The organism is Rhodobacteraceae bacterium M382, assembly GCA_025141015.1.
In the GTDB taxonomy this organism is placed as follows: domain Bacteria; phylum Pseudomonadota; class Alphaproteobacteria; order Rhodobacterales; family Rhodobacteraceae; genus Aliisedimentitalea; species Aliisedimentitalea scapharcae.
Genome location: CP081098.1, coordinates 2,477,541 through 3,400,286 on the forward strand (window position 1 = coordinate 2,477,541; position 922,746 = coordinate 3,400,286).

Below are 922,746 nucleotides of genomic sequence, written 5' to 3' on the forward strand. Positions count from 1 at the left end.
TGCCATCGGGGGCACCAGTTTCAAAATAGGCGCTGATCGCACCGTCAAAGGGCAGGGTCATCGGTGGGCCTCCACAAGTCGACAGGTATCATTTTGATGTCGCGGGACAGAGATATCCTGAACATTTGATTTTTGTCCAGTTCGGCCCCAGTGTCCATGCGCCAAACGACCAATACAGGTTTAATTCCGGGCGTGATGGCCAACGCGGATGAACAGCTCGTCCGAACCAGACCGGCCAGAACTTTGCTCCTGTGAACATGAAAGCGTTGCGTGAGCCCCAAATGCCATTGGTGTTTGGGGCAGGTATGGGCAGCCAATATCGTCCATCAATCTTTTGCGGAAACCATCTATCAGGAGTGCTCCAACGCTATCAGGTAACGCATTGTTTTATAACAGGAAGGTACCAAATGAGTTTCGTGCTGTCGCGCATACCCATTTATCTCATAATTGGTATTATGTAATTTAATTTGATTTCCGTGCCGTCACTCCGTACAGACGCGGATTGGCAGGAAACCCGGATCACTTTAGATATTTCTTACTATCCCAAAGCAACCGAACAAGGACCGCGCGACGTGATCATTGAAAATAAGACTATAGTTGTCACAGGCGCCGCTAGCGGAATTGGTGCTGCCCTTGCACGTCGCTTTGCTGCATCAGGCGCGCGACATGTGGTGTGTGCGGATATTGATCACTCTGGTGCATCAAAGGTTGCTGCTGAATTCGGTGGTACAGCGAAGCATGTAGATGTTTCGGTTGAAACAGACATTGCCGCGCTCGTGGCTGACACAGAAAGCCAAATTGGCCCGATTGACCTGTTTTGTTCGAACGCCGGGATTTTGACTTTGGGTGGTGTCGAAGTGCCAGACACAGAATGGCAAAAGATTTGGAATATCAATGTGATGTCCCAAGTTTGGGCGGCACGCCACGTGGTGCCCAGAATGATCGAACGCGGCGGCGGGTATCTGTTGAACACGGCGTCGGCTGCTGGATTGTTAAACCAGATCGGCGCAGCACCATATGGCGTCACCAAACACGCGTCGGTCGGGCTCTCGGAATGGTTGGCTTTTACCTATGGTGACCAAGGCATTGGTGTTTCCGTGCTCTGCCCTCAGGCTGTGCGCAGCGAAATGACCAAAGGGTTCGAAACCAGCGTCGCTGCCATAGATGGAATGCTGGAACCTGATACGGTTGCCGAAGCCTGTGAACTGGCAATTGCCAACAAGGAATTCCTGGTGCTGCCACATAAATCAGTGCGCGGGTATATGCAGGCCAAGTCCGAAGACTATGACCGTTGGATCGGCGGTATGCGAAAACTGAACAGGATGTTTGGGAAATGACCTATTTCCAATACCTTATGAGATAGGTCTCATTAACCCTTCCTGCGCGACACTGGCAACCAATGTGCCGTCCTGTGTGTAGATGCTACCGCGGTTGAATCCCCGGGCACCGCCTGCGAATGGTGAATCCATCGAATAAAGATGCCAATTCTCCATCGCAATTGGCCCATGAAACCACATCGCATGGTCCAAACTGGCCGTCATCGTTTTGCGTTGGTACCAGTTCAATCCATGCGGTCGCAAGGCAGACCCCAAAAGACCAAAATCCGATGCATAGGCCAACAGAATATGCTGCATCTGCGGCGTTTGCCCCGATGCTGCCAGCATCCGCAACCAGACGTGATTTTCATCGCTGGTCGGTTCTGGCGATACAGGGTCCCGCGGGGAAATTTCCCTCATTTCAAAGGGTCTTGGACGCAGAACTTCGGCGTGAAAGATCTCCGGGATACGATCCAGATGCTGTTTGTGAAACGTCTGGCGCGACATCAGACCATCTGGTTCCTTGACATCGGGTTTCCGGTGCTGGTGTGTCCAGCCGTCCTCTTGCAGATGGAACGAGGATGACAGATTCAGGATCTGTTTGCCGTTCTGAATCGCAACCACGCGCCGTGTGGTAAAGCTGCCGCCGTCCCGCGCCCGATCCACGTCATAGATCACTGGGCTGGCGGGATTTCCGGGTCGGATGAAATAGGCGTGCAGGCTGTGACACAGGCGATCATCTGGCACAGTGCGGTAGGCCGCAGCCAACGCCTGGGCGATAACCTGCCCCCCGTAAATCCGGGTCGGTGTTTCACCGCCTGCCCCGGTACCGCGAAACAGATCCTTGTCCAAAGGTTCCAGATCTAGAAGATCCAAAAGCTCTTGCGCGCCATCATCCATCGACCGTCACCTTGTTTCAGATCCAAACATGCATCATGTATACCATCTAATGCATTGATACTTTTGTCAAATCAATGCCCCGTGAACCAAAGCTTTGAGCTCGGAGCGCGAAGGATAAGAGCTGGAGGGTGACAATTGGGTGAAAAAAACCACTGACATATGGGTCACAGGATCAATCCAAAAGAAGGTGGATGCCATTCCACCCCAGCTGAAATCTCCGACGGATCCAGGCGTCCGCATTCGGGCCGGGTCCAAGACGACGGCCCCACCCAGACCAAATCCGACGCCTTCCATCGGCTGTTCGGCAAAGCTTTTGGGGCCCAGTGACGCGATGTCACCCGTCAGATGATTGCGTGTCATGAAATCGACTATGCTGGGTGACAACAAGTGTCCCTCTGGGGTGGCACCTCCCAAACGCAGCATTTCCGCAAAGCGCATGTAATCGTCCAGACAGCTGATCAGACCGCCTCCGCCCGAATGCATGTCCGCCGTCGCAAAGGGGGACCCGTGATAATCATCTACCAATCGTAGTGTTTCGCCACCTGTTGCGGCTGAATTCAGCGCCATCGCATCCCCGGCCAAAGGAGTATAAAGAGAGGCAAACCGATCCCCTGCCCCTTTGGGCACCTGAAAACCGGTCTGAGTCATGCCCAGCGGAGCCAGAATTTCACGGTCGAAGAAATCTCCCAATGGTTGGCCCGAAACGACTTCGACCACACGTCCCAGAATATCCGTGGCCACCGAATATTCCCATTGGCACCCGGGTTTGAACGCCAATGGATAGGTCGCGACCTTGTCCGCCATGATCGCAAGCGATCCCTGATCAGGCTTGAACAATATGTCATCCTGTTCCATCGCAGCCGCCAGAACGCCCGGGTTGAACGGATAGCTCAGCCCGGATGTGTGGGTCAAAAGCTGATGCAGGGTTGGTGCGGGGCTGGGTTCGGTCTGGTCAATGCGCTCTGCACCAGGCACCAGCGCCTGCATATCCGTAAAGGCAGGAATGAATTCGGTCACGGGCGCGTCCAGATGAAACGCCCCCTGTTCAGCCAGCATCATGACCGCAACCGATGTTACAGGTTTGGTCATAGAATAGATCCGAACCAAAGTGTCCCGGTCAAACGGCAGGTCTTCTTCGATATTGCGCTGACCGGATGCGTGGAAATAGACATCCTGGCCATGCTGGCGGATCAGCACCGAGCTGCCGGCATATTTTCGTTCATCGACATAGCGTTGCATCCAGTTGGCAATGCGGTTCAACCGGGTGTGATCCAAGCTGCTCATGCGATCCTGCTTTCTTTTTTGGCTTTGATGCTGCAAGTCATCCGATCATCCGCTGCATTGCAGAGACGGTTTCATCCGTAAACCATCCGTCTTCAGGATCATTGCCTCCGGCCGCCATGGCAGCTTCGATACAGGCGATCGTGGCACCGCGCAGTTGGCGTTTGATCGAGGCATATGTTTTTGGTGGCAATTGACCCAAGGTTTGCGCATGTCCGAGAGCGCAAGACAGAACATCCCCGGTTTCGTCGGTGACGACATCGACCACTCCGGCCCGCTGAGCGTCCTGGGCACCGATTGGTTGACCGGTCAGCATCAGGCGGCGTTGGGTGTTGCTGTCCAGGGTCGCCCGCGCAATTTCCAACGGTCCCACCGGGAAATCTGCACCCACCCGGACTTCGGCCAATCCAAATGACGCCCGCGGCCCTGCGACCCTGAAATCGCTGGCCAGCACATAGAATAGACCTCCCGCAATGGCGGCCCCGCCCACGGCCGCAACAACCGGTTTGGGGCAGGCATATTGGGCCAGAAACCCGACGTTCAGCCCCTTTACGATGTCATTTTGCTGCGTCCGGTCAAACGACTGCGCTTCCTTCAGGTCCAGCCCGGCGGAAAATACCTTGAACGGGCTCGACAATACGATGGCACGTACCCCGTCATCATTGCCCAGAGCGACCATTTCATCGGCAAAATCCATCAGAAACTGGGGGCTCAGCGCGTTGACTGGAGCCCGCCCCAGCTCAAGCTCGACAACGCCATGTTCGTGTTGTTTGCGCGTTAGCCATGCTTGTTTGGTCATGTCCGGTGTCCTTGTTTCTAAATTCTTGGTCAACAATATGCGCACAGGTGCCCGACACGTCGAGCGTTTAGCGATACGTAGTACTACGCAGTTCCACAGGATACGATCGTCTCAAGGCGTTCAGGGTCGCAAGCTCAGCAACCCGGCCGCCTCCCTCAGCGCACCTGCATAATAGCCTTGCAACTCTTTGGGTTTGACGTGAAAGGACGGCCCGCCGACGTTCAATCCAAACACCCGTGAGCCGGTCAAAGAGTGCACCGGAACTGCGATGGCATTGACGTCATGGCGCCATTCGCCATAGCTGGAACAATATCCATGCGTATCGAATTCAGAACGGGCAGATTCATAAGCTTGTTGCCGTAACTGTTTGTTTTCAGGGTCAACCAGGTCAGCCGATTCAAATGCAGTCTGGCGCTGTTCATCGGTGGAGCCAACCAAGATCGCCCGCCCCATTGCCGAGAAGAACAGCGGCAGCCGGGATCCGACATGCATCGAAAGCGACACGTTTTCACGAGATCGATACACACCAAGATAAATCGCCTCGTCGCGAAAGGCTTCGCCTAGGGCTGCTGTGATATAGGAATTGGGCCCATTGCGCAGATCTCTGAGCACCGAACCAGCCCGGTCGCAGATATCGATACTGGCCAGCACGCCAAACCCAAGTTGCAGGACCCCTGCCCCCAACCGATACGACCCGGTCGCCGTCTCCAACACCAGATAGTCGAGCTGACACAGCGTGTGTGTGAGACGTGAAACCGTGGCTTTGGGCAGACCTGTCCGGTCGGCAAAATCGGTATTGCTCAGCAGAACTTCACCACGTCGGTAACAGCGCAGCACATCCAGCCCCCGCGCCAACGCCGTGACAAAGTTCCTGTCCTTGGCCCCCTGGGGGTCATCATCGGGGGGAAACTCAGATCCGCTCATCACATGTGTCCTTGGATCATCTAGAGGCTCAGCCCCGCAGGGCCTGCACCCCGTGTCGGGCAAACAAAGGCACAAATTGACCCAGTTGCATGGCGCGTTCGGGGTTGGACGCATTGCCGTCCAATGCCCGCTTCAGGACACCCTGGATAATCGCCGCCATTCTGAAAAAGCTGAACGACAGAAATACGTTGAAATACTGAATTTCGGACAATCCGCGCCGGCGGCAATAGGCTTCGATAAACGCCTGATCAGATGGAAGACCCAGCGCAGCACGGTCAACACCCGCGAGGCCCCGTCCCTCTTCGCCGGGTGGCAATTGCCATTGCATGATGACCGACGCGAGATCGGCATAAGGATGGCCAATGGTCGACAGTTCCCAATCCAGCACCGCCAGACATTTGGTCCCGGTTCGATCAAAGATCATATTGTCGATCCGATAATCCCCATGAACCAGCGTGCGCTGTCCATCATCGGGTGGCAATGCCTGTTCCAATGCGGCGATCAGATCATCCATCTCTGTGATTTTTGTGGTCTCAGAGGCCCGGTATTGTTTGGTCCACCGGCCCAGCTGACGTTCCAGATAGTTCCCGGGCGGCCCATAATCCCCAAGACCGACGGCGTCGACATCCACCATATGCAAGGCCGCCAGAACCGTGTTCATCTGGTCCACGACACCGCTGCGGGTTTGCGCATCGACCGTCGGCATGGTCGGATCCAGGAAATTGCGCCCGTCGATGTGCTCCATCACATAGAACGTCGATCCGATCACATCCGGGTCTTCGCACAGCAAATGCATGCGTGCCACAGGAACGTCGGTGTCGGCCAGCGCCCGTTGCACACGAAATTCGCGATCCACGGCATGGGCGGATTTCAACAATGTTCCCGGGGGTTTGCGACGCAATACCAATGTTTGATCCGGCGTGATCAGCTGAAAGGTGGGATTGGATTGCCCATTGGAAAACTTTCGGACCTGCAAGGGGCCCGAAAAACCCGGGAAATGTGTTTCGAGATACCGGCTGACTGCCGCCACATCGAGCATTTGTGCGTCTTCACTCATCACATCCATCCTTTTCTCAGCGCCGCCTCGTATTCAACTCACTTTCGGGTCCAGGTGCCCAAAAAATGTCGCATCAGATCGGGAACTCAGCCGCCAGCCTGTGACCCGCAGCACGGTATTCACGATCAATACGATCGACCAATTCTTCGACGGATGTCACCGCATTGACGTCGCCAATGCCCTGGCCCGACCCCCAAATCTCTTTCCAGGCCTTCGGTTTGGATGACCCCTGCGCGAAATTCATCGACGTGGGATCTGCCGATGGAAGGTTGTTGGGATCCATCCCCGCCTGTTCGATCGATGACTTTAGATAGTTACCCCAAACACCTGTAAAAAGAGAAGAATATACAATATCTTCGGCGCTGCTATCGACGATCATCTGTTTGTATTTCTCTTGAGCATTGGCCTCATGTGTTGCAATAAACGGTGACCCGGCATAACCAAAGTCCGCGCCCAATGCCCGCGCTGCCAACAAGGCCTCGCCGCTGGCAATGGCTCCCGACAGGGCCAGAGGGCCGTCAAACCAACTGCGAATTTCACGGATCAGGGCAAACGGCGACTGCGCCCCTGCATGTCCGCCAGCCCCAGCCGCAACGGCCACCAATCCATCGGCTCCCTTGGAAATTGCCTTTTGGGCAAAGGTATTGTTGATCACATCATGCAGAACCACACCACCACAGGAATGGGCGGCCTCGTTGACGTCAACCCGAGCACCCAGCGAGGTGATCCAGATGGGAACGTTCCACTTGGCACAAATCTCCAAGTCGCGCTCAAGTCGGCTGTTTGACCGATGTACGATCTGGTTGACTGCAAACGGCGCGGCGGGCCTGTCAGGATTGTCCTGATTGTGGCGATCCAGTGCCTCGGTAATTTGTTGCAGCCATGCGTCCAGCATCGGCGGCTCACCTTCACTCTCGCGTGCATTCAACGCCGGGAATGAACCTACGATCCCTGCCTTGCACTGCGCGATAACCAGATCAGGAACTGAAATGATGAACAGCGGCGACCCAATGAGCGGCAACCGCAGACCGCGCAGATTTTTAGGCAGGTGGTCTTCGGATCTGGTCCAATTTTGCAATGACATATCAAACTCTTGTTCGTGTTTTTTCATGTTGTTCAAGCGAGAGCACCCGAACGCTAATCGATAGCGCTGGCAAATATATTTTGCCCCGACATGACGTTTATTCCACCGGACACAGGAATAACCGCCCCTGTTACATAGGCCCCGCCCTGGCCAGCCAGGAACAGCACACAGCCGGCAATGTCTTCGGGCGCACCAACGCGACCCAACGGCACATCCTGTCCGACTTTGTCACGTTTGTCGGCGTCCCCCGTAGCAAAAGCGGTCATGCGTGACACGAACGGGCCCGGTGCCAGGGCATTGACGGTCACATGATGCCCTGCAAGTTCCTTGGCCAGGATTTTTGACATGTGAATGACCGCCGCCTTGGAGGCGGAATAGCTGTAAGCGCCATCCCCCATGGGGATTTCCCCCATGACCGATCCCACGTTGATCACACGCGCCGGATCCCGTTGCGTTGCAGATTGCATCAGCATGGGGAGCAATTTCTGGGTCAGGTCAAAGACACCAGCCATATTCACGGACATGACCTTCTCCCAAGCTTGATAGGGAAACTGACCCAGTGGCGCACCCCAGGTGACGCCGGAATTGTTCATGAGAATATCCAATCGGGCAACACGGCGTCCAACTTCGGTTACCAAGGCATCTATCCCGGCCTCAGACCCGATATCACCGGCAAATCCCTCGGCAGATCCCGGCGCATCCAGGGCGTTCAGATCGCTGGCAACAGCGGCGCAGGCATCGCCTTTGCGCGACGCAATCAAGACATGCGCCCCCGCCCGCACCATCGCTTCGGCGGCCATGCGCCCAATCCCCGAGGCCCCCCCGGTGATCAGGGCCGTCTTGCCTGTGAGAGAAAATAAGATTTCAGGTGTCATGTCCCGTCCCTTCAAAACCCGCGATGTCTGGCGACAATCGCCGCATGGTATCCGTAGTCTCCCAACCATTCGGCAGCGACCCGGGCCCGCTTCATAAAGAATCCCATGTCAAACGCGTCGGTCATTCCGATCCCGCCGTGCATCTGAACACCTTCCTGCACCGCCAGCTGCGCAGTGGCCGTTGCGCGGGCCTTGGCCAGGGACACTGCCAGTTCGGCCTGATCCGGTGTCGTGTCCAACAGACGTCCGGCATTCAGAACGGCCGCTGCGGTGATTTCGGTCTCACACCACAGATGCGCGGCCCGATGTTGCAACGTCTGAAAGGCACCGATCGGCACCCCGAATTGTTTTCTCTCTTTGAGATAGCCAACCGTCATGCCAAAAACGCCACTGGTCAGCCCCGACAATTCAGCGGCCAAAGCCGCCTGCCCGGCCTGAAAAGCCGGTGCCAGAACAGCCATGGCGTCGCCGACCTTGCCCAGCACATCGTCTCCGGTGGCGGCCACATCGGCCAAATCGATCCGGGCCACATCCCGACTGTCAATCGCTGGCGTCACATGGCGGGTGATGCCTGCGCGACCTGCGGGCAGGTCGAACACCGTCAACCCGTCATCTGTCCGGGCCAGCACCAGCAGTCGATCCGCCTGGGCTCCATCCACCACAAACCGTTTTGTGCCGCTCAGGCGAAAACCGTTGCCGTCCCGGCGGGCTTGCATTTCTGCCATTGTCGGTGCGAATTTCGACGTTTCATCCAGCGCAATCGCATAGCGCAATTGCCCTGAGGCAATCTGGTTCAGTCGATCACCAGACCGGCTGTCCACGCCCTGTCGCAGGGCTGTTGCTGCGATGACGGCGGTGCTCAGAAATGGGCTGGTCGCCAGCGTCCGGCCCATTTCACGGGCCAGAATTCCGGCGGCGGCATGGCCCATGTCCGAACCGCCCTGGGCCTCGGGAACCAGAACACCTGCCCACCCCATGGCCACCATTTCACCCCAGAGCGCGTCATCCCCGACCTGTCCTGCGTCCCGCAATCCGCGCAAATGCGCGATTGGTGCCGCCCGATCCAGAAATCCGCGCGCCGTGTCAGCCAGCAGAATTTCGTCGGTAGTTTCAACAAGTTTAACCATGTCTCACCCTGGCAGCCCCAGAATACGCTTTGCAATAATGCCCAACATCACCTCAGAGGTGCCGCCTTCGATTGAATTGGCCTTGGAGCGCAGCCAGGACCCCGGCAGCCCCGCCTCCCACTCCAGCGCTGCTGATCCTTCGGCCCCCATGATCAGCTCCTGACGGCGTTTGTTCAGCTCGGTTCCCGCATATTTCAACATCGCCGACGCGTCCCCGACGCTGCCTCCTGCTTCGACCTGGTCCTTGTAACGTTCCAACGTCAATCCAAAGGCCAGCCCATCGATCTCGGCCCGCATGGCGTCTGCCCGCAGGATCGGGTCACTGTTGCCGGTTTCGCTGTCTGCCAGCACCGCACCCAAGGCGCGACCACCGCCCATCAGGGCACCACCTGCGCTGATCATCTCGCGTTCATGGGTCAAAAGATATTTGGCCACATCCCAGCCCCGGTTGATTTGTCCGACGACCTGGGTTTTGGGCACCTGTACGTTGTCAAAAAACGTCTCGCAAAATGGCGAAGCCCCGGAAATCAGCTGAATGGGCCGTGTCGACACGCCCGTGCTGTGCATATCGATCAGAACAAAGGAGATTCCCTTGTGCTTAGGGGCGTCGCGGTCGGTACGCACCAGCGCAAAAATCCAGTCGGCCTTGTCCGCATAGGACGTCCAGATCTTTTGTCCGTTGACCACCCAATGATCGCCACAATCGTCGGCCCGGGTCTGTACACCGGCCAGATCAGACCCTGCGCCGGGTTCGGAGTACCCCTGACACCACCGGATCTCTCCGCGCGCAATCGGCGGCAGAATCTCCTGTTTCTGGGCGTCACTGCCGAACGCCAACAACGCGGGCCCAAGCATCCAGATGCCAAAGCTTTGCAAAGGTGTGCGGGCGTTGATGCGCTTCATCTCCTGGTGCAGGATCTTTTCCTCGTCCCGGGTCAATCCCGCACCGCCGTATTCTTTGGGCCAGGTTGGCACCGTGATCCCGACACTGGCACATCGGCGCAGCCACACCTCCTGTGCCTCGCTGGCGAACTGCCAATTCGCACCTCCCCAGCAGATATCGGCCTCGGACGCCGGTCCATCCCGCATTTCGTCCGGACAATTGGTTTCGAGCCATGCCCGCCAATGGGTCCTCAGCTGTTCCAAATCTTGCGCCATGGCTTTGGCCTCTTTCCAGGGAAAAGATCGTTGCGTCATTGTTCCGCTGTGCAGAATTGCATTTCGCCGAAAGTCTGACAACATACCCAAACCCTGTTCGACTTAACGTCACAATCAACCCTTTGAAGAGAGTGTTCCTCTGATGAAAGCCATGCTCAGCACCCAAATTGGCGGCCCTGAAACCTTGGTCTGGAGCGACCTGCCCGACCCCGAGGTCAAGAAAGGCCATCTATTGGTTGGGGTCCAGGCGGCCGGTGTCAATTTCCCCGATACGCTGATCATTCGTGACATGTACCAGATGAAACCACCCCGCCCCTTTGCCCCTGGTGGCGAGATCGCAGGCGAGGTTCTGGCGGTCGGTGACGGCGTTAACGGGTTTTCTGTCGGAGATCGGGTGTTGGCCCTGACGGCCCACGGTGGCTTTGTGTCTCACATCAACATTCCGGCGGCCTCTGCGGTCAAGATCCCGGATGACATGCCGTATGAGGACGCCGCCTGTTTCATCTTTACCTATGGCACCTCGCATCACGCGCTCAAGGATCGGGCGCATTTGAAACCCGGAGAATCGCTGTTAATTCTGGGCGCGGCCGGCGGCGTTGGAGCCGCCGCAATCGAATTGGGCAAGGCGGCCGGGGCCAAGGTCATTGCAGCCGTCTCCAGCGAGGAAAAGGCCGAATTCTGTCGTCAATTGGGGGCAGATGAAACCATCGTGTATCCGACCACATTGGACCGCGACGCCCAGAAAATGTTGTCGGCCGAATTCAAACGACTTTCCGGCGGCGAAGGTGTTGATGTGGTCTATGATGCGGTTGGCGGGGATTACGCAGAACCTGCCATCCGGGCGCTGGCCTGGACCGGCCGCTTTCTGGTGGTCGGGTTTCCCGCAGGCATCCCCAAAATCCCCTTGAATTTGACCCTGCTAAAAGGTTCCCAGATCGTAGGGGTGTTCTGGGGAGCGGCCGTATTCCGCGACCCAAAGGGGCACGAAGAGAACAGTTCTGAATTGTTTTCGCTGTATTCCGAGGGAAAGATCCGGCCCCGGATCACAGCCGCCTACCCGATGGATCAGGCCGCTGATGCGCTGCGCCTGATCGAAGACCGCAAAGTCATGGGCAAGGTGGTCCTGACGATACCCACCTAGAACACTTTGGCCCTGGGCACCCGCAGCCTAGGGCTGAAAAGGCTCAGATCCACACAAAACCCCCTAAAAAGTCGCAGCGTTATTTTGCGATTTGGCATCTTTTTTACGATCCAACCTGCTGGACATACAAACGTAATCCTGTTTATGAAATTAGGTGTATGGGGAATACGTAGAAATGTTTAGTGTTTTGGTTCTCAATGGGCCGAACCTCAATCTGCTGGGAACGCGCCAGCCCGAGGTTTATGGGTCAACCACCCTTGCAATGGTGGAACGGGCATGTGCGGCTCATGGGGCTGCGCTGGGGCTGGATGTGACGTGCTTGCAGTCCAATCATGAGGGCGCTTTGATTGACGCCATTCATGCCGCCAAGGGCGTTCACGCCGGCATCGTTCTGAATGCAGGCGCTTACACGCACACCTCGATTGCGCTGATGGATGCGATTGCATCAGTCGAGCTTCCCGTGATCGAAGTCCATTTGTCCAACATTCATGCGCGCGAGGCGTTCCGCCACACATCCTATATTGCGCCCGTCGCACTGGGACAGATTTGTGGCTTTGGTGCGCTGGGCTATAACCTGGCTCTGGACGCGCTGAACAAACATCTGTCAGAGGTTCCACCCGCATGAACCTTCGCGACTATTTGTTTTTTGTATCTTATGCATCCAGCCTGGAAGAACTTTGGGCTGCGCATACCGAGCAGATGGGCAAATATGGGTTTGATCGTTTGCTCTATGGCTTTACCCGGTATCGGACCGAAAATTCTTTGGGCGACCCCGAAGATTTTGTCATCCTCAGCAATCATACGACAGAGTATGTGAATGGGTTTGTCCACAACGGTCTCTATTTTCATGCGCCCATGTTGCAATGGGCGCTGGAAAACCAGGGTGCTGGCAGCTGGAATCTGATTGCACAGATGATGCAACAGAATGGAAACCCCTCAGCCGAAGCTGTACGAGTTTACGAATTCAACCAAAAAATGGGCGTGATTGCGGGGTATACCGTCAGTTTCATGTCCTTGTCCGCACGCTCCAAGGGCGCAATATCCTTGGCAGCGGCACCGGGCATGACACAGGATGACGTCGATGCGGTTTGGGCCGAACACGGCCAGGACATCCTGCTGATGAACAACATGGCTCATCTCAAAATCATGTCGATGCCATACAACCCGCCCAACCGCGGATTGACCAAACGTCAGCGCGAAGCATTGGAATGGGTTGGAGATGGCAAGACAACCCAGGACATCGCGTTGCTCATGGGACTGACATCGGCAACCGTGGAAAAACATCTGCGCCTCGCCCGCGAGGCGCTATCGGTTGAAACGACCGCTCAAGCCGTTATGAAAGCTGCCCTGCACAACCAAATGTTCGTGATGGAAGCCTGACTGCAATCCTGCCGCGAAAAAATCTGTGCGGCGGCGCAAAAATCGCCCAATAATTGGGCGAAAACGTTAAATTTTCGTTAAACTTCCCCGAGGTAAGGAAATCACTACTTTCCAATTCAATGGCTTCGCGGCACTCTGTAATAGTTCCGTGAGTGGTGGCTTTAGCCTGAGGAGCATCGGGAAAAGATCCCTGCCATTTCAGGGCTCTCTGACCTGTCCGGTTCAAGCGCTTATAGTCGGCGTACTTGAACCGGAGAATTTGAAAGGTCCTCCATCCCCATATAGGGACCTTCAAAAATAGCGGGGCTGCAGGCAAGTGCAGCCCCGTTTTCTATTTCAGAACCGATTTTTATGTCGCGCCCTGCCCTGACAGAATGAAAGTTTTATCCTCGAAGAACGGCTGCCTTCTAAAAACAACTGCGGGGTGTCCGGATCAACGGCCACGCCGTAATGGTTCTGAGATGGCGACAGACAAAAAAAGGGCCGCTCCAAATATGGAACGGCCCCAACATCATCAGATCTTGCGGGCTTAGCCCTGAACGGCTTTGGCCACTTCTGCTGCAAAATCTTCTTTTTCGACTTCGATGCCTTCGCCCACTTCCAGACGCACGAAACCGGTGACTTCTGCGCCGGCCTCGGAAACAGCGGCCCCCACGGTCAGGTCAGGGTTCACAACGAACTGCTGGTTCAGCAGGGTCGACTCGGCAACGAATTTCTTCATCCGGCCAACGATCATTTTTTCGATCACCTGCTCCGGTTTGCCGGACTCGCGGGCGATGTCCATCTGGACCTGCTTTTCTTTTTCGACAACCGACGCGTCCAGGTCAGCTTCGGACAAAGCGGCAGGGTTCACAGCGGCGATGTGCATCGCAACCTGTTTACCCAGGGCCTCGTCTCCGCCCTTCATGGCGACCAGAACGCCGATCTTGCCCATGCCAGCGGTCGCGGCATTGTGGACATAGGACACAACGGTGTCGCCTTCCAGCGCGGCCATGCGGCGCAGCGACATGTTTTCGCCGATGGTTGCGATCTTGGCGGTAATGGTATCGGCAACGGATTTGCCGCCCATGTCGGCCGCAGCCAGCGCGTCAACGTCGTTCACGCCCAGAGCAACGGCAGCAACACCGGCAACCATTTCCTGGAATTCGCTGTTTTTGGCAACAAAGTCGGTTTCCGAGTTGATCTCGACGGCAACACCTTTGCCACCTTCAACAACAACGGCCACCAGGCCTTCTGCGGCTGTACGGCCGGATTTCTTGGCAGCTTTTGCCAGACCTTTGGTGCGCAGCCAGTCAACGGCGGCATCCATGTCACCATCGGTTTCGGTCAGGGCTTTTTTTGCGTCCATCATGCCTGCGCCGGTCGAGTCGCGCAGTTGCTTTACGAGTGCAGCGGTGATTGCCATTTTGGCTCTCCTCAAATCAAACGGATTTGGGGCAGGGTCTACCCTGCCCCAGATGTCAAATCAGTGACAGTCGGATCAAGCTTCGGCAGGTGCTTCTTCTGCCAGGACTTCTTCCGCGGGGGCTTCTTCCAGAGCGCCCAGGTCAACGCCTGCTGCACCCATCTGTGTGGTCATGCCGTCCAGAGCAGCGCGTGCCGCCAGATCGCAATACAGGCTGATGGCGCGCGATGCGTCGTCGTTGCCCGGGATGATGTAATCAACACCATCGGGCGAGCAGTTGGTGTCAACCACGGCCACAACCGGGATACCCAGTTTATTGGCTTCGGCAATCGCCAGAGCTTCTTTTTTCACGTCGATGACGAACAGCAGATCAGGAACGCCGCCCATTTCGCGGATCCCGCCCAAAGAAGCCTGCAGCTTCTCCTGGTCGCGTTCCATGCCCAAACGCTCTTTTTTGGTCAGACCTTCGGCGCCGGTTTCCATCTTCTCGTCGATTTCTTTCAGACGGTTGATCGACTGGGAAACGGTTTTCCAGTTGGTCAGCGTGCCGCCCAGCCAACGGTGGTTCATATAGTACTGAGCCGACTTTTCAGCAGCTTCGGCGATCGGGCCTGCGGCCTGACGCTTGGTACCAACGAACAGAACACGGCCGCCTTTTGCAACAGTGTCACGCACAGCCTGCAGAGCCTGGTCCAGCATGGGAACAGTCTGGGTCAGGTCCATGATGTGGATGCCGTTGCGCGATCCGTAGATAAACGGACCCATGCGAGGGTTCCAACGCTGTGTCTGGTGACCAAAGTGAACGCCAGCTTCCAGCAGCTGACGCATGGTGAACTCGGGAAGAGCCATGCTATTATCCTTTTCCGGTTTCTATCCTCGGCGGGGGTATTGAGAGCGGATGCTCCAACCGGCGGTTTGTCAGGGATGTCTCCCCCGAACAGAACCAAACCCCGCCTGCGGGTTTCGATGGCGCGCGTATACGGCAGGTTTTCACAGGGCGCAAGGGCAAATCAGCCTTGTTTTGCACCGCTTTGCCCATTGGGTCTGGCCAGCGCATGGGCATGACGCACGGCCTCTTCACAATGGAGCGCCAACGCCTTGCGATCGGGAAAATCGCTGACCTTGGCCGGGGTATGATAAATCAACTCGACGCTGCCCTGACGCGGCGCAGCCAATGCCTTGAGCAGATGCGGGCCGAACTCCATGTCGCCCCACCAGCCATAAAACCTGTCGGCTTCCCCCAAGGGGGCATGAAACACCACAGTGACCGGCTGAACATACAGGATATCGCGCAGATGATCCGTAAAGAAAGCCGCAAACAGCGTTGTTTTAAAAGGTAGAACCCGCAACCCGTCGGTTGACGTACCTTCGGGAAAGAACAGCAACTTGTGCCCAGCTTTCAACCGATCTTCGAACAGCTTTGTCTGTTCACGCGCCTTTTTGGGATTGCGTTCGATGAACACGGTACCGGTCGCGCGCGCCAGCCAGCCAATTCCGGGCCATTTCGCCACTTCGGCCTTGGAGACGAAATAGATCCGTTTGCGTGCGTTCAGGGCAAAGATGTCCAGCCACGAAGTATGGTTTGCCACCACGGCACCGCGTTCCGTCATCAACGTGCCTGTGGATGTGAATTTCATCCCCAGAACGCGAAATGCATTTCGGCACACAAACTGGGTGATAAAAGGGGTGACCGGGCGATGCAGCCCGTACAGCGGATATTCGATCAGTCGAACCATCAGCATCACGATCAGACCGCCAAATACCAGCCCGGCCAAAGGAAGACCGCGCAGCAGGACCCGGATCCAGCCCAATGGACTGATGATCACAGGCTCTGGTGCCTCGTCACTGTCCCACAGAGGGTCTGTCAATTGCTGCGCCCCCCGGCATAGATCCGGCGTTGTCTATCATTCAGACGTTTGGTGTCCAGGATCAGGCAGACGTCAGTTGTGTTGAAACTGCGGTCCACAAACGCCCCCTCGCCGATAAAACCACCCAATCGCAGGTAGGCCTTGATCAGCGATGGAACCTGTAACATGGCTGAACGCCGGTCCAGATCGTCCGGCGACACCAGATCCATTGGCTGGAAATGTTCTGGTTGCGCCCGGACCCGCAATTCGGGCGGGGCCAGATGATTGTGATGCAACATCGACAGCGGGTTGGCCAATTGTTTCAGATCCGTACCGTGAAAGCTGGCGACGCCAAACAGGATCTCGATGTGATGCTGTTCAACGTAATCCGACAGGCCCGACCACAGATGAAACATCGCCATGCCGCCACGATAATCTGGGTGCAGACACGACCGTCCGAGTTCCAGCAGCTTGCGTCCACTGGTTTTCAAAGGTGTCAGATCATATTCATCCTCGGAATAGAATTGTCCGGCCTTGGCAGCCTGATCATCGCGCAACAAACGATAGACCCCGACGACCTGCCCGGTGCTGATGTCTTCGGCGAGCAGATGGTCAAAAAACGGGTCGAACCTGTCCATCTCCAGACCGGCGTCGTGGTCGACCATCTCACCGCCGCCGCCCAATTCACGAACAAAGACATCATAGCGCAGACGTTGGGCGGCTTTCAGCTCGGCGTCGGTCCGGGCGATCCTGACAGAAAAGGAGGAGCTGGAGTCAGACATCAAAATGCCATTTCAACTGGGGTCAAGGGTTGCGCGCTGATACCGCAAATGACAAAGATTTGGCAACAGTTTGCAGTTATTTATCAGGTTTTGTTAACTCTTCATCAACCTCTATGAGGGATCAAAGACAGGGATCAGGGCAATACGTGTTCCGTCGATGACCAATTTGCCCTGATCACGGAAATTCACGGTGATTTTGCCACCGATATTCGACTGAACCTGACCAAGGCCCCATTCGGGGTGGTCGGGATGGTTTACATACATACCAGGCGCGAGAATAGCGTTGAGGTCTGTCATCTTGGATGGATCTCTTTCGGAGGAAGACTATGGGAGAAAATAGCGCCAATCTGGCGGCATTGATAGGGTCCAGGATCTGCCACGATCTGATCAGCCCGATTGGGGCAATCACCAATGGGCTAGAACTGTTGGACATGGCGGGCAATGTGCCGGGCCCCGAACTGGACCTGATATCGGACAGTGTCGGCAATGCAGGGGCGCGCATTCGGTTTTTTCGCGTCGCCTTTGGCGCAGCTGGCGATCAGCTGTTGGGGCGCCCAGAAGTTGTGGCCATTCTGGATGATCTCAACCGGGGCGGACGGTTGAACATGCAATGGGGACCGCTGGATGCCCAACCCCGATCCCTGACGCGATTGGCCTTTCTCGCGCTGCAGTGCCTGGAAACCGCGACGCCCTATGGCGGCAATGCCCAGGTGTTCTGTGATCGCGACGACTGGACCGTCACCGCCAATGCGACCAAATTGAACATTGATGAACAGCTCTGGAGCCATCTGAGCAGCCCCCAGAGCGACGTCAATATCACTCCGGCACAGGTGCAATTCGCGCTGTTGCCTGTTGTCGCGGCCGAAATCGGACGCCGCATAAAAGTCGGATTTTCCGAGACACAGATTTCGATTCAATTCTGACCCCGGTCGCATTCATGCAAAACGCCGCCTGATCCCGATCAGGCGGCGCTTGCAATGTGTCGCCTGCGGCGGGACAATCAGGGGCGGGTTGTTCCGTTCCCACGCACAAGATATTTGAAGCTGGTCAACTGCGTGGCACCGACTGGCCCCCGTGCATGCATCTTGCCTGTGGCAATGCCGATCTCGGCACCCATGCCGAATTCGCCCCCATCGGCGAACTGGGTCGAGGCATTATGCATCAGGATGGCACTATCCAGCGTGGCAAAAAAGCGGTTCACAGCAGCCTGGTCCTCGGCAATAATGCAATCAGTGTGCTGCGAATGATGATCGCGGATATAGGCGATCGCCGCGTCAACATCATCGACCTGTCGCGCGGCAATGATCGAATCCAGGAATTCCTTGCCCCAGTCCTCATCCGTCGCCGCGATCATGCCATCTGGTCCGGGCAGACCTGCCTCGGCGCGGATTTCAACACCAGCCGCAGCCAATGCGTCCAATACATCGCGTCCCAATGTGTCAGCAATATCGCGATGGATCAAAAGACATTCGGCCGAGCCGCAAATCCCGGTCCGCCGGGTCTTGGCATTCAGGATAACGTCCAGAGCCTTTTGCGGATCGGCGGATTTGTCGAGATAGATATGCACGATGCCTTCGAGATGGGCAAAAACCGGCACGCGGGCTTCGCGTTGAACCAAACCGACCAACCCTTTGCCGCCCCGCGGTACGATCACGTCGACATAATCAGTCATCGTCAACAGCGCCTGCACCGCCGCCCGGTCCCGCGTCGGGATCAGCTGGATGGACTCTTCGGGCAGGTTGGCAGCGCGCAGCCCATCGACCAGACAGGCGTGGATCGCGCCAGACGAATGAAAGCTCTCGGACCCGCCCCGCAGGATTACGGCATTGCCCGACTTCAGACACAGCGCGCCCGCATCGGCCGTCACATTGGGACGGCTTTCATAGATCACCCCGATCACCCCAAGAGGCGTGGCAACCCGCTGGATATTCAACCCCGACGGCATATCCCATTCGGCCAGAACCGCACCCACAGGGTCGGCCTGTTCCGCCACGGCGCGCAGCCCGTCAACCATACCTTGAATACGACCCTCATCCAGCATCAACCGGTCCATCATCGCCGCGCTCAGGCCCTTGTCGCGACCAAAGTCCAGATCCTTGGCATTGGCGGCAATGATTTCGGCGCGACGCGCCCAAACTGCATCCGCTGCTGCGATCAGGGCTGCATGTTTGCGTTCTGCCGTGGCGGTGGCCAACGCCGTGGTCGCCGCCTTTGCCCGTTTTCCGATGTCGGCCATCAACGCGGGAATGTTATCCGTATCTTTCATCATCTTCGTCCTTTCCCAATCGGGATGCCGCCAATGTCAACGGCTGGAATTCATCAGACAGACCCAGTGTTCAAAGTGCCATGTCATCGCGGTGGATCAAAGCAGCCCGGCCCGGATAGCCCAGCGTTTCTTCGATTTCCGAGGATTGGCGCCCTTTGATGGCCTGTGCCTCTTGTGCAGTATAGCGGCTGAGCCCCTGGCCCAGCATGTGCCCGTCCGGGCTGAGAATGGCCAGCGGTTCCCCGCGGCCAAAATCGCCCTCCACATGCGTGATCCCTGCCGGCAGCAGGCTTTTACCAGATTTCAGTGCCCGTGCTGCACCCGCATCCACTGTGATCGTGCCACGGGCCTTCATCGCTGCGATCCAGCGTTTGCGTGCAACATGCGGATCCTCATGCGCCGTAAACCACGTGCAGTTGGCACCATCGACAAGCGTTTTCAATGGGTTCAACGGCGATCCTTCGGTGATTACCATGGCACATCCCGACGCAGTCGCCATCTTGGCGGCCAGCAATTTGGTAATCATCCCGCCCTTGGACAATCCCGACACACCATCTCCAGCCATGGCTTCGATTTCCGGTGTGATCGTGTCAATCACGTCAAAGCGTTGCGCCGAAGGATCCAGAACGGGGTTGCCCGAATAAAACCCGTCGACATCCGATAACAGGACCAGTTGATCGGCGCCAACCGTCACCGCAACCTGTGCCGCCAAACGATCATTGTCTCCATAGCGGATTTCATCCGTGGCGATCGTGTCGTTTTCATTGACGATGGGAACCACGCCAAGACCCAGCAAGGTTTCCATGGTGGCGCGCGAATTCAAATACCGGCGCCGATTTTCGCTGTCCTCCAGCGTCACCAGAACCTGGGCAGTCTTGATCTTGTAAGGTGCCAGCGCTTCCTCGTAAGCGCGGGCCAGACGGATCTGTCCCACCGCAGCTGCGGCCTGGGACTGTTCCAAAGGCAGCTCGGTGCGTGGCAGCCCCAACACGCCACGTCCCAGCGCGATCGACCCGGATGACACCAGGATTACATCCTTGCCCGCCTGTTTTAACCAGGCCACATCGGAGGCCAGAGAATGCAGCCAACCCGCCTTGAGATCACCGCTGTCCCGATCTACCAAAAGGGCCGAACCGATCTTGATGACAACGCGGGCAGCCTCCTTCAGGGTTGCCAAGGCTTGGTCTCCTCCTGGGGTTTCAGTCGCAGCCGATCTTCGGTGATCTCTGAGCGCAAAGCCCGCAGCACCTCTGTCACGCCCAGACGGCTGACGCCGGACATGGTCATGACCTTGTGGCCCGCTTCTTGCTCCAGCTCGGCCTTGGCAGCTTCCAGTTCGTCGTCATCCAGCGCATCGACCTTGTTCAAAACGGTCACGCGGGGCTTGTCGGCAAGATGACCGCCATAAGCTTCCAGTTCGCCGATGATCGTACGGTAATCGCCTGCAACATCTTCGGATGTACCATCCACCAGATGCAGCAACACAGAACAGCGTTCGACATGCCCCAGGAACCGATCGCCAATACCGCGCCCTTCATGCGCACCGGCGATCAGGCCGGGAATATCAGCGATCACAAATTCCGCCCCATCCACGCCAACAACTCCCAGGTTCGGGTGCAAGGTGGTGAACGGATAATCCGCGATCTTGGGGCGTGCATTGGACGTCGCAGCCAGAAACGTCGATTTGCCCGCATTGGGCATCCCCAACAGCCCCGCGTCAGCAATCAGCTTCAATCGCAGCCAGATGGTGCGATCCACGCCTTCCTGACCGGCATTGGCCCGGCGCGGTGCCTGGTTGGTTGCCGATTTGAAATGCAGGTTGCCAAAACCGCCATTGCCGCCTTTGGCCAGCAGGATCCGTTCACCAACCTCAGTCACATCGGCGATGACGGTTTCCTGGTCCTCGTCCAGAATCTCGGTGCCGACAGGAACCCGCAAGATGATATCATCACCATCCTTGCCTGTGCGCTGTTGCCCTCGTCCGGGTTGGCCGTTTTTGGCAAAGAAATGCTGTTGATAGCGAAAATCAATCAGCGTGTTCAGACCATCAACGGTTTCGATCCAGACCGATCCACCCTTGCCGCCGTCGCCGCCATCCGGCCCACCGTATTCAATGTATTTTTCGCGACGGAAACTGACACAGCCCCCACCACCGCCACCCGAGCGGATATAGACCTTGGCCAGATCGAGGAATTTCATGTCGGCTCCTTGCCCACCAGCCTGCGCCGCGGACCTTTTATCTTTGAGAGTGGCGGGAACACCCGCCTGCGCCTCACTTACCGCAAAGCGCAGGTCAGGCTCAATCACAGTTTTCGGCTATAGGTCCAGGTTGGCACAGTTGCATCGCGTGCAACCGAGAAACTTTCGGCATCGCCAAGGTATTTGAACCCGCAATGGGTCAGAACCCTGGCCGAGGCCGGATTGTCCTGAAAAACGCTGGCAAACATGGTGTCGTTCTTGAGCGGATTGGACCCGACCAGCAATTGCAACGCATCCGAAGCCAAGCCGGTATTCCAGAACGGCGGTGCCACCCAATAGCCGACTTCGGATTGATTCCGATCCATGCGTTTCAGACCAATGATCCCTTTCAGCTCCGCGCCTCCTTCGCGGGTGCCGTCGATGACCCAAACGTCTTCGCTCCGGTCTTCGGCCATCGCACGCGCAACAAAGGCGTCGACGGCACCCGGCGGCAGCGGATGCGCGATTGACGTGGTCATGCGTGCAACCCGTTCGTCGCTGGCATAATGCGAGATCAGCCCGGTATCGGACTTTCGCACCGGGCGCAGAATAAAACGCTCGGCCTCCAGGACAGGTTGCGCAACGAGGTAATCCAAACTCATGGCTGTGTTCCTCCTCCGAACACGACAAAAGCAACGGACAGGACGGTCAAAGCCGCCAATGCCCACATCAGATATCTTTCCCAAATCGACCCCGCGACCACATGCGCAATGCGGTCGCCCGCATAGCACCACATCGGATGCAGGATCACCTGGCAGCCCAATAGCACTGCCGCAATTGTCAACGTCGCTTCGAATTGGGGCGTGCCCGGCGCGACGAAACCGGAAAACCCCGCGATGATCATACCCCAGGCTTTGGGGTTCAACGGATGCACGATCAGCCCAGCCAGGAACCCCGGTGCGGCGCTGTCGCTTTTTTGACCCGGCACCAGACGCAAGTTCGCGACCCTCCATGCCAGATAACAGATGTAGACAGCCGACACCCACTTCAAGAGCGCGAACACCCCGGGGGCCTGATCTGCCAGCGCCATCAACCCAAATCCTACGGGCCAGATCACAAGCTGCTTACCCAGGGCAACCCCGGCCACAAACGGCAATGCCGCACGCAGCCCAAACCGGGCACCTGTTGCCATCAAAGCCATATTCGCCGGCCCAGGCGTTCCCACCTGCGACGCAGCAAAAAGGGCAAAACTGATGGCATGAACAGCCATGATGATCACAGATCCTCAAAACGAAAAGAGGGACCGGCGTTATCGCCGATCCCCCTGAATTTTTCACTAACCTTTCAGGTTCGGCTTATTCTGCGGCCTCCGCCACTGGCAGAACCGAAATGAAGGTGCGGTTTTTCAGTCCCTTGTGGAACTTTACGGCGCCATCGACAGTCGCAAAGATTGTGTGATCTTTGCCCATGCCTACGCCTTCGCCGGGCCAAAATTTGGTCCCGCGCTGACGCACGATGATGTTGCCCGGAATAGCGGCCTGACCGCCATACAGTTTCACGCCAAGGCGACGACCCGCAGAGTCGCGACCGTTACGGGAGGAACCACCAGCTTTTTTATGTGCCATTCTGTCTCTCCTTAGCCCTGAGCCAGCTCTTTAGCTTGCTCAACCCATTCGGGTTTGATCTTGATTGCTTCGATAGCAGCAATATCGTCTTCCGACAATGCCGCAATCTGAGCAAACGATGTGATGCCTGCGTCGTTCAGCTTGGTCACAGCAGCGGGACCGACACCGGTCAGCTTGGACAGGTCGTCGCCTGCCGCAGCCGGAGCAGCAGCTTTTGCAGCCTTGGCAGGTGCTGCCTTGGTTGCGCCCGATGCCAGGATCTCGGTGATCTTGACCAGGGTCAGCTTCTGACGGTGACCGACAGTCCGCTTGGAGCTGTGCTTACGACGGCGTTTGACGAACTTGATGACCTTGTCACCTTTGATCTGATCGATCACTTCGGCCTGTACAGCAGCACCTTCGATGAAGGGCGCGCCAACAACCGGAGCGTCGCCGCCCAGCATAAGCACATCGTTGAATTGGATGGTTTCGCCAGCATCTGCAGCCAATTTTTCAACGCGGAGGATATCGCCCGCCTGAACTTTGTACTGCTTGCCGCCAGTCTTGAGGACCGCAAACATTGCGTCTTTCCTTTTTCAACCGCGTTCTGTGGTCCCCGATTTACCGGGCGTTTGCGACCAGCCAATTACAGGGCTGGATCACCTCGAACAGCGCGCCCATTGTACAGGGCGGATTACATATGAAACCCGGCACAGAGACTCCGGGCCGGGATGCGGGCTTATGTCCCTCTCTGCGTGCCAAGTCAAGTGGGTTTATGAATACCCCCCAGGCAACGGGCGCCTTACAGATCGTGTGTCTCCATCGCCCGTGCCGCGGCCGCGCCCAGATCCCGGTTGATTGCATTGTACAGCGTTTCAAATCCCGCGAACAAAACCCTGTTCAACGCCTGACCCGAAGCGGTTTGGGAAAACGCCAGATATTGTTCCATTTCCGTGTCGCGCAGCGGATCATAGGCCAGCAACAGATAGGCATAGATCCAATCAGAGATACTGTGCTCTATCTCGTCTGCTTCGGCCCAGACATCGGCCAGAATATCATCTTCGGGCACGCCGTTACCGCCCTGACGGGCAAAACTGACCAGAAAATGATAATTGGCATTCAATGCCCCGGACACATTCAAGGCGACCAGATCGTTGACGGCGACAAATTCGCGGATCACCACGTAGCGCGCATCCTTATCATGGGCCCGGTCCGACAAATCCAGGATCAGTTGATCGGCCAGTTCGGTTTGGGCCATGATCTCGCGCGCATCATATTCCAGTGTCAGGATCCGTTGTCCCAGCGGTGTGCCAAAGAACGCCAGGATATCCTGCCGTTCCGATCCCGATAGCCCGGCCTCCAACGCATCGGCAACGGTGCTCACAATCCGATCGGCATCGTAAATGGCCGCGACCTGTGATTGCCAGGTGCGTCCGCCCTGCCCGCCCATCATGTCCTGATCAATAGCCGCGCCATAGGCGATGCCCTCGGTCCGGAGCATCTCAGCCAATTCGGTCAGGCGTAGGCCGTCTGACAATGACCCGTTGTCCTGCTGCGCGCTCACCTGAAAGGATGCGCCCAGAAAACAGACGATCATAAATGTGGTTCGTACCCACCGAAACACTTTGCCCATCAGATGTCCTGCCCGGGATGCAACTTCGCCATACGAACAGCCAGAACCTCAAAGCGATTGGCCGTGACTTCGTATTGAACGGCATTCAGCAATTCATAGACCTTTTGCATCAATGGTTGCTCCAACGCTTTGACATAGGTTTCCAGATCCGTGTTGTCAAAATCGCGATAGGTATATGCGGATGCGGCCAACCCGCTTTCGGTCAGCGCGGCCTTCAGATCAGTTTCACTTTCCTTCATCAAGGCCCGCAACCCCTGTTCATCAATGCGCAATTCAATCACGCCCGCCGCGCTGGCAGTCAAAAGGAACCTGATCTGGATTTCCTGAAGGGCCCGCGCCCCGATGCCCGAAGCGTCAGTCGCGCGAACCAATCGATGGAACAGTTGAAACCGTGTCGCGTCCTCTTGGGTCTGCAACTCTTGTACAATCCGGGTACCTTCCGTCTGTCTGACGTCATCGGCATCATCCAGATGGGCCGCATTTTCCACGGCAACCAACCGTTGCCCCAGATCCGTTTCATAAAAGTCAACGGCATGACCCAGCATGTCATCATCGAGGGTCGCAATCAAAAATTCCACCGCCATCTGGTGCATGTCATCGACATCGAACACCTGCTTGGCCAAACGCGCCCAATCGGTTCCGAACTGACCCGGTTCCAATCCCAACATATCCGGCGCGCTTGCCGCGCTGAATTTGATCGACTCCAACGCCGTGTCAAACCCGGTCGTGACCAAAAACGCCTCTACCTTCTGCTTGTCAGCAGCCCGCGCCGGACCGGGTGAGCCCAGGGATGCAAGCAACAAAGTTACGATCAGGAACGGCACAAAAGCCGGGCGAAAAAGGCGCAGTACAGAATAGGTCATAGCAATAAGCCTAGGCGAAATTCGGGATCGGGCAATAAAAAACATGTTTCTTGAAAATAGTATGAATTCCGCCTTGCACCCCGCAGGTTTCCCCATTAAACGCCTGCCTCACAGACCCCCGCGGAGAGGTGCCGGAGTGGTCGAACGGGGCGGTCTCGAAAACCGTTGTGGGTGCAAGCCCACCCAGGGTTCGAATCCCTGTCTCTCCGCCATTATCCCCCTGATACCATAAGACAATTATTGATTTTTGGGGCATAGTGTGCTTTTCGCCATTGTTGTTCTTTCGGCCAAGGGTGTCATATTGTGACCTCTTTTGGGCCTTCCGGCACTGCCAAGTATGCCCCTTTTGGGCATCTGTTCTGACAGCTTTGCGCCTTTTCCGCATGCGTTCAGGCAAACAATAAAGAGACCTTGCGTTTGCAGGATCCCGAACAGCATCTTCCCAATGTGACAGACATAAATGGTGACAGGCATAAATGGCTGCGTCGCCGAAACGTTGTTGTCGACCGCGTTTGCTGCGCGGCGGCACCCAGGCCATATCCAGATCAATCGCGCTCCGCGCCATCTCACACTGTCATCGCAGGACGACCAATCTGTGAGCTTTAAAATGTAGGAGCCCGCCTGCTCAGGCTGGCGTCCCGCAGCCAAGCCGCCAAGACCATTCGTCAGCCAAGGCCGAAACCGACCCATTGTTGCCGACATTGGAGAAAAAACCTGACTTTTGGGTGTTTTGGCAGCATCTGCGCACAATACCGGCCCCAAACCGAGGTTTTTCTTGCCCGATTTGTTTAAAAGCGTTGTTATTATGGAATTCTCGCCACCGGTACAAAAACCTGATGTCTGAAGAACCCGACCCTTTTTCCACCCGGCCCCATATCTCGGTTGTTGTGCCGTGCTATAATGAAGAAGAGGTCATTGAGCAGACAATTGTTCAGCTCGTGGCGTTTTCCCAGGCTTTACCGAATAAAACGGTGGAGATCATCTTTGTCGATGATGGAAGCCAGGATCGCACACTCGATTGCCTCAAACATGCAGCCATGCGCCATCCCTTTATCCGGATTTTAACGTTCGCGCGAAACTTTGGGCATCAGATAGCGGTCACAGCCGGAATCGACGCCGCGTCGGGGGATGCGGTCGCCTTGATCGACGCTGATCTTCAGGATCCTCCCGAAGTGCTTTTGGAGATGATCACACATTGGGAAGCCGGGTATGACGTCGTCTATGGTGTTCGGTCCACGCGAGAAGGCGAAAGCGCGTTCAAGATTTCAACGGCGCGGTGGTTCTACCGGATTCTGAACCGATTGTCCGAAACGCCCATTCCGCTGGATACCGGGGATTTCCGGCTGATGGATCGTAAGGTCGTCGATGTGCTGTGCAACATGCCGGAACGGCATCGCTTTGTCCGAGGGCTGGTGGCCTGGGCCGGATATCGTCAGCTCGCCCTGCCCTATGACCGAAAAAAAAGGGCAGCGGGCACGTCGAAATACCCTTTGCGAAAAATGCTGCGCTTTGCGGCGGACGGCATTTTATCCTTTTCGTCAAAACCGCTGCAAATCGCCACAAATCTGGGCATTTTTTCGGCCAGCCTGGCCTTGATCGGGATCATCTATGCGTTGGTGTTGCGGATATCGACCAACATTTGGGTGGAAGGCTGGACCGCATTGATGATTGCGGTGTTGTTCTTTGGCGGGGTCCAGCTGATTTCACTTGGGATCATCGGCGAATACATCGGCCGGATCTACGAGGAAACCAAGGGGCGGCCTTTGTATATCGTACGTGAACGCATCGGCTTTGAAACCGAAGACGACATGACCAAACCAAGCGTTGTTCGGGCGTGAGCGGGCGAAAGTTCATGCGCGCGGCCGTTGGGGTCGCTGTGTCTGGCCTGTTCTTCTGGCTGATCCTGAAGACGATCCCCCTGTCAGATCTGCTCGTTGCGGTGCGCGCTGCCGATGTCGGTTGGATCTTGATCGGTTTGGCTTTTTTCATCTTGGGTTATGCCTGCCGGATCTGGCGTTGGCGCCTGATGCTGGCCTCTTATAATCCGGAACTCGGCTGGGGGCGCTGTTCGGTGCCGTTCATGGCCTCGATTGCCGCCAACAATGTGCTGCCATTTCGTGCCGGTGACGCATTGCGCGCCGTCGCCTTTTCCGGGTGGCTTGGTGTGCCGACGGCCCGGGTTCTTGCGACGCTTTTGGCGGAACGGTTGATGGATCTTTTGTCGCTGCTGTTGGCGCTCGCGTTGACATTGACAGTCTTCAGCTTTGACGGCGGCAAACTCGATGCTCTTTTTGGGTGGAGCGCGTCCTTTTTTGTCCTGGTCACGGTTGCCGTGGCTCTGGTTCTTGTTTTTCCGGGTATTCTGCATCCTGTGGTCCGCTGGCTCGTCTCCAGATTATCCGGGCGTGCTCCGGCATTGGCGGCCAAGCTGGATGCGCAGGTCAATCACCTGTTCGAAACACTTAAAACGCTGGCCCAGCGGTCGCGCATGGTTGTCTTGTTGGCCTGGTCCTTTTTAGCCTGGAGCTTTGAGGCTTGTGTCTTTTATGCGGTTGCGCGCGCGCTGCCTGACATCACGACACCGGCGGCGGCCTGGTTTGCGATGCCGGTTGGAACATTGTCGACCTTGTTGCCATCAACACCGGGGTATATCGGGACGTTCCACTATTTTGTGATGGAGGCCGCCAGGTCGCTGGACAACCCGGAAATCGCAGCCGCCGCTTTTGCCGTTCTCGCACATCTCGCGCTTTATGTTCCCGCTACGTTGTGGGGGGGACTCAGCTTTGGATACTGGGTTCTCACACGCGCCAATACCGGGCCCGCTTCCTCCGAAAAGGTCAGATCTCGATGAGACACCCAAATGGGGGCACGCCCCGACCCAGCACAACAATTGTCGGCGGAGGATTTGCCGGATTGTCCTGCGCCTATGACCTGGCCCGCCAGGGACATGACGTTGTCGTTTTGGAAGCGGACCAGACGGTTGGCGGGCTTGCGGGTGCCTTTGACACCAAAGGTGAGCGTCTGGATCGGTTTTATCATCATTGGTTCACCAACGATCTCGAAGTGATGACGCTGATCGACGAATTGGGACTGAGCGATCAGGTCATGACCAATCCGACCAATACCGGGGTTTTTTACGCGAATAAGATCTTCAAGCTGTCCAACCCCATGGATTTGCTCAGGTTCACCGCCCTGCCCTTTCTGGACCGCATTCGGTTGGGTCTTTTGACGCTCAGGGCGCGCCGGGTAGAGGATTGGAGGGCATTGGAAGATGAAACAGCCGCAGACTGGCTGCGCAGACTGGGCGGGGATACCGTCTTTGATGTCGTCTGGAAGCCCCTGTTGGCCGGAAAATTCGGACCCTATGCCGAAACCGTGTCTGCCGTGTGGTTCTGGAACAAACTAAAACTGCGCGGCGGAAGCCGGGGCAAAGGGGGCGAAGAGCGGCTCGCCTATTTGAAGGGAAGTTTTTCACGCCTGGCCGAAGCAACCGCACAGGGCATCGTTCAGGCGGGCGGCACGGTGCGCACCGGATCGCCAGTAGAGCGGATCGAGCACATGGAACATGGCCGTTGGAGGTGCTCTGGTCCCTGGGGAGATATGGAAAGCGACAATGTTGTTGTCACCACGGCGTTGCCGCTCATCGCCGATATGGTGCAGGACTGGGCCACGCCTGAATACCAACAGCAGTTGCGCGGTATAGACTACCTCGCAAATATTTGCCTTGTTCTTCGGCTCGACCGATCGCTTTCATCGACCTATTGGCTGAACGTGAACGACATGTCGTTTCCCTATGTTGGTGTCATTGAACACACGAATTTTGAAAGCGCCGATTCCTATGGCGGTGAACATATTGTCTATCTGTCGAAATACCTGCCGCACACAGATGCGCTGTATCTGATGGAAGACAATGAGGTGATGGAGTTTTCAATTCCCCACCTGCAACGCATGTTCCCCGAATTCGACCGCGAATGGGTCCGCGATTTTCACGTCTGGCGGGCCCGCTGGTCACAGCCGGTTGTCGGCAAACATTATTCGCGTCTCATCCCGGACACCGACGGGCCTCGTCGGGGGTTACACATCTGTTCCATGGCGCAGATCTATCCCGAAGACCGCGGCACCAATTACGCCATCCGAGAAGGTCGCAGGATGGCGGCAAAAATCCTGGACGTCGCCCATGCGCGAACCTGATGTCATCATGCGGCGGCTGCCGGTTGTGTACGGTTTTGCAGCGCTGGGCGCGTTGATCGCCATTGCCGGCATCGGGATATGGCATACACCATTGGCACCGCTGGCCAATCACGGCGAAGCTGCCGCGTTGCTCAGATCCCTACTGGCGCTGCCCATGCCGCTTGTATTTGCCATATGGGCGGGTTGCGATTGGCGCAGTAAACCATTTTGGATTGTCGCGCTTGTGGCGGGCAGCGCCATTGTTCTCAACGCCCCTTTGTTCATTACAATGTTGTTGGCTTTGGCGATTGTTCTGGCGTTGGCAACGCTGGGTGTGCCGCTCGGCTCTGTGCCGCCTTCGTCGATTTCGTCCGCTTCCACGGTATCACCAGGGACACAGCTGGGCTGGGCCATCGGGCTGATCGCTCTGAGCGCCGCTTTGCGCCTGTCGGTGCTCGACGAGCCATTCGAACGCGACCTGATGGTCTATGCCATGGTCGCGCGGAGCTGGCTTGAAGGTCTTGACCTTTATGCCCAGGCTTGGGACCACAAACCCCCGGCGATCTACGTGGTCTATGCCGGGGCAATCGGCCTGCTGGGCCAAGAACCGCTTGCCATATGGGCGTTGGGGATCTTGGCGTTTGGGTGCACGCTTGTTGGAGTGAAATTGGCTGCCGACCGGCTGGCGGGGCCACGGGCCGGTTTGGCTGCCATGGCGGTCTGGTCTGTGTGCGGTAACGACGTATTGTTGCAGGCCAACCAACCCAATGTCGAAGTCTTCATGAATGCGTGCCTCGTCTGGGCGCTTGTGCTTTTGCTGCCGACAGCAAAACATCCAAATCGACCGCACAATGTTCTGGCGGCCGGGCTCATGTTTTTTCTGGCATCCGTGTTCAAACAGATTGCCGTCTTTCCGGCGGTTCTGGCCGCGGTGTGGCTGTTCTGGACAGGGATGACATCCGGGCCGGAAAAATCGGGCACCAGGGCAACGGCTGCCCTGAAATCCGTCGCTGTTCTGGCTATCCCCGGATTAATCGGGTGGGCTGTCATTTTTGTGGCTTTTTCTGCGGCTGGAACCTTTGATTCCTTTTTCTACGCTGCCTTCAGCTTTAACCATTCCTATTCCGGTTCCATTTTTGGCAACCTTGCCAGGGTTGTGTTTGCCGGCGTTGAACACCCCTATTATGTTGCCCTTTTCTTAACATTGTTCTTTTTGCATTGGATGACGGAAAAGGGACCAAATCGAAGCCTGCTTCTCTTGCTGTACGTCGGGAGCGCCATCATGGTCGCGGCACCGGGCAAACATTTCCCCCATTACTATCAGCTTTTATTGCCACTTCTGGCCATCAGCACAGGTGTTTTCCTGACCCGGCACCTGCCCGGTGCCTCGCTGGTCAAATCGGTTCTGATTGCCCTGGCACCCATTTGGATCAGTTTTGGATATTTCACCTCGCCCGAACGGCTGGCACTGGTGAAATATGACGCCCAGGACCACGGCGGAGCAGCTGTTGAAAGCCGCGAGGTCGGGCGTTGGTTGGCGCAAAACACGACACCGGAAACGCGGATCCTGCATTGGGGTGCAGAACCGGGTGTGTATTTTTGGTCAGGTCGCCCAACCCCGTATCGCCACAGCTACAATTACCCTCTCTTCGCCGGACCCCGCGCGCAGACCATGCTCAAAGCATTCCAAACCGATATCGCCTGTCGGCCGCCAGACATTGTTGTCATCACAATCGACCCGACCCGAGCAGAAGACCCGATCCGGGATATGCTGGCACAGAGCTACTCCCCCATGCCAACACCCCTGCGGCTTGCGTTCTTTGAGATCTGGAGTGGCGAGATGGATCCATCCGCCTGTCCCCAACAGTCTGAATAGATCGACCAGATTGATGACCAGATAGGTGCCTAGACCTAGTCCAGTAGCTCTCTGTACAGATTTCGCTCTGGGTCGTGTCCTGTGCCTTGGGCGGGCACCCCAAACTGGCCAACTGGATCACCGATGCAAGCTGCCCATGCTTTTCGTCAGGATAGACCACTAATGGCCTCTGGGTGAGGTACGTTTTCCAGGCGTCCGGGTCTCGCCACCAGGCGGAAAATCTCCGGCAGGATTCAGCTCATAAATTATGGGGCTTTAGCCTTAACTTTCCTTCTAAAATCGCTTGGAGATACGCCAGCCTGCGACTTGAAGAAGCGCGTAAAATGGGATTGGTCGGCGTATCCCAAGGATCGCCCGATCATACCTATCGTCTGTTGATTGTCGCTCAATGCGGCTTTAGCCAATTCAATCCGCAACTTCTTTAACTCTCGTGCGGCGGTGGTGTTTTGCATCCGCAGGGCCGCCTCCATCCGTTTCCTGTCCAGCCCCAACTTTTGGGCGACGTCTTCTGCGCCGAGCTCCCTGTTCATCAGTAACGGACGGGCTGCGCTGCGCAGGGCCGCGACGATGGACAGATCCGGGTCTTTGGTCGACCCATTTTCATAGCCAATTGCCGTTTTGAGCCCGAGACCGGCGTGCAACCAGGCTGAGGGAAACTTGATTTCCAATCCGGGTCCGTCGGTCTTTATCAACCTGATGCCCATGTGCCCGCGCGGCACAGCCTGTGGAAACGGAGTGTAGACCCGCACTTTCGCCGGATCCCACGCGTCACTCGTCGCGCCTTGGATGAGCCGCAGATACAATGCTGCGCCAAACCCTTCGATCTGAAGGGGTTGGTTTTGGGTTTTGACCAGCCGGGTCACCGAATAGGTCGCACAGTCCGCTTCGATGGTCAGCGCATGCCTGACCGAACTGGACTCTTGCGGGACTTGCATCACCAGGCTGCACAGGAATTCGCCCACGGTCCGTGAATTGCGACCGGCCTCGGCAATGGGCGGCCAATTGGCAAAATCAAATTGTTCTGCAACGTGGCAGCCGAAATAGGGATCGCCCACCAGAACCGCCAGGTCATTGACCAAACCATAAAAGACTTCTGCATGGACTGCCATTTTGGGGTCGCGCAGCATGTCCTTGCTGAGCCCCAAACTTTCGAACGCCGGGCGAACATCCACGTGCTGGTTTTCGGCATGTTGAACAAGGGGCATAACCAGCGCTAGGCGGATAAATCCGTCGGTTGAAAGGGGCATGACCAGACCTTGGTTGTTTCGACTCGCCACAGTATTGCAGATTCAGGCCCAAGGTGTTGGCCAGTTTTGCCAAATATTCTTTTTATTGCATTCGAAAGTGGCCAACATGTGGATCAGCGCTGGGGTAAACTTCCTGCATTAAGATCAACTTGGAGGTTAACATGATTCGCAGATTCGCCAATTTCACCTGCGCAGTGGCGCTGTCATTCACCGCCATAGCGGCGCAGGCCGAAGATGCCCCCAGGCAAGTGCTGTTCACCAACGTCAACATTTTTAATGGCGTCGACGGCGAGCTGATGGAGAACGGTTCGGTTCTGGTCGAAGGTAACCTGATCAAGACTGTGTCCGCCGATCCGATCGAGGCGCCAGACGCGTTTACCGTCGATGGTGAGGGCCGTACCCTAATGCCCGGGTTGATCGATATGCATTCGCATCTGTGTCTGCGCGATGGCATTCCCTGGGCTCGGACCGACTATGATCAGATGCTTGCGGGTGCCTACACGGCCCATGTCTTGCTCGAATATCTGGATCAGGGGTTCACCACAGCGAGAGACACAGGGTGCAACATACTGGGGGTCGCCAAAGGTGTGAACAAAGGCGTTATTCCCGGGCCACGTCTTTTCCCCAGCGGCGGTGTCTTAAGCCAGACCGGCGGGCACGGCGACATCGGTTTCTTTAATGACCGACCGGGCGATATGGACGATCTCGAACGGCACGGCTGGGGTTATATCGTCGATGGGGTGACCGAGGCCCGGCGCTCTGCCCGGCATAATTTCCGTGGCGGTGCCACGCAGATCAAGGTGATGGCCGGTGGCGGCGTCGCCAGTGAATTTGATCCGCTTCACATGACGCAGATGTCCGTCGAAGAGATGGAGGCCATTGTCGAAGTTGCCAAAGACTATGGAAGCTATGTTACGGTGCATGCCTATCACGACCGGTCCGTCAACCGGGCCATCGACGCCGGTGTTCGGACCATCGAACACAATTTTCTTGTTTCCGAAGAAACGATTATCCGGATGAAAGATGAGGGCGTTGCCCTGTCGGTTCAGGCGGTGATGTCGCTCCAGGCGTTTGGCAATCCCGAGGAAATCACCTTCTTTAGTGCGGACCAAAAGGCCAAGGCATCCCAGGTAAATTCCGGTGCCCGTCAGATGATGGAATGGGCGGTCAAGCATGACCTGATCATGGTGACTGGAGGCGACATGTTCGGCCCTGATGTTGGGCGCCAGGCCGACAACATCATCTGGTTCAACGATGAAATTGCCAAGAACCCTTACCTGTCGCTCAAAACGGCAACCGGCAACGCAGGCGAAGTTCTGACCTGGTCGGGAGGCATGAACCCCTACAAGGAAGGCACATTGGGAACGATTGCCGAAGGTGGCTATGCCGACATCATCTTGATCGACGGCAATCCTCTTGAGGATATCCATGCCCTGAAGCGTGGAAATGTAGATTTTGTCATGAAAGATGGGCAGGTCTATAAGAACTGGCTGCCAGATGAGAATGCGCCACAGTTCATTCCGGCAGGCCCCGAACGCGACGCCTATTTCGGGAACCTCTAACGCTCGACTGTGGACCGGCGGGATAACCCGCCGGGCTTCACGCGCGGGGCGGTTCATTTACCTCGGCCGCTCTGCGCCTATTTTTGATCCGGGACCATTCTCATGAAAGCCTTCGTCAGCACCATTGCTTGTGTTTTTCTGGCAACTTCGGCCCTGGCCGAGGACGTCAAACGCACCCTGTTCACCAATATCTATGTCTGGGATGGAACCAGCGAAACGCGGCTTGAGAATGCCCAGGTTTTAGTGGAAGGCAACCTGATCACCAAGGTTTCCACCGATCCGATCCCCGCCGAAGATGCGAGGGTGATCGACGGGCAAGGCAGCACATTGATGCCCGGTTTGATCGATATGCATACCCACGTGATGTTCAAATACGGGGTCAATCCGTCCCGTCCCGACGTGGATCATGCCGCTGCCGGGGCGATGGCGCTGGAGACGCTGCAACTGTATCAGCGGATGGGGTATACCACGCTGCGCGATGTGGGAGGCAACAGCCTCGGCCTGGCCCGTGTGATCGCGCGCGGTTGGGTGGATGCGCCGCGGCTCTATTCCTCGGGCACACAGATCAGCGGCATTTCTGGCCACGCCGATCTAGGCACATTGAACGAGGCACCGGGCACAGATGTGTTCGCCAAACGCGGCGACGGTTGGGGCATTGTCGGCGACGACGCGGTGCGGGCCGCTGTGCTGACCAACCTGCGGGGTGGGGCCACGCATATCAAAGTGATGCCGGGGGGTGGTGTGGCGTCGGATTTCGACCCGCTCGAAAGCACCTCGATGACCGAGGGCGAACTGCGCGCAGCTGTTGAAACAGCCGATGATTACCTGACCTATGTCTGTGCCCATGCGTACAATGACAAGTCGATCAACCGGTTTCTGGATGCCGGCGGGCGCTGCATCGAACACGGCTTCCTGATTGAGGAGGACACGATCAAGCGCATGAAGGAGCTAGGCGCTGTAATGTCGCTTCAGGCCTATGCCGCCTATGAGGTGTTCAGCGACCCCGACAACATTCCCGGATTCTCCGCCGAAAATGCCCGCAAGGGTCGGCAAGTTCATGAAGGAGCCGACAGGATGATGCGTTGGATCAAAGAGTATCAGGTCGACGCCTTTGGAGGATCCGATTTGTGGGTTGTAGACCAGTTGCCGTTGGTGCCACAGGATCTGGTGGTTCGCCAGCACTGGTTTGATGATGTGGAAATTCTACGGCAGAACACATCGCATGCCGCGCGCTGGTTGGCAAAATCGGGGCCCAAAAACCCCTACAAGGATGGCCCGTTGGGCGTCATTGAACAGGGGGCGTATGCGGATCTGATAATCGTTCGGGGTGATCCCACTCAGGACGTGTCGATCCTGGTTGATTACGATGCCAACATCCCACTAATCATGCGCGATGGGGTGATCAAGAAGAACACTTTGGATTGAGGGTGTTTCGTTGAAGAGCCTACTTTTCACTTCTATCCTCGCCGTGGTGCTCCCCTCCCTTGGGGCCGCCGACGGCAGTGATCCCAAGCCATGGACTCATCAAAACTTTGACGCCGATCCCGGCAAATTCACCTTTGCGATCCACGCCGATCTAACCGGCGGCGAAAGACCCGGAATTTTTGCAACAGCCATGGCGCAACTCAACCTGTTGCGCCCTGATTTTGTCATCAGCGTCGGGGATTTGATTGAAGGCGGTGAAATCCAGCGAGACCAGTTCGAGGCAGAATGGGAGGCCTACGACAATCGGGTTCGCAGTTTCCCAGGGCCCATTTTTTATGTGGGCGGAAATCATGACCTTTCGACTGACCTGTCGCGTGAAGTCTGGGCAGAACGTTATGGCCCCACTTATTATCATTTTCGCTACAAGAATGTGCTGTTTCTGGTTCTGGACACCGAAGACACGTCACCCGCCGACCGCGTTGAGATCGCCAAGGCACGCGCAAAAGCCATCATGATCTATCAGTCAGACGGCCCCGAAGCCTTTGCACAAACCGAATATGCCAACCTCGCGCACCGCACCGCTGGAACAATTGGTGAAGACCAAAAAAACTATTTTCTAGAGGCGATTGAACACAACACCGATGTGCGCTGGACATTTCTGTTCCTGCACAAACCCGCATGGCAACACCGCGTCGAAACGCCGTTTGCGTCCATCGAGGCCGCGCTCTCAGAACGTCCCTACACGGTGTTCAATGGCCACGTGCAGGCCTATGGCCACGAGGTGCGTAACGGGCGCGACTATGTTCAACTTGCCACCACAGGTGGTGAACAGTTTCCTGATCTGGGTCTGTCGGAAGACCACGTTACTTTGGTGACCATGACGGACAGTGGCCCAAACATCGCCAACCTGATGCTATCAGGTATTCGTGACAAAACCGGGGTAATCCCACAAGGTGGTGACAATCTGTGTTTTTCGGTTCAGCGATGCGGAGAAGATCAGTGATGGAACATACTCTGCACCACCAACAAAGAAACAGCGCGCGATGTTGAACACCTCACTTTGTGGAAAGGAGCCTGAATGAGCTTGCTAGGAAGGAAATACCGCGGGGCAACCGGCTTGGTTGTCGGGCTTCTTTTGGTGCTGTGTCTGATCCTGTATCCCGCTGCCTCTATGGCTCAAAGTGGGGGGCTTAATGGCCCGTCTTCGGTCACTTCCGACCTCGAAGGAGACGGATTGACAGATCCGCAACTGCGAAGCGATTTCCCCCGCAATCTCGCTCCGGGCTGGTTCGCTTGGAAAGACGGCTTGGCCGAGCGGGGGTTCAAATTCAACATCGACTATTTTGCCCTTGGGCAGTCTTCAAACTCAAATCTTGGCGCGGACGAGGCCAGCAGCGGCATCGCGCGGTTTTATGGCGCTTGGCAAGCGACCGAGCTGGGCTCGCTCACCTTCAAATTTGAACACCGCCACGCCTACGGCGCAGTGGCCCCGCAATTTCTGGGTCTCGATGGGGGGGCACTGTCCATTACCGGCACGGGATTCAACGACAACGGCACAATGCTGACCAATCTGTTCTGGACCCAGCGCGCAGCGGATGGGTCGTGGACTGTGCAAGTGGGGCAGATTGACGTAACAGATTTTGTCGACGTGTATGGATTGGTCAGCCCCTGGACATCATTCCAGAACCTCGCTTTTAACACCAATCCGACGATCAACGCGCCCAATCCGGGACTGGGGATAGCCGGAGGCGTGAAGCTGGGCGCAAACTTCTATGCCATCGGCAGCATCGCTGATGCCAATGCAGACCCAACCAGCCCGGATTTTGACGTGTTCAGTGATGGCAATCTCTTCAAGAGTCTCGAAATCGGCTATACCAGCGGCTTTGACAGGATCTATTTCGACAACATTCATCTGACCCTGTGGCATGCGGACGCCGCCGCCGATGGCAGTCGCCCCGAAGATTACGGAGCGGCATTTTCCGCCGCGTGGTTCATCAACAACCAATGGATGCCTTTCATACGGGCCGGCAAGGCCAAAGGCACCGCCGCTCTGTATGAAAAATCCGTGTCCGCCGGCATCGGGTATTTTGCACGCAATACGGATCTTGTTGGGCTGGGCCTGAACTGGGCCGAAGCCCGAGGCATTGCGGGCAGCCAGGCCACCGCCGAGTTGTTCTACCGGTTCTCGATCTCGCCAGGATTGCAGATCACCCCATCTATCCAATTCATCAACAACCCCCTTATGAGCCCAGGTCAAAGCAGCATCACAATCGCAGGGCTCCGCGCCAGGATCGTGTTCTGAACTGACACCAAGCAATTGACGAGTTCATTTTGACAAAACAGGCGAACCAACTCACCGCTCTGCGCACGCCCCACCAAAGACCACCAGGGGTTAAGGCCGGGCTGTGGGCCCCTCACACATGAACGATAGGAGCGGGCCGAATTGGAACTGCGCCGGTCGCGGTCTGGTCGCCTCCATGACGTGCCTGATGATCATTGCGGACCAAAGCTGTGGGCAGGAGTCGACGTTAAGGCGTGCGCTTATGGCTTGCACACGTTTCTTACGTCCCATGAACTCTTTCGTTCCATGAAAATGAGCCGATCAGACTCAGCGAGGATAGCCAGTCAGACACCTCTTCCATGTGGGCAATCGGCCGATGTGAACCTGGCGGCTCAAGTCTTCAAATGATGGTATGACACTTTGGGCGGTGTATCGCGGGATCAGCCCCGCTTTGGCCACACGCCTGGTTGAGTGTGACAACATCCACTCCGTCCAAACCCAAGTCAGTGCGCAGCGGAGTACCCGAATGAAGCCCATAAACCTGAAAACGGGTAAATACCCAGACTCTTCTATGATTTATGACATTCAACGTCATCTAGGCAAATCAGAGAAGAAGTGGTGGGTGGCGGACAGACAGGGATTCGAACCCTGGAGACGGTCTCCCGCCTACACACTTTCCAGGCGTGCGCCTTCGACCACTCGGCCACCTGTCCTTAGGGCGGTTATGTGCCCCAAGCGCCCGGGGTTTGCAAGAGCGAAAATGCCAGTTTAATCGGCTAAATGAAGGTAAACGCGACGGTTCTGTTTGCCTTTCTTTTCCACCTTTCCCAACCGGATTTGTCCGATCTCGCCTGTGCGGGCCACATGGGTCCCGCCGCAGGGTTGCAAATCGACCTGTTCATCGCCCTGCCCGATCTGAACCAACCGGATTCGCCCTGCGCCGCGCGGCGGCGAAACGGACATGGTTTTTACCAATTGCGGGTTCGCATCCAGTTCGTCTTCGGTGATCCAGCGCTCACTGACCGGCAGATCCCGGTCAATCAGTGCTTGGAGTTCAGCTTGCAACGCGTCCTTGTCTTGCGGTGCCTCTGGCATGTTGAAGTCTAGACGTCCTTTTTGGGGTCCGATGGCACCGCCAGAGACTTCGAGCGGGACCACCACCGACAACAGATGCAGCGCGGTGTGGATGCGCATATGGCCAAAGCGTGTTTCCCAGTCGAGTTCTTGGGTCACAAGGGTTCCAACTGGAGGCAGGACATCTGACTGGTCAGGAACCAACACAATATCGGCCCCGTCGCCCTTGACCGTGGTGGCAACCTGCATTTCGCCACCGTCCCAACGCAAGATGCCCGCATCCCCGGGCTGACCGCCGCCGGTCGGATAGAAAACCGTCTGATCCAGAACCACGCCGCCTTGGTCCGTGTGTGACGCGACCTGACCCATTGCCTTCCGGCAATATGCATCGTCGCGAAAGAGCAAGCTGGTCATGTATTCTCTCCATTGTCGGGATCTTGTTCCGCCACCGCGCCCAGATCGTCAGCATCCGGTTGCATCAGAGGCGATTGCGTGTCCACTTCAGACACCGAGGAGCCCCGCCCTCCCAGTGCTTCGGGATTGCGCAACCAGACGTCACGCTGTGCAAATGGAATCTCGATCCCTTCGGCGGTGAACCTCTGGGAGATTTCATAGTTCATGTCCGAGCGCACCGACAAAACCCAGTTCACATCGCGCAAGATGGCGCGAATTTCGAAATCGAGACTGTCTGCGCCAAATCCCTGAAACACCACCGACGGGGCCGGATTGTTCAGCACCATCGGGTGCCCGGTCGCGATGTCCTGAAGGATCTTTTCCACTTTTCTGGGATCTGTTCCATAGGCCACACCGACCGGCACAATCACCCGCCCCACCGTGTTGCCACGGGTGTAATTGGTCACGGTCCCGGTGATCAGATCAGAATTGGGAACGATAATATCGGATCGGTCAAAGGTTTCGATCCGAGTCGAACGCACCGAGATATCGCGCACATACCCCATCAGCCCATTGACCTCGATCCAATCGCCTTTGGAAATCGGACGTTCGACCAAAAGGATGATCCCGGACACGAAATTCGAAACGATGGTCTGCAGGCCAAACCCGATACCGACTGACAGCGCACCGGCAACGATGGCAATCGAAGACAAATCAAACCCGGCCCAGGTAATGGCGATCAGAGAAGCCAGAAAGATCCCGATATATCCGACCCCGGCAACGATGGCGTTCTGGCCACCGGGATCAATCCGGGTTTTGGGTAACAGCGAATTTCTCAGGCTCGATTGGATCAGCCGCGTCAGCATATACCCGGCCGCAAAGATGACAGCGAACAGCATGAAGTTCGTCGGAGAGATCTGGACATCCCCAATGGTGAACCCATCCAGGAATTTCGACCAGATTTCGGTCAGGTCCGCAATCCGCGCGCCCCAGATCAACGCCAGGATCGGTAAGGCCACCGACGCCAGAACGAACCCGGCCAACACTGCCGTTAGGGATTCCCGTGCTGCAACGCCCTTGCCCGAGAGCCAGCCATAGAGATCCCCAAGGAACCGGTGGATGACCAGCAGACCGGCCATCAGGGCGAGCGTCAGAACAATCGGATAGATGATGGCCTCGGCCGCATTCATATACCCAAGCGCGCCCACCAAAGGCGCGAGATAAGCCAATAGATAAGACGCGCCGCGCAAGAAACGGATCAGACGGTTGGCATTGGCAACAATGGCTGTTGCTCCGTCATCCTGAGCGCGCTGGCGCAATCCAGTGCGGTGCAGACCCAACAGGATCAATGCCGAGAGAAGCACCAGAGGAAAGAACAGAACCGCCCGAGTGGCATCAGAGATATTCTGAAACTGCAACAACTGGCCCAAAGCGTCCTGAAGCACCAGGACAATGGCCAGGCTTTCGATCATCAATCGTGTGCGGGACCGCCGCCCCTCTTGGATCGGAATCAGGTCATTTTCCAACTGGTTGGTCAGCAAACGATCCGACAGCCAATGAAATCCCAAAAGGGTCAAGGCCCAGAACGGGACGGAGTCAAGGATCAGGGAGCCGCGCACGCTGAGCGTACCGGTCAACGATATCGCCTGCGTCAACAGGACCACCCCGACAAAAGGCAGCGCCATCTGCACCAGCGAAACGACAAAGCTCCAGACCCCTGTGCCGCTGCCGCCGTATCCACGCAGATAATCACCCAGCTTTTGCGACCAATGTTTGCTGCGAAAAATCAGCCAGAGGGACAACACCAGCAAACCCAAAATGGGCGGCAATCTATTCAGAACCCGTTCACGGGTGGTGTCTGCAGAGGCCTGAAGCGTCAATTCGTTCCACAGGCCGCTTGTTGCCTCTTTCAGATCCTTCAGCGCCTGAGGCCAATGTTCCGGGTTCAACGGCGACGGACCCCGTTGTAACAGCTTGGCCTCGCGCCTGGCGCGGATGATTTTGTCGATTTCCGAGATCAGCCCGTTGGCGTGGTTATACGCTTCTTCGGAGATGATCTGAGGCACCTCGAGATCCAGCAGTTTTTGCTTGAGACTGGCACGCAGCGTTGCAATATCTGCTGAGTCATCGCCAGTTTCGGGCTCTGGCCCCAAAGCGGCCAATTGGGCCTTGAGCGTGACAATCCGGTCATTGTTGCGGGTTCTGGCCTCGTGAAAATCCTGTCGAAATTCGACCAGATCCCGGCGCAAGACTTCAAAGGCAGATTCCGAGGCCCGCCCGGCGTCAATAACATCCTCGGCCCGATCAGAGGTTTTCAGCCACTCCTGATAATAACTCCGGCTCTCTTGGGAAATCTCGGCAAACCCAACGCTGGTGGTGAAAACCACCAGGGCCATCACCGCAGCACAGAACCTCAAAAGAGTGACCACTACTGTCATATGTCCTCGAACACCCCTGGGATGCTGGCCGGCGTGTGTGTCATCCAGTCAGGAACTGGCAGGTCCTTTTCGCGCAGGAATTCCGGGTTGAACAGCTTGGACTGATAGCGGGTGCCATAGTCGCACAACACCGTCACAATGGTATGACCCGGCCCCATTTCGCGCGCCATACGGACCGCCCCAGCGATATTGATCGCGGACGAGCCGCCGAGAACAAGGCCTTCGTCGTGAAGCAAATCAAACACGAATGGCAGGGCCTCGGCATCGGGCACCTGATACGACATATCCGGTGTGAACCCTTCCAGGTTCTTGGTGATCCGCACCTGGCCAATGCCTTCTGCGATCGAGCCGCCCTCCATGGCGATTTCGCCTGTGGTGTAATAGCTGTACAAACCTGCGCCCATCGGGTCCGCCAGACCGATCTTGACTCCCTTGGGTTGCAGGGCATCGGCCACTCCGGCCAATGTCCCCCCCGAACCGACCGCACAGATGAACCCATCTACCTTGCCATCGGTCTGTTCCCAGATTTCGGGCCCAGTGGTTTCCACATGGGCCTGACGGTTGGCGGTATTGTCGAACTGGTTGGCCCAGATGGCTCCATTGGGTTCGGTTTTGGACAGCTGTTCGGCCAGCCGGCGCGAATAATGCACAAAGTTGTTGGGATTGCGATACGGGGCTGCGGGCACCTGGACCAATTGCGCCCCGGCCAGACGCAACATGTCCTTTTTCTCTTCGGACTGGGTTTCGGGAATGACGATCACGGTCTTGAACCCCATGGACGCCCCAACCAATGCCAGGCCGATGCCGGTGTTGCCGGCCGTGCCTTCGACAATAGTGCCGCCAGGCTTTAGGTCACCCCGCGCAATCGCATCGCGAATGATGTACAACGCAGCGCGATCCTTGACCGATTGGCCCGGGTTCATGAATTCTGCCTTGCCCAGGATCTCGCACCCGGTGTCTTCACTGACACGGCGCAGCCGGATCAACGGGGTTTTACCAACGGCGTCAGCCAGATCGCGTGCAATGCGCATGTCGTTCCCTTTCACGTATTCTGTTCAGATGTACCCAAGCGTCGATCCGATCTCAAGCGATCAGTCTGAAACTCCTGCCGTTTGGCGCAGACGGTCGCGATGACGTGCCAACCAAAGCGACGCGGTGATCAGAGGAAGGATGCGAAATTCCTGAGTGTCGACGGCGTGCATCAGTTGGTCAAAAGACAGGATCTTGCTTCGGATATCTTCGCCTTCAGCCGCAACTCCATTGGCGCTTCGGACATTGGAAAGATCTGTTACCCCAATGAAAGTATGCAGAAATTCACCAGATGACCCGGTGCTGGAATACGCGCGTGACACAGGTTCAAGCGCATTCAGCGTCACGCCCGCCTCTTCCATCGCCTCACGATGTGCTGTGGTTTCAGGGGTTTCACCCGGTTCCACCAGACCGGCCACCGGCTCCCAGATCCACGGGTTTTGGTCACCGGCAATAAACGTCGAGGCCCGGAATTGTTCGACCAACAGCACCTGATCGCGAACCGGGTCATACGGAAGAACCGCCGCCGCGTGCCCGACAAGGATGGCGGCCCTGTTGATAACCGGGCTCAGATCACCATCATGGCGGCGATACTGAAGGTCCATCTCTTCCATGGCAAAGAAGTTGAGATAGGGCCGGGTGTGGCGATGAACGACCACATCCCGGCTCAAGTCCCGTTCGCCCACATCGGACCCGGCCTGTGTGGCAAGCCATGCCGCCGCCCGGATGCGGATTGCATGTATCCGTTGGGCTATGTCTTCGGCGGTCATTCGGCCCTGATAGCTCATCACCTCTTCGGCGGCGCGCATGGACAAGGCACCCCAATCCCGCACCCATTTCCCCAGATCCCAACCTTCACCGGCCTCCCACAGGCCCGGCTGTGGGAAATAAACCTGGGCCGGGGCGATTTCTCCGCTATCAAGTTCGATCTCTACCGGTTTGAGATCATAGGAAAACCCACCTTCGTAAAAATTCAGCGCGGCCAGATCCACATCACTCAGCCCGCGGGCCAACAGACCCACGGCGGCTTCTCCGGCGCGGGCTTCAATGGTGGGAAAGACCTGATCCACAACCGCATAGGCACCATGCCCGTGCAATCGACCAGACTGCAAATCCAGCGCATCTGCGGGACGACCCAGAACCAGTTCAAGCAACGGAATATGGCGCAGCGTGCCAAAGAAGAATAGATCAGCCAACGGAAAATCCTTTGAAAGAATATATCAGCGCCAGCGATGCCACGCGCTTTCGGTTGCCAGACCTGCGAGCACACCACCAACCAGTACCGTTGCAATAATATTGGGCACCAGGATCATCAATCCGTATTCGGCGCCAATCTCGAAAATTGCCAGAACGGCTTCAAAAGGACCGTCATATCGGTTGCGCATGGCCAACCGGACCATTTCGTACCCACCCTGCACGAACAATCCCCAGAACACCAACGCCGCAACGCCGGTCAACCCGTTGTTGATCGCAGGCACGGTGCCACGCCCAGCCCGTTTGCCCATGACAATCCAGCCGCACAACACCCCCAACGCGATATTCACATATGTGAAATAACCAAAATCCGTTCCTTCGGGCATCAACGGGACCACCATGCCCGAAACCAAAAAGGCGATCAGCGCCAGGCTAAGGGCGGCGATTAGTCGGGCGGCGTCGGGCATATGTGGGTCCTGTCAACGATGAGCGATGGTGATCTGCGTTACGTCACAGGTTCCGGTTTTGAAGGCGGCGGCGCAAGAGGTAAGATAGAAATTCCACATGCGCCGAAACCGATCATCAAACCCCATGGCGCTGACGTCGTCCCAGCGGTCGTTGAACGTGTCGTACCAGCGCCGCAGGGTTTGATCATAGCTGGATCCGAATTCCACCGACCCGCAGACGCGCATCCCGGATTGGTTCACCTGTTGTTTCAAAACAGTTGGCGAGGGCAACATACCACCCGGGAAAATGTATTTTTGTATGAAATCCACGCCCTTGCGATAAATTTCCCAGCGATAGTCAGCGACTGTGATGATTTGCAGTGTCGCCTTGCCGTTGTCGGACAGGCGATCACGAACGGTATCAAAATACGCAGGCCAGTATTTCTGCCCCACGGCTTCGAACATTTCGATACTGGCCACACCGTCAAAGGTGCCCCGGCAATCCCGATAATCCTGCATCCGCAATTCAACCAAGTCAGAAAGCCCAGCTTTTGCAATACGTTCCTTGGCAAAGTTGAACTGTTCCTGGCTGATAGTCAAACCAGTGACCCGCAGCCCGCGTTCCTTGGCTGCATATTCGGCAAATCCGCCCCAACCACAACCGATCTCCAGCACATGATCGCCGGGTTTTACCCCCATCTGGTCAACCATGGACTTATATTTGGCGGTCTGGGCGTTTTCCAGGCTTTCCTGTCCGGTTTCAAAAATGGCACTGGAATAGGTCATCGTGTCGTCCAGCCACAATTTGTAGAACTCATTCCCCAAATCATAGTGATACGAGATGTTCTTTTTCGCCTGTTCGCGATGGTTTCTGTGCAACCAGAACCGCATCCGTTCATAGGCCCGGATCAGTCCCTGACCGGGAAATCCGTCATACACGGTTTGTGATCCCATATGGATCAGATCCATGAACGCCTGAAGGTCCGGTGTGGTCCACCATCCATCCAGATAGGCATCCGAAAACCCCAGATCCCCTTCGCGGATCAGACGCGCAAAACAATCGGGGTTTTGCACTTCTATTGCCGCCACCGGACCGGGATGCGTGCCCGTAGATCGAAAGATCCGCCCGTCAGGCAGTTTGATGTCCAGAACGCCGGTATCCAGTCCCGTCTGTACCTTTTCGAATACTCTGGCGAAATAGCGCGGCAGTTCCAATTGACCTTTGGTAGACGTCAAAAGCATTGTCTCCTCCCCTCAGCAATGCTGTAGCAAAGGCTAGGACGGATGTGACAATGTGGCAAGAAAACTGTTTGTGCACCCTATTTTGACAGTGATTTATAGGCATCCAGCGCCCGCGCCCGCCCCTGGGCCAAACTGATAACCGGATCCGGGCGCAGATCCGCGGGCGTCATCTGCCACTGGTGCGGGATCGCGTCAAAAAAGTCGGTCGCTGTCTGGGGCGGATGTGTTTGACCTTCGGCAATCCAACGTTGCAGGTAGGTTTGCTTTGGGTCGAACCGATCCCTTTGACGTTCAGGATTGAAAACCCGAAAGAACGGGGCCGCATCGGGACCGGACCCTGCCACCCATTGCCACCCCATCGCATTGCACGCCGGGTCCCAATCCACCAGGCAATCCTCGAACCACTTCATCCCTATTTTCCAATGCACCATCAAATGCTTGCACAGATAACTTGCAGCGATCATCCGCAGTCGATTGTGCATATAACCGGTCGTGTACAATTCGCGCATGGCCGCATCGACAAAATCCACACCGGTCTGTCCCCGTTGCCAAATCCGCGCCGCCTCTGTCTCTTCTCCCAGCCAGGGAAACCGCTCCCAACCAGCGCGCCAGTTTTCCGTCAGAATGTGGGGGGTATGAACCATCAGGTGATAGGCAAATTCACGCCAGACCAGCTGTTTCAAAAACGTTTCGGCCCCCGGGCGACCCTGTGCCATGGCGACCTGCCCGCTGTGCCACATCTGACGTGGCGAAATTTCGCCCCAGGTCAGGTTCTGAGACAGGCGTGACGTTGCGTCCTGACCCGGCAGATCACGATCATTCCCATAGGATGCGATCTGTTCGTCCGTGAACTGATGCAACCGATCCAACGCCGCCGCCTCGCCAACCTGGCAGTATCGCAGCACGACCTGGGCCCCGCGGTTCATGGCACTGGCCAAATTCCAATCTTCGAGCCTGCCTGAGATCGGCCAGTGCCGAGGGGTCGGAATGCGGCTGGGATCAGACAGGCAGGCCGCGATGCCCAGCGGACGAACGGCCTTCCAGAACGGGGTGAAAACCTTGAAGAACCCACCTGCCGCCGTCTTGACTGTATAGGGGTCAAACAACAACCGCCCGGCGTGCCATCGTGGTGCAACGCCGATGTGGTCCAAAGCGTCCTGAACCTGCAGGTCACGGGCGATCTCGTCCGGATGATAGGCACGGGCGGCAAAGACTTCTGTAGCACCCGTTTCCTGGGCCAGCTGAGACACAACAGTATGCGCATCACCACGCCGAAGCACCAGATCGCTGCCACGGTTTTGCAAAGCCCGTGACAACGATTCAATCCCAAGCCCCAATCGAAATTTTGGAGCCGCGCCCATCTGTTCGTCCAAAGGATCAAGCACATAGACAGGAATAACCGGGCGCCCCGTCGCACAAGCGGCATGCAGCGCCGGGTTGTCGGTCAGACGCAGATCACGCCTGACCCACCAGATGACCGGGGTCGGTTCATCCATGCGAGCAAATCATTGGACCAAAGACCGTCACAATACCTTCTCCAGGGCGTCCATCAACTGCGCCATTTCCTGTTCCGATGTGTAGTGGGTAAAGCTAAGCCGGAGCACACCATCTTCGGGATCGATCCCCTGTGCTTGCAGCGCACGCACCGCATAAAAGTCACCGCCTCCGGCCATGATACCATATTCGGCCAGCTGCGCGGCCACAGGTTCTGCGGGGCGGTTCAGATGCACAGCCACGGTTGGTGCCCGATTTTCGGCCTCGTCAGGACCCAGCAGACGCACATCGTTGCGCGCCTTTAGCATGTCCAGCAATGGCTGCAGCAACTTGACTTCATGCGCCCGCATCAAATCATGGACAAAGGCCGCCCGTTCCGCTGCTCCTTGGGTCGGGCCGCCGTGGTGATCACACAGGATATCCACATAATCCGCCATGCCGGCGCTCGCGGCCACCTGGGCGTGGTCCGGCCCCGCCGGCGTGAATCGTTTGTACAGGGTGTCCGCGTTGAAGAAATGGGCCTGATTGGGCAACAGATCGCCCAGAGACCGCCGGATCACCATCACCCCCTGATGCGGGCCATAAGTTTTGTAGGATGAAAACAAATAGATGTCCGGACCCAGCTCTGCAACGTTGGGCAGCCCATGTGGTGCATAGGACACGCCGTCCACACAGACAAACGCGCCGATGGCATGGGCCATTGCGCTCACTTCAGCAACTGGATTGATCTCGCCGACAACATTTGAGCAATGCGGAAAACACACCAGCCGAACCTTGTCGTCCAACAGCTTTTCCAGATCACCCGGGTCCAGATGCCCGGTTTGCGGATCCAGCTGCCATTCGCGAACTTCGATCCCGGCATCGGCCAGACGCCGCCAGGGGCCGGTATTGGCCTCGTGGTCCTGGTTGGTGACAATGATCGCATCACCCGGTGACAAAAACTGTCGAAACGCCTGCGCCAGAACATAGGTGTTCTGGGTGGTTGACGGCCCAAAGCTCAACTCGTCCGTTTCAACGCCCATCATCGCAGCCAACCGCGCGCGGGCTTCGTCCATTTCGGCCCCACCCAGGGTCGACGCCTCGTATGGGGCATAGGGTTGGACCTTGCGTTGAGTATAAAACCGCATCAACCGGTCCAAAACCGGCTTGCAGGTATAGGATCCTCCCGCATTCTCAAAAAACGCCTGCCCTTTTAGGCTCGGCTCGGCAAAGGCCGGAAACTGCGATCGGACGAATTCAATATCCAAGGTGGTCATGTCTGTCTTTTCCTCAAGTTCGAGTCCACTTCCCGGCAAACACCCCACGTTCAAGGCGATCCCGGAACATGGCAGGTCTTCCAGCCGAGCCGTGGCCCCGTCATGGATCGAGGCAAACAGGCAGCCCCGCGCTGATTCTCAGACGTCAGGACAAGGCAAATAAAACCCGCCGATGCGTCGGGGTCAAATGCCGAATTTCAGATCACATCGTCACAGGTCACGATGCGAAACAGGCCGCACGCGTGATCGCACGACCTGCCCTTTCCACCAGACGTCGCGAGATCAGGCGTTGACGTCCACAACAACCCGCCCCTTGACCTGACCGTTCAGGATATCAGAGCCCAGTTTCGGCAGGTCCGACAAGGTTGCCGGGTGAACCATGGCTTCCAGCTTGTCCATCGGCAGATCTTTGGCAATGCGCTGCCAGGCCCGAACACGGTTGGCATAGGGCTGCATCACGGAATCGATGCCCAACAGGTTCACCCCGCGCAGCAGGAACGGAATCACCGTTGCAGGCAGCCCAGCACCGCCTGCCAAACCAACCGACGCCACCGAGGCCCCGTATTTCATCTGCCCCAGAACCCGCGCCAGCATCGGACCGCCCACGGCATCAATACAACCAACCCAGTTTTCGCTTTCCAGCGGGCGCTTCACGGTCTCGTTGATCTCTTCGCGGGCCACGATCTGGGTTGCACCCAATGATTTCAGATACTCCGCAGTTTCAGGACGTCCTGTGACCCCGGCCACTTCGTAGCCCAGATTGGCCAGAATGGCGGTCGCCACGGACCCGACCCCCCCTGCAGCCCCTGTAACCAGAACCGGTCCATGCCCAGGCTCCATCCCATGATCCTCCAGCGCCATAACGGCCAGCATCGCGGTAAACCCGGCTGTGCCGACCGCCATCGCCTGGCGGGTGGTCAACCCTTCGGGCAGTGGCACCAGCCAATCGGCCTTGACCCGCGCCTTTTGCGAATACCCACCCCAATGGGCCTCTCCCACGCGCCAGCCGGTCAGAACAACCTTGTCCCCCGGTGCGTATCTGTCATCCGAGCTGTCTTCGACGGTTCCAGCCAAATCAATGCCCGGAACATGGGGGTATTTTCGAACCAACCCGCCACCGGGACCGATGCACAGGCCGTCCTTGTAATTCACTGTCGAGTAATCAACAGACACAGTGATTTCGGCCTCGGGCAGCTGGTCCAGGTTCATCTGTTCGACTGCGGCGCTGGTTTTGCCGCTGTCTTCGTCCTTGTTCACAACAAGTGCATTGAACATTGTCTTTGTCCTTTCTTTTGTGACCCCGATCGGGGTCCTTTCTGTCCATGGTCCCTGGTCCACACAGTGTGTCTCTGTTGTTGAGAGACCACCCAGCGCGTCCAATGTGGATCCATTTAACGCCAGAACGATTTCTGCACCGTGGCGCGGCGCATTCCGTTGCTGGTTTCAATTTCGGTCACAGTTCCCGCATCCCAATGCGTGCGATCAACCATGCCAATTGCGACCGTGGTCTGAAACTCTGGCGACCAGATCGCCGAGGCCACCTGCCCGACCTGCTTGCCATCGGCAAACATAGGCCAGACATCGCTGCACATGCCGGTTTCGCCTTCGATCGCGACGGCGCGGATCATCCGGTCCGGCCCATCGCGCAATTGCGCCTCGAGCGCGGATTTGCCGATGTAGTTCTCGGGCGAATTGCAGAATTTGCCCAACCCGCATTCGATGGGCGTGTTTTCGCGGCGCATGTCCGACCCATAGCTCAGCAGACCGCTTTCCACGCGTTCGACCTGATTGGGGCAGCCAGCGCGCACATTCAGATCCTGTCCCGCATCAAATAGAGCATCCCACAGCGGCATTCCGTTTTCCGTGCCTTCGACGTAGATTTCAAAACCGCCCTGCTTGGACCAGCCCGACCGCGCGACCACAAATTCCTGCCCCTGAAAGGCCAGCCGTTTATAGCGGAAAAACCGGATATCGCGCACAGCATCACCGAACACCCGCGCCATCAGATCATCAGCCTTGGGGCCTTGGACGCCCAAAGGTGAAACATCGGGTTCGACAATGTCCACGTCAAACCCCTTGGCAATTGCGATCCCCAACGCGAATTGCAGCAGGTCACCATCAGCCAAGGACAGCCAATAGTGATCTGTCGCCAGCTTGATCGACACGGGGTCATTCAACATGCCGCCGTTTTGATCCACCGCAGGCACATAGTAACATTGATCGTCCGCCATCCGGTCCATGTCACGCGGGCTGATCAGCTTCATCAGCCGCAACGCATCCGGTCCCTTGATGCTGACCTGTCGTTCACAGGACACATCCCAAACCTGCACATGCTGCTTCAAATGCGCAGCGTCGAATTCAACAGATTCGAATACCGTCGGCAGCAACATATGGTTGTAGACCGTGTAACCTTTGACTCCGGCTGCCTCTACACCTGCTGTAAACGGTGTTTTGCGCACCCGGCGCGATGGAAAGATTTCTGCCATGTCAGTTTCTCCCAAAGGACATGTTCGCGGTGCCAGTCTGAACGGGCCAGACCGACCAATCCTGACCTGGTCGGATTGAATAACGCGGCGCAATGATGGTGTTCACGACACACTCCGGGTAAACAAAACGGCGACTCAGGTAATGTTTTAAATGTCAGACTTTTAAATGTCAGACAAATGAAAATTGCACAACCTTATATGCTCGGCGTAGGTTCGACGGTTCACAGGACAGAGAAAACGCATGAAGATTGATCCAAACAGCACGGCAGATCTGTCGGTGCAGATCGCCCAGGCCATCAAATCCGCGATCATCAATGGTGAATTGATCGTTGATGAACGTCTCCCGTCCGAGGCAGAGTTGGTTGATCATTTCCAAGTGTCCCGCCCCACGGTCCGCGAGGCGTTGAAACGGCTCGCCGCCCAATCGCTGATCCGCACGCAACGCGGCGCGTCAGGTGGTGCCTTTGTCAACCGGCTAAGCTTTGAGGATGCCTATCCTCAGCAGATTACCACCTCGACCCTGTTGCTGTCGATGAACGAGGTCAGCTTTGACACCGCCTGCGAGGCCAGGTTTGCATTGGAGCGCGCCTGTGCGCCACTGTCGTCGCGACGCCGCACACCGGATCATCTGGCCACCATGCGGGCCGAAATCATGCGCCAAAGCCAACCCGGGCTGACGGATGTGGCCTTTTGCGCCTCAGACGTCGCCTTTCACCGAGCGCTGGTGGACGGGGCCGGCAACCCGGTGCTGTCCTATCAATTGGCCGGTGCCGTCGAAGCGATGCAGCCGTTGATGAACATGATCACCTTTACCGCACGGGACCGCGAGCAAATCGTGGCTTTGCACACCCAGATTGCCGATGCGATGACGGATCAGAATGGCGATCTGGTTGATCAGTGCCTCGAAGAGCTGGCCCATTATACCACGCAACTGGCCCATGATCTGATGGCAGCGCGTGATGCGGCCCGACTGACGACAGAACAGAAAGACCCTGCATGATCATTCGCACATTGGAAGCCGTCGAAAAAACCGACCGTTTCGTTGATTGGGGCAATGGCACCAGCCATCGGTTTCTAGTCTGCGAAGACGGTATGGGATTTACCATGTGCCACACCATCGTAAGGGCCGGAACAACCACGCGGTTGAAATACGAAAACCATCTGGAGGCCTGTTATTGCATCGCGGGATCCGGCACCGTGACCGGCGCAGACGGGCAGGATCATGTCATCAAGCCCGGTACAATGTATGCGTTGGATCAACATGATGATCACACTCTAACTGCATATTCTAAAACAGATTTAGTTCTGGTGAGCGTGTTCAATCCGCCGCTGAGCGGACAGGAAACACATGACCCAACGGGCGCTAGGCCATCCGGTTACTAGCCGTTCAAATCCCCCCAGATTCCCGCGTAGCCCAGGCCAAACCATCTTGCAAACCGGTCCAGCGAAGCCTATGTATAACCTGTTCCCTCGGGGACTATGGACATAAATGCGCTCGTAATAAACGGATCGGACCCGGGGGCGGTACCCGGCGACTCCACCAAACATGCTTCATTTGGGCATCATGGGGTCGAAATAGGATCGACGGACGTCTAAAGGGGTTAGCTTTGTCTCGGCTGTCTGCCACCGTTATCGGCGAAAACTGTACAATTGCAAATGACAATCGTGCTCCGGCAATGGCAGTAGCAGCGTAAGCTGTTAATGTCGCCGAAACTTAACTCCTTGGGTTTAGCGACCTAAGGCGGGGTTCGCAGGTACCTGGCAACAGAAACCTGCACTAATCCCCTGCCTTGATTGAATTTCTGTGAAGATTGCAAGAAGCCTGTGTGTCCGGGCTCCGGTTGACTTGACCCATCCTGCTGCTTCGCGCTAACACTTGGGACATGGGGTCAGCGTCCACCCCGTGAGGCTCAGGCCCAAGGTCGCATCCAATGTAAACCTGTCAGAACCGATGCCAGGAAAGGATGCACCATGCCCGGCTTTACCGAAATTTCCCCCAACAACCTTATGCGATTGATTGGCGGCCCGACCACGCCGTTGATTGTGGACGTCTCGATTGACGATGATTTTGACGCAGACCCGCATCTGGTTCCAACGGCCTTTCGTCATCCGCACTCCGACCTGGACAGATTGACCACCTTGGCACAGAACCGATCCGTGGTCGTCATTTGTCAAAAGGGATTGAAACTGTCCCATGGTGTGGCTGCCACCCTGCGGGCCCGCGGCATTGCTGCACAGATATTGGAAGGCGGGAATTATGGCTGGCGCGATGCCGGGCTGCCGCGCGTGCCGGCCCAGGCCATGCCCGGCCTGGCACAGGGGAACACCCGGTGGGTCACCCGTCACCGCCCCAAGATCGACCGCATCGCCTGTCCCTGGCTGATCCGCCGTTTTGTCGATCCACAGGCAGAATTCCTGTTTGTCCCCCCCTCGGCAGTGGAAGCCGTGGCCGAACGGTTCAACGCCACACCATTTGACATCGAAGGCGGAGAGTGGAGCCACAACGGTCCTCTGTGCACCTTTGACACCATGATCGACCGGTTCGGGTTGGCGCATGAGCCCTTGAACCGGGTGGCAGTGGTTGTGCGCGCCGCCGATACGGACACGCCCGATCTGTCTCCACAGGCCGCCGGGTTGTTGGCCATATCTGTTGGATTGTCTCGTCTGCACAAGGATGACACAACACAGCTGAACGCAGGACTCGCGATCTATGACGCGCTCTATCGCTGGGCGCGGGATGGGTTTGACGAAGGACATGATTGGCCCGCAAAAAAATGACTTCCCCTACGGATCTGACGTTTCGCGAATTGTTTCGCGTTTTTTGGCGCATTGGCATCCTGTCCTTTGGCGGGCCGGCCGCACAAATTGCCGTTATGCACAAAGAACTGGTCGTTGACCGCCCCTGGCTGAGCGAAGAGGCGTTTTTGCGGGCCCTATCGTTCTGTATGTTGCTGCCCGGCCCCGAAGCCATGCAATTGGCCACCTATGCGGGGTGGCGGCTCAAGGGCGTTGCAGGCGGTTTGCTGGCCGGAGCGCTGTTCGTGCTGCCCGGTGCCTGTGTCATTGCGGCGCTGGTTGCGGTCTATGCCCAGTTCGGAGAAGTTCCGGGCGTTCAGGCCGCATTTCTTGGGGTCAAGGCCACGGTGATTGCCATCGTGATCCAGGCCCTGACCCGTTTGGCCAAGAAGACCCTGCATGGGTGGCAGGGGATCCTGTTGGCAGGGCTGGCCTTTGTCGGGATTTACGCGCTCAAGCTGCCCTTCCCGATGTTGATTCTTCTTGCGGGCCTGTGGGGCGCTTTCAGCGTCAGGCCCGCGGATCATATACGGATCGAAACAGACACGCGCGCCTCTGCGAGCCTGCGCCAAAGCCTTCGCACCCTGTCGCTCTGGGTTCCCTTGTGGTTGGCCCCCCTGTTTGCACTGAGCGCTATGGGGGCAACATTTCTGGCCGATATCGGGTGGTTTTTTGCAAAACTGGCGGTGGTCACCTTTGGCGGTGCCTATGCGGTTCTGGCCTATATGAGCCAGACAGTGGTCGCGCATCACGGCTGGATATCAACAGGACAGATGATCGACGCGCTGGGCCTGGCCGAAACCACGCCGGGCCCGCTGATTCTGGTCACGCAATTTGTGGCCATGTTGGCCGGGCAACTGGCCGCGGGTCCGGGTCTGGCCATAGCCGCAGGTTTGATTGCGCTTTGGGCAACCTTTGTGCCGTGTTTTCTGTGGATATTCCTGGCGGCGCCCTATCTCGAATCTCTGACCAATCATCCCCGTATCGGTGCCGCGCTCAAGTCGATCACCGCGGCGGTTACCGGCGTGATTCTGAACCTGTCGCTGTGGTTTTCGATCAATGTACTGTTTGACCAGACCGTTTTGTGGCAGACAGGTCCGCTGGCACTGGAGTTGCCCGTTTTGGCCTCGGCCAATCCGTCAGCCATCATTATGGCTGCTGTTGCGGTGCCGATTGTCCTGTCAGGACGGGTGCGGCTGGAACTGGTCCTGATTGCCATGGCTCTGGCCGGTTTGACGCTTCACATTCTGTGACCGTCACACGCCGGAGAATTTAGCATTGCTCGCCCTTTCGTTTTGCTTCAAATCACTTATGCTAACCCTGCAATCTGTATCAGGATCAACGGATGACCCGCACAATCGACTATGGAAATCTCATGCATTCGGCCATGCGTGGCCTGATCAAGACTGTTCTGCAGGATGTGTCAGAGCATGGGCTCCCGGGAAACCACCATTTCTTTATCACGTTTGACACCGGACACCCTGACGCCAAGCTGGCGGATTGGTTGATCGATCGCTATCCCGGTGAAATGACCGTGGTCATGCAGCATTGGTTCGACAATCTGGAGATCGGGGACGAAGGGTTCGGGGTTACTCTGAACTTTGGCGATGCGCCAGAGACCCTTTATATTCCCTATGATGCGATCAAGACCTTTGTTGACCCATCCGTCGAATTCGGGTTGCGGTTCGAAACGGCCGAAGAGGACGATGAAGACCTGGAACCGCTGGAGATCGTAAGGGATGACGACTCTGAGGAACCCCACGCCGACGCCGATGTGGTGTCCTTGGACAGTTTCCGCAAGTAACCTTTTGACATCACGGGTTCCGGGCAGGCATTGGGATGATTCCAGAGTTTGACGCTCTTGCACCAAAATGCTCTGTTTCCTGATTCAGTCCTGGGCCAAGGTCAAAGAACCACGCCCGGGACGCCCCCGGCTGGTGCTGTTCTAGTTGCGCTTTAAAAAGGCCGAGACAGTTCGCTGTGGCTCTCCATTGCGAACACTCTGAAATTCCAGCTGCAACCCACCGTCGTTCAGAGTCCGGTCGAATTGCTGCAATTCATAATCCCCGTTCTGGTCCACAAACAGCGAGAACACCGTCAGCGTGTCGCCAACGATTCGTCCCCAAACAAACGGCTCACCCTTCATAGGATCCAGCGGTACCGCATGACCAAAGACGTTGCGCTGCATCGCCGCCGAATAGATCCCGTCACGGTCTGACGGTTGGAAGTCCACAGAATACGCCTTGGTTTTCTTTCGACCATCAGATTTGTGAGTGACCGATTCCCACTGCACCTGAAACCCCTTTTTGTACTCAGAAATTGTCACGCTCAAATCGCGGGTTTCTTCGTGTCCCGATGCATCCTGCATCTGGGCCTGGCCCGAATACTCCCCAACAAACCGTTCGATATCCGCCTGTGCGGCCGATACCGCCAAAAGAAACAAAATGCCTGCTGAAAAGACCAAATTCAGGGCGGATATGCGAAATGACTGAAAAAACACCAGTGTCACGGCTCCTGTTGTGATGTGAAACTCTCTTTTCAATCTAGTCTTCCGGGCGACAACAGCAATGAGTTTGATCACAGATGAACAAAAAACTGCGCCAAATGGCGCGGCGTCTGACCTCTATACCTCGGCCTCGGATCGTCTATGCTGCGCGCAACTGGCCAATTGCGTCATTCCGGCGCTTTGGCTAAACGGCATACAATTGCATACTTGATGGAGATGACGGATGTCCGCTACCCGTACAGAAACCGACAGCTTTGGTCCTCTTGAGGTTCCGGCAGACAAATACTGGGGTGCCCAGACCCAGCGATCAATCATGAACTTTCCCATTGGTTGGGAAAAACAGCCGGTCGCCATCGTGCGCGCGCTGGGTGTGATCAAACAGGCCTGTGCCATGGCCAACAAGGCCAGCGGCAAAATGGACGCAAGCATTGCAGATGCGGTCATTCAGGCGGCCAGCGAAGTCGTTGCCGGCAAGTTTGACGACAATTTCCCATTGGTGGTGTGGCAAACCGGATCCGGCACACAGTCGAACATGAATTCAAACGAGGTGATCGCCAACCGCGCCATCGAAATTCTGGGCGGCGTGATCGGAACCAAAGATCCGGTGCACCCCAATGACCATTGCAATATGGGGCAATCCTCGAACGACACCTTTCCCACGGCCATGCACATCGGAACTGCGATGTCCGTCCGCGATGTTTTGTTGCCGGGGCTGAATAAACTGGCCGCCGGGCTGGAACAGAAGTCCGAAGAGTTCAAGGACATCATCAAAATCGGCCGCACCCACACCCAGGACGCAACGCCGCTGACCCTGGGTCAGGAATTCGGAGGCTACGCGCACCAGATCCGGATGGGCATTTCCCGCGTCGAAGCCGCCCTGCCCGGCATCTATCAATTGGCTCAGGGCGGCACCGCCGTTGGCACGGGCCTGAACACCGCGCCCGGATGGGCCGAAACCGTGGCCGCCAACATGGCCGAAATCACCAACCTGCCCTTTGTCACCGCGCCGAATAAATTCGAAGCGCTGGCAGCGCATGATGCAATGGTCTTTATGTCCGGCGCTTTGGCCACAGTGGCCGGAGCAATGTACAAGATCGCCAACGACATCCGGTTTCTCGGCTCTGGTCCGCGGTCCGGTCTGGGTGAACTGATCCTGCCCGAAAATGAACCCGGGTCGTCGATCATGCCAGGCAAGGTCAACCCAACCCAAGCCGAAGCGATGACGCAGGTTGCCGCCCATGTCATGGGCAACGACGCTGCGATAAAATTCGCAGGCTCGCAGGGGCATTTTGAACTGAACGTCTACAACCCGATGATGTCCTATAATCTGTTGCAATCCATCCAATTGCTGGGCGATGTCGCAGACAGCTTTACCGAACGGATGCTTCTGGGTATTCAGGCGAACGAACCACGCATCGAAAAGCTGATGAAGGAAAGCCTGATGCTTGTCACGGCTTTGGCTCCGACCATTGGCTATGACAATGCCACCAAAGTCGCCAAAACCGCGCATAAGAACGGCACCACGCTGAAGGAAGAAGCCATCGCGTTGGGTTTTGTGGATGAAGCCACCTTTGACGCTGTGGTTCGTCCCGAACAGATGATCGGCCCCAAGGCCTGATATCTCCTGGGTCGCGCTTCCATTTCTGCGCGGCCCACTCCCCCCGAAAAGACCCCGTGGAAACGTCCGCCATGTTGTAGAGTGACCTGCATTCTGCGTCTTCTTGGGCAGGTCTGAATGGGGATGCGGCCTATTGCCCACCACATTCCAACCCCGCCTTTCCACCAACCCTGGGTCTTCCCGATTGTCTCCTTTCGATTGATCCCGGACCCGCATCCCCTATTGTAGACATGAGCCCGAGCGAAATTGGCCGATCCGACCGATTACGCATCCGGTGTGTATTTCGATTGACCGTTTTGGAGGGAGCCGACATGACAGGAAACGTGATCAACCTGAACAAACGGCGCAAGCTGAAACGGCGGGCAGATAAAAAGACTTTGGCCAAGGAAAATACCGTCAGGTTTGGACGAAGCAAAGCTGAAAGAGACCTGGAGCAGGCACGCGCAGACAGGGACAGTCGGAATTTGGACGGACATAAAACCGAATGAGCGCCCGCCCGCAAAAGCGATCTCTGACGTTGCGAGGGCATCGCACGTCAGTGTCTCTCGAGGACGAATTCTGGGAGGTGTTCCGCGAAATCGCTGCAGCTCAGGGACGCCCAATCAATGAACTGGCCGCCCAGATCGACGCAGATCGCGGAGCTGATCTGGGGTTGGCTTCGGCGATCAGATTGTTTGTCCTGCGTCAATTAAGAGAACGTTAACCCTATTTGTTCGACACTCGGAGCATGGCCCAGCCTCCGTCTTATCCAGTTCCTGCCGATCAATGGCTGCAACAGATCTTTGATGCTAAATCCGCCCGCCGGGGCGGTGTCGTGCGGCGCAAAATCCGTGACATCGAGATGAATGTAGGCCTGGGACGATTCAGATCGGAATTGAAAAGGCGTGGATACCATGCGGTCGAGAACGGTGATCAGGTTGTCATTTTCTGCAATAACCAACCAATCCACCTGATTTGTTGAGTGGTCCGTTTCCATAGGCAAAAGTTTTAGAAAAACTTTTGCCAAGACTTTTCAGGAAAAGTCTTGGTCACCGGTGGCTCAGTTTCAACCAGATCCCATCGCGCGAGCGCACGGTCAAATGTGCAACGGGGACCGGATCACGACCGGAAACGGTTTCAATTCGAAAGTGGCGTAGGATCATCGACAGGATCAGAGGTCCTTCGACCATGGCAAACCCTGCGCCGGTACAGACTCGCGAACCGGTCGAAAACGGAATAAAAGCCGCCCGCTGGCAGGTTTTGCCATTTTCGGTTCCCCACCGGTCCGGATCAAACCCATCTGGATTGTCCCACAACCGTTCGTGACGGTGCAGGTGCCAGGGGCTGATGACCAACTGAGATCCAATTGGGACATTGCGATTGCGGAATCGTTCCGGGCAGGTTGATTGACGAACCATCATTGGCACGGGTGGATAAAGCCTCAACGCCTCTCTAAAGACATCTCGGCTAAGGCGCAGTTTGGACATCACACCAAAGTCCTTCTGCTCCAGAACGGTTGCCTCCTGCGCCAATTTTTCCTGCCAATCCGGGTGGATGGCCAACAGATACAACGTCCAGGCCAGGGCTGATGCGCTGGTTTCATGACCTGCCAGAAAAAAGATGGCGACCTGATCAACCATTTCCTGTGCGTCGAATCTGTCTCCGGTAACAGGATCCTGTGTCGTCATGATCTTGGTCGCCAGGTCATCCGGGGCGCTGCCATCCTGGATTGCGCGCATCCGTTCATCGGTCAACTGCGCTATCAGATCACGGATCACCTTGGCATTCTCGCGTGTTCCTTTGCGAAAAAAACGCGGCATCCAGCGCGGCAAAGGGACAAAGGCGCCCAGATTCAGAATTGGTTGACTGCGTTGATAGTCCCGAAACCGGGCAAACACTTGGGTTGCGATCTCATGATCAATCGGTATGGAAAACAGGGTTCGAAAGATAACATCCGCCGCCGCATGGCTGGTTTCCTCTTCGATTTCAACGGGCTTGCCAACCTGCTCGTGCAACCTTGCCACCATGGCCTCGGACGCCTCCCACATAGCAGGAAACGTGTCCTTGAGCCGCCCGCCTTCGAATGCCGGGTCGATGATACGGCGTTGCCGCTTCCAGCTGTCGCCATTGGTCAAAAATACCGAACTGCCCAACAAAGGACGCAACCCCTCGGCGATCCGTCCCGATTTCGGAAAGTCATCGGGGCGATCCTTGAGTACCGTTTTGATCAGTTCCGGTTGATTGATCATGAAGGATCGAAAGAACGGCGTTTTGAACTCGGCCATCCACGCCCGGTACAGTCGGTCAGGTTGGGCCGACAGGATGTCCTTGCGAAACAATTTTGCGTATTGCAACAGAGATACCCGATCCGGGCGACCCTGCGGCTTTGGTGGGTTTGGCGGCTTGCGTGGGTCCTGCATCATCGCGGACCCATCGACGTATATTTCGACACTGGTTTGTCTATCCGCGAACTGGATGGCTGGCGATCCTGATATCGGGTGCCCAACGTCAAAGAACCTGCGGTGATTTGGAAATAATCATAGTCCCGTGGTTGGTCAAAGGCGCACAGATATTGAAAGTGCAGTCGAAAAAACCGCCAGCGCAGCTCTTGCCATCTTTCAGGGCTGAGCGTCTGAGTGAAAGCGGCAGAGAACACCAGAGGCCATCGCTTGTCAGGAGGTGCCACACCGCTGACCGACACCGGATCACACAAGGCAAAGGCACAGCCATCACCCGGTGCCGAAACATCGACCCAGCTCAGCTCTTCCCGCGATGCGAGAAAGGCCAAATCGGCCCTCAGACGGTCTGCCCGCGGTAAAAAAGACACCATGGGCACAACCTGCCCCAAGGACAGAAACCCCAAGGCCGGACCATTTTCAGGGAGACCTGATCGGATCAGGTCGGCCAGGACGGAAATGCCGACATGGGCACCCGACGAATGCCCAACAACCAGAACCTCGTCCACCCCCTCCTGTTCCAACGCGGCCCGGATCTGGGCCGTGAAATCCGCCATCCGCGCTTCGAGCTCGGGCGGATTGGCACCGCGAGAGGCCGCGGAATAAGCGTAATCATGCATCAGGTAATAGGCGAAGAAATTGCCATCCCGGGCCCGGAACCAACGCAGGACGGTCACACCACACAGGGCCCCGATTGCCCACCCGAACACTTGCAAGGCCCCAGCCCATACTCCCGTCAGCCCCAGAACTGACCGCAACAGCCCAATCCCATGGGCCACACCCCACATCAACAAGAGTGCCAGAACCAATTGCAACAGCAGCATGGCAACCGGATACAACGCCGCAATGACCGGACCTTTGCGCAGGCGCATCAGTCGCCGCAAGGCACCGCTGGTGATATAGATCCACGCCGTGCGTACCAGTTGTACATAGGTTGCTGGAATAGAGTTGGACATGCTGTCACGCACGATGTCGGACCAGACCAACACTTCGACATCCGCCCGGGTTTGATGCCCCTGAATAACGCTGTCCACGTGCCAGCCATAGGGACCTTTGGTCTTTTTGGGCTTCAATCCGATCTCGTATCCGGAAACCTCGGCCTGAGCGGCGCTTTCCTTGCGGTAGAGTTCGCGATACCGACGGGGGTGAATGGGGTCATAGCCCGGAATATAAAACACGCGCCGGTAGCGCACCGGCGAATGATCTGCCCCGGGTATTGTGTGGTTGCTGGCCATACCTGCCCTCATGCTCTGAGGGACATTCTAACCCGCCAATCTGGCAAGAGTAAGACCCGTCAGAGACCGGACGTGTCCAAAGTTCAGGGCTATTAGCCCAAAGTCGCCAGCGCCGGGAAGGTTTCCAGAAGCCACCAGGAAAAGGTCGAAAACAGACCCGTCACCAGCATCACGCCAACAATGATCAGCAATCCACCCATGCATTTTTCGATCAGCCCCATATGGCGCTTCATCTTGTTCATCAATGTCATAGACCGGTTCAGGAACATGGCCGCCAACAGGAACGGCACGCCCAGACCAATGGCGTAGACACCCAGCAGAACAGTTCCACGGGCGACCGAGGCCTCGGAGGCCGCCAGCGACAAAATCGCGCCCAGCTGGGGACCGATACAGGGGGTCCAGCCAAAGGCAAAGGCCAACCCCAGAACATAGGCCCCCGCCGCCGATCCGCCCGATTGACCCGCATCCATGCGCGCCTCGCGATCCAGCAACGGTATGCGAAACACCGACAGAAAGTGCAGACCGAACACAATCACCACAACCCCGGAAACCTGCGCAAACAATTCCTGATTTTGCAATACAAAGGCACCAAACGCCGAAGCTGTGAACCCCAGCAAGAGGAACACGGTGCTCAACCCCATGACAAAGAACAGCGCAGCGATGATTGCCTTGCGTCGCGCGGCGGTGCTGCCTTGCATTTCACCAATTGTGACGCCGCTCATATAGGCCAGATAGGGCGGCACGATCGGCAGCACACAGGGTGACAAAAAGCTGATCAGCCCACCGATCAGGGCCACGAACATGGCGGGAAGCAATCCCGCATCGATGATCTCGATTCCAAACATGGTTCCCCCATATCCAACTCTGCGACCAAGGTCACGATGCCAAACGGTCACAACATTGTGGACACAGGCAATCAACCAAACTATCTGCTCGCCATGACCAAAATTTCCGAGACCATCGACGCCATCGGGCTGTTGTGCCCCCTGCCCGTTCTCAAGCTGCGCAAACGGCTCAAACCGTTGCCAGAAGGGGCTGTGGTGCAATTGCTTGCCGATGATCCGGCGGCCATTATCGATGTGCCGCACTTTTGTAACGAGGCAAACCACGCCTTTTTGGGACAATCAGATGGACACGGACATCACATCTATTTGATCCGCAAAGGCGGATGAAAAACCCGGATCCGGGATTCTTCATCCCCCAAGACACAAACAAAAACGGGCGACCCTGCTGGATCGCCCGTTTTTTGTTCTGCGCTCGTACGGCTTAGCTGCCCAGCGACCACCATCCGCGCCGCTTGGGCCGTGATGGGACCTCTGCCTCCGGGGCCGCCGCCGGTGCAGGTTCCGGATCCGGCTCTGCGGCAGTCTGTGGCTCGGGCTGAGGCTCGACCGGGGTTTCGGCAACCACGATTTCGGTCTCGATCACCGGGTGTTCGACAGTCACAGGCGTTTCGGCCTGTGCCTCATCCACGGTATCGGAACCACCAGCCGTTTCGACTTCCACGACAGGGTCTTGTGGATCAGCTGTCGGTTGACTTTCGGCGACCTCAACAGGGTCATCAGCCTGCGCATCGGCACCGTTCACCACAACCGGCTGTGCAGTGTCTTGCACCAACCCGGTATCCTGTGCGGTCTCCTGTTCAGGTGCTGCACCCTCGGTTTCAGGTTCAACAGGCTCTGACTTGTTCGGCTCGATCGCGGTGTCCGAAGCGGCATCAACCACAGGGTCCTCGGCCACGGCCACAGGGGTCGCCTCCTCAGGTGCAGCAGTGGCACTCCCTTCAACGCTCTCGGGCTGTTCCTCATCCTTTGCCACCTTGGCGCGGGATTTGGTCGGCTTGCGGCGTGTCCGCGTCGACTTGGGTTTGGCCTCTGGCTCGTCCGCACCGGCATCAGGCGCAACCGCTTCAACCGTCTCCGCGCCACTGGCTGCGGCTTCGGCTGCTGCTGCGGCGTCCATCTCGGCTTTCTTGGCCTTGCTGATACGCGGCTTGCGGGTACGCTTGGGCTTGACCGGCGCGACTTCGGTTTTGACGTTTTCAGCGCTTGCCTCGGTCACAGGCGCATCATCGTTTTCCACCTTGGCGTCATCAGACGTGTCGCCCGGTGCCGTGGATGCATCATCCGACGCGGCCTCGGTTGTTTCTGACCCGTCTGTGGCATCAGTCGCGGTATCAGAACCGCTGCCAGATTTGGACCGACGACGCCGACGGCGCCGCTTGCGTTTGGGTTTGGTTTCATCCTCTCCCAAAGTTTCCACTGCGGGCGCTTCTGCCTCCGCTCCAACCTCCGGCTCGGCCGCTGCTTTCTCGTTTTCGGCAGCATCAATCTGTTCCATCAGCGAGGTGTCCACAGAGACAACAGGCGCTGTTACTACAGGAACCGTCCGGGTCGCGGTCTTGAATTTTTCAAGCGCAAAGTCCGGGCTCACCAGATGCGGGTCACCTTCGATCCGAACCGACAGACCATACCGGCCTTCGATCTGGGCGATATGTTCGCGCTTCTGGTTCATCAGGAAGTTGGCGATGTTCACCGGACAACGGACCAGAACCTCGCGCGAGCGACGGCGTACGCCTTCCTCTTCGATCTGGCGCAGGATCGACAATGCCATATTGTCATCCGACCGGATCAGACCGGTGCCATGACAGGCCGGGCACGGCTGAGTCGTGGCTTCGATCATGCCGGGACGCAGACGCTGACGGCTCATCTCCATCAGGCCAAAACCGCTGATCCGACCCACTTGGATGCGGGCACGGTCGGTCTTGAGCTTGTCTTTCATCCGTTTTTCGACGGCCGCGTTGTTCTTGCGTTCGTCCATGTCGATGAAATCAATGACGATCAGACCGGCAAGGTCACGCAGACGCAGCTGGCGGGCCACCTCTTCGGCGGCCTCCAGGTTGGTCTTGAGCGCGGTTTCCTCGATCGACCCTTCCTTGGTCGCGCGCCCCGAGTTCACGTCAATCGCCACCAGGGCTTCGGTCACACCGATCACGATATAGCCGCCGGACCGCAACTGTACTGTCGGATTGAACATCCCGGCCAGATAGCTTTCCACCTGGAACCGCGCAAACAACGGCATCGGATCTTCGTATTTCTGCACGTTTTTGGCATGGGACGGCATGATCATCTTCATGAAATCCTTGGCGATGCGATACCCTGCTTCGCCTTCAACCAGAACTTCGTCGATGTCGCGATTATAGAGATCGCGGATCGACCGTTTGATCAGGTCGCCTTCTTCGTAGATCTTGGCTGGCGCGATGGATTTCAGCGTCAGCTCGCGGATCTGCTCCCACATGCGTTGCAGGTATTCATAGTCGCGTTTGATCTCGGATTTGGTGCGTTTGGCACCAGCGGTCCGAATGATCAGACCCGCGCCGGACGGCACGTCGATTTCGGCAGCGATGTCTTTCAGCTTCTTGCGATCGGTTACATTGGTGATCTTGCGCGAGATACCACCGCCACGGGCCGTGTTCGGCATCAGCACACAATACCGACCTGCCAGAGACAGATAGGTCGTCAGCGCAGCGCCCTTGTTGCCGCGCTCTTCCTTGACAACTTGAACCAACAGGACCTGACGGACCTTGATGACTTCTTGAATCTTGTACCGGCGTGGGCGCGGTTTGCGCGCGGGCCGAATGTCTTCGCTGTCGTCATCATCGGCTACGGATTCAATGCTCGAATCCTTGGATGTCGCATCAGAGCGTTTCTGAACAGGTTGGTCGTCATCCTGGTCATCTTCATCCGCAGGTTCCTGAATGTCGCCTTCAAAAGCGGTCTCGACAGCCGCCTGCGCGCCTTCTGGCGCGGTTTCGACCACGGCAGCGTCTGCCTCAGCCGGCGTCTCAACCGCCTGTGCATCCGCAGCCTCGACCTCAGCATCTGCGGCATCCAGAGTTGACTCGGCAGCTACGCCCTGGGGTTCCTCAACCGGCGTTTCCGAAACCCGCTCCATCGGAGACGACCCTTCGGTCACCTCTGTCGATGTTTCGGCATCGGTATCAGCGTCCTCGGTCAGGTCTATGGTTTCCATACCAGAAATCTGCGGTTCGACCTCTTTGGTCTCAACCGCATCGCCGGATTTCACCTTTTCCGCCTTGGTCCGGCTGCGCGAACGTGAGCGAGCCGGTTTCTTGTCTTCTTCGTCGTCACGAGCGCGCAGTGCCTCGGCATATGCGCGTTCTTCTTCCATCAACGCTTCTCGGTCAGCGACCGGGATCTGATAATAGTCAGGGTGGATTTCGGAAAACGCCAGGAACCCGTGTCGGTTTCCGCCGTAATCCACAAATGCCGCCTGAAGCGACGGTTCAACCCGTGTTACTTTTGCAAGATAGATGTTGCCTGCAAGTTGACGTTTGTTTTCGGATTCAAAATCAAATTCCTCGACCTTGTTTCCGTCGACCACCACGACGCGGGTTTCTTCCGCGTGGGTGGCATCGATAAGCATTTTCTTTGCCATGTTTCCTTGGTGCACAACCGCAGCCGCGCCGATCCGACCTGTCCTGGTGGACAGTTCATTCTCGGTCGGACGCGAAGGGGGTGGTGTCTGGTCTGGGCGATATCGGACGGCGCGCGGCAGGGACCGGCCAATGGCCGCCCTGCCCGAATTCTCAATTCTGTCGCGCGCGTCATCGCGGTTCTTCTCCGACAGGCCGGGCTCGTCCCGTTGCCTGCCCATTTCAGTCCCTCTCCCGGAGATTTCTGCCCCGGGTCGGGGTGCTTAGCTGCCCCAAACGTAAGGGGCATAATCGGTCTGCTCTGGCCTTCTCGGATGGTGCCGGACAAAGACAGCAGAACAGCGAAACTCTACGCGGGATCATCGCATCACATTGCTGGTCCCGTTCTATCAACATAAGACCTGTGGATAGGTAAAGACAATGGGCTTCTTGCACGCCCTTGCGAAAACCTGTGCTCAGTATTGATTAAATTCAAACAGGTCAGGCGTCCAAAGCGCGTCCGATAGCCGTGCCTTGAACCTTCTCGACCCCTTCGGCCAAGGTTGTTGCCGTCAACTGGCCAAGATCTGGCAGCGGTGTATTGGCCGCGCGCAGGTCCGGCACCTGCACCGCAAAACAGCCGGCAGCAACCGCCGAAGCGATCCCCCGATCGCTGTCCTCAAACGCGGCGCAGCGATGCGCAGGCAGGCCTAGACGCGCCGCCGCCTCGAGATAGGGCGCAGGATCAGGCTTGTTGGCGGAAACCTCATCCCCGCCAAGAACCGCCTCGAAATAATGGGCCAGCCTGGCCAGTTCCAGATGATGTCGGGCCCGCGCGCTGCGGGTCGAGGTGACAACCGCCATGCGCGCGCCCACATCAGTCAGAGCATCGAGTGTCGCACGGACAGTTGGCCGCAAGGGTGCTTGGTCAGATATCCGCGCGTCAACGAGCGCGTCCCACTCTTTCAAGAACGCGCTGACCGAGAGATGCGCAGGCAAGAACTCTGACAGACAGGCATTGGCATGATGCGCGGAAGATCCAACCAAACCCACAAAGAACCGCTCGGACATCCGCTTTGGGACCCCATATCGCGTGGTCACTTCTACCCCGAGCCCAACATACAGGCGCTCTGTATCAAGAAGCAGTCCGTCCATGTCAAAAAGATACGCTTCCGGTTGCATCTGCCCACCCTCGCTGTTTGCGCAAACATCTGTCACGTAACGCTATCGCCTGCAAGCCAGGGTCAGGACCATGTTGCAAAGTGCAACAGAAGATGAAGGCGGGGCGTTTTCCGACACGGAAAACGGGCCGAAATCTTTTAAAGATTTCGGGTCCCGAGCACAGATGTGGCGTGAAAAATCAGAGATAATCAGAACGTTGCAAGCCGTATTTGGCCATTTTCTCGTTCAGCGTCCGCCGCGGCAGGCACAGTTCTTCCATAACCGATGCGATGGATCCCTTGTGGCGGCGCATGGTGTTGTCGATCAGCATCCGTTCAAATGCTTCGACATATTCCTTGAGCGGTTTGCCTTCGGTGGTCATCACCGGTTGCATCTCTTCGTGGTCCGACATCAACAGCGACACGATGGTGCCCGACCCGCGCCGGGCCTGCAGCACAGCGCGCTCCACGATATTGATCAGCTGGCGCACGTTGCCCGGCCAGGGGGCCTGCAACAATTGTGCCGCCTCCTGAGCAGTTACCTGCGGCGCGTCACAGCCATATTCTTCGGCGAATTGCTCGGACAGCCGGGTAAACAGGGTCAGGATGTCTTCGCCGCGCTGGCGCAACGGCGGTACGGTGATGCGCAATGCGGCAAGACGATAGAACAGATCCGGGCGCAGCGCATCTTCGCAGGTCTTTCCGGCTTCCTGAAGGTTGGAAATCGCGATGATCCGGGTTTCAGCCGGGGTGCCCTGTTCGTTGATCACGCTCAACAACTTGGCTTGCAGACCTTCAGATAGCGCTTCGATATCTTCCAGAACCAGTGTACCACCGCGCGCCTCTTCAACCGCAGGCAATTGCGAGTCTTCGGGCATCATCGGGCCAAACAGCCGTTTCGCCAAAGCGTCTTCTTCCAGCGCCGCGCAGGACACCAGAACAAACCGCTTGCCGGCACGGCTGCCCACCGCGTGCAACGCGTGGGCCACCAATGTCTTGCCGGTGCCGGTTTCCCCGTCGATCAACACGTGACCATCGGCCTGCCCCAGATCCAGGATGTCTTCCTTGAGCCGATTCATCACCGGACTGGCCCCGATCAGCTTCTTCATCAGCTGTGATCCATCCGACAACTCACGGCGCAATGCGCGATTGTCCAGCACCAGACGACGCGCGTTGCTGGCCTTTTTGGCCAGTTCCGACATGCGATCGGGGTTGAAGGGTTTTTCCAGAAAATCGAACGCTCCGACCCGCATCGCCTCGACCGCCATGGGCACGTCACCATGTCCGGTGATCATGATCACCGGCAACGCGCTGTCCGATCCCATCAGCTTTTTCAGGAACTGCATCCCATCCATGCCAGGCATCTTGATATCGGAAATCACGATCCCGGGATAATCCGGTCCCAGAATCTTCAGCGCATCTTCGGCGCTGGCAAAGGTTTCCGTGTCATAGCCCGAAAGCGCCAGCCACTGGCTGATCGACTGACGCATGTCTTTTTCGTCGTCGACAATCGCGATTTTCATGGCTTGTGCCATCGTTCAATTCCTTTGTTCAATTGCGGCTTATTCAGCCGCTTCCATGCCGTCTTCAAGAATCGGCAATTGCATTTCAAAGACCGCCCCGCCCTTTTGTCCGTTGCGGGCGGTCAACCGTCCCCCTAGGTCGTTCACGATCCCGGATGAGATGGCAAGCCCCAACCCAACCCCGTCACCTGGTTCCTTGGTGGTGTAAAACGGCTCGAACAGCTCGTCAAAGTCGCGGATACCCTCGCCATTGTCACGAACGGTCAAGGTCGCGGTTTCCCCAGCAGCCAGGATGATTTCGACCTCGGGCGAGGTCACTGATTTGGTGGCGTCCAATGCGTTGCGCAACAGGTTCACCATGACCTGTTCGATCCGCATCCGATCGCCCATCACCAATACCGGATCTTCGGGCAGATACCGGGCAATCTGAACGTGGCGCTGACGCAGTTGGGGTTCCATCATCGACAGGGATGAGGCCAGCGCATCGCCCATGTTTACAGGGGAAAACGCATCGCCTCCCTTGCGTGCATAGGATTTCAGCTGCCGGGTGATCGCCCCCATGCGTTCGATCAAATCGTCGATACGCCCAAAGGATGCCAGTGCTTCGTCCGGACGGTTGCGACCCAGCAACAGGCGGGCACCCGCCAGATAGGTTTTCATCGCCGCCAAAGGCTGGTTCAGCTCGTGACTAACGGCCGCCGACATCTCGCCCAAAGCCGCGAGTTTGGAACTCTGCGCCAAACTTTGTTCAGCCACGGCAAGGGTTTCCTGCATCCGTTCGCGTTCGGCAATTTCTCGCTGTAGCCGGGCATTCAATACGCGAAGCTCTGCCGACTCCCGCTGGAACAATGCCATGCGCAACGCGGTTTTCCGGCTGAGTGCATAAAAGGCAAAAGCCAGAAGGATGGCGAATCCCATGATCTCCAACGCAAGAATCGCATTTACCCGCTCGCGGATTGACGCATGGGTGGTAAAGGATGTCATCCGCCACCCCCGAAATGGAATGCGCGTGTCCATCCGGATCACCGCCTCGCCCGCCAAATAGGCATCCGCCGGCAACGCCGTCCAATCCGACGTCACCCGGATTGCCCGCTGGATCGCCCCGATCGGGGTCTGTGCGTTCAGCGCGTCCTGTTCGGTCTTGCTGCGCCACCGCGGTTCGCTGGCCAGGATGATGGTGCCTTCGGTGTCGGTGACCATCACCGCGTCCGATATTCCGGCCCAGGCGCGTTCGAATTTCTGCAGATCCACCTCGACCACGATAACGCCCAACACTTCGGACGCAGCTTCGAGTCGACGGGAATAGGTAAAACGGTAGCCGCCTGCGTCGCGTTTGATCACCGAAAACACAGTGGCATTGGCGCGAATTGAATCGACAAAATACCCCTCGCTTCGATGCCCTTCGCCCAGCCGGTTCCGGTCGGTGGCCGCGACGGTGCGACCATCCTGATCCAGCAACATCAAGGACGCTGCACCGATTTCATCGACAAAGGAAATCAGGCGCTGAGTTGAGAGGCTGAAGTCATGCGATTGCAGCGCTGCAATCAGCGCCGGGTCACGGGCCAGCAATTGCGGCACGATTGCATGGCGGCGCAATTCGCTGATCAGGTTTCCCGAATACAGCGTCAACCGCAGTTCGGCCCGATTGCGCGTGCTTTCGGTGAACCGGCTGGTCATCAGCCGGTTTGTCACCCAGATGGTGGCTCCGGCCGTGATCATCAAAACCAGAATGGCCAAACGCACGCGCCAGCTGATCGTGCTGGAGCGCGTGTTCTTTTTGGAAGGCTGGGCTGGCAGGCGTGGTGCGGGCATGTTTCTAAACTACGCCCGCTCTAGCGCCACGACAAGTCACGCAGGTGTGAGAACCCCGGCCAGTGCGCGGAACACTGCCGCCCCTTCGGAACTGCCGTGACCATCGTCAGCAGCCCGCTCTGGGTGGGGCATCATCCCCAACACACGACGGTTTTCCGACAGGATCCCCGCAATGTCGGCAACAGATCCGTTCGGATTGTCGCAATAGGTGAACGCCACCCGATCCTGATCGTGCAACAGCGACACGGTATCCGCATCGGCAAAATAGTTGCCATCGTGATGCGCGATCGGAATGCCGATCACATCGCCCGCGTTGTACCCTTCGGTAAAGGCACTGTTCGAGGTCGCGACAGTCAGATCCACCGTGCGGCAGATGTATTTCAATCCCGCATTGCGCAACAGCGCACCTGGCAAAACACCGGTTTCGGTCAGAACCTGAAATCCGTTGCAGACACCGATGGCATAGCCACCACGGTTCGCATGTTCGACAACCGCTTGGCAGATCGGAGATTTCGCCGCAATGGCCCCACATCGCAGGTAATCACCATAGGAAAACCCGCCCGGTACGCCGACAATATCGACACCATCCGGCAAACCAGTTTCCTTGTGCCAAACCATTTGGACATCGAAACCCGCCTGTTCAAAAGCCACCGCCAGATCGCGGTCGCAGTTCGAACCCGGGAAGACAACAACCGCCGCTTTCATCACTGCAGCTCGATGCTGTAGGATTCAATGACGGTATTGGCCAGCAGCTTTTCACACATTTCGGTGACATCTGCTTCGGATGCGCCGTCAGCCAGTTCCAGGTCGATCACCTTGCCCTGGCGCACACCCTGCACCTTGTCAAAGCCCATGGCACCCAACGCGTGGCGAACCGCTTCGCCCTGCGGGTCCAGAACCCCGTTTTTCAGCATCACATGCACCCGTGCTTTCATTGCATCGTCCTTTAGGTTCAGGTTGGGCCGTCGACAGGCCCCTATTGCCAAAAATAATCCGGCATCCGATCCGGATGCCGGGACAGTCAGTTGATCAGAGTCGGTTTGGTCATCGGTGTGGCCGAATTCGGCATCACGCCCAGACGGCGTGCGACTTCGGAATAGGCATCGGTCAGGCTGCCCAGATCGCGACGGAACACGTCCTTGTCCAGCTTCTGGCCGGTTTCCTTGTCCCACAGACGGCAGCTGTCGGGGCTGATTTCATCAGCAATCACCAGACGCTGGAAGTCGCCATCGTAGATCCGGCCAACTTCGATCTTGAAGTCGATCAGCTTGATACCCACGCCGAACATCACTCCGGACATGAAATCGTTGACCCGCAATGCCAGGCTCAGGATATCGTCCATATCCTGTTGGCTGGCCCAGCCAAAGGCGGCGATATGTTCTTCGGAGACCAAAGGATCGCCCAGCGAGTCGTCCTTGTAGCAATATTCCACGATCGGGCGCGGCAATTGGGTGCCCTCATCAATTCCCAAGCGTTTGGACATGGATCCTGCGGCAAAGTTGCGCACGATTATTTCCAACGGAATGATCTCGCAGCTGCGCACCAACTGTTCGCGCATGTTCAGACGTTTCAGAAAATGGGTCGGCACCCCGATCTGGCCCAAACCGTTCATGAAATATTCAGACAGCAGGTTGTTCAGGACACCCTTGCCGTCAATCACATCTTTCTTTTCGGCGTTGAACGCGGTGGCATCGTCCTTGAAATACTGCACGATCGTGCCCGGTTCCGGACCTTCATACAGGATTTTGGCTTTGCCTTCGTAGATCTTATTGCGACGTGCCATGGGCAACCCTTCCAAAACCAGCCGGGCGATGAGTCCCCGGACTTTGCCGCTCTCATAGTGCAAGGGCCGCAGTGTCGCAAGCGTAGCACAGCCTCTTGCGGTTCGCGCTATCCGAAGGCATATCTGAATAAGAAGAACGACTTTGCCAAAGGGGCGCAACCCAATGACCACTTTTGACGACCGCGAATCCGCATTCGAAGCCAAATTTGCCCATGACGAAGAGATGCAGTTCAAGGCACAAGCCCGCTGCAACAAACTCCTCGGCCTATGGGCCGCCGAATTGATGGGCAAATCCGGTGACGACGCAGAAGCCTATGCCAAGACCGTCGTGATTGCCGATTTCGAGGAAGCCGGCCATGAAGATGTCGTGCGCAAGATCACAGCAGATCTCGAAGGCAAGGTGACCTCGGATGAAATCCGCGCCAAACGGGCCGCGTTGCTGCCAACCGCCAAGGACCAGATCCTGACGGAAACGGATTGATCTTTTGTCGCCAGACAATTGAAAACATTGACACCTCGCGCATCTGCCGCGAGGTGTTTTTCTTTGCCGCCACACCAGATGCGGCACCAACAGAGCGACCATTGCGACGCGCTTGGACGCACAGTCACGGCGGCACGGCCGACGGTTGTGTGCAGGGATTGCATTCAGCGCATTGAATGATCTGCTCGACGGGTTCAGTGCCATGACGGCATCACCGCCCCCCCGATCGACGCCTGAAGACCGCAGGAGACCAAGTGCAAGGCAACCCGCTTGGACCGTGGACTGATCCAGTCATTTTGAATGTCCAGGCGCACACTCCGAAATCGCCGCGCCCCCAATGGATTCCCTGTTGTTTTCTGACCGAGGTCGGAAGCGGACCAACTGAATCACGCTCCATCGATGTCATTTCAGAATTCTGACCCGGTTTTTGGCTGTAATTCCGCGGCAAATGTGAAATGCGGGTCGCACCCTGCCCCAAACACCCCCGGATGCCACAGGGAGTGATTCCCAACACCCTCTGCTATTTCCCGCGCATCTTTTGGCGGGGTCAGTGTTGCGCCATGTCACCGGACAAGCGCCAATCAGACCGGAGGCCAAGGCCCCGCCCCACCCCGATTCGTCTTTCCTAGGGTCACAGGGGGACGCTGATCTCATAATCATGATGAAAAAAATGAAATTGCACAGCTCACGCATCCGTGACAAATCGGGCCCGTAACCCATGGGTGACATGTGCCCAGATGCTGCAGGACGGATCGACAATGACCAATGCTTTCGCAGACCTACTGGCCAGCAAGGATGTTTTGCTGGCAGATGGTGCAACCGGCACCAATCTATTCAACATGGGCCTGCAATCTGGCGACGCCCCAGAATTGTGGAACGTCCAGGAGACTGCCAAAATCACCGCGCTGTATCAGGGGTCGGTCGACGCAGGAAGCGACCTGTTCCTGACCAACACCTTTGGCGGCACGGCTGCCCGCCTGAAATTGCATGACGCCGACAAACGCGTGCGCGAACTGAACAAGGCCGGTGCAGAATTGGGTCGGAATGTCGCTGATCGGTCCGAACGCAAGATCATCGTGGCTGGGTCGGTCGGACCGACCGGTGAAATCATGCTGCCTGTGGGCGAACTGTCGCACGAGCTGGCCGTTGAAATGTTCCACGAACAGGCCGATGGTCTCAAGGAAGGCGGCGTCGATGTTCTGTGGCTGGAGACGATTTCGGCCCCCGAAGAATATCGTGCAGCCGCCGAAGCGTTTGCGCTGGCAGATATGCCTTGGGTTGGCACCATGAGCTTTGACACAGCCGGGCGCACCATGATGGGGGTCACATCGGCTGACCTGGCGCAGCTGGTCGAAGATTTTTCCAACAAGCCGCTGGCTTTTGGTGCCAATTGCGGCACCGGCGCATCGGATATTCTGCGCACGGTTCTGGGGTTTGTGGCCCAAGGCACTGAACGCCCGATCATTTCCAAAGGAAACGCCGGTATCCCGAAATATGTGGATGGCCATATTCACTATGACGGCACCCCCGAATTGATGGGTGAATATGCGGTGATGGCCCGCGATTGCGGAGCCAAGATCATCGGGGGCTGCTGTGGCACCATGCCAGAACACCTGCGGTCCATGCGCGAAGCGTTGGATACACGGTCGCGCGGCGAGCGCCCCACTCTGGAACAGATCACCCAGGTTCTGGGCCCATTCACCTCGGCGTCGGACGGCACCGGCGAAGACGCCAAATCCGATGATGACAGCCGCCGTGGGCGTCGCGGACGCCGCCGCGCCTGATTGCGTCTCTGTCTGACCCCATTTCCCCCGGCCCAAACAACAGGTCGGGGGTTTTTCGTTCTGCGGCCCCTGCCGTTAGAATAATGATAGCTGATCACCGGCCTGCGGAGGCCGTGCAAACAGATCACAGCGCAAATCAGGCACCTTGTTGTCCAACCCCAGCCGCCGCGCAGCTGCAACAAACCGTTGGGCTATCATTTCAGCATAATGCCCCTGACCGCGCATCCTGTGGCCCCAGCGGGGGTCATAATCCTTGCCCCCATGCATTTCGCGCAGTCGTGCCATGACCCGATCCGCGCGATCCGGCACATGTTCCGCCAGCCACTCCTGCCACAGCACCGACACTTCACGCGGCAGGCGCAGCATGATCCAGCTGGCCGCATCCGCGCCCGCAGCACTGCCCGCTGCCAACAAGGCCTCAAGCTCGTGATCTGTCAGCGCGGGTACCACCGGTGAGGCCATCAGGCGCACCGGGATCCCTGCGTCGCTCAGGGCACGTATTGTCGCCAGCCTGCGCGTCGGGGTCGGTACACGAGGCTCCATCCGGCGGGACAGATCCGGATCCAGCGTGGTCACCGACACCCCCACCCGCACCAACCCACGCGCAGCCATTGGGGCCAATATGTCAATGTCACGTTCAATCAGCGCGCCCTTGGTCACAATCGCGACCGGATGATTGAAGTCTGACAACACCTTGAGACACGCGCGCGTTATCGCCCGCTGCTTTTCAATCGGTTGATAGGGATCAGTGTTCGTCCCGATGGCCAACGCACGCACCTTGTATCCGACCCGTCCCAGTTCCTGGCGCAGCACTTGGGGCGCATTGGGGCGAGCGATCAGCCTGGTTTCAAAGTCCAATCCGGGTGACAATCCCAGATAAGCATGGGTCGGCCGGGCAAAACAATAGACACAGCCGTGTTCGCAGCCGCGATATGGGTTGATCGAACGGTCAAATGGCAGATCCGGCGATTTGTTATACGTGATCAGGCTCCGCGCGACCTCATCCTGAACCGACGTTTTGATCGGTGCGAGATCTTCATCACGCTCCCAACCGTCGTCTACGCCCAGCCGTTCCAGATCAAACCGACCCGACGCGTTTGTCACCGCGCCTCGGGCGCGGCGGCGTTCCTGCACTATATGAGAATCCATTTCCATGGCTCAAACTTACGACAATACCGGGAACAAATAAAGAACATCCGGTAAAATTCACCATGTCCTGCGAAATCAGAACACCAAAGTGTACATTTTTTAACAGCGAGGTCGGTAGCAGCTTCGGCTATGTCGCAAATATTGCAGTTCCCTCACGCGCTTCTGGCAAAAAGGTTCGAAATCAACAGACAACCCCCGGGGACGCCCCGCCCAGTCTTAGAGGAATTACGCCCATGTCGGAAGAAGAAGACATCATCCTGTCGGAACTGGACGACGAAGAACTTGTCCAACAGATGTTCGACGACCTGTATGACGGTCTCAAGGAAGAGATCGAAGAAGGCGTTAACATTCTGCTCGAACGCGGTTGGGAACCCTATGAAGTTCTGACCAAAGCGCTGGTTGGTGGCATGACCATCGTGGGTGCCGACTTCCGCGATGGCATTCTCTTCGTCCCCGAAGTTCTGCTGGCTGCAAACGCGATGAAGGGCGGCATGGCCATCCTGAAGCCGCTGCTGGCCGCAACCGGTGCCCCGCGCGTCGGATCCATGGTGATCGGCACCGTCAAAGGCGACATCCACGACATCGGTAAAAACCTGGTGTCGATGATGATGGAAGGCGCAGGCTTTGAAGTGGTCGATCTGGGCATCAACAACCCGGTCGAAAACTACCTGGAAGCTCTGGAAGAGCACAAACCCGACATCCTGGGTATGTCCGCCCTGCTGACCACAACAATGCCCTACATGAAGGTCGTGATCGACACCATGATCGAACAGGGCAAGCGCGACGATTACATCGTTCTGGTCGGTGGTGCACCGCTGAACGAAGAATTCGGCAAAGCCATTGGTGCCGACGCCTATTGCCGCGACGCCGCTGTGGCCGTGGAAACTGCCAAAGAGCAGGTTGCACGTCTGCACAACCGCGCGAGCGCCTGATTTGGCACGAAAAGGAAGAGCAGCCCGCCTGGAAGGTCGGGCTGCCTTTCGCCCTCCCACCGGGCGAACACTCGAAGAAGAGTCGCTGACGGAACAGGGGCTTGCCGCTCCTGAACGTAAAACCGGACGTATCCTGTTGATCGCCTGCGGCGCGCTCGCCCGCGAGATCCTGGATATCAAACAGGCCAACCAGCTCGACCATATCGACCTGACATGCCTGCCCGCAAAATTGCACCTCTATCCCGAACAAATCACGCTCTCGGTCGAAGAGGCGGTGAAAAAACATGCCCGTGTCTATGATACGATCCACGTGGTCTATGCCGATTGTGGCACCGGCGGAGAGCTGGAACGTAAATGTGCCGAGCTGGGTGTCGAAATGATCCAGGGACCGCATTGCTATTCGTTTTTCGAAGGCAATGAGAAATTCGCCGAAATTTCTGACGGAGGCGAAATAACCGCATTCTATCTGACCGACTTTCTGGCCAAGCAATTCGATGCGTTTATCTGGAAACCCATGGGCCTGGACAAGAACCCGGAACTGCGGGACATGATTTTTGGAAATTACACCAAACTTGTCTATCAATCCCAGATCCGGGATCCGGCGTTGATAGACAAGGCGCGCGCCTGCGCCGAGCGAATGGGGCTCGACTTCGAACACCGCCACACCGGCTATGGGGATCTGGAACCGGCTCTGACGCGCTGGAACAGATCCGCGTCTTCATCTGGCTAAAAATATCCCGGGGGGAACAGTGAAGCTTCAGCTTCAATGTGGGGGGCAGCACCCCCCGATGCTGGCCCGAGTTCAGGCGTGTTCCGCAGCCACATCCCGGATGCGCTCGATCATCGAGCGGACCCCGTTCGATCGCTGCGCCGACAGATGTTCATTCAATCCCAACCGCCCCAGTTCGGCCCGCGCATCGACCTGTCCGATTTGGGCCACCGGAACCCCGTTGTACAGCGCCCGCAGAACCGAAATCAGTCCCCGCACGATCAGCGCATCGCTGTCGCCATCGAACCGAAACACCCCGCCTTCGACAATGGGGTGCAACCAGACCTGGCTGGCACATCCATGCACTTTGGTGGCAGGCACCTTCAATGCCTCATCCAACGGTGCCATTGCCTTGCCCTGGTCAATCACATGCCGATAGCGATCTTCCCAGTCTTCCAGAAACTCAAAGTCTTCAACGATCTCTTCAAAGGCTTGCGTCGCCATTTTCCGCCCTCTGGTTGGTCTCGCTCAGACCTAGGCCGGACACAGGTTCATTTCAACCGCTTTTCAACGCCGCCCGGATGCGGTAACCCAAAGCTGGGCAATTAAGAATGGCGGGCATGATGCGCATTTCTGTGACACTCCTTCTGATTTCAACTCTGGTCCTGTCCAGCTGTGGATCCTGGCAAACCTCGAACGCCAACCCGCGCAACTGGTTTGGACGATCAAATTCCATCCCCGCCGACACCGAGGTCGGAGGCGAACCGTTGCTATTGACGGAGACAAATCCGCTGTTGCCAGCCAATGGTGGCAAGGGACTGTTTTCCAGACCAGAACCAGAAGACGTGTCACAGAGTGTCGAAACCATCACCAGTCTCAAGATCGAACGCACCCCAACAGGGGCCATCATCTATGCTACGGCGTTGGCCAGCCGTCAGGGAGCCTTTGCAGCGGGTTTACTGTTGCAGGAACCCGACGAGGACGCGCCTTCCGTTATGACGTTGTCCTTTCGGGTGAACTATCCGGCCAACCCCACCCCGGTCGGGTCTGACCGGACCCGTACCGTACACGCGGCCTATAGCATCACGCATCAACAGCTGGCACAGATCCGCACGGTTCGGGTCGAAGGGGCCCAGAATGCACGGGAATCCCGGCGCCAGTAATCGCGGCACCGGTTGACCGGACCCACGAAACTGGGGTTGGGCCTTTGGTGTGACCGCTCTGCCCGCCCTGGTAGGCTGACATCTTAGACCACGCCATGTCCGTTGGACGCCCACCCCATGTCCGCCCCGGCTTTCGCCAGACCTGATCCCCGGACTATGATGGGCTATGGTCCAAAATGTCGGCTGTCAGAGTTCTACGACCCGCACGGTTTGACCTTTGGCCGCCAGCGCAATCTCTCCATTGCACAGGCGCAGGGCCTCGTTGCCAAAAACTTCACGCCGCCATCCCGACAACGCCTGAACATCGCGCAATCCGGCGGCGATGGCGTCCAGATCCGCACTGTTGGCGATCAGCTTGGCCGCAACACCCGCATGTTCTGTCTTGGCCTTGAGCAGAACCCGCAAAAGATCGGCCAACGCCGGGTTCACCTGGAGCTTTTCCCGGGAGGTATCGGGTTTGGGCAAATTTTCAGGTGTACAATCCACACCGCGTTTGACTGCCGCCAGAATGCCTTCGGCGATGATGCCCTTGCGGGCTTCGCGAAGCAGCAGACGCGATCCACCGAGATCAGATTGCGTTGCAGGTTTGGTCGAGGCCAGTTCTACCAGCGCGTCATCCTTGAACACCCGGTTGCGTGGCACATTGTTGGTCTGGGCGTGCGCTTCGCGAAACGCCGCCAGTTCGCGCACCACTGCCAGGAACCGACCTGAATTGGTCCGGGTCTTGACCCGCCGCCAGGCTTCTTCGGGTTGAATGTCATAGGTGCCGGGGTTGGTCAGAACCTTCAGTTCTTCGGCCACCCAGTGTGACCGCCCGCTTTTCTCCAGATCCGCAGCCAGAAATTCATAGATCCGGCGCAGATGGGTCACATCGGCCAGCGCATAGTTCTTTTGCGCGTCTGTCAGCGGTCGGCGCGACCAATCGGTAAATCGGGACGTCTTGTCCAGCGGCTGGCGCACGATCTTTTTGACCAGGGTTTCATAGCCGACCTGTTCACCAAACCCACAGACCATTGCCGCGACCTGGGTATCAAACAACGGTGTCGGAAAGACACCGGCATCCACCCAGAAGATTTCCAGATCCTGACGCGCCGCATGAAAGACCTTGACCACGGATTCATTGCGGAACAGATCGTACATCGGTTCCAGCGACAGCCCGTCGGCCAGCGGGTCGATCAGCACCGCGTTTTCATTCCCCTCACCCGGATAGGCCATCTGGATCAGGCAGAGTTTCGAATAATAGGTCCGTTCGCGTAAAAACTCGGTATCCAAAGTCACATAGGGGTGTTTGGCCGCCTCAAGGCAAAAGGCTTCCAGGTCTTGCGTCGTTGTCAGAGTTTTCATGCAAATTTTCTTTGTCTGCTTCAGGCTTGTTGTGAACCCTGCGGTATCAGCAGCGCCCGTTCCTTCCGTGATACGCAATCGCGGGAGCGTTTGCAAACCGGGTCCAGTGTCGCGCCCGTGACCAAGCGGTTCAGCCCAGAAGAACGGGCGTTTTATCGCCCATGGCAAACCGGCGTAACACGGCCGGATACAGGCGATGTTCATAGCCCAGAACCCGGGCCGCCAGCGTATCAGGCGTGTCCTCTGCCAGAACCGGAACCCGCGCCTGACCCAGAATCGGACCATCGTCCAATGCCGGTGTTACTTCGTGCACTGTACAGCCATGTTCCGCGTCTCCGGCTTCGAGCGCACGGGCATGCGTGTTCAGCCCCTTGTATTTGGGCAATAACGACGGGTGGATGTTCAGCATCCGACCTTGAAACTGGGACACGAATCCCCCCGTCAACACCCGCATGAACCCGGCAAGACAGACGATGTCGGCCCCGGCCTCCAAAATGGGTTTGACCAGTTCGGCCTCAAACGCGGCGCGATCGCCTTTGAACGGTCGATGATCGACAACGGCCGTCGCAACGCCCGCGGCAGCGGCCTTGTTCAGGCCGCCCGCATTGGCATCATTCGAGAGTACCAGACAAGGACGCGCCGGGTGATCGCCAGTCATGCTTTCGACCAGCGACACCATGTTCGACCCGCCTCCGGAAATCAGGATCGCGACGCGTTTAGGCGCTGTCACAGCAGGGTACCCGAATAGCGCATCCCTGCGCCCGCGGTCACGGTCCCCAGACGGGATACGGTTTCACCCTCGCCCTCAAGCAGCTCAACCAGCGCATCGGCGCGATCCGCCGAGACAGACAGGATCATGCCCATGCCGCAGTTGAACGTTTTCAACATCTCGGATTCGACAATCCCACCGGTGGCGGCCATCCATTTGAACACGCCTGGCAGCTCCCAGGCATTCAGGTCGATGTCGGCACCCAGATCATCCGGCAGAACACGGGGCAGATTCTCAGTCAGTCCGCCACCTGTAATATGAGCCAGCGCATGCACGCCCCCTGCCCGCACGGCCGCCAGCGCCTGTTTCACATACAGCCGAGTCGGTGTCAGCAGCACCTCACCCATTTTTCCGTCGGCGAACGGGCAGTCATCATCCCAGCCCAGCCCGGATACTTCGACCAGTTTACGCACCAGCGAATAACCGTTGGAATGCACCCCATCCGAGGCCAACCCCAGCAGAACGTCGCCTTCGACCACACCGTCGGGCAGCGCAGTGCCGCGCTCCATCGCGCCAACCGAAAACCCGGCCAGATCAAAATCACCTTCGGGATACATACCCGGCATTTCCGCTGTCTCGCCGCCAATCAGCGCACAGCCAGAGCGCACACAGCCTTCGGCAATGCCTTCGATGATGCGGGCAGCGGTTTCTGTTTCCAGCTTGCCGGTGGCGAAATAGTCAAGAAAGAACAAGGGCTCGGCACCCTGGCACACCAGATCATTGACACACATGGCCACCAGGTCGATGCCGACGCCATCCACCACGCCGGTATCAATGGCAATGCGCAGCTTGGTGCCTACGCCGTCGGTGGCACCCACGAGAATCGGATCCTCGTATCCGGCCGCCTTGAGATCGAACAGCGCCCCAAATCCGCCCAGCCCGCTGGCCACGCCAGACCGATTTGTCCGCTTGGCGGCCGGCTTGATCCGATCCACCAACGCGTTGCCTGCATCAATGTCGACACCCGCTTCGGCATAGGTCATGCCGTTCTTTCCCGCAGTCATAGGCCCATCCTCATTTAAACCTTGCGCGGGGGTTATTCGATTGTGCGCTTTGATGCAACGGTCAGGCTTGACGCGGGCGACATTCATGGTACGCATAGCCCCAAGGTGGGCCTGTAGCTCAACGGTTAGAGCAGAGCGCTCATAACGCTTTGGTTGCGGGTTCAAATCCTGCCGGGCCTACCAATTCACCCATGAATTATATCATAAATCAGCCACTTGCCGGTTGCTTTGGTGCGGTTTGTTCCGTGCCTGTCACCAAAAATCATCGGGGTCAGGTGGTCACGCACCCTCTCTCATGTCAAAATTCCCCGGTACCATGCAGCGATCCCCATCGCCCGGTTTGGCGCGATGCGGCCCGGCTTTCAGATCAGCTGGGTCGCGCTCAAAGGCAAAACCGTGACCCCGGCCCATAGCAAACATGACTGGTCTACATTTGGGCGGATTGCAAACCTGCGCCATGTTTCGCGCCAAAATCTGCACAGCGCTTTTACCTCAACCTATCCCGAGTCGCCGAAGGTGTTTCTCCGGTCCAGCGCTTGTATGCGCGTGAAAAATTTGACGCGTGGGCAAAGCCGGTGGCAAGCGCGATCTCTGTAATGGATAGGTGGCCTTGGGACATTGCAGCGATCGCGTGTTTTCGCCGCTGTTCCTCTAAAATTTCCTTGAAGGAAGTTCCGTGCGAGGACAGCATCCTGCTTAGTGCCTTAGGGTGTACGTGACAGGCCCGAGCCGTTGCCGCCAGGTCCAAATTCGGGTCGCTCATGTGTTCTTCACAGAACTTTTGGACCGTTTTTGGCAAAGTATCATAATCTTCGTGAACCTGATCCTGCTCCCAGTCACTTGATCCCCCTGTATGGCTGAGCAACATCCATTGTGCTGGTATACGAAGTGTCATGCCCATTGCCGAACCTGTGATCAGGGACGACCGGGGCAGCAACCATTCTGGAACAACAGTTTCATCTGCGACCACAGCAAGTACATCGTTGGAGCTCCAAGCATTCCCAACACGTGGCCGAATTTGTTCAACAAGGAGAGCTAAAGTAAGGGCATCCTGCTGGGCTGGGTTGGCGTCAGGTCGGACCCTGCGAGTCATTTTTAAAGTTGCATTTTTCCCATCGTTTTCCAGCCGGTAGTGCGTGGAATTTCCATAAGATCTAACCGACACAAGGAAGCGGTCCAAAAAGCTACCAACCGCTTGCTCAGCGGTCAATTTTTCAGCCAAAGGCCCCATAGCATTCATTGCCATGTCACGCCCAACTGCAGCGCCAACGAAACGGTCACCAAGTCGGTCGGTTATCTCATCGATCACTTCATAGACTGCTTTTACAGGTATTTGCCTGTCAAAGTCTGTCTTGATGGCGCTCGAAATCTGCAAGTCTTCCAACAGAAGGTCCAAATCCCCTCCGTGCCGTTCAAAATAATGAAGAAATGGCATTAAAAGCGCGGCGCGGACCAGCAAGGGGGCAGTGTTAGGCATTCTTCCAAGGTAACCAATTGCAAAGGGATGCGCCATTCATTGTGGGACCGAATTGTGCTGTTTCTGTTCCCCAAAGATAGGACGCATCCGGCAATACTGGCTAATCTCTAATCCCATGGGTCCAACTAAAAAACTGACCCGAATACCGGAAAGACTTTGTCTCGCCGGGATCCGCACTTTTTTGAAATACGATTTTATTGGCTTCAATTGCTAATTGAAGCCGTTCTTCGAGGAGGACAAAATGCCAAAAACACACAAGTTATCGCGCCGAGAACTGCTGGCCATTGCCGCTCAATCTGCTGTTGGGGCATCTTTAATGGGATCAACTGCCTGGGCCCGCGAATTGGATGAATACGGTGGGTTCAGCGGCAACAAGAATTTCAAATATATCAGTGCTCCGGCCACGGTGTATGATTTTGGCCTGACGCCGGAACAAGAAGAGCACGCCAAGGAACTGCACGAGTCCCTGATCATCTTTGATGGCCTGTCGGAATGCACATTCTATCCCGAATTCATCACCAACATGAAACGCGGCGGCGGGACATCGGGCAATTTCTCGATTGGGATTTCGGACATGTTGCGCTGGACCCCGGACACCGTTTTCAAGCCGCAGGAGTGGTGGAGCTGGGAGGCGTTGAACCGGGATTTGGATGCGCTGTATCGCATGATGCATCTGTTTCGGGATGACGCGATGATGACGTTGACGCACGCGGATATTCTGGAGGCAAAAAAGACCGGCAAGGTCGGCTTCATGCCGGGCACGCAGAACACCAAGTTTCTGGATGACGCCGTGAACCGTCTGGACGAGATGCACCGCAAAGGGCTGCGTATCATTCAGATCACCTATAACGCGACCAACGCCGTTGGCGCTGGCAGTGCCGAAGCGCCGGAAAACCGATTTGGTCTCAGTCGTTTGGGTCACATGGTGGTTGAACGGATGAACGAGGTCGGGATGCTGGTCGACACCGGCCACAGTTCGCCTGAAACTCAGATGCGCGCGGCAGAAGTTTCGACCAAGCCCATCGTCATTTCCCATGCGGGGATGTTGTCCAAGGTTAATCAGACACGGGCGACAACGGACGAAGCAATCAGGGCAGTTGCCGACAAAGGTGGCGTGATGGGGGTGATCAGCACACCGACCGCCATTGCAGGAAGCGATAAATGCACCGTCGAGGATATGCTCGATAACGTTGATCACGCGGTGAACATTGCCGGTATCGATGGTGTCGGATTTGGGTCTGATTTTATTATCCCCGCGACCTTCGAACAAATTCTGTCGGCCCCCGAATGGGACGAGGAAGTCGTCGCAAACATCGGTGAGTTCGAGGTCTGGCCCTGGTCCGACGGCCACGTCGGTTGGGAGAATAACTCGGCCTATCCGAACATGACGCGCGGCCTGATCAAGCGTGGATATTCGGATGAGGACATCGCCAAGATCATGGGAGGAAACTTCCTGCGGGTCATCAAAGACACCATCGGGTAACCCAACGGAAAAGGAGACCGGAGGTGCCCTGCCCCTCTGGTCAGCTCAACATCATGCGTTGGTTGATCCTGCTTATACTCTCAATCTTTGCCCTGCCGGAGACGGCAGGCGCGATGGATGCGATTGGCAAACTACGCCGAGAGCGCCCAGAGGATCTGGACACCGCAACGACGGTGACCACCCGATATGGAACGCTACAGGCGTCTTACGAGACCGATTTCCTGGACGTCCCGCTGAATGGCGTGCATTCGTGGCGTTTGTCATTGCAGGACAAGCAGGGCCAGCCTGTCAGCGGTGCATACATCGACCTGACAGCGGATATGCCCGAACATCTGCATGGCATGACCACCTCCCCTTTGGTTCAGGAGACCGATGCCCCAGGCGTCTATCTTGTTCGTGGAATGAATTTCCACATGCCAGGCTACTGGGAGGTCACTCTGGACATCACCGGAGCAGGCAGCCGCCATTTGTTGCGTTTCAATGTGATTGTGGGTGAAAACCTATGCGCGCCGGACAAGGACCGTGTGGATGAGAGCTGAACCTTCCGCATCGTCGAGAGCAATCTGGCTCTTGCTGGCAGCTATCTGCTTGTGTGCGGTTCTTTCGAACCGGAGCAACGCCGCAGAAACCGAATTCACGGATTGGACCCCACGGGAACTGGCCCTGATCCAATCCCTGTCCTTGTCGCAACTGCCGCCTCCGCCACTTTCACCTTCCAACCGTTTCGCCGACAATCCAAGCGCCGCGTCGCTGGGGCGTGCGATCTTCAACGACGCCCGGTTCAGCGCCAACGGCAAAGTCAGCTGTGCGACCTGCCACCGGCAGGACTATGGCTTTACCGATGATCTGCCCCGGGGTCTCGGGATTGGCGTTGCCAACCGTCGCACCATGCCGATTGTCGCAATGGCCTATCAGAAATGGTTCTTTTGGGATGGTCGCGCGGACTCTCTCTGGTCGCAAACACTTGGCCCGCTGGAAAACCCGGTGGAGCATGGAATTGACCGGCATCAGGTTCAACAGCTTGTCTCGCTCCACTACTCTGCCCCCTATCGGCAGGTGTTTGAAGGCGACCCGACAAGTCAGCCGGTCAACCAAGTCTTTGCAAACACCGGAAAAGCGCTGGCAGCACATGTTCGCACATTGATGCCACAAACAACCCGGTTTGATTATTATGCCGATACGTTGCCAGGCCAGACCAACGGAACCGACATCCTGACCAGATCCGAAAAGCGCGGTCTGTGGTTGTTTGTCGGCCAAGCCAAATGCGTCAATTGCCACAATGGCCCCATGCTTACGAACGGAGAGTTCCATCACTCAGGAACCCCTGCAAGCGGAGAGCCGGATCCGGGACGGGGCGCGGCCTTTGACGCACTTGAAGCCACAGAGTTTGGGTTCTTCGGAAAATGGAGCGATGCAGACCCGGACGTGGACGGCGATCACATCCGTTTTTTGGACCGGGACACCCACAAATATGCGGGTACGTTCAAAACCCCTTCGTTACGTGGCGTGGCCGACCGGCCCCCTTACATGCACACCGCAACATTCACCACGCTGGCACAGGTCCTGAACAACTACCGCACCGTGTCCGGATCGCCGCTCGCGGATGAGATTTTCCACGGGGGTCTGAGCGATCGGGATCTGATCGATCTGGAGGCGTTCCTGGGAACCTTGTCGTCAAACTCCAACCAAATTCACAACTAGTTTAGGAGAAATTCAATGAAAATGACGGCTCTGGTGACTGCGTTCTCACTCCTCGCGACCACGGCAAGTGCCGAAGGAACAACCCGGTATATGCTGGAAGGCATTGCCGAACCCGCCACCTGGGGCGCCATTATTGCAAACCCTCAGGACCGAGGCCCCAATGCCGCGACGCTCATGAACGCCGCTGGATGTGAGCTGATCGACTACTACTTTGGGATGTACAACTACAAAAGCTACGTCGTCATCCAGTGCCCCAAGTCAGTCGATATCAGCCCAATTCAAATGATTATGTTCGGCGCCGGAACCGTCGACACGGCAACAGCTACACCAATTGTGACCACCGCGGAAATGGTTGACGTAGCCCGGGCGGCCCAAGAGATTTCAGGCGCCTATGGCGGGCCAAGCGAGTAAGCAACGCACCCGGCCAGCAAGCGGCAAGACACTGAGCACGCCTTTTTCCCGAATATCATACGAAGAGAAAAACCTATTAAATATAACATCCTGGAGAATTGATATGATGATGAAGGCACTAACGGTTTCTGCGTTTTCCTTCGCCGCGACGATCGCCTTGGCACAGGATGAGCCAGCGCAGACATTGTTTACGAACGTCAATGTATTCGATGGCGTCAATGACGGGTTCCTCGAAAACGCAAACGTGTTGGTTGAGCGAAACCTGATCAAGACCGTCTCGACCGCTGAAATTAGCGCAGGCGGCGCGACTGTCATCAACGGCGACGGGCGCACATTGATGCCCGGCCTGATGGATATGCATACGCATTTATCAATTGTCAGGGAGTTATCAACGGCGCGTCACGAGCTGAGCCCTCTTGCACATGGCGCAATTGCGATGAAGCGGGCTGAAGGCATGCTGATGAATGGGTTTACCACTGTCATGGACGTCGGCGGGTCGGCGATTTATCTAAAGGACCTGATCGACGGAGACGCCGGTTTTTTGGGGCCGCGCATCTATTCCGCCGAGGCCTTCATTACGCAAACTAACGGGCATGGGGATTTTCGCACGCGGATGGAATACAACCCCAACAATTCCGGAGGTATTAAAAGTTGGTATGAATACTACACGGCTTGCATTGCCGACGGCGTCACCGAAATCCGGCGCTGTGGCCGAGAGAACTTTCGCAAAGGTGCGACCCATTTGAAGATGATGGTCGGTGGCGGTGTTTCCAGCAGGTTTGATCCGCTGCACGGCTTGCAAGGCTCACCCGAGGAAATTGCGGCAGCTGTGGAAGTGGCGCGAAACATGAAGACATTTGTTACCGTGCACGCATACTCCGATGAATCCGTTCGAATGGCCGTTGAGGCCGGTGTTCCGCATATTCTTCACGCGCCACTGATCACCGAAGAGACTGCCAAGTTGATGGGTGAAAAGGGCGTTTATATGCAGCCAAATCTGGAAGCGGTTCTCGGGCTTTCAGAAGAGAATGCAGCAGCGTTTCTATCACCGGCAAGCTTTGCCAAGTGGAAATCGATCTACGATGAATACCCTGTCGCCATGGAGGCAGCGATCAAGCATGGGGTGAAAATCGTATTTGGCACCGACCTTCTGGCTGAGTGAAATCAAACCCTCGGATTCGACAAGACTGCGGCCCTCGAATTGCTGCAACTAGAGAAATACCTTGGCGCGGCTGGTGCGCTTCGGGCGGCAACGTCAACAGCAGCAGAGATCATTGACCTTATGGGACCAAATGATCCCTATCAGGAAGGTGCAAAAGGTGTCGTCGCCGAAGGTGCCTATGCTGATCTACTTTTGGTCGACGGCAACGTTTTGGAAGACCTTGCGCTTTTGACTGACCCGGACAAGAACCTTGTCGTGATCATGAAAGATGGCGTGATTTATAAGAACACCTTGAACTAAGGTGTCTCTGGCAGGCGGCGCGAACCGCCTGCTGTACTGGTTTTAAGCAAGGAAGGTCGTTCGATGACAGCACTTGATTACATTGCCATTGGCATGATCCTGTTCATGGTAGGTCTCGGGATTGGGGTTTTTGTGTTTCTGGGCGGGTGGCCTGGTCGGGTGGCGGCGCAGCGTCGGCATCCCTATCGGGCCGCTGTGTCCGTGGGGGGATGGGTCACTTTGATCGCGGGTGGTGTGTTGTTCCCTCTCGTATTGATCTGGGCCTATGCCGGATCCACAGATGCTGACGTTGCCGCGGCGAACACGGCAGCAGGAGGTGCAGCATGATCCTCTTACTTGTTGGAAGTTACGTTGGCCTCCTTTGGCTGCTGGTCAAAGTAGGTGTCCTGCCAAAGTGGTATGGCTGGATGAAGGTTTCGCCTGTGGTTGTCGGTGTTGTTGCCTTCATGGTCATCTTCCTGCCGCTCAACTGGAACGCGCCGATGGGGGGCACCATGGTTACCGTTGGCTCTGTCGGGATCAAACCCGCCGTTGCCGGGCCGGTGACCGAGGTTGTCGCCAAATCTCGTGTGCCGATTGCCCAAGGTGACGTTCTGTTCGAGATTGAAAAGACGCCTTACACCGCTTCCCTGCAGCAGGCTCAGGCTCAGCTGGCACTGGCTCAGGACCAACTGGCGCGAAAGGAGGAGCTGCTGTCGCGCAACGCGGTCGCCGAGGCCGAAGTCGAATCTCTGCGTGCCAATATGGCGGTGGCCAAAGCCGCCGTGACACTCGCCGAAGTGGATCTGGCAAACACAACCGTACGCGCGCCCTTTGACGGCATGGTTCCCGCCATGACCCTGCTGCCCGGCAACCGGGTCGCCCCGAATGTTGCGGTTCTGGCGTTCCTCGACATCAGCAACCCGGTCATAAACCTGGTCCTGAGCCAGAACCAGATCCGCAACGTCAAACCGGGCCAAAAGGCCGAAGCAGTGTTCAAGTCCTTTCCTGGGCAGACGTTTCAGGGCACCGTGTCGGGATTGTTCCTGTCCTCGCCCGATGCCGAGTATGATCTGAATGGCGCCACACCCGAAGTGCCGACTATCACCGATACGACCTATGTCGTGGTGCTGGATCTGGACACCCATGGGCAGACCCTGCCGCCGGGGTCTTCGGGTCAGGGGCTGGTTCTGACCGATCAGGGCGCAAAGTTCCAGTTCATCAATCAGCTGACCCTGCGCATGACAACATGGATGAACTTCTTCTGATGTGGCACCGGATAGCATCGACTGCCTTGGTGGCAAGTTTTGCTTCAACTTCGGTTGCTCAGGACACGGGCGCGCGGGGTCGGCTTGAGGCCGCCGCGACAGCGTCGATTGGTGGCCCTGCGAGCGCGGAAGCACAGCAGGAACAGGACCGGCTGCGCAGGCAACAAACCTCACGATGGCCCGGATTTGATCGCACCATTGATCCAGCTGAATCCTGGAAAGAACGACTTGGGAAGAACACCGGCCTTGCCCTGTCATTTGACTATCAGGCGCTCTACCAGAGCGCCAACAGCTCCGTGTCAGGTGTCGATGACGGCGCCGCCGGACAGGCCCGGATTCTGGGCACATGGACGTTGGCAGATCGAGGCGGCACCAACCCCGGCAGCTTCGTGTTCATTCTGGAAAACCGTCACAAACTAGGTCTGGACCAGACACCTGCCGGTCTGGCCGGAGATATTGGCTATGTCGGGCTGACCGGTTTGACATTCGGCGATACAGGCAACAGCCTGTCCGTTGCCTATTGGTCTCAGTCGATCATGGGCGGGCGCGGCGGCATCGTTGCGGGCCGGATTGATCCGGGCGACTACACCGACGTTCTCGGCTACGTGAACCCCCGCACCGGCTTTCAGAACTTTGCCATCAATTACAATCCCGTCCTGACAATCCCTGACCCCGGCTTTGGGATCGGGGGCGGCGTTTACCTGACCGACCAGATCTATGTGCTCGGGGTCGTCTCGGATGCAAATGGTTCCTTGACGGATGTTGACTGGTTCCCCGGCGGTGCCGAGTTCTACAAATACGCTCAGATCGGCTGGACCCCGGCCCGCAATCAACGCTACCTGACCAATGTCCATCTTGGCGCCTATCACATCGACGCCCGCGCGGACAAAGGCCTGCCATCCAGTTCGGGTGTTGTCCTGTCCGGCAACTACACCTTTGAAAACGACCTGATGGTGTTTGGTCGACTGGGCTGGTCCGATGGCAACGACCCGATTGCCAAACGCGGCGCGTCCGGCGGGTTGATCTGGCGACCGGGGTTCTATGACGACCTGATTGGCATCGCGGCCACATGGGCGGAACCGGTGACGGTGGGGTTGGACAATCAAACCACGTTCGAAGCATTCTATCGGTTGGACATATCGGATAATCTGGCCCTGACGGCCGACGTGCAGTACATTAAAAATCCGGGACTGAATTCAGATGACCCGCTGGTGTTTGGTCTCAGGCTTCGCTTCAATCTTTAACGCCGTTGCTGGGACTGCCTGTCGCGACCGGTGGCTGATTTACAGGAATTCGACACAAGCAAGGTTAAGCGAGCGTTCAAACAAATGTCGAGTTTAGGCTAGCAGCCGTCATGGGTCGCAAATTGGACCAAAGGCGGCTGTAGGCCGCATTGGTCGCGACAGATTGGCCAACCGAAAAAATGCTGCACGCTATCAACTTCTTTCCATAACCTTTTGGATACGCTCGGAAAGAACCTGAATATGCGGTTCTAGAAACATGGATAGATGACCACCGGGCACGTCTATTACCTCATATCCGGCCGCCGCGACCGAGCTCCACCCAAGCCCTGTTGCCCGCGAAACCGGGGTATCAAGAAAATTGGTTTCGGAGCGGAAAATCGTAATCGGAACATTTAGCGGGCTTGGAACATAGGTCTTCACCGCAAGCTCATTGGACGCAATGAATTCGTGCACCGTCATGGGGCTGGTTCCCGCGTTCGTTTGGGCGGCACGATGAATTCGTTTGGCGACAAAGAAATTGCGGATGTCGTAAATTCGGGCGCGCATGAACTGAACGGGATAGCTGAACCCCGCGGCTCTGACGCTTTTGAGATGGGCCAATTGCCGACGCCAGCCTGTCGCTTCGTCACGTCCATCCGGGCCAGCTGCGTCAAAGAACATCAACCGGCGCACATCCCGACCGCTATCGACCAATTGCCGTGCCAGTTCGAACGCCATGTAACTGCCCAGCGAAACGGCCATCAGGTACAGAGGAACATCCGGCAAATGCCGATTGATGTCTTCGCAATACCGTCGGGCCGTAAATTCAATTCCCGTCGGCGTGTTTTCATCAAGCGAGCCAACAGACACACCCAGAACAGGTTGGTCAGAGCCAAGATATTTCGACATCGGTCGAAAGTAATCTTCCTTGCCCCCCAGAATATGAATGGCCAAAGCTGGCGGACGACTGCCATTTGGCTGAATGGGAATGATGTGTTTTGACCCAAGGCTACCGGTTTTGAGGATTTTCACCAATTGTCGTGGAGTCGGGTTGTTCTGAAAATCGGTGATCGACAGGCGGCTACCCGCCAGTTTTTCCAACCGTCCAATCAATTCCACAGACAACAGCGAATGCCCACCCAGATCATAAAAGCTTTGATCCGGGCCTATGGTTTCGCGTCCCAGCACACGCGCCATCGCCTTGGCGATGTCAGCCTCCATTCCGATGGCAGGCGGACCGGATTCGGCGTATGTTTGGTCCGGCATGTTCGGTTGTGGCAAACTGGATCTGTCAATTTTCCCACCCGCAGTTCTGGCGAACTCGGGTACAAACACCAATTCAGGGCGCATGTGCATCGGCAGTCTCATGGCCATTTCACGGTCAAGCGTGGAGCAATCCGGCGTTTCCCCGGGGTCGTCGGTCGTAAACCAGGCGACCAGCCGGGCAGATGGTGTGTTTTCGTTCAAAACGCCGACCAGCGCGCGATAGGACGGATCAATCGTTTCTATGACGCGTTCCACATGGGCGGGATCAATTCGAAAGCCCCGCACCTTCAGCTGGCGGTCCTGACGTCCAATGAACCTTAGATTTCCGTCCCTGCGCCATTGGGCAAAATCGCCACTTCTGTAAATCCGCCCGTGGCCGGAAAAGGGGTCATCCAGAAACCCACGCGCATTTTCCTCTGGTCGCCCGATATAGCCAGACGCAATTGCGTCCCCCCCAATCACCAATTCACCCACGGCGCCCATTGGTGCCAGACTGCCATCCGCAGCCACAATATAGGTGGTCGCATGTGCCGTGGGGCGTCCGATCGGAACTTCGCTAACCGATTGCGCCGACCCTGTGTCAGCCTCGTAGAGTGTGCAGGTAATTGTGGTTTCGGTCGGCCCATAGCCGTTCAACCAGCGCACGTCCGGCACCGCCTTCAGCCAGGCGGCCAGGCTTTGCGGTTTGACCTGTTCACCCCCGACGATCACCAGGCGCAAACTGTCAGGCATGGATTTGTCACCATCGCTCAGATACCCGGTCAAGACAGACCAGAACGCGGTGGGCAGATTCAGAACCGTCACCCTCAGAGTGGTACAGCAGTCGACAAAGACAGATGTCGATTGCGCCATTTTATCCGAGCGCAAAACCAGAGTCGCCCCCGACATCAAGGTTACAAACACCTCTTCGAGCGCGACATCAAACGACAGGCTGGCGAATTGGAGAACCCGATCGCTTTTGGTCATCATGAATTCGCGGCTCAACGCGTCGATATGCGACAACAGGTTGTGCCGGCTGACCTGAACACCCTTTGGGGTTCCGGTCGACCCGGATGTGTAGATCACATACGCGCGGTCTGTCGGGTCACCCGATGGCAAGGGCAACGGCTCACCTGGCGCGGGTTGTGTCGGGGCAATCACCGGCAGAGACGTCTCCGCCCCTTCGTTTGCAATAACTGCAACTGCGCCACTGTCCGACAGCATGAAAGACCGCGCGGCGGATGGATAAGACGGGTCAACGGGCAAAAAGGCAGCACCGGTTTTTAGAACCGCCAGCACCGCAGTAACAAAATCCGCAGACCGTTCCAGCTGGACCGCCACGACATTGCCCGTGCCCACCCCTTTGAGCCGGAGCGCATGGGCCAGCGCGTCAGAGCGATGATCCAGTTCGCCATAAGAGACAACGTCGGTTTGATCCGCGGTTTCAATGGCAATGGCATCCGGGCAACCTATGGCGACGGATTTAAACTGGCGAACCAGGCAGGTCTGTTGATCCGTAACGGAAATCTCCGGTCTGGCCAGCGCCATCAGAGACGTTAGTTCGTCTTGGGCCAACATTTTCAGCGCGCCGATGGGTGTTGTCGCCTGTGCGTTTGTCATCGCGTCCAACAGCCGTAAAAAGCTGTCGAACAAACGGCGCGCGACGCCATTTGGGATCACCGAGGGGTCGAATTCGAAAAGGAACCTCATCCGTGAGCCACCATAGGCCGCCAGGGTCACGGGCAACCCGCCTTCCTCGCGCAGGTCGATCCGCGGTGACGGGCTGAAATCTGTGTCGGCAACAACCATCTGTTCCAGGCCAGAGCGTTCGAACATGACCAGACTTTGGAACAAAGGCTGGCTCCCATGCACGCCGCTCCATTTGCGCAACATATCCATCGGAGTTTGTTCGAAACGATGCAGGGCCAGCGTATCGCCGCGCAATTTGGACACAACTTCGCCCAGCGTCACATCCCGCTCTATGCGCATGCGCAAAGGCAAGGAATTGATGAAACACCCGACCGTGTCTTGGATATGTGCAACGCTGTGACGTCCGGACCTGACCGTACCAAATGCAACTTCGTCCCGGCCTTGCCAGCGCGCCAAAACGATACCCCACGCCGCCTGCACAAGATTTGCAGAGGTTCCCCCCGTTTCGATGGCCAGCTCATTCAACCTGTTTGTGGTGATCTCGCTCATGGTCGCATCAAAATGCGCCTTGCGCTGTGAGGAGGCCGTTTCTTCCCCAAGATCAGGCAGTTCCAGAGTTCCAATCGTGTCAAAGTCACTCAGATAAGTTCTGAAATAGTCCTCGGCCTCGCTCTGGAACGGACTATCTGCCTCAAGCGCCTCACAGAACGAACGAAAACTCACCCGCGGAGCTGGCACATCCGCCAGAGACCCGGTTTTGAGATGCACCAGAAATTCCCGCACAATCTGACCGAGACTGCGCCCGTCAACGATTGCGTGATGCACGGTCAGGATCATGACCGATCCGGCCTCGCCAAGCTGTATTAGGTGGACACGCCACGCCGGTTCCGTCCCGATATCGACACCTGCCGTGCGGTCGGCTCGGATAAATTGTTCCAATTTCTCCGGTTGATCGGCTCTTGGGATGTCCTGCCAGAACAGGGTTTCAAGGTTCACGGCAAATTCATCGACAACCCGTTGCCCGGGTGTTTCGCCCTGCCCCCAGTTGAAGACGAGACGCAAGGCGTCATGACGTTCAGCAATCTCCTGCCATGCGGTTCGCACAGCTTGTGGGCAAACTTCCTGATGGTCAAAATGCACAACCACCTGTTCGAGATTCAACCAGGGTTGGTCAGTATCTCTACTCTCGTAGAGCATACTCATTTGCATGGACGTGAGTGGAAACATAATGCGTCGCTGAACAAATTCCTTGGGTTCTATATCGACTAAGCCAATCCGTATCAAAAAACTACTGTGCCGACGCTCAATGTTCTGTGAAACCCGGCTTTTTGGCGTGAAAAACCGATTGTTGCAGGCCTAAAAACCTGCGGGCCCCGTGGCTCGACTTCCCCAACGTCAATAGAACCAGGTCACCCCTACACCCAAAGGGCCGGAACATCCGCCTTTGGAGGGCATGTCCGAGACACAAAACAGGCGGCGCAAATGGCGCCGCCTGCATTCGTTGTGACAGACCCTGCCCGTCAGGCAGAGAAAGGGTTTGGTTCAATTTCCAGCGTCACCACAAGAGCACTCCGCCCCGCTGGTGGCATATTCAACCAATTCGATTTCGCCCGGACGCCATGTCTGATCGAACCAGGGCTCCAACGGGCCATACAGGCGAAAGATCGTATTCCATCCCTTGCCCGGCACGGTCTGGACCCAGTTGCTTTCCTTGCCTTCAGGGGCTGTGGGTGCAAAATAGATATCATAGGACCCATCGTCATTCTGGACGACCCCGGTATCATTGCTGCCAATCGCCGGGAACTGTGCATCTGTCTGCAACATGGACCGGGTCTGGTTGTCATACAGGGTAAACGACCAGAAGTCCTTGGCCGGGACATCTGCCGGGACATTCACCTTGTAGGTTCTGGATCCATCCAACGGATTGCCATTTGAATCAAGGTAGGTAAACGCATACTGAGACCCCTTTCCAACCTTCTTCAACGCCATCGCCGGTGTGATCCCGGTTGCGTAAAAGTGGAAGGCCGCACGGATGTCCTGAACGGTAACACCGTCCAATTCCCATGTATAGGCACCACCCGGGAAGGCCGTCAGCCAATAGCTTTCGCCCGGATACCAATAGAACCGTTCGTCGCGTGGTTTTGAAATGATGGTCTTGACCGTGACAGACCCCGCGCTTGCCGCCGCCTTCAGGATGGCCTGCATCCGCTCATCGGGTTCAAACGGCTGCCCTTTGACAATCCCGATGGCCGCCAGATGGCCCAGCAATTCGGGGCTTTCCCCCATCAGAGGTTCGGCCTGAACAACGGCGTTGATCTCGTCATAGATATGAACATCCATCCGGTGGATGGTATTCAGGTTCTTTCCCGAGGCGTTCACAAAGGTCATCTCGGGCGGCGAGTCCTTTTGCGACAATGGGTAGATACGGAACTGTTCCCGGGTCTGACTGATCGCCAGATCGGTGGTTCCATCCTTTTGATATCCCCGCCAGATCACCCAGTTCCCATAGGTATTGGTGCGGGCGACATGATAGCCTTCGGGCACGTCGCCGTCATAGCCGGGTGGCAAAACCAGAAACTTGCCGCCCTTGCCTTCGTCCGGACCCAGGTTGCCGAAATCAATCACATATTTGAACCAGTGGTCATTGATGAACCCCAGCACATTGGGCGGTGTTTCGATGACCATCGGTTCATCGCCCATTTCCAGCCAGGAGAACATATAAACACTCGTGGTATTGGCAGTCAGGAACAACGCCTTGGAATCCATCAACCCTTCGTACAAGACGGCTGTTGTATTGGCTGGACCAAACTCCAGGATCCCCTTGCGGATGGCATCCATCGACGCAATTTTTGTTCCGTCCAGAAAGGCCTGATAAGCATGGGTGAAATCCAGAAGATTGTATATCTTCTGCGCGGATTCGATGTCCGGCACCCCATCAAAGAAATTGAGGGCTCCCACTCTGGTCTGAATATTATCAGCCGTCGTGATGCCTTCGGGAATTTCTGTCGTCATTTTCATTTTCGGGATTTCTTGTGCCGAAGCGATCCCGGCACTAAAAGCAACCACCAAGGCAGCCGCTCTTCTGCATAATCTCCAATACATTCAATTTCCTCCCTGAATTGTCAGAACCCGTCTGTTTCGGTAAAACCGACCGAAAATCGTCATGGGAGAAAATCGCCCCCAAGGTACACATTCATATGAAACAATACTTGACGCAAAAAGTCGACCAATTGCTTTCAATATTGTGAAACTACATTGGGTCGGATTTGGGTCGAATTGCGCAATGCTCAAAAATTAAGCAAACAAAATGGACATGTTTCTGTTTCCGGGTGCCGCCCGGCAAGCAAACGCCCCCGCTCGACCAGCTCCCTACCCGTCCTCCTACCACCAACCGCTGCTCGGCCCGCAGGCAGGAACCGCGTCCCAGAAACACCCATGGGTTCTGCGCTGGAATTCTTGATCGCCGTGGTCTTCTTCGACTTGCAAATCGGGAACAGGCAATCTATTCAACACCTCGCGGCGGGTATGGTGAAAAGGTATCACGGCAGCTTCCCAAGCTTTAGTTACGAGTTCGATTCTCGTTACCCGCTCCATAAAACACTCTCCCAAACCCCCTCAAAATAAGGCCATCACGGCCAATAGCCTCCATTCGCGCCCAGATTTGGCGTTTCCGTGCACAAGCGGGTTAAGGCGCACTTTTGGAGAGATTTTGGAGAAATGGGGATGGCCACAGCGGCGCGGGCAAGACGCGTCGCCATCATCCTGCACGCAATGATGCGCGACAAAACTGAATTCCAGGCGATTTATAACGATTGCGGCGAACAACTCGACGTTACTTACATCAGAGCTCACATCCAGGATGTCAGAGGGAGGGCGTGAACCACGGCGTCGATTCCCTAGTCACACCCCCAAATCGGCCGATTGCGGTTTTCACCTTGCCGACACGCACCCAGCCAACTCCATCATGAACCAACGAGTTCGAAGTGCGGGTCAACACTGCGACTGAAACAACGGGCACCATGTTTGCAACACCTCGAGAAAATAGAGCTTCGGGCAAAAAACATGACGGTGCCTGATGAACGGTTTGCACGCATTCAGCAAGGAATAGTCCTGCGTCAGATTGCCTGCACCGGGGCAAATTTCGCCCGGTGCAGGCTGTGGTTCAGGCGAAACTGACGCCGTTCAATGTCATCGGCAGATCCGTCACTCGCGGGCCGTTGACCGCGATGGCATTGGCCAGCGCCGGGGCCGAAGGCGGGGTTCCAGGCTCGCCAACGCCTGTGGGCATTTCGGCGGAAGGCACGATATGCACCTCGATGGCACCGATGTCGCCGATCCGCAGCGGCTCATAGTCCGGGAAGTTGACCTGATCCACTTCGCCCTCGGTCAGGGTGATCTCATTGCGCATCACATGCCCCAGGCCATAGCCGATGCCGCCTTCCATCTGGGCCTTGACGACATCCGGATTGACCGCAAGGCCACAGTCGATAGCGCAGGTGACCTTCTCGATTTGCACACCGTCGTCCGCATTGCCGGAAATTTCCACCACCTCGGCCGCAAAGCTGCCAAAGCTCTTGTGGACGGCGATGCCCTGGCTGCGCCCCGCGGGGGCCTGGCCCCAATTGCTCTGTTCCGCAGCCAGTTTCAGCACGCCCGCCAGACGCTGTTGGTCCTTGCTGCCGCCTTCCAGCAGCGCCAGACGGAACGCCACCGGATCGCGGCCCGCAGCCCGCGCGACCTCGTCCATCATGCTCTCCATCACATAGGCCGTGTGGGTATGACCGACCGAGCGCCACCACAGTACGGAGGTCGCCTTGGCAACATCGGTGAGGCCCACATGCTGGCCGGGGATCTGATACGGCGAGTCCGCCACACCTTCGACCGAGCTGTGGTCGACGCCATTGTGAACGACCACGCTTTCAAAGGCGGTGCCCTTCATGATCGACTGCGCTGCGATGCGGTGATCCCAGCCGGCGATATTGCCATCCGAGTCCAATCCCACACGCACACGATGCGCCACGGCAGGGCGGTAATAACCGCCGGTGATGTCATCCTCGCGCGACCAGACCAACTTTACTGGCCGGGTACGGTCGGTGATGACAAAGGCCAGCGCCGCCTCGACCTGATAGTCGGCGGTTGGCGTGGCGCGACGGCCAAAGGAGCCGCCGGCAAACATCGTGTTGATGCGGATCTTCTCCATCGGCAGCTGAAAGATCTCGGACATGGCGAAATGCGGCCCGGTCGGCATCTGCGCCCCATCATGCAAGGTGATGCCGCCATCCTCATTGGCCTCGATCGTACACGTAAGCGGCTCCATCGGCGCATGTGCCAGAAGCGGGAAGTAGAAGGTCTGTTCAACCACCTTTTCTGCTCCGTCTATCAGGGCCGCGGTGGCGGCCTGATCGGCACCGTTGACGTTGTAGTCTGGGTCAGCGGTCACTGCGGCCAACAGCTGGTCGCGGATCTGGTCCGAACTCCGGCTTTCGGCGTTTGCCAAATCCCAGTCCACCGATATTGCATCCCGCGCCTGGAACGCGGCCCAGGTGTTTTCGGCATAGATCGCGACACCCGCCTGGTTGGGCAGAACGGCCGCGCGGATGTAGCCTTTGACCGCTTTGGCGTCCGCATCGTCAAACCCGTTGGCCAACCCGCCCATACGTGGGCTGCGGGCAATAACCACAACCATCTGGTTGGGCAGATGCAAGTCCATCGCGTATTTCGCTGTACCATTTGTTTTTGGCGGCGAATCCTTGCGCTTGACCGAGGCATTGCCGATCAGGCGGAATTCGCTGGGGTCCTTCAGGCGCGGCTCTGTCGGCGCTTCCATTTGTGCGGCGGCACTGACGAATTCGGCAATCGGCGCTTGCTGGCCTGCACCCTTGATGATGCCGTCCTCAATGGTCAGCGCGCTGGCGTCAGAACCCCATGCTTGGGCCGCGGCCTTGATCAGCATCTCGCGGGCGGCGGCTCCGGCCTGGCGGTACTGCATGAATGAATTGGCCATCGCGGTAGAACCGCCGGTGCCCTGAAACTGCCCGAACGCCAGGTTGGCATAGCGCGAGGGGTCAGAGGGGGCGAATTCGAACTTGATGTCCTCCATCGAAACGCCCAGCTCCTCGGCGATCAGGGTGGTGAGACCGGTGGCCGGGCCCTGACCCTTCTCAAAGTGTTTGACGATGGCGGTGACGGTACCGTCCGCATCAATTTTCACAAACGGGTTCAGCTGCGCAGGTGCAGAACCTGCGGCCAGCACGCCATCGGCGCGGGCCCCCACATAAAGGACAGCTGCGGCAGCTGCAGCGGATTTCAGAAAGCCGCGGCGGGAGGTGTTCAGGGTCATATCAGGCCTCCATCGTGTTGGATGCGTGCTGGATCGCGGCGCGAATACGCTGGTAGGTGGCGCAGCGGCAGGCATTGCCGTTCATATAGTCGTCGATCTCTGCCACGGTTGGCTTGGGGTTTTCGCTCAGCAGCCCAACAGCGGACATGATCTGGCCCGACTGGCAATAGCCGCATTGCACCACATCCAGCTCGACCCAGGCGGCCTGCACTGCCTGTGCGGCCTTGGAGTTCAGCCCTTCGATGGTGGTGATCTCGGTGCCCTCGGCGTCCTCGACATAGGTCTGGCAAGAGCGCACAGGCTCGCCATCCATATGCACGGTGCAGGCGCCGCAGGCGGCCACGCCGCAGCCGAACTTGGTACCGGTTAGTTTCAGTTCATCCCGGATCACCCACAACAGCGGGGTTCCTGGTTCGGCTTCGACCTGATGGGTCTGGCCGTTGAGTTTCAGTGTAAGTGCCATGGTTATGGGATCTCTCCTAGGCTGGATCGTTGATGTCAGGTTTGTTCAAATTCGGCAAAGGCATCGGCGTAATCGGGATGCCAGCGCGACAGCGCAGGACGGTTTTCCAGAATATCGCCCAGGGCCCAGGTCACCCGGCGCCTGTCACGCTCGGGTGTGACGCTGTTGTCCGGGCAGAGAATATAGAAATCGTCCGCCTCCATGCGACCAATCAGGTAATCGACGGCCTGTTCAGAGGTCCAGGCAGCTGCGGGTTTCTCCGGCATGTGGCGCGCGATCATACCGGTATAGGTGAAACCCGGCACAAACAGATGGGCCGAGATTGGCGCCGCGGCCTGGCGCAGGTCATAGGCCAGCATTTCGGTCAGCACCTTCACACCGGCCTTGGAGACATTGTAGCCCGGATTGCCCGGCGGCGTGGTGATCCCCTGTTTGGAGCCGGTGTTGACCACCACAGCGGGCCGCGCGGCGACGATCATGCGCGGCAGAAAGGCCTGAACGCCGTTCAGCACACCAAAGAGGTTCACCTCGATCATCGCACGCCAGGCGTCCGGTTCGTCCCAACTGCCAGAGCGGCGGCCTATTCCTGCATTGTTCATCAGCACGGCGACGTTGCCGGCGTCAAAAGCAGCATCAGCCAATGCCTGTACCGATACTGCATCGCTGACGTCCGTAGGCACCGCCAGAACCGGCACGCCAGGCTGGGCGATCCTGCGCAGCTTCTCTGCTGCCTGCTCCAATGCTTCGCCCGCCAGGTCAGCCAGAACAATCCCCAACCCACCCTGGGCAAATCGTTCGGCGGCGGCATAGCCCACACCACGGGCGCCGCCAGTGACGACCGCCAATCCGCCCGCTGCAAGTGCTTGTGTGTACATGGCTTTTCCTCCCGATTTCAAAATGTGAACAGGGCGTCTTACAGCCCCATGCCCGCCTTGATGCCGCCAATGAACGTCTCGTCATCCTGCGCCTTGCGGGCGCTCAGCAGCGTCTCGGCATCTGCTCCGGCACGGTAGCGCAGTTGGGATGTGCCGTCCGTGACGGCGGTCTGGATCACCTCTGCCACCAGCTCCGGCTCAGAGGCCTGCGCGCCAAAGCTGCCCATGGCGGCCTGCATTCCTGCGACCACGGGCAGGTAGTCGGGCATGCTTTCATCCACGACAAAGTCAAAGGACCGGCCGCCGAAATCGGTGTTGATCATGCCCGGCTCGACAATCTTGACCTTCACGCCGCAGGCTTCGAGCTCATAGTGGAGCGCTTCGGACAAACCTTCGACAGCAAACTTGGTGCCATGATATAGCGTGCCGAGCGGAAAGGTCATCTGCCCGCCGATCGAAGAGATATTGACGATAGTTCCTGATTTCTGCGCCCGCATGTGCGGAAGCACCGCTTTGGTCACCGCCAACAGGCCGATCACATTGGTATCGAACTGACGCTCGATCCGCTCCATCGGGAACGCTTCCAGCGGGCCATAGGCACCGTAGCCCGCGTTGTTCAGCAGCACGTCAATTTGGCCATAGGTGCTGATCGCCTGGTCCACTGCGTATGCAATGGTCTCGGGCTTGGTCACATCCAGCGCGGCAACCAGAACATTTGCCCGGTCCGCCAGATCCCCGGCATCCGCAGGGTTGCGCATCGTGGCAACGACGTTCCAACCATTATCGGCAAACAGACGGGCGGTGGCCATGCCGATCCCTGAAGACGCTCCGGTGATGAGAATGGTCTGCGGCATTTCCTGGCTCCCAATTATCCCTTGCAATCAAGGTAGAGCACAGGCCGCCGTTCCCCTTGCCTGATCCTCCGGATGATCTGCCTGATCCTCCGGGAAGCCGGAATTTGCGGTTCTTTGCCCGCCTTTTCCTGCCTATAGTCGGACACAAGAGGAGGAGCGCCGATGGTACCGCAGGACCTGATTTCAGATGTTGCCGCTTATGTCCGGGAGCAAGACGCGCTGGAGACCGGCTGTGAAACTGGTGTGGGCGGGCTGTTTGCCTTTTGCAGCGAGAAGCCGACCGAATTTCAGGCGATGATCTATGAGCCGATCATGTGCCTTGTTCTGCAGGGCGCCAAGGAAGCGCACCTGGAGGACCGCACCGTCCGCTATGGCGCGGGCAAATCGCTGATCGTCAGCCACGCCCTGCCGGTAATGGCCGGCGTGATGGATGCATCGCCGGACAAACCCTATGTCTCGCTGGCGCTACAGTTGGATCTGGCAACCGTACGGAGCCTCTATGACGAGATCGGCACTCTGACAGGCCCTGATCACGGTTCTCATTCGATGAGCGTTGCCGACGGCGATGCCGCCTTGTTCGACGCGGTCGGACGGCTGTTCAGGCTCGCGCATGACCCGATGGAAGTTCAGGCGCTGGCGCCCTTGGTGCTGAAAGAGATCCATTTCCGCCTGCTGCGCGCCCAACATGGCGGAATGCTTCGCCAGCTCCTGCTGCACGAAAGTCCGGCAAGCCGGATTGCCAAGGCGATTGCCATGATCCGCGAACAGTACAAGTCCCCCCTGCCCGTGACAGATCTGGCTGCGGAAGCAGGCATGAGCCAGTCCACGTTTCACGAGCATTTCAAGGCGCTGACCTCCACCACGCCGCTGCAATATCAAAAGGAGCTGCGGCTGATGGAGGCGCGGCGCCTGCTGTTGGGAGGCGGCAAATCGGTGGCCTCGGCGGCCTATGAGGTCGGTTATGAAAGCCCGACCCAATTCAGCCGGGAATACGTGCGGAAATTCGGGGTTCCGCCTCGGCACGAGAAAGTGCCGTCTGCGGCGGCCGCCAGCTAGACCTGTCTGAAAGGTCCGCATGAATTCCATGAAAATGACATTGGCTTCGTCCAAATCTCGACCGCCGGAATTCTCAGACTAGAATTGCTGGCGTCAACTCGAATGATTGGGTTGGGCAAGCCGTACAGCGGCGACGCGAACTGTGACAAATGGCACGACTCGGTCGTCGGTGCCGGTCAGGGCCAAGCAGATTTGGCAGCTAGCTGCGCCGTGGAGCCCGGCAGTTCGCTGCAGTCCCATACCGAACACACGCACTTGGTAAAAGCGGCCAGTCAGCCGGGCAAGCTTCAATTGAATTGTCTCAGAGAAGCAATGCGCCCACGGTAAATTCATTAACAACATTTATGCGTGACTGAAGTTCGGATTTTACCGATCTTGGAGCAGATACCTGTTTTCGACACACTGATATCCACAGTGGTCCTATGAGGTTATTCTGAAAGTCTCTGCATTCAAATCAGTGGTGATTATTTTGAGGCTTAGTGAATTGGGACACATTTGAGCCCTGTATATAGAGATGGCATTCACCCTTGATTTGACGTGAAATTGCCAGTGCTTGAAAGCGTTCTACATCATGTTAGACTGCGCAGTGTCTATTTAACGTCATTTATTGCAATCGCGGCATGGAGGAATATCTATGAGTGTCTCAAAGTTATTAACACCCCATCTTTGGGGTCCGGCCGCCGTCATTTCCCTATCACTTTGTGGCGGCAACAGTGTTCTGGCTCAGGTGCAGGATGTCACTCCAGACAAAGAAGGCGTGGCCGCAAATTTTCAGACCGATAATTTTTCACCATATGCCGGACGGAACTTCCCGACAAAGGTCTTGTGGGGCGACACGCATTTGCACACAGCAGTATCGGTCGACGCAGGCACCATGACACGCATGAGCCAAGATGAAGCATTTCGATTTGCGCGTGGCGAAGAGGTCACAACCACACACGGGCTGAGAGCGAAACTCGGCCGTCCTCTGGATTGGTTGGTTATCGCAGATCACTCAGAAATGTATGGGCTCATGCCGCAACTTCTCGCTGGTGACCCTGATCTGCTGTCTCAACCTCAAGCCAAGGCGTGGTACGATGAATTGATCACCAATGATCCAGACAGGGTTTTTGCGACCGCGATGGAAATTGTTGCATCTCTGTCCCAACCCTCGCCTCCTTTCGAAGGTCAAAAGGCGGTCAAAAATGCGTGGAGAGAATACACCGCCCTAGCAGATCAATATAACGAACCAGGCGTCTTTTCAGCCCTCATCGGGTATGAATGGACGTCGCAGGGGGGCGACAATATCCACCGGAACGTGATTTTCCGCGATGACGCGGCCATGGCCAATGCAATTGTTCCATACTCGCAATTCGACAGTCAAAATCCCGAAGACCTCTGGGCTCATTTGGCCGATTATGAAGATCGCACTGGCGGCGATGTTCTCGCCATTCCTCACAACGGCAATCTCAGCAATGGCCGTTTGTTTAGCGTTTCGAACTTTGATGGCACGCCTCTGACGGAAGAGCTTGCGGCGCTTCGTGCGCGATTTGAACCCGTGATAGAAACCACACAGATCAAAGGCGATAGCGAGGCCCATCCGTTTCTTTCACCAGATGACGAGTTTGCGGATTTTGATACCTGGGACAGGTCAAATCTGAATGGCACGCAAGCCAAAACACCGGATATGCTTCAATACGAATACTCTCGTGAGGCCTACAAGACTGGGCTGATGCTCGAGAAAACTCTGGGTATTAATCCATTTAAGGTTGGCCAGATTGGGTCAACAGATGCGCACACCGGAATGGCGGCCGTGGAAGAAGAAAACTTCTTTGGCAAACACTCGGGCGTGGAGCCTGAACCACATCGGTGGGAGCATGTCGTCATCGAAGCACCTGACCCGGAATTCACGATTTACGGGTGGCAGCAGGCTTCGGGTGGATATGCAGGTGTCTGGGCGACAGAGAACACACGGGAAGCCATCTTTGACGCCCTGGAGCGGAGAGAAGTATACGGCACGACTGGATCTCGTATAATGTTGCGGTTCTTCGGGGGGTGGGACTTCAAGAATGAAGATGCCAAATCCCGCCTTCCCGCCGACATTGGATATGCCAAGGGTGTGCCAATGGGTGCAGACCTCCCGAAACGAGAGGATGCCAGTGCGCCAAACTTTCTGATTGCAGCGTTGAAAGATCCCTTCAGCGGAAATTTGGATCGCGTGCAGGTCGTAAAGGGTTGGTTGAATGACGATGGGACACGTGGCGAACACGTTTTTGACGTCGCGTGGAGCGGAGATAGGACGCCCGGTGCTGACGGTAAGCTGCCTTCCGTGGGCAATACGGTCGATATCGAAAATGCGACTTGGACCAACACCATCGGGTCACCGGAATTGATCACATACTGGCAGGACCCGAAATTTGACCCAAACCAGCGTGCGTTTTACTATGTCCGGGTGATTGAAATTCCCACTCCTAGGTGGACGGCCTACGAAGCCAAGCGTTTTAATGTCCAGATGACCAGCGATGTGCCGATGACCACGACAGAGCGAGCGTATTCGTCTCCGATTTGGTACACTCCTGAAGGCTAGACGCCATTTGCTGCTGATTTTCAGCGCTTTGGGCCATTTTTCGCGCCGTGTTTATACGTGACAAGAGGTTTGCCCGTCAAAGTACACCGTTGGGTAACAGAGGGGACAAATGTCTCCTCACAATATTCAGTTTAAGCGGCTTTGTCCCGCGATGCAGTCGTACGGCGCAGGAGAGCGCCGCACACTGCGTGAATGTCTGATTTGAGACAGCAGGCCGGTTGGATTGCAATCGCCTCGAACGGCAGCTGTGGGCCGTGCAAGATTGGAGATCCTCATCTGGCACGCTAACCTGGAAACTCAATCTCCAGTTTTGACGTTTGGGCAACACTTTGGCAGGTGAGGACGTCCCCTTGTGCAATGTCCGTTTCGGTAAGAGCCATTTGCGTATGCATGCGAATGTTGCCCTTTGTCAGCCGCGCCTTACAGGCACCGCAAACCCCGGACTGGCAGCTGTAAGGAGGCTTTAGCCCAGCAGCGAGCGCCGCCTCCAGCAAAGTTTGATCTGCGGGCACAGCAATGTTGTGGCGACGGCCCTTCAGGGTGACCAAAGCTGTGGCCGCAATGCCAGTGATATTAGTCCCGGCAAGAATTCCACCGCCCCCGAAACTCTCCAGATGAATGCGGCTTGCAGGCACATCCAGCGCCATCAACGCGTCGCGCACATTTTTGTTCATCTCACCCGGGCCGCAGATCCAATATCTTACGTCCTGCGCGACCGGCGGGGTTTCCGCAAAGGCTGCACTGATGGCCTTTGTTGTGATGTGGCCACTGCGCCAGGGGGAAAACCAGCTCCAAATCGACGGGGACGAGAGCATGTGACGTAGGGTGAACCGACCCGAGTGGTCGTTGGCGAGCGCGTCCAGTTCCTCGCAAAACAGGATACCGTCCGCGGTTCTATTGCCATAAATCAGATGCGCCACGGAATGCGGTTCATGCGCCAGAAGCTCTTTGATCATAGCAAACAGAGGCGTAATACCGCTGCCGGCAGCAAAGAAATAGTGGGTGCGGCGCGCCATCGGATCGGCTTGGAGCATAAACTGGCCCAATGGCGGCATCGCCTCCAACGTGTGGCCAACCTTGAGGCTGTCTGCGATATGGTTCGAAACCACACCGTTTTGGACCCGCTTGACCGTGATGCGCAAAGGAGCGCCGGGCGGATTGGAGATTGTGTAACACCGGCGGTGCTCTTTGCCGTCGATCACAAAGCGCAAAGGCAAATGCTGCCCTGCCTGCCAGCTGAAGGTTTCGCCCAGCTCAGGCGGCACGACACATGTAACGCTGGTGGCTTGGCCGCCGATCTCCCGGTGGATATCTGAAATGGTAAGGGGATGAAAATCGCTATTCATTTCGGCCTCAGCGGTAGTCATAGGTGGAAGACAGCGACCGTATCACGGACTGCCCAGCATGAGTGACGATGTCAAAGCGGTCGGTCTGGGTCATCACCCCTTGGTAAGTGCCCCAGACATAATTGACTTGTGTCTGGGCCGTTATGACACGTGTGCTGCCTTCGGCAGAAACTGTCAGCGTCGCCTCTGAGCGACCGGTTTCCTCATAGCCTTGCATGGCTTCCATGAACTTTGGATCCGCGGTCCAATCTGGCAGCGACTCCCATTCGGACACTGCGTAGCTGAATTCCCAGTCCGGCGCGCCCGCTCCCATCTGAACGACAATGCTGTGGGTGGCCTCGGGGTGCCAATCCTGCCAGTTTGCGGCAGACTCCCAGGTTGCTGAATAATGGCGTTTGACCAAGTCTTCGGGTGCGTCCCTGGGGGCTGCAATGGCCAGCCCGGCCGCAAGGAGAGTTCCAATAGCAGTAGCGGTGACGCGTTTCATTCAGCGGCCTCCATCTGATTGATACGTATAGTGATTTCGGACAGGCGCGAAAGCGTTTGCAGGGTCATCGGAAGGATCAGAGCGCTTTCAACAAAGTCCCAGCTGTAGGTGACGATGGAAAACACGCCGCCAGCGGTGACGCCCAGCGACTGGGTTGCAAACCAAAGGTTGAACATCTCCATGCCGAGCAGAGCTGTCAAAATTGTTCCGTAGATCAGGCCTTCGGTGTCCGAGATGCGGATTTCCGATTTGCGCAAAGAAAGAAGATGCGCGCCCAGCTTCGGGCCAGACCGGGTTTCCAGCACGCCAACCTGCTGCTCTGCCCGGGCGTTGAGAGTTGCATTCAGGCGGAAGAAACTATTGTGCGCCAGTGCGTAAGTCAGCATGGTTGCTGTCAACGCCGCCATCGCAGCCAATGCCAGCCCTGGATGGAATCCTGCCAGAATGACAAGCGCGGCAAGGACGCGGACAACTGCCGTCATGCTTTCAGGAGCGTCGGATTCCAGGAAATTCACCAGCTCGCGCCCCATGCCAAGCCGCGCGTTGAGCCGCGAGACAGGTATGTCTTCCGATCTCTTTGCAAGCTCTTTGCCCAGTTCGACCCGTATCAGGCCGTAGGCACGGGTATCATACACCCGGCGCAGAGTGCCAAGGAGGACCAGCGCGGCCAACACCGCACCAAGCAAGATGAAGGCTTCGAAATTTGCGGCCAGCAACCCGTCGATGGCCATCCCGATCAACAAAGGGATCAACGCGAACATCACCACCTCGGCCAGGGTCAACCCCCAGGTGACACTGATCTGCGGCCAGAAGGCACCCAGCAGTCCGCGCAGGGTGAGCGGCCTGCCTGCCAGCCGTCCGGCCGGGCGTCTTGCCGAGGGTCTCATGCGGTCTGCGCCTCTTGCGCCGCTATGAAATCCAGAACCGCTTGCTGGTGCCGGATGATCGGGCTTTCGCCGACGGCCGCCGGGCCAACCTCAAAATAGGGGCTGTGCAGGGATTTCTGCTGCTGCTCGCACGCATAGATGTCTTCGGCCGTAAAATCGCCCGACGCCATTGGGTCATCTTCGTCCTTTTCACCCTCCCCTGTGTATTTCGCGCCGCCAAAGTCTTTCCAGAACCTGTGACTGCTCCAGGCCTGTTTGCTGAATTCCCACTCGGAAACATTGGCGAGTTTGGTGCGGTTTTCGACCCGTGTCAGCTCCGGGCCCAATGGCGTGATAATGAACAGGTTCCAGCTGTCCTCGCTCGCGCCGATTCCGATGCCGGGAAACAGCATTGGAACCCAGGTGCCGCGATGCGGTTCAGGGATCACCCGCGGGGTGGGCAGGTTTTTTTCCAGGTCCTGGCCATAGGCCTCGCTGGGTGGCTCCCAGAAATGGTAATGCGGCCCTTCCCAACCGTATTCAGCCTGAGAATGATCGTACATATGCAGCGTGTTCGCGTGCAGGTGACTGAGGTGATAAACGTCGATGTAATTTTCAACGACGATCTTCCAGTTGGCTTTGATCTCGTAGGAATTGCGCGCCTCGGTATATTCTGCCAGCTCCTCGGGCTTATGCGGACCCAGATACGGGTCCACGTCGCCGAACCATTGCGCCAGGCTTGGGGCCTGCGGGTCCGGATGTACAAACAGCATACCGCGCCAGACGTCGACACTTGCCGGCTTCAAACCCAGGCAGCTCTTGTCGATGCCGTTCGGATATTCGCGCGTCTCGTCGGGAACCGAGATCAGATTGCCTTCCAGATCATAGGTCCAGTCATGATAGGGGCAGGTCAACGCCTTTTGCGATTTACCCACAGCTCGGATCAGCTGGGTTCCGCGGTGGCGGCAGATGTTGTGAAAGGCGCGCAGACGCCGGTCGCGGCCCATCACGATGAAGAGGTTGTTCAGGCCGGCCTGAACCGAGATATACTGACCCGGCTCCGGCACATCCTCTGCAAGCCCTGCAAAGCGCCAGCTGCGGGAAAAGATCAGAGCTTGTTCATGGTCAAACCATTCCTGCGACGTGTAGGTGGATACGGGGAGGTTGTGATACATGCGTGTCATTGTGCTGCCTCAGACCAGCCAGGGGGCGTATTGCGGGAACAGGCTGGCAGCGATCATCATGACCCCGGCCAAGGCCCACAGGATTACCACTGCCCAGAACAGCAGTGGATCTTTGCTGCGGTTGACTTGAAAAACGAAATGCGTTTGGCCGCCTAATACAGCAGGCACCAGCCACCACAGGAACAACAGCCCCCAAATCCAATAGATCCCAAGAACTGCGGCAACTCCGAGGATTGGAAAGGCAATGTAGTTCAAAACCCTTTGACGGTTCATGCGGGGCCCTCCAATGTGCGCGCCAGAAGCAGGGCCGCCTGTTTCAGGTCCTGATGCCATTCTGCGGGAGGCGAAAGCGGTGAAAGGGAATCAAGTGTCACGAAACTTGACGAGATACCCTGCGCCACGGCCCGGACCCTTGCAGGGTCTGCCTTGGGCACAATCCGGTTCAACGTGTCGCTGAGCACCTTGAGAAAGCGGTCGAGACTGTCCAGCAGGTCTGCCCGCATCTCCGGATTTTCTGCCGCAGAGACTGATAATCCCTGCCACGCGAGCAGCAGCCTGGGGTCGGACTCTGCATCCTCAGAAAACAAGATCCCAACCATGTCTTCCGCGTTTTGTGCTTCGGCCAACGCACTGGCCAACCTGCCCGTCAGCCCGTTGAAAGTCTCAACGACATGTTCGTTCAGCGCAGCAATCATTTGATCACGATTGCCCAAATAGTGACGCAGAAGCGGGCGCTTAACTCCGGCTTCTGCTGCGATCCGTTCTTGTGTTGCCCCTTCGAGCCCAAAACGGGCAACACACGTCAGGTAAGCGTCGAGGATTTCCTCGGAGCGCTGGTCTTTCAAACTGGGGCGAGGCATGGCAGCTCCATTAATTGTCATATTTGACAAATAATGGAGTCGGATAAATTGTCAATATTGAAAATAAAATTAAGTACAGGCCTTGCATCCCAATTTGATGCTGCAAGGACTGACGACTCCGTCACGCGCGGCTGTCAAACCTAACCTTGAAATGCGGCATGATGAACCGAGCGCCGCCATGGCAGCCTGCATCACAGCATCGAAATAGTCTGCTGGAGATCAGCTGTGGCCCGGTTGCGCCCAGTTGTGCGGCTTCGTTCCAGAGTTTTGCAAAGGCCACCAACCTGCCCACAGCAGCCATTGATGGCCAGAACACATCCAGAGCTAGTGCCGATGCGGTTGGTTTAGCCCCGAAGCGGACATCACTTTCACTTGTGGGTTGTTACCGCACCGCGGGATAAAGTGGCCAATCAGCATTGTTTCTTTAACATCCGATCTTGGAACGTCTTGCGTGGTTCCGGGTGCCCACCCTCTGTTCTCAACTGTTCCCGGAACATTTTAAAATCCACTTCCAAAATGCGGCCAGTTTTGGATTATTTCGCAAACTCCTACGCGTCACAAGGTAATAGGATTCTGGAGCGTCAATCGCGAAGGCATCGAATGCAACGAGATCCCCGGCTTCAAGTTCACGACGGATCATTGCGCTATGTCCGATTGCGACACCCATACCTGATTTCACCGATTGGATCAGGCCGTTATATAAGGCAAAGCTCAGTTCAGGTGCCTGCAGGTTGCCTGGGTGGCCCATCGCCCTTGCCCAAACAGACCAGTCGTCAGGCCAAAACGTATCCTGAAGGCGTGTCTGACTTAGAATGTCGCGCAAAGTCAGAGTGTCGGGCATTGCCGCTCTGAGTGTCGGGCTACAGACCGGGACCAGTTTCTCTCCAAAAAGACGCTCACTGTGAAAACCTTCCGGCGGTCGCTCAACATAGACGATCATCGCATCAATGTCGGGCCCAAAGCTGAAGCCTCTCCCGTCAGTTGAGATCCCATCATGGAAATCGAACCGGAACCGGATATCTGGATGCCCGTTCTGAAAATCAGACAGATACGGCGTTAGCCATTTTTCCATGAACACCGGAAGGGTAGAAATCACGATCGGACGCGCTTCAACGTGCGTGCGAAGGTCTCGCGTTGCAGTGGCAAGGTCATCCATAAGCGGTGCAAAGCGCTCCAGGCAGACGCGCCCTGTATCGGTCAGGGTCACGCCGTTCGAATGCCGCAGAAATAGCGCGGTGCCAAGGTGGTTCTCCAACGTCTTCACATGACGGCTGATTGCCCCGGGCGAGACATTAAGCTCCTGTCCGGCCAGCAGAAAACTTTCGTGCCTTGCGGCGACGGCAAAGGCGCGCAAGGCGTTCAGGGGCAACAGAGGGTCGGTCATGGGTCAATTCCGGTTGGGTGCCAGACCTTAGCATGACTCACATTTTGTGAGCCAGGCCTGAGTTTTCTTGCTTTGCCACCTCTCTCGCTGCCCGCCTAAACACGACAAACACAAAAATGGATCCGTCATGCAGAACATTTACACCTTTGGCGGTCAGCCCGCCCGGCGCAACTGGACCGTGGCAGATTTACGCGCTGTCAAAGGCAAACAAGTGCTGACCGAAGTATCGGCCTATACCCCCGCCGAAGCAGCGGCGGCCGAAGCGGCGGGCATTGATGTCATCGCCACGGATTGCCCGCTGACCGCCGACGTGCGCAAAGGCGCATCCGAGACCTTTGTCTGTGCTGCTCCCGGCCTGACCAACTACCGAAGCGACGAGGCGGTGATAGAGGCCGCGTTCGAGGCGCTGCATGACGGGGCGGATTCGGTTTATTGCCTGCATTCTCTGGCGCTGATTGAGAAACTGGCTGGGTACAATATGCCGGTCATGGGGCATCTGGGTCTGGTGCCGCGCCACAGCACCTGGATCGGTGGCCTGCGCGCCTACGGAAAGACGGCGGAGGAGGCGATGGAGCTGTATCGCGGCCTTAGGCAGCTGGAAGACGCGGGTGCCTTTGCAGTGGAAATCGAATGTGTCCCGACCGAAGTTTTGGCAGCGCTCAGCCCACGTACAAGCCTGATCACTTTCTCGATCGGTGCAGGGTCGGGTGGCGATGTGCAATATTTGTTCATGGAAGATATCTGTGGCGAAAACGAAACCCAGCCGCGCCACGCCAAAACCTATACCAACCTGCGTGCAATGCGCGCCGAAATCGAAGCCGAACGCATTCGTGCCCTCCAAGCATGGAAGGCGGATGTGACGGCAGGAGCATACCCTTCTCCAGAAACCTCCATTTCCATGCCCGCCGAGGAGCTGGACAAATTTCACAACGCGTTGGAACAGCAAGGCTGAGGCCAGCAAGTATCGCAAGGATATTTCATATGACCGACTCTCCTCAACCAGAGCGCCCGATCAGCAAGGCATGGAACTGGCACCCGGATCTGCCGTTGCAGAACTCTCCCCTGTTTTCATGGCCACCCCGGCCAGCGAATATCGCAGGTTGGTTCGCGCGCTCCTGGCTGAAACTGTCAATGACAGTGATCATCCTGGCAGTCTCGGTGGCGGTCTGGGCCTGGCTGCAACCGTCGCTGGAGCGGTTTCAAAGCTTCGAGTTCGGATGGATCGCGCAAATCGTGCTGCGCAATGCTGTTCTTTTGACGGTGCTGGCTGGCGGGGCGCATTTCTACCTACATCGGATCAAGGCGCAAGGCGACAACCACAAATTCATGCGCCGCGAGTTTGCCAAAAAGAACCGTGCCTTTACCCTGAATGATCAGGTTTGGGACAACGTATTCTGGAGCCTTGTCAGCGGTGTCCCAAGCTGGAGCGCCTACGAGGTGCTCTATATGTGGGCGATGGCCAACGGCTATATTCCGGCCTTGCCCGCCACATTCACCTTTGCCTGGTTCTTGGTCCTGCTGCTTCTGACCCCGCTGTGGCTGTCGTTTCATTTCTACTGGGTTCACCGGCTGTTGCACTGGCCGCCGCTGTATCGCAAGGTACATTCGCTGCATCACCGCAATATCCATACCGGCCCGTGGTCAGGGATGACGATGCACCCGGTCGAGCATATGGGCTATTTTAGTTCGATCCTGATCCACCTGATCATTCCCAGCCACCCGGTGATCATGTATTTCCACATGTACTTGCAGGCGCTCAACCCGGTTGCATCTCATTCCGGCTTTGACGATCTTCTTGTGAAAAACAAATCCCTGCTGTCTCTGGGCGAGTTCTTTCACCAGTTGCACCACCGGTACTACGAATGCAACTACGGCACGGCGGATGTTCCTTGGGACAAGTGGTTCGGCTCGTTCCATGATGGGTCGGAGGCGGCGACCGATGAGGCGCGAGCGCGGGCTAAAAAGATGAAGGGTTGATCACCAATGCGCTTCATCCGCATTGCCGCCGTTCGTGAGGCTTGCAGCATTGGTTAGAAGGGGTTCCCTACTGCCGTTCGCTGCACCAGGTGCGGACGGCTGCAGGCAGCCCAAAACGGATATTACTGTCCCTTGTGGGTTGCCACCGCACCGCTGAAAAAGCCGATAATTGCGTGAAGTAAGCGAAAGTCCGGATACAGAAACCTGTTCGGCTACATCTCACCGATTCCAGCTACATCTCAGTTGGAGACTACAGCATCGGCTCGGACTTAGGTTCTCCACCAGTAACTGCTCAAACGAAAGGGCCAAACTGATGAACAACCTATCAACCATTATCGCTGCTGGAGGAATTCTAATGACCACCACAATCGCTTTCGCGGGTGAAACCAAATCCATTCGCTATTCCGCCGACAACATGATCGCATCACTCGAAGACAATGATCCATCCAAACACACAGACCTGATCATTGAAGATGGCCGGCTCAAGGTTGTCGGCGATGGCGATGGCATCGGATGGTTTTCCGATAGCCAGGGACCACTTCTTTACAAAGACGTGACTGGCGATTTCATGATCGAAACCGAAGTCTCGATGCATCGCAAGGATGGCGAAGCGGGGCTGCCTGAGGGCAATTTTTCGTCGGCGGGTTTGCTGGTGCGCGCCCCGGGCGGTACTCAGGGCAATGAAAACTGGCTTATGTTCAACATCGGTTTTCAGAACCGTTTTTACGGGCGTGAGCTGAAGGTCACGCGGCCAATGGATATCCCTAAGGAAGAGAACCCACTTTACGATCTCGGGATGCACTCCCTCTCCACGCTCTACCTGCTTCCCGAAGAAAACACCGAGCCGATGAAACTGCGCGTTGCCCGGATCGGCGATGAGCTTCGCAGCTATTATTTCAACAATGACCAATGGCATGAACAAAAGCCGCAACAAGGGATGGAAGTATTCGGCAACGGGATCAACGAACCTGTCAGCGAGTTTGGCAACGGTCACTTCCGCCCCAACGGGATGAACCTTCCTGAAACCGTACAGGCCGGTATCATGGTCAACGCGGGCATCGACGGAGCCAGCTTCGCACCAAAGCGGGATGGCTATGCTCTGTTCTCTTATGTTGAGATCGCCCCGATTTCGAACTTTGACGAAGCGTTGAACTAAGATACGCAACAAGTGATAGTGTAGAGCCGAATGACAAATCACACCGAAATCCAGCATGTCGCCACAATCTCGGAATTGCATCGCAATCTGGAACTCGCAAAGCCGCTGCATCCACTTGTCAGCCTGATCAGACTGGATGCCCTGGACTTTGGCGACTACCAGGACCTGGTACGATTTTCATATGGTTTCTACACGGTCTCGCTGAAACGCGGGCTTCGAAACAAGGTGCACTACGGGCACCACAGCTACGACTTTGACGAGGGCGTTCTTGCTCTCGTCAAACCGCATCAAGTTATGGCGATGCAGGCTCATCCTGATGACAATATAACCGGTTGGATGCTCGTTTTTCATCCTGACTTTTTGTCGGGATACCCGCTATCGGAAAAAATCGGCAAGTACGGGTTCTTTTCATATGAGGTGGATGAAGCACTGCACTTGTCTGATCGTGAAGAACAATTGCTGCTGACCCTAATGCAGCAACTCCATGACGAATATTCTGATCGGATCGACACGTTTAGTCAGGATGTCATGATTTCCCAACTCGACCTACTGCTCAGTCATGTCAACCGCTTCTATAATCGACAGTTCCTGACCCGCACAAAGAGCAATGCGGATGTTCTCTCGCAGCTTGATGCCTTCTTGGATGAGTACTTTGACGGCGGCAAAGCATATTCAGAAGGCTTCCCAGCGGTCAGTCGTTTGGCGAAAAACCTGTCCGTCTCGCCAAGCTATCTTAATGATATGCTCACGTCGCTCACTGGTTCATCTGCTCGCGATTACATCCAGAGATCGGTTGTACAGAAGGCGAAACTTAGCCTGTCTCTGACAACCAAGTCCGTCAGTGAAATCGGATATGAGCTGGGTTTCCAGCATTCACAATCATTCAACAAGTTTTTCAAGAAACAAACCAACTTGTCTCCGGGCGAATATCGGAAATCAATCAATTAGACTTGGGGTTTCGATCGGCTGTGCGGCATCTGCTTTTTTCCATACCCGAAAAACTGCCAGTCATACACTGTACAGCATTACGCGCTTTTGGGCTCCCACCTGCCGGTCGCCACACCAGGTGTGGACGGCTGCAAGCAACCCGAAGTAGGCATTGGCCAAACACGGGTGACGCCCCGATCAAGAGCGAACTTTAAAACTGTTGTTTACATCGCATGCACTGTTACAGTCCTGTCGCGGGACACCCTTTGGCCCAAGCTGGCGATCCGGCTTTGCAAAACTCGCTTTCTGTCCACAGAAACCATTAACGGTCGGAACGGCATCTACGGCTTGGGTCGATGCGGCTGGTTCCGGCTCGGAACGTCTGCTGACAATCCAAAGCCGTCGTTTACGCCATATCCGGTTCCGTCATATCGGACCTTCTCAGAACCAGAAGGAAAAGCCCGGTTTGCAGGGCAAACCGATTGTGAGCCTTGGTGCATTCAATGTCTCAACCGAGACAGGTTTATTCAAGTCAGCGCGTAGAACCCCAAAACGCTTACCGACGAACCGTTGCGCACCGGGATGTCGATGGAAAACGGTCCACGGCATCCTTCGGCGGTTCAATTCAGGTCTTCGAGCAGTGCTTTGGCTCTAAGCAGATCAGGCGTATCAAAGCCTTCGCTAAACCAGTCATAGATTTCCTGAAGAAGCTCTCTGGCTTGGGTCCTTCGACCCTGGCTTTTCCACAGAAGGCACAGGCTGACCGAAGCGCGCAGCTCCCATGATTTGGCTCTCTGGCTACGCGCAATCTGGAGGGCCTTTTGAAAACACATTTCTGCCTGGTCAGGATCTGAGCTGCCAAGCAACAGCTCACCCTTGATGCGGCTTAGCTCGGCATCCCACAAACGCTCACCGTCCGCTCCACCTTTGTCGGCAATGATCTGAGCTTCATCCAACGCAGCCAACCCCTGTGCCGTTTGTCCCGCTTTGCAATGCGCCTTGGCAAGCAGGGCCAGATAGAATGGCACAAACAATTCAGCCCCGGTGTTCCGCCAGCCGGTCAAGCCGTCCTGCAACAACGCAATACCGTCGTCCATCGAGCCTTCCGTGAGAAGCGAGCCCCGCACCACGGTTGCCATCGTCAGGAACAAACCAAACCCTTGTTCGGCGGCCTCCCTCGCAGCTTTGTCCGCGATCTCCCCGGCCAGAGCGGCCTCTCGGCGGAAGCGATGGAATATGGCGGTAAAGCCCGCAATATAAACATCCGTCAGCGGATGAGATATTTCCCGGGCCAGAACCGCCGTTTCGCGGCTCAAACTCAGAGCCTGATCGGGATAGCCAAGAAACCAGAGTGCCCAAGCCGTCCATTGCCGGGTGACCACACCGAGGTCCTGACCATACACATACGCCAGTGAACGATGTTGCTCGGGGTCGTAAAGCGTCAGTCCCTGCTGCAGAAGCTCAAGCGCCTCCGTGAATCTGGCCTGCAATACCAGTGCCGATCCCAACACCCGATGAGCAACCAGACGTTGCGTCTGGTCCCCTTCGCTTTGGGCCAGATGGAAAACCTGTTCTGGCAATTCTGGCCTAGCTCCGGGCGACCGCACTGAATAACAGTAGTTAACCCCCCAGAGAGCAGAAAACCGTTTTGACGTCTCACCCACCTGCTCGCTCAGCTCAAGGGCCCGACTGAATGTCCTCTCCACCTCCGGAGCAGCAAATCCTTTGGTCAACATGAGCGGCGTACCAAGCGCCATCTGAAGGTCGAGTTCTTGCAAGTTACGCTTTTCGGTATTTGCAAGCTCTCCCAGCAAGGCGATGCCCTCGGTTAGGTGGCTGATCGCTTCTACATTGGCAGAGCGTTCAATCGCTCTCCGGCCAGCCTTGTGCCAGTGAAAGACGGCCGTCTCGGTCAATCCGGCTTTGGCGTAGTGGTGGGCCAGGATTTCAGGCTCGACATCAACGGTTCTCGGAAAACGATCTTCGAGCACCGTGCCTATCCGATGGTGCAACTCCCGGCGGCTGCTTTTTAGCAACGACTCGTATGCGGCGTCCTGAATCAATGCATGCTTGAACGTGTAAATGGCATTGGGGTATGCGCCACGAACAACGATGAGCTGGGATTCGGTGAGCGCATCAAGCTGATCCCTCAGGATTGCTTTGTCGACTTTTGACGCAATTTCCACGAGCCGATAGCCGAACTCGCGCCCTATCACCGCGCCGATTTGCGCAATCTTCTTTGCTGGACCCAACCGGTCGAGGCGTGCCAACAAAAGGGCCTGGATTGTCGCAGGAATTGCTTTTGTAGTTCCGCCCTCTACGAGCGCGCGCGTCAACTCCTCGATAAACAGCGGAACACCATCGGCCATCGCGGCGACTTCATCTAGCGTTCTTGCGTCCAGTTCGGTGTTTGCCGCAATGTTTCGAACAAGCGTGATGCTCTCCTTTTGAGCAAGGCGGCTTAGCGTCATCAGCGTTACGCACGATTGACCGACCCAAGGTGCCTGAAACTCGGGACGAAAGGTCAGGATCATCAAAACAGCTTTGTCCTGAGTGCGCGCGACGATCAGATCCAAAAGTTCCCGAGTCGTCGGATCAACCCAGTGCAAGTCTTCAAAGACCATCAGCACCGGCTGTACCTCAGAAAGCGCCAAAAGCTGGTCCCTCAGGGCCTCTAGCGTTCGCTTTTTTCGGGCTTGCGGCGTCAGGTTGTGGGGCGCATAGCGACCTTCGTGCGGGATGGACAAAAGATCCGCAAATAGCCCGGCAACAGAGTCCACATTTTTTGTAGTCCGTCTAAGCAGGGTCTCCAGTTTGTCCAGCTTGCGTGATGCGGGATCGTCCGCATCGATGGCGGCAGCATGGGTAAGCTGTGCAATTACAGGGTAGAGCGCACTGTTTGTGTGGTGTGGCGAACATTGGTAGCGCAGTCGAATGTGGGGGCTCTCGGCCAGCTTATCGTGCAACATTTCGGTTAGCCGCGACTTGCCAATGCCGGGTTCGCCAGAGATCGTGACGACTTGGCCTTCGCCCATCCTGGCCTGATTCCAGCAATGAATGAGCGTATGCATTTCACGATCTCTGCCGACAAATGTCGCGAGCGCACTACTTCGCCGACCCTCAAAACGGCTTTCGACGTCCCGGATACCCGACACATGCCAGGCCGCTACTGGCTCTGAAATCCCTTTCAAAACCTGTTGCCCCAGCGCTGAGGCCTTTAACAGCCGCTTGATCAGGCCATATGTTGTCTCGTCGATAACAACGCACCCCGGCGCGGCCACGGTTTGGAGCCGCGCGGCAAGATTGGGTGCAGGGCCGGAAATTGCCGCTACTTCAGATACGCCCCCGTCCACAACGTCGCCCGCAACGACAAGACCCGTTGCAATCCCAACGCGTGCCTGGAGCGGGTCATCGGGTGTTCCGTTCAGTTGACCGACTGCGCTCACCGAAGCAAGTGCCCCACGCACAGCCAGCTCTGCGTCGTCCTCCTCGGCCCGTGGGTAGCCGAAGTAGACCAAAACACCGTCCCCAAGGTATTTGGCGACATAACCATCAAAGCGGCGCACACTCTCAGAAACAGCTTTCTGGAACGACTGGATGATCTCTCGGTACTCTTCCGGGTCAAGTTTCTGAGAGAGCGCGGTTGAGCCGACCAGATCACAGAACATCACAGTTAACTGGCGTCGCTCGGCCTCGACGCGCATATGGGCATCCGCACCCTCATCGCCCTGGCTTTCCTCTCGAATACGATCTCTCGTGTCACGGATGCGAATTGCCTTCAATATCCGACGGCGTGGGCCGAGAGGCAGGCCCATTTCCCTTAAATCGTCATCAGACAATTCGGAAAGATCGGCTGGCTCCAGCTCATTTTCAGAGAAGTTCGGGGCATATTTGGCCAGACCCAATTGGTCCAACCAGGTCGCGATGTCTGTCATCCATTGCCCCTTCCTCCTTGATGTTTATCACAATGGCGTGGTCAACGAAAGAACGAGGCTGGAGAGACACCGATATCTCATGCGGGTCAAAAGTAACGGCAGTCCGCTTCATTGGATGCTCGAATTGGAGCATGTCAAATCCGATAGCTACCAGTTTTGCCCAAATGATCCTCGCATCCGTTGCCACGGTCCGCATCCCGAAAGTTGACTCAACATTGCAAAACTCGCTTCCTGCCCACAGCAGCCATTGACGGCCAGTACAGCATCCAGGGCTTGTGCCGATGCGGCTGGTTCAGCCCGAAGTAGGCATTGGCCAAACACGGTGACGCCCCGATTTAGAACGAACTTCAAAACTCTTTGTCTACATCGCATGCACTGTTACGGACCTGTCGCAGTTTGATGCCGCTCCTGTGAAAGCACTTATTGCACCAAGGGAGACGAATATGGGTACGAAACGGATGGACGAATTTCGATGGGAAGCAGTTCGAACATGCCGGCGGTTGCGGGCGGCGATGCCGGCCTGGGTCTCTGCGATCTGTCTTTCGACGTCTCGCGCCAGGAGGCTCAGGCCGATCCGTATCACATAATGTATCCTGGTTTTGACCCGGCTTTGGTGGGGACCGCCACGCGCCATGCCGTTGGCACAGGCAATGGCGGCAACCAAACCGGGATGGCCAGCCAGCCCGTGCTTGCGCCAGCCCGTGCCGGGGATGTCAGACCGCTCGACCTATTTTTAGCGAGCGGCCAGGCCTGCGGGCAAACTCAAGTGTTGAAGGTCCGAAAGTAGCGCACAAGCGCCTCGGTCGAACCATCCTTGTCGGTCACGCTGTCGCAGCCGTCCAGAACCGGATGTAGGGACACGGCCAGTTCCTTGCCCAATTCGACGCCCCATTGGTCAAACGAATTGATCCCCAGGATGACGCCTTCGACAAACACCCGATGTTCATACAGCGCAATGATCCGTCCCAGAATGTCAGGGGTCAGCATCGGATAGATCAGAGTCGTTGACGGTCGGTTGCCCGGGAACACCCGATGGCGTGCCTGGCGTTCCAATTCCTCGCCGGTCAGGCCCTTTGCCTGCATCCGCGCGCGCGCCTGATCCAGCGACCGCCCCAACATCAAGGCTTCGGATTGGGCAAAACAATTGGCAACCAGCAGTTTGTGATGCGCCTGCAACTCCGGTTCATGCCCGCGTGCCGCAACCAGAAATTCGCACGGGATCACCCGCGTACCCTGATGGATCAACTGAAAAAATGCATGTTGCCCATTGGTTCCGGGTTCGCCCCAGACAACCGGTCCCGACGACACATCAAGAGCCGAGCCATCCACACGCACCTGTTTGCCATTGGATTCCATTTCCAATTGCTGGAAATAGGCCGACAGACGGATCAATCGCTGATCATATGGCAAAACCGCGCGGGTTCCATGACCGCATACCTGGTTGTGCCAGATCCCGACCAACGCCAACATGACCGGCATGTTCTGCCCCCAGGGTGCCGCCCGAAAATGTTCGTCCATCGCACGCCCACCGGCCAGAAACTGATCAAAGCCATCCGGCCCGATGGCAATCATCAGGCTTAACCCGATGGGCCCCCAGATTGAATACCGCCCTCCAACCCAATCTTCGAACCCAAAAACCTGATCCTGCGGGATACCAAAATCATCGGTCTTGTCCATCGCTGTGGACAGGGCTGCAAACTGGCGCGTTGGATCGCCACCTCCTGCACGCATCCAATCCCGCGCCGTGAACGCATTGGTCATGGTTTCAATCGTGGTAAAGCTTTTGGAGGCGACGATCACCAGCGTGCGCTGTGGGTCCAGCCCCTTGAGCGTATCGCTGATATGGGCCCCATCCACATTGGACACAAAATGGCACCGGGGACCATCATCATAGGGTGACAAAGCCAACACCGCCATCGCCGGTCCCAGATCGGACCCGCCAATCCCGATGTTGATGACATCTGTGATGCGGCCCCCTGCCCCGACGAGTTCACCAGATCTGAGCGCCTGGGAAAACGCCTTCATCCTGTCCAGCGTTTGCCGGATGCCAGGGCGAATGTCCGCCCCGTCCACCAGCAACTCTTCGCCGTCAGGGTCGCGCAGGGCCGTGTGCAGGACCGCGCGCCCTTCGGTCTGGTTGATCTCGCCCCCAGAGAACATCGCGTCGCGCCGTTGGGCAACATTGCTGCGTTCACACAGGTCAATCAACGCCGAACGAATGGAATCGTCCAGCTGGGTTTTCGAATAGTCAAAATGCATATCCCCCAAGGAGACGCTAAAGTCCCGTGCTCGGGTGGGGTTTTCTTCAAAAAGCGAAAGCATCCGTCGCGTAACTGTCGCCGAACGCAAATCTTTCAATGCCGTCCACATAAATTTCAATATCCCAAAAACTGCTGCCCGTCTGGGCGCCAACCCATCACCGAGAAGCCGCCAAACATAACAAAGCGCAACTGATCGGGCGCAGATAAACCCTTGATTTCCAGCAATTGCAACAGGGTTATTCCGCCCAGTGGATCACGGTTTCGGACAAAACCGCCTGAATAGGTGCCTCTTCGGGCGGCAAAGACATCGCCCGCATCAAGGCCTCGCGCTTTTTCGAGCCATAGATCACCAGATGTTTGGACAACGCCCCGTCCAACACCCGCGCACTCAGGCTGATGCGGGTTTCGGGCTGGGTTTGTGGTTTCAGAACACTCAGGATCGGTGCGTGCTTGTCCAAGGCGGCCTCCAATCCGGGCGCACCGGGAAACAGGGATGCGGTGTGCATGTCTTCGCCCATCCCCAACAACAGAACCGACAAGGGCAGTTCGGGCGCAATCACGGCTTCCAATTCGGGCAGCACATCTTCCGGCTGCTCCGCCGGTGTGTGCAACGGCAGATATCGCGCCTTGGCTGCCCTGTTCACCAACAACCGTTCCCGGATCAGTTTTTCATTGGACCGAGGGTCCGAATTGGGCACCCATCGTTCATCCGTTGGCAAGACATGTACCCGGTCCCAAGGCAGATCCGCCGCACATAGATCATCAAATATCGGCCCCGTCGTCGACCCACCCGCAACCGCAAGAGACGCCGTGTCATTGTGGAACAGATGACCGTCCAATTCGCCAGCCAATGTGCTTGCCAGATCAATCGCCAGCATGTCCCGATCCGGATATTCAACAATATTCATGGGTTGATACCTCGCCATTCCCGTCCGTCCCTGCGCATCAACAGATCTGCGTCCGTCGGCCCTGCACTGCCGCTGGGATAGGGTTTGGGTGCATCGCCCCGCGCCTCCCAACCGGCAATAATCGGGTCCGTCCAGGCCCAGGCCGCTTCGACTTCGTCGCCGCGCATGAACAATGTCTGATTGCCCCGGATCACATCCGTGATCAACCGTTCATAGGCGTCCGGCGGATCACCGCCGTCCGGCCCCAGGGCCTCGGCGAACGTCATGTCCAATGGCACATCCACCAGCCGCATCCCGCCGGGCCCAGGTTCCTTGATCGTCACCTTGAGCGTGATGCCTTCGTTGGGCTGCAGCCGGATCGACAACAGATTGGCGTGACGCCCCGCCTCTTCGCCAAAAATCGAATGCGGCGCATCCTTGAACATCACATTGATCACCGAAGACCGCGCCTTGAGCCGTTTGCCCGTGCGCAGGTAAAACGGTGTCCCCGCCCACCGCCAATTCGACAGATGGGTGCGCAGGGCAATGTAGCTTTCCGTGGTGCTGCGGGGTTCACCCACCGATCCGCGATAGCTGGGATGGGGGTGATCGGGATCCAGACAGGCTTCGAATTGGCCGCGCACAATATGGTGTGGCAGAACCGCATCCAGCGCCCGGATCACCTTGAGCTTTTCATCACGCACCGCGTCGGGGTCAAATTTGGCGGGGGGCTCCATGGCAATCAGGCAGAGCAGCTGCATCAGGTGGTTCTGGATCATGTCCCGCATGGCCCCGGCCCGGTCGTAATACTCTTCTCGCCCGTCCACACCCACTGTTTCGGCCACGGTAATCTGGATGTGGTCCACGTACTGGCTGTTCCACAAGGGTTCGAACAACATGTTGCCAAATCGCACGGCCATCAGGTTCTGGACCGTTTCCTTGCCCAGGTAATGGTCGATGCGGTAAATCTGACCTTCTGCGAAGTGGCGCGCCAAGGTGGCATTCAATGCCTGTGCGGACTCCAGATCATGACCAAAGGGCTTTTCCACCACGATCCGGGTATCGGGGCCTGCCATGCCGTGATGGCGCAACCGTTCAGCCAAGGGGCCGAACAATCGCGGACCGACGGAAAAATAAAACACCGTGACCCGCCCGGCGGCACATCCTTCGAGCTTGTGAACCAGTTCCGGCCAGCCAGTTTCCCCCATCGCGTCCAGAGGCACGTAGTCCAGACGGCTCAGGAACTCTTGGACTGTTCCATCTTCGCAGGAGCGCGTTCCGCCATAGGTTTTGATCGCCTTGGCACAAAATGCACGATAGGCGTCGAGGGTCATGTCAGAGCGCGCCGCGCCAATGATCCGGGCACTGTCAGGGATGTGACCTGTGCAGAACCGCCGGAACAATGCAGGCAGGATCTTGCGTTGCGCAAGATCTCCAGTACCGCCGAACACGACCAGATCGAACGGATCGACCGGTATGATGCGAGAAACCATAATGTCTGTCCTATCCCCTGTCTGTTCGTCAGTCATCCCTTAGTCATACCACTGACCAACACGGAAACATCACAACCTTGTCAGTCTCCTACTCAACGACTTTAACTTACTGGCTGCCATAGGCTAGAGCTATTGCGACCAGAGCGAGCAGGAATTCCCGAATGAAAGACACAGTACCGCCTACTGCGCCATCTTCAGCCAATGTCGGAAAATTCCAAGACCCTTTTGTGACGGCTGACGGATCCGAACGCGCGTCCGTACCGCTCAGCCACCCCGAAACCCTGTGGTTCAACACAGGAACCTTGTGCAACATCGAATGTGAAAACTGCTATATTCTCAGTTCCCCAACAAATGACGCGCTGGTCTATTTGACGCTCGCAGAGATGGTCCCGTATCTGGACCAGATCGGTGAACGCAAATGGCCAGTGCGTGAAATCGGATTTACCGGCGGCGAACCGTTCATGAACCCGGACATGATCGCCATGACCCGGGCGGCGCTGGAACGTGGGTTTGATGTTCTGATCCTCACCAATGCGATGCGCCCTATGATGCGCAAATCCATGCGCCAGGGTTTGATCGACCTGAACACCGACTTTCCGGGCAAGATCACGATGCGGGTTTCTCTCGACCATTTTCGCCCCGCGCTCCACGACAAGGAACGCGGCACCGGAACCTTTGACAAGACGCTCGAAGGCATGGCCTGGTTGCGCGACAACGGGTTTCGCATGGCCGTCGCCGGGCGCACGGTTTGGGGCGAGAGCGAAGAGCAATCTCGCGCCGGTTACCAGGCATTTTTCAAACAGAATGGATTTGAAATCGACGCGCATAACCCAGGCCAGACGGTTCTGTTTCCCGAAATGGACATGACTGTCGAAGTTCCTGAAATAACAACGTCCTGCTGGGGAATACTGAAGAAAAAACCAGCAGAAGTCATGTGCGCGTCTTCGCGCATGGTGGTCAAACGCAAAGGCGCAGATCACCCGACCGTTCTGGCCTGCACGCTGCTGGCGTATGATAAAGAGTTCGAACTTGGCGAAACGCTGAAGGACGCGGAACGGGACGTACAGCTGAACCACCCGCATTGCGCCAAATTCTGTGTTCTGGGCGGAGCCAGCTGTTCGGCCTAATTCAACTCTGGCGATTTCCAGTATTTTGTGCCGGTGGCCGAGGCATTGACCCGCCAGCCTTTTTTGCCGAGCGCGAAAAAGGCACGGCCGTCGACAAATCTGGCAACTTCCTGTGCCGTATCGTCGCCGACCATCGTGCCACCTTCGGCAGTGGCATCATACCCGTTGTTCACAAAGGACAGGAAATCCCCTTCTGTGGAAAACATGATGACAAATTGGGTCGCAAACCCACCAACTCCGAACGCCGCACCAACGCCGCCTGCCCCCATATTCATGTAGATACGGCTTCCGGTGGTTTTATTGACTGCCACACCGCGACCAAAACCGGCCGAAACCGGAAACAGCGTGATGTTTCTGGAATCAAAAACCGCATACCCTTCCGAGATGGCATAGGCTTCGCGGGCGGATGCATTTTCGGCCAATAATCGCGTTTTGACCTCAATGGCCATCGCGTCGATTTCGGCGCGCGTTTGTTCGGGTGTGTCTTCGTTGGAGGCAAGATCGACAGCCGAACCAACTGAATCCCCGACATAGTTCACGCCTTTTTCAACCGAATTTCCAACTGAATTTATGCCGTTTCCAATGGATTCTCCGGCCTTCTTTGCGCTATTGGAAATTTTCCCGAACACCCCGTCCGCGCCAGCGGGTCCATGTCCCGACGCAAACACCAGTGCCAACGCAGAAACGATCGTTGCGATCAACTTGTTCGACATGAAATGCCCTTTTGTGCGACGTGAGGATCTAGTTGATAGTAAACTCCCCAACCACATTACGCCACTCTCCTGGCGCAATCATCTTGCGGTGCGAAAAACGCACGGAATGCAAGGGGCCATCCAGGTCGGATTGCCAGAATTCGATGAATTTGAACAGGTTCGGGTGATCTGGTGCCAGATCGTATTCCTGCCATACAAATGTATTCAGAACGTGGGTGTAATCAGGCATGCAATAGGTGAATTCCGCCGTTGTCAGCCCGTATCCCTTCAGCATCAATTCGGTTGCGTTCTGCTCCATATTTGACCTCCGTTTCAAAGGGTGGTCAGGACATGCTAACATAAATTTTGTTAATTCTTCGCAAAAACATAACGTTACCGTATCTGGGAGAGGACTGGACCGCTTTGCCCCCGAGTTTGGTTGCACGTCATATGCTGTGTCTGATAGAGTGCACACACAAAATATAGTCCCAAAGACAGAAACGGGCAGAACACGTGAGCGATACGCCTCAAACTCCTGAAAACATGGACGAAACCCCACCTGAGCGGCCAGCATACGACGGTCCGACGGTCTCCATCGAATCCGAGATGAAGACCTCGTACCTTGACTATGCGATGTCGGTCATTGTCAGCCGTGCGATCCCCGATCTGCGCGACGGGTTGAAACCTGTGCACCGACGCATCCTGTATGCAATGCATGAAACCGGGAATACGCACGAAAAATCCTATCGAAAATCGGCCCGTCCGGTTGGCGACGTCATGGGTAAATACCACCCCCATGGGGACAGCGCGATCTATGACGCGCTGGTACGGATGGCCCAGGATTTTTCGATGTCGCTGCCGCTGTTGGATGGTCAGGGCAACTTTGGATCGATGGACGGGGACAACCCGGCAGCCATGCGATATACCGAAGTGCGCATGGACAAACCTGCGGCGTCTTTGCTGGCTGATATTGAAAAAGATACCGTTGATTTTCAGGACAACTATGACGGCAAGGACCGCGAACCCACGGTTCTGCCTGCCCGTTTCCCCAACATGCTGGTCAATGGTGCCGGCGGTATCGCCGTTGGTATGGCCACCAATATCCCGCCGCATAATTTGGGCGAAGTGATTGACGCCACGCTCGCGCTGATCGACGATCCGGATTTGACCAGCGAACAGCTGATTGACTATGTTCCCGGTCCCGACTTTCCGACAGGTGCGCTGATGCTGGGCCGCTCCGGTGCGCGCAAGGCCTATCTCGAAGGCCGTGGCAGCGTCATCATCCGCTCCAAAACCCGTGTCGAAGAGATCCGCAAGGACCGATATGCCATCGTCGTCGACGAGATCCCCTATCAGGTCAACAAGGCTTCGATGATCGAAAAGATCGCCGAACAGGTGCGCGAGAAAAAGATCGAAGGCGTCGCCCATGTTCAGGATGAATCCGACCGTAACGGTGTGCGTGTCGTGGTCGAACTGAAACGCGATGCCACCCCCGAAGTCGTGCTGAACCAACTGTTCCGGTTCACTCCGATGCAAACGTCGTTCGGCTGCAATATGCTGGCTCTGAACGGTGGACGCCCAGAACAGCTGACGCTGCGCCGCTTCCTGACGTCGTTCATTGATTTCCGCGAAGATGTGGTGGCGCGCCGGACCGCGTTTTTGTTGCGCAAGGCGCGCGAACGCAGCCACGTGCTGTGCGGTTTGGCCGTGGCCGTCACCAATATCGACGAAATTGTAACCACGATCCGGCAATCCGCAGATGCGGCTGAGGCGCGCGAAAAGCTGATGACGCGGCGCTGGCCCGCCCAGCCGATCCTGGAATACATCGCCCTGATCGACGATCCGACACATACCGCCAATGAAGACGGAACATACAACCTGTCGGAAACCCAGGCCCGGGCCATTCTGGAACTGCGTCTGCAGCGCCTGACCCAGATCGGGGTCAAGGAAGTCACCGACGAATTGGAAGAGCTGGCAGGCAAGATCAAGGAATACCTTGAAATCCTGTCTTCGCGCGAACGCATCATGGGAATCATTGGCGATGAGCTGCGCGAGGTGCGGGATCAATTCGCCGTTCCGCGTCGCACCGAGATCGTCAACTGGTCCGGTGACATGGAAGACGAAGACCTGATCGAACGCGAAGACATGGTCGTGACCGTGACGTCGGGTGGGTATATCAAACGGACCCCTCTGGCAGACTTCCGCGCCCAGAAACGCGGCGGCAAAGGGTTGTCGGGTATGCAGACCAAGGAAGAGGATGTCGTTACCAACCTCTTTGTCGCCAATACCCATACCCAGTTGCTGTTCTTCACCACTGACGGGATGGTCTACAAGCTCAAGACCTGGCGCCTGCCCCAATCGGGCCGGACTGGCAAAGGCAAGGCCATCGTCAATATCCTGCCGATTCCAACCGGGGTTTCCATCGCCGCCATCATGCCGGTCGATGTGCCGGACGACGAATGGGAAAACCTTCAGATTGTCTTTGCCACAACTGGTGGCGATGTGCGGCGTAACCGACTGTCGGACTTTACCAATGTCCGGCGCAACGGCAAAATCGCAATGAAGCTGCCCGAAGATGGGTCTGTCGAACTGGTCAATGCCCGGATCTGCTCCGAGGATGACGATGTCATGCTCTTTACCAATTCCGGTCGCGCGATCCGTTTCCGCACCACGGATGTCCGCGTGTTCAATTCACGCGAGTCGACGGGTGTTCGCGGGATCCGGCTGTCCAATGGGGACCGGGTCGTGTCGATGTCGGTGATCCGCCATTTCGAAGCTGGCCCCGAAGACCGGGCTGCCTATCTCAAGATGCGCCGGGCCGTGGCTGGGTTGACCGACGAGGACAGCTCGGACGAAGATTCAGTCCCAGCCAGTGACGAATTCGGGCCAGAGAAATACGCCGAAATGTCCGCCGCAGAGAACCTGATCCTTACCATTACCACCGGAGGGTCGGGCAAGCTTAGTTCGTCGCACGATTACCCTGTGCGTGGGCGTGGTGGTATGGGCGTTGCCGCCATGGACAAGGCAATGCGTGGTGGCGAAATCGTCGCCTCTTTCCCGGTGGATCTGGACGATCAGATCATGCTCGCAACGTCCAAGGGTCAGTCGATCCGGGTGCCGGTGGATGGAATTTCCTTCCGCTCGCGCAGTGCGGGTGGCGTGCGGGTGTTCAACACTGGCAAGAACGAGGAAGTGGTCAGCGTTGCCTGGATCGCCGAACAGGACGACGACAAGGTCGACGACGAAGACATCTGAAACTGATAACCGCCTTTTGGTCGGGGATGTCTCTCATGTCCCCGACCAAAAGGCTCACAATACACAAGGCCCGATGTTCAGTTTCGAACACCGGGCCTTTTCCTTGCGATCATTTACAGGTCTCTTCTGTGGGGGCGGCCCCCAGAGACTGCGCGCACTTACAGCCCGTAGAGCGCTCCGAATTTTGCTTCGAGATAGTCCAAAAGCGGCTCGGGCCCCGGCTCCATGCCGCTGGCGCGGGTGATGATGCTACGGGGTTCGTACAGGCTGCCATGCTGTTGCAGGTTTTCGCGCAACCATTCCGTCGCCCCAGAGGTTTCCCCCACAGCCAGCTCTGCATCCAGATCCGGCACCGCCGTCCGCAGCGCCTGATACAGGCACCCGGCATAGACGTTGCCCAGGCTGTAGGTCGGAAAATACCCAAACAGACCTACGGACCAATGCACATCCTGCAGACAGCCGTTGCTGGGCCGGTCCACACCATAGCCGAAATCGGATTCAAACCGATCATTCCAGGCGGCTTCCAGATCGCCAACCGCCAGATCCCCGGCCATCAACGCCCGCTCCAGATCAAACCGCAACATGATGTGCAGGTTATACTGCACCTCATCCGCTTCGGTCCGGATATATCCGTTGTGCACCCGGTTCACAGCACCATAGAACGCATCCGCATCGGCCACACCAACGTCGCCAAAAGCCTCCTGCATCTGTTCGAACAACCAACCGGTAAAGGCGCGCGACCGCCCCAGTTGGTTTTCGTAAATGCGGCTCTGGCTTTCGTGTACGCCCATCGACACACCGCGCCCCAACGGGGTCAGCAAAAAGGATTTGTCGATGTTCTGTTCATAGGCACCGTGCCCGACTTCGTGGATGGTTGAATAGAAACAATTGAAGGGATCGGTTTCGCTGGTCCGCGTGGTGATCCGCACGTCGTCGCCCGACCCCGAGCTGAACGGGTGCACCGCCTTGTCGACACGCCCATGGGCCATGTCATAGCCAAAGGTTCTGGCCAGTCGGCGGGTCAACTGCATCTGCTTGGATTCATCAAAGGTGCCTGACAGACCCGCCGGGGTCGGCATTTCCAAAACAGCCGCGCGCAGATCCACCAGGCGGGGTCGCATTGCGTCAAAGATCGCCGCGATCTGGGCCCCGGTGGTGCCTGGTTCATAATCTTCGACCATGGCGTCATAGACATCCCCGTCGCCCGCCAACGCCTGGCCCTCTTCGCGCTTCAGCGCTACGACTTCTTCCAGAACCGGCAAAAAGCTGGCCACATCTTCGTCCGACCGGGCCGCTGCCCATTTACCCTGAGCTTGGGAGGTGACCTGGGCAATGCGTCGCGACAGGTCGGCCGGCACCTTGCCCGCCCGTTCATATGAGCGACGGATTTCACGCAGCTGTGCGGTCGCCACATCATCGTCAGCCTCGATTTGCTCCAGCCAATCTCCAACACGGGGGTCCGACCGGCGTGCATGAAGAACACCTTCGATGGCGGCCATTTCCTCGCCCCGTTGAGACGCGGATTCGCGTGGCATCATGGTTTCCTGATCCCAGCCCAACCGGCCTGCAATCTGGCCCAACGCCTGCGTGTCGCGCTGAAATGCCATCAAGTCATCAAATGCAGTCATGGATCAGGATCCTTTAATTTTCGTCACAATTGGATAAGCAGAGAGGAACCGGGCGCGCAGGATCAGCACCCAAACCACCACAGCCGTCAGCTGATGAACAATGGCCAGATGCAGCGGCGCGATATACAAAACCGTCACAATGCCCAAAGTGACCTGTAACAGCAACGCTGCAAAGGCCACATTGAACGCAAAGCGTGTCGCCACATGCGCCGAGCCACGTCCGCGCAACCAGGCCACCACCGCAAAGGCGAGCAGCAGATAGCCCACAACCCGATGGATGAACTGGACCAACCCCGGGTTTTCAAAGAAGTTACGCCATGCGGGTTCCAGGTACATCGCATCCGCAGGGAAGAATTGCCCGCCCATCAACGGCCAGTCGGTGAATGTCCGCCCCGCATCAATACCGGCAACCAATGCGCCCAGCAGGATTTGCAGGAATGCAAAATGCAGCAGCCCGGTAGACAGCCCATACAGCTTTGCCTCCTTGCCCCGGCGGGCCTGCATCAGGTCGCGTTCCTGGCGCCCCAGCATGAACACATACCAGGCGATCACGCCCAGGATCACAAAGGCGAGCCCCAGATGCACCGCCAACCGATACGACGCCACGGCCGTCATGCCTTCGCCCTGTGTCACGCCAGACGCAACCATCCACCAGCCGATCGCGCCCTGCACACCGCCCAAGGCCCCCGGCAGGATCAACCGCCCGGTCCAGCCGGTCGGGATCTTGCGCGCAACCAGAAACCCAAAGAACCCAAGCGCCCAGACCAGCCCGATAAAACGGCCCAATTGACGATGGCCCCATTCCCACCAATAGATCTGTTTGAAATCAGCCAGTTCCATCCACTGGTTTTCCAGCTGCCATTGGTCGATCTGCTTGTATTTGTCAAATTCCGACTGCCAGTCAGACTCGGACATGGGCGGCATCGCCCCGGTTACAGGGCGCCATTCGGTGATCGACAGCCCGCTGTCTGTCAGCCGGGTCAACCCGCCCACGACGATCATTGCCACGACCAACGCAAACAGCACCATCAACCAGGCGCGAATGGCCTGACGTGCGCCGCCGCGTCCCCGGTCGATCATGCCCGGTTGAACAGCTGGGGCCTCAGCCTTGCTGCCATCCACCTCTTCGAAAATGCTGCGCTTGCTCATGCGTCGCTCTCTTCCCTCTTCTGGGCCTTCAATTCCCCGCCCGTCTTTTAGGCCAAGCTAGGGCCGACGGCACCCAGCGTCCAGTGCCTCTGAACGCCGGTAATCCTCAGCCTTTTTCTTTCCACCGCACCATCTGGCGCATGATGCCATGCAGCATCTGAATATCTGCGCGTGTCATCGCGACCCGCGACCACAGATTGCGCAGGTTCAACCGCATGCTGTCGGCCTTTTCAGGTGGCCAAAAAAACCCGGCCTCATCCAATCGCTGTTCATAATGCTCAACCAGCTTTTCGACCTCGACCCCGGTTGCCCAATCGCCCTTGTTGCCGATCTCATGGGTTTCATGGGCCACATCACCGACCTGACGCATCCATTCATAGGCTGTCAGCAACACACATTGACCCAGGTTCAACGACGCATATTGTGGATTCACGGGAACCGAGATGATGGCGTTTGCCCTGGCTATGTCATCGTTTTCCAACCCGGCCCGTTCCGGACCGAACAGAACTGCGACCTGTTCGCCTGCCGCCACCTTTTGCGCCGCGATCTGCATCGCGCGCTCGGGACTGTAGACTGGTTTTGTCATGTCGCGTTGCCGCGCGGTGGTGGCAAAGGTGAACGTGCGGTCTCCCAGCGCGCCCTCCAGGTCGCCATACAGCTGCGCTTCGTCCAGCAGACGTCCGGCACCAGAAGACATTGCAACCGCCTTTTGGTTGGGCCAGCCATCGCGCGGTGCCACGATCCGCATCCGGTCCAGGCCAAAATTCCACATCGCCCGCGCAGCGGCACCGATGTTTTCGCCCATTTGCGGGCGCACCAGAACAAAGGCGGGTTGAGGGGTGTCGCTGGGCATCTTGGTCTCCGTAACCATCGGCGGGTCAATCGGCCCTGCTGTAATGTGCCAGGACCAGCAGGGCAAGGGAGCCAACCCGTTTCAACAGGCAAATCGCCCCGATCCTGCGCGCAACGCTTGCACCGCTGGTGGTTTTCGCTAAACACCGGGCAGACCACCCAACGCAGGAGCCGGAACCATGGTTGACAGTGCTGAGCAGACACACGAACAGCCCCAGATCTATCTGATCACTCCGGCGCAGATCGAATTGGGCCGGTTTTCCGACGAGCTGGCCCGAATTCTGGACACAACCGAAATCGCCTGTGTGCGGATGGACCTGGTCAGCCGCGAAGAAGACACCCTGTCGCGGTCGGCCGATGCGCTGCGCGAAATCTGTCACGCCCGCGATGTTGCGCTGGTGATCACGGATCATCAGATTCTGGCCGAACGGCTGGGGCTGGACGGGGTCCATCTGAGCGACGCCACCAAACCGGTCCGCACCGCGCGCAAGGCGCTGGGACCCGATGCCATTGTCGGCAGCTTCTGTGGTGGATCGCGCCATGACGGGCTGACCGCAGGAGAAGCCGGCGCGGACTATATCAGTTTTGGTCCCATTGGAGTCTCTGGGTTGGGTGACGGGCAGCAGGCCGAACTGGAACTGTTTCAATGGTGGTCCGAAGTCGTCGAAGTACCGGTTGTCGCCGAAGGCGGCCTGACGACTGATCTGGTGCGCCAATTCACGCCCTATACGGATTTTTTCGGGATCGGCGATGAAATATGGCGTCACGAAGATCCACAGGTCGCGCTGGCCGAGCTGATCGCTGCAATGCAGTAGTCGACCGGGTCAGGTCAAAAATACCCGTTCGACGAACCAATAGGCCCCGATCAGCGCAATGGTCAACGACGCGGGCATCGCCACCCGTCCACGGTATTTCGGGTGGCGTCCAAACCACAGGCCCACGGTCAAAAACGCAGCTGCGATCACCGCCAGCTGACCCAATTCAACCCCGATGTTGAACCCCAACAGCGCCGCCACAAATTGATGAGGCGGCAGGCCGAATTCACCCAGCACACTGGCAAACCCCAATCCGTGCAACAGCCCAAATCCGAACACCATGACCGGCCGCCACCCGTGCAGGCGGCGCACGATGATGTTTTCGACTGCCACATAAACTATGGATGCGGCGATCAGCGGCTCGACAATGCCCGGGTTGACCTGCACCACGCCGTTGGCCGCCAGCGCCAAGGTGATCGTATGCGCAACAGTAAAGGCGCTGATCTGCCACAACAATGGGCCCAGACGGGCGCTGAGAAAGAACAGCCCCAGCACAAACAGGATGTGATCGGTTCCCTTGGGCAGGATGTGCTCGAGCCCGACCGGGATATAGTCGATAAACACCTCCCACGGGGACAACGCCGCACCGCCGGCCAGCGTTATGGATGGGCTGGTTTCGCCGCCCTGCAAATAGCCGGTATAAGGTTCCTCAACCCCCTGTTGGCGTAACACCAGCCCACCAGACCCATCCGGCCAATGCACATTCAACCACGCCACACCTTGCGGGAGCAGCCCGGACAACACCAGATATGAGGCACGCGGCAGATCGGCGTCCCCGACCGCAGGAATACGAATGTCCGACAAGACCAAAGGCACCGACCCATCCGGCACCATGGTCAGATCCTCCAGCCACTCTTCGGCAAAGGCGCGCACCATCGGGGCCAATTCATCCTGTTCGAGGCTTCGTAACAGGTCATAATCAGCAGCCTGCGGGGTCTCATTGGTGTCGGCCAGATCATCCAGATCAATCCCCGCCACAAACGCTTCGACATTCAGTCTCAGCTCCAGGCGAACCGTGCCCTCAGACACCGTCAGGTCTCCGATCGTCGGGGTCACTTCGTGCGCCTGTACTGGCGATACAAACTGTAAAACGCTTGACACCAGCCAGACAAATGCCAGCTTCAGTGTCCACACCTCCAAGGACTTTGCGACCCTCGTGCCCCTGCTCATGCGTCTTTGCCCCTTTGTTTTTTTCTGTGCGCTTTGCCTGATTGGGCCGCGCCTGGCCCTTGCACACGAGTTTTGGATTGCCCCCTGGAAATATCAAGCGGAAAGCACAGACTCCCTTGCGGCAGATTTTCGAAATGGCGAAGGATTCATGGGATCCGAACTGGCCTATTTCGACACTCAGCTGCAACGCGCAGATATCATGATCGGCACCGCCATCACGCCATACAAAGGCCGGTTGGGCGATATTCCGGCGATGACATTTCAGCCACCCCAAGACGGGTTGCTGACGGTGGGTGTCGTCACCCAACCCGCACAGGTCAAATACAAGAGCTGGGAAAAGTTCGTCGCCTTTGCCACACATCAGGATTTCAGGGGGCTCTTGGATCGTCACCTGTCCCGCGGCATTCCTCAGGTCGATTTCTGGGAAAGTTACACCCGCTATTCCAAATCCCTGATTGCGGTCGGGCATGGACGGGGCCAGGACACGGATCGTGGCATGGAGACAGAATTCATCGCGCTGGCCAATCCCTATCGGGACGATTTGAATGGGACCCTGCCCGTGCGGTTGATGTATCAGGGGATGCCCCGCGTGGATGTCCAGGTCGAAGTCTTTGCCAAATCGGCGGAGGGGACCGTCACAACCCGGATGATCCGCACCGATGACCAGGGCATTGCCACTGTTCCGGTACAGGCGGGTCAGGAATACCTGTTGAACGCAGTGATTGTGCGCCCTGCCCCCGATGACGCCCGCCCGGTCTGGGACACACTGTGGGCCACGCTTACCTTTGCGTTACCCGGTGACTGAGCCCGCTTGCGCCCTGCGCGCTTTGACGGCATGAAGGCAGCCATGCAACAGCCAGCCAAGTTTGACATTCTCTGTATCGGTTCAGTCCTGTGGGACGTGATCGGGCGGTGTTCGCAAGACATGCGCCAGGGATCTGACATGCCGGGGCGGATCACCCGCCTTCCTGGCGGTGTCGCGATGAATATCGCCATGACCTTGGTCCGGTTCGGCCTGACACCTTCGGTGCTGACCGCCATCGGCCGCGACCCAGAGGGCGACGAACTGATCACTGCCTGCCAGCGCTTGGGCGTCACGACTGATATGGCTTATCGCTCGGACGATTTGCCCACCGACCGTTACATGGCGGTCGAAGGGGCCAATGGTCTGATCGCGGCCATCGCGGATGCGCATTCGCTTGAGGCAGCAGGCGACAAGATCTTGCGCCCGCTGACAGATGGTACATTGGGGTCGGCCCGGGCCCCGTTCGCCGGTCCCATTGCCCTGGACGGGAATCTGACCCTGACCCTGCTGGACGACATCGCCCGCCACCCGGCCTTTGCCCGCGCCGACCTGCGCGTGGCACCTGCCTCGCCGGGCAAGGCCGAACGCCTGCGCCCGTTTCTGTCCGCCTCGCATGGCACGCTGTATGTGAACCTCGAAGAGGCCGGGTATCTGTGCCAAAGCACATTCACCAGTTCCCAAGCCGCCGCAATCGCCATGATCGACCGAGGTGCCGCCCGGGTTCTGGTCACCGATGGCGGGGCTTCGGCCACCGAAGCCCGCACAGGCACCGATCCCATCACCCTGATCCCCCCTCGGGTTCAGGTCGCCCGCGTGACAGGCGCAGGTGATACCTTCATGGCGGCCCATATTGCCGCTGACCTTGGCGGGGCCTCCCGCCATGACGCTCTCAAGGCCGCGCTGCATGCAGCGGCCACCTATGTTTCCGGAGAACCTCCCCTGTGAACACGTCCATGATCGACCTGCAATTTTCCGCCGAAGTCGCCACCGCCCGCGCCACTGGCCAACCTATCGTGGCTCTGGAAAGCACCATCATCACGCATGGCATGCCTTATCCGCAGAATGTCGAGGTCGCCGCCCAGGTCGAAGCCGATATTCGCACCGGTGGTGCCATCCCTGCCACCATTGCCGTCATCGACGGCCAGCTGCACATCGGGTTGGAAGCGGATCAGCTGCAGGCATTGGGTCAGGCCCAAGGCGTCGCCAAACTGTCACGCGCGGATATGGCCGCCTGCATCGCGACAGGTGGCACCGGCGCAACCACTGTGGCCGCCACCATGATCGCGGCACATCTGGCCGGGATTCATGTCTTTGCCACCGGCGGCATTGGCGGCGTTCACAAAGGAGCCGAAAACTCATTCGACATTTCGGCCGATCTGCATGAACTCGCCGCGACACCCGTGACCGTGGTCGCAGCCGGAGCCAAGGCAATCCTGGACGTGCCAAAGACACTGGAAGTGCTGGAAACCCTGGGGGTACCTGTGATTGCCCACAGGCAGGATACCTTCCCCGCCTTTTGGTCGGCAGGATCAGATCTGACCGCGCCCTTGCGCATGGACGACGCCGCCCAGATCGCACGCGCGCATGTCATGCGCACCCGGATGGGGCTGCCCGGCGGGCAATTGATCGCCAACCCGATTCCAACCGATGCGGAAATTCCGGCACACACCCTGGCCCCGATCATTGCACAGGCCCAATCCGAGGCCCACGCCCAGGGAATAGCAGGCAAATCCGTTACGCCCTTCCTGCTGCAACGCATTTTCGAGCTGACCGAAGGCCGGTCTCTGACGGCAAATATCGCTCTGGTCCGCAATAACGCCCGGCTGGCCACCCGCATTGCCCGCGAAATGACCAACTTGTGACGCTCGACCCCGGGAATCCCGCGCTGCCCCATTGTCGCCGGGGATCATTGCCCCTAGGTTCTGCCTGCCAACACGGGAAATTCCATGACCACGCCCTTTGAACACGAACCGCACCGCCGCCCCGGTCTGTTTGCCCGGCTCAGATCATCGTTCCTGACCGGAATTGTGGTGATTGCCCCGGTCGGGTTGACGATCTGGCTGTTGTGGTCAGCCATGGGCTGGGTCGATAGCGTGGTGCTGCCGCTGGTGCCAAAAACTGTCCTGCCAGAGCAGTATATCGGCATCAACCTGCGCGGCATCGGGCTGATCATCTTCTTTTTGTTCACCATCGTGGTGGGCTGGGTCGCCAAGGGCATCATCGGGCGGTCCCTCATCGGGTTTGCCGAAGGGCTGGTAGAGCGCATGCCTGTGGTCCGCACCGTCTATTCCGGGATCAAACAGATCTCGGAAACGGTCTTTGCCCAATCCGAACGCAGTTTCGAAAAGGCCTGTCTGATCCAATATCCGCGCCGCGGAATCTGGGCAATCGGCTTTGTTTCAACCACCGCACGTGGCGAAGTGTCGGATCGGGCCGAAACCGGCGGGCGGTTGTTGTCGATCTTTGTCCCGACCACGCCAAACCCGACATCGGGTTTCCTGCTGTTCTTTCCCGAAGAAGACGTAATCGAGCTGGACATGTCGGTCGAAGAAGCCGCCAAATTGGTGATTTCCGCTGGCCTCGTCTATCCCAATTCCAAAGATCCGACCGTCCCGGCAGACACAGACGACTGACGCCTCAGCCGAACATGGCGCGCAAATCGACGCTGGAGCATTCGCCCAGATCCTCCAGATGCGCGGCCAGAAACCGCTCGGCGGCCGCACGTCCGGCCTGTTTCAGATGTTTCAGCACCTGCGGCAGCGGGATCATCTTGGTTGTCACCGACAGCCCCCGCATCACATCATCATCCGCAATCATGTGCACCAGAACCCGACGCATGGACCCGGATTGCAAACTGCCCTCTTGCAGGAGACGCTGCACGAATGAGATCGCACGCAATTCGCGCAATAGCGACGAATTAAAACTGATCTCGTTCATCCGGTTCTGGATCTGCTGCGGGGTCTTGGGGATCTCATCCCGCTCCAGCGGGTTGATGTTCACAATGACAAGATCCTCGGGCAAGTCGCTGCCAAACAATGGAAACAACGCTGGGTTACCGGTGTACCCCCCATCCCAATAGGCTTCGGTGCGCCCGCTCTTGGGATCAAAGATCTCGACCGCCTGAAACAATGTCGGCAGACAGGCAGACGCCAGAATAGCATCCGTTGAAATCTCGCTGCCTTCGAACACCCGGATCTTGCCTGAACGGACACAGGTGGCTCCGACAAACAAGGCCGGACCCGCATGGGCGCACACTTTGGCAAAATCAAACGCCTCGACCACCGGGCGCAGCGGGTTGCTGTAAAACGGACCATAATGGTAGGGCGACACCACTTGGCTCCAGGCTTCGGCCGGAGAAAATGGCATCATCTGTTCAAAGGCCTGAACAACCCTGGCCGGTTCCAGTCCGCGCATCCAATGCGAAAACCGCATATCCCCGACGGCACCCATCCGGCCCCACAAGTCGTCCAGACAGGCTTTTGCCCCGGCGCGGCCATCCTGAACCATGCCGGATTTAAAGGCCGCCCCATTGAGCGCCCCCGCCGATGTGCCAGAGATCCCTGCCACTTCGAGACGGTCCTCTTCCAGCAGCCGATCCAGAACTCCCCAGGTAAAGGCCCCATGCGCGCCCCCGCCCTGAAGCGCCAGATTGATTTTCTTGCGACCTTCGCCCATCACACCAATCCTGTCTTCTACTGGTCAAAAAAATCCCGGAGAGACTGGTGACGCCCAACGGATTTCACCACCGGGGGCAGCACCCCTTGATCCCGAACGCGGCACGCCTGGCCAAAATTACAAGGCGGTCCAACCACCATCTACGCTCAAGGTGGTGCCGGTCATCTGTGCCGCCGCATCGGAACACAGGAACACAGTGGTCCCTCCCAGCTGTTCGACGGTGGCAAATTCCTTGGACGGCTGGCGCGCAAGCATGATGTCTCTGACCACGGTTTCGCGATCCATGTCGTATTCTTTCATCGTATCGGGAATTTGCGCTTCGACCAACGGCGTCAACACATAACCCGGACAGATCGCATTGCAGGTGATCGGCTCTTGGGCCGTTTCCAGCGCCACGGTTTTGGTCATGCCCACCACCCCATGTTTGGCCGCGACATAGGCCGCCTTGTAGGGGGACGCAGTCAACCCATGTGCCGAGGCGATATTGACGATCCGCCCCCACCCGGCGGCGCGCATTTTGGGCAGCGCAGCGGCCATCGTGTGAAAGGCCGAATTCATGTTGATGGCAATGATGGCGTCCCATTTGTCGATCGGAAATTCGTCGATCGGGGCCACGTGCTGAATGCCCGCGTTGTTGACCAGAATATCGCAGGCACCCGCCTGTTCAATCAGCGCCCGGCATTCGCTGCCCTTGGACATGTCCGCCTTGATATAGCGGGCGTTCACACCGAAATCGGCAGCAATGCCCGCCGCCAGCGCATGATCTTCGTCGCGATCGCTAAAGGAGTTCAGTACGACATCTGCACCCGCCCGGGCCAGCTCACGTGCAACCCCCAGACCAATCCCGGAATTCGATCCGGTAACAACAGCGGTTTTTCCCGACAAGGACATTTTAGAAACTCCCCAAAACTTGCGATTAAGATGTTGCGCTGCACTGTGTCATGCTGCAAGTGCAAAGAAAACCGGCAATGCGCCGCGCGGTCTGTCCCGACCTCGGGGCACTCAGGGGGGGCACCTGCAACCGTTGCGTCAACGTCACCCGATACGCTCAGGTATCGAAAACAAAAAAAACGCCCGCACGAAGCGGGCGTTAAGTCATTGAGGCAGGTTTCATACAGGCAAGAAACCTATCGAGCAGTGACACCTTTATAAGCAATTACGCGCTGGCATCCAAGCTAAAAGTTTGAAAAGACGTGAAACCACCGTTAGCGTGAATCCTCAAGAAAATAAGGCCAGAGCAGGATTGTTGCCAAAGTGCGTCATGATTATTTCCAAAACACCCGCAGGATTCTGTCGGGAATCGCCCTGCTTTGCGGGGCTACTTTTGCGTCCGCAGAATCGACTCATGGCATAGCTATGTATGGTGACCCTGCGTTGCCACCGGATTTTGTGTCTCTCCCTTATGCCAACCCACAGGCCCCCAAGGGCGGCCGAGTCATCTTTGGCAACACAGGGGGCTTTGACAGTTTGAACCCGTTTGTCCAAAAAGGCACCGCCCCCTGGCAGATGCGGTTCTGGTCTTATGAAAGTTTGATGGGGCGATCCTGGGACGAACCTTTCACACTTTATGGCCTGTTGGCCGAATCGGTTGAGACGTCCGAGGACCGATCCTGGGTGGAATTCACGCTGCGACCAGAGGCGCGATTCGCCGACGGCAGCCCCGTTACCATCGAAGATGTCTTGTGGTCTTATGAGATTCTGGGGACCAGAGGCCACCTGCGATACCGCACGTTGTGGTCACAGATGGCCAGCATCGAACAGACCGGGCCCCGAACGGTTCGGATCACGTTCAAGGATGACAACCGCGAACTGGCCCTGATTGCCGGAATGCGACCCATTCTGAAAAAAGACCAATACGATGGCCGTGATTTCACCGACGCACCATTGGAGGCACCGGTGGGCAGCGGTCCCTACGTCATAGGTGATGTCGACCCTGGGCGTTTTATCGAATTCCGCCGGAACCCGGATTATTGGGGCAAAGATCTGCCCCTGCGGCGCGGGACTGCCAATTTTGATGAGATGCGCGTCGAATTTTATGGCGATCAGGCCGTAATGTTCGAAGCGTTCAAAGCAGGCGAATTGACCGCAATCCGGGAATTCAATGCCGATACCTGGGCTCGACAGTATGATTTTCCTTCGGTCGTTCGTGGGGATGTGGTCAAAACCGAAATCCCCCACGAACGCCCAACCGGCATGACCGGGATCGTGATGAATGCCCGACGCGTGCCCTTTGACGACTGGCGGGTGCGAGAAGCGTTGTTGCTGGCGTTCAACTTTGAATACATCAACGGCACGCTAACCGGCGGAACCCAACCGCGGATCACATCCTATTATGCCAACTCCTATCTCGGGCTGCGCCCCGGCCCGGCGACCGGAAAGGTGCGCGACCTTCTGGCTCCCTTTGCCGACTCCCTGCTGCCTGGCACGATTGACGGGTATACATTGCCCCAGGGTGATGACAGCGCCCGCAACCGGCGCGATCTGCGGGCCGCGGCCCGTTTGCTGAGCGAAGCCGGATGGCGTGTCGAGGACGGGCTCTTGCGCGATGATACCGGGCGGCCCATGCAGATGTCGTTGTTGTTGCGCCAGGGCGATACCGAAATGAAATCCGTGGCCGAACTCTATGCACGGGCGCTGGAACGGCTGGGCATCACGCTGGTTACGGAAACCGTGGACAACGCCCAATATGTGGCCCGCCAGAATACCTATGACTTCGACCTCACCCGTTTTCGTCGGGATCTGTCGCTGTCCCCAGGCAATGAACAAAAACTGTATTGGGGCAAGGACGGCGTGACCCAACCCGGCACCCGAAACCTGATGGGCGTCGACAACCCGGCCATCGAAGCGATGCTGGACACCATGCTGACGACGACGGAACCAGACACCTTTACCGCTGCGGTCCGCGCCTTGGACCGGGTCCTGACGGCCGGACGCTATGTGATTCCGATCTGGCAATTCGACAAGGGGCGGATTGCTCATGCCAAACAGTTGAAATACCCCGATACCCTTCCACTTTATGGCGACCGCATCGGGTTCATGCCCGAGGTCTGGTGGTTCGAAGAGTGACCCGAGCACGCCCAAGGCCGTTCAAACGGCCTGACACACCCGATTTGGACTCGCGCGCAAACGTCTTTTTCGCGATCCGGGGTCCAGGGTGGGTCACAGCGTCTTGGGTGCCAATGATGGCTGGGACGCGCGGATTTCCGCGTATCGGGACAGCCCCGGTCCCCATTTGCCACGAAAACACGACACATGCGCGCGCAGGTGCAGTATCCGCTTGCCATATGGGGCAGGTCGTATATCCGTGCGCGAGACAAGAAAAAGCAGGCGCATGATTCAAAACCAAAAGCTCCCCGCAACGCACCAAGGTCCAGTTCCAGCTCGGGAGTGGGTTGCCACGCTTGCCCGTTACCGTGACCCAGACCCTGTACGCAGCGCTTTTGAGTTGAGCGTCAGCCTCATTCCCTTTGTGATCCTCTGGGCGTTGGCCTGGGTGTCGCTGTCCTACAGCTATTGGTTGGCCTTTGGCATTTCCGTGTTGAACGCCGCCTTTCTGCTGCGCCTGTTCGCCATCCAACATGATTGCGGCCACGGGTCGTTCTTTAAACAACGTGCGATCAGTGACTGGGTTGGGCGTGTTCTGGGGGTTCTGACCCTGACACCTTATGACGTCTGGCGGCGCACCCATTCGATCCACCACAGCGCAGCCGGAAATCTGGGCAAGCGCGGAATCGGCGACATTCACACCATGACGGTGGATGAATACCAGGCACTTTCGTCCTGGGATCGGTTCATGTACCGCCTGTATCGCAACCCGGTGGTGCTGTTCGGCTTTGGCCCCAGCTATCTGTTCCTGTTGCAAAACCGGATTCCATTGGGCCTGACCGGCCAGGTCCGCTATTGGATCAGCGCCATGGGTACTAATATCGTCATAATCTCGGCACTGGCTCTGATTTGGTATTTCGGCGGTTTCATGGCTGTTGTCCTGATTTTCCTGCCCTCGACGCTGATTGCCGCTACGGCTGGCATGTGGCTGTTCTATGTGCAGCACCAGTTCGAAAACACCTATTGGAACGAAGATGACAATTGGCAGCTGCATGACGCGGCGCTGCACGGCAGCTCGCATTATATCATGCCGCCGGTTCTGCAATGGTTCAGCGCCAATATCGGCATTCACCATGTGCACCACCTGTACAGCCGGATCCCGTTCTATCGCCTGACCGAAGTGTTGCGCGATCACAAGGACCTGGAAGAGGCCAACCGCATGACCATTCGCGAAAGCCTGAGCTGCGCAAGGCTGCACCTGTGGGACGACAAGACCAAACAGCTGTTGTCCTTTGCCCAGGTTCGGGCGATGTACGGGTGATCAAACCCACACTTTAGATGAAGCTACGATGGGCCGTTTTACGGCCCATTTTTGTTGGCCAAGGCCCGATCCCGATCAAAGCCCCAAAGGCCGGTTCACCCCGCCGTCTACTGTAATGCATTGCCCGGTTATGTAACTGGCGACATCTGACAGAAGAAACGCGATTGTTTGCCCGACTTCCTCGTTGCGCCCAACCCGGCCAAGGGGCACCGTCCCGGCCCAATCTGGGTGAAATTCGGTTTTGGCACTTTCCATCAATCCCGGAGCAACCGTGTTAAACCGGATATTCTCTGGTCCATGGCGATCCGCCAACAGCTTGATGAACCCCTGGATGGCCAAACGCGTTGGACCAAGCGGAAAGGGAACTCTCGGTTGCCCCGCTTCGATCCCGGAAATCGCCACAAAGGAACCACGCCCAGATACCTTGAGGTGGGGCAACACGGCTTTTGCGAGGCGCATTGGCGCAATGACCATCATTTCATAATCATCATGCCAGGCGGGCCATGGGATATCAAAGATCTCTCTCGTGTATTCCGGGTCATAGTTAAAGCTGTCACGAGTTGCAGGTGGCGCGGCCGGAACCTCATACCCTTTCATGACTTCGCTGTGGCGCCCCGCACCAAACACGGCCGCATCAAGCCGACCAAACGTGTCCAACGCTGTTGCGACGGCTCTATCGACATCGACGTCGTTCAGGACAGATCCGGCCACGCCCACCCCGCCGGTTTCCGCTGCGATGTCACCGCATCCACCGCGGGACATCAACACCAGATGGTACCCTTGTGCGGCAAGTGCCCGGGCGGTCGCCGACCCAAGCCCCCCGCTTGCGCCAGTAATAATGGCTACAGGACGTTCATCGCCGCGACGGGTCATAGGCATACCTCAAATACTGGACTAACAAAGATCTTGTTGGCCGAGCCTAGCAGCATTTGAGCCTTGTTTCGCGGAATTCTCGATAACTTCCAAACTTTCACACGGACAGACGCCCCCGCCCACCTGTTCAAACCACACAGTCACGCGGGCCTTGAACAGGGAGACCGTTCGGAACAGGTCATTCGGATGACCCCCAATCGCCCCAGGTCATCGTGTCGGGGATCTTTGCCTCAGGCCAGCGAAGTCACCCACAGGATCGTGGCGTCTTCGTCGCTGACCGAGATCACATTGTGCCCCATGGCCGCATCGTAATAGGCACTGTCGCCGCGGCGCATGTCGATGGGTTCATAGAATTCTGTATACAGCTTGACCACCCCGGTCAGCACATACATGAATTCTTCGCCGTCATGGCGCACCCACCCTTCGAATTCTTCCATGTCACGGGCCCGCACACGGGCACGATAAGGCAGCATCTGTTTCTTGGACAGCGCGTCGGCCAGTAATTCATGTTCATAGGTCGCAGTGGCATGGGCCGCGCCCTGCCCCGATTTGGTAACCGACAGACGTCCGTTGACCTGACCACGCTGGGGCGGAGTGAAAAGTTGCGGGACCGAAATCCCCAATCCTTCGGCCAGCTTTTTGAGCGCATCATAAGTCGGCGACATCTGACCGTTTTCGATCTTGGACAGGGTTGAACGCGCCAGTCCCGCCTTGTTGGCAGCCTGTTCCAGCGTCCAGTCGCGCGCCTTGCGCAATTCGCGTACACGCACCCCCAGATCCAGAGGTTCAGCGTGTTCATCCTCGCCCGAACTGCGGGCGATGCGGATCAGGGATTTGGGGTCTTTTGACGTCATGATCGTTCTATACGCACGACGCGAGCCGCTTGCAACGCATCGCGTGTCGGGCTAGCCAACCGATATGCTTTCTATTTTTGATCAGGGGCCACCCGCGCCCTGCCCTGACCCATTCAACCTGACCGCTCATGTCCTGCGTCATGCACAGGACCAGCCGGACAAGATCGCCCTGTCGCTGGTTGGCCCGACCGGGGCCGAGAACTGGAGTTATTCTGACCTGGAAGCTGCGGTGCGTGGCACGGGGACCGGGTTGCTGAATGCCGGGCTGGCGGCTGGCGACATCATTCTGATGCGGCTGGGCAATACGGTGGAGTTTCCGATTGCCTATCTGGGAGCGATCGCCGCCGGGTTGGTCCCGGTTCCGACCTCCTCCCAGCTGACCGAATCGGAAACAGCCAAGATAATCGCGGATCTGTCTCCGGCCGCGGTGCTGCGGGACCCGCAGGTCGCCTGTGCGGATCACGCCAATCAGATTGGCATCAAAACGCTGGATTCAATGCGGGCCCTGCCTGCCTGTGCCTATGATCTGGGGGATCCGGAACGGTTGGCCTATATCGTCTATACATCCGGCACCAGCGGCAAACCCCGCGCAGTGGCGCACGCCCATCGGGCGATCTGGGCGCGGCAGATGATGGTGGATGGTTGGTACGGGCTGCGCAGCACAGACCGGCTGCTGCATGCGGGCGCGTTCAATTGGACGTATACATTGGGGACCGGGTTGATGGATCCATGGACCATTGGGGCCACCGCCCTGATCCCGCAACCGGGCACTGACCCGTCCGCGCTGGGGTGGTTGCTGGCGCATCACAAGGCAACGATTTTTGCTGCTGCGCCCGGAGTTTACCGCAAGATCTTGCAGTCGGACGATGCGATGGAGCTGCCCGATCTGCGTCACGGTTTATGTGCCGGCGAAAAGCTGTCACCGCTGTTGCACAAAACCTGGAAAGATCGCTCAGGTACCGACCTGTTTGAGGCCTTTGGCATGTCGGAATGCTCGACCTTTGTCTCGTCCTGCCCGGATCACCCCGCCCGCGGCGAGGCACTGGGACGTCCACAAGTGGGGCGCAGGGTTGCCATTGTCGGACCTGATGGTCCCGTGCCACAAGGAACCGAAGGCACAATCGCCATCCACCGCTCCGATCCTGGGCTGATGCTGGGCTATTTGAACGCGCCCGAAGACACCAAGGCCCGATTTCAGGGCGATTGGTTCCTGACCGGCGACCAGGGTGCCATGGCGGTGGACGGTCAGATCACTTATTTGGGCCGCGCAGATGACATGATGAACGCAGGCGGGTATCGCGTCTCTCCCGTCGAAGTCGAAACCGCATTGACCGCCCATCCCGGTATCACCCAGGTCGGTGCTGCCGCGGTCGAGGTGAAACCCGACACCTATATCATCGCAGCCTTTTATACCGGTCCCAAAGAGTTGACCGCTCAGGACCTGCAAAGCTTTGCCTCGGACCGCCTGGCCCGTTACAAACAGCCGCGCGCCTACATATATATGGATGCGCTGCCCACCGGGGCGAACAACAAACTGCTGCGCCGCGCCCTGCCTGCCTATTTCAAAGGATGACCCCCCATGACCGTCAAGCTCGACATCCTGTCCGACCCGATCTGTCCCTGGTGCTATATCGGCAAGACCCATCTGGACGCCGCGTTGACCCAGGTGCCCGACCACCCATTTGTAATTGAATGGCATCCGTTTCAGCTGAACCCGGACATGCCCTCGGGCGGTATGGACCGGCGCGCTTATCTCGAAGGGAAGTTCGGCGGCAAGGAAGGCGCTGTTCGCGCCTATGCCCCGGTCGTTGAAAACGCCGAAAAGGCCGGGTTGAACATCGACTTTGAAGCGATGAAGCGCACGCCCAACACATTGGACGCGCATCGGCTGATCCATTGGGCCGGAATCGAAGGCAAACAGACGGAAATCGTCGACGCCCTGTTCAAGGCCTATTTCGAAGACGGTCGCGATATCGGGGATCATGACGTGCTGGCGGATCTTGCGGATAATGTCGGCATGGACGCATCGGTTGTGCGCAAACTGCTGCAATCGGACAGCGACACCCAAAGCATCCGCGACCGTGACGCCCACAGCCGCAAGATGGGGGTGAATTCGGTTCCGACCTATATCGTCGCCAACAAACACGCGGTTCCGGGATCACAGCCGCCCGAATTATGGGTCAAGGTGATTGGCGACATCATGGAGCAACTGGACGGGGATGACAGTTGAAGCAATTCAAGCTTTCTACCATTCTACTCAGCCTGATAGCAGTGGTGCTGTCAGGCACGATCTTCTTTCGTCTCGTTGAAGGTTGGACCTGGCTGGACAGCTACTTTTTTACCGTGATCACCATTTCCACCGTCGGGTATGGCGAATTGGTTCCGGCCACAGCATTGGGCAAGATCGGGACGACGTTTCTGATCTTTGGCGGGCTGGGCGTTTTTGCAGTTGCAATACGCGAATTTGCCAACTTTCACATGCAAAAACGCGAAGAACACACCGAATGGCTGGTTGGCCACCTTGGCCACCGCAAGGCTGACCAAGACCCCCCGGCCGCCAATGAAGACGAACAACCCGATCCACATTGAACCATAAAATGTGACCCAAGGTCTTTTACATGTGCACAGTTATCTGTGCATCGGCGAACTGGAAACTGCCCAAAAAACATGATACCGCTGCCCCAGCGTGACCGGAGATTTCACTCCTTGCCCACCCCGGCTTATCTGGGGCCAGCCCGCGCTTTCGAAACAGATTGGAGCGGTCCATGAGCCACCGAATGCATCGGGCGGAATTTGTTGCGTTGATCGCGATGATGTTTGCCACCATCGCTTTTTCCATAGACTCGATGTTACCGGCCCTGCCCGAAATCGGTGGGGAACTCAGCCCCGATGACCTGAACCGGGCCCAATTGATCCTGACCTCATTTGTGTTGGGCATGGGGGTCGGTACGTTTTTTACCGGGCCTCTGTCTGACAGTTTCGGGCGCAAACCAGTGATCTATGGGGGGGCGGCATTGTATATCCTGGCCAGCTTTGTGGCCTGGACCAGTTCGTCGCTCGAAGTGGTACTGGCCGCAAGGATTGCCCAGGGTCTGGGTGCCGCGGGTCCGCGTGTTGTGGCAATGGCGGTTGTGCGTGACCTGTTTTCAGGGCGCGAAATGGCGCGGATCGTGTCTATTGCTATGATGATCTTTACCCTCGTTCCTGCGGTGGCACCATTGTTGGGCGCAGGCATTATAGCCATAACAGGATGGCGCGGCATCTTTCTTGCCTTCATCCTGTTCTCGATGATTTCGGTGTTCTGGTTGGGTCTGCGTCTGCCTGAATCCCTTCCGCGCGAAAACCGCCGTCCGTTCCGGGGACCGCTGCTGGTCAAGGCCGTCGGAGAAATGTTTGCCCACCCCAGTGTCCGCCTGTCGATCCTGGTCCAAAGCCTGTGTTTGGGAACGCTGTTCACCATGCTCACCATGGTGCAGCCCGTCTATGACGTGGTTTATGACCGGGCCGACAGCTTTCCCATCTGGTTTGGTGGGGTTGCCATTGTGTCCGGCTCGGCAAGTCTGTTGAACGCCGCGCTGGTGGTGCGATTGGGGATGCGCCGGATGGTCACCTGGACCTTGGGTGTTCAGATCCTGCTGAGCGGTGTGATGCTTGTTGCCGGGGGCATGGACCTGTCCCAGGACGCGGGCTTTGGTTTGTTTGTGTTCTGGCAGACCAGCATCTTTTTCATGGCCGGCACCACGCTGGGCAACCTCAATGCCATGGCGATGGAGCCGATGGGCCATATCGCGGGCATGGCGGCTTCGGTCATTGGTGCGATTTCGACCGTGATCGCTGCCGCAATCGCGGCCCCCATTGGTCAGATGTTCAATGGATCCCTGTTCCCGCTGACGGCTGGGATCCTGGTCATGTGCATCCTTGCCTATGGATTGATGCTGTACATGGGGCGCGTGGAGAACCGTCTGCCTGCCTGACCCCTATCAAAAATGCGGCTGATCCCTTATTCTTTCGGCCATTGTGGGGGAAATAGATATGAACGAATATTATGAACTGGGCAATTACAGTTGCCCTGTGACCACCCAATCAACCAAGGCCCAACTGTGGTTTGATCGCGGCCTGATCTGGACGTATGGGTACAATCACGAAGAAGCCGTGCGCTGTTTTCAAAAAGCGCTGGAACATGATCCCGAATGCGCGATGGCCCATTGGGGCGTCGCCTATTCCGCCGGACCCAATTACAATATGCCCTGGCAGCTGTTTGACGCCGAAGGGCGTGCGACGGCGCTGGCGACTTCGTATGACGCAACGCAGGCGGCGCTCTCTTGCTTGGACGGGTGCACTGAGGCCGAAGTGGCGCTGATCCGTGCCCTGCCCGCCCGCTATCCCCAACGCGAACTTGTCGAAGACATGCACCCCTGGAACCATGATTTTGCCGATGCGATGCGTGCGGCATTTGCCAAGGTGCCCGACCACCTGGACCTGCGCACGGTCTATGCCGAAAGCCTGCTCAACCTGACCCCCTGGCAAATGTGGGATCTGAAAACGGGTGAACCAGCCAAAGGTGCCGCCACGGTAGAGGCGCAGGACGTCATGGAAACGGCCATGGCCCAGGATCCGGACGCCATGGCCCATCCCGGCCTGCTGCATCTCTATGTACATTTGATGGAGATGTCGCCGACACCGGAAAAAGCTCTCAAGGCCGGGGATATTCTTCGCACACTGGTCCCAGACGCTGGCCACCTGGTCCATATGCCCACTCATATCGATGTGCAGTGCGGTCATTTTCACAACGTCGTGTATTGGAATCAAAAAGCCATCGAGGCGGACCTGAAGTATTATGCCCGCGAAGGCGCGTTCAACATTTACACCGGCTATCGTCAACACAATTACCACTTCGTCATCTATGGCGCATTGTTTCTGGGACAGATGGGCCCGGCGTTGCAGGCCAATCAAGGGATGTGGGACACCACGCCCATCGAGATGTTGCAGGTCGAAAGCCCGCCGATGGCCGATTATTTCGAAAGCTATATGTCCATGGGACCGCATATTCTGATCCGGTTTGGGCGGTGGCAGGAGTGCATCGCACTGGAGCTGCCCAAAGACCCGGATTTGTTCTGCACCCTGACTGCCACGGTCCATTATGCCCGCGCCATCGGATATGCCGCCACCGGATGCGTCGCCGAGGCCGAAGCCGAAGAGGCGTTGTTTCTGGCGTCCAAGGCCCGCGTGCCAGACACCCGCCTCCTGCACAACAACTGTGTTTCGGATCTGCTTGAAATCGCGACACAAATGCTGCGTGGCGAGATCGAGTACCGCAAGGGAAATCATGACGTCGCCTATGCGCATCTGCGTAAATCTGTCGAACTGGACGACACGTTGCCGTATGACGAACCTTGGGGGTGGATGCAGCCGACACGCCACGCGTTGGGTGCGCTTCTGTTCGAACAGGGACGCGTCGCAGAGGCAGAAGCCGTCTACCGCGAAGATCTGGGGCTGGGTGGCAGCCTGTCTCGGGCATCCATTCATCCCGATAATGTATGGTCTCTCAAAGGGTTGCACGACTGTCTTGTGGCACGCGGCGACACGATTGAATTGCCTCAAATCAAACAGCGTCTGGATCTGGCACAGTCTCGGGCCGATGCTGGTATCCGGGCTTCGTGCGGCTGCGCGCAGGTTGCCATGACGTAAGGACCCCAAAAGCCCGAGGGACAATTTCCTTGCCGAAAGCCACGGCTTGCTCATAACATGGTTGTGAGCGTCTTATTAGGGACTTTCAATATGTTAGCTATTTCAACCTTACGACGTGTCGCACTTGGTGTTGTGTTCGCGCTTCCATTTGCCACTGCATTGCCAGCTGAAACGGCAGACAATACCGGTCCGGCCGACGATCCGATCGACGCCCAGGCGCGCGACCTGATCCAGGCGGCAACCGATTTTCTCTCCAACCAGGACAAGCTGCAGGTCAATTGGTTCGTGACCTATGACACCGTTGTCGATGGCCGCGAGAAACTGACCGATGTCCGAAGCGGCTTCACCTTTCTTTCCCGGTCAGAAGGGTTTGTTTCCGCAACGGAAAATGGGCTCAAGAGCCGGGATTTCTATTTTGATGGAGCCGCATTTTACATCGTTGATCCGGATGCAAATTCCTATGTTCTGGCCCCGTTCGAAGGGTCGTATGAAGATCTGATTGTCCGCATTCGCGACGAATACGATATGGCGCTACCGATCTGGTCCATTCTTTCGAACCGGTCCAAGGGTGAATGGCTCGAATCCGCCGAAAGCGCCGCCTATCTGGGCGTGACCCGGATTGCCGGTCGCGAAGTCCATCATATCGCCGCGTCCAACTATGATCACGACTGGCAGCTGTGGATTTCGACCGATGCAGAGCGCCCCGAGCTGGTCATGCTGGTTGGCACCGATCCCTACCAACAGGGATGGCCGCAATACCGGGTGTATTTCCACGACTGGGTGTTTGACCCGGATTATGATCCCAATGTCTTCGCCTACACACCGGACGAAGACGCAAGCCGCATGGCCTGGCCAAAACCTGTCCTTGATGATGCAAATTCCGGTCCGCAAGAGGGAGACGAGTGATGTTCAGGTCATTAAAGCAAGCATTCCTCGGATTGGTGATCATGGCTCTGGCCATTGGTACCTCGCCCGAAAGCGTAATTCGGCTGGCTCCGTCCGCAGATTGGGCCGAAGCCCGGGGTGGGCACGGTCGCGCCGGTGGATTTTCCGGTGGCGGTGCACGCAGCCGGCCTTCTGGCGGAGCACGGTCCCGTCCCGCAACGTCACGTCCGTCCAACCGTGCAACGCGCCCGGCCACAAGCCGACCCAGCACACGGCCTGCAACCAGCCGGCCCAGCACCCGTCCTGCCCAGGCGCGCCCCGCGCCCAGCCGTCCCAGTGCGGGAACCCGGCCAAACCGACCCGAAGCCGGCACCCGTCCCAGCAATCGGCCTGCCGGTGCCAGACCGCCAGGGTCTCGTCCACCGGGTTCACGCCCACCAGGGTCACGTCCACCAGGCGCAGCACATCGCCCCGGTGCCCGTCCGCCCGGACACCGCCCGCCCGGTACGCGCCCACCCGGCGTGCGCCCCCCTATTCACCGGCCGCCAGGATATCGCCCTCCGAGATATCGTCCGCCCGGATATCGCCCGCCTTATTACCGGCCACCGTATTACCGTCCGCCGCACAGCCATTGGGGACCCTACCATTATAACCCCAGCTGGGGCTGGTTCTTTACAGCGGCGATCGTCGGTTCGACCTTGGTCTATGCCTCGAATCTGCCCGAAGACCAGGACTGTCAAAAGGTTCAGGATGGCGGAGAGACGCTGTATCAATGTGACGGTGTTCTGTACCGGTCGACCTACTATCAGGACGAACAAGTCTATGAGATCGTGTCCGACGCACCGGGAGAAAAAGCTGCGGAACCGACCTCGGTCATTGGTCTGTCTCTGACGGAACCCATGACTCGTGGGGCGGTCGTGCGCTCGTTGCAGATGGCCCTGACCGAAGCCGGATATGACACCGGCGGTACAGATGGCGTCTTTGGCAGCGGAACTGAAACCGCACTTCAGTGGTTCCAGTATGATTATGAACTGGAGCCAACCGGGTTCGTCGATCAGATGACAGCCTACAAGCTGGGGCTGGCCGAAGCTCCTCCCGAAGCGGCTGAACCAACCACACCTGCACCTGCAACTGCTCCGGCAACACCAGAAACGCCAACAACGGTTGAAGAGCCTGCGGCTGTCGAAGACACCGCCCCTGCGCAGGACTAAAAGTTGGAATTAAAAGACGGAATCAGGCCTTGGCTTTTGCCTTGGCCTTTTTCTTTGCGGCGACCACTTTTTCAGCAAGATCACGGGCGATGGCGAATGCCCCTTTGATCTTGTCCGCGTCATTGCGCCAATCGCGCCGCACCACGATCTTGTTCTCTCGCACCTTGGCCAGACCGTTCTGGCCCTGGATGAACTCCACCAGCCCTTCGGGCGACGCGAATTTGTCGTTGTGGAACTGGATGGTCGCGCCTTTGGGGCCACCGTCCAACTTTGCAATCCCGGCACGTTTGCACATCGCCTTGATCCGCACCACCAACAGCAATGTGTTGACCTCACGCGGGAGCTTGCCGAACCGGTCAATCAACTCGGCGGCAAAGCCTTCCAATTCGACCTTGGTGGTGAGCGAGCTGAGACGACGGTAAAGACCCAGACGCACATCCAGATCCGGCACAAAATCGTTGGGGATCAGCACCGGCACGCCCAGATTGATCTGCGGTGCCCATTGATCGTCGGCCTCTGACAGGCCTTCCATCTCTCCGGCGCGGATCTTGGCAATCGCCTCTTCCAGCATGGATTGATACAGCTCGTACCCCACATCCCGCATCTGGCCGGACTGTTCTTCGCCCAGCAGATTGCCTGCCCCCCGAATGTCCAGATCCTGAGACGCCAGAGTAAACCCGGCCCCCAACGTGTCGAGCGATCCGAGAACCCGCAGGCGTTTTTCTGCAGCAGGTGTCAAACGCATCCGCGGTTTGGTGGTCAAATAGGCATAAGCGCGGGTTTTGGATCGCCCCACCCGGCCCCGGATCTGATAAAGCTGCGCCAGGCCGAACATATCGGCGCGATGCACGATCATCGTGTTGGCGGTTGGAATGTCCAACCCGCTTTCGACAATCGTAGTGGCCAAAAGGATGTCGTATTTCCCGTCGTAGAACGCGTTCATCCGGTCATCCAATTCCCCGGCGGCCATCTGGCCATGCGCCACCATATACGACAGCTCCGGCAGCTGATCCTTGAGAAACTGTTCGATGTCCGGCAGGTCGCTGATGCGCGGCACCACATAAAAACTTTGCCCGCCGCGATAATGTTCCCGCAGCAATGCCTCGCGCAGAGTGATGGCGTCGAATTCGCTGACATAGGTGCGGATTGCCAACCGATCCACCGGCGGCGTGCCTATGATCGACAGATCGCGAACACCGGTCAGGCTCAGCTGCAGGGTACGCGGGATCGGGGTCGCGGTCAGAGTCAACACGTGGATGTCGCTGCGCAACTGTTTCAGCCGTTCCTTGTGCGTGACGCCGAAATGCTGTTCTTCGTCGATGATCAACAAGCCGAGGTTCTGGAACCGGATACCTTTGGCCAGCAATGCGTGGGTGCCCACCACGATATCCACTGTGCCCCGTGCCATTCCATCGCGGGTGGCCTGTGCGTCCTTGGCAGACACAAACCGGCTGAGCTGGCGGACCTCCAGCGGGAACCCCCGGAACCGCTCCATGAAGGATGCCGCATGTTGGCGGGCCAGCAATGTCGTGGGCGCAATCACCGCAACCTGCAGGCCGGACATGGCCGCAACAAAGGCAGCGCGCATGGCAACTTCGGTCTTGCCGAACCCCACGTCGCCACAGATCAGCCGGTCCATCGGCTGGCCAGAATGCAAATCCTCCATGACATCATTGATGGCGCGCAGCTGGTCATCGGTCTCTTGATAGGGGAAACGGGCGCTGAATTCCTCCCACGCATGCGGCGGCGGATCCATGATCGGTGCTTTGCGCAGGGCGCGTTCAGCCGCAATCCGGATCAGCTTGTCCGCCATCTCGCGGATACGTTCCTTGAGCTTGGCCTTTTTCGCCTGCCAGGCCCCACCGCCCAGTCGATCCAACAGCCCTTCGTCGTGGCCGTATTTGGACAACAGTTCAATGTTCTCGACCGGTAAATATAGCTTTGAGTGTTCGGCGTATTCCAACAGGATGCATTCATGCGCAGCCCCGGCCGCCGTGACCACTTCGAGCCCTTTGTAGCGCCCGATCCCGTGGTCCACATGCACCACCAGATCTCCGGGTGTCAGCGATTGGGTTTCGGTCAGGAAATTTTCGGCCTTGCGCCGTTTCCTAGGGGCACGGATCAGGCGGTCACCCAGCACGTCCTGTTCCGAAATCACCGTCATATCAGGCGCTTCGAACCCATGTTCCAGCGCCCAGACCGCCAGATGCAGACCGGATTTTCCAACCCGCGTGCCATCACGGATTGCGATGACTTCGGCCAGACCTTCGTCTTCGATCAACCCGGTCAGACGTTCGCGCGCCCCGTCGGAATAAGAGGCGACGACAACCGGACCTTTTTGCAGTTTTGCCTTGATATGATCGGCCAAAGCCCCGAACAGGCTGACATTTTCCAACTGGCGTTCGGGAGAGAAGTTGCGCCCGATCCGCCCGCCTGCATCCACCACGCCCGGACCCGAGGCCTGAGATAGTGGATGAAGCTGAACCACACGTTGGGACGCGGTGACCTGCTCCCACGCCGCATCATCCAGATACAGCAAGTCCGGCGGCACCGGCTTATAAACTGAATCCATCCGCCCCTTGGCCTGCATGGCGATCTTGCGGGTCTCATATTGATCCGCAATCGTGTCCCAGCGCGCCAACCGCGCAGGCGTGACCTGATCATCCAGTGTCACGGTCGCCTCTGGCAGGTAATCAAACAGGGTTTCCAGTTCGGCGTGAAAGAATGGCAACCAATGTTCGATGCCCTGATGTTTACGCCCGGCGCTCACTGCCTCGTACAATGGATCATCTGTGCCGGCGGCTCCGAATTCAACGCGGTAATTCTGGCGAAACCGGGTGATGGCGCTGTCGTCCAGAATGATTTCGGACACCGGAGCCAATTCAATCTGTTCCAGCTTTTCGGTGGTGCGCTGATTTGCCGGATCGAACCGGCGTGCGCCGTCCAGAATGTCACCGAACAAATCCAACCTGACGGGGCCGCTTTCACCGGGGGGAAAGATGTCGATGATGCCTCCACGCACCGCGTAATCCCCCGGCTCCATCACCGTTGGGCTTTGAGTAAAGCCCATGCGGACCAGAAATTTGCGCAGGCCGTCTTCGTCTACCCGATTGCCGACCGTCGCAGAAAACGCCGCCTCGCGTAGAACATTGCGCGCTGGCACCCGTTGTGTCACAGCATTCAATGTGGTGAGCAGCACGAATTGGGACGGCATTCCATGCACCAATCCGGCCAGCGTCGCCATGCGCGCCGCCGAAATGTCGGCATTGGGCGACACCCGGTCATAGGGCAGACAATCCCAGCCCGGAAACAGGATCACCGGCATATCCGGCGCAAAAAACGCCAGCGCGGCACGCATCGCCTCGAGCCGTTTGTCATCGCGCGCCACATGCACGACGGGATTGCCGGATTTGGCAACTTCGCGCAAGATCAGACGCGCGTCATACCCTTCGGGGGCACCGCCCATGACTATTCGTGCGGGTTCCATCGCGCGCTTCCTTTATTGGTCCGTCTCGCTCAGCCCAGAACACCGATCGACAGGTTCTGATACATGCCCCACAACGCGGTGACAAAGATCGCCAGTGTTCCGATCATCTGGGTATACAGCCGACACCGCGTCAACCGTTTGCACAATGCTTCGCCGCGCAAATGCTCTGTTTCAATCAATCGCGCGGTCGACAGATTCAACAGTCCGACCAGCGATAGCGGAAACCCCAGCAGGAACAACGCCTGAGCAATCTCCAATTCATAGGCAAAACCCAGAACCGCCAACGCTGACAAGATGAAACAGGTCAACCCCATGACCCATAATCCTGATACGCGGCCGATATACAAAAGCCGGTTCACATTGATCCGGGTCAGATCCTCGAGGTCCACCATCGACTGCCCTTCGATGCGGCGTGCCCGCTGCACCAGATCAAAGGGCACACCCAGCACCCAATGGCTGGCCGAAGACCACACCACAGCCAGCGCAATCCAGAACCACAGGTTCGAAAAGGATCGCATGTCGATCAACTCAAACAGAGATGTATACCAGTCCAATACAAACGACCCTTCTGCGCGTTCCTCAAATCCCGGTTTTTATCAACGACCCCGGGCGGGTCTTTTATCTGTGGCCCCGCCCCGCTTCACAAGGGGGCATTCAACCGATTTATCGCCAGATTTCATCCCATCGCGGCGTTTGCACCTCTTGTGAGTGACGATTTTCCATGCCACCCAAGAGCAGAACGTTCAAGGAGTCTTGCCGCCATGAAACCCACCGTCGCGCCATTTCCCGCAGCCCGCCTGCGTCGGGCCCGCCAAACTGCCGCCATTCGTGGTATGGTTCGCGAAAATACCCTGACTCCGGACGACCTGATCTGGCCGGTTTTTGTACGTGACGGCGACGGTATCGTGGAACCCGTTGCCTCCATGCCCGGCGTCGTGCGCCGGTCGGTGGACAAGATCGCGCAGGCCGCCATCGAAGCCCAGGCGTTGGGCATACCCGCGATCTGCCTGTTTCCCTACACGGATCCCAGCCTGAAAACCGAAGACTGCGCCGAAGCCTGGAACCCCGACAACCTGACCAATCGCGCGATCCGGGCGATCAAACAGGCCGCGCCCGATATTGCGGTGATGACTGACGTGGCGCTGGATCCCTATAACATCAACGGCCACGACGGGTATGTGGTGGACGGCGAAATCATCAACGATGCCACGGTCGAAGCACTGGTCAAGATGACCCTGGCCCAGGCGGAGTCGGGGGCGGATATCATTGGGCCCAGCGACATGATGGACGGCCGCATCGGGGCCATGCGTCAGGGGTTGGAGGCCGCGGGTCACCACAACGTGATGATCCTCTCCTACGCGGCCAAATACGCCAGCGCCTTTTATGGCCCGTTCCGTGACGCCGTCGGTGCCTCGGGCGCGTTGCAGGGGGACAAGAAAACCTATCAGATGGACCCGGCCAACACCAACGAGGCCCTGCGCCTGATCGAACGCGATCTGAACGAAGGCACCGATATGGTGATGGTCAAACCGGGTATGCCCTATCTGGACATCTGTCGCCGCGTCAAAGAGACGTTTGGCGTGCCGACCTTTGCCTATCAGGTGTCCGGTGAATACGCGATGATCCAGGCCGCAGCCCAAAACGGGTGGATCGACGGGGAAAAGGTCATGCTGGAAAGCCTGATGTGTTTCAAACGTGCGGGCTGTGACGGCGTTCTAAGCTATTTCGCCCCCGAGGTTGCCAAGATCCTGAACGGGTAACTGGCCCATCCCCGTATCTGCCAGACAACAGCAGCGGTATCACCACCGCCTGCCCCCTTGGTTTCCGGCGGTGGGTTGACCCTCTCGGCGACACTTCTGCTCCCTGAAATGGCGACAAGCTGCCGATCTGTGTCTGACGTTGCGTGACAGCCCCTGTCATTGCCCCTATAAAGAGGGCGAAGGCCGGAGCATACCGGTTCAAGAATGGCATGAAGACAGGCAAACAAACATGAGCAAATCCTTTCCTTCCACAGTGTCGCGGCGTGGCTTCACGCTGGCTGGCATCGCAGCGCTGACGGTCACCGCCGCCTGCGGAAATGGCGTTGGAGGCACCGGTGCCTCCAAGATTGACGCCCGCGTCGACGCGACGTTGAACCAGATGTATGATCTGTATCCCAACACCGTGACCCTGGCGGAGAAGTCCACCGGCATGCTGGTCATGCCATTGGTCACCGAGGCCGGGTTCGGCTTTGGCGGGGCATATGGGCGTGGCGCGTTGCGGATCAACGGTCACACCGTCGATTTCTATTCCACCGTCAAAGGCAGCGCAGGGTTCCAGATTGGCGCCCAGCAATATGCACATGTGCTGTTCTTCATGACCCAGGACGCCCTGGAAGAATTCCGCCGGGGATCCGGTTGGGCCGCTGGTGCAGATCTGGAATATGTGGTCAGCGATCAGGGCGATTCCGTCGCTGCCGACACAAATACCCTGCGCTCGCCGGTTCTTGCAGCCGTGTTTGGTCAGGCCGGTCTGCGCGTGGGCGCAACGCTGGAAGGCACCAAATACACCCGGATCATTCCCTGATCCCGGATTGGTCGGACATCAGACGGAAAACGCGCCCTTTAAGGGCGCGTTTGCTGTTTTAGGTTTACAAATTCTGGTTCATCCCGTTTCGCGCATGCGTTTGAACAGCGACGAGGTATCCCAGCGTCCGCCGCCCAATTTCTGCACATCCTTATAGAATTGATCGACCAGGGCCGTCACCGGCAGGCTGGCACCGCTCTTGTCCGCGGCCTCCATGCAGATTTTCAAATCCTTGCGCATCCAGTCGACCGCAAATCCATGTGCAAAATGATCGTCCAGCATGGTTTCATGCCGGTTGAACATCTGCCAGCTGCCCGCAGCACCCTGGCTGATGACCTCAACCACGGCACGCCCGTCCAACCCTTCCTTTTCTGCGAAATGCAGCGCCTCGCTCAGGGCCTGAACCAGACCTGCGATGGCGATCTGATTGCACATCTTGGTTTTTTGACCATCGCCGCTGTTACCGATCCGGCGACAGATCTTGGAATAGATCTCCATCAGCGGCTCCACCCGATCATAGGCTGCCTGTTCGCCGCCGCACATGATCGACAGAACTCCGTTCTCGGCCCCTGCCTGTCCGCCCGAAATCGGCGCGTCAACAAAGGACACCCCGTGCCCCTGCGCGATCTCATGCAGCTCGATGGTAACATCCGCCGACACGGTGGTGTGATCGACAAAAACACTGCCGCTGCTCATACCCGCAAAGGCCCCATCATCGCCCAGACAAACGCTGCGCAAATCATCATCATTGCCGACACAGGCCATCACGAATTCCGCACCCTCCACCGCTTTGCGTGGTGTTGCCGCCCAGGTTCCCCCATGTTGCGACGTCCAGGCTTCGGCTTTGGCCGAGGTGCGATTGTAGACCGTAACTTCATGTCCGGCGGCCAACAAATGCCCTGCCATCGGATACCCCATGACGCCCAATCCCAAAAACGCGATCTTTGCCATACACTTTTCCCTTGTCTGATCATTTCCTAAGTTGGTTCCACCCTATCAACCTTGCCCACGAGCGCAATCGGGGGCAAGAAGGGCAAGGCGCTGTAAACCGGGAGATTGAAACACATGGGCAAAGTTTTTCGGTGGCTCCTGCGCCTGACAGCCGGTCTGATCTTCCTCGTCATTCTGGGCGTTGGGCTGGTGTATTACCTGGCCTCGCAATCGTTGCCCGACTATGATCAAACCCTATCTGTCACCGGGTTGAACGCACCTGTTGAGATTGTCCGCGACAATGCCAATGTCCCGCATATTTTTCCGGATCAGGACGGGGACGACAACGACGCCTATTTTGCCTTGGGATATGCCCATGCTCAGGACCGCCTGTGGCAAATGACCATGCTGCGCCGCACGGCCCAGGGACGCCTGTCGGAGGTTTTCGGTTCACGAACTCTGCGTATTGACCGATTGCTGCGCCGGTTGGATCTGTACCGGTTGTCGCTCAGCTCGGTTTCGGCGCAGACACCAGAAACGCTGAGCGCGCTGAACGCGTATGCCGCCGGCGTCAACGCCCGGCTCGCCGAAATCAACGACAAGGCGCTGGGACGCGGTGCGCCCGAAATGTTCCTGTTCAATGCGCCAGTCGCCCCCTGGCAACCAGCTGATTCCATTGCGATCATAAAGATCATGGCCCTGCAGTTGTCCGGCCACCTCGAAGCCGAGGTACTGCGCGCACGCACCTCTCTGATGCTGGATGATCCGGCACGGCTGGCAGATATTCTGCCCGACGCCCCCGGAACCGGGATCGCTGCGCTGCCTGAATATGCCACCCTGTTTCCTGATCTGCCCCGGTTTGCCGCGACGGCCCCGATGCCTGATCTGGCCCTGTCCCCCTTCCCAAAACGCGGGTTGGCCGGAGCCTCCAACGCCTGGAGCGCTGCCCCGTCGCGCTCGGCCTCGGGGGGCACGCTTTTGGCCAACGACCCGCATCTGGGGTTTTCGGCACCAGCGATCTGGTATCTGGCCCGGCTCGAATTGGCCAGCGGCGGCGTCATTGGCGCCACCATCCCCGGTGTCCCCGCGGTCATGACGGGGCGCAGCGGTCGGCTGGGATGGGGGCTGACCTCCTCCTATCTCGACGATCAGGACGTGTTCATCGAAAAGCTGAACCCGCAGACCCCCGAAGAGTATCTGACGCCCGACGGCTATAAACCATTTGAAAGCCGCCCGTCCATCATTCGGATAAAGGGCGAACAACCCATTACATTGACCCTGCGCTGGACCGAAAACGGCCCCGTTTTGCCCGGCACCCATTACAGCCTGGAAACCGTGACCCCGCCCGGCCATGTGGCTGCTTTGGGCTGGACTGCGCTCAGCGGACAGGACACCACCATCGGTGCCGCCTTGCAGCTGATGAGCGCTGCAAATGTGCACGAAGCCATCCGCATTGCCGAGGGTTTCATTGCACCTTCGCAAAATCTGTCACTTGTTGATCAGACTACCATTGCGATGAAGACCATCGGCGTTATCCCAAATCGCAATGCTGCCCACCAAAGCAAGGGCCGCCTGCCCAGCCAGGGATGGCGCGTTGAGAACCGATGGCGAGGTCGGGCATCCTTTGCCTCCAACCCACAATTCGTCAGCCCCCGGGGCGGAATTCTGGGCAATACCAACAACAAGATCCTAGAACGACCGTTTCCCAACCATGTTTCTTATGAATGGGGCGATACCCAGCGCATACATCGTTGGGAAAAACTGATGCAGAACCGTCAGGTTCACACGCGTGAAAGCTTTATCGAAGCACAATTGGATACGGTCAGCTATACCGCCCGAACCCTGCTGCCACTGATCGGGGCCGACCTGTGGTTCACGGGTGAACCCGCTGCCGAAGGCACCCCTGAACGCACACGCCAGGACGCATTGGACCTCTTGGCGGAATGGAATGGAGAGATGAACGAACATCTGCCCGAACCTCTGATCTATTCGGCCTGGATTCGAGCGCTGCAGAAACGCCTGATTGTCGACAACCTGGGGCCATTGGCCCCGGAGTTCACTCAGGTCGAACCCCTGTTCATCGAACGTGTGTTCCGCAATGTAGACGGGGCTGGCCAATGGTGCGACGTGCGCCAAAGCGCACCAATCGAAACCTGCACGGACATGTCCCGGCTGGCGTTGGACGATGCGCTGATCTGGATACAGGACCGCTATGGAAATCAGCTGGAATCCCTGCGCTGGGGGGATGCCCATCAGGCCACCCACGATCACCCGGTTTTGGGGACGGTCCCGGTGTTGCGGTATTTCGTGAATATCCGCCAATCGACCAGCGGCGGAGACAATACCCTGCAACGCGGGCGCGGCTCTGGCACAGATCCGGCCCCATTCCAGAATGTGCATGGCGCTGGATATCGTGGTGTTTATGATTTTGCCGACCCGGACAGTTCGGTTTTTGTCACATCAACCGGGCAATCCGGCCACTTTCTGTCGCGTTACTATGATGATCTGGCACAGCTGTGGCGTCGCGGCGAATACATCCCGATGTCCCTGGATACCGAATTGGCGCGCGCCGCTGCCGTGGGCGTGACCGTTCTCACCCCCACCCCCTAGAGCAGGCACAGTTGGGTAAGCCCCGACCGCGCCCGCGAGGGGTGCAAAAGTTTTAAAAAAACTTTTGGCAAGAATTTTTCCTAAAATTCTTGCCCTTTGGATCGGTAAGTCAGACACCCCACGATCAGAGGCTTTGGAATTGAGCCTTTTGCTTTTCCGTCCACAACACCGTAATCCTGAAACCGGTTTCTGTTTGTTCCTCAGCCTGAACAATATCCTGTTGAAACAACCAGGCGCGTTGCTTGCCATCAGCAAAATTCAGCTCCAGTTCGGCTTCGTGCCGACTGCCTTGCAGGACCTCGGAGATTTCAGCCAGAAGATCCTCCAGCCCCTCACCCGTCAATGCCGAAATGGCGTGCAACCCGTCTTCGCGTTCAGCGCGAGATCGACGAGCATCGGCCTGATCTTCCGGCAATTGGTCCAGCTTGTTCCACACTTCGATCTGAGGGCGGCTGTCATCGACGCCCAACGACGACAGAATTGTCTCGACATCTTTGGCCTGCGCGTCGGATTCTTCATGCGAAATATCGCGCACATGAAGGATCAGATCTGCTGCCAAAACCTCCTCGAGCGTGGCGCGAAAGGCCGCGACCAATTCGGTTGGCAGGTCCGAAATGAACCCCACCGTGTCGGACATGATGACTTCAAACCCTTCGGGCAGCTGCACCCGGCGCATGGTCGGGTCCAAGGTGGCAAACAACATGTCCTTGGCCATCACATCGGCCCCGGTCAATCGATTGAACAGCGTCGATTTTCCGGCGTTAGTATAGCCGACCAATGCCACAATCGGATAGGGCACTTTGGCCCGGGCAGCACGGTGCAGGGTCCGGGTCTTGATCACCTTGGCCAATTGACGGCGCAGGTTGATCAACTGGTCATCAATGGCTCGGCGGTCCGCTTCGATCTGGGTTTCACCAGGACCACCAACAAAGCCCAGACCGCCTCGTTGGCGTTCCAGGTGGGTCCAGGCGCGCACAAGGCGGGTCCGCTGATAAGACAGCGCTGCCATTTCCACCTGCAACACACCTTCGCGGGTGCGGGCACGATCCGAAAAAATCTCAAGGATCAAACCGGTTCGGTCCAGGATCTTGACCTTCCAGGCCTTTTCCAGATTGCGCTGTTGCACAGGGGTCACCGGCCCATCAATCAGGACCAGTTCGACCTCATTGTCGTGGAACAGCTCTTTGAGCTCTTCGATCTTGCCGGATCCAAACAGCCAACCCGGATGGGCGCGCGGCAAGCGCACGACCTTGGATCCGACCACATCGAGATCTGGCAACGCAGCGGCCAGTGCCACGCCCTCATGGATCGCGGCTTCGGCATCTCGGCGATGCTGTTCATTGCGGATATCCGGATACAGCACCCAGGCCCGGGTGCGCACCCTATCATGCTCCATCAAGAGGCGTCTTCACCATCATAAAGGTTGATCGGCTGCGCAGGCATGATGGTCGAAATCGCGTGTTTGTACACCAACTGCGACTGTCCGTCACGGCGCAGCAATACGCAGAAATTGTCGAACCAGGTGATCACACCCTGCAGTTTGACACCATTGATCAGGAAAATCGTGACCGGGACCTTGGTTTTTCTAACGTGATTCAGGAAGGCATCCTGAAGATTCTGTCTGTCCGAAGCCATATTTTGTTATCTCGCCTTTGTTCTTGCAACGCGCTGCGGAACTCCGCGCCCCTCTGAACGATGAGTATGAAGCGTGATTTCAGGAGTTTCCAGCCGAAAAATAACATTTCCAACATGGATCATAAACAAACTGCGCATCACCCGCGCCACAGGTTCGGTGTGATCAACGCGATCAATGCCAGGGTTTCCAACCGTCCCAACACCATGGCAAAACACAAAACCACCTTGGACGCGACCGGAAGCGACGCCAGATGAATCGGGGTTTCCGCCGCCGTTGTCACCAAAGGACCCGTGGTCGACAGTGCAGCGATCGACAGGACCAGCGCCTCTTCGAATCCTGACCCCAACGCAGCAAGGACGATGCTGATCACGGCCAATGACACGGCAAACAGCATAAAGAACACCCAGGCCACAAACGCGCCGTCGCGCTGGATTCGGCGGCTCCCCGCCCCATCACCGCTGACAGAAGACGGGTGCACCAGTCGTTCCATTTCGCGCAGTCCGTTCAAATACAGCGCATAGACGCGCAGCAATTTGACGCCTCCAGCCGTGGTCGCGACGCCGCCGCCAATCACGGATAGGCCCAACAGGATCATGCCCGGGGTTCCCAGACCGGACCATTGCTGAGCCTGGTTCCAATCAGCGCTTTCGAACCCGGTGGTCGACAGGAACGACATGATCGTAAACATGGCACCCCAAAAGGCGCGAAACGCCTGGGCACTGTCTTCGTTGGCGTTGACATCATAGGCGGCCAACCAATGTCGCAGAAACAGCGCAATCGGCAGCCCCAACACCAGAATCAAACCAATCCTGAACTCGGGATCCTTGTCCAAACGCCCACCGCCCACAGTCACCGTGTCATTGGAAAAGGTAAGTCGCGACAGGGCAAAGAACATGAACAGGAACACGACGGCCTCGCCGCCAAAGCCGGAGGCCGAATTCTGCAAACCACCGATCGGGGAAATCCCGGAGGTGGCCATCACCGACATTGCGTGACACAGCCCCACTAACGACGTGTCCCCGCCCACCACCAGCAGGACCCAAATCGCAACCGTCAACCCGGCATAAATGGGCCCCAACGTGCGCGTCACCCGGAACAGCAACCGGCGCGGGCTTGCCCGTTCCATCTGAACGGGAGCGGCGGTGGCCCGGCCCGGTTCACCGCGCGCCGTTACTTCGAATCCCCCCAGCGACAAAGGGGCCAGAATGGCCGAGGCCGCCACCCACATCAGAAATCCACCCAGCCAGCCAACCATCGCCCGCCACAGATGCAGCGGTGCCTGCAATCGGCCAGGGTCTTCGAACACATTCGCCCCTGTGGTGGTCACCGCGCTGACCATATCGAAATAAGCATTCAGAAAGCTGGTATTCTTCAACGCGTCATGCAGCGGAATCGCCAGAAACAACGGCAGCACGGAAAAGGTGGCAAGCAAAGTCAGCAACTGGCCCAGCAGACCATATTTTGGCGTCCGGTTCCCCATCGCCAAAGCAATCAGCGTGACACAGATCAGACCGATGATTCCCGAGTAGAAAAAGCTTTGACCGACCCGGTGTTGATCCAGAACCAGCGCATAGCTGGCCGGGATCCACATGGACAGCGCCGAAATTCCCCAGATAACCAGAAACAGAGGCATCCGCGCCAGGACACTGATATTTGCCTTGCCGCCCCTCATGACGTCAGAAAAAGTCGATCGAGACCTGCATCAGGCGTTCAACCTCAGGCACGTCCTTGGCCATGGCAAAAATTGCCACGACATCCCCATCTTCGATCCGCAGCGACCCGGTTGGGCGCACGACCTCGTTGCCCTTGCGTACAGCCCCAACCAGAACCCCCTCGGGAAAATCAATGTCCCGCAACGCCTGTCCCGCCATGGGCGACGTCGACATGACTTCGGCCTCGATCACCTCGGCCTCGGCGTCACCCACCGAATAAACCTGACGCACCCGACCATGGCGGATGTGCCGCAGGATCGAGCTGACAGTGGTGGCGCGCGGGTTGATGTAGGCATCAATCCCCAGCGGAGTCATCAGCGGCACCAGCGTGGGATCGTTGATCAGGGCAATGGCAAAAGGGCACCCTTCTGCCTTGGCCCGTACAGCGGCCAGCATGTTCGTCTTGTCATCATCCGTCACGGCCAACATTGCATCGGCGCGTTCGATCCCGGCCTCGCGCAGCAGGGCGCTGTCCAGACCGTCCCCGTTCAACACGATTGTCCGCTCCAATGCCTCGGCGGCACGCTCGGCGCATTTGCGGTCACGTTCGATGACCTTGGCCCGAACCCGCCAGGTGCTTTTCTCCAGCGCGATTGCCACTTCGAGCCCGACATTGCCGCCCCCAACCAGCACCACCCGGTCCTGTCGTTTTTGCGTTTTGCCAAAAATTTCCAGCGTGCGTGCCACATCATCCACATGGGTAAAAACATAACAGTCGTCGCCCACAAACAGCTGGTCACCCGGTTCAGGGGCAAACAACGTGCCTTCCCGGCGCACCCCGACCACAATTGACCGCAGAGTGGAAAACAGATCCGTCAATTGGCGCAGTGGCGTATTCACGACCGGGCAATCTTCCTGGATCGTGATCCCCAACAATTGCGCCTGACCTTCCATGAAGGTTTCGGTGTCAAAGGCCGCCGGAGCCGACAGACGGCGCATGGCAGCGGCTGCAACTTCGCGTTCGGGGCTGATCACCACGTCGATCGGCAGATGATCGCGGCGGTACAGGTCAGAATAGATCGCTGTCAGATAGGATTGCGACCGCAGCCGCGCGATCTTGCGCTGGATTGAAAAGACGGAATGTGCCACCTGACAGGTGACCATATTGACCTCATCCGAATGGGTGGCGGCGATGATCATATCCGCGTCCCGCGCGCCGGCCTGATCCAGGACATCCGGGTATGAGGCAAAACCCGCGATCCCCTGCACATCCAGCGTTTCGGTGGCCCGCCGGACCAGATCAGGATTGCTGTCCACCACGGTCACATCGTTCAATTCACCAGACAGATGACGCGCAATCTGCCAGCCAACCTGACCCGCACCGCAAATGATGACCTTCATGTTTTCATGCCCTCTGGCCTGAAGTTCTGGCCGATCCCCGGTTTCGCTGGGTCACAGGTCCCTGCACCGGTGTCGGATTTCGCCGTTCCCTGAAATGACAGATGGGCCCGACAGGGTCAATTCAATTGTCGTGCGCCTTTGGCGATGCAATAATTGTCAAATGACAAGAATCCATTTTCTTTGCGGGATGTTACCAGTTGCGCTGATGACTGCCTGTTCCCCGTTGGCCATCTACTACAAACCCGGCGTTGCAGTCCAAAAGCTGCAATCCGATACCGACGCCTGCGAGGTCAACGCGCTGAAAGACGCCCCTGTCGCCAACCAGATCCGCCAAACACCCGCCCGCTATATTCCCGGGCGTCGGATCTGCAACGGGTTGGGTCAATGTACGTCCAGCCCCGGCTATTGGGTGCCGGGATCCTATTACACCGTGGACGTGAACAAAGGTCTGCGCCAGCGGCGAAACGACAGCTGCATGGCTGCCAAAGGATACCAACCTGTGTCGATCTCCCAATGTCCGCAACGGGTGGCCAATTCTGCCCCGCCCGGCGCGACCTCCCGTTTGCCCGATCTGACCGACACGTCCTGCGTCATCCGCAATAACGACGGCAGTTTTCAAATCGTCGACCAGGGCTGACCCTCAGCCCTGTGTCTCACATCTCACTGTCTGCGGTTTCTTCGTCCAGATGCGCGATCCGGGCACCAGATTTGTTCGAGGTGACAACCCCCAGAGACTTGAGCTTGCGGTGCAAGGCGCTGCGCTCCATTCCGACAAATGAAGCCGTGCGGCTGATGTTGCCGCCAAACCGGTTGATCTGAGTCAGCAGATATTCGCGTTCAAAGGCTTCGCGGGCTTCGCGCAATGGCAGGGTTGCCAACGCACCGGACAGAACCACACGCCCATCATCGGTTTTGGGTTCTTCGTCATTGGGCAGTTCACGGGCTTCGATGGGTCCCGCCCCATCCCCCAGGATCAACACCCGTTCGATCAAATTCTTCAACTGGCGTACATTTCCGGGCCAGTTCATCGTTTGCATCAGCGCCTCGGCTTCTTCGGACACTTCACGCAGCGGCAAACCCTGGTTTTCGTGGAACATCTCGATGAAATAGGCCGCCAGCACCGGGATATCCTCGCGTCGATCGGCCAGCGACGGTACGGCAATCGGCACCACGTTCAACCGATGATACAATTCCTGACGGAAGCGATCGGCGGCGATCTCGGTTTCGAGGTTTTTGTTGGTCGACGAAATCACCCGCAAATCCACCTTGATCTTGTCGCCGCCACCGACCCGTTGGAATTGCTGATCGACCAGGACTCTCAGGATTTTCGATTGCGTACCCAACGGCATGTCGGCCACTTCATCGAAATAGACAACGCCCCCATGGGCCTGTTCCAGCAGACCTGGTTCGACGCCACGCTCCTGGCTTTCGCGACCAAACAACATCTCCTCCATCCGGTCGGGTTCGACCCCGGCACAGTTCACCGTAATGAACGGTGCCCCGGCCCGGTTGGAATTGGTGTGGATGAAACGTGCGGCGATTTCCTTGCCAACACCGGCAGGGCCGCTCAGCATCACACGCCCGTTGGATTTGGTTACCTTTTCCAACTGGCCCTGCAGCGTCCGGAAGGCTGCGGAGGTTCCGATCATATCGGCTCCGCCCGTATCCTTGCGTTTGAGTTCGGTGTTTTCGCGGCGCAGACGCGAGGTTTCCATGGCGCGCCTGATCACCACCATCAACTGGTCGATGTTAAAGGGCTTTTCGATGAAGTCATACGCCCCCTGTTTGATCGCAGCCACGGCGATTTCGATGTTGCCATGGCCGGAAATGATCACCACTGGCACCTCGGGGTAATCCCGTTTCACCGTTTTCAGGATATCGATTCCATCCATCTGGCTGTCTTTGAGCCAGATATCCAGAATCAACAGCGCAGGGGGTTCCGAGGTGATTTCGGCCATGCATTCATCCGAATTCCCTGCCTTGCGCGTGGCATAGCCTTCGTCTTCCAGAATATCCGAAACCAGTTCGCGAATATCGCGTTCGTCATCAACGACCAGAATATCACTCATGTCAGTCCTGCCTTCACTGTATTGCTTTTGGACATGGACGCATCGCCTGACGTCTCATGCACGGATGCGGGCAAACGGATCACGGCCATGGCGCCATAATGATCCTGCCCGCCGAACACCGGTGCATCCTGCAATTGCAGGGTGCCACCGTGTTCTTCGATGATTTTCTTGACGATTGGCAACCCCAATCCGGTGCCTTCGTCGCGGGTCGTCACATAGGGTTCAAACAATCTCGCCCGATCTTCGGGCAGACCGATCCCATTGTCTGCGATGGTAATTTCATACCCACCCGCATGAGGTTTCAACGCGACGTGAATCTGTGGTTCCAACTTATCCGGAGCGCCCTTTTCCTTAAGCGTTTCAATGGCCTCTCCTGCATTCTTGATCAAATTCGTCAACGCCTGACCAATCATGGTTGCGTCCAATTCCGCCAAACATGGCCCAGCGGGCAAATCGGCGTGAACGGTCAGATCCGGTTGCCCTGATTGCTGCAACACCACGGCGTCGCGCACCAAAGCGTTCAGGTCTTCTTCACGCCGTTCCGGTTCCGGCATTCGGGCAAATTTCGAAAATTCATCGACGATGCGACGCAGATCATTGGTCTGTCGCACGATCACATCCGTCATATTCTGAAGCTGATCGCTGTTCTCCTCTCCCAGCTTGGGGGCGAATTTGCGTTTGATACGCTCTGCGCTCAGCTGGATGGGGGTCAGCGGGTTCTTGATTTCATGTGCAATGCGGCGCGCCACATCTCCCCAGGCGGCCATGCGCTGTGCGCTGACCAGATCCGTCACATCATCAAAAGCAACAACATACCCTTCGAGCCGCCCGTTTTCGTTGCGTCGGGTCGACATCCGCACCAGCAGATTTTCCAACCTGCCCTGACGGGTTACCTTGATTTCATCCTGTGCCACTTCAGAGCCCGACGCTTTCAGCCCTTCGAACAAGCTTCCGAATTCCGGGACTGCAACGGCCAACGCCAGAGATTGCTCATCACCCGACCAGCCCAACAACCGTTCAGCCGATCTGTTCACAAACGTCACCCGACCATCGGAATCGAGCCCCACCACACCGGATGTGACCGACGTAAGCACAGAGTCGAACAACCGACGGCGGCGTTCGATCTGACGGGTGTTTTCCAGCAGCGTGTCCCGCTGCCCCTTCAGCTGCAATGTCATCTGATTAAAGAAACGGCCCATCTGGGCAATCTCGTCGTCGCCCTCTTCTTCGATCACCTGTACGTCCAGATCCCCGGCACCCACGCGTTGTGCAGCGGTCATCAGGCGTCCTACGGGGCGCGACAGACGTTCAGCAAACCACAGCCCCAACCAGACCGCAGCCAGAATCAGGATGACCGCGAACCCCAGATATAAAAGGCCGAATTCAAAAACCACCCGGCCTCGTTCGCTTTCCAATTGCTGGTACAGCAGGACAGTCTGTTTGGTGTCATCCAGAAGGCTCAGAATGTCGCCATCCACATCGCGACTGACGTATAGAAAGCGATCCACAAAGGCTTCGAGCGGCACCAGAGCCCGGAATTCGTTGTTGTCCCAGTCCTGAATGATGGTCAGCCCGTTTTGGCTCGCCTGATCCAGATGCTCGGACGACGGTTTTTCAAAATCAAACAGATACGACTGCTCACCGCGGGCGCGGATGGATCCGGTTCCGTCGATCACATAGGCCTCGCGCAGGCCCCGCTGGATCTGACCTTGACCTTGGACCAGGGTCTGGCGCAATTCAGCGTCGCTGATCAGAAACACGCGGTTGCGGCTGTTGTCCAGAAACCGCGCCAGCGCGATCGCATCCTGGCTCAGGTCAGCGCGGTGTTCCTGTTCATAGGCTTCGGCCGCAGCCAGCGAATTGCCAACCACCTGGCGGACCCGTTCGGAAAACCACCCTTCCAACCCGATGTTGACCGTCAGACCGGCAAACACCGCCACCGTGACGGTCGGGATCAGCGCCAACAGCCCAAACACCCCGATCAATCGTAGGTGCAGGCGGGAACCCGCCGATTTGGCCCGGCGCGCAGCGATCAAACGCCCCACCTGCCCCAGAACCAATGCCGCGACCACCAGCACATAGACCAGATCGGCCAACAGAATCATTCGCAGCGCCGTCGCGCGGGTCCCCAAATCAAAGGGTCCCAAAACCAGGAAGGTTGCCAACGCCAGAATAGGCCCCAAAAGCACAAGGCCCAAGGTGCCAACATTGCGGGCCCGACGGGTTCTACGCCACCGATTCAACGCAAAAAACGGTCCGGATTGTGACCGAAGTGCCACGAGCTGCCCTCATCCTGATGTGGCGCCCATTGGGCGCACCGCCATATGTCGTGGTCTTTTCCAGATCAGCCCGAGCACTGACACTGGTTCGCCACGGTTCTGTGGCGATATTACATCAGTTTGCGACGGCGTGTCACCTCAATATCCAGGTCGGTGATCTTCTTGCGCAGCGTATTGCGATTGATCCCCAGAAGATCGGCGCATTTTGCCTGGTTCCCCCCCGAGGCATCCAGCGCGATTTCGATCAGCGGCAGTTCCAGTTCTCGCAGCACCCGCGCGTATAATCCTGACGGCGGCATCATGTCCCCATGCAGGTCGAAATAGCGTCGCAGATGGCGGGCCACCGAATCCGACAGCTTTTCACCATTGTTGATCCCGGAAACCGGCGCGGGGCCGGCCTGGGGGCCCAGAACCATCTCGACCTCGGTTTCGGTGATTTCTTCGGCCCGGCTGGTATATCCCAGGCGGCGCACCGCATTCTCCAACTGGCGCACGTTGCCCGGCCAGGCATGAGAGCGCAGCTTTTGTCGGGCGGCCTCGCTGAAATATCGTTTCGGAGCCCCTTCAATTTCGGCCCGCGTCAAAAAATGTTCAGCCAACAACGGAATGTCTTCGACCCGTTCACGCAATGCAGGAACATGGATCAGCGTGCCGTTCAAACGATAGAACAGATCCTGGCGCAGCTTGCCGTCTTCCATCAGCGGTTGCAGATCGACCTGGCTGGTCGCCATGAACCGAGGCGACCGATCCCCCGGCATGTCCATCATTCTGACGATTCTGGCCTGCGCGGAATCCGACAGATCAGCGATTTCGTCAAACAGAATGGTGCCGCCCCGTGCCCGTTCCAACAGGCGCATCGGCCCTTCCAGGTCCATCAGCTCCGCTTCTTCTGCCAGAACAAAGGCCTGGGACCGGCGATCTGACAGGTCGTGAATGGTTTTTGCAATCAACGATTTGCCGACACCGCTTTCGCCTGTGATCAGGATCGGCAGGTCGGTATTCATCATCCGCGCCACCACCCGATACAGCGACTGCATGATTTCGGTCCGCCCCACCAACGGCAATTCTTCGGGGCGGTCCATGTCATTGTCGGATGGTGCAGACGCCGAGATCACCCGACGCTGGCTGAGCGCCTTGGCGGTGCGTTTCATCAGGTCCGGCAGGTCAAAGGGCTTGGGCAAATAGTCATATGCCTCGGCCTCCGCGGCCTTGATCGCGGTCATGATGGTGTTCTGGGCCGAAATCACGATCACCGGCAACCCGGGCCGGTCCTCGGCGATCTTTGGCAGCATTTCGAGCCCGTTTCCGTCCGGCATCATCACGTCCGAAATCACCAGATCGCCCTTGCCCTCGCTCACCCAGCGCATCAGCGTCGTCAGCGAACTTGTGGCGTGCACCTTGCACCCGGCACGCGTCAGGGCCTGGGTCAGAACGGTGCGGATCGTGCGGTCGTCATCAGCGACCAGAACGGTGCCATCCATGGTATTGTCTCCTGTTTACTCCGACTGCAACGCATCGCGCGGGGCGCGCGGCAACGACAGGCGGAAAATCGTGCACCCCGGTTCGCTGGTGACCGTGATCCAGCCACCGTGGTCTGATATGATCTTGGACACCAACGCCAAACCCAACCCGGTCCCGTTTTCCCGCCCCGACACAAATGGATCAAAAATATCGCCTTTGATCTTGTCCGGCAGCCCCGGCCCATCATCGGAAATCTCGATCTGCAACGGCAGAGACGATGCGCCACCTTGTTTGTTTCGCAGTCGAAAGGAATGTTCAAAATAGGTGCGAATTCTGATGCACCCTCCTTTTGAATCAGCGGCTTCCGAGGCGTTCTTTAGGAGATTCAAAACCACCTGCAACAATTGATCCGGATCACCATATGCCATCGGCAGGGACGGATCGTAATCTTCGACAATCGTCATATGCGCGCCAAACCCCAATTGGGCAGACCGGCGCGCCCGGTCTAGGACATCATGCAGGTTAACCGGTTTTCGGTCTGGTTCCGACAGGTTTCCGAATTGTTCCACCTGCTCCAGCAACTTTACGATACGCTGGCATTCGGCGACGATCAGATCGGTCAGTTCGACGTCTTCGCGTCCGACATTCATCGACAGCAATTGCGCCGCGCCAGTGATCCCCGCCAGCGGGTTCTTGATCTCATGTGCCATCATTTCGGCCATGCCAATTGCGGATTGCGCCGCCGATTTGACCGAATGGTTCTGGGTCATGCGTCCGGCCAATTCGCGCGGCGACAGCAACATCAGCATCTTGCCCGGATGCCCCTGCACCGGTGCCACCTGAATCGAGCAATGCAGCGGGCCGCGATGTCCCGTCCCGACATCAGCGTCATTCACAAACAAAGGCGTGCCATTGTCGCGTGACCGGGCCATTGCATCGGCAATCGGCGGGTCGATCTGGATCAGAGTCCAGATATTGTTGCCAGTGATCGTTCGGCTCGACGCGTTGACAAACCCTTCGCCCGCCGAATTCACATCCGTCACCCTGTCGTGTTCGTCAACGACAAAGGCGGGAACCGGTAACGAGGTCCAGATGGCACCGTTGAAACTCATGCGGCCACCTGCCCGCCCTGATCGCTCAAGGCATCCGGCAGCAAAGCCAGAACCTGCCCCGGGTCCTTTTGCGTCAAAACAGCGCGACGCAGCTGGGTGCCTGTGCAGGCCCGGTCCATGTACCAGCCCAGATGCTTGCGTGCGACACGCAGGCCCAGATCAGGCCCATAAAAGGCCAGCATGGCGCGATAGTGGTCACAAACCAGTTCAATCAACGCAGATCCAGAGGGGATTTCGGGTTTGGGCGCGCCCCACAGGTCATGGGCGATTTCGGCCAACAGCCATGGTCGCCCCTGGGTTCCGCGTCCCACCATGACGCCATCCGCGCCGGATTGCTCCTGTGCCCGGGCCGCATCGGCGCTGTCAAGAATATCTCCGTTGGCCAGAACCGGCACGCTGACCGCGTTCTTGATGGCGCGAATGGCCGCCCAATCGGCCTGCCCCTTGTAAAACTGACAGCGGGTGCGGCCGTGGATTGTCACCATCTGCACACCTGAATCCTGCGCGCGACGCGCAACGTCGGCGGCATTCAGGCTGTTTTCATCCCACCCCAACCGGGTTTTCAGGGTCACCGGTACATCGACCGCCGCCACCACGGCGTCGATCAGGCGCAGCGCGTGATCCGGCGTTTTCAACAGCGCCGAGCCGGAAAATCCGCTTGTGACCTTTTTTGCCGGACACCCCATGTTGATGTCGATGATCCGGGCTCCGCGCCCAGCAACCTGACGGGCAGCTTCGGCCATCCAATGGGTTTCACGGCCCGCCAACTGTACGGCGGTGTTTTCCACATCTGCGCTCAGCTCGGCCCGTTCGCGCACCCCGGGTTTGGCCTGGACCATTTCCTGGCTCGCGACCATTTCGCTGACCATCAACCCGACCCCAAACGACCGGACGAGATCGCGAAACGGACGATCCGTGATTCCCGCCATGGGGGCCAGCGCAATGGGCGGGTTCAATGCCGTGGATCCGAGGGTGAAAGACAAGCGCCTATTCCTTGTGCAGTTGTGGTGAACGTAACGAAGCCCCGGATATGCAGCAATGACAGGAGGGGATTCAATGCCCATGAATTATGCATTTGCACAAAAATTAGGCGCATAACCTCGGGTGATTGCCTCGGTTTGCATCACAGCATAAACAGATCCAGTATCAGACTCCGGAGATCCCAGATGACCACAGCTGCCCTGATCGTGGCCGCCGGGCGCGGCCAGAGGGCCGGTGGCGGCCTGCCGAAACAATGGCGCCCGCTTGCCGGCAAACGGGTAGCGGACTGGACATTGGAGCGGTTTCGAGCGGCGGGCCTGCCGCTGATCGTATTGGTTCTGAACCGCGATGACAGGCAATATTGGGATGAATTTGAATCCCACCCTGACATCATTCTTGCCCCGGGTGGCACGGACCGGGCAGGTTCGGTGCAAAACGGGCTCAAGGCGCTTGAGGGGCGCGGGATCGACAAGGTGCTGATCCACGATGTGGCCCGCCCCTGTGTCTCTCCGGCTCTTATCCATGCCGTAGAGGCGGCATTGAACAGCGCCCCGGGCGCGGCCCCCGGGCTGGCCGTTACCGATGCGCTTTGGACGGGGGATGCAGGTCAGGTCACCGGCACCCGCAACCGGGACGGGTTGTACGCCGCCCAGACCCCACAGGGGTTTCGCTATGATGCCATTTGTCATGCACATCTTACCCATCGCGGTGGCGCGGCAGATGATGTAGAAGTCGCGCGTGATGCCGGGCTCACCGTCGCAATTGTTCCGGGCGAGGCCGACAACCTGAAAATCACCCGCCCCGAGGATTTCGCCCGGGCGGAACAGATTCTGACACAAGACCGCCGGGGAGCCGAGATGGATATCAGACTGGGCAATGGATATGACGTACACCGCTTTGGCCCTGGCGACAGCGTGATCCTGTGTGGGGTCGAAATCCCCCATGACCGCACCCTTCAGGGTCATTCCGATGCTGACGTGGGTATGCATGCCGTGACAGATGCAATCTATGGTGCGCTGGCACAGGGCGACATCGGTCGTCATTTCCCGCCATCAGATCCGCAATGGAAGGGGGCGGCCTCTGAAATCTTTCTGCGCCACGCCGCCGATTTGGCCCGCAACATGGGTTTCACCCTGTCCAACATCGATTGCACCCTGGTCTGTGAATACCCCAAGGTCGGCCCCCACGCCGCCCAAATGCAGCAGGAAATGGCCCGAATTCTGGACATCGACCCGGATCGGGTGTCAATCAAGGCAACGACTTCGGAACGTCTGGGGTTCACCGGACGCGGCGAAGGTATCGCGTCGATCGCCACCGCAGCGTTGGTGAAATCATGAAACAGCTGGCACATATGATCGGCACCGTTTGTGGCGTCGGCCACATCCGCCCTGCCCCTGGTACCTGGGGATCGGCTGTGGCCCTGCCTCTGGCCTGGGCACTGCATACATTGGGTGGGTTTCCATTGTTGTTGATGGGGACCGCATTTGCCCTGATCGTCGGGATCTGGGCCACCCGGGAATATACGTCGCATGGGGGCGACCATGATCCGTCCGAAATCGTGATCGACGAAGTGGCCGGACAATTTACAGCGCTGCTTCCGCTCAGCTATGCGGCCTGGGCTCATGACATCCCGGTCCTTGCCATGTGGCCGGGTTGGATCGCCGCGTTTGTGCTGTTTCGCCTGTTCGACATCACCAAACCCGGACCCATCGGTACGGCAGACCGGCGCGGGGATGCCCTGGGCGTGATGCTGGATGACATCATTGCGGGTGTTTTTGCCGCCATCGGCGTCATGGCATTGGCCGGGGTGTGGCATGGGGTCATGGGCCAATGACCGCTGTTGACGTCACCGACCTGATCGCCCGCGCCACCCGCGCAAAAGTCGTGATCACCACCGCCGAAAGCTGTACCGGAGGGTTGATCGTCGCGGCGCTGACCGACATTCCCGGCTCTTCTGCCGTCGTGGACCGCGGGTTCGTCACCTATTCCAATCAGGCCAAGATGGAGATGCTGGGCGTGCAGGCCGAAACACTGACCGCCCATGGCGCGGTTTCGCAACAGGTCGCCGCCGAAATGGCGATGGGTGCGCTGACCCATTCCCCCGCGACGCTGGCGGTCTCGGTCACCGGCATTGCCGGGCCTGGCGGGTCCGAGTTCAAACCCGAAGGCCGCGTGTGTTTCGGATTGGCACAGGCCGGGCAGGACACCGTTACTGAAACCATCGAATTCGGTGCCATCGGTCGCGACCACGTCCGTCAGGCCACGCGGGACCACGCCCTGACTTTGCTGTCACGGGCGATTTCCCAAAGAGACCTGTAATCAGGCATGCCCCCTGCCAGGGCGCTGAAAAAACAGGCATTGCATAAAAGGCGGCAATTTTGGGCGACTATTATCGGTCTGCCCCTTTTTTCCGCAGCTCCGCTCCGCTTGAACACCTGCCAACCCCACGGATGATGGAAAGGAACGGCAGATGAACGGAGCCGACACAGCATGGATCACGGTGGCAACCGCCCTGGTCCTCTTTATGACATTGCCTGGATTGGCGTTGTTTTACGGTGGACTTGTACGTGCGCGAAATGTGCTCAGCGTGTTCATGCATTGCTATGCGATTGCCTGTTTGATGAGCGTTCTGTGGTTCTTCCTGGGGTATTCCATTGCCTTTGGCCCCGGTGAAAGCGGGATCTGGGGCGGGTTGGACAAGGCCATGTTGACAGGTGTCACCGTCGACAGCCTGTCGGGCACCCTGCCCGAGGTGCTGTTTTTTGCCTTTCAGATGACATTTGCCATCATCACCCCGGCCCTGATTGTAGGGGCCTATGTCGAGCGGGTCGGCTTTGGTTTTGTGCTGCTGTTTTCATCCCTGTGGATGCTGGTCTGTTATGCGCCGGTTGTGCATTGGATCTGGGGTGGCGGCATGTTGGCCGACGGCGGTATCTTTGGCGACATTGGGGTCCGTGACTTTGCCGGTGGCATCGTGGTGCATGAAACAGCCGGTCTGGCGGCGCTGATCGTGGCGTTCTTTCTGGGGCCGCGCAAACACCGCACGACCCCGCCGCACAACCCCGGGTTTGTGATGATCGGTGCCGGGATGCTGTGGGTTGGCTGGTTCGGCTTCAACGGCGGCTCGCAGCTGGCCGCAGACGGTGGCGCGGCCATGGCAATCACCGTGACACACATCTCGGCCGCAACCGCCTCTTTGACCTGGGCGCTGTGGGAAAAGATCAAATATGGCAAGGCCTCGCTGGTCGGGCTGGTCACAGGGACCATCGCCGGGTTGGCTTCGATCACCCCGGCATCCGGGTTTGTCGGTCCCATCGAGGCGTTGATCATCGGTGCCATCGCCGGGGTGCTGTGTCAGGAGGCGGTGAACCTGGTGCGCAACAAACTGAAAATCGACGACACGCTGGATGTGTTTGCGGTTCACGGTGTGGGCGGTATCTTTGGCACCATCATGATCGCGCTTTTTGGTGCGGGCACCTGGGCCGCGCAGCTGGGTGGGCTGGTCGTTGTCGGTCTCTTTACCACCATTGTCACCGTGGTTCTGGTCAAGATCTGTGCCGCAATCACGCCGTTGCGTGTCGATTTGGAAACCGAAACCAACGGTCTGGACCTCAGCGTTCATGGCGAACGCGCCTATGACATGAGCAGCTGATACCTTCAGTCAACCGCTCTCTCGGGGGCACGGAAACGGGGTCTTTACAGGCCCCGTTTTGCTATTCGGACACCAAGGCCGCCAAATCTTCGACCGCGCCCCCCCCACGCAACAGCGACCAGATGGCGCGGGCGCTTGTTTCTCCGATCAAATTTTGGGCTTTTTCGCGCACACGCGCCTCGCGGTCCGTCATCTCCATCGGTGCGGCCAGATCATGATGAGCCTCGCGCCGCACACCGTCACGGCGCAACACCGTGACAACCGCTTCGGTTTCGCTCAGGCTGTCATCGGCTTCGACCCGGACCATGGCGCGCAGTCCCCTGACCTTGGGATCTGCACAGATCTGATCGGTATAGGAGTCGAGACGGGCGGTGTCATACCCCAGCGCCCGCATGGCCAGGACCGTCCCATAGGAAAATTTGGCCCCCAACCCGGTTGTCGGCATCGGTTGGTTGCACACGCTCATCCACCGGGGATGGGTGCGCACCGACAATTCCGCAATCTCGGGCGCGGCCAGATCCAGATCGCGCGCCGCCTCAAGAGCTGCGTGCAGCCCGTGACAGCAGGCGTGAAATTTGTGGCTGACCGTCTCGAACAACCAATGCTCCCCCAGCCCCGCCAGCGCCTTGTCGATGTCCCCCGCCCCATGATGGGTGGCCGCAAAGCCGAATTCGCCGGACATTGCGTCAGGGTTGGCCTGGAACCCCCGCGCTACCAAAAGAGCCGCCTCGACCCCGCAGGATGCGGCAAGACCGGCATTATAAGGTTTTGCCATCGTTCCGAACTGGACCTTGAGCCCGGCTGCGCGGGTTGCTGTCAGCCCCAGAACCTGTGTCATGGCCTGCGCATCCAAACCAGCCAACCGCCCGGCTGCAACAGCGGCCCCAAAGGCCCCGGCCGTGGCGGTTTGATGAAATCCGCGCTGATAATGCCCGCGCCCCAACCACACACCGACCCGGATCGACACTTCCATCCCGACCAGCGCCGCCTCCAACACTCCGGCAATTGCACCGCCCTGGCGTTCTCCCATGGCCAATGCGGCCGGAAAAACAGCCACTGACGGATGGCCGATATGGGCAAAATGGGTGTCGTCATAATCCAGCGCATGGCTGACCGTGCCATTGACCAATGCCGCCATGCGCACAGGCGCTGCGCCACCACCAAACAGCCGCGCCTGAGGCGCGCCGCCTTCTTCGGTGGCCTGTGCCCGCAGAATCCGCGAGACAGGTTCAGCGCTGCCCGCGCGTCCCACCGCCAGCCAGTCCAGAGCCGACAACACGGTGGTTTGTCGCGCCGGCCCCGACGGGGTTACCGGAGCGGTTGCAAAATCTGCCAGTCGGGTCGTGAAACTGTCTGCCATGTCAAAGCCCCCCTAAAGGCGGCTCAGCCATACAACTCTGCCGCGCGGTGTTCGAATGCCCGTACTATGCGATGCATCGCCTCATTGAATACAACACCGATGATGCCCTGCAATACCGCATTGCGGAACTCAAAATCGACAAAAAAGGAGACATCGCACCCTCCGTCATCGCAGCTTTCGAAACTCCAGTTGGATTTCATGTATTTGAAAGGCCCATCCAGATATTCGGTGTCGATCTTCATATCATCGGGAAACAGGGTGACACGGCTGCCAAAGCGTTCGCGAAAGACCTTGAAGGAAATCACCAGATCCGCCTCCAGCACTTCGGCCGCGCCCAACGGCGTCTTTGACCGGATCCGCGCCGCGGCACACCAGGGCAGAAACGTCGGGTATTGGGCCACATCCGCGACCAGATCGTACATCTGCTGAGCAGAATAGGGCAGATGGCGGGTTTCGGAATGCGTCGGCATCGCAACCTGTATGTTTTCTTTTGTTTCGTGGCAGCTGATGTCGTATGGATGCGCCCAAAGATCAAGGGGGGACAGATGTCACAGCGTCCATATGTCATCGACACAATGATTTCGGCCAAGACGATTGCGGCCCGAATCGAAGAGTTGAGCCGCGAAATCCATGACGAATTCGAGGGCACGGACAAGTTGATCGTGGTCGGCCTGTTGCGGGGCAGTTTCGTGTTCATCGCCGATCTGGTGCGTGAATTGGACCTCCCGATCGAAGTCGACTTCCTCGAAGCATCCTCTTATGGAGACAGCATGCAAAGCAGTCGAGAAGTACGCATTCTCAAAGACTTGCGTGGCGCAATTGAAGGACGTGACGTGTTGGTCGTCGAAGATATCGTCGATACCGGGCATACCCTGAACCATGTCACCCACCTATTGGCAAGCCGCAATCCCGCGCGCCTTAAATCCATCGCCCTGCTGGACAAACCCAGCCGTCGCGAAGTCGATTTCCGCTCGGATTACATCGGCTTTGAAATTCCGGATGAATTTGTCGTGGGGTATGGCATCGACTATGCCCAACGCAATCGCAACCTCCCGTTTATTGGCAAGGTCCGCTTTGTCGAATAATCCCACGGCGGGGTCCGATTAACGTTTCCCAATTTTGGCAGGTGCCCCTAGGCTGACACAGATGCTCTGCCTCATCCGCCGCTTTGTCCGCCAACATTGGCAGGGCCAGATCGCGCCGCTCCCGACGGTATTGATCACCGTTCTAGGGTTGCGGATGCTGGTCTTTTCCGGTGGCGGCCTGTGGTTGATCCCGGACATTGCGCTGTTGATCTGGCAATTGGTGGGTGCCATTCGATCCTTGCGCCGCCATTTGGACAGCGGCCCGCAGTTGGTGGCCTTTTTGGCGGGCCTCGCGGTGGTTGGGATCTGTGTGGTGCTGACGGTTCTGCCGCATCTCGACAGCCTGGCCCGGCGCAGCGCCGTGGCACCGCCGGTGTGGACGCCGCGCGTGGGCGATGTGACATTGACAGGGACCACGCTTTATCTGCGCGGGCCGGTCGATTTCGACATGTTTGAAACCACACGGCAAATGCTCGCGGCCCATCCGGGCGTTACGCGATTGATTCTAAACAGCGATGGTGGGCTGATCTATGCGGCCAGGGCCGTGGCTCTGCAGGTACACCACCACCGTTTGGAGACACATGTCGACGGCACCTGTGCCTCGGCCTGCACATTGATCTTTATCGCAGGGGTCCGCCGCAGCCTGGCACCCACCGGGCGATTGGGATTCCACGCCTACAAGCTGGACGCCCCCCAACAGCTGTTGGACCCCGTGGCTGAACAGGAAAAGGATCATGCCAGCTTTCGCGACCAAGGCGTGGACCCGGCCTTTGTTGAACAAATCAGCGATACGCCACATGATCAGATCTGGTTTCCGGATCACGATCGTCTCAGGACAGCCGGTGTCACGACCGCGCCGTAAACGGAAATCACCGATTGCCTGCTGATGTCTCGATCAGAACCGCAGCAATGGCCGCGCGGAACACTGCAACGCCGATTGGCAGCGCAGCATCAGGAAAGTCATAGTCCGGGTTGTGCAATTGTGGCTGGTCCTTGCCCGAGCCCAGCCAGAACATCGCAGCCCTGGCGGATGCGCCGAACTGGCCAAAGTCTTCGGACCAGCGTTGCGGGGTGTGGTGAATTTCCGCCGGGGTTCCTGCCGTCTTACAGGCCCTATCCAGCAGCGCCACCGCCGTGGGATGATTGGTACAGGCGTCGAACACATCGTCATAGTCGATGTCTATGTGCAAACCTTGTTCTGCCGCCACGGACCCGGCCACAGATTGCGCCTCGGCGATCAACTGTTCCATCCGGTCGTTTGTCACGGTGCGCAAAGTGGCCCAGATCTCGGCCTCGCCGGGCGCAATGCCAAAGGTCGCTTCGCCCATGCGCGCATGGGTCAGGGTCACCAGCGCATAGTCCCCCCCCCGATCACCGCCCTGCCCCAGGGCCGCAAGATCCGGCAGCAACCGGACGAGAGTCCCGGCGGGCGAGATCCCGTCCTGCGGTGCTGCGGCATGTGATGTGCGCCCGGTCAACCGGATCCGCATCCCGCGCGAGGCGCAATTGGCTGGTCCGGCGCAGATCGCCACCTGCCCAAGGGCCAGCCCCGGCAGATTGTGAAGCGAAAATGCATAATCCGGCGCAATGGAGGCGAACCGCGGGTCGGCCAGGACCGCCGCCGCCCCCTTTCCGGTTTCTTCGGCGGGTTGAAACAACAGAACGACCCGACCGCGCGCCAAGGGACGCGCGGCAAGCCAATCGGCCAGACCAGCCACGATTGCCATATGCCCATCGTGACCGCACAGATGCCCGCGCCCCTCGTGGGTTGACCGATAGCGCGCCTCCGATTGCTCCGGGATCGGCAACCCATCCAGCTCGCATCGGATCATGACAGTGGGTCCCGGTGTCCCGCTGTCAAACACGGCTGCAACGCCATAACCGCCCAACCCGGAAATCAGGGAATCCGGGGTGTGCCGTGTCAGGGTATCCTCGATAAAGGCAGCCGTCCGCGCCTCCTGCCCGGACACTTCGGGAATCCGATGCAGGTCATGGCGCAGCTGGGTCAGCCGACGAAAAAGTTCTGGCGTCATTGCGCGCCGAGTTTGGCATTTCGCGCCGCGCGCAATTGGGCAAAATCATCGCCAGCATGATAGGACGACCGGGTCAGCGGCGTCGCGGAAACCATCAGGAACCCCTTGCCATAAGCCGCCTTTTCGTAATCCGCGAATTCTTCGGGCGTGACAAAACGATCCACGCGGTGATGTTTTGGCGTTGGTTGGAGGTACTGGCCGATGGTCAGGAAATCCACATCCGCAGCGCGCATGTCGTCCATCACCTGGCGCACGCCCTGTTCGTCTTCGCCCAGCCCCACCATGACGCCGGATTTGGTGAAAATGGTGGGGTCCATCTCCTTTACCCGCTGCAACAGGCGCAGAGAGTGGAAATAGCGCGCGCCGGGGCGTACCGTCGGGTAAAGGCCGGGCACGGTTTCCAGATTGTGATTGAATACGTCCGGCTTTGCTTCGACAACGATTTCAAGAACTTCTGGCGCGCACTTCAAGAAGTCCGGGGTCAGGATCTCAATCGTCGTCTTTGGGCTGCGGTGACGTACGGCACGAATGGTCTGGGCAAAGTGATCGGCACCACCGTCGGTCAAATCATCCCTGTCCACGCTGGTGATCACCACATGGTTCAACCCCAGCTTTTCCACCGCATGGGCCACGCGCCCCGGTTCAAAAGCATCCAGCGTATCCGGCTTGCCAGTGGCGATATTGCAGAAGGAACACCCACGGGTACAGATTTCGCCCATGATCATCATGGTGGCGTGACCCTGCGACCAGCATTCACCGACGTTGGGGCATCCGGCCTCTTCGCAGACGGTGACCAGATTGTTGTCACGCATGATCCGGTGAGTATCAGCATAGCCCTTGCCGCCAGGAGCCTTAACCCGAATCCAGCTGGGTTTCTTGGGCTGTTCATTGTCCGGGCGGTGCGCTTTTTCGGGGTGGCGCTGCTGGGGCAATTTCAGATCACGCATGTCGGGTCCCTATCAGGTTGCAGGTTTCTGGTGACATATCATGATATTTCCGCGCCGTCATCGCGGCAATTGGGACCCCGCCATACCTTTGACGCATGGCCCGGGCCCTTGGGATGCCGCGCGATGGCAATCCTGATGAAACCCGGGTTTGTGGGCCAATCCAGTGACATCTTAACATGTTGGTATTTAATATAATTACTTCCGACATCTTTGCCATGCATATCATTGAACAACGGGAAACGGTCTTGGCGTGCAGACATATCTTGCACCCTGTTTAGAATCGTTTTAAGCGTCTCGCCGGAACCGAGACATTTGCATCAGGAGTGTGAAATGAAAGCTGGAGTCAGCCTGCCGAACGTGACCTTCAAGACCCGTGTACGTGACGAGTCGATCGAAGGCCCGAACCCTTTCCGCTGGGAAAACAAGACCACTGCCGACTATTTTGCTGGCAAGCGCGTCGTGTTGTTCTCGCTGCCTGGCGCCTTCACCCCCACATGTTCGACCTACCAGCTGCCCGGCTTTGAAAATGGCTTTGCCGATTTCCAGGCCCAAGGTGTGGACGCGATCTATTGCATGTCTGTGAACGACAGCTTTGTCATGAACAAATGGGCCGAAGCGCAAAACCTGGAAAACGTCGACGTGATCCCAGACGGCTCCGGTGAATTCACCCGCAAAATGGGCATGCTGGTCGCCAAGGACAACCTGGGCTTTGGTCAGCGCTCCTGGCGGTATGCCGCCGTGGTCAACAACGGTGTTGTCGAAGCCTGGTTCGAAGAGCCCGGTCTGGAAGACAACCACGGTGACGATCCTTATGGCGTGTCCTCGCCCGAGACCGTCCTGACCTGGTTGAAAGAACAAGGCGCGCAATCCGCAGCCTGATCTTTGACGACCGTTTGACGACAAGAGGGCTCTCCCAATCGGGAGAGCCCTCTTTTGTTCCGGTTCAGGAAACAATGCAGATCAGCCGATCATCTGGTCGCCACCGGATAATTCCTCAAAATGCCGCTTTAGCCGTTGCAAGGCGATACGCAGCACTATTTTACCTGAACGCGCCGACCAACCCATTTGTTTCTCAGCTGTCTCCAATCCCTCTAGATAACAGCAACACCGCAGCGCCACATCGCTGAGCCCCGGCCCCAGATCTCCCAACGCGCGGGCCACCCGATCACGCGCTGCGGACGGTCCATCCCCGACCCCGCTGTCCGGCGAAAATCCACCGCGTCCACCACCGGTCAGGAACCGATCCCAATTCTGCGCGATCTTGGGACCCATCTGTGCCAGCTCAAAATCTTCGCGCAGACGTTCTCCGGCCCGCACCAGATCCTCGCTCAGAAACGGCTGACCATCGCGATCTTTGCGCCGGGCCAATGCGGTCAACGGGCTTTCGGCCATATTATATCGCACACGCCGGGGTTTATCGGCCCCCTCGTCCACGGTCCTGTTTCCAAACACCCGATGCTGGGCAGCAAAAGGGCTTTGGGCTTCGGCAAACCCGCCTTCCTTGGCAGAACGTGCCCGGTTTTCCGCTTCGGCCAGAATCCGGCTGAGCGCCGCCCGCCCGGTCGATGTGATGTGATAGCGGCTGATCCGCCCCGGTTGTGGGCAGGTGATCCAATCCTTCAACGCCATGACTTCGGCGATGGCCCGATCCACGACCGCAGTGCGAGCCGTAGATCCGTCTACACCGTCTCGCACGACAACGGCTTTTTCCATTTCCTCGGCCACGGCCAGAACCGCACCGGTTTCGCACAGACGTCGCAGGACGCGCAGGGATTCCTGTTCCAGTTCAACAATATCCGGGGTGTTTTCGGTGTGGCGCACAGCAGCATTCATCGGGTCAGTGTCCTTCCTGTCCTCGCTCTTACGCCCCGTGGGTTCACGCATGTGGGTAAGAGGCGGAAAATGGGTCTTGGCCAAGGCTGACAATGCCGCATCCACCAATGGATCGTCGCGGCGCATTTCCACGCGACGGATTTGACGCAACACCGTGGACGCATGACAGCCCGCGACCCGCGCCAAGTCGCGGATCGATTGCCCTGCTTCGGTATGAGCCAAATATCTTTGTGCACCTTCTGGTACCCATCCTGGGACGTCTGGCGCGGGCTGATTGTTCATCTCTGATGTGTCCTTAGATCTGACAGCCTGACCTATTTATCCAGCAGATACCCCCCGAATTATCAACACAACCTAAGGCTGCATTGGTTACTCGATGGTTAAAATCCGCCAGTTTCACCATCATTGTTTCCATTTGATAAACTGTCGTGAATCCAGCGTTCGCAAATGTGGCGGCCTCCGCAACACCCGCCATAGTTGTGCCATAAAGTCGCCAAACAGATGAAACGTTGGAAAGGACCCACAATGCAGGACATTCTCAGCATGCTGTCATCACTGCGCCGCCCCCGTCTTTTGATCCGGGCCGCGCGAATTGGTGCTCGTGATTACTGCCGGACCCGGCATCTGCAGCGACTGTTGGGATATGGGGCTATCCCACGTCCAGCGGCTGCGCTGATGCGCCTGGTCGAATTGGAACGGGAAATGGATGACGCCCGCAGGGCCGAAGAGGCTGGCTATTCGCTGACCCGTCACCTGGATCTGCTGATTGCCATGATGGGCGAGGCGCAGGTGCTCAAAGCAACCCGCGCCCAACCTGTGTCGTGATACCGGGCGCGCTTACATAAAGGCGTCGGGCATCGATTCTTTCTTTTGCGCCACATAGGCGTTCAACGCCTCGAGCGTCGCCGGATCCATTGCGGGCTGCTGATAGGTATTCAACAGCGTATCGACCCGGTTTGTCGCCAACGCATAGGTGTCGCGCGCGCCTTCTTCTTCCCAGGTTTCAAACGGCTTGTAATCCAGCAGATCGGATTTCCAGAAGGCTGATTTGAAGTTCGCCTGGGTGTGGGCACAACCCAGATAATGACCGCCCGGTCCCACTTCGCGAATGGCTTCCATTGCCTGAGAGTCCGCATCGACCGGGACCCCTTTGGCCAAACCGTGCAAAGTACCCAGCTGATCTGCGTCCATCACGAATTTCTCGAAATCCGCAACCAGTCCACCTTCAAGCCATCCGCAAGAGTGCAACATGAAATTTACACCCGACATCAGGCCCATGTTCAGGCTGTTCGCGGTTTCATATGCGGCCTGCGCATCCGGCAGCTTGGACCCACAGAACGATCCCGCCGACCGGAACGGCAGTCCCAGACGGCGCGCCAGCTGGCCGGCACCATAGGTCACCAGCGACGCTTCGGGTGTTCCAAATGTGGGAGCACCCGAATTCATGTCGATCGACGACACAAACGCACCAAAGATTGCAGGTGCCCCGGCACGCACCAGCTGGTTATAGGCCACACCGGCCAGAACTTCGGCCAAAACCTGGGTCAGCGTCCCTGCCACCGATACCGGTGCCATGGCACCGCCAACGATGAACGGCGAAATGATACAGGCCTGATTGTTGGCGGCATAAATTTCCAACGACCCCATCATCACATCGTCAAACGTCATCGGCGAGTTGATGTTGGTCAGCGACGTCATGACTGTGTTGTTTTGAACAAATTCTTCGCCAAACAGCACACCGCACATGTCCACCGAATCCTGCGCCCGGCTGGGTTCGGTGACCGACCCCATGAACGGTTTGTCCGACAGCGTCATATGCGCCATCAACATGTCCAGGTGACGCTTGTTCACCGGAATATCTGTTGGTTCGCACACGGTACCACCGGAATGGTGCAGCCATTTGGACATATAGGCCAGTTTTACGAATTTGTTAAAGTCATCCATGGTCGCATAGCGGCGGCCACCCTGGGCATCGCGCACAAACGGCGGGCCATAAACCGGTGCCAACACCAGATTTCGCCCCCCGATGACCACCGATTTCTCGGGGTTACGGGCATGCTGGGTGAATTCGCTGGGGGCTGTCGAACACAGTTTACGCGCCAGGCCACGCGGAATGCGCACCCGCTCTCCGGTTACATCAGCCCCGGCATTGCGCCAACGTTCCAACGCGGCCGGGTTGTCGACAAAGTTGACCCCAACCTCTTCCAGGATCGTGTCCGCGTTGTATTCGATGATTTCCAACGCCTCTTCGTTCAACACCTCAAAGTTGGGGATGTTGCGCTGGATGTATTTCGCAGTTTCAAATGAAACTGCGGAACGCTCGGCCCGACGGGCGGCACCGCCACCCCCGCGACCACGTCGACGTGATGCTTCAGCCATGTCTTTTTTCCTCACCAAGGATCTTGTTTGATCCAGTTTTAGCCCGCTCCTGCACCGTTCCGCCGGATGATAACGGCCATTGGCGTTTAAAAGCGACATCCAGGCCTCTGATTTACCAAATTCCGACAAACACGAACCAAGAGCTCCCCCGCGGCAGAGACCCCAATCCCCCAGCCTGTCCCAACATGGCCGTCACGCGCCCCCCCCCCCCCCCGCGTCCGAGAGTCAATGCTGTGCTGGGTTGGCCGCCCCTCTTGCTTCTTTCTGGGTCCAAATACCTTCGGGGGGAGACCTGAAATCCCCGGATTTCGGGTCGGGGGGCAGAAAGCCCCCACTCCACGGCCCCAAGTGGCACCAAACCTCTTGCGAAAACCCGTGCCTTCGCCTATGGCCCGGACATGAGTGATACATCCCACGACCGCCTCCTGATCATCGACTTCGGCAGCCAGGTTACGCAGCTCATTGCCCGGCGCCTGCGCGAGTTGAATGTCTATTGCGAAATCCACCCCTATCAGAACGTCACGATGGACTTCGTGCGCCAGATGGCGCCGCGGGCCGTGATCTTCTCGGGCGGGCCCGACAGCGTGACCCGCGACGGTAGCCCCCGTGCCCCCCAGGAGATCTTTGATCTGGGCGTGCCGATCCTGGGCATCTGCTATGGCCAGCAGGTCATGATGCACCAATTGGGCGGCAAGGTCGAAAGCGGCCATGGCACCGCCGAATTCGGGCGCGCATACGTGACCCCGACCGTCAACTCCCTGCCTCTGTTGCAGGGCTGGTTTGCTGATGACAGCGACCGCGAACAGGTCTGGATGAGCCACGGCGATCACGTCAGCGAAATCGCCCCCGGGTTCGAGGTCTACGGCACCTCGCCCAATGCACCCTATGCCATCACGGCCGACGTCAGCCGCAATTTCTATGCGGTGCAATTCCATCCCGAAGTGCATCACACCCCCAACGGCGCGAAACTGTACGAGAATTTTGTCAAACTGGCTGGGTTCACCGGCGATTGGACCATGGGCGCATATCGCGAACAGGCGATCCAGGCGATCCGCGATCAGGTCGGAGACAAACAGGTCATCTGTGGCCTGTCCGGTGGCGTTGACAGCTCGGTCGCGGCCATCCTGATCCACGAGGCGATTGGCGATCAGCTGACTTGTGTGTTTGTTGACCATGGGTTGCTGCGCAAGAACGAGGCCGAAGAAGTCGTCGCCATGTTCCGCGACAATTACAATATCCAATTGATCCACGCGGACGAACAGGAGTTGTTCCTTGGCGAACTGGACGGTCAATCGGATCCCGAAACCAAACGCAAGATCATCGGCAAGCTGTTCATTGACGTGTTCCAGAAACACGCCAACACCATCGAAGGTGCCGAATTCCTGGCTCAGGGGACATTGTACCCCGATGTCATCGAATCTGTTTCGTTCAGCGGTGGACCGTCAGTCACAATCAAATCGCACCACAATGTGGGTGGCCTGCCGGAAAAGATGGGCCTGAAACTGGTCGAACCTCTGCGTGAACTGTTCAAGGACGAAGTCCGTGCTCTGGGGCGCGAGTTGGGCCTGCCGCAATCGTTCATCGGTCGCCATCCCTTCCCCGGTCCCGGACTGGCCATCCGCTGCCCCGGAGAAATCACCCGCGAGAAACTGGAAATCCTGCGCGAAGCGGATGCCATTTATATCGACCAGATCCGCAAACACGGTCTGTATGATGACATCTGGCAGGCTTTTGTTGCGATTCTGCCGGTGCGTACCGTGGGTGTGATGGGAGACGGGCGGACCTATGATTTTGCCTGTGCCCTGCGCGCAGTGACATCCGTGGACGGCATGACAGCGGATTATTATCCGTTCAGCCACGAATTCCTTGGCGAAACCGCCACGCGGATCATCAATGAAGTCAAAGGCATCAACCGCTGTACCTATGACATCACGTCCAAGCCTCCGGGCACGATTGAATGGGAATGACCCTTTCAACCAACATCTGATTGAAACCCCGGCCCTGCGCCGGGGTTTTTCTTTTGCAATTTGGGATGTTACCGCGTCATATCTGATCCATCTGACGTCCGCCGCGTTCGTCCCCTGATCACCGCGCCGACCTCACAGACCGCCAACAGAGGCACCATGATGACGCACCGCAAATCAAATACCGTCACAGCCGCTTTTTGGATGATCGGAGCCATCGCGTCATTTACCACGATGGCCGTCACCGGCCGCGAGGCTGCGGTTGCCCATGACACCTTTGAAATCATGTTCTACCGCAGCGTCGTCGGCTTTTTGATTGTCAGCGCGGTTCTGACAATCACCGGGACCTGGCGGCAGGTCAACACCGAGCTGTTTGGCATACATGTCTTGCGCAATGCGGCCCATTTTACCGGCCAGAATTTGTGGTTTTTTGCCATCACCGCGATTCCGTTGGCTCAGGTCATCGCCCTGGAATTCACCACCCCGCTATGGGTCATCGTGCTGGCCCCCCTGATCCTAAAGGAACGGTTGACGTCGGCCCGGGCCATTGCGGCTTTTGTTGGCTTCATCGGCGTGCTGATCGTTGCCCGGCCCAACCCCAGCACCATCAACCTTGGGCTGGTCACTGCCGCAGCGGCGGCCATCTTCTTTGCGATCACGTTGACCGTGACCAAACGCCTGACCCTGACCCAGAAGACCGCCAATATCCTGTTTTGGCTGACCGCCATGCAAATCCTCATGGGCGCGGTCATAGCCGGGTATGATGGAGATTTTGCCCTGCCCACGGCCCAATCGCTGCCCTTGTTGCTGATCATCGGATTGGCGGGGGTGTCTGCACATTACTGCCTGACCTCGGCCTTGGCGTTGGCTCCTGCGACTATTGTCATTCCCATGGATTTTGCCCGCCTGCCCACAGTCGCGATATTGGGAATGCTGATCTATTCGGAACCCTTGGATATCTGGGTGCTGGTGGGTGCGGTGGTGATTTTTGCCGCCAACTACTACAACATTCTTGCCGAAGGTCGGGCCAACCCCGCGGCGGCGACACCGGGGCTGCATCGCGATCTGTCCTGACGTCCGTGCACATTGATTGACGTGCCCGCCCCGGCCCATTAGCAAAGGCACGAATGTTTTTGGGAATGGTTGCACCATGCTGTATCGATCCGCTGACGACTGGCGCAATGCACCGCGCAAGCGCGTGCTTTTCTTTGCCATGTCAGGTTTGGGAAAAACCTATGTGAGCAACATGTTGCGCGACGCAGGTGATTGGTTTCACTATTCAATCGATTACCGTATCGGCACGCGTTACATGGGCGAATACATCACCGACAATGCCAAAGCCGAAGCGATGAAGGTTCCGTTTCTGCGCGATCTGTTGTTGTCGGATTCGATCTATATCGGATCGAATATCTCGTTCGAGAATCTGACCCCGGTATCAACCTATCTGGGCAAGCCCGGCGACCCGGCCAAAGGTGGGCTGCCCATCGCCGAATACCGTCGCCGTCAGGAGCAGTTCCGTCTGGCCGAGATCCACGCCCTGCTGGATACCGAATATTTCATCGACCGGGCCGAACGGCTCTATGGCTATCCACATTTCATTTGCGACACCGGAGGGTCAATCTGTGAATGGGTCGATCCTGATGATCCCAAGGATCCGGTCATGTCCGAACTGTCCAAACACACGCTGATGGTCTGGATCAAAGGCGATGACGCCCACACGGCCGAATTGGCGCGCCGGTTCGACAAGGCGCCAAAGCCGATGTCCTATCAGGGCGATTTTCTGGAGCGGGTCTGGACCACCTATCTGCAGCAGCATGATCTGGATGAAACCCAGGTCGACCCCGATGCCTTTATCCGCTGGACCTATGCCCAGGCGATGGCACATCGCCAGCCCCGCTATGCGGCCATGGCGGACCGCTGGGGTATCACCGTGACCGCCGATGAGATGGCACAGGTTCACGATGCCGACAGTTTCGATGACCTGATTGCCTCTGCCCTTGAGGCTCAGGGAAAATAGACCTATTTCAACGCTCTATTCCGTAAACCCAATCCGTACACCCCAAGGGGAACAACCATGCCTATCAAGATCCCGTCTGACCTGCCCGCCTATGACGTTCTGACGAACGAAGGCGTCATGGTCATGTCGCCGGATCAGGCCGCACGCCAGGACATTCGCCCGCTGCGCATCGGGTTGCTGAATCTGATGCCAAAAAAGATCCAGACCGAGAACCAGTTCGCCCGTCTCATCGGGGCGACACCGCTGCAAATCGAGCTGCATCTGATCCGGATGAGCGAACACCGCACCAAGAACACCGCCGCCGCCCATATGGCCGAATTCTACCGCCCGTTCCAAGAGGTGAAGGACATCAAATACGATGGTCTGATCATCACTGGTGCGCCGATCGAGCATCTCGACTTTGACGACGTAACCTATTGGGAAGAAATGGAAGAGGTCTTTGATTGGACTCAGACCAACGTGCATTCCACCTTTGGCGTCTGCTGGGGTGGGATGGCGATGATCAACCATTTCCACGGGGTCAAGAAACACATGCTGAATGCCAAGGCGTTTGGCTGCTTTCGTCATCAGAACCTGGTTCCTGCCTCGCCATTCCTGCGCGGGTTCTCTGATGATTGCGTGATACCCGTCAGCCGCTGGACTGAGATGAAACAGGACGAAATCAATGCCGCTCCTGGCCTGCGTACCCTATTGGGAAGCGACGAGGTCGGCCCCTGTCTGGTCGAAGATCGGGCGCATCATGCGCTCTATATCTTTAATCATTTTGAATATGACAGTGACACGCTGAAGCAGGAATATGATCGCGATGTGGCCGAAGGGACGCCGATCAATGTGCCGCTCAATTACTATCCGGACGATGACCCGTCCCGGACACCGCAGAACCGTTGGCGCAGCCACGCACATTTGCTGTACGGCAATTGGATCAATGAAATCTACCAAACCACGCCATTTGACAGATCCAATATCGGTGCCTAAGCGTCCTCTGGCAGTCTTCAACCTCTGACCGGGTCCGATGTCCTAAAGGGGCGGGGCAAGGCCATGTTCAGGGGCCTGTTCCGCCTTGGGGAACAGCCCCATCGCGCATCGGATCACCATCAGGTCGGCGCAGATGTGCCTGTGCGTGGTTTATTTCTGTGCTCACAGCGAGGAGAAGATGTGAAGGCGTCCGGTGAGCTCCCGCCCGGAATTTCCGGATCTGACGATCCGTTCATTCCCGTTGGGCCGGGCGCCGCACCTGTCGGCGCGGCGCGGTCGCGTGACCGATTGGGTGCGCAACGCAAGGCGCACGTCACTATTTTTCGCCCGTCAGCCCGTGACTTGCCCTGCGTGCCTGCCCCCTGGCTCCCGCGTTCACAGCGAAGGTGCCCATGTGCCACACCTCCACTCTCGGCATCCGGCTGCCTGCTCCCTGAGCCCTACCTGGAATTTGGGGGCCGTTTAACGGCTCCTTGGAACATGTGACCAGACCCGACATCAGCCCCAGGACCGTTTCGGGAGGGGCACCTGGTCGCCGACCTGAGCGACGGGATTGCACGAAAGATGTGAGCTGTTTCGGTGTGACCAAAGCTTTGGCGCGCACATCAGTTTGAGGTCTGACCTTTGCTTATACCAGACAGATTTTGTATGTCCGCGACCTGTTGATCAAAAGCCTGCTGCCGTCTCCGGAAACCAGAAGGGTCTGCGTGCCAAACCATTTTGTTCCCAACAGACGCCAGATGTCATGAATTCAAAATTCTGGGGGGCACTACGTCCTCCCCGTCGATCCAAATCCCCCCGATCCGCGGTCAGTAGAGGTCAGATCCTGAACTTCGACCACCGTGGCATGAATGACGGGGGCAATGATCGCTTGAGCAAAGCGATCCCCATGGGTCAACACAGTTGGCTCATCCCCAAGCTGGAACAGGCCGACAAATACGATCCCGCGGTAATCTTCGTCGATCGTGGCCGGGCTGTTGGGAATGATGATCTTTCGCTTGATGGCCATACTTGACCGAGGGCGAATTTGCATTTCAGTCCGTGGAGGAAGCTCAACGTGAAACCCGGTTGAAATCAGACGCACTTCACCTGGCGCAAGAGAAACCGGCCCATCCGGCAAGAACGCTCGAAGGTCCATTCCGGCAGCGCCTTGTGTGGCATAGCAGGGGAGCGGCAGGTCATTCCCTTCAACCCTTTTGAACTTAACGGTTTGTGTCATGAAAGGTTCCCCTGATTCCCGACCGAACATTTGAACCGGCCCGTGACTGTTGGTGCCATCAATCACGCAACAACTTGTTTTCCAACAACAAAGACGCAATTTCAATTCAAACCCATACACTGCGGCGGTGATTCTGGAAACCGTCTCATGGTGCGCTGGTTGTTATCACCACCAAACTGCGCGATGGGTCGCTGCGCAAAGTTGCGCAGGAGTTGCCGGTCGTCTCGGCGCCCTGATTGCCGTATCCATGATCCCCTGCAAGGCGCTGCGCCAGCGCACGAAAACCCGCCCACACAAGTTCGAGTTGCTGGCAGCGGGCACCAGCCGGAGGTTTGCCGGGAGGTTTCCAAGGCACGGGTGGATCCGCCGGTGCAGGTGAACTGCTTGGCCAGATCTCTGATCCATTTGGTGAAACTGAAACGGAAGTAATCCTTGAACCGATGGGTATCATACTCGGTCGTAGCTATCTGTCGGTCGTGAATGACGCGAACGCCCTGTTCCACATTGTCGAAACCAAAAGCGCCGCGGTCGAGGGTAAGGTTGATGCATTGGCCAGCCAGCTTGACGGCGACCCGATGTTTGGCGAGGACGAAATTATCTGACAGCCCGGAGTTTGCCCAGCAGCACGGCCACCTATCGGTCAAACGATCCCAGCATGGCACGACAGCCGCCCCCCGTTTCTACGGGCAAGATGCGTTCAGGTCGCACAGGCCCGCGTGATCACCCATTCAATGGTGGCAAACCTACCTTGTTCGTTGCCCGCCCAGCGAAATGTGCCGCGCGAAGATCTGTAAATTCGGCGGACAAGATCATCCAGGCATCCGTATTTGTCCGGGTCGTTCCATATGCCTGTCGCCCCACCCCGGCCAACGCATTATCCAGGTTGTCCGGGTTAAAGCCGGGGCATTTGGCGGACCACCTGGCAATGGCGCGGTGCGCCCCTGCCAGATCCCTGGAGGTAATTGCCTGTTGAACCCGACGGGCTGCGTAGGGTTCGCTCGTTAGCCATGCGCGTTTTCTGGTGGCTTTCAAATGTGCCAGCGGCGGCACCAGATAGGTTTTTGCAACCCAGGAGATCAAGCCCAGCAGGATCACCCCTGCCAGGATCACTGCCATCTGACGTCTGGACATCTGCGCAGCGGCAGGCGCGGCGGGGGCATCGACCTTGACGGTTGTGCCGGCGACCGTTGCCGTTTCTACGGTGTTGGTTCCGGTGTTGAACCATTCGACAGAGATGGGTGCCAATTCAACCGTACCGCCAAATTGTGCAACATAGCTGACGGTTTCACGTCGGGTTCCGCTCAGCACACCCCGGTTGGTGCTTTCCTGGACCGAAGGATCCTTGGGGTAGGCGCGCGCAGCATCTGACACCAGCGCGGGAATCAACGGCGGTATGAACAAAGCCGAGGTACCGGAAATCGTGGCTGTTACCTGACGCGTGACGGCGTCGCCTTGCGCCAGGGTGTCCTGTGCCCCGTCAATTGTTTCGGACAACGTAAAACTCTCGGCAACGATCAGAGGCGACAGGTCTTCGGCCCCCTGGGGAACCTGCGACGCAAAGCGGATTGCATCAACAGTCACCTCTGCTTCGATTGGCTGGCTTGTATCCGGATCCGCATAGGTCAATGCGATGGTACGCTGCGGCAGCACGAATTCGCCCGGAACCATTGGATAGATCCGATACGCCCTTGTGATACCAGACCAGGTTTCGCCGTCAATTTGCTTGCTGGTCGGGCTGGAGGCCCGCTCTGGCAAGCGCACGATCAGATTCGGCTCTTCCATTGAGGGATAGGACGGTGGCTCGGGGAACCATGTCGGCACCAGCACCGTTACACGCAAAATTACCGGTTGCCCGACAACTGTGGACTGGGCTGACAACTCTGCGGTGACAATGGGATCGACTGTCTGGGCCGCAGCGCCCCCTGTGAACACTGCCAGGATCAGAAACGTCAAAATTCGTGTCATGGCTGACCTCCGGTCGCTGTTTCCTGAAGAAAGCGGGTGCGCAGGAAGTCCCCCATGTCTGTGTCGACGGATCGCATCCATTGTTCAGCAGTCTGGAATCCCGTTCCGTCCTGTTCTTCGTCGGAATACTCCTTTTGGGTGTCCGCGCCTTTCTGTGCCTCATTGTCGAACACAACGTCATCGGCACCGATACCGGTATCTTCTCCGGTATCACTTTGTTCGCGGGTTTCTTCGACATAGACCAAAATAGCCCGGGCCACGGCCAGGTTCCATTCTGCCTCGGAGAATTCAGGCTGTAGCGTCAGGGCCTTTTCAAAGGCCGCTATGGCCGGGCGATATTCCCGGTTGCGTATATGCGCCATGCCCTGACCAAAGGCACCCTCTGGCGTATCGAGACGGGCATAGTGATCTGCCGCATCGGCATATTGCCCCGATTTGAACAAGGTGATCCCGCGCCACATGGGATCGGTGAACAGGCTGGCGGCCTGGGCGAACTCTTTGTTATTCCAGGCCATCATTCCCTGTTGATCCGGTGTAAAAAACCAGTCGATGACATCCGCCCGGGACGATGTCGGAGCGCCCGATGCGATGAGCGCCCCCAGCACCACAGCCCATCGCATGGTCCATCCGCGACGGAACCAGAGCAAGACCAACGGCATGGCCAGCCACCCAAACACCCAACCACGATCGTCCCAATCCAGCCGTTCGTCCCCCAACAACGCCGCCCGATAGGCCGATGCAGCGGCACGATCAATTGCGTTCAGGTCGGTGTCATCGGCTGTCAGTACAAAGACCGAGCTGTCCGGCAGCTGTGCCAGGGCCGCGGGAAGGGTATCCTGGGGTGCTGCGACCAGAAACAGCACCGGAGCCGCGCCCTCCTCCACTGGCGCGCCAAGCGCCGCCGCATCTGCGCCGTTCAAATCATCAAGAACAAACAGGATTGCGCCCGGGGTTTTGGATTTGGCCAACTCGTCTCGCGCCAGCGCCAAGGCGTCGATTGCAGCGTCCCCTTCACGGGGCATGACCTTGGGCGTGATCGCTTCCAGCATGGACCCCAGGATGTTCGGGTCTTCGGTCAACGGCGCAACCCGGTGGGCCGTTCCGGAATAGGCGATCAGCGCCGTACGTGCGCCAGCGCGGCGTTCCACCAGGTCGAGGATCTTGAATTTGGCCCGATCCAGACGGCTGGGCGGCAGATCTGGTGCCTCCATGGATCGGGAAACCTTGAGCACAACCACCAACGGCGCTGTCTGGGCCAACAACGGGTTGGGTACACGGCTCCACGTCGGCCCAGAGGCCGCAATGGTCAACAGGACCAGGCAGGCCGCCACCCCGTCGATGGCAAATACCTGGCGTTTGGCGGTATCACCCACGGTCAACGCCCGGGCCAGATGCGGGGCAATCCCGGTGGGTGCCTCCCTGCCCCGGCCATTGCGCCGTCGGATCGCCCACCACAGCACAGCGATGGGCACCAGCGCGATCAGCCCATAGGGGCGCAACACATGAAACGCCGCCAGAGAGTCCAGAAACGCATCCATTACGTGACCCTCCGGGATGTCGACAGGTGCAACCAGCCCAGCGTCATCCCGGCGACAGCAATGGCCGCGGCAAAGGCGATCCAGGCCAGTGGGCGTTTGGGCTGAAAGTTGACCGTTTCGGTGATACGGGGATTCAAACGTTCGATTTCGTCATAGATCTCGCTCAGCCCCTTGCCATCGGTGGCATAGTAAAAGGCACCCGAGGCCCGCTTCGCGATGTCCTCCAATGCATCCAGATCCACCTTGTCGGCCCCTGATCCCTTGGGATCGCCCACACCGATTGTATAGATCGACACACTCTTTTGTGCCGCAATTTCCGCAGCGTTCACTGGCGACATCCTGCTGGATGTGTCGGCACCATCCGAAAGCAGAACCAACAGGCGCTGATCGACCTTGGACGTTTCAAAGGTGCGGATGGCCAACCCGATAGCATCGCCAATCGCGGTATCCGGTCCGGCCATCCCCACCTGGGTCGTGTCCAGCAGTTCGTGCACCGAGGCCAGATCTTCGGTAAAGGGGGTTTGCACAAATGCCTTTGTGCCAAAGACGATCAAGGCAATGCGATCCCCATCACGGGCTTCGATGAAATCTCCGACCACGGTTTTGACCAGCTGCAATCTTTGTTGCCGCTCCCCCTGGGCATCGACCATGTCATTCGCATCCATCGACCCCGAAATATCAACCGCCAGAACCATGTCGCGGGCGGCCTTTTCCACTGTGACCAGTTCACCCAGCTGTTCGGGCCGTGCCAGCCCCAGAACCGTCAACCCCCAGCACAAGATCCCGGCGATCATCTGAATGCGTTTGCGCCGCAGCACCACCGCACCGGGTTTCGGGTCCAACCCGGCTGCCTCGGTGACCTGGCGGAAAAACGGGATACGGATTGCCGGTGTCCGATCCCTGTACGGAGGCAGAAACCGCCAGATGACCCAAGGAGCGGGCAACAGCAACAATGCCCATGGAAAAGCCAGAGACCAGGTCATGATGGGCCTCCGGTCCGGTGAAATCTGATCCAATGGCGGGCCAGGGACTTCAGGTTCGGGTCGCTTTGCTCGTCGGTGTAGGGCGCGCGCACCAAAGCGGCCCCCGTTGCGCTCGCAAACCCGGCACCGTCGCATGTCTGATCCAGAAACGCCAACCATTCGGCCCCGACAAGCGCCGCCACCTGTTTGCGGGGAAACGCAACCAAGGCAACCCGGCGCAGAACGGCCGCGATTGCAGCAGGGTCATCGCCGACCTGAACCAGCTCGGCCAGTGCCGCGCGGCGATAGGCATTGGCCTGCCAGCGTTGAAACACACGCCAAGCCCCCCACAACGCCATCCCCAAAACCACGGCACCCAGCCAGGTCCAGGCCTGTGTCGCGGGCCACATCGAAATAGGGTCCGGCACCGGGATCGGTTCAAGCATATCCAGAAGTTCGACCAAATTCTTGCCGTCAGTGTCGGGGATCTGGGTCATCGGAGCCCCCTGCCGGACACGCCCATCAGCTCCATCAGCTGCGGCAGGGTTTCACGGGCGGTGGTCAGCGGCAAAACCGGAATGCCGTATTTGCGGGTCCAACCAATCGCGCGGGCAATCCGCGTGCCCACAACCGCCTCGATCCGGGCAACCGTGTCGCCCCGCGCTGCGTTCAGTTCCACCTGAAGCCGACCATCCGAAGCCACAATGCGAAAATCCGCAGGCACGTTCTGTCCGGACGGATCCGAGACCGGAAACAAGATCACATCATTGTGCATGGCAAGACGTCGAACATGACGTTCGGTGGTGTCGTCCACTTCGGCAAAATCGCTGAACACCAGGATCAGATTACCGGTTGTCGCAATCCGCGCCGCAGCCCGCAGCGGCTGATTCAACGACATAGAGGAATTCGTCTCGTAATCAGCATGCAGATTACAGTTTGCCTCGGCAATGGTGGACAGAAAACGGTTCAAAGCGGCTCCGCTGGCCTTGGGGCGCAGCTCTGCCACGGTATTATCGGAAAACACGATCCCACCCACGCGATCCCCGCGGGCGCGAATGGCAAAGGCGGCCAATGCGGCCGCTTCGGCAGCGGTTACCGATTTCATGTTGAATTGACTGCCGTAGAACATGCTCATCCGCTGATCCACCAGCAACAGCGCCGGGCGGTCACGCTCTTCGGTATAGACACGCACATAGGGCTGGCCTGTGCGCGCGGTTACTTTCCAGTCGATGGTGCGGGGGTCATCGCCCACCTGATAGTTGCGCAGTTCCTCAAAGTTGAGCCCCCTCCCCCTAAGCCGTGATGCATGGCGCCCGTTCAGCGCCGATCGGGCCGGTTGCCGCGGCAGAAACGACAGCATTCGGGCAGACCCCGCCAGCCGACGTAAATGCGACAGATCCGTATGAATGCGGGGATCAAGCGGGTGTTCAACAGTATCCGTCATCACGCACCCTTTCAGGGAAGAGCGACCAGCGATACGATCTCGTCGATCACCTTGTCGATGGACACACCGTCGCCCTGCGCCTCATAGCTCAGCGAAATCCGATGGCGGAACACGTCATGAGCAATGGCACGGACATCGACCGGATCGACATAATTGCGCCCATTCAACCAGGCATGTGCCCGCGAACATTTGTCCAACGCCAACGAACCACGGGGGCTGGCACCGACGTCGATCCATCGCGCCAGATCCGATGACAGGGGTGCGGGGGTCCGGGTCGCCTGTACCAGATCAGCCATATACCGGTCCATCGCATCGGCCACATGGATCTGGCTGATTTCAGCGCGTGCCTCAAAAACTGCCTGCTGCGGGATTACGGGCGGTGTCACCGGTTTATCCCCCCCACCTGTTGCGCCCTGCTCTTCGCCACGCACCAGGCGGATCACCTCGACCTCGTCTTCGACCGGCGGGTACAACACCTGAACATGCATCAAAAAGCGATCCATTTGCGCTTCGGGCAACGGATAGGTCCCTTCCTGTTCGATGGGGTTCTGTGTTGCCATGACGATGAACAGTGGTGGCAGGTCGTGCGTGGTTCCCGACACGGTCACCTGGCGTTCTTCCATCGCCTCCAACAAGGCCGCCTGCACTTTGGCGGGGGCGCGGTTGATTTCATCTGCCAGAACGATATTGGCAAAGATCGGCCCTGCTTCGAACCGGAATTGGGCCCCCTCCGGGCCCTGATGATAGACTTCGGTCCCGGTCACATCTGATGGTAAAAGATCCGGAGTGAACTGAATGCGCGAAAAATCTGCTTCCAGGTTTTTGGACATCGCCTTGACCGCGCGGGTTTTTGCCAGCCCCGGCAGCCCTTCGATCAAGAGATTTCCGTTCGCCAGCAGTCCGATCACAAGACGTTCGATCACATCTCGTTGGCCAATGATAGATTGGCTCATTCGGTCCTGCAGCATGGTGATCTGCTCAAGCGCGCTCATATCAATTTCCTGCAAAAAGTATTGTAAAACTATGCAGATAGTCGAGAAAAAGGGGCACGGTTGTCAACAGCGTTTCACATGTCGCCGCGTCAGGTGGTTGCTCCCTGGCGGGGTGAGTGTGGTTTTTGCCCCGCTCCCTTGGACTTTACAGTTCGCTACAAAAGATCAGTATTTAAAAATTGAAATTCAGACCTGCGATCCTGGCCATCTGTTTGGCCGACCGGGTTTCTGGACGTCGGCGGATCAGTGATAATTCTCCCTGGTCTCTTTCGATCGGGGGAACCGGGAAAATCGCGATAATGACGGATGTATTGAATCAGATCCGATGGGGTCGATTTCGCATCATGAGATACCTACCTGCTCCCGACCTGGCAGCACCTGATGCCGCCCTGCAGCCCCAAGACTGAGCGCGGCATTGTGATGGGATCGCGAGACCGATCCTTACTGACCCCTAATCCGGCGGATAATGCGGTCCAGACGCACAACCAGGTGATTGGCGGCTTCGGCAATCATCATCGAAAATGCAGCAGAACGGGCGGGATATTGTTGGATTTCACATTTCATGGTGTTGCCTCCCTAGAGGGTGTGACGTGGTTTCGTGATGATCCCAGTTAGCCGCGACTGGACAATTTTCACAAACGATGATTTCTTCGGTAACGATTTAGTTTTTCTAATGTATAAATATCGGAAAAGTAGACATGCGCCGACTACCACCGTTGAAATCACTACAGGCCTTTGAATCGGCCGCCCGATGGTTGAGTTTTTCTAAGGCCGCGGATGAGCTGTTTGTCACCCCTGCGGCCATCAGTCTACAGATCAAGCAGCTCGAAAATTATTTGGGGGTGCCCCTGTTTCATCGCAAGACACGGTCGGTTCAGCTGACCGAAGAGGCCAAGGCCGTGTTGCCTCTGGTCAGTGACGGTTTTGACTCTCTCGCCGAAGCCATCGACCGGCTGACCCAAAACGAGGCTTCGGGCGTGTTGACGGTCAGCAGTGTGCCGACTTTTGCCATCAAATGGCTGCTGCAGCGATTGCCACATTTTTCCCGCCTATACCCCGACATTGATGTCAGGCTGGATGCGTCGCTGGAAATCCGTGACTTTGACCGGGACGGGATAGACGTCGGTATTCGCCTCGGAGTCGGTCGGTATCCCAACCTGACAACCACGCGTATCCTGAACGAAGAAGTCAGCCCGGTATGCAGCCCAAAACTCTTGTCGGGTGCCCACCCTTTGCAAACCCCCGATGACCTGCATCACCATCGCCTAATCCATGTGGATTGGGGCAAGGTCAGCGGTCAAATCCCGGATTGGGAAATGTGGACAACGGCCGCAGGGATCGATTCCGTCAGGATCGGACACGGACCCCGCTTTACCGTCGAGAACATGGCCATCGAGGCAGCGATCAGCGGCGAAGGCGTTGCGCTGGTCAGCCATTCTGCGGTTGCGGATGATCTGAGAGCTGGGCGATTGGTCAAGCCATTTGACCTGACCCTTAAAACCGATATCGCCTACTGGCTCGTCCACCCACCCAAAAACCTGCGCAGGGCAAAGGTGAAAGCGTTTTGTGATTGGCTAGTGGCCGAAGTCGAGGCCGACAAGGGGCCAGCGTCTAGCCCGCTCTGATGTGGGCAGCGTCATACCCCGGAACGTGCAGGCGCTTCGCTCTGCTCGGTCACGTTCTCCGCCTTAAAAAGATCGAAACCGAAATAGTCAGATGTTTGACCAGGTGTAACTGGCGTGGCTCCCGTCCCCACGCCCTGCCCCCCGCGCGACCAACGTGATACCGGAACATCGAACCGTCAGCGACACCCCCTCCCGCCCACTGGAGAACAGAAAATGCCCATAGCAATTGTCACGAGCTTGCTGCATGCCATCCCCGCGATTTTGGCAGAAGACACCGGCCAGGGCCTGATTGCCCGCCTGCAGGGGGTGCACAAGGCCCCAGAGCTGACAGATGAACATTCCGCGCGGATCTGGCTACAGAGCCTGCCCGCCCCATCTGGTTGGTTTGTTTCCATCGAAGAAGCCAAGGCGCATGTACAGCGCTGTCATCAGGGCCCCCCGACCATCCCCGGCGCAACCATTCGCGAAGCGCGCGAAGCGCTCGGCATGGCCAGGGATGCCTTTGCGGAGGCGCTGGGGATTGGCGGCAACAGCAACACCCGACATAAAACCATCTTTGATATCGAGCGAGAGGCGATCAACAAAAGCAGCGGCAAACCCCGCGTCCTGAACCCGCAAGCGGTGCAACGCCTGCAAGCGCTGATGGCAGAACGCGGGTTGGATCTGTTAGGGGATTGACATAGCTTTCTAAATCGTTGCCTCGTTTTGGACACTCAGACAACGACAATTCATTCTCAAAACACCCCAAGATTATTGAACATCTCGCCTACCCAAGATAGGCGGGTACTATTGCGATGTAGTTTGACGACATTTGATCAGCTGTGCCTCACGAGCACTCGTGAGGCACACTTTGCTAGCTAGTTATGTATGGGCCCGAGAAAATGAAGATAAACTCAGTTGAAATTATCTCGCGTGCGACATTGCGTGCTGCAACTGCCACGCGAATCACGGCCTTAACCGGACTTGTCATAGCTGGCTACAACATCAAAATAGATTCAATTCCCGCACTTGGCATCAGCGTGCCAGATGAACGCATAACCGTTACAATTTTCCTTGCAGTCATCGCTTTTAATGTGGCCAATTTATGGGTGAGTTGGAACGACGATCGCATCAGCTATAAGGTTTGGGCAAGCAGGTTTGAGCAATTGCCTTCAACCATTGATCAGCTTGAAACTCACGCCAAGGAAACCACGCTACATGAGATTCGCTTAGATCTCGAACAATTGGTAGCCGAAATTCAAACCGAAGAATCAAAGACCGCAGCGAATGAAAATCGCATTAAACACGCCAATGACATCCTAAAACAATTCAAACAATTTGTTCTCAGTGTTGATGGCCTCATAAAAGACGCGGGGAAGCACTACAAAGACCTCAAGAATCCGGTAAAATTTCACTTTGTATGGTGGACTTTTGGGATCCCGTTCATCTTAGCAGTGGCAGCATGTGTCGCTTTAATTTGGCAGTTCGGCGTTGTTCTTCCGTTTTCATCTGAAGCGCATTTAGCCGCCGAAGTCCCGGCACCCAAACTCGACCAGTAGAGTAATCGCTATATCACATTGCGACCTTCCAACGCCTGATTGAGCTGACGCCAAAAGACCGCAAAATACCGACAGTCTCAGCGGTCGTCAGCGTTTCGGTTCCGTCCAATATTCAGCGCCAGGACGTTCGGAACACGAGGCGTGCCGTCAACGATCCGGTCGTCTGTTTTTGTCGGTATCAGCGCCATCACAGCCGACGCAGCGGTGACCAGTCCGGTGACCGCTGTGACCCAAGCGGGCGCGGCGTTCAGCAGATCAACCAGAGTATTCTTCGTTCACTTCCTATCAGGAGTGGTTGAGAAGAAGCGCGAAGTCATCGTGGTAACCCGCGAATAACAGGTGCAATGACACCGTTACCACTATCCTTTTGCAAGCTGGTAAAACCCGAAAATAGGCGCCAAGGCCATTCTCTGCGTCTTGCATTATGCCAACCGCAAACGGCGCGCTCTGGCTACCTTGGCGCTGCCGCGAAGGTCTTGCAGTTACAGATGCAGACCCATGCTTCGCACGACTGCAACAAGCCCAACACATTCTGTGTTGAACCGGATGGCCTGTTCTAGAGTGAAGGCCTGACGACGCGTCATGCCATGCGCTCCTGATTTCTGCAGGCCGTGGTCTCAAGACCCGATTGAAACTCATTCGTTGCCACGTGTGGTGCGGCCGTCTTGATCCACCGGATATCTGTCCTGCGAATGCTGTGCTCCTGGTGTCAGTTATCGTGCACGTGATACCAACGCATCTGTCTTTCTCATCCAGTTTGAATATGCCTGATCCTAGATGTATGCCGATTTGACCTATTGGTCAGAAATCTTTTCCCGTGTGTCGGCGGCGGTTCGCAAAGACTTAGGCAGCCAGTGCCCCGTTCCCAATCCGTCTCCAAGCGTTACAAGACGCTGGCGTAAACCCGTCGGCAACCGCAATCCGCCGCGAAGCTCAAACGCTTCGTGGTGCACGGTGAACTGCCCCTTTTTCGCGTCGCGACAGACTTCCGCCACGTCGTCATAAAAGGTTCTGGGGCCACAAAAGAACACATCAACCTTGCCGGGAATGTCGCGCATAAGACGCATCAGCTGGTGGGGTTTTGGTCTCCCGGTTCGCTCAGTTTCGATGATTTTCAGCGACACGGTTTCGGGGGGGTTGCCCGCAAACGTTTCGAGTGCACATCAGCATGACATGGGGTATGGCACCGCAGCAATTCACTGTCGCCTCAAGGCGAATATTTCCGGTCCGCGTCAAACCCGTTTTTGTGGAAGTACCGGCCCACATTTGAAGTCATCACAAAGCCATCTTTTCCAGCGACCAGCGATAGGAGCGTTTGATGGACCGATGTTGGCTTTGCCGGGTAAACGCTCCTAGCCGTGATGTTTGCACGCCTCTCTACCTCACAGGATATGAGTCTGTCCCGACGTCGCCGGTCTCGGCAAAAACGCACGATCATTTTGCATCGCAATCCCAAAGCGCTTGGTCGCTTAAGGAAACAGACCAGGGGCATGGGATCCTCTTGTGAGCAAGACATAGCAAGGAAACTGTTTGCGAAAAATCGCTTTAATCATGCATTGATATTCCCTATTAATCGGATAATGAAAATAGATGATGTTGAACTCTTCCAGCGTATTGTTTCGCTAGGCTCCGTGTCAGCGGGAGGACGTGCTTGTGGTTTAACCGCGACCGTCGCAAGCGATCGTCTTAAACGGCTGGAGGCAGATTTGGGGTGTACGCTTCTGAACAGAACAACACGCTCAATCTCAATGACAGGAGACGGAGAGCGTTTTTTGCAGCATGCAGCGGAGCTTTTGCGGGTTTATGAAAGTGCAAGACATAGTGTCGGAACGAAATCCGTTACGCCAACAGGATACCTGCACGTTGCTGCCCCTGCGCTTTTCGCTCGAAAGTTCTTGTCCGATCCAATCCATCGCTACCTAGTGAAGTATCCAGATGTGCGCGTTAAGCTCATGGCGTCGGACGAAGTTCAGAACTACACAATGGATGGCATCGATGTTGCTATTCGCATCGGGAAATTGGCGGACTGCAGCTTGATTGCACGCAAGCTCGGCGAGAACCACCGCGTCCTTTGCGCTTCGCCTTCATATCTGCAGAGGTCCGGAACACCCAAACATCCCAATGAACTCAGTGAGCACGAGTGCATCGTGTTTATGGGCGAGGACAGTTGGCACCTAAAAACTGCGATCGACGACGTTCGAGTCAAAGTCTCGGGGCGCCTCGAAACAAACAGCGCAGACATGGCGACGCAAGCAGCGTTGAACGGACAGGGCATTGCCTTGCGATCGTTGTGGGATGTCGCCGACGACCTTCAAGCGGGACGTCTCGTCCAAGTTCTGCCCGAGTACGACGTACCCAATGACTTGGCGATTTATGCAATTTACCCCCCCGGCCGTTTCATTTCGCTGGCCGCGAAATCCTTTGTGGAATTGGTTCGGCAGAACGTGAAGTCCATTGGCCAGTGAACAAACCAAAACAGTTGCTGAATCTAGCCAGTCAGAGAAAGCCACGAAATGGACACCTTGATCAATGTTGTCGTGCCGGTCTTCGCCATTGTCCTGGCGGGTTATCTCTCTGGCTATCTGCGCGTATTGGGTGAGGATTCAGCTTTCGCACTTAATCGCTTTGTCTACTATTTTGCTCTTCCACCGCTATTGTTTGCCTTCACTGCAAGAGCGCCCATTGATGAGATTTTCAACTGGCCCTTCATTTTTAGCTTCTTATTGGGCACAGCGCTCACCTTGATCATCGCACTGTTGATCGGTCGTTATGTCCTAAGACGGAGCGACACAGGTGAATTGGCTCTTCTGAGCCTATCCAGTGTGTTCGCCAATACTGCGTACATGGGCATTCCGCTTTTTGCGACAGCATTTGGGCCGAATGGCACCCTGCCAGCCATCATTGCGACGCTTGCTGGAAACACACTCCTGATCGGTGGGACCGTCGCGACCTTGGAGGCCGCGAGGAGCAATTCGGTCAACGGAGCGCAGGCCATCTTGCATGTCTTGCGGACGCTGATTCGCAATCCGCTCCTGGTTTCGCCAGTACTCGGGATAGCGGTGTCATTCACCGATCAAGACATACCTATACCGATTGGCAACTTTCTTGATTTGATGGCCGCTTCCGCCGGTCCCGTTGCTTTGTTTGCTTTGGGATTATCGTTGGTTGGCCGAAAGCTCCTGGGCGACGCCACCGAAGTCTCTTGCTTGGTTTTCCTGAAGCTAGTGCTGCACCCGGCAATCACCTTCCTTCTGGTCACATACGTCTTTGTAATGGAAGCTGAGTGGGCGCAGGCCGCAGTCATCCTATCGGCACTACCAGCAGGCGCATTGGTTTTTGTCGTGGCCCAACAATACGACGTCTATGTTCAGCGGGCATCCTCAGCGATCATCGTGTCAACGGCACTGTCAGTTGTAACAGTTTCAGTGGTGCTTTTGTTCTACCAAATCAGTTGAACCTGTATGAACTCAGGTGGGTTCGATACGGCATTTGCCCCGAATGACCAATCGCTAGACAGAGTAAAAAGTATTCACCTTCAAAGACTTCAATCTCCATATCGATCTTTGGGGCATGTATCAGCACTGCTGCAAGGGTTGGCGGTCACATTGGTTTGGCCCAGAGCGGAACAGCGAATGTGACCCGCGATAAAGGCCGATGTCAGATGTCCTTGTTCTGTGGATACAGCCAGTTTCTGAGGAGCTTGCTGGCCCACGGCATCAGTGGATAAGTGAGCAATATCGACAGGACGGCGACTGTTACAAGTGTCGCCATCAAATCATTGAGCCTGCTGTTGATCGGATCCAGAATCGGGCCGAGAAGCAAGATTGATGGATAGACAACCAAGATGCTCAGAACCACCTGCTTCCAGAACGCTGGCGGCGCTTCGGAAACCAGTGCCTTTGGCCGATCAAACCAAAGTTCAATACCCGAGGCCTGCTGAGCATCATGCTCAGCGATCAGATCCTGAAGCCTAACCATCCACTGGGTATGCACTTGCGAAGTCGTCCAGGCATTGACGTTGGCTTGATTATCGAACTTCAAGAGCGTGATATATTCCGGATTACTTGGATCGGATGGCTTGATGATATCCACATCCAGAAACCCGTCGAATGTCCGCACATCCGAGTGTACTCCCTGCAGCCAGTTTTCGTATTCATCCGTTTTTCCAGGCTTGACCCGATCTGAAAACATCAGCGTTATTGGGGCACCCGCTGTAATTCTATCATCCATAATCTTTCTCCCCTGCCAGAAATTGGACGCATACGTCAGACGAAGTATGCGCCCAATGCATTAGCCCCAGGCCGCCCGCAGTGTTCTGGTTACGCGGCGATCTTCGCGTTCACAGAGTTCAGCAACAAGAAGTCCGCTTCTTTGTGATCAGGATAAAGCGCCTTCATCTTGTCCATCGCCTCTTCGCGGCTGGACGCCGCTGCAACGGTTGCCTGGAAGTCTTCGAGATATTTGTGAACTTTACCGAACAACGAGACGTCGGTCTGTGGGCCGTGCCCTGGGTAGATCTTCAGGTCGCCAGCGGAATACTTCGCCTGGAATTTTTCCAGCTGCGTTTTCCAGTTTTCGATATGGGCGTCTTCGATGGCCACCCACATATGCACGCCGTTGTAGCAGAAATCGCCGGTGAAAAACGCATTCAGATCCTTGCTGAAGATCGTTGTGAGGTGCTCGCATTCCGCGCCGTTATACTCGCTTTGCACGTCAAGCACCGCGCCATCCGACAGCTTCAATTCGGCTGATGGCAAGACATTGATGGTGTTTTCATAATCAAAACCGTCAGGGGCAGATTCCGATTTGACCTTCATCGCGGGCTCGGCGTCCAGCCAGCCGACGCCTTCCATGAACTTCGAAAACGCGATGATATCGTCTTTGATTTCTTGCCGCGAGACCACAACCTCTGCCGAGGGAAAGGCCTTTGTAAGCACATTCAGACCGATGTAGTGGTCGGCATGCCCGTGGGTGACGAGGATACGCGTCAGGTGCTTGCCAGTGGATTTGACAAATTCGGCCAGCTTCGCAGCTTCTTCGCTGTTGCGTAGACAGTCAACCAAAACAGCACTGTTGTTGTCCGTGAAGAGATAGGAATTCACGTTGGCTTCAACGCCGTGATATACATCTAGGTTCAGCATTCTTTCGCTCCATTTGCTTGTTCAACGGTCGCTGCAATGCAGATGTAAGTGTCTGATTTTGCTGAGCCGTCAGCTTCAAATGACTCTTTGTATCCAAGGAAAACTATTCGGACAATGTGGTGAAAAACGGATTTACAATCCGCTTTTTACGGATAATCAGCCAAGACTCTGCTTGCCGATCTTCCCGAGTCCGATAGAGGAAAAATAAGTTGGGTGGCCGGTTTGGCGGCTTTGATGCAAAGTTCTGCATCGACATCATGGTCATATTGCAGGTGAATGGCCGCTATTTTCCTTTGGCAAAAGCTTATTGCACCCGCAGCTGGCTTCCGGTCGATGCCGGCTGTTCCGAGACAGTCAACGTGAATTTCTCCATCTCACAGATGTGGCGAACGACAAGATTGTCCCGGGTTGTACGATTTCGCATGTCGCGTGGCTTTGCAGGCGCAGCGAGTGTCTCCTCTGACGGGCCGCACCGCAGCACCCAACTAATGTGGCGAGTGACCGCAATGGGCAGGTCATTCCTCCGCCGGTGACACTGCGCGCTGATAGAGATGCCATGTGGTGTGGCCTAGGATCGGCAGAGTGAAGATCAGGCCCAGAAATCCCGGAACCATCGACAACAACATGGTGACCGATATGATCGACGCCCAGATGAGCATGACCGCCGGGTTCTCCGTAACAACGCGAATGGACGTGAGCATGGCGGAAACGAAATCGATTTCCCGGTCGAGCAGCAGGGGCATGGCGACGACGGTCACCGTGAACAGGACAGCGGACAGAAACGCACCTGCGCAGGTGCCAATCGCAAGGAAGGTCCAGCCCTCTGGTGTGAAGAACACGGTGTTCAGGAACCCGCCGAGATCCGAGAAGGAAGCATCCTGCAGGGTGATCGCCAGCCAAAGCCGAACCTGGTACATCCACACCCAGAATATGAACAGGGTGACAAAGGCCATCCAGCCCATCTCGCGCTTGCGTTGATTGGCCATGACGGTGAGGATGTCTGACCAGCCGAAGCTCTCTCCCTTCTGCGACCGACGCGACATTTCATAAAGCCCGGCGGCTGCGAAGGGGGCGACCAGCGGAAAGCCGACAATGGCGGGAATGATCATCCAGATCTTGCCGAGCCAGACCAGGCTCCAAACAAGCAGGAGCCCGAAAACCGCAAAGAATAGACCGAAGAAGCCGCTCATGTAGGGGTGCGCAAGAAAGTCTGAAAACCCGGCTTTTAGAGATGTGGTGATATCCCCCGCAGTTACCTTGTTGACCATGGGCATGGTCGACCTCTGCAGCAAGAGATCATCCGGTGACCTGGGACCCGTGGACTTTGATGTCACGACACACTCCTTCCCAAACATAGCATCGCGCTGGTCCGCTTGCCAGCAGACCTCACAGTGAAACAGACATCGCTCCTTCGCCGACAAGGCTGCACCAAGCGAGGTTTTGGGGCAAGGGTGGAATGGCAACAATGCCGGCGTCTGACCTCCGGTCGATAGGAGATGCTGCAAATCGTACCTAGGGCGACTTTGGGAACTAGCCCGGGGGCCTTCTGAATGTCCCCTAAGCGCCGGTAAGGCTATGAAACGCGCCCGGCAGCACCGACTTTGCAAAGGTCATTTTTTGCGCACAGCAGCCATTGACGGCCAGAAAGGTATCCAGGGTTTGTGCCGATGTGGCTGCTTCCAGCCAGCCCAAGGCGGACCTGTGTCGAGGGCGCAGCACTACGTCAGTTCAGGGACATGAGGGTGGAAAGCGGAAATTCGCTGCGTTTGCGAAGGGTTCCTACCTTCCAGATAAAAGCGGCCATTCAAGCCCTCGTAAATCAAAGCCCAAATGCTGTACTGCGCACCAAGGGCAGCAATGCGCAGAAAGTTGAAATTGAAAAGTCTGATCGACTTGAAGAAATCGAACAGTTAACTTGCGAATCGTGAGCGGCTGAGCCGCGCTTAGTGCAAAGAATTCGGCTTTAGGAGTGAGCCGCTGAAGATGTAAACCAGTACTTCGAGAGTGTTTTGATAACAAATATTCTTCGCTTACTCTGGGGTTACTGGTATTCGGGAAGAAACATTTTTTATCCGCCCAGACTTAAATTTGCGTGAGAAACGTGATCTATTTTTACGAGAAGGTGAATTATGTCACACATAGGCTTTGAAAAAGAATTTGCTGAAGAGTTGCTGACGTGGTTCCAAACGGAGAGCCCCAGTATTTTCAATTTGAACCACACCCATGCAAAAGACATATCTCTAGATGCTCAGAGGCGTCGCGCGATCAATTGCGCATGGTCATTGTACAAAACAAAAAGGACAGACGATAAAAGCGTGGTGGCGGTTATTGGGGCTGGTTTCTCGGGTTTGGTTTTTGCGACCACCTTGAGCCTCCTTTCAGGATGCAGTGTTATTATATTTGAAAAAGGTAAGGCCCTGAATAGGCATCGAGAGTCGTTCTTTAGGTTCATTAGTCCCGCATTGAATGTGTCCAATACAGACAGGCAAGTTCGTGAGAGCTACGACAAATTCAATACGGAGTACTTTCCGTATCGCCCAAATCAGACATTCAAAATAGCGGAGAAATGGTTTAGAGAATTTGATCTTTTGACCCGAAACCTTCAGGTTTTAACATTGAAGACGTTGAAGTAACCAAATTTTCTGCGAGTAGAACGGATGTTGAAGTATTCCTGAGCACAGGGAACGAAACATTACCCACAAGTTTGAATTTTGATCTCGCTGTTTGCGCCATGGGATTTGGGGCGGAAAGCCCAGTTGACTTTGAGGATGTTTCAGATTTCTCCTACTGGAATAGTGGAGTGCCAGAGTGCTATCAAAACCGAATTGGCTTTAAAGATGTGTTGGTTTCTGGCGGTGGCGACAGTGGCATCATTGAAGTATTGTCGCACGTTTTTCCTTCATTCAGACATGATGAGATTGAGAGTTTTATTCGACTGCTGTCGGAAAACCAGCTTCAGAACATAAATAACGCCTTAGAAAAATTTGAAAATGAATTTGAATCGGATGAGCCGTGGCAGGGCATCATGGCATACCCAAGTACTCGAGACCTAATTAATTGGTACTCAACCCAAATTACCACCACCTTTAGTCAAGAACCACTTAGGGGGTACTCACCCCCCAGCGACGCTCGTATTGAAGTTTTCAGAGAAATACAATGTGTTTTGGAACTGTCTGGAGTGCTTCCGTTCTTTGAAGAAGACGGCAGCCCGCTTCACGAAGATCATGTCGCAGAAGAGCTTTGTGAATTGGATTTGGAGACTGTGAAACGTGATTTCGAAGAGAGAAAACCCAATATTCAACTTTTGTATGATCGATGCAAATCAGAGGTTTTGATGGACGCTATAACAGAGAATGGTTTTTTGGGGGAACACGTTCCAAAACCCAATCCAAATGTTAGAGTGACTTGGTTGGTTGGTCGGAACTTCCCGAACAAACTGTCCCCCCTAATCTCGCCCTAATTCGCCTCTTGGAAGATTCCGGCTGCGTTGAAATTCGACATTCAAAACTATCAAATGTAAAAAAGGTCCAAGAGGGTTGGAGGGTTCAATCTGACGACGGGGCAGACGAGCTTTTTGGTTATGTAATAGTGCGCCATGGTTTGAAGTCGGAAAAGATCGAGGGCATGCCTAAATCCATTGATGAGAACGCTTTGTGTTACAGTCATCGGGGAGATTCTCACGACTTCACTAAGCCCCATGATCCGGATCAAGTCACACAAGGTGGTCAGACCTTTCGCTTTCAAGAAGAAGACGTTTTGAAAGCACTTTCAACCATGGATAAACATATTCTCATTTCCGAGGTCAGGGCGTCTTTCTCAAGTTCTACGCGTGATCCCGTTAAACTATCTAAAGATGCGGTCAGCGCAGTGGCTTTGTGCAACGGCAATTCAACTATCGATTTTCTTAAGAAAATTGATGCAGAGCGTCGAGGTATTTTTGATCTAGAGTTCGTTAAAGCAGTCAATTCTTTACTTGCCGATAAGCCACTTTAGGAGAAGCGGAATTGACGGTGGAGCTTTCAGTGCACCTTTTTGAACTCCGTTTTTCTGATCATCGGTTTAGTGATGTAGGGTCAGGAATAGTAGCTGTGCACCAGAACACTGAAGGCCCGCTTTTTATATTCCGCAACTTTCGCCGACATCCGCTTTGGGCTGGGGGCAGCCATCCGCAGGGGGCGGCGGCGATGAGCAGGTTATGACCTTTGCAAAGTTTTGTCGCTTGGCCTCCATTGAAGTAAATCACTCTGCACCGCCGCATGAAAAGCGGACGTTCATCGAACATTGCGGCACGATTTCGGTATGAAAGTCGTCTATGCGGGACTTTTTTGCCGTCCAGTTTCTTGAGGTTCAGACAATTTCAGGGCCAATATCCAGCGTGGCCGCTTACTTCTTTAAAGCATCCAGCGCCAGCAATGCGGCCATCTTTGTTCCAACAGGGATCGCCTCGAGATCGACGACGTAATACGGCTCATGCACAAAAAATGGGAACTGGCCGTTGGCCCACGACTTGGCGAATACGCCCGGCTCGGCTGTACCAACAAAGAAATAGGCGGCCTTGGTCTTTTCGATACCATCAATCAGCAGGAATGCATCATCCGACCCAGCAACGGTATGGTCATTTACAAGACCGGGCACGAAATGGGCCGCCCCCAATATCTCGCGCGCTCGAATGACCAAAGGCTCCGAATTCTTCACGACCGATGCAAACCCCTTTCGGGTAAGAGTTGGCATAGCGCCTTCATCCACGCCAGATCCGCTAGCTATTCCGTCCGCTATCAACTCAATGTTATGAAGCAAAGTCTCATGTACTGCCTTACTCTCGGCGTGTAGTTTCAGCTTGAGTGTGGCGTCGGTTGGAATGACATTGTTATCCACTCCACCCTCAATTGCTCCAATTGTTACGACTGCTGTTTTATCTGGGTCGATGCGGCGCGATACTATGGTTTGAAGTTGCATGATCGCCGACCCGGCCATGACAATAGGGTCTTTGGCGTGATGGGGTGATGATCCGTGCCCGCCCACTCCATGAAACGTTACATCGACCATTGAAGACATTGTGTTTACACGACCAACCGTCGAAGCAAAAGTTCCTGTGGGCAAAGGTGCTGTGTGAAACGCCATGAACACATCCGGTTCAGGAACTCCAAGAGTCGTATACATCCCATCGTCAACCATTGCTTGGGCACCTGCAATAGGTTCCTCTGCTGGCTGTGCGACAAGAACAAGCGTCCCCGACCAACTTTCTTGCATGTCTCTCATGACTTTGGCGAGGCCAATAAGCCAAGTTGTGTGCGCGTCGTGACCACACATATGAGCGACGTATGTTTCCTCGCCCTCAAGATTGGTGGTCTGGACCTCGCTGGCATAAGGTAATCCTGTCAACTCCCGAATGGCGTTGGCGTCCATGTCCGCACGCCACATCACGACTGGTCCGGGTCCATTCTCAAATATGCCGACGACCCCTGTTCCGCCAACTCCAGTAGTGACCTGATACCCCAACTCACCTAGTTCGCGTGCCACGACTTCAGCAGTTCGCGTTTCCATAAATCCAAGTTCTGGGTTTTGATGGATGCCTTGGAAAATGGACTGCAATCGCTTAGCGTCGCCATCTACGATTTCGTCGACTTGTTGAGTAAACGAATTAACCTGAGATTCATTGGACTGCGAAATGCCCACCGAAGGGCTGGTGGTTGCTATCGCCGTCGAAATTATTGCAATCTTGAGCAAACGGGTCATGAGCTATCCTTTTTGGAGTAGTCGCAAGAAATCTGTGGCTGCAATTATCTTGCAAATAGATGTCAGCAACAAGTCCGCTTTGGGCTCAAACTGGTCATCCGACAACTTTGGTTGGTCAAGTCGCCCGTTTGTCGCGCTGGATGGCAGCTATGCGGACAAAGGGTGCTTTGATCTGAAGTTGCCCAGTGTCTGCTTGCAGAAAATTAAAATCGAAGGGTGTATTAGCAAACTCTATATGTTGGGAAATACCCGCAAGGAGCTGGTCATGCTCTAGGACAGTGCCTCGTTGAGGCTGCAGTGTGTAATTAACCAGCTATCATCAGGCTGACGCGCCAAAACATTTAGTGAGACGCCTTCACCTGTCGTGCCTTCGCTAAATTCTGCAATACACCAGCCGAGATCGCCATCTCTACTTGCACTTGAGACGATGATTTTCTTGTTCTCTGCACCTTCCGTGACCCACTCAGCATGTGTGTCTTCTATGGCCTGCCTCCCAATTGCAGGTGGTCCAAATGGTGAGTACATTTCTGCATGCCCTGCGTATACGGACGCGCATCCTTTAGCGTCCCCCTGTTTGTAGCAGGTGACATAGTGATCGAGCAGCTTCTGGCACTCTTGCTTGAAAGACACGTACATACTCCCCAATACTTCATCTTAGCATTCGTTCTTGAAACCCTGCGGTCAAAGTCTTTCGCAGTCAATTGGTCCGCGTTGTGTCCATTTAGGAACAGCCTCAAGGTAGAACATGTTTGCTCAAAATCCTTGGCAATTCTCAGACTTCTTGACGCATTTTTTTGTATATGCGTGGTGGAGCGGTCATTCGTGCAAGGTGCAGCATCATGCAGGATGGGCTCCCTACTGCCGTTCGCTGCACCAGGTGCGGATGGCTGCAGGGAGCCCACAGCTGACGTTACCCTGGGGGCGACCCCTCACTGGAGTGGCACGTAAGTCACAGCCCGAAGCGGACATTGCTGTCACTTGTGGGTTGCGACCGCACTGCGGACGGAGCCGTCATTGGGGCGACTGCATTCAACGTCCGCTTCTGTCAAAAAATCCCAAACCGATATTCGATGGTGTTTTCGGTATTCGAATTTAGTTTCAAATTATTCAGTCCCGCCCAATCGGAAACAAAGTTTGAATAAGTGACGTCACGTAAGACCTTGGCTGGATAGTGTTGTTCGGTGTTACCACCGGCGCAGCATCGAAAGATATGAACAACATCGATTGTTCGCTTTCTGATACTCCGAGGACACCGTTAGATGTTACGAGAACTACAGATGTAGGATGAACTTCTGTTACCTGATCAATGTCGAAGGCAATGTCATAGGTCTCTGTGCTCAGTATGTGAGCTGATCGACCAGTACCGAAAACCAGAGCGGAGATTACAATTATCAAGCCAACATTCGCCGATATGAAAAGCTTAAAGAACTGGCTTTCTGCTTTTAAGTAGCTCTTTCTAAACTTGAGAACAGACCGAACTGAAACTACAAAACCGCGAAAAAATTCCTTAAAGAGCCAACCCCGGCTCGGATCTTCATCAGAGTTCAACTTTCTAATAGCAACCTGCGCCGCGGCCTCAAGTAGTATAAAGACAATTGAGTAGGCAAAAAACAAAATCAGACAGTACACCAGTACTGCAACGATACAGACCAGCGCCACATTCCATCCAAGATAGAGTAATGAGAAAATAAGCGTCAGCAGTATATAGCGCAACATCAAGTCATAACGCAGCTCGGGGGCTTCAAGAGCTTTGTTGTATAGGGCGCGAGTTCTCTCAAGGTTTTGACTGAAGTAACGCTTTTTGACTTCAGCTTCTTCGGGAACTAAGAATCCGTTGTTCTTTCTACGTTCCACTCTTCGCGATATATGTTTCAGTCGTCGTCGTGAAGCAAAGACCAAAGCGGAATAAGGAAAGAGAAACCTCACAAAAAACATCGAGAGCACTCGGCTGAGGAGGCTAGAAATTGCTAAAAAACCTCCCGCTATGAAAATCAGGCTGGAGAAAGACTTGAAATCCACAAATGGGGGAACGCTTCCAAAAGCAAAGTAAATATACCCAAAAAATTGTAAGATAGAGAACGATAGAACTATTATACCGTTCTTGAATGCCTTTGAGTAGTCAATGCCCTCCAGGTACTCGATCGCCTTTGCAATCTTTGCCACAAACTCTTCCATCATTGACCAACTTTCTAACGCTTGCTCCTCCCTGAATACGACTAAGGCCGACAGATTGGCAAGGCAGCCTGCTGCGACGGAAAACTGACATTCGTTCAGCCCGCAGCATTGGATGCTTTGGCTCGACAGCCGCCGTTCGCTGCACCAGGTGCGGTTGGCGGCAGGCAGCCCAAAGCGGACGCAACCCGGTCCAACAAGGAAGGCGGAATGCCAACATATGCTACGGAGCGATCAATCCAAAGCCCTCAAAACCGATATATACATGAAAGAACTACAGGGAAATGACAGACAAAAAACACCTCAGGACTTAATTATATCTGACCCGATCAAAGCGAATTCATCTTGATATCTTGCTCTAAGCTTGCTGTATGATTCTGGCTCTATATCGGCTAAAAATGCTAAACTCCCCCTTAACCGCGTTAACTCAATAGGTTTTAACTTTGCAGCCTGATGTACTTGCGCACGAATTTTTCTTTTCTTTTCTCGCCCCAGAGATAACTTCCCCTCACTTGAAAGCGTGACGCCAGTGACATGTCTATTGTGTTTCCTCGAGGAGTGAATAGTTTTGTCGACGTTGATCGATAACTTCGGGTAGGGAAGCTCAGTCAAAACTTTTCTTACCAAACTCGGCCATTCAAATAGGATATCGGGTGTGCTGGTAGAGAACGACAAATCATCCGAATACCTAGTGTAGTTCACCCCACAGCTTTGAGATATCTCACTCAACTTACGGTCAAAGTCGAACATCATAGAATTAGATATCAACGGAGATCCTGGCGAACCGATACTAAGTACCAGTTGTTCACCTTTCTTCATGAAAAACACCTTTTTGAAGATATTTATGTCATGCGGGTTTGAAATTTTGTGTTTTTCTCGAAGAAGAATTTCAAAATCTGATGATTTAATTGACGGGAAAAAGTCACTAAAATCCATTTTTAATAAAAAACTATTATCGAGGTGTGGTGAGGCATTATCTTTGATGCTCGTTCCCTTTCTGTAGGCCTTTGCGCTATCATGGACTACTAATAGGTCGTTCAAAATCCCTGACAGAAGCGTTCTTTGCACCGCTTTTAGAACACGTGAAGGATGCGCTATAGTTCGCGATCCACGGTTATTTTTTTTGGGAATTTGGTAAACCTTGTACCTGAAAGGACAAGTGGCGATGAAGCGATCAAGTTCGTCGCCTGAGAACCTAAAGCTCGCTCTTAATAACTCAGTTGCGGTGGGTTTCATACTCTAGGCCCCTTTCGACGCAATGGCGCTCTTCCTGCGTCTATTGAGTGTCGACCGCTCAGAATTGATAAACGACATATACTCAATTTTGATTTCAGAATCCTTGATGTGGATATTTTTACCCTCATCATTGATCTGAGGCGTGTATCCAAAGTGGACACGATCAGCGCTATCAACTTGAGTTATGAAAAAATCTATATTTGACTTCCGCACACAGCGAATAAAACCGAGGCTTTGCAGTATGTACAAACCAGAATTTAAGTTTTGCTTGGGGACATCTAGCGCCTTCAGGCACCCCTCTATTTCCGTCTTTTTTAGAGCATGAAATAAGTCAATTAATTGAAAAATCAAATATAAAACATGCCCCCGGTCCAAAGCATTGAACTTCGAGGTCTTAGCGACATCTTTGACAAGTTCGTGGATGTCATCAACAATTTCTCGAACTTCTGACACCTTAATCTTCTCGACATCTTTAGGGTCAAGCTTGTATACAAAAACTGAATCGTTACTCGCCTCTTTAAGCGGTTGAATTAAGCCGAGTTTGATGAATGAGCTAGCGTCATAGTGTTCATCGCGCACAATCACCACCAACTTAGATTTTAAGTTGCTGTTCGCATAGAAAAGACCTAGCTCAGCAAGGGAACCGGCACTCTCCAATATAACGACGATATATGATGAAAGAGAAGCTATATCGTTTTCAAAAGCAGATAGGTTTTCGTATCCAAGGTGCCAGTTTTTAAAATCTTCGGCCAATTTAATTGAAGGAGCAAGCTCCTCAAACTCACTTTTCCCCAAAATATTCATAAACATATTTCGGATAGAGTGATTGGAAGTTTTCTCTATGTCTACTTCCCCACCGCAAAGGAATACAATGGGTGGCGATTGCAAAATCCGCGATTTTTCGAGGTCAATTAGGTCAACAAATTTTCTTAAAACGTCGTCAATCAACGTAAACTCCAACTTGAAATTCTCATTACCCTTGAAGGAGCGAGAAGAAGGCTTCTTCTTTATCTAAGCGCAGTCTGAGAAAGAAGAAGCCTTCTTCTCGCGCATAAATGTAACCAATGATATTCAGTCTGGCGGAACGCCCGACTATGCAAGTGAATTGCATAACACGTAATGAGAATTTCACCATTATACTCTGGGCGCCTAGTGTCAACAGAAAATCAGCAACAACTTCACGAAGTTATCCGGGGTAGCTTTGACCCGGTCCCCTCTTTGATTACGGGTTCCTGTGATCGACTTTGCAGGGTTCACTAACTGCGCACAGCAGAAGCCCGCCTAGGGCGCAGTAAGCTTTCGCCCGCTGCCCAGATGTAAGCCATTCGTATCTACTATTGGCCGGGGTCACGTTTTCGCCTTTGAGTGAGGCTGAGCTAGCCTAGAAACCGGGCTGCATCGAACCGTGACGCATGTGTGTATCGGGATGATCTGCGGCCCGCCCCGTGACAAGCGGTTTCGGGCCACGCGCACCGCTTGGCGGCAATATGAAAACCCGCACGATGCCGGTGCAGTCTGGCACGGTTTGGGTTGCGGGTGAAGACCGATCCGGTCGCAAACACAACACACGTATGGGGAATAATGGCGCACCCAGAAGGATTCGAACCTTCGACCTTCGCCTTCGGAGGGCGACACTCTATCCAGCTGAGCTATGGGTGCGCTCTTGTTATTCTAGACACTGACCCGACACTGGAAGCCGTTTAGTCAATGTATTCAGCACCTTAACCAAGCTTAATTCCGCCTTCGGAGGGCAGCGCTCTATCCAGCTGAGCTACAGGTGCCTGTGGCAAGGGCTATAGAATAAACCCCGGTGTGCCGCAATCGAAAAACCGAGGTTTGTCGGGAAAATTCCAGTTACCCAAACAGATCGTGTGCCAATTCCAGCGCATCGACCAGCGTGTCCACCTCTTGTTTGGTGTTATACAGACCAAAAGAGGCGCGACAGGTAGCCGTGACTCCCAGATGATCCATCAACGGGCCTGCACAATGATGCCCCGCCCGCACTGCGACACCCTTTTTGTCCAAGATGGTCGAAATGTCATGGGCATGGGCTGCGCCTTCGAGGGTAAAGGAGAAAATCGCGGCCTTACCCGCGGCAGTGCCCTGCACGTTCAACCAATTGATGCCGGTCAGACGTTCCAATGCGTAATCGCGCAAAGACGCCTCATGCGCGGCGATATTGTCCATCCCCAACGCCATCATGTACTCAAGAGCCACCCCCAGACCAATGGTCTGGACGATCCCCGGTGTACCGGCTTCGAATTTCATCGGAGGATCGTTATAGATGACCTGATCCTTGCTGACTTCCTTGATCATGTCCCCCCCCCCGATAAAGGGACGCATTTCGGCCATGCGTTCAGGGCGAATATAGATCGCGCCGGACCCGGACGGACCATACAGCTTGTGACCCGTGATCGCATAGAAATCACACCCGATATCCTGCACGTCGACGGGCATATGCACCGCCCCCTGCGAGCCATCAACCAATACCGGGACGCCCTTGGCATGGGCCCCTTGGGTAATGGATTTGACGTCAACGACGGTGCCTAGAACATTGGAGCATTGGGTGACCGCGACCAGTTTGGTTCTGGGGCCGATCGCGTCAAGAACCGCTTGCGGATCCAGGCTGCCATCATCGGAAACATCCACCCATTTCAACACCACCCCCTGACGTTCACGCAGGAAATGCCAGGGGACGATATTGGCGTGGTGTTCCATCACCGACAACACGATCTCATCGCCCGCCTCGAACCGAGGCATAGCCCAGCCGTACGCCACCAGATTGATGCCCTCGGTGGTGCCGGAATTGAGGACAATGTGATCCTCATCTGCTGCATTCAGGAATTTGGCAATTGTGCCACGCACCGCCTCGTATCGTTCTGTCGATAGATTAGAAAGATAGTGCAACCCACGGTGAACATTGGAATACTCTTCGCCGTAGGCCCGTGTGATTGCGTCAATCACCACCTGCGGTTTTTGGGCCGATGCACCATTGTCCAAATAGGTCAGCGGCTTGCCATGCACCTGTCGCGACAGGATGGGGAAATCGGAGCGGATCTTGTCGATGTCATACATGAGACATTCCAATCAGTAGCGCCCGGTCAGGGCGACGAGAAGAGAAAGCGCAACAGCCAGAACAACCAGTGTCATGCTCAGAACGGCAGCAGCCCGTCCCATTGATTTCAACTGATGCGCCTGATCAATGAAATGCACCAGAATGTAAAGCCCGTAGACCACCCCCGCCATATGCAGGATCACGGCCAACGGCGGCGCAAACAGCGACAATCCAACGACGATTGCCTGGGCTGCGACCTGCAGCAGTTGCAACCAGACCATCAGCGCCATGACCTGGTTCAAGGAGCCGGTGCCCCTGAACATCCCGCCGACCAGATACAGCGCGTAAATGAACAATACCTGCCCGCCGGCCACGATGGCGAAATAGACACCTGGCGAGGCAAACATGATCGGCAGATCCGCATCCGCACCAGGGTCCATGATCATCTTTTGAAAGGTCAGAAAGAAGGTGTTGACCACAGCTGCAAGAAACAGGGCTGTCCACAGCACTTCGCGACCCAGGTTCATCGACAGGATCTGTTGCGCCGCCGCCGCCGGGCTGCGCAGGGTCAAAACGACCAGGTTTCGGATGTCCTGCGGTGTCATGAGTTGGCCGTCCAATACCCTTGGATCATGCCGCTGACCCAGAACCAGAAAAAGAATGCCGCCCACAGGATGCCCACGGCCTGTTGTCCCGGTCCAGGGCCAATGAAGCCTGCGATCAGCCCATGCAACAGCGCCAAAGGGCTGGCCGCCAGCAAAGCCCAGAACAGCGCCAGGCGGGCATGGTGCGAAGCCCCCTTGCCGCCGATCAATCGCACCAGCACATGGGTGATCCATGCGAGGAAATACAGGATCAGCGGCAACATGAACACCAGGGCCAGCAAAGCGCTGCCCATCAGCATGTTCTTGTCGGTGCCCTCCAGATGGGCTTCGCGCGCCAAAGCCGGAAGGCGCGCAAAGAACAGCAGCACACAGCCGCCCATCACAAAGGCCAACAGGCGATCTTCGCGCTGTCCCATGCCCAGCAGCCGCGCCACAACCCGGCGCGGCCCGCGGTACGTCGCGGTGATATCCGATGTAACCGGCATCAGCGCCGCCTGGTCAACCAGCCTTCGAGGCGGTCCACAATATCAGCGGCCAGAGCACGGTCTTCGATCTCTTCCACAGCCTCGGCCAGGAATGCCAGGGTCAGAAGATCGGTGGCTTCCTTGTGGGGAACCCCGCGTGACCGCAGATAGAACAGCGCCGTGTCGTCAATCGCACCCGAGGTCGAGCCATGCGAACAGGCCACGTCGTCGGCATAGATTTCCAGTTCGGGTTTGGCCAGGAACTGGCTGTCATCATCCAACAGCAGTGATTGGCTGATCTGATACCCATCGGTCTTCTGTGCGCCTTCCTTGACCAGGATCTTGCCCTGGAACACGCCGGTCGCACCGTTGCGCAGTACTTTCTTGAAAACCTGACGGCTTTCACAATTCACGGCATCATGGGTGATGAACACCGTGTCGTCGTGCAGAAAATCACCATCTCCGACACAGGCACCAGCAATGTGGGCAATGGCATCGTCACCGGTCAGTTCGATCACCGCTTCGTTGCGGGTCAATTGGCCGTTGACGGTCAGGGTAAAGGATTTGAACACGGATTCCCGACCCAGACGCGCAAACAGGTGCGTTGCAGCGCGACGTTCGTGGTCCCTGCCCTGTGCGCGGACCAAATGCAATTTGCCTGTATCGGCAATGTCGATTTCCATGCATTTGTTGAACCGCGATGCCGCGGGGCCATTCTCCAGAATGGTCGCTTCGGCACCGGCTTCGACCCGGATCACGTGATGCAGGATCGCGTCCGATTTTTCATCTTCGTGGACATAGATCAAGCTGATCGGTTTGGACGGAGACCCGGTCACATGGATCGCAACCCCATCCGTGGCAAAGGCCGTGTTCAAGGCCGCCAGTGGACGTTCCACCGGCGATTGGCCACGCGCTTCGAGCACACCATAGATGTCTTTTGCCCAATGGATATCCTTGCAACAGATATCTTCGAGACGGTCGATCCGCACACCTTCCAGGGCCAGATCATCGGACTGTTCCGGATCAAAGACACCATCGACAAATACGATACGCAAACGTTCGAAATCGTTGAACATTGGCGCTTCGTCATTGTCGAAAACCGCGGCCGGGATCACATCGGGCTGAACCAATGTGTCGGGACGGGTGTATTTCCAGTATTCGTCGCGACGCGACGGCAACCCCATGGTCTGCACCCGCGACAGCGCGGCCTGACGGGCGGCGTTCAGGCATCCCCCCTGGGGCAGCGCCAATGCGTTCAACCGCGCATCCGTCGCGGATTGTTTCAGTTCGGGCAAAGCCATTTACGCCACCTCGGCCAGAATGTCGGCATAGCCGTTGTTTTCAACTTCCAGAGCCAGTTCAGGACCGCCGGATTTGACAATCCGGCCATTGGCCATGATGTGCACCACATCCGGTTTAATGTGGTCCAGAAGGCGCTGATAGTGGGTGATCACCAGAAACCCGCGCCCTTCGTCACGCAACGCGTTCACACCTTCCGCTACCAGCTTCATCGCGTCCACATCCAGACCCGAGTCGGTTTCGTCCAGAATGCACATCTTTGGCTGAAGCATCGCCATCTGCAGGATTTCATTACGCTTTTTCTCGCCACCCGAGAACCCCACATTGACAGGGCGTTTCAGCATATCGGCGTCGATCTTCAAGGTCTTGGCCTTGGCGCGCACTTCCTTGAGAAAATCTGCGGCAGAAAGTTCGTCTTCGCCGCGCGCCTTGCGCTGTGCGTTTACCGCAGTGCGCAGAAACGTCATGTTGCCGACGCCGGGAATTTCCACCGGGTATTGAAACGCCAGAAACAGACCGGCCGCTGCGCGCTCTTCCGCTTCCAGTTCCAACAGGTCGACACCACTCAGCGAGGCTTCGCCTTCTGTGACCTCATAGCCGCCGCGCCCGGACAGAACATAGGACAAGGTTGATTTCCCCGATCCATTCGGTCCCATGATGGCATGGACTTTGCCTGCCTCGACCTTCAGGTCGACACCCTTCAGGATTTGCTTGTCTTCTTCTTCAAGTTTGACGTGCAGGTTTTTGATTTCCAGCATTTTTTCCTCGTCTCTTATCTCTTGTGTCGCGCGCCGGTTCAGGTCGCGCCAGCATAGGTGGAGGTGCGCATTTGCACCGGAAAACTATTGTAAAGTGCTGCCTGCGCGCGCTTGATACCGGCCGCATAAGACAGCGGGCCGCGCGCGGGCAAGGTGTTCAGGTGGTCCGGGATTGTGTCCCAATCTATTGGTGCAATCATCGCGCGCCCGACCGAGGCCGCGTAATCATGGTATTTCAGATGGGATTCTTCGCCCGGGTCGGCCCAGGTTGACGGGACCCCATAGGCATCTGCCGTGATCAACCCATGCAGCGAGGACGCAAAGACATGATGGCAGCGCGCGATTTGTTGGCAGACTGTCGCCGCGTCCGCGCGCACGTCGATCAAATCGACCTGATCATGGTCGTGCACCAAACGCGCAAAGATCGGATCATCCACCTGTTTGTGATGCGGCACCAATCCGATACGATCCGTCGGTTGCGGAGCCTCCCCCAAAGCCTCTGCAATCAACAGACCGGGATCGCCGAACTGATCGGTCTTCAACCCCAACAGCGCCGCCGTAATCGGGCCGCGTACCAGAGCCACATCAACATGTTCCAGAAAATCCTTGGGTGTGGGATGCAACACCCCGCTGCCCCAGATGACCGGGCGACCGGTACCGCCATTGGCGAATTTGCGGCGCACGATCTGGATGATCGACCCCACCGCAACCAGATCGGCCCCGCCGATACCGGAATGGACAACATCGCGGCCCGATGCATGCGCCACAACGATCTGGCTCAGGGCGTCGCCAAAATTGGCCACACCTTTCCACCAGAACAGCCGTAACGGCGTGTTATGTCCAGCCACCGCATCCATGATCAGCCCAGAACCACCGCAGTTCCGCTGGCCGACACCATCAGCATCGACTGACCGACCACTTCGTAATCCAGATCTACTCCGACCACTGCATTCGCCCCCTTGGAACGGGCGCGGTCCTCCAGTTCTGCCAACGCGGTTTCGCGCGCATCTTCGAGCTTGCTTTCATAGGCTCCGGACCGCCCACCAACGATATCAGTGATCGACGCAAATACGTCCCGCACCACATTGGCCCCCATAATGGCTTCGCCCACGACGATGCCTTTGTACTCGGCAATCTGATAGCCTTCGACGGATGGGGTGGTTGTAATGATCATGTCAGTTCTCCGCAAACATCCAAGGAGGTAATTTGTCCAGAAATTGGCCAGGTGCCTGGGGATCCACAACTTCGCGGTCCACCAGTGCATCAAGACAGAAAACGGTCAGATCAAAGCTTCCAAAGACACAGGCCGACGCCATGGCCAGCTGTTTGATCTGTTCGTCGCTCCAATCGTCAATGGTTTCGGGATTGCGAATGTATACGGCGTCGCCATCCATCAATTGGTTCCGGAACACGGCGTTTTTCATCCGCTTGCGCTGTGAGTTTTGAACAACGGTGGATTTGGCGAAGACCAATTTATGCAACACATAGCCTTGATCGTGCAGCTCGACATCCACAGGGCCCCACAAGGGTTCTCCTTCATACATGCGATAGAACCGCACTTCGGGAATGACGCTGACAGCTTGGGACATCTTTTGACGCCCGGATTGGAAAACATCCAGCTCTCCGCCCTGGATATCAATTTTCAAAACATCCGGCTTGGGAAGCTCTTCATCACTGAGATCATCCAGTGCGGTCAACGCAATCTCGATGCCGTCCACATCCCCCTTGTGCCACCCGGGTTTGCCCAGAAACGAGACGGACTCTTGCCGGATCGGATACAAGGACCCCAGCCCAGATTGCGGATGCGGATAGAATGTGCCCTGGCCGGTCCGCCCGATAGCCCGTTGCAGATAGTGGGTGTTGGGCACCGGATCCTGCGTCAGGGCATCAAAGGCGGATTGCTCGGGCTCAAAGCCCCAGACCTCGCAGCCCCCCAGTTTCAGCAGACCGTCATAATCTGGTGTATTGATCGGATTTGCGCCAACGTCGGCAATCCGTAGTCTCCGCTGGGGAGACATGACCGATTGCAAAAACTCCACCCGGCGTGCCAGCATCTTCTGGCTACGGGGTTGCGGCGCTTCCCGGTTCATGCGCTTGACCTCATGTTCTTGGCCATCCTGTCACCGCACTCGGCCGATCAGATTGACAACAATCCGCGACACAAGCCATCCAGCGATGGCCCCAATACCAATCCATAGAACCGGGTTATTGAACTCTTTTGGCGTCAGATTCACATAGACAACCCCCAGAACCCCACCAAGAACCGGCAGGGCAAAGGGCGCAAAAGAAACAATTTTCTGCGACAAGAGTTGTTTCGTGGTCTTGGCCATGGGACTTTCTTTTCATTCTTGGTTCGCCCGGCCAACAGGGCCGGACGCATGGGTGGTCACGTCGGGGTCAGCCCACCGACCCTTCCAGAGAAATGGCAACCAACTGCTGGGCCTCCATGGCGAACTCCATCGGCAATGCCTGCAGCACTTCCTTGCAGAACCCATTCACAACCAGCGCAACGGCTTCTTCTTCGTCCATCCCGCGTGACCGGCAGTAGAACAGCTGGTCATCATCCACCTTGGATGTGGTCGCTTCGTGTTCAACCCGGGCCGAATTGTTCCTGACTTCGATGTAGGGCACTGTGTGGGCCCCGCATTTGTCGCCGATCAACAGGCTGTCACATTGGGTATAGTTACGCCCGTTCTGCGCTTTGGGGTGCATGGAAACCAGGCCACGATAAGTGTTCTGGGCCTTGCCCGCGCTGATGCCTTTGGAGACGATGCGCGATTTGGTGTTCTTGCCCAGATGCACCATTTTGGTGCCGGTATCGGCCTGCTGCATGTTGTTGGCGATGGCAATCGAATAGAATTCGCCTTGGCTTTCGTCGCCGCGCAGGATGCAGGACGGATATTTCCAGGTCACGGCGGATCCGGTTTCCACCTGGGTCCACATCACCTTGGACCGGTCGCCCCGGCAATCGGCGCGTTTGGTGACAAAGTTATAAATGCCGCCTTTGCCGTTTTCATCGCCCGGATACCAGTTCTGGACAGTTGAATATTTCACCTCGGCGTCTTCTTCGATGATGATCTCGACAACGGCGGCGTGCAGCTGGGCAATGTCACGGGCCGGCGCGGTACAGCCTTCCAGATAAGAGACATAGCTGCCCTTGTCCGCGATGATCAGCGTGCGTTCGAATTGGCCGGTGTTTTCCGCATTGATGCGGAAATAGGTGCTCAGCTCCATCGGGCAACGTACACCCGGCGGCACATAAACAAATGACCCGTCCGAGAACACGGCCGTGTTCAACGTGGCATAATAATTGTCGCTGACCGGTACAACGGTGCCAAGGTATTTGCGCACCAGTTCGGGGTGTTCGCGGATTGCCTCGGAGATCGAACAAAAGATCACCCCGGCCTTTTTCAATTCGGCCTGAAATGTGGTGCCGACAGAGACGGAATCAAACACCGCATCCACCGCGACCTTGCGCCCTTCGGCAGGTGCATTTTCTGCGCCTTCGACCCCGGCCAGGATCATCTGTTCCTTCAGCGGAATACCCAGCTTTTCATAGGTCGCCAACAGTTTGGGATCGACCTCGTCCAGGGACTTGGGTTTGACCTCCATAGATTTTGGGCGGGCATAGTAATACTGATCCTGGAAATCGATTTCCGGATAGTCGACCATCGCCCAGGTCGGCTCTTCTTTTTGCAGCCAGCGTTCATAGGCCGCCAGCCGCCATTCCGTCATCCATTCGGGTTCTTCGTTCTTTTCGGAAATCAGCTTGACGATATCCGGAGACAACCCCTTGGGGGCGTACTCCATCTCGATTTCGGTTTCCCAGCCGTATTTATAGGCTCCGCCAACTTCGCGCACGGCATCGACGGTATCCTGGTCAACGCCGTCTTTCACTTGTGTCTGGTCCAAAGCGGCCATGTTCGTCTCCTGCACTCACGCCACGCGGGCGCGATGTTTCTTTTCCTTGGCGCGCCACGCATCCGCAAAGCGCAGCACATCATCATTCGAAATACCCGGCCCCAGCGATACGCGGATCGCGCTGGAGGCCGTCGTCATGTCATATCCCATAGCAGTCAGCACCGTGCTGGCCCGGACCTTGCCGCTGGAACAGGCGGATCCTGCGCTGATCGCAAATCCTGCCAAATCCATCTGCATCACCTGGGTTTCGCCCTTCCATCCCGGCGTGGCAAAGCACGAGGTGTTGGGGAGCCTTGGCTGATCTTTCCCGACAAAAATAGTCTGATCAGCGCCAGCCACAAGGGCATTCTCCATATTATCGCGGATCTGCGCCACTTCTTCCCAGACACCATTGGCCAGGTCCTGGGCGGCCGCCTCGGCCGCAGCGCCAAAGCCGGCGATCCCGATCAGGTTTTCTGTGCCAGAGCGGCGCCCCATTTCCTGTCCGCCCCCGCGAATCTGTGCGGCAAGATCGGTGCCCCGTTTGATGACGACCGCACCAATTCCCTTGGGCCCACCCAACTTGTGCGCAGAAATCAACGCCATCTCGGCACCCAACCAATTGAATGCCACAGGCAGCTTGCCAAAGGCTTGGGTTGCGTCCGTCACGGCCAACCCATTGGGCAGCGTCTGAATGATTCCGGTTTCCGAATTGGCCAGTTGCAAAGTGGATTGGCCGGGAACAGACACCTCAACAGATCCATTCGGTGAAACGGATAAACTTTCATCAATCCATGCTCTTACAGCGTCATGTTCAACCTGGGATCCCTGCAGGTTTCGCCCAGACAAGGCCAAAGATGCGCCTTCGGTTGACCCGGACACAAACACCACATCCGCACCATCTGCCCCAAAAGCGGCCGCGATCTGCGCGCGGGCGCGTTCGATGACACCTTTGGCCTGACGCCCTTCGGCATGCACCGAAGATGGGTTGCCTACCACGTCCATGGCCGCAGTCATTGCCGCGCGCGCCTCTGGGCGCAGCGGAGCCGTGGCGTTATGATCCAGGTAAACACGTTTCATGGATGCATCTTTTTCATCAGCCCAAAGTTACACGCATCAGCCAAAGTCAGTTGCGTCATTTAATCATCCACCACCGAAAACAGGGTTGGCACGGCTGGACAGGGAACCAGATCATTCTTGATCACATCGGACAGGCGGGTCTGATGCAGAAACACATATACATGCGCGCTCAACCCTTCCCACAGACGGTTGGTCAACGATTGCGCCCGGCTGCCAGACAAAGCTCCGGTCGCCCCCGCGCCCTTGTGCATCGCATCCACAGTTTCATCGACAGCCGATAGAATCTCGACAACCCGAATTTCAGATGGAGACCGCGCCAATCGGTACCCCCCACCGGGACCACGAACGGATTCAACCAATTCGGCCCGCCGAAGTTTGACAAACAACTGCTCAAGATAGGGCAGCGAAATGTCCTGCCGCCTGGAAATTTCGCCCAGTGCTACAAGATGATCCTGTGGCTGCAAGGCGATATCAGCCAGCGCCACCATGGCATAGCGACCTTTTGTCGACAGCTTCATCTTGTTTTCCCTTAGAACCCGGTATTTTGCGCGAAAACATTGACCTCACGCCCATCAGTGCGTATCTCACCCTGACGGGCCGATATCAATCGGTAACGGCTCCATTTAGAAACGTTCTAAGGTGTCTTAGGGTATTCGTCAAGAATGTCCCGCACACCTCCCGAAAAAGAGACAGGACCCACCGCCCCATGCCCGAGGTCATCTTTCCCGGACCCGAAGGCCGCCTTGAAGGCCGCTATCATCCGCAAAAAGAAAAAGACGCCCCCATTGCAATCGTGCTGCACCCGCATCCGCAGTTCGGTGGAACGATGAACAACAAGGTCGTCTACAATCTGCATTATGCGTTTTACAACATGGGCTTTACCGTGTTGCGGTTCAATTTTCGCGGCGTGGGCCGCAGCCAGGGTGAATATGACCAGGGCATTGGTGAATTGTCCGACGCAGCGTCGGCGCTGGATTACCTCCAGTCGATGAACAGCAATTCCAAACATTGCTGGGTGGCCGGGTTTTCATTCGGAGCCTGGATCGGCATGCAACTGTTGATGCGCCGCCCTGAGATCACTGGCTTTATCAGCGTGTCACCCCCGGCCAACATGTACGACTTTTCGTTCCTGGCACCCTGCCCCAGCTCGGGTCTGATCATCAATGGTGCGGCCGATCGGGTGGCCCCGCCCGCCGATACCGTGTCGCTGGTCAACAAGCTGCATGAACAAAAGGGCATCACCATCACGCACCAGGAAATCGAAGCCGCCGACCACTTCTTTCAGGGTGATCACATGGATACGATGGTGGGCAATGTGACGTCCTACGTCAAACAGCGCTTGACCGAAAACACCCGCTGATTCCATGGGCACAATCGAAACGCTGGCCGCCAAACTGGCCGAAGACACCGTCAAGGTGATGGACGCCACCGGCGAAGATCGCCTGTATGTCGAAGTCGGCGACGTTCTGGCAGCCGCGTCTCAATCGCTCGAAGAGGCCTATCTGACCGAAATTCGGGTTCGATTGGCCGAGCGCACCGCCCGGCGTTTCCTGAACAAGAAAATCGCCGCGGCCAAAGCATCCGTCGCCAACAAGGGACAGCCGTGACTGCGCGGCTGGACGCCCAGGTCGCTTTTTTGCTGGAATGCGACCGCCTGAAATCGGTGGACCGCGCCAATCTTCTGCTGGATGGATCCCGCAGGGAAAACTCGGCCGAACACAGCTGGCACCTGGCGCTTTACGCCCTGATCCTGGCCCCCTTTTCTGGCGATGCCGTTGATGCCCTGCGGGCCATGCGCATGTTGTTATTGCATGATCTGGTGGAAATCGACGTTGGGGATCACCCAATCCATCTGGACACGGATTGGAGCGCTGTTCAACAGGCAGAACAACAGGCGGCGGATCGTCTCTTTGGGCTCTTGCCATCGGAACAGGGGGCCAACCTGCGGGCCCTGTGGCAGGAATTCGAGGATGACCGGACCGACACTGCCCGATTTGCAAAGACGCTGGACCGCTGCCAGCCCATCTTTCAAACGCTCTGCGCCGACTCTCCCCCCTCAGATCATGTCGCCATTGTACGTGACAATCTGACCAGCGGGCGCGCGGCAAATCTTTGTCAGGAATTCCCGGCGGCCCATGCCCATGCGTGTCGATTGCTCGGAACACACCCCTCCGGGGCCGCGGCACCGCGCGACGAACCATTTGGCAGGCGACTGGACTTTCTCAACGAAGCGGATCAATTGAAACAGATCTACCGTGCTTCGCGGCTTGCGGATGGGTCGCGGCGTGAAAACTCGGGCGAACACAGCTGGCACATCATGATCTATGCGTGGGTTTTGCAGGAATATGCCGCCCCCAATGTAAATCACGATCGCGTACTGCAAATGCTCCTGATTCACGACATTGTCGAAATCGACGCCGGGGATAACCCGATCCACGGACAGGTCGATCACGATGCGGTTGCGGCCCTTGAACAGGCCGCAGCGGATCGTCTGTTCGGGTTGCTGCCAGGCGACCAGGAACAGCAACTGCGCGCGCTCTGGGATGAATTCGAAGCAGCGCAAACGGCGGATGCACAATTCGCCAAGGCCGTTGACCGGTTTCAGGTGCCCGTATTGAACCTGAACAACGGTGGCGGCACCTGGCGCGATTACAAGGTAACGCTGACGCAAATGGAACACCGTGTTGGTGTCCCAGTTATACGCGGCGCGCCTGCGCTTTGGGAGTGGCTGTATCCGCAACTGGGTCCGGCCCTGGCCGATCTGTAACCCGACCCTGCTTCTTTCTGGTTAAAAATACCTCGGGGGAGACGCGCGTTTCGCGCGGCGGGGGCAGCGCCCCCACCTCGACCTGACGCTATCCGACACTGAAACGAAAAAGGCCGGGCGAAACACCCGGCCTTTTGCAATCTGTTCCAGAACCGGATCAGGCGCGACGGCGACGCCCACCGGCGCGTCCACCGCGACCCCGGGTTTCTTCACCCTCTTTGGCAGGGGCCTTGTTGAATTTGATCCACTCACCCCCATGCGGGTCATTGTTGGTCAGGAAATTCGCTGCACGGATGGCTTCCATTTCCTTGCCCGCACGCGATTTGGTGGAGCCCAGACCGAACATCTGGCAGAATGTCTCGTCGTCCATGTCCGCAGGCAGGATGATACCCGATGCTTCCACTTCGGCGCGTTTTTCAGCGATCTTCTTGGGACCGGTTGGCAAAGCGACCGGGTTCATGATCGCGGATGTCATGCCCGCGCCCATGGCCATCGGCAGGAAGGCGTTGTTGATGCCGTGACGGTTCGGCAGACCGAAGGAAATGTTGGACGCACCACAGGTGGTGTTCACGCCCAGTTCCTCGCGCAGGCGGCGCACCAGCGCAAACACCTGCAAACCGGCTGTCCCCATGGCACCAACCGGCATCACCAGCGGGTCGACCACGATATCATGGGCCGGGATTCCAAAATCGGCCGCACGCTGCACGATTTTCTTCGCGACTTCAAAACGGACATCGGGATCTTCCGAGATACCGGTGTCATCGTTCGAGATTGCCACGACGGGAACATTGTACTTCTTGACCAGCGGCAGAACCAGCTCCAGGCGGTCTTCTTCGCCTGTGACCGAGTTCAACAGAGGACGACCTTCGGCAGCGGCCAGGCCAGCTTCCAGTGCGCCAGGAACCGAGCTGTCGATACACAGCGGAACGTCAACCAGCCCCTGCACCATTTCGACGATCCTGGTCATCAGCGGCGGTTCGGTTTCATTGGGGTTCGGGTTCGAGTTATACACCACACCCGCGTTGATATCTAGAATGGTCGCCCCGGCAGCAACCTGGGCCAGCGCATCTTTTTCCACGGTGGAAAAGTCACCGGCTTCCAGCTCGGCAGCCAGCTTCTTACGGCCGGTGGGGTTGATCCGTTCACCGATCACACAGAACGGCTCGTCAAAGCCCAGGACCGCTGTTTTTGTTTTTGATTCTACGACTGTACGGGTCATTATTGATCCTCAGGAATTGACCGGCTTTGCCGAAGCGCCGCCATTGTTGATTGCCCAGTTGGCGTTGGTTTTGATGCCACCCAACGGGAAGAAGTGGACATTGGTGATGTTAAAGTCCGGGTTGGCGGCCTTGTGGGCTGCCAGTTCGGTCAGAACATCTGTCGGCTCATAGGGCAGGAGCAGCTTGGACACGTCCATCGCGCGCTTTTGCAGAACCTTCAGTGACGGGCCAACACCACAGGCGATGGCGAATTTGATCAGGGTCTGCAGTTTTGCCGGGCCCGCGATACCGATGTGGATCGGAATATCAACGCCTGCGGCTTTGACTGCATTGGCCCATTCAATGATTGGTCCGGCTTCAAAGGCGAACTGGGTTGCCAGTGCCATCTTGGCATCGGTGCGCTCGGAGAACTGCTGTTTCCACTGCAGCGCTTCGGCAACGTTTTTGGTCGATCCATCAGGGTCGATGTCCTTGTTGCCTTCGGGGTGTCCCGCCACATGCAGGTTTTCAAACCCTGCCTTGTCGAACAGACCGGTTTCCAACAGCTGCATCGAGCTGTGAAACGCACCATGCGGATTGGCAACACCGCCGGCCAGCAGCAACGCCTGCTTGACGTCGGCTTCGCCCTGATAGCGGTTGATCCAATCGGCCAGTGTGGCCTGGTCCTTGATGATGCGCGCGGGGAAATGCGGCATCACCGGGTAACCTTCGGCATTCAGGCGCTTGGCCGTGTCCACCATTTCTTCGATCGGGGTGCCTTCGATATGGGCGATGTAAACCCGCGTGCCTTCGGGCAGCAGGTCACGGAAGCTGTCAACCTTGGCCGCGGTCCGGGGCATGACTTCGATCGAATACCCCTGCAAAAGGGCTTCGACCTGCGGGTTGACGGGCTGTGCGCCAGCGGCGTCACGTTTCTTGAAGTTCAACAAAGCCATTGCGGCCTCCCAAAAAGATGTCAGGCTCATGCCCATCCGTCATTCGCGATCAGCACCTTGAGGCGATCCTGATCATATTCCGTTTCCAGGCGGACAGCTTCAGCCTCTGCCACTTCGGCGGGATCTCCCTCGACCGAAACTGGCGCGGCCTTGCGCCATTCTGCCAAATAGGCATCCGCGTCCTTGGCGTTGACCTTCATCGCCGCTCGGTCGATCGCCTGTTCAAAGCGTTCTTCCAATTGACGCTTGGCTCCGCGGCGTCCCTTGCCCACGATGACCTGGGCTGGAATGTCGCGCCAATATACGATTGTGACGTCGGGCATTGCTGGAATCCGTCCTCTTTAGCTGGTGGTCCGGTTCTAATGCGGTGCGCACAGTTTCAATGGTCGAATTTCGACAACACAGTCCTTGAGAGCGACCTTTTGTATGCGGTGGTGTTTTATTCGCATCCTGAATGGATGGCCACCGGGTGCCGGGATCATTCTGTTCAACATGATGATGAGTCTGACAGCACTGTCACCCGCCCTCCTGTTTTTGCCCGGTGGGGCACGGGACGGGGAATGTTGACAATCGAAATGGGACAGGAAAAACTGTCGAAAAATGAGCAGGACAAATGGTAATTTCGGTAGAAAAGTTCGGGGTGGTCTATGCGGCCGTCCCCAAGGCCGGGTGTTCGTCGGTCAAAGCGATGCTTGCCGATCTGGTTCCCGAAGCGGTTTCAGATCAAGACGGTGAAGACAGGGAAGCCGCCCATCACGCTGCCTTTCAAACCCGACGGTGGCGGGGCGACAAACTTCTTGCGCTTCCTGACGCGTTTCGGTTCACGGTTGTACGCGACCCGGTCAAACGGCTGATGTCAGTTTACACGGATCGCGTTGTCGGCAGGAACGACCTGTACAACAGCCGTCGATTGCGCCGTCAAAGCGAATTGCCGCTGGATCCGGACCCTGACGTGTTTTTTGGAAATATCCAACGGTACGCATCCTTGTCTTCGGTCATCAAGCACCACGTTTTTCCCACCTATATGTTTACCGGCGTTGATCTGAGCCTGTATGACAAGGTCTATCGAACCAACGAGATGGCCCAAGTGGCGCTGGACCTCAGCGCCCATACCGGGGTTTCGCTCTCCTCCAAACACGCCAACAAAAGCAAAGCAAAACTGGATTTCAACGACCTAAAGCCCGAGACACAAGATCAGGTACGGGCTTTTCTGGCCGAGGATTACGATCTTCTCTCTGACTATTTCGACAATCCGTTCGCCTGAGGCCTACACAGCTTGCGGTCTGGGATTGCCGTGCCTATTGTCAAAGGTAACACGATAATCGGAGGGCGTGAATCATGGCGCCCAAGCGTCCCAAAGGTGCGGGCGCATTCCCCAGAGCGGTCGAGAGCCCCGCGCCAAAACAGCCCGACCCCGACGCGCTTTACGCGGCGTTGGATCTGGGTACGAACAGTTGCCGAATGCTGATTGCCCAACCCAAGGGCAGCGGCTTTCATGTGGTGGACAGCTTCTCCAAATCGGTGCAGCTGGGTGCCGGGTTGGAACGAACGGGCCGCTTGTCCCGTTCGTCGATGGCGCGCACCGTTCAGGCCCTGCGCATCTGTCAGCAGAAACTGAAACGCAACCGGGTGCGCCGGATGCGCCTGGTCACCACAGAAGCCTGCCGTCGGGCCCGCAATTCCCGTGAATTCATTCGCCAGGTCAAACGCGAAACCGGTTTGACGCTCGAGGTTATCCAGCCCGAGGAAGAAGCCCGTCTGGCAGTGATCTCTTGTGCACCACTGGTCAGCACCAAGACAGAGCAGCTATTGGTGGTGGATATCGGTGGTGGGTCGACGGAATTGGTGTGGATCGACATTTCGTCTGTGCCGCGGCGCGACCGCCCATCAGCGATCATGCGGCTGCACGCCGGGTTTCACCCCGCCGAAAGCCCGTTTCCCGCCGCCAAGGTGGTCGATTGGATTTCGGTGCCCTTGGGCGTTGCCACCCTGCGCGATCAGTTCAACGACGTCGAAGACGATTCTGCGCGCTTTGCATTGATGAGTTGGTTCTTTGAAGAAAACCTGGCCGATTTTGCACCCTACAAGGACGAACAGGCCCGCGCCGGGTTCCAGATTGTCGGCACGTCAGGCACGGTGACAACGGTTGCGGCAACGCATCTTGGGCTGAAACGGTATGACCGAACCAAAGTGGACGGGCTGCGCATGACCAGCGATCAGATTGACAAGGTCATCCGCGGCTATCTGGATCTGGGACCCCTGGGGCGACGCAAGGATCCGCGGATCGGCGAAGACCGGCAGGCGTTGATCATGTCTGGTTCTGCGATCCTTCAGGCGCTATTGAGGTGCTGGCCGACAGATCGTCTGTCCGTGGCAGATCGGGGACTGCGCGAGGGTTTACTCTATGCCCAAATGAGCGCAGATGGCGTTCTGGAAGACGGGCCCTTCTGAAAGCTCGCCACATTCTCTATATATGCGGGACCGATACCTCGATCTCCGGCCCAGACGACGACACAGGTGACAGACCATGGCAAAGACTCCCAGCGGCAAGAACAATTCCGGTCGCGGATTGCGTGACCTGACGGTCAAGGTCAAAACCGCCCGTGGGCGCACGCTCAGCTCGACCCGGTGGCTGCAACGACAATTGAACGACCCCTATGTCAAACGCGCCCAGGTCGAAGGGTATCGTGGTCGCGCGGCATTCAAGATTATGGAGGTGGACGACAAGTTCCGCTTTTTGGTTCCAGGTGCCCGTGTGGTCGATTTGGGTTGCGCCCCGGGCGGCTGGTGTCAGGTCGCTGTCAAACGGGTCAACACCTTGGGAGAAAAGCCCGGTAAAAAGGTAGGCACCATTTTAGGCGTCGATCTGCAAGAGGTTGAACCGCTGGCTGGTGCTGAATTCCATGTTTTGGACTTCATGGCCGATGACGCTGATCTACAAGTCAAGGAGTGGCTGGGTGGCAAGGCCGATGTGGTGATGTCCGACATGGCAGCTGCCAGCTCCGGACACAAACAAACCGACCATTTGCGGATCATCGCCCTGTGCGAGGCGGCCGCCTATTTCGCCTTTGATGTGCTCGAAGAGGGCGGCACCTTTGTTGCCAAGGTCCTGGCTGGTGGGGCCGAAGGCGAGCTGCAAAAGCTCCTGAAACAGAAATTCACCAAGGTCGGCTATATGAAACCGCCCTCGTCGCGGTCGGACAGTTCCGAAAAATTCGTTGTCGCCATGGGATATCGCGGCTGACCTGTGTTTCGTCTCGGTCTCAGGACGGTCGGGACGGACCCCACGACTGATTGGCGCGCTCCAGAAATTGCCGGTGTGTCTGGCTGACCGGACTTCTTCGACGTTTCTTGAACTTCAACCGCGATGAAATCCGGTCCGACAGGTTTTCCTGTCGGATCAGTTCGAACAATTGCGCATGACGTGGTGGCGCAGTCTCATCAAAATTGGCAGCTGGCATGACAGTCTTTCCTCGGCAGCGGCAGACAGGTTAGCCCACAGCCGTAAACAAAGACTTTGCGCCAGCCATGACGCGAAAAAGGCAATTTGTTGCCGGTCAGGCCGAATCCTGGTTCGGGTCTTCCTGTAACAACGCACCGTTGAATTCCGCCCCCAGGATCAAGATCGCCGCATTCAGGTACAGGAAAATCAAAGCCGCCATCGCCCCGGCCAACCCGGCATAGGTGGCGGAATAGCTGGCGAACTGCGCGATATAATAGGCAAACCCCCAACCGGCCAGCACCCAGAGCACAACAGTCAAGATCACACCCGGAAAAATCTCCCGGATTGTATGGCTGTGACCCGGCAGCCAACGATGACACGCCAGAACAGCCAAAATCGGCGTGATCGCAATCATGCCGCGGCTCAGGTTGTCTGATGAAAACACCTCTGTGACCTCATCGGGAAAGGCGGCATTCAGCAGGCTCGTATACAACGGCAAAGCCAGTTCCAGCACGGCAATCGCCAGAACCCCTGCCCCGCCGGCCATGACAAACCCCATGCACACCAACCGCGACCGCCAAAAGGGGCGTGTATCGTCTTCGTGATAGGCCTGTGTCATGGCAACACGAACCGCATCCACCCCGTTTGAGGCAAAATACAAGGTCAAAATCCCACCAATCGTCATCAGCTTCGACCCCGAAGCAGACAGCACCGCATTCAGTTCCGACACGATTGGTTCAGAAATCTGGTCCGGCCAGGCACCGAACACCAGATTGATCATGTCCGCGCGTTGGACGTCCGTGGACCACATTTCCGCGACCGCCCCGGACAGCGCCACCGTGAACAGGACAAAGGGAAACAAGGCCAACATCATCGACATCGCGACATGGCTGCTCATTACCCAGCCGTTCTTGCGGTTGAACCGGCCAAGCGCCGAAATCAGCGCACGCCAATAGACCGACGGGTCATTTGTGGTCATGTTCATGGTCTCCTGACCCTATGTGCATGGTCTGGCGCAGGGCCTGCCCCAAGACGGCCACCAGAAAGGCGGTGCTGATTCCAAAGGCCAACAGGCCGGTAACGGCGGAAAAGCCGCCAAAGATCCTGAGCCCCGGCCCCAGGACAACATCGCCATACCCCAATGCGGTATAAGAGATCAGCGAGAAATAGACCGCCGTATTCCAATCCGGCAAGGCTCCGCTGAAAACAAACGCCACAGCCCAGACCCAGACCTGTAATGAATGCGCCAACAGGATGAAGGCCAGAGAGGTCAGCAAAAGCACCGCGTTATGGCCGATGGTCATTATCCCCAGCAATCGCTTTCCCAGCCACTGAAGAACAGAAATGCACACCAGCAACAGGGTGCCTTCAATCAGCAGGCAGATGCACAGATATAGAGATCCCCACAACAGTTGATGGAGCAAAGTCATGTTGGGCCTCCGGGTTGGCCTGAATGTGTATCGGGGTTGCGGACGTCGCGACACCATGGCGGCAATGGTCACTGGACAGAAACGCATTTGAACCTATTGATGTAAAGGACCATTTCTTTGCAGGATCCGCAAGTCGGTGAAGGAAAGCCCCAATGTTGTTGTCGGTTCGAAATGTGACCAAGACCTATTCCGGCCAGAACATGGGGCGGGCGGTTCTGAGGGATGTTTCGCTGGATCTCGCGGCCGGAGATACGCTGGCCCTGACTGGCGAAAGCGGGTCCGGGAAATCGACCCTGCTGCATCTGGTCGGAGCGTTGGACACACTTGACAGCGGCGAGATTACTTTGATGGGCCAGACCTATGGCGCGTTGGGCGACACAGGGCGTGCGGCGCTGCGTCGACAGAGTCTGGCGCTGGTGTTTCAACAGTTCAATCTGATCCCGTCGCTAAGCGTTCTTCAGAATGTCACCTTTCAGGCGCGGCTGGCCGGGCAGCATGATCAGGCCTGGGTCAATCAGCTGATCGACCGATTGGGGTTGTCCGACCTGACCGACCGTTTCCCCGAACAATTGTCCGGCGGCCAACAACAGCGGGTCGCCATCGGGCGGGCCTTGGCCCCCCGGCCACTGTTGCTTTTGGCTGACGAGCCAACCGGAAACCTGGATGAAACGTCCAGCCAGGCCGTGCTGGATCTGATGCTGGATCTGGTTGCTGACAGCGGTACAGCCCTGTTTCTTGTCACCCATTCACAGCAGATCGCGAACCGGCTGAACCGCAGGCTGCATCTGTCTGGCGGCCATCTGCAATGATCCGGGTTACGCTCCTGGGCTGGCTGTCCTTGTGGCGCCGCCACCCCGGTCAGCTGGTGCTGCTGATTCTGGGCATGGCCCTGGCGACGTCGCTCTGGTCGGCGGTACAGGCCATCAATGGCGAGGCAAGGTCAAACTATGACCGCGCCATGACCCAATTGGGCAGCGTGGATCTCGCGGCGCTTGTGCCCAAGGCCGGAACATTGCCCCTGTCGCAGTATGTGGCATTGCGCAGGACCGGGTGGAAACTGGCTCCGGTGCTCGAAGGGCGATGGCGGCTGAACCGGGACAGTTATAACCTGATCGGTGTGGATCTGTTGACGCACCCGCTCTTGCCGGTGCTTGCAACGGAATCATCCACCGGACCGGCCAATCCCGGCTCTGCCTTGGATATCCTGCGCCCACCCGGGCGGCTGTTTGCCGGACCCGATCTTGAACAGGAATTGTCAGGCATACCGAATATACCTCCGGTCACCTTCAGCGATCGGGTTCCGGCCGGAACCATTCTGGGTGATATCGGGCTGGTCGAAGACCTGCTTTCCAAACCTGGAGAGATCTCGCGGGTGCTGATCCTGCCGGATCAAATCCCTGGCCTGCCGTCGCTGGAGCAACTGGCCCCGGATCTGCAGCGGATCGAACCGGACCAGGTGGGAGCTGCGGCGCGGCTGACTGACAGCTTTCACCTGAATCTCAGCGCCTTTGGGCTGCTGTCGTTTGCCGTCGGGCTGTTCATCGTCCATGCCACCATCGGGTTGGTGTTTGAACAGCGGCGTGGATTGGTACGCAGCCTGCGCGCCATGGGTGTGCCTTTGCGCGGTCTTGTCCTGTGCGCTTTGGGCGAACTTCTGGTGCTGGCATTGGTCTCCGGGGGATTGGGGCTGGTCCTGGGGTATCTGATCGCAGCGGCATTGTTGCCAGATGTCGCCGCCACCCTGCGCGGATTGTATGGCGCGCCGGTTCAGGGCGGGTTGACGCTGCGCCCGTCGTGGGTGGCATCGGGATTGGCCATGGCGCTGGGGGGCACGGTGATTGCCAGCGCCCAAGCCTTGTGGAAGCTCGCCCATTTGCCGTTGTTGTCGGCTCCCGGTCAACAGGCCTGGGCGCGGGTATCTGGTGTAACGCGGCGCTGGCAGGCCAATTCAGGTGTTGCGCTGGCAGCCGCAGGAGTGGCCGTGTTCATGTTGTTTGACGGATTGATCGCCGGGTTCGCTTTGTTGGGTGGCACGATGCTGGGCACCGCGCTCCTGTTGCCGCCTGTGCTGTCTGGCGTTTTGCGTGTTGGGTCGCGCAGTGCCAAATCCGCGCTGATGGAATGGGTCTGGGCCGACACACGGGCCCAGGTCCCTGCCCTGTCGTTGGCATTGATGGCGCTGTTGCTGGCGCTGGCCACCAACATTGGGGTCGGCACGATGGTGTCCAGCTTTCGTCTGACCTTTCTCGGCTGGATGGATCAGAGATTATCAGCCGAAATTTATGTGACTGCCCGAACCGATGCCCAAGGTTATGCCCTGCACCGGTGGTTTGACGACCAACAGGTCATCGCGCTGCCAATTCGCTGGTCCGAAACGGCCGTGATGGGTGAGCTGGTGCGCATTTATGGCGTGGTCGACGACCCGAGTTACCGTGAAAATTGGCCGATCCTGACTGCAAACGACGCGGCCTGGGACAGGGTGATGGCGGGCAACGGCGTTCTGGTCAACGAACAGTTGGCGCGCAAGCACGGGCTGTGGCCAGGGGCCGATCTGAAGCTGGGTCCCGACTGGCTGGTACCCGTGGTCGGGGTATACTCCGATTACGGCAACCCCAATGGCCAGGTCATCGCCGCGCTGGAGCGTCTGTTGGAACAGTCTCCGGACCTCCCGATCCGCCAGTTCGGACTGCGCCTGCCCCAATCCCAGGTAGCGGGAATGATCCAACGCATCCGATCCGAGTTTGACCTCCCGGCGGGCGCGCTGGTCGATCAGGCCCAAATAAAATCCAGGTCGCTCGCGATTTTTGACAAGACCTTTGTGGTGACGGGGGCGTTGAACGTCCTGACTTTGGGCGTGGCCTGTTTCGCCATGTTGACCAGCCTGTTGACCGTCTGGCGCCAGCGCCAGCCACAGCTGGCTCCGGTTTGGGCCATGGGCGTGACCCGCCCCGTTCTGGCCCGGATCGAAATCTTGCGCAGTGTCCTGTTGGCCGCGCTGACGTCGATCATTGCGTTGCCATTGGGGCTGGTGCTGGCCTGGGTGTTGTTGACGATCATCAATGTACAGGCCTTTGGCTGGGCCTTGCCAATGTATCTGTTTCCCGGCGATTGGCTGCGATTGTTCGGATTGACGATTCTGTCGGCGATCCTCGCAGCTGCGTGGCCTGCGTTAAAATTGTTGCGCATCGCACCGGTCGATCTGCTCAAGGTGTTCGCCAATGAACGTTAAACTGATTCGCCTTCTGGTGACCTGTCTGGCTTTCCTGATGCCACTGGCGGCCCTGGCCCAAGGGTTCGCTGGTCTTGGCACACAGGCGGACGGCTTTGCCATACCGGATCGCAGCACGGTTCTGAGGTTTCCACAGGATCACGGAGCACATCCGCAATATCGCATTGAATGGTGGTATCTGACCGCGAACCTGCGGGATGATACGGGCCAGGCGTATGGCGTGCAGTGGACCCTGTTCCGGTCTGCCCTGCGCCCGGATGACACGCCGGGATGGAAGAACGGTCAGCTCTGGATGGGCCATGCCGCGCTGACCACTGCTGACCAGCACTATGTGGCAGAACGGTTGGCCCGTGGTGGCATCGGGCAGGCCGGTGTCACGGCTGTTCCGTTTTCGGCCTGGATCGACGAATGGCAGATGGCCGGAGCGACCCTGGACAACGTATCTTTGCGGGCCAGCGGGTCAGAGTTTTCCTATGATCTGTCCCTGCAGGCACGCGGGCCATTGGTATTGCACGGCACGCACGGCTATTCGGTCAAATCCGCGTCGGGACAGGCCAGCCATTACTATTCACAACCGCGCTATGAGATTACGGGCACTGTGACCACACCACGCGGGCCGGTTACCGTGTCAGGTCAGGGGTGGTTTGACCGCGAATGGTCCAGCCAGCCATTGGATCAGGACCAAACCGGCTGGGACTGGTTTTCACTCAGTCTGGAGGACGGCAATAAACTGATGGGGTTTCGGCTGCGCGGACAGGACTCTGTGTTCACATCGGGCACCTGGATCGGAGCAGACGGCACCACGGTTCCCCTGCTCCCCGGACAGTTTCAGGCCCGGCCATTGAACTCTGTCCAAACCGCAGGCCGGTCCCTTGCGACCTCCTGGCAGGTCACGGTGGAGACTCGAAACCTGGATCTCATAATTGACGCTCTGAATCCTGATGCTTGGATGGACACGTCCTTTCCGTATTGGGAGGGACCGGTCCAGATCAGCGGCAGCCACAGCGGAAGCGGGTACCTGGAAATGACCGGATATGAATGAAAATCTGGCCATAGAGACAGATGTTTCCCGATTTCCTTGGACACCTCACCATCCATGGGATGCGCAGATTTTTTGAACCGGTGTGGAAAACGTCCAAAAGATGTCGCCTTTAGATGGACGCGCCTTCGTCCTTCCCCTAACCTCACGCCTCGAAGCCGTCGCAAGACAACAAATCGCAAGCCGAGGTTCGTGAATGGATTACCATACCCCAGCCAGTTTCAAGGACGCAGTCGAGCTGGCCGCCAACAGTGACGGGATCACCCGTTTTCTGGCCGGTGGCACCGACGTTCTGGTGCAATTGCGCGCCGATATCGTCACCCCTGATACCCTGATCGACGTCAAACATATCCCCGGTGTGCATGACATTACCCGTGCTGCAGATGGCGGTTGGACCATCGGTGTAGCGACCCCGGGTGCCGAAATGTCCGAACACCCGGAACTGGGACAGGATTGGCCCGGTGTGGTCGAAGGCATGGACCTGATCGGATCGACCCAGGTTCAGGGCCGTGCCACATTGGTTGGCAACCTGTGCAATGGATCGCCTGCTGCGGATTCGGTCCCGGCCCTGGTCGCCGCAGGGGCCACCGTTTCGGTGACCGGACCCAAAGGTGACCGTACGGTTGCCGTCGAAGACATTCCAACAGGCCCGGGTCGCACATCGCTGGCCAAGGGCGAGCTGGTGAACGCCGTTCATCTGCCGGCCCGTGGCGACAACGGCGGTGACGCCTATCTGCGGTTCATTCCGCGCACCGAAATGGATATTGCCGTCGTGGGCTGTGGCGTGAACCTGCGCCTGGACGGGGATACCATTGTCGAAGCGCGCGTGTCGCTGGGTGCCGTCGCCCCCACCGTGCTGCTGGTGCAGGACTGCGCCGATGCGATCATTGGCACGACGCTGGATGACGCCGCATTGGACAAACTGGCCGCGGCTGCATCCGCCGCCTGCAATCCGATCACCGACAAACGCGGAACCATTGAATTCCGCACCCATGTGGCAGGTGTTCTGGCCCGCCGCACCGCCAAGATCGCCTATGATCGCGCAAAGGGAGCCGCAAAATGAGCAAGATCCACGTCAGCGCCACAGTGAATGGCGACTCCGTAGAATACCTGTGCGACCCACGTGAAACCCTGTTGGACGTGCTGCGCGACCGCCTGAATCTGACCGGAGCCAAAGAAGGCTGTGGCACCGGCGACTGCGGAGCCTGTTCGGTGACGCTGGACGGCCGTCTGGTCTGTTCCTGTCTGGTGCTGGGTGCCGAAGCCGAGGGCAAGGAGATTGCCACCGTCGAAGGAATCGCCGATGGCGACGTCCTGCACCCGTTGCAGCAGAAATTCATCGACCACGCGGCCCTCCAATGTGGCGTCTGCACACCGGGCATTCTGGTGGCGGCCAAATCGCTGCTCGAAAAGAACCCCGACCCCACCGAAACCGAGGTCCGGTACTGGCTGGCCGGCAACCTGTGCCGCTGCACCGGATACGACAAAATCATTCGTGCCGTCATGGAAACGGCAGCAGACATGCGGGAGGCTTCGTAATATGGCTTTGGACGAATACAAACCCCAAACCGGCGGTGCCGAGTTTGACGAAAATGCCAAAGACTTCAACCACGTTGGCACGACTCCCAACCGTCCCGACGGGTTGGACAAGGTCACCGGCCGCGCCCGTTTTGGTGCCGACACCCAGGCACCGGGCATGTTGTTCGCGTCAATCGTGCGGTCGCCTCATGCCCACGCGCGTATCGTCAAGATCAACACCGACAAGGCCGAAGCACTGGAAGGCGTCAAAGCCATCGTGACCCGTGCGGATTTTGCCACTGGTCTGACCGGTGAATATGGCTATGTGCTCGAAAACGTCATGGCGGGCGAAAAAGCCCTGTATGACGGGCACGCAGTTGCAGCTGTCGCCGCCACATCGGCGCTGGCAGCACGCGATGCCGCCAAATTGATCGAGGTCGAATACGAAATCCTGCCGCATGTGACCGATGTCGATGCCGCCATGCAGGATGGCGCGCCGGTGATCAATGCCGACTACGCCGATGAATCAGTGCCCGCAGGCATGCATCCCAATGTGGTCCGCACCCACGAAAGCGGCCATGGCAATGTCGATGCCGGTTTTGCCGAAGCGGATCTGGTGGTCGAGGATCATTTCACAACCGAGGCCACCCACCAGGGGTATATCGAACCCCACGCCTGCCTGGCGTCGCTGGGGATGGATGGCAAGGGCGAGCTGTGGTGCTGTACCCAAGGCCATTGGTATGTGCAGAAACATTGCGCCGCACTGCTGGGGTTGGAAACCTCGCAATTGCGGGTGACTGCGTCCGAGATCGGCGGCGGTTTTGGCGGCAAGACCACCGTGTTCATCGAACCCGTCGCTCTGGCGCTCAGCCGCAAGGCCAACCGCCCGGTGAAACTGGTGATGAACCGTTCTGAGGTGTTCCGCGCCACAGGCCCGACGTCGTCGACTTCGATGGACGTCAAGATCGGCATGAAAAAGGACGGCACCATCACGGCTGCCCAGGGTGTCTTTCGCCTACAGGGTGGCGCGTTCCCCGGCGCGCCGATGGAATTCACCGCGATGTGTGCCTTTGCACCATATGACCTGAAAAACGTAAGTCAGCTGGGCTATGACGTGGTCAGCAACCGCCCGAAACAGGCCGCTTACCGCGCGCCCGGATCACCTATGGCGGCCTTTGCCGTTGAATCCGTGATTGACGAACTGTGCAACCAATTGGGGTTGGACCCGGTCGAAACCCGCCTGAAAAACGCGGCCAAAGAGGGCACCAAAGCCTCTTACGGACCACGGTTTGATCGGATCGGCTTGGTGGAAACACTGGAAGCGGCCAAGGCCCATCCGCATTACTCCGCCCCGTTGAAACCGGGTCAGGGTCGTGGAATTTCCTGTGGGTTCTGGTTTAACCACGGCGGAGAAACCTCTGTTTCTCTTTCACTTTCCGAAGATGGCACCGCACAGGTTTCGGTTGGCACCCCCGACATCGGCGGCTCGCGTGCCTCGATGGCGTTGATGGCGGCCGAAGTTCTGGGCATCCCGTACGAAAACATCCGGGTGACCATCGCCGATACCGCCACACTGGGCTATAATGACGTCAGCCATGGCTCACGCGTGACCTATGCCAGCGGTCTCGCCACCATCAAGGCAGCCCGGGCAGCCGTTGAAAAAATGTGCCAGCGCGCTGCACAGCATTGGGGCATCCCCGAAGATGCAGTGAAATGGGAAGACGGCTGTGCCGTTCCGTCGGGTCCAAACGCAGGTGACTTCGATCCCCTGCCCCTGGCCGATATCACCGCCACCATGGGCCAGACCGGCGGTCCGATCTCGGGCCATTTCGAAGCCACACCCGAAGGAGCTGGTGTTTCCTTTGCCACCCATATCGTGGATGCCGAGGTCGACCCGGAAACCGGAAAGACCAGCGTCAGCCGCTATACCGTGATCCAGGACGCAGGCAAGGCCATCCACCCCACCTATGTGGAAGGTCAGTATCAGGGCGGTGCCGCACAAGGTATCGGTTGGGCGCTGAACGAAGAGTACATCTATGGTGAAGATGGCCGGTTGCAGAACTCGGTGTTTCTTGACTATCGGATCCCTGTCGCTTCGGACCTGCCGATGATTGACACGGTCATTGTCGAAGTTCCAAACCCGGGCCACCCGTTTGGTGTGCGCGGTGTTGGTGAAACCTCGATCTGCCCACCGCTGGCGGCCATTGCCAATGCGGTGTCGGCTGCTGCTGGTGTGCGCCTGCGGTCGCTTCCGATGTCGCCGCCAAAGATCCTGTCCGCGCTTGGCACCCATGACGCCTAAGGTTCAGGTCCATCTGTGGTCGGCTCTGCGCAGACACACAGATGGGCAGGAAATGGTGGAGGTTACGGCCTCCACCACCGGTCAGATGTTGGCGGCACTGCGGTCCGAATACCCAGGGCTGGGTCCTGTCATCGATGCAGGGGTATCTGTGGCAATAGACGGTCGGATCTATGCCACCAGCCTGACCCAGACGGTTGGGCCAGAGAATGAAATCTATCTGATGCAGCGGCTAAAAGGCGGGTAGCGTCACGGGGTCTTGCCCCGGTGCAATGGCAGCTCGGCCGGGAAATTCCCCCCGAACATTTAGGTCAGAGAACGCTGGGATTGCCTGTTCAAAAGCGGTTTAAGTTCGCGAATTCCGCCCCACCTTATGAACAGGCAGGGCGGATTTTTTTATGTCAGCTTTGCCGCGCCTTTGAGACGTTCGCGCACACCCTGCATCAGGGCATATAGCACTGGTACCACAATCACCCCGATCACTGTGGCAAACAGCATTCCGCCAAACACCGCAAAGCCGATGGCCTTTTGACTGGCTGCACCAGCACCAGAAGCCACCAGCAACGGGATCACCCCCAGCAGGAAGGACAACGCAGTCATCATCACGGCTCGGAAGCGTTGGAAAGCCGCTTCGATTGCGGCCTCGCGGATGGTTTTACCGGCATTATGCTGTTCAATCGCAAATTCAACGATCAGAATCGCGTTTTTCGAGGCCAGACCAATCAACATGATCATCCCGATTTGGGTGTAGAGGTTGATGTCGCTGCCGATTGCCGACACCGTGACCACCGCGCCAAACAGGGCCACGATCACCGACAACAGAATTGCGACCGGCATCGTCCAGCTTTCGTATTGCGCCACCAGGAACAGATACCCAAACAGGATTGCCATCACCAGGATCACCTGTACGAGACCCGCGCTGTCCTGTTGTTGCTGCGCCGTGCCGGTCCATTCAAAGGCATAGCCGGGCGGCAAGGATTCGGCAGCGGATTCCTCCATCACGCGGATCGCGTCACCTGTCGACAACCCCGGTGCCGGGGTGGCCGTGACAGTGGCCGAGCGGAACATATTGTGACGCTTCAGCAGAACCGGCCCCAGGATGTTTTCGACATCCACCAGGGTCGACAGTGGAACCATTTCCCCTGTGGTCGAGCGGACATAGAGATTGCCGATATCTTCGACCTTGTCCCGGTACGACCCATCCGCCTGGATCATCACCCGATAGACACGGCCGTACAGGTTGAAGTCATTGACATAATAGGACCCCAATTGGGCCTGAAGGGTTTGAAAGACTTCGGAAATGGCAACCTGCAGGGTTTTGGCCTTTTCCCGGTCCAGATCAACAAAGACCTGAGGCACATTGGCCCGAAAGGTGGTAAAGGCGCGTTCGATCTCGGGGCGTTGATTGGCCGCATATACCAGCGACCCCAAGGCCGCCGACAGATCCTGGGGCGTGCCGCCCCCTGTCTGTTGCACTTGCAGTTCGACGCCCGCGCTCATCCCCAGGCCGGAAATCGGTGGCGGGTTGAAGGCAACGATACTGGCCGCCGCTTCGCTGTTGGCGATTCCATAGATCTGAGCCAGGATTGCATCGGCGCTCTGCGCGTCGTCAGTCCGGTCATCCCAGGGATCCAGGGTTACGATGATCATGGCACCATTGGGCAAACCACCGTTCAACATGCTGAAACCATTGACCAGAACCGTATGTTCGACACCGGGCACCTGTTTCAGTTGATCCCGCAACCGGGCGGCGACCTGCTCGGTTCGCCCCAATGCAGCCGCATCCGGCAGTTGAACATCCACGAACAGATAGCCGTTGTCTTCGAGCGGAATGAACCCTTTCGGTGTGATGGAAAACAGGCCGCCCAGACCTGCCCCCATCCCTAATACAATAGCCAACCCGATGATCGGCAGGCGGACCAGACGACGAACGATACCTACATACCCGGTACGGACGCCACCGATCACCCCTTCGAACACAGCCAGCAGGCCACGCGGCGGGCCGGACCGCGGTTTGAGCACCAAGGCGCAAAGCGCGGGAGACAGGGTCAGTGCGTTGATGGACGAGATGATAACCGCAATCGAAATTGTCACAGCAAACTGCGAATACAACCGCCCCGTAATCCCGGGCATGAAGGTCACCGGCACGAAGACTGCCAACAACACCAGGGTCGTCGCAATCACCGGGCCTGAAATCTGCCCCATCGCCTTGCGGGTGGCATCCGGGGCACTCAACCCTTCGTCCGCAATCAACCGTTCAACATTCTCGACCACGACGATCGCATCATCCACCACGATGCCGATGGCCAGCACCAGCGCGAACAACGAGATCGTGTTCAATGTCATGCCAAAGGCCAGCAGAAACGCAAATGTCCCGATCAGGGACACGGGAATGGCGATCATCGGGATCAACGTGGCGCGGAAATTGCCAAGAAAGACAAAGACAACCGACACAACCAGCGCAAAGGTCATCATCAACGTGCTGATCACATCCTTGAGCGATTGTTCGACGAATTTCGTCGAGTCAAAGGGGATCGCGTATTCGACATCATCAGGGAACGTCAACGACAGACGGTCCAATTCGGCGCGAACCTGTTCAGCCACCGCCAGCGCATTGGCTCCGGGAGCCTGATACACCGCCAGAATGGACGCCGGTCCGTCATCCAGAAAACCTGAATTGTTATAGGTGCGTGCCCCCAGTTCGACCCGGGCGATATCACGTACCCGCACCTGATTTCCTTCTGAACCGGAGCGGATCACAATGTCTTCGAATTCGCGGGTGGTTGCCAGACGACCACGGGATTTGATCGTGTATTGAAACGTCTGATCCCCCGGCACAGGAGGCGATCCGATCTGACCTGCGGACACTTCGAGGTTTTGTTCGCGGACCGCGTTTATGACGTCCCCGGGCGTCACGCCCAGTCCGGCCATCTTGTTGGGGTCCAGCCAGAGCCGCATGGCATATTCCAGATCGGTCAGAACATCGGCATTGCCGACCCCATTAATCCGGCTCAGTGCATCCTTGATATTGATGGACGAATAATTGGACAGGAACACATCGTCATACGTCCCGTTTGGCGAGGTCAGCGCCGTCACGAGCAACATGTTGGACGATGCCTTTTGCGTCACAACCCCGGAACTGGTGACCTCGGCCGGCAAGGATGCCATGGCCTGGGCCACGCGGTTCTGCACGTTGACCGACGCGATATCCGGGTCGGTGCCAACCTCAAAGGTGACGGACAGGCTGTAGGATCCATTGTCTGAAGAGGTGGAGGACATATAGATCATGCCATCCACACCGTTCACCTGCGCTTCGATTGGAGCGGCGACGCTGGTTTCCACGGTCTCTGCGTTGGCACCGGTGTAATTGGCGTTCACCGTGACAACCGGAGGCGTGATTTCAGGGAATTGGGCCACGGGCAACGCCATGTAGCCGATCAACCCCAAAACAGTCAGCACCAGCGAAATGACGATCGCGAATTTCGGGCGCGAGATAAAAAAGGAGGAGAACATGTGTTACTCTCCAGCCTGGCCGCTCAGGACCGCATCGACTTTGACACCGGGGCGCACACGCTGCAGCCCCTCGACAATCACGCTTTCCCCTTCGCGCAACCCGTCTTCGACGATCACCGCGGTTTCGACCTGGTCGCCGCTGGTGATATAACGCTGTTCCACAGTGTTCTGCGCGCCGACGACCAGAACAAAATCACCCCGTTGATCCCGTTGAATGGCGGCTTGCGGTATCAATACCCGTTCCACGGGCTCCAGCGCTTCGATCCCTACGCTGACAAAGGCACCGTCAATCAGAAAACCGCGCGTGTTGGCAAATCTCGCGCGCAAAGTGATCGTTCCCGTTGTCGGGTCAATGCGGTTGTCGGCAAAGGCAATTTCGCCCACTTCGTCCAATCGCCGTCCATTTGGCAGATCAACATAGACCTTGGGTTTGCGGTCACTGTCCGAGAGTTCGTTTGCAGCCACATCCAATTTTTCCAGAACGTTGACAAATTCCTTTTCGTTCAGGGCAAAGGACACAAAGATCGGTGCCTCGCGCACCAGCGTGACCAGCGCCACCCCATCAGGTGAGACCACATCGCCCCGGGAGACCTGGACCGCCCCGATCCGACCGTCAAAGGGCGCGTCGATATTGGTGTAGCTCAGGTTCAGTTCAGCCTGGCGCACGGCTGCCTTGGCCGAGCGGACTTCGGCTTCGGCGACTTTTTCATTGGCCTTGGCCGTATCTCGTTCGGCTGCCGGCACCGAGCCGCGCTGAAACAGCTCTTCCTTGCGCGCATACTCCACGATCTTGAGTTCCAGATTGGCTTCGGCCTTGGCCAGATTGGCCTTTTGGGCATCCAAAGTGGCCTCATAGGCGCTGCGTTCAATCTTGAACAACAATTCGCCTTCGGACACTTCGGCACCATTGTTGACCAGCCGCTCTTCAAGGAACCCGTTGACGCGCGCCCGGATATCGACCTTGTCGATGGCCTGTCCCCGTCCAATAAAGGTCGCCTGATCCGAAATCATCTGCGTATAAGCGGCGGCCACTGACACCTTGGGCGCAGCCGGTGTCTGCGCCATCGTGGCACTGCCCAAACCTATCGCAATCGTCAGGGCGAGAGGTCCTAGCAGGGAACGGGGAAGTACCGACAGCATATCGTATCCTTTTTCTCGACAACCTGTTTGTTCTCCGGGGGTAACAGATCAATATGTCTCGCCCGGCTCAGGAAAATTCAGTATGAATTGGCGACTATTGTGTCGCAGGTATAAGCGTTTCTCAATACTAGCCTCTCCTTACCGTACGACAATCTGATCAGCCACCGTCGAGATTCAGAAAAAACTCTCGGAAACTGAAAATTTCGGTCTGGACGCACCCCAAAACCCAAGCTATAGAACGCGCACCGTTCCGGCGTAGCTCAGCGGTAGAGCAGTTGACTGTTAATCAATTGGTCGTAGGTTCGATCCCTACCGCCGGAGCCAATTTCACCTAACCAAACCAAAACGTTAGTCGATTTTGGCAGGTACTGCGCAGGGTCCGCTTGCCGTGTACCAGCAGTGTGAGACACCGTGTGTCGACCCACATAGGGACGTGTCACCGGCTTGACCCCACGCCCAGACCCCCGCCAGGTCGGCCATTGGTCTCTGGTCCAACACATGCGTGTGCTGTGACATACGATGCGACGAACAAGCGATTGGGGCACACGTGCAGCCTGGCGCATCCGACAGTGGCGGGATCGTCCCGGCCGCCCGTGGGCCGAGCCAGAATTAACGCGAATGCCGCCGTCTTTTATACTTTGCGCAGAGCGATAACCGCATTCAGACCGCCAAAGGCAAACGCGTTGCTCAATGCTACGGAAACTGAGGCGTCACGGGCCTCGTTTGGCACCACATCCAGCGCGCATTCCGGATCCGGCTCCTGATACCCAATGGTCGGTGCGATCACCCCATCGCGAACGGCCATGATACAGGCCAAAAGCTCGACCGCGCCTGTGCCGCCGATCAGGTGCCCATGCATGGATTTGGTTGACGAAATCATCAGATTGTCTGCGTGTGGGCCAAACACATCCGCGACTGCGGCGCATTCTGTTTTGTCGTTTGCGGCTGTGCCCGTGCCATGCGCGTTGATATATCCAACGGCATCCGCAGAGATGCCAGCATCTCTGAGCGCCCCCGAAATCGCCCGCGCTGCGCCCTGTTTTGACGGCATAACGATATCGGACGCGTCCGATGACATCGCCCAGCCCACAACTTCGCACAGGATGTCGGCACCGCGCGCACGCGCATGGTCATAGTCTTCGAACACAAAGATCCCGGCCCCTTCGCCCTGGACCATACCGTTGCGATTGGCGCTGAAGGGTCGACAGGCATCCTTGGACATGACCCGCAGACCTTCCCAGGCCTTGACCCCGCCAAAACACAGCATGGATTCAGATCCGCCCGTCACCATGGCAGGCGCCATGCCCGATCGCACCATCTGAAACGCCTGGGCCATGGCGTGGTTGGACGACGCACAGGCGGTGGACACAGTAAAAGAGGGTCCTTTGAGGTTGTACTCCATCGACACATGGCTGGCGGCGGCATTGTTCATCAGTTTGGGCACCACAAAGGGGTGCACCCTGTTTTTGCCCTCTTCATAGACCGCGCGGTAATTGTCATCCCACGTGCTGACGCCGCCCCCGGCAGTTCCCAGAACCACACCCGAGCGCGCAGAGAGGTCTCCATGAAATTCGAGCCCCGACTGGGTGATTGCTTCCTTGGCTGCCGTCAAAGTGAATTGGGTGAAACGATCATAAAGGCTGATCTGTTGGCGGTTAAATCGACCCTCTGCTTCGAATCCACGAACTTGACCGCCGATCCGAATTGCCAGTCGCTCCACGTCGCGAAATGCCAGATCACCAATCCCACAGCGACCTTCGCGCATGGCCTCCATCGTGTCGGGAACCGAATGCCCCAGCGCATTGATGGTCCCTGCCCCGGTGATCACAACGCGTTTCATCTGAATCCCTATGGCCTCCGCCCGGCTGTCCGCACCCTGATCACCCTTTTTCAGCAATCAGCTTTTCGATACCTGAAATTATTGCAGCGACATTCGAGATGTCGAAATCGCTGGCGCTAGGGTCGTTCGCATTGAACGGGATCGATATGTCGAATTCCTCTTCAATGGCAAAAATGCTCTCGACCAACCCCAGACTGTCAATCCCCAGATCCTCCAGCGTGCTGTCGGGTGTCACATCTGCAGGCTCCAAGACAGCCTGTTCAGCGATGATTGCAGTGACCTTGTCCTGAATGCTCATGTCAGACCCCTGATCCAATGTGATGGGGTTGATTTAAGACTTCGCATCCGGTTTGGAAACCGCCTTTTTCAGCGCCTCAATGTCGCGCATCACCCGGGGTAGCCGGCGCTGTGCCTTGTACATGTCGGTGTGCAGTTCCATCTTGACCGCTGGATAGCCCATCAAGACCCGCCCCGCGGGCACGTTGGACAGGATCTTGCTGCCACCGGCTGCAATGACACCGTCGCCGATAAAGATATTGTCGACTGCCCCGCATTGGCCGCCCAGCACAACATTGTTGCCAATTTCGACTGAACCGGAGATTCCGCATTGGCCGCACAACAGGCAGTCCTTGCCGATACGGGTGTTGTGGCCGATGTGCACCTGATTGTCCAATTTGGTGCCATCGCCGATTTCCGTATCGCGAATGGTTCCATTGTCGATCGTGCAATTTGTGCCGATCTCGACATCATCGCCGATCAGAACGGCGCCCAAAGAATGGATCCTGAGCCAGCTTTGCGCCTTGGCGTCGCCCTGGTCCCCCAGCGTCTTGCGCACGTTTTCGGCACCGGACACTTCGGGCGTCACAAAGGAAAACCCGTCGCCACCTATGCGCGCTCCGGGCTGTGTCCGGAAACGATCCCCAATCCGGACCCGGGCCCCGATCGAATTTGAATCGCGCATCAAGGCATCCACGCCAATCACCACATCCGCACCAATCACACAATTGGGCCCAATGATCGAATTCGCCCCGATCCGGGTTCGCGGGCCGATCACGGTGAATGGCCCGACAGACACATTTTCCCCTAGCACGGCAGTGGGATCAATGGCCGACATCGGGTGACGACCTGGGCCAAAGGATTGCCCCGGATCCATCATCGACGTGACACCCGCCATAGCCATCCGTGGGCGCGATACAAAGATCGCCGCCTTCAGCCCCATTGATTGCCAATCAGCGCCATCCCAAACCAACGCCGCCCGCGCCTGGCCCTGTGCCAGCGACTCGGCGTATTTGGGTGCCATCGCCAATGCCAGGTCATCCGCGCCCGCCAAAGCAGGTTCATTCGCTCCAGTAACCTCCAGCGCGACATCACCCGCGACCTCGGCACCCATAGACTGGGCAATCTGTTGAACTGTAAAGCGCATTTTCGGGGCCTCACTAAGAATTCCGTGGCCCCTTGCTTACCCCTGAACGCTGGGCAGTGCCACCCCCACCCGTTCCAAGGCGTCCCAAATCTTGGCATCCCGTCCATAGATGTCGCGACGATATTCAGTGCGCCCCTTTTGGGTCACGACGGCGGTGCGATAGATCAGGTGAACCGGTACTTTCTGTTCCAGGACAACCTTGGTCTCCTTGCCCGTGTTCAGAACCCGATGAAAGAACTCCTTGGGCGACTCTTCCTGAAGTGCCAGCAACGCATAGGCAAATTCAAACGGTTGCGCCAACCGGATACACCCATGGGAATAGGCGCGGACTTCGCGGGAGAACAGGTGTTTTTGAGGCGTGTCGTGCAGATAGATGTTGTGTTTGTTGGGGAACATGAATTTGACCAGCCCCAGCGCATTGCGTTTGGATGGGGGTTGGCGCATCGCATAGGGAAAGCTGCGCGACGAATATTTGGAAAAATCAACTGCACCACGGTTCACACGTCGCCCCCGGCTGTCGGTGATTTCCAAATGGCTGACAGCATGTGGGTTTGCCCGCAGTTTCGGAAGATATTCCTTGGTGATGATCGAACGCGGCACATACCAGCTGGGGTTGATGACCATATGCTCCATCTCATCCGAAAACTCGGGTGTCCGCCGGTCCCCGGTGTTTTTACCCACGACGGACCGGGTCACAAAGGTGACTTTGCCATCGTCGATGATCTTGGCCGTAAAATCTGTCTGGTTGACCAGAACGTGACGCGGGCCCCGGTCCCGGTTCATCCAGCGTTCGCGCTCCATCGCGACAATGATCGATTTCAGACGCTGACGCACCGGGATGTTGATCTGTTGGACGGTTTCCTTGCCGGCAACGCCATCCGCCTCGAGTCCATGTTCCAACTGGAATTGTTGAACAGCAGCCTGCATGGTCGCGTCATATTTGCGCGACGGCGTTGGCCGCATGTACCCCATTCGGATCATCCGGTTGCGCAGCGAAACGACATTGTCACCGGTTTCACCAGGTTCGATCTTGCGGTTTGGAACCTTTTCGCCCCACCCACCGCTGGCCATCAGCCGTTCCAAACGCAGCTTTTCCTTCATTAACCCGCGATATTCGGGCGTATCCGGAGCCAAGGATCGCATCGCAGCGGACGGAGCGGTCGTGTTCAATTGCGTCAGATATGCGCTGCGGTCCCGTTCGGGCCGGTCGCGCACAATGCCGCTGTCCACCTTGGACGGGGTGACCTGACCGATTTGCACATCGGTGGCATAATCCACATAGGCCCGGCTCAGTGCGACTTCGACCAATCCCAAATCCCGGGTGGTGCGCACATCCGCCATCTGCGCCATCAGCGCATCAGCCTTGGCTGTCAGATCCGGCAATCCATGCAAACGTGCCATCTTCAGCGTATCCAACAGAGCCGCGCGGCGCGCCCGCGCCTGATCCGTATCCCCCGTCCAGATGGGTTCGTAATTTCCCGCGCGATAGAATTTTGCAACGGCATCATCGGCTGATGCGGCTTCAGCGATCGCCTGTTTAAAGGCCGTAACCTGCGCCTCGGCCATCCCCGACATCAGGCCAAGCGCGATACTGAACGCCCCGGCGGCAACAGTTCGGGCGAAAAAGGATCGGCAGGTCAAATACATACGGTGTACATCCTTGCTGGGAAATGGGTTGGAACATATTGCGTACCTCAAATTCTGGGAAAAACCAGCATGCAAAGTCTATTCACGATTACTTCATCCAAAAATTCCCCCTAAATCTGATGCGATTTTGACGCCCGAAACCCGAGGTTCCATCAAATCGTAACGGTTTAGTCAGAGTTTGCGCAAAAAATCGCCGAAAATTCCCACTAATTACAACTTGCAACAATCCTCACTTGGCACACGATTCGGACTATGCAATAGGTTTTGCATCTGGGGATGGATGAACACATAGCGCACGTAACATCGTGTGCAGGCAGGAATATAGCGTACGGGACGACGCAGACACCATGAGCAATAGCATCAGTTCAACGGGCATGACCCGTCGGGCCCTCCTAGGGGCATTCGCAGCAACCACTCTTGCAGCGACACCAACCTACTCCAAGGCAGCAGGATTTCTGCGCGGCGGTGGCGACATCCGACGCATCCGCATGTATTCGGGCCGTACCGGCGAACGGATCGACATGATCTATTGGATCGACGGAAAATACATCAAGGACGCGGTGAAGGAGGTCAATTACTTCATGCGCGACTGGCGGACGGACCAGACCAAATCCATGGATCTTCGCACCATTGATATCATGGCTGCGTCGCATAATCTGTTGGACGTCAATGAACCCTATATGCTGTTGTCGGGCTATCGCAGCCCTCAGACCAACGCAATGTTGCGCCGCCGGTCCCGTGGTGTCGCCAAAAATTCGCTGCACATGAAAGGTCAGGCTGCTGACCTGCGCCTCTCTTCGCGATCTGTCAGCCAAATCTCGCGGGCCGCGATTTCGTGCCGTGCTGGCGGCGTTGGAAAATATCACCGCTCAAACTTTGTGCATATGGACTGTGGCGTGGTTCGCAATTGGGGCGGTTAAACCCCAGTCAAATCACGTTCCGTCAGGGCCCGCTGCTGTAGCATGTGGGCCTTTTTTGTGTCATGTGAACAGTCGTTCGAACCGGGTTGGTGTTCAAACCTGTTGGTGGACGCCCGCCCTCTGAGCCGCACAGCAAAAGCGAAACACCGAACAGGTCGACTTTGATCTTCGAACAAAGCCGGGCCACTGTGCGGTTTGTTTCGGCAACTCTCACAATGATGGCCCAATTGCACCGCCACGAGGAAAAGCTTTTGACTGTCGGCACAAAGCCTTAACAATTTGCTACATATCTTTTGAAACCGCCGATCACACAAACCCAATACGCGGACCATCACAACAGGAACGGTTACACGCTATGTCAGAGCTAAGTGAACATACGAAGGTCAAAGTCGGCTCTGACCGATCCTTTGGATTGGTGTTTGCCGGGGTGTTTACCATCATTGCCTTATTCCCCCTCTTGGGCGAAGGCAGCATCCGCTTTTGGGCGTTGGGGGCCGCGGCCGTATTCGGTGGGTTGGCGCTGCTGGCACCAGAGCTGTTAAACAATGCCAACAAATTATGGTTCCGGTTTGGGATGGTGTTGGGCGCGATTGTGTCCCCCATCGTTATGGGCATTCTGTTTTTCGGGACCGTTACACCCACTGGATTGATCCGCCGCGCGTTGGGGGCCGATCCGTTAAACCGTTCGTTCGATCCCGAAGCGGATAGCTATTGGATCGAAATTCCGCCACGCTCATCCGGCGAAAGCTCGATGAAGAACCAATTTTGAGCAACACGAGACGAGAGAACGAATGGACATTTTTGTTGAACTTTGGCGTTTCATGCTGATCAGAAAGAAATTCTGGCTGGCCCCGATCATCCTGATGATGGTTCTGCTGGGTGGTCTTTTGGTGGTGACCCAGGGGTCTGCCATCGCACCATTCATCTACACGTTGTTCTGATATGGTCGCCATTCTGGGCATTTCCGCGTTTTATCACGACAGCGCAGCGGCGTTGGTGGTCGACGGTCATATCGTTGCCGCCGCCCAGGAGGAACGTTTCACGCGGATCAAACATGACGCGGGGTTTCCCCACAATGCGGTCGAATACGTGTTGGACGAGGCCGGTTTGACGCTGGATCAGGTTGACCATATCGCGTTCTATGACAAACCCCTCCTGAAATTTGAACGGCTTCTGGAGACCTATGTTGCCAATGCACCGCGTGGGTTCAAATCCTTTCGCACCGCAATACCGATCTGGCTCAAGGAAAAACTGTTTCAAAAGAGCCTGTTGCAGAATGAACTAAAGGAAATTTCTCCGGGCACCAAAACCAGGGACAAATTGCTGTTCGCTGAACACCACTTCAGTCACGCGGCCAGCGCCTTTTATCCGTCCCCCTTTGAAGAGGCCGTGGTCCTGACATTGGACGGTGTAGGGGAATGGGCAACGACCACTGTGGCTATCGGGCGGGGCAACCAGCTGGACATCGTCAAGGAGCTGCATTTCCCGCATTCTCTGGGGCTGCTGTATTCCGCCTTTACCTATTACACCGGTTTCCGGGTCAACAGCGGTGAATACAAGCTGATGGGGCTGGCCCCCTATGGCACGCCGAAATACAAGGATTTGATTCTGGACACGGTGATTGACGTCAAGGCCGACGGCACCTACCGGCTGGATCAAAGCTATTTTGATTATGCCACCGGTCTGCGCATGACCAACGACAAATTTGCGGCCGTATTTGGTCGCCCGGTGCGCCAACCCGATACTGACCAGTTGGACCAGTTCCATATGGATATCGCGGCCTCCATTCAGGCCGTAGCCGAAGACGTAGTGCTGCGCATGACCCGCGCCCTGGCCGCTGAATACGACATTCCCAACCTGTGCATGGCGGGTGGTGTCGCGTTGAACTGTGTCGCCAACGGCCACATTCTGCGCGATGGTGCCTTTAAAAACCTGTGGATTCAGCCCGCTGCCGGAGACGCCGGTGGGGCATTGGGTGCTGCTCAGGCCGCTTATCACAAGGAATTGGGACATCCCAGAATTGTAGACAACACCAAACGCGATGCCATGCGAGGGGCCTATCTGGGACCGATGTTCGAACAGTCCGACATCGACGCCCGCCTGACCCGATCTGGTGCGGTGTTTGAAACGTTGCAGGATGATGAGGTCGTTGAACAGACGGCTGATGCGCTGGCCCAGGGCAAGGCAGTAGGTTGGTTCAACGGACGGATGGAATTCGGACCGCGGGCTTTGGGCGGACGCTCCATTCTGGGCGACCCAAGATCACCATCGATGCAAAAGCTGCTGAATTTAAAAGTTAAATTCAGAGAAAGCTTTCGCCCATTTGCGCCCTCGGTCCTGCGTGAGGATGTCGGGGAATGGTTCGATCTGGACGATGACAGCCCCTATATGCTGTTGGTTGATCAGGTGCGCGACGCCCGGCAACGCGAAATGAGCGAGGCTGAAAAAGCCTTGTTTGGCATCGAAAAGTTGAACGTTGTTCGTTCGGAAATCCCGGCCGTCACCCATATTGATTACTCAGCCCGGATCCAAACCGTTCATGCCGACACCAACCCGCGCTATCATCAATTGATCTCGGCCTTTAAACAGCGCACCGGCTGTCCCCTGGTGGTCAACACGTCCTTTAACGTGCGCGGCGAACCCATCGTCTGCACCCCCGAAGACGCGTTTCATTGTTTTATGGGCACCGATATCGAATGGTTGGTGGTGGGCAATGCGGTTCTGCGCAAGGAACAACAGGACCCGGCCCTGGCCGAAGATTACAAAAACAAATACGAATTGGATTGACAGGACACACCCGATGGCGCGCATTCTCCTGATCAACCTGGCGATCATGGCCGTTGTGCTGATCGGACTCGAGCTGGTCTTTGGCACCTGGTTTTCGCGCGAACACGCATTGTATCAGTTCACCCAGATCCGCGATCAGGTCATTGTCCGGGACAATCCGTTGCCGCCTGAAATTGGCGGCGGCAAACCGACGATCACCTATTCCCGCGATAGCTATGGGTTTCGTGGATTGGATGGCCCGGTGTCCGAGGTCGACATTCTGACGGTGGGCGGCAGCACCACGGACCAACGCTGGGTCGATGACAGCCAGACCTATCAGGCCATTTTGCAGGATCTATTGGCTGTGCAGGGGTATGATGTCGATGTTGTAAACGCCGGAATTGATGGGCAATCCACCTTTGGTCACATCCAGAATTTCCCGTCCTGGTTTGACAAGATCCCAGACCTAAAGACCGATTACATTCTGTATTATGTGGGCATCAACGACATGCTCAAGATCAACCCGGAAGACATCTTTGACCGTATGGAGCAGCCCAGCACCATCGCCATGCTAAAGGGCTTCATCAAGGAACATTCGATCTTTTACCAACTCTACCGCGTTGTTCAGGGTTTGTTGGCCGACAAACCCGTGCAACACGAACTGACCCGAACAAACATCGCCGAAAACGGCCCGTTTGTGGATAAACCAGTGATCTCTGATCCCTTGCCCCCCGTCATGGCCGACTCGCTGCAAGGGCTGCAACGCCGAATTGGCGAGCTGGACCGTTTGACACGGGATTTTGGGGCTGTGCCGATTTTTGTCACACAGCGCAGCGCCCGATGGCTGCGGGTGAATGGCAAGCCCTGGGGAATTCCCGAATATGAACCGGATTTCTTTGAAAGTGTTCGCAAACATCTCCCCCCCGAATACGCGCATTTGAACGGCGTTGATTTTTTTCGGTTCGAACAGGCAACGGCGCGGATCATCATGGACGAATGCATGGCGCGCAACGCAATCTGTTTCGATCTGATGAACGAACTTGATTTTGACAATGCAGTCGACTTTTACGACGCGATCCACACCACACCATCTGGCTCAGATCGCATAGCGGATTATCTAGCAAAGAAAATTTCAGACGAAATTTTTCTGAATTAGAATTAGTTTCAATATCTTGCGGCGCTAAGCTCAAGTTTTCTGCCACGCTTGTACCGTCTGGTCCCGCCACCGGTGTTATCATGCTGACAGCAATGATGGAGGTCGGTCATGGCCCAGGCAAATCCCTGTGCCGCTTGCTGCAAGGATATGTCGCTTCCTTGCAAGCCTATGCTCTGATGCCTGCGCGTAAGTCGCAAGAGACCTTGCATGGTCACACCCAAGGAAAACTCATGGACCCACTTCTTACCCCATTCCAGCTGCGCCACCTGACCCTGCGCAATCGCATCATCAGCACCGCACATGCGCCATCATTTCAGGAAGGCGGCCATCCCAGGGACCGGTATCGGTTGTATCATGAAGAAAAGGCCAAGGGCGGCGTCGGTCTGACCATCGTTGGCGGATCTACCAACATTGCTCCAGACAGCCCATCTGTGTTTGGACAATTATACGCAGGTGATGACAGCATCATTCCCTGGTTTCAAAAACTGACATCCGGCGTGCGCGCTCACGGTGCCGCGATCATGTGCCAGATCACCCACATGGGGCGGCGCACCGCATGGGACGACGGGCATTGGCTCCCTGTCATGGGGCCATCGGGCACCCGCGAACGCGCACATCGCTCCTGTGTGAAACCGATGGAACCCGAAGACATCACCCGCGTTGTCCAGGACTTTGCACAGGCCGCGAAACGGTGTCAGGCGGGCGGATTTGACGGCATAGAACTGTTGTCGCATTCGCATCTGATGGGGCAATTCCTGTCGCCGCTGATCAATCGACGCCACGATGAATATGGCGGCGCATTGGACAACCGGCTGCGCCTGACGCTGCAGGTGATTGACGCGGTGCGGGCGGCCGTCGGGCCCGACATGATCCTGGGGCTGCGACTGACGGGGGATGAATTGATCCAGGGCGGGATGGACGCGGATGACTGCGTAGAAATTGCCCGCAGGCTTGCCAACACCGGGGACGTCGATTTTTTGAACGTTCTGGCCGGTGCGCCCTATGACGATCTGGGCCTGGCCGGGTGGGTTGCGCCCATGGGGCAGCCAGCTGCACCGCATTTGGATGTTGCTGGCCGGATCCGCGAGGCGGTCGATATCCCGGTGTTTCATGCGGGCGGTGTCGCGGATATTGCAACCGCACGGCACGCGTTGACCGCGGGGTGCGTGGATCTGATTGGCATGACCCGCGCCCAGATGGCGGACCCGTATCTGGTGCACAAACTGTCCCGTGACCGAGAATACCGCATCAGACCCTGCGTCGGGTTGGGCTATTGCGTGGATCGGGTCAATCAAGGCAAACCTGCTGTCTGCGGCCACAACGCCGCCACAGGGCGCGAGGCGACAATGCCCCATGTCCTGGGCACGGCCGCCAGATCCCGCAGGGTCGTTGTGGTCGGTGGTGGTCCGGGCGGGTTGGAAGCGGCCCGTAAATGCGCCACCCGTGGACACCATGTGGTCCTGTTCGAAGCCAGCGACCGGTTGGGCGGTCAGATCAACCTGGCCGCCAGGGGGATGACGCGCCGACAGATTTGGGGGGTGGCCGATTGGCTGATAACCGAAGCACGTCACTTGGGGGTGGATATTCGGCTCAACTCGCTGGCCGAGCCTGATGACATTCTCGCCGAAACGCCCGATGCTGTCATCATCGCCACCGGAGGCTGGCCCGAGCCGCTGGCGTGTGCCGGACAGCAATGGCAAACATCGACATGGGATATCATGAATGGCGAATCCCGGGTGTCAGGCACAGTGCTTTTGGTGGACGACATGGGCGACCACCCTGCCCTTGTCTGCGCTGACGTTCTGTCCCGGTCGGGGTGCACAGTCTCTTTGGTCACGCCCGATCGCAGCGTTGCCCATGATCTGGGACCGACCAATTCGGCTGTCGTCCTCCGGGATCTAACCCGGCAAGGTGTTACATTCAGTTGTTTTCAGGATCTCGTCGAAATCACGCTGGTCGGCAATCGCAAACAGGCCACGCTGCGCAATGTCTTGACCGGTCAAACCGAAGTCAGGCTGGTGGATCATGTCGTGGTAGAGAACGGGATCGTTCCCAATGACACCTTGTATCACGCGCTCAAAGCCGGCTCCCGTAACCTCGGCCAATTGGACCAGACAGCGATGATCGCCGGGACCTCTCCCTTTGTCGCGCACAATCCAAATGGACATTATCATCTGGCACGGATCGGGGATGCGGTGGCCGGACGCAATATCCACGCAGCACTCTATGATGCGTTGAGGGTGTGCAAAGATCTATGACCCGTCTGGCGTTCGACCCTGGCCAGACGGCCAGGCGTCCTTCAACCTCTGCGCCAGAATTGTTGTGAACAACGGGCGGCTTTGCCCCTGAAAATGGAACCCGACGTGACCCCCCCGTGGGGTCAGAACAACCTGCAAGGGGCCACCGCCTCTGGATAACAGTCGGTGATAGTCATCCGCCGGGATCCACGGATCATCCTTTGCATGCAACATCGTAACCGGCGTTGAGATATCCATCAGCCTTTGGACAGGCGAACTTTGCCGGTAATAATCCATCCCGTCGGAAAATCCATGACGCGGGGCCGTGATTTCGTCGTCATACCCCCGGAGGCTATTGGGTCGCGGCAACGGTGTGTCCGGCGACAATGTCCCGTTCTTGCGCATCGCAACTTCCATCCGCATCAGGCTGTGCAACAACGACTTTTGATAAATGAAATTGCGCGGATGATGCAGCCTGTCGGCGCTTGCGACCAGATCCAGCGGAGCCGAGATCGTCATCGCACCCAGAATTCCGGGGAGCCGGATTTGGGACGCCAAAAGGTTCAACAGGATCGTTCCGCCCATCGAAAAGCCGACCAGAAAAACACCCTGATCAACCAGCTTTCCAGGCAGAAGATTCAGGACAGCCGCAACATCAGCGGTGCCCATGCAATGATAGGTGCGCGAACACCATGCCAGCGACGACCCGGCCCCGCGATGATTCAATCGCAGAACCGTCCACCCCTGTCGAACCAGATGCAGGGCGGTGTCCCACAGATAGACACTGTCTTCGCATCCCGTCACGCCGTGCATCAACACCACCAATGGTTTGCCTTGGCCAGGGTCGTGCAACGTTCCGGTCATGACATCCCCGGTGCCATCCATCATGGGGAACTTCAGACTCCGGCTGGGACCCGGGATCGGGTGTCTTCGAAAAACGATCCGATGCGCCAAAGTCTGAAGGTCACCGCCGATCCAGGGGCGCTTCTGGCGCAGGTGACAGACATCCGGCACCGATGCCCCGGCACTTGGCTGGGCTGGGGCGCGGTCCGGCCAAGCGTTTCCGAAATCCATGAAAATGCTCCCTGACCTTGAACGCAGCTCCGCGCACGCAACGGGTATTGCGTGGAACTGTGTTCAAATCTGGCAAGAAGATCACAGGGATGCAACCGGGGCGCTCAGCGCCCCGGAGGATGACATCACGTCATAGGGTCAGGCGAGCACTTCAATGCGTGCCCCTGGGAATTGGCTGACCAGGGTCTGGGCCTGTTCTGGGGCCACCAGACACAACGCAGTCGACAGCCCATCAGCCACCGCCGCAGACGGTGCCGAAACCGAAGCCAGAGAATGCGTTGCCGGCTGTCCGTTGGGATGCAAGATGTGGCTGTGATTGAACAAAGTCATGCCCAACGGAGCAGAGGTGGCCAGTGCCCGGTCTGTCAGGCTGATCCGCTGATGGATCTGTCCGGACGGGTCGGCAATCCCGGCCTGCCACGGCGTTCCATCCACCCTGGTGCCCAAGGCCGCTACTTCGCCCATATTCACCAACACGTCCCGCATCCCATGGTGGCGCAACACCGCGGATATCCGGTCGGTGATCGCCCCCTGGGCAATGCCGTTCAGCGTCAATGCCTGTCCCGGTGTGTCACCGACAAACCGGACAATCGTCGTGTCAAACCGCACGGCGTCAAATCCAACAGCGGCGCGCGCCTGATCCAATGCCTGTCCTGTTTCGCCGCGGGCCATGGCGGCCCAGAGCGGCTGTACCGATGGGTCAAAAACGCCTCCGCTGTCCCTGTGCAGGGTCGAACACACAGACAGCACGTTCAACAGCTCTGCCGAGGGTGCTGACAATGATCCGTCGCGATTCAGACGGCTCAGTTCCGAGTCGGTGCGATACAGGCTAAAAATGGTCTCCAACCGGTTCAATTCCTGTTCAACGGCGGCAAACACTGGCGCAGCCTGTCTTTCGCTCACGCCTGCAATCTGCATCGAGGTTTGCGCTCCCAATGCCACACCGCGCCACCGGACGGTTACATTTGCCAGGGCCCCGGTCGGGATCGCGGCCCCGGCTGCGGCAATTGTCAGGAAACGGCGACGGGAAAGGCTGCTCATGCAGGTGTCTCCAATGCGAGGTCCAGATCGACAGGGCCCAATGCCGCGTCGTCGGGGATATCGGTCAAAGGCACGGCGTTGCCGCCGTATCGGCTTATGAATTCTCCGGCCCCTTTGGCATCACCAAAGGGGACGATTTCAGGCGCACCCATGCCACCCGCGACGTTGGAACCGACGACGAATGTCGCCCCATCCGCGGCAATCCAGTTGGAAATGCCGGGGTTTTGCCAAGTCGGGGCGACGCTCATATCGCTGACATAGATAGCGGTGATGTCGGCGTCGCGTTCAGGGCTTTTGACATAGGCCACCAGATCGCGCACCTGCGCAAAAAAGATCGGTGCGGGGTAGCCCTCCAGATGGATCTGCCCCTTTGGACCGCCATGTTCCGAGACGTTCATCTGGCAGAAATAGCTCAGCGCCACTTCGGTCAGGTCAACGGGATCGGGGGCCTGGACCTGCTCTTCCTTGCAGGCCGCCAGGGCCAGCGGGGTCAGCAATGCAATAAGGATCAGCGGCTTCATGGCTCAACCCTCCGGAATGCCAAGCGGGCCAGCGTAAACCCGATCAACGGCCACAGCATCAGCGACAGCGGTGCCGCCCATTCGGGCAAGGCCTGGGCCGCGCCCGCCATGCCGGATGTCATCGCAACCCCTTCGGAGCTTGCCATATTCCAGACACGAAAAGCGTCAGCCGGGTTGGCCACCATCACCCAAGGAAAGACGGATTGGGTGAAGCTCCCGCTTTTGTCCATGACCACTGCGCCCAGCAATCCCAGGTCATAGAGAACGACAAAAATGAGCCAAAGCCCGGCTGACAAACCTGCCGCTGCCGTGGCTCCCCTCGAGACGGCAGACAGCAGATATCCAAGGGCGAGGAACACCGCGCCCAAGAGGATCGACGTAAGGATCAGGCGTAGCAGGGCGACCAGACTGTCGGGGCCTGCGCCACCAAACCAGGCGGCCACCGCTCCGGCACAGCCGAACCCGATGGTCATGGCGAATGCCAGCGCGGCCAGGTGGGCGGCAAATTTGCCCAGCAGGATTTCGCCGCGCCCCGCCGGATAGGTCAGCATCAAGGCCAGGCTGCCGCGATCTGCTTCGCCCGCGATGGCGTCAAACGAAATCATCAACGCCAGCAAGGGGGCCAGATAGACCGACAATGTGGTCATGGACGCCACCGAGATGGTCAGCATATCCACACCCAGCGTGCCGGTCGGGGCGCTGCCTGCGAATGTCAGGGCCAGGGCGAACAGAACCATGATCAGCGTGGCCATGAACAGCCAGCGATTGCGCCGCAGGATCAGCATTTCGGCGGTTGCGATTGCCAGAAAACGGGTCATTGAACGTCCTCCTTGGCGTAGTGGCGATACAGGTCTTCCAGACGCGGTGGTGTCATTTCCAGATCGGCAATCGCGTCGCCCATGGCGGCGATCCGTTGCAACGCCTGCATTTTCTGATCCGGGGAACACAGGATTTCAACAGAGGCCCCGTTGATCCGTGTGCCCCCCATTTCGGCGGCCAGCGCATCGGCGTTTTGGGACGCCTGCACCCGCAGTTTGATCGGCAATCCGGCGCGTTCGGACAGGCTGGCCAATGTGTCATCAGCCACCAGCACCCCCTTGCGCAGGATCGCGATGCGATCAGTGCGGGCTTCGACCTCGGTCAAGGCGTGGCTGGCGATCAGCACGGCGGTGCCCTGCCCGGCCAGCTCATCAATGATGGCGTATAGGTCATGGCGCGAAATCGGATCGAGCCCCGATGTGGGTTCATCCAGCAGCGCCACCTTGGGCCGTCCCAACAACACCTGGGCCAACCCCAGCCGCTGGCGCATCCCTTTGGAATAAGCGCCGATCTTGCGGTCGATGGCCTCGGACAGGCCAACACGCGCCAGAAGGCCGGGAATGTCGGCCTTTTCGCCGGACAGGCGCGCGAACAGGGTCAATTGTTCGCGTCCCGTCAAAGCGGGATGAAAGGACACGGCTTCGGGCAGGAAAGCCGTGGCACGACGCGCCGCGCCGCTGCCCGGTTTGGCAGTGCCGATATGGATCGCGCCGCCTTCGATCGGGATCAACCCAAGGATGGATTTGATCAGGGTGGATTTGCCTGCGCCGTTATGGCCCAACAGCGCCACGCGCTCGCCGGGTTGCATCGACAGGGTCACATCGTGCAGCACCCGGGTCGACCCGCGGTCCTTGTGCACGTTTTCAATGGTCAGGGCCTTATCCGTCATGAGGCACCTTTTTAATTTGTGTCAAACACCGCCAGGGATCTGGCTTCCGGTTCAACGGGTTGCATGAGAGGATGGCTGTCCATAACGCCGCCGGGGAGCAAAGCAGGGAAAGCCGATTGAGACCACCGCACCAGCTGCACCGCGGGGGAGCCGAGCAGCAGTTTGGCGGCAGGTTGGGTCCACAGCACGTGGTCCATGCTGTCATTTGGGCGATAGGGCGTGTCAGCAATACCATTGCCGTCCACGTCATAAGCGGCAAAATCGGACCAGTAATTGCCCCGCCCATCCTGAGACCATTCCACCCATTTGGTGGACACGTATTTCACCTGAGTCCGGTTGCCGACAAAAGCATTGCCAACGATACGGTTGCCTTCGGACCCGGCAGTAAAATGGATACCGATGCCACAGCCTTCGAACCAATTGTCGGTGAATTCGTTTTTGTTGGCATTATAGAGGAAGGTGCATTTTTCCTGTGCCCCTTTCACCACATTGCCGGAAATCACGCTGCGATTGGCATAGTTCAGCATGACGCCATGTTCGCGGTCATTGATGGATACGTTGTTCAGCACCTTGACCCGGCTTGTGAACATCACCGCATAGCCCAGATCGTTGCCAATCGAGACATTGCCCGACACTTCGGAGTCATCGGCATACATGTAATGCACGGCAAAGCGCAGATCGCGGAAGGTGTTGTTGATGAATTTGTTGCGTTTCGAGGAGTTCACGAACACCCCGTCACGGCCAAATTGGACGTCGTTTCCGTCCACAACAGTACCGGGGGCATTCCAGACATAGATGCCATTGCCGCGTTCATTCATCCGGCGGTCCAGCCGCCCCTTGATCACATTGCGCGCGACCAGTGCATCCTTGGCCCCGTGAATGTCGATGCCATACAGGTTGCCTTCGACCCGGTTGTCCAGCACCTGGGCGCGATCAGCGGTTTTGGTCAGCTTGATACCACTGTCGATTTCGCCATGGTCGGACCCGGACCCGACAACAATCAATCCCTGGACGGTCACATCAGGACCGGTGACCGTAATCACACTGCCCTGCCCCTGACCGTCCAAGGTCGCCTGACCAACCCCGTCCAGGGAGATGGGTCGGTCAAGAACGAGTGTTTCGTTGTAAATTCCGGGCGCCAGGCGGAGGGTGTCCCCATCCGCCGCCTGTGCCAGCGTTTCTGCAATGGCTCCCGCCCGGTTGGGCACGTCCCAATCAACCGCCCAGGCCGGGCTGCTCAGCAGGAGCGATATGAGCGGGAGCCAACGCATGATCTTATGCTCCGCGCGGTTCGACGAGCATCCGGCCGCGCATTTCCATGTGCAGCGCGTGGCAGAACCACTGGCAGTAGAACCAGTGCACGCCAGGACGTTCAGCGATAAAGGTGACCGACGCGGTGGCCTGCGGGCCGACTTCCATGGCGACACCAAAGTTGGCCATGCAGAACCCGTGGGTCACGTCGTCCACGTCATCCAGGTTGGTCACAAACACGGTGACTTCGTCGCCCTGTTTGACGGTGAACTTCTCGATTGTGAAGTTCGGCGCCTGGCTGGACATATACACGCGAACCTTGTCGCCATCGCGAATGATAGTGTCCTGATAATCGTCCAGGTCAACACCGTCGGCCTCGGCCTGTTTGCGCGCTTCTGCCCACATCGGATCCTGACGATCCCAAACGTTGACCGGGTTCACTTTGGACCGGTGCACAACAATCGAATCGTGGGGTTCAGCAAAGGTCGGACCATCGTGGACCACCTTCATCTTGTCACCCGAGATGTCGATCAGCTGTTCGTTTTCCGGCTTCAGCGGGCCCACGTTCAGGAAGCGGTCTTTCGAGAACTTGTTCATCGAAATCAGCCACTTGCCGTCGGCTTCTGCCGTTTCACCCATCGAAGTCGAGTTGTGACCCGGCTGGTAATGCACGTCCACTTTGTCCAGGATCGGATCAACGTCGGCACCGCCATAGGCTTCGATTGCTTTTGCGATGTTCCATTTCACCACCTGGCTGTCCAGGAACAGGGTGGTATAGGCGTTGCCCTTGTTGTCGAACGCGGTGTGGAGCGGGCCAAGACCCAGCTGCGGTTCCGCCACAACGGCCGACCGTTCGTCAGCACCGTCAAAGATGGCATCGACTTTTTCAACGTCGATCACCGAAACGGTTGGCGACAGTTTGCCGTTGATGCAGATGTGTTTCTTGTCCGGAGCCGCGTTCACGCCGTGGGGCGAGTTCGGGATCGGGATATAACGGGTGTAGTTCTTGTTCTGACCTTTACGGCCATCAATCACTTTGACGCCCTTCAGTTCCTGATAGTCACCCGCAGCGATCCCTGCTTCGATTTCTTTCAGGTTGAACACCACAACGTGGTCCAGCTCGCTCTCGGTCATCTCGGTCAGGTTCATACCCATTTCCGAGTTGTAGGAGGTCGAGAAGGCGTATTTGCCCTGATAGTCACAGTCGGTGTTGTCGAGGTTCCCCGACACGATCACCTGCCATGCAACTTCCATCGAGTCGCCGTCGATCGCTGTGAAAATGTTCACATATTCCGAAGGTTCATCCAGGATCTTGCCGTCGTTGACCAGCGGTGCTTCGTGTTCGCCGTTGGCAAAGACATAACCGGTGCGCGGGAATTTCTGCGGACGCAGGCCGTGGATGTCATGCGCGTTGGGGATCTCGATGATCTTGTCGCACTTCATCACGTCACAACGCACACGGGCCACACGGGTGTTGGCCTTGTCGTTCATGAACAGGAAACGACCGTCATAGGTCCCATCGGTGAACGACATATGCGGGTGGTGAAGGTCGCCGTTGTCATAGGTAACCTTGCCGTTTGCGGCCAGGAATTCCTTGGTTTCGGGCAACAGGCCTTCGGTCAGGATTTTCAGCGATTCATTGGTCTGGCCCCAGCCGGTGGCCGAGCAGCGGTTGAACACAGGCACCCGCATCAGTTCGCGCATGGACGGCATGCCCAGAATGCGCAGCTCGCCTGTCTGACCCGAAGACCAGAAGCCGTAATATTCGTCCAGCTCACCGGGTTCCATGCTGACCTTGGCGGCGGCAGAGGCCTCCTTGGCGGTCATCAGGGTCGAGCCAAACCCGGCCGCAGCGGCAACCGCACCGGTTGCAGTTGCGCCCAACAGGCCACGGCGTGTCACGCTTAGGTTTTTATCGTGTTCCGACATATTCATTCCTCCTTTAGGAAGCTTTTGATTTGGCGTTCGGATGGTTCGCCGGGGGTTCCCCGAGAGGCATCTTCAGGTCGGCGGAACCCACCTTGGCACGGCGTTTCAATTGCTTGATCACGACCGGGCATTTGCTCTCGGATTGGTAGAGAACCTGACAGTGCAGGCAGTCAACGCACTCGTTCGGGTTGATCTCACCGGTGGGGTGGATCGCCTGAACGGGGCATTCGTTGGCGCAGGTCTGACACGGAGAGCCACATTCCTTGTAGCGGCGCAGCCAGTCGAACATGCGAATTCTTGCAGGGATCGCCAGCGCCCCACCCAGCGGGCAGAGATAGCGGCAGTAAAACCGTTCCACGAACAACCCCGCGACCAGCAGCGACACTGCAAAGATCACAAACGGCCATTCACGCACGAACTTCAGAATGATCGCGGTTTTGAACGGTTCGATTTCGGCATAGGTTTCAGCCATCTGGATCGACACCATGGACAGGCCGAACAAACCCAGAAAGATCATGTATTTCAGCGGCCACAGGCGTTCGTGCAAACCCCAGGGCAACGTCCATTGTGGGATTTTCAACGCGCGGGCGGCCTTGTTCAACAGCTCCTGCAGAGCACCAAACGGGCACAGCCAACCACAATACGCTCCCCGCCCCCAGAACAGCAGAGCGGCAGCAATGGCAAACCATTGGATAAACACCAGCGGATCCAGCAGGAAGGCATCCCAGGTAAACCCGCTGCGCAAAGACCCTGCCAGCGCCATCAGGTTGACAACGGACAGCTGCGCATTGGCGTACCAGCCCAGGAACACCAGCGTAAAGCTGAGGTACCCGATGCGGAACCAATAGAACGCGCGTGCATTCATGGTCACTTGGAACTGGAAGAAAAACACGCCTGTCAGCACCAGCAGCATCACGCCCAGAATGCCGATCTCGACAGTCTTGTCCTTCCAGATACGTTGCCACAGCGCAGATTTGGCGGCAGCTTCGCTGGTGGCGTCCTCGACCACGGTCGGCGCAGCAACCGGCAGCAAATACTGATCGGGCAGCTTGTAACCCAGATCAAAGGTCAAAAAGATCTTCTCGACTGCGCCCACGGCGCGCTGTGCCAGCAATTGCAGGCGAAAGGGTTCGGCCGGGTCAAATTCCGCATCAGCGGGAATTTTGAACAGATCGAGTTCGACAAAGGACGGAGCCCCTTCGGCGGCCACCTCGCCCAGACGGCGTTGCTGTTTGTCAAAGAAACGGACCGCGTTGTCGCCCTGGATCAGCTGGATCCGGTCAAAGATACCACCGCGCACATAGCCCGAGCCCTTGAAACTGTACGCCCCACGTCCCAGCACCAGCAGCGCCTGTTCCCCGGGTTCCAGCCAGTCGATCAGGTTCTTGTACTCGGCCTCGCCCAACAGCGATTTCCCGATCGAGGGCACCGACACGATGGCCATGTGCATGTCGATAAATGTATCGCCGGGTTCGCCGGGTTCGGGACGTTTGATCGCCTGCTTGTTGCCGGTTTCTTCGAACGCGGCGTTGATCTGGCCGATGTCCAGCGTCAGACGCCGTACCGATCCGTCACCGGACAGGGTCATCCAGTCGGACACGTCTTCTTTGGTCATGTCGATTTCGCGTTTTGGCCCATCGGCCTGCACCGGCGACAATCCCCCCAGCCCCATGGCGCGGGACACTTTGATCCCGGCGCGCACCAGACTGTCGTCGATGACCATGATGGTCACGGTCGCGCCCGAAATGATGTCCAGATCATGCGCATCCCCGCCCGAAGCGGCTTCGGCCTTGAGATCCAGGCCGGCGTAGCCTTCGGTCAGCTTGACCATTTTCGAATTGGGAATGCCGATCAGAACAATGGGTTCGGAGTGTTTGACCAGTTTCACACCAGTCAGCACCGCGTCGGCGTCAATCGCCGCAACCACATGGATCGGTTTGCCGGAATACCCGGTGGTGCCCACGAAATCGGATGTCAGAAAAGCCCAGGCAATGGTCTTGTTACCCTTGAGAACCGGGGCGACCTTGACGTCATCGCGCACAGGACCAAAGGCATCAGCGCCTGGGGCCAGCTCGGACGGGGTAATGTCGGGCAGAAATGAAGCGAGGCTGTCGGCCTTCGCAGGGGCTGTGGCCAGAGTTGCAACAATAAGTGCAAGAATGGTCAGGCAGGATCTGAGGGCGCGTGTCATGTCCACCGCACACCTCCTGTATTGGAAGTTAAAGCCATGGACGCGCGCCGGGCGCGTTCGATTATGTCTTGGGGTGCGAGCGGAGGCCCCCGCAATTGGGACCAGAATTGCGCCGGGTTGGACACAGAAATTTCAGCCGGGCCAACCGGGCCTAGGCCAACGGCAATCGGATCGGTTTGCACAGCCAGGGTCTGCACCATCGTTGCTGCCCCGGATACCGCGCACATCACGCAGTCGTCGCAGTCCGGGCAAGGATCGTTCTGAACCGGCGCCCCGGTGTCAGGATCGATCTCGATCAGAACCGCGCCGACATCGGAACAGATTTCAATCCATTCACCTTCAGCGGCAAAAGAAAAAGAGGGCACCAGCAACTGAAAGATCAGCGCCAGCACCCCCAGGTATCCGGTCAAGACCTGCCCCAGCACCGACCGCCGGCAAGCAGCCGGTGTATCTGATTTAGGCAAAGGGAAACGCACGTTCATGGTTCAGACCGGTTAGGTAAGTTGTGTGTGAGTCTTAGGTGTCGCGGCCCTGTGGAAACTTGACATATGTCAGGGCATCGCCGAATTTCTCGCTTTCCTCTCCAAATTCAAGTCATTGAATTTATTGCGCAGCCATCGGAATGCGCGCGATCTGACACCGCTGCCAAAGAGCCGACAAAGCTCCGATCAGATGGGCAATGTCAGCATCCGAATGCACCGGGGATGGCGTAATTCTCAGCCGCTCTGTTCCCTTGGGAACGGTCGGATAATTGATCGGCTGGATGTAGATCCCATATTCTTCCAACAGGGTGTCCGAGATGAATTTGCATTTCACCGGATCACCCACCATCACCGGAATGATGTGGCTGGGGTTGGGGATGTGCGGGATGCCTTCGGCGTCCAGCAGAGCCCGCACCTGTGCCACCCGTTCCTTTTGGGTGTCGCGTTCAGCTGCCGATTCCTTGAGATGGCGAATCGAGGCTGCCGCCCCGGCCGCAATTGCTGGTGGCAACGCAGTGGTAAAGATGAAACCGCTGGCAAAACTGCGCACAAAATCGCACAACACCGCCGAGGCCGCGATATAGCCGCCAACCACGCCAAACGCCTTGCCCAGGGTGCCTTCGATCACGGTGAGCCGGTCCATCAGACCTTCGCGTTCCGCTATCCCACCGCCGCGTGGACCATACAATCCCACGGCATGCACCTCGTCCAGATAGGTCATCGCGCCGTATGTGTCGGCGAGATCACAGATCTCCTTGATCGGAGCGATGTCACCATCCATCGAATAGACCGACTCAAATGCAATCAATTTGGGCGCATCCGCCGGGGCAGCGGCCAATTTGGCCTCCAGATCCTCCAGATCATTGTGTTTCCAGATCACCTTTTGGGCCCGTGAGTGGCGCACACCTTCGATCATGGAGGCGTGGTTGAGCGCATCTGAAAACACGATGCATCCGGGAATTTTGGACGCCAATGTCCCCAGGGCGGCCCAGTTGGACACATAGCCAGAGGTAAACAAAAGCGCGGCTTCCTTGCCGTGCAGGTCGGCCAATTCGGCCTCGAGCAGCACGTGGTCGTGGGTTGTACCTGAAATATTGCGGGTGCCCCCCGCACCGGCACCGCATCGGTCCAGCCCGTCATGCATGGCCGCCAGCACCGAAGGGTGCTGACCCATGCCCAGATAATCATTGGAACACCAAACAGTTACATCTCTTTGGGTGTCCGCGTCGGTCTGGGCCGCGCTGGGAAAGGAGCCGCAGCGACGTTGCAAATCGACGAACACACGATAGTTGCCTTCATCGCGCAGGTCGTCCAGTTGCTGGGTAAAGAAGCGTTCGAAATTCATCACGGTCTCCCGGGCTGATACGTTGGAAAGACCATAAAAGCCGGGCACACCGCCATACATGACAATAGTCAAGAGCCAGACCGGAAATCCAAATCGCACATGACGTGACAGGGCGGTTTCGAAAAGACGGGTGCGTTCGGATTGAAACTTCGTTAATTTGGGGAAACGACCGCAAAAGAGCGGCAACTGATGCGGGGCCAACACCGCATCTCAAAAAGGGGACAAGATTGGCTCACGAAAAGGAAAAGGCGATTGCGCGGCAGTCGATGTTGATACGGTCCTTGCCAGACCAGCACATCGAAACGCTGCTAAGCAAGGCGCATTGGCGACATTATGACAGGGGCGAGACCCTGTTTTTGCAGGACGAAGATGCCACCGCAATCCACGTGGTTCTGGACGGATGGGTAAAGCTGTTCCGAATGGCTCCGAATGGCTCCGAAGCCGTGGTCAGCGTCTTTACACGTGGCGAAAGCTTTGGCGAAGCGGTCGCGCTTCGCGCCACGCCGTATCCGGTGTCGGCCGAAGCCGTGACAGCGGCGGAAGTCATGCATATTCCGGCGACGGTCCTGACGTCGATCATGAAAGATGATCCACAAATCTGCATCACCATTCTGGCCTCGACCTTTACCCATCTGCATTCGCTGGTGGAACAATTGGAACAGCTGAAGGCCCAGACCGGAGCGCAGCGGGTCGCGGAATTCCTGTTGCATCTGTGTCACGTGCAGGAAGGCCCCTGCGAAGTGATCCTCCCCTACGACAAGGTGCTGATCGCCGGACGTCTGGGGATGAAACCCGAAAGCCTGAGCCGCGCCTTTGCCAGATTGAAACCCGCCGGGGTCAAGATCAAGAAAAACCACGCGGTGATCGACGATGTCGATACGTTACGCGACTATGCCGACAGTGATCCGGCAGAGAGCTGGAGCAGATAATGACAGATCGTTTACAGGCGACACTGGACGCGATTGACGCGACCAACAGCCATGACCCGCGACAGGACGAAAGCCAGCCAGAGGCGCTTTTGTATGGGCAGCGGATGAGCCAGGAGTTGGCCCGTTTGTTTCCCGATGCCGCGCCCGAATTGCAGATTGCCGCGCGCGCCCAGCATGTGGAACGCTGGACCTTGCCACGCGCGTCCTTCCCCGAGGGGCGGACCGGTTATCTGACCTGGCGCAAACAGCTGGCCGTGCATCACGCACAGGTCGCGGGACGGATCATGGCCGACACCGGATATGAAGACGCGCAGGTCGAAACGGTTGGGCGGATGTTGCGCAAGGAAGGGATCAAACGTCATGCGGATACGCAGCAATTGGAAGATGTTATCTGTTTCGTATTCCTGAAATGGTATTTTGCACCCTTTGCCGCCAAACATTCTCCCGAAAAGATCCAGCGCATTGTCGAGAAAACCGCCCGCAAGATGTCGGACGATGCGCGCGCGCGGGTATTGGACGAATTTGATCTGCCCGAAGAACTGGCGGCTGCATTTCGCCTTTGATCCTGATTGGCACCAGAGAACGGGGCGCTCCCGCCCGGTTTCGCTGTTTCCTGCGGAAACCTCTCAACCCGTTGGGCCAGGCCGCGCCGCCCGCTGGGCGGCCCGGCAGCCCATCCCCCAGTGGCCTCAGATCAACGACAGCCCAAACAGGATCAGCGTGAACAGAGTCACGCTGAGGTTGAAACCGCGCAGCCAGCCCGGCGCATGCGCCAGATCCAGGTACCGCGCCAGGATGATCCGCGATTTCACCAAAGCCAACAGCAGGATCGCACCGCCCACAACTTTGGGTGGCAGGGCCAATGCCGTGAGTGCCGCCGAACTGAGACTCAGAGCAATCAAAAGGCCCCAGGCCTGGGTCAGAGCGCGGGTTTCCAGCGTATTTTCAGATGGGTCGGCCATGACAGATCACCCCAGCAGATAGATCACGGGAAACAGCAAGATCCACACCAGATCCACCATGTGCCAGAATTGGGCTCCGGCCTCGATGTTGCGGGGATTGTCGCGCCAGGCCACCAGCAGCAAAATACCGACCCCGGCCAGAACATGTGCCGCATGAAACCCGGTCAGCAAATAGTAGAACATGAAGAAGGGGTGGGTGTCGGTCCCGATCCCCTGTGCGGCCTTGCCTGCGTATTCCGCTCCTTTGATGACCAGAAACACCACCCCCAACGCCGCGGCCCCAATCAGGGCCACGCGCGCCCGCAGACGTTGCACCTGTCGACGCCAGTTCAGCGCCAGCGCCGCCAGATAGCCCGAGGACACAAGAACAACCGTGTTCAACGCCGCGCCTGTGCGATCGAGATAGGATTGCGCCTCGGCAAATCCGACAGGGTCAGTCAAACGCACCCCCATGAACGCAATCAATCCGGCACCAAAGACCAGAAGTTCCGAAATGATCAGAACCCACATCATCAATTCGCCGGGCAATTCGTCAATCAGACTGCCCTGCTCCACGGTCTGTTCGTTCATGCCCCCACCAGTTGGCGATAGATCTGGGGCAAGGCCATGGTCAGCCGCGCGGGGTCGGGAATGACGGCAAAGCCGCCCTGCCCGAACATCCGCGCGAACCAGCTTTTGGCTTGTTTGTCGATGGTCACCCCAAAGACCGACTGGCCCAAACGGCGGGCCTCGCGCACGGCCATCGCGGTGTCTTCAATACCGTGGCGGCCCTCATAGTGGTCCAGATCGTTGGGTTTGCCGTCGGTGATCACCAACAACAGGCGCCGTTTGCGCGACTGGGCGGCCAGATCTGCCGAGGTATGGCGGATCGCAGCACCCAGACGGGTGTAGAAACCGGGACGCAAGGACCCGATGCGCTGTTCGATCAGACCGCTCATGGGTTCATCAAAACCTTTGCATTTCTGCACGTATACACGCGACCGTTTCAGCGAGCTAAAGGCGTGGATTGCAAACTCGTCGCCGCAGGCATTCAGCCCCCAGGCCAATGCCGCCAGCGCTTCGCGTTCCACATCGATAACGGCCCGGTCACCCACGGCGCTTTCGGTGGATCTGGAAACATCCAGCAGAATTGACACGGCCAAATCACGGGCTTCGGGGCGCGATTGCATCCAGACCCGTTCATTGCCCTCGCCGCTTGCCTGGCGGTCCACCTGCGCACGCACGGCGGCTTCGATGTCCAACACATCGCCATCCAAATGGCCACGGGTCATGACGCGGCCCGGGCGCAACGCTTCGAATTGGCGTTTGACGGCACGGATACGGCGCGCTGTGGCCGGGTCTTTGGCGAATTCGGATGCGTCTTCGCGGATTTCGGCATCCGAGGTCAGAACATTGACGTGATCAGGCAGATAGGCATTGGTGCGCACATCCCATTCCGGATACAGCACCCGACCGGACAGGCGTTCGCGATCCACGTCTTCGGGGGCCAGATCAAGGTGCAGCTTTAACCGGGTCGGCGGGGCCTTGGAAATCTGACCCAATCCGATTTCATCCTGGTCATCGGCGGCCTTTTTGGCGTTGTCGGGATCGTCGTCATCAATCCGGCGGTTCAGGTTCAGGAACTCGGCCCAGCTGAGGATCGCTTCGAATTTGTGCAGGATAAAGCTGTCACTACGTTCTGCCTGATCCGATTTGCGGCGTCGGGCACGGTGGGTTTTCTCACCGCTTTCTTCGGGGGGACCATCGGTATCGCGGCTTTCGACGTCCATGTGTTCAGAGCGGGATACTTCGCGCAGATCGGGCCACAGCGGGACCGGACGAAACGGTTGATAACCGCGCGGGGCCTCAAGATTGTCCAGCGCCTCCGTAGACATCGCCTGCCACAACGGTTGGGCCTGGGCGGGCAAATCCGCACCCAGCATATGGCGGATCACAGCTTCGACCTGGGCCTCTACGGGCGGCAGATTGGAAACCTGGCGTTGGTGCAGCACACCATCGCACAGCGCCGCATAAAGCGTGCGCATACCCGGTGCGCCGTCCAGAGTATCGTCAACCATATGTTGGGCCGCCGCCAGCGCGCGCAGGTCCGCACGCAGGGGGTCTTCTTCTTCGATCCGGGTTCCGGCAAATGCGGCCGTCGCGGCCAGCCAGACATAGAGCGCGCCATTGGCCTCGCGCGTGGGAAAGACCGCCAGCCGATCCGGCAGGCGCAGAATTTCACCATCAAAACTGGCGCGCGGCAGCAGCTCGGCTTCGGTGCCCAAGCGGCGCCGCCAGCTCAGACGATGGTGCGAAACCTCGGGGGAAACGGGGCGCAGCTCAACAGCTGGGCTGCCCCCCAGTCCCCGAAAGAGGACTGCCAGCCGCCCCCCGACCTCACTGAGGTCGACAACGGCTCCCTCATGCGCCTCAGGCGCATCGAGACGGCTGGCAAGGGTGTGCCATAGTTTCCCGACAGTTTCTTCGGGTTCCCATGGCTCAAAGTCGATCTTTACCATCTGTCGGCCTCACCCAAAGACGGCAGTGACAAGATCGAGGAGCCCGCGCTTTATGTCTTCGTCGTCTGTCAACGGTTCGATCATCGCCGCACGGATGGCGCGATCGGTATTCATTCCTTGTGCAATCAGGGTTGCGGCATAGACCACCAGACGGGTCGAAACCCCTTCTTCCAGGTCCTGCCCCTTGAGGCCCCGCAGTTTTCCGGCCAGACGCACCAGCGCCTTGCAGCGGTCAACGTCCAATCCGCTTTCTTCGGCCACGATCTTGGTTTCCAGCTCTTGCGCAGGAAAATCGAATTCGACCGAGATGAACCGCTGACGGGTGGAGGGTTTCAGCGTCTTGAGAATATTCTGATAGCCCGGGTTATAAGAGGCCACGAGCATAAAGCCGGGTGCGGCTTCGAGTTCTTCGCCGGTGCGATCAATCGGCAGGATACGCCGGTCATCGGTCAGTGGGTGCAGCACGACGGTGACGTCCTTGCGGGCTTCGACCACTTCGTCGAGATAACAGATCGCCCCTTCGCGCACCGCGCGGGTCAGCGGTCCATCGACCCAGACGGTTTCGCCGCCCTTCAGCAGGTAACGCCCGATCAGGTCGGCTGCGGCCAGGTCATCGTGACAGGCAACAGTATACAATGGGCGGCCCAGTTTGGCGGCCATGTGGGCCACAAATCGGGTTTTACCGCAGCCAGTCGGACCTTTGAGCAGGACCGGCAGGCCATTTTCATGCGCGGCGGTGAAGACTTCGCGTTCATCGCCCTGCGGGAGGTAGAAGGGGGCGTCAGCCGCCCCCATTCCGAGGTTCATATTTCCGTCCATATCCATTACTCAGCCGGAGTTTCGACAGCGCGTTCGATGATTTCCTTGCGCGGTACCCACATCGCATAGATGAAGAGCACAGCCCCAAGAACAACCACGATACCCGACCCAAAGCGCATCCAATAGAAGATGGCCAATTGATCCTGCACGTCCATGAAGTAGTCGCCCAGAACACGCTGCAGGTGGGTTTGAATGGTCCCTGCAAAGGTCAGAACAAAGGTCATGAACACCATACCGGATGTCATCATCCAGAAGGATACCATGTTGAGAACCTGGTTATAGGGATCACGTCCCCGCAGGATCGGCATGGCATAGCTGAAGATCGCCAGGTTCAGAGCCACATAGGCCCCAAAGAACGCCAGGTGTCCGTGGGCTGCAGTGATCTGCGTGCCGTGGGTGTAATAGTTCACACCGTGCAGCGTGTGCAGGAAGCCCCAGATGCCAGCGCCAAAGAAGGCAAGTGTCGCACAGCCCAGGGACCACAGCAAAGCGGCCTTGTTGGGGTGATCACGACGGCCCTTCCAGACCATGACAAAGGCGAAGGACATCATCGCAAAGAACGGGATGACTTCGAGCGAGCTGAAGATGGATCCGATCCACTGCCAGTACGCAGGCGCACCGATCCAGTAATAGTGGTGTCCGGTGCCAAGGATCCCCGAGAACAGGGCCGCGGCAACGATGACATAGAGCCATTTTTCAACGATCTCACGGTCAACACCGGTCAGTTTCAGCATCAGATAGGCCAGGATCGAGGCCATGATCAGTTCCCAGACGCCTTCCACCCACAGGTGAACGATGTACCACCAGAACATTTTGTCCAGTGCCAGGTTTTCGGGGTTGTAGAAGCTGAACAGGAACAGCAGCGCCAAACCCCAGAGCCCCAGAAGCAGGATATTGGTGATGGCGGTCTTCTTGCCCTTCAGAACGGTCATGGACACGTTGTAAAGGAACAGAAGGGCAGCAACCACAATACCGGCTTTGACCCATTTGGGTTGTTCGATGAACTCGCGGCCTTCTTTACCCAGCAGCCAGTGACCTTCGAACAGGTTGAACACATAAGTGACAACCACGCCCAGTGTACCGATGACCAGAATGGCCAGCTGCAGATAGGCGATTTTCTCTGAATGGATTTCCCGTTCCGCCTCTTCGGGGATCAGGAAATAAGCGGCTCCGAAGAAGCCGGTAATCAGCCACACAATCAATGAATTGGTGTGCAGCATGCGTACGGTGTTGAACGGAAGAAGTTCAGACAGCGTGTTTGGCGCCACATAGATCCAGCCGGCGAGCAGACCGCCCAGCACCTGGACTGCGAACAGGCCCATGGCCACTGCAAAGTAGACCAGAGCAACTCTTTGAGATTTGTATTTCATTTTCTCAAGTCTCCTTAGCCCGCATCATTCGGCGGCCAGCCCTGAGCATCGATCGTATTGGTCCAGATCAGGAAGTCGCTGAGGTTGCGGATTTCTTCGTCGCTCAGATTGAAGTTTGGCATCTGACGACGGCCTTCGATGCCGGTGGGCTGGGATTCCATCCATCCTTTGAGAGTCTCAAAGGCATCTTCAGGATCTTCAAGAACGCCCCAGCGTTCCATCACATTTGCCAGCTCAGGGGCAAAATAGGCGCCTTCCCCAAGAAGGGAGTGGCAGTTGATACAAGTTTTATCTTCCCAGACCTTTTTACCTGCGGCCACGCTGTGGGTCAGCGTCTCCACATTGGTCGAAGTGGTGACCATGTATCGTGCCGTGTGGAACGATAGAGCCAGAAAGATGATGATGAAGAACAATGACCCGCCATAGAATATATTTCGGGCCATGCTTTTGGTCATGACTTCGCGCATTGCGCTCTCCTTTGCGCCGCGTTTACGGTCTGTCGGTTATCGGCGGAGGGCCGCTTATCTGCCTTAACAAAAGTCAAGCTATTGTGAGTTGCTGATATTTGTTTGGAATATATTGGGTTTTGCGGCCCTGATGGCAGACGCAAAACGGGCGCACCCCGGCTGGGGCACGCCCAAAATTCAGGTCACCCGGTTGAAACTCAGGACATTGACCCCAGACGTGGCTGGGTCAGCGCAGGCCACATCGCCACGACATACAGCGCAAAGGCCAGAACCCAGAGAAACCCTGTGATCATCATCGACGGCAGGAACAGGCTGTCCGACAGCATCGGCCCCACCCAACGCATGGCCGCGGCAAGAGCAATGACAAAATATCCCAAGGCAATCGGCGTTGGCGCGATCAATGGCCGCCCCGAATGGCCCAGCCCTGCCCGGCTCATCACCGCGAGCGTCATGCCGCCGACACAGCCGATTCCCAGAACATGAAGTGCCGCGATTTCATCCCCGATCTGCAGCCCGGCCAGCCCCCACAGGATCAAACCCAGCGCCAGCATGGCCAACCCCATATGCAGGGCCAGAAGGATGGGTTGCTTCAGGCACCAGCCCCCGCCCCATTTGGACAGCCGGATCAGCTGGACCACCCCGAATACGATCGCGATTGCCCCGGAAAAGATCGCAGGCACCTGCGCCAGAACCAACACCGGGAGCAGGATCGCCAAAACAATTGTCGCGCGTTCGATGACCGGTACACTGCGTGGCCAGCGCGGCTCGGGAACCCCGTCACGCTTCATGGCATTGCGGGTAAAGGCCGGCGTCACCCGTCCGCCCAGAATGGCGATCAGAGAACACAAGACGATGACCCCGCCCCGCATTCCGGCATAGGCCGTGTCATCCGTAACCCCGATCCATTCCAGATGGACCATCAGGTTCGACCCCCACAGCAACGCCAGGAAGATCATGAACATCATGTTTTGTGGTTTGGGCCGTTTTAGCAGCTGGCTCAGGATCTTGGCCGCCAGAATGGGCACGAATATCAGATCCAGCCCCGCCACCGCCAATGGGGGCAATGCCGCCGAATACCAAACGGCCAGGCGTCCGGCAAACCACAGGCCTGACACCACGGCGATATACCCCTGGCGTGCGCCGGGTGCGTTGGTCCAATTGGGCACTGCTGTCAGGAAAAAACCGCCGATGGCCGCTGTGGCATAGCCAAAAATCATTTCGTGCGCGTGCCACAGATGGGGTGCAAACGCCTGAGAGGGGGTTTCAATCACCCCACCCAGCCACAGGGTCCAAACCAGACCGGTAAAGATCCCATAAATCCCAGCTGCCAGAAAGAAGACACGAAACCCTTCGCTGAAAACCCGGTTCACTGTCGCCATCATCAATTATCTCCCTGCCCGTCCGGACGGACGTCTGCGTTCGGATAGGGAATGCCCCTGATCCGGGTCATCGGCACAACCTGGCAGCAAGCTGGGACACCGATATCCTGTATATAGGAGTAAGGAATGCGGGACGCCTCGGACTTAACAAAAATCAACTGACAGCAAATTCTCTCACGCGTGCGTGCCTATTCCTTGTGCCGAAAGCGTGCGCACCTGCGACCCTTTGGACCGCCTCACGAAATCGCGAGATCCGTTGACTTTTGTCAAGGAGACCCCAGCGGCCCAGGCGCATGTTCGCACCTGCCTCACCACCCAACTGGAGAGTGATCATGTCACTTGGAATCACCTACAAGAAAACTTCTCGCGCTCTCGGCGTTGGCATTGCGATGCTGCTGGGCAGCGCCGCTGCGCCCGCGTTCGCAAATGAACCCACCCTGAGCGATGAAGCATTTGAAGCATCCAAACAGCTGTACTTTGAACAGTGTGCGGGCTGCCACGGCGTTCTGCGCAAAGGCGCAACAGGTAAAAACCTGGAACCGCATTGGAAGAAAACCGCAGCAGACGGCACCGTCACCGAAGGTGGCACGCTGAAGCTGGGCCAGGAGCGTCTTGAAAAGATTATCGCCTGGGGTACCGAAGGCGGTATGAACAACTTCTCGGACATCATGACCGAGCAAGAAATCAAAGACATGTCCACATACATCATGATGGACCCACCTAAACCGCCAGAAATGTCGCTGGCCCAGATGATGGAAACCCGCAAGGTTTACGTCGAAGAAGCCGACTATCCGACCGAGCCAATGCACGGCCGCAACTGGGAAAACTTCTTTGTCGTCATCGAGCGTGACGCCGGTAAAGTGGCCGTTGTCGACGGCGACACCAAAGAAGTGCTTGTTCACATCCCCACCGGTTATGCGGTGCACGTTCTGAAAGCGTCCGAGCACCACAAGATCACCGAGCCTGAAAACCCCGGTCGCTTCTGGTACACCATGGGCCGTGACGGCAAGATGACCAAGATCGACCTGTGGCAGACACCGGACAAGATGTTGGTTTCCGAAGTCAAAATCGCCTATGACGCCCGCGACGTGGCCGTGTCCGGCGACGGCAAATACGTGATTGGTGGCGGTTACTGGCCTCCGCACTTTGCCATCGTTGATGCGCAGACCATGGAACCGGTCAAAGTCGTTTCGACCCGTGGTGTGAACGTCGACGGTGAATATGTCGAAGAAGCCCGCGTTGCTGCGATCTATACCACTCCCAACGAACCCACATGGATCGTTGCCGTGAAAGAGCTGGGTCAGCTGTGGCAGGTGGATTACACCGATCTCGACAACCTGAAGATCGACAAGATCGACAGCGCCAAGTTCCTGCACGACGGTTTCTTTGACCCGACAGGTCGTTACTTCCAGATCGCCGCAAACGCGTCGAACAAAATGGTTGTCGTTGACACCCAGACCCACAAACTGGAAGCCATGATCGACACCGCAGCTCTGCCGCACCCTGGCCCTGGCGCCAACTGGATCGACCCGAACTGTGGCCCTGTTGCAGGCACCACCCACCTGGGTGTCGGGACCGTGACTGTCTGGGGCAACGACCCTGCAAACAATCCCGACAATGCGTGGAAGGTTTGCTACGAAGTTGAAACCGACGGCCCCGGCCTGTTCGTGCGGACACACCCGAATTCGGATTACATCTGGGCTGACCAGACCAAACACCCGGAGCCGGAAATTCAGCAGTCCGTTCAGGTCATCTCGAAAGAGACCGGCGAGATCGTAAAAACCATCCAGGTTACCGATGTCGAAGGCAGCGCCGCTGTGCACTTTGAGTTCAACGCAGACGGCACCGAAGTTTGGGTCTCCAAATGGAACCTGTCTGACTCGCTGGAGCCAAATGGTGAAATCGTGATCTACGACGCCAAGACGCTGGAAGAAATTGGTCGCGTCAAAGGGCTTTATGCTCCGACCGGCAAATTCAACGTCTACAACCGTTCGAACCACGTCACCTGATGTGACCGGAAAGTCCAAATCGAGGGGCGGGCCAGGCGCCCGCCCCTTTTTGCTACTGACATGACAAATGGCGGTGTCGGGATTGCGACGACCGGGGGACACCCGGGCAAGTCAAGAAACACCCGGAATTCACCCCCCGCTCCTTGCAATCCAACACGCAATCCAATGCGCAATCCAACACATGGCGGTCACGCAAATCACCGCCCAATAGAGAGCCAAGATGGAGCCTGGATATGACCCAGACCACCGGTGCTGAACCGAAAAAACCGATCTGGAAGCGGTATTTCCTATGGGGAATGCCGATCGCCGGAATTGCCGGGGCCTTTGTTGCCGGCATCATCTTCTGGGGCGGCTTCAACACCGCCATGGAAGCCACAAACACCAAGGACTTCTGTATCTCGTGCCACGAGATGGAGAATTTCGTCTATCAGGAATACCAGGGCACGATTCACGATGTGAACAGGTCCGGGGTCGGCGCGGTCTGTTCCGACTGCCACGTCCCCAAGGACTGGACCCACAAAATGATCCGCAAGATCAAGGCGTCCAAGGAAGTTTGGGGGAAAATCACAGGCAAGATCAACACGCCGGAAAAATTCGACAAACACCGCCTGCAACTGGCGATGAACGAATGGGAACGAATGAAGGCCACGGATTCGGTGGAATGTCGCAACTGCCACGATTTTGAATCGATGATGCCCGAATTCCAACGCCCCCGTGCCCGCGCGCAGCACATGAACGCGATGCAGACCGGTCAGACCTGTATCGACTGTCACAAGGGGATCGCGCACAAGAATGTGCGTGACCGCGCCGAGGACGAATACCTCGAAGCGTTGGAGGCCCCGAACCCGAAATTCGTGCGGGAAGTGCCACAGGAATACCTGGACAGCCTCGCCCGCGTGGAAGCCAAGGAAGCCGCCGAGGCCGAAGCCGCCAAAGTTGCGAAACAGACCGAAAATGAAGCCATTCAGGCCCGGATCGCGGCTGCCGTCGATGCCGCGCGCGAAGAAGAACGCGCATTGGCAGCAGGCGAGGCCAAGGACGATAGCGCCTCGGGCGCAGATGTTGCCCCGGGTGTGGACTGGAACGCTGTGGCGGCAACCGATCTGACCCTGTTCTACCCCGGTCAGGCGTCGTTTGAATGGGTCCAGAACGGCAAACAGCACGGTGGTGCCCGTCCGTTGACCAAAGGTGGCGATCAATGCACCACCTGTCACGCCAAGGAACTGGAAACCATCGGCAACAAGGTTGTTGCAGGCGGCGGCGGCAAAAACGATGAAGTCGAGCCCACCCCGATTCCGGGCAAACGCGGCATAATCAATGCAACCGTTCAGGCCGCTCATGATGCAGACAACCTGTATGTGCGGATGCAATGGCCGGATGCGGGCCACTTCCCCGCCCCCTTTGTCGAAGGTGGCAAGATGGACCCCGACAACCAGGTCAAGGTCGCGATGATGATCACCGGCACAGGCATCGAATTGGGTGATCAGGTCGGCTGTTGGGCCACCTGCCACGCGGACAACACCTATATGCCGTTCGATCCGGGTGCAGAGGCGATTGCCGCCAATGGCGATGTGGCCGCTCAGCTGCAAGCCAATGACACGATCACCAAATACCTGTCCGAAAGCCGGACCAAGGTCGAAGTCAAAGGCCGCCGTGGTAAGGCCCAGGGTGGTTGGGACAAGCTGAAAACCCCCGAAGAGCTCGAGCAGCTGCTGGCTGATGGGACCTATATGGACCTGATGCGTGTCTATGCCGATGGCAGCGCCAGCAATGGGTATCTGCTGGACCGCCGGGTGCAGAATGACGGTGAAATCGCCGCCCAGGCCAGCCTGTCGGCCGGGATCTGGACCGTGGTCTTCTCGCGTCCTCTGAACTCTGGTGCTGTGGGGGATGTGCCGCTGGAAGCAGGCAAAACCTATACTGTCGGCTTTGCTATACACGATGACTATGCAGCTGCCCGTTTCCACCATGTAACGCTGAACACCAGCTTTGCATTGGATAGCGCAGACGCCATGATTAATGTGGTCGGTCAGTAAACGCCCTTAAAAAAACAGGCGGCCGGATCTTCCGGCCGCCCTTCCTATTTTATTTGGCAAGGAGATCCGCCAATGCGTCCGCCCCGTCTTCTTTCCCCCGTTCTACTGAGTGCTGCGATCTTTAGTGCGGCAGCGTTTTCCGTTTCCGCCAAAGACGTCGACAAGGCCGCCCTGTGCGCCGAGGCCGAAGAGCGCTATGTCGAGATGTTCGCGGCCCCCTCATCCGAGGCCGAAGGCGTGACAGTTGTCACCATGTACAAATACAACTTCTGCCCGGCGCAGATCACCGTTCCTGTCGGCACAACCGTGCGCTGGGTCAATGTTGACAAGCGCACCAGCCACAGCGTTTTATCTCCCGATGCAGGCATGGTGGAATCCGACCGCGCCTTTCCCGAAGAACATGTGGAATTCACGTTTCTGACCCCGGGCGATCAGAATTACCTCTGCGGCCCACACTGGGAAACGCAAAATATGATCGGCATGGTCACCGTCACCCCGTAAGGGCCGAATTTGGGGGCTCTGCCCCCGCAGCCCTTGGCTGCTCCCCCGAGGTATTTCGAACCAGAAAGAAGACAGTCCTCCCGAGTTTTCAGGGAGGTGTCACGCCACGCGGCATGAGACTCTGTTCCCCGAGCCGCGAGACCGGGTCTCTGTCATCGCATAAACCCTGGGGTGCCTGTCACGGCCGCGTCCTGGTTCGGAAAAGATGACCCAATTGCGCGAATTTTGACGTGCCTTGCCTTTTGTCAAGGCAGCCCGCCCCGGCCCGTCCCATTCTGCCTTCATGAAACACCCGGCCCCTATTCTGAAGATTTGCGCCCCTGCGGCGACTGCCCGCTTGGGGTCACATCTTTGGACAAAGGCGGCTGCCAGCCAGATTCAAGACGAGCGAGATTTGACATGACCGGTATAGTGTACCTCATCGGCGCAGGCCCTGGAGACCCCGAGATGCTGACCCTGCGGGCCTTGCGGATGCTCAAGGATGCGGATGTTGTCGTCTATGACCGCCTGGTCAGTGAAGACATTTTGGCAATGTCCCCCGATGGCGTGGAAATGATTGCTGTGGGCAAGGCCCCCAAATGTCATTTGGCAACCCAGGATCAAATCAACGACATCCTTGTGGAACAGGCCGGAAAAGGCCGCAAGGTAGCCCGCCTCAAAGGGGGGGATCCGATGATCTTTGGTCGTGGGTCCGAAGAGGCCGCCTATCTCATGGCGCGCGGCATTGCCGTCGAATACGCGCCCGGGATCACGGCTGCGCAGGGTGCCAGTTGTGTCACCGGTGTGCCGTTGACGCATCGCGGTTTGGCCACCGGTGTTCAATATGTCACCGGGCATCGTCAGGCCGACAAGGTTTTGGATCTGGATTGGAAACGACTGGCCAATCCTGACACGACCCTGGTTGTCTATATGGGTGTCGCCAATGTCGGTCAGATTGCCATGGGGCTGATGACTGAAAAGCTGCCGGGATCGACACCGGTCATGGCCGTGGGCCGCGCCACCACCCCCGACGAACGCCGTCTGGTGTCACGGTTGGACAGCATTGCAACAGATGTTCGCAAAGCCGAGCTTTCTGCTCCGACCCTGTTCATCATTGGCCGCGTTGTGTCGCTCTATGCCAAAGAACCCATCACGGAAATCGCGAGGGATCTGATGCAGGTCGGTGGTCATGCCTAGGATCATCGCCCCCAGTTTGGTGTCCCTGTGTCTTGGACTTGGCATCGCACAGGCCAGTGAAACGGTCGATACCGATGCGTTGACCCGGCTGGTGCATCAGGATTGTGGCTCTTGCCATGGGCTTGCGCTCAAAGGTGGGTTGGGCCCGGACCTTCGATCCGAAAACCTGACACATCACAGCCCCGAATCCCTGAAATCCGTGATCCTGGACGGGATCCCGGACACCCCGATGCCACCCTGGCGTCCTCTGATGACGGACGCAGAGGCAGACTGGGTGACGCGCTATTTGTTGAAACCGGAGGTAGAATGAAACCCCTCACCCTCTCTCTCCTCACCGCCTTGTTTGTCGCGGCCAGCCCGCTCCAGGCCGATACGATCGCGACTGGCGATCTGGGGTTGATCATCGAGCGGACCAAAGGGTCCGTTCTGTTGGTGGATCAATCCGAACGGGCAACATTGGCCCGCATCGAAGGGCTGGGGGATCTTTCCCATGCCTCGTTGGTTTATTCGCCGGACGAACGGTTTGCCTATGTGTTCGGCCGCGACGGTGGGTTGACCAAAGTCGATATCGTAACCCGCACCATCGCAAACCGCGTCGTACAGGCCGGCAATGCCATCGGTGGTGCCATCTCGGACGATGGCCAACTGGTGGCGGTGTCCAACTATGAACCCGGTGGTGTGCGGATTTTTGACGCTGACACGCTGGAACTGGTGGCGGACATCCCCACCGACAGCAAAACCATCGGTCTGGTTGATGCACCGGGGCGCCGGTTCGTATTCACCATGTGGGACACGGGCGAGACCTGGATCGCAGATCTGTCACAGCCCGACATGCAAATCACCAAGATCACCGACATGGGCGACCGTCCCTATGACGCGCTGATCACCGCCAATGGGCGCACTTATATCACCGGGTTGTTCGGCGAAGACGGTCTGACCGCGCTGGATCTGTGGGACGAGACCCCGGAACCGATCCGGGTGTTGCCGAATTATGGCCGCGGTCAACAGGAAATGCCCGTCTACAAGATGCCCCACCTGGAAGGTTGGGCGTTGACCGGGTCGGAATTCGTGTTGCCAGCCGTGGGCCATCACGAGGTTCTGTGGGTCGATGCCGATACCTTGCAGGAAACCGGGCGCACACAAACCTATGGCCAGCCGGTCTTTGCCATGGCACGCCCCGATGGGCGGCAGGTCTGGGTCAATTTTGCCCATCCCCTGAATGATACGATCCAGGTGATCGACAGTGTAAGCAAAGACATCATCCACGAATTCAAACCCGGCCCCGCCGTGTTGCACATGGAATTCACACCACGTGGGCATGAGGTCTGGCTGAGCGTGCGAGATGCCGGGAAAGTCATGATCTATGACACCCGAACCTTTGAGAAGTTGCGCGAAATCGACGCCGACAGCCCGTCCGGAATCTTCTTTACCGCGCGCGCGCACAGAACGGGGCTCTAAGTCATGCACCACGTAACCGACCCGATTGATCAGGCGCTGTTGAATGACTGGCAGCGGGACTTTCCGCTTGTCGACCGTCCCTTTGCCACGCTGGGCCGCGCGGTGGATATCACCGAAGACGAAGTGATCACCCGCCTGTCGCGGATGCGTAAATCCGGACGCATCACCCGCGTTGGGGCCACGATCACGCCCGGAACCGTTTCGGCCAGCACTCTGGCTGCCGTGGCCGCACCGCCCGAACAGATCGAAGAGATCGCGGCATTGATCGACGCGGAGCCCGGAGTGAATCACAATTACCTGCGCGAAGACCACTGGAACCTGTGGTTTGTTGCCACCGGCCCGGACACCGATCATGTCGAGGCCACGTTGGCCCGCATTGAACGACGCACCGGGTTGAAGGTCATGGACCTGCGGTTGGTCCGGCCGTTCAATGTGGATCTGGGGTTCTGTATGCGCGGCGACACCCGCGTCGTTCCCAAACCCCGCACAGCTGATACCAGCGTCATGCAACCGGGTGACAAACAAGTGTTGCAGGTGCTGACCCGGGGATTGCCGATCACGTCTGAACCTTTTGCAGAAATTGCCGCACAACTGAACCGCGACGTCACCGAAGTGATGCATCGGATCGACATCCTGACCCGGGCTGCGATCATCTCGCGTCTTGGGGTCATCGTGCGTCATCGGGCGCTGGGTTGGTCGGCCAATGCCATGGTGGTCTGGAATCTGTCGCCGGACCAGATCGACCTGGCCGGACCAGCGCTGGCCGCGCATCCTGGCGTGTCGCTGTGTTATGAACGCCGCCCGGTCGAGGGGCATTGGCCCTATCGGTTGTATTCGATGATCCACGCGCGTTCACGCTCCGAGGCTCTTGCAACTTTGCAAAATGCCACCACGCTGCCCGAACTGGCGGATGTTGAACACAAGGTTCTGTTTTCAACCCGGTGCTTCAAACAGACCGGCGCAATGATCACCCAACGAGAGGTCGCGGCATGACACAGATCGATACCACCGACCGTTTGATTCTGAACCGGATGCAAGATGATCTCCCATTGGTTTCAGATCCTTATGCCGTCGTTGCACAGGAACTGGGACTGACCGAAGCCGACCTGTTGTTTCGGCTCAACCGAATGAAGGAAAATCGGGTGATTACCCGGTTTGGTCCCTTCTTTGACGCCGCTGCAATGGGGGGCGCATTTTGCCTGTGTGCCATGGCGGTCCCAGCCGATCAGTTCGAAGATGTCCTGACCAAAGTCAATGCCCACCCGGAGGTGGCGCATAACTATGAACGCACGCACCGGCTGAACATGTGGTTCGTCCTGGCAACCGAAACGCCTGAGGGGATCGGGGAAAGCGCCGATGCAATCGAACGGGAAACGGGGGTCCCAGTCCTCCGTTTCCCCAAACTTCAGGAATTTTTCATCGGGTTCAGGGTCGCAGCATGACAACGGAAATTTCAGACCGCGAGATCATCGAAGCGCTCCAGAGCGGTCTGCCATTGGTGTCCGCACCTTTTGCAGAAATTGCCGGACGGTTGGATATGCCCGAAGCCGATCTTGTCGCCCGTATCGACGCGATGAAGCAATCTGGTGTTATCCGTCGCATCGCCGCCGCGCCCAATCACTACAAACTGGGCATGACGTCAAACGGCATGACCGTCTGGAATGTCGCCGACGACCAGATTGCCAAACTTGGGGCCAAGATCGGGGCCCTGCCCTTTGTCACCCATTGCTATGAACGCCCCCGCGCCCTGCCCGATTGGCCCTATAATCTGTTTGCCATGGTGCACGGCAGCTCACCTGCCGAAGTCGAAGAAAAACGGGAGCAGATCAAAGCGCTGCTGGGCGAAGCCTGTAAAAGCAGCGACATTCTTTATTCCACGCGCATCCTGAAAAAGACCGGGCTGCGCCTGCGCAAGAAAGGCTGAGACCTATGTTCCGCCTCACCGAATACATGCACCAGCTGGTCGATCCGACCCCGGTACGCACCCGCCGTGGGTCCGGCCCTGTCAAACCCGTCGTCATCTGGAATCTGACCCGCCAGTGCAATCTGAAATGCCGCCATTGTTATACCGTGTCGGCAGATGTCAAATTCCCCGGCGAACTGTCCCACGACCAGGCGATGACCACGCTCGAGGATCTGGGAGACTTCAATGTACCGGCCCTCATCCTGTCGGGTGGCGAGCCATTGGACCGCGACGATTGGCACACCATCGCCACCCGCGCACGCAAATTGGTTCGGATGCTGGCCCTGTCGACAAATGGCACAAAGATCCATGGTGAAAACGCCGACAAGATCGCCGACATCGGGTTCAATTATGTGGGTATCTCGCTGGACGGTATTGGCGAGACCAACGATTGGTTCCGCGGTGTCGATGGTGCCTTTGGCGATGCGTTGCGCGGTGTGCGCGAATGCAAAAAACGTGGTATCAAGGTGGGCTTGCGCTTTTGCCTGACCGAAGGCACCAAACATTGCCTGCCTGATCTTCTGAAACTGTGTGATGACGAAGGGGTCGACAAATTTTATCTCTCGCATCTGGTCTATGCCGGGCGCGGCGACAAGAACCGCGGTGAAGACGCCGAACACCAGATGACCCGCTGGGGTCAGGATCTGCTGCTTGAACGCGCCTGGGAGGCGGCATCGGGCGGCAAACAATTGGACATCGTCACCGGCAATAATGACGCCGACGCCGGTTATTTCCTGCAATGGGCCGCCGAGCGGTTTGACGCAGACAAAGTCGCCCATGTGCGCGATCACCTGTCTGCCTGGGGGGGGAACTCCAGCGGATTGGGCGTGGCCAATATCGACAACTTGGGCCGGGTACATCCTGATACCTATTGGTCTGATTACACCGTCGGCAACGTGAAACAGACACCATTTTCCGAACTTTGGACAGGCGACGATCCGATGCTGGCAATGCTGCGCACCCGCCCCCGCCCGCTCAAAGGGCGCTGTGGCGTCTGCAAATTGCAGGACGTGTGCGGAGGCAATACCCGCATTCGTGCCCTGCAGGTGACCGGGGATCCCTGGGCCGAGGACCCGGCCTGCTATCTCGGCGATGACGAGATCGGCGTTGAAGGCAGTGAACGCCTGATCGTGACCCCCTTTCGAGGAAAAAGCCATGACCCGGCGCATAAATTCTTTTGATACGATGGTAGATAGAGCTGCAACACCTGCGCCAGTGGCACGTGAGGGAGCCTCCGGCGGGAGTTTCTTGAGCAAGATGAAAAGAGCAGGTTCCGCTATCACGCTCGGGCTGTTCTTTGTCGCAAACAGCGCCATGGCCGACCCATCAGCGCATTACACCGAGTTCTGCGCTGATTGTCATGGTGCCAACCGTTTGGGCGGTGTCGGGCCAGCCCTGATCCCCCAGACATTGAAACGCATGCGCGGCCCCAAGGTCGAAGCCGTGATCCGGGACGGTCGCGTGGCCACACAGATGCCGGGGTTCTCCGAAAACCTGGATGACGGGGCCGTGGCAGAACTGGCCAACTATCTTAAAACCCCACTGGCCCAGGTCCCGGCCTGGGGCGAAGCCGAGATCATGGCCAGCCGCACCCTGGACGCGGACTATGTCGCCGCGGACGCGCCAGTCTGGTCTTCGGACCCGATGAACATCACGCTGGCCGTGGAAACCGGCGATCATCATGTTTCGGTTCTGGATGGCGATACGTTTGAAGTACTGGACCGCTTTGCCACGCCATTTGCCGTGCATGGGGGCCCCAAGTTTGACCCTACCGGGCGCTATGTTTTCATCATGTCGCGCGATGGATGGGTACAGAAATACGACATCTGGTCCCTGAAGCAGGTGGGCCGCATCCGCGCCGGCCTGAACAGCCGAAATATCGCCATGTCCAGCGATGGTAAATGGGTGGCCATCGCCAACTATCTGCCCAATACGCTCACCATCCTGTCGACCGACGACCTGTCGGTGGCGAAGGTTGTCGAGATCAAGGGAAAAAAGGGCATCCCGAGCCGCGTTTCAGCCGTCTATCAGGCCCCCCCCCGCGAAAGCTTTGTTCTCGCGCTCAAAGACGTGCCCGAGATCTGGGAAGTCTTTTATGGCAAAAACCCACCTCAGTTTGGGTTTGCGCATGATTACCGCATCGAAGGCCCGATCAAGAATCCCGATCCCTTCCCGGTGCGGAAAATCACAACACCGGATTACCTCGACGATTTCTTCTTTGATCAGACCTATGAATACGTCATGGGAGCCAGCCGCGACGGCAAGGGCGGTCAGGTCATCGACTTGGTGATCGGCCACAAGATCGCCGATCTGGATCTGCCCGGCATGCCGCACCTGGGATCTGGCATCACCTGGAAATACGGCGACTCCACCGTCATGGCCACACCGCATCTGACCGATGGTGTGGTATCGGTGATCGACATGAAAACCTGGGAAACCGTCAAACGGATCGAAACCGAAGGCCCCGGTTTTTTCATGCGCAGCCACGAAAAAACCCCTTATGTCTGGGTTGATGTGTTCTTTGGCCCCAACAAGGACGCCATGCATGTGATCGACAAGCAGAGCCTTGAAATCGTCAAGACCCTGCGCCCGGCACCGGGCAAAACCGTGGCCCATGTGGAATTCACCCGCGATGGTTCATACGCTTTGGTGTCGATCTGGGAAGATGACGGTGCGGTGATCATCTATGACGCCACAACCCTGGAAGAGGTCCGCCGCCTGCCGATGCGCAAACCATCCGGGAAATACAACGTCTGGAACAAGATCACCTTTTCCGAAGGAACCAGCCATTGACCAAAAAGAATGACACCTCAGGGCGTTGGCCGGTGTGGAAATTGTCGGTCATGATGTACCCCTTTGCCGCTGGCACCGTGGCGATCAACCTCTACTTCATCGGGTTGATCAGCCATATCAGCGGCTACGCGGCCATCGATCCGATCACAGCGCTGGTTTGGTCCATCCCGCTGGGTGTTCCCGCAGGTTGGCTGTTTGGCCGTTGGGCTCGCGAGCTGATGGATCAGGCGGACGGCCATATCGATTGAGCCCGTCTGTTTCTTTCTGGTTCCAAATACCTCAGGGGGTCCGGGGGACAGCGTCCCCCGTTGCCCAGACTGCAGGCACAGCGCACATCATTCCACAATATCGCCGCGCAGAAACGCATCTGCCTGCGGCCTGCGCGGCCCATCAAAGAAATCCCCAGCCGCGCTGAATTCATGGATCCGCCCATTCAGCACAAAAGCAACCTCGCTGGCCAGCCGCCGTGCCTGCCCCATGTTGTGCGTCGACATGATCAACCGCGTTCCTGCCGCAGCTGCGCCCAGCAAAATCTCTTCGATCTCGCGCGTCGCGCGCCCGTCCAGCGCCGCACAGGGTTCGTCCAGAAACAACACATCCGGTGCCCGGATCAACGCCCGCGCCAGCGCCAGCTTCTGACGCTCTCCCCCTGACAGCATCAGCGCCGAACGGGCCATGGCATACTGCAGACCGACCCGTTCGGCCCACTCTTCGGCCCGGGCGCGGGCCTGTTTTTTGGGGATACCGATCAATTGCAATGGATAGGCAATGTTGTCGCGCACCGAACGGCGCATCATTACCGGGGTCTGAAACACAAACGCTTGTCTCTGCTGGGCCGCGTCTGGAGGGCAATTCCATCGCACTGACCCCGCCGACAAACGGGCAATACCGTGCAGCATCCGCAACAACGTGGTCTTGCCTGCGCCATTGGGCCCGATCACTGCCGTGACCCCCTCTGCTTGGAGAGTCAGATCAACGGGACCGACCAGGACCTTGCCCCGGCGACGCACCACCGCGTCCTTGGCGATCAGGGGAAACAGACCGCTCACCACCGGCCCTCCTGTTCTGTGCGCGTCAACCAATGGATCGCAAGGTTCACCGCAATGGCCATTCCAATCAGGATGAACCCCAGGGCCAGCGCCAGACCAAAATCGCCCTTGCCGGTTTCCAGCGCAATGGCCGTGGTCAGCACCCGGGTCACGTGGTCAATATTGCCGCCCACCACCATGATGGCCCCGACTTCGCCAATGGCGCGGCCAAACCCGGCAAGCGAAGCGGTCAGCAAAGCACGACGCCCATCCCACAACAGCGCCTTGATCCGTTGGAAATAGGTCGTGTGCATGGAGATCAGCAGGTCATGGTAGTCCGACCACAGCTCGCGCAGCGACTGATGGGCGATTGATGCGATCAGCGGAACGATAATGATCACCTGCGCAATGATCATTGCTGTTGGCGTATACAACAACCCCAACACCCCAAACGGGCCCGAGCGGCTGAGAAAGACATAAACCACCAGCCCGACAACGACCGGCGGCAGCCCCATCAGCGCGTTCAGCACGGCAATCGTGGTGCGGCGGAACCGGAACCGGCGCACCGCCAACAATGCACCAAACGGCAAGGCAATAGCTGATGCGATGGCCAGCGCGCTCAGCGTCACCTGAAGGGAACGCAAAGTGATTTCGACCAGATCCGAATCCAGCGATTTCAGCAAAAAGAAAGCCTGGGACACGCCGTCCCACAGATCCAACATCGTCTTTTTGCCCTCGCGCGCGCAAATTTGTTCCGGGTATACTCGGAAAAACCACGTCTGATGCGATCAGGGAAGCCCAAAAACCACCGGGTCGCGGCCCGTCTGCGTCACTTTGGCGGGTCTGGCGGTGTTTTTGCCCCGGAAACCGCCGCTGTCAGGTGTAATTCCGGTTACGCGACATCTTGCCAATGCCGGGGTTCATGGAATTGGTGGGGTCGATGGACTGGTAAAAGTCGGCCAGATCGGGTTTGGCGGCATAGAGATGACCGACATTATGTTCGGCCGGATATTCTGCACCGCGTTTGTCCAGCAGCGCGAGCATCGCAGCCTTGAGCGCCTTGGGATCACAGCCTTTTTTGACGATATAGTCCTGATGCAACACATGGCACATGAAATGGCCGTAATACAGCCTGCCGACCAGCTGATTGGATATCTCGGTTGGCAGATCCTCGAACCAATCGCGGTCATTGCGGCGCAGCGCGATGTCCAGAGCAATGATGTCCTCGACCTGTTTTTTGTGGACAGCCATATAGCGCACCGCCGCACCGGCAGCAGCAAAACGCAACAAACCCGCTATTTTGGCCTCGCGCGCATCGCATTCAAAAAACGCCAATGCGCCCTGCCCGGCCAATTCACTTAGCAAAGTCCGGGCCTCGTCTATGCCGCCATCGCGCATCTTCAGGATCAAATGATGCGGATGCTCCTGACGATATTGGCGCATCCGGCGTGGCAGGATGTCGGGCCACAGCCGAGACACGAACTGCATGAAACGGTCCGTAAACCGGGCCATCCCCGGAATACCGGCCAGCCGCGCATCCATGGCACCCTTCATGGCAAAGAACATCGGCAGCCGGTCTGTGCCCAGCTTGTCGATCATCACCATTGTGTCCTTGCCGTAGGTATCGGAAATGTCGAACACGTCCCGATGCAGGTATTCGGCACTGACCGGCAGGGTCTGAAATCCGGACAGGATGCGACGGCGCAGCTCGCTTAGCGCGCCGGTGTCCCCGGTCCCGATATAGAATGTGCGCTCGTCCTCGTTGACCGGATAGGTGTCCAGCCGAACGGCAAACACCGCCAGCTTCCCCGCACAGCCCGCTGCTTCGTACAGACGCGACTTGTCGGCATTGAACCGCGCCGGGCTGGGTGCATCCACATCGCGCACCCGCTGGGCATAGTCCGACGAAGACGCCTTGCGGTTGTCGGTTTCGATGTCCTGTGGGCCATAGTCGCCCGCCTCCAGCCGAGACAGGATCTCTTCGGGGGTGGTGCCCAGGGTGATACCCAGATGGTTGACCAGTTCCAATGTGCCGTCCGTCGTGATCCTGGCGAACAGGGAAAGTTCGGTATAGGACGGCCCGCGTTCGACCAAAGACCCGCCGGAATTATTGCACACGCCCCCCACGATGGACGCCCCAATACAAGAGGACCCAATCACCGAATGCGGTTGCCGCCCGATGGGGGCCAACAGCTTTTCCAGCGCAAACAGGGTCGAGCCGGGAAAGCCGACAACCTGTTTTCCGTCATTGATCAGCTGCAACTGATCCATCCGCTGTGTGTTGATCAACACCACGTCGCGGTCATAGCGGTCTTTGGGCGTTGATCCTTCGGTCAACCCGGTGTTGGCCGCCTGCATGATCACAATCTTGTCCGCCGCGACACAGGCCTGCAGCACGCGCCATTGCTCCGTGAGTGTGGCAGGCTGAACAACGGCCAGCGCTTCCCCCTCGCCCGAGCGAAAACCCTTGCGAAAACGTAGCGTCTGTTTGGCACCAGTCAGCGTGTGGCGCGACCCCACAATGCTGCGCAGCTGGCGGACAAGATCCTGATCGGTCATGGGCTCTGTCTCCTCTGGCTTAGTAAGCCACTGACGGCAGCCAGGTTGCAAGCGCTGGCCACAGGAACACAAAGGCCAGACCGGTCAGCTGCAGGATCACAAACGGGATGATGCCTTTGTAGATGTCGGTCAACCTGATCTCAGGTGGACAGACGCCCTTGAGATAGAACAGCGCGAACCCCACCGGCGGCGTCAGGAACGACGTCTGTAACGTCACGGCCACCAGGATCACAAACCACACCAGCGCAGGTTCGTCGATGGCACCAAAACCAGGAATATCCAACCCCAACCCGTTCACGATCGGGCGCATCAGCGGCAGCACGATCAAAGTGATTTCAATCCAGTCCAGCACAAACCCCAGAAGGAAGACGATGAACAGGATCATGATCACGGTGCCCGTGGCACCAAACCCAGTGCCACCGATCATATCTTCGATCAACGCATCCCCACCCAATTCACGTAGAACATAGGAGAACACCGTCGCCCCCAGGAAAATGGCAAAGATATAGGCCGTGGTGTTGAACGTCGCCTTGAGCACATTGACCAGTTTGGCCAGCGTCAGCTTGCGATACCCTAGCGCCAGAACCGTCGCGCCCAATGCCCCCACGCCCGAGGCTTCGGTCGGTGTGGTCACACCGGCAAAGATCGACCCCAGAACCGCCAGGATCAGACCCAGCGTCGGCAGCACCGCGATCAACACGTCCTTGACCGCGTTCCAATCCGGGCGTTTCGCACCGGCAGGCACAGGGGCCACATCGCGTTTGATCAGGGCGATAACAAAGATATAGGTCAGATACAGCGCCCCGATGATGATGCCCGGGAATACCGCAGCCATGAACAGATCACCAACGGACAGCGCCATCTGATCCGCCATGATCACCAACATGATCGACGGTGGGATCAGGATACCCAATGTGCCCGAGGCCGATACAACACCGGCTGCCAACGATGGCGAATATTTCTGTTCCATCATCGACGGCAGCGACAGCACGCCCAACAGCACCACGGAGGCACCGATAATGCCGGTCGAGGCGGCCAGAATGATGCCGATCATGGTAACGGTGATCGCCAAACCACCGCGCACCGTGCCAAACAGCCGTTGCATGGATGTCATCAGCCGTTCGGCCACTCCGGATTCATCCAGCATCAGCCCCATGAAAATGAACATCGGCAACGCCACCAGAACCGCATTGGACATGGTGGCATAAACCCGGTTCACCACCGCGCCCAGCGTCAGGTAATCAAGACCGGTCAGCGTCTCTTCCAACCCGGTCCAGTTCATCATGCCGTTGTCGAACAGATAGGCCAGCCCACAATAGGCGACCCCAACACCGGCCAGCGTCCAGGCCACCGGGAACCCGGTGAACAACAACGCGATGAATGTCAGGAACATCGCAATGACCAGCTTTTCCTCGGTGCTGTGCACCAGGAAGGTCAGCGCCACGGCCACCACACCAAAGCCCAGCAGCGCCCAGACGATCAGGCGCAGGCCCTTGCCCTCGCGCTCTTCGGCGAGATTGGTAAACAAGGCGTGGCCATCATGGATCAAGCGCGCCAAAGCTGCCAAAGCCAGCAAGACAAAGCTGATCGGGATCACGGCCTTGAGCGCCCAGCGGGCTGGCAGGCCGGTGGGGCTGCTGGAGCGTTCGTTCACCCGCCAGCTTTCGTAGAAATAGTCATACCCCTGATCAATCATCAGATAGATGAACGGGACAATCAAAGCCAGAATTCCGATCACTTCGATGATCCGCTGTGCGCGACGCGACAGCTGCATATGCAACAGGTCAACACGGACATGGCTGTCCGTGACCAGCGCATAGGAAATGCCGATCATCGTGACCAGCCCGTAGAAATGCCACTGGATTTCGTCCAGCTTGGGATAGTTCTGGTTCAACAGATATCGCATCGACACCTGGGACACGATGGCCGCCACCAGCAGCAAATTGGCCCACATGACGACATTGCCGATGCCTTTGACGGTTTTGTCCAGCGCAACGGCAACGGTCTGCCGGTCCTGATCGTCATGTTCAAGAATGTGTTCGTAAACTTCGATCGGATCGTCCGATGCCCGGTTCTGCGTCCGGTCAAGTCCAGCGTCGCGGGGGTGGGTATTATCGGCCATTTTCTCCTCCTCAGGGTCCTGGCAGTGCGGCTCGTGGGGGGCGAAAACGTGCCCGCGGCAAATTTGGAAAATGTCGAAAATCAGCAAAGGGACAGGGGCAGCCGGGGTGGACTGGCCGCCCCTGTCCGCGGCGCAAGTGAAATTACTTGCGCGGGAGGAAGGCGTTTTCTTTCCACACGGCATACCCGTCGCGGAAGCCATTCATGTCACCCAGAACCTTGGCAAAGAATTCGTTGTTGGCGGCCTCTTCGGCGGCAACGTCGTCCCAGGTGCTGCGGAACGTGGCGAGCATTTCGTCGTTCCACTGTTTGATCTGCACACCGTTGTTTTCAACGTTGTCGATCAGGGCGGCGTGCTGGATCGCTTCGCCTTCGGCAAAGCTGTCAGTCATCGACGCCTTGCAGGCATTTTCGATGATGGCACGGTGCTGTTCGGATGCACCGTTCCAAACGTCCTTGTTCACCAGCAGTTCAAACACGGTCGCCTGCTGGTGCCAGCCGGGGAAGTAGTTGAATTTGACCAGCTTGTGAAAGCCCAGACGCGCGTCGATTGCGGGCATCGAGAATTCAGTGGCGTCAATTGCGCCTTTTTCCAGCGCAGGGAAAATTTCACCACCAGGCAGCAGCGACGTGGCCACGCCCAGTTTCTGCATCACTTTGCCGCCCAGACCAAAGAAGCGCATTTTCAGACCCTGCAGGTCATCGGGGCTGTTGATTTCCTTGGCGAACCAACCCGACGTTTCCGGGGCAATCACGGCACAGGGCAAAACATGCACATTGTACCCGGCCTGATCATACATCTCCTGATACAGGCTCATCCCGTTGCCGTAATACAGCCACGCCATGTATTCGCCCGCCTCGGGGCCAAACGGCACGGCGGAAAACAGCGGTGCGGCCGGGATTTTGCCCGCCCAATATCCGGCAGTGGTATAGCCCGAGTTGATCTTGCCCGAAGACACAGCATCCAGGATTTCAAACGGCGGAACCAGTTTGCCCGGTTCATACACCTTCATTTTTAGTGTGCCACCCGACATCAGATCCAACTGTTCGGCCACCCGCGGAATGGGCGAACCCAGACCCGGCAGCGACGTGGAAAACGCGATCGGGGTTTTCAGCAGCATCTTGTCTGCGGCCATGGCAGCCGGTGCGGTCAACAGCGACGCGGCAACGGCCAATGTGGTCAGGGTCTTTTTCATGTCATCTCCTCCAGAGTGCGTGTCAGCCGTCCCCACGGCCGTCTTGGGCACCACATTGCGTGGTATGCTTGGTAAATATTGTTGACCACGAATTTCGGTCAACAACTTTATTTACCACCAATGTCATTCACTGGATCAAATTCTCGCATATTCTCAGAACGGAAATTTCAGGAAATATTTCCCGATTTTCGGAAGTTTTGTTTTTTAACATAAGATTAGTTCAACCCACTCTCTACGTAGTTCTGGGTATTCCCTGCTTGCAATGCAGCTATGCAGTGGTAAAATAAAAAGACGACCAAAAAATTGTCGCGCGAACCAAAAGGCCCAAAACCGATGACCGACACCAGCCCATTCGACCCCGTCGGACACGAATCAGTGGCCATCGCGGTGGTCGATCAAATCGAATCGATGATCGTTGACGGCATCCTCAAGGAGGGGCGCAAGCTCCCCTCGGAACGGGAACTGTCCGATGCCATGGGCGTGTCCCGCCCCAAATTGCGCGAAGCCCTGCAGATTCTGGAGGAACGCGGGCTGATCCATGTGCGCCATGGCGAAGGCAGCTTTGTCGCGCAGCTGACCGGTCGGGCCATGTCCCCCGCTCTGTTGTCGCTATACGCGCGCCATGGCAATGCGTTCTACGACTATCTCGAATACCGGCGCGAACAAGAAGCCTTTGCCGCCCGCATGGCAGCCGACCGGGCCACACAATCCGACAAGGACCGGATCCGCGAAATCATTCGCGACATGCAGGTGGCCTGGGAACAGGATGATTCAGACGCGAGCCAAGAGGCCGATTTACGCCTGCACGTCGCGGTCGTCGATGCCAGCCAGAACACCACGCTCATCCACATGATGGCTTCGATCTATGATCTGACGCGCCAGGGCGTCTTTTATAACCGTGAATTCCTGCGCACCATGGATGGCACGGGCAAGGCGCTGCTGGATCAGCATATTGAAATTGCCGATGCGATCCTGAATGGAGATCCGGGCCGGGCGGAAACTGCTGCCCGCGTTCATATGGATTTTGTCGAAAACTCATTCCGCAAGGGTCAGGAACAATTGGAACGAGAGGCACGGGCTGCAAAACGGCGTAAACTGTCTTTCTGACCCAACGTCGTACACTGTGATTACAGAAGTATGGCCGCCGGATGCCGCACAGGTGACGCATCTGGGACTGTCGCCACAGGAAAATTTCCGCTACTCGGGTACAACGCCCGTCCCCTGACAGGCCCATTCAATTGTGGAGAGGCCGCCCATGCCGGTACAATACCTGTATCTTTTCATTGCTGTTGCTGCCGAAACCATTGGCACCACGGCCTTGCAGGCCAGCCAACAATTCTCTCGGCTGGGGCCATCGCTGATTGTCATCGTGGCCTATGCGTTTTCGTTCTACATGATGGGTTTGACGCTCAAGCTGATGCCGGTGGGAATTGTTTATGCCATCTGGTCCGGGCTGGGGATTGTCCTGATCGCAGCCATCGGTTTTGTCGTCTTCGGACAAAAGCTGGACCTGCCGGCCGTTCTGGGCATGGTCATGATCGTTCTGGGCATTCTGGTGATACACCTGTTTTCCAACAGTTCGACCCACTAGAGCCCCAAAATCCGCCATTAATGCCGCAAAGATGCATTTTCTCTGGCCTTCACCAGAGCAACGGGCTATGCGCGCGGCAACTCCCTTGAAAAGGCTTTCCACATGGACCTGCGCAATATTGCGATCATCGCTCATGTTGACCACGGAAAAACAACTCTGGTTGACGAACTGCTGAAACAATCCGGTACCTACCGCGAAAACCAGGCCACCACTGAACGGGCCATGGACAGCAACGATCTGGAACGCGAACGCGGCATTACCATTTTCGCCAAACCGACGTCGGTGGAATGGAAAGGCACCCGGATCAATATCGTTGACACCCCCGGCCACGCCGATTTTGGCGGCGAAGTCGAACGTATCCTGTCGATGGTAGACGGTGTTGTTCTGCTGGTGGACGCAGCCGAAGGCCCGATGCCCCAGACCAAATTCGTGACCTCCAAGGCTCTGGCTCTGGGTCTGCGCCCCATCGTGGTCCTGAACAAGGTCGACAAACCCGACGCAGAACCCGATCGTGCGCTGGACGAATGTTTTGACCTGTTTGCCAACCTTGGTGCCAATGATGATCAGCTGGATTTCCCGCATATGTATGCGTCGGGTCGTAATGGCTGGGCTGACGCTGACCTGAATGGTCCGCGCAAGGATTTGCACGCGCTGTTCAACCTGATCGTGAACCATGTTCCCGAACCGCGCCAGATCAAGAAACAGGATGACGATTTCCGCATGCTGGCCACCACATTGGGCAGCGACCCGTTTGTGGGCCGCATCCTGACCGGCCGCGTCGAAAGCGGCAAGCTCAAGGTCGGCGCAACCGTGCAGGCCCTGTCCCGCATCGGCCAAAAGATCGAACAGTTCCGCGTGACCAAAATCCAGGCGTTCCGCGGATTGAGCACCCAGGACATCGAAGAAGCCCAGGCCGGTGACATCGTATCCATTGCCGGCATGTCCAAGGCCACCGTGGCGGACACCATCTGTGCGTTGGCCGTTGACGACGCGCTGGACGCCCAGCCGATTGATCCGCCCACCATCACAGTGACCTTTGGCATCAACGACAGCCCCCTGGCCGGTCGTGACGGCAAAAAGGTTCAGTCCCGCGTCATTCGTGACCGCCTGATGAAAGAGGCCGAATCCAACGTCGCAATCAAAATCACCGACACACCCGGCGGTGACGCGTTTGAAGTTGCCGGTCGCGGCGAATTGCAGATGGGCGTTCTGATCGAAAACATGCGCCGCGAAGGGTTCGAACTGTCGATTTCGCGCCCGCAGGTTCTGTTCCGCGAAGAAAACGGTGTCCGTATGGAGCCAATCGAAGAAGCCACCATTGACGTGGACGACGAATACTCTGGTGCCGTGATCGAAAAGATCACCGGCCACCGCAAGGGCGAGCTGGTCGAAATGAAACCCGCCGGTGCTGGTAAAACCCGCATCATCGCCCACGTGCCGTCGCGCGGCCTGATTGGGTATCACGGTGAATTCCTGACCGATACCCGCGGTACTGGCGTGTTGAACCGCGTATTCCACGGCTGGGCCCCACACAAAGGGTCCATTCCGGGCCGTCGTTCGGGTGTTCTGATCTCGATGGAAAACGGCACATCCGTTGCCTTTGCATTGTGGAACCTCGAAGAGCGCGGCAAGATGATGATCGGTGCCCAGGCCGACGTTTATACCGGTATGATCATCGGCGAACATTCGCGGAACAACGATCTGGAAGTGAACCCGTTGAAAGGCAAGAAGCTGACCAACGTGCGCGCCTCTGGCACCGACGATGCGGTGCGTCTGACCACACCAATGACCCTGTCGCTGGAAGAGGCGATTGCCTATATCAACGACGACGAACTGGTCGAAGTGACGCCCAACAACGTGCGCCTGCGCAAACGCTATCTGGACCCGCATGAACGCAAGCGGATGGCCCGCGCCGACGGCTGATACCGTCTGTCCATCGACAATCCGATAGGCAACGCCCGGGCCCCTCAGGGTCCGGGCGTTTTCGTTGGGCTGTATGCAATCGAAACCTGATATGCATAATGGGGTGTTCAGCAACTTGCTTGATTGGGAACCCCGGTTGAAATCAGTCCGTCTGCGCCTGTTGATCCTTGCTCTGCTGCCATTGGTGGTCCTCTTGCCACTGATGCTGTTGCTGGGTCTGACGCGCTGGACCGCGGAATACGACGACATCCTGATCGCCAATGTCGAAAGCGATCTGCGCATCGCTGAACAATATCTGGGGCAGATCCTGATGCGCACCGGCGCGGATGTCCAAGGGGTGGCGGATTCGGCGGCGTTTCTGGATCAGCTGCACGCCGACCGGGCAGAGTTCGACCAGTTCCTGAAGCAAAAGCAAAACACGCTGGAACTGGACTTTCTCTATTACCTGTCCCCCACGGCCCAACCGGATGCGATCGGCAGATGGCCCGTTGTGCAATCGGCACGAACCGGCAAACTGGCCTCGGAGATCGATCTGTTCTCGCCTCAGGATCTGTCTGCGATCTCGGCGGATCTGGCCCTGCGTGCCCGTGTCCCATTGATTGAAACAGTTGCCGCAGTGCCCACGGATCGCACCATCGAAGAACGCGGCATGGTGGTTCATACGGCCAGCCCGGTTGGTCCGGCAGGCAGCCTGGGCGTTCTGATCGGAGGGATCCTGTTGAACCGGAACCTCGATTTCATCGACACCATCAACTCACTTGTCTATCTGAACGCCGCCACCGGCGGTGACCGTCAGGGCACCGCGACCCTGTTTCTGGACGATGTGCGCGTCTCGACCAATGTGCGCCTGTTTGAAGACGTCCGCGCGTTGGGAACGCGCGTGTCTGCGGTGGTGCGCGGAGCGGTTCTGGACCAGGGCCAGAAATGGTTGAATCGGGCTTTTGTGGTAAATGATTGGTATATCTCGGGCTATCTGCCGATCACCGACAGCTTTGGGGATCGGGTCGGCATGTTGTATGTCGGATTTCTCGAGGCCCCTTTTGTTGCCGTCAAGCGCGAAGCCTATTGGGCGCTTCTGATTGCCGTTCTGGCCCTGTTGGCCCTGTCCGTACCGTTTTTCCTGCGCATGGCCAAAGGCATCTTTTCGCCGCTGGAAAAGATGATCCAAACCATGTCGCGGGTTGAACGTGGCGATCTGGCGGCACGCAATGGCGACATACAGGCCCGAGACGAGATCGGCCATGTCGCTCGCCATCTCGACACATTGCTGGATCAGGTTCAAGAACGCGACCAGGCCCTGCGCGCCTGGGCCGACGAGCTGAACGAACGCGTTGAAAACCGAACAGCAGAGCTGAAACAGGCCAATCAAAAACTGGAAGAGACATTCAAGCAACTGGTGATGTCCGAAAAATTGGCCTCGATCGGAGAAATCACGGCTGGCGTCGCCCATGAAATCAACAACCCTGTCGCCGTCATTCAAGGAAATGTGGACGTGATCCGGCTGACATTGAACGAACGCGCCCGCGACGTCGAAACCGAACTCAACCTGGTGGATCGCCAGGTCCAACGGATTTCGACCATCGTGGACAAGCTGTTGCAATTCGCCCGTCCGACGGAATTTGGCACCTACGAAGAAAGCGTCGATATCGCTTTGGTGGTCAAGGATTGCCTGGTTTTGGTTGAACATGTTCTGTCCCAGACAAATATCATCGTCGAAACCGACCTAAAAAAAGCACCACTGGTCCGGATCAACCCCGGAGAGTTGCAGCAGGTCATCGTTAATCTTTTGGTCAACGCGGCCCAGGCCATGGGAAATGACGGCGTGCTGTCGGTGTCTTTGTCTCAGACAGAAGACAAGGGACAGGCCGGTGCCTGTCTCTGTATTGGCGACACCGGCCCCGGTATTCCGGACGACAATCTCGACAATCTGTTCGACCCGTTTTTCACCACAAAGCCGGCAGAGGGAACGGGGCTCGGCCTGTCGATCAGCCAAACGCTGATCCGACGCGAAGGCGGCCACATCCGCGCCCGCAACCGTGACAGCGGCGGTGCCGCGTTTTCAATCTGGCTGCCCGAAGTGCTGGTGGACTGAACCCGTTATGCGGGGCGTATCACACGTTCCAGGTCGCGCATTTCCGGTCCACAGTCTTGCGTGATACACCCAATCGGCGGGCCGCTTCTGCGCGGTTCCCATTGCATTGATCCAAAATGTGCATGATGTGTCGCTGCATGACCAGGTCCAGGGATTCAACCGCGCGACTGCCGGTGATCTGCCCATCCCCTGAAAACTTGTCCGGAAATTCCCCCAATATTACAGATCGTTCGATCAGGTTCTTCAACTCTCTGACATTCCCCGGCCATTCATACCGGGTGAATTTCATCAGGACTTCTTCGTTCAGTTCCAGTGCCGGCAACCCCAGGGTTCGCGAAAACTGTTGAATGAACAATGACGCCAATTCGACGATATCTTCGGATCGGGTTCTGAGCGGCGGCATATCGACGGTCAACACATTGATCCGATGAAAGAGATCCGCCCGGAATTCCCCCTGCGCGACCACCTTTTCCAAATTCGCGTTGGTCGCGAACAGGAATCTCAGGTTCAACGGAATATCACGTTCCGCACCAACCGGGCGGACCCGGTGATCTTCGAGCACGCGCAACAATGCAGCCTGGACTTGTTCAGGCATCTGCACGATTTCATCCAGAAACAGAGTGCCGCCTTCGGCGTGCAGGAACAGCCCATCACGGCGATTGTCCGAATTATCAATCAAACCGAACAGCTCATGCGCAATGCGATCCGGCGAAATCGTCGCGCAATTGACCGCGACAAACGGTTTACCAGCCCGGTCTGACATCGAATGCAGGGTGCGCGCGGCCACCTCCTTGCCGGTGCCGGTGGCCCCCGTGAACAACACCGGTGTTGGATGAGGGGCGATCCGCTCCAAAAGGTCGCGCACTTCGCAGATAGCAACAGAACTGCCCAACAGGCGCCCGCGCCCCAGGCCCCCTTCCCCTTCCAGTTCATGTTTGAGCAGGTAGTTTTCGCGCCGCAGGTTCTGCCGGTCCAGCGCCCGCGCCGCAGCGTTCAGAATCTGATTGGCGCGAAATGGCTTTAGTACAAAATCGGCCACCCCGGTCTGCACCGCCTTGATTGCGGTTTCCAGGTCGGCATAGGCCGTCATCAGGATGGTTTCGGAAAACAACCCGACAAAGCGCTGTTCATGCAACCAGTCCAACCCTGTCTTGCGCGGCATGATATTGTCGAGGATCACCAGGTCAAAATAGGCCCCGTCCAGCTTGCTGGTGGCTTCGGCTGCAGATGCGGCCTGTTCAACCCGTTTGCAGCGCGGGCTCAGGATCTTGGATAGAAAATTGCGCATCCCTGGTTCGTCATCGACCACCAGAATCGAAGCATTTGCCAGGCTGTCGCCATATTCATTGATCGTTGCGGTTTGCATCTGGTGCCTTAATCCAACCTGACCGCGGTGCCCGAGTGCACATCCTGTGCAGAGAACCCGGCCCTCTCCAATCCAAAATTGGCTGCTATCGCGATTAGAACGATTGCTGCAAAGCTGGTCAACATCGCTTTCATTTGTTCGGTTCCTTGTTATGGGTTCGCGCTTTCAGATAGTCGATCAGATCCTGACGATCGCGGGATCTGGCAATCACCTGCATCGGCATCTTGGACCCCGGGACAAAATGGTCCGGGCCCTGATGGAACAGCTGATCAATTGTGGTTTCATCCCAGACGATTTTCGACCCCGACAAGGTTCTGGAATAGGAATAACCGGGCACGGTTCCGGCCTTGCGCCCCAACACGCCGAACAATGTCGGCCCCGCCTTGCGCGAATTGCTGGGCTCCAGCGCATGACAGATCGAACATTTTCGCATGAACTGACGCTCTCCATTGCTCATCTCTGCGGCGTCCCGCAGGAACGTTCGGTCCTGGCCCTGGGCCGGGTTCAGCTGGTCCATCAGCGCCACGGGCCATGCATAGATCACATCATCCAGCCCCCCGGCATAGACCAGCGCGCCATCGGGAGAAAACGCCAAGGCCCAGACCGGCCCTTGGCGGGTTGCGCGGAAATCGCCCCGGATCTTCCAGTCATCGGTGTTCACGGTCATGATGTAGCCATGCCCGTCCGCAACGGCCAACGCGGCGTTCTGCGGATCATGGGCCATGGCAAGGATCGGTTTCCGGTCCAGCGTAAAATCCGCGATGGCTTCGCCGCTGTGGGCATTCACGATCCGGGTGCCGCCATCCACCGCCCCATAGGCCAACCAATTGCCCGACGGGGACAGGATCAGCGTGTTGACGCCAAACCCGTGTCTCACCAGCGGAAATGGGGCGGATGGCTCTGACATGTCATACCGCAGGACCGCTCCCTTGGTCGTCGCGACATAGATCTGCGCCCCGTCAGGAGAGAACACCACATCATTGATGCCCGCGTCAGGTGGGTAAAGTGCCTCTGGATCCCCCCCAGTCAACGACCACAAGCCGACCGATCCATCCCAGCTGGCCGTGGCGATCAGCGACTGGTCAGGGGACACTGTGACCGCCATCACCTTGCCCTTGTGGCGCCCCAGCAGGTGGCTGGTCTTTCCGTCCCACAATCGCACGGCAAAATCATCTCCCCCGGACACCAACCGCCCGTCGTCCAGAAACGCAACTGTGTTGACAGCCGCGTCATGTCCGTCGAGCCAGACCGGTTTTCGCCCGACCCACAGCCCCACCGAATTGTCAAAGCTGGCCGAAGCCACCTGCCCGTCCCGCGCCACGTCCAGTCCCTTGATTGGGCCACCATGCCCCTTGAGAGTTGTAAAGTCCTGGGCCGCCAGCAGGCCTGGCGCAATCATCAAGGTGACAAGAGATATCAGACCCAGACCAAACCGCATCGGTTATTCCGCCGGAGCGGTCTCGCTGGTGTTGGTCGTGTCCTTGGCACCGGTTTCCTTCATCTCGGCCAGCCAGATCGAATGATGCTGTTCGGCCCAGGCTTCGTCCACCTCACCACTGCCCATGGCGTCATAGGCACCTTCCATCCCGACCGAACCGATATAGATATGGGCCAGAATGATGGCCATCAGCACGAACGCCATGATGGCGTGCCATCCTTGGGCATATTGCATCTCTTCTTGCGGTGACAGTTGCGTCGGCAGCTCTCCGAGCACCGGCAAGGATGTGACCCCCATTCCGTTCAAGGCTGAAAACGTCTTGGCAAACAGCGGCAATTCGTAGGGGAACAACAAAGAGACCCCCGAAACGGCAATAGAGCCGCCAAAAAGGATCACCGACCAGAAGATCAGCTTTTGCCCGGCATTGAACTTTTTCGCCGGAGGATGGCTGTTTCCAATGATCCCGCCGAACTGGCGCAGCCATGTGATGTCTGACCGGCTGGGAATATTGTGCACCACCCACATAACAAAGATCATGACCAGCCCCAGAATAAAGGCCCAGGCCACATTGTTGTGCACCCATTTGGACGCAATCAGCAGCGTTGCGTTAAATTCCTTGCCCATTAAGGGCGCAATGAGGGTTCGGCCAAACAGGGTAAACAGCCCTGTCACTCCCAACAGGATGAACGATCCCGCCAACAGCCAATGCCCAAACCGTTCAATGGTCTTGAACCGGGTCACAGTTCGCCCGGTCGTGTCTCCATCAATCCTGATCCGACCACGCAACAGGAAAAACAGGGCCAACGCGCCAAGCGTGCCGATCAACAGCCAGGCCCCGACCCGGCTCAGCTGACCGCTACGCCAACTCAGCCAACGCATGCCTCCATCCTGCATCAGGACAGTGGCGACCGTGCCCCCGGCGGACACATTGGTCTCTGCCGACCCATAGCGCACGGCGCGCCAGATTTCGGGATCCGAAAGACCGCCCAACGTGCCCAGTTGCGGAACCGGAGCCTGTGCCCGGGACGGATCTCCAGTATTCTCACGGCGGAAACCGTCATCAACAGTCTCGCCGCGTTGACGCGCCAAAATATCTTCAAGAGTTTGAGCGCCACCCGTGGCGCTGCGATCGGGGGTTTCCTGCGACAGTGCTGGCAGGCCAAGCAGGATCGAAAGGGCGAGTGCGAGTGCCACGCGAAGCATGGGCCCACCTCCAATTCTAATTCAGATCATCAGGGGTCTACTGGTGGCCCGAAAACCGGGCCACCGCGTGATGTACAGTGTCAGAGACGGTCAGCCGCCCTTCTGATCATAGGCGGTGCCCCATCCCCAGGCACCCGAGCCAAAGCCACGGGCAACCACGCGTTCGCGGTAGATGGCGGACACAACGTCGCCATCCCCGGCCAACAGCGCCTTGGTCGAACACATCTCGGCGCAAATCGGCAACTTGCCTTCCGCGATCCGGTTGCGTCCATATTTGGCGAACTCGGCGGTCGAATGGGTTTCTTCGGGGCCACCGGCACAGAAGGTGCATTTGTCCATCTTGCCACGGCTGCCAAAATTGCCCGCCTGCGGATATTGCGGCGCGCCAAACGGGCACGCATAGAAACAATAGCCACAGCCGATACACAGGTCCTTGGAGTGCAGGACGACGCCTTCTTCGTTCTGATAGAAGCAGTCGACCGGACACACCGCCATACAGGGCGCATCGGAACAATGCATACAGGCCACCGACAGCGAACGTTCGCCCGGTTTGCCGTCGTTCAGGGTCACCACGCGACGGCGGTTGATGCCCCACGGCACTTCGTGCTCGTTCTTGCAGGCCGTGACGCAGGCGTTGCATTCAATGCAGCGTTCGGCGTCACAGAGGAACTTGGATCTTGCCATTTCTCTTTCTCCTTATGCTGCTGAGATCTTGCAGAGGGTCGTCTTGGACTCCTGCATCTGGGTGACAGAGTCATAACCATAGGTCTGGGCGGTGTTCGAAGATTCCCCCAACACATATGGATCTGCACCGGACGGGTATTTGTCCCGTAGATCCTTGCCCTGGAAATGGCCGCCAAAGTGGAACGGCATAAAGGCCACGCCTTCGCCGACCCGTTCGGTCACCATCGCCATGACTTTGACCTTGCCGCCTTCGGGCCCTTCGACCCAGACCTGTGCGCCGTCCCGCAATCCCAGATTATTGGCGTCCCGCGGATTGATTTCGACAAACATGTCCTGTTGCAATTCGGCCAGCCACGGGTTCGAACGGCTCTCCTCGCCGCCACCCTCGTATTCGACCAGACGGCCGGAGGTGAGAATGATCGGGTAATCCTTGGAGAAATCGTTCTTCTGGATCGAGGCATACATGGTCGGCAGACGATAGAACTTGCGGTCCTCGTATGTCGGGTAATCCTCAACCAGATCACGACGCGGCGTGTACAATGGTTCGCGATGCAGCGGCACCGGATCCGGGAAGGTCCACACCACGGCCCGGGCTTTGGCATTGCCGAAGGGCGCGCATTCGTGCTGAATCGCCACCCGTTGGATGCCGCCGGACAGGTCGGTTTTCCAGTTGGTCTTGGGACCCGCCACCGCGTCGATCGACGCGCGTTCTGCGTCGGTCAGGTCGCTGTCCCACCCCAGATCCATCAGCATCTGCATGGTGAATTCGGGATAACCATCCTGAATGTCCGAATTCGCGGAATAGACGCCTTCGGCCAAAAGGTTGTCCCCATCCCGTTCCACACCAAATCGGGCGCGGAAGGTCAGGCCACCTTCGGACACGGGTTTGGACATGTCATAGAGGTTCGGCGTTCCGGGATGTCCCATTTCAGCCGTGCCCCAGCAAGGCCATGGCAAGCCGTAATAATCCCCATCTGCGGGACCACCAATGGCCTGCAAGGTCGTGCGATCAAAGGTATGCTGGTTCGCCATATGCAGTTTCAGCCGCTCCGGCGATTGCCCGGTATAACCGATGGTCCACAATCCTTTGTTGAATTCGCGGGTTACGCTCTCAACATTGGGGGTGTTTTCATCCTCCATCTCGATATTGCGGAAGAACCGGTCCGCCCAGCCGAACTTGTTGGCGAACAGCCCCATGATCTCGTGGTCGGTTTTGGATTCAAACAACGGATCCACGACCTTGTCGCGCCACTGGAACGACCGGTTTGATGCCGTGACAGACCCCCGAGTTTCGAACTGGGTACAGGCCGGCAGCAGATAGCAGCCATCCGTGCGATCATGCAAAACGGCGGAAACGGTGGGATACGGGTCAACCACGACCAGCATGTCCAATTTTTCCATCGCGGTCTTCATCTCTGGCCCGCGCGTTTGCGAGTTCGGCGCGTGTCCCCAAAGAACCATGGCCCGCACGTTGTTGGGCTGATCCATGTTGTCCTTTTCTTCCAGAACACCATCAATCCAGCGCGACACCGGGATACCGGTCAGATTCTGCAGGCTCTTGTCCTTGCCGTCCTTGTCGACAATCTTGTCGAACTGACCGGCCAGCCATTCGGGGTCTTCCTCCCAGACGCGCGCCCAATGGGCCCAGGCTCCCTTGGACAGGCCATAATACCCTGGCAGGGTGTGGGACAGAACGCCCAGGTCAGTTGCGCCCTGCACATTGTCATGGCCGCGGAAGATGTTGGTACCACCACCGCTGGCACCCATGTTGCCCAGAGCAAGCTGCAGGATGCAATAAGCGCGGGTGTTGTTGTTGCCATTGGTGTGCTGGGTCCCGCCCATACACCAGATCACGGTTCCGGGTCGGTTGTTGGCCATTGTGCGGGCCACACGTTTCAGCTGGGATCCGGGTGTGCCGGTGACACGTTCGACCTCTTCGGGAGTCCATTTGCGGACCTCCTCGCGGATCTGATCCATCCCCCATACGCGCGTACGGATGAACTCTTTGTCCTCCCAGCCGTTTTCGAAGATATGATAGAGAATCCCCCAGACCAGCGCCACATCCGAACCCGGACGGAACCGTACGTATTCGTCGGCATGGGCCGCCGTGCGGGTGAACCGAGGGTCACACACGATCAAGGGCGCGTTGTTCTGTTCCTTGGCCTTGAGCACATGCAACAGCGAAACGGGGTGCGCTTCGGCCGGGTTGCCGCCAATGATGAAAATGGCCTTGGAGTTGTGGATGTCATTGTACGAATTGGTCATCGCACCATAGCCCCAGGTGTTCGCAACACCGGCAACTGTGGTCGAATGACAGATCCGGGCCTGGTGATCCACGTTGTTCGTGCCCCAATAGGCAGCGAATTTGCGGAACAGATAGGCCTGTTCGTTGTTGTGTTTGGCCGAACCCAGCCAATAGACGCTGTCAGGTCCGCTTTCGTCGCGGATCTGCATCATGCCGTCGCCGATCTCGTTGATCGCCTGTTCCCAGCTGATGCGCTTCCATTCCCCGCCTTCTTTCTTCATCGGGTATTTCAGGCGGCGTTCGCCATGGGCGTGCTCGCGTACCGAGGCCCCTTTGGCGCAATGAGCCCCCAGATTGAACGGGCTGTCCCAGCCGGGCTCTTGCCCGATCCAGACACCGTTTTGCACTTCGGCCACGACAGTACAGCCAACCGAACAATGGGTGCAGACCGATTTAATCGCTTCGACGGCCCCGGCAGCAGCGGATGCTGCGTTGGCCTGTGTCACCGTTCCACCGGTGGCGCTGATCGCGGCCAGGCCCCCAATGGCCAGTCCGCTGCCACGCAAAAACGCGCGGCGGTCGACGGATTTTTCCGCAACCTCAGACAGGATACTTGTCCGCTGGGGGCGTCTCGCAACCCCGTTGGTCTTTTTCCTAAGCATATTTTCCTCCCTCGCAGCCCAAGTGTGGGCCTGGCTAGGTTAACGAAAACCGCAGGCAGTCGGGCGTCACGCAACCAGTCGCCTTTGGTCAAATGACAATGTCCGCTTCAGAAGCGGGCGCTGTCGTAATAGGCGCGGGTATGCGCTGTATCCTGCATCTTTTCCGATGACAGGTCGGGGTCTGCGGCCTCGGCCGTCGTTCCCGTCGTCGCAACCGCGACGGCGGCAACCGGCGCTGTGGTCGCAGCCAGTTTCAGAAAATCGCGGCGGCTTTGCGCCTCCTCGTTTTTCTTTGCCATGTGAGAGTCCTCCCCTCTGGTTACAGGCGGTTTCCCGCCTCTTCATGCGGATTACTCCGCGCTCATCCGGAAGCCTTCAGTCTCGATCTCCAGGAACGCACGTCCAACGCTGCCGACGGCCGCGTAAAAGACCGAGTTCTGCGCCGCTTCCAAATCTGAAAAGAAATGCCCCGCCCAGGGCGCGACATGACGGTTAAAGAAGACCTTTTGGTCTGCCATGTCCGACACGGTACCAAACCGACCGACAATCAGCGCACCCATCATTTCCATGAGCGACGCGATATTGTCTTCGGGTTCATAGACATTCTCTGCGCGCGACATGCCGCGCACCATCATGTCACGACGCAAGGCCGCCAGTGGTTTTTCGTTCAGGAACCCGGTGAGGTAATAGCTGGCATAGGGCAACAATTCGCCCCGTCCCAATCCAATGAACAGCTTGTTGAACTCACTGTTGACCTGTTTGGGTTTGCTCAACTGGGCGATCTTGGCCAGCGTATTTATCGCCCCCCCCAACGGGCTGTCATCCCCGCTCAGACCCGCGCTTTGGGCCAACAGCATTTCATCCGGAGGACCAGCCAGCAGCAACCCCAGGAAATTGTACAGATCCGCCCGCAGGCGATCTTCGGGTTGCACGTCGGCGGGCTGTTGCGCCGGGATCTGTTCTGCTGATGCAGACATCTGGGTCTCCTTGCTCATATGTCTTGCCCGTCATCTTTGAAAGAAAACCGCATACGCCGGGGCAACATTGGCGCGGCCTCCGTGTCGACGGCAGTCGCAACAGCAGGCGGGGACGCCATAACTGGGACAACAAGGGCAGCGTGCGGGTCTATCTCGGGTGCATCCCGGTCCTGGGTCTGGTCCAAGGGAAGGGTCGCCGGCCCGGCCACGGATGCGAGGTCCGATTGGATCTCTTCCTGGTTCTCGTCGCCGATGTCTTCCTGGATCTCTTCGTCGCTGTCTGTGTCTTGCGCCGGTTGGTCATGGGCGGCTTCTGCAGCCTCTTCCTGTGCCTGACGGACCAATTCATCGACATGGGCCTTCATGCCCTTGCCAACCTGATAGGCCGTCTGGATGATCTCTGGCACCATGGCAGCGTCGGTAAAATCCTCGCCGTAATCGACCAGCCCATCAACATTAGCCAATACCGGGTTCGTCATCCACAACCGGCGCAGGGCACGTTTGCGCAGATAGCCCGGAACCTTGTCAGTCAGGAAAACCTTGAAATCATCGCCTGCACCCAGTGTGTCGGGATCCGGCAACCCCAGGTCCTGCAGAACGTCTGCTTCGGGGCGAGCGGCCAATTCGGCGTCGCGCTCGGCGGTCTCTGCTTCGATCAATGCCCGCTCCGAAGCCTGTGCTTCGGCGGCGACGGCGGCCCGGCGGCGGGACCAGAAATCATCGCGCGTCATTGCAAGCGCTCCTTCTTGGCCGATACGGGCGACCGATAGACATCTACCAGCTGCTTGATCCGGGGGTCCCCCACCCCGTCCTCGACGCGGGTGACGTCCTTCTTGTCACGTTTGCGTTTCTTGAAGACCTCTTCGGTGTGGTATCTGGTCACAAAATCGCGCACCCACGCTTTTACCACCTCCGGCATCACGATCTTTTCCACGACGTCCTCGCCGCTGTCGCAATAGTCCTGCGCCTCATAGGGCGACGCGGTGACCAGAACCACATCAAAGGGGCGCTGGTCGTCCTCGGTCGCGCGCATCACCACATAAAGACAGGGCAATTGCGCGTGCAGCCCGTGCAGATAGGATTCGGTGTCCGCCCCATGCAGTTCCATGGTGTGTGTCGCTGCATGAAATTCGCTGACATCGCCATCCTGGCGCAACAGGACCCAATCCGCCGACCCGGCCCCCGGCAGCGCTGCAACCGCCCGCCACGACCAGCGCGCCCACTGGGTCACCCCCGGGCTACGCCGTAACACGACACCGATTTGCATAGTTTCATATTTTTCAGGGTGGCGGATCACACGCAGCGGAGCCTTTGTTGTTTGCCTTAAAAAAGTGCCCCAACCCACGGCATCGACCAAGCCTGATCTCGCTCTCCAGTCAGCTAAGCCAGCTTTGCGGACAATTTGGGCAACCCAGAATACCACTGCATACCCGCAGGGACTAAATGTCTAATCCGACTAAAAGAATTGGGTAATTCCACACACCAACGATGGACCCGAATCAGCCCGATGATTCGCCATGCCCAACACAGGTTCCGTTCCAAAAACGCGGTTTACGGCTCATCAGAATCATGCCTAGTTTGAAGTCGAACCGGGAATGATCCCGGGTCCGGAAACACAGAAATCCACGCGAGGTAATGATGTCTAAAACGTTGATTTTATGTGACTGTTGCAACTCGAACCCAATTGATCCGCAGGCCCTGTCCCAGGCAACTGGGATGGCCTGTTCCCAGGTGCATTCCGCCCTGTGCACAACCCAATCAGAACTGGCTGCCCAAGCCATTGCAGCAGGCGATGCAATTTTTTGCTGCGCTCAGGAAACCGCCTTTTTTGATGAGCTGGCAGACAGCCTGAACACCCCGTCACCTGCCTATCTGGACCTGCGCGATCGGGCAGGATGGAGCACAGACACCGGGCCAAAACTGCCCAAATTGGCCGCATTGGTTGCCGAAGCCAGCCTGCAGGTTCCTGCGACCAAATCCCTGGACGTGATGTCCGAAGGCATTTGCCTGATCCTGGGGCGCGATGAAACGGCGTTGGACGTCGCTGATATGCTCAAGGATTTCCTAAGCGTGACCGTCCTGTTGCCCGACATGCAGGATACGCCAATGACCCGCGCCTATGACGTCGTGCTGGGAAACCTGAAATCGGCCACAGGATCGCTGGGTCAATTCAAGGTCAGGATCGACGCCCTGCGCCAGCTCAATCCGGCGGGCCCCGGAGCCATGACCTTTGGCTCGCCGCGCGATGGTGGGATCTCCCACTGTGATGTGATCCTGGATCTGCGGGGGACAATGCCACTGTTTCCCGCCCCGCAAAAACGGGACGGTTACGTGCAGGCGGATCCGAACAGCCCCAAAACGGTCGCAGCCGCCGTCTTGCAGGTCTCGCATATGGTCGGCACATTCGAAAAGCCGCTATACGTGCGTACCGAGCCGCTGTTATGCGCTCATTCACGCGCCACTCAGACCGGGTGCACCCGCTGTCTGGACGCCTGCCCGACCGGGGCCATTTCGCCAAACGGCGACCATGTACAGGTGGATCCGATGATCTGTGCCGGTTGCGGTGCCTGCGCATCGCTGTGCCCGTCCGGTGCGATCAGCTATGATGCGCCTCCGACAGACTTTACCTTTCGCAGGATCCAGACCTTGGCCAAGGCCTGTCTGGACGCAGGTGGCAAGGCACCGGGCCTATTGGTGGTCAACGCCGAAGGGAGCGAGATGATCGGCATGACGGCCCGCTATGGGCGCGGCCTGCCGGCAGACGTGATCCCAATGGAGGTTGAGGCGCTCAATACCATCGGACACGCAGAAATGGTGGCTGCGATGGCCGCAGGGTTTGGGAAAGTCAGCATTCTGGTAACGCCCGGCACCGACCGGGACGTCATGCACAGCGAAATCAACCTTGCCCTTGCGCTGGTCGGTGGATGTATCACCATGATCGAAACCCCAGACCCGGATCGCCTCTCGGACATCCTGTATGGCACCACGGCCTCCCTGACCGTTGATACGCCCGTTCGCCCCATGGGCACCCGACGCCAGATCACCCGAACAGCGGTCAAGGCGCTGCACGGTGGCGACGCGATCCTGCCCCTGCCCGACGGCGCACCCTATGGCGCTGTTCTGGTCGATACGGACAGCTGTACGCTGTGCCTGTCTTGCATTTCGCTGTGTCCCTCGGGCGCATTGGGCGACAACCCGGACAGCCCTCAGCTGCTGTTTCAGGAAGATGCCTGTTTGCAGTGTGGATTATGCTCCAACGTCTGCCCTGAAAACGCGATCACCTATGCCCCCCGAATGAATCTGGGCAATGATGCGCTGTCACAGGTGGTGCTGAATGAAGAAGAACCGTTTGCCTGCGTCGAATGCGGGGCCCTGTTCGGGGTCAAATCCACCATCGAAAAAATCTCGGAGAAGCTGGCTGGACACCATGACATGTTCCAGACCCCGGAAGCGGCCCGCATGATCCAGATGTGTAGCGATTGCAGGGTAAACGCCCAATACCATTCGGAAAACAATCCGTTCGCAGACAAGGAACGTCCGCGTCCGCGCACCACCGAAGACTATCTCAGCAAGCGTCGCGATCACTGATGTTCCAACGGTGCCCCCAAATCCGCCGGTTCCAGCGATGCCACATAGGCCAGCACGGATTCAAGGTCGCTGATCGTGATCCGGACAGGTACAATTGGCGACGGACGGTCGCTGGGAAAGGGCGGCGTCACCTCATCGACCTGAGTGAAGGCGGGATGCGGGTTGAGCGTATAGAAGGCTCCAAAACGTTCGTCCCAATCCGGCAGGCTGCGCAGGGCAAAGAACGACGGAGTCGACCCGATGGCATTCATCCGCTCGCTGGCGATGACCACATGACATCGTCCGCATTTCTGCCGCGAGATATCCTGGCCGGCGGTTGCGTCCCCATCCATCTGCACCGCGACCTCCTGAACTGTCTCGGCTTCGGGCAAGGTGAACTGCTGAACCCCATCCACGACAAAGGACGCAATGGTACGTTGACCGATTTCGGATGTGATCCAGTCGGAGAACTTTTGAACCCCCGCATGATCTGGCACATGCACCAGCGCCCGCCATTTGCCCCCCGCCCCATCGAACACCGGAAAACCAACCGTTCCCAGGCTGACTTCGGCGACGGCATCGACATCAACCACACTGATCTTGACCTGCGTTTTGAGAGAAAATCGTGGCAGCAGATGTTTCAACAGCCCGCTTTCGACAATCTCTGCTGGTACCGCAAGCCGAAATTGTCGTTCATTCGCAACAGATTGGGCGTTCGAAAACACCAGAAATATGCCGGTTAGAATGGACATGCGAAGCCAGAAAGCCATAGATGATGTTAGGAAATCGCGGCTTGTGTCGTCAATACTGGCGGCATTGCCCACACTGGTTCGGCAGGGCGGACCCCGTATCCACCCGCCCCAGTCCCCCGTGCGCCAACATATGTTGGCCAATCAAATGAGAGAGCGCATGACCCAGATCGTACTACCACCGCTGATGTCGGGCTATGCCGTTCAGGGCGACGACGACCCGTTCGTCACCGCCTGCATGAAGGCCGCCGTGGGATGTGATGCGGGGTTGGTGGTTTACAATCTGTCGACCGATGTGCTGCGTGCCGCGCTTGTATTTGCGCCAGAAGTCCCGCTGGAGGACGCGATGACCATGCTGCCGCTATGCGCTGTTGGGTTTCAAAATGCGCTGGGGGCCCTGGCCCCACCCGAGGTCGCCGTACATCTGGAATGGGCCGGAGGACTGCGGGTGAATGGTGCAAAATGCGGTCACATGCGGATTGCTGCCAATACCCAGGACCCGACACACATCCCCGACTGGCTGGTTGTCGGGTTTGATCTGCCCCTGTGGCCGACAGGCGACGATCCCGGCACAACGCCCGATGAAACTGCGCTTTTTTCCGAAGGCTGCGCCGATGTCAAAGCCCCGGATCTGCTGGAAAGCTGGGCCCGTCACACGTTGAACTGGATCAGCCGCTGGGAGGACGAAGGGGCCAAGCCGCTGCATGGTGAATGGCGCGGGCTGGCCTATGGTATGGGCGAAGACATCACCCAATCCGAACAGTCCGGGACCTTTCTGGGGGTGGACGAACGGTTTGGAATGTTGTTGCGCCAGGGCGATACGACCCGGTTGATTGCGCTAAGCACATTGTTGGAGGATCTGTCATGAAACTGGCCCGCGCCATTCATTTTGACGAAAGCGACACACGCGTCTTCTCGGTGTCTGCACGCACCGGCGAATGGTGCATCTCCGGTGGGTTCGAATTCTCCAACTGGACCGAGGAAGATCTGACCGGCAAGGCCCGCCAGTCCTTTTCCAACGGCTGGCTCGGCATCGAAACCGCAGGGCGTGTGACATTTGTGGCTGTCACGCAGATTGAACCCGAAGAGGTTGATACGATCACCGATGCTTTGGCTCAACATTTCGTGACCCACTATGGCGCGCCAGACATATATGCGGCCCGTCCCGTCGCCTCCGAAGAAATCCAGCATATGCTGGATCTATGCGACGACCACGACGCCAACACATTGTTGACCGTGTCGCGGGAATTATCCGCGTCCGGGGTGCTCGAATCGTTTCGTGTGATCGAACCCCAGGCTGCCGGGTTGGATCAATTTGCGATCCACGGGGATATGTCCTGATAAATTCAAAGAATTCAAATTCCTACTGCCGAAACTTAACGCACTTGGTGTTCCGATATCCGGAGCTCGTTGCTCCCGAAACGTGACCCGCGATCGATGTGAGGGCTGGAAGCCACCCGAACCGGCATCTGCGCCATCGTCGACCTGCCCCCTGAGCCGTTGGCCCGAGGCTTCCACCCGTTTCTCATATTGCGATCAACTGGGACACACCGCCCAACATGGGTACCGAACCGACGCGCGCCGGGTCGCACACAGGTGTCGCGAAATCCCGTTGACGAATCCGACGATGCTGGTCGACCCATCGGAACCAAACGTATAGCTCGCGCAGCGTTGCCCCGAAAACAGTGGCGGCACTTCCCGTGTTAAAAAACTGGTGATTTGGTACCGCCTCCCTGGCTTGAACAGGGGACCTCTGGATCCACAATCCAGCGCTCTAACCTACTGAGCTAAGGCGGCACTTGGGGCTCATTTAGCCAACCAAAAGACCGAGTGCAAGAGGATTATAACAGAACTTTCCAAGTTTGTTCGACCAGATCAACGCCAAATGAATGGACTGGCCTGCTATCGACAACCTGCCAGCCAAAGGCGGCATAAAGCGCACAGGCAGCCCGATGACTTTCATGCGTCCAGAGCGTCATTTCGCTGTATCCGGCAGTCTTGGCGTATGCCATGCACCGCTGTAGCAACTGTTTTCCGACGCCACGCCCCCGCGCTTCGGGTGTCAACAGGAACAGGCGCAGTTTGGCAATCGTGTCGGTATGGCGCACACAAAAGATACAGCCGATCCGTTGACCTTGTGTTTCCGCAATCCATCCCTGTTCACAAAGCGGGTCATGCGACCGACAGAAGTCGGCAATGATTTCCCCGACGACAGCGCCAAAGGTGTCATCGAATCCTTCATCGCGCGCATAAAGGTCTGCGTGACGGGCGACGACCCATTGCGCATCCGTGGGGACGAATCGGCGAAAGCTAATTTCCGACATACTGACAACGTAAGTCAGCTTCACTTTGCTGAACAGGGCCATCCCCCTGCGCTTGATTTTCGCCCGCAAGCGCTGTAGCCACCCTGAAATATCAGGGGAGAACTGAAATGAGCATCAATACCGAACGCGAAATCCAGGCCAACATGCAAATCGGCCCAACCGATCAGGGCATGGTACGGATCTTTATCGAAGCGGATGGTGTTGAAATTCCGATGGATTTTGATCCCGAGGAAGCCGAGGAAATTGCTGACGAAATTCGCGCCGCCGCCATGGCCGCCCGGATGGTCAACGAATGATCAGCTCTGTGTTTGCGTAACCTCGATTGTGTCGGACAAGAACACCCCATCCTTCCCCGGTCGGGGGTCCCGCAGGCTGTGCAACCGGCGCGCAGCATCAGTTGCGAATTTATGCACCAGCTTTTTGCGCCGCGCCGGGGCCAGCTTGTCTTCGCCCGGCATCCGGATCAGTTCTGCGTCATAAGCATCCGCAATGATCAGCCCGGTTTCCGGGGGCAACAGTTCGGTTGGAAATTCCAAATCTACGGCCCAGAAAAACCGGTCACACCAATCCAGATACCCCTGCCATTTTGAATCTGTCTGGAAATCGGCACGACTGGATTTGCATTCGACAATCCAGATGTCGCCCTTGGGCCCCAACGCAATCACATCCACCCTCAATCCCCGTTCGGGCACAAATTCCTCGAGCGTCGCATAGCCAAGCGCCCGCATGTGGCGCGCCACGCCACGGGCCAATTTCTGTCCAGGTTGCAAGCCCTGTGGCACAGGTTGGGTCGCGATATGGGTCATGGCAGATAGGGTGAACAATTCATGAACAAATTTCAAGTGGAAATCGCTTCTTGACATGATACCGTTTGGTATCTAATTATTCATGAAACCAAACGGTATCACAAATGAGGCACCTCATGTCCGACATGGCGCAAATGGCGTTTCGAGCCCTCTCAGACCCGTCCCGACGGGACATTCTATACATGCTGGGCGACCGGGATCTGACCGTTGCCGAAGTATCCGCGCAGTTCGACATGACCCGGGCGGCGGTAAAAAAGCACCTCGTCGTTCTCGAGGAAGGCGGGCTGATCCGCTCGTACCCCCGCGGGCGCGAACGGATCAACAGCCTGCACCCCGAAGGGTTGCGCCCGGTGCTGAACTGGCTGGTCTGGTTCGATCAGTTCTGGGACGACAAGCTGTCCGGGCTGAAAGCCACCATTGAACAGAAAGGACTTTCCGATGACTGACCCGATCCTACAGAAATCCGTTTATCTCAAGGCCGACCCGCAAACAGTCTGGGACCACCTGACCCAGGCCACATTGATGGGAAAATGGTTTCATCCTGCAACCGAGGATCTGAGCCAGGGTGCAGATTTCACGCTGACCGATGGACCCGGCGGGGACCGCATGTGCTGGGGGCGGGTCGAAGACATGCAACCGACCCACTATATGCGTTGGAGCTTTACGGTTGGCCCGTTGGATGGGGTGATGACCACGGTAGAATGGCGGCTGGAACCGGCGATTGGCGGCACCCGTCTGAGCCTGGAACATTCGGGCCTGCCCGCCGGCGCGGATGGATTCGGTTTGGTGCTTGCGCTCGACAAGGGCTGGCATGGGTTCCTGCTTCGGATGCACGAGCTTTGAAATAAACCGGCACTCCCCTTGCCCCCGACGGTCTCACCCCCTAACTAAGACCAGTGACGGGTTCTGCCCTTCTTGTGGACGGGTACATTCCGGTGGCCTTAAGCAATTCCGAGGGAGCTGGCTCTGCCTGGATCCTGGTCCAGTTACCTGGCGCCCACCTGTACATACAGGTCCTCGGGGATAAACACCGCACGGTTGTCTGGTGGTCCCGTCACACTTTTCTCCCAACCACCGCAAACCTGCGCGTGTGTTGGGCTTGGGCCAGATCTGACCCGAACCCTGCCAACCGCACAGCCCTGCCTCATTCGGTCTCAGATCAATCCCGGCGGTCAATTTCACCTTTATCGCAACAAAAAACCGCCAACACAGGGTCGGCGGTTTCGATGTGGAAAATGTCCCGTCTCAGCGACGGTTCAGTTGTCTGTCCTGCCCGGATTTCTGCGCCTCGGCCTGAACAGGGATCGGTTCAAACTGATGCGCGATCGGTGTGCCGCCGCGCGGTCCGGTGCTCTTTTCGGCCAGCGACATGATGGCATAGGCGAATTGCACCCCGGCAAACACGATGCCGTTCATGAACCACAGAATGAACACGGCCAGCGCTCCCTGATCAGAGGTCGACACCAGCGACCACAGGTTCATCACATTGAACCACAACAGCATCGCCACAAACGCGGCGGCTATGGCAAAACCAATCAACACATTTCGGATATAAAGCTTGATCAACGCGGGCATTTCTTATGTCTCCAAGGATCGTTGCCAAAAGGGTAGCACTCTGCGGCCTCGCGTCCAGTGCCAACCGACAGGAAACACTGTGTTTTGCGCCATTTTCTGCCGACGGGCCCATCCTATGTGCAACGGGCAATACAGACATGCAGTCGGGGGGCTGGCGTCCTGTGGCTTTCCAGCGCAGGATCGCAGCATGACACATGTTGCAGATCTCAGAACCGCCCTGGTTGCGTTGGCCCTTTTGAGTCCGACCGCCGCCGTCGCCCAAGATTATCGGACAATCGAAACCGCGGCGGATTTTGCCGCCCATGTGGTTGGGAAGACCCTGCGCTGGTCGACCGGTGAAACACGCATTCTGGCGGATGGAACCACGCGTGGAGAAATGCAGAACATCGGCCAGTATCACGGCAGCTGGATCTGGGAGGATGGATATTACTGTCGTAGCCTGATCGTGAACGAAACCAAAAGCGACCAGAAATGCCTGCTGGTCGAAATCGCCGGTGACCGGTTGCGTATGAGCTATGGCAAGGGCGACGGTCGGTCGCTCGAACTGGAGATCGGTTCCGAATAGACCCGGTGCCATTGGGTGCCCAATTGGCGGCTGCCAGCACCGCCCTTTGCATACTCCAGGGGCCACCTTGTTCCAGGGGGCGTCAGATACGACAGAGCTGGTGCAAATTACAGGCAGCCAAAAGCCGGATCAAAAGGCGTCCGGCTTGGCTTCGCGTCCCATGTGATCCAGCACGGCGTTGACAAATTTGGACTCTTTTCCATCGGGATAAAATGCGCTGGCAATATCCACGAACTCCGAAATCACCACCTTGGGCGGTGTCGCAGATTGAGTCAATTCCGCCCCCGCAGCGCGAAACAGCGCGCGCAGGGTGGAATCAATGCGCCCGATGGGCCATTTTGCCACCAGAGCCCGGTCGGTCATCTGGTCAACAACCGCCTGATAGTTCACGGCATCGCCCACCAGTTTGCGAAACAGGTCAACGTCGCCTTCCTGCATCTCGTCGTCCTCGTAAACAGCGCCAAAGCGGTGATCCAGAAACTCGACAATGACCCGGTCCATGGTCTGGCCCCCTTGTTCCATCTGGAACAAGGCCTGCACGGCATAAAGCCGCGCCGCCGATTTCATCTTGCGTTTCTGATTGCCCGAAAGGGGCGCGCTCTGGCTGCCTGAGGTGGTCATGCGGTGGTGGGTCCGTTATCTGAAGTGGCCAGTTGAATGGCCTCGCTGGGTGCCTTGAAACCAACACCCTTGGTCTGGGCGCCCCACTTACGCCCCAAAGCAATCAGATGCAAGGCCGCAGCAGCCGCGCCGCCACCTTTGTTCATCTCGCCAGGATCTGCGCGCACTTCGGCCTGAGGCCGGTTTTCCACGGTCAGGATGCCGTTGCCGATGCACAGGCCTTGCAGTCCCATCAACTGGATGGCGCGGCTGCTGTCGTTGCAAACAGTGTCATAGTGGGTGGTTTCACCGCGAATGACACAGCCAAGGGCAACAAACCCGTCGAAATTCGACGTCCGATCCGCAATCGAAATCGCGGTGGGCACTTCCAAGGCACCCGGCACTTCGACCAGTTCCCAGGTTCCGCCTGCCGCTTCGATTTCGGCCTTGGCTCCGGCGACCAGATTGTCGGCGATATCCTTGTAATACGGCGCGACAACGATCAACAGCTTGACCGGTTTGTCGAATTCCGCGCGTGGCAGCGTGTAATGGGTTTCAGATCCAGCCATGTCTTAGTCCTCCGACAGGATGGGACGCGTGCCGGAGATGGTCAGCCCAAAGGCGTCCAGTCCCAGATAGCGTGTTTCAGGGGAATCAGTCAGAAGCTCCAGCTCATGCAGGCCCATCTTGGACAGGATTTGAGCACCCAGGCCGGTCTGCTTGATGGTGCGCGGGCCTTCGTCGTCCGGCGCATACAGCGAATGGCGGGGTTCACGGAACAGACAGACCACGCCGCGTCCCTCTGCGCCGATCAACTCCATTGCCCGGGGCAATTCACGGGCCGATTTCGGGCCCAGCCCCAAGATATCGCTGGCTTCGTGCAGCGCATGGGTCCGACACAGTACCGGTTCTGGTGTGGTGATGTCGCCTTTGACCAGCACAACATGTTCAACACCGTGGGTCTGATCGGTAAAGATCCGCATTTCCCATTCGCCGCCGAATTCGGAATTGACAGAGCTGCGGCCCGTTTCCACCACCAGGTTGTCGTTGCGCGACCGATAGGTGATCAGGTCAGAGATGGTGCCGATTTTCAGGTCATGTTTGGCTGCATATTCCAGCAGATCCGGCAGACGTGCCATCGTGCCGTCTTCCTTCATGATCTCGCAAATCACCGACGACGGGTAATGACCGGCCAAACGCGCCACATCACAGCCCGCTTCGGTGTGACCGGCCCGGACCAGAACACCGCCACGACGGGCGCGCAGCGGGAACACATGGCCCGGCGTTGCAATATCGGCGGATGTGTTTTGGGGGTTGATGGCGGTGGCAACAGTCAGAGCCCGGTCAGCGGCGGAAATCCCTGTACTGACGCCCTCGCGGGCCTCGATCGATACGGTGAATGCGGTTTCATGGCGCGATGAATTGTTCATCGCCATCATTGGCAGGCCCAGCTCTTCGATCCGTTCCGCCGGCAGGGTCAGACAGATCAGCCCACGCCCATGGGTGGCCATGAAGTTGATTGCATCCGGTGTCGCACAGCTGGACGGGATCACCAGATCGCCTTCATTCTCGCGGTCTTCGTGATCGACCAGAATGAACATCTTACCTTGGCGGGCGTCCTCGATAACCTCTTCAATGGGGCTGATCTCGGCACGCAGACCGGCTTCGACAGGACCGGGGGTTTCAAAGCTCATGAGGGCAGCCTTTCGCTGAGCGGTTGCGGGGGCAAGTTTCACCCGCCGGGATAGACCAAGCCGCACGCAAATGCCAGCCCTGCAAACGGCACCCGGGGGGCTAGACGCGGCGTTCGAGTCATGGCTCACTCTGCGGGACCCTCTGTCTTTTGTCCGAAAGGAAAATCCGTGCGACTCTCCCGTATGATTCAGGCCGTCGAGGCCCACGCCGAAGGCGAACCGGGCCGCGTCATCACTGGCGGCATGCCGCATCTGCGCGGCGATAGTGTATTTGCAAAAATGCAGGACATGGCGCGCAATCACGACGATATCCGGCTGCAAATGCTACGCGAACCACGCGGCAATCCCGGGCTGTGCTGTAATGCCATCGTCCCCCCCTGCCATCCCGAGGCCGACATGGGGTTCATCATATTCGAGCAAACAGAATACCCGCCCATGTCAGGATCCAATACGATCTGTGTTGTGACCGTGTTGCTGGAAACCGGGGTGCTGCCGATGATCGAGCCGGTGACAGACCTGACGCTCGAAGCTCCCGCCGGGCTGATCAAGGTGCGCGCCACCTGTCAGGACGGCAAGGTCACCCGCGTCGAATTTCTCAATGTCCCGGCCTTTGCCGTGCATCTGGACGCTGTGGTCGAGGTTCCTGGGCTGGGCAGCGTAACAGTCGATGTGGCTTGGGGCGGCATGTTCTTTGTCCTGACGGATGCGGATCGGATCGGCGTGTCGCTAGAGGCCACCAATGGTAGCGAAATTGTACGCATCTCCGAGGCGATCCGCCATGCTGCGGCCGAACAACTGCCCGTGCGCCACCCCGACAATCCCGATATCACCGGCCCGACCATCACCAATATGTACGGCGCACCCGTGGCGACCGGCACACATGGGCGCGGTGCCATCACCATTTCAACCGGCGATTTCGACCCGGCCCGCCCACAGGAGGCCTCGGGCATTCTCGACCGGTCCCCCTGTGGGACAGGAACCTGCGCCAAGATGGCGGTGCTGCACGCGCGCGGCCAACTTGGGGTCGGTCAGGACTATGTCAACGCTGGCCCGCTGGGCACCACCTTCACCGGACGTATTGTCGAAACCACCAACGTGGGCCCCTACCCGGCCATTGTCCCCACCCTTTCCGGTCAGGGCTGGATCCATGGCACCGCAAACTGGACGCTCGACCCGACAGACCCGTTTCCCCATGGCTATACGGTTGGGGATATGTGGTGACGCCTTTGGCGGTGCCCGCGCCTCTGCGTGGGCACCGCCAAAGGCGCGCGGCCCAACGCAAAACACCGCATCTCGGATGCGGTGTTTTGGGGCGGGAGCCCCCCCGCCGGTTCTGTCCTGACGATTGCTTTGGGGCGGGAGCCCCCCCGCCGGTTCTGTCCTGACGATTGCCCGGTGTTATCCAGCTTCGGCCAGGCGCGCCACATAGCGGGCCAGTGTGTCGATTTCCAGATTGATCCGATCACCAATCTGCACGGACCCCCAGGTGGTCACATCCTTGGTATGGGGAATGAAATTGATACCAAAATCACATCCGTCCACCTCGTTCACCGTCAACGAGGTGCCATTCAGGGCCACCGATCCCTTGGGCGCGATGAACCGCGCCAGATCGGCGGGCGCGCGCAGGGTCACTCTGGTGCTATCGCCTTCGTCACGCATGGCGACCACCTCGGCGACACCGTCCACGTGGCCCGACACGATATGACCGCCCAGCTCGTCGCCCACCTTTAACGCACGTTCCAGGTTGACCCGCTTGCCAACACTCCAGTCGTTCAGATTGGTCTTGGACACGGTTTCGGCGCTGATCTGCACATCATACCAATCCTCCCCCAATGAGATCACCGTCAGACAAACACCGTCCGACGCAATCGACGCGCCCAAATCAATGCCGTTGGTGTCATATCCGGTTTGGATCCGCGCCCGCAGATCGCCGGCCTGTTCCAGCTCAACAAGTGTACCGATATCGGTGATGATGCCCGTGAACATGGTCGCGCCCTTTCCAGTCGTAAAATCTCTTCTGCCCACAGGTATCCAGCCCCGACGCCAGCGACAAGCCCTGATCGCGCCCAGAGCCCCGCTGCCCGATCCCCCCACACCACCCTGCGATCCTGGGCGGGTCATAGTTTTGCCCAACTGGTGAATTAATAAAATCACAAGTAAACTTGTCTCATTATGAGTGACCCCATGACCAGCCAATCGCAAACCTCCCGGGTTTTCTTGTTTCTGCAAGGCCCCCACGGACCGTATTTTCACGGTCTGGCCAAACAGTTACAGGCTGCGGGATGTCAGGTTTGGCGTGTGGGTTTCAATGCCGGGGATCGGGCCTTTTGGTTCACCCCGTCCACCTATATTCCCTATCGCGGTACGCTGGAAGACTGGCCCCACACCGTGGCAGAGCTCTACAATCAACGCCATATCACCGATATTGTTCTCTATGGCGACACCCGGCCCATCCACGCCCAGGCAATCGAGATCGCCCGCGCGCGCGGCATTCGTGTTCATGTCTTCGAAGAGGGGTACATGCGTCCCTATTGGGTGACCTACGAACGCGACGGCAGCAACGGCAACTCGCGGCTGATGGGCATGTCCGTCGATGAAATGCGCACCGCGCTTGAGCTTTCGGACATGGAAGCCCCCATGCCCCCGTCCCATTGGGGCGATATGCGCCACCACGTTTTTTATGGGGCTCTGTATCATTGGTTTGTCATGTTCCGAAACGGCGACTACAAGAATTTCCGCCCTCACCGTGCGCTGACCGTAACCAAGGAATTCAAACTGTACCTGCAACGGTTGCTGCTGATGCCCGCCCAGGCCATCGACCGCCGGTTGGCGACGTGGCGCATTCGAAATGGCGGGTTTCCCTATCATCTGGCGCTGTTGCAACTTGAACACGACAGCTCGTTTCAGATGCATTCCCCCTTTGCCTCCATGACCGACTTTCTGGCGGAAATCTTTGAAGGGTTTGCCAATGGAGCTCCCCGCCATCATCATCTGGTGGTCAAGGCACATCCGCTGGAAGATGGCCGCGTGCCGGTGCGCAGCGAAGTCAAACGCCTGGCCCGTCAGCATGGGCTGGTCGGACGGGTCCACTATGTGCGTGGCGGCAAGCTGGCAGCCCTGTTGAACGAAGCCCGCACCGCCGTCACCGTCAATTCCACAGCCGGACAACAGGTGTTGTGGCGCGGCATCCCACTAAAAACCTTTGGCGCGGCCGTTTACAGCAAGCCCGAATTTGTCTCGGCTCAGGCCCTCCGCGACTTTTTTGCCGGTGCCAATCGCCCAGATGCACGCGCTTACAAGGATTACCGCCGCTATTTGCTCGAAACCAGCCAGGTGCCCGGCGGTTTCTATTCCCGCAGCGGGCGGCGGCAATTGTTGCGCCAGGTCGTGGACATGATGCTGTCGGATGATGACCCCTATGATGCGTTGAAATCCGGCACAGCAGCACCACGGCAACAGTTGCGCGTGATCAACTAAAGGGAACCGGCACAAAGACTGGATTTTCCCGGATATTTCAGCTAGCTTACCTGAAAAACAGGCAGAACAATAACAGGTCGAGGAGACCGAGCAGTGAATTCCGTTAGACATCGGTGGGTGCGTCCCATCGCTTTTCTGGCTGCGCTGAGCATCGCGGCCTCTTGTGGGTTGCCTCGCGTTGGCCCGAACAAACGCGAGATCTTTGCAGGATCCGTACAAAAGGAAGGCGACGCATTTGTCGTTGCCGTCAATGATCGCGTAACCCGCGCCACGGCGGTTGTCCCGGCGCTGGGGTTTTCGGACTCGTTCAAGAGCGCCAGCCGACTGGCCGCTGACCTGATCCGTCCCGGCGACATCCTGGGGCTGACAATCTGGGAAAACGTCGATGATGGGCTGTTGACCCGCGAAACTCCCAACTCGGTGTTGGAAGTTCAGGTGGACGACGCCGGGTATATCTTTGTGCCCTACGCCGGGCGTCTGCGTGCCGCGGGCAACACCCCGAACCAACTGCGCGAGATGATCACCACCAAGCTCGAAGATCAGACACCCGACCCACAGGTCGAAGTGCGTCGGTCTGCCGGTGACGGCGCGACCGTCAGCCTGACAGGTGCCATCGGAATACAAGGCAACCTGCCAATCGAACGCCCGACGCGGACCTTGGCCACGATGCTGGCTCAGGCCGGAGGCGTGACGATTGCACCCGAAATTGCACAGGTCACCGTGACCCGTGGCGACCAGCAGGGCAAGATCTGGTTCCAGGATCTCTTTGATCACCCGGAACTCGACATCGCTTTGCGCAATGGTGACCGGATTTTGGTCGAACAGGACACCCGGTCGTTCACCTCGCTGGGTGCCACAAGCACGCAGTCGGTCGTCCCGTTTGAATCCCAGGACCTGTCGGCACTGGAAGCCATCGCACAGGTTGGCGGATTGCTGTCGCTGTCTTCGGATCCAACGGGCGTGTTCATCTTTCGCAACGAAGCCGCCGAAATCGCCGGTCAGGTGTTGGGACGTGATGACCTTCAGGGGGCACAACGTCTGATCTATGTGCTGAATCTGACCGAACCCAATGGCCTGTTTCTGGCCCGTGATTTTGTGATCCGCGATGACGACACATTGTATGTGACCGAAGCGCCCTATGCACAGTGGACCAAGACGCTGTCGCTTGTCACGGGTACTCTGACGCCATTGTCCAACGTTGCAACACTCTCTGGCAGCTGATCCATGACCGACCCTATGCGTCGGCCACATGACACACCGGGAGCCGGGAGCCACGGCTCCCGGCTTTTTGTTTATAACGGCGGTTTTTTGACCCAACGCCGGGTGCGTCGGATCCTCGCCCTGTCCGGCTACAAGATTTCTTTGGGTTTGCCCCAACAGGATGATCTGGTCGGTATCTGGGGCAACAGCCCCACCGCGCATCGCGGATTGGCCGTCGCCGCCAAACGCAACGCCTCCCTGCTCAGGGTCGAAGATGCGTTCTTGCGCTCCCTGCATCCCGGTCGCGCCGGTGAACCGCCGCTTGGCCTGTTGCTGGACACATCCGGGGTGCATTTCGACCCGGCACACCCGTCGGATCTGGAACGGCTTCTGGCCTCTCACCCGCTGGACGACGCTGTTCTGCTCAATCGCGCGCGGGCCGGAATCGAACGGATCCGCGAGGCACATCTGAGCAAGTATTCCGGCTTTGATCCCGATCTGCCTGCGCCTGAACCGGGGTATGTTCTGGTGGTTGATCAGACTTTTGGCGATGCGTCGGTGCGCGCCAGCAAGGCGGATCGCGGTCGTTTTCTGGAAATGCTGGTCTTTGCCCAGGAAGAACACCCAGGTACCCCGATCGTGATCAAAACCCACCCCGAAAGCCAACAGGGGTATCGCCACGGGTATTTTGAAACCACGGACCAGAATGACCGGGTGTTCTTCCTCAGCGATCCCATCAGCCCCTGGGCCCTGATGGACGGCGCAGTCGGGGTGTATACCGTTTCGTCACAAATGGGGTTCGAAGCCATTCTGGCGGGCCACAAGCCCCGGGTGTTCGGACAACCGTTTTATGCCGGCTGGGGGCTGACCCAGGACGAGTTCCCCCTGACCAGACGCCAAAGATCGCTGACCCGCGCACAATTGTTCGCGGCCGCGATGATCCTCTATCCGCAATGGTATGACCCCCATGATGACCGGTTGGGCACCTTTGAACAGGCTCTGGGCGCATTGGAAAGCCAGGCCCGCGCATGGCGACAGGACCACAGGGGATGGACAGCCAGCGGTATGCGCCTGTGGAAGCGCAAGCCACTGCAAACGTTCTTTGGCCGCAACAAACGCATAGCGTTCACCGAAAACCCGCCTACGACCACGGACATCCCGCATATGGTCTGGGCAGGAAAGGCTGATGGTCAGCCCACCGGGACTGTCCGGGTCGAAGACGGTTTTTTGCGGTCGCGCGGTTTGGGTGCCGAACTGGTTCCCCCGTTGTCACTGGTGACAGACTCCCAGGGGATCTATTATGACCCAACCTGTCCCAGCGATCTCGAACGCTGGATCATCCGGCGCGCCACTCTGTCCGCCAGCCAACAGGCGCGGGCAGACCAGGTGATCCACATTCTGACCTCAGCACAATTGAGCAAATACAATCTGGGCGGCGGCCTGCCCGATTTGCCAACCGGCCATCGCATTCTTGTCCCCGGCCAAGTCGAAGATGACGCGTCGATCAAAACCGGAACCACGGATATCTGCACCAATCTGGGGCTGCTCCAAACCGTGCGCGCAGCCAACCCGGATGCCATTCTGATCTATAAACCTCACCCCGACGTCGAAGCCGGGTTGAGAACCGGCGCAATTGATGCCCGGGACCTGGCAGATGTCGTTGCCACACACAGCGACCCGGTTTCGCTGCTGGAACAGGTCGACGAAGTGTGGACGATGACATCGCTTATCGGGTTCGAAGCGCTGCTGCGCGGGATCAAGGTCACCACATTGGGCGTGCCATTCTATGCGGGTTGGGGATTGACGCGGGATTACAGCGAAACGCCCGACAGACGCCGCGCGCACCCGACGCTGGCCGGATTGGTACACGCTGCATTGATTGACTATCCACGCTATTTGGATCCGGTGACCGGCCTGCCCTGTACAGTCGAAGTCGCCATCGGCCGCCTGCAACAGGGCAAAATCCCCCACCCCGGTTGGATCAACCGCAGCCTGTCGAAACTTCAGGGCCTGTTCGCGACCTATGCCCACCTCTGGCGGTGACGCGCAGCCGCAGCTTAGCGCAGCTTGCGTGTCCAGCGGTGCATGACGTCCCCGCCCAAATTCCGCGTCTCGACCAGATCAAACCGCGGTGCCTCGGCCAACCGCCCCAGACCCAGCGCACCGATCCCGGGCAGCCCTTCGGCGCCGATGGCGACACCGGCGGTAAAACCGATCAACTCATCAACCAGATCATTGGCCAGCAGCGACGCAGCCAACGCGCCACCGCCTTCGCAGAAGACACGGGTCATGCCCGCCTGCCCCAATTGTTGCAACACATCCACCGGGTTCAGCTGTACGCCCCGCACACCGCAGGGCACCAGAGTCGCGCCCAAACCTTCCCAGGCCCGCAGGCGTTCGACATCGGCCCCTGCCCCATGGCACAGCCACAGGGGAACGTCCCGGGCTGTCCGGGCCAGTTGGCTCATCAGAGGCAAGTCCAGATGCCGCGAGACCACAACGCGATGCGGTTGGCGATCAACACCCATATCCCGCACGGTCAATGACGGATCATCCGCCCGCACCGTACCGGCTCCAACCATCACCGCATCATGGAGGGCCCGCATGGCGTGAACTGTGCGCCGGGCCTGTGGCCCGGTGATCCATTTGCTTTCTCCGGTTCCGGTCGCGATCCGACCATCAAAGCTGGTTGCGAGCTTGAGCGTGACCAACGGGCGGCCTTGTTCTGTCTTGAAGAAAAATCCGGCGTGATCCCGCGCGGCCTGATCCGCCATCACACCTGCATTGACCTCGATCCCATGCCTGCGCAACATCTCGAATCCCTGACCAGCAACGCGCGGATCACTGTCTTCGATGGCGGCCATGACACGGGCCACCCCTGCTTCAATCAAAGCCTGCGCACAGGGGGGTGTCTGTCCCTGGTGCGAACAGGGTTCCAATGTGACATAGACAGTCGCCCCACGCGCCTGTTCCCCGGCCTGGGCCAGCGCCATTGGTTCGGCATGTGGGCGTCCGCCGGGTTGGGTCCAGCCCCGCCCAACAATGCAGCCATCTTTAACAATGACGCAACCAACAGCCGGATTAGGCCAACAATTGCCTTGGCCGCGCCGCCCCAAGGACAGCGCCAAAGCCATAAAACGTGTATCCAAGGAAGTTACTCTTCGGGTTGATTGGAAGGCGGACGCAATTCGTGCACAAAGTCTTCGAAATCATCTGCTTCCTGGAAGTTCTTGTAAACACTCGCAAACCGAACATAGGCAACAGTGTCGATCCGGGCCAGAGCCTCCATCACGATTTCACCAATACGGTTTGACGGTATGTCGGTGTCCCCCATACTTTCCAGTCGGCGCACAATACCAGAAATCATCTGGTCGATGCGTTCGGGATCAATGGGGCGTTTCTGCATGGATATCCGGATCGAGCGTTCCAGCTTGTCCCGGTCGAAATCTTCCCGACGGCCGTTCGTCTTGACCACGACCAGATCGCGCAACTGGACCCGTTCATAGGTGGTGAAACGTCCGCCACAAGCCGGACAGAACCGGCGCCGCCGGATCGAAACATGATCCTCTGCCGGACGAGAATCCTTGACCTGAGTGTCGATATTTCCGCAAAACGGACAGCGCATCTGCCGTCTCCCTTGTTCCTGAACCGCCGCAATTTGTGGGATCTGTCGCCCATTTATCCACAACTATAGGCTAGCCTCAACCCTTTGGGTAGAGGGGAATTGCAACCGCTAGATAAAGGTGGTCAGCCCAGATGTGCGGCAACGCGGCGGGTGTGGGGGGCTGTGCGGTGTTCAAACAGATAGATGCCCTGCCAGGTTCCCAAAACCATCCGACCCTGCGCCACCGGTATCGACAGGCTGACCGGCATCAGTGTCGCCTTGATATGGGCGGGCATGTCATCGGGACCTTCATAGGTATGGCGCAGATAGGACATCGACGCATGGGTGCTTGACGGGACCAGCCGGTCAAAAAATGCCCGTAAATCACTCTGGACCTCGGGGTCGGCATTCTCCTGAATGATCAGAGAGCAGGACGTGTGCCGCACGAACAACGTCAACACACCATCGCGTGGCCCATCCAGCGCGTCCAGCCACCGCGCCACATCCTGGGTGAATTCATACAGGCCAGCGCCGGATGTGCGCAGAGAGAATTCATGGGTCATCGTAATGTCCTGCCCTGCTTCATCTACCGGTTTCAGACAAGCCCACCTCTACCAAGGCTGAGACTCAAAAGAACCGGTCCCGCCTGTAGTTGCCAAAACAATACTGTCGGGCCATGCCGACGCTCAGGTTTTCCCCCACACGTTTTATCGACAGGGAATAGGATTGCCCCGTGTCGGCATTGGCGGGTTTGGTAAATCCGAACCGTACGGATTTGTAATTCGACCGGGTCGCGGACGGCCCCATCGGGGCGACCAGATAGACCCTATCCTTGGTCGGGACCCGGGCTTGGCGCACCGCATAATCTCCGATCGCGCACCAGAAATCCGTCGTGGCCGACCCCGCACGGGACAACACTTCGACGGTGCCGTCGCTCAGCGCAAAAACTTCGAGACCACTGCTTGCGCGCCACGCCATGGCCGGGGCCCCCATGTGAGGCAACGCCACAGTTGCTGCCAGAGCCAATTTATACATCATACGCATGGCTTCAGAACCTGTCCGGAATTGCCGAGCAATACAGATTGGCCTGCTGAACGCTCATGCTTTCGCCAGGCTTTAACGAATTCAACCGAACCGAATTGTTTTCGATCGGCGTTATTCCGGCCGCCTGCGGAGACATGGTGAACTGAACCGCGGATCTGCGGTTGGTCGTGACGCTTTGGCCCCGACCCTGAACCAGATATACGCGATCGGTCCATCCGGCATTCAATGCGCGGCGGGCATATTCCGACGCGGCGCACCAGAATTGCTGGGCAGACGAGGCGGTGCTGCGCCCGATCACCTCAAAGACCACATCATTCACCTGGTTGACCCGGGCACCATCGCGGGTCGAAAATGCGCTGGCCGAGGTCGCCATGGTCATCCCGATCAGACCAACACTGAAAACACGTAAGACTTGGGCAATCATTTTTGAGGCCTCCAAATTAGGCTAAGCGGCCCGACAATCCGAACCAATTTTTTAATCAATGTAAGCTGGTCGAAATGCGTTTCCAACAGGCAGGCGCAAATATCGCGGTATCGTGCGACGGCGTGAAAAAGGCGCCCCCGGACGGGGACGCCTCAGACTGAATTTCACGTGGCTTACTGGTCCAGGAAGCTGCGCAGTTTGCGCGACCTGCTGGGGTGCTTCAGTTTGCGCAGAGCCTTGGCTTCGATCTGGCGAATCCGTTCGCGGGTCACGCTGAACTGCTGGCCCACTTCTTCCAGCGTATGATCGGTGTTCATACCGATGCCAAAACGCATCCGCAGAACCCGTTCTTCGCGCGGTGTGAGCGAAGCCAGAACCCGAGTGGTTGTTTCCTTGAGATTTTCCTGAATGGCACTGTCCAGCGGCAGCACTGCATTCTTGTCCTCGATGAAATCGCCCAACTGGCTGTCTTCTTCGTCCCCAATCGGAGTTTCGAGCGAAATCGGCTCCTTGGCGATTTTCATCACCTTGCGAACCTTTTCCAGCGGCATCTGCAGCTTTTCGGCCAATTCTTCGGGCGTCGGTTCACGGCCGATTTCGTGCAGCATCTGCCGACCGGTCCGAACCAGCTTGTTGATCGTTTCGATCATGTGCACCGGAATTCGGATGGTACGGGCCTGATCCGCGATGGACCGCGTGATCGCCTGACGGATCCACCAGGTCGCATAGGTCGAGAACTTGTAGCCCCGGCGATATTCGAATTTGTCGACCGCCTTCATCAGGCCGATGTTCCCTTCCTGAATGAGATCCAGGAACTGTAGGCCGCGGTTGGTGTATTTTTTGGCAATCGAAATCACCAGACGCAGGTTGGCTTCCACCATTTCCTTTTTGGCCTGGCGCGCTTCTTTTTCACCCTTTTGAACCTGCTGCACGATGCGGCGGAATTCGCTGATGTCCAGACCCACATAGGTACCGACCTGGGCCATGTCTGCGCGCAGTTCCTCGACCTTCTCAGAGGAGCGCTCAAAGAACATCTGCCAGCCACGGCCGGGCTTTTCGCCCATGTCCGTCAACCAGTTCGGGTCCAGTTCGCGCCCACGATAGGCTTCGACAAATTCGCGACGGTTGATGCGGGCCTGGTCGGCCAGTTTCACCATCTGCCCGTCGATCTGCATGACGCGTTTGTTGATGCCGTACAGCTGGTCGATCAGCGCTTCGATCCGGTTGTTATGCAGATGCAGGCCGTTCACCAGCTCAACGATCTCGGACCGCAGGGACTGATAGGTGGCTTCGTCCTTGGCGCTGAACGTGCCGTCTTCGTTCAGAGTTGCCGAAATCCGGCTGTCCTGCATTTCCGACAACATGGCAAAGTCGGTCGAGATCCGTTCCAGTGTGGTCAGCACCTGATCTTTCAACGCGGCTTCCATTGCGGCCAGCGACATGTTGGCCTGTTCGTCCTCGTCGTCATCATCATCCGCGGCGATCGGATTGCCATCGGCGTCCAGTTCGGGACCTTTTTCTTCGGTCTTGGTCGCAGCCACAGCCGAAGTATCAACGACGGGTTCTTCTTCCTCTTCGTCATCCAGCTGGTTGCCGAACGTGGCTTCCAGATCGATAACGTCGCGCAGAAGAATGTCTTCGGACAACAGTTCGTCGTGCCAGATGGTAATCGCCTGGAAGGTCAGCGGGCTTTCGCACAGCCCCAGGATCATGGTGTTGCGACCGGCCTCGATCCGTTTGGCAATCGCGATTTCGCCTTCACGGCTCAACAGCTCAACACTGCCCATTTCGCGCAGGTACATGCGAACCGGATCGTCGGTGCGGTCCAGTTTTTCGGACGCGGCACCGGCCAGAGTCACTTCACGCGGCCCGTCGGTTGTCACCAGATCGGTCGGCCCCTTGTTCTGGGCATCGTCGTCTTCGGCTTCTTCGTCTTCGATAATGTTGATGCCCATTTCCGAGAGCATCGACATCACGTCTTCGATCTGTTCCGAACTCACCTGATCAGGCGGCAAAACCTGGTTCAGCTGGTCATAGGTGATATAGCCCTTCTCCCGGGCTTCCGCGATCATCTTCTTGACGGCGGCCTGGCTCATGTCCAGCGAGATTTCGGCGTCCTGTTCTTCAGGCTTGCGGTCGTCGGTGTCTTTGGCGGCCATTCATTGCTCCTGCAGGTGCTGGGGGCGATTCGGTTTGGACGAATCATTAGCGGGATCTGATGATTCGTCACCCCGTTTATCGAATTTTCTTTCGGTCTTCCTTACCAAAACGACTCAACGTCGTTTCTTGGCAAAGTCGATGTTCTTGGTCAGCGCATCAAAAAGGCTACGTTCTTCGCGGTTCAACTGAACCCCATTGTCGGCAACTTCGTATTCGGCTTTGTCCTCACTCTCGCTGCGCACAGCCTTGTTCCGCGCCTCGGCGGCCTGGCGCAACCGCCAGGTCAAAGCCTCATCCGCCAGATCCGTCAGGTCCTGTTCGGCTTCGGCAATTTCTGCATCCAGTCCGCGCAATGCGTCGAGTTTCGCGAATTCTTCGGTCAGCGTCAGACGTGCCATTTCGATATCGCCGGGTTTGCGCAAGCAGGGACTAATAGCCACATGGCGCAGCGCATACAGGTTTTCAAGGGCTTGGGGCCCAATTCTGTATTCGATTTCTTCACCCAGCCGTTCTGGTGCGTCGATCCCACAGCTCAGAATAATGTCACGCAATTGGGCGTATTCCTGATCCGAACAGATCATCCCATCGAATTTGGTTTCAAAGTCAGCGATCACTTGAGGGGTGGCGATGGCAATGGCCAGAATGACCGCTTCGCGCATTTGCTGGCTCGCCTTGTCGCCAGCAGCCGCCAGCAGCGAACTCTTGGTTCCGGGCATCGGCACCGGTGGGGCCCCACGCGGGCGCCATTGAGATTTTCCGCCACCATAGGTGTTCGACCGCGATTGTGGGCGTCGTCCCTGACGAAACAGCTCCCAGCGCATCTCCTTGATGTCTTCGCCATAGTGGGTCCGAATCGACGGATCGCGAATCAGTTTGATCTTGTCGCGCAGCACCTTGTCGAGCGCAGCCTTGCGTTCGGGGCTGTCAAAGACCTTGCCCGCAGTTTCACGTTGCCACAACAGGCGCACCATCGGGATCGCCTGATCCAGCACCTTTTGCACCGCAGCCGGACCTTCGGCCTTGAGCAGATCATCGGGATCCTTGCCGTCCGGCATCAAAGCAAAGCGCAGGGATTTGCCCGCCTCCAAAAGCGGCAGGGCCAGGTCGATCAATCGCATCGCCGCGCGCAAACCTGCGGTGTCGCCATCCAACGCGATGATCGGTTCATCCGAGATGCGCCACATCAGTTGCAATTGATTTTCGGTGACGGCCGTGCCCAATGGGGCCACCGATGCCTCGAACCCGGCCTCGGCCAGGGCAATCACATCCATGTATCCTTCGGCCACGATCAGCGGCAGCCCCTTGCCCGCCGCGACCCGTGATGGTGCGTGGTTATACAGGCTGCGCCCCTTGTCGAACAATTCGGTCTCGGGCGAGTTCAGGTATTTTGCATTGTCCGTCGGATCCATCGCCCGCCCGCCAAAGGCGATGCATCGCCCCCGCGCGTCGCGAATGGGAAACATGATCCGGTTGCGAAACGTGTCATAGGGTTTGCCGCCCTTGGTCGATGGTTTGGCCAGCCCGGCCCCCATGATCAGATCTTCCGGAACACCTTTGCCCCGCAGATGATCCCACAAATGCTGCCATCCCTCCGGGGCAAAGCCAATCTCCCAACGCTCCTGCGCCCGCGGATCCAGACCACGCCCCAGCACGTAATCGCGCGCTGCGCGCCCCGCCCCGGTGCTCAGCTGCAACCGGAAGAACTGGACCGCCTGTTCCATGACCTCGGCCAACAACACGCGGCGGTCCTGTTTTTGTTGTGCCTTGGGGTCACGTGCAGGCATTTCCATCCCGGCTTCCTGCGCCAGGATCTCAACCGCTTCCATGAAACCGACGTTCTCGGTCTCTTGAATAAAGCTCAGCGCGTCGCCCTTTTGATGACAGCCAAAGCAGTAATAATAGCCTTTGCGGTCATCGACATGGAAGGAGGCGGTCTTTTCGTGGTGGAATGGGCATGGGGCCCACATGTCGCCCTTGCCCTGGTTCGACTTGCGCTGATCCCACATGACTTTGCGCCCCACAACCTGAGACAGGCTGGTTCGGTTGCGCAGTTCATCAAGAAATCCGGGGGGCAAGGACATGGGGCGATTGTGTCAGACTGGCAGGGCGACGCCAAGAGGCGCGCCGACAAAAGCAGAGAAAGCCCGTACAATGGGCGCGACGCGTCGGGTGATCAGGCCGTGCGATCAATCCGCGCGATCAGGGCTGTTTCAAACACATTTCACGCCAGATCGCGCCCAGGTCCTCGGTGCGGATGGCCTTCATCTTTTGCTCATACACCCAGGGCGCGATCAATGGCACGGCGTTGTTGAAGCTCTCCGGCCAGCTCGGATTGGTCGCGGCCACGGCCTCGGGAACCTTGCGTTCGCTGACCCGGTCCAGCCGGGCCTGCTGAACGGCGGCCACCACATCCGCCTGATACCCACAGCTTTCCTCTTTGCTCAATTGCTGAGCAAAGGCGGGGCCCGTGGCGAGAACGGTGATCAGGGTCAAGCGGGTCAACATCAGGGCAGCTCCGGAATCAGGTCAGGTCCCGGTGATCTTACCCCCGTGCGGCGACAGCTTCCATGGCTGACTTGAGATCATGTATCAAAGTCTGCGCCATGGATCGTAATACCATGATCTGAAACGCCCCATCCGACAGGCGGGTTATGGAGGCCGCCATATGCGCCAATTCGGTGCGCAGCGTCTGTCCCGGATCAAATTGGCCAGGCCGCAGATCCACCGGTGCCAGGCGTGCCAGAACCTCTTCGGCCCCCACCCCAGCCAGACGCACAACCGCCCAGGCATCGCCTTGATCTGTCAAAGCTGCGAGCGTGGACAATTTTTCATCCGGTGCCGCACCCAACAAAACCGCCTGATTGCGCCCAAACCAGATCACCTGCCCGCCATCACCGAACAGTGCCTGACCTGGGTCCGGAAACCCGACCCCATGGGCCGCGCGCAAATGATCCGACACCGCCTGTCCCTTGCCGATATAGGGCGCGACGGACGTCATCACCCCAACCTGCATTTCGCTCAGCGTGATCGCCCCGATGGTTGTCGGGACCAGCCCGTCACAGGGTGTTTTTGCACTCAATTCAACCACGCAACCGCCCTCCTTCAGGGTCAAAGAACACTGGGTTCACCACTTCACACAGGGTATCTACACCGCGCAGATGATCGACCAGCCTGACCTGCTGGCCCATTCGCTCGGGTCCGTTTTTCAGGAACCCCAGCGCAATCATGTGACCCAGGGTCGGCGAATGCCCTACCGAAGTCACATATCCCTGATCATTCACCCGCTCGACCGTGTCACCGGGGGTGAACAAATGCGCTCCGGCGGTCAGCTCTCCCCCCGACTCCAGAGGTTTCAGCCCGACCAACCGTTCGCGGTCGGCCTCTGACAATCCGGGGCGCTGCGCCATCGGTTTTCCCAGGCACTCTTTTTTCTTGGAAACCATCCCCTGCATGCCGACGTCAAACGCGGTGGTGCGCCCGTGAATTTCGGCATGGGTGATGAATCCTTTTTCGATCCGCAGCACGTTCAGCGCCTCCATCCCGTAGGGACCGCCACCGATGGCTTCGGCCCGGGATGTCAGTTCGCGAAACAGGCTGTCACCAAACCGGGACGGCACCGCGATTTCATAGGCATGTTCGCCCGAAAACGATATTCGGAACAGCCGCGCGTTGACACCGCCAATGGCGACTGCCCCGCAGGACATGTACGGAAAGCTGTCGTTGTCGATTGGCGTATCCATCAAATCGTTCAACACATCACGTGCCTTGGGCCCGGCAACAGCAAACTGCGCCCATTGTTCGGTGACCGACGTGAACCGCACATCCCATTCTGGTCGCAGCGCCTGAGTGATATACTCTAGGTGCTTCATGACTTCGCCCGCTGCGGCTGTGGTCGTCGTCATCACATAATGATGCTCTCCCAATCGTGCAGTGGTGCCATCGTCCATGACAAATCCGTCTTCGCGCAGCATCAGCCCATAGCGCACGCGCCCGATCTTGAGCGTACTGAACATGTTGGTATAGGCATAATCCAACAGCTTGCCCGCGTCCGGCCCCTGAATGTCGATCTTGCCCAGCGTGGACACATCACAGACCCCAACAGCCTCGCGCACCATGTTGACTTCGCGATTGCAACTCTGCTGCCAAGTGGCTTCACCGGATTGCGGAAAATAGCTGGGGCGATACCACAGCCCTGCCTCGATGAACGGCGCACCACGGGCAACGGTGGCGGCATGCGAGGTGGTGAACCGCTCCGGTTTGAACCCTTTGCCTTCGGCCCCTGCCCCCATCGCCGCGAGCGACACCGGGTTGAACGGAGGACGGAATGTGGTTGTTCCGGTTTCGGGAATGGCGCGCCCCGTGGCATCCGCCAAAACCGCCAGCGCCCCCATGTTCGAAGACTTCCCCTGATCGGTGGCCATACCCAGCGTGGTATAGCGCTTCATGTGCTCGACCGAGCGAAAGTTTTCCACCGCGGCCTGTTTCACATCCTTGACCGTGACGTCGTTCTGAAAATCCAGCCACGCCCGGCCTTTGCCCGGTACCGCCCAAAGCGGGCTCATGGCATAGGGCGCGTCCTCTGCCCGGGGCAAGGCGATCTCGGGCACCGAATACCCCAGATCATCCAGGGCGGTCCGCGCCACCGCAACGCCCTCGCCCAGACAGGCGGCTGTGCTGAAGGTGCCGTTGGCCGCGCCTGCCGCGCTCAACCCCGGGATCATCCCGGGCTTGGGCACAAAGGCGGCAATGTCCGCGCGCCATATCGGGCGTCCGTTCTGGTGACAGGTCAGATGCACATTCGGGTTCCATCCGCCAGACATCGCCAGACAATCGGTCAGGATTTTTTCCGTCCCGCTGACCGTACGCACCGTGATCGATTCAACCCGTTTGCGCCCGCCCGCATCACAAACCTGCGCCCCGCGATACACCCGGAACATGTTGGACTGAGGAGCATCATGGCGGCTGTCTATCAGAGCGGCCACATGCACACCCGCAGCCACCAGATCCTGCGCTGTGCGATGAGCCTGATCATTGTTTGCAAAAACGGTGACCCGCCTGCCCGGTGCCACGCCCCATCGGTTCAAATAGGCCCGCACGGCCCCGGCGGTCATGATCCCCGGCCGGTCGTTGTTGCGGAAGGCCACCGGGCGCTCGATGGCCCCGGCGGCCAGAACGGCACGTTTTGCGACAATCCGCCAAAAGCATTCCAGAGGGGCCTTGCCGGTGCGCGCTTTGTGGTGGGTCACCTTTTCCAGCGCCGCATACGTCCCCTGATCATAAGCACCCACAACGGATGTGCGCGTCATCAGCCGTACATTGTCCATACTGCGCAATTCGGCCAGGATACTCTCGGCCCAGTCTGAACCAGCCATGTCATCAACGGTTTCGCTCTCTGCCAACAACCGCCCGCCCATGCGCGAATCTTCGTCTGCCAGAATCACATCCGCCCCGGCCCGACCTGCGGCCAGCGCCGCCATCAACCCCGTGGGTCCCGCCCCAATCACCAGCAGATCGCAAAAGGCATAGGCTTTTTCATAGCGATCCGAATCTGCTTCCCCCGACAGCGCGCCCAGACCGGCAGCGCGCCGGATCATCGGCTCATAGATTTTCTCCCAGAATGCAGCTGGCCACATGAAGGTCTTGTAATAGAACCCCGCGCCAAAGAACGGGGCCGCAAGATCATTCACCGACATCACGTCCAGATCCAACGACGGCCAACGGTTCTGGCTCGACGCCTCCAACCCTTCAAAAATCTCCTGCACCGTGGCGCGCATGTTGGGCTCGCGATTGGTGCCCGATCCAATGGTCACCAACGCGTTGGGCTCTTCGCTCCCCGCACTCAACACGCCGCGCGGGCGGTGGTATTTGAACGACCGCCCCATCAGATGCACATCATTGGCCAACAGTGCCGAGGCCAGAGTGTCCCCCTCCAGGCCCATATAATCACGCCCGTCAAAGCGGAACGAAACGCTCGCCGCACCGGCGGTCAGCCCCTTGCCTGCAATTCTCATCGCGGACCTCCCAGATCGGCGTCTTGGGCCAATTGCGACCCCAGCATTTCATGGGTCGCGACATTGCGCTCCACAACAACCCAGGATCCACATCCCATCTCGTGATACCACAGCTCCTTGAGCGGGCCCGCCGGATTGTCCCGCAGATTCACATATTCATGCCATTGCTCAATCGGTGCATCCGCGGCCGGGCGCTGCAACGCAGCACCTTGATAATAGAACTCGCGGCGATCACGCTCACCGCAAACTGGACAGGTGACCCTCATGCGCCGCGCTCCTTCTTCATCTCGCCACAAAAACTCCGGGGGTGAGGCCGCATGGCCGAGGGGGCAGCGCCCCCTGCCCCGGTCGCTTCACATCGATCAATGCAGGTTATGTTGTGCACCGGTCCCCTCCTCATCCATCAGGTCATAGCCGGTCTCGAACCGGTCCAACTTGAATTTTGTGGCCGCGTCATGCGGCCGGTCCGTGGCGATCAGATGGGCAAAGCAATGGCCAGACGCCGGGGTCGCCTTGAACCCGCCATAACACCAGCCGGCGTTCAGGTAGAGCCCGTCGATATGCGTTTTGTCGATGATCGGTGAGCCGTCCGGCGTCATGTCCATGATCCCACCCCAACTGCGCAGCAAACGCGCCTTGGCCACGGCCGGTACCATGGCAACACAGGTCTCCATCGTGTGCTCGACCATCGGCAAATTGCCCCGCGCCGCATAGGAGCTGTAGAAATCCAGGTACGACCCGAACACCAACCCGCCCTTGTCCGACTGACTGATATAAAGATGCCCTTCGGCAAAGGTGATCACATGGTCGATGATCGGTTTCAGCCCCTCAGACACAAACGCCTGCAACACATGGCTTTCAACAGGCAGGCGCATCCCCGCCATGGCCGCCACCTGACCGGATCGACCCGCCGCAGCCATGGCGACCTTTTTGGCCCGGATCGGCCCGCGTGAGGTCTGCACCCCGACGACTTTGCCGTTTTCAATGTCGATGCCGGTGACTTCGCAGTTCTGGATCAGGTCCACCCCACGTTGATCGGCACCACGGGCAAAACCCCAGGCCACCGCATCATGGCGCGCGGTGCCAGCCCGGCGCTGCAAAAGCGCACCCATGATCGGAAACCGGTTGTTGTCATAATTCAGGAACGGCACCATCTCCCGCAGCTGTTCGCGGCTGACCAGTTCAGCATCATCGCCCTGGTTGACGATGGCATTGCCGCGGCGCACCGCACCGTCACGTTGGCCATCATTGTGATACAGATTCAAAATCCCGCGCTGGGACATCATCGCGTTATAGTTCAGGTCCTGTTCCAGCCCTTCCCACAGTTTCAGGGAATGGGAATAGAATTCGGAATTGCCCGGCAAAAAGTAGTTGGCCCGCACAATCGTGGTGTTGCGCCCGACGTTACCGCCCCCCAGATACCCTTTTTCCAGGACCGCGATGTTGGTCAGCCCGTGTTCCTTGGCCAGATAATATGCCGTGGCCAAACCATGGCCACCGCCACCGATGATCACTGCGTCATATTCCGCCTTGGGCTGCGGATCACGCCAATGGGGTTTCCACCCCTTGTTGCCGGTCAGCCCTTCTTTGAAAACACGCCAGCCTGAAAACCGCATGATCACTCTCCCCTTCGAACCCGAACCCCCAAGAGCGCGCGACGCGCCCGGTTCGCCCTCAACCTGTTGTCCCCCACCCATACCGGTCAGAGCAAGTAGATTTCGACGTCGACGTCACACGAACTAACCACATATGTCTAGTGCTAATTCCGTCACAGCATGTCGCAAAATAATCATGGTGACAAATTTCGGGAAACAGACGGGCCGCTGTAGTCGGATCTGGCGCAAGTTGCACATCTGGATGGATGAGGAACTGCTGGATGGTTGGGCAGGCTTCGTCACCAACAGCTGAATCGGGGATGCGCCCAAGCGACCCGATGTATTGAACCAAATCCCGCCGCCTAAGAATGCACAGACCTGGAACCCGACAAACGACGGAATCTGTGCCCGCAATGGCTCGGTCAATGCGTTGCAATATCCGGGCCGCATCTGTGGCTACGTTGGGGCGGGCACCACCGCCACAGCCGCGTTGAACCGAAGATGCACTGTCTGAAACTCTTTGGCCAATCAAGGATGGCCAGGGGGTTTGAAAAGAAGGTCGCGGAAATCCAGATCCGCATCGCAGTCCTGAACCGCAGGTACGGATTTTGATATACCCATCACTGAGCCCGAAAGCTAAATCCGTCTGGGTTATGGGAGAGACCGAACATCACCCGAAGTGCGCAGCAAAGCCCCCGCAGCTGAACCACAAAGATCCCGCCCAAATGGTCCGTGCAAAACGCGCCCTGTGTTGCAATGGTCCCGCAGCGGGACCGGAGCCGTGGCAGCCTTGGGCATCTCCGACCTGTCGCGCCACGAGACAATCCCGCAGGAGGCATTCAAGATGATGGAGCGACCGGTGGACCCGCGAGTTTTGGGATCCACGCGCGCATTATAGGCGGTTGGCAGCAGTGGGTAAGCGATCTGTAGATGATCTTTTGACCAGGAAAAAGATCGGGCTTGTCAGGTGGTCTTCAGGCCGAAACACCCCAGGCCGATCGCCTCCTTTTGTGGGACACTTTTCCTTTGTCCCAGCAGCGCTTGCGCGCCAGATGGCAGATTTTAGGATCACAGTGGCTGCGCGCGCCCGATCACGAAACTCTTAACTACGAAACTCTGTCAGCCACCCTTTCAAGGATCTGCAAAGAACATGGCAGAAACCCGACAAGAAAAGGCTATCCCAAAGTGTGGCAGCATTGGCCGCGGCCAATCGGACGGGCCTAATCAGGATACCATGAGCACCATTGCCCAAACCGCAGGAGCGGGCTTGTAAGAAGGTTTCAGTTTGGAAATCGAAACCGGCGCACCAGAAATCCTGCGCGCCGGTTTCCTATCGTTGTTTTCAGGCTTACAGCCCTTTGGCCCGGTAGCTCTTGGCCACCTTGTCGATGGACACCAGATAGGCGGCGGTGCGCAGGTCGGTGACATCGGCCCGGCTGTGCCAGACCTCACGCATCGATTGATAGGCGATCCGCATCGTATCATCGAGCCCGGAGCGCACCAGCTCCAGCTCTCCTGCGCCGCGAAGGTATTTCTGTTTGAAATCCGGCGAAGGGGACCAAGCCTTACCCATGGCATCGCTCAGGCTCTCCAATTGATCCACCACCAACTGATGGCGCGCCTCTTCCTGGCGGCGCTGCATCCGGCCAAAGCGGATATGGCTGAGGTTCTTGACCCATTCGAAATAGGACACCGTCACACCGCCGGCATTGGCGTACATGTCCGGAATGATCACAGTGCCTTTCTGGCGCAGGATATCATCCGCCCCTGCAGTCACTGGGCCATTTGCTGCTTCGATAATCAGGGGGGCCTTGATCCGGTCCGCGTTGGACAGATTGATCACCCCTTCCAGAGCCGCCGGAATCAGAATGTCGCATTCTTCCTCCAAAACGGCCGCGCCTTCGGCGGAATGGGTCGCATCCGGGAATCCTGTGACCCCGCCATGTTTGACGATCCAGTTGCGCACCCCTTCGACGTCCAGCCCATCGGGATTAAACAGCGCACCATCGCGTTCGATAATGCCGGTCACCCTGCAGCCGTCCTCTTCGCTCAGGAATTTGGCGGCGTGATACCCCACATTGCCCAACCCCTGAACAATGACCCGCTTGCCATCCAGCGTGCCGGTCAGACCAGCCTTTTCCATGTCGCGCGCATCACGAAAGAACTCATGTAGGGCGTATTGCACCCCGCGCCCTGTCGCTTCGGTCCGGCCCTGGATCCCGCCGGCATTGATCGGCTTGCCCGTGACACAGGCGCGCCCGTTGATGTCCGTGGTGTTCATGCGCATGTATTGATCCGAGATCCACGCCATTTCCCGTTCCCCTGTCCCCATGTCGGGTGCAGGCACGTTTTGGGAGGGATGGATGAGATCCCGTTTGATCAGCTCATAGGCAAACCGGCGTGTGATCTGTTCCAGTTCATGTTCATCATATTGGCGCGGATCAATGCACAATCCGCCTTTGGACCCGCCAAAGGGTGCCTCGACCAGGGAACATTTATAGGTCATCAGCGCCGCCAGCGCTTCGACCTCGTCCTGGTTGACGGAGGGGGCGAAACGAATTCCGCCCTTGACCGGTTCCATATGTTCCGAATGCACGGATCGATACCCGGTAAACGTCTGGATCTGCCCCCGCAGGCGCACCCCGAACCGCACGGTATAGGTCGCATTACAAACCCGGATTTTCTCTTCCAAACCTGGTGGCAAATCCATCAGGGCAACCGCCCGATTGAACATCAAATCCACGCTCTCGCGGAAACTCGGTTCGTTGGCTCGCTGCATTCGGCAATTCTCCGTTGTTGAGGGGCAGGTCTCTTCTCAGAATGATTTTGTTCGACTCGGACCTTGTTCAGAATGTCTGTCCTACTATGACAACTTTCTTAAGAAGTGCGACCAATTTAGGCATTCCAAAAACTGAAAGTAAGACTTTGGAGGCTCCCAAGACGCTGAATACCAGCGATTCGCCCCTTCTGTCCCCGAACCGGAAACAGCAGGCAGCCGATGTGTGGAATGTAAATTAAACACCCGGTAATTCACCACATTTCGCACAGATTTCGCCCAAATTCGGCCATGTTCCACAGGCAAAAAGTCGGAGACTAAGTGTATCTATTGCTTGCTTGCCCGATGCGGGTGGAAGAGGTCCCGATGTGTGTCCGTTACCTATTTGAAAAGGGGAATTCTGTGCGTCCACGCACCAGATTTCTCAACAAAATATCGGCTCACGGCAAACGCTTTGCGCGTGAAGAAGACGGAACTCTGCTGATTTTCGGCGTCTATGTGTTCCTGATGATTCTCATGATGGGCGGCATCGGAATTGACATGATGCGGTTCGAACGTGACCGCACCAATCTGCAATATACGCTGGACCGCGCGGTGTTGGCGGCGGCGGACCTTGATCAGACATTGGACCCGACCGATGTGGTCAACGACTATTTTGCCAAGGCGGGTTTGTCCGAATACCTGTCTGGCGTGACCGTCTCCGAAGGTTTGGGATTCCGGAATGTGAACGCCACCGCCTCGGCCGACATCAAAACCCAGTTCATGCACATGGCCGGCGTGGATACGCTGTCCGCTCCTGCAAGCAGCACAGCCGAAGAAAGCATCGGCAGCGTCGAAATTTCCCTGGTTCTGGATGTGTCCGGGTCGATGAATTCGAACAGCCGTCTGACCAACCTCAAAAGCGCGGCGCGGGATTTCGTCGATCAGATGGTCGACAACACCGAAGACGGCAAGCTGTCGATGTCGATTGTTCCCTATGCCACTCAGGTCTCGATGCCATCAGAATTTCTGGACCAGTTCAATTTAACCGGCGAAAACCTCTATTCCAATTGCGTGAACTTTGACCCGGTTGATTTCGACACCACCGAAATTGACGACAGCGTTGCGCTGGAGCGCACCATGCATTTCGATATCTGGACACGTGGCAATTACAGCAGCCACGACCGGCGCCCCTATGGTGGCACCGTGAGTTACCCGATCTGCGAAAACTCCGATGCCCGAGAGTCATTGATCATGCAAAAGGATCGAAACGAACTCAAGAATTTCATTACAAACCTGTCGGCGCGCGGCAATACGTCCATCGACCTGGGGATGAAATGGGGCACGGCCCTGTTGGACCCCAGTGTGCGCAGCGCCACCAATGCGATGATCGGTGACGGCATCGTCCCCTCTGATTTTGCCGCCCGTCCCAGCGCCTTTAACGACTCTGACACGCTTAAAATCATCGTGTTGATGACAGATGGACAAAACACGTCGCAATACTACGTGGATGACGATTTTCGCACGGGCGGTTCCACAGTCTGGTGGAATGAAACAGCCCAAAGATATTCCGTCAGAAACCCGGCAAACGGTTTGTACTATTGGAAAGACGCAACGGACAGAGGCGACTCCGGAGATCTGGAAGCCGTCTCAAAGTGGCAAGATCACCCGTATGGTAACGGCACATATACCAAATGTACCAGCTATAGTTATTACTATGGATGCCTTGCCACCCAAGACGACCAACCCGAAAGCGGTTCTTCGTATGAGTTGAGTTTTGCCGAACTCTGGGCCCATACACCGGTCCAATTTGTCTGGAAAAGCATCATGGCTCCGTGGATGGGCTCTTATAACGCCCGGGACGAATGGTACTATGATGTGCGCCGCTATGTGAATTCCAGCACCAAGAATTCCCGCACCAAAGACATCTGTGATACGGCCAAGGACGCTGGGGCGATCGTGTTCACCATCGGGTTCGAAGCCCCCTATTCCGGCCAGGCCGTGCTGGCAGATTGTGCCAGCTCGGACGCCCATTACTTTGATGTGGACGGGTTGGAGATCTCCGAGGCCTTTTCGTCGATCGCATCGTCAATCCGCAAGCTGAGGTTGACCCAATGAGTATTGGTAAAAAGTTGCTGTCACGCCTCCCGCTCAGGCGGTTCGCCCGCGCCGAGGATGGCTCGGCCACCGTTGAATTTGCGATCACGTTTCCGGCGATGCTGTTTTTCCTGCTGTCGGGTGTGGAACTGGGGTTTGTCACCCTGCACCACGCCAGCCTTGAACGGGCGCTGGACATGACGGTACGAGACATTCGCCTGGGCACCGGGTCTGCCCCCCAGCACGATGAGATCAAGGATCTGATCTGCGTTCGGGCCGGGTTCATCGAAAACTGTAGTGCGAACCTGAAGCTGGAAATGGTGTCGATGGATCCGTTCAACTGGACCGGGTTGGACACGGACGCTGATTGTACGGATGCATCCGAAGAAGTGGCTCCGGTACGCAGTTTCGTCAACGGCCAGTCAAATGAACTGATGATTTTGCGCGCCTGCGCCAAAATTGATCCAATTTTCCCGACAACGGGTTTGGGTCAGAACATGGTCAAGGACGCCGCCGGGCAATACGCTCTGGTGTCGACCTCGGCCTTTGTTCAGGAACCGAGGTGATCTGATGTTGAAACGGCTCCTACAACGGCTCAGGGATTTTGCCCAACGCACAGACGGGAATGTGTCCGTGGAGTTCGTCCTGGCCATGCCCATGGTGTTCTGGTCCTTTATGGCCGTCTATGTCTTTTTTGACGGATACCGCCAGAGCACGGTGAATCTGAAATCCGCCTATACGATCAGCGATTTGCTGTCGCGTGAAACCAATGCGGTGGATGACGATTACATCGACAGCATGTATTCACTGCTGCAGGTTCTGACACGGTCGCGTTCTGTGAGCAGACTTCGCGTGACCGTCGTACGCTGGGACGAAGATGACGCGCGCTATTATGTCGATTGGTCCGAAGCGCGTGGCTATGAAACCGTTCTGACCAATGCCACAATCAGCGGCTTTGAAGACGATCTGCCAATCATGCCGGACAACGAACGGGTCATTCTGGTCGAAACCCGCAATGTCTTTGTGCCATTGTTCAATGTCGGCATGGAAGACAAGAACCTGGATAACTTTGTCTTTTCACGCCCCAGATTTGCCCCCAAGCTGGACTTTGACGGACCATTGTCGGGCGGCGATGACCACGATGATTTGACCGGCGGGGACGCTTGACGTCACCCGAAACCGATACGACGGCGGGTCACCTTGGCAGTGGCCCGTTTTCTTTTTGATACAGTATCGCCGCGAGAATTTCGGCCATGGCCTTGCCCTGGGCACCCGGCGTCACCCCACCGACGCCGATCCGTCGCCCCATACGCCACCACAACCCGGGTTGCCAGACACGACCGTTCGATGATCGGGTCCGCACCAAAAACCCATGCGATGGTTTGAACGCAAAGAACCCGCGATCAATCCCGTCGATATCCTCAATCTCGGCAATCAGGGTTCCGTCCGAGCAGCGCAATTGCGTGTGCGTCAGCTCGATGGAATGTTCCGTCGCCTGCCACATCCGGACCGCGCTCCACAGCGCACCAACCCCGACCACCAGCAGAAACACCAGCCATTCGGGTTCAGGCGGCGAGGAAAGCGCCACATAAAGCACTGCGCTGCCCACCGACCCCAGCATCCCGACCCCCATGATCCGGCGCGGCGCAGATGCTTTCATTGTTGCCAGTATTTCGTCCGACATGTCCCTGCTCCCGGTCATATTCTGTTGTCACATACCGGGGCCATACCGCGAAACCGCCGGGACGAACAGCCCCGGCGCAGGATCCATTGGGGCAGTCCCGCAGGAATGCCCGACAGACGCGGGTGCCTATTCGGCCGCCGCACGCCGGATCTTGACCTCGTATCCCGGCTCTTCTGGTTCATCGTCAATCAGTTCCGTCGGAAACCCCGGCGCGGTAATCGACAGGCCCGTGGCCTCCTCCAGCCGTTCGATCATCCGATCGGATTGGGCGCGCTCGCCATAGCGACGTTGGCCGTCCTTCATCATCTCGATCATCACCGGAGACAATTCCAGCGGCACGTTGTTGCGATCCGCCAGGGTCTGGAACAGGCCAATGTCCTTCATCACCAGATCCATGGTGAAATTCACATCCCGCGATCCGGACAGGATCAGCTGGCTTTCGGTCTCATGCGCGAATGAATTCCCTGACGACATGGCAATCGCTTCGTAGGTCATTCCCAGATCCATGCCGCAGGCCTTCATTACCGTCAGCGCCTCGCAGACCGACAACAGGTTGATATTGGCCAGATAGTTTGTCATCACCTTGAGAATGCTGGAATTCCCAATCTCACCCACATGCAGAATCCGGCGACCCATTTTGGTCAGCAGCGGCAGGATCCGGTCAAAGGTTTCGCGTTCGCACCCGGCATAGATCGAGATATTTCCTGTATCTGCTCGGTGGCATCCCCCTGACACCGGACAGTCCACCGGATGACCGCCCCGTTCAGTGACCAACGCACCAAGACGTTTGACCTCGGCCACATCCGTGGTCGACATCTCCATCCAGACTTTGCCCGCCGTGACTTCCGGCAGCATCTCCTGCACCACTGCATCCGACGCCGCAGGCGACGGCAGGCATGTGATGACCGCATCACAGTCGCGCATCATCTGTGCCGGGCTTCCTCCGGCCTTGGCCCCCCGATCAACAAAGCTCTGCACCAGGTCCGCATCCAAATCGTGGACACATAGATCCACGCCATTGCGCAACAGCGATCCAGAGAGCTTGCCGCCTACATTGCCCAGGCCGATGAAGCCAACTTTCAGATCGGTACCCATCGCGTTCTCCTCATATCCGCGGGATTTCTTTATTACACCGGGCTAACTTGACCTTCGTTAAAAGAAAAACGAATAATAATACGATCTGACCCCTAAATTATTTGTGGCACATGTCCGATCTTCCCAATCTTGTCTGGCTGCGTGCCTTCGAAGCTTCGGCCCGGTTGCGCAGTTTTACCGCCGCAGCTGATGAGCTGGGCCTGACCCAGGCCGCCGTCAGCCACCAGATCCGCAGTCTCGAAAAGAGTTTTGGCGTGACTCTTTTCATCCGGCGGGCCCGGCATCTGGAACTGACCGAAATCGGCCACGCGTATTACCCATCCATTTCCCAGGCCTTGGATGACATTGCCTATTCAACGCGCGGTCTGATCGGTCCCGGATCCGCGCCGGCCGTTACCTTGCGGGCGCCGATTTCGACGGCTGTTTTGTGTGTTGCGCCCCGATTGGGCGCTTTTCACGCGACGCATCCCAACATACGGGTCCGGCTGGTCTCGGCCGTCTGGGCCGACAGCACATCCGATACCGAGGTGGATATCGACGTGCGATTGGGACCATCCAGCTGGTTTGATCGTCGGGCGCATCTGCTGTCGACCGAAACCGTCATCCCGGTGGCCAGCCCCACCCAGGCCCCACAGCTGACTCGACTGACAGACCTGTTTTCGCAAACCCTGATTCACATACATGGCAATCAGGATCACTGGTTGCGCCTGTCCAAACACCAGAACATACCCTTGGAGGACCGGAAAACCGCGCTTTTTGTCGACACGACACTGGCCGCGATCGAGCTGGCTGCATCAGGAGCAGGCGCAGCAATGGTCATGCGGCGATACGCAGAAATGCCGTTTGCGCAAAACCGGCTGGCACAGGTCGGAGCGGCTGAGATCCCCATGGGTCAGGGGCATTATCTGATGCCCACCGTTGGCGAGAGACCAAAAACCAACGAAGTCACCCTTGTAAGGGACTGGATCACGTCGGTCTTTGAAGCATGAAATACATCTCTTGCGCCCGGTATTTTCCCCCGATACGGTCACCACATGGCATGGCCCCAGAACACTCCTCCACACCGCGATGACGATGCCCGCGCCGGGATCGACGTCACCGATGATTTCGAACGATTTTCTCAACGCAACGACGTTTTTACCCGGGCGTTCTGGGATGATCGGGTAAAATCCAAACACACCAAAAAATTCTTTTCTTCCTACCGGATGGAAGCCGCGCCACGCCGCGGTGACGGGTTCACCCAACGCGACTTTGCCCTGCGCAATGCCGCTTGGCTGATTTCAGACATTGTTTCCAATCGCAAAGCATCCGAGGGGCTGCGCGAAGGGTTTCAGGCACCGATCCAACCCGACACTCCGGTGGCCTCGGACGCGCTGGAGATCGACGATCCGGCCAAGATGTCGGTGGAAATCAAACGGATTTCCAAATTCTTTGGTGCCGACCTTTGTGGCATTACAGACTTTGATGAACGCTGGCTCTACAGCGCCCGGGTTGACGCACGCGATTTCTCCGAAGCGCCGCATGAACTGCCCCAAGGATTGAATTCCGTCATCGTGCTGGGCCACGAAATGGACAAGGATCTGGTGGCCACCTACCCATCCGCCCTGGCAGGGGCGGCAACCGGTCGGGAATACAGTCACGAAGCTGCGATCGTGATGCAGCTTGCTGCCTACATTCGAAACCTCGGCTACAAAGCGGTGCCCTCGATGAACGACACCGGCCTGGTGATCCCCTATGCGGTCAAGGCGGGTCTAGGGGAGTACGCCCGCAACCAGATGGTGATAACACCCGAATTCGGACCTCGGTTGCGGTTTTCAAAAATATTCACCAATCTGCCGCTTTCTCATGATGTTGCTCAACCGCGTGGCGTAAAGTCCTTTTGTGACATCTGCACCAAATGCGCAGACGCCTGCCCGGTCAAGGCGTTGCCCTTTGGTCCCCCAGAGGTGGGCGGGCACAATGTGTCAGCCATCAAAGGCGTCCGAAAATGGACGTCGGACGCTGAAAAGTGCTTCTCCTTTTGGGCCAAAATGGCCTCGGATTGCGCAATCTGCATGCGGGTTTGCCCTTTTAACCGGGACTATGACCGCCTGCGGGATAGATTATGGTTGAAGCTGGCCTTGTCTCCGCTGCGCAAGCTGGCGCTGCGGTTGAGCAAAGGGCATGGAGCCCGGACCAAACCGGGAGACTGGTGGGCCCCGACCAATCGCTCCCCAAAACGCGACCAAGAGTTTTAGAAAAAACTCTTGGCAAATTTCTTAGATAAGAAATTTGCGCCTGGGACGACCGAAGGCGCGACGGATCAAACCGCATAGACAATTTCAAGCTGGCTCAGCCCCTTTAACCGATGGGCCCCACAGCTGCGTCCGGGTATCCGAGACCGGGTTCTGAACTGCGAAGACACCAGCAAAGGTTCATCCAGGCTGCTGCAAAGCCCTGCCAATCGTGCAACCAAATTCACGTCCCGGCCAATCACCGTGTAATCCAGCCGCATTCCGGCCCCGACATTTCCAAAGGCCACCTCGCCAGCATGAAGGGCGATTCCGACGTCGAAGGTGGGTTCTCCGCTGCGCTGTCTCACTCGGGCCAATACTTCTCGGGCCGCGACCAGCGCACGTTCACAGGCATCCTCTTCGCCGTCCTGGACCCGAAAAATGGCCAGCACACCGTCCCCCATGAATTTCAAGACCTCACCGCCCACCTCTTCGACAGGCGGCACAACACAATCAAAATAGGCGTTCAACAGATCGGTGGCCGCGCGGGCGCTCATCTCGGCCGTCAGTTCTGTAAACCTGCGCATGTCAGCCAACAGGATCACAGCACGGATGTGCATGACGTCGCCGCGATGCACGTCGCCAGACAGGATGCGCCTGTGCGGTTCCTCCCCCACATAGATCCGCAACACCTCTTGCATGGAGCGTGAGGTCGCCAGAATATCCTGACAGGCCGCCAGCGCCGGGAAAACCGCGCGCAAGAAGGCCAGATCCGTTTTTGAAAATCCCTCAGGTGCGCGGGTGGCAAAACTGAAAGTGCCGTTGCGCCCCATCTTCATAAAGACAGGAGCCATCACATATTGGGTGTACCCGTCCTGTTTCAGTTCGGCCACGATCCCATATCGATCATCTGGCGTTTCCGGCAGCCACAAATCAACCCATTGGCCTGTGCGGTGCACGTCTGCGGCCGGAGAATGCGCATAGCCTTCGCCGCTATCGTCTGAGTATGGAAACAGAAAGCTGCGTGTCCCCTTGCCCAGCTCCCAGAACCGGGCGCTTGCCACGGCTTCGGCATGCAGGAGCGACACGATGGACGTGGCTCGTTCCAACGGAACCCCTGCGGCGTGGATGCGTTCGGACATGGCAATCAGCACATCATCGGCATCTGCCAGGAGCAGGGCTTCGCCCAGCATGAAATCAATCAACTCCAAGGCTGCCACCAACGTGTCAGACGGCAAACTGGCCAGAATTTCCGATGAACGGGTCATGCCACCAGAATACCCTGATGTCATCCAACCCGACAAGGGACCTGTGCAAACCTGCACACAGCCCCTGCCCGCGGGACTGTTGTTTCGGACCAACGCAGCGATACGTATAGAACAACCACAGTCACAGGAGACACCACCATGTCCATCCGCCCCGTTCTGGAAACACGCCCGGCCCACCCCACGCTCGAAGGGGCTGGCGTCAAGCTGCACCGCGCGTTCGGCTTTCAGGATCCGACCGAATTGGATCCCTTCCTGTTGTTTGACGATTTTCGCAATGACCGCCCCGAGGATTTTGCCAAAGGCTTTCCGTGGCACCCCCATCGCGGCATTGAAACGATCACATATGTGTTGTCAGGCAGCGTCACCCATGAGGATTCTCTAGGCAACACCGGAGCCCTGGGTGCCGGAGACGTTCAGTGGATGACCGCTGGTTCCGGAATCATGCACCAGGAAATGCCAACGGCCAGCGCGACCGGCCAGATGCATGGCTTTCAGCTCTGGGGCAATTTACCCGCAGCGCAAAAAATGACCGACCCGCGGTATCAGGACGTCCAGGCCAAAGAGATTCCCCATGTCATTGATGACGACGGTACATTGGTCAAAATCATCGTGGGATCCTTCTGGGGCAAGACTGGCCCGGTCGACGGAATCGCGGCCGATCCACAATATCTGGACGTGACCATCCCGGCAGGGGTGCGCAAGACGCTGCCCATCGACACCTATCGCCGCGCTTTTGCCTATGTGTTCGAAGGGGCCGGTGCCTTTGTCGATGCCGCACGCCCGACCGGTGTGTTGTTGGAAAAGGAAGTCCTGGGGCAAGAACTCAACATCCGAGACATGTCAGGGAACCGCACATTGGTGCGATTTGGCAGCGGGGATGAGATCACTGTTCAGGCCGGACCAGAGGGGGTGCGGTTTCTGCTGATCACCGGTGCCCCGATCCAGGAACCTGTGGCCTGGCACGGCCCCATCGTGATGAACACCCGCGACGAATTGAAGACCGCCATGCAGGACTTGCGCAATGGGACTTTTATCAAGGCTGCTCACTGAACCCAGGTGCGCCCCGGACGTTCAGTTCGGGGCGACCACCTTGTGCACCATGTCCCAATAGATCGCTTCGACCTGATCCAGCGACAAACGCCCGCCCGCCCGATACCAGGTATTGACCCCGTTCAGCATCGCGATCACCGCCAAGGTGGCGATTTTTGTGTCGGGCACATGGAACACACCCTGATCGACCCCCGCCTTCAGGATCATCTCCAACGCGTCTTCATATTGACCACGCAGGGTTTCGATTTCTGTGAAATTCTCCGGCGACAGGTTGCGCAGCTCCATATAGGCGATGAACACCGCGTCCGCGCGTTCCAAATGGAACCGGATGTGAAACCCCGTGAACACGCGCAGTTGCTCCATCGCATCCACCGGCAGATCCTGACCGCGCCACGTGGCAAGAAGGTCCTGCATGTGGCCCCGCATCAGCCCAAACAACATGCTTTGTTTGTCGGGCGTGTAATTGTACAATGCGCCCGCTTGCACACCGACCTCTTTGGCGATCTGGCGCATGGATACCGCGGCATAGCCATGCTGAGCAAACAACCTGAGCGCCGCTGTCTGGATACGCGGTCCGGTTATATCGGAGTGGGAACCTTGGGTACGTGCCATGGCGTCACGCTATCTGAACAGATGTTCAGAAAAAACCCCTGCTTGCGCCTTTTGTCTCAAAAGGGCATCAAGATCCCGAGAAACGAGGAAACAAACGTCATGCATTCTGGTCGCCTGCCCGCCACTTTGGTGCTTGCCTGCACTGTTGCCATGATCGGATGCACCCGCGTGCCCGAAATCGAAGAACGGGTTTCCGACGACATGAGAAATGCCGATTATCCTGAATTGGTGACACTGGACAGCGCGCTGGAAACGCTTCCGCGCCCAAACCAGGCCGGGCAGGAATTGGAACAGGCTCTAGCGGCACGCAGTGCCCGATTACAGCGACGCGCCGATCAGCTGCGCAGCACGACCCAATAAACGCCTGATGATCTCCCGTTGACTTCTTATGGCCACGGTTGCTGAAAAATCGCGGTTTCCCACCCCCAGCCTCGACCCGCGACATTGCACCCATGCGTCGAACCCGCTAAGGCGGTTCCAAGACCCGGTTCAGGCCGAATACGGTCCCCTAATCAACTACTCATAAGGACTTTCCACCATGTCTCAGCCCCTTCGTCTTGGTATTGCAGGTTTGGGCACGGTCGGCGTCGGCGTCGTCAAGATTGTCCGCCGTCAGGCTGCCATGCTGGAGGCCCGAACTGGCCGGTCCGTTCAAATTGTGGCGGTGAGCGCCCGCGACGCCTCCAAGGACCGCGGCGTGGGTCTGGGCGGATATGCCTGGGAAACCGACCCGGTCGCACTGGCCAAACGTGATGACATCGACGTGTTCGTCGAACTGATGGGGGGCCACGAAGGCGCGGCCAAGGACGCGACCGAGGCCGCATTGGCAACCGGCAAGGATGTGGTCACCGCCAACAAGGCGTTGTTGGCCCATCATGGCCAGGCGTTGGCCGAACAGGCCGAAGCTGCTGGCCGGGTGATCCGGTTCGAAGCCGCCGTCGCCGGTGGCATCCCTGTGATCAAATCCCTGACCGAAGGGCTGGCAGGGAACGAAATAACCCGCGTCATGGGCGTGATGAATGGCACCTGCAACTATATCCTCACCCGGATGCAGGACGCGGGTCTGCCCTATGACGACGTATTCGAAGAAGCCAACCAACTCGGCTATCTCGAAGCCGATCCGACACTGGACGTTGGCGGCATTGACGCAGGGCACAAGCTGTCGCTGCTGTCGTCGATCGCATTTGGTTCCAAGGTGAACTTTGACGGGGTCGAGCTGGAAGGCATCCAGAGGATTTCGATCGAAGACATCGACCAGGCTGCCAGCATGGGTTTCAAGATCAAACTGCTGGGCGTGGCGCAGTTGTCGGGCCGTGGCCTGGAACAGCGCATGTCGCCATGTCTGGTGCCCGCCGACAGCCCGCTGGGTCAGCTGAAGGGCGGCACCAACATGGTGGTGATCGAAGGCGACGCAGTGGAACAGATTGTTCTACGCGGACCAGGTGCCGGCGAAGGCCCCACCGCCAGTGCCGTGATGGGTGACATCTGCGACCTTGCGCGCGGGTTTCGGGTCGCGACCTTTGGTCAGCCCGCCGAAACGCTCAAGGACATCGAAGCTGCCAGTTCGAACTCCCCTGCTCCCTATTATGTCCGTCTGCTGCTAGAAGATCGCCCCGGTGCCATGGCCAAAGTCGCCACCGCCCTGGGAGATGCAGGTGTCAGCATCGACCGGATGCGTCAGACCCAGCACGACGACCAGCAGGCCCCTGTGATCATCGTCACCCACAAGACCCAACGTCGCGATCTGGACGCGGCGCTGGAAGCCATGCACGGCACCGGCGTCATGGCCGGCGACCCTGTGGCCCTGCGGATCGAAACCGTCTGACCGCGCAATATTCCCTGTGGCAGGCTGGTTTCTGCCACAGGAACCGTCATTTCACCGCGTGAACCATCAGTTTTGCGCAAACATGCTTGAGAATCCCGGCCCGCTTGCGCTAGAGGGGCTGGAACCCAATCTGCAAGGACTTTTCTATGTCTCCCCAAGCCGAATTTCATGACCGCATGCTTTCTCTTGGCCTGGCCCGTGTGGCTGAACAGGCTGCCCTGGCATCTGCCAAACTGGTGGGGCGTGGAGACGAGAAAGCCGCCGATCAGGCCGCGGTCAACGCCATGCGCGAACAGTTGAACCTGCTGGACATCGCAGGAGTCGTGGTCATCGGCGAAGGCGAACGGGACGAAGCACCGATGCTGTTCATCGGCGAAGAAGTGGGCACCGGCAACGGTCCCGGCGTCGATATCGCCCTGGACCCGCTGGAAGGCACCACGCTGACCGCCAAGGACATGCCCAATGCGCTGACCGTCATCGCCATGGGCCCACGCGGGTCGATGTTGCACGCGCCGGACACCTATATGGACAAACTGGCCATCGGCCCCGGTTATGCCGACGGCGTCGTATCCTTGGACATGACGCCCGCCGAACGGGTTCAGGCGCTGGCCGCGGCCAAGGGGTGTGACGCCTCGGACATCACCGTCTGTATTCTGGAACGCCCCCGCCACGAAGAAATGATCGCCGAAGTGCGCTCTACGGGTGCCGCAATCCGCCTGATCACCGATGGCGACGTCGCAGGCGTCATGCACTGCGCCGAAAGCGATGTGACCGGCATCGACATGTACATGGGCCAAGGCGGCGCACCTGAAGGTGTTCTGGCTGCGGCAGCGCTGAAATGCATGGGCGGGCAGATCTATTGCCGCCTGGTGTTCCGCAATGACGACGAACGCGGCCGTGCCGCCAAGGCCGGGATCACCGACCTGGACCGGATTTATTCGCGCGACGAAATGGTCACCCAGGATGTGATCTTTGCCGCGACCGGTGTCACCGGCGGTACCTTGGTGCCTGGCATCAAACGCGAACCCGGATGGGTGGAGACCACCACATTGCTGATGCGTTCAAAAACCGGATCCGTGCGTCGCATGAGCTATCGCACACCGGTTTGATCCCTGATCACGCGGGAAAGCGGCTTGCGCCGCTGCCTCTGGCAGGGATATTTTTGGCCAGATGAAGGGTCGGATCCGCGAGAGGGTCCGGCCTTTTTACGATGCGGATGGGGGAGCAGGCATGAGTTTTCTAGGTGTGGAGCAATCGCTGAGTGGACGGCGATGGGTGGGACCGGGCGTGGATGTCGAACGGGCGGCCGAAGCCATGGTACAGCAGACCACCCTGCCTCAGGCGGTGTGCCAGGTGCTGGCGCGTCGCGGCGTGCCTGCGATGGAAGCCCAGGGGTTCCTAACCCCGCAGCTCAAGGAGCTGCTGCCCGACCCACGTCGGATGAAAGACATGGACAAGGCCGCCGCGCGGTTCGTACAGGCGGTGCAGCGGCGCGAGCGCATTGCGGTATTTGCCGATTATGACGTGGATGGCGGCAGCTCGGCAGCGTTGTTGCTGGTGTGGCTGCGCGGCATGGGCCATTCCGCAACACTGTATGTGCCGGATCGGATCGACGAAGGGTACGGACCCAACGAGGTCGCAATGCAGGCTCTGGCGCGCGATCACGACCTGATCGTCTGTGTCGATTGCGGCACCTTGAGCCACGGGCCTATTGCCGCCGCCAAAGGCGCGGATGTGGTGGTGTTGGACCACCACCTGGGGGGAGAAACCCTGCCCGACTGTGTTGCGGTGGTGAACCCCAACCGTCAGGACGAAGATGGCGATCTTGGCTATTTCTGCGCTGCGGGCGTGGTGTTCCTGATGTTGGTCGAGGTCCGGCGTCAGATGCGCGAAGCAGGCTTGGGCACTGGTCCGGACCTGATGGCGCTGTTGGATCTGGTGGCGTTGGCCACGGTGGCCGATGTGGCCCCTTTGATTGGGGCCAACCGGGCGCTGGTCCGTCAGGGGCTGAAAGTGATGGCTGCCCGGCAACGACCTGGTCTGGTGGCGCTGGCGGATGTGTCGCGCATGGATTCCAGCCCCAGCCCCTATCATCTCGGGTTCCTGCTGGGCCCCCGGGTGAACGCCGGCGGGCGCATCGGCAAGGCCGATCTGGGCGCGCGATTGCTGGCCTGTGACAACCCGCATGAAGCCGCCGCCATGGCGGAACGGCTGGACCAGCTGAACACCGAACGGCGCGAGATCGAAAACGCAGTGCGCGCCGCCGCTATGGAACAGGCCGAAGAGCGCGGTCTGGACGCCCCTTTGGTCTGGGCTGCTGGCGAAGGTTGGCACCCTGGCGTTGTCGGCATCGTGGCCTCGCGGCTCAAGGAAGCCGCCAACCGCCCCGCCATCGTCATCGGTCTGGATGGGACCGAAGGCAAAGGGTCCGGCCGTTCGGTCAGCGGCATCGACCTGGGGGCTGCCATCCAACGCATGGCCAACGACGGTCTGTTGCTAAAGGGAGGCGGTCACAAGATGGCCGCAGGGTTGACCGTGGCACGCGACCAATTGGAACCGGCGATGGCGCGCCTGACGGAATTGCTGGCCAAACAGGGCGCAGATACATTGGGCGCTGCTGATCTGAAGCTGGACGGGGTGATCATGCCCCGTGCTGCAACAATTGATCTGATCGAACAGATCGAACAGGCAGGCCCTTTTGGTGCCGGGGCACCTGCGCCGCGCTATGCGTTGCCTTCGTTGTCGGTGCGTTTTGCCAAGCGTGTGGGCGAAAGCCATCTCAAGCTCAGCCTCGCAGACGGGACAGGCGGCGGGATTGATGCCATTGCGTTCGGTGCCTTTGACACAGCGTTGGGTCCACGGCTCATCGACCATGGTGGTGCCCGGTTTCATTTTGCCGGGCGCATGGAAATCAACACTTGGGGGGGGCGTCAAACCGTGCAACTGCGGCTGGATGATGCGGCACCGGCCTGATGCGGACCGCTTTCAAATTATTTGGATCCAAACTCACTTTTTGCCTTGCGGCACAGACTTGGATTGCCTAAAGAACCGCACACACAGTGGCCCGTTCGTCTATCGGTTAGGACGCCAGGTTTTCAACCTGGAAAGAGGGGTTCGATTCCCCTACGGGCTGCCACTTCTCCCCTGAGTGTTATAATTCTGTAGAGCTGCTCTTGGGACGTGCCCCATGTTTCTGAGGCCGACTGACACCTGCGCCTAAATTGGCATTTCTCGGACATTCTGCAGCTTGCAGCCCAAGCTGCGCGCGCACGATCTATTTGGTGCAGATAGCGTTGGGTGTCATCGCTGTACGACAGCCTGGGCACCACGTCCGAGATGGGACCACCCTGCCCGCCTGCCCGGCGATCTCATTGGCGCATGCGGTCTGACTCTCATGTCGGGATCTGAGGGATTTTTGAACCTCCCTGCCTCTGGCATTTGCCAGAGATGGCGACGAATTGTGAATGGGTCTGTCCGCCCGTTGGCGCAGACACCTATATGGCTGCGCCAATTGCGGGTGTTGGCACCGTTCCGGCGTGCGGCGTCGCTGTTCGCCAAACCGGCCGATTGCGCGCAAAGCAGCACTGAGGAACAGCCTCATCACGTCTGTGCGAAAACATCGCGACCTGGGCTTGCCTTGATCAACGACACCTGTTCACGGAGGTTTTCGTATGACACCTGATCCAACCGACACGGGTGAAGGCCCGGTGACGCAACCAGAAGCGTCGCCTGTGCGATAGGGTCGAAATCGGCGCGAAAGTGAGCCGTGCTTTTTACGACGATCAGACGTGCGTCCGATAAATCCAGCCCAAAGTGTTCGAGCAATGCGCAGTCAAGACATTGAAACCTTTGTTCGGAGACGACTACAAAAATCGCATTGGAAGGTCCGACAATTTTCAACAGCGCCGAACGTCCGATGTCGACGGCAATTCCCTTGTACATTTCACCGGTGCAAAGGATGGGAACATCAGACAAACGTACAACCTCGAAGGTTGCTGTCTTGCGGGTCAGTCCCGGAATTTGAGTGTTTTGACCAATAACATGGTCAAAGTGGTCTCCAACTCCAGCTGACCAAGCCTTTTGGATACAGGCCGGATCGGCAAAAATACCCATGACAGCCGGAGCAAGATCCAGTTCAATCAGCGCCTGCAACAGGCCGGTTGTGTCGCTGGTCCCGCCTGCGCCGGGGTTGTCTTGGACGTCGGCCAGCACCACCGGGCGTGCGGATGTCTGCAACAATTCGGCCCCTTTCTGGATCGCCTGGCGTTCCGAAAGCAAGCTTTTGGTCAGTTGCTGCTCTGCTTCAAGAAACCGGCCCAAAAGAATGTCTGCGGCCTGCTGGGCTGCGGGTTCTTTGGTGCAATAGGCCAAAACAGATGGACCGCAGTTGGGAATGTCAGCGGCCGGAAACCCGGATGCGGCATCCGCGCTGATCAGACCGGGCACCGGCAGATCATCAAACCCGGAAAAAATATGTGCGAACGGTTCCTGACCGGTTGCCTGATCCGAGAGCGGGATAAGAAATGGCACCTGCAAGAACGCTCTTGAAAAGGGGCGGCCCAGAGTCAGGCGCTGGCGCATCAGACGCGCGGCCCGAACACCGGTCTGCGCCATGTCGAGATGCGGATATTCCCGATAGATCGCAATAGCATCGCAGAGTTCGACAAAAGCAGGAGAGATATTGGCGTGAAAGTCGAGGGCCACCACCACCGGGATATCCCCGACCACCGCACGCACGCGGCGCAGGATTTCAAGTTCACCGTCAAAATGATCTTCGGCAACCATTGCACCGTGCAGATCCAGCAGCACGCCATCCAGTGGTGCGTGCTGTTTCAACCCGGCGCAGATTTCGCCACAGTACGTGTCAAAAGCGTCCCTGCAAACATGTCCAGCAGGTTCAGCGGCACACCATAGAATGGGGCGGAGATCAAAATCCTGCCCCTCCTGAATGAAGCCGCCGATTGCAATATTCAGACCAGGGAATACCTCTAAAATGTCCTGCCCACGGGTTGCAGCTGGCCAGCCATCGGCGCGCTCAAACTCGGAAACGGGTGTAAGATTTGGGTTGAACGTGTTGGTTTCATGTTGAAAACCGGCAATCGCAATCTTGACTCTGGTCATGCGCTGACTTTCTGATCGGATATTTGAGATGTCTGGAAAACCAATTGGCCACGGCGGATTGTCTGAACCAATTTTGTGTCAGCCAATTGTTCCGGTGCGGTCAAAGGATTGCGGGACAGGATGGCAAAATCAGCAAGTTTACCGACCTCGATCGAACCGCGCCTGTCTTCCTGAAACACCTGCCAGGCGGCATCAATTGTCTGTGCACGCAATGCAGACAGGACCGAGACTTTCTGGTCCGCGCCCAGTTGACGCCCCGACGCAGTCAGCCGATTGACCGCGCAGTGGGCCAAATGAATGGGCCGCGTGGGTGTCACCGATGCGTCATTGTGGATCGTATACCGCACCCCGTATTTTTCTGCGGACGCTGCCGGAGAAATTCGCATCGCACGATCAGGGCCCAGAAACGTGTCATAGTGGCGGTCGCCCCAGAAATGGATATGGGCCGAAAAGAAGCTGATCGTGACCCCCAGACGGACCATGCGCTCCAATTGGTCATCGCGCGTGGTCTGGCCATGGATCACTGTATGTCGGTGATCGCTTCGTGGATTTGCCGTTTGCGCGGCCTCGACAGCATCCAGAAACAGATCCAACCCGGCGTCGCCATTGCAGTGGCAGTGTATTTGAAACCCCATGTCATGCAGTTTCTTCACCTGAGCGTGATGCTCGTCGGCATCGACATAGGTCATCCCACAGGGCGCACCCGGATTGGCGGGCTTATGGTATGGCTCGGACAAAAACGCCGTTTGCAGCTGAAAGGCCCCGTCGGTGAACAGCTTGCGCGGGCCCAGGGTGAAGTGAGGATTGCCCGGCCATTGCGCCGCGTCCAGGTTCTGGCTGAACTGTGGTTCCATCTCTCCGACGGGCAGGATTTCTATGTCGATACCCGGATCGACATTTGCCGGAAGGGACGCAAAATGCGCGATCATATCGGGCGAGGACCAGGCGTTTTGTGCATAAGTGACGCCTTGCTCAAGATATTCGTCACGGCATGCGTCAAACCCCTGCCAGAAACGATCCCGGTCGATCAGGAAATTGGTATCCCCCATTGCGCCCATTGCAGAGATACCTTCGATCACCCCTGTCAGCGCCCCAGTTTCTGGATCCCGGCCAAATCGCCCGCCCACCGGATCAGACGTGTCTCGATTGACCCCATGCCGTTCGAGCGCCATCGAATTGGCAGTGCCATTATGGCCCGAAGCATGAAGCACCCAAATCGGATGATCTGTAGACACAGAATCCAACTCTGCGCGGGTTGGCATCCGCTGCTCCGCGATGGCCGTATTGTCAAACGATACCCCCATCACCCAATCTCCCGGCGGAGTTTCGGCCGTTTTCGCCCGCATTCGCTCCAATGCGGTGGCCATGTCTGGACAATCTCCGCGCGGCGCAGAGGCCAGATCGACCCGGAACAACCGAATGAATCCGGGATCGGGAAAATGCCCGTGCGGGTCGATAAAGGCCGGCAACATGGTCTTGCCCTGCAAATCGACCTCGGTCGCACCCGATGACAGCTGTGCGCGCAGGTCGGTTTCGGGACCTGTCGCAACGATGGTATCCGCCTCGGTCAAAACGGCTTCGACAACGTTGTTTTTATCATCCATCGTCAGGATAGGACCATTGAAATACAGTGTTTGGTTCATCTCAAATTACCCTTGTGAAACCGTATAGTCCGCCGCGGACGGTTCCATGTTGCGCCCGATGCGTTCTGTTGCATCCGGTGATCTTCTAAAGCAGTGCCAATAATCGGCACCATTTTTGGTTCATGGGTCTTCAAGCTGCTGCCCCCACGATGCGGGGGGTCAAACACCGGATGCCGTGGCCATTTTCAACCTCCCATTGGGGAACCTGGGTGCAGACTTCAGAGGCCATTGGGCAGCGTTCGCGGAACTCGCATCCCGACGGCCGTTTGATCAGGCTCGGAGGCTCGCCCTTCAACGCGATACGCTCCAGTCGCGCATCCGGGTCGGGTTCGGGGTTCGCGCTGAGCAGACAATGCGTGTATGGGTGGCGCGGATCGGCGAAAACCGTCTCGGACGGGCCTTCTTCGACCAGCCTTCCAAGGTAGAGAATCCCCATCCGATCAGCCACATGGCGTACCACATTCAGGTTATGGGTGATGATCACCATCGACAGACCAAGCCGTTCACGCAGATCATTGAGCAGGTTCAAAAGCTCACCCTGCACCGATACATCCAACCCGGCTGTGGGTTCATCAGCCAGGATCAGTTTTGGCTCCAGCGCCAGTGCCCGCGCAACACCAACACGACGCGCCTGTCCCCCCGACAGCTGATAAGGATAGCGATCCCCAAAATGCGACGGCAGATTGACCAGCTCCAGCAACCGTTTGGCTTCGGCATCCAGATCACGATCCTTCATCCCCTGAATGCGATAGGGTTCGGTGATCAGGTTGCGAATGGTCAGGCGCGGCGACAGTGATCCGACCGGATCCTGAAACATCATCGCAATGTCCTTGCGCAGAGGGCGAAAAGCACGTTCCGAAATGCCGCGAATTTCCTGCCCCATGAATTTGACCGATCCGGATTGCGCCGGGGCCAGCCCGGCAATGGCCCGGATCACCGTGGTCTTGCCCGACCCGCTTTCGCCAACCATTGCATAGGTCTGACCGGCCTCGACGTTAAAGCTGACACCGGCCAGAACATTGACGGGGCCGAAATTGGTTTTCAGGTCCTTGACCTCCAGGATCGGGCTCATGCGACTGCCTCCTCATGGTTCAACCAGCAGGCCGCAAAGTGCCCCTCTTTGAGTTTGGTCAACGCAGGTACTTGTGCACAGCGTTCATTGGCCTGTTCGCAACGATCGCGAAAGATGCACCCAGTCGGCAGATTGGCCAGATCGGGCACTTCACCGGGAATGGTGGGCAACACACGGGCACGGGTTTTGATGTGTCCAGGGTCACATTCGATCAAACGACGGGTGTAAGGATGCCTTGGGTGATGAAAGATCTCGCGCACATCGCCGCTTTCCACAACGGCACCCGCATACATCACCACCACCCGGTCACATAGTTCGGCAATCACACCCAGGTGGTGCGAGATGAACAGGATCGAACAGCCGAAGTCCTTTTGCAGATCTTGCAGGCGTTCAATGATTTGAACTTCCAGCGTGGCGTCCAATGCGGTGGTCGGCTCATCCGCGATCAACAGATCAGGCTCGCTCATCAACGCCATTGCAATGGCAATCCGCTGGCGCATCCCGCCGGAAAACTCGTGCGGAAATTGCTTTAGCCGCGCCTCTGGATCGGGTATGCCAACAGCCCCCAGCATTTTTGCCGCCAACGCAATTTTTTCCTGTTTCGAGATCTTTGCACGATGCTGGATATCCACCATCTGTTGCCCGATCGAGATCACGGGATTGTGGGTCTGCATCGGGTCTTGGAACACGATCGAGATGTCCGAGCCGCGCAGATCACGCATCTGACGTTCCGACTGTGTTAACAGGTCTTTCCCATGAAAGCGCACCTCGCCCTTGCGAAACCGGGTGTTCGGCGCGGTTAACCGCAGGATCGACGAAATCAGCGTGGATTTGCCACACCCACTTTCACCGACAATCCCAACAATTTCGCCTTTGCGCACATCAAAACTGATATTTCGCAGCGCCTTGAGATCCCCACGTGCGGTTTCATAATCCACACTCAGGTCGTCAATCTCCAAAAGTACGTCAGTCATCGCTGTTTCCTCAGTTTGGGATCGACCACGTCGCGCAGGCTTTCCCCCAGAAAGGTAAAACCAAGGGTCGCCAGAATGATCGGCAGGCCACCACCAATCACCAACCACGGGGTTTGCCGGATCAGCGCATAGCCATCTTTCAACAAGGCACCCCAGCTTGGCGTCGGAGGTTTCACGCCAAGGCCCAGAAACGACAGCCCGGCCTCAAGCGCGATTACAGTCGGGATGTCCATTGCCGCCAACACCGCCAGAACGCCAATGATATTGGGCAGCATATGCACCCCGAGAATGCGCTTCATGGTGGCCCCCATGGCCCGTTCGGCCAGTATGAATTCCGAATTGCGCAGAGTCAGAGTTTGGGTACGGGCCACCCGCCCATAGGTCGGGATCGACGTTGCCATGACCACAAACACCACGGTTTGCAGGCTTGGCCCCACCAGCGCCACAACGGCCAGGGCGAACATCACGGTTGGAAAGGACCGGATGGTGTCAAAAAACAGCATCAACAGGTTATCCAGCCATTTTGGCCCATAGCCCGCGATCATCCCCAGCGTGAGGCCAATGGCCATTGCGCCAAACACCGCGGGCAGTGCAACCTTCAATGCGACCCTGCCACCCATCACAACACGCGAAAATGTATCGCGCCCTAGCTGATCGGTGCCCAGAAAATGCGCCCAGGACGGCCCCTGCATCCGGTCCGGGATATTCATCGCAATCGGATCATAGGGCACAATCCAAGGTGCAAACAACGCGGCCAAAACAATGGCCCCAACGATGATCAACCCCATCAGACCCAGCGGCTCTCGTGCGACGCCAGTTATGATATTCATCAATTCAGAGCGTGGTTTTTGGGGTGTCGAAGTAATATCAGCCATGGTCCCCTCCCTCAGTTTTCGGTGCGGGCGCGCGGATCAAGCACCGCGTTGATGATGTCCGCCAGTGCGGTTGAAACAACAAACAAACCGGTCGAGACCAACACCGCCCCCATCACGATGGGATAGTTGCGGGTGGTGATGCTATCGATGACAAGTTTGCCCAGTCCTGGTCGTGCAAACACGATTTCGGTGAAGACAGCGCCGCTCAGAAGGAAGCCCATGCCAACACCAATCACGGTGACAACCGGCAAGATGGCTATCCGCAGCGCGTAGGCTCCAATGATACGCCGTTCGCTCAGACCAAAGGCGCGGGCGGTTCGGATGTGGCTTTCGCCCAGAACTTCCAGCATCGAAGCCCGAACCAGACGCGCCACATAGCCGACCCAGGACAACCCCATCGCAAAAGCGGGCAATACCAGATGATAGAGAACATCCCAGAACCCTTCGCCAGCGCCAATTGCAGGAAACCAGCGAAGATAAACGGCGAACAAAAGCAACGACAACAGGGCAACAACAAAGGCAGGAGCAGCCACGAAACTGACCGATAAAGTTGCCACAACGCGATCTGCCAGTGTGTTGGGATGCGCAGCCGCATAGGCACCAATCGCAACACCCAAAATGGCCGACCAGCCGATGGACAGGAAGATCAAGTGAAGTGTGTAGGGCAGCTGTTCGAAGACAATATCGGTAACGGAGCGCCCGGAAAAGACATCAACGCCCAGGTCGCCGCGCAGCAATCCACCATAGAACAGAGCCAGCTGCCGCCACATCGGTTGATCCAGAGCCAGTTCGGACGTCAATTTGGCCTGCAATTCCGGTGTGGCGCGCGGTCCCAGCATAATCTCGACAGGGTTGCCCGGCACAGCACGGATCATCAGGAACATGACAGTAACCGCCACGACCAAAATCAACGCCGCAAGCGCGAAGCGTTTGAGGGTGTAAGACAACATGTGCAGCCACCTTTGATTTGATAGTCAGTGCGGCGTGATCACCTGACTAGGGATGGTCACGCCGCGCCTGAGAGGAGATCAGGCTTTGTCAAAATACCGCAGGAGCGACAGGCCATCCGGCCGCAGCGCCGGCACCACATCGGCCGAGTGGATCACGGGCGTCGCCTCATGGGTGATGAACCGATAGGCTCCACTTTCTTCCATGATGCTCTGCGCCTGCTGGTACATTTCGTCCCGCTTGGCGGTATCGGTTTCGCGGAACGCTGCCTCGTGCAGAGCGTCATACTCGGGATTCTTGTGGCGCTCCCAGTTCCAGATACCGGCCTGCTCGGTGGTGAACCACGAGGTCGCGTAATAGGGGTCCGGGGTCATGGAATAGCGGTTGAGCACCAGCTGCAGGTTCTCATTGTCACCGCTGGCCCAAAACGCACCGGACTCCAACAGGTTGATCTCGACCGAGATACCAATCTGCGCCAGCGTGGCCTGAATGATCTGTGCAGTGGTCGCAAAGGTGGTTTTGTTCAGGACATCCAGTGTGAGCGACACATTGGTCTCTCCACTTTCGGCCAACAACGCTGCCGCCTTTTCAAAATTCGCCTCGGGCGGGATCCTTCCGGTTTTTCGATTGCCAGCCAATCCCGGAGCGATGATGCCTGTCGATGGTTCGACAGCGCCAAAATACGCCGCCTGGAGGATGCTTGGAACATCAATGGCGTGTTGGATCGCCTGGCGCAGTTTCTTGTTTTGCAGTTTGGGATGATCCATGTTCATGCCCAGCCAGACATAATACAGCGATGGGTTTTCGATCAGCGTACCGCCATTGGGGACACCGCCGCGATACCGTTCAACCGAGCCTAAAGAGACACGGGTAAAGTCGATCTCACCTGCTTCAAAAGCAATCTCGGCCGTGTTTTCATCATCAATCGGCAGGATTTCGATTGTGTCCCAAGCTGGCGCATCTCCCTTCCAGTCTGGGTTCCGCTTCAACACGGTTTTTGACTTTGGGCTCCAGCTGTCTCGAAGGTATGGGCCGGATTCGGCAACCGGGTCCGTCCCAATGATACCACCCGCCGCTTCCACGGCCTTTTTCGAAACGATATTGCCGGTCTGATATGGCAACGCGATGCTCCAGAGCGGGGCAAAGGGATCTTTCAGAACGATGGTGCCTTCACGCTCGCCAGTCACCTCGACATGGCTCAGCGTGCCCATATCCGGTTTGTTGGTTGCTTCTGTCGCGGGATCAATCACCCGTTCAAACGAGAATTTCACGTCTTCGGCCGTCATCGCGCCAAACCCGTTGGTAAAACCGATGTCATCACGCAGCGCAAATTTGATGTGGGTCGGGTCGACCTGTTCAATCATGCTGGCGGCATCCAATTGCCACCCCCATTCCCTGCCCGGTTTGTACTGGATCAGCTTGTTATAAGTGGCCGCCATGACCTCTTCTTCGTTCACTGACAGGATTTTTGCAGGATCCATGGTCTGCGTGTCGCCATAAGCCCGTATGCGCAGAACACCATCTGTGCCCGCAGCCGCCCGTGATCCAAAGCCCATCGGTACCGCCGTGACCGCGCCCAAAGCCGTCGCCCCTCGCAGAAAGGTCCGCCGCCCCATAGGGGCCTTTGTCCATTCGATTTTCATGTTATCCTCCCGTGGATTGGTTCAAAGAAGTCCGCGCGGGATGGTCTTTGACCAGTCCCGTGACAGAATTTCGGTTTTGCTCGCGCCTTCGGTGGCGCAGACTTTTCTGTGCAGATAGAAATTTGCCGCATCGCACGTCATGGTGTTCTCGGTGTCGATTTCGACCTGCCAATCGCCGCGCTCAAATGTGAAATTCCACTTTTCCCAAAAGCAGGCCGTGGCCGGGTCATCAGGATGAATGGAAACCTGCAGTGAGACATCGCTGCCGACGGCCAGGCCGTGATGCGGGTCGCGGGTTTTGCCAAAGTCATCCCGGGTCTCGCGCACAACCACGCCGTCCTCTCGGATAAACCGCTCGGACGTGCTGGTTGGGGCACGAAGCTCTTGGGTCTCGAGCTGTGGAAACTCTTGTACAGGTCCGGGGTTGGCTGGGGTGATCTCTGTCGCGACCTGCCGCACAGGTAGTTTCAGCTTGGTTTTTGCCAGATCCAGCGTGATCGCGGCCTGTTTTGGCGCAGGCCAGACAAGCGGCCAATAGCTGCTGGACAAGGCAAGCCGCAGCCGCTGCCCGACCCGCAAGTGATGCGCACATTCGTTCAGCTCTATCTGCGCAGTATACGTTTTCCCCGGCACGAGCGCCTCTGGGGTCTCGAAACTCTCATGGGCACTCAGGTTCAACGGCCGATAGCTGATACGGAACGATTGCCCGTCAGGTGCAACGTCACACAACCGTGCAACCAGCTGTGCAACGGGGCGATCAACAGTGAAGGAAAATTCGAATACGGCGCGGCCAAGAAGCTCAAGAGGATCTTGCAAAGGGGCTGTGTCGAAACAGACAGACAGCGCATCATCTTCTTGCTGATCACCGGCCAATTCGTTGTCATTACGCATGCCGGGGCAGAAATAGCCGCTGGCCTGGCCAATGTGCGCCAACGTAGAGACTGTCACCTGCCCCGCCTGAGGCTCATCCACCAACGCGCCCGTGTCCAAATACATGTTGCGAACAGAAATATTTGGCGACGGCCAATTCTGTTCTGCGATCCATCGGCCTCGGCGGGGGCTGTTGTGTTCAGTCGGCGGAAAATGCTCCTGCATGAACGCACGATAATCAGGCAGATCTTCAGCGCCGTTGAGCTCGCCCTTTAGCCAGCGATCAAACCAGCCGATCACCTCGGAATGGAAATCTGCGGGTGCCAATTTGGAAATATGCGCATAGCGATGCTCCCATGGCCCAATCATCGCCTTGGAGGCGGAATTCAGGTTCGCGACCAGAGCCGTCGGTGCATTGACATATGCGTCTGCCCAGCCCGTCATCCCCAGGACAGGTATTTTGATCGCAGACCAGTCTTCGCAGACCGATCCATGTTTCCAGAACGCGTCTCGGGTCGGATGGGCCAACCAATCGGCGGCCAGAAAAGGAGACTTGTCGAGCCTTTCGATCCACTCTTCCCGCCAGTCGGGGCGTAAAAGTGGATCAAGCGGGCGTGTTTGATAGGCAAACATCTGGCTTGACCAATTGATATTGTCGCTGAGCAGACAGCCCCCCATAAAGTGAATGTCGTCCGCGTATCGATCCACAGTCGAAGCAACGCTGATCACAGCCTTCAAGGCTTCGGGCTGACGGCTTGCCAACTGCAACCCGTTGAAACCGCCCCAGGAAATGCCAATGATGCCAACATTGCCATCGCTCCAGCCCTGATCCGCAATCCACGCTAGAACGTCTTCGCCATCGCTTAGCTCTTGCTCGGAATATTCATCATCGAACACCCCATCGCTATCGCCGGTTCCGGCAATATCCACCCGAACACAAACATATCCCGCGCGGGCAAAAACCGGATGGGTGGTTTCATCCCGCGGTGCCGTGCCATCGCGTTTGCGATACGGAAGATACTCCAAAATGGAGGGGAACGGCCCGTCCCCCTTGGGCATCCAGAGCCGCGCAGCCAGCCTTCGCCCGTCTGAGAGAGCGATCCATTGGTTTTCTATTATTTCGATTTGATCAGCCATGGCGCGAACATGGACAAAGCACTTGCCCCAAACAAGTTAGCGAGTATTGTGTTCCTTTAGCTACTTTTAGCTAAGGTGCAAAAAGGTGATAACGTCCGATGTCCCGAAATGAAATTTTTTCAAAAAATCTAAAACACCTCTGCGCCGAACGGGTTTCGATTGCGCAGATTTGTCGGGACATAGGAATCAACCAGCAGCAATTCAGCCGATATCTGAATGGTGCCGGCATGCCTTCTGCGCATAATCTGCGCAAAATCTGCCTGCACTTTGGTTTGCAGGAGCAGCATCTTTTTACGGACCCGGTTGAATTCATGGCGCAACGGCGCGAAGTGACCCGGAGTGCTTCGCCCGTTTCCCAGGACCCTTTTGCCCACGCCTTTCCGGGGGACATCGCCCGGTTGCGAAAATATATCGGGAGCTACCACATTCATTTCTTCACGCCTTCGTGGCCGGGCAACGTCATGGTGGGGTTCACGGAACTGTACGAACAGAGTGGGCAAGTGTTGGCCAGAACTGTTGAACGCGGAAAAAACCCGGAACACGGCACCATCAACCGGACGCGATATAACGGCAAGTCGAGCTATCTGGGGGGGCGCATTTTTGTGATGGAGTTTGAAAGCGACCAGGAAGGGTCAATCACCGAGACAGTGCTTTATCCGGCGCATCGCCAGCAACGCACCTATTTGCGTGGCATGACGCTGGGGCTTGCTTGGCGACCGCGCCGCTCGCCCTATGCATCCAGATCCATTTGGAAACGGATCGAGGCGTCACAGTCTCTCCGCAGCTCGCTCTCCAAATGCGGGATATATCCGATGGAACATCGTTTCATCACGCCAACTGTACGGGATTTTCTGCTCGAAAAGACACGAATGACTGGTGAGGTAAATGTTTCCTGACACCGGTTTGGTATAGAAGTCAGCTCAAGATAGGGAATTGGGAAACTGGGCTGAACCAGGTCCCACTTGCTCCGTGACGCGCATCTTCCCAGTTTTGGCAACCGCCGCGCCTGAAGGAGTCCCCACCGATATGATGACTTTATGGAGTGTCGCATCAAACATCAAAGGTCGGTCAAACCCAGCGTGATCACAGAGGGGCACCCGTTGCTGACCAAGACCCAAGCCGCGCTGAGACGTTGGAAGGGTTCAGACCGAAGTGGAGCGCTAGGTGGTGGGCAGCCCGGCAATCTCAAGGCCCGAAGCGATACGCTGCCAATCATCGGCGCACCGCCACATCCTTTTGAACCCGCCTGCCAGCGACGCAACGCTGTCCCTTTCCACGACTATGCCACGGCCAAGCAATTCCTGACGACGATGGGAAATGAACAATTTCAACGCCTCCCTGGCATCAATTTCGCGACCTGAATGGGCATAGGCAGCCACCAGAAAAGCATGGGCCAGCGAATTCAAGAGAGCTTCACCAATCAGAAACCCAACGGCCTGATCATAGTGACCGAGGTGGAAATGTATTTGTCCGAGGATCCAGTCCAGCGCTGGCGGGTGCAGCGGATCAAGGCGAACAGCTTCATCGACGACCTCCTGTGCCTTCTGAGGTTGTCCCAACAAGAGAAAGCCATACCCACACCAGGCCATGGATTCCGCTTCGTTGACGATCTGGGACAGCGTCTTTTGGAACTGCACATCGGCTTCGCTCCACAAACCGGCGCACAGATAGGCATAGCCAAGCTGGTCCTGAATAAAGACGTCATTGTTATCCAGTGACGCGCCCTTGCGGGCTATGGTCAACGCATGTTTGGGGGCATCATCGCCGGCTAGCCCCAACCACAAGTCCACCACATATGTATCTGCCAGATACATGTAGACCCGTGCATAGTTTGGATCCAACTCCAACGCCTTTTGGAACAGAATCCGGGCCTTGGCCGTGTCGGTCGCATTCAAACCATCCCGCAGCGCCTTGCCTTGCAGGAGGAGTTCATACGCCTTCATGTTTTCGGTTGGCTTTTGGGCGATGCGATCGGCCACATCGTGTTGAACCCGCCCCGGCAGCACCGCAATAATGGCCCGGGCGACTTCGTCCTGAACCGCAAAAATATCCTCAAGTTCACGGTCATAGCGATCGGCCCAGATGTGTTTTCCGGTGTCGGAATCGATCAGCTGCGCCGAGATGCGGACCCGGTTGCCGGACTTGCGCACGCTGCCTTCCAACAAATACTGAACCCCCAATTTTGACCCGATTTCGCTGGTTTCCAGGTTCTGCCCCTTGAAACTGAAGGACGAATTGCGCGCCACGATAAACAGCGTCCGAAATCTGGACAGCCCGGTAATGATATCTTCTGAAATCCCGTCACTGAAATAATCCTGCTCAGGGTCGCCGCTCATGTTGGTAAAGGGGAGAACCGCCACAGAGGGTTTGTCCCGCGTCGCATAGACCGGCGCGCGCGCGGCCTCGGCGGGCATCCCCGCCTTCAGAAGCCCCTGTCTGATACGGTCGCGATCCGCCGATCTGCGATACGACAGACCGTTGACATACGCCTCGACAGAGAACTTGGGCTCGAATTCAAAGATCCGGGCTATCGCGTCCGCGGCATCCGCTGGTCGCCCCAATTCGCCCAGGGCCGAAACGAGATTGACATAGGGTGCGAGATATCCGCTTTCGCGCTGCAAAGACTCGCGGTAACAGCTGACCGCTTCTTCGAGCCGGCCAGCAAGCCGATAGTTGTTCCCAAGGGCGCGCAGCAACCCGGGTCTGTAAACAGGCGACAGACGCATGGCTTTGCGGACCAATTCGGCACCGCGTTCAGGGTATCCCGATTTTCGCATTACGGCCGAGGCGACCCCGCCCAGGATTTCGGCATTGTTGGGGGCCAAAGCAATCGCTGTTTCGGTCAACTCCATCGCCTTGTCATGATCGCCAGCGTTCAGATGGGCCAGCGCAAGAATGGCGTGGGCTTCGGCGCAATCGCGATCCAAGGCAAGTGCCCGATGCGCACAGTCAAAGGTCAATGCCTGGGCCTCGTCGAACCTTTTCCTGTCGACAATGCCGCCCCCCACATCGGCCTCTCCGAAATAAAGCCATGCACGCATACACCAGGCAAACGCATAGTCTGGATCCAGGGTCAAAGCCCGATCTATACGTTCAATGGCCTTGGGTCGGTCCTGAACAGATCCGCTCAGAACAGCGTCTGTGGCCAAACGTGTGCATTCCCACGCCTCGAGATTGTCTGTACCCCTGGACCAGATGCGATGCTGCTCGCCTTCTCGCAACTCCACATCCATGGCCACGACAATCTCGCGGGTGATGTCGTCCTGCACGGCAAAGATGTCCTGCATTTTCCGATCATATCGTTCGGCCCACAGATGGAGCCCGCTGGTTGCATCTATGAGCTGGGCCGTGACCCGCACACGCCCTGCCGAACTGCGCACGCTGCCCTCCAACACATAGCGCACTCCCTGTTCGCGGCTGACCTGCTTCACATCGACCGCGCATCCTTTGTAAACAAAGGTCGAATTGCGCGCGACAACCAGCAATCTGCTGATCTTGGACAGCGCTGTGATTATGTCCTCTGTGATGCCGTCGGCAAAATGATCCTGTTCCGGATCGGAGCTCATGACAGTGAAAGGCAAAACCGCAATTGAGGGCAGTTCGGGAATGGTGAAATCCAATCCGATGGATTCCGCAAATGCCTTGGGTGTTTTTTGATATTGTTCGCGTTCGGACAGAATACGAAAGGCGTGAACTGGCTCAGAGATGTTTTTGACGGTCTGTTCACCTAGGTCCTCCCACACAAGCGGCAGGACATTGTGGACTTCACGATACACCCCTTCGGAAACACAGACACCACCCGGTTCGGCAAGACCTTCGAGCCGCGCGGCCATGTTTACGCCATTCCCAAAGATATCATCGTTCTGGATGATGATGTCGCCAAGATTGACGCCGATACGAAACTGAAATCCACCGCTGTGGTCAAGCAGCAGTGTCTGCCATGCCGTCGCACAGCTGACCGCATCCACAACGCTTGCGAATTCTGCCAGAATGCCGTCGCCCATCAGTTTCACGATCCGGCCATGATGCTCGGCAACCAGAGGGCGCAGCGTGGTTTCTATCAGGCTGGAGACCGCCAAAAGCGTCTTGGTCTCGTCACGTTCCATGAGCGTAGAATAGCCCACCAGATCAGCGGCAAGAATTGCTGCGAGTCTGCGTTCCAATGAGGCCCCTCCCAGCTTGTTACATAACGGTCATGCCCAAACGTACCCACAAATGGCACCGTCGTGGAACACAAAATCGAACCGCCCGCGGGTAATGTCACAGGAACGCGGCACACCCTGTGTTGATGCCACGGTCCAGTACAGCGACCACAGCCCCGGAAACCACGGGGCCTTCCGCCAAGTCAGTGCAGGAAGTCAGTGCAAGAGGTCAATGGCAAGGCCGTGCGCTCAGGCCCGGAATTCATCCATATCCACCTTGCGCCGTGCCATGGCGTGGAAGTTTTCCATGCTGAATTCCACCTGTTCGCCAGAGGTCCAGTCAAACAAAGACCGTTTGATCCGTGTCAGCGGTCCTTCATAGACATGGATCGCGCAACTTTGTTCATCCCCGTCCGCCGTTATCGCATGGATCGCCTCGGGCCCAAGACGCACGACATCCCCCGCCTGTACCAAGGTATTGCCGCCATGGCGCAGCTGACCAGGCTCGCGTTTATAGAGAACTTCGACCTCGGTGCCGCGATAAACGGCGATATGAACGCTCATACAATGTTCATGCGGCGCAAAAACGATGTCCGGTGCGTAGCGACAGGTCCAGATCGAACAGGTCTCGTCCTCGAACATCATCACTTCGTCTTCCTCCAGATCCGCGATGGCATCGGCCAGATCCTGTTTGCGGCTTTGACTGTCGGTCAAGAGTTCACGCAACGCCAAAGAACGCTCAGGAGATCCGGCGGCTTCCCGAATCTGGTGGACGAGGTCTTCCAGTATAGCCTGTGGCATGGTCATTTATCCCAATTTCGATGTCCGTCATCTTCCGATCCAAGACCAGAATGCCGAGGCATACTTGCCGATTTGCGACCCCTGCAACATCACGGCCAGCTCAACATGATCCGTTGCCAATGTTTTTCGGTAACCAACCCATCAGTGACACCGGATGTCTCAAGCCGCTGTCCTCACATGGGCCCAAGGGGCTCAATCCGTCAATGCCTGTGCCACACGTGCCAGCCGATCGTTTGCATCAACAACTAGCCCGGCAAGCGCAGGGTCGGCATTCCCCGTCCCACCTTGCATCAACTCTGCCGCATCCGGAAGACGCACCAGCGCGCCGGACGTGGTGTTTTCGACAACCACATTGCACGGAAGAAGAAGCCCGATCTCCGGGTTCGCCAGCAACGCCTGATGGGCCAGAACCGGGTTACAGGCCCCCAATATGGTATAGTTCCTGAATTCCACTCCCAGTTTCTCGGCCAACGTTTTATGCATGTCGATGCGGGTTATGACGCCGAACCCCTGTTCAGCCAGCGACGCTGTCACCTTGTCCAAAGCGTCTTCAAATGAACATGTCAATTTGATCTGTGCGTGCATATTCGGGTTCTCCCTTGTGGCATCTGTTTAAAAAGTTCTTCTATGCAATTTGGGGCGACCGGGGGCCACCCGTGCCGGTTCTCTGTCATTTGGAACAGAGCCCCCTGCACCATACCACCACTCAGCTGCTCTGCTCATGTGAACAATTGACGCTTGCCACACCCGTCACCCAATCGTCCCCATCAAAGATACGACAGGCAGCGTCACGCGGGTTCTGTCACGCGCCCAATGCTCAATACTTCGCCGCCCAAGGCCCGAAACGCACGCTGTCGGCAGGAAAACACAATAATCTGAAGATCTTGGGCCTGACGGGTCAAAGCATTGAACATCTGTTCGATCCGGTCATCATCCGTATAGACAATCGCATCATCCAGCACCACGGGAGCCGGGCGACCGTCAGCCGCCAGAATTTTGGCAAAGGCCAGACGCACCAGCAGAGAAATCTGCTCTTGTGTGCCGCCGGACAGAACGTCGAAATCCTCGGCGATTTCACGTCGGGTCAGGTGGGTGATCAGCCCGGTTTCGGCATCAATCACCGGATCCGCATCCGGCCAGATCATCCGCAAAAGTGGCAGCAATTCCCGATGTACTGCAGCGACATAATTTTCGCGCGACCTGTCTTGGGCTGTCTTCAGCGCCTGGTCCAGCCGTTGATTGACCGCAATTTCGAACTGGACTTGGTCCAGACGGCTCTGGGCCTGGGTCAGCTGTTCGTGGGTCAGGGCCAGCTCTTCTTCGACAGCGGCCGATGACAGCACCGAAATTCGAGTGTCGAGCGCCGCCCGTTCTTCTCTCAGACGGGCAATCGTCGTAGCGGCGGCATCGGCCACGGATTGCGCCCGTTTCATCGTTGCTTCGGCCCCGGCCAGATCCGGGGCGTCCTTTTGCAACTCGGCCAACGCCGCGCGGGCCGCCGCGGTCTCTTGCACCGCCTTTGTGGCCGCTTGCCGCAAATGGGCCAGCTGTGCCTCGGGGGCGTCGATACCTGCCAGCGCTGTCTCGGCACGCAACAGCCGTTCCTGTGCCGTTTGCAGCACCCCTTCGCTGCGGTTCAGCGTCTCGCGCCGGGTTTGATCCAGGCTTCGCGCGGCTTCCAGCGCTTCGGCTGCCGTGTCGCGGGCCCGACGGGCTGCTTGCTCCTCAGCTTCGGCAGTGGCGGCATCCGGGATTTCCTGATCAGGATCGACCGGTGCAGGCAGACCGGCGATTTCGGCGCGCAACTCTGCCAGTCCCTTGGGGGCCAAGGCTTTGAGGTCGGCCTGCGCCTCGCGCAGCCCGGCCTCTGCCAAGGCCCGCGCCGCATCCGAACACCGCGCACCGTCCACCGTCTCCTGCCCCAGTTGGTTCAATGCAGCAGCCACGGCGGTTTTGGCCTGTTCAACGCCGGTATCGTTCTCGGCTTCGGCCGGGTAAATGGACAATTGCCCAACCCCTGCTATGTCCAGATGAACGCCATCGGGCACCGCGTGGCGTTCGTCACCCGAGATCGGCGTTCCATCGCGCAGAACCTTGCCAGCTCCGCCTGCGGCGTAGGTCACAGAAAATGACGCTGCAGCATTGTCGCGGCTGCGTTGTGCCAGAACCAGGTCCGCAACCAACCGATCCAGGGCCTTCATATCCGCTGACGAAACTTCAATCGCGATTTCAGCCGTAAGGCCTTCGATCCGGTGCCGCAGCGTTTCGGCACTGGCCAGCCGGGACTGCAACTCCTTGCGTCGGATTTTCGCCGCCTGTGCCTGTTCGGCCCGCAGCGCCAGCCGTGTGGTTTGGGCGCTCAGATCCGCAGTCGCAGCGGCCGATTTATGGGACTGGCTGGCCGCATCAAACGCCTGCCGGGCCTCCTCGCAAAGCGCCCGCCCCGTCTCCACATCGGCCTGAGCCGCCGCCATCGAAGATTGCGCCTGCCCCTGTTCGGCGACCGCATCCTGCAACGCATCCATCTGTGCCGCACATCTTTCGGCTTGTGCCACCAGCCGGGCGACCAGACCATTGGCCAGCTGCACTTTCTGATCATGGGCCCTGGCCAAAGCCAGCCCCGCCTCTGCATTGCGCCGCAGATCGGCCCGGTCCTGATGTGCGGCCGGAGATTCCAGTTCGCCCAGTTCGCGCCGTACCTGGCGACGCCGATCCAGGTCATCCTGCAGGCGTCGTGCCTCGTCGGCCAACCGGTCACGTTCCTGTTGCAGATGGGCGACTTCTGTCTCGATTTTACCCAACCCGCCGCCAACCCTGGTCCGCCCGGTCCCGGTCAGGTGCAGATCCAGAAACGCCCGACACGCCTGACGCGCGGTTTCCATGCGCCGTCCCCCGGTCATGGCCTCGACCTCGCCTGCGACAGAGGTCATGATATCGCGGCGGGCCTGCTGCTCTTCACCACCGCTTTGCAGTTCGGTGACCCCCTGACGCACCCACAGCAACCCCGCAGGTCCCCCGTCCGCAGGGGCCTTGAGCAACGTCGACAACAGGGCTTCGGCCTCGGCCTTTTGCGCAGTCAGAACCCCATCGCGCCACAGTTTGGCATCCTTGCGGCTGGCGCTTGAGCTCCAGCATTTGCTCAGCCGCCAATGCGCCCCGTCGATGTCGAACCCAACGGTGACTTCGGGATCACCACCGACCCGGGGCACCAGCGGTTTCACAGTCTTGTCAAACGAACGATGGCTGACAAAAAACACCGCGTGCAATGCATCAAAGAAGGTGGATTTACCATGTTCATTGGGGGCGCTCAGAACATTCAGACCGGGGCCAATTCCGGTGATCGCGACCGGGTCAACAAACCGGCGTACATTCTTCAACTGGACCGAGGTAATCTTCATCTCTTACCCCTCCCGGACCAGCGACCACAGCCGGTTCAAAGCCGCCTGTGCCACCCGCATGTCGTCAGATGACCCACCCTGTCCCTGGGCCTCGAGATGCAATTCTTCGGCAGCAGCGCGCAAGGCACCACCCGTGGCGATCAGATCCAGATCCTCGGTCTCGTATTCGGTGGACAGATCGCCGTCACGCAGCCCCAAATGGGCATAATCCGGTCGGGCCTTGGCGATCTCTTCATCCAGCTGCCCCCGTTCGGCCATCCGCAAAAACCCACTGACCCGCACCTGCAACAGAATGTCCCGGCGTGCCGCGCGGTCGGCAGTCAGAATCCGCGCGCATTCTGCCGCGATGTCCATGCCCGGGCTCAGCCTCAGATCGGGTGCGCGCCATTCAAATCGCCCGACGTCCACCGGGGTAACGTCAGGTACCGCACCCGGACCATTCAATGTGACGGCCAAACAGACACCGCGCCCGTCGTGTTTGAACCTGTCCCGTTCAGGCGTACCACAATACCAGGTGCGATCCGTCACCCTGAGCTGGCCATGCCAATCCCCCATCGCCAAATAGTCCAGCCCGGCAGTCTCGGCCCGATCCGGTGCAATCACCGCCGATCCATCAAAATTCTCTCCAAAAGACACGACGCCCCCATGCGCCAACCCGATCCTCAGCGCATCCGGGGGCGTTTCGGCCCCAACCATCCAACCCGTCAGATCGCTCCCCGGAAACTGACGTGGCAACGGAGCAGGCAACAATTGCACCCCTTGGGCCATTTCCACTGGCGAGGGGTCGCGCAAAAGATGCACATTTTCACCTGTTTCCTGGTCGAACGCGCGCCACAGCTCCTCGGCGCGCAGGGAATCGTGATTGCCAGGTATGATCCACCATTGGATATCCTGCGCCGCGCTCATTGCGGTAGCGGCCTGTCTGCGCACTTCGGGCGACGGCCCGATTGTGTCAAACATATCTCCTGCTACCAGCACATGCGCCGCGCGGTGCGTGCGGGCCGCATCGGCCAAACGTCCAATCACTTCGTGGCGCGCTTCGATCAACCGCCCCCGCAGCGAATCCGGCAGGGTGCCAAAGCCCTTTCCCAAGTGCAGGTCAGACGTATGAATCAAACGAAATTCAGTCATCACATTCCTCGGAAACCTGCCACCCAACAGCGTGAAATGCTGCACTCTGACTCTGTCATCTGGCAGAGTATTGCAGAAGCCTCCAGGGCACACCAGACGAGGTTGCCCCGATTTCCTGTTTTCCTGACCAGACCCAGGATCTGAGGCCGTGTTTCGCTGTCATGCACCGGCCTTGACCTTGCCTGCTTGGGTGCTCAAGAGTCCCAGAACGCGGTGTTTTGGGGCCCGGCGATGCAGAATCGCCGGAACAAAAGATCAAAAACACGTCGCAAAACATTGAAAAACAACAAAAGACCAGGGGGAAAGATGCGCAAAAGGATCACGAGGTTCCCGATCACCTTTAGCCTGTTTGCCGTCATTCTGGGTGTGGCCCTGGTGCTGGCAGTGCCATTGGCGATTTACTCGCATGTCACCCACAAGAATTCGACCATGATCACTGCCAGCGAGATCATGGAGCGGTCTGCCGACATTCTGCGGCTCAAGATTGACGATCTGATCAAACCGGCGGAAGCCGTGGCCCAGGTGTTGGCGATCTGGCCCAACGTCGGACACCTGCCCCACGAAGAGGGCCATTCAGCCGAGCTTTTCCTCAGCAGGCAATTGACCCGCTTGCCTTATCTGGCCTCGATCAACATCGGGTTCGATGATGGTTCCTTTTATCTGATCGGGCTTGCAGCGTCCCGCCCACCCGAACGCCTGGTCGAATTGGCAGCGCCAGAAGGAACGGTTTTCCTGACGCAATCAATCTTTCGCAACGCATCCGGACACAGGGTTTCGGTGCGCCGGTTTCTGGACCATCAGGGCGAGTTGTTGGCTGCATCGCAAACATTGGACCCGGAATACGATCCTAGAGTTCGCCCCTGGTTCAAACCAGCAACCGACGACAAAAGCGTCAGCCGGACCAAATTGTACAAATTCACCGGCACCGGCCTGCCCGGCCTGACCATCAGTCGCCGCCATCCTGGCGGCACAGTGGGCGTTGACGTCACATTGGCTCAAATCGAAGAATTCCTGGGGTCCGAGCCTCAAGCCGAAAGCGGCCTGCTTACGATCTTTGGCTCTGACGGGACCGTCCTGGCCAGCACCGCCCACGATGCCGAAGACGAACTGGTCCAGACCGACCTGATTATGAGGATCCAGCAAGAACCGGGATTTCGTGCTGGGTTGATCGACGCCCAGGGCGATCCCTGGGTGGCCCATGTGGTCAAGGCATCCTCTCGGTTCGAAGCCGATGAAATACTCGCACTGGCCATGCCTGTGTCCACCATTGCCGCGCCGGTCAACCGGGTAACGCGCAATACCTTTTTGGTTTCGGCCCTGATCCTGTTGTCCAGCATCCCGATCGTCTGGCTGGTATCGCGCGGCCTGTCACGGCCCCTGATCGGCCTGGCGACAGATGCCGACGCGATCCGCCGGTTCGATCTGGATGCCCCGCGCTCCGGCACGTCGGTTGTCGAAGAGATCTTTCAACTCCAATCGGCAATGGACCGCATGCGCACCAGCCTGGGTGTTTTTGGCCAATATGTCCCCAAGGCGCTGGTACAGAAGCTGATTCAGCAGAATGAAATCCCGCATCTGGGCGGCACCCGTCGCGAGTTAACCGTTCTGTTCATGGATATGGAAAATTTCACCGCCATGTCCGCGGACCTGGACCCTGACGACGTCATGAACCGGATGTCGCATTATTTCGAAGCCGTCACGCAGGTTCTGTTGGCGCATGGGGCAACCATCGACAAATATATCGGGGATGCGGTCATGGCCTTCTGGAACGCGCCCGAGGACACACCCGACCATGCGGCTGTTGCCTGTCAGGCCGCGCTCGCGGTCAAGGAGGCCGCTGCGCAGGTAACAAACAGCTGGCAAGACATTGAAATGCCTGTGCGCACCCGGATCGGAGTCCACACAGGCCCCGCGACCGTGGGCAATGTCGGCAGCTCGGACAGGATGAACTATACGGCATTCGGAGCCACCGTGAATCTTGCGGCGCGTTTGGAAGGCCTGAACCGGGATCTGAAAACCGACATATTGGTCAGCACCCAACTGGCCAAAGTCTGTGCCGGGCGGTTTGAGTTCCAGTCGGCAGGACACAGCAGGTTGAAAGGCTTTGCCGAGCCCATCGAAGTATTCACCCTGACCAAAAACCAAGACACCATGACCGGCAAAGTAGAATAAAAACACACACTTTATGCACCCATCCAACTCTAGTTGCCTGCTGTACGACCGCTCATAGCACGCTCTGGCGGGTCGTCCGCGACCGTCAGATGCGGCCCTTTCAGCGCGTCAATCGCCTGACCCTCGGCCTCAAGGCAGGGACTGCCCGGTGGCCAGACCGCCCAAGCCTTCGTGCCAGGCCAGCTGCCACATCGCCAACCGTCACGCGTCGTTGAATGTCGGGCCCGCAAAGACCATCTGCGCGTCCGGGCGTTTGATCTGGGTGTGTGGCCAGGGATTTTGGTCTGAGCGTTTGGCATTGGTGATTAGATGCGCTCGCGACATCCTTGTTTTCCTATGCGTTCTCGCGTTTCTGCGCAGGGTCGAGCCAATCCTCTGGATCAATTTTCATCCCTGCGTAACACACTCGAATTCGATCAGGCGTTTTTAAACACTGATCCTTCACTTCCCCCTAGGCGTGTATTAAATAAAAACCGCAGGACCAATACAAAGACTGTATTTTACAACCAATTCTTAGGGCACGAAAAACATGACCAATCAATTGCTGATCACCCAAACCCTGGACGCAACGGATGCTCCGGAGTTCTCTCCGGAAACTGAGAGCTCCCGAGCAAGCGTGCGGGAAAGCAACATTTTGGTTCTGGATGACGGCTCCATGCTGAGCCTGGATTACGCCAGCGGGATTGCAGCTGTTTTTCAGGGGTTAAGCGGATCATTTCCTTTCCCCATGTTGGAATATCAAGCCCGCCATATCGGCACCGACGGATCCTTGATCTCAGAAACGGTGCTGATGACGCATGTAGAGTCAGGCACTGACATAACCAGACCCTCCCCGTTCTTACAGTTTCAATTGGATGCGAATGGAAACCCGTACATTTACGCTAATATGGACAGACTTTTGGGTTTTCGACTCGGTGATGACTCTTACGGTTCTGAAATAAACATATTTTCAATTTCATCCACAGGTGAAGTTAGTGATCCCGTAGACCCCAGGGCTGAATTCAGCCGAATTGGGACAGATATGCCCTTGAGTGATGGAACAAGTGTTCGGCTGGCATTTCCGCAACAGGACCTATTTTTTGACTCGTGGGATTTTGCCTTGGAGATGCAGATTTTTGATGCTGATGGCGAGCCGATTGGGGATGCGGTCAGCCCTGCGGGGGGGCTCCCGCGGGGCAACACCCATGGTGCCAGGGTCGACGAGGACGGCAATATCGTGATCTTGCGGTCCAGCCCGTCTGCGAGGTTGATCGAATATGTCGTGGATACCAGTGGGGCGCTGATATCCAACGCGCTTGTTTATGCCCCGAAAGACGATCCATCGGCACATCAAATCAGCAACGATTCAAGTCGGGTTTTCCGCCCAGATGGTGGATATGTCGCCCTCAGCGGATCCATACTGCAGAACTACACCGCAGATGGCCGCCCCGACGGATTGGCAATCGATCTTGGTTATCCGTCGGGGTCGTCAATGTCACAAATGGCCCTTGGCAAAGGTGGTGATTTTTGGGTCCGATGGAACAGCCGGACACCTGACAGCACTGATCAGGAGTTTACCGGGGGGTATGCCGCGTTCGAGATTATCATTCCGCGCAGTTTGACGGACGAGGCAGATCTGGAATTCCTGTCATCACCCGAGGCCGTTGATGGTGGCGCGGGCAATGATGTCATCCTGGGCAGCGACGGTGTCGACAGGCTGTTGGGGTCTGACGGAGACGACGTTCTGATGGGCGGCGCAGGCGATGATCTCATGCGGGGCGATGCAGGCAATGATATGTTGATTGGCGGCGACGGTGCCGCCGATACCGCGTTTTACCAGGGAGGCTGGCAGGACTACGATGTATGGGCAGAAGATGAACTGGTCTATATTTCCGGCACCGGTGCCGCGTCTGGTGACGGAACGGATCGGCTGTCAGGGATCGAACGTCTCGTTTTCTCCGACATGGACGTCGAAGTTTCAGATTTCGTGACCCAATTTGGCACAGCGTTTTCCGGGACCGACGCAGATGATACATTCTATGGGACCAGCGGGAACAACCTTCTGTCCGGGCTGGCAGGTGATGACACCCTGAATGGCCGCGATGGCGTCGATACATTGTACGGTGGCGACGGCAATGACGTTTTGACCGGCGGTAGGTCGCCTGATGATCTGCACGACGAGATTCATGGCCAGGCTGGGAATGACATTCTTCGGGGCGGCTATGGCAATGACTTGGTTCTTGGCGGGGACGGAAACGACACAATAGACGGCGGCCGAGGCGTCGACACTGTGGCGGGTGGTACCGGGAATGACGCCGTTGGAGGGGGCTCCACCAGCGATGTCGTCTTTGGCGGTGCCGGGGATGATTTCCTTAACGGTGGATATGGTCATGACCGATTGAACGGTGGCTCTGGGGCTGATCGTTTCTTTCATCTGGGCACGGATTCTCATGGGACCGATTGGATCCAGGATTACAGCGCCGCGGATGGGGATGTCCTGATGTATGCTGGAACCGCCACAGCGGCCGATTTCATCGTCCAGCGCGCGACGACGGCGGGTGCGGGCAGCGCCGATATTGCCGAAATCTTTGTCACACACCGGGGCACAGGTAATCTGTTGTGGGCTTTGGTTGATGGCGACGCGCAGGAGAACCTCCAAATGCTGGCCGCGGGCCAGACATTCGACATTCTGTGATCACGCGCACGACCTGAGACACAGACCGCACGGAGCGCGTGGATCAGGAACCGAAGCAGATCGGCCGGACCCGGATTGGGACGGCCGGACAGCCGATCGCAGTGCGTCCCACTCTGGGAAACGCAATCCTGTCCGGCGACGCACTGAATTTTGGAATGATATTTGGTACGGGCGGTGGGAATCGAACCCACACGGGCTTTCGCCCCACGGATTTTCTTACCCGCTACGGTTTTCACCGCCACCCCGGTCTGGGGCGTTTGGGGTCTGGACTATCCCTTCACCATCACCGGATACGTCCGGTTTTAGGTGCTGCCCGTCTAGTCTCTACACCTTCCCCTTTCGGGGCTTGGCTCGGGATTGCCATTTGACAGGTTTCCCCGAATTTGAGCAGTTCTACGTCCGGCGTTTCCCCCGGCGCACTCAATGATCTAAGTCCGATGCGTCTACCGTTCCGCCACGCCCGCACACTGGTTTCACGTATACGGAGCCCGCGTCTGGCTGCAAGCAGAAATCCGAATTTTCCGGCGAAAACAAACACCACTGCGACCGGGGTCCGCGACACGAACCCAATGTGGCCTGGATTACAGATCCGTGCCCTTGGGGGCCAGTGGACCGCCTGGCGCAGCCAAGCCCCTCTCGGGGAGCCAGGGGTTCATCTCCAATGCGCGTCCCAACGCATCACGGGCTGCATCCAATTGCCCAAGCGCATAGAGCGAGAGCGCCTTGCCGCTGAGCGCCGCGATGTGATCCGGCGACAATTGCAGTGCGCGATCCAAATCCACCACAGCTGTTCTGAAATCCTGTCGCAGGTAATTTACAAAGGCCCGCTGATTGTACCCTTCGGCATATTCTGGGCAGTAATCGACGAGGATATCGAACTCCTGCAAGGCCCCAGCCAAATCAAATGCCGCCCGTTTCTGCATCCCGCGATCCAGAATGGCCTGGGCCTGTTCATTGGGTGCATCGGCCCAGAATTCCCACATCTGATTAGAGATCACGCGCGCATCGCCTTCGTTGTCGGCCGCCTGAACCTGTTCAATCAACCCCTGAACGGATTGGCTGTGATCCGGGGGCGGCGGACAGGTCTCGGCCTCCACGACGGACGCCGAAACAGCAGACAGGATGAGCGGGGCATATGCAAAACGAAACCAGGCCATACCCCGATCCTGTGCCATATGGCACAGTAATCAAATCACATTTTCGAGCGTCCCCAGCGCCCCATCTTCCTTGACCGCCTGCATCGCCACAAATGTCGACGTTGATGCAACATGTGGCAGCGATGAAATCCGTTCGGCCAATACCGCGCGATAGGCCGCCATCGACCGGGTCCGTACCTTGAGCAGATAGTCGAAATTCGATGCAATCATATGGGCTTGCTCGATCTCTGGCACCTTGATGATCGCCGCATTGAACGCCGACAGCGCGGCTTCGCGGGTGTCGTCCAGCTTGACCTCGACAAAGGCCACGTGATCCAGCCCCATTCGGATCGGATCAATCAACGCCCGATATCCCGTGATCACGCCATCAGCCTCAAGGCGGCGCAACCGGGTTTGGGTCGGGGATTTTGAAAGACCAATGCGCCGTGCCAGATCGGCAATCGAGATTCGCCCGTCCTCGGCCAGAATCTCCAGAATCGCACGATCAAAACGGTCCAGATCAGAAATGCCCATATGGCCTCCAAATTGCACAAACTTCGGTCGATTGTCCCGAGATTATGTTTCTTTTGGCCGATTGTCCCGAGATTTTCCCGGTATTCTTCTCAAAACACGCATCCTGCAAGGACGACCTCAGATGACCGACACATTGCGCCACCGGATTGACGCCGGAACCTATGGGGACCAAAGCACCCTGCTGGCCCAGCTGATCGCAACCGCTAATCTGTCTGACAACGACCGCGGCACAATTTGTAGCGCCGCGGCCGCGCTGGTGCGCGACATTCGCGATCACACCGCCCCGGGCATGATGGAGGTGTTCCTGGCCGAATATGGCCTGTCGACCGACGAGGGCATTGCTCTGATGTGCCTGGCCGAAGCGCTGCTGCGGGTGCCCGATGCCGATACGATCGACGCGCTGATCGAAGACAAGATCGCCCCGTCGGATTGGGGCAAACATCTGGGACATTCCTCCTCTTCGTTGGTCAATGCCTCGACCTGGGCGTTGATGCTGACCGGCAAGGTTCTGGATGAAGCAAAACCGTCACCTGTCAGCGCCCTGCGCAACGCCATCAAACGGGTGGGTGAACCTGTGATCCGTACCGCCGTTAGTCGCGCAATGAAGGAAATGGGTCGCCAGTTCGTTCTGGGGGAAACCATTACCTCTGCGATGACGCGCGCCAAGGGGATGGAGGCCAAAGGCTATACCTATTCCTACGACATGCTGGGCGAAGCCGCCCGCACCGAAGCCGACGCCGCCCGCTATCACCTGTCCTATTCCCGCGCGATTTCGTCGATTGCCGATGGCTGTGTACATAAAGATATTCGTGCAAACCCCGGTATTTCCGTAAAACTCTCGGCATTGCATCCGCGATATGAGCTGGCACAAGAGGCCCGGGTCATGGACGAACTGGTCCCGCGGTTGCGCGCGCTGGCCTTGCTGGCCAAAGCGGCGGGCATGGGGCTGAACATCGATGCCGAAGAGGCAGATCGCCTGTCGCTGTCGCTGGATGTAATCAATGCCGTTATCGGAGATCCCGCGCTGAAAGGGTGGGACGGATTGGGCGTCGTGGTTCAGGCCTATGGGCCCCGCGCCGGGCTGACGATTGATGCGTTGTATGACATGGCCACACGGTTTGATCGCAAGATCATGGTGCGACTGGTCAAAGGAGCCTATTGGGACACCGAAATCAAACGCGCTCAGGTCGAAGGCATGGATGCCTTTCCAGTCTTCACCTCCAAGGCGGTAACAGACGTGTCCTATATCGCCAACGCGCGCAAGTTGCTGGACCGTACTGACAGGATTTACCCCCAATTCGCAACGCATAACGCCCACACCGTCAGCGCCATCCTGCATATGGCCAAGGACGGGCAACCCTTTGAATTCCAGCGCCTGCATGGAATGGGGGAAACGCTGCACCAGATGGTGCTGGAGCGCAACAAGACGCGCTGTCGGATCTATGCCCCTGTTGGCGCTCATCGTGACCTGCTGGCCTATCTGGTGCGTCGCCTGCTGGAAAATGGTGCCAACAGTTCGTTTGTGAACCAGATTGTCGACGAAGATGTCTCGCCCGAGATCGTCGCGGCCGATCCCTTTGTCACGGCGCTGGCCCCCGCCCCCGAGATACCGACAGGCACCGACCTGTTTGCTCCGGAACGCCCCAACTCCAAAGGCTTTGACCTGAAGCACACGCCCACGCTCGAAACGATTGACGCCGCCCGGACCCCATGGCGGACCGACGTCTGGCAGGCCTCTCCACGGTTGGCCGAGGCCGCCTCCCCCGAGGCTGCGGTGGTCGTGAGCAACCCAGCTGACGGCACCCTCGTGGGCCAGGCCGCCCAGGCGAGCCTTGCCGATGTCGAAGTCGCGCTGGCGTCGGCCCAACCCTGGGACGCACCAGCGTCCGAACGCGCCGCCGCGCTGAACCGCGCGGCCGACCTCTATGAGGCGCATTTTGGCCAGATCTTTGCCCTGTTGGCGCGCGAGGCCGGAAAATCCCAGATGGACGCCGTAGCCGAGCTGCGCGAAGCGGTGGATTTTCTCCGCTACTACGCGGCCCGCATCCCGGATGCCAATCCAGCGGGCGTGTTCACCTGCATTTCCCCCTGGAATTTCCCTTTGGCAATCTTTTCGGGTCAGATCGCTGCTGCGTTGGCCACAGGCAATGCAGTGCTGGCCAAACCCGCGCCGCAAACGCCGCTGATTGCCGATTTTGCCATCTCGCTGCTGCATCAGGCCGGTGTCCCGCGTGACGCCTTGCAGCTGCTGCCCGGCGGACCACAAGTGGGTGGCGCGCTGACGTCGGATTCGCGTGTGAATGGCGTTGCCTTTACCGGCTCTACTGCCACAGCAATGAAAATCCGTGCTGCCATGGCTGAAAATCTGCGCCCTGGCTCACCGCTGATCGCCGAAACTGGCGGGCTCAACGCGATGATCGTCGATTCCACGGCGCTGCCCGAACAGGCTGTGCAATCCATCGTCGAAAGCGCCTTTCAATCCGCTGGCCAGCGCTGTTCAGCGCTGCGCTGTCTCTATCTTCAGGAAGACATCGCCGAAGACGTTCTGGAAATGCTCCAGGGTGCCATGGATGCGCTGATCATTGGTGATCCCTGGCATCTGTCGACGGATGTGGGGCCGGTGATTGATGAAGCTGCGCGCGCAGGCATCGCCGCCCATATCGATGCAGCCCGCGCCGATGGACGCCTGTTAAAGCAGATGGCCATCCCAGAGACCGGGACCTTTGTTGCACCAACCCTGATCGGAGTTCCCGGCATCACCGCGCTGGACCGTGAAATCTTTGGTCCGGTGCTGCATGTGGCCCGTTTCAAGTCGCACGAACTGGATCAAGTGATCGCCGACATCAATGCCACCGGCTATGGGCTGACTTTTGGTTTGCACACCCGGATCGATGATCGGGTCCAACATGTAACCGAGGCCGTGCATGCAGGGAACCTCTATGTGAACCGCAACCAGATTGGTGCCATTGTCGGATCTCAACCTTTTGGCGGAGAGGGGCTTTCCGGTACTGGACCAAAGGCCGGCGGACCCAATTATCTGGCCCGTTTCTGCGCCCCGGATCGGCAACAAGCAGACGAGGATTGGGCGGGGGCGCTTGCCGAACTGCCAGGCGAAACCGGCACTCCGGCCCGGCCGCACACCCAATCGCTGCCCGGACCGACAGGCGAATCCAACCGTCTGACTGTGTCACCCCGCGCACCGCTGTTATGCCTTGGCCCCGGCCCTAAAGCTGTCAGTGCCCAGGCCCATGCGGTGCTGGGCCACGGTGGCACCGCCATTCAGGCGGCGGGGATGTTTGATCTGCACCGGTTGGAGCATATCCAGGGCATCTCTGGCGTCCTTTGGTGGGGAGACGCAGCGACCGGGCGTGAAATCGAACAGAATTTGGCCCGGCGTCCCGGGCCGATCCTTCCGATGATCCCAGGTCTACCGGACCGGGCACGTGTCCTGGCAGAACGCCATACCTGCGTCGATACCACCGCGGCCGGTGGCAATGCCGCGCTGTTGGGCGGTTTGGACTGACAGAACCGGGGCACTCCCGCCCGTCGAACCGGCTTTGAAAAAGCCCGCTCGCCCGTTGGGCCACGCCGCGCGCAGGTATACCTGCGCGCGGCGGTTGTCCTCTTGACCTCCTTCAGAAATCAGATCAGCGTCGGGGCATGTTTCCAATTCGCGATCACAACCCGTCCGGGCGAACGCCCTATGTTGTCTACACCCTGATGGCGGCCAATATTCTGGCCTTTGTCGGCTATTTTGGGCTGTCCGACGATGCCCGTCTGCTGAACCAGTTCTATTTCGACTATGCCATCATTCCTGCCCGCATCACGGATGGTGGTGGGTTCGAAACCCTCTTTACGTCGGTCTTTATCCACGGCGGGATCATGCATCTGGCAGGGAACATGCTGTTTCTGTGGATCTTTGGCGACAATATGGAAGACGAGATGGGACATGTGCCCTTTCTTGTCTTTTACCTGGTCTCCGGTCTGGGGGCCGGATTGCTGCATGTCGCAGCTGCCCCATTATCGACAGTACCAACAGTCGGAGCCTCGGGCGCGATAGCCGGTGTTATGGGGGGCTATCTGTTGCTGTTCCCCAAGGCCAAAGTCGATATTCTGATCATTCTGATCGTCTTCTTTCGCATCATTCCAATCCCGGCTTGGGTCATGTTGGGGCTATGGTTGGGGATGCAGTTCATTGGCGGGCTGGGCTCGGACCCGGATACGGGTGGCGTTGCCTATTGGGCCCATGCCGGTGGATTTGCGGTCGGGCTGATCCTGACCGTTCCCCTGTGGCTGAAACGCGGCGGCCCCGCTTTTTGGAGCGAGACCCACGGGCATCCGCCCCACCCCGAACCCGACTATCGGCTCAACGCGACACGTATTCCCCGGATAGGGCGCAGATCCGAACGCAAGCCAGGTCCCTGGGGGCGATAGATGCAAGTGCAGCCATCAGGGTTTGGTTGCGAGGTTCATCACCATGCAGGTGGTCGATCCGGTTGCATACAGCTTGCAATCCGACACTCCGCGGATTTCGCCATGGGCCACGCCGGTTGATCGCCCCACGTGATCGACCACACCGACACAGTCGATTTCAGTCCCCAGCGGGATCGAACGCAGGATATTAATCTTGTATTCCAATGTCGTATAGGCCGATCCTCGGGGAACACCGGTCATCACAGCACAGGCCATGGCGCTATCCAACAGCGTTCCATACCAACCGCCGTGAACCGTGCCCATCGGGTTCGTCACATCAAATTCCGGGGTGCCTCGGAACACCACGCGCCCCGCGTCAACCGCATGCAAACGATATCCCATGACCCGCGAAATCGGCGGGGCCGGCAGCCGCCCCTCCAGAATTCCCTGCATGAATTCCAGCCCCGACAGTTTCAGGACATCGTCCATCTTGAGAAGGTCATCAGGTGATTTGGCGTCCAGCATAGGTCAGTCCCTTTGAGATCAATTCAAAGGGACCGTAAAAACCGCTCGAAACCGGAACAAGCCTTACGCCACGTTCTCGAGAGAAACCTGAGGCACCACACCCAGCGCATGACAGACATCGCGGGTCAGTTCGGGCCGGTTCAACGTATAAAAATGCAACTTGTCGACCCCCCCTTCGATCAGGTCACTGCACAATTCCGTGCACAACGCCGTCGCCAACAGATCTTCGCGATTGTCGCGGACCGCCTTGCCAAAAGCTTCTTCGACCCAGGACGGAATGACTGTCCCGCAGCGGATCGCAAAATTGCGCGCCCCCTTCCAGTTTTCGATCGGCAAAATGCCCGGCGTTATCGCATGATCAATCCCGGCCTTGGCACATTTGTCGCGGAACCGGAAATAGGTCTCGGCTTCGAAAAAGAACTGGGTCAAAGCCTCGGTCGCCCCAGCATCAATCTTGCGTTTCAGCCAATCGACATCCGCGCTCTGGCTGGCGGCCTCGGGGTGGCGATCCGGATACGCACCGACCTTGATATTGAAGCGTCCAGTTGCGGCCAGAGCCTCGATCAGCGCGACCGAATTGGCGAACCCCTCGGGATGCGGCTGAAAGGCCCCCTGCCCCTTGGGTGGATCACCGCGCAAAGCGACAATGTCGCTCACGCCAGCCTGAGCAAATTGATCTGCGATGGCCAAAGTTTCGGCCTTGGACGCATTCACACAGGTCAGATGTGCCGCAACATTCAACCCCGATGACTTATGCAGTGTCGCCACCGCATCCCGGGTCAGATCCCGCGTGGTGCCGCCTGCCCCATACGTGACCGACACAAACCGCGGATCCATCGGCGCCAGAACCTGTACCGTGTCCCACAGGCGGAACGACGCTTCCAGGTTTTGCGGCGGAAAGAACTCGAACGAAATCTGCGGCGTACGCATCGGATGGATCTCCTGATTAGATTTCAGCCCTTGTTGCACACGCAGCATTGTGAAACAATTTCATAATATTCAAGAACAACATGAGCGAACCTAAAGGATGCATATCGAATTCCGTCACCTCCGGACGATCAAGGCCATTCACGAAGCCGGTGGTCTGGCCCGGGCGGCAGATCAGCTGAACATCACCCAAAGCGCGTTGAGCCATCAGATCAAAGGGCTGGAAGATCAGGCAGGTGTGGAATTGTTCCTGCGTCGCTCCAAACCGATGAAACTGTCACCAGCCGGGTTGCGGCTGTTGCGACTGGCAGATCAGGTGTTGCCGCAGGTCGAAGCCATGCAAGCCGAATTCACGTCGCTGCGCGATGGCAACACGGGTCGGATGCATATTGCCATCGAATGCCACGCCTGTTTCGAATGGCTGTTCCCCGTGCTAGAGGCCTTTCGCAAGAATTGGATCGATGTGGATGTGGACATCCGCCCAGGCCTGGCCTTTGACGCGCTGCCAGCGCTTCAGAAAGAGGAAGTGGATCTGGTCGTTTCCTCCGATCCAATCGACCTACCGGGTGTTTCCTTTATTGAACTCTTTGACTATGCGCCGGTTTTTGTGGCGGCGTCACAGCACCCGCTGGCGGCCAAACCCTATGTTGATGCGGCTGACTTTGCCGGGGAAACACTGATCACTTACCCCGTGGAAAAGAGCCGGCTGGATGTCTTCAGTCAGTTGCTGACCCCGGCAGGGGTCGAGCCGGGTGCAATCCGGCAGGTGGAACTGACAGCGGTGATCCTGCTGCTGGTGGCCTCCAACCGTGGTGTGTCCGTGTTGCCGGACTGGGTGGTGCGCGAGATCAAATACAGCTCTGATTATGTCACCCGACCGCTCACCGAAACCGGGATCACCCGGCGTCTCTATGCGGCGATCAGGTCCGACGATCTGGAAAAGCCTTACATGCAAGAATTGATGCGACTGGCCAAGATCGAAGCGCGCAAACTGCAAAAAAAGTAAAGTCGGGTCTCACAATGGTAGGTGCCCCCACCCCCTCTACTGCATGTGGACCGGCTCGTCCGTTTTGAAACATGCAAGGCGGGTGGTGGGTGCTTGTCCCTACCACCCAACCGGCTAGCGTTTAGACAAGCTTGACGATCTGTTTGCCGGTATTGCCACCGGTCAACATCGACATGAAGGCCGCAGGCGCATTCTCCAGGCCCTCCGCAATATCCTCCAGGAACCGAACTTCGCCCTTTGCGACCATCGGCCCGACCTCTTTCAGAAACTCCGGATAGCGGTCAAAGTGGTTCGAGATGATGAATCCGTTCACCGAGAGATATTTCACCAGAATGTTGCGCCAAATCGCGGGGGCCGGCATAACCCCGTCGGTGGCATCGGCACCCAGCCCGCCGGCGTTATACCAGCTGATCATGCCACAAATCGGAATCCGACCAAATGGGTTCATCAGAGGCATGACCGCCTCCAGAACCTTGCCGCCAACATTTTCAAAATAGATGTCGATCCCATCCGGGCAGGCATCCTTGAGGGCAACCCGCAGATCCCGCGCCGTGTCATAGGCCCTGTGATCAAGACAGGCATCAAACCCGAATGTCTCAACCGCCAACGCACATTTTTCTGCGCCCCCGGCGATACCGACAACGCGCAATCCTGCGTGTTTCGCCAATTGCCCGACCATCGACCCAACCGGGCCCGTTGCGGCAGCGACCACCAGCGTTTCACCCGCCTTGGGTCGGCCATACGCGTTCAAGCCATGCCACCCGGTAAACCCCGGCATGCCCATAACGCCGAGCGCAGCAGTAATGGGCCCCATTTTTGGATCCAGCTTTTGCAACTGGTTGGCCGGCAGAACCCCATGAGAGGCCCAGCCGAACATACCAAAGGCAAAATCACCCGGTTCAAAGGCAGAGCTCTTTGACGCAATCACCTGGCCCACTGCCCCGCCTTCCATTGGCCCCCCGACCGGCACGGGTGCAGCATAGGATTTGGCATCATCCATCCGGCCGCGCATATAGGGATCCAGCGACATATAATGCACTTTTACCAGAACCTCGCCGTCTGCCGGTGTCGGCATCGCCACCTGTTCTAGACGAAAGTTCTCGGCCACCGGTGCCCCATCCGGGCGGCTCGCCAGAACAATATGCTGCATCTGTTCACTCATCAGGTTCTCCATTCGCGACTTTGATCAACGGGTTCTTTTCCAACTCAATCTGAACTGTGTAGTTCAGTTGTCGCTTTGGCAAGAGCAAGGCCAGAGTGACCAAACGGCACGACCCCCGGCACAGTCTGACACAACCCCCCTTGGCAAGCGCGAGAGTGCGGCGTATATGCGCCCCTTGACCGAACAGGAGCCCCCAAATGATTGGCAGTGCGAATCTCAACATCATGATCAAGGCCGCCCGCAAAGCAGGCCGGTCCCTGGTCAAAGATTTCCGCGAAGTGGAAAATCTGCAGGTGTCGACCAAGGGGGCTGGCGACTTTGTCACCAAAGCCGATATTGCCGCGGAAAAAATCCTGCGCGACGAATTGTTGAACGCGCGCCCGACCTATGGCTGGATTGCCGAGGAAGGTGGCGAGATCGCGGGCAAGGACCCGACCCGGCGCTGGATCGTTGATCCGCTGGATGGCACCACCAATTTCCTGCACGGGCTGCCCCATTGGGCGGTGTCCATCGCGTTGGAACACAAGGGCCAGATCGTGGCCGGTGTGGTTTTTGACGCGGCCAAGGACGAAATGTATTTTGCCGAAAAGGGCGCTGGTGCCTGGATGAACGAATCCCGGATCCGGGTTTCAGGTCGCCACCGGATGATCGAGAGCATTTTTGCAACCGGTCTGCCCTTTGCCGGACGTGCCGATCTGCCGTTGACGCTGCAGGATCTGGCCCGTTTGATGCCCGCCTGTGCCGGTGTGCGTCGCTGGGGCTCTGCGGCGCTGGATATGGCTTATGTGGCGGCTGGTCGTTACGAAGGGTTTTGGGAACGCCGCCTGAATTCTTGGGATCTGGCGGCCGGGGTCATCATCGTGCGCGAAGCCGGTGGTCTGGTTCAGCCGTTGGATACCAATGGCGACATTCTGACGGATGGCGAAGTGATCTGCGCCAACGAACCGGTTTTTGAAACCTTCGCCAAGATCATTCGCGGCTGACAGCTTTTTCATCCCGAAACCTGAACAGGGCGCACCAAACGGTTGCGCCCTTTTGTTTGTCATCTGCTCAGACCTCCCACCCGGTTAAGGCTGATCGTTGGCTTGTAAGCCAGTCGATCCTGGGAGCGATATCGCTTTGCGAAACATGTCCCGGGTTGGGGGGGCGGTCCCCGTGGCAGCGAACACCGACCATGACAGGATCGTTTCAGGCACCATTTGATCTGGCAAACGGCAAGGACCAGCTTTTGCTTTCGGCCGGTTCGGGAACCGTGTCATGAAAACACTCGCTTGGTGTTGAACCAACCTTTCGCTTTTTGCGCATCAAAAAGATCTTGCCCCATCCCTGCCATGTGCCGACAGACGGTGCCGTTGGATCTACGGCATAGCGGTCCCGCCACCCCGTGGGCAACGGCAGGCCGCAGGTTTCCGCCTTGTCCAGCATCCAAACCAAGGAGACGTTCGACAAGGGCCGGGCCTCTTCAAACCCGCTCAGTTGACCGCCAACATCGCCATGCGCGCCGGGGAACCACATTTGTTCAACACGCCCGACCCAACCTTCGGGGCAATCCCACAGGACCGGATCGAACACTTCGCGCGTCTCATCCAAGGCCAATGCGTGATATCCCGCCTTGATCGACGGGCCCAGCATGTGATTGTGAAAAGCGTGTCGCAGTTCGGCCCAGCGCCACAGCACCGGAAGCCGCAGGCCCAGCGCCTTGACCGTATCCCAGACCCCGATCATTTCGATCTCGATCTGGTCGTGGCAATATGCTTGCGCAAATTCACGGGCATAGTGCCCTTCGGGTGCGCATTCGTAATGGCGGTAAGCCGTGCGGATGTTGCGCACGGTTGCATGTTCGGCACGCACCAGCCCCACCATGTCGATCACCCCAGCCAGAGATCGCACCGCATAGGCACCCCGCGAATACCCCATCAGGTAGATTCTGTCGCCGGGCCGATACCTAGATGCAAGGTAACCATAGGCGCGGCGGATCTGTCGGTTCAATCCGCGCCCCATCAACACATCCAGCGTCGAGCGCCAGTCGGTCCATTGGATCCCGGCCTCGTAAAACACTGACACCTGCGGTCCCATTTCGCACAGCAGTCGATAGGTCTGCCCGGCGTGGGTTTCATGCCCGGGCTCCAGCGTCGACATGGTCCCATCCAATATGATCACATGGGTCAGCGGCCCGCGCACTTTGACTTCGGGGGAATGTTCGGACCGCAACGGTCGCCCAAGCCATCCCAGAAAACGTTTAGCCAGCCGCGGTATCTGCATCCCTCAACAATTCCCAAACTCTGAGCGGAGTGAACGGCATATCGGCCTGCCGGACCCCGCGGGTCCAAAGAGCATCCTGAACCGCATTGGCGACAGCAGCCAGCGCGCCAACTGTCCCGGCTTCGCCGCAGCCTTTCATGCCCATCGGATTGGTGGTCGAGGGCACCGGTTCGGATATAAAATCAATCATGGGGGCGTCGCTCGCACGCGGCAAGGCATAGTCCATGAACGATGCCGTGAGCAGTTGTCCCGTCTCATCGAAGACCACATGCTCCATCATCGCCTGACCCAGCCCCTGAACAACCCCGCCGTGCACCTGCCCCTCGGCAAGCAACGGGTTGATAAGATTACCAAAATCATCAACCACAGTATACCGATCCACACGGGAATGTCCAGTTTCGGGATCAATCACCACCTCTGTGATGTGGGCACCGTTGGGATAAGAGCGCCCGGGCAGCTTGGCCCGCGCCGCATGGGACAACAGATCGCTGCGTCCCCGTTTGCGCGCCAGGTCGGCGGCCTCTATCAATGTGGGGGTCAGATTCGACCCCGGTGCCCGGAATGTTTCGCCATCAAAACGGATCTCGCTGTCCGCGACCCCCATCTCGTCAGCCAGAAACGGGGTAAAGGCGGCAATCATCACATCGACCGCCGCCAATGTCGCATGGGTCTGAACCGTGACTGACCGCGATCCACCGGTGCCGCCGCCCTGTTCAATCCGGTCACTGTCGCCCTGAACCACGTGGATCAGGTGGGCGGGGATGCCGGTCTGGTCGCTCAGGAACTGGGCATAGACTGTTTCATGCCCCTGTCCGTTGCTTTGGGTCCCAACATAGATGCTCACCGTGCCATCCTCGTGAAATTCGACTGTCGCGCCTTCCGAAGGATCGCCCAGAATACTTTCAATATAGTAACAGCTGCCAATCCCCCGCATCAGGCCGCGGTCTGCATCGGCGTCCCGCCGCGCGGCAAACCCTGCCAGGTCGGCCGTGTCGGTGATCCGTGTCACCAGCCGATCAAAATCACCCACGTCATAGCTCTCTCCCGTGGCTGTGGCATAGGGGAACGCCTCGGGGCGGATGAAATTGCGCTGCCTCAGCTCCCAGGGATCAATCCCCAATTCACGCGCAGCCCGGTCCATGGCGCGTTCCAGCACATAGATCGCTTCGGGCCGCCCAGCGCCGCGATAGGCGTCCACCTGTGTGGTGTTGGTGTAGATACCGCTTACCTGCATCCATGTGGTCTGAATGTTATAGACTCCGGTCAGAACCCGGCTGAACAGCTGGGTCTGGATCGCCTGGGCAAAATGCGAATTATAGGCCCCCATATTGGCCCTTGTACTGACCCGATAGGCGGTGATCTTCAGATCCGCATCAAAGGCCAGTTCGGCCAGCGACACCAGATCACGTCCACCATTGTCGCTGAGCATCGCTTCGGAGCGATCCGACATCCAGCGCACCGGCCTGCCCAGCGCGCGGGCAGCATGAGCGACACAGAAGTATTCAGGATAGGGCATCGCCTTCATGCCAAAGCCGCCCCCCACATCGGGCGTCATGACATGCAGAGCCTCGGGCTTCAGCCCCAATTTCTCGGACAGTTGCGTCTTCATTCCCCAGACGCCTTGCCCGCCATACGTAAAGTGCAGCCGGTCCCCATCCCAATCAGCAAAACAGCCGCGCGGCTCCATTGCGTTTACGATGATCCTGTTGTCCCCGACCTCCAGCGCAACCCGATGCGTGGCCATATCAAAGGCAGCCTGTGTGGCCCCTTCGTCTCCCAACCCCCAGTCAAAGGCGATATTGCCGGGCGCTTCGGGATGAATGACGTCGCCGCCGCCCATCAGGTCCAGCTTGACCGGCAGATCCTCTATGTCCAGCCAGATCAGCTCGGCCGCGTCCCGCGCCTGGTCCTGGGTCTCGGCGATGACCATTACGATGGGTTCCCCGACATAACGCACCCGATCCCGCGCCAGCATCGGCCGTTCCGGTGCCGCACCCTTTGAACCATCCCGGTTCTTGACCGTTGTGCCGCTCATCCCCACGTCAATCCCCGCCGCCTCCAGATCTGCGAGGGTCAGGATCATCTGAACGCCATCGGCCTGCCGGGCATCGTCCAGATCCAGTGCGGTGATCACTCCATGTGCCACGGGGCTGCGCAGCACATGGGCATATAACGCCTTTGCAGGGGCAACATCATCCACATAGCGCCCCTGTCCAGTCAGAAACCGCGTGTCTTCGACCCGTGTGACCGGCTGGCTCTTGCCGAATTTTTCCATGCTGCGCTCCTGATTGCGGGAAACCGTCGCATGGGACGTTAGTCTTCGGTCAATGGATGTCTAGGGGGCGGCGCAAGAATCCTGACACCACGCCCCGGCACAGCAAAAGGGCGCCCCGCAAAGAGACGCCCTTTTTTCTTAGTGACTTGTGGTGCGACCCGCGGGTCAGCCGCCCTGATTGCGCTGGAGGCTCTCGAGCACCTGGTCAATCGAGAAGCTCGCTGGTTTGGAGCGCGGCGGGTAGTCCTTGAAGGTTGCCAGGAACTGGGCGACAAATGCCTGCGCCGGTACCAGAAGATAGGTCCGCTCAATGCGCCACTGGCCATAGTTCATCGCCTCGTGCTGGGCCCGCTCGAACGGGTCGCTGTACAGATCCATGATCTTTGGCAGACGCAGGAACGTAAAGGGTTCCTCCCAGACATCGAAGCCTTCGGCGCGCTGTTCGGCAAACACGACTTTCCAACGGCCATACCGCAAATTCAGCAAATCGCCCCCATCCGAGAAATACAGGAACTCCTTGCGCGGTCCTTCGTCGGTGTCGCCCCGGAAATAAGGCATGAAATCATACCCATCCAGATGGACCGGCTCGTTCTCCTCGCCAAACGGAGCCTCGGTCAGCATCCGCTCCTTCATGTCCGGATCGCCCAGCGCCGACATGAACGTCGGGAACCAATCCAGATGGCTGATGATCTGGTGGGACTTGCGCCCCGGTTCGATCACACCCGGCCATTTGATCATCATCGGAACGCGATAGCCGCCTTCCCAGTTGTCGTTCTTTTCGCCCTTGAACGGTGTGGTACCGCCATCAGGCCAGGTGAACACTTCGGCACCGTTATCGGTGGAATACATCACCACTGTATTGTCGGCGATGCCCAGGTCGTCCAGCTTGTCGAGCAGCTGCCCCACCATGCCATCATGTTCGACCATGCCATCGGGATAAACTCCCAGCCCCGTCACCCCCTGGCTTTCGGGTTTGAGGTGCGTGTTGATATGCATCCGCGTCGAGTTGTACCACAGAAAGAATGGTTTTTCCTGCTCTACCGCACGGTCGATGAAATCGAGCGCTCCGGCGGTAACCTCTTCGTCAATGGTTTCCATACGCTTTTTGGTCAGCGGTCCGGTGTCTTCGACCTGGCCATCCGACGACGATCGGATCACCCCGCGTGGGCCAAATTTCTCGCGGAATTCCGGGTTCTTGGGGTAATCGACATTCTCGGGCTCTTCTTCGGCATTGAGATGGTACAGATTGCCGAAAAATTCATCAAACCCGTGATTGGTCGGCAACATGCTGTCGAGATCACCCAGATGGTTCTTGCCGTATTGTCCCGTCATGTACCCTTTGGACTTCATGTATTCGGCAATGGTCGGATCCTTGACGTTCATGCCTTCCTTGGCACCCGGCAGCCCCACCTTTAGCAACCCGGTCCGGAAACCCGATTGCCCCATGACGAACGAGGCACGCCCGGCCGTACAGGATTGTTCGCCATAGCCATGCGTGAACAACATGCCTTCCTGGGCAATCCGGTCGATATTGGGTGTTTCATACCCCATCATGCCCTGATTATACGCACTGACGTTCCACATGCCGATGTCATCGCCCCAGATCACCAGAACGTTTGGTCGATCCTCTTGTGCTGTGGCCCCGGTCGAAAGCGCGACAGCGCTGGTTGCGGCAAAAGCCAGCACCACGCCTGCGCGCCGCAATAAGCCAAAACTCATGATCTATTTCCTCCATACAAAATATCCCAAACCGCCAATCCTGGCAGTTCCCGTGAAAATCAGCTCTTCAAGTACAAAAATCCGATCTCGCCAGACCGTGTAAGAAATTGTCTGGCACGCGCGGCCGCTGATATCCACAAATGTGGCAATGCAACCAATCTATCAAAATCCGCTTAAATTGTGCAGGGGAAGTTTGCAGACATTGAATCCCAAACCCCGCGTCGGCGAAAACTGTCCGGTCTCAACGTGCCCAACCTGCGCCTTCGCGCGACATCAGGCAAGTCGCACTGAGTTCAGGTGGGCTGCTGGGCAACCACGTCATCGCCGACAAAATCCATAACCCAGGTCCGAAACGCACGCGCCGCCGGGCGCAAGGCACCCCGATCCGGGTAAACCAGATGATACGCCTCCTGCCCCGGCACGCGAATGTCCGGCAGGCAGGGCACCAACCCGGCCCGGCACATCGCCAGATCACTGGCCGGGGCACGGGCCAAGGCAATCCCCCCCCCCTGTGCGGCCAATTCAGCCGCCAACAGCGAATTATCCGCAAAGAAATACCGCGCCTGACCATGCGGCAGCCGCAGGTGTTCAAACAGATGCGGCCAACTGGCGCGGTGGGTCGAGACCTCGATCAGCGTATGATCCAGCAGGTCCGAGACCGCCGTGATCTGTGAGGCGATTTCGGGTGTGGCCACAGGATACAGGACCTCGCCCATCAACCGGTCCCCTTCGGCCCCGAACAGCGCCGGATTGCCAAAGACAATCTGCAAATCCGTAAACTGATTGGCGAAATCCGCGACCATATTACCGGTGCTGAGTGCCAGGTTGATCTGTGGGTGTGCCGTCTGAAACGCGGGCACCCCGCGCGCCAGCACGCCATGGGCAAACAGCAGCACCGACTGCACGAACAGCCGCTGTTCCCGGCTTTTCCCGAACAGTCCCGTGGTTGCCGTCTCCAATCGCAGCAGAGATTGCTGGACTGACGGCAGATAAGCGCGCCCGGCCTCGGTCAATGTCACTGCATGGGCATGTCGATGAAACAACGGAGTACCCAATTGGGTTTCCAGAGCTTTGACCTGCTGGCTGACGGCAGCCGCAGACATGTTCAGCTGGGCCGCCGCACGGGCAAAGCTCTCGGTGCGGGCCGCGGCCTCGAACACACGCAACCAATTGAGAGAGGGAAGACGGGTAACCATTCCGCAGGCTAAGCATAGCTTAGCCTATCCGGCAAGTCTTACCGTTCTGAATTCTTTTCACCCCACTGTACCTTGTCCCTTGCGAACACATCATCCGCCCCATGCGGTCCCCAATCAGATGAGAGACGAGACATGACCAGTCCCGCCCCCACCCAGTCCCCGCGCCCCAAACGCAAGATCTGGAATTTCACCCCTGAGCTGCCGATCCAGACCGCCCCCTATTGGAGATGGCCAATGCGCCCACTGGCCGCGCTGCGTTATCTGCTGCGCAGCTGGAACCCGCTGGCGCTGCGCGCTTTGCTGCTGGGCTTTGCCATCTTCACATGGACGTTCCTTACCCCATCGCTGGAGCGGGTTGCCACATTCAGCTGGGATTGGGTGTTCGAAATCTGGGTCCGCAACCTATGCATCCTGTTGGTCGTGGCCGGTGGATTGCATCTGGCCCTGTGGAAATTCCGCACCCAGAACGACGATTACCGCTATGACATGCGCCCCATGATGAAGGGGGCCAAGGTCTTTACATTCAAGAACCAGGTCTGGGACAACATGTTCTGGAGCCTGGGTCCCGCCCTGACCTTCTGGACCTTCTGGGAGAGCTTTATCCTGTTTGCCTATGCCAATGGCTGGGTGCGGATGATCACGCTGGACAGCAATCCGGTCTGGTTCATCGTCATGACCGTGTTCATCCCGATCTGGGCCGGGTTTCATTTCTACTGGCTGCATCGGCTGCTGCATGTGGGTCCGTTTTACACCAAAGTGCACGCCTGGCATCACCGCAACATCAACACCGGCCCCTGGTCCGGGTTGGCGATGCATCCGGTCGAAAGCTTTTTCCTGATGTTTGACACGATGATCTTCTTCCTGCTGCCGTCCCATCCGGTGCATGCCCTGTTCCTGCTGTTCCACCACGGCATCGGCGCGCCCACATCGCACGCCGGGTTCGAGCACCTGAAACTCGGGAAGTCGGGCAGATTCCTAGTCGGCGACTTCTTTCACCAACTGCATCACAGGTTCTTTGACTGCAATTATGGCACCTGGGAAACACCCTGGGACGAATGGTTCAACACCTTTCACGACGGCACCGACGAAGGCAATGAAATGGTCAAGGAACGCCGCCGCAAGATTTGGGCCGCCGAGTAAGTTCCCAGCCTCTCCCAAATCGCCGGGCCCATTGCGGCCCGGCACGCGCTTTTGCAAGGAAACGCCATGAAAAACATCTACACATTCGGCCGTCGCCCGGCCCAGCGCAACTATACCGTTCGCGACCTGCTCAACCTGAAACAGACCGGTGAACGTTTGACGATGTGCAACCCGGCCAACCAGGCGGAAATCCAGGCCTGCGTCGATGCGGGCATTGATCTGCTAACCCTGTGGGACGTGCATCTGGACATGGCCCGCGAAATCGCCCCTACCCATTTCGCGGGAACCGCAATGAACTGGGGGCAATTTGCCACCAATGACGAGATCATGCGCCACGCGATCGATTGCATGGAAAACGGCGCGGATATGTATTTCACCAACCGCTCGTATGACGTGGTTGAAATGCTCGCGCGCGAAAGTATCCCCGTGCAGGTGCATATGGGGCTCGTGCCCTCGCTCAGCCATTGGTCCGGCGGCCTGCGTGCCTTTGGCCGCAGCGCACAAGAGGCGATGCAGATCTTTGATACCTTCAAACGCTATGAGAACGCCGGTGCCTTTGCCTGTGAAATCGAATGCGTCGCCGAAGACACTCTGCGGCTGTTGAATGATCGCACATCAATCGTCACCATTTCGCTGGGGTCCGGCAATGCAGGCGACGTGATATTTCTGTTCATGGCCGATATCTGCGGCGAGGCAGATGCCCCGCCACGTCATGCCCATGCCTTTGGTGATCTGGGTCGGCTGCGCAGACAGATGTATTGCGAACGGGTTTCCGCGCTGCAAGCCTTCCAATCCGAAGTCCGCGCCAAAGCGTTTCCCTACCCGGGTCAGTCGATATCCATGCATGACGGAGAGTTGGACAAACTGCACGAGGCGCTCGACAAGCTCTAGGCGTTTCAATGGGGGCGTTGCCCCCGCAGCCGCTGGCTGCTCCCCCAAGGTATTTCGGACCAGAAAGAAGCAGCAGCGAAGCGCCCCTGACGCTTGGGCCGTCCATTCTCGCAAGGAACACTCCTGCGCAAACCCCAAGGGCAGCTTCTTCCTGGTGCGGTCATCGGCTCCTCAGCCTGTACCGCCTCAACAGACTGCCGCGATTCTGGTTAACGAATCCTTTCCGCTTCTTTCTGGTTAAAAATACCTGAAACCCGCCTGTTCCGCCCGCGCAAGCGGTGGAATGGCAAGAAATCCCCATTGCCGCCTTCCCCTTGGCGTCGCCATTGGGTAATTGATCCGGCAACTGCATGAGGGATCAAGACGCATGGCGATGGAAAAGACGTTCAACGCGGCCCAGGCCGAGGCCCGTATCTACAAAGCCTGGGAAGACGCAGGCGCGTTCAAGGCCGGCGCGAACCGGTCGCGCGACGAAAGTTTTACCATCATGATCCCGCCGCCCAACGTCACCGGCGCGCTGCACGTGGGGCATGCGTTCAACAACACCCTGCAGGACATCCTGATCCGCTGGCACCGCATGCGCGGCTTTGACACCCTGTGGCAGCCCGGTCAGGACCACGCAGGTATCGCCACCCAGATGCAGGTGGAAAAGATGCTGGCCAACACGCAGCAACCAGGGCGGCGCGAATTGGGCCGCGAGAAATTCCTGGAAAAGGTCTGGGAATGGAAGGGCGAATACGGCGGTACCATTGTTGAGCAGCTGAAGCGTCTGGGCAGCAGCTGTGACTGGGACCGCAACGCCTTTACCATGGCCGGTGCCGCGGGTGATCCCCGCGTGGGCCACGAAAACTCGCCCAATTTCCATGATGCGGTGATCAAGGTCTTTGTTGAGATGTACAACAAGGGCCTGATTTATCGCGGCAAGCGACTGGTGAATTGGGACCCGCATTTTGAGACCGCCATCTCCGATCTCGAGGTCGAAAACATCGAGACTCCGGGCCACATGTGGCACTTCAAATACCCGCTCGCGAATGGCGCCACCTACACCTATGTGGAAAAGGACGAGGACGGCAATGTCACGCTGACCGAAGAGCGCGACTATATCTCCATCGCGACCACCCGCCCCGAAACCATGCTGGGCGACGGCGCGGTTGCGGTTCACCCCTCGGACGAACGTTATGCGCCCATTGTTGGCCAGCTGTGCGAAATCCCGGTCGGCCCCAAGGAACACCGCCGCCAGATCCCGATCATCACAGACGAATATCCGGACAAGGATTTTGGCTCGGGTGCCGTGAAGATCACCGGCGCGCATGATTTCAACGACAACATGGTGGCCAAACGCGGCGGCATCCCGATGTACCGCCTGATGGACACCCGCGGCGCGATGCGGGCCGATGGCGCGCCCTACGCCGAAGAGGCAGGCAAAGCGCAGGAATACGCGCGCGGCAAAGCCTTCACCGAAACCGAAATCGACGCCATCAACCTGATCCCTGATCACCTGCGCGGTCTGGACCGGTTCGAAGCGCGCGCCCGCGTGGTCGAAGAGATTACCGCCGACGGTCTGGCCGTGATGACCCGCGCCGATAACCCGGTTCTGGGCACCAAGCTCGGTGAAGACGATGACGCGGGTGCCCAGGTCCCGCTGGTCGAGGCCAAGCCGATCATGCAGCCATTTGGCGACCGTTCGAAAGTGGTCATTGAACCGATGTTCACCGACCAGTGGTTCGTGGACGCCGAAAAGGTCGTCGGCCCAGCGTTGGGCGCGGTCAAGGACGGCACGGTCAAGATCATCCCCGAGAGCGGCGAGAAGACCTATTACCACTGGCTGGAGAACATCGAACCCTGGTGCATCTCGCGGCAGCTGTGGTGGGGCCACCAGATCCCGGTCTGGTACGGTCTGAACCTGTCGGCGGAGGATTTCAAATCGGATGCGGACACCGGCGCGCTGGATCTGGTTGAACTGGGCCAGTTGCTGAACGCAGGCGGCATGTTGCAACGCGGTGATGTACATCACTGTGCGGCCTCCTTCGAGGACGTGCAAAACCGCTTCCTGGATGACAACGCCAATATCCCCAGCCCGCTGAGCCACGCCACCATTGTCGAGGCCACAGACAAACACGACGCGATCCACAAATTCGCCGAAAGCCTCGCGCAATACGCGCTGGATCAGGATCCGACCAAGCTGATCTTTCCGGTGTGGCGCGACCCCGACGTGCTCGACACTTGGTTCTCCTCCGGCCTCTGGCCGATCGGGACCCTGGGCTGGCCTGCAGATACCGAGGAAATGCAGCGTTATTTCCCCACCGATGTGTTGATCACCGGTTTCGACATCCTGTTCTTCTGGGTCGCACGCATGATGATGATGCAGCTGGCGGTGGTCGACAACATCCCCTTCCACACCGTCTATCTGCATCAGCTGGTGCGCGACGAGAAGGGCAAAAAGATGTCCAAGACCACCGGCAACGTCATTGACCCGCTGGAGATCGTGGACGAATACGGTGCCGACGCGCTGCGGTTTACCAATGCGTCGATGGCGGCGATCGGCGGCGTGTTGAAACTGTCCAAGGACCGCATCACCGGCGCGCGCAATTTTGGCACCAAACTGTGGAACGCCTTCAGCTTTGCCGAGCATTACGAGATCCCTTATGCCAGCGGCAGCGAACGACCGACGCCGACGTTGACCCTGAACAAATGGATCATCGGCGAAACCGCCCGCGTGCGCGAAGAAGTGGACGCTGCGCTGGAAAGCTATCGGTTCAACGATGCCGCCAACGGGCTTTATGCCTTTGTCTGGGGCAAGGTCTGTGACTGGTATCTGGAATTCTCCAAACCGATCCTGCAGGGCGAAGACGAAGCCGCCAAGGCGGAAACCCAGGCCACGTTGCGCTGGGTGTTGGACCAGTGCCTGATCCTGATGCACCCGATCACGCCGTTTATCACCGAAGAGCTGTGGGGGTTGGACGACGCACGTGCCAAAATGTTGGTGCACGCCGACTGGCCGACCTATACGGCTGCTGAATTGGGTGATTCAGATGCGGATCGCGAAATGAACTGGGTGATTTCAGTGATCGAAAACACCCGCTCGGCGCGCTCGCAGATGCGGGTGCCGGCAGGGCTGTATGTGCCGATGCTGGTCAGTGAAATCGATGCCCACGGGCAAGCCGCCTGGGACCGCAACCAGGCGCTGATCAAACGTCTGGCGCGAATCGAGAGCCTGACCCAGATTGACGCTTTGCCAAAAGGCACCATTTCGATCTCTGCCCCCGGCGCGGCCTTTGGCCTGCCGCTGGCGGACATCATCGACGTGGACGCCGAAAAGGCACGTCTGGAAAAAGCCAAGGGCAAGTTGGCCAAGGAATTGGGTGGCCTGCGTGGTCGGTTGAACAATCCCAAATTCATCGCCTCGGCACCGGACGACGTGGTCGCAGAGGCCAAGGCCAATCTGGCCGCCCGCGAAGAGGAAGACAGTCGGATCGACGAAGCATTGGCCCGCCTGGCCGAAATCGCCTGAGCTGAACAGCCCCCGTCTGCCACGGGCGGGGGCTGTAGCGAGGCTCTGCCTCGCGCTCCGGGATATTTTTGGCCAGATGAACAAGGGAATCTCGGGTGCTTTTGCATGGGGTCACGACATCCCAGCCCGAATTTCGACTGGGCGCAGTCCAATTGCTGTTGCGGTTATTGCGCCCCTGACAGAAATGAGATCCCGCGGTACGGGGCAGAGTAACTGGCTTTTTGACACCTGATCGTTTCGCTTAAGGACCAGAGGATTGATCCGGGCGTGGCAACAGGCATTTGGATCCTGGTCCCCGGGCTGGTGACAAAATGCAGGAGGTCATGAACCAAGAGGTCGTGATCGACGAAACGCGGGCAGTTGCGCATGGCAATCTGGCGCGATTGGACGCTTTGAACCCGCGCGAATTTGCCATGGCTCGCGCTGCGGATCTGGACATGCGCTACAATATGGCGCGGAATGCGGGCAAATCCTTCGTCCGTTAGCGCAACACCCGTGTTGTTTCCGGTTCGATTCACGCTATAGACACCTCCAAGACATCCATATTCTTCGGAGAGTGACGCATTATGGCAAAAGACGCTTCCATCCAGCAGCAGCAATTCGACCGCATCGCCAGTGGCAAAGGCTTTATCGCCGCCTTGGACCAATCCGGCGGCTCCACCCCCAAGGCGCTGGCGCTTTATGGTGTGATGGAAGACGCCTATTCCAATGATGACGAAATGTTCGGGGAAATCCAGAAGATGCGCGCCCGCATCATCACCGCGCCCGATTTCGGCAGCGACAAGATCCTGGGGGCCATCCTGTTCGAAAAAACCATGGACAACGCCATCGACGGTATCCAGGTTCCGGTCTACCTGTGGGAAAAATGCGGTGTTGTGCCGTTCCTGAAGGTCGACAAAGGTCTGGCGGATGAGGCCAACGGTGCCCAAGTGATGAAACCGATGCCCGATCTGGACGCCTTGTTGGCACGTGCCAATGAGGCCGGAATTTTTGGCACCAAAATGCGTTCGGTCGTCAAAGAGGCCAATGCCGACGGGATCAAGGCGGTTGTCGCCCAGCAGTTCGAAGTGGGCCAGCAGATCGTCAATGCCGGTCTGGTGCCGATCATCGAGCCCGAAGTTGACATCCATTCCGCCACCAAGGCCGAAGCCGAAGACATCCTGAAGGGTGAAATCCTGGCCGCGCTGAACGCCCTGCCCGCTGACAGCAAGGTCGCGTTGAAGCTGACCATTCCGAACCAGGCGGGTTTGTATGATGACCTGGCCGATCACCCCAATGTTGTGCGCGTCGTGGCCCTGTCGGGTGGCTATTCCACCGATGATGCTTGTGAGAAGTTGGCGCAGAACACCAAGATGATCGCATCGTTCTCCCGCGCGTTGACCGAAGGTCTGAATGTCGCGATGAGCGCGGATGAGTACAACGCCGCGCTGGGGTCAAACATCGACAAGATCTATCAGGCGTCTTTGTGATAACACACATCCCCCTTCGCTGGTAAAACCGGCAGCGACAGGAATGTGTCAGGATATACAATCTTCGCCTACCGCAGAAATACTGCGGTAGGCGTTTCTTATTGATCAGAGGCAGCGCCTATCGCAACAGATGATGCGGGCTGCCTTACTTGATAAATGCCCGGATCGCTGCGGTGTATTCATCAGGAGCCTGAAACGACGCAAAATGGCTGGTCTTCTCAAGGATCAGGAATTCGGCGGATGGAATGAGATCAGCAATCATTCTGGAATGGTCCATCAGGATTGCTTCGTCAAATTCGCTTTGCACGACCAACGTTGGCACAGTCACTGATTTCAACGCCTCTGTCCCGCCGGGTTTTGAGGTGCCCCACATGGTCACAACACCACCCAGAAAAGCCTCAAATCCATCTGGTGTTGGCGACATCGCAGCATAATCCGCAGCCATCAACCCGACATAACCGCCAAACAGTTCATTGGTTTCGACAGTTGGATCAACCCCATCCAAAGTGACATTACCAGCATGCGCAAAATGGCTGGCGAGCCGATCCGGGTGAGTCTGTGAAATCGCGTATCCGATATTGGCACCATCGGACCATCCCACCAGATGCACCTTGTCGACGCCCAGATGATCCAAGAGCGCCAGATAATCGGCGGCCAACAACCCATAACTATAGTCGCTGCCATCATTTGTGGACCGGCCATGGCCACGGGTGTCGGCGACGATGACCTTGTGATCTCGCATCAGATCCGCAACCTGAGCCCCCCAGATGTCACCATGGGCCAACCCTCCGTGGATCATCAGGATCGGGGTACCATCGTCCGCCCCATAAGTGGCGTGATACATCTCGATCCCATTGACCGACACGGTGCCCGAGGATGCGGCTTGGGGCATCGCCGGAGTATCTGGAATCGACATCCAACGCTCGTCGGCCTGAACCGCAGTGGCCGTGAAAATCGCCGCAGCAGCGAGAATTTTTGCAAACATTTTGCTCTCCCTTTTATTGTGTGCCCTAATGGACCTGTCCCAAGTCTAGTGAGAAACCGGCCAAGACCGTTATGCAGCAAACGCAGATTTCAGCAGGAGCGTATCCTTGAAAAACAGAGCGATATCAACGCGCTGGTTTCCCGCATACGGGTTTTGCGAAGGTCAATCCGGACTGTTTGACAACGTGTTCACGGATTTCGATCAGCAGGCAGAGCAGCTGGCCGGACACGATCAGAGTTACCTACAGCTGACGCCGGGGGCCTTTCATGGGCGGTTTTTGTCAGCCTTTTTGGGGCCGGATGTTTCCATTCATCTGGAATACTGCAATCAGGCGCTTGAACAGGAAGTCATCGGGTCGCCCGACCATTTCACCTTTGGTGTGACCCTTGATGCGGCGACCGGGTTCACGAGCAAGGGCCGCCCCCTGTCGGAGGATCATTTCTTTCTGCTGCCGCCGTCCGGGAACCTGCATGTGATCAGCCCCAACCACGGGGTCGTGATGGCAATCGCGATCCGGAGTGACGCTTTTCTCAAACATCCCGTGCTGTCACCCGAGATCATGGAATGGGTCATGGCGCTGGAGGATGACATCGGCATCCTCCACGCACCCAGATTTGCCCACCGAATGCGCGAAGACGCAATTTCCGCGGTCGAAGGGCTGGCACAAGACAACGGGTCGGCGTCCTCGGCATTAATCGGGCAGGCCCTGATCGCGGGCATCATGTCCAAACTGGCGTTGGAGTGGAGCACTACAGCCGGAAGGCGCGCAGATGGTGCAACCCCGGTATTCAATCGGTTCGATCATTGCCGGTTTTGGCTTCGGTCTCGTGACGCCACACGGATCACCACGGATGACATCGCTCAATTTGCCAAAAGCTCGCGGCGATCTGTGGAGCAATCGTTTTCCGACAACGTATCGATGGGGCCGTTGACATATATGCGGGTGGTCAGGCTGCATGATGTGCGACGCACGATGCTGGACCCGTCGTTTCGGGATCATTCGATCGGGGATATCGCGGCCCGGCATGGGTTCTGGGATTGGAGCCGTTTCTCAAATCAATACCGTCGCCATTTTGGTGAATTACCATCGGCAACACGCAAATCCCGGGCAAACCGGTGCTAGGGTCAGGGGGCTTTAAACCCGCGCTGCCTGTTCGATCTCCTGGGAGGATAGATCGTATTTCTGGGCAAATGTTTCGCGGGCCGACATCAGGCGTGGATCATCCGGTTTCAATCCCAGTGTACGGATAAATTCAATGCGTTGCTGATCGCGCAGGGCATCCCGCGCAATCGCGGTCCCCATCACCCGGTCGATCACCTCGCCCCCGGGTGACACATGGAACCATTTGGAAAAATCCCGGAAATGATGCTGGTTGTGCAAGGTGGTGACATGACGTTCGACCCGTGTTTTACGTACCGGCAAATGTGCGGTCATGTGAAACCATTCGTACCCCAAAAAGGTCGAAACACCACCAACCAGCACAACAGCGGCGGCAATCATCATCGCATCTGCAGGTAGAACAACACGCGCCGCCGCCCAAACCAGCACAAAATTGACAACCAGCATGGGCAGGGACACCCAGATCGGGGCAAAGAACAGCTTGGGTTTGGTCGGAAAATCATGGTGCCCGTAATGCGCCTGATACAAAAGGTTGAATGCCCACTGGCGGCGCGGTGGGTTCAGGTGAAACACATGCCTGTGCAATCCGTATTCATTCAGCATCTGCGCCGGGATCCCCAACAGGATCAGCGCCCACTGCCATGTCGCGCCCTGCCAGATCAGGACCCCCACCCCCAACGCAACAGCGGCAATCATCGGTGGGATCGAATTGTGGTGAAACAGCAATGGCAGTCGGTGCACGGCGTCCCTCATTAGAACTGAACAGTGACCGGACAGGCACGACGGCCCCGTCGCGGTGGTTCATGTGCCTATTTAAAGACCGGTTTGCGACCTTGCATCTGCGCCGCAATCACTTCCATCTGTTCAGGCTTGCCGATCAGGTCCACCTGTTCCCGGCTTTCCTGCAATAGAACATCCGCCTGGGACGCCCCCGCTTCGGCGAACCCAATCAGACGCTTTGCCGCGCGGATGGCGTTGGGCCCTTTGTCGGCGATCTCGGTTGCCAGATCTTGCGCAGCGCGCAGCGGATTTTCACAGACCTGGGTTACCAATCCCCAGCGTTCGGCCTGATCCGCCGTGATGGGGCGGGCAGTATAGGTCAGCTGGCGCAAAACGTCCGAGCGTACCAGCTGTGGCAACAAGGCCATGCCCCCCATATCCGGCACGATACCCCATTTCATTTCCATAACCGCCAGCTTTGCATCCGGCCCGGCAATCCGGATATCGGCCCCCAGCGCCAGTTGCAGACCACCGCCATACACCACCCCATGCAGGGCCGCGATCACCGGAACAGGCACCCGACGCCAGACCATTGCCACTTCCTGCATTTCGTTGGCGTCTTCGTGGCTGCGCTCCATCAACCAGGCCTTGGGATCGATCTTCCCCATCTGGGCAAAGCTCATCAGATCCAGACCGGCACAGAACCCCTTGCCCTCTCCCGACAGGACGACTGCACGCGCATCCGAAGCCGCGACCTCCTGGCCTGCAGCAAGGATTGCCTTGACCATGGCATCATCCAGCGCATTCACCTTGTCGCCTCGTGTGAGGGTCACATGAGCGATATTGTCAGCATATGTCACTGATACCCGTGCCATCGCAGGTCTCCTTGTCCCGGTTTTTCCAAAGATTGCCCTGATCCCGCTTGGCATGCCACTGCAACGTGGCGGAACCCTGCCCCCGAGGCGCTGCCTGCGCCACAGGCAAGAATTTTAAAAAATTCTTGGCAAAATTCTTGCTAAGAATTTTCCACCGCCATCGGAGGCCTTCTCCCCTCTTGCGGCACCGGGCCGAGCCTGTTTATCTGCCGTCATGACCCATACCCGTTTCACGCCCCTCGCCGCCTCTCTGCCCTCGACCGTTCCGTTTGTCGGACCCGAAACCCAGGAAAGGGCGCGCGGGTCGGTTTTTGAGGCCCGGCTAGGTGCCAATGAGAATGTTTTTGGTCCGTCGCCAAAAGCAATTGCCGCAATGCAAGCAACAGCTGGGGACGTCTGGATGTACGGCGACCCCGAAAACCATGACCTACGTCAGGCTTTGGCCGCCCATCACGGCGTGCGTGCCGACAACATCATGGTAGGTGAAGGCATCGACGGATTGCTGGGATACCTCGCCCGATTGCTGGTGGCCCCCGGCGATAGCGTGGTCACGTCACAGGGCGCGTATCCCACGTTCAACTACCATGTGGCTGGGTTTGGTGGCCAAGTGCACACGGTCCCCTATACCAAAGACCACGAAGACCCGGCCGCTTTGTTTGCCAAGGCCGCCGAGGTCGATGCCAAGATTGTGTATTTGGCCAATCCCGACAACCCGATGGGCAGTTGGCATTCCGGGGCTGACATTGTCGCTGCGCTGTCGGATCTCCCCGACGGCACGCTATTGTTGCTGGACGAAGCTTATGTGGAATGCGCCCCCCCGGGGACCGCGGCACCTGTCGCGGCAGATGATCCCCGTGTCATTCGAATGCGCACGTTTTCCAAGGCGTATGGCATGGCGGGGGCCCGCGTTGGGTATGCGCTGGCGCATCCGGATCTGATTCAGGCCTTTCACAAGGTGCGCAACCATTTTGGGATGAACCGCATGGCTCAGGCCGGTGCTCTTGCAGCATTGCAGGACACAGAGTGGCTGACCCATGTTCTGCGCGAAGTCGACACGGCCCGGACCCGGATCGCGGAAATCGCGGCAGAAAACGGATTGTCTGCGCTTGCCTCGGCCACCAATTTCGTGGCCATTGATTGCGGGAAAGACGGCGAATTCGCCAAATCGGTTCTGGACGGATTGATCGCGCGGGGTATCTTTGCCCGGATGCCTTTTGCTGCTCCGCAGAACCGATGCATCCGGATCAGCTGTGGACCAGAAATCATGTTGGATGCTTTTGCCGCAGCCCTGCCCGCAGCGCTGAAGGACGCCAGAGGCTGACGCTCGCAATAGATTTACCAGACATTCACCAACTGTGCGCTATACTTTTCGCTCAGGAGGTATGGCAAAATGTCAGACAGTCATGAACGACCAAGGGCCCCTGACTACACCAATGCAGCCATTACAATGCTGGGTGTGAATCTGATGTGGATTTTTTTTGTGATCTGGGTGCTGTTTGGCGTCGTCCCGGTTCTGTTGTTGGCGCTTCTGATCAACCACGGCATTGACCGGTACGCGGCGGTTCGGAACTGAACCAGCCCGGAAGTCCATCATGGATGGTCATCCCACACGTGCGGTGAGCGGGTGGCGCATTTCGCCTGTGGCGGGGGTACCCGTTGCCCCATACACCAGCGATCATCACAGCGCGATTCGACACGTGCTCCGTCGACTTGGATGCACGAGATCGTGGATGTGCCTTCAACGTGCCCCGTTAAACCTATCCCGGAAATTTGCGCCCCGGTATTGATGAGCCCCCTAAGGCCGAGTGTGCCCCAAGCCATTTGTCACCTGGCGAACGCCACCAACGGGTGCGATGACCAGCCGCCAGGGGACGCCTATCCTCGTCGCTGGACTGCCTTCGTGGAACACCTGATGCCGAAACATCCTCACTCAGTGGAATTGTGCTGGGCCAGAACTCTTGCAGCCGCCTCGATCGCTCCGCTCCCATGTGGAATATCCAACGCCGTTAACCCAGTTTGAACACCTCCGAGCAACCCCATGATCATCTGCCCGTTCACATGTCCCATATGCCCGAACCGGAACACGCCGTCACCCGCAGGATCGCCGTCCGAAGCCATTCCCAAACCGATACCCAACGTCAATCCCAGATGACGCTCCACCCAGGATCGCAACCGGGTGCCATCCGGGGAGTCCAGCTTTAACGCCGTCACCGCATGCGATCGCAGCTCTGGTCGGGAAACGTTCAGCGCAAACGACCCACCCTGCCCCCAGGCTTCGCTCGCCGCCCAGATCGCCTGTGCCAAGACCGCGTGACGCGCCCAGACGTGCTCCATGCCTTCTTCCAGGATCATGTCCAGCGCGACCCGCAGGCCATAAAGATGATGCGTCGGCGCGGTGCCGGCAAAATACTGAAAATAAGCTTCTGGATTCGCCCGTGGGGCCCAGTCCCAATACCGCGACACACGGGGCAAACTACGCCGCCTGTCTTCGGCCTTGGGGTTGAAAAACACAAAGCCCAGACCGGGCGGAACCATCAAACCCTTTTGGCTGGCCGTAACCGCCACATCCACACCCCAGGCATCCATTTCAAACCGGTCGCACCCCATCGACGCAATGCAATCGGCCATCAACAGGGCCGGATGGTCCAGCTCATCCAGAACCGCCCGCAGTGCCCGAATGTCATTGCGGATCGAACTGGAGGTATCAACGTGAACGGCCAACACCGCTTTGATCTGATGCGCTGTATCGGCATGCAGCACATCAGCGATCCGGGCAATATCCCAACCGTTCGTGCGCCCAAAGTCCAGAATTCGGGCCTGTGCCCCGATCCCCTCGGCCATTTCCGCCCACCCCATCGCAAAGCGACCAGAGGCGGGAACCAGAACCGTTTCGCCGGGTGCCACAGTGTTGGACAGCGCGGCTTCCCAGGCAGCATGTCCATTCCCGATGTAGATCGCGGCCTGATGTCTGGTGCGTGCCACTTTGCACAGATCCGGGATCAACCCATGGGTCATCTCGACGAGTTCGCCGTTGTAGATATTGGGCGACGCCCGATGCATCGCCCGCAAAACCGCATCCGGCATTACCGATGGGCCCGGGATCGCCAGATAACTGCGCCCCTGCGCGAGGGTTCTTGCCTGTTTGCCTGCCATGACAGCCTCTCCTGAACCCGAACGAACACGGTCTTGATCACACCGCGATCATACCGCGTTCATCCGGATGAAATCCCGTAATTTTGGGCCACCTTAGCGGCGCGCCGACCAGCGTCAATCTGGGATGTTTCACAAAGCATCACGAACGCGCCTGACCCTCCCCCCCCCCGGGCAAAGCTTGCACCCGCCGACACAGCTGCTTAAATGGCCCGGGCATAAAACCCGAGGTCACCGCATGGTGCGGCGCTTGCCCTCTTCCCAACAGATGGAGCCATCTATATGAGCCGTAAACCTGCCTCCTCTGCCGGGTTGATGCGCTGGGTCTGGACCGGGTACCTGCATCGCCATCTGGGACTTCTGGGTGTTGCGCTCATGTTCATGCTGCTCGAAGGCAGCATGGTCGGGGCCGTCAGCTATATGATGCAGCCGATGTTTGACGAGATTTTCGTCAAGGGAAACACCGGATCTCTGGGTTGGGTCAGCCTGGCGTTTCTGATCATCTTCACCCTGCGGGGGCTGGCTGGTGGTGGTCAAAAAGTGCTTCTGGCCCGGATTTCCCAGGAAACCGCAGCCCATCTGCGCATGGATATTCTGAATCGCACGATCCGACAGGACCCGTCGTTTCACCAGACCCACCCGCCGGGCTTTTTGATTCAACGAATCCAAAGTGATGTGTCTGCCGTGAACCAGGTCTGGCAAGTGATCATCACCGGTGCCGGTCGCGATGCTGTGTCTCTGGTCGTTCTGATGGCCGTTGCGATCAATGTGGACTGGGCCTGGACAGCGGTGATGATGGGCGGTTTGCCGTTGCTGCTGCTGCCGATTGCCGTCGCCCAGCGGTATGTACGCAAAAAGGCGGCTCAGGCCCGCGATCTGGGAGCCACGCTGGCCACCCGGTTGGACGAGATCTTTCATGGGATTGTCCCGGTCAAGCTGAACAATCTGGAAGAATATCAAGCCGGACGGTTCAACACCCACATGAATGGCTTTGTCCGCTCGGAAGTGCGGGTGATCTTTGGTGCGGCGTCTCTCACAGCGATGATTGATTTCATGGCCGGGCTCGGGTTCATGGGGGTGCTGCTGTATGGCGGCTCTGAAATCATTCAGGGCGAAAAATCAGTTGGCCAGTTCATGAGTTTTTTCACCGCCATTGGTCTGGCCTTTGATCCCATGCGTCGTCTCGCCTCGGTCAGCGGCACCTGGCAGGTCGCCGCCGCGGCGCTGGAACGGATCAAGGAGCTTATGGATGCGCCAATCACGCTGACCTCTCCGGAAAATCCCGTTGCGGCCCCGACTGGCCTGCCCGACATCCGGTTGGACAATGTGACCCTGAAATACGGTGATTCAACAGTACTGAACAATTTGAGCCTGACCGCGGAGCCGGGAAAGACGGTCGCGTTGGTTGGCGCATCCGGTGCCGGTAAATCGACGATTTTCAACCTGTTGACACGTCTTGTCGATCCACAGGAAGGCCGCGTGAGCGTTGGCGGTGTGGCCGTGGCGGACATGGATCTGGGAGAGCTGCGCAACCTCTATTCAGTGGTCACGCAGGAGGCGCTATTGTTTGACGAAACTCTGCGCGAAAATATTCTGTTGGGACGCACGGACGTCAGCGATGCGACGTTAAAAAAGGTGCTGGACGCCGCCCATGTCAGTGATTTCCTCCCCAAGCTGGCCGATGGGTTGGACACCCAAGTCGGCCCGCGCGGGTCCGCCCTTTCGGGGGGGCAACGTCAGCGGGTGGTGATTGCACGCGCGCTTTTGCGGGACACGCCGATCTTGCTGTTGGATGAAGCGACTTCGGCTTTGGACGCGCAATCTGAGAAGGTGGTGCAGGAAGCCCTGGACCGGCTGTCCGGTGGGCGCACCACATTGGTCATTGCACACCGCCTGTCGACGATCCGGTCCGCAGATCTGATCGTCGTCATGGAACGCGGTGAGGTGGTCGACCAGGGCACGCATGACGAACTGTTGGCCCGAGGTGGTATCTATGCCGACCTCTATCGGTTGCAGTTCCAGGACGGCAAGACGTTGGTGGACCCGGAAGGCGTCGCCGCCCAGATCCGCGATGATCCTGCAGAGACCCGGCCAAGAAGCCACTGGCTGCGACGCCTGACCACGCGGATGTTCGGCATCTGACACCTGCGGCACCAAAACCGCCGGAGTGCTCCCGCCCGCTGTGCCAGCATCAAAGATGCAGACACAGCCGTTGGGCCAGGCAGTGCTGCGCACTGCCGCCCCAAACTGTCCCGTCCCGTATTATTCAGGCCGGTTCAAAGCGGGTGCGCGCGCCAGGCCCGAACCAAGCTGCCCCAAGCCATCCAAAAAGATTTCAAAAGCTTGGCCAGCCTGTGCGAATCGCGTGGGCATCGACGCACCGCAGTGCGCAAAGCGCACTGCCCGGCCCAACGGGCAAGGGGCATGAAATGCACCGATGCCGGGCGGGAGCCCTGGGTCATGGTTTGCGGTAGCTGTCTGCCAACACCTGCGGGTCAGCGCCGCAGAGATACCGGATCAGGGTCCACAGGTTGCGTCCCCCCCGTTTGAACCAGCCGGCGGCCTGATACCGCTGGGCACCCGTGCAGGCGGCGGACGGGAGCATGATCGCTCGCGGCAGGTTTCGGATCAGCGCAACATCTTCCATCAAGGGCTGATCCGGGTAGCCACCAGCGGTCTCGTAGACCTCGCGAGAGACCAGCAGCCCCTGATCGCCATAGGGCAACCCGAACACTCTGGTGCGTATATTCGCCCACCCCGCGACCCAGGCTGCACCAAAACCGGTGGCGCGAAATCGCAGCCGGAAACAGGCCGGCTCACATGCACCGCGGTTCAGATGTTCGGCAACCGAAACGGACCATCCTTCCTCTAACCGCGTATCCGCATGCAAAACCAACAGCCACGGCCGCCGGGCGCGCGCACAGCCGCGGCGCAGTTGCCCGCCACGCGATGCTGGGCCGCCAACAATCTTGGCTCCGACCTCTTCTGCAATGGTCAATGTCGCATCCCGCGACCCGCCATCCGTTATGATGACGTCGTGGATCAACCCCGCATGCAGCCCCTCCATCAAGGCCTCGAGGCAGCCCGGCAGTTCCGCCTCGGCATTCAAGGTTGGGATGATCACCGAAATCTCAGCAGGCATGGGGGTGGTTTGTCCTGTTCTTTTGCACCTGTGTTCCTATATCACCTAGACACAGCTGACCATCGAAACCGAGGGTACTCATGACCACGCGCCGCATTCTGCGTCTGACCGGAACAGACACCAGGGACTTCCTGCAAGGGCTTGTCACCAATGACGTCACCAAGCTGAACGACGGATTGGTCTATGCGGCGTTATTGACACCACAGGGCAAATATCTGGCGGACTTCTTTCTGGTGCCGGATGGCGATGCGGTTTTGCTGGATGTGGCCGCGGATCTGGCCGATGGCCTGGTCAAGCGGTTGGGCATGTACCGGCTGCGGGCCGATGTTCAGATCGAGATGACCGACCTGGGGGTGACACGCGGCACCGGCCCGGCACCCCAATCTGCTTTTGCCGATCCGCGCCACACGGATCTGGGCTGGCGCCTGTATGGCAATGCAACGGGGACCGATGACAGCGATTGGGACGCCATCCGGGTGGCCCATTGCATCCCTGAAACCGGCATTGAACTGACTGCGGACAGCTATATCCTGGAAGCGGGCTTTGAACGCTTGAACGGGGTTGATTTCCGCAAGGGCTGTTATGTCGGCCAAGAGGTCACCGCCCGGATGAAGCACAAAACCGAATTGCGCAAGGGCCTGCGCCAGGTTCGCATTCAGGGCGACGCCGATGTTGGAACCGAAATCCTGTCAGAGGGCAAAGTCGCAGGCACATTGTTCACCCATACAGACACGGTCGGGATTGCATATCTGCGGTTTGACCGGGCCCGACCCGGCATGACGGCAGGGGATGCCCGGATCGACTTGCCAGACGCGTGACCCACGGCGACCTGCGACTGACAGTTGAAACACTGCTCGACACCAAGGTGACGGGCCTGCGTCCCCTGCACGGGGGTAATCTGTCGGTCGTCACCGAGGTCGAGCTGGGCGATGGCAGGCACATCGTTGCCAAAACCGGTACTCTTGTGGATCGCGAGGCCCGCATGTTGGATGCCATGGCGGCAGCCGGTGCGCGGGTGCCACAGGTGTTGAAGGTGTCACCGGGGCTGATCCTCATGGAGCGGCTGGAAGAAATTCCTGCCAATTCTTTGGGCTGGCAGGATTTGGGGCATATGCTACGTCACCTGCATGCGCCTCGACAGCGCGCCTTTGGCTGGCAGCACGACTATGCCTTTGGCCCCGTCACCATCGCGAATACACAAACTACGAATTGGCCCCAGTTCTGGTGTGAAAATCGCCTGCTGGCCGGGTTGGACACCCTGCCCCTGGACCTAAGCCGCCGCGTGGAACGCCTGGCACCCCAGCTCGTTGATCACCTGCCTGAGTCGCCGCCTGTGTCCCTGTTACACGGGGACCTTTGGGTGGGAAACATCCTCTTTTCGACAGGATCATCTGCGTGGTTGATTGACCCGGCCTGCTATCATGGGCACGCCGAAGTCGATCTGGCCATGTTGTCGTTGTTTGCCACACCGGACCCTGCCTTTTTTGCGGCCTATGGCCCCCTTGCTCCGGGGTATGCCAGACGTGAAGCGATCTATCAGCTGTGGCCCGCGCTGGTGCATCTGCGCCTATTCGGGTCCGGCTATCGTCCCATGGTCGAAACGCGGCTGAACCGGCTGGGTGTCTGACCCGCGCCGGGGCAATTATTGCAGCGGAAGTCCTTGACGGTTGAATTTGACGTTTTCGGTACTCAGGTCGTCATAGGTCACATGCACTTCGACCAGAGCCACCTGCCCCAACCCAAAATTGCGGTACGGCAACCCGTCGCTTTCCTTGATCGCATTTGGTGTTGGGTCATTCAGGTGACAGGGGGGCAATGGCCAGGGCTGTGGGGTGTCGCCGTTCACGCCGACCTTGACCTCCAGCAATCCACAGCGCCAGGACCACAGATGGGTCACATACAACAGGTCTTCCCCGTTGAATTCCCGCACCGAAATCCAGTTCGCCTTGGTCATGGACAGGATCGGTTTGACTTCTACCGCGGTGGTAAACCGCCCGCTGGGCACCTGTGGTTCGGCCTGCAAAGCTGCCGGTGCCGCACCAGATGCTGCGCCAGATGCCGTACCGGATGCTGCACTGCCCAGAAAGGCCGTGGCCGGAGCCGGTTCACCGGCAGGTGCTGCTGGCGCGCTACCCAGAAACGATGGCGTCGCCGGCTGTTCGGCCTGGGATTGGTCGCCCGATTGCGCGGGTGCCAGGAACATGGGAGTGGCGGCAACCTCGGCTTCAGCCTGCGCCGTCACCATTGTGTCCTGATCTCCGGCAACCTGCGTGCCGGCCCCAGAATCGCCTGCAGGTACCGATTGCACGATGACCGCGACGACAAACGCCAGAAATTCAAACATGATCCCAATCCTCCTGCTCCGGGCCGGAGCCTTGTCCGGGGTATCCCCAAAAAATTCACATCCGGGGCTACGCGGGGTTTTGGACTGCGCACTCCCGTCTTATACTGCCTGCCAGAGCAGGGACCGCATCGCAAAACAGCGGCTGGTAATCAGTATGGCAAGAAAACAGGCTACGCGCCAATCCTTCAATATCCTGATTGTCGGGCAATCCGGGCGGCTACAATATGAAGCCATCCTGTTTGCAGCCTCTTTGCGCCAGTATTCCCCCGGCTTTCAGGGCCGGTTGTTTGTGGCTGTCCCACAACCTGGCCCCCTGTGGGACACTGACCCGTCAATCCGCAGCAAAGAGGTGTTGGGGATTTTGGAGGCTCTGGGGGCCGAGATTCTGCCGTTCAAGAACAAGGTTTTTGGCAAACCCTATCCCAATGGCAACAAGATCGAAGCGCTGATGTCGATGCCAGAACGCGAACCCTTCGTGTTCTTTGACACCGACACGCTGATCACCGGCGAGCTGAGCGACGTGCCCTTTGACTTCAAACGCCCGGGGGCCTCGCTGCGCCGCGAAGGCACCTGGCCCAAGCCGACGCTGTATGGTCCAGGATACCACGGCATCTGGCAGTCGCTGTATCAGCGTTTTGGGCTGGATTTCGAATCCAGCCTCGATCTGAGCCAACCGGATGAATATTGGCGACGGTATCTGTATTTCAATGCGGGTTATTTCTTTGGGGCCTGCCCGCGCGCGTTTGGCAAACGATTTCTGGTGTATGCCCAATCGATCCTGACCACCCCCCCGATCGAACTGGTGGGGCAAACGTTGGACCCCTGGTTGGACCAGGTGGCGCTGCCGCTGGTCATTCACTCCTTTGGTGGCGGACGCGACGCATTGCCTGATGGGTATCTGGATGGCACCGTGAGTTGTCATTACCGGCATCTACCGCTGCTTTATGCGCGCGAGAGCGATCATGTTGTCGACGTGCTGGAAACCATTACGGCACCCAATCGGATCAAGAAGGTGCTCAAATCCTATGACCCGATCAAACGCATGATCTTTCAGGGGCGCGGCCACAAGGTCCGGGCGATGTTCGATCAGGACAATCTGCCCCGACGGGAACAGGCCATTCGCAACAGGATCAAATCCAACGGATTCTGGATGCGGTGAAATCGGGGGCTCTGCCCCCCGACACAGCCAGTGGCTGTGTCTCCCCCCGAGGTATTTCAACCAGAAAGAAGCAGATCCCCACAGCACGAAAAACGAATGTTCCCAATGCAGCTGTGATGTCAGACAAATATTCCTGTTTGCACTGATTGTGTTGTGTCCGAAAATCGGGTGTCCTACACCGAATTCACCATTTTCATAGGGAGATACTTCGCATGACCGACGGACCCACCCACGGTTTTGATACATTGCAAATTCACGCCGGGGCCCGCCCTGACCCGGCCACCGGTGCCCGCCAGACACCCATCTATCAGACCACAGCCTATGTGTTTCGGGATGCCGATCATGCGGCGGCGTTGTTCAACCTTCAGGAAGTCGGGTTCATCTATTCCCGCCTGACCAATCCGACCGTGGCGGTTTTGCAGGAACGGATTGCCACCCTGGAAGGTGGTGTCGGTGCTGTCTGCTGTTCATCGGGTCATGCGGCGCAGATCATGGCGCTGTTTCCGCTGATGCAGCCCGGCTGCAACGTCGTGGCCTCGACCCGTCTGTATGGTGGCACCGTCACGCAGCTGAGCCAGACGATCAAGCGGTTCGGCTGGTCGGCGAAATTCGTCGATACCGATGATCTGGACGCGGTGCGCGATGCCATCGATGAAAACACACGCGCTGTGTTCTGTGAATCCATCGCCAACCCGGGTGGGTATGTGACCGACATTCGCGCGGTGGCTGATGTAACGGACGCAGCAGGCATTCCGCTGATTGTCGACAACACGTCGGCCACACCCTATCTGTGCCGCCCGATCGAACAGGGTGCCACCCTGGTGGTGCATTCGACCACCAAATATCTGACCGGAAACGGCACAGTCACCGGGGGCTGTGTGGTGGATTCTGGCAACTTTGACTGGTCGGCCAACGACAAGTTCCCGTCGCTGAGCGCACCGGAACCGGCCTATCACGGGTTGAAGTTTCACGAAACCTTTGGCGGGTTGGCGTTCACCTTTCACGGTATTGCCATCGGATTGCGCGATCTGGGCATGACCATGAACCCGCAGGCAGCGCATTATACATTGATGGGGATTGAAACCCTGTCGTTGCGGATGCAGCGCCATTGTGAAAACGCCAAAACGGTCGCCTCCTGGTTGGAAGCCGATGACCGGGTCGACTATGTGACCTATGCCGGGCTGGACTCTTCGCCCTACGCCGAGCGTGCCAAGACCTGTTATCCCAAAGGCACCGGGGGATTGTTCACTTTTGCGGTCAAGGGCGGTTATGACGCCTGTGTCAAACTGGTCAATGCGCTGGAGATCTTTAGCCACGTGGCCAACCTGGGCGACACGCGGTCATTGATCATCCATTCGGCATCGACCACGCACCGGCAACTGACCCCGGAACAGCAGGAAGCCGCCGGCGCAGGTGCCAATGTGGTGCGGGTGTCGATCGGGATCGAAAACGCCGAAGATCTGATCGCGGATCTGGATCAGGCATTGACCCAAGCCTGCAGCTGATCTGGTCCCTGGCTTGATTGAAAAGGCCGGGCTGGGTGCTGACGCATGCCACCCAGTGGAACACTTCCACCATCATGCCTGCCGCGGAAACGCGGCAGGCTGTTGATTTATTATGAGATTTAGTTGCCCCCGGATTACTGCATTTGAAACAAGGGCGCGGAAAAAGTTTCGTACGCATCAGGCAGCATTCAGCCCAAAGAAAAACACCCAAGCCTCACGCCGGACCAGATGGTGACCGCCGCCAAGCATGGTCCAGGTGCATACCCGCGAGGGAAGGTCTGCGAGAGCGAATTCTCGCCCGTATCGCCCGCGCCTCTCGATCAGGAGGTCGAGCGGCGCGGGCGATCATGCTGGTATTCTGGGCGGCCCCGCCTGTGGTGCCTGTGGCACGCGCATTCTTGCGGCTCCGAACGAGGTCTCGCCGAATGGCACACATCAGCGGACCCGGGACAGCAAAGGCAAGGCCACCGGGAAGAAGGCAACACCGGCACCGTCCGCGCCCTGCACACGCCTTGCAAGGGCAAGAAGGGTGCCCGATCGTCGATCTCGCTTCTACACGCCGGGCAAAAAACCACCTCGGACAACCGGCGCGCACCTTCATGAACGTGCCATGGGACCGCCTCGGCCGGGCGGTCAGAGCTGGTAGCAGAGGCACCCGGGTTGGGTTCAGGGAGCTCTGTTCAATCCCGCGATGTTGATCTCGATCCTCAACATCTTCCGGATCAACCACAACGTCTTCGAACCGAAAGGGGTCTACGGTGCCATACAATGAAATCGACAACATTGGGAAAGCCGCAAAACTGATGCCGCGCTCCCTCGGCTTCCCGGGAACAGACGAGTGTATCCAGATACCGACTCGTGCACGACGTTCACCACAGACCCGCACGCCCGCAATGCGCCACGAGCTGGACGCGCGCAAGCGGCGGAAGGTGAAGATGGGCCGGATCTCTACTGCGTGTTCTAACGACCCAGGTTTTAAGCTGGCACAAAAGTTGGTTCCACGCTGGACCAGTCATGGAAAGCGCCCGCAAGCAAAGCGGAAATCCCGTCGACGGATCAATTGGAAATCGTCGCCCCGCCCCCGGAAGTCGTCGCGATTCCCGATATCTTGATCGTACCGCACAACTTGCAATCCAATCAGGAGCCGGAGCCGGGTCAAACCCGATCCCGCCAGAACTCATCTTGTTGTACGGCGCGTATTTCACATCACAAGAGTGGCTGCGATGAAACTCATCGCGGCCACTCATTGCCTGGGTCGCCCTTTATGCTGTGCGTCCCACCAGCCGGAATACGCCAGCATGGTGGTCGGCCTTTTTGGTTCGATCCGGGGACAGGGTCATTCCAGATCCAGAATGTCGAACACCATATTGACGCTGACGCTGACAGACATTTCACCGGCAGCGATGGCGGTGCCAGCTTTGCGGGCTGACATGGCTGCCTGCATTGGCAGGACACGCCCGTCAAAGCCTTCGGTGATTGACGAAACCAATCCCAGCGCAACCCCAGAGGCCTCGGCCAGTTCCCGTGCCTTGACCTGTGCATCCCGAACGGCCAAAGCACGGGCCTGCGATTCCAGCGGTCCTGGATCTTGAATTCCGAACTGCAACCCATTGAATTCATTTGCACCCGAGCCGACAACCGCATCCAGAACCGGCCCCAGCCGCTCCAGATCCAGAACCCGGACAGATACGGCGTTTGAGGCGGCAAACCCGGTGATCTCAGGCGGGCTGTCAGTGTCGCGGCGTTGGTTGGACCAGATCGGGTGCAGCGTCACCCGGCTGGTCTGTATCTGACGCGGCTCAAGCCCCAGATCCTGCAGCTGTTGCAACATCTCACCCATGGCAGCCGAAACCTCAGCCATCGCCTGTCCGGCGTCCTGATGATCGTGGGTCACGCCCAGAGTAATGGTGGCCATATCCGGAGCGGCTTCGACCTGGCCTTGACCCGAAACGGTGATCACGCGGGGGCTGTCGCCTGCCATCGCTGGTGTCATTGCTGCCGCAGTCAGAGCCGCAGTCAAAGCTCCGGTCAGAGCCGTTGCCATCAATGTTTTCTGTATCACTTGGATCAATCTCCTGTTGTGCCTTCAACACATGGGGGCGGTCCCCCGCCTTCGGCAAGAGTTGCGACCGTGTTTTCCTTTTCCTCGGCAAACTCCTGCTTTATGATTGCGCAACAGGTGACACTGGTTTGCAAAAACCGATTGGATAAGCTGGTTTGGACGGTTTGGATCATAACATGAGACCGGGTTTTGCCCTGTCGCTTTCCTTTGACGGGATTTCGTTGCTGCATCGGGCGGCAGGCGGATGGCGCTTGGTTGGCGAGGTCGGGCTGGACACTGAGGATCTGGCCAACGATCTGGCGCAATTGCGCACAGATGCCGAGCGGCTGGAACCGGGGCGTATTACCTGCAAGGTCATCATCCCCAACGAGCAGATCAAATACCTGTCGGTGCCCACCGGGGATCTGGACCGGTCTGCGCGCGAAGACATGGTTTTGGCAGCGCTCGAAGGGGCAACCCCCTATGCCGTTTCCGACCTGGCGTTTGATCTGTCCCAGGATGGCGATCAGACCCATGTGGCTGCCGTCGCCCGTGAAACCCTGGACGAGGCCGAAACTTTTGCTGTCGAGCACGGGTTCAACCCGACGTCCTTTGTTGCCGTGCCCGCAGAGAATTCGTATCTGGGCGAACCGCATTTTGGGTCGTCCCAACATGTCGGCAGCCATCAAGTCGATCCCGATGGAATTGCCGTCGTGGTTATTGGACCGGCCATCTATCCCCAGGATCCGCCGGAGAACGACGAAACCGAGCTGCCGAAAATCGACACCCAATCTGATGCCGGGTCACCTGCCCCGGTTGCAGAGTCACCAGCCCCTGCGCTGGACAGCGCTCAGACGACACCGGCACAACCGGCCACAGATGAACCCGCTTCCGCGCCTGCGGTGGGCTTTACCAGCCGTCGCAAGAAGCCGGATCAAGGCGCGGCACCATCGCTGCAAGGCGTCGCGCGCACTTCGGCGGCTCCCGCCCCCACTGTGGCGCAACCGGTTGCTCCACCCGAGAAACCGGCTCTGCGCCCTGCCCCGACACCACCACCTGTAACACCACCCAGCGTCGGAATTACATCACCCGATCTGGATGTCCCGCCCGAAGTTGATCCCAAATCCGATGCCCCGGCACAAAATCTGTCCGGGTTCCACAGTCGGCGCAACACCCCTGTCGACATGTTGCCCGCTCAGGACAGCAAGCCCAAAGCCTATCCGGTCGCCGACGCCCCTCCCGGGGCCACACCGCGCCAGGAGGCAACCAGCGAAACCGAACGCATGACCCTGTTTGGGGCACGCGATCAGATCAGGGTTGGCGGCAAACCGAAATACCTTGGATTGGTCCTGACCGCTGTTCTTGTGCTGTTTCTGGCCGTAATCGCCGCATGGGCCACGTTCTTTTCCACAGGTCGCTTGGGTGAATTGTTTGAAGCCCAGCCTGATCCGGCCACACAGTCACCGCCACAGGTCACACCGGATCCCACCGAGACGGCCCCGGTTGAACCGGCGATTGCGCCACTGGGTGAACCCGCAGAGCCCGTTGCGGCACCCGCGCCAGCGCTGCCTGATATCGCCAATCTGCCGGCTCCGACCGAAGTGCCCTTGCCCGGGCTGACAGACACTGACACGGCCGTTCTGGATGCGCTGAGCGATCCCGAACAGGACGCACAGAAGGAAACACTGGACGAAACACCGGACGAAACACTGGGCGAAACTGCCACCACCGAGCAACCGTTCCAGCCGTCTGCCAATGTGGCACGGTATGCAGCCACCGGCATCTGGGCCGACGCGCCGACGCAGCCCGAAACCCCTTCGGTGATCGGGTTGGATGATCTGTTCATCGCGTCCATCGACCGCACGGATCTGTCACAGGATTCGGTCGCCTTGCCTGACGCGGCCAGCCTGAATACCGACATTTCCCTGGCTTCGGTCGGATCACCGGCAGCCCAAGGAACCAGCTTCAGATTGAACGATCAAGGGTTGGTGGATCCCACGCCCGAAGGGACGCTGAGCCCGGATGGGGTTCTGGTGTTTCTGGGAACCCCGCCTGTTCGCCCACCGCAAACCCCGACCCGTTTCGAAGAGGAACCCGAAACTGATGCGAACCGGGAGCGCCTTGCCGGTTTGCGCCCCCAACTGCGTCCCGAAGACCTGACTGAACAAGCCGAACGCGCACAGCTGGGCGGGCTCAGCCGGTCCGAGCTGGCCGGTGTACGCCCCAAGCTGCGTCCCGAAAGCATTCAGCGGCAGGCTGAAGCATTGGCACAGACTCAGCCCGAACCCGAAACCCCCGCCACGCCCGAAGAAGCAACCGAAATCGTTGGCACAAAGTTGGCTGTGGCTGCGACCGTCAAGCCCAGAACACGCCCATCGAATATGGCTGCTTTGGTCAAAAAGGCCAGCCGCAACGACCAGTCACAAGCCGCCACAATTGCCCCGGCCACCGTCTCGCCCAAGATTCCATCTTCGGCCTCGGTGGCGCGCCAAGCCACCTTCCAAAACGCGCTCAACCTGAAGCAGGTCAATTTGATCGGCGTCTACGGATCCCCGTCTGATCGCCGGGCTTTGGTCCGGTTGCCCAGTGGCCGCTACAAAAAGGTCAAGGTCGGTGACAATGTGGACGGGGGCAAGGTCGTCGCCATCGGAGACAGCGAACTGCGATACCAAAAACGCGGCCGAAACCTGACATTGCGCATCCCCAACGGGTGATCTGCGCATAATCTGATCCTGTCGCCCGGCCCTCGTGCCGAACAGAAAAAACCACCGCAAGATCGCGCTTGCGGTGGCTTCATTTCGTCAGCAGTCTTGCCCTGATTACGCAGCTTCGATCTCGCCGCTTTCGATCTGTTCCCGTTCGATGGATTCGAACAGCGCCTTGAAGTTGCCTTCGCCAAATCCGTCATCACCCTTGCGCTGGATGAATTCGAAAAAGATCGGGCCGATTACGGTTTTCGAAAAGATCTGCAACAGGATCCGGGTTTCTCCACCATCCACAACGCCCTCGCCATCAATCAGGATGCCGTGTTTCATCAGCTTGTCTTTGGGTTCGTCGTGACCCGATACCCGGTCATAGGACATGTCATAATAGGCCTCGTTCGGGCCGGGCATGAATTTGAGCCCTTTTTCGGCGATTGCATCGGTTGCCGAATAGATGTCATCGCTACCGACCGCGATATGCTGGATGCCTTCGCCGTTGTATTTCTTCAAATAGGCAACAATCTGGCCGGTCTCGCCGCGATCTTCGTTGATCGGAATGCGAATGCGGCCACAGGGCGACGTCAGCGCACGGCTGAACAGCCCGGTGAATTTACCCTGAATATCAAAGAAACGGATTTCCTTGAAGTTGAACAGGGACTCGTAGAAATTGAACCACTTGTCCATGTTGCCCTTGAACACATTGTGGGTCAGATGGTCGAGATAATAGAACCCGTCCCCTGCAGGCTTTGACTGGGTCAGCCATTCGAATTCTTCATTGTAGGGCGAAGTATCTGAGTATTGGTCGACGAAATACAGCAGCGAGCCGCCGATGCCCTTGATCGCTGGCACGTTCATTGTCTTGTCGGACGCGTCATAGGGTTCCGCCCCCTTGGACACCGCATGATCATAAGCCGCCTGGGCATCCACAACACGCCACCCCATCGCAGGCGCGCAGGGGCCGTGCTCTTGGACAAATCGCGCGGCAAAGCTGTCGGTATCGGCATTCAGGATATATGTCACATCTCCCTGCTGCCACAGCTCGACATTCTTGGATTTGTGACGACCCGTCAGCGCAAACCCCATGCGGGTAAAGAGATCGCGCAATTCCTGTGGTTCCGGGTGGGCAAATTCGACGAATTCAAACCCATCCGTACCAGTCGGATTTTCGGCGGAAATGACAGATTTCGGTGCGGTATGCGGGAAAGGACCCATGGGCGCGGTCTCCTGATTGGACATTTCGATTATCTGACTCAAAAATACCCCATTCTCGATGCAGGTTTTGCGCAAAGTGACGCATGTTTCATTACCAATGTGCGGAGTTTTCATGATATATCATCAAAAACTGCGGAGATTACGCATGCTGGACGCTACAGATACCAAACTTCTCGCAGCTTTGCAGAAAAATGCGCATCTCACCGCGCACGAGCTGGGAGAGAGGCTGAACCTTTCGGCCAGTCAGGCCGGGAGACGACGGCAACGATTGGAAACCGAAGGCTATATTCAAGGGTATTCCGCCCGCTTGGATCCGTCCAAGTTGGGCTTGCATGTGCAGGGGTTTGTGCAGGTACATCTGAACAGCCATGGCCCGGAACAATCGGCCAGCTTTGCCCGACTGGTGAGCACCCGGTCAGAAATCACCAGCGCCTGGACCATGACTGGCGACGCCGATTACCTGTTGCGGGTCTATTGCGCCGATCTGCCTGGGCTGAATCGGCTGCTGCACGAAGTCCTGCTCCCCCACCCTGCGGTCGCCCGGGTGCAAAGCCAGATTGTCATGGACCAATTGAAACGCGACGCGCCGCTACCGACCTGAGCTGTCTGGGGGGAAATAATGGCAGTGGGTCGATTTCCTGCGCCAAACGGGCGTGAATTTTCACATTCCATGCATATGTAAGGACCACAATAGACCACCTGCATCACGAATCCCTACAGACGCAATAATTCCTGTATTATCGGTTGAGTTTCCGACGCATTGCATCGGATGATCAGACCGAAACTGGCGAACACCAACTGGACCCCTCATGGATGAATTCCTTTATCAGGCTTCAATTTACCTCGCTGCGGCGGTGATTGCAGTCCCGTTTGCGTCGCGATTAGGTTTGGGGTCCGTTCTGGGATATCTGGCGGCCGGAATCATCATTGGCCCGGTTCTGGGCATGGTCGGTGCCGAAACCGAAGATTTGCAGCATTTTGCCGAGTTTGGCGTGGTGATGATGTTGTTCCTGATCGGGTTGGAGCTGGAGCCGCGCGCGCTCTGGGATATGCGACACCGACTGATCGGGCTGGGCGGTTTGCAAATCCTGTTCAGTACGCTGGCTCTGATGGGGGCGGCGATGGCAACCGGGCAGCCCTGGCAGGCGTCCCTGGCGATTGGCCTGGCGCTGTCTTTGTCGTCAACCGCGATTGTGCTGCAAACCCTGTCGGAAAAGGGGTTGATGCAAACCAGCGGCGGACGATCCGCGTTTTCGGTTCTGTTGACCCAGGATATTGCGGTGATCCCGATCCTGGCCTTCTTGCCGCTGTTGGCGGTTGCCCCAGACTTGCAGTTTACCACCGATGGATCCATTCAGCGCGCAGTTGATGGCGCGGCGCAGCACGGTTCTAGCCATGGCGGCGGTCTGTCCTTGGTCGCGGGATTGCCGGGATGGGCGGTGACGCTTGTCACCATCGGCGCGGTCGCCTTTATCATTCTGGCTGGAATCTATCTGACCCGACCGCTGTTTCGATATATCCATGCGGCCAACCTGCGCGAGATGTATACCGCGCTGGCGCTGTTGATCGTTGTGGGCATCTCCTTCCTGATGACATTGGTCGGGCTATCCCCGGCCCTGGGGGCGTTTCTGGCTGGCGTGGTTCTGGCCAACAGCGAATTCCGGCACGAATTGGAAAGCGACCTCACGCCCTTCAAAGGGTTATTGCTGGGTCTGTTTTTCATCACAGTCGGGGCAGGCATCAACTACAAGGCGTTTCTGGAAGATCCAGGCGACATGATCGGATTGGCCCTGCTGATTATCGTGGCCAAAGGAACCGTGCTATATTTTGTTGGTCGTGCCTTTGGGTTGCGGCGGCGGGCCCAATGGTTGTTCACGCTCAGTCTGGCCCAGTCTGGAGAATTTGGCTTTGTTCTCTTGGCCTTCTCGGTTCAACTTAATGTACTTCCTCAAGTTCTTTCTGAAAAACTGTTGCTGATCGTAGCCCTGTCGATGCTGATCACGCCGCTGTTGTTCATCCTGTATGATCTCATGTCCAAACGGATCTCTGATCAGAAACCGGAACAGGAACCGGACGAAATCGACGAACAGGGTCCAGTGATCATTGCAGGCATTGGTCGATTTGGGCAGATCGTCAACCGCCTGGTCCGCGCCAGCGGGTTTCAAACCATTGTTTTGGATAACAATATGGAAGCCATACAATTGATGCGGCGGTTTGGTGTCAAAGGTTTTCTGGGAGATCCCACCCGCCCCGAGCTGTTGCGCGCCGCAGGTTTGAGCAAGGCCAAAGTGCTGGTCGCCGCCATGGATCAGGCGGAGGAGGTCACAAAGCTGGTCGCCTATGCACGCCGGCAGCGTCCCGATATACACATTATCGCCCGCGCTTTTGACCGCAATCACGTATACGAATTGTACAAGGCCGGAGCGGATGACATCGTGCGAGAGATGTTTGACAGCTCGCTGCGCGCGGGACGCTATGTGCTGGAAAATGCCGGACTAAGCGAATATGAGGCCGCCCGCGCCGAACAGACGTTTTACGCCCATGACCGCAGAACCATGCGAGAGCTTGCACAGCTTTGGCAACCCGGGGTTCATGCCCGCGACAACCCGGCCTATATTGCGCGATCCAACGAACTGGAACGGGATCTGGAAACTGCCCTGTTGCAGTTGGCCGAAGAGGAAAGCGATCGCAAATCCGCCTGACCAACTTTCTGACACGGAAACGCGTTCTGGCGACAACATGCGCCCACAACCATCTGTTTTATAATGAAAAAGGCAGGGCTAGACCGCCCTGCCTTTAACCGTATGCCCCGGAGTCACACGAGTGTAGCTGCCCCGCCCGGGGAACCCCGCAGACCCAGGTTAATGGGTCAGCAGATGTGCTTCGTGTTTCTTCAGCGACCTGCGCGCAGACTGATAGGATTCCAGCCCTTCGCGGGTACGCAGCTCTGGGAACAGTTCAAAGATCTCGTTGCGCTGTGCGTTGCCCAGACCGTCCATGGTCTGATCACCCGGCTGGAAGCTTTCGGTCCAGGCCCCATCCGACAACACCACTTCGTGCTGGTCGAACATGAAGTGGATGTAGGTCACTGTTGAGACCTCGACCACATCGACCCCTTCGAGACCGGTCAGATGTTTGGCCGCGACCAGAACTTCGCGCTCTTCGAAATACAGCGTTGTCTTGTCGTTGGCCACCAGCACCCGGTGGTTGGGGCTGACCATCATGTCACGTTCCGGCAGACCATTGCCCAAGGCACCTTCGCGGATCAGAACCGGGTTCAGGTGTTCCGCACGTGCCAGCTCTTTGCCTTGCATCGTCCGCGACCCCAACCAACGGATCGCCTGGATACCATTGTCGCGGGTGATGACGCGATCACCGATCTGAAGGTCCTCGACACGCCGTTCGCCTTTGGGGGTCGCAATCAAAGTTCCAGGTGTGAAGCAGGGAACAATAACCGATTCAATCTCTGAGAAGATTGTCGTTCCGGTTTCGGCACCCGTGGAGTCAAAGAAGCGGACTGTCCCGGCTTCGGGATCGGTCGGGTCGTATTCAACCGTCAGCGAGCCGCCAGGATTGGCTGCCTCGGCAGCCCCGGTCAGGTCCAGCGTATCAATGTCCAGACCGTCGGCATCTTCGCCGCCTGCAATGACTTCGCCCTGACCGACGTTGTTGAACGTGTCGTCACCCAGTCCCCCCAGCAACAGGTCGCCGCCGTCATCGGGGTCGTCATTGCCACCCGAAATGACATCGTCACCTTCACCGCCGAACAGAATGTCGCGACCTGCACCACCATCGATGGTGTCATCGCCAGCGCCACCATCAATCGCGTCGCCGCCGCCGTCGCCATACAGCTCGTCGTTGCCTTCGCCACCAAAGATGACATCGGTATCATCGCGGCCATGCACTGTGTCGTCACCGTCACCAGCAACGATAACGTCCTGTTCATCAACCAGCGGGGGCACGGCATCGTCATTGTCGACGCGGTCCAGTTCCGGATCACCCAGATACCCCAGGTCGATATCGTCATCGCCAGATGTACCTTCAACCACACCATCAATCGCCGTGGTCCCGGGACCACCTGGACCACCCGGTGTACCCGATGACGTAACCGGTGTCGCAGTCCCGATAACCAGCGCATTTTCAATCTCGCTGAATTCGGCCGTTCCGGCGACAGTCAGATCGTCATTATAAAAGGTAACGATCCCGGATTCCGTCGATGGATCGTCATCGGTATATGCAATCGTAGCAAGCCCTTGGGCGATCATTGTGTCGAGGTCATCGCCGCCTTCGCCGCCGATGATCACATCCCCAATGCCAGCACCGATGATGTCGCGGTCATCGCCCCCGTCCAGGGTATCCGCGCCTTCGCCACCCAGCAGGGTGTCATCGCCGGTCCCGCCGTCAATGGTATCATTGCCCTGACGTCCCAGCAGCAGGTCGTCGCCTGCATCACCGTGGATTTCGTCTTCGTCGATGCCACCGTCTACGTAGTCATTGCCAGCACCACCAGACAGGACATCGTCGTCGTCCTGACCAAAGATGACGTCATCGCCGTCTCCGCCGTCAATCACGTCCATACCATTGGTTGGATCTGGATCCGCCAGCGCTCCGGGCAGGTCATCGACGATGTTCAGGGCATCCGGGAACACCGGATCCAGACCACCATAGATGGTATCGGCACCGGTTCCGCCGTCGATGGTATCGGCTCCTTCGCCGCCAATGATGACGTCATCATCTGCACCGCCATCAATGAGGTCGTCGTCGATCCCACCATCAATCGAGTCATTGCCTGCCCCGCCGTCGATCACGTCGTTGTCGTCACCGGTCAGAATGGTGTCATTTCCGTCGCCACCGCTGACAGTGTCGCGATCGTCAAAAATGTCACCGTCGGCCGGGACGAACGGAATATTGGGCGTCGTGCCGGTATACCCGTCAAATCCGCGGTCGGGCAGCGGTACAGGTTCATTGCCCCGCGTATCGATCATGTCGTCGCCGTCGCCGCCATCAACGCTGTCAGACCCGTCGCCACCGGTCAGGTCATCATCACCGCCATTGCCGACAATGGTGTCATCGCCATCGCCGCCATCAATCGTGTCATCGCCGTCGACGCCGGTGCTGGGTGTTGCGACATCAAAGAACACATCGGTGACCGTGATGATCGTGGGTTCCACACCCACCTGAGCGTGGTCGATTTCGATTTTGGACACCGGCCCGGAAATTGTCACCAGCAACGAATAATCCGGCAAGCTCGCGCCAGCATATCCCCCTTGGCTGGTGCCTGTATCGTCGCCCGGCACTGCATCATCATCGCTGAGCGTGACGCGGGGGCCATTCCCCAGAACAACGGTGATCGGATCACCGGCCTCGTCAAAGGCGCGGACGCTCACCTGTCCATGCCCGTCAATGTCATTGATACGGAACGACACATTGGAAACAGACTCGGAGAATTCCAGACAATGCACGGCTTCGTCGCCGTCATTGTTCAGATAGGACGCCATCGCGCTGCCGGAATTGGCCGGGGCACCGCCGGTATCAATATTGCCAGTGGCCTGCTCTTCGGTCGTGAACGTCGCATCAGATCCCGTCGGGGCAACCGTATTGGTATAGGTCACGTTTACCGAACCGGTATCCTGTGTCAGACCACCGCCCAGGTCGTCGCCTTCGCTATAGACCGTGGCATCGCCCTGCGTTGTACCTTCGTTCCACAACAGCGCTTCGCGGACGGAACCACCGGCACCGCCACCGGGGGCACTCTGGTCTCCATACAGCGCGTCGTCGCCTTCTTCGCCGTGCAGCTCGTCACTGCCGCCGCCGCCATAAACTTCGTCATCGCCAACTCCGGCATAGACGGTGTCATCACCATCGCCTGCATCCACGATATCATCATTGGGGGCCTGCCCCGGCAGGATCGCATCATCGTTGTCGATCATGTCCCCTTCGGGGTCACCGGTATAGGCCAGATCAATTTCGTCATCGCCAGGGGTGCCATCGACAATGCCATTGCCCTGCCCCAGAACCGGCTTGTCCAGAACCGCAACATAATCCACGGCACCGGCAAAATGCTGGTCAAAATCATCATCGGTCGCCTCGCGGGCACCAATGGCAAAACTCTGTTCACCGCTTTCGGTAATGTTCAGCGTCATTCCCGACTGGTCGCTCGACGCGATTTCGGTCGTACCAGTGGTATCATTGACCACCTTCATCACGACGCCATCTTCCTCCCAGGAATAGGTGACGCGGATGGTATCATTCGTTCCGGCAAAGCCCTCGGATGTGCTCAGCTCGACAGTATTGCCATCATCTGTGTGATAGACCTGAACCGTCCCGTTTTCGGTGACGCGCACCTCAAAGTAACCGGTGTCAGAGGATCCCTCGGCTCCACCGTCGGCCCCAGCTGATTCAAACACACCGCGGCTAACGACGGTGTTGGTTCCACCACCTGCCGGAACGTAGGCGCGAAATTCGGTTTCGATGGTTCCCTCGGTGAGGTCAAAGGCCCCGTCGTTGCCATCATCGACATTCATCTGTTGGCCCGAGCCATCCAGGTTCATCCAGCCTGCGCCGAAAACGGGCCCACCGACGGATGTCCCATCTTGCGCTACGCCATCCCCTAGACCCGTATCGTTTTCTTCAAAACCATCCCGGAAGTCCCACAAACCAATGACTTTTGCCTCATACAGGTTGTCAAAGTTTCTCGCCATAACTTTCTCCTCATCGGCACTTCCAGAATGCCAAACCCGCAAACAGCGGATACAAAATGCAACCCTACAGACCGATGTCGACCGGTTCCGGCGACCGACACGGCAACAGCCAAGTAACAAGCAAGGGAGAGACGGCAGCGCACCGTTGCAGAAACGGGCACCGTGCACAGACCAAATGATCCGTACTATTTCATGTCACCAGCAGTGCAAGACACCACCACGCGACACGCTCTCACTTGCATCGTTTTGGATGCAACAAGTGCGGTCGCCCCCGTGACCAACAGACATCGCCCCCCAGTTGGGCTGTCTTATTGATACCGGAGCGCGGGATAGCCACAAAGGAAAAAACCGGATTTTGTGATCATCCCGCCTGGCCCCCGCGCCCACGATTTTCCGTAAACCTGCATATTCCGCGGATATATTGTTTCTGGATGGCCAGGTTTTGCGCCCGGCAAAAAGTTAAAATTTTACTAATTTCCCCTATTTATTGGGGGAATTTGCCCACCCCCCACAATCCATTGTTTCCAAACAGAGAACACTGGCAAACAGGGCGGCAAAGCGGGCCAGCCGGCACATTGAAGTCATAATCACGACAAAATTGATGAACAATCCGGAACCAATTTCGCAATTTTCGAAAGATTGTAAATCAATTGTCGCGAAATAGAGCCGTTGTTGCTTCGAATCATTCTCAAATTTGACGCGTCGGGGCCTGTCGCCACATTCCCGCCCCTTTTCAGTCAGCGCACCCGGCAGAGGCGGATGACTTGCCTCTTGGGGCCAGCCATACCATATCAGAGTCATGCTCAGATTAACCCCCATCCTGCTGGCCGTTCTGTATGCCGTCATCATGTACCGCTTCTCGGTGTGGCGAACCCACCGCGATCTTGATACGCGCTCGACAGAACTGGTTGACCCCAAGCTCAAGCGGCTGACCGACAAATTGGCGGCCGCTTTGGATCTGCCCCGGATCAAAGTGTTCATTTACGAAATCGACCCGGTCAATGGATTGGCGGCACCGGACGGGCGCATTTTCATCACCCGTGGGTTTTACCGCAAATTTCAAACGGGTGAGGTCTCGGGCGAGGAAATCTCATCTGTCATCGCGCATGAATTGGGTCATGTGGCCCTGGGGCACGCGCGCAAGCGCATGATTGATTTTTCGGGGCAGAATGCCCTGCGTACGGTTCTCGCACTCGTGCTCAGTCGGATCATTCCGGGTGTAGGAGTGTGGATTGCCAACGGGCTGACCACGCTGTTGGCTGCCCGTCTGTCACGCAATGACGAATACGAAGCTGACGAATATGCCGCCGCATTGCTGACAAAAGCCGGAATTGGCATCGGTCCGCAAAAATCACTGTTTTTGAAACTCGAAGAGCTGACTCAGGCCCGTGCTGGCGCAGCGCCAGCCTGGTTGATGAGCCACCCCAAGACCGAAGAGCGTATCGTCGCGCTGGAAAAACTGGAAAAACGCTGGCAGAACGCCTGAGCGTTCAGGACAACGCCTTGGCCAAACGCGGCAGGCGCGCCTTTTTTAGCAGCGGCCGCATGGCCCAGCCGCCCCCGGCCAGACGGTTGGCCGTGTTCAGCACATCCTCCCCAACCTTTTGCAGACCTTTTGGATCACGTAGCCACAGGTCATAGAGTAATCCATCCGGGTCCAAACGATTCAGCCCCTCTTCGGCCAGCAGATGTTTTGGGAAATCCTTGCGGTTCACCGTCACAATGCCATCCGCCGAACCGGCAACCGCAGCTGCCAGAACATGCACATCCGCGGCATCCGGCAACCACAACCGCGACTCGATGCCCGGGCTGGCGGCAACCTTGGACTGGGGCCATGCGACCCCCAGCAGTGCGATTTCGGATTGCGCCTGTGCTGCGCCTTCAGGGCCCAGTTTGACCGCGGCTCTGGACCATTCCTCGAGGATGCGCGCCGACCACAGCGGCTGGAAATGTCCCAGCCGCGCCGCGCCCAACAGCATCTCCCGCATCACGGTGGGATACAGAACGCAGGTATCAAGAACCAGTTTCACCGATCCAGCGATCACAGCCGGAAGAATACGGATTTCAGATATCCGCTTTCGGCCAGTTGTGGCAGTTGTGGGTGATCTGGCCCGGCATAACCGGTGTACAGCAATTGCCCGGACCGCCCTGCCCGTCCAATCCCGCGCGCCGATGCCCCCCGGAATCGGGACAGATCCGCCGCATGGGAACAGGAACACAGCCCCAGATATCCACCAGGTTTGACCAGCGGTGCAGCCAGCCGGGCAATCCGTTCATAGGCCCGCAGGCCGGCCTCCAGTGCTGGTTTCGACGGAGCAAAGGCCGGTGGGTCACAAATCACCACGTCAAATTGGGCCCCTTCTTCGGCGAGGGCCGCCAGCACGTCAAAGGCATCGCCCTGACGGGTTTCAAACCGATCTGCCACCCCCGAGGCCGCCGCCCCCTGTTCTGCCAGCGCCAATGCGGCCGCCGACCCATCAACCGACACCGCCCGGCCCGCACCTGCTGCCAGCATCGCCAGCGAGAACCCGCCCACATGCGAAAACACGTCCAGAACTTCGGTTCCCGGAGCGGCCAGTTGCGCAGCAAAGGCATGGTTGGGACGTTGGTCATAAAACAGGCCGGTTTTCTGCCCACCGGTCAGATCCGCCATATAGGTGGCACCATTCATCGGCACCTGCACCGGAGCGTCCGGGGCGGTTCCATGCAACACCCCGCTCACATCGTCCAACCCTTCCAGGGTGCGGGTTCGACCCGATGCGTTCTTGAGCACGGTGTCAACGCCGGTGACTTCGACCAGAGCCTGGGTCAGAAGGTCCAGATGCGCCTCGGCCCAGGCGGCGTTGGGTTGCACCACGCAAATCGCACCAAAGCGGTCGATCACAATTCCGGGCAGCGCGTCAGCTTCGGCATGGACCAGACGATAAAATGGCGCATCATACAGCCGGTCCCGCAACTGCAATGCACGGGACAGGCGGTCCACAAACCATGCCTTGTCCAAAACCGCTTCGGGATTGCGATCCAACATCCGGCAAAAAATCCTGGACCCCGGATTGACCGTGACCAGGCCCATGGGCGTCAGCGCCTCGTCCTGCAACACCGCCAATGCACCTGGAGCCAGCTTTTTGGTGCGCCGGTCTGTCACTATTTCGTTGTCATAGGCCCAGGGAAAGCCATGCCGGATGGCACGGGCGTTGGCCTTGGGTTTCATGCGTACAACAGGACGATCAGTCATTTTGGGGATCCGGACAAAAGAAAAAGGGCGCTGGTTTCAGCGCCCTGATACTTGCATTCCGATCCGGGGGGAAGGCTCAGAGATTGTTCATCAGCTGATAGATCCCCAATTGTGCGTTCCTATAGCCTTCCTTGTTGGTCAGCTCCTGGCGAATGACCTCGGCCAGATGGTTGGTGATCCGCACCTTTTGGGTCAGACCGCGCGCTTCGGCCAGAATGGCCTGCTGGCCACCAAAGGCATCCAGATCGGCGCGAACAGTGCGGACCGGAACGATCAACTGGCCGGTTTCGGCCTGGGTGATTTTCAGATCAAAGGTGATCGAATGAACACCACCTGTGGTGTACCGGGCCTTTTCGGTCAAAGCATGGAAGCGGGTCACCAGAACATCGACATTGACGTTGACCGGTCCTGCCAGAGGCGTGACACCCCGGATAATCGAATCCTGAACGATCTTTTGCACTTGTGCGTGACGGTCCCCGATTGGGTCACCGCGCCACACGATGTCGCCGCGGGGCAAATAGCTGTTGCGCTCGGACACTTTCAACGACCGCGGCACACGCACCACGACATTGGCCACCGAAACCGGCGACTGACCGGCCGTGATCAGGGGCGACTGCGACGGTTCCCCGACGACGGCCAGATCCTGATGCAGGGCCTTGGCGACCGATTCTGCGGGCGGATAGTTCATCGCCAGCGGCTGGGCCTGATACCCATCGGGGGTGTCCAGAACCGTGCTTGGCAATTGTTCAAATGGAGCGTTCCGCGTGGGGACGTCGACTGCAGCACAGGCCGAAACGCCGAGTCCCAACCCGATCAGCAGCATGGTGCGTACAATTTTCATCGTCTCTCTCCTTGGTTGCCCCTGACATCTGCCGCCAGGAGGCCTGATTTCTCAAACCAAGAGATGCCCCTGAATTGAGGCGCAATTTAGACAAAAATTGTTCGAATTCGCGGTAATTGGACATAGTTCGCCTAAAATTTGCGACCAACCCAATCGGCCTATATTGGTACAGTAATTCAGTAGAATAGGAAGAATAATGACCAAATACGCCATTTTCCCACCGGGATCCCATCAAATTTCGAAACAAATCAAGCTTTCGCCTGGGATTGTCTCGGGAAACCACGTTTTCCTGACAGGTATGACCGGAAGTCGTCCCGACGGAACCATGCCATCGGATGCATCAGAACAGTTCCGAAGCGCGTTTGACAAAATTGGCACGGTCTTGGCTGAGGTCGGCCTGACCCATGCCTCAATTGTTGAAATGACCACCTATCACGTGGGGCTCGACACGCATTTTGATCTGTTCAACGACATTCGGGCCAACTATGTGAGCGACCCATTTCCTGCCTGGACCGCAGTTGAGGTCGCCGGGTTGCGCCGTCCGGGTGCGATGGTAGAAATCCGGGTGATTGCCAGCCTAGAGGCATAGCCAGCCCCCAAACCTAAGACCTGCGGTTAGGTCCAATCCCGTTCGCGGCTGCGCCAACCACCGCGGCGTTTGGGTTTGGTCATGGTTTCCATGCCCTGACGCAGAACGGCCGTCATCGGATGGTCAGGGGCCTGCGTGCCATAGCGCTCCAGATACATTTCGATGGCATCACGGCTGTCGTGTCCGGCAGGCAGGCTGAGCGCCCAATCCAGAAAGATCGAGCGACATTGGGCATCGCTGATCCCTTCGATAGTATAGGAATCCTGCATCAACCCTTTTGGGTCCAGTGGATCACCGTATTTCATCACCCAACTCCCGTTTCAGGGCCCCGTTGATCAGAGCCGCACATTGGGCATAGCGCCCCTCCAGTTCGGCCTGCAGCGCCTCCAACGTGTGATGGCCAGTGCTGCGACACAGGAAAGCAGCCCCTCCCTCACCCAGATGCGCCGCATCAATGGCGCGCCCGGACAACAGCCGCGCTGCGGCCTGTACGGACCAGAATAGGTTGTAGCTGTCGGTCAACGCCTTGCGTTCCGCGACATTCAGCCATCCAGTAGCGACCGCTCCGGCCAGCCCCGCCGGTACATCGCGCGCGCTGAGACCTGCCAAAAGCGCACCGGTCTGCGCCACCAGCTCAACATCCATCATCCGTCCCGCCCCCGGTTTGGCGTCCCAGACCCCGGCCGGGCTTTTGGCCGCTGACAGCCTGTTGCGCATTTCTGACATCTCTTTCAGCACCAGCCCCCGCTCTCGTGGCCTGGACAGGAAATTCGATCGGAAGGTTTCGATATCAGCACACAGATCGGGGCTGCCTGCGACAACTCTGGCGCGGGTCAGCGCCAAATGTTCCCACACCCAGGCCTCGTTCTCCTGATAATGGGTAAAGCTGGCCCAACTGGTCGCAACCGGTCCCTGTGTTCCCGATGGGCGCAACCGCATATCGACCTCATACAACCGCCCCTGCGCCATAGGAGCCGTCAAGGCCGTGACCAAAGCCTGCGTCAGGCGCGCATAATAGGGCCGCACCAAAAGCGGGCGTTTGCCGTCAGACATTTCTGCATCCAGCGGATCATAGATCACGATCAGGTCCAAATCGGATGTCGCGTTCAACCGTTCGGACCCCAACGACCCCATGCCCAGAACTGCGGCTCCGCGACCAGGCATCGGGCCGTGTTTGGCCGCGAACTGCCCAACGACATAGGGCGTCAGGGCCACAATGACTGCATCGGCCAGTTCCGCATACTGGCGCCCTGCATCTTCGGCATCAATGAGCCCGCGCAAATGATGCACACCAATCCGGAAATGCCACTCCTTGCACCAGCGTCGGCAGGCATCCAGGCGCGTTTCATAGTCGGCTTCTGCCTCCAGCAAGCTTTCCAGTTCATGCCTCAGAATTTCGCGTCCCGGCCATTGCGCAAAGAATGACCCACCGATCACAGCATCAAATACGGCCGAATTGCGCGATAGATGTTCTCCCAATGCGCGCGAAGTTCCAACCACATCGACCAACAGATCAATGAGATGGGGGTTGGCCTCGAACAGGGAAAACAACTGTACCCCTGCAGGCAGACCCGCCAGGAACCCATCCAATGCGGTCAGGGCTTGGGCCGGATTCGCCATCCGGGCGATGCGCGACAACAGCTCTGGCTTGAGACGTTCAAACACCTGCGCCCCCCGCGCCGAGCGCAAGGCGGGATAGGTGGGCCAGCGTGCCAGAATGGACGCATCCAGTTCTTGGGGCATTTCGACCTGGGGACGCGCCTGTGCATCGGGCGCAAAAAAGCCTTCGGTCAGTTCATGGACCTCGTCCAGTCGATCACGAATGTCCGACTGCATCTGCACGGTATCAACCCCCATCAAACAGGCAATCCGTTCCAACCCATCGTCGGATTTTGGCATGCGATGGGTCTGGGCGTCGTGAATCATCTGAATCCGATGTTCGACCTCGCGATGCGCGCGATAGTGACCGGTCAGCTTTTCAGCAACTTCGGGGGGAACCCAGTTTTTGGCCGCCAGCGCCGCCAGTCCATCCACAGTTCCGCGCACACGCAATGCCGCATCGCGCCCACCTGCGATCAACTGTCGGGTCTGGGTAAAAAACTCGATCTCGCGAATGCCACCACGGCCCAGTTTCATGTCGTGACCCGGCACCCTGATGGCACCGCCGGTGCCCTTGTTCTCGCGAATGCGCAGGCGCATGTCGTGGGCATCCTGAATAGCAGCAAAATCCAGATGCCGCCGCCAGACAAAGGGGCGCAGGGTTTTGAGAAATTTCTCGCCAGCTTGCAGATCTCCGGCGCAGGGGCGTGCCTTGATATAGGCGGCGCGTTCCCAGGTCCGCCCAAGGCTTTCGTAATAGCGTTCAGCAGCCTCCATCGCCATGGCCACCGGCGTGACCGCCGGATCGGGGCGCAGGCGCAAATCCGTTCGGAATACATAGCCGTCGGCGGTTTTCTCGCTCAGCGCGCTGCACATGTTTCGGGTGGCCCGCACCATGCCCTGACGGGCTTCGTAAAAATCATCCGGGTCAAACCGGGTTTCATCAAACAGACAAATCAGGTCGATATCCGAACTGTAGTTCAGCTCATAGGCACCCATCTTGCCCATCGCCAGGATGGTCATGCCGCCGGCTGTTTCCACGTCATCCGGGGTCAAGCCCGGCAGCTTTTTACGCCGGATCAGGGTGGCGATCTCGGCTTTGATTGCCACATCGGCGGCCAGGGCTCCGAAATCGGTTAACGCGCCCGTCACTTTCTCCAGCGACCAGACACCGGCGATATCGGCCAAAGCCGTCAACAGAGCCAGGCGCCGTTTGGCCTGTCGCAGGCCAGGTTTGATCCGATCGGGGGGCAATGCGCGGGCCTCAGCAAACACCTGACCCAGTGCAGCATCCGGATCGTCAAAAGCAGGCGCGATCCAGGCCGCTTCGTGGGTGATCAGTTCACCCAAATAGGGGCTGCTCCCGGCCGCTCCGGCAATCAGAGCCGTCAAATCGGTCGACAGCCCCGGCACTTTGGCCGCGGCATCCGCCCCCAGATCGACATCAAATGGGCGGGGCAAGCGGGTGATTTCAAACGTGTTCGACATGGGCGCAGACTGTGCCTTGTACCCGGGGGCGTCAATGCGGCATCCCGTGTCCAACAACGGATATCCCGCAAAAACTGTTGGTGCCGCGGTACAAATTGGGATTGACTGGCGCACGGATCAACACGGAACAGGTGACACCATCATGAGCAAAAGCCTGAAACGGGTGTGCGCCGCGCTGGACACCGCGGGCCTGACCCCCACGATTGTTGAAACCCGGCAATCGCGCACTGCCGTCGAGGCCGCACACTCCGTGGATTGCGAGGTGGATCAAATCGTCAAATCCATCGTGTTCAAGGGAGAAACCAGCCAGCAGGCCATCCTGTTCCTGACTGCAGGTGGCAATCAAATTGATGCGGCCAAGGCGACGGCGTTGGCCGGGGAGCCTCTGGTCAAGGCAGATGCTGCGTTGATCCGCAGTCAGACCGGGTTTGCGATTGGCGGGGTCTCACCGATCGGACATCTGAACCCGATCCGTGTCTTTATGGACCCACGGCTGAATGATTTTTCCACCATATGGGCTGCAGCTGGTACGCCGCGACATGTGTTTTCCGCTGCGCCGGACGAAATCCGGACATCAAGCGGTGCGGTCTTGGCGAATTTCGTGATGAACGGCTAAGACACACACGTCCCAAAAAATTTGGCAAGCGCACCATCCTGATGCGTTTTGACACGTCCTTCGGTACGTTTCGAGGCATCAAGGGCGTTTCAACTGGGTATCAGCCACCCAAAAATTGCCAACCGGCCCGCAGGATCGGGACCCATAACAGGACACCTGCCGCCACGCCGGGTAAGATCCACCATCCATCCGTAAATTGTACCATTTCGCTGCTGCCTGACTGCGGGTTCATGGTTCCCTCTCATGTCCCGGGGTTTAGCCTAGAAAATCGAAAAAGTGTTTACAGAACCTTAACGACGCATCCCAGTGGCTGAAAATCGCCTATAACGGGTAATGTAAAAAACTTTCACATCGCCCCTTGCAGGACCGGGACCGGAACCCAATATGAGTAATGTGAAAGACATTTACATACCCAACCCGGAGAAAGCGAAATGAACACCCTGACCGACACCCACCCTGTACAGACCAACGCTGGTTGGTTTGCACGCAGCGAAGCCTGGCTGGACAGCAAGGGCAAAGGTGCCTGGATTGCCGCGATGGTTCTGGGCTTTGTGTTCTTCTGGCCGGTTGGCCTGGCCCTTCTGTTTTACATGATCTGGAGCAAACGCATGTTTTCGAAATCCTGCACCACACGGAAATCCTGGTCTCGCCATGGTATGTCCGCGATGTCCACAACCGGCAACAGCGCCTTTGACAGCTACAAGGCGGATACCCTGCAGCGTCTGGAACAGGAACAGCGCGATTTTGAAGCCTTTCTGGAACGTCTGCGCGAAGCCAAGGACAAATCCGAATTTGACGACTTTATGGACGAACGCGCCCGCGCTGCCGGTGCCGACGGCGAAAAATAAACCGATCCCTCCCGTCGCCCCCACATTGGGGGCGGCACCCTTTTCCAATTACAGGACCAGATGATGACCGCCCTGCCCGACCCACACAGCCACCCGCAGTTCTACGACTCGGTCCCTGCCAAACGTCTGTTTGCCTGGGTCGTTGATTCGGTGGTGATTTTGGCCATTTCCTTTGTGGTCGTTTTGTTCACGGCCTTTATCGGCCTCTTTATCTGGCCGTTGCTGTATCTGGTGGTCGGATTCGCCTATCGGGTCGTGACCCTGTCAAACGGGTCTGCAACCTGGGGGATGCGGGTGGCCGGTGTCGAACTGCGCGATGCGCAAGGCGACCGTCTGGACGGGTCGATGGCCCTGTTTCATACTGCGGGCTATACGATCTCGTTGGCCTTTCCGCTGATTCAGGTGGTGTCGATCATAATGATGCTGACCGGTGCCAGAGGCCAGGGCCTGACCGATGCCTTTCTGGGCACTGTCGCGCTGAACCGCAGGGCGTGACGTAAAAAAAGGCCCAAATTCACGCCTCTCAAACCATGAGCTGCCAATGCCACTTGGCGGCTCAAACAGCGGTTGCTATCATCCCCTAACCCGAGTGAACAACCCATGAGCCCCGTATGCGTCACACGCTGCCGATTGCGCCGCAATTCTATGTTACCGCTCCGCAGCCTTGTCCTTATCTCGAGGGCAGGATGGAGCGGAAGTTGTTCACTGCGCTTCAGGGGGACAATGCCGAACAATTGAACAACAGCTTGTCACAACAGGGATTTCGGCGCTCGCAGAATGTCCTGTATCGCCCATCCTGTGCCGAATGCAGCGCCTGTCTGTCGGCCCGTATCAATGTTGCCCAGTTCAAAATCACCCGCAGCCAGAAGCGCACGATGAAACGTAACGCGCATCTGAACCGGCGTGCCACATCCCCCTGGGCCACCGAAGATCAGTTTGCCCTGTTTCGACGCTATTTGGACACCCGTCACGCAGATGGGGGCATGGCCGACATGGACGTCTTTGAATTCGCCGCCATGATCGAAGAAACGCCGATCCGCAGCCGTGTGGTGGAATATGTCGACCGCGACACCGGCGGGCTGACCGCGGCATCGCTGACGGATGTGCTCGATGATGGGCTGAGCATGGTCTATTCCTTTTATGCCCCTGATCTGCCCCAGCAATCGTTGGGCACGCATATGATTCTGGATCACATCGACATCGCCCGCGAGGCCGGGCTGCCATATGTCTATCTGGGCTATTGGGTGCCGGGCAGTTCCAAAATGGGCTACAAGGCGGGATTCTCCGGGCTGGAGATCTATCATGGGCGCAAATGGCAACCAATGACGGACCCAGCCGCTTTTGCATCGGCGGCAAAAACGCTGACCGCCGATCCGATTGCCGAACAGGTTGCAAATATCCAATTGCCCGACCGGCGCATAACCAAGAGCTGAAGTACCCATCGTAGATACGCCAAGCGCGTCCTGCCGATTTCAATCGGCCAGGATGGTTGCAACGCCAAAGCTCTCGCCGTTAACATAATCGGCGACTGGCCGCTCTCAGGGGGAATGCATGTTGCCCCAGCGGTTCATGACAACGGACATGGCCCCTGCCAAAGCACCACCATAATCTTTCGCGGCGCAGTACCAGAGTGAGCCACCTCCTCGCACGAGGGGCTGCACATGAAAAAGGGGGCCGATTGGCCCCCTTTTATGGTTTTGTCTGCGATCTCAGGATCAATTCGGGATCAAATCCGGCACGATGGTGACGATCGACGGGAACAGCCACAGCAACGCCAGCCCCCCGACCTGAATCAACACAAATGGCAGAATCCCACGATAGATGTGACCTGTCGTGACTTCCTTGGGTGCCACGCCGCGCAGATAGAACAGAGCAAATCCAAAGGGCGGCGTCAGGAACGAGGTCTGCAAGTTCACTGCCACCATGATGGTCACCCATTTCGGATCAAACGACCCGCCATAGATCACCGGACCCACAATGGGAATCACGATGTAAATGATCTCGAGAAAGTCGAGCACAAAGCCCAGCACAAAGAGCACCAGCATCACGATCAAGAAGACCGTGAGTTCATTGTCGAAGCTCTTGAGGAACTGCTGGATATAGTGTTCGCCGCCAAAGGAGATCACCACCAGGTTCAGCAACTGCGACCCGATCAGAATGGTAAAGACCATCGACGTTACCTTGGCCGTTTCGCGGACCACCGGGCTCAGAACCCCGCCCGAGAACAGCACCCAGCAGCCATACAGCAAACCAAACAGCGCATAGAGATAGGCACCATAAGCACCCAGGAACGCGATCCAGCTTTCGACGCTGACACCACCCTGGTTGATCCGCAGGTCAAAGTTCACACCGATCAGGATACAGATGATCACGGCAAATGTGGTCATGATGATCACCTGACCGGATCTGCCTTCGTCCTGAAGCTTGCGATAGGCGGCAAGCATGATGGCCCCACCGGCCCCCAGCGCCGCAGCAGGCGTCGGGTTGGTGATACCTCCCAGGATTGATCCAAGAACGGCGATGATCAGAACCAAAGGCGGGAAAACCACCCGGATCAGGTCATTCTTGGTTGCGCGCAGGGCCGCTTCCTTGCAGCCATAGATCGCCAATGCCGCCGGCAAGGCCAGCATCAAAACAGTGCCCCCCGGCGAGGTGGTCGGTGCAACCAGAAACGCATCGACCAACGCCATCAGACCCACACCGGCTGCGCCGATAATCAGCGGCTTGGGATCACCCGAAGGCGAGATCCCCCGACCCAGCATCAGGGTTAGCCCCAGCAACACCATGATCACCGAAACCCCAACACCAATCGGAGCCGCGGCAGCGATCTTGGCCGTGCGGGCCGCGACCAGTTCGTCTTCGGTCAGTTTCGCAGCCTGAGTGACACCGCCGGCGGCGTCGATTGCCTCCTGTTCGGCGATGGCTTCGTCCCATGCCAATTGACCGTGCAACTCAATCATCGAGGCGCGGCACTCGTCCCCCACATTGGTTCGCAGGCTGGCCGATTTGGAACTGTCCGAAAAGGCCGAGACATCAATATTCTGGCTGCCAATCACACCAATGCTGCCCATCATGAACACACCGACCAACAGCGCGGCGGGGGCAAACAGGAACCAGGTCAGACCTTCGCCCCGGGTAATGGGTTCATTGTCGGTTGGTTCTGGTGGGACGGCCGGGGCCTTGTCCGGATTCAGCAACGCATAGACAAAGGCATAAACCGCATAGAGCACCGCCAGCATGATCCCCGGCAGCAGCGCCGCCTGAAACAGGGTACCAACCGAAACCACGGCCGGTTCGCCCAAATAGGTCAACGCGTCCGAACACCCGGCTTCTTGTGCGCGGTTTTCCTGGGCCGTGGAATACAGGTCCCCGGCCAGGGTCCCCAGCAGAACGATCACGATGGACGGCGGAATGATCTGCCCCAAAGTACCGGATGCCGCAATGACCCCTGTGGCCAGCTCGGGCGAATAATTGTTGCGCAGCATGGTCGGCAACGCCAACAGCCCCATGGTGACCACTGTGGCCCCCACGATGCCTGTCGATGCCGCCAGGAATGCCCCCACCACAACGATAGACACGGCCAGACCGCCGGGCAGCGGGCCAAACACGCGCGCCATGGTCGTCAGCAGATCGTTGGCAATTTTCGAACGTTCCAGGGTGATCCCCATCAGAACGAACATCAGCACCGCCAACAGGGTTTCGATTGACTGGCCCGCCAGAACCCGTTCATTCATGCGGTTGACGATGAACGACACGTTGCGATCCAGCGCGACTTCCCAGCCGCGTGGAAAAACAGGTTCGGCAATCCGTGGCAATTCCGGGTATCGAAACACCGAAATCACATCCGGTTTAATGCCGGAATTCACCAGATCCCGATACGTTTGCGATGAAGTATCTATCGCCTGGTGGATCAGCAACCCGGCGCTGTCCAACGATGCAATGATACCAAACGAGATGATGCCCGCCCCCCCGATGGCAAACGCCACGGGAAAGCCCGACAAAATGCCTCCGAAGAGACAGAAAAACACGATCAGCAGGCCGATTTCGACGCCATCAAGACCGAATAGCATAGTCATAGTCCTCGTTCTTAATGGGTGCCTTCATAGGCTTCTTCACCTTCGCCAAGACTATCCTTGTCGAGGTATTTGTTTTCACTTCCTTCGCCTTCGACGAACTCCAGAAAGGAGCGATAGAAGAATGCGATGGCGTGCAGGAAAACCATGCCAGCAAAACAGATCAGCAGGATTTTGAACAGGAAATAGCCGTTGAACCCATTTGGACTGAACCCGATGGTTTCCACGTTCCAACGCAGCGCGCGCGATTTCATGACCAACCGTTCAATGGTGTCACTGGCCGAGGGTTTCGGCACGATCAGATGACGCCACATGAAGAACCAGCCATACATCCAGATCAGGACAGCAGCCGGCATCATGAAGAACAGCGACCCGAACATGTCGATCACTTTCTTTGTGCGGAAGCTGACACCGGAATAGATCAGGTCCACCCGCACATGCCCGCCCTGCACAAAGGTGTAGGTGGCACACAGGCAGACGACCATGGCATTATACAGCTTCAGCTCTTCGGCGAACCAGCTGATGTCCATCTGCAACGGGATGCCAAAACCGAACGACATGTCCGGCCGGGCAAAGACGCGCTGAATAAACACGATCACGATCTGCTGGATCACCATCAGCAACCCGGCCCATGCAAAAAACCGCCCGACTGTATTGGCAAACCCTTCGAGCCCGCGCACCACTGCCCACATGATCTGATGACGCATCATCCCCACGATGGTCACAATCAGAAAGGCGGTAAAGACGACAAAGAAAAACTCGACCGATCCACCATAATAGACGAACCGCATGATCGACTGTTTGTCCGACCAATCCAGCCACAGCTGAGGATTGGCGACCGCATAGCCCAAATTGTAAAAGGCAAGGCCGATATTCTGGAACATCCATCCCAGCCCTTCGGTCAGGGCACCGATCGTATCGGCAAAGGAAAGACCACGTTCTTCCTGCATTCAATCCCCCGGTATGTCCTTGCAGTCATATGGTCAGCGCCCTGGCGCGCTCCGTTGCTGCAATTGGAAATGGATCCCCCACCCACCCGGTGGAGGATCCCAATGTGATGGTCTTGGACTGATCAGCCCAGAACGCGATCACGCTGTGCGCGATAGACGCCTTCGGATTTGACCAGCCAACCGGAGGACGCCGCCATGGAAGCTTCGACGCTGTTGCGGATACGCGCAAACAATTCGTCGCCCATGTTTTCGTCCAAGGTTTCCTTGGATGCCTTGCCGAATGCATCCCAGACACTGTCAGGGAATTCCATGACCTTGACGCCACCTGACTGCAGACGCTGCAATGCTGCACCGTTGTTGTTCAGGAATTGTGCCAGGTTCCACTGGTGCGCTTCTGCCGAAGCGATTTCGATAATCTTCTGATGCGCGGGGCTCAGGCTATCAAAAACGTCCCGGTTGGTCGCAACCGACAGACCTGCACCCGGCTCGTGGAAGCCCGCAGTATAATAGGTCTTGGTGATTTCCTGGAAACCAGCCTTTTCATCCGCCCAGGGACCGATCCATTCGGTGCCGTCGATCGCACCCGACGCCAACGCCTGATACACTTCCGATCCCGGAATATTCTGAACCGAAGCGCCCAGTTTACCCAGCGCCTTGCCACCCAGACCCGGCATACGGAATTTCAGACCGTTGAAATCTTCGGGGCCATTGATTTCCTTGGAGAACCAACCGCCCGCCTGCGCGCCGGTGTTGCCGGCCAGGAACGATTTCAGGCCAAAGATCTGACCCAGTTCGTCATGCATCGCCATGCCATCGCCATGGTAATACCAGTTCACCAGTTCCTGCGCCGTCATGCCAAATGGCACAGCCGTAAAGAAGGCATAGCCCGGGTGCTGACCAACAAAGTAGTAGTCGGCACCGTGATACATGTCCGCCTGGCCCGAAGACACAGCGTCAAACACTTCAAACGCACCCACCAGTTCCCCGGCGGCCTTGATGTCCACTGTCAGTTCGCCACCCGACATTGCGCCGATATTATCGGCAACACGCTGTGCTGCGTCGAACACACCGGCCAGGCCACGGCCCCATGTGGTTACCATGGTCAAGGTCCGCTTGCCCTGTGCATAGGCCGGCGCGGCCAGCGTGGTTGCAGCAGCGGCTGTGCCGCCCAGTGCAGAAGTCTTCAAAAAAGAACGACGATCCATCAGAGTATTTCCTCCCCTATTATTGCGTACAGCCTGAACTTTCGCCCAAGCGGATCGTTGCAAGTGGCGTTAGCCTAGCGACGGAGGAAATGTTGTGAATACCTAGTACTACGTAGAAACCGCGTTTTTTGACCTATTCAAAAGTGATGTTGCGTAATTTCGAGTTCACAGGGAGGATTGTAACAGGTCATTTTGCCCAATCTGGACCGCAGGCTTTGATTTTCGGGTCTCGATTGCGTAACGATTCGCCACATGTCCGTGTTCAACCGTGTTTTTCGCCCAACCTATGGGCAAATGATGTCTCTGCTGGCAACGCTGCCGTTGATCGTGGCGGTTGCAGCGATTGCAGTTCTGGTGGCTTATCAGTCCCGTGCTTTGGCTGAGCGCGAGATACAGGCTCTGGAGCAGCAGTTGCTGGCCGCCAAAAAGGCCGAGCTGCGCAACTATGTCACCCAGGCACGCAACGGGTTTTCCCATATCTACGGTCGCGCCGCGCCTGATGATCAGTCCGCCAAAGACAAGGTCACCCAGATACTGGCCGCGATGATCTATGGCCAGGACGGGTTCTTTTTTGTCTATGACTATGACGGCACCAATCTGGTCAGCCCGCGTCAGACCGAATTTATCAACCGCAATTGGGAAGGGTTAACCGACAGCAGCGGCACGCCGGTGGTCGATGAATTCATCAATCTGGCCCGCCAAGGTGCCGGGTGGCACTCCTTTATGTGGGAAAAGCCATCAACCGGACAGGAGGCGCAGATGGTGGCCTATGTTGTGGGGCTTCAGGATTGGCGATGGGCCGTGGGAACCGGTGTATTCATTGACGATGTGCTGGGCTCGGTTGCGGCGGCGCGGGCCGAAGTCGAAGCCCGTGTTCAACGGACATTTGTCTATATCGGTGCGATTGCGTTGGTGGCGTTGTTGGTGGTGTTCGGGTCGGGGATGTTTCTGAACCTGCGCGAACGCCGTCTGGCGGATGCCAAGCTCAAAGAACTGACACAACGGGTATTTGACGCCCAAGAGGAAGAACGCGGACGTGTGGCGCGCGAATTGCATGATGGCATCAGCCAGATCCTGGTGGGAGTACGGTATGCGCTGGACAATGCCCGGCGACGGTTGAGCCGGGGCGAACGTGACGCAGCCCAGGACCCCCTGGACAAGGGGATCGACAACCTGGGCACCGCCATTACCGAGGTCCGCCGGATCAGCCGTGACCTGCGCCCCGGGGTGCTGGACGATCTGGGGCTGGGCCCGGCGCTGAAGGCGCTGACGGATGATTTTGCCGACCGCACCGGTATCGAAACCGAATTCAATACCGTGGTGTTCCGCAACCGGTTGGATCAGGACAGCAAGATCGCGTTGTATCGGATCGCGCAGGAGGCATTGACCAATATCGAACGCCACTCTGGTGCCACACGGGTCACCATTGACCTGCGCGGTCATGCCAAGGGCGCAACCATGCGGATCGCGGACAATGGCAGCGGGCTCAGGAAATCTGCCTCTCCGACCGGGACCGGGCTGGGTCTGCGCAACATGCAGGAGCGGATCGAACAGCTTGACGGAGACTTGCGAATTCTGGCATCACGCGGGGCACAAAGCGGCACGGTCATCGAAGTCCGGCTGCCGCTCAGCCATCTGCTGCCCCCAGGTGACGAGGCCGGTTCGAAACGGGTCTCGTGAGAGGAAAGGGAAACGGCATGTCGAGCCCGATACGTATCCTGATCGTGGATGACCACCCGATGGTCGCCGAAGGAATCCAGTCGATCCTGGAGAGCTATGACGACATCATGGTCGTTGGCACCCTGAGCGATGGACAGGCAGCGGTGGATCAGGCAGCGGCGCTGGCACCGGATGTTGTATTGATGGATCTGAACATGCCGGGGTTGGGTGGTTTGAGCGCCACGGAAATCCTGCTGGAACGCCTCCCTGCGCTGCGGATCCTGATCCTGTCGATGCATGACAGCCCTGAATATATCTCGACTGCGCTCAGCCATGGGGCCATGGGTTATGTTCTGAAAGATGTTCCCACGGATGAAATCAAGCTGGCCATTGATACGGTGATGCGCGGCGAACAATACCTGTGCACCGGTGCCAAAGGGTCGCTGAAACCCAAGGCCGGAGAGACGCGCGAAGCGCTGACCGGGCGAGAACAGACCATCCTGCTGGAGCTGGCCCAAGGCAAATCCAACAAGGAAGTGGCACAGACTCTGGATATTTCGGTGCGTACTGTTGAAACCCACCGCAAGAATATCAAGCGAAAGCTGGGGATATCATCGACCGCCGGGCTGACCCGCTATGCGTTGGAACATGGGGTTCTGCAAGGCACCGGTGTCGGGTTATAGCGTCAACTTTCGGCCTGACCCCCGCACCGCAGGGCTCCCGCCCGGCATCACAGCTTTTTTCAAAAGCGGCTCTGCCCGTTGGGCCAGGCAGCACCCGCAGCCATTGGCTGCGGGTGCTGGGGGATCGACCTCAAAGCGTTCACGGTCAGACAGCGGATCGCAGAGTGTCCAGGATTCCCTTGTTGCGACAATAGTCAGGTGTTTGTGTCGCGGTGCCGTCCTGTGCGGCGACCCAGCCTTTGCAGGCTTCAACCTGGGTACACCGGGTACAGCGGAACACCAGGTCCCGGTACGGGAAGAACCGCAGTTCATCCCTGAGAACAGCCTTGCCCATATCCACCCCGATAGAGTTGGCCATGGATTGCATCAGTTCCGAATGCTGTTCGTATTTCTCGGCGAGCTGTTTCTGCACAGGGATCATACGGTTCTCCTCCTCGTTTGGTCTGTGGGAATGCAAAAGGCGCGCGGGGTTGCCCGCAAAATCTGAGCCAGCTTTGGGCCCAGCGTCTCTTGTTGAACATGATCTAGATCAACTGAGGGTAAATATTTGTCTCACCAAGAAAATCAATCTACTTGATGCGGAAGCGCATCCACAGAGTTTCAAACCCAAGATTTGCGCGCCCATCCTGGATCAATCGCGCAGCGTATCGACCCGCAGCCCTGCCCGTTCCAGATGATGCGGCAACACCCTGCCATATAACTGCCGGGTGCGTTCCACGCTGCCGCACATGTTCGCCATTTCCGCAAAGGAGAAGATCCCGACATAGCGTTTGCGTGCACCACGAACCGGCGTCACCCGATGCAAAGAATAGCGCCCCCGAAAGATCTGTAGATCTCCGGGCTGCAATTCCAACTGACGCACCTGAGCATTGTTACCTGCCAAAACCCGCGCCACCGCGTCATAGTTTTCGTTGGTCGGGCTGCGCACCATTGGGGCGTATTCAAACTGCCCGCCTTCTTCGGCATTTTGAATCGCCAGGGTCACAGTGAAATTGTTGGTGTCGAAATGCCAGGGAAACCCATCGCCGGTTTCGACCATATTGATGATCACATCTGCCAAAGGGTCGTCATAGCGAAAAAACCGATCCTGTGGTTCGTCCAGAGCATCGCGGATGAACGCCATGAAATGTGGAAATTCATAGATCCGCCGCAGCGGGCTGTCGGCTCCAAAATTATCCGCGGGAATAGAGGCGTTGGACCGGTCGTAGAATTGGCGCGCCGGATGATCCAGGGGCAGATTGGGGTCTTCCGTCCCGAAATAGGCATTGGTGCGGGTAAAGGAGCGATGCCCCATCGGGGCCACTTGATCGGCTTCGGCGACCAGATGGCTGGTCCCTTGGTCATGAACGAAACCCGGCAGCACGGCACAGCCGTCCTCCTCCAGGTCGCGCCGCACATCTGCTATCATGCGCTGATATGCCGGAGATCCCGGGCGATCCATCGGATAGCGACCCAAATCGACAAGATCACAAATCTGGCTCATCCCCCACCCTCTTTCGTCGCCTATTACAGAGGTCATGGTGAGCATGATTTTCACCAGCTTCTGTGCCATTTCAGACATCGCCATGGCGGTTTTTGACCAAACTCAAAGATTTTCCCGGGGCAATTTCGCGGAAATTTCGTCGCACCCCCCTATGCACGCAAGAAAATGTCCCAAACCGCCCCAATTTCGCACCGATTGGCGGTTGACGCCTCTGTCTGTCGCCCATAATGTCCCGCCCAAGCATAAAGGAGCCTAAGGCCATGATGAGCCTAGTCGTAATCGTAGGAACAATGCGCATGGGCCGGTAACGGTACACCATAATCGAACCCATGCGCCTCCGATCAAAATCGGGGGCTTTTTTTATGCACAAGACGATGTCGCGGATGGAGCAAGCAGATGACACGTGAAATGACCGGCGCAAAGATGATCGTCCAGGCCCTCAAGGACCAGGGTGTGGACACCGTATTCGGGTATCCCGGCGGCGCCGTACTGCCGATTTATGACGAAATCTTTCTGCAAAATGACATCCGCCACATTCTGGTGCGTCACGAACAGGGCGCGGTCCACGCCGCCGAAGGGTATGCGCGTTCGACCGGCAAACCCGGTGTTGTGCTGGTGACATCCGGCCCTGGTGCGACCAATGCGGTAACCGGGTTGACCGACGCACTGCTGGATTCGATCCCATTGGTGGTTCTGACAGGCCAGGTTCCGACCTTTATGATCGGCTCGGATGCTTTTCAGGAGGCGGATACCGTGGGTATCACCCGCCCCTGCACCAAACACAATTGGCTGGTCAAAGACACCGACAAGCTGGCCAGCACGCTGCACGAAGCATTCCACGTTGCCATGTCGGGCCGTCCCGGTCCGGTTCTGGTGGACATCCCCAAGGACGTGCAATTTGCAACGGGTGATTACCAGAGCCCCAAACCGTCCGTGTCCCATTACCAGCCCCGGGTCAAAGGCGACCTGGAAGAAATCACCGAACTGGTGGCCGCAATCGAAACCGCGGAACGTCCGGTATTCTATACCGGCGGCGGCGTGATCAATTCCGGCCCGGCAGCCAGCCAACTGCTGCGCGAACTGGTCGAAGCGACAGGCATTCCGATCACCTCCACCCTGATGGGCCTGGGTGCCTATCCGGCATCGGGCAAACATTGGCTGGGCATGCTGGGGATGCATGGTCTGTACGAGGCCAACATGGCCATGCATGACTGTGACCTGATGATCAACATCGGGGCCCGCTTTGACGACCGGATCACCGGATTGATTTCGGCATTCTCGCCGAATTCGAAAAAGGCGCATATCGACATTGACCCATCGTCGATCAACAAGGTGATCCCGGTCGATATTCCGATTGTGGGTGATGTGGGTCATGTGCTCGAAGACATGCTCAAGATCTGGAAATCGCGCGGCCGCAAGACCAACAAGGAAGCATTGGTCAAATGGCAGGCCCAGGTTGGAGAATGGCGCAAGATCAACTGCTTGGCCTACACCAACTCGGAAAGCACCATCAAACCGCAATATGCGTTGCAGCGGCTCGAAGAGCTGACCAAGGGGCATGACCGCTACATCACCACCGAAGTGGGCCAGCACCAGATGTGGGCGGCGCAGTTTCTGAATTTTGACGACCCGAACCGTTGGATGACATCCGGCGGGCTGGGCACAATGGGCTATGGTTTCCCGGCGTCGATCGGTGCGCAAATGGCGCATCCGGATTCTCTGGTGATCAATGTTGCAGGCGAAGCATCCTGGCTGATGAACATGCAGGAAATGGGCACCGCTATTCAGTACCGCCTGCCCGTGAAACAGTTCATCCTGAACAACGAACGTCTTGGCATGGTCCGCCAATGGCAGGAGCTGCTCCATGGGGAGCGGTATTCGCACAGCTGGTCCGAAGCCCTGCCCGATTTTGTAAAGCTCGCCGAAGCGTTCGGAGCCAAGGGCATCCTGTGCACCGACCCCAAGGACCTGGACGACGCGATCATGGAGATGATCGAATATGATGGTCCGGTAATCTTTGATTGCCTGGTCGAAAAGCACGAAAACTGCTTTCCGATGATCCCGTCGGGCAAGGCCCATAACGAAATGCTGCTGGGCGAGGCCGAAACCCAGGGTGTCATCCAATCCAGCGGTGCGGTTATGGTTTGACGACCGCGTTTTCCTGAACAGAAAACGGCCCGAGCGTCCTGGAACATCTCGGGCCGGAAATTTCCAAATTTTCCGGCAACGGAAAACCCGTGAGGAAGGCAACGACAATGTCTGCACTACACATCAAAAAAGGCTCCACCAGCCATTCCGCCTATAACCTGCGTCCAAATTTCTCGGACGTGTCCGAACGCCATACCATTGCCCTGCTGGTCGAAAACGAACCTGGTGTTCTGGCACGGGTGATTGGACTGTTTTCCGGGCGTGGGTACAACATCGAAAGCCTGACCGTGGCCGAAGTCGATCACACAGGCCATTTGTCACGCATTACCATCGTGACCACCGGGACCCCTCAGGTCATCGAACAGATCAAAACCCAGCTGGGTCGGATTGTTCCGGTGCACGAAGTCCACGATCTGACCGTCGAAGGCCCCGCTGTCGAGCGGGAATTGGCCATCATGAAGGTTGTTGGAGATGGGGAAAAGCGGGTCGAAGCCCTGCGCCTGGCCGATATCTTTCGGGCCAATGTGGTCGACAGCACCCTGAGCAGCTTTATCTTTGAGATCACTGGCGCGCCGGAAAAAATCGACGCCTTTGCCGATCTGATGCGCCCGTTGGGTCTGGTTGAAATTGCACGTACCGGTGTCGCCGCACTGTTGCGCGGCGATTGATCACGCGTTCACCTCAGTCAGGCGAGAATTCTGGCAACGCTGCTATCGGTGGCGTTGCGTCGTTTCTGCGCAGCCGCAAACGGGATGATTTTTGCCGATCCTGTTTCCAATTCCTGCGCTGCAGGTTGAACCGGAGCAAGCTCCTGTTCGGCCCCCAGAACATCCGCCAATCCAGAGCATAACCCCTCTGACACCAGCCGTGGGTTGTGCGCATACCGCATGTGACGTTCCATCGTCAGATCGAATTGCACCCAATCTCCCGCGTCCAAAGGCAGTTCGGGTTCCTGATCATTCTGTTTGTAAAACGCGAGATCCCCATGGTCCTCGCACCAAATGACGGCCTTGCGTTCGTCAGTGTCGCTCCAAAGTACTACGCCAAACATCTTCTGTCCCGTTTTTCCCTATGTGTTAACTGTGTGATAAATTGGGGCATTCAAACATGGTAAATTGCGCGTCTTGGGCTTGCAATTTGTGTCTGAGACGGTAGCCTCCTGATCTACTTGAGCGTCAGCGTTGACGCCAACCAGTATCAGTTTGAGTAAAGCAAGCCGGGATTCCGATCAGAGATCTCTTTTCCGGCTACAGGTTCACGACAAAGGAACATCAACACTGGGGCAAAAATGTCCAAACCTACGCGCTCACCGGCCGAACTTCGCAACATGTTCGGCTCAAATCTGCGAATCCTCGCCCGAAAGTATCCGTCCATATCGGATCTATCGCGTCGGCTTGGCATCAACCGGACACAATTCAATAGATATTTGTCGGGAGAAAGCTTCCCGCGACCCGATGTGCTGGATCGAATTTGCGACTTTTTCGAAATGGATGCCCGCATCCTGCTCGAACCCGTCGATAATCTGACCGAACGTGGTCAGATCCTGACCGGGCCAATCCTGTCTGATTTTCTGGGGAGGGGCGTCAACAATTTGCCCGAAGACGTCTTTCCGTCAGGGTTCTACCGCTTCTCCCGCCGCAGCTTTGTCAGCGATGAACTGTATATCGTCGGCATCGTTTATGTGTTCCGCGTCAGCGACAACGCCTATGTGCGCGGGTTCGAAGCCAAGGAAGCCATGCGCCAGCAAGGCCTGCCTGTAGACGTCAAAACCCGTGAATTCCGCGGCTATGTCACCCGGCAGGAAGATGGCGTCGCCCTGGTGATCTCTCGGCGCAACTCCATGACCTGCTCGTTCAACTATCTGGCCCAGGTTGCCTCCTTCGAAAACAACTTTTGGGTGGGGTATGTCACCCGGACTGTGCGTGAAAGCGCCAGCGGAACCCGTGCCGCCCGCATGGTCTATGAACATCTGGGGCGCGATAAGGCCGGTGTTTGGGAAGCAGCCCGCACACAGGGGTTCAAGACCGAAGACGAGCTGATGCCATTTCACCGGCGTCTTTTGCAAATCGGCGATCCATTCCGTTAACCGCTTTGCTGCACATCGGCAGACATCAAAGTTAACGCATCGACAAAAACGTGAAAAAACCGCGCCTGAGAGCGCGGTTTTTTTGTACCCCGTGATCCGCTGTTTGAAATGCGCTGTCCGTATGTCGCTGGCTGGCGATCTTCGTCGGAATCCGACAAGTATCGACACATGTGTCGAGTAAATCTTGCCACAACGAACAAGGAGCGCGCCATGACATTTGTATCCGAGGAACTCAACGCCGTACGCCAGCCGATCACCCGGGCCAATGGGTTGTCCAATGCCCATTACATCGATCCGCACGTACACGCCGAAGAGAACAAACATGTCCTGCTGAACCAATGGGCCGGTTTGGCCGTTACGGCGGATGTCCCCGATGTGGGCGATGCCAAACCGATCACCTTTTTGCAGATCCCCCTGTTGCTGGTCCGCGACCGGGCGGGAACCGTGCGGGTCTTTCAGAACACCTGTCGCCATCGTGGCATGATTCTGGTCGAAGAACCCCGCAAGATCGAAGGTGCCATCCGCTGTGCCTATCACAGCTGGTGTTACGGCACGGACGGACGCCTGGTTTCGACACCGCATGTGGGCGGCCCTGGTCAGAACACCCATGAAGACGTGGACAAGAGCCTTCTGGGTCTGATCGAAGTCAGGTCGCACATCTGGCGGGATGTCATCTGGATCAACGTCTCGGGCACGGCTCCGGACTTCACCGAAGCCATGGGGGATGTCATGGCCCGCTGGGCCGAGTTCGATCAGCCCCTGTACCACGGTGGAGAAGACAGCCGGTTCGACCTGACGGTGAATTGCAACTGGAAGCTGGCAGTCGAAAATTACTGCGAGAGCTATCACCTGCCCTGGGTCCACCCTGGCCTCAACAGCTATTCCCGCCTCGAAGACCATTACCACATCGAAGAACCCGGCAAATACTCGGGTCAGGGCACATTGGTCTATCGCCAGCTCAAAGGGGACAATGGCGACGTTTTCCCCGATTTCGACGGGCTGAACCAAAAATGGGACGAAGCCGCGGAATACATCGCCGCCTTTCCCAATGTTCTACTGGGCGTCCACCGGGACCATGCCTTTGCCATCATTCTACTCCCGCAGGCCACCAACAAGACAGTCGAACACATCCACCTGTACTATGCGAGCCCTGAAACAAGCGACCAGATGCGCGCCAAGAATACAGCCCTATGGCAGGAGGTGTTCAAAGAGGACGTTTTTGTCGTCGAAGGCATGCAGCGGGGCCGCTTTGCGCCCGGGTTTGACGGCGGTCGGTTTTCACCTGCGATGGATGGCCCCACGCATCTGTTCCACGACTGGGTTGCGCGCAAACTGCAAGAGGGTGAGGCCGCCCTGGCCGCCGAATGAGCAACCTGGATGCACGATTGCTGGACGCCCATGCCGCAAAGGATGAATGGGCGCTGGTCCGCCTCTATTGCGAAGCGGCGGACTCTGCGACAGACGAAGATGCAGCGTGGTTCTTTCTGACCCAGGCCTATGTGTTCGCGTTGGAACAGAACCACCCGGATCTCGAGCCGCTCAGGGCCCGTTTGGTGGCTGGAGGGCGCGAGAGCACATAATCATTCTGAACAGGGCCGCGACATGCGCGGCCCCGTTCATGGAGCTACGCGGGATCCACACCTTGATGCAGGATCACCCCGTCTTCGTTCTCTTTGATCGCAACCAGTTGGTAAACATGCCAGCTGGTGTGCCCCATCAACGGCAACACCACAAACAACCCCAAGAAACCCGGAAGCAGCGCGGCAAAGGTCAGCGCAGCGATAAACACGGCCCAGGCCAGCATCGGCACCGGGTTCCCCAGAACGTATTGAAAGCTGGCAATCATCGCGGTGACAAAGTCGACTTCGCGATCCAGCAACAGCGGCAATGCAATCACCGTGATCATATACAGCAGCAGCGCAAACAGCGCCCCCACGGCGGATCCGACGGCCAGCATGGTTACCCCGTTCAGGCTTAGGAACACTTCGACGGAGGACGAGATATTGGTCATGGTCGACAGGCCCAGAAACAAGGCAAAGATCATGTGCCCCAGGAAAAACCAGAACAGAAACACCACAACGATAATGGCGCAGATCGATGGCAGCTGACGCCGCCCCTGATACAGAACCACGCCAAAAATCGCCGGCAAATCCAGCGGCTCGCCCTGGCTGAGCCTGTGCGAGACCTCGTAACACCCAACTGCTGCAAACGGGCCGATCAACGGAAACCCGATAGCAGCAAGGACCAGCCAAAAGGTGGTGCCCGTGCTGGCCGTGACCCACAGCATCAACCACCCGACCAGAATGTAAAACCCGGCAAAAATCAGACCGTACAGCGGGGCTGCGCGGAAATCGGCCATTCCCTGGCGCAGTGCCTGGCGTAGAATGGCGGGGGTCATGGGGCGAAATGCGGGCACCCCAAATGCTTTCTCCATACTCGTGTTCTCCTCCCTCTTGTTCTTCTTGTCTCAGACCGGATCGGACGGGGGGGCCTTTTGCGGCCATTGGGTATGTGCGTGATATGCCGCACCCAATGACAGAATCCGGCGGTCTCCTCCAAGCCTGCCGAATATTTGCACCCCCATCGGCAGCCCATCGGCACCAAATCCAGCCGGAACCGCCAGGCTGGGCAGCCCCAACAGGCTGACCGGTATGACCACCTCCATCCAGCGGTGATAGGTGTCCATTTCCTGTCCGGCGATTTGTTTGGGATAGGGCTGTTCGATCGGGAACGGCCAGACCTGCGCCGACGGCAGGATCAACGCGTCATAGGTTTCAAACAGCTGCGCGCAGGCCCGGAACCACTCGGAACGGAACTCGGAGGCGATTTGGATCTGTGCCGCAGTCAGCGCCATCCCCCGTTCCATTTCCCAGACCGCCGTGTCCTTGAGCTCGGCCCCCTGCTGTTGCAGATCAAACAACTCGCCCGCGACGGCCCAGGATCGAAGGGTGACCCAGCTCTCCCATATTTTTTCCCGGGGAAAGGGCGCTGGCAGATGATCGACGTGACAGCCCATGTCCGAAAACGCACCCAGCGCACGATCGCACAGCGCCATGATGCCGTTTTCCATCGGGAACGCCCCGCCCCAATCCCCCAGCCAACCAATGCGCATCCCCGAACATTCGGTTGCGGGCAGCGGTGCCATCTCTTCCCGAGGCAAGGCCAATGGGATCTGCGGGTGCGGCCCGGCCAGAACATCCAGCAACAGGGCAATGTCCTGGGGTGTTCGGGCCATAGGGCCCAGCGTGGACAGCTGATGCAGGTACATGTCGCCGCTCGGGCCGGAAGGCACCCGCCCCCAGCTGGGGCGGAAACCATAGACATTGTTCCAGGCCGCCGGATTGCGCAGGCTGCCCATCATGTCGGATCCATCCGCCAGCGCCACCATTCCAGTCGCCAGAGCCACCGCAGCGCCGCCGGACGACCCCCCGCAACTGCGCGACATGTCATAGGGGTTTGCAGTCGCGCCGTAGACGCGGTTGAACGTGTGCGACCCCAGCCCCATTTCCGGCACGTTGGTCTTGCCGATCAGGATCGCCCCGGCCGCACGCAGCCGAGCGGCCAACAGATCATCTTCGGTGGGGATAAAGTCCTTTTTGATCAGCACCCCACCGGTTGACCGGACACCGCGCACGTTGACCAGATCCTTCACCGCCATCGGCAGCCCGTGCAGCGGTCCACGCGGGGCATTTTGATCCGCCGCCCGTGCCTCCTGCATCAATTCCTCTTCGTCCCGCAGACCCACAATGGCATTCACCGCGCCATTGACCTGTGCAATCCGGTCCAGCGTCTGGCGCATCACCTCCTCAGCCGTCAACCGACCTGCTGACAGATCCGTCAGAATTTCAGTAGCGCTTCGCATAGGCTGCGACATGTTCAAATATCCCGATGTATCTTTTGATCAGCCTAACCGGGGGAATTTTGTAAAAAAACCCACAGATGAAAAACATCTTATCCAAACCGTCAAAAAATAACGCGGGCTTGCCTGCGATGGCGCGGTCCACAAATATGACGACCGCATGGATCAGCGGACCTGGCGCGAGCACATTGAACCTGGGCATCTTTGCAGACATGAAAAAGGCCGGACAAATCCGGCCTTGCACAATCAATCCATTGGTTTGGGCGCCGGTTAGTCGCCCTGCGCCTCAGAGCGGCTCTTGCCGGCCACATTCAACGCCAACGTCGCCGCCATGAAACCGTCCAGATCACCATCCAGCACGCCCTTGGTGTCCGAGGTTTCATGGTTGGTGCGCAGGTCCTTGACCATCTGGTAAGGTTGCAGCACGTAAGACCGGATCTGGTTGCCCCACCCCGCATCCCCGGCGTTTTCATGCGCCTCGTTGACCAGCGCAGACCGCTTGTCCAACTCCATCTGATACAACCGTGATTTCAGGGCCTTCATCGCGATATCCCGGTTCTGGTGCTGCGACTTTTCCGAAGAGGTCACAACGATCCCAGTGGGATGGTGGGTGATCCGCACGGCGGAGTCGGTGGTGTTGACGTGCTGACCGCCTGCCCCCGACGACCGGTAGGTGTCGATACGAATATCGGCCGGGTTCACCTCGATTTCGATATTGTCATCCACCACCGGGTACACTTTGACCGAAGTGAAAGACGTATGGCGTTTGGCCGCGCTGTCAAAGGGCGAAATCCGCACCAGCCGGTGCACACCGCTTTCCGATTTTAACCACCCATAGGCGTTGTGGCCGGAAATCTTGTAAGCGGCGGATTTGATCCCGGCCTCTTCCCCGGCACTTTCGGACTGCAATTCCACCTTATAGCCCTTTTTTTCGGCCCATCGGATGTACATCCGCGCCAGCATCGACGCCCAGTCACAGCTTTCGGTCCCACCCGCACCCGAGTTGATCTCCAGAAAGGTGTCGTTGCCGTCGGCTTCACCGTCCAGCAGCGCTTCCAGTTCCTTTTCACCGGCCTTGATCTTGAGCGTCTTGATCGCCTCTTCGGCGTCTTTGATGACCTCTTCGTCCTCTTCCATCTCACCCAGTTCAATGAGCTCGATATTGTCCGACAGATCCTGTTTGATCCCGGTGTAAGTTCCCATGGCATCAACCAGACTCTGACGTTCGCGCATCAGCTTCTGGGCGGCGTCCGGGTCATCCCACAGGTTCGGGTCTTCGACACGCGCATCAAATTCCTCGAGCCGATGCGGCGCGGTTTCCCAGTCCAACCGCTGAGCCAAAAGCTCAAGCGACTTTTCGATCTCGGCCACGATGTTCTGGGTCTCGGCGCGCATTGGAATTTCCTGACAACTGTTGCGACTTGCCTGATAGCAAGGGCTGGCGAACTTCTCAAGCTGACCGGGGCGGTTGATTGCATTGAGTTGGCGTTCGCACTGAAAAAACTGCGCCATCGCAGTTCAAATCGACCAACGGCATCTCGGGTGGCAACAACGCCACCTGAAAGCAGATCAATACAATCCCCCCGAACTGATCGTCCCCGAACTTGCCTTGGGACCAACCACGGCGGTTTCGCCGGTCGAGGTGGTGACCTGGCGTCCGCTTTGCGACACTTCTTCAAACAGCGGAAGGTTCGACCCCAGAGCAAATCCACCATCATAGGTCAGACCAAAAATCGGCTCGGCTCCATCCCGGAAGTATTCGGCCACCACATATTCGCCGCTGGCATTGTCCGCCAGTCGCGCCCCGGTAAAGCGGTCGATCTTGATGAAATGCCCACCGGGAGGGACTGCAAATCGACCGCCGCCGAACTTCTCGGTCGCCTTGGTCATGAATTGCTGGAACACCGGCCCGCACATGCCGCCCCCCGACGCCCCCCGCCCCAGAGGACGCGGTTGATCGTATCCGATATAGCATCCGGCCACGATGTTCGACGTAAACCCGATGAACCAGACATCCCGGGCTTCGTTCGTGGTCCCGGTCTTGCCAGCGGTCGGCACCCCCAGTTTCACACGGCCCGAGGCCGTACCGCGTTCGACGACGCCACGCATCATTGAAGTCAGCTGATAGGCCGTGATCGGGTCCATGACCTGGGCCCGACTGGTCACGATCTGCGGCGCTGCCCCGTCGCGCAGGTTCGGGATCGCGCAGTCTATGCAATCACGATCGTCATGTCGGTAGATGGTCTTCCCCTTGCGGTCCTGAATCCGATCGACCAAGGTCGGTTCGATACGCTCCCCACCGTTGGCGAACATCGCATAGGCGGTCACCATCTTGAACAACGTGGTTTCCTCGGATCCCAGAGAATTGGCCAGATACGGCCCCATATCCTCGTACACGCCAAACCGTTCCGCATAGGATGCCACCACCGGCATCCCGATCTCCTGGGCCAGACGGATCGTCATCAGGTTCCGAGACCGTTCAATCCCGGTGCGCAACGGTGTTGGCCCATAGAATTTATGCGACGCGTTCTTGGGCCGCCACAGCCCCTGCGGTGTGTTGATTTCAATCGGGGCGTCCACCACGATGGTTGCCGGGCTATATCCGCTGTCCAACGCCGCTGCATAGACAAAAGGTTTAAAGCTGGAACCCGGCTGACGCTGGGCCTGTGTTGCCCTGTTGAACACCGAAGCCTGATAGGAAAACCCACCCTGCATTGCAATGACGCGACCGGTATTGACATCCATTGCCACAAAACCGCCCTGCACCTCGGGAACCTGGCGCAGCGACCATTGCCCGGCGTCTTCGCCAGCCCGAACCAGAACCACATCCCCAACGGCAAAATTATCGCTGAAGTTGCCCTTCATCCATTTGATGTCCGAACGCGGAACCGTGCCGGTCCCTTCGGTGTTTTCAATACCGACTGTCAAAGCCTTGTCTGCGATTCCCAGCACAACAGCCGGACGCCATTTGCCGCCGAAATCAACGTCACGCGACACATCCGCATTTCCCAGCGCCGCGCGCCAGTCCTCTTCGGTGGCCAGCGCTTCGGGCGGGAGTTTCACGCCGGTGCCCCGCCATCTCTGTCGAGACCGGTCATATTTTTCCAAGGCATTACGCAGCGCATTTGCCGCCTCGACCTGCATTTCCTCGTCGATGGTGGCGCGGACTGCAAAGCCCCCGGTAAAAAATTCACCCTCGCCAAAATCGCGGCTCAACTGACGCCTGATTTCATCGGTGAAATAATCCCGGGGTGGCAGCGCTGTGCGGAAGCTGGCGAAATCGCCATTCTGAACCGACCGCAACGGCAAATCGACTTCAACGTCGTATGTCGCCTGATCGATATAGCCATTTTCCATCATTTCCTTGAGCACAAAATTACGCCGCGCCAGCAGGCGATCCTTGCGTCGTACAGGATGATAATCGGACGGTGCCTTGGGCAGCGACGCCAGGAAGGCCGCCTCATGCGGGGCCAGTTCACTCAGCGTTTTGTTGAAATAGGTCTGCGCAGCCGCCGTCACACCATATGAGTTTTGACCCAGAAAGATCTCGTTCAGGTACAGTTCGAGGATCGCTTCCTTGTCCAGCGTCTCTTCGAGCCGCGACGCCAGGATTATTTCCTTGATCTTGCGCTCGGCCTTGCGGTCCCCCGACAGCAAAAAGTTCTTCATCACCTGCTGGGTGATGGTCGATGCCCCCCGCACATTGGCCCCGCGCGACTGTACGGCCTCAAACGCGGCGGCTGCGATCCCGCGGGTGTCATACCCCTTGTGGTGATAAAAATTCTTGTCCTCGGCGCTGATGAACGCCTGTTTGATCATGTCCGGGATATCCTCGGACGGGGTGAACAATCGCCGCTCTTTGGCGAATTCGTCAATCAAAGTCCCCTTGCCGGAATAGATTCGGCTGATGGTGGGGGGTTGATACTGCGCCAAGGATTCATGGCTGGGCAGATCGCGCCCATACATCCAGAAAATACCACCGATGGTTATGGCCACCATGGCAATGCCCAGCGTCACAGTGCTGAAGATCGAGCCGAAGAAAGATAGAATGAACCTGAGCACAGTGAGGCCTCTTTTGAGCGGTAGCGTTTATATAGGGGCGCAAGCGCATGGGGTCAAAACCAGATACGGCGGATATATGCCGGATCAGAGCAGAAATTCACGGCTGTATTGCGGCACCACCGATTTCATAGGGGCAGAACTGCAAATCCTGCACCGTAACTTGGCCGGTTTCGACAGACACAACCCCCAAACCGGGTGCCTCGGCCGGTGGTGTGAAACTACCCCAATCCCAACGCGGCACAGGGGCTGGGGCCTGATACAGAACTGCGCGCTGGGTCCGAAACCCGATCCCGCGCACGACACCAGAAATCGGCCTGTGCACATGCCCTGCCAGGAACTGCACAACGTTGGGGAATTTTTCCAGCAAATCCAACAACTGGGTTCCGTTCGTCAAATTGTCGGGATCCAGCATGTCCAGCCCCAGCGCCAGGGGCGGATGATGCATCGCAACGACCACAGGACGCCCCGCCGCCCTGTGCAATTGCGCCTCCAGCCACGCCAGACGGGCGTCACACAAAAATCCGGCCGCTTCTCCCGGGATCAGTGTGTCCAGGCAGATCAGCACCACATCTCCGACCTCAACCGCATATTGCACGAACGCATCCATGACCTGCCCCGGCAACGCAAACGCAGCGCGCAACATTGATCGGTCATCATGATTGCCAACCATCGGACAGACCGGCATCGGCAATTCGGCCAATAGCGTCCTTAGGGCCTGGTATTCGTCTGGCTGTGCCAGCTCGACCATATCTCCGGAAATCAGGCACAGGTCGCCATCTGCCAGGTGATCACAGACAAACTTGACCGCCTGTTGAACCCGCACACGTGGGTCATGTCCCACCACCAATCCGCGGCGGGCAAAATGCAGATCCGTCATCCAGATTAATTTGGCCAAGCTTCTGCTCCTTCATCTTGCCCGAAAAACTCCGGGGAGTGCGAGGGGCCGGCCCCTCGCTCCTGACCGCGCCGCAGCCAGCAAACACTCTCTATTGGCGCACCAAAGCCCGTCGCGCCGCGTCCGCATCACGCCACTCCTGCAATCCGCTGCGAATGGCACCCGCCATCGCCGCGCGCCACGCCGGATCGGTCAGATTCTTGAGATCCCGAGGGCTCGACAAAAATCCAAGCTCGATCAACACCGACGGAATATCGGCAGACTTCAGCACAGAAAACCCGGCCTTGCGCAGCGGGCGCCGGTTCATGGGTCCCCCCGTCTGCGCCATGGCCTCGACCAGCGCCGACGCCAGCGCATAGGTGCGCGGGCGGGTTTCCTGACGCGCCAGATCCAGCAATACATCCGTCACCTGATCATCCACCGTGCTCAGGTCCGCTCCCGCCAGCAGATCCTCGCGGTCGTGGCGTTCCGCCAGTTTGGCCGACGCCACATCCGACGCTTCGTCCGACAGCATGTACACCGTCGCTCCATGGGCCAGACCTTCGGAGAGCGCATCGGCGTGCAACGAAAGAAACACATCCGCCTGCGCCTGATGCGCCAAAGCCACCCGGCGCTCCAACGACACGAAATGGTCCCCGTCACGCAGCAGCAGAACGTCAAACCCGCCCGCCCGCACCAGCACATCGCGCAATTCGCGGGCGAACCGCAGCATCAGGTGTTTTTCAATCACCTGACCGACTTCTGCCCCTGGGTCGATACCACCATGTCCCGCGTCCAGGACCACGCGCAAGGGTGCATCAGGATCACGGTCAACACCCCCGACCAGATCCTCAGCTGCGGGCAAGTCCCAGCGGGGGTCATGTGGCGGGCCTGCCTGTGCGTCGAACACGTCCATTTCGACGGGGAGCAGGGTCAGGGTCAATTGGGCTCCGGCCGTGACTTCATCCACCTGCATGGCTGCCTGTCCAACCTGCATCGGCCCGTTCAGCTGTACAACCATCCGGGTCCATCCCGGTACATAGGTGCCAAATTTGACCTGCGCGATGCGATCAGTCCCCACCAATGTGTCCGCATCCAACCCGGTCCAATCGACTTCCTGGAAGTCCAGGACCAGACGTTCGGGGTCTGCCAAGGTAAACAGCCGAAAAGGCACGCCCTGGCTCAGCGACAGCTGGATGGAAACCCCGTCGCGCCCGTGGTCCGTGATCCGACTGTCCTGCGGAAGAATCCGGGCCAAGGCACTAAAATCCTGAGCCCAGCCGGCAGGCACCAAAACCACCAGCCAGATCGCGGCCGCCCACACAGAAAGGAACCTGCTCATCACTCTTATCCTGTCATCCGGGTCATACCGTTTGCGCGCAGGATACGCATCAGGCGATGTGTTGCAAACCGCCCGTGCCTGATCCTGCCCGTTTTTCACGCTGGGCTCAGCTTCGGTTCGCCATGAAGGTCGCGAGCCGCGACAGACCTTCGCGAATGTCCGCCGTTGCGCGTGCATAGGAAAACCGCAAGGTCGTCGCGCCGCGGACCGGATCAAAATCCAACCCCGGCGTAACGGCGACCCCGGCCTTTTCCAGGATCTCGGCGGCAAAGGCACGGCTGTCCTGGGTCAGATCGGACACATCGGCATAGACATAAAACGCCCCATCCGGCGGCGCGATTTTGCTGAACCCGGCTTTGGGCAACCCATCAAGCATCAGGGCGCGGTTTGCCTTGTAAACATCCAGATTAGCCTGCAATTCCGTGTCACATTCCATTGCGGCCAGGGCGGCAACCTGGCTGGCATGTGGCGCACAGATAAACATGTTCTGCGCAATCCGTTCGACCACACGAACCTGATCTTCGGGAACCACCATCCAGCCAACGCGCCAACCCGTCATCGAGAAGTATTTGGAGAAGGAATTGATGACGTAACATTCGTCCGTCACCTCCAGCGCCGTGACGGCCTTGGCCTCATACTCCAGCCCATGATAGATCTCGTCGCTGATAAAGCTGGCATTTTGTGCAGCGGCTGCATCCACCAAGGACGCCATAGAATCGCGATCCAGCATCGTACCCGTTGGATTCGCAGGCGAGGCCACCATCAGCCCGGCCAGATCCAATCCCTCCAGGTCAGCCGCCACCGGTTGCAGGCGATTTTCCGCCGCTGTCTGAATGTCCACCGGCACCAGCCCCAATGCGCTCAGGATCTGACGGTACGACGGATATCCGGGTGCCCCGATGCCAACCCGGTCACCGCTGTCAAACAGGGCTGTAAAGGCCAGCAGAAACGCCCCCGAGGACCCCGGCGTGACAATCACCCGATCCGGGTTCAGGTCCACATCATACCACTCTCCATAGAGTTTCGCGATCCGTTGGCGCAATGCAGGCAACCCAAGCGCCACGGTATAGCCCAAAGCCTCGGTCTCCAGAACCTGCGACAGCGCCTGCGTCGCCTGTTTGGGTGCCCCTGTTCCAGGCTGGCCGACTTCCATATGGATAATATGGCGCCCGTCCTCTTCGGCCCGGCGGGCGGCTTCCATAACATCCATCACAATGAAGGGATCGACCTGTGACCGGGTTGAGTTTCGCATGTGCTTCTCCCATGGTGCGCGCATGGCTTTTGAACGTGTATCTCGTGTGGCGTCAATCCCGGCAATGGTGCTGACGGCAGTGTTGACGGTGGTCTCTGCGCTGCCTGCCGCCGCCGTATCGCTGCTGCGCGACCCGGATATCGAACATGCGCTGCGTCAGATCGCCTCTCCGGTTCTGCGGGCCTCGGGCCTGAGCCAGTCGCGGACCCATATTCTGCTGGTGGACGATCCGGCCTTCAATGCCTTTGTTCTCGACAATCAGGCGATTTTTCTGAACTACGGGTTGATCCTCAAGGTCGATAGCGCCGGAATGTTGCAGGCCGTCATTGCCCATGAAGCCGCCCATATCACCAATGGGCATCTGGCCCGCCGGACCGCCAATCTGCAATCGGCGCGCACCGCTGCCGGATTGGGTCTGGCGCTGGCCGCGTTGGCCGCGGCAGCAGGTGGGGGCGAGGCAGCCGGCGGCATCGCCATCGGCACACAAAGCGCCGCCCAGCGGGTATTTTTGTCCCACACCCGCGCCGAAGAGGCGTCAGCGGATCGATCTGCTGCCTCCTATCTGACGTCGGCTGGCGTATCGCCACAGGCGCTTGTCGATCTGCACCAGGCCTTTGCCGGGCAGGAAGTGCTGAGCGTCAGTCGTCAGGATCCCTATACCCGGTCCCACCCGCTGACCCGCGACCGGCTGCGCGCCGCCCAGGCCTATGTCGCAGCCCACGGTGGCAAGGAAACCGCCAACCCCGATACCGCCTATTGGTTCGCACGGGCGCGTGGCAAGGTTTCGGCCTTTACCAGGTCCCCCAAATGGACCCTGCGTCGGGTGGCCGAAGAGAAATACAAGGACGTACGCCTGATGCGCGAAGCAGTTGCCCATCACCGCCAAGGCAAATTCGAGAAAAGCATAAGCGCGCTGAACAAAGCATTGGCGCTGCGTCCCAACGATCCCTTCTACCTCGAGCTCAAAGGCCAGATCTATATGGAGAACCGGCGTTGGAACGAGGCGCTGAACGCCTATGGACAGGCGGTCAGCCAGGCCCCCCAAAACGCCCAGATTCTCAGCGGTTATGGCCGGGCCCAATTGGCCGCCGGTCAGCCCAAATCCGCCATTCAGACCCTTGAAAAGGCACGATCGCGGGATTGGCGGGATGCGCGCCTGCTGCGGGATATGTCCGTCGCCTATGCCAAGACCGGGCAATCTGGTATGGCCGCCGTAGTAACCGCCGAAAGATACGCCTTGCAGGGCCGCCTGAATGACGCGGGTCTGCACGCCAAACGGGCCAGCGCGCTCTTGCCGCGTGGGTCTGCTGCCTGGCGTCGGGCACAAGACGTGCTGATAGCCTCCGAACGTTTCGCAAAAGGAAAAAAGAAACGATGATCCGACTGACACATTCCCTGCGGACCGTGCGGGCCGCAGCCGCCGCACTGACCCTTTTGGCCGCTCCGGCAACCGCCCTGGACCTCCAGGCCATGTCCGATGAAGACCGCGCTGCCTTTCGCGCCGAAATCCGCGCCTACCTGCTGGACAACCCCCAGGTGATCCTGGAAGCCGTCGAACTTCTGGAACAGCGTCAAGCCCAGGCCGAGGCCCAGGCGGATGTTGAGCTGGTTGCCGAGAACAAACAGGAGTTGGTCAACGACGGGTATTCCTGGGTGGGTGGCAACCCTGACGGAGACATCACCGTGGTCGAATTCATGGATTACCGCTGTGGCTATTGCCGCCGCGCCGTTCCCGAAATTGCACAGCTGTTGAAGCAGGATGGTAATATCCGTCTGGTGATCAAGGAATTCCCGATATTGGGCGAAGCGTCGGTTCTGTCTTCCCGCTTTGCCGTGGCCGTCAAACATGTTGCGGGCAATGACGCTTACAAGCAGGTTCATGATGCCCTGATCGAATTCAGCGGCGAACCCAACGAAGTGTCATTGCGTCGGTTGGCCGAAGGTCTGGGACTGGACGCGGATGCCGTCATGGACGGCATGAACGCCCCCGAGGTCTCTCAGGAGCTCCAACAGACCCGGGCCCTGGCCCAGCGGCTCAAAATCTCGGGCACGCCGACCTTTGTCGTCGAAGATGAACTGCTGCGCGGCTTCCTGCCTGCTGACCAGATGGCCTTGGTTGTCGCCGAACAACGCGGCTGATTAGACCGTGATGCGGATGGGATGGCCACACCATCAGCCCTCATCGCTATGTCGCTTCAAATAAACAAAGGGCGGGGAATTCCCCGCCCTTTGTCCGCTCTTAGATTACCGCATTACTTTGAAATGTCGTCGCCTTGGGCATGGGCCGCTTCCAGTTCGGCGGCCTTGCGTTCGACCTGTTCGACGATGTGGTCCACCATCTGATCATTGTCGAGTTTGTGGCTGGACTTGCCCGCCAGATAGACCATACCGGACCCTGCCCCGCCGCCGGTAAACCCGACATCTGTCATCAGCGCCTCGCCGGGGCCATTCACCACGCAGCCAATGATCGACAGGCTCATAGGGGTGTGAATATGGGCCAGACGCTCTTCCAGCTGTTCAACGGTCTTGATCACGTTGAACCCCTGGCGCGCGCAGGACGGGCAAGAGATGATATTGACGCCGCGGTGGCGCAGACCCAGCGATTTCAGGATTTCAAAGCCAACTTTGACCTCTTCAACCGGATCGGCAGACAGTGACACCCGGATCGTGTCACCAATGCCCATCCACAGCAGCTGTCCCAGCCCAATCGCTGATTTGATGGTGCCGGACACAAACCCACCCGCTTCGGTGATGCCCAGGTGGATGGGGGCGTCGGTGGCTTCGGCCAGCATCTGATACGCGGCGGCCGACATGAACACATCCGACGCCTTGACGCTGATTTTATAGTCGTGAAAATCATGGTCTTGCAGAATACGGATATGTTCCAACCCGCTTTCCACCATCGCATCCGGGCAGGGTTCGCCGTATTTCTCCAACAGGTGCTTTTCCAGCGACCCGGCATTCACCCCGATGCGCATGGAACAGCCGTGATCGCGCGCAGCGGAAATGACTTCGCGCACCCGCTCTTTGCTGCCGATATTGCCCGGATTAATGCGCAGACAGGCGGCCCCTGCCTCGGCGGCCTCGATCCCGCGACGGTAATGGAAATGAATGTCGGCGATGATCGGCACCGGGCTCTCGGCGACGATCTCCTTCAGCGCTTTGGCGGACGCTTCGTCCGGAACCGAAACCCGGACCAGATCGGCGCCGGCCTCGGCTGCCGCCTGAACCTGTGCAATTGTGGCGGCCACATCGGTGGTCAGCGTGTTGGTCATGGTCTGCACGGCAATCGGCGCATCCCCACCAACAGGAACATTGCCCACCATGATCTGGCGGCTCTTGCGACGCGCGATATCACGCCATGGACGGATGGGATTGTGAGACATGGGATCGGGATTCCGGCTGTGGCTAAGACTATAGCGCATAGATAAGCCGGTCATGGGTCCGTGACAATGCCACCCCGCCATCGTCTACGGATTAACCGCACATCAGATTTGGACTCAGTCTGTTGTTGCGCCCGTAGTCGGCACAGCCAAGGATTTGGCCTCAACATAGCGCTTCAACTCAATGTTGCTGTCCTGCTCCAGATCGGCAACGGCGAATTGATCCGAGATCAGGTCTTTGGACATCGCAAAATTCTTGGTGACCCGTCCTCGCCCGCCAAGAGGGCCGTAGTGCTGGCCATCCATTGCAAAATATATCGCACCGGATTCGCCGGCCCGCAAAACTGGCGGCTCTTCAGTCAGCGGAATCTCGTAGGTATCGCCGGGCGCCATTGTCGCCTCGTAGATGACCGAGCCATCAGCCGCCCGCACCCTGACCCACGACGTCCGAACGGCAACCATCACCATGTTCTCAGACACCGGTTCGAGCACCTGCGGAATCGCCTGTGCGATGGCATTGTCCACTGATTGCTGCAATCCCAGCGGTCCGGTCGCTCCGGCCAATTGAACCTGTGGCAGCGACGGTGCCCTAAAGCTTCCAACACTGCGCGGATCAAGGGTCGAAATCGGCGCATCACGCGCAACCAGAACCGGCACATCCAGCGCCTGCGGGCGATAAAGCCGGTCCAGCGCGTCCGTTGTCGTCGCCTCGACGCTGCGGGTCGCGCCATCCAATGGGTCCAGATCCGACAGAACGGTCGGCGTCTGTTCCACTGGCGCAAACTGCACCTGCTGGACTTCCTTCAGAACCGACCAGCCGCCATAGCCAATGCCACCGATCAGGGCCAATAGAACAAAGGTCGACCCGATGGCCCGCGGTTCAATATGGCTGAAGACACTTTCGTTCACAGGCGCAAACGGCATGTTCGGCGAGGCAAATGGATCGCGCGCCCGCGGAGCCCCTGAAACGATTCCGGGGGCGTCTTTCTTTTGGCTGGAAGCCTGTTCGGACATCCCATGGGCGACGGCAAAGCCACTTTCGGAACAGAAAGTGCCATAGGCCTGATCAGGGTCCATGTTCAGATAACGGGCATAAGAGCGAACATACCCGGCAATGAAGCCAGGTGTATCAAAGACGGAGGGATCTGAGTTTTCGATGGCGGCAATGTAGCTGGCTTTGATCTTGAGCTCTCGTTGCACGTCAAGCAACGATTTCCCCATCGTGGCCCGCTCGCCCCGCATGACATCTCCAAGACGCAACTCAAAGTCGTCAAACCCTTTGGGTTCTACAACCTCCTCGGTCTTGGCCCTGCGCTGTCTGATGCGCCCAATCATTCTTGCCGTCCTACGTTCTGCCTGCCGCATTCGCCCCAAGATACCGATGAATCCCTGCAACGATTCGATGGCACCTTTTCATTAACAGAACCGTAGCATACCCCAAGAATTATTGCACGGGTATGAAGGTTAACCTGCTAATTCGGCACGATTCAGCGCACAATGGGACCAAAGAGCGTCCATTGCACGCACCAGTGCATCGATTTCGGACGGACCGTGTACCGGAGACGGGGTGAACCGCAGGCGTTCGGTGCCGCGTGGGACGGTCGGGTAATTGATCGGCTGGACATAGATGCCGTGGTCTTCCAACAGCATGTCGCTCAACTTTTTGGTGTGGACCGGGTCACCCACGATCACGGGCACGATGTGGCTGCCATGATCAATAATCGGCAGACCCAACCCCTTGAGCCGCAGTTTCAGAACCTTGGCCCGGTCATGATGCGTGTCGCGCAGGTCCTGCGCCGTTTTCAGATGCGCCACTGACGCGGCTGCACCGGCGGCAACTGCGGGCGGCAGCGACGTGGTAAAGATGAAGCCCGGCGCATAAGAGCGGATGGCATCACACATTTTTGCGCTGGCGGCGATATATCCACCCATCACGCCATAGGCCTTGGCCAGCGTGCCGTTGATGATGTCGATGCGATGGGCCAGGTTGTCACGCTCGGTGACCCCGCCACCGCGCGGACCATACATGCCCACGGCGTGGACTTCGTCGATATAGGTCAGCGCGCCGAATTCGTCGGCCAGATCACAGAGCTCTTTGATCGGGCCAAAATCGCCGTCCATCGAATAAACAGATTCAAAGGCGATCAGCTTGGGCGCAGCCGGGTCATCAGCTTCGAGCAGCTCGCGCAGATGCGCCACATCATTGTGACGGAAAATCCGTTTGGCCCCGCCATTGCGGCGCACGCCTTCGATCATCGAGGCGTGGTTCAATGCATCCGAATAGATGATCAGACCCGGAAACAGTTTCGGCAGCGTGCTCAGCGTCGCGTCATTGGCGATATAGGCGCTGGTGAACAGCAGGGATGCTTCCTTGCCGTGCAGATCGGCCAGCTCGGCCTCGAGCCGTTTGTGATAGACCGTGGTACCCGAAATATTGCGGGTCCCGCCCGATCCGGCGCCGGTTGATTCAATCGCTTCCTGCATCGCGTCCAGAACAACGGGGTGCTGCCCCATGCCCAGATAATCATTGCCACACCAGACGGTGATGTCTGTTTCGCTGCCATCCGGACGGGTCCAGACCGCATGCGGGAAATGTCCCTTGCGCCGTTCGATATCGATGAAGGTCCGGTAACGCCCCTCTTCGTGTAGCTTTTCAATGGCTGCGTCGAGTTTCGCGGTATAGTCCACCGAGGTCTCCAATTCATCGTCCGACCCCGGATAGGGCCTAGTTTCGCATGACACGAGATATTCACATCCGTGAATGAATATCTGTCTCGCATCTTTCGATCAACTGCCTACATCCGGGCCTGATGTCGCAGCTTTGACATGGGTCAATAGCCTCAGCACAAAATCCGAACAAGAGGCAGAGCGGCCTGAAAGCGCGTGAAAACGGCACAGATCATCACGTTTTGGCATCCATGTTTCTGATAAAGGTCGATCCGGGCGCAATGTAGCATCACTTTGATAACGCCTCTCGCCGCTGTTTTGTGGTCCGCTGACAGTGGTCTGAGAGTCGGAAACATTGTAACAGTCGCCATATGACCCAGGCCACACTGACCGATTTCGACACCCTCTCCTATTACCAGGCTGCCGCGCCGGTATACCGGGGGAGCGGCCCAGAGGGTACCAACCGATTTTTGAAAGACTTTCTTGATCATCTGCCGCGCGGTGCCCGGATTCTGGATCTGGGGTGTGGTGGCGGACATGACAGCGGTGAAATGATCCGTCGCGGGTTTGATGTCACCGCCTGTGATGGATCCACCACCATTGCCCGCCAGGCCGAAAGCCGGATCGGACAGACTGTACAGGTGCTGCGGTTTCAGGATCTCGCATTTGACCAGACATTTGATGCAATCTGGGCCAGCGCCAGCCTGCTGCATGTCCCCCGCCCTGCGCTGACTCAGATTCTGGCCCGTGTGCATCGCGCCCTGCGTCCGGGGGGATGGCATCTGGCAACCTACAAGGCCCAAGGCACAGAGGGTCGTGATTCCGCGGGGCGCTATTTCAATCATCTAACCGTGGATGACGCCCACCATCGCTATCAGACCGCCGCCGCATGGCAGGATCTGTCCGTTACCTCCTATTCAGGTGGCGGATACGAAAACGCCACATCAGGACCCTGGATCTGTGTCCGGGCCCGCGCCGCCGGTTAGCACCGCATCGGGCACAAAAGCAGTTTCCCCCCGGCGCAATGCACACTAGGCTCCGCGCCAAAGATGACCCTCGACAAAGGAACAGATGATGTCGCTTGATGACGTTCTCGCCCGAATTGACACCGAACTGCCCGCCGCGATGGAGCGGTTGATGGATCTGCTGCGAATCCAGTCGATTTCCACCGACCCCGCGTTCAAATCCGATTGTGATAAAGCCGCCGATTGGCTGGTGTCTGACCTGAACAGCATGGGGATCACGGCCGAAAAACGCCCCACGCCCGGTCACCCCATGGTGGTTGGCCATGTGGGCCAGGATCTGGGCGATGATGTGCCCCACGTTCTGTTTTATGGCCATTATGACGTCCAGCCCGTCGACCCGCTGAACCTGTGGAACACCCCACCGTTCGAGCCTCAGATCGAAGATACCCCCAATGGACAGGTAATCCGCGGCCGCGGCGCGTCTGATGACAAGGGACAGCTGATGACCTTTGTCGAAGCCTGCCGCGCCTGGAAAGAGGTCCACGGATCCCTGCCCTGCCGCATCACCTTCTTCTTTGAGGGCGAAGAGGAATCCGGCTCGCCCTCGCTGATCCCCTTCATGCAGGACAACGCGGACGAGCTGAAGGCCGATCTGGCGCTGATTTGTGACACTTCGATGGTGTCGCGCGGGGTGCCGTCGATTGCCTCGCAGCTGCGCGGCATGCTCAAGGATGAATTCACCATCACCGGCCCCCGGATCGACCTGCATTCCGGCCATTACGGTGGTCCCGGCCTGAACCCGCTGCGGGAAATGTCGAAAGTCATCGCCTCTTTCCATGACGAAGACACCGGCGCGGTCACAGTGGATGGCTTCTACGAAGGCGTGCACGAAGTCTCCGCCGAACAGCTGCGCCAGTGGCAGAATTGCGGCTTTGACGAAGCTGAATATTTGAACTCGGTTGGATACAGCCAACCCCACGGGGAAAAGGCCTATTCGACCCTGGAACAGCAATGGGCCCGCCCAACGCTGGAGATCAACGGATTGTGGGGCGGCTACAACGGGGCCGGGTCCAAGACCGTGATCCCGTCTGAGGCCCACTGCAAGATCACCTGCCGTTTGGTGGGTGACATGGATCCCGACGCGCTACGCGACAAGATCCGCGCCCATGTGCAACAGCGCCTGTCCCCTGACGCCACCGTCACTTGGGACAATGACCTCGAAGGCTCGCCCGCACCGGTGATGAACATCGCACGCCCTGAATTCGAAGCCGCCCGCGGCGCGCTGTCGGACGAATGGGACCGCGAGGCCGTGTTTACCGGCATGGGCGGGTCAATCCCAATTGCCGGGTTCTTCAAATCTGTGCTGGACATGGATGCGATGCTGGTCGGTTATGCCAATGACGATGACGCGATTCACTCCCCAAATGAAAAATATGACGTGAAGAGCTTTCACAAAGGCATCCGCTCCTGGGCGCGCATCCTCGATGCCCTGACCCGCACCTGAACACCCCAAGGAGCGCCCGCTCAACCCTGAAACGCTCCCCCGGAGCGTTTCCTGGACGGGTCTCACTCCACAAAGGCATCCGCTCCTGGGCACGCATCCTCGATGCCCTGAGCCGCACCTGAACACCCCAAGGAGCGCACGCTCTTTGGGCGCTGCCCGCCGGTCACGCCCAGACCACAGACCAAACACAGGATCCTTTGCCGGCCAACTGTTGTCTACAAGGTCCATACAGATGGTCACGCTCACCTAACCGAAGCGGTAAACCCTGGGAAAATCATCCGATGCATCGGCCCTGAGGCTCTTGTCAGGGTTCGGCCCCGCCCCCGCTTGGCTCTCGGGTCAAAAGGCACCCGGTACGCGCTGCCGCGCCTGGCAGATCTCCCTCGTCCCATCCCAATGGCACCGATTTGATGGGCCTGCCCCTCGTCGACATCCCCCGGACCACAGGGAACGCCTGCTCCACGTGTCGGTGCGCGCTGCTTCTTTCTGGTCCGAAATACCTCGGGGTTTGGGGCAGAGCCCCAATGTCCAGGAGCGGCAGAGCCCCAATAGCAAGAAAGTTTGCGGTGAGACCCCGATGCGACGGGCGCGAACACAGCCGTTAATCCAGCCCTCCGCCCAACCGGGCGGTCAAAGCAACCCGGAGAATCGCTCAGGCAGCAAATATTGCGTGTGATACTCAGGGCGATCGAACTCGAAAAAACCGGTTTCCCCCCGCGCCCGGAATGTGCGGCGCATCTTGCGACGCAGCGGTTCCAGATTGAACTCCTCCTGCATCTCCAACCCCTCAAAGGCTTCAAAAACCGCACGGTCTTCACCGCGTGCTTCAGCAAACCAGTGACGCCCGATCGCAGCTTCCTTGATTGTGGCTCCAGTGGCTGCCGACACATGGTTGCGGCGATCCATGGTCGCGGCGTAATTGCCCAGATCACAGTATTTCAGATGAAACAGAAACAGCTCATCCGGCGCGTGCAGTTTGCCGTATTGGGTGAAATGCCCACCCCGGGCAATCTTGGTCCCGGTCGAGATAATGCAGGGCTTGGAATAATGTGGGGCCGGTCGCACATGACGCCGTGGCCCTAGGATAGGTCCGGCGATCGTCTCGTGTTCCATGTCAATCCGGTGGATCACTTCCAACCCCAGCGGCGTCAGAACCCTGTTGGCCGGGACCGTTTCCAACCATTGCCGCAGATCCATACCCGTCGCCGGATCCACCACGACCAGTTCGTCCACATCGCCGACGATGACATGGTTGTAATAACACCGCAGCGCCATGACGAAATTGTTCAGCATCCGCCATCGTTTCATGTCGAAACTCTTGTGCGGGTCTCCGGGGATGCCAATGATGTTGCAGCCCTGGGCAAGATCGGCGACCTCGGTGCCACGCCCGTGGTTGACCACATAACAGTTTTCGCGCCCCAGCATCTCGCCATAGTGGCGCAACCAAGCCTCGAGAAAGAACGCATCGTCCCGCACCATCGTCAATGCAGCAACTGTTTGCATGATCTGCCCTGCCCTCGCCTTTTTCTTTGCTCCATTCTTAGCGAACATATGCCGACAAGAGAATCATAAAATCGAGCGCCCATGCCCCCTTTTGATGCCCTTCCCACAGATTTTGCCGAAACCGGCATCGCAATCCACCTGAAACCGGCAACCACCTTAACCCGGTTTCAAGTTATCGGAGAGCGGGCCTCGGGTACCAACCTGACCAACCGGCTTTTGGGGCGAAATTCCCCGATGAAATCATCGGATGTCCTGGGCTGGAAACACGGGTTTCCCCATGCAATGGCGATCCCGGATGATCTTGTGGTTGTCGGTCTGGTCCGCGACGCGACATCCTGGGTTCGGTCATTGCACGCCAAACCCTGGCATTCGACTCCCGACATTCAGAGGCTAACCTTTTCCGAGTTTCTGCGCACGCCCTGGCACAGCGAGATCGACCGCGAGGATTACTTCAAAAACTCAGGCCCTTTGGGTGTTGTCGGACAGACGTTGCAACATGATCGCCATCCGCTTACCGGCCGCCCTTTTGAAACGGTTTTCGATATGCGCACAGCCAAGCTTCAGGCGCTGCTGAGCTATTTCGAACGCAACTGCAATTTCATCCTGATCCGGGCCGAAGTCGTGCAAGCCGATCCAATGGCTGCGACCCATGCGCTCCTGGATGCGTTGTCCTTTGCTCGTCCCGACATGTTTCGAGGCGTTCACCGGCGCGTCGGCTCAAAATTCAAAAGCCGCGTCGGTCCGCGCCCCCCCACGCCCGAAATCTTGAGCCAGCCGGATCTCGAATTCCTCAGGGCACGATTGGATTGCGCTCTGGAACGCCGTCTTGGCTATGACTACTGAAAGCCCCGGAGACGCGCCATCCGTCCCGATCCCCGCCCTGTCAGAACGCAACCGCAGACTGCGGCAGGTGGGAAGGGTGCCACCAGCTATCCTCACGTCGAAACGCTGAATAAGATATTGATTGTTTTGAGAAAAGTGGCGCGGTTGACGGGGCTCGAACCCGCGACCCCCGGCGTGACAGGCCGGTACTCTAACCAACTGAGCTACAACCGCGCATGACCTTTTCGGCCTATGTTGCCCATCCGGGCCGGACCCATTTTCCATTTCTGGACCCCGGGTCGGGGCTGACAGCAGTGGCGCGGTTGACGGGGCTCGAACCCGCGACCCCCGGCGTGACAGGCCGGTACTCTAACCAACTGAGCTACAACCGCCCGCTGTCTGTTCAGCGTGTCTTGCTGAACGTTTGGGTGTATTATGGCCCAGCCCCGATATCGTCAAGCAGTGTTTCGCGTTTTTCTGCTGTTTGGTGGGAATTATTTTTGGTTTCCCAACTAACCCCTTGTGAGACAAGGCTTCGTCACGATCCTTCACCCGTCGGCGCATTCCCGGCGCTGCCCGCCCGACACCGGCAAGCCAGCGGACAGGCACGCCAATGTGCGATCCGCCACGCATTGGCAGATTTGCGCCCCCATCTATCACGGTTACCGGAAATCTGCCTGCTGATTTCGCGCTCCAATATGCCCTGGAAAGTCGGAACAGACGCATGCCTTCGTCGCCGCAAGAACGTTTCGGACCACTTCCCTCATTTCCGAGGGGCCCGAGAACACGAAACAACAGCAGATCTGAAGTCACAGCCAAAAATGTGAAGCTGAAAGAACACCGGGCATAGTTTTCGCCCGCCCCTGGACGGCGCTGGCATCACCGACGGACGTTACCATGAATAATCGTGCAATCTGAGCTCGTTTCGGCAATTGTTCTTTATGACTGCTCGGGAGACCCGTCTTGACTGAGAATAGAGTAGAACGTCGACTTGCCGCGATTCTCGCCGCCGACGTGGTGGGCTATTCCTCATTGATCGAGAATGATGAAACTGGCACCCGTGCGCTTTTGAACGCGGCATTCGACGAGATCATCGCCCCGGCCCTTGAACGCCATCGCGGGCGATTGTTCAAGACGATGGGTGATGGGTATTTGGCCGAATTTGCCTCCGTCGTCGAAGCTGTCGAATGCGCAGCCGCCATCCAAAAGAACCTTGCTGACCACAGCACGCTGACCTTGCGGATCGGGATAAACCTGGGTGACGTCATCGTCGAAGGCGATGATCTCCATGGAGATGGCATAAATGTTGCAGCGCGGATCGAGGCATTGGCGGACCCCGGTGGCATCGCGATCTCGCGGTCGGCGCGCGATCAGATCCGGGACAAGTTGAACGTGACTCTGCATGACCTTGGCGAAATCCGGGTCAAGAATATCGCCCGCCCAGTGCGTGTGTTCAATGTGGTCGACCCGAGTATACCTTCTGAAGCGACGCCGACGTCACGGCCCCAAACGTTCGTTTGGAAATTTGGTGCGGCGGGCGTGGCTCTGCTGGTGCTGGCATTTGTTGGCATGCTGTCCTGGGACCGTTTGCGTCCCCAGGACGTGGAAGCCGCATCTCTTGCGAGGATGCAACTGGCGTTGCCAGACAAGCCCTCCGTCGCGGTGCTCCCGTTCAAGACACAGTCCGGCACCCAGGAAGAAGCACTGCTGGCAAGGGCCGTGGGCGAAGATCTCACGCGCAGCCTGGCGCGAGTCGATGGCCTGTTCGTCATTGCGAGCAGTTCGACGGAACGATACCGCGACCAGAGGGTGAGCCCCGCAAAGGTGGCAGAAGAGCTGGGCGTGGCTCATATCGTGCGAGGCACATTGCGGCGGTCTGGCGAACAAGTCCGCGTCGACACCGAGCTGATCGAAACACTGTCAGGACGCATAATTTGGAGCGACCGTATCGAACGTGCGTCCAAGGACGTGTTTGAATTGCAGGACTCGCTTGTCACCCATCTCGCGCAGCAGTTTTCCGAAGATTTGGAGCGCGTGCAGGACCGGCATCGCTTCACAGAGAACCCAGAGGCCTTTCTGCTGTGGGCGCGTGCGGACGAGGCAAGCTGGGTGAATACTCCCATCTCCTACCAGCGCGCGCGCGCACTGGCGCAAGAGGCGTTGGCGCTGGATCCCGAATTCGTGAGAGCCACGGCGTTGCTCGGATTTGTCGAAACCCAGACCGGCTATTTCCGGGTTGCGAACGATCCCAGACTTGCGCTTGAAAATGGTCTTGAAATTGCACGAGAGGTCGTGCGTCTCGAACCGGATGACTGGTATTCGCGTCAGGTTCTTGCACAATCGCTTCTGAATTTGCGCGACTACGAAGGCGCGCTTGACGAGTTCAGGCGTGCAATGGAGCTCGAACCCGCCCATCCGAATCTGCTGACCCGATCAGCATTGGCGCTGATCTTTCTTGGCCGCGGGTCTGAGGCCGAGGAATTGCTGCGCCTTTCGGTTCGGTTGAACCCATTTCACAATTGGCTCGCCGACCAGTTGCTGGGTCAGGCAATCTATCTTCAGGGTCGATATGGCGAAGCACTGGAACATCTTGAGACTGCGCGCTCAAAGAACCCGCGCTTTATTGGAAATCTGTGGTGGCGCGCTGCTGCTTATGGACAACTTGGCGACGACACCAAAGCAAGTCAGACGGTCAAAGCCATCATAGAACGTATGCCCAATGCGAGCATTTCCACAAGCTTCATCCAGATCACTGATCCTATTGGTCAGACACGTTTTAAAGAGGGGCTGCGCGCGGCTGGGCTTCCTGAGTAATCCATGCGTCAGGCTGCCTGCGGTCTCTTCATACCCAAATCCGGTGCCCGGTGGCTCCCGGCCCGCAACAGGGTCTCCCCAACACGCAGGCATTCACACGATCATTGCTCAGCGGCCACCCTGCCCCATCACCGCATTACGATTTGCCTTGTGAGTCTGATAGTCTTGGTAGGCTTGAGTGCCGGGCTCCGGCACACAAGCTGTAAGGCCCAAGGTGGCCCCAATCAGGATCAGGCATTGAATACGTGCCAGCATGTGTTCGTCCTTTGAAAACTGCGCTCAACACAAAGAATAGACCGATTCACCCCAGAGTCACTGAGTAGCCAGGAGGCTGGCTTGAACTCGGATCTGCCTCGGCTGCAACGACATCCAGACGGACATCCAGACGGTGCCATGGGCGATCATTGCACGAGGCGCTGATGCGGTGCCCCCGATCCGCCACAACGGCCGCGCCCGGCAAACAGACTGTGCAGCTGCCGTCGCGCGGAACAAAACCCTGCGGGCACCCCGACCCCTGGGTCGGGCGCTGTGGAAAAATCGGCGCTCTACCATGCTCCAAGCAGGGCCGTGATCAAGGCCGTCACCCGAACTCAAACGCGAAACGGCCAACTCACGCCAAGGAGCGCTTTGCGCAACAGCCTTGTTATCAGATCCGACAAAGAACAGGCCATCTCCGGGCGCGCCATAAATGGCATCGCTGGAGTTTGCTCCGCTGGGTGTGCCATTCCTATTTGTGTTGCTGATGCTCATGAATTCACACGATCGTTTTCGGCATGTGATTCATTACACGACCCTCGATATTACCTTGGTGAGTTTTTATCAAAACGATACATGCTGCATATTCGAGGGAAGTCTAGGTTATGAATTGTGATTACGATTTTATGCGAGAAGATCGAACGCTTCACCGCTAATTTGAATATTAATTTCGGATTGATCTTCACCATCGACCAGCGCCCAAATGATTTGTCCCGTCGGTTTGTAGATCACAAATCCCTCCCTGATTGTATCTTCGCCGGAACGGTCCCCTGATGCATTCGACGCATGGGCAAAATTGACCTGGAAATCGTCCGCCATCACGAGACCACCGCCCCAGAGCAGAACATCGCCATCTACAGCCGTGTAATCCTGTATCCAATCCGACCCGTGGCCCGCGATGCCAGCGTGGAAAAACCGGTCCGCGCCCCAGCCACCATTCAGCCGGTCATGACCAAATCCGCCGTTGATGAAATCCGCGCCTGAACTGCCGAAAATCTCGTCGCTCAGCGCCGAGCCGGTCAGCACATCATGGCCCTCGCCGCCAATCAGCGTATCGGCACCAAATCCGCCCAGCAGAGTGTCGTTACCCGCCTCGCCGCGCAGCTCGTCATTGCCATAGCCGCCATCGGCATAGTCATTGCCATATCCGGCCAGAATGCGGTCAGCCAAATCACCCTCGGACGGGCTGTCCATCAAACCGCCGTAGATAACATCGTCGCCTTCGCCGCCAATCAGCGCATCAAGGCCTAGCCCACCGACCAGCGTGTCGCCACCGGCATCGCCCGACAGCCTGTCAGCAAAGGCGCTGCCGGTGATGTAGTCGTCACCTTCAAGCCCATCTAAGCGATTGCCAGCAGTACCCGCGGTGTCGTCCAGAACGTCGTCGCCGATGGTGCCGAACAGGTAATAGCGGACATCCAGGATCGTCCAATTATATTCGGTGACCAAGATGTTAACGACATGTTGATCCGAGTAAAAAAGGCCCTCCGCCCAAAGCGGAACACCAATCGGAATGCGGGTTTCGCCGGGATCAAGACGTGCCCAACCCGCCAGCGTGGCGTCGAAATTCTCCGTGCTCATGCCCGAACCGGAGAACATACCAACGGCGAATTGCAATGAGGAGATGTCCCAGGCGCTCAGGTCCTGGTCAAAGGACGCGGCACCATAGAACATGTGACCGAAGGTCGTGACATTGCTGGTCTCCCAGGAACTCAGATCCTGGTTGAAGGATGACGCACCATAAAACATGCTGGACATTCCATTGGCACTGCTGGTGTCCCAGTTACTCAGATCCTGGTTGAAGGACGACACATCATCAAACATGCCTCCAAAACTGGTGACATTGCCGGTATTCCAATTTCCAATGTTTTGGTCAAATGCAAGTGCCCCGGAAAACATATGCGACATGTCCGTCACATTTCCGGTATCCCACCCGCCAATATCCTGATTGAACGCAAGGGCGTCATAGAACATCCAGCTCATGTGTGTCACTTTTCCGGTGTCCCACGCCCCGATATCCTGATTGAACGCGGCGGCATCATAGAACATCACGCTCATATCCGTGACATTTACGGTATTCCAATCCCCGATATCCTGATTGAACACAGCGGCGTTTCTGAACATCTGGTACATATTGGTGACGCTGCCGGTGTCCCACCCGCCAATGTCCTGATTGAAAACGGTCGCGTTTCTGAACATGTCGCTCATGTCTGTGACGTTCTGGGTGTTCCAGCTGCCAATGTTCAGGTTCATCGGGTTAGAAAACCCAAAATAGGCACCAAACATCGCTGACATATCGGTGACTGTGCTGGTGTCCCAATCCACAACTTCGACCGGGACCCGACCATTGTTGCTTATGTCACCAAGCTGGCCATGTTCATCGACAAAGAAGTAAAAACTCAAATCAATGTTGGGGGCGGGTATCATATCAAATTCTTTCGCTTACTTGGGCGCAATAAGCGCGATATAATAAGAGGTTTCGTCCTATGAACGCAACGGAACACCTTTTTCAGAACGCACTCCGTTGGTCTTGCCTATTATTCGACGCACTACACCCAAATCAGCATCAATAAAACCCTATACGTGCGTCATACTTTTTATAATACAACCTTAATGTGGAACTTGCAGAGCAGCTCGTTTCGGCAAGCTATGTGTCCTCTTGCGGGAGCCCACCTCCTGGGCAGAGTTGTCTTCAGAAGCGACCTCGGCGAAGGACTGGCATCCGCCGCTCTGCGTTAACCGATCCTGCCTTCTTTGGACTGAAAGCGCCTTTTAATCACGTCAAACATGGGCTTTGCGTCACCAACGGTTATCCACGCTTCTCCCCAGACGACCAGCGCACGGCCGCCGATGCTGTCGACGTCCCGCAGATTCGAGCTGTAAGGAAAGGGAACACTTAGGATCACGGAACCAGGGGACACTTCAAAACATCGCATCTCTTATTTCAAAAGCGAACTATTTTCAAAGAGATGGATGGTGGGTGATGAGAGGCTCGAACTCCCGACATCTTCGGTGTAAACGAAGCGCTCTACCAACTGAGCTAATCACCCGCGCTGGTGGATTTAGCCAAAGCTGAGCCCACGCGCAAGAGGCTTGTTGAGCATTTTTTCCTTCTGAATGATTTTTTTTTCCGATCCACACGACTGGGTTCAAAGATCAAAGCGCCGGTGGCGTTGTATGCGATCACATCGCCATAGGGTCTGTTTGACGGCGACCGCGCACCACCCGGGCCGCGACCAATATTGGACGGAACTGAGACCCACGGCCGAAACCGTCAGCGCAAAACGGTTTCGGTTCCGTTTTCCAGCAGATAGACACAGCCCTGTTCATTCGGCAAAACAGCCATGTCCCTGCGTTCCAACCCCAGAACGAGGCCACGAATGACCTGCCCCAGCAACCCATGTGCAACCACCACCGATGGTCCGCGAAGGTGCGTCATGAAATCACTGATACGGGCAAGAAAACTGGCATACCCTTCACCATCCGGTGCCTCACAGAATAGATCCAGCGAGTTTGGATTGGCGGCAATGATCCCCGGCCATCGGGAATCGGCCTCGGGCCGTGTCAGCCCCTGAAGTGCCCCGGCATAGGCTTCGGCCAACCGTTGATCGGTCGTGAAATTGCGCCCGCCCAGGGCGATCTGTGCGGTTTGCTGGGCACGCCCCAACGGAGACACAAAACAGGCGGGATTGGCGGCGAGCACAGGAGCCATGATCCGGGCCTGAGCCTGGGCCTGCTCTTTGCCCAACGCCGTCAGGTCAGATTCCAACTGCCCCTGAATGCGCCCTTGGGCGTTCCAATGGGTTTCACCGTGCCGCAGCAGCCAGATTTTCGGAAAGCCAACCATGCTCTAACCACCCTCGTTTTGGTCGGCTCACCCTGTCGCGAAGTCTGGCCAATGTCCAGCCGCAAACCCCCCGGTGTCCAGCCCGGAATGCCCCGTGCCGATGTCTCGATTCAGCGACGGCATCCGGCATGTCGAAACCGGCAATCAGATCGCGTACACCTCCAGATCCTCGACGATCCCCGCGGGGCCTTTGAAATGCTCGGCCAGCTCGGCGTTGGCGCTGGCATGCCCCTCTGCACTGTCCATGTGGATCCGGAAATGGGTGATCAGCAAACGCTTTACCCGCGCCGCCTGCGCCGCCTTTGCAATATCCGCAGGGGTGGGCGAAAACTCGGCAATGGCGGGATGAACGCTGTCGATGGACAGCCGATAACACCAATGGATCAACAGGTCGGCATCGCGCTGCAACGCCGACAGTTTCGGACAGATCCCGGCATCCCCGGAATAGACGAATTTCTTGCCCCCAGATGCGACCGAAAAGGCCATGCAATCAAACGCGGGCTGCGCGTGGGGCACCTCACAGCTGTTGAGCACCCAGCCGTCCCCTTCAACGGTAAACCCCGGCTTGACCTCGGTGACATCCGGCGCGGGCCAGGCGCGCGGCAGTGATCCGCCACGGGCAACCCAGACCTGTTGGCTGGGGGCCAGTTCGGTGCGCGCAATCAGATCCGGCGACAGCACCCCGTCGCGGCCAAACAGAAGTTCGGTCTGACGGGCAATCGGTGCGGGCCCCCACACCTTGAGCGGTGGGGCTCCTTCGTCCCATGCCGCATGCACCAGACGGGCATAATCCATCATGTGATCCGTGTGCAGGTGGGTAAAGAACAGATGCGTGATGTTGCTGGGCAACCGCCCCGAGCGCACCAGGTTGTCAAACACCCCGCCTCCGCAATCAAACAGGATTTTGTCGTCACCGATTTCCAGCAGATAGCCGGTCGAGGCACGTCGCGCATATGCTTCGGGCGAACCCGATCCGAGGATGGTCAATTTCATGAGTCAGTTTCCAATACTGGGGGCGGTGTCGCACCAGGAGCGCCAAGCGCCAGCGCAGCCTCTCGTCCACCATGTCGCGTGATAAGATCGGCCTGATCGGCAAAGGCCTGGGCGTCGGTCTGGTCCGGATCACAAATGGCCCGCAGGGCCTGTTCCATCATCGCCACAACAGGCGCATGACCCGGATCAGCCGCCAGATCAGTGGTCTCTTCGGGGTCGGTTTCCAGATCGAACAGTTCAGGCGCGAAGCCGATGTAATGATGGTATTTCCAACGCCCCTGTCGCAGCATGAACGCGCCAGACACCGCGCCTGCAGCGTGGTATTCCGAAAAAATCGGCCGGTCAGGATCGGGAGGTTCGGCAATGACATCGGCCAGGGAACGCAGCCCTGTAGTTCCGTCTATGTCCGCCCCGAAATGTGTGCCGATCGTATGTGACAGATCGACCAGGCTGACCGGCGTGTCACAGATGCCCCGGGGCACATCCGGACCTGCCAGGATCAATGGAACTTCTACGCTTTCGCGATAAAGATTGGATTTGCCCCACAATCCACGCGCACCCAGATTGTCTCCATGGTCCGAGGTATAAGCAATCGTTGTATTGTCCCCGTATCCGGCCGCGCCCAGCGCCGCCAGGATTTCCCCGACATTGTGATCCAGCCAGGAACATAATCCCAAATAGCTGGCGATCGCCACCTTGCGCTCGTCTTCGCTGGTGAATTTGGCCTCGCTGTCCATAAAGGCGTTCTGCTTTTCCACCCAGGGGTGGCGCTGGTGCCCGTCGCGCGGGTGCAGCTTGGACGGAGGCACCCTGTCCAGCGCATAGAGATCATAGAATTCCTGTGGCACGACCAGCGGAAAATGGGGGGCCACCAACCCGACGTACAGACACCACGGCCGATCATCGCCGCTGGCCGCCCGATCCTGAAACCACTGTCGTGTGCGGGCCGTCACCGCGGCGTCATACTCGGTGTATTTGCTTTGACCCGGGCCAATGTATTCGCCCAGCATGCGACCCTTGCCCATGATGCGCTCGTCTTCCTTGCGGATCGAGGCCCAGACCATACCGACGCCGTCGGCCACCATCATCGGAAGGTGTTCGACATCAAATCCGGCCGGATCCTCGGCGCTGCGGTAATGCAGCTTGCCGATGCTTTCGACCGGTACCCCCTGCCGTTGCAGCGCATGTCCCCACCCCGGAATCGCCCCGTCATAGGGCATGGCATTGTCCCACAGTCGCGTCTGATGCACATAGCGGCCCGTGGCAAAGCTGGCCCGCGCAGGCACACAGATCGGAGATGGGGTATAGGCATTGGTGAACCGGGTGCCCCGGCCAGCCAAGGCATCCAGATGCGGCGTCTGCACAAGCGGATGTCCGGCACAGCCCAACGCACGGGCCTGATGTTCGTCGGACATGAGGATCAACAGGTTCGATGTCATATGTCGTTCTCCAGGTCCTCAACTGCCGAATCCAGCTTGGCCAGAGCGTCAAACAGCGCCCCGCGTTCATCATCGGTCAATGAATTCAACAACCGCGCCTGACGATGGCGCATGTGTGGGCGGGCCTGTTGAAAGACCTCGAACCCTTTGGCGGTGAATTCCAGCACATGGGCACGCTGATCCGATTCGCTGGGTTCGCTGGTTAGCAGGCCTTCGGCCACCATGCTTTTGATCGTGCGGCTCAGCTGGGATTTATCCAGGTCTGTCCGACGCACGATCTCGGCAGGTGTAATCCGGCCTTCGACCTCCAGCATGACAAACACCCGCCACTGCATCAGCGAGATTCCCGATGTTTTCTTAAGCAGCTGAGCGGCTTGCGCGCTCAACCGAGCATGGGTGCGCGAGATGCGAAAGGTCACCATCTCCTGCAAGGGGATGTCCAGTACGGCGTTGTCCAACTCATCCTGTGTCACGGTTCACACTCCCTTTGGCTGACTTCAATGTGACGGGATAAAGTGGATAGGTCAACTTTTTTGTTGACTGGTCAACTAAATTCGTCGCAGGCTTGATAAACCGTCGCGTTCAGGGAGGACGACATGAAACGCATGATCAAATCAGGGATTGCCGCGCTCAGTGTGGCTGTGATGGCAACCGGTGCCTGGGCGGCTGACTGGACCCCACCCGGCCCCATCAAACTGATGATCGGGTTCAGGGCCGGCGGTGGCGCTGACACCCAGGCCCGGCTGATCGCAGAAGAGCTGGAAGCCAGATTGGGGTGGAAATTCATCCCCGAACAGGTCACCGGCAAGGGCGGTCTGAACCTGGCCAACACGCTAAAGAATGCGCCAAACGACGGCACTGCGATCGGGCTGGCTGTGACCGAAACCTTTGGCTACAACATGGCCGCTGCCAATGCGGGCATGACGCCGGATGATTTCACCGGCCTGACCACCACCGCCGGATTCCAGATGGGCGTGGTGGCCCAAACCGCCAAAGGCTGGACATCCTTTGACGAGATGGTGGCTGCCGCCAAGGGCGGCCAGGACATCCGCTTTGGCGTGATGAGCCCCAAGCTGGCGGATCTGGCCTATTTGCTGGGCAAGGCACAGGGCGTCGACTTCAACATCGTCAGCGTCAAGGGCGGCAAAGGTGTGATGAATGGCGTCAACGCTGGGGATTTGGACGTCGGCTTCATGGCAGGCATCCAGGCCAAGGGCGTCGACTCCGGGGATCTGGTGAACCTGGCCTCGGCCATGACGACCCCGTTGACCCAATCACCTGACGCCCCCACATTTGCTGATCTTGGGGTCGGTTTTGCCGCCGACGGCCATTTTGTCTTTGTCGGCCCTGCAGGTATGCCAGATGACGCCCGCAGCGCCATTTCCCAGGCGATTGCCGATGTGGTGTCCGATGATACCACAAAGGCGGGCGGACTGATCAAAAAGGTCTTTGGCGGGGCCGCCACAATTACAGGTGACGACCTGACCGCCCTGCTGGCCAAGGATTTTTCAGAAGCTGAGGCCTTGATGGACGCAGCTTCTGACTGAACACTCCCCCCCCTGGCCGGGGTCTCATCCCAGATGGTGAAACCCCGGTCTCCTTTGGCCTGTGTCGGGAGTCATGATGATACGCGCACCCAAAAGCAATCTGATCCTCGGGCTGGTCATGGTGATATTTGCCGCGATCCTGTTGAGCCTGTGGATCCCGCTGGACACCCAGACAGGGCTGGTTGAAAAGATCCGCCGTCAGGTGGTGATCGGTGACGCGCTTGCCCCCACGGTTGCGGCGCTGTTCCTGTTGATCGGCGGCGGGCTGCTGGTTGTTGTTGATCGCACGGCTGACGGCCAGCCCAAACCGTCCCTGCGTGGATTGGGGTTCACGGCGTCATTGATCGCTGTGATCTGTATCAGCCTGGTGGTGATGCGCCACGCCGGACCTCTGAGTGTGTGGCTCATCAATACCCTGCACGGCGATACCCTGGAATATCGCCTGCTGCGCGACAGCGCGCCCTGGAAATACATCGGGTATCTGCTGGGCGGAACCCTGATGATTTCCGGCATGATTGCCCTGGTCGAAGGGCGCATTCGCATCCGCGCCGTTCTGGTGGCGTTGCTCGCCGTTCTGATCATGATCGCGCTCTATGATCTGCCATTCAAAGACCTGCTGTTGCCTCCGAATGGGGACGTATGATGGGAACGCTTGACTACATCTGGATGGGTGTTCTGGCCGTCTTTCAGGGACCCGAGCTGTTTTCGCTCTTTGGCCTGCCGGTTTCGGCGACATTGCTCATGATCCTGGCCGGGTTTCTGGTGGGGATTGCCGTCGGTGCCACACCCGGCCTTGCCGGTCCCATCGCGATGGCAATCGCCTTGCCGATTCTGATTTCCGTGTTCGGATATACCCCGGATGCCCTGTTGCCGGTCATGGGCTTTTTGATCGGCGTGATGAAAGGGGCAACCATTGGCGGAGCGGTGCCGGCGATCTTGTTCAACACACCCGGCACCCCGGATGCCTTCATGACCACGCTGGATGGCTATCCCATGACAAAACGCGGCAAAGCCCAAAAGGCGCTGCGGGTGGCTCATTTTTCCTCGGCTTCCGGAGATACGTTTTCAGATATCGTGCTGTTTGTCTGCGCCCCCTTTCTGGCGATCATGGTCGAGGCCTATCTGGATCTTCCGGAAAAAACTGCGCTGCTGATCCTGTCGCTCAGCTTTATCGCGGCCGTGATTGGGGGATCCGCTGCCAAGGGGCTCATTTCGACCGGGCTGGGGCTGCTTGCGGCCTATGTCGGCACCGGGGAGGATTTTTATCCCCGCTTGTCCCTGGACAGCCCGATGTTGGCCCAGGGATTTCCGATCACCACCGCCGTTCTGGGCGTTCTGATCATCGGCGCGGTGCTGAAAGAGCTCGAAGACCTGTGGCGCACAAAACAGGCACGCGGCACCATCGCCCCACATCGCGATACGGGCGACCAGCGGCTGCATTGGGCCGACATCCGGCGGCTCCTTCCGGTTATCGGCCGGTCGGCGCTGATTGGAACCTGCATCGGTGCCCTGCCCGGCATCGGTTCGACGCTGGCGGCAACGTTGGGATATTCTGTGGGCCGGTCGCACTATGCGCGCACCAAACGCCCTGACGCGCCGGAATTCGGCAAAGGCGCAGCCGAAGGCATTGCCGCGACCGAGGCCGCCAATTCTTCGGTTTCGGGTGCCAACCTGATCCCGGTGCTCAGCCTCGGTATCCCTGGCAATGCAGCCGCCGTGTTCCTGATCCTCGCTGCTGAAAGCATCGGTGGTTTCAATCCCGGCCCGTCCGTTTTCCGCTTTACCGCCGACGCGGTGAACCCCGAACTGGTCATCGCCTTTGGCCTGTTCACTGCAATGATGATTGCCAATGTGCTGAACTGGACCATTGGTGGGCTGTTCATGCGATCCATGGGGATCATGATCCACATCCCAAAGCACATTCTTCTGCCCTGTGTGCTATTGCTGACCCTGACCGCCATCTACGTTCAGGAAACCCGGATGGAGGTGATCTGGTTCGCGCTGGGGTTCGGGGTTCTGGGATACCTGATGCGCGTGGTCGCGATTTCACCGCTGCCCTTTGTCATCGCCTTCATTCTGGGGGGCAAGCTGGAAGAAACCACCCGTCAGGCCTTTGCCGCCACGGGCAGCGACCCCTGGTTTCTGATCAATCGCCCCGTGGCCGCAGCATTCATCCTGCTTTCGGTTCTCGTCATTCTTTACTCTGCCCGCAAACCGAAAGCAAAATCATGACCGTTGCCTTTGCCGATATCGCCGTTCCCACCCGCGACGCCAGGCTCCGCACAAAGGGTCCCACCATGATGATCGCCTGAGGCATTCCGCTGGCCCAGAAACGCGATACCCTCCAGGCTCAGGGACATCTGGTGGACAAGGCCAAGATCAATGCCGCCTTCCCTGCCGAATCTTTGATCTATGAATTGCCGGTTGATATCCGGCCCGGGTTCACCGCATCGATGAAACACAAGATGGCTTTGCAGATGATCGCGACGCTTGGCACCCATGTGAATCTGGCCAATGTGGAACACCACGAAGTCTATCTGTTGGAATGCCTGCGGTGCGGCATCGGCGGAGACACCAACCACCCGCATGGCGCGCTCCGCATGGCGATGGCTTCAGCAGCCGGTTGACCCTCAGCCCGGCGCGGCAAATCTGGCGCGCGTCCGGTTGGCAAAGGCCACCAGTGACAGCATCACCGGAACTTCGACCAGAACGCCGACCACAGTGGCCAGCGCCGCGCCGGAATGCAGGCCGAACAGGCTGATCGCCACCGCGACGGCCAGCTCAAAGAAGTTCGAGGTCCCGATCATGGCACAGGGCGCGGCGATCTTGTGAGGCACCTTCAGCACATACGCCGCCCCATAGGCCACAGCAAAGATGCCGTAGCTCTGGATCAGGATCGGCACAGCAATCAGCACGATCACCAGCGGTCGGGACAGGATCACCTCGCCTTGCAGGCCAAACAGAATGACAACGGTGGCAATCAATCCGATGACCGACCAGGGTTTGACCCGCGTGGTAAAGGCGTCGATGGCCTCGGGAGATCCTAGAATACGCCGGGTGAGCAATCCGGCCAGCAACGGCAGAACCACATAGAGCACTGTGGCCAGAACCAGGGTTTCCCAGGGCACCGAAATCTCGGTCACGCCCAGCAGAAAGGCAACGATCGGAGCAAAGGCCACCACCATGATCAGGTCGTTCACGGACACCTGCACCAACGTATAGGTCGCGTCCCCTCGGGTCAGCTGTGACCAGACAAACACCATCGCTGTACAGGGCGCTGCGCCCAGCAAAATCAGACCGGCAGTATATTGCGCCGCGTCCTCAGGCGCGATCCAGGGCGCAAACACATAGTCAAAGAATAGTACGGCCAGCAAAGCCATGGTAAACGGCTTGATCAGCCAGTTGACCGTCAATGTCACCAGCAGCCCCCTGGGCTGGCGCGCGACACCCGCCACTGCGCCAAAATCGACGCCCACCATCATCGGATAGACCATGGCCCAAATCAGAACGGCGACCACCAGGTTGATCGAGGCGACTTCGGCGGCGGCCACCGCGTTGACCAACCCGGGTGCAAAGACACCAATTGCCACGCCCGCAATCATGGCCAGCGCCACCCAGATCGTCAGGTAGCGTTCGAAAAAGCCGATGGCGTTTTCAGGCGACGTCGAGAGGTCAGACATGGTGTTGGTCCCTTTTGGCTGTACGCCCAGTGATAGTGCTCCGTTGTGGTGTCCCCTGTCCGACCGACCGGTACCACCGATCAGTCGGTGACAATCCAGACTTCCACACTTCGGCAATTACCGAATTGAATGCGACATACGAGAGCGCGGCAACGCTTGTCAAGATTCGTTAATTCGGCTAGCACCGAAATATGAACCAGGACACAGCCATCGATATCTTTGCCGCCCTCGCCCAGCCATCCCGATTGGCGATCTACCGCATGCTGGTCAATGTGGGGCCCCAAGGGTTGACCGCCACAGCAATTTCCAAACGCCAAGAGATCGTGCCCTCGACCCTGTCCGGTCATCTGGCGGTTCTGAAACGCGCCGGGTTGTTGTCCGCCACCCGACAGTCACGCGAAATTCACTATGCCGCGAACCTGGCAACGATGAATGCATTGGTGTCTTTCATGTTGTCGGACTGTTGTGGCGGACAGGTCGAAAACTGTTCAGAGATCTTGACCCTGTTGGATCATCAGCCCGGATAGGCCCGCACGCCCCGGACGCGGAGATCAGGGCACAGGGATCAGGGCGCGGTGATCGGCGGCGGCTTGCGCCGTTTGCCCGAAATCGCATTGCCGACGATCGCCAGCAACAGAATTGCCCCCCCGATCAATGTATTGACTGTGGCGATCTCCCCCAGAAACAGCCAAACCCAAAGCGGTCCCAACAGAACTTCGGCCAGGGACAGCAGAGTCAGCTCTGCCGCCGGCAGGCTGCGCGATCCCAACGTATACAGGATCAGACCGGCTCCAACTTGAAACACGCCCATTCCCATTGCGATACTGCCGTCCCGGATCGACAGGGCCACGGGCAATCCCAAGGCCACGCAGATTGCCAATGTGATCGCGATGGCAAAGATCCCCGACAGGAATACTGACGGCAACATTTCTCCGGACTTTCCCCACCGCAGGGCCACCGTGAACACCGCGAACCCCAACGCCGATCCCAATGCCGCAAGGCTGCCCTTTATGGCCACCGCGCCGGATTGATCACCTACCATAATGGCAATGCCGATCAGCGCCACGGTTATTGCCCCCCAGGTCGCCAGCCGCACGGGTTCGCGCAACACCATCCACCCCAGCACCGCAGCCAGGAACGGAGCCGTGGCAAACAACAGCATGGCATTGGCAACTGACGTGACCTGAATCGCGTAGATCCCACCGGAATACGCGGCGACCAATGACAGTCCGGCAATCACCGACGGAAACCCGGCACGACGCAATTGGACAAAAGCGCTCTCGCCAGATCGGAGACGGATCACGATGTACAGGAACACGCTCAGGCTGATCGAACGATACAACAGAATCTGCCAGACCACCGCGTCATCTATCAGCCGAATGCCCAGGCCCACCGTCGACCACAGCACACCCGCAGCAAAGACAAACAGCACCCCATGGCCGCGCCCCTGCAAGGGGGTCGATCCTTGGATTATCTCGGTCATCAGGCCATCCGTTCGCAAAGGTTCAGCGGTCAGCCTAAGAGACTAAAAACGTCATGCTCTCCTGTTCACGACATCGCTGTCGCACCAACACGGGCACCAGAACTACCCGACCCGTCCGGCTCAGGGCGCGGGAGGGCACGGCACTGCCCCAGTCAGGCTGGGGAGCGCGGAGCGCAGAGTTTGACGCACGCGCCGAAATTGCCTCTGAATGACGTGGATGATGCTCAGTCGCCTTCGGCCACGCCTTCGGCGCGGGCTTTCGCACGTCTGGCGCGATAGCTTGGCAAGACGATCAGAAGTGCTGCAACAACCAGAAGCGCCAGCGTCATCGGCCGCTCCCAGATAAAGCCAATACCGTCATACAGCTGCATGGACCGGGAAAAGTTATCTTCCATCATGCCGCCCAGAATAAAGCCGATCAACAATGGTGCGAGCGGGTAGTCGGCAAATTTCAGCGCGGTGGCGCAGATACCAAAGCCCACCAGCAGCAAAAGCTCGGTTGCGTTGTTCTGACCGATATAGGCCCCCATCAGTGTGAAAAACAGAATGAATGGGATCAGATAAGTGCGAGGAACCGAGAGCACTTTGGCGATATAGGGAATGAGCGGCAAGTTGAGGATCAACAGCACAAGGTTGCCGATAAACATCGACATGATGACCGCCCAAAAAATCTGGGGGTTGTCAATCATCAGGCGTGGGCCGGGGGTGACGTTGAGCGCGATCAGCGCCCCCAACAGAATAGCCGTGGTCCCAGAGCCCGGAATGCCCAATGTCAGCAGCGGAACAAAAGAGCCGGTGCAGGCCGCATTATTGGCGGTTTCCGGTGCAGCAAGGCCTTTGATCGACCCTTTGCCAAATTCGTCCTGTTCATGTTTTGGTGCGATATTTCGTTCAACCGCATAGCCCAGAAAGCTGGCAATCGTTGCACCGGCTCCCGGCAGGACACCGATGAAAAACCCCTGAAGAGATTGTCGCCCGATCACGGGAGCAATGGCTTTTGCTTCCGCGCCGGTGATGCGCAAATCTGTGATCTCCCCATCATCGCCCTGCAGGTTTTTGGGCTTCAGCACAAGAAACAGGGCCTCGGGCAGAGCAAACATGGCCATGGCCAGGGTGATAAAGCCAAAGCCGGATTGCAGATCCATGATGCCCATGGTGAAACGTGGCAAATTGAACAGAGCACCTTCGCCCACCGTGGCCATGATCAGGCCCAGAAGGGTCATGATCATCGCCTTGGCCACCTGTCCGGTGCCGGCAAAGGCCGCGATGGCCGAGAGCCCGACAACCATCAGCGCAAAATACTCAGCCGAATGAAAGAGGAGCGCCACAGACGACAGTGCCGGCGCAAATACCATCAACAAAAGCGCCCCGATCGAGCCCCCTGCAAAACTGGAAATGGCAGCAATCGTCAGCGCTTTGCCCGCCTTGCCCTGCTGAGCCATGGGGTAACCGTCAAAACTCGACGCCACGGTGCCCGCGACGCCGGGCGCATTGAGCAGGATAGACGAGGTCGAACCGCCAAAAATTGCACCGTAATAGACCCCTGCAAGCAGGATCAGAGCGGCCGCAGGATCCCCCATCGAGATGGCGACAGGGATCATGATCGCAATAATCGACATCGGCCCCAGACCGGGCAACATACCGATGAACGTGCCGATCAGACAGCCGCCGATCACCATCAGCAGGTTTTGAAACGAAAGCGCCGTTTGCAGGCCAATAAGCAATCCTTCAAGCATGTCAGCCTCCGATAAAGCCCGGCAACGGGCGCATGTAGATGCCCAACACTTCCTGTACCAGGTACCAGACGCCAAACGTGGCACTCACGGCCACGGGCACCATGATGTGCCATTTGCGCTCACCCAAGGTGAGCGAGCCAAGTATGAGAAAGGCCGAGGTGGAAAAGAGAAAGCCCAAGGGGCGCAGGCACAGCGCATAGGCCACCATGAGAGCAAGGAGCAACAGCGCCTGACCAAGATGATATTCATGCAAGCGCCGGTAATCGATCTCGGCGTCCTTGGGCGCAGCTTTCTCGATACCCAAAAGGATGATCAACGTTGCGAATATGCCGAGAACGGACAGAACTTTCGGGAAGGTGCTGGGCCAGATCGGATTGCGCCGCATGAAGGGGGCAAGATTGCCATCCATCGTGAACCAGGCAGCATAGCCATAGGCCAGACATATACCCAGCAACACGAGCGCGACCCAACGATCCAAAGCCATAATTTTCCCTCCCGGAAACGTCTTCAAGTGCAGCAAAGCGTTGGCTGCTTTGCTGCATGATTTGATCAGAGGAAGCCGAGCTTCTTCATCAGGTCACCAATGGCCTTTTCCTGCGCTTCCAGGAACGTCAGGAAGTCATCACCCGAATTGTGGATGTTCACCCAGCCATTGCGGCCGCGGACCTCTTCCCACTCAGCTGTGTCATACATCTTGGTGAGCGCATCCTGATACATGGCCAGCGTGTCAGCAGGCAATCCGGGAGCCCCAAAGAAACCGCGCCAGTTCACAAATTCGGTGTCGATCCCCTGTTCTTTCATGGTCATGGCGTCCGGCGCGGCGTCAACCCGTTCGGCGGATGTTACACCGATGATCTTGACCTCACCTGCGTTGGACAGATCGACCGCTTCGGAAAATCCAGTGGACAGCGCGGCAATCTCGCCTGACAAAAGCGCAGCCATCGCCTTACCGCCCGCGTCATAGGGGATGTATTTGACGCCAAGCGCATCTTTGCCAGCCGCTTCCATCACCATGGCGGCGACCAGGTGGTCCATCCCCCCCGGAACAGAACCGCCACCGATGGCCGTTTTCGATGGATCGGCATCATAGGCAGCGAGCAGATCTGCCATCGAATTGATTGGGCTGTCCTTGCCAACAACAATGGCGGCATAATCGCCAATCGTACCCGCAACCAGCGTCAGATCCCGAAAGTTGTGAGGGAAGACGCCGGTCAGCGAGCGGATCACGATCGGCGTCGAGTTGACCATCAAGGTGCCGTGATTGCTGTCTGCGTTTTCGATCATATAGCCGATGGCCTTTCCGCCACCGCCGCCGGACATGTTTTCGTAGGTGGCGTTGCCGACAAGACCCGCTTTGGTGAGCGCTTCACCCGTTCCGCGTGCGGTTCCGTCCCAACCACCACCGGCACCGCCGGGGATCAGAAAATGGATGCTGTCAACAACCTTGTGCCCGTCAGCCAGCCCAGGCCCGGCCAGACCAAGCGCTGCTACTGCCGCGATAAAGGTGCGGCGACCTATTTCAAAATTCGACATATTGTCCTCCCAATTGACAACTCTCCGCATCGCGGGTCAGTTGAAGAGACTAAAACACGCCAACCTGACACAAACCTGTCACACGCCGGAAAAGAGCCACGCAGTCGAATGAAGTTCCTGCTGATCGAAGACAACCAAGAGCTGGCCAATGCTGTCAGTTCTCGCATGCGCCTTGATGGTCATGTTGTTGATCACGCGGCGAATTTGGATGATGCGTCGGGGTTTGTTGCCGCAGGAGAATATGACCTTATCCTGCTGGATATCATGCTCCCTGATGGCGATGGGCGGGACTTTCTCAAATGCCACAGGGCAAGTGATCTTGATACGCCGGTCATCGTTTTGACTGCGCGCAGTCAGGTGTCAGACCGAATCGGGTCGCTTGATCTTGGGGCGGACGATTATGTCACCAAACCTTTCGATCATGCCGAGCTCGAGGCCCGTTGCCGTGCCGTTTTGCGTCGCAGGACCGGCAATGCAAAGACCACAATCGAGATGGGCGGGATCGTCTTTGATCCAGTTGCGGGCCGTTTGACCGTCGCAGGCATGCTGGTGAACTTGCGCAACCGCGAGCTGCGTCTGCTCGAGATATTCCTGAATGCGCCCGGACAAATTTTTTCCAAGAGCAAGCTCGCCGATCGACTATTTTCCTATGATGACGATGTCTCTGAGAATGCGATAGAGGTTTATATCGGTCGCCTGCGCAAACTTCTGTCGGCGTCGGACATTGAGATCACGACATTGCGCGGCCTGGGGTATCGGCTGGACCATGACGGATAGCACCGCAGTTTCAGGATCGCTCAGAAACCGACTGATGCTGGCGTTGATCGGCGGGGCAGCCGCCCTCGCCCTGCTCTTGTTCTTTGCGGTGCGCAGTTATGCTGTGCAGGTCGCACAGCAAGGTCAGGACAGCATTCTGCAGGCCTCGGTCACATCGATGCTGGATGCGGCTGCCTTTCGGGATGGCAAAGTCCAGCTCGATCTGCCGTATTCAGCGTTTTCGATGCTAGGGACAGCTGCGGACGACCGGGTGTTTTATGCGGTTTATCAGGATGGAAGTTTCCTGTCCGGTTACGAAGACCTCGCGTTCTCGCACACGGATCCCTTTCAATTCGGCCAGATGCGGGGATCTCACGTGCGCATGGTCAGCGCAGCGCGCACCTTGATTGGAGAGGGCCGTCGCACGGACATCCAGATTGTCCTTGCTCAAACGCAGGACTCGCTCTCCGAAACGCTCAGCCAGATTTCGCGCAATGCGGCCATGCTGGGCCTAAGCTTTTTTGTCCTAACGGCCGCGCTGTCCTTTTGGGCGACCTCGGCCACGATCGGTCAGTTGGCCAAGCTGACAACATCCGTCACGCGTCGGGGGCCGCAGGATCTCAGCCCGTTCACCAAACCGGTTCCGCGCGAAATGGCTCCTTTGGTCACGTCGCTGAATTCCTTGATGGGAAGACTCGATCATTCATTGAGCCAGTCAGAAGACTTTATCGCCGAGGCTGCGCATCGGGTCCGCACCCCGCTTGCTACCGTTCGCTCCTATGCCGAGGCCACATTGCAGCGGGTCGACAAACCAGAAAACCGCGAGGCCATGCGTTCGATGGTCAAGGCCATCGACGAAAGTTCGCGCGCAGCAGGGCAGCTTCTGGATCATGCGATGATCACCTTCCGCGCGGATCATCTGGAGCGGGAGAACATCGACCTTGTCGACTTGGTGGGTGATTTGGTGCAGCGGATGACACCCATTGCAGAAATGAAGGATATGGTATTGGTGCTGCGCGGAGATCCAAGGGTTCCGTTTTCGGGGGATCCAATCCTGCTGCAGAATGCCGTGCGCAATCTGATAGATAACGCGATGAAATACGGCCCTGCCGAAAGTGCGATCGAGATTTCTGTCTCGGCAACCCCCAGACCACAGATCATCGTCTGCGATTGCGGACCCGGTTTTCCGGAATCGGAAATGGCGTCCCTGACCACGCGGTTTCAGCGCGGCGCAAATGCGACGGATACCATCGGATCCGGGCTGGGGCTGACCATCGCGCGCGATGTTGCCTTGGCACATGGAGGCACGGTCACATTGAAGAACAAGCCGGAGGGCGGCGCGTGCGTATTTATCTCTCTTTAGTCCTTGTTTTCCTGTGCCATGCCGGTTGGGCCCAAGACTGGGAAGACCAGGAAACGTTTTCCGGCACGCAAGCCAAGACCACCCTAACGATCATTTCGAGCACGGATACCGACCTGTTTGCCCCTTTGATCCGGGCCTTTATCGCGCAAAATCCGGATATTGCGATAGAGTATCTGGTCACGGGCACAGCGGATATCGACAAGCGTTTCCGTCAGACGCCCAACGCCTTTGATATCGCGATTTCAAGCGCCATGGACTTGCAGTTCAAGCTGGCCAATGATGGCTATGCACGGACCCTGGACGATATTTCATACCCACGGTGGGCCCAATGGCGCCAAAGCCTGTTTGCCTTTACGTCCGAACCGGCGGCGATTGTCATCAACCGCGCCGCTTTCGAAGGTCGGCCAATCCCGCAATCACGCCAGGACCTCATCGAAGCTCTCCGCGCGCGCCCGGACTTTTTCCGCAACCGCGTCGGAACCTATGACGTGCATCAATCGGGGCTTGGCTATCTCTTTGCCACGCAGGACGCGCGGTCGTCCGAGACCTTTTGGCGGCTGATGGAAGTCATGGGAAGCCTGGGCGTTCGCCTCTATTGCTGTTCAGGTGATATGATCGACGACCTGAGCGATGGGACAATCGTGGTCGCCTACAACGTCCTTGGCAGCTATGCCAAGGCGCACGCCGACAGTCAGGACGTCCTGGAGATTGTTCTGCCATCTGACTTCCCCACGACGATGATGCGGACTGCGTTGGTGTCGCGGGCCTCTGGGGAATGGCAGGCCGCCGAGCGTTTCATCCAGTTCCTGGTCACCTATCAATCAAATCCGATCGAAGGCGTGCGAACGCTGCCCCCGCTCAACGACGGAAAAAGTGGTGTCGATCGGGCGACGATCGCGCTGGACCCTGCCCTGATGACATTTCTTGATACGCTAAAGCGAAACAAGTTTCTGTCCGAATGGGAAAGTGCCTTGATCCAGAATTGATGTCTTCAAACCTTCTTCGCCAGACGGTCTTGCACCACGCTGCATAGGCTATGGGGGGCTCACCGGTTCGCGGCGAATGGACAATGCCGGCGAACACGCGGGAGATTCAAGAATTGGAAACCCGAAGTTTGTTCTCTAAGCTTCCAACCATAATCTCTCAAATCCAATTCGAGACCTGATAGTCCCCGGAACACGCGCGAGATATCATATGAACAAGTTTCGTTACCTCAACTTTGCCGCCTTGGTCATCGCGGGCCTGTCTTGCTCATTGGTCCCGGCACCGCTCGCCTCACAGGAAGCACCACCGATCACCTACGGGCTCGAGGCGGGTGTGGTCTATGGCAAGGGCCTGGTAACGAAGGAAGGAAAACAGGTCTCCCGCGATCTGTGGATGGATGTCTACTCTCCGGTGGAGACGTCATCTGAGCCGCGCCCGGCGGTCATCCTCACCTTTGGCGGCGCATTTCATCGCGGCAGTCCACGCATTACCTTTCAGTCCGGGGGTGCTCAGGACACATCCATGGGCAATTACTGCCGCCGATTTGCCGCGAGAGGCTATACGTGTTTCGCAATTGAATACCGGCTAACCCCCGAAGCTCCTGTGCTGTCAGGAGAGGGCTATCAAAACGACTGGATAGACGCCAACAGCCTGTTGCCGCTCCTGCCCCAAGCCAACCATATTCGGCAGACGATGAACCTGCCGCCAATCGATTTCGACATTCCCGAACAAAGGAAGGCAATCGTTGACGGCGTGATCGCGGCCGCTGAGGATTTGCGGCTGGCCGTCCTTCATATCCGCGACTTCGCTGCGCGGTATGAAATCGACCCGGAACGCATCGTGCTTGGCGGTTTTTCGGCGGGCGCGGTAACATCTTGGAACGTTGCGCATGGCATGGGTGTTCCTGTCTCTGGTGTCTTTTTGCTGTCCGGATCCGACGCCGGTTTCGACGTCAAGAAAACTGTTACGGCCTCCTCCCAAAGACCACCGATCCTCATGTTCATGGGGCAGTATGATCTTCCCGGTGCGTTGACCACGGTGCCCGCACTATTGGCCCACTACACAGAGGTCGGCGTTGAGCACGAATTCGCATGGGTGCCAGGTTTCGGCCATTTCTATCCCGCTGGCTCTGCCAGTTTAGGAGGGGATGCAGTAAGCATGTCCGTGGAAGGGCGGATTGCAGCGTTCCTTGAGCATGTGATTGGAAGTGGTCGCTGATAGTTTGTATTTTACGAATGCGCTGAACCCCAAACACCATAGAGAAACACATCCACGCTACATTAGATTTTGACGATATTATTCCCTGTTTGAAAGGAACCGAGACATGAAAACCCCGTTGATCGGCGCTCTGGTTGCCCTGAGCCTTTGTCCTGTTCACGCCTTTGCTGAGGACAAGGATTTGCCAAGAGTGGCAATGGACAACATACCTGTGCCGGCGCAGGCCCAGGTGACCAAGGGCAACTGGACAGCTCCACCATTCAACGAATGGGCCTTTCGCAATATGGGTCTTCACCCAAGTTTGATGGTGCCGCGCTCCGGCGCAATTGTCCCCATCCCCGAGGCGCTGAACCCCAGCATTGCCGAGATTGAGTTCGACTATGGCGGGCAGCGTTACACCGTCCGGGATGCCATGACCGGCGACAACACTGATGGCTACATCGTGCTTCATGGCAGCAAGATCCTGCACGAAGAGTATTTTAACGGATTCACGCAACGCGACCATCATATGTGGGCCTCCAGCACCAAATCACTGGTCGGTCAGGCCATGGGATTGCTGGTTGAACAGGGCAATGTGGACGTCAACGCCAAAACGGAAAGCTATATTCCCGAACTCGAGGGAACGCATTTTGGCGCGCGTACCGTGCGCGAAGTGCTGAATATGGTGACCGCCCTGAATTATACCGAAGACTATGTGAACATGGTGCCCGGAGCGGTCAGCACCGAATATTTCCGCCGCATGGGATTCATTCCCGCCTATGATCTGATGGCGATTGATCCGACCAAGGATGATACACCGCGCGGATTGCTGGAATTTGCCCCACTGTTTGTTCAAAACCCGGATCTCGAACCTTCGTACAAATTCGAATACCACTCCCCGAACGTGGATGTCGTTGGCTGGATCATCAATCGGGTGTCCGGAGTGCCGCTGCAAACCTTTATTGCAGATAATTTCTGGAGCAAGCTGGGTGTTGAACATGATGCCATGATGATGGCCGACATGACATTTACCCCCATCGCCACCGGTGGCCTCAACACCACATTGCGCGATTTTGCCCGAGTTGGCCTCGCCATGGTTAACAACGGCAAATACAACGGCGCGCAGGTTTTCTCTGAGGCTTGGGTCAAAGACACATTCACGCTGAGCGAGGAAGAAAAACTCCATGGCGCGCGCAGCAGCTACCGCGATGATCCCAATTCGGCGTCCTATGACGAGTGGTTTGAAGGCTATAAAAACTACCTCTGGGTCCATGACAGCGAGAAAAAGATCGCCACCTACCGCGGTGTCTTTGGACAGCATCTCTACATCAACCAAGAGCAAGATCTGGTGATCGCGACCTTCTCATCCGCGCTGAGCGCATCCAATGCGATGCGGGAAACCAATCGCCCCCGGTTGGCTGCGTTCGAAGCGATTGCTGGCCATCTGGGGAACAACTGAGGCTACAAAGTAGGTAAACCAATACTCCCAGATCAGAATGCCCGCGTCGGGCTCCAGGCTGCCTTGCACTGCATTTGATGCGACCCCCGGCAACCAACCATGGCGAACGGCGCGGTCATTCGCACCTGACGTGTCACAAGGGCATACCGGCAGCTTCCATCGCCTCGAGCCAGCGGTCCGCAGCACCCGGGGCTGTCCACATGCCTGTGATGATCCCCCGTTCCCGCGACACGGTCCAGTTCGGGTTTTCGGCAACGAAGTCGGCCATTGACTGAACCGCCTTGTCCTGATTCCCAAGGCAATGATGAATGGCCGCAAGCGTTTTATTGGCAGCAACCGGCATCGTCGGTGCCGACTGGAATGTCGCAAGCGCCTGATCGCAGTTCTCCATCTGCCATTGGATCTTGGATTTCTCCCACTGAACGTCATGCCCATATAGCGGGTCAATGCGCTCTGATTCAGCGATCACCGCTAGGGCCTCTTCCGTTTCTCCGACATAGTTCAGTGCCTGCGCCAGCGCGTTGCGCGAAAAGAAGGCCGACGGGTTCAATTCCACTGCGCGACGGAATGCGACGGCCGCGGCCTCGACATCGCGGTTGAACATCAGGGCCCGACCCAATGCGTGATAGGCCATGAAGTTGTTTGGGTCGATTTCAACGCCCCGGCGCGCAAGATCGTACATCCTCTTTCGAGTCGCCTCTTCATCGCCTTCTATCCAACCAAAGCGCAAACCGATTCGAAGTGAGAGTGCCTGACCGAGATAGCCCCAGGCAGAGTCAGGATAATCCTTCAAAGATTGTTCCTGTTCCTCGATGTTTATCAAAAGGTTCTCGCGGTTGAAGTTCCGCACGATCCGGCTTTGTGCGGCGTTCGCGATCATCAACGCGCTGACGTCGCCTGCGGTCATCCGTGCTTCGGCCAAATCGACGACTCTGGCCCCAACCGCATTAGCGATTTTCCGGCTGATCAAACTGTTTGTCTTCAGCAACGCGTCAAGAGGAACGTCGAATTCGTCGGCCCAGATATGCGCCTCTGTGGATCCGTCAATCAATTGGGCCGTCGTTCGCAATCGCGTCCCGTCATATTGCTGGCTGCCTTCCAGAATAAAGTCAGCCCCAAGCTTGTCGGCAATTTCGGATATGCCAAGTCCGGAGTCGCGGAACTGGAAGCTTGAGCGCTGTGAAATCACCGATAGTTGCGGGTATCGCGCCAACGATGTGATGATATTCCCACTGACCGCGTCGCTCAGATAGCCCTGGTGCGGTGGGGCACTAAAGTCTTCGAACGGAAGCACCGCGATCACCGGGGGCGTTGCATCGCTTGACCGGAATTGGAGCGCCAAAACAACCAAACCAATCACAATTGCCCCAGCGAGCAGCGTCCAAATTGTCATTCTTTCCAGTCGCGGTTTCCTTGATGGCGGTGTGGCTGACGCAGCAGTATCTGTGGCCAGCGACTGAGACCGTTCGTCTAGTTCCACCTTGAAAACATCCACTGGGACCGGAATATTTTTTAACTGCTGCGCCCCCATTGGCTCGAAACCCAGATCGAGCTTGCCTGTCACGTGATCAAAAACGGTTTGAGACACGCAAATTCCACCCGGTTCAGCCAGTCCTTCGATCCGCGCAGCAACATTGACGCCATCGCCATAAATGTCATCCCCATCGACCATGACATCGCCGACATTGATCCCGACGCGGAATCGAAGGCGCTCGTGTTCAGGTTCATTTTCTTGTGAAGCGGCAAGCGCGATCTGGACGTCTACAGCGAAGCTTACAGCATCAACCACACTCGCAAACTCAACAAGACTCCCGTCTCCCATTAGCTTGATGGTGCGACCATGGTGGGCTTTGATTCGCGGGTCGATCAAACTCCGACGAAGTTCTTTGAGCCTCGTCAGCGTTCCGCTCTCGTCCTTGCTCATGAGTTGGGCGTATCCAACAACATCAGCTGAAAGGATCGTCGTCAGTTTGCGTTCTTGATGGTCTTCATCCAATAAACTGATCTCCGTTGCAACGAGCTTATCTCAAAGGACAGCAGCGCGTCGAGAGCGCAGGAGATCGCCCGACGGGTTGGGGTGACCTGACACAAGGGTGATGTCTGGACTGGGCTCTCAGCAAACTTTCGCCCTGCCAGAAAGGCATGGCGGCTGAATGCCCTTCACCCGCACTCCAAGTCAGGGCTTTGACCATGGAAGACGTATTGCCAGCGGCAAGCGCGGTGACGATCCAGAGTGGTTTCCCGATATGATTGGGCGTCTCGACGGGTAAGGTCTGTGAGGGGGGGGCCGGTGACGCCCTGCCCATATTGCAATCGGAGCTGGAAAATACCCGTAACATCTTGAACGGGAATCAGGTTTCTGAGGTTCGAATGCCCGTCATTGGACCAGGCCGCGTGCGTCCCGCCACGCCTTAGGTACGTTTTTCCCAGACCAATAGCGCAAAGCCGCCATGTGGTCGACTTCACGCAGATTCGAGCCCCGGAGAAAGGCGGCGATTGGGTTCACGGAACCAGGAGGCACTTCAAAACACCATACGGCCTTCCAGAAAAACTCATATTTTCAAAAGGAAGGAATGGTGGGTGATAAGAGATTTGAACTCCTGACATCTTCGATGTGAACGAAGCGCTCTACCACTGAGCTAATCACCCGTTGACAGGGCTAATACCGTTACTCCCCATCGTCCGCAAGGGGGCCGTTTGAAAGAATTTCTTCGGAACCCGTGCTTTGACGGACTTTGCAAATGATGACCTTGGTCTTGCCATTGTCGGCGGTGCGGTTGATCTTGACTTTGCCCAGCGGCGGCAGGTTCAATTCCCGCCCATCGGCCAATGTTTCGCCCAGGATTGCCAGTGCGGCTTCGATGGCCGGTTTGGCATCCCGTTTCTTCACGCCGGAGCGTTCGACAGCCAGGTCGACCAATTCTTTCTTTTTCATGTCCGGGTCGCTGACGATCGGATCGACCAGCTTGACAACTTTGGGTTCAATTTCTGGCGCGGCCTTGGGTACGGTACTGGCAGCTACGGCCGCCTTTGGGGCCTTTGTGGTGGCTGTTTTACGCGGTGCAGCGCGCTTTTTGCTTGTGGTCGTCATGCCTGCTCCTCAAGTTTTTGATAGTTTCTATTTTTGAAACAGCCTACCCAAATTCCGCTCTCAAGTCCAATGGCGTTTCACAACATCCGGGTGCCAACGAAAAACGGGCGACCAGATCTGGTCGCCCGCCGTTCACATTTCAATCAGCCAAGGCAGCCGAAATATCAGTGTGCCGTTGCCCCGGCACCTTTGGTGCCACCTTCCAGAGACGCTTTGGCTGCGGCCGCTTCTTCCTCGGCCAGCTCATCCCATTCGATGGGTTCAGGCGTTTGGGTCAAAGCGTGCTTGAGAACCTCGGACACATGCGAGACAGGGATGATCTCCAGCCCTTCCTTTACATTGTCCGGGATCTCGGGGAGATCCTTTTCGTTCTCTGCCGGGATCAGAACGGTCTTGATGCCCCCCCGCAACGCGGCCAGCAGTTTTTCCTTGAGCCCGCCAATGGCGCTGGCATTGCCACGCAGGGTAACCTCGCCGGTCATGGCGATATCCTTGCGCACCGGAATGCCGGTCAACACCGACACGATCGCCGTCACCATGGCCAAGCCAGCCGACGGCCCATCCTTGGGCGTGGCCCCATCGGGCACATGCACGTGGATGTCCAGCTTGTCGAACTTGGGCGGTTTGACCCCGATCTGGGGTGAAATCGACCGCACATAAGAGGATGCTGCCTCGATCGACTCCTTCATCACATCGCCCAGCTTGCCGGTGGTCTTCATCCGACCCTTGCCCGGCAGGCGCAGGGCTTCGATGCTCAGCAATTCGCCACCCACGCTGGTATAGGCCAGACCAGTCACAACACCGACCTGATCTTCCTTTTCGGCCAATCCATACCGGAACTTTTTGACGCCCAGGAATTCATCCAGATTGTCCGGCGTCACGGTGACCGCGTCCGTCTCTTTCTTGATGATCTTGGTCAGCGATTTACGCGCCACCTTGGCGATTTCGCGTTCCAGATTCCGCACCCCCGCCTCGCGGGTATAGGTGCGGATCATCTCGGACAGCGCCTCTTCGGTCAGTTCAAATTCCTTGGACTTCAGCCCGTGGTTTTTGACCTGTTTGGAAATCAGGTGCTGTTTTGCGATCTCGCGCTTTTCGTCCTCGGTATACCCAGCCAGCGGGATGATCTCCATCCGGTCCAGCAACGGGCCAGGCATGTTATAGCTGTTCGACGTGGTCAGGAACATCACATTGGACAGGTCATATTCGACCTCCAGATAGTGATCCATGAACGTGTTGTTCTGTTCCGGATCCAGCACCTCCAGCATGGCCGACGACGGATCGCCGCGGAAATCCTGACCCATCTTGTCAATCTCATCGAGCAGGATCAGCGGGTTCGTGGTCTTGGCCTTTTTCAGCGCCTGGATGATCTTGCCCGGCATCGACCCGATATAGGTCCGACGGTGACCGCGAATTTCGGATTCGTCACGCACCCCACCCAACGAAATGCGGATGAATTCACGCCCCGTGGCACGCGCCACGGATTTGCCCAAACTGGTCTTGCCCACACCGGGAGGGCCCACGAGACACAGGATTGGTCCCTTGAGCTTTTTCGAGCGCTGTTGAACGGCCAGATATTCGACGATGCGTTCCTTGACCTTTTCCAGACCATAGTGATCGGCATCCAGGATCTCCTGGGCCTTGTTCAGGTCCTTTTTCACGCGAGATTTGGTGCCCCATGGGATCGACAGCATCCAGTCCAGATAGTTGCGAACAACAGTGGCCTCGGCGCTCATCGGGCTCATGTTCTTGAGCTTTTTCAGCTCGCCTTCGGCCTTTTCGCGGGCCTCTTTGCTCAGCTTGGTCTCGGTGATCTTGGCTTCCAGTTCCGCAACTTCGTTGCCGCCCTCTTCGCCATCACCCAGCTCCTTCTGAATGGCCTTCATCTGCTCATTCAGGTAGTATTCGCGCTGGGTCTTTTCCATCTGCGTCTTGACGCGGGTCTTGATCTTTTTCTCGACCTGCAGAACCGACATTTCGCCCTGCATCAGGCCATAGACCTTTTCCAGCCGTTCGCTGATGCTCAGGGTTTCCAGCAATTCCTGCTTGCGGTCGACTTCGATACCAATATGCCCTGCCACCAGATCGGCCAGCTTGGCCGGTTCCGTGGATTCCCCGACAGCGGCCAATGCCTCTTCGGGGATATTCTTGCGCACCTTGGCATAGCGTTCGAATTCATCTGCAACCGTGCGCAGCAACGCTTCGGTCGTGGTGACATCACCCGGCATTTCGCTCAGAAATTCCGCACGTGCTTCAAAGAATCCGTCATTTTCCAGGAATTCGGTGATTTCGACCCGGGCCTGGCCTTCGACCAGAACCTTGACCGTGCCATCGGGCAGTTTCAACAGTTGCAGCACATTGGCCAAAACCCCGATCCGGTAAATCCCGTCGGCTGCGGGATCATCTTCGGAGGGGTCAATCTGGCTGGACAGCAGGATCTGCTTGTCATCGGCCATTACTTCTTCCAATGCACGCACCGATTTTTCCCGGCCCACAAAAAGCGGTACGATCATGTGCGGGAACACGACGATGTCGCGCAGCGGCAGCACGGGATAGGAAGCGTTGAGTGTCTCTTGCATACTCGGTCCTTGTCTTTGGCAGAACGATCCGGCCCCACATGTGCGGCAACCTGGTTCGTCCCCATTTTGGAACTTTTTATCTGGGGTGTTTCCGGCAGGTTTCAACCGGGCTCCCTTGGGTCGGCACCCACATTGACGTGTGATGCAGATGATCACAAGGGATGAAATCGCAACAGCACCCGTGTTTGGCACATGGGTACGGTTTCGCCTTTCCCGGTTCATCCCCCCTGTCAGGCACGAAAACGTGGACAGGTCCGCCACGCCCGCACCGGGACGGGTCCCACTGGTGCACCCCACGCACCTTTGGCCCCCTGAACCTGTGGCGTTGCAGGCCTGCGGTCAGACGGCGCATGGCCCCCGGCGACCGCTCAGACAGGGTCTATATCGCCCTGCGCACGCCCCGCATGAAACTCTGCTTGCCACGCCTCAAAGGTTCCGGCTGCAATTGCATCACGCATTCCGGCCATAATATCCTGAAAATATTGCAGGTTATGCCAGGTCAACAACATACCGCTGATCATTTCATTGCTGCGGAACACATGATTCAGATAGGCCCGGGAATAGTTCTGACAGGCCGGGCAGCTACAGTTTTCGTCCAATGGACGCGGGTCATCCATGTGGCGCGCATTCTTGATGTTGACCACACCGCGACGGGTGAACACTTGTCCTGTCCGGCCTGACCGGCTGGGCAGGACACAGTCCATCATGTCGACTCCGCGCGCAACCGCCCCCACGATGTCATCAGGCTTGCCCACGCCCATCAAATAGCGCGGCTTGTCCTGTGGCAAAAAGTCGGGGGCGTAATCCAGGCAATCAAACATGGCCTCCTGCCCTTCTCCGACCGCCAGCCCGCCAATGGCATACCCTTCGAATCCGATGTCGGTCAGCGACTTGGCACTTTCTTCGCGCAGGTCCCGCTCCAACCCGCCCTGCATGATGCCGAACAGCGCGTGCCCCGAACGCTCCCCGAATGCTGCGCGGGATCGCTCGGCCCACCGCATCGACAGGCGCATGCTTTCGGCGATGCGGTCACGATCCGCCGGCAGCGCGGGGCATTCGTCGAAACACATAACGATATCGCTGCCCAACAGTCGTTGAATTTCCATTGACCGTTCCGGCGACAGTTCGTGTTTGGATCCATCAATATGGGATTTAAAGGTGACCCCCTGTTCGGTCAGCTTGCGCAACCCGGCCAGCGACATCACCTGGAACCCGCCGCTATCGGTCAGAATCGGGCGGTCCCAATTCATGAATTTGTGCAACCCGCCCAGACGGTCGATACGTTCGGCCGTTGGGCGCAACATCAAATGATAGGTATTGCCCAACAGAATATCGGCCCCGGTCGACCGCACGCTCTCGGGCATCATCGCCTTGACCGTCGCTGCCGTGCCGACCGGCATGAAGGCCGGTGTGCGGATGTCGCCACGCGGTGTATGGATGACCCCGGTGCGGGCCTTGCCATCGGTGGCCTTGAGGTCAAAAGAAAAACGATTGGTCATGCTGGTGTCTCCGGAGCTTCGGACCGCGCGGGTTTGCCGCAAAGAGCCACACATTGCAAGCCATGCGACGCAAACACCGTTTCCCAGCCCCCCGACCGCACATCAGCCTTGAACATCCGGGCATTCCCCACCAAGTATATGGCATTACGTGTTTATTTTTGGAGCCCCTCATGACAGAAGAGCAGCTGATCGCGCTCGTTTCTCAAAACGTCATTTACCTGCTCGGCGCAGCGTTTGTGATTGTTCTGGTTCTGGCCGGGGTGAAAATCGTCCCACAGTCCGAAAAATACGTCATTCAGCGGCTGGGACGCCTACATTCCGTATTGGGGCCGGGGATCAATTTCATCGTGCCTTTGCTGGACAAGGCCGCGCATAAGATTTCCATTCTCGAACGTCAGCTGCCCACAGCCAGCCAGGACGCCATCACCCGCGACAACGTTCTGGTTCAGGTCGATACGTCGGTATTCTATCGCATCACCGAACCTGAAAAGACCGTCTACCGAATCCGGGACGTGGATGCCGCCATCAAGACAACCGTGGCCGGGATCGTGCGGGCCGAAATCGGCAAGATGGATCTGGATGAAGTGCAGTCCAACCGCTCTCAGTTGATTTCGACCATCAAGTCCCTGGTCGAAGATGCCGTCGATGATTGGGGGATCGAAGTCACACGGGCTGAGATTCTGGACGTCAACCTGGATCAGGCCACCCGCCAGGCGATGCTGCAACAGCTGAATGCCGAACGCGCCCGACGCGCCCAGGTCACCGAAGCCGAGGGCGCAAAACGGTCGGTCGAACTGAACGCAGATGCCGAATTATATGCGGCCGAGCAAACCGCCAAAGCCCGCCGTATTCAGGCAGACGCCGAAGCCTATGCCACCCAGGTTGTTGCCAAGGCGATCAGCGAACACGGAATCGAGGCCGCCCAATATCAGGTCGCCCTGAAACAGGTCGAAGCGCTGAACACGTTGGGAGAGGGAAGCGGGTCGCAGACCATATTGGTCCCCGCCAATGCCCTGGAAGCCTTTGGTGACGCCTTTCGCATGCTGAAAGGAAACAAATGATGGATGTACCATTGTGGTCCGAATGGTGGCTGTGGGGGAGCGCTGCACTGGTGCTGGGCATTCTCGAGATCCTCGCCCCGGGCTATATTTTTCTGGGGTTTGCGGCCGGGGCCTTGGCAGTCTGCGTGATGCTTCTGGCAGTTGGCCTTCAGGTTGGCCTGCCGATCCTGTTGCTGATCTTTGCCATTCTGTCGCTGATTGCCTGGCTGGTCATGAGACGCCTGTTTTCGCTGAAAAAGGGTCAGGTCAAATCCTTTGATCGCGACATTAACGACTGATGTCTGGACGTCCCCCAACCATTTCCCTATATAAACGCTCAGGAAACGTGAGTCCGAGGCCCGAATGACCAACTCCCCCGAACCGCTCGAAGGGACGCCGCTGATTGCGCCGTCTTCTGTGCACCACCCGCTGTATGAACAGGTGGTCGAGGCCTGCCGCACGGTGTATGACCCGGAAATCCCGGTCAACATCTTTGAGCTGGGTCTGATCTATACGATTGAGATCAATGATGAAAATGACGTCAACGTCGTCATGACCCTGACCGCACCGGGATGTCCGGTTGCTGGGGAAATGCCGGGTTGGATTCAGGACGCGATCGAACCTGTCGCTGGTGTGAAATCAGTGGATATCGCTTTGGTTTGGGAGCCGCCCTGGGGCATGGAAATGATGTCCGACGAAGCCCGCCTGGAACTGGGATTCATGTGATCGGATGGATCGGATCCCGCGCGCCAGCGTCATACCGGTGACAAACTGGTGACAAACCGGCCACGGAAATCCGTATCTGGCATGTATATTTTGCTGCGGCGCGTCACTGGGACTTGAGCCTGCCCCCTTGGGCTCCTAAATTGATCCTGAACAGGAGATCAACATGTTTGGCATTCCCGGCAAACAAGCCGTCACCATCACGCCGCGCGCGGCAGCCCAGATCTGCAAGCTGATGACCAAGGGCGGCCATGCCGGGCTGCGCATTGGTGTGAAAAAAGGCGGCTGTGCCGGCATGGAATACACCATGGAATATGTCGACCAGCCAGATCCGCACGATGAGATCGTGGAACAGGACGACGCGCGGGTCATGATTGCACCGATGGCACAAATGTTCCTGTTCGGTACAGAAATCGACTATGAAGTCTCGTTGCTGGAGGCCGGGTTCAAGTTCAACAACCCCAATGTCGCAGATGCCTGCGGATGCGGTGAATCGATCAGTTTCAAGGATGTCGCGCAGGGCTGATGCCGCTGCCCATCTTCGCTCCCGCTCCCAGCTCCATTCCCATATCCGCGCACGCGGTACTCCCGCCCGTCGTCCAGCCTCCCAAAGGAGGCTTTCCTCCCGTTGGGCGTGGCGCTGCGCATCTTGCGCAGCGCCACGCCCACAGATGCAAGGGGCATTGGCGACAGCCAATGCATCGCAGCATCCCGGGAGCGTTTCGAACACCGCGCCTGCGACATGCAATTGCGCGTGCGCGCATCGAATGTTACCAGACATCAGGACTTCAGAAAGAGGCAGGATATGCGGCGTAAACTGGCGGCTGGAAATTGGAAGATGAATGGCGAGGGCACAGCCTTGGGCGAGCTCGAAAAACTGGCCACCGCCCACTCGGCACCAGGCGTGGATATCCTGATTTGCCCGCCCGCGACCTTGTTGCATCGTGCCGCCCAAACCGTTTCGGACAGTGCGATCGTAATTGGCGGACAGGATTGCCACCCCGCCCAGTCCGGAGCGCATACCGGTGACATCAGTGCCGATATGTTGCTGGATGCCGGTGCAACAGCTGTCATTGTCGGGCATTCGGAACGCCGCGAAAATCATGATGAAGGCGATGAACACGTACGAGCCAAAGCCCGAGCTGCGATAGACGCCGGTCTACTCGCAATCATCTGTGTTGGTGAAAGCCTGGCCGAACGAGAGGCTGCCAATACGCTCGACATTATTGCCGGTCAATTGGCTGGATCCATCCCAGATATCGTCACGGGCGAAAACCTGGTCATTGCCTATGAACCGATCTGGGCTATCGGTACTGGCAAGGTGCCTACATTGGAACAGATCGGCGAAGTACACGATTTCATCCGCGCCCGTCTGGAACGCCGGTTCGGTGCCGGAGTTGGGCGGTCCGTGCGTCTGCTCTATGGCGGGTCGGTCAAGCCTGGAAATGCCGCCGATATATTTGCCGTTTCCAATGTGGACGGTGCTTTGGTCGGTGGTGCCAGTTTGAAGGCCATAGATTTTTCCCCAATCATTCAGGCCCTTGAAACCATCGGTGCCTGACCCCTTCGAAGGCCAGGGGCACAAGAAAATTAGATAATTTTCTTATCAAATTTCTTTCCAAGAAATTTGCACCACCAAAAGAAAACCGCTGCCCGGGATCCCCGGACAGCGGTTTTCTTTTTGACCTGACCTTTGATCAATGGGTTATGATCTCAGGCCCCATCACGGCGTTGGGCAACACTGTGGACAGCCAAGGCACATAGGTCACCAGGATCAGGAAGACAAACAGCACCGCCAGGAACGGCAAAGCTGCGCGCACAACACTCATCATCGGCATCCCTGCGACCCCCGACGTCACGAACAGGTTCAAACCAACCGGCGGTGTGATCATTCCGATCTCCATGTTCACCACCATGATGATGCCCAGGTGAATGGGATCGATGCCCAATTCAATGGCAATCGGAAACACCAACGGTGCGACAATGACCAACAATCCCGACGGTTCCATGAACTGACCACCGATCAACAGGATCACATTGACAATCACCAGGAACATCACCGGACCAAAGCCCGCTGACAGCATCGCATTGGCAATGGTCTGCGGCACCTGTTCATCGGTCAGAACATGCTTCAGGATCAGCGCGTTGGCGATGACAAACAACAAGGTCACCGTCAGCTTGCCCGCCTCAAACAGCGTGTGTTTGGTGTCGGGGTCAAAAAATGCAGTGATCAGCGCTTTGGGCTTCTTGATCAGCGGGATCTTGGGCTGACCTTCACCATTCGAAAGCGGCCCCATGTCCTTGTAGACGAAACACGCGATCACAAAGGAATAGACAGCCGCCACAGCCGCGGCTTCGGTCGGGGTAAAGATGCCCCCATAGATCCCGCCCAGGATGATCACGATCAGGAACAATCCCCAACCGGCTTCACGCGCCGAGGTGAAGATTTCTCCCCAGCCCAACCATTCGCCTTTGGGCAGATTCTTGACCTTGGCCATGATAAAGATGGTCACCATCAACATGACACCTGCAAGCAGACCGGGGATCACGCCTGCCAGGAACATCCGGCCCACTGACACTTCGACCGCAGCCGCGTAGACAACCATCACGATCGATGGCGGGATCAGGATGCCCAATGTGCCCGCGTTACAGATGACACCAGCGGCAAATTCCTTGGAATACCCGACCTGACGCATGCCCGCGATCACGATTGACCCGATGGCCACCACGGTTGCCGGGGACGACCCGGACAGCGCCGCGAACATCATGCAGGCAAAGACCCCTGCAATGGCCAGACCGCCGGGCAGATGCCCGACACAGGCGATGGAGAACCGGATGATCCGCCGTGCCACACCACCAGTGGTCATGAACGAAGAGGCAAGGATAAAGAACGGGATCGCCAGGAGGGTAAAGTGGCCCTCGAATGCTTCGAACAATGTTCCCGCGACCGAGGCCAACGAACTGTCCGAATAGATTAGCAGAAACAGGGTCGAACTGAGCCCCAGAGCCACAGCGATCGGCACCCCGATCAGCAGCAGGCCAATCACCATTGAAAATAGGAGGACGACATCCATCAGTTTTTCCCCTCATTCTGGGACCGGATTTCCTCCAGTTCATCTTCGACTTCGTGGCTGGCCACCATGCGATCCGTTTCGCCGCGCAGGATCTGCAGAGCCACCTGGCCAAAGCGGAACACCAACAGCAGCATCGACACCGGCAGCACCAGATACGGCACCACCTTGGGCAGCTTTTCATAGGCGTCGCCATAGTTGATCAGATCTTCGAGAAACCGCAGGAAACCAACCATGGGCACGTCCTGCACCTCGTAAAAACTCTGGCTGCGGGCCTTGAGATCCAGCCCAGTCGGGAACCAGCGCCCCGAGGTGGGCGGCAGGTCTGCAAACACTGCCCAATAGTCATAGGCCCCTTTCAGCAACAGCAGCGAAAACACCAGACAGCAGGTGACTGAAATCAACGCCAATACCCGGCGCGGTCCTGGTGTCAACATGTTCAGGATCGCATCGACCCCCAGATGGGCATGGGTTTTGACCGCATAGGATGCGCCCAAAAGCACCAGCCAGGCAAACAGGAACACGGTCAGTTCCAGGGCCCACAGAATGTTTGAATTGAAGGCGAAACGCGCCACGACATTGGCGAATGTGATAATTGTCATCAGGCCGATCAGCCCGGCGATCACCGTCTCTTCGATATGATTGATAAACCCGGACGGGCCGGTTTTTGCCCCCGACATCGCACGTGTCCCCGCTTGTTGATTGTCTGGAAAAGGTGGCACCTGTCGCAGGTGCCAAAGTGCACAGAGCGCGCCCAAGTTGCGCGCTCTGTGTCATCGGCGGGTTCAGAGGCCCGCGTTGATGGCCTGAGCGGCGTCGATATTGTCCTGGCCTACATCGCCCGAGAACTGCTCCCAGACCGGGCGCATGGTATCGACCCATTCTTGGCGCTGCTCGCCGTTCAGCTGACGGATTTCGCCACCGGCTTCGACGATCGACTGTTTGGCCGCTTCGTTCACAGCAGTGGATTCGGCATTCCGCACCTGGGTGACTTCGCCCAGAATGGTCAGGAACTGGTCACGTACGGCCGGATCCAGGCTGTCGAGCCAGTCAACGCTGGTCACCACCAGGTAATCAATGATGCCGTGGTTGGTTTCGGTCACGCCGTCCTGCACTTCAAAGAACTTCTTGCCGTAGATGTTGGACCAAGTGTTTTCCTGTCCATCGACAACGCCCTGCTGCAGGGCACCATAGACTTCGGAAAACGCCATTTTCTGCGGGCTGCCCCCGATGGCTTCCATCTGTGCAACCAGCACATCAGATGATTGGACCCGGAATTTCAATCCATTGGCATCCGACGGAGACACCAGCGGCTTGTTGGCCGACATCTGTTTCATGCCATTGTGCCAATAGGCCAGACCCTGCAGGCCACGGCGCTGCATGCTGTCCAGCAAGGCCTGCCCGCTGTCCGACGCCTGAAAGGCATCGACGGCATCGACGTTCTTGAACATGAATGGCAGATCGAACAGACGGAACTGCTTGGTGAATTTCTCGAATTTCGACAGGCTGGGCGCGGCCAGTTGCACATCGCCCTGCAACATGGCTTCGAGCACCTTGTTATCATTGTACAACGTCGAGTTCGGGAACACCTCCATACAGGCGGTGCCGTTCATCTCTTCGTTGATGCGGGTCTCCAACAGCGATGCTGCGATCCCTTTGGGGTGTTTGTCTGTGTTGGTAACGTGGCTGAACTTGATCACGATCTCGCCGTCATCACAGGCGGCCTGTGCGGTGCCTGCAGTGATGGTCAATGCGGTTGCGATAGCCGTAGCAGTAAGAAATTTCATGGTTGCTCCTCCCAGAAGTGTCATGGTCGTCCCCTTGCCAGGCGGCAAAGGGCCTCGCCACCAAAATCACGATTTAGAGAGAACCGCTCAAGCTTCGATCCGCATTATCCCGAAATGGGTGGAAAACCATTTATTTACAGCGATCTACCAGCATCCAAAAGAAGCGGGGAACATGCATGATACCGGCCCTGTGTGAAAATCCGCACAGGTGTTTTGCAGCTTGTGCGGATTTTCGCACAGGCCACCTCCTGCCCCCGGTCTGTCAGAATCACCACATCTCGCCGCGGGCCGCATCTGTTGATGCGGCGTCGGGGTGCCGGAGGCCCCGGCGACCTACCGCGTCAGCGCCGATAGTCCTCGGGGCGAATGCCATACCGGGCCAGCTTGTCATAAAAGGTCTTGCGCGGCAGTTTCAGCGCCTCGGCGGCCGCAGTCGCCCGACCATTCTGGCGCCCCAGTGCCGCGATCAACAACGAGCGTTCCACCTGGGCCATCTGTTCCGACAGCCCCAGATCCTGCGCCTGTCCGACTTCCTCGGGCATCCCCAGCACAAACCGCATCGCTGCCGACATCAGCGACCGTGCATTGCCCGGCCACTCCTGCGCCATCAAAGCGACCAGATGGTCGGGTGTGACTTCTGGTGTATCAATCCCTGCCTGTTCGGCGGCCTGCGCCACATAGTGGCGAAAAATCACCGGGATATCCTCGCGCCGCTCTGCCAGCGACGGGATCCGCACCCGCATCACATCCAGCCGATAAAACAGCTCGGCATGAAAACCGCCCTGTGCAACCAGCTCGGACAGATCCGTGGTGGTACCGGCAATAACCCGGGTGCCCGCCCCCCGCTCCAGTCGCTCCAACACCGTGTATTGCGTCGCCGTTGGCATTGCCGAAACATCGTCCAGAAACACCGACCCGCCCGCGCCTTCCTCACACAGGGCGGCAAACCCCTTGTCCGTCATCCCTGCCGCAGAGCGTTTGACAAACGGCCCCTGCCCCACGGGCGACATCAGATGAACCACCTCTGCCACCTTTGAAATACCGCTGCCCGAGGGACCGATCACCAAGACCTCTGCCCCGGTCGGGGCGACGCTGCGCACCCGCGCCCGCAGGTCATCGGCCTGTTGCGAAACCCCGAACAACAGCCGCGCCGCCGGATCTCCGCTTTCCAGCTGACGTTTCAGCTGGCGGTTTTCCAACACCAGCGACCGGGTCTTGAGCGCGCGTTCCAGAACCGCCAACAGATCCGCAGACGCGCAGGGTTTTTCCAGAAAATCAAACGCCCCCTGCCCCATGGCCCGCACCGCCATCGGAATATCGCCCTCGCCGGTCAACAGAATCACCGGCAGCTCTGCATCCTGAGCATGGGCATACTCCAGCAAATGGAACCCGTCCCGCCCCGGCATCCGGATATCGGACACGATCACCCCGTCAAACCCCGACGTGATCAAATCCTTGGCCGCCACAAACGACCCGCTGGTGATCGCTTCCAGATCGGCCAATTCCAGCGTCTGGCCCAATGCCTCGCGGATATCGGCGTCATCATCCACCACCAGAACCTTGCGTGTCATGCGGCTTTCTCCTCGGACCAGTATTCCAATTCGACGGTGAACACCGCCCCGCCTCCGGGCGCGTTTACGCCGCCAATCTTGCCGCCAAAGCTTTGCACCAACCCATAAGAGATCGACAGCCCCAAACCCATGCCTTCCGATGATCCCACCGCCCGCGTCGTATAGAACGGCTCAAAGATCTTCTCCGGATCGGCAATACCGGGACCCGTGTCGCGCACGGTCACGCTCAGCCGGTCGCCCGTGTCCAGTGTCACGGTGATGCGTTTGTCCGCCCGCCCCACCATGGCGTCGGCGGCATTGTTGATCAGATTGACAAACACCTGCACCAGACGCACATCGCCGCCCCAGGCAAACACCGGGCCCATTGGCGGTGTCCACTCCAGCGTCACCGCGTCACTGCGCAGCCGCGCTTCGGTCAATTCCGTGGCCGTGGCAATCACCTGCACCAGATCCACCTTGCCCATGGGTTCGCTTTCATTTCGGGCAAAGGCACGCAGGTTTTTGATAATCCGCGCCATCCGTGCGGCCATTTCGGATATCCGCCCCAGATTTTCGCCCGCCTTGCCGGTCTTGCCCCGCTGCATGAATGCCATGCCATTGTCTGCAAACTGTTGAATTGCCATCAACGGCTGGTTCAGCTCATGGCTGATCCCGGCCGACATTTGACCCAACGCGCTCAATTTCCCCGCCTGGACCAATTCGGCCTGGGCCTGTTTCAGGGCGGCTTCGGCCTCCCTGCGTTCGCCAATCTCGCGGCGCAGCTGTTCGTTGGCCACCGACAGGGCCCGTGTGCGCTCATGCACTCTCCCCTCCAGCGCGGCATTGACCTCGGCCAATGCCCGGCGTCGCTCCGTGGTCATGTATAACATCGCACCAAAGGCCAGAAACACAGCGCCCAGCGCGGCAGCCTGCAACCAGGCGATCCGACGCGCCGGCGCAACATCGACCAGGATTTCGCCCACCATGCCGATCACCGGCAGATCGACCGCCTGATGCAACCCGGTCCGGGGCAGATAGGGTCCCCACCCGAGCTGCCAGATCTCATGCCCTCCAACACGCCAGGCGCGAAATTCCGGGGGCTCACCATCACCGGGAACCAATCCCCCTCCTGCCTGCGGGCGATGCCAAAACAGCAATTCCGACCGGTTCGAGATGAACACTTCGTTCCGGTCATCGGTAAAAAACACGGCAGGCAACGACCCACGCCATGTCTGTTCCACGTCTTCGACATCCGCCGTCACAACCACAACGCCGCGCACCGCGCCGTCCGGTTCAAACACCGGCGACGCATAGACATAGGCGCGCCGACCCGGCGACCCAAAGATCCCGTGTTCGCTCCCCAGTGCCCCGTGCATCGCCCGTTGGAACGCAATGGATCGCGACACATCCGCCCCTGACACCTGTTGTGCGGCGACCAGAACCCGCCCCTGCGGGTTGGCAAACGCCACATCCAGCGCGCCGGTCTTGTCCGCAACTTCCACCAACAGGGCCTGCGCCGTTGCACGCCGGGCCACATCGTCTTGCAGGCCTTGCAGGCCCGGATGATCCGCCATCAACACGGCCAGTTCCTGATACACCTGCAACTGGGTCGACAACCGGTCACTGGCCAGCGCCAGATCCGCCTCGGCCTGCAACGCCAGTTGATCCAGCGCCTGGCGATACCCATAGGACCAGACAGCGCCGGTTATGCCCGCCATGATCAGGGCGAACCCCAGAACGATCCATCGTCTATGCCATCGAAAATCAGTCATGGATCGAACCGTACCAAAGCCGCCCTTGCATTGACCAGTGCGTCCGCGCAAATGTCGCGCCATGAAAACCATACGCCAATCCCCGCTTGATCCTGAATTCGTCCAGAATCCCTATCCGTTCTATGCGGCGACACGGGCGCAGGGGGGACTGCAGTTTTGGGAAGATTACGGGATGCCGGCCGCCTTCAAACATGCCGCCGTGCATGTTTTGTTGCGGGACCGGCGGCTGGGGCGCGAAGTTCCGCCCGAACTCAGACAAGCCCCCCCCGATCACCTCAAACCGTTCTATGACGTCGAAGACCACTCGATGCTCGAACTGGAGCCTCCCAGCCACACACGATTGCGCAAACTGGTGCTGCGTGCCTTTACCTCGCGCGAAGTCGAAGCGCTCAAGCCGGGGCTCGAATCCCTGTGCCACCAGTTGATAGATCAATTTTCTGATGCCCCCTTTGATCTGCTGGATGCCTATTGCGTTCAGATCCCCGTCATCGCCGTCTGCCGCCTCTTGGGCGTGCCCGAAACCATGGCCCCGCAGGTTCTGGAGTGGTCGCACGCCATGGTGGCGATGTATCAGGCGCGCCGATCTGAGGCGATCGAACACCAGGCCGGACAGGCGGCAGCGGCATTTTCCGGCTATTTGCGCGACTATATTGAACAGCGTCGCACAGACCCGCGCGATGACCTGATCACCCGCCTGATCGCAGCCACAGAAGACGGTGACCGGCTGTCCACGGACGAATTGATCTCGACCTGCATCCTGCTGCTGAATGCCGGGCACGAGGCGTCGGTTCATGGCTTGGGCAATGGCGTCAAAACCCTTCTGGAACATGGTCCGGACCCGGTCTGGCTGACCCCCGAGGCAATCGAGAACACGGTCGAGGAAATCCTGCGCTTTGATCCGCCCCTGCATATGTTCACCCGCTATGCCTATGAGGACGTCGACATCTTTGGCCACACGTTGAAACGCGGCGATCAGGTGGCGCTGCTGCTGGGCGCGGCCAATCGCGACCCGGCCGTCTGCGACGATCCGGATGACTTTGACCCGACCCGCCGCGCCAAAACCAATGTTGCCTTTGGTGGCGGATTGCATTTTTGTGTCGGGGCACCGCTGGCCCGTCTCGAACTGCAGGTCGCCCTGCCGATCCTGTTTGACCGCTGCCCCGGTCTGCGTCTCGCCGCCGCCCCCCGTTACAGCAACACCTATCACTTTCACGGACTGTCCCGGCTGATGGTTTCAACCACATAATTCTTGGGCGGTGCCTCGGTGCAGCTTGAACAACAGCATGCGCAAGCACACCGCTGGGTCGCGCCCGCCTCTTGGGTCTCGGGGCAGCCTCGGCAGGGTCAGGCTTCGATGGGCAGCATGGTTGTGGATTTGATTTCCTCCATCGACAACAACGCGGTGACATTATGCACCCGCACCTCGGAAATCAGCGCCTGATAGAATTTGTCATAGGCCCGCGCGTTCTGCACCCGCACCTTGAGGATATAGTCGATATCCCCCGCCAACCGGTGTGCTTCCTGGACTTCGGGGCGGTCACGCAACGCTTTGAGGAACCGCGACTGCCAATCCGCCTCATGTTCCGATGTGCGGATCAGAACAAAGAAACAGGCCTCGAATCCCAACGCCTCGGCATCCAGCACCACAGTCTGCTGTCCAATCACCCCGCCATCGCGCAATTTGCGGATTCTGTTCCACACCGGGGTCTTGGAAGACCCCACCTGTTTGGCGATTTCGTCCAGCGATTGCCCCGCATCGCGTTGCAGCTCCGCCAAAATTTTCCGATCCGTGGCGTCGATCCGTACCGTCATTCTCGTATTCCCCAGTTTTCAGGACCAACCCACCCGATTCCCCAACCACATGGAACAATCATCCTTATTTGGATCGGCATATAGCGATTTGGTGGGAATATTTCCTATATAGTACCGTAAGTCAAACACAGGAATCGGGGCTCAGCCATGACCGCCAACAAAACAGACAATCCGACAACCGCGCCGAACCGGGCCGGATTGTCCTGTCTGTGTGCCGGTCAGGTCGCGTTTGTGGGCTCTGGCCCCGGTGATCCGGATCTGCTGACCGTCAAGGCGCTGCGCGCGCTTCAGGACGCGGATGTGATCCTGTTTGATCGTCTGGTCAGCGACGAGATCCTGGCCCTGGCCGGACCGGACGCGGCGTTGGAAAATGTCGGCAAGGAGGGGTTTGGCCCCCAGATCAGCCAGGACGACATCTGTGCCCGCCTGGTGGTTCATGCCCTGGACGGCAAAAAGGTCGTGCGTCTGAAGTCGGGCGACCCCACCATCTTTGGCCGTCTGGACGAAGAGCTCACCGCGGTCGAAGCCGCCGGGATCGGGTTCACGATCGTGCCCGGCATCACCGCCGCATCGGCTGCCGTGGCCGGGATTGGTCAAAGCCTGACCCAACGTGGGCGCAATTCATCCGTGCGGTTCCTGACCGGCCATGATGTCCAGGGCTTTGCCGATCACGATTGGGTCGCGCTGGCGCGTCCGGGCGCAGTTGCCGCCATCTACATGGGCAAGAAATCCGCCCGCTTCGTTCAGGGCCGCCTGATCATGCATGGCGGTGATCGCACCACGCCTGTGACCGTGATCGAAAACGCCTCTCGCCGCGATCAGCGGGTGCTCGAGACAACCCTGGGCCATCTGGCCAACGATCTCGCCGAGGCCCGCTTTGACGGTCCGGCGCTCACTTTTCTGGGACTGGCCCCACGCGCAAGCGTCGCCGCCCTCACCGATCTCAAGATGGAGCTTGCATAATGGCCCGCGCATTCACCCCAAAAGTCGTCACCGCCAACGATCTGATCGAAGGCGATGTGATCTATATGACGGCCGATGACAGCTGGACCCGCAATCTGGCCGAGGCCGAATTGATCACTGACGAAGCCGATGCACAGATTCGTCTGCTGGACGCGCAACGTCAGGCCGTGCGCGTCGTTGGTGCCTATCTGGCCGATGCCAAACCGGGGCTGAACGGCCCGGAACCCACCCACTTCCGCGAAGATTTCCGCCGCACCGGCCCTTCGAACTACGCCCACGGCAAGCAGGAGGCGCAAGCCAATGTATAAGTACAACGACTTTGACAGCGCCTTTCTGGCCGAACGCAACGCTCAGTTCCGGGCCCAGGTCGCACGCCGCATCGACGGCTCGCTCACCGAGGACGAATTCAAACCCCTGCGCCTGATGAACGGCCTTTATCTGCAGCTGCACGCCTATATGCTGCGGGTCGCGATCCCTTATGGCACACTGAATTCAGCCCAGATGCGCCAGCTGGCGCTGCTGGCCGAAAAATGGGACAAGGGGTATGGCCATTTCACCACCCGTCAGAACATCCAGTACAACTGGCCCAAACTGACAGATGTCCCGGACATGCTGGACGCGCTGGCCGACGTCGAACTGCACGCCATCCAGACGTCGGGCAACACGATCCGCAACACCACCGCCGATCATTTCGCCGGGGCTGCTGCCGATGAAATCGAAGACCCCCGCCCGATTGCCGAGCTGATCCGCCAGTGGTCCACCGATCACCCGGAATATCAGTTCATGGGCCGCAAGTTCAAAATCGCCGTCTCCGGTGGTGAAAAGGACCGCGCCGTGACCAAGGCGCACGACCTGGCGGTGCGCGTTGTGCGCAATGACGCCGGTGAAATCGGCTATCAGATCCTGATCGGTGGCGGGTTGGGTCGTACCCCGATGATCGGTCAGGTGCTGCGCGACTTCCTGCCGCGCGAACAGCTGCTGCCCTATATCGAAACCGTGGTTTCGGTCTGGAACCAAATCGGGCGGCGCGACAACAAATACAAGGCCCGGATCAAGATCACCGTACACGAACTGGGTCTCGAAACCATCCGCGCCAAGGTCGAAGAACGCTTTGCGCTGATCCTGCCCACCTATGGTGGCGCGGACCAAGAGCTGTTTGCTGAAATCAGCGCGCATTTCACACCGCCGCAATTCCGCAAGGGGTCAACCGATGCCTACACGTGGGCCTATGACGCCGATCCGGTGTTCCGGTCCTGGGCGGACACCAACCTGAGCGAGCACCGCGACGCCGATCATGCGATCGTCACCATTTCGATCAAGGCCCACGGTCAGACTCCGGGTGATGCATCCGCCGATCAGATGCGGGTGATGGCCGATCTGGCCGAACAATACGGCTATGACGAATTGCGCATCAGCCACGAACAGAACGTGATCCTGCCGCATGTGCATAAATCGGACCTGCCGGCGATTCATGCCACGCTCAAAGAACACGGGCTGGGCACGGCCAACATCGGCCTGATCAGCGACATCATCGCCTGCCCCGGCATGGACTACTGTGCCCTGGCAACGGCTCGCGCCATTCCCGTGGCCCAGCAGATCGCGCTCCGGTTTGACGAATTGAAACTCGAGCATGACATCGGGCATCTCCAGATCAAGATTTCGGGCTGCATCAACGCCTGTGGTCACCACCATGTGGGCCATATCGGCATTCTGGGGCTGGATCGCGCCGGCGTGGAAAACTACCAGATCACCCTGGGCGGCGACGCCACCGAAAACGCGGCCATTGGCACGCGCACCGGTCCCGGCTTTGCCTATGATCAGATCGTTCCGGCGATCGAACGCATTGTCTATGCCTATCTGGATCTGCGCGACAACGCCGACGAAACCTTTCTGGAAACCTATACCCGCGTTGGGATGGATCCGTTCAAGACAGCCCTCTATCCAGAAACCCAGAAGAAAGTGGCGTGAACACGATGGTATTGATCCAGGATCACATCGCAGCGCCCGATCCGCAGCGCCCGGACGATCCGGCGCTGGTCCAGAAGGTGGCCGAGCTGAACGACAGGTTCCGCCACCATTCTGCCACCTCGGTGATGCAGGGAGCGTTGGAACATGCGGGCCATGTGGCGCTGGTGTCCAGCTTTGGGGCGGAATCGGTGGTGCTGTTGCATATGGCAGCGGTCGTTGACCAGATGACCCCGGTCCTGTTCATCGACACCCAGCTGCTGTTCACCGAAACGCTGATCTACCAACAGGACGTCAGCGAACGTCTGGGGTTGCGGAACGTTCAGGTCATCACCGCCGACGATATCGCCCAAAAGGACCCTTATGGGGCATTGCGGCTCAGCGATACCGACGCCTGCTGTGCCCTGCGCAAGACCGCGCCGCTGCAAAACGCGCTGAACGGGTTTGACGGCTGGATCACCGGACGCAAACGGTTTCAGGCCGGCACCCGCGCCACGCTGGACTTCTTTGAGGTCGAAGAAGGCAACACTGGCCGGATCAAGGTCAACCCGCTGGCCCATTGGGCCCCCGAAGACGTGCGTGCCTATATGGAAGAAAACCGCCTGCCCCGTCACCCTCTGGTGGCCCAGGGGTATCCCTCGATCGGCTGTGCCCCCTGCACATCTCCGGTCAAGGAAGGCGAAGACCCCCGCGCCGGACGTTGGCGCAACCAGAACAAGGTCGAATGCGGCATTCATTTCGTGAATGGCAAACCCGTCCGCACAGGAGCAGATCAATGACTGTACTCGTAACTGATACGGGCTTTGGCCCGGATACCTGGAAAGGTGACTTTGACGCCGCCAACGCGCTGGACCTGACCTCGGATGCAGACCCGGCCCAGGTTGTCGGCCAGCTGGATGGCGTCGATATGGTCCGGGTGGCCTTTCCGTCGTTTGCCGATGGCCGCGGTTTTACCATCGCGCGCCAGCTGCGCCTGGCTGGCTATCAGGGTCGCCTGCGTGCCCAGGGCCACGTGATTTCCGATCAATATGCCATGGCGCGCCGCTCCGGCTTTGACGAAGTCGAGATCAGCGATGATCTGGCCACCCGCCAGCCCGAAGATCAATGGCTGGCGCGCGCCAATTGGCAGGACCACAACTATCAGGCGCGCCTGCGCGGCCGCGCCGCCAAATAGACCACCGCTCACCGGGACTTGCCCACTCCCCCCGCGCAAACCTGGTTCCCCTGCGTCAGTAGGGAACCGGGTTTGCGCAATTGGTGCTTTCCCTGACCTATGTCAAAGATTAATCTGAGGTGCCGGTTATTCAGACTGGCAGATGCAACCGATGAACGAGATTACGCCCGTGACCGAAGCCGCAACAGACGTCAAACCCGTCAAAGCCGTTCCCACCCTGCCCGATGCACAGACCGTGACAGAGGTACAGCATTACACGGACCGGCTGTTCCGGTTTCGCTGCACGCGGCCTGCGTCGCTGCGTTTTCGGTCCGGTGAATTCGTGATGATCGGCCTGATGGGCGACCCCGACCCGAAAACAGGCAAGCAAAAACCGCTGCTGCGCGCCTATTCCATCGCCTCGCCCAGCTGGGACGAGGAAATGGAGTTCTATTCGATCAAGGTCGAAGACGGCCCGCTGACCTCGAAATTGCAGCACATCAAGGTCGGCGACGAAGTCATCCTGCGCCCCAAACCTGTCGGCACCCTGGTGCATGACGCGCTGATCCCGGGCAAACGTCTGTGGTTCTTTGCCACCGGCACCGGCTTTGCCCCCTTTGCCTCGCTGCTGCGCGAACCGCAGACCTACGAGGATTACGACGAGGTCATCATCACCCACACCTGCCGCACCGTGGGCGAGCTGACCTATGGCCGCGAGCTGATCGAAGGGCTGAAGGAAGACGAGCTGCTGAACGAAGTCATCGGCGAAGGCTTCTGGAAGAAGATCAAATACTATCCCACCACCACCCGCGAAGAGAGCCCCAAGATGGGCCGGATCACCGATCTGATCAACTCGGGCGAAGCCTACAAGGATCTGGGCGTGGCCCCGCTGTGCCCCGACAATGATCGCGCCATGATCTGTGGTAACCTGGCGTTCAATCTCGAACTCAAGGCCATGCTCGAAGCTGCCGGTCTCGAAGAAGGTGCCAATTCCAAACCCGCGCAATATGTTGTGGAAAAGGCGTTTCTGGACTGATCCCGATCACATCCCACCACACCAGGCCGCGCTTTGTCCAAGGCGCGGCTTTTTGTTTTGGTTCCGGGCGCTTTGACGCTTGCCCCGCCCACTGGGATGAATTCGCGCTCCCGACACCGCTTCGGCGCGCAAATACGGGGCTTTGGGCAATATGTCTGCTTGAATTACCCAACTCGGGGCTCCATACCCGCTATATCACTTGAATCACCTGTCCGGGGGCGATACCTTCCGGGCACTTTCATGTAATGACAGAAGGATAACAGTCATAGCCCGCAGACCTCACAATGCGCCGCCGCAACGCGACACCGGCCCGCGCACGAACGAAAAAATCCGCGCCTCCGAAATCCGCCTGATTGGTGCGGACGGAGACAACGTCGGAGTTGTTCACCCCGCTAAAGCTATGCAACTGGCCGAAGAGGCCGGACTGGATCTGGTTGAAATCTCGCCCAATGCCAACCCGCCCGTGTGCAAGATCATGGACTATGGCAAGTTCAAATATGAACAACAAAAGCGCGAGAGCGAAGCACGTAAAAAGCAGAAGATCATCGAGGTCAAGGAAGTCAAATTCCGGCCCAATACCGATACGCACGACTACGAAGTCAAGATGCGCAACGTCTTCAAATTCCTTGAAGGCGGGGACAAGGTGAAGGTCACTCTGCGGTTCCGGGGGCGCGAAATGGCGCACCAGAACCTGGGTCGCGAGCTGTTGGAACGGGTTGCCGAAGACATCAAGGAAATCGGCAAGATCGAAAACATGCCCAAAATGGAAGGCCGTCAGATGATTATGATGATCGGCCCGCTGCCGGCAAAATAACCCGGTGCCCGCTTTGGGACTGACTATTTGCGCCCCCTCCGCTTGATTGCGGTGGGGGCGTTGTTATTTTGATGCCAGTGGGTTGACGCAGGAAAGAGGGATTGGTCCTATGTGGGAAGAACGGTATTCGGCCGCGGAAGATTATGTTTTTGGAACGGCTCCTGCCCTGTTTCTCACGGATCATGCAGACTATTTGAAACCCGGCCTGTCGGCCCTGGCCGTTGCCGACGGCGAGGGGCGAAATTCGGTCTATATGGCCGAACGGGGGCTGACCGTCACCGCATTGGAATTCGCCCCGACCGCCATCGCCCGCGCCCGCACCCTGGCCGCCGAGCGCAATGTCTCTGTCGATTTTCAGCAGTCCGACATCCTGCGGCGCGATTGGGAGGCGGACGCCTATGATCTGGTGGTTGGCGTCTTTATCCAGTTCGTCGGCCCCGATGATCGCAAGACCCAGTTTGACGGCATGAAACACAGCACCAAACCCGGCGGTTTGATCCTTCTGCACGGCTATACGCCCAAACAGCTCGAATTTGGCACAGGCGGCCCCCCGTTTGGCGAAAACATGTACACCGAAGACCAACTGCGCGCAGATTTCAGCGACTGGGAGATCCTCGAATGCCGCGCCTATGAACGCGAAGTTCAGGAAGGGCGCGGCCATTCCGGCATGTCAGCCCTGATTGACCTGGTCGCCCGAAAACCGGGCTGACGCCACCAGGCTCGCCCAACTGTACCGCTGATCCTGACAGCCACGGGCCTGTGGATGATCCGGGGGCGTTTGACCTGACTTTCTGCGGGTGGTGTGGCGCAGCCGATGGTGCGCGACGCTACCGCATTTGGCCCTGCTGTGCTCGCCTCACATGCCTGCATCACAGATGTGCCGATCACGATCCAAATAGGACGCCAATGATCTTCGGATACCTCGCCCTTGGATACCCCACCCCCTGTATCGCACAGCGTCTTTTGGCCGGTCACGCCACGACCATGCGACATCCCTGATCCCTAACTGTGCAGGCGACCCGACCGATCTCTCGACACACACGCACAGGCCCCCACGCAGGATACTGGAACCTGTGTCGGGGCCTGTGTCTGAGCCTCTCGGTGCGTAACCGGGATTACCCTGCAGCAGCGACCGCGCGTTTGGTCAGCACCGCAACCAGATGCGCGCGATACGCTTTGGACCCATGCAGATCCCCGATCATGGCATCACTGTCCACTGACAACCCATCCAAAGCATCCGCCGAGAAATTGGCGCTCAGCGCCGCTTCGGCCTCGCCCCAACGAAAGACCCCATCTTCGGATGCACCGGTGACCGCAACCCGCACACCGTCCCCATATCTGGCCACAAACACACCAACCAGCGCAAATCGGGACGCGGGCTGTTCGAACTTCTGATAATTCGCAGCCTCAGGAACCGGGAAACTGACAGACGTCACGATCTCTCCCTCTTCCAGCGCGGTTTCAAACAGACCCCGAAAATAGTCATCCGCCGCAATTTCCCGCGCATTGGTGACAATGGTTGCCCCGGATGCCAGCGCCGCCGCCGGATAACAGGCCGACGGGTCATTGTTGGCCAGCGATCCGCCTATGGTGCCACGGTTGCGCACGGCCGGATCCCCGATATTGCCCGCCAGATCGGCAAGTGCCGCATATTGCGCCCCGGCCTCGGCCGCAACGACCGCATGAGGAGTTGCTCCCCCGATGACAACCGACCCACCGCGATGGGCCACGCCTTTCATCTCGTCAATGCCGCTCAGCGACACCAGCTTTGCCGGGCTCGCCAACCGCTGCTTCAGGGTGGGGATCAATGTCTGTCCCCCGCCCAGCGCCTGCGCGTCCTCACTGCCCAGCGCGGCCACCGCATCGGCGATAGTGGCGGGTTTCTCAAACTCGAAATTATACATTTCGTCCTTCCTTTCCTTCCGAAGAGAACGGGTCCGCCTCTTCATCTGGCCAAAAATATCCCAGGGGGTCTGGGGGACTGGTCCCCCAGGCTTGGATTGGGCGGGGCAACGCCCTGCCCCCCTCAACTCAGCCCTGCATAGCCTCCCAAACACGGCCCGGCGACATCGGCATATCGATGTGGTCCACCTTGTGACCGCCCGACTGCAAGGCATCAATCACCGCATTAACCACCGCAGGCGGCGATCCGATGGCCCCGGCCTCGCCACAGCCCTTGACGCCCAAGGGATTGTGGGTGCACGGCGTCTGGCTGGAATGATCCACCGTATAGAACGGCACATCATCGGCCCGCGGCATCGCGTAATCCATGTAGGAGGCGCTCAGCAGTTGACCGTTTTCGTCATAGACACAGTTTTCCAACAACGCCTGACCAATCCCCTGGCCAATGCCACCATGCACCTGACCGTCGACGACCATCGGGTTGATGATATTGCCAAAATCATCCGCTGCCGCAAACCGTTCCACCGTCACCTTGCCGGTATCGGGGTCCACTTCGACCTCACAGGCATAGGCCCCGGCGGGGAAGGTAAAGTTGGCCGGGTCATAAAACGCGGTCTCCTCCAGCCCCGGTTCGATATCTTCCAACGGGAAGTTATGCGGCACATAGGCGGTCAGGGTGACATCCCCCCAGGCCACCGATTTATCGGTGCCCGCAACGGTGAACTGACCATCCTTCAGCTCGATATCCGCATCAGATGCTTCCAGCAGATGCGCGGCGATCTTCTTGGCCTTGTTGATGATCTTTTCGGTCGCCCGCACCATGGCCGATCCACAAACCGCGAGGGAGCGCGATCCATAAGTGCCCATGCCAAAAGGGATTTTTGACGTGTCGCCATGGACGATCTCGATCTGGCTTTCGTCAATGCCGATCATTTCGGCCACCACCTGGGGGAATGTGGTCTCATGCCCCTGCCCGTGGCTGTGGGCCCCGACCATGACGCTGATCGATCCGGTGGCATTCACCCGCACCGTTGCCGCATCATACAGCCCCGCCCGTGCGCCCAGCATACCAACGATGTTGGACGGCGCGATGCCGCAGGCTTCGATATAGCAATTGATGCCCAGACCCCGCAGCTTGCCGTTTTTGGCGCTCGCGGCGCGACGCGCATCGAACCCGGCAAAATCGGCCGCCACTTCCAGCTTGTCCATGGTGCCATTGTAATCGCCAGTGTCATAGGTCAGCGCGACGGGCGTGTCATAGGGGAACTGGGTGACAAAGTTCTGCCGCCGCAGCGCCACCGGGTCCGCGCCCAATTCCCGCGCGGCCTTGTCGATCAGCCGTTCAATCTGGAACGTCGCCTCGGGACGCCCAGCGCCACGATAGGCATCAACGGGCACCGTGGTGGTGAACACCGCCTTGACGTTCACCTGAACGCAGGGGGTTGTATAGTTCCCTGCCATCAACGTGCCATGCAGCCATGTCGGCACCGAAGACGAGAACGTCGACAGATAGGCCCCCATATTGGCCATTGTATCCGTGCGCAGCGCGGTAAAGTTGTTGTCACTGTCCAGCGCCAGCTGGATCGTGGTCACATGATCGCGCCCCTGCGCATCCGACATGAAGGCCTCAGAGCGTGACGCGGTCCATTTGACGGGGCGGTTGATCGCCTTGGCGGCAAAGGTCACCGCCGCTTCTTCGGCATAGTGGAAGATTTTGGTGCCAAAACCACCGCCCACATCCGGCGCGACCACGCGCACCTTGTGTTCGGGCAGCCCGAGAACAAAGGCGCACATCAGCAACCGGATCACATGCGGGTTCTGGCTGGTGGTATAAAGCGTATGTTCGTCCGTGCCCCGACTGTAATCGCCAACGGCCACCCGCGGCTCCATCGGGTTGGCCACCAGACGCTGGTTCACCAGCTCCAGCGTGGTGACATGGGCCGCATCGTCAAACGCCTTTTGCACCACGTCATTGTCGGTCTCCCCCAGCACCCAATCATAACACAGGTTCGAGGTCAGATCGTCGTGCACCTTGGTGGCACCATCGGCCAGCGCAGCGGCCATATTGACCACGGCCGGCAATTCGTCCAGATCCAGGTCGATGGCCTCGGCCGCATCGCGGGCCTGCTCCAGGCTGTCGGCAATGACCATGGCAATCGGGTCGCCCACATGGCGCACCTTGCCCTGGGCCAGGATCGGGTGGGCCGGTTCCTGCATGACCTCGCCATTGCGGTCGGTCACCTGCCAGCCACAGGGGATGCCACCCACCCCTTCGAAATCGGCGCCGGTCAGGATCTTGACCACACCGGGCATGGCGGCGGCTGCCGCTGTATCAACCCCGTTGATCGTCGCATGCGCCACATCCGAGCGCAGGAAATACGCATAGGCCTGGCCGTTTACGTTAATGTCGTCTGTGTAATTACCTTCTCCGGTCAAAAACCGGACGTCCTCGCGCCGCTTCGGGCTGGCGCCGATGCCACTATCCTTGGGCATGTTATTCTCCTCCCTGGGTGCGGTGCGTGCAAGCACACACCCTACAATCTACCTGAGTATTCAAATCCGGTACGCGCCAATCCCGTGCGTCACCGTAGGGTGCGTGCTGGCACGCACCATTGCTGATCACTCAGCTGCGAGCGCGCTGACATCCTGGCCGGATGCGGCCATGATCGCCTTGACGATATTGTGGTAGCCGGTACAGCGACACAGATTGCCTTCCAGGTAATCCCGGATTTCCGCTTCGGACGGCTTGGGGTTATCCTTGAGCAGCGCAGCCGCGCTCATCACCATCCCCGGCGTGCAGAACCCGCATTGCAGACCATGATGATCCTGAAATGCCTGCTGAATGGTGTTCAGCGTTCCATCCGCAGCGCTTTGCCCTTCGATGGTAGCCACATCCGCACCGTCGGCTTCCGCGGCCAGCATGGTACAGCTTTTCACCGCTTCGCCGTTCACATGCACCACGCAAGCACCACATTGGCTGGTGTCACAGCCCACATGCGTTCCGGTCAAACCCAGCGCGTCGCGCAGAAACGACGACAGCAACGTGCGCCCTTCAACATCTCCCTGCGCAGGCTTTCCGTTCACGGTCATTGAGACCTGAGTCATGAGATCCTCCCCTTGGGTTTCTTTATTATCAGAAGGAAGTTAAGCACGCGGCCCCAAGCTTGAGAACCGCCATAATGTGCTGCAATCGCACAACTTTCTGCTGCAATGCGGAAATTTGATCTCAGGTTTCCGCATAGTTCTTTGATAAAATTCAACAAAAGCCCGCCTCCCGCCATGCTGCAACCCAACAGAACATATCGGCGACGTGACGTCTGTTTCTCAGCCTTGCGCGCCCGGAAATCCAACCACAGTCCCGGGCTGGCCAGCCGTCACCGACCAAAGCCAAAGATCATCCGGTTGCATCTCGCGGCTGGGGGCGGGTCGGGATTTCCTTGAGCAATCCGCCGACCCCCATCGCAGCGATATCTGCACCCGTGACGTCGACCCCACACACCACCCGCTCCAGCACCCAATCCGCGCCATTCAGCGCAGGCGAGCGCGCACAGCCCGGCAGGCCAATCACCGGCCGGTCGCCCAGATGTCCCAGAAACAGCAAATTGCCCGGGTCCACCGGCATTCCGAACCGTGTCACGGTGCCCCCCGCCAAACGCACAGCTTGCGGCGCCACATCCAAAGGATCCGAGGTCGCCGATCCGGTGAGAATCAGGATCACCTCGCCCGGTGCTTGCTGCACGGCCTCTGCCAGCACATCTTGTGCGTGTCGCACGACGACCCGATCGCTCAGCGTCATTCCCATACGATGCAACCGTCCGGCCATGGCCTTGCGCCCCTTGTCCGACGGAGGCTCCGACGAGGTCACGGTTTCAATCAGCGTTGCGCTGGCAAAAACTGGCGCAATCACGCCAATTGCGCCCTCTGCTCCGGCCTTGGCCCGCCGCAGGGCATCGCCCGGAACCGCATAGGAAATGATCTTTATCGTCGCGATCATCCCCCCCGCATCGACGCGATGGTAGTTTGGCACTGTGGCGATGGTGATCATCGGGTCCACTGCATTGACGGCCTCCAGACGCGCCCGATCCAGTTGGACCACCCCACATCGGTCAGCAAACAGGTTGACCCGGCCCGTCCCTGCCCGCGAAATCCGGATGTTCTGTGCCGCCGGCTCCGGCACCAATGCGCGGGCCAGGATTTCGGCGGCCTCATTTTCTGCCAGATCACCGTCTTCCAGCCGTGCCACCGTAATCCGTGCATGGCCATGAGCCGCCAGATCCACCACATGGGCCGCATCCAGAACCGTCCCCTTGGGTATGCGATACGCGCCTTCCTCACCGGACCGGCTGGCCTGCATCGAATGGGCCAGAACCGCTCCCACAGCTTCGCTGGTTGGAACCGCGCCAAATTTCATGTGACTTTCCCGCGCAAAACCGCTGTCATCTCGCCCAATATGGACAGGGCGATTTCCGCCGGGCCTGCGGCACCGATATCCAGACCGACAGGACCGTGTATGCGGTCAATCTGCGCCTGCGAAAACCCGGCGTCCTGCATCCGGGTGACGCGTTTGGCATGGGTGCGCTTGGACCCCAGCGCACCGATATAAAAACAGTCAGCCCCCAGCCCCGCCTCCAGCGCCGGATCGTCCAGCTTTGGGTCGTGGGTCAGCAACACGATCGCCGTGCGGGCATCCAACCCCACCTGTGCCACGGCGTCATCCGGCCAATCCAGCAGGACGGTTTCACCGGGGAACCGATCGGAGGATCCAAACGCCTCGCGCGGGTCGATCAGTACCGGATCATAGCCCGCAATCCGCGCCATTGGCACCAATGCCTGCGCGATATGCACCGCCCCCACCACGATCAGGCGCAGCGGCGGGTTATGCACCGCGACAAATGTCTCGTCGTCGTCCTCCATGCCCGACCGGTCCATGCGCATCCGGTCCGTATGCGCCCCATGCAACAGACGCCGGGTGCCATCGCGCAGGTTCACCTCATAGGCCAACGGCGTGCGCGCCGCGCGGGCGGTTACCAGTTCTTCCAACAAATCCAACGGCATCGCGCTGCCAACCGGTTCGACCAACACCCGAATGGTGCCACCACAGGCCAACCCCACAGCAAAGGCATCTTCGTCGCTGACCCCGAATTCCAGCATCCGATGTTCACCGTCTTCCAGCGCCTCCAGCGCCTCGACCACCACCGCGCCCTCGACACATCCACCCGACACCGATCCTTCGATCCGCCCGTCACCGCCCACCACCAATTGCGATCCGACCCGGCGCGGCGCGCTGCCCCAGGTCTGAACCACCGTGGCCAGCGCCGCCTTGGTTCCCGCGCGATGCCAGTCCAGCGCAATTTCAGGGGCATTTTCAAATCGGGCTTGGGTCATTGCGTGTTCTCTTTTTTCGCCAACAGAGCATCTGACAAAACTTGTCGCAATCGCGCCGGGTTTCAAGCCGCAAAGCGACCCGGCGGGAACACGAAAACGCCGGGTCGCTGCTGCATGGCCCGCACGCCCGGGCCATGACGGAGAGTTGCCGCTCTCCGATCTGATGGGATTATTCGGCCGGTTGCGCCCCGGGCTTTTGCCCTGTCAACCGCTCTGGCAGGGCAAAGGCCAGAGCCACAAACCCCAATCCCAGCACCAGCCCCAGAACATCGCCGGGCAAGGCGGTCACACCGTCAAATTTGGACCCCGGGACGGTGCCCAATGTCACCTTGCCACCCCAGATCTTGTCCAGAAGGCCGCTGGCCTTCCAGCTGGGATAGGTCACCATATAGGCCGCCGCCCCGAGCAATCCGCCGGCAATGAAAAACAGCGCGTCCTTGCGCCCGGAGGCCGCAGCAACCACGCCAGTGCCCGGGCAAAATCCCGATACGGCCCAGCCCGCGCCCAACATCAAACCGCCAAGAAACACGCCGACATAGGCGGTTTTGACCGACATGTGGCCCACATCGACCAGCCCCAGCATCTGACCACCAAACATCAACACCGACCCGGTGCCAATCGCCAACAGGATGGATTTCGCCAGATTCAGGTTGGTCAGGTTCAGCATCTTGCCGATCAAGGTCGGGTTCGACGCCCCCACCCGGTCCAGCGCCGCACCAAAGGCCAACCCCAAAACGATCGCGAGAAGAATTGAACTCATGACTTACACCTCCCGTTTGAACAGAATGAGCGATACCGGCACCGCCGCGCCAAAGGCGCCCAGCGCAAAAAGATACCCCGACATCGACGTCTGCATCATCCCCGACATCATGTGACCCGAAGTGCACCCCCCGGCCAGCCGCGCGCCATACAGCACGATGAACCCGCCCAGAAACGCGGCCATATTGCGTTTGATCCGACTGTCGCCAAAATTGGCCCGCCACAGCGCGGGCATGCTCCGTTCCGCGGCGTCCAGCCCACCACGCGCCATCACCGACAGGAACCCACCCACCGCCATGGCAACCACAAAGACAAAGCTGTAGTTCAGCGGATTGGCGACATTCTTGGCGTATTTGCCACCCGATTTGGCCAGATAGGCATTCGAGGAGGTGTATCCGTCCTCCACCTGGGTCACCATATCCGGGTTCACGGCATCCCCCAGAATTCCATTCAAAATGACAAATTGGGTCGACACACCAATCGGTTTCACCAGCAGCACGGCCAGGAAAAAGACCAGCCCCAGCAGCAGACCCCCTGCTTTCCAGTTGAGCGGCATGAGATTTCCTTTGCAAGAGTTACATTCCTTATTCAGAATATATAACACATTCCAAATTTAGAATGATATAGATCAAACTCCAAAAATCCCGGCACCGACGCCACGTCTTGTGCTTCTTTCTGGTGAAAAATACCTCGGGGGTCCGGGGGGGGCCGGAGGGGTGTCCGGGGGCAGCGCCCCCGGCGATCATCCCTGCCTCAGCCCTGGCTCAGCCACGATTGCCCCCTAGGACATCATCCGCAACAGCCGCGCCTTTTCGCCCACATCATCGGAACGCGATATCACCTCGGCCAACTCTTCGAGCGAGGCGATGGAATGACCCGCGCGAAAACTGTCCACATGTGGCAGCATGGCGCGAATGCCCTGGGCTTTGGGGGCAAACCCGTCCCAGCGCAACAGCGGATTCAGCCAGATCAGACGCCGCGCCGACAGGGTCAGACGCTGCATTTCCCGGCTCAGCGCGTCAGGGTCATCGCGGTCCAGCCCGTCGGTGATCAACAGCACAACCGCCCCCCGCCCCATCACCCGGCGCGACCAGTCGCGGTTAAAGCTGTGCAGGCATTGCCCGATCCGTGTGCCGCCTTCCCAATCCTGTGCTTCTGCTCCGGCGGCGGCCAATGCGGCATCCACATCCCTCTGACGCAGGTGGCGGGTGATATTGGTCAGCCGTGTGCCAAAGGTAAACGCATGGACCTTGGCCCAACCGGCACCTTTGGCGTTCGAAACGGCATGGAGAAAATGCAGTATCACACGGCTATATTGGCTCATCGATCCGGAGATATCGCAAAGAACAACCAGATTGGGCCAACGTTCTCGCGGGGTGGCACGGGCCATGTCGCGCAATTCACCGCCCTGGCGCAGGGACTGGCGCAGGGTCCGGTGCCAATCCGGATGCTGCCCCAGCAGGGCCACCTGACGCCGACGCGATTTGATCGGCTTCACCGGCAACTGCAGCTGCGCCAGCATCCGCTTGGCGCGGGCGACCTCTTCGGTGCTCATCTGTTCGAAATCGAGACTGCGCAGACGCTCTTCGGCCGAAATGGTCATCGAAGCATCCACTTCGATCTCGGTTCCGTCTTCCTCTTCCTCGCCTGCCGGGGCCTCCTCGGGGCGGATGCCATCCAACAGCGCCTCGGCGGCCCGTTTTTCGCCGGGATCAGCGGCGCGCTCCTCCTGCACCCCGCGAATGGCGGGCAACATCGCCGCCATCATATGTTCCAGATACTGCGGGTTGCGCCAATACAGCCGAAACACCTGCGCAAAGACCGTGCGATGCTCGGGTTTGGACACGAAACAGGCGTGCAGCGCCCAATAAAAATCATCCCGAGAGGTGAACCCGGCGGCGGCCACGGCCCCGATCGCGTCGATCACCCGGCCCGGCCCAATGGGCAGTCCCGCCTTGCGCAGCGCGCGGGCGAAATGGGTGATGTTCTGGGCCAGCTTGGGCTCATCCGGCAGGGTCAGTTCGGGGTATTCAGGCATCGGACGCCTCATGGGGGCTCTGCCCGCATCCCCCGGGGATGTTTCCGGCAAGAGCAAACATCAGACCGGTTCCAGCGACGCTTTGGCCTGATCCAGAATACGTTTGGCCTCGGACCCTTGCAGGCGGGCAATGTCGTCCTGGTATTTCAGGATCGCGCCCAATGTGTCGGCGATCACCTCCGGGCTGAGCGTCACCACATCCAGCGCCAACAGACAATTGGCCCAGTCGATGGTTTCGGCCACTCCCGGTTTCTTGAACAGGTCTTCGGTGCGCAGGGATTGGACAAAGGCCACCACCTCGCGGCTCAGCTGGTCCGAGGCCGCTGGCGCGCGGGCGTTCAGAATGTCCACTTCGCGCGCGAAATCGGGATAATCCACCCAATGATACAGACAGCGCCGTTTCAATGCGTCATGCACCTCGCGGGTGCGGTTCGAGGTCAGGATGACAATCGGCGGTTCGGCGGCCTTGATCGTGCCCAGCTCCGGGATGGTCACCTGAAAATCGCTCAGCGCTTCGAGCAGGAACGCCTCGAACGGTTCGTCGGTGCGGTCGAGCTCGTCGATCAGCAGCACCGGCGCACGTCCCTGTTCGTCCGGCTGCATGGCCTGCAACAACGGGCGGCGCACCAGAAAATCATCGCTGAACAATTCGGCCTGCAACGCGGCCCGGTCCGCGCCGCCTGCCGCCTCGGCGGTGCGGATGGCGATCATCTGAGCCGCAAAATTCCATTCATAGACAGCCGACGACGCATCCAGCCCCTCATAGCATTGCAACCGGATCAGGCGGCGGTCCAACCCGGCGGCCAGCGCCTTGGCGATCTCGGTCTTGCCCACGCCCGCTTCGCCCTCCAGAAACAGCGGCCGCCCCAATTTGAGCGACAGGAACACGACCGTGGCCAGCGCCCGGCCACAGACATAATTCTGTTCGTCCAGCATCTGCTGCACGGCGTCGATGGATTGTGGTAGCTGCATGTGCCCTCCGTCCCGGTTGCCGTATCAGCCCATGCACTCCCCGCAACGTCAAGCCGGGTCATCACGTCACTTGCGCACATCCCGGTCAGACAGGACCCGTTGTCCCACCAGCAATGAAACAATCTGCCTAAAGATTGACGGAATCCGCCGAAAATGTAATGAATTGGGAAACAATAATCAGGTATCCACCGCTGTGAACGGGTGGGGCCACAAGGCGGAACGAGCAATGCCCAGATTGACGGCCCGCACGGGCAGGAAATGGTTTGGAGGTGCGGCATGCGCATCACCGCGGTAACATGTGTCAAGAACGAAGGGCCGTTCCTGTTGGAGTGGATCGCCTATAACCGCGTGATCGGGGTCACCGATTTCCTGTTTTATTCCAATGATTGTTCGGACGGGACAGACCGTCTGTTGGACACGCTGGCCGACCGTGGTCTGGTTCAGCATCTGCCCAACCCGGCCCAAGGGCGCAATTACCAGATGGAGGCGCTGAAAGACGCGCGCAAACACAACGTGGTGGCGAACGCCGATTGGGTGTGGATTGCGGATGTGGATGAGTTCCTGAACATTCATGCGGGCGATCACACCATCCCGGCCCTGATCGCCGCCTGCGGGGCCGAACGCCAGGCCATTTCGGTGAATTTCCAGTTTTTTGCCAATGACGACATCGACGCGTTTGTCGATGAACCGGTGATTGCCCAATTCACCCGCTGTCACAATCCGGACCTGTGGTGTGGCGAATCCTCGGTCGAAGTCAAATCCCTGGTCCGCCAGGATTTTCCGCTGCAATATTATGGGGCGCACCGGCCGTTTTTCAAAGGCAACCTGGCCAAGAAGAAACACCCCAGCTGGTCGGATGCCTCAGGGCGCGATGTCCCGCATCGCTTTCTGGTGGCGGCCAATCCGCGCCGGATCCGCAAATTTCCCGCCCGTGGCAGTCGTGCGTTTGCGACGTTGAACCACTATGCGTTGCGCTCGCTCGACAGCTATCTGGTCAAAAACGACCGCGGCGACGTGAACCGGGAAAACCGCGCCTTTGACGACACCTATTGGCGCGAACGCAACGACCCCGCCTGGCAGGATCCGTCGATCCAGCGGATGCTGCCCGCATTGGAGGCCGAATTGGCCAGGCTGAAATCCGACCCCGAGATTGCCGCCTGCCATGCAGAGGCCGTGCAGCTGCATCTGGCCAAACGGGACGAACTGATGGCACAGCCGACCTATCAGGAGATGCGCAAACAGCTGAAGCACGCCTCCAAGATGCCCCCACAGGAAGAAGCCCTGTTGCGCGATTTGGGCCTGATGGAAGAGGCAGCCCCGGCATGAGCATTCAGGTGGTCAATCTGGGTTTGCCGAAATCGGGCACCACCACCTTGGCCCGCGCTCTGCGCGAGGCGGGATACGAGGTGGCCGATCATCGCTTTGGCCGCAAGGCGCTGCCGCATCCGACGCTGCGCATGGCCTTTGTCGCGGAGCGCATCTATCAGGGCTATTTCGAAACCGGCGATCCGATGGCGCGGCTGATCGGCGTCGAGGCCATTTCCGAAATGTCGATGCTGCGCGGCGACAGTTCCCTGTGGCCACAGATGGATTTCGCCCTGATCCTGGCAATCAAGACGCATCATCCGAACGTGAAATTCCTGGCCTCGCGTCGCGATGCATTCGCAATGTCCAAATCCATGCTGGCCTGGTCCAACCTGGGCACCACGCGCCTGCCGATGGCCCAGATCCCGGGGCTGCCAGCGGGATATGGTCAGACGACCAAGGAACGGATGCAGTGGATTGACGGGCATTACACCGCGCTGGCGGCGTTTTTTGCCGGGCGAGACGACTTTTTGGAATTCGAGATTTCAGACCCCGACGCACCCCACCGGATCGGCGCGTTTCTGGGACGCGACCTGCCCTGGTGGGGCAAATTGAACGCCAATCCGATCCTGACCACAGACAGCGACCCGGCCCGTTCACAAGACAGCGCACAGGCCAGTTCACAGGCCAGCTCACAAGAAGGCGTGTCATAACCCATGCGGATTTACCTTCATATCGGTCTGGAACAGGTGGGTGCCGACCGGCTGCAAAAAGTGCTGGATGACAAGCGCGAGCAATTGCGTGGCAAGGGCATTCTGTTCCCCCGCGCGCCGGGGGCCAAGAACCACACACGTCTTTATATGGCGGTCACAGACCCGGACCATGTCGATCCCCTGCGGTTCAATCGCGGCTTCATTGCCGCCGACAAACAGAAAATGTTGCGTGAAAAGCTGGCCGAAGATCTGGCGCGCGATGTGGCGCAATACAAACCCGACACGCTGATCCTGTCGGCCTCGCAATTGTGCACGCTGCACCGCGAAAGCGAGCTGGAACAGCTGCACGATCTGCTGGAACCACTGTCCCCCGACATTCGCATCATTGCCCATGTCGACGAACAGGCCCGGCTGCTGGCGCGCCATTACGGCGCTCAGGTCATGGAGGGGCGCGCCGCGCCGTTGACGCGCGATCTCGCTTTGGCCGGTGATGACAATTGGTGGGAGGCCTGCCTGGACACCTGTAGTCCCATCGACCCGGCGGCGGGTCTGTTCGAAGAGACCCAGGGCGCGCCCTATTGGCTGGATTACCCGGCCTTGGTCCGCCACTGGGAGAGCGTCTTTGGCTCCGGTACGGTGACCCTGCGCCCCTATGATGCGGACCGGTTTTATGGCGCAGAGGCCACCGAAGAGCTGCGCGAGATGTTTGACATTTCCGACACCATCGGGCGCGCCGTTCCGGCCCGCCGTCCCACCGATTTCCCGGCCGCGTGGGTGGCGCGGGGGCGGCAATTGAATGACCTGCTGCTCACGGTGCTGGCCGGGCGCAAATACATTCTGCCCCGCCCTCTGTGGCGCAGCTTTCTGAACGAAATTTCGCTGGACGGTCCGGCCATCGACGCCGGTGCTCTGCGCGTGGTGAGCGATCATTTCTCTGACATCAACGCCGATCTGATCGCGGACCACCCGACCCTCGCTCCCTCTGTGTTTGCGCCTGACCCGGGCGCGGATCCCTGGACCGAATGTGATCCCGGCATGGGGTATCGGGCCTCGCAGTATCTGTTGGCGTTTCTGTTTCGCATCCAAAAGGCCACCCGCGAGGAACGCAAGACCAAGGGCGCTGATCTGGCCAGGATGCAGCCTCCCATCCGCGCTGAGAAATCGGCTCAACCGGCCCCACCCCCGCCGGAAAGACACCGCGCCCCCAACACCCTGTCGCCAGCCGCCCAAAAGATCCTGCCGCCTTTGGCCGTCAAGAATTTCGAGATGCTGCAAACTTCGTCGTTCAAACCGCACAACAAACTGGGCGCTGTGAACGAAGAAGAACTGGCCGCCGCCTATGACGCCGTGCCGATGCGCACCCTGCCCGACGGGCACAGCGGCAATGTCATTGTCGGCTGCATGAAAAACGAAGCCCCCTATATCGTCGAATGGGTCGCCTATCACCGGGCCATGGGCGTCGACAATTTCCTGATCTACACCAATGACTGCACGGACGGCACCAGCGAAATTCTGGACCGCCTGCAGGACATGGGCATCCTGCAACATCGCAACAACGACAATTGGAAGGGCAATTCGCCCCAGCAATACGCGCTCAATCAGGCGCTCAAGGAACCGGTGATCAAAAATGCCGACTGGATCATCCATATCGACGTGGATGAATTCATGAACGTGCGCTGCGGCAATGGCACGCTTCAGGATTTCTTTGATGCGGTGCCCGACGCCACCAATGTGGCGATGACCTGGCGGCTGTTCGGCCACAATGGCGTCACCCGGCTGGCGGACGAATTTGTCATCGACCAATTCGACACCTGCGCCCCAAAGTTCTGCCCCAAACCGCATACGGTCTGGGGGTTCAAGACCATGTTCCGCAATATCGGCGCCTATGAAAAGATCAGCTGCCACCGCCCCAACAAGCTGGACCAAGGGTTCAAGAACAAGGTGAAATGGGTCAACGGATCCGGGCGCGACATGACCGGGGAAGCCGCAGAAAACGGCTGGCGCAGTTCCAAGAAATCCATTGGCTACGATTTGCTGCAACTGAACCACTATGCCCTGCGCAGTGCCGAAAGTTTCCTGATCAAACGCCAACGCGGCCGCGCGCTGCATGTGGATCGTTCGATCGGGATCAATTACTGGATCCGCATGGATTGGTCGGACTGGCGCGACATCACCATCAAACGCAACCTGCCGCGCCTACGGGCCGAATATGATCGGTTGATGGCCGATGATCAGCTGCGGTATTGGCACAACAAAGGCCTGGCCTGGCACCGGAGCAAAGCCGATGAGCTGCACGGGATGGAGGAATTCCGCGAGCTGTACGAACAGGCGCTCAAAATCGACCTGACCGAAACCGAACGTGTGGCCTATGCGCTCGCGCTTGACCTGGAGAGCTGACTTTTGCCTGACACCAGCACCAAGACCCCCACTTTTCGTGACAAATCCTATATCGAATCCCGGGGCATTCGCTTTCCCAAGGACGGGGTGTTCATCACCGGCCTGATCCGCGGGTCGCTCCGGTCTGGCGAATACGAGGCCAAAGAGGCAGCCGCCGTGCTCAAGGCCGTGCAGGACGGCGATACCGTGATGGAGCTGGGGGCCGGTGTCGGCTTTATTTCGTCCCTGGTTGCCATCCACAAAAACGTCAAGGCAGTCCACGCCTTTGAGGCAAACCCGCAGCTGATCCCCTATATCAAAAGCGTCTATGCTGAAAACAACATCACCAACGCCCATATCCACAATGCCATTCTGGGGCCGGAAAAAGGCACGGCGACCTTTTTTGTGCGCCAGAACTTCCTGTCCTCCTCCCTGACGCGAGAGGACGCCGACGGCGTGATCGCCGAAGAAACCATTGAAATCCGCGAAACCCGGGCGACCTCACAGGAGATCCGCCCCGATGTGTTGATCTGCGACATCGAAGGGGCCGAACAATTTGTCATTCCGGATATGGACCTGTCCAGCGTCCGGGTCGCAATTCTGGAACTGCATCCCCAATGGATCGGGTCAAAAGGTGTGGCAGCGGTCTTTCAGACGATGATGGCGGCCGGGCTGGTGTATTTCCCGAAATGGTCACACGCCAAGGTCGTAGTCTTTAGAAGAGATTGGTAAGCCCGTGAACATCCTTGCCGTTCTGACCGTACGCAACGAAGCGGCGTTCCTGCTGGAATGGCTGGCGCATCATCGGGCCGTCGGGTTCACGAATTTCCTGGTGTTTTCAAATGATTGCCAGGATGGCACCGATGTGATGCTGGACCAATTGCAAAGCCTGGGTCATCTGACCCATGTGCGCAATGACGGTCCCTATGAACAGGGCGGCATCCAGTTCACCGCGCTGAAACGGGCCTCTCGGATGAAACCGGTGAAACACGCCGACTGGATCCTGCCGCTGGACGTGGATGAATTCGTCAATATCCACACAGGTGACGGCACCGTCCAGGCGCTGCTGGCAGCCCTTCCGGATGCGGATGCGATCACGTTGACCTGGCGATTGTTCGGCAATGCGGATGTGCTGCGCTTTGCGGATCGCCCCATCACCGCGCAATTCACCAAATGCGCCCCCGAGATCCTGTATTGGCCGTGGCGGGCGGCGATGTTCAAGACGCTGTATCGCAATGATGGAACTTATGGCAAACTGGGCGTGCACCGACCCCGATCACCGGATCAGGACCGTCTGGAAACCTGTCGCTGGTTCGACTGCGCCGGGCGCGAACTGGACCAGCAATTCCGCACCAAACGGATCTTCTCCAACTATGGCCGCCCCAATTTTGACCTCGCCCAGCTGAACCACTACCCGCTGGGATCAATGGAAAGTTACGTGCTCAAGGCCGATCGCGGGCGGGCGGTGCATTCGGACCATCTTCTGGATGTGGATTATTGGGTCGAACGCAATTTCAACGGCGATACCGACACCAGCATCACCCGCTACGACGATGCCCGCCGCGCAGGTGTTGCACAGCTGATGTCCGACCCGGAGCTGTCCCGCCTGCACACCGCAGCCGTGGCCTGGCGCCAGGCCCGGTTTCTGGCGCTGATGGAGCAGGAACCCTATCGCGCCCTGTTTGCCCGATTGATGATGACCCCCCCGTCGCGGCCCATCAATGCAGCCACGGCCCAGACCCTGACCGGTTTTGCCAATCTGGGACGGCGCAAGGCCAACAACAGCTGATCCGCGGCCGTCACCGCGCCTGATATGTCCCGCCTGATGTGTCCCACCTGATGTATCCCGCACCAAAATGCTCCTGATCGATGGGCTCCCGCCCGCCCGGCCTGCATCACAGATGCCGGCCGGGCCGTTGGGCGTGGCATCGCACAGGCCAGCCTGCGCGATGCGGGCGCACCATGAGAGGCCGGCCCGACCCCAGAGACACGCCGGGGCAGCATCTGATCAGCGATCTGTTACAACACTCTGATCGGCGATCCATGCGAGGGCAGCAGTCCGATACGCCCCCGCCCCGGTTCCTCTATCGATCCCTCCACCGTCCTTTCCCCTGGCCCATGTCGCTGACCTCTCCCCTTGCCCGTGTCGCTTGCCCATGTTGCTGCCGGTAAAAGCCCGAAACCGGAACCATTTCTTTCCCATTTTGGCCTCATTCTGGATTTAGATCTGATCCCAGCAACCAGCCCGTCCAGTGGTTGGAGCCTTTGAGGATTGAAACGATGCAGGATGGATTGAACGCCTTGGATGAATCGCTTGCCGACCTGAGTGTCAGCGAGTGGAAAGCCCGTATGGCGGAGCTTGCCGAAGAACACGGCATGTTTCAATCTTTGGGCGACAAGCATTTTGCCAGCTTCATTGACCAGAACAACACGCTGCTCGTGACCTTTGAAACGGTCCAGGGAATCCGCAATCTGTCGGAGCTGGCCCAGCCATTGGGGTTTGATCTGGTCAAGACCAGAGGCTGGTCCCATCTGTGTTTCGTATCGGACGGCGATACCTGGTTTCGGGACAATCGGATCTATGGCTTTTTTGACCAGCTGATCGACGATGGCTTCTTTGAAGATTTTGACAATGTTGTGTTTTATGGAGCTGGCCCCTGTGGCTATGCTGCGGCCGCGTTTTCCGTGGCCGCGCCCGGTGCCACGGTTGTTGCCATTCAGCCCCAGGCCACGCTGGACCCGCGCATGACCGAATGGGATGACCGGTTCATCGAAATGCGCCGCACCGATTTCACCAGCCGGTTCGGCTATGCCCCCGACATGCTGGACGCGGCGGACCGGGCCTTTATCCTGTATGATCCGCGCCAGGATCTGGACGCGATGCATTCGGCCCTGTTTGACCGCCCCAACGTCGAACGCCTGCGCATGCCCAACATGGGCGCGACCCTGCAGACCCGGTTGATCGACATGCAGATCCTTTATCGGGTGTTGTCGCTTGCAGGGTCGGGGCGGCTGACCCGCACGGCCTTTTACAAATTATATCGCACCCGTCGTGACAATCTGGACTATCTGCGCGGGCTGATGTCGGTGCTGGACGGCAATGAACGCCCCTATCTGAACATGTTGCTGTGTCGCAATGTGACCTCGCGCATGCGGGCGCGCCGGTTCCGTCGTCGCCTGGTCGAGCTGACCCAACAGGCAGAGGCAGGTGATTTCACCCCACCGCCTCAAGTCAGCTGACAACAGAGAGACGCGCCATCACAGCCCGCTGGAGATCGCCGGAGAGTCTCAGCCGGTCTGGAGCAGCCTGAGACGGACATGGTGACGCCAGCGATAGATGACCCACGCCCAGGCCGCGACCAAAGGCGTCGACCACCCCGCGTCAATCTCGATCCGATCCAGCAATCGGGACCCCAAGGGATCTGGATGCACCTGGAGACTGTGAACCAGCCGGTGCACCCCAAAACCATCCTCGTCAGAGGTCATGCAGCGTGTTTTGGGATCACAGGACACCACCCGCATGCGATAGGGCATCCGGGGGAAAATCCCGAATACGGAAATCGCCACGTCGATGACCTGCCCGGCCTGCACCGGCCCCGACGGCAGATGATCGAACTGAACCCAGGGTTTGGTCACCGCATCCAGCGTGTCCAGATCCGTCACCAGCGCAAACAGGCGGTCGGGATCAACCGGATATCTGTGTTCGAATGTCAGGGTCCTGGGCATGTTTTTCCTCGCCCTTGCAACCTGCCCTCTCGATCCGCCGGACGAAACCGCGCATTTTGCCTCGCCCGATGCAAAACTTGCCGGGCCGGGGGCAAAATTTGCCGCGCCGGGGGTAAATTTTGCCGGGCAGGAGACCGCCGGGGCCCGCATCCCCTCTTTTCCGGCAGCACGGTCCATGCTAGGGGCTGCGCATGACCCAGACCCTGACAATCCGCCGCCCCGACGACTGGCATCTGCACTTGCGCGATGGCGCGATGTTGCAGGCCGTTCTGCCCGAAACCGCCCGCCATTTCGGGCGCGCCATCATCATGCCGAACCTGGTGCCCCCCGTGGTCACCGGCGCGGATGCGAGCGCGTACCGTGACCGCATCCTGGCGGCGCTGCCTGACACCATGCAGTTCGAACCGCTGATGACGCTGTATCTGACCGAAAACACAGACCCGGCGGATGTGGCCGCAGCCCATGCCAGCGGGCTGATCAAGGCGGTCAAGCTGTACCCGGCCGGGGCAACCACCAATTCATCCTCGGGCGTGGCCAATTTCGACAAGGTCCGCGGCGTTCTGGAAACCATGGCCGAAATCGGTCTGCCCCTGTGCGTGCATGGCGAAGTCACCGACGCCGAGATCGATATCTTTGACCGCGAAGCCGTGTTCATCGACCGCATTCTGGATCCGCTGCGCCGTGCCACCCCGGGTCTGCGCGTGGTCATGGAACATATCACCACAGCCAATGGTGTGGACTATGTGAAATCCAACGCCGCCGATCTGGGCGCGACCATCACCACGCACCACCTGATCATCAACCGCAACCACATTCTGGTTGGCGGGATCAAACCACATTACTATTGCCTGCCCGTTGCCAAACGCGAAGAACACCGCCTGGCGTTGCGCGCGGCGGCCACTTCCGGGGACGCACGGTTTTTCCTGGGCACCGACTCGGCGCCGCACACGGATCCGAACAAGGAAAGCGCCTGTGGCTGCGCCGGCTGTTTCACCGCGACCAACACCATGTCGTTGTTGGCACATGTGTTTGACGAAGACGGCGCACTGGATCAGCTCGAGGCGTTCGCATCGCTCAACGGTCCAGCCTTCTACGGCCTGCCAGTGAACCAAGGCACCCTGTCCCTGACCCGGACTGAACACCCGGTGCATGTGCCCGAAAAAATCGAAACGGGGGACGGCCCGGTCACTGTCTTTGACCCCGGCTTCCCTGTGCATTGGCACGTCACCGCCTGACGGTGGAAAATTCTTGCAAAGAATTTTACCAAGGCTTTTAGATAAAAGCCTTGGCCCCCGACACCGGTCCACGCAAAGACCCGAGCAAAGGATAGCCCCATGATCCCCTCCTCCTACCCGTCCCGCGAAGAAATCGCCCGCCTGTCCGCCCGGATGTTGCTGGAAATCGGTGCCGTGAATTTCAACACGGACACGCCCTATATCCTGGCGTCGGGCCTGCCATCGCCCAGCTATATCGACTGCCGCAAGCTGATCTCCTATCCGCGCATTCGCAGCACGCTGATGGATTTCATGACCGTCACCGTGATGCGCAATGCCGGGTTCGAGGCGTTTGACAATATCGCCGGTGGCGAAACTGCGGGCATCCCTTTTGCCGCCCTGGTTGCCGAACGCATGGCGCTGCCCATGACCTATGTGCGCAAGAAGCCCAAAGGATACGGCCGCAACGCCCGGATCGAGGGCGCAATGAGCGAAGGCGAACGGGTGCTGCTGGTCGAAGATCTGACCACCGATGGCGGATCGAAACTGTCGTTTGTTGATGCGATCCGTGAAACCGGCGCCACCTGCGGACACACAGCGGTGATTTTCTATTACGACATCTTCCCCGAAACCACCAAGACCCTGGGCGACCATGGCGTCGAACTGCATTACCTGTGCACCTGGTGGGATGTCCTGGCCGAAGCCCGCGCCCAAGCGGCATTCAGCGTTGAAACCCTGGACGAAGTCGAAAAATTCCTGCGCGACCCGCGCGCCTGGCAGGACGCCAACAAACCGGCCTGACCCCAGCCATTGACCCTACGGAAGCCTTTTCGCTCCGACCGGTCAAACCCGAACATCACAACAAGATATTGACGCCAGACACCTTTGGGCGTCAATATCATGTTGGACGGACGTTATTCACAGCCTGTCCCCAGAAAACATACAATTTGCCCGTGGCCCGTCGATTGAGCTAAGACAGCGGCCTATGCGGGATGGGTTAACGGGGGCAAAGAGAGCAGCAATGAACGAGATCACCAGTTTCGACGGCAACCAGCCCCCTCTGCCCGCGGAAACCACCGAAGCCGCGACCCTGCCCCATTCGGTCGAGGCGGAACAACAGCTGCTGGGCGCGATTCTGACCAACAATGACGTCTATGACCGCGTCGCCTCGATCATCAATTCGGGCCATTTCTATGACCCGGTTCACGCGCGGATCTATGAAATTGCCGCCGCGCGGATTTCCAAGAACGCGCTGGCCTCGCCGGTCACGCTCAAGGCGTTCATGGAAGACGACGAGGGTCTCAAGGAACTGGGTGGTCCCGCCTATCTGGCCAAACTGGCCGGTGCCTCGATCAGCGCCTTTGCGGTGCGCGACTATGCCCAGATGATCTATGATCTGGCGATCCGGCGCGAATTGATCGGTCTGGGCCAGGAGATTTCTGGCAAGGCGCGCAAGGTCGACGTGGCATCCGAGCCACGCGAACAGATCGTCGAGGCCGAACAGGCGCTGTATCAGCTGGCCGAACAGGGTCAGACCGAAAGCGGGTTCAAATCGTTCCTCAAGGCCGTCACCGAAGCCGTCAATGTCACCAACGAAGCCTATCAGCGCGGCGGTGGCATGGCCGGGATTTCCACCGGGCTGGCCGATCTCGACAAACAGCTGGGTGGCTTGCACCCCTCGGATCTGTTGATCCTGGCCGGTCGTCCGTCGATGGGGAAAACCTCGCTCGCAACCAACATCGCCTTTAACGTGGCCAAGGCCTATAAACGCGGGGCCAAATCCGATGGCTCCGAAGGCGCGGTGGATGGCGGCGTGGTCGGGTTCTTCTCGCTCGAGATGAGCGCCGAACAGCTGGCGGGCCGGATCCTGGCCGAAGCCTCGGAAATTTCCAGCCACAAGATCCGCCAGGGTGACATGACCGAAGGCGAATTCCGCCGCTTTGTGCAGGCCGCCAAGGATCTCGAAGCCTGTCCTTTGTTCATCGACGACACCCCCGCCATTCCGATCTCGCAACTTGCGGCGCGGGCGCGACGCCTGAAGCGGACCCATGGGCTGGATCTGTTGGTGATCGACTATCTTCAGCTGTGCCGGGGCATGGCCGAAAACCGCGTCAACGAAATCGCCGAGATTTCCATGGGCATGAAGGCGATCGCCAAGGAATTGAACATCCCCGTCATCGCCCTGTCCCAGCTGTCGCGTCAGGTGGAAAACCGCGACGACAAACGCCCGCAGCTGTCGGACCTGCGGGAATCGGGGTCGATCGAACAGGACGCCGACGTCGTGATGTTCGTGTTCCGCGAAGAATATTACAAGGAACGCGAAAAACCCGGTGATCACGAGGTCGAAAAGACCGAAGAATGGATCCAGGCCATGGAACGCCTGCATGGCAAGGCCGAGGTCATCGTTGGCAAACAGCGTCACGGTCCCATCGGCACCGTTGAACTGTCGTTCGAAGCGCAGTTCACCCGCTTTGGCAACCTTGCCAAACCCTGGCAGCAGGGCGAAGACGGCGGGTATTGATCCGCCTCGGACAGCCGGGAGGCTTCTGACCGAATGTGACGCACTGTCACCCTTGATTCCAAGCTCCTCCGGGGGCTTGAATTCCTTTGAAAACAACAAAGACCGGTCACTTCAAAGGATTTCCAATGAGCATACAGGATTTCATGCAGGCCTATCAGCGGGTCTGGGAGGCGCAGGATTCCCAAGGCTTTGCTGCCCTGTTCGCACCAGACGGACAATATTGGAACACCCCGTTTCAGGTCCAGACCGGTCCCACCGAATTGGCCCGCTATTGGGACCGGATCAAACTGCAGCAGGATATTACCCTGACCCCCAGGGTGCTGGCCGAAACCGAAACGGGTGGCGTCGGTCATTGGAATGTCACCTATCAGGTCGCCAGCGAAGAGCTGTTTCAGATCTGGGCCAAATCCACGGGAACCGGCCTGCCCGACCGGCAACCCGGTGACCCTCTGCCCCGGATGGAACTGGATGGGACCTTGGTGGCGGAATTTGACGCCGACGGTCTGGCGACCTGTGTGCGGATCTGGTGGCATTCCAACGCCACAATGCCGACCTAGGGCCAATCAGACCGTGACAAAATAATAGGTGGTCAACACCACCCCGAACCCGATCACTGCCAGGCGCAACCCGCGTTGCGGCACCAGATGCGACAACGCCCCGCCGCCATAGCCACCCACCGTCGCGCCCGCCATCATGATCAACGCCTGGGGCCAGGCCACCGCCGCGCCAAAGCCATAGATCACCACCGCCAACAGGCTGATCCAGCCGATCACGGCGTTTTTCAGCGCATTGGCGGTGTGAAACCGCTCGTATCCGCACAGGATCAATGCCGCCAACATGATCTGTCCCAGCCCGGCCCCAAAATACCCGCCATAGACGGAAAACAGGAACAACAGCGGCCAGATCGCCGCCCGTGTCAGCGAAAATCGCGTCATCTGCTGACGCAACCACGGGGCAAAGGCAAACAACGCCGTCGCCGTCCCCATCAGCCAGGGCACCAGATCGGCAAACACGCCCGCGCCCATCCACAACAGCACCACCGCGCCCAAAACGCCCCCCGCGCCGCAGACCGCCAGCAACGGGATCAACCCGCGCCCGACCGCGCGCAGCTCATCGCGAAACGCTGGCAATGCCGCGATATTGGACGGCACCAAGGCGACGAAATTTGTGGCATTGGCCACCATCGGCGGCAGCCCGGAGGCGATCAGCACCGGAAAGGTAAAGAACGTCGCCCCTCCGGCCACCGCATTCAGCGCCCCGGCCAGACAGCCCGCGCCAAACAACAGCACCACAGACGAGAGAGACAAAATATCCATCCCGGCACCCTAGCTGCTGAAATTGGGCTGGCTAGCCTCTTGACGACACCGATTTCGTCGCCCACAGAATAACGCCATGACTTTGACCCTGACCCCTTTGGCCCCGCGGGAAATCCTGCCACGCCACTATGGCCACCGCCGCAAGCGTTTCGCCGGATAGCGCGGGGGCACCTGCCCCTGCTCCCCTATCCATAGTTTGCGAAACACAAAGGGTTCATCTCCATGACCGAATTTTCTGAAATCCCCGTCATCCGACTGGGGGAACGCTCTGACGCCGATCTGGCCGCAGAATTCCGCGCCGCCTATGGGCTGACCGGCTTTGGCTATATCGAAGACCACGGCATCGACCCCGCCCTGCGCGCCGCTGTTTTTGACGCCTCGGCCCGGTTCCATGCCTTGCCGCTGGAGCAAAAGCTCAAGATCCAGGTCAACACATCCCATCGCGGTTACATCCCGATCAACACCTCGACAGACGTCAATTCTACCCTGGCCGACGTCAAGAAACCGAACCAATCCGCCAGCTTCATGATGATGCGTGAAGACGACCGGGCCGACCCCGACGTCTATTTGTCCGGTGCCAATCAATGGCCCGACCTGGACGGATTCCGCGACACGCTGAACGCCTATGTCACCGCCATGTCCGATCTGAGCCGACGGCTGATGCGGGTGGCGCTGCTCGCGGCCGGGGCCACCGACACATCAATCCTCGGCGCTTTTGACACGCCGACGATCTGGCTGCGCCTGCTGCATTACCCGCCCCAACCCGATACCAGCCCCGATGATCTGTTCGGCTCGGCTCCGCACAATGATTTCGGCTGTCTGACGCTGCTGGCCCAGGACGAAGTCGGCGGCTTGCAGGTGCGCACCCCAGCCGGTCACTGGGTCGATGCCCCCTGGCGTCCCGACGCGCTGGTGGTGAATGTGGGCGACATGCTGAACCGGATGTCCAACGGGCGGCTGCTCTCGACGCCACATCGGGTGATCAACCGGTCCGGGCGTGAACGCTATTCGGTGCCGTTCTTCTTTGATCCGCATGTGAACACCGACATCGCGCCGCTTCCCGGCACCGGAGAACCGCAGTTCGAACCGCTGAAATTCGCCGATTTCCTGCGTGGCGAACTCGAAGCGGCCTATGATGCGCATAAACCTGCGCAAAGTGGGAATAATTCCGCTTGACCCACAGCGTGCCCATGTCATGAAAGCCCCATGAGCACTGCAAGATTGACAATCGACCTCGGCGCGTTGGCCCAGAACTGGCGCGCCCTGGATTCCCTGACCCGCGTTGAAACCGGCGCGGTGGTCAAGGCCAACGGATATGGGCTGGACGCTGGACAGGCGGGCCGCGCGCTTGCCATGGCGGGAGCGCGACGGTTTTTCGTCGCCGTCGCCGAAGAGGGCGTGATATTGCGCCGGGCCCTGGGCCCCGGTCCCGAAATTTCCATTTTCTCGGGCCACTGCGACGGCGACACCGCCATGATCCGCGATCACGACCTGGTTCCGATGCTGAATTCCATCGACCAGATGCTGCGCCATGTGGAATCGCTGCCTGGCCATCCCTTTGGCGTGCAATTGGACAGCGGCATGAACCGGCTGGGCATGGAGCCCGCCGAATGGGCGGCGCTGCGCGACATCGCGCTGGCGCAATCGCCGGTTCTGATCATGTCGCATCTGGCCTGCGCCGACGAAGCCGATCATCCGATGAACGCCCAACAGTTGCGCGTTTTCAAAGAGATGACAGACGGGCTTGATGTGCCCCGATCGCTCGCGGCGACCGGGGGAACCCTGTTGGGCGCGGCCTATCATTTCGACCTGTGCCGCCCCGGTGTCGGCCTGTACGGTGGGTCCCCCTTCGAAGACGCCCAGGCGGTTGTGCATCTGGATCTGCCGGTCATTCAGATCCGCGATGTCGATGCGGGCGAAACCGTGGGCTATTCCAACACCTGGACTGCGCAACGCCCGTCGCGCATCGCCACTGTGGCCGCCGGGTATGCCGACGGATTGATCCGGGCCATGGGCGCACGTGCCGTCACCTTTGCCGGCGACGACGTCTGCCCGATCGTGGGCCGGGTGTCGATGGATCTGATCACCGTCGACGTCACTGACCTGACCGCCGACCCCACCCATCTGACCCTGCTGAACGACCGTCAGACCGTGGACGATCTGGCCGATGCCGCCGGTACCATCGGGTATGAAATCCTCACCTCTCTGGGGGGGCGGTACAAACGCCGGTACATCGGATGAGCACCCATCTGAACCCTTTCGCGCTCTTGGCACGGCTGGGGCGCGCGGTTCTGTTGATGCTGGCCGCCATTGGCCGGGTGTCGCTGTTTGCGCTTGATGCCATCAGCCACATGCTGCGCCCCCCGTTTTATCCGCGTGAATTTGGCAACGCGCTGTTGCAGATCGGCTGGCTGTCGCTGCCGGTTGTCGGGCTCACCGCGATCTTTACCGGTGGCGCGCTGGCGCTCCAGATCTATGCCGGCGGCGCCCGCTTCAATGCCGAAGCCGTGGTGCCCCAGATCGTCGCCATCGGCATGGTGCGTGAATTGGGACCGGTTCTGGTCGGGTTGATGATCGCTGCGCGTGTCACCTCCTCCATCGCCGCCGAAATCGCCACGATGAAGGTCACCGAACAGATCGACGCGCTGGTCACCCTGTCCACGCACCCGATGAAATATCTGGTCGCACCCCGCGTGCTGGCGGCGCTGTTGACCGTGCCTATTCTGGTCGGGGTCGGTGATATCATCGGCATCATGGGCGGCTATACGGTCGCGGTGCAGAACCTCGGCTTCAACCCCGCTGCTTATCTTAAAAATACCGTTGATTTTCTAGAAGTTAGAGACGTTATCTCAAGCTTGGTCAAGGGCTGTGTTTTTGGCGGCATCGCCGCGATGATGGGCTGTTACTACGGCATGCAATCAGGCCGCGGTGCCCAGGGCGTGGGCCGCGCCACCAAAGGTTCGGTCGAGGCCGCCGCCGTTTTGATCCTCGCCGCCAACTTTGTCCTCACAGGGGTGTTCTTCTCGATATGATCAACATGCAGGGCGTCAAAAAATCGTTCGGAGACAACCACGTATTGCGAGGTGTTGATCTGAATATCCCCAAAGGCACATCGTTGGTGATCATCGGCGGCTCCGGGACCGGCAAATCCGTGGCGCTGAAATGTGTTTTGGGGCTGATCAAACCCGACAGCGGCACCATTCTGGTCGATGGCAAACCGGCCGACCGCGGGGACCGGGATAAATTTCTCGCCAAATTCGGCATGTTGTTTCAGGGCGGCGCGCTGTTTGACAGCCTCACCGTCTGGCAGAATGTCGCCTTTCGCCTGCTGCGCGGATCGCTGAAACGCCCGGTGGACGAGGCCCGCGAGATCGCCATCGAGAAACTGCGCCGTGTGGGCCTCAAATCCGATGTCGCCGACCGCCTGCCCGCCGAACTCTCGGGCGGCATGCAAAAACGTGTCGGCCTGGCCCGCGCCATCGCCGCCGAGCCCGAGATCATCTTTTTTGATGAACCCACCACTGGGCTCGACCCGATCATGTCCGGCGTCATCAACGACCTGATCCGCGAGATCGTGGTGGAAATGGGCGCCACCGCCATGACCATCACCCACGACATGTCCTCCGTGCGCGCCATCGCCGACAACGTCGCCATGCTGCACGACGGCGTCATCCAATGGACCGGCCCCGTCGCCGATATGGACGCATCAGGCGATCCCTATCTGGAACAGTTCATTCATGGCCGCGCCGAGGGGCCGATCGAGGCGGTGCGGTAAACTTTGGTGATGTAAACACCTCAAAACGCAGCACTTATTCAGCATTTGCAGGGCCTTTTACGTTCAGAGGCACCTGATGTACCGCTCGGCGTTCCCATTCGGATGACCACGCGCAATTCCCCGCACCCAAAACCATCAGGCCAGCGCCCGTTCGCGGGCGGAAGCAAAGCGCCCGCCCATGGGGGCGGACGGGCGCTGGCCGGGCCGCACGCGACCCGGCAGGGCGAACCCCACGCTCTATTCCCCCTTTTAATTCCGCCGCCAAAGGCACAAGTCTAGCGAAGCAACCAAAATCTGAGCCGCCATGACCCTCCGCCTCCTGACCCTCTCCCTGCTGATCCTCTACCCCATCGCCTGGTTCGCGCCCTTGATGCACGCCGGGCTGTTGCCGATCTTTGGCCTCAGCGAAATCAGCGTGGTGACCGGGTTGCAATCGCTCTGGGCCTCCGACATCGCGTTGGCGCTGCTGGTGACGGTGTTTGCGATCTTTGCGCCCTATCTGAAAACCATCGGACTGGTGCTGGTGCAATGGCATCTGCTGGATCGGCGCGCGCTGCCGGTGCTGCATGTGCTGGGCAAACTGGCGATGGCCGACATCTTTCTGATCGCGCTCTACATCACCCTGGCCAAAGGCATTTCCTATGCCACCATCGAAACCGGCTGGGGGCTGTATTTGTTTTCCGGCTGTGTGCTGGCCGGGCTTGGTCTCGGGATTGTGACCGACCGGCAAAAGCCTGAATTCATGGAATAATTGCCTGGATCCCCTCGGATGTGTATCGTTGTTAACATTATCGGGCAGCGACATGCATTCATTCGGGTGGGACCGGGGTGACCTGCGGCACATAAACGACGCCGGTTTTTCCGTGTTTCCGCCATTTGGTCGGAAAGGAAAATCATGTCCGTCATTCGTTCAATTATCAAGCTTTCTCAAGCACTTTTGTTACAACTCAGCCTGCTTCTCATTTGCCTGATGGCCTTGGGTTCTGTTGCCGTCACCCTGGCCTCTGCGGTCGGCTATCTGCCGTGGGTGCAGTTCGATCTGCGCTTTGGCGACACCATGGTCGAAAACGCCGGGCTGTATGTGCAGATCGGCATAACCGCGCTCTCGGTGATGCTGTTGTTCTACCTGCCGGCCCACTCCCGCATGTTGGCGCTCGAAAGCGCGCACCGCAAATTCGGCATGCAGATGGAGGACGTGGTGCGCGCCTATCAGACCGCCCATGCAGCGGATCGGGCCGGTCAATTCACCATGGCCTCGGAATTTGACGCCATCAAGGACCGGATGGAATTTCTGCGCGACCATCCCGACTTGCGAGACCTGGAACCCGAGGTTCTGGAGGTCGCGGCCCAGATGAGCCAGGTGTCGCATGAGCTGGCCGAAACCTACTCTGATGCCAAGGTCGAACGTGCCCGCACCTTTCTGACACAACGGCAACAGGAGGTCGAAACCTTCAAGTCCCGCCTCGAAGACGCCAAGATCGTCCTGCACGAACTGCGCCAGTGGACGCGGGATGTCGACATCGAAGAATCCATGGCCCGCTCTCAGGTCCAACGCCTGCGGGCGGAATTCTTTGACCTGCTCCCCGAACTCTCTGCCCAACAACCCGGCGACGACGGCGGCGACAGCGTGGTGCCGATCTCCAAACCCAAACCGCGTGGCACCGAATAAAGGACCCTGGCGAACCGCGCCCCTTCATCTCGCCAAAAAAACTCCGGAGCGCGAGGCCGAGCCTCGCTCCCTCACGCGCCGCACGCGCCCCTCTTGAACAAACCGGAAACATCTGCCACTGAACACGCATGGCAAAGAAAACCTTCTCCTGCTCCGCCTGCGGAGCCAGTTTCTCAAAATGGTCCGGCCGCTGCGAAGGTTGCGGCGAATGGAACACCATCGCCCAGGACGCGGGGCTGTCCGCGGGTCCGGCCAGCAAATCGCTGGGCCAGAAACGCGGCACGCCGATCCAGCTGTCGGATCTGTCGACCGAAGAAACACCCCCTCCCCGCACCTGTTGCGGCATGGGTGAACTCGACCGGGTGCTGGGCGGCGGGCTGGTGCCTGCTTCGGCCATTCTGGTTGGCGGTGACCCCGGCATCGGCAAATCCACCCTGTTGCTTCAGGCGGCCGCGCGGTTTGCCCTGTCCGGGCTCAAAACCATCTACGTCAGCGGCGAAGAGGCCCCGGCCCAGGTGCGGATGCGGGCGCAACGGCTGGGGCTGTCGGACGCGCCGGTGAAACTGGCTGCGGAAACCAATCTGCGCGATATCCTGACCACGCTCGAATCGGAAAAGCCGCAACTGGCGATCATCGATTCGATTCAGACCATGTGGGCGGACAATGTGGACAGCGCGCCGGGATCTGTGTCCCAGGTGCGCGCCGCCGCGCACGAGCTGACCAATTTCGCCAAACGCAAGGGCATCTCGGTGATCATGGTTGGTCACGTGACCAAGGACGGTCAGATCGCCGGCCCCCGTGTGGTCGAACATATGGTCGACACGGTGCTCTATTTCGAAGGCGAACGCGGTCACCAGTTCCGCATTCTGCGCGCGGTGAAAAACCGCTTTGGCGCGGCGGATGAAATTGGTGTCTTTGAAATGACCGGCGGTGGATTGGCCGAAGTCACCAACCCATCGGCGCTGTTTCTGTCCGAACGCGGCGAACCCAGCGCCGGATCGGTGGTTTTTGCAGGCATCGAAGGCACCCGGCCCGTGCTGGTCGAACTCCAGGCGCTGGTGGCCCCCTCGCCGCACAGCCAACCTCGGCGCACGGTTGTGGGCTGGGACGGTGGGCGGCTGGCGATGATTCTCGCCGTGCTCGAGGCCCGCTGCGGCATCCCCTTTACGGGGCTCGATGTGTATCTGAACGTGGCCGGCGGCATGAAGATTTCCGAACCGGCCGCCGATCTGGCCGTGGCCGCCGCCCTGCTCAGCGCGCGCGAAGACGTGGCATTGCCTGCGGATACGGTCGTCTTTGGTGAAATTTCGCTCTCCGGGGCCCTCAGACCGGCACCTCAGACAGAAAACCGGTTGAAAGAGGCGCAAAAACTTGGTTTCACCAGCGCCATAGCTCCATCGGGCGGCAAATCCATTTCGGTCTCGGGCCTTTCCTTGCGCAAGGCCCCCGATCTCACAGGATTTGTTGGCGAATTCTTTGGGGCGGGTTAAGGTCGCGACAAAACAACAGGCGGACAGGCGAGGAACATGGAAGGTTTCACCATCATCGACGGGGCAGTTGCCCTGATCATCGTAGTGTCGGCCCTGCTGGCCTATGCACGCGGCTTTGTTCGCGAAGCCATGGCCATCGCAGGCTGGATCGCCGCGGCGATTCTGGCGTTTCTGTTTGCACCCAAGGTCGAACCGCTGATGACCGAGATCCCGGTTGTGGGCGAATTCCTGGCCGACAGCTGTGAATTGTCGATCATTGCCGCCTTTGCTGCGGTGTTTGCGCTGGCGCTCATTCTCGTCAGCTTTTTTACCCCGCTGTTTTCCTCGCTGGTGCAGCGCTCTGCCTTGGGGGGGGTCGATCAGGGGATCGGTTTCTTCTTTGGGGTGGCGCGCGGCGTTCTGCTCGTGGCAATCGCGTTTTTCCTCTATGACGTGGTGATGACCGGACAAAGCTTTACCATGGTCGACGAAAGCCGCTCGGCCGAAGTCTTCCAACGCTTCATCGGCAAGATCGAAGATCGCGATCCGCAACAGGCCATGGGCTGGATCACCGTTCAGTATGAAAACCTGGTGGGTCACTGCGCCAAATAATCTTCGGATAATCCAAACGACCCTAGGGTGCCAGCCGGCACCCTTTTTCATGTCCGGCACAGGTTTCCGATCAACAGCCCCCCGCCTTTCACGGCTCTCCCCGCTCACCACCGGCCAACACATCCCAGCTGTGCGCCCTATTCAGACTTTCGTTCTCGTGCCGATAGTTTATCGTTGGCGGCATGAATGATGATGACATCTTTAGTGCTTACAAACCCCAAAAGATCGCCATTCTGGTGGAAAGCGCCGGTGTAAGTAAGGCAAAGCTGCCGCTGTTTCAGATGTTTGTGCTCGCCGTCCTTGCAGGGGCCTTCATTGGGTTCGGCGGTGTGGCTTACACAGCCGTCATGACCGGAGTAGACCCATCCTTTGGTCCGGCAAGACTGCTTGGGGGTTTGGTGTTCTCGCTCGGTCTCATTCTGGTCATTGTCGGGGGCGCAGAATTGTTTACCGGCAATGCTTTGATGGTCATGGCGGCTGTCGACCGAAAAATTTCTGCGCGCCAATTGCTGCGAAGCTGGGCGGTTGTGTATCTTGGGAATCTTGCAGGCGCATCGGGACTTGCGTTGGCCTTTGGGTTTTCCGGCATTTTGCAGGGTCCATTGGACGTTACTGCAGCATCGATCGTGCAGGGCAAAGCCGCGCTGGCCCCATTGGACGCCTTCGTTCGCGGCGCATTGTGCAACGCGCTTGTGTGTCTCGCAATTTGGCTCAGCTTTGCGGCCCGAACCGTTTCGGGAAAAGTGCTGGCAATTCTCTGGCCAATTAGCGCGTTTGTTCTGCTTGGCCTCGAGCATTCTGTTGCGAATATGTACTTCTTTCCTCAGGGGTGGCTGGCTGGGTCCGACGTGACCGCCAAAGAGGCTTTGACCAATTTGGTCTGGGTCACCTTGGGAAACATTGTGGGCGGAGCCGGCGGTGTCGCATTGGCATACCGATATGCCTACCTTGGGGGCACCACGCGCTGACATCACGATGACCGCCCAGCCCCGCACTCTGCAATCCGACTCCTGCCCCCCACCCCTTGCGGCTGGTTTCCCCCTCCCCGAATGTGATCCTTTCGTGACATGTGGCCTGCAACCCTCTATGTGAGGGCATAAGATCTGCCACGGATTCGGAATCGCCCTTTGCCGACGCTGCCCAAGCCTTGTTCCGCCCAGCCCGCGCCGCATTTGCTGCGCCTGCTCGGACAACGCGAATCGTGACCGGTTCTTTCCGCAAAACGGCCCTGACGCCTCTTTGGACGCCGCACGCAGCCCCCGATTTGGCCGCGTCCTGTTCAGCGCAAAAAAGACGCATCACAAAGTCGCTTTTTCATCTGTCTTCCTTCCCTCGGACACGTTACATGACGCCCGCTGGAACCCCGGTGCCACACCCGTCGGCATCGGCTGAACACTCACGAATTGGAGCCCTTACATGTGTGGGATTTTGGGGATCGCAAGCCGCAATCAGGACGTCTTTGCGGAAATCTATGACGGTCTGCTGATGCTCCAGCACCGGGGCCAGGATGCCTCGGGGATCGTCACCTATACCGGCGAGGTCTTTCGCGAACGCAAGGCCAACGGCCTGGTCAAGGACGTGTTCAGCGCCAGCGACAGCGAAACCCTGACCGGCAAGGTCGGCATGGGCCATGTGCGCTATCCCACCGCCGGATCGCTGTCCGCGTCCGAGGCGCAGCCGTTTTTCGTCAATGCGCCCTATGGCATCTATCTGGTGCACAACGGCAATATCACCAACACCGAACAACAGCGCGAAAAGGTCACCGCCAAATACAGCCGCCACCTGCGCACCACCTCGGATTCCGAAATCCTGCTCAATGTGCTGGCCGACAAGGTCGCTGACGCCATCAAGGTCAACGGCAACGCCGACCCGATCCGCAACCTGTTTGCCGGGGTCAAGATGACCATGGAACGCATCCAAGGGGCGTATTCGGTGATCTGCCTGATCGCCGGCGTTGGCATGTTGGCCTTTCGTGACCCCCACGGCATCCGCCCCCTGTCGGTCGCCAAACGCGACGCCGACGGCGATAGCGATGGCACTGGCACTGGCGATGATTTCGCCTTTGCGTCCGAAGACGTGGCCTTTGGCATCAACGGCTTTAAGAAGCTGCGCGATGTGAAACCGGGTGAAGCGATCCTGATCGACCTGGACGGCAACATGCATGAATTCCAGGCGGTCGAAGGCAACCTGACCCCCTGTATCTTTGAATATGTCTATCTGGCGCGCCCCGATTCCATGCTGGACGGGATTTCGGTCTACAAGACCCAGATGCGCATGGGCCAGACGCTGGCCAAACAGATCGAAGCCGCAGGGCTCGACATCGACCGCATCATCCCGGTCCCCGACAGCGCCCGCCCCGTGGCGCTCGAAGTGGCCAAGGCCACCGGCATTCCCTACCGCGAAGGATTGGTGAAAAACCGCTATGTGGGCCGGACCTTCATCATGCCCGGTCAGGCCGAACGGCAGAAATCCGTACGTCGCAAGCTGAACGCCATCCCGCTGGAATTCGACGGCCACAATGTCCTGCTGATCGACGATTCCATCGTGCGCGGCAACACCATCAAAAAGATCGTGCAGATGTGCCGCGAAGCCGGTGCCAAAAAGGTCTATATCGCCTCTGCATCGCCGCCGGTGAAATTTCCCAATGTTTACGGCATCGACATGCCGACCAAACATGAACTGATCGCCAGCGAACAAAGCATCGAGGAAATCCGCGACGAATTGGGTGCGGATGCGTTGTTCTATCAGGACCTCGACGATCTGATCTGGGCCGCCAAGGAAGGCAACCCCGACATCGACCAGTTCGACTGTTCCTGCTTTGACGGCAATTATGTCACCGGGCTGAGCGACGGGTATCTGCAAAGCCTGGAAAGCAGCAGCCGGGTCAGCCAGAAGATCAAGGACATGCCGGTTCCCGGCACCTCCTGGAACGCCGCCAAACTGGCCTGAGTTCGAGACGCGACCGGATTGCACTCGCGGTCGCTGCCGGATAAGTAAGCCGCTCATTTACACGCACGCGCTGGTCATTTTCTTGGCCAGCGCTGTTTCTTTGCAAAGGACTTCTGCTGGCATGGACAGGGATCTCGCACGATTGATGAATTCCCGGCGCAAATGCCGGTGTTGTGGTGCGAGTTTTGCCCAGCTGCTGAGCCTGGAGTACGACCGCCCCGATCCCTGCCCGCCGGATTTGCCCAAGCTGGACAATTCCGCATTGCTGATGGAGCGCGGAGACGTTCTGACCGAAGACTTCTGCCGGGTGGACGATTACCGGTTTCTCCGCTCGGTTCTGGTGCTGCAGCTGGGTGATGGTCCCAACGAAATGGTGCTGGGTGTCTGGTGCGCGGTCAGCATTGATCACTTTGATGCCTATGTCGATCTGTTCGACGGTCAGGAAACCACCGATCTGGGGTCGATTCCCGGTTGGCTGTCCAGCGCGGTTCCACCGGGCAGCGAAATCCCGATGTCCTGTGTGCTGCACATGCAGCCCGACGATCAGCGTCCCGAGGTGGAAATCACCGAACGCGGGAATGAGCTGAAGATGCTGCAGGAAACCGGGCTGGATCTGATGGATCTGTTGCAGATCCTGCATGATTATGGGCATGATCTGGCCTCTCTGGTGCACGACTCCTGACCCTGAGCCCCCTTCGTCTGCCCCTCGTCTATGGTGTCCGGTCCTTGGGCTCTGGTCTGTGGAGCTGTGGGTCAACCCCGGCATAACAGCCATGCAACGGGTGCATTGCTCAGGTGCGGGTTTGCGCCGACGCCTGCTCCAATCTGCGGTTTCCCGCCGTCCACGCCCGCACCGGCGCTGTCGCCTCCTGATCACAGATGCTAGGCCGCCGCTTCACGCTTGTGACCTATGACGACACTGAACACGCCTCGGCGCCCGAAAGACATCACATGACAAATACATCCTCGACCGGTCCGGTTGCCGCCCATGCAACCGAAATCTCGGTCCTGAACCGCAATGCGCTGAACCTGCTGGGTCTGTTTGGCCCCGCGCAGGACATGCGCGCCCTGGTCCGCCTGCCCGGCGGGCGCGTGATCCAGGTTGCCCGTGGAAGCCGCCTCTCCGGTGAAACCGTTGCCGCGATCGACGAAACCGGGGTGATCCTGCAAAAACGCGGCCAAACGCGACGCATTGCCATGCCCTCGGAGTGATCCGGCTCTTGACCCAGACGCCGGACAGGATCACAAGGCAGCCATGACACAGATTGCCCTGATCACCGGTGCCTCCCGCGGGCTTGGCGCAGCGCTTGCCGAAGCTCTGGCACCCACTCACCACATCGTGGCCGTGGCCCGGACCACTGGCGCGCTCGAAGAATTGGACGACCGGATCCAGGCCGCTGGCGGCAGCGCCACATTGGCACCGATGGACATCACGGACCCCAAAGCCATGGCCACCCTGTGCCGCGGTATTCACGACCGCTGGGGGCCGCTGCATCTGTGGGTGCATACCGCGATCCACGCCGCCCCGCTGAGCCCGGCGAATTTTGTCGCGGCCAAGGATTGGGACAAGTCGCTGGCCGTGAATGCCACGGCGACCTCGGTACTGATCCCCTATGTTGCACCATTGTTGGGCCAACAGGGCCGCGCCGTGTTCTTTGACGACCCGCGCGCAGGTGCCAAGTTCTTTGGCACCTATGGGGCCACCAAGGGCGCGCAGATGGCGCTGGCCCGGTCCTGGGCTGCCGAAACCGTCAAGACAGGCCCCCAGGTCCGGGTCCTGACTCCCAAACCAATGGCCACCGCCATCCGGGCCCGGTTCTTTCCCGGCGAAGACCGCGCGGCACTCGCCACGATTCAAGAGGAAGCCGCCCGGCTTCTGCCCGAGATCCTGGCAGACTGACGGGCCTCCCGCCCCCCACCTGTCGCCGGGTGCGTGCAAGCACACACCCTACAGGGTCAGCGCTTCGGGTGTAGGGTGTGTGCTTGCACGCACCCCTGGCATCCGCGGCGGTAACGTGGCGACATCCATGTTTTCGCCCCGCCCCGCTGCCAAACGCTTGCCCCGGCTGCATCCCCACCTTATGCAAGGATTATTGCAGGCAAACGGGGCATTCACATGCGTATTCTCATCACCAACGACGACGGCATCAATGCGCCAGGGCTGATCGCCTTGCAGGACATCGCAACGGATCTTGCCGGTGCAGACGGCGAAGTCTGGACCGTTGCCCCCGCGTTCGAACAATCCGGCGTCGGCCATTGCATCAGCTACACCCATCCGATGATGTTCTCGCAACTGGGCCCGCGCCGCTACGCCGCCGAAGGCTCGCCTGCGGATTGTGTCCTGGTTGGCCTGCACGAAGTGCTCAAGGACACGCCGCCGGACCTGATCCTCTCCGGGGTGAACCGGGGCAACAATTCAGCCGAAAACGCGCTCTATTCGGGCACATTGGGTGCCGCGATGGAGGCCGCGCTGCAAGGCGTGCCCGCCATGGCCCTGTCGCAGTATTTTGGCCCTGCCAATTACAAATCCGACGCCCCCTTTGATACCGCAACCCGTCATGCGCCCGCCCTCGTGCGTAAAATCCTGGCAGCCACCCCGACCGAACAGGCCGACTATCGCCTGTTTTACAACATCAATTTCCCGCCGGTCCTGCCCGACGATGTCAAAGGCACCCGCGTCGTGACCCAAGGGTTCCGGCGTGGCAGCAATTTTTCGGTCGAGCCGCATTTTTCGCCCTCGGGCAAACGCTTTGTCTGGATCAAGGGCGGCAACCAACAGATCATGACCGAACCCGGCACCGATGCTGCCGTCAATCTGGACGGCTATATCTCGGTCACGCCCATGCGCGCGGATCTGACCGCCCATGACACGCTGGAGGCCCTGAAGGGAATCGAATGACCGGACCCGGTGCCGAAACCAAGATGCAGTTCCTGTTTGCGCTGCGCTCCAAGGGGGTCACCGACGCCCGGGTGCTGAACGCCATGGAAGAGATCGACCGCGGACCCTTTGTCCGCGGCATCTTTGCCGAACGCGCCTACGAGGACATGCCGCTGCCGATCGCCTGTGGCCAGACCATCTCGCAGCCCTCGGTCGTGGGCATCATGACCCAGGCGCTGCAGGTGGCCCCGCGCGACAAGGTGCTCGAGGTGGGGACCGGTTCCGGCTATCAGGCGGCCATCCTGTCGAAACTGGCCCGTCGGGTCTATACCGTGGACCGCCACGCCCGTCTGGTGCGCGAAGCCCGCCAGATCTTTGAGGCCGAAAACCTGGTCAATATCACTACCCTGATCGGCGATGGCAGCCATGGCTTGCCCGACCAGGCCCCGTTTGATCGCATTCTGGTGACCGCCGCCGCCGAAGACCCCCCCGGCCCGCTCTTGGCGCAGCTCAAGATCGGGGGTATCATGGTGGTGCCGGTCGGCCAGTCCGACGCCGTCCAGACCCTGATCCGGGTGCATCGCACCGAACAGGGGTTCGACTATGACGAACTGCGGGCTGTCCGGTTTGTACCCCTGCTGGAAGGTCTGGGGAAAGAAAGCTGAAACGGGCCCGTGTGCCCGACAAGATTTAAGTGTATCAGCCCCCGCATAGAAGGGGTTCCCTTTGAGGCCCGTATCGAGGATTCCGTGATGAGTGTGACAGCCCGCCGCCCCCGTTTCATCCTGACTGCCCTGCCCATTGTCGGGCTGCTGGCGGCCTGTGATGCCCCTCTGGATTTCGACCTGCGCGGTCAGATCGGTGCGTTCAACACCACCGAAGCCGCCCAGGCCGCCACCGCAAAACGCCCGGCCCCGGATGCCCGCGGGCTGATCACCTACCCCAACTATCAGGTCGCCGTGGCGCGGCGCGGCGACACCGTCAACGACGTGGCAACCCGGGTCGGCCTGCCGGTCAGCGAAATCGCCAGGCTCAACGGGGTCAAACCCGACGACGCGCTGCGCGCCGACGAAGTCCTGATCCTGCCGCGCAGCGCTCCGGGGTCCAGCGCCGCACCGGGCGGCGTGGATATCGCCTCTCTGGCCGGGGATGCCATCGACAGCGCCCCGGACACCACACCTGCACCGGGCTCGGTCGCGACCTCGACACTGGATCCGACCCCGGCCACGCCACTGGTGACCAAGGTCCAGCCCGGCCCCGAACCGGTCCGCCACAAGGTCGAACGCGGTGAAACCGCCTATACCATCTCGCGGCTCTATCAGGTTCCGGTCAAGGCCCTGGCCGAATGGAATGGTCTGGACGCAGATTTTGCCATCCGCGAAGGCCAGTTCCTGTTGATCCCGGTCAAGGACCAGCCGGTGCCGCGCAGCGCCGCCGTGGCCACGACGGACCCGGGCCAGGGCTCATCGACCCCAACCCCGCCCAGCGCCACAAAACCGCTGCCGGATGAAAAGGTCTCGACCAAGCCGGTCGAAACCCCGGACGTCAAGGTCGCGCCGCCCACCCGCACCAGCCAGGCCGAAATGGTCTATCCGGTTCAGGGCAAGATCATCCGGACCTACGCCAAGGGCAAGAATGACGGCATTGATATTGCCGCCGCGCCCGGAACAGCGGTCAAGGCCGCCAATGCCGGAACCGTGGCCGCGATCACCGCCGATGCCAATCAGGTGCCGATCATCGTGGTGCGCCACGACGCCCAGCTGCTGACCGTCTATGCCAATGTCGATCAGATCAAGGTCAAGAAAGGCGATCGCGTCACCCGCGGCCAGAAGATCGCCAGCCTGCGCGGCGGCAGCGACGCCTATTTGCATTTCGAAGTGCGCAACGGCTTTGATTCCGTCGACCCGCAACCCTATTTGAACTGATCCGCAGATAGACGCTGACGCGTCTTGCCTCCGGCGGAGGTATTTGGACCCAGAAAGAAGCAGCGCGCGCGCCACTGCATTTGGGTCCGATCCTCTGCCTGGCGCAGATCACATCCTGGGCAACCGGGCCTGCGTATCATTTTACGCGGAGGTGTCCGCCTCCAGGACCGCGCGCAGATTGTCCCGATGCACGGCGTCATAAGCCTCATGATAGATCAGCGCGCCAGTGCGAAAGCTGTCGGCCGCAAAGGCCTGCAACGTCAGATCCGCCAGATCAGGGGCCTGACGACAGCGCAAAAGCCGGGACACATAGCTGTGTGTCGCAGAGATGAGCGATGTCGCATAGCCGCCTGCCGCAATGCGGTCGGGATCACCGTGACAGGGGAAAACAGCGTCCACATCCCAGGTCTGCAGGCGTTCCAATTCCGCCAGATGCCGTGACAGACGTTCCGGTTCGGCCACATAGGTCGCGCAATCTTCGAGCGCGTCACCAGCAAACAGCAGACGGGTCTGCGGCAGATACAGCGCCGTGCCGTCAAAGCTGTGAATATCCAGCGGGCGCAATTGTGCCGTCATGGACCCGACCTGCACCGTCAGGGTGCCATCGAACACCTGGGTCGGCATCACCAGCGGAGATATCGGCGGGGTCGACCGGGCATAGCTGTCGCGTTTTTCCGCCAACGCCTGTGCAGTCTTTCGGCTGGACAGGATCGGACAATCCGCAAACACCTCTGTTCCGGCCACATGATCGCGGTGGTGATGGCTCAGCGCCACCCGGATCGAGCGGGCCCCGCGATGTTCCAACTCCCTGCGGATCACCCCGGCATGGGCCAGCGATATGCTGGTGTCATAGACCAACGCTTCGCCGTCGCTGATCAGGGCATAGCTGGCAATGCCAAGCTCATAGGCCGCATCATCCAGCCAATTCCACGACGGCGACACCAACCTGCGACCGGGCACGCGCCCATCGTAAAAGGCCAGCACCCCCTCGGCCGGTTCCAGAACTCTCAGCGTCGACGTCGAGACCCCGTGCATTGGCTCCTCCCTGTTTGACCTTGCTTGGGTGCCGGGTGGACAGCTGTCACTTGTCCCTGCCCTGACAGGGCACCCAATCCCGCGGCACCGCCTAGAGATGCACGCCGTTGCGCCCGGCCAGATCGACAAAGAACTGCCAGGCCACACGCCCCGAACGCGACCCGCGGGTCGCCTGCCATTCGATCGCCTCGGCGCGCAAGGTGTCGGAATCCACGCTGACCCCATGCGCCGCGCAATAGCCGTCGATCATGGCCAGATATTCATCCTGGGTACAGGGGTGAAAGCCCAGCCACAGACCAAAGCGGTCGCTCAGCGAGACCTTTTCCTCGACCGCTTCTGAGGGGTTGATGGCGCTGGAGCGTTCGTTTTCGATCATGTCGCGTGGCATCAGGTGACGTCGGTTCGACGTGGCATAGAAGACGACGTTTTCCGGGCGCCCTTCGATGCCACCATCCAGCACCGCCTTGAGGCTCTTGTAATGCTGGTCATCATGGCTGAACGACAGATCGTCACAAAACAGGATAAAGCGATAGGGCGCGCTGCGCAGATGGTTCAGCAGCCGCGCCACCGACCCCATGTCCTCGCGTTGCAGTTCGACCAGTTTGAGATCGGGGAACTCTGGATGAAGCGTTCCGTGTATCGCCTTGACCAGGCTTGATTTCCCCATGCCGCGCGCACCCCACAACAACGCGTTGTTCGCCTTAAAGGCCTGGGCGAACCGGCGGGTGTTGTCCACCAGCGTATCGCGGGACCGGTTGATCCCGACCAGCAGGTCCAGATCCACCCGGTTGACCTGGGCCACCGGCTCCAACCGGTCCGGGTCCACATGCCAGACAAAGGCCGACGCCGCGGCAAAATCCGGCGCGGCCAACGGGGCCGGTGCCATCCGTTCCAGGGCCTGCGCGATGCGGGTCAATGCGGTTTCATCCATGGTGTGCTCACCCCTTGTACGTCCTGAACCGGTAGAAACCATGTTCTGTCCTAGACAGCAAGACATCACCAGCCCCCGGTCCACCCCAGCCGCCGGATCAGGACATGCACCAACATGACGATGGCAATACAGACCACCGACAGCCCCAACAGGGTCGCCCACTCCAACGTCTTCATCTGCGCGCCCAGATAGGCACACAGCACCGTCACCGGCAGGATTCCAACACCGGTTGTCCAGCCAAAGGTCCAGACCCGGACCCGCGTGAACCCGGCCGCATAGTTGATCAGGTTAAAGGCGATCACCGGGATGAACCGGCACAACAGCAACGCCAACGCCCCCCGGTCCCGCGTCCAGCCGTCCACCCGCCCGGCCTGGCCTTCGGGCAGCCAGCTCAGCACCAGCTCCCGGCCCAGCCAGCGCGCCAGAAAGAATGCGACAAAGGCCCCGATCATGGCGCCGATCCAGATCACCGCCGTGCCCAGCAGCGTGCCAAAGACCGCCCCCGCACACAGCGCCAACAGCTCGGCGGGAAACGGGACAAAACTGTGCAGGATCATCAACCCGATCACGACCATCGGGGCCCAATATCCAAACCTGCCCAGATACAGCGCCATGTCCTCGGGGCTGGGGATCTCGGCTCTGGCCTGCCAGACGGCCACGGTGCCGGCTGCACACAGCCCGATCAGCACAAAAGCTGCGACTTTCCGCCCGGACCATCCCATGTCTGCTGTTCCTGATTGCGGTTTGCGGCACTGAAACCATGGGTCATCCTAGCGCATTGCCGCCGCAATTGCACATGTCACCCCTGCGGGACCCGGACAGACGCGCCGTGTGGTCAGGCCAACAGGGTACGCACGGGGCCCACGGGGCCGCGTACAGGGCGCTCCGCACCGGTCGCGGTCAGTGCTGCAATCCCGCAACCGCATGGTCATGCGCAGTATGGGGGCGGCGCAGATCCAGACATCGCCGCGCTTCCTCGACACAGCCCGCGCCCAACAAGGCGCTGACCAATGCGATTTCCAGAACGTCCCGCTGCGCCCGGCTGCCACCGATGCGTTCGTGTTCGCTCATCACCCCGGTCATCAGCTGCACCGCCTGCCCCGGATCCTGCGCGGCAAGCGCCCGGAAACTCTGTGCCAGAGCCGACACCACCGGGGCGGCTGGTCCCTTGGCCCCATCAATCACCGTTTCCAATCGCTCGGTCTGGCCGGACATGGCATGGGCCAGGGCCGCGTGAACATCGGCAAAGGCCAACCCCGGCTTGGGAAACATGCGCGCGGCATAGTCGCTGACCTGACGCCAGCGCTCAGGCGCAACCTCCACCCCCGCGGCCGCGGCCCGATACAAAAGCGCGGCGCTGTCGGTCAGCACATTCAACGGCGGGGCCGCCGACCGCTGGGGGCCAACGGACCGGTCGAACACCGACCACATCTGTGCCACCTCTCCCCGTGCCAACGCCCATAGGGCGACATGCCAGCTCATGTGACAATGCAAATAGGCCGTCTCGGGATACTCGGACCAGAACCCGTGGATATAGTCGAACCCGGCTTCGGTCTCGCCGTTTTCATAATACAGATGCGCCCGCACATGGGCACTGTGCGCGCTGTCCGGCTTCAACGCCAATGCGCGTTCGATATTATCCGCCGCCGGGCCTGTCTGCCCGGCCTCCATCTGGGCAAAGGCGTGCTGGCACAGAAACCACCAATCCTCGCCGTACTGTGGGGCCAACACGGTGGTATAGGCCAGTTGTTCGGCCTCGCGCCCGGGTTGGCCGGAAAATCCGATCAACCCAAAGACGCTGGTACAGCTCTGCGCCAACAGGACATCTCTCGGGTGGTCCGCCACATGGGCCCGCACCCGGCCATACGCCTGTGCAACACGCCCCTCGATCATATCGCCCAAAATATCAATCTGGGCGGCTTCGCGGGCGGTGACACCGCCCAATCGGTCCCGTGCCTCGGCCAGCGCAGCGCGGGCTTCGGCCCCGCGACCGCACAGTTGGAAATACCGCGCCAATCCGATCCGGGCCATGGCAAACCCGTCGTCGGCCGCAATGGCCGCGCGAAACGCGCCCTCGACATCGTCACTGGCCGCAAGCAGCCGGTCGACCCCGTCAACATAGGCATCGCGCGCGCTCTGCGATTGCGTTGTCACATCACTTCCGTATCTGTCTTTCAACATCTCACCCTCACACCCGAACAAAAGAACCTTTGGGACAAACAAAACCCCAAATCAGGCACAAGGCAACAGTCTTGGCTCCGGCAACAATTGGTGACCCACAACCAAAAAAGGCGCACCATCCCGGGTGCGCCTTTCCTGTTTCTCGCTATTCAGCCGTTACTTGTCGGCTTTGTCATCCTCGTCGAATTCCGCCATCAGCGGGTCGTCGAAATGGCCATCATCCGCGTCGTCCTCGTCGTCGTAATACCCTTCGGCCCGCAGTTTTGCTTCGCGTTTGGTTTCAACCCGACGCACCAGGAAGATCGAGATTTCGTACAGACCATAGACCACCACGAACAGGATCACCTGGGTGATCACATCCGGCGGCGTGACCAATGCGGCCAACACCAGGATCGCAACCACGGCATATTTGCGCACCGCGCCCAATCCTTCGGCGCTGACCAGACCGGCCTTGCCCATCAGGGTCAACAGCACCGGCAGCTGGAAACACATGCCAAACGCCACGATGAATTTGATCGTCAGGTTCAGGTATTCCTGGGCCGAGCCTTGGAACACCACGCTCAGCGGCGCGGCGGCGCCTTCGGCAACGGCTTCGCCCTCGGCCCCAAACTGCTGGAACCCCAGGAAGAAATCATAGGCCAGCGGTGTCACCACATAGAACGCAAAACTGGAGCCCAGCAGGAACATGAATGGCGACGCAATCAGGAACGGCAGAAACGCGCCTTTTTCCGAATTATACAGCCCCGGCGCCACAAACCGCCACATCTGCAACCCGATATAGGGAAACGACAGGATCAACCCGCCCAGCAACGAGACCTTGATCGCAACAAAGAAGCCCTCTTGCGGCGAGATAAAGATCAGGTCGCAATCCTGGCCCCGTTCGGACAACACCTGACACAGCGGCGCGGTCAGGAAATTGAAAATCGGGGTCGCGACAGTGAAACAGATGATCATCCCGATCAGAAACGCCACCACCGAATGAATCAAACGGGACCGCAATTCGGTCAGATGTTCGATCAACGGGGCCGAAGAATCGTCGATGTTGTCTGTCTGACTCATGATTTCGCCTCATCTTGCGGCCCGTCTTGCAGCCCGTCTTGCGGCTTCAGCGCCGCTTCGGCCTCGTCCGCCTTGGCCAACGCCTCTTCGGCTTCGCGGGCCTTGCGTTCCGCAGCCGCGCGGGCTGTCGATGCCTGGATCTTCTTGGCATCCTCGGCCCGTTGCGCGGCCAGCTTGCCGGTTTCGCTGGTGGGGTCGAACTTGGTCGGATCAATCGAGCTTGTCAGATCCTTTGTCGCCGATTTCACCCCGTCCAACGCGGTGTCCAACGGGTTGGTGGCCGCCTTGAGCCCCTTTTGCAAATCGCCCACCCCTGCTTCGTCAGCGGCGTCGTTCATGGCCTTGCTGAATTCGCGGGCCATGCCGCGCGCCTTGCCGACCCAGCGGCCGACATTGCGGAACAGGACCGGCAGGTCCTTGGGGCCCACAACGATCAGCGCCACGACGCCAATGACCAACAGTTCGGTCCATCCAAGATCGAACATGCGGGGTTATGCCTTGTCTTTGCCAGATTCGGGGTCGGTTTCCGAAGTCACGTCTTTGACCTCTTCGGTCATATCTTCTTCCAGCTCCTTGGAGCCTTCGTTGATGCCCTTCTTGAACGATGTGATGCCTTTGCCGACTTCGCCCATCAGCGAGCTGATCTTGCCCCGTCCGAACAGGACCAGAACCACAACAGCAATCAGCAGGATGCCGGGAAGACCGATATTGTTAAGCATGTGTATTCTCCTTGATGTCATCGGCACCATCCCCGGTGCCGGTCATATGTATGTGTGGGGTTGGTTCTACGCCCCCCCCGGTGCCGCGCAAACCCGCATGGGATCAAAACCATGGGGATACGGGTCGGAATCCGCAGAAATTTTTGAACACCCGCATCCAACTGACAGGTTTATGTCAGTTGCTATGGGGTAAATCCACCCCATCCAAACCACCAATCACTCCAAGGAGATGGAAAAATGACAAATCACGTCGCAGAAATCGTGACTTTCAAACTGGCCCCAAATGTCAGTATCCCGGATTATATCGCGCTCAGCCAAAAGTCTGAGGCCTTCTGCCGCCAGAATCCCGGCTTTCGTCATCGCCAGCTCAGCCGTGGCGACGATGGCACCTGGACCGACTATGTCATCTGGTCCGACATGGACACGGCCCGGGCCGTGGCCGAAACCTTTACCGAACAGGAGTTCGCCCCGGCCCTGATGGCCGCCATCGTCCCCGACAGCGTCACCATGCGCCACGAAACGGTGCATTGGGCGATCTGATCCCATCCTACCCGCCAAAGATCTGTCCCCCGTCCCCTGATCGGGGGGCAGATCGCGCCAAATTGCGCCGATTTCGCCCCTTGTCCCCGGTGCCAAACCCGGCAACAGTCGCCATCCGATATGACTGTTTTTCCGAATGTGGTTTTGAATGACGACACCCTTTGTCTCCCTCTCCAACCTGCTCGCCGACCCGCCGTCGCTGACCGACACCCCCCTGCTTCTGATCGTCGCCGCCACCCTGGGTCTGATCGTCGCCGGTGCACTACTGTGGGCGCGCAGGCGCAAACGCCCAAAATGGATTGTTCTGGATGGTTCCAACATCATGCATTGGAAGGACGGCACCCCACAGATCCAGCCGCTGTACCAGGTCATCCGCCATCTCGAATCCCTGGGCTATGCGCCCGGAGTGGTTTTTGACGCCAATGCCGGCTATCTGATCGCGGGGAAATACCAACACGACAGCGCTCTGGGCAAACGGCTCAAACTGCCCGTCGACCGGGTGATGGTGGTGCCCAAGGGCACCCCGGCGGACCCCTTTATCCTGACCGCCGCCCGCGACATGCAGGCCCCGATTGTGACCAACGACCGGTTTCGCGACTGGGCCCAACAATTTCCCGAAGTCCAAAAGCCGGGGTTGCTGATCCAGGGGGGATACCGGGCGGGTCAGCTGTGGTTGAAATTCGACTGACCGGGAAATGGACTGGGGCATTGACTGGGGCACTGACCGGCGCATTGACTGGGGCACAGTGTTGGCCCAGGTCCACTTGACGCCCCCGTCCCCCTGCCCCAAACCTTGATCCCATGCGCCGCACCGACCGCCTTTTTGACATCATCCAGATCCTGCGCGACGGACAGTTGCACCGGGCCAAGGATATCGCCGCGCGGCTCGAAGTGTCGGTGCGCACCATCTATCGCGACATGGACACGCTGGTCGCCTCGGGTGTGCCGGTCGAAGGCGAACGTGGTGTCGGTTATATGGTGCGCGAACAGATCACCCTGCCGCCGCTGAACCTGACCCCCGAAGAGCTGGAGGCGCTGAATCTGGGCATGGCCATCGTCGCCGAGGCCGCCGATCCCGATCTCAAATCCGCCGCCCTATCGCTCAGCGACAAGATCGACGCCGTCTTGCCGACCCAGACCATCGCCGAAGCGGACGCGTGGAAATTCGCCGTCTACCCCTTTGCCGATGCGGCGCGCGGCTTTGCCCATATGGCGACCCTGCGCGCGGCGATCAAATCCCGCCAGAAACTGCACCTTAACTATCGCCGCATCGACGGCACCCTGACCAGCCGCACCATCCGTCCGTTGCATATGGAATATTGGGGGCGGGTCTGGACGCTGACCGCGTGGTGCGAATCCCGCAATGATTTCCGCGTCTTCCGCGTCGATCTGATCGAACAGGCCGACGCGCTGCCGGAACTGTTCGTGGATGAACCGGGCAAACGGCTCATCGACTATGAACCGGATCACGGCTGACCCCGACGCTCAGCCCAATTCGAACGACGTCACCCCGAATATCCGGGTCACATCCAGATCCGGCGCGGCACCGCGATACATGCGCGCGGTTTCAAACACCGGCGCTAACCCCAACGAGTGCGCCAGCGCCACCGCCTGCGCATTGGGTTCCGGCACATCCAGAAACACCTCCTGCCCGGCGGGCAGATCCTGCAACAGCCGCGCCAGCACGGTTTGCGCTGCGTCGTGCGATGTCGCCACCAGCGGCCCGATCTTAGACCCATTCCGACAGGGGCGCAGGGTGCCAAACGCCACCGTTTCCGGCCCGCGCCGCGCCCGGATCGACAGATGCCCCGGTGCGCCCAGCCAATCTCGCCAGAACCCCTGACGGTTCGCCGGAAACACGCTGCGATCCAACGCTTCCAACGCCGCATCGGGCGCCGCCACGATCTCCAACGTCAATTCCTCCGCCCCGGCATTCAGCGCCCGTGGCACCCCGCCATAGCGGATATTGCGCCACGCCAGATCAAAGCCGGAGCGCGCATAATTGTCCTGCTGATCCACGACACCGTCCAGCCCGACCACCCGACCGCCCGCATGGTCCAGCGCCGCCTGCCACAGCCGCAGGCCCAATCCGCGCCCGCGCCACTGCGGCGCAACCATGTAGAACCCGAGAAAGGCAAACCCGTCGTCATAATTGACCACCGAAATCGCGGCGACCATCTCGTCCCCGATCCAGCCGCCCCAAAACCCGGCCCGATCCACCCAGGCGAAACAGGCGGCATCCTGATGGCCCGGATTCCAGCCTTCGGCCGCCGCCCAATCCACGGCGCGCGCCACATCGCGGATGCCCATCACCCGAATGTCGAAATTGTCTGTCATTGGTTGTGTCCTGCCCACCCAGTCATTCCTGCCCGGTCCTTTTCGACCGCACAGTCGCACACTCAGGACAGTCGCACACTCAGGCCGGGAAGACAAAGCAGCGATTGCGCCGCACGGTCAACCACATCACACGCCCCTCTTCGGGCAGAAACACATTGGGAACCGTCGCCTTCAGCACCGATCCGTCGTAATCCATGCGAAATTCAACCAGGCTCTCATGTCCCAGAAACCGCGCCCGTGTCACCACGCCGCGCGCCGCAACCCCATCGCTGGGCGTGGGCAGCGGGCCGCCGCCCTGGCGGTCGAAATCCAGGCGCACATGCTGGGGGCGAAACACGATGTCCACCTCGGTGCCATCCGGCACGCCGGGTGCCAGAAACTGACCAAAGGGGGTCTGCGCCAAAGCCCCTTGAACTGTCGATCTCAACACGTTGGTATCACTGAAAAAAGCCACCGCCGCGCGATCAACGGGGCGGGTATAGACATTATAGGGCGCGCCCTGCTGCACGATCTTGCCGCCGCGCATCAGCGCGATTTCATCGGCCATGCGCATGGCCTCTTCGGGTTCATGCGTGACCAGCAGAACCGCGGTGTCTTCTTCCTTGAGCAGGCTCAGGGTTTCGTCGCGCACCCCGTCCCGCAGCCGGTTGTCCAGCCCAGAAAACGGTTCATCCATCAACATGATCCGCGGCCGCGGTGCCAGCGCCCGCGCCAATGCCACCCGCTGTTGTTCCCCACCCGACAATTGATGCGGATAACCATCGATGAACCGGGTCAGATGCACCCGCTCCAACAGCTCCTCAACCCGGGCGCGTTTCTCCTCGCGCGGACCGTTCAACCCAAAGGCCACATTTTCGGCCACGCTCAGATGTGGAAACAGGGCAAAATCCTGGAACATCAACCCGATCTCGCGCCGTTCGGGCGGCACCCGGAACACCGTGTCGCAGATCAGCTTGCCATCCACATAAATTTCGCCGGAATCCTGCATTTCGACGCCGGCAATCATCCGCAACGTGGTGGATTTCCCGCATCCTGACGGCCCCAGCAGACAGGTCACCTGCCCGGCCTGAATGCGCAATGACACGTCATCCACAACCGCACGCCCTTCGAAATGGCGCACCAGATTGCGGATTTCCAACCGCGGGGCCGGCACAGGCTGCGAAAGAGAATGTGGGGTCATGCGGCCTCGTTCAGGTTTCCGATCAAAATCATCGGATATAACATGCAGATAGCAACCCCGCCCAGCGGGTGCAAGTCGGCTGTTGGCCAACCGGACTCACGCTGGCCCAAGATCAAAATCCACGCCATCATGCAGCGTGCCGTTCACCATGACCTCGATGCGATGCGCCCCCGGCATCAGCTGGAATGTGGTGGCATCCGCCTTGAGCCTGTGCCGCTTTGTCAGCGCCAGCCCCCCGGCTCCCAACCGGGCCTGCTTCCATTTGAACACCTTGACCGACACCGTCCCGCTGGGGCGCAGAAAATGCATCCGATAATCGACCAGAACCGGCGTCCCCTCGGGGCCGGACAGATGGCAGGCGAATGTGACAGCCTCCCCGATCCGCGCCACCGGTGTCGTCATCTCCAACCGGGCCGTCACCGGCGCCTGCGGGTCATATCCCAACATCGCCATCGCGTCGGGATGGCCCGCCTTGATCAGCCCGCGCAACGCATGCGACGTCATCCAACGCAATTCCTCCGGCCGCTGACGCCCCTGCGCATGCCAGCGCGTCAACCGGTCGATCACCAGATCCGGGTTCTTTTTGGTTATATCGTTCAGATGGTTGGCCACAGACCGGGTGACATAGCGGGTGGGGTCGCAATGCAGCCGATCCAACAACGGCAACGGCTCCTCCAGCGCCAGGCTCACCGCCTGCCCCCAGGGCAGACGCGGACGGGTGCCTTCGCTGACCAGACGGCGCACATGATAGCTGTCGTGATCTGCCCAGCTCTCCATCCGGGCCAGAACCTCCTGTGGCCAGCGGTTCAGAAACGGGCGGATCGCCCATTCCATCGAAAACCGCTGGGTCAGCGCCGCGATCAGATCCAGCGACAGGTCGGGATGCGCCGCGACACCGCGCTGCACCACCCATTCCCCCAACGGGGCAAAGATGAAATCGCCAAAATCATCATCCGTCAGATCGGGGTCCAACGGCGGCGGTAGCGCCGCCATCAAAACAGGGGCCACCTCGGGCAGATCCCCCGGCACCACGTCGCCCATCACCTGCGCGATCCAGGTGATGCGCTCCTTTAACTCCAGATCGCTCAACCGCGACATCACACGGGCTTCAAAGGCATCGCCATCAAACCCGGCATCGGCCGCGGAAAAAAGGCCCGCAAGATAGCGGACCTTTTCGACGTTGAACAACTGGTCCTTCAGCGAAAATCCCGACGCCATGGATTACATTGTCGAATTGGTGGCACCGCCATCCAACAGGATGTTTTGCCCGACCATGAATCCAGCAAGCTGGGAACACATGAACGCACAGGTCGCGCCAAATTCCTCGCGGGTGCCATAGCGGCCCGCCGGAATGGTGGCACAGCGGTTCACCTTGGCCTGTTCGATCGAAATCCCCTGGGCCTGTGCTGCGCCGCCATCCAGCGACACCGCCCGATCCGTGGCATGGATGCCCGGTTGCAGGTTGTTGATCGTCACGCCGGATCCGGCGACCTGGCGCGCGGTGCCCGCAACATAGCCGGTCAACCCGGCGCGGGCCGAATTGGACAGGCCCAGCACCCCGATGGGGGCCTTGACCGACACCGAAGTGATATTGACCACCCGGCCCCAGCCACGTGCCATCATGCCCGGCACCAATGCCTTGATCAACGCAATCGGGGCCAGCATGTTGGCATCCAGCGCCTGAATGAAATCGTCGCGGTCCCAATCGGTCCACATCCCCGGAGGCGGCCCGCCCGCATTGGTCACCAGAATGTCCACGTCTTTGGCGGCCTCCAGCACCCTGGCCTGCCCGTCGGGTGTGGTCACATCGGCGGCCACCGTCACCACGTCGACCCCATAGGTGTCGCGAATCTTCTGCGCCGATTCCTCCAGCGCCGCGCTGCCCCGCGCATTCATCACCAGATCCACGCCCGCATCGGCCAGCGCCTCGGCACAGCCCAGCCCCAGCCCCTTGCTGGACGCACAGACCAGCGCCCGTTTCCCGGAAATTCCCAGATCCATCAGCCCTCTCCCTTGGCTATCCTCGTTGGCAAAACGACTAACACCCGGTCGCAGGGGTTGACCAGCGCAAACACCATCCCCAATTCCACAGACAGAAAGGGCTCAAAAACTTCTGGGATTTGACCGACTATGGCCATATTCTGGGGCGACCCTGTCCACAGCCCCGGCATTGCCCCGGGATTTTGGATCAGCTCAATCAAGGCAGGTGTGTTTCGTGTTTTCTGAAAACGGTTCCGTTCAATCCTATCCCGTCTACCCGGCTGATGGCCTGCGCGTTGTTGCCGGGGCCAATCTTGGCGATGGTGTCGGGCTCATGGATGAGCTGGACCTGGACGATATCTACCAGCTCAGATCCGGCATCAGCGCCGACCGCCTGTCGCTGATGGCCCGGCTCGACAACAGCTTTGGCATCGCCGCCGACAGCGAAGCCGGCACCGCAGGCAACGCGCTGCACCTGGATTGCACCCTGTCCTTCATGTCGCCGGACGGGTCGACCACCGACATCCTGCTGCTGGTCGAAGTCGACCTGGACGGGCTGATCGTGGGCCTGCACCTGCTGCCGCTGGTGCCGCTGGTGGCCCAGACCGAATACACATTGCTGAAAACCAGCCGCGAATCGGCGCGGCGCAAATTTGCCGAACTGGCCTCGGTGTCCTTTACCCGCGGCACCCGCATCACCCTGGCGTCAGGGGCCCAGATCCCGATCGAAGAGCTGACCGTCGGCGACCGCGTGCTGACCCGCGACGATGGCGTGCAACCGATCCGCTGGATCGGCCAGAACACGGTGCGCGCCACCGGCGCCATGGCCCCGGTTCTGATCCGGGCCGGCGCGCTGAACAACGCCGGTGACCTGTTGGTCAGCCCCGACCACCGATTGTTCGTCTATCAACGCAGCGACCGCATCGGTGCGGGCCATTCCGAAATCCTGGTCACTGCCCGCCACCTGATCAACGGCGAGTCCGTTGTCCGCGTCGAAGGCGGCTTTGTCGATTACTTCCAGCTGCTGTTTGACCGTCACCACATCATCTACGCCGAAGGCATCGCCGCAGAATCCCTGCTGCTGGACCCGTCGACCAAACCCGCCGTCCCCGGCGAACTGCTGAAAAAGCTCGCCACGACCCGCCACGGGCGACGCGATGACCACGGGATCGACGTGCAAAAAAACCTGCTCGACCGCCCAGACGCCATCGACCTGCTGCGCCGCGCCTCGACGCGGTAATACTCTAACGCCCGACGCCGCGCAGCGCCCGCTGGGCCTCGGCCATCAGCCGGGGCAGCGTGTCGTCGTATTGATGGGCCTGGATATGGCCGCACATCAACGCCGTCCAATAGATCCGCAGCACCTGGTTGATCCGCGCGCCATACCCCGGTCCCAGCTTGCGGAACCAGCGCACCATGTCCGTGTCCAACCGGATGGTCACCCGGGTTCTGTCGCGCAGCGCCCCATGTCTTGTGTCCAGCCCGTGCCATTCATCCGGCAGACTTTTGTCCAACCAATCGCTGGCCAGCCCCTGTTGCAGCGCTTCCAGCTCGTGCAGCATTTCGTTTCGGGCCTGTTTGCGGTTGACCATGGCATCACCTCTCTTGTTCATCACCGCTTAACTTTGCCCGCAATTGGTTAACGCCGCGCCACCGCACAGCCCGCTGCACGCCCGGTGCACGTGGGGTGCACGCATGTCACCCCCCGTTTTCCTTGCTCCGCCGCCAAAACTTACCTATACGCGCGCTCATGTTGGACACCGCCTCAAACCGCCCCGAATTGCCGCCCGAGATTGCGCGCCGCCGTACCTTTGCGATCATCTCGCACCCGGACGCGGGCAAGACCACATTGACCGAAAAATTCCTGCTTTACGGGGGGGCCATCCAGATGGCCGGTCAGGTGCGCGCCAAAGGCGAAGCCCGCCGCACACGCTCTGACTTCATGCAGATGGAAAAAGACCGCGGGATTTCGGTTTCCGCCTCAGCAATGTCGTTTGATTACAACGGTTTGCGGTTCAACCTGGTGGACACACCCGGCCACAGCGACTTCTCCGAAGACACCTATCGCACGCTGACGGCCGTGGATGCGGCCATCATGGTGATCGACGGGGCCAAAGGTGTGGAAAGCCAGACCCAGAAGCTGTTCGAAGTCTGCCGGCTGCGCGACCTGCCGATCCTGACGTTCTGTAACAAGATGGACCGTGAAAGCCGGGACGTTTTTGAAATCATTGACGAAATTCAGGAGATGCTGGCCATCGACGTGACCCCGGCCAGCTGGCCCATCGGGGTCGGACGCGATTTTGTCGGCTGTTATGACATCCTGCGCGACCGGCTTGAACTCATGGACCGCGCCGACCGGAACAAGGTCGCGGAATCCATCGAAATCAACGGGTTGGACGATCCCAACCTGGCCAAATACGTGCCCGAACACCTGCTGGACAAACTGGTCGAGGACCTGGAAATGGCGCGCGAACTGCTGCCAAAGCTGGACCCGCAGGCGGTGCTCGAAGGGCATATGACCCCGATCTGGTTCGGTTCGGCGATCAATTCCTTTGGTGTCAAAGAGTTGATGGACGGCATCGGCAACTACGGCCCCCTGCCCCAGGTCCAATCTGCGCAGCCCCGCAGCATCGCACCTGAAGAGAAAAAGGTCGCAGGTTTTGTGTTCAAGGTTCAGGCCAACATGGACCCCAAACACCGCGACCGGGTGGCCTTTGTCCGCCTTGCCTCGGGGCATTTCAAACGCGGCATGAAATTGAACCATGTGCGCACCAAAAAACCCATGGCGATCTCGAATCCGGTGCTGTTTCTGGCCTCGGACCGGGAACTGGCCGAAGAGGCCTGGGCCGGTGACATCATCGGCATTCCCAACCACGGCCAGCTGCGCATTGGCGATACGTTAACCGAAGGGGAACCTTTACGTGTTACTGGTATTCCCAGCTTTGCGCCCGAGCTGCTGCAAGGTGTCCGCGCCGGTGATCCGATGAAGTCCAAGCACCTGGAAAAGGCGCTGATGCAATTTGCCGAAGAAGGCGCGGCCAAAGTGTTCAAACCGTCCATCGGCTCCGGCTTTATCGTCGGGGTTGTTGGCGCGTTGCAATTCGAAGTGCTGGCCAGCCGGATCGAAATGGAATACGGCCTGCCCGTCCGTTTTGAGGCGTCACAGTTCACCAGCGCCCGTTGGGTCAGCGGCGACAAGGCGGCCGTGGACAAATTGGTCAACGCCAACAAACAGCATATCGCCAATGATCACGATGGCGACATTGTGTATCTGACCCGCCTGCAATGGGACATCGACCGGGTTGTGCGCGACTATCCGGACGTGAAACTGACCGCGACCAAGGAAATGATGGTGTGACGGGGGAAAAACTGTAATCTGTCGCCATCATGGATTTGGAACACTCGATTTATCCCGGCAGTTTCTACAGCTTACTGGGCTTTCTTGATCGCAAGGAAGTGCCCTATGAAAACGTGGCCGACCTGTTTCCGCCGCCGGATTGCGACCTTGACGCGCTGGCGGCGTCAGTGATTCAGGCCGACCCGGTGCCGGACCACGAATTCGACCGTCAGGACGCCGCTCGCAAATATCAGACGCTGCTGGTGGAATTTGACGGATGCAGCGAATTATGGGCCGTCCATGCCATGGCGATCGCCGTCCTGCGCCGTCGCAACCCACCTGAATTCGTGCGCCAATTGTTCCTGCGGATCTGGCGGGAAAAGGGCAAGGAGCTGGCCGACGGCCTGCCCGTGCGCTGGTTGATTTCCTCGGCCACGACCTTTGCCGATCATGGGGACACATTTGAACAGCGCAGCGGTGGCATGGGGCTGTCCGTGCTGTTCGACCTGATCAAACTGCATGACAGCGAACGCCGTGTGTCCGGGCGCCCCAATGATGCGGCCTTTCCCCGGCTCAAATCCAAACCCCGCAACCACCCGCTGGCCTTTGACATGGCCGGGTATTCCCTGCCCAATGGCGATCTGGACCGGATCATGCTGGCCCGGCTGTGGCGACTGGCGGAACAGGACGCCACCCTGCGTCCCCTCGGGTTTCGCATGTTGCGCATGGTGATGACCGACAAACGCTCGGTGTTCTCCCGGGTTCAACGATACAGGCGGACCAAATCCGATGGCTGACCCCGATCTGCCCCTCTGGGGCCTGAGCGCCACCATCAAGGCCGACACGGTCGACATTCTGAATTTCGCAGCCCACCACCTCGATTTGGGCGCACACCGGCTGTACCTCTATCTGGATGCCCCTGATGACCGGGCCTTTGCCCTCCTCAAGGCCCATCCAAAGATCCGGGTCCAGCTGCGCGACGACGCATTCTGGATCAGCAAAAAAGGCAGGGTCCCCCCCAAACATCAATCCCGCCAGAGCCTGAATGCCACGCATGCCTATCGCCGCAAGGTCGAGGTCGATTGGCTGATCCACATGGATGTGGATGAATTCCTGTGGCCCAATGAAACCACTCTGGCACACCATCTGGCCACGCTCGGACCCGAAATCAAATGCGCCCGCGTCCGTCCCATCGAATCGCTGGCCGGGGACGGCAGCGTGTACAAAGGGTTCATGCCCCCGGATGGGCGTCGCAATGCCATCACCCACCGGATTTACCCGAACTTTGGACGTCAGGTGAGATGCGGCTTTCTCAGCCACGTCGAAGGCAAGCTACTGGTGCGGACCGGCCTGCCGGATGTCACGGTCAAGATCCACAATATCCAACAGGACGACACCATGAACCCCGATGCGGCCGAACTGGCTCAGGTCGATCTGTGCCATCAACACGCCCGTGATTGGGACGATTGGCTGTCCCACTATAAATACCGACTGTCCAAGGGCTCTTATAGATCCGAACTGGCTCCGGCGCGGGATCCGGAACTGGGCGGGATGACTCTCAACGCGCTGCTGAAGCTGATCGAAGACGATCAGGGAGAAGCCGGTCTGCGCGCCTTTTATGACGAGTTGTGCGCCGACACCCCCGACCTGAGAGCCCGGTTGGACGCCGAGGGATTGCTGAGGATTCGCCCCCTGCGCCTGGCTGAAAAACGACAGAAACAATTTCCCGATTTTAGTTGAATTGTTTCAAATACATCGCAAACGGCCCCTATTCCCTGCAATACAACGACAAGATTTGACGTCACACCGGTATTTTGCTATTCCCCGCCCGAGCCGACATGCGCGTGTGCGCAGGACCGCTAGGGTCTGGCTGATGATGATGCGCGGGCTGGGTCTAATGTCCGCAAGATGCGGAAACACATGACGAAATTTTCTGACCTAAACCTGAACCCCAAGGTTCTCAAAGCCATTGACGAAGCCGGGTACGAAACACCGACCCCCATTCAGGCCGGAGCGATTCCCTCCGCGCTCGAAGGCAGGGACGTGCTGGGCATTGCCCAGACCGGTACCGGCAAGACGGCCAGCTTCACGCTGCCGATGATCACGATGCTGGCCCGTGGCCGGGCTCGGGCGCGGATGCCACGCAGCCTGGTGCTGTGTCCCACACGGGAATTGGCCGCACAGGTCGCCGAGAACTTTGACACCTATGCCAAACACCTCAAGCTGACCAAGGCGCTGTTGATCGGGGGCGTTTCGTTCAAGGAACAGGATCTGCTGATCGACCGTGGCGTCGACGTGCTGATCGCCACTCCTGGCCGTCTTCTGGACCATTTCGAACGTGGCAAACTGTTGCTCACCGGCGTGCAGATCATGGTTGTCGACGAAGCCGACCGGATGCTGGATATGGGGTTCATCCCTGACATCGAACGAATCTTTTCGCTGACCCCGTTCACCCGCCAGACGCTGTTCTTCTCGGCAACGATGGCACCGGAAATCGAACGGATCACCAACACCTTCCTGTCGGCCCCGGCCCGGGTCGAAGTCGCCCGTCAGGCCACCGCCTCCGAGACCATCGAACAGAGCGTGGTGATGTTCAAACCCAGCCGCCGCGACCGCGAAGGCAGCGAAAAGCGCAGCGTCCTGCGCGCGATCATTGATGGCGAAGGCGACAAATGCACCAATGCGATCATCTTCTGCAATCGCAAGACTGATGTCGATATCTGCGCAAAATCGCTCAAGAAATATGGGTATAATGCCTCGCCTATCCATGGCGATCTGGACCAATCGCAACGCACCAAGACGCTCGACGGGTTCCGCGATGGTACGGTCCGCCTGCTGATCGCCTCTGATGTTGCCGCGCGCGGGCTTGACGTGCCAGCCGTCAGCCATGTGATCAATTTCGATGTCCCCGGCCACCCCGAAGATTATGTGCACCGGATCGGGCGCACGGGACGCGCCGGACGGGAAGGCAAAGCCATCACCATCTGCTCGTCGCGTGATGAAAAGGCGCTGGACGCGGTGGAAAGCCTGATTCAGAAGCAAATCACCCGCATGGAAAACCCGGTGAAAAAGGCGACCCCGGATCCGCGCCCTGCCGCAGCAGACAGCAAATCCGAACCCCGCCAACCCGCGTCCCGGTCCGCCGACAAGAAACCGGCCTCGACGCGCCGCGGAAAACCGGCCGCCAAACCCGCCGACCTTCCCGAGCGTCAGGAACGGCCTCAAAGCCAGAGCCAGAGCCAGAGCCAAAGCCAGAACCAAAGCCGCGGCCGGTCACGCCGGGACGACAACAAAACCGTTGTCGGCATGGGCGATCACCTGCCCAGCTTCATCGCTCTCAGCTTTGAGGAACGCCGCGCCGGCTGATCCTCTGACTGACGCAGGTATCTGTAACACTGCAACAGATCCGGGCACTCCCTAAAACATGGGGCGTGCCCTTTTCTTTGTCTGCATCTCGCCAGCAGCTCAAACGGGATATGATGCACAGGATATGATGCATATGATGCGCGGTGGGCGGCCCTTGCGTTTTCAACATGGCGGGGTTTCATCTTTGTCCGATGACACGGCATCACTTCAGGGACTATGTGGGCAGCAACACACTGCCTCCTCCTGACATATGCGAGCCCCTGTCATGACCGAAGTTACCTTCCACGCCCCCACTGCCGCCGAAATCCAGGCTATCCAACACGAAGCCGCGCGCCTGCGCAGCATCGCCTTTGGCAACGCCCTGCGCAAACTCTTTTCCGCCGTGAAATCTCTGGCTCCGCGTGGGTTCAGCCTGTCGCCCCGGTGTGCACGTCCGCTGCACTAGATCAACCAGGACCCGCCGGGCGCCGCACATCGTGCGGCGCCCGGCCCAACGGGCAATGCGGCATCGCCAGATGCCGTGGTTGCCGGGCGGGAGCCCCCCGCCCGGCCAATGTCAACGCATCCGGCTGATCACCACAGTGACTTCGGGCTTGCGCCCGATTTCATTCTGGGCGCTCTGGCGCACAATGCGGCGCAGCGCCTCTTCCAGCTTATCGTCATCGCTCAGCGTCTTGGAACCGGCCCGCATCAAGAATTGATTCAGGTCCTCCTCCAGAATTTCCACCACCGCAGCCTTTGAACTTCCGGTTTCCGGCACCCCCTTGATATCACACCAAGGCTCGCCCAAAGGTTCATCCGATTCATCCAGGATCACAGTTACCAGCACATGACCGTTCAGCGCCATGCGGATCCGATCGCGCACGACCCCATCCATGGCCCCGATCTGCACGCTTCCATCCAGATAGGTGCGCCCGGTGTCGATGTATTCGGCGACAACAGGGCCATCCGCTGTCAGATCCATCATCATGCCATTGACCACGACCGCGCTGGTCAGCCCCTTGGACTCGCCCAAACGCGCATGTTCACGCAGATGCCGGTGTTCGCCGTGCATCGGGATCAGCATCTCGGGCTTCACCAGCTCGTGCATCTGCTCCAGATCCGGGCGATTGGCATGGCCTGACACGTGATACAGCCCTGAACTGTCATCCACCACATCGACGCCCTTTTCGCTGAGCTGGTTCATGATCCGGATCACGCCTTTTTCGTTGCCCGGAATGGTTTTTGACGAGAACAGGAACAAATCCCCCTCCTTCATCTCCAGACCACGGTATTTGCCGCGGGCCAATTGCGCCGACGCCGCACGACGTTCGCCCTGGCTGCCAGTCACGATCAGCATGACGTTGTTGCGCGGAATGTCCTGGGCCTCTTCGGGGCTGATCACTTTGGGGAAATCCGACAGAACCCCGGTGGCCTCTGATGCTTCGATCATCCGGCGCATTGCGCGGCCCAGCAGAACAACGGATCGCCCGGCCCGCTCGCCTGCCCGCGCCAATGTGCGCACCCGTGCCACGTTGGACGCAAATGTGGTCGCGACCACCATACCCTTGGCCTCGCCCACAAGGCGGGTGATCTCGCCGGGCAATTCGGCCTCGGACCGCCCTGGTGCGCGCGAGAACACATTGGTCGAATCACAGATCAACGCCTTGACCCCGGTTTCGCCCAGGTCCGCAAACAGATCTGCATCAAACGCTTCCCCCACTCCGGGGTCGGTGTCGATCTTGAAATCACCCGAATGCAGGATCCGTCCTGCGGGCGTGTCGATCACCAGAGCCGAGCTTTCTGGGATCGAATGTGAAATCGGCACAAAGCCGACCTTGAACGGGCCCGCCTGCACGGTTTCCGGCCAGGGCGACGCCGTCACCACCGCGTCGGCGACCTGGCCTTTGTCCTCCAACTTGCGCCGGGCGATATTGGCGGTAAAGGCGCGGGCGTGCACCGGCACGTTCAACGCGCTGTACAGCAATCCCAGGGCCCCGACGTGGTCCTCATGGGCGTGGGTGATGAACACCGCGTCCAACCGGTCGGCGCGTTCCTTTAGCCACGTCATATCGGCAAAGATCAGATCCACACCGGGTGTTGTGTCCATATCCGGAAAAGCCACGCCCAGATCCACCAGGATCAGGCGTTCTTTGCCCGGTTTACCATACCCGTAGACATAGGCGTTCATGCCGATCTCGCCGGCGCCGCCCAAGGGCAGATAAATCAATCGTTCGCTGCTCATACTCAGCTGTTATCCTTGTTATAGCGATGGATCACGGTCAGCCCGTGCATCGTCAGATCTTCTTCAAAGACGTCAAAAAGATTTGCCGCCTGTTCAAACAAAGGCGCCAACCCGCCGGTGGCGATCACCTGCATCGGGCGGTCATGTTCGGCCCGGATCCGCGCGCAGATTTCCCGCACCAGCCCGACATACCCCCAGAACACACCCGATTGCATGCATTCCACCGTGTTGGTCCCGATCACCTTTTGGGGTTGAGAAATATCAACATGAGGTAGCGCGGCGGCCGCCAAATGCAACGCCTCCAGACTGAGGTTCACACCCGGGGCAATCACCCCGCCGATATAGGCCCCATCATGGGCGACAACGTCAAACGTGGTTGCGGTGCCAAAATCCACCACGATCAGATCACCGCCATGGCGATCAAAGGCCCCCGCCGTATTAACCAGCCGGTCAGGGCCAACCTGTGTTCCGGCATCCACCCGGGGCAAATGCGGCAACAGGCATTCCGGCTTGCCCACAACCATCGGTCGGCAATCAAAGAACCGGTCCGCAAACACCCGCAGGTTCCACACGACACGGGGCACGGTCGACGAGATGATGACCTCGGTGATATCCGTCTTGATCCCATAATGGTTGATCAGCGTCGAAAACCAGGTGAAATAGGCATCTGCCGTGCGGGCGTGGTGGGTCGACGTGCGCAGGGTGCACAGGAATGTTTCGCCATCCCAGATCGAGAAAACGGTATTGGTGTTGCCACAGTCGATTGCCAGAAGCATCCCTTGCCCCCTCTTAAAAATACACATCCGCCGCCGGGATAGTGACCCGACCTTTGGCCGTGTTTAGGACAAGGTTGCCAGCACCGTCCACTGTCTCAAATGTCCCAACTGTTTCTGACGTGGCGGTGCGGGCCGAAATCACTTCGCCCAACTTCGCCGCACGGGCCAACCAGGCGGTCCGGATCGGGGCAAACCCATAGGTCGTGAATTGGGTTTCGTAATGGTGATAGGCGTCCGCCAGAGCGTCCAGAAAGCTTTCTGGATCGACCTGAACACCAGTTTCCGACATCAATGACACCGGCCACACCGATCCGGGTTCCAGCCAGTCGCTGGGCGGGGTCTGGACCAGATTGACGCCGATCCCGATCGCAAGATGGGTGACACCACCCCCATGGCCCGCGCTTTCCAGCAGGATTCCGGCCAGCTTGCCACCATTCAGCAGCACGTCATTGGGCCATTTCAACGCCAGCCCTTCGCTGCGTCCTGTGACCGTCACACAGGCATCATACAGCGCAAGCGCCGCAACAAAGCTGCGCAGGGCCACCTGTTCGGGGGGCTCTTGGGGGCGCAGCACCAGCGTGGCGGCCAAATTTCCGGTTGGATCATTCCAGGCCCGGCCCCGTCGGCCACGCCCCTTGGTCTGGCGCAGCGCCAGAATCCATTCCGGTCCGGCCAGCGTGGGCGCAATGCGCGCGGCCTCATCCAACGTGCTGTCGACTTCGGTCAACACCCGTTTGCCATACCCCTGCGGCCAGCTCATTTCATGTCCCTCCTACGGCAAAAGGCCCGGTCGCCTGACCGGGCCCTTGCAGTTTGACTGATCGCTTGATCAGTTGACAAGCGTTGCCGCCGCAGAAGCCGCAGCTCCTTCGACACCAAACATGTTGACGATCCCCAACAGCATGACCGCTGCCGACCCCATCAGGAACACCCACAGCACCGGCGATGCGTTGCGATCCAGTTCGTCGCTCTCTTCGCCAAAGTACATGTAGTAGACAATGCGCAGATAATAGAACGCCCCAATCACGGAGGCCACAACACCGGCAACCGCCAGCCAGGCCAGACCCGCGTCATAGGCCGCACGCAGCACATACAATTTGCCAAAGAACCCCAGCATCGGCGGAACACCGGCCAGCGAAAACAACAGGATCAGCATCGCCAACGCCTTGCCCGGCTCACGCTTGGCATAGGAATTCAGGGCGGTGATGTCGGTGATCGGTTTGCCATCTTTTTCCAGCATCAGAATAAAGGCAAAGGTGCCGACGTTCATGGTCACATAGATCGCCATATAGACCAGCAGCGCCTGCACGCCAAAGGCGGTTCCGGCGGCCAGCCCCATCAGGGCATACCCCATATGGGCAATCGACGAAAACGCCATCAGCCGTTTGATATCACGCTGTCCGATCGCCGCGACGGCCCCCAGGAACATCGACAACAGCGACAACAGCGCGATCACCTGGCTCCAGTCGGCCACGGCCAATCCGAACGCATCATGCATGACACGGGCGAACAGACCCATGGCGGCCATTTTTGGCGCGGTGGCAAAGAAGGCCGTCACCGGAGTGGGCGAGCCTTCGTAAACGTCCGGGGTCCACATGTGGAACGGCACTGCCGACACTTTGAACGCCAGCCCCGAGATCAGGAAGACGAGGCCAAACAGCAAGCCAATGGTAACTTCGCCGTGCTGGGCAACCTGGATGATACCGGTGAACTTGGTTGTCCCGGCAAAGCCATAGACCAGCGACGCACCATACAACAGCAGACCAGAGGACAAAGCCCCCAGCACAAAGTATTTGAGCCCGGCCTCGGTCGATTTGACGCTGTCCCGGCGCAAGGCAGCGACGACGTACAACGCCAGCGATTGCAGCTCCAGCCCCATGTACAGCGACATCAGATCGCCGGCCGACACCATCATCATCATGCCGACAGCAGCCAGCGCCACCAGCAGCGGATATTCAAACCGCAGCAGATCGCGACGCGACATGTATTCCTGGCTCATGACCAGCACAGCAGCGGCCGACAGCAGGATGGTCACCTTGGCAAAGCGGGCGAACCCGTCATCGACGAACATGCCGCCAAAGGCCTCGTGAGTACCATTGCCATTTGTGGCAATCCACAACGCCAGCGCGGCCATCAGGCCCCCGGTGGTCCAGACCAGCAGCGGGCCCAGTTTGTCCTTGCCGGTGTAAACGGCCGCGATCAGCGCCAGCATGGCGTAAACGGCCAGAATGACCTCTGGCAGGATTACGGAAAGATCAGCTTGGATCATTTCTTCCTGGCTCCTTAATGCGAGGCAGCAACGGCGGGCGCAGCGTGATCTGCTGCTGCTGCCAGTGATGCGTCAAAGTTCGAAATCAGCGCGGTGGTCGATGGGCTGATGATGTCGGTGACGACTGCGGGGTACACACCCAACAGGATGGTCATCACGATCAGCGGCGCAAAGATCAACCGTTCGCGGGTGCTCAGATCCAGAATGCCCTTCAGGCTTTCCTTGATCAGATCGCCAAAGACAACCCGGCGATACAGCCACAACGCGTAGCCAGCCGAGAAGATGACACCGGTTGCGGCGACAGCCGTCACCCAGGTGTTCTTCTGGAACGCCCCCATCAGGGTCAGGAATTCACCGACGAACCCGGAGGTGCCCGGCAGACCGACGTTGCCCATGGTAAAGAACATGAACACCAATGCGTATGCCGGCATCCGGATCACCAGACCACCATAGGCGTCGATGTCGCGGGTGTGCATCCGGTCATAGATCACCCCAACCGCCAAGAAGAGCGCGGCGGAAATGAACCCGTGGCTGAGCATCTGAAAGATGGCCCCATCGATCCCCTGCTGGTTTGCAGCAAAGATCCCCATGGTGACAAACCCCATATGCGCGACCGACGAATAGGCGATCAGCTTCTTCATGTCTTCCTGAACGATCGCGACCAAGGACGTATAGACGATGGCAATTGCCGACATCCACAGGACCAGATCGGTCATCACTTCGGCCCCGACAGGGAACATCGGCAGGCTGAACCGCAGGAAGCCATAACCCCCCATCTTCAACAGGATCGCAGCCAGCACGACGGAGCCGGCAGTCGGTGCCTGCACGTGTGCGTCCGGCAACCAGGTGTGCACCGGCCACATCGGCATTTTCACCGCAAAGCTGGCAAAGAAGGCCAGGAACAGCAGCGTCTGCATGCCGCCCACGATCTGGATCCCCAGGATCGAGAAGTCATCAAAGGCAAACTGATGTGTCAGCAGGCTTTCGATGTCGGTGGTGCCCGCGTCCGAGAACATGGCAACCATCGCCACCAGCATCAGCACCGAGCCGAGGAAGGTATAGAGGAAGAATTTGAACGATGCATAGATCCGGTTTGCACCGCCCCAGATGCCGATGATCAGGAACATCGGGATCAGGCCCGCTTCAAAGAACAGGTAGAACAGCACCAGATCCAGCGCCATGAAAACGCCCAGCATCAGGGTTTCCAGCAGCAGGAATGCAATCATGTATTCCTTGACGCGGCTGGTCACATTCCAGCTGGCCAGAATGGTCAGCGGCATGATGAAGGTGGTCAGCATCACGAACAGAACCGAAATCCCGTCGACGCCCATTTTGTACTTCAGGCCCAGCAGCCATTCGGTTTCTTCAACCATCTGAAAGCCGGTATTGGCCGGGTCGAACCCGGTATAGATGCCGATCGACACCAAAAAGGTGATCGTGGTGGCAAAGAGCGCGGCCCATTTGGCGTTGCGTTGTGCCGCCTCATCCTCGCCGCGCAGGAACAGGGCCAGAATGGCCGCCGCAAGCGCCGGGATGAAAGTGACAATAGAAAGGAGATTGTCCATCAGTGCGCTCCTCCGCCGATCGACATCCAGGTGACCAGGGCAGCAATACCCAGCACCATCCAGAAGGCATATGTGAAGATGAAACCCGACTGTGCGCGACCGGCGAGGCGGGTAAAGAAGGGAACGATCCCCATCGCGACCCCATTCAGGAAGCCGTCGATGGTATTGCCGTCACCGCGCTTCCACAGGAAGCGGCCAATGGCCAACGCGGGTTTGACAAAGATCGCGTCATAGAGCTCGTCAAAGTACCATTTGTTCAAAAGGAACTGATAGAGCGGCTGGAAGTTGGTGGCCAGACGATGTGGCAGCGACGGGTTCCAGATGTAGAACCACAGAGCCATGATCAGACCGCCCAGCATTGCGATGAATGGCGAAACCTTGACCCAGGCCGGTGCGGCATGCGCATCGTCCAGAACATGGTTGTCAGGGCTGATGTAAATGGCACCCTCACCCGGCTTCCCGGCGAATTTGATCGCATGGGCATCGCCCTTGTCACCGCCACCGCCGTGGCTGTCGGCAGAAGCTTCGGCGACCGGGATGCCATAGAATTTGGCGACGTTTTCGGTATAGCCAAAGAACGACTTGTACCACAGCATACCCGAGAAAATTGCGCCCAAGGCAAGAACACCCAGCGGGATCAACATGGTCATCGGGCTTTCATGCGCGTGATCATGCGTGTGCTTGTCGCCGCGCGGTGTGCCAAAGAAGGTCATGAAGATCAAACGCCAGCTGTAGAAGGACGTGAACGCAGCCGCAGTCACCAGCAACCAGAAGCCATAGGAAGATCCGCCGGCATAGGCGCTTTCGATGATCGCATCCTTGGACAGGAACCCGGCAAACCCGATGGTGGTCATCGGAATACCAACGCCGGTGATGGCCAGCGTGCCGATCATCATCGCCCAATAGGTATAAGGGATCTTTTTGCGCAGACCGCCATAATTCCGCATGTCCTGTTCGTGATGCATTGCATGGATCACCGAACCGGCCCCCAGGAACAGCATCGCCTTGAAAAAGGCGTGGGTGAACAGGTGGAACATGGCCGCGCTATACATGCCAACGCCGGCCGCAACGAACATATAGCCCAGCTGCGAACAGGTCGAATAGGCGATCACGCGTTTGATGTCGTTCTGCACCAGACCGACAGTGGCAGCAAAGAATGCCGTGGTGGCGCCGAGCACAGTGATAAACGCAGTGGCCGTTTCGGCGTATTCCATCAGCGGCGACATGCGGCAGACCAGGAACACACCCGCGGTCACCATGGTCGCGGCGTGGATCAGCGCCGACACAGGCGTCGGACCTTCCATCGCGTCCGGCAACCATGTGTGCAGGATCAGCTGCGCCGATTTACCCATCGCGCCGATGAACAGCAGGATGCAAACCAGATCAGCTGCGTTCCAGTCGGTCCACAGGAAGTTGACAACCGTCTCGTCCAGCACCGGAGCCGCGGCAAAAATGTCGCTCAGGTTGATGCTGTCAGTCAGGAAGAACAGGGCAAAGATCCCCAGCGCAAAGCCAAAGTCACCAACCCGGTTGACGATGAACGCCTTCATCGCGGCGGCGTTGGCCGTCGGCTTGCGATAGTAGAACCCGATCAGAAGATATGACGCAACGCCCACACCTTCCCAGCCAAAGAACATCTGAACCAGATTGTCCGAGGTGACCAGCATCAGCATGGCAAAGGTAAAGAACGACAGATACGCAAAGAAGCGCGGCTTATAGCTTTCGCCCGGACGCCACTGTGGATCGTCGGCCATATAGCCAAACGAATACAGGTGCACCAGCGACGATACCGTGGTGATCACGATCAGCATGATCGCCGTCAGACGGTCCAGACGGATCGACCAGGAGGTCGACAGCGACCCGCTTTCGATCCAGCGCAGGATTTCGATCGTCTGCGTGTGCCCGTCAAAGGTCAGGAACACGACCCAGCTGAGCAAAGCCGACAGGAACAGCAGACCGGTGGCGGTCCACATGGCGGCCTTTTCGCCGATGAACTTCCAGCCGAACCCGCACAGCAGCGCGCCCACCAGAGGGGCAAAGAGGAGTGTGGTTTCCATGATGTCCTTACCCCTTCATCACGTTGATGTCTTCGACCGCGATCGTTCCGCGGTTCCGGAAGAAACAGACCAGAATGGCCAGGCCAATGGCAGCCTCGGCCGCGGCCACGGTCAGAACAAAGAGCGTAAAGACCTGCCCCACCAGATCGCCCAAAAAGGACGAAAAGGCGACGAGGTTGATGTTCACTGCGAGCAGCATCAATTCGATGCTCATCAGCAGGATGATCACGTTCTTGCGGTTCAGGAAGAGACCGAAGATGCCGATGACGAACAAAGTCGCCGCGACGGTTAGATAATGTTCAAGTCCGATCATTGCCTCAAAGCCCCTGCCCCGGTTTCACGTCCTTGAGTTCCATCGCGGTCGCCGGGTCACGCATCATCTGGGCGATGATATCCTGACGTTTGATGTCGGTGCGATGGCGCAGGGTCAGCACGATGGCGCCGATCATGGCGACCAGCAGGATCAGACCCGCCAGTTGGAACAGAAGGAAATATTGGTCGTAAATGATGAGGCCAAGCGCCTCGGTGTTGTGACGGTCGACGGGAACCGGCTGGGCCAGTTGCTCGGCGGCGCCATGCGCGCTCTCCCAGGCACCAAATGCCATGACGAACTGCATCAGGATCACCAGACCGATGAGCAGCGCCAATGGCATATAGCGGGCCATCTCGGCCTTCAGCTCGGCAAAGTCCACGTCCAGCATCATCACCACAAACAGGAACAGCACCGCGACCGCGCCAACGTAGACGATGACCAGCAGCATGGCGACGAATTCCGCGCCCAGCAGAACAAACAGCCCCGCCGCAGAGATAAAGCTCAGGATCAGCCACAGAACCGAATGCACAGGCTGACGGCTGATCACGGTGAACAGCCCGCCGGTGATGGCGCTGATGGCGAAGAGGTAAAAGGCAAATACGCTCATGTCTCATCGTCCCCTTTTTCGCCCATGGCCTCCTGCGCCAATTCCAGCGCCCGGGTCATGGCCGGGATGCCGGCAAACACCGACATCTGTCCGATCGCTTCCACGATCTCTTGTTTCTTGGCACCGGCCTCGACAGCGTGGCGCACGGTCTGACGCACGGCTGTATCTGCCTGCGCGCCCTGCATGGTCAGCCCCGCCAGCGTCAGCAACAGGCGGGTCTTGGCATCCAGACCGTCCTTGTTGACGGTCTTGCCGAACATCATTTCCATGACCTCTTTGGGCATGGTCGGCCAGAGCGCCTCAAACCCCTTGAACGCGTCGGTGGGAGAGAATTTCTCCATCGCCGGGTTCATGGCTTTGGCCATCTCCTGGGCCTGGGCCATCATGGCCTCGAATGGGTTACGCGGATCTGTCATCGGTACGGCGCGTCTATTTCCAGATTGCGGGCAATCTCGGCTTCCCAGCGGTCGCCGTTGGCCAACAGCTTGTCCTTGTCGTAAAACAGCTCTTCGCGCGTTTCGGTGGCAAATTCGAAATTCGGCCCCTCGACAATCGCATCCACCGGGCAGGCTTCCTGACAGAAGCCACAGTAGATGCATTTGGTCATGTCGATGTCATAGCGCGTGGTGCGGCGGCTGCCATCATCGCGGGGTTCCGCGTCGATGGTGATTGCCTGCGCCGGGCAGATCGCTTCGCACAGTTTGCAGGCAATGCAGCGTTCTTCGCCATTGGGATAGCGGCGCAGCGCGTGTTCACCGCGGAACCGGGGCGACAACGGCCCCTTTTCATGCGGATAATTCAGCGTCGCCTTGGGGGCAAAGAAGTACTTCAGCCCCAATTTCATGCCGACCCAAAAATCCTGAAGCAGGAAATATTTGGCGGCGCGGGTATAGTCGATGTTCGCCATTGATCAGCCCCCCACGGTCCAGCGGGCGAAGATGCCCCAGAACCAGTCAAATTTTGCAGCAAAGGATACGAACACGACCCAGAACAGCGAGAATGGCAGGAATACTTTCCACCCCAGACGCATCAGCTGGTCATAGCGGTACCGCGGCGTGATCGCCTTGACCATTGCGAAGAGGAAGAAGAAGAACGCCATCTTGCCCACCATCCACAGGACGCCATCAGGCAGACCCGGGATCGGCGACAGCCAACCACCAAAGAACAGCAGCGAGATCAGCGCACACATCAGGAAGATCGCGATGTATTCACCAGCCATGAACAGCAGGAACATGGTGGCCGAATATTCCACCTGGTAGCCCGCGACCAGTTCGGATTCCGCTTCGGGAAGGTCGAACGGTGGGCGATTGGTTTCGGCCAGCGCCGAGATGAAGAACAGGAACACCATCGGGAAATGCGGGATCCAATACCAGTTCAGCAGACCCAGGTTACCGTCCTGCGCACGCACGATGTCACCAAAGTTCATCGAGCCTGTAGAGATGATTACCCCAACAATGATCAAACCGATCGAGACCTCATACGAGATCATCTGAGCCGCAGATCGCAACGAACCAAGGAACGGATATTTCGAGTTCGACGCCCAACCGCCCATGATCACGCCGTATACCTCGAGCGAGGAAACCGCAAAAACATAGAGGATCGCAACGTTGATGTCCGACAGCACCCAGCCGTCGTTGAACGGGATAACCGCCCAGGCGATCATGGCCAGCACAAAGCTGGTCAATGGGGCCAGGATGAACACAGAGCGGTCGGCACCGGCGGGAATGACCACCTCTTTGACCACATATTTCAGCGCGTCCGCCACCGATTGCAGGATGCCAAAGACCCCCACAACATTGGGACCGCGCCGCATTTGAACAGCGGCCCAGATCTTGCGGTCGCCATAGACAAGAAACAGCAGCGAAATCATGACAAAGGCAACAACAGCAAGCACTTGCGCCAGTATCAAAATGGCGATGCCGCCTGGGGTGTTAAAGAAATCAGCCATAGGTCCTCACACCGTAGGTATTCCGTTTTCCTCGCAGTCCGCGACCACGACTTCGGCGTCGATGGTGCGCAAACCGCGCGGCAGGGAGGGCGAGATGGTGTAGACAGCATCAGCGGTCCAAACGCCACCCTCTTCATTCAAATTTGTGCGCAAATGCCGCGCAAATCCGTAACCTCGGATCAACGCGTATTGCGCGGCTGCGCATTCAGCATAGTTATCTACATCGACGGGAGAATTTATGTCCGTCATCGACACATGAAACTGTACCAGATCACCCTCCAGCAGGCTGGTTTCAACTCCCTGATAGTTGGGAGAGAACCGCGTCACCTGATCTGACGGACCTGGTTCGCAGGCCGCCAACAGCAAGGGCGATATGATCATAAGAAACTTCATTCACACATCAGTGTCGGTTTTCTGTATCCGACGACGACCCAATCATCCCCTTTGGGCTTGGCGATGAGGGTGTAGTTACAAGATGACGAAAATGGAACGTATGAAGTCGAGGTAGTTGTTGCAGTCGCCCATCCACTGCTGCCCGAAATATACGTCGTTGAAGGCGTTGAAACTGGAACAACACCTGACGAATCAATCTGCCATTGGAACGCTCTAGCACCATCAGGCAAATCAAAAACACTCGCTGGTCTACCATAGTCCAGCATTGGTTCTGTTACTGAGCGCCCAACATAACCTTCCATAACCTGCGAAGCACATCCAGCCAGGCCGATTATGGTTATGAACGTCAATGTTTGAACCCAAAAACGCATCTATTTACTCCGCTGCGATCTTTTCGTTGTTGCGGGCTTTCGCTCCGGCAGACAGTTCGGCCATCAGTTCAGAGGCCCGCGCAATCGGGTTGGTCAGATAGAAATCCCGGACCGCGTTCACAAAGTCCGCCTTGCCCAAAGGCTCCAGCTCCAGCGCGTCGCCTTCGTTGGTTGGCACCTGATCGATTTGGGCCAGATGCGGCACCGCTTCGATCAAAGCCGTGCGCAGCTGCGCCAGCGAGTCGAACGGCAGGGTCGCGCCCAGTTCGGCGCTGAGTGCGCGCAGGATCGCCCAGTTTTCCTTGGCCTCGCCCGGGGCGAACCCGGCGCGCATGGCCAATTGCGGACGTCCTTCGGTGTTGACGAACAACCCGTTTTCTTCGGTATAGGCGGCCCCCGGCAGGATCACATCGGCACGGTGTGCGCCGCGGTCGCCATGGCTGCCCTGGTAGATGACAAATGCACCATCGCCGATTTCGACTTCATCCGCGCCCAGGTTGTAAACAACCTCGGCCCCGTCGATGGCGGCCTCTACGCCGCCTTCGGTCACGGCACCGACGTCCATCGCACCGACACGACCAGCTGCAGTGTGCAGCACCAGTAGTTTGGATTCCGTGTCAGCGGCAAATTTCTGAGCGTGTGCCAGAACCGCCAGACCGTCGGCCTCGCGCAGGGCGCCCTGCCCCACAATGACCAATGTCTCTTTGCCAATCGCGCCGGAATGATCGCCGCTGTGCAGCGCCTCAAGAGCGGCACGGTCGGTGCCCAGATGCGCATAGTCATAGGTCAGGTCAACCGGCTGACCGACCAGCCCGATGTTGGCCCCATTCACCCAGGCCCGGCGAAGGCGTGAATTCAACACGGGTGCCTCGTCACGCGGGTTGGTGCCGATCAGCATGATGGCCTTGGCGCTGTCGATGTCTTCGATGGACGCCGTGCCGACATAGGCGGCACGATTGTCCAGCGGCAGACGCGCCTTGTCCGTGCGGCATTCAACCTTGCCGTCCAGTCCTTCGACCAGTTGTTTCAGCGCATATGCGGCCTCGGTCGGGACCAGATCCCCGATCAAACCTGCGATCTTCTTGCCCTTCATGGCGGCGGCGGCGGCGGACAGGGCTTCGCCCCAGCTCGCTGGCTTCAACTTCCCATCGACCCGAATATAGGGACGGTCCAGACGTTGGCGCCGCAGCCCATCCCAGACAAAACGGGTTTTGTCTGAAATCCACTCTTCGTTCACGCCATCATGGTTGCGCGGCAGGATGCGTTTGACTTCACGGCCTTTGGTATCGACCCGGATATTGGAGCCAAGCGCGTCCATCACGTCGATGGTTTCGGTCTTGGTCAATTCCCATGGGCGGGCAGTAAAGGCATAGGGTTTGGACGTCAGCGCGCCAACCGGGCACAGGTCAATGATGTTGCCCTGCATGTTGGAATTCAGCGTTTGGTTCAGATAGCTGGTGATTTCCGCGTCTTCGCCACGACCGGTCTGGCCCATCTGGTTGATCCCGGCCACTTCGGAGGTGAAGCGCACACAGCGGGTGCAACTGATGCAGCGGGTCATGGCGGTCGACACCAGCGGACCCAGGTCCAGATCGTCCACCGCGCGTTTGTGTTCCTTGAACCGGGACCCGGACAGGCCATAGGCCATTGCCTGATCCTGAAGGTCGCATTCGCCGCCCTGGTCGCAGATCGGGCAATCCAGCGGGTGGTTGATCAGCATGAATTCCATCACGCCTTCGCGGGCCTTTTTGACCATGGGCGAATTGGTTTTGACCACCGGTGCCTGACCTTCGGGACCGGGGCGCAGGTCACGCACCTGCATGGCACAGGAGGCGGCGGGTTTGGGCGGGCCGCCCACGACTTCGACCAGACACATCCGGCAGTTGCCAGCAATCGACAAACGTTCGTGATAACAGAAACGCGGAATTTCCACGCCTGCTTCTTCACACGCCTGGATCAGGGTCATTGCCCCGTCCACTTCGATCTCGGTTCCGTCAATATTGATCTTGCGGAGGTCAGACATGGTCTATTTCGCCCTCAGTAACACGCCGATCGCGCTGTTTTTTTCGATTTCCGTACGTCCGAACGCACAGAAGGTTTCCGGGTTTTCATAGGACACGCCGCTGTTGCGCAGCAGCGTCTCTCCCTTGGCCCGCATCCGGGCCTTTTCAGTATCAGATTCGATGTAGGCGCGGATTTCCGCGTCCGCATATCCCAACGCATTGGCCCGCGACCGCAGGCGGCGCAGCTCGCCAATCCCCTTGAACAGGCGGGCACTGATGCTGTCACAGTGATCGGCGACCTCCTTGGCCATGGCGATGGCAAACAGGGGATCTTCGATTTCAGGCACGTCGCTGAGCGGTGGTTTTGCCGCAGCGGACATCGGGCTGACCGCCATCAGGGCCGCCAGCAGGGCAATAAGACGCAACATCACACTCTCCTTGGTTCGGGAGAGCCAATCACCAGCCTCACAGCCGTTGCTATTCAATAGCAAAGCCCCGACAGGCCCGGGATATGCCGGAATTCCGCTCATGACACGCAGGTTCCGCGCAGGATCAACACGTCATTGACGATCTGCAAGTCATCCACTTGATCCAACGGATGTACCGCCCATTCAATCTTGTGCGGTCCAAAGTTCTCGATGCAGTATTTGGTGCCTTCGTGGTGCCCAGCCTTGCCAGCCCCAGTTCTGGACTGAGACGCGCGTTTCACCTCGACGGTAAAGTTCTCCAGATCTGTTTTCTTGTCGACGGACTTGCTTTTGGCCGAGAAAATGAACCCGTCATAGCGCTGGCGACGGTTTTCGTTCTTAAAAGTGCCACAGCTGGACAGGACAAAAGTGCCAACCAGAACAGCCGCTGCCGCGCGGGCAAACCGTGTCGGGCCTCCGGTCGAATGTGTCTGTGTTGCACTCATGGTCATTTTCCGTGTTGCCGTCGTTGTTCAGATACGTCGAAACGATACGTCTTATTCCGCTGCCATTGCGCCCATGCGTCCGGTTTTCTGCGCCTTGATCCGGTCTTCGATTTCTTCCCGGAAATTGCGGATCAGGCCCTGGATCGGCCAGGCAGCCGCATCCCCCAGTGCACAGATGGTGTGGCCTTCGACCTGTTTGGTCACGTCCCACAACATGTCGATCTCTTCCAGCTCGGCCTCGCCGCGCACCAGACGGTCCATGACGCGCATCATCCAACCGGTGCCTTCACGGCACGGCGTGCACTGACCACAGCTTTCATGTTTGTAGAATTTGGACAGGCGCCAGATCGCTTTGACGATGTCGGTCTGCTTGTCCATCACGATCACAGCCGCAGTCCCAAGCCCCGAACCCAATTCGCCGCGCAGGTAATCAAAATCCATGATCGCGTCGCGCATGTTTTCACCGCGCACACAGGGCACGGACGACCCGCCCGGAATAACCGCCAGCAGGTTGTCCCAACCACCGCGAATACCACCACAGTGCTTTTCGATCAGCTCTTCGAACGAAATCGACATGGCTTCTTCGACGACGCAGGGGTTGTTCACATGACCCGAAATACCGAACAATTTGGTGCCCGCATTGTTGGGACGGCCAAAACCGGCGAACCAATCGGCACCGCGGCGCAGGATGGTCGGTACGACGGCGATGGATTCAACGTTGTTCACTGTGGTCGGGCACCCATACAGCCCCGCCCCGGCCGGGAACGGCGGTTTCATCCGCGGCATGCCCTTTTTGCCTTCGAGGCTTTCGATCAGCGCGGTTTCCTCACCACAGATATAGGCGCCGGCACCATGCGCCAGGAACAGATCGAAATCCCAACCGGAACCCGCAGCATTCTTGCCCAGCATCCCTTTGTCATAGGCTTCGTCAATCGCGGCCTGCAGGGCTTCCTTTTCGCGGATGTATTCACCACGAATGTAGATATAGCAGGCATGGGCATTCATCGCGAATGAGGCGATCAGCGCCCCTTCGATCAATGTATGCGGATCATGGCGCATGATCTCGCGGTCTTTGCACGTGCCGGGTTCGGATTCATCGGCGTTGATTACCAGATAGGCCGGACGACCGTCGCTTTCCTTGGGCATGAAGGACCATTTCAGGCCGGTGGGGAAACCCGCACCGCCGCGACCACGCAGACCGCTGTCTTTCATGGTCTGAATGATCCAATCCCGCCCCTTGCCGATCAGGTCGGCCGTGCCGTCCCAATGGCCGCGCGCCTGCGCGCCTTTCAGCGTGCGGTCATGCATCCCGTAGAGGTTGGTAAAGATCCGGTCCTGGTCCTTCAGCATGTCTGCCTACCCTTGGCTATCCTGACGCATGCGCCAGAGTTGAAATATGTTAACCAGTGCATAGATCAGACCTGCAAGTGCAAGGAGATCAAACAGCAGAGCATAACGCCCCGGCAGTCCCAGCATCGGTCCGATAAAGAGCGACAAAACCAACCATGCAACCATGGTACCGGCTATCACCAATGCGATATGCCGACCTTTGGCTGCGATGGCTGTGTCTTTGTCGTTGCTCATCTGGTCTCGTGTTCATCTGATCCGCGCCCGGCCCCTGCCCGGCGCAGTATCGGTTTATTCGTCGTCGTAGATGCCGTCTTTTTTGGCACGTTTGGCAAATTCGGTCTCTTCCCCGGCCGCCAGCTGTTTGGCCTGTTCGACCCAGCCGTCACGTTCGATGCGACCTTTGAAGGACAACAGATCATCCATACGTTCGATGTCCTCGGGTCCCCAGGCCGCAACCTGCGCGAATGAGGTGACGCCCGCTTCGTTCAGCTTTTCTTCCAGCTTGGGTCCAACGCCCTTGAGCAGCTTGAGGTCATCGGTACCTGCGGCAACAGGTGCGGCGGCCTCGGCCGTGGGGGCTTCGTATTTCCACTCACCCTTTTTCTCGGCCAGCTCAGATTGCCCGGGCAGATCCTTGGACGGCACCACTTTTGGAGCCTCTGCTTTTGGGGCCTCTGCGGCTTTTGCAGGTTTGCTCTGATGAACGGCCGGTTTCGGGGTTGGTTTTGGTGCCGGGGGCTGTTCGCCTGCGCGACTGGCCACGGTGCCATCCTTGCCCACCCAGGGGGTCAGCAATGGCACTTCGGTGCCGTCGATGCGTTTGACGGTGTCGCCGATATCCGTCGCCAGCTGTGCCGAAGCGTTATACTGCGTTTTGCCGCTTTCGTATTCGGTTAGCGACGTCAGGCCGGATTTGGGTTCAGATCCGTAACGGCCGTTCTGCGGGCCCGGAACCGGAACCTGACCGGCGGCCAGTTCGTCCAGAATCTCCGAGAAGCGCGCAGCCGTCAGATCCTCAAAATAATCCTTGCCGATCTGGGCCATGGGCGCGTTGGTGCACGACCCCAGGCATTCCACCTCTTCCCAGGTGAATTTGCCGTCCGCCGACAGAACATGCGGCTTGTCGTTGATCTTGTCGCGGCAGATTGCCACCAGATCTTCGGCACCGCAGATCATACAGGACGTTGTCCCGCAGATCTGGATATGCGCCACCGAGCCGGTCGGCTGCAGTTGGAACATGAAATAGAACGAGGCCACTTCGAGCACACGGATATAGGCCATCCCCAACATGTCGGCGACCAGTTCGATTGCCGGCTTGGTCAGCCAGCCTTCCTGCTCCTGAGCACGCCACAACAGCGGGATCACGGCCGAAGCCTCACGCCCTGCGGGGTATTTGGTGATCTGCCCTTCGGCCCAGGCCAGGTTGGCGGCGGTGAAAGCAAAGCTTGCGGGTTGTTCTGCGTGGAGACGGCGTAGCATTAGCGGTCAATCTCTCCAAAAACGACATCCATGGTACCGATGATCGCGGCAACGTCAGCCAGTTGGTGACCACCAGCAACGTGGTCCATGGCTTGCAGGTGCAGGAATCCCGGTGCCCGAATTTTCGAGCGGTAAGGTTTGTTGGATCCATCGGCCACCAGATAGACACCGAATTCGCCCTTGGGCGCTTCGACGGCGGCGTAAACTTCTCCCGCAGGCACGTGAAACCCTTCGGTGTACAGCTTGAAATGGTGGATCAGGCTTTCCATCGAGGTTTTCATTTCCCCGCGTTTCGGCGGAGACAGTTTGCCCCGGGCCATAACGTCGCCAGTGGCTTCTTTCAGCTTGGCAATGGCCTGACGGATGATCGACAGCGATTGGCGCATCTCTTCCATGCGGACAAGATAGCGATCATAACAATCGCCGTTTTTGCCAACCGGGATCTGAAAGTCGAATTCATCGTAGCATTCATAAGGCTGCGACCGACGCAAATCCCATGCCAGACCGGATCCCCGCACCATGACGCCCGAGAAGCCAAATTTCTGAATGTCTTCTTCGGTCACGACGCCAATATCGGCATTGCGCTGTTTGAAGATGCGGTTTTCGGTCAGCAGGCCATCAATGTCGGCCAGCACTGCCGGGAACGTATGCGTCCAGGCCATAATATCGTCCAACAGATCATCAGGCAGATCCTGATGCACACCACCGGGACGGAAATAGGCCGCGTGCAAACGCGCACCACAGGCGCGTTCGTAAAAGATCATCAGCTTTTCACGCTCTTCGAACCCCCACAGCGGCGGTGTCAGCGCTCCAACGTCCATCGCTTGGGTGGTGACGTTCAGCAGGTGGTTCAGAATCCGGCCAATTTCGCTGTAGAGAACGCGGATCAACGACCCACGACGCGGCACCACAGTGCCGGTCAGCTTTTCGATGGCCAGACACCAGGCATGTTCCTGGTTCATCGGAGCCACGTAATCCAGCCGGTCGAAATAGGGCAGCGATTGCAGGTAGGTGCGGCTTTCCATCAGCTTTTCCGTGCCGCGGTGCAGCAAGCCGATATGCGGGTCGCATCGTTCCACGATTTCGCCATCCAGCTCCAGAACCAGGCGCAGAACGCCGTGCGCAGCCGGGTGCTGGGGTCCAAAGTTGATGTTGAAATTGCGGATTTTCTGTTCGCCGGTCAGGGCGTCGTCAAACTTGGAGCCATCCATCAGTTTGCCCCCTCTTTTTCATCACCGGGCAGGATGTATTCTGCACCTTCCCATGGCGACATGAAGTCGAACTGGCGATATTCCTGAACCAGGCTTACAGGTTCATAGACCACGCGCTTTTGCGCCTCGTCATAGCGAACTTCGGTATAACCGGTTGTCGGGAAATCCTTGCGCAGCGGATACCCGCGAAAGCCATAGTCGGTCAGAATGCGACGCAGGTCCGGGTGACCCGAGAACAGCACGCCGAACATGTCAAAGACTTCGCGTTCGAACCAGTTGGCCGACGGATGTACATCCACGATCGATGGCACCATCTCGTCCTCGCGGATCGACACCCGCAGGCGGATACGCTGGTTCTGATACATCGACAGGAAATGATACACCACGTCGAACCGTTTGGCCCGATCCGGGTAGTCAACGGCCGTGATATCCACCAGTGACGAGAACTTGCAGTTCTGATCGGTCTTCAGGAATTCGACAAATCCGACGATATTGGACGGGGTCACATCCACGTTCAGCTCGTCAAAGGACACATCCCAGCCGATCACGCAGTCGGGGCGTTTCGCTTCCAGCAAGGTGCCCAGTTCGTTCAGTGCTTCAGTCATTCGTATGTTCTCCAACCAAAGCCGATCAGCGGACCAGGGTGCCGGTGCGGCGGATCTTGCGTTGCAGCTGCATCAAACCATACAGCAGCGCTTCGGCGGTCGGGGGGCAGCCGGGAACATAGATGTCCACAGGCACCACGCGGTCACAGCCACGCACAACCGAATAGGAATAATGGTAATACCCACCACCATTTGCGCAGGATCCCATCGAGATCACATACCGCGGCTCGGGCATCTGGTCGTACACCTTGCGCAGCGCCGGGGCCATCTTGTTGGTCAGCGTACCCGCGACGATCATCACGTCGGACTGACGCGGAGAGGCGCGCGGCGCGATCCCAAAGCGTTCCGCGTCATACCGCGGCATCGACGTGTGCATCATTTCAACCGCACAGCAGGCCAGACCAAAGGTCATCCAGTGTAGCGACCCGGTGCGGGCCCAGTTGATGATGTCTTCGGCCGAGGTCAGCAGGAACCCTTTGTCCTGCAATTCGGCATTCAACGCCTGCGTGACCATTTCCTTGTCCACACCAGCGGTATTGGCTCCGGTCATCACTCCCATTCCAGGGCCCCTTTCTTCCACTCATAGGCAAAGCCGATGGTCAGAACGCCCAGGAAAACCATCATCGACCAGAAAGCCAGATCGCTGATGTCCTTGAACCCGACGGCCCAGGGAAACAGGAAAGCAATTTCAAGGTCGAAGATGATGAACAGGATCGACACCAGATAGAACCGGACATCGAATTTCATTCGCGCATCATCAAAAGCGTTAAATCCGCATTCATATGCCGATACTTTTTCCGGATCCGGGTTACGGACCGCAAGTACTACGGCAGCAAGAATCAGGACTAGTCCGAGGCCGACAGCTACGGCCAGGAACACGAGGATAGGGAGATATTCCCTAAGCATGTCTTCCACGAGTGGCTCCTTTCAAACGCGCAACAGCGCGCAGCGGGATGGCTGCTTTATTTTGACCGGGTTTATCCGTGCACTTGGGCAGGGTCAACCAAGCGGAACCAGATAAAGACTTTGTGTCTCACTGTTCGGGGCTGTTGAGATGCAAAAAAACCACCGATTTCGCGTGATCGGGGCCTTTGATATTCCTGCGGGGAAAACACATCTTTTTTCAAGCGGATTTCTGACCCCGCAAACCCGCAGGTTCACAGCCAAATTCGCGGGTTGAGTCGCAAGCCGTTCGTATGGTGTCGGATGTCGGCGCGATGTGCGCAGTCAGCGGCCCTGTTTGTCCAATTTCCCCTCGCAGGGCGTCCAATCACACAACATCAGCCCTCCCAGGGTTTGGGACCATCCCACATGCAACCACGTTTTGCCATGATCCGGGAAATCAACCCTGACCCGCATACCGCTCCGGGCACCATCCGTTTGCGCGCCGCTCTCCTGTGCCCCGACCCGCGCCGCCGGCATCGAACCGGTTTTACTGGCATCCAGAATGTCCTGCATGGGCAGGTTCAACAGATCCTTCCCGGTCAGCCCCAGCTGCGCCTGCATGCCGCGGTTGGCAAACAGAAGCTCGCCATCACGGGTGTGCACGCTCAGCGCGCAGCTGTCCGATTGCGCAAGCGCGGCAATGATCCGATCCGTTTCGTCAAGACAGGAGGCCAAATCGTTTTCCTGTGCCTGAAGCAGACGCAGATCAATCCTGCTGGCCACCAGATCCGCCATCTCGACCAGATAGTTCACGTCTTCATCTCTCCAATCGCGCGTTTGGGCAGAGAGGGCACATATTGCCCCGACCACCCGCCCATCGGCCAGAACCAGCGGCGCGCCCAGTTAGGCCCCAATGGAAAAGGCCCGGACGGTGGGAACGTCATTCAACCAGGGCGTCGATGCGACGTCTTCGATTTTGACAGGATGTTGCAGCACCATAGTGTGCTGACAAATTGTGTCCACAGCCAGAACATTGCGCTGCTCTGCGCCACCTTCCGAAGCAGATGAACCCAATGCGTATAACGCATCTTCATCCGGGACACTGATCAAACAATCGGCACATCCGAGCCGGGCCTGTACCGATGCCGCAAGCGAATCAAATTCCTGCAGGACTGGGGAAAGTTTCAAATGTAGCACGTGCCTCCTCAAACACCCTCAAGGGTTCACACTTCGAGAATTTTCATGCCGCCTTCAAAAGGCGGCCCGCTCAATGCGTGCCACCCTATCAGCAAATTGGCCAGAAACACCTGATAATATGGCCTCGCCTTGTCTGGTTCCTTTCAGGTATCTCCCCGTATTTCCTGGTGTCAGGACACCCAGCCCGGTTTGCGTTTGTCAAAGAAGGCCGCGATCCCTTCTTGGGCTTCCTGTGTTTCCCAACGTTCAACCAGGGCGCGGATCGTATGATCAATCACTTCATCATCAATGCGCGGTCCCAGTGCACGCGCCAACTGTTTCGCCGAGGCCACGGCCCCAGGCGCGCAATTCAAATACGGGACCACTTCGGCTTCGACCGCCTCCGCCAACTGATCGGCGGGCACTGCCTTGGCCAACAGACCCAGTTCCACCGCCTCGGACGCGCCAAACAGACGGGCCGACATGAACACCCGGCGGGCCATCGCCTCGCCCATACGAGACAACACATAAGGGCCAATGGTGGCCGGGATGATGCCCAGCCGGGTTTCGGTCAGGCCCATTTTCAGATGATCTACCCCAATCGCAATATCACAGACCGACGCCATGCCGACCCCACCACCAAAGGCATTGCCCTGAAGCGCGCCGATCACCGGCTTGGGCAACGTATTGAGCGCCTGCAACATCTCGGCCAGCTTGCGCGCCTCGACAAATCGGGTTTCGGAATCCGCCGCCATCTGGGCCTGCATCCAGGCCAGATCACCGCCCGCACAAAAGCTTTTGCCCGCACCGGTCAGGATCACCACGCGGATGCCGTCGTCGTCAGAAATATCCGCCGCAGCCCGTGTCAGATCTGCCAGCATCTGCGCCGACATCGCGTTGTGTTTTTCGGGACGGTTCAGCGTCAGCGTGGCAACACCGCGCGCATCCGTTTCCAGGGTCAGAGTCTCATACATCCCAGTCTCCTTATTCCTGCGCACCTGAGCGCATCGCCCGGGCCATTTCTGCGGCTTCATTCAAAACGTCCCGATCCAATCCGGTATCATATCCCAACCGGTGCAGATGGTCATACACGGCCTCGGTCGCGACATTCCCCGCCGCACCCGGCGCATAGGGGCATCCCCCCAATCCGCCCACCGCGGCATCAAACACCCGCACCCCCAGCGACAGCGATGCATCAATATTGGCCAACGCCCGCCCGGCCGTGTCATGATAATGGCCGGCCAATCGGGTCACCGGAACGCGGTCGCGCACAGCCAGAAGCATCTTGGCAATGGCCTCGGGCGTGCCCTGCCCGATGGTATCGCCCAATGACACCTCATAACACCCCATGGCAAACAACCGGTCCGCCACGGCCGCCACCTGTTCGGGGGGCGTGGGCCCATCAAACGGGCAATCGGTCACACAGGATACATAGCCCCGCACCGGCAAATCAATATGGCGCGCCGCGTCCAGAATGGGTTCGAACCGGGCAATGCTCTCTTCGACAGAGGCGTTGATATTGGCCTTGGAGAACCCCTCGGACGCCGAAGCAAACACCGCTATCTCATCGGCACGCGCGGCGCGCGCATCTTCATAGCCGCGCATATTCGGCGTCAGCGCTGCATAGCGCACCCCCGGCGCGCGGGCGATCCCGGCAAGAACCTCGGCCGATCCGGCCATTTGCGGCACCCATTTGGGCGACACGAAACTGGCCACTTCGATCCGGGAAAACCCGGCGCGGCTCAGACAATCCACCAGCGCAATTTTCTCTGCCACCGGAATAGCGCGTTTTTCGTTCTGAAGCCCGTCGCGGGGCCCCATTTCGAAAATCTCGACTCGGTCTCCCATGGGGGAACCCTCCTGCTTCTTTCTGGTCAAAAATACCTCTGCACCACGGGGGCCACAGGCAATGTGTCAGCCATCTTCTTCTTCCAGACGCACCAGCGCCGCACCGGCCTCGACCTGATCGCCCGCTGCGGCGAGCACTTCGGCCACGACGCCGTCACGCGCTGCCAGCAGCGAATGCTCCATTTTCATCGCTTCCAGAATGGCCAAACGGTCGCCCTCCTGTACTGTCTGCCCGGCCTCGGCAAACACCGCCTTGACCAGCCCCGGCATCGGGGCCTCAATCACATTGGTGTCCCCGCCCGCGCTGGCATCCCGGTCCAGCGGGTCTATCACGTCAAAGACCAGACCATAGGAATCAAAAACCGTAATCGTCGCTCCGGCCCGGGCCACGTCCGGCATCCGCACACCGCCCAGTTGCCAGATGCCGCCGTGGCGTTCGGCCACCAGGCGATCGCCCCCCAGGTTCCACAGCTGGCGATCCGGACCTTCGACCTGCACGTCGACCTCAAAAACCTCGTCCTGATGTGACAGGGTCACGGCGCGGTGCAAAGGCGCCCAAAGCGTAAAGCCGCTCTCACCCTGGCCCTCGACCAGATCCAGTGCGACCATGGCCGCGGCGACCTTGTGGTGCAGTCCGGTTGCAGGCTGCGCCACAAGATCGTCCAGATCCCGTGCGATCAGCCCGGTATCGACCTCGCCATTGCCGAACCCCTCATGCCCGGCCAGCGCCCCCAGGAACGCGAGATTGGTGACTGTGCCCCCCACCTGGGTCTCTTCCAAAGCACGCGACAGGCGCGATAGGGCAACCCGGCGGGTGGGCCCGTGCACGATGACCTTGGAGATCATCGGGTCATACCACGGGCTGATCGTGTCCCCGGCGCGCACGCCGCTGTCGGCGCGGCATTCGGACGGAAATTGCAGATGTGTCAACGTCCCGGTGGCAGGCAGGAACCCTTTTGGCACATCCTCGGCATACAGACGCGCTTCGAACGCGTGGCCGGTGATGGTCAGGTCTTCCTGCGCAGCAGGCAGGCTTTCGCCAGCAGCCACCCGCAGTTGCCATTCCACCAGATCAACGCCAGTGATCAGCTCGGTCACCGGGTGTTCCACCTGAAGACGGGTGTTCATCTCCATGAACCAGAAGCCATCAACCCGCAGCCCGTTCGACCCATCCACGATGAATTCCACCGTGCCGGCCCCCTTGTAGCCAATGGCTTCGGCGGCTCGGACGCCAGCCTGGCCCATTGCGGCGCGCATTTCCGGTGTCATATCGGGTGCCGGGGCTTCTTCGATCACCTTTTGGTGGCGCCGTTGCAGCGAACAATCGCGCTCAAACAGATGCACCGCGTGGGTTCCGTCCCCAAAGACCTGCACTTCGATGTGGCGCGGTTGCTGGATATATTTTTCGATCAAAACGTCCGGGTTGCCAAAGGCGGTTGTGGCCTCGCCCTTGGCGCTTTCCAATGCATCCATGAATTCGGCTGGCTGTTCGACCAGACGCATGCCTTTGCCACCGCCGCCGGCGACCGCCTTGATCAGGACCGGATAACCGATGGCGTCAGCAGCGCCAAACAGATGTTCGGGGTCCTGGTTGGCACCGTGATAGCCGGGCACAACGGGCACACCCGCCTCTTCCATCAGCGCCTTGGCCGCGTCCTTGAGCCCCATCTTGCGGATCGCATCCGCCGAGGGACCGATAAAGGTCAGGCCCGCGGCTTCGACCGCATCCACAAACCCGGGGTTTTCGGACAGGAAACCATAGCCCGGATGGATCGCCTGCGCGCCGGTTTGTTGCGCCATGCGAATGATTTCTGCGCCTTTGAGATAACTGTCTGCGGGCGCCGGGCCACCGATATGCACGGCCTCATCTGCCATCGCGACATGTTTGGCGCTGGCATCCGCGTCGGAATAAACAGCAACGGTTTTCACACCCATCGCACGGGCGGTTTCCATCACGCGGCAGGCGATTTCGCCACGGTTGGCAATAAGAATTTTATCGAACATGGGGTTGGTCCTTGTGTTTAGACGTCGGACCGGGGGCGCTGCCCCCGGACCCCCGGAGTTTTTGAGCAAGATGAAGGAGCGGCCCTACATCCGGAACACGCCGAACTTCGTATCGGCAATCGGTGCATTCAACGCGGCGCTGAGGGACAAGGCCAACACGTCGCGGGATTTGCGCGGGTCGATGATGCCGTCATCCCACAGGCGGGCAGAGGCGTAGAGCGGGTGGGATTGCTCCTCGAACATCTCGATGGTGGGGCGTTTGAATTCGGCCTCTTCTTCGGCCGACCATTGCCCCCCCTGGCGTTCGATGGCATCGCGTTTCACCGTCGCCAACACACCAGCGGCCTGTTCGCCGCCCATCACCGAAATGCGGCTGTTGGGCCAGGTCCACAGGAAACGCGGCTGATAGGCGCGCCCGGCCATGCCGTAATTGCCAGCCCCGAATGAGCCACCGACCAGCATGGTCACCTTGGGCACATTGGTCGAGGCCACAGCCGTCACCATCTTGGCACCATGACGCGCGATGCCTTCGTTTTCGTATTTCCGGCCCACCATGAAGCCGGTGATGTTTTGCAGGAACACCAGCGGGATCTTGCGCTGGGAGCACAGTTCGACGAAATGCGCGCCCTTTTGCGCCGCCTCGGAGAACAGCACGCCATTGTTGGCGACAATGCCGACGGGGCACCCTTTGACATGGGCAAACCCGGTCACGAGAGTTTCGCCGAACCGGGGTTTGAATTCGTCAAAACGAGAGCCATCCACCAGCCGCGCGATCACTTCGCGGATATCATAGGGGGTGCGCAGATCACCCGGCACCACGCCCAGGATTTCCTCGGGGTCATAGGCGGGGTCTTCGGGGTTGGCCCAGTTCACAGTCAGCGGTTTGGTGATGTTCAGCGACTGAACCGCGCGCCGCGCCAGGGCCAGCGCATGTGCGTCATCTTCGGCCAGGTAATCCGCAACCCCGGACAGGCGGGTGTGCACGTCACCACCGCCCAAATCTTCGGCGCTGACAATCTCGCCCGTCGCCGCCTTGACCAGCGGCGGACCAGCCAAAAAGATGGTGCCCTGTTCTTTCACGATGATTGTGACATCGGACATGGCAGGCACATAGGCCCCACCGGCGGTGCAGGACCCCATCACCACAGCAATCTGCGGAATGCCCTTGGACGACATCCGCGCCTGATTATAGAAGATGCGGCCAAAGTGGTCGCGATCCGGGAACACTTCGTCCTGCTGCGGCAGATTGGCACCACCGCTGTCGACCAGATAGATGCAGGGCAGATGGTTTTCCTCGGCGATCTCCTGGGCGCGCAGGTGTTTTTTCACCGTCATGGGGAAATAGGTGCCGCCCTTTACGGTCGCATCGTTGCAAACCACCATGACGTCCTGACCATGAACGCGACCGATGCCCGCAACCACGCCGGCCGCGGGGGCCGCGTTGCCATACATGTCATGGGCCGCCGTGGCACCAATTTCGAGGAAAGGCGAGCCGGGATCCAGCAGGTTCGCCACCCGGCGACGCGGCAACATCTTGCCCCGGCTTTCATGACGGGCACGGGATTTTTCACCCCCACCCAACCGCGCGGCCTCGGCCGCTTCGGAAATCTGGGCCAGCGCATCCAGATGCGCCGCGCGGTTGTTTTTGAAGCCTTCGGAGGAAGGCATCGCCTTGGATGTGAGTTTCATTTGTATCTCCGGCTTCGCAATATGTTGATTCGTTTACTAGTTTCCCGGCTCAGGCAGATCGAATAAGCTGTTCCTGCCGCCGAGCTTTGCCCATATTCGCTCTGTTCAAATCTGCACTCCTCTTCGCGGAATTGCCGCCAAGCAACAGAGCGCGTCATTACCAGTTCAAATGCGGAAATATCGGGTTCTCGATCCGCAGCAGCCGAACGATCCCGCACTGTGGCCCGTTGCAGCAATTCCAAAAGCTCGTCCTGATAGACATCACACCAAATGAGAAACGCATGGTGATTGCAATTCGACTGTTTGACACGATCATCAGGGTGGTTCCAATCCGACATGCAGGTGTCAAAGGAGATTTTGGTGCATGCCCCTGGATTGTTTTGGAAATCGGGACTTGCCATGCAGGCTGCAACATCTGCACGCATAGCATCATAGGGCAGAAAGATAGAGTTCCCCGTATCCGCAGTGCCCACGTTCGCCCACGTCGTCAGGAACAAAGAGACGAATGCAAAAACGGACCTGTGCCAAACCGGTTGCGTATGACTGTCCGCCATCATTTGGCCTCCCCCTGTGCCCGCGCCTTCAGCGCCTTGCGGATCACCTTGCCGGTCACAGTCATGGGCAGCGCGTCGAGAAAGTCGATTTCGCGGGGATAGGAGTAATGAGCGAGGCGGGTCTTGACCCAATTCTGCAACTCGTCCGCTGTGGCCTCGGTCCCGTCCTTCAACACCACATAGGCCTTGACGATCTCGGTCCGCAGCGCGTCGGGTTTGCCGACCACGCCAACGGTCGCCACAGATGGGTGGGTTAGCAGGCAATCCTCGATCTCGGCCGGGCCAATGCGGTAGCCAGCCGACGTGATCACATCGTCTTCGCGGCCGACGAAGCGCAGATAGTCGCCCTCCCAGATACCGCGGTCACCGGTGATCAGCCAGTCGCCTTGGAACTTTTCCGCCGTAGCATCCGGACGGTTCCAGTATTCCAACATCATCGAAGCCGATCCCCGGCGCACAGCGACATCACCCTCTTGTTCCGTGGGCTGGCCCTGATCGTCGATCACGGCAACCGCGTGACCCGGAACCGGTTTACCGATACAGCCGGGGCGAGCCGGAAAATCGACCGCGCAGGAGGACACGGTCATATTGCATTCGGTCTGACCGTAGAATTCGTTGATCACCAGCCCAAAGGCCTCGCGACCCCAGGCCAGCATTTCGGCCCCCAGAGGTTCACCACCGGACGCGACCGATCGCAGTCCCGGCAGGCTGTGACCGGCGGCCTTGAGCATCCGCAGCGCCGTGGGTGGAAAAAACACATTGCGCACCCCTGCACCGCTGATCAGATCGGCACAGCCTTGGGCGCTGAATTTGTCCAGACGCGCGGCCACCACCGGCACGCCCAGCGCCAGTCCCGGCATCAACACATCGAACAATCCACCAATCCAGGCCCAATCCGCCGGGGTCCACAGGCAATCGCCCGGCTGGCCCAGATGGTCATGGCTGATCGCCACGCCCGGCAAGTGCCCGGTCAGAACCCGATGCCCATGCAGCGCGCCCTTGGGGCTGCCAGTGGTGCCGGACGTATATATCAGAACCGCAGGCGTGTCGGGGGTGGTATCAGCAAATGGAACCGACTCTCCCGGAATCCCGGCCTGCGCGACCAAAACGGCCTCGGCCAGATCGCCCAGCAATGTCGCGCCTTCGGGATCGGTAAAGACAAATCGCACCCCCGCATCCCCGGCACGCGAGGTCAGCGCATCATGTTTGAACAGTTTGAACAGAGGCACGGAAATTGCGCCCACCTTCCAGATTGCCAGATGCGCAGCGGCACACCAAGGGGATTGGGACAGCAGCACACCGACACGATCTCCCGCAGAGATTCGGGTGCGCAAGTATCGCGCCAGCCCATCAACCATCTGCGCCAGTTGGCCAAACGTGATATCCCGTCGCCCCCCACCGGTCATATCAACAATCGCCACGTCATCGGGTAACCCGGACAACGCCTGGTGGGCCATGTTCAGCCTGTCGGGAAGATCCCAGGAGTGATCTGGCATCAAGCCTAAAGTTTGGGTCACAGCGGCCATCAGCCATGCCTCCGCTGCATAGCCGTCATGTCGATTACTTCAATATTTTCAAAGGGAAGGCCGACGTCTTTTTGATGCAGATCATGGAATGTGTTCGCCGTGCGCGCCAATGTTTGCGCACGTTCAAGACCAAAGGTAATAAAACCATGAAACGCACACTCATAGCCTTGACGCTGACCACTGCCATCGCAGCCATTGCCGGACCTGTTGCCGCGCAATCGCAGGGCGATTGGACCGTTGGTATCGGTGTCGGCAATGTTAACCCCAAATCCAACAATGGCACGCTGGCTGGCTCTGCGGCCTCGATCGGCGACGACACGCGTCCGATCTTTACCGTGGAATATTTCATCCGCGACAATCTGGGCATCGAACTGCTGGCGGCAACCCCGTTCGATCATGACATTGCTTTGGGCGGAACCAACATCGGATCGACCAAGCACCTGCCGCCCACCCTGTCGGTCAACTATCACTTCCCGACACAGACCGCGTTCAAACCGTTTCTCGGGGTTGGCCTGAACTATACAACCTTCTTCGAAGAGACCACGCCGCTGGGCAACCTCGAACTGGACGACAGCTTTGGTGTGGCATTGCACGCCGGGGCCGACTATCAGATCTCTGACAATGGCGCGATCCGCCTGGACGTGCGCTGGATCGACATCAGTTCGGACGCGACCCTGAACGGCGCATCCATCGGCACAGCCGATATTGATCCGGTCGTTGTTGGCCTGTCCTACGTGCACCGTTTCTGATCCTTTGTGATCTTTGGCGGGGCCCTACGGTCTCGCCAATTTCAAATGGCCCGCCTGTCCTCCCTCGGTCAGGCGGGCTGTTTTGTCTTACATCTTTGTCATCAGCTCGCGCCCGATCAGCATCCGGCGAATTTCGCTGGTACCCGCGCCGATTTCCATCAGCTTGGCATCGCGGAAAATCCGGCCCACCGGGTTGTCGCTGAGATACCCAGCACCGCCAAAGGCCTGCACCGCCTGATGCGCCTGGGTCATCGCCACTTCGGAAGCATAGAGACAACATGCAGCGGCGTCCTGGCGGGTCACAGTGCCCTTGTCACAGGATTTGGCGACTTCGTAGATATAGGCACGCGACGAATTCATTGCCGTGTACATGTCGGCAATCTTGGCCTGCATCAGCTGAAAATTCCCGATCGGTTGGCCGAACTGTTTGCGCTCTTTCATGTAGGGCATCATTTCGTCCATACAGGCCGCGATGATCCCGGAACCGATCCCTGCCAGCACGACACGTTCATAGTCGAGCCCGGACATCAGCACCTTGACGCCTTTGCCCTCTTCGCCCAGCACGTTTTCAAACGGCACTTCGCAATCGTCAAAGATCAATTCACCGGTGTTCGACCCGCGCATGCCCAATTTGTCGAAATGCGGCGATGTCGAGAACCCTTTGAATTCTTTTTCAACGATAAAGGCCGTCATCCCCTTGGATCCCGCATCCGGGTCGGTTTTGGCATACACCACCAACGTGTCGGCATCGGGACCATTGGTGATCCAGTATTTGTTCCCGTTCAGGCGATAGTGATCATTGCGTTTTTCGGCGCGCAGCGACATCGAGACAACGTCCGACCCCGCACCCGCTTCGGACATGGCCAGCGCGCCCACGTTCTCGCCGGAAATCAGACCGGGGAGGTATTTCTCTTTCTGCTCCTGCGATCCATTCAGTTTGATCTGGTTCACACATAGGTTCGAATGCGCGCCATAGCTGAGCGACACAGAGGCGCTGGCTCGGGCGATCTCTTCGACTGCAACGGTGTGGGCCAGATAAGACATCCCTGCACCACCAAATTCTTCGGGTACAGTGATGCCCAACAGGCCCAGCTCCCCCATCTCTTTCCACAGCTCAGCCGGGAACTCATTGGTCTGGTCAATCTCGGCGGCCAGCGGTTTGACCCGCTCCTGCGCCCAACGGTGCACCATGTCGCGCAGCGCGTTGACGTCATCCCCCAGGTCGAATTGCATCGTCTCGTTGAACATAGCGCCCTCCTCGTGACGGTCGTCGGCAAATTATTTGAACACTTGTTCATTTCATACGCAGCAGAATGATTCGCGTCAACTGTGGCAACTGTGACATCCCGGCGAATGCCGCAGCGTTTGCGCCACTTCGGGAGATTTTGGGTAAAAGCCGCGGATGATCGCCCTGACAAATCCGCCTTCGCGCCACATTCCGGCCACGCGCGCCCGCCAAATCTGCGGGCACCATTGAACAACAAAGACTTGCCTGACTGCCATGCCCACAAATCTGATCGTCAACGGAACTTTCAACTCCGGCTCCACCGGCTGGAGCGGAACGGATCTGGAAACCAGTTATCGGGAATCCGCTTATCTGGGGAACGGGTCCTCCAACCGCGTGGCCGAAATGGATGGCCGGTCTGGCCAGGTCACGGTGATGGAACAGAGCTTTGCCGTGACCGGCAACGGAGAGGTCTCTGCCACCTTCAACATCGACAGCGCCCTGCGGACAGCGTCGTTGGGGCAGGCCGGACAAGAAGGCTTCACTGTTGAAATCCTAGACAGTTCCGGCGGGATTGTCGGGTCGATGACGATCCTGCCCACGGTAAACAGTTTCTCGACTTATTCGATGGATGTGCTCTTTCCGTCATCAGGCACGTATACCCTGCGGATGACGGAACTGGGGCCCAATAACAGCCTGGGCGCGATCATCGACAATGTGGAACTCATGGTCTGTTTCTGCAACGGTACGATGATTTCCACACCGGGCGGGCCGCGCCCGGTCGAAAGCCTGCGTGTCGGGGAAACGATTCTGACACAACAAGGACCGGACGTTCTGCGCTGGATCGGCAAACGTCACGTGAGCGCCACAGATCGGGCCAGCAACCCCAGTCTGCACCCGGTTCGGATCTCTGCAGGCGCTTTGGGTGCTGGCCTGCCTGCGCGCGAACTGCGTGTGTCGCGCCAGCATCGCATGCTGTGCAGCAACCGGATTGTTTCAACCATGTTCAATGAACCCTCAGTCCTGGTCGCCGCGATCCGTTTGGTGGGGTTGCCCGGCGTGTCGCTTGACGAAATCCCCAAGGCTGTCACCTATTACCACCTGGCTCTGCACCGCCACCAGGTCATCTATGCCGAAGGCGCGCCGACCGAAAGCTTCCGCATCACCCGGAACTCGCTGGCCAGCCTGTCTTCCGACGGCCGCAAAGAACTCTTTGCCCTGTTTCCCGACTTGCAAGGCCCCGCTTTCGCCCCCCTGCCGGACGCTGTGGTCATCCCGCCAAGAGCTCGCCAGAAAAGCCTGATTCGCCGCATGGCAAAGAACCGCAAGCCACTTCTTTCGATGGCGGTCTGACCCCCTGCCCCCTGACGCTCGAACAAAACATGGGGGCTTGCGCACCCGCAGTGCGGCTTGCCGCGCTGCCACGCCCAACGGGCGGCGACGCCCCGCAGGGCGTCAACGGCGGGCGGGAGCCCCCCGTTACCCGGCCTGAAACACCGTCGCCACTTCGGATCGGATAATCCGGGCGATTTGGGAACAATCCTCGACACTGAACGTCAGCGGCACCCGGATATCCAGAATTCCTGCCAGAACGCGGTCGCTCTTGGGCAGGCGCGGCGTCTGCGCATAGCGCCAGCTGTCATAGCGCGACGTAAAAGCCACCGGATCCGGAGTGCCGAACCATTTCAGCTCCACTCCACGCCCACCACAGCGGCGCACGACCTCTCGAACCGCCTCTTCGGACCAGTCCAGCAACAGGAACTGGATCGAAGACCCCACATAGGTCTCCTGCTCGGGCCGCGCGACCACGGTCAGGCCGGGGGTGTCACGCAGGCCATCTTCGATCGCGCGATACCGTTCATTCCACCGCGCAACCTGACGGTCCAGATCCCTGAGCTGCGGGCGCAGGATCGCTGCGCGCAGGTTGTCCATCCGCCCCGAGATGTTCGGGGTGACGAATTTGACCCGCTCGAACACCTCCGGTGCCGGGGCGGCCAGATGCCGCTCATACAGCATATAAGACCCCGACAGGATCGTCGCCCGGGCCGCAATCTCGGCATCATCAGTGATGAACAGCCCCCCCTCGCCCGAGTTTACATGCTTGTAAGTTTGACACGAGTAACAGCCCACTGCCCCGTGACGCCCCGACAGGACCCCATTCCAGGATGCGCCCATCGTATGGGCACAATCTTCGATCACAGTGACGCCTGCCTCATCACAGATCTGCATCAGGCGGTCCATGTCACACAGATGCCCGCGCATATGGCTCAGCAACAGCACCCTGGCCTGTCCAACCTTGGCCGCCAGATCATCCAGATCAATGGTCAGATCTTCGGTCACATCCACATAGACCGGACGCGCCCCGACCGACGCAATCGATCCTGGCACCGGTGCCAGCGTAAAGGCATTGGTCAATACCGTATCACCCGGTTCGACCCCAACAGCCCGCAGGGCCGTTGCCATCGCGTATCCGCCCGAGGCCACGGCCAGACAGTATTTTGCCCCCATCTGGGCCGCGAATTCCTGCTCCAGCAGTGCGGTTTCGCTCAGCTCGCCCTCGGCGGTGTTGTAACGGTGCAGGCGCCCGTGACGCAGAACCTGCATAGCAGCCTCGATCGCCGCGTCGGGGATCGGTTCCTGCTGGGTGAAATTGCCGGTAAATATCTCGCTCATGTAGTGGTTTTGGGTCACTGCCCTGCGCAGGTCAAGACACAGAAATCTCTATTTCAAGAAATCAAATCGGGCAGTGCCCCCTGCTGAATTCATGCAAACAGGCGATCCACGATGTCCGGCAGGTCTTCGAACTGGTGCAACAGCGCCTCGGGCTCCAACGCGGCCATATCGTCGCCTGAGGGGCCAAATGTCACCAGAACAGACGGCACACCGGCCGCGCGTGCGGTGTTGCGGTCTGTATCGCTGTCGCCAATCAGAACACATTTGTCCGGATGTCCTCCGGCCCGGCGCGCGGCTTCGAACAAGGGTTCGGGGTTGGGTTTGCGCACCGGCAATGTATCTGCCCCGATCATCGACGCAAAGGCATCGCGCACCCCAAGGGACTGCAGCAGCTGTTCAGCCAGGGCTTCGGGTTTGTTGGTGCAGATGCCGACGCCATAACCACGGGATTTCAACGCCTCGACCGTATCCATCGCACCGGGATACATGAACGTGTGGAGGTCTATTGCCCCGCCATACGCCTCAAGAAGCACCGGGTAATAGGCGTCAATCGTGGCCGCATCATACTGCCCGACCCGCTTCAACCCCTCTGTCAGCATCATCCGACCGCCGCGCAGCGCAATCCAGGAATCCGGCCCATGCGTCAATACATCCCCCAATCCCATTTGGCGGAAACAGGCATTTGCCGCTGCCAGCAGATCCCCGGACGTATCCGCCAATGTTCCGTCCAGATCAAAGATCACTGTTCGCATGTCTGCCTCCATTCGGCGCATTTCCGCCCTTTGATGTTGCAGTCCGCAACCTTGTTTGATGCCGCCCTTGCTTGCGCCGCTGCGCCCAATGGATAAAAAGGCTGGGAGCAAAAGGCAAAGAGATTTGAATATGAGCACAGCACTGGTCATCCTGGCGGCAGGAAAAGGCACCCGGATGAATTCGGATCTGCCCAAGGTTCTTCACCCCATCGCCCAGGCGCCGATGCTGGCCCATGCCCTGCGGGCCGGGGCTGCGCTGGACCCCGAACGCGTGGTTGTTGTCGCGGGACATGGGGCCGACGCTGTGACGCGCATGGTGAACGATCTCGACGAGACAGTGCAGGTGGTGCTGCAGACCGAACAGCTGGGCACTGCACATGCTGTGGATCAGGCCCGCGACGCGTTGGACGGGTTTACCGGCGATATTGTGGTTCTCTATGGTGACACGCCGTTCATCAGCGCCGACACATTGGAACGTATGATCGCCGCGCGCCAAAAGGCCGAACTGGTCATTCTGGGATTCGAAGCCGCTGATCCCGCCCGCTATGGGCGTTTGGTGATGGATGGTGACAGCCTGGAACGCATTGTCGAATTCAAGGACGCATCAGACACGGAACGGGCCATTTCCTTTTGCAATTCAGGTCTGTTGGCCTGTGATGCTCAGGTTCTGTTCTCGCTGATTTCAAAGGTCGGAAATCAAAATGCGTCGGGTGAATATTATCTCACCGATGTGGTTGAACTGGCCCGGACGCAGGGGCGTGCCGTCACGGCAGTCGCCTGCGACGAAGCCGAAACGCTGGGTGTCAATTCACGTGCGGACCTGGCCCGCGCGGATGCAGTGTTCCAGGCGCGCGCCCGCGCCGAGCTTCTGGATCTGGGCGTCACGCTGATGGCACCAGAAACCGTTTATCTGGCCTATGATACGGTGATTGGCCGCGATACGGTGATCGAACCCAATGTGGTCTTTGGTCCTGACGTGACGGTCGAGACCGGCACCACCATCCGCGCTTTTTCACATCTCGAAGGCTGTCACGTCAGCCGGGGGGCCGTGGTCGGCCCATACGCCCGACTGCGCCCGGGAACCGAACTGGCCGAGAATGCCAAGATCGGCAATTTCGTCGAAATCAAGAACGCCGAAATAGCGGCCGGAGCCAAGGTCAATCACCTCAGCTATATCGGTGACGCCAGTGTCGGGGCCGGTGCCAACATCGGTGCCGGTACAATCACCTGCAACTATGATGGCGTGATGAAGCACCGCACTCAGATCGGCGCAGATACGTTTATCGGGTCCAACACCTGCCTCGTGGCCCCCGTAAAGATTGGCAACGACGCCATGACGGCCACCGGAACCGTTGTCACCAAGGATGTCGAGGACGGCGCATTGGCGTTGGCCCGCACGCCACAGGTGAACAAACCGGGCAGCGCCAGGAAATTGATGCAGATTCTGAAGGCCAAGAAACTGAGATTGAAAAAGGGGCAGTAACCATGTGTGGAATTGTCGGAATTCTGAGCAACCACGAAGCTGCGCCAACGCTTGTCGAAGCTCTCAAACGGCTGGAATACCGGGGCTATGACAGCGCCGGCATCGCGACCGTCAACAAGGGAAAGCTGGGACGTCGGCGTGCCGTGGGCAAGCTGGTCAACCTCAACGACCTGTTGGTGCATGACCCGCTGCCTGGCAAATCCGGAATTGGCCATACCCGCTGGGCCACCCATGGTGCCCCGACTGTTTCCAATGCCCACCCGCACCGCGCGGGCTGTGTTGCCGTGGTTCACAATGGGATCATCGAGAATTATCGCGACTTGCGCGGCGAGTTGTCAGAGTGCGGGATCGAATTCCAGACCGAAACCGACACCGAAACCGTGGCGTTGCTGACTGAACGCTATATCACCGACGGACTGGGCCCGGTCGAGGCGGCTTTCAAAGCCCTGGACCGGCTCGAGGGTGCATTTGCGCTGGCGTTTTTGTTTGACGGTGAAGAAGACCTGATTGTCGCCGCGCGCAAAGGCTCTCCATTGGCCATCGGCCATGGAGATGGCGAAATGTATGTGGGCAGCGATGCCATTGCGCTGGCGCCTCTGACCGATCGCATCACCTATCTGGAAGAGGGCGACCGCGCGATTGTCACCCGGAGCGGGGTCGAAATCCGGGATCAGCATGGCGCGTTGGCCAATCGTGACTTGCGCACCATCCAGATTGACACATCCCAGGTCGATAAGGGCGGGCACAAACATTACATGGCCAAAGAGATCGCGGAACAGCCCCATGTGATCGCCGAAGCCATCCGCCATTACCTGCCGGTTGGCGATGATATGGTGCACCTGCCCGGCGACGGGATCGATTTCACCAAGGTCCAACGCCTGACCATGGTGGCCTGTGGCACCGCCTATTACGCTTGTCTCACGGCCAAATACTGGTTCGAAAAAATCGCCCGCCTGCCGGTCGAAGTCGATGTCGCAAGCGAATTCCGCTATCGCGAACCTCCGATCACAGAGGGCACCCTGGCATTGTTTGTCAGCCAATCCGGGGAAACAGCGGATACGTTGGCCGCCCTGCGATTTTGTCAGGACAAGGCCGACAAGATCGTGTCGGTTGTCAATGTGCCCGAAAGCTCGATCGCGCGCGAGAGCGACCTTGCCTTGCCCATCTATGCCGGGGTGGAAATCGGCGTTGCCTCGACCAAGGCCTTTACCTGTCAGTTGGCCGTGCTCTTGATGCTGGCACTGAAGGCGGCCAATGATCGCGGCGAAATCAGCGCCGAAGATTTGGCCGATCATGTATCCGGATTGCGCGGATTGCCGAATACACTGAATACGGCGTTGGAACAAAACGATGCGATACAGCAAGCGGCCCAACATCTGAGTGAAGCCCGGGATGTGCTGTTTCTGGGGCGTGGCGTGATGTATCCGCTCGCCCACGAAGGCGCTCTAAAATTGAAAGAAATCAGCTACATACACGCCGAAGCTTATGCTTCAGGTGAACTCAAACATGGTCCCATTGCCCTGATTGATCAACACATGCCGGTGGTCGTTTTGGCCCCACGTGATGCCCTGTTCGACAAGACCGTCTCCAATATGCAGGAGGTCATGGCCCGCAAAGGAAAGGTGCTGCTGGTCTCGGACAAGGACGGGTTGGACGAAGCCAGGGACGGCACCTGGATCACCATACAGATGCCGCCGATCATGGAAAACCTGACCCCGATCCTCTATTCTATTCCGGCCCAGTTGTTGGCCTATCACACGGCGGTCGCCAAAGGCACCGATGTGGATCAACCCCGTAACCTGGCAAAATCAGTAACGGTGGAATAACCTAAAGGAACACACGGATGTCCAAACAATTCGACCGGATTCATGACGACCACCGCAGCTTCATAGAAGCTCAGCAGATGTTCTTTTCCGGCTCGGCTGCGCCGGACGGACGGGTCAACATCTCTCCCAAAGGGATGGACAGCCTGCGGGTGATGGGGACCAATCGGATCCTCTGGCTGAATCTGACCGGGTCCGGAAATGAAACTGCTGGCCATCTGCTGGAACACCCCCGGATGACGCTGATGTGGTGTTCTTTTACCACCCGCCCGCTGATCCTGCGCTGCTATGGCACGGCCAGAACGGTTCAGATCACGGACAGCGAGTGGGAGTCGCTGGCACAGAATTTTCCACCGCACCGCAGCGCCCGCCAGATCTATGACGTCAGCGTGGACCTGGTGCAGACGTCCTGTGGTTATGCGGTGCCCTTTATGGAGTATGTCTCGGAACGCGACACCATGCAGAAATGGGTGGATGGGAAATCCGATGACGACATCCGCTCCTATTGGGCGGACAAGAACACGCGGACGCTGGATGGGAAATCAACCGGAGTCCCTGTTTCCGACTGACCGGTTGACCCAGGACACTCACTCGGATTTCACCCGCTGCCCCTGCCCAGCTCCGCTGCCGAACCGCTCCTCACGGTGTTTTCACGAGATGCCGGGCCAAAAATGAGTAGCGTATTCTTGATTTAAAACCATCGACCAAAGGGATGATTCCGGCCAAATGTTATCAATCCTTGATATACAGGACATCCCCATGTCGTGGCACCTGAACATATCGATGTGACGCCAATCGAAAGCCACGGGCCTTCATATGCGCATCGATATCTTCGAACTTGGAGCCACCCTCGTACATTGGAACCCGGCTGACTTCGCATTTGCACTGGGCAAATTGTTGCAGGAGATCCCCCAGTCCGCGCAACACCGGCAATTCGTGCCCCTGCACATCCACAACCAGCATCGACCGGTTTGCCTGGTCCAGATCAATACCGTGGCGCGCCAGGATGTCTGGCAGCGTGCGGGTTTTCAACGCCAAAACTTCTCCGGTTTCCTGGCTGTGCGGGAACCGTTCGCGATAAGTATCAGTCGATGCGTGAATGGATGAGCTGCTGCCATCCCCGTTGAACCGGTTGAACTGCACCTCTTCGCCAGCTTCCGCCGACACCAACGCATTTTCGCACAGGTGCCGGGTGGTTCCGTTGCGGTCCGCCAAAATGCCCTGCAACTTGGAAAATGTGTCTGGGTCGGCCTCGACCCACAACACGGTTCTGGCACCACATTCCTCGTAAAACCAGGCATCTTCGGCCCAATGTGCCCCAACATGCACCACCAGATCGATCGGAGCCCGTCGACGCATCAACAGTTCGTATTTCGAGGCCCGGAAATATTTGCGCCAGCTGTTCGGCACCAATTTCTTGGCACCCCGTTCCACCCCTTTGAGAAAACGCATCTCGTACTCCAACTCACTTTGCCATCTCTTTATCAGCCCCCTTGATCGGGGAAAACCCATGGCTATGCTGCGCGCTCTGACAGGAGCACAAAAAATGCATCATCCCTATCTGGCCGAGATCCAGGCCCATGCCGATCCCGAACGGGCCACAGGCCAGGCCGCCTATCACAAGGTCGAGCGCCCTTACATTGGGGTCGCCAACCCTGTGTTGAACGATCTGACCAAGACCTGGCGCCAGACGTTGGATGTCGAGCAGCGGATCGCCGTGGCGGACGGGCTGTGGCAGACCAACATTCACGAAGCCCGCATCGCAGCGGCCAAGCTGTTGACCCAGGCCCGCATCCGGCCCGATGACGGCGTCTGGGACCTGCTTTGCAGCTGGATGCCGGATTTTGACGGCTGGGCGATAGCCGATCATGTGTGCATGGCAATGCAGAAACGCCTGACTGCTGACCCGACCCGGTTGGATCACGTCGAAGGCTGGACAACTTCAGATCAAATGTGGACCCGGCGTGCGGCTCTGGTGGCCACCCTGCCCTGGACCAAACAGAACCACCCCAAACCTGCGGAACTGACCGCGCGCGACCGGGTTCTGGGCTGGGCTGCGGGGTATGTGCCCGACCGCGAATGGTTCATGCAAAAGGCCGTCGCCTGGTGGTTGCGGGATCTGTCCAAACATGACCCCGATCGGGTTCGGGCGTTTCTGGCCATTCATGGCGAGGCCTTGAAACCCTTTGCCCGCAAGGAAGCCGGCCGATTGCTGCCAGATTGAGCCCCAAAGGGTGCGGCTCAGAACGCAGGAAAGGCCCGGATTTCAACCAGTTCTGTCAGCGGGATTCCCAACTGGCGCATCGCGTCCAGCGACAGGCGGCTTCCTGCGGTTTCGGCTCCGGCAATCGGTTTGAGTGCCACCCGCAGTTCGGCTCCGGTTCCGGCAAACACCACACGCCCGGCCTGCTCATTGCCCACCAGCGGTGTTTCCATCCACAAACCCGGGATTGACGGATCGCCCAGACCGGCAATGGTCGTAACCCCCGAAGCCGGCAGGCTACTGGGCCCAGACGGGAGCGGGGTGACGTCGCCGGACTGCTCTGTCGGCAGCGCCTCTTCGGTCACGGCATCGGGCGCAGGCACCGCCGTTTGGGTTGGTTCGGCCTTGGGCGCAGGTTTCAGAAACCCGCCCAGATCACTGGCGGTGTTGCGAATATTATCGCAACCAAACATCAAAAGCGGGAGGGTAAGGATCAAGTATCGCATGACGCCAGATGTAGCCGGGCTGACGTCCTATGACCAGTAGGAACACCATATTGCCCTTGCCGCTGGCAAGGCTCCGCTTTACCTATAGGACATGAACGCTCCGCTGATAGATCCCTTCGCCCGCGCGATCACGTATTTGCGCGTTTCGGTCACTGACAGATGTGACTTCCGCTGTGTGTATTGCATGTCGGAAAACATGACGTTTCTGCCCAAGAAAGAACTACTGACACTCGAAGAGCTGGACCGCATGTGTTCGACCTTTGTCAACCTTGGGGTTCAGAAGCTGCGGATTACCGGAGGCGAACCTCTGGTGCGTCGCGATATCATGACGTTCTTTCGGTCGATGTCGCGCCATTTGGACAGTGGAGCGCTCAAGGAACTGACCTTGACCACCAATGGATCGCAGCTGGCCCGCTTTGCCGATGATCTCTATGCGGCCGGGGTGCGACGGGTGAATATCTCTCTCGACACGCTGGATGAACAGAAATTCGCCGATGTGACCCGCTGGGGCCGCCTGCCACAGGTGCTCAAGGGTATCGACGCCGCACAAAAAGCCGGGCTTCGGGTCAAGATCAACGCCGTCGCGCTCAAAGGATTCAACGAAGAGGAGCTGCCCGCCATCACGCAATGGTGCGCCGATCGCGACATGGACCTGACGTGGATCGAAGTCATGCCCATGGGCGAAGACATGGGCGACGAAAAGCGGATCGGTCAGTATTGGTCGCTCAAGGACGTGCGGGCCACCTATGCGCAGCATTACACGATCACCGATCTGGCGGAACGCTCTGGCGGGCCCGCCCGCTATGTGCGGCTTGAAGAGACCGGGCAGAAAATCGGTTTTATCACCCCGCTCAGCCATAACTTCTGTGAAAGCTGCAATCGGGTGCGTCTGACCTGTACCGGTGATCTGTATATGTGTCTTGGCCAGGAAGATATGGCAGACCTGCGCGGGGCTCTGCGTGACAACCCGGATGATCCCACCGTTCTGGAGGCGGCAATCCGCCAGGCCATCACCCTGAAGCCCAAAGGCCATGATTTTGATTATTCGCGCCAAAAAGCGGATGGGACAATGTCCCGACACATGAGCCACACCGGCGGCTGAGCGCGCCTTGACCTGCAATGGACGGCTTGTCTTTGCGTCGGGAACAGGGTCGCGCTGCGCGCGATGCCTCCGGCGGAGGTATTTGGGACCAGAAAGAAGACAGGGGCCCACGTCCCATTGGGATCCATTGTGGACCGCGACGGCAGAACGCGCGAGCGAAGTGAGACGACCATGAGCGACGGATTGCCCGGGGCGACGCCCCTGTTGCGGATTTACAGGGGAGCGACGCGGGGATTGGCCCCGATTGCGGGTTTTCTGGCGATGCGCAAACTGGCCCGCCACGGTGTTTCTCCAACACGCCAGCGCGAGCGAATGGGCCACGCCAGCCTGCCGCGTCCCGATGGAACGCTTGTCTGGTTGCACGGTGCCTCTGTCGGTGAAAGCCTGTCTGCAGTGACCTTGGTTTCCCGGATGGCCGCGGCGCTGCCAGATGCGGAATTTCTGATCACGTCAGGAACCGCGACCTCTGCCAAGTTGGTGGAACAAAGGTTGCCACCCCGCACTCGTCATCAATTCGCCGCGCTTGATGCGCCGGGGCCCGTGCGCCGGTTTTTGAAACATTGGCGTCCGACTGCAGCGATTTTTGTCGAAAGCGAATTGTGGCCCGTGACCCTGCGGGATACCCGGAGAACCGGGGCGAAACTGGCTCTGGTCAACGCGCGCCTGTCGGCCAAATCCGTAGAAAGTTGGAGTAAATATCCTGAAACGGCCCGATCCGTGATGGATTTGTTTTCCGTACTCCTGACACAGAATTCCGAAATGGCGACGAATCTGCGCAAGATGGGCGCAGCACCCGATCGAATCCGCCCAGGCAGTAATCTCAAGGCCTTTTCCGCGCCTCTCCCCATAGACGGGGCCGCGCTCGCGCAGATTCGTCAACAGTTGGCGGAACGCCCGGTCTGGGTGGCCAGCTCGACCCATCGCGGCGAAGAGGAGGTGGTGTTACAGGCGCATCGGCATCTTTTGAAACATCATCCTGACCTGTGCCTGGTTCTGGCTCCCCGCCATCCCGAACGCGGCGATGAGGTCAGCCGACTGGTGCATGACGCAGGGCTGAGTATGTCCCGCCGTAGCCACAACGAAAGCTCGGAACATGGTGTTCAGGTGTATCTGGCCGATACGCTGGGCGAATTGGGCACATGGTACGCCTTGTCCCCAATCGTCTTTCTAGGGGGCTCTTTACAGCCGATCGGTGGTCACAACCCGTTCGAAGTCGCCCGTGCCAATGCCGCGGTCATCAGCGGGCCTGGCGTGCAAAATTTCGCTGAAACCTTTGATGCGCTCAAAGTGTCAGGCGGTGCCATCGAAGTGTCGGATGCTCCATCTCTGGCGGCGGCTGTTGATCGTTGGCTGACTGACGCGTCCAGCCTGAAACAGGCCCGCGCCGCCTGTTCAACGCTCGCGGCGCGCCAGGACAGCGCTCTGGATGGCGTCGTGGAGACCCTGTGTCGAGCGTTGGAGCTGAATGATGGCTGAGCTGTTCGTGACCAATTTCAATCGCAACTTCACAGGCGTATCTGCCACGGCTGCAAATGTGATCCGCCAACAGGCCAGATCAAGAGACCTGCGGTTGGTCGGGCACCCGCTCCCCGGGTGTCCTGCACCGATCTCGGTGGCACAGGCGCGCCAGCTCAGCCGGTCGACCCCCAGGGGAAAAGAGTTTTCCATCTGGCATGTGCGCCGCAACCCCGAAATGCGCGCAGCGCTGTGGGTGCGCGATGTATTGCGACTGCCGATCCGGATCGTATTTACCTCGGCGGCTCAACGGCGGCACTCGGCCTACCCGCGCTGGCTGATCTCGCGCATGGACGCCGTGATCGCCACAACCGAAGCGGCGGCCACCTATGTACCCCACGTCCGCGCCGTGGTTCCTCATGGTGTCGATACCGCTCTTTTTGTTCCTGCGCATGACCGTGCAGCGCTCTGGAAGAGCTTGGGATATAGTGGCAGATGCGGGATCGCAACAATTGGGCGCATTCGCCCGGAAAAAGGCACCGATCTCTTTGTCGATGCTATGATACGCCTGTTGCCATCGCTGACGGGGGCAACGGCGCTGGTCATTGGACGGGCCGCCCGCGAACACTCGTCCTTCCTGAAAGACCTGCAATCCCGCGTCCGCGCCGCTGGCCTGAGTGATCGCATCTTATTCCCTGGCGAAATCTCATCGACGGATTTGCCTGGGCTGATGCGCGGGTTGTCCCTGGTCATGCAATTGCCCCGCTATGAGGGCTATGGTATGGCACCGCTCGAAGGCATGGCCAGTGGTGTGCCATTCATTGGCAGCGACACGGGTTATTATCGCGCGTTCTCCGCACAGGGACGTGGCGGTCTTATTGTCCCGCTTGAGACCTCGCAACAGGCCGCCCAGGCCGCCCAGGCACTGCTGGATGATCCCCATCGCCATGCGGCGCTCTCGCGCGCCGCGCGCGATATTGCCGAGAACAGTTTTAGCATCTCCACCGAAGCGGATGGCATCGAAGCCGTCTATGACCAACTCTGGGGTCAGTAACGCGTGCCTGCTTCTTTCTGGCGAAAAATACCTTCGGGGGGAGCCTTGCAATCCGACCCGGATTGCAAGGCGTGGGGGGCAGAAAGCCCCCTGCCCTGATCTCTGTTCAGGTCCCGGTTCAAACCATATCTCAGGCCACCGGCATCCTCTGTTCGACGATCTCGGCCCACCAGCTGCAGCCAGCCGGGATTGCTTCGTCGTTAAAATTGTATTCCGGGTGGTGCACCATGGCCGTGTCGCCATTGCCAACCAGAATATAGGCACCGGGGCGCTCTTCGAGCATATAGGCAAAATCTTCGCCGCCCATGACCAGCGGAGCCTCTTCGCAAGTACCAGATACATCCCCCGCCACTTTGGCGGCGAATTCGGTCTGGGCCTCAGAATTGACCATCACAGGATAACCACGGTCATAGGTGATATCGGCAGATCCACCAAACGTTGCCGCAATCCCATTACAGATCTCGTGAATGCGTTTGTCAGCCAGCTCCCGCATTTCCTGGCTCAGGGTGCGTACTGTGCCCTTCAGCTGTACCCGCTGCGGGATCACGTTGAACGCCTTGGAGGACGTCTCGAATGAGGTCACGGAGACCACCAATTGATCAATCGGATCGGCGTTGCGCGACGCGATGGTCTGCAGCGCCAGCACCGTCTGGGCAGCCATCACTGTTGTGTCCACGGTTTCCTGTGGTTTTGCCGCGTGACCGCCACGCCCCTCCAATGTGATATCAAACGTGTCGGTCGCAGCAAAAAACGCGCCGGGACGGATGGCAAAGGACCCCACCGGACGGCCCGGCCAATTGTGCATGCCGTACACTTCCTGGATGTTCCAGCGGTCCATCATGCCATCGTCGCACATGACCTTGCCTCCGCCGCCCCCTTCTTCGGCAGGCTGAAAAATCACCACAACCGTGCCGTCGAAATTACGGGTTTCCGAAAGGTATTTTGCCGCGCCCAGCAGCATCGCGGTATGGCCATCATGACCACAGGCATGCATCGCGCCGTCGGTCTTGGACGCATAGTCCAAGCCCGTCGCTTCATGGATCGGCAAAGCGTCCATATCCGCACGCAGCCCAATCACCTTGCCAGCTGTATCAGTCTTGCCCTTGATCACACCGACCACACCGGTGCGGCCAATTCCGGTGACGATCTCGTCACAGCCAAAGGTTTTGAGCTTTTCCGCCACCAGCGCGCTGGTGCGGTGCGTCTCGAACAGGATTTCAGGGTTTTCGTGAATGTCACGACGCCATTCGGTGATTTCGGTCTGCAACTCGGCAAAGCGGTTCTTGACGGGCATTGGGGTCTTCTCCTTCAAAGCTCAACTCGTCTTGCGCCCTGAGATCGCGCAAGAAATTCAAATTTCGAACCGGGCTGCGGGTTTCTGCGAAACCCGGTCCCGGTCCGACAGGCGTCGCATGCTTGCTGCCTCAGGCAGCAGGCATGCGACGCTCGACCATTTCGGCAAACCACGAACACCCCAGCGGGATGATCTCGTCGTTGAAGTCATATTCCGGATGGTGCAGCCCTGCGCTGTCACCGTTGCCAAGAATGATAAAGGCTCCCGGGCGCTCTTCGAGCATGAAAGAGAAATCCTCTCCCCCCATCACCATCGGAGCCTCTGCGCAGCTGCCGCCCACATCCACCGCAACCTGGCGAGCAAAAGCCGTCTGATCCGGCGCGTTCACCGTTACCGGAACCCCCCTGTCATATGTCACCTGGGCCGTTCCACCAAAGGCCAGTGCGATATCACGCACCAGCGAGCCCAGGCGGGCTTGGATCAGGTCACGCATCTCGCCGGAATGGGTGCGCACGGTTCCGCGCAGACGGGCGGATTGGGGGATCACATTGAAGGCAGTCGAGGAGGTTTCCACCGAGGTTACCGACACAACCGCCTGGAGCGTCGGGTTCACGTTGCGCGACACGATGGTCTGCAAGGCGACAATCACCTGGCTGAGCATTACTGTCGTATCAACCGTGTCCTGCGGTTTCGCCGCATGGCCTCCGCGCCCGGTCAGCGTAATGTCGAATACATCCGCCGCAGCGAGCAACGGACCGGAGCGGATGGCAAACTGCCCGGTGTCCAGCCCCGGAACATTGTGCATGGCATAGACTTCCTGAATACCGAACCGGTCCATCAGCCCATCCTTGCACATGGCTTCGGCACCATTGCCGCCTTCTTCGGCAGGTTGAAAGATCACCACCACAGTGCCATCGAAATTCCGCGTCTCGCTCAGATACTTGGCCGCGCCCAGCACCATCGCCGTGTGTCCGTCATGCCCACAGGCATGCATGGCACCCGGCGTTTTCGACGCATGATCCAGCCCGGTCTGTTCCTGCATTGGCAGCGCGTCCATGTCACCCCGCAGCCCGATAACGGCCCCTTTGGTGTCACTGCGCCCCCGGATCACTCCGACGACGCCCGTGCGCCCGATGCCGGTCACCACCTCGTCACAGCCAAACTCTCGCAACTTATCCGCCACCAATGCGCTGGTGCGGTGGGTGTCATACAGGATCTCTGGGTTTTCGTGGATGTCGCGTCGCCACGCGGCGATTTCACCGTGCAATTCGGCCAAACGGTTCTTGATCGGCATGAAACTTCTCCCCCCTTGTCGACCGGCCCGGATCAGGCCACCGGCATGCGCCGCTCCACCAGCTCGGCGAACCAGCTGCACCCCAATGGGATCGCCTCGTCGTCAAAAACATAGGATGGATGGTGACACATTTCGGTATCGCCATTGCCCAGGAAAATATAGGCACCCGGCCGCTCTTCCAGCATATAGGAAAAATCCTCGGACGGCATGATCGGGTCGGTGGCATCATCGACGTGCCCCGAAACGGCGCGGGCAGCATCGGCGGCAAACCCGGTTTCATCAGGCGTGTTCACCGTCACGGGATACCCCTGCGTCCAAGTGACATCCGCGCGCGCGCCAAGCGCCGAGGCGGTATCCGTCGCAATCCGACGCACCCGCTCTTCGGCCATCGTGCGATACTCAGGGTCCAGCGTCCTGACGGTCCCCCGCATCGTCGCGGTATGGGCGATCACATTCGACGCCACGCTGTCGGTTTCGAATGTCCCAACCGTCAACACAACCTGTTTGATCGGGTCCACGTTGCGCGACACGATGGTCTGCAGCGACAACAGGATCTGCGCGGCCACCAGGGTACTGTCCACCGCTTCATGCGGGGCCGCAGCATGACCACCGCGCCCTGTAACAACAATTTCAAATTCGTCAGATGACGCCAGCAATGCACCGGGCCGGATTGCAAATGACCCCACAGGCATCCCCGGCATGTTGTGCAGCCCATAAACCTCCTGGATGTTCCAACGGTCCATCATCCCGTCCTTGCACATCTCGAGACCGCCGCCGCCGCCTTCTTCGGCAGGTTGAAAGATCAACACGACTTTGCCATCGAAATTGCGTGTCTCGGCCAGGTATTTCGCGGCCCCCAGCAGAATAGACGTGTGCCCGTCATGACCACAGGCATGCATCTTGCCCGGCACCGTTGACGCATAGTCGAGCCCCGTCGCCTCTGTGATCGGCAGCGCATCCATATCAGCGCGCAGGCCGATAACCTTGCCCGCCGTGTCGGTTTGGCCCTCGATCACCGCGACCACACCGGTTTTTCCGATCCCGGTGGTGATGTCACTGATCCCAAATTCTTTCAACCGATCCACCACAAAAGCCGCGGTTTCATGCACGTCAAATTGCAATTCGGGATGCCTGTGCAAATGGCGGCGCCATTCCGTGATCTCGCCCTGCATTTCGGCAAATCTGTTCTTGATCGGCATGTTTCCCCCAAACGGCTGATGGTGCTTGTCTTGTGCAGGAACTGTCTGCCACCCAGTCGTGCAGCGCAAGTCACAATGTCGCAGGTTTCGCCGGTAGAGGACGCTACGTCACCCGTCGTCCGATCAGGCGTATTTGTCGCCCACCTCCTGCCGCGCCGGGTGGGTGTCGTAATAGATCCGCATATCAGTGAACAGATCCTGATCGTCAAAAGTGAAATGGTCCACCCCTTCGAACAAGATCTTGTCGCCGCCGCGCAGGGTCCAGTCATAACGGAAACGCGCCACCGCTGTCGTCTCGCCCACCAGCACATCCAGGACCGTCAAGATGCTTTGGGCCGAAGCATTGTCCAGCTTGGCGTAAAACTCCCCGGCCTTTATCACGCCCAGGAATGGCGAATGAACCAGCCCGTCGGGGGTAAACATCGCCACAATGGCATCAATGTTGCCAGCGGTCATATGGTCGAAATAGGTTTGGACCAGGTGGCGACGATGATTGGACATGAATTCACTCCTGCAACCGCTGAACCAGGCGACGCATAAAGTCATGCCCAGCATTGAATTGTTCGATGCTGATGAATTCGTCCGGCTGATGGGCCTGCGCGATATCGCCGGGGCCGCAAATCACGGCTGAATATCCGGCCTGCTGGAATTGCCCGGCTTCAGTGCCATAGCTGACCACATGACCGGCATTGTCACCGGTGATCGCCCGCACCAATGCTTCGGCCTCCCCATCCTGTTCCGGCACCAACGCTGGCACATCAAAGCGTTTTTCCACATCAATCCGGGCCTCGGGACGGATCGCCTGCATGTCTGCCTGAACCCGTGCGACTTCGGCCAGATAAGCGTCACGCCAGACATCGGCCTGTTCGCCTGGCACCACACGGAAATCAACCATGAACCGGCAGTCTTTGGCGGTGATATTATGGGCGGTCCCCCCCTCGATCATGCCCACGTGGCACGTCGTCCATGGCGGCGTGAACATCGCGGCAATGGTTCCCGGTTCGCGCGCCATGTTTTCCGCATTGCGCAGATTTGCCCAGTCAATCAGACGCGCACCTTGCATGATCGCGCTGACCCCGGTGTGCATGAGCGAGCTGTGCACCTCGAAACCGACCACATGGGTTGCGAACCCCTGCCCGCCCTTGTGGCCTGTCACCGCCTTCATCACCGACGGCTCTCCAACAATCACCGATGACCCCTTGGGCACCAGCGGCTGCATTGCCTCGATCATCGGCGGCGCGCCCGTACATCCGATTTCCTCATCAAAGCTGAGCGCCAGTTGCAGCGGGCGTTTCACGCCCGAGCGTTTTGCTTCGACCAGGGCCCAGATCGCCAGCGCATCGAAGCCTTTCATGTCACAGGTGCCACGGCCAAAGTATTTTCCGTCCCGCTCAGTGACGGTGAATGGATCGCTGCTCCAGGGCTGGCCATCTATGGGCACCACATCCGTGTGCCCCGACAGGACAACCGCGCCTTCGACCTCGGGCCCGACATGGGCAAAGGTGGCCGCCTTGTGTGGCTGGTCCGGGTCAACCCAGCGGTGGCTGTCGATGCCATGCCCGGCCAGATAGTCCTGCACCCAATCAACCAGCGGCAGGTTGGTGTCGCGGCTGACGGTGGGAAAAGAGATCAATTTGGTCATGATCTCCCGTGGGGAGAGGTGTTGGGTCATTGCTGCTCCTCAGACCGCTGCGCATCCGGCGCGGTTTGGAATTCGAGTATTTTCAACGAGGAGAAACCCGGGGTGTTGCGCCCCTGTTAACGGGATTTCAACCGTGATGCTGTCGTTTGTATGTGCGGTACAGGCTGGAGAGCCGATGGCCGTACGAGGAGAAGCCCCGAGACCCCGCCGGTGTTCCGTCTGACGGTCAGGCCGGGTCGAGGGGTGGACCTTCTCGAAGAAAACACAGCCCCCTGCTTCTTCTCGTTCCAAATACTCAAATCCAGCCTTTCCCCAAGTGATACCTGAAGCGCTTGCACTCTCCCGGCGCAACTTAGTACCCACTGTCGGTGGTCAGCACGTAGTGGCCCGGTTCTACCTCGTTATACTCCGACGGGGCCGGGTCGTAGTCCAGACCATGGATCGGCGACGGAATCGGTTTGAAGTTCAGGTCCTTTTCCGACTTGCGACGGTGTGGGTCTGCAATCGGCACCGCCTTCATCAGGGCCTGTGTATAGGGATGTTGGGGGTTTTCAAAAACGCGGGCGCGCGGCCCCATTTCCACGATGCGACCCAGATACATCACCCCCACATGATGGCTGACCCGTTCGACAACGGCCATGTCGTGGCTGATGAACAAAAAGCTGAGCCCCAGTTCGGCCTGCAGCTCCATCATCAGGTTCAGAACCTGTGCCTGCACCGAAACGTCCAGCGCCGATACGGCTTCATCCGCGATGATCAGCTTCGGGTTCAGCGCCAGAGCCCGTGCAATGGCGATCCGTTGGCGTTGCCCGCCCGACAACTCGTGCGGATAGCGGCGCATGAAGCTGCGCGGCAGTTCGACCCGATCAAACAGATGCGCAACGCGGTCGCTGCGTTCAGATCCCGTTGTCAGGCCATAATTGCGCATCGGTTCGGCAACCTGTTCCTCCAGCTTCATCTTTGGATTCAACGACGCAAATGGATCCTGAAAGATCATTTGCATATCCAGCCGCGCATCGCGCAGGCCGGATTGGTCCAGCTTCATGATATCGACGCCGTCCAGATCGATTTCGCCCGCAATCGGTTCCACTAGCCGGAGAATCGAGCGCCCGGCCGAAGATTTTCCACAGCCCGATTCGCCCACCAACGACAGGGTCTGCCCCTTGTTCAGGGTAAATGAGACGTCTTCGACCGCATGGACATTGGCGATGGTTCGACGGAAAAAGCCGCCCTTGACCGGGAAACGGGTCGTCAGCCCCTTGACCTTGAGCAGCGGGGCTTCGGTTCCCGGGATCGGCAACAGTTCACCCTGATCCACCCCCAGCAGCTTCATCGGTTCGGGATATGCCTTGCCCCGCATTTCGCCCAGTTTCGGCACCGCCGCCAACAGCGCCTTGGTGTAATCATGCGTCGGATTCTCGAAGATCTCGGTGACGCTGCCCTCTTCGACCTTGTTGCCGCGGAACATGACCACCACACGGTCGGCCATCTGGGCCACCACGGCCATGTCGTGGGTGATGAACATCACCGCTGTGCCGGTTTCCCGTTTCAATCGGTCCATCAGTGCCAGAATTTCCGCCTGAATGGTCACGTCCAGCGCCGTTGTCGGTTCGTCCGCGATCAGCAGGCGTGGCTCGCAGGCCATCGCCATGGCGATCACCACCCGCTGACGCATCCCCCCCGAAAGCTCATGCGGGAATTGCGACATGCGCCGTTCAGGTTCCGGGATACGCACCTCGCGCAGCAGTTCGATCGCGCGGGCCTCGGCCGCGGCTTTGCTCAACCCCTTGTGAACCCGCAACCCTTCGGTCAGCTGGCGGCCAACGGTGAACACAGGGTTCAACGCCGTCATCGGCTCCTGAAAGATCATGCCAATCTCATTGCCGCGGATCTGTTTCATCAGGTCCTGATCCGCATCGGCCAGATCCATGTTCCCGCCCGAACGACGATCAAAGATCAAACGTCCGCCTGCGATCTCTCCGCCGCCGAATTCAACCAATCGCATCAGCGACAGCGACGAAACCGATTTGCCCGACCCTGATTCGCCGACGATACAAACCGTTTCGCCCGGATTGACATCGAAGGAGACATTTTCGACGCCAACCACCGGACCATCCTTGGTCTGGAACTCGACACGCAGCTCTTTGATCTGTGCAATAGGTTGATCCAGCACCAGTGTTTTCCCCGTGTCCGTGAATTGTTTCTTGGATCCAAAAGCTAGGCGCATGCCGGGATGGCGTCAAACCAAAGCTGCAAATTTCGCTACGGCAAGGCTTGCATTTTTTTGAAACTCTGTTTCGATGCGCTGAGTGACAAGTCTCGGGGGATGACAATTTGCGGCCGAAAACAGGTTGCAAATTCTGTTTTTTTTCAGCATCTTAACTCCGGGATTGTGCAACGCAGATCCACCTGGTCTGCAGACAAGAACGAGACACAAATGTGTCCAACAAGGAGTGAAAAATGAAAATAAAAGCCCTTTTGCTCGGCGCAATTGCCAGCACGGCCTTTGCCCCAATGGCTATGGCCGAACGCGGCTCGGACGGAAATGTCAGCATTATCTACTGGCAGGCCCCATCGATTCTTAACCCGTTCCTGTCAGGCGGCACCAAGGACACCGAAGCGGCGTCTCTGGTTGTTGAACCGCTTGCCCGCTACGACCAGAACGGCAATCTTGTTGCGTGGCTGGCGAGCGAAGTTCCGACCGTGGACAACGGTGGAGTCAGCGAAGACCTGACCTCGATCACCTGGAAGATCGCACCGGGCCTGACCTGGTCGGATGGCTCAGCTTTCACAGCCAACGACGTGAAATTCACCGCTGACTATTGCATGCATCCGGAAGGTGGCTGTGCGCAGTTGTCGAAATACGAGGGCGTTACCGACGTCAGTGTCGTTGATGATCTGACCGTCAAAGTCACCTTCGGTGGTCCGACCCCGTTCCCCTATGGCCCCTTTGTCGGCAACGAAAGCCCGATCATCCAGCAGGCTCAGTTCGAAAACTGCATGGGTGCCAAAGCGCCCGAATGCACTGAAGCGAACTTTAACCCGGTTGGCACAGGTCCGTTCGTGGTGGATGAATTCCGCCCCAACGACGTGATTTCCATGTCGGCCAACCAGAACTATCGCGATCCGGCCAAGCCCGCGTTTGCAACACTGACCTTCAAGGGTGGTGGCGACGCAACGGCGGCAGGTCGTGCTGTGATGGAGACCGGCGAATTTGACTATGCCTGGAATCTGCAGCTGGCACCGGAAGTGATCGCCCAGATGCAAGAAGGCGGCAAAGGCACACCGATTGCCGGCTTTGGCCCGCTGGTTGAACGCATCATGGTCAACAACACCAACCCCGATCCGGCGTTGGGTCCGGATGAACGCGCGGTTGTGCGTCCCAACCCCAAGACCGCAGACCCGGCCGTACGCAAGGCCATGTCGATGGCCATTGACCGTCCGTTGTTGGTGGAAATCGGCTATGGCCAGGCGGGCAAGCTGACCTGTAACCTGGTTCCGGCCCCGGCGATCTATGCCTCGGACAACACATCCTGTCTGACTCAGGACATCGCAGGTGCCAACAAGATGCTGGATGATGCCGGTTGGGCCAAAGGAGCCGACGGTATCCGGGCCAAGGATGGCGTCCGCCTCAGCTTCACCTACCAGACTTCGACCAACGCCGTGCGTCAGGACTTCCAAGCCCTGATCAAACAGTGGTGGAGCGAAATCGGTATCGACGCCGAGCTGCGCAACCTGAACGCATCGGTCTTCTTTGGTGGGGATCCGGGTTCGCCTGACACCTTCCAGAAGTTCTATGCCGACGTTGAGATGTATGCCAACACCTTCAATGGTACAGATCCACAGTCCTATCTGGGCAACTACCTGTGTGACAAAGCACCCAGCCCGGCATCCCAGTGGCAGGGCGAGAACATCTCGCGCTTCTGTGATCCGGCCTATGATGAGCTGCACAAGAAGCTGACCCAGACTGCCGGCATCGATGCACGCGCAGAGATCGCCCGTCAGCTGAATGACATGATCATCGAAAGCGGATCAGTTATTCCGCTGGTGCACCGTGGTCGTCTGTCGGCGCATTCAAACACGCTGGGTGGTGTCATCCTGAATGTTTGGGACAGCGAAATCTGGAACGCTGCCGATTGGTACCGCAAAGACGGCGCCTGATACGATCTGAGACTTGCGCCCCGGCCCATCGGCCGGGGCCTTGCGTTTTTGCAACGCAGGGCCTTGACCCGACCCGGGACGCGGGTAAACACCCTCAGCTCAAAACTTAGAAGACTAAGCTGCAAAGGCGCCCCTGAATGCTGACCTTTACAATCCGGCGATTGGTTCTAGCCGTTCCGACGCTTTTGTTCATCAGTCTTGTGATCTTCCTGCTGCTGGAACTGGCACCAGGCGACCCCATGGCCCAGGTCCCCCTGACCGTCCCCCCCGAAGTCAAAGAGAAAATGCGCGAGGCCCTGGGTTTGGGGCAACCGATGCACATCCGGTTCTGGAAGTGGATCGTCCAGTTTTTCTGGATCGAGCCCCAGGTCCTGATCGATTCGATTTTTGGCACCGCGTTCTCCGCAGGAGACCTGCGGGTCATCTCGTGGCAGACCCGTTCGCCCGTCATGGACATTGTGGTCCAGCGGATCCCGCAGACCCTGTGGGTTGTGGGCACGGCTTACCTGGTGGCCATCGTCATCGCGATTCCCATTGGTATCTATTCCGCCTATCGCCAATACAGCTGGTTCGACCAGGCCGGGACATTCGTGTCGATGGTGGGGTTTTCGGTGCCGCCGTTCTTTTCCGGCGTATTGGTCATCGTGATCTTTTCGGTGCAACTGGGCTGGTTCCCATCGATTTACGATACCACTCTGGTGGTCAACAGCTGGGACAGTTTCGTCAAACAGCTGCAACAGATGGTGATGCCGGTGATGGTGTTGGCGTTGCAGATCACCGCCCAGCTCAGCCGGTTCATGCGGGCGTCGATGCTGGACAACCTGAACCAGGATTACGTGCGCACGGCCCGGGCCAAAGGTCTGAGCGAATACACCGTTGTCATGGTCCATGTGCTGCGCAATTCGATGATCCCGGTCGTCACAGTCATCGCCCTGGGAATTCCCGCGATCTTTGGCGGTGCCATCATCACCGAACAGGTGTTCAAGGTGAACGGAATCGGCCAACTTCTGATCGGTGCGATTCAGGCCAATGACCTGCCCATGGTGCAGACGCTGACCTTCATCTTCGCAGTGCTGATCGTTCTCTTCAACCTCGTCGCAGACGTGCTCTACGGCATTCTTGATCCGAGGATCCGCTATGACTGAGCTTTCCAATCCCGTCCCCACGGCCCCGCCGCGCAGTCAATGGCTGGACGTTTGGGACCAGTTCAAGACCCACAAGGGTGCCATGATCGGCGCGATTCTGTTCATCATGATCGTGCTTGGCGTCTATCTGGGCCCGTTCTTCTGGGATATCGACCCGACCCGGATCGACATCCGCTCTCGCAATCAGGGCATGACGTTTGCGCACCCCTTTGGCACCGACCAACTGGGTCGCGACATGCTGGCCCGGATGATGGCCGGTGGACAGACATCTGTGTCGGTCGGCATTACCGCAATGTTGCTGGCGCTGTTCCTGGGATCGTTCATCGGTGTGCTGGCCGGGTTCTTCAAGAAGCTCGACGGGCCGTTGATGCGGCTGACGGACCTGTTTCTGGCCTTGCCGCTGCTGCCGCTGTTGCTGGTCATGATGTTGCTGTTCCGCGAACGGCTGAATGCAATGTTCGGGCTGGAACAGGGAATTTTCATCCTGATCGTGGTCTCGATCGGGATCACATCATGGATGCCGACCGCACGGATCGTGCGCGGCGATGTTCTGGCGCTGAAGGAACGGGAGTTTGTTTTGGCCGCCCGATCCATCGGCACCACCAATACCAAGCTGATCACCCGGCACATCCTGCCCAATGTCCTGTCTCCGATCATGGTGTCCGCGACGCTGGGGATTGCTACCGCGATCATCACCGAAAGCGCGCTGTCGTTCCTGGGACTGGGCTTTCCGCCGGATTTCCCGACGTGGGGTCGTCTGTTGTTTGATGCGACCGACTATCTGCAACAACACCCCGAACGGGTGTTCTGGCCCGGTATGGCGATCTCGCTGACGGTGCTCAGCGTCAACTATCTGGGCGATGGTCTGCGCGACGCATTGGATCCGCGGATCCGCGGCCGCTGATATCCAAAAAAGAACATGAATACAGCCGCCCCACCCGGGCGGCTGTTTTTGTTTCACCCATCCCGATATTGCAGAATTGGATTTTGAAACCCGCCCCTCATCCAGAAGGATTTCCCGAACGGGAGCAATGAATCATATTCACATACCATTGATTTTGATTTCATTCCCGATCAAGTGGGAAATAATTCTGTTTCCGGCTGGAGAAAGACATGTTCGAGACATTCGGGTTTGAAGATACCACCGCACGCGAGGTCAGCGTTCTGTTTGCCTTGGGTTTGGGACTGCTGTTCGGTCTGCTGGCGCAGATCACGCGGTTCTGTTTTCGCCGCGCCATCGTCGGTGACGATCGCAAACAGGCCGCCGGTGTCTGGTTCATGGCGCTCGCACTGGCGGTTGTGGGGACGCAAGCAGCGGCCCACGTCGGTTGGATTTCCTTTGACAGCCACCGCCTGATGTCATCCGACCTGCCGGTTTTGGCCATCCTTGCGGGTGGCCTGCTCTTTGGGGGTGGCATGGTCTTGACCCGGGGCTGTATTTCCCGTCTGACCGTCCTGAGCGGCGCGGGTAACCTGCGGGCGCTGACCTGCGTCGTGGTCTTTGCCATAGCGGCCCACGCAACGCTCAAGGGGGTTCTGGCCCCTCTTGCGGCCACCCTACGTCAAACAACCGTCGATCTGGGCGGCACGGTTTCACTGGCCGCCCTGCCCGGCGGCGCGGTGATCTGGAGCGCGATTCTTGTGGCACTGGCGATCTTTATCGCTGTTCGCTCAGGCGCCCGCCCGGCCCTGTTGTTGGGGGCGGGTCTGATCGGTGCGTTGGTGCCACTGGGTTGGGTTGGGACCGGGTTCATCCTGTTTGACGAATTCGACCCGATCGCCATGGAAAGCCTGTCCTTTACCCGACCGTCAGCCGATGCGTTGTTCTATACCATCGCGTCAACGTCGATCCCCGCCGGTTTTGGCAGCGCGCTGATCGGTGGCGTATTGATCGGCGGGTTGGTCGCGGCCCTGTTGACCCGTCAATTCCGCTGGCAGAGCTTTGACAGCCCGCGCCAGACCGGCCGGTATCTGGCCGGTGCGTCTTTGATGGGGGTCGGTGGGGTTCTGGCCGGTGGCTGTACTGTCGGGGCCGGGCTGGCCGGCATCCCAACGCTCAGCTTTGCGGCGTTCTTGGCCCTGGCGGCGATTGCCGCCGGTGGTTGGGGAACGGCAAAGCTGCTTAATGCAGCTTTTGACGGATCCGACGGATCGCCAGCCAGACCAGACCTACAACCGGCAGAGTAATCCCGGCCGTCAACGTGCCCTTGCTGACCTCCAGCACATCCGCCAAAGGGTACACCATGTAGCCCACCAGCGAGACTGCGTAATAGCTGATCGCCACCACGGACAGACCTTCGACGGTGTGCTGCAAACGCAGGGCCGTATCTGCCCGCCTGTCCATGCTCTCCAACAGCGCCTGATTCTGGGCGCTGCGTGCCACATCCACCTGGGTCCGCAAAAGCTCTCCGGCGCGGGTTGCCCGATCCGCCAGCCGCGCGACGCGCTGTTGGGTGGACTTCACCGTGCGCATGGCTGGGTCATAGCGGCGGATCATGAATTCGGAAAACGTCTGTCGCCCCATGAAACGCTCTTCTCGCAGCAATGCAATCCGCTGGTTGACGATGGCTTCGTAGGCCCCTGTGGCCCCAAATCGAAACGCCGCCCGGGCACCGATGGTTTCCAGCTCGGTTGCGACGGACAGCAAGGGCGGCAGGGTTTCATCCGCGCGGGCCTGCTCATCCGACAGTTCGATCATCAATGCGCTCAGCCGGGTATCCAATTCGCCAATACGGGCTGACAGCCCCCGCACCCGCGAAAACCCCAGCATCGACATCGCCTTGTAGGTTTCGATTTCACACAGCCGCTGTACGATCCGGCCGATCCGTCGTTCGCCCGTTCCTGCGGACACAAAGACGGCGAACCGCATATGGCCTGCGCTATCAATCCGGAAATCCCCGCCCGCAATGGCGCTGTCATCCAACACAGATGAGATGGCCAGGCTTTCGGGAACGAACCAATCGTTCAGACACGCCAGGATCGTGTCGGGGTCCGGGCGTTCCTGAACCCGCATCAGGATCGACGTGATCCGCTGCCCCGGAGCGGCTTCCAGCCAATCCTGGGGAAACACCGAAAAATCATGCGGGTCAAACGCCCGTGCGCCGACCCCATCAGAAAACACTGTATAGCTGACGAATTCGGTATGACTTTCCCATTTCAGCGTATGGCGTCCGATTTGCACGGAATGATGCGTGGCACCGGGCTGCGGGTGCGCGGCCCCGTGCCGGTCCAGCAGGTCGATAAGATGTGCCAGATCCTGTTGCCGGTCCCGATGGGCCGCCTCATGGGGTTGTTTGACCGCCAGATAGGCAATCGTACAGGGGCTGGTCATGGCCGGGAATGGGCGGGCATGCAGCTCGTTGGTCAGCTGATACCGCAATGGATGGTCTGTGATCGTCTGCACGTGCGCTCTCCAAGGTTGCTCCACGTTATACCAGACCTCGATCAGGCCTCAAGAAACGTTTTATTTCAATAGTTTAATTGAACACCATCGCATACGAACCACCCAACGACGCCCTGTTGACGCACTGAGGGCCAGACGCAGAGCAAACACAGGACCGGACACGGGGCCAATCAGCGCTCGGCTGTGACAACAGGACCGCAGAAAGAAAAACGCCTGCCGCACAGAGATGCGACAGGCGTTGTGTTTGTGGTTGAGATGGGCACCGGGGCACCCAGCCCAGAGATTACTGGATCATCGTCAACAGCTGGTCCAGCGATGCCTTGGCATCACCATAGAACATGCGGGTGTTGTCCTTGAAGAACAGCGGGTTTTCGATGCCGGAGTATCCGGTCCCTTGACCACGCTTGGACACGAACACCTGTTTCGCCTTCCAGCATTCCAGAACCGGCATACCGGCGATGGGGCTGTTGGGGTCTTCCTGGGCTGCCGGGTTCACGATGTCATTCGACCCGATCACGATGGCCACATCTGTCGATGGGAAATCATCGTTGATCTCGTCCATTTCCATCACGATGTCATAGGGCACCTTGGCTTCGGCCAGCAGCACGTTCATGTGGCCTGGCAGACGTCCAGCGACCGGGTGGATCGCAAAACGCACCTCTTTGCCCTTGGCGCGCAGACGACGGGTCAGTTCGGCCACGTTCTGTTGTGCCTGAGCCACGGCCATGCCGTAACCGGGGATGATGATGACGCTGTCGGCCTCTTCCAGAGCGGTGGCAACACCGTCTGCATCGATGGCGATCTGTTCGCCTTCAACTTCCATTGCTGGCCCCGCAGTGCCACCAAAGCCGCCCAGGATCACGCTGATGAACGACCGGTTCATCGCCTTGCACATGATGTAGGACAGGATCGCACCTGACGAACCAACCAACGCGCCGACAACGATCAACAGATCATTGCCCAGCGAGAAGCCAATCGCCGCCGCCGCCCAGCCGGAATAGCTGTTCAGCATCGACACAACCACCGGCATGTCAGCCCCACCGATACCCATGATCAGGTGATAACCGATGAACAGCGCCGCCAGGGTCATGATCGCCAGCGGCAGGAACCCACCGGTGTTGAAGTACCAGATCAGGCAGAGCACCGAAATCGCCGCCGCACCTGCATTCAGCATGTGACCGCCGGGCAGCTTGGTTGCCGCGGACGACAATTTGCCAGCCAGCTTGCCATAGGCCACGACGGAACCGGTAAAGGTCACCGCCCCGATAAAGATACCCAGGAACAATTCAACCCGCAGAATGCTGACCTCGACCGAGGATTTATGCGCCAGAAGTGCCGCAAACCCTTCGAGCCCTTCACGGGCGTCGTGGTCCATAGCCAGCACATTGCCCAGCTCGATATGGGCGATCAGGCCGACAAAGACCGCCGCCAAACCCACCAGAGAGTGCATCGCTGCGACCAGTTCCGGCATTTGTGTCATCTGAACACGGGTTGCCAGCTGATAGCCGATGATACCCCCCGCCGGGATCAGCAGGATCGACAGCCACCACAGACCGGCACCGGGGCCGATCAGGGTCGCAAAGACCGCCAGCCCCATGCCGACAATGCCATACCAGACAGCGCGTTTCGCGCTTTCCTGACCGGACAGACCGCCAAGGGACAGGATGAAGAGAACAGCCGCAACGACATAGGCGGCAGTTGTAAAGCCAAAATCCATAACCACGGCCTCCTTAAGATTTCTGGAACATGGCAAGCATGCGCCGTGTTACGAGGAACCCACCAAAGATGTTGATCCCTGCCATGAACACCGACAGCGCGGCCAGCAGGATCACCAGGAACGACCCGGACCCGATCTGCATCAAGGCACCCAGAATGATGATCGATGAAATCGCATTGGTCACGGCCATCAGCGGCGTGTGCAGGCTGTGCGCCACCCCCCAGATCACCTGGAAGCCGATGAACACCGACAGAACAAACACGATGAAATGCTGCATAAAGCTGGCCGGAGCCACCAGGCCCACGCCGAGCAGCAACAGGCCACCCACCGCCAGCAGGGTCACCTGCTGTTTGGTCTGGGCCTTGAATTCGGCCACTTCGGCGGCGCGTTTTTCCTCGGGCGTCAGCTCGGGCACCACCTCTTTGGGCTTGGCCGCGATGGCTGCCACTTTTGGGGGCGGCGGCGGAAAGGTGATTTCATGGTTGAAGGTCACCGTGGCCCCACGGATGACATCGTCTTCCATGTCGTGATTGATCTGACCGTCCTTTTCGGGGGTCAGGTCCGTCATCATGTGGCGGATGTTGGTGGCATAAAGCGTCGAAGCCTGCGCCGCCATGCGGGACGGGAAATCGGTGTAACCGACGATGGTCACGCCATTGTCGGTGACGATCTTTTCGTCCATCACGGTCAGCTTGCAGTTGCCGCCCTTTTCCGCCGCCAGGTCAACGATAACCGACCCCGGCTTCATCGCGGCGACCATGTCTTCGGTCCACAGCTCGGGGGCTTCGCGGTTGGGGATCAGCGCCGTGGTGATGACGATGTCCACCTCAGGAGCCAGTTCACGGAACTTGGCCAGCTGGGCCTCGCGGAACTCGGGGCTGGAAACAGAAGCATACCCGCCGGTGGCGGCACCATCCTGTTGCTCTTCTTCGAAATCCAGGTACACAAACTCGGCACCCATCGATTCAACCTGCTCGGCCACTTCGGGGCGCACGTCGAACGCGTATGTGATCGCGCCCAAGGACGTCGAGGTTCCGATCGCGGCCAGACCGGCCACGCCGGCACCGACAACCAGAACCTTGGCAGGCGGCACTTTACCAGCGGCGGTGATCTGCCCGGTAAAGAACCGACCAAAGTTGTTGCCCGCCTCGATCACGGCGCGATAACCGGCGATGTTGGCCATCGACGACAGCGCGTCCATTTTCTGCGCCCGCGAAATACGTGGCACCATCTCCATGGCAATGACGTTGGCACCCTTGGTCTTGGCCAGTTCCATGCCTTCTTCGTTCCCGGCCGGGTTGAAGAATGAGATCAGCGTCTTGCCCGCGGTCAACCGCTTCAGCTCGGTCGTGTCCGGCTGGCGCACCTTGGCGACGATGTCGACAGATTTCCAAAGCGCAGCAGGCGTTTTGATGATCTCGACACCGGCTGCTTCGTATGTGGCGTCCGAAAATCCGGCAGCTGCACCAGCCCCGGTTTCAATCGCACATTCAAAGCCAAGCTTTTGCAATTGCTTTGCAGAATCCGGCGTCATCCCAACGCGGTTCTCACCTGCAAAGATTTCCTTTGGCGTTCCTATTTTCACCCTATGAGTCCCCCTCGATATGGTCGCATTCTGCGCTGCAGCGCACATTCTGCAAATTTTTCACCTAAACTGAGCAATTATGATGCGCAAGCAAAATGACGCATCAACGCTTCCTTATGCCGCAAATGGATCACACCCAACGTCTCACTTTTTGCTCATATCGCGCCCAATCCATCCGAAATGTCCGGCGCATCCGGTTTTCTTCGGGAATGACAAAGCGTTTTTCCAGCACCCACAACAGGATTGGCACCAGCGGCAGGCACAGAACCGCATCAAACCGCAGCACCAACCCGGCCAGGATCAGCACATCGCCCAGATAGATCGGATTGCGCGATCGGCTGAAAATCCCGGATTGCACGATGCGGCTGGGTGTTTCATGGGGCATGACTGTCGTTTTCTGACGGCGCATTTCATAGACTGCCAGCAGCATCAGCAAGACGCCGCCGCCAACCAACAGGCCGCCAACGAAATCTGCCCCGATCTCGCCAAAGCTGAGCCCAAATGAAAATCGGGTCGATTGCAGCCAGGCAACCGCGATGCCTCCGGCCAACCAGACGGGTGGCAGATCAATCCAACGCTTCACTCTTCGACCCTCTCGAAATTGCCCGGACCGATTGGGCTGCTCATTGTCATGGCCGCTTTGTAACTCCATTTTGCCGACTTTCAAAAACGTAAAACGCGGCGAACACAGGAAAGGACAGCGTCCCGCCGTCCTTTCCGAAACCCAAGGGTTCATCCCGGTATTCGGGCCCATTCTGCATAAATGTTCGCCAATGCCCACGTATACTTAGGCACACATTAATTGATCATTGCCCGGGCCAGATCCCAGAGGTCATTCCCATTCCATTTCTTCGAACACGCGTCCCGCGTTCTTGGTGGCCAGCTCTTCAAAAGTATCGAGATTGCGCCATTGTTCCTGATCCACATAGTACGCCTGGGACAGGTCGCCCCCTGCGTCGATGTGGGCACCGATCTTGGCCCGCAAATCGGTGAGATAGTCCAATGTATAGCGGCGCACCTGCGGGAAATTGGTCGGGTGCCCATGTCCGGGGATCACATAGGTTGGCGCAATCGGTTCCAGCTTGTCCATCCAGGTTTCGATCCAGCAGCTGGTGCAGGTGTGGGGAAAGATCGGCAGCATCCGTTCATGAAAGGCAATGTCACCGGCAATCATGATCTCCCACGCGGGGATCCAGACCTGGGTATCACCGGGATCATGCGCCGGACCCAGGTGCAACACCTTGATCTCGACCCCGCCGATGGTCACGGCATACTCATCCTCAAAACTCAGGTTGGCGGGAACCACTCGGGTTCCTTCGGCCCGATCCTTGTTATACCCCCGCATTCCGGTGATGATCGCATCGCCGTTTTCCTCGACTTCGGTGATGGCATCCACATGGGCCAACACATCCACCCCCAGGTCACGCCAATACCCGTTGCCCAGCATGGCGTGCCCCTGCCCGTTTTCGTTGATAACCAGCACCACGGGTTGATCTGTTATGGATTTGATCTCGTCATGCAGCGCGCGGGCCAACCGATCCGAAGCACCTGCGTTGATCACCACCACGCCCGCGTCAGTAATGACAAAGGACAGGTTGTTGTTATGCCCCGCATTTTTATAGGTCGGGGGCGCGGTCGCACCGATGGCGGAAAACACATGCGGGATGACTTCGACCGGCTTTGAATACAGCTCGGACTGCGGGTATTGATCGGCAATATCCTCGCTAGCATGAATTGCCGGAGCAGTTGAGACGGCCATCAAGCTGGCAGCGACAAAATGGAATGGCTTCATAAAATGGGTCTCCCTCGGGTTTCCATTAAATTCACAGATATGAATAAGTATGTAAATAACCTCTTTTCGGATCGACCATATTCGTGACCCAACGGTGCGGCTTGTCACACAGCGCCACGCCGATAGGGTCATGGTCAAACAGGAGGAACACGCCATGACCGAGACCAGCCCAAACAAGACCCTGAGTGGCAAACACGCCCTGGTGACGGGCGGTGGAACCGGCATTGGGCTGGCCATTGCCCGTGCGCTCGCGGATGAAGGGGCCCAGGTCACCATCACCGGGCGGCGTCTGGACGTGCTGCAAGAGGTCGCCACCCAAGGCCTGCACCCGATGACTATGGATGTGCGCAACGAAGCCGATGTGGTGGCCCAGACCCAGGCGGCTGTCGACGCCCGCGGCCCGGTTCAGATCTGTGTGGCCAATGCCGGGATCGCGGTGGGCAAAACTGCGCAAAAGACCACGATGGATTTTTGGCGCGACATGATGGCGACCAACCTGGACGGCGCATTTCTGACCGTGCGCGAAAGCATGAAGTCCATGCTGACCACCGACTGGGGCCGGGTGATCAATGTGGCCTCGATCGCGGGCTTGCGCGGGCTCAAGGGGGGCACCTGTTATTCGGCCTCCAAACACGGGTTGATCGGGCTGACCCGGGCGCTGAGCGAGGAATACATGGGCACGCCCTATACGGTGAACGCGCTGTGCCCGGGGTATGTGGACACGCCCATCGTGGACCGCAACATCACGTCTATCGCGGAACGCGCAGGGATCAGCACCCAGGACGCGCTCAAGGTCATGACCGAGGCCAATCGGCACAAACGTCTGATTGCTCCGGAAGAAGTCGCCGCCGCCGCATTGTGGCTGGTGCGCCCAGGATCACAAAGCATCAATGGGCAATGCATTGAAATTGCCGGCGGTCAGACCTGATCCACCTGCCGGGGGTATGTCCCACCCCAGGTTCAAATGTGCTCTCGTTGTTGCTGTTTCCGCGTTCTCAGGCTGACACAGGCCGGATCAACGTCGCCAGATAGTCGCGGGTTTCCTGGGTCCATTCAGCCGGGTCTTCGTTATGGGCCATCTGGGCGTGCAGCTCCATGAGCCGCCAGACTTCTTCCTGGGTTTCGGCCGTGACCGAGCCCGGACAGGCCTCCATACCTTCGCAATCGCGACAGGCATAAGTGAATGCGTTGGTCATCTGTCCCTCCCCTTCACTGAGACCCTACCATATCACATCAGAGATCAGAAACCGAATCCCGGCACTGATTGGAGCTGGTGATATCCCCCGCCCAAATGGGTGCCTCACATCAAGATACTTGATTGGACACATCAATTTCTTTTCGATACGTAATGAACATCACAAAGCTTCAGGCTTGAAACATCCATCCGACACGAGGTTCCAGATGACCGATTTTGCCGCGACCAAGGCCCTGTTCCACCTGCCCGACGGCATGATCTATCTGGATGGCAATTCCCTGGGCCCGCTGCCGTTGGCCGCACGCGATCACGTGGGCAAGATGATGCAGGATGAATGGGGCGACATGCTGATCGCCGGCTGGAACAAGGCCGGTTGGATGGCAAAGCCACAGGATCTGGGCGATCGGATCGGGCGTTTGATCGGGGCCGAACCGGGCCATGTGGTGATGGGCGATACGCTGTCGATCAAGGTCTATCAGGCCGTCGCCTCGGCGCTAGAGCTGAACCCGACGCGCAAGGTGGTGTTGTCGGACAATGGCAACTTCCCCACCGACCTCTATATGGTCGAAGGATTGTTGCGCTCGCTGGGCGAAGGGTACGAATTGCGCGTGGTTGATCCGGAATCCGTCGCCGATGCCATCACCGATGAAATTGCCGTGTTGATGCTGACCGAGGTGGATTACCGCACCGGGCGCATGCACGACATGAAGGCGCTGACAGACCTGGCCCATGCACAAGGCGTGGTCACGGTCTGGGATCTGGCCCATTCCGCGGGGGCGTTGCCGGTGGATCTGGCCGGTTGCAACGCCGATTTTGCGGTGGGCTGTTCGTATAAATATCTCAACGGCGGCCCCGGTGCGCCCGCGTTCATCTATGTGGCCCCGCGTCATGCAGAAACCGTGCGCCCCGCCCTTTCGGGATGGCTGGGGCACGAGGCCCCTTTTGCCTTTGACCTGGACTACCGCCCCGGTGCCGGCATTGAACGGATGCGTGTTGGCACCCCTCCGGTGCTCCAGCTCACGGCGTTGGAAACCGCCATGGACATCTGGGACATGGCCGATATCCACGATGTCCGCGCCAAATCCATTGAACTGTGTGACCTGTTCATTGCCGAGGTCGAAGCAAGCTGTCCCCAGCTGACGCTGGCCTCGCCCCGCGATGGGACACAGCGCGGCAGCCAGGTGTCGTTCCGGTTCGCCGAAGGATACGCCGCCATGCAGGCGGTGATTGCCCGGGGCGTCATCGGCGATTTCCGCGCCCCCGACATCATGCGCTTTGGCTTTACCCCTCTGTACGTTGACGAGGCCGATGTCCGCGCCGCTGTCGCAATCCTGGCCGATGTGATGAACAACGATTTGTGGGATCGCCCGGAATACAAGATCCGCTCAAAGGTCACCTGATGCAGGCAGCAGCCGCATTCAATCTGCCGCTGTGTCGCCCGGCCGGCTGGGTCGCCCTGTGGCGGCGGCTGGCCCAATGCGCCAATCTGAACAGGGGGGCCATCCTTTTTCCCGACATGTGATACAGTTGAGACAAAGGAAGACCCCATGACCAAACCCTATGACCCCGCCGACGAAGGCGCCCAGATGAGCTTTGACGGGCGTATGGCCTATGGCGACTACCTGTCGCTGGATATGCTGCTGAACGCCCAGAAGACCTGGACCGACACCCATGATGAAATGCTGTTCATCATCCAGCACCAGACCTCCGAATTGTGGATGCGGCTGGCCATTCATGAACTGACCGCCGCCCGCGCCCATCTGATCGACGGACACTCCCGACAGGCGTTCAAGATGCTGGCCCGTGTGGCGCGAATTTTTGAACAGCTGAATTCGGCCTGGGATGTGCTGCGCACCATGACACCGTCGGATTACACGGCGTTCCGCGATGCCTTGGGGCAAAGCTCGGGCTTTCAATCCCATCAATACCGCCAGATCGAATTCATGCTGGGCAACCGGAACAAAGCCATGTTGCGCCCCCATGCGCATCGGGCGGATTTGGTGGAGTTGCTGGAAAACGAACTGGCGCAGCCGTCGCTGTATGATGTGGCGATCCGTGCCCTCTCCCAAAGTTTCGCGCTGCCTGACACTGTTATCAACCGGGATGTCTCCGAACCCTACGCATCCAGCCCCGAAGTGCAGGCCGCCTGGACCGAAGTGTACCGCGCGCCCGAAATCCATTGGGAGCTGTACGAGCTGGCCGAAAAGCTGGTGGATTTCGAGGATTATTTCCGCAGATGGCGGTTCAATCATGTGACCACCGTGGAACGGGTCATCGGGTTCAAACGTGGCACAGGTGGCACCGGTGGGGTCAGCTACCTGCGGCGGATGCTGGATGTCGAGCTGTTCCCGGAACTGTGGCACCTGCGCACCGAACTGTGACATCTCACCAACCATCGGGTCGCGTGTCTTAAACACCTCTGGTCTGCAAAATGCTGACCGACAGCGCCCTGTTCCAACGGTGCCCCGTTCTAATGGGGTACCAGACCTGCGCCGAACATCCGGGCCAACACCTGAATCGTCTTGGCGTAGGTTGCATAATCCGGGGCCGTCATCTTGACCCCCTTCAGCGCGGCACAGAAGGCTTTCGCAACATCCTGAGGCGGCTCTTCGAGTGTGATCAGACCGGATTTCTCCATCCCGGACAGCCAATTGGCATAGACATCTCGCAGTTGCCCCTCGCCGATCTCGACAATATCGGCCGCCACGCTGACGCCCGCGTCCAACAGCTCCATTCCGTGTGGCGACGCCATCATGGCTTCGGCTGCTTCGCCGCCTTGCGCCGCAAACGCCCGGGACAGGGCCCGGTTCGGCTCTGTATTTGCTTCCAGAATTTCGGCAACCGTCTGAACCGTATCCGCATAATAGGCTTCGACCAAGGCACGGAAAATCGATTCCTTGTTCTTGAAATGCAGATACAGTGCCGGGCGCGACATGGCAGCGCCCCGGGCAATGTCATCCATCGAAGTCTTTCGGTACCCGTAGGTCGAAAACGCCATCCATGCCGAAGTCAAAATGGCTTTCAGCTTGGGGTCGGAATCCAGATCTTTCATGAGCGTCGTTGTGACATTTTCCTTTGGTTTTGTCAATTGACATCCTGACACTTCTTACACATATTGTCCAGATCGTAACTCAGGAGAACATCATGCGTTCCAATCTGACAATCAACGGACGACCCCATACTGTCGATCTGCCCGACGACGTGCCCCTGCTGTGGGTTTTGCGCGATGAAGTTGGATTGACCGGAACCAAATTCGGATGCGGCGTTGCCGCCTGTGGGGCCTGCACCGTGCATATAGACGGCGTTGCGGTCCGGTCCTGTCAGGTTGCCCTGGGCGATGTGGATGGCGACATCACCACCATCGAAGGGGTGGGCACCCCTGACGCGCTGGCAACGATACAGGCGTCCTGGGTCAAGCATCAGGTGGCCCAATGCGGCTATTGCCAGTCGGGGCAGATCATGCAGGCGGCCAGCCTGCTGGCGGACAACCCCGCCCCGTCGGATGCCGATATCGACGATGCCATGCAGGGCAACCTGTGTCGCTGCGGCACCTATCCCCGCATCCGCGCCGCGATCCATGACGCCGCCAAACAGATTCAGGAGGCCTGATCCATGTCCCGCATTGGAAAAATCGCCCGCCGCTCCTTTCTCATTGGCTCTGCCGCTCTTGTGGGGGGCGTTGCCTTTGGGGCCTGGTATGTCGGCCGTCCAGCGCCCAACCCGCTGACCCCGAAATCGGGCGAGGCAGCCTTTAACCCCTTTGTCATGATCTCGGACAGCCAGATCACCCTGATCGCACCCCGCGCCGAGATGGGCCAAGGCGTCAGTACCAGCTGGGCTGCGCTCATCGCCGAAGAACTGGATGTGGACCTGGATCAGGTCACGGTCCTGCACGGCCCTGCGGCCAAGGCATATTACAACAGCGCCCTGATGGGCGAGATGCTGCCGGGCAAAGGGTACGACACATCGAGCTTTCAACATGGCCTGGGCGACGCGCTGGGGCATGTGGGAAAGCTGTTCGACATGCAGGTCACCGGCGGGTCATCGTCGATGAAGGACGGCTATATCCGGATGCGGCACGCCGGGGCAGCGGCGCGCGAAACCCTGAAAGAAGCCGCAGCCCGGCGTCTCGGGCTGACCCGCAGCCAGTTGAACACCGCGCAGGGCAAGGTCATTGCGCCGGATGGCACTGAAATCGCCTATACAGACCTGGCCGCCGAAGCCGCCGGGTTGGAGCCGATCGAAAGCGATCTGCGTCCGACGTCAGAGTGGACCCTGCTGGGCAACAGCCAGCCCCGCATCGACATGGTGCCAAAAGTCACCGGCACGGCCAAATTCGGCATTGACGTGCGCCTGCCGGGAATGAAATTCGCATCTGCCAAGGTAAACCCGCGATTGGGCGGCGGGATGAACGGCTTTGACGCCTCAAAAGCACAGGACATGCCCGGTGTCGAAAGGATCGTTGATCTGGGCGATGGGGTCGCGGTTGTGGCCAGCAACACCTGGCTGGCAATGCAGGCGCTGGAAGAGATCGCGTTTGATTGGGGCGACGCCCCCTATCCCGCAGAGAATGCGCAACTGTTCGAGACGATCGTCACAAGCTTTGACGACGAGCCTAATTCGACCATGCGCGATGATGGGGACGTCGATGCCGTTCCCGCCGGTGCCAACACCCTGACCGCCGAATATGTGCTGCCCTATCTGGCCCATGCCACCATGGAGCCCATGAACGCCACCGCGCTCTACTCCGGCGACAGGTTGCAACTGTGGTGCGGCAACCAGGCACCGACATTTCTGCAACTGAAATGCGCAGAAACCGCCGGTCTGGAAACCGACGCGGTCGAGGTCAATGTCACCTATCTGGGTGGCGGTTTCGGGCGGCGCAGCGAATTCGACTATGGCGTGATTGCCACCAAAGTGGCCCTGGCGATGCAGGGCACGCCTGTTCAGGTCACCTGGTCGCGCGAAGAGGACATGCGCCACGACATGTATCGCCCCGGTGCCATCGCGCGTTTCAAAGGCGCGGTTCAGGACGGCAAGGCCATCGCCTTGGATGGGCAGATCGCGGCGCAGTCGGTTATGCAATCCAGCCTGAAACGCCTGATTGGCACGCCCGGTGGCGGCCCGGACAAGGTCCACGTCGAAGGCGCGTTCAACCAACCCTATGCCATCCCCAACTATCGCACCCGGGGGTATCTGACGCAGATGGATCTGCCCGTCGGAGCCTGGCGGTCGGTCGGCAATTCGTTCAACGGCTTTTTCACCGAAAGCTTTATCGACGAAATGGCCCATGCCGCAGGGCGCGACCCATTGGAATTCCGGCTGGAATTGGCCCGCGCAGAATGGGAGCCCGCCGCAAAGGTATTGGAAGCAGTGCGCGACATGTCGGACTGGACCGGTCGGACACCAGATGGGATCGGACGTGGTGTGGCAATGACTTACAGCTTTGGCACTCCGGTCGCAGAGGTGATCGAGGTTGCGCAGGAAACCGATGGAATTCGCCTGAAACGCGCCTGGATTGCTGCCGACATGGGGCTGGTCCTGGACCCCGACAACACGCGGGCCCAGATGTTTGGGGGCATGGCCTATGGCCTATCCGCGGCCTGCTTTGGTGAAATCACCTTTGCCGATGGCGCAGTGGAACAGGGTAATTTCCCCGAATATGACGCCGTCCGGATGCACACCATGCCCAAGACCAAGGTCGCCCTGTTGCAAAATCAGGACCATATGGGCGGCGCGGGCGAGCCCGGCACCCCTCCGGCCGCTCCGGCCCTGGCCAATGCCTTGTTCGACCTGACCGGCAAGCGCCCCCGCCGCCTGCCCTTGATGCATGACTTTGACCTTTTGGTCTGACGTCTGTCGCGACCTATGACCTTGGCGGCGGCCTGTCTGTGTGCAGGCCGTCGCATTTTGAACAATCGCAGCCGTGCAACCAGGATTGTTTCAAATTGTGGCGGCCTGCCACAAAGCTTTCTCATTCCGGACAGGGGCGCTCCGCATTCAGGCCCTGCTGATCCGATACCCGTAAATCCACAAGCGTACCTGCGGCCAAAAGCAGGGTGGAAACAGAGAGCGTTTTTCTCTGTCGGGATTGAGAGCACGTTATGCCAGACGGTTATCTAGTATCACTTGGGGCGGACCAGACCCTGACAAAGGCGGACGGCATCAGCGGTTCGCTGTTCACGTTTACCGAAGACACCAATCTGGGATCAGGCGAATGGGCCTGGTCCGGGACCTTCGGTTTCACCACTTATTACAACGAACTGGAAACCGGCGACTATATTCTCGCAACCAATGGCAACGTCTATTTTGTGCCCGATCTGGGCCCTGTTGGCACGCTGACGTCCGCTGAAACCGTAACAATCCCCTTCTATTCCGAACTCAACATCGTCACCGGTACCGACGGTGATGACGTCATCAACAACGGATATGTGGATGCCAACGGCAATGGCATCAACGACACGGCATCGAACGAAGATTTTGTGCTCGGGCTGGCTGGCAATGATGACATTCGCTCTGCCTCCGGAAATGATACGGTTTACGGCGGATCCGGCGACGACATCATCCGCGGCAATTCGGGCGACGATATCCTGTATGGGGACGGCCCCGGTTCGACGACGGAATCGCTGAACTGGTTTGCCGAAGGGACCGACGGAACCGATCTGAGCGATTTTACCCAGAACACCGGCGACATCGACGTTTCGGTCACCTTTACGGATGACGGCGACAACGACCCCGAATTCGTGGTGGAAACCACGGATCAGACCTATGTCGGCTCAGGTGAGCCATTTTCCGACCACTCGTCGCTCAACCTGTCTGGTCAGGGTTCCGGACCGACATCGACAACCACGTTCAACTTTTCCGCCAGCACAGGTGCGGACGTTCAGGACGAGGTGGAGAACGTCACCTTCCGGATCAATGACATCGACTTCTTCGCGGGCAATCACCGGGATATTCTGACCATCAATGCCTATGATGCAGACGGAAACCCGGTGGCGGTGGACATTACAATCGACGAATCCGGCGGCAGCCCGGGCACAGTCGTCGGCAACACGTTGACCGCCGGTGATTTCACCGGGAGCCAGTTGGACCAATCAGGGTCGGCCTTGATTGAAATCGCCGGGCCGGTGTCCCAGATCGAAGTCATCTACGAAAACGGCCAGGGGGGAACGCAGGCAATTTGGGTCAGCGATGTTTATTTTGACACGATCCCCAATATCGACGGCAATGACACGCTGAACGGCGGGACGGGCAACGACGAATTGTTCGGCATGGGCGGAGACGACGTCCTGGTTGGCGGCCGCGGCGCGGACGAGATGTCCGGTGGGACGGGAAATGATACCCTGAACGTCGGCGAAGGCGACGACGCCGATGGCGGTGATGGCGACGATCTGTTTGTTCTGACCAACACCAACGACCCCGGATCCGCTGACATCACCATTGTCGGTGGCGAAGGCGACGAAACCGACGGCGATACGCTCGACTTCAACGGTTTGGCCGATCTGTCGACCTTGAATCTGACCACCAACACCCCGGATGAAAAAGCCGGTACCGTCGAGATGACAGACGGGTCTCTGGTGACGTTTTCAAACATCGAAAACATCATCTGCTTTACCCCCGGCACCTTGATTGCCACGGACAAGGGGCCACGCGCGATCGAAACGCTCGCACCCGGAGATTTGCTGGTTACCCGCGACAATGGTCTGCAACCTTTGCGCTGGGTCGGCAGCCGACGGGTTCAGGCCAAGGGAAAGTTTGCACCAATCGAGATATCTACTGCAATTCTGCAAGATGCCAGCGCGCCGCTTTTGGTGTCGCCACAGCATAGAATCCTGTGGACTGGTGCGCGCGCGCAGCTGTTATTCGGGGACCGCGAAGTGCTGGTCGCCGCCAAACATCTTTTGGGTCACGATGGGGTCCAAAAACGCGAAAGCAGCGCCGTTACCTATCTGCATCTGATGTTGGATCAACACGAAGTGATTTATGCCAACGGGGCCGCAACCGAAAGCTTTTTTCCCGGCGACAGCGCCCTGACCGCGCTACGCGATCCCTGTCGCGAAGAGATGTTCAGCCTGTTCCCTGAATTGCGCAGCCACAAAGCATCCTTTGGAGACACCGCCCGGATTTGCCTGAAACGCCACGAGGCACAATTGCTGGCGGCCTGAATGCGCCCGAGAGCATCCCCCGAGATCAAAACGCCCAACCGATCAGGCCCCTAGGCGCTTTTTTGCAATCCTCCGGGGCGCTCGCCCCGCGCCCAGGACCGCACTGCGTCGCCAAAGGCGGAAAACAGCGGACGTGACACCGGATCATTGGCCGCGTCCCATTCCGGGTGCCATTGCACCGAGAGCGTGAACCCCGGTGCGTCCTTGACAAAAATTGCTTCGGGCGTGCCGTCTTCGGCCAGACCGTCAATCACGATCCGGCTGCCCGGCGCTTTGATCCCCTGTCCATGCAGCGTGTTTGTCATCACTTCGGGTGCCCCGAACAGACGGTGGAACACACCGCCTTCAGTCATCTTGACCACGTGACGCAGGGCAAATTTTTCTTCCAGCGTGCCATCCGGCGGCATCCGATGGTTCATCCGACCCGGCAGATCACGGATTTCGGGGTACAGTGTCCCCCCCATGGCCACGTTCACTTCCTGAAAACCGCGGCAAATTCCCAGAAACGGCTGCCCCCGGTCCACACAGGCCCGCACCAGCGGCAGGACAATGGCATCCCGCGCCCGGTCAAATGCGCCATGCGCATCGGTTTCAACCTCGCCATATTCATGGGGATGCACGTTGGGCCGCCCGCCGGTCAACAGAAACCCGTCAAAGGTTTCAAGCAGTTCATCAACCGACAGAAATCTTGGATCTGACGGCACCAACAGCGGCATACATCCGGCGACTTCGGCCACGGCTTCGGAGTTCATGGTGCCACCAGCGTGGGCCGGATACTGATCGTTGATCAAATAGGAGTTGCCAATAATACCGACCTTGGGACGCGTCATGTTGCTCTCTTTATTGGTGCTGTTACCTGACTTTATCGCGGTCCTAGATGGGCTGCAATTCTGCACCTTCGCGCATGTCGCTGTTCACCCATGCTGGGGTCCCTAGGGGCAACTTGGGTATGGCGCCTCTGTGCGGGGCACATGTTGCTGTGGTGAAACAGGATGTGCACCCCATTCCCGTGGCTGACTGGGCAGCAGAGCGCGGACAGATGCGGTTGTTCAATGATGGGATCATCAAGCGCATTTTGACGACCTCCTGTTCCCGCCACTCTTGCGCGCCGAAATCGCGCCGGACCCGCAGTCCTCCCAGACACAGTGGATCGCCGCGATCGTTCTGTTGGCAGCCCTCTTACGACGGCGCGCTGTGCCCCGGTGAGGCATCAACCCCGGGTCCAAAAACGGGGGGCCAGCAAACGAGGATCCGGCAAACGGGGGCCTCGCCATGGGTTGCTGACGGGGTGCCCCGTGTGCCGGTGTTCGACCCAGGTCCGTGTCAGATCTCTGCCGTCATCCCGACCGCTTCGACCCCTGTCTGGGCCGCAATCGCGTCATTGTCCGATGTGTCACCGGTGACACCGACCGCTCCGACAATGGTGCCTTTCTTGTCGCGCACCAATACCCCACCCGGAACCGGGATCACCTGGCCACCGTAGACCCCATTCACCGCCGCCATAAAGTAAGCCTGCGCTTCGGCCCGCGCCATCTGTGCAGTCCCGGCCATCCCCAGCATCACCGCGCCATAGGCTTTGCCATGGGCAATCGCGAACCGCCCCGGTGCGGCCATATCTTCGCGCTCAAAAGCAATCACATGTCCCCCCGCATCCAGCACCACCACCGACAATGGCTTCAGCTCCAGTTCGCGCCCTTTTTCCAACGCTTTGCGAATGATGGTACGGGCCCGTTTCAAATTGATCGACATGTGATGTGTTCCACCCCTGTTTGTTTGCGGATTTCGCCTGGGTTCCCTTTCCGACCTGCATCGGTTCAGGCACCAACTGTCGCATTTCCGTCTGTTTGTTGTGGAATGTCAACGACACCGCCCGCGGGGACCGCAAAACTCGCAGGCCAGAACCGGCCCGGACACGCGAACCGGCTGAACGACAGGGACCAACCAGATGACCACACCAGCCTCCGCCGGGGTGCTGCCACCAAAACCGAAACCGCGCCCGGACAGGGTGTCCTTGTGGACCTATGCGCGGATGTTTCGCCGCGATATCCTGTCAGCCCAACCGGCGCGCCTGTACCGGGCCTGGATGGCCGAATTCCGCACGCCATTTTTTCGCAGTTACCTGTGCAATGATCCCGATCTGGTCGATCTGGTGCTCAAGGAGCGGCCGCGGGATTTCCCGAAATCGGATCGGGTGCGCGCCGGACTAAAACCCCTGCTGGGCGACTCGGTGTTCATCACAAACGGGGCCCAATGGGAACGCCAACGCCGCATTATCGACCTGGCATTCGCAGGCGGACGCCTGCGGCATGTGTTCCCGGCGATGTGGGATGCAGGGGTGGCGGCCGTTGACCGGCTCCGGCCTCTGGCCGACGGATCGCCGGTCGAAATCGAAGCTCAAACCAGCCACGCTGCGATGGATGTGATCTTTCGCACCCTGTTTTCGGTACCGGTTGAAAATGACACCGCCATGGCAGCTTTTGCCGCCTTTCGCGCCCATCAACAGGCCCAGCCCATTGTCAACCTGGGCGCGCTATTGCCCCTGCCCCGCTGGCTCAGGGTTCCCCATTCCCGCGCCACCAAACGCACAGCGCGGACCATTCGAACCCTGATTGCCCAACTGACCCAAGCCCGCGCCGCCGAGATTCAGGCCGGAACCGCGCCCGATGATCTGGCAACCAAGATCATGACAACTCCGGATCCGGAAACGGGCGACACCTTTTCCACCGCCGAAATGGGAGATCAGATCGGGATCTTTTTCCTTGCCGGTCATGAAACCAGCGCCTCGGCTCTGGCCTGGGCGCTGTATCTTTTGGCCCTGTATCCGGACTGGCAGGATCGTGTCGCCTCCGAGGCCCAGCGCGAAATCAAACCCGAAACGATCTATTTCTCGACCTTGTCCCGCCTGCAAACGTCACGCGCGGTGTTTCGCGAAACCATGCGGCTGTACCCGCCGGTGCCGATGTATGTGCGCGAAGCTGCCCGATCCGAATGCCTGCGGGACCGCGACGTGCGCCCTGGTAGCCAGGTCATTCTCAGCCCCTGGCACCTGCACCGTCACGAACGGCTGTGGGATAATCCGGACGGGTTTGACCCGGATCGCTTCACCACACCCAATGGCAAATCCTGTTTGAGATCTGCCTATATTCCGTTTTCCGCCGGGCCCCGGGTTTGCCCTGGGTCCGCTTTCGCCATGGCCGAAGGACCGTTGCTGTTGTCGATGCTGGTCCGGGCCTATCGGTTCGAAATACTCCCCGAACATCCCGCAACCCCTGTTGCGCATTTGACCGTTCGGGCGCGGGATGGCATCTATTTGCGCATAACGCCCCGCGATCCCGACGCTGATGCCGAAATGGACCCCCAGCAATGACCCGATCCGATCTCCGCCTCCCCGCTGCCTGGCCCTTCTGGCTGACATTGACCTTTGTTCCTCTGGTGGCTGTGGCGGTCATGCGGGGCGATTGGACAATCTGGCTGATCCCGGCCTATGGCTGGCTTGTGATGCCGGTGCTGGACCTGGTTGTTGGAAGATATCGCCGCAACGCCGATCCACAGACGCCGGACAGTGACCTGTTCTGGTTCCGTCTGCTCACCTGGATCTGGTTCCCCATCTCCTTTTGTCTGGTGTTTGGCACGATCTGGTATCTGGACGTCCAGGCCGACTATGACACCGGCGTCCTTCTGGCAGTCATGTTCGGCATCGGTGTCACCACGGGTACCGTCGGCATCGTCTACGCGCATGAACTGTTTCACAAATCCGGCTTCGAACGCCATCTCGGCGATCTTCTGTTGGCGCTCGTGCTCTACAGCCATTTCCGCACGGAACATCTGCTGGTGCATCACCCCTGGGTCGGAACGCCGCGCGACACGGTTACCGCGCGCTACAACGAAGGCTTTCTGCGCTATTTTCCCCGCGTTTTGTGGCAGGGCCCCGGATCGGCGTGGCGCGCCGAACGTGCCAAACTGGCGCGCGCTGGGCTGCCGGTCTGGCACCGGCGCAACCCGTTCTGGAAATACGCAGCACTTCAGGGCGGTTTTCTGATCCTGGCCTACTTTCTGGCGGGGTGGACCGGTGTGGGGTTGTTCGTGTTTCAGGCCTTCATTGCAATCTGGCAGCTGGAACTGACCAATTATGTCGAACATTACGGGTTGACCCGCAAACATCTGGGAGATGGCAAATACGAACCGGTCAAACCACATCACAGCTGGGATTCCACCCATGCCGTGTCCAACCTGCTTCTGATCAACCTGCAACGCCACGCCGATCACCATATCCACCCGATGCGCCGCTATCCGCTGCTACAAAGCTTCGGCCCCGAGGCCGCGCCGCAACTGCCTACGGGCTATCCGCCCCTGACCGCGCTGGCAATGATCCCGCCGCTATGGCGGCGCCGCTTCAACCCACGTGTGCGCGCCTGGCGCAAACAATTCTACCCGGAAATCACCGATTGGACCCCCTACAAACAGGGGACGCTGCCGCCACCAAAGGGCTCCACCTGATCCCTTTCATCTGGCCAGAAATATCCTCGGGGGAGCGCGAGGGGGCAGACAGCCCCCTCGTTCCCGAACCCACCAAAGGCGCTCAGCTTTCGGCCTTCAACTGCAACCGGCGCGCATGCAGGACCGGCTCGGTATAGCCCGAAGGCTGCACTCGCCCTTTGAACACCAAATCACAGGCCGCCTGAAAGGCGATCCCGTCATACTCGGGCGACATCGGCTGATAGCTCGGGTCATCACCGTTTTGCGCGTCCACAACCACGGCCATCTTGCGCAGCGCCGCCATCACGTCCTGCGCCGTCACCACCTCGTGGTGCAGCCAATTGGCGATATGCTGGGCGCTGATCCGACAGGTGGCGCGGTCTTCCATCAGGCCGACATTATTGAGGTCCGGCACTTTGGAGCACCCCACCCCCTGATCGACCCAGCGCACTACATAGCCCAGAATGCCCTGCGCGTTGTTTTCCACCTCGCGCAGGATCTGCCCAGCGGTCCATTTGCGGTAATTGGCCAGCGGAATTTCCAGCACCGAATCCACATAGGCGCGACGCCCACCTGCTTTCAGTTTGTCCTGCACCGCAAACACATCGACCTTGTGGTAATGAATGGCATGCAGGGTTGCTGCGGTCGGACTGGGCACCCAGGCACAATTGGCACCGGATTTTGGGTGTTCGATCTTTTGTTCCAGCATCGCCCCCATCAGGTCCGGCATCGCCCACATGCCCTTGCCGATCTGTGCTTTGCCCTGCAACCCGCATTCCAGCCCGATATCGACGTTCTGGTTTTCATAGGCGGTGATCCATCCCTTGCGCTTGATGAAATCCTTGCGCGAAAACGGCCCCGCCTCCATCGAGGTGTGAATTTCATCGCCGGTGCGATCCAGAAATCCGGTGTTGATGAACGCCACCCGGTTCTGTGCCGCACGGATACATTCCTTGAGATTGACCGAGGTGCGGCGCTCTTCGTCCATGATGCCGATTTTTACGGTGTTGCGCGCCAGGCCCAGAATTTCTTCGACCTTGGTAAAGATCCGATCCGTGAACGCGACCTCAACGGGGCCGTGCATCTTGGGCTTTACCACATAGACCGACCCGTGTTCGGAATTGCCCCCTGCACGTTGCAGATCATGCATCGCGATCATCACCGTGATCAGACCGTCCAACAGCCCTTCATAGGCCTCGTCACCGTTCTGATCCAACACCGCCGGATTGGTCATCAGGTGGCCCACATTGCGCACCCACAACAGCGCCCGCCCTTTCAGCGTCATCGCGGATCCATCCGGCGCGCAATACGCACGATCCGCGTTCAGGCGTCGGGTGATGCTGCGCCCGCCTTTTTCCAAGGTCGCCTCCAGATCGCCCTTCATCAGACCCAACCAGTTGGAATAGGCCTGCACCTTGTCCTCGGCATCCACACAGGCCACCGAATCCTCGCAGTCCATAATGGCTGACATGGCGCTTTCCATCACCACATCCGCCAGCCCGGCCTGATCGCGCGCGCCGATGGGATGGGCGCGGTCAAAGACCAGCTCCACATGCAGACCATTGTTGCGCAACAAAACGGCATCTGGTGCCTTGGGGTTGCCGCGATAGCCCACGAATTTACCGGAGCTGGCCAGCGGCTGATCGTCGATCAACAGCCCCCCGTCCTGCACATGGTACCGACGCACGTCCGCATGGCTGGTGCCGACAATCGGGAACGCTTCATCCAGAAACACCCGCGCCCGCGCCACAACGCGGGACCCATGGCCCCGGTCATAGCCGCCCACGGGCGGTTTGGAGCCCATGGCATCCGTGCCGTAAAGCCCGTCATACAGGCTGCCCCAGCGGGCGTTGGCAGCGTTCAGCGCATAGCGGGCATTGGTGATCGGCACCACCAGCTGTGGACCGGGCACCTGGGCAATTTCAGGATCAACATTTTCGGTGCCGATTTCAAAGTCTTCACCTTCGGGCAGCAGATAGCCGATCTGCTCCAGAAAGGTCTTGTAGGCCTCATGGTCATGGGGGTGGTTGCGATGGGTTTTGTGCCAGTCGTCAATCAGCCGCTGGATGTTTTCGCGCTGCGCCAGAAGATCCCGGTTTTCCGGCCCGAACCCGTTGACCAGTTCGCCCATCCCGGCCCAGAACTGATCCGCATCGACGCCGGTTCCCGGCAGCGCCCGGGTTTCGATGAACTCGGCCAGTTCGGACGCCACCTGCATCCCGTGAATGTTGCGCATGTTACCCATATCCTCGCCACTCCCAATGTCTGGCTGTCACACCGTCTGTCTGTCTTGCATACGACAGTTACAGGAATGATTTCCCGCCAGCAAACACGCCGGTCAGGAAAACTTACCAATTTAACCGAATACAGTTTTCTGGTTTTTTTGTAGACAACGGCATACAACGCCACCCTACCACGCACGCGCCCTGCAATGCCAGCTTGCAGCCACCCCTCCAGTTTCCTAACGTCGGGCCAATTCATCACACGAGGCCCCCCATGCGCGACGCTGCCCCCCAGACTATCTATCTCAAGGACTACACCGCCTTTGGTTATGTGGTGGACAGCGTCCATCTGACCTTTGATCTGGCCCCCAATGCCACCCGCGTGACCAGCCGCATTGCGTTCCGGCCCAACCCGGACTCATCTGACAGGGCTTTCTTTTTGCATGGCGAACAGCTGACCCTGATGTCGGCGAGCATCGACGGCACGACGGTCGCGCCTGATGTCACGGACGAAGGTCTGACCTGTGATGTACCGGATGCGCCATTTATCTGGGAGGCGATTGTCGAAATCGACCCGGCAAACAACACTGCACTCGAAGGGCTGTATATGTCGAACGGCATGTATTGCACCCAATGCGAGGCCGAAGGGTTTCGCAAGATCACCTATTATCCCGACCGCCCCGATGTGATGTCGACCTTTACCGTGCGCATCAACGGACCGGAAAAGGTGATGCTGTCGAACGGCAACCCCACAGGGTCCGGGGATGGATGGGCCGAATGGCATGATCCCTGGCCCAAACCCGCCTATCTGTTTGCGCTGGTTGCAGGCGATCTGGTCAACCACCCTGACCGGTTCACCACCCAATCCGGCAAGGATGTGGAGCTGAACATCTGGGTGCGTCCGGGGGACGAAGGCAAATGCGCCTTTGGCATGGAGGCGCTCAAGAAATCCATGACCTGGGATGAACAGGTCTATGGCCGCGAATATGACCTCGACATCTTCAACATCGTCGCGGTGGATGATTTCAATATGGGCGCGATGGAGAATAAGGGGCTGAACGTCTTCAACTCTTCCTGCGTGCTGGCCAGCCCAGAAACCTCGACCGATATGAATTTCGAACGGATCGAAGCGATCATCGCGCATGAATATTTCCACAATTGGACCGGCAACCGCATCACCTGCCGCGACTGGTTCCAGCTGTGCCTGAAAGAAGGGCTGACCGTGTTCCGCGATGCCCAGTTCACCGCCGACATGCGCAGCGCGCCTGTCAAACGCATTGCCGATGTGATCGACCTGCGCGGACGCCAGTTTTCCGAAGACAACGGGCCGCTGGCCCATCCGGTGCGGCCCGACAGCTTTCAGGAGATCAACAATTTCTACACTGCCACCGTCTATGAAAAGGGCGCCGAGCTGATCGGGATGCTCAAGCGGCTGGTCGGTGATGACGCCTATGCGGCTGCGTTGGATCTGTATTTCGACCGACACGATGGACAGGCCTGCACAATTGAAGATTGGCTGGCGGTGTTTCAGGACACGACAGGGCGCGATCTGAGCCAGTTCAAACTGTGGTACGAACAGGCCGGCACCCCGCGTCTGTCGGTCAGCGACGCCTATCAGGACGGCACCTATACGCTGACCTTCGAACAATCGACGCCCCCCACCCCAGGACAGCCGGACAAGGCCGCCCGCGTCATTCCGATTTCCGTCGGACTGCTGGGCCCCAATGGGGACGAGGTGCACGCCACGCAGATTCTGGAAATGACCCAATCCCGCCAGAGTTTTTCGTTTGAAGGACTGTCCGCCCGACCGGTGCCGTCGATCCTGCGTGATTTTTCTGCCCCCGTGATTCTGGACCGGGACACCAGCAACGGGGAACGGGCGTTCCTGTTGGCCCATGACACCGACCCGTTCAACCGTTGGGACGCAGGCAACGCATTGGCCAAGGATGCGCGTCTGTCGATGATCACCGACGGCGCTGCGCCAAATGCGGATTACCTGGACGCTTTGCAGAAATTGGTGCGCGATGACTCCCAGGATCCTGCATTCCGTGCATTGGTGCTGCACCCGCCGAGCCAATCGGACCTGGCGCAATCGCTGTTTGATCGCGGGATCACCCCGGATCCGCAGGCAATCTACGATGCCGCCGAAACCTTTGCCCAGACGTTGGCCCAAACCCTGTCCGACAGCCTGCCGCGGCTATATGCCGACACCACGGTCCCCGGCGCTTATGTGCCAGACGCCGCCGGGTCCGGCAAACGGGCATTGAACTTTCGCCTGTTGTCCCTGTTGTCCCGTCTGGACGGCGGCGAACAGGCGGCACGCCAGTATGAATCTGCCAACAACATGACCCAGCAGAGCGCAGCGCTCACCTGTCTGTTGTCGATCGACAAAGGCACAGAACAAACACAGGCCTTTTTCGACCAATGGCAGGGCGACCGGTTGGTCATGGACAAATGGTTCGGTTTGCAGATCGCCTGTGCCGCACCGGACACCGCCGCCACTGTCGCCCTGGCTCTGACGCGGCACGCGTTGTTTGACAGGAAGAACCCCAACCGGTTCCGCGCAGTGATGGGCGCATTGGCCATGAACCACGCCGGGTTCCATCACGCATCGGGGACCGCCTATGTTCTGCTTGCCGATCACCTGATCGCGTTGGACGCCGTCAATCCCCAGACCACGGCCCGCATGTGTTCTGCCTTCCAAACCTGGAAACGGTATGACGCGGACCGGCAAACCCTGATCCGGGCTCAGCTGGAGCGGATTGCCGCCGTGGACACGCTCAGCCGGGATACAACTGAAATGGTCACGCGGATTCTGGACGCGTGAGCCGTGCCAGCACCCCCAGCATGGATGAGAAACCGCCAATGCCCACAGACCTGATACACAGGCGCGACACCCGCACCCCCAAGGCGCTGATTGGCGTGGCGGCATATTATCTGATCCTGTTGGGCCTATGGGTGGGCGTGGACGCCGCCTGGTGGATCATCCTGGGGCTGGCCCTGCCCGGTCTGCCGGCCGTGGCCGACCTGTGGCGCAATCCACAGGCCGGGCTGACCCTGACGGACACAAATGTCAGCTGGTTCAGTGGTCCGCATCACGATCAAATCGACCTGGCGGAAATCGACATCGCCCGATTTGACACCCGTTGGGATTTCTCGATCCGGGTCACGCTGAAGCTGAACACGGGCAAATCGCTGCGGATCCCTTTTGAATCCCTGCCACCGCACCGCCAGTTTGAACAGCAGTTGCAAGACCGCGGGATCGACGTGAAACGTCGCCACTTTGTCTTTCTGTGATCCGCGCTTGGGTGCCCCGCGTCTAATCCGCCATTGAACCATTGAACACGCCCCGGAAACAGGGCGTGACCACTGTTTCCGCACCGAACCATGATGACACGCAATTTCCCGGTGAAGGATCCCGAAACACCGCATCTGCGCCTTTTTTGCGCCCAATTGAGCTGTCAATTTTCAGGAATTGAACGAATTTTTGCCAATTGATGGAACCGAGATGCTGAACCGACCTAACACTGCCCTGGATGCCCTGAAACCTCTGCTCGCCGCACTGGGCAAAAGGTTTGGCGTCCCGGCCTTGTCGGCCCCGGCCCCCCAACTTTTGTTGCCTGCCCCCGCCGCGCTGAACGAACCGACGCGCGCCGAACAGTTCCTGGACATACCGATCCCGGATCACAGCAACGACGACGCGGCCTGTCAGACCGCCCAATCCCGCGGCCAGTTCCTGGCCCGTCAGGATCGCTGGGACGAACTTTCGGCTGAAATCCGCAGCGCAGACGAAGCCCGCGACACAACGCCCGGCGGAATGCCCATTGCCGACTTGCTGGCCTATGGAGCCCGATCCGATGTGATTCACGCCGTGGAACACGGGCTTCAGGACAATCTGCCGGTGACCCACAGCACGCTCACCGATGGCATCTCTGGCCTGGAAGAGGTGCGCGCCGAATACCCCCAAGACCCCTATATTGCCATGATTGTGGCCCATATGCATGTCGACATTGCCTGGGCCTGGCGGGGCACCAATTGGGACCCGGTCGTACCCAAGCTGAACCGGGCCCGGTTTGCGGCGCATTTCGACCGCGCTTCGGACATCATGCAGCCCTACTGCTTTCTTGAATTGAACAGTCCCAGCCTGGCTGCCTGCTGTTGTGCGCTGCTGGCAGGCAAACAGATCCCGGGGCGTCGCATTGCCGACACCTACGAAGATCTGATTGATCTGGACCCTCACAATCACCGGCACATGCGCGCATTGGGCAATCACATGCTGCCCCGCTGGTTCGGGTCGTACACCGATCTCGAGCTCGAGGCGCGCCGGACCGCCGCCCGGACCCAGGACATCTGGGGCGCGGGCGGATATACATGGGTCTGTTTCGATGCCATCGCAATTGATGATCAGGCCTGTGCCAACGTAGATGTGCCCTTCTTTCTGGACGGATTGCACGACATTGTTGCAGCCCGCCCCAATCAGGAGATGATCAACCTTTTGGCGGCCTATTGCGCGGTTGCCATGCGCAACGGGTTGGGATTAAATCAGGATGCCGACCTGCCGAGGATGCAGATTTCTGATGCCGCCAGTTGGCTGATCCGCGACCATCTGACCGAAGTCCACCCTTTGATCTGGGCGCACGCTGCGGATGGGTTTGACAACAATTCGCGGGTGACTTCTTCGCGTCGATTTGCGGCACGGGGGCGCGCTGATGCGCTTCAGGTGATTGCAGATATGTTCCAGGATGAAATCAGCCAGGGACTGCGGGTGACCTTTACCCCCAATGGGCCAAAGCTGGCCCCGGGCTAAGGGCAGGGTCAGCTTTTACCCTGCAATTTCGCAATTCTAATCGCGCCAAAAATCACAATGCACAACTAAATCTGCAAGGTGCAGCTCTGCTGTGCCTTGCCGCGCCCAACGGGAGAGCCCATCCCGCAGGGGGTGGTGCCGACGGGCGGGAGCCTTCGTGGTCGCTTTCGCGCCCATTCCCCCTTGCTCCCCGGCCTTTGCAGCCCTAGAACGCTGGCAAACCGGTATCTATGGAGCGGACAGACCATGCTCGACCTGACTTATGAACTCCCCAAGCCCAAAGTGATCGCGGGCGCCAAGCATGACTGGGAATTGGTCATTGGCATGGAAGTGCATGCCCAGGTCAGCTCCAACGCCAAACTGTTTTCCGGTGCCTCGACCAAATTCGGGGCCGAGCCGAATTCGAACGTGGCCTTTGTGGACGCGGCCATGCCCGGCATGTTGCCCGTGATCAACGAATACTGCGTCGAACAGGCGGTACGCACCGGTCTGGGGCTCAAGGCCGACATCAACCTGAAATCCGCCTTTGACCGCAAGAACTATTTCTACCCCGATCTGCCACAGGGCTATCAGATCTCGCAGCTGTATCACCCCATCGTGGGCGAAGGCGAAGTGCTGGTGGAGCTGGGCAATGGTCAGGCCCGCATGGTGCGTATCGAACGTATTCACATGGAACAGGACGCAGGCAAATCGATCCATGACATGGACCCGAACATGTCATTTGTCGATCTGAACCGGACTGGCGTCTGTCTGATGGAGATCGTGTCGCGCCCCGACATCCGCAGCCCCGAAGAGGCCGCCGCCTATATCGTCAAGCTGCGCCAGATCATGCAGTATCTGGGCACCTGTGATGGCAACATGCAGAACGGCAACTTGCGCGCGGATGTGAACGTGTCGATCTGTCTGCCGGGGCAGTACGAGAAATACCAGGAAACCCAGGATTTTGATCATCTGGGCACCCGCTGCGAGATCAAGAACATGAACTCGATGCGGTTCATCCAGCAGGCCATCGAAGTCGAAGCGCGCCGTCAGATCGCCATCGTCGAAGGCGGCGGCAAGGTCGATCAGGAAACCCGGCTTTATGATCCGGACAAGGGCGAAACCCGGTCGATGCGCTCCAAGGAAGAGGCGCATGATTACCGCTATTTCCCCGATCCTGATCTGCTGCCGCTCGAGATTGAACAGGCGTGGGTCGATGACATCGCGGCCAAATTGCCCGAGCTGCCAGATGACAAAAAAGCGCGCTTTATCAGTGACTTCGGTCTGTCCGATTATGACGCTTCGGTGTTGACCGCCGAAGTGGAATCGGCGGCCTATTTCGAGGCGGTGGCGCAGGGGCGCAATGGCAAGCTGTCGGCCAACTGGGTGATCAACGAATTGTTTGGCCGCCTGAAGAAAGAAGACCACGACATCGCCGACAGCCCGGTTTCCCCGGCGCAGCTGGGCGGGATCGTGGATCTGATTTCATCGGATGCCATTTCCGGCAAGATCGCCAAGGACCTGTTTGAAATCGTCTATACCGAAGGCGGCGATCCTGCTGAAATCGTTGAGAAACGCGGCATGAAACAGGTGACCGACACCGGCGCGATCGAGGCCGCATTGGACGAGATCATCGCCGCGAATCCGGCGCAGGTCGAAAAGGCCAAGGTGAATCCCAAGCTGGCCGGATGGTTCGTCGGTCAGGTGATGAAAGCCACCGGCGGCAAGGCCAACCCCAAGGCCGTGAACCAATTGGTCGCGCAGAAATTGGGCGAATAATCCGGGCCCAAATCTGGATCTGAAAAGGGCGCCCCGGTGGCGTCCTTTTTACGTCAAAACCCTAAAAAACCCCCGGCACTATGCGTGCACCGGACGTGCACCATGCGTGCACCGGGTGATGCCCTTAACTTTCGTCACTCTCTGCCGAACTTCCCGCGACAGCCTTCATTGCCGCTACCGCCTTTGCTCCCTGCTCAAGGTGCTTCGAACCAAAGAACATTGCGCCAACACCGGCACCAACAAAGGCGGTGGCACCGAATGCACAAAAAACCGCGGTTGTCGCGCCGACTAGGCACAACCGACATGTCACGTCCGCTAATTCACCTTCTTTTCCATCGGGCCAGGTCCTCATCTCCTGAAACAGTTTTGCTAGTGAAAACTTGGCTTTCTCCGCATCCTCCTCACTAGGCTCGACCGGCAACGCCTCGGCTTGTGCTTTCAATGTCGCCACAGCGTCCATCATGGCCCGCAACCTCTGGCTCAACGCCAAAAGTTCCTCCCGAATTTCCTCCGAGAGCGAGTTGTTCCCTCGCAAGTCCTGGAGGCGTTCAAACTCAAGCAACAAGTGCCCGGAAATCGCTTCCAGAGTCGGAGGGAGAACCAATCTGTTGGTCCGTAAAGAAGATCGAATTTCCGGGATTGTCACCTTGTCAAGCGCAGTTGGTGTATTGGATCCGTCGTCAGAATTGTTCGTCAAGCGTTTGGAACCGCTGAACCGATTTTCAATCTCAGCAATCAGCGCGGCGATATGTTCCGCGCCTTTGTCCCAATCATCAGGCCGGATAAGGGCGATGTCGTGCAGCATCTTCCAATGGCTGTCCCAATCGCCAGTCAAGGGACGCCCATCCAACGCGGCCTGGTACCAGCGGATCCAGAAGTCATGGCCGGGGTTTTGGGTGAGCCATTTTTGGGATCGCTCCCAGAGGTCTATCAATTCGGGTGGAGGGTTCTCAGGCCATAGCGCACGTCTCTGCAAAACGCTCCCCAAGCTGATCTCTGCGGCATCACTTTGTAGAACCGCCCAAATTGCCGCGGGGTCGGCGGTGGCGGAGCCAAGGCCATCAGCAGCGGCGGCGGCGGAGCGGGCGGCGGAAGCGGCGATGAAAGTGGCGGAGGCGGCAGAGCGGGCGAAGATGGCGGAGGCGGCGAAAGTGGCGGAAATGGCGGATTCGGCGGAGGCGGCGGCGGAGGCGGATGTGGTGGAGGCGGCGGTGGCTGCGGAGGCGGAATCGGAGGCGAAGGTGGAGAAGGTGGCCCTGCTCATCTCTGGGGTTGACGCAATGCCCGCAACCCCAGAGATAAAATTACAGCGGAAAATTGGTAAAGCTGTCAAATCACCTTTGCGGGCCTGATCGCTAGTCAAGCCAGCCCACCACATGGGTAAAACCCGCATCGCAAGGCGGCTGGCAAGAATTACAGCCTCTTGCTGGCGGGTTGCCTCGGGGCGCTGGTTCAGCCAGGCTTCAAAACTTTTTCGATCTGTAATTTCATGTGCTTGAATCATATCCGCAGCCTGTCACGCCTCCAAGCCCGGAACAAGCCGAGATCCCCCCGGTCAACAAGCCGGTGCTTGACCCCCGGTGCCTATGCGCTAAGACGATACCCCGGAACATGGAGAGCCCGATGCAGCAGTTTGAGTACAAGGTTGTGCCCGCCCCGGTCAAAGGCACCAAGGCCAAGGGGGTCAAGGGGCCCGAGGGGCGGTTTGCCAATTCGATCGAGGCTCTGCTGAACGAAATGGCGGTGCAGGGGTGGGAATTTCAGCGCGCCGAGTTGCTCCCGTCAGAGGAGCGTGCCGGGTTGACCGGATCCGCCACCAACTGGCGCAATGTTTTGGTGTTTCGCCGCCCCGTTGATCAGGGGGTGCCGGTGATTGTCGCAACCGCGGCCGAAACCGAAGCCACCAAAGCGGCGGACACCCCCACAGAGGTGCCCGCGGCCACAACTCAGCCAGTTGCGCCCGTGGTTGCGCCGCCCGTGGGTGCCGCCAACGACGATGACGTGAGCGGCTCGAATGCGCCTGCGGTCACGATCGAGGTCGATGACGGCGAAGGCGTGATCCCGCATTCGGTGCCCGGCCCCGGCGCTGTGGCGATGTTGAAGGACGATGGTGTCGAAGAGGTCAGCCCGGTTGCCGGCATGACGACGGCCCTGAAAGTCCGGGCCGCCCAAAAGAAAACCGAAGACGATTAAGCCCCGATATCCAACGCCAGGGCGTGAATGCGCCCGACAATTTCGCCCAGGGCCTTGTGCACCATGCGATGTTGTTGCACGCGGGATTTCCCGGCAAATCCGGCGGCGCGGATCCGAACGTTGAAATGGCTTTCGCCGCCGTCCTGATACCCCGCGTGACCGCGATGGGCGTCGCTGTCGTCGTGCACGTGCAGTTCGGTTGGGTCAAAGGCGTCTTGTAGGCAGTGGCGGATTTCAGCTGTCACGGACATTTGCGCATCTCCTTGCAAATATTTCTCTCGTCCCCTCTTCTATCTGGCGGTGCATAGATTACAATCTGCCCTCCGAGTCGAATAACGCGTCCAAAAGGTGCCCCTATGACCAAATCCGATCCCTTTGGTTTTGATATGTCGGTCCGAACCGCCAAGAAGAAGAACCCGCGCGGGCGGCGTGGGATGTCCGGTGCGTCCGAGACATCCGTGCGGGTGTGTGAACACGAAGGCTGTGAAGAGGCCGGGAAATTCCGCGCGCCCAAGGCACCCGATGTGCTGGATGAGTTTTTCTGGTTCTGTCAGGATCATGTGCGTGAGTATAACGCCAAGTGGAGCTTCTTTGACGGCACCACCGAAGCCGAGCTGAACGCGCAGCAGTCCAAGGACAAGGTCTGGGAACGCCAGACCCGCCCCATGGGCGATCCCGAGGCCCGCGCCTGGGCGCGGTTGGGCATCGAAGACCCGCATCAGGTGCTGGGCAACAACGCCACCCAGAACCCCGGAAAAGGCGCGGCCAGCGGCCGCCGTCTGCCCCCCACCGAACGCCGCGCCATCGAGATCCTGGAAGCCAAGGACAATTGGACCAAGGCCGAGATCCGCAAAGCCTATAAGAAGCTGATCAAGGTGTTGCACCCCGATATCAACGGCGGTGACCGCAGCCAGGAAGAACAGCTGCAAGAGGTGGTCTGGGCCTGGGATCAGATCAAGGACAGCCGCAGCTTCAAGTAAACGCAGCGCGGAAGTGCCCGCGACCGGCGCTGGCCCGGTCGTGACGGGGGCGGTCGTGACGGGGGCGGTCGGCCGTGCCCGTGTGCAGTCCGGGCGCGGTCAGTACGTAACCAGGGCGCGCAACACCGTGCCACCGTAGCGCCACCGTCGTGCAATCGTCGTGCCGGACCCTGCATTGCGCCGGAATTTTGCGCCTATTGTATCAATACAAATCCCTAAAAACACGGCGCGTAACGCCAGTTTGACCCAGATCACCACGTCATGTGGTCAAACCCTTCCCTGCCCTCTTGCCCTTGGCCTAAAACTGGTGCACCACATGCGGGTTTAGACCCCTTGTGATGGGCAGAGAATAAGGATTTTAGGCATGGCTGATGGTATGCTCGACATCGACGCGAAACCAACCGACGCAGTTTCGGTGCGCGATGTATTCGGAATTGACACGGACATGACCGTAAAGGGCTTTGCTGAGGCCAGCGAACGTGTGCCTGCAAGCGATCCGACGTACAAGTTCGATCCCGACACCACAATGGCGATCCTGGCCGGGTTCAGCCACAACCGTCGTGTCATGGTTCAGGGCTATCACGGCACAGGTAAATCGACCCACATCGAACAGGTTGCCGCGCGCCTGAACTGGCCCGCCGTCCGGGTGAACCTGGACAGCCACATCAGCCGGATCGACCTGATCGGCAAGGACGCAATCAAGCTGCGCGATGGCAAGCAGGTCACAGAATTCCACGAAGGCATTCTGCCCTGGGCGTTGCGCAACCCGGTTGCGATCGTGTTTGACGAATATGACGCCGGCCGCGCCGATGTGATGTTCGTGATCCAGCGGGTTCTGGAACATGACGGCAAGCTGACGCTGATGGATCAGAACGAAATCATCACGCCGAACCCGCATTTCCGTCTGTTCGCCACTGCCAACACCGTTGGTCTGGGCGACACCACGGGCCTGTATCACGGTACCCAGCAGATCAACCAGGCCCAGATGGACCGGTGGTCGTTGGTGGCGACGTTGAATTATTTGTCCCACGATGCGGAAACCGCCATCGTTCTGTCCAAGGCGCCGCATTACAACACGGCTGAGGGGCGCAAGCACATCAGCCAGATGGTGACCGTTGCCGATCTGACCCGGACCGCGTTCATGAACGGCGATCTGTCCACCGTGATGAGCCCGCGGACCGTGATCAACTGGGCCCAGAACGCTGAAATCTTCCGCGATGTCGGCTATGCCTTCCGCCTGAGCTTCCTGAACAAATGTGACGAGCTGGAGCGCCAGACCGTGGCCGAGTTCTATCAGCGTTGTTTTGACGAAGAGCTGCCCGAAAGCGCAGCCAGCGTTTCGCTGGGTTAACTGCGACGTGCCGCCCGGCCGCAAGGCCGGGCAGTGCCCATCCCGCCCTCCGTCAAGCAGGAGGCGTGCTTGCAGCACAGGGGCGGGCACTTCGTTTCCCGCCCGCGGCCGGGCCCCGCCCTCTGGTTTGATCAAAGAAGGCTGGACAAAAGCCGCGCATGGCGGAATGCTTCGACCGAGGACACCTTGCGACCATGAAAAAGCCCAACGACAACCCCGCCGATCCGTTCAAGAAGGCGCTGGCCGAAGCCACCAAGGTGATGGCTGACAATCCCGAGCTGAACGTCTCTTATACGGTCGATCCATCCGGTGTGACCGGGGATTCCGTGCGTCTGCCGCAGGTCAGCCGCCGGATGAGCCGCGAGGAAGTTCTGCTGGCCCGGGGCACGGCCGATGCGCTGGCGTTGAAGTTGAAATACCATGACGACGGGGTGCACAATCGGTATGCCCCGCCCGGAGACATGGCGCGGGATCTGTATGAGGCGTTGGAAAATGCGCGCTGCGAGGCGATGGGCGCGCGCGACATGCCCGGCACCGCATCCAACATTGACGTCAAGATCCAGAACGAAGCCATCCGGCGTGGCTATGATCAGTGCAAACAGCCCGCCGATGCGCCTTTGTCGGTGGCTGCCGGGTATCTGGTGCGCCATCTGGCCACCGGTCGTCCGATGCCCGAAGCCGCCGCCAATGTGATGGAGCTGTGGCGTCCGTTCATCGAGAGCCAGGCGGGCGATACGTTGGACAATCTGGACGACAAGCTGGCCGATCAGGCCGAGTTTGCCAAATTCGCGCGTCAGGTGATCACCGATCTGGGCTATGGCGATCAGCTGGGTGATGATCCGGATGACATGGATGATCAGCAGGATGATCAGGCCGAAGACGATGCCGAAGAACAGCCCGATCCCGACAGCACCGGCGAGGATGATTCCGATCAGGAACAGGCCGATGCGGATGCCGAACAGGCCCAGGAGCAGCAGCAGGATCAGCAGCAGGCCCAGGTGTCGATGGACGAGATGGCCGAAGACGACATGGGCGAAGAGACCGAGATGCCCGAGGGCGAGGCCCCTCAGGAGCCCCCGGCCCCGCCCCCCGCGTCCGAGGCCGACCCGGATTATCAGGTGTATATGGACACCAATGACGAAGAAATCGCCGCCGAGGAACTGGCCGAGGCGGCCGAGTTGGAACGCCTGCGCGCCTATCTGGATCAGCAGCTGGAGCCGCTGAAGGGGGCTGTATCACGTCTGGCCAACAAATTGCAGCGCCGCCTGCAGGCCCAGCAGAACCGCAGCTGGGAGTTTGACCGCGAAGAGGGCATTCTGGATGCCGGTCGTCTGGCGCGTGTGGTGGCCAACCCGACCACGCCGTTGTCGTTCAAGGTCGAGAAAGACACCGAATTCCGCGACACCGTGGTGACGCTGCTGCTGGACAACTCGGGGTCGATGCGGGGGCGCCCGATTTCCATCGCGGCGATTTGTGCCGATGTTCTGGCCCGCACGCTGGAACGGTGCAACGTCAAGGTCGAGATCCTGGGCTTTACCACCCGTGCCTGGAAGGGCGGACAGGCGCGCGAGGCCTGGTTGGCCGAGGGGCGCCCGCAACAGCCCGGACGTCTGAACGACCTGCGCCACATCATCTATAAACGGGCCGACGCCCCGATGCGGCGGACCCGGGCCAATCTGGGCCTGATGATGAAGGAAGGGTTGCTGAAGGAAAACATCGACGGCGAGGCGCTGGAATGGGCGCACCGGCGCATGACTGCGCGGCAAGAAGCGCGCAAGATCCTGATGGTGATTTCCGATGGGGCTCCGGTGGATGACAGCACCCTGTCCGTGAACCCGGCCAACTACCTGGAAAAACACCTGCGCGACGTGATCGCGATGGTCGAGCGACGCAAGCAGGTCGAGCTGCTGGCAATCGGCATCGGCCACGACGTCACCCGCTACTATGACCGGGCCGTCACAATCACCGATGTGGAACAGTTGGCCGGTGCCATGACCGAACAGCTGGCCGCGCTGTTTGACAGCGACCCACGCGCCCGTGCGCGGGTGATGGGCATCCGCAGGGTCAGCTAGGTCGCGGCCCCCGCATCCGTGGGCTCCCGCCCGGTTTGACCGCATCAAAGATGCGACCAAACCCGTTGGGCCTGGCACAGCAAAGCTGTGCCGGCGGCGGCGGGCTGGTCGCTGTTGGGTTCGCAGGCAGCACAGAACACACAAACCTGGACACCAGACGCGCCTGCGCCGCGCCGCAGGCGCGGCGCCCGGCCCAACGGGACGCGGTGCTTTTCAAAGCATCGCAGACGGGCGGGAGCCCTCCGTCGTGGCATTGGGTGCCTCCGATCCGGCAGACAGCCCAACCATGACGGGCAGCTCCTGGCGCATCATCTTGCCGCGTCTCACCCCGGCAGTCCCATCCTCATGGTCATCGGCATGGTCATCGGTATGGTCATCGGCATGGTCATGGGGAAGGTCATGGCAAAGGTCATCGCCCTCCCCAGTGCCTTGGAACCACGCAGACAAACCGGGAAAGAGCCGGCAGGCTCACCGCCAGGACGCAACACCGCTGTGACGCAACACCGCTGTGACGCAACACCGCTGTGACGCGCCATCCCGCCCATTTGCGCCGGTGGACCACATGCGGCGCGCGGCCGCGAAGCGCCCCCCTGTCGGCGGCTGGGCAACGCCCGCTGATCCCCGGCCGCTCGCCCGGAGTTCCGGTGTGATCACGGCGGCGGGGCCCCGCGCCTGCGCTGCTGTCCGCGCGTATTCGACGCCCCCATCACACAGTCCTTTTTGAACTGGCCTTATCGACCTGTCAGGCGCATTTCCCAAGGTGCCTCAAGGCCGCAACACCCAAACCCTGCACCGGCGAGGCCAACGCATTCCGGGACACCTGCGATCTGTCGGGTCCCATCCAATGTCAGAGCGGCGCACGGTTGGTGGGTCTTTTGGGCGCGGCCCTCAGGTCGCCTGAGCCGAGGTAATCACCGCGGGAATCGGCACGCTCCAGGGGCCGGTCGCACCATGTGCGGCCCGGACGGTTTCCGCCACCGACTGACGAATTTTGGTCAGTGACGCCTCGGGTTGCGAGGCCAGCAACGCCTTGCCCCGCACCGCCCCTTCGGCAAAGAAGGTGACCGGCGCATCGGGCTGGTCAATCGTCCAGGCGCTGTGCACGACCTGTTGGGCACACTCCGTGAAACCGGCACGCTCCAACGCCGGATAGGCGATGGCGGCATCGGCATAATCGTGCAATCCCGGTCCTGGTGGCAGCTGCACAGCCGGATCACCATGCGCGCCGATGGCCGCAAACACATACCCCAGCGCCGTTGGCACGGTGGGCGCATGCCACACCGAAAACGCCAACCGCCCGCCCGGACGCAGCACCCGATGCGCCTGGGCCAGAACCTGTGGCGCGTCCGGCACATGCAGAATGCCGAACCCGATGGTCACGACATCGAATTGGCCGTCCTCGAATGGCAATTGCATGGCGTCGCCTTCGACAAAGGTCACGCCCGGCACCCGTTCCCGGGCCAGGTCCAGCATGGCCGGGGAAAAATCGAGCCCCGTGACATCCGCCTTGGCCTGGTGCAGACCGGCCGCCACGATCCCCTGACCGCAACACAGATCCAGCGCCTGGCTGCCCGCCCCTGGCCCGACGGCGGCGACCATCGGCGCGACGCACATCTGGGAGGCCTGGGCAAACCCGTCAGCATAGCTGCGCGCCACCTCGGGATCGGACCATCCCTGTTTTTCAAAGGCCGCAAACGCGGTAAAGGTCGGTTTGGACATCTGGAACACTCCTCAGGTTGGCCCCATGCGCGTTCAGCGACCTGCTGTCTCTTGCAGCATGTCAGATCGCGATGCGAAAATCGCGTCTTGCGCCCGCCCCCGGTTCACGGTTCTCTGACACCGGATACAGATAGACACAGGACGCGCCCATGACCCTCCCGCCTCTCCAGAGCTTTGATGTGACTGCCCGCCCCGATCAGGGCCCACCGCGGTTGCAGGCCCTGCGTCGTGAAATTGCCCAGGAGGGGCTGAGCGGGTTTCTGGTCCCGCGGGCGGATGCGCACCAGGGGGAATATGTTGCCGCGCGTGACAACCGTCTGGCCTGGCTGACCGGCTTTACCGGGTCTGCCGGGTTCTGTGCGGTGCTTGCGGACGTGGCCGGTGTCTTTATCGACGGGCGGTATCGCACCCAGGTCAAAAGTCAGGTGGCGGATGTCTATACGCCGGTGCCCTGGCCCGAGGTCCAATTGGTCGACTGGCTAATCGAACAGCTGCCCAACGGGGGGAAGATCGGATTTGACCCCTGGCTGCACACCTCGGGGCAGATCCGTGGCCTGTACCGGGATCTGGAAGGCACCGGGATCGAAATCACGCAGATCGACAATCTGGTGGATCGCATCTGGGCAGATCAGCCGGCTGCGCCGATGCATCCGGTTGCCGCCCATCCGCTGGATTATGCCGGGGAAACCGCGGATTCCAAGATCGAGCGCCTGGCCCGGTCCTTGCAGGAGGCCGGACAGACGGCGGCCATCATCACCCTGCCCGATTCGATCATGTGGCTGCTCAATCTGCGGGGCGCGGATATCGCGCGCAATCCGGTGGCACATGGATTTGCCATTCTGCATGCGTCGGGCAGCGTGGACCTGTTCATGGAGCCCGACAAGCTGACCGGAGTGGTCTCTCATCTGGGGCCACAGGTGCGCTGTCGCCCGCCACAGGAGTTTGTCGCTGCGGTGCAGGCCTTGTCCGGGGCCGTGCGCATCGACGGGGCATCGGTGCCCTACCGGGTTGCCGAACTTCTGGCCGAGCACGCCGTGGCCGGTGGCGATCCCTGCGCGCTGCCCAAGGCCTGCAAGAACCCGGCCGAAATTGATGGCAGCGCCGCCGCCCATCTGCGCGACGGGGCCGCCGTGGTCGAGCTGTTGGCCTGGCTGGATGCCCAGCCCCCGAACAGTGTCCGCGAAATCCAGGTGGTGCAAAAGCTGGAAGCCCTGCGCCAACGCGATCCACGGCTGCGCGACATCAGTTTCGACACGATTGCAGGCACCGGGCCGAATGGCGCGATCATGCATTATCGGGTGACCACCGAAACCGATGCCCGATTGGCAGAGGGCGATCTGTTGGTGTTGGACAGCGGTGGCCAATATCTGGATGGCACCACCGACATCACCCGCACCATCGCCATCGGCACCCCCAGAGACGAAGAGCGCGCGGCCTTTACCCGGGTGTTGCAGGGGATGATCGCCATGTCCCGCCTGCGCTGGCCCAAAGGTCTGACCGGGCGCGACATCGAATGCGTCGGGCGCATGCCGCTGTGGCTGGCCGGTCAGGATTTCAACCATGGTCTGGGACACGGGGTCGGTGCCTATCTGAGCGTACACGAAGGGCCCCAGCGGCTGAGCCGGGTCAGCGATGTGCCGTTGGAGCCGGGGATGATTCTGTCAAATGAACCGGGCTATTACCGCGAAGGCGGCTTTGGCATCCGAATCGAGAATCTCCTGGTGGTGCAGGAGGCTCCGGCGCTGGACGGCGCGGACCCGGAGCGGTCCATGCTGAGCTGGCGCACATTGACCTATGTGCCGATCGACCGGCGCCTGATTGTTCGCGACATGATGAATGCGGACGAGCTGAGATGGTTGAATGCCTACCACGCGGAGGTGGCCAAAAAGATAGCGCCAACGCTGGGCAATGACGCCAAATTGTGGTTGGATGCCGCAACCGCCCCGTTCTGACACGGGGCTGTTACGTGCAAGGGCCATGCTGTGCCCGGCCAACTGACGAAAGGTAGGGAAAAAGACATGACCACGACCATCCATATTCGCAAGGCCCCCGGTGTTTGGAGCGTCCGTTCGGGCGGCGCTGTTCTGGGTGAAAGCAGCAATGCGCTGGAGCTGAGCGAAGGCGATCTGGCCCCGGTCATCTATTTCCCACGGGAAGACATCGCCATGGCGTTGCTGGATCGGACGGACAAGACCACCCATTGTCCGCACAAGGGCGACGCCGTCTATTTTTCGATCGTCAATATGTCGACCACCACCGAAAACGCGGTGTGGAGTTATGAGGATCCCAAGGCGGACGTGGCAGCGATCAAGGGGCATCTGGCCTTTGTCGTGAGCGAGTCCGTGAAGGTCGAACAGCTCTGAGACGCCGCGCATCGGGCGCAGGATCAGACGCAGGATCAGGCCCCGCCGTACGGCGGGGTTTTTTTATTTGGGTGCCTGGCGACATCAGCGGTTGGCACCTGGGAGCATGTGCTGTGGCATCGCGGGGATGTCCGTTGGGTCGGGGGCAGCCCCGGCAGCAGTGAGCATGGCATGGATCTGCCCGCGGTGGTGGGTTTGATGATTGAAGAGTTGCACGACGCAGATTGATTTGGGTTGTTCAATCCTGGCCGAGCCGTCAGGTAGATCCCATCTGACAATGCCGGTGAGATCCGTGTCGGTCATGCTGTCTGCCCAATGTTCGATCTCTGCATCACGATGTGCGCGCAAGTCTTTGAACGCGAACCAATCTGATGGGCTGGTCAGGGAATGCGTGAGCGTGTCCTGCGGGCGTTCATTCCCTTGGATGCGTTCAAGCATGAGCGCATCGGCCCAATAGAGGTGGTTCAGCGTTGCTGCTATGGACTTGAAGACTGCGCCGCGATCCAACCAGCGCTCTGCGTCGGTCAATCCGGTGGCTGCGGTCACGAGCGAGGCGTTTTGCCAGGTGTTGTAGCGGGCCAGAAGTCGGCAGTATTCGGTTGAAATCATTGGTCTGGGCCTTCCGAGGACACGATTGGAATTTTGGGAAGAGACGGCGCTTTGCTCGATCAGGCAGCACATTGCGCGCCACCCCGTACTGATGGATCAAAGCTCAGTCGGGTGCGGACACACTATAGGCAGTCCCGGGCTTGTCTAAGCTGTTTTTTTGGGTGCCTGTTGCGGTGCTGGCGTCCCAAGGAGCGGTATTGCTGCGCGCCGGCCAGTGGAAACGATCAGTGAAAGCGATCAGTGGAGGCGGTCAGTGGAGGCGGCCAGTGGAAGCGGCCAGTGAACGTGACCAATGGGGAGCAGAACCCCAGATCTCCCACCGCAGATCTCCCACCGCAGGTCTCCCGCCGCAGGTCTCCCACCGCAGGTCTCCCGCCGCTGGGAGGCGCATCTGCGATGCCCCTGCCCCCGTTGGGCGTGGCACCGTGCGGTGCACGGTGCCGGGTCTGGTGTCATTGGGTGGCCCGTCCCCCCGAGCGCGTGCTCTGTGGTGAGCGCAGAGCGGGGGCGCTGCCCCCACATTGCAATCCTGCGGATTGAAATGCTCCCCCGAGGTATTTGACCCAGAAAGAAGCAGCCGCCATCAGGCGGCCTGTGCCTGGGCGATGGCCGTGCGGGCCCACGCCAGCAGGGCGTCAGGTGTCGGGTCGATCTGCACGATGGCCCCGCCGCAAAACGCCTGCAATGCTTGTAGGTTGAGCTTGTTCGCGCCGACCAGCACCGGGGTGTTCCGCGCCGCGGCCCGGGCGATGGTTTCGCGAAACCCGCGGCCGTCGGATTCATGTTTTCCGAATTTGTTGACGATCAGGAGATCGACGCCGGTTTGCAGCCGCGCTTCGGTCAGGGCCACGGCCTGTTCCAGTGCCTCGGGGTCCAGACGGCAGCCGCGCGCCTGGGTCCCCAGGGATTGTGAAATCCGAATGACCGGGCCATCGGGCAGAACCTGGACATCCATGTCGCACCGGTGGGTGTCCGGGCGTTCCCTGTCGAACTGGGCCGTGCCGGCCAAGCGCACGCCCTGGGTCATGAGCCGGGCGGCCAGGTCAGCCAGTAGGAGATTTGTGGCCCCCTGGCCGTCTCCGAGCGTATAGGCGAGGTTCACGGTCATATCCTTTCGCTGTCATCGCGCGCAAAGGCGATGAAGGGGAAGCGGTCTGTGGCGTCGAGGAGTGTGGTTCCGGCCGGGATGTCGATCATCCCGTCTGCCAGCGCCAGCGGGGCCAGCGCATCGGAGCGGACCCGGCCCAGGTCGGTGACCAGAAGGGTCCCGTCCCCTTCGTAGCCGCATCTCTGCACCGGGCGGAATTCACGGCGATCCGTGGCCTGGGCCGGTATGGGTTGGGCCGGTATGGCGTTGGATTGCCGCAGTCGGGCCTGTTGCACAGGCGGCACGGCGGCTCCAGTCAGCGCTGCCAGGCTCATCGGTCCAAACAGCTGCCAGCCGACATAGGCCGACACCGGATTGCCCGGCAGCCCCAGCCAGAGCGCGTCACCGATACGCCCGGCAGAGATCGGTTTGCCCGGTTTCATCGCCACGCCCTGGAACACGGGCCTGCCCCCGGCAGCGGCCAATGCGGCGTGCATATGGTCTTCTTCACCGACGGACACCCCGCCTGTGGTGATCAGCAGATCCGTTTGTGTGGCCAGGTCGGCCATGGCGGCCGCGATATCGTCCCGCCGGTCCGCCACCTGTCGGCAGGCCATCAGATCGACCCCCAGGCTGGCAAGCTCGGCCCGCAGCATGGGGGTGTTCACGTCCCAGATCCGGCCTGGGGTCAAGCCGGGGCCTGTGCCCTGGACTTCGTCGCCGGTCATCAACAGCGCCACGCGCGGGCGCGGTTTCACGGCAACATCCGACACCCCGGTTGCCGCCAAGGCAGCAATGGCGCGCGACGTCAGCACGGTGCCCGCAGGCAGCACCAGATCCCCCCTGGCCATATCGGATCCGGCCCGGCGAATGTGGTGATCGGGTGTTGGCAGGTGATCGAAGATGACCCGGGCACCTGCGCGGCGGGTGGCCTCCTGCATGATCACTGCATCCGTGCCCTGCGGTACGGCCGCGCCGGTAAAGATGCGAATCGCCTGACCCGGTGCCAGCGACAGGGCGCGTCCGTCTCCGGCGGCCAGACGGTCGCCGACGGTCAGCGCAAACGGCCCCTGCCCGGAAAGCCCGGCCAAGGAAACGGCATAGCCATCCATCGCAGCGTTATCAAAGGCGGGGCTGGGAAAATCGGCCCGGACATCGCGGGCCAGAACCCGACCCGGCGCGCGGGTCAGGTCAACAGTGTCAACGCGGGTGAGATGGGACAGGACCTGGCGCAAACGGGCCAGGGCCTCTTCGACCGAGATCAGCCCCGTGACCCGGCACCCACATTCGACCGATCCCTGGTCTGCTGTGCGGTTGTCCAGCATGGTCCTGTCCCTTCACCGGTGTCGGGCGTGGCCTTTAGTTGCCCTCAAAGGCGTCGGCCACTTTCTTGTAGGCTTTCAGATAGCCTTCGGGCAGTTCGTGGGCGATCCCCTGGTGGCAGTCGATACAGGTTTTGCCATCGTCCAGTGCCTTTTGGTGGTTCTGGGCGGCGCGGCCTTCCTGCTGGGTAAAGTCCATGAATTCAAAGCTGTGGCAGTTGCGGCATTCCTGTGAATCGGTGCGTTTCATCCGGGTCCATTCACGTGATGCCATCACCAGGCGGTGCTCTTCGAATTTCTCCGGGGTCGAGACCGATTTGGTGATGAATTTGCCATACAGCTCCTTGGAGGCCTGGATCTTGCGGATCATCTTGGGGCCCCAATCCTTGGGGACGTGGCAATCGGGACAGGTGGCGCGCACACCGGAGGAGTTGTTCTGGTGCACGGTGCCCTGATATTCGGCATACACATTGTCGCGCATTTCGTGACAGCTGACGCAGAAGTCTTCGTTGTTGGTCGCTTCGAGCGCCCAGTGGAAGCTGCCCCAGAAGCCGACCCCGGCCACAAAGCCGACGATCAGCAACGAGCCCAGCGAAATGGCACCTGTGGGAGTCCAGAACCAGTTCCAGAGACGGCGGATAAAGCCGGGACGCGGTTCCTGTGAGTTTGGGTTTGTCATGGTCTTGTTCCTCAAGCAGGGATCACGCCCGGATCAGTTTCCGGCGGATGCCTCAAAGTCGTTGTCGACCAGAGCCGGAGCGTCGGCCTGGGGCACGTGGCATTGGTTACAGAACCAGCGGGTGCCGGCGACGCGGTCCAGTTGGTTACCGGCGCGGTCCAGATAGTGGGTCATCGACAGGGTCGGTGCATTGCGTTCACCTGCGGTTGTCCAGTCGTGGCAGCGCAGGCATTGGTTTGCCTTGAGATCGATCTGGTATTGATCGATCGAATGGGGCACCAGCGGTGGCTGTTGACGATAGTTGCGGGTGAACCGCTTTTCGTCCTGTTGGAACACATCTTCGACCGCGACGGGTTCGTCGATGTCGGCACCGCGCAGGGATTGAACCGGTGCCGATTGCGCCAAGGCAAAGCTGGCGCTCAGCAGAACCGTGGCGGCGATGGCGCTGAAAGTGGCGTGCTTTTTCATTTTTTATACTCCGATGCTTGCTCAGGCGGCTCGGCTGGCCCCGGATGCAGGTTGAGTTCTTTCTCGGGCGTCACGACCCGGTGCGGGCGTGTCGTCGAAACGGTGGGTAAAGTGGAAGACGTCCATGGCGCAGACGTCGATGCAGCGACCGCAATTGGTGCAGTCAGGCGCGAGGATCAGGGGGGTGTCCGCGTCGGTGCCCCGCAGGGCGGGTGTGATGACCTGCATTTCCGGGCAGACAGCGAAACAATCCATGCAATCATCGCAATCGGCGCGTTTGTCGGCGGTGACCCGCAGCACGGATTTCTGACCCAGCAGGCCGTAGAACGTCCCAACCGGGCACAGATGCCCACACCAGCCCCGGCGCGACACAAACAGGTCGAACAGGAACACGGCCGCAACAAAGGCCCAGGCAAAGCCCATGCCGAAAATCAGACCCCGGTGCAGCATGCTGATCGGGTTGACGATTTCCCAGGCGATGGTGCCGGTGATCGCCGAGACGGCAATCACCATGGCCAGCACCCAATAGCGGGTGCCCGGTTTGGGCTGCCAGCCCTTTTGCAGGCCCAGTTTGTCATGCAGCCAATGCGCCCCATCGGTCACAGGGTTGATCGGGCAGACCCAGGAACAATAGACCCGGCCCCCGATCAGCGCATAGGTCACGCCAACGATAAGCGCGCCGATCAGGCCGGTCAGTTCCGGCCAATGGCCCGCGACGATGGATTGCACGGTGATGAACGGATCGGTCAGCGGCAGGATGTCGAATGTCATCGAACCGGACAGGTTGCCCTTGACCCACCAGATGCCAAACCACGGCCCCAGCAGGAACAGCGACAGGAACAACAGTTGCGAGGCCCGGCGCAGCAGCAGGAACCGGTGTGCGCGCAGCCAGCCGAATTCTTCGATGGCCTCCTGCCCGACGGGGAGTTTGGTCTTGGCTGACATCAGTTGGACCCTCCCGTGCCGGGAAGCGAGACCGACGGGGTGAAACCGCCATCCATATTCGGGTTCGGCATGGCATCGGGCAGATAACCACCCGGTGCGATCAGATTGTCGGTGCCCGGCCCGGGCAGACGGTCCGGCAGGTCGATCAGTTCATCCACCAGCGGGTTCTGGTCTTCCCAGCCGAGTTTATAGTGATCTGCCGCTTCGGCGCGGGCGATGCGACGCGGCAGCACCTTGATCGCTGAGGCGTTGGGCAGAACACAGGATTTTTCGCATTTGCCACAGCCGGTGCATTTGTCGGCATGGACCGTGGGCATGAAAATGGCGTGGTGACCCGAACGTTCATTGTGCGACCGCTCCAGGGTGATCGCCTCGTCAATCACCGGGCAGACGCGGTAACAGACGTCACAGCGCAGACCCAGCGCGTTGAGGCAGTTTTCTTCGTCGATCAACACGGCCACGCCCATGTCGGCGTCGTCAATGTTGGTCAGCCCATGATCCAGCGCGCCTGTCGGACAGGCAGCGACGCAGGGGATGTCTTCGCACATCTCGCACGGGACATCGCGGGCGGTAAAAAACGGCGTGCCGGTGGCCGGGCCGTCATAGCCCAGTTCCGCCAGTTTCAGCGTGTCATAGGGGCAATCGCGCACGCATAATCCGCAGCGAATGCAGGAGGCGAGGAATTGATCTTCGTCCAATGCCCCAGGTGGGCGGATCGCCTGCGCAGGCAAGGCGCGGGCGTCGCTCACCAGATGGGCCAGCCCCATGCCCGCCACCGCACAGCCCGCCACACCCCGGGCCGCATCCTGCAGGAAGCGACGCCGGTCTGTGGCTGTGGGTTTGCGATTGCGGGCGGACATGGGTTTTCTCCGTTCAGATCTTCAGGTTATGCGCGTTCGATTTTGCAGGCGCATTTCTTGAAGTCGGTTTCCTTGGAAATCGGGCAGGTCGCATCCAGGGTCAGCTTGTTGGTCAGCTGGCCTTCGTCAAACCAGGGCATGAACACGACGCCACGGGGCATCTTGTTGCGGCCACGGGTTTCGACGCGCGATTGCACTTCGCCACGACGGGTCGAAACGGTGATTTCCTGACCCCGACGCAGGCCGCGATCCTTGGCATCTGCCGGGTGCATGAACACCACGGCGGATGGGAACGACCGGTGCAATTCGGGAACCCGGCGGGTCATCGACCCCGAATGCCAATGTTCCAGCACACGACCGGTGACGAACCACAGGTTGTATTCGTCATCAGGCTCTTCTGCGGCGGGCTCGAACGGGGCAAAGATGATATTCGCCTTGCCATCGGGTTTGCCGTAGAATTTGACGCCTTCGCCCTTTTTGACATAGGGGTCATAGCCTTCGCGGAAGCGATACAGGGTTTCCTTGCCATCGACCACCGGCCAGCGCAGGCCACGGGCCTGGTGGTAGGTGTCGAAATCGGCCAGATCGTGGGCCTTGCCGCGGCCAAAGCCGGCGTATTCTTCGAACAGGCCCTTTTGCACGTAGTAGCCAAAGTGGTTGGCTTCCTCGTTGGCAAACCCTTCGGCGGTTTCGGACAGCGGGTATTTGTTGATCTTGCCGTTTTCAAACAGGACCTCATACACGGTCTTGCCACGATACTCTGGTTTCTGGGCCAGCAGTTCTTCGGGCCAGACGTCTTCGATCATGAAGCGTTTGGCGAATTCCATCACCTGCCACAGGTCCGATTTGGCTTCGCCCGGGGCATCCACCTGCTGACGCCAGAATTGGGTGCGCCGTTCGGCGTTGCCATATGCGCCTTCTTTTTCGACCCACATGGCGGTGGGCAGGATCAGGTCAGCGGCCAACGCGGTCACGGTCGGATAGGGATCGGACACGGTGATGAAGTTGTCGGGGTTGCGATACCCGGGCAGCCCCTCTTCGTTCATGTTCGGCGCGGCCTGCATGTTGTTGTTGCACTGGACCCAGTGACAGTTCAGCACGCCGTCCTTGAGCATCCGGTGTTGCAGAACCGCGTGGAAGCCGGGTTTGGGGGGAATGGTGCCTTTGGGCAGGTCCCATTTGTCTTCGGCGAAATCGCGGTGTGCTTCCTTCATGACCACCATGTCGGCGGGCAGACGGTGGGCAAAGGTGCCGACCTCGCGCGCGGTGCCACAGGCCGAAGGCTGACCGGTCAGCGAGAACGGCGAGTTGCCGGGTTCCGAGATTTTGCCGACCAGCAGGTGCACGTTGTACATCAGCGAGTTCACCCAGGAGCCGCGGGTGTGCTGGTTGAAGCCCATGGTCCACAGGCTCATCACCTTGCGGTTGGGATCGGCATATTGCTGGGCAAGACGTTCCAATTTGGCCGCCGGAACACCGGAGATTTCGGCAGCTTTTTCCAGCGTGTATTCCGACACATACTCTTTGTATTCGTCGAACGAGATCTTGGTCAGCTTGCCGTGTTTGCCTTCGTGCGACGGGTTTTCCGCCGCCTGTTCCAGCGCGTGTTCAGGACGCAGGCCATAACCGATGTCGGTGTTGGTCTTGGTAAAGTTGACGTTCTTGTTCACGAAATCCCAGTTCACCGCATCATTCTGGATGATGTAATTGGCGATATAGTTCAGGATCGCCAGGTCGGTTTGCGGGGTGAACACCATGCCGTTGTCGGCCAGCTCAAAGCTGCGATGTTCAAAGGTCGACAGCACGTGCACTTCGGCACCGGGTTTGGTCAGGCGGGTGTCGGTCAGGCGCGACCACAGGATCGGGTGCATTTCGGCCATGTTGGAGCCCCAGAGCACAAATGTGTCCGCGTGTTCCAGATCGTCATAGCAGCCCATCGGTTCATCAATGCCGAATGTGCGCATGAACCCGGCCACGGCCGAGGCCATGCAGTGACGTGCGTTGGGGTCGATGTTGTTGGAGCGCAGGCCGGCCTTCATGAATTTGGCGGCCGCGTACCCTTCCCAGACGGTCCATTGGCCAGAGCCGAAAATGGACACGGCGGTCGGGCCTTTTTCCTTGAGCGAGGCCTTCCATTTTTCGGCCATCACGTCAAAGGCTTCGTCCCAGGAGACGGCTTCGAATTCGCCGTTCTTGTCATAGACGCCGTTGGTCTTGCGCAGCAGCGGCTGGGTCAGCCGGTCCTTGCCGTACATGATTTTTGACAGGAAATACCCTTTGATACAGTTCAGGCCACGGTTCACAGGGGCCTGCGGGTCGCCCTGGGTGGCGACGACGCGGCCGTCCTTGGTCCCGACCAGAACCGAACAGCCGGTGCCGCAGAACCGGCAGGCGGCCTTGTCCCAGCGAATGTCGGGGGTCGAAAGCTGCGCGGTCGCGCCGTTGGGCAGGGTGATCCCCGCGGCCGAAGCCGTCGCCGCAGCGGCGGAGGCCTTCAGAAACGAACGTCGGGACGTTGGCAGGGTCATGTGCTTTGTCATGGGGCTAATCTCCCGTTCAGTGTGTGGGTTGGACGAGGGCATCGGCGCTGTCGTCCAAATCCTCGAAATGGTGATAGGTAAGGGTGACGGTCAGCACGCCGGGGATCTGATGCATGTCCATGATCTGATCCGAAGCGCGTTTGGCGTCGGTGTCTTCAACGGTGACGACGATGCGCCCGTCTTCCTGGGCGTGAACCTCACCGCCTTCGGTCGCGTCGATGGCCGCAATCACGTCGCCGGTCATGTCGGGCAACGTATGGACCAGGCAGCCGCAGATATTCATCATGGGCGGGTCTCCATCTGGGGGGTTACTTGGGTAAACTGAATGGCCCCGACCGGACAGGCGGCAGCGCAGCCGCCACAGCCCGTGCACAGGTCGGTGTCGATATGGGGTTGCGCACAGCCCCCGGTCTGGAGCTGAAACCGGATCGCGCCGTGGTCACAATGGTCCTGACAGGTCCGGCATTGCACCGCGTTCAGCGACAGGCAGGTGGATTTGGCCGTCGCCTTCCACAGCCAGGGCTGATCGTCGGTCAGGGCCCCGGTGTCGCAGGCGGCGATGCAGACGCCACAAAAGCTGCAGGCCCCCAGGGCCGGACCGATTTCAGGCAGGCCGCGTTCGCCGCTGATCAGGATCGCCTCGGGACAGGCCGAGATGCAATCGCCGCAGCTGGTGCACAAATCGGCAAACTGCGCCGGGGCGACGGCCCCAAAGGGACGCATCTTGGGCGCTTCGTCAAAGCGGCCTCTCAGAAATGAACGTCGGGAATGCGCAGTCATGATGTGTGGGCGTCCTGGCCTGTGTTTGCGGGGTTGCTATGACAGAGGCTTAGGCATTTCAGCCGCACAAGAATTTGATTCAGGTCATGTTCAAAGCGGAATAATTCTCTCATGCGGAGATTTTTACATATTTTAATATCCGAATGTTTTGAGTGTTGTTTACAAGGGAGATTGGCCGCGCAGATTTCAGAAACCCAAAGGTTCTCCTTTGGATCTCGATTGGAAACCGGGCCTGCCGCCAGGGATCTGACCCACCTGGCAACCCGCTGACCTTTAGGCATAAAATGCGCTTGGGTCCGGCGAAGAAGTCGGGGCCAAAGGACATCTGGAGATGCCGGACCAGTCACGTCTATTCCTCCGAACCCTGCATTTGGAGATCCGGAAAGATGCATTCCGCACCCGTCTTTTTCCAGCGCAAGGCCAACAGTTGTGTTGGCCGAACACTAGCACTATTGCTGAAAGACAAGTTTGCTCTTTCACAAGCTTTTCAGGGATTCTCGTGACCAGATTGGCCCCATCACTGTTAAAATCCATCCCCTCCTTTGAGCGGATGAGCCTCTCCCAGACCCAGGAAGCCCTGGATTTGGGGCGCAGCCGGTTGGTTGCGGCGGGCAAATCTGTGTTCGAAGAGGGCGACGCGGCAGAGAGCTTTTTCCTGCTGCTGGATGGCCATATCCGGGTCGAACGGCTGAACCAGGAAGGCGACCGGGTAATTTCCTTGCATATCCCCGCCGGGCAATTGTTCGGCATCGCCCAGGCGCTGGGGCGTGACACCTATCCGGCGACGTCGATCGCCGTGGTGGAGTGTCTGATCCTGGCCTGGCCCATGCGCCTGTGGCAGGGTTTTGTCGAGCGGTATCCCGGCTTCGGGCCCGAAGCCTATCGGACCATTGGGGCGCGGGTCGGCGAGATGAACAGCCGGATCATGGAGCTGGCGACACAGCGGGTCGAACAGCGCATCGCCTGCGCTCTGATCCGTCTGATGCAGCAGCACGGGCGCGCGACCGACAATGGCACCGAAATCGCCTTTCCGGTGACCCGGCGCACCATTTCGGAAATGACCGGCAGCACCCTGCACACGGTCAGCCGTCTGTTGTCCGCCTGGGAACGGGACAGGATCGTGGTCAGCAAACGCAAACACATCCATGTTCTGGATGCCGAGCGGCTGGAGCAATTGACCCGCTAAGCCCCCCCGGACCGCTCTGCTGGATCAACTGTGCTCTTCCGCAGCCGTGGCCGCGAGAGCCCGGTTATAGGCCTTGAGCGCATCCACATGGTACAGCGCGCCCAAAAGCTCGGGCTCGGTGTCTTCGTCCGGGCGCGTCACCACCGGGAGAAACGCCACATCCGCCCGATCAAAGATCGGCATTGCAGCCTCCAACGTGGCCGAGGCCCGCACATACAGCCCTTCGTCGATCATCCGGGCACAGGTTTCGGCATCCGGCCCTCGGGGATCCCCCATCGGACGCATCGCCGCCCCGGCCCGCAGCATCGCCAGCAGATAGGCCTGCGGACCCGCCGCCAGATGCAGGTCGCGCCGCTCAAGCTGGGTCAGAAAGAACGACCGATCCACCAGCCGGGACGCCAATGCGGTGGACAGGGACACCGCCACCATGACCGCCAGACCGATTTGCCAGTCCCCCGTCAGTTCGAACACGATCAATGTGGTGGAAATTGGTGCCCCCAGCACGGCCGCGGCCACCGCGCCCATTCCGGCAAAGGCATAGAGCGTGTGGGTCCCCGATACATCCGGCAGAATGCCCGTCGCAACCCATCCAAAGGCGAGTCCGGTCAGCGCCCCGATCATCAGTGATGGCGAAAACACCCCGCCGCCCATGCGCCCGCCCATGGTGATCGCCAGGGCCACCGATTTGGTCACCGCAAAGATCACGGCCTGCCCCAGCAACAAGGTGCCGCTGAGCGCCAGAATCGTGGTTTCATACCCGACCCCGATGATATGGGGGAACCAGATCGCCAACGCCCCCAACAGCGCTCCAGCCACCGCAGGGCGCAACCAGCGCGGCAACTTGAGCGCGCCTTGGACATGGGTTCCGAACACATCGGCCCAGAAGATCGCTTTCATGATCAGCACCGCAACCACGCCGCACACCATGCCCAGGATCAGAAAAGCCGGCAATTCCACATAGAATTGCAGCGCCCCCGGTGTTGCCAGGGTGAATTCGGTAACGTCGCCATAGGCCAGCCGGTTGATCACCGTGCCCGCCACCGCCGCGATGACAATCGGGGCAAAGGCATGCATCGCGAAATGGCGCAGCACCACCTCGAGCGCAAACAATGCGCCGGCAATGGGGGCATTGAAGCTGGCCGAGACTGCGGCTGCCACCGCACAGCCCAACAGGTCGCGGCCGGTGATCCCGTCCGCGTGGATCCGGTTGCTGACCCAGGTGGAAATCACCCCGGCCATATGCACAACCGGCCCTTCCCGTCCTGTGGATCCCCCCAAGGACAGGGTCAGAAACGACGCCACGGCCGAGGCCACGCCTTCGCGGGTTTCCACCCGGCCATCTCCCAGCGCCGCGCCTTCGATCACATCCGCAACAGACCGCACCCGCCCGTCCGGAGTAAACCGGTCCAGGATCAACCCGACGATCAAGCCACCGATGGTGGGAATCAAGAGCACCCAATACCAATCCAACGTGCCGACAAATGTGTGCAGGAAATGCAGATCCTCGGCCCCATACGCCCAGGACTGCAACGCCGCGATGCCCATCCGAAACCCCAACGCGGCAAACCCGGCGGCAATTCCGATCGCCAGGGCGATGAACCAGAACTGGATCTGACTGGGACCCCGATGACGCATCACCCGCCAGGCATCGCGACAGGCACAGATCATCTGCTCTCGGGTTTCGGACAACAACGAACGGAGTGAATTGGCCATGCGGTGCCTCGGTTGCGCTTTTCTTCTTCTTAGACCGTTTGGACAGCGCCGTGAAACGCAATCCAACCGGCGTGGCGCTTTCGTCGGCGGCTGTTGATCCCGGGGCGCATGTTTCACCCCGGGGCGCTGGCGCGCGCAGCCCTGGCTGCGCGCCCGGCCCAACGGGCACGGGGGCATCTGTGATGCCCCCTGTGTGCCGGGCGGGAGCCCCCCGAAGCGCGCAGCTCAGCCCGTCAACAATGCCCGTGCGGCGGCCCGTGCCTCGTCGGTGATGGTGTCTCCGGCAACCATTCGGGCAATTTCGTCGATGCGGTCCTGTGCGTCCAGCGGCACGACCGAGGACAGGGTCACCCCATCCGTCACCGCCTTTTGCACCCGCCAATGATGCCCGCCCCGCGCCGCCACCTGGGGCGAATGGGTCACGACCAGAACCTGTCCCCCCTGGGCCAGCTCTGCCAGACGCCGTCCGACCGCATCAGCAGTTGCCCCGCCGACGCCCCGGTCGATTTCGTCAAAGATCAGCGTGCGATTGATGTCATCGCCGCGCAGACAGACTTTCAACGCCAACAGGAAACGGCTCAATTCCCCGCCCGACGCGATCTTGTTCAGCGGCCCCGATGGCGCGCCCGGATTGGTGGCCACGGAAAACGCCACCTGATCCCGGCCTTCGGGGCCCGGATCCGTCTCGCTCACCTGGGTGGCAAAGACAGCCCGCTCCATCTTGAGCGGTGCCAGCTCCGCCATCACCGCCTGATCCAGCCGTCCGGCAGCGGCGCTGCGCGAGGCGCTCAGCCCGCCCGCGGCTTCGCCATAGGCCGCCTCGGCCTGGGCCAGGTCGGCCTGCAGCCGGTCCAGATCAGCATCCCCCGCATCCAACGCCGCCAGACGTCCGCGCAACACATCGGCGTGCGCCCCCAGATCATCCGCCAACACATCATGTTTTCGCGCCATGGCCCGGATCGCAAACAACCGCTCTTCGGTCTCTTCCAGCTCCAGCGGATTAAAGTCCAACGCATCGAGACAGCGTGACACCCCGTCCTGGGCCTCGCCCAATTCGATCAAGGCCCGCCCCAACGCGGCCATCGGGTCGTCCAACATCCGGTCGGCCTGATCCGACGCCCCCTCGAGCCAGCTCATGGCTTCTGACAGCGCCCCTTCGGCGGATTGCCCGCCCAGCAGTTGCAGCGCCCGGGAAACGTCATCGCGGATCTTTTCCGCGCCCTGCATTCTGCGGCGACGCGCATCCAATTCCGCATCTTCGCCCGGTCGTGGGTCCAGCTTGTCCAGTTCGGCCACCGCGTGGCGCAGGAAATCTTCTTCGGCGCGCACCGCATCCAGAGCGGCTCGGGTGCGCTCTACGGCCTTGCGCGCCTCGGCCCGGACCCGCCAAGCCTGACGCACCGCCTGTAACATGGCCCCATGTCCGGCAAAAGCATCCAGCATGGCCCGGTGCCCCCGCGGATCCAGCAACCCGCGATCATCATGTTGGCCGTGCAGTTCCAGCAAAGTTTCCGACAGCTGCCGCAACACATCGCCTGAACAGCGCCGGTCATTGACCCAGGCGGTCTTGCGCCCTTCGGCTGTGTTCACCCGCCGCAGGATCAATTCGTCCCCGGCCGGCAGACCCGCCTCCTGAAGCACACCAAAGGCCGGGTGTCCCTGGGGCAGGTCGAATTCCGCCACCACTTCGCCCTGTTTGGCCCCCTGGCGCACCAGATCGGCACGCCCGCGCCAACCCAGCACAAACCCGAGCGAGTCCAGCAAAATGGATTTTCCCGCTCCGGTTTCTCCGGTGAGCACATTCAGGCCCGGCTGAAAGCTCAGCTCCAGCCGGTCGATGATCAGCAGGTCACGGATATCCAGGGCGCGCAGCATTGTGCCTCAACCAGTCCACATGGGCGCCTGCGCCCCTGACGTTACAACCACTGACCTTTGACGGTCTGACGATAGATCTGGCTCAGCCAATTGTTGCCCCGATCCTTGAGCTTGAGCCCGTTGGCGGTCAACAGCTTGTAGCTGGACTCGTACCATTCGGTGGACTGAAAGTTGTATCCCAGAATGGCCCCGGCGGTCTGGGCTTCGTCAACAAGACCAAGCGACAGATAGGCTTCGACCAGACGGTGCAGGGCCTCGGCGGTGTGCGAGGTGGTCTGGAAGTCCTCGACCACGACGCGGAACCGGTTGATCGCCGATGCATAGTGATCCCGGCGCAGGTAATACCGCCCGATTTCCATTTCCTTGGCGGCCAGGTGATCAAAGGCCAGATCGAATTTCAGGATTGCGGAATTGGCGTATTCGCTGTCCGGGTACACTTCGATCACGGTGCGCAGTGATTGCAGCGCCTGAAAGGTCAGCCCCTGATCGCGGCCCACTTCGTCAATCTGATCGTAATAGCTGAGCGCAAGCAGATACTGGGCATAGGCCGCGTCTTCGTCGGCGGGATAGAAGTCGATATAGCGCTGTGCAGCGGATCGGCTTTCTTCATAGTTCTGACCGGCGTGATAGGAAAACGCCTGCATGATCAGCGACCGCTTGGCCCAGGAGGAATAGGGATACAGGCGTTCGATTTCAGCGAAGTAATATCCGGCGTTCTCTGTCTTTCCGTTGGAAAGCTCGAATTCGCCACGTGCAAAGATCTGCTCTGGTGTATAGGCTTCGAGCGATTGCGTGCGGTCTACGGCGGGTCCGCCACTGCCGCTGCATCCGGCCAGAACGCCTGCCAGAAGAAGAACCCCGATTGCTCTGGCTCCAGACCACTTGCCGATCATGATCGCCCTACCCTCACCATCAAATCCCGGGTGTCACCCACCGATTGAGCCCGGTCTAGCACATTCGTTTCCGGTGCAAAACGCCTTAAAAGCAGTTGACCCGGGCGTTCCCGGTTTTTCACATTCTTTTTTGAGGTCAAGCAGCAGGATGCAGAACGCAGCGGACAGCTCCGTGTTCATGCAACGTGGCGTGTTTCCAAGGGAATTTCCGACCACACCAGGCCCTGGCCCGGCAGGCAGGCGGCCATTTCAGGGCTGCAAACCACCTGTTCGATGGCCCCCGGTGTGTCAAAGGCTGCGCGCAGCAAAGTGTTGGTCAGCGAATGGCCCGCACGCACACCGATGTAATGGCCCAGAATCGGCCCACCGGCCAGCGCCAGATCACCCAGCGCGTCCAGCATCTTGTGACGCACAGCTTCGTCATCGTGCCGGAACCCACCGGGGCTCAGCACCGCTTCGCCATCAACGACCACGGCATTGTCCAGGGTTCCCCCCAATGCCAGTCCTTTGGACCGCATCGCATCGACATCCGCCTGGCGGCAGAATGTCCGGCTGTCGCACAATTCGCGGGCAAAGGCCCCATTGCGCATGTCCAATGTCTTGCTCTGTTCACCGATGGCGGCGTCGGCAAAATCAATGTGGAATTCGATGTTCAGCCGATCACATGGCAGCAGCGTCGCACGGGCATCGCCGTTTTCCACTGTCACCGGTTTGAGAACCCGGTAGGCAACCACCGGAGCCGACTGCAACAGCAGACCGCGTTTCATGATGCCGCGCACAAAGGTGATCGACGATCCGTCCATGATCGGCACTTCGGGGCCATCAATCTGGATCAGCACGTTATGAACGCCACAGCCCGCCAGGGCCGCCATGATATGTTCGACTGTCGAGACGGACACGCCGGCCTCGTTGACCAGGCGGGTACACAGAGGGGTGCGTTCAACCAGATCCCAACGGGCGGGGATCAGTGTTTTGCCCAAAGAGATATCAGTGCGTTTGAACCAGATGCCATGGCCTTCGGGGGCGGGCGTCAATACCATCCGAACGGGTTTCCCCGTATGCAGGCCGGTGCCTTCAAAAATCACTGAGCTCTTGAGCGTGTTCTGCACAATGTGCCTCATATCCCCATGTCCAGCGACGATGCGCTGTGTTGGCGACAGACCTAATGCGCCCTTAACGCATCCTCAACTCAATCTTTGTAACGGATTGAAACATGACTGTAACAGATCGGCAAAACACCGCTTAGATACCCGTAGTGTTTTGAAATACAATAAAAAAAGGCCACCCGAAGGTGGCCCTTGTTAGCGGTATATGTGACCGGTTCAGTTGGCCTGACGGCGTAGAAAGGCCGGAATTTCGATCCGATCCTGATCCGGACCGGATGCGGCCCGTGGTTGTGCCGCTACGTCATCTTGCTGGACCGGAGGCTGTTGACGCGCAGGGGTGTCCCCGGCGCTGCCGGTCATGCGGTGGATCAACGAATTCAGGCCGCGCCGTGCGCCCCCAACCTGCTGATGCTCCTGATGGTCGGCCTGCTGTTGCGTGGCAACGGTCCGTTGCGGCTGCGTTGGGTTGGCTTTTTGCGCCGCCGCCTGAAGACGCACGATGGCCTCGGCCGATGGCGTACCAGGTGCCGGTGCCTTGGGCGCAACGAAGCGGTCCACGTCATCCTGCATGGTGTCACGCTGCGGTTCAAAGGCCGGCATTTCCGGCTGGTATGCCGGGGGCGGCAGACCGTCGTCGTCCAGAAGTTCCGGCTCTTCAAAGATGTCCTCGGCCTGGTCCAGCGCGGCGACTTCTTCGACACCCATGCCTTCGAACAGCGAAGGTTCATGCCCCATGGCTGCGGGCCGGGCGATTGGATCGTCCAGTTCCAGCGGCGCTGCGGCGGCAGGCTGTGCATCTTCGACGCTGACGGTTTTCTTCAGCGGTGCCGACATCGGGCGACGCGGCACAGGGATTTCCGAGTGCACTTCGGCGGCGTCGATACCGGTTGCAACAACCGAAACGCGCATCATGCCTTCCATCGCCGTGTCCAGCGTGGACCCAACGATGATGTTGGCCTCTGGGTCCACCTCTTCGCGGATGCGGTTGGCGGCTTCGTCCAGTTCGAACAGGGTCAGGTCGTGGGCACCGGTGATGTTGATCAACACGCCCCGTGCGCCGCGCAGGCTGATTTCGTCCAGCAGCGGATTCGCGATGGCCTTTTCGGCGGCCTGAATGGCGCGATCTTCGCCTTCGGCTTCGCCCGTGCCCATCATCGCCTTGCCCATTTCGTCCATCACGGCGCGCACGTCGGCAAAGTCGAGGTTAATCAGGCCCGGACGGACCATCAGATCGGTGACGCCCTTGACGCCCTGATACAGCACGTCATCCGCCATCGAGAAGGCTTCGGTAAAGGTGGTTTTCTCATTCGCCAACCGGAACAGGTTCTGGTTCGGAATGATGATCAGCGTATCGACGACCTTTTGCAGGGCTTCGACCCCGTCTTCGGCCTGTTTCATCCGCTTGTTGCCTTCGAACTGGAACGGCTTGGTCACGACGCCAACCGTCAGAACACCCAATTCGCGGGCGGCCTGCGCGATGATCGGCGCGGCCCCGGTTCCAGTGCCACCGCCCATGCCAGCAGTGATAAAGCACATATGCGCCCCTGCCAGATGGTCGACGATCTGTTCGATGCTTTCTTCGGCGGCAGCAGATCCAACCGACGGGCGGGCACCCGCGCCCAGACCTTCGGTGACTTTCACACCCAGCTGCACCCGGCTTTGGGATTTGCTTTGCTGCAGCGCCTGAGCGTCGGTGTTGGCGACGACAAAATCAACGCCATCCAGCTCTTTTTCAATCATGTTATTGACGGCATTGCCGCCTGCCCCGCCGACGCCAAAGACCGTAATTCGGGGTTTCAAGTCTTCTTGTCCGGGCATCGAAAGGTTCAATGTCATGCTCTGTCCGCCTGTGTTTCCGCTTTATGTTGCACCCCTGTCTGAGCAGGGATTTTTCCGTCCTATCCACCTTGACTCTACCGCGCGCGCAGAGTCCCGTCACCCAAAAAAGCGCATTTCCCCACAAAATATGGCATTTTTCTGGCCGCGACTCGCGGTATTTCGCCGACCACCGCAGATTTTGCGGAAATCACGAAGGCAGACACAAGACACAGGTTTTCGCCCATCGGACAGGTCCAACGGGGCCGGTGATACCGGTGTTCGATTTGCAATGTTCAGACAGATCCTGCTCGACCTGCGTGCCGCGACTGTGCGTGGCTTGACCTGAATCCTAACACGGCATTTCGCGACCTGCCAGCACAAACCACAAATCGGCCCGCCAGAAATTCATTTCGGCTCGGGACGGTCAAACGGTGCGCCCCGTCGGGGGCGGAACCAAGCGGGCGCGCAGGCGCGCGCCCCGGATTACCAATTGTCCTTGAACCATTTCACCGCGCGCCGGAAGGACCGGGCCGGATAGCGATCGACAGGGATTTCGAAGTCCCACCATTCGTCCTGAGGGTGGGCGGCAAACAGGCTGAGCCCCACGGCCGAGGCAAAGGCAGGACCGGTGGCCGATTGTGGCAATCCATGCACGCGCAGCGGCCGCCCCAGGCGGACCTGCTGGCCCAGAATGCGGCTGGCCAATCCGTCCAGCCCCATGATTTGGGATGACCCGCCGGTCAGCACGATCTGCTGGCTGGGCAGATGGTCGAACCCGGCTGCATCCAGGCGCACCCGCACATCTTCGAGGATCTCTTCGACCCGCGGACGCATGATCCCGATCAGTTCCGCCCGGCTGACGGTGCGGCGATCATGTTCCCAATCGCCGGTTTCGCCGCCAATATCGATCATGTCGCGATCATCTGCGCCGGTGGCATGCACCCCGCCGCAAAATGTCTTGATCCGTTCGGCATTGGCCATTGGCACGCCCAGCCCCATGGAAATGTCGCTGGTGATGTGATCTCCACCCATGCGCACGCTGTCGGCATAGATCATGTGTTTTTTCATGAAGATCGACACGCTGGTCGATCCGCCGCCCAGATCGACACAGGCGGCCCCCAGTTCCTGTTCATCCTCGACCAGCGCCGAAATCCCCGACGCATAGGCCGATGACGCGATCCCGGCCAGTTCCAGATCACAGCGTTTGATGCAATGCACCAGATTGCGCACGGTGGCGGTATCAACGGTCAGCATATGCATGTCGACGGCCAGGTTCTGCCCCAGCTGCCCCCGCGGGTCGGCCAATCCGGATCGGTGGTCCAGCGCAAAATTCACCGGCTGCGCATGCAGCACTTCGCGTTCGGCCCCATAGTCCGGCACGTCACAGGCCGCCAGCACGCGGGCGACTTCGCTTTCGGTGACGACCTGCCCTTCGAGATCGACCTGGGCGTCCAGCCCATAGGAGCGCGGGTTGGCCCCGGAGAAACAGGCGATCACGTGATCGACGCGCACTTCGGCCATTTTCTGTGCTGCCTGAATCGCGGTGCGAATGGCCCGTTCGGTTTCCTGCATGGCGTTGATTTCGCCGAATTGCACCCCACGCGACCGGGTGGTCGCGGCCCCAACGACGCGAAATCCGGTCTGTCCGGCCAGCGAGCCGATGGAATTGTCTTCGCTCAGCCGTCCGGTGCCATCAAAGCGCAGCACAAGGCAGGCAATTTTGGAACTGCCCACATCCAGAATAGCCACAACACCACGTTGCAACGCCTGACGCCGCATCTGCCGCATCGCCCGCTGAGACTCGTAGAGGTCTGTCATCATCACTGCCCGCTTCCATTCACCTGTCTGATCCGCCACCATTCCTGCACCGCATTTTCGCTCATTCGAATGGTGGGGCGCGCCGCCAGGCGCATATCAACTGCAATTACATCCCGTTCCAAAAGGTCCTGGACCTCGTTCACTGCCAGAACCCGTTCCAGCGCTTCGACGGCGCGTTCGGGTGGCAGCAGGATCCGCTGACCCCGATCCAGCACAAGATCCCAGCGCCGATCACCGATCCGCACCAGACCGCGCATCCGATCCGTCAGCGGGCGGGCCGCAGCGATCAGGCGCAAGGCTTCGGGTACATTTTCATTGGCACCGGTTCCCGCGATCAGCGGCAGGTCAGCGCGCGTCTTGCGATTGGGCAGCCCATCGACACGGTTGCCATCGGTGTCCAGCATTTCAACACCGTCTTCGAAACGCCAGACCACGGCGGGTATGCGCTCTTCTACATTGACCTGCAGAATGCCGCCCGGTCGGATCCGGACCGAAGCATTGCGCACCGGATCCAGATCCACGATCGTGGCCCGGATCTGTTCGACATTCAGATCAAACGAGCTGACCGGGAAATCCAATGGCACCACTTCGCGAATGTCTTCGCTGAGGTTGGAGCCCGCTCCGTCGATCGCCATCATGTTGACCATGAATTCCGGGCGTTCCTGAATGCTGGCGCGCAATTCGGCCACAAACAGGTTCAGCGCATCGCGGCGCTGTTCATTGGCCAGAAAGGCGCTGGTGGCCGCCAGGGTCAGGCAGAACGGGACCCCGATACGCAGCCCCAACCGGATCCCCGGCGTCAACATCCATCGTTGCAGCCGATATTTCAGTCGCGATGGTGCGGGATCGCATTTCTGGGGTTCCGGCTCGTGGCGCCGAAAGCTTTTGCCCACACGGGCGATCAGCGATTGCATGAGGCATCCTCCACCATCCAGGCGCAGAGCTGGCCAAAGGTCATGCCGATTTCACCGGCCTGCTCCGGGGCCAGCGAGGTGGGAGTCATTCCGGGCTGGGTATTGGTTTCCAACAGGATCAGCCCATCGACACCGCGGGTCTCGTCCCAGCGGAAATCCGTGCGGCTGACACCGCGACAACCCAGGGCGCGATGCGCACGCAGGGCGTAATCCATGCACAGGTCATAGATGTCTGCGGGCACGTCTGCGGGCACCACATGCGATGATCCACCGGGTTTATATTTGGCATCATAATCGTACCAGCCATCCACGATGATCTCTGTCACCGACGCAGCGCCCGGGTCGGTGTCTTCGCCGCCCACTACGGTGGTGGTCAGTTCGCGTCCGGGGGCATAGGTTTCCACCATCACCAGATCGGGCATTTCTGCGGACAGTTTTGGCGGTGCATTGGCGGATTCATGCACGATATAGACGCCAACGCTGGACCCTTCGTTGTTGGGTTTGACCACATAGGGCGGCTCCAGCACGTGACGGGCTGTGGCCTCGTCTCGGGGGGCAATCACGCTATCGACCACCGGCAGACCTGCGGATTTGAACGCCTCTTTTGAACGCTGTTTGTCCATGGCCAGCGCCGAGGCCAGAACACCGGAATGGGTATAGGGCAGACCCATCCATTCCAGAATGCCCTGCACACAGCCATCTTCGCCCCAGCGACCATGCAGGGCGTTGAACACGACGTCAGGTTTGATTTCATTCAGACGGGCAACCAGATCCGGACCCGCGTCCAGTTCTGTTACCTCATATCCTTCGCCCCTCAGCGCGGCGGCGCATTCACGCCCGCTGGACAAAGACACCTCGCGTTCAGCCGAGGGTCCGCCCATAAGTACCGCAACTTTGGAGGTGCCGCTGCTCGACTGTCCCACCACAAGTGCCTCAAAAAATTCGGAGCGTTTGCGCCCCTTGTTGTTGGTTCGGACCCGTTTTCGGGCCTCGCTATTTGGTCACAATTCGACCCATTTTATTAAGAACCGGTTAACTGTGTCAGACGCCGCTTCCCGATTCAGAGTCCCCCTATCCAATGAAAGCAGGGACCAAGGTTCAGGAAGTCAGTCGCGCGCCGGTTCACCGATCCGCATGATTTCCCACTCTAGCGTTATGCCGCTTTGCTCGTAAACCTTTTTTCGAACCTCTTCGCCCAAGCCTTCGAGATCTGCGGCAGTTGCGCCACCCGTGTTGATCATAAAGTTCGAATGTTTCTCGCTCATCTGTGCACCACCGCGGCGCGCACCGCGCATGCCCGCATTGTCGATCACCTTCCACGCCTTGAGATCATGCACGTCATCGGCCTGACCCGTTGACGAAAACCCGGCCGGGTTGCGAAAGGTCGATCCGGCGGTCCGGTCCTTGGTCGGTTGGGTTTCGTCGCGCTTTTTCAACTGGGCATCCATGCGATCCAGCAAGGTGCCGGATGGGGCGTGGGTGCCCTTCAGCGTGGCCGCGATCAGCACTGCGCCATCCGGCAGGTCGGTCTGGCGATACCGGAAGTTCAGGGCGTTGGCGTCGATTTCAACCAATTCGCCCTGACGGGTCACGATGGTGGCGGATTGAAACACATCCGCCACATAGCTGCCGTAGCAGCCCGCGTTCATCCGCACCGCACCGCCGATTGCGCCGGGGATGGTGCGCAGGAATGTCAGATCGACGCCGGATTCTGCCGCGCGTTTGGCCACATGCGCATCCAGCGCCGCCGCACCAGCGGTGACAATGTCACCGTCAATTGCAATCTGGTTGAACCCGCGCCCTAGCCGGATCACCACCGCCCGGATCCCCCCGTCCCGCACGATCAGGTTCGATCCCACCCCCATGGGAAAGACCTGAATCTCTTTGGGGAGCTGGCGCAGAAAGTCCTGAAGATCTGCCACATCCGCCGGCTGAAACAGATAATCCGCCTCACCGCCCACGCGCATCCACGTCAGATCCGCCAGCGACCGGTTCGGGGTCAGTTTCCCGCGCACCTGCGGCAATGTCTGGGGAAAATCCGTTGTCATGTTGGCGTGCCCTGCGTTCAAATCCCATATGCTCAAGGTCCGTAAAGCACATCCTCAACGAGATAAAGCCCCCTGAGGTCGGTGGGTTAACCCCGAACAGAGGTCAGCCTGTACTCAATTGCCCTAACAGCAGCCTAGCCCCAAGTGCAGTCTCACCGCTCCCCCTTCAATGGCTCGCGACGTAGCTGTTTCCTAAAAGCTATAGACATTAGCAACGATGATCAGTGACCAAACAAATCCACCTTTATTTTCAAGCAGGTTTTGATCTTTTTTGCAGCTGGGACTTAAGGCCATTTGGATAAAGCTCTAATCCCCCGCAATCCAATTGCGATATGTCGAACCACCGGGCCAGGCATTGTTGGCCATTGTCCTCACAAAACTCGATTGGGCCTCTTTGAACATAGGCATGAGGGGGAAACACCACATCGGAGACGAACGTAACCTCGTGTCCTACTTCACCGTGATGCGAATAGATATTTTCCAAGACCAAGGGCTCGCCAACGATCTTGACCATTATTCCAAGTTCCTCTTGGAATTCTCTTACAAGTGCATCCCGCCAAGATTCACCAAATTCCAACCGGCCGCCAAGGGGCCTTACCCCCTTGACCGTTCCGTCATCTCTATAAATTTCACTGGCCAGCAATAGTCCGTCACGCCAAACAAGGCCTAAGGCCTTAACATGTATTTTCTGTTCCGGGCGCCAAATGTTCATATCGAAGAACTGGCAAATTTCTACCGAGTTGTCGAGAAATTTTGGCCTCAAAAGAGGCACCCAGAAGTTTACTTGAAGGCACCTCGGCGTAACCGCGGACGTCCCCTGATCATCACCCCTTACAGGGTTGGACGTCCCGCCATCGCGCGCCCGCCAAGCGTGCCCAGGATGACTGTAAACAACCCCGGCAGGATTGCCCCGGTCAGCATGACCAACGGAAAGAACGCAGCTTCTTCGCCGCCCTCCGGGATCGCCGCCAGCCGAATGATCGTGGCCAGCCCCACCAGGCTGAGCAGACCGGGCAACAGCCACAGCTTGCGGCCTTCGAGGTATTTCCCCGCCAGCAAACCGGCAATGGCCCCGATCAGCAGGGCCGCGATAGGTGTATAGATGAGAGCAGTAACCGAGAGCATGTCCGCCTCCTGAAAGATTAGGAGCGCTGAAAATCGCGCATTTGATGGACAGTGACATGACTCGCCCGCCGCCGACCTTGACAATTGTCAGGTGCGCGGCGGTTTTGGCGATGGTTTTGAACGCTCAGCTGGGTCAGTCAGATCCGGATTTGTGCCATACGGAATAAAGAACATGGGCCACCGCCCCAACCAGCACCCCGATCCCAAAGGGCGCAACCCCAATCACCACGACCATGCCCGGTCCCATGCCCTCCCAGCCCAACAGCTGCGAGTGAAACAGCAGCACATAGCTGACCGCGACGCACAGCGCCGTGATCACCAGGACCACCAGCCCCCAACCGGCGCGCTTCAACACCACACCACAGGCGCACCCGATACAGACGGCACCAATTGGGAACAGAAATTCAGGCTCCATGCGCGCCCCTAGCTGCGCCGCAGCTGCCCGCGCAGCCAGCGGCTGAGATAGATCACCGGCCAGCGCAGGACGCTCATCCCTGCACATAGCACGGCCAGCCCCCACCAGGGGCCGTTCTGATAGGTCACATATCCCAGGATCGGAATGCCGATGGCGATCAGCACATAGGCACGGCGCCAATGATTGTCCCGGCTGGGCGTCATGGCCAGGATATTTGCAACGACGGCCCAGATACTGGCCAAAATCAGTGATAAGGTCATGGGGTCTCCGTGGGGCTGTCTTGCGAGGTCTTGTGAATGCGCCCGCGCCAGCGGGTCCAGAAATAGCGCAGCGGATGACGAAACATCGACACGAACGCAGCCAGGGCCGCCAGGGCTGCGAGCCAGCCGTGGGCCAGACCCAGCCAGGCAATGACCACCGGAGCCAACGCCAACAGCGCCACCCCCGGAGCATATTGCCGGTGCATCGGCAACATCGCGACACCCGTTGCAGCCAGCACCCACAGGGCAGCGATCAGGACAGCTGCGCTCATATCAGGCTCCTCAACGACATCAACAACGCGGCCAGAGCCAGGACAAAGCCAATCACCGGCACGGCCATATGCACCCGAAACGGAGCATCAGGGAGCCGGCGTTTCTGAAGGATCAGCGCCAGGTTCACCAGAACAAAAACCGACAGGAGGATCGTAGAAGTCACTTCGGCCAGCTGCGCCACGGGCACCGCCAGCGCCCCGATGATCACGGCTGCGCCCAACAGGGCCGTGGCCAGAACCGGCGTGCCAAACCGGGGATGCGCGTGGTGAAACATCGACAGTCCCCGATTGCGACGCCCCAATCCGAACAGCACCCGGCTGGCCATGACGATCTGGGCCAACACACCATTCAGGGCGGCAAAGACCGCAATGGCCGACAAAAAGGTTCCCCCCCCGCCCCGTGCGGTCTGCCAAACCAGCGCCAACGGGCTTTCGGATGCGCCCAGTTGCGCCAGCGGCACGGTGCGCACCGCGGCCCAGGCCACCAAGGCGTAGATGACGGATGTAATAGCCAGCGACAACAGGATGGCCCGTGGCAAGGTGCGGATCGGATTGTCGACCTCTTCGGCCAGATTGACGATATCCTCGAACCCGATAAAGGCAAAAAAGGCCAGCACAGCCCCCAGTGCAACGCCGCTCCAGACCAGATCGGCAGGCTGTGCCCAATCCACGCTGCCCGGTGCCTGCGCCCCGGCCCAGATCACCAATGCCAGACCCGCGACTTCGATGACGGTGAGGACAGCGGCAAGGGCCAGGCTTTCAAGCACGCCAAAAATTGCGACCAGCGTCAAACCCAGCCCCAGGGCGACAATGGCAAACTGCGAATCAAATCCGGTGGCATGGGTCAGGTAAGCGGCCCCGCCCCGCAACACGGCCCCCGCAGACACGGTGCCTGCGGCCACCACCGCCAGTCCGACGAGCAGGGACAGGGATTGGCTGTTCAGCCCCTGCCCGACATAGGCCGCTTCGCCCGCTGCTTCGGGCAGGCGGGTGGAGAATTCCGCATAAGACAACGCCGTGGGCGCAGCAATCATTCCGGCCAGCAAGAACGACAAGGGGGCCCAGATCCCGGCCTGCCCGGCAATGGTACCGATCAGAACATAGATCCCGGCCCCGACCATGACCCCAACCCCATAGGCCGTGAGCAATCCCGGTCCAATCCGTCGATTCAGTGCTTCCACCATGGTCTTCACACTCCCTCTTCGATCTGGTGCCGTTTTCCGTCACGGAAAACGGGTCGGATTTTGCCCAAAATCCGGTGCCAGATGAAACCGTTACGGTTCTCCTTTCAAACGCTCCGGCAATCCATTGGCCCAGGCGCTGATGGTCCCGGCGCCCAGACAGACCACCATGTCGCCGGGGCGGGCTTCGGCGCGCACCAGTTTTTCCAACCCGTCCTCGTCCAGCAGGGCGCTGGCGTGGCGGTGGCCGTGGCGTATCAGCCCGGCGACCAGTGAATCGCGGTCAGCGCCTTTGATCGGCTCTTCGCCTGCGGAAAACACTTCGGCAATGGCGACCACGTCGGCCTCGTTGAAACAGGCGCAGAAATCTTCGAACAGGTCATGCAGGCGGGAATAGCGGTGTGGTTGGTGCACGGCGATGACGCGCCCGTCGCAGGCCTGACGCGCCGCACGCAGCACCGCGGCGATTTCCACCGGGTGATGACCGTAGTCGTCAATGATGGTGACGCCGTCGACCTCGCCCACTTTGGTGAACCGGCGATTGACGCCGCCGAAATTGGCCAGAGCCGCGCGGATTTCATCCGCTTTCATGCCCAGATGGCGGGCCACGGCAATGGCCGACAACGCGTTTGACACATTGTGATCTCCGGGCATCGGCAGGGTACAGCCGCTGATCACGATGTCCTCGGCCTGCAGATGCACGTCAAAATGCGCCACGCCGCCCTTGTACGTCAGAGCCACGGCGCGCACATCCGCCTGGGCGTTAAACCCATAGGTGACCACCCGGCGGTCGGTGATCCGCCCCACCAGGGCCTGCACCTCGGGGTGGTCGGTACAGCACACCGCCACGCCATAAAACGGCAGGTTGGTCACAAAATCATGGAACCCGTCCCGAAGGGCATCAAAATCGCCCCAATGTTCCATATGTTCGGGGTCGATATTGGTGACGATGGCGATGGTGGCAGGCAACCGGTTGAACGAACCGTCGCTTTCGTCCGCTTCGACCACCATCCATTCGCCCTGTCCCATGCGTGCGTTCGACCCATAGGCATGGATGATGCCGCCATTGATGACGGTGGGGTCAAACCCGCCGGCCACCATCAATTCGGCCATCATGGTGGTTGTGGTGGTTTTGCCGTGGGTGCCGGCAATGGCAATATTGGATTTCAGCCGCATCAATTCGGCCAGCATGTCGGCGCGCCGCACCACCGGCAGGCCGCGATCGCGCGCGCCGTCCAATTCCGGGTTGCCCGGTTTGATCGCCGTGGACACCACGACGACGGCGGCATTTTCAAGGTTCTCGGCCCTCTGTCCGACAAAAATCTGTGCGCCCAGCCCCGCCAGACGATCGGTGATCTTGGACGCCTTGAGGTCCGACCCCTGCACCTGGTACCCCAGATTCAACAGCACCTCGGCAATACCGGACATGCCGATGCCTCCGATGCCGACAAAATGGATCGGGCCGACGTCACCGGGGAGTTTGGTTGCTGGGGTCATCTGTGATGTTATCCTTGTTCGGCCAGCTGTTCGACCAGACCCACCAGACGATCGGTGGCATCGGGAACGCCGGCGCTGAGGGCGGCAATGGACATCTGGGTGGCCCCTTTGGAGTTTTCCAGAACGGCTGCGATCTGCTCTGTCAGAGAGGCAGAGTCAAGCTTGCTTTCGGGGATCATGATGGCACCGCCCGCATCCACCAGCCCACGGGCGTTGGCGGTTTGGTGATCGCCTGCGGCGGCGGCAAAGGGGATCAGGATCGACGGACGGCCAATGACGCTGATGTCGGCCACAGACGACGCGCCGGATCGCGAGATCACCAATTGGGCTTCGGACATGCGCGCGGGCACATCGGTGAAAAACGGCTGTACATCAGCCGGAATGCCATGATCGGCGTAAAAGGCGCTGACCCGGTCGCCGTCTTCGGGACGGGCCTGATGGCTGACGCGCAGGTGTTGGCGGATCTGATCAGGCAATGCCGCCAGCGCGGCAGGGACTGTGTCGCTGAGGATCCGGGCCCCTTGGGAGCCGCCCATGACCAAAATGGACATCGGATAATCACCCGGTGGTATATAGGCTGCACCGGCGCGTTCCAGCACCGCCTTGCGCACCGGGTTGCCCACATGTTCCGACAGCACACCTTCGGGCAGGTCCGTGGGCCAGACGCCACAGGCAACACCCGCAACACGGGTGGCAAACAATTGGTTCACCCGGCCCAGCACGCCGTTCTGTTCATGGATCATGCGGGGCAGTTTCAACAGGGTCGCCGCGCCCAGCGCCGGGATCGACGGGTACCCGCCAAATCCGATCACCGCATCGGGGCGGTCCTTGCGCATCTGGTGGGCCATGCTCAGCACACCGGCAGCGATCCGCGGGGCGACCAGCGCCTTGGCCATCAGCCCTCCGCGGGCGAAGGTCGCGCTGGACACTTGGGTGATTTCGGTGGTGTGGGGAAAGCCGCCGGTATAGCGCGCGCCGCGCGCATCCGTTGACAGTTTGACCCGCCAGCCCCGTTTCAGCATTGCCTCGGCCAGAGCCTGGGCCGGGAACATATGTCCGCCCGTGCCCCCTGCCGCCATCAAAAGCAATTTTTGCGCCATAGCCCCCAGGCCCCTTTTCTCAAATCGTCATCCCGCGGGTCGGATCAGCCGCGCCCGCGCAGGTAGTCGGCGATACCGCCCTGTGGACGGGTCCGGGTAAAGGCCAGCAACATGCCCACCGCAATCCCGCCCGCGATCAGCGATGACCCCCCATAGCTGACAAACGGCAGGGTCATGCCTTTGGCCGGGAGCAGCCGTACGGCCACGCCCATGTTGATCATTGCCTGCACACCGAACATCGCGGCCAGGCCCGTGCCCGCCAGACGGGTGAACGGATCGCGTTCGCGCATCAGGCGGAACAGAGATCGCACCACGATCAGCGCGTAGAGCGAGATAATCACCAGCACCAGCACCAGGCCGTATTCTTCGGCCGCTACGGCAATGATGAAATCGGTATGCGCATCAGGCAACGACCATTTCACTTCGCCCTCGCCCACGCCAACGCCGAACAGCCCACCTTCGCGGATCGCGTTGGTGGCATATCCCAGCTGGGTGGTCGGGTCGACTTCGGGGTTCAGGTAACCGTCGATGCGGCGGGCAAAATGTTCGGAATTGGCATAGGCAAACATGCCGCCCAGCACCACGACCCCGGCCATGGCAACCAGCAGCAACATTGGCGCACCGGCCACAAAATACATCACGCCCCAGCCAAACAGCACCAGCGACGCCTGACCAAAGTCAGGCTGCATCACCAGCATCAGCACCACAGTCACACACAGGCCAAAAGACCAGAGTTTACCCGGAGGGCCGTTGATTTCCTGGCTGGCCGCGATCAGCCAGGCCGCCACAACGACAAATCCGGGTTTGAGAAATTCGGACGGCTGCACCGAGGCAAAGCCAAGCGAATACCACCGCATCGCGCCCTTGCCAAAATCAGTGCCAAACACCGGCAAAAGCGCCAAGGCCGCAAACGAAATGACAAAGCCGATCACCGCCAGACGGCGCACCAGCTGTGGCGACATCATCGAGGTCAGCAACATCGCCACCAGCGCCGCACAGCCAAACACGGCCTGACGACTGACATAGTGGAAGTTGCCGAACCCGTTGCGTTCCGCCAGCGGCACCGACGCCGCAAGCCCCAGCAACAGGCCCACCGCGAACAACAGCATGACGCAGGTCATCGACCATTTATCAAGCGTTCGCCACCATTTTGGAAGAATAGGTTCTCCGGCCCGCTGGGGAACCGCGCCATACACCATCTCAGTCATGAGATCACCGCCACTATCTGCCTCAAGAAACGTCCCGTTTTCGGGATCTGATCCACGCTGTCGCGCAGGTTGAGGCAAATGTACCGCAAATCCGAGTCTCGCACCAGTCTTTTGACCCAGGCGGTGGCGGTTCCCCGCGCGTGTGCAAAACCGGGCAAAATGTGGTAGGATGGCGGCCTGTTTAGACGTTCTTTTTTTAGAAATCACATTTGAGGAGACAGGATATGTCCAGCAATTGGGACACTTTGGTTCACACCTATGCACAATCCACGATCACGGCACCGGCGTTGAAACTGGTCACCCTGGCGCAATGGGCTTTGGAGTCCAATTTCGGACAAAGCGAGCTGGCACAGGAGCATCTGAATTTTGGCGGGCTCAAATTTCGCGCGCGGGTCAATGCGACCCGGCATCTGGCCGACCCTGTCGATTATCAGGCCCATGACGGTTGGGACACCTATTGCCGATTTGGCAGCCATCAGGATTTTATTGACGGGTATTGGGCCTTTGTCAGCAATGGACCGATGTACGACGGCTGGCAGGTCTATGGTGATGATCCGTCGGGGTATATCGGACATCTGCAACGCGGCGGCTATGCACAGGACCCGGATTACCTGGGCAAGATCCTGAATCTGCTGCCCCGGATCCGCACCCAGATCAACGATCTGGGTCACAGCACCCTGCTGGCCAGCGGCGCCCTGCTACCACGGCGCAAGTTCCGTCTGGCCGTTCTGATCGGGCACAACGCGGTCGCCAAAGGGGCCTTTTGCGACCAATTGGCCGTATCCGAATGGATCTATAACCAGCGCGTTTACCGCCATATGGCGGACATGGCACCCGAATATGAAATCGAACCCAAACAGTTCTTTCGCCAAAAGAGCGCCACCTACACCGAAGAGATAGAAACGGCCTATGCGCTGATTGATGCCTGGGGGCCAGATGCCATTCTGGAGCTGCATTTCAACGCCGGAGGTGGGCGGGGCACTGAAACCCTGTATTGGGGCGGGTCGGTCAAGGGCAAGGCGCTGGCCACCGCCCTGCAATCCGCGATGCTGCGCGAATTGGGTCTGAAAAACCGGGGGATCAAGGACCGCAAAACCGGGCGCGGGTCGACCTCTCTGGGGGCTTCGGCCTTTCCAACGGTTTTGACCGAACCCTTCTTTGGCGATTCCGCGGGTGATTGCACGGTTATGGCCGCGGTTGGTGAAGAGGCGCTGGCGCGGGCCTATCTGATTGGTGCCCGCGACGCGATGGAGGGGTTCTGATCCTGTAAAACCCTCTTGCTTTTCTCGCCCTGCTCTGGCTTTGGGAGAGAATGCATTTCGAGACGATCATAATCGGGGCCGGTGCGGCCGGCATGATGTGTGCGGCCCACGCGGGGCGCAGCGTGTTGGTGTTGGATCACGCCAAGGCCCCGGGCGAAAAGATCCGGATTTCTGGCGGTGGGCGCTGTAATTTCACCAACATGTGGGCCGAGCCTGCGAACTATCTGTCCGCCAACCCGCATTTCTGCAAATCCGCGCTGGCGCGGTATACGCAGTGGGATTTTATCGAACTGGTGAACCGCCATGGCATCGCCTGGCATGAAAAGACATTGGGTCAGCTGTTCTGTGATGGATCAGCCAAACAGATCGTCGCCATGCTGTTGGCCGAGATGGACCGGGTCGGTGCCCAGCTGTGGCTGAACTCCGGCGTCGCGGAGCTGCGCAAGACCGACGGCGGGTTCTCGCTGGACGTCAACCGGGACGGCGGGCGGCGTACCCTGACCTGTCGCAATCTGGTGCTGGCCTCGGGCGGGAAATCCATCCCCAAAATGGGCGCAACCGGGTTTGCCTATGATGTGGCGCGCCAGTTTGGGCTGAATGTGACCGAAACGCGCCCCGGTCTGGTTCCATTTACCTTTTCCGATGCACGGTTCAAACCGCTGTCGGGCACCGCCCTGCCGGTGCGCCTGTCCAATGCGCAGGCATCCTTTGACGAGGCGATGCTGTTCACCCATCGCGGCCTGAGCGGGCCGGCCGTGTTGCAGCTGTCGTCCTATTGGCACGCGGGCGAAGCGATCCGGGTCAACCTGATCCCGGAGCTGGATCTGTTCACCGCCCTGCGGGATCAGCGCCAGACATCGGGGCGCAGGGATCTGAGCACGGAACTGGCCCGCCATCTGCCCGCCCGCCTGGTCGACTTCCTCGCGCCGGAACTGGCGCTCAAGGGGCGGTTGGCGGATCAATCCGATACGGCGTTGCAGACACTATGCGACGGTTTGCGTGACTGGCACCTGACCCCGTCCGGCAGCGAAGGCTATCGCACTGCCGAAGTCACCCTGGGCGGCATCGACACCGACGGGCTGTCGTCCAAAACTATGCAAGCCAAAACCGTTCCGGGGCTGTTTGTCATCGGCGAGGCGGTGGATGTGACCGGCTGGTTGGGCGGGTACAACTTCCAATGGGCCTGGTCGTCGGCCTATGCAGCAGGCGTGGCAATTGCCAAGGGCGCGGTCTGAACCGCAGCCAGAATGAACGCCCCCCAAAAATCCTGGCGGGGCGGGGTCTTCTGCCCGCTCCTCGGCGCTGTCAGCCGTCACATCCTCTGACGGTCTGCATCTGCGTCCCCATCCCTTCGACGCCCAGCTCCAGAACGTCACCGGGTTTGAGATAGACCTGCGGCTTCTGCCCCATGCCGACACCGGGTGGGGTTCCGGTGCTGATCACGTCACCGGGCTGCAGGCTCATGAATTGCGAGATATACGAGATCAATTCCGCCACACCAAAGATCATCGTTTCGGTAGAGCCCGCCTGGAATGTTTTTCCATTCACCGACAGCCACAGGTTCAATGCCTGCGGATCGGCGATTTCATCCGGTGTGACCAGCCAGGGGCCGATCGGACCAAAGGTATCGGCGCTTTTGCCCTTGACCCATTGCCCCCCGCGCTCCAGCTGAAAGTCGCGCTCGGACACATCATTGATGACGCAATAGCCCGCCACATGATCCAGCGCTGTGGCCTGATCGACATAGCGCGCCGCGCGCCCGATCACGACACCCAATTCGACCTCCCAATCGGTCCTTTTTGCGCCGCGCGGGATGATGACATCGTCATTTGGCCCGCAAATGGCCGAGGTGGCTTTCATGAACAGAATCGGCTCTGTGGGCACCGGCATTCCCGCTTCGGCCGCATGGTCGGAATAATTCAGTCCGATACAGATGAATTTGCCAACCCCGGCGACACAGGGGCCAATGCGGGTATCTGCGCTCAGTGTTGGCAGACTGCGCAGGTCCATCTGCGCAAGCCCGGTCAATGCCGCCGGATCCAGAGCCGCATCGCGCCAATCCGCAACCAGCGCGGACGCATCCCGCAGCTGGCCCTCTGAATCCAGAATGGCCGGTGTCTCTCGTCCCGCGGCCCCAACTCTGAGTAATTTCATCTGTTTTCTCCCATGTGACCCCGGTCCGGCCGGCCGCCAACTCAGCCCAGGCCCAGCCGCGTGGTCACTGCTGCGATGAAATCATCACCGCGCTGTTCAAAATTGTCATATTGGTCAAAACTGGCCGCAGCCGGAGCCAGCACCACGGTGTCCCCTGGCTGTGCGTCGGTGATCGCGCGTTCGACGGCTGTGGCCATGGTGGTGCAGACCTCGGCCTCTACATCCAGTTGCATGGCAAACCCGGCCGCTTCGCGCCCGATAACATAGGCTTTGACCACAGTGCCGGTCTGACCCCGAAGCGCGTCCAGCCCGCCTGCCTTTTCCAGCCCGCCACAGATCCAACGGATGTTCGAAAAGGCGCTCAGCGCCTTGATCGCGCTGTCGACATTGGTGGCCTTGCTGTCATTGACATAGCGCACGCCGTCCTGTTCCGCGATGGTCTGGCTGCGGTGTGGCAGACCCGGATAGCTGGCCAATCCGGTCTCGATCTGGCGCGGGGCCAAACCGAGGGTGCGGGCCGCCGCATAGGCGGCGCAGGCGTTTTGGTGATTGTGAACACCCGGCAGTCCCTGAATGGCACGCAGGTCAATGGAACCCGCCTGGCGCCCCTTGCGATATTCCGACAAAAACCCCTTGCGCACAAAGACATTCCAGCCCGGCCCCGCCAGCTTGCGCGATGCAGAGACCCGGATCACCCGGTCGTCTGTCACCCCTTCGCTGAGCTGACCGGCCAGAAATGCGCCTTCGTTCTCGTCCACGCCAATCACGGCGCGATCCGGTCCACCTTCGGCAAACAGGCGGCGTTTGGCGGCGAAATAGCCGCCCATGCCTGCGTGGCGGTCCAGATGATCCGGAGACAGGTTGGTGAACACGGCCACATCCGGCGTCAGCGACCGGGCCAGTTCAGTCTGATAGCTGGACAGTTCCAGCACCACCACATCCCCGTCACCGGGCGGGTCGATGTCCAGCACCCCCCGACCGATGTTCCCGGCCAGCTGAGACCTGCGCCCGGCCTGTGTCAGGATGTGCTGAAGCAGCGCAACGGTGGTGGATTTCCCGTTCGACCCCGTGACGGCCACAATCCGCGGCGCGATGTCGAAATTGTTCCAGTCATGGGTCGCGACCGAGCGGAAAAACAGGCCGATGTCATTGTCGACTGGAACGCCCGCGTCTAAAGCGGCGCGAACCACCGGGTTGGGCGTGGGATAGAGATGCGGAATACCCGGAGACACGATCAGCGTCGCCACATCGTCAAAGGCACCCGATTTCATCAGATCCTGACAGGAGAAACCTTCGGTTTCGGCTGTGGCGCGGGCGGCGGGATTGTCATCCCAGCACAGCGGCACAGCCCCCCCTGCGTGCAGGGCGCGCGCTGTGGCCAGCCCTGACCGGCCCAACCCGAGAACTGCCACATTGGCGCCTTCAAATCCTTTGACCGGGATCATTTCGCCGTCCTCACCTGAACTTTTTTCTCTCGCGACACCCTGTACTGGAGAACCCGGAATATGCAAGGGCGCGCCGCGTTTCACCGGTGCCAAGGCGTTTCAAACCGCAAGAAAAAAGCCGCTTCGACGCGGCTTTTTATAGGTCACATGTGGCAGACAGCTTAACGCACTTTCAGCGTGGCCAGACCGATCATCGCCAGGATCAGAGAAATGATCCAGAAGCGGATCACAATGGTTGGTTCCGCCCAGCCCTTTTTCTCATAGTGGTGATGGATCGGAGCCATCAGAAACACGCGTTTGCCTGTCCGTTTGAAATAGAGCACCTGAATGATCACGCTCATCGCTTCGACCACGAACAGACCGCCCACGATGGCCAGCACCAGTTCATGTTTGGTCACCACCGCAATCGCCCCCAGCGCCCCCCCCAGGGCCAAAGACCCGGTGTCGCCCATGAACACAGCCGCCGGTGGCGCATTGTACCACAGGAACCCCAAACCGCCGCCAAACAATGCAGCGGTAAAGATCAGGATCTCTCCGGTGCCGGGCACATAGTGCACATCCAGATATTCGGTAAAATCGACCCGCCCCACCGCATAGGCAATCACGCCGAGGGTCGAGGCCGCAATCATCACCGGCATGATGGCCAGCCCGTCCAACCCATCCGTCAGGTTCACCGCATTGGCCGCGCCAACGATCACGATGACCGAAAACGGGACATAGAACACACCGAGATTGATCAGAGTATCCTTGAAAACAGGCAGCGCCAGCCGGTTCTGCAAGGCGTCCGGGTGATAGGCCGCAGCCCACAAGGCGGCCACGATCCCGATCAGGATCCCCAGCGCGATGCGCAGTTTGCCCGGAACCCCTTTGGTGTTCTGTTTGGACACTTTTGCATAATCATCGGCAAACCCGATGGCTGCATAGGCCAGTGTCACGAACAACACCAGCCAGATGAACGGATTGTCCCACCGCCCCCACAACAAGGTCGCCGTGACCAGCGCCCCCACGATCAGCAACCCGCCCATGGTCGGCGTGCCTGCCTTGGTGAAATGGCCTTCGGGACCGTCGTCGCGGATCGGCTGGCCCTTGCCCTGGCGTTTGCGCAGAACATTGATCAACGGCCTGCCAAACAGAAAGCCGAACAGCAAGGCCGTCATAAAGGCCCCACCGGCGCGAAAAGTGATATAGCGGAAGAGGTTGAAAAAATCCCCCCCATCCGACAGCTCGGTCAGCCAAAACAGCATGTCAGGTGGCCCCGTTCGGTTCGTGTTGCGTTGCAGAGTGGGGGCCATGGCCCAGATCGCGGATGGCGTCAACAACCCGGGCCAATGCCATCGACAATGACCCCTTGGCCAGCACAATGTCGCCGATTGCGACCTCATTGGCCAGCGTGGCTGCGGCTTGGGCGCTGGTTTCGAACCAGCCACCGCGTTTGTGTTCGGGCAGCGCCGCGTGCATGGCCCGCATCAACGGGCCCACGCAGTGCACCCGGTCAACCCCGGCCAAAGCCGGGTGAACCGCCATGTTTGCATGCAGAGCCATCTCATCAGGGCCCAGTTCCTTCATGTCGCCCAGACAGGCAATGCGCCGTCCCTGCCCCTGGGTTGCGGCCAGCACCTCGAGCGCCGCCCCCATCGAGGTTGGGTTGGCGTTATAGCTGTCATCGAGCAGAATGATCTCGCCGCCCACGACGGTGATCACTTCGCGGACGCCGCGTCCCTTGACCGGGGACCACAGCGACAGACTGTGTGCCGCGCGCACCGGATCCGCGCCCAGCGCCGTGATACAGGCCAAGGCCCCCAATGCGTTCATGGCAAAATGACGGCCCAAAGACTGGATGTGCAGCGTCACGTCGCCGTCAGGTGTGCGCACCTGCGCCACCGTGGTTTCCCCCTGCAGGTCGGTGGACAGCAACCGATAGTCCCGGGCGCGCTCCCCGAACCAGACAACCGGGACGCCGTGATCGCGCGCCACTGCGCCCAGAATGTCAGCCTGGGCGATATCGCCATTCAGAACCGCCACACCGCCGGGCTCCAGCCCATCAACAATGGCCGCCTTTTCACGCGCAATCCCGGTGATGTCGTCAAACGCCTCCAGATGCACCTCTGCCACCGTCGTGACCAGGGCCACATGGGGACGTGCCTGTTGCGACAAAGGCGCGATTTCGCCGGGGTGATTCATGCCGATTTCGATCACCGCAAATTCGGTGTCGCGCGGCATCCGCGCCAGGGTCAGCGGCACCCCCCAATGATTGTTGTAACTGGCCACAGCCGCATGGGTGCGGCCCTGATCGGCCAGCATCCGGGCCAGCATCTCCTTGGTCGAGGTTTTGCCCACCGACCCGGTCACGGCCACGATCTGCGCCGTGCTGCGGGCACGCGACGCGCGGCCCAGCGCCTCGAGTCCGGCCTGAACATCATCGACGATCAACAGCGGTGCCTCCGGACCAACGCCATCAGGAACATGAGACACCAGCGCAGCACCGGCCCCATTGGCCAACGCCTGGGCGACAAAATCATGCCCGTCGCGCGCGGCCCTGAGCGCCACAAACAGATCGCCGGGTTCAATCGTGCGGGTGTCGATCGACACGCCAGTGACCTGCCAATCCCCCTGCACGCGTCCGCCGGTGGCCTCGGCGGCCTCGGTTGCTGTCCACAACACTGTCATGCAATTCCCCCGTCCAGCGCCGCCACGGCCATGCTGGCCTGTTCCACATCGTCAAAAGGCAGCACATCATCGCCAACGGTCTGCCCGGTTTCATGCCCTTTGCCGCAGACCAGCAGCGCGTCGCCCGGTCCCAGCAGATGAATGCCGCGCAGGATCGCTTCGGCGCGGTCGCCGTATTCCTGTGCATTTGGCGCACCGGTCTTGACCGCAGCGCGGATCAGGGCCGGATCCTCGGAGCGCGGGTTGTCGTCGGTGACGATCACCAGATCGGCATTGTCATGCGCGGCCTGCCCCATCAGCGGGCGTTTGGTGGCGTCCCGATCGCCACCGGCCCCGACAATCGCAACCAACCGCCCCAACACATGCGGGCGCATGGCGCGCAGGGCCGTGGCCACCGCGTCAGGCGTATGAGCATAGTCCACAAAGACAGCCGCCCCGTTCTGGCGCGTGGCCGCCAGCTGCATGCGCCCCCGAACAGTTGTCAGATGCGGCAGCGTTTCAAAGACCCTCTGGGGGTCTTCGCCGCCTGCGATCACCAATCCGCAAGCCAGCAGCACGTTTTCAGCCTGAAACCCGCCGATCAGATCCAGCCGCGCCTGATAGGGTTTGTCATGCCAGGAGAACCGCAAATCCTGCCCTGTCGCATCATAGCGTTGCGCAATCAGCTTCAGATCGCCCATACCGCGCCCGACGCCGATGACTTCCTGACCGCGGGCGGCGGCAATGGCGCGCATTTCGGATCCGCGGGAATCATCCAAGTTGATCACCGCAACGCCATCTTCGGGCAACACCCGGCGGAACAGCCCGGCCTTGGCGGCGAAATAGGCATCAAATGTTTCGTGATAGTCCAGGTGATCCTGGGTGAAATTGGTAAATCCCGCAGCTGCCAGCTGAACCCCGTCCAGACGACGTTGTTCCAGCCCGTGCGACGATGCCTCCATCGCCGCGTGGGTCACACCGTGGGCGGCCGCCTGTGACAGGGCATTATGCAGGGTAATGGGTTCCGGTGTCGTATGGGCCAGCGGGTAGGACCAGGCCCCTTCCACCCCGGTGGTGCCCAGATTGATCGCCTGGTGACCCAGCTCGCTCCAGATCTGGCGCACAAAAGTCGCCACCGAGGTCTTGCCGTTGGTACCGGTCACCGCCACCATGGTTTCGGGCTGAGCGCCAAACCACAACGCCGATGTCATCGCCAACGTCTGGCGTGGGTCTTCGGCAACGACCACGGCCACCGACGATTCGGCCAGCAGGGTTTCGGCAATCTGAGCGCCCGTGGCGTCGGTCAGGATCGCGGTCGCGCCACGATCCAGCGCGGCGGGAATGAATTTGGCCCCATGCACCTGGGTTCCGGGCAAGGCCGCAAACAGAAAGCCGGACTGAACGGCCCGGCTGTCCACGGCGAGCCCGGTGATCATCGGATCCACTCCGCCGCGCGCGGTGAGCGCCAGTTGACTGAGAGGTTTGGGGTCTGTGGTCATATCTGCCCTGCCTTAGTTTGAGGTCAGGGTTATACCAGCCAATTGTCCGGGTTCAACGTGTGGTCTGAGACCCAACAAAGGAGCCACCCGACCGATCATTTCGGCCGCGACCGGCACCGCTGTCCAGCCCGCGCTGCGGCGTTCTTCGCCGTAGGCAACCACCGACGGTTCATCCAACGTTAGGATCAGCACATATTTTGGATCATTGGCCGGGAACATTGCGGCAAAAGTGGCGATGACCTTGCTTTCATAATAGCCGCCATTCGGTTTCGGTTTGTCGGCGGTTCCCGTCTTGCCGCCCACCACATACCCCGGAACCTCGCCAAAGCTGGCTGTGCCCGACGTCACCACCTTGCGCAGCATCAGTTGGGCCGCATGGGCAGCTTCGGTCGACATGATACGCGGGCCGTATTGGGGGCCGGGCTGTTTCAGGATCGTGGGGCTGATATAGTGGCCACCATTGGCAATCGCCGCATACCCAGCGGCCAGATGCATCGGGCTGGTCGAAAGCCCATGCCCGTAAGAGATGGTTACAGTGCTGAGTTCGCCCCATTGTTTCGGGAACAAGGGCTGTCCGCCGCGGGCTTCGACAATTTCGAACGGCGTGGGGTCAAACATGCCCAGCGAGCCCAAAAAGGCCTTTTGTCGGGTTGCTCCGATTTGCAGGGCCAGACGCCCGGTGCCCCGGTTCGAGCTTTTGACAATGATGTCAGCCACGCTGATCTTGCCATAGTTCTTGTTCTTGAATTCGCCGATGGGATAGCCACCGACCCGCATTGGACCTGATGTGTCAATGATGGTCTCGGAATTCACCAGCCCCAGATCCACGGCCTGCGCCGCGGTGAAAATCTTGAAGGTCGAGCCCAGTTCATACACCCCCTGCACGGACCGATTGAACAGCGGGCTGTCGGACTGATCCCCGCTCACCGGAGGGCGCGGCCGTTCGTTGGGGTCAAAATCAGGCAGGCTGACAACCGAAACAACTTCGCCGGTGTGCACATCCATCAACACCGAAGTCGCACCTTTGGCATTCATCAGCTTCATGCCGCCATACAGCACCCGTTCAGCCGCTGCCTGTACGGTCAGATCCAGCGACAATTGCAACGGTTTTGCACCATTGGCCGGGTCGCGCAGATAGCCGTCAAACTGCTTTTCGACGCCCGCGACACCAATCACTTCGGCCGCGCTCACGCCTTCCTTGCCAAAACCGGCCCCACCCAGCACATGGGCCGCCAGGCGGCCGTTGGGATAGAGCCGCATTTCACGAGGGCCAAACAACAAACCGGGATCGCCCAGATCATGCACGGCCTGTTTCTGTTCCGGGCTGATGCGTTTCTTGATCCAGACGAATTTCCGCTTGCCGGTGAAATCCTTGAGCAGGCGGTCCTGGTCGAGATCCGGAAAGATCGTCATCAACCCATCCACAGCCGCCACCGGGTCCACCATCTGGGGCGGCTGGGCATAGAGGCTGAACGTGTCGAAATTGGTCGCCAGGATACGCCCGTCGCGATCCACAATGTCAGCGCGCTGCATGGCGATGGCAGATCCGGCCGCATTGGCAAAGGGTTCGGCCGGTTCAGTCGAGGCCAACATGCCCATCCGCGCCCCGATCACCACAAAGGCGCACAGGAAGAACCCACCCATGACCAACAATCGCCCTTCGGCGCGTTGGCGTGTCTTGTCCTGCATTTCAGCATGACGGCGGCGGATATTTTCGCGTTCGATCACGTCGGGGTTTTCCCCCTTTGAACGCGCGTCGAGAATGCGGGCCAAAGGCCGTAGCGGCGTGCGGATCATGGGAACTGCTCCTGCCCGGCGGAATCCATGGTCGATACATCTATCCCGTTTTCGAATTCCAGCTGAGTTTGCGGGTATTCCACTTCGTCCACACGACCGAATTGATCGGGACGCAACGGCAACAGGCCCAGACGGTCAAAATTGATTTCTGCCAGATCGCGCAATCGGTCCGGGCGATTCAAATAGGCCCATTCGGCACGCAGGACACTGAGTCGGACCTGCGCCTGACCGATCTGGCGCTGCAAGGCGCGGTTTTCCTTGAGCACCTGTTGGGTCGCATAATTTTCACGATACGCCCAGAATGCCAAACCAAACACGGCCAAGGCAGTCAGCACATACAGCAACATTCTCATTTGCGTGCCCCTTTGAGCTGCGGCATGCCAATTTCACGGGCGGTGATGGGGGTGGCGGGGGCCTCGGTCCGGCGACCGACCCGCAGACGGGCAGACCGGGACCGTGGATTTTCCGCCAGTTCCTGTTCATCAGGACCGACCGACTTGCGGGTGACCAGTTCAAATTGCGACGGGATCACTTCGAGTTCGGGCGCATAGCGGTTGGCCCGTCCCGTTTTGCCTGCGCGATGCTGGAAAAATCGTTTGACCATGCGGTCTTCGATGGAATGGAATGTCACAACGGCCAGCAACCCGCCGGGCTTCAATGCGCGCTCGGCTGCCAATAGACCGTTGAACAGCTCGTCGTATTCGGCATTCACCGCAATCCTCAGCCCCTGAAACGACCGCGTCGCCGGGTGCGATTGCCCCGGTTTCGATCTTGGCAGACAGGATTCAACGATCGACGCCAACTGAAGGGTCGTGGTGATCGGAGCTTCGGTGCGGGCCCGCACGATCGCCTTGGAAATCCGGCGCGAAGCGCGCTCTTCTCCAAATGTGAACAGCACATCAGCCAGTTCGACTTCGTCCAGCTCTGCCACCAGATCCGCCGCAGAGGGGCCATCCTGGGACATACGCATGTCCAGCGGGCCATCTCTCATGAATGAAAATCCGCGCTCGGCCAGATCCAGCTGCATGGAGGACACGCCCAGATCCAGAACCACACCGTCCAGATCGCTGGCATAGTCATCCATTTTCGAAAAGACGCCCGCTTGCAGGATCAGCCGATCACCGTAGTCACCTGCCCATGTCCGGGCCATGTCAAAGGCCAGCGGATCCCGGTCCACGCCGATAACCTGATCGGCACCTGCCTCTAGCAAGCCACGCGAATACCCACCTGCGCCGAATGTTCCATCCAACCAGCGTCCCGACACCGGTGCCACCGCTGCCAGCAATGGGCGCAGCAGAACGGGAACATGCGGGGCGGATCCGGTTTCAGGGCCAGTCTCCTTACCTGCCGCCATTCCTTACGCGCCTCCTGCGCCATCCAAGAATTGCAAAGGATCAAAATCGTCGGGCAGCTCTTCCAGCCATTCTTCGGCGGCGGCCAGCTCTTCGGATTCATATGTTTCGGGCTTCCAGATCTGGAATGTGTCACCCGCAGCGATAAAAAACGCCTCTTTTTCCAGGTCGATCTTGCCGCGCAGCTTGGTCGGCAAGACCAGGCGCCCAGTTTCATCCACATTGGTGGGAAAGGATTGCCCATGGAACAGGCGCTGCAACATCTTGCGTTCCATCGAACCACGCGGCAGAGCGTCGATTTTGGCGTCGACCTCGTCGATGGCGTCCATGGTATAGCATTCCAGGAATTTGCGGCGGTGATCCCCGTAGACAATCACCAGTTCGGGATTGCCACCGGATTGCCAGTTGGGATCGCCCGCCTCCAGCACACGGCGAAACGAGGCCGGGATAGACACCCTGCCCTTCGTATCCACCTTGTGGTGGCTTTCGCCTCTGAACCTGCGGCCCAAAATCCCTGTCCCTTTTTTTTCGCGCCCCCGCGTGTTTATCGTCCCCCAGAAAGGAGAAACGGCGGGTTGATCTGCTGCCACTGATCAACCCGCCGTCCTCGTCCCGCTGAGCGGGGGTTCCGACTGCGCGCGCCACCTGGGGGGATGTCTGCTCGCTCGCGCGCCGGATCTCTTCAAGTCTTGAATGAGGAAGGAGGCCTGTATGAAACCTGCTTTTGTTTTTGTTCGGGGTCTGGAGCCCCTTGGTCCGTCTTCATTCGATATATTAGGGATGCCATGGGAATTCATGGAAATCAACAGAATTTTGCACCGGAATCACTGCAGCACGGGGTAATTCGGCGAACCGACGCTCCAGGCTTCCATGGAAGTCACACCCAAAAACGCGGAATGTAGACAAAACGATCCAAACACCCACAACATATCGGTTGCGCGCTCCACCTCTGCCTTTGTCCCTCAAATTCCCAAGTTTTTTTGAATTGACCCGATCAAGAAACTTTTGTTCACGGTTCGCCCCATCCAAATTTCATCCGAAACACACCGATCCTTTCGATTTTCCCAGGATTTGGCTCCAAGTGATTCGGAAAATTGCCCTGTGCGCTTCATTGCGTCCCATAATTTCCCATACAGCCTCTAGCGTCCCGGATCCGGCCCATAAATTCCCAAACTCCGGATCAGCGTCCGGCCCGGGGTGGCGATCTGACCGCAGCAGGCCGAATGAGCGCGTAAAGGTGTCTCGCCCTAAGGATCGGTCCTAATGTTTGGTCCTAATGTCTGCCTCTACTGTTCTGTCCTGCGGTGCGACTCTGGCGTGCAGCGCAACAGTAGTGGGCAACGGCCTGCCCCGCCTAAATTCCAAAAGGTCAAGCCCATCCGCAGTCACCCATGCAAATGCTGCATAGCAGCAATGCCCACGCAGGGGATTGTGCATCCGCAGCATTTCCCCAGATATAGGGCATAACAAACGACACACATGACGCTGCCCCGCCGCAGCATTCGAAGACCAAGAAGGACTGAGCCCATGGCCATGACATCCGAAATCAGCACCCGCCGTGGCACCCTGACAAGCAACCCTTTGGCCTTTGTCGACACTTTGGTCGCCCGCTTTTCACGGTATGCCATGTTCCGTCGCACCATGAACGAGCTGTCCGCTCTCAGCGACCGCGAGCTGTCCGATCTGGGGTTGAGCCGGTCGCAACTGCGCCGCGTGGCCCATCAGGCCGCATACGAAAACAACTGAATTCAAGGTTAGACCGGGCCTCTTCTCCTCCTCCCTTGGGGCCTGACCTAAGCGGTGACATCGTCCTCCTCCCTGATGTCACCGCACAAATACCGGCAGCGATGTCGGGCTGAAAGCACCCGGGGTTTCTCCTCCTCCCTACCTCTGGTGTTGAATGAAAACGGCGGCGCCCTCCTCCTCCCTGGCGCCGTCGTTTTTTTATGCCTAATGCCCCCCCATTTTCCCGAGACACGCAGCGCAGCTGCGCCTGTCCGATCGCTGTGCGATCGGAAACACTATCCAGCCCGATCGCTGTGCGATCGGAAGCATCTATCCCGTCCGGTCGCATAGCGATCTGAAGCACCTGCCCCGTCTAATCGCGCAGCTGCCGGATACATTTCCATTTGGACATATTCAGGCGCTCAGGACCTCCCGCACATCGGAGGACAAAACACGGCGGAAAAAACACGGCGGGCGACGAAAAGACGGGCAAAAAAAAGGCCCGGATCGCTTTGCGATCCGGGCCGGTCGGATGCCGCAGGCATCCGAAACCGTTCAGAATGGAATATCATCGCTTGAGGACACGAACCGGGCCACCACTTTCTTGGCCCCTGCCTTGTCAAAATCAATCTCCAGCTTGTCACCTTCGATCCCGACCACAGCCCCATAGCCGAATTTCTGGTGGAACACCCGATCCCCCAGGGTAAAGCTCGACACCGCCTCCAGATCAATCACCGTGTTGCGGCTCTCCTTGGGTTGGGACATGCCACGCTGACCGGACCGCGCCTGCAACCGTTTCCAGCCCGGCGAATTATAGCCATCCGCCTTGGCCACGCGCTCTTCGATCCCCCCTCGTGACTGCGGTGTCTGCGCCGCCGCTCCATATCCGCCGCCGTACAACCCGGGTGGCGTCAGGACCTCGACATGATCCTCGGGCAGTTCATCGACGAATCGAGACGGCAGCTGCGATTGCCATTGGCCGAACACCCGCCGGTTGCCTGCAAATGAAATGGTACAGACCTCTTCGGCTCGGGTGATTCCCACATAGGCCAGCCGGCGCTCTTCCTCGAGCCCCTTTTGCCCGCTTTCATCCATCGACCGTTGGGACGGAAACAACCCGTCCTCCCATCCGGGCAGAAACACCGATGGAAACTCCAACCCCTTGGCCGCGTGCAGGGTCATGATGCTGATCTTTTGATCCGAATCCTGCTTGTCATTGTCCATGACCAGGCTGACATGTTCCAGAAACCCCTGCAGGTTCTCAAAGTTTTCCAGCGCTTTGACCAATTCCTTGAGGTTTTCCAACCGTCCCGGAGCTTCGGGCGACTTGTCGTTCTGCCACATGGTGGTATAGCCGCTTTCGTCCAGAACGATTTCCGCCAGCTCCATATGGGTCATGCCGGCGTCATTCACCAACCGCCCCCAACGGCCCAGATCCTCGACCAATTGGCGCAGGGCACCGCCGCCCTTGCCCTTGATCAACCCGTTGTCCACGGCAATCCGCGCCCCTTCGACCAAAGGCACCGCATGTTCGCGGGCCATCGCCTGAATGGTCTGCTGTGCCTTGTCCCCCAAACCGCGCTTGGGCGTGTTCACAATACGTTCAAACGCCAGATCATCCTCTGGGCTGACCACCTGCCGGAAGTAAGCCATGGCGTCCCGGATCTCCATCCGTTCATAGAACCGCGGCCCACCGATCACGCGATAGGGCAGCCCTATGGTCAGAAACCGATCTTCAAACGCGCGCATCTGATGCGAAGCCCGCACCAGAATCGCCACCTCGTTCAGATCGTACCCGCGCATCCCCCGGGTGCCGCGTTGCATCGATTCGATTTCCTCGCCGATCCAACGCGCCTCTTCCTCACCGTCCCAATGACCGATCAGACGGACCTTCTCGCCCTCTTCTGCCTCGGTCCACAGCTCCTTGCCCAAACGCCCCTCGTTGCCCCGGATCACATTCGACGCCGCCGCCAGAATATGCGGGGTCGAGCGATAGTTCTGCTCCAGCCGCACCACATGCGCGCCGGGAAAATCCTGTTCGAATCTCAGGATGTTGCCAACCTCGGCCCCGCGCCAGCCATAGATTGACTGATCATCATCCCCGACACAGCAGATGTTCTTATGTCCCGCCGCCAAAAGGCGCAGCCACAGGTATTGAGCGATGTTTGTGTCCTGATATTCGTCCACCAGCACATAGCGGAACCAGCGCTGGTATTGCCCCAACACATCCGGGTGGGTCTGAAAGATCGTCACAACATGCAACAGCAGGTCGCCAAAATCCGTTGCATTCAGATCCTTCAGGCGTTGCTGGTACCGGGCATAAAGCTCGATGCCGCGATGATTAAAAGCGCCCGACTCGGCCACCGGCACCTTGCCCGGTGTCAGGGCACGGTTCTTCCAGTCATCAATGATCCCGGCCAGCATGCGTGCGGGCCACCGTTTATCATCAATGTTTTCCGCCCGGATCAGCTGTTTCAGCAACCGGATCTGATCATCGGTATCCAGAATGGTAAAATTCGACTTGAGCCCCGCCAACTCGGCATGGCGGCGCAGCAGTTTCACACAGATCGAATGAAAGGTGCCCAGCCATGGCATCCCCTCGATCGACTGCCCCAGCATACGCCCGACCCGTTCTTTCATCTCGCGCGCGGCCTTGTTGGTGAAGGTCACTGCCAGAATCTCGTTCGGACGCGCCCGGCCTGTGTTCAACAAATGCACAATCCGCGCGGTCAGCGCCTTGGTCTTGCCCGTGCCCGCTCCGGCCAACATCAGCACAGGACCGTCCATCCGCTCCACAGCATCCCGCTGGGCCGGGTTCAAATCATCCAAATACGGCACCGGCCGGGCCGCCATGGCCCGGGCCGACAGGGAGGCGCCTTCGAAGGCGTCCATTTCGTCAAAACTGCTCATGGCCGCGATCCTAACCTGACTGCCCGCACAACGAAAGAGGTGTTCGCGCAATGTTCTGCAGGGTTTTTTGCACCCATGTCCCAAAGCGGCGCGACACAGACTATGTTGCGTCGCCTGACCACAGGCGCGGAGCCCCCGACCACAGGTCGGGGGCGACAGATCCGGTGCGCGGCACGCGCGCCTTTTGGCAGCGGGGCCAAAGAGGGCGACGCAAGGCTGGACTTTCCCGTCGGCACCATCACAAATATCCCTCATGGATTTACATGCGCGCTACCCTTCGCTTCACGACCTCAAAACCCGCGCCAAACGGCGCCTGCCAAAGTTCGTTTGGGACTATCTGGACAGCGGCACCGGGATCGAGGCCGCAAAGGCGCGCAATCGCAACGGGCTGGACGCTTGGGGGTTTGTTCCCTCGATCCTGCATGGGCCACTGGATGTCGATCTGGGGATCGATCTGTTTGGGACCCGCTGTCCCCTCCCCTTTGGTATGGCCCCCGTGGGGATGTCCGGCCTGATCTGGCCCGACGCCGAAGGACATCTGGCTCGGGCCGCGGCGACCGCTGGTATTCCTTATACTCTGTCCACTGTTGCCAGCCAAAGCCCCGAGGATCTGGCCCCTCACCTGGGGTCCAACGCCTGGTTCCAACTCTACCCGCCCAAGGACCCGGACATTCGACAGGACTTGTTGGACCGCGCCCGCGCCGCGGGGTTCAAAACCCTGGTCTTGACCGTTGATGTGCCCGTCGCATCCCGCCGCGAACGTCAGGTGCGCAGTGGATTGACCCAACCGCCCAGGCTGACCCCACGCCTGATGGCGCAGGTGGCCCTGCGTCCCGGTTGGGCCCTGGGCATGGCCCGGCCTGGAATGCCCAACATGCGCACCCTGGACAAATACATAACCCAGGACCTGAGCGGCCTGCCGCCAACGGCGCATATCGGCTATTTGCTGCGCACCTCTCCGGATTGGGGCTATGTCGAATGGCTGCGTGACCATTGGGATGGCCCGTTTGTGATCAAGGGCGTGATGCGCCCCGAAGATGCCGAGGCGCTGGACCGGATCGGCATCGACGGGCTGTGGGTGTCAAATCACGCAGGCCGCCAGTTCGATGGCAGCCCTGCCGCCATCGATGCCTTGCCTCTCATCCGCGCTGTCACAAAACGGCCGATTGTCTTTGACAGCGGGATCGAAGGCGGGCTCGACATTCTGCGTGCTCTGGCACTGGGGGCTGATTTCATCATGTTGGGGCGGGCCTATCACTATGCTCTTGCGGCCTTGGGACCGCACGGTCCAACCCATCTGACAGAGATTCTGCAGCGCGATCTGGAGGCCAACATGGGGCAAATGGGGTGTTCGGTTCTGACGGCATTGCCAACGCCCATCCGGGTGACCCCGGGGCATTTGTGACGCGGCGTCACAAAAATTGACGGATTTGCGCCGCATGAGAGCGCAATCATGCCGGTTCTACCCAGAACTACGGGTATACGACACGGTAGAAACCGCCTAACACTCCGTCCCAACTTCACGACCCAGAGGGTGACATGACCGACTTCAAAAAGATCCTGATCGCGAACCGCGGTGAAATTGCCATTCGTGTGATGCGTGCAGCCAATGAAATGGGCAAGCGCACGGTTGCGATTTTTGCCGAAGAGGACAAGCTGGGCTTGCACCGCTTCAAGGCGGATGAGGCCTATCGCATTGGTGAAGGCATGGGCCCTGTTGCCGCCTATCTGAGCATTGACGAGATCATTCGAGTGGCCAAGGAGAGCGGCGCGGATGCAATCCACCCCGGTTACGGGCTGTTGTCGGAGAACCCGGATTTCGTCGATGCCTGTGCGCGCAACGGCATCACCTTTATCGGTCCCAAGGCCGAAACCATGCGCGCCCTGGGTGACAAGGCCAGCGCGCGGCGCGTGGCGATTGAGGCCGACGTTCCCGTTATCCCCGCCACCGAAGTGCTGGGCGATGACATGGCCGCGATCAAGACGCAGGCCGCCGAGATCGGTTACCCGCTGATGCTGAAAGCCTCCTGGGGCGGTGGCGGACGCGGCATGCGCCCGATCCTGTCCGAGGCTGAGCTGGAAGAGAAGGTTCTGGAAGGGCGCCGCGAAGCCGAAGCCGCATTCGGCAATGGCGAAGGCTATCTGGAAAAGATGATCACCCGCGCGCGTCACGTCGAGGTGCAGATTCTGGGCGACAAACACGGGCAGATCTATCACCTGTTCGAACGTGATTGTTCGGTGCAGCGACGCAACCAAAAAGTGGTCGAACGCGCGCCCGCGCCATACTTGAGCGAAGAGCAACGCGCCGAGGTCTGCGAACTCGGTCGCAAGATCTGTGCCCATGTGGGCTATGAATGTGCCGGAACCGTTGAATTCCTGATGGATATGAACACAGGCACCTTCCACTTTATCGAAGTGAACCCGCGGGTGCAGGTGGAACACACCGTTACCGAGGAAGTCACCGGCATCGACATCGTGCAGGCACAGATCCTGATCGCCGAAGGCAAGACCATCTCCGAGGCCACCGGCAAGGACAGCCAGGACGACGTGCGTCTGAATGGCCACGCGCTGCAGACCCGGATCACCACCGAGGATCCGCAGAACAATTTCATCCCCGACTATGGCCGCATCACCGCGTTCCGCGAAGCCACCGGCATGGGCATCCGTCTGGACGGCGGCACCGCCTATTCCGGCGGCGTGATCACGCGCTACTACGATTCGCTCTTGGTCAAGGTTACGGCCCACGCCCAGACCCCGGAAAAGGCGATTGCCCGGATGGACCGCGCGCTGCGCGAATTCCGTATTCGCGGTGTCAGCACCAACATCGCCTTCGTCGAGAACCTGCTGAAGCACCCGATCTTCCTGAGCAATGAATACACCACCAAATTCATCGACGAGACGGCGGATCTGTTCCAGTTCGCACGTCGCCGCGATCGCGGTACCAAGGTTCTGAACTATATCGCCGATATTTCGGTGAACGGTCACCCGGAAACCACCGACCGCGCTGCACCTGCCACCGATCTGCGCGAACCGCGCGCACCCCAGGTCGATCCCGGCTTTGCCCCCTATGGCACCCGCAATCTGCTGGAGCAAAAGGGTCCAAAGGCAGTTGCCGACTGGATGAAAGCCCAGCGTCAGCTGCTGTTGACCGACACCACCATGCGCGACGGGCATCAGTCGCTGTTGGCGACCCGGATGCGGTCGATCGACATGATCAAGGTGGCCCCCGCCTATGCCGCCAACCTGCCCCAACTGTTCTCTGTTGAATGCTGGGGGGGCGCGACATTCGACGTGGCCTATCGCTTCTTGCAGGAATGCCCCTGGCAGCGTCTGCGTGACCTGCGCGAGGCAATGCCGAACCTGATGACCCAGATGCTGCTGCGTGCCAGCAACGGCGTCGGCTACACCAACTATCCTGACAATGTGGTGCAGGAATTCGTGCGCCAGGCCGCCAGCACCGGTGTCGACGTGTTCCGCGTATTTGACTCGCTGAACTGGGTCGAAAACATGCGCGTCGCCATGGATGCGGTGGTGGACGCGGGCAAGGTCTGCGAAGGCACCATCTGTTACACCGGCGATATTCTGGACCCGAACCGTGCCAAATATGACCTGAAGTACTATGTTGGCATGGCCAAGGAACTGGAAGCCGCAGGCGCCCATGTTCTGGGTCTGAAAGACATGGCAGGTCTGTTGAAACCGGCCTCGGCCAAGGTGCTGGTCAAAGCGCTGAAGGAACAGGTTGGCCTGCCAATCCACTTCCACACCCATGACACCTCCGGCATCGCGGGTGCGACCATTCTGGCCGCTGCCGACGCAGGCGTGGATGCCGTGGATGTCGCCATGGATGCGTTCAGCGGCGGCACATCGCAGCCTTGCCTCGGCTCGATCGTCGAAGGTCTGCGCAACACCGACCGCGACACCGGTATCGACATCACCAAAGTGCGTGAAATCTCGGACTATTGGGAAGGTGTGCGGGCACAGTATGTGGCGTTCGAAAGCGGTCTGGCGGCCCCTGCCTCCGAAGTCTATCTGCACGAAATGCCCGGCGGTCAGTTCACCAACCTCAAGGCGCAGGCGCGTTCGCTGGGGCTGGAAGAGAAATGGTCAGACGTTGCCCAGACCTATGCCGACGTCAACCAGATGTTCGGTGATATCGTCAAGGTGACGCCATCCTCCAAAGTTGTTGGCGACATGGCGCTGATGATGGTGTCCCAGGGCCTGACCCGTGCCGAGGTCGAAGACCCCGCCACCGACGTGGCATTCCCGGATTCGGTCATCGACATGATGCGCGGCAACCTGGGCCAGCCTCCCGGTGGTTTCCCTGCTGGCATCATCAACAAGGTGCTCAAGGACGAAGCCCCCAATCTGACCCGCCCCGGTGCCCATCTGGAGCCTGTGGACCTCGAGGCCACCCGCGCCGAACTGTCCGCCGAGCTGGAAGGCAAGCCGGTCGATGATGAGGATCTGAACGGATACCTGATGTATCCCAAGGTGTTCCTGGATTACATGGGGCGTCACCGCACCTATGGTCCGGTGCGGTCCCTGCCAACGCGCACCTTCTTTTACGGGATGGAACCAGGCGAAGAGATCACCGCCGAAATCGACCCCGGAAAAACGCTGGAAATCCGCCTGCAGGCGATTGGCGAAACGGACGACAACGGCGAGGTCAAAGTGTTCTTTGAACTCAACGGTCAACCCCGCGTGATCCGGGTGCCCAACCGGTTGGTGAAATCCACCACTGCACAGCGCCCCAAGGCGGAATTGGGCAACCCCAACCACATCGGTGCCCCGATGCCCGGCGTTGTCGCCACCGTCGCCGTTTTGAGCGGCCAGGACGTCAAGGAAGGCGACCTGCTGTTGACCATCGAAGCCATGAAAATGGAAACCGGCATCCACGCCGAGCGAGACGCAACAGTCAAAGCACTCCACGTCCAGCCCGGCGGTCAGATCGACGCCAAGGATCTGTTGGTCGAATTGGAGTAAGCCCCCTCACGGGCCGACCCCGTCGTACCGTGAGAGATGTGCCCATGGGTACACAAGCTCGAACATCCTTCACCTGCCGCAGATCCTGCGGCAGGTGTTTTTTTGGACGGTTTTACCTGCGCACGCCGGACCAGTCCGCGACCCAGTTGGCATGACGGCATTCCCAAATGCCCTGCCCCAACCTGTCGAGCCGCCCAGGAATGGATCCCGCCCCCCTATCAATCATCTTGACCAAATCCCGATGCCGGGGATCTGGGTATGGCCCTGACCTGCTACGCAACGGTGTGCTCGAATCGGTCTGCCCGGTGGCCCCACGGGCATCCTTCTTTCTGAGAGGTGTCGCGTTCTGCGAGCGCTGCATCGAATTCAAGGGCGAGCATTCCGGACCACCCCCGCGCCGTTCGCCCTACAGGCCAGAATCCCGCACGTCAGCTGTTGTGCGCCTGTGGTGCAGGCACCGAACGCTTGCAGGCCTCTGATATCAAATGGCGCGCAATTGGCACTTGCATCCAGAGGGCGGCACATGACCGCCCCAGATCTGTTTGCCTCAACTGATACGGTCCATACGCATGTTCGCCCGGCACCCAACCGGCCAGCGCAGAGCGTTCTACCTGGTTCTGGACCGGCATTGGATTAAACGGCGGGATGCTGCGATCCGCTGGGGGCGTGTGCCGGTTGCCCCGGATGGGGCCAAGCAAATGGTACCTGGGCACCCAATCTGATCGGATCGCGCACGCCGGACATATACCTGTCGCGGCCTCTGGCCCAGAGACCTGTCTCTATAGGTCGACGGATTTTGGTAGGATGACGGTCCCACGTTCCCGAACCACAGGGATCCCCAAACCACTGGGATCCGCAAAACCAGCTCCCCCTCAAAAACTAAGGGCCAGCCAACGGACGCTATTGCAGCAACGGCTGACCGTGCTACCCATAACCGTGATCCGCTTTTGACCTTCCGATTCCAACATTCAGGACAATTTCATGTTTCCCATCACATCTCTGTATGCAGGCCTGCTGGCAGTTCTTCTGGTCGGGTTGTCCACCAAAGTGATCATGGGGCGCCGCCGTGCCAGGGCGCTGATCGGTGACATGGGCGACAAAGCGCTCTTTCAGGCGATCCGCGTACATGGCAATTTCACCGAGTACACGCCCTTTGCCCTGCTCCTGATCGCACTGTGCGAAGGGCAAGGAGCCCCTACCTGGTCGTTGCACCTCTTGGGATCAGCCCTGGTGATTGGACGGGTCTTGCACGTTCTGGGATTCGGTCGGGACCCTCAAATCATCGTGCTGCGCCAGATCGGCATGGTGTCAACATTTGCCGTGCTTGTGCTGGCGGGTGTGGGTTTGATCATCCAGGCGTTGGTCTGATCCAGAACATCACGCTTTAACCGCTGGGTATCTACAGGAGACGATGGGTCCAGCGCATACCCCCTGCCTGCCCCATCCGTATCTCTGCCCCCCAGATATGATGCCATGGCCATTGCCGCGATCAAAGTCACCATGCGAAGCTGTTCTCCCCTGGCCATCCGTTTTCTCCCTGTCTGAAACGATCCTTAGGGTCTTGAACGCAGGACCGGGTTTTCTCCGTCGCTCATTCCCGCTGTTTTTTCGCGTGACCCGGATTTTTTTGCCCCTCCGCTGTCTTTTTCACTTGCAGCGCTGCGAGGGAATGAATATCTCCGCCTCACCAACCGGATGCGGGCGTAGCTCAGGGGTAGAGCATAACCTTGCCAAGGTTAGGGTCGGGCGTTCGAATCGCCTCGCCCGCTCCAGTTGGCCTAAAACAAGCCGCCTTCGGGCGGTTTTTTTGTGTCGTGTGCGTTGCAACTCTCTGAGAATGCACTGGAAATCACACTACAGCGGTTCCCCAAAAAACTTGTTCCATTCTCTCGATTTCTCTTGCGCCCCGGTTCCGGATTGCCTAAAGAACCGCACACACAGTGGCCCGTTCGTCTATCGGTTAGGACGCCAGGTTTTCAACCTGGAAAGAGGGGTTCGATTCCCCTACGGGCTGCCACTTCTTCCCTGAACAACCCTATTTTGTTGAGCTTCCGACCTGGAAGGCTTCGGCGTTTTGTTTCGCCGTGGGACACCTGACCTTCAGTCGGCATTCTTCCGACGCTTCGCTGCATGGAGTGCACGCCGCGCTCGCTCGGCGCTTTTTGTGTATGTTGCCGCAGGTTTCTGGTCGCTGAGCGACAGCGCGGACATCACGGCATAGATGCCTCCCCATCGCCGCGGCAATGGCAAAGCAGACCGTCAGCACATGATAGGGTGGCAGGAGTGCCGACAGCGCCGGGCATCAGAAGATTTCGCCGCGCAGAACCGGATCGTCGGAAGGTTGCAAGAGGATGGTATTGCCCGCCGCAAAGGGCACACCCATGGTCAGGGTTTCGGATTTGAAGCCGGCGATCTAGGCAAAGTCGTCATAGTCGATTTGGTCTTTGTTCACTTCCAAGTCCCTGTTGGACGCAACACCGGATATTGCGGCGACACCACGCCGGACGACAGCGGTGAACAACTCCTGATCAGCCAGCAGCGCAGGAAAAAACCCGAGAGGTTGACGGGCACATCCACCTCATACTCCCCATTGATCTTTAGCATGGCCTGCTACCGGACACGTGGGGCGCTTCGCGCAATATTTTATTAGGAGTTCTGACCAACACGGGTAGCCCATACGGGCTGCCGCTTTCTCGACATTCGCTGAAAAACGTCTGCGAGCCTGAACCAAAGCCACGTTCTTTTTCCACAGACACCAAGCCCCTCTTCTCAAAAGCTTTGATCACAGAACGGTTCGCAAGGTCGGAGGGCTGGCCTATGAGACGACCTGGAAACCCTTGCGACATCTCCGGTCCTGTTGACCGATTGACAGGTCTTCAGGCTCCATGATCTGATCGAACAACCGGGGCGCATGGGGCGCGCCGCCTCAGGCCCACACGCGTTCCAGCGCCACGGACCAAGCCCGCCAGCCGTTGCGCTGTCGGCAATCCGGCCCGATGATGAACACAGATGGTCGACACAATGGGGCTGACCCGTCCGGTGACCGACGCGGGGCAAAAGCCACAGCTGGGCGGCAGCGCAGTCGCTGAAACAACGGGCACCACTTGGCGCTGGCACTCCTTTTTACGCTCGCTTCCGCTGGGCAAAAAATTCTGACAGGAATTGTGTTTTTTCTCTTGCGGGCGTCGCGCAGAATTACTATTCAGCGCCTCACCAACCGGATGCGGGCGTAGCTCAGGGGTAGAGCATAACCTTGCCAAGGTTAGGGTCGGGCGTTCGAATCGCCTCGCCCGCTCCAGTTGGTCTAAAACAAGCCGCCTTTGGGTGGCTTTTTTTGTGGTCCGGCTATTTCGCGCCCCTGCGGACTGACCACATAAAAGCCCATGCAAAAATCCACCGGGGACACCCGGCACGCATTTGATCAAATTCCTTTGACGCCACCAGAAAAACCGGCCAAGGTTCGCGCTGAACCAATGTTTTTTTGCCCGGCACCGCCAAATCCTCAGGAGTTTGCAATGGCCCCCGTGATCTATCCGACAACCAATCTGACCGCGACCGAACAGCTGTGTCTGGACCGCGGCGAAGGCATCTATGTCTTTGACACCGACGGCAACCGTTACATCGAAGGACTGGCCGGCCTGTGGTGTACGTCGCTGGGCTATTCCAACCAGGAACTGGTCGATGCCATCGCGGGTCAACTGGGCAAGCTGCCCTTTACCCATATGTTTGGTGGAAAGACACACGAACCAGCAATGGAACTGGCCAACAGGTTGGCTGACATGGTGCCGATCGAAGATCCCTATTTCTTCTTTGGCAACTCCGGATCGGACGCCAATGATTCCCACATCAAGATGCTGCGGTATTATTTCAACGCCATTGGAAAACCGCAAAAACGCAAGATCATCACGCGGGACCGTGGATACCACGGGGTCACGGTTGCCGCTGGGGCGTTGACCTCGCTGCCTGCGAATCTTGCCCATTTCGATGCACCGGTCGAAGCGCTGGACATCCTGCGCACCGCTTCCCCCCATTACTATACGGGCCGCCAGGGCAATGAGACCGAAACCCAATTCGTTGATCGCATCCTGGATGAGCTGAAACAGCAGATCCTTTCCGAAGGCCCCGACACGATCGCGGCCATGATCGTCGAACCGATCACCGGTGCCTCGGGTGTGATCGTTCCACCAGAGGGATACTATGAAAAACTGCAGGACCTGCTGCGCCAACACGACATTCTGGTCTGGTCAGACGAAGTCATTTGTGGATTTGGTCGCACTGGTAACGATTTTGGTGCCACCACGATGGGCATCAAACCCGATCTGATGACCTTTGCCAAACAACTCAGCTCCGCCTACTTCCCGATCTCGGCAGCCGTAATTCCGGGCTGGATGTACGAAGCCATGATCGAACCGTCAAACCAGGTGGGCGTGTTTGGGCATGGCTACACCTATTCCGGTCACCCGGCGGCCTGCGCCGCCGCGCTGAAAACACTGGAAATCTACGAGCGCGACAAGATCTTTGAACATGCAGCGACGGTTGGCGACTACCTGCAGGCCCAACTGCGTGAGCGTTTCAGCGATCATCCCCTGGTGGGAGAAGTCCGCGGCAAAGGGCTGATCGCCGCGCTTGAGCTGGTGGCGAACAAGACCACCGGTCAGGGGTTCGATGGGGCCGTTGCCGGTGGCTTTGCAATGAAGGCCTGTGAACGCAACGGGCTGATCCTGCGTGCGGTTGCGGGCAATTCCGTGGCGCTGTGCCCGCCGCTGATCATCACGCAATCGCAGGTGGATGACATGCTCGACAGTCTGAGCAAAGGGCTGGAGGAAACCTGGGACCACGTCAGGGCCGAAGGTCTGGTTGCCTGACACCAGCAGGCTACTGCGAGAAACTGCCTCCCGCTCCGGGATATTTTTCACCAGACGATCAGGGGATCCGTTCTTCATCTGGCACTAAATATCCCGGGGGAGCAGCCAATGGCTGCGGGGGCAGAGCCCCCTTCTGCAATGCCGTGTCAGAACACCTTGAACGTCATCGTCGTCAGCGACCGCTCGATGTCCGCAATTACCAGAAGGTTTTCGTTGATAAACTTGCCGACATCTTCGCCGGCCGGAATATACAGCTTCATCAGCAGGTCGAATTCGCCACTGGTCGAATACAACTCGGAATGGATCTCGCGCAGCGCAATGTCCTCGGCCACCTTGTAGGTAGAGCCGGGTTTGCAGCGAATCTGAATGAATACACAGGTCGACATGCGGGGCCTCTGGGGGTTGTGGGTGTTGAAGTTTCAGCGCCAAGCTGACACGCGCGGCCCCTGGGCGCAATCCCTCGGGAGCTGCGCGTACGGTTTGCCGGCCGGTCCCAGGGCAACAGATGGCCGCAGACACACGGCGCGGGCTTGGCCTGTCCCGCGCCACCGCCTATAAGCACCCTGCACTCTCTTTCGCGTGCCCCAAAAAGGAAAACCGTTCATGCGCACAGCCAAGGTCAGCCGCAGCACTGCAGAAACCGAGATCACCGTTGAAATCAACCTCGACGGCACCGGATCATATGACAATCAGACCGGCGTCGGTTTTTTTGACCATATGCTGGATCAGCTGTCGCGCCATTCGCTGATCGACATGACCATTCGCGCCAAAGGCGATTACCATATCGACGATCACCATACCGTCGAAGACACAGGTATCGCATTGGGACAGGCCCTGACCCAGGCGCTGGGGGACAAAAAGGGCATCAACCGGTATGGGGCCTGCCACCTGCCGATGGATGACGCCCAGGTGCGGTGTGCGTTGGATCTGTCCGCCCGTCCCTATCTGATCTGGAACATGGAAATCCCAACCCAAAAGATCGGTACTTTTGACACCGAACTGGTCCGCGAATTCTTTACCGCCCTGGCCACCCATGGCGGCATTACCCTGCATGTCGACCAGTTGCATGGGTTCAACAGCCACCACATTGTCGAAGCCGGGTTCAAGGCCGTGGCCCGTGCCCTGCGCGTCGCGGTTGAAACCGACCCGCGCAAGGCAGATGCGATTCCATCGACCAAAGGCGCGCTGTAACAACAAATTCCGGGGATGGCTTTCCCATCCTTACGCCCCCAAAGGCTGACTGGCGCGATCGCGCGCCAGCAGCCATTCACCGATCAGCAGGTTCGGCACCCAGCACAGCCAGGCAATCGCGGGATAGCTGGCGTCAAACCCGACGGTTGCCATGCCCACCGGAAGGTACAGGCGCAATGTGACCGCCGCCAATGTCAACGCAGCCGAACGGATCATCCATATCCGGTGCAGAGCGATACGGCGACGCATGGCATACCAGACCGCCGCTCCCGTTGTGGTCAACCACAGCGCCGACAGACCCAGAAAGCCCGCCGCAGCCACAGGCCCCGCGCTGGTTGTCAGGGCCAGAACAATTCCTGCTCCGCCCGCAATCAGAATTGACGCGACATACACCCGCCCCAGCCATCGGTGCACCATGCGGTATCGCGCGCGCAGACGTTGGGAGAACTGCAACGGCAACAGAGCCAAGGCAATGGGTGCGAACCCGATATGAGCATATAGCGCCAATGGGCGATCCCGCGCGTGATGCACCATTGCGGGCATGACCAAATCGATCTGTGCCACCAAAAATCGAAACGATGCCAGGGCCACCAATACGGCCAGCACCCATATGAACATGGACAACCACCGAACCCGATTTGGTGCCAGTGCGCGATGAGAGAGTGAAACCATGGGGGACCTTCCTGGCGTTACTTGACAGTGTAAAGTTATCATCACGTTACCTGCGAACTTGACATTGTCAAGGAGATCCTCAACATGCGTCCCATGTCACGCACAGCCCCCCGCTCCACCCATCATCACGGCAACCTGCGTCAGGCGCTGATTCAGGCAGGCATCGACCTCTTGGAGGAAGGCGGAATCTCTGCGTTGACCCTGCGCAAATGCGCCGTGCGCGCCGGCGTTTCACATGCCGCGCCAGCGCATCATTTCGACGGGTTGTCCGGGCTGAAATCCGCCATTGCCGAAGAGGCATTCGAGCGGTTTTCAACCTACCTGCAAACGGCGCGGGACGCGGGCGAGCAAACCGACGCTGGGCGGCTCAGATCCGTTTGCCGTGGCTATCTGCAATTCGGAATCGACCACTCGGGTATTCTGAATATCATTTTTGGGCAACTTGGATTGGCCAGTCTGAAACCCGGAAATCGGGAAACGGCGCATGCCTATCTGATTTTGCGCGGCGTCTGCGCCCCGTTTGTCACCGCACCTATGGACCCTCGGGTTGTCGAAATCCGGGTCTGGTCGCTGATCCATGGGTTCACTCTTTTGGCCATGTCGGGTGAATTCAACGACGCGGATCGCTCTCTGGACATGGACCTGTTTGACGCGGTCATGGATGTCCTGCCGCAAATCGCCACGCCCAACGCCTCTTGACCCGGTCGGCGTTTGGCGTCACTTCGGACCCCGCACGACACGAAGGACACAGGGCCATGCTGACAGCCATCATCGACTATGAATCCGGCAATCTGCATTCCGCTGAAAAGGCGTTTCAGCGCATGGCGCGCGAGATGGACGCCGGCGACGTCGTCGTGACCTCTGATGCCGATGTCGTGGCGCGGGCCGACCGGCTGGTTCTGCCGGGCGACGGGGCATTTCCGGCCTGTGCCGCCGAATTACGAGGCCACAAGGGCATTTATGACGCCATGGTCGAAGCGGTCGAACACAAGGGACGCCCGTTTCTGGGGATCTGTGTGGGCATGCAGCTGATGGCCAGCACGGGGCATGAATACACCAAAACTCCGGGGATCGGGTGGGTCGGCGGCGATGTGGTCAGGATTGACCCCGCAGACAAGACGCTAAAGGTTCCGCATATGGGCTGGAATGATCTGGTCATCGACCATGACCACCCGGTGTTTGCCGGTGTCAAAACAGGCGACCACGTCTATTTCGTGCACTCCTATCAATTTCAGGTGACCGATGCGACGGAACGTCTGGCCCATGTGGATTATGGCGGCGATGTCACGGCCGTTATTGGTCGTGACACCATGCTGGGCATGCAATTCCACCCGGAGAAAAGCCAGGACGTGGGGCTGCGGATGATCGGTAATTTTCTGACCTGGACGCCTTGACCCCCGGTTGCGCCAAGGCACCCGCCCCCTGTCGCAGGTCATGCGCAGCGGGCCGCCCAGCCAGATCGGGGCTAAAAGAAAACAACCCCGCCTCATGGCCCGGAGCAAGCCCATTTAACCGATTGGCCCATCAAAGCGCGTGTCAGATGGTATGTCATTCAGCGCATGAGATGCCTCGGGCATATTGAAATGCGGGCCCAGGCATGGTCGTCCAAGGGCACAAAACGCCCCGCTTCCTGAACCGAAAAGCGGATTGCCGCGCCCGGGAATACATCCGTGCGCTTTTTGCTGCGTTCTACAACGACGGTCCCGCTCACCACCACATACGGGATGCCGGTCGTCGGTAGTGTACCCACAGTGTCCTCCGAATTACCGACAACTCCTTTGGGATCAAGCACAACACTATCTGTGACCAATCCCTCTTGCATTCGGCCAGAGACTTGCATTGATTTCAGTCTCGTGTCGCCCAAATGTTTGGCTACGTTTTTGCTGAAGATTGTCAGGACATGCATCAAGTGGATGTCATATTCGCGCGCGACCATAATGGACCCGGCGGTATAGGGGTAATATCCGCCCAGATGTTACAATCTGGCCCCCGCAGCCCAACGATCAGGACCTGAACCGGTTGCCAGCCGTCGTTAGACGACCGCGCAGGCAGACGCCGTTCGGTCCTGCAGAGGCGACAATTGAAGTGACAACACCACCGGAACGACGCATGGGCCTGTTCAGTCGCCCGGTTGGGTTACCATCGCCTCACAACTGCTTGCGCAGTTCGGTTTTCAGCACCTTGCCATAATTGTTCTTGGGCAAAGCGGAGATGCGGACATAGGCCTTGGGGCGTTTAAAACGGGCGATATGATCGTTGCACAGAGCGTCCAGCTCTTCGTCCGCAGCCTCGCCCACGACAAAGGCCACGACTTCCTCTCCCCAATCAGCGTGCGCGCGCCCCACAACCGACGCCTCGGAAACCTTGGGGTGCATCAAAAGCACCTCCTCCACCTCGCGCGGATAGACGTTGGAGCCGCCGGTGATGATCATGTCCTTGGACCGGTCCTGAAGTGTGACATAGCCATCAGCGTCCATCACCCCCATGTCCCCTGTCATCAGCCAATCGTTGATCAACGTCTTGGCGGTGGCTTCGGGGTTTTGCCAATAGCCGGGCATGACGATGTCGCCCTTGACCATGATTTCACCGTGTTCCCCAACCGGCAGGATTTCGCCCTGGGGGGTGCCGATCTCTACCTCGACCGGGCTTTGGGCGCGCCCGACACTGGCCAGCCGTTCCCGCCAGCGCGGATGGCTGCGATCGCTGACGTCGTGGCGGGACAGCGCGGTGATCCCCATCGGGCATTCCCCCTGCCCGTATATCTGTACGAACACCGGACCAAAATGGTCCACGGCTTCGGTGATGTCGGCCACATACATCGGCCCACCGGCATACACGATGGTGCGCAGCCCCTGCCCTGACCGCCCCAACTGTTTCGCGACGGCCGTCAATCTGGTCACCATCGTGGGGGCGCAAAACATGTGCACCCGGCCAAAGTGTTCGGCCAGGTCAAAGATCTCGGGTTCGTCGAACCCTGCGGACACCGGGCAAATATGGGCAGCACCTGCCAGAACATGCAGCATGTTATAGATCCCGGCCCCGTGGCTCATCGGCGCGGCATACAGCGTCTGGTCCTCAGGGCCGACCCTGTCCACTTCGGCGAAATAGGCCAGTGACATGGAGATCAGCATCCGGTGGGTGATCATCACACCCTTGGGTTTGCCAGTGGTGCCGGAGGTATAAAACAACCAGGCCAAATCATCCGACGCCACCCGCGTCGGTTCCGCGACCGGATGGGCGGTTTGGGAATCGCAATACTCAGGTCCGGTGATGTCAATGCAGCGCGTCACAGCCCCTGCGCTGGCCACAGATTCGGTCAGCCCCGGAGACGTGAACGCCAGAGCAGCACCTGAGTTTTCAAGAATAAAGGCGGCTTCGCGCCCATGGAGTTTGGCATTGATCGGAACCACCGCAGCTCCTGCGTACCAGATACCATATTGCGCAATCAGGTAATCGGGGCAGTTCTTCATAAAAATCGCGACACGATCACCTGGCCCGATGCCCTGGGAAATCAGCCACCCCGCGACCCGGGCCGCCCGGTCGTGAAACCCGGCGTAATCCGCCACCAAATCGGTTCCCAGATACAATGCCGGACGATCCCCGCCCGTCTGTGCCTGACGATACAGCCAATGCCCCAAATTCATCTCGAATCCCCCAAATTCAGGCGGCGATCCCATGCGCGCCCATGTGATATCGGTCGCATGCGTCACGCCCCCTCTTCAATTCCGTAAAAATACCCGTCAAGAATACCCTATGACAGATCTTGCCTTTGATCATGCGCCGGTGGGCCTCATCGTATTGGAACAACGCATCATCCGGCGTTGCAACCTGCAATTCGCCCGGATCTTTGGCGACACGGTCGCCGCGCTGACAGATTTGCCGGTTTTTGATCTGTACCCCAGCCCGGATGATTTCGCCCGGATCGGCGAGACATTGCAACGGATTGATCCCGCGCAGGATTATTATTCCGACGAACGCATCATGCGACGGCGCACGGGTGAATTGTTCTGGTGCCGGGTCAGGGGGCAGTCCGTGACCCCGGATCAACCGTTTCACAGCGGGGTTTGGTCCTTTGCCGACCTGTCCGATGATCGCCCCGTGGTCTCTCTGACGCCACGCGAACGCGATGTTGCGATCCTGACCTGTCGGGGCCTGTCGGCCAAGGAAATCGGCAAACAGCTGGGGCTGAGCTATCGCACCATCGAGACCCACCGCGCCCATCTGTTGACCAAGTTCGAGGCCCGCAAGCTGCCGGAACTGGTGGCCAAACTGTCCGGGATGCCGTTCTGACAACAAGCGATTGCAATCCGACGTCCCGCCCCCCATGTTATCGCAGGGGTTTGGGCGCTTTTCACCGGCGACAGCTTGCCGTATAAGCCCGACAAATTTGGCATGCCCGCCCAAAAGACGGGCCATTCGGAACCGGCCGAGGATAAAGATGACAAACAAGACTCATGAAGCGGATGTGGCCTTCATCAAGGCATTGGCAGAACTGCTGCAGGAAAACGATCTGACCGAACTGAAGGTCAAGCGCGACTATGGCGCCGACGACAGCCTGGATGTTCGGGTATCGCGCCTTCAACCCGTTGCAGCGCCGGTTCAGGTTCAGATGCCTGCCGCCGCTCCGGCCGCTGGTGCAGCCGCACCTGTCGCCGCGACAGCAGCCCCTGCGGCCGCCAGCAGTGACGATCCGGCCAGCCACCCCGGCGCGGTGACATCGCCCATGGTCGGCACCGTGTACCTACAGCCTGAACCCAGCGCCCCGTCGTTCATCAAGGTTGGTGTTCAGGTGGCCGAAGGTGACACGCTGTTGATCGTCGAAGCCATGAAAACCATGAACCACATCCACGCGCCCAAAGCGGGCACCGTGAAGCGCATCCTGGTTGAAGACGGCGCCGCGGTCGAATTCGGGACGCCCCTGGTCATCGTCGAATAAGGACCAGATCATGTTTGACAAGATCCTGATTGCCAACCGCGGAGAAATCGCCCTACGCGTGATCCGGGCTGCGCGCGAGATGGGCATAGGTTCAGTAGCCGTGCATTCAACCGCAGATGCGGACGCGATGCATGTGCGTATGGCAGACGAATCCGTCTGTATCGGACCGCCTTCGAGCACCCAAAGCTATTTGTCGATCCCGGCCATAATCTCGGCCTGTGAAATCACCGGTGCCCAGGCGATTCACCCCGGGTATGGCTTTTTGTCCGAAAACGCCAATTTTGTGCAGATCGTCCAGGACCACGGGCTGACGTTCATTGGCCCCACTGCTGAACACATTCGAATCATGGGCGATAAAATCACCGCCAAGGATACGATGAAGGCCCTTGGTGTTCCTTGTGTGCCTGGCAGCGACGGTGGTGTTGCAACCCTGGAAGAGGCTGAAAAACTGGGAGCTGAAATCGGCTATCCGGTGATCATCAAGGCAACCGCCGGTGGCGGCGGCAAGGGCATGAAAGTGGCGCAGACTGCCGCAGACATGAAGTCCGCTTTTCAGACTGCACGTGCCGAGGGCAAGAGCAACTTTGGCAACGATGAAGTCTATATCGAAAAATACCTGACCACGCCGCGTCACATCGAAATCCAGGTCTTTGGTGATGGCAAGGGCAACGCCGTCCATCTGGGCGAACGCGATTGTTCGCTGCAACGCCGCCACCAGAAAGTCTTTGAGGAAGCGCCCGGCCCCAGCATTTCACCCGAGGAACGTGCCCGGATCGGCAAAGTCTGTGCGGATGCGGTTGCCAATATCAATTACATCGGCGCCGGCACCATCGAGTTCCTGTACGAAAATGGCGAATTCTATTTCATCGAAATGAACACCCGCCTGCAGGTGGAGCACCCAGTGACCGAAGGCATCTTTGGTGTTGATCTGGTGCGGGAGCAGATCAGGGTTGCGGCGGGGTTGCCGATGTCGTTCACCCAGGACGATCTGGTGATCAACGGCCATTCGATCGAAGTGCGCATCAACGCGGAACGCCTGCCGAATTTTTCCCCCTGCCCGGGCCGGATCAGCCAATATCATGCCCCCGGCGGTTTGGGTGTTCGGATGGATTCGGCGCTGTATGACGGGTATTCCATCCCACCCTATTATGATTCTCTGATCGGCAAGCTGATCGTGCAGGGGCGCGATCGTCCCGAAGCGCTGGCACGTCTGAACCGGGCGCTGGGTGAGTTGATCGTCGACGGGGTCGATACCACTGTTCCGCTGTTTCACGCGCTGTTGCAGGAACCTGACATCCACGCGGGCACCTACAACATTCACTGGCTGGAGCAATGGCTTGAGGCCAATTTGCCGGAATAAGCCGCGCTGTTTCGATGTCAGCGGTGCGTGCCAGCACGCACCCTACATCGGCAGTGCCCCGGATTTCGGGGAGCCGAGATGACCCTGACTCCCGAATTGTTGTTGCATGGTTATTCCATCGGCGTTTTTCCGATGGCAGAGCACAGGGATGATCCGGACGTCTTTTGGGTCGACCCCAAGAGACGCGGCGTGTTCCCCCTGAACAGATTTCATATCTCACGTTCACTGGCGCGCAGCCTGCGGCGACAGGATTATCAGATCACCGTGGATCAGGATTTTGCCGGGGTTGTCGATGCCTGCGCTGATCGCGCCGATACCTGGATCAGTCAGGAAATACGCGCACTTTACATCGCGTTGCATGACATGGGCTGCGCACATTCCGTCGAAGTTCGCGACCCGGGCGGCCGGTTGATTGGCGGCGTTTATGGTGTGGTTCTGGGGGCCGCCTTTTTTGGCGAGAGCATGTTTTCCCGGCGTACGGATGCTTCAAAGATCGCTTTGGCCCATCTGGTTGATCGGTTGCGTCGGGCCAAATTCACCTTGTTTGACACCCAATTCATCACCGATCATCTCGCCTCTTTGGGCGCGGAGGAAATCAGCAGGGCCGCCTATCATCGTCAACTGCGTACCGCCATAGACAGCGCGGCGCATTTCCTTGCACCCGCCATAGCGCCCGCTCAGGACGTCATACAGCGCAACACCCAGATGTCATAACGCGCGTGATCCAGCGCGTTCAGCGCGGGTGAAGATGCAACCATCCACCCTTCGAACTGCACCTGTCCGGACTCTGGATCGCGTATGATCAAAAAGGCAAAAGCATCCCCTGTCGGGTTGTCCGCCGGATATCGACATTCGCCCAGCGTAACCAGCAGCCCCAGCATTTCGGCTGTCGCACCATTCAACAGTTCGAAATCAGCGGTTTTCCCGTTAACCTTGTCGAGCCCCCGCAGCACCGCGCCCTGCCCGACCGTGGCCGGCTTGGTGGCCTCCTGTGCGATCCCAGGCCCAGAGGTCAGGCATAGGCAGGCGAGGAGACAGGCCGATACCAGCCGTTTCACCCTTCGTCCCCGCTTCCGGAAACGAATTTCAACAGCAGAGAGATCAGGCTGACAGACCCCTGTGTGTCCAGAATTTCATCACCGGCCTCCAATGCAAAGGGAGATCCGCCCGGCATGATTTCAACAAAATTCCCACCCAACAGGCCTTCAGAGGCGACCACGACGGCGCTGTCATCGGGAATCTCGATCCCCTGCCTGACAGAAAACTCTGTATCGGCGCGAAACGTTTCGGGGTTCAGGTCGACGCCGGTCACGGTTCCGATCTTGACGCCTGCCAGCCGCACATCAGTGCCAACGCTGACGCCTTCGATCGACCGGAAGGATGCATTCAGCGCATAGCTTTCGCCACCGCTGGACAGACCGGCGGCCTGCCCGGCATAAACGGCAAACCCGATGGCAGCCGCCAATACGACGCCGCCAACCAGAACTTCGGTTGTGTTATGAGACATGGTGCGCTGCCATCCGATCCCTTATTCAGGGCTCCAGGCTTCGTAATCGGCGCGATTTGCCGGTTCCTTGCCGCTGCGGATCGACCCGGCAGGCGCATAGGCCAACATGGTTCCGGTCAGGTTTTCCTGATGCGGTTTTTCCCAGGCCTTGTGCTTCAGCGGGGTCTTGGAGGGCAGTTCTTTGAACGTATGGTGCAACCAGCCATGCCAATCGGGGCTGACGCGCGAGGCTTCGGCTTCGCCATTGAACATCACCCAACGCCGGGTGTCGTCAGCGTTGCGATAGAACACGTTGCCCTGTTCATCCTCGCCCACTTTGGTGCCTTTGCGGGCCGTATAGATCTGGGTGTTCAACGTCGAGCCGTTCCACCAGGTTACAGCGCGCAGCAGAGTGTTCAGGATTCCCATGGGTACCTCCGAAGTGTTTGCATTGTGATATGACGCAATTCGCGACCGAGGTCCAGAGACGCTTGCCCGGATCCGGGCGTGAGAGCGCCACATTTTGACGCGTGGAACCCCGGACCGGCAGCAGATCGCCGGTCCGGCCTGTATTCATCACGCGTCAGCAGGGGCCAAAGCGGTGAGTTCAATTTCAATACGGAATTTTGGGTCGATCAGATTGCATTCGACCATGGTTGCCGCTGGCGGATTCGCACCAAAAGTTTCCGCCAGAATCGGCAGGCAGGGAGTGAATTCGGCCGCGTCCGGAAGATAGTAGTTTACCCGCACCGCATCGGCCAATGTGGCACCTGCCTGTTCCAGGGCCCAGCGGATGGTATCCAGTGCTGATTTGCACTGGTCCTCGACTGTGTCGCCCTGGCCCACGGTTCCGGCCACGTGCACAAAACCGCCCGCGACGACTGCGCGGCAATAGCCCGCTTTGGCTTCGAATTCTCCACCCGAAGAAATACGTTTGATCATCTTTGTTCCTCCACATGAAAAACGGCGCGGAAACCCGCGCCGCTCTTGTCAGATCAATTGTCTGTATCAGCCTGCCGAAACTGGCTCTTTTTCCGCATCTGCATGGATCATCAAAGGTTGTGCCGTCGACGTCACCGCCTCTTCGTTGACAACAACCTTGGTCACACTTTCCATGCCCGGCAAATCGAACATGGTATCCAGCAGGATGTCTTCCAGAATGGAGCGCAAGCCCCGGGCACCGGTTTTACGCTCGATGGCCTTTTTGGCGATGGCGCTCAGGGCGTCTTCGGTAAAGTCCAGCTCGGTCTCTTCGATTTCAAAGAGGCGCTGATATTGTTTGACCAGCGCGTTCTTGGGCTGTGTCAGAATGGTAACCAGCGCGTCTTCGTCCAGATCCTCGAGCGTTGCCAGAACCGGCAGACGGCCAACGAATTCCGGAATCAAACCGAATTTCAACAGGTCCTCTGGCTCCAGATCCTGAAAAATCTCGCCCACACCACGTTCGTCATTGTCGCGCACATCTGCGCCAAAGCCCATGGCCGAACCCTTGCCCCGCTGTGCGATGATCTTGTCGAGCCCGGCAAAGGCACCGCCACAGATGAACAGGATGTTGGTGGTGTCGACCTGCAGGAACTCCTGCTGCGGATGTTTGCGCCCACCTTGCGGTGGAACCGAAGCCACAGTGCCTTCCATCAGTTTCAGCAACGCCTGCTGAACCCCTTCGCCCGACACATCGCGGGTGATTGACGGATTCTCGGATTTGCGGGTGATCTTGTCGACTTCGTCGATATAGACGATGCCGCGTTGTGCGCGTTCCACATTGTATTCGCTGGACTGCAGCAGTTTGAGAATGATGTTTTCCACATCCTCGCCCACATAACCAGCTTCGGTCAGCGTGGTTGCATCCGCCATCGTGAACGGCACATCCAGAATCCGCGCCAGCGTCTGAGCCAACAGCGTCTTGCCGCACCCGGTCGGGCCAATCAGCAGAATGTTGGATTTCGCCAACTCAATATCTGACCCCGCCTTTTGAGCGTGATTGAGACGCTTGTAGTGGTTGTGGACCGCCACAGACAGGACCCGTTTTGCGGTGGCCTGACCAATCACATAGTCGTCCAGAACATCACAGATGTCCTTGGGCGTGGGCACCCCATCCGAAGACTTGAGCCCCGAGGCCTTGGTCTCTTCTCGGATGATATCCATGCACAATTCGACACATTCATCGCAAATGAACACGGTCGGCCCGGCGATCAGCTTGCGCACCTCGTGCTGGCTCTTGCCGCAGAAGCTGCAATAGAGCGTGTTCTTGCTGTCACCACTTGAATTCGTTGCCATACCTAACCTTTCAGGCTTCGTCATCTGCCCAAGGTCCCGCAAAAATCGGCGGGACCCCGTTTCGTCATCAGCTTAGGACAGGGTTCCGGTGGCTACAATCGCAAATTGCGTCATAAACCTCATAACCTTCCCCAACCACCTCAGCTTTCTGCGTCGTCGCCCTTGGCCCGGTTTTCGACGATCTCATCGATCAATCCAAAATCCTTGGCGTCCTCAGGAGACATAAAGTTGTCACGCTCCAGCGCGTTTTCAACCTTTTTGAGTCCCTGCCCCGTGTGTTTCACGTAGATTTCATTCAACCGACGCTTCAGCTTTAGGGTTTCTTCGGCGTGGATCATGATGTCGGTTGCCTGACCCTGGTACCCACCGGATGGCTGATGCACCATGACGCGGCTGTTGGGCAGCGAAAAGCGCATGCCCGGTGCCCCGGCCGCCAACAACAGCGATCCCATCGATGCCGCCTGGCCGATCACCAGGGTCGATACTTTGGGTTTGATGTACTGCATGGTGTCATAGATCGACAAACCAGACGTCACAACGCCACCGGGGCTGTTGATGTACATGCTGATTTCCTTGGTCGGATTCTCCGCCTCAAGGTGCAACAACTGCGCCACGATCAGCGATGACATGCCATCATGCACCGGCCCATTCAGAAAAATGATCCGCTCCTTGAGCAGGCGCGAAAAGATATCATAGGCCCGTTCGCCCCGGCTGGTCTGTTCAACAACCATGGGGACAAGGGTATTCATGTAGAATTCATTGGGATCATGCATAGAATTTGCCTGCTTTGATGGACTGACCGGGACCATACCCGAAACTGCGTTACCCGAGTCTTAGTATTGCCCAATGGGGCCTGCAAGGGGCAGGCACAGAATTTGCACCCCCAACTTGACCTGCAACGTGTCGCAAACTGTCAAACCCCCGTCGAAAAGACACGGTCAACGGGGCGTCGATGGTCGTAGGTCGGTGCAGATCGCAACACGATTGCGCGGTGTGGCACCTGCCAGCTGACCCAACCGGGTTCGGTCCAGGTTTGAGAGAGAGTTGCGGATGGATTATGATGGTTTCATCCAGAAAGGGGCAGCGGCCAAGCTGGCTGTGCCCTTTACCGGAGCGCCCCAGGATTTTTATTTCCTGCTGTTGCCCAAGGCAACGATGCTGCCGGTCGCCGCTGCGATTGAACCGCTTCGGATCGCCAACCAGGTCACCAATACCGAATTGTACCGCTGGTACATCATGACCGAAGACGGCGAACCGGTGAAATGTTCCAACGGGATGACTGTGACGCCGGACCTGGCATTGCAACCGCTGCCATCAGATGCGGTTGGATTCGTATGCTCTGGCGTTGAACCGCATACCTCGGCCAGCGAAATCACCCTGAACTGGCTGCGCCGCGAACATCGGTTCGGGCGCCGTCTGGGCGGGATCTGTACCGGAGCATTCGCCCTGGCCCAGGCCGGACTGTTGCGCGAACAGCCCTTTACGCTGCATTGGGAAAACCAACCGGGGTTTGTGGAAATGTTCCCGCGGCTGACCCCCTCGCCCAATATTTTTGAAATCGTGGGGCGCCTGTTGACCTGTGGTGGGGGCAATGCCGCCACCGACATGATGCTGAACCTGATCGAAGAGCGCCACGGCAAAAAGCTGGCCATCATCATTGCCGACATGTGCCTGCATGTCCGCTCGGGTGGTCAGGCAGCTCCTCAGAAGTCGAATTATGCGGTTGCGATCGGCAGCCGCAACCAACGGCTGCTTTCGGCCTTGCAGCTGATGCAGGATTCGATCGAAGAACCGCTGTCGATCGGCGAGCTCTGCGACCAGCTGGATATTTCGCGTCGGCAACTGGAGCGCCTGTTTTCGCGCTATCTGAACGAAAGTCCGATGCATGTGTATTTCGACATGCGCCTGTCGCATGCCTATGCGTTGATGAATGAAACCGCCATGTCCGTGACCGAAATCGCCCTGGCGTCGGGGTTCAATTCGGCGACACATTTTTCCCGCCAGTTCAAACGAAAATTCGGGGCCTCGCCGCATTTCTTTCGCAAGGGATGGTCATAACCGGGCGGTCGTGACTCTGGGTTCGATTTGACCTACAAGCCACCGCCTGACCCCCTAACCTGTGGCCGTACCGATGACCGAACACCGCTCCGAACTGTTGATGCCTGCGGGCAACCTGCGCAAGCTGAAGATGGCAATCCTGTATGGGGCCGACGCCGTCTATCTGGGCACGCCGGACATGTCGCTGCGCACCAAATCCGAATTCTCGCTGGATGATGTGATCGAAGGGGTCCAGTTCTGCCACGATCACGGGCGGCGCGCCTACCTGACGCTGAACCTGTTTTCCCACAACAAAGACATTCCCAAGCTGAATGAATACATCGACACCGTCCGCAAGGTGCAGCCCGACGGGTTGATCATCGCCGACCCCGGTGTGTTCCAATACGTAAAGGAACGCGCCCCGGAAATCCCCCTGCATGTCTCCACACAGGCCAATATCTGCTCCTGGCTGTCCGTGAAATTCTGGCAGGACCAGGGGGCCGATCTGGTGGTGCTCGCGCGGGAGGTCTCTTATCCGGAGCTGGTGGAAATCCGCGAGAAATGTCCAGACATCAAGATTGAATCCTTTGTACATGGTGCCATGTGCATGACCTATTCAGGCCGATGCCTGTTGTCGAATTTCATGGCAGAACGCGGTGCCAATCAGGGCAACTGCGCCAATTCCTGCCGCTGGAACTACGGTGTAAGGATGCGCCTGAAAGACGGCACCGTGCAAGAGCTGGAGATCAACGAAGACAACGCCCATCTGTTCGAATTTCTGCTCGAAGAGGGCTGTCGCCCAGGTGAGCTGATGCCGATCGAAGAGGACGGGCGGGGGTCATATATCCTGAACTCACGCGATTTGTGCATCATGCCGAAACTGGATGACTACCTGAAAATCGGTATCGACAGTCTCAAGGTCGAAGGCCGCGGCAAGTCCGAATATTACGCCGCCGTGGTGGCGCGCGCTTATCGGATGGCGATCGACGATTATTATGCCGATCCGGACAATTGGAGCCCGAAGCCTTATATGCGCGAATTGGAGGCGGTGGGGAACCGGGGCTACACCCTGGCCTTCCACGATGGCCGTCTCTCCAATCTCGCACATGATTACGAACACACCGCGTCGCTGGCACAGTGGGAATATGCCGGTGTGGTGACCAAAGTCACCGACGATGCTTTTCACGTGCTGGTCAAATCCAAATTGACCGCCGGAGAGGTTCTGGAGTTCGTCTCGCCCCTGTCTCGCGACACAGTTCTGCTGCGAGTCTATGATTTTGAACGGGTCAAAGACGGCAAACGAATGGACGTGGTACACGGCAGCACTCAGAGCGAGATTCGCCTGCCCTTTTCCCTGTTCGACCACGAAGACATCGCGGATCTCAAGGCCCGTTTCCCGACCTATTCCGTGCTGCGCAAGGAACGTGCCCTAACCGATGAGCAATGGAACCGGGTGCGGTTTGACAAATTGACCCAGGCGCTGGAAGTCACCGGACAGGAGAACCCCAAAGCCTATGCGCGCCGCCGCGATGCGTTGGCCGACAGCGTGGCCCAGGACCACAACGAAAAGCGGTTCAAGACCAACCGCGTGGGTGTGGAGGGCTGCTGTGGCAAAGGATGCAACGGCTGTTTGATCTTCTGGCAAGGCGAGGAGTACGCCAAGGCCCGCGAGATCCTGCAAAAGCGCAAACAGGGCGAAATGCTGAGCCGCGCCGAGGCGACGGAGTTCAAGATGCCCAGTGGGCAATACGCCTGATCAGACGCACAACAGTGCCGTCGGGCGGACATTTTCTTACCCAAGAAAATGACCAATAAAATTAGCAATTTTATTAGGCGGAATTTTATTGAAAAATTCCGCGCCGCCCGATGATCTCAATCTCAATCGTAAGCCGCGTCGACAATCATCTCTACTTTCAGCTCGGCGCGGGCCAATTTGGCCTCGCCACAGGCACGTGCCGGGGCGTGGCCTTCGGGAACCCAAGCGTTCCAAACCTCGTTCAAACCGGCAAAATCGCTCATATCGGCCAGCCAGATGGTCACCCGCAGCATCTTTTCGCGCGATGATCCGGCCTGGGTCAGCAGCGCGTCGACCCGGCGCAGGCATTCTTCGGTCTGGGCCTGGATCGTGTCGCCTTCGCCAACCTGGCCCGTAATATAAGCCACACCATTGTGTTTCACGATTTTCGAGGACCGGACTCCGGTTTCAATACGTTCGATCATGTGCTGTCCCTCTGTTGATAACGTTTCACATTGCGCGCTGAATGACCGCAAAGCCGGAACACTACAACCATCAAACCCGGCGTCACGGGCGCGCAAAGCGGACAAAGAGGATCAACATTATTCCTTGATCATTAAAACCCAGCGGGTGCCATCGCTTTGCCAGCCGTTTTTGACCATCGCCCGGGTCGCACTGGCCCGATACCCCATGCGTTCATACAGGGCCCGCGCGCGGGTATTGTTATCTGCCACCACCAGGCTCATGCCATTGGGTCCCCGGAACTGTTCGGCAAACCCCAGCAAGGCGCTGCCGATCCCCTGCCCGCGTTGATCAGCCAGAGTCGACAGGACAAAAATATATCCGGTGCCCGGGGCCTCGTGCTCCAATTCCAGCAACGGGCGGAAAGCAGCCGGGGTTGCATCGTCGATTTTTTCCGGGTGATCGGGAATGCCATGCGTAATCAAACAGCCGCTGCGACCCGCGTCCGTTTCGGCTACCCATGCCTTGGTATAGGAAATCCCGGCCTCCTCACCCTGAACCCGATCCAGCGCAAACCCCCAGGCATCCTGTCCCGGGGCCGCCAGTTCAGCCCACATATGCTTGGCCAGCCCTTCGGTGGCCCGGTCAATCAGCGGTACAAGGAACTGTGCATCTTCACGGTCAGCACGTCTGATTTTCAGATCGGGCATGTGGCACCTCACTTCTTAATGCCCCCAGTATGCCAGAGGTTGCGCGATCAGCCAAACCAGCCGTTCAGAACGAAGCAGGGCGCCGTTTTGGCGCCCTGTGATCAAACCGGTTGAAATCCCCGCGAAAAGCTCAGCCAAACATGTCCGAGGTGATCCCGGCATACCACCCGATGCTCTCCTCATATGTGGCTTCGCGCAGCTCGCCGCTTTCGCCGGTTTGCGAGATGAACCCGTCGACCTTGGCAATCTTCTCTTCGGTCGCCTCGTAGGTGGCGCCAACTTTGACCCCGTCATTGGTGCCGATCAGCGACCAGCAAGTGTTCGAGAATTTGGCCGGGAACATTTTGGAGTCGGTCAGGGCCGCGCGCACGGCCATGGCGGCCACTTTGGCCTGCGAGTTTGCCGAGAACCCGGATTTGGGCATGTCGCCCTGAGCACAGGCGTCACCCAATACATGGATGTTTTCGTCCAATCGGCTTTGCATGGTGCGCCCATCAACCGGTGCCCAATTGCCTTCGGTGATGCCGGCCATTTCACAGATTCGACCCGCCTTCATCGCCGGAATGACATTGCAGACATCCACCGGGGTGATTTCCCCATCAATTGTCACGGTCATGGCATCGGGATCTACCGACACGATGTCTCCGCCAAAGTCGGGGCCGATCCAATCAATCATGCCATCGTAATGATTGGCCCATCCTTCCTGGAACAGCGCCATCTTGGAAAACTTTGGTTTTGGATCGGCGATGATGATCTTGGCCGTCGGGTTCCGTTCCTTCAACACATGGGCGATCATCGACACGCGTTCATAGGGGCCCGGAGGGCAGCGGAACGGATTGGGTGGCGCGACCATGGCGAATGTGCCGCCTTCGGGCATGGATTCAATCTGGGCCTTGAGCAGTTCGGACTGGGACCCAGCCTTGTAGGCATGGGGCATTTTGTTCTGAGCTGTGACGTCCCAGCCTCCGACTGCTCCGTCAATGAAATCAATACCCGGGCTCAGCACCAGCCGGTCATAAGGCAGCCAGCCCCCCCCCGCCAGCGTCACGGTCTTGGCGTCGCGGTCAATCCCGACAGCCCAGTCATGCACCACGTTGATGCCGTATTCGCTGGCCAGCTTGCCATAGGAATGGGCGATCGAGGACAGTTCGCGGAACCCCCCGATGTAAAGATTGGAAAAGAAGCAGGTGTAATAGCTGCGGCTGGGTTCAACCAGGGTGACATCAATCGCCCCCTTGGACCCTTTGGCGATATACCGCGCGGCTGTGGCCCCACCAGCACCGCCGCCAATCACCACGACACGGGGTTTGGCCGCACCCAGAACCATGGGGGCCTGAAGGGCTGCTGCGGCGGCAACGCCGGTGCCCAGGAATGTCCGTCTGTTAAAAGTCATGTGGTCTCTCCTCCCTGAAAATGAAACCGCGCCCGAGAGTTACTCGAGCGCGCCAAAAAACGTTGCCAGTGCCGCGATCTCTTCGTCCGACAGCCGCCCGGCCATCATCTGCATCACCGGATGCGGACGGATGCCGCGTTTATAGGCGTGCATGGCGAGCACAAAGTCCTCTTCGTACCACCCGGTGATCACCGGGATCCCGTCATAATCGCCGTCAATCTGATGGCAGGTGGTGCATTCCGTGGACAGGTATTCACCGTAATCCGGGTCCCCTACAATGGCCAGCACCTCCGGGCTCAGCTCCACCTCTTGCTTCAACGCCGTGGGGGCTGCTTCGGGAATGTCCTGGGGGCTGGACGAATATGGCCGCAGATAGGCCAGAATATCGCCTCGGTCTCGGGGCTTTTTCAGTCCGCGAAAATCCATGTTGGTGCCCGACACCAAGACTTTGGGATTGGTCAGATAGGCATCCAGATGTTCCAGATCCCAGACCATCCCGTCCCGACGCGCGCGGTTGATACCTTCGGAATAGGTGAAATCCTGAAACTGCGCCACGGTGCGATCAAAGATATTATTCAGATGTGGGCCGGTGCCATGTTTGGCCCCCTCGCCCACCATATGACAGCTGCCACATTTCTGCTGAAACAGCCGTTCACCACGAATGACGTCGCCAATCTGTGTGGCGTTTTCTTCGGCCATGGCCGCGCCGGTCAGCGCGGCCATGATTACAAATGCTCCTCCCAGAAACCGCATGGGATCAATCCGCGTACGATTTCAGATAGGCCAGAACCGCGTCGATATCCTTTTCCTTTTTCAAACCCGAAAAGGACATTTTGGTGCCCTTCATGTATTTCTTGGGCTTGGTCAAGAAGGCAGCCAGTTCTGCGTCGCTCCAGACCAGACCATCTTCGGCGGCGGCCTTCATCGGTTTGGAGTATTTGAACCCATCCACTGCGCCAGCGGCATGCCCGACAATGCCATTCAAAATCGGGCCTGTCTTGTTCTTGGCATCTTCACCCACCTGATGGCAGGCTTTGCACTTCTTGAACACCTTTTCGCCCTTGGCGACCAGTTCAGGGTCCAGGGCAACGGTTTCCACTACCGGTTCTACTGCAGCCTCTTCCACTGCCGGGGCCGCCTCGTCGGTTACTGCAGCCGCGTCATCGCCCCCTTCGTCCGGGGTCACGTCCAGCACCATGGCGCGCATGGTGATTTCAACGCTGTCCTTGCAGTTTTCCATGCAGGGTTCCGGGTTCCAGAAGTGTTTTTCCGCCGTTTCCCGATCGTCGACGATGAACCCACCCGCATTGGGCATTTCCACATCCAGGAAATTCTCGTTGGACAGGACGAAATCGTCATCCACCAAATCGTTGGAATACAGAATATAGGCAACCATGGCATAGACATCGTCGGTCGACATGGTCTGAGCCGCGCCAAAGGGCATCGACCGGTTCACATAGTCCCATGTGGTCGACAGATACGGCCAATAGGAACCCACGGTTTTCAATGGATCCTTGTCGGCCAACGTGCCTTCGCCGCCAGCCAGTTTTGGCCAATTGTCCACCCCTTCGGCAAAATCACCGTGGCAGATGGCGCAATTCTCGGCAAAGATCTCTTCGCCGACTTCGACCGACCCAGAGCCGGCGGGCAGTCCCGTGCCATCCGGGGCCACGTCCTTGTCCCAGGCGGCGATCTCTTCGGGGAGCGCGGCGCGTCCCAGGCCGAATTTGCCAGCCTGAGCCGGGGCGGCCAACGCCAGCAAGGCGGCTGTGCTGATGATCAGATTACGATACTTCGACATTTTCCGCCTCGCCGTTTGCCTTGACCCACCAGGTCTGGATGCAGTTGTTGTGATAGATCGAGTTTTCGCCACGCACCGCGCGCAAATCCTGTTTTGATGGCTGCACATAGCCGCTGCTGTCCTTGGCGCGGGCCTGCAACAGCATCTCTTCGCCCTGCCAGTTGTAGTCCAGGTAGAACCGGGTCAACGCCTTGTCGGTGCCGGGCGCACCCAGACGCGCCTCGGTCCAGGTCTTGCCACCATCAACCGAAACATCCACACCCGTGATCGCCCCACGACCGGACCAGGCCAGACCGGTGATCACCAGCGGGCCATGGCCGTGTTTGATCGGAGCCTGCGGGCTGGGGCTGGTGACAACCGATTTGGCGTCCATCACCCAGGTCCATTTGCGCGATGTGCCATCTTCGAGCGTGTCGGTGTATTTGCTGGTTTCCTCACGGCTTTCGATCGCCATTTCGGTAACCTCGATGCGGCGCAACCATTTGATCCACATGTTGCCTTCCCAACCGGGGACAACCAGACGCACGGGATACCCATGTTCCTTGCGCAGCGCTTCGCCATTGGCTTTGAACGCGACCAGGACATCGTCCATCGCCTTGTCCAGCGGGATCGAGCGGCCATTGGATGATGCATCGGCCCCTTCGACATAGACCCATTTACCTGCGGTCTGCACACCGGCCTCTTCCAACAGCGTGCGCAGTGGGATGCCGGAATATTCCATGTTGTGGATCATGCCATGGGTGAATTGCGCACCGTTCAGCTGGGAACCGGCCCATTCCATGCCGGTGTTGGCCGCACATTCACAGAAATACACCCGGTTTTCGCGGGGGAAGCGTTCCAGATCCTCGTAAGTGAAGACCAGCGGTTGATCGACCAACCCGTTGATCATCAAACGGTAATCTTCCTTGCGCAATTCGATCGCACCCGAATGGTGGCGTTCGAACGCACAGCCCTGGGGCGTGATGGTGCCGTCCAGCGCATGGATCGGCGTAAAGTTGATCGAACTGATGGTATCAGCTGTCAGCCATTCCACATTGCGGCGCACCACGTCCTGCTCGAATTCAATCGGCATTCCATAAGGCGTGGCGTCAACGCCGTCGCCCGTGCCGGACGCCCAGTCCTGTAGCTCGGTGATCAGCGGATCGGGGCCTGCGGCCTTGGCCGCGGTGGCCGCCACCGCACCTGCGCCAGCCGCTGCTGCACCAGTCAGAAACTGACGGCGCGAAGGGGCCAATGTCTTGGAGTTTTCGCTCATGTCGGGTTTGCCTCCTTACATCATGAAATTCACTTGTGTGAATTCGTAAGTTCAAAATTTTTTCGGGGTGGCCCCGGACGCCTTAGGCGCCCGCGACCTGAACCGAGGTGTTGGGGGTGACGCTGATGGTGCCCTGTTTGCGGATATGGCTTTCGACCACATCCCAGATCTGGGGCCCTTCGGTGCCTTCGTTGACGCTGGCCCAGCCGGCGACCACATAGGTCTTGGCCGGGTCGATCTTTTCACCTGTTTTCAGCAATGTCATGTCGCTGATCCGGCTGCCCTGGGGTTTGGTGATGTCGATGCGATAGCCCATGCCACCGATCCGCACCATGTCACCACCCTGTTGGTAATACGGGTCAGGATTGAACAGGTTGTCGCCCACGTCTTCGAGAATGGTGTGGATGAATTCGCCGGTCATTTCCGTGCGATAGGCCTCGCCATAGCTCATCGAGGTGACGTTCCAGATATCTTCGCGGGTGATCGCCTGTCCGGGCAGGATCGACGGCCCCCAGCGCACACCCGGCGACATGGCGATGTCAGCTTCACGTTCGCTGATCAGCGCATCACAGATCACGTCATCCCAGGTGCCGTTGAAATTGCCGCGCCGATACAGCGTGCTGTTTTCATCTGTGTGGCCAATGACTTCGGCCAGCTGATCGGCATAGGGCGCGCGTTGATCGTCGATCAGTTTGCTGATCACCGGATCGGGCGCAATCACATCGGAGAAGATCGGGATCAGCTTGTGCTTCAGGCCCATCATCTTGCCATCACGCACGTCCAGATCAACGCGGGAGACGAATTTGCCGTTTGAACCGGACGCGATGATATGGGTCTGCCCCACCAGCACGGGTTCGGGTAGCGCGTCATGGGTGTGACCCGACAGGATCACGTCAATGCCGGACACACGGCCCGCCATCTTCTTGTCCACGTCGAACCCGTTATGGGACAACACGACCACGCATTCGGCACCCATATCGCGGACCTCGTCCACCATGGCCTGCATGTTTTCGTCGCGGATACCGAACGAATATTCCGGGAACATCCAGCGCGGGTTGGCGATGGGCATATAGGGAAACGCCTGACCGATCACGGCGACTTTGACCCCACCGGTTTCATAGAACTTATACGGCTTGAAAAGCTCGGCGGGTTCGTCCCATTCCGCGTCAAAGATGTTTTGGCCCAAGGCCACAAACGGCAACCCTTCGACGATCTCGTTCACGCGCTCGGACCCCAGGGTGAATTCCCAGTGGAATGTCATCGCATCCGGTTTCAGCGCGTTCATCACATTGACCATGTCCTGGCCTTGGGTGTGATGACAGGTATAGGAGCCATGCCATGTGTCCCCCCCATCCAGCAACAGCGCGTCAGGGCGATCCGCACGGATCGAATTGATCACCGTCGATACCCGATCCAACCCACCAACCCTGCCATAGGTTTTGGCCAGCGATGCGAAATCATTGTAGGTCATCGCATAGGCCGACGGGCTGCCGTCACTGATGCCATAGGCCTTGCGGAAATCCGCGCCGGTGACATGTGGCATCTGACCTTTGGCCGCGCCCACACCCAGGTTGATCTCCGGTTCGCGGAAAAAGATCGGCTTCATCTGTGCGTGAATGTCGGTGATGTGGATCAGGCTGACATTGCCAAAGGTTTCGAACTCCAGCAACTGATCCTGCGTCAGCGCCTGCTGCGCGGCCAGACGCGCCCAATTGCCAAACCCAGACGCGCCAACCATGGCGGATGCGGCCATGGAGACCTGAAGAAAATCACGACGAGAGATCATGTTGGATCAGCTTTCCGTTCTTTCACGCGACATATTCGCATGTGTGAATGTTGTTAAAGCGAGATACCCCGCGTCACCGGCAGGCAACGCGGGGTTCAAGTGGTTTAGTTGCGCACCGAAGGCGCTTCGACCGACAGGCCGTTGCCACGGGATGCAACATACAGTTCCAGCGCCACAAAATCGGACGAGCCGGGTTTGTAGGTTTCGGCACGGGTGTCACGCACACAGCCCTTGAAACGCGCGTGCGCGTTGTTGAGCTTGGTGTTTTTCAGACGATACACCGGGAACCCGTTGATCTGGCCTTGGGACAGGTGGTCGGCCCGGATCATGTTGCCATAATTCTCTTCATGGCAATTCGCACAGGACAGGTCCAGCTGACCGGTGCGGGTGTAATACATGTCCTTGCCTTTTTCCCAGGTCGCCTGGGCCGGACCGTCAATGGCAACATTGACCGGCATACCGCGCGACTGAACGCTGATCAGCGCTTCCATCGCGGTCATCTTGCCGCCAGTGTATTTCCACTTTTCGGCACCCATCTGGTTTTCGCGACAGTCGTTGATCTGATGCGCGAGGGTGCGCACTTCGCCAGCCGCTTCGTTCCATTTGGGATAGACGGCGCGCACGCCGGTCATGCTGGACTCGACATCCTCATGGCACGACGCACAGGCCTTGCCTTCGGTCCCGTCAACGGCGTCCCACTGCTCCAGGGCCTGATCAACAAAGATCATTCCCGGATTGTCGAAATCATCCATCTGCAGTTCCTGGGTTTCATCCGAGCGGTAAATCCAGCCCGACGTCACTTCGTCCACTGCCCCGTCCAGATGCGCAGGAGCCGGGGCCCGGATAACCATTTTGAGGTCCCCGTTCACCACCAGATCGGCGCTTTCGTCGGCCATGGCGGCGGTCCCAAAGGCCCCTGCCGCCAAAGCGATGGCTGTGAGGGTGCCCCTCATTGGCTTGATCATGTGCGTTTCCTCCCTGTTCGCGGCGTTATTCAGGCGATCTTGACTGATTTTTTGGTGTCATAGACCGACCCATCATCGTCGTACCAGGTGAACACGAAATCACCGGCTTCGGGCACGATGGCCTCGAACTGGACATAGGGGTTTGTCGAAATCGCCGCTTCCATGGTCATGTCGAGAACCGACTGGCCGTTGAAGTCGACGGTAAAGCGATTGATGATCGACCGCGGGATCAGGTTGCCTTCCTTGTCCTTGCGCTGACCACTTTCCATCTTGTGGCTGATCAGGGACTTGATGGTGACGGTTTCACCAGCAGCTGCGGACTTTGGAACCTTGACGCGGGGTTTTACACCGGATGCCATATTGTTTTCTCCTTGATATCAGAAGTTCAGTGAGCGGGCAGCTTTTAGCCGCCACAGCCCCCGATGGTCACTTTGACGGTGGCGCTGGCCTTGGCGAACGACCCATCTGCCAATTTGGCAATGGCAACAACGTCCTGTGTGCCAGCCAACCGGATCCGTGTCGATGCAGCCTGGGCTCCGGCCAGCGGACCAAAGTTGAAGGTTGCAACGCCCGGTGTCGGGTTTCCTGTGGCCAGGACCATGATCGAAACTGCACCAGGCGCATCAACCGCGATCGGAACCGTGTTGCCATTTTCAGCGATTTCAGGCGCGGTCAGGGTGATCCCTGCATCCGCCATGTCGGCACCGCCCGTGAATGCGGCAATCTGGTCGTCAGCCGCGGCGTTCACGCGGAACGGCAGAACGGTGACAACCGCAGCGCCCAAGCCCATGGCCAGGGTTTCGCGACGTGAGAATTCCATCTTCTCTCTCCTTTGAATTACGCGAAGGCGGGACAAAGATCCCAGCGCTTTACTCTTTCAGTGTCGCCAAAAAGGCGATCACATCTTCGATTTCCTGAGCGGTCAGGATCGGCGTCAGCGGGCCTTCGGCGGCCTTGCCGGTGTAGGCGTCGCCGGGACGCGTGAACCCGTCCACCTTGTAAAAGGCAGGCATCACCGTGCCATCGAATGTCATTTTGGCGTCAGCCAGAAGGCCACGCATTTCCGCAGTGTCCCAACGATCACCAGCACCATCCAATGTCGGGCCAACTTCGCCGTGGAACGGTACATCGGCCAGCGCCGAAATGGCGTGGCAGGCCACGCAGTTGCCTTTGGATTTCGTGCCCGCAACGATGGCACCATTGGCGGCATCACCCGCCATGCCAGTCAACGAGGCGTCAACGCCACCGTCTTCGTTGAACATCACATCTTTCGGAGCGACGTCGCTGGCTAGAGCGGCACTGCCGATCAGGCTGGCGGCCAATGTCAGAGATGTAAGCTTCATGGATCCTCCCGTTCGCTGCCACGTCTTGCGTGGCTTCGCTGTTTCCTTGCATACCGTAGGCTACCGGTGCCTCGGAACGCAACAACAAATTCATTATTATGAATTATTCGATTATTATGTCGCGGATCAGTCAAACGAACCATTGTTGCGCTCCTGGATGCGGCGCGCATGGTATCGCTGAAAATCTTCTCCGTTATCAAGCGTATACCGTTTTTCCGCAACCCAGGTAAACATGTCCAACGTCGTCCCCGCCCCAAAAGCGCCCGGCATCATCGAAACTGCGGCCTGTTGGGCGGTCTGCCCTTCTTCGACGTCTTCGGGCAGGAAGAGAATCGTCGGTGTGAACAGAACACCCCATTTGCGGGCCATGTCCTTTTCTGGCAACGTCTGACCGTCGAAATCGGTCACTTCGACATCCCCGTACAGGTTCAACTGCACCACGAAATACTTGTCACCGATATAGCTGTCGATCTCAGGACGCGGGAAAACATCGGTGTGCATCTTGGTGCAATAGATGCACCCCCGTTGTTCAAAAAACAGCACCAGCCGTTTGCCTTCTGCGTTGGCCTCTTCCAGATCCTCGCGCAGGTCCTTGAAGGTGTCCCGCATCCACGACGTCTTGTGCAGGCCATCATCGCCCAATTCAACAGCGCCAACAGACCCGGCGATCAACAGTCCCGCCATCAGTGAAATCCAACGTTTCATCTTCTTTCCTCCCTCAGTCGCACACAATCAGTCGCACACAATCATCCCAAAGCCCCAAACCCCGGCATCCAACGGATCATCGCATCAGCGATCAGGCTGACACCACCGGTGACAATCAAAATGGCAAAGATAATCAACATGACCCCCATGCCTTTTTCCACCCAGGCAAACGCCGCGCGGTGGCGGGCGATCCAGGTCAAAAACGGTTTGGCAAACAGCGCCGCAATGACAAAAGGGGCCGTCATCCCAACCCCATAGACCAACAACAGCGCCCCACCGCGCCAGATGTCCCCCATGCCAGAAGCCACCATCAGGATCGACGCCAGCGCCGGTCCCACACAGGGCGTCCAGCCAAAGCCAAAGGCCAACCCCATCAGATAGGCCCCGATCACGGTTGTGGGTTCCGCCGTGCTTTCCACCCGCGCCTCGCGATAGAGCAGCGGTATGCGCAGGACGCCCAGAAAATGCAGCCCGAACAGCGTCAGAATGGCAGCCGCCACATAAGACAGCGGCTCCATCAGTTGCCCAAACAGCTGCCCCAGCGCGGTCGCCCCCATGCCCATCAGCATAAAAATCGTGGTCACCCCGGCGGCGAAACACAGCGCACTGATCAACAGGCGGCGTTGGGCACCGGGCGCAATCTCTCCGTCTCCGCGCAGCTCGGAGACGGACAACCCGCCCATATAAGACAGGTAAAAGGGTACCATTGGCAGGATACACGGGGTAAAGAAGCTGAGAAGTCCCGCAATCAGGGCACCCGCAAAGGTAATGTCCAGCATGGGTCCAGGCGGTCCTTTCTAAGGCGTGCGGATATGTGGGCACGCTTGATAAATTCACACATTCAAATTATGTTGTAAGATACGCTTACGTCAACAGATGGCTCACAGGACCCAGGATGCGGATCGCTCTTTCATTGAAACAAACATTCACCGGCCTTGTGGCCGGGATGGTTCTGTCAACGATGGCACAGGCCACCGAACTTGTCATGGTCGAACAGACCGGATGCGAGTGGTGCGAACGTTGGAACCAGGAAATCGCCCCGATTTACCCCAAGACAAGCGAAGGCCGATTTGCCCCATTGCGGCGGGTTGACCTGCGAAATATGCCGGATGACCTTAAAATCACACGTCGCGTAAACTTCACCCCGACCTTCTTGATTGTTGAGAACGGGCATGAGATTGGCCGTCTCGAAGGGTATCCCGGCGAAGATTTCTTTTGGCCTGTTCTGAATGGGCTGTTGGTCGACACTGCTGGATACACTGATGATACGGCGCCCTCGGTTGAGGGCGATAGCTGAAACCGTCTGAAACGATACAGGGTCAGGCGACTTAAAAACAGATCAGTGGCGCCGATCCCCGCGCCACGATTGCAAGGAGAGTGGACATGGCACTGCCTCAGTTCTCGACGGAAATGGCGGAAGAAGAGTTGGACAAGATGGTCGACAATGCGACGACCGCGTCCAACTTTCTCAAGGCGATCAGCCACGAAGGCCGGTTGATGATCCTCTGCCATCTGGTGACCGGTGAAAAATCCGTTACCGAACTCGAAGACCTGCTGTCCGCACGCCAGGCTGCCGTGTCCCAGCAATTGTCCCGCCTGCGTCTCGAAGGGCTGGTCATTCCCCGCCGCGACGGCAAGGCGATCTATTACCGTCTGGCTGACGAACGCCCACGTCGCATTCTCGAAGTGGTCTATGAACTGTTCTGCAATTCGGACGACTGACATCCAACCGGCGCGTCCTGCCGTTGCGCGCTGTCTTTGGCTTGATCCGGGGTCCACTGTCCGACACACTAACGATGTGACGGATCGTCCGGGAGACATGCCATGTACGAGTTTCTGACTGACCACCAACTGGTTGCCCTGATCGGACTGGGCGGTGGCGTCCTGTTGGGACTGGCCGCCCGGTTGGGCCGGTTCTGCACCCTCGGCGCAATCGAAGACCTGCTGTATGGCGGCAGCGCCACCCGGATGCAGATGTGGATTCTGGCCATCGGCATCGCCGTCATGGGCAGCTTCACGCTGAGCGGTCTGGGTCTGTTCGACACCAGCGAGAGCTATTACCTGTCAATCCGCTGGATGCCGCTGGCATCAATCATCGGGGGATTGATGTTTGGCTATGGCATGGCCCTGTCGGGCAACTGTGGCTATGGCGCGATTGCCCGGTTGGGTGGTGGCGATCTGCGGTCGTTCGTTATTGTTCTGGTCATGGGCGTCTCCACTTATGTGGTTCTGCAGGGTCCATTGGCACCGCTGCGCAACCTGTTGTTCGAACAGGTCGAAGTCACATCCGACCTGCCCCCCGGGCTGGCCCATCATGCGGCACGGATTACCGGGTTGCCGCTGCATTGGGTTGGCGTCGGTATCGGGTCCGTGATCGTTTTGGGCGTGCTGGCCACAGGTGATCTGCGCCGCGATCCCAAGGCGTTGTTCTGGTCCGTCATGGTCGGACTGGCCATCGTGTCGGGGTGGGCCGGCACCACATACATCAATGCCATCGGGTTCGAAGCATTGCCCGTTGTCTCGCACAGTTTTTCCGCACCCGTTGGCGAAAGCATCCTGTGGGCCATGACCGGCAGCCTGCGTCCTGTCACCTTTGCCGTCGGCTCCATCGCGGGTGTCTGGATCGGAGCCTTTGTCGGGTCGATGATCAAGGGGCATTTTCGTTGGGAAGCCTGCGAAGACCCGCGTGAACTGCGCCGTCAAATTGTGGGGGCCGCCATCATGGGGGCCGGGGCCGTGATTGCCATGGGCTGTACCGTTGGTCAGGGCATGACCGCTTTTTCCGTACTGTCGATCAGCGCGCCGGTGACCTTTTTGGCGATCTTTGCCGGGGCCGCAGTGGGGCTGCGCCAATTGATCGAAGGGTTCTCGCCTGCGCAATAAGCGCGGCTCTGCCATCCAGTTTACAATCCAGGGTCAGAAATATCCTGACCCGTCTGTCAAATCCGCAGGAGACCCCGGTTTGCGCCGCAAAGATATTGAAGACGACCCGACAATCGGCAATCGCTCCGAAGCCTATGAAGCCTTTGACGATCTCCCCAAGAACCCGGATCTGAACGGATCCATTGGCGATCTGATCGCCACGCGGTATGGGCGACGTGATCTGATCGGCGGGTTGCTTGGTGTGTCGGCCACCGCGGCACTGTTCGGCGCAACCGCCCTGCCCCATCCCACAAGCGCTGCTACCGTTCGGACATCTGGCGGTCGGTTTGTCTTTGACGAATTGACATGGGGCATTGACCACACCCACCATGTGGCGCCGGGGTACACCGCTGACATTTTGGTGCGCTGGGGCGATCCGATCACCCCGGGCGCCCCCGCATTCGACGTTTTCAACCAAAGCGCCACGGCCCAGTTGCAGCAATTTGGCTACAACAATGACTATGTCGGTTTTGTGCAGCTCGACGAGACGGGCAACCGGGGGCTGTTGTGCGTCAATCACGAATACACCAACGAAGAGATGATGTTTCCCAATCTCGGCCGCCAGGATCGCGCCGATTTTGCCGCCATGACCCGCGCGCTGGTCGACATTGAAATGGCCGCCCACGGTGGGTCCGTGGTGGAAATAACCAAGTCCGACGATGGCGCATGGGCCGTAGATCTGAAAAGTCCTTTGAACCGGCGGATCAGCCCCCTGAACACCGAGATGGCGATCGGCGGCCCCGCTGCGGGTCACCCCAGAATGCGAACGAACGCGGATCCATCCGGCACCAGGGTCATCGGTACCCTGAACAATTGTGCGGGCGGCATGACACCCTGGGGCACATGGCTGATGGCCGAAGAGAATTTTCACGGCTATTTCTGGACGGATGAGCTGGATTGGGACGGGGACCCGGATCTGTCCGAACAACCCCACGCCGACAGTCTGAAACGCTATGGCATCCCCGGACGCTGGTACGCCTGGGGCAAGGTGCATGATCGGTTCAATCTCGACCGGACACCGCATGAGCCCAACCGGTTCGGCTGGGTGGTCGAAGTTGACCCGCAAGACCCACAGGCGATGCCTGTCAAGCACACAGCTTTGGGACGGTTCAGCCATGAAGGTGCGGATCCCATTGTGGCAAAATCCGGCCATCTGGTTGTGTATATGGGCGATGATGCCCGGTTCGAATATGTCTATAAATATGTCTCCAATGGGGTGATCACAGACGACAGCACACCCTCATCCGACCTGTTGAGCAACGGGGTGCTCCATGTCGCCCGTTTCGAGGCCAATGGCGACCTGAACTGGCTGCCTCTTGTGTTTGGAGAAGGCCCGCTGACACCGGACAACGGGTTCGACAGCCAGGCAGATGTGCTGATCGATACGCGGCTGGCGGCAGACGCTCTGGGGGCCACGCCGATGGATCGCCCCGAAGACGTCGGCCCGCGCAGCGACGGACGGGCGTTTGTCATGCTCACGAACAATTCCCGGCGCAAACCGGATCAGGTTGACGCGGCCAACCCACGCGCAAAATCCAAATTTGGCCATATCATCGAAATCGCCGAATCCGGAGGGGATCACGCCGCGCGCCAGGGCAGATGGTCTATCCTGGTGAAATGCGGGGATCCGGGGGTGGCCTCGGTCGGGGCCGAATGGCACCCGGACACCAGCGAAAACGGCTGGTTCGGCTCTCCGGACAATTGCGCAATTGATGCCGAAGGCCGATTGTGGGTCGCCACCGATCAAGGCAGCAAGTGGCATCGCACAGGCAAAGCCGATGGACTATACGGTGTGGAAACAGACGGAGCGATGCGGGGCCGCTCAAAGCTGTTCTTTCGCGCCCCTGTGGGCGCAGAGGTGGCTGGCCCCTGTTTCACCCCGGACATCGAAACCCTGTTTGTGTCCGTGCAACATCCCGGAACCGATGGCACCACGTCGTTGAAAGGGTTTGAACGGGTCTCGACCTTTGACGATCCCGCCACCCGATGGCCGGATTTTGCGCCCGATATGCCGCCGCGCCCGTCGGTCGTGGTGGTGCGCAAGATCGGCGGCGGCAAGATCGGGGAATGACTTCGCACCTCCAGATCTGGCGGTAACCAGGCGGAGCGCACCCTGTAGGTGCGCACAGGTTTGCGCCCTTCGGGCGGCGGGTCCCCGTGGCACTGTCTCTACATCGTTCCATGCGTCAGCTCTTCCTGAGGGCCTGCGCCTTCCCACGGCAATGTGACACCGGGTGATCTGTCTGATGTTATAGAACGGACCCGGACACTCGCCAGAGATTCACCTGAAACTCGCCCGAAATCCGATGGAGCCAAACATGCGCCTGCTGCCCCTTTCCGCCTTTACCCTGTCCGCCTTTGCCCTTGCCACTGCCAGCCTGGCCGCTGATCCAAAGCCACGCGACGGATGGGCCATCCACGACACCGACAAACCCTACGACACGCTGATCCAGGATGTGCGCAGCGCCGTCACGGCCAATGGGATGGGGATCGTGACCCAGGCGGGCCCCACCGGGGCCGCAGCCAAACGTGGCATCACGATCCCGGGCAACCGGGTCATCGGCGTGTTCAACAATGACTACGCGGTCAAGATCCTGGGCCTGTCGACGGCAGCCATGATCGAAGCCCCGATCCGGTTTTATGTCACCGAAGACAACGACGGCAGTGCCACTTTGTCCTACAAGACGCCCAGCCATGTCTTTGCACCCTATCTCGACGAAGGCGGCGCGACCTTGCAGGCGTTGGCCGCGGAATTGGACACCCGGTTTGCCGTCATCGCGGAACAAGCCGTGAAATAGATCTTTGCATTGGTCACACTGGCGTGATTGGGCTTGCGTCCGGGCCAGGTCTCCGCAATCTCGGGGGGCAAGGACAACACCGGAGATCCCCATGCAACAGACCCCTGCCCGCGCCGCAGATATCCTGGCGCGCCGCCTGTATGAGGCTGGCTGCCGCCATGCCTTTGGAATGCCCGGCGGCGAGGTTCTGACCCTGATTGATGCATTGGAACAGGCCGGGATCACATTTCACCTGGTCAAACATGAAAACGCCGGCGGCTTCATGGCCGAGGCGGTGCATCACCGGGACGGGGCCCCCGCCATTCTGGTGGCGACCCTTGGGCCTGGTGTACTGAACGGGGTGAATGTGGTTGCCAACGCGCATCAGGACCGGGTTCCGATGCTGGTTCTGTCCGGCTGCGTCGATGCCGCCGAAGAGCAGAGCTATACACATCAGGTTCTGGATCACCGTGCCGTGTTCCAACCCATTACCAAAGCAACCTTCCGCCTTAACGCTGAAACCGCTGATCTGATCGCCGACAAGGCCATCGGGATCGCCACCGAACAGCGCTGTGGTCCGGTGCATATCGACGTGCCCATTTCGGTTGCGGACGCGACTGCCCGTGACAGCGGCACCCATCGCACGGCAGCGGTCGCAACCGCGCCACACGGCCCCGCGCTAGAACAGGCGCGCGGCTGGCTGACATCGGCCCAGCGCCCGCTGGCCATCATTGGGCTGGACGCACTCTATGACGGGTCTGCTGACACGATCCGCACCTTTGTCGAAGCGCATCAGATCCCCTTTGTCACCACCTACAAGGCCAAGGGGATCATCCCCGAGGATCACCCCCTGTGTCTGGGCGGCGCAGGTCTGTCGCCTCTGGCCGACACGCATCTGATGCCATTGGTACAGCAGGCCGACCTGATTCTGGCGCTGGGGTATGATCCGATCGAAATGCGCCCTGGATGGCGCAATGCCTGGGATCCGGAAACACAGCATGTCATCGACATCACTCCCGAAGCCAACACCCACTATATGCATCAGGCGGGGTTGAGCATGATTGCCGACACTGGTGCAACGTTGCAGGCTTTGGGCGATGGGCTCGACACGGGCCCCACGTGGCCCAACGGTGAACCCACCGCCGTGCGGGAGGCTTTGGCCACAGCCTTTGCGCAGGATGACCACTGGGGACCGGCCGGGGTGATCGCCCAGGCGCGTGCCTCGCTGCCTGCAGGGACTCTGGCCTCCGCCGACAGCGGCGCGCATCGGATTTTGCTGAGCCAGATGTGGCCCTGTGACGAGCCGCGCGGGCTGATTCAATCGTCGGCGCTGTGCACGATGGGCTGCGCCGTGCCCATGGCCATCGGTTTGAAACTGGCCGAACCCACCCGCCCGGTGATCAGCTTTTCCGGCGACGCCGGGTTCCTGATGACCGCCGGTGAACTGGCCACCGCCGCCGAAATGGGCATTGCGCCGATCTTTCTGGTATTTGTCGACGCCAGCCTCGCATTGATCGAGCTGAAACAACGTCAGAGACAGATGACCAACCGTGGCGTCGACTTTGCCAAACATGACTTTGCCGCCATGGGGCAGGCCTTTGGTGGACATGGGGTGACGGTCACAAATCGCGCAGAACTGCACGAAGCGCTGGCGGCCGCGCAAGAGGCAGACACATTCACCGTGATCGCGGCCGTGATCGAACGCGGAGGCTATGATGGACGTATCTGACATGTTGCCCCATGGCGCGCTGGACGGGATCAAGGTTCTGGATCTGTCACGCATTCTGGCAGGGCCAACCTGTACCCAATTGTTGGGCGACCTGGGGGCCACGGTGATCAAGATCGAAAACCCCGCAACAGGCGGAGATGACACCCGACAGTGGGGTCCGCCCTATGTACAGCACGCCGATGGCAGCGACAGCGATCTGTCGGCCTATTTTATGGCCGCCAACCGCAACAAGCAGTCCGTTTCGGTGGACATTGCCACGCCTGAAGGCCAACACACCATCCGCCGTCTTGCGGCCCAAGCAGATATCCTGATCGAGAATTTCAAACCGGGTGGGCTGGCCAAATACGGGCTGGACCACGCCACCCTGACCCAAGAGTTTCCGGGTTTGGTCTATTGTTCGATCTCCGGGTTCGGTCAAACCGGCCCGAACCGCCATAAACCCGGTTACGATCTGATGGCCCAGGGATATGGCGGCATCATGTCCCTGACCGGTGAACCTGATGGCCGCCCGTTGAAGGTGGGCGTGGGAATCGCCGATGTCATGTGCGGGATGTACGCAACCGTCGGCATTCTGGCCGCCCTGCGCCACAAGGAACGCACCGGCGAAGGTCAGCATCTTGAATTGGCATTGGTAGACAGCCAGATCGCCTGGCTGATCAACGAAGGTGTCAATTACCTGACCAGCGAACAGGTCCCCCAACGGCGCGGCAACGGGCACCCCAACATTGTGCCCTATGACGTCTACGCCAGCGCCGATGGTCACGTCATTCTGGCTGTGGGCAATGACAACCAGTTCCAGCGCTTTGTCGGTTTCCTGGGGCGGGATGATTTGGCCCGGGACCCGCGTTTTGCCACCAACCCTGCCCGCCTGGAAAACCGTGACGCGCTGAATGCGCAATTGATCCCGGCATTGCAGAAGTATTCCACCGATCAGATCATCGCCGGAATGGAGTCCCTGAAGGTGCCGGTGGGACCTGTCCAGACGTTGGACCAAGTCTTTTCGTCGGATCAGGTCGCTGCCCGCGCCATGAAGGTGGACATAGACACATCCGCCGGGCCGGTGCAGGTGATCGGCAATCCGCTGAAATTCTCGCGTACTCCGGTTCTGTATCGCCACGCTCCACCGGAATGTGGGGCTGATACCAACCGGGTTCTGGACAGCGACACGCCGTTCGACACCTGATTTGTAACAAAACGCACCTGCGGGCTGAAACATTTGCCGCCCGCAGGTGCAAGGGCCAGAACGGGTCGGACCCGACCCACAGAAAACCATGGCGCGACTGGTTACATAAACGGTCTCGCGTCAGGTTGCATGACACAAACCCACCCAAACTGCGCCACACCAGCCGGAATCCGCCTGCATTGTCACCCTATTCGGCAACAATTCTCGCGCTGATGTTAACGCCCCTTCACCAATCCGCGAGGACCGTCGATAGATCATCTCAGCTTCGATAAGGTCTGGTTAGACAAAACAAAACCCATGCAACGCACAGGATTGGATCCCCGATGACCCAAGACATTTTTGGCCAAGAGACGAGCCTGACCGTACCGGGCGCCATGCGCGACTGGAACGCGGTCCAGATGGGCGTGCTCTCGCATTCAGCAGCCACGCCACAACATCTGATGGCCGTGCTCAAAGCCGCGCCGGATTTTGCCCTGGCGCATGCGGCCAAAGGGATGTTCTATCTGCTGCTGGGACGGCGAGAGCTGTTGCCAACGGTACGCGAGGCTTTGGCCAACGCCGACGCGGCGCTGCTGCGTGCGCCTGCCCTGCCACGGGAACAGCGGTATGTTGCAGCCCTGCGTTTGTGGCTGGCAGGCAAACCCAGCGCCGCCATTGCAGAACTTGAACACATCCTGATCACCCATCCTGCCGATTCTCTGGCCATGAAGCTGAGCCATGCGATCCGGTTCGTGCTGGGAGATTGCGACGGAATGCGACGGTCGATCGAACGGGTGATGCCCGCCTATGAACCGGACCATGCGGGCCGTGGCTATCTGCTGGGCTGTCACGCTTTTGCGCTCGAAGAAACCGGTGCCTATGACAAGGCCGGCATCGCGGGACGTCAGGCCCTGTGGATGGCTCCCGATGACGCCTGGGGCCTGCACGCCGTCGCCCACGTCCACGAAATGACCGGCGATGCGCGTCAGGGGCTCGACTGGCTGGAAGGGCGTGAGGAAGCCTGGGCCCATTGCAACAATTTCCGCTACCACGTGTGGTGGCACAAGGCGCTGATGCATCTGTCCGAAGGCGAAGCCGATACGGTTCTGGAGCTTTACGACACCCAGATCCGCCAGGACAAGACCGACGATTACCGGGACATTTCGAACGCCACGTCGCTGTTGATGCGGCTCGAACTGGAAGGTGTCAACGTTGGCAATCGCTGGAACGAACTGGCAGAGTTCAGCGCCAACCGCACCGAAGACGGCAGCCTGATCTTTGCCGATCTGCACTACCTTCTGGCGCTCACCGCTACAAACCGCCAGGACGCCACCAAACAGATGATCGCGCGCATCCATGCCGATGCCAAACGTGACACTTCCGAGGCCGACGGGCGCATGGCCGCTCCCGGTTGCGCGGCGGCTCTGGGGCTCGAGGCCTTTGGCGAGGCGCGATATGACACTGCTTTTGCCCATCTGGTCCAGGCCCGTGACACCATGCAGCGCGCAGGCGGCAGCCATGCCCAACGCGACGTCTTTGAACGCATGACCATTGATGCCGGTTTGCGCGCGGGACAGCTTGACGAAGCGGAAGCCATCCTTGATGACCGCCAGAGCAAGCGGGGCGGGTTCGAGGATGCCTATGCCAATGCACGCCGGGATCTGATCGCGGCGGGCCGCGGCGGTGCCAGCGCCCACAGCGTCCCTGCAGAATAATTAAGAACGAGAGGCACAGCCCACGATGGCGACCCATCTTTCGCCCGTTTCCGAGACTGGCACACCCCGCCCTGCGGCGGTGGCCAATGTCCCGACCCCCCCGCAGGTGGCAGTCACAGCTCCGCGTGTCCGTGACCCGCGGCTGGATTTCTATCGCGGCATTGCGATGTTCATCATCCTGTGCGCCCATGTCCCCGGCAATCGCTGGACAGGCTGGATCCCGGCGCGGTTCGGGTTCTCGGATGCAACCGAGATCTTTGTCTTTTGTTCGGGAATGGCCTCGGCCATTGCTTTTGGCGGGGCATTTGCAAAAAGCGGCTGGTGGCTGGGCACGGCCCGGGTCGCCTTTCGCTGTTGGCAGGTGTTCTGGGCCCACATCGGTCTGTTCCTGGCAGTTGCGACCACCATGGCGGCCCTGAACCTGACGGGTGCCTTTGAAAAGAACTATATCAACGCGCTGAACCTTGGACATTTCTTTGGTGATCCGGCACCACAGCTGGTGGGGTTGTTCACCCTGACCTATGTGCCGAATTATTTCGACATTCTGCCCATGTATCTGGTGGTTCTGGCGTTGATGCCGGTGATGATGGGGCTGGCACGGATCAATCTGTGGCTGGCGGCCGCGGCTTCGATCGGAATCTGGCTGTTGGCCAATCCCTATATTGTCGGTTTGGGGCCCGCGGGCGTGGCGCTTCCGGCCGAACCCTGGTCCGAGCGCAAATGGTTCTTTAACCCCTTTGGCTGGCAATTGCTGTTCTTTACCGGTTTTGCCTTTATGAAAGGCTGGTTGCCCGCGCCGCCGGTGTCAAAATGGCTGGTTCTGGCTGCGCTGGGATTTGTTCTGCTGTCCATGCCCTGGGGGTCCTGGAAGGTTCTGACCTGGATCGGCTATTGGGATCCGGACCTCAAGGCCACTGTGCAATCGCACCTGCCCACAATCAAGGAATGGCGACACAAGAGCGACTTTGGCCCTCTGCGCTACATCCATTTCCTGTCACTGGCCTATCTGGGCTGGGTGGTCGCGGGTGAAGGCGGCAAAAGACTGATGGCCTCTGGCGCGTCCTGGGCCGCCCGGGTCTGGGCAGTGCTGCTCAATGTGATCCTCAAGGTCGGACAGCAATCGCTGGCAGTGTTTGTTTTCTCCATGTGGCTGGCCCGGATGATCGGCTGGGGATTGGATCAGACCAATCGTGACATTCTGACCGTCGCCGCCGCAAATCTGATTGGCTTTGCCATGATCATCGCCTGCGCCTATGTGGCTGCCTGGTTCAAATCCCACCCCTGGAGAGCTAAACGCGCATGAGCCTGACCCGTCGTTCCTTTCTGGCCTCGGCATTGGTCAGCACCTCTGTTTTGGCCCTGTCGCCCGCATCCCGTGCCGCCGGAGTGGCCCCTTTCCGCCATGACATGATCATTGAACGGGCCCGTGACATGGCGGCCCGCCCCTATCAGCCGCGCCCCAAGGTGCCGCAGGACTGGCTCGACATGAGCTATGAGGAATACCAGACCATCTGGTTCCGCAACAAGGACGCGCTGTGGGCGGACAGCGACCGCAGCTATAACGTGGATTTCTTTCACCCCGGCCTGTATTTCCCCCGCCCGATCCGGGTGAACACGGTCGAAGCTGGCGTGACGACGCCGGTGCCTTTTGATTTTGCGCTGTTTGACAAAACCGACAAGGCACCTGACCTGACCATCGACGACACGTTGGGGTATTCCGGCCTGCGCCTGCGCACCGAAATGTCCCAACCCGGTATCAAGAACGAATTCTGCGTGTTTCAGGGTGCCAGCTACTTCCGGGCTATTGGCCAGGATCAATTCTATGGTCTTTCAGCGCGCGGGCTGGCGTTGAAAACCGGTGATCCCATGGGCGAGGAATTTCCCGATTTCACTGAATTCTGGCTTGAAGCGCCCGCAGCGGGTCAACGCAACATCGTGATTCACGCGCTAATGGACAGCCCTTCGATCACCGGCGCGTATCGGTTCGACATCACCCCCGGCGAAGCCTGCGAAATGGAGGTCGAGGCAACACTGTTTGCCCGCGAAGACCTGCCCCATGTCGGCGTTGCCCCGTTGACTTCGATGTTCCTGTTTGATCGCACCAACCACACGCGGTTCGACGACTTCCGCCCCGCCGTGCACGACAGCGATGGGCTGTTGGTGGTCAACGGCAATGGCGAAATCCTGTGGCGCCCGCTCGCCAATCCCAAGCGATTGCAGATTTCGGCCTTTGTCGATGAAAATCCGCGTGGTTTTGGTCTGATGCAACGCCCGCGCGCCTATTCCGATTATGCCGACCTGGAGGCTCATTATCACAAACGCCCAGGCCTGTGGGTCGAACCCCGTGGCAATTGGGGCAAAGGGTCTGTGACGCTGGTGGAGATCCCGGCGGATCAGGAGATCTATGACAATATCGTCGCCTATTGGCGCCCGCGCGGGAAATACAGCGCCGGGGACCGGATCGACCTGTCCTATCATCTCAGCTGGGGTTTGGACCCCGTCCTGCCCGTCGCCCGGGTGATAGACACCGCATCCGGCGAGCGCCTATTTGGCAAGGTGGGACGCCTGATGGTTGTCGACTTTGAGGACCACCCATTGTTTGCCGACGGCCCGGAGGCCTTGGATATCCATATCAATTCTCCGCATGTGGACACCACATCCGGCGTGTTACAGCGCAACCCGGAAACCGGGGGGCTGCGGCTGGCCTTTGCTTTTGATCCCGAGGACCGGGACCATGTCGAACTGAGGGCGCAATTGCGCCGGAACGGCGAGCCCGCCTCCGAGGTTTGGCTGTACAGGTGGACCGCATGACATCCGATCTGCCCATGATGCCACCGGAACAGCCGCTGCATATGCCCGCACAGAATTTTGCGGCCGACTTTCGCGATCAAAACGCCCCCGCTCAGCCGGGGCCGGCACATGTCGCCCTGTGGCGTGGCGTGACGTTTTCCCCTGCGATGCTGGCCACGGCAGCATTGACTTGGGTCATGTATCATTGGTTTGCAGCTGATGGGATGATGGGGCTCGAAATCATCCTGTTGACCCTGATCGCCTTCAACTTCTTTTGGATCTGCTTCACCGTTTCAACGGTTTTGCTGGGGCTTTATTCGCTGTCCCGCCGTGAAACCGCCAAACGTCCCGAACCGGTGCATCCGATGCGGGTGGCGCTGTTGATGCCGATCTACAACGAAGTCCCCTGGTATGTGCTGGGCAATGCGCGCTCGATGCTCGAAGAGCTGCGGGCCCGCGGGGGCGTTCATGCGTATACGATGTTCATCCTGTCCGACACCCGCGATGATGCCATTGCCGCACAGGAGCTGGCCTCGGTTGCGGCATTGCGGGACATGCTGCCTGCGGACACCCGCATTCACTATCGCCGGCGTCCCATGAACACGGATCGCAAATCCGGAAACATCGCAGATTGGGTCAGTCGCTGGGGTGCAGGATATGACGCAATGCTGGTGCTGGATGCCGACAGCCTGATGACCGGACGTGCGCTTTCGCGGTTGGCGGATGCACTGTCGCGCGATCCGGGAGCCGGGCTGATCCAGAGCTTTCCGCAGTTGATCGGAGCGCAATCCGTCTTTGGTCGGATGCAACAGTTTGCCAATGGTATCTATGGGCTGGCCCTCGCCGAAGGACTGGCCCGATGGTGCGGACAGGAAGGCAATTACTGGGGGCACAACGCAATCATCCGCACGCGGGCCTTTGCCAGCTGTGCCGGGTTGCCACGCCTGCGGTCCCGGCTGGGACGCGGTGACAAGCTGATCATGAGCCATGATTTCGTCGAGGCCGGGCTCTTGCGTCGGGCCGGATGGACGGTCCGTTTTCTGCCCCGCATTCGCGGATCGTACGAGGAAACCCCACCGACGCTGATCGACCACATCCTGAGGGACAGACGGTGGTGTCAGGGAAATCTGCAACACATCAATTTGCTGGGTGCCCGCGGGTTCCGCGCGATTTCCCGGTTCCATCTGCTGCACGGGGCGATCGGCTATCTGATGGCCCCAATCTGGTTTGCTTTGCTGGTGATCTGGGCACTGATCGGACGCAACGAAGACGCCTCGGTCCTGACCTATTTCAGCGAAACCAATCCTCTGATGCCATCCTGGCCGGATATGAGCGAACCCCGCCATGTGCTGGTGATCCTGCTGATTTATGCGATGCTGCTGGCACCCAAACTGTTGGCGATAGCCGCGCTGCCCCTGACCGGCACACGATTTTCCGAACTGGGCGGTGCCGGGCGTTTCGTAATCTCTTTGGTGTCGGAAATTCTGCTGGCTGTGCTTTATGCGCCGATCCTGATGGTGCAACAGATGATCGCAGTGTTTCGGACCCTGCTGGGGCTACAGCGCGGCTGGTCTCCACAGGCTCGCGATGGCGGAGAATACGACCTGCGGACACTGGTACAGTGTCATGCGCTGGAAACCCTCAGCGGGTTGGCGCTGTGGAGCGGGATCCTGGCCGGGGTGGTCTCGATCTGGCTGGTTCCGATCGCGCTCAGCCTGGTACTGGCCATCCCGCTCTCCTGGCTCAGCGGCAGCGGTTCCCTGGGGCGTCGCGGGATCTGGATGGGCACCCGCGAGGTCTTTGCCGAACCACAGATCACCCGTGCAGCCCGCCATTATCGCCGAGAGCTGAAAACCCTGTTGGACGGTACACCCAGCGGATCATCGCCGGCCGAATAAAACTGGTGCGCCGACCATAAGGTCAGCAACCGCACTGGACCGGGCGGGCCCAGTTCTCCGCGCACCGCGGGTCCGGAACGGGCCCGCGGCCCGGCCCAACTGTTGAGGGACATCGGCGTCGCCGATGTCCCTCAAGAGGCGGGAGTGCCACCGGGTATGTTTCTCTTCGCAACAGACTGAAATCGGGCATTCATTTGGGGAGCGCACACTGGAGAGCGCACACCGGAGAGTGCACACTGGGAGTGTGCGGCCTCGACAGTGTTCATCAGAACCGGAGAGAGCCGCGAAGAGCGGGCGGGCGGAATACGCCCAGGCTACGCCGTCAGACGGACACAGATGCAGGCCGCTGTGAAACCCCGCATCCACCGGCAGATGCCGACCCTTTGATACCGTTCAACCCAAAATCCCGCGTGGTCCTGCCCACCGAGTCCCGCCTGCCTGACCTCGCCGGCCCTAATCTCACCGATCCGTATCGTCGTCAGGCACCTGTGTTTCGAACCAGTCCAAAACCAGATCGGCCCAGCCTTTGGGCACTTGGTGACCACCAGGGAACAACGCCAGCTGCAACGCGGCACCGGGGGCACACTCATTCCAGGATCGGTATAGAAAGGAGCCCGACTGCCCGGTCCGACCGGGTTTGTGCCCATCACATCCGTTGGTGTCGCGCCAGATCTCGAGCCCGGCAAAAATGTCGCCCTGCTCGAATTTTCCATTGGACAGCTTGCGTCCTTCCAGCGGCACAACCCCGTCACGCCACCCATGCGTATGGAACAGCCTGACCGGTCCCTTGCAGCTGGTCGGCATCGGGCGCCAGAACCCGCCGGACACCGGTGCATAGGCTGGATAGGCTTCTGGTGTGGCACAGGCCAGATAATTCACCATAAAGGCACCCGCCGAGAACCCCGACAGCAAGACCCGGGTGTCAGAGACATTGAACCGGTTCGCTGCGTCAGCCACCACATCGCGCAGAAACGCAGCGTCGTCGCGGCCTTCCCATCCCGGGTAGAACACCCAGATCCGGTTGCCTCCGTTGCGCCGTTCAGCCGTCGGCGCAATCACCGCATAGCCCCGCTGCGTCAACCCATCGACCATGGTGCGCATTTTCAGCACACCAGCGCCCGAGCCGCCATAGCCATGCAGGACCATCACAACGGGCGCAGCGGCGCCTGCATCGTTGGCCTCATCCGGAGGCGGTAAAACGATATGATACCGTCCGCTGTCCATGCTGCAGGCCTCGGAGGCAGTCCCGCACCCGGCTCTGGCCTGGCCAGCCAGCAGTCCCGCACACACCGAAACCGCGCAGCCTAGCGCCCGTAACGACCAACTGTTCGTCATCCCTGAGTTTCCTACCATTTTTCAACGGGGAGCCCGGCGCGAATCCATCCCGGTCCGGCCCCCGATCCCAACATGCCCTCGGGGACGTCGATGATATTGGAGAACCCGGCCGCGCTGAGCCGCAGGCTCATCCGCGCAGAGCGCACGCCCCGGGCACAGATCAGCGCAATCGGAGCCGATGGGTCCGACCCGGCAACCGACTGTAGCGCGGCCACGAAATCATCCCGCCGCATATCGATGGGATGCGCGCCGTCACCAATGCCGGTCGCGCGCCATTCACGCGGAGTGCGAATGTCGATCAGGATCACGGCACCGGATTTGGCCTGCTGATGGGCCTGCGCAACCGTCAGCTTGCCGCCGTCATAGTCCGGGGCCTGACGACGCCACCACGCCCCCCCGACCAATGCCGCCGCACCCACTGCGCCAACGACAATGACCTTGCGCCGTGACAGAGTGGAGTGGCTTTTCTTGCTCTCTCGCATCCGACCTGTGCCTCACTTCATGCGTCTCCCTGCGAGACGCCTAACATGAAACGGCCCGCGAATTGAGCCCTCGCCCAGAGTGTCCTGATCACCTTCCTGTCATCTGACCCATGCAATTCCGGGCCAATCATAAGGCCAGCTGCGGAATTAATGTCGCACCAGCTGGTCTGTTCGCCGGATTCACGCTCTGCAAGCGCGACCGGGACTGGAACACTGGGCAAAAATTAATTAGGCATGAACAAATTTGCCCGCACAGCAGGAGAACGCGCGACGTGTCCCTATTTCTGATTGCAGCCCTGCCCTTTCTCGGAGCTATCTTTCCCGCTCTCCTGATCCGCGCCGGACGCAATGCGTCGTCTATGTCCGCCGGGCTGGTAACTTTGCTGGCCTTGATCGGCTTGCTGGTCAACGCACCCGCGGTGATGCAGGGACAGGTTCTGCACGCTCAGCTGGACTGGCTTCCCGGCCTGGGGTTGAATGCCAACTTCTTTCTCGACGGTTTGGGGCTGCTGTTTGCCGGGCTGATTCTTGGCATCGGACTGTTGATCATCATCTACGCGCGCTTTTACCTGTCCCGCGAAGATCCAATGGGAAATTTCTATGCCTATCTGCTGCTGTTTCAAGGGGCGATGGTCGGGATTGTCCTGTCGGACAACATCCTGCTTTTGCTGGTGTTCTGGGAGCTGACGTCGCTGTCGTCCTTCCTGCTGATCGGGTATTGGAAACACTTGCCCGAAGGGCGCGCAGGCGCGCGGATGGCGTTGACGGTCACCGGTATGGGTGGCTTGGCGATGATCGGTGGTATGTTGATCCTGGGCAATATCGTCGGATCCTATGATCTGTCGGTGATCCTGCAAAACAAGGATCTGATCCAGGCGTCGCCCTATTACCTGCCAGCGCTGCTGTTGATTCTGGCCGGGTGTTTCACCAAATCGGCGCAATTCCCGTTCCATTTCTGGCTGCCCCACGCGATGGCAGCACCAACACCTGTGTCGGCCTATCTGCACTCGGCCACCATGGTAAAGGCCGGGATATTCCTGATGGCCCGCATGTGGCCGGTTCTGGCCGGCACGCCGGAATGGTTCTATATCGTTGCCACCACAGGCCTGATCACCATGCTGATCGGCGCGGTGATTGCCTTGTTCAAGGATGATCTCAAGGCGCTGCTCGCCTTTTCGACGGTCAGCCACCTGGGTCTGATCACCATGTTGCTGGGTTTTGGCACCACCGCTGCGGCCACGGCTGCCGTCTTTCACATCATCAACCACGCGACGTTCAAGGCGGCCTTGTTCATGTCGGCCGGGATCGTGGACCACGAAGCCCACACCCGCGACATCAAACGGCTGGGCGGCCTGCGCCACCTGATGCCAGTGACATTCACCATCGCGCTGGTTGCGGCGCTGTCGATGGCGGGCATTCCCCCGTTCAACGGTTTCATTTCCAAGGAGATGATGCTGGAGGAAACCCTGCACACGGCTTGGGCCGGATCCCCTTATGTGTTCCCTGTTCTGGCAGTTGTCGCCGCGCTGTTCTCGGCGGCCTATTCGTTTCGCTATATCGTGCATGTGTTCCTGGGGCCCAAACGCCACGATTACCCGGCCCACCCCCATGACCCCGGTGTCGGCATGTGGCTGGCCCCGGCGTTCCTGACCTGTCTGGTGGTGCTGATCGGCCTGTTCCCGCAAACCATTGCTGCGCCGTTGGTCGAAGTGACCGCCGCCGCCGTCACCGGCGCGGGCGACCATTTCGAACATATACATCTGGCCGTCTGGCACGGGTTCAACACCGCCTTGTTCATGTCGGCGACAGCCACGGCCATTGGTGCGCTGTTGTTGTGGCGTCACCGCCAGCTGCAGGCCATCTGGAACGCCCTGCCCCGCCCCGAAGCCAAGATCATCTTCGAGGCGATCATCGGCTTCTTCTCGGATCTGGCCAATGCCATTACGGATGCGTTGCACAATGGATCGATCACCCGGTATGCCGCGATTTTTGTGGTATTTGTGCTGGGGCTGGGCGGCTATGCCTATCTGACCGGTGTTGCCGCGGCCCCAACCCGCGACGTGCAGTCGGTTGGTGCGCTTCCAGTGATTGCCTGGATGTGTCTGATCGGGGCCACCGGTGCCGTCATCTTCAAACACCACAACCGGTTCCTGGCCTTGATCCTGATCGGGGTCATCGGGTTGGTGGTGTCGATGGCGTTCAACTATCTGTCCGCCCCCGATCTGGCCCTGACCCAGATTTCGGTCGAGGTCGTCACCATCATCCTGATGCTGCTGGCGCTGAACTTTATGCCCAAGGAAACCCCGCACGAAAGCTCCACCGGGCGCAAGCTACGCGACGGGGTGCTGGCGATTGGGTCGGGCGCGGGCATCGGTGGACTGGTCTATGCGCTGATGACCCGCGATTTCATCGCGCCGTCGATCGCGGAATTCCATCTGGCCAATTCCTATACCGGCGGTGGGGGCACCAATGTGGTCAATGTGATCCTGGTGGATTTCCGGGGCTTTGATACCTTTGGGGAAATCACCGTTCTGGGGATCGCCGCCATTGTCATCTATGCCCTGACAGAAGCCTTGTTGGGGTCGCGCGTGCGGGCCCGCCTGCTGAACCGCAAACCGGATCAACCCCAGGACGGCGACCCGCACCCGCTGATGATGGTTGTCGCAACCCGCGTGATGATGCCCATCGCGCTGATGGTTGCGGCCTATATCTTCTTCCGCGGTCACAACCTGCCCGGCGGCGGTTTCATCGCCGGTTTGGTCGCGGCGATTGCGGTGATCATGCAATATATGGCCTCTGGCTTTACCTGGGCGATGGAACGACAGCGGTTCTTCTTTCACGGCATCATCGGTGCCGGGGTGTTGATTGCTGCGATCACTGGCATGGGGGCCTGGTTCAATGACGTGCCGTTCCTGACGTCGGATTTTGGCTATGTCTATCTGCCGGGCCTGGAGAAATTCGAACTGGCCACCGCTGCGCTGTTTGATCTGGGGGTTTTCCTCGCGGTTGTCGGTGCGGTGATGTTGGCGCTGGAAAGCCTGGCCCGGTTGGCCTGGCAACCCGGCATGGACAGTGAACACGCCATGGATATCAACCCGGCCCGTGATGACGCGCCCAAGAACACAAACGAGGTCTGACGATGGAGTTTCTTGTCGCCAGCGCCGTAGGCATGCTGACCGCTGCGGGGATCTATCTGATCCTGCGCCAGCGTACCTTTCCGGTCATCCTGGGGCTTTCGCTGCTGAGCTATGCGGTGAATGTATTCATCTTTGCCGCCGGACGGCTGGCCACCAACGCGCCTCCGATCCTGAACAAATACGCCGATGTGCCCTATTCCGACCCGCTGCCGCAGGCGCTGGTGCTGACGGCCATCGTGATTTCGTTCGGCATGACGGCGGTGGTGGTGATGATCGCGCTGGGTGCTTATCTGAGTGCGCGCACTGATCGGGTCAACATGACCGACGATGCGACCAACACAGGAGACGAGGCATGAGCCATCTGATCATCGCCCCCGTTGTCCTGCCCGCAGTGCTGGGCCCGTTCATCATCATGGTGATCCGTCATCATCTGGACTTGCAACGGGTGTTTTCGATCGCCGGCACCATCGCGCTGGCGGTCATTTCCCTGATCCTGGCCGCGCAGGTATCGGATGGGTCGGTTCAGGTCTATGACCTGGGTAACTGGCCTGCGCCTTTTGGTATTGTTCTGGTGCTGGATCAGCTGTCGGCCCTGATGGCCGTGCTGACCACCCTGCTGGCGTTGGGTGTGATCCTTTATGCCGTCGGCACCGGTTGGGACGCACGCGGACGCAATTTCCATGCGCTGTTTCACTTTCAGCTGATGGGTATTCTGGGCGCTTTTCTCACTGGGGATGCGTTCAACCTGTTCGTGTTCTTCGAAGTCCTGCTGATTGCCTCCTATGGCCTGATGATCCACGGCGGCGGTGCAGTCCGGCTGCAGGCAGGGGTGCAATATGTGGTCTATAACCTGCTCGGGTCGTCCCTGTTCCTGTTTGCGCTTGGTACCATCTATTCGGTGACCGGCACGCTGAACATGGCGGATCTGGCCCTGCGTGTGGCCGAACTGTCGCCTGATGATACGGCCCTGTTGCGGGTCGGTGCGGTGATGCTGCTGCTGGTCTTTGCGATCAAGGCCGCCGTTCTGCCGCTGCACTTTTGGCTGCCAGCGTCTTATGCCAACGCCCCGCTGCCCGTGGCCGCGCTGTTTGCGATCATGACCAAGGTGGGCGCCTATGCGATCTTGCGTGTCTTTACGCTGGTGTTCGGCCCCGAGGTTTCTGTGACCGCGGGGTTGGTGGGCGACTGGCTGTTGCCTGCTGCGCTGATCACACTGGCCGTTGGGTCCATCGGGGTGCTGGGCGCGCGCGAAATCGGACGGCTGATCGCCTTTGGATCGATCGCATCGGTGGGCACGCTTTTGGTGTCGATTTCCATGTTCACCCCCGAAGCTGCGGCGGCGGCATTGTATTACACGGTCCATTCGACACTGGCTTCGGCCGTGCTGTTTCTGGTCGCTGACCTGGTGATGGAGCGACGAGGCGGTGCCATTGTTGCCCAACGTCCGATGCCGCAAAGCGGGCTGATTTCAGTCCTGTTCTTTGTCGGAGCCATTGCGCTCGCCGGGATGCCACCGCTGTCGGGCTTTGTCGGCAAGCTGCTGGTGATGGATGCCGCGCGCGGCACCGATCAGGTCTGGATGATCTGGGCCGTCATTCTGGTTTCGTCGCTGATCACGATCGTGGGCTTTGCCCGCGCCGGGACAATTCTGTTCTGGGAGAGCCATGACGCCAGCCATGTCCGCGAGGCTGAACCCGACCAACCCATCGACGAAACCCAGCCCGATAACGAAGACCCCGGCCCCCACACCGGCAAGCTGCCGTTCGTGGCCATCTTTGGTCTGATGGGTGGGCTGGTTCTGCTGACCGTGTTCTCGGGGCAGGTCATGGACTATTCCGAGGCGACCGCGCAGTATCTGTTTGACCCCGCGCCCTATATCGACGCCGTGATGAAGAGGACGCCGCAATGAAGCTGCTTAGACGGGTATTCCCGCATCCCCTGCTCACCCTGCTGTTGACCGGAGTCTGGCTGTTGCTGGTCAACAGCTATTCGCACAATTCGCTGTTGTTTGGCCTGTTCCTGGGGATCGTGATTCCATTCATCACCCAACCCTATTGGCCAAACCGCCCGACGCTGCGCAATCCGCTCAAAGTTGTCGAATACATCCTCGTGGTGTTGTGGGACATTGTCGCCGCCAACGTTGTCGTCGCCCGCATCGTGTTGTTCAAATCCAACGCAGCGCGCAAACCGGCCTGGATTTCGGTGCCGCTGGAGCTGCGCACGCCCGAAGCGATCACGGTTCTGGCCGGAACGATCACCATGACCCCGGGTACGGTTGCTGCTGATGTTTCAGCCGAAGGCCACGCCTTGTTGGTGCACTGCCTGGATGCCCCGGACCCTGATGCCGTCTGCGACGAGATCAAGGACCGTTACGAGGCCCGCCTGAAGGAGATTTTCGAATGATCGCCTATGCTGCCATCTTTGCCTTTACCTGTTTTGGCGCTGCGGTTCTGTTGAACCTGTGGAAGGTCATGACCGCCCAAAACGTGGCCGACCGGATCCTGGCGCTGGACACGATGTTCATCAATGCCATCGCTGTCATGGTTCTGTATGGCATCGCCGTCGGGTCCGAGATCTTTTTCGAAGCCGCCATGATCATCGCCATGCTGGGGTTCGTCTCAACAGTGGCCTACGCGCGGTTCATCCTGCGTGGCAACATCATCGAGTGAGGACCGGAACATGGAGATGATCTTTGAAGTCGCGATTGCCGCCTGTCTCGTTGTTGCCGGGATTTTTGGGTTTGTCGGATCATATGGGTTGATCAAACTGGATGACCCGATGTCACGGCTGCACGCTCCGACCAAGGCGACGACCCTGGGGGTTGGCGGGGTGTTGATTGCTTCGATGTTGCATGCGGCGTCGATTGAACACCATCCGTCAATGCACGAACTGTTGATCACGCTGTTCCTGTTCCTCACGGCACCGATCACGGCAAATTTCATTGCCAAGGTTCACATTCACAGGCGAGAAACGCCCGAGACCATGCCATCCCCGGGAGAGGATGGGCTGTGGGCCACACATGACGTTGACAAGGAAAAGGCGGATCCGGCCCAAGGCTGACCCGCCCAAGTGTTGAAACCTGAATGCCGCCCGTAGCCGCCGCGCTGCGGGCGCAGTGCTGAAAGGCGCAACCTATGGACATGCCCCGTCTGCCTGCAACCCGTGACCTGGTGCTGATCGGAGGCGGCCACGCGCACGCATTGGTGTTGCGCAAATGGGGCATGAATCCGCTGCCCGGCGCGCGGGTCACGGTGATCAACCCCGGTGCCACGGCCCCCTACTCAGGCATGTTGCCCGGCTTTGTCGCTGGACATTATGACCGCTGGGAGCTGGACATCGACCTGGTGAAACTGGCCCGTTTTGCCGGGGCGCGTGTGGTTCTGGGTGCGGCAACGGGACTGGATCTGGAGGCCCGTGTTGTACATGTGCCGGGACGCCCGCCGATCGGCTTTGACGTGGCTTCGGTCGACATCGGCATCACGTCGGACATGCCCGCCCTGCCCGGCTTTGCAGATCACGCCATTCCGGCCAAGCCGCTCGGCCCCTTTGCCGCCCGCTGGGATCATTATCGCGCAGGCGATACCCCCGCCCATGTGGCCGTGATTGGCGGCGGCGTTGCCGGGGTCGAGCTGATCCTGGCCATGGCACATGCGCTGAAACAACGCCGACGCCTGGCCCAAGCGCATCTGATCGACAATGCCCAGGCGCTGATGGCCATCGGCACCAAGGCGCGAGCCCGACTGATCCAGGCCCTGTCGGAACACGGGGTGACCCTGCATGAGAACGTCGAGATTTCAGGGATCGAAGCCGATGGTATCCGGCTCGCCGACACGCGTCTGATCCGGTCCGATTTCACCACAGGGGCAGCGGGCGCGCGGCCCTATGATTGGGTGTCGGAAACCGGGCTTGCGTTGGAAAACGGTTTCATCTCTGTCGATGCACAGCTGCGCAGCTCGGACTCGGCGGTCTTTGCCACAGGAGATTGCGCGCATCTGACGGCATCGCCCCGCCCCAAGGCCGGGGTTTATGCCGTGCGTCAGGCACCGATCCTGTATCACAACCTATGTGCCACGATGAGCGGTCACAGCCTGCGCCCCTATCGGGCGCAGAAGGATTATCTGAAACTGATTTCGATGGGCGACAAACAGGCGCTGGCAGAACGGTTTGCCGCCACATGGTCCGGGCCCCTGATGTGGACGTGGAAAAACCTCATCGACCAAAGCTTTATGCAGAAGTTCCGTGACCTGCCCAAAATGGAGCAACCCGAATTGCCCCAGCCCCACGCCCAGGACATGCAGGCCGCCCTGGGTGACAAACCCATGTGCGGAGGCTGCGGGGCCAAAATCGGGCAACCCGCGTTACGCGCGGCCCTGGCACCGATGGCTTTGACGTCGCGCAGTGACATTGAAATGCTGCCCGGCGATGATGCCGCCCTGTTGCGCATCGGGTCGGCCCGTCAGGTGATCAGCACGGATCATCTGCGCGCCCTGACGCCGGATCCGGTGATGATGACCCGCATTGCCGCCAATCACGCCTTGGGCGACATCTGGGCGATGGGGGCCACGCCACAGGCCGCTTTGGCCAGCGTGATCCTGCCCCGCCTGTCACCTGCGCTGCAGGAACGGACGCTATCGGAAATCATGACCACAGCGACCGAAACAATGCGTGAGGTCGGTGCCGAAATTGTCGGCGGTCACAGTTCCGTAGGTGATGAAATGACGTTGGGGTTCACCGTCACCGGTCTGTGCGCGCGCGACCCGATCACATTGGCCGGGGCCCGTGCGGGGGATGCGTTGATCCTGACCAAACCCATCGGATCCGGTACGCTCATGGCCGCCGAGATGGCGGGAATTGCCCACGGAGATGACATCGCCGCCGCGCTGGATCTGATGATGATGCCCCAGGGCCAGGCTGCCCAGGTTCTGGCGGCCGCTCATGCCATGACAGATGTGACCGGATTTGGGCTGGCCGGTCACCTGATGGGCATCTGCGACGCGTCTCAGGTCGCAGCCCGTCTCGACCTGTCGACCATTCCCCTGATGAAGGGGGCGGCATCTCTGGCCGAACAGGGGGTTCGCTCGTCGCTTTTCCCCGAAAATCGGGCTGTCCTGCCCAACCTGTCTCAGGGTAATGTCGCCGATTTGCTGTTTGATCCACAAACGGCGGGGGGACTATTGGCGGCGGTCGCGCCGGATCAGGCCACACAGCTGTGCGAGGCGCTGCGTGCCAGCGGCTATCCCGCAGCCGTCATCGGAGAGATGATCGACGGACCAATCGGAATATCGCTGAGCTGAAGGCAGACAGGCCGATGTGCCGGCCTCTGCCCACCCGTCACAGGCGCTCAAGCATCTCGGTAATCCGATCCGCTGCGTCGGACAAACCTGGCTCATCCAGCTGTGCTATCTCGATGCGCCCTGTGACCTGGGCGTCGATGGCCCGGCGTGATTTGTCATAGGCCGGGTCATAATGCTGCTGCATCAGCGCCCGCGTCACCCCCGGTTTGTCGCCCGCATCAATCCGGTCGATCCAACCATCGACCACCGCATGGCCGCGATACGCCCGCAACGGATCCAGCCGCGCCTTGAGCCGCGCCGCGTCAGACAGTATGTCGTCATAGGCCTGGACCAGATAGGCACACCGCGCAGCAATCGGTACCGACAGATCGATCCGGGGTGTGATCTTCATCCGGCTCCACAGGCTGGGCGGAATAATCCGCTGGCCGATCTTGTTGGACTCCGCCTCGATCAACACGGGGCGCGTCGGATCCAACTGACACAAAGCCCCCGCCAGGGCGCTTTCAAACGCTTTTTGGCTGGGTTGCGGTTCGACCATCCCCCCCAACAGCGAGCCCCGATGATGTGCCATCCCTTCGAGATCCAAAACTTGCGCGCCTCGCGCGGCCACCCGCTTGATCAATTCGGTTTTTGCGGTTCCGGTGTAGCCGTCCAGCGCAACAAAGCGATGCGGAAGCGTATCTTTGTACAGATACTGGTTCACCAGCCGCCGATAGGTCTGATACCCCCCCTGCACCACATCCGCCCGCCAGCCGATCTGTTGCAACATCCAGGTGAACGACCCGGACCGCTGCCCACCGCGCCAGCAATAGATCAACGGACGCCAGCCGCCCTCGTGGCCCTGCAATCGGGTTTCAATGTGGTGGGCTGCGTTGCGGAACACTTTGGCTGCGCCGATCTTGCGCGCCAGAAACGGGCTTTGCTGGACATAGATCGTGCCGACCTCGGCCCGTTCTTCGTTGTCCAGAACCGGCAGGTTCATCGCGCCGGGCAAATGGTCTTCGGCGAACTCGGCAGGGCTGCGCACGTCGATAACCGCATCAAAACCATGCGCATACAAATCGGGAAGGGTCGAAAAACTGAGAGCCATGCCCTCCCTCTACCCTGCCTGCGCGGGCAGGAAAAGCACCTGCGGCCTCCCGCCGCTTGCCTTGGCCGCGACAAAGCCTGAAAATAGAAGGTGTAACAGCCATTCCCTGCCGGAGATCCGATGGAAATCTATGCAATGCCCGGACACCTGATCCGCCGACTGAACCAGATTTCGGTGGCGTGTTTCATGGACCGCATGGCCCAGGCCGGGCTGTCGCTGACCCCGGTGCAATATGCCGCTCTTTGCGCAATCCGTGACTATCCGGGAATCGATCAGGCAACGGTTGCGGGATTGGTGGCTTATGACCGCGCCACATTGGGCAAGGTGATCGACCGGCTCCAGAACCGGGACCTGATCCAACGCGATGTGTCGGCCTCGGATCGGCGCGCCCGCGTGCTGACGCTGACCACCGCCGGTCAGGACCTGCTTCGGACGGCCAGCGCGCATGTACAGGCCGCCCAGCCCGATATTTTGGCCGGGCTCAGCGAAGCAGAGCAGGCCCAGATGCTGCACCTGCTGCAAAAGGCCACAAATGCCGGCAATGACAGGAGCCGGGCACCTCAAATCACCCCCGAAGCGGATTAGATCACGAGAGCCCCTCCGGCTCCTCATAGGGTTCAATCAACGCGGGCCCGCTGGCCCGGTTTGAATTGACCTGTGGATTGACGCTATGAAACCGCAAAAGATCTTCGGCCCCTGTGCGCATCAGACGGGCCGCCCCATGCCCCTGCTCGCCCAACCACAGACCCCAGTCCGGTTGTTCGACAATGACCGGCATCCGGTGATGGAGCTGGGAGATATGGGCATTGGCCCCGGTGGTGACGATGGCGCAGGTGGGATGGGGCGTCTCGGTTCCCCAGTTTTGCCAGATCCCGGCAAAGGCAATCGGTGCGCCATCGCGGCGGTGAATATACCACGGCAACCGGGTGCCGGTTTCCGTCTTGGTCCACTCGTAGAATCCGGTTGCCACAATCAGACAGCGCCGGTTGCGGCAGGCATCGCGAAAGGCCGGTTTTTCCGCAATGGTTTCGGCACGGGCGTTGATCAACAACGGCCCGGCGGTTTCCTGCTTGTACCAATGCGGTAGAAACCCCCATCGCATTTGCCCCAACTGTCGCCCGGTTTCTGCGCTGCGCACCACATGCACCTGCGTGGTCGGGCAGACATTGAAGTTGGGCACCTCTGGCAACGCATTGGCGGGTTGCGCCGCAAACAGTTGGGCCATGGCATCATTGGGCAGGGTTACGGCAAATCGTCCACACATGCCCAAACCATACCGATCCGGTCACCGCTGGCCAAGCATTTGGCATTGCACGTTCTGCCCATTTGACCTTTTATGTGCTGCACCCTATGCCCCCGGCTGTTGCGCACGGCAAATCGAACATGCCGTTTTCCTGTATTTATTCACGGACAAGACATGAGCCTAGACTCCACACTTCACGAGGCCCTGACCGCTTTGAATCAGGGCAGATACAAAACCGTGTTGAAAGTGGCCAAATCCGGGATGAAGCGGTACAAATCCCACCCGGCTTTTCCGAATTTCGCCGGGATCGCGTTGTCTTCGCAGGGCAAACATCGCGATGCGGCAGGGTATTTCAAAAAGGCGCTGGGTCTGGACCCCACGTTCCACGATGCGCGGCGCAATCTGGCACAGGCATTGATCTTGTTGCAACAGTCCGACACAGCGTTGACCCTGCTGAATCGCTTGCTCGAAGGGGCTCCCAAGGACCCGGATGGCTGGTATTTGAAGGGTCAGGCGCTGCTGAATTGTGGGCAACCGCGCGCAGCGGCAGATGCCGCGACCCGATCGCTGGAGCTGAACACCCGCCAGCCCCGCGCGCTGAACCTGCGTGGTGTTGCGCGCAACATGTTGGGAGATGAGGCCGAGGCGATCGCCGATTTCCAAACCGCGCTGACGCTGAACCCCAATGATGTCGAAGCCCTGGTGAATATCAGCCTGCCCCTGGCCCGTCAGACCCGCCACGCCGAGGCGCTAGAAGCCGCCGAACGCGCTGTGCACCTGGCCCCAACACATCTGAATGCGCGGTTGCGTCTGGCCATGCAATTGCTCGAATCCGGTGATCAGGATGGGGCCCGCGATCAGTTCCAGACCATTCTCGGGCAGGCCCCCGGACACGCACAGGCCATCGAACAATTGGCAGCCTTGAACGCGGCGGCGGCCAATGCCGATCTGGAACCGATTGCGCGACGTGCGCTCAAAACCGCGCCCCGCCAATCCAGCGATGCGGCACGTCTTCATTTTGCGCTGGCCCGAATGGCGCGGCAGGCAGGCGAGCAAGAGAAATTTGCCAGCCACCTGACCCAGGCCAATGGGGCCTTGGCACATATCATGCCGTTTGACAGCGACGGTGACAGCCAACAGTTCGAAAGTCTCAGGACCCGGTTCAACGCGGGCGCGGATCAGGTCCAGGCCCCTGCCCCCTCCGGGCCCACTCCGATCTATGTGCTGGGGTTGCCGCGTTCGGGGACGACTCTGACCGAAACACTGTTGGGGGCGCATCCGGACGTCTGCCCATTGGGCGAACGGGCAGTGCCTGGCGTGCTGCTTGCGCCTTTCCTGGAAAATGACATTGCATTCGACACCGCTGCCTGCGCGCAATTTGTCGCCCGCGATCAGGAGCGGCTGCCTACTTTGCCAGACGGCATTCGGTTCTATATCGACAAGATGCCGGAAAACTATCGGCTCATCGGCGCTTTGCTGACAGCCTATCCCCACGCGCGCATCGTCCATATGTGCCGCGATCCGCGCGATGTCGCGCTGTCGATGTGGCAGGCTCATTTTTCGGGCAAGGCCCTGTCATATACCTATGATCTGGCTGCCATGGCACATCGGTTCAATCTGTATACCAGGCTGATGGCCCATTGGCACAGCGTCTTTCCAGGTCAGATATTGGATGTGCAATACGAGGATCTCGTTACGGATGTCGACGGTCAAAGCCGTAGACTGGCGGATCACATCGGGTTGAAATGGGTCGCAGACATGGCCCACCCGGAACGCAGCACCGGACCGGTCCTGACGCTCAGCGCCAATCAGGTGCGCCAGCCCGTACACAGCCGGTCGGTGGGCAGCTGGAAACCGTATGAAACAATGCTGACGCCGTTCATCTCGGGCTTGGACCCGAAACTTTGGCCCGGCGTGCAACAGGGCTGAGGCCCGATTTCAGCCCTTGCGCGCCAAAGCGATCTTGGCGTCCATCATCGACATTTCCCGCAGGATATCAGCGCGACGGGTCCGATCATCAGCGTCGCGCAGTTCGCTGCGCAACCGGGCCAATTCGCGTGACAGGATAACAAATTCCGGGACCGCTCCGTTGTCGCGCAGAATGCGGTTGATCACTTCGTTTTCGGGATCCTCGACCTGAGGCAGCGGCTTGCCCGCGCCCGGCAAATCATCAAACGCGCCGTCTTCCTGGGCACGTTTTATCCTGGCATCAATCAGATCAAACAGCGGGTGGCCCATGACCGTTATCTGCCACGAACCAATCCCGCTGAAAACCCAGGCTGATTACTTTTGCACGATCCGCCCATCCAGATAGGGTTGATACGGCATGTGATCAGCCAGATATTCGGCCATAACATCGGCCAGATCCGGGCCAAAGTCATAGGCGTTGCGATCGTCGCCCGCGAACATCTTGTACCCGTCGCCACCATTGCGGACATAATTGTTGGTCACCACCAGATAGGTTCTATCCAGATCAATCGGAGTCGGCCCGTCCCCGTGATCCACCATCACGTCCGACACCCGACCTGCGTTCGCAGGCTGTGACAGATCAAAGGCAAAGCTGAGGCCCGCGACCTGAGGAAAGCGGCCTTTGACCTCTTCAACCTGGCTGACCCCGTTTTCCAGCGCGGCCACCAGCCCGGCACCCGTGATTTCAAAGGTCGACAGCGTGTTCTGAAACGGCAGTACCGTCAGCACTTCGCCCATGGTGACCTCGCCCGGTTCGATGCTCGCCCGCACGCCACCAGAATTGGTAATGGCGATGGTTACCCCCTGATCCCGGACCCGGTCCAGCATGGCGTCAGCCACCAGATTACCCACCTGGCATTCCTGCATCCGACAGATCGAACGATCGCCTTCGACCTTGGACGCGACTTTCCCGATCACCTTGTTGCGGATTTCTTCAAGCGGCTTGGCCATTTCACCGATCCGCGCCACGGTTGCTGCGTCTTCGGTCACGGTCGCGTCCATAATCAGCGGTTCGCCCACAGCGCTGATCACCTGCCCCGCGTCGTCAAAGGTGACGTTCAGTTCGCCCAGAAACCGGCCATAGGCATAGGCCTGGACAATTGGCACATCATTCACAACCGTAGGATACGGTCCTGCCGCGCGGTCCGACACATTGGAGAGCAGCGTGTTGGAATGCCCGCCCACAATGACGTCGATCCCGGTTGTTTCAGCCGCAATTCTCTGGTCCTGGACATAACCCGAATGGCTCAGCACGATGATCTTGGTCACGCCTTGGGCTGTCAGCCGGTCAACTTCGGCCTGCACCGCCGTAACCGGATCGCTGAATGTGATGTTCTTGCCTGGGCTAGCCAGCTCATCCGTGTCCTGCGGGGTCAGGCCGATCAGGCCGATCTTCTCTCCGCCCTTTTCAATCACGGTGGATTTCTGCAATACCCCGGCGAGCTCAGGTTCGGCGCTGACATCGGCATTGGACATCAACACCGGAAAATTCACCGCATCCATGAACCCGCGCAGCACCTTTGGCCCATCGTCGAATTCGTGGTTCCCGACAGTCATCGCGTCATACGCCAGCGCGTTCATCATTTCCGCGGCCAGTTTGCCCTTGTAATACGTATAGAACAGCGATCCCTGAAACTGGTCGCCACCATCGACCAGGATAGAAGTGGTGCTGCGCGCCCGCGCGTCGGCGATTGCCGTGACCAACCGCGCCGAGCCACCGAAACATTTGCCCGCCTCATTGTCGCCGTCGCGACAGCCGCTGTCATATTTGCTGACCGGTTCAAACCGGGAATGAAAGTCATTGGTGTGCAGAATGGTCAATGTGTACTCGGCTGCGGCCATGCCGGCCGAAACCGCCAGAATTGCCGCAGATGTCAGAAAACGCGCGAACATAATTGATCTCCCCGATCGTTGAAGGTTCTTTTTTCTGTATGGTGCGCATCCGACCCGGCCCTGTCAAAGGGAAGGGCGGCCCTGCGGAAGCCATATCAGCGTTCCTTGACGTCAATATAACCTGGCATGCCTCTTGATTCCCGGCCCCTGTCACGGCATCAGGCACATATGCTGATATACAAGATCTTTCGGGCCGACGAATGGGCCACATTGCAACGCGAAGGTGAAACTGCGGGCGCACCGGTCGATCTGGCCGATGGGTTCGTGCATTTTTCCACCGCCTCCCAGACTGCTGAAACCGCCGCCAAACATTTTGCCGGAGCACAAGGTCTGGTTTTGTTGGCCTGCGACGGCAGCGCCATGGGCGAAGATCTGAAATGGGAGGTATCGCGTGGGGGTGCCGAGTTCCCGCATCTCTATCGCACATTGCGTCTAGATGACGTCCTGTGGTGCAAGCCGCTGCCGCTGGTCAATGGAGCGCATCAGTTTCCCGACCAGATGGTCTGACCCACATTGTCCCTGTAACCGGCTGGAGAGCTGACATCATGAAGCTGATCGAACGCATCGGATTGAGCGCCCTGCATAAGATGGACCCGGAAACCGCCCATGGGGTGGCCTTGAAGGTTCTGCAAAAGGGGCTGGCACCGTCGCCTGGTCCGGTGAGCACGCCGCGTCTGCGTACAACGGTGGCCGGTCTTGATCTGCCCAATCCCGTGGGATTGGCCGCCGGGTTCGACAAGAATGCCGAGGCTCTGGTTCCTCTGTCCAACTCAGGGTTCGGCTTCATCGAAGTCGGAGCCGCCACGCCACGTCCACAGCCCGGCAACCCCAAGCCCCGCCTGTTCCGCCTGACCGAAGATCAGGCCGCCATCAACCGCTTTGGTTTCAACAACGAAGGGATGGAGGCGATTGCTGCGCGCCTGGCCCGTCGTCCTGCGAATGCGGTGATCGGCCTGAATTTGGGTGCAAACAAGGACAGCAGCGATCGCGCCAGCGATTTTGCCCGCGTCTTGGCCCATTGTGGCGCGCATCTGGACTTTGCCACGGTCAACGTCTCGTCACCCAACACCGAAAAACTGCGCGACCTACAGGGCAAGGCCGCCCTGTCAGCGTTGTTGAGCGGGGTGATCGACACCCGTGACACACTAGAGCGTCGTGTGCCGGTGTTTCTGAAGATCGCCCCAGATCTGAGCGATGCAGAAATCCGTGACATTGCCGAAGTCGCCCGGGACACCGGCATAGACGCGGTGATTGCCACCAACACCACCCTGTCGCGCGATGGGCTGAAGAGCGTGTTCAAGGACGAAACCGGCGGCCTGTCCGGGGCACCTCTGTTCGAAAAATCGACCCGGGTTCTGGCCCGTCTCAGCCTGCTGTTGGACGGTGACATTCCCATCATCGGCGTCGGCGGCATCGCAACGGCCGAACAGGCCTATGCCAAAATCTGCGCCGGAGCCAGCGCGGTTCAACTGTATACGGCGCTGGTCTATGGTGGCATTTCGCTGGCGTCGGACATTGCCCGGGGCCTGGATCACCTGCTGGCCCGAGACGGGTTTGACACAGTTGCTCAGGCCGTGGGCAGCAAACGGGAGGATTGGCTGTGATCACCTATTGGCACAACCCGCGCTGTTCCAAATCCCGCGCGGGTCTGGCCCTGTTGCAGGACCGTGAGGTCCCCCATCAGGTCCGTTTGTATTTGCAAGACACTCCCTCCGCCGCGGACATACGCGCCGTACAGCAGGCGTTGGGCCTGTCAATGATCCAGATGATGCGCCAAGGCGAGACCGCGTTCAAAGAGCTGGGCCTGAGCGCCGATAGCGACGAGGACACATTGGTTCGCGCTATGGTGGCACACCCGATCCTGATCGAACGCCCCATCGCAATTTCCGGCGCTCGGGCCGTAATCGGTCGCCCCGTCGAGGCCATTGAAACCCTGCTGTAAAACCGGAGTGACCGTCACTCCTGTGGCGGGATCAGAACGAAATTGCCCACATGGGTCTTTTCTAAAAAGACCTGCTGAGCCCGAGCGATGTCAGACAAGGGAAAAGTCTGCGCCACCAGCGGACGAATTTCATCGCGTTCGATATAGGAGATCAGGTTGGGAAACACCGGCGCGTCCCAACCGGTTGTCCCGATCAGGGTCAGGTCCTTGAGATAAAAGACCCGCATGTCCAATTCGACAATCGGGCCACCGATGGCACCCGACGACACATAGGACCCGCCGCGTTTCAACACGGCCAGCATGGCCGCGAATCCGGCCCCGCCAACATTGTCGACAACAACATCCACCGTGCCGGTCCCCAGCTGCTCGACCAGATCCGCGCCGCGATCGACAACCTGGTCAGCCCCGATTTCCCGCACCTGATCCATTTTTGACGTCCCGGCAATTCCGATGACCACAGCGCCACGGCGTTTGGCCAATTGCACAACCGCTGACCCAACCCCACCCGACGCTCCCGCGACCAAAACCCGCATGCCCGCAGAGATACCCGCCCGATGCACCATATTTTCCGCCGTGCCATAAGCACAGGGGATGGTGGCCAGCTCCGCATCGCTCCACCTGCAATCGACCGGAAAGATTTCAGAGGCCGGAACCTTGACGTATTGAGCAAAGGCCCCGTCAAAATCAGACCCCATCCAGATGTTTTCCGGGCTCGAAAACCCATGCGGACGCATACAGGATCGCACCAGAACCCGACGTCCAATCAGCGTTTCATCACCGTCTGACCCGACCTGAACCACCCGTCCACAACAGTCCGTGCCCTGAATGAACGGGAACGGGGTTTCAGCGTTCCACCCCCCATCGGCCTTGTCGCTGGGGGCCTGTTCCTGCGTGTCGGCCGCGTCCTCGGTTCCGGTTGTCACCGTGGCAGAATACCAGCCCAACCGTGTGTTGATTTCGGTGTTGTTCATGCCTGCAGCCAGAACCCGAAGCACCACTTCGCCGGGGCCGGCTGTGGGGCGCGCCACGTCCTTGTACACCAGGCGGTCATAGCCGCCGTTCCCCGTTGTCACGACGGCTTTCATCATCGGGGCATCTCCAACGCGGTCAAACCGATGGCCTGGCTTTGTGGTCATTGCAACCTTCTCCTTGTCTGCCCGACTTATCCCAGAGCGATGGTCCGGATGCAAAACGTCAGACATTTGCATCCAAGGCGTTTGCAATCAGGTTGCCCAGAGACAATTCCCCGGTCAATTTGTGCGCGCTTCGAGCCCGCGATAGCGTAATCCCAAGGTGACACCGCGCGCAACAAAGGAAACCAGCAACGCCAGCCACAATCCGTGATTGGCGAGAACCGGCAACAAAACCGCAGCCGTTGCAAAATAGACAATCGTGCTGATCACCATCATGTTGCGCATGTCCCGGGTCGCAGTCGCACCAATAAAGATCCCGTCCAGCATCCAGGCGGCCCACCCCAAAGGTGGTGCCAGAACCATATAGGGCAAATAGACACGCGCCACGGCGCGGACGTCCTCGGATTTCGCCATCAGGTCAATCATCCATCCGCCAATCAGCAGAAACATCAAGGCCAGGACCACCACAACAACCAGCCCCCAAAAACTGGTCAGCCCGGCGCTGCGGCGCAGCGCATCCCGTCGCCGGGCCCCGATCGCCTGCCCCACCAGGGTTTCGGCCGCAAAGGCAAACCCATCCATCGCATACGCCGTGATCATCAGGAACTGCAACAGCACCTGATTTGCCGCCAGGGTGACGTCGCCAAATCCCGATCCAAAGAACAGAAATGACACAAACATCGCCTCAAGCAAAAGCGACCGGATCAGGATATCTGTATTGACGACGGCCATGTGTCTCAGCCGTGTAGAGTCAAAAACCTGCCCCCAATTGCGCCAGTCCGGCACATGAAACGCCCGTCGGCAAAACCACAACCCCAAGGCAAAACCCGACCATTCAGCCAGAAAGGTCGCAACGGCGACACCGCTCACGCCCCAGTCCAGCCCCAGAACAAACCACAGATCCAGCAGGATGTTCAGCCCGTTCATCCAGACTTGAACAACCAGCACCGCCCGGGTGCGCTCTTGTGCGATCAACCAGCCGGTGATGCCATACAATCCGATGGCCGCCGGGGCCGACCAGACCCGGATGGCCAGATAATCCCGCGCCATGCCTTCGACCTCGGGCGAGGCGGGTGCCATTTGAAACGACACCCAGAACAGGGGCAGCTGAAGCGCGATGACCAGCACACCGCCGGCGGCCCCCAACAACAGCGCCCGGGTCAACAACGCCGACACTTCGGCCTGATCTCCGGCCCCAACAGCCTGGCTGGTCAACCCGACGGTTCCCATCCGCAGAAACCCAAAGATCCAATACAACGCCGACAGGATAATGGCACCGATGCCAACCGCGCCGATGGGTGCCGCAGCGCCGAGTTGCCCCACAACGCCCGTGTCCACCGCGCCCAGAATGGGAACGGTGGCATTGGACAGGACAATCGGAACCGCGATTTTCAACACCCGCCCGTGGCTCAGGGGGCGAATGCTGTCAGTCTGTTTTTGCATCGGGCGGAACTTGGGGCATCAGGAAATGCCCGGTGGCCTGGGCAAACAGCTTGTCCTTGTGATCCTGCCAGGCGGCCACATGCACCGACGCATACCGCCGCCCCGCGCGCGAGATCGTCGCCCGGGCATAGGCATCGCGCGGCAGCCCGGACCGCAGGTAATCAACGGTAAAATCAATGGTCTTGGGCAGGCGCGGCAATTTCCCGCGGGCAATGGCTTCGGGATCAATTCTGCCGGCCTCGATATCGGGCCACAAATGCGACCAGCACAGGGTGATCGAGGCCGTGACTTCGAGAAACGCAGCTGTGACCCCACCATGTATCGCAGGCAGGAACGGATTTCCGATCAGCTTGTCATCAAAATTCAGCTGTGCGGTCAGCTCATCCCCCCTCCGGTCAAACGTGATGTCGAGAAACCGGATATAAGGCACCGCAGTCACCAGCGCGTTCAGCGCGGCATCACGTCGCTGTTTCACTTCCTGCATGGGCTCGGGACGGGCGCGGGTCAAAACCGTTTCTCCACAGTAAAGGCACCCGAAGCTGTTGCCACCGGGCTGTTGGTGTCGCCATCGGTGGCCACAGCCCGGACAAAAGCGACATTTCGGGTTATGTGATGGCAGGTCGCCTTGGTCGTGATCGATTGCCCCGGAGTGGCCGCGCGCATGTAATCAATACGCAGATCAATGGTAGCCGTCCCTCCAGGAGCCGAAGGGTGGCTCATGACTGCGGCACCGCAGCAGGTATCCATCAATGCCGATACGGCCCCACCATGAATGACGCCTGTTTGCGGATCCCCAACCAGTTTCATGTCATAAGGCATGGTGATCGTCGCCGTGCCTTCGGCAATATCTGTCAATTCCATTCCCAATTCCTTGGCATGGGGGATTGCTTCGATAAACTGCTTGGCCAGTTTGACTTTCTCGACCACGAACCTTGCTCCTGCGTCTGAACTCCTCACCTTTTGAGCAGCACCACGCCCAAAGAGCAACCCCACCTGTTGCGCTTGCGCGAACCGCCCCTTAGGTTGCGCCCCAAGGGGAGAGAACGGATGACCGAAACACAATTGTCATTCAAGGAGATGTGTGCCGAGTTCGATGTAACTCCGCGGACGCTCCGGTATTATGAATATATTGAATTACTGCAACCTGACCGTGAAGGCAGATCCAGACATTACGGCCCGCGCGAAGTGGCGCGGATGAAACTGATCATGCGGGGGCGCAAATTCGGGTTCCAACTCGAAGAAATCCGCCAATGGCTGCTGATCTACGAAGAAGACGGCAATACGGCCCAGATGCAGGCTTTTGTAGAAATGGCTGATCGTCAAAAGATCGAGCTGGAAAAACAGCGCGAACAGCTGGACGAAGCCTTGCAGGAACTGGTCAAGCTGCGGGATGCCACCAAGGCCAGCCTGGGCTGACACAACGCACTTCAAAACACCGACTTCTGCACGTCATACGTGCAGAAGCGATTCTTGGCCGGGGTATGAAACCGGCCCGAGTCCCATTTAAAACCACCCCAACACCTGCTGTGCTGGCTGTTATGTCATGTGCACGGACAGGGGAATGGCGCTTGCCGTTGGGTAACAAAGTTTCAATTTTTCACCTTTACGCAATCTGATCTTACGTCAAGCATTTTGTGACGCAGCGTTCGGATTACGTAAACGTCAACTCCATGTTGTAAATGAAGAGCGACCCGCCCAACTGTTGATCACTCATGAACGACCAGAGTTGAGATTATGACCGAAGAAACCATGACCATCCGCGAGATGTGCGATGCCTATGGCGTAACACCGCGCACGTTGCGCTTTTACGAATCCAAAGAATTGTTGTTCCCTGCGCGCGAAGGCCAGAAACGATTGTTCACCAAACGGGACCGGGCCCGGTTGAAGCTGATTTTGCGCGGCAAGCGCTTTGGGTTCAGCCTGGAAGAGATCCGGCAGCTGCTGGACCTGTACCACATGGGGGATCAGCAACATACCCAGCTGGCCCGCACCTATGAAATCGCGCAGGAACGGCTGGCCGATATGGAACAGCAGCGCGAAGAACTGACCGAAGCGATCGAAGACCTCAAGGAACAGCTCAAATGGGGCGAGAAAATGCTTCAATCCATGCTGGCCGACAAAAAGGTCGCCGAATAAGCACCATCGCCCGGTTTCACCGACACAGCCATTCGTCCACTACGGAGACACCCTATGCCCAGTTATTCCGCCCCCACCAAGGATCTGCAGTTCGTGCTGCATGACGTTCTGAACATCACAAACACCGATGTTCCCGGATATTCCGAGCTGGAGCCGGATTTCACGTCCGCCATTCTGGAAGAGGCTGGCAAAATTGCCACCGAAGTGGTGCATCCGCTGAACGTTGTGGGCGACACCGAAGGCTGCGTGCTGGAAAATGGTGTGGTCCGCACCCCGACCGGGTTCAAAGCGGCCTTTGAACAGATGAAGGAAGGCGGCTGGACCGGGTTGGACATGCCGGAACAATACGGTGGCCAGAACATGCCATCAGTGATCGGCACCGCCGTCGGCGAAATGTTCAGCTCTGCCAATCAGGCCTTTGTCATGTACCAGGGCCTGACCCATGGCGCGGCCTCGGCCATACTGGCACATGGCACCGATGATCAAAAGGACACCTACCTGCCCAAGATGGTTGCCTGTGACTGGACCGGCACCATGAACCTGACCGAACCGCATTGCGGCACCGATCTGGGCCTGATGCGGACCAAGGCAGACCCCCAGGGTGATGGCAGTTACAAGGTCACCGGGCAAAAGATCTTTATCTCGTCGGGCGAACACGACATGGCCGACAACATTATCCATCTGGTTCTGGCCAAGATCCCCGGCGGACCCGACGGGATCAAGGGGGTGTCGCTGTTCATCGTGCCCAAATTCATCGTCAACGCCGATGGTACGCTGGGCGCCCGCAATGGTGTGTCCTGTGGCAAGATCGAAGAAAAGATGGGCATCCACGGAAATTCGACCTGTGTGATGAACTATGACGAGGCTACCGGCTGGCTTCTTGGTGAAGAGCACAAAGGCATGCGCGCCATGTTCACCATGATGAACGAAGCGCGTCTGGGTGTCGGCATGCAGGGCCTGGCCCAGGCCGAAGCCGCCTATCAGAACGCGCTGGAATACGCCAAGGACCGCCTGCAGGGCCGCGATGTGACCGGTGTCAAAAACCCCGATGGCCCTGCCGATCCGCTGATCGTGCACCCTGACATTCGCCGCAACCTGATGGACCAGAAAAGCTTTACCGAAGGCGCGCGTGCATTCCTGCTGTGGGGCGCGACCATGATTGACCAGGCCCATCGCAATGGCGACAAGGATGCCGACGGTCTTGTCAGCCTGCTGACTCCGGTGATCAAAGGGTTCCTGACCGATCAGGGCTATGACATGACCGTACAGGCCCAACAGATTTACGGCGGCCACGGCTATATCGAAGAATGGGGCATGTCCCAATACACGCGGGACGCACGGATCGCGATGATTTATGAAGGGGCCAATGGGGTACAGGCACTGGACCTGGTGGGCCGCAAGCTGGCCCAGGATGGCGGCAAGCACGTGATGGCGTTCTTTGAGTTGGTCAAATCCTTTTGCAAGGAAAACGGCGGCCAGGACGACGCCTATGACACGGCATTCATCGAACCGCTCAAATCCGCGTCCAAGGATCTGCAGGCGGCGGGCATGTATTTCATGCAAAACGGCATGAAGAACCCCAATAACGCGCTCTCGGGCTCTTATGACTTCATGCATATGTTCGGTCATGTCTGCCTGGGCCTGATGTGGGCGCGCATGGCCAAGGCCGCAAAATCGGCAATTGACGCTGGGTCTTCTGACGCCGCGTTCTATGAGACGAAGATCACCACCGGACGGTATTACATGGCACGCCAACTCCCGGCCACGGCCCTGCACCTGTCGCGCATTCAAAGCGGCGCGGACACGGTAATGGCATTGGATGCGGCCAATTTCTGATGGTATGGCGGGGGTGAACCCCGCCCTGCCCTTACATTCATATGGTGTTTAAATGCCCAAACGTTTCCGCCTGACCCGCCGCTTTCCGGTCGCAATGACCGAAGACGGTTATCGCAAACTGCGCAAATTCGCACAGGAAGCAGGGCTGGACGAGGGAGAGGCTCTGTCCTTTCTGTTCGAAAATTTCGACAGCGTGACCAACACCGAAAACCTGACCCACCGGTTACGGCTGTTCAACGCCGAGCTGGAAGACAGAAAGCGCTGAACCGCCAGCGCGGCAAGGGAGAGAGATGACCGCCACCGCCTCCAACTGGATGACCGAAGAGCACCAGATGCTCTCAGAGATGACAGCCCAATTCATCAACACCGAATGGGCCCCGAAATTCGAAGACTGGCGCAAGGCCGGGATCATGGACCGCGACACCTGGAACCAGGCCGGCGAACTGGGCCTGCTGTGCCCGTCGATCCCCGAGGATCTGGGCGGTGCAGGTGGTGATTTTGGCCACGAGGCGGTGATCCTGCTCGAAGGCAGCCGGGCCAATCTGGCCAGCTGGGGCAATGGCATCCATTCCGGCATCGTCGCCCATTACATCCACGCCTATGGAACGGACGAACAGAAACAACGCTGGCTGCCCAAAATGGCCACCGGCGAATTGGTCGGCGCGCTGGCGATGACTGAACCCTCGACCGGATCGGACGTTCAGGCAATCAAAACCAAGGCCGTACGTGACGGCAACGCCTATCGCCTCTCGGGTCAAAAGACCTTCATCACCAATGGCCAGCACGCCAACCTGATCCTGGTTGCGGCGAAAACCGATCCCTCGCTAGGGTCCAAAGGCGTGTCTCTGGTTGCTGTGGAAACAGATGGCGCCGAAGGGTTTGCCCGCGGTCGCAACCTGGAAAAGATCGGTCTGCACGCGGCCGACACGTCCGAGCTGTTCTTTGACAATGTCGAAATCGCGCCTGAAAACATTCTGGGCGGCGTCGAAGGTCAGGGCTTTTACCAGATGATGAAGCAGCTGCCCCAGGAACGGCTGATCATCGCCTGTGGTGCCGTCGGTGCCATGGAAGGCGCGGTGGAACGCACCATCGCCTATTGCAAGGAACGCGAAGCTTTTGGTGGTCCGATCACCCAATTTCAGAACACCCGTTTCAAGCTGGCCGAATGCATGACCAAAACCAAGGTCGCCCGCGCTTTCCTGGATGAATGCATAAGCGAACACCTGCGCGGCGAGCTGACCGTGGAAAAGGCGGCCATGGCCAAATACTGGACCACCGACACCCAGGGCGAGGTCCTGGATGAATGCCTGCAACTGCATGGTGGGTATGGTTTCATGATGGAATACGCCGTCGGCGAAATGTGGGCGGATGCCCGCGTGCAGCGGATTTATGGCGGTACCAACGAGATCATGAAGGAGTTGATTGCCCGTGGCATCATGGCGGAGAAATAAGCCGTGATGATGCGACACTTGAAACGGACCAACGCCTCCGGCGGGAGTTTTCTTGCAAGATGAATAAAGAAGCTTCACCCCGCCACCAGCGCTTGCTGCCCAGGGCGCCACGGCACCGGTTGGCGGGGCTTCACCTCGCACGCCAGGTCGCTCTCCAGCTCCGGGCGCGACCAAAGGATGGCGCATTAACCTTAATGATCCGTAAAGGCAGCGCCTTCATCTTGCCCAAGAAACTCCACGGGGGTGTGGGGGTGTGAAACCCCCACGTTCGACACCAAACACAGGGAACGCGACATGACAATCAAACTGCATTGCTTTGGCGAAAGCGGAAATGCCTATAAGGCGGCACTGGCGCTGGAACTCTCGGGCCTGGACTGGGAGCCGGTCTTTGTCGACTTCTTTGCGGGCGAGACCCGGACCCCCGAATACCGTGCTGACGTGAATGAAATGGGCGAAGCCCCGGTTTTGGTGGACGGCGATTTCCGCACCAGCCAATCGGGGTGCATTCAGGCCTATGTTACAGAAAAATCGGGAAAATTCGGCGGAAAAACCCGCGAAGACAATTATGAAATCCTGCGCTGGGTCTTGTGGGACAATCACAAATTCAGCTCGATGGCAGGGCTGACACGCTTTCTGATGAACTTTTTGCCCGAACAGCACCGCGACCCCAATGTGATCGCCTTCAATCAGGGCCGGCTCAAGGCCGCCTATGCCACGCTGAATGCCCATCTGGAGGGGCGCGACTGGATTGTTGGCGATGGGATCACCAATGCCGATCTTAGCTGTTGCGGCTATCTGTATTACCCAGAACCCTTTGGCTTTGACCGTGCCGACTGGCCCCATATCGACGCCTGGCTGACCCGTATCAGCGACCAACCTGGCTGGAAACACCCCTATGACCTGATGCCCGGCAACCCGTCGGACCGTTCCTGAGGAGAGCATCATGACCGAAGCTTATATCTATGACGCCCTGCGTACCCCCCGTGGCAAAGGCCGCAAGGATGGCAGCCTGCACGAGGTGACCAGCCTGCGGTTGTCCGCCCTGACCCTGAACGCGGTCAAGGAGCGCAACAACCTGACCGGCCACGCCGTCGAGGACGTGATCTGGGGCAATGTCACCCAGGTGATGGAACAGGGCGGCTGTCTGGCGCGCTCGGCCGTGCTGGCATCGGATCTGGACGAACGCATTCCGGGTCTGGCGATCAACCGGTTCTGCGCCTCTGGAATGGAAGCTGTGAACCTGGCCGCCAACCAGGTCAAAGGCGGCGCAGGCGATGCCTATATCGCTGGTGGCGTGGAAATGATGGGCCGCGTGGCCATGGGCAGCGACGGCGCGGCAATTGCCGTGGATCCCAGCCTGGCGATGGACAGCTATTTCGTGCCCCAGGGCATTTCGGCCGACATTATCGCCACCGAATATGGCTTTACCCGCGATCAGGCCGATGCGCTGGCGATGGAATCCCAACGCCGCGCCAAAGAGGCCTGGGACGATGGGCGGTTTGACAAATCGGTGATCACCGTGCGCGACCAGAACGGCATCCCAATCCTGGATCGCGATGAATACATGCGCCCCGGCACCGACATGCAGTCGCTGGGCGGGTTGAACCCGGCCTTTCAGATGATGGGCGAACATATGCCCGGCTTCGACAAGATCGCGATGATGAAATACCCGCATCTGGAGCGGATCAATCACATCCACCATGCGGGCAATTCATCCGGCATCGTCGATGGGGCGGCCGCCGTGCTGATCGGCAACAAGGAATTCGGCGAGAAATACGGGTTGAAACCCCGTGCCCGGATCAAGGCGACAGCCAAGATCGGCACCGATCCCACCATCATGCTGACCGGCCCCGTGCCCGTCACAGAAAAGATCCTGGCCGACAATGGCATGAAGATTTCTGATCTCGACCTGTTCGAAGTTAACGAAGCTTTTGCCAGCGTTGTGCTGCGCTTCCAGCAGGCGTTTGATGTGGATCCGGGCAAGGTCAACGTCAACGGCGGCTCGATCGCCATGGGCCACCCGCTGGGCGCGACCGGCGCGATCATTATCGGCACCCTGCTGGACGAGCTGGAGCGTCAGGACAAGGAAACCGGTCTCGCCACCCTGTGCATCGCATCGGGTATGGGTGCCGCCACAATCATCGAGCGCGTCTGATGCCAAAACTCGACCTTTCCCAAATCCCGTTCAAGGGCGGATCAAGCTATCCCGGCAAACTGGCGCAGGCCACCGCCGGGCGGTTTGTGCAGCGCCTGGGCGACGCGGGCGGGTTGACCCAATATGGGGTCAACATGGTGCGGCTGGAACCCGGTGGCCTATCGTCACTGCGCCACTATCACATGGCGCAGGACGAATTCGCGCTGATGATCGACGGGGAGCTGACCCTGATCGACGATGATGGCGAACACGTCATGCGGGCGGGAGATTGCGCCAGCTGGCCTGCCGGTGAGGCCAACGGGCATCATCTTGTGAACCGCACCGATACCCCCGCCACATTCCTGGTGGTGGGCACCCACACCCCGACCGAGACCGCATATTACAGCGATATCGACATGATGGTGAAGGATGACGCCAACGGCTTCAGCTTTACCCGCAAGGATGGCAGCCCGTTGACGGCTGACCAGATCGGAGACGACAATGACTGATTTCACATTGACCACCGACGCAGACGGCGTCGCATTCATCACCTGGGACGCCCAGGGCAAATCCATGAACGTCATGACCCGCGAGGCGTTTGAACTGGTCAGCGATCTGGTCGATCAGGCGCTGAATGACGACGCGGTCAAAGGCATCGTGATCACCAGCGGCAAGGAAGGATCCTTTGCCGGCGGTATGGACCTGAACACGTTGGCCACGATCCGCCAGGAAGCGGGCGACGCCCCTGCCGAGGCGCTGTTCAACTTTGTCATGAGCGGCCATCACATCCTGCGCAAGCTGGAGCTGGCAGGCATGGACCCCAAGACCAAAAAGGGCGGCAAACCCGTGGCCTGCGCCATCAACGGCACCTGCGCCGGGATCGGCACGGAAATTGCGCTGGCCTGTCACCACCGGGTGATGACCGACAATGCCAAGGCCAAAATCGGCCTGCCGGAAATCCTGCTGGGCATCTTCCCCGGTGGTGGTGGAACAATCCGCTATTCCAAGATGGTCGGAGCCATGGCCGCCGCACCTGTCTTGCTCGAAGGCAAGATGATGGACCCGAAAAAGGCCAAGGGCGCGCAGCTGGTCGATGCCGTATCTGACGATCCGGTCGCCGCAGCCAAGGAATGGGTGCTGAACGCCAAGGAAGCCGATCTGGTGAAACCCTGGGACGCCAAGGGGTATAAAATGCCCGGCGGTGCGCCTTATCACCCTGCTGGCTTCATGACATTCGTTGGCGCGTCCGCGATGATCAATGGCAAGACCCAGGGCGCATTTCCAGCAGCCAAGGCGCTGCTGAGCGCCATCTATGAGGGCGCATTGGTTGATTTCGACACCGCCCTGCGCATCGAGGCACGTCATTTCACCTCGATCCTGATGAACCCATCGTCCTCGGCGATGATCCGGTCGCTGTTCCTGAACAAGGAAGCATTGGAAAAAGGCGCGGTACGCCCCAAGGATGTGCCTGATCAACGGGTCAAAAAGGTCGGCGTTCTGGGTGCGGGCATGATGGGCGCGGGCATTGCGCTGGTCAGTGCACAGGCCGGGATGGAGGTCGTACTGATCGACCGAGATCAGGCCGCGGCCGACAAGGGCAAGGCCTATTCCGAAACCTACATGGACAAGGGCATCAAACGCGGCAAAGCCACGGCTGAAAAGAAAGAGGCCCTGTTGGGTCGCATCACCGCCACCCCCGATCTGGACGCGCTCAAAGGCTGTGATCTGATCATCGAAGCGGTGTTCGAAGACCCCGGTGTCAAAGCCGAGATGACCAAAAAGGTCGAAGCGATCATCCCCGAGGATTGCATCTTTGCCTCCAACACCTCGACCCTGCCGATCACCGATCTGGCCAAGGCGAGCGTGCGCCCCGAGCAGTTCATCGGCATCCACTTCTTTTCGCCCGTCGAAAAGATGCTGCTGGTCGAGATCATCAAAGGGGCCGAAACCGGGGATCGGGCCGTGGCCAAGGCGTTGGATTACGTGCGCCAGATCCGCAAGACGCCCATCGTGGTCAATGATGCGCGGTTCTTCTACGCCAACCGCTGTATCATCCCCTATATCAACGAAGGCCTGCGGATGCTGACCGAAGGCGTGGCTCCGGCGATGATTGACAACGCGGCGCGTCAGCTGGGCTTCCCTGTGGGACCGATCCAGCTGAACGACGAAACCTCCATTGATCTGGGGGCCAAGATTGCGCGGGCGACCAAGGCGGCGATGGGCAACGCCTATCCCGACAGCCCCGGCGACGATCTGATCTTCTGGATGGAAGAGCTGGGCCGCATGGGCCGCAAGGCCAACGCCGGGTTCTTTGACTATGACGACAAAGGCAAGCGCACCCAATACTGGAAGGGTCTGCACGACAAATACCCGCTGGCAGAAACCCAGCCGTCGTTGCAAGAGGTTCAGGACCGTCTGATGTTTGCCCAGGTTCTGGAGGCCGTTCGGGCGCTGGAAGAAGGCGTGCTGATGGATATCCGTGAAGGCGACGTAGGGGCCATCCTGGCCTGGGGCTTTGCACCATGGTCCGGTGGCCCGCTCAGCTGGCTGGACATTCTGGGCACGCCCTATGCGGCAGAACGCTGTGATCAGCTGACCGAGGCATATGGCGCGCGGTTCACCTGTCCGCCGCTTCTGCGCGAAATGGCCACCAAAGGCCAATCCTTCTATGGGCGTTTTGATCCCGAGGCGGCCGCGGCCTGATCAGGGCATCTGCCAACACCGGAACACCCCCGAAGCTGTGCTTCTGACGTCTTCTGTGGGTGGGACACGCCAAGACCAAAACCCTGTTGCGCCAGTCGCGGCAGGGTTTTGGTTTTGAATGGACAAAAAAATGAGTGAACCTGATATCTGCGCATCTGTTTTCCAACAATGCGCCCAACTCAGTCGGTCACCGGATTGATATTCGCAAAGAAGCGGACAGCCCGATTTCAGATACTCTGAAGACATCCTGCCAAAGAGAGTGACCCTCGACACGCTTGATGCGCCAAGCTGTTCGGTGTTGAACATAAAACATGGCTGCGCCCGATATGGTGGCGGCCATTTCCCGATCCTCGTCGCCGACCATGAAGTGTGCGATTTTTTGCCCTACCGCGCGAAAGGCGTTGCCGTGCTTTACAGCGCTTTGTCATTTTTCCCGGCATCTCGCGTCAAAAAGGGTGCACCATCGGTCGTCCGGGGCGGCTTTTCTGCACGGCGCTGATCTCTTCGGCGTGCCACCCAAGAGGCGTGGCCTCGGGACCGCTGGCCATCTGTTGGATCAGCGTGCGGGCTTCCTGCAAGGACAGAACCTGATAGGTGTGCGCATCGTCTTCGGCCCCTGCGTCCAGCAATTCGCGTGCACAGGGGCAATAGGCCAGCATGCCGCCTTCGGCATACACCACTTCGTCCTGCGCAAAGGCCAAGGTCGTCAATGTCAGCTCCGTGTGCGGATCGGCGGGCTCAATCCCACGATACCCATCCAAAGCCCGCGCCGGAACAATCGCATAAGGGTCCCCCAACGCGTCTACGACCAGATCGGATTCGATAAAAACACCCTGATCCGGCATGATCGACATGGCGCGCCGGTTCAAGAGCGCCCCTTCGGGTACCATCATGGGCCAGCGGCTTCGCGGCATGCCTTCGGCGGGTCTGGTCAAGGTTTCCCGTTGGATTTCAACGATCGTACGCATCCCATTGTCAAACGTCAGCACCTTGTCACCCACGCATAATGCATCGACACGACGCCAGCCCAGATTCGAAACAACATGTGTACCGCACAGAAACCCATCCTGCCCGGTGATCATCATGCCCATTGGTCCGGCCGCCCATGCAGGATCAGGCAACTGGACTTTGGGGGCTGTGAACCATTTGAACATCGACTCTCCAACAGTTGGCGCGCACTCAGAGCGAGGCACAGGCAGACTTTCGTGGTTAACGCTGTCTGATCTGTCTGCCGTGGATAAGTCGAAATTGTGGCTGATCCACGCCATTGCCCTGTCATTGGCAACAGAGGCGCATGGCTAAATCTGATTGACGACAAAGCAGCGACAATCAGGGGCGCGACGCACCGATCCTAAAAACGATACCCGAATCGAGCGATGTCTTCGGCACAGCTCTCTGCGATGGCCTGGCGCGACTTTGCCGAATAATACCCGCGATAATCCTGTTCGCGCTGGGACGCATTCACACGCGGCAGATCAAAAGTGAAACCCAAATGATCAAACAACGGGGCGGCATCTGCAGCGAAATGCTCCAGCCGTATGTAACAGGCGCATTGTTCACTCCCGTCGCCATGCTGCATGAATGCACGCGCGGGCGTCTTGCGAAAGCCCTGCGTTGTCTGAGGATGCGAAGCGAATGCGTCGAAATCGAGAGCGCGGGCGAGATCAACGGCCGCGTGCTGAAAGCTTTGGACGCGCAGCCAGTGGTAATAGCTGACGCAGCGATCCCACGGGTTACGCACCAAGGTAAAGGCAAACAGGGACCGCAACACGTCATCCGGGACCAGCCCCTGTATGTCGGACAGGGTCGAATGTTTCCACAAACGGCCCGCGGTTGGCGCATCCCGTACGCGGCGACGGCGGTTTCGGGCCTTTGGCGTATCCCCCAGCATGATGTCATCGGATTTGGCCCGCGCTTCCAATGCAAGGGCAAGCGCCGTTCCGCCGGTTTTGGGCATATGAACAAAGACGTAGGATCGGCCAGTAGAAAGGATCATGCCGAACCGTACCCGAGCGGCGCGCGATGCGAAATGGCGGAATCGGACCCATCCGCCACCGAGGCGCGCGACAACGTCGCTCAAAGCGCCTATGAGGGCGGTATCATCTGCTTCGCAGGGCGATGACGGATCCGGCCAGGACAATCAATCCAATTCCAAAGATCTGCCAGAGCCCAACCGTCTGACCGAATACCAGCCAGGCAAATGCCGGACCCACGATCATCACCGAATACTCAAAGACCGCCACAAAGGAGGCCTCGCCCTGTTGGTACGCCTTGATGATCAGATACACCCCAACGACAGACCCGATCACCTGCAACAGCATCCAATGCATGAGCGACCACACCGGCCAGACCCAGCCCCGTGTCACGAAGCCATCCGCGCCAGCAGCCACATCCTGTGGCCAGATCTCAAGCACACCCAATCCAATCATTCCCATGACCGCTTGCGCCAACAACATCCCAAGCAGCATGGCATTCGTGCTTTCCCCATCGCACAACGTCCGCGTTGTAATGGTTCCCAAAGCATAGAAAAAACCACCGGCGACCGGCATTAGGATCAACCAATCAAACGCATATAGATCCGGTTGCAGCACGAACAGAACACCGATGAAGCCCAGAAAAATGGCACCAACCCTGACCAACCCGATCCTGAGCCCCAAGAACACCACCGAAATGACCACGATAAAGATTGGCGAAGTAAACAAACCGGCAATGGCCTGAGCGATCGGCATCAGGGCCACGGCAGAAAAGTAGAACATCATCGACACACCCAGCAGGACACTGCGCAACAGCACCGGCCATACCCGGTTCACTGTCAGCTTGCCCAACCCGAATGCCGAGAAGACACAAAGCAACGGCACCGACAACAGCGCCCGCATCAGGTAGAATTGCCACAACCCGATGTCTCTGGCCAACACCGGGATAATGTTATCGACGATCCCGACAACCGCCATGGCCGCCAGCATCGTGCCCGCGGCCGTGAATTGGGAAACTTCGGGCTGCAAATCAATTGTCTTACATTTCATGGCTTCCCTTTAGGAGACGACTTGAGCAATATCTCGCCATAAAACGACATCGACTGCGATTCAGGGAGAATTTAGATGGGTTGGATGGCTGATGAGTCCGGGCTGGAAAAGAATGCAGCGAACTATGTGCCGCTGACACCGCTGTCACATCTACGACGTGCGGCGCATGTGTTTGCCGATGATCCCGCCATTGTCTATGGCAGCTTCCGCAAAACCTATGCGGCCTATTACGACCGCTGCACCCGGTTGGCGTCGGCGCTGGCGGGCATGGGCGTCAAACCGGGCGACGTGGTCGCCACGCTGATTCCGAACCTGCCGGCCCAGGCCGAAGCGCATTTCGGCGTGCCTGCCTGCGGTGCCGTGTTGAACACCATCAACACCCGCCTGGATGTGGACACGGTCAGCTATATCTTTGGCCATGGCGAAGCCAAAGTGGTGCTTGCGGACACGGAATTCGTACCTCTGGCCGAAGCGGCCAAGGCCCGCATGGACGGAGACGGCCCGCTGATCATCGAAGTACCGGATGACCAGGCCGGTTTTCACGCCACCGGACGTCACCCGGTTTACGAGGACGTTCTGGGCAATGCAGCCCATGACTTTGATTGGATCCTGCCACAGGATGAATGGGAAAGCCTGGCGTTGAACTACACGTCGGGCACCACGGGGCGCCCCAAGGGCGTGGTGTATCATCACCGCGGGGCCTACCTGATGACCATGGGTACCGTGATCAGTTGGCGTATGGTGATGAAACCGAAATACCTGGCCATCGTACCGCTGTTTCACTGCAACGGCTGGAACCACACTTGGATGATGCCGGTGTTGGGGGGGACCGTGATCTGCTGCCGCAATATCACCGCGCCTGCAATCTATGACGCAATCGCCAACGAAGGTGCCACACATTTCGGCGGTGCCCCCATCGTTCTGAACATGATCGTCAACGCACCCGAAGAGGTCCGCAAGACATTTGACCATACCGTCGAAGTCTTTACCGCCGGAGCGCCCCCTGCCCCTGCCACGCTGGAAAAGATCGAGCGGTTGGGATTTCACATCACTCAGGTCTATGGGCTCACCGAAACCTATGGCCATGTCACCGAATGCCTGTGGAAAGGCGGCAATTGGGACACATTGGACCAGACCGGGCGTGCTGCAATCAAGGCCCGTCAGGGCGTGGCCTTTCCCATGATGGATCACATCACGGTCATGGACGACGATATGGGGCAGATCCCGATGAACGGCACCGATCAGGGGCAGATCGTCATGCGCGGCAATTCGGTGATGAAAGGGTATCTCAAGAACCCCGACGCCACTGCAGAAAGCTTCAAGGGCGGATATTTCCATTCGGGGGATATCGCCGTTCAGCATCCCGACGGCTATATCCAGATCGCGGACCGGGCCAAGGACATCATCATCTCGGGGGGCGAAAACATCTCGTCCGTCGAAGTCGAGGGCGTTCTTATGGGACATCCGGATGTCAATCTGGCGGCTGTGGTTGCCAAACCGGATGACAAATGGGGCGAGGTGCCCTGTGCCTTTGTCGAGCTCAAGGAAGGTGCCACCGCGGACGAGGCAGGCTTGGTTGCCTTTTGCCGGGAAACTCTGGCCGGGTTCAAGACGCCCAAAAAGGTGGTGTTCCTGGAATTGCCTAAAACCTCGACCGGCAAGATCCAGAAATTTGAACTGCGCAAGATCGCCGCAGACCTGTGAGCTGACGCAGGTTTGGCTTGAAGATATATCTCACATCTTATATTCTGAATGTGAGATATATTTGAAAGGATGGAATCATGACGGCAAACAACGCGCTTTTGGCCTTTGCCGGGACAATGGTACTGATCTCGGTTCTGCTGACTTGGACCGTGTCCGTGCACTGGATGTGGCTGACGGTCTTTGTGGGTGCCAACCTATTGCAATCGGCCTTTACAGGGTTTTGCCCGGCAGCAATGGTGTTTCGCAAGATCGGGCTAAAAACGCCCTGCGAAGCTGTCGCCACCAAAACCTGAGGCCACATGCTCAATCACACATCAAGGGGCGGCGTTCTTGTTTGCCGCCCCTTTTTCCGCGTGCTAGTCTGACGTCAGATCGAGCATGAGCAAAACCAACAAAAATGACCGCGCTGAAACAATATGAACGGCTCGAGGCGTCCGGCCTGTGGCGTCCCGGTCCTGATGACCAGCGTCGCGAAGTCATCGTTTCCATCGGCAACGCAACCCTGACCATAACCGACCTGAACGACCGCCCCCTGACACACTGGTCGCTCGCCGCAGTTGACCGCCAGAATCCAGGGCTGTTTCCGGCCATCTACAACCCGGACGGAGACCCCGGCGAAACCTTGGAAATGGAAGAGGCGGAAACCGCCATGATCGAGGCGGTCGAGACATTGCGCAGCGCAATTGATCGGGCCCGACCACGGCCGGGGCGCCTGCGGTGGGCCAGCGTTCTGGCGACCATTGCATTGGTGGCTGCGGTTCTGTTCCTATGGCTGCCCGGTGCTTTGCTGAAGCACACAGTGGCCGTCGTTCCCGACATTCAGCGCATTGCCATCGGCCGTGCTCTGCTGGGGCGGATTGAACGGGTCACAGGACCAATCTGCACCTCCCAAAGCTCTGATGCCATCCTGACCCGCCTGTCGGACCGCACCGGCGTTCGGCAATTGGCTGTCATGAGTTCGGGCATTGCAACAAGCCTGAACCTGCCCGGCGGCATCATCCTGCTGAACAGATCCCTGATCGAAGACCACGAGGATCCGGCCGTGGCGGCAGGGGCAATCCTGGTTGAACGCGCGCGGGCCGGGCAACTGGATCCACTGGCGGAACTGTTGACCTATGGCGGTCCTGTCACGACCTTTCGCCTGCTGACAACCGGCAAACTTCCGCGCCAGACGCTGGATCATTTTGCCGAGAGCCTGTTGTCCGCCCCCCGCCCTGTTGTCCCTGACGATGTTCTGCTGGCAACCTTTGCCCAAAGCGCCATCGCCTCGACGCCTTATGCCTATGCCACTGATATTACTGGAGAAACCGTCCTGGGGTTGATCGAGGCCGACCCCATGGCTGGTCGCAAGTTGGAACCGGTCCTGTCTGATCGCGACTGGGTGCAACTGCAGAGCATCTGTGACAATTGATTTGGTCTGCTTCCCAGCAAGGCTGACATCGACCCCGAAACGCCAGTGCAATGCACCTCCCTGCTCCCCGGTGACGGACCTAACACACACAGGCCAGCCTGCCTATCCATCGACCTTGGCGCTCTCACCCAATGCGCTCCCGCCCCCGTTTTCCACATCGGCTGACGCCGATATGGCGCACGGCGTTGGGCGTGGCACCGCGCGGGCGCGGTGCCACGCCCAACGGGAAGAGGGCATTGCCAAATGCCCGATGACGGACGGGAGAGCACCAGGAACAGACTGTGCGCAAACGACAAAACCGGACATCTCTGTCCGGTTTCTCCGACACGCACCCTGCGCAGTTCTATTTGCTCAAACGCGCACTGCCGAACCCGGCGGCCCTGACACGAGCCAGATCCCGTTCGGCCACAGAATCCGATGAATAAGGGCCAGCCAGAACAACACGATAACTTTTGCCCCCCTTGTTCAGGCTCCCCAACCGCATCGGCAATCCGGTTCCGGCCAGGTTTTGCGCCGTCTCGCGGGCAACAGCATCAGTTTCATACGTTGCCACACGAATATACCGATTGGTCGATACCCTGGGCAAGGATTGGGCCTGGGACGCGGATCGGGTTGAAACCCGGACGTGGGTCGCTTCTGCCGGAGACCGCGCTGTGGATGTTGGCAAGGTAATGATCTGCGCCTGCGTTGGCACCGGTTTCAGCGTCTTCGGCAGCGTGTTCGTCCAGATCTGGGCGCTTTGCGCATCCCCCGCCGCAGTTCGCACCCCGCGCATCGGGTTCATGCGATCATCTTCACGTTCCACCCGGCGATACCCTTCGGGAATTCTCACCGCCTGGGTGATCACAGCGGGGCGCAGACCGCGCTCGGCCCGTTGCGGATTCAAACGATCGTCGCTCCACACGGACCTATAGCCGGCGGGCACCTTGAAGTTCTGAGTGTTCTGCCGATTGTCGTATATATGGCGCTGCACCACCCGTGTGTTCGGAGTCAGACGCAACGACGACTGCGGCCCAATACCAGAGCCCGACCCAAAGGTAACCGGAGCCTCGGCCTGTGGACCACACCGCACGTCCGGGGTTTTGTTGATATACCGCTGACTTAACGATGAGGCATTCGAACAGCCACCAGCGCGCGCGGCCGGAGCCGCTGGCGTCGGGGCCGCAACCACAGCCGCGGGTTTGGTTTTCACCGGGGCCGGTTTTGGCGCCGCCGGCAAAGTGCTCGCCACGGTCGGAACAGGTTTGCGGGTGCTGGTCACAACTGGTTGCCGAACCGTCGCCTGGGTTGTCGTCCGTGTTGTCGTCGTGGGTTTTGCAGTTGTTTTTACGGTGGTCTTAGGGGCCGGTGCCGCAACAGGTGTCCGGGCTGCGGTGGCGGTTGGCCGTCCCGCGGCGGGCACCGTGATCAATTCAGGAGCCTTGGCCTGTGACGTCGCGCTGGTCGACGCCCCCGGTTTCAGCTTGGTCTGCTGATAGCCACAGATCTGTTTGCGGCTGCGGTTGACCCGGGGAACCCAGGTCACATTTCCGTCGATCCCGGCGCGAATATAGATACACCCCTTGCTATCAACATATTGCTTCCCTTTGAACGAAGCCGGAGGGAACTCGGCCGGGGGCTGCGCCTTTTGCAGCGTCTGGGCCTGCAAAGCCGGAAGTCCAAGCCCCCCCGCGATCAATGCCATGGCAATAATTCTTGTAATCTTCATGCCTGCCCCCACAATATGTGGTCACAAGAATGCCGTAATTCCGAATCGCTGTAAAGCCGGGTTTTCCGTGAAATCCACCTCGAACAGCGGGCAGAGCGCAAATACTCTGCCCAAATTTTCGTGAAGAGCGAGGATGTTACTTGGTGCCGAACATCCGGTCGCCCGCATCCCCCAGTCCGGGCATGATATATCCCTTGTCGTTCAGCTCGCGATCCAATGATGCGGTGACGATCGGCACATCCGGATGCGCTTCCTTCATGCGGGCCACACCTTCGGGGGCGGCCAGCAGGCAGAGAAAGCGGATATTGTTGGCACCGGCCTCTTTCAGCAGGTCAATCGCGGCAGCCGAACTGTTGCCTGTGGCCAGCATCGGATCGACTGCAATCACCAGACGATCCTGCAATCCTTCGGGTGCCTTGAAATAATACTGAACCGGCTTCAGCGTCTCTTCGTCCCGATAGAGACCAACAAATCCAACGCGCGCCGATGGGATCAGCTCCAGAACCCCGTCCAACATGCCATTACCTGCCCGCAGGATCGACACCAACGCCAGCTTCTTGCCCGCCAGGATCGGTGCCTGCATCTCTTCCATCGGGGTTTCGACATTGGTGGTGGTCAGCGGCATTTCGCGGGTGACCTCATAGGCCAACAGCTGGGTCAGTTCGCGCAGCAGGCGGCGGAACCCGGCGGTCGACGTGCCCTTGTCCCGCATCAGGGTCAGTTTGTGCTGGACCAACGGGTGGTCGACGACGGTCAGATGTTCGGACATGGGAGGTCTCCAAAATGCAGTTCATTTGATTTAACGGGGCCAGGGGACCAGGGGCAAGGCAGTTTTGACTGTCCGGTCAAAGAAAACTGCGCCCCGGACCCTGGGCCGCAACCCCCAGATGCGCCGCGATCGAGGCCGCGATGTCGGCAAAGGCAACCTGCCCCAGCGGTCCGGCTCCGCGGCCGGACACCAGCACCGGCACCTGTTCGCGGGTGTGATCCGTCCCGGGCCAGCTGGGATCATTGCCGTGATCGGCCGTCAACACCAGAATATCGCCGTCCCGCAATCGTGACAGAATTGAACCCAACTGAGTATCGAACCACTCGAGCGCCCGGGCGTATCCTGCAATGTCACGGCGATGACCATACAGGCTGTCGAATTCGACAAAATTGGCAAATGTCAGGCTGCCGTCCTCGGCGTTCTGGACCCGGTCCGACAGGTGCTGCATCAGCTGGGCATCGGGGCCTTTGTCCAAAGTGTCGATGCCTTGCATCGAAAAGATATCTCCGATCTTGCCAATTGCATGAACTGTGCCTCCTGCCTCCTGCACCCAATTGTTCAGCACAGGCGACGGCGGGAGTATGGCGAAATCGCGTCGGTTGGGCGTACGGCTAAAACCGTCCTGCGGATTGCCGACAAAGGGGCGCGCGATCACTCGCCCCACTTTCATCGCATGTAGCCGGGGCGCAATGGCCCGGCACAGGTCCAGCAGGCGATCCAGACCAAAAGTCTCCTCATGGGCTGCGATCTGGAACACGCTGTCAGCCGAGGTATAGCAAATCGGCCAGCCACTGCGCATATGTTCGCCACCCAACGCGTCGATGATCGCGGTGCCCGGTGCGTGCCGATCACCCAGAATGCCCTGCGTCCCGGCCTGCTCCGCAACATACGTGCTCAGCTCGGGCGGGAATGCCGGTTGCGTGTCGGGAAAGAAATGCCAGTCCCAGGGCACCGGGACCCCGGCCAGCTCCCAATGACCCGATGGGGTGTCCTTGCCCCTGCTGATTTCAGCAGCACATCCCCACCGCCCCTGTGGTGCCGAGTCCAGCCCCGGAAACGGCACAGCCGAAGCAAGACGCATGGCCGCCCCCAACCCCAACAGGTCCATATTGGGCACATGCAGCGGCCCCGTTCGCCCGGTTTCGGCCCGCCCTGCGGCGCAGGCCTGCGCAATATGGGCCAGCGTATTTGCCCCAAGGTCCGGCAGATCGCCGTTGTAGAATGAACTGGCATCCGGCGCCCCACCGATACCCACTGAATCCATCACCACCAAAAAAGCACGCGCCATCAGACAATCCTTTCGTGGATCAGATCGGGCAATGTCGCAGACATATCGCCCAATTCAATGGCACCACGCACGGCACGTTCTGCCAGAACGGCGGCCTCTTCGCGGTTGGCATGGATGACGGCCAACGGATCGCCTTTGTGTATCTTTTGCCCCAGCCGCACGACCGAAGACAGACCAACCGCAGGATCAACCACATCGCTTTCCACCAGGCGCCCTCCGCCCAGATGCACAACAGACAATCCCAACGCCTCACCATTGATGGCGGTGACATATCCGGTCTCACGCGCCAGGACTTCGCGGATCACGCTGGCCTCGGGCAGAAAACGGCGCCAGTTGTCGACGAACTCCAAGGGGCCGCCGATGGCATAGATCATCCGACCAAATCGTTCAGCGGCGCGCCCCTGCGCCAGCACGGTACGGATCTGTGCCTCTCCCGCATCAACGCTGTCGGCCAATCCACCGTCAAACAGCACCTGCCCGCCCAGAGACACGGTTGCTTCGATCAATGGGCCGCCTGCGGTGCCCGTCAGGGCCTCCATCACCGCATCCACCTCCAGCGCATTGCCCAGAGCCGGGGCCAGCGGTTGGTTCATGTCGGTGATCAACGCAGAGGTTTTGCATCCGGCCGCATTGGCCGTATCCACCAGGGACCGCGCCAGAGCGCGGGCGTCATCTGCAGTTTTCATAAAGGCGCCCGAGCCGCATTTGACATCCATCACCAATGCCTGCGGAGCCGCAGCGAGCTTTTTGCTCAGGATTGAGGCCGTGATCAGATCCAGGCTTTCGACGGTTGCGGTCACATCGCGCACCGCATACAGCCGCTTGTCCGCAGGCGCGATCTGCCCGGTTGCGCCGACAATGGCACAGCCCACTTCGCCCACAACGGCGGCCAGCCGCTCTTCGGAAATCTGGGTCGTCACACCGGGGATGGCCTCCATCTTGTCCAATGTCCCTCCGGTATGACCCAATCCGCGTCCGGAGATCATCGGCACATAGGCTCCGCATTCGGCCAACGCCGGCGCGACAAGCAAAGAGGTGCAATCCCCCACCCCACCGGTGGAATGTTTATCGACCACCGGGCCCGGCAAATCCCAGGTCAACACATCGCCGCTGTCGCGCATTGCCAGCGTCAGCGCGCGCCGTCCTGCTTCGCCCAGCCCATTCAGACAGACCGCCATGGCAAAAGCCCCGGCCTGGGCGTCACTGACCGCGCCATCTGCCAGCCCCTGGGCAAACCAGGTCAGTTCGTCCGCGGACGGGGTTTCCTTGCGCCGCAAGCGGGCGATGATCGCACGTGCATCCAAAAGGCTCAGCTCCGATCCATATGGTCGACCCCAAAGGCCCCGGGCAACAGGTCGGCGATGGTCGTCGCCTGTTCCGGGCCATCGGTGGTGCCCAGCGTAACCGGTACATTGCCTGCGCCAAACTCGGCCAGCTTCTGGCGACACCCGCCACAGGGCGGCACCGGAGAGGGGCTGTCGGCGATTACATAGACCTCGGCAATCTCGGTCTCTCCTGACGCGACCATGGCGGCAATCGCCCCGGCTTCGGCACAGGTGCCTTCCGGATAGGCGACGTTTTCCACGTTACATCCCACATAGACCGTTCCCGAGGTCGCGCGGATCGCCGCGCCCACCTTGAAGTTGGAATAAGGCGCGTGGGCGTTTTCACGAACGGCAGCGGCGGCGTCTTTGAGGCTCATGTGGGCTCCAGATTGGTTGTGAAGGTTCCGGGCAGGCTGACTTCCAACAGTTCCACGTCGTCGGACGGGGCGACCAGACGGGTTTTCATGCCGGGTGGGATGACATAGGCATCCCCTGCTTCCAGATCATAGGGGTCGCGCCCTTCCCCATGCAAGGTCACACGACCGTTCATGACAAAGGTAAACAAAATATCGGTGTCATGGCTGGCCCAGGGACTTTCCCCCAAACCGCGCCGCACCACCTGAACGCTGGCCACACCATGGGTGTTGGCATTGATCGTGGTGTCACGGCAGACAAAACCCGGCAGCCGGAAATCCACCCAGTCCGCGCTGGCCGCCTGATTATAGACAAAGCGCTGACCATCCCATTCCCGATCCGGGCGATGATGCGGGGTCGGCAGGGTCATATCGTGGTCGATTTCGGTGACATGATCCGCCGGGACGCCAATTTCAATCACTTGCAAATCGTCGCTTGCCTCCAACACCCGGTGACGGATCTCCGGGGGTTGGATGAAACAATCGCCCGGTGTCAGGCGCATCTTTTCGCCCTGATCCTCGTACACCACATCAACCCAGCCGTGGATGCAAAAGATCAACTGAAACCCGACCTTGTGGAAATGCACCATATCCGGCACGGGTCCGCCGTCAGGAATGCGAATGTGGCTGGCGATGATCGACCCGCCCAACCGCGAAGGCACCAGATCGCGGTAATGCATACCTGCCCGCCCGATGATCCAGGGGGCCTGGTCGGCCAATCGGCGCACCACAAAGGAATGCTGGGTCGTGGGCATGACCAGCGGTGGGTTGCGCTCTTCGATTTCGACCCGGGTGCCATTGGGGGCGATCAGCACCCGTGCTCCATCGGCGAATCCATCCGGGTCATCGGTCAGGATGCGCAGTGTACCCGGCTGTTCGGCTGCGTCTTTTTCAATCCGCAACCGCAGTCCGTGACCCGAAAACACAGCGATCGACGGGTTATCGGCCGGATAAATCATGTCCATCCGCATCCCGAGGGTTTTGGTATAAAACGGAATATCGTCACGCAACTCCTGCGTGGGCAGCCGCATTTCGGCAATCGTATCAGACATGAACACTCCCAGTATTTTTCGCGAGAGTGACCAAATGGTCAAAAATTTGCAACAAGCTGCCTGCGACACCGTTTCCAAAAATGAACTATTTCCCCGACGTCAGGAATGGTTTAATGCTAAACTATATTTTGAGGAGTGAGATATGTCCGACAATCAGAGCCTGCGCCAGGCCGCGCTGTTTTACCACGAATACCCAAAACCGGGTAAGTTGGAGATCCGCGCGACCAAACCGATGGCCAATGGTCGTGACCTGTCCCGCGCCTATTCCCCGGGCGTTGCCGAAGCCTGCACCGAAATCAAGGACGATCCAGCCAATGCGGCCCGCTATACCGCGCGGGGCAATCTGGTGGCAGTTGTTTCCAACGGCACCGCTGTTCTGGGGCTGGGCAATATTGGCGCGCTGGCTTCTAAACCGGTGATGGAAGGCAAGGCCGTCCTGTTCAAGAAATTCGCCAATATCGACTGTTTTGACATCGAGGTGAACGAAAGCGACCCGGAAAAGCTGGCTGATATTGTCTGTGCGCTGGAACCTACCTTTGGGGCCATCAACCTCGAAGACATCAAGGCTCCAGATTGTTTCATCGTTGAAAAGCTGTGCCGCGAGCGGATGAATATCCCGGTGTTTCACGACGACCAACACGGCACCGCCATCGTCGTGGGGGCCGCAGCCAAGAACGCGCTGCATGTCGCCGGGAAATCGTTTGAGGATATCAAGATCGTGTCGACCGGTGGCGGCGCGGCGGGGATTGCCTGTCTCAACATGCTGCTGAAACTGGGTGTGAAACGGGAAAACGTCTGGCTGTGTGACATTCACGGGTTGGTTTATCAGGGCCGGACCGAAGACATGAATCCGCAAAAGGCGGCCTTTGCCCAGGAATCGGACCTGCGCACACTGGACGAAGTCATCGACGGGGCCGACCTGTTCCTGGGGCTGTCAGGTCCCAACGTGCTAAAGCCGGACATGGTCGCCAAGATGACCAAACGCCCGATCATCTTTGCGCTTGCCAACCCAAATCCGGAAATCATGCCCGACGAGGCGCGCAAGGTCGCCCCGGATGCCATCATCGCCACCGGGCGCAGCGATTTCCCCAATCAGGTCAACAATGTCCTGTGCTTTCCCTTTATCTTTCGGGGCGCGTTGGATGTCGGGGCCACCGAAATCAACGACCAGATGCAGATCGCCTGCGTCGACGGCATTGCCGAAATGGCCCGCGCCACCACATCCGCCGAAGCCGCCGCCGCCTATAAGGGCGAACAGCTGACTTTTGGCGTCGACTATCTGATCCCGAAACCGTTTGACCCGCGCCTGGTGGGGGTTGTGTCTTCGGCTGTGGCTCAGGCCGCAATGGACAGCGGTGTCGCCACCCGTCCAATTGACGATCTGGACGCCTACCGGCAAAAACTGAACCAGAGCGTGTTCAAATCCGCACTGTTGATGCGGCCCGTGTTTGACGCGGCCCGCGCGGCCAGCCGCCGAATTGTATTCTCCGAGGGCGAAGACGAACGCGTTTTGCGCGCCGCCCAGGCCATTCTGGAGGAAACCACCGAAACGCCAATCCTGATCGGTCGCCCCGAAGTCATCGAGACCCGGTGTGAACGGTTGGGCCTAGACATTCGACCCGGGCGTGAATTCCAGATCGTCAATCCGGAAAACGACCCCCGTTACTATGACTATTGGACCAGCTACCACCGCCTGATGCAGCGCCACGGCGTGACGCCAGATCTGGCCAAGGCGATCATGCGCACCAATTCCACGGCCATTGGTGCCATCATGGTGCACCGCGGCGAGGCCGACAGCCTGATCTGTGGTACTTTTGGCGAATATCGCTGGCACATGAATTACGTCAACCAGGTCCTGGGCGGAAACAGCTATGAACCCCATGGGGCGCTGTCGATGATGATCCTCGAAGACGGACCTTTGTTCATTGCCGACACACATGTGCACATCGAACCCACGCCCGAACAGATCGCCAAATCGGTGATCGGGGCCGCGCGTCACGTGCGACGGTTCGGTCTGGAGCCCAAGATTGCCCTGTGCTCCCAATCCCAATTTGGCAATACCAACTGCGATTCCGGCGCGCGATTGCGTGGGGCGCTGACCATCCTAGACGGCCAGAATCACGATTTCATCTATGAAGGTGAGATGAATATCGACACCGCTCTGGACGCGGAGCTGCGGGACCGGATTTTCCCCAATTCACGTCTGGAGGGGGCGGCCAATGTGCTGATCTTTGCCCACGCAGATGCCGCGTCCGGGGTGCGCAACATTCTCAAGATGCGGGCTGATGGGCTCGAAGTCGGTCCGATCCTGATGGGCATGGGCAACCGCGCCCATATCGTGTCCCCGTCCATCACCGCACGTGGGTTGTTGAACATGGCAGCCATCGCCGGAACCCCGGTTGCGCACTACGGTTGATGGCGGCCCGATTTGGTCAATACAGCAAAACATGGTACTGTCTTTCCTATTGCTCAGGCAATTTGGAAAGGCATTTCCTATGTTTTTTAAGTCCATCACCCTGCTCATTCCGCTTCTGCTGTGCGCCTGCACAATCAGCGAGCGGCGCTATGGTACCGAATATGTTTCGGTGGATGGCAAGCGATACTTGGTCGAAAACTGGGAAAGAACCCGTAGTTACAATCTGGACGAAGAGACCGAGTATTACGACTATGTCATCATCGAGGGAAAGAAATATCGATGCGAAGGTGACTGCTCACGCACGGTAGAGCGTGTTCTGGCTGACGCCAAAAAGCGCAAGATCATCCTGGCCAATGACCCGACAACACCGGTTTCCCCCACCGAGACTCCGTCACATTGAGAATGCCAAACACCTGGAAAAGGGGCCGACGTGCAATCCCTGCGGCGTCACCGCACCTATCCAGAATTCCACGCTTCTGAGGGTCGCCGCCCGTTCAGGGCATTGAACACGGCGGCCACCGGGAGGCTGCTTCTGATCCCAACCGCTTTGGGCCGACCACGCCCCGCTTTGGTCGGGTCATCAGGGCGGCCCCTCAGCACCCGCGGGTCCGCCGCCAATCTGTCCAAACACGCAACAAATGCGTCATAAAACTGGACATCCCGGCAGGCCCGCACACCTTGGGCGGCCGCATATATCTGGTTCTTGGGTGCGCTTTTTGTGGCCCGACCCAAACCGGAGACCGATCCTCCATGCTGGAGGCTTCTGCCCTGAGCGTGTTGCACACCTGCGCCAGCTCGGTCACAGGTGCATCGACAAACTTCAGATATTGGAAGTTGCATCATGCACTACGGTGCTCTTTGTTTGGAAACGCCCGAACACCCGGCGGATTCCGCCCCCAGACACGGGCACAGAAAGGGGGCGAATCTGTTGATCCGGTTTGCACGTCAGAATTTGCAATTTTGCAAAAACTGAGAATTGGGATGAATATCGGTATAATATTTTGAGATTTGCAATAATTTGCAATCCTCAGACACATCCAACTGCAAATTTTTGCGGTAATCTGACGCTGCCCCCAGCATGAGCCTTGCCCCAAGGGCCATCCCTCCCCTAACACCGTTGCAACGTATTCGGAGGAGGATGCCATGGCATACAAAGATATTTATGATGGCTGGAAGAGCGATCCAGAAGGGTTCTGGATGGACGCCGCCAAGGAGATCAGCTGGGACCAGGCCCCGACCAAAGCCCTGTCCGATCAAAACGCTCCTTTGTATGAGTGGTTCGCCGACGCCAAGGTCAACACCTGTTACAACGCCGTGGACCGCCATGTCGAACAGGGACGCGGGGAACAGACCGCGATCATCTATGACAGCCCGATCACCCACACCAAACGCGAGATTTCATATGTCGAGCTGCGCAACCGGGTCGCCAATCTGGCCGGGGCCCTGCGCGCCAAAGGTGTGGAAAAGGGCGACGTCGTCATCATCTACATGCCCATGGTTCCCGAAGCGCTGGAGGCCATGCTGGCCTGTGCACGTCTGGGCGCGGTGCATTCGGTGGTGTTCGGGGGCTTTGCTGCCAACGAACTGGCCGTGCGTATCGACGATGCCAAACCCAAGGCGATCATCGCCGCCTCCTGTGGTCTGGAACCGGGCCGCGTGGTGCATTACAAACCACTTCTGGACGGTGCCATCGACATGGCCGAACACAAGCCCGAGTTTACCGTCATCTTCCAGCGCGAACAGGAAGTCGCACAGTTGATCGAAGGGCGCGATTACAACTGGCACGGGTTCCAATATGGCGTTGAGCCAGCCGAATGTGTCCCGGTCGAAGGCAACCACCCGGCCTATATTCTCTATACCTCGGGGACAACCGGTCAGCCCAAGGGTGTGATCCGTCACACAGCCGGACAACTGGTGGCGCTGAACTGGACCATGAAGAACATTTACAACGTCGACCCCGGAGACGTGTTTTGGGCCGCCTCGGATGTGGGCTGGGTCGTCGGCCACTCCTATATCTGCTATGGCCCGCTGATCCACGGAAACACCACCATCGTGTTCGAAGGCAAGCCGGTCGGTACGCCCGACGCGGGCACCTTCTGGCGGGTGATTTCCGAACACAAGGTCACGTCGTTCTTTACCGCCCCGACCGCCTTTCGCGCCGTCAAACGCGAAGACCCCAAGGGCGAATTGGTCAAGAAATACGATCTCAGCTGCCTGAAACAGGTCTATCTGGCCGGTGAACGCGCCGACCCCGACACCATCGTCTGGGCGCAGGATCAATTGCAGGTGCCCGTGGTTGACCATTGGTGGCAGACTGAAACCGGCTGGGCGATTGCCGCCAACCCGCTGGGAATCGAAGAACTGCCGACCAAACTGGGATCACCCACAGTGCCCATGCCGGGGTATGACGTCACCATTCTGGACGATGCTGGCCACCCCGTAGCCCCCGGCACATTGGGCGCAATCGCGATCAAGCTGCCCTTGCCACCGGGCACGTTGCCCAATCTGTGGAATGCCGAAGATCGCTTCAAGAAAAGCTATCTCAACACATTCCCCGGCTATTATGAAACCGGCGATGCGGGCATGATGGATGAAGACGGTTATGTCTATATCATGGCGCGCACCGATGACGTCATCAACGTCGCGGGCCACCGCCTGTCCACGGGGGCGATGGAAGAGGTGCTGGCCGGTCACCCGGATGTCGCCGAATGTGCCGTGATCGGCGTTGCTGACGCGCTCAAGGGGCAATCGCCCGTTGGTTTCCTGTGTCTGAATGCGGGTGTGGATCGCGACAACGCCGATGTGGTCAAGGAAGTGGTCAAGCTGGTGCGCGAAAAGATCGGCCCGGTCGCCGCCTTCAAGCTGGCCATCGTTGTGGATCGCCTGCCCAAAACGCGCTCGGGCAAGATCCTGCGGGGCACCATGGTCAACATCGCTGATGGCACCCCCTGGAAAATGCCGGCGACCATTGACGATCCGGTGATCCTGGATGAAATCACCGTCGCCCTGCAAAGCCTGGGCTACGCCAAGTGATCTGAGATCAAACGCAAACAGGCCCGGGGTTCGCACCCTGGGCCTGTTTGCGTTTCAACCCTCAGCCCGCCGAAATCACATAGCCTTGGATCTGGGCCGACACAGACCCGTCCTCGGCACCATAGCGCGCCGCAATCTCTTCGGTCGCCGCATGGATCACACGGTCCACCATGGCGTCGCCGTGGGGTGCGATTTCTCCGAACAGCGGCGTGCCTCGGACATAGGCCACTGCCGGATGCGACGGATGTGGGGCCGTGCTGATCTCGGTCACCTGATCAATCACGATGTCGGTATACCCGGCCGCTTCCAACTCGGCCCGGATACGGTCGGGATTGCCATGCCCATGCGGCGTGCGCGCCAGGAAGTTCACCGACCCAGGTGGCAGCAAGGTCCCCGCCACCTGGGTCACGACATCGGCAAAGGCATTGGCCCCGATCGTGTCCCAAACATTGAAATGAAATCGTCCGTCGGGGCGCAGCACCCGGCGCGCCTCGCCATAGCCTTTGACCCGATCGGGAAAGAACATCACGCCGAACTGACAGCACACCGCATCAAAGCTGTCGTCCGGATACGGCAGATTCAATGCATCGGCAGCCTGCCATGTGATCCGGTCATCCGGCGTTTGGCGTGACCTGGCGCGTGCCAGCATCGGCGGGTTCAGATCGGTCACATGATACCGCGCATCCGGGGCCAGCACCTTGGCCAGCGCGCGGGTCACAACGCCACTGCCAGCAGCGGTTTCCAGAACATCCTTGACCGGAGTGGACGTCACCCGCGCGGCCAGATCGCGGGCGTAGCTTTCAAAGATCAGCGGCACCAGAAATTCGTCATAGGTGTCAGGGATGCTGCCGGTAAAGGACTTGTCATTCTCGCTCATGATCACTCCTCCGCTGTCGTTCCTACCCTACCACAAAACAAATCCCTCTGCCGACGCATCTGATTGGTTCACACGCCCCTAACAAATCGTGATCAAGATGAAATACCCTCGGCGTTGCCCGACCCGGCGTTTATCCTTAGCCTGAAACACATGATTCAGCGACAAACAAGGACCTAAGCCATGCGAGCATTGATTGCGGCGCTGGCCTGTCTTGCCTCTGTTCCATTCGCGGCTGCGGCCAGCGAAGGCACACGCATTCAGGTCACCGGAGAACTGATCGACACCTGGTGTTATTATTCCGGCGTCATGGGGGGACCTGATGCGGTCGTCGGATCGGCGCATCACACCTGTGCCCTTTGGTGTTCGGCCGGTGGTATCCCTGTCGGTTTGCAGACCGAAGACGGCACCGTTTATATGGTTCTCAAGATTGACCAGGACGATCAATCCGCCAGCGGTGATACAGCGCTGCGGCTGGCTTCGCATACGATCGAAGCGGACGGGATGCATTATGAACGCGATGGCATCAATTATCTGGTGGTGGACAAGGTGTTGAGCGATCAGGACATTACCAACCTGAACCACGAAGATTACGGGCCGGTTCCCGGCTTTGCCATTCCGGAGCCAAAAGAATGAAGTATTTCAGCTTTGCCCTTGCCCTGATTGCCTCGCCCGTGCTGGCACAGGATTTCTCCGAAGGATCCACCGCCAAGGAATGGAACCTCTATGCCGAGCAACCCGCCCTGTTCGAGGCCAAGGTCGTTGACCTGCTGTGCGAACTAACCGGAGATTGCCCCACCGATTGCGGGGCCGGGAAACGCCAGCTGGGGCTGCTGCGCTCAGCCGATAATGTCATGGTGCTGCCCCTGAAAAACGGTCAGGCTGCGTTCAGCGGGGCGGCCGTGGATCTGGCCCCCTATTGTGGTCAGACGGTTGAAGTCGACGGGTTGCTGATCGACGACCCGGATCTGAACGCCAAAAACATCTATATGGTGCAAAAGGTTCGCGTCGACGGCGGCGAATGGTCCAAAACCAACCAATTCACCAAGGTCTGGGCCAAGGAAAACCCCGAAGCCAAGGGCAAGGGACCCTGGTTCCGGCGCGATCCCCGCATCAAGGAAGAGATTGCCAGCGAAGGCTATCTGGGTTTGGGGCTTGAGGCAGATACCGCATTCATCAAGGAGTGGTTCTGATGCGGCTGGCCGCGGCATTTGTGTTTGCGGCTATGTCCTGGACGTCCGGGGGATGGGCGGGCAACGCCCCCCTGCCCTTTGACGTCGGCGGTGCCTATGAGCTGATCGACCAGCATGGCAATACCCGCACGCAGGCAGATCCGGGCGGCAAGGGACAATTGCTGTTCTTTGGCTATGCCAATTGCCCCAGTATCTGCACCGCTGCCATGCCCATGATGGCAGTGGCCACAGATGAACTGGCCGATGCTGGAATTGACGTGACACCGGTCATGATCACCGTGGATCGGGATCGCGACCAACCCGGCAATATGGACGGTCCTCTGTTGGACCTGCACCCGGATTTCATTGGTCTCAGCGGCAGCGCCGAAGCGCTTCAGGTCGCCTATGACGCCTTTTCGGTGCAACAGGAACTGGCCTTTGTCGATCCGGAATACGGTCCGGTGTTCACCCACGGCAGCTTTGTCTATCTGCTGGATGCCGAGGGCAAGGTATTAACCCTGTTCCCGCCGATCACGGACCCGGAGCGGGTGGTGGCGCTGGCGCGCAAATATCTGCGCCCCGACAGTTAACCCTACGTCAGATTGCAGCCAGTCAATTGACAGCTTGGCTTTTTCCCATGCGCGGACCTAACCTGCCCGTGGGAGGCCAATTGAATGACACAGGACAATCTCTGGCAACTGGATGCGCACGACATCGCGCGCCAAACAACATCCGGCGATCTGCGCGCACAGGACAGCGTCGGGGCAGCCATTGACCGCATGAACGCGGTGAACCCTGATCTGAACGCGGTCGTGGTCGATCTGAGTGACGAGGCCATGGCCCGCGCACAGGCGCTGGATGCGAGCCGGGACGCAGGCACACCTTGTGGCCCGTTGCACGGCGTTCCCGTCACCATCAAGATCAACGTGGATCAAAAGGGGCAGGCCACTTCGAACGGTGTCGTCGCGCTCAAGGATCTGATTGCCCCTGACGACGCCCCCATTGTGCGCAACCTGCAAAATGCCGGAGCCGTGGTGATCGGGCGCACGAACACGCCTGAATTCTCGTTCCGTGCCGACACCGACAACCCGCTGTTTGGGCGCACGCACAACCCCTGGGGGCGGCATATTTCACCCGGTGGGTCCTCCGGTGGGGCCGGATCTGCGGTCATGGCCGGGATCGGCGCGCTGGCCCATGGCAATGACATCGGCGGATCGCTGCGATTTCCGGCCGCGGCCAACGGCGCGGTCACGGTGAAACCCGGTCTGGGTCGAGTCCCCGCGTGGAACCCGACTCAATCCGCCGAACGTGGCCTGTTGGCGCAATCCATGTCGGTTCAGGGGCTGATCACCCGGTCTGCCCGCGACCTGCACCACGCCATGCCCACCATGATCGCCCCCGATCCTCGCGACCCGTTTCACGTCCCGATGCCATGGCAAGGGCGCGCGTTGGATGGCCCGATCAAGGTCGCCTTTACCAAAAACACCTTTGGCTACGATCTCCACCCCGAAGTCGAAGCCGCCCTGGACACTGCCCGCGACGCGCTGGTCGACGCCGGATACCAGGTCGAAGATATCGAACCCCCCAATGTGTTTGACTGTGGGCGCGATGGGTACCGTGCCCTGATGGGCGAGGTCTATTCGCTGATGAAAACCGATGTGGATGCCCACGGGTCCCAGGCAATCCAGGACATCTTTGCCGTCTATTTCCAGGAGTTCCCACCGTTTCTAGAAACCGACCTGTTGCAGATCATGGCCAAACGCAGCCACTATGCCCGTCAATGGTCCCTGTTTCTCGAAGACTATCCATTGGTTCTCACCCCGTTCCTGCCACGCCCGTTTTTCAAACCCGATCGTGACACTGAAGGCGGCGAAGGGGTGCACGAGGTTCTCGGCTGTGCGGTTTATTCCTATGCAATGAATTTTCTTGGCCTGCCCGCGGCCAGTGTTCCGTCCCGGCTGGCGCACCTGCCCCAAGGCATCCAACCGATCAACATACAGGTTGTGGCGCGGCGCTGGCGCGAGGACATGGCCGTAGATGCCTGTATCGCAATCGAAGATCGTGTTGGCCGTATGTGTCGCCCCTTGTGGGAACACATGGCGTCGAGCTGAGATCGTTCAGACGCTGTTTCAGAACCGGGCAGAAATGCGTAGCTACGCAGAAAAATGCGGATGCGGGCAAACCGCATCCGCGCCTTTGAAAAGATACTCTTTAACAACGCCTCCTGGCCACTCACAGAGACCAGGATACTGACAATACAGCACAATAAAGTTACCACGACCCTGCCAAATCCGTCTGTGATGTCTTTCACAGTTCACAAAACGCGGGCATCGCGTCACGCCCCAAACAACAACAGTGCCATGCAACGCCACCATGTTGCGCCCCAGCACAGGCCAGCCGTTTGCCTGGTCCGGAAAACGGTCTGGTTCAGGTGAATTGCTCTGAAATCAGCCGCTCTTCCAACCCGTGTTCAGGGTCAAACAGAATGCGATGCTGAATGCTCGGCTCGGACTGGATCTCGACCCATTCGATATCATTGATCGAAATTGAATCCGCATCCGCCATGACCGGGCGTTTGTCCGGATCCACCACATCGAACCGCACCCGCGCCGTGGCCGGCAATACCGCCCCCCGCCAACGTCGCGGTCGAAACGCCGCAATCGCAGTCAGCGCCAACACATTTGATCCGATCGGCAGGATGGGCCCATGCGCCGAATAGTTATATGCGGTTGATCCGGCGGGTGTCGACACCAGCGCCCCATCGCACACCAGTTCGGCCAGGCGGACCCGCCCGTCAATGGTCACCGACAGTTTGGCGGCCTGCGGCCCCGCACGCAGCAGCGACACTTCGTTGATGGCCAGGGCCTTGTGGATGTGCCCTTCCCGATCCATCGCCAGCATGGCCAGCGGGTTGATGATCTCTTCTTGCGCAACAGCCAACCGATCCAACAGATCCGTTTCGCTGTATTCGTTCATCAAAAACCCGATGGTTCCCCGGTTCATGCCATAGACTGGCAAATCCAACCCCTGGCTGCCATGCAGGGTTTTCAGCATAAAGCCGTCCCCCCCAAGGGCCACGATCAGATCAGATGTTTCAACCGGCACGTCTCCGTAACGGCCAATCAATGCAGCACGGGCCGTTTGGGCGACTGGCGCCTCGCTGGCCATAAAGGCGATTCTCACAGCGGCACCTCGGTTTCCGGTGTTGTACATTCCTTTCCGAAACAACCACAGCTTTCCGCTCTTGACCAGTCTTGCCGCTCAGACGTGCGAATTCGTCGCTTTACGCTCTTTCGATATTGGGGAGTTTCCTATAGGAAATCCGCCAGATCACCCAATTTGGACGGAGCGAACATGACCGACACCCCCCGCGACACTGGTTTTTTCACCGAGTCACTCTCGACGCGCGACCCTGAGCTTTATGGCGCAGTGACGGCCGAGCTTGGCCGTCAGCGCGATGAGATCGAGCTGATTGCCTCTGAAAACATCGTCTCGGCCGCCGTGATGGAAGCCCAGGGCAGCGTTCTGACCAACAAATATGCCGAAGGCTATCCCGGGCGTCGCTACTATGGCGGTTGCCAATATGTGGACGTGGCCGAAAACCTGGCTATCGACCGCGCCAAGCAGCTGTTTGGCTGTGACTTTGCCAATGTGCAGCCGAATTCAGGCAGCCAGGCGAACCAAGGCGTGTTCCAGGCGCTGCTGCAGCCGGGCGACACCATTCTGGGCATGAACCTGGCCTCGGGCGGTCACCTGACCCACGGCGCTGCGCCCAACCAGTCGGGCAAATGGTTCAACGCCGTGCAATATGGCGTGCGCCGGTCCGACAACCTCATCGACTATGACGAGGTCGAAGCCCTGGCCAAGGAACACCAGCCCAAGATGATCATCGCGGGCGGGTCTGCCATCCCGCGGGTCATCGATTTTGCCCGGATGCGTGAGATTGCTGATATGGTTGGTGCCTACCTCCATGTTGATATGGCGCATTTCGCCGGTCTGGTTGCCACAGGCGAACATCCCTCGCCGTTCCCGCATGCGCATGTGGCCACGACCACCACGCACAAGACCCTGCGCGGTCCGCGTGGGGGTATGATCGTCACAAATGATGAAGCAATCGCTAAGAAGGTGAATTCGGCGATCTTCCCCGGTATCCAGGGTGGTCCGCTGATGCACGTCATCGCGGCCAAGGCCGTGGCCTTTGGCGAAGCGCTCCGCCCCGAGTTCAAAGCCTACATGCGTCAGGTGCGCCTGAATGCCGATGCGCTGGCCGATCAGCTGATCAAAGGCGGGTTGGACATCGTGACCGGCGGCACCGACACCCATGTCATGCTGGTCGACCTGCGCCCCAAAGGCGTGACCGGCAACATCGTGGACAAGGCCCTCGGCCGTGCCCATATCACCACCAACAAAAACGGCATCCCGTTTGATCCGGAAAAACCGACCGTAACCTCGGGCATTCGTCTGGGCACACCCGCAGGCACCACCCGCGGCTTTGGCGAGGCGGAATTCCGCGAGATCGCGGATATGATCATCCAGGTCGTCGACGGTCTGGCCGCCAACGGAGAAGACGGCAACGCCGATGTCGAAGCCACGGTCCGCGCCCAGGTGGCCACTCTCTGCGCGCGCTTCCCGCTCTATCCGAACCTGTAAACCACAGGATCCTTAACAACCTCTCAAACCCCGCCGCATTCCGCCGGTGGGGTTTTTTATTCCAAACCCGCAACACCCCGCTTCCGTCCAGCCGCCCCAGCCCAGATCGCGACCACACGGCACACCGCCCGCTTCGGCTTCTTTCTGGTCACAAATACCTCGGGGGAGCAGCCAAAGGCTGCGGGGGCAGAGCCCCAATCCGCGCACAAACGCGACACACCCAAACACAACGGACAATAAACACGCCCTACGCGGAGGGGATTCATTTTGGCCCGAATTCAGCATCGAGACGATGCCTCAAACCCGCATCCTTGAAACCCCGGCCTTAAAAACTCGGCCCCGACCTGTGTCAGATCAGCTCTCGCCAGACCAACACCCCGATCAGCAATGTGACCAGTAAAAGGATGTTGAACGCCATGCCGCCCAACATACCCAACCACCACCCCTTGCGGCGGTCGGCAACATCAACGGTTTCCAGATAGGACAAAACCTCTGCCCCGGCCTTTCGCATCGCACCATGGTCCAGCGTCAGCACCAGCTTTGGGTGCCCAACCATCGGCTCGGCTTTGCTCAACACCTGACCCTGGCGAAAAATCCGGCGCGGCAGGCGGCGGCGTGCCTTGCTCAGCGCGGTGCCCAGATCCCGGCCACCAACCCCTTGTTTGTCCCGCAATGCGGCACGCACCGTTTCAATCAAGATCATGAATTCGGCGGAAGGGTCTGCAGATTGCATGTCGGCACTCAAGACTTTGTAAACGGGCTGGACCGACCTTAGGCGACTCCCCCCAAAGCCTCAATGGGGCTGGCCCCTTTCCTTGCCTCAGGGTATCACATTCCCATGTTGAACACGATCCTGCACGGCACCCCGACCGACCGCCCCGCCCTGTTGATTGCCCATGGCCTCTATGGCTCGGCACGCAATTGGGGGGTGATTGCCAAACGCCTGTCAGACGAACGCCAGGTGGTGGCCGTCGACATGCGCAATCACGGCAACAGCAACTGGGCCGACACCCATACATATCCCGATCTGGCCACAGATCTGGCCCAGGTGATCGACGCACAAGGCGCACCAATGGATATCATTGGTCATTCCATGGGCGGCAAGGCTGCAATGATGTTGGCCCTGAACCACCCTGATCGCGTGAACAAGCTGGTGGTGGCGGATATTGCGCCCGTCACCTATGGGCACAGTCAGATCCAATTCATCCAAGCCATGCGTGCGGTCGATCTGGAGACACTCGAGCGCAGATCCGACGCAGAACAGCAATTGGCCGCATCCGGTGTCGACCCTGCATTGCAAAGCTTTTTCACGCAATCACTGGACATCCCGAACAAACGCTGGCGGCTGAATCTGGATGTTCTGGCCGATCAGATGCCAAATATCATGTCCTTCCCGGACAGCGATGCGGTCTGGCCCGGGTCGGCCCTGTTTTTGTCAGGTGCAGAATCGGATTACGTGCGCCCAGAGCATCGCGCGGTCATCCGGTCACGGTTCCCAAACGCCCGCTTTGCCAAGATTCCCGGTGCCGGGCATTGGCTGCACGCAGAAAAACCCCGTGAATTCGAAGCCGCCGCCCGGACCTTTCTGAACGCCTGAGCAATCGCGTCAGGCGTTATACAGCTGACGGGCCACCCACCAGGACACCGGCGCTGCAATCACCGCCCCGATCACGGCGGCGGCCAAAATCGCCGTGACCGATACGTAACCCGCCGCCAATACGGCAATCACGCCGGTCCCGGCCAATGCGGATGAAATCAGGGTATAAAGCAGGGAAGCAAGCCGTAGCATTTCAGATCCTCTTTCTGTCTGTTGTCAAACACATACAGGAGTCAGAATGCCACTCTTTGATCCGGATCAGAAACCGCCGGTTTGACGCCTCCCGATCAGGAAAATTTCCGAAACAGCCGGGTCATGTCAAATAATTCGTCCAAACGGTCATAGCGATCTTTGGTTTCAGGCCAGCTTTCTTCCTGGGTCCCTGCAATCAATGCCTCGAGCAGCATCATCGTGGCGATATTCGAATCCCAGGCAGATGGGATTTCGACCCAACAGTTAAAGGTGAACTTGGCAACCGACGCCACCGGGCTAGCCCATTGATCGGTGATCAGGATGATCGTCACCCCGCGTTCAGAAGCCAGTTCGGCCAGTCGCAACAGGTTGGTTTCATACCGGCGCACATCGAACAACAGCAACGTGTCGCCTTCGACCATGTCCAACAGATAATGCGGCCAGGTTCCTGACGAAGACGTCATATGGGTCACCCGTTGGCGGATCGCCTGGAAATGGGTAAAGGCATAGGTGGCCAACGACCCCGATATCCGGCCGCCGACAACATACAGCTGACTGTTCGGATTGGCCAATTGTCGGGTCGCCGCGTCGAATTGATTCGGGTCTATGTTGGAAAACGTCTGTCCCAGGTTTTGAGTTACCGCCTGAGAAAATCTATTCAAAAGATGCGATTCCGGCGCTTCGGTCATCCAGTTCTCGCGCCGCTGGGTGGGGCCGGAAACCTTGGCCTGAAGCTCTTTGAGCAAGGCTTTATGAAATTGCGGATATCCCTTGAAGCCCAGTTTCTGCACCATCCGGGCCACTGTTGGTGTCGACACATCGGCATTTGCAGCCACCACCGTGATCGAGGCCAACCCGGCAGACGGATAGTTTTCCAGTAATGAATTCGCGAACTTACGTTCTGATTGGGTCAGATTGTTATAGTGCTCGCGGATCAGGTCCCGCACGGTCGCAGTTGGATTGGTCAAAACGCTTACCTTTTCAGCATTGGCCCATCTTAGGTCCCCCCGTGACGCAACGAAACCCGGAACTCAGATTCAGACCACCTCTGAAAAGATATTGACACAAAATGATTACTATGGAAACTTTTTTACAGAACTCGCCACGAGGAGCGCAGATCCGAATGCAACACCAAGCGTCAGACCCAAGTTCACCGCCTGGATCCCAGGTCGTGGAACTGGTCAACCCGCAGGGGCGGGGACCGGCGCTGATTCTGTGCGAACACGCCTGCAAGGATATTCCCGACCGCTATGACCGATTGGGGCTGCGCGACAGCGATCGCGACAGTCATGCCGCCTGGGATCCCGGCGCGCGGGCAATTGCATTGACCCTGTCGCAGGCGCTGGAGTCACCAATGGTTGCCAGCCGGGTGTCAAGGCTGGTCTATGATTGCAATCGCCCACCTGACGCCCCAGATGCGATGCCTGCGCGCTCTGAACTGATCGACGTTCCCGGCAATGCGGACCTCACGGCTGCCCAACGGGCCGAACGCACTGCGCAGATCTATGACCCGTTCTGCACGACCGTTTCGGAGGTGATTGCCCGGCGTCAGGCTGACGCCCGGCCTACGGTGCTGATCACCATCCACAGTTTCACGCCGGTCTATTTTGGCAAACCCCGCGCGGTTGAAATCGGCATTTTGCATGATGACGACCGCCGCATGGCCGACCTGATGTTGGCCGAGGCCCCGCGCCTGCCCCATCGCCAGGTCGTTCGCAACGCCCCCTATGGCCCCCAAGACGGTGTGACCCACTCGCTCAAGCTGCACGGGCTGGGCAACGGGCTGGCAAATGTCATGATCGAAGTGCGCAATGATCTTGTCACCACGACAGAAGAGGAAAACGCAATGGCCCGGGACCTATTGGCGCTGATCAACCCGGCGCTGGACGCGCTGTTGGCTGGAGGCGGCGACAATGCCTAGGTTCATCCTGCGCTACATTCGCGCCATCGAGGCACTGAACAAGTTCATCGGGCGCATTGCCATGTATCTGATCTTTGTTCTGGTCGGCGTGCTGCTGTGGTCGTCGATTTCCAAAACCTTCTTTGTGCCGTCCATGTGGACGCTGGAGACCGCACAATTCGTGATGGTCGCCTATTACGTTTTGGGTGGCCCCTATTCGATCCAGATGGGATCGAACGTGCGCATGGATCTGTTCTATGGCGGTTGGTCCCTGAAGACCAAGGCATGGATGGATGCGTTTACCGTGTTCTTCCTGATGTTTTACCTTGGCGTGCTGCTGTATGGCGCGGTCAGCTCGACCGCCTATTCTCTGGGCTATTTCGGCATGGAACCCTTTGATTTCTTTTGGGACCTTCTGAAGACACTGCTAACCGAGGGCCCCGGCGCGACAGGCGAAAAACTGGGCTATCTCGAACGCAGCTCGACCGCCTGGCGTCCGCATTTGTGGCCGATCAAAACCATTCTGTGCACCGGGGTCCTGCTGATGCTGCTGCAATGTCTTGCCGAACTGTTCCGGGATATCGGGCGCATTCGTGGAGTTGAGCTCTGATGTCATATGAAATGATCGCTATCGTCATGTTTGCGGGCATGATGCTGATGCTGATGACCGGGCAGCGGGTGTTCGGCGCCATCGGTTTCGTGGGCGCGCTGGCCGGGCTGATGTTGTGGGGCACCGGCGGGTCCGAGATCCCGTTTTCCGCAGCGATGAAGCTGATGAAATGGTATCCGCTGCTGACCCTGCCGATGTTCATTTTCATGGGCTATGTCCTGTCGGAATCCAAGATTGCCGATGATCTGTACAAGATGTTCCACGTCTGGATGGGCCCCGTTCAGGGTGGGTTGGCCATTGGGACAATCGGGCTGATGGTTCTGATTTCCGCGATGAATGGCCTGTCCGTGGCCGGCATGGCCATCGGAGCCACCATCGCCCTGCCCGAGCTGCTGCGCCGCGGGTACGACAAGATCATGGTCACCGGCGTAATCCAGGCCGGATCCAGCCTAGGCATTCTGGTGCCGCCCTCGGTGGTGTTGGTGCTATACGCGATGATCGCCCGTCAACCGGTCGGCCAGTTGTGGCTGGCCGGCGTGGTGCCGGGCCTGATGATGGCGGCGATGTTCATTCTCTACATCTATGTGCGGTGTCGCATCCAACCGCATCTTGGTCCGGTGCTGCCCGAAGAGGAACGCAATGTCCCGATGTCGGAAAAGCTGCGCCTGCTGCGCGCCGGGCTGCTGCCGCTGGTGATTTTTGCCACCATGATGGTGCCCTTTGTCAACGGTTGGACCTCGCTGGTGGAAAGCTCGGCGATTGGTGCCATGACCGCCTTCGTCGCGGCGATCCTCAAGGGACGGATGACACGGGAGGTGTTCGAAACCTCGGTCCGGTCCACCCTGGCGATTTCCTGCATGTTCATGTGGATCATCCTGGCCGCCCTGGGCTTTGGCGCGATCTTTGACGGATTGGGTGCGGTCAAGGCGATCGAAGACCTGTTCACCACCCAATTGGGCCTGTCGCCCTGGATGATCCTGATCCTGATGCAGCTGAGCTTCATCCTGATGGGCACCTTTCTGGACGACACGGCAATGTTGGTGATCGTGGCACCGCTTTATGTTCCGCTGGTTGGCGCGCTGGGGTTCGACCTGATCTGGTACGGGGTGCTTTACACGATCACCACCCAGATCGCTTATATGACACCGCCCTTTGGCTATAACCTGTTTCTGATGCGCGCAATGGCGCCCCCCGAAATCGGACTGCGCGACATCTATTGGTCCATCATCCCCTTTGCATTGGTGATGGTGCTGGCCCTTAGCCTGGTGATGATCTTCCCCGAGATCGCCCTGTGGCTGCCCGACTATGTCTACGGAAAATAACGACAACCAGAAGCCCTGACGCAAGGGGCCGGATTTCAACAAGGAGAGAAAAGATGACATCAAGACGCAAGTTCCTGCAAACCGCCGGTGTCGGTGCCATGGCCGCACCTTTGGCAACCCCTGCGCTGGCTCAATCCACCATCAAATGGCGGATGCAAACCTATGCCGGCGCGGCGCTGGCCGAACATGTGGTGAAACCCGCCATAGACATGTTCAACACCATCGCGGGCGATCGTATGCAGATCGAACTGTTCTATGCCGATCAGCTGGTCCCCACGGGTGAATTGTTCCGGGCCATGCAACGCGGCACCATCGATGCGGTGCAGTCGGACGACGATTCGATGGCATCCCCCACCGAAGTCACAGTATTTGGTGGCTATTTCCCCTTTGGATCGCGCTATTCTCTGGATGTGCCGGTTCTGTTCAACCAATACGGACTGAACGAAATCTGGGACGAAGAATACTCCAAGGTCGGTGTCAAACACATCAGCGCCGGGGCCTGGGATCCTTGCCATTTTGCGACCAAGGAACCGATCCACTCGCTGGCCGACCTCAAGGGCAAGCGGGTCTTTACCTTCCCCACTGCCGGACGCTTCCTGTCGCAATTCGGCGTGGTTCCGGTGACTCTGCCTTGGGAAGACATCGAAGTCGCCATGCAGACAGGTGAATTGGACGGGGTCGCCTGGTCGGGTATCACCGAAGACTATACTGTTGGCTGGGCCGATGTGACCGATTACTTCCTGACCAACAACATTTCGGGTGCCTGGGCCGGGTCCTTCTTTGCCAACCAGGGACGTTGGAATGAACTGCCCGAAGATCTGCAAACCCTGTTCCGCGTGTGCTGTGACCAATCGCACTATTATCGCCAGTGGTGGTATTGGGGTGGCGAAGCCTCGCTGCGCGTGGATGGCACCAAGATGAAGCTGACCACAATACCTGATGCCGAATGGGCCCAGGTCGAAGAGGCCGCGGTCAAATTCTGGGATGAAATCGCCGCCGAAAGCCCCACCAAGGCCAAGGTTGTCGAAATCTTCAAGAAGTACAACGCCGACATGCAGAAGGCCGGCCGGCCGTATCGCTACGGCTGACAAAATCGGTTTGGCCCGGTGTCTTTCCGGGCCAAATTTCTTAACTAAGAAATTTGCCAAGACTTTTAGTTAAAAGTCTTGGCCGCATCAAACAGAGGGATGCACATGATCACGTTCGAAGACCTGAAGGCGCGGGTGGCTGGTGGCAGCATTGACACGGTATTGGTGTGTTTTGTTGACATGCAGGGCCGTTTGATGGGGAAGCGGTTTCATGGGGGTCATTTTGTTGGGGGTGCGTGGGAGGAGACGCATTGCTGCAATTACCTTCTGGCGACGGATCTTGAGATGGGGACGCCGGAAGGCTATGCGAGCACCAGCTGGGAGCGGGGCTATGGCGATTATGTGATGAAGCCGGATCTGAGCACCCTGCGCCTTGTGCCCTGGCTGGAGGGGACCGCGCTGGTGCTGTGTGATGTTCTGGATCACCACACCCACGCCGAGGTGCCCCACAGTCCGCGCGCGATGCTGAAGCGTCAGGTCGCCCGCGTGCGCGCCCTGGGGTTCGAGCCGATGATGGCGAGCGAGCTGGAGTTTTTTCTGTTCGAGAAGGGCTTTGACGAGATCCGCAAGGGCGGCTTTCGCGATCTGACGCCGATCTCGGGCTATAACGAAGATTACCACATCCTGCAGACCACCAAGGAAGAACATGTGATGCGCCCGATCCGCAATCACCTGTGGGAGGCGGGTCTGCCGATCGAATGCACCAAGGGCGAAGCCGAGACCGGGCAGGAAGAGCTCAACATCAAATATGCGCCTGCCATGGACACGGCGGAGTATCATTCGATCGCCAAACACGCGATCAAGGAGATCGCCTGGCAGCAGGGCCACGCCGCAACCTTTCTGCCCAAATGGCATCATGACAAGGTCGGCAGTTCCAGCCATGTGCATCAATCCCTGTGGGCCGATGGCAAACCGGCGTTTCACGACCCGGATGACGCGCTGGGGATGTCGGACCTGATGAAGTCCTATATGGCCGGGCTGCTCAAATATGCGCCTGATTACACCTATTTCATGGCCCCCTATATCAACAGCTACAAACGCTTCATGAAGGGGACATTTGCCCCCACAAGGATCATCTGGTCGGTGGACAATCGCACCGCCGGGTATCGGTTGTGTGGTGAAGGGTCCAAGGCCATCCGCGTCGAATGCCGGATCCCGGGATCGGACATGAACCCCTATCTGGCGATGGCGGGCATGCTGGCCGCCGGTCTGGCCGGGATCGAGGAAGGTCTGGAGCTGCAGCCGCCCACGGTGGGCGATGTCTATCAGGGCGACACCGGCCTGATCCCCGGCGATCTGGGCGCGGCGCGCACCGCGCTGCACGGCTCGGACATGCTGCGCGCGGCGATGGGCGACGATGTGGTCGACCACTACGCCCGTGCCGCCGAGGTGGAGATCGAAGAGTTTGCCCGCGTTGTGACCGATTGGGAGGTCGCGCGCGGGTTCGAACGGGCGTGAGCTGGGGTCAAGGCTGGGGGCGCTGCCCCCAGACCCCCGAGGTATTTTTGACCAGAAAGAAGCAGGGGCGCGTGCCCCTGATCCGAGATGTGGAGTTGAGGGCATGGGCCAGACATTGACGTGTATTTCCCCGATTGACGGATCGGTGTTTGCCGAACGCACAGTGCTGTCGCGCGAGGCGGCTGTTGCGGTGGCGGCGCGGGCACGGGATGCGCAAGCCGCCTGGGCGGCGCGGCCGTTGGCCGAGCGGGTCGAATTGGTGATGGCCGGGGTCGCGGCGGTGGGCGCGATGAATGATGCCATCGTGCCCGAGCTGGCCCATATGATGGGGCGGCCCATTCGGTATGGTGGTGAATTTGGCGGTTTCAACGAGCGCGCCAGCCATATGGCGTCGATTGCGGCGGAGGCGCTGGCTGATATCGCCGTGGGCGAGGACGCGACATTCAAACGGTATATCAAACGGATTCCCCATGGGGTGGTGCTGGTCGTCGCACCCTGGAACTATCCCTATATGACCGCCATCAACACCGTGGCCCCGGCGCTGATTGCCGGCAATACCGTGGTGTTGAAACACGCCACCCAGACCCTGTTGGTGGGCGAACGCATGGCCGCGGCGTTCCATGATGCGGGCGTGCCGCAGGACGTGTTCCAGAACGTGTTTCTGGATCATGACACCACATCCGAGCTGATCGCGCGCCGGGCGTTCGATTTTGTCAATTTCACCGGCTCGGTCGGCGGTGGCCAGGCGATGGAACGCGCCGCCGCCGGGACCTTCACCGGCGTCAGCACCGAGCTGGGCGGCAAGGACCCGGGATACGTGATGGAGGATGCCGATCTGGACGCCGCCGTCGACACGCTGATCGATGGGGCGATGTTCAACGCCGGTCAGTGCTGTTGCGGGATCGAGCGGATTTACGTGCATGAGAGCCTTTATGACGCCTTTGTCGAGAAGGCCGTGGAGATCGTCAGCGGCTATACCCTGGGCAATCCGCTGGACCCGGACACCACCCTGGGGCCGATGGCCAATGTCCGGTTCGCCGCCGAGGTGCGCGCCCAGATCGACGCCGCCGTGGCCGCCGGTGCAACCGCCCATATCGCGCCGATGGTGGCCGATGATGGTGCGGCCTATCTGACGCCGCAGATCCTGACCGGCGTGACCCATGACATGGCGGTGATGCGCGACGAGAGCTTTGGGCCCGTGGTGGGCATCATGAAGGTGTCCGGTGACCAGGAGGCCATCGCCCTGATGAACGACAGCGACTTTGGCCTGACCGCATCGCTGTGGACGGCGGATGTGGACCGCGCCGCAGCGGTCGGCGATCGCATCGAGACCGGCACCGTGTTCCTGAACCGCGCCGATTACCTGGACCCCGGCCTGTGCTGGACCGGCTGCAAGAACACCGGGCGCGGCGGTGGGCTCTCCATCATCGGCTATCACAATCTGACCCGGCCCAAATCCTACCATCTCAAGAAAGTCACCGGCTGAGAGCCGCCCTGACCCTGTCTGAAGGAAGAACGAACATGTCTCTCGTTGGAAACTGGTCCTATCCGACCAACATCAAATTCGGCGCTGGCCGGATCAGCGAACTCCCCGCCGCCTGCGCCGCCACCGGCATGACACGCCCCCTGCTGGTCACCGACCGCGGCCTGGCCGATCTGCCGATCACCAAAGCCACCCTGGACATCCTGGAGGCCGCCGGTCTGGGCCGGGGTCTGTTTGCCGAGGTCGACCCCAATCCCAACGAGATCAACCTGGCCGCAGGGGTTGCCGCCTATAACGCCGGGGGCCACGATGGCGTCATCGCCTTTGGCGGCGGCTCGGGGCTGGACCTGGGCAAGATGGTTGCCTTTATGGCCGGCCAAACCCGGCCCGTGTGGGAGTTCGAGGATGTGGACGATTGGTGGACCCGCGCCGATGCGGACGCCATCGCGCCCATCGTGGCCGTGCCCACCACCGCAGGCACCGGATCCGAAGTCGGCCGCGCCAGCGTCATCACCAATTCGGTGACCCACGCCAAGAAGATCATCTTTCACCCCAAGGTGCTGCCCGAAGTCGTCATCTGCGACCCCGAGCTGACCGTGGGCATGCCCAGGGCCATCACCGCAGGCACCGGGCTCGATGCCTTCGCCCATTGCGTCGAGGCGTTCTCCAGCCCCCATTACCACCCGATGTCCCAGGGCATCGCGCTCGAAGGCATGCGCCTGGTCAAGGAATATCTGCCGCGCGCCTATACGGACGGCACCGATCTGGAGGCCCGCGCCCAGATGATGTCGGCCGCCGCCATGGGGGCCACCGCCTTCATGAAGGGTCTCGGGGCCATCCACGCCATGAGCCACCCCGTCGGCGCCATGTTCAACACCCACCACGGCACCACAAATGCGGTCTGCATGCCCGCCGTGCTGGCGCTGAACGCACCCGAAATCGCCGACCGGTTTGATCAGGCCGCCGCCTATCTGGGCATCACCGGCGGCTTTGACGGGTTTTGCACCTTTGTCCAGACCTTCAACGACAGCCTCGCCATCCCCCGCAAACTCACCGAGCTCGGCGTCACAGCAGACGCAATCCCAGACCTCGTCGCAGGCGCGCTCACAGACCCCTCATGCGGCGGAAACCCCGTCACACTCACCCAACAAAACCTCACGCAGCTCTTCAATCAATCAATCTGAAACACCCCCAAAATCAAAGGGCGGCGCACCAAGCCGCACCGCCCAAAAAATACACCCAGAAAAGCCCAAAAAACCACACAACAACACAAAGCTAACCGGCTTTGGCCAGATTGTAGCCCCCAGTTGCCTGCCCCCCTGTTTCATGGGCAAACTCAAGATACAGCTGGCGCGCCTTTCGGGTCACCGGACCGATCCCCAGTTCCCGGTTCTGAAATCGGCTAACAGGCATAACCTTGGCGATATTTCCGGTGCAGAATATTTCATCCGCGGTCTCAAAATCCGCAACCGTCAGGCGGTCTTCGCATACCTCGACCCCATCGTCCCGCAAAAGGCCGATCACCCGTTGACGGGTCAAACCATTGAGGAAACACCCGTTGGGCACCGGGGTCGACACCCTCCCGTCACGGACCAAAAACACATTGGTCGAGGCGGTTTCCGCAACATGCCCGTCGACATCCAGCGACAAGGCATTGTTGAAACCACGTGCACGCGCCCAGGCCATGATGCGACCATTGTTGGGATACAGTGATCCGGCCTTGGCCTCGGTCAGGGCCATGTCCTGACGCGGGCGGCAAAAGGGGGCGACCGTCAACGAAAACCCTTCGATTGGGGGCATTGCCAGCTCTTCGATACAAATCGCAAAGGCGGTCGAAGCCGGATCCAGGTCGATCAGACCAGCCGAGCCGTCGCAGGCCCACATCATCGGTCGGATGTAGAGCTCGGCTCCTGCCGGATAGCGGGCCACCCCGTCGCGCACAATGGTTTCGATCTCCGCCCCCGTAATCGCGGTTTGCATCCCCAATGCGTGAGCCGAACGGATCAACCGGGCACAATGCAAGTTGAGATCAGGCATCACCCCGTCAAACAGTCGCGCTCCATCAAACACCTGTGTCCCCAGCCAGGCCACATGGTCCGCGGCCCGAATGACCGGGATATTGCCCGCGCGCCAGGCCCCCTCCCACCAGGTGAGAATACGTCCTCCGATAGCCATCGCTCTGGTTCTCCTTTCAATCCGTTCGATCCTGGCGAAACCGGAATTCGATACGAATTCCGAGCCGTTTTCCGTGTCGGAAAACGGGGCACCGCTAGATATGCAGCGCGGCACCCAACCCCATCAGTGCGGCCTCTTGCGTGGTTTCCCCCAGGGTGGGATGGGCGTGAATGGTGCCGGCGATATCGGCCAGGGTTGCCGCCATCTCGATGGCAAGCCCAAATTCCCCGGCCATCTCCGAGACACCTTGCCCCACAGCCTGCATACCCAGAACTAGCCCCGTAGCGGGGTCCGAAACAATGCGCACAAACCCATCGGATCGCTCCATGGTGAGCGCACGACCATTGGCCTGGAACGGGAACAGCGACACTTTGGCTCCTTTGACCTGGGATGGTCCCTGTCCGACAGTGACGATCTCCGGGTCCGTGAAACACACTGCCGGAATGGCGCGCTTGTCCCACCGCACCCGATGCCCGGCCAGATGTTCGGCAACCAATGTGCCCTGCGCCATCGCCCGGTGCGCCAGCATCGGTTCGCCGGTGATGTCGCCGATGGCATAGACGTCGCGCATCGAGGTGGCACATATGTCGTTGATGCGCAGGAATGGGCCGTCGCGATCCAGTCCCAGATCCTCGACGCCAAAGCCGTCCAGGACCGGACGTCGACCGACAGTCACCAGAACCTTGTCGGCGGGGATCTCTTCGGATCCTTCTGGGGTTTCGACCAACAGATTCCCGGTGTCGGTCATCCCCTGTGCCCGCGCCTCCAGACGCACCTGGATGCCTAGATCCTGTAGTCGGGCCATCACGGGGCGGGTCAGGGGCGCATCATATTGCGACAGGATATTGCGTTCGGCTTCGACCAATGTGACCCGCGCCCCAAGCTTCGCCATGGCCATGCCGATTTCGAGCCCGATGTAACCCGCGCCAATCACGGCCAGATGATTGGGCACGGCACGCAGATCCAACGCCTCGGTCGAAGAAATCACCCGATCGCCAAATGGCAAAAAGGGCAGTTCAACCGGTGCCGATCCGGTGGCCAGCACCAAATGTTGACAACGGATCAGCAGCGGGCCTTTGTCCGTATCCACGACCACCGATTTGCCGTCGCGAATCTGGGCATAGCCCTGGACCACCCTGACGCCGGATTTCTTCAACAGCCCCGCGACCCCGCCCGTCAGCTTGGCCACCACGCTGTTCTTCCAATCGACCGTTTTGCCCAGGTCAATGGTTGCGGATCCCGCGCTGATGCCCAGAGCATTCTCACTGCCGGCGTGTTTGACGGTATCAAATTCCTGGGCTGCATGGATCAGTGCCTTGGACGGGATACACCCCACATTCAGGCACGTGCCCCCAGGAGAGCCCCCTTCAACAACCACGGTATCAATGCCCAGTTGCCCGGCACGAATGCCGCAAACATAGCCGCCCGGTCCGGCACCAATGATCAGGAGCTTGCAGGAGAGGTGTTGCATTTCACTCCTCCACAAAAATCAGCGCCGGGGTTTCCAGCAGGGTTTTTATCCGGTTCACGAACACCGCCGCGTCCCACCCGTCGATCACCCGGTGGTCAAAGCTGCACGAGATGTTCATCATCTTGCGCGGCACGAATTGGGTGCCGTCCCACTGCGGGCGCATGGCCATTTTGTTGATGCCAACAATGGCCACCTCGGGGTGGTTGATAATCGGTGTGGTGACAATGGCACCCAACGGGCCCAGAGACGTGATGGTGAGCGTTGATCCGGTCAATTCCTCGCGCACTGCCTTGCCGGTTCTGGCAGCTTCGGACAGGCGGGCAATTTCGCTGGCTGTGTCAAACATCCCGCGGGTTTCGGCGTCGCGCAGCACCGGGACGATCAGGCCATTGTCGGTCATCGTCGCAATGCCGACATGCAGTGCGCGATGTCGACGGATGATACCCGCATTGTCATCAAAATGGGCGTTCATCTCAGGATGATCCCGCACCGCGCGCGCCAGCGCCGCGCAGACAAAGGGCAGCATGGTCAGCTTGGGCTTGTCCCCGCGATCCTTGTTCATCGTGGCGCGCAGATCCTCGACGCCTGTGACATCCACCTCCTCGACCACGGTGATATGGGGAATGCGGCTGTTGGCCAACGCCATACGGTCTGCAATCTTGCGGCGCAGCCCCACGACCTTGATCTCCTCCACCTCCGGTTTACGAACCGGCGAGTCTATCGGCGCGGCCGGGGCCTGTGCGCTTTGGAACATGGCGTCCAGATCACCATGCCCGATGCGTCCGCCCGGTCCCGTACCCCGTATCTGGCGCAAATCAATCCCGGCGTCGCGCGCCCGTTTGCGCACAGCTGGCGAGGCCAGAACATCCGCATGTTCCACACGCGGCGCAATAACCTGAGGGATCACAACCGGCGCAACCTCGGGCTCTGGCTTTGGTGCGGGCTCTGGTGCCTTTTCACCCGCCGGTGCCGGGTCCGGATCGGCCACCGGTGCGGCCTGTTCAAACACATCCGGCACCGCTTCGCCTTCGGTTTCGATGCGCACCAACACAGACCCCACGGCCACCGTGTCGCCGATCTCGCCTCCGGTCCAGGTGACTTTGCCGTCATAAAGCGAGGGGATCTCAACCGTCGCCTTGTCGGTCATCACGGCGGCCAGGATATCATCCTCGCGCACCAGATCACCGGGTTTCACGTGCCATTCCACCAGCTCGGCTTCGGTCACGCCTTCACCAACATCCGGCAGTTTAATATCCAGTTCCTGCATGGCTCAGACCTCCAAAACCTTGCGCAGCGCGCGTTCAATGCGGTCGGGGCCGGGGAAGTAATCCCATTCCTGCGCGTGCGGGTACGGCGCATCCCAACCACAGACCCGTTCAATCGGTGCCTCCAGATGCCAGAAACAGGCCTCCTGCACTTCGGAGATCAATTCGGCCCCGAAACCAGAGGTCCGGGTTGCTTCATGCACGATAATGCAGCGGCCAGTCTTTTCGACCGACGTCTTGATGGTCTCCAGATCCAGCGGCAGGAGCGAGCGCAGGTCGATCACTTCGGCATCAACACCGGTGTTTTGCACAGCCTGTTCCGCGACAAAGACCATGGTGCCATAGGCCAGGATCGTGACATCCGCGCCCGCGCGACAGACACGCGCCTTGCCCAATTCGGTCTTGTAATATCCATCTGGAACATCGCCGCGTTCATGGCTGGACCAGCTCAGAGATTTGCCGCTGTGATCGCCATAAAACGGACCGTTGTACAGCCGCTTGGGTTCCAGAAAGATCACCGGGTCCGGGTCCTCGATCGACGCGATCAACAGCCCCTTGGCATCATGCGGGTTCGACGGCATCACGGTCTTCAGGCCTGCCACATGGGTAAACAACGCCTCTGGACTTTGGCTGTGGGTCTGACCGCCATAGATGCCGCCCCCCGTCGGCATACGGATGACCAGCGGACAGGTGAACTGCCCATTCGACCGATGCCGAATGCGGGCGGCTTCCTGGGTGATCTGGTCATAGGCCGGGTACATGTAATCGGCGAACTGCACTTCGACACAGGGCTTGCGCCCATGCGCGGCCATGCCGATGGCGACGCCAACGATGGCGCTTTCGCTGATTGGGGTGTCAAACACCCGCTCTTCGCCGAATTTCTCCTGCAGCCCGGCCGTACAGCGGAACACGCCGCCAAAATACCCCACGTCCTCGCCAAACACCAACACCCGCGGGTCGCGCGCCAACATGACATCCATGGCGTCGCGCAGCGCTTCGATCATTGTCATCACAGCCATCTCAGTACCCCATTTCCTGACGCTGCCGCCGCAGGTGGTCGGGTAGTTCGGCGTAGACATCGTTGAATATCTCGGCGGGCGACATCGGCACCGGGTTGACCAATGTGCCATGGGCCTCAACCCGTTTTTGTTCGGCGGTGACCTCTTCCAGGATCTGTGCCTGCACTTGGACGTGACGCTCTTCGGACCACAGCCCGCGCGTGATCAGGTGGGTTTTCAGTCGCTCGATCGGATCGCCCAGCGGCCAGGCCGACCCATCATCGCGCGGACGATAGGCCGACGGATCATCGGAGGATGAATGCGCCCCGAACCGATAGGTGAACCATTCGATCCCGACGGGGCCAAACCCATTGGCCAGCCGATCCCGGGCCCAGCGCGACACCGCCGCCACGGCCAGATAGTCATTCCCATCCACGCGCAGCGACGGAATGCCATACCCCCGCATCCGCGCCGCATAGGTGCGCGCCGCGCCCGATGCCACACCGGTATAGGTGGAAATGGCCCATTGGTTGTTAACCACATTCAGGATCACCGGCGGCTGATAGACAGACGCCATCAGCAGCGCCCCGTGGTAATCGTTCGACGCCGTGGCCCCGTCACCAATCCAGGCGGTTGCGATCTTGCCATCACCGCTGAGCGCATTGGCCATGGCCCATCCCACCGCCTGCACGTACTGCGTGCCCAGATTCCCAGAAACGGTGAAAAAGCCAAAATCTCGCGCCGAATGCAGCACCGGCAGCTGGCGGCCGCGCAACGGGTCGAGGTCGTTTGAGTAATACTGACCGAACAGCATTTCCAGCGGATAGTCATTGGCAACCAACAGGGTCTGCTGACGATAAGTCGGGAAATTCATGTCCCCCGGCTGCATCTGTCGCTGAAAGGCGCAGCCCACGGCCTCCTCTCCGGTACATTGCATGTAAAACGAGGTCTTGCCCTGGCGCTGCGCGGTGTGCATCCGTTTATCGATGGCCCGCATGGTCATCATGTCGCGCAGCCCCTGCAACAGCAGATCACCACAGTCATCGCCCAGATAGTCGGCCCAGGGACCTACGGCATTGCCATCATCGTCCAGCACGCGGATCAACCCATTAGCATAATCGCGCGATGATCGCGCGTCCATGTCCAGCGACGGCACATCCAAAAGCCCCGCCTGGGGGATATCGATACCGGAAAAATCCGGCTCATCTCCGGGGCGGGTCGGCGGTTTTGGGAACGTCAATTTGACCTTGCGTGGGGTCATGCCTGTCTCCTTGTCGGTCATGCGCCCCGCAAAGGGGCGGGCGCCAGTCCCCCGGTAGGCCCGCGGGCATCAGAACCAGCGCAATGAAATTGCTGAAAGCAGAATATCCTGAGTATTGGCAAAATTGGCGTTGATAGTTTGGATATATTTTAGTTTATTCAAAATTATCTTCTGAAATTTCCACCGTTACAGATTTTTGTTTTCCAAAATCACGCACACCCCTATATATTCCTTGCATCCTGGCACCAGGACCGACAAATGGTTTGCCCGTGACACGACAAGATGAATATTGTTTTGGAGATACCCCATCGTGATGAATTCTCTGGACCCGACATGACCACAATTACTGAAATGGATCGCAAGATCCTGCGTGCCCTGATGGAGGATGGACGTCAGCCCAACACCCAATTGGCTGAAACCGTCGGCCTGTCTCCCAGCCAGTGCTGGCAGCGGGTGCGCCGATTGGAAGAAGCAGGCATCATTGCGGGCTATCACGCACGGCTCAATCAGGAACTGATGGGAGTGCCCGAAATCGTGCTGGTGGAAATTACTCTGGAACGCAACGAAGGCTATCAGCTGGAACAGATCGGCCAGACTCTCGCCGAACTGCCCGAGGTGCTGGAGATGCATGTAACATCTGGCGAATTTGACCTGTTCATCAAGATCGCGGTCAGCGGCACCCGCGGCTACGAGGAGTTCCTGAAAAACAAACTGTATCGGATCTCGGGCATTCGCCATTCCCGGTCGATTTTCTCGTTACGGTGTTTCAAGAACGAAATGTCCTATGTCCCGCACGGCTGACCCTAGCCTCAAGGCGCTGGAGGTGTTCCAGCTGGTGGCGCGCCTTGGGTCGGTTCAGGCGGTGGCGGTTGAATCGGGGCTGTCGATCAGCACCGTGTCGCACCACCTGAAATCTCTAGAAGCGCAGGTGGGTGTCGCCCTGTTGGACCACAAACGCCGCCCCATGGTGCTGACGCCGCAGGGGGCCGTGTTTCTGAAATATGTCGAAGAGGCGCTGCGCCTGATCCGCAAGGCCCGGTCCGAGGCCGTGGCAGGGGATACGATCGGCGTACGGTCCCTTCGGCTGGGGTTGATCGAAGATTTCGACAGCGACATCGCCCCGCAGCTGGCCGTGCAATTGGCCGAAACAATGCCGTTCTGTGACTTTTCACATTTCACCCGCCCCAGCCATGACATCTTGCACCTGCTGCGCAACAGGCGCATTGACATCGGTCTGGCCTCGCGCCCGGTCGAAACGGTGAGCGACCTGCAGGAAAGCCAGATGCTGCGCGATCCTTTTGTATTGGCGTTGCCCGTCGGATACCCCGCCACCCCAGAGGCGACGCTGGCCGGGGACACCGACCTGCCCCTGCTGCGCTATAGCACCGGCCAGATCGTCAGTGGTCAGATCGAAGCCCATCTGCGTCGCCTGCGCCTGTCGCACCCGCAACGCTTTGAAATCGAGAGCAACCAGACCATCATGGCAATGATTGCCGCCGGGGCCGGTTGGGCGATCACAACGCCGTTGTGCTACATGCGCGCCAAACGGTTCCAGGGACAGGTCCGCCTGCACCCGTTTCCAGGCAAAGGATTCGCCCGTTACATTTCCCTTTTTTCCTCGCCCGAATGTTCCGAACCGATGGCGACCATGGTCGGTGCTGCGCTGCGGTCCTTGCTCGAGCGCAACGTGGTACGCCCGTTGACCGATGACCACCCCTGGCTGTGCGACAGTTTCCGAATGCTGTGAGCACGGCCATGCCTCACAAGACCGGGGGCGCTGCCCCCGTCGCGCGCTGCGCGACTCCCCCGAGGTATTTTTGACCAGAAAGAAACAGGAGCGATGCGCATAAAATGCAACTGGCATCGCCGCCCGTGATCGCCGCGACGGGGCAAAGCTGTGATCCGATCCGCAGATTCACCGTGACGGTCACGAGCAGGAGGGCGATGTCCAGCTCGGTCCGCTTTGATCTGTCAGACCTCTTCCACCTCCAGCACCCCATCCAGCGATTTGATCGCGCCCTTGATCTGCGGGTTGATCGGGAATCTTGACCCCAGCTCCATCTCGACATCTCCGGGCAGACCCGGATCCTGCAGCATCATGAACACCTCGCCCCGTGCGCTGCGCGACGCGGATTGGGCTGCGTCCTGCAGAACCCGCGCAACGGTCGGGATCGCCTGCGCGTCCGAGATATAGATCTTGAGGTTTGACGTCCCCGCATCCGCGGTCACCGCATCCACCGGGCCCACAGAGCGCGCCAACAGTTTCAGTTGATCGGATTCCATCGTCGCCTCGGCCGTCACCACGACCTTGGCTCCGGTTTCCAGATAGTCGCGGCATTTCTCCAATGCCTCGGAAAACAGCGTCACTTCGTAGGCACCGGTGGTATCGGACAATTGGGCAAAGGCAAACCGATTGCCACGCGCCGATTTGCGTTCCTGCCGCCCGGCAACCACCCCCGCCAGCTTGACCAGAATTGGCCCTCCGCGTTCGGCTTTGACCATCACTTCGTCCAGGGTCAGCACCTTTTTGCGCCGCAGCGCCACCATATAATCGTCCAGCGGATGGCCGGACAGATAAAAGCCGATGGCCTTGAACTCTTCGCCCAGCCGTTCGGCCGGCAACCAGTCGGGCACCGGAGCGAACCGCGGTTCAGGCAGGTCATCCCCCGCTTCGCCAAACAGCGATACCTGGTTCGAATTCTTCTGTTCAAAGATCGCCGCCGAATAATTGACCAGCCCATCCAGGCTCTCGAACACCCGACGTCGGTTCGGGTCAAGCTGGTCAAAGCCCCCGGCCCGGGCCAGCATTTCCAGCGGTCGTTTGCCGACTTTTTTCAGGTCCACCCGCCGCGCCAAATCAAAAAGCGTGGCAAAGGGGCGGTCGTGGCCTTCATCCCGGCGGCCCTGCACGATCAGGTTCATCGCCTCAAGGCCCACGTTCTTCAGTGCGCCCAGCGCATAAACCAGCTCTCCGTCCACCACATTGAACGTCGCCAGCGACCTGTTCACGCAGGGTGGCACATATTTCAGGCTCAACCCCTTGCGGACCTCTTCGAAATAAATCGCCAACTTGTCCGTCAGGTGGATATCGCAATTCATCACACCAGCCATGAATTCAACCGGGTGGTTGGCCTTGAGCCAGGCGGTCTGATAGCTGACCACGGCATAGGCCGCCGCGTGGGATTTGTTGAACCCGTAGTTGGCAAATTTCTCGAGCAGGTCAAAAACCTCGGACGCCTTTTTCGCAGGTACGCCGTTTTCGGCGGCACCCTTTTCGAATTTGGGCCGTTCGGCGTCCATCGCCTCTTTGATCTTTTTCCCCATCGCCCGGCGCAGCAGATCAGCGCCGCCGAGACTATAGCCCGCCATCACCTGGGCGATCTGCATCACCTGTTCCTGATAGACGATGATGCCCTGGGTCTCTTCCAGGATGTGATCGATCAGCGGATGGACCGAGGTGATCTCCTTGAGGCCGTTTTTCACCTCGCAATAGGTCGGAATGTTCTCCATCGGGCCGGGACGATACAGCGCCACCAACGCCACGATGTCCTCGATACAGGTGGGTTTCATCCGTTTCAGCGCATCCATCATCCCGGTGGATTCCACCTGGAACACGGCGACCGTCTTGGCCGAGGAATACAGCTTGTACGACGCTTCGTCGTCCAGCGGGATGGCGTTGATTTCGTTCACCGCGCCTTCGGGCGGATCGTACAGCTCGGTCCCGTCTTCGGCGATATGCAGATCGCGACCCGAATGGCGGATCAGATCGACAGCATTCTGAATGACGGTCAGGGTTTTCAACCCCAGAAAGTCGAATTTGACCAACCCGGCCTGTTCCACCCATTTCATGTTGAACTGGGTCGCGGGCATGTCGGATTTGGGATCCTGATACAGCGGCACCAACGCGTCCAGCGGACGATCACCGATCACAACCCCGGCGGCATGGGTCGACGCGTTGCGCAACAACCCTTCGACCTGTTGGCCATAGGTCAACAGCCGATCCACAACCTCTTCGTTCTGGGCCTCTTCGCGCAAACGCGGTTCGTCCTGCAACGCCTTTTCGATGCTGACGGGTTTGACACCTTCGACCGGGATCATCTTGGACAGGCGATCGACCTGACCATAGGGCATCTGCAGCACCCGGCCAATGTCGCGCACCGCCGCCTTGGACAGCAGCGCACCAAAGGTAATGATCTGGCCGACCTTGTCGCGGCCATATTTCTGCTGCACGTATTTGATCACCTCTTCGCGGCGATCCATGCAAAAGTCGATGTCAAAGTCGGGCATCGACACCCGTTCGGGGTTCAGGAACCGTTCGAACAGCAGGCTGTACCGCAAAGGATCCAGATCGGTGATGGTCAGCGCATAGGCCACCAGGCTGCCCGCCCCCGACCCCCGACCAGGTCCCACCGGAATATTCTGATCCTTGCCCCATTGGATAAAGTCCGCAACGATCAGAAAGTACCCCGGGAACCCCATGCCTTCGATGATATCCAGCTCAAAATCCAGGCGCTTCTGGTACTCTTCGACGCTCACCGCATGGGGAATGACGGCCAGACGCTTTTGCAGCCCCTCATTGGCGATGCGGCGCAACTCGGCGACCTCATCATCCGCAAACTTGGGCAGGATCGGATCCCGGCGATAGGCCATAAAGGCGCAGCGTTTGGCAATTTCCACCGTATTCTCGATTGCCTCGGGCAGATCGGCAAACAGGGTGACCATTTCCTGCTGGGTCTTGAAATAATGCTGTGGCGTCAGGCGGCGGCGGCCTTCCTGCTGGTCCACATAGGCGCCTTCGGAAATACAGATCAGCGCGTCATGCGCCTCGTACATCTTTTCGGCTGGAAAATAGACGTCATTGGTCGCCACCAGCGGCAGATCCATGGCATAGGCCATCTCGACATGGCCGCGTTCAGTCAGGCGTTCGGCCTCCGGCTGACCACCCTCGCCCGGATGGCGCTGCAATTCCACATACAATCGATCAGGGAACATGGCTTTCAGGCGCTGCATCAGGTCTTCGGCTGCGGGGCGTTGACCCTGTTGCAACAGCTTGCCCACAGGGCCATTCGGCCCCCCAGTCAGACAGATCAACCCTGCGGATCGGTCGTCCAGTTCCTCCAGCGTGACCTGCGGCAGCTGCCCGCCCTTGTCCACATACAGACAGGACGACAGTTTCATCAGGTTCTCATACCCGGCCTCGCTCTGCGCCAGCAACACCATCGGTGCAGGCTGCTTCGGCTTCCCCCCCGGTTCCGGCTGCTGGAATGTCACATCCACCTGGCACCCCAGAATGGGCTGGATACCCGCCCCGCTGAGCGAGACAGAAAACTCCAGTGCCGCAAACATGTTGTTGGTGTCGGTCACCGCAATGGCCGGCATTTCGGCCTGCTTGCACAGATCCGGTAGTTTCTTGAGCCGAACCGCGCCTTCAAGCAGCGAGTATTCGGTGTGGGTGCGCAGGTGAATGAATCGGGGAGAGCTGGTCATGATCGACAGATTAACCCGGCCCGGCCAGCAGAGGAAAGCGCTTCCTTACCCCTGCACATCGAAAAAGAATACGCGTGCATTATTCGGATCTGTTTGAAAGTGCTTAATGCCCACCCATATCCCATACAACGTTAACCTTTTGGTACCAAAAGACAAACCAACGCCTCTTCTGTGCAGCTTTTATCTGATTTTTGGCAAATTACTGCACCGCAGAGCGACTTTTCCTTGCCAGATCCCCGCCGGTCTTTCTACTTTGATCTCAATCAAATGCCCGCTCTGTCTTCTACGTCGCATCGAAGGAGAGCATCACAAGGGCGCAACGGGGTAACGCGACGGGTCACACACATGACAATCACCTTTCTTCTGAACGGAGAGAGAGTAGAGCTGACGGATCCCGATCCGACGGCCACGCTGCTGGATTGGCTGCGCGAGGACCGCGGCCTGACCGGCACCAAGGAAGGCTGCAACGAAGGCGACTGCGGTGCCTGCACCGTCATGATCACCGATCAGGACGGTGCCAAGGCCCTGAACGCGTGCATTCTGTTTCTGCCACAGCTGAACGGCAAGGCGGTGCGCACCGTCGAAGGCGCAGCCGGGCCAGACGGCGACCTGCACCCTGCCCAGACCGCCATGATCGACCTGCACGGCAGCCAATGCGGGTTCTGCACGCCCGGTTTTGTGATGTCGATGGTCGCCAGCCACGCGAATGGCACCACCGACCATGACACCCAATTGGCCGGCAACCTGTGCCGCTGCACGGGCTACGCCCCGATTATCCGGGCCGCCAAAGCCACAGAAAACGCCCCGGTCCCAACATGGATCCAGGACGACAGCTCCTTCATCTTGCCAGAAAAACTCCGGGGGGAGGCTGCAAGCCGGGGGGCAGAGCCCCCATCACCCCTCTATACCCCACGCAACGCCGATGACTTGGCCCAGGCCTATGCCCAACACCCCGACGCCACGCTGGTCGCCGGCGCAACGGATGTGGGTCTTTGGGTCACCAAACAGCTGCGCGATCTGAACCCGGTGATTTTCCTCAGTGGCTGTGACGATCTCAAAGCGATTGACGCCACCGATGACACCATCACCTTTGGTGCCATGGTGAATATGAACCAGATGCGTGACGTGATCGAACCGCTGCACCCCTCTTATGGGGAAATGATCCGTCGCTATGCCAGCGTTCAGGTTCGCAATGCGGCCACCGTCGGCGGTAATATCGCCAATGGCTCTCCTATCGGGGACAACCCGCCTGCGCTGATCGCCTTGGGGGCGACACTGCATCTGCGCAAGGGAGAGACCGCGCGCAGCTTGCCGCTCGAAGATTTCTTTATCGACTATGGCAAACAGGACCGCGCGCCGGGTGAATTCGTGACCGCAGTCAGCATCCCGCGTCAGGTCGATGTGCTGAAAACCTACAAACTCTCCAAGCGCTTTGATCAGGACATTTCGGCCGTGCTCGGCGCATTCAACATCATCGTTGAAAACGCAACCATAACCGCGGCCCGCATCGCCTTTGGCGGCATGGCCGGCACTCCGAAGCGGGCCACCCATGTGGAACAGGCGCTGGTCGGCCAGCCCTGGACAGCAGAGACGATCGCCACCGCTCAGGCCGAATTTGACAAGGATTATACACCGATGAGCGACATGCGGGCCTCGGCTGAATACCGGCTGGAAACAGCCCGCAACATGTTGGCCCGCTATTTTGCCGAGATGAACGGCGATCTGGCGTCCGTTCTGGAGGTCGCGGTATGAACGTTCTGTCAAAGACGAACATGGGCCAAGTCGCGAAACCGCTGCCCCATGATGCCGCAAAGCTGCATGTGACCGGCACCGCGCGATACGTGGATGACATCCCCACGCCGCGCGGGTGTCTGCATCTGGCTTTTGGCCTCTCCCCCATCGCCAAGGGCACCATTACCGCGATGGACCTGGACGCTGTTCGATCCAGCCCCGGAGTGGTCGCTGTCCTGACCGCCGATGACCTGCCCTTTGCCAATGACGTGTCGCCTTCGGCCCATGATGAACCGCTGCTGTCGGACGGTACGGTCAACCATCTGGGCCAGCCGGTGTTCCTGGTCGTGGCAACCAGCCATCGCGCTGCCCGGGTTGCGGCACGCAAGGGGCAGATCGACTATCAAGAACAGGACGCCCTGCTGACGCTGGATCAGGCACTGGCCGCAGACTCTCGGTTTGAAGAAGGCCCGCGCATCTATGAAAAAGGTGACGCCGCCGCCGCCATCGACGCCGCGCCGCGTGTGGTTGAAGGACAGTTCGAGCTGGGCGGTCAGGAACATTTCTATCTCGAAGGTCAGGCCGCATTGGCGCTGCCGCAGGAAGGCGGCGACATGCTGGTGCATTCCTCGACCCAGCACCCGACCGAGATCCAGCACAAAGTGGCCGAAGGCATCGGCGTGCCGATGCATGCCGTGCGCGTCGAAACCCGGCGCATGGGCGGGGGGTTTGGCGGCAAGGAAAGCCAGGGCAATGCGCTGGCCGTATCCTGCGCCATCGCAGCCCGTCTGACCGGTCAGCCCTGCAAGATGCGTTATGATCGCGACGACGACATGACCATCACCGGCAAACGCCATGCCTTTCGCATTACCTATCGCGCCGGGTTTGACGACGACGGACGGGTTCAGGGTGTCGAATTCCTGCATCTGGTCAACTGCGGCTGGGCTCAGGATCTGTCGCTGCCCGTGGCCGACCGCGCCATGCTGCATTCGGACAATGCCTATCTGATCCCCGCAATGCGGATCGAAAGCCACCGACTGAAGACCAACCTGCAAAGCGCCACCGCCTATCGCGGCTTTGGCGGGCCACAGGGGATGGTCGGGATCGAACGGGTGATGGATCACATCGCCCATGATCTGGGCGTTGATCCGGTAGAGCTACGCCAGCGCAACTATTATGCGGCACCGGATCAGGCCGGGCCCGACAACACCACGCCCTATGGCCAACGGGTCGAGGATTTCGAACTGCACGCGATCACTGCGCAACTGTTGGAGAGCAGCGATTATGCCGCCCGCAAGGCCGACATTGCAGCATGGAACGCCGGTCAGGACCGGTTTGCCCGTGGCATTGCCTTTTCGCCGGTGAAATTCGGGATTTCCTTTACCCTCACTCATCTGAACCAGGCCGGCGCTTTGGTGCACGTCTATCAGGACGGGTCGGTGCATCTGAACCATGGGGGCACCGAAATGGGTCAGGGCCTGTTCCAGAAGGTGGCCCAGGTCGCCGCCAGCCGCTTTGGCATCCCGCTGGACAAGGTAAAGATTACCGCCACGGACACCGCCAAAGTGCCCAATACTTCGGCCACGGCCGCCTCTTCGGGATCGGACCTGAACGGCATGGCCGTCCAGGCCGCCTGTGACACGATCCGCGACCGAATGGCCAACTTTCTGGCCGAACGCTATCAGACCGCAGTGGCGCAGATCCGGTTCGAGGACGGCACCGTCCATATCGGCGATGAGCTCATCAGCTTTGATGAGGCGGCAAGCCTTGCCTATCAGGGTCGGATCAGCCTGTCGGCCACCGGGTTCTACAAAACACCCAAGCTGGAGTGGGACCGCATCCAGGGACGCGGGCGGCCGTTCTTCTACTTTTCCTACGGGGCGTCTGTGACCGAAGTGGTTGTCGACCGTCAGACCGGAGAAAACCGCATTCTGCGCACAGACATTCTGCATGATGCGGGGGCCTCGCTGAACCCGGCGCTGGACATCGGCCAGGTCGAAGGGGCCTATGTTCAGGGCGCTGGCTGGCTGACCACCGAGGAACTGGTGTGGGACGACCGGGGCGCGCTGCGCACCCATGCCCCCAGCACCTACAAGATCCCCGCCTGTTCGGATCGCCCTGACGTGTTCAACGTGGCGCTATATGACGGGGAAAACCGCGAAAACACCATCTATCGCTCCAAAGCCGTGGGCGAGCCGCCCTTTATGCTGGGGATTTCTGCCTGGCTGGCCCAAAGCGCGGCTGTTGCGGCCTTTGGCGACGCCTATCCAGCGATGGACGCACCCGGCACCGGCGAAGAGGTCTGGCGCGCCATTCGGAGGGTGCGTGATGGGATTTGATCTGAGCGATTTGCAGACCGCCGTGGTCGAGCATGGCCAGGTCACCCGCGTGGTGATCGCCGACATTCGCGGGTCCTCCCCCCGCGAAGTCGGCGCGGCGATGTTGGTCTGGGACAGCGGGCAATCCGGTACGATCGGTGGCGGTGCGTTAGAGTTCGAAGCGGCCGAAACCGCACGCCGACAGACACAACCGACTGTATTGAGCCGTCATGCCTTGGGGCCGGATCTGGGTCAATGCTGTGGCGGGGCTGTGGTGCTGCTGAGCGAGATCTACGATGTCACGCGGGTCGCGGCCCTGGACCAGGAAATGATTGTCCGACCAACGACCACCGGCACAACCGACATCCCGCTGTCTGTACAGCGTTTGTTGAACGTCGCGCGCGGGTCGGGGCTGCCGCCCGAACCACAGTTGATTGATGGTTGGATGGTGGAACCCGTACATAAACCCACCCGCCCCGTGTGGGTCTGGGGTGCGGGACATGTGGGCCGCGCCGTGGTTGATGTTCTGGCCCCGATGCCAGATCTGTCCGTCACCTGGATCGACACCGGCCCAGAGCGGTTCCCCGACAAAATCCCGGCCGGCGTCACATCATTGCCCGCCGTTCAGCCTGCGGCATTGATGCGCCATGCCCCTGAAAATGCGGAACATTTGATCCTGACCTATTCCCATGCCCTGGATCTGGAGCTATGCCATCAGGCGTTGCTCAGAGGGTTCTCATTTGCGGGTGTAATCGGGTCCAAAACCAAATGGGCGCGTTTCCGGTCGCGTCTGGCGGCATTGGGTCACTGCCCGATGACCGTTGACACACTCACCTGCCCGATCGGGGACCCGTCCCTGGGCAAGCACCCACAGCAAATCGCCATCGGCGTGGCTGCGCAGATGTTGCGTCCCGCCCTGCACGTCCAAATGAAAAAGGAGAGCCACGCGTGAATACTCCCCTGCTAAGCCTGAAAGGGCTGACCAAGGCCTATCCCGGTGTGGTCGCAAATGACACTGTTTCCTTTGACATCGGTGCCGGCGAAGTCCACGCGCTGTTGGGAGAAAACGGTGCCGGTAAATCGACACTGGTCAAGATGATCTATGGTCTGGTCAAACCCGACAGCGGCGTGATGGAGCTGCGCGGGCAACCCTATGCCCCCGCCGAACCCCGCCAGGCCCGTGCCGACGGCATCGCCATGGTGTTCCAGCATTTTTCGCTGTTCGACGCGCTGAACGTGGCCGAAAACATCGCGTTGGGGATGGAGAACCCACCCCATATGCGCGATCTTGCCGCCCGGATCCGCGAAGTGTCGGAAACCTATGGGCTGCCGCTGGACCCGTTTCGCACGGTGGGTGACCTGTCTGCCGGTGAACGCCAGCGGGTGGAAATCATTCGCTGTCTGCTCCAGGATCCCAAACTGTTGATCATGGACGAACCGACATCCGTGTTGACCCCACAAGAGGTCGACATCCTGTTCCAGACCTTGCAGAAACTGCGCTCCGAAGGCACCTCGATCCTGTATATCAGCCACAAGCTGGAGGAGATCCGCACCCTGTGTGACCACGCCACCATTTTGCGACTGGGCAAGAATGTGGGCGAATGCACCCCGTCGGAAACCTCGGCCCGGGACATGGCCGAGCTGATGGTGGGCACGGCATTGCAGACCCCGGAACGGGGCGGGCGTGACTTTGGCGACGTGGCCATGGATATTTCTGGTCTGTCGGTTCCCTCACCTTCGGCCTTTGGCACTGCGCTGAAGAACGTGCATATGACAGTGCGCAAGGGCGAAATTCTGGGCATTGGTGGCGTGGCTGGCAATGGGCAGGATGAATTGCTGATGGTGCTGTCGGGCGAAACCCTGACAGAGGCCGACGCGGTCAAGCTGCACGGCGGTCCCATCGGGCGAACGGGGCCAACCGAACGGCGCAAGCTGGGTGTGCTGGCTGCTCCCGAAGAACGTCTGGGCCATGCGGCCGCGCCGGATATGAGCCTGACAGAAAATGCGATGCTGACCGGATCGGTGCGCGAAAATCTGGAGACCAACGGGTTCCTGAATTGGGCTGCGGCACAGGTGTTCGCAGAAAAAATCATCGCCGATTTTGACGTCCGCACCCCTGGCCCCGCCAATTCGGCGCGGTCGCTGTCGGGCGGCAATCTGCAGAAATTCGTGATTGGTCGCGAAGTGTTGCAGCGTCCCGAAGTGCTGATCGTAAACCAGCCGACCTGGGGCGTTGACGCCTCTGCCGCAGCGTCGATCCGGCAGTCGCTTCTGGATTTGGCCGCCAAGGGCTGTGCCGTCATCTGTATCAGCCAGGATCTGGACGAACTGATGGAAATCGCCGACAGCTTTGCCGCGCTGAACGAAGGCCGCCTGAGCGCTCCGCGTTCGACCACCGGACTGACCGTCGATGAAATCGGTCTGATGATGGGTGGTGCGCACGGCATGGAGGTGGCCCATGTCTAAGAGCCGCTAAGGAAAAGATTCCGACACTGGTCAAGATACGGTCTGAGCGACCGCCTGATCAACCAAAGTGTCAACCAAATACGGGCCACGGGCCCGAACAAGAAAAACGACAGGGGTAACATTATGATCGTTTTGGAAAAACGACCGCAGCCTTCGCGGGCCTGGTCGATGGCAACGCCCTTGGTGGCGGTGCTGGCGACCATGATCATGGGCGGAATTCTATTTGCCGTACTGGGAAAGAACCCGGTCGAGGCGATCCGCACCATTTTCTGGGAACCGCTATTTGGCGAGTTCGCCTTTTATTATCGTCCGCAACTGCTGGTCAAAGGCGCGCCACTGATCCTGATTGCTATTGGGCTGTCCCTGGGCTTTCGCGCCGGGATCTGGAACATTGGTGCCGAAGGGCAATACATCATGGGCGCCATCTGTGGCGCCGGGGCTGGTCTGGCGTTCTATCCGCTCGAAGCGTTTTACATCTTTCCGATCATGGTGATTGCAGGCGCTTTGGGGGGCTGGATCTGGGCCATGATCCCGGCCTTTCTCAAGGTGCGGTTCGGCACCAACGAAATCCTGGTGTCGCTGATGCTGGTCTATGTGGCGGAACAGATGCTCGCGTCCGTGTCGCTGGGCCTGCTCAAGAACCCCGAAGGGTTCGGTTTTCCCGGCTCGCGCAATCTGCAATCCTGGGACAGTGCGCATAACGCAGAACTCATCGCGGGTTCCGGCATGCATTGGGGCGTGGTCACGGCCTTTATCGCGGTGATTTTTGCCTATGTGCTGCTCAACCGTCACATGCTGGGCTTTCACATCCGCCTGACCGGCGAAGCGCCCCGTGCCGCCAAATTCGCAGGTGTCAAACCCGCCCGGCTGATCCTGTTCTGTCTGGGCATGTCGGGTGCCTTGGCCGGTCTGGCCGGTATGTTCGAAGTCGCGGGCCCGTCGGGTCAGATATCCATCGACTTTAACGTCGGGTATGGCTTTACCGCGATCATCGTGGCCTTTCTGGGTCGCCTGCATCCCGTCGGAATCCTGCTGGCCGGTTTGCTGATGGCGCTGACCTATATCGGCGGTGAAATCGCCCAGGGCAGCCTCGGCCTGCCTGCGGCTGCGATCCAGGTGTTCCAGGGGATGCTGTTGTTCTTTCTGCTGGCGCTGGACCTGCTGACAAATTTCCGCATCGCTATTCGCAAAACTGAGGTGGCCTGATATGGATCTGAGTGCAATTAATCCCGTCCTGCTCATTGCCTCGCTTATGGTGGCTGCAACCCCGATCCTGTTGGCCGCAATTGGCGAACTGGTGGTGGAAAAAGCAGGTGTTCTGAACCTCGGTGTCGAGGGCATGATGATTGTCGGTGCCATCGCGGGCTTTGCCATCACGGTGGAAAGCGGTTCGCCTTTCCTAGGGTTTATCGCCGCCGCCATTGCCGGCGCGCTGCTGTCGCTGCTGTTCGTGGTGTTGACCCAGGTGGCGCAGGCCAACCAGGTGGCATCCGGTCTGGCGCTGACCCTGTTCGGTCTGGGCCTCAGCGCCCTGATGGGCCAGGGGTACGTCGGCATCAAACCGCCCGCGACGCCGAAATTGGAGATCCCGCTGCTCAGCGATATTCCGGTGCTAGGACCGATCCTGTTCAACCACGATCTGGTGCTGTACCTGGGCATCGCCCTGACGGCAGCGGTCTGGGCTGCGCTGAAATACACCCGCATGGGCCTGATCCTGCGCGCGGTGGGTGAAAACCACGATGCGGCCCACGCATTGGGGTACAAGGTGATCCGCATCCGCATCATGGCGATCATGTTTGGCGGTGCCTGTGCCGGTCTGGGTGGCGCATACATCAGCCTGATCCGGGTGCCGCAGTGGACCGAAGGCATGACCGCCGGTGTCGGCTGGATTGCCCTGGCGCTGGTGGTGTTTGCCAGTTGGAAACCATGGCGTGCGCTTTTGGGTGCCTATCTGTTTGGCGGCGTTACGGTAATTCAGCTGAATCTACAGGCCGCAGGCGTTGCCATTCCGGTGGAGTATCTGGCAATGTCACCCTACCTGATCACGATTATCGTGCTGGTCATTCTTTCCGCGGACAAAAGCAGCGCGCCTGCCGCGCTTGGCCGCAACTTCCACGCCTCCCGATAGCAGAGAGGCCAACCAACCGGCCTCCCGCATCTGCTGCGGGGGGTCTGATCCATGAACTGAACCTGATCCTAAAGAACAAAAATGGGGAGATCTTTGATGAAACTGACCAAACTGTTTACCGGCGCCGCCGTTGCGCTGGGTCTGGCCACCGGCCTAAGCACCGCAGCCATGGCGATGGACAAAACCAAAGTGGGCTTTGTGTATGTCGGGCCTGTCGGCGACGGCGGCTGGACCTATGAACACAACAAGGGCCGTCTGGCTGTTGAGGCGGAATTCGGTGACAAGGTCGAAACCGTATTCGTTGAATCCGTGCCCGAAGGTCCCGACGCAGAACGCGTGATGACCCAGATGGCGCTGCAGGGTGCCGACCTTATCTTTACCACGTCGTTTGGCTATATGGATCCCACGATCAACGTGGCCAAGAAGTTCCCAAAGGTGAAATTCGAACACGCCACCGGCTATAAGCAGGCCGAAAACGTATCGGTCTATTCCGCCCGTTTCTATGAAGGGCGCGCCGTACAGGGCACCATCGCCGGTCACATGACCAAATCCAACATCATCGGCTATATCGGCTCTTATCCGATCCCCGAAGTGATCCGCGGCATCAATTCGGCCTATATCCACGCCCAAAAGGTCAACCCCGATGTCGAGTTCAAGATCATCTGGGCCTATACTTGGTTTGACCCGGCCAAAGAGGCCGACGCCGCCAAGGTGCTGATCGAACAGGGCGCCGACGTGATCCTGCAGCACACCGATTCCACCGCGCCCCAGGCCGCCGCACAGGCCGCAGGCAACGTGATCACCTTTGGTCAGGCATCGGACATGAGCGAATACGGCCCAATGCCGCGCGTCAGCTCGATCATTGATGACTGGGCCCCCTATTACATCGCCCGCACCCAGGCGGTCATGGACGGTACATGGACATCTGTGAACACCTGGGACGGCATCGGTGCCGGCATGGTTGGCATCGGCGAGATCTCCGATGCGGTTCCTGCCGACGTCAAAGCAACCGCTCTGGCCCTGAAAGACGCTCTGGCGGATGGCTCTTACCACGCCTTCACCGGACCGCTGAAAAAGCAGGACGGCAGCGATTGGTTGGCAGAGGGTGAAACCGCAGACGACGGCACCCTGGCCGGCATGAATTTCTATGTCGAAGGTCTGGAAGGCGATATCCCGCAGTAAGGTATTTCGACTGAATGATTTGGGGCCTGCCGTTTGGCGGGCCCTTTTTCTTTGTTCGAACTAGCATCAGCCTGCCGCCCGATGCCCGAACGCCTTTCTCCCATCGGACCCGGCCAGCAACGACATTTGCGCTTTTCCTCATTTTGGGGACATGTCATGGTCGCGGTTCACGAGAACGTCCCCCGTCGCGGGAGGCCGGAAACGGATTGAACTGAAATGGGAATTTGACATGACAAGTTTCATTGTCATCGGCGGCGGCATCGCCGGAGTGAGTGCCGCAGCGCGCCTGTCTGAACACGCACAAGTGGTTGTTCTGGAACAGGAAGACGCGCTGGCCTATCACGCATCAGGCCGATCGGCCGCCATGTTCGAAGAGAATTACGGTGCCCCTTCGACGCTGGCCCTGAACCGGGCCAGCGCCGAGTATCACCACACCAACAATGGCGGCTATCTGACACCGCGTGGGTTGCTGCTGATCGCAGGGGAACAGGATCTTGCCCAGTTCAATGCAGACATCGACACCCTGCATCTGGCCCGGATATCCATAGACGAAGCCCGTGACATGGTGCCGATCCTCAACCCGAAAACCGTCACCCTGGCGGCCCGTCACGACGCTGCGCTGGACCTGGATACCGACCGCATGGTGCAGGATTTTGCCCGTGTGGTGCGCGCCAATGGCGGGCAGATCCTGACCCGCAAGCCGGTCAGCGCAATACAGCGCACGGACACCGGATGGCGGGTTGATGCCTCTGGCGACGTGTTCGAAGCCGACATGCTGATCAACGCCGCTGGCCCTTGGGCAGATGTGGTTGCGGACCTGGCGGGGATACGTCCGATCGGTATCACCCCGCTGCGCCGGTCCATGGCCCGCCTGCCCGCGCCCGGCGGTCATGACCTGCGTCATTGGCCCATGCTGATGGGTGTTGGTGAAACATGGTATGCCAAACCAGACGCGGGAAAGCTGCTGGTCTCCCCCGCCGAAGAAGACCTCGTCCCCCCCCACGACGCCTATGCCGATGACATGGTTCTGGCCGAAGGGCTGGCCCGGTATGAACAGATGGTGACCGAACCCGTGACCCGCGTCGAAACAAATTGGGCCGGTTTGCGCAGCTTTGCGCCTGACCGTGCGCTGGTCTTGGGCCCCGATCCGGACAATTCCGGCTTTGTCTGGTGCGCCGGTCAGGGCGGGTACGGATTTCAAACGGCCCCGGCCGGATCGCAATTGGTTGCGGATCTGGCATTGGGCCGCCCCACATCGCTGCCCGCCGACGTTATATCCATGCTCAGTCCTCGGAGGTTCCGCTGATGCCCCGCAGATCGGTTCCCACCTCCGCTTCGGTGGCACAAACGCAAGGCGACAAGATGATCGCGCCATCAGCCAGTCGAAATCGCACTGCAATCTGCGATCTGCTTGTTCAGATTGCCCCACCTGAGGGACTGGCCTTGGAACTGGCCAGTGGCACGGGACAGCATGTGGCGCTGTTTGCACAGCGTCTGCCCGGCCTCCGCTGGCAACCCACCGAGATCGACACCGCCCGACATCCCTCCATTCTGGCCCATGTCACTGACGCTGGTGTCTCCAATGTTCTGGAACCGGTGGCGGTGGATGCGACAGCCCCTGGATGGGGGCACCAGCACTCTGGCCAATCGTTGATCGTTGTGATCAACCTGCTGCATCTGATTGCCGAATCCGAAGTCCAGACCCTGATCCACGAAGCCGCCCAAGCGTTGGCACCAGGGGGGCGGTTTGTCATTTATGGCCCCTTCCGTCAGGGCGGAGAATTGATCAGCGACGCGGACCGCGCCTTTGACGCGAGCCTCACCGCGCATGATCCCGCGATTGGGTACAAGGATGACTTTGACACGATGGATTGGGTGCAGGATGCCGGTCTCGAGATGTCGCAGATCATCGAAATGCCAGCCAATAATCTTGCCCTGATCGCAGAAAAACCCGTGTTCTGATCTGAATCAAAGTGAACCAGACACCCGCTCCATACACATTCCCAAAACAAGATGTTATTGGAAGGATCTGCAACATGACATGGCAGGCGAAATTGAACGACACCCGCAAGGGGCTCAGAAACCTGAATGGTGCCATCCCGGAAACCGCGCAGGCCTTTGGCGGTTTGGGCAAAGCCGTCAAAACAGGGGGTGTGCTTGATTTCAAAACCAAGGAATTCGTGGCGCTGGGAATTGCTGTCGCAGATCGGTGTGAGCCGTGCATCTCGCTGCACATTGAAGCCCTGGTCAAATCCGGTGCCACCCGCGCCGAAGTGGCGGATGTCCTGGGCATGTGCATCCAGATGGGCGGAGGCCCTGCCATGATGTATGCAGCCAAGGCGCTGGAATGCTTTGACGAGCTGAACGCCTGACCAAGCCAGACAGAGGCAGCAAACGACCTTATTGTTCACCCTGCAACAGGCAAGATTTTTATCTAAAAATCTTGCCAAGAAAATTCCCAATTTTCTTGGATTCTTGGCTGACCGAAGCCGTCAGATTCGTGATCCGTTGCCTTTGGCGGGCCGGATCTGGCGCAGCCCCCGCATGACTTCCTGAATCGATGTCAGGTTTGGGTTCTCCGTCAGGTACAAAGCTTTGCAACTGAGCGACATCCGCTCTGCTCCCGTTACCTTGTGCAATCGCCCGCTTGCCAGGTGTTCGTCAATCATTGTCTCGGGAAAGAAGCCCATCCCTCCCCGTTTCAGCAAATAGCGCAGCCCCATCAACGCATTCCCCAACACGATATGCTGCTGGGACCGACCAGGCAATACGACCTGCAGTTGGGCATCATACTCGGGACCAAACTCGAGATTGATAAACAGCGGCAGGTCGCCAACACGCAGGTCCACCGGCCGATCGGCCACCAGATACAGTGTTTCGGGCGGGAATTCCTCGACGCCAAGGCGGGTGCCGGGCGGGGTTTCGTTGACGATGGCGATATCCAGCAATTGTTGCTCTACAGCCTGCCCCATGTTCAACGCGTGATCATAATTGATCACAAAAGGCACCTTGCCCTGATCCTGTTCCAGCCAAACCGCCACATCCACCAGCAACGGATCCCAGATCGACAATTGCGAGCCCAACCGCAGCGACACGCGCCCGCGCATGGCACCGGACAGATCCGCCCGGACCAGATCCCAGGTGCGCAACATTTGTTCGGCATAGGGCCGAAATTGGCGCCCTGCCGAGCTGAGCCGCGTTCCCCCGGGTCCGCGTTCAAACAGCTTGGCCTCCACCCCTGCTTCCAGACTTTTGATCCGGGCGCTCACCGCCGTTTGCGTGATGTTCAATTCGCCGGCAGCAGCATGGAAGCTGCCAGTTTGAACAATGGTGAGAAAGGTCTTGAGCGCGTTGATCTGCATCTGATACAATTTAATGATCAGATTGATAAAATCAATTCGTTTTCCTGCTCGACCAATAGACCCTAGAGTGAGCCTCAATTCAAACAGAGGACGCGCACATGTTGGACAAAAGCCACAAGCCCACCTGGACCAGTTTCGAGAACGCAACCGAAGCGGATTGGCACGCCGTCATGGCCTATGAGGATGCTTATAACGCAGCCCTGCCCGACCGCATTCTGGACGCCATCCGGTCCCTGGACGAAGACTGGACCCCCTATCCGGTCAACCGGTTCCAGCACTGCCTGCAGGCCGCGACCCGTGCGCATGCGGACGGAGCGGATGACGAAATCATCGTTGCCGCGCTGGTGCATGATGTCGGTGACATCCTGTCGCCCTATAACCATGGCGAACTCTCCGCAGCCATGATGAAACCTTATGTGAGCGACAAAACCTATTGGATCCTCAAACATCACTGCGTGTTCCAGGGGTTTTACTACAATCACATTCTGGGGGGAGATCGTCACGCCCGCGACAAATACCGCGACAGCCCGTATTGGGAAGATTGCCGGTACTTCTGCGAAGTCTATGACCAATGCGCGTTCGACCCTGATTATCCCACCAAACCGCTCGAGTTTTTTGAGCCCATCCTGCGAAACCTTCTCTCCAAAGGGGACGGTCATATGGAGCTGGCCGAAACCGCACAGGACCAAGCCTGAGGAAAAACAACACCAGCCGGCGCGCAATGCGCGGGCTGGTGCTGCGGTGCCTTCACCGCCAATCGAGCGCAAAAAACCGCACATCTGCCCAACCCGTGGACAGGCATGGTTGATAAACCTGCCCCAAGAATGTGATCCTGATCCCAGTGAACGGTACCTGGAGGATCCTGAATGCGCGCGGTTTTGTCCCTAGTTTTGCTCCTGCTATTGGCCCTTCCAGCCGCCGCACAGGTTCCACGTGGCCTGGGGGACAGCGACCCGGTTGATTTCAAGGGAAAGCCGCCCAGCCGCTATCCTGTTCACGGGATAGATGTCGCCCGCTTCCAGCCCCAGGTCGATTGGACCCAGGCCCGCAAGGCAGGAATAGATTTCGCGTTTATCAAGGCCACCGAAGGCGGGGACTTTCTGGACCCGATGTTCAAATCCCATTGGCGTGGCGCGGGACGCGCCAGAATCCTTCGCGGCGCGTATCACTTTTTCTATTTCTGCCGACCGGCTGCGGACCAGGCCCGTTGGTTCATCCGCAATGTCCCCAAGACCCGCGGCATGCTCCCGCCGGTTCTGGACATGGAATGGAACCCGTTTTCACCAACCTGCACAAAACGCCCCCATGGATCGGTTGTGCGACGGGAAGCCCAGATATTTCTGGACATGATCGAACGCCATTACGGTCAACGTCCGATCCTGTACACCACGCCTGAATTCTACCGTCAAACCGACATCGGGAAATTGAAGAACACGGAATTCTGGGTGCGATCAACGGCAAAAACCCCCGACCGCGCCTATCCGAAACAAAACTGGCATTTCTGGCAATACAGCAGCACAGGCATCGTTCCCGGCATAGAAGGCGACGTTGATCTGAACGCTTTTGGCGGCAGCAAACGCCAATGGAAACGCTGGGTCGCCGCCCGTCAGAACCAATAGAGGATCGCGTGCGGTCATATGCGTGATCTTCGTCACGCACAGGCCCCCGACCGGATGCGACGCCAGTCACACCAGACCGGCGGACGATGTCACCGGGCGACAGCTGGAGGGCGCAATCGGGCTGCTGGAGCAAACGCATCCTGACCACACCCCGGTCTACCAACACCTGATGCTGCGCCCTGGCTCCCCGGCAAAGATCTGCATCTCTGAGTGTTCCCAGGTCCCGCCAGAATTTACGCATCATAATCCCACGAAAAAGGCCCCGGTCTGTCAACCGGGGCCCAGATACCAATCACAGGGTCGGGAAATCACCCGTCCTTGCGGATGACTTCGTTCTTGGGGTCATAGGGGCTGTCGCAGGTGACAACCGCATCCCACAGCTTGTCCTGGATCTTGACCTGCAATTTGGTGCCTTCGACCGCTTGCTCGGGTTTGACATAGCCCATACCGATGGATTTCTCAAAGGCCACCGAATAGCCACCCGAGGTCAGACGACCCACGCGCTCGCCTTCGGGCGTATAAAGCACCTCGCGGCCCCAGGGATCAGCATCGGCAGGGCCGTCGATCAACAGGGTGCAGCACTTTACGCGCACACCGGTCTCGACCAATTTGTCCTTGCCGTGGAACTCCTTGTTCAGATCCACGAAACGCGGCAGGTCGGCTTCGAGCGGGGTCGCGTCACGGCCCAATTCGTTGCCAAAGGCACGATAGGATTTCTCCTGACGCAACCAGTTCTGCGCGCGGGCACCGACCAACTTCATGCCGTGCTTTTCACCGGCTTTTTCCAGCAGATCGAACAGATAGTTCTGCATTTCCATCGGGTGGTGCAATTCCCATCCCAATTCGCCGGTATAGGCCACGCGAATGGCGTTCACCGGGCACATGCCCAATTCGATCTGACGCGCCGACAACCAGGGGAACCGCTTGTTCGACAGCGCCGTTTCCGGATCGGCATCGACGATCACCTCTTTCAGCACGTCGCGCGATTTCGGGCCTGCGATGGCAAAAACGCCCCACTGGGTAGTGACATCCTGGATTTCGACGTATCCGAACTCTTCCATCTTGTCTTCGGCAGCTTTGCGCAGGAAGTCGGCGTCATATTCCGACCAGGCACCGGCGGACACGATGTAATAGTTGTTCTCGCCATTGCGCACGATGGTGTATTCGGTGCGGGTGGTGCCGAATGCAGTCAGCGCATAGGTCAGGTTGATGCGCCCAACTTTGGGCAGCTTGTTGCAGGTGAACCAGTCCAGGAACTGGGTGGCACCGGGGCCCTTGACCACGTGCTTGGTGAACGCGGTGGCGTCGATCAGGCCGACGCCTTCGCGGATTGCCTTGGCTTCTTCGACAGCATGCTGCCACCAGCCACCCCGGCGGAAAGACCGCGCATCATGGTCAAAGTTTTCCGGCGCATCGACGGGACCGAAATAGTTGGGGCGTTCCCAGCCATTGACCCAGCCGAACTGTGCGCCACGGGCCTTTTGACGATCAAACGCGGGCGCAGTACGCAGCGGACGGGCCGCCGGGCGTTCTTCGTCCGGGTGGTGCAGGATATAGACGTGCTCATAGCACTCTTCGTTCTTGCGCGCTGCGAACTCGGTGGTCATCCAGTTGGAGGAATACCGTTTGGGGTCGAGCGAGGCCATGTCGATTTCGGCTTCGCCATCGACCATCATCTGCGCCAGATAGTAGCCGGTGCCGCCCGCAGCGGTGATACCAAAGCTGAAACCTTCAGCCAGCCACATGTTGCGCAGACCCGGTGCCGGACCAACCAGCGGGTTGCCGTCTGGGGTATAGCAGATCGGGCCGTTGAAGTCGTCCTTGAGGCCGGATTCGGCACAGGACGGGACGCGTTCGGCCATCGCCATGTATTGATCCGCGATCCGGTCCAGATCCAGCGGGAACAGATCGGCCCGGAAGCTGTCCGGCACGCCGTGCTCGAACTGTGCAGGTGCGCCGCGTTCGTAGATGCCCAGGATCCAGCCGCCGCGCTCTTCGCGGGCATAGGATTCATTGTCGGCGTCGCGCACAACGGGATGCTCGGGGTTGCCGGCTTCACGCCATTTGACCAGCTCGGGGTCTTTGTCCATGACGATGAACGTGTGCTCGACCGGGATCGCGGGCATCTTGATACCCAACATTTTCGCGGTACGCTGCGCGTGGTTTCCGGACGCGGTCACGACGTGCTCGGCCGTGATCACCACCTGCTCGTCAGAGGGAATCAGGTTGCCGCCTTTTTCCACCATCTTGGTGCAGGTGACTTCCCAATGGGTGCCGGTCCAGTGGAAGGCATCGGCCTGCAGTTTGCGCACGATGTCGACACCGCGCTGACGGGCCCCCTTGGCCATCGCCTGGGTCACGTCGGCCGGGTTAATATACCCGTCTTCGGTGTGATAGATTGCCCCCTTCAGGTCGCCGGTTTCGATCAGCGGCCAGCGCTCTTTGATCTGGTCCGGGGTCAGCCATTCATAGTCCACGTCGCAGGTTTCCGCGGTCGACGCATAAAGCATGTATTCGTCCATGCGTTCGTCCGTCTGCGCCATGCGCAGGTTGCCAACGACGGCAAACCCGGCGTTCAGCCCGGTTTCCTCTTCGAGGGTCTTGTAGAAATCCACCGAGTATTTGTGGATATGGGTGGTCGCATAGGACATGTTGAACAGCGGCAGCAGGCCAGCCGCGTGCCAGGTCGAACCCGACGTCAGCTCGTCGCGTTCGATCAACATAACATCGTCCCATCCCGCCTTGGCGAGGTGATACGCAATCGACGTGCCGACGGCACCACCGCCGACGACCAGTGCTTTGACTTGGGTTTTCATGGGCCCGCTCTCCGGATTCTAAAGATTCTTGGCTATGGTTATGCCCAAGCCAGCGTTTGCGCGCAAAAGCCATCCGACGCATAAAACGACAAAACCGACCTTCTACGCCTTCAACGGTGAGAATTGGGGTCACCTTTGTCGGTTTTTGGGTTTTTTGACACGTTGCCGACCTGGCCCCGTTCCCAGCCCGGACTGCAGTCAACTGGCCAGACGCTCCGATCTGCCAGTCGGCCCCATAGGTAAATCCGCGTTTCAGCAGATAGGTCCAATTGCGGCGATCCCCCTGCCCAGTCGCGGGTTCCGCTGCCGCACCGACACCCTGCAGAGATTGGAGGCCAGCAGGCGTTTGGGTCCACGCGCGCTTCCAATGTTGGTATTGGGTGCTGGCCGTGGACGGATTTATGCCCTTTGCCACAGCTGTTTGAACCACCTCCCTCCGGGAGGCTGGTGCATGGTTTGCTGCGGTCACCGCATCGGCGATTTGCCAGACTTGCCCGGTGATGGTTCCGGGTTTGGGACGGGTATTCATTGTGGTGTCAGGTCCTGGTGACGATCTTGCCCGGATTCAGGATGTTCTGTGGGTCCAGCGCCGCCTTGACCGCAGCCATATAGCGGGTCGTGGCCCCCAATTCCATTTCCAGATAGGGTTTCTTGCCCTGGCCGATACCGTGTTCTCCGGTGCAGGTCCCATCCAGTGAAATCGCGTATTCATTCAGCCAGGCCACAAACGCTTCAACCGCTGCGACCTCATCCGGGTTGTCCATGTCAATCAGCGGCAGCGCGTGGAAATTGCCATCCCCGACATGACCCACAATCGGTGCCAACAGCCCCAATTCTGCGGCCTTGTCCTGGGCTCCGCTCACCGCTTCGGCCAGACGCGAGATCGGCACACAGACGTCGGTGGAAATTCCCTTGGCACCCGGGCGCAGCTGATGCGTGGCCCAATACATGTCGTGGCGCGCCTGCCACAGCTTGTTGCGCTCTTCGGTGGACGTGGTCGCCGCAAAATCGGTGCCGCCAAACTCTTCGGCGATCGCACCAAAGGTTTCAGCCTGCTCCGCCACACCAGCGTCCGAGCCGTGAAACTCCAAAAGCAACAAGGGCGTTTCCGGCAGGTCCAGCTTTGAATAATTGTTGGCCGCTCCGACGCTGAGCGTGTCCAGCAATTCGATCCGGGCCACGGGGATGCCATATTGGATGGTCATCATCACCGCACGACAGGCCGCATCCACAGTAGAGAACGAACACCGCGCGGAGCTGATCGCTTCGGGGATCCCTTGCAGCCGCAAGGTAATTTCGGTGATCAGACCCAATGTCCCCTCCGACCCCACCATCAACCGGGTCAAATCATAGCCGGCTGACGATTTCTTGGCCCGCTGCGCAGTGCGGATCACCTCGCCATCTGCCATCACCACTTCGAGCGCGATGACATTGTCCTTCATCGTGCCATAGCGGACCGCGTTGGTACCCGAGGCCCGCGTTGCTGTCATCCCGCCCAGCGATGCATTGGCCCCCGGGTCGATCGGAAAGAACAGCCCCTGATCGCGCAGATAGGTATTCAGTTGCTCGCGTGTCACGCCGGGCTGCACCACCACATCCAGATCTTCGGCATGGACGGCCAGGATCTGGTTCATCTGGCTCATATCCACCGAAATTCCACCCGCAGGCGCATTCACATGTCCCTCGAGCGAGGTGCCGGTGCCAAACGCAATGACCGGAACATCATGGGTCGCACAGGTTTTGACGATCTCAGCCACCTCGGCAGTGCTGGTCGGAAAAACCACCGCATCCGGCTTCTGGTTCACGATATAGGTTGTGGTGTGGCCGTGCTGTTCGCGAATGGAATCGCCGGTCTGCAACCGCTCGTCAAACCGCTGTTTCAGAATGTCGATGACGGCTTTTATCCCGGTGTCGTTGCGGGGCAATGATGTGGCCTGGACCATGACGGCTCTCCCTTTCCGGACATTGAATGCCCGTTGATTCACAGGTTAACTTATGGTGCACATGCACGACAGGACAAGACCTGACATCGCACTTGGCCCGCAGATCCCTGAGCCATCTGTCAACCTGCAAGGGGCGGAGCTGTTCCTCAGGGCCCACACCCACAAGAGGTTTTGCGGCAGGCCGCGCCTTCGGCGCGGCCTGCCTGGCCCAACGGACGGGTGCGGATCTTTGATCCGGATCCGGCGGACGGGAGCGCACCGTTTCGGCTTCAACAAACTTCAGGACCATATCCTAGTGGGTCTTCATGCAGGAAAAGAACGACCGGGCCTGAACGGAAAATCGTTTCCAATCTGGCAGGAACTCTGACGCATAGCTGATCATCACGTCAAAGATACCAGCTTCGATATAATGTTCACAGCTTTGGTCAGGGGCTTTGCCAGGGCGGCAGCAACCAATGACATCGGTTACATTCCCATCTTCGTTCCGGAAAGACATTTGTCGCTGTCACCAATCCCCCCTTTGCGAGGCACGTATGGCGGAGGCGCTGTCAAAGTTATTAGCCCATATCGGGCATCAGCATCCCGCCAGAGTGTTTCACCGGTAAATCTGCGTCCCCGGTTCTTCGTTGTCAGTCGTTGCACCACCGTTTCCATGTCACGGTACCAGGTGGTCAGCATCGACAGATACGACCCCTCGGACTGATGGGGGCGAATATCACGCGGCCAAGGGGCAAAGGGGGCAAGGGTTAAATACGGTTGCTTGCAGGCGCAGTTACCCCTCCCGTGCGTGTTCCACCGGATTTCCGTGCAAACCGCGGGTCCAGATAATCCCGATCTACTCTCAGGTGAATGGCTGCCGACTCTGCCGTGCCCCACAGCGCGACATCGACGAATTCTCCGCTGGAATGACAAATCTGGTCCGCTTGGGCACCTGTCGAACAGGAGACAACAATCACCCCAACCAAGGCGAAAACGCGCATATGGCCCGCCTCATGCACGCGGGCCCACACTGGGTCGCGACCCAGTGCCGCAAAGACCAAAACAAGTCAGCCCCAGCTAGCCATGCTGGCATATTCAGGCCCGGCCAGTGTTACTGGCCCATCGCAATGCCTTCGCGCCGGGGATCTGCTGCGCCTTTCAGCACCTCTCCAATCTCGATCGCATGAAGCCCGGAATTCAAATCCCGCGCGTTCACTTCATAGCCCATCTGTTCCAACGCTCCGACCATGTTGACCGCATTGGTCCCGGCTTCGACATCATAGGTGCCGAACCTGTTCACCAGATGCGGCATCGCTACGGCCTGTTGAACATCATATCCCCAATCCGCCCAGGCAATGATCGCCTGTGCCACATAGCCGATGATCCGGCTGCCCCCCGGTGACCCGATGGCCAGAACCGGCTTGCCCGCCTGCATCACGATGGTCGGAGCCATGGATGACCGGGGCCGTTTGCCCGGCTCCAACCGGTTGGCGATCGGCACACCGTCACTATGGGTACGAAATGAAAAATCCGTCAGCTCATTGTTCAGCAGAAACCCACGGGTCATCACCCGTGACCCGAATGCATTTTCGATTGTGGTCGTCATCGACAGCACATTCCCATACCGATCCACGATCGAAACATGCGACGTTGATGGCAACTCGATCGCTTCGTCATCGGCCCAGTTCAGCGCATGGTCAAATTCGGGCGTGCCCGGGCCCACCTCTGGAAGCGCCACGGGTGCAGTCATCCCGCTGCCGCGCAGCTTCAGATAGGCCGGGTCCAGCAACCCTCGGGTCGGAACCGGGACATAATCGCTGTCGGCCATGTACCGCCCCCGGTCCGCAAAGGCGAGCCGCGAGGCATCCCCGATCAACCGCCACGACTGTGGGTCGTCTGCGCCCAGATCAGACAGGTTGAATGGCTCAAGCGTACCCAGGATCTGTCCAACTGTCAGCGCGCCGGAACTGGGCGGACCCATGCCGCAGACTTGATAAACACGATACCCGGCGCAAACCGCCGCGCGTTCCTTGACCTCATACAACGCCAGATCCACCGCCGACAGAACGCCGGGGTTCCCGGCTGTGCGCACCGCCCGCACGATATCTGCTGCAATTGGTCCTGCATAAAAGACCTCCGCCCCCTGTGCTGCCAGTCTCTGTAAAGTATCGCCATAGGCCGGGTTGCGCAGGGTGTCGCCCTGTTTCACCGGCTGACCATCCGGCAGGAAATAAGCCGCAGTTTCCGGATGACGCGCCAACCGCTCGGCGTCACGCTGCACCAACCCCGCCAAACGCGGTGACACAGAAAACCCGCCGTCCGCCAGCGCGATGGCCGCATCAAACAGCCCCGACCACGGTGCGCGGCCCCATTTGCGATGCGCCGCCTGCATCAACGCAGGCGTGCCTGGCGTGCCTACGGACCGCCCTCCGACGACCGCATCAAAGAACCCCATCGGCTCCCCGGCTTCGGTCTGAAACAATGTCGGCGTCGCGGCCAAAGGCGCGGTTTCCCGCCCGTCCAGCGTTGTCAGCGTGCCGGTTTTGGCGTCATACCAAACCAAAAAGGCACCCCCACCCAGCCCCGAAGACTGCGGCTCGACCAGCCCCAGAACGCTCTGCACGGCGACCATCGCATCCGCTGCACTGCCCCCGTCCTGCAAGACTGCGGCCCCCGCCTGAACCGCCAGCGGGTTTGCCGCAGAGACCATCCATGTTTCCCCCACCACGGGCAAATTCTGTGCTTTGGCCTCCAACGCCGCGGCCACCGCCTGTGATGTGGCTGCAATCTGCCCTTCGACCGCGCCTTCGGGGGCAAATTTATCTGCGGTTTCCTGTGCGCCCAACGGCAGGGCGGCCCAGATCGCCACCAAAATTGCTATTGATCTTCGTTGCATGAAGCTCTCCCCGCCCTGGCGCTGTTTCATCCGCAGACTAACCGGCCCCCGCCCGGCTCGCCAGTCTCCATTGCCACAGTTTGCGCCTAAGTCATGGCTTGACCCTGGCCATGTCCCTCAGCCACTTTTGCCCCGGTCGTTTGTTCAGGATATCGTAGATGCATTGGCTTTTCATAATCGTTCTTTCCGTCGTTTTTCACCTGGATGCCGATAGGGTCCAGGCCACGGAGCTCCCTGTGACCCTGCCCTATGGCGCCCCCAAGATCATTTCGGACTTTCACAGTCGCAGGGGCGTCAAGGGACGGCGGCGCGGGTCCAAACATCAGGGCATCGACATTGGTGGCCCCAATGGTGCGCCAATTCTGGCTGCAGCAGATGGGGTTGTCGTTGAAACCGACATTGGGACGTGTTGGGGACCGACAATTGTCATTGATCATGGGGCCGACCGTTCCGGCAAACCGCTGATTGCCGCCTATGGACATCTGGGAGATATCTTGGTCAAGACAGGGCAGACCGTGACCCGTGGACAGCGGATTGCCCGGCTCAGCAACAATTTCACTAAATTTCGCTGTATTTCAGGGGTGCGCCACCTGCATTTTCAGATTGGGCGCAGCCATCGTTCAGGCCCCAAAGGCAGCTATTGGGGTCACATCAAATACCTCAAGGACGGCAAGAGCGCCACAAACCCCCATCTGTTCTGGGCCGATGGTCCAGGTCAGGTGACATGCTTTCGGCCTGCAACGGCCTATCCAAAGGGCACATTGACTTATCCGGTGCCCTGCCGTTGATCCACACGCGCGGGAGCAGCGCGGGGGCCTGCCCTCGCGCTGCCCGGCCCAACGGGGTCCGCGGCTTCGCCAGAAGCAGCAGACCCGGGCGGGAGCGCCCGAACCTTGGGTGAGGCCGTTACAACATGCTTGGCACGACCTGATCCGGCGGCCGGTGCCCGTCCTCGAATGTCTTGATATTGATGATGACCTTTTCGCCCATCTCGTCCCGCCCCTCGACGGTGGCGGACCCCATATGGGGCAGCAACACCACATTCGACAGCTCCCGCAGGCGCGGGTTGATGTCGGTGCCATGTTCATAGACGTCCAACCCGGCCCCGGCGATCTCGCCCGCCCGCAACATCCGCGTCAACGCATGTTCGTCGATCACCTCGCCCCGCGACGTATTCACGATGACAGCGCCGGGTTTCAACAGCTTCAGACGCCGGGCGTTCATCAAATGAAAGGTCGATGGGGTCGACGGGCAATTGATCGATATCACGTCCATCCGGGCGACCATCTGGTCCAGGCTTTCCCAATAGGTCGCTTCCAGATCGCGTTCGACTTCGCTGCGCAGACGCCGTCGGTTGTGATAATGCACCTGCATGCCAAAGGCGCTGGCCCGTCGTGCCACCGCCTGGCCGATCCGCCCCATGCCCAGAATTCCCAGGCGCCGCCCGGCAATTCGGCCACCCAAAAGCGCCGTCGGGGCCCAGCCATCCCAATCGCCCTTCTGCATCACGGCCAAACCTTCCGGGATGCGCCGCACCACGGAGAGAATCAGCGCCATCGCCATATCCGCCGTGTCATCGGTCAACACACCCGGCGTATTGGACACCAGAACGCCACGTTGGCGCGCTGTCGCCACGTCAATATGATCGACCCCCGCGCCGTAATTGGCGATCAGCTTCAGCCGCTCGCCGGCCTGCGCCAGCAATGCCGCGTCGATCGTATCGGTCACCGTGGGCACCAGAACATCCGCCCCACGCATGGCGCTGGCCAGTTCTGACCGGGTCATCGGCACATCGTCAGGACGCAATTGCACGTCAAAAAGTTCGCTCAGTCGGGTTTCCACCGGTTCCGGCAACCGTCGCGTAACGACAACACTCAGACGTTCTCTTGGCACTTCTGCTCTCCCACCGCTTTTCAAATCAGTCTGCTCCGTGTCATCGTGGCTCAGGATCCAAAGGGGCACAAGAACCCAACGGTCCACGGGGTCATTTTGCCCCATTTCCGCGACCGGCCGGGACAGGTTGGCGCAGAGCGCAAAAACGACAGTGAAAAAGACCGCCCGGGGACACCGGATGGCAAACAACGGCAGGCAGGCTGTGGCAGTACCGGGTACAAAACACTTCCGCATCGTGGCATTGGCCGCGTGTATCGGCATTCTTGGCACCGCCGTTCAGGCGCAACAGGCCCGTGGTCCGGTCACCAACCTGCCCTTGCCACGATTTGTGTCGATGAAAACCGGCGAAGGCAACGTGCGCCGCGGTCCCTCTCTGACACATCGCATCGACTGGGTGTTCAAACGGCGCGACATGCCGTTGCAGATCACCGCAGAATACGGTCACTGGCGCCGGGTTCGCGATCGCGAAGGCGCAGGCGGTTGGGTGCATTATGCGTTGCTGTCCGGTTCTCGCACCGTTCTGATCGAAGAAGACATGTTACCGGCCCGCACCCACCCTGATCCCAAGGCCCCCGTGGCGGCCGCCTTTGAGCTGGGCGTGGTGGCCCGGCTGGGCAAATGCCTGCCGGATTGGTGTCAGGTCACCGCTGGTGGCTATCGCGGGTGGGCCCCAAAGGACAAGCTGTGGGGGGTCGCCCCCGAAGAGACCCGGGACTAGGGCTCACGCGACACTTTGATCCCGGCTGTCTCGCAATGCGGACCCGTCAACCGGCCCGACGCAAAAACTCATGCACCTCGCATCGCGGGTCGGCGTCCCGCAACAGCTGCGCCCCGACATTGCGCCACTCCCGGGATGAGATTTCGGGAAAATAGGCATCCGCATCGTCAACCGTCAGATCGACCTCGGTGACCAGCAGGCGATCTGCGCGCGCCAGCAGATCGGAATAGATCCGTGCCCCACCAATTCCATAAATCCGGCCATAGCCGCTGTCGCGGGCAAATTGCACGGCCTCGTCCAGATCGCCGAACACATGCTCCGCACCGGGAACCGCCTCAGAACCCCGGCTTGAGATCACGATATTCAGACGCCCTTTCAAGGGCTTGAACGGCAGGCTATCCCAGGTGTTTCGCCCCATGATCACGGCACCGCCGGTGGTCTCGCGTTGAAAAAACGCCAGATCTTCGGGTGCGCGCCACGGAATGGTATTGTCCTTGCCGATGGCACCATTGCGTGCCCGGGCTACAATCAGACTGATCATTTCGGCTCTTTCTGTTCAGACCGCCACAGGGGCGGAGATGTGAGGATCCGGGTCATATCCGGTGATTTCAAAATCCTCATAGCGAAAATCAAAAATCGACGAAACATCACGTTTGATCCGCAGGCGCGGCAGCGGTTTCGGGCTGCGCGACAATTGGGTTTTCACCTGCTCCATATGATTGGAGTAGATATGCGCATCACCAATCGTGTGCACAAAATCCCCGGCTTCATATCCGGTCACATGGGCCAGCATCTCCAGCAGCAGCGCATAAGAGGCAATATTGAACGGCACCCCCAAAAACATATCCGCCGACCGTTGATACAGCTGCAGATGCATCCGCCCATTCAGCACCCGCACCTGCCACAACGTATGGCAGGGCGGCAGCGCCATGTCGGGCACCTCGCCCGGGTTCCACGCTGACACGATCAGGCGGCGGCTGTCAGGGCTGGTGCGGATCGTGTCCACCAGGTCGGAAATCTGATCGACGCTGCGGGCCAGGAACAACGGATCATCCCCATCCGTCCGATCCGTTGCCTTCAAAGCCGGAAACTTGCGCCACTGATGGCCATAGACCGGCCCCAGGTCGCCGTTTTCATCGGCCCATTCATTCCAGATCGACACCCCGTTTTCCGTTAGATATCTGATATTTGTGTCCCCCGAGAGGAACCACAACAGTTCATGGATGATGGATTTCAGATGCAGTTTCTTGGTGGTTACCAATGGAAATCCATCCGCCAGAGAATACCGGCTTTGCAACCCGAATGTTGCCACCGTTCCTGTCCCTGTCCGATCAGTTGAAACTTCGCCAGTTTCCAGAATGGTTTTCAACGCATCATGATATTGTTGCACGTTGCTCGCTCCTGCCCCCGTTGGCCAATGGACCCGGCACCATACCGGTCGACTGGCGGACTTTGTCTGTCACTAGATGAATCACACATACCCAAATCCAGTGGAACATCCAACTCAAACCGCAAGATGCAGTATGGCAATTCCGCCAGACCAAATGAAGAATCCCCCCCAACCCCCGCGTTTTTATTGACTTTCCATGAATTCCACCGGAAATTGCTTGAAAAACTCATGCCAATAACGAGCAGAGGCAGGCAGTCATGAAAAAATATATCGTTGCGTTGGCAGCGGGCCTAACGCTGTCCGCATGTAGTGGCGGAAATCCGTTTGTAGCCGACACCGGCACAGGAACAGGAACTGGCACCGGATCAGGCGGATCGACGGGTGGCGGTATTGCAAGCGACCGAACGGTTCCACCGGGAACCCAAACTCCGGTCCCAGACGCATCCATCTTTCGGAGCGAACCGACCAGTACCGACGCCGGGAAATCCGGCAACGGATATGCGACGGCGATCGCCTATGATTCGGCAACAGATGAATTTTCGGTCGATAACCTCGGGTTTGACGGCAACAATGTGTATGCCCGCGACACCACGCCGGATATCGTGTCCAACCTGCCCTTTGCCGTCTACGAGGCCTCTGCCCAATTGCCCGACAGCCTGACCGGCACACCCATCAATCAGCTGAACCACCGCGCGATTTATGGTGTCAGCCAATCAGGCAACACCAAATTCGCCATCGTGCGCACCGGGGCCTATGTCGAATACGGATTTGGCGGGTTTGTCTATGAACGTGACGGCGGTGTGGTGCTGCCTGCAACCGGTCAGGCGTTGTACACCGGGCTCTCGCAGGGTCTGCGCGACAAGAACGGCACCGGCGGGCTTCAGCATACGCGGGCCGATATGTCGATTGCCATCGACTTTGACGATTTCAACGACGTCACCGGCACCCGTGGCGATGCTGTGCGCGGGAATGTCTCAAACCGCCGCATCTTTGATATGGACGGCAATGACGTTACCGACGGTGTTCTGGGCAGCATCAACGCGAGCCTGAACACCACGATGACCGCCATTCCCGATGCAACGTTTGTGGTGGAGCCCGGAGTTCTGGACGACAACGGCGAAATCCTGGGCCAGATGAACAGCTACTATGTTGATTCCAGCGGGCAAAACCAGGTGTTCGAAACCGGCAACTACTATGCTGTCCTGTCCGGCACCAACGCGGACGAAGTGGTCGGGGTTTTTGTTATGGAAACCACACGGGATCCCAGCGCAACCGGTGTTCGCGACACCAGCGGTTTTGTTCTCGTCCGCCAGTAAAGGCAGGCGGCCATGGCCCGGGGACGCATCAGAACCGCATTAGGAACAGGCACCCTGGCGGTGCTTGTCGGCTGGGCGGCGCTTGCTGCACCACAGGCAACGCCTGTGGTGAAACGCGTCACCCTCAGCCCCACGGAATTGCGCGAGGCAGCCACTGGCGCGCTAAAGGCTGGCCATCCCGAAATCGCCTATCGGTATTCGGACGCGTTGGTCAAACGCGACGCCACTGATCGCACTGCCCTGTTGATCCGGGCCCGCGCAGCGCGCGACCTGGGTCAGTATGACAACGCCAAACAATCGGCCAAGGCAGCCTGGAAGCAGGCGGAAACACCAGAAGACAAATTCTCGACGTCGATGATCATGGCCCAGACACTGTCATCGGCTGGCCAACGGACAATGGCGCAATTGTGGTTGCGCCGCGCCGCGCAACACGCCCCGACCGAGGCGTTGGAAAACCGGGCGATCCGCGATTTCCGCTATGTCCGCTCCCGCAATCCGTGGAACACGCAATTTTCCTTTGCCATTACGCCGGATTCAAACGTCAACAACGGGACGTCGGAAAAATACCTGAGCGACGATCCCGACGACTTTATTGGATCCCAGACGGAATTCAGCGCCAATTCGCGCCCCATTCCCGGGATGGAAATCGCCTTGGGTGCCAGTACGCGGTATCGGTTTCGCGAAACCGAAACACATGCAAATGATCTGACGTTTTCGACCCGGTTCCAGCACTATGTCATTTCCTCCAGCGACAAACGCCGGTTGCGCACGGTCGAAGGCAATGACTACGACTTTGGGTATTATGAATTCGGCTACGCGCATCGCGGCAAGAACCGCGAAGGACGGGGGGAATATCGCCTGTTCACGACGGTCGGGCAGAACTGGTATGGCGGCGAGGAATACTCCCGCTATGTCGATCTGGCCGGTGGGCAGACCTTTTACCTGGAGAACTATAGATCCATTCGGGTCAACCTGTCCGCGCGGCGTACCTTTGGTGTGACCCGCAGCGATCTGGACGAAGTCAACGCCAGCGTCTCCTATCGGTTTCCCATCGGAACTTCGGGCATCCTGTCAACCAGCCTGAATGCCTCGATTGGTGAGTCGCCAAACAATGCCGGTGACAGCTATGAAGCGATCGGGGCGCGGGCCTGGTATAGGCTGACAAAACCGGTTCTGGGCGCACGGGCATCGTTTTCGGTTTCGGCCCGCAGCAAGGTACATGATGACTACGTGCATGGGGTGCTGATCCGACAGGTTGGGCGCGAAGACATGCAGTATACTGCCGACTTCCTCCTGGTCTTTGACCAAATTGATTACTACGGATTCAATCCGACAATGCGGGTGTCTGCCTCGCGCACCGACAGCAATGTGACGCGCCTACAGGCCGAACGGTTCGGTATCAACTTTGGCATTCAATCCGCATTCTGATCCGCTTTGAGCGCCTGGACCTCTCGACAATCCCTGCCACCGCCCTAAGCTGCCCGGGAACATGACCCGCGCAAGGAAACAATTATGGCTTTGACCTATCTGCACACAATGGTCCGGGTAAAAGACCTGGACGAAAGCATGAAATTCTTCGGCCTGTTGGGGCTGGAGGAAACCCGTCGTTGGGAAAACGAACAGGGGCGGTTCACGCTGGTTTTCATGGCCCCTCCCGGTCAGCCCGAGGCCCCGGTCGAGTTGACCTATAATTGGGATGGCGATGACGGTCTGCCCAGCGACGGACGCCATTTCGGGCACCTGGCCTATGGGGTCGATGACATTTATGCCGTCTGCGCCCATCTGCAGGCCAATGGTGTGACAATCAATCGCCCGCCCCGTGACGGTCGCATGGCCTTTGTGCGCTCGCCAGATAATATTTCGGTCGAATTGTTGCAAAACGGCGATGCGCTGGCTCCCGCTGAACCCTGGACCAGCATGGACAGCACCGGTCACTGGTAATCCAGCCAGGCAAGGGAACAAATTGCAGTCCAAATACCGGGCCAAATATCGGGTCCAAATACCGGGTTCAGGTTTCCCGTCCTGATATCTGACCCGGAATTCGCTCTTCCACCCGCACCGGTGGGAGAGCGCGCCAGTCAGTCACCCGGTTCGCCGGGTCTGGACTTCAGACACGATCTGCAACGACACATCGCAGAGCGACCCGCACATGTTTATGGCGGACCGCCAGACAGCCCGCTTCAAATTCGTACAAATTTTGACAGTTTGGTTCCCTGGGCCCACAACCGGTCACTTCTGCAACCGTCTTCCCGACCATATCCCTTCGGTGACGAAGAGTACCCTTGTCGGTTTGTCGACCAAACCGCCCGTTCACGCATCGGGCCGGCTCAAACTAAAAGCGCGCCTGACAGGCTGCTTTCACACGTTGCCCCATCCCATGGGACATCCGCAGGTTCAGTAGATGTACCGGATCTGATCGGTCCAATAACGCTCCATCCGCTTCAGCGCGCCGGTGATTTCCTCGATTCCTTCGTGGGTCACAACACCGCGATTCACCAGACCTTCGGCATGACGGCTGAACAGCCCCTGCACCACATCGCGGATATCCCGGCCCTTTTGCGTCAGACGCACGCGCACCGACCGGCGGTCGATCTCACAGCGCTGATGGTGCATGTACCCCATCTCGACCAGCTTCTTGAGGTTGTAGCTGACGTTGCTGCCCTGATAATACCCACGGCTTTTCAATTCGCCTGCGGTCACCTCATTATCACCGATGTTGAACAGCAAAAGGGCCTGAACGGCGTTGATTTCCAACACGCCCACCCTTTCGAATTCGTCCTTGATCACATCCAGCAACAATCGGTGCAACCGTTCCACCAGCGCAAGCGATTCCAGATAGCCAGACATAAAGTCCTTGGCGGACTTCTGGCCAATAGGCAATTCCATACTCATGTTGTTTCTCTCCGACTCGAATTTCCGAGACCGAGAGTGCAGAAAAAACCCGAATAATCAGTTAAGCGAATTTTTCTCTATTTTTGAAAGGTTTGCGATATATCGCGGATCATGTTCGCGTATGGTTCCGGTGGAACGACCTGCCCGGTCACCCATTGGTACAGATCCTGATCGTTTTCGTGCAGCAGCGCGTCATACAAATCCAGCTCCGCCGCGGACATCAGCGGCAGCGTCCGCTCCGCAAACGCAGTGAGGATCAAGTCCATTTCCTTGATCCCCCGACGCATCGAGCGCATTGTCATGCGCTTGATACGATGTTCAGGTGTTTCGCTCATTGGGCGCCGCTCTCGACCAGCTTGCGCAGCTTCTTTTCCAGCAATGCCGCGCGTTCTGCCTGCTGACGCATGTTTTCACGCATGCTGCGCAATTCCCTCAGAACTTCGGAAAAATCCTGGGGTGCATCGGCTTCGGCCGGGACCAGCATGTCGTCGCCTTCGCCGGTCAACAGCCACCGCATCGAAACATTCAACAGCCCCGACAGCATCGACAACTTGTTGGCACGCGGTTCGGACAGGTCCTGCTCCCAACCAATAACCGTGGCCTTTTTGACGCCAAGACGCCGCGCCATCTGGGCCTGGGTCATATCCGCAGCTTCGCGTGCCGCTGCGACCCGGTCTCCGAATGTCGCCATATCGGGGCCATACCAGTCAATCACATCTTCGCTCATGTCTTCGGATCTCCTTGAGGGGGGCAATCGCGCTTGATCGCGCTTGGGCCGCACCCTATGACAGTCGGGCTGAACTTACAAACCCGAGGCCCGAAATGCCATTCCTGTCCGACACCCTGTCCCGCGTCAAACCGTCTCCCACGATTGCGATGACGACCAAAGCCCAGGAATTGCGCGCCCTTGGCCGCGATGTGATCGGGCTCAGCGCGGGAGAACCGGATTTCGACACGCCCCAGAACATCAAGGACGCCGCCGTCGCCGCCATCGCAGCGGGCAAGACCAAATACACGGCCCCCGACGGCATGCCCGAGCTGAAACAGGCGGTCTGTACCAAGATGAAGCGGGATCACGGGCTGACCTATGAACCGGCCCAGGTGTCCATCGGCACCGGCGGAAAACAGACGCTGTACAATGCCCTGATGGCCTCGGTGAACCCCGGAGACGAGGTTCTGATCCCTGCCCCCTATTGGGTCAGCTACCCGGACATGGTGCTGCTGGCCGGTGGCACACCAGTGGTGGTCGAAACCCGGATCGAACAGAGCTTCAAGCTGACAGCCGATCAGCTCGAGGCGGCAATCACCCCCAACACCAAATGGTTCATCTTCAACTCGCCCTCCAACCCCACCGGCGCGGGCTATTCCTGGGATGAACTCAAGGCCCTGACCGATGTGTTGATGCGTCACCCCCATGTCTGGGTGATGAGCGATGACATGTATGAACACCTGGCCTATGACGGGTTCGAATTCTGCACCCCGGCCCAGGTCGAACCCGGCCTCTATGACCGCACGTTGACCTGCAATGGCGTGTCCAAAGCCTATGCCATGACCGGCTGGCGCATCGGCTATGCCGCGGGGCCGGTCGCATTGATCGCTGCCATGCGCAAGGTCCAGTCGCAATCGACCTCGAACCCCTGTTCGATCAGCCAGTGGGCCGCGGTCGAGGCCCTGAACGGCACCCAGGACTTTCTGGCCCCCAATGCCGAGATCTTCAAACGCCGACGTGATTTGGTGGTCTCCATGTTGAACCAGATCGACGGTTTGACCTGCCCGACCCCGGAAGGCGCGTTTTATGTCTATCCGTCGATCGCCGGGCTGATCGGCAAGACCACCCCAACCGGAACGGTGATCGACAGCGACGAAACCTTTGCGCTGGCGTTGCTCCAAGAGGCTGATGTCGCGGTCGTCTTTGGCGCGGCCTTCGGGCTTTCCCCGAACTTCCGGGTCAGCTACGCTACGTCTGACGAGGCTCTGCAAAAGGCCTGTACGCGCATCCAAAATTTCTGCGCGTCGCTGACTTGAGAAGGGAACGACATGGGCGCCGAGCTGCCGGACTATTACTTTCGGGTACGTGAAAACGGCGCCTTTGTGTTCCGCGTCGATACCGAAAACCGGCAGCGGCGGATTGAAATGGATCAGATCGCCGTTGTGAATATCCGCAATGGCGACATCAAACCCCATGGTGATCGCAAGCTGTCAGACCAGGATCTTCACGAGATCAAAACCTGGATGACGGATCGCATGGCGCTGTTGGCTGACCGCGACATCGACGACATTCACCGTGCCGTAGATTATTTGAACCTGACCACCCACTGGGCCCAGACCAAGGCCCAGGACGCGCAGCTGGAACAGGTGACTGACGATTTGTTGCTGGCAATGCATGACCTGCGCACCGTGCTGGTGCGCAAAAAGGCCGACCGGCTGATCAAGGCTTCCAAGGCGAAATAACCCGGACGCACCACCATTCACCTCCCTGCCAGCGCGCCTGTGGCAGCGCGACCGCCGCCTTGTGGCGATGGTGCACCGCAGCCGTTCAAATGCGCCTGACTGCGCCGCGCCAGAACCGCCACATCAGCAAAACCGCGGCACAGCCCAGCCCCGTCACCAGACCGACCCAGACGCCAACGCCGCCATAGCCCAACACGAACCCAAAGACGTAAGAACATGGAATCCCCAGCCCCCAATAGCTGAGCGCTGCGATCAGCATGGGCGCGGCCGTGTCCTGAACGCCCCGCAACACGCCCAGCGCGATGGCCTGCAATCCGTCGACCATCTGGAACAAGGCTGCCATCACCAGCAACCCGACGCCAATGGCCAGGATCTGCGGCTTTTGCGGGTCGTCTTCGGCCAGAAACAGCGACATCAGCTGCTCGGGGATCAGCAGAAAGGCCGCGATGGCCACCAGCGACATGGCCAGCGACATGACTGTTGCCACCTTGGCACCACGGGCCAGATGCTCCGGGTCCTTGCGCCCCAAAGCATTGCCTGCCCGGATCGTTGACGCATTCGACAGCCCCAGATGCACCATGAATGTCAGCCCGGCCAATGACACTGCGATCCCATGCGCCGCCAGCGGCGCGGTGCCCAGCCATCCCATCATCATGGCCGAAGCCGCAAACAGGCTGGTTTCGCTCAGATTGGTCAACCCGATTGGCAACCCCAGCCGCAGCACTCTGGAAAACACCTCGGGGTCGGGCCGCCAGAAATTTTTCAGCAGCTCATGTTCCGGCAGCACCCACAACGCATAGGCCAGCACTGCGATCAGTGACACCAGCTGAGTGACCACCGACGCGATGGCCGCCCCGGCCAACCCCATTTCCGGCGCACCCCAGTTGCCAAAGATCAGCATATAGTTGACTACCGCATTCACCGCTGCGGCCAACAGGGTAATCCACAGCACGATCTGGGTGCGTTCCAATGCGGCCAGATAGGACTTCAACGCCATCACCAGCAACGCCGGAAACAGCCCCCAGCCCGCAATGCGCAGGTATTGCGCGGCCAGTACCGCGGTTTGCTCTTTCTGCCCCAGGGCCAGCAGGACAGGTTCCGACCACCACAACAGCGGCATCGCCAGCACGGAATATATCAGCGACAGCCACAGCCCCATGCGCGTGGTCCGGCGGATCTGTTGGTCCTCGCCCGCACCGGCAGCGGCCGCCACCAGCGGCATCACCGCAAAGGCAAACCCCGATCCCAGCAGAAACAGGGAAAAGAAATAGCTGCCCGCCAACGTGATGGCGGCCAGCGCCTCGGCCCCGTACCACCCCAACATGATGGTATCGGTTAATCCGATGGCAAATTGGGCCACATGGCCACCCACCAACGGCAACCCCAGAATGGTAATTGCCCGGGCGTGACCGGAAAAAGTCATGGATGAAATAGGCTGCGACAAATTGTTCATATGCCAGCCATAGGAGCCCCCGCGCGCCGGGGCAAGAGGCGACATCGCCTGTGCGTCGACCGGTTTCATGTTAGGTTGACTTCAACAAGGGAGATTTCCATGACCGACAGCTTTGCCGCGCTGATCCCCGATGCCCGTTGTTTCCTGAACGACTTGAGCCAGACCAACACCCGCGCATGGTTCACGACGCACAAGGCCCGGTATGACGGCACCCTGAAACGCCCCGCGATCCTGTTGCTGGATCACCTGTCTGCCCAATTGGCGCGCAAGACCGCTCTGCCAATTCGAACCAAATTGTTCCGCCCCCATCGCGACGTGCGATTTTCCAAGGACAAGACCCCCTATACCACCCATCTGCACATGCTATGGCAGATCGGATCGGCCGGATTGTTTTTTGGAATTGCGCCAGAATATGTCCGGCTGGGCGGCGGGGTCATGGCAATGGACAAGGACCAGCTGACACGCTGGCGCGACGCGATGGCCAATGACCGCAAGGGGGCGGGCTTCCGACAGCTGTGTGCCCCGCTCTCAGATCAGGGCTTTTCCGTCGACCATCCCGAACTCAAACGCGTCCCCGCGCCTTTCCCCAAAGATCACCCACGCGAAAATCTGCTCAGGCGCAAATCCATGACCTTCTGGCGCGACATGCCCGCTCAGGAGTGGCCCCTGCCCAGCGCTGCGCTGGACAGGGGCTTTGATCAGCTGTTGCCAATGGTGGAGCGGCTCAACCTGCTCATCTGAGCAGGCGTGTCCTCAGGCTTTGCGCGTGCTGGGATGCAGCGCAGTGCCCAGAATATGGTCGGCCCGATGGATGACGTGGTGGGCCTGCCCCACGATCAACGGATCAGGCGCACAGGCGATTTTGTGATCCTTGTCGGGATATTCCAACGCTGACAGGAAATGGCGCATACAGTTCAGACGGGCGCGCTTCTTGTCGTTGGATTTGATCACCGTCCAGGGTGCATCGGCGGTGTCCGTATAAAAGAACATCGCTTCCTTGGCTTCGGTGTAATCATCCCATTTGTCGAGACTGGCCTTGTCGATTGGCGACAGCTTCCATTGTTTCAACGGGTCGGTTTCGCGGCTTTTGAAACGGCGCAGCTGTTCCTCGCGTGTCACCGAGAACCAGTATTTGAAAAGCTGCACTCCAGAGCGCACCAGCATCCGCTCCAGATCCGGGGTCTGACGCATGAATTCCAGATATTCACCCGGTTCGCAGAACCCCATGACCCGTTCGACGCCTGCCCGGTTGTACCAGGACCGGTCATACAGCACGATTTCGCCACTGGTGGGCAGATGGTCAATATAGCGCTGGAAATACCACTGGCCGCGCTCTTCGTCCGTGGGTTTGTTCAGCGCCACGACGCGGGCATGACGCGGGTTCAGGTGCTCGGTAAACCGTTTGATGGTCCCCCCCTTGCCGGCTGCATCCCGCCCTTCGAACAGCATCACGAATTTCTGTCCGGTTTCCAGTGCCCAATGCTGAACCTTGAGCAGTTCGGCCTGCAGTTCCGCCTTCTCGGCCTCATAGACGCGACGGGCCATTTTGCGGCTATAGGGGTATTCCCCGGTCTCGAACGCCTGGCGAATTTGATCTGCGCGCCCTGTCACGGCAGGGGCATCCGGCTGCGTTTCGCTCACCCCGTCACCCGGTTGTTCCAAGGTCTCTGTTGCCCCATTTTCCAGAGCTTGGGCAAGGTTGGCAGTCGCATTCGTCATATTAATCTCCTGAATATCACTGTTTGGCACCCGTCTAGCAGGCGGCCCGAAATGGCGCGCTGATCTGTGTCAAACAAATTGCCAAAACCGGCATATGTTTTACCTTGTGGGTGGTCTGTGCCCCCCGTGGTGACGTCACGAAACCGACACCGCAGATTGATCCCGACAGTCACACCGCGCATCGTGGGGCCATGACATCGACATCCCAATTCCGCGACCTGAACGGCCAGAGGTTTCACTGCTATCACTGGGGCGATCCGGCCAACCCGCCGCTGTTGATGCTGCACGGGTTTCCCGAATACGGCGGTGCATGGTCCGACCTGGCTCCTCTGCTGGCCGGACATTTTTACTGCATCGCACCGGATCAGCGCGGATTTGGGCGCAGCTGGTCACCCGCTGGTATCCCCCGATATGCCGCCTCGGAACTGGTTGGGGATATGACCGCGCTGATCCGGCAACTGGACAGGCCGGTGACCGTCTTTGGCCACGATTGGGGGGCGGCAATTGCCTATGGGCTGGCGATGTTCCATCCGGACCTGACAGAGCGGTTGATCATTGCCAACGGGGTGCATCCGGTTCCGTTCCAGCGGGCGCTGGCAGCAGGTGGGGCCCAATCGGCGGCGTCGCAATATATCGACTTCCTGCGCCAACCCGGATCCGAAGACATTCTGGCCGCCGACGGGTTTGCCAAGCTTCTGGACCTGTTTTCGGCCAATATGGATTTGTCCTGGCTCACCGGCGCGCGGCTCGCCAATTACCGACAGGCCTGGGGCGACGCCACTCAGTTGAATCGCATGATCAACTGGTATCGGGCCTCGCCACTGCGGGTCGCAAAACCCGGAGAACCGCTGACCGACCTGCCGGACTTTCCGGTGGATCGCCTGCAAGTGCGCTGTCCACATCTGTTGCTATGGGGCGACGCAGACACCGCGCTGCGCCCTGAAACCACTCAGGGGCTGGAGGCGTTTGCCGCCGACCTGACACGGGTCACCATTCCCGGTGCAGATCACTGGTTGCTGCATCAGAAGCCGGAACAGGTGGCCCAGGCGGTGCTGACGTGGGTGAACACCTGACCCACACCAGCGCCCCCGCGCTCCGACGCTGCCCCGTGCGTCAATTGCATTGATCATACCGATAGTCGCCAAATTCGAGCCAATGGTCACCGCCATCCTGAAAGATCAGAAACTCGGACCTGTCCTGCCCCAGCAACGCAACCACAAACCCCTGTGGCGGTTGGGCATTTCCAAAATAGCTATAGGCCGTCATGGCTTTGGTTGTTTCCCCGTTGACGGTGACCCGAGCATCCCAATCGTCCACCGGGTTCGCGAGGATCAGATATTCGATCTGACGCTTTACGCCGCCGCCACCGCAATACACCACACCTTCGGGGGCTTCGTAGGCAACAGTCTCCTGCGGGCTGTCATCACAGGCCGAGCGCAGCGATTTGATCGCAGCCCCAGATCCGTTCAGGTCAAACAGCCCATAAGACATCTCTGTTTCCTGCCCGGATAGATTGACGGACATATGCGCCGCCATCTGATCCATCACGAACGCCTGGTCTGCCTTGTCCCACAGAACGATATCCACCACATTGCCGTCACCCACCCGTAGATCGGCATTGTCCTGCCCAACCTGAAAGGCCGCGATTTCAACGGCACCAGCCGTCAGGAACCGCAGGGACAGACCCTGTTTGGCGGCGATGTCCTGAGTGGTCTTGTCGCCCGCAGGCGCAAAGCGGATGCGGTCACAGCCCAACTCCAGGGTCGACTGGCCGGCCTGAACAAACGCCATGGGACTGGGTCCGGCGCTGAACCTCCAATCCGCAAATACAGGAGATGAGAATGCCACGGTCAGCGCAACGCTGGTCAGAATACAGGTTTTCATGAGAATGCTCCGAACGAGATCAAATGGTTATTGGCGCGGGCCCCAGCCCCTTGGGTCAGACAACAGCGGGCCCATAGTCGTTGGCTCCCTCCTGTGATGGACGGGACAGCCACCAGATCATCAAGATCGAAAGACCGAGTTGCAGTGCGAAGACAAGCCCCACGCCGATCACCACCAACATGCCTGCTGGCCCCGTCAAGGCGTCAGGCGCGTCGGCATATGGCCCAAACCCCGAAAGAACGACCAGGCCGCTGAACAGAAGGATCACCATCATGATACCCAACCCTGTCGGCAACAACAGATACCAACCGGGCCGCCCCGTGTCCTGCAGGCGACGCCATCCCGCGGCAAGCATCGGGAAAGCAACACCAAGCTGAAAAACCGGAGCCATGACCCGTCTCCCCTCCTTGGTTTCGGGATCCACGCCAAACACCGCAGCGTCAAGCCCGGCCAAAACCGTGCTGATTACCAGCACGAACAGGACAAACCACCAATATTCAGACCGCACCGCCCGTCCTGAAAAGACGAAATACTTGCGAAAACAGATCCTGGTTGCATCAAAAACAGTCATTCCGAAATCCCCTCTGACAAAGCGGGATATGACCCGCCCACTCCCAAATCGCACCACCCACAGTATTGGTGCCACCGGACATCACCGGCCCCCTGCATCAGATCCTAACTGTGGCCCCAATCGTCAGGATCCTCGGATTTGTTTGGAGACAGCCCCAGCACATCACCGGCCGTCGAACACCCCAACCCCAGAACCGTCCGGTTGGCATAACAGAAATAGGCGGTTACCTGGTTGATTTCCAGAATCTCGCCATCCCCCCACCCGGCATCACGCAGGGCAATCACATCGGCCTGCTCCATATCTTCCGGCGTGCGCGCCAATTTGGCGGCATAGACCATCGCCGCCTGTTCGCGTGCATCCAGCGGAGCCTGGGACGGGGTGTTGTGGCGGATTGCCGCCAGAATGGCCTGCCCGCGTGCCTCATCCCCCAGCAGCCTTTGCAGGCCTGCAAAATGATGACGCACGCAATAGTCACAGCCGTTGCGCTCCGACACCCAGACACCCAAGGTCTCCAGAAACCATTTCGGGATCGTATTGCCGGCGTGGTGCAGCACGTTCTTGTACAACACCATATGGCCTTCCATCGAATGCGGTCGCAGGGAATGCGCCATCATGATGTTGTCGACATTGTTGTCAGGGCCGGTGACCCGGGCATACAGCTTCTTCAGCTTGCCCGTGGCCTGTTCAAAGGGGATGGTTCTGATCCAGCTCATGCGTGGCTCCCTGTTGGTTTGGGGGCCAGCCTAATCGACGTGCCCCGTCTGGCAACAGGAATGCCACGTCATTTGGCGCTCAGCGCGCGGCCAGATCCGCCACGGCCGCCAAAGCAGCTTCCACATCCGCAGCCCGGGTGCGGTGATTGGTGATCGCCGCCCGCAGCATGACCACGCCGTCCACCCGCGTCGTGGAAAAGACCGCTTCGCCGGTTTCCTGCAGGGTCTGGGCGATATCCGCGTTCAAGGCCGATTGGGCCGCCGCCTCCAGATCCGCACGCGCGGTGAACACACAGACATTGGACACAACCTGTGCCCCCATCGCCATCTGCGGTGCCGCCGTGACCCGGTCGGCCATATAGGCCGCCATCCGGCAATTGTCGGTAATGGCCGCCGCAAAGGCCGCCTCGCCATGCATTTCCAGCGCGGTCCAGACCTTGATCGCCCGATTGCCCCGCGACAGGTCGATGCCATAGTCGCAATACCACGGGTCGCCTCCGGCCAATCCCCGATCCGCCCCCTCCAGATAGGCCGGCCGCGCCGCAAAGGCGGCCCGCTGGTCAGCGACGTTGCGGATCAGCGCAATGGCACAGTCATACCCGACATACATCCACTTGTGAAAATCCAACGCAATACTGTCGGCCCGTCCCAACCCATCCGTCAGGCTGTACCAGGGGTCCTCGGCAATCCGGGTCCAGGCCCCAAAAGCGCCGTCCACATGCAGCCACAGGTCCTGTTCCGATGCCAGATCCGCCAACATGTTCAGATCGTCAAACAGCCCCAGATCCACCGACCCGGCCGTGCCCACCATCAGGAAGGGAACCGCACCGGCGGCGCGATCCTCGGCCACCATCTGCGCCAGCACAGCTCCGTCCATTTGGCCGTCGATCAAAGGCACCAACCGCAGGTTGTCCGCGCCAATTCCCAGCAACTCCATTGCCTTGCGGGTTGCGTTATGCACCCCCTGCCCGGCATAGGCCGTCAGGCGCGTGCCCTGTTGCCCGGTCTTGCGTACCTCGGCCATGGCCCGCACCCGCGCCGCCTGAAATGCAATCACCGTGGCTTGCGAAGTCCCGGCCGTCAGGACACCGCCCGCCTGCTCGGGCATTCCCATCTTCGTCCGGGTCCAGTCGACAACCGCCCGCTCCATATAGACCGCCCCATGATCGCGCCCCCCGACATTTGCGTTGATCGCCGCCCCCGCCATGCCCGCAATCAGATCCGATGCCAATCCGCTGCCCTGGACCCAGCCCCAGAACCGTGGATGTATATTGCCGCCATGATAGGGCAGCACATCGCGGGTGATCCGATCCACGACATCGCCGCCTTCGCCCCGAATGGCATATCCCTGCTGCACGGACTCGGGCACTGGTTTCCACGGACGATCCCGCACCTGCTCCAACTGATCCAAAGACGCCTCCAGCATCCGATGCGCCTGCCTGCGAAACGCCTGCCAGTCTTTGGGGTCCATACCGTCCTGATCCACGCGCCTGTCCTCTGCCTGTGCCTATGGTCCCGCTGATCTAACGTGACAGCCGCGGGGATGCACCCCGGTTCGCAGCACCTCGCAGATTTTGCAGGCCTGTTTTCAAAATTTGAAATATCGCGACCATGGCCCCGCTCCCCCGCGCGCTCCCCTGGCGCGCACCCCTGGCAGGACGCGCAAACCGCTCCTGCATTCATCTTGCCAAAAAAACTCCGGAGCGCGAGGCAGAGCCTCGCAAATGCCGACGCCGCCCGGGGCGCAGCCGCTCTGGGTCCGCAGGTTATCCACAACACCTCGCGTCCCCCTTCCCCCCACCCACGACACCTGCCATAATGCAGCTCAAACAAGATCCAACGATGAGCAGCCCGCAATGCCCGAAGATCTCCTGTCCGGAGCCTCCCCCGACACCTATGACGCCTCCTCGATCGAAGTCCTGGAAGGCCTTGAACCGGTGCGCCAGCGCCCGGGCATGTATATCGGCGGTACCGATGAACGGGCCTTGCATCACTTGGTTGCAGAGATCCTCGACAATTCGATGGACGAAGCGGTCGCGGGCCACGCCAACCGGATCGAAGTCGAGCTGCACGCAGATTACGCGGTCACCGTGCGGGACAACGGACGTGGCATCCCGATCGACCCGCACCCAAAGTTCCCCGACAAATCCGCGCTCGAAGTGATCCTGTGTACCCTGCACGCGGGCGGCAAATTCTCGGGCAAGGCCTATCAGACCTCGGGCGGTCTGCATGGGGTCGGCTCGTCGGTGGTGAATGCGCTCTCTGATTCCCTTGTTGTCCAGGTGGCCAAGAACAAGGAACTGTTTGAACAGCGTTTTTCCCGCGGTGTCCCGCTGGGTGGCGTCGAAAAAATCGGTGCGGCCCCCAATCGGCGCGGCACCACCGTGACCTTCCATGCCGACGAACAGATCTTTGGCTCGCACCGGTTCAAACCCAAACGCCTGATGTCCCTGGTCCGGTCCAAGGCCTATCTCTATTCCGGCGTTGAAATCCGTTGGAAATCCCACATCGACGACGGCGAAACCCCGACCGAGGCGACGTTCCATTTCCCCGGCGGGCTCAAGGATTACCTCAGCGAGGTGCTGGGCAAGGCATCGACCTATGCCGTCGTCCCCTTCTCGGGCAAGGTCGAATTTCGCGAAAAATTCGGCGAAGCGGGCTATGTGGAATGGGCGATCAACTGGACGCCCGCGCGCGACGGGTTCATCCAATCCTATTGCAACACCGTCCCCACCCCCGAAGGCGGCACCCATGTCGCCGGCTTCTGGAACGCGATTCTCAAAGGGATCAAAGCCTACGGCGAATTGGTCAACAACAAGAAGGCCGCCCAGATCACCCGCGACGACATGTTGACGGGGGGCTGTGCGCTGGTCAGCTGTTTCATTGCCGACCCGGCATTCGTGGGCCAGACCAAGGACCGCCTGTCGACCGAGGCCGCCAACAAGATGGTGGAAAATTCGGTGCGCGACCATTTCGACAACTGGCTGGCGTCTGATACCAAATCCGCCGGTGCGATCCTTGATTTTCTGGTGCTGCGCGCCGAAGAACGTCTGCGCCGCCGTCAGGAAAAAGAGACCCAGCGCAAATCCGCCACCAAACGTCTGCGCCTGCCCGGCAAGCTGACCGATTGCACCTCCAAGGACCGCGCCGGCACCGAATTGTTCATCGTCGAGGGCGACAGCGCGGGCGGGTCGGGCAAGGGCGCGCGCAACCGGGTCAATCAGGCGCTGCTGCCGCTCAAGGGCAAGATCCTGAACGTGTTGGGCGCGGCCAGTTCGAAACTGACCACCAACGCCGAAATCAACGACCTGTGCGAGGCCTTGGGCGTTGGTCTGGGCACCAAATTCAAGCTCGACGATCTGCGTTATGACAAGATCATCATCATGACCGATGCGGATGTGGACGGCGCACATATCGCGTCGCTGTTGATGACGTTTTTCTTTACCCAGATGCGCCCGCTGATCGACGGCGGCCACCTGTATCTGGCCTGCCCGCCGCTGTTCCGCCTGACCCAGGGCGCGAAACGGGTGTATTGCCTGGACGAGGCCGAACGCGACGAATGGATGGAAAAGGGTCTGGGCGGCAAGGGCAAGATCGACGTCTCGCGCTTCAAAGGTCTGGGTGAGATGGACGCCAAGGACCTGAAAGAAACCACCATGGACCCCAAAACCCGGAAATTGATCCGGGTCACGATTGACGAGGACGAACCGGGTGAAACCGGTGATCTGGTCGAACGTCTGATGGGCAAAAAACCCGAACTGCGGTTCCAGTATATTCAGGAAAACGCGCGGTTTGTGGAGGAGTTGGATGTTTGAGGTCTAACAATGAAGTTCATTAAATTTATTTTTGCTATTATCATTTTATCGCCTGCATTATTGCTGGTGATATTTTCAGGCTATTATTCCGTCAGTATCGCATCCGCAGTTATTGAAGGCGCAAAAACCCTCGAACCTAAAGTTTACGTACCTTTGACTGTTACCGTAGTTTCGGCAGGCGTCGGCCTCTTTACGACCCTGCTAACTCAGTACAGAGCACGCAAACGCGAAATTGAAGCGGCCTTTAGGGAACGAAAAATTTCAATCTATTTGGAGTTCTTAGAAACTTTTGAGCACTTACTACTTGCAGCTAAACCCGAGCTGAAAACGCCCGAGGTCGATCAGAATGACTTAGTAGTAGCTCTAGTCAAGGTCCGCACGAAGGCTGTTTTATGGGGGTCAACTGGTGTCTTAAGAGCCTTAAACGACTTCTCCAAAGTAGGAGAAGGAGATCCAAAGAAAATGTTGCGCGTTGTCGAAAGCATTCAAAGAGAGATGAGAAAAGATCTGGGGCTTTCAAACTTTGGTCTTGAGCAAGACTTCTTCACTAAACTAATTCTGTCAGATGCTAGTGAGCTCGAAAAAATCTAACTCTAGCAGGCAGTAGCGAAGCATTCCAATTCAATGTCGATTATTTCAGCCACTTAAAAAGCTATACCAAACATAACAAAGTCCCGCGCCTGACCTTGGGGAGGTGCGAATGCGCCTTCCCGGGGGGAAGGTCAGGCGCGGGACGTGCTGCTGCGCGCCACGTCCCAGGTGGAATACTGCCAACGCCGCTATTTGATTTGCACGGTCGGGTGCGAAGGGCTCCGCCCGTCCACACTTCAAACCGTCCCCCGGACGGTTTGCCGCCTCGCGGACCAGTGTGAACTCCCGGGGGGAAGGTCAGGCGCGGGCCGGGCCACTGCGTGTCCCGTCCCAAGTGGTGCAGGGTGATAGCCATTCGCCCTCATCCAATCGGGCGGCGCCCAATCTACCCTCTCCGCAAGGCCCCTGTTTCAACGCAGGCAACGCACGCCTCGTTAGCGCTTTGCTGACCTCTGGCGCGCATGATCATCCGCGTTGCAACACCGGTCGGGACTGGCACCCCGGCCATTCATGGATACCGGGGTCTGCCTGATCGGCGGGGCCTCCCGGATTTCGAAATCACGGGATGGGCTGACACCCCATCATTCATCCAAACCGGCGGCGCCGCCTTTTTTGCCTCCCCCCGCTCCCAAACATCCCCCCGGCAGCCCATGGCTGAGACCGGGGCGCACCGTATGGCCGAAAAACCGCATACCCAAATTATTGTGAGCCCGGTTGCACATGCGCGCGCAATGCCGGAACATCCGGCACATGACATTCATTGCCAATAACCAACTGCCGCTGCTGTTGATGTTTTTCATCACCGGGCTGATCGGCACCGCATTTCTGTTTCGCAAACCCGCGGGGCACAAATCGTGGAAGCTCGCCGATCTGGTCTGGGTCGTGCTGGGCGGCTTTGGCGCGTTGGTGGCGGTGTTGGCGGGGCTCTACAAGGCGGACAGCTCGCGGCTGGATCGCCAGATCGACGTGGCCTATGCCGCCACGGCCGCCTTTGACCGCGACGCCGCCCGGTTCCGGTTGCGGTTTTGCGATCCGGCGTATGACGCGGATATCGCGGTGCTGTGTGACAAGGTCGAATTCCTGTCGGCCTCGACCGCCAAGAATTCCGAACTGCCGCTGTTCATCGCCGTGACCGACGAAGTGGCCCCGTTGCAGGGGCTGACCTTTTTCCTGGGGGGCGGGCATAGCGACATGGACGACATGGAGACCATGGTCGCCGCCTTTGACCCTGATCAGTTCCTGGTTTTTACCACCCTGGATGCCCCCACACAGGTCGCCGTCGACAACCTGCGTCGCAAGGTGCCTGCCATTGCCGGCGATTATATCATTCTGGCGCGCTCCTATGACGAACTGGTGATGCAGGTGGCCAAGCTCAAGGACGAATGGGAATACCTGCAGGACAACGCCCATATCCTGCTGTTGCAGATCATTGCCCTGTGTCTGGTCAGCTTTGCCGCACCGTTTCGATTGGGAAAATCCATTGTCGAATTGCGCTGATCCCGCCAGTCGCCTCCAGACATTGCCAGCCGGCACAGCCGCGGCACCCCGTCCCAAAGGTGATTTTGCCACGCCCTGAGCGCGATGGGGATAAATCCTTGAACATGGGTGGGGTTTTCTGCGACGTTGCAGGCAATCGCCAGACACATATGGGACCACAGCAGCAAATCGCGACACCAACGGCCAGCGGCGACAGGTGCGACAAGGGATGGGACACAGATGACACCACAGGATCTGCAAATCTTTCTGCAAGAGAATTTTGCCGCGTGGGTACAGGCGCTGGATCTCACCGTGACGCAGGCCACCCCCGAGGGTGTCACCCTGTCGATGCCGATCACCGACAGTCTTGCCCGGGTGGGGGGCATTGTCTCGGGACAGGCGCTGGCCGCGCTGGCGGACACATCCATGGTTCTGGCCGCCATTGCCCATACCGGCGAAGCACGCCCCATCGCCACCACCGATCTGCACACGCAATTCCTGCGCCCCGGTGTCGGATCTGCAATCGCGTGTCACGCCGAAGTGGTGCGGGCCGGGCGGGCCCTGATTTTCACCCGCGCCAGCATGAACAGCGCCGACAGTGGCAAACCGGTGGCCACCGCCACCGCCACGTTCTACGTTCCCTGAACGCGAGAGGCAGGATTGATGCGTGATTTTGACCAGATCTTTGCCATTTCGGCAGACCGCCACGGCGGGCCAGAGAGTCTGGAAGCCAAGCTGACACGCCCCCGCCCTGTCCAAGAGCTGGCCCAGTTGCCCGAGGCGCATTGGCTGGCGACACTGACCAAATGCGTGTTTCAGGCCGGGTTCAACTGGAAGGTCATCGAACACAAATGGGCCGGGTTCGAAGCCGCGTTTGACGGCTTTGACGTCGGGCGGTGCGCCTTTATGGATGACGAGAAATTCGACGCCCTGATCACGGACACGCGCATTGTGCGCAATGGCCCAAAGATTGCCACCGTGCGCGACAACGCCGCCTTGCTGCTCGAGTTGCGCGCCGAGGGCGGGGTCAGCGAGACCCTGGGTGGCTGGCCATCCGAGGATTACATTGGTCTGTTGGACATGCTCAAGACACGCGGGTCACGTCTGGGCGGCATGACCGGGCAATACGCCATGCGATTTGCCGGCCGCGATGCGTTTATCCTGTCACGGGACGTCACCGCACGATTGATTGCCGAAGGTGTTGTGGACAAGCAACCGACGTCGAAAACGGCGATGAAGGCCGCGCAGAGCGCATTCAACACCTGGTGCGACCAAAGCGGGCGATCGCTGAGCGAAGTCAGTCGTGTACTGGCAATGAGCGTATGACTAACATATCCGTGTCTTTCATGTTCGACCTGGTCGCAGCCTGGCCAAAGGGTGCAGGGAGGCGCGCATGTTGATCCACCGGTCGCTGATCCTGTCGCTGGTCGTGTTTCTGGTCGTGTCTTGCGGTCGCCCGCTGACCGACAGCGAACGCGATTTTGTGACCAAGCTGCATGGCAGCGCGCTGGACATGGACCGGGTGCGTCTGGTCAAAGGCGCGCCTGTGGGCAGCGTCACCTTTCGGCGCAAACCCCGCCCACGGGTGACCTGTCGCGAGCGCATTCTTCCACCCAGCAAGGACGAGGTGGTCACCACCTCTCCCGCTGCCGTGGCGTTGTTCAACCGGATCCTGTTTGCCAAACACTGGTATACCGAAAACTATCTGCCTGCCTATCCGGACCGATTGTACCTGGTCGAAGCCATGTTGCTGGCCCATGAGATGACCCATGTCTGGCAATGGCAAAACAGAAAACAGACCGGATATCACCCGCTGCGCGCCGCCGCCGAGCACAGCGCCAGCGACGATCCCTATCTGTTCGAATTTTCCGGTGCCCCGGATTTCCTGAGCTATGGCTACGAACAGCAAGGGGCCATTGTCGAAGAATACGTCTGTTGTCGCGCCTTGGCCCCCACGGCCCCACGCACCCAGCGCCTGCACGACATGCTGCAAGGGGCCTTTCCGGTCTCAGATCTGCCCCAAAGCCGGGAAAACGATGTCTATCTTCCGTGGAAAGACGCCGAGGTCGACGGCATCTGCGACTGATCCCTGTTGCCTGTTGTCTGCCTGTTGCCCGGTGTCAGCATCTGCACCTGCCAACACGCGCTCCCGCCCGCCTGAGGGGCATCTTGCGATGCCACACAGGCCGTTGGGCCAAGCGCCGAACAGGCTATGCCTGTTCGGCGTTACCCGTCGGCGACCTGTGCGCTTTCGAGATAGGTCAGCAATGCAACCAACGAGCGCGGCGTCGGTGTCATGACCCCGTCAACATCCAGCGGAATGGGTGGCCCGGACAGCAGCGCTCCGAATTCCGGCATGATTTGGGAGGTGTCATGTCCGCGCCCATAGCCATCAATGCGCGACAGGATCTCGGCCCTGGGGAAATCTCCGCCCCGCCGGGCTGCGATCCGGGTCAGATCCGGGGCGTTTTGTCCCCCAACCAGCTCGCCGCCCTGACCGCGCACACCGTGACAGGCCGCGCAGTTTTCCAGATACAGCGTTTCCCCTTCGGCTGCGGGTGGCATTTCAGCATCGCTACAGGCCCAGAGTCCCAGCGCCGCAGCACAGCACATCCATGGTGTCATCCGGTTCATTGTGCCTGTACCCCCTGCAGAAAAGCCATCAAATCGGCGATCGGACGGCTGGTCAGGATCGGCTGCCCCGCCGCAGTCTTGAGCGCCACGTCGTCCCCCTCGAAAAAGGGGCCATAGACCGGCATCGGGCTGCCGTGGCTGACCAGCGGATCGCGCCCGTCAATGCGCATGACAACCCGCGCAGTGGGGAAAACCCCACCGTTGTTCGCACGCAGCGCCGTCAGATCCGTCGGTTTGATCACCATAACCCCCGCCATGGGACCGTGGCCCGTCGCTTCGATGCCGTGGCAGGTCGCGCAATGGGTCCGAAAGACCCCGGCCCCGGTATCGGCGTCCCCGACCGGATCCGTGGCCCCAGCCATCCCAGGCAAGGTTCCGGCCAGCACACAGGCAGTAATCTGCGCCATAAATCTCATATTCAACTCCTCCCGTCGAATTCACCTGTCACAGGTCCTGAAGCGTTTCAAGATAGCCCGCCAATGTCACCAAAGCGGTTGGCGTAGCGATCACCTGACCGTCGGCGGTTGTCCAGGCTTCTTTGGGGCCGTCCAACAGCCCGTCAAATTCTGGCATCAACCCCTGGACGTCCTTGCCGCGATAACCATGCATGGTGGCGATCACTCGCTCGGCCGGAAAAACTCCGTCATTTGCCGCGCTCAGCCCGCGCAGGTTGGCAGGAGGAACCGGCAATTGATCTGCCAATGGTCCGTCCCCGGCACCGCTGCGCCCATGACAGGAGACACAGTTCTGTTTGAACAGATCGGCCCCCGACCGCTCTGTCACCGGCGTACAGGCAATCAGGACCATCAAACACAGGCCCGGGACCGCCATCGCAACCCGAACAGTCACAGCATGCATGGAAAATGTCACATGGGATCCTTGTCGTTTCTAACGTGGTTTCTCAGGTCATTTCCTGGCATTTTCAGACTTGCCCCTGCCTGCCCGGACGGCAATGATCCAGATCAACCGACTATCCACATTCCCCAAGAGCACTGCAACAGGATCCTGACATGACACATTACGCCGCCCTCATGCTGGCCGCTGGAATTGGTATCCCGGTTCTGGCCGCACTGAATGCTGGGCTGGGTCGGTTCATCGGCTCGCCCACCACAGCCGGGGTGGTTCTGTTTGCCGTTGCTTTTGGGGCCTCGGCGTTGTTGCTGCTGTTCACCGGCCCGCACGCCCTGAGCAAGGTCGTGGAAGCCCCCAAGCATTTGCTGCTTGCAGGTCTTCTGGTGGCGTTCTACGTGCTTTCGATCACCCATGTGGCACCGCATTTCGGCGTCGGAAACGCCGTGTTCTTTGTGCTGCTGGGTCAGTTGATCAGCGCCGCGATAATCGACCACTTTGGGCTGTTTGGTGCCCAGGCCAATCCATTGACGCTGGCCCGATCCGCAGGAATTGGGTTGATGGCCGTGGGAGTCGGAGTGACCCAGCTGTCGTAATCAGGGTATGTTTTCGGCGCTGTTCGCGGCCAAAATCGGACCTTTGGCCCAGGGTCCGCTCCATGCACTTCGCCAGGTGATACGCATTTTTTTGCAATTTGGACCAATTTGCTAGACGATTGCGTCTAACCTTCCCTTTTTGTTTTCGGAAATTTGCCATGAAATCGACTGCTCCATATCTGTTATCCGCTGCACTTTTGTCTTTTGGGGGTCTTGTCCCGATGCAATCCGCGGCAAACGAAGCCGCGCATGAAACTCTCGAAGCTGAGAGCGGGCCCCATATTGTCGAGCTGTTTATCGGGTCTACTTACGCGGATCATCATGGGCACCGGGAACATGCCTTTTCGATTGGGGGGCAGTATCGGTATGCCCTGTCCCATCGGACGTCGGTCGGTGTTCTGGCTGAATATGCAACAGAATCGCTCGACGCCTGGGTGGTCGGCATCCCTTTGGTCGTCAATCTCGGAGACACCCGATGGCAGTTGACCGCCATGCCCGGAGCCGAGATCGAAGGCGGCAACACGGAATTTCTGTTCCGGGCCGGCGTGGGGTATGAATTTGAAATGGAAGGCGGCTATTCCATCAAACCGGAAATCAACGTCGATTGGGTGGACGGCGAAGCATCAGTCGTGACAGGACTGAGCTTTGGCTGGCGTTTCTGACGCACCTGCGGACATGCTATGGGTTGGGCAGTTTGCACACGCCCCCCCCGAGGTGCGCTGCAACCCGACCCAATGACCTGACCAACGGCCCGCATCACTGGAGAACACATGGACCTCAGGTGTTGACCAGGATCCCCGCCTCCAGCCGCACCTGCCGATCCATCCGGGCGGCCAGCTCGAGATTGTGGGTGGCAACCAGCGCCGACAACCCGGTCTCGCGTGCGAGATCCATCAACGCCCCAAACACCTGATCTGCCGTGTCGGGATCCAGATTGCCCGTCGGTTCATCCGCCAGCAAAACATGCGGAGAATTGGCCAGCGCTCGGCAAAAGGCCACCCGTTGCTGTTCGCCCCCCGACAAGGCGGCCGGGCGATGCCCTGCCCGTTCCGACAGACCCACACGGGCCAACAGGTCACCGGCGCGCGTCTGGGCCCGTGATTGGCTGACACCGTTGGCCAACTGCGGCAAGACGATGTTTTCTCTGGCCGTAAATTCCGGCAGCAGGTGGTGAAACTGATAGACAAACCCAATGTCACGCCGCCGCACCCCTGTGCGCACCCGGTCACTGCGTCCGGTGACATCCTGTCCGGCCACCCGGATTTCGCCCTTGTCGGGTGTGTCCAGCAATCCGGCGATGTGCAAAAGCGTCGATTTACCCGCGCCCGACGGGGCCACCATGGCGACGACTTCGCCTGGCGCCAGGGTCAGATCGACCCCGCGCAGCACCTGGATTTCCGAACTCTGGCCGGAATTGTAGGACTTGCAGATCCCCTGCAATTGCAACACAGGCTCACTCATACCGCAGCGCCTCTACCGGGTTCATCCGCGCCGCGCGGCGGGCTGGAAAGTACGTGACAAAAAACGACAAC

Annotated in this window: 836 protein-coding genes, 15 tRNA genes and 1 other RNA gene (2 of these 852 running past the window's edge); 385 read left to right on the top strand and 467 right to left on the bottom strand. The window is 58.8% G+C overall.

What is annotated here, in order from left to right; all coding sequences use genetic code 11:
- Positions 1–61, bottom strand: partial view of a polyphosphate kinase 2 gene (gene ppk2 / locus K3727_11570; protein UWQ89469.1) — the 5' portion only. The gene continues 809 nt to the left of window position 1, outside the view; only the first 61 of its 870 coding nucleotides appear in the window; the start codon lies at positions 59–61; its stop codon lies beyond the left edge, outside the window.
- A gap of 511 nt (positions 62–572) precedes the next feature.
- On the opposite strand from ppk2 (K3727_11570), the gene K3727_11575 reads away from it, so the two are divergent.
- Entirely contained in the window at positions 573–1,337 is a 765-nt protein-coding gene (locus K3727_11575) for an SDR family oxidoreductase (protein ID UWQ89470.1), read from the top strand.
- Positions 1,338–1,352: 15 nt separating this feature from the next.
- Here the strand turns inward: K3727_11575 and K3727_11580 are convergent, their stop codons facing one another.
- The 9 genes from K3727_11580 to K3727_11620 all read right to left on the bottom strand — a co-directional run bounded on the left by K3727_11580 (position 1,353) and on the right by K3727_11620 (position 10,521).
- A complete protein-coding gene (locus K3727_11580) occupies positions 1,353–2,216 on the bottom strand; it encodes an acyl-CoA thioesterase II (protein UWQ89471.1) in 864 nt (287 codons plus the stop codon).
- A 66-nt stretch (positions 2,217–2,282) separates the two neighbouring features.
- Complete coding sequence (locus tag K3727_11585; GenBank protein ID UWQ89472.1) at positions 2,283–3,500, bottom strand: beta-lactamase family protein; 1,218 nt, start codon at positions 3,498–3,500, stop codon at positions 2,283–2,285.
- 37 nt (positions 3,501–3,537) lie between these two features.
- Positions 3,538–4,296 (bottom strand): enoyl-CoA hydratase/isomerase family protein, encoded by a 759-nt coding sequence (locus K3727_11590; GenBank protein ID UWQ89473.1) that lies wholly within the window; start codon positions 4,294–4,296, stop codon positions 3,538–3,540.
- A gap of 120 nt (positions 4,297–4,416) precedes the next feature.
- Positions 4,417–5,220: an IclR family transcriptional regulator gene (locus K3727_11595; GenBank protein UWQ89474.1), complete on the bottom strand. Its 804-nt coding sequence runs from the start codon at positions 5,218–5,220 to the stop codon at positions 4,417–4,419.
- 28 nt (positions 5,221–5,248) lie between these two features.
- Entirely contained in the window at positions 5,249–6,277 is a 1,029-nt protein-coding gene (locus K3727_11600; GenBank protein UWQ89475.1) for a phosphotransferase family protein, read from the bottom strand.
- 73 nt (positions 6,278–6,350) lie between these two features.
- Positions 6,351–7,361, bottom strand: a complete 1,011-nt coding sequence (locus K3727_11605; protein UWQ89476.1) for a nitronate monooxygenase family protein — start codon at positions 7,359–7,361, stop codon at positions 6,351–6,353.
- 53 nt (positions 7,362–7,414) lie between these two features.
- Positions 7,415–8,236: an SDR family oxidoreductase gene (locus K3727_11610; protein ID UWQ89477.1), complete on the bottom strand. Its 822-nt coding sequence runs from the start codon at positions 8,234–8,236 to the stop codon at positions 7,415–7,417.
- Between the two features lie 11 nt (positions 8,237–8,247).
- A complete protein-coding gene (locus K3727_11615; protein UWQ89478.1) occupies positions 8,248–9,363 on the bottom strand; it encodes an acyl-CoA/acyl-ACP dehydrogenase in 1,116 nt (371 codons plus the stop codon).
- A 3-nt stretch (positions 9,364–9,366) separates the two neighbouring features.
- A complete protein-coding gene (locus K3727_11620; GenBank protein UWQ89479.1) occupies positions 9,367–10,521 on the bottom strand; it encodes an acyl-CoA dehydrogenase family protein in 1,155 nt (384 codons plus the stop codon).
- 142 nt (positions 10,522–10,663) lie between these two features.
- On the opposite strand from K3727_11620, the gene K3727_11625 reads away from it, so the two are divergent.
- The 3 genes from K3727_11625 (at position 10,664) to K3727_11635 (ending at position 13,042) form a co-directional block, all read left to right on the top strand.
- Positions 10,664–11,662, top strand: coding sequence for an NADPH:quinone oxidoreductase family protein (locus K3727_11625; GenBank protein UWQ89480.1), 999 nt, complete (start codon positions 10,664–10,666; stop codon positions 11,660–11,662).
- Between the two features lie 175 nt (positions 11,663–11,837).
- Positions 11,838–12,287 carry a type II 3-dehydroquinate dehydratase gene (aroQ, locus tag K3727_11630; GenBank protein ID UWQ89481.1) on the top strand — a complete coding sequence of 150 codons (450 nt, stop codon included), beginning with the start codon at positions 11,838–11,840 and terminating at the stop codon, positions 12,285–12,287.
- Positions 12,284–13,042, top strand: a complete 759-nt coding sequence (locus tag K3727_11635; GenBank protein ID UWQ89482.1) for a LuxR family transcriptional regulator — start codon at positions 12,284–12,286, stop codon at positions 13,040–13,042. The genes aroQ and K3727_11635 overlap by 4 nt, the downstream gene beginning before the upstream one ends.
- A gap of 529 nt (positions 13,043–13,571) precedes the next feature.
- On the opposite strand, the gene tsf is transcribed toward K3727_11635, so the two are convergent.
- From tsf to K3727_11660, 5 genes are all read right to left on the bottom strand, one after another.
- Positions 13,572–14,447, bottom strand: a complete 876-nt coding sequence (gene tsf, locus K3727_11640) for a translation elongation factor Ts (protein ID UWQ89483.1) — start codon at positions 14,445–14,447, stop codon at positions 13,572–13,574.
- A gap of 75 nt (positions 14,448–14,522) precedes the next feature.
- On the bottom strand, positions 14,523–15,296 hold the full coding sequence (gene rpsB, locus K3727_11645) for a 30S ribosomal protein S2 (protein ID UWQ89484.1): 774 nt from the start codon (positions 15,294–15,296) through the stop codon (positions 14,523–14,525).
- A 161-nt stretch (positions 15,297–15,457) separates the two neighbouring features.
- Positions 15,458–16,315 carry a 1-acyl-sn-glycerol-3-phosphate acyltransferase gene (locus K3727_11650; protein ID UWQ89485.1) on the bottom strand — a complete coding sequence of 286 codons (858 nt, stop codon included), beginning with the start codon at positions 16,313–16,315 and terminating at the stop codon, positions 15,458–15,460.
- A complete protein-coding gene (locus K3727_11655; protein ID UWQ89486.1) occupies positions 16,312–17,076 on the bottom strand; it encodes a GNAT family N-acetyltransferase in 765 nt (254 codons plus the stop codon). Before K3727_11655 ends, K3727_11650 begins: the two co-directional genes overlap by 4 nt.
- Positions 17,077–17,187: 111 nt before the next feature.
- A complete protein-coding gene (locus tag K3727_11660) occupies positions 17,188–17,373 on the bottom strand; it encodes a DUF3553 domain-containing protein (GenBank protein ID UWQ89487.1) in 186 nt (61 codons plus the stop codon).
- Positions 17,374–17,402: 29 nt separating this feature from the next.
- Between K3727_11660 and K3727_11665 the strand changes: the two genes are divergently transcribed.
- Positions 17,403–17,999, top strand: a complete 597-nt coding sequence (locus K3727_11665; protein ID UWQ89488.1) for a histidine phosphotransferase — start codon at positions 17,403–17,405, stop codon at positions 17,997–17,999.
- 77 nt (positions 18,000–18,076) lie between these two features.
- Here the strand turns inward: K3727_11665 and K3727_11670 are convergent, their stop codons facing one another.
- The 9 genes from K3727_11670 to K3727_11710 form a co-directional block, all read right to left on the bottom strand.
- The gene (locus tag K3727_11670; GenBank protein UWQ93353.1) at positions 18,077–19,342 is read right to left on the bottom strand and encodes a glutamate-5-semialdehyde dehydrogenase; all 1,266 of its coding nucleotides are present in this window, start codon (positions 19,340–19,342) and stop codon (positions 18,077–18,079) included.
- 70 nt (positions 19,343–19,412) lie between these two features.
- Complete coding sequence (gene proB / locus K3727_11675) at positions 19,413–20,519, bottom strand: glutamate 5-kinase (protein ID UWQ89489.1); 1,107 nt, start codon at positions 20,517–20,519, stop codon at positions 19,413–19,415.
- Positions 20,507–21,541 (bottom strand): GTPase ObgE, encoded by a 1,035-nt coding sequence (obgE, locus tag K3727_11680; GenBank protein UWQ89490.1) that lies wholly within the window; start codon positions 21,539–21,541, stop codon positions 20,507–20,509. Before obgE ends, proB begins: the two co-directional genes overlap by 13 nt.
- A 104-nt stretch (positions 21,542–21,645) precedes the next feature.
- A complete protein-coding gene (locus tag K3727_11685) occupies positions 21,646–22,182 on the bottom strand; it encodes a GNAT family N-acetyltransferase (GenBank protein UWQ89491.1) in 537 nt (178 codons plus the stop codon).
- On the bottom strand, positions 22,179–22,790 hold the full coding sequence (locus K3727_11690; protein UWQ89492.1) for a LysE family translocator: 612 nt from the start codon (positions 22,788–22,790) through the stop codon (positions 22,179–22,181). Before K3727_11690 ends, K3727_11685 begins: the two co-directional genes overlap by 4 nt.
- 85 nt (positions 22,791–22,875) lie before the next feature.
- Complete coding sequence (rpmA, locus tag K3727_11695; GenBank protein ID UWQ89493.1) at positions 22,876–23,145, bottom strand: 50S ribosomal protein L27; 270 nt, start codon at positions 23,143–23,145, stop codon at positions 22,876–22,878.
- An 11-nt stretch (positions 23,146–23,156) separates the two neighbouring features.
- Positions 23,157–23,705, bottom strand: a complete 549-nt coding sequence (gene rplU / locus K3727_11700; GenBank protein ID UWQ89494.1) for a 50S ribosomal protein L21 — start codon at positions 23,703–23,705, stop codon at positions 23,157–23,159.
- 221 nt (positions 23,706–23,926) lie between these two features.
- Positions 23,927–24,757 (bottom strand): DUF2059 domain-containing protein, encoded by an 831-nt coding sequence (locus K3727_11705; GenBank protein ID UWQ89495.1) that lies wholly within the window; start codon positions 24,755–24,757, stop codon positions 23,927–23,929.
- The gene (locus K3727_11710; GenBank protein UWQ89496.1) at positions 24,757–25,620 is read right to left on the bottom strand and encodes a DUF2059 domain-containing protein; all 864 of its coding nucleotides are present in this window, start codon (positions 25,618–25,620) and stop codon (positions 24,757–24,759) included. Before K3727_11710 ends, K3727_11705 begins: the two co-directional genes overlap by 1 nt.
- 122 nt (positions 25,621–25,742) lie before the next feature.
- Between K3727_11710 and K3727_11715 the strand changes: the two genes are divergently transcribed.
- From K3727_11715 to K3727_11735, 5 genes are all read left to right on the top strand, one after another.
- A tRNA-Ser gene (locus K3727_11715) sits at positions 25,743–25,832 on the top strand.
- Positions 25,833–26,456: 624 nt separating this feature from the next.
- The gene (locus tag K3727_11720) at positions 26,457–27,458 is read left to right on the top strand and encodes a glycosyltransferase family 2 protein (protein ID UWQ89497.1); all 1,002 of its coding nucleotides are present in this window, start codon (positions 26,457–26,459) and stop codon (positions 27,456–27,458) included.
- Between the two features lie 14 nt (positions 27,459–27,472).
- On the top strand, positions 27,473–28,471 hold the full coding sequence (locus K3727_11725) for a flippase-like domain-containing protein (GenBank protein UWQ89498.1): 999 nt from the start codon (positions 27,473–27,475) through the stop codon (positions 28,469–28,471).
- Positions 28,468–29,811: an NAD(P)/FAD-dependent oxidoreductase gene (locus tag K3727_11730; GenBank protein ID UWQ89499.1), complete on the top strand. Its 1,344-nt coding sequence runs from the start codon at positions 28,468–28,470 to the stop codon at positions 29,809–29,811. The genes K3727_11725 and K3727_11730 overlap by 4 nt, the downstream gene beginning before the upstream one ends.
- Positions 29,798–31,666, top strand: coding sequence for a hypothetical protein (locus K3727_11735; protein ID UWQ89500.1), 1,869 nt, complete (start codon positions 29,798–29,800; stop codon positions 31,664–31,666). The genes K3727_11730 and K3727_11735 overlap by 14 nt, the downstream gene beginning before the upstream one ends.
- Before the next feature lie 245 nt (positions 31,667–31,911).
- Here K3727_11735 and K3727_11740 read toward each other — a convergent pair whose 3' ends face one another.
- A complete protein-coding gene (locus K3727_11740; GenBank protein ID UWQ89501.1) occupies positions 31,912–32,913 on the bottom strand; it encodes an AraC family transcriptional regulator in 1,002 nt (333 codons plus the stop codon).
- 161 nt (positions 32,914–33,074) lie between these two features.
- On the opposite strand from K3727_11740, the gene K3727_11745 reads away from it, so the two are divergent.
- The 4 genes from K3727_11745 (at position 33,075) to K3727_11760 (ending at position 38,202) form a co-directional block, all read left to right on the top strand.
- Positions 33,075–34,475, top strand: coding sequence for an amidohydrolase family protein (locus tag K3727_11745; GenBank protein UWQ89502.1), 1,401 nt, complete (start codon positions 33,075–33,077; stop codon positions 34,473–34,475).
- Positions 34,476–34,577: 102 nt separating this feature from the next.
- A complete protein-coding gene (locus tag K3727_11750) occupies positions 34,578–35,900 on the top strand; it encodes an amidohydrolase family protein (protein ID UWQ89503.1) in 1,323 nt (440 codons plus the stop codon).
- Between the two features lie 10 nt (positions 35,901–35,910).
- Positions 35,911–36,903 (top strand): metallophosphoesterase, encoded by a 993-nt coding sequence (locus tag K3727_11755; GenBank protein UWQ89504.1) that lies wholly within the window; start codon positions 35,911–35,913, stop codon positions 36,901–36,903.
- A 75-nt stretch (positions 36,904–36,978) separates the two neighbouring features.
- The gene (locus K3727_11760; protein ID UWQ89505.1) at positions 36,979–38,202 is read left to right on the top strand and encodes a carbohydrate porin; all 1,224 of its coding nucleotides are present in this window, start codon (positions 36,979–36,981) and stop codon (positions 38,200–38,202) included.
- 602 nt (positions 38,203–38,804) lie between these two features.
- Here the strand turns inward: K3727_11760 and K3727_11765 are convergent.
- From K3727_11765 to K3727_11815, 11 genes are all read right to left on the bottom strand, one after another.
- Positions 38,805–38,894 (bottom strand) — tRNA-Ser (locus K3727_11765).
- A 55-nt stretch (positions 38,895–38,949) separates the two neighbouring features.
- On the bottom strand, positions 38,950–39,669 hold the full coding sequence (locus K3727_11770) for an alanyl-tRNA editing protein (GenBank protein UWQ89506.1): 720 nt from the start codon (positions 39,667–39,669) through the stop codon (positions 38,950–38,952).
- On the bottom strand, positions 39,666–42,086 hold the full coding sequence (locus K3727_11775) for a DUF3772 domain-containing protein (protein UWQ89507.1): 2,421 nt from the start codon (positions 42,084–42,086) through the stop codon (positions 39,666–39,668). The genes K3727_11770 and K3727_11775 overlap by 4 nt, the downstream gene beginning before the upstream one ends.
- On the bottom strand, positions 42,083–43,117 hold the full coding sequence (locus K3727_11780; protein ID UWQ89508.1) for a cysteine synthase A: 1,035 nt from the start codon (positions 43,115–43,117) through the stop codon (positions 42,083–42,085). The genes K3727_11775 and K3727_11780 overlap by 4 nt, the downstream gene beginning before the upstream one ends.
- A gap of 60 nt (positions 43,118–43,177) precedes the next feature.
- Positions 43,178–44,311: an NUDIX domain-containing protein gene (locus tag K3727_11785; GenBank protein UWQ89509.1), complete on the bottom strand. Its 1,134-nt coding sequence runs from the start codon at positions 44,309–44,311 to the stop codon at positions 43,178–43,180.
- 24 nt (positions 44,312–44,335) lie between these two features.
- Positions 44,336–44,776 (bottom strand): TrgA family protein, encoded by a 441-nt coding sequence (locus K3727_11790; GenBank protein UWQ89510.1) that lies wholly within the window; start codon positions 44,774–44,776, stop codon positions 44,336–44,338.
- A gap of 12 nt (positions 44,777–44,788) precedes the next feature.
- Complete coding sequence (locus K3727_11795; protein ID UWQ89511.1) at positions 44,789–45,997, bottom strand: cyclopropane-fatty-acyl-phospholipid synthase family protein; 1,209 nt, start codon at positions 45,995–45,997, stop codon at positions 44,789–44,791.
- Between the two features lie 77 nt (positions 45,998–46,074).
- Positions 46,075–47,493 carry a DNA photolyase family protein gene (locus K3727_11800; GenBank protein ID UWQ89512.1) on the bottom strand — a complete coding sequence of 473 codons (1,419 nt, stop codon included), beginning with the start codon at positions 47,491–47,493 and terminating at the stop codon, positions 46,075–46,077.
- A gap of 27 nt (positions 47,494–47,520) precedes the next feature.
- Positions 47,521–48,747 (bottom strand): aminotransferase class V-fold PLP-dependent enzyme, encoded by a 1,227-nt coding sequence (locus K3727_11805; protein UWQ89513.1) that lies wholly within the window; start codon positions 48,745–48,747, stop codon positions 47,521–47,523.
- Between the two features lie 282 nt (positions 48,748–49,029).
- Positions 49,030–50,022, bottom strand: a complete 993-nt coding sequence (acuI, locus tag K3727_11810) for an acryloyl-CoA reductase (GenBank protein ID UWQ89514.1) — start codon at positions 50,020–50,022, stop codon at positions 49,030–49,032.
- 116 nt (positions 50,023–50,138) lie between these two features.
- A complete protein-coding gene (locus K3727_11815; protein UWQ89515.1) occupies positions 50,139–51,233 on the bottom strand; it encodes a dimethylsulfoniopropionate demethylase in 1,095 nt (364 codons plus the stop codon).
- A 241-nt stretch (positions 51,234–51,474) separates the two neighbouring features.
- On the opposite strand from K3727_11815, the gene K3727_11820 reads away from it, so the two are divergent.
- From K3727_11820 to K3727_11845, 6 genes are all read left to right on the top strand, one after another.
- On the top strand, positions 51,475–52,233 hold the full coding sequence (locus K3727_11820) for a FadR family transcriptional regulator (protein UWQ89516.1): 759 nt from the start codon (positions 51,475–51,477) through the stop codon (positions 52,231–52,233).
- The gene (locus tag K3727_11825; protein UWQ89517.1) at positions 52,230–52,616 is read left to right on the top strand and encodes an ectoine synthase; all 387 of its coding nucleotides are present in this window, start codon (positions 52,230–52,232) and stop codon (positions 52,614–52,616) included. The genes K3727_11820 and K3727_11825 overlap by 4 nt, the downstream gene beginning before the upstream one ends.
- Positions 52,617–52,658: 42 nt before the next feature.
- Positions 52,659–53,012, top strand: a transfer-messenger RNA (tmRNA) gene (gene ssrA / locus K3727_11830).
- 192 nt (positions 53,013–53,204) lie between these two features.
- Positions 53,205–54,011, top strand: a complete 807-nt coding sequence (locus K3727_11835; protein UWQ89518.1) for a sulfurtransferase/chromate resistance protein — start codon at positions 53,205–53,207, stop codon at positions 54,009–54,011.
- Positions 54,008–55,282, top strand: a complete 1,275-nt coding sequence (chrA, locus tag K3727_11840; GenBank protein ID UWQ89519.1) for a chromate efflux transporter — start codon at positions 54,008–54,010, stop codon at positions 55,280–55,282. The genes K3727_11835 and chrA overlap by 4 nt, the downstream gene beginning before the upstream one ends.
- A gap of 92 nt (positions 55,283–55,374) precedes the next feature.
- Positions 55,375–55,833 carry a hypothetical protein gene (locus K3727_11845; GenBank protein UWQ89520.1) on the top strand — a complete coding sequence of 153 codons (459 nt, stop codon included), beginning with the start codon at positions 55,375–55,377 and terminating at the stop codon, positions 55,831–55,833.
- A gap of 141 nt (positions 55,834–55,974) precedes the next feature.
- On the opposite strand, the gene K3727_11850 is transcribed toward K3727_11845, so the two are convergent.
- Positions 55,975–56,493: a hypothetical protein gene (locus tag K3727_11850; protein ID UWQ93354.1), complete on the bottom strand. Its 519-nt coding sequence runs from the start codon at positions 56,491–56,493 to the stop codon at positions 55,975–55,977.
- Between the two features lie 265 nt (positions 56,494–56,758).
- On the opposite strand from K3727_11850, the gene fumC reads away from it, so the two are divergent.
- The 3 genes from fumC to K3727_11865 all read left to right on the top strand — a co-directional run bounded on the left by fumC (position 56,759) and on the right by K3727_11865 (position 58,856).
- Complete coding sequence (fumC, locus tag K3727_11855; protein ID UWQ89521.1) at positions 56,759–58,153, top strand: class II fumarate hydratase; 1,395 nt, start codon at positions 56,759–56,761, stop codon at positions 58,151–58,153.
- A gap of 311 nt (positions 58,154–58,464) precedes the next feature.
- A complete protein-coding gene (locus K3727_11860; protein UWQ89522.1) occupies positions 58,465–58,641 on the top strand; it encodes a DUF4169 family protein in 177 nt (58 codons plus the stop codon).
- Positions 58,638–58,856: a ribbon-helix-helix domain-containing protein gene (locus K3727_11865; GenBank protein UWQ89523.1), complete on the top strand. Its 219-nt coding sequence runs from the start codon at positions 58,638–58,640 to the stop codon at positions 58,854–58,856. The genes K3727_11860 and K3727_11865 overlap by 4 nt, the downstream gene beginning before the upstream one ends.
- On the opposite strand, the gene K3727_11870 is transcribed toward K3727_11865, so the two are convergent.
- From K3727_11870 to K3727_11885, 4 genes are all read right to left on the bottom strand, one after another.
- On the bottom strand, positions 58,842–59,159 hold the full coding sequence (locus K3727_11870; protein UWQ89524.1) for a hypothetical protein: 318 nt from the start codon (positions 59,157–59,159) through the stop codon (positions 58,842–58,844). The two genes, K3727_11865 and K3727_11870, sit on opposite strands and share 15 nt — an antisense overlap.
- Before the next feature lie 22 nt (positions 59,160–59,181).
- Positions 59,182–60,552 carry a cytochrome P450 gene (locus K3727_11875; protein UWQ93355.1) on the bottom strand — a complete coding sequence of 457 codons (1,371 nt, stop codon included), beginning with the start codon at positions 60,550–60,552 and terminating at the stop codon, positions 59,182–59,184.
- Entirely contained in the window at positions 60,552–61,823 is a 1,272-nt protein-coding gene (locus tag K3727_11880; protein ID UWQ89525.1) for a hypothetical protein, read from the bottom strand. Before K3727_11880 ends, K3727_11875 begins: the two co-directional genes overlap by 1 nt.
- Positions 61,824–61,915: 92 nt before the next feature.
- Positions 61,916–62,668, bottom strand: a complete 753-nt coding sequence (locus tag K3727_11885; GenBank protein UWQ89526.1) for a cytochrome c biogenesis protein CcdA — start codon at positions 62,666–62,668, stop codon at positions 61,916–61,918.
- Between the two features lie 93 nt (positions 62,669–62,761).
- Between K3727_11885 and K3727_11890 the strand changes: the two genes are divergently transcribed.
- A complete protein-coding gene (locus tag K3727_11890; protein UWQ89527.1) occupies positions 62,762–62,995 on the top strand; it encodes a sulfurtransferase TusA family protein in 234 nt (77 codons plus the stop codon).
- 94 nt (positions 62,996–63,089) lie between these two features.
- Here the strand turns inward: K3727_11890 and K3727_11895 are convergent, their stop codons facing one another.
- The 7 genes from K3727_11895 to K3727_11925 form a co-directional block, all read right to left on the bottom strand.
- Positions 63,090–66,281: an Rne/Rng family ribonuclease gene (locus tag K3727_11895; GenBank protein ID UWQ89528.1), complete on the bottom strand. Its 3,192-nt coding sequence runs from the start codon at positions 66,279–66,281 to the stop codon at positions 63,090–63,092.
- 478 nt (positions 66,282–66,759) lie between these two features.
- Positions 66,760–67,440, bottom strand: a complete 681-nt coding sequence (locus K3727_11900) for an HAD family phosphatase (GenBank protein UWQ89529.1) — start codon at positions 67,438–67,440, stop codon at positions 66,760–66,762.
- Positions 67,441–67,618: 178 nt separating this feature from the next.
- Complete coding sequence (locus K3727_11905; protein UWQ89530.1) at positions 67,619–68,953, bottom strand: sigma-54 dependent transcriptional regulator; 1,335 nt, start codon at positions 68,951–68,953, stop codon at positions 67,619–67,621.
- Between the two features lie 27 nt (positions 68,954–68,980).
- Positions 68,981–70,753, bottom strand: coding sequence for a sensor histidine kinase (locus K3727_11910; GenBank protein UWQ89531.1), 1,773 nt, complete (start codon positions 70,751–70,753; stop codon positions 68,981–68,983).
- Positions 70,754–70,789: 36 nt separating this feature from the next.
- Positions 70,790–71,458 carry a phosphoribosylformylglycinamidine synthase subunit PurQ gene (gene purQ, locus K3727_11915; protein ID UWQ89532.1) on the bottom strand — a complete coding sequence of 223 codons (669 nt, stop codon included), beginning with the start codon at positions 71,456–71,458 and terminating at the stop codon, positions 70,790–70,792.
- Complete coding sequence (gene purS, locus K3727_11920) at positions 71,458–71,688, bottom strand: phosphoribosylformylglycinamidine synthase subunit PurS (protein ID UWQ89533.1); 231 nt, start codon at positions 71,686–71,688, stop codon at positions 71,458–71,460. Before purS ends, purQ begins: the two co-directional genes overlap by 1 nt.
- A gap of 86 nt (positions 71,689–71,774) precedes the next feature.
- On the bottom strand, positions 71,775–72,536 hold the full coding sequence (locus tag K3727_11925; protein ID UWQ89534.1) for a phosphoribosylaminoimidazolesuccinocarboxamide synthase: 762 nt from the start codon (positions 72,534–72,536) through the stop codon (positions 71,775–71,777).
- A gap of 163 nt (positions 72,537–72,699) precedes the next feature.
- Here K3727_11925 and K3727_11930 point away from each other — a divergent pair, with 163 nt between their 5' ends.
- The gene (locus K3727_11930) at positions 72,700–73,017 is read left to right on the top strand and encodes a DUF1476 domain-containing protein (protein UWQ89535.1); all 318 of its coding nucleotides are present in this window, start codon (positions 72,700–72,702) and stop codon (positions 73,015–73,017) included.
- 758 nt (positions 73,018–73,775) lie between these two features.
- A complete protein-coding gene (bmt, locus tag K3727_11935; GenBank protein UWQ89536.1) occupies positions 73,776–74,801 on the top strand; it encodes a betaine--homocysteine S-methyltransferase in 1,026 nt (341 codons plus the stop codon).
- A 75-nt stretch (positions 74,802–74,876) separates the two neighbouring features.
- Here bmt and K3727_11940 read toward each other — a convergent pair whose 3' ends face one another.
- Positions 74,877–75,956 carry a PA0069 family radical SAM protein gene (locus K3727_11940; GenBank protein ID UWQ89537.1) on the bottom strand — a complete coding sequence of 360 codons (1,080 nt, stop codon included), beginning with the start codon at positions 75,954–75,956 and terminating at the stop codon, positions 74,877–74,879.
- A gap of 227 nt (positions 75,957–76,183) precedes the next feature.
- Between K3727_11940 and K3727_11945 the strand changes: the two genes are divergently transcribed.
- Together K3727_11945 and K3727_11950 are read left to right on the top strand one after the other, a co-directional pair.
- A complete protein-coding gene (locus K3727_11945) occupies positions 76,184–76,882 on the top strand; it encodes a B12-binding domain-containing protein (GenBank protein UWQ89538.1) in 699 nt (232 codons plus the stop codon).
- 1 nt (position 76,883) lies between these two features.
- The gene (locus K3727_11950; GenBank protein UWQ89539.1) at positions 76,884–77,612 is read left to right on the top strand and encodes a DUF1638 domain-containing protein; all 729 of its coding nucleotides are present in this window, start codon (positions 76,884–76,886) and stop codon (positions 77,610–77,612) included.
- Between the two features lie 72 nt (positions 77,613–77,684).
- On the opposite strand, the gene K3727_11955 is transcribed toward K3727_11950, so the two are convergent.
- Positions 77,685–78,095 (bottom strand): SufE family protein, encoded by a 411-nt coding sequence (locus K3727_11955; GenBank protein ID UWQ89540.1) that lies wholly within the window; start codon positions 78,093–78,095, stop codon positions 77,685–77,687.
- A 119-nt stretch (positions 78,096–78,214) separates the two neighbouring features.
- Here K3727_11955 and K3727_11960 point away from each other — a divergent pair, with 119 nt between their 5' ends.
- Complete coding sequence (locus tag K3727_11960; GenBank protein ID UWQ93356.1) at positions 78,215–78,754, top strand: hypothetical protein; 540 nt, start codon at positions 78,215–78,217, stop codon at positions 78,752–78,754.
- A 186-nt stretch (positions 78,755–78,940) separates the two neighbouring features.
- Here K3727_11960 and rnd read toward each other — a convergent pair whose 3' ends face one another.
- The 3 genes from rnd to purM all read right to left on the bottom strand — a co-directional run bounded on the left by rnd (position 78,941) and on the right by purM (position 81,871).
- A complete protein-coding gene (gene rnd, locus K3727_11965) occupies positions 78,941–80,098 on the bottom strand; it encodes a ribonuclease D (protein UWQ89541.1) in 1,158 nt (385 codons plus the stop codon).
- Positions 80,099–80,228: 130 nt separating this feature from the next.
- On the bottom strand, positions 80,229–80,828 hold the full coding sequence (gene purN / locus K3727_11970) for a phosphoribosylglycinamide formyltransferase (protein UWQ89542.1): 600 nt from the start codon (positions 80,826–80,828) through the stop codon (positions 80,229–80,231).
- On the bottom strand, positions 80,825–81,871 hold the full coding sequence (gene purM, locus K3727_11975; GenBank protein ID UWQ89543.1) for a phosphoribosylformylglycinamidine cyclo-ligase: 1,047 nt from the start codon (positions 81,869–81,871) through the stop codon (positions 80,825–80,827). Before purM ends, purN begins: the two co-directional genes overlap by 4 nt.
- Before the next feature lie 107 nt (positions 81,872–81,978).
- On the opposite strand from purM, the gene K3727_11980 reads away from it, so the two are divergent.
- Positions 81,979–82,054 (top strand) — tRNA-Ile (locus K3727_11980).
- Between the two features lie 304 nt (positions 82,055–82,358).
- Here the strand turns inward: K3727_11980 and K3727_11985 are convergent.
- The gene (locus tag K3727_11985) at positions 82,359–83,384 is read right to left on the bottom strand and encodes a helix-turn-helix domain-containing protein (GenBank protein UWQ89544.1); all 1,026 of its coding nucleotides are present in this window, start codon (positions 83,382–83,384) and stop codon (positions 82,359–82,361) included.
- 205 nt (positions 83,385–83,589) lie between these two features.
- On the opposite strand from K3727_11985, the gene K3727_11990 reads away from it, so the two are divergent.
- From K3727_11990 to K3727_12030, 9 genes are all read left to right on the top strand, one after another.
- Positions 83,590–84,831: a dipeptidase gene (locus K3727_11990; protein UWQ89545.1), complete on the top strand. Its 1,242-nt coding sequence runs from the start codon at positions 83,590–83,592 to the stop codon at positions 84,829–84,831.
- Positions 84,832–84,854: 23 nt separating this feature from the next.
- Positions 84,855–85,370, top strand: coding sequence for a FixH family protein (locus K3727_11995; protein ID UWQ89546.1), 516 nt, complete (start codon positions 84,855–84,857; stop codon positions 85,368–85,370).
- Complete coding sequence (locus tag K3727_12000) at positions 85,360–86,532, top strand: hypothetical protein (GenBank protein ID UWQ89547.1); 1,173 nt, start codon at positions 85,360–85,362, stop codon at positions 86,530–86,532. The genes K3727_11995 and K3727_12000 overlap by 11 nt, the downstream gene beginning before the upstream one ends.
- Positions 86,533–86,547: 15 nt before the next feature.
- Positions 86,548–86,943: a hypothetical protein gene (locus K3727_12005; protein UWQ89548.1), complete on the top strand. Its 396-nt coding sequence runs from the start codon at positions 86,548–86,550 to the stop codon at positions 86,941–86,943.
- Between the two features lie 103 nt (positions 86,944–87,046).
- Entirely contained in the window at positions 87,047–88,105 is a 1,059-nt protein-coding gene (locus K3727_12010) for an amidohydrolase family protein (protein UWQ89549.1), read from the top strand.
- 120 nt (positions 88,106–88,225) lie between these two features.
- Positions 88,226–88,405 (top strand): Xaa-Pro dipeptidase, encoded by a 180-nt coding sequence (locus K3727_12015; protein UWQ93357.1) that lies wholly within the window; start codon positions 88,226–88,228, stop codon positions 88,403–88,405.
- Between the two features lie 63 nt (positions 88,406–88,468).
- Positions 88,469–88,732 (top strand): DUF3302 domain-containing protein, encoded by a 264-nt coding sequence (locus K3727_12020; GenBank protein ID UWQ89550.1) that lies wholly within the window; start codon positions 88,469–88,471, stop codon positions 88,730–88,732.
- Positions 88,729–89,652, top strand: coding sequence for an efflux RND transporter periplasmic adaptor subunit (locus tag K3727_12025; protein ID UWQ89551.1), 924 nt, complete (start codon positions 88,729–88,731; stop codon positions 89,650–89,652). The genes K3727_12020 and K3727_12025 overlap by 4 nt, the downstream gene beginning before the upstream one ends.
- Positions 89,634–90,896, top strand: coding sequence for a carbohydrate porin (locus tag K3727_12030; GenBank protein ID UWQ89552.1), 1,263 nt, complete (start codon positions 89,634–89,636; stop codon positions 90,894–90,896). Before K3727_12025 ends, K3727_12030 begins: the two co-directional genes overlap by 19 nt.
- A gap of 192 nt (positions 90,897–91,088) precedes the next feature.
- Here the strand turns inward: K3727_12030 and K3727_12035 are convergent, their stop codons facing one another.
- On the bottom strand, positions 91,089–94,973 hold the full coding sequence (locus tag K3727_12035) for an amino acid adenylation domain-containing protein (protein UWQ89553.1): 3,885 nt from the start codon (positions 94,971–94,973) through the stop codon (positions 91,089–91,091).
- Positions 94,974–95,312: 339 nt separating this feature from the next.
- Positions 95,313–96,788 (bottom strand): DUF1254 domain-containing protein, encoded by a 1,476-nt coding sequence (locus K3727_12040; protein UWQ89554.1) that lies wholly within the window; start codon positions 96,786–96,788, stop codon positions 95,313–95,315.
- 501 nt (positions 96,789–97,289) lie between these two features.
- Here K3727_12040 and K3727_12045 point away from each other — a divergent pair.
- Together K3727_12045 and K3727_12050 are read left to right on the top strand one after the other, a co-directional pair.
- Positions 97,290–97,363 (top strand) — tRNA-Gly (locus tag K3727_12045).
- Between the two features lie 130 nt (positions 97,364–97,493).
- Positions 97,494–97,649, top strand: coding sequence for a hypothetical protein (locus K3727_12050; protein UWQ89555.1), 156 nt, complete (start codon positions 97,494–97,496; stop codon positions 97,647–97,649).
- A 283-nt stretch (positions 97,650–97,932) separates the two neighbouring features.
- Here K3727_12050 and K3727_12055 read toward each other — a convergent pair whose 3' ends face one another.
- The 4 genes from K3727_12055 to K3727_12070 are packed head-to-tail and all read right to left on the bottom strand — an operon-like array spanning position 97,933 to position 102,302.
- Complete coding sequence (locus tag K3727_12055) at positions 97,933–100,110, bottom strand: xanthine dehydrogenase family protein molybdopterin-binding subunit (protein UWQ89556.1); 2,178 nt, start codon at positions 100,108–100,110, stop codon at positions 97,933–97,935.
- 1 nt (position 100,111) lies between these two features.
- Entirely contained in the window at positions 100,112–100,573 is a 462-nt protein-coding gene (locus K3727_12060) for a (2Fe-2S)-binding protein (GenBank protein UWQ89557.1), read from the bottom strand.
- Between the two features lie 35 nt (positions 100,574–100,608).
- Positions 100,609–101,448: an SDR family NAD(P)-dependent oxidoreductase gene (locus K3727_12065; protein UWQ89558.1), complete on the bottom strand. Its 840-nt coding sequence runs from the start codon at positions 101,446–101,448 to the stop codon at positions 100,609–100,611.
- Between the two features lie 38 nt (positions 101,449–101,486).
- Positions 101,487–102,302, bottom strand: coding sequence for an SDR family oxidoreductase (locus K3727_12070; GenBank protein UWQ89559.1), 816 nt, complete (start codon positions 102,300–102,302; stop codon positions 101,487–101,489).
- A 162-nt stretch (positions 102,303–102,464) separates the two neighbouring features.
- Here K3727_12070 and K3727_12075 point away from each other — a divergent pair, with 162 nt between their 5' ends.
- Together K3727_12075 and K3727_12080 are read left to right on the top strand one after the other, a co-directional pair.
- Positions 102,465–103,358 (top strand): AraC family transcriptional regulator, encoded by an 894-nt coding sequence (locus K3727_12075; protein ID UWQ89560.1) that lies wholly within the window; start codon positions 102,465–102,467, stop codon positions 103,356–103,358.
- A gap of 634 nt (positions 103,359–103,992) precedes the next feature.
- Positions 103,993–105,924, top strand: coding sequence for a DUF3604 domain-containing protein (locus K3727_12080; GenBank protein ID UWQ89561.1), 1,932 nt, complete (start codon positions 103,993–103,995; stop codon positions 105,922–105,924).
- Between the two features lie 284 nt (positions 105,925–106,208).
- Here K3727_12080 and K3727_12085 read toward each other — a convergent pair whose 3' ends face one another.
- From K3727_12085 to K3727_12115, 7 genes are all read right to left on the bottom strand, one after another.
- Positions 106,209–107,270 carry a ferredoxin--NADP reductase gene (locus K3727_12085; GenBank protein ID UWQ89562.1) on the bottom strand — a complete coding sequence of 354 codons (1,062 nt, stop codon included), beginning with the start codon at positions 107,268–107,270 and terminating at the stop codon, positions 106,209–106,211.
- Between the two features lie 7 nt (positions 107,271–107,277).
- Complete coding sequence (locus K3727_12090; protein ID UWQ89563.1) at positions 107,278–107,757, bottom strand: hypothetical protein; 480 nt, start codon at positions 107,755–107,757, stop codon at positions 107,278–107,280.
- Entirely contained in the window at positions 107,754–108,644 is an 891-nt protein-coding gene (locus tag K3727_12095) for an ABC transporter six-transmembrane domain-containing protein (GenBank protein ID UWQ89564.1), read from the bottom strand. Before K3727_12095 ends, K3727_12090 begins: the two co-directional genes overlap by 4 nt.
- Positions 108,641–109,807, bottom strand: coding sequence for an aromatic ring-hydroxylating dioxygenase subunit alpha (locus K3727_12100; GenBank protein ID UWQ89565.1), 1,167 nt, complete (start codon positions 109,805–109,807; stop codon positions 108,641–108,643). Before K3727_12100 ends, K3727_12095 begins: the two co-directional genes overlap by 4 nt.
- Before the next feature lie 9 nt (positions 109,808–109,816).
- Positions 109,817–110,080 carry a hypothetical protein gene (locus K3727_12105; GenBank protein UWQ89566.1) on the bottom strand — a complete coding sequence of 88 codons (264 nt, stop codon included), beginning with the start codon at positions 110,078–110,080 and terminating at the stop codon, positions 109,817–109,819.
- Entirely contained in the window at positions 110,077–110,667 is a 591-nt protein-coding gene (locus K3727_12110; protein ID UWQ89567.1) for a TetR/AcrR family transcriptional regulator, read from the bottom strand. The genes K3727_12105 and K3727_12110 overlap by 4 nt, the downstream gene beginning before the upstream one ends.
- 478 nt (positions 110,668–111,145) lie before the next feature.
- Positions 111,146–112,051, bottom strand: a complete 906-nt coding sequence (locus tag K3727_12115; GenBank protein ID UWQ89568.1) for a LysR family transcriptional regulator — start codon at positions 112,049–112,051, stop codon at positions 111,146–111,148.
- A 127-nt stretch (positions 112,052–112,178) separates the two neighbouring features.
- Here K3727_12115 and K3727_12120 point away from each other — a divergent pair, with 127 nt between their 5' ends.
- From K3727_12120 to K3727_12135, 4 genes are all read left to right on the top strand, one after another.
- Entirely contained in the window at positions 112,179–113,003 is an 825-nt protein-coding gene (locus K3727_12120; GenBank protein UWQ89569.1) for a 3-methyl-2-oxobutanoate hydroxymethyltransferase, read from the top strand.
- A gap of 29 nt (positions 113,004–113,032) precedes the next feature.
- The gene (locus K3727_12125) at positions 113,033–114,028 is read left to right on the top strand and encodes a sterol desaturase family protein (protein ID UWQ89570.1); all 996 of its coding nucleotides are present in this window, start codon (positions 113,033–113,035) and stop codon (positions 114,026–114,028) included.
- Between the two features lie 355 nt (positions 114,029–114,383).
- Positions 114,384–115,184 carry a hypothetical protein gene (locus K3727_12130; protein ID UWQ89571.1) on the top strand — a complete coding sequence of 267 codons (801 nt, stop codon included), beginning with the start codon at positions 114,384–114,386 and terminating at the stop codon, positions 115,182–115,184.
- A 30-nt stretch (positions 115,185–115,214) separates the two neighbouring features.
- Entirely contained in the window at positions 115,215–116,132 is a 918-nt protein-coding gene (locus K3727_12135; GenBank protein ID UWQ89572.1) for a helix-turn-helix transcriptional regulator, read from the top strand.
- A 599-nt stretch (positions 116,133–116,731) separates the two neighbouring features.
- Here K3727_12135 and K3727_12140 read toward each other — a convergent pair.
- The 4 genes from K3727_12140 to zwf all read right to left on the bottom strand — a co-directional run bounded on the left by K3727_12140 (position 116,732) and on the right by zwf (position 124,687).
- Positions 116,732–120,046 carry an AAA family ATPase gene (locus K3727_12140; GenBank protein UWQ89573.1) on the bottom strand — a complete coding sequence of 1,105 codons (3,315 nt, stop codon included), beginning with the start codon at positions 120,044–120,046 and terminating at the stop codon, positions 116,732–116,734.
- A gap of 762 nt (positions 120,047–120,808) precedes the next feature.
- On the bottom strand, positions 120,809–122,416 hold the full coding sequence (gene pgi, locus K3727_12145; protein UWQ89574.1) for a glucose-6-phosphate isomerase: 1,608 nt from the start codon (positions 122,414–122,416) through the stop codon (positions 120,809–120,811).
- Positions 122,417–122,543: 127 nt separating this feature from the next.
- Positions 122,544–123,215 (bottom strand): 6-phosphogluconolactonase, encoded by a 672-nt coding sequence (pgl, locus tag K3727_12150; protein ID UWQ89575.1) that lies wholly within the window; start codon positions 123,213–123,215, stop codon positions 122,544–122,546.
- Positions 123,212–124,687: a glucose-6-phosphate dehydrogenase gene (gene zwf / locus K3727_12155; GenBank protein ID UWQ89576.1), complete on the bottom strand. Its 1,476-nt coding sequence runs from the start codon at positions 124,685–124,687 to the stop codon at positions 123,212–123,214. Before zwf ends, pgl begins: the two co-directional genes overlap by 4 nt.
- 161 nt (positions 124,688–124,848) lie before the next feature.
- On the opposite strand from zwf, the gene K3727_12160 reads away from it, so the two are divergent.
- Positions 124,849–125,814, top strand: coding sequence for a radical SAM protein (locus tag K3727_12160; protein UWQ89577.1), 966 nt, complete (start codon positions 124,849–124,851; stop codon positions 125,812–125,814).
- Here K3727_12160 and K3727_12165 read toward each other — a convergent pair.
- Together K3727_12165 and K3727_12170 are read right to left on the bottom strand one after the other, a co-directional pair.
- Entirely contained in the window at positions 125,811–126,527 is a 717-nt protein-coding gene (locus K3727_12165) for a hypothetical protein (protein UWQ89578.1), read from the bottom strand. The genes K3727_12160 and K3727_12165 overlap by 4 nt on opposite strands.
- Positions 126,528–126,555: 28 nt before the next feature.
- Positions 126,556–126,825 (bottom strand): usg protein, encoded by a 270-nt coding sequence (locus K3727_12170; GenBank protein UWQ89579.1) that lies wholly within the window; start codon positions 126,823–126,825, stop codon positions 126,556–126,558.
- A 194-nt stretch (positions 126,826–127,019) separates the two neighbouring features.
- On the opposite strand from K3727_12170, the gene gyrA reads away from it, so the two are divergent.
- On the top strand, positions 127,020–129,761 hold the full coding sequence (gene gyrA, locus K3727_12175; protein ID UWQ89580.1) for a DNA gyrase subunit A: 2,742 nt from the start codon (positions 127,020–127,022) through the stop codon (positions 129,759–129,761).
- Positions 129,762–129,919: 158 nt separating this feature from the next.
- Here the strand turns inward: gyrA and K3727_12180 are convergent, their stop codons facing one another.
- The 3 genes from K3727_12180 to K3727_12190 form a co-directional block, all read right to left on the bottom strand.
- Positions 129,920–131,389 carry a carboxypeptidase M32 gene (locus tag K3727_12180; protein UWQ89581.1) on the bottom strand — a complete coding sequence of 490 codons (1,470 nt, stop codon included), beginning with the start codon at positions 131,387–131,389 and terminating at the stop codon, positions 129,920–129,922.
- 3 nt (positions 131,390–131,392) lie between these two features.
- Entirely contained in the window at positions 131,393–132,538 is a 1,146-nt protein-coding gene (locus K3727_12185; protein ID UWQ89582.1) for a COX15/CtaA family protein, read from the bottom strand.
- Between the two features lie 106 nt (positions 132,539–132,644).
- The gene (locus K3727_12190) at positions 132,645–133,391 is read right to left on the bottom strand and encodes an RNA methyltransferase (GenBank protein UWQ89583.1); all 747 of its coding nucleotides are present in this window, start codon (positions 133,389–133,391) and stop codon (positions 132,645–132,647) included.
- 178 nt (positions 133,392–133,569) lie between these two features.
- On the opposite strand from K3727_12190, the gene K3727_12195 reads away from it, so the two are divergent.
- Positions 133,570–134,205 carry a thiamine phosphate synthase gene (locus K3727_12195; protein ID UWQ89584.1) on the top strand — a complete coding sequence of 212 codons (636 nt, stop codon included), beginning with the start codon at positions 133,570–133,572 and terminating at the stop codon, positions 134,203–134,205.
- A 9-nt stretch (positions 134,206–134,214) separates the two neighbouring features.
- Here K3727_12195 and K3727_12200 read toward each other — a convergent pair whose 3' ends face one another.
- Positions 134,215–135,375, bottom strand: a complete 1,161-nt coding sequence (locus tag K3727_12200) for a HupE/UreJ family protein (GenBank protein ID UWQ89585.1) — start codon at positions 135,373–135,375, stop codon at positions 134,215–134,217.
- On the opposite strand from K3727_12200, the gene K3727_12205 reads away from it, so the two are divergent.
- The 4 genes from K3727_12205 to K3727_12220 all read left to right on the top strand — a co-directional run bounded on the left by K3727_12205 (position 135,374) and on the right by K3727_12220 (position 138,813).
- Complete coding sequence (locus tag K3727_12205; protein ID UWQ93358.1) at positions 135,374–136,180, top strand: DUF4198 domain-containing protein; 807 nt, start codon at positions 135,374–135,376, stop codon at positions 136,178–136,180. The genes K3727_12200 and K3727_12205 overlap by 2 nt on opposite strands.
- A gap of 30 nt (positions 136,181–136,210) precedes the next feature.
- Positions 136,211–137,125 carry a bifunctional hydroxymethylpyrimidine kinase/phosphomethylpyrimidine kinase gene (locus tag K3727_12210; protein ID UWQ93359.1) on the top strand — a complete coding sequence of 305 codons (915 nt, stop codon included), beginning with the start codon at positions 136,211–136,213 and terminating at the stop codon, positions 137,123–137,125.
- Between the two features lie 8 nt (positions 137,126–137,133).
- Positions 137,134–138,042, top strand: coding sequence for a pseudouridine-5'-phosphate glycosidase (locus K3727_12215; protein ID UWQ89586.1), 909 nt, complete (start codon positions 137,134–137,136; stop codon positions 138,040–138,042).
- 84 nt (positions 138,043–138,126) lie between these two features.
- A complete protein-coding gene (locus tag K3727_12220; GenBank protein UWQ89587.1) occupies positions 138,127–138,813 on the top strand; it encodes a DUF502 domain-containing protein in 687 nt (228 codons plus the stop codon).
- Between the two features lie 4 nt (positions 138,814–138,817).
- Here K3727_12220 and K3727_12225 read toward each other — a convergent pair whose 3' ends face one another.
- On the bottom strand, positions 138,818–139,855 hold the full coding sequence (locus K3727_12225) for a patatin-like phospholipase family protein (GenBank protein UWQ89588.1): 1,038 nt from the start codon (positions 139,853–139,855) through the stop codon (positions 138,818–138,820).
- 117 nt (positions 139,856–139,972) lie between these two features.
- On the bottom strand, positions 139,973–140,746 hold the full coding sequence (locus K3727_12230; GenBank protein ID UWQ89589.1) for a 3-hydroxybutyrate dehydrogenase: 774 nt from the start codon (positions 140,744–140,746) through the stop codon (positions 139,973–139,975).
- A 363-nt stretch (positions 140,747–141,109) separates the two neighbouring features.
- On the opposite strand from K3727_12230, the gene K3727_12235 reads away from it, so the two are divergent.
- Both K3727_12235 and K3727_12240 read left to right on the top strand, forming a co-directional pair.
- Positions 141,110–142,921 (top strand): extracellular solute-binding protein, encoded by a 1,812-nt coding sequence (locus K3727_12235; protein ID UWQ89590.1) that lies wholly within the window; start codon positions 141,110–141,112, stop codon positions 142,919–142,921.
- A gap of 265 nt (positions 142,922–143,186) precedes the next feature.
- Complete coding sequence (locus tag K3727_12240) at positions 143,187–144,221, top strand: fatty acid desaturase (protein UWQ89591.1); 1,035 nt, start codon at positions 143,187–143,189, stop codon at positions 144,219–144,221.
- Between the two features lie 75 nt (positions 144,222–144,296).
- Here K3727_12240 and K3727_12245 read toward each other — a convergent pair whose 3' ends face one another.
- Together K3727_12245 and K3727_12250 are read right to left on the bottom strand one after the other, a co-directional pair.
- Positions 144,297–145,094, bottom strand: coding sequence for an SDR family oxidoreductase (locus K3727_12245; protein UWQ89592.1), 798 nt, complete (start codon positions 145,092–145,094; stop codon positions 144,297–144,299).
- A gap of 230 nt (positions 145,095–145,324) precedes the next feature.
- Complete coding sequence (locus K3727_12250) at positions 145,325–145,948, bottom strand: XRE family transcriptional regulator (protein UWQ89593.1); 624 nt, start codon at positions 145,946–145,948, stop codon at positions 145,325–145,327.
- 64 nt (positions 145,949–146,012) lie between these two features.
- On the opposite strand from K3727_12250, the gene K3727_12255 reads away from it, so the two are divergent.
- From K3727_12255 to K3727_12285, 7 genes are all read left to right on the top strand, one after another.
- Complete coding sequence (locus K3727_12255) at positions 146,013–147,521, top strand: acyl--CoA ligase (protein ID UWQ89594.1); 1,509 nt, start codon at positions 146,013–146,015, stop codon at positions 147,519–147,521.
- 6 nt (positions 147,522–147,527) lie between these two features.
- Entirely contained in the window at positions 147,528–148,178 is a 651-nt protein-coding gene (locus K3727_12260; protein UWQ89595.1) for a DsbA family oxidoreductase, read from the top strand.
- Positions 148,175–148,537 (top strand): potassium channel family protein, encoded by a 363-nt coding sequence (locus K3727_12265; protein UWQ89596.1) that lies wholly within the window; start codon positions 148,175–148,177, stop codon positions 148,535–148,537. Before K3727_12260 ends, K3727_12265 begins: the two co-directional genes overlap by 4 nt.
- 176 nt (positions 148,538–148,713) lie before the next feature.
- The gene (locus tag K3727_12270; protein UWQ89597.1) at positions 148,714–149,922 is read left to right on the top strand and encodes a multidrug effflux MFS transporter; all 1,209 of its coding nucleotides are present in this window, start codon (positions 148,714–148,716) and stop codon (positions 149,920–149,922) included.
- A 58-nt stretch (positions 149,923–149,980) separates the two neighbouring features.
- On the top strand, positions 149,981–151,636 hold the full coding sequence (locus K3727_12275) for a tetratricopeptide repeat protein (GenBank protein UWQ89598.1): 1,656 nt from the start codon (positions 149,981–149,983) through the stop codon (positions 151,634–151,636).
- A gap of 90 nt (positions 151,637–151,726) precedes the next feature.
- A complete protein-coding gene (locus K3727_12280; protein UWQ89599.1) occupies positions 151,727–152,542 on the top strand; it encodes a DUF2092 domain-containing protein in 816 nt (271 codons plus the stop codon).
- Positions 152,542–153,732, top strand: a complete 1,191-nt coding sequence (locus K3727_12285; protein ID UWQ89600.1) for a peptidoglycan-binding protein — start codon at positions 152,542–152,544, stop codon at positions 153,730–153,732. Before K3727_12280 ends, K3727_12285 begins: the two co-directional genes overlap by 1 nt.
- 22 nt (positions 153,733–153,754) lie before the next feature.
- On the opposite strand, the gene mfd is transcribed toward K3727_12285, so the two are convergent.
- Positions 153,755–157,219, bottom strand: a complete 3,465-nt coding sequence (mfd, locus tag K3727_12290; GenBank protein ID UWQ89601.1) for a transcription-repair coupling factor — start codon at positions 157,217–157,219, stop codon at positions 153,755–153,757.
- Positions 157,220–157,248: 29 nt separating this feature from the next.
- Positions 157,249–157,773 carry a component of SufBCD complex gene (locus K3727_12295; GenBank protein UWQ89602.1) on the bottom strand — a complete coding sequence of 175 codons (525 nt, stop codon included), beginning with the start codon at positions 157,771–157,773 and terminating at the stop codon, positions 157,249–157,251.
- A gap of 207 nt (positions 157,774–157,980) precedes the next feature.
- On the opposite strand from K3727_12295, the gene hemB reads away from it, so the two are divergent.
- Together hemB and K3727_12305 are read left to right on the top strand one after the other, a co-directional pair.
- On the top strand, positions 157,981–158,979 hold the full coding sequence (hemB, locus tag K3727_12300; GenBank protein UWQ89603.1) for a porphobilinogen synthase: 999 nt from the start codon (positions 157,981–157,983) through the stop codon (positions 158,977–158,979).
- 229 nt (positions 158,980–159,208) lie between these two features.
- Positions 159,209–159,784 carry a twin-arginine translocation pathway signal gene (locus K3727_12305; protein ID UWQ89604.1) on the top strand — a complete coding sequence of 192 codons (576 nt, stop codon included), beginning with the start codon at positions 159,209–159,211 and terminating at the stop codon, positions 159,782–159,784.
- Positions 159,785–159,862: 78 nt separating this feature from the next.
- Here K3727_12305 and K3727_12310 read toward each other — a convergent pair whose 3' ends face one another.
- Positions 159,863–160,735, bottom strand: a complete 873-nt coding sequence (locus K3727_12310) for an NAD(P)-dependent oxidoreductase (GenBank protein UWQ89605.1) — start codon at positions 160,733–160,735, stop codon at positions 159,863–159,865.
- Positions 160,736–160,849: 114 nt separating this feature from the next.
- Here K3727_12310 and K3727_12315 point away from each other — a divergent pair, with 114 nt between their 5' ends.
- On the top strand, positions 160,850–163,324 hold the full coding sequence (locus K3727_12315) for a penicillin acylase family protein (GenBank protein ID UWQ89606.1): 2,475 nt from the start codon (positions 160,850–160,852) through the stop codon (positions 163,322–163,324).
- A 124-nt stretch (positions 163,325–163,448) separates the two neighbouring features.
- Here the strand turns inward: K3727_12315 and hflX are convergent, their stop codons facing one another.
- The 4 genes from hflX to trkA all read right to left on the bottom strand — a co-directional run bounded on the left by hflX (position 163,449) and on the right by trkA (position 168,013).
- Positions 163,449–164,720, bottom strand: coding sequence for a GTPase HflX (hflX, locus tag K3727_12320; protein ID UWQ89607.1), 1,272 nt, complete (start codon positions 164,718–164,720; stop codon positions 163,449–163,451).
- The gene (gene hfq, locus K3727_12325) at positions 164,720–164,959 is read right to left on the bottom strand and encodes an RNA chaperone Hfq (GenBank protein ID UWQ89608.1); all 240 of its coding nucleotides are present in this window, start codon (positions 164,957–164,959) and stop codon (positions 164,720–164,722) included. The genes hflX and hfq overlap by 1 nt, the downstream gene beginning before the upstream one ends.
- A 137-nt stretch (positions 164,960–165,096) precedes the next feature.
- Complete coding sequence (locus K3727_12330; protein UWQ93360.1) at positions 165,097–166,551, bottom strand: TrkH family potassium uptake protein; 1,455 nt, start codon at positions 166,549–166,551, stop codon at positions 165,097–165,099.
- A gap of 85 nt (positions 166,552–166,636) precedes the next feature.
- Entirely contained in the window at positions 166,637–168,013 is a 1,377-nt protein-coding gene (trkA, locus tag K3727_12335) for a Trk system potassium transporter TrkA (GenBank protein UWQ89609.1), read from the bottom strand.
- A 187-nt stretch (positions 168,014–168,200) separates the two neighbouring features.
- Here trkA and K3727_12340 point away from each other — a divergent pair, with 187 nt between their 5' ends.
- Positions 168,201–168,650: a hypothetical protein gene (locus K3727_12340; protein UWQ93361.1), complete on the top strand. Its 450-nt coding sequence runs from the start codon at positions 168,201–168,203 to the stop codon at positions 168,648–168,650.
- A 16-nt stretch (positions 168,651–168,666) separates the two neighbouring features.
- On the opposite strand, the gene K3727_12345 is transcribed toward K3727_12340, so the two are convergent.
- From K3727_12345 to dusB, 5 genes are all read right to left on the bottom strand, one after another.
- Positions 168,667–170,082 carry a sigma-54 dependent transcriptional regulator gene (locus K3727_12345; protein UWQ89610.1) on the bottom strand — a complete coding sequence of 472 codons (1,416 nt, stop codon included), beginning with the start codon at positions 170,080–170,082 and terminating at the stop codon, positions 168,667–168,669.
- A complete protein-coding gene (locus K3727_12350) occupies positions 170,079–172,361 on the bottom strand; it encodes a PAS domain-containing sensor histidine kinase (GenBank protein ID UWQ89611.1) in 2,283 nt (760 codons plus the stop codon). The genes K3727_12345 and K3727_12350 overlap by 4 nt, the downstream gene beginning before the upstream one ends.
- 110 nt (positions 172,362–172,471) lie before the next feature.
- Positions 172,472–173,842, bottom strand: a complete 1,371-nt coding sequence (locus K3727_12355; GenBank protein ID UWQ89612.1) for a sigma-54 dependent transcriptional regulator — start codon at positions 173,840–173,842, stop codon at positions 172,472–172,474.
- A gap of 15 nt (positions 173,843–173,857) precedes the next feature.
- The gene (locus K3727_12360; GenBank protein ID UWQ89613.1) at positions 173,858–174,934 is read right to left on the bottom strand and encodes a PAS domain-containing sensor histidine kinase; all 1,077 of its coding nucleotides are present in this window, start codon (positions 174,932–174,934) and stop codon (positions 173,858–173,860) included.
- Positions 174,931–175,917, bottom strand: coding sequence for a tRNA dihydrouridine synthase DusB (gene dusB / locus K3727_12365; protein UWQ89614.1), 987 nt, complete (start codon positions 175,915–175,917; stop codon positions 174,931–174,933). Before dusB ends, K3727_12360 begins: the two co-directional genes overlap by 4 nt.
- Positions 175,918–176,100: 183 nt before the next feature.
- Here dusB and K3727_12370 point away from each other — a divergent pair, with 183 nt between their 5' ends.
- The 4 genes from K3727_12370 (at position 176,101) to K3727_12385 (ending at position 179,567) form a co-directional block, all read left to right on the top strand.
- Positions 176,101–177,252: a bifunctional 2-C-methyl-D-erythritol 4-phosphate cytidylyltransferase/2-C-methyl-D-erythritol 2,4-cyclodiphosphate synthase gene (locus K3727_12370; GenBank protein UWQ89615.1), complete on the top strand. Its 1,152-nt coding sequence runs from the start codon at positions 176,101–176,103 to the stop codon at positions 177,250–177,252.
- Complete coding sequence (locus K3727_12375) at positions 177,249–177,749, top strand: phosphatidylglycerophosphatase A (GenBank protein ID UWQ89616.1); 501 nt, start codon at positions 177,249–177,251, stop codon at positions 177,747–177,749. Before K3727_12370 ends, K3727_12375 begins: the two co-directional genes overlap by 4 nt.
- Positions 177,746–178,234, top strand: a complete 489-nt coding sequence (locus K3727_12380; GenBank protein ID UWQ89617.1) for a CinA family protein — start codon at positions 177,746–177,748, stop codon at positions 178,232–178,234. The genes K3727_12375 and K3727_12380 overlap by 4 nt, the downstream gene beginning before the upstream one ends.
- A 151-nt stretch (positions 178,235–178,385) precedes the next feature.
- On the top strand, positions 178,386–179,567 hold the full coding sequence (locus K3727_12385) for an ammonium transporter (protein UWQ89618.1): 1,182 nt from the start codon (positions 178,386–178,388) through the stop codon (positions 179,565–179,567).
- Positions 179,568–179,628: 61 nt separating this feature from the next.
- Here K3727_12385 and K3727_12390 read toward each other — a convergent pair whose 3' ends face one another.
- Together K3727_12390 and K3727_12395 are read right to left on the bottom strand one after the other, a co-directional pair.
- Entirely contained in the window at positions 179,629–180,927 is a 1,299-nt protein-coding gene (locus K3727_12390; protein ID UWQ89619.1) for an MmgE/PrpD family protein, read from the bottom strand.
- A 23-nt stretch (positions 180,928–180,950) separates the two neighbouring features.
- A complete protein-coding gene (locus K3727_12395; GenBank protein UWQ89620.1) occupies positions 180,951–181,397 on the bottom strand; it encodes a type II toxin-antitoxin system RatA family toxin in 447 nt (148 codons plus the stop codon).
- Positions 181,398–181,472: 75 nt separating this feature from the next.
- Between K3727_12395 and hpt the strand changes: the two genes are divergently transcribed.
- Positions 181,473–182,012, top strand: coding sequence for a hypoxanthine phosphoribosyltransferase (gene hpt, locus K3727_12400; GenBank protein UWQ89621.1), 540 nt, complete (start codon positions 181,473–181,475; stop codon positions 182,010–182,012).
- Between the two features lie 61 nt (positions 182,013–182,073).
- A complete protein-coding gene (locus tag K3727_12405) occupies positions 182,074–182,874 on the top strand; it encodes a hypothetical protein (protein UWQ89622.1) in 801 nt (266 codons plus the stop codon).
- A 7-nt stretch (positions 182,875–182,881) separates the two neighbouring features.
- On the opposite strand, the gene K3727_12410 is transcribed toward K3727_12405, so the two are convergent.
- A complete protein-coding gene (locus K3727_12410; protein UWQ89623.1) occupies positions 182,882–184,045 on the bottom strand; it encodes an amidohydrolase in 1,164 nt (387 codons plus the stop codon).
- Positions 184,042–184,992: a lipoyl synthase gene (gene lipA, locus K3727_12415; GenBank protein ID UWQ89624.1), complete on the bottom strand. Its 951-nt coding sequence runs from the start codon at positions 184,990–184,992 to the stop codon at positions 184,042–184,044. Before lipA ends, K3727_12410 begins: the two co-directional genes overlap by 4 nt.
- A gap of 330 nt (positions 184,993–185,322) precedes the next feature.
- On the opposite strand from lipA, the gene K3727_12420 reads away from it, so the two are divergent.
- Positions 185,323–185,871 (top strand): peroxiredoxin, encoded by a 549-nt coding sequence (locus tag K3727_12420; GenBank protein UWQ89625.1) that lies wholly within the window; start codon positions 185,323–185,325, stop codon positions 185,869–185,871.
- Positions 185,872–185,952: 81 nt separating this feature from the next.
- On the opposite strand, the gene K3727_12425 is transcribed toward K3727_12420, so the two are convergent.
- Positions 185,953–187,107 carry a helix-turn-helix domain-containing protein gene (locus tag K3727_12425; protein ID UWQ89626.1) on the bottom strand — a complete coding sequence of 385 codons (1,155 nt, stop codon included), beginning with the start codon at positions 187,105–187,107 and terminating at the stop codon, positions 185,953–185,955.
- A gap of 243 nt (positions 187,108–187,350) precedes the next feature.
- On the opposite strand from K3727_12425, the gene K3727_12430 reads away from it, so the two are divergent.
- A complete protein-coding gene (locus tag K3727_12430; protein ID UWQ89627.1) occupies positions 187,351–187,650 on the top strand; it encodes a hypothetical protein in 300 nt (99 codons plus the stop codon).
- Positions 187,651–187,662: 12 nt separating this feature from the next.
- Here the strand turns inward: K3727_12430 and K3727_12435 are convergent, their stop codons facing one another.
- Complete coding sequence (locus K3727_12435) at positions 187,663–189,204, bottom strand: trimethylamine methyltransferase family protein (protein ID UWQ89628.1); 1,542 nt, start codon at positions 189,202–189,204, stop codon at positions 187,663–187,665.
- A gap of 398 nt (positions 189,205–189,602) precedes the next feature.
- Between K3727_12435 and guaA the strand changes: the two genes are divergently transcribed.
- The 4 genes from guaA to metA all read left to right on the top strand — a co-directional run bounded on the left by guaA (position 189,603) and on the right by metA (position 194,160).
- Complete coding sequence (gene guaA / locus K3727_12440) at positions 189,603–191,171, top strand: glutamine-hydrolyzing GMP synthase (GenBank protein ID UWQ89629.1); 1,569 nt, start codon at positions 189,603–189,605, stop codon at positions 191,169–191,171.
- Positions 191,172–191,330: 159 nt separating this feature from the next.
- The gene (locus tag K3727_12445; protein UWQ93362.1) at positions 191,331–192,242 is read left to right on the top strand and encodes a DMT family transporter; all 912 of its coding nucleotides are present in this window, start codon (positions 191,331–191,333) and stop codon (positions 192,240–192,242) included.
- Between the two features lie 76 nt (positions 192,243–192,318).
- The gene (locus K3727_12450; protein UWQ89630.1) at positions 192,319–193,185 is read left to right on the top strand and encodes an ATPase; all 867 of its coding nucleotides are present in this window, start codon (positions 192,319–192,321) and stop codon (positions 193,183–193,185) included.
- A gap of 57 nt (positions 193,186–193,242) precedes the next feature.
- Positions 193,243–194,160 (top strand): homoserine O-succinyltransferase, encoded by a 918-nt coding sequence (gene metA, locus K3727_12455; protein UWQ89631.1) that lies wholly within the window; start codon positions 193,243–193,245, stop codon positions 194,158–194,160.
- A gap of 769 nt (positions 194,161–194,929) precedes the next feature.
- On the opposite strand, the gene dut is transcribed toward metA, so the two are convergent.
- Entirely contained in the window at positions 194,930–195,379 is a 450-nt protein-coding gene (dut, locus tag K3727_12460; protein ID UWQ89632.1) for a dUTP diphosphatase, read from the bottom strand.
- 440 nt (positions 195,380–195,819) lie between these two features.
- Here dut and K3727_12465 point away from each other — a divergent pair, with 440 nt between their 5' ends.
- A complete protein-coding gene (locus tag K3727_12465; protein ID UWQ89633.1) occupies positions 195,820–195,981 on the top strand; it encodes a hypothetical protein in 162 nt (53 codons plus the stop codon).
- A gap of 118 nt (positions 195,982–196,099) precedes the next feature.
- On the opposite strand, the gene K3727_12470 is transcribed toward K3727_12465, so the two are convergent.
- The 6 genes from K3727_12470 to K3727_12495 are packed head-to-tail and all read right to left on the bottom strand — an operon-like array spanning position 196,100 to position 202,280.
- Positions 196,100–197,344, bottom strand: coding sequence for a hypothetical protein (locus tag K3727_12470; protein UWQ89634.1), 1,245 nt, complete (start codon positions 197,342–197,344; stop codon positions 196,100–196,102).
- Positions 197,341–198,882 carry a VWA domain-containing protein gene (locus tag K3727_12475; protein UWQ89635.1) on the bottom strand — a complete coding sequence of 514 codons (1,542 nt, stop codon included), beginning with the start codon at positions 198,880–198,882 and terminating at the stop codon, positions 197,341–197,343. The genes K3727_12470 and K3727_12475 overlap by 4 nt, the downstream gene beginning before the upstream one ends.
- Complete coding sequence (locus K3727_12480) at positions 198,882–199,865, bottom strand: VWA domain-containing protein (protein UWQ89636.1); 984 nt, start codon at positions 199,863–199,865, stop codon at positions 198,882–198,884. Before K3727_12480 ends, K3727_12475 begins: the two co-directional genes overlap by 1 nt.
- The gene (locus K3727_12485) at positions 199,862–200,341 is read right to left on the bottom strand and encodes a DUF4381 domain-containing protein (GenBank protein ID UWQ89637.1); all 480 of its coding nucleotides are present in this window, start codon (positions 200,339–200,341) and stop codon (positions 199,862–199,864) included. Before K3727_12485 ends, K3727_12480 begins: the two co-directional genes overlap by 4 nt.
- Positions 200,338–201,288 carry a DUF58 domain-containing protein gene (locus K3727_12490; GenBank protein UWQ89638.1) on the bottom strand — a complete coding sequence of 317 codons (951 nt, stop codon included), beginning with the start codon at positions 201,286–201,288 and terminating at the stop codon, positions 200,338–200,340. The genes K3727_12485 and K3727_12490 overlap by 4 nt, the downstream gene beginning before the upstream one ends.
- An 11-nt stretch (positions 201,289–201,299) precedes the next feature.
- Positions 201,300–202,280 (bottom strand): MoxR family ATPase, encoded by a 981-nt coding sequence (locus K3727_12495; GenBank protein UWQ89639.1) that lies wholly within the window; start codon positions 202,278–202,280, stop codon positions 201,300–201,302.
- A gap of 698 nt (positions 202,281–202,978) precedes the next feature.
- Between K3727_12495 and K3727_12500 the strand changes: the two genes are divergently transcribed.
- The 3 genes from K3727_12500 to K3727_12510 all read left to right on the top strand — a co-directional run bounded on the left by K3727_12500 (position 202,979) and on the right by K3727_12510 (position 205,443).
- Positions 202,979–203,905, top strand: coding sequence for a transcriptional regulator GcvA (locus K3727_12500; GenBank protein UWQ89640.1), 927 nt, complete (start codon positions 202,979–202,981; stop codon positions 203,903–203,905).
- Positions 203,906–204,118: 213 nt separating this feature from the next.
- Complete coding sequence (locus K3727_12505) at positions 204,119–204,583, top strand: hypothetical protein (protein UWQ89641.1); 465 nt, start codon at positions 204,119–204,121, stop codon at positions 204,581–204,583.
- Between the two features lie 203 nt (positions 204,584–204,786).
- Positions 204,787–205,443, top strand: coding sequence for a hypothetical protein (locus K3727_12510; protein ID UWQ89642.1), 657 nt, complete (start codon positions 204,787–204,789; stop codon positions 205,441–205,443).
- A gap of 794 nt (positions 205,444–206,237) precedes the next feature.
- On the opposite strand, the gene K3727_12515 is transcribed toward K3727_12510, so the two are convergent.
- Entirely contained in the window at positions 206,238–206,501 is a 264-nt protein-coding gene (locus K3727_12515; GenBank protein UWQ89643.1) for a hypothetical protein, read from the bottom strand.
- A 432-nt stretch (positions 206,502–206,933) separates the two neighbouring features.
- Here K3727_12515 and K3727_12520 point away from each other — a divergent pair, with 432 nt between their 5' ends.
- Positions 206,934–207,908 carry a LysR family transcriptional regulator gene (locus tag K3727_12520; GenBank protein ID UWQ89644.1) on the top strand — a complete coding sequence of 325 codons (975 nt, stop codon included), beginning with the start codon at positions 206,934–206,936 and terminating at the stop codon, positions 207,906–207,908.
- A 48-nt stretch (positions 207,909–207,956) separates the two neighbouring features.
- Positions 207,957–208,898, top strand: coding sequence for an AEC family transporter (locus K3727_12525; GenBank protein UWQ89645.1), 942 nt, complete (start codon positions 207,957–207,959; stop codon positions 208,896–208,898).
- Positions 208,899–209,100: 202 nt separating this feature from the next.
- Here the strand turns inward: K3727_12525 and K3727_12530 are convergent, their stop codons facing one another.
- The 3 genes from K3727_12530 to K3727_12540 all read right to left on the bottom strand — a co-directional run bounded on the left by K3727_12530 (position 209,101) and on the right by K3727_12540 (position 211,858).
- Entirely contained in the window at positions 209,101–209,673 is a 573-nt protein-coding gene (locus K3727_12530) for an antibiotic biosynthesis monooxygenase (GenBank protein ID UWQ89646.1), read from the bottom strand.
- An 89-nt stretch (positions 209,674–209,762) separates the two neighbouring features.
- Positions 209,763–210,584 (bottom strand): MBL fold metallo-hydrolase, encoded by an 822-nt coding sequence (locus K3727_12535; protein UWQ89647.1) that lies wholly within the window; start codon positions 210,582–210,584, stop codon positions 209,763–209,765.
- Positions 210,585–211,099: 515 nt separating this feature from the next.
- Positions 211,100–211,858: a DUF2189 domain-containing protein gene (locus K3727_12540; GenBank protein ID UWQ89648.1), complete on the bottom strand. Its 759-nt coding sequence runs from the start codon at positions 211,856–211,858 to the stop codon at positions 211,100–211,102.
- Between the two features lie 468 nt (positions 211,859–212,326).
- On the opposite strand from K3727_12540, the gene K3727_12545 reads away from it, so the two are divergent.
- The 4 genes from K3727_12545 to K3727_12560 all read left to right on the top strand — a co-directional run bounded on the left by K3727_12545 (position 212,327) and on the right by K3727_12560 (position 214,577).
- Positions 212,327–212,512 (top strand): hypothetical protein, encoded by a 186-nt coding sequence (locus K3727_12545; protein UWQ89649.1) that lies wholly within the window; start codon positions 212,327–212,329, stop codon positions 212,510–212,512.
- 201 nt (positions 212,513–212,713) lie between these two features.
- Positions 212,714–213,217 (top strand): NAD(P)/FAD-dependent oxidoreductase, encoded by a 504-nt coding sequence (locus K3727_12550; GenBank protein UWQ89650.1) that lies wholly within the window; start codon positions 212,714–212,716, stop codon positions 213,215–213,217.
- A gap of 71 nt (positions 213,218–213,288) precedes the next feature.
- Positions 213,289–214,044 (top strand): hypothetical protein, encoded by a 756-nt coding sequence (locus K3727_12555; GenBank protein ID UWQ89651.1) that lies wholly within the window; start codon positions 213,289–213,291, stop codon positions 214,042–214,044.
- 164 nt (positions 214,045–214,208) lie between these two features.
- Positions 214,209–214,577 (top strand): hypothetical protein, encoded by a 369-nt coding sequence (locus K3727_12560; GenBank protein ID UWQ89652.1) that lies wholly within the window; start codon positions 214,209–214,211, stop codon positions 214,575–214,577.
- A gap of 390 nt (positions 214,578–214,967) precedes the next feature.
- On the opposite strand, the gene K3727_12565 is transcribed toward K3727_12560, so the two are convergent.
- On the bottom strand, positions 214,968–216,320 hold the full coding sequence (locus K3727_12565; GenBank protein ID UWQ89653.1) for an amidohydrolase: 1,353 nt from the start codon (positions 216,318–216,320) through the stop codon (positions 214,968–214,970).
- Here K3727_12565 and K3727_12570 point away from each other — a divergent pair.
- On the top strand, positions 216,319–216,594 hold the full coding sequence (locus K3727_12570) for a hypothetical protein (GenBank protein UWQ89654.1): 276 nt from the start codon (positions 216,319–216,321) through the stop codon (positions 216,592–216,594). The two genes, K3727_12565 and K3727_12570, sit on opposite strands and share 2 nt — an antisense overlap.
- Here K3727_12570 and K3727_12575 read toward each other — a convergent pair.
- From K3727_12575 to K3727_12655, 17 genes are all read right to left on the bottom strand, one after another.
- Entirely contained in the window at positions 216,591–216,950 is a 360-nt protein-coding gene (locus K3727_12575; protein UWQ89655.1) for a hypothetical protein, read from the bottom strand. The two genes, K3727_12570 and K3727_12575, sit on opposite strands and share 4 nt — an antisense overlap.
- A 477-nt stretch (positions 216,951–217,427) precedes the next feature.
- The gene (locus tag K3727_12580) at positions 217,428–218,498 is read right to left on the bottom strand and encodes a hypothetical protein (GenBank protein ID UWQ89656.1); all 1,071 of its coding nucleotides are present in this window, start codon (positions 218,496–218,498) and stop codon (positions 217,428–217,430) included.
- A 297-nt stretch (positions 218,499–218,795) separates the two neighbouring features.
- On the bottom strand, positions 218,796–219,728 hold the full coding sequence (locus K3727_12585; GenBank protein ID UWQ89657.1) for a retron St85 family RNA-directed DNA polymerase: 933 nt from the start codon (positions 219,726–219,728) through the stop codon (positions 218,796–218,798).
- A gap of 3 nt (positions 219,729–219,731) precedes the next feature.
- On the bottom strand, positions 219,732–220,676 hold the full coding sequence (locus K3727_12590) for a retron St85 family effector protein (protein ID UWQ89658.1): 945 nt from the start codon (positions 220,674–220,676) through the stop codon (positions 219,732–219,734).
- A gap of 634 nt (positions 220,677–221,310) precedes the next feature.
- A tRNA-Arg gene (locus K3727_12595) sits at positions 221,311–221,387 on the bottom strand.
- 195 nt (positions 221,388–221,582) lie between these two features.
- Positions 221,583–222,803: a cysteine desulfurase gene (locus K3727_12600; protein ID UWQ89659.1), complete on the bottom strand. Its 1,221-nt coding sequence runs from the start codon at positions 222,801–222,803 to the stop codon at positions 221,583–221,585.
- A gap of 12 nt (positions 222,804–222,815) precedes the next feature.
- A complete protein-coding gene (locus K3727_12605; GenBank protein ID UWQ89660.1) occupies positions 222,816–223,388 on the bottom strand; it encodes a YIP1 family protein in 573 nt (190 codons plus the stop codon).
- On the bottom strand, positions 223,385–223,873 hold the full coding sequence (locus K3727_12610; GenBank protein UWQ89661.1) for a YIP1 family protein: 489 nt from the start codon (positions 223,871–223,873) through the stop codon (positions 223,385–223,387). The genes K3727_12605 and K3727_12610 overlap by 4 nt, the downstream gene beginning before the upstream one ends.
- Complete coding sequence (locus K3727_12615; GenBank protein ID UWQ89662.1) at positions 223,873–225,153, bottom strand: SufD family Fe-S cluster assembly protein; 1,281 nt, start codon at positions 225,151–225,153, stop codon at positions 223,873–223,875. Before K3727_12615 ends, K3727_12610 begins: the two co-directional genes overlap by 1 nt.
- A complete protein-coding gene (gene sufC, locus K3727_12620; GenBank protein ID UWQ89663.1) occupies positions 225,154–225,909 on the bottom strand; it encodes a Fe-S cluster assembly ATPase SufC in 756 nt (251 codons plus the stop codon). It lies immediately after the preceding gene.
- A gap of 38 nt (positions 225,910–225,947) precedes the next feature.
- On the bottom strand, positions 225,948–226,766 hold the full coding sequence (locus tag K3727_12625; protein ID UWQ89664.1) for a polysaccharide pyruvyl transferase family protein: 819 nt from the start codon (positions 226,764–226,766) through the stop codon (positions 225,948–225,950).
- A 2-nt stretch (positions 226,767–226,768) separates the two neighbouring features.
- Complete coding sequence (locus K3727_12630; protein UWQ89665.1) at positions 226,769–227,083, bottom strand: YbjQ family protein; 315 nt, start codon at positions 227,081–227,083, stop codon at positions 226,769–226,771.
- A gap of 1 nt (position 227,084) precedes the next feature.
- Positions 227,085–227,999 carry an FkbM family methyltransferase gene (locus K3727_12635; protein UWQ89666.1) on the bottom strand — a complete coding sequence of 305 codons (915 nt, stop codon included), beginning with the start codon at positions 227,997–227,999 and terminating at the stop codon, positions 227,085–227,087.
- A gap of 30 nt (positions 228,000–228,029) precedes the next feature.
- Positions 228,030–228,239: a hypothetical protein gene (locus tag K3727_12640; protein UWQ89667.1), complete on the bottom strand. Its 210-nt coding sequence runs from the start codon at positions 228,237–228,239 to the stop codon at positions 228,030–228,032.
- Between the two features lie 67 nt (positions 228,240–228,306).
- The gene (gene sufB / locus K3727_12645; GenBank protein UWQ89668.1) at positions 228,307–229,830 is read right to left on the bottom strand and encodes a Fe-S cluster assembly protein SufB; all 1,524 of its coding nucleotides are present in this window, start codon (positions 229,828–229,830) and stop codon (positions 228,307–228,309) included.
- Positions 229,831–229,845: 15 nt separating this feature from the next.
- Positions 229,846–230,889 (bottom strand): aminotransferase class V-fold PLP-dependent enzyme, encoded by a 1,044-nt coding sequence (locus K3727_12650; protein UWQ89669.1) that lies wholly within the window; start codon positions 230,887–230,889, stop codon positions 229,846–229,848.
- A 59-nt stretch (positions 230,890–230,948) separates the two neighbouring features.
- A complete protein-coding gene (locus tag K3727_12655) occupies positions 230,949–231,407 on the bottom strand; it encodes an Rrf2 family transcriptional regulator (protein UWQ89670.1) in 459 nt (152 codons plus the stop codon).
- A 188-nt stretch (positions 231,408–231,595) separates the two neighbouring features.
- Here K3727_12655 and K3727_12660 point away from each other — a divergent pair, with 188 nt between their 5' ends.
- From K3727_12660 to K3727_12670, 3 genes are read left to right on the top strand one after another with little or no spacing between them, the layout of a single operon-like run.
- Complete coding sequence (locus tag K3727_12660; GenBank protein UWQ89671.1) at positions 231,596–232,249, top strand: alpha/beta hydrolase; 654 nt, start codon at positions 231,596–231,598, stop codon at positions 232,247–232,249.
- A 4-nt stretch (positions 232,250–232,253) separates the two neighbouring features.
- Complete coding sequence (locus K3727_12665) at positions 232,254–232,496, top strand: hypothetical protein (GenBank protein UWQ89672.1); 243 nt, start codon at positions 232,254–232,256, stop codon at positions 232,494–232,496.
- Entirely contained in the window at positions 232,493–233,656 is a 1,164-nt protein-coding gene (locus K3727_12670) for an HD domain-containing protein (GenBank protein ID UWQ89673.1), read from the top strand. The genes K3727_12665 and K3727_12670 overlap by 4 nt, the downstream gene beginning before the upstream one ends.
- A 157-nt stretch (positions 233,657–233,813) precedes the next feature.
- Here K3727_12670 and K3727_12675 read toward each other — a convergent pair whose 3' ends face one another.
- Genes K3727_12675 through K3727_12685 form a run of 3 tightly spaced genes read right to left on the bottom strand, consistent with a single transcriptional unit; the run spans position 233,814 to position 236,134 of the window.
- Positions 233,814–234,875: a methyltetrahydrofolate cobalamin methyltransferase gene (locus K3727_12675; protein UWQ89674.1), complete on the bottom strand. Its 1,062-nt coding sequence runs from the start codon at positions 234,873–234,875 to the stop codon at positions 233,814–233,816.
- A 9-nt stretch (positions 234,876–234,884) separates the two neighbouring features.
- Positions 234,885–235,811, bottom strand: a complete 927-nt coding sequence (locus K3727_12680; protein ID UWQ93363.1) for a methylenetetrahydrofolate reductase — start codon at positions 235,809–235,811, stop codon at positions 234,885–234,887.
- 26 nt (positions 235,812–235,837) lie between these two features.
- On the bottom strand, positions 235,838–236,134 hold the full coding sequence (locus K3727_12685; GenBank protein ID UWQ89675.1) for a virulence factor: 297 nt from the start codon (positions 236,132–236,134) through the stop codon (positions 235,838–235,840).
- 290 nt (positions 236,135–236,424) lie between these two features.
- On the opposite strand from K3727_12685, the gene K3727_12690 reads away from it, so the two are divergent.
- The 3 genes from K3727_12690 to K3727_12700 all read left to right on the top strand — a co-directional run bounded on the left by K3727_12690 (position 236,425) and on the right by K3727_12700 (position 239,055).
- The gene (locus tag K3727_12690) at positions 236,425–237,075 is read left to right on the top strand and encodes a sulfotransferase family protein (GenBank protein UWQ89676.1); all 651 of its coding nucleotides are present in this window, start codon (positions 236,425–236,427) and stop codon (positions 237,073–237,075) included.
- A 74-nt stretch (positions 237,076–237,149) separates the two neighbouring features.
- Positions 237,150–238,262, top strand: coding sequence for a Ppx/GppA family phosphatase (locus K3727_12695; GenBank protein ID UWQ89677.1), 1,113 nt, complete (start codon positions 237,150–237,152; stop codon positions 238,260–238,262).
- A 76-nt stretch (positions 238,263–238,338) separates the two neighbouring features.
- The gene (locus tag K3727_12700; protein ID UWQ89678.1) at positions 238,339–239,055 is read left to right on the top strand and encodes an RlmE family RNA methyltransferase; all 717 of its coding nucleotides are present in this window, start codon (positions 238,339–238,341) and stop codon (positions 239,053–239,055) included.
- Positions 239,056–239,074: 19 nt separating this feature from the next.
- Here the strand turns inward: K3727_12700 and K3727_12705 are convergent, their stop codons facing one another.
- The 3 genes from K3727_12705 to K3727_12715 form a co-directional block, all read right to left on the bottom strand.
- Positions 239,075–239,272: a hypothetical protein gene (locus K3727_12705; protein ID UWQ89679.1), complete on the bottom strand. Its 198-nt coding sequence runs from the start codon at positions 239,270–239,272 to the stop codon at positions 239,075–239,077.
- A gap of 96 nt (positions 239,273–239,368) precedes the next feature.
- Positions 239,369–240,232 (bottom strand): YihY/virulence factor BrkB family protein, encoded by an 864-nt coding sequence (locus K3727_12710; GenBank protein ID UWQ89680.1) that lies wholly within the window; start codon positions 240,230–240,232, stop codon positions 239,369–239,371.
- Positions 240,219–240,683, bottom strand: a complete 465-nt coding sequence (locus K3727_12715; GenBank protein UWQ89681.1) for a potassium channel family protein — start codon at positions 240,681–240,683, stop codon at positions 240,219–240,221. Before K3727_12715 ends, K3727_12710 begins: the two co-directional genes overlap by 14 nt.
- A 152-nt stretch (positions 240,684–240,835) precedes the next feature.
- Here K3727_12715 and K3727_12720 point away from each other — a divergent pair, with 152 nt between their 5' ends.
- The 7 genes from K3727_12720 (at position 240,836) to K3727_12750 (ending at position 249,015) form a co-directional block, all read left to right on the top strand.
- Positions 240,836–241,492, top strand: a complete 657-nt coding sequence (locus tag K3727_12720; protein UWQ89682.1) for an ABC transporter ATP-binding protein — start codon at positions 240,836–240,838, stop codon at positions 241,490–241,492.
- The gene (locus K3727_12725; protein ID UWQ89683.1) at positions 241,489–243,912 is read left to right on the top strand and encodes an FtsX-like permease family protein; all 2,424 of its coding nucleotides are present in this window, start codon (positions 241,489–241,491) and stop codon (positions 243,910–243,912) included. Before K3727_12720 ends, K3727_12725 begins: the two co-directional genes overlap by 4 nt.
- Positions 243,902–244,954: an iron ABC transporter permease gene (locus K3727_12730; GenBank protein UWQ89684.1), complete on the top strand. Its 1,053-nt coding sequence runs from the start codon at positions 243,902–243,904 to the stop codon at positions 244,952–244,954. The genes K3727_12725 and K3727_12730 overlap by 11 nt, the downstream gene beginning before the upstream one ends.
- A 193-nt stretch (positions 244,955–245,147) precedes the next feature.
- On the top strand, positions 245,148–246,014 hold the full coding sequence (locus K3727_12735; protein ID UWQ89685.1) for a xanthine dehydrogenase family protein subunit M: 867 nt from the start codon (positions 245,148–245,150) through the stop codon (positions 246,012–246,014).
- A complete protein-coding gene (locus tag K3727_12740; protein UWQ89686.1) occupies positions 246,011–246,490 on the top strand; it encodes a (2Fe-2S)-binding protein in 480 nt (159 codons plus the stop codon). The genes K3727_12735 and K3727_12740 overlap by 4 nt, the downstream gene beginning before the upstream one ends.
- A 1-nt stretch (position 246,491) precedes the next feature.
- A complete protein-coding gene (locus K3727_12745) occupies positions 246,492–248,771 on the top strand; it encodes a xanthine dehydrogenase family protein molybdopterin-binding subunit (GenBank protein UWQ89687.1) in 2,280 nt (759 codons plus the stop codon).
- A complete protein-coding gene (locus K3727_12750; GenBank protein UWQ89688.1) occupies positions 248,761–249,015 on the top strand; it encodes a MoaD/ThiS family protein in 255 nt (84 codons plus the stop codon). Before K3727_12745 ends, K3727_12750 begins: the two co-directional genes overlap by 11 nt.
- A gap of 149 nt (positions 249,016–249,164) precedes the next feature.
- Here the strand turns inward: K3727_12750 and K3727_12755 are convergent, their stop codons facing one another.
- Together K3727_12755 and K3727_12760 are read right to left on the bottom strand one after the other, a co-directional pair.
- Positions 249,165–252,281: a multidrug efflux RND transporter permease subunit gene (locus K3727_12755; protein UWQ89689.1), complete on the bottom strand. Its 3,117-nt coding sequence runs from the start codon at positions 252,279–252,281 to the stop codon at positions 249,165–249,167.
- Between the two features lie 3 nt (positions 252,282–252,284).
- Entirely contained in the window at positions 252,285–253,421 is a 1,137-nt protein-coding gene (locus tag K3727_12760) for an efflux RND transporter periplasmic adaptor subunit (GenBank protein UWQ89690.1), read from the bottom strand.
- A 249-nt stretch (positions 253,422–253,670) separates the two neighbouring features.
- Between K3727_12760 and K3727_12765 the strand changes: the two genes are divergently transcribed.
- A tRNA-Asn gene (locus tag K3727_12765) sits at positions 253,671–253,745 on the top strand.
- A gap of 307 nt (positions 253,746–254,052) precedes the next feature.
- On the opposite strand, the gene K3727_12770 is transcribed toward K3727_12765, so the two are convergent.
- Genes K3727_12770 through K3727_12785 form a run of 4 tightly spaced genes read right to left on the bottom strand, consistent with a single transcriptional unit; the run spans position 254,053 to position 258,331 of the window.
- Entirely contained in the window at positions 254,053–255,261 is a 1,209-nt protein-coding gene (locus K3727_12770) for a beta-ketoacyl-[acyl-carrier-protein] synthase family protein (GenBank protein UWQ89691.1), read from the bottom strand.
- 40 nt (positions 255,262–255,301) lie between these two features.
- A complete protein-coding gene (locus tag K3727_12775; GenBank protein UWQ89692.1) occupies positions 255,302–255,559 on the bottom strand; it encodes an acyl carrier protein in 258 nt (85 codons plus the stop codon).
- Between the two features lie 33 nt (positions 255,560–255,592).
- Positions 255,593–256,684, bottom strand: coding sequence for a UDP-3-O-(3-hydroxymyristoyl)glucosamine N-acyltransferase (lpxD, locus tag K3727_12780; protein UWQ89693.1), 1,092 nt, complete (start codon positions 256,682–256,684; stop codon positions 255,593–255,595).
- A 36-nt stretch (positions 256,685–256,720) separates the two neighbouring features.
- On the bottom strand, positions 256,721–258,331 hold the full coding sequence (locus K3727_12785; GenBank protein ID UWQ89694.1) for a L,D-transpeptidase family protein: 1,611 nt from the start codon (positions 258,329–258,331) through the stop codon (positions 256,721–256,723).
- A 347-nt stretch (positions 258,332–258,678) separates the two neighbouring features.
- On the opposite strand from K3727_12785, the gene K3727_12790 reads away from it, so the two are divergent.
- The 6 genes from K3727_12790 (at position 258,679) to K3727_12815 (ending at position 265,431) form a co-directional block, all read left to right on the top strand.
- The gene (locus K3727_12790; protein ID UWQ89695.1) at positions 258,679–259,251 is read left to right on the top strand and encodes a DUF882 domain-containing protein; all 573 of its coding nucleotides are present in this window, start codon (positions 258,679–258,681) and stop codon (positions 259,249–259,251) included.
- Positions 259,252–259,606: 355 nt separating this feature from the next.
- The gene (locus K3727_12795; GenBank protein ID UWQ89696.1) at positions 259,607–260,020 is read left to right on the top strand and encodes a hypothetical protein; all 414 of its coding nucleotides are present in this window, start codon (positions 259,607–259,609) and stop codon (positions 260,018–260,020) included.
- Between the two features lie 22 nt (positions 260,021–260,042).
- Complete coding sequence (locus K3727_12800) at positions 260,043–260,192, top strand: hypothetical protein (protein ID UWQ89697.1); 150 nt, start codon at positions 260,043–260,045, stop codon at positions 260,190–260,192.
- Between the two features lies 1 nt (position 260,193).
- A complete protein-coding gene (locus K3727_12805) occupies positions 260,194–262,038 on the top strand; it encodes a carbamoyltransferase (GenBank protein UWQ89698.1) in 1,845 nt (614 codons plus the stop codon).
- A 13-nt stretch (positions 262,039–262,051) separates the two neighbouring features.
- Complete coding sequence (locus tag K3727_12810) at positions 262,052–263,173, top strand: hypothetical protein (protein UWQ89699.1); 1,122 nt, start codon at positions 262,052–262,054, stop codon at positions 263,171–263,173.
- Positions 263,174–263,403: 230 nt separating this feature from the next.
- On the top strand, positions 263,404–265,431 hold the full coding sequence (locus K3727_12815) for an NADH:flavin oxidoreductase (protein UWQ89700.1): 2,028 nt from the start codon (positions 263,404–263,406) through the stop codon (positions 265,429–265,431).
- Here K3727_12815 and K3727_12820 read toward each other — a convergent pair.
- The 10 genes from K3727_12820 to hemA (K3727_12865) form a co-directional block, all read right to left on the bottom strand.
- Positions 265,426–266,484 carry an alpha/beta fold hydrolase gene (locus K3727_12820; GenBank protein ID UWQ89701.1) on the bottom strand — a complete coding sequence of 353 codons (1,059 nt, stop codon included), beginning with the start codon at positions 266,482–266,484 and terminating at the stop codon, positions 265,426–265,428. The genes K3727_12815 and K3727_12820 overlap by 6 nt on opposite strands.
- Positions 266,485–266,622: 138 nt before the next feature.
- Positions 266,623–267,525: an FAD:protein FMN transferase gene (locus K3727_12825; protein ID UWQ89702.1), complete on the bottom strand. Its 903-nt coding sequence runs from the start codon at positions 267,523–267,525 to the stop codon at positions 266,623–266,625.
- Entirely contained in the window at positions 267,522–268,046 is a 525-nt protein-coding gene (locus K3727_12830) for a nitrous oxide reductase accessory protein NosL (GenBank protein ID UWQ89703.1), read from the bottom strand. Before K3727_12830 ends, K3727_12825 begins: the two co-directional genes overlap by 4 nt.
- Entirely contained in the window at positions 268,043–268,864 is an 822-nt protein-coding gene (locus K3727_12835; protein UWQ89704.1) for an ABC transporter permease, read from the bottom strand. The genes K3727_12830 and K3727_12835 overlap by 4 nt, the downstream gene beginning before the upstream one ends.
- Positions 268,861–269,754 (bottom strand): ABC transporter ATP-binding protein, encoded by an 894-nt coding sequence (locus K3727_12840; GenBank protein ID UWQ89705.1) that lies wholly within the window; start codon positions 269,752–269,754, stop codon positions 268,861–268,863. Before K3727_12840 ends, K3727_12835 begins: the two co-directional genes overlap by 4 nt.
- Positions 269,755–269,765: 11 nt before the next feature.
- Positions 269,766–271,025 carry a nitrous oxide reductase family maturation protein NosD gene (locus K3727_12845; GenBank protein UWQ89706.1) on the bottom strand — a complete coding sequence of 420 codons (1,260 nt, stop codon included), beginning with the start codon at positions 271,023–271,025 and terminating at the stop codon, positions 269,766–269,768.
- Positions 271,026–271,029: 4 nt separating this feature from the next.
- Entirely contained in the window at positions 271,030–272,934 is a 1,905-nt protein-coding gene (nosZ, locus tag K3727_12850; protein ID UWQ89707.1) for a TAT-dependent nitrous-oxide reductase, read from the bottom strand.
- A gap of 13 nt (positions 272,935–272,947) precedes the next feature.
- Positions 272,948–275,125 (bottom strand): NosR/NirI family protein, encoded by a 2,178-nt coding sequence (locus K3727_12855; protein UWQ89708.1) that lies wholly within the window; start codon positions 275,123–275,125, stop codon positions 272,948–272,950.
- Positions 275,122–275,535, bottom strand: a complete 414-nt coding sequence (locus K3727_12860) for a DUF2946 family protein (protein UWQ89709.1) — start codon at positions 275,533–275,535, stop codon at positions 275,122–275,124. Before K3727_12860 ends, K3727_12855 begins: the two co-directional genes overlap by 4 nt.
- A 193-nt stretch (positions 275,536–275,728) precedes the next feature.
- Positions 275,729–276,952, bottom strand: coding sequence for a 5-aminolevulinate synthase (gene hemA, locus K3727_12865; GenBank protein UWQ89710.1), 1,224 nt, complete (start codon positions 276,950–276,952; stop codon positions 275,729–275,731).
- A 227-nt stretch (positions 276,953–277,179) separates the two neighbouring features.
- Here hemA (K3727_12865) and K3727_12870 point away from each other — a divergent pair, with 227 nt between their 5' ends.
- Entirely contained in the window at positions 277,180–277,881 is a 702-nt protein-coding gene (locus K3727_12870; protein ID UWQ89711.1) for a Crp/Fnr family transcriptional regulator, read from the top strand.
- On the top strand, positions 277,881–278,444 hold the full coding sequence (locus K3727_12875; GenBank protein ID UWQ89712.1) for a DUF4202 domain-containing protein: 564 nt from the start codon (positions 277,881–277,883) through the stop codon (positions 278,442–278,444). Before K3727_12870 ends, K3727_12875 begins: the two co-directional genes overlap by 1 nt.
- Positions 278,445–278,570: 126 nt before the next feature.
- Here K3727_12875 and K3727_12880 read toward each other — a convergent pair whose 3' ends face one another.
- The 7 genes from K3727_12880 to K3727_12910 form a co-directional block, all read right to left on the bottom strand.
- Positions 278,571–278,843 (bottom strand): cytochrome C oxidase subunit IV family protein, encoded by a 273-nt coding sequence (locus K3727_12880; GenBank protein ID UWQ89713.1) that lies wholly within the window; start codon positions 278,841–278,843, stop codon positions 278,571–278,573.
- A 6-nt stretch (positions 278,844–278,849) separates the two neighbouring features.
- Entirely contained in the window at positions 278,850–279,353 is a 504-nt protein-coding gene (locus K3727_12885; GenBank protein ID UWQ93364.1) for a cytochrome c oxidase subunit 3, read from the bottom strand.
- 56 nt (positions 279,354–279,409) lie between these two features.
- On the bottom strand, positions 279,410–281,341 hold the full coding sequence (locus K3727_12890; GenBank protein UWQ89714.1) for a nitric oxide reductase D protein: 1,932 nt from the start codon (positions 281,339–281,341) through the stop codon (positions 279,410–279,412).
- Positions 281,342–281,350: 9 nt separating this feature from the next.
- Positions 281,351–282,166, bottom strand: a complete 816-nt coding sequence (locus K3727_12895; protein ID UWQ89715.1) for a CbbQ/NirQ/NorQ/GpvN family protein — start codon at positions 282,164–282,166, stop codon at positions 281,351–281,353.
- Positions 282,166–283,530, bottom strand: a complete 1,365-nt coding sequence (locus tag K3727_12900; GenBank protein ID UWQ89716.1) for a cbb3-type cytochrome c oxidase subunit I — start codon at positions 283,528–283,530, stop codon at positions 282,166–282,168. Before K3727_12900 ends, K3727_12895 begins: the two co-directional genes overlap by 1 nt.
- 14 nt (positions 283,531–283,544) lie before the next feature.
- On the bottom strand, positions 283,545–283,997 hold the full coding sequence (locus tag K3727_12905) for a cytochrome c (GenBank protein ID UWQ89717.1): 453 nt from the start codon (positions 283,995–283,997) through the stop codon (positions 283,545–283,547).
- A gap of 197 nt (positions 283,998–284,194) precedes the next feature.
- Positions 284,195–285,379, bottom strand: coding sequence for an NnrS family protein (locus K3727_12910; GenBank protein UWQ89718.1), 1,185 nt, complete (start codon positions 285,377–285,379; stop codon positions 284,195–284,197).
- Between the two features lie 329 nt (positions 285,380–285,708).
- Here K3727_12910 and K3727_12915 point away from each other — a divergent pair, with 329 nt between their 5' ends.
- From K3727_12915 to K3727_12970, 12 genes are all read left to right on the top strand, one after another.
- Positions 285,709–287,385: a nitrite reductase gene (locus K3727_12915; protein ID UWQ89719.1), complete on the top strand. Its 1,677-nt coding sequence runs from the start codon at positions 285,709–285,711 to the stop codon at positions 287,383–287,385.
- A gap of 233 nt (positions 287,386–287,618) precedes the next feature.
- Positions 287,619–289,421 carry a NapC/NirT family cytochrome c gene (locus K3727_12920; GenBank protein ID UWQ89720.1) on the top strand — a complete coding sequence of 601 codons (1,803 nt, stop codon included), beginning with the start codon at positions 287,619–287,621 and terminating at the stop codon, positions 289,419–289,421.
- A 72-nt stretch (positions 289,422–289,493) separates the two neighbouring features.
- Positions 289,494–289,922, top strand: a complete 429-nt coding sequence (locus K3727_12925) for a cupredoxin domain-containing protein (GenBank protein UWQ89721.1) — start codon at positions 289,494–289,496, stop codon at positions 289,920–289,922.
- 399 nt (positions 289,923–290,321) lie between these two features.
- A complete protein-coding gene (cobA, locus tag K3727_12930; GenBank protein UWQ89722.1) occupies positions 290,322–291,098 on the top strand; it encodes a uroporphyrinogen-III C-methyltransferase in 777 nt (258 codons plus the stop codon).
- Complete coding sequence (locus K3727_12935) at positions 291,091–291,408, top strand: cytochrome c (protein UWQ89723.1); 318 nt, start codon at positions 291,091–291,093, stop codon at positions 291,406–291,408. Before cobA (K3727_12930) ends, K3727_12935 begins: the two co-directional genes overlap by 8 nt.
- The gene (locus tag K3727_12940) at positions 291,405–292,556 is read left to right on the top strand and encodes a protein nirF (GenBank protein UWQ89724.1); all 1,152 of its coding nucleotides are present in this window, start codon (positions 291,405–291,407) and stop codon (positions 292,554–292,556) included. Before K3727_12935 ends, K3727_12940 begins: the two co-directional genes overlap by 4 nt.
- 3 nt (positions 292,557–292,559) lie before the next feature.
- Positions 292,560–293,549 carry an AsnC family transcriptional regulator gene (locus K3727_12945; GenBank protein ID UWQ89725.1) on the top strand — a complete coding sequence of 330 codons (990 nt, stop codon included), beginning with the start codon at positions 292,560–292,562 and terminating at the stop codon, positions 293,547–293,549.
- Positions 293,546–293,998 carry an Lrp/AsnC family transcriptional regulator gene (locus K3727_12950; GenBank protein ID UWQ89726.1) on the top strand — a complete coding sequence of 151 codons (453 nt, stop codon included), beginning with the start codon at positions 293,546–293,548 and terminating at the stop codon, positions 293,996–293,998. Before K3727_12945 ends, K3727_12950 begins: the two co-directional genes overlap by 4 nt.
- Positions 293,995–294,480 (top strand): Lrp/AsnC family transcriptional regulator, encoded by a 486-nt coding sequence (locus tag K3727_12955; protein UWQ89727.1) that lies wholly within the window; start codon positions 293,995–293,997, stop codon positions 294,478–294,480. Before K3727_12950 ends, K3727_12955 begins: the two co-directional genes overlap by 4 nt.
- Positions 294,481–294,485: 5 nt before the next feature.
- Complete coding sequence (nirJ, locus tag K3727_12960; protein UWQ89728.1) at positions 294,486–295,700, top strand: heme d1 biosynthesis radical SAM protein NirJ; 1,215 nt, start codon at positions 294,486–294,488, stop codon at positions 295,698–295,700.
- 76 nt (positions 295,701–295,776) lie between these two features.
- A complete protein-coding gene (locus K3727_12965) occupies positions 295,777–297,312 on the top strand; it encodes a nitrite reductase (GenBank protein UWQ89729.1) in 1,536 nt (511 codons plus the stop codon).
- A 50-nt stretch (positions 297,313–297,362) separates the two neighbouring features.
- The gene (locus tag K3727_12970) at positions 297,363–297,560 is read left to right on the top strand and encodes a hypothetical protein (GenBank protein ID UWQ93365.1); all 198 of its coding nucleotides are present in this window, start codon (positions 297,363–297,365) and stop codon (positions 297,558–297,560) included.
- 87 nt (positions 297,561–297,647) lie between these two features.
- On the opposite strand, the gene K3727_12975 is transcribed toward K3727_12970, so the two are convergent.
- From K3727_12975 to dctP, 5 genes are all read right to left on the bottom strand, one after another.
- Positions 297,648–298,361 (bottom strand): ATP-binding cassette domain-containing protein, encoded by a 714-nt coding sequence (locus K3727_12975; GenBank protein UWQ89730.1) that lies wholly within the window; start codon positions 298,359–298,361, stop codon positions 297,648–297,650.
- Positions 298,358–299,062, bottom strand: coding sequence for an ABC transporter permease (locus K3727_12980; GenBank protein ID UWQ89731.1), 705 nt, complete (start codon positions 299,060–299,062; stop codon positions 298,358–298,360). Before K3727_12980 ends, K3727_12975 begins: the two co-directional genes overlap by 4 nt.
- Positions 299,063–299,216: 154 nt before the next feature.
- The gene (gene dld, locus K3727_12985) at positions 299,217–300,899 is read right to left on the bottom strand and encodes a D-lactate dehydrogenase (protein ID UWQ89732.1); all 1,683 of its coding nucleotides are present in this window, start codon (positions 300,897–300,899) and stop codon (positions 299,217–299,219) included.
- A gap of 19 nt (positions 300,900–300,918) precedes the next feature.
- On the bottom strand, positions 300,919–303,021 hold the full coding sequence (locus K3727_12990; GenBank protein ID UWQ89733.1) for a TRAP transporter large permease subunit: 2,103 nt from the start codon (positions 303,019–303,021) through the stop codon (positions 300,919–300,921).
- 142 nt (positions 303,022–303,163) lie between these two features.
- A complete protein-coding gene (gene dctP, locus K3727_12995; protein UWQ89734.1) occupies positions 303,164–304,216 on the bottom strand; it encodes a TRAP transporter substrate-binding protein DctP in 1,053 nt (350 codons plus the stop codon).
- Positions 304,217–304,549: 333 nt separating this feature from the next.
- Between dctP and K3727_13000 the strand changes: the two genes are divergently transcribed.
- The 4 genes from K3727_13000 (at position 304,550) to K3727_13015 (ending at position 309,822) form a co-directional block, all read left to right on the top strand.
- On the top strand, positions 304,550–305,323 hold the full coding sequence (locus K3727_13000; GenBank protein ID UWQ89735.1) for a FadR family transcriptional regulator: 774 nt from the start codon (positions 304,550–304,552) through the stop codon (positions 305,321–305,323).
- Positions 305,324–305,471: 148 nt separating this feature from the next.
- Positions 305,472–305,807: a QacE family quaternary ammonium compound efflux SMR transporter gene (locus tag K3727_13005; GenBank protein UWQ89736.1), complete on the top strand. Its 336-nt coding sequence runs from the start codon at positions 305,472–305,474 to the stop codon at positions 305,805–305,807.
- 102 nt (positions 305,808–305,909) lie between these two features.
- The gene (typA, locus tag K3727_13010; GenBank protein UWQ89737.1) at positions 305,910–307,730 is read left to right on the top strand and encodes a translational GTPase TypA; all 1,821 of its coding nucleotides are present in this window, start codon (positions 305,910–305,912) and stop codon (positions 307,728–307,730) included.
- 136 nt (positions 307,731–307,866) lie between these two features.
- Positions 307,867–309,822, top strand: coding sequence for a cache domain-containing protein (locus K3727_13015; protein UWQ89738.1), 1,956 nt, complete (start codon positions 307,867–307,869; stop codon positions 309,820–309,822).
- Positions 309,823–309,841: 19 nt separating this feature from the next.
- On the opposite strand, the gene K3727_13020 is transcribed toward K3727_13015, so the two are convergent.
- The 9 genes from K3727_13020 to K3727_13060 form a co-directional block, all read right to left on the bottom strand.
- A complete protein-coding gene (locus K3727_13020) occupies positions 309,842–311,188 on the bottom strand; it encodes a sigma-54 dependent transcriptional regulator (GenBank protein ID UWQ89739.1) in 1,347 nt (448 codons plus the stop codon).
- 130 nt (positions 311,189–311,318) lie between these two features.
- A complete protein-coding gene (locus K3727_13025) occupies positions 311,319–312,626 on the bottom strand; it encodes a cytochrome C (protein ID UWQ89740.1) in 1,308 nt (435 codons plus the stop codon).
- Between the two features lie 3 nt (positions 312,627–312,629).
- Complete coding sequence (locus K3727_13030; GenBank protein ID UWQ89741.1) at positions 312,630–313,829, bottom strand: formate dehydrogenase subunit gamma; 1,200 nt, start codon at positions 313,827–313,829, stop codon at positions 312,630–312,632.
- Between the two features lie 90 nt (positions 313,830–313,919).
- The gene (fdh3B, locus tag K3727_13035; GenBank protein UWQ89742.1) at positions 313,920–314,513 is read right to left on the bottom strand and encodes a formate dehydrogenase FDH3 subunit beta; all 594 of its coding nucleotides are present in this window, start codon (positions 314,511–314,513) and stop codon (positions 313,920–313,922) included.
- Positions 314,514–314,525: 12 nt separating this feature from the next.
- A complete protein-coding gene (locus tag K3727_13040; protein ID UWQ89743.1) occupies positions 314,526–317,420 on the bottom strand; it encodes a formate dehydrogenase subunit alpha in 2,895 nt (964 codons plus the stop codon).
- 107 nt (positions 317,421–317,527) lie between these two features.
- Complete coding sequence (locus tag K3727_13045) at positions 317,528–317,719, bottom strand: twin-arginine translocation pathway signal protein (protein UWQ89744.1); 192 nt, start codon at positions 317,717–317,719, stop codon at positions 317,528–317,530.
- Between the two features lie 51 nt (positions 317,720–317,770).
- Positions 317,771–318,415 (bottom strand): molecular chaperone TorD family protein, encoded by a 645-nt coding sequence (locus tag K3727_13050; protein ID UWQ89745.1) that lies wholly within the window; start codon positions 318,413–318,415, stop codon positions 317,771–317,773.
- Positions 318,412–319,128 (bottom strand): DUF3306 domain-containing protein, encoded by a 717-nt coding sequence (locus K3727_13055; protein ID UWQ89746.1) that lies wholly within the window; start codon positions 319,126–319,128, stop codon positions 318,412–318,414. Before K3727_13055 ends, K3727_13050 begins: the two co-directional genes overlap by 4 nt.
- Positions 319,125–319,664: a DUF3305 domain-containing protein gene (locus K3727_13060; GenBank protein UWQ89747.1), complete on the bottom strand. Its 540-nt coding sequence runs from the start codon at positions 319,662–319,664 to the stop codon at positions 319,125–319,127. Before K3727_13060 ends, K3727_13055 begins: the two co-directional genes overlap by 4 nt.
- 371 nt (positions 319,665–320,035) lie before the next feature.
- Here K3727_13060 and K3727_13065 point away from each other — a divergent pair, with 371 nt between their 5' ends.
- A complete protein-coding gene (locus K3727_13065) occupies positions 320,036–321,985 on the top strand; it encodes a 4Fe-4S binding protein (protein ID UWQ93366.1) in 1,950 nt (649 codons plus the stop codon).
- Here the strand turns inward: K3727_13065 and K3727_13070 are convergent.
- On the bottom strand, positions 321,979–322,716 hold the full coding sequence (locus tag K3727_13070) for a hypothetical protein (GenBank protein ID UWQ93367.1): 738 nt from the start codon (positions 322,714–322,716) through the stop codon (positions 321,979–321,981). The two genes, K3727_13065 and K3727_13070, sit on opposite strands and share 7 nt — an antisense overlap.
- A gap of 157 nt (positions 322,717–322,873) precedes the next feature.
- Here K3727_13070 and K3727_13075 point away from each other — a divergent pair, with 157 nt between their 5' ends.
- Together K3727_13075 and K3727_13080 are read left to right on the top strand one after the other, a co-directional pair.
- Positions 322,874–323,581 (top strand): DUF4444 domain-containing protein, encoded by a 708-nt coding sequence (locus K3727_13075; protein UWQ89748.1) that lies wholly within the window; start codon positions 322,874–322,876, stop codon positions 323,579–323,581.
- Positions 323,578–324,054, top strand: a complete 477-nt coding sequence (locus tag K3727_13080; GenBank protein ID UWQ89749.1) for a hypothetical protein — start codon at positions 323,578–323,580, stop codon at positions 324,052–324,054. The genes K3727_13075 and K3727_13080 overlap by 4 nt, the downstream gene beginning before the upstream one ends.
- Positions 324,055–324,433: 379 nt before the next feature.
- On the opposite strand, the gene K3727_13085 is transcribed toward K3727_13080, so the two are convergent.
- Together K3727_13085 and K3727_13090 are read right to left on the bottom strand one after the other, a co-directional pair.
- Positions 324,434–324,510 (bottom strand) — tRNA-His (locus K3727_13085).
- Between the two features lie 44 nt (positions 324,511–324,554).
- Positions 324,555–325,037, bottom strand: a complete 483-nt coding sequence (locus K3727_13090; GenBank protein UWQ89750.1) for a GNAT family N-acetyltransferase — start codon at positions 325,035–325,037, stop codon at positions 324,555–324,557.
- Positions 325,038–325,144: 107 nt separating this feature from the next.
- Here K3727_13090 and K3727_13095 point away from each other — a divergent pair, with 107 nt between their 5' ends.
- Complete coding sequence (locus K3727_13095; GenBank protein ID UWQ89751.1) at positions 325,145–325,333, top strand: hypothetical protein; 189 nt, start codon at positions 325,145–325,147, stop codon at positions 325,331–325,333.
- On the opposite strand, the gene K3727_13100 is transcribed toward K3727_13095, so the two are convergent.
- Positions 325,334–325,819: an MmcB family DNA repair protein gene (locus tag K3727_13100; protein ID UWQ93368.1), complete on the bottom strand. Its 486-nt coding sequence runs from the start codon at positions 325,817–325,819 to the stop codon at positions 325,334–325,336.
- A 140-nt stretch (positions 325,820–325,959) separates the two neighbouring features.
- Between K3727_13100 and K3727_13105 the strand changes: the two genes are divergently transcribed.
- Together K3727_13105 and K3727_13110 are read left to right on the top strand one after the other, a co-directional pair.
- Positions 325,960–326,289 (top strand): metalloregulator ArsR/SmtB family transcription factor, encoded by a 330-nt coding sequence (locus K3727_13105; protein ID UWQ89752.1) that lies wholly within the window; start codon positions 325,960–325,962, stop codon positions 326,287–326,289.
- Positions 326,282–326,686 carry an SRPBCC domain-containing protein gene (locus K3727_13110; GenBank protein UWQ89753.1) on the top strand — a complete coding sequence of 135 codons (405 nt, stop codon included), beginning with the start codon at positions 326,282–326,284 and terminating at the stop codon, positions 326,684–326,686. Before K3727_13105 ends, K3727_13110 begins: the two co-directional genes overlap by 8 nt.
- 402 nt (positions 326,687–327,088) lie before the next feature.
- Here K3727_13110 and K3727_13115 read toward each other — a convergent pair whose 3' ends face one another.
- Positions 327,089–327,418 carry a hypothetical protein gene (locus K3727_13115; protein UWQ89754.1) on the bottom strand — a complete coding sequence of 110 codons (330 nt, stop codon included), beginning with the start codon at positions 327,416–327,418 and terminating at the stop codon, positions 327,089–327,091.
- Positions 327,419–327,605: 187 nt separating this feature from the next.
- Between K3727_13115 and K3727_13120 the strand changes: the two genes are divergently transcribed.
- Complete coding sequence (locus tag K3727_13120) at positions 327,606–327,983, top strand: hypothetical protein (protein UWQ89755.1); 378 nt, start codon at positions 327,606–327,608, stop codon at positions 327,981–327,983.
- A gap of 129 nt (positions 327,984–328,112) precedes the next feature.
- Here K3727_13120 and nusB read toward each other — a convergent pair whose 3' ends face one another.
- The 3 genes from nusB to ribB are packed head-to-tail and all read right to left on the bottom strand — an operon-like array spanning position 328,113 to position 330,277.
- Complete coding sequence (nusB, locus tag K3727_13125) at positions 328,113–328,604, bottom strand: transcription antitermination factor NusB (GenBank protein UWQ89756.1); 492 nt, start codon at positions 328,602–328,604, stop codon at positions 328,113–328,115.
- Positions 328,601–329,152 (bottom strand): 6,7-dimethyl-8-ribityllumazine synthase, encoded by a 552-nt coding sequence (locus tag K3727_13130; GenBank protein UWQ89757.1) that lies wholly within the window; start codon positions 329,150–329,152, stop codon positions 328,601–328,603. The genes nusB and K3727_13130 overlap by 4 nt, the downstream gene beginning before the upstream one ends.
- Before the next feature lie 3 nt (positions 329,153–329,155).
- Entirely contained in the window at positions 329,156–330,277 is a 1,122-nt protein-coding gene (ribB, locus tag K3727_13135) for a 3,4-dihydroxy-2-butanone-4-phosphate synthase (GenBank protein UWQ89758.1), read from the bottom strand.
- Between the two features lie 168 nt (positions 330,278–330,445).
- Between ribB and K3727_13140 the strand changes: the two genes are divergently transcribed.
- Entirely contained in the window at positions 330,446–331,498 is a 1,053-nt protein-coding gene (locus tag K3727_13140; GenBank protein ID UWQ89759.1) for a proline racemase family protein, read from the top strand.
- A 177-nt stretch (positions 331,499–331,675) separates the two neighbouring features.
- Here the strand turns inward: K3727_13140 and K3727_13145 are convergent, their stop codons facing one another.
- Complete coding sequence (locus K3727_13145; GenBank protein UWQ89760.1) at positions 331,676–332,263, bottom strand: riboflavin synthase; 588 nt, start codon at positions 332,261–332,263, stop codon at positions 331,676–331,678.
- A 198-nt stretch (positions 332,264–332,461) separates the two neighbouring features.
- Here K3727_13145 and K3727_13150 point away from each other — a divergent pair, with 198 nt between their 5' ends.
- From K3727_13150 to K3727_13160, 3 genes are all read left to right on the top strand, one after another.
- Positions 332,462–333,754, top strand: a complete 1,293-nt coding sequence (locus tag K3727_13150) for a capsular biosynthesis protein (GenBank protein UWQ89761.1) — start codon at positions 332,462–332,464, stop codon at positions 333,752–333,754.
- A 93-nt stretch (positions 333,755–333,847) separates the two neighbouring features.
- Positions 333,848–334,975: a polysaccharide export protein gene (locus K3727_13155; protein UWQ89762.1), complete on the top strand. Its 1,128-nt coding sequence runs from the start codon at positions 333,848–333,850 to the stop codon at positions 334,973–334,975.
- Positions 334,976–334,990: 15 nt separating this feature from the next.
- Positions 334,991–336,997: a capsular polysaccharide biosynthesis protein gene (locus tag K3727_13160; GenBank protein ID UWQ93369.1), complete on the top strand. Its 2,007-nt coding sequence runs from the start codon at positions 334,991–334,993 to the stop codon at positions 336,995–336,997.
- Between the two features lie 14 nt (positions 336,998–337,011).
- Here the strand turns inward: K3727_13160 and ribD are convergent, their stop codons facing one another.
- The 13 genes from ribD to K3727_13225 all read right to left on the bottom strand — a co-directional run bounded on the left by ribD (position 337,012) and on the right by K3727_13225 (position 352,571).
- Positions 337,012–338,088 carry a bifunctional diaminohydroxyphosphoribosylaminopyrimidine deaminase/5-amino-6-(5-phosphoribosylamino)uracil reductase RibD gene (ribD, locus tag K3727_13165; GenBank protein UWQ93370.1) on the bottom strand — a complete coding sequence of 359 codons (1,077 nt, stop codon included), beginning with the start codon at positions 338,086–338,088 and terminating at the stop codon, positions 337,012–337,014.
- Between the two features lie 20 nt (positions 338,089–338,108).
- Entirely contained in the window at positions 338,109–338,579 is a 471-nt protein-coding gene (gene nrdR / locus K3727_13170; protein ID UWQ89763.1) for a transcriptional regulator NrdR, read from the bottom strand.
- A 122-nt stretch (positions 338,580–338,701) separates the two neighbouring features.
- On the bottom strand, positions 338,702–339,121 hold the full coding sequence (locus tag K3727_13175; GenBank protein UWQ89764.1) for a secondary thiamine-phosphate synthase enzyme YjbQ: 420 nt from the start codon (positions 339,119–339,121) through the stop codon (positions 338,702–338,704).
- A gap of 64 nt (positions 339,122–339,185) precedes the next feature.
- Entirely contained in the window at positions 339,186–339,602 is a 417-nt protein-coding gene (locus K3727_13180; protein UWQ89765.1) for a hypothetical protein, read from the bottom strand.
- 4 nt (positions 339,603–339,606) lie between these two features.
- On the bottom strand, positions 339,607–339,981 hold the full coding sequence (locus tag K3727_13185) for a hypothetical protein (GenBank protein UWQ93371.1): 375 nt from the start codon (positions 339,979–339,981) through the stop codon (positions 339,607–339,609).
- 218 nt (positions 339,982–340,199) lie between these two features.
- On the bottom strand, positions 340,200–342,185 hold the full coding sequence (rpoD, locus tag K3727_13190) for an RNA polymerase sigma factor RpoD (protein UWQ89766.1): 1,986 nt from the start codon (positions 342,183–342,185) through the stop codon (positions 340,200–340,202).
- Positions 342,186–342,299: 114 nt separating this feature from the next.
- Positions 342,300–344,267 carry a DNA primase gene (gene dnaG / locus K3727_13195; protein UWQ89767.1) on the bottom strand — a complete coding sequence of 656 codons (1,968 nt, stop codon included), beginning with the start codon at positions 344,265–344,267 and terminating at the stop codon, positions 342,300–342,302.
- A 118-nt stretch (positions 344,268–344,385) separates the two neighbouring features.
- Positions 344,386–344,691 carry a hypothetical protein gene (locus K3727_13200; protein UWQ89768.1) on the bottom strand — a complete coding sequence of 102 codons (306 nt, stop codon included), beginning with the start codon at positions 344,689–344,691 and terminating at the stop codon, positions 344,386–344,388.
- Positions 344,692–344,728: 37 nt separating this feature from the next.
- Positions 344,729–345,274 carry a sarcosine oxidase subunit gamma gene (locus K3727_13205; protein UWQ89769.1) on the bottom strand — a complete coding sequence of 182 codons (546 nt, stop codon included), beginning with the start codon at positions 345,272–345,274 and terminating at the stop codon, positions 344,729–344,731.
- Entirely contained in the window at positions 345,267–348,197 is a 2,931-nt protein-coding gene (locus tag K3727_13210; protein ID UWQ89770.1) for a sarcosine oxidase subunit alpha family protein, read from the bottom strand. Before K3727_13210 ends, K3727_13205 begins: the two co-directional genes overlap by 8 nt.
- Positions 348,194–348,463 carry a sarcosine oxidase subunit delta gene (locus K3727_13215; protein UWQ89771.1) on the bottom strand — a complete coding sequence of 90 codons (270 nt, stop codon included), beginning with the start codon at positions 348,461–348,463 and terminating at the stop codon, positions 348,194–348,196. Before K3727_13215 ends, K3727_13210 begins: the two co-directional genes overlap by 4 nt.
- A 96-nt stretch (positions 348,464–348,559) precedes the next feature.
- Complete coding sequence (locus K3727_13220) at positions 348,560–349,813, bottom strand: sarcosine oxidase subunit beta family protein (GenBank protein UWQ89772.1); 1,254 nt, start codon at positions 349,811–349,813, stop codon at positions 348,560–348,562.
- Between the two features lie 1,327 nt (positions 349,814–351,140).
- On the bottom strand, positions 351,141–352,571 hold the full coding sequence (locus tag K3727_13225; GenBank protein UWQ89773.1) for a Glu/Leu/Phe/Val dehydrogenase: 1,431 nt from the start codon (positions 352,569–352,571) through the stop codon (positions 351,141–351,143).
- Between the two features lie 474 nt (positions 352,572–353,045).
- On the opposite strand from K3727_13225, the gene K3727_13230 reads away from it, so the two are divergent.
- Genes K3727_13230 through K3727_13240 form a run of 3 tightly spaced genes read left to right on the top strand, consistent with a single transcriptional unit; the run spans position 353,046 to position 355,811 of the window.
- Positions 353,046–354,665, top strand: coding sequence for a hypothetical protein (locus tag K3727_13230; protein ID UWQ93372.1), 1,620 nt, complete (start codon positions 353,046–353,048; stop codon positions 354,663–354,665).
- Entirely contained in the window at positions 354,662–355,210 is a 549-nt protein-coding gene (locus tag K3727_13235) for a pilus assembly protein (GenBank protein UWQ89774.1), read from the top strand. Before K3727_13230 ends, K3727_13235 begins: the two co-directional genes overlap by 4 nt.
- Positions 355,211–355,214: 4 nt before the next feature.
- On the top strand, positions 355,215–355,811 hold the full coding sequence (locus K3727_13240; protein ID UWQ89775.1) for a pilus assembly protein: 597 nt from the start codon (positions 355,215–355,217) through the stop codon (positions 355,809–355,811).
- Positions 355,812–355,839: 28 nt separating this feature from the next.
- Here the strand turns inward: K3727_13240 and K3727_13245 are convergent, their stop codons facing one another.
- Entirely contained in the window at positions 355,840–356,346 is a 507-nt protein-coding gene (locus K3727_13245) for a hypothetical protein (GenBank protein UWQ89776.1), read from the bottom strand.
- 108 nt (positions 356,347–356,454) lie between these two features.
- On the bottom strand, positions 356,455–357,411 hold the full coding sequence (locus K3727_13250; protein ID UWQ93373.1) for an NAD(P)-dependent oxidoreductase: 957 nt from the start codon (positions 357,409–357,411) through the stop codon (positions 356,455–356,457).
- 122 nt (positions 357,412–357,533) lie between these two features.
- On the opposite strand from K3727_13250, the gene K3727_13255 reads away from it, so the two are divergent.
- Positions 357,534–358,412 (top strand): LysR family transcriptional regulator, encoded by an 879-nt coding sequence (locus K3727_13255; protein UWQ89777.1) that lies wholly within the window; start codon positions 357,534–357,536, stop codon positions 358,410–358,412.
- Positions 358,413–358,457: 45 nt separating this feature from the next.
- A complete protein-coding gene (locus K3727_13260) occupies positions 358,458–359,660 on the top strand; it encodes a 4Fe-4S dicluster domain-containing protein (GenBank protein UWQ89778.1) in 1,203 nt (400 codons plus the stop codon).
- A gap of 65 nt (positions 359,661–359,725) precedes the next feature.
- Here K3727_13260 and K3727_13265 read toward each other — a convergent pair whose 3' ends face one another.
- The gene (locus K3727_13265; GenBank protein UWQ89779.1) at positions 359,726–360,904 is read right to left on the bottom strand and encodes an adenylate/guanylate cyclase domain-containing protein; all 1,179 of its coding nucleotides are present in this window, start codon (positions 360,902–360,904) and stop codon (positions 359,726–359,728) included.
- A 138-nt stretch (positions 360,905–361,042) separates the two neighbouring features.
- Here K3727_13265 and K3727_13270 point away from each other — a divergent pair, with 138 nt between their 5' ends.
- Positions 361,043–361,954, top strand: coding sequence for a pirin family protein (locus K3727_13270; GenBank protein UWQ89780.1), 912 nt, complete (start codon positions 361,043–361,045; stop codon positions 361,952–361,954).
- A 21-nt stretch (positions 361,955–361,975) separates the two neighbouring features.
- Here the strand turns inward: K3727_13270 and K3727_13275 are convergent, their stop codons facing one another.
- Complete coding sequence (locus tag K3727_13275) at positions 361,976–362,566, bottom strand: TetR/AcrR family transcriptional regulator (protein ID UWQ89781.1); 591 nt, start codon at positions 362,564–362,566, stop codon at positions 361,976–361,978.
- 150 nt (positions 362,567–362,716) lie between these two features.
- Here K3727_13275 and K3727_13280 point away from each other — a divergent pair, with 150 nt between their 5' ends.
- The 5 genes from K3727_13280 (at position 362,717) to K3727_13300 (ending at position 367,527) form a co-directional block, all read left to right on the top strand.
- The gene (locus tag K3727_13280; protein ID UWQ93374.1) at positions 362,717–362,926 is read left to right on the top strand and encodes a hypothetical protein; all 210 of its coding nucleotides are present in this window, start codon (positions 362,717–362,719) and stop codon (positions 362,924–362,926) included.
- Between the two features lie 178 nt (positions 362,927–363,104).
- Positions 363,105–364,391 (top strand): homoserine dehydrogenase, encoded by a 1,287-nt coding sequence (locus tag K3727_13285; GenBank protein UWQ89782.1) that lies wholly within the window; start codon positions 363,105–363,107, stop codon positions 364,389–364,391.
- Positions 364,392–364,537: 146 nt separating this feature from the next.
- Positions 364,538–365,500: a class II fructose-bisphosphatase gene (glpX, locus tag K3727_13290; GenBank protein ID UWQ89783.1), complete on the top strand. Its 963-nt coding sequence runs from the start codon at positions 364,538–364,540 to the stop codon at positions 365,498–365,500.
- 121 nt (positions 365,501–365,621) lie between these two features.
- Positions 365,622–367,364, top strand: a complete 1,743-nt coding sequence (gene recJ, locus K3727_13295; GenBank protein ID UWQ89784.1) for a single-stranded-DNA-specific exonuclease RecJ — start codon at positions 365,622–365,624, stop codon at positions 367,362–367,364.
- A gap of 88 nt (positions 367,365–367,452) precedes the next feature.
- Positions 367,453–367,527: transfer RNA gene (locus K3727_13300), tRNA-Glu, on the top strand.
- A 464-nt stretch (positions 367,528–367,991) separates the two neighbouring features.
- Here K3727_13300 and K3727_13305 read toward each other — a convergent pair.
- The 8 genes from K3727_13305 to K3727_13340 all read right to left on the bottom strand — a co-directional run bounded on the left by K3727_13305 (position 367,992) and on the right by K3727_13340 (position 378,674).
- Complete coding sequence (locus K3727_13305) at positions 367,992–369,512, bottom strand: M81 family metallopeptidase (GenBank protein UWQ89785.1); 1,521 nt, start codon at positions 369,510–369,512, stop codon at positions 367,992–367,994.
- Positions 369,509–371,155 (bottom strand): amidohydrolase, encoded by a 1,647-nt coding sequence (locus tag K3727_13310; GenBank protein UWQ89786.1) that lies wholly within the window; start codon positions 371,153–371,155, stop codon positions 369,509–369,511. Before K3727_13310 ends, K3727_13305 begins: the two co-directional genes overlap by 4 nt.
- 130 nt (positions 371,156–371,285) lie before the next feature.
- Positions 371,286–372,227 (bottom strand): ABC transporter ATP-binding protein, encoded by a 942-nt coding sequence (locus K3727_13315; protein ID UWQ89787.1) that lies wholly within the window; start codon positions 372,225–372,227, stop codon positions 371,286–371,288.
- Entirely contained in the window at positions 372,224–373,201 is a 978-nt protein-coding gene (locus K3727_13320; protein UWQ89788.1) for an ABC transporter ATP-binding protein, read from the bottom strand. Before K3727_13320 ends, K3727_13315 begins: the two co-directional genes overlap by 4 nt.
- Complete coding sequence (locus tag K3727_13325; GenBank protein UWQ89789.1) at positions 373,198–374,076, bottom strand: ABC transporter permease; 879 nt, start codon at positions 374,074–374,076, stop codon at positions 373,198–373,200. Before K3727_13325 ends, K3727_13320 begins: the two co-directional genes overlap by 4 nt.
- A gap of 11 nt (positions 374,077–374,087) precedes the next feature.
- Complete coding sequence (locus K3727_13330) at positions 374,088–375,026, bottom strand: ABC transporter permease (GenBank protein ID UWQ89790.1); 939 nt, start codon at positions 375,024–375,026, stop codon at positions 374,088–374,090.
- A gap of 78 nt (positions 375,027–375,104) precedes the next feature.
- A complete protein-coding gene (locus K3727_13335; GenBank protein UWQ89791.1) occupies positions 375,105–376,667 on the bottom strand; it encodes a peptide ABC transporter substrate-binding protein in 1,563 nt (520 codons plus the stop codon).
- A gap of 21 nt (positions 376,668–376,688) precedes the next feature.
- Positions 376,689–378,674, bottom strand: a complete 1,986-nt coding sequence (locus K3727_13340; GenBank protein UWQ89792.1) for a CocE/NonD family hydrolase — start codon at positions 378,672–378,674, stop codon at positions 376,689–376,691.
- Between the two features lie 98 nt (positions 378,675–378,772).
- Between K3727_13340 and K3727_13345 the strand changes: the two genes are divergently transcribed.
- A complete protein-coding gene (locus K3727_13345) occupies positions 378,773–379,570 on the top strand; it encodes a helix-turn-helix transcriptional regulator (GenBank protein UWQ89793.1) in 798 nt (265 codons plus the stop codon).
- Between the two features lie 264 nt (positions 379,571–379,834).
- Here the strand turns inward: K3727_13345 and K3727_13350 are convergent, their stop codons facing one another.
- From K3727_13350 to K3727_13370, 5 genes are all read right to left on the bottom strand, one after another.
- Complete coding sequence (locus tag K3727_13350; GenBank protein UWQ89794.1) at positions 379,835–382,837, bottom strand: tetratricopeptide repeat protein; 3,003 nt, start codon at positions 382,835–382,837, stop codon at positions 379,835–379,837.
- A gap of 228 nt (positions 382,838–383,065) precedes the next feature.
- Positions 383,066–383,617: a hypothetical protein gene (locus tag K3727_13355; GenBank protein UWQ89795.1), complete on the bottom strand. Its 552-nt coding sequence runs from the start codon at positions 383,615–383,617 to the stop codon at positions 383,066–383,068.
- Positions 383,618–383,809: 192 nt separating this feature from the next.
- Positions 383,810–384,202: a DUF302 domain-containing protein gene (locus K3727_13360; GenBank protein UWQ89796.1), complete on the bottom strand. Its 393-nt coding sequence runs from the start codon at positions 384,200–384,202 to the stop codon at positions 383,810–383,812.
- A 203-nt stretch (positions 384,203–384,405) separates the two neighbouring features.
- Entirely contained in the window at positions 384,406–387,015 is a 2,610-nt protein-coding gene (locus tag K3727_13365) for an AAA family ATPase (protein ID UWQ89797.1), read from the bottom strand.
- 3 nt (positions 387,016–387,018) lie between these two features.
- Complete coding sequence (locus K3727_13370) at positions 387,019–388,146, bottom strand: DNA repair exonuclease (GenBank protein ID UWQ89798.1); 1,128 nt, start codon at positions 388,144–388,146, stop codon at positions 387,019–387,021.
- A 306-nt stretch (positions 388,147–388,452) separates the two neighbouring features.
- Between K3727_13370 and K3727_13375 the strand changes: the two genes are divergently transcribed.
- Together K3727_13375 and K3727_13380 are read left to right on the top strand one after the other, a co-directional pair.
- On the top strand, positions 388,453–390,318 hold the full coding sequence (locus K3727_13375; GenBank protein ID UWQ89799.1) for a hypothetical protein: 1,866 nt from the start codon (positions 388,453–388,455) through the stop codon (positions 390,316–390,318).
- A gap of 1,099 nt (positions 390,319–391,417) precedes the next feature.
- On the top strand, positions 391,418–392,992 hold the full coding sequence (locus K3727_13380) for a hypothetical protein (GenBank protein ID UWQ89800.1): 1,575 nt from the start codon (positions 391,418–391,420) through the stop codon (positions 392,990–392,992).
- A gap of 581 nt (positions 392,993–393,573) precedes the next feature.
- Here K3727_13380 and K3727_13385 read toward each other — a convergent pair.
- Both K3727_13385 and K3727_13390 read right to left on the bottom strand, forming a co-directional pair.
- Positions 393,574–394,149, bottom strand: a complete 576-nt coding sequence (locus K3727_13385; GenBank protein UWQ89801.1) for a tetratricopeptide repeat protein — start codon at positions 394,147–394,149, stop codon at positions 393,574–393,576.
- Between the two features lie 30 nt (positions 394,150–394,179).
- Complete coding sequence (locus K3727_13390) at positions 394,180–394,662, bottom strand: Lrp/AsnC family transcriptional regulator (protein UWQ89802.1); 483 nt, start codon at positions 394,660–394,662, stop codon at positions 394,180–394,182.
- Between the two features lie 121 nt (positions 394,663–394,783).
- Here K3727_13390 and putA point away from each other — a divergent pair, with 121 nt between their 5' ends.
- Positions 394,784–398,185, top strand: a complete 3,402-nt coding sequence (gene putA / locus K3727_13395; GenBank protein UWQ89803.1) for a bifunctional proline dehydrogenase/L-glutamate gamma-semialdehyde dehydrogenase PutA — start codon at positions 394,784–394,786, stop codon at positions 398,183–398,185.
- Positions 398,186–398,322: 137 nt separating this feature from the next.
- Positions 398,323–399,096, top strand: a complete 774-nt coding sequence (locus K3727_13400) for a rhomboid family intramembrane serine protease (protein UWQ89804.1) — start codon at positions 398,323–398,325, stop codon at positions 399,094–399,096.
- A gap of 15 nt (positions 399,097–399,111) precedes the next feature.
- On the opposite strand, the gene K3727_13405 is transcribed toward K3727_13400, so the two are convergent.
- Both K3727_13405 and metF read right to left on the bottom strand, forming a co-directional pair.
- The gene (locus K3727_13405; protein ID UWQ89805.1) at positions 399,112–399,600 is read right to left on the bottom strand and encodes a PaaI family thioesterase; all 489 of its coding nucleotides are present in this window, start codon (positions 399,598–399,600) and stop codon (positions 399,112–399,114) included.
- A gap of 63 nt (positions 399,601–399,663) precedes the next feature.
- Positions 399,664–400,530, bottom strand: a complete 867-nt coding sequence (metF, locus tag K3727_13410; GenBank protein ID UWQ89806.1) for a methylenetetrahydrofolate reductase [NAD(P)H] — start codon at positions 400,528–400,530, stop codon at positions 399,664–399,666.
- Positions 400,531–400,627: 97 nt separating this feature from the next.
- Between metF and K3727_13415 the strand changes: the two genes are divergently transcribed.
- A complete protein-coding gene (locus K3727_13415) occupies positions 400,628–401,533 on the top strand; it encodes a LysR family transcriptional regulator (GenBank protein ID UWQ89807.1) in 906 nt (301 codons plus the stop codon).
- Positions 401,534–401,654: 121 nt separating this feature from the next.
- Here the strand turns inward: K3727_13415 and K3727_13420 are convergent, their stop codons facing one another.
- Positions 401,655–402,695: an NADP-dependent oxidoreductase gene (locus tag K3727_13420; protein ID UWQ89808.1), complete on the bottom strand. Its 1,041-nt coding sequence runs from the start codon at positions 402,693–402,695 to the stop codon at positions 401,655–401,657.
- Positions 402,696–402,892: 197 nt separating this feature from the next.
- Between K3727_13420 and K3727_13425 the strand changes: the two genes are divergently transcribed.
- Positions 402,893–403,678 (top strand): inositol monophosphatase, encoded by a 786-nt coding sequence (locus tag K3727_13425; protein UWQ89809.1) that lies wholly within the window; start codon positions 402,893–402,895, stop codon positions 403,676–403,678.
- Between the two features lie 205 nt (positions 403,679–403,883).
- Here the strand turns inward: K3727_13425 and K3727_13430 are convergent, their stop codons facing one another.
- From K3727_13430 to K3727_13445, 4 genes are all read right to left on the bottom strand, one after another.
- Complete coding sequence (locus K3727_13430) at positions 403,884–404,957, bottom strand: DUF2235 domain-containing protein (protein ID UWQ89810.1); 1,074 nt, start codon at positions 404,955–404,957, stop codon at positions 403,884–403,886.
- Positions 404,935–407,232 carry a xanthine dehydrogenase family protein molybdopterin-binding subunit gene (locus tag K3727_13435; protein UWQ89811.1) on the bottom strand — a complete coding sequence of 766 codons (2,298 nt, stop codon included), beginning with the start codon at positions 407,230–407,232 and terminating at the stop codon, positions 404,935–404,937. The genes K3727_13430 and K3727_13435 overlap by 23 nt, the downstream gene beginning before the upstream one ends.
- Positions 407,233–407,397: 165 nt before the next feature.
- A complete protein-coding gene (locus K3727_13440; GenBank protein UWQ89812.1) occupies positions 407,398–408,951 on the bottom strand; it encodes an arylsulfatase in 1,554 nt (517 codons plus the stop codon).
- Positions 408,952–409,244: 293 nt separating this feature from the next.
- The gene (locus K3727_13445) at positions 409,245–410,147 is read right to left on the bottom strand and encodes a LysR family transcriptional regulator (GenBank protein ID UWQ89813.1); all 903 of its coding nucleotides are present in this window, start codon (positions 410,145–410,147) and stop codon (positions 409,245–409,247) included.
- Positions 410,148–410,279: 132 nt separating this feature from the next.
- On the opposite strand from K3727_13445, the gene K3727_13450 reads away from it, so the two are divergent.
- From K3727_13450 to K3727_13470, 5 genes are all read left to right on the top strand, one after another.
- Positions 410,280–411,287 carry a sterol desaturase family protein gene (locus K3727_13450; GenBank protein UWQ89814.1) on the top strand — a complete coding sequence of 336 codons (1,008 nt, stop codon included), beginning with the start codon at positions 410,280–410,282 and terminating at the stop codon, positions 411,285–411,287.
- A gap of 66 nt (positions 411,288–411,353) precedes the next feature.
- Complete coding sequence (locus tag K3727_13455; GenBank protein ID UWQ89815.1) at positions 411,354–412,178, top strand: 3-methyl-2-oxobutanoate hydroxymethyltransferase; 825 nt, start codon at positions 411,354–411,356, stop codon at positions 412,176–412,178.
- Between the two features lie 367 nt (positions 412,179–412,545).
- Positions 412,546–415,689, top strand: a complete 3,144-nt coding sequence (locus K3727_13460; GenBank protein UWQ89816.1) for a valine--tRNA ligase — start codon at positions 412,546–412,548, stop codon at positions 415,687–415,689.
- A 323-nt stretch (positions 415,690–416,012) separates the two neighbouring features.
- Positions 416,013–416,174, top strand: coding sequence for a hypothetical protein (locus K3727_13465; protein UWQ89817.1), 162 nt, complete (start codon positions 416,013–416,015; stop codon positions 416,172–416,174).
- 81 nt (positions 416,175–416,255) lie between these two features.
- Positions 416,256–417,158 carry a fructose bisphosphate aldolase gene (locus K3727_13470; protein UWQ89818.1) on the top strand — a complete coding sequence of 301 codons (903 nt, stop codon included), beginning with the start codon at positions 416,256–416,258 and terminating at the stop codon, positions 417,156–417,158.
- 145 nt (positions 417,159–417,303) lie between these two features.
- On the opposite strand, the gene K3727_13475 is transcribed toward K3727_13470, so the two are convergent.
- Complete coding sequence (locus K3727_13475) at positions 417,304–418,143, bottom strand: alpha/beta hydrolase (GenBank protein ID UWQ89819.1); 840 nt, start codon at positions 418,141–418,143, stop codon at positions 417,304–417,306.
- 106 nt (positions 418,144–418,249) lie between these two features.
- Between K3727_13475 and K3727_13480 the strand changes: the two genes are divergently transcribed.
- Positions 418,250–419,266, top strand: coding sequence for a helix-turn-helix domain-containing protein (locus K3727_13480; GenBank protein ID UWQ89820.1), 1,017 nt, complete (start codon positions 418,250–418,252; stop codon positions 419,264–419,266).
- 12 nt (positions 419,267–419,278) lie between these two features.
- Here the strand turns inward: K3727_13480 and K3727_13485 are convergent, their stop codons facing one another.
- Positions 419,279–420,016 carry a fatty acid hydroxylase gene (locus K3727_13485; protein ID UWQ89821.1) on the bottom strand — a complete coding sequence of 246 codons (738 nt, stop codon included), beginning with the start codon at positions 420,014–420,016 and terminating at the stop codon, positions 419,279–419,281.
- A gap of 56 nt (positions 420,017–420,072) precedes the next feature.
- Positions 420,073–420,858, bottom strand: a complete 786-nt coding sequence (locus tag K3727_13490) for a crotonase/enoyl-CoA hydratase family protein (GenBank protein ID UWQ89822.1) — start codon at positions 420,856–420,858, stop codon at positions 420,073–420,075.
- 214 nt (positions 420,859–421,072) lie between these two features.
- Here K3727_13490 and K3727_13495 point away from each other — a divergent pair, with 214 nt between their 5' ends.
- Positions 421,073–422,179, top strand: coding sequence for a pyridoxal phosphate-dependent aminotransferase (locus K3727_13495; protein UWQ89823.1), 1,107 nt, complete (start codon positions 421,073–421,075; stop codon positions 422,177–422,179).
- 69 nt (positions 422,180–422,248) lie between these two features.
- Positions 422,249–422,431: a histidinol phosphate aminotransferase gene (locus tag K3727_13500; protein ID UWQ89824.1), complete on the top strand. Its 183-nt coding sequence runs from the start codon at positions 422,249–422,251 to the stop codon at positions 422,429–422,431.
- Between the two features lie 353 nt (positions 422,432–422,784).
- On the opposite strand, the gene K3727_13505 is transcribed toward K3727_13500, so the two are convergent.
- On the bottom strand, positions 422,785–424,011 hold the full coding sequence (locus K3727_13505) for an aminotransferase class V-fold PLP-dependent enzyme (GenBank protein ID UWQ89825.1): 1,227 nt from the start codon (positions 424,009–424,011) through the stop codon (positions 422,785–422,787).
- Positions 424,012–424,290: 279 nt separating this feature from the next.
- On the opposite strand from K3727_13505, the gene K3727_13510 reads away from it, so the two are divergent.
- The gene (locus K3727_13510) at positions 424,291–426,150 is read left to right on the top strand and encodes an ABC transporter ATP-binding protein/permease (GenBank protein ID UWQ89826.1); all 1,860 of its coding nucleotides are present in this window, start codon (positions 424,291–424,293) and stop codon (positions 426,148–426,150) included.
- A gap of 316 nt (positions 426,151–426,466) precedes the next feature.
- On the opposite strand, the gene K3727_13515 is transcribed toward K3727_13510, so the two are convergent.
- The gene (locus K3727_13515) at positions 426,467–427,150 is read right to left on the bottom strand and encodes a TIGR04283 family arsenosugar biosynthesis glycosyltransferase (protein ID UWQ89827.1); all 684 of its coding nucleotides are present in this window, start codon (positions 427,148–427,150) and stop codon (positions 426,467–426,469) included.
- Positions 427,151–427,230: 80 nt separating this feature from the next.
- On the opposite strand from K3727_13515, the gene K3727_13520 reads away from it, so the two are divergent.
- Entirely contained in the window at positions 427,231–427,968 is a 738-nt protein-coding gene (locus K3727_13520; protein ID UWQ89828.1) for a folate-binding protein, read from the top strand.
- Between the two features lie 11 nt (positions 427,969–427,979).
- Entirely contained in the window at positions 427,980–428,777 is a 798-nt protein-coding gene (locus K3727_13525; GenBank protein ID UWQ93375.1) for a fructosamine kinase family protein, read from the top strand.
- Between the two features lie 15 nt (positions 428,778–428,792).
- Here the strand turns inward: K3727_13525 and K3727_13530 are convergent, their stop codons facing one another.
- Entirely contained in the window at positions 428,793–429,173 is a 381-nt protein-coding gene (locus K3727_13530; GenBank protein ID UWQ93376.1) for a hypothetical protein, read from the bottom strand.
- A 475-nt stretch (positions 429,174–429,648) separates the two neighbouring features.
- Here K3727_13530 and K3727_13535 point away from each other — a divergent pair, with 475 nt between their 5' ends.
- The gene (locus K3727_13535) at positions 429,649–430,653 is read left to right on the top strand and encodes a hypothetical protein (GenBank protein UWQ89829.1); all 1,005 of its coding nucleotides are present in this window, start codon (positions 429,649–429,651) and stop codon (positions 430,651–430,653) included.
- A 212-nt stretch (positions 430,654–430,865) separates the two neighbouring features.
- On the top strand, positions 430,866–432,158 hold the full coding sequence (locus K3727_13540; GenBank protein UWQ89830.1) for an O-acetylhomoserine aminocarboxypropyltransferase/cysteine synthase: 1,293 nt from the start codon (positions 430,866–430,868) through the stop codon (positions 432,156–432,158).
- A gap of 1,336 nt (positions 432,159–433,494) precedes the next feature.
- On the opposite strand, the gene K3727_13545 is transcribed toward K3727_13540, so the two are convergent.
- Positions 433,495–434,202, bottom strand: a complete 708-nt coding sequence (locus tag K3727_13545) for an SIMPL domain-containing protein (protein ID UWQ93377.1) — start codon at positions 434,200–434,202, stop codon at positions 433,495–433,497.
- A 194-nt stretch (positions 434,203–434,396) separates the two neighbouring features.
- Here K3727_13545 and K3727_13550 point away from each other — a divergent pair, with 194 nt between their 5' ends.
- Positions 434,397–436,913, top strand: a complete 2,517-nt coding sequence (locus K3727_13550; GenBank protein UWQ89831.1) for a hypothetical protein — start codon at positions 434,397–434,399, stop codon at positions 436,911–436,913.
- Positions 436,914–437,018: 105 nt separating this feature from the next.
- Here K3727_13550 and hppD read toward each other — a convergent pair whose 3' ends face one another.
- The gene (gene hppD / locus K3727_13555) at positions 437,019–438,113 is read right to left on the bottom strand and encodes a 4-hydroxyphenylpyruvate dioxygenase (protein ID UWQ89832.1); all 1,095 of its coding nucleotides are present in this window, start codon (positions 438,111–438,113) and stop codon (positions 437,019–437,021) included.
- Between the two features lie 145 nt (positions 438,114–438,258).
- Here hppD and K3727_13560 point away from each other — a divergent pair, with 145 nt between their 5' ends.
- Positions 438,259–438,714 carry an Lrp/AsnC family transcriptional regulator gene (locus K3727_13560; protein UWQ89833.1) on the top strand — a complete coding sequence of 152 codons (456 nt, stop codon included), beginning with the start codon at positions 438,259–438,261 and terminating at the stop codon, positions 438,712–438,714.
- 208 nt (positions 438,715–438,922) lie between these two features.
- On the top strand, positions 438,923–440,815 hold the full coding sequence (locus tag K3727_13565; protein UWQ89834.1) for a monovalent cation:proton antiporter-2 (CPA2) family protein: 1,893 nt from the start codon (positions 438,923–438,925) through the stop codon (positions 440,813–440,815).
- 159 nt (positions 440,816–440,974) lie between these two features.
- On the opposite strand, the gene K3727_13570 is transcribed toward K3727_13565, so the two are convergent.
- Positions 440,975–444,043 carry a Hint domain-containing protein gene (locus K3727_13570; GenBank protein UWQ93378.1) on the bottom strand — a complete coding sequence of 1,023 codons (3,069 nt, stop codon included), beginning with the start codon at positions 444,041–444,043 and terminating at the stop codon, positions 440,975–440,977.
- A gap of 1,570 nt (positions 444,044–445,613) precedes the next feature.
- On the opposite strand from K3727_13570, the gene K3727_13575 reads away from it, so the two are divergent.
- Complete coding sequence (locus K3727_13575; protein ID UWQ89835.1) at positions 445,614–446,300, top strand: M48 family metallopeptidase; 687 nt, start codon at positions 445,614–445,616, stop codon at positions 446,298–446,300.
- Between the two features lie 4 nt (positions 446,301–446,304).
- Here the strand turns inward: K3727_13575 and K3727_13580 are convergent, their stop codons facing one another.
- The 3 genes from K3727_13580 to K3727_13590 form a co-directional block, all read right to left on the bottom strand.
- Positions 446,305–446,844 (bottom strand): PIN domain-containing protein, encoded by a 540-nt coding sequence (locus tag K3727_13580; protein UWQ89836.1) that lies wholly within the window; start codon positions 446,842–446,844, stop codon positions 446,305–446,307.
- 11 nt (positions 446,845–446,855) lie between these two features.
- On the bottom strand, positions 446,856–448,049 hold the full coding sequence (locus K3727_13585; GenBank protein ID UWQ89837.1) for a class I SAM-dependent rRNA methyltransferase: 1,194 nt from the start codon (positions 448,047–448,049) through the stop codon (positions 446,856–446,858).
- Between the two features lie 76 nt (positions 448,050–448,125).
- Positions 448,126–448,890 (bottom strand): hypothetical protein, encoded by a 765-nt coding sequence (locus K3727_13590; GenBank protein ID UWQ89838.1) that lies wholly within the window; start codon positions 448,888–448,890, stop codon positions 448,126–448,128.
- 196 nt (positions 448,891–449,086) lie between these two features.
- On the opposite strand from K3727_13590, the gene K3727_13595 reads away from it, so the two are divergent.
- Entirely contained in the window at positions 449,087–449,479 is a 393-nt protein-coding gene (locus K3727_13595; protein UWQ89839.1) for a RidA family protein, read from the top strand.
- Positions 449,480–449,505: 26 nt separating this feature from the next.
- Here K3727_13595 and K3727_13600 read toward each other — a convergent pair whose 3' ends face one another.
- Together K3727_13600 and K3727_13605 are read right to left on the bottom strand one after the other, a co-directional pair.
- The gene (locus K3727_13600; protein ID UWQ89840.1) at positions 449,506–449,784 is read right to left on the bottom strand and encodes a hypothetical protein; all 279 of its coding nucleotides are present in this window, start codon (positions 449,782–449,784) and stop codon (positions 449,506–449,508) included.
- Positions 449,771–452,566, bottom strand: coding sequence for a glutamine-synthetase adenylyltransferase (locus K3727_13605; GenBank protein ID UWQ89841.1), 2,796 nt, complete (start codon positions 452,564–452,566; stop codon positions 449,771–449,773). Before K3727_13605 ends, K3727_13600 begins: the two co-directional genes overlap by 14 nt.
- Positions 452,567–452,708: 142 nt before the next feature.
- Between K3727_13605 and K3727_13610 the strand changes: the two genes are divergently transcribed.
- From K3727_13610 to K3727_13625, 4 genes are all read left to right on the top strand, one after another.
- Positions 452,709–453,182 (top strand): YbaK/EbsC family protein, encoded by a 474-nt coding sequence (locus tag K3727_13610; GenBank protein UWQ89842.1) that lies wholly within the window; start codon positions 452,709–452,711, stop codon positions 453,180–453,182.
- Between the two features lie 431 nt (positions 453,183–453,613).
- Entirely contained in the window at positions 453,614–454,030 is a 417-nt protein-coding gene (locus K3727_13615; GenBank protein ID UWQ89843.1) for a DUF2852 domain-containing protein, read from the top strand.
- Between the two features lie 63 nt (positions 454,031–454,093).
- A complete protein-coding gene (locus K3727_13620) occupies positions 454,094–454,525 on the top strand; it encodes an RDD family protein (protein ID UWQ93379.1) in 432 nt (143 codons plus the stop codon).
- A gap of 116 nt (positions 454,526–454,641) precedes the next feature.
- Positions 454,642–455,463, top strand: a complete 822-nt coding sequence (locus tag K3727_13625; protein UWQ89844.1) for an arginyltransferase — start codon at positions 454,642–454,644, stop codon at positions 455,461–455,463.
- A 282-nt stretch (positions 455,464–455,745) separates the two neighbouring features.
- Here the strand turns inward: K3727_13625 and K3727_13630 are convergent, their stop codons facing one another.
- The 3 genes from K3727_13630 to K3727_13640 all read right to left on the bottom strand — a co-directional run bounded on the left by K3727_13630 (position 455,746) and on the right by K3727_13640 (position 460,258).
- The gene (locus tag K3727_13630) at positions 455,746–458,100 is read right to left on the bottom strand and encodes a TRAP transporter large permease subunit (GenBank protein UWQ93380.1); all 2,355 of its coding nucleotides are present in this window, start codon (positions 458,098–458,100) and stop codon (positions 455,746–455,748) included.
- 17 nt (positions 458,101–458,117) lie between these two features.
- Complete coding sequence (locus K3727_13635) at positions 458,118–459,053, bottom strand: C4-dicarboxylate ABC transporter permease (GenBank protein UWQ89845.1); 936 nt, start codon at positions 459,051–459,053, stop codon at positions 458,118–458,120.
- A 122-nt stretch (positions 459,054–459,175) separates the two neighbouring features.
- The gene (locus tag K3727_13640) at positions 459,176–460,258 is read right to left on the bottom strand and encodes a TRAP transporter substrate-binding protein (protein ID UWQ89846.1); all 1,083 of its coding nucleotides are present in this window, start codon (positions 460,256–460,258) and stop codon (positions 459,176–459,178) included.
- A 252-nt stretch (positions 460,259–460,510) separates the two neighbouring features.
- Between K3727_13640 and K3727_13645 the strand changes: the two genes are divergently transcribed.
- Both K3727_13645 and K3727_13650 read left to right on the top strand, forming a co-directional pair.
- Positions 460,511–461,938 (top strand): cache domain-containing protein, encoded by a 1,428-nt coding sequence (locus tag K3727_13645; protein ID UWQ89847.1) that lies wholly within the window; start codon positions 460,511–460,513, stop codon positions 461,936–461,938.
- Between the two features lie 17 nt (positions 461,939–461,955).
- Positions 461,956–462,600, top strand: coding sequence for a response regulator transcription factor (locus K3727_13650; GenBank protein UWQ89848.1), 645 nt, complete (start codon positions 461,956–461,958; stop codon positions 462,598–462,600).
- A gap of 145 nt (positions 462,601–462,745) precedes the next feature.
- Here the strand turns inward: K3727_13650 and K3727_13655 are convergent, their stop codons facing one another.
- Both K3727_13655 and K3727_13660 read right to left on the bottom strand, forming a co-directional pair.
- The gene (locus tag K3727_13655) at positions 462,746–463,021 is read right to left on the bottom strand and encodes a hypothetical protein (protein UWQ89849.1); all 276 of its coding nucleotides are present in this window, start codon (positions 463,019–463,021) and stop codon (positions 462,746–462,748) included.
- Between the two features lie 210 nt (positions 463,022–463,231).
- A complete protein-coding gene (locus K3727_13660; protein UWQ89850.1) occupies positions 463,232–464,083 on the bottom strand; it encodes a hypothetical protein in 852 nt (283 codons plus the stop codon).
- A gap of 396 nt (positions 464,084–464,479) precedes the next feature.
- Between K3727_13660 and K3727_13665 the strand changes: the two genes are divergently transcribed.
- Together K3727_13665 and ilvN are read left to right on the top strand one after the other, a co-directional pair.
- Complete coding sequence (locus tag K3727_13665; protein UWQ89851.1) at positions 464,480–466,231, top strand: acetolactate synthase 3 large subunit; 1,752 nt, start codon at positions 464,480–464,482, stop codon at positions 466,229–466,231.
- Positions 466,232–466,338: 107 nt separating this feature from the next.
- The gene (gene ilvN / locus K3727_13670) at positions 466,339–466,899 is read left to right on the top strand and encodes an acetolactate synthase small subunit (protein ID UWQ89852.1); all 561 of its coding nucleotides are present in this window, start codon (positions 466,339–466,341) and stop codon (positions 466,897–466,899) included.
- A 17-nt stretch (positions 466,900–466,916) separates the two neighbouring features.
- Here the strand turns inward: ilvN and K3727_13675 are convergent, their stop codons facing one another.
- Positions 466,917–467,282 carry a hypothetical protein gene (locus K3727_13675; protein ID UWQ93485.1) on the bottom strand — a complete coding sequence of 122 codons (366 nt, stop codon included), beginning with the start codon at positions 467,280–467,282 and terminating at the stop codon, positions 466,917–466,919.
- A gap of 237 nt (positions 467,283–467,519) precedes the next feature.
- Here K3727_13675 and K3727_13680 point away from each other — a divergent pair, with 237 nt between their 5' ends.
- The 3 genes from K3727_13680 to K3727_13690 all read left to right on the top strand — a co-directional run bounded on the left by K3727_13680 (position 467,520) and on the right by K3727_13690 (position 469,897).
- Positions 467,520–468,317, top strand: coding sequence for a helix-turn-helix transcriptional regulator (locus tag K3727_13680; GenBank protein ID UWQ89853.1), 798 nt, complete (start codon positions 467,520–467,522; stop codon positions 468,315–468,317).
- Positions 468,318–468,527: 210 nt separating this feature from the next.
- On the top strand, positions 468,528–469,685 hold the full coding sequence (locus tag K3727_13685) for an aromatic ring-hydroxylating dioxygenase subunit alpha (GenBank protein ID UWQ89854.1): 1,158 nt from the start codon (positions 468,528–468,530) through the stop codon (positions 469,683–469,685).
- The gene (locus tag K3727_13690; GenBank protein ID UWQ89855.1) at positions 469,682–469,897 is read left to right on the top strand and encodes a hypothetical protein; all 216 of its coding nucleotides are present in this window, start codon (positions 469,682–469,684) and stop codon (positions 469,895–469,897) included. The genes K3727_13685 and K3727_13690 overlap by 4 nt, the downstream gene beginning before the upstream one ends.
- A 44-nt stretch (positions 469,898–469,941) precedes the next feature.
- Here K3727_13690 and K3727_13695 read toward each other — a convergent pair whose 3' ends face one another.
- From K3727_13695 to K3727_13730, 8 genes are all read right to left on the bottom strand, one after another.
- Positions 469,942–470,751, bottom strand: a complete 810-nt coding sequence (locus K3727_13695; GenBank protein ID UWQ89856.1) for a DUF2189 domain-containing protein — start codon at positions 470,749–470,751, stop codon at positions 469,942–469,944.
- Positions 470,752–470,784: 33 nt separating this feature from the next.
- Entirely contained in the window at positions 470,785–472,191 is a 1,407-nt protein-coding gene (locus tag K3727_13700) for an amidase (protein UWQ89857.1), read from the bottom strand.
- Positions 472,163–472,390, bottom strand: coding sequence for a hypothetical protein (locus K3727_13705; protein UWQ89858.1), 228 nt, complete (start codon positions 472,388–472,390; stop codon positions 472,163–472,165). The genes K3727_13700 and K3727_13705 overlap by 29 nt, the downstream gene beginning before the upstream one ends.
- Positions 472,391–472,446: 56 nt before the next feature.
- Positions 472,447–473,571 carry a peptide chain release factor 2 gene (prfB, locus tag K3727_13710; protein ID UWQ89859.1) on the bottom strand — a complete coding sequence of 375 codons (1,125 nt, stop codon included), beginning with the start codon at positions 473,569–473,571 and terminating at the stop codon, positions 472,447–472,449.
- Positions 473,572–473,745: 174 nt separating this feature from the next.
- A complete protein-coding gene (locus K3727_13715; GenBank protein UWQ89860.1) occupies positions 473,746–476,238 on the bottom strand; it encodes a PBP1A family penicillin-binding protein in 2,493 nt (830 codons plus the stop codon).
- A gap of 97 nt (positions 476,239–476,335) precedes the next feature.
- A complete protein-coding gene (locus tag K3727_13720) occupies positions 476,336–477,133 on the bottom strand; it encodes a metallophosphoesterase (protein UWQ89861.1) in 798 nt (265 codons plus the stop codon).
- Positions 477,134–477,224: 91 nt separating this feature from the next.
- A complete protein-coding gene (locus tag K3727_13725; GenBank protein UWQ89862.1) occupies positions 477,225–478,454 on the bottom strand; it encodes an N-acetylmuramoyl-L-alanine amidase in 1,230 nt (409 codons plus the stop codon).
- Between the two features lie 106 nt (positions 478,455–478,560).
- Complete coding sequence (locus K3727_13730; GenBank protein UWQ89863.1) at positions 478,561–479,706, bottom strand: aminotransferase class I/II-fold pyridoxal phosphate-dependent enzyme; 1,146 nt, start codon at positions 479,704–479,706, stop codon at positions 478,561–478,563.
- Between K3727_13730 and K3727_13735 the strand changes: the two genes are divergently transcribed.
- Both K3727_13735 and K3727_13740 read left to right on the top strand, forming a co-directional pair.
- Positions 479,705–481,084, top strand: coding sequence for a M48 family metalloprotease (locus tag K3727_13735; GenBank protein ID UWQ89864.1), 1,380 nt, complete (start codon positions 479,705–479,707; stop codon positions 481,082–481,084). The genes K3727_13730 and K3727_13735 overlap by 2 nt on opposite strands.
- A complete protein-coding gene (locus K3727_13740; GenBank protein ID UWQ89865.1) occupies positions 481,081–481,845 on the top strand; it encodes a DsbA family protein in 765 nt (254 codons plus the stop codon). The genes K3727_13735 and K3727_13740 overlap by 4 nt, the downstream gene beginning before the upstream one ends.
- A 113-nt stretch (positions 481,846–481,958) precedes the next feature.
- Here K3727_13740 and ispG read toward each other — a convergent pair whose 3' ends face one another.
- From ispG to hemA (K3727_13755), 3 genes are all read right to left on the bottom strand, one after another.
- Positions 481,959–483,092, bottom strand: coding sequence for a flavodoxin-dependent (E)-4-hydroxy-3-methylbut-2-enyl-diphosphate synthase (gene ispG, locus K3727_13745; GenBank protein UWQ89866.1), 1,134 nt, complete (start codon positions 483,090–483,092; stop codon positions 481,959–481,961).
- Between the two features lie 114 nt (positions 483,093–483,206).
- Positions 483,207–484,424 carry a DUF4115 domain-containing protein gene (locus tag K3727_13750; GenBank protein ID UWQ89867.1) on the bottom strand — a complete coding sequence of 406 codons (1,218 nt, stop codon included), beginning with the start codon at positions 484,422–484,424 and terminating at the stop codon, positions 483,207–483,209.
- Between the two features lie 129 nt (positions 484,425–484,553).
- On the bottom strand, positions 484,554–485,777 hold the full coding sequence (gene hemA / locus K3727_13755; protein UWQ89868.1) for a 5-aminolevulinate synthase: 1,224 nt from the start codon (positions 485,775–485,777) through the stop codon (positions 484,554–484,556).
- 350 nt (positions 485,778–486,127) lie between these two features.
- On the opposite strand from hemA (K3727_13755), the gene K3727_13760 reads away from it, so the two are divergent.
- Positions 486,128–486,742, top strand: a complete 615-nt coding sequence (locus K3727_13760) for a class I SAM-dependent methyltransferase (GenBank protein UWQ89869.1) — start codon at positions 486,128–486,130, stop codon at positions 486,740–486,742.
- 88 nt (positions 486,743–486,830) lie between these two features.
- Positions 486,831–488,225, top strand: coding sequence for a M20/M25/M40 family metallo-hydrolase (locus tag K3727_13765; GenBank protein ID UWQ93381.1), 1,395 nt, complete (start codon positions 486,831–486,833; stop codon positions 488,223–488,225).
- A gap of 630 nt (positions 488,226–488,855) precedes the next feature.
- Here K3727_13765 and K3727_13770 read toward each other — a convergent pair.
- Positions 488,856–489,728, bottom strand: coding sequence for a glycosyltransferase family 2 protein (locus tag K3727_13770; GenBank protein ID UWQ89870.1), 873 nt, complete (start codon positions 489,726–489,728; stop codon positions 488,856–488,858).
- A gap of 81 nt (positions 489,729–489,809) precedes the next feature.
- Between K3727_13770 and K3727_13775 the strand changes: the two genes are divergently transcribed.
- Positions 489,810–490,571, top strand: a complete 762-nt coding sequence (locus K3727_13775; GenBank protein UWQ89871.1) for a hypothetical protein — start codon at positions 489,810–489,812, stop codon at positions 490,569–490,571.
- 136 nt (positions 490,572–490,707) lie between these two features.
- Here K3727_13775 and K3727_13780 read toward each other — a convergent pair.
- Together K3727_13780 and K3727_13785 are read right to left on the bottom strand one after the other, a co-directional pair.
- Positions 490,708–490,784, bottom strand: a tRNA-Asp gene (locus K3727_13780).
- 81 nt (positions 490,785–490,865) lie between these two features.
- Positions 490,866–490,942 (bottom strand) — tRNA-Asp (locus K3727_13785).
- Between the two features lie 571 nt (positions 490,943–491,513).
- Here K3727_13785 and K3727_13790 point away from each other — a divergent pair.
- Positions 491,514–493,364, top strand: a complete 1,851-nt coding sequence (locus K3727_13790) for a tetratricopeptide repeat protein (GenBank protein ID UWQ89872.1) — start codon at positions 491,514–491,516, stop codon at positions 493,362–493,364.
- 108 nt (positions 493,365–493,472) lie between these two features.
- On the opposite strand, the gene K3727_13795 is transcribed toward K3727_13790, so the two are convergent.
- The 7 genes from K3727_13795 to K3727_13825 form a co-directional block, all read right to left on the bottom strand.
- Positions 493,473–493,619 carry a hypothetical protein gene (locus K3727_13795; GenBank protein ID UWQ89873.1) on the bottom strand — a complete coding sequence of 49 codons (147 nt, stop codon included), beginning with the start codon at positions 493,617–493,619 and terminating at the stop codon, positions 493,473–493,475.
- A gap of 624 nt (positions 493,620–494,243) precedes the next feature.
- Positions 494,244–496,046 carry a BspA family leucine-rich repeat surface protein gene (locus K3727_13800; protein ID UWQ89874.1) on the bottom strand — a complete coding sequence of 601 codons (1,803 nt, stop codon included), beginning with the start codon at positions 496,044–496,046 and terminating at the stop codon, positions 494,244–494,246.
- A gap of 547 nt (positions 496,047–496,593) precedes the next feature.
- Positions 496,594–496,669: transfer RNA gene (locus K3727_13805), tRNA-Val, on the bottom strand.
- A gap of 224 nt (positions 496,670–496,893) precedes the next feature.
- The gene (locus K3727_13810) at positions 496,894–497,466 is read right to left on the bottom strand and encodes a histidine phosphatase family protein (protein ID UWQ89875.1); all 573 of its coding nucleotides are present in this window, start codon (positions 497,464–497,466) and stop codon (positions 496,894–496,896) included.
- Positions 497,467–497,610: 144 nt separating this feature from the next.
- Positions 497,611–498,459 (bottom strand): MBL fold metallo-hydrolase, encoded by an 849-nt coding sequence (locus K3727_13815; GenBank protein ID UWQ89876.1) that lies wholly within the window; start codon positions 498,457–498,459, stop codon positions 497,611–497,613.
- Positions 498,456–499,898 carry a sulfatase-like hydrolase/transferase gene (locus K3727_13820; protein ID UWQ89877.1) on the bottom strand — a complete coding sequence of 481 codons (1,443 nt, stop codon included), beginning with the start codon at positions 499,896–499,898 and terminating at the stop codon, positions 498,456–498,458. The genes K3727_13815 and K3727_13820 overlap by 4 nt, the downstream gene beginning before the upstream one ends.
- Positions 499,895–500,371, bottom strand: a complete 477-nt coding sequence (locus tag K3727_13825; protein ID UWQ89878.1) for a MarR family transcriptional regulator — start codon at positions 500,369–500,371, stop codon at positions 499,895–499,897. The genes K3727_13820 and K3727_13825 overlap by 4 nt, the downstream gene beginning before the upstream one ends.
- Before the next feature lie 222 nt (positions 500,372–500,593).
- Here K3727_13825 and K3727_13830 point away from each other — a divergent pair, with 222 nt between their 5' ends.
- The 4 genes from K3727_13830 (at position 500,594) to K3727_13845 (ending at position 504,072) form a co-directional block, all read left to right on the top strand.
- Positions 500,594–501,445, top strand: a complete 852-nt coding sequence (locus tag K3727_13830; protein UWQ93382.1) for a tripartite tricarboxylate transporter substrate-binding protein — start codon at positions 500,594–500,596, stop codon at positions 501,443–501,445.
- Between the two features lie 73 nt (positions 501,446–501,518).
- Positions 501,519–502,088: a hypothetical protein gene (locus K3727_13835; protein UWQ89879.1), complete on the top strand. Its 570-nt coding sequence runs from the start codon at positions 501,519–501,521 to the stop codon at positions 502,086–502,088.
- Positions 502,085–503,677: a tripartite tricarboxylate transporter permease gene (locus K3727_13840; protein ID UWQ89880.1), complete on the top strand. Its 1,593-nt coding sequence runs from the start codon at positions 502,085–502,087 to the stop codon at positions 503,675–503,677. Before K3727_13835 ends, K3727_13840 begins: the two co-directional genes overlap by 4 nt.
- Positions 503,678–503,808: 131 nt before the next feature.
- Positions 503,809–504,072, top strand: a complete 264-nt coding sequence (locus K3727_13845; GenBank protein UWQ89881.1) for a phosphosulfolactate synthase — start codon at positions 503,809–503,811, stop codon at positions 504,070–504,072.
- Positions 504,073–504,075: 3 nt separating this feature from the next.
- Here K3727_13845 and arsB read toward each other — a convergent pair whose 3' ends face one another.
- Complete coding sequence (gene arsB, locus K3727_13850; GenBank protein ID UWQ89882.1) at positions 504,076–505,125, bottom strand: ACR3 family arsenite efflux transporter; 1,050 nt, start codon at positions 505,123–505,125, stop codon at positions 504,076–504,078.
- Positions 505,126–505,316: 191 nt separating this feature from the next.
- Between arsB and K3727_13855 the strand changes: the two genes are divergently transcribed.
- The gene (locus K3727_13855; GenBank protein ID UWQ89883.1) at positions 505,317–505,652 is read left to right on the top strand and encodes a metalloregulator ArsR/SmtB family transcription factor; all 336 of its coding nucleotides are present in this window, start codon (positions 505,317–505,319) and stop codon (positions 505,650–505,652) included.
- 38 nt (positions 505,653–505,690) lie between these two features.
- Here the strand turns inward: K3727_13855 and K3727_13860 are convergent, their stop codons facing one another.
- From K3727_13860 to K3727_13875, 4 genes are all read right to left on the bottom strand, one after another.
- Complete coding sequence (locus K3727_13860; protein ID UWQ89884.1) at positions 505,691–506,608, bottom strand: DMT family transporter; 918 nt, start codon at positions 506,606–506,608, stop codon at positions 505,691–505,693.
- A 224-nt stretch (positions 506,609–506,832) separates the two neighbouring features.
- The gene (locus K3727_13865; protein ID UWQ89885.1) at positions 506,833–508,344 is read right to left on the bottom strand and encodes a tripartite tricarboxylate transporter permease; all 1,512 of its coding nucleotides are present in this window, start codon (positions 508,342–508,344) and stop codon (positions 506,833–506,835) included.
- A 1-nt stretch (position 508,345) separates the two neighbouring features.
- Entirely contained in the window at positions 508,346–508,828 is a 483-nt protein-coding gene (locus tag K3727_13870) for a tripartite tricarboxylate transporter TctB family protein (protein UWQ89886.1), read from the bottom strand.
- Positions 508,829–508,893: 65 nt separating this feature from the next.
- Entirely contained in the window at positions 508,894–509,877 is a 984-nt protein-coding gene (locus K3727_13875; GenBank protein ID UWQ89887.1) for a tripartite tricarboxylate transporter substrate binding protein, read from the bottom strand.
- Positions 509,878–509,985: 108 nt separating this feature from the next.
- On the opposite strand from K3727_13875, the gene K3727_13880 reads away from it, so the two are divergent.
- The 5 genes from K3727_13880 to K3727_13900 all read left to right on the top strand — a co-directional run bounded on the left by K3727_13880 (position 509,986) and on the right by K3727_13900 (position 515,636).
- Positions 509,986–510,654, top strand: coding sequence for a response regulator transcription factor (locus K3727_13880; GenBank protein ID UWQ89888.1), 669 nt, complete (start codon positions 509,986–509,988; stop codon positions 510,652–510,654).
- A complete protein-coding gene (locus K3727_13885) occupies positions 510,644–511,996 on the top strand; it encodes a sensor histidine kinase (GenBank protein ID UWQ89889.1) in 1,353 nt (450 codons plus the stop codon). The genes K3727_13880 and K3727_13885 overlap by 11 nt, the downstream gene beginning before the upstream one ends.
- Entirely contained in the window at positions 511,975–512,982 is a 1,008-nt protein-coding gene (locus tag K3727_13890; GenBank protein UWQ89890.1) for an ABC transporter substrate-binding protein, read from the top strand. The genes K3727_13885 and K3727_13890 overlap by 22 nt, the downstream gene beginning before the upstream one ends.
- 208 nt (positions 512,983–513,190) lie before the next feature.
- Complete coding sequence (locus K3727_13895) at positions 513,191–514,198, top strand: hypothetical protein (protein ID UWQ89891.1); 1,008 nt, start codon at positions 513,191–513,193, stop codon at positions 514,196–514,198.
- 106 nt (positions 514,199–514,304) lie between these two features.
- Entirely contained in the window at positions 514,305–515,636 is a 1,332-nt protein-coding gene (locus K3727_13900; GenBank protein UWQ89892.1) for a beta-lactamase family protein, read from the top strand.
- A 133-nt stretch (positions 515,637–515,769) separates the two neighbouring features.
- Here K3727_13900 and K3727_13905 read toward each other — a convergent pair whose 3' ends face one another.
- From K3727_13905 to tgt, 5 genes are all read right to left on the bottom strand, one after another.
- Positions 515,770–517,632 carry an adenylate/guanylate cyclase domain-containing protein gene (locus K3727_13905; GenBank protein ID UWQ89893.1) on the bottom strand — a complete coding sequence of 621 codons (1,863 nt, stop codon included), beginning with the start codon at positions 517,630–517,632 and terminating at the stop codon, positions 515,770–515,772.
- Between the two features lie 578 nt (positions 517,633–518,210).
- A tRNA-Val gene (locus K3727_13910) sits at positions 518,211–518,285 on the bottom strand.
- Between the two features lie 19 nt (positions 518,286–518,304).
- Positions 518,305–518,571 carry an HU family DNA-binding protein gene (locus tag K3727_13915; GenBank protein ID UWQ93383.1) on the bottom strand — a complete coding sequence of 89 codons (267 nt, stop codon included), beginning with the start codon at positions 518,569–518,571 and terminating at the stop codon, positions 518,305–518,307.
- Positions 518,572–518,891: 320 nt separating this feature from the next.
- Positions 518,892–521,306: an endopeptidase La gene (lon, locus tag K3727_13920; protein UWQ89894.1), complete on the bottom strand. Its 2,415-nt coding sequence runs from the start codon at positions 521,304–521,306 to the stop codon at positions 518,892–518,894.
- 368 nt (positions 521,307–521,674) lie between these two features.
- Positions 521,675–522,805, bottom strand: a complete 1,131-nt coding sequence (gene tgt / locus K3727_13925; protein ID UWQ89895.1) for a tRNA guanosine(34) transglycosylase Tgt — start codon at positions 522,803–522,805, stop codon at positions 521,675–521,677.
- Positions 522,806–522,975: 170 nt separating this feature from the next.
- Between tgt and K3727_13930 the strand changes: the two genes are divergently transcribed.
- The 5 genes from K3727_13930 (at position 522,976) to tpiA (ending at position 526,129) form a co-directional block, all read left to right on the top strand.
- Positions 522,976–523,866: an SPFH/Band 7/PHB domain protein gene (locus K3727_13930; GenBank protein UWQ89896.1), complete on the top strand. Its 891-nt coding sequence runs from the start codon at positions 522,976–522,978 to the stop codon at positions 523,864–523,866.
- Entirely contained in the window at positions 523,866–524,144 is a 279-nt protein-coding gene (locus tag K3727_13935) for a hypothetical protein (protein UWQ93384.1), read from the top strand. Before K3727_13930 ends, K3727_13935 begins: the two co-directional genes overlap by 1 nt.
- A gap of 64 nt (positions 524,145–524,208) precedes the next feature.
- Positions 524,209–524,571, top strand: coding sequence for an SUF system Fe-S cluster assembly protein (locus K3727_13940; protein ID UWQ89897.1), 363 nt, complete (start codon positions 524,209–524,211; stop codon positions 524,569–524,571).
- A 163-nt stretch (positions 524,572–524,734) separates the two neighbouring features.
- A complete protein-coding gene (locus K3727_13945; GenBank protein ID UWQ89898.1) occupies positions 524,735–525,094 on the top strand; it encodes an iron-sulfur cluster assembly accessory protein in 360 nt (119 codons plus the stop codon).
- 279 nt (positions 525,095–525,373) lie between these two features.
- A complete protein-coding gene (gene tpiA, locus K3727_13950; protein ID UWQ89899.1) occupies positions 525,374–526,129 on the top strand; it encodes a triose-phosphate isomerase in 756 nt (251 codons plus the stop codon).
- Between the two features lie 136 nt (positions 526,130–526,265).
- On the opposite strand, the gene K3727_13955 is transcribed toward tpiA, so the two are convergent.
- The 5 genes from K3727_13955 to K3727_13975 all read right to left on the bottom strand — a co-directional run bounded on the left by K3727_13955 (position 526,266) and on the right by K3727_13975 (position 532,748).
- On the bottom strand, positions 526,266–527,642 hold the full coding sequence (locus tag K3727_13955) for a TRAP transporter large permease (protein UWQ89900.1): 1,377 nt from the start codon (positions 527,640–527,642) through the stop codon (positions 526,266–526,268).
- Positions 527,642–528,319, bottom strand: a complete 678-nt coding sequence (locus K3727_13960; protein UWQ89901.1) for a TRAP transporter small permease — start codon at positions 528,317–528,319, stop codon at positions 527,642–527,644. Before K3727_13960 ends, K3727_13955 begins: the two co-directional genes overlap by 1 nt.
- Before the next feature lie 105 nt (positions 528,320–528,424).
- On the bottom strand, positions 528,425–529,426 hold the full coding sequence (locus tag K3727_13965; protein ID UWQ89902.1) for a DctP family TRAP transporter solute-binding subunit: 1,002 nt from the start codon (positions 529,424–529,426) through the stop codon (positions 528,425–528,427).
- Positions 529,427–529,767: 341 nt separating this feature from the next.
- Positions 529,768–530,997, bottom strand: a complete 1,230-nt coding sequence (locus tag K3727_13970; protein UWQ89903.1) for a sigma-54 dependent transcriptional regulator — start codon at positions 530,995–530,997, stop codon at positions 529,768–529,770.
- The gene (locus K3727_13975) at positions 530,994–532,748 is read right to left on the bottom strand and encodes a sensor histidine kinase (protein ID UWQ89904.1); all 1,755 of its coding nucleotides are present in this window, start codon (positions 532,746–532,748) and stop codon (positions 530,994–530,996) included. The genes K3727_13970 and K3727_13975 overlap by 4 nt, the downstream gene beginning before the upstream one ends.
- Before the next feature lie 61 nt (positions 532,749–532,809).
- Here K3727_13975 and K3727_13980 point away from each other — a divergent pair, with 61 nt between their 5' ends.
- Positions 532,810–533,994 (top strand): cytochrome P450, encoded by a 1,185-nt coding sequence (locus K3727_13980; GenBank protein ID UWQ89905.1) that lies wholly within the window; start codon positions 532,810–532,812, stop codon positions 533,992–533,994.
- Positions 533,995–534,092: 98 nt separating this feature from the next.
- Here K3727_13980 and K3727_13985 read toward each other — a convergent pair whose 3' ends face one another.
- Positions 534,093–534,560 carry an Lrp/AsnC family transcriptional regulator gene (locus tag K3727_13985; GenBank protein UWQ89906.1) on the bottom strand — a complete coding sequence of 156 codons (468 nt, stop codon included), beginning with the start codon at positions 534,558–534,560 and terminating at the stop codon, positions 534,093–534,095.
- A gap of 147 nt (positions 534,561–534,707) precedes the next feature.
- On the opposite strand from K3727_13985, the gene cobA (K3727_13990) reads away from it, so the two are divergent.
- From cobA (K3727_13990) to K3727_14025, 8 genes are all read left to right on the top strand, one after another.
- Positions 534,708–535,523 carry a uroporphyrinogen-III C-methyltransferase gene (cobA, locus tag K3727_13990; protein UWQ89907.1) on the top strand — a complete coding sequence of 272 codons (816 nt, stop codon included), beginning with the start codon at positions 534,708–534,710 and terminating at the stop codon, positions 535,521–535,523.
- Complete coding sequence (locus tag K3727_13995; protein UWQ89908.1) at positions 535,523–535,831, top strand: DUF2849 domain-containing protein; 309 nt, start codon at positions 535,523–535,525, stop codon at positions 535,829–535,831. The genes cobA (K3727_13990) and K3727_13995 overlap by 1 nt, the downstream gene beginning before the upstream one ends.
- Positions 535,824–537,491, top strand: coding sequence for a nitrite/sulfite reductase (locus K3727_14000; protein ID UWQ89909.1), 1,668 nt, complete (start codon positions 535,824–535,826; stop codon positions 537,489–537,491). The genes K3727_13995 and K3727_14000 overlap by 8 nt, the downstream gene beginning before the upstream one ends.
- A 5-nt stretch (positions 537,492–537,496) precedes the next feature.
- Entirely contained in the window at positions 537,497–538,267 is a 771-nt protein-coding gene (locus tag K3727_14005; protein UWQ93385.1) for a phosphoadenylyl-sulfate reductase, read from the top strand.
- Positions 538,264–538,662: a DUF934 domain-containing protein gene (locus K3727_14010; protein ID UWQ89910.1), complete on the top strand. Its 399-nt coding sequence runs from the start codon at positions 538,264–538,266 to the stop codon at positions 538,660–538,662. Before K3727_14005 ends, K3727_14010 begins: the two co-directional genes overlap by 4 nt.
- A gap of 151 nt (positions 538,663–538,813) precedes the next feature.
- Positions 538,814–539,677 carry a ferredoxin--NADP reductase gene (locus K3727_14015; protein UWQ89911.1) on the top strand — a complete coding sequence of 288 codons (864 nt, stop codon included), beginning with the start codon at positions 538,814–538,816 and terminating at the stop codon, positions 539,675–539,677.
- A gap of 265 nt (positions 539,678–539,942) precedes the next feature.
- Entirely contained in the window at positions 539,943–540,491 is a 549-nt protein-coding gene (gene infC / locus K3727_14020; protein UWQ93386.1) for a translation initiation factor IF-3, read from the top strand.
- Between the two features lie 109 nt (positions 540,492–540,600).
- A complete protein-coding gene (locus K3727_14025; GenBank protein ID UWQ89912.1) occupies positions 540,601–541,200 on the top strand; it encodes a class I SAM-dependent methyltransferase in 600 nt (199 codons plus the stop codon).
- 406 nt (positions 541,201–541,606) lie between these two features.
- Here the strand turns inward: K3727_14025 and K3727_14030 are convergent, their stop codons facing one another.
- The 9 genes from K3727_14030 to K3727_14070 form a co-directional block, all read right to left on the bottom strand.
- Complete coding sequence (locus tag K3727_14030) at positions 541,607–542,395, bottom strand: xanthine dehydrogenase family protein subunit M (protein ID UWQ89913.1); 789 nt, start codon at positions 542,393–542,395, stop codon at positions 541,607–541,609.
- Positions 542,396–542,522: 127 nt separating this feature from the next.
- Positions 542,523–544,886, bottom strand: a complete 2,364-nt coding sequence (locus K3727_14035; protein UWQ89914.1) for a xanthine dehydrogenase family protein molybdopterin-binding subunit — start codon at positions 544,884–544,886, stop codon at positions 542,523–542,525.
- Positions 544,887–545,012: 126 nt separating this feature from the next.
- Complete coding sequence (locus K3727_14040; protein UWQ89915.1) at positions 545,013–545,498, bottom strand: (2Fe-2S)-binding protein; 486 nt, start codon at positions 545,496–545,498, stop codon at positions 545,013–545,015.
- A 289-nt stretch (positions 545,499–545,787) separates the two neighbouring features.
- The gene (locus K3727_14045; GenBank protein ID UWQ89916.1) at positions 545,788–546,804 is read right to left on the bottom strand and encodes a molybdopterin-binding protein; all 1,017 of its coding nucleotides are present in this window, start codon (positions 546,802–546,804) and stop codon (positions 545,788–545,790) included.
- Entirely contained in the window at positions 546,801–547,778 is a 978-nt protein-coding gene (locus tag K3727_14050) for an XdhC family protein (protein UWQ89917.1), read from the bottom strand. The genes K3727_14045 and K3727_14050 overlap by 4 nt, the downstream gene beginning before the upstream one ends.
- A gap of 169 nt (positions 547,779–547,947) precedes the next feature.
- A complete protein-coding gene (locus K3727_14055; protein ID UWQ89918.1) occupies positions 547,948–548,538 on the bottom strand; it encodes a YeeE/YedE family protein in 591 nt (196 codons plus the stop codon).
- Positions 548,539–548,541: 3 nt separating this feature from the next.
- Positions 548,542–549,093, bottom strand: a complete 552-nt coding sequence (locus tag K3727_14060; protein ID UWQ89919.1) for a YeeE/YedE family protein — start codon at positions 549,091–549,093, stop codon at positions 548,542–548,544.
- A gap of 225 nt (positions 549,094–549,318) precedes the next feature.
- On the bottom strand, positions 549,319–550,575 hold the full coding sequence (locus K3727_14065) for a VWA domain-containing protein (protein ID UWQ89920.1): 1,257 nt from the start codon (positions 550,573–550,575) through the stop codon (positions 549,319–549,321).
- A 60-nt stretch (positions 550,576–550,635) separates the two neighbouring features.
- Positions 550,636–551,547, bottom strand: a complete 912-nt coding sequence (locus K3727_14070; GenBank protein UWQ89921.1) for a MoxR family ATPase — start codon at positions 551,545–551,547, stop codon at positions 550,636–550,638.
- Positions 551,548–551,823: 276 nt separating this feature from the next.
- Here K3727_14070 and K3727_14075 point away from each other — a divergent pair, with 276 nt between their 5' ends.
- From K3727_14075 to K3727_14100, 6 genes are all read left to right on the top strand, one after another.
- On the top strand, positions 551,824–552,873 hold the full coding sequence (locus K3727_14075; protein ID UWQ89922.1) for a glycosyltransferase family 2 protein: 1,050 nt from the start codon (positions 551,824–551,826) through the stop codon (positions 552,871–552,873).
- Complete coding sequence (locus K3727_14080) at positions 552,870–553,565, top strand: sulfotransferase family protein (protein UWQ89923.1); 696 nt, start codon at positions 552,870–552,872, stop codon at positions 553,563–553,565. The genes K3727_14075 and K3727_14080 overlap by 4 nt, the downstream gene beginning before the upstream one ends.
- Positions 553,566–553,568: 3 nt before the next feature.
- Entirely contained in the window at positions 553,569–555,962 is a 2,394-nt protein-coding gene (locus K3727_14085) for a glycosyltransferase family 2 protein (GenBank protein UWQ89924.1), read from the top strand.
- A 3-nt stretch (positions 555,963–555,965) separates the two neighbouring features.
- Positions 555,966–556,673, top strand: coding sequence for an FkbM family methyltransferase (locus K3727_14090; protein UWQ89925.1), 708 nt, complete (start codon positions 555,966–555,968; stop codon positions 556,671–556,673).
- Positions 556,674–556,677: 4 nt separating this feature from the next.
- Positions 556,678–557,730 (top strand): glycosyltransferase family 2 protein, encoded by a 1,053-nt coding sequence (locus K3727_14095; protein UWQ89926.1) that lies wholly within the window; start codon positions 556,678–556,680, stop codon positions 557,728–557,730.
- Positions 557,731–558,221: 491 nt separating this feature from the next.
- Positions 558,222–559,181 (top strand): phosphoadenosine phosphosulfate reductase, encoded by a 960-nt coding sequence (locus K3727_14100; GenBank protein UWQ89927.1) that lies wholly within the window; start codon positions 558,222–558,224, stop codon positions 559,179–559,181.
- 48 nt (positions 559,182–559,229) lie between these two features.
- On the opposite strand, the gene K3727_14105 is transcribed toward K3727_14100, so the two are convergent.
- The gene (locus K3727_14105) at positions 559,230–559,667 is read right to left on the bottom strand and encodes a hypothetical protein (protein UWQ89928.1); all 438 of its coding nucleotides are present in this window, start codon (positions 559,665–559,667) and stop codon (positions 559,230–559,232) included.
- A 191-nt stretch (positions 559,668–559,858) separates the two neighbouring features.
- On the opposite strand from K3727_14105, the gene pyrC reads away from it, so the two are divergent.
- The 4 genes from pyrC (at position 559,859) to K3727_14125 (ending at position 563,959) form a co-directional block, all read left to right on the top strand.
- Positions 559,859–560,902, top strand: coding sequence for a dihydroorotase (gene pyrC / locus K3727_14110; protein ID UWQ89929.1), 1,044 nt, complete (start codon positions 559,859–559,861; stop codon positions 560,900–560,902).
- A gap of 99 nt (positions 560,903–561,001) precedes the next feature.
- Positions 561,002–561,682, top strand: coding sequence for an orotate phosphoribosyltransferase (locus tag K3727_14115; GenBank protein ID UWQ89930.1), 681 nt, complete (start codon positions 561,002–561,004; stop codon positions 561,680–561,682).
- 220 nt (positions 561,683–561,902) lie between these two features.
- On the top strand, positions 561,903–563,402 hold the full coding sequence (locus tag K3727_14120) for a replicative DNA helicase (protein UWQ89931.1): 1,500 nt from the start codon (positions 561,903–561,905) through the stop codon (positions 563,400–563,402).
- 125 nt (positions 563,403–563,527) lie between these two features.
- Positions 563,528–563,959, top strand: a complete 432-nt coding sequence (locus K3727_14125; protein ID UWQ89932.1) for a nuclear transport factor 2 family protein — start codon at positions 563,528–563,530, stop codon at positions 563,957–563,959.
- 6 nt (positions 563,960–563,965) lie between these two features.
- On the opposite strand, the gene K3727_14130 is transcribed toward K3727_14125, so the two are convergent.
- On the bottom strand, positions 563,966–564,718 hold the full coding sequence (locus K3727_14130; protein ID UWQ89933.1) for a sulfite exporter TauE/SafE family protein: 753 nt from the start codon (positions 564,716–564,718) through the stop codon (positions 563,966–563,968).
- Between the two features lie 222 nt (positions 564,719–564,940).
- Between K3727_14130 and K3727_14135 the strand changes: the two genes are divergently transcribed.
- The 16 genes from K3727_14135 (at position 564,941) to K3727_14210 (ending at position 579,995) form a co-directional block, all read left to right on the top strand.
- Complete coding sequence (locus K3727_14135) at positions 564,941–565,894, top strand: isopenicillin N synthase family oxygenase (protein ID UWQ89934.1); 954 nt, start codon at positions 564,941–564,943, stop codon at positions 565,892–565,894.
- Positions 565,895–565,924: 30 nt separating this feature from the next.
- Positions 565,925–566,959, top strand: coding sequence for an alanine racemase (alr, locus tag K3727_14140; GenBank protein ID UWQ89935.1), 1,035 nt, complete (start codon positions 565,925–565,927; stop codon positions 566,957–566,959).
- An 8-nt stretch (positions 566,960–566,967) separates the two neighbouring features.
- A complete protein-coding gene (locus tag K3727_14145) occupies positions 566,968–567,750 on the top strand; it encodes an ABC transporter permease (GenBank protein ID UWQ93387.1) in 783 nt (260 codons plus the stop codon).
- Complete coding sequence (locus K3727_14150; GenBank protein ID UWQ89936.1) at positions 567,747–568,493, top strand: ATP-binding cassette domain-containing protein; 747 nt, start codon at positions 567,747–567,749, stop codon at positions 568,491–568,493. The genes K3727_14145 and K3727_14150 overlap by 4 nt, the downstream gene beginning before the upstream one ends.
- 304 nt (positions 568,494–568,797) lie before the next feature.
- Complete coding sequence (locus K3727_14155) at positions 568,798–569,244, top strand: paraquat-inducible protein A (protein ID UWQ89937.1); 447 nt, start codon at positions 568,798–568,800, stop codon at positions 569,242–569,244.
- Between the two features lie 144 nt (positions 569,245–569,388).
- Complete coding sequence (locus K3727_14160; GenBank protein ID UWQ89938.1) at positions 569,389–570,162, top strand: DNA repair protein; 774 nt, start codon at positions 569,389–569,391, stop codon at positions 570,160–570,162.
- A 128-nt stretch (positions 570,163–570,290) separates the two neighbouring features.
- Entirely contained in the window at positions 570,291–571,652 is a 1,362-nt protein-coding gene (gene radA / locus K3727_14165; GenBank protein UWQ89939.1) for a DNA repair protein RadA, read from the top strand.
- Between the two features lie 36 nt (positions 571,653–571,688).
- A complete protein-coding gene (locus K3727_14170; protein UWQ89940.1) occupies positions 571,689–572,243 on the top strand; it encodes a CvpA family protein in 555 nt (184 codons plus the stop codon).
- A gap of 182 nt (positions 572,244–572,425) precedes the next feature.
- Positions 572,426–573,211 carry a formate/nitrite transporter family protein gene (locus K3727_14175; protein ID UWQ89941.1) on the top strand — a complete coding sequence of 262 codons (786 nt, stop codon included), beginning with the start codon at positions 572,426–572,428 and terminating at the stop codon, positions 573,209–573,211.
- 448 nt (positions 573,212–573,659) lie between these two features.
- The gene (gene purF, locus K3727_14180; GenBank protein UWQ89942.1) at positions 573,660–575,192 is read left to right on the top strand and encodes an amidophosphoribosyltransferase; all 1,533 of its coding nucleotides are present in this window, start codon (positions 573,660–573,662) and stop codon (positions 575,190–575,192) included.
- A gap of 121 nt (positions 575,193–575,313) precedes the next feature.
- Positions 575,314–575,874 carry a DUF2199 domain-containing protein gene (locus K3727_14185; GenBank protein UWQ89943.1) on the top strand — a complete coding sequence of 187 codons (561 nt, stop codon included), beginning with the start codon at positions 575,314–575,316 and terminating at the stop codon, positions 575,872–575,874.
- Positions 575,875–576,143: 269 nt separating this feature from the next.
- Entirely contained in the window at positions 576,144–576,404 is a 261-nt protein-coding gene (locus tag K3727_14190) for a hypothetical protein (GenBank protein ID UWQ89944.1), read from the top strand.
- Positions 576,405–576,447: 43 nt separating this feature from the next.
- A complete protein-coding gene (locus tag K3727_14195; protein ID UWQ89945.1) occupies positions 576,448–577,092 on the top strand; it encodes an SDR family oxidoreductase in 645 nt (214 codons plus the stop codon).
- A gap of 216 nt (positions 577,093–577,308) precedes the next feature.
- Positions 577,309–578,091 carry a 5'/3'-nucleotidase SurE gene (surE, locus tag K3727_14200; GenBank protein ID UWQ89946.1) on the top strand — a complete coding sequence of 261 codons (783 nt, stop codon included), beginning with the start codon at positions 577,309–577,311 and terminating at the stop codon, positions 578,089–578,091.
- Positions 578,088–578,735: a protein-L-isoaspartate(D-aspartate) O-methyltransferase gene (locus K3727_14205; protein ID UWQ89947.1), complete on the top strand. Its 648-nt coding sequence runs from the start codon at positions 578,088–578,090 to the stop codon at positions 578,733–578,735. Before surE ends, K3727_14205 begins: the two co-directional genes overlap by 4 nt.
- An 87-nt stretch (positions 578,736–578,822) precedes the next feature.
- Complete coding sequence (locus tag K3727_14210) at positions 578,823–579,995, top strand: LysM peptidoglycan-binding domain-containing protein (GenBank protein ID UWQ89948.1); 1,173 nt, start codon at positions 578,823–578,825, stop codon at positions 579,993–579,995.
- A gap of 141 nt (positions 579,996–580,136) precedes the next feature.
- Here K3727_14210 and K3727_14215 read toward each other — a convergent pair whose 3' ends face one another.
- The 7 genes from K3727_14215 to K3727_14245 form a co-directional block, all read right to left on the bottom strand.
- Entirely contained in the window at positions 580,137–581,030 is an 894-nt protein-coding gene (locus K3727_14215) for an MBL fold metallo-hydrolase (protein UWQ89949.1), read from the bottom strand.
- Positions 581,031–581,121: 91 nt separating this feature from the next.
- Complete coding sequence (locus tag K3727_14220; GenBank protein ID UWQ89950.1) at positions 581,122–581,961, bottom strand: ATP-binding protein; 840 nt, start codon at positions 581,959–581,961, stop codon at positions 581,122–581,124.
- A gap of 65 nt (positions 581,962–582,026) precedes the next feature.
- Positions 582,027–582,683: a TVP38/TMEM64 family protein gene (locus tag K3727_14225; GenBank protein UWQ89951.1), complete on the bottom strand. Its 657-nt coding sequence runs from the start codon at positions 582,681–582,683 to the stop codon at positions 582,027–582,029.
- A gap of 178 nt (positions 582,684–582,861) precedes the next feature.
- Positions 582,862–584,139: a tetratricopeptide repeat protein gene (locus tag K3727_14230; GenBank protein UWQ93388.1), complete on the bottom strand. Its 1,278-nt coding sequence runs from the start codon at positions 584,137–584,139 to the stop codon at positions 582,862–582,864.
- A gap of 159 nt (positions 584,140–584,298) precedes the next feature.
- Positions 584,299–585,201, bottom strand: a complete 903-nt coding sequence (gene tatC, locus K3727_14235) for a twin-arginine translocase subunit TatC (GenBank protein ID UWQ89952.1) — start codon at positions 585,199–585,201, stop codon at positions 584,299–584,301.
- Positions 585,198–585,686, bottom strand: a complete 489-nt coding sequence (gene tatB / locus K3727_14240; GenBank protein ID UWQ89953.1) for a Sec-independent protein translocase protein TatB — start codon at positions 585,684–585,686, stop codon at positions 585,198–585,200. Before tatB ends, tatC begins: the two co-directional genes overlap by 4 nt.
- Positions 585,687–585,692: 6 nt before the next feature.
- Complete coding sequence (locus tag K3727_14245) at positions 585,693–585,920, bottom strand: twin-arginine translocase TatA/TatE family subunit (GenBank protein UWQ89954.1); 228 nt, start codon at positions 585,918–585,920, stop codon at positions 585,693–585,695.
- A gap of 237 nt (positions 585,921–586,157) precedes the next feature.
- Between K3727_14245 and K3727_14250 the strand changes: the two genes are divergently transcribed.
- From K3727_14250 to K3727_14260, 3 genes are all read left to right on the top strand, one after another.
- Positions 586,158–586,460 carry a hypothetical protein gene (locus tag K3727_14250; protein UWQ89955.1) on the top strand — a complete coding sequence of 101 codons (303 nt, stop codon included), beginning with the start codon at positions 586,158–586,160 and terminating at the stop codon, positions 586,458–586,460.
- Positions 586,461–586,608: 148 nt separating this feature from the next.
- The gene (locus K3727_14255; GenBank protein UWQ89956.1) at positions 586,609–587,148 is read left to right on the top strand and encodes a hypothetical protein; all 540 of its coding nucleotides are present in this window, start codon (positions 586,609–586,611) and stop codon (positions 587,146–587,148) included.
- Between the two features lie 113 nt (positions 587,149–587,261).
- Positions 587,262–587,936, top strand: a complete 675-nt coding sequence (locus tag K3727_14260; protein ID UWQ89957.1) for a YafY family transcriptional regulator — start codon at positions 587,262–587,264, stop codon at positions 587,934–587,936.
- A gap of 9 nt (positions 587,937–587,945) precedes the next feature.
- Here the strand turns inward: K3727_14260 and K3727_14265 are convergent, their stop codons facing one another.
- The 4 genes from K3727_14265 to K3727_14280 all read right to left on the bottom strand — a co-directional run bounded on the left by K3727_14265 (position 587,946) and on the right by K3727_14280 (position 591,978).
- Entirely contained in the window at positions 587,946–588,797 is an 852-nt protein-coding gene (locus K3727_14265; protein UWQ89958.1) for a GNAT family N-acetyltransferase, read from the bottom strand.
- 79 nt (positions 588,798–588,876) lie between these two features.
- On the bottom strand, positions 588,877–589,977 hold the full coding sequence (locus K3727_14270; protein ID UWQ89959.1) for an ABC transporter ATP-binding protein: 1,101 nt from the start codon (positions 589,975–589,977) through the stop codon (positions 588,877–588,879).
- 96 nt (positions 589,978–590,073) lie between these two features.
- Positions 590,074–591,195: a hypothetical protein gene (locus K3727_14275; GenBank protein ID UWQ89960.1), complete on the bottom strand. Its 1,122-nt coding sequence runs from the start codon at positions 591,193–591,195 to the stop codon at positions 590,074–590,076.
- Positions 591,196–591,198: 3 nt separating this feature from the next.
- A complete protein-coding gene (locus K3727_14280) occupies positions 591,199–591,978 on the bottom strand; it encodes an SDR family oxidoreductase (GenBank protein ID UWQ89961.1) in 780 nt (259 codons plus the stop codon).
- Between the two features lie 313 nt (positions 591,979–592,291).
- Here K3727_14280 and K3727_14285 point away from each other — a divergent pair, with 313 nt between their 5' ends.
- The gene (locus K3727_14285; protein ID UWQ93389.1) at positions 592,292–593,197 is read left to right on the top strand and encodes a Hint domain-containing protein; all 906 of its coding nucleotides are present in this window, start codon (positions 592,292–592,294) and stop codon (positions 593,195–593,197) included.
- A 4-nt stretch (positions 593,198–593,201) separates the two neighbouring features.
- On the opposite strand, the gene K3727_14290 is transcribed toward K3727_14285, so the two are convergent.
- Positions 593,202–593,570 (bottom strand): BrnA antitoxin family protein, encoded by a 369-nt coding sequence (locus tag K3727_14290; protein UWQ89962.1) that lies wholly within the window; start codon positions 593,568–593,570, stop codon positions 593,202–593,204.
- A gap of 137 nt (positions 593,571–593,707) precedes the next feature.
- On the opposite strand from K3727_14290, the gene K3727_14295 reads away from it, so the two are divergent.
- From K3727_14295 to K3727_14315, 5 genes are all read left to right on the top strand, one after another.
- Positions 593,708–595,315, top strand: a complete 1,608-nt coding sequence (locus K3727_14295) for a peptide chain release factor 3 (protein ID UWQ89963.1) — start codon at positions 593,708–593,710, stop codon at positions 595,313–595,315.
- Positions 595,316–595,344: 29 nt separating this feature from the next.
- Positions 595,345–596,091, top strand: coding sequence for a hypothetical protein (locus K3727_14300; protein UWQ89964.1), 747 nt, complete (start codon positions 595,345–595,347; stop codon positions 596,089–596,091).
- Entirely contained in the window at positions 596,084–597,034 is a 951-nt protein-coding gene (locus K3727_14305) for a glycosyltransferase family 2 protein (protein ID UWQ89965.1), read from the top strand. The genes K3727_14300 and K3727_14305 overlap by 8 nt, the downstream gene beginning before the upstream one ends.
- A gap of 180 nt (positions 597,035–597,214) precedes the next feature.
- Entirely contained in the window at positions 597,215–598,660 is a 1,446-nt protein-coding gene (locus K3727_14310) for a DEAD/DEAH box helicase (GenBank protein UWQ89966.1), read from the top strand.
- Between the two features lie 265 nt (positions 598,661–598,925).
- Entirely contained in the window at positions 598,926–599,105 is a 180-nt protein-coding gene (locus tag K3727_14315) for a hypothetical protein (GenBank protein UWQ89967.1), read from the top strand.
- A 111-nt stretch (positions 599,106–599,216) separates the two neighbouring features.
- On the opposite strand, the gene K3727_14320 is transcribed toward K3727_14315, so the two are convergent.
- From K3727_14320 to K3727_14470, 31 genes are all read right to left on the bottom strand, one after another.
- Complete coding sequence (locus K3727_14320; GenBank protein ID UWQ89968.1) at positions 599,217–600,884, bottom strand: ribonuclease J; 1,668 nt, start codon at positions 600,882–600,884, stop codon at positions 599,217–599,219.
- 2 nt (positions 600,885–600,886) lie between these two features.
- Positions 600,887–601,660 carry a type III pantothenate kinase gene (locus tag K3727_14325; GenBank protein ID UWQ89969.1) on the bottom strand — a complete coding sequence of 258 codons (774 nt, stop codon included), beginning with the start codon at positions 601,658–601,660 and terminating at the stop codon, positions 600,887–600,889.
- 13 nt (positions 601,661–601,673) lie between these two features.
- A complete protein-coding gene (locus K3727_14330) occupies positions 601,674–602,420 on the bottom strand; it encodes a biotin--[acetyl-CoA-carboxylase] ligase (protein UWQ89970.1) in 747 nt (248 codons plus the stop codon).
- Positions 602,421–602,489: 69 nt separating this feature from the next.
- Positions 602,490–603,929, bottom strand: coding sequence for an NADH-quinone oxidoreductase subunit NuoN (nuoN, locus tag K3727_14335; protein ID UWQ89971.1), 1,440 nt, complete (start codon positions 603,927–603,929; stop codon positions 602,490–602,492).
- A 14-nt stretch (positions 603,930–603,943) separates the two neighbouring features.
- The gene (locus K3727_14340) at positions 603,944–605,494 is read right to left on the bottom strand and encodes an NADH-quinone oxidoreductase subunit M (GenBank protein ID UWQ89972.1); all 1,551 of its coding nucleotides are present in this window, start codon (positions 605,492–605,494) and stop codon (positions 603,944–603,946) included.
- On the bottom strand, positions 605,494–607,551 hold the full coding sequence (nuoL, locus tag K3727_14345) for an NADH-quinone oxidoreductase subunit L (protein ID UWQ89973.1): 2,058 nt from the start codon (positions 607,549–607,551) through the stop codon (positions 605,494–605,496). The genes K3727_14340 and nuoL overlap by 1 nt, the downstream gene beginning before the upstream one ends.
- A 7-nt stretch (positions 607,552–607,558) precedes the next feature.
- Positions 607,559–607,864 carry an NADH-quinone oxidoreductase subunit NuoK gene (gene nuoK / locus K3727_14350; protein ID UWQ89974.1) on the bottom strand — a complete coding sequence of 102 codons (306 nt, stop codon included), beginning with the start codon at positions 607,862–607,864 and terminating at the stop codon, positions 607,559–607,561.
- A gap of 4 nt (positions 607,865–607,868) precedes the next feature.
- Positions 607,869–608,471, bottom strand: coding sequence for an NADH-quinone oxidoreductase subunit J (locus K3727_14355; GenBank protein ID UWQ89975.1), 603 nt, complete (start codon positions 608,469–608,471; stop codon positions 607,869–607,871).
- Entirely contained in the window at positions 608,468–608,887 is a 420-nt protein-coding gene (locus K3727_14360) for a carboxymuconolactone decarboxylase family protein (GenBank protein ID UWQ89976.1), read from the bottom strand. The genes K3727_14355 and K3727_14360 overlap by 4 nt, the downstream gene beginning before the upstream one ends.
- Positions 608,884–609,378 carry an NADH-quinone oxidoreductase subunit NuoI gene (gene nuoI / locus K3727_14365; GenBank protein UWQ89977.1) on the bottom strand — a complete coding sequence of 165 codons (495 nt, stop codon included), beginning with the start codon at positions 609,376–609,378 and terminating at the stop codon, positions 608,884–608,886. The genes K3727_14360 and nuoI overlap by 4 nt, the downstream gene beginning before the upstream one ends.
- 3 nt (positions 609,379–609,381) lie before the next feature.
- Positions 609,382–610,419, bottom strand: coding sequence for an NADH-quinone oxidoreductase subunit NuoH (nuoH, locus tag K3727_14370; protein UWQ89978.1), 1,038 nt, complete (start codon positions 610,417–610,419; stop codon positions 609,382–609,384).
- A gap of 6 nt (positions 610,420–610,425) precedes the next feature.
- Positions 610,426–610,812, bottom strand: a complete 387-nt coding sequence (locus K3727_14375) for a hypothetical protein (protein UWQ89979.1) — start codon at positions 610,810–610,812, stop codon at positions 610,426–610,428.
- Entirely contained in the window at positions 610,809–611,114 is a 306-nt protein-coding gene (locus tag K3727_14380) for a hypothetical protein (protein UWQ93390.1), read from the bottom strand. Before K3727_14380 ends, K3727_14375 begins: the two co-directional genes overlap by 4 nt.
- A gap of 73 nt (positions 611,115–611,187) precedes the next feature.
- A complete protein-coding gene (gene nuoG / locus K3727_14385; protein UWQ89980.1) occupies positions 611,188–613,206 on the bottom strand; it encodes an NADH-quinone oxidoreductase subunit NuoG in 2,019 nt (672 codons plus the stop codon).
- Positions 613,207–613,209: 3 nt separating this feature from the next.
- Positions 613,210–613,716, bottom strand: coding sequence for a DUF5333 domain-containing protein (locus K3727_14390; protein UWQ89981.1), 507 nt, complete (start codon positions 613,714–613,716; stop codon positions 613,210–613,212).
- The gene (locus K3727_14395; GenBank protein UWQ89982.1) at positions 613,713–614,099 is read right to left on the bottom strand and encodes a hypothetical protein; all 387 of its coding nucleotides are present in this window, start codon (positions 614,097–614,099) and stop codon (positions 613,713–613,715) included. The genes K3727_14390 and K3727_14395 overlap by 4 nt, the downstream gene beginning before the upstream one ends.
- Before the next feature lie 51 nt (positions 614,100–614,150).
- Positions 614,151–615,449: an NADH-quinone oxidoreductase subunit NuoF gene (gene nuoF, locus K3727_14400; GenBank protein UWQ89983.1), complete on the bottom strand. Its 1,299-nt coding sequence runs from the start codon at positions 615,447–615,449 to the stop codon at positions 614,151–614,153.
- Positions 615,450–615,455: 6 nt separating this feature from the next.
- Positions 615,456–615,683, bottom strand: coding sequence for a DUF5337 domain-containing protein (locus tag K3727_14405; GenBank protein UWQ89984.1), 228 nt, complete (start codon positions 615,681–615,683; stop codon positions 615,456–615,458).
- Between the two features lie 54 nt (positions 615,684–615,737).
- Positions 615,738–616,928 carry an NADH-quinone oxidoreductase subunit E gene (locus K3727_14410; GenBank protein UWQ89985.1) on the bottom strand — a complete coding sequence of 397 codons (1,191 nt, stop codon included), beginning with the start codon at positions 616,926–616,928 and terminating at the stop codon, positions 615,738–615,740.
- Positions 616,928–618,139: an NADH-quinone oxidoreductase subunit D gene (locus K3727_14415; protein ID UWQ89986.1), complete on the bottom strand. Its 1,212-nt coding sequence runs from the start codon at positions 618,137–618,139 to the stop codon at positions 616,928–616,930. Before K3727_14415 ends, K3727_14410 begins: the two co-directional genes overlap by 1 nt.
- On the bottom strand, positions 618,139–618,744 hold the full coding sequence (locus K3727_14420; GenBank protein UWQ89987.1) for an NADH-quinone oxidoreductase subunit C: 606 nt from the start codon (positions 618,742–618,744) through the stop codon (positions 618,139–618,141). Before K3727_14420 ends, K3727_14415 begins: the two co-directional genes overlap by 1 nt.
- Positions 618,745–618,769: 25 nt before the next feature.
- A complete protein-coding gene (locus tag K3727_14425; protein UWQ89988.1) occupies positions 618,770–619,303 on the bottom strand; it encodes an NADH-quinone oxidoreductase subunit B in 534 nt (177 codons plus the stop codon).
- The gene (locus tag K3727_14430) at positions 619,294–619,659 is read right to left on the bottom strand and encodes an NADH-quinone oxidoreductase subunit A (protein UWQ89989.1); all 366 of its coding nucleotides are present in this window, start codon (positions 619,657–619,659) and stop codon (positions 619,294–619,296) included. The genes K3727_14425 and K3727_14430 overlap by 10 nt, the downstream gene beginning before the upstream one ends.
- Before the next feature lie 312 nt (positions 619,660–619,971).
- A complete protein-coding gene (locus tag K3727_14435; GenBank protein ID UWQ89990.1) occupies positions 619,972–620,442 on the bottom strand; it encodes a PAS domain-containing protein in 471 nt (156 codons plus the stop codon).
- 90 nt (positions 620,443–620,532) lie between these two features.
- A complete protein-coding gene (locus tag K3727_14440; GenBank protein UWQ89991.1) occupies positions 620,533–620,817 on the bottom strand; it encodes a hypothetical protein in 285 nt (94 codons plus the stop codon).
- Positions 620,818–620,996: 179 nt separating this feature from the next.
- A complete protein-coding gene (locus K3727_14445) occupies positions 620,997–621,779 on the bottom strand; it encodes a crotonase/enoyl-CoA hydratase family protein (protein ID UWQ89992.1) in 783 nt (260 codons plus the stop codon).
- Between the two features lie 10 nt (positions 621,780–621,789).
- The gene (locus K3727_14450) at positions 621,790–622,653 is read right to left on the bottom strand and encodes a hydroxymethylglutaryl-CoA lyase (GenBank protein ID UWQ89993.1); all 864 of its coding nucleotides are present in this window, start codon (positions 622,651–622,653) and stop codon (positions 621,790–621,792) included.
- A 66-nt stretch (positions 622,654–622,719) separates the two neighbouring features.
- The gene (locus tag K3727_14455) at positions 622,720–624,657 is read right to left on the bottom strand and encodes an acetyl/propionyl/methylcrotonyl-CoA carboxylase subunit alpha (protein UWQ89994.1); all 1,938 of its coding nucleotides are present in this window, start codon (positions 624,655–624,657) and stop codon (positions 622,720–622,722) included.
- A gap of 84 nt (positions 624,658–624,741) precedes the next feature.
- The gene (locus tag K3727_14460) at positions 624,742–626,346 is read right to left on the bottom strand and encodes a methylcrotonoyl-CoA carboxylase (protein ID UWQ89995.1); all 1,605 of its coding nucleotides are present in this window, start codon (positions 626,344–626,346) and stop codon (positions 624,742–624,744) included.
- A complete protein-coding gene (locus K3727_14465; protein ID UWQ89996.1) occupies positions 626,343–626,684 on the bottom strand; it encodes a lysozyme inhibitor LprI family protein in 342 nt (113 codons plus the stop codon). The genes K3727_14460 and K3727_14465 overlap by 4 nt, the downstream gene beginning before the upstream one ends.
- Before the next feature lie 215 nt (positions 626,685–626,899).
- Positions 626,900–628,426, bottom strand: coding sequence for an AMP-binding protein (locus K3727_14470; GenBank protein UWQ89997.1), 1,527 nt, complete (start codon positions 628,424–628,426; stop codon positions 626,900–626,902).
- 146 nt (positions 628,427–628,572) lie between these two features.
- On the opposite strand from K3727_14470, the gene K3727_14475 reads away from it, so the two are divergent.
- Complete coding sequence (locus tag K3727_14475; GenBank protein UWQ89998.1) at positions 628,573–629,175, top strand: outer membrane beta-barrel protein; 603 nt, start codon at positions 628,573–628,575, stop codon at positions 629,173–629,175.
- A gap of 87 nt (positions 629,176–629,262) precedes the next feature.
- Here the strand turns inward: K3727_14475 and K3727_14480 are convergent, their stop codons facing one another.
- Positions 629,263–630,423, bottom strand: a complete 1,161-nt coding sequence (locus K3727_14480) for an isovaleryl-CoA dehydrogenase (protein ID UWQ89999.1) — start codon at positions 630,421–630,423, stop codon at positions 629,263–629,265.
- A 253-nt stretch (positions 630,424–630,676) separates the two neighbouring features.
- On the opposite strand from K3727_14480, the gene K3727_14485 reads away from it, so the two are divergent.
- Entirely contained in the window at positions 630,677–631,753 is a 1,077-nt protein-coding gene (locus tag K3727_14485; protein UWQ90000.1) for a Hint domain-containing protein, read from the top strand.
- Between the two features lie 126 nt (positions 631,754–631,879).
- Here K3727_14485 and K3727_14490 read toward each other — a convergent pair whose 3' ends face one another.
- Together K3727_14490 and K3727_14495 are read right to left on the bottom strand one after the other, a co-directional pair.
- Entirely contained in the window at positions 631,880–633,073 is a 1,194-nt protein-coding gene (locus tag K3727_14490; protein ID UWQ90001.1) for an aminotransferase class I/II-fold pyridoxal phosphate-dependent enzyme, read from the bottom strand.
- A gap of 89 nt (positions 633,074–633,162) precedes the next feature.
- Complete coding sequence (locus tag K3727_14495) at positions 633,163–633,825, bottom strand: HAD-IA family hydrolase (GenBank protein ID UWQ90002.1); 663 nt, start codon at positions 633,823–633,825, stop codon at positions 633,163–633,165.
- A gap of 130 nt (positions 633,826–633,955) precedes the next feature.
- Between K3727_14495 and glmU the strand changes: the two genes are divergently transcribed.
- The 3 genes from glmU to K3727_14510 are packed head-to-tail and all read left to right on the top strand — an operon-like array spanning position 633,956 to position 637,700.
- Positions 633,956–635,308 carry a bifunctional UDP-N-acetylglucosamine diphosphorylase/glucosamine-1-phosphate N-acetyltransferase GlmU gene (glmU, locus tag K3727_14500; protein UWQ90003.1) on the top strand — a complete coding sequence of 451 codons (1,353 nt, stop codon included), beginning with the start codon at positions 633,956–633,958 and terminating at the stop codon, positions 635,306–635,308.
- 2 nt (positions 635,309–635,310) lie between these two features.
- Positions 635,311–637,134 carry a glutamine--fructose-6-phosphate transaminase (isomerizing) gene (gene glmS / locus K3727_14505; protein ID UWQ90004.1) on the top strand — a complete coding sequence of 608 codons (1,824 nt, stop codon included), beginning with the start codon at positions 635,311–635,313 and terminating at the stop codon, positions 637,132–637,134.
- A gap of 17 nt (positions 637,135–637,151) precedes the next feature.
- A complete protein-coding gene (locus tag K3727_14510) occupies positions 637,152–637,700 on the top strand; it encodes a pyridoxamine 5'-phosphate oxidase family protein (GenBank protein ID UWQ90005.1) in 549 nt (182 codons plus the stop codon).
- 163 nt (positions 637,701–637,863) lie between these two features.
- Here K3727_14510 and K3727_14515 read toward each other — a convergent pair whose 3' ends face one another.
- A complete protein-coding gene (locus K3727_14515) occupies positions 637,864–638,583 on the bottom strand; it encodes an FkbM family methyltransferase (GenBank protein ID UWQ90006.1) in 720 nt (239 codons plus the stop codon).
- 94 nt (positions 638,584–638,677) lie between these two features.
- Between K3727_14515 and K3727_14520 the strand changes: the two genes are divergently transcribed.
- Positions 638,678–639,355 carry a DNA alkylation repair protein gene (locus K3727_14520; GenBank protein UWQ90007.1) on the top strand — a complete coding sequence of 226 codons (678 nt, stop codon included), beginning with the start codon at positions 638,678–638,680 and terminating at the stop codon, positions 639,353–639,355.
- Between the two features lie 17 nt (positions 639,356–639,372).
- On the opposite strand, the gene K3727_14525 is transcribed toward K3727_14520, so the two are convergent.
- On the bottom strand, positions 639,373–639,840 hold the full coding sequence (locus K3727_14525; protein ID UWQ90008.1) for a hypothetical protein: 468 nt from the start codon (positions 639,838–639,840) through the stop codon (positions 639,373–639,375).
- A gap of 91 nt (positions 639,841–639,931) precedes the next feature.
- Between K3727_14525 and moaA the strand changes: the two genes are divergently transcribed.
- From moaA to K3727_14540, 3 genes are all read left to right on the top strand, one after another.
- Entirely contained in the window at positions 639,932–640,942 is a 1,011-nt protein-coding gene (moaA, locus tag K3727_14530; GenBank protein ID UWQ90009.1) for a GTP 3',8-cyclase MoaA, read from the top strand.
- Positions 640,943–641,113: 171 nt separating this feature from the next.
- Positions 641,114–642,418 carry a 3-deoxy-D-manno-octulosonic acid transferase gene (locus K3727_14535; protein UWQ90010.1) on the top strand — a complete coding sequence of 435 codons (1,305 nt, stop codon included), beginning with the start codon at positions 641,114–641,116 and terminating at the stop codon, positions 642,416–642,418.
- Entirely contained in the window at positions 642,411–643,451 is a 1,041-nt protein-coding gene (locus tag K3727_14540; GenBank protein ID UWQ90011.1) for a glycosyltransferase family 4 protein, read from the top strand. Before K3727_14535 ends, K3727_14540 begins: the two co-directional genes overlap by 8 nt.
- A gap of 130 nt (positions 643,452–643,581) precedes the next feature.
- On the opposite strand, the gene K3727_14545 is transcribed toward K3727_14540, so the two are convergent.
- From K3727_14545 to K3727_14570, 6 genes are all read right to left on the bottom strand, one after another.
- Positions 643,582–644,745, bottom strand: a complete 1,164-nt coding sequence (locus K3727_14545) for an amidohydrolase (GenBank protein ID UWQ90012.1) — start codon at positions 644,743–644,745, stop codon at positions 643,582–643,584.
- A 130-nt stretch (positions 644,746–644,875) separates the two neighbouring features.
- Entirely contained in the window at positions 644,876–646,039 is a 1,164-nt protein-coding gene (locus tag K3727_14550; protein UWQ90013.1) for an amidohydrolase, read from the bottom strand.
- Positions 646,040–646,071: 32 nt separating this feature from the next.
- Positions 646,072–647,238: an amidohydrolase gene (locus K3727_14555; protein ID UWQ90014.1), complete on the bottom strand. Its 1,167-nt coding sequence runs from the start codon at positions 647,236–647,238 to the stop codon at positions 646,072–646,074.
- A 123-nt stretch (positions 647,239–647,361) separates the two neighbouring features.
- Positions 647,362–647,739 carry a nuclear transport factor 2 family protein gene (locus tag K3727_14560; GenBank protein UWQ90015.1) on the bottom strand — a complete coding sequence of 126 codons (378 nt, stop codon included), beginning with the start codon at positions 647,737–647,739 and terminating at the stop codon, positions 647,362–647,364.
- Between the two features lie 4 nt (positions 647,740–647,743).
- Positions 647,744–648,910 (bottom strand): acetylornithine deacetylase, encoded by a 1,167-nt coding sequence (argE, locus tag K3727_14565; GenBank protein ID UWQ90016.1) that lies wholly within the window; start codon positions 648,908–648,910, stop codon positions 647,744–647,746.
- 322 nt (positions 648,911–649,232) lie between these two features.
- Positions 649,233–651,053 (bottom strand): ABC transporter ATP-binding protein, encoded by a 1,821-nt coding sequence (locus K3727_14570; protein UWQ90017.1) that lies wholly within the window; start codon positions 651,051–651,053, stop codon positions 649,233–649,235.
- Between the two features lie 287 nt (positions 651,054–651,340).
- Between K3727_14570 and K3727_14575 the strand changes: the two genes are divergently transcribed.
- The 4 genes from K3727_14575 to K3727_14590 all read left to right on the top strand — a co-directional run bounded on the left by K3727_14575 (position 651,341) and on the right by K3727_14590 (position 656,373).
- Positions 651,341–653,041 (top strand): peptide ABC transporter substrate-binding protein, encoded by a 1,701-nt coding sequence (locus tag K3727_14575; protein ID UWQ90018.1) that lies wholly within the window; start codon positions 651,341–651,343, stop codon positions 653,039–653,041.
- A gap of 137 nt (positions 653,042–653,178) precedes the next feature.
- Positions 653,179–654,186, top strand: a complete 1,008-nt coding sequence (locus K3727_14580) for an ABC transporter permease (GenBank protein UWQ90019.1) — start codon at positions 653,179–653,181, stop codon at positions 654,184–654,186.
- The gene (locus K3727_14585; protein UWQ90020.1) at positions 654,179–655,090 is read left to right on the top strand and encodes an ABC transporter permease; all 912 of its coding nucleotides are present in this window, start codon (positions 654,179–654,181) and stop codon (positions 655,088–655,090) included. The genes K3727_14580 and K3727_14585 overlap by 8 nt, the downstream gene beginning before the upstream one ends.
- Positions 655,091–655,299: 209 nt before the next feature.
- The gene (locus tag K3727_14590) at positions 655,300–656,373 is read left to right on the top strand and encodes a YeeE/YedE family protein (protein UWQ90021.1); all 1,074 of its coding nucleotides are present in this window, start codon (positions 655,300–655,302) and stop codon (positions 656,371–656,373) included.
- On the opposite strand, the gene K3727_14595 is transcribed toward K3727_14590, so the two are convergent.
- From K3727_14595 to K3727_14615, 5 genes are all read right to left on the bottom strand, one after another.
- A complete protein-coding gene (locus tag K3727_14595; protein UWQ90022.1) occupies positions 656,309–657,589 on the bottom strand; it encodes a DUF3422 domain-containing protein in 1,281 nt (426 codons plus the stop codon). The genes K3727_14590 and K3727_14595 overlap by 65 nt on opposite strands.
- Before the next feature lie 283 nt (positions 657,590–657,872).
- Positions 657,873–659,306 carry an NAD(P)(+) transhydrogenase (Re/Si-specific) subunit beta gene (locus K3727_14600; protein UWQ90023.1) on the bottom strand — a complete coding sequence of 478 codons (1,434 nt, stop codon included), beginning with the start codon at positions 659,304–659,306 and terminating at the stop codon, positions 657,873–657,875.
- A gap of 13 nt (positions 659,307–659,319) precedes the next feature.
- On the bottom strand, positions 659,320–660,891 hold the full coding sequence (locus tag K3727_14605) for a Re/Si-specific NAD(P)(+) transhydrogenase subunit alpha (GenBank protein ID UWQ90024.1): 1,572 nt from the start codon (positions 660,889–660,891) through the stop codon (positions 659,320–659,322).
- A 130-nt stretch (positions 660,892–661,021) separates the two neighbouring features.
- Positions 661,022–661,543 carry an isoprenylcysteine carboxylmethyltransferase family protein gene (locus tag K3727_14610; protein UWQ90025.1) on the bottom strand — a complete coding sequence of 174 codons (522 nt, stop codon included), beginning with the start codon at positions 661,541–661,543 and terminating at the stop codon, positions 661,022–661,024.
- Between the two features lie 180 nt (positions 661,544–661,723).
- Complete coding sequence (locus K3727_14615) at positions 661,724–662,650, bottom strand: MBL fold metallo-hydrolase (GenBank protein ID UWQ93391.1); 927 nt, start codon at positions 662,648–662,650, stop codon at positions 661,724–661,726.
- 187 nt (positions 662,651–662,837) lie between these two features.
- On the opposite strand from K3727_14615, the gene K3727_14620 reads away from it, so the two are divergent.
- A complete protein-coding gene (locus K3727_14620) occupies positions 662,838–663,611 on the top strand; it encodes an SDR family oxidoreductase (GenBank protein ID UWQ90026.1) in 774 nt (257 codons plus the stop codon).
- A gap of 67 nt (positions 663,612–663,678) precedes the next feature.
- Here the strand turns inward: K3727_14620 and K3727_14625 are convergent, their stop codons facing one another.
- A complete protein-coding gene (locus tag K3727_14625; protein UWQ90027.1) occupies positions 663,679–663,879 on the bottom strand; it encodes a DUF1059 domain-containing protein in 201 nt (66 codons plus the stop codon).
- A 205-nt stretch (positions 663,880–664,084) separates the two neighbouring features.
- Between K3727_14625 and kynU the strand changes: the two genes are divergently transcribed.
- Together kynU and kynA are read left to right on the top strand one after the other, a co-directional pair.
- Positions 664,085–665,278, top strand: a complete 1,194-nt coding sequence (gene kynU, locus K3727_14630; GenBank protein UWQ90028.1) for a kynureninase — start codon at positions 664,085–664,087, stop codon at positions 665,276–665,278.
- A gap of 147 nt (positions 665,279–665,425) precedes the next feature.
- Positions 665,426–666,259: a tryptophan 2,3-dioxygenase gene (gene kynA, locus K3727_14635; GenBank protein UWQ90029.1), complete on the top strand. Its 834-nt coding sequence runs from the start codon at positions 665,426–665,428 to the stop codon at positions 666,257–666,259.
- An 89-nt stretch (positions 666,260–666,348) separates the two neighbouring features.
- Here kynA and K3727_14640 read toward each other — a convergent pair whose 3' ends face one another.
- Positions 666,349–666,930, bottom strand: coding sequence for a TetR/AcrR family transcriptional regulator (locus K3727_14640; GenBank protein UWQ93392.1), 582 nt, complete (start codon positions 666,928–666,930; stop codon positions 666,349–666,351).
- 92 nt (positions 666,931–667,022) lie between these two features.
- Here K3727_14640 and K3727_14645 point away from each other — a divergent pair, with 92 nt between their 5' ends.
- From K3727_14645 to K3727_14655, 3 genes are all read left to right on the top strand, one after another.
- On the top strand, positions 667,023–667,487 hold the full coding sequence (locus K3727_14645; protein ID UWQ90030.1) for a (2Fe-2S)-binding protein: 465 nt from the start codon (positions 667,023–667,025) through the stop codon (positions 667,485–667,487).
- 3 nt (positions 667,488–667,490) lie between these two features.
- Positions 667,491–669,731, top strand: a complete 2,241-nt coding sequence (locus K3727_14650; protein ID UWQ90031.1) for a molybdopterin-dependent oxidoreductase — start codon at positions 667,491–667,493, stop codon at positions 669,729–669,731.
- A 251-nt stretch (positions 669,732–669,982) separates the two neighbouring features.
- On the top strand, positions 669,983–672,043 hold the full coding sequence (locus K3727_14655; protein ID UWQ90032.1) for a Hint domain-containing protein: 2,061 nt from the start codon (positions 669,983–669,985) through the stop codon (positions 672,041–672,043).
- Positions 672,044–672,093: 50 nt separating this feature from the next.
- Here the strand turns inward: K3727_14655 and K3727_14660 are convergent, their stop codons facing one another.
- Both K3727_14660 and K3727_14665 read right to left on the bottom strand, forming a co-directional pair.
- Positions 672,094–672,873: a gamma-glutamyl-gamma-aminobutyrate hydrolase family protein gene (locus K3727_14660; GenBank protein UWQ90033.1), complete on the bottom strand. Its 780-nt coding sequence runs from the start codon at positions 672,871–672,873 to the stop codon at positions 672,094–672,096.
- 493 nt (positions 672,874–673,366) lie between these two features.
- A complete protein-coding gene (locus K3727_14665; protein UWQ90034.1) occupies positions 673,367–673,792 on the bottom strand; it encodes a heme-binding protein in 426 nt (141 codons plus the stop codon).
- 196 nt (positions 673,793–673,988) lie between these two features.
- Here K3727_14665 and K3727_14670 point away from each other — a divergent pair, with 196 nt between their 5' ends.
- Positions 673,989–675,410, top strand: a complete 1,422-nt coding sequence (locus K3727_14670; GenBank protein ID UWQ90035.1) for a cytochrome P450 — start codon at positions 673,989–673,991, stop codon at positions 675,408–675,410.
- Positions 675,407–676,540: an alkane 1-monooxygenase gene (locus K3727_14675; protein UWQ90036.1), complete on the top strand. Its 1,134-nt coding sequence runs from the start codon at positions 675,407–675,409 to the stop codon at positions 676,538–676,540. The genes K3727_14670 and K3727_14675 overlap by 4 nt, the downstream gene beginning before the upstream one ends.
- Positions 676,541–676,622: 82 nt before the next feature.
- Here K3727_14675 and K3727_14680 read toward each other — a convergent pair whose 3' ends face one another.
- On the bottom strand, positions 676,623–678,764 hold the full coding sequence (locus K3727_14680; GenBank protein UWQ90037.1) for a malate synthase G: 2,142 nt from the start codon (positions 678,762–678,764) through the stop codon (positions 676,623–676,625).
- Between the two features lie 251 nt (positions 678,765–679,015).
- On the opposite strand from K3727_14680, the gene pepN reads away from it, so the two are divergent.
- From pepN to gatB, 4 genes are all read left to right on the top strand, one after another.
- Positions 679,016–681,568 carry an aminopeptidase N gene (gene pepN / locus K3727_14685; protein UWQ90038.1) on the top strand — a complete coding sequence of 851 codons (2,553 nt, stop codon included), beginning with the start codon at positions 679,016–679,018 and terminating at the stop codon, positions 681,566–681,568.
- Between the two features lie 38 nt (positions 681,569–681,606).
- A complete protein-coding gene (locus tag K3727_14690; GenBank protein UWQ90039.1) occupies positions 681,607–682,038 on the top strand; it encodes a hypothetical protein in 432 nt (143 codons plus the stop codon).
- A 211-nt stretch (positions 682,039–682,249) separates the two neighbouring features.
- Complete coding sequence (locus tag K3727_14695) at positions 682,250–683,548, top strand: hypothetical protein (protein ID UWQ90040.1); 1,299 nt, start codon at positions 682,250–682,252, stop codon at positions 683,546–683,548.
- A gap of 246 nt (positions 683,549–683,794) precedes the next feature.
- Entirely contained in the window at positions 683,795–685,306 is a 1,512-nt protein-coding gene (gatB, locus tag K3727_14700) for an Asp-tRNA(Asn)/Glu-tRNA(Gln) amidotransferase subunit GatB (GenBank protein UWQ90041.1), read from the top strand.
- Between the two features lie 124 nt (positions 685,307–685,430).
- On the opposite strand, the gene K3727_14705 is transcribed toward gatB, so the two are convergent.
- Positions 685,431–686,810: a hypothetical protein gene (locus tag K3727_14705; GenBank protein UWQ90042.1), complete on the bottom strand. Its 1,380-nt coding sequence runs from the start codon at positions 686,808–686,810 to the stop codon at positions 685,431–685,433.
- Between the two features lie 119 nt (positions 686,811–686,929).
- Between K3727_14705 and K3727_14710 the strand changes: the two genes are divergently transcribed.
- Entirely contained in the window at positions 686,930–687,499 is a 570-nt protein-coding gene (locus K3727_14710; GenBank protein UWQ90043.1) for a DUF4177 domain-containing protein, read from the top strand.
- Here K3727_14710 and K3727_14715 read toward each other — a convergent pair.
- Complete coding sequence (locus K3727_14715) at positions 687,496–687,750, bottom strand: BolA family transcriptional regulator (GenBank protein UWQ90044.1); 255 nt, start codon at positions 687,748–687,750, stop codon at positions 687,496–687,498. The two genes, K3727_14710 and K3727_14715, sit on opposite strands and share 4 nt — an antisense overlap.
- A 105-nt stretch (positions 687,751–687,855) precedes the next feature.
- Between K3727_14715 and K3727_14720 the strand changes: the two genes are divergently transcribed.
- The 3 genes from K3727_14720 to cobT all read left to right on the top strand — a co-directional run bounded on the left by K3727_14720 (position 687,856) and on the right by cobT (position 691,902).
- The gene (locus K3727_14720; protein ID UWQ90045.1) at positions 687,856–688,479 is read left to right on the top strand and encodes a J domain-containing protein; all 624 of its coding nucleotides are present in this window, start codon (positions 687,856–687,858) and stop codon (positions 688,477–688,479) included.
- A gap of 364 nt (positions 688,480–688,843) precedes the next feature.
- Positions 688,844–689,830 carry a cobaltochelatase subunit CobS gene (gene cobS, locus K3727_14725; protein UWQ90046.1) on the top strand — a complete coding sequence of 329 codons (987 nt, stop codon included), beginning with the start codon at positions 688,844–688,846 and terminating at the stop codon, positions 689,828–689,830.
- Between the two features lie 194 nt (positions 689,831–690,024).
- The gene (cobT, locus tag K3727_14730) at positions 690,025–691,902 is read left to right on the top strand and encodes a cobaltochelatase subunit CobT (GenBank protein UWQ90047.1); all 1,878 of its coding nucleotides are present in this window, start codon (positions 690,025–690,027) and stop codon (positions 691,900–691,902) included.
- Between the two features lie 888 nt (positions 691,903–692,790).
- Here the strand turns inward: cobT and K3727_14735 are convergent.
- Positions 692,791–693,621, bottom strand: a complete 831-nt coding sequence (locus tag K3727_14735) for a methyltransferase domain-containing protein (protein UWQ90048.1) — start codon at positions 693,619–693,621, stop codon at positions 692,791–692,793.
- Positions 693,622–693,770: 149 nt separating this feature from the next.
- Here K3727_14735 and K3727_14740 point away from each other — a divergent pair, with 149 nt between their 5' ends.
- A complete protein-coding gene (locus K3727_14740; GenBank protein UWQ90049.1) occupies positions 693,771–695,573 on the top strand; it encodes an aminopeptidase P family protein in 1,803 nt (600 codons plus the stop codon).
- 66 nt (positions 695,574–695,639) lie between these two features.
- A complete protein-coding gene (locus K3727_14745) occupies positions 695,640–695,984 on the top strand; it encodes a DUF427 domain-containing protein (protein ID UWQ90050.1) in 345 nt (114 codons plus the stop codon).
- 84 nt (positions 695,985–696,068) lie between these two features.
- On the opposite strand, the gene K3727_14750 is transcribed toward K3727_14745, so the two are convergent.
- The 10 genes from K3727_14750 to napF form a co-directional block, all read right to left on the bottom strand.
- Positions 696,069–696,593, bottom strand: coding sequence for a DinB family protein (locus K3727_14750; protein ID UWQ90051.1), 525 nt, complete (start codon positions 696,591–696,593; stop codon positions 696,069–696,071).
- Positions 696,594–697,176: 583 nt separating this feature from the next.
- Positions 697,177–697,695 carry a DUF2478 domain-containing protein gene (locus tag K3727_14755; protein UWQ93393.1) on the bottom strand — a complete coding sequence of 173 codons (519 nt, stop codon included), beginning with the start codon at positions 697,693–697,695 and terminating at the stop codon, positions 697,177–697,179.
- 2 nt (positions 697,696–697,697) lie between these two features.
- Complete coding sequence (locus K3727_14760) at positions 697,698–699,005, bottom strand: molybdopterin molybdotransferase MoeA (protein ID UWQ90052.1); 1,308 nt, start codon at positions 699,003–699,005, stop codon at positions 697,698–697,700.
- 34 nt (positions 699,006–699,039) lie between these two features.
- Complete coding sequence (locus tag K3727_14765) at positions 699,040–699,681, bottom strand: NapC/NirT family cytochrome c (GenBank protein UWQ90053.1); 642 nt, start codon at positions 699,679–699,681, stop codon at positions 699,040–699,042.
- A gap of 33 nt (positions 699,682–699,714) precedes the next feature.
- A complete protein-coding gene (locus tag K3727_14770) occupies positions 699,715–700,149 on the bottom strand; it encodes a nitrate reductase cytochrome c-type subunit (protein ID UWQ90054.1) in 435 nt (144 codons plus the stop codon).
- Positions 700,150–700,170: 21 nt separating this feature from the next.
- The gene (gene napH, locus K3727_14775) at positions 700,171–701,094 is read right to left on the bottom strand and encodes a quinol dehydrogenase ferredoxin subunit NapH (protein UWQ90055.1); all 924 of its coding nucleotides are present in this window, start codon (positions 701,092–701,094) and stop codon (positions 700,171–700,173) included.
- Positions 701,094–701,954 carry a ferredoxin-type protein NapG gene (napG, locus tag K3727_14780; GenBank protein ID UWQ90056.1) on the bottom strand — a complete coding sequence of 287 codons (861 nt, stop codon included), beginning with the start codon at positions 701,952–701,954 and terminating at the stop codon, positions 701,094–701,096. The genes napH and napG overlap by 1 nt, the downstream gene beginning before the upstream one ends.
- Positions 701,955–701,980: 26 nt before the next feature.
- Positions 701,981–704,482 (bottom strand): nitrate reductase catalytic subunit NapA, encoded by a 2,502-nt coding sequence (gene napA / locus K3727_14785; protein UWQ93394.1) that lies wholly within the window; start codon positions 704,480–704,482, stop codon positions 701,981–701,983.
- A 28-nt stretch (positions 704,483–704,510) separates the two neighbouring features.
- Positions 704,511–704,777, bottom strand: a complete 267-nt coding sequence (locus K3727_14790) for a chaperone NapD (GenBank protein UWQ93395.1) — start codon at positions 704,775–704,777, stop codon at positions 704,511–704,513.
- Positions 704,777–705,274 (bottom strand): ferredoxin-type protein NapF, encoded by a 498-nt coding sequence (gene napF / locus K3727_14795; GenBank protein UWQ90057.1) that lies wholly within the window; start codon positions 705,272–705,274, stop codon positions 704,777–704,779. Before napF ends, K3727_14790 begins: the two co-directional genes overlap by 1 nt.
- 499 nt (positions 705,275–705,773) lie before the next feature.
- Here napF and K3727_14800 point away from each other — a divergent pair, with 499 nt between their 5' ends.
- Positions 705,774–706,460 (top strand): Crp/Fnr family transcriptional regulator, encoded by a 687-nt coding sequence (locus tag K3727_14800; GenBank protein UWQ90058.1) that lies wholly within the window; start codon positions 705,774–705,776, stop codon positions 706,458–706,460.
- Positions 706,461–706,484: 24 nt separating this feature from the next.
- On the opposite strand, the gene K3727_14805 is transcribed toward K3727_14800, so the two are convergent.
- From K3727_14805 to ftsW, 18 genes are all read right to left on the bottom strand, one after another.
- Entirely contained in the window at positions 706,485–708,173 is a 1,689-nt protein-coding gene (locus K3727_14805; GenBank protein ID UWQ90059.1) for a chloride channel protein, read from the bottom strand.
- Between the two features lie 225 nt (positions 708,174–708,398).
- Positions 708,399–710,048 (bottom strand): DNA repair protein RecN, encoded by a 1,650-nt coding sequence (recN, locus tag K3727_14810; GenBank protein UWQ90060.1) that lies wholly within the window; start codon positions 710,046–710,048, stop codon positions 708,399–708,401.
- Positions 710,049–710,089: 41 nt separating this feature from the next.
- Positions 710,090–710,941 carry an outer membrane protein assembly factor BamD gene (locus K3727_14815; protein UWQ90061.1) on the bottom strand — a complete coding sequence of 284 codons (852 nt, stop codon included), beginning with the start codon at positions 710,939–710,941 and terminating at the stop codon, positions 710,090–710,092.
- Between the two features lie 176 nt (positions 710,942–711,117).
- Positions 711,118–712,062: a UDP-3-O-acyl-N-acetylglucosamine deacetylase gene (gene lpxC / locus K3727_14820; protein ID UWQ90062.1), complete on the bottom strand. Its 945-nt coding sequence runs from the start codon at positions 712,060–712,062 to the stop codon at positions 711,118–711,120.
- A 201-nt stretch (positions 712,063–712,263) separates the two neighbouring features.
- Positions 712,264–713,883, bottom strand: a complete 1,620-nt coding sequence (gene ftsZ, locus K3727_14825; protein ID UWQ90063.1) for a cell division protein FtsZ — start codon at positions 713,881–713,883, stop codon at positions 712,264–712,266.
- 465 nt (positions 713,884–714,348) lie between these two features.
- Positions 714,349–715,683 carry a cell division protein FtsA gene (gene ftsA / locus K3727_14830; protein ID UWQ93396.1) on the bottom strand — a complete coding sequence of 445 codons (1,335 nt, stop codon included), beginning with the start codon at positions 715,681–715,683 and terminating at the stop codon, positions 714,349–714,351.
- Positions 715,684–715,685: 2 nt separating this feature from the next.
- A complete protein-coding gene (locus K3727_14835) occupies positions 715,686–716,597 on the bottom strand; it encodes a cell division protein FtsQ/DivIB (GenBank protein UWQ90064.1) in 912 nt (303 codons plus the stop codon).
- Positions 716,585–717,520: a D-alanine--D-alanine ligase gene (locus K3727_14840; GenBank protein ID UWQ90065.1), complete on the bottom strand. Its 936-nt coding sequence runs from the start codon at positions 717,518–717,520 to the stop codon at positions 716,585–716,587. The genes K3727_14835 and K3727_14840 overlap by 13 nt, the downstream gene beginning before the upstream one ends.
- Positions 717,521–717,703: 183 nt before the next feature.
- Positions 717,704–718,645, bottom strand: a complete 942-nt coding sequence (murB, locus tag K3727_14845) for a UDP-N-acetylmuramate dehydrogenase (protein ID UWQ90066.1) — start codon at positions 718,643–718,645, stop codon at positions 717,704–717,706.
- A 250-nt stretch (positions 718,646–718,895) separates the two neighbouring features.
- On the bottom strand, positions 718,896–719,357 hold the full coding sequence (locus tag K3727_14850; protein UWQ93397.1) for an NUDIX domain-containing protein: 462 nt from the start codon (positions 719,355–719,357) through the stop codon (positions 718,896–718,898).
- 119 nt (positions 719,358–719,476) lie between these two features.
- Positions 719,477–719,770 carry a hypothetical protein gene (locus tag K3727_14855; protein ID UWQ90067.1) on the bottom strand — a complete coding sequence of 98 codons (294 nt, stop codon included), beginning with the start codon at positions 719,768–719,770 and terminating at the stop codon, positions 719,477–719,479.
- A gap of 133 nt (positions 719,771–719,903) precedes the next feature.
- A complete protein-coding gene (locus K3727_14860; protein UWQ90068.1) occupies positions 719,904–720,185 on the bottom strand; it encodes a hypothetical protein in 282 nt (93 codons plus the stop codon).
- A gap of 8 nt (positions 720,186–720,193) precedes the next feature.
- Entirely contained in the window at positions 720,194–720,445 is a 252-nt protein-coding gene (locus K3727_14865; protein UWQ90069.1) for a DUF2484 family protein, read from the bottom strand.
- Positions 720,442–720,717 carry a DUF2484 family protein gene (locus K3727_14870; protein ID UWQ90070.1) on the bottom strand — a complete coding sequence of 92 codons (276 nt, stop codon included), beginning with the start codon at positions 720,715–720,717 and terminating at the stop codon, positions 720,442–720,444. Before K3727_14870 ends, K3727_14865 begins: the two co-directional genes overlap by 4 nt.
- Positions 720,714–721,901: an APC family permease gene (locus tag K3727_14875; GenBank protein ID UWQ90071.1), complete on the bottom strand. Its 1,188-nt coding sequence runs from the start codon at positions 721,899–721,901 to the stop codon at positions 720,714–720,716. Before K3727_14875 ends, K3727_14870 begins: the two co-directional genes overlap by 4 nt.
- A 90-nt stretch (positions 721,902–721,991) precedes the next feature.
- On the bottom strand, positions 721,992–723,395 hold the full coding sequence (gene murC / locus K3727_14880; GenBank protein UWQ90072.1) for a UDP-N-acetylmuramate--L-alanine ligase: 1,404 nt from the start codon (positions 723,393–723,395) through the stop codon (positions 721,992–721,994).
- Positions 723,396–723,403: 8 nt separating this feature from the next.
- Positions 723,404–724,495, bottom strand: a complete 1,092-nt coding sequence (locus K3727_14885; protein UWQ90073.1) for a UDP-N-acetylglucosamine--N-acetylmuramyl-(pentapeptide) pyrophosphoryl-undecaprenol N-acetylglucosamine transferase — start codon at positions 724,493–724,495, stop codon at positions 723,404–723,406.
- Positions 724,496–724,539: 44 nt separating this feature from the next.
- Positions 724,540–725,703 carry a putative lipid II flippase FtsW gene (ftsW, locus tag K3727_14890; GenBank protein UWQ90074.1) on the bottom strand — a complete coding sequence of 388 codons (1,164 nt, stop codon included), beginning with the start codon at positions 725,701–725,703 and terminating at the stop codon, positions 724,540–724,542.
- Between the two features lie 224 nt (positions 725,704–725,927).
- Here ftsW and K3727_14895 point away from each other — a divergent pair, with 224 nt between their 5' ends.
- On the top strand, positions 725,928–726,965 hold the full coding sequence (locus tag K3727_14895; GenBank protein UWQ90075.1) for a glucosaminidase domain-containing protein: 1,038 nt from the start codon (positions 725,928–725,930) through the stop codon (positions 726,963–726,965).
- A 50-nt stretch (positions 726,966–727,015) separates the two neighbouring features.
- Positions 727,016–728,200, top strand: coding sequence for an NAD(P)/FAD-dependent oxidoreductase (locus tag K3727_14900; GenBank protein UWQ90076.1), 1,185 nt, complete (start codon positions 727,016–727,018; stop codon positions 728,198–728,200).
- Positions 728,201–728,270: 70 nt separating this feature from the next.
- Here the strand turns inward: K3727_14900 and K3727_14905 are convergent, their stop codons facing one another.
- From K3727_14905 to mraZ, 9 genes are all read right to left on the bottom strand, one after another.
- Positions 728,271–729,119, bottom strand: coding sequence for a fumarylacetoacetate hydrolase family protein (locus K3727_14905; GenBank protein ID UWQ90077.1), 849 nt, complete (start codon positions 729,117–729,119; stop codon positions 728,271–728,273).
- A gap of 41 nt (positions 729,120–729,160) precedes the next feature.
- A complete protein-coding gene (murD, locus tag K3727_14910; GenBank protein UWQ90078.1) occupies positions 729,161–730,564 on the bottom strand; it encodes a UDP-N-acetylmuramoyl-L-alanine--D-glutamate ligase in 1,404 nt (467 codons plus the stop codon).
- Positions 730,565–730,725: 161 nt separating this feature from the next.
- Entirely contained in the window at positions 730,726–731,808 is a 1,083-nt protein-coding gene (gene mraY / locus K3727_14915; protein ID UWQ90079.1) for a phospho-N-acetylmuramoyl-pentapeptide-transferase, read from the bottom strand.
- Position 731,809: 1 nt separating this feature from the next.
- Positions 731,810–733,231, bottom strand: coding sequence for a UDP-N-acetylmuramoyl-tripeptide--D-alanyl-D-alanine ligase (gene murF / locus K3727_14920; GenBank protein ID UWQ90080.1), 1,422 nt, complete (start codon positions 733,229–733,231; stop codon positions 731,810–731,812).
- Positions 733,228–734,709 carry a UDP-N-acetylmuramoyl-L-alanyl-D-glutamate--2,6-diaminopimelate ligase gene (locus K3727_14925; GenBank protein ID UWQ90081.1) on the bottom strand — a complete coding sequence of 494 codons (1,482 nt, stop codon included), beginning with the start codon at positions 734,707–734,709 and terminating at the stop codon, positions 733,228–733,230. The genes murF and K3727_14925 overlap by 4 nt, the downstream gene beginning before the upstream one ends.
- Before the next feature lie 12 nt (positions 734,710–734,721).
- On the bottom strand, positions 734,722–736,506 hold the full coding sequence (locus K3727_14930; protein ID UWQ90082.1) for a penicillin-binding protein 2: 1,785 nt from the start codon (positions 736,504–736,506) through the stop codon (positions 734,722–734,724).
- A complete protein-coding gene (locus tag K3727_14935) occupies positions 736,503–736,859 on the bottom strand; it encodes a cell division protein FtsL (GenBank protein UWQ90083.1) in 357 nt (118 codons plus the stop codon). Before K3727_14935 ends, K3727_14930 begins: the two co-directional genes overlap by 4 nt.
- Positions 736,856–737,860 (bottom strand): 16S rRNA (cytosine(1402)-N(4))-methyltransferase RsmH, encoded by a 1,005-nt coding sequence (gene rsmH / locus K3727_14940; protein ID UWQ90084.1) that lies wholly within the window; start codon positions 737,858–737,860, stop codon positions 736,856–736,858. Before rsmH ends, K3727_14935 begins: the two co-directional genes overlap by 4 nt.
- A 3-nt stretch (positions 737,861–737,863) precedes the next feature.
- Positions 737,864–738,367: a division/cell wall cluster transcriptional repressor MraZ gene (gene mraZ / locus K3727_14945; protein ID UWQ90085.1), complete on the bottom strand. Its 504-nt coding sequence runs from the start codon at positions 738,365–738,367 to the stop codon at positions 737,864–737,866.
- 1,018 nt (positions 738,368–739,385) lie between these two features.
- Between mraZ and K3727_14950 the strand changes: the two genes are divergently transcribed.
- Positions 739,386–739,604 carry a DUF1127 domain-containing protein gene (locus tag K3727_14950; protein UWQ90086.1) on the top strand — a complete coding sequence of 73 codons (219 nt, stop codon included), beginning with the start codon at positions 739,386–739,388 and terminating at the stop codon, positions 739,602–739,604.
- Between the two features lie 534 nt (positions 739,605–740,138).
- On the opposite strand, the gene K3727_14955 is transcribed toward K3727_14950, so the two are convergent.
- A complete protein-coding gene (locus K3727_14955) occupies positions 740,139–742,493 on the bottom strand; it encodes a UvrD-helicase domain-containing protein (GenBank protein UWQ90087.1) in 2,355 nt (784 codons plus the stop codon).
- Positions 742,494–742,746: 253 nt separating this feature from the next.
- Here K3727_14955 and K3727_14960 point away from each other — a divergent pair, with 253 nt between their 5' ends.
- From K3727_14960 to K3727_14995, 8 genes are all read left to right on the top strand, one after another.
- Positions 742,747–743,898 (top strand): alpha-hydroxy-acid oxidizing protein, encoded by a 1,152-nt coding sequence (locus tag K3727_14960; protein ID UWQ90088.1) that lies wholly within the window; start codon positions 742,747–742,749, stop codon positions 743,896–743,898.
- Positions 743,899–744,032: 134 nt separating this feature from the next.
- Entirely contained in the window at positions 744,033–747,476 is a 3,444-nt protein-coding gene (locus K3727_14965; protein ID UWQ90089.1) for a pyruvate carboxylase, read from the top strand.
- Positions 747,477–748,457: 981 nt separating this feature from the next.
- Complete coding sequence (locus K3727_14970) at positions 748,458–748,844, top strand: MAPEG family protein (protein ID UWQ90090.1); 387 nt, start codon at positions 748,458–748,460, stop codon at positions 748,842–748,844.
- Positions 748,845–749,173: 329 nt separating this feature from the next.
- A tRNA-Gly gene (locus K3727_14975) sits at positions 749,174–749,248 on the top strand.
- A gap of 170 nt (positions 749,249–749,418) precedes the next feature.
- Positions 749,419–749,493, top strand: a tRNA-Glu gene (locus tag K3727_14980).
- Positions 749,494–750,485: 992 nt separating this feature from the next.
- Positions 750,486–750,632, top strand: coding sequence for a hypothetical protein (locus K3727_14985; GenBank protein UWQ90091.1), 147 nt, complete (start codon positions 750,486–750,488; stop codon positions 750,630–750,632).
- A 67-nt stretch (positions 750,633–750,699) separates the two neighbouring features.
- Positions 750,700–750,774: transfer RNA gene (locus K3727_14990), tRNA-Gly, on the top strand.
- A 217-nt stretch (positions 750,775–750,991) separates the two neighbouring features.
- Entirely contained in the window at positions 750,992–752,341 is a 1,350-nt protein-coding gene (locus K3727_14995; GenBank protein ID UWQ90092.1) for an aminotransferase class III-fold pyridoxal phosphate-dependent enzyme, read from the top strand.
- A 146-nt stretch (positions 752,342–752,487) separates the two neighbouring features.
- Here the strand turns inward: K3727_14995 and K3727_15000 are convergent, their stop codons facing one another.
- Complete coding sequence (locus K3727_15000; GenBank protein UWQ90093.1) at positions 752,488–752,727, bottom strand: Lrp/AsnC ligand binding domain-containing protein; 240 nt, start codon at positions 752,725–752,727, stop codon at positions 752,488–752,490.
- Positions 752,728–752,944: 217 nt separating this feature from the next.
- Here K3727_15000 and hisB point away from each other — a divergent pair, with 217 nt between their 5' ends.
- Positions 752,945–753,532, top strand: coding sequence for an imidazoleglycerol-phosphate dehydratase HisB (gene hisB, locus K3727_15005; protein UWQ90094.1), 588 nt, complete (start codon positions 752,945–752,947; stop codon positions 753,530–753,532).
- A 30-nt stretch (positions 753,533–753,562) separates the two neighbouring features.
- Here hisB and K3727_15010 read toward each other — a convergent pair whose 3' ends face one another.
- Positions 753,563–754,150 carry a DUF2306 domain-containing protein gene (locus K3727_15010; GenBank protein ID UWQ93398.1) on the bottom strand — a complete coding sequence of 196 codons (588 nt, stop codon included), beginning with the start codon at positions 754,148–754,150 and terminating at the stop codon, positions 753,563–753,565.
- 147 nt (positions 754,151–754,297) lie between these two features.
- Between K3727_15010 and K3727_15015 the strand changes: the two genes are divergently transcribed.
- Together K3727_15015 and hisH are read left to right on the top strand one after the other, a co-directional pair.
- Positions 754,298–754,903: a TetR/AcrR family transcriptional regulator gene (locus K3727_15015; GenBank protein ID UWQ93399.1), complete on the top strand. Its 606-nt coding sequence runs from the start codon at positions 754,298–754,300 to the stop codon at positions 754,901–754,903.
- Between the two features lie 56 nt (positions 754,904–754,959).
- Positions 754,960–755,598 (top strand): imidazole glycerol phosphate synthase subunit HisH, encoded by a 639-nt coding sequence (gene hisH, locus K3727_15020; GenBank protein UWQ90095.1) that lies wholly within the window; start codon positions 754,960–754,962, stop codon positions 755,596–755,598.
- 753 nt (positions 755,599–756,351) lie between these two features.
- Here the strand turns inward: hisH and K3727_15025 are convergent.
- Positions 756,352–757,848: an AMP-binding protein gene (locus K3727_15025; GenBank protein UWQ93400.1), complete on the bottom strand. Its 1,497-nt coding sequence runs from the start codon at positions 757,846–757,848 to the stop codon at positions 756,352–756,354.
- 109 nt (positions 757,849–757,957) lie between these two features.
- Between K3727_15025 and K3727_15030 the strand changes: the two genes are divergently transcribed.
- The 4 genes from K3727_15030 to aat all read left to right on the top strand — a co-directional run bounded on the left by K3727_15030 (position 757,958) and on the right by aat (position 761,214).
- Positions 757,958–758,494, top strand: coding sequence for a PAS and helix-turn-helix domain-containing protein (locus tag K3727_15030; protein UWQ90096.1), 537 nt, complete (start codon positions 757,958–757,960; stop codon positions 758,492–758,494).
- Positions 758,495–758,642: 148 nt separating this feature from the next.
- Positions 758,643–759,140 (top strand): acetyl-CoA carboxylase biotin carboxyl carrier protein, encoded by a 498-nt coding sequence (gene accB, locus K3727_15035; GenBank protein ID UWQ90097.1) that lies wholly within the window; start codon positions 758,643–758,645, stop codon positions 759,138–759,140.
- Between the two features lie 10 nt (positions 759,141–759,150).
- Positions 759,151–760,500 (top strand): acetyl-CoA carboxylase biotin carboxylase subunit, encoded by a 1,350-nt coding sequence (gene accC / locus K3727_15040; GenBank protein ID UWQ90098.1) that lies wholly within the window; start codon positions 759,151–759,153, stop codon positions 760,498–760,500.
- 78 nt (positions 760,501–760,578) lie between these two features.
- On the top strand, positions 760,579–761,214 hold the full coding sequence (gene aat / locus K3727_15045; protein UWQ90099.1) for a leucyl/phenylalanyl-tRNA--protein transferase: 636 nt from the start codon (positions 760,579–760,581) through the stop codon (positions 761,212–761,214).
- Here the strand turns inward: aat and K3727_15050 are convergent.
- The 6 genes from K3727_15050 to K3727_15075 all read right to left on the bottom strand — a co-directional run bounded on the left by K3727_15050 (position 761,178) and on the right by K3727_15075 (position 765,036).
- Positions 761,178–761,549: a DUF2155 domain-containing protein gene (locus K3727_15050; GenBank protein UWQ93401.1), complete on the bottom strand. Its 372-nt coding sequence runs from the start codon at positions 761,547–761,549 to the stop codon at positions 761,178–761,180. The two genes, aat and K3727_15050, sit on opposite strands and share 37 nt — an antisense overlap.
- Before the next feature lie 5 nt (positions 761,550–761,554).
- Positions 761,555–762,007 carry an outer membrane lipid asymmetry maintenance protein MlaD gene (mlaD, locus tag K3727_15055; GenBank protein UWQ90100.1) on the bottom strand — a complete coding sequence of 151 codons (453 nt, stop codon included), beginning with the start codon at positions 762,005–762,007 and terminating at the stop codon, positions 761,555–761,557.
- 21 nt (positions 762,008–762,028) lie between these two features.
- A complete protein-coding gene (locus K3727_15060; protein UWQ90101.1) occupies positions 762,029–762,415 on the bottom strand; it encodes an NADH:ubiquinone oxidoreductase subunit NDUFA12 in 387 nt (128 codons plus the stop codon).
- A 147-nt stretch (positions 762,416–762,562) separates the two neighbouring features.
- A complete protein-coding gene (locus K3727_15065; GenBank protein UWQ90102.1) occupies positions 762,563–762,928 on the bottom strand; it encodes a RidA family protein in 366 nt (121 codons plus the stop codon).
- Positions 762,929–762,994: 66 nt separating this feature from the next.
- On the bottom strand, positions 762,995–764,263 hold the full coding sequence (gene clpX, locus K3727_15070; protein ID UWQ90103.1) for an ATP-dependent Clp protease ATP-binding subunit ClpX: 1,269 nt from the start codon (positions 764,261–764,263) through the stop codon (positions 762,995–762,997).
- A gap of 140 nt (positions 764,264–764,403) precedes the next feature.
- On the bottom strand, positions 764,404–765,036 hold the full coding sequence (locus tag K3727_15075) for an ATP-dependent Clp protease proteolytic subunit (GenBank protein ID UWQ90104.1): 633 nt from the start codon (positions 765,034–765,036) through the stop codon (positions 764,404–764,406).
- Positions 765,037–765,313: 277 nt separating this feature from the next.
- On the opposite strand from K3727_15075, the gene K3727_15080 reads away from it, so the two are divergent.
- The gene (locus tag K3727_15080) at positions 765,314–766,321 is read left to right on the top strand and encodes a GlxA family transcriptional regulator (protein ID UWQ90105.1); all 1,008 of its coding nucleotides are present in this window, start codon (positions 765,314–765,316) and stop codon (positions 766,319–766,321) included.
- Between the two features lie 73 nt (positions 766,322–766,394).
- On the top strand, positions 766,395–768,056 hold the full coding sequence (locus tag K3727_15085; GenBank protein ID UWQ90106.1) for a U32 family peptidase: 1,662 nt from the start codon (positions 766,395–766,397) through the stop codon (positions 768,054–768,056).
- Between the two features lie 122 nt (positions 768,057–768,178).
- Here K3727_15085 and K3727_15090 read toward each other — a convergent pair whose 3' ends face one another.
- The 13 genes from K3727_15090 to K3727_15150 all read right to left on the bottom strand — a co-directional run bounded on the left by K3727_15090 (position 768,179) and on the right by K3727_15150 (position 779,234).
- Positions 768,179–768,520, bottom strand: coding sequence for a RidA family protein (locus tag K3727_15090; protein ID UWQ90107.1), 342 nt, complete (start codon positions 768,518–768,520; stop codon positions 768,179–768,181).
- A gap of 117 nt (positions 768,521–768,637) precedes the next feature.
- The gene (locus tag K3727_15095; protein UWQ90108.1) at positions 768,638–769,207 is read right to left on the bottom strand and encodes a GNAT family N-acetyltransferase; all 570 of its coding nucleotides are present in this window, start codon (positions 769,205–769,207) and stop codon (positions 768,638–768,640) included.
- A gap of 130 nt (positions 769,208–769,337) precedes the next feature.
- The gene (locus K3727_15100) at positions 769,338–770,600 is read right to left on the bottom strand and encodes an NAD(P)/FAD-dependent oxidoreductase (protein UWQ90109.1); all 1,263 of its coding nucleotides are present in this window, start codon (positions 770,598–770,600) and stop codon (positions 769,338–769,340) included.
- Positions 770,601–770,639: 39 nt separating this feature from the next.
- Positions 770,640–771,353, bottom strand: coding sequence for a c-type cytochrome (locus K3727_15105; protein UWQ90110.1), 714 nt, complete (start codon positions 771,351–771,353; stop codon positions 770,640–770,642).
- A gap of 4 nt (positions 771,354–771,357) precedes the next feature.
- Entirely contained in the window at positions 771,358–772,401 is a 1,044-nt protein-coding gene (locus tag K3727_15110; GenBank protein UWQ90111.1) for a c-type cytochrome, read from the bottom strand.
- The gene (soxC, locus tag K3727_15115; protein ID UWQ90112.1) at positions 772,385–773,656 is read right to left on the bottom strand and encodes a sulfite dehydrogenase; all 1,272 of its coding nucleotides are present in this window, start codon (positions 773,654–773,656) and stop codon (positions 772,385–772,387) included. The genes K3727_15110 and soxC overlap by 17 nt, the downstream gene beginning before the upstream one ends.
- 82 nt (positions 773,657–773,738) lie before the next feature.
- Complete coding sequence (gene soxB, locus K3727_15120; GenBank protein UWQ90113.1) at positions 773,739–775,442, bottom strand: thiosulfohydrolase SoxB; 1,704 nt, start codon at positions 775,440–775,442, stop codon at positions 773,739–773,741.
- Between the two features lie 104 nt (positions 775,443–775,546).
- Positions 775,547–776,395: a sulfur oxidation c-type cytochrome SoxA gene (soxA, locus tag K3727_15125; GenBank protein UWQ93402.1), complete on the bottom strand. Its 849-nt coding sequence runs from the start codon at positions 776,393–776,395 to the stop codon at positions 775,547–775,549.
- 41 nt (positions 776,396–776,436) lie between these two features.
- Positions 776,437–776,766, bottom strand: coding sequence for a thiosulfate oxidation carrier complex protein SoxZ (soxZ, locus tag K3727_15130; GenBank protein UWQ90114.1), 330 nt, complete (start codon positions 776,764–776,766; stop codon positions 776,437–776,439).
- Between the two features lie 44 nt (positions 776,767–776,810).
- Positions 776,811–777,227 (bottom strand): thiosulfate oxidation carrier protein SoxY, encoded by a 417-nt coding sequence (gene soxY / locus K3727_15135; protein ID UWQ90115.1) that lies wholly within the window; start codon positions 777,225–777,227, stop codon positions 776,811–776,813.
- Between the two features lie 49 nt (positions 777,228–777,276).
- Positions 777,277–777,750, bottom strand: coding sequence for a sulfur oxidation c-type cytochrome SoxX (soxX, locus tag K3727_15140; protein ID UWQ90116.1), 474 nt, complete (start codon positions 777,748–777,750; stop codon positions 777,277–777,279).
- A gap of 126 nt (positions 777,751–777,876) precedes the next feature.
- Positions 777,877–778,455, bottom strand: a complete 579-nt coding sequence (locus K3727_15145; GenBank protein UWQ90117.1) for a thioredoxin family protein — start codon at positions 778,453–778,455, stop codon at positions 777,877–777,879.
- Between the two features lie 41 nt (positions 778,456–778,496).
- Complete coding sequence (locus K3727_15150; GenBank protein ID UWQ90118.1) at positions 778,497–779,234, bottom strand: cytochrome c biogenesis protein CcdA; 738 nt, start codon at positions 779,232–779,234, stop codon at positions 778,497–778,499.
- 167 nt (positions 779,235–779,401) lie between these two features.
- Between K3727_15150 and K3727_15155 the strand changes: the two genes are divergently transcribed.
- The 11 genes from K3727_15155 to mdoH all read left to right on the top strand — a co-directional run bounded on the left by K3727_15155 (position 779,402) and on the right by mdoH (position 793,448).
- A complete protein-coding gene (locus K3727_15155; protein UWQ93403.1) occupies positions 779,402–779,752 on the top strand; it encodes a hypothetical protein in 351 nt (116 codons plus the stop codon).
- Positions 779,753–779,838: 86 nt separating this feature from the next.
- Positions 779,839–780,177 (top strand): metalloregulator ArsR/SmtB family transcription factor, encoded by a 339-nt coding sequence (locus K3727_15160; GenBank protein ID UWQ90119.1) that lies wholly within the window; start codon positions 779,839–779,841, stop codon positions 780,175–780,177.
- Between the two features lie 102 nt (positions 780,178–780,279).
- Positions 780,280–781,338, top strand: coding sequence for a YeeE/YedE family protein (locus K3727_15165; protein ID UWQ90120.1), 1,059 nt, complete (start codon positions 780,280–780,282; stop codon positions 781,336–781,338).
- A gap of 79 nt (positions 781,339–781,417) precedes the next feature.
- A complete protein-coding gene (locus K3727_15170) occupies positions 781,418–783,448 on the top strand; it encodes a PhoX family phosphatase (protein UWQ90121.1) in 2,031 nt (676 codons plus the stop codon).
- Positions 783,449–783,683: 235 nt separating this feature from the next.
- The gene (locus K3727_15175) at positions 783,684–784,175 is read left to right on the top strand and encodes a DUF302 domain-containing protein (GenBank protein UWQ90122.1); all 492 of its coding nucleotides are present in this window, start codon (positions 783,684–783,686) and stop codon (positions 784,173–784,175) included.
- A gap of 91 nt (positions 784,176–784,266) precedes the next feature.
- Positions 784,267–785,883 carry a thiamine pyrophosphate-binding protein gene (locus tag K3727_15180; protein ID UWQ90123.1) on the top strand — a complete coding sequence of 539 codons (1,617 nt, stop codon included), beginning with the start codon at positions 784,267–784,269 and terminating at the stop codon, positions 785,881–785,883.
- Positions 785,867–787,066: a CoA transferase gene (locus K3727_15185; protein UWQ90124.1), complete on the top strand. Its 1,200-nt coding sequence runs from the start codon at positions 785,867–785,869 to the stop codon at positions 787,064–787,066. The genes K3727_15180 and K3727_15185 overlap by 17 nt, the downstream gene beginning before the upstream one ends.
- A 323-nt stretch (positions 787,067–787,389) precedes the next feature.
- Positions 787,390–788,760, top strand: a complete 1,371-nt coding sequence (locus K3727_15190; GenBank protein ID UWQ90125.1) for a tetratricopeptide repeat protein — start codon at positions 787,390–787,392, stop codon at positions 788,758–788,760.
- A gap of 25 nt (positions 788,761–788,785) precedes the next feature.
- On the top strand, positions 788,786–790,063 hold the full coding sequence (locus K3727_15195; GenBank protein UWQ90126.1) for an OpgC domain-containing protein: 1,278 nt from the start codon (positions 788,786–788,788) through the stop codon (positions 790,061–790,063).
- Positions 790,060–791,571 carry a glucan biosynthesis protein G gene (locus K3727_15200; protein UWQ90127.1) on the top strand — a complete coding sequence of 504 codons (1,512 nt, stop codon included), beginning with the start codon at positions 790,060–790,062 and terminating at the stop codon, positions 791,569–791,571. The genes K3727_15195 and K3727_15200 overlap by 4 nt, the downstream gene beginning before the upstream one ends.
- A complete protein-coding gene (mdoH, locus tag K3727_15205) occupies positions 791,568–793,448 on the top strand; it encodes a glucans biosynthesis glucosyltransferase MdoH (GenBank protein UWQ90128.1) in 1,881 nt (626 codons plus the stop codon). The genes K3727_15200 and mdoH overlap by 4 nt, the downstream gene beginning before the upstream one ends.
- Positions 793,449–793,907: 459 nt before the next feature.
- Here the strand turns inward: mdoH and K3727_15210 are convergent, their stop codons facing one another.
- Together K3727_15210 and K3727_15215 are read right to left on the bottom strand one after the other, a co-directional pair.
- Positions 793,908–794,783, bottom strand: coding sequence for a polyhydroxybutyrate depolymerase (locus K3727_15210; GenBank protein ID UWQ90129.1), 876 nt, complete (start codon positions 794,781–794,783; stop codon positions 793,908–793,910).
- A gap of 11 nt (positions 794,784–794,794) precedes the next feature.
- Complete coding sequence (locus tag K3727_15215) at positions 794,795–795,265, bottom strand: rhodanese-like domain-containing protein (protein UWQ90130.1); 471 nt, start codon at positions 795,263–795,265, stop codon at positions 794,795–794,797.
- A gap of 272 nt (positions 795,266–795,537) precedes the next feature.
- On the opposite strand from K3727_15215, the gene K3727_15220 reads away from it, so the two are divergent.
- From K3727_15220 to selD, 7 genes are all read left to right on the top strand, one after another.
- Positions 795,538–798,402: a monovalent cation/H+ antiporter subunit A gene (locus tag K3727_15220; GenBank protein UWQ90131.1), complete on the top strand. Its 2,865-nt coding sequence runs from the start codon at positions 795,538–795,540 to the stop codon at positions 798,400–798,402.
- 2 nt (positions 798,403–798,404) lie between these two features.
- Positions 798,405–798,758 carry a Na+/H+ antiporter subunit C gene (locus K3727_15225; protein UWQ90132.1) on the top strand — a complete coding sequence of 118 codons (354 nt, stop codon included), beginning with the start codon at positions 798,405–798,407 and terminating at the stop codon, positions 798,756–798,758.
- The gene (locus K3727_15230; protein UWQ90133.1) at positions 798,755–800,311 is read left to right on the top strand and encodes a monovalent cation/H+ antiporter subunit D; all 1,557 of its coding nucleotides are present in this window, start codon (positions 798,755–798,757) and stop codon (positions 800,309–800,311) included. Before K3727_15225 ends, K3727_15230 begins: the two co-directional genes overlap by 4 nt.
- Entirely contained in the window at positions 800,308–800,805 is a 498-nt protein-coding gene (locus K3727_15235) for a Na+/H+ antiporter subunit E (protein UWQ90134.1), read from the top strand. The genes K3727_15230 and K3727_15235 overlap by 4 nt, the downstream gene beginning before the upstream one ends.
- Entirely contained in the window at positions 800,802–801,071 is a 270-nt protein-coding gene (locus K3727_15240) for a K+/H+ antiporter subunit F (protein UWQ90135.1), read from the top strand. The genes K3727_15235 and K3727_15240 overlap by 4 nt, the downstream gene beginning before the upstream one ends.
- 10 nt (positions 801,072–801,081) lie before the next feature.
- Positions 801,082–801,462, top strand: coding sequence for a Na+/H+ antiporter subunit G (locus K3727_15245; protein UWQ90136.1), 381 nt, complete (start codon positions 801,082–801,084; stop codon positions 801,460–801,462).
- 74 nt (positions 801,463–801,536) lie between these two features.
- Positions 801,537–803,696: a selenide, water dikinase SelD gene (selD, locus tag K3727_15250; GenBank protein ID UWQ90137.1), complete on the top strand. Its 2,160-nt coding sequence runs from the start codon at positions 801,537–801,539 to the stop codon at positions 803,694–803,696.
- A 37-nt stretch (positions 803,697–803,733) separates the two neighbouring features.
- On the opposite strand, the gene mnmH is transcribed toward selD, so the two are convergent.
- Positions 803,734–804,786 (bottom strand): tRNA 2-selenouridine(34) synthase MnmH, encoded by a 1,053-nt coding sequence (mnmH, locus tag K3727_15255; protein ID UWQ90138.1) that lies wholly within the window; start codon positions 804,784–804,786, stop codon positions 803,734–803,736.
- Between the two features lie 120 nt (positions 804,787–804,906).
- On the opposite strand from mnmH, the gene K3727_15260 reads away from it, so the two are divergent.
- A complete protein-coding gene (locus tag K3727_15260; GenBank protein UWQ90139.1) occupies positions 804,907–805,371 on the top strand; it encodes a MarR family winged helix-turn-helix transcriptional regulator in 465 nt (154 codons plus the stop codon).
- A 1-nt stretch (position 805,372) separates the two neighbouring features.
- Here the strand turns inward: K3727_15260 and K3727_15265 are convergent, their stop codons facing one another.
- Entirely contained in the window at positions 805,373–806,050 is a 678-nt protein-coding gene (locus K3727_15265; protein ID UWQ90140.1) for an SOS response-associated peptidase, read from the bottom strand.
- Positions 806,051–806,203: 153 nt separating this feature from the next.
- Between K3727_15265 and K3727_15270 the strand changes: the two genes are divergently transcribed.
- The gene (locus tag K3727_15270; GenBank protein ID UWQ90141.1) at positions 806,204–807,958 is read left to right on the top strand and encodes a sulfotransferase; all 1,755 of its coding nucleotides are present in this window, start codon (positions 806,204–806,206) and stop codon (positions 807,956–807,958) included.
- 9 nt (positions 807,959–807,967) lie between these two features.
- Here K3727_15270 and K3727_15275 read toward each other — a convergent pair whose 3' ends face one another.
- Positions 807,968–808,267: a DUF1992 domain-containing protein gene (locus K3727_15275; GenBank protein UWQ90142.1), complete on the bottom strand. Its 300-nt coding sequence runs from the start codon at positions 808,265–808,267 to the stop codon at positions 807,968–807,970.
- 45 nt (positions 808,268–808,312) lie between these two features.
- Positions 808,313–809,890, bottom strand: coding sequence for a 5'-nucleotidase/apyrase family protein (locus K3727_15280; protein UWQ90143.1), 1,578 nt, complete (start codon positions 809,888–809,890; stop codon positions 808,313–808,315).
- Between the two features lie 168 nt (positions 809,891–810,058).
- Between K3727_15280 and K3727_15285 the strand changes: the two genes are divergently transcribed.
- From K3727_15285 to arsC, 3 genes are read left to right on the top strand one after another with little or no spacing between them, the layout of a single operon-like run.
- Positions 810,059–810,397, top strand: coding sequence for a DUF952 domain-containing protein (locus K3727_15285; GenBank protein ID UWQ90144.1), 339 nt, complete (start codon positions 810,059–810,061; stop codon positions 810,395–810,397).
- Between the two features lie 38 nt (positions 810,398–810,435).
- Complete coding sequence (locus tag K3727_15290) at positions 810,436–811,494, top strand: quinone-dependent dihydroorotate dehydrogenase (GenBank protein ID UWQ90145.1); 1,059 nt, start codon at positions 810,436–810,438, stop codon at positions 811,492–811,494.
- Positions 811,491–811,832, top strand: a complete 342-nt coding sequence (gene arsC, locus K3727_15295; protein ID UWQ90146.1) for an arsenate reductase (glutaredoxin) — start codon at positions 811,491–811,493, stop codon at positions 811,830–811,832. The genes K3727_15290 and arsC overlap by 4 nt, the downstream gene beginning before the upstream one ends.
- A gap of 14 nt (positions 811,833–811,846) precedes the next feature.
- On the opposite strand, the gene K3727_15300 is transcribed toward arsC, so the two are convergent.
- From K3727_15300 to K3727_15315, 4 genes are all read right to left on the bottom strand, one after another.
- Entirely contained in the window at positions 811,847–812,917 is a 1,071-nt protein-coding gene (locus tag K3727_15300) for a zinc-binding dehydrogenase (protein ID UWQ93404.1), read from the bottom strand.
- Between the two features lie 165 nt (positions 812,918–813,082).
- On the bottom strand, positions 813,083–814,408 hold the full coding sequence (locus tag K3727_15305; protein UWQ90147.1) for an MATE family efflux transporter: 1,326 nt from the start codon (positions 814,406–814,408) through the stop codon (positions 813,083–813,085).
- Positions 814,392–814,916 (bottom strand): PaaI family thioesterase, encoded by a 525-nt coding sequence (locus K3727_15310; GenBank protein UWQ90148.1) that lies wholly within the window; start codon positions 814,914–814,916, stop codon positions 814,392–814,394. The genes K3727_15305 and K3727_15310 overlap by 17 nt, the downstream gene beginning before the upstream one ends.
- Positions 814,913–815,335, bottom strand: coding sequence for a PaaI family thioesterase (locus K3727_15315; GenBank protein ID UWQ90149.1), 423 nt, complete (start codon positions 815,333–815,335; stop codon positions 814,913–814,915). The genes K3727_15310 and K3727_15315 overlap by 4 nt, the downstream gene beginning before the upstream one ends.
- A gap of 120 nt (positions 815,336–815,455) precedes the next feature.
- Between K3727_15315 and K3727_15320 the strand changes: the two genes are divergently transcribed.
- From K3727_15320 to K3727_15360, 9 genes are all read left to right on the top strand, one after another.
- Positions 815,456–815,824 carry a MerR family DNA-binding transcriptional regulator gene (locus K3727_15320; protein UWQ90150.1) on the top strand — a complete coding sequence of 123 codons (369 nt, stop codon included), beginning with the start codon at positions 815,456–815,458 and terminating at the stop codon, positions 815,822–815,824.
- Between the two features lie 318 nt (positions 815,825–816,142).
- A complete protein-coding gene (locus K3727_15325; GenBank protein UWQ90151.1) occupies positions 816,143–816,544 on the top strand; it encodes a MerR family DNA-binding transcriptional regulator in 402 nt (133 codons plus the stop codon).
- 54 nt (positions 816,545–816,598) lie between these two features.
- Positions 816,599–818,380: an acyl-CoA dehydrogenase C-terminal domain-containing protein gene (locus K3727_15330; GenBank protein UWQ90152.1), complete on the top strand. Its 1,782-nt coding sequence runs from the start codon at positions 816,599–816,601 to the stop codon at positions 818,378–818,380.
- Positions 818,381–818,432: 52 nt separating this feature from the next.
- On the top strand, positions 818,433–818,645 hold the full coding sequence (locus tag K3727_15335; GenBank protein UWQ90153.1) for a hypothetical protein: 213 nt from the start codon (positions 818,433–818,435) through the stop codon (positions 818,643–818,645).
- 25 nt (positions 818,646–818,670) lie between these two features.
- Positions 818,671–819,831, top strand: a complete 1,161-nt coding sequence (locus tag K3727_15340; protein ID UWQ90154.1) for an acyl-CoA dehydrogenase family protein — start codon at positions 818,671–818,673, stop codon at positions 819,829–819,831.
- Positions 819,832–820,125: 294 nt separating this feature from the next.
- On the top strand, positions 820,126–820,764 hold the full coding sequence (locus K3727_15345; GenBank protein UWQ90155.1) for a glutathione S-transferase: 639 nt from the start codon (positions 820,126–820,128) through the stop codon (positions 820,762–820,764).
- Positions 820,765–820,774: 10 nt separating this feature from the next.
- Entirely contained in the window at positions 820,775–821,986 is a 1,212-nt protein-coding gene (locus tag K3727_15350) for an acetyl-CoA C-acetyltransferase (protein UWQ90156.1), read from the top strand.
- Positions 821,986–822,474: a cupin domain-containing protein gene (locus K3727_15355; GenBank protein ID UWQ90157.1), complete on the top strand. Its 489-nt coding sequence runs from the start codon at positions 821,986–821,988 to the stop codon at positions 822,472–822,474. Before K3727_15350 ends, K3727_15355 begins: the two co-directional genes overlap by 1 nt.
- Positions 822,467–824,668 carry an enoyl-CoA hydratase/isomerase family protein gene (locus K3727_15360; GenBank protein ID UWQ90158.1) on the top strand — a complete coding sequence of 734 codons (2,202 nt, stop codon included), beginning with the start codon at positions 822,467–822,469 and terminating at the stop codon, positions 824,666–824,668. Before K3727_15355 ends, K3727_15360 begins: the two co-directional genes overlap by 8 nt.
- Before the next feature lie 446 nt (positions 824,669–825,114).
- Here K3727_15360 and K3727_15365 read toward each other — a convergent pair whose 3' ends face one another.
- The 3 genes from K3727_15365 to K3727_15375 form a co-directional block, all read right to left on the bottom strand.
- A complete protein-coding gene (locus K3727_15365) occupies positions 825,115–825,822 on the bottom strand; it encodes a Hint domain-containing protein (protein UWQ90159.1) in 708 nt (235 codons plus the stop codon).
- A gap of 197 nt (positions 825,823–826,019) precedes the next feature.
- A complete protein-coding gene (locus K3727_15370) occupies positions 826,020–826,664 on the bottom strand; it encodes a sulfotransferase family protein (protein UWQ90160.1) in 645 nt (214 codons plus the stop codon).
- A gap of 103 nt (positions 826,665–826,767) precedes the next feature.
- On the bottom strand, positions 826,768–827,691 hold the full coding sequence (locus tag K3727_15375; protein UWQ90161.1) for a DMT family transporter: 924 nt from the start codon (positions 827,689–827,691) through the stop codon (positions 826,768–826,770).
- Positions 827,692–827,766: 75 nt separating this feature from the next.
- On the opposite strand from K3727_15375, the gene K3727_15380 reads away from it, so the two are divergent.
- The 3 genes from K3727_15380 (at position 827,767) to K3727_15390 (ending at position 830,806) form a co-directional block, all read left to right on the top strand.
- Positions 827,767–829,395 (top strand): AMP-binding protein, encoded by a 1,629-nt coding sequence (locus K3727_15380; protein UWQ90162.1) that lies wholly within the window; start codon positions 827,767–827,769, stop codon positions 829,393–829,395.
- A gap of 77 nt (positions 829,396–829,472) precedes the next feature.
- Entirely contained in the window at positions 829,473–829,688 is a 216-nt protein-coding gene (locus tag K3727_15385; protein UWQ90163.1) for a DUF2892 domain-containing protein, read from the top strand.
- 104 nt (positions 829,689–829,792) lie between these two features.
- The gene (locus K3727_15390; protein UWQ90164.1) at positions 829,793–830,806 is read left to right on the top strand and encodes a hypothetical protein; all 1,014 of its coding nucleotides are present in this window, start codon (positions 829,793–829,795) and stop codon (positions 830,804–830,806) included.
- A 343-nt stretch (positions 830,807–831,149) separates the two neighbouring features.
- On the opposite strand, the gene K3727_15395 is transcribed toward K3727_15390, so the two are convergent.
- From K3727_15395 to K3727_15420, 6 genes are all read right to left on the bottom strand, one after another.
- Positions 831,150–832,514, bottom strand: coding sequence for an SPOR domain-containing protein (locus tag K3727_15395; GenBank protein ID UWQ90165.1), 1,365 nt, complete (start codon positions 832,512–832,514; stop codon positions 831,150–831,152).
- 136 nt (positions 832,515–832,650) lie between these two features.
- Positions 832,651–833,283 carry a uracil phosphoribosyltransferase gene (upp, locus tag K3727_15400; protein UWQ90166.1) on the bottom strand — a complete coding sequence of 211 codons (633 nt, stop codon included), beginning with the start codon at positions 833,281–833,283 and terminating at the stop codon, positions 832,651–832,653.
- A gap of 76 nt (positions 833,284–833,359) precedes the next feature.
- Positions 833,360–834,571 (bottom strand): phosphopentomutase, encoded by a 1,212-nt coding sequence (locus K3727_15405; GenBank protein UWQ90167.1) that lies wholly within the window; start codon positions 834,569–834,571, stop codon positions 833,360–833,362.
- Positions 834,571–835,875, bottom strand: coding sequence for a thymidine phosphorylase (locus K3727_15410; protein UWQ90168.1), 1,305 nt, complete (start codon positions 835,873–835,875; stop codon positions 834,571–834,573). Before K3727_15410 ends, K3727_15405 begins: the two co-directional genes overlap by 1 nt.
- Before the next feature lie 5 nt (positions 835,876–835,880).
- Positions 835,881–836,273 carry a cytidine deaminase gene (locus tag K3727_15415; GenBank protein ID UWQ90169.1) on the bottom strand — a complete coding sequence of 131 codons (393 nt, stop codon included), beginning with the start codon at positions 836,271–836,273 and terminating at the stop codon, positions 835,881–835,883.
- Positions 836,270–837,361, bottom strand: a complete 1,092-nt coding sequence (locus K3727_15420) for a cupin domain-containing protein (GenBank protein UWQ90170.1) — start codon at positions 837,359–837,361, stop codon at positions 836,270–836,272. Before K3727_15420 ends, K3727_15415 begins: the two co-directional genes overlap by 4 nt.
- A 142-nt stretch (positions 837,362–837,503) precedes the next feature.
- Between K3727_15420 and K3727_15425 the strand changes: the two genes are divergently transcribed.
- The 3 genes from K3727_15425 (at position 837,504) to prpE (ending at position 842,810) form a co-directional block, all read left to right on the top strand.
- Positions 837,504–839,777, top strand: coding sequence for an NADP-dependent malic enzyme (locus tag K3727_15425; GenBank protein UWQ90171.1), 2,274 nt, complete (start codon positions 837,504–837,506; stop codon positions 839,775–839,777).
- Between the two features lie 79 nt (positions 839,778–839,856).
- Positions 839,857–840,177 carry a hypothetical protein gene (locus K3727_15430; GenBank protein UWQ90172.1) on the top strand — a complete coding sequence of 107 codons (321 nt, stop codon included), beginning with the start codon at positions 839,857–839,859 and terminating at the stop codon, positions 840,175–840,177.
- 743 nt (positions 840,178–840,920) lie between these two features.
- Entirely contained in the window at positions 840,921–842,810 is a 1,890-nt protein-coding gene (gene prpE / locus K3727_15435; GenBank protein UWQ90173.1) for a propionate-CoA ligase PrpE, read from the top strand.
- A 61-nt stretch (positions 842,811–842,871) separates the two neighbouring features.
- Here prpE and K3727_15440 read toward each other — a convergent pair whose 3' ends face one another.
- Entirely contained in the window at positions 842,872–843,687 is an 816-nt protein-coding gene (locus tag K3727_15440; protein ID UWQ90174.1) for a methyltransferase domain-containing protein, read from the bottom strand.
- Between the two features lie 180 nt (positions 843,688–843,867).
- Between K3727_15440 and K3727_15445 the strand changes: the two genes are divergently transcribed.
- The 4 genes from K3727_15445 (at position 843,868) to K3727_15460 (ending at position 846,967) form a co-directional block, all read left to right on the top strand.
- Complete coding sequence (locus K3727_15445) at positions 843,868–844,320, top strand: hypothetical protein (protein UWQ90175.1); 453 nt, start codon at positions 843,868–843,870, stop codon at positions 844,318–844,320.
- Complete coding sequence (locus tag K3727_15450; protein ID UWQ90176.1) at positions 844,317–844,877, top strand: hypothetical protein; 561 nt, start codon at positions 844,317–844,319, stop codon at positions 844,875–844,877. Before K3727_15445 ends, K3727_15450 begins: the two co-directional genes overlap by 4 nt.
- Positions 844,877–845,446: an SCO family protein gene (locus tag K3727_15455; GenBank protein UWQ90177.1), complete on the top strand. Its 570-nt coding sequence runs from the start codon at positions 844,877–844,879 to the stop codon at positions 845,444–845,446. The genes K3727_15450 and K3727_15455 overlap by 1 nt, the downstream gene beginning before the upstream one ends.
- Before the next feature lie 84 nt (positions 845,447–845,530).
- Positions 845,531–846,967, top strand: a complete 1,437-nt coding sequence (locus K3727_15460; protein ID UWQ90178.1) for an amidase family protein — start codon at positions 845,531–845,533, stop codon at positions 846,965–846,967.
- 316 nt (positions 846,968–847,283) lie between these two features.
- Here K3727_15460 and K3727_15465 read toward each other — a convergent pair whose 3' ends face one another.
- Positions 847,284–848,069 (bottom strand): NAD kinase, encoded by a 786-nt coding sequence (locus K3727_15465; GenBank protein ID UWQ90179.1) that lies wholly within the window; start codon positions 848,067–848,069, stop codon positions 847,284–847,286.
- Between the two features lie 141 nt (positions 848,070–848,210).
- On the opposite strand from K3727_15465, the gene K3727_15470 reads away from it, so the two are divergent.
- Entirely contained in the window at positions 848,211–849,506 is a 1,296-nt protein-coding gene (locus K3727_15470) for a serine hydroxymethyltransferase (GenBank protein UWQ90180.1), read from the top strand.
- Positions 849,507–849,855: 349 nt separating this feature from the next.
- On the opposite strand, the gene K3727_15475 is transcribed toward K3727_15470, so the two are convergent.
- On the bottom strand, positions 849,856–850,239 hold the full coding sequence (locus K3727_15475; protein ID UWQ90181.1) for a hypothetical protein: 384 nt from the start codon (positions 850,237–850,239) through the stop codon (positions 849,856–849,858).
- Between the two features lie 105 nt (positions 850,240–850,344).
- Here K3727_15475 and K3727_15480 point away from each other — a divergent pair, with 105 nt between their 5' ends.
- On the top strand, positions 850,345–851,103 hold the full coding sequence (locus K3727_15480) for an alpha/beta fold hydrolase (GenBank protein UWQ90182.1): 759 nt from the start codon (positions 850,345–850,347) through the stop codon (positions 851,101–851,103).
- A gap of 9 nt (positions 851,104–851,112) precedes the next feature.
- Here K3727_15480 and K3727_15485 read toward each other — a convergent pair whose 3' ends face one another.
- Both K3727_15485 and K3727_15490 read right to left on the bottom strand, forming a co-directional pair.
- Positions 851,113–851,295: a hypothetical protein gene (locus K3727_15485; GenBank protein UWQ90183.1), complete on the bottom strand. Its 183-nt coding sequence runs from the start codon at positions 851,293–851,295 to the stop codon at positions 851,113–851,115.
- A 95-nt stretch (positions 851,296–851,390) separates the two neighbouring features.
- Complete coding sequence (locus K3727_15490; GenBank protein ID UWQ90184.1) at positions 851,391–852,263, bottom strand: MurR/RpiR family transcriptional regulator; 873 nt, start codon at positions 852,261–852,263, stop codon at positions 851,391–851,393.
- A gap of 155 nt (positions 852,264–852,418) precedes the next feature.
- Here K3727_15490 and K3727_15495 point away from each other — a divergent pair, with 155 nt between their 5' ends.
- The 7 genes from K3727_15495 to K3727_15525 all read left to right on the top strand — a co-directional run bounded on the left by K3727_15495 (position 852,419) and on the right by K3727_15525 (position 860,340).
- Positions 852,419–853,216 (top strand): N-formylglutamate amidohydrolase, encoded by a 798-nt coding sequence (locus tag K3727_15495; GenBank protein UWQ90185.1) that lies wholly within the window; start codon positions 852,419–852,421, stop codon positions 853,214–853,216.
- Positions 853,209–853,805 (top strand): TRAP transporter small permease subunit, encoded by a 597-nt coding sequence (locus K3727_15500; protein ID UWQ90186.1) that lies wholly within the window; start codon positions 853,209–853,211, stop codon positions 853,803–853,805. The genes K3727_15495 and K3727_15500 overlap by 8 nt, the downstream gene beginning before the upstream one ends.
- Complete coding sequence (locus K3727_15505; protein ID UWQ90187.1) at positions 853,805–855,127, top strand: TRAP transporter large permease subunit; 1,323 nt, start codon at positions 853,805–853,807, stop codon at positions 855,125–855,127. The genes K3727_15500 and K3727_15505 overlap by 1 nt, the downstream gene beginning before the upstream one ends.
- 53 nt (positions 855,128–855,180) lie before the next feature.
- On the top strand, positions 855,181–856,215 hold the full coding sequence (locus tag K3727_15510; protein ID UWQ90188.1) for a TRAP transporter substrate-binding protein: 1,035 nt from the start codon (positions 855,181–855,183) through the stop codon (positions 856,213–856,215).
- A gap of 105 nt (positions 856,216–856,320) precedes the next feature.
- The gene (locus tag K3727_15515) at positions 856,321–857,673 is read left to right on the top strand and encodes a glutamine synthetase family protein (GenBank protein ID UWQ90189.1); all 1,353 of its coding nucleotides are present in this window, start codon (positions 856,321–856,323) and stop codon (positions 857,671–857,673) included.
- Between the two features lie 103 nt (positions 857,674–857,776).
- On the top strand, positions 857,777–859,159 hold the full coding sequence (locus tag K3727_15520; GenBank protein ID UWQ90190.1) for an aldehyde dehydrogenase family protein: 1,383 nt from the start codon (positions 857,777–857,779) through the stop codon (positions 859,157–859,159).
- Positions 859,160–859,194: 35 nt separating this feature from the next.
- The gene (locus K3727_15525) at positions 859,195–860,340 is read left to right on the top strand and encodes an iron-containing alcohol dehydrogenase (protein ID UWQ90191.1); all 1,146 of its coding nucleotides are present in this window, start codon (positions 859,195–859,197) and stop codon (positions 860,338–860,340) included.
- A gap of 91 nt (positions 860,341–860,431) precedes the next feature.
- On the opposite strand, the gene K3727_15530 is transcribed toward K3727_15525, so the two are convergent.
- The 5 genes from K3727_15530 to K3727_15550 form a co-directional block, all read right to left on the bottom strand.
- Positions 860,432–861,331 carry a branched-chain amino acid aminotransferase gene (locus K3727_15530; GenBank protein ID UWQ90192.1) on the bottom strand — a complete coding sequence of 300 codons (900 nt, stop codon included), beginning with the start codon at positions 861,329–861,331 and terminating at the stop codon, positions 860,432–860,434.
- A gap of 94 nt (positions 861,332–861,425) precedes the next feature.
- Positions 861,426–862,802, bottom strand: coding sequence for a dihydrolipoyl dehydrogenase (lpdA, locus tag K3727_15535; protein UWQ90193.1), 1,377 nt, complete (start codon positions 862,800–862,802; stop codon positions 861,426–861,428).
- Between the two features lies 1 nt (position 862,803).
- Positions 862,804–864,069 carry a 2-oxo acid dehydrogenase subunit E2 gene (locus tag K3727_15540; protein ID UWQ90194.1) on the bottom strand — a complete coding sequence of 422 codons (1,266 nt, stop codon included), beginning with the start codon at positions 864,067–864,069 and terminating at the stop codon, positions 862,804–862,806.
- A gap of 3 nt (positions 864,070–864,072) precedes the next feature.
- A complete protein-coding gene (locus K3727_15545) occupies positions 864,073–865,086 on the bottom strand; it encodes an alpha-ketoacid dehydrogenase subunit beta (GenBank protein UWQ90195.1) in 1,014 nt (337 codons plus the stop codon).
- A gap of 1 nt (position 865,087) precedes the next feature.
- Positions 865,088–866,347 (bottom strand): 3-methyl-2-oxobutanoate dehydrogenase (2-methylpropanoyl-transferring) subunit alpha, encoded by a 1,260-nt coding sequence (locus K3727_15550; GenBank protein ID UWQ90196.1) that lies wholly within the window; start codon positions 866,345–866,347, stop codon positions 865,088–865,090.
- Between the two features lie 312 nt (positions 866,348–866,659).
- On the opposite strand from K3727_15550, the gene K3727_15555 reads away from it, so the two are divergent.
- Complete coding sequence (locus K3727_15555; GenBank protein UWQ90197.1) at positions 866,660–867,127, top strand: Lrp/AsnC family transcriptional regulator; 468 nt, start codon at positions 866,660–866,662, stop codon at positions 867,125–867,127.
- Positions 867,111–868,073, top strand: coding sequence for a LysR family transcriptional regulator (locus K3727_15560; protein ID UWQ90198.1), 963 nt, complete (start codon positions 867,111–867,113; stop codon positions 868,071–868,073). Before K3727_15555 ends, K3727_15560 begins: the two co-directional genes overlap by 17 nt.
- A 224-nt stretch (positions 868,074–868,297) precedes the next feature.
- Here the strand turns inward: K3727_15560 and dnaE are convergent, their stop codons facing one another.
- Positions 868,298–871,813 carry a DNA polymerase III subunit alpha gene (gene dnaE, locus K3727_15565; protein UWQ90199.1) on the bottom strand — a complete coding sequence of 1,172 codons (3,516 nt, stop codon included), beginning with the start codon at positions 871,811–871,813 and terminating at the stop codon, positions 868,298–868,300.
- Between the two features lie 345 nt (positions 871,814–872,158).
- Between dnaE and xdhA the strand changes: the two genes are divergently transcribed.
- The 10 genes from xdhA (at position 872,159) to K3727_15615 (ending at position 884,010) form a co-directional block, all read left to right on the top strand.
- A complete protein-coding gene (gene xdhA, locus K3727_15570; GenBank protein ID UWQ90200.1) occupies positions 872,159–873,565 on the top strand; it encodes a xanthine dehydrogenase small subunit in 1,407 nt (468 codons plus the stop codon).
- A 20-nt stretch (positions 873,566–873,585) separates the two neighbouring features.
- Positions 873,586–875,883 (top strand): xanthine dehydrogenase molybdopterin binding subunit, encoded by a 2,298-nt coding sequence (gene xdhB, locus K3727_15575; protein UWQ93405.1) that lies wholly within the window; start codon positions 873,586–873,588, stop codon positions 875,881–875,883.
- Positions 875,873–876,814: a xanthine dehydrogenase accessory protein XdhC gene (gene xdhC / locus K3727_15580; protein ID UWQ90201.1), complete on the top strand. Its 942-nt coding sequence runs from the start codon at positions 875,873–875,875 to the stop codon at positions 876,812–876,814. The genes xdhB and xdhC overlap by 11 nt, the downstream gene beginning before the upstream one ends.
- Positions 876,811–878,328: an ABC transporter ATP-binding protein gene (locus K3727_15585; GenBank protein UWQ90202.1), complete on the top strand. Its 1,518-nt coding sequence runs from the start codon at positions 876,811–876,813 to the stop codon at positions 878,326–878,328. Before xdhC ends, K3727_15585 begins: the two co-directional genes overlap by 4 nt.
- A gap of 123 nt (positions 878,329–878,451) precedes the next feature.
- Complete coding sequence (locus K3727_15590; protein ID UWQ90203.1) at positions 878,452–879,534, top strand: ABC transporter permease; 1,083 nt, start codon at positions 878,452–878,454, stop codon at positions 879,532–879,534.
- Position 879,535: 1 nt separating this feature from the next.
- Complete coding sequence (locus tag K3727_15595) at positions 879,536–880,456, top strand: ABC transporter permease (protein UWQ90204.1); 921 nt, start codon at positions 879,536–879,538, stop codon at positions 880,454–880,456.
- A gap of 96 nt (positions 880,457–880,552) precedes the next feature.
- Positions 880,553–881,638 carry a BMP family ABC transporter substrate-binding protein gene (locus tag K3727_15600; GenBank protein UWQ90205.1) on the top strand — a complete coding sequence of 362 codons (1,086 nt, stop codon included), beginning with the start codon at positions 880,553–880,555 and terminating at the stop codon, positions 881,636–881,638.
- 229 nt (positions 881,639–881,867) lie between these two features.
- Positions 881,868–882,944 (top strand): FAD-binding oxidoreductase, encoded by a 1,077-nt coding sequence (locus K3727_15605; GenBank protein UWQ90206.1) that lies wholly within the window; start codon positions 881,868–881,870, stop codon positions 882,942–882,944.
- The gene (locus tag K3727_15610) at positions 882,944–883,600 is read left to right on the top strand and encodes a DUF938 domain-containing protein (GenBank protein ID UWQ90207.1); all 657 of its coding nucleotides are present in this window, start codon (positions 882,944–882,946) and stop codon (positions 883,598–883,600) included. Before K3727_15605 ends, K3727_15610 begins: the two co-directional genes overlap by 1 nt.
- Positions 883,601–883,674: 74 nt before the next feature.
- A complete protein-coding gene (locus K3727_15615) occupies positions 883,675–884,010 on the top strand; it encodes a carboxymuconolactone decarboxylase family protein (protein UWQ90208.1) in 336 nt (111 codons plus the stop codon).
- Between the two features lie 120 nt (positions 884,011–884,130).
- On the opposite strand, the gene K3727_15620 is transcribed toward K3727_15615, so the two are convergent.
- Positions 884,131–885,009, bottom strand: coding sequence for a LysR family transcriptional regulator (locus tag K3727_15620; protein ID UWQ90209.1), 879 nt, complete (start codon positions 885,007–885,009; stop codon positions 884,131–884,133).
- Between the two features lie 89 nt (positions 885,010–885,098).
- On the opposite strand from K3727_15620, the gene K3727_15625 reads away from it, so the two are divergent.
- Together K3727_15625 and K3727_15630 are read left to right on the top strand one after the other, a co-directional pair.
- Complete coding sequence (locus tag K3727_15625) at positions 885,099–885,695, top strand: phosphohydrolase (protein ID UWQ90210.1); 597 nt, start codon at positions 885,099–885,101, stop codon at positions 885,693–885,695.
- Between the two features lie 171 nt (positions 885,696–885,866).
- Positions 885,867–886,619 carry a glycoside hydrolase family 25 protein gene (locus tag K3727_15630; protein UWQ90211.1) on the top strand — a complete coding sequence of 251 codons (753 nt, stop codon included), beginning with the start codon at positions 885,867–885,869 and terminating at the stop codon, positions 886,617–886,619.
- Positions 886,620–886,927: 308 nt separating this feature from the next.
- On the opposite strand, the gene K3727_15635 is transcribed toward K3727_15630, so the two are convergent.
- The 5 genes from K3727_15635 to ggt all read right to left on the bottom strand — a co-directional run bounded on the left by K3727_15635 (position 886,928) and on the right by ggt (position 894,253).
- Entirely contained in the window at positions 886,928–889,435 is a 2,508-nt protein-coding gene (locus K3727_15635) for an FAD-dependent oxidoreductase (GenBank protein UWQ90212.1), read from the bottom strand.
- A 536-nt stretch (positions 889,436–889,971) separates the two neighbouring features.
- Positions 889,972–891,378 (bottom strand): FAD-binding protein, encoded by a 1,407-nt coding sequence (locus tag K3727_15640; protein ID UWQ90213.1) that lies wholly within the window; start codon positions 891,376–891,378, stop codon positions 889,972–889,974.
- A 292-nt stretch (positions 891,379–891,670) separates the two neighbouring features.
- On the bottom strand, positions 891,671–891,874 hold the full coding sequence (locus tag K3727_15645; protein UWQ90214.1) for a hypothetical protein: 204 nt from the start codon (positions 891,872–891,874) through the stop codon (positions 891,671–891,673).
- A 250-nt stretch (positions 891,875–892,124) separates the two neighbouring features.
- Entirely contained in the window at positions 892,125–892,358 is a 234-nt protein-coding gene (locus K3727_15650; GenBank protein ID UWQ90215.1) for a hypothetical protein, read from the bottom strand.
- A gap of 110 nt (positions 892,359–892,468) precedes the next feature.
- Positions 892,469–894,253: a gamma-glutamyltransferase gene (ggt, locus tag K3727_15655; protein UWQ90216.1), complete on the bottom strand. Its 1,785-nt coding sequence runs from the start codon at positions 894,251–894,253 to the stop codon at positions 892,469–892,471.
- A 158-nt stretch (positions 894,254–894,411) separates the two neighbouring features.
- On the opposite strand from ggt, the gene K3727_15660 reads away from it, so the two are divergent.
- On the top strand, positions 894,412–895,041 hold the full coding sequence (locus K3727_15660) for a M23 family metallopeptidase (protein ID UWQ90217.1): 630 nt from the start codon (positions 894,412–894,414) through the stop codon (positions 895,039–895,041).
- 118 nt (positions 895,042–895,159) lie between these two features.
- Here the strand turns inward: K3727_15660 and K3727_15665 are convergent, their stop codons facing one another.
- A complete protein-coding gene (locus tag K3727_15665; GenBank protein UWQ90218.1) occupies positions 895,160–896,146 on the bottom strand; it encodes a D-glycerate dehydrogenase in 987 nt (328 codons plus the stop codon).
- Between the two features lie 178 nt (positions 896,147–896,324).
- Here K3727_15665 and K3727_15670 point away from each other — a divergent pair, with 178 nt between their 5' ends.
- The gene (locus K3727_15670) at positions 896,325–896,864 is read left to right on the top strand and encodes an aspartyl-trna synthetase (protein UWQ90219.1); all 540 of its coding nucleotides are present in this window, start codon (positions 896,325–896,327) and stop codon (positions 896,862–896,864) included.
- Between the two features lie 46 nt (positions 896,865–896,910).
- Here the strand turns inward: K3727_15670 and K3727_15675 are convergent, their stop codons facing one another.
- Together K3727_15675 and K3727_15680 are read right to left on the bottom strand one after the other, a co-directional pair.
- Positions 896,911–897,405 carry a dihydrofolate reductase gene (locus K3727_15675; protein UWQ90220.1) on the bottom strand — a complete coding sequence of 165 codons (495 nt, stop codon included), beginning with the start codon at positions 897,403–897,405 and terminating at the stop codon, positions 896,911–896,913.
- A 15-nt stretch (positions 897,406–897,420) separates the two neighbouring features.
- Positions 897,421–898,254 (bottom strand): thymidylate synthase, encoded by an 834-nt coding sequence (locus K3727_15680; GenBank protein ID UWQ90221.1) that lies wholly within the window; start codon positions 898,252–898,254, stop codon positions 897,421–897,423.
- A gap of 257 nt (positions 898,255–898,511) precedes the next feature.
- Between K3727_15680 and K3727_15685 the strand changes: the two genes are divergently transcribed.
- The 3 genes from K3727_15685 (at position 898,512) to K3727_15695 (ending at position 901,511) form a co-directional block, all read left to right on the top strand.
- Positions 898,512–899,570 (top strand): hypothetical protein, encoded by a 1,059-nt coding sequence (locus K3727_15685; protein UWQ90222.1) that lies wholly within the window; start codon positions 898,512–898,514, stop codon positions 899,568–899,570.
- A 12-nt stretch (positions 899,571–899,582) separates the two neighbouring features.
- Positions 899,583–900,998 carry a surface lipoprotein assembly modifier gene (locus K3727_15690; GenBank protein ID UWQ90223.1) on the top strand — a complete coding sequence of 472 codons (1,416 nt, stop codon included), beginning with the start codon at positions 899,583–899,585 and terminating at the stop codon, positions 900,996–900,998.
- A gap of 84 nt (positions 900,999–901,082) precedes the next feature.
- Positions 901,083–901,511 (top strand): VOC family protein, encoded by a 429-nt coding sequence (locus tag K3727_15695; GenBank protein UWQ90224.1) that lies wholly within the window; start codon positions 901,083–901,085, stop codon positions 901,509–901,511.
- Positions 901,512–901,964: 453 nt separating this feature from the next.
- Here the strand turns inward: K3727_15695 and K3727_15700 are convergent, their stop codons facing one another.
- The 3 genes from K3727_15700 to K3727_15710 form a co-directional block, all read right to left on the bottom strand.
- Positions 901,965–902,462 carry a winged helix DNA-binding protein gene (locus tag K3727_15700; protein ID UWQ90225.1) on the bottom strand — a complete coding sequence of 166 codons (498 nt, stop codon included), beginning with the start codon at positions 902,460–902,462 and terminating at the stop codon, positions 901,965–901,967.
- 77 nt (positions 902,463–902,539) lie between these two features.
- Positions 902,540–902,797, bottom strand: coding sequence for a succinate dehydrogenase assembly factor 2 (locus K3727_15705; protein ID UWQ90226.1), 258 nt, complete (start codon positions 902,795–902,797; stop codon positions 902,540–902,542).
- Positions 902,794–903,189 carry a helix-turn-helix domain-containing protein gene (locus K3727_15710; protein UWQ90227.1) on the bottom strand — a complete coding sequence of 132 codons (396 nt, stop codon included), beginning with the start codon at positions 903,187–903,189 and terminating at the stop codon, positions 902,794–902,796. The genes K3727_15705 and K3727_15710 overlap by 4 nt, the downstream gene beginning before the upstream one ends.
- A gap of 95 nt (positions 903,190–903,284) precedes the next feature.
- On the opposite strand from K3727_15710, the gene K3727_15715 reads away from it, so the two are divergent.
- Both K3727_15715 and K3727_15720 read left to right on the top strand, forming a co-directional pair.
- On the top strand, positions 903,285–904,487 hold the full coding sequence (locus K3727_15715) for a pyridoxal phosphate-dependent aminotransferase (GenBank protein ID UWQ90228.1): 1,203 nt from the start codon (positions 903,285–903,287) through the stop codon (positions 904,485–904,487).
- Positions 904,488–904,499: 12 nt separating this feature from the next.
- Positions 904,500–904,913, top strand: coding sequence for a hypothetical protein (locus K3727_15720; GenBank protein ID UWQ90229.1), 414 nt, complete (start codon positions 904,500–904,502; stop codon positions 904,911–904,913).
- Positions 904,914–904,998: 85 nt separating this feature from the next.
- Here the strand turns inward: K3727_15720 and K3727_15725 are convergent, their stop codons facing one another.
- A complete protein-coding gene (locus K3727_15725; GenBank protein UWQ93406.1) occupies positions 904,999–906,366 on the bottom strand; it encodes an MATE family efflux transporter in 1,368 nt (455 codons plus the stop codon).
- 99 nt (positions 906,367–906,465) lie between these two features.
- Between K3727_15725 and K3727_15730 the strand changes: the two genes are divergently transcribed.
- On the top strand, positions 906,466–907,107 hold the full coding sequence (locus K3727_15730) for a DUF2461 domain-containing protein (protein ID UWQ90230.1): 642 nt from the start codon (positions 906,466–906,468) through the stop codon (positions 907,105–907,107).
- A gap of 12 nt (positions 907,108–907,119) precedes the next feature.
- On the opposite strand, the gene ppk2 (K3727_15735) is transcribed toward K3727_15730, so the two are convergent.
- A complete protein-coding gene (gene ppk2 / locus K3727_15735) occupies positions 907,120–908,085 on the bottom strand; it encodes a polyphosphate kinase 2 (protein UWQ90231.1) in 966 nt (321 codons plus the stop codon).
- 191 nt (positions 908,086–908,276) lie between these two features.
- On the opposite strand from ppk2 (K3727_15735), the gene K3727_15740 reads away from it, so the two are divergent.
- Complete coding sequence (locus tag K3727_15740; GenBank protein ID UWQ90232.1) at positions 908,277–909,158, top strand: alpha/beta hydrolase; 882 nt, start codon at positions 908,277–908,279, stop codon at positions 909,156–909,158.
- Between the two features lie 40 nt (positions 909,159–909,198).
- On the opposite strand, the gene K3727_15745 is transcribed toward K3727_15740, so the two are convergent.
- The 4 genes from K3727_15745 to K3727_15760 form a co-directional block, all read right to left on the bottom strand.
- Positions 909,199–909,969, bottom strand: a complete 771-nt coding sequence (locus K3727_15745) for a hypothetical protein (protein UWQ90233.1) — start codon at positions 909,967–909,969, stop codon at positions 909,199–909,201.
- A 55-nt stretch (positions 909,970–910,024) separates the two neighbouring features.
- The gene (locus tag K3727_15750) at positions 910,025–910,540 is read right to left on the bottom strand and encodes a DUF805 domain-containing protein (GenBank protein ID UWQ90234.1); all 516 of its coding nucleotides are present in this window, start codon (positions 910,538–910,540) and stop codon (positions 910,025–910,027) included.
- 104 nt (positions 910,541–910,644) lie between these two features.
- Entirely contained in the window at positions 910,645–911,253 is a 609-nt protein-coding gene (locus tag K3727_15755; GenBank protein UWQ90235.1) for a peroxidase-related enzyme, read from the bottom strand.
- A 79-nt stretch (positions 911,254–911,332) separates the two neighbouring features.
- A complete protein-coding gene (locus K3727_15760) occupies positions 911,333–912,739 on the bottom strand; it encodes an amino acid decarboxylase (protein UWQ90236.1) in 1,407 nt (468 codons plus the stop codon).
- Positions 912,740–913,109: 370 nt separating this feature from the next.
- Between K3727_15760 and parE the strand changes: the two genes are divergently transcribed.
- The 6 genes from parE (at position 913,110) to K3727_15790 (ending at position 919,221) form a co-directional block, all read left to right on the top strand.
- The gene (gene parE, locus K3727_15765; GenBank protein UWQ90237.1) at positions 913,110–915,068 is read left to right on the top strand and encodes a DNA topoisomerase IV subunit B; all 1,959 of its coding nucleotides are present in this window, start codon (positions 913,110–913,112) and stop codon (positions 915,066–915,068) included.
- Between the two features lie 9 nt (positions 915,069–915,077).
- Positions 915,078–915,659 carry a hypothetical protein gene (locus K3727_15770; GenBank protein ID UWQ90238.1) on the top strand — a complete coding sequence of 194 codons (582 nt, stop codon included), beginning with the start codon at positions 915,078–915,080 and terminating at the stop codon, positions 915,657–915,659.
- A 750-nt stretch (positions 915,660–916,409) separates the two neighbouring features.
- Entirely contained in the window at positions 916,410–917,156 is a 747-nt protein-coding gene (locus K3727_15775; GenBank protein ID UWQ90239.1) for a hypothetical protein, read from the top strand.
- A gap of 219 nt (positions 917,157–917,375) precedes the next feature.
- A complete protein-coding gene (locus K3727_15780; GenBank protein UWQ90240.1) occupies positions 917,376–917,780 on the top strand; it encodes a PaaI family thioesterase in 405 nt (134 codons plus the stop codon).
- 18 nt (positions 917,781–917,798) lie between these two features.
- Positions 917,799–918,461, top strand: coding sequence for a DNA-3-methyladenine glycosylase I (locus K3727_15785; protein UWQ90241.1), 663 nt, complete (start codon positions 917,799–917,801; stop codon positions 918,459–918,461).
- Positions 918,462–918,528: 67 nt separating this feature from the next.
- Positions 918,529–919,221, top strand: coding sequence for a hypothetical protein (locus tag K3727_15790; GenBank protein ID UWQ90242.1), 693 nt, complete (start codon positions 918,529–918,531; stop codon positions 919,219–919,221).
- Positions 919,222–919,361: 140 nt separating this feature from the next.
- Here K3727_15790 and K3727_15795 read toward each other — a convergent pair whose 3' ends face one another.
- The 3 genes from K3727_15795 to K3727_15805 form a co-directional block, all read right to left on the bottom strand.
- Positions 919,362–919,769 (bottom strand): cytochrome c, encoded by a 408-nt coding sequence (locus tag K3727_15795; GenBank protein ID UWQ90243.1) that lies wholly within the window; start codon positions 919,767–919,769, stop codon positions 919,362–919,364.
- The gene (locus K3727_15800; GenBank protein ID UWQ93407.1) at positions 919,766–920,131 is read right to left on the bottom strand and encodes a c-type cytochrome; all 366 of its coding nucleotides are present in this window, start codon (positions 920,129–920,131) and stop codon (positions 919,766–919,768) included. Before K3727_15800 ends, K3727_15795 begins: the two co-directional genes overlap by 4 nt.
- Positions 920,132–920,213: 82 nt before the next feature.
- Positions 920,214–920,639 carry a cytochrome c gene (locus tag K3727_15805; GenBank protein ID UWQ90244.1) on the bottom strand — a complete coding sequence of 142 codons (426 nt, stop codon included), beginning with the start codon at positions 920,637–920,639 and terminating at the stop codon, positions 920,214–920,216.
- A 140-nt stretch (positions 920,640–920,779) separates the two neighbouring features.
- Between K3727_15805 and K3727_15810 the strand changes: the two genes are divergently transcribed.
- Together K3727_15810 and K3727_15815 are read left to right on the top strand one after the other, a co-directional pair.
- Positions 920,780–921,214: a DMT family transporter gene (locus tag K3727_15810; GenBank protein ID UWQ90245.1), complete on the top strand. Its 435-nt coding sequence runs from the start codon at positions 920,780–920,782 to the stop codon at positions 921,212–921,214.
- A 158-nt stretch (positions 921,215–921,372) separates the two neighbouring features.
- Positions 921,373–921,876 carry a hypothetical protein gene (locus tag K3727_15815; GenBank protein ID UWQ90246.1) on the top strand — a complete coding sequence of 168 codons (504 nt, stop codon included), beginning with the start codon at positions 921,373–921,375 and terminating at the stop codon, positions 921,874–921,876.
- 115 nt (positions 921,877–921,991) lie between these two features.
- On the opposite strand, the gene K3727_15820 is transcribed toward K3727_15815, so the two are convergent.
- Positions 921,992–922,675, bottom strand: coding sequence for an ABC transporter ATP-binding protein (locus K3727_15820; protein UWQ90247.1), 684 nt, complete (start codon positions 922,673–922,675; stop codon positions 921,992–921,994).
- Positions 922,668–922,746: the end of a lipoprotein-releasing ABC transporter permease subunit gene (locus K3727_15825; GenBank protein ID UWQ90248.1), read on the bottom strand. It continues 1,208 nt past the right edge of the window; the window shows 79 of its 1,287 coding nt (coding positions 1,209–1,287); the start codon falls outside the window, past its right edge; it ends in the stop codon at positions 922,668–922,670. The genes K3727_15820 and K3727_15825 overlap by 8 nt, the downstream gene beginning before the upstream one ends.

Bases quoted from the DNA above. Each gene is read 5' to 3' on its own strand.
- K3727_14055 (UWQ89918.1), bottom strand. From the start codon at position 548,538: ATGAGTTCAATTCTTCTCGCGATCGTTTTGGGGTTGGCCTTTGGTGCG.
- K3727_15495 (UWQ90185.1), top strand. From the start codon at position 852,419: ATGCAACACCAAGCGTCAGACCCAAGTTCACCGCCTGGATCCCAGGTC.
- K3727_12735 (UWQ89685.1), top strand. From the start codon at position 245,148: ATGGATTACCATACCCCAGCCAGTTTCAAGGACGCAGTCGAGCTGGCC.
- K3727_12225 (UWQ89588.1), bottom strand. From the start codon at position 139,855: ATGGGCGAAGGTCGCAAGAAAATCAATCTGGCGCTTCAGGGCGGGGGC.
- K3727_13815 (UWQ89876.1), bottom strand. From the start codon at position 498,459: ATGAAATTGACCATCCTCGGATCGGGTTCGCCCGAAGCATATGCGCGA.
- nuoG (UWQ89980.1), bottom strand. From the start codon at position 613,206: ATGTCTGACCTCCGCAAGATCAATATTGACGGAACCGAGATCGAAGTG.
- K3727_15430 (UWQ90172.1), top strand. From the start codon at position 839,857: ATGTTTTTTAAGTCCATCACCCTGCTCATTCCGCTTCTGCTGTGCGCC.
- K3727_13115 (UWQ89754.1), bottom strand. From the start codon at position 327,418: ATGCCCGCGTTGATCAAGCTTTATATCCGAAATGTGTTGATTGGTTTT.
- kynA (UWQ90029.1), top strand. From the start codon at position 665,426: ATGACCAAACCCTATGACCCCGCCGACGAAGGCGCCCAGATGAGCTTT.
- K3727_15645 (UWQ90214.1), bottom strand. From the start codon at position 891,874: ATGTCTTTCCGGAACGAAGATGGGAATGTAACCGATGTCATTGGTTGC.
- bmt (UWQ89536.1), top strand. From the start codon at position 73,776: ATGACCAATGCTTTCGCAGACCTACTGGCCAGCAAGGATGTTTTGCTG.
- K3727_13820 (UWQ89877.1), bottom strand. From the start codon at position 499,898: ATGACATCGAACCTGTTGATCCTCATGTCCGACGAACATCAGGCCCGT.
- K3727_13390 (UWQ89802.1), bottom strand. From the start codon at position 394,662: ATGGGCATTTCTGATCTGGACCGTTTTGATCGTGCGATTCTGGAGATT.
- K3727_12160 (UWQ89577.1), top strand. From the start codon at position 124,849: ATGAAAGACACAGTACCGCCTACTGCGCCATCTTCAGCCAATGTCGGA.
- K3727_11890 (UWQ89527.1), top strand. From the start codon at position 62,762: ATGACCAAAATTTCCGAGACCATCGACGCCATCGGGCTGTTGTGCCCC.
- K3727_11770 (UWQ89506.1), bottom strand. From the start codon at position 39,669: ATGACCAGCTTGCTCTTTCGCGACGATGCATATTGCCGGAAGGCAATG.
- K3727_15265 (UWQ90140.1), bottom strand. From the start codon at position 806,050: ATGTGTGGACGATTTGCCGTAACCCTGCCCAATGATGCCATGGCCCAA.
- K3727_12260 (UWQ89595.1), top strand. From the start codon at position 147,528: ATGACCGTCAAGCTCGACATCCTGTCCGACCCGATCTGTCCCTGGTGC.
- xdhC (UWQ90201.1), top strand. From the start codon at position 875,873: ATGGGATTTGATCTGAGCGATTTGCAGACCGCCGTGGTCGAGCATGGC.
- K3727_14710 (UWQ90043.1), top strand. From the start codon at position 686,930: ATGCAGCAGTTTGAGTACAAGGTTGTGCCCGCCCCGGTCAAAGGCACC.
- K3727_12185 (UWQ89582.1), bottom strand. From the start codon at position 132,538: ATGAGCAAGCGCAGCATTTTCGAAGAGGTGGATGGCAGCAAGGCTGAG.
- K3727_15275 (UWQ90142.1), bottom strand. From the start codon at position 808,267: ATGGGCCACCCGCTGTTTGATCTGATTGATGCCAGGATAAAACGTGCC.
- K3727_14120 (UWQ89931.1), top strand. From the start codon at position 561,903: ATGAACGAGATCACCAGTTTCGACGGCAACCAGCCCCCTCTGCCCGCG.
- K3727_14935 (UWQ90083.1), bottom strand. From the start codon at position 736,859: ATGAGAATGTTGCTGTATGTGCTGACTGCCTTGGCCGTGTTTGGTTTG.
- murD (UWQ90078.1), bottom strand. From the start codon at position 730,564: ATGATCCCGGTCAAAGGATTTGAAGGCGCCAATGTGGCAGTTCTCGGG.
- K3727_12355 (UWQ89612.1), bottom strand. From the start codon at position 173,842: ATGGATGGCACCGTTCTGGTCGCTGATGACGACCGCACGATCCGCACC.
- K3727_14030 (UWQ89913.1), bottom strand. From the start codon at position 542,395: ATGTATAATTTCGAGTTTGAGAAACCCGCCACTATCGCCGATGCGGTG.
- K3727_12655 (UWQ89670.1), bottom strand. From the start codon at position 231,407: ATGAAGCTGTCGACAAAAGGTCGCTATGCCATGGTGGCGCTGGCTGAT.
- K3727_15605 (UWQ90206.1), top strand. From the start codon at position 881,868: ATGACAAGTTTCATTGTCATCGGCGGCGGCATCGCCGGAGTGAGTGCC.
- K3727_15245 (UWQ90136.1), top strand. From the start codon at position 801,082: ATGGAGATGATCTTTGAAGTCGCGATTGCCGCCTGTCTCGTTGTTGCC.
- trkA (UWQ89609.1), bottom strand. From the start codon at position 168,013: ATGAAGGTCATCATTTGCGGTGCGGGTCAGGTTGGCTGGCAGATTGCG.
- K3727_13935 (UWQ93384.1), top strand. From the start codon at position 523,866: ATGGATGTACCATTGTGGTCCGAATGGTGGCTGTGGGGGAGCGCTGCA.
- K3727_13500 (UWQ89824.1), top strand. From the start codon at position 422,249: ATGTCAGACAGTCATGAACGACCAAGGGCCCCTGACTACACCAATGCA.
- K3727_11720 (UWQ89497.1), top strand. From the start codon at position 26,457: ATGTCTGAAGAACCCGACCCTTTTTCCACCCGGCCCCATATCTCGGTT.
- K3727_13985 (UWQ89906.1), bottom strand. From the start codon at position 534,560: ATGACGGTACGGATCGACGCCACGGATCGGAAAATTTTGGCGGAGCTG.
- K3727_12900 (UWQ89716.1), bottom strand. From the start codon at position 283,530: ATGAAATACAAATCTCAAAGAGTTGCTCTGGTCTACTTTGCAGTGGCC.
- K3727_15520 (UWQ90190.1), top strand. From the start codon at position 857,777: ATGGGCCAGACATTGACGTGTATTTCCCCGATTGACGGATCGGTGTTT.
- pyrC (UWQ89929.1), top strand. From the start codon at position 559,859: ATGACCCAGACCCTGACAATCCGCCGCCCCGACGACTGGCATCTGCAC.
- zwf (UWQ89576.1), bottom strand. From the start codon at position 124,687: ATGGTTTCTCGCATCATACCGGTCGATCCGTTCGATCTGGTCGTGTTC.
- K3727_12695 (UWQ89677.1), top strand. From the start codon at position 237,150: ATGGCGCCCAAGCGTCCCAAAGGTGCGGGCGCATTCCCCAGAGCGGTC.
- K3727_15165 (UWQ90120.1), top strand. From the start codon at position 780,280: ATGTACGAGTTTCTGACTGACCACCAACTGGTTGCCCTGATCGGACTG.
- K3727_14325 (UWQ89969.1), bottom strand. From the start codon at position 601,660: ATGCTTCTGGCAATCGACTGTGGCAACACCAATACCGTTTTCTCGATC.
- murF (UWQ90080.1), bottom strand. From the start codon at position 733,231: ATGACAGTGTTGTGGACAGCAACCGAGGCCGCCGAGGCCACCGGCGGA.
- K3727_15380 (UWQ90162.1), top strand. From the start codon at position 827,767: ATGGGTTGGATGGCTGATGAGTCCGGGCTGGAAAAGAATGCAGCGAAC.
- K3727_12165 (UWQ89578.1), bottom strand. From the start codon at position 126,527: ATGTCGAACAAGTTGATCGCAACGATCGTTTCTGCGTTGGCACTGGTG.
- K3727_12255 (UWQ89594.1), top strand. From the start codon at position 146,013: ATGCTTTCTATTTTTGATCAGGGGCCACCCGCGCCCTGCCCTGACCCA.
- upp (UWQ90166.1), bottom strand. From the start codon at position 833,283: ATGTCCGAACATCTGACCGTCGTCGACCACCCGTTGGTCCAGCACAAA.
- K3727_12065 (UWQ89558.1), bottom strand. From the start codon at position 101,448: ATGTACACACAAGCACTTGCAGCGGGCGGATTGGCGGTCGTCACTGGC.
- K3727_11800 (UWQ89512.1), bottom strand. From the start codon at position 47,493: ATGGATGAACCGACCCCGGTCATCTGGTGGGTCAGGCGTGATCTGCGT.
- K3727_13420 (UWQ89808.1), bottom strand. From the start codon at position 402,695: ATGAGTGAACAGATGCAGCATATTGTTCTGGCGAGCCGCCCGGATGGG.
- K3727_15195 (UWQ90126.1), top strand. From the start codon at position 788,786: ATGGCGACCCATCTTTCGCCCGTTTCCGAGACTGGCACACCCCGCCCT.
- K3727_13865 (UWQ89885.1), bottom strand. From the start codon at position 508,344: ATGCTTGAAGGATTGCTTATTGGCCTGCAAACGGCGCTTTCGTTTCAA.
- K3727_15090 (UWQ90107.1), bottom strand. From the start codon at position 768,520: ATGATCGAACGTATTGAAACCGGAGTCCGGTCCTCGAAAATCGTGAAA.
- K3727_12520 (UWQ89644.1), top strand. From the start codon at position 206,934: ATGGGATCCTCTTGTGAGCAAGACATAGCAAGGAAACTGTTTGCGAAA.
- K3727_13105 (UWQ89752.1), top strand. From the start codon at position 325,960: ATGTCCGACATGGCGCAAATGGCGTTTCGAGCCCTCTCAGACCCGTCC.
- K3727_13235 (UWQ89774.1), top strand. From the start codon at position 354,662: ATGAGTATTGGTAAAAAGTTGCTGTCACGCCTCCCGCTCAGGCGGTTC.
- K3727_12515 (UWQ89643.1), bottom strand. From the start codon at position 206,501: ATGCGCGACATTCCCGGCAAGGTTGATGTGTTCTTTTGTGGCCCCAGA.
- ftsW (UWQ90074.1), bottom strand. From the start codon at position 725,703: ATGACTGAGATGGTGTATGGCGCGGTTCCCCAGCGGGCCGGAGAACCT.
- K3727_12315 (UWQ89606.1), top strand. From the start codon at position 160,850: ATGGGCAAAGTTTTTCGGTGGCTCCTGCGCCTGACAGCCGGTCTGATC.
- K3727_14425 (UWQ89988.1), bottom strand. From the start codon at position 619,303: ATGGGAGTGATGACCGGAGCCAATACCGCTGGTGTGGACAAGGAAATG.
- K3727_13270 (UWQ89780.1), top strand. From the start codon at position 361,043: ATGTCCATCCGCCCCGTTCTGGAAACACGCCCGGCCCACCCCACGCTC.
- K3727_12115 (UWQ89568.1), bottom strand. From the start codon at position 112,051: ATGACCGACCCTCTGTTGCCCCTGAACGCCTTGCGCGCCTTTGCCGTC.
- K3727_13050 (UWQ89745.1), bottom strand. From the start codon at position 318,415: ATGAGCAAGGAGACCCAGATGTCTGCATCAGCAGAACAGATCCCGGCG.
- K3727_13725 (UWQ89862.1), bottom strand. From the start codon at position 478,454: ATGAGCAGGTTCCTTTCTGTGTGGGCGGCCGCGATCTGGCTGGTGGTT.
- K3727_12425 (UWQ89626.1), bottom strand. From the start codon at position 187,107: ATGAACAATCAGCCCGCGCCAGACGTCCCAGGATGGGTACCAGAAGGT.
- K3727_11690 (UWQ89492.1), bottom strand. From the start codon at position 22,790: ATGGCTGTTCATGCCATCAGTTTTGCCCTTTTTGCTGCGTCGCAGGTG.
- K3727_12005 (UWQ89548.1), top strand. From the start codon at position 86,548: ATGAAAATGACGGCTCTGGTGACTGCGTTCTCACTCCTCGCGACCACG.
- K3727_14450 (UWQ89993.1), bottom strand. From the start codon at position 622,653: ATGGGAGACCGAGTCGAGATTTTCGAAATGGGGCCCCGCGACGGGCTT.
- prfB (UWQ89859.1), bottom strand. From the start codon at position 473,571: ATGCGCGCCGAGACCCAGAACATCGTGGCCGAGATCGAAAAGTCGCTT.
- K3727_15085 (UWQ90106.1), top strand. From the start codon at position 766,395: ATGACCGAACACCGCTCCGAACTGTTGATGCCTGCGGGCAACCTGCGC.
- acuI (UWQ89514.1), bottom strand. From the start codon at position 50,022: ATGTTCAATGCACTTGTTGTGAACAAGGACGAAGACAGCGGCAAAACC.
- K3727_14850 (UWQ93397.1), bottom strand. From the start codon at position 719,357: ATGAACATTTGGCGCCCGGAACAGAAAATACATGTTAAGGCCTTAGGC.
- K3727_15475 (UWQ90181.1), bottom strand. From the start codon at position 850,239: ATGCAATCTGCAGACCCTTCCGCCGAATTCATGATCTTGATTGAAACG.
- purQ (UWQ89532.1), bottom strand. From the start codon at position 71,458: ATGAAAGCGGCGGTTGTTGTCTTCCCGGGTTCGAACTGCGACCGCGAT.
- metF (UWQ89806.1), bottom strand. From the start codon at position 400,530: ATGCGTACGCCGCAGATTTCGTTCGAGTTCTTTCCGCCGCAAAACCTG.
- K3727_11625 (UWQ89480.1), top strand. From the start codon at position 10,664: ATGAAAGCCATGCTCAGCACCCAAATTGGCGGCCCTGAAACCTTGGTC.
- K3727_12820 (UWQ89701.1), bottom strand. From the start codon at position 266,484: ATGGATTTCGGAAACGCTTGGCCGGACCGCGCCCCAGCCCAGCCAAGT.
- K3727_11880 (UWQ89525.1), bottom strand. From the start codon at position 61,823: ATGGCCAGCAACCACACAATACCCGGGGCAGATCATTCGCCGGTGCGC.
- K3727_13620 (UWQ93379.1), top strand. From the start codon at position 454,094: ATGACCGCCCTGCCCGACCCACACAGCCACCCGCAGTTCTACGACTCG.
- K3727_15465 (UWQ90179.1), bottom strand. From the start codon at position 848,069: ATGTACAACACCGGAAACCGAGGTGCCGCTGTGAGAATCGCCTTTATG.
- K3727_13145 (UWQ89760.1), bottom strand. From the start codon at position 332,263: ATGTTCACGGGCATCATCACCGATATCGGTACACTTGTTGAGCTGGAA.
- K3727_12370 (UWQ89615.1), top strand. From the start codon at position 176,101: ATGACCACAGCTGCCCTGATCGTGGCCGCCGGGCGCGGCCAGAGGGCC.
- K3727_15640 (UWQ90213.1), bottom strand. From the start codon at position 891,378: ATGGTCCAGGCCACATCATTGCCCCGCAACGACACCGGGATAAAAGCC.
- K3727_14245 (UWQ89954.1), bottom strand. From the start codon at position 585,920: ATGCTTAACAATATCGGTCTTCCCGGCATCCTGCTGATTGCTGTTGTG.
- K3727_12925 (UWQ89721.1), top strand. From the start codon at position 289,494: ATGCGTCCGCCCCGTCTTCTTTCCCCCGTTCTACTGAGTGCTGCGATC.
- napH (UWQ90055.1), bottom strand. From the start codon at position 701,094: ATGTCAGCCAAGACCAAACTCCCCGTCGGGCAGGAGGCCATCGAAGAA.
- K3727_13405 (UWQ89805.1), bottom strand. From the start codon at position 399,600: ATGCTGGACGCCAAATCACCTGATGACCTTCTCAAGATGGACGATGTC.
- K3727_12330 (UWQ93360.1), bottom strand. From the start codon at position 166,551: ATGTGGATCCCGGCCAGCTATGCGCTGGTTCTGGATCAACACCGGGTC.
- K3727_15810 (UWQ90245.1), top strand. From the start codon at position 920,780: ATGACACATTACGCCGCCCTCATGCTGGCCGCTGGAATTGGTATCCCG.
- K3727_13700 (UWQ89857.1), bottom strand. From the start codon at position 472,191: ATGTCGCAGCCTATGCGAAGCGCTACTGAAATTCTGACGGATCTGTCA.
- K3727_14415 (UWQ89986.1), bottom strand. From the start codon at position 618,139: ATGGATGGCTCCAAGTTTGACGACGCCCTGACCGGCGAACAGAAAATC.
- K3727_13660 (UWQ89850.1), bottom strand. From the start codon at position 464,083: ATGAGCCAGATTTGTGATCTTGTCGATTTGGGTCGCTATCCGATGGAT.
- K3727_14790 (UWQ93395.1), bottom strand. From the start codon at position 704,777: ATGAATATCTGCGGCTGCCTGGTCCATACGTTGCCCGACATGACCGGC.
- K3727_13795 (UWQ89873.1), bottom strand. From the start codon at position 493,619: ATGCTGGCACGTATTCAATGCCTGATCCTGATTGGGGCCACCTTGGGC.
- K3727_11610 (UWQ89477.1), bottom strand. From the start codon at position 8,236: ATGACACCTGAAATCTTATTTTCTCTCACAGGCAAGACGGCCCTGATC.
- K3727_14420 (UWQ89987.1), bottom strand. From the start codon at position 618,744: ATGACTGAAGCACTGAACGAACTGGGCACCTTGCTGGAAGCGAAACGC.
- K3727_14520 (UWQ90007.1), top strand. From the start codon at position 638,678: ATGCATCATCCCTATCTGGCCGAGATCCAGGCCCATGCCGATCCCGAA.
- cobT (UWQ90047.1), top strand. From the start codon at position 690,025: ATGAAAAAGCCCAACGACAACCCCGCCGATCCGTTCAAGAAGGCGCTG.
- K3727_12090 (UWQ89563.1), bottom strand. From the start codon at position 107,757: ATGAAACGCGTCACCGCTACTGCTATTGGAACTCTCCTTGCGGCCGGG.
- K3727_15230 (UWQ90133.1), top strand. From the start codon at position 798,755: ATGAGCCATCTGATCATCGCCCCCGTTGTCCTGCCCGCAGTGCTGGGC.
- K3727_12490 (UWQ89638.1), bottom strand. From the start codon at position 201,288: ATGACGGATACTGTTGAACACCCGCTTGATCCCCGCATTCATACGGAT.
- K3727_11745 (UWQ89502.1), top strand. From the start codon at position 33,075: ATGATTCGCAGATTCGCCAATTTCACCTGCGCAGTGGCGCTGTCATTC.
- K3727_15505 (UWQ90187.1), top strand. From the start codon at position 853,805: ATGTCATATGAAATGATCGCTATCGTCATGTTTGCGGGCATGATGCTG.
- K3727_13835 (UWQ89879.1), top strand. From the start codon at position 501,519: ATGATGATACGCGCACCCAAAAGCAATCTGATCCTCGGGCTGGTCATG.
- K3727_14195 (UWQ89945.1), top strand. From the start codon at position 576,448: ATGACACAGATTGCCCTGATCACCGGTGCCTCCCGCGGGCTTGGCGCA.
- K3727_15015 (UWQ93399.1), top strand. From the start codon at position 754,298: ATGTCACGCACAGCCCCCCGCTCCACCCATCATCACGGCAACCTGCGT.
- K3727_14065 (UWQ89920.1), bottom strand. From the start codon at position 550,575: ATGCCTGAATACCCCGAACTGACCCTGCCGGATGAGCCCAAGCTGGCC.
- K3727_12475 (UWQ89635.1), bottom strand. From the start codon at position 198,882: ATGGATGCGTTTCTGGACTCTCTGGCGGCGTTTCATGTGTTGCGCCCC.
- K3727_11955 (UWQ89540.1), bottom strand. From the start codon at position 78,095: ATGGCGACGCAAGCCTTTGAAGAGATCGTTGAAGACTTTGAGTTTCTG.
- K3727_14900 (UWQ90076.1), top strand. From the start codon at position 727,016: ATGCATTTCGAGACGATCATAATCGGGGCCGGTGCGGCCGGCATGATG.
- K3727_14405 (UWQ89984.1), bottom strand. From the start codon at position 615,683: ATGAGCAACGACAAAGACACAGCCATCGCAGCCAAAGGTCGGCATATC.
- K3727_13690 (UWQ89855.1), top strand. From the start codon at position 469,682: ATGAGCAACCTGGATGCACGATTGCTGGACGCCCATGCCGCAAAGGAT.
- K3727_14340 (UWQ89972.1), bottom strand. From the start codon at position 605,494: ATGGACAATCTCCTTTCTATTGTCACTTTCATCCCGGCGCTTGCGGCG.
- K3727_11620 (UWQ89479.1), bottom strand. From the start codon at position 10,521: ATGGCGCAAGATTTGGAACAGCTGAGGACCCATTGGCGGGCATGGCTC.
- K3727_15740 (UWQ90232.1), top strand. From the start codon at position 908,277: ATGACATCGACATCCCAATTCCGCGACCTGAACGGCCAGAGGTTTCAC.
- sufC (UWQ89663.1), bottom strand. From the start codon at position 225,909: ATGCTGGAAATCAAAAACCTGCACGTCAAACTTGAAGAAGAAGACAAG.
- K3727_12340 (UWQ93361.1), top strand. From the start codon at position 168,201: ATGTTACCAGTTGCGCTGATGACTGCCTGTTCCCCGTTGGCCATCTAC.
- K3727_15460 (UWQ90178.1), top strand. From the start codon at position 845,531: ATGACACAGGACAATCTCTGGCAACTGGATGCGCACGACATCGCGCGC.
- K3727_15555 (UWQ90197.1), top strand. From the start codon at position 866,660: ATGACCACAATTACTGAAATGGATCGCAAGATCCTGCGTGCCCTGATG.
- K3727_15370 (UWQ90160.1), bottom strand. From the start codon at position 826,664: ATGATCCTTTCTACTGGCCGATCCTACGTCTTTGTTCATATGCCCAAA.
- K3727_11905 (UWQ89530.1), bottom strand. From the start codon at position 68,953: ATGGCACAAGCCATGAAAATCGCGATTGTCGACGACGAAAAAGACATG.
- K3727_13705 (UWQ89858.1), bottom strand. From the start codon at position 472,390: ATGTCTGCAAAGATGCCCAGGTTCAATGTGCTCGCGCCAGGTCCGCTG.
- K3727_11930 (UWQ89535.1), top strand. From the start codon at position 72,700: ATGACCACTTTTGACGACCGCGAATCCGCATTCGAAGCCAAATTTGCC.
- ribD (UWQ93370.1), bottom strand. From the start codon at position 338,088: ATGGCTTTGGCGCTGTCCTTGGGGCGGCGCGGCCAAGGCAATTGTTGG.
- K3727_12390 (UWQ89619.1), bottom strand. From the start codon at position 180,927: ATGGCAGACAGTTTCACGACCCGACTGGCAGATTTTGCAACCGCTCCG.
- K3727_12770 (UWQ89691.1), bottom strand. From the start codon at position 255,261: ATGAAACGCGTTGTGATCACCGGGGCAGGGACCATCAATGCGCTGGGG.
- pgl (UWQ89575.1), bottom strand. From the start codon at position 123,215: ATGAATATTGTTGAATATCCGGATCGGGACATGCTGGCGATTGATCTG.
- K3727_14485 (UWQ90000.1), top strand. From the start codon at position 630,677: ATGCCCACAAATCTGATCGTCAACGGAACTTTCAACTCCGGCTCCACC.
- K3727_13225 (UWQ89773.1), bottom strand. From the start codon at position 352,571: ATGCAGCGAGCCAACGAACCGAGTTTCCGCGAGAGCGTGGATTTGATG.
- K3727_14895 (UWQ90075.1), top strand. From the start codon at position 725,928: ATGTCCAGCAATTGGGACACTTTGGTTCACACCTATGCACAATCCACG.
- K3727_13570 (UWQ93378.1), bottom strand. From the start codon at position 444,043: ATGATCGACAACGATGATGCGATCCTGCCGGGGCAGGCCCCCAATGAT.
- K3727_14250 (UWQ89955.1), top strand. From the start codon at position 586,158: ATGACAAATCACGTCGCAGAAATCGTGACTTTCAAACTGGCCCCAAAT.
- K3727_12040 (UWQ89554.1), bottom strand. From the start codon at position 96,788: ATGAAAATGACGACAGAAATTCCCGAAGGCATCACGACGGCTGATAAT.
- K3727_13040 (UWQ89743.1), bottom strand. From the start codon at position 317,420: ATGCTTAGGAAAAAGACCAACGGGGTTGCGAGACGCCCCCAGCGGACA.
- K3727_14460 (UWQ89995.1), bottom strand. From the start codon at position 626,346: ATGAAACTCACATCCAAGGCGATGCCTTCCTCCGAAGGCTTCAAAAAC.
- K3727_14805 (UWQ90059.1), bottom strand. From the start codon at position 708,173: ATGGCCAATTCACTCCGTTCGTTGTTGTCCGAAACCCGAGAGCAGATG.
- K3727_13900 (UWQ89892.1), top strand. From the start codon at position 514,305: ATGAAAACCCCGTTGATCGGCGCTCTGGTTGCCCTGAGCCTTTGTCCT.
- dld (UWQ89732.1), bottom strand. From the start codon at position 300,899: ATGACCGATCAGGATCTTGTCCGCCAGCTGCGCAGCATTGTGGGGTCG.
- mdoH (UWQ90128.1), top strand. From the start codon at position 791,568: ATGACATCCGATCTGCCCATGATGCCACCGGAACAGCCGCTGCATATG.
- K3727_11885 (UWQ89526.1), bottom strand. From the start codon at position 62,668: ATGTTTGGAATCGAGATCATCGATGCGGGATTGCTTCCCGCCATGTTC.
- K3727_12525 (UWQ89645.1), top strand. From the start codon at position 207,957: ATGGACACCTTGATCAATGTTGTCGTGCCGGTCTTCGCCATTGTCCTG.
- K3727_12880 (UWQ89713.1), bottom strand. From the start codon at position 278,843: ATGGCCGACCCATCTGAAAATACGCTGGAAACCCGCGCTCTGACCCAG.
- K3727_13495 (UWQ89823.1), top strand. From the start codon at position 421,073: ATGACCCATACCCGTTTCACGCCCCTCGCCGCCTCTCTGCCCTCGACC.
- fumC (UWQ89521.1), top strand. From the start codon at position 56,759: ATGTCCGCTACCCGTACAGAAACCGACAGCTTTGGTCCTCTTGAGGTT.
- fdh3B (UWQ89742.1), bottom strand. From the start codon at position 314,513: ATGGCAAGATCCAAGTTCCTCTGTGACGCCGAACGCTGCATTGAATGC.
- K3727_11615 (UWQ89478.1), bottom strand. From the start codon at position 9,363: ATGGTTAAACTTGTTGAAACTACCGACGAAATTCTGCTGGCTGACACG.
- K3727_12790 (UWQ89695.1), top strand. From the start codon at position 258,679: ATGAGCAATAGCATCAGTTCAACGGGCATGACCCGTCGGGCCCTCCTA.
- K3727_13730 (UWQ89863.1), bottom strand. From the start codon at position 479,706: ATGCGAAACTCAACCCGGTCACAGGTCGATCCCTTCATTGTGATGGAT.
- K3727_12025 (UWQ89551.1), top strand. From the start codon at position 88,729: ATGATCCTCTTACTTGTTGGAAGTTACGTTGGCCTCCTTTGGCTGCTG.
- K3727_15440 (UWQ90174.1), bottom strand. From the start codon at position 843,687: ATGAGCGAGAATGACAAGTCCTTTACCGGCAGCATCCCTGACACCTAT.
- K3727_12310 (UWQ89605.1), bottom strand. From the start codon at position 160,735: ATGGCAAAGATCGCGTTTTTGGGATTGGGCGTCATGGGGTATCCGATG.
- K3727_12405 (UWQ89622.1), top strand. From the start codon at position 182,074: ATGCTCTGCCTCATCCGCCGCTTTGTCCGCCAACATTGGCAGGGCCAG.
- K3727_12680 (UWQ93363.1), bottom strand. From the start codon at position 235,811: ATGGCTTTGTTGAACTTCAAGAAACGTGACGCCGCTGGCGCACAGCCC.
- K3727_12940 (UWQ89724.1), top strand. From the start codon at position 291,405: ATGAAACCCCTCACCCTCTCTCTCCTCACCGCCTTGTTTGTCGCGGCC.
- K3727_12690 (UWQ89676.1), top strand. From the start codon at position 236,425: ATGGTAATTTCGGTAGAAAAGTTCGGGGTGGTCTATGCGGCCGTCCCC.
- K3727_15615 (UWQ90208.1), top strand. From the start codon at position 883,675: ATGACATGGCAGGCGAAATTGAACGACACCCGCAAGGGGCTCAGAAAC.
- K3727_14750 (UWQ90051.1), bottom strand. From the start codon at position 696,593: ATGATTTCAACCGAATACTGCCGACTTCTGGCCCGCTACAACACCTGG.
- soxC (UWQ90112.1), bottom strand. From the start codon at position 773,656: ATGAGCGAAAACTCCAAGACATTGGCCCCTTCGCGCCGTCAGTTTCTG.
- K3727_13685 (UWQ89854.1), top strand. From the start codon at position 468,528: ATGACATTTGTATCCGAGGAACTCAACGCCGTACGCCAGCCGATCACC.
- K3727_14150 (UWQ89936.1), top strand. From the start codon at position 567,747: ATGATCAACATGCAGGGCGTCAAAAAATCGTTCGGAGACAACCACGTA.
- K3727_12785 (UWQ89694.1), bottom strand. From the start codon at position 258,331: ATGTATTTGACCTGCCGATCCTTTTTCGCCCGAACTGTTGCCGCCGGG.
- K3727_12565 (UWQ89653.1), bottom strand. From the start codon at position 216,320: ATGACCCGTTTGCTCAAGATTGCAATAATTTCGACGGCGATAGCAACC.
- moaA (UWQ90009.1), top strand. From the start codon at position 639,932: ATGAACGCTCCGCTGATAGATCCCTTCGCCCGCGCGATCACGTATTTG.
- K3727_15375 (UWQ90161.1), bottom strand. From the start codon at position 827,691: ATGAAATGTAAGACAATTGATTTGCAGCCCGAAGTTTCCCAATTCACG.
- K3727_14010 (UWQ89910.1), top strand. From the start codon at position 538,264: ATGACTGTACTCGTAACTGATACGGGCTTTGGCCCGGATACCTGGAAA.
- K3727_13970 (UWQ89903.1), bottom strand. From the start codon at position 530,997: ATGACACGCAAGGTTCTGGTGGTGGATGATGACGCCGATATCCGCGAG.
- K3727_14410 (UWQ89985.1), bottom strand. From the start codon at position 616,928: ATGCTACGCCGTCTCCACGCAGAACAACCCGCAAGCTTTGCTTTCACC.
- K3727_15365 (UWQ90159.1), bottom strand. From the start codon at position 825,822: ATGTTCAAATGGTTCACAGCCCCCAAAGTCCAGTTGCCTGATCCTGCA.
- K3727_13005 (UWQ89736.1), top strand. From the start codon at position 305,472: ATGCCGGTACAATACCTGTATCTTTTCATTGCTGTTGCTGCCGAAACC.
- K3727_12250 (UWQ89593.1), bottom strand. From the start codon at position 145,948: ATGACGTCAAAAGACCCCAAATCCCTGATCCGCATCGCCCGCAGTTCG.
- clpX (UWQ90103.1), bottom strand. From the start codon at position 764,263: ATGGCAACGAATTCAAGTGGTGACAGCAAGAACACGCTCTATTGCAGC.
- K3727_13335 (UWQ89791.1), bottom strand. From the start codon at position 376,667: ATGAAAATCGAATGGACAAAGGCCCCTATGGGGCGGCGGACCTTTCTG.
- K3727_11585 (UWQ89472.1), bottom strand. From the start codon at position 3,500: ATGAGCAGCTTGGATCACACCCGGTTGAACCGCATTGCCAACTGGATG.
- K3727_12640 (UWQ89667.1), bottom strand. From the start codon at position 228,239: ATGGCCAAGACCACGAAACAACTCTTGTCGCAGAAAATTGTTTCTTTT.
- K3727_13870 (UWQ89886.1), bottom strand. From the start codon at position 508,828: ATGGCTTTGGATCGTTGGGTCGCGCTCGTGTTGCTGGGTATATGTCTG.
- hflX (UWQ89607.1), bottom strand. From the start codon at position 164,720: ATGGAGCATGATAGGGTGCGCACCCGGGCCTGGGTGCTGTATCCGGAT.
- K3727_11685 (UWQ89491.1), bottom strand. From the start codon at position 22,182: ATGAGTTTGGATTACCTCGTTGCGCAACCTGTCCTGGAGGCCGAGCGT.
- K3727_15290 (UWQ90145.1), top strand. From the start codon at position 810,436: ATGAAGCTGATCGAACGCATCGGATTGAGCGCCCTGCATAAGATGGAC.
- K3727_14835 (UWQ90064.1), bottom strand. From the start codon at position 716,597: ATGCAATCGCTGATCGCCCGTGTGGGCAAAAGCTTTCGGCGCCACGAG.
- hemB (UWQ89603.1), top strand. From the start codon at position 157,981: ATGAAACCCACCGTCGCGCCATTTCCCGCAGCCCGCCTGCGTCGGGCC.
- K3727_11590 (UWQ89473.1), bottom strand. From the start codon at position 4,296: ATGACCAAACAAGCATGGCTAACGCGCAAACAACACGAACATGGCGTT.
- K3727_13060 (UWQ89747.1), bottom strand. From the start codon at position 319,664: ATGCAAATCGGTGTCGTGTTACGGCGTAGCCCGGGGGTGACCCAGTGG.
- K3727_11660 (UWQ89487.1), bottom strand. From the start codon at position 17,373: ATGACAGACCTCAACGCTATTCTCGCGCCTGGTATGTATGTAAACCAT.
- K3727_14655 (UWQ90032.1), top strand. From the start codon at position 669,983: ATGCCAGACGGTTATCTAGTATCACTTGGGGCGGACCAGACCCTGACA.
- K3727_15780 (UWQ90240.1), top strand. From the start codon at position 917,376: ATGACACCACAGGATCTGCAAATCTTTCTGCAAGAGAATTTTGCCGCG.
- K3727_12410 (UWQ89623.1), bottom strand. From the start codon at position 184,045: ATGACGCCAGAACTTTTTCGTCGGCTGACCCAGCTGCGCCATGACCTG.
- K3727_13215 (UWQ89771.1), bottom strand. From the start codon at position 348,463: ATGAGGGTCACCTGTCCAGTTTGCGGTGAGCGTGATCGCCGCGAGTTC.
- nuoH (UWQ89978.1), bottom strand. From the start codon at position 610,419: ATGGCTGATTTCTTTAACACCCCAGGCGGCATCGCCATTTTGATACTG.
- K3727_14380 (UWQ93390.1), bottom strand. From the start codon at position 611,114: ATGGAAGGTTATGTTGGGCGCTCAGTAACAGAACCAATGCTGGACTAT.
- nuoF (UWQ89983.1), bottom strand. From the start codon at position 615,449: ATGCTGAAGGACCAGGACCGGATCTTTACCAACCTCTACGGGATGCAT.
- K3727_12285 (UWQ89600.1), top strand. From the start codon at position 152,542: ATGTTCAGGTCATTAAAGCAAGCATTCCTCGGATTGGTGATCATGGCT.
- K3727_12375 (UWQ89616.1), top strand. From the start codon at position 177,249: ATGAAACAGCTGGCACATATGATCGGCACCGTTTGTGGCGTCGGCCAC.
- K3727_14510 (UWQ90005.1), top strand. From the start codon at position 637,152: ATGTCCAAACAATTCGACCGGATTCATGACGACCACCGCAGCTTCATA.
- K3727_14555 (UWQ90014.1), bottom strand. From the start codon at position 647,238: ATGCCGATCAAGAACAGATTTGCCGAAATGCAGGGCGAGATCACGGAA.
- K3727_15630 (UWQ90211.1), top strand. From the start codon at position 885,867: ATGCGCGCGGTTTTGTCCCTAGTTTTGCTCCTGCTATTGGCCCTTCCA.
- K3727_15105 (UWQ90110.1), bottom strand. From the start codon at position 771,353: ATGCGGTTTCTGGGAGGAGCATTTGTAATCATGGCCGCGCTGACCGGC.
- hemA (UWQ89710.1), bottom strand. From the start codon at position 276,952: ATGAATTTCGAACGCTTCTTTACCCAGCAACTGGACGACCTGCGCGAT.
- K3727_11740 (UWQ89501.1), bottom strand. From the start codon at position 32,913: ATGCCCCTTTCAACCGACGGATTTATCCGCCTAGCGCTGGTTATGCCC.
- K3727_13560 (UWQ89833.1), top strand. From the start codon at position 438,259: ATGCTGGACGCTACAGATACCAAACTTCTCGCAGCTTTGCAGAAAAAT.
- K3727_12215 (UWQ89586.1), top strand. From the start codon at position 137,134: ATGATCGACCTGCAATTTTCCGCCGAAGTCGCCACCGCCCGCGCCACT.
- K3727_14535 (UWQ90010.1), top strand. From the start codon at position 641,114: ATGAGCGACGGATTGCCCGGGGCGACGCCCCTGTTGCGGATTTACAGG.
- K3727_13895 (UWQ89891.1), top strand. From the start codon at position 513,191: ATGAACAAGTTTCGTTACCTCAACTTTGCCGCCTTGGTCATCGCGGGC.
- K3727_15240 (UWQ90135.1), top strand. From the start codon at position 800,802: ATGATCGCCTATGCTGCCATCTTTGCCTTTACCTGTTTTGGCGCTGCG.
- K3727_14275 (UWQ89960.1), bottom strand. From the start codon at position 591,195: ATGGCGTCGGGATTTTCGCTGAAGGACCAGTTGTTCAACGTCGAAAAG.
- K3727_12140 (UWQ89573.1), bottom strand. From the start codon at position 120,046: ATGACAGACATCGCGACCTGGTTGGACCAATTGGGTCTGGCCAAATAT.
- K3727_14005 (UWQ93385.1), top strand. From the start codon at position 537,497: ATGGTATTGATCCAGGATCACATCGCAGCGCCCGATCCGCAGCGCCCG.
- K3727_12245 (UWQ89592.1), bottom strand. From the start codon at position 145,094: ATGACCCGTCGCGGCGATGAACGTCCTGTAGCCATTATTACTGGCGCA.
- K3727_15330 (UWQ90152.1), top strand. From the start codon at position 816,599: ATGCCCAGTTATTCCGCCCCCACCAAGGATCTGCAGTTCGTGCTGCAT.
- rsmH (UWQ90084.1), bottom strand. From the start codon at position 737,860: ATGGCGGCAGGTAAGGAGACTGGCCCTGAAACCGGATCCGCCCCGCAT.
- K3727_12135 (UWQ89572.1), top strand. From the start codon at position 115,215: ATGACAAATCACACCGAAATCCAGCATGTCGCCACAATCTCGGAATTG.
- soxX (UWQ90116.1), bottom strand. From the start codon at position 777,750: ATGAAGCTTACATCTCTGACATTGGCCGCCAGCCTGATCGGCAGTGCC.
- K3727_14220 (UWQ89950.1), bottom strand. From the start codon at position 581,961: ATGGATGAAACCGCATTGACCCGCATCGCGCAGGCCCTGGAACGGATG.
- ggt (UWQ90216.1), bottom strand. From the start codon at position 894,253: ATGCAACGAAGATCAATAGCAATTTTGGTGGCGATCTGGGCCGCCCTG.
- K3727_12950 (UWQ89726.1), top strand. From the start codon at position 293,546: ATGACACAGATCGATACCACCGACCGTTTGATTCTGAACCGGATGCAA.
- purS (UWQ89533.1), bottom strand. From the start codon at position 71,688: ATGAAAGCACGGGTGCATGTGATGCTGAAAAACGGGGTTCTGGACCCG.
- K3727_12710 (UWQ89680.1), bottom strand. From the start codon at position 240,232: ATGACCACAAATGACCCGTCGGTCTATTGGCGTGCGCTGATTTCGGCG.
- K3727_13640 (UWQ89846.1), bottom strand. From the start codon at position 460,258: ATGGATCGTCGTTCTTTTTTGAAGACTTCTGCACTGGGCGGCACAGCC.
- K3727_12030 (UWQ89552.1), top strand. From the start codon at position 89,634: ATGGATGAACTTCTTCTGATGTGGCACCGGATAGCATCGACTGCCTTG.
- K3727_14085 (UWQ89924.1), top strand. From the start codon at position 553,569: ATGCGGATTTACCTTCATATCGGTCTGGAACAGGTGGGTGCCGACCGG.
- K3727_15280 (UWQ90143.1), bottom strand. From the start codon at position 809,890: ATGTTCGCGCGTTTTCTGACATCTGCGGCAATTCTGGCGGTTTCGGCC.
- K3727_13735 (UWQ89864.1), top strand. From the start codon at position 479,705: ATGTGCTTCTCCCATGGTGCGCGCATGGCTTTTGAACGTGTATCTCGT.
- K3727_14740 (UWQ90049.1), top strand. From the start codon at position 693,771: ATGACCCTCCCGCCTCTCCAGAGCTTTGATGTGACTGCCCGCCCCGAT.
- K3727_14860 (UWQ90068.1), bottom strand. From the start codon at position 720,185: ATGGAGCCTGAATTTCTGTTCCCAATTGGTGCCGTCTGTATCGGGTGC.
- K3727_12600 (UWQ89659.1), bottom strand. From the start codon at position 222,803: ATGTATGACATCGACAAGATCCGCTCCGATTTCCCCATCCTGTCGCGA.
- K3727_12625 (UWQ89664.1), bottom strand. From the start codon at position 226,766: ATGGATGCGGTGGCTGGACATAACACGCCGTTACGGCTGTTCTGGTGG.
- K3727_14525 (UWQ90008.1), bottom strand. From the start codon at position 639,840: ATGCGATACTTGATCCTTACCCTCCCGCTTTTGATGTTTGGTTGCGAT.
- K3727_15185 (UWQ90124.1), top strand. From the start codon at position 785,867: ATGATGGACGTATCTGACATGTTGCCCCATGGCGCGCTGGACGGGATC.
- nuoI (UWQ89977.1), bottom strand. From the start codon at position 609,378: ATGGCGAACATCGACTATACCCGCGCCGCCAAATATTTCCTGCTTCAG.
- K3727_13875 (UWQ89887.1), bottom strand. From the start codon at position 509,877: ATGTCGAATTTTGAAATAGGTCGCCGCACCTTTATCGCGGCAGTAGCA.
- K3727_12700 (UWQ89678.1), top strand. From the start codon at position 238,339: ATGGCAAAGACTCCCAGCGGCAAGAACAATTCCGGTCGCGGATTGCGT.
- K3727_14205 (UWQ89947.1), top strand. From the start codon at position 578,088: ATGACCGGACCCGGTGCCGAAACCAAGATGCAGTTCCTGTTTGCGCTG.
- K3727_13485 (UWQ89821.1), bottom strand. From the start codon at position 420,016: ATGAGGGACGCCGTGCACCGACTGCCATTGCTGTTTCACCACAATTCG.
- K3727_15100 (UWQ90109.1), bottom strand. From the start codon at position 770,600: ATGACTTTTAACAGACGGACATTCCTGGGCACCGGCGTTGCCGCCGCA.
- K3727_13945 (UWQ89898.1), top strand. From the start codon at position 524,735: ATGTTTGGCATTCCCGGCAAACAAGCCGTCACCATCACGCCGCGCGCG.
- K3727_15180 (UWQ90123.1), top strand. From the start codon at position 784,267: ATGCAACAGACCCCTGCCCGCGCCGCAGATATCCTGGCGCGCCGCCTG.
- K3727_12380 (UWQ89617.1), top strand. From the start codon at position 177,746: ATGACCGCTGTTGACGTCACCGACCTGATCGCCCGCGCCACCCGCGCA.
- ftsA (UWQ93396.1), bottom strand. From the start codon at position 715,683: ATGACAGACCTCTACGAGTCTCAGCGGGCGATGCGGCAGATGCGGCGT.
- K3727_13030 (UWQ89741.1), bottom strand. From the start codon at position 313,829: ATGCTTCGCGTGGCACTCGCACTCGCCCTTTCGATCCTGCTTGGCCTG.
- K3727_11655 (UWQ89486.1), bottom strand. From the start codon at position 17,076: ATGTCTGACTCCAGCTCCTCCTTTTCTGTCAGGATCGCCCGGACCGAC.
- K3727_14905 (UWQ90077.1), bottom strand. From the start codon at position 729,119: ATGAAATTACTCAGAGTTGGGGCCGCGGGACGAGAGACACCGGCCATT.
- K3727_14310 (UWQ89966.1), top strand. From the start codon at position 597,215: ATGACGAAATTTTCTGACCTAAACCTGAACCCCAAGGTTCTCAAAGCC.
- K3727_14545 (UWQ90012.1), bottom strand. From the start codon at position 644,745: ATGCCCGTCAAGAACCGCTTTGCCGAGTTGCAGACCGAAATCACCGAA.
- nuoK (UWQ89974.1), bottom strand. From the start codon at position 607,864: ATGATCGGACTTGAACATTATCTAACCGTCGCGGCGACTTTGTTCGTC.
- K3727_14680 (UWQ90037.1), bottom strand. From the start codon at position 678,764: ATGGGTAACATGCGCAACATTCACGGGATGCAGGTGGCGTCCGAACTG.
- nosZ (UWQ89707.1), bottom strand. From the start codon at position 272,934: ATGTCGGAACACGATAAAAACCTAAGCGTGACACGCCGTGGCCTGTTG.
- K3727_13150 (UWQ89761.1), top strand. From the start codon at position 332,462: ATGACCAGCCAATCGCAAACCTCCCGGGTTTTCTTGTTTCTGCAAGGC.
- K3727_11635 (UWQ89482.1), top strand. From the start codon at position 12,284: ATGAACCTTCGCGACTATTTGTTTTTTGTATCTTATGCATCCAGCCTG.
- K3727_11705 (UWQ89495.1), bottom strand. From the start codon at position 24,757: ATGGGCAAAGTGTTTCGGTGGGTACGAACCACATTTATGATCGTCTGT.
- K3727_11865 (UWQ89523.1), top strand. From the start codon at position 58,638: ATGAGCGCCCGCCCGCAAAAGCGATCTCTGACGTTGCGAGGGCATCGC.
- K3727_15235 (UWQ90134.1), top strand. From the start codon at position 800,308: ATGAAGCTGCTTAGACGGGTATTCCCGCATCCCCTGCTCACCCTGCTG.
- ispG (UWQ89866.1), bottom strand. From the start codon at position 483,092: ATGTCTCACAATCCCATCCGTCCATGGCGTGATATCGCGCGTCGCAAG.
- K3727_12815 (UWQ89700.1), top strand. From the start codon at position 263,404: ATGGACCCACTTCTTACCCCATTCCAGCTGCGCCACCTGACCCTGCGC.
- K3727_13180 (UWQ89765.1), bottom strand. From the start codon at position 339,602: ATGCGTATGATGTATAAATTGGCTCTGGCAGCAACTGTGGCGTTGCCT.
- K3727_13425 (UWQ89809.1), top strand. From the start codon at position 402,893: ATGATTGGCAGTGCGAATCTCAACATCATGATCAAGGCCGCCCGCAAA.
- K3727_15775 (UWQ90239.1), top strand. From the start codon at position 916,410: ATGACATTCATTGCCAATAACCAACTGCCGCTGCTGTTGATGTTTTTC.
- K3727_11600 (UWQ89475.1), bottom strand. From the start codon at position 6,277: ATGAGTGAAGACGCACAAATGCTCGATGTGGCGGCAGTCAGCCGGTAT.
- K3727_14185 (UWQ89943.1), top strand. From the start codon at position 575,314: ATGGACAGGGATCTCGCACGATTGATGAATTCCCGGCGCAAATGCCGG.
- K3727_15300 (UWQ93404.1), bottom strand. From the start codon at position 812,917: ATGAAAGCCGTCGTGACAACGGGGAACGGCGGCTATGACCGCCTGGTG.
- K3727_14285 (UWQ93389.1), top strand. From the start codon at position 592,292: ATGGATGAGCTGGACCTGGACGATATCTACCAGCTCAGATCCGGCATC.
- nusB (UWQ89756.1), bottom strand. From the start codon at position 328,604: ATGACCACCTCAGGCAGCCAGAGCGCGCCCCTTTCGGGCAATCAGAAA.
- K3727_13305 (UWQ89785.1), bottom strand. From the start codon at position 369,512: ATGACCAGAGTCAAGATTGCGATTGCCGGTTTTCAACATGAAACCAAC.
- K3727_14360 (UWQ89976.1), bottom strand. From the start codon at position 608,887: ATGACAGATCCGCGTAACCCATTCGAGGCCATGATGGCCCAGGCCCAG.
- K3727_11735 (UWQ89500.1), top strand. From the start codon at position 29,798: ATGCGCGAACCTGATGTCATCATGCGGCGGCTGCCGGTTGTGTACGGT.
- K3727_15595 (UWQ90204.1), top strand. From the start codon at position 879,536: ATGGATCTGAGTGCAATTAATCCCGTCCTGCTCATTGCCTCGCTTATG.
- K3727_13665 (UWQ89851.1), top strand. From the start codon at position 464,480: ATGACACGTGAAATGACCGGCGCAAAGATGATCGTCCAGGCCCTCAAG.
- K3727_14115 (UWQ89930.1), top strand. From the start codon at position 561,002: ATGATCCCCTCCTCCTACCCGTCCCGCGAAGAAATCGCCCGCCTGTCC.
- K3727_15415 (UWQ90169.1), bottom strand. From the start codon at position 836,273: ATGAGCCTCAAAGACGCCGCCGCTGCCGTTCGTGAAAACGCCCACGCG.
- K3727_11670 (UWQ93353.1), bottom strand. From the start codon at position 19,342: ATGAAAGATACGGATAACATTCCCGCGTTGATGGCCGACATCGGAAAA.
- K3727_14210 (UWQ89948.1), top strand. From the start codon at position 578,823: ATGAGTGTGACAGCCCGCCGCCCCCGTTTCATCCTGACTGCCCTGCCC.
- K3727_14615 (UWQ93391.1), bottom strand. From the start codon at position 662,650: ATGGCCGTCTCAACTGCTCCGGCAATTCATGCTAGCGAGGATATTGCC.
- K3727_12450 (UWQ89630.1), top strand. From the start codon at position 192,319: ATGCTGTATCGATCCGCTGACGACTGGCGCAATGCACCGCGCAAGCGC.
- K3727_12035 (UWQ89553.1), bottom strand. From the start codon at position 94,973: ATGAGTATGCTCTACGAGAGTAGAGATACTGACCAACCCTGGTTGAAT.
- K3727_14875 (UWQ90071.1), bottom strand. From the start codon at position 721,901: ATGGTGGAAGCACTGAATCGACGGATTGGACCGGGATTGCTCACGGCC.
- K3727_13655 (UWQ89849.1), bottom strand. From the start codon at position 463,021: ATGATCCCTGTGCAGAAACAGCTCGCCGAGAAATACGAACAGCATTCG.
- K3727_12075 (UWQ89560.1), top strand. From the start codon at position 102,465: ATGGTACCGCAGGACCTGATTTCAGATGTTGCCGCTTATGTCCGGGAG.
- K3727_13090 (UWQ89750.1), bottom strand. From the start codon at position 325,037: ATGTCGGAAATTAGCTTTCGCCGATTCGTCCCCACGGATGCGCAATGG.
- K3727_15225 (UWQ90132.1), top strand. From the start codon at position 798,405: ATGGAGTTTCTTGTCGCCAGCGCCGTAGGCATGCTGACCGCTGCGGGG.
- K3727_11725 (UWQ89498.1), top strand. From the start codon at position 27,473: ATGCGCGCGGCCGTTGGGGTCGCTGTGTCTGGCCTGTTCTTCTGGCTG.
- K3727_14695 (UWQ90040.1), top strand. From the start codon at position 682,250: ATGCTGAACCGACCTAACACTGCCCTGGATGCCCTGAAACCTCTGCTC.
- K3727_13590 (UWQ89838.1), bottom strand. From the start codon at position 448,890: ATGAAAATTGTACGCACCATGCTGCTGATCGGGTTGGGACTCGGCGTT.
- K3727_14960 (UWQ90088.1), top strand. From the start codon at position 742,747: ATGGATTTACATGCGCGCTACCCTTCGCTTCACGACCTCAAAACCCGC.
- pepN (UWQ90038.1), top strand. From the start codon at position 679,016: ATGCGCGACGCTGCCCCCCAGACTATCTATCTCAAGGACTACACCGCC.
- K3727_12895 (UWQ89715.1), bottom strand. From the start codon at position 282,166: ATGGATATGGACGGAAATATGAACCTCGGAATGGGGGCGGCTGACGCC.
- K3727_15425 (UWQ90171.1), top strand. From the start codon at position 837,504: ATGTCCGACAATCAGAGCCTGCGCCAGGCCGCGCTGTTTTACCACGAA.
- K3727_14885 (UWQ90073.1), bottom strand. From the start codon at position 724,495: ATGGCGCAAAAATTGCTTTTGATGGCGGCAGGGGGCACGGGCGGACAT.
- K3727_15720 (UWQ90229.1), top strand. From the start codon at position 904,500: ATGGGCGCCGAGCTGCCGGACTATTACTTTCGGGTACGTGAAAACGGC.
- recN (UWQ90060.1), bottom strand. From the start codon at position 710,048: ATGCTGCGCGCCCTGGATATCCGTGACCTGCTGATCATCGACCGGCTG.
- K3727_12615 (UWQ89662.1), bottom strand. From the start codon at position 225,153: ATGGCTTTGCCCGAACTGAAACAATCCGCGACGGATGCGCGGTTGAAC.
- K3727_14470 (UWQ89997.1), bottom strand. From the start codon at position 628,426: ATGGCCGCTGTGACCCAAACTTTAGGCTTGATGCCAGATCACTCCTGG.
- K3727_11945 (UWQ89538.1), top strand. From the start codon at position 76,184: ATGTCGGAAGAAGAAGACATCATCCTGTCGGAACTGGACGACGAAGAA.
- K3727_14815 (UWQ90061.1), bottom strand. From the start codon at position 710,941: ATGATCGGCAAGTGGTCTGGAGCCAGAGCAATCGGGGTTCTTCTTCTG.
- K3727_14060 (UWQ89919.1), bottom strand. From the start codon at position 549,093: ATGCCGCTCAACTGGAAAGCAGGGGGTCTGCTGCTGGGGCTGGTCTTT.
- K3727_14645 (UWQ90030.1), top strand. From the start codon at position 667,023: ATGCGTTCCAATCTGACAATCAACGGACGACCCCATACTGTCGATCTG.
- K3727_13980 (UWQ89905.1), top strand. From the start codon at position 532,810: ATGAAAACCATACGCCAATCCCCGCTTGATCCTGAATTCGTCCAGAAT.
- K3727_14190 (UWQ89944.1), top strand. From the start codon at position 576,144: ATGACAAATACATCCTCGACCGGTCCGGTTGCCGCCCATGCAACCGAA.
- K3727_14000 (UWQ89909.1), top strand. From the start codon at position 535,824: ATGTATAAGTACAACGACTTTGACAGCGCCTTTCTGGCCGAACGCAAC.
- K3727_13025 (UWQ89740.1), bottom strand. From the start codon at position 312,626: ATGCGGTTTGGTCTGGGTCTGATATCTCTTGTCACCTTGATGATTGCG.
- K3727_15395 (UWQ90165.1), bottom strand. From the start codon at position 832,514: ATGAAGATTACAAGAATTATTGCCATGGCATTGATCGCGGGGGGGCTT.
- surE (UWQ89946.1), top strand. From the start codon at position 577,309: ATGCGTATTCTCATCACCAACGACGACGGCATCAATGCGCCAGGGCTG.
- hisB (UWQ90094.1), top strand. From the start codon at position 752,945: ATGCGCACAGCCAAGGTCAGCCGCAGCACTGCAGAAACCGAGATCACC.
- K3727_14225 (UWQ89951.1), bottom strand. From the start codon at position 582,683: ATGGGATGGTCCGGGCGGAAAGTCGCAGCTTTTGTGCTGATCGGGCTG.
- K3727_14160 (UWQ89938.1), top strand. From the start codon at position 569,389: ATGTCCGTCATTCGTTCAATTATCAAGCTTTCTCAAGCACTTTTGTTA.
- K3727_14675 (UWQ90036.1), top strand. From the start codon at position 675,407: ATGACCCGATCCGATCTCCGCCTCCCCGCTGCCTGGCCCTTCTGGCTG.
- K3727_15320 (UWQ90150.1), top strand. From the start codon at position 815,456: ATGACCGAAACACAATTGTCATTCAAGGAGATGTGTGCCGAGTTCGAT.
- K3727_12905 (UWQ89717.1), bottom strand. From the start codon at position 283,997: ATGCGCGAAGTCATGACCAAAAGCATGGCCCGAAATATATTCTATGGC.
- K3727_14035 (UWQ89914.1), bottom strand. From the start codon at position 544,886: ATGCCCAAGGATAGTGGCATCGGCGCCAGCCCGAAGCGGCGCGAGGAC.
- K3727_15110 (UWQ90111.1), bottom strand. From the start codon at position 772,401: ATGTCGAAGTATCGTAATCTGATCATCAGCACAGCCGCCTTGCTGGCG.
- tatB (UWQ89953.1), bottom strand. From the start codon at position 585,686: ATGTTCGATCTTGGATGGACCGAACTGTTGGTCATTGGCGTCGTGGCG.
- ftsZ (UWQ90063.1), bottom strand. From the start codon at position 713,883: ATGACATTGAACCTTTCGATGCCCGGACAAGAAGACTTGAAACCCCGA.
- typA (UWQ89737.1), top strand. From the start codon at position 305,910: ATGGACCTGCGCAATATTGCGATCATCGCTCATGTTGACCACGGAAAA.
- soxZ (UWQ90114.1), bottom strand. From the start codon at position 776,766: ATGGCATCCGGTGTAAAACCCCGCGTCAAGGTTCCAAAGTCCGCAGCT.
- K3727_13575 (UWQ89835.1), top strand. From the start codon at position 445,614: ATGCTCAGATTAACCCCCATCCTGCTGGCCGTTCTGTATGCCGTCATC.
- gatB (UWQ90041.1), top strand. From the start codon at position 683,795: ATGCTCGACCTGACTTATGAACTCCCCAAGCCCAAAGTGATCGCGGGC.
- K3727_12000 (UWQ89547.1), top strand. From the start codon at position 85,360: ATGAGAGCTGAACCTTCCGCATCGTCGAGAGCAATCTGGCTCTTGCTG.
- K3727_14475 (UWQ89998.1), top strand. From the start codon at position 628,573: ATGAAACGCACACTCATAGCCTTGACGCTGACCACTGCCATCGCAGCC.
- K3727_12190 (UWQ89583.1), bottom strand. From the start codon at position 133,391: ATGCCCAGCGACACCCCTCAACCCGCCTTTGTTCTGGTGCGCCCGCAA.
- K3727_11925 (UWQ89534.1), bottom strand. From the start codon at position 72,536: ATGGCACGTCGCAATAAGATCTACGAAGGCAAAGCCAAAATCCTGTAT.
- K3727_13210 (UWQ89770.1), bottom strand. From the start codon at position 348,197: ATGAGAATTGCAGGCAAGGGGCTGACCGCCGGTGCGGCGAGCGTTTCG.
- lpxC (UWQ90062.1), bottom strand. From the start codon at position 712,062: ATGAGGCACATTGTGCAGAACACGCTCAAGAGCTCAGTGATTTTTGAA.
- K3727_15525 (UWQ90191.1), top strand. From the start codon at position 859,195: ATGTCTCTCGTTGGAAACTGGTCCTATCCGACCAACATCAAATTCGGC.
- K3727_12830 (UWQ89703.1), bottom strand. From the start codon at position 268,046: ATGAAGCCGCTGATCCTTATTGCATTGCTGACCCCGCTGGCCCTGGCG.
- K3727_14295 (UWQ89963.1), top strand. From the start codon at position 593,708: ATGTTGGACACCGCCTCAAACCGCCCCGAATTGCCGCCCGAGATTGCG.
- K3727_12495 (UWQ89639.1), bottom strand. From the start codon at position 202,280: ATGAGCGCGCTTGAGCAGATCACCATGCTGCAGGACCGAATGAGCCAA.
- K3727_14870 (UWQ90070.1), bottom strand. From the start codon at position 720,717: ATGAGCGCAGCTGTCCTGATCGCTGCCCTGTGGGTGCTGGCTGCAACG.
- K3727_12740 (UWQ89686.1), top strand. From the start codon at position 246,011: ATGAGCAAGATCCACGTCAGCGCCACAGTGAATGGCGACTCCGTAGAA.
- napA (UWQ93394.1), bottom strand. From the start codon at position 704,482: ATGACCCTGCCAACGTCCCGACGTTCGTTTCTGAAGGCCTCCGCCGCT.
- K3727_13585 (UWQ89837.1), bottom strand. From the start codon at position 448,049: ATGACTGATCGTCCTGTTGTACGCATGAAACCCAAGGCCAACGCCCGT.
- K3727_14995 (UWQ90092.1), top strand. From the start codon at position 750,992: ATGGCCCCCGTGATCTATCCGACAACCAATCTGACCGCGACCGAACAG.
- K3727_11900 (UWQ89529.1), bottom strand. From the start codon at position 67,440: ATGCAACCGGAAGCGTATCTTTTTGACATGGACGGACTGCTTCTTGAT.
- K3727_14690 (UWQ90039.1), top strand. From the start codon at position 681,607: ATGCCCACAGACCTGATACACAGGCGCGACACCCGCACCCCCAAGGCG.
- K3727_14315 (UWQ89967.1), top strand. From the start codon at position 598,926: ATGACCGAAGTTACCTTCCACGCCCCCACTGCCGCCGAAATCCAGGCT.
- K3727_12080 (UWQ89561.1), top strand. From the start codon at position 103,993: ATGAGTGTCTCAAAGTTATTAACACCCCATCTTTGGGGTCCGGCCGCC.
- K3727_14100 (UWQ89927.1), top strand. From the start codon at position 558,222: ATGCAGGATGGATTGAACGCCTTGGATGAATCGCTTGCCGACCTGAGT.
- K3727_13445 (UWQ89813.1), bottom strand. From the start codon at position 410,147: ATGGTTACCCGTCTTCCCTCTCTCAATTGGTTGCGTGTGTTCGAGGCC.
- K3727_11750 (UWQ89503.1), top strand. From the start codon at position 34,578: ATGAAAGCCTTCGTCAGCACCATTGCTTGTGTTTTTCTGGCAACTTCG.
- K3727_11835 (UWQ89518.1), top strand. From the start codon at position 53,205: ATGCCCGGCTTTACCGAAATTTCCCCCAACAACCTTATGCGATTGATT.
- K3727_13245 (UWQ89776.1), bottom strand. From the start codon at position 356,346: ATGACCGGGAGCAGGGACATGTCGGACGAAATACTGGCAACAATGAAA.
- K3727_13430 (UWQ89810.1), bottom strand. From the start codon at position 404,957: ATGCAGATACCGCGGCTGGCTAAACGTTTTCTGGGATGGCTTGGGCGA.
- K3727_13385 (UWQ89801.1), bottom strand. From the start codon at position 394,149: ATGGCCTGGTTTCGTTTTGCATATGCCCCGCTCATCCTGTCTGCTGTT.
- mraY (UWQ90079.1), bottom strand. From the start codon at position 731,808: ATGCTGTTTTGGCTGACCGAGCTGTCGGATGGGGGGGATTTTTTCAAC.
- K3727_14930 (UWQ90082.1), bottom strand. From the start codon at position 736,506: ATGATCCGCACGCCGCTACGGCCTTTGGCCCGCATTCTCGACGCGCGT.
- prpE (UWQ90173.1), top strand. From the start codon at position 840,921: ATGGCATACAAAGATATTTATGATGGCTGGAAGAGCGATCCAGAAGGG.
- K3727_15600 (UWQ90205.1), top strand. From the start codon at position 880,553: ATGAAACTGACCAAACTGTTTACCGGCGCCGCCGTTGCGCTGGGTCTG.
- ppk2 (UWQ90231.1), bottom strand. From the start codon at position 908,085: ATGACGAATGCGACTGCCAACCTTGCCCAAGCTCTGGAAAATGGGGCA.
- K3727_12980 (UWQ89731.1), bottom strand. From the start codon at position 299,062: ATGTTGGATCTGTGGGACGGCGTGTCCCAGGCTTTCTTTTTGCTGAAA.
- K3727_14105 (UWQ89928.1), bottom strand. From the start codon at position 559,667: ATGCCCAGGACCCTGACATTCGAACACAGATATCCGGTTGATCCCGAC.
- K3727_13435 (UWQ89811.1), bottom strand. From the start codon at position 407,232: ATGGAAAAATTCGGCAAGAGCCAGCCGGTCACACGGGTCGAAGACACG.
- K3727_12805 (UWQ89698.1), top strand. From the start codon at position 260,194: ATGGTCGCCATTCTGGGCATTTCCGCGTTTTATCACGACAGCGCAGCG.
- K3727_12760 (UWQ89690.1), bottom strand. From the start codon at position 253,421: ATGCTGTCGGTACTTCCCCGTTCCCTGCTAGGACCTCTCGCCCTGACG.
- K3727_11910 (UWQ89531.1), bottom strand. From the start codon at position 70,753: ATGCCCGCACCACGCCTGCCAGCCCAGCCTTCCAAAAAGAACACGCGC.
- K3727_15715 (UWQ90228.1), top strand. From the start codon at position 903,285: ATGCCATTCCTGTCCGACACCCTGTCCCGCGTCAAACCGTCTCCCACG.
- K3727_14280 (UWQ89961.1), bottom strand. From the start codon at position 591,978: ATGGATCTGGGAATTTCCGGGAAACGGGCGCTGGTCTGTGCGTCCAGC.
- K3727_15790 (UWQ90242.1), top strand. From the start codon at position 918,529: ATGTTGATCCACCGGTCGCTGATCCTGTCGCTGGTCGTGTTTCTGGTC.
- putA (UWQ89803.1), top strand. From the start codon at position 394,784: ATGACCGACACATTGCGCCACCGGATTGACGCCGGAACCTATGGGGAC.
- K3727_14025 (UWQ89912.1), top strand. From the start codon at position 540,601: ATGTGGGAAGAACGGTATTCGGCCGCGGAAGATTATGTTTTTGGAACG.
- hfq (UWQ89608.1), bottom strand. From the start codon at position 164,959: ATGGCTTCGGACAGACAGAATCTTCAGGATGCCTTCCTGAATCACGTT.
- K3727_13055 (UWQ89746.1), bottom strand. From the start codon at position 319,128: ATGACGCGCGATGATTTCTGGTCCCGCCGCCGGGCCGCCGTCGCCGCC.
- K3727_13200 (UWQ89768.1), bottom strand. From the start codon at position 344,691: ATGTTGACCCGCTTGACCCTGATCACCGTTCTCGCCACGGGCCCCGCC.
- K3727_13490 (UWQ89822.1), bottom strand. From the start codon at position 420,858: ATGGCACGGGTATCAGTGACATATGCTGACAATATCGCTCATGTGACC.
- K3727_13545 (UWQ93377.1), bottom strand. From the start codon at position 434,202: ATGGCAACGGCTCTGACCGGAGCTTTGACTGCGGCTCTGACTGCGGCA.
- K3727_13120 (UWQ89755.1), top strand. From the start codon at position 327,606: ATGACACATGTTGCAGATCTCAGAACCGCCCTGGTTGCGTTGGCCCTT.
- K3727_13810 (UWQ89875.1), bottom strand. From the start codon at position 497,466: ATGGTTGGCTTTCCGAAAATCTGGCTGCTGCGGCACGGTGAAACCCAT.
- K3727_12660 (UWQ89671.1), top strand. From the start codon at position 231,596: ATGCCCGAGGTCATCTTTCCCGGACCCGAAGGCCGCCTTGAAGGCCGC.
- K3727_13280 (UWQ93374.1), top strand. From the start codon at position 362,717: ATGATCGGATGCACCCGCGTGCCCGAAATCGAAGAACGGGTTTCCGAC.
- K3727_13915 (UWQ93383.1), bottom strand. From the start codon at position 518,571: ATGAAAAAGAAAGAATTGGTCGACCTGGCTGTCGAACGCTCCGGCGTG.
- kynU (UWQ90028.1), top strand. From the start codon at position 664,085: ATGACCGATTTTGCCGCGACCAAGGCCCTGTTCCACCTGCCCGACGGC.
- K3727_12485 (UWQ89637.1), bottom strand. From the start codon at position 200,341: ATGACCCAGATCCCCGACACTGACGGCAAGAATTTGGTCGAACTTCTG.
- K3727_14455 (UWQ89994.1), bottom strand. From the start codon at position 624,657: ATGTTCGATAAAATTCTTATTGCCAACCGTGGCGAAATCGCCTGCCGC.
- K3727_15540 (UWQ90194.1), bottom strand. From the start codon at position 864,069: ATGCAGGAACTGGATATTAAACTGCCGGATGTTGGTGAAGGCGTGACC.
- K3727_11780 (UWQ89508.1), bottom strand. From the start codon at position 43,117: ATGCGCATTGCACGCGATCTGGCTGACGCCGTTGGTAAAACCCCGTTG.
- K3727_12180 (UWQ89581.1), bottom strand. From the start codon at position 131,389: ATGACTGCATTTGATGACTTGATGGCATTTCAGCGCGACACGCAGGCG.
- K3727_12675 (UWQ89674.1), bottom strand. From the start codon at position 234,875: ATGACCCGTACAGTCGTAGAATCAAAAACAAAAACAGCGGTCCTGGGC.
- K3727_15385 (UWQ90163.1), top strand. From the start codon at position 829,473: ATGACGGCAAACAACGCGCTTTTGGCCTTTGCCGGGACAATGGTACTG.
- K3727_12630 (UWQ89665.1), bottom strand. From the start codon at position 227,083: ATGATCATTACAACCACCCCATCCGTCGAAGGCTATCAGATTGCCGAG.
- K3727_14705 (UWQ90042.1), bottom strand. From the start codon at position 686,810: ATGATTCAAGCACATGAAATTACAGATCGAAAAAGTTTTGAAGCCTGG.
- K3727_12580 (UWQ89656.1), bottom strand. From the start codon at position 218,498: ATGATGGAAGAGTTTGTGGCAAAGATTGCAAAGGCGATCGAGTACCTG.
- K3727_15025 (UWQ93400.1), bottom strand. From the start codon at position 757,848: ATGAATTTGGGGCATTGGCTGTATCGTCAGGCACAGACGGGCGGGGAT.
- K3727_14390 (UWQ89981.1), bottom strand. From the start codon at position 613,716: ATGAGCGGAATTCCGGCATATCCCGGGCCTGTCGGGGCTTTGCTATTG.
- K3727_13360 (UWQ89796.1), bottom strand. From the start codon at position 384,202: ATGCACGCACAGATCAAATTGACATGTTCATTTGAAGACGCTTTGGAC.
- K3727_15480 (UWQ90182.1), top strand. From the start codon at position 850,345: ATGTTGAACACGATCCTGCACGGCACCCCGACCGACCGCCCCGCCCTG.
- K3727_14760 (UWQ90052.1), bottom strand. From the start codon at position 699,005: ATGCTGGACAACCGCACAGCAGACCAGGGATCGGTCGAATGTGGGTGC.
- K3727_12665 (UWQ89672.1), top strand. From the start codon at position 232,254: ATGGGCACAATCGAAACGCTGGCCGCCAAACTGGCCGAAGACACCGTC.
- K3727_13840 (UWQ89880.1), top strand. From the start codon at position 502,085: ATGATGGGAACGCTTGACTACATCTGGATGGGTGTTCTGGCCGTCTTT.
- K3727_15260 (UWQ90139.1), top strand. From the start codon at position 804,907: ATGGAAATCTATGCAATGCCCGGACACCTGATCCGCCGACTGAACCAG.
- K3727_12445 (UWQ93362.1), top strand. From the start codon at position 191,331: ATGACGCACCGCAAATCAAATACCGTCACAGCCGCTTTTTGGATGATC.
- hpt (UWQ89621.1), top strand. From the start codon at position 181,473: ATGTCACAGCGTCCATATGTCATCGACACAATGATTTCGGCCAAGACG.
- K3727_15815 (UWQ90246.1), top strand. From the start codon at position 921,373: ATGAAATCGACTGCTCCATATCTGTTATCCGCTGCACTTTTGTCTTTT.
- murB (UWQ90066.1), bottom strand. From the start codon at position 718,645: ATGACAACGGATTTTCCCCAGACATTGCCGCAGGTGCGCGGGAAACTG.
- nuoL (UWQ89973.1), bottom strand. From the start codon at position 607,551: ATGGAAACCACACTCCTCTTTGCCCCTCTGGTGGGCGCGCTGCTGTGC.
- ribB (UWQ89758.1), bottom strand. From the start codon at position 330,277: ATGAGCTTTGAAACCCCCGGTCCTGTCGAAGCCGGTCTGCGTGCCGAG.
- K3727_13370 (UWQ89798.1), bottom strand. From the start codon at position 388,146: ATGACTGAATTTCGTTTGATTCATACGTCTGACCTGCACTTGGGAAAG.
- K3727_12730 (UWQ89684.1), top strand. From the start codon at position 243,902: ATGAACGTTAAACTGATTCGCCTTCTGGTGACCTGTCTGGCTTTCCTG.
- K3727_12385 (UWQ89618.1), top strand. From the start codon at position 178,386: ATGAACGGAGCCGACACAGCATGGATCACGGTGGCAACCGCCCTGGTC.
- K3727_12635 (UWQ89666.1), bottom strand. From the start codon at position 227,999: ATGAACCGGGAAGCGCCGCAACCCCGTAGCCAGAAGATGCTGGCACGC.
- K3727_15150 (UWQ90118.1), bottom strand. From the start codon at position 779,234: ATGCTGGACATTACCTTTGCGGGTGCCCTGATTGCGGGACTTCTCAGC.
- rpoD (UWQ89766.1), bottom strand. From the start codon at position 342,185: ATGGCCGCCAAAGACACCGACGACCGCAAGCCTGAAGAACAGGACGCC.
- K3727_14375 (UWQ89979.1), bottom strand. From the start codon at position 610,812: ATGAAGTTTCTTATGATCATATCGCCCTTGCTGTTGGCGGCCTGCGAA.
- lipA (UWQ89624.1), bottom strand. From the start codon at position 184,992: ATGCGTGATCTGAAATTGCCCCAGCAGCGCCACCCCGAAAAAGCGCAC.
- K3727_11710 (UWQ89496.1), bottom strand. From the start codon at position 25,620: ATGACCTATTCTGTACTGCGCCTTTTTCGCCCGGCTTTTGTGCCGTTC.
- K3727_12195 (UWQ89584.1), top strand. From the start codon at position 133,570: ATGGTTGACAGTGCTGAGCAGACACACGAACAGCCCCAGATCTATCTG.
- selD (UWQ90137.1), top strand. From the start codon at position 801,537: ATGGACATGCCCCGTCTGCCTGCAACCCGTGACCTGGTGCTGATCGGA.
- soxY (UWQ90115.1), bottom strand. From the start codon at position 777,227: ATGGAATTCTCACGTCGCGAAACCCTGGCCATGGGCTTGGGCGCTGCG.
- K3727_15175 (UWQ90122.1), top strand. From the start codon at position 783,684: ATGGAGCCAAACATGCGCCTGCTGCCCCTTTCCGCCTTTACCCTGTCC.
- K3727_14715 (UWQ90044.1), bottom strand. From the start codon at position 687,750: ATGTCCGTGACAGCTGAAATCCGCCACTGCCTACAAGACGCCTTTGAC.
- K3727_15725 (UWQ93406.1), bottom strand. From the start codon at position 906,366: ATGAACAATTTGTCGCAGCCTATTTCATCCATGACTTTTTCCGGTCAC.
- K3727_15730 (UWQ90230.1), top strand. From the start codon at position 906,466: ATGACCGACAGCTTTGCCGCGCTGATCCCCGATGCCCGTTGTTTCCTG.
- rplU (UWQ89494.1), bottom strand. From the start codon at position 23,705: ATGTTTGCGGTCCTCAAGACTGGCGGCAAGCAGTACAAAGTTCAGGCG.
- K3727_14550 (UWQ90013.1), bottom strand. From the start codon at position 646,039: ATGCCGATCAAGAACCGTTTGGCCGAATTGCACGGTGAAATCGCCGCG.
- K3727_14015 (UWQ89911.1), top strand. From the start codon at position 538,814: ATGAACGAGATTACGCCCGTGACCGAAGCCGCAACAGACGTCAAACCC.
- K3727_13605 (UWQ89841.1), bottom strand. From the start codon at position 452,566: ATGTCGAACACGTTTGAAATCACCCGCTTGCCCCGCCCATTTGATGTC.
- K3727_13695 (UWQ89856.1), bottom strand. From the start codon at position 470,751: ATGGAGAAAGCATTTGGGGTGCCCGCATTTCGCCCCATGACCCCCGCC.
- K3727_15095 (UWQ90108.1), bottom strand. From the start codon at position 769,207: ATGCCCGATCTGAAAATCAGACGTGCTGACCGTGAAGATGCACAGTTC.
- K3727_15550 (UWQ90196.1), bottom strand. From the start codon at position 866,347: ATGACCGACAAGGAGACAGGCATGACCCCACGCAAGGTCAAATTGACG.
- K3727_11665 (UWQ89488.1), top strand. From the start codon at position 17,403: ATGGGAGAAAATAGCGCCAATCTGGCGGCATTGATAGGGTCCAGGATC.
- tatC (UWQ89952.1), bottom strand. From the start codon at position 585,201: ATGAGTCAGACAGACAACATCGACGATTCTTCGGCCCCGTTGATCGAA.
- K3727_15350 (UWQ90156.1), top strand. From the start codon at position 820,775: ATGACCGAAGCTTATATCTATGACGCCCTGCGTACCCCCCGTGGCAAA.
- K3727_14445 (UWQ89992.1), bottom strand. From the start codon at position 621,779: ATGTATGAGACTCTGACCCTGGAAACGGATGCGCGCGGTGTTGCCACG.
- K3727_12965 (UWQ89729.1), top strand. From the start codon at position 295,777: ATGAAAAGAGCAGGTTCCGCTATCACGCTCGGGCTGTTCTTTGTCGCA.
- K3727_13220 (UWQ89772.1), bottom strand. From the start codon at position 349,813: ATGCGGTTTTCAGGCTGGCGTGTTTTCAAAGAAGGGCTGACCGGCAAC.
- K3727_15750 (UWQ90234.1), bottom strand. From the start codon at position 910,540: ATGACTGTTTTTGATGCAACCAGGATCTGTTTTCGCAAGTATTTCGTC.
- K3727_14585 (UWQ90020.1), top strand. From the start codon at position 654,179: ATGACTGAGCTTTCCAATCCCGTCCCCACGGCCCCGCCGCGCAGTCAA.
- K3727_13080 (UWQ89749.1), top strand. From the start codon at position 323,578: ATGAAACTGGCCCGCGCCATTCATTTTGACGAAAGCGACACACGCGTC.
- K3727_13600 (UWQ89840.1), bottom strand. From the start codon at position 449,784: ATGAAATACGGTGATCCACTGGACCCAAAAGGGTTGATGCAGGATTCC.
- K3727_12420 (UWQ89625.1), top strand. From the start codon at position 185,323: ATGAAAGCTGGAGTCAGCCTGCCGAACGTGACCTTCAAGACCCGTGTA.
- K3727_14070 (UWQ89921.1), bottom strand. From the start codon at position 551,547: ATGCAGCTACCACAATCCATCGACGCCGTGCAGCAGATGCTGGACGAA.
- K3727_14175 (UWQ89941.1), top strand. From the start codon at position 572,426: ATGAATGATGATGACATCTTTAGTGCTTACAAACCCCAAAAGATCGCC.
- K3727_14745 (UWQ90050.1), top strand. From the start codon at position 695,640: ATGACCACGACCATCCATATTCGCAAGGCCCCCGGTGTTTGGAGCGTC.
- K3727_13465 (UWQ89817.1), top strand. From the start codon at position 416,013: ATGAACCAAGAGGTCGTGATCGACGAAACGCGGGCAGTTGCGCATGGC.
- K3727_11605 (UWQ89476.1), bottom strand. From the start codon at position 7,361: ATGTCATTGCAAAATTGGACCAGATCCGAAGACCACCTGCCTAAAAAT.
- K3727_14080 (UWQ89923.1), top strand. From the start codon at position 552,870: ATGAGCATTCAGGTGGTCAATCTGGGTTTGCCGAAATCGGGCACCACC.
- K3727_12470 (UWQ89634.1), bottom strand. From the start codon at position 197,344: ATGACACGAATTTTGACGTTTCTGATCCTGGCAGTGTTCACAGGGGGC.
- K3727_14260 (UWQ89957.1), top strand. From the start codon at position 587,262: ATGCGCCGCACCGACCGCCTTTTTGACATCATCCAGATCCTGCGCGAC.
- K3727_12050 (UWQ89555.1), top strand. From the start codon at position 97,494: ATGGCCACAGCGGCGCGGGCAAGACGCGTCGCCATCATCCTGCACGCA.
- K3727_11875 (UWQ93355.1), bottom strand. From the start codon at position 60,552: ATGCAGGACCCACGCAAGCCGCCAAACCCACCAAAGCCGCAGGGTCGC.
- K3727_14050 (UWQ89917.1), bottom strand. From the start codon at position 547,778: ATGACCCAAGCCCGATTTGAAAATGCCCCTGAAATTGCGCTGGACTGG.
- K3727_13565 (UWQ89834.1), top strand. From the start codon at position 438,923: ATGGATGAATTCCTTTATCAGGCTTCAATTTACCTCGCTGCGGCGGTG.
- dnaG (UWQ89767.1), bottom strand. From the start codon at position 344,267: ATGTCCTTGCCCCCCGGATTTCTTGATGAACTGCGCAACCGAACCAGC.
- K3727_12915 (UWQ89719.1), top strand. From the start codon at position 285,709: ATGTCACTTGGAATCACCTACAAGAAAACTTCTCGCGCTCTCGGCGTT.
- K3727_14265 (UWQ89958.1), bottom strand. From the start codon at position 588,797: ATGACAGACAATTTCGACATTCGGGTGATGGGCATCCGCGATGTGGCG.
- K3727_15470 (UWQ90180.1), top strand. From the start codon at position 848,211: ATGACCGACACCCCCCGCGACACTGGTTTTTTCACCGAGTCACTCTCG.
- lpdA (UWQ90193.1), bottom strand. From the start codon at position 862,802: ATGCAACACCTCTCCTGCAAGCTCCTGATCATTGGTGCCGGACCGGGC.
- K3727_14490 (UWQ90001.1), bottom strand. From the start codon at position 633,073: ATGAGCGAGATATTTACCGGCAATTTCACCCAGCAGGAACCGATCCCC.
- K3727_13645 (UWQ89847.1), top strand. From the start codon at position 460,511: ATGTCCGTGTTCAACCGTGTTTTTCGCCCAACCTATGGGCAAATGATG.
- purM (UWQ89543.1), bottom strand. From the start codon at position 81,871: ATGACTGCGGGAAAGAACGGCATGACCTATGCCGAAGCGGGTGTCGAC.
- cobA (UWQ89907.1), top strand. From the start codon at position 534,708: ATGACCGCCAACAAAACAGACAATCCGACAACCGCGCCGAACCGGGCC.
- K3727_13930 (UWQ89896.1), top strand. From the start codon at position 522,976: ATGACAGAAGAGCAGCTGATCGCGCTCGTTTCTCAAAACGTCATTTAC.
- K3727_12610 (UWQ89661.1), bottom strand. From the start codon at position 223,873: ATGCCGGTTACATCGGATATCACCGCGACGTACCGCGGGCCGCGCCGG.
- K3727_13310 (UWQ89786.1), bottom strand. From the start codon at position 371,155: ATGAACCAAACACTGTATTTCAATGGTCCTATCCTGACGATGGATGAT.
- K3727_13630 (UWQ93380.1), bottom strand. From the start codon at position 458,100: ATGCTATTCGGTCTTGATGGCGTCGAAATCGGCCTGCTGATCGTGTTT.
- purF (UWQ89942.1), top strand. From the start codon at position 573,660: ATGTGTGGGATTTTGGGGATCGCAAGCCGCAATCAGGACGTCTTTGCG.
- K3727_13765 (UWQ93381.1), top strand. From the start codon at position 486,831: ATGTCGCTTGATGACGTTCTCGCCCGAATTGACACCGAACTGCCCGCC.
- K3727_15650 (UWQ90215.1), bottom strand. From the start codon at position 892,358: ATGCGCGTTTTCGCCTTGGTTGGGGTGATTGTTGTCTCCTGTTCGACA.
- K3727_12230 (UWQ89589.1), bottom strand. From the start codon at position 140,746: ATGTCCTTGTCGGGAAAAACCGCTGTTGTTACCGGATCGAATTCCGGG.
- K3727_11960 (UWQ93356.1), top strand. From the start codon at position 78,215: ATGCGCATTTCTGTGACACTCCTTCTGATTTCAACTCTGGTCCTGTCC.
- pgi (UWQ89574.1), bottom strand. From the start codon at position 122,416: ATGTGGACGGCATTGAAAGATTTGCGTTCGGCGACAGTTACGCGACGG.
- K3727_12885 (UWQ93364.1), bottom strand. From the start codon at position 279,353: ATGTGGGTTCTGATCATTTCGGAACTTCTGGTCTTTGGTGCCGGATTG.
- K3727_15690 (UWQ90223.1), top strand. From the start codon at position 899,583: ATGGCCCGGGGACGCATCAGAACCGCATTAGGAACAGGCACCCTGGCG.
- K3727_12280 (UWQ89599.1), top strand. From the start codon at position 151,727: ATGTTAGCTATTTCAACCTTACGACGTGTCGCACTTGGTGTTGTGTTC.
- K3727_13340 (UWQ89792.1), bottom strand. From the start codon at position 378,674: ATGGCTGATCAAATCGAAATAATAGAAAACCAATGGATCGCTCTCTCA.
- K3727_11790 (UWQ89510.1), bottom strand. From the start codon at position 44,776: ATGCCCGACGCCGCCCGACTAATCGCCGCCCTTAGCCTGGCGCTGATC.
- soxB (UWQ90113.1), bottom strand. From the start codon at position 775,442: ATGATCTCTCGTCGTGATTTTCTTCAGGTCTCCATGGCCGCATCCGCC.
- K3727_12070 (UWQ89559.1), bottom strand. From the start codon at position 102,302: ATGCCGCAGACCATTCTCATCACCGGAGCGTCTTCAGGGATCGGCATG.
- K3727_13020 (UWQ89739.1), bottom strand. From the start codon at position 311,188: ATGCAAACCGCAACGATCAATGAATATGGCGACAGCCTGGCAAATGCT.
- K3727_15710 (UWQ90227.1), bottom strand. From the start codon at position 903,189: ATGAGCGAAGATGTGATTGACTGGTATGGCCCCGATATGGCGACATTC.
- K3727_13540 (UWQ89830.1), top strand. From the start codon at position 430,866: ATGACCGACGGACCCACCCACGGTTTTGATACATTGCAAATTCACGCC.
- K3727_14610 (UWQ90025.1), bottom strand. From the start codon at position 661,543: ATGGAGTTACAAAGCGGCCATGACAATGAGCAGCCCAATCGGTCCGGG.
- K3727_11595 (UWQ89474.1), bottom strand. From the start codon at position 5,220: ATGAGCGGATCTGAGTTTCCCCCCGATGATGACCCCCAGGGGGCCAAG.
- K3727_13450 (UWQ89814.1), top strand. From the start codon at position 410,280: ATGACCAGTCCCGCCCCCACCCAGTCCCCGCGCCCCAAACGCAAGATC.
- K3727_13400 (UWQ89804.1), top strand. From the start codon at position 398,323: ATGTTTCCAATTCGCGATCACAACCCGTCCGGGCGAACGCCCTATGTT.
- K3727_12650 (UWQ89669.1), bottom strand. From the start codon at position 230,889: ATGAAACGTGTTTACCTGGATCATAACGCCACGGCTCCGCTGCGCCCA.
- K3727_15345 (UWQ90155.1), top strand. From the start codon at position 820,126: ATGACAATCAAACTGCATTGCTTTGGCGAAAGCGGAAATGCCTATAAG.
- soxA (UWQ93402.1), bottom strand. From the start codon at position 776,395: ATGAGGGGCACCCTCACAGCCATCGCTTTGGCGGCAGGGGCCTTTGGG.
- obgE (UWQ89490.1), bottom strand. From the start codon at position 21,541: ATGAAATTCCTCGATCTGGCCAAGGTCTATATCCGCTCGGGTGGCGGT.
- K3727_11990 (UWQ89545.1), top strand. From the start codon at position 83,590: ATGCCAAAAACACACAAGTTATCGCGCCGAGAACTGCTGGCCATTGCC.
- K3727_13320 (UWQ89788.1), bottom strand. From the start codon at position 373,201: ATGACTGACGTACTTTTGGAGATTGACGACCTGAGTGTGGATTATGAA.
- K3727_15675 (UWQ90220.1), bottom strand. From the start codon at position 897,405: ATGATCAGTCTGATTGTAGCCCGGGCACGCAATGGTGCCATCGGCAAG.
- K3727_12110 (UWQ89567.1), bottom strand. From the start codon at position 110,667: ATGCCTCGCCCCAGTTTGAAAGACCAGCGCTCCGAGGAAATCCTCGAC.
- K3727_14735 (UWQ90048.1), bottom strand. From the start codon at position 693,621: ATGTCCAAACCGACCTTTACCGCGTTTGCGGCCTTTGAAAAACAGGGA.
- K3727_12130 (UWQ89571.1), top strand. From the start codon at position 114,384: ATGACCACCACAATCGCTTTCGCGGGTGAAACCAAATCCATTCGCTAT.
- K3727_14255 (UWQ89956.1), top strand. From the start codon at position 586,609: ATGACGACACCCTTTGTCTCCCTCTCCAACCTGCTCGCCGACCCGCCG.
- K3727_13175 (UWQ89764.1), bottom strand. From the start codon at position 339,121: ATGACCCATGAATTCTCTCTGCGCACATCCGGCGCTGGCCTGTATGAA.
- K3727_12100 (UWQ89565.1), bottom strand. From the start codon at position 109,807: ATGACACGCATGTATCACAACCTCCCCGTATCCACCTACACGTCGCAG.
- K3727_14075 (UWQ89922.1), top strand. From the start codon at position 551,824: ATGCGCATCACCGCGGTAACATGTGTCAAGAACGAAGGGCCGTTCCTG.
- K3727_13750 (UWQ89867.1), bottom strand. From the start codon at position 484,424: ATGATTGGGCGCATCAGACAGCGCAGGGCCAAGACCGAGGAGGTTGTA.
- K3727_12845 (UWQ89706.1), bottom strand. From the start codon at position 271,025: ATGCGTTGGCTCCCGCTCATATCGCTCCTGCTGAGCAGCCCGGCCTGG.
- K3727_14480 (UWQ89999.1), bottom strand. From the start codon at position 630,423: ATGTTCAACGAGACGATGCAATTCGACCTGGGGGATGACGTCAACGCG.
- K3727_13325 (UWQ89789.1), bottom strand. From the start codon at position 374,076: ATGGCTGATATTACTTCGACACCCCAAAAACCACGCTCTGAATTGATG.
- K3727_13995 (UWQ89908.1), top strand. From the start codon at position 535,523: ATGGCCCGCGCATTCACCCCAAAAGTCGTCACCGCCAACGATCTGATC.
- K3727_15145 (UWQ90117.1), bottom strand. From the start codon at position 778,455: ATGAAACGTTGGATTTCACTGATGGCGGGACTGTTGATCGCCGGGTCT.
- K3727_12800 (UWQ89697.1), top strand. From the start codon at position 260,043: ATGGACATTTTTGTTGAACTTTGGCGTTTCATGCTGATCAGAAAGAAA.
- K3727_14970 (UWQ90090.1), top strand. From the start codon at position 748,458: ATGTTTCCCATCACATCTCTGTATGCAGGCCTGCTGGCAGTTCTTCTG.
- K3727_14300 (UWQ89964.1), top strand. From the start codon at position 595,345: ATGGATTTGGAACACTCGATTTATCCCGGCAGTTTCTACAGCTTACTG.
- K3727_13075 (UWQ89748.1), top strand. From the start codon at position 322,874: ATGACCCAGATCGTACTACCACCGCTGATGTCGGGCTATGCCGTTCAG.
- mlaD (UWQ90100.1), bottom strand. From the start codon at position 762,007: ATGTCTCATAACACAACCGAAGTTCTGGTTGGCGGCGTCGTATTGGCG.
- mfd (UWQ89601.1), bottom strand. From the start codon at position 157,219: ATGGAACCCGCACGAATAGTCATGGGCGGTGCCCCCGAAGGGTATGAC.
- radA (UWQ89939.1), top strand. From the start codon at position 570,291: ATGGCAAAGAAAACCTTCTCCTGCTCCGCCTGCGGAGCCAGTTTCTCA.
- K3727_13285 (UWQ89782.1), top strand. From the start codon at position 363,105: ATGTCTCAGCCCCTTCGTCTTGGTATTGCAGGTTTGGGCACGGTCGGC.
- K3727_13800 (UWQ89874.1), bottom strand. From the start codon at position 496,046: ATGATACCCGCCCCCAACATTGATTTGAGTTTTTACTTCTTTGTCGAT.
- K3727_13375 (UWQ89799.1), top strand. From the start codon at position 388,453: ATGCGCAAAAGGATCACGAGGTTCCCGATCACCTTTAGCCTGTTTGCC.
- K3727_13260 (UWQ89778.1), top strand. From the start codon at position 358,458: ATGGCATGGCCCCAGAACACTCCTCCACACCGCGATGACGATGCCCGC.
- accB (UWQ90097.1), top strand. From the start codon at position 758,643: ATGACAAACAAGACTCATGAAGCGGATGTGGCCTTCATCAAGGCATTG.
- K3727_15215 (UWQ90130.1), bottom strand. From the start codon at position 795,265: ATGCGAGAGAGCAAGAAAAGCCACTCCACTCTGTCACGGCGCAAGGTC.
- K3727_13355 (UWQ89795.1), bottom strand. From the start codon at position 383,617: ATGCCACAGGCTATACTGGAAGACCTCGTCCACCAGATTCGGGAAGCC.
- K3727_13070 (UWQ93367.1), bottom strand. From the start codon at position 322,716: ATGTCCATTCTAACCGGCATATTTCTGGTGTTTTCGAACGCCCAATCT.
- K3727_14155 (UWQ89937.1), top strand. From the start codon at position 568,798: ATGACCCTCCGCCTCCTGACCCTCTCCCTGCTGATCCTCTACCCCATC.
- K3727_14540 (UWQ90011.1), top strand. From the start codon at position 642,411: ATGGCTGAGCTGTTCGTGACCAATTTCAATCGCAACTTCACAGGCGTA.
- K3727_12220 (UWQ89587.1), top strand. From the start codon at position 138,127: ATGACCACGCCCTTTGAACACGAACCGCACCGCCGCCCCGGTCTGTTT.
- K3727_14770 (UWQ90054.1), bottom strand. From the start codon at position 700,149: ATGAAAAAGCACGCCACTTTCAGCGCCATCGCCGCCACGGTTCTGCTG.
- K3727_13625 (UWQ89844.1), top strand. From the start codon at position 454,642: ATGCGTCACACGCTGCCGATTGCGCCGCAATTCTATGTTACCGCTCCG.
- K3727_12305 (UWQ89604.1), top strand. From the start codon at position 159,209: ATGAGCAAATCCTTTCCTTCCACAGTGTCGCGGCGTGGCTTCACGCTG.
- K3727_14135 (UWQ89934.1), top strand. From the start codon at position 564,941: ATGACCGAATTTTCTGAAATCCCCGTCATCCGACTGGGGGAACGCTCT.
- K3727_13535 (UWQ89829.1), top strand. From the start codon at position 429,649: ATGGCAAGAAAACAGGCTACGCGCCAATCCTTCAATATCCTGATTGTC.
- K3727_14495 (UWQ90002.1), bottom strand. From the start codon at position 633,825: ATGCGAACAGTGATCTTTGATCTGGACGGAACATTGGCGGATACGTCC.
- K3727_12990 (UWQ89733.1), bottom strand. From the start codon at position 303,021: ATGGCCGATAATACCCACCCCCGCGACGCTGGACTTGACCGGACGCAG.
- K3727_15010 (UWQ93398.1), bottom strand. From the start codon at position 754,150: ATGTTCATATGGGTGCTGGCCGTATTGGTGGCCCTGGCATCGTTTCGA.
- K3727_15075 (UWQ90104.1), bottom strand. From the start codon at position 765,036: ATGCATGATCCCAATGAATTCTACATGAATACCCTTGTCCCCATGGTT.
- accC (UWQ90098.1), top strand. From the start codon at position 759,151: ATGTTTGACAAGATCCTGATTGCCAACCGCGGAGAAATCGCCCTACGC.
- K3727_15670 (UWQ90219.1), top strand. From the start codon at position 896,325: ATGGCAAACAACGGCAGGCAGGCTGTGGCAGTACCGGGTACAAAACAC.
- K3727_12360 (UWQ89613.1), bottom strand. From the start codon at position 174,934: ATGAGTTTCAACGGTGCCATCTGGACCTCGTTACCGGTTCCCGCCTTT.
- K3727_15695 (UWQ90224.1), top strand. From the start codon at position 901,083: ATGGCTTTGACCTATCTGCACACAATGGTCCGGGTAAAAGACCTGGAC.
- K3727_11775 (UWQ89507.1), bottom strand. From the start codon at position 42,086: ATGACAGTAGTGGTCACTCTTTTGAGGTTCTGTGCTGCGGTGATGGCC.
- K3727_14765 (UWQ90053.1), bottom strand. From the start codon at position 699,681: ATGACAAACCCAAACTCACAGGAACCGCGTCCCGGCTTTATCCGCCGT.
- K3727_12105 (UWQ89566.1), bottom strand. From the start codon at position 110,080: ATGAACCGTCAAAGGGTTTTGAACTACATTGCCTTTCCAATCCTCGGA.
- K3727_11805 (UWQ89513.1), bottom strand. From the start codon at position 48,747: ATGACCACCTTGGATATTGAATTCGTCCGATCGCAGTTTCCGGCCTTT.
- K3727_13975 (UWQ89904.1), bottom strand. From the start codon at position 532,748: ATGACTGATTTTCGATGGCATAGACGATGGATCGTTCTGGGGTTCGCC.
- K3727_13255 (UWQ89777.1), top strand. From the start codon at position 357,534: ATGTCCGATCTTCCCAATCTTGTCTGGCTGCGTGCCTTCGAAGCTTCG.
- aat (UWQ90099.1), top strand. From the start codon at position 760,579: ATGACCCTGACTCCCGAATTGTTGTTGCATGGTTATTCCATCGGCGTT.
- K3727_11940 (UWQ89537.1), bottom strand. From the start codon at position 75,956: ATGGAAATGGATTCTCATATAGTGCAGGAACGCCGCCGCGCCCGAGGC.
- K3727_12835 (UWQ89704.1), bottom strand. From the start codon at position 268,864: ATGACCCGTTTTCTGGCAATCGCAACCGCCGAAATGCTGATCCTGCGG.
- K3727_14560 (UWQ90015.1), bottom strand. From the start codon at position 647,739: ATGTCCAATCATCGTCGCCACCTGGTCCAAACCTATTTCGACCATATG.
- K3727_12095 (UWQ89564.1), bottom strand. From the start codon at position 108,644: ATGAGACCCTCGGCAAGACGCCCGGCCGGACGGCTGGCAGGCAGGCCG.
- K3727_13455 (UWQ89815.1), top strand. From the start codon at position 411,354: ATGAAAAACATCTACACATTCGGCCGTCGCCCGGCCCAGCGCAACTAT.
- K3727_15685 (UWQ90222.1), top strand. From the start codon at position 898,512: ATGAAAAAATATATCGTTGCGTTGGCAGCGGGCCTAACGCTGTCCGCA.
- K3727_15510 (UWQ90188.1), top strand. From the start codon at position 855,181: ATGACATCAAGACGCAAGTTCCTGCAAACCGCCGGTGTCGGTGCCATG.
- K3727_15450 (UWQ90176.1), top strand. From the start codon at position 844,317: ATGAAGTATTTCAGCTTTGCCCTTGCCCTGATTGCCTCGCCCGTGCTG.
- glmS (UWQ90004.1), top strand. From the start codon at position 635,311: ATGTGTGGAATTGTCGGAATTCTGAGCAACCACGAAGCTGCGCCAACG.
- K3727_15500 (UWQ90186.1), top strand. From the start codon at position 853,209: ATGCCTAGGTTCATCCTGCGCTACATTCGCGCCATCGAGGCACTGAAC.
- K3727_14600 (UWQ90023.1), bottom strand. From the start codon at position 659,306: ATGGATTTTGGCTTTACAACTGCCGCCTATGTCGTTGCGGCTGTTCTC.
- K3727_15755 (UWQ90235.1), bottom strand. From the start codon at position 911,253: ATGAGCTGGATCAGAACCATCCCCTTTGAACAGGCCACGGGCAAGCTG.
- dut (UWQ89632.1), bottom strand. From the start codon at position 195,379: ATGACACAAACCGTTAAGTTCAAAAGGGTTGAAGGGAATGACCTGCCG.
- K3727_14580 (UWQ90019.1), top strand. From the start codon at position 653,179: ATGCTGACCTTTACAATCCGGCGATTGGTTCTAGCCGTTCCGACGCTT.
- murC (UWQ90072.1), bottom strand. From the start codon at position 723,395: ATGACCCCAGCAACCAAACTCCCCGGTGACGTCGGCCCGATCCATTTT.
- K3727_15420 (UWQ90170.1), bottom strand. From the start codon at position 837,361: ATGTCTGATACGATTGCCGAAATGCGGCTGCCCACGCAGGAGTTGCGT.
- K3727_12275 (UWQ89598.1), top strand. From the start codon at position 149,981: ATGAACGAATATTATGAACTGGGCAATTACAGTTGCCCTGTGACCACC.
- K3727_14590 (UWQ90021.1), top strand. From the start codon at position 655,300: ATGTTCGAGACATTCGGGTTTGAAGATACCACCGCACGCGAGGTCAGC.
- K3727_15545 (UWQ90195.1), bottom strand. From the start codon at position 865,086: ATGGCTGTGATGACAATGATCGAAGCGCTGCGCGACGCCATGGATGTC.
- tgt (UWQ89895.1), bottom strand. From the start codon at position 522,805: ATGACCAATCGTTTTTCTTTTGACCTCAAGGCCACCGATGGCAAGGCC.
- tsf (UWQ89483.1), bottom strand. From the start codon at position 14,447: ATGGCAATCACCGCTGCACTCGTAAAGCAACTGCGCGACTCGACCGGC.
- K3727_12935 (UWQ89723.1), top strand. From the start codon at position 291,091: ATGCCTAGGATCATCGCCCCCAGTTTGGTGTCCCTGTGTCTTGGACTT.
- K3727_15190 (UWQ90125.1), top strand. From the start codon at position 787,390: ATGACCCAAGACATTTTTGGCCAAGAGACGAGCCTGACCGTACCGGGC.
- K3727_12795 (UWQ89696.1), top strand. From the start codon at position 259,607: ATGTCAGAGCTAAGTGAACATACGAAGGTCAAAGTCGGCTCTGACCGA.
- K3727_14465 (UWQ89996.1), bottom strand. From the start codon at position 626,684: ATGTCGGATTGGAACCACCCTGATGATCGTGTCAAACAGTCGAATTGC.
- K3727_15785 (UWQ90241.1), top strand. From the start codon at position 917,799: ATGCGTGATTTTGACCAGATCTTTGCCATTTCGGCAGACCGCCACGGC.
- K3727_13510 (UWQ89826.1), top strand. From the start codon at position 424,291: ATGAGCCGTAAACCTGCCTCCTCTGCCGGGTTGATGCGCTGGGTCTGG.
- K3727_14620 (UWQ90026.1), top strand. From the start codon at position 662,838: ATGACCGAGACCAGCCCAAACAAGACCCTGAGTGGCAAACACGCCCTG.
- K3727_14215 (UWQ89949.1), bottom strand. From the start codon at position 581,030: ATGCACGGGGTCTCGACGTCGACGCTGAGAGTTCTGGAACCGGCCGAG.
- rpmA (UWQ89493.1), bottom strand. From the start codon at position 23,145: ATGGCACATAAAAAAGCTGGTGGTTCCTCCCGTAACGGTCGCGACTCT.
- K3727_12120 (UWQ89569.1), top strand. From the start codon at position 112,179: ATGCAGAACATTTACACCTTTGGCGGTCAGCCCGCCCGGCGCAACTGG.
- K3727_13130 (UWQ89757.1), bottom strand. From the start codon at position 329,152: ATGGCTGGATCTGAAACCCATTACACGCTGCCACGCGCGGAATTCGAC.
- K3727_13960 (UWQ89901.1), bottom strand. From the start codon at position 528,319: ATGTCGGGGGCAAAAACCGGCCCGTCCGGGTTTATCAATCATATCGAA.
- alr (UWQ89935.1), top strand. From the start codon at position 565,925: ATGAGCACTGCAAGATTGACAATCGACCTCGGCGCGTTGGCCCAGAAC.
- K3727_12055 (UWQ89556.1), bottom strand. From the start codon at position 100,110: ATGACCCTGAACACCTCCCGCCGCGGCTTTCTGAAATCCGCTGCAGCT.
- rnd (UWQ89541.1), bottom strand. From the start codon at position 80,098: ATGAAAACTCTGACAACGACGCAAGACCTGGAAGCCTTTTGCCTTGAG.
- K3727_15160 (UWQ90119.1), top strand. From the start codon at position 779,839: ATGGCACTGCCTCAGTTCTCGACGGAAATGGCGGAAGAAGAGTTGGAC.
- K3727_15210 (UWQ90129.1), bottom strand. From the start codon at position 794,783: ATGACGAACAGTTGGTCGTTACGGGCGCTAGGCTGCGCGGTTTCGGTG.
- K3727_13860 (UWQ89884.1), bottom strand. From the start codon at position 506,608: ATGACCGAGATAATCCAAGGATCGACCCCCTTGCAGGGGCGCGGCCAT.
- K3727_13965 (UWQ89902.1), bottom strand. From the start codon at position 529,426: ATGAAATTTCTTACTGCTACGGCTATCGCAACCGCATTGACCATCACT.
- K3727_12970 (UWQ93365.1), top strand. From the start codon at position 297,363: ATGATGTACCCCTTTGCCGCTGGCACCGTGGCGATCAACCTCTACTTC.
- tpiA (UWQ89899.1), top strand. From the start codon at position 525,374: ATGCGGCGTAAACTGGCGGCTGGAAATTGGAAGATGAATGGCGAGGGC.
- K3727_15660 (UWQ90217.1), top strand. From the start codon at position 894,412: ATGCATTGGCTTTTCATAATCGTTCTTTCCGTCGTTTTTCACCTGGAT.
- K3727_15335 (UWQ90153.1), top strand. From the start codon at position 818,433: ATGCCCAAACGTTTCCGCCTGACCCGCCGCTTTCCGGTCGCAATGACC.
- K3727_14950 (UWQ90086.1), top strand. From the start codon at position 739,386: ATGGCCATGACATCCGAAATCAGCACCCGCCGTGGCACCCTGACAAGC.
- K3727_14665 (UWQ90034.1), bottom strand. From the start codon at position 673,792: ATGTCGATCAATTTGAAACGGGCCCGTACCATCATTCGCAAAGCGTTG.
- K3727_12745 (UWQ89687.1), top strand. From the start codon at position 246,492: ATGGCTTTGGACGAATACAAACCCCAAACCGGCGGTGCCGAGTTTGAC.
- K3727_11895 (UWQ89528.1), bottom strand. From the start codon at position 66,281: ATGGCAAAGAAAATGCTTATCGATGCCACCCACGCGGAAGAAACCCGC.
- K3727_13185 (UWQ93371.1), bottom strand. From the start codon at position 339,981: ATGACCATGGCGACCTCGGCCAGCGCATTTTCGACCCGCGATGGTGCC.
- K3727_13240 (UWQ89775.1), top strand. From the start codon at position 355,215: ATGTTGAAACGGCTCCTACAACGGCTCAGGGATTTTGCCCAACGCACA.
- arsB (UWQ89882.1), bottom strand. From the start codon at position 505,125: ATGTCTGACCTCTCGACGTCGCCTGAAAACGCCATCGGCTTTTTCGAA.
- K3727_15325 (UWQ90151.1), top strand. From the start codon at position 816,143: ATGACCGAAGAAACCATGACCATCCGCGAGATGTGCGATGCCTATGGC.
- K3727_12725 (UWQ89683.1), top strand. From the start codon at position 241,489: ATGATCCGGGTTACGCTCCTGGGCTGGCTGTCCTTGTGGCGCCGCCAC.
- K3727_15770 (UWQ90238.1), top strand. From the start codon at position 915,078: ATGAAGTTCATTAAATTTATTTTTGCTATTATCATTTTATCGCCTGCA.
- K3727_15270 (UWQ90141.1), top strand. From the start codon at position 806,204: ATGAGCCTAGACTCCACACTTCACGAGGCCCTGACCGCTTTGAATCAG.
- glpX (UWQ89783.1), top strand. From the start codon at position 364,538: ATGTCTCCCCAAGCCGAATTTCATGACCGCATGCTTTCTCTTGGCCTG.
- K3727_15795 (UWQ90243.1), bottom strand. From the start codon at position 919,769: ATGAACCGGATGACACCATGGATGTGCTGTGCTGCGGCGCTGGGACTC.
- K3727_11815 (UWQ89515.1), bottom strand. From the start codon at position 51,233: ATGGCAGAAATCTTTCCATCGCGCCGGGTGCGCAAAACACCGTTTACA.
- K3727_13515 (UWQ89827.1), bottom strand. From the start codon at position 427,150: ATGCCTGCTGAGATTTCGGTGATCATCCCAACCTTGAATGCCGAGGCG.
- K3727_13095 (UWQ89751.1), top strand. From the start codon at position 325,145: ATGAGCATCAATACCGAACGCGAAATCCAGGCCAACATGCAAATCGGC.
- K3727_15705 (UWQ90226.1), bottom strand. From the start codon at position 902,797: ATGAGCGAAACACCTGAACATCGTATCAAGCGCATGACAATGCGCTCG.
- K3727_12705 (UWQ89679.1), bottom strand. From the start codon at position 239,272: ATGCCAGCTGCCAATTTTGATGAGACTGCGCCACCACGTCATGCGCAA.
- K3727_13855 (UWQ89883.1), top strand. From the start codon at position 505,317: ATGAACCAGGACACAGCCATCGATATCTTTGCCGCCCTCGCCCAGCCA.
- rpsB (UWQ89484.1), bottom strand. From the start codon at position 15,296: ATGGCTCTTCCCGAGTTCACCATGCGTCAGCTGCTGGAAGCTGGCGTT.
- K3727_14330 (UWQ89970.1), bottom strand. From the start codon at position 602,420: ATGAGCTGGCCGCAGGGGTATGGCAAACGGGTGTTGACCGAAGTCGAC.
- K3727_12605 (UWQ89660.1), bottom strand. From the start codon at position 223,388: ATGACACCGCAGGACATCCGAAACCTGGTCGTTTTGACCCTGCGCAGC.
- K3727_14720 (UWQ90045.1), top strand. From the start codon at position 687,856: ATGACCAAATCCGATCCCTTTGGTTTTGATATGTCGGTCCGAACCGCC.
- K3727_14045 (UWQ89916.1), bottom strand. From the start codon at position 546,804: ATGAAATTTGGCGCGGTTCCAACCAGCGAAGCTGTGGGAGCGGTTCTG.
- K3727_12585 (UWQ89657.1), bottom strand. From the start codon at position 219,728: ATGAAACCCACCGCAACTGAGTTATTAAGAGCGAGCTTTAGGTTCTCA.
- K3727_12920 (UWQ89720.1), top strand. From the start codon at position 287,619: ATGACCCAGACCACCGGTGCTGAACCGAAAAAACCGATCTGGAAGCGG.
- K3727_15560 (UWQ90198.1), top strand. From the start codon at position 867,111: ATGTCCCGCACGGCTGACCCTAGCCTCAAGGCGCTGGAGGTGTTCCAG.
- K3727_15065 (UWQ90102.1), bottom strand. From the start codon at position 762,928: ATGATCAAACGTATTTCTTCGGGTGGAGAATTCGAAGCCAAAGCGGGC.
- K3727_13365 (UWQ89797.1), bottom strand. From the start codon at position 387,015: ATGAAGATTACCTCGGTCCAGTTGAAGAATGTACGCCGGTTTGTTGAC.
- K3727_12085 (UWQ89562.1), bottom strand. From the start codon at position 107,270: ATGAATAGCGATTTTCATCCCCTTACCATTTCAGATATCCACCGGGAG.
- K3727_12270 (UWQ89597.1), top strand. From the start codon at position 148,714: ATGAGCCACCGAATGCATCGGGCGGAATTTGTTGCGTTGATCGCGATG.
- K3727_11860 (UWQ89522.1), top strand. From the start codon at position 58,465: ATGACAGGAAACGTGATCAACCTGAACAAACGGCGCAAGCTGAAACGG.
- K3727_13000 (UWQ89735.1), top strand. From the start codon at position 304,550: ATGACCGACACCAGCCCATTCGACCCCGTCGGACACGAATCAGTGGCC.
- K3727_12395 (UWQ89620.1), bottom strand. From the start codon at position 181,397: ATGCCGACGCATTCCGAAACCCGCCATCTGCCCTATTCTGCTCAGCAG.
- K3727_15515 (UWQ90189.1), top strand. From the start codon at position 856,321: ATGATCACGTTCGAAGACCTGAAGGCGCGGGTGGCTGGTGGCAGCATT.
- K3727_12210 (UWQ93359.1), top strand. From the start codon at position 136,211: ATGAAGGCAGCCATGCAACAGCCAGCCAAGTTTGACATTCTCTGTATC.
- K3727_14355 (UWQ89975.1), bottom strand. From the start codon at position 608,471: ATGAGCGTATTTGCCTTTTACCTCTTCGCCATCAGCGCCATCACCGGC.
- K3727_12505 (UWQ89641.1), top strand. From the start codon at position 204,119: ATGCCCATAGCAATTGTCACGAGCTTGCTGCATGCCATCCCCGCGATT.
- K3727_11825 (UWQ89517.1), top strand. From the start codon at position 52,230: ATGATCATTCGCACATTGGAAGCCGTCGAAAAAACCGACCGTTTCGTT.
- K3727_12685 (UWQ89675.1), bottom strand. From the start codon at position 236,134: ATGCCCGACGTCACAATCGTATATTGGCGCGACATTCCAGCCCAGGTC.
- K3727_13775 (UWQ89871.1), top strand. From the start codon at position 489,810: ATGCCCCCTTTTGATGCCCTTCCCACAGATTTTGCCGAAACCGGCATC.
- K3727_14660 (UWQ90033.1), bottom strand. From the start codon at position 672,873: ATGACGCGTCCCAAGGTCGGTATTATTGGCAACTCCTATTTGATCAAC.
- cobS (UWQ90046.1), top strand. From the start codon at position 688,844: ATGGCTGATGGTATGCTCGACATCGACGCGAAACCAACCGACGCAGTT.
- hppD (UWQ89832.1), bottom strand. From the start codon at position 438,113: ATGGGTCCTTTCCCGCATACCGCACCGAAATCTGTCATTTCCGCCGAA.
- K3727_13440 (UWQ89812.1), bottom strand. From the start codon at position 408,951: ATGAGTTTTGGCTTATTGCGGCGCGCAGGCGTGGTGCTGGCTTTTGCC.
- K3727_12435 (UWQ89628.1), bottom strand. From the start codon at position 189,204: ATGGCTGAAGCATCACGTCGACGTGGTCGCGGGGGTGGCGGTGCCGCC.
- K3727_11795 (UWQ89511.1), bottom strand. From the start codon at position 45,997: ATGCTTTTGACGTCTACCAAAGGTCAATTGGAACTGCCGCGCTATTTC.
- K3727_12010 (UWQ89549.1), top strand. From the start codon at position 87,047: ATGATGATGAAGGCACTAACGGTTTCTGCGTTTTCCTTCGCCGCGACG.
- glmU (UWQ90003.1), top strand. From the start codon at position 633,956: ATGAGCACAGCACTGGTCATCCTGGCGGCAGGAAAAGGCACCCGGATG.
- K3727_14125 (UWQ89932.1), top strand. From the start codon at position 563,528: ATGAGCATACAGGATTTCATGCAGGCCTATCAGCGGGTCTGGGAGGCG.
- K3727_12715 (UWQ89681.1), bottom strand. From the start codon at position 240,683: ATGACTTTGCTCCATCAACTGTTGTGGGGATCTCTATATCTGTGCATC.
- K3727_15080 (UWQ90105.1), top strand. From the start codon at position 765,314: ATGGATTATGATGGTTTCATCCAGAAAGGGGCAGCGGCCAAGCTGGCT.
- nrdR (UWQ89763.1), bottom strand. From the start codon at position 338,579: ATGCGCTGTCCGTTTTGCGGAAATATCGACACTCAGGTCAAGGATTCT.
- lpxD (UWQ89693.1), bottom strand. From the start codon at position 256,684: ATGCGCTTTACAGTTCAACAGATTGCCCAGTCTATGGGTGCCGAGGTC.
- K3727_13650 (UWQ89848.1), top strand. From the start codon at position 461,956: ATGTCGAGCCCGATACGTATCCTGATCGTGGATGACCACCCGATGGTC.
- K3727_15455 (UWQ90177.1), top strand. From the start codon at position 844,877: ATGCGGCTGGCCGCGGCATTTGTGTTTGCGGCTATGTCCTGGACGTCC.
- K3727_13550 (UWQ89831.1), top strand. From the start codon at position 434,397: ATGAGACCGGGTTTTGCCCTGTCGCTTTCCTTTGACGGGATTTCGTTG.
- K3727_14640 (UWQ93392.1), bottom strand. From the start codon at position 666,930: ATGAAAGATCTGGATTCCGACCCCAAGCTGAAAGCCATTTTGACTTCG.
- K3727_12480 (UWQ89636.1), bottom strand. From the start codon at position 199,865: ATGACCTGGTCTCTGGCTTTTCCATGGGCATTGTTGCTGTTGCCCGCT.
- K3727_15800 (UWQ93407.1), bottom strand. From the start codon at position 920,131: ATGGCTGGGGCCACGGATCCGGTCGGGGACGCCGATACCGGGGCCGGG.
- K3727_13460 (UWQ89816.1), top strand. From the start codon at position 412,546: ATGGCGATGGAAAAGACGTTCAACGCGGCCCAGGCCGAGGCCCGTATC.
- K3727_13415 (UWQ89807.1), top strand. From the start codon at position 400,628: ATGCATATCGAATTCCGTCACCTCCGGACGATCAAGGCCATTCACGAA.
- K3727_14320 (UWQ89968.1), bottom strand. From the start codon at position 600,884: ATGAGCAGCGAACGATTGATTTATCTGCCCTTGGGCGGCGCCGGCGAG.
- K3727_12840 (UWQ89705.1), bottom strand. From the start codon at position 269,754: ATGACGGATAAGGCCCTGACCATTGAAAACGTGCACAAGGACCGCGGG.
- K3727_12170 (UWQ89579.1), bottom strand. From the start codon at position 126,825: ATGGAGCAGAACGCAACCGAATTGATGCTGAAGGGATACGGGCTGACA.
- K3727_12465 (UWQ89633.1), top strand. From the start codon at position 195,820: ATGGGTATCATACTCGGTCGTAGCTATCTGTCGGTCGTGAATGACGCG.
- K3727_14985 (UWQ90091.1), top strand. From the start codon at position 750,486: ATGGTCGACACAATGGGGCTGACCCGTCCGGTGACCGACGCGGGGCAA.
- K3727_13885 (UWQ89889.1), top strand. From the start codon at position 510,644: ATGACGGATAGCACCGCAGTTTCAGGATCGCTCAGAAACCGACTGATG.
- K3727_12825 (UWQ89702.1), bottom strand. From the start codon at position 267,525: ATGAGCAGCCTTTCCCGTCGCCGTTTCCTGACAATTGCCGCAGCCGGG.
- K3727_12020 (UWQ89550.1), top strand. From the start codon at position 88,469: ATGACAGCACTTGATTACATTGCCATTGGCATGATCCTGTTCATGGTA.
- K3727_14575 (UWQ90018.1), top strand. From the start codon at position 651,341: ATGAAAATAAAAGCCCTTTTGCTCGGCGCAATTGCCAGCACGGCCTTT.
- K3727_15610 (UWQ90207.1), top strand. From the start codon at position 882,944: ATGCCCCGCAGATCGGTTCCCACCTCCGCTTCGGTGGCACAAACGCAA.
- K3727_12500 (UWQ89640.1), top strand. From the start codon at position 202,979: ATGCGCCGACTACCACCGTTGAAATCACTACAGGCCTTTGAATCGGCC.
- K3727_13505 (UWQ89825.1), bottom strand. From the start codon at position 424,011: ATGGCAGGCAAACAGGCAAGAACCCTCGCGCAGGGGCGCAGTTATCTG.
- K3727_11985 (UWQ89544.1), bottom strand. From the start codon at position 83,384: ATGGCGCATCCCTTTGCAATTGGTTACCTTGGAAGAATGCCTAACACT.
- nuoN (UWQ89971.1), bottom strand. From the start codon at position 603,929: ATGATCCAAGCTGATCTTTCCGTAATCCTGCCAGAGGTCATTCTGGCC.
- K3727_12750 (UWQ89688.1), top strand. From the start codon at position 248,761: ATGACGCCTAAGGTTCAGGTCCATCTGTGGTCGGCTCTGCGCAGACAC.
- K3727_12755 (UWQ89689.1), bottom strand. From the start codon at position 252,281: ATGTTCTCCTCCTTTTTTATCTCGCGCCCGAAATTCGCGATCGTCATT.
- K3727_11580 (UWQ89471.1), bottom strand. From the start codon at position 2,216: ATGGATGATGGCGCGCAAGAGCTTTTGGATCTTCTAGATCTGGAACCT.
- K3727_13110 (UWQ89753.1), top strand. From the start codon at position 326,282: ATGACTGACCCGATCCTACAGAAATCCGTTTATCTCAAGGCCGACCCG.
- K3727_14170 (UWQ89940.1), top strand. From the start codon at position 571,689: ATGGAAGGTTTCACCATCATCGACGGGGCAGTTGCCCTGATCATCGTA.
- K3727_12530 (UWQ89646.1), bottom strand. From the start codon at position 209,673: ATGGATGATAGAATTACAGCGGGTGCCCCAATAACGCTGATGTTTTCA.
- napG (UWQ90056.1), bottom strand. From the start codon at position 701,954: ATGTCCGCCCGCAATCGCAAACCCACAGCCACAGACCGGCGTCGCTTC.
- cobA (UWQ89722.1), top strand. From the start codon at position 290,322: ATGACCGGTATAGTGTACCTCATCGGCGCAGGCCCTGGAGACCCCGAG.
- K3727_12560 (UWQ89652.1), top strand. From the start codon at position 214,209: ATGCCTAAATCCATTGATGAGAACGCTTTGTGTTACAGTCATCGGGGA.
- K3727_13470 (UWQ89818.1), top strand. From the start codon at position 416,256: ATGGCAAAAGACGCTTCCATCCAGCAGCAGCAATTCGACCGCATCGCC.
- K3727_12200 (UWQ89585.1), bottom strand. From the start codon at position 135,375: ATGAGCAGGGGCACGAGGGTCGCAAAGTCCTTGGAGGTGTGGACACTG.
- K3727_13160 (UWQ93369.1), top strand. From the start codon at position 334,991: ATGCGTCGGCCACATGACACACCGGGAGCCGGGAGCCACGGCTCCCGG.
- K3727_14855 (UWQ90067.1), bottom strand. From the start codon at position 719,770: ATGCTCTCGGTTACTGCTCTCATCTATACACCTATCGCGGCCCTGCTG.
- K3727_14395 (UWQ89982.1), bottom strand. From the start codon at position 614,099: ATGAGTGCAACACAGACACATTCGACCGGAGGCCCGACACGGTTTGCC.
- K3727_12955 (UWQ89727.1), top strand. From the start codon at position 293,995: ATGACAACGGAAATTTCAGACCGCGAGATCATCGAAGCGCTCCAGAGC.
- K3727_12775 (UWQ89692.1), bottom strand. From the start codon at position 255,559: ATGAGCATTCAGGACAAGGTCACTGCAATCATCGCTGAACAGGCTGTC.
- recJ (UWQ89784.1), top strand. From the start codon at position 365,622: ATGAGTTTTCTAGGTGTGGAGCAATCGCTGAGTGGACGGCGATGGGTG.
- K3727_14270 (UWQ89959.1), bottom strand. From the start codon at position 589,977: ATGACCCCACATTCTCTTTCGCAGCCTGTGCCGGCCCCGCGGTTGGAA.
- K3727_13065 (UWQ93366.1), top strand. From the start codon at position 320,036: ATGTCTAAAACGTTGATTTTATGTGACTGTTGCAACTCGAACCCAATT.
- K3727_12015 (UWQ93357.1), top strand. From the start codon at position 88,226: ATGGGACCAAATGATCCCTATCAGGAAGGTGCAAAAGGTGTCGTCGCC.
- K3727_13880 (UWQ89888.1), top strand. From the start codon at position 509,986: ATGAAGTTCCTGCTGATCGAAGACAACCAAGAGCTGGCCAATGCTGTC.
- K3727_14515 (UWQ90006.1), bottom strand. From the start codon at position 638,583: ATGCGTTTTCTCAAAGGGGTGGAACGGGGTGCCAAGAAATTGGTGCCG.
- K3727_13675 (UWQ93485.1), bottom strand. From the start codon at position 467,282: ATGTTTGGCGTAGTACTTTGGAGCGACACTGACGAACGCAAGGCCGTC.
- K3727_12205 (UWQ93358.1), top strand. From the start codon at position 135,374: ATGCGTCTTTGCCCCTTTGTTTTTTTCTGTGCGCTTTGCCTGATTGGG.
- K3727_12945 (UWQ89725.1), top strand. From the start codon at position 292,560: ATGCACCACGTAACCGACCCGATTGATCAGGCGCTGTTGAATGACTGG.
- K3727_13760 (UWQ89869.1), top strand. From the start codon at position 486,128: ATGACCCAGGCCACACTGACCGATTTCGACACCCTCTCCTATTACCAG.
- K3727_13615 (UWQ89843.1), top strand. From the start codon at position 453,614: ATGAACACCCTGACCGACACCCACCCTGTACAGACCAACGCTGGTTGG.
- K3727_15200 (UWQ90127.1), top strand. From the start codon at position 790,060: ATGAGCCTGACCCGTCGTTCCTTTCTGGCCTCGGCATTGGTCAGCACC.
- K3727_15445 (UWQ90175.1), top strand. From the start codon at position 843,868: ATGCGAGCATTGATTGCGGCGCTGGCCTGTCTTGCCTCTGTTCCATTC.
- K3727_13740 (UWQ89865.1), top strand. From the start codon at position 481,081: ATGATCCGACTGACACATTCCCTGCGGACCGTGCGGGCCGCAGCCGCC.
- ilvN (UWQ89852.1), top strand. From the start codon at position 466,339: ATGTCTGCACTACACATCAAAAAAGGCTCCACCAGCCATTCCGCCTAT.
- K3727_13045 (UWQ89744.1), bottom strand. From the start codon at position 317,719: ATGGCAAAGAAAAACGAGGAGGCGCAAAGCCGCCGCGATTTTCTGAAA.
- sufB (UWQ89668.1), bottom strand. From the start codon at position 229,830: ATGGCCGCTTTGGACCAGACACAAGTGAAAGACGGCGTTGACCAGGAT.
- K3727_12910 (UWQ89718.1), bottom strand. From the start codon at position 285,379: ATGATGGCGACAGTGAACCGGGTTTTCAGCGAAGGGTTTCGTGTCTTC.
- K3727_13610 (UWQ89842.1), top strand. From the start codon at position 452,709: ATGAGCAAAAGCCTGAAACGGGTGTGCGCCGCGCTGGACACCGCGGGC.
- K3727_15030 (UWQ90096.1), top strand. From the start codon at position 757,958: ATGACAGATCTTGCCTTTGATCATGCGCCGGTGGGCCTCATCGTATTG.
- K3727_12510 (UWQ89642.1), top strand. From the start codon at position 204,787: ATGAAGATAAACTCAGTTGAAATTATCTCGCGTGCGACATTGCGTGCT.
- K3727_14965 (UWQ90089.1), top strand. From the start codon at position 744,033: ATGACCGACTTCAAAAAGATCCTGATCGCGAACCGCGGTGAAATTGCC.
- xdhB (UWQ93405.1), top strand. From the start codon at position 873,586: ATGGGCCAAGTCGCGAAACCGCTGCCCCATGATGCCGCAAAGCTGCAT.
- K3727_11760 (UWQ89505.1), top strand. From the start codon at position 36,979: ATGAGCTTGCTAGGAAGGAAATACCGCGGGGCAACCGGCTTGGTTGTC.
- K3727_12345 (UWQ89610.1), bottom strand. From the start codon at position 170,082: ATGAGTGATATTCTGGTCGTTGATGACGAACGCGATATTCGCGAACTG.
- K3727_15285 (UWQ90144.1), top strand. From the start codon at position 810,059: ATGCTGATATACAAGATCTTTCGGGCCGACGAATGGGCCACATTGCAA.
- K3727_14130 (UWQ89933.1), bottom strand. From the start codon at position 564,718: ATGGATATTTTGTCTCTCTCGTCTGTGGTGCTGTTGTTTGGCGCGGGC.
- K3727_13770 (UWQ89870.1), bottom strand. From the start codon at position 489,728: ATGCAAACAGTTGCTGCATTGACGATGGTGCGGGACGATGCGTTCTTT.
- K3727_11845 (UWQ89520.1), top strand. From the start codon at position 55,375: ATGACCCGCACAATCGACTATGGAAATCTCATGCATTCGGCCATGCGT.
- K3727_12240 (UWQ89591.1), top strand. From the start codon at position 143,187: ATGATTCAAAACCAAAAGCTCCCCGCAACGCACCAAGGTCCAGTTCCA.
- K3727_13475 (UWQ89819.1), bottom strand. From the start codon at position 418,143: ATGTTTGCAAAAATTCTCGCTGCTGCGGCGATTTTCACGGCCACTGCG.
- K3727_15060 (UWQ90101.1), bottom strand. From the start codon at position 762,415: ATGGGAATCCTGAACACTCTGCTGCGCGCTGTAACCTGGTGGAACGGC.
- K3727_13680 (UWQ89853.1), top strand. From the start codon at position 467,520: ATGTCCAAACCTACGCGCTCACCGGCCGAACTTCGCAACATGTTCGGC.
- K3727_13345 (UWQ89793.1), top strand. From the start codon at position 378,773: ATGTCCCGAAATGAAATTTTTTCAAAAAATCTAAAACACCTCTGCGCC.
- K3727_12570 (UWQ89654.1), top strand. From the start codon at position 216,319: ATGAGCTATCCTTTTTGGAGTAGTCGCAAGAAATCTGTGGCTGCAATT.
- K3727_14925 (UWQ90081.1), bottom strand. From the start codon at position 734,709: ATGACCACAGACCCCAAACCTCTCAGTCAACTGGCGCTCACCGCGCGC.
- K3727_14305 (UWQ89965.1), top strand. From the start codon at position 596,084: ATGGCTGACCCCGATCTGCCCCTCTGGGGCCTGAGCGCCACCATCAAG.
- chrA (UWQ89519.1), top strand. From the start codon at position 54,008: ATGACTTCCCCTACGGATCTGACGTTTCGCGAATTGTTTCGCGTTTTT.
- hisH (UWQ90095.1), top strand. From the start codon at position 754,960: ATGCTGACAGCCATCATCGACTATGAATCCGGCAATCTGCATTCCGCT.
- K3727_15000 (UWQ90093.1), bottom strand. From the start codon at position 752,727: ATGTCGACCTGTGTATTCATTCAGATTCGCTGCAAACCCGGCTCTACC.
- K3727_15155 (UWQ93403.1), top strand. From the start codon at position 779,402: ATGGTTCTGTCAACGATGGCACAGGCCACCGAACTTGTCATGGTCGAA.
- parE (UWQ90237.1), top strand. From the start codon at position 913,110: ATGCCCGAAGATCTCCTGTCCGGAGCCTCCCCCGACACCTATGACGCC.
- K3727_12810 (UWQ89699.1), top strand. From the start codon at position 262,052: ATGGCGCGCATTCTCCTGATCAACCTGGCGATCATGGCCGTTGTGCTG.
- K3727_13940 (UWQ89897.1), top strand. From the start codon at position 524,209: ATGACCAACTCCCCCGAACCGCTCGAAGGGACGCCGCTGATTGCGCCG.
- K3727_15590 (UWQ90203.1), top strand. From the start codon at position 878,452: ATGATCGTTTTGGAAAAACGACCGCAGCCTTCGCGGGCCTGGTCGATG.
- K3727_13595 (UWQ89839.1), top strand. From the start codon at position 449,087: ATGACCAAATACGCCATTTTCCCACCGGGATCCCATCAAATTTCGAAA.
- guaA (UWQ89629.1), top strand. From the start codon at position 189,603: ATGAGTGATACATCCCACGACCGCCTCCTGATCATCGACTTCGGCAGC.
- dctP (UWQ89734.1), bottom strand. From the start codon at position 304,216: ATGAAAAAGACCCTGACCACATTGGCCGTTGCCGCGTCGCTGTTGACC.
- K3727_15745 (UWQ90233.1), bottom strand. From the start codon at position 909,969: ATGAAAACCTGTATTCTGACCAGCGTTGCGCTGACCGTGGCATTCTCA.
- K3727_12125 (UWQ89570.1), top strand. From the start codon at position 113,033: ATGACCGACTCTCCTCAACCAGAGCGCCCGATCAGCAAGGCATGGAAC.
- K3727_13275 (UWQ89781.1), bottom strand. From the start codon at position 362,566: ATGGCACGTACCCAAGGTTCCCACTCCGATATAACCGGACCGCGTATC.
- K3727_11820 (UWQ89516.1), top strand. From the start codon at position 51,475: ATGAAGATTGATCCAAACAGCACGGCAGATCTGTCGGTGCAGATCGCC.
- K3727_15820 (UWQ90247.1), bottom strand. From the start codon at position 922,675: ATGAGTGAGCCTGTGTTGCAATTGCAGGGGATCTGCAAGTCCTACAAT.
- K3727_12550 (UWQ89650.1), top strand. From the start codon at position 212,714: ATGTCACACATAGGCTTTGAAAAAGAATTTGCTGAAGAGTTGCTGACG.
- K3727_13635 (UWQ89845.1), bottom strand. From the start codon at position 459,053: ATGCAGGAAGAACGTGGTCTTTCCTTTGCCGATACGATCGGTGCCCTG.
- K3727_13330 (UWQ89790.1), bottom strand. From the start codon at position 375,026: ATGTTGTCTTACACCCTCAAACGCTTCGCGCTTGCGGCGTTGATTTTG.
- K3727_15635 (UWQ90212.1), bottom strand. From the start codon at position 889,435: ATGAAAACCCAAGTCAAAGCACTGGTCGTCGGCGGTGGTGCCGTCGGC.
- K3727_12060 (UWQ89557.1), bottom strand. From the start codon at position 100,573: ATGGCACTTACACTGAAACTCAACGGCCAGACCCATCAGGTCGAAGCC.
- K3727_12535 (UWQ89647.1), bottom strand. From the start codon at position 210,584: ATGCTGAACCTAGATGTATATCACGGCGTTGAAGCCAACGTGAATTCC.
- K3727_15390 (UWQ90164.1), top strand. From the start codon at position 829,793: ATGACCGCGCTGAAACAATATGAACGGCTCGAGGCGTCCGGCCTGTGG.
- K3727_15485 (UWQ90183.1), bottom strand. From the start codon at position 851,295: ATGCTACGGCTTGCTTCCCTGCTTTATACCCTGATTTCATCCGCATTG.
- K3727_15405 (UWQ90167.1), bottom strand. From the start codon at position 834,571: ATGGCGCGTGCTTTTTTGGTGGTGATGGATTCAGTGGGTATCGGTGGG.
- K3727_13955 (UWQ89900.1), bottom strand. From the start codon at position 527,642: ATGGATGTCGTCCTCCTATTTTCAATGGTGATTGGCCTGCTGCTGATC.
- K3727_13315 (UWQ89787.1), bottom strand. From the start codon at position 372,227: ATGAGCCCGATCCTGGAGGTCAAGGACCTGAAAACCAATTTCGGCCCC.
- K3727_14670 (UWQ90035.1), top strand. From the start codon at position 673,989: ATGACCACACCAGCCTCCGCCGGGGTGCTGCCACCAAAACCGAAACCG.
- nirJ (UWQ89728.1), top strand. From the start codon at position 294,486: ATGTTCCGCCTCACCGAATACATGCACCAGCTGGTCGATCCGACCCCG.
- mnmH (UWQ90138.1), bottom strand. From the start codon at position 804,786: ATGGCTCTCAGTTTTTCGACCCTTCCCGATTTGTATGCGCATGGTTTT.
- dnaE (UWQ90199.1), bottom strand. From the start codon at position 871,813: ATGACCAGCTCTCCCCGATTCATTCACCTGCGCACCCACACCGAATAC.
- K3727_15355 (UWQ90157.1), top strand. From the start codon at position 821,986: ATGCCAAAACTCGACCTTTCCCAAATCCCGTTCAAGGGCGGATCAAGC.
- K3727_14955 (UWQ90087.1), bottom strand. From the start codon at position 742,493: ATGAGCAGTTTTGACGAAATGGACGCCTTCGAAGGCGCCTCCCTGTCG.
- K3727_14625 (UWQ90027.1), bottom strand. From the start codon at position 663,879: ATGACCAACGCATTCACTTATGCCTGTCGCGATTGCGAAGGTATGGAG.
- K3727_14040 (UWQ89915.1), bottom strand. From the start codon at position 545,498: ATGACTCAGGTCTCAATGACCGTGAACGGAAAGCCTGCGCAGGGAGAT.
- xdhA (UWQ90200.1), top strand. From the start codon at position 872,159: ATGACAATCACCTTTCTTCTGAACGGAGAGAGAGTAGAGCTGACGGAT.
- metA (UWQ89631.1), top strand. From the start codon at position 193,243: ATGCCTATCAAGATCCCGTCTGACCTGCCCGCCTATGACGTTCTGACG.
- K3727_14865 (UWQ90069.1), bottom strand. From the start codon at position 720,445: ATGACCTTATCACTGATTTTGGCCAGTATCTGGGCCGTCGTTGCAAAT.
- K3727_12540 (UWQ89648.1), bottom strand. From the start codon at position 211,858: ATGCCCATGGTCAACAAGGTAACTGCGGGGGATATCACCACATCTCTA.
- K3727_15340 (UWQ90154.1), top strand. From the start codon at position 818,671: ATGACCGCCACCGCCTCCAACTGGATGACCGAAGAGCACCAGATGCTC.
- K3727_12720 (UWQ89682.1), top strand. From the start codon at position 240,836: ATGTTGTTGTCGGTTCGAAATGTGACCAAGACCTATTCCGGCCAGAAC.
- K3727_15700 (UWQ90225.1), bottom strand. From the start codon at position 902,462: ATGAGTATGGAATTGCCTATTGGCCAGAAGTCCGCCAAGGACTTTATG.
- K3727_14290 (UWQ89962.1), bottom strand. From the start codon at position 593,570: ATGAACAAGAGAGGTGATGCCATGGTCAACCGCAAACAGGCCCGAAAC.
- K3727_13265 (UWQ89779.1), bottom strand. From the start codon at position 360,904: ATGACCCGTTCATCGGAAATTCTGGCCAGTTTGCCGTCTGACACGTTG.
- K3727_15305 (UWQ90147.1), bottom strand. From the start codon at position 814,408: ATGCAAAAACAGACTGACAGCATTCGCCCCCTGAGCCACGGGCGGGTG.
- K3727_15625 (UWQ90210.1), top strand. From the start codon at position 885,099: ATGTTGGACAAAAGCCACAAGCCCACCTGGACCAGTTTCGAGAACGCA.
- K3727_12430 (UWQ89627.1), top strand. From the start codon at position 187,351: ATGCAGGACATTCTCAGCATGCTGTCATCACTGCGCCGCCCCCGTCTT.
- napF (UWQ90057.1), bottom strand. From the start codon at position 705,274: ATGACTGCGCATTCCCGACGTTCATTTCTGAGAGGCCGCTTTGACGAA.
- K3727_15530 (UWQ90192.1), bottom strand. From the start codon at position 861,331: ATGGCTATCGGAGGACGTATTCTCACCTGGTGGGAGGGGGCCTGGCGC.
- K3727_14650 (UWQ90031.1), top strand. From the start codon at position 667,491: ATGTCCCGCATTGGAAAAATCGCCCGCCGCTCCTTTCTCATTGGCTCT.
- argE (UWQ90016.1), bottom strand. From the start codon at position 648,910: ATGACCCAACACCTCTCCCCACGGGAGATCATGACCAAATTGATCTCT.
- lon (UWQ89894.1), bottom strand. From the start codon at position 521,306: ATGCAAGAGACACTCAACGCTTCCTATCCCGTGCTGCCGCTGCGCGAC.
- K3727_12855 (UWQ89708.1), bottom strand. From the start codon at position 275,125: ATGACACGCGCCCTCAGATCCTGCCTGACCATTCTTGCACTTATTGTT.
- K3727_12890 (UWQ89714.1), bottom strand. From the start codon at position 281,341: ATGGTAAAGATCGACTTTGAGCCATGGGAACCCGAAGAAACTGTCGGG.
- K3727_15360 (UWQ90158.1), top strand. From the start codon at position 822,467: ATGACTGATTTCACATTGACCACCGACGCAGACGGCGTCGCATTCATC.
- aroQ (UWQ89481.1), top strand. From the start codon at position 11,838: ATGTTTAGTGTTTTGGTTCTCAATGGGCCGAACCTCAATCTGCTGGGA.
- K3727_13520 (UWQ89828.1), top strand. From the start codon at position 427,231: ATGACCACGCGCCGCATTCTGCGTCTGACCGGAACAGACACCAGGGAC.
- K3727_11730 (UWQ89499.1), top strand. From the start codon at position 28,468: ATGAGACACCCAAATGGGGGCACGCCCCGACCCAGCACAACAATTGTC.
- K3727_12875 (UWQ89712.1), top strand. From the start codon at position 277,881: ATGACAGATCGTTTACAGGCGACACTGGACGCGATTGACGCGACCAAC.